The organism is Enterococcus moraviensis ATCC BAA-383, assembly GCF_000407445.1.
Classification (GTDB): domain Bacteria; phylum Bacillota; class Bacilli; order Lactobacillales; family Enterococcaceae; genus Enterococcus_L; species Enterococcus_L moraviensis.
On sequence record NZ_ASWB01000001.1, the window covers coordinates 461,369 to 1,263,041 of the forward strand.

The 801,673-nt window shown below is 36.1% G+C and carries 755 protein-coding genes, 6 tRNA genes, 1 other RNA gene, 2 pseudogenes, 5 riboswitches and 8 other annotated features (1 of these 777 only partly in view); of the genes and pseudogenes, 113 read left to right on the plus strand and 651 right to left on the minus strand.

The features are described 5' to 3' along the window. The 13 genes from rseP to I586_RS02220 form a co-directional block, all read right to left on the minus strand. Positions 1 to 5, minus strand: the beginning of a protein-coding gene (gene rseP, locus I586_RS02160; protein ID WP_010764812.1) for an RIP metalloprotease RseP. Its footprint begins 1,264 nt before the window's first position; only the first 5 of its 1,269 coding nucleotides appear in the window; the start codon lies at positions 3 to 5; the stop codon falls past the left edge of the window. A gap of 2 nt (positions 6 to 7) precedes the next feature. After that, the gene (locus tag I586_RS02165; protein ID WP_010764811.1) at positions 8 to 1,162 is read right to left on the minus strand and encodes a 1-deoxy-D-xylulose-5-phosphate reductoisomerase; all 1,155 of its coding nucleotides are present in this window, start codon (positions 1,160 to 1,162) and stop codon (positions 8 to 10) included. 58 nt (positions 1,163 to 1,220) lie between these two features. Then, on the minus strand, positions 1,221 to 2,021 hold the full coding sequence (locus I586_RS02170) for a phosphatidate cytidylyltransferase (RefSeq protein WP_010764810.1): 801 nt from the start codon (positions 2,019 to 2,021) through the stop codon (positions 1,221 to 1,223). Further along, positions 2,018 to 2,821 (minus strand): isoprenyl transferase, encoded by an 804-nt coding sequence (locus tag I586_RS02175; RefSeq protein WP_010764809.1) that lies wholly within the window; start codon positions 2,819 to 2,821, stop codon positions 2,018 to 2,020. The genes I586_RS02170 and I586_RS02175 overlap by 4 nt, the downstream gene beginning before the upstream one ends. A gap of 262 nt (positions 2,822 to 3,083) precedes the next feature. Then, positions 3,084 to 4,646: a PASTA domain-containing protein gene (locus I586_RS02180; RefSeq protein WP_010764808.1), complete on the minus strand. Its 1,563-nt coding sequence runs from the start codon at positions 4,644 to 4,646 to the stop codon at positions 3,084 to 3,086. Continuing rightward, positions 4,639 to 5,313 carry an ABC transporter ATP-binding protein gene (locus I586_RS02185; RefSeq protein ID WP_010764807.1) on the minus strand — a complete coding sequence of 225 codons (675 nt, stop codon included), beginning with the start codon at positions 5,311 to 5,313 and terminating at the stop codon, positions 4,639 to 4,641. Before I586_RS02185 ends, I586_RS02180 begins: the two co-directional genes overlap by 8 nt. A gap of 13 nt (positions 5,314 to 5,326) precedes the next feature. After that, positions 5,327 to 6,793: an ABC transporter permease gene (locus I586_RS02190; RefSeq protein WP_010764806.1), complete on the minus strand. Its 1,467-nt coding sequence runs from the start codon at positions 6,791 to 6,793 to the stop codon at positions 5,327 to 5,329. Between the two features lie 217 nt (positions 6,794 to 7,010). Continuing rightward, positions 7,011 to 7,568, minus strand: coding sequence for a ribosome recycling factor (gene frr, locus I586_RS02195; protein WP_010764805.1), 558 nt, complete (start codon positions 7,566 to 7,568; stop codon positions 7,011 to 7,013). A gap of 2 nt (positions 7,569 to 7,570) precedes the next feature. Continuing rightward, positions 7,571 to 8,293 carry a UMP kinase gene (gene pyrH / locus I586_RS02200; RefSeq protein WP_010761216.1) on the minus strand — a complete coding sequence of 241 codons (723 nt, stop codon included), beginning with the start codon at positions 8,291 to 8,293 and terminating at the stop codon, positions 7,571 to 7,573. A gap of 135 nt (positions 8,294 to 8,428) precedes the next feature. Next, positions 8,429 to 9,310 carry a translation elongation factor Ts gene (tsf, locus tag I586_RS02205; RefSeq protein ID WP_010764804.1) on the minus strand — a complete coding sequence of 294 codons (882 nt, stop codon included), beginning with the start codon at positions 9,308 to 9,310 and terminating at the stop codon, positions 8,429 to 8,431. A gap of 352 nt (positions 9,311 to 9,662) precedes the next feature. Then, positions 9,663 to 10,451, minus strand: a complete 789-nt coding sequence (rpsB, locus tag I586_RS02210; RefSeq protein ID WP_010764803.1) for a 30S ribosomal protein S2 — start codon at positions 10,449 to 10,451, stop codon at positions 9,663 to 9,665. A gap of 256 nt (positions 10,452 to 10,707) precedes the next feature. Continuing rightward, the gene (locus tag I586_RS02215; RefSeq protein ID WP_010764802.1) at positions 10,708 to 11,469 is read right to left on the minus strand and encodes a carbonic anhydrase; all 762 of its coding nucleotides are present in this window, start codon (positions 11,467 to 11,469) and stop codon (positions 10,708 to 10,710) included. A 167-nt stretch (positions 11,470 to 11,636) separates the two neighbouring features. Further along, a complete protein-coding gene (locus tag I586_RS02220) occupies positions 11,637 to 12,410 on the minus strand; it encodes a TrmH family RNA methyltransferase (RefSeq protein ID WP_010764801.1) in 774 nt (257 codons plus the stop codon). A 117-nt stretch (positions 12,411 to 12,527) separates the two neighbouring features. Here I586_RS02220 and I586_RS02225 point away from each other — a divergent pair, with 117 nt between their 5' ends. Both I586_RS02225 and yidC read left to right on the plus strand, forming a co-directional pair. Further along, positions 12,528 to 12,803: an acylphosphatase gene (locus tag I586_RS02225; RefSeq protein WP_010764800.1), complete on the plus strand. Its 276-nt coding sequence runs from the start codon at positions 12,528 to 12,530 to the stop codon at positions 12,801 to 12,803. Between the two features lie 120 nt (positions 12,804 to 12,923). Then, positions 12,924 to 13,853 (plus strand): membrane protein insertase YidC, encoded by a 930-nt coding sequence (gene yidC, locus I586_RS02230; protein ID WP_010764799.1) that lies wholly within the window; start codon positions 12,924 to 12,926, stop codon positions 13,851 to 13,853. A 47-nt stretch (positions 13,854 to 13,900) separates the two neighbouring features. Here yidC and I586_RS02235 read toward each other — a convergent pair whose 3' ends face one another. The 17 genes from I586_RS02235 to I586_RS02315 all read right to left on the minus strand — a co-directional run bounded on the left by I586_RS02235 (position 13,901) and on the right by I586_RS02315 (position 30,113). Continuing rightward, positions 13,901 to 14,470 carry a TetR/AcrR family transcriptional regulator gene (locus I586_RS02235; protein WP_010764798.1) on the minus strand — a complete coding sequence of 190 codons (570 nt, stop codon included), beginning with the start codon at positions 14,468 to 14,470 and terminating at the stop codon, positions 13,901 to 13,903. A gap of 62 nt (positions 14,471 to 14,532) precedes the next feature. Next, the gene (locus tag I586_RS02240; RefSeq protein ID WP_010764797.1) at positions 14,533 to 15,339 is read right to left on the minus strand and encodes a hypothetical protein; all 807 of its coding nucleotides are present in this window, start codon (positions 15,337 to 15,339) and stop codon (positions 14,533 to 14,535) included. Between the two features lie 13 nt (positions 15,340 to 15,352). Then, positions 15,353 to 16,126 carry a DUF1295 domain-containing protein gene (locus tag I586_RS02245; protein WP_010764796.1) on the minus strand — a complete coding sequence of 258 codons (774 nt, stop codon included), beginning with the start codon at positions 16,124 to 16,126 and terminating at the stop codon, positions 15,353 to 15,355. Between the two features lies 1 nt (position 16,127). Next, positions 16,128 to 17,936: a DegV family protein gene (locus I586_RS02250; RefSeq protein WP_010764795.1), complete on the minus strand. Its 1,809-nt coding sequence runs from the start codon at positions 17,934 to 17,936 to the stop codon at positions 16,128 to 16,130. Positions 17,937 to 17,943: 7 nt separating this feature from the next. Then, the gene (locus I586_RS02255) at positions 17,944 to 18,348 is read right to left on the minus strand and encodes a DUF2177 family protein (RefSeq protein WP_010764794.1); all 405 of its coding nucleotides are present in this window, start codon (positions 18,346 to 18,348) and stop codon (positions 17,944 to 17,946) included. Between the two features lie 180 nt (positions 18,349 to 18,528). Further along, positions 18,529 to 20,610, minus strand: a complete 2,082-nt coding sequence (gene glyS / locus I586_RS02260) for a glycine--tRNA ligase subunit beta (RefSeq protein ID WP_010764793.1) — start codon at positions 20,608 to 20,610, stop codon at positions 18,529 to 18,531. Position 20,611: 1 nt separating this feature from the next. After that, a complete protein-coding gene (gene glyQ / locus I586_RS02265; RefSeq protein ID WP_010764792.1) occupies positions 20,612 to 21,520 on the minus strand; it encodes a glycine--tRNA ligase subunit alpha in 909 nt (302 codons plus the stop codon). Positions 21,521 to 21,841: 321 nt separating this feature from the next. Then, positions 21,842 to 22,010, minus strand: a binding site (T-box leader). Positions 22,011 to 22,059: 49 nt separating this feature from the next. Continuing rightward, positions 22,060 to 22,776, minus strand: a complete 717-nt coding sequence (locus I586_RS02270) for an AAA family ATPase (protein ID WP_034701393.1) — start codon at positions 22,774 to 22,776, stop codon at positions 22,060 to 22,062. Beyond that, on the minus strand, positions 22,757 to 23,566 hold the full coding sequence (gene recO, locus I586_RS02275; RefSeq protein ID WP_010764790.1) for a DNA repair protein RecO: 810 nt from the start codon (positions 23,564 to 23,566) through the stop codon (positions 22,757 to 22,759). The genes I586_RS02270 and recO overlap by 20 nt, the downstream gene beginning before the upstream one ends. A gap of 93 nt (positions 23,567 to 23,659) precedes the next feature. Beyond that, the gene (gene era, locus I586_RS02280) at positions 23,660 to 24,562 is read right to left on the minus strand and encodes a GTPase Era (RefSeq protein ID WP_010764789.1); all 903 of its coding nucleotides are present in this window, start codon (positions 24,560 to 24,562) and stop codon (positions 23,660 to 23,662) included. Between the two features lie 12 nt (positions 24,563 to 24,574). Continuing rightward, positions 24,575 to 24,976 carry a diacylglycerol kinase family protein gene (locus I586_RS02285; protein ID WP_174270372.1) on the minus strand — a complete coding sequence of 134 codons (402 nt, stop codon included), beginning with the start codon at positions 24,974 to 24,976 and terminating at the stop codon, positions 24,575 to 24,577. Next, entirely contained in the window at positions 24,960 to 25,436 is a 477-nt protein-coding gene (gene ybeY, locus I586_RS02290; protein ID WP_010764787.1) for an rRNA maturation RNase YbeY, read from the minus strand. Before ybeY ends, I586_RS02285 begins: the two co-directional genes overlap by 17 nt. Then, positions 25,436 to 27,634: an HD family phosphohydrolase gene (locus I586_RS02295; protein ID WP_010764786.1), complete on the minus strand. Its 2,199-nt coding sequence runs from the start codon at positions 27,632 to 27,634 to the stop codon at positions 25,436 to 25,438. The genes ybeY and I586_RS02295 overlap by 1 nt, the downstream gene beginning before the upstream one ends. 31 nt (positions 27,635 to 27,665) lie before the next feature. Beyond that, positions 27,666 to 28,634, minus strand: a complete 969-nt coding sequence (locus I586_RS02300; RefSeq protein WP_010764785.1) for a PhoH family protein — start codon at positions 28,632 to 28,634, stop codon at positions 27,666 to 27,668. Between the two features lie 191 nt (positions 28,635 to 28,825). Continuing rightward, complete coding sequence (locus I586_RS02305; RefSeq protein WP_010764784.1) at positions 28,826 to 29,275, minus strand: GatB/YqeY domain-containing protein; 450 nt, start codon at positions 29,273 to 29,275, stop codon at positions 28,826 to 28,828. 25 nt (positions 29,276 to 29,300) lie between these two features. Further along, on the minus strand, positions 29,301 to 29,477 hold the full coding sequence (gene rpsU, locus I586_RS02310; protein ID WP_002356740.1) for a 30S ribosomal protein S21: 177 nt from the start codon (positions 29,475 to 29,477) through the stop codon (positions 29,301 to 29,303). 207 nt (positions 29,478 to 29,684) lie between these two features. Beyond that, positions 29,685 to 30,113 (minus strand): Fur family transcriptional regulator, encoded by a 429-nt coding sequence (locus I586_RS02315; RefSeq protein WP_010764783.1) that lies wholly within the window; start codon positions 30,111 to 30,113, stop codon positions 29,685 to 29,687. Positions 30,114 to 30,214: 101 nt separating this feature from the next. Between I586_RS02315 and I586_RS02320 the strand changes: the two genes are divergently transcribed. After that, complete coding sequence (locus I586_RS02320; protein ID WP_010764782.1) at positions 30,215 to 31,072, plus strand: pyruvate, water dikinase regulatory protein; 858 nt, start codon at positions 30,215 to 30,217, stop codon at positions 31,070 to 31,072. Between the two features lie 59 nt (positions 31,073 to 31,131). On the opposite strand, the gene thrB is transcribed toward I586_RS02320, so the two are convergent. The 9 genes from thrB to I586_RS02365 form a co-directional block, all read right to left on the minus strand. Continuing rightward, positions 31,132 to 31,995 (minus strand): homoserine kinase, encoded by an 864-nt coding sequence (thrB, locus tag I586_RS02325; protein ID WP_010764781.1) that lies wholly within the window; start codon positions 31,993 to 31,995, stop codon positions 31,132 to 31,134. Beyond that, the gene (thrC, locus tag I586_RS02330) at positions 31,992 to 33,050 is read right to left on the minus strand and encodes a threonine synthase (protein ID WP_010764780.1); all 1,059 of its coding nucleotides are present in this window, start codon (positions 33,048 to 33,050) and stop codon (positions 31,992 to 31,994) included. The genes thrB and thrC overlap by 4 nt, the downstream gene beginning before the upstream one ends. A gap of 4 nt (positions 33,051 to 33,054) precedes the next feature. Continuing rightward, positions 33,055 to 34,344 carry a homoserine dehydrogenase gene (locus I586_RS02335; RefSeq protein ID WP_010764779.1) on the minus strand — a complete coding sequence of 430 codons (1,290 nt, stop codon included), beginning with the start codon at positions 34,342 to 34,344 and terminating at the stop codon, positions 33,055 to 33,057. A 133-nt stretch (positions 34,345 to 34,477) separates the two neighbouring features. Next, entirely contained in the window at positions 34,478 to 34,765 is a 288-nt protein-coding gene (locus I586_RS02340) for an ArsR/SmtB family transcription factor (RefSeq protein ID WP_010764778.1), read from the minus strand. 140 nt (positions 34,766 to 34,905) lie between these two features. Beyond that, on the minus strand, positions 34,906 to 35,682 hold the full coding sequence (proC, locus tag I586_RS02345; RefSeq protein WP_010764777.1) for a pyrroline-5-carboxylate reductase: 777 nt from the start codon (positions 35,680 to 35,682) through the stop codon (positions 34,906 to 34,908). A 77-nt stretch (positions 35,683 to 35,759) separates the two neighbouring features. Next, positions 35,760 to 37,484 carry a phospho-sugar mutase gene (locus I586_RS02350; protein WP_010764776.1) on the minus strand — a complete coding sequence of 575 codons (1,725 nt, stop codon included), beginning with the start codon at positions 37,482 to 37,484 and terminating at the stop codon, positions 35,760 to 35,762. A gap of 88 nt (positions 37,485 to 37,572) precedes the next feature. Next, positions 37,573 to 38,298: a nitroreductase family protein gene (locus tag I586_RS02355; protein ID WP_010764775.1), complete on the minus strand. Its 726-nt coding sequence runs from the start codon at positions 38,296 to 38,298 to the stop codon at positions 37,573 to 37,575. 29 nt (positions 38,299 to 38,327) lie between these two features. After that, on the minus strand, positions 38,328 to 39,770 hold the full coding sequence (locus tag I586_RS02360) for an aminotransferase-like domain-containing protein (RefSeq protein ID WP_010764774.1): 1,443 nt from the start codon (positions 39,768 to 39,770) through the stop codon (positions 38,328 to 38,330). A gap of 52 nt (positions 39,771 to 39,822) precedes the next feature. Further along, positions 39,823 to 40,128 (minus strand): hypothetical protein, encoded by a 306-nt coding sequence (locus tag I586_RS02365; protein WP_162139052.1) that lies wholly within the window; start codon positions 40,126 to 40,128, stop codon positions 39,823 to 39,825. Positions 40,129 to 40,257: 129 nt separating this feature from the next. On the opposite strand from I586_RS02365, the gene thiD (I586_RS02370) reads away from it, so the two are divergent. Beyond that, positions 40,258 to 41,082 carry a bifunctional hydroxymethylpyrimidine kinase/phosphomethylpyrimidine kinase gene (thiD, locus tag I586_RS02370; protein ID WP_010764773.1) on the plus strand — a complete coding sequence of 275 codons (825 nt, stop codon included), beginning with the start codon at positions 40,258 to 40,260 and terminating at the stop codon, positions 41,080 to 41,082. A gap of 11 nt (positions 41,083 to 41,093) precedes the next feature. Next, entirely contained in the window at positions 41,094 to 41,642 is a 549-nt protein-coding gene (locus I586_RS02375) for an ECF transporter S component (RefSeq protein WP_010764772.1), read from the plus strand. 58 nt (positions 41,643 to 41,700) lie between these two features. Here I586_RS02375 and I586_RS02380 read toward each other — a convergent pair whose 3' ends face one another. The 6 genes from I586_RS02380 to I586_RS02405 all read right to left on the minus strand — a co-directional run bounded on the left by I586_RS02380 (position 41,701) and on the right by I586_RS02405 (position 47,599). Further along, positions 41,701 to 42,675: a permease prefix domain 1-containing protein gene (locus I586_RS02380; RefSeq protein ID WP_010764771.1), complete on the minus strand. Its 975-nt coding sequence runs from the start codon at positions 42,673 to 42,675 to the stop codon at positions 41,701 to 41,703. Further along, positions 42,672 to 43,004 carry a PadR family transcriptional regulator gene (locus I586_RS02385; protein WP_010764770.1) on the minus strand — a complete coding sequence of 111 codons (333 nt, stop codon included), beginning with the start codon at positions 43,002 to 43,004 and terminating at the stop codon, positions 42,672 to 42,674. The genes I586_RS02380 and I586_RS02385 overlap by 4 nt, the downstream gene beginning before the upstream one ends. A 135-nt stretch (positions 43,005 to 43,139) precedes the next feature. Next, a complete protein-coding gene (gene guaC / locus I586_RS02390) occupies positions 43,140 to 44,117 on the minus strand; it encodes a GMP reductase (protein ID WP_010764769.1) in 978 nt (325 codons plus the stop codon). A 196-nt stretch (positions 44,118 to 44,313) separates the two neighbouring features. Continuing rightward, a complete protein-coding gene (locus I586_RS02395) occupies positions 44,314 to 45,672 on the minus strand; it encodes a uracil-xanthine permease family protein (protein WP_010764768.1) in 1,359 nt (452 codons plus the stop codon). A 1-nt stretch (position 45,673) separates the two neighbouring features. Next, positions 45,674 to 47,050, minus strand: coding sequence for a guanine deaminase (gene guaD, locus I586_RS02400; RefSeq protein ID WP_010764767.1), 1,377 nt, complete (start codon positions 47,048 to 47,050; stop codon positions 45,674 to 45,676). A 198-nt stretch (positions 47,051 to 47,248) separates the two neighbouring features. Further along, a complete protein-coding gene (locus I586_RS02405; protein ID WP_010764766.1) occupies positions 47,249 to 47,599 on the minus strand; it encodes a hypothetical protein in 351 nt (116 codons plus the stop codon). A 192-nt stretch (positions 47,600 to 47,791) separates the two neighbouring features. Here I586_RS02405 and I586_RS02410 point away from each other — a divergent pair, with 192 nt between their 5' ends. Together I586_RS02410 and I586_RS02415 are read left to right on the plus strand one after the other, a co-directional pair. Further along, a complete protein-coding gene (locus tag I586_RS02410) occupies positions 47,792 to 48,418 on the plus strand; it encodes an MBL fold metallo-hydrolase (protein ID WP_010764765.1) in 627 nt (208 codons plus the stop codon). A 73-nt stretch (positions 48,419 to 48,491) separates the two neighbouring features. Then, positions 48,492 to 49,187: a histidine phosphatase family protein gene (locus tag I586_RS02415; RefSeq protein ID WP_010764764.1), complete on the plus strand. Its 696-nt coding sequence runs from the start codon at positions 48,492 to 48,494 to the stop codon at positions 49,185 to 49,187. A 66-nt stretch (positions 49,188 to 49,253) separates the two neighbouring features. Here I586_RS02415 and I586_RS02420 read toward each other — a convergent pair whose 3' ends face one another. The 5 genes from I586_RS02420 to I586_RS02440 all read right to left on the minus strand — a co-directional run bounded on the left by I586_RS02420 (position 49,254) and on the right by I586_RS02440 (position 54,364). Further along, positions 49,254 to 50,111, minus strand: coding sequence for a MurR/RpiR family transcriptional regulator (locus I586_RS02420; protein WP_034701402.1), 858 nt, complete (start codon positions 50,109 to 50,111; stop codon positions 49,254 to 49,256). A gap of 181 nt (positions 50,112 to 50,292) precedes the next feature. Continuing rightward, entirely contained in the window at positions 50,293 to 51,729 is a 1,437-nt protein-coding gene (locus tag I586_RS02425) for a PTS transporter subunit EIIC (protein ID WP_010764762.1), read from the minus strand. A 22-nt stretch (positions 51,730 to 51,751) separates the two neighbouring features. Then, positions 51,752 to 52,639, minus strand: coding sequence for an N-acetylmuramic acid 6-phosphate etherase (gene murQ, locus I586_RS02430; protein WP_010764761.1), 888 nt, complete (start codon positions 52,637 to 52,639; stop codon positions 51,752 to 51,754). 1 nt (position 52,640) lies between these two features. Further along, positions 52,641 to 53,705 (minus strand): DUF871 domain-containing protein, encoded by a 1,065-nt coding sequence (locus I586_RS02435; RefSeq protein WP_010764760.1) that lies wholly within the window; start codon positions 53,703 to 53,705, stop codon positions 52,641 to 52,643. Between the two features lie 167 nt (positions 53,706 to 53,872). Further along, positions 53,873 to 54,364 carry a PTS sugar transporter subunit IIA gene (locus I586_RS02440; protein ID WP_010764759.1) on the minus strand — a complete coding sequence of 164 codons (492 nt, stop codon included), beginning with the start codon at positions 54,362 to 54,364 and terminating at the stop codon, positions 53,873 to 53,875. Positions 54,365 to 54,544: 180 nt separating this feature from the next. Here I586_RS02440 and I586_RS02445 point away from each other — a divergent pair, with 180 nt between their 5' ends. Next, a complete protein-coding gene (locus I586_RS02445; RefSeq protein WP_010764758.1) occupies positions 54,545 to 55,375 on the plus strand; it encodes an undecaprenyl-diphosphate phosphatase in 831 nt (276 codons plus the stop codon). 224 nt (positions 55,376 to 55,599) lie between these two features. Continuing rightward, entirely contained in the window at positions 55,600 to 57,513 is a 1,914-nt protein-coding gene (locus I586_RS02450) for a heavy metal translocating P-type ATPase (RefSeq protein WP_010764757.1), read from the plus strand. A 47-nt stretch (positions 57,514 to 57,560) separates the two neighbouring features. Here I586_RS02450 and I586_RS02455 read toward each other — a convergent pair whose 3' ends face one another. From I586_RS02455 to I586_RS02465, 3 genes are all read right to left on the minus strand, one after another. After that, positions 57,561 to 58,202 (minus strand): HD domain-containing protein, encoded by a 642-nt coding sequence (locus I586_RS02455; protein ID WP_010764756.1) that lies wholly within the window; start codon positions 58,200 to 58,202, stop codon positions 57,561 to 57,563. Positions 58,203 to 58,366: 164 nt separating this feature from the next. Then, positions 58,367 to 58,990: a DUF47 domain-containing protein gene (locus I586_RS02460; RefSeq protein WP_010764755.1), complete on the minus strand. Its 624-nt coding sequence runs from the start codon at positions 58,988 to 58,990 to the stop codon at positions 58,367 to 58,369. A gap of 12 nt (positions 58,991 to 59,002) precedes the next feature. Beyond that, a complete protein-coding gene (locus I586_RS02465; protein WP_139242620.1) occupies positions 59,003 to 59,980 on the minus strand; it encodes an inorganic phosphate transporter in 978 nt (325 codons plus the stop codon). Positions 59,981 to 60,259: 279 nt separating this feature from the next. Here I586_RS02465 and rpsT point away from each other — a divergent pair, with 279 nt between their 5' ends. After that, positions 60,260 to 60,514, plus strand: a complete 255-nt coding sequence (gene rpsT, locus I586_RS02470; RefSeq protein ID WP_010764753.1) for a 30S ribosomal protein S20 — start codon at positions 60,260 to 60,262, stop codon at positions 60,512 to 60,514. 132 nt (positions 60,515 to 60,646) lie between these two features. On the opposite strand, the gene I586_RS02475 is transcribed toward rpsT, so the two are convergent. The 5 genes from I586_RS02475 to I586_RS02495 all read right to left on the minus strand — a co-directional run bounded on the left by I586_RS02475 (position 60,647) and on the right by I586_RS02495 (position 65,705). Continuing rightward, positions 60,647 to 61,030 (minus strand): ester cyclase, encoded by a 384-nt coding sequence (locus tag I586_RS02475; protein ID WP_010764752.1) that lies wholly within the window; start codon positions 61,028 to 61,030, stop codon positions 60,647 to 60,649. 16 nt (positions 61,031 to 61,046) lie between these two features. After that, complete coding sequence (holA, locus tag I586_RS02480; protein ID WP_010764751.1) at positions 61,047 to 62,078, minus strand: DNA polymerase III subunit delta; 1,032 nt, start codon at positions 62,076 to 62,078, stop codon at positions 61,047 to 61,049. Positions 62,079 to 62,127: 49 nt separating this feature from the next. Next, positions 62,128 to 64,470 carry a DNA internalization-related competence protein ComEC/Rec2 gene (locus I586_RS02485; RefSeq protein WP_244147855.1) on the minus strand — a complete coding sequence of 781 codons (2,343 nt, stop codon included), beginning with the start codon at positions 64,468 to 64,470 and terminating at the stop codon, positions 62,128 to 62,130. Continuing rightward, a complete protein-coding gene (locus tag I586_RS02490; protein ID WP_010764749.1) occupies positions 64,433 to 64,942 on the minus strand; it encodes a ComE operon protein 2 in 510 nt (169 codons plus the stop codon). Before I586_RS02490 ends, I586_RS02485 begins: the two co-directional genes overlap by 38 nt. Before the next feature lie 142 nt (positions 64,943 to 65,084). After that, positions 65,085 to 65,705: a helix-hairpin-helix domain-containing protein gene (locus I586_RS02495; protein ID WP_010764748.1), complete on the minus strand. Its 621-nt coding sequence runs from the start codon at positions 65,703 to 65,705 to the stop codon at positions 65,085 to 65,087. Between the two features lie 100 nt (positions 65,706 to 65,805). Here I586_RS02495 and I586_RS02500 point away from each other — a divergent pair, with 100 nt between their 5' ends. Then, complete coding sequence (locus I586_RS02500) at positions 65,806 to 66,357, plus strand: sigma-70 family RNA polymerase sigma factor (protein ID WP_010764747.1); 552 nt, start codon at positions 65,806 to 65,808, stop codon at positions 66,355 to 66,357. Further along, a complete protein-coding gene (locus tag I586_RS02505; RefSeq protein WP_010764746.1) occupies positions 66,341 to 67,162 on the plus strand; it encodes a hypothetical protein in 822 nt (273 codons plus the stop codon). Before I586_RS02500 ends, I586_RS02505 begins: the two co-directional genes overlap by 17 nt. A gap of 49 nt (positions 67,163 to 67,211) precedes the next feature. Here the strand turns inward: I586_RS02505 and I586_RS02510 are convergent, their stop codons facing one another. From I586_RS02510 to dnaE, 13 genes are all read right to left on the minus strand, one after another. Beyond that, positions 67,212 to 68,273, minus strand: a complete 1,062-nt coding sequence (locus I586_RS02510; RefSeq protein WP_010764745.1) for a SepM family pheromone-processing serine protease — start codon at positions 68,271 to 68,273, stop codon at positions 67,212 to 67,214. Further along, positions 68,266 to 68,766: a pantetheine-phosphate adenylyltransferase gene (coaD, locus tag I586_RS02515; protein ID WP_010764744.1), complete on the minus strand. Its 501-nt coding sequence runs from the start codon at positions 68,764 to 68,766 to the stop codon at positions 68,266 to 68,268. Before coaD ends, I586_RS02510 begins: the two co-directional genes overlap by 8 nt. Beyond that, positions 68,759 to 69,331: a 16S rRNA (guanine(966)-N(2))-methyltransferase RsmD gene (gene rsmD, locus I586_RS02520; protein WP_279615030.1), complete on the minus strand. Its 573-nt coding sequence runs from the start codon at positions 69,329 to 69,331 to the stop codon at positions 68,759 to 68,761. Before rsmD ends, coaD begins: the two co-directional genes overlap by 8 nt. Positions 69,332 to 69,431: 100 nt before the next feature. After that, a complete protein-coding gene (locus tag I586_RS02525; RefSeq protein ID WP_010764742.1) occupies positions 69,432 to 69,782 on the minus strand; it encodes a YlbG family protein in 351 nt (116 codons plus the stop codon). Beyond that, a complete protein-coding gene (locus I586_RS02530) occupies positions 69,772 to 70,203 on the minus strand; it encodes a YlbF/YmcA family competence regulator (protein ID WP_010764741.1) in 432 nt (143 codons plus the stop codon). The genes I586_RS02525 and I586_RS02530 overlap by 11 nt, the downstream gene beginning before the upstream one ends. A 2-nt stretch (positions 70,204 to 70,205) precedes the next feature. Continuing rightward, complete coding sequence (locus tag I586_RS02535) at positions 70,206 to 71,327, minus strand: CAP-associated domain-containing protein (RefSeq protein WP_010764740.1); 1,122 nt, start codon at positions 71,325 to 71,327, stop codon at positions 70,206 to 70,208. Positions 71,328 to 71,345: 18 nt separating this feature from the next. Then, positions 71,346 to 74,774 (minus strand): pyruvate carboxylase, encoded by a 3,429-nt coding sequence (locus I586_RS02540; protein WP_010764739.1) that lies wholly within the window; start codon positions 74,772 to 74,774, stop codon positions 71,346 to 71,348. Positions 74,775 to 74,867: 93 nt separating this feature from the next. Next, positions 74,868 to 76,064 carry an FtsW/RodA/SpoVE family cell cycle protein gene (locus I586_RS02545; RefSeq protein WP_010764738.1) on the minus strand — a complete coding sequence of 399 codons (1,197 nt, stop codon included), beginning with the start codon at positions 76,062 to 76,064 and terminating at the stop codon, positions 74,868 to 74,870. Positions 76,065 to 76,067: 3 nt separating this feature from the next. After that, the gene (locus I586_RS02550; protein WP_010764737.1) at positions 76,068 to 76,370 is read right to left on the minus strand and encodes an Fpa/YlaN family protein; all 303 of its coding nucleotides are present in this window, start codon (positions 76,368 to 76,370) and stop codon (positions 76,068 to 76,070) included. 615 nt (positions 76,371 to 76,985) lie between these two features. Then, the gene (gene adhP, locus I586_RS02555; protein ID WP_010764736.1) at positions 76,986 to 78,005 is read right to left on the minus strand and encodes an alcohol dehydrogenase AdhP; all 1,020 of its coding nucleotides are present in this window, start codon (positions 78,003 to 78,005) and stop codon (positions 76,986 to 76,988) included. Between the two features lie 188 nt (positions 78,006 to 78,193). Beyond that, positions 78,194 to 79,951: a pyruvate kinase gene (pyk, locus tag I586_RS02560; protein WP_010764735.1), complete on the minus strand. Its 1,758-nt coding sequence runs from the start codon at positions 79,949 to 79,951 to the stop codon at positions 78,194 to 78,196. Between the two features lie 67 nt (positions 79,952 to 80,018). Then, positions 80,019 to 80,981, minus strand: coding sequence for a 6-phosphofructokinase (gene pfkA / locus I586_RS02565; protein WP_010764734.1), 963 nt, complete (start codon positions 80,979 to 80,981; stop codon positions 80,019 to 80,021). Between the two features lie 171 nt (positions 80,982 to 81,152). After that, entirely contained in the window at positions 81,153 to 84,485 is a 3,333-nt protein-coding gene (dnaE, locus tag I586_RS02570) for a DNA polymerase III subunit alpha (RefSeq protein ID WP_010764733.1), read from the minus strand. Between the two features lie 220 nt (positions 84,486 to 84,705). Here dnaE and I586_RS02575 point away from each other — a divergent pair, with 220 nt between their 5' ends. Beyond that, on the plus strand, positions 84,706 to 84,897 hold the full coding sequence (locus tag I586_RS02575; RefSeq protein WP_010761142.1) for a YjzD family protein: 192 nt from the start codon (positions 84,706 to 84,708) through the stop codon (positions 84,895 to 84,897). A gap of 131 nt (positions 84,898 to 85,028) precedes the next feature. Here I586_RS02575 and I586_RS02580 read toward each other — a convergent pair whose 3' ends face one another. The 4 genes from I586_RS02580 to I586_RS02595 form a co-directional block, all read right to left on the minus strand. Continuing rightward, on the minus strand, positions 85,029 to 86,225 hold the full coding sequence (locus I586_RS02580; protein ID WP_010764732.1) for a multidrug efflux MFS transporter: 1,197 nt from the start codon (positions 86,223 to 86,225) through the stop codon (positions 85,029 to 85,031). 181 nt (positions 86,226 to 86,406) lie between these two features. Beyond that, a complete protein-coding gene (locus I586_RS02585) occupies positions 86,407 to 87,813 on the minus strand; it encodes an NCS2 family permease (RefSeq protein ID WP_010764731.1) in 1,407 nt (468 codons plus the stop codon). 319 nt (positions 87,814 to 88,132) lie between these two features. Further along, positions 88,133 to 90,403: a 5'-nucleotidase C-terminal domain-containing protein gene (locus tag I586_RS02590; protein ID WP_010764730.1), complete on the minus strand. Its 2,271-nt coding sequence runs from the start codon at positions 90,401 to 90,403 to the stop codon at positions 88,133 to 88,135. Between the two features lie 79 nt (positions 90,404 to 90,482). Continuing rightward, complete coding sequence (locus I586_RS02595) at positions 90,483 to 91,076, minus strand: DUF1361 domain-containing protein (protein ID WP_051092197.1); 594 nt, start codon at positions 91,074 to 91,076, stop codon at positions 90,483 to 90,485. Between the two features lie 184 nt (positions 91,077 to 91,260). Between I586_RS02595 and I586_RS02600 the strand changes: the two genes are divergently transcribed. The 3 genes from I586_RS02600 (at position 91,261) to I586_RS02610 (ending at position 94,259) form a co-directional block, all read left to right on the plus strand. Further along, positions 91,261 to 92,073: a Cof-type HAD-IIB family hydrolase gene (locus tag I586_RS02600; RefSeq protein WP_010764728.1), complete on the plus strand. Its 813-nt coding sequence runs from the start codon at positions 91,261 to 91,263 to the stop codon at positions 92,071 to 92,073. Between the two features lie 133 nt (positions 92,074 to 92,206). Continuing rightward, positions 92,207 to 93,520 carry a putative DNA modification/repair radical SAM protein gene (locus I586_RS02605; protein ID WP_010764727.1) on the plus strand — a complete coding sequence of 438 codons (1,314 nt, stop codon included), beginning with the start codon at positions 92,207 to 92,209 and terminating at the stop codon, positions 93,518 to 93,520. After that, the gene (locus tag I586_RS02610; RefSeq protein WP_010764726.1) at positions 93,510 to 94,259 is read left to right on the plus strand and encodes a TIGR03915 family putative DNA repair protein; all 750 of its coding nucleotides are present in this window, start codon (positions 93,510 to 93,512) and stop codon (positions 94,257 to 94,259) included. The genes I586_RS02605 and I586_RS02610 overlap by 11 nt, the downstream gene beginning before the upstream one ends. 76 nt (positions 94,260 to 94,335) lie before the next feature. On the opposite strand, the gene I586_RS02615 is transcribed toward I586_RS02610, so the two are convergent. The 3 genes from I586_RS02615 to I586_RS02625 form a co-directional block, all read right to left on the minus strand. After that, positions 94,336 to 94,821, minus strand: coding sequence for a hypothetical protein (locus I586_RS02615; RefSeq protein WP_010764725.1), 486 nt, complete (start codon positions 94,819 to 94,821; stop codon positions 94,336 to 94,338). Between the two features lie 124 nt (positions 94,822 to 94,945). Beyond that, positions 94,946 to 96,094 carry an N-acetylglucosamine-6-phosphate deacetylase gene (gene nagA / locus I586_RS02620; protein ID WP_010764724.1) on the minus strand — a complete coding sequence of 383 codons (1,149 nt, stop codon included), beginning with the start codon at positions 96,092 to 96,094 and terminating at the stop codon, positions 94,946 to 94,948. 103 nt (positions 96,095 to 96,197) lie between these two features. Then, positions 96,198 to 97,025, minus strand: coding sequence for a helix-turn-helix domain-containing protein (locus I586_RS02625; protein ID WP_010764723.1), 828 nt, complete (start codon positions 97,023 to 97,025; stop codon positions 96,198 to 96,200). A gap of 191 nt (positions 97,026 to 97,216) precedes the next feature. On the opposite strand from I586_RS02625, the gene I586_RS17345 reads away from it, so the two are divergent. Continuing rightward, positions 97,217 to 97,393: a hypothetical protein gene (locus I586_RS17345; RefSeq protein ID WP_010764722.1), complete on the plus strand. Its 177-nt coding sequence runs from the start codon at positions 97,217 to 97,219 to the stop codon at positions 97,391 to 97,393. A gap of 86 nt (positions 97,394 to 97,479) precedes the next feature. Here the strand turns inward: I586_RS17345 and I586_RS02630 are convergent, their stop codons facing one another. The 10 genes from I586_RS02630 to I586_RS02675 form a co-directional block, all read right to left on the minus strand. Next, on the minus strand, positions 97,480 to 98,697 hold the full coding sequence (locus tag I586_RS02630; protein ID WP_010764721.1) for a pyridoxal phosphate-dependent aminotransferase: 1,218 nt from the start codon (positions 98,695 to 98,697) through the stop codon (positions 97,480 to 97,482). 206 nt (positions 98,698 to 98,903) lie between these two features. Further along, complete coding sequence (locus I586_RS02635) at positions 98,904 to 100,553, minus strand: glycoside hydrolase family 13 protein (RefSeq protein ID WP_010764720.1); 1,650 nt, start codon at positions 100,551 to 100,553, stop codon at positions 98,904 to 98,906. A 113-nt stretch (positions 100,554 to 100,666) separates the two neighbouring features. Beyond that, positions 100,667 to 101,398 (minus strand): hypothetical protein, encoded by a 732-nt coding sequence (locus I586_RS02640; RefSeq protein ID WP_010764719.1) that lies wholly within the window; start codon positions 101,396 to 101,398, stop codon positions 100,667 to 100,669. Beyond that, positions 101,399 to 101,845 (minus strand): hypothetical protein, encoded by a 447-nt coding sequence (locus I586_RS02645; RefSeq protein WP_010764718.1) that lies wholly within the window; start codon positions 101,843 to 101,845, stop codon positions 101,399 to 101,401. It lies immediately after the preceding gene. Between the two features lie 108 nt (positions 101,846 to 101,953). Next, positions 101,954 to 102,463: a hypothetical protein gene (locus I586_RS02650; protein ID WP_010764717.1), complete on the minus strand. Its 510-nt coding sequence runs from the start codon at positions 102,461 to 102,463 to the stop codon at positions 101,954 to 101,956. A gap of 203 nt (positions 102,464 to 102,666) precedes the next feature. Next, positions 102,667 to 102,749, minus strand: a tRNA-Leu gene (locus I586_RS02655). Between the two features lie 76 nt (positions 102,750 to 102,825). Continuing rightward, the gene (locus tag I586_RS02660; RefSeq protein WP_010764716.1) at positions 102,826 to 103,551 is read right to left on the minus strand and encodes an ElyC/SanA/YdcF family protein; all 726 of its coding nucleotides are present in this window, start codon (positions 103,549 to 103,551) and stop codon (positions 102,826 to 102,828) included. A 90-nt stretch (positions 103,552 to 103,641) separates the two neighbouring features. Beyond that, positions 103,642 to 104,130 carry a SprT family protein gene (locus I586_RS02665; RefSeq protein ID WP_010764715.1) on the minus strand — a complete coding sequence of 163 codons (489 nt, stop codon included), beginning with the start codon at positions 104,128 to 104,130 and terminating at the stop codon, positions 103,642 to 103,644. A gap of 2 nt (positions 104,131 to 104,132) precedes the next feature. Then, positions 104,133 to 106,325: a Tex family protein gene (locus I586_RS02670; protein ID WP_010764714.1), complete on the minus strand. Its 2,193-nt coding sequence runs from the start codon at positions 106,323 to 106,325 to the stop codon at positions 104,133 to 104,135. A gap of 123 nt (positions 106,326 to 106,448) precedes the next feature. Then, positions 106,449 to 107,183, minus strand: coding sequence for a metallophosphoesterase family protein (locus tag I586_RS02675; protein WP_010764713.1), 735 nt, complete (start codon positions 107,181 to 107,183; stop codon positions 106,449 to 106,451). A gap of 209 nt (positions 107,184 to 107,392) precedes the next feature. On the opposite strand from I586_RS02675, the gene I586_RS02680 reads away from it, so the two are divergent. From I586_RS02680 to I586_RS02690, 3 genes are read left to right on the plus strand one after another with little or no spacing between them, the layout of a single operon-like run. Beyond that, positions 107,393 to 108,253: an efflux RND transporter periplasmic adaptor subunit gene (locus I586_RS02680; protein WP_010764712.1), complete on the plus strand. Its 861-nt coding sequence runs from the start codon at positions 107,393 to 107,395 to the stop codon at positions 108,251 to 108,253. Positions 108,254 to 108,265: 12 nt separating this feature from the next. Continuing rightward, complete coding sequence (locus I586_RS02685; RefSeq protein WP_010764711.1) at positions 108,266 to 108,958, plus strand: ABC transporter ATP-binding protein; 693 nt, start codon at positions 108,266 to 108,268, stop codon at positions 108,956 to 108,958. A gap of 15 nt (positions 108,959 to 108,973) precedes the next feature. Further along, a complete protein-coding gene (locus tag I586_RS02690; RefSeq protein WP_010764710.1) occupies positions 108,974 to 110,197 on the plus strand; it encodes an ABC transporter permease in 1,224 nt (407 codons plus the stop codon). A 62-nt stretch (positions 110,198 to 110,259) separates the two neighbouring features. On the opposite strand, the gene I586_RS02695 is transcribed toward I586_RS02690, so the two are convergent. The 29 genes and pseudogenes from I586_RS02695 to I586_RS02835 all read right to left on the minus strand — a co-directional run bounded on the left by I586_RS02695 (position 110,260) and on the right by I586_RS02835 (position 133,165). Continuing rightward, positions 110,260 to 110,667 carry an EVE domain-containing protein gene (locus I586_RS02695; RefSeq protein ID WP_010764709.1) on the minus strand — a complete coding sequence of 136 codons (408 nt, stop codon included), beginning with the start codon at positions 110,665 to 110,667 and terminating at the stop codon, positions 110,260 to 110,262. A gap of 19 nt (positions 110,668 to 110,686) precedes the next feature. Further along, positions 110,687 to 111,106: a pyridoxamine 5'-phosphate oxidase family protein gene (locus tag I586_RS02700; protein ID WP_010764708.1), complete on the minus strand. Its 420-nt coding sequence runs from the start codon at positions 111,104 to 111,106 to the stop codon at positions 110,687 to 110,689. A 101-nt stretch (positions 111,107 to 111,207) separates the two neighbouring features. After that, complete coding sequence (locus I586_RS02705; RefSeq protein ID WP_010764707.1) at positions 111,208 to 111,762, minus strand: cob(I)yrinic acid a,c-diamide adenosyltransferase; 555 nt, start codon at positions 111,760 to 111,762, stop codon at positions 111,208 to 111,210. A 5-nt stretch (positions 111,763 to 111,767) separates the two neighbouring features. Then, positions 111,768 to 112,205, minus strand: a complete 438-nt coding sequence (locus tag I586_RS02710) for a EutP/PduV family microcompartment system protein (RefSeq protein ID WP_034701699.1) — start codon at positions 112,203 to 112,205, stop codon at positions 111,768 to 111,770. A 5-nt stretch (positions 112,206 to 112,210) separates the two neighbouring features. Beyond that, positions 112,211 to 112,795, minus strand: a complete 585-nt coding sequence (locus tag I586_RS02715; protein ID WP_010764705.1) for a histidine phosphatase family protein — start codon at positions 112,793 to 112,795, stop codon at positions 112,211 to 112,213. A gap of 13 nt (positions 112,796 to 112,808) precedes the next feature. Beyond that, positions 112,809 to 113,582, minus strand: coding sequence for an adenosylcobinamide-GDP ribazoletransferase (gene cobS / locus I586_RS02720; RefSeq protein WP_244147856.1), 774 nt, complete (start codon positions 113,580 to 113,582; stop codon positions 112,809 to 112,811). After that, on the minus strand, positions 113,555 to 114,148 hold the full coding sequence (gene cobU, locus I586_RS02725; RefSeq protein WP_010764703.1) for a bifunctional adenosylcobinamide kinase/adenosylcobinamide-phosphate guanylyltransferase: 594 nt from the start codon (positions 114,146 to 114,148) through the stop codon (positions 113,555 to 113,557). The genes cobS and cobU overlap by 28 nt, the downstream gene beginning before the upstream one ends. After that, positions 114,145 to 114,894, minus strand: a complete 750-nt coding sequence (locus tag I586_RS02730) for a hypothetical protein (RefSeq protein ID WP_010764702.1) — start codon at positions 114,892 to 114,894, stop codon at positions 114,145 to 114,147. Before I586_RS02730 ends, cobU begins: the two co-directional genes overlap by 4 nt. Beyond that, positions 114,891 to 115,397 (minus strand): ECF transporter S component, encoded by a 507-nt coding sequence (locus I586_RS02735; RefSeq protein ID WP_051092189.1) that lies wholly within the window; start codon positions 115,395 to 115,397, stop codon positions 114,891 to 114,893. Before I586_RS02735 ends, I586_RS02730 begins: the two co-directional genes overlap by 4 nt. 13 nt (positions 115,398 to 115,410) lie before the next feature. After that, complete coding sequence (locus I586_RS02740; protein ID WP_010764700.1) at positions 115,411 to 115,794, minus strand: DUF4430 domain-containing protein; 384 nt, start codon at positions 115,792 to 115,794, stop codon at positions 115,411 to 115,413. A gap of 22 nt (positions 115,795 to 115,816) precedes the next feature. Continuing rightward, positions 115,817 to 116,491, minus strand: coding sequence for an ECF transporter S component (locus I586_RS02745; RefSeq protein ID WP_244147857.1), 675 nt, complete (start codon positions 116,489 to 116,491; stop codon positions 115,817 to 115,819). Between the two features lie 11 nt (positions 116,492 to 116,502). Continuing rightward, the gene (locus I586_RS02750; RefSeq protein ID WP_010764698.1) at positions 116,503 to 118,173 is read right to left on the minus strand and encodes an ABC transporter ATP-binding protein; all 1,671 of its coding nucleotides are present in this window, start codon (positions 118,171 to 118,173) and stop codon (positions 116,503 to 116,505) included. Then, the gene (locus I586_RS02755; protein ID WP_010764697.1) at positions 118,146 to 119,033 is read right to left on the minus strand and encodes an energy-coupling factor transporter transmembrane component T; all 888 of its coding nucleotides are present in this window, start codon (positions 119,031 to 119,033) and stop codon (positions 118,146 to 118,148) included. The genes I586_RS02750 and I586_RS02755 overlap by 28 nt, the downstream gene beginning before the upstream one ends. Positions 119,034 to 119,460: 427 nt before the next feature. Then, positions 119,461 to 119,916 carry an AraC family ligand binding domain-containing protein gene (locus tag I586_RS02760; RefSeq protein ID WP_010764696.1) on the minus strand — a complete coding sequence of 152 codons (456 nt, stop codon included), beginning with the start codon at positions 119,914 to 119,916 and terminating at the stop codon, positions 119,461 to 119,463. Between the two features lie 9 nt (positions 119,917 to 119,925). Next, a complete protein-coding gene (gene eutH, locus I586_RS02765) occupies positions 119,926 to 121,017 on the minus strand; it encodes an ethanolamine utilization protein EutH (RefSeq protein WP_010764695.1) in 1,092 nt (363 codons plus the stop codon). Positions 121,018 to 121,037: 20 nt separating this feature from the next. Next, positions 121,038 to 121,301, minus strand: coding sequence for a EutN/CcmL family microcompartment protein (locus I586_RS02770; protein ID WP_010764694.1), 264 nt, complete (start codon positions 121,299 to 121,301; stop codon positions 121,038 to 121,040). Between the two features lie 9 nt (positions 121,302 to 121,310). Then, complete coding sequence (locus I586_RS02775; RefSeq protein ID WP_010764693.1) at positions 121,311 to 121,931, minus strand: ethanolamine utilization protein; 621 nt, start codon at positions 121,929 to 121,931, stop codon at positions 121,311 to 121,313. Between the two features lie 8 nt (positions 121,932 to 121,939). Beyond that, positions 121,940 to 122,569, minus strand: a complete 630-nt coding sequence (eutD, locus tag I586_RS02780) for an ethanolamine utilization phosphate acetyltransferase EutD (protein WP_010764692.1) — start codon at positions 122,567 to 122,569, stop codon at positions 121,940 to 121,942. Between the two features lie 167 nt (positions 122,570 to 122,736). Further along, positions 122,737 to 123,015: a BMC domain-containing protein gene (locus I586_RS02785; RefSeq protein ID WP_010764691.1), complete on the minus strand. Its 279-nt coding sequence runs from the start codon at positions 123,013 to 123,015 to the stop codon at positions 122,737 to 122,739. 102 nt (positions 123,016 to 123,117) lie between these two features. After that, entirely contained in the window at positions 123,118 to 124,578 is a 1,461-nt protein-coding gene (locus I586_RS02790) for an acetaldehyde dehydrogenase (acetylating) (RefSeq protein WP_010764690.1), read from the minus strand. A 13-nt stretch (positions 124,579 to 124,591) separates the two neighbouring features. Next, positions 124,592 to 125,056: a BMC domain-containing protein gene (locus I586_RS02795; protein ID WP_010764689.1), complete on the minus strand. Its 465-nt coding sequence runs from the start codon at positions 125,054 to 125,056 to the stop codon at positions 124,592 to 124,594. Positions 125,057 to 125,074: 18 nt separating this feature from the next. After that, positions 125,075 to 125,728, minus strand: coding sequence for an ethanolamine utilization microcompartment protein EutL (gene eutL, locus I586_RS02800; RefSeq protein WP_010764688.1), 654 nt, complete (start codon positions 125,726 to 125,728; stop codon positions 125,075 to 125,077). Between the two features lie 14 nt (positions 125,729 to 125,742). After that, positions 125,743 to 126,657 carry an ethanolamine ammonia-lyase subunit EutC gene (gene eutC / locus I586_RS02805; protein WP_034701710.1) on the minus strand — a complete coding sequence of 305 codons (915 nt, stop codon included), beginning with the start codon at positions 126,655 to 126,657 and terminating at the stop codon, positions 125,743 to 125,745. Positions 126,658 to 126,676: 19 nt separating this feature from the next. Then, a complete protein-coding gene (locus I586_RS02810) occupies positions 126,677 to 128,044 on the minus strand; it encodes an ethanolamine ammonia-lyase subunit EutB (RefSeq protein WP_010764686.1) in 1,368 nt (455 codons plus the stop codon). A 51-nt stretch (positions 128,045 to 128,095) separates the two neighbouring features. Beyond that, positions 128,096 to 129,520 (minus strand): ethanolamine ammonia-lyase reactivating factor EutA, encoded by a 1,425-nt coding sequence (eutA, locus tag I586_RS02815; RefSeq protein ID WP_010764685.1) that lies wholly within the window; start codon positions 129,518 to 129,520, stop codon positions 128,096 to 128,098. A 102-nt stretch (positions 129,521 to 129,622) separates the two neighbouring features. After that, on the minus strand, positions 129,623 to 131,041 hold the full coding sequence (locus I586_RS02820) for a sensor histidine kinase (protein WP_010764684.1): 1,419 nt from the start codon (positions 131,039 to 131,041) through the stop codon (positions 129,623 to 129,625). Next, on the minus strand, positions 131,034 to 131,606 hold the full coding sequence (locus I586_RS02825; protein ID WP_010764683.1) for an ANTAR domain-containing response regulator: 573 nt from the start codon (positions 131,604 to 131,606) through the stop codon (positions 131,034 to 131,036). The genes I586_RS02820 and I586_RS02825 overlap by 8 nt, the downstream gene beginning before the upstream one ends. A 20-nt stretch (positions 131,607 to 131,626) precedes the next feature. Beyond that, complete coding sequence (gene eutS / locus I586_RS02830; protein ID WP_034701420.1) at positions 131,627 to 131,971, minus strand: ethanolamine utilization microcompartment protein EutS; 345 nt, start codon at positions 131,969 to 131,971, stop codon at positions 131,627 to 131,629. 60 nt (positions 131,972 to 132,031) lie between these two features. Then, a pseudogene (locus tag I586_RS02835) lies at positions 132,032 to 133,165 on the minus strand (1-propanol dehydrogenase PduQ). Positions 133,166 to 133,398: 233 nt separating this feature from the next. Further along, positions 133,399 to 133,543: riboswitch (adenosylcobalamin (AdoCbl) riboswitch) on the minus strand. 140 nt (positions 133,544 to 133,683) lie between these two features. Here I586_RS02835 and I586_RS02840 point away from each other — a divergent pair. Continuing rightward, positions 133,684 to 134,616 (plus strand): helix-turn-helix transcriptional regulator, encoded by a 933-nt coding sequence (locus I586_RS02840; RefSeq protein WP_010764679.1) that lies wholly within the window; start codon positions 133,684 to 133,686, stop codon positions 134,614 to 134,616. 52 nt (positions 134,617 to 134,668) lie between these two features. Here the strand turns inward: I586_RS02840 and dnaJ are convergent, their stop codons facing one another. The 8 genes from dnaJ to licT form a co-directional block, all read right to left on the minus strand. Further along, positions 134,669 to 135,835: a molecular chaperone DnaJ gene (gene dnaJ, locus I586_RS02845; RefSeq protein ID WP_010764678.1), complete on the minus strand. Its 1,167-nt coding sequence runs from the start codon at positions 135,833 to 135,835 to the stop codon at positions 134,669 to 134,671. 207 nt (positions 135,836 to 136,042) lie between these two features. Further along, the gene (gene dnaK, locus I586_RS02850; RefSeq protein ID WP_010764677.1) at positions 136,043 to 137,872 is read right to left on the minus strand and encodes a molecular chaperone DnaK; all 1,830 of its coding nucleotides are present in this window, start codon (positions 137,870 to 137,872) and stop codon (positions 136,043 to 136,045) included. A 69-nt stretch (positions 137,873 to 137,941) separates the two neighbouring features. Further along, entirely contained in the window at positions 137,942 to 138,505 is a 564-nt protein-coding gene (grpE, locus tag I586_RS02855) for a nucleotide exchange factor GrpE (protein ID WP_071868118.1), read from the minus strand. Positions 138,506 to 138,546: 41 nt separating this feature from the next. Beyond that, on the minus strand, positions 138,547 to 139,584 hold the full coding sequence (gene hrcA, locus I586_RS02860; protein WP_010764675.1) for a heat-inducible transcriptional repressor HrcA: 1,038 nt from the start codon (positions 139,582 to 139,584) through the stop codon (positions 138,547 to 138,549). A 183-nt stretch (positions 139,585 to 139,767) separates the two neighbouring features. Then, complete coding sequence (gene hemW / locus I586_RS02865) at positions 139,768 to 140,928, minus strand: radical SAM family heme chaperone HemW (protein ID WP_010764674.1); 1,161 nt, start codon at positions 140,926 to 140,928, stop codon at positions 139,768 to 139,770. A 410-nt stretch (positions 140,929 to 141,338) separates the two neighbouring features. Then, positions 141,339 to 142,778, minus strand: coding sequence for a glycoside hydrolase family 1 protein (locus I586_RS02870; RefSeq protein WP_034701423.1), 1,440 nt, complete (start codon positions 142,776 to 142,778; stop codon positions 141,339 to 141,341). 21 nt (positions 142,779 to 142,799) lie between these two features. Then, positions 142,800 to 144,632, minus strand: coding sequence for a beta-glucoside-specific PTS transporter subunit IIABC (locus I586_RS02875; RefSeq protein ID WP_010764672.1), 1,833 nt, complete (start codon positions 144,630 to 144,632; stop codon positions 142,800 to 142,802). An 83-nt stretch (positions 144,633 to 144,715) separates the two neighbouring features. Further along, the gene (licT, locus tag I586_RS02880; RefSeq protein WP_010764671.1) at positions 144,716 to 145,558 is read right to left on the minus strand and encodes a BglG family transcription antiterminator LicT; all 843 of its coding nucleotides are present in this window, start codon (positions 145,556 to 145,558) and stop codon (positions 144,716 to 144,718) included. Between the two features lie 399 nt (positions 145,559 to 145,957). On the opposite strand from licT, the gene I586_RS02885 reads away from it, so the two are divergent. Together I586_RS02885 and I586_RS02890 are read left to right on the plus strand one after the other, a co-directional pair. Further along, the gene (locus I586_RS02885) at positions 145,958 to 147,721 is read left to right on the plus strand and encodes a CocE/NonD family hydrolase (protein WP_010764670.1); all 1,764 of its coding nucleotides are present in this window, start codon (positions 145,958 to 145,960) and stop codon (positions 147,719 to 147,721) included. Positions 147,722 to 147,793: 72 nt separating this feature from the next. Continuing rightward, positions 147,794 to 148,693 carry a LysR family transcriptional regulator gene (locus I586_RS02890; RefSeq protein ID WP_010764669.1) on the plus strand — a complete coding sequence of 300 codons (900 nt, stop codon included), beginning with the start codon at positions 147,794 to 147,796 and terminating at the stop codon, positions 148,691 to 148,693. A 525-nt stretch (positions 148,694 to 149,218) separates the two neighbouring features. Here the strand turns inward: I586_RS02890 and mgtA (I586_RS02895) are convergent. Next, positions 149,219 to 151,879: a magnesium-translocating P-type ATPase gene (gene mgtA / locus I586_RS02895; RefSeq protein ID WP_010764668.1), complete on the minus strand. Its 2,661-nt coding sequence runs from the start codon at positions 151,877 to 151,879 to the stop codon at positions 149,219 to 149,221. Positions 151,880 to 151,996: 117 nt separating this feature from the next. Beyond that, positions 151,997 to 152,167, minus strand: a riboswitch (M-box (ykoK) riboswitch). 511 nt (positions 152,168 to 152,678) lie between these two features. On the opposite strand from mgtA (I586_RS02895), the gene I586_RS02900 reads away from it, so the two are divergent. Together I586_RS02900 and I586_RS02905 are read left to right on the plus strand one after the other, a co-directional pair. Then, positions 152,679 to 153,560: a LysR family transcriptional regulator gene (locus I586_RS02900; protein WP_010764667.1), complete on the plus strand. Its 882-nt coding sequence runs from the start codon at positions 152,679 to 152,681 to the stop codon at positions 153,558 to 153,560. A 27-nt stretch (positions 153,561 to 153,587) separates the two neighbouring features. Further along, a complete protein-coding gene (locus tag I586_RS02905) occupies positions 153,588 to 154,484 on the plus strand; it encodes a LysR family transcriptional regulator (protein WP_010764666.1) in 897 nt (298 codons plus the stop codon). A gap of 78 nt (positions 154,485 to 154,562) precedes the next feature. On the opposite strand, the gene I586_RS02910 is transcribed toward I586_RS02905, so the two are convergent. The 12 genes from I586_RS02910 to rimP all read right to left on the minus strand — a co-directional run bounded on the left by I586_RS02910 (position 154,563) and on the right by rimP (position 166,899). Beyond that, complete coding sequence (locus I586_RS02910) at positions 154,563 to 154,799, minus strand: hypothetical protein (protein WP_010764665.1); 237 nt, start codon at positions 154,797 to 154,799, stop codon at positions 154,563 to 154,565. Positions 154,800 to 154,919: 120 nt separating this feature from the next. After that, positions 154,920 to 156,755: a glycerophosphodiester phosphodiesterase family protein gene (locus tag I586_RS16875; protein WP_010764664.1), complete on the minus strand. Its 1,836-nt coding sequence runs from the start codon at positions 156,753 to 156,755 to the stop codon at positions 154,920 to 154,922. Positions 156,756 to 156,969: 214 nt separating this feature from the next. Next, complete coding sequence (ribF, locus tag I586_RS02920) at positions 156,970 to 157,917, minus strand: riboflavin biosynthesis protein RibF (protein ID WP_010764663.1); 948 nt, start codon at positions 157,915 to 157,917, stop codon at positions 156,970 to 156,972. 17 nt (positions 157,918 to 157,934) lie between these two features. Continuing rightward, the gene (gene truB, locus I586_RS02925) at positions 157,935 to 158,855 is read right to left on the minus strand and encodes a tRNA pseudouridine(55) synthase TruB (RefSeq protein ID WP_010764662.1); all 921 of its coding nucleotides are present in this window, start codon (positions 158,853 to 158,855) and stop codon (positions 157,935 to 157,937) included. A 190-nt stretch (positions 158,856 to 159,045) separates the two neighbouring features. Next, entirely contained in the window at positions 159,046 to 160,323 is a 1,278-nt protein-coding gene (locus tag I586_RS02930) for a PcsB-like coiled-coil domain-containing protein (protein ID WP_010764661.1), read from the minus strand. A 251-nt stretch (positions 160,324 to 160,574) separates the two neighbouring features. Next, a complete protein-coding gene (locus I586_RS02935) occupies positions 160,575 to 161,420 on the minus strand; it encodes a hypothetical protein (protein ID WP_010764660.1) in 846 nt (281 codons plus the stop codon). A gap of 138 nt (positions 161,421 to 161,558) precedes the next feature. Continuing rightward, positions 161,559 to 161,906 carry a 30S ribosome-binding factor RbfA gene (gene rbfA / locus I586_RS02940; protein ID WP_010764659.1) on the minus strand — a complete coding sequence of 116 codons (348 nt, stop codon included), beginning with the start codon at positions 161,904 to 161,906 and terminating at the stop codon, positions 161,559 to 161,561. Between the two features lie 28 nt (positions 161,907 to 161,934). Further along, entirely contained in the window at positions 161,935 to 164,496 is a 2,562-nt protein-coding gene (infB, locus tag I586_RS02945) for a translation initiation factor IF-2 (RefSeq protein WP_010764658.1), read from the minus strand. Between the two features lie 12 nt (positions 164,497 to 164,508). Beyond that, complete coding sequence (locus I586_RS02950; RefSeq protein ID WP_010764657.1) at positions 164,509 to 164,811, minus strand: L7Ae/L30e/S12e/Gadd45 family ribosomal protein; 303 nt, start codon at positions 164,809 to 164,811, stop codon at positions 164,509 to 164,511. Further along, positions 164,804 to 165,100: an RNase P modulator RnpM gene (rnpM, locus tag I586_RS02955; RefSeq protein ID WP_010764656.1), complete on the minus strand. Its 297-nt coding sequence runs from the start codon at positions 165,098 to 165,100 to the stop codon at positions 164,804 to 164,806. The genes I586_RS02950 and rnpM overlap by 8 nt, the downstream gene beginning before the upstream one ends. An 18-nt stretch (positions 165,101 to 165,118) precedes the next feature. Continuing rightward, positions 165,119 to 166,300, minus strand: coding sequence for a transcription termination factor NusA (nusA, locus tag I586_RS02960; protein ID WP_010764655.1), 1,182 nt, complete (start codon positions 166,298 to 166,300; stop codon positions 165,119 to 165,121). A 125-nt stretch (positions 166,301 to 166,425) separates the two neighbouring features. Continuing rightward, positions 166,426 to 166,899, minus strand: a complete 474-nt coding sequence (gene rimP / locus I586_RS02965) for a ribosome maturation factor RimP (RefSeq protein ID WP_010764654.1) — start codon at positions 166,897 to 166,899, stop codon at positions 166,426 to 166,428. A 959-nt stretch (positions 166,900 to 167,858) separates the two neighbouring features. Between rimP and rnhC the strand changes: the two genes are divergently transcribed. Then, positions 167,859 to 168,791, plus strand: a complete 933-nt coding sequence (rnhC, locus tag I586_RS02970) for a ribonuclease HIII (protein ID WP_010764653.1) — start codon at positions 167,859 to 167,861, stop codon at positions 168,789 to 168,791. Positions 168,792 to 168,833: 42 nt separating this feature from the next. Here rnhC and budA read toward each other — a convergent pair whose 3' ends face one another. From budA to I586_RS02985, 3 genes are all read right to left on the minus strand, one after another. Next, the gene (gene budA, locus I586_RS02975; RefSeq protein WP_010764652.1) at positions 168,834 to 169,547 is read right to left on the minus strand and encodes an acetolactate decarboxylase; all 714 of its coding nucleotides are present in this window, start codon (positions 169,545 to 169,547) and stop codon (positions 168,834 to 168,836) included. A 13-nt stretch (positions 169,548 to 169,560) separates the two neighbouring features. Next, on the minus strand, positions 169,561 to 171,225 hold the full coding sequence (gene alsS, locus I586_RS02980; RefSeq protein WP_010764651.1) for an acetolactate synthase AlsS: 1,665 nt from the start codon (positions 171,223 to 171,225) through the stop codon (positions 169,561 to 169,563). Between the two features lie 292 nt (positions 171,226 to 171,517). Then, a complete protein-coding gene (locus tag I586_RS02985) occupies positions 171,518 to 173,746 on the minus strand; it encodes a glycoside hydrolase family 3 protein (RefSeq protein ID WP_010764650.1) in 2,229 nt (742 codons plus the stop codon). Positions 173,747 to 174,052: 306 nt separating this feature from the next. Then, positions 174,053 to 174,222, plus strand: a riboswitch (M-box (ykoK) riboswitch). A gap of 280 nt (positions 174,223 to 174,502) precedes the next feature. On the opposite strand from I586_RS02985, the gene I586_RS02990 reads away from it, so the two are divergent. From I586_RS02990 to I586_RS03000, 3 genes are read left to right on the plus strand one after another with little or no spacing between them, the layout of a single operon-like run. Next, a complete protein-coding gene (locus I586_RS02990; RefSeq protein ID WP_010764649.1) occupies positions 174,503 to 175,420 on the plus strand; it encodes an LCP family protein in 918 nt (305 codons plus the stop codon). Continuing rightward, positions 175,417 to 176,595: an FtsW/RodA/SpoVE family cell cycle protein gene (locus I586_RS02995; RefSeq protein ID WP_010764648.1), complete on the plus strand. Its 1,179-nt coding sequence runs from the start codon at positions 175,417 to 175,419 to the stop codon at positions 176,593 to 176,595. The genes I586_RS02990 and I586_RS02995 overlap by 4 nt, the downstream gene beginning before the upstream one ends. Beyond that, positions 176,592 to 177,773, plus strand: a complete 1,182-nt coding sequence (locus I586_RS03000; protein WP_010764647.1) for an FtsW/RodA/SpoVE family cell cycle protein — start codon at positions 176,592 to 176,594, stop codon at positions 177,771 to 177,773. Before I586_RS02995 ends, I586_RS03000 begins: the two co-directional genes overlap by 4 nt. 45 nt (positions 177,774 to 177,818) lie before the next feature. Here I586_RS03000 and I586_RS16880 read toward each other — a convergent pair whose 3' ends face one another. The 4 genes from I586_RS16880 to I586_RS03020 form a co-directional block, all read right to left on the minus strand. Beyond that, the gene (locus I586_RS16880; protein ID WP_010764646.1) at positions 177,819 to 180,422 is read right to left on the minus strand and encodes an immunoglobulin-like domain-containing protein; all 2,604 of its coding nucleotides are present in this window, start codon (positions 180,420 to 180,422) and stop codon (positions 177,819 to 177,821) included. 245 nt (positions 180,423 to 180,667) lie between these two features. Then, positions 180,668 to 180,982, minus strand: coding sequence for a DUF1292 domain-containing protein (locus I586_RS03010; RefSeq protein ID WP_010764645.1), 315 nt, complete (start codon positions 180,980 to 180,982; stop codon positions 180,668 to 180,670). Between the two features lie 44 nt (positions 180,983 to 181,026). Next, entirely contained in the window at positions 181,027 to 181,455 is a 429-nt protein-coding gene (ruvX, locus tag I586_RS03015) for a Holliday junction resolvase RuvX (RefSeq protein ID WP_010764644.1), read from the minus strand. Further along, positions 181,452 to 181,721, minus strand: coding sequence for an IreB family regulatory phosphoprotein (locus I586_RS03020; protein ID WP_010760982.1), 270 nt, complete (start codon positions 181,719 to 181,721; stop codon positions 181,452 to 181,454). The genes ruvX and I586_RS03020 overlap by 4 nt, the downstream gene beginning before the upstream one ends. A gap of 254 nt (positions 181,722 to 181,975) precedes the next feature. On the opposite strand from I586_RS03020, the gene I586_RS03025 reads away from it, so the two are divergent. After that, on the plus strand, positions 181,976 to 182,599 hold the full coding sequence (locus I586_RS03025) for a class I SAM-dependent methyltransferase (RefSeq protein ID WP_010764643.1): 624 nt from the start codon (positions 181,976 to 181,978) through the stop codon (positions 182,597 to 182,599). Between the two features lie 36 nt (positions 182,600 to 182,635). Here the strand turns inward: I586_RS03025 and argF are convergent, their stop codons facing one another. The 6 genes from argF to I586_RS03055 form a co-directional block, all read right to left on the minus strand. Next, a complete protein-coding gene (gene argF, locus I586_RS03030) occupies positions 182,636 to 183,571 on the minus strand; it encodes an ornithine carbamoyltransferase (RefSeq protein ID WP_010764642.1) in 936 nt (311 codons plus the stop codon). 30 nt (positions 183,572 to 183,601) lie between these two features. Then, positions 183,602 to 184,753, minus strand: a complete 1,152-nt coding sequence (locus I586_RS03035) for an acetylornithine transaminase (protein WP_010764641.1) — start codon at positions 184,751 to 184,753, stop codon at positions 183,602 to 183,604. Next, complete coding sequence (gene argB / locus I586_RS03040; protein WP_010764640.1) at positions 184,750 to 185,502, minus strand: acetylglutamate kinase; 753 nt, start codon at positions 185,500 to 185,502, stop codon at positions 184,750 to 184,752. The genes I586_RS03035 and argB overlap by 4 nt, the downstream gene beginning before the upstream one ends. 47 nt (positions 185,503 to 185,549) lie before the next feature. Continuing rightward, on the minus strand, positions 185,550 to 186,581 hold the full coding sequence (gene argC / locus I586_RS03045; protein ID WP_010764639.1) for an N-acetyl-gamma-glutamyl-phosphate reductase: 1,032 nt from the start codon (positions 186,579 to 186,581) through the stop codon (positions 185,550 to 185,552). Positions 186,582 to 186,801: 220 nt separating this feature from the next. After that, on the minus strand, positions 186,802 to 187,191 hold the full coding sequence (locus I586_RS03050; RefSeq protein ID WP_010764638.1) for a hypothetical protein: 390 nt from the start codon (positions 187,189 to 187,191) through the stop codon (positions 186,802 to 186,804). Between the two features lie 77 nt (positions 187,192 to 187,268). Continuing rightward, a complete protein-coding gene (locus tag I586_RS03055; protein WP_010764637.1) occupies positions 187,269 to 187,967 on the minus strand; it encodes a DUF554 domain-containing protein in 699 nt (232 codons plus the stop codon). A gap of 220 nt (positions 187,968 to 188,187) precedes the next feature. Here I586_RS03055 and I586_RS03060 point away from each other — a divergent pair, with 220 nt between their 5' ends. The 3 genes from I586_RS03060 to I586_RS03070 all read left to right on the plus strand — a co-directional run bounded on the left by I586_RS03060 (position 188,188) and on the right by I586_RS03070 (position 189,974). Further along, the gene (locus I586_RS03060; protein WP_010764636.1) at positions 188,188 to 188,940 is read left to right on the plus strand and encodes a threonine/serine exporter family protein; all 753 of its coding nucleotides are present in this window, start codon (positions 188,188 to 188,190) and stop codon (positions 188,938 to 188,940) included. 55 nt (positions 188,941 to 188,995) lie between these two features. Continuing rightward, on the plus strand, positions 188,996 to 189,472 hold the full coding sequence (locus tag I586_RS03065) for a threonine/serine exporter family protein (RefSeq protein ID WP_010764635.1): 477 nt from the start codon (positions 188,996 to 188,998) through the stop codon (positions 189,470 to 189,472). 73 nt (positions 189,473 to 189,545) lie between these two features. Next, on the plus strand, positions 189,546 to 189,974 hold the full coding sequence (locus tag I586_RS03070; protein ID WP_010764634.1) for a GNAT family N-acetyltransferase: 429 nt from the start codon (positions 189,546 to 189,548) through the stop codon (positions 189,972 to 189,974). A gap of 79 nt (positions 189,975 to 190,053) precedes the next feature. Here I586_RS03070 and I586_RS03075 read toward each other — a convergent pair whose 3' ends face one another. From I586_RS03075 to yycF, 7 genes are all read right to left on the minus strand, one after another. Continuing rightward, on the minus strand, positions 190,054 to 190,908 hold the full coding sequence (locus I586_RS03075; protein WP_010764633.1) for a TIGR03943 family putative permease subunit: 855 nt from the start codon (positions 190,906 to 190,908) through the stop codon (positions 190,054 to 190,056). Between the two features lie 14 nt (positions 190,909 to 190,922). Further along, positions 190,923 to 191,828 (minus strand): permease, encoded by a 906-nt coding sequence (locus I586_RS03080; RefSeq protein ID WP_010764632.1) that lies wholly within the window; start codon positions 191,826 to 191,828, stop codon positions 190,923 to 190,925. Between the two features lie 205 nt (positions 191,829 to 192,033). Beyond that, positions 192,034 to 192,840, minus strand: a complete 807-nt coding sequence (locus tag I586_RS03085) for an MBL fold metallo-hydrolase (protein WP_010764631.1) — start codon at positions 192,838 to 192,840, stop codon at positions 192,034 to 192,036. A gap of 53 nt (positions 192,841 to 192,893) precedes the next feature. After that, positions 192,894 to 193,775 (minus strand): two-component system regulatory protein YycI, encoded by an 882-nt coding sequence (locus tag I586_RS03090; RefSeq protein ID WP_010764630.1) that lies wholly within the window; start codon positions 193,773 to 193,775, stop codon positions 192,894 to 192,896. Next, a complete protein-coding gene (locus I586_RS03095) occupies positions 193,775 to 195,082 on the minus strand; it encodes a YycH family regulatory protein (RefSeq protein ID WP_010764629.1) in 1,308 nt (435 codons plus the stop codon). Before I586_RS03095 ends, I586_RS03090 begins: the two co-directional genes overlap by 1 nt. Further along, positions 195,079 to 196,908, minus strand: coding sequence for a cell wall metabolism sensor histidine kinase WalK (gene walK / locus I586_RS03100; RefSeq protein ID WP_010764628.1), 1,830 nt, complete (start codon positions 196,906 to 196,908; stop codon positions 195,079 to 195,081). Before walK ends, I586_RS03095 begins: the two co-directional genes overlap by 4 nt. 6 nt (positions 196,909 to 196,914) lie before the next feature. Beyond that, the gene (gene yycF, locus I586_RS03105; RefSeq protein WP_010764627.1) at positions 196,915 to 197,619 is read right to left on the minus strand and encodes a response regulator YycF; all 705 of its coding nucleotides are present in this window, start codon (positions 197,617 to 197,619) and stop codon (positions 196,915 to 196,917) included. Positions 197,620 to 197,806: 187 nt separating this feature from the next. Between yycF and I586_RS03110 the strand changes: the two genes are divergently transcribed. Further along, positions 197,807 to 198,766: a S66 family peptidase gene (locus I586_RS03110; RefSeq protein WP_010764626.1), complete on the plus strand. Its 960-nt coding sequence runs from the start codon at positions 197,807 to 197,809 to the stop codon at positions 198,764 to 198,766. A gap of 51 nt (positions 198,767 to 198,817) precedes the next feature. On the opposite strand, the gene I586_RS03115 is transcribed toward I586_RS03110, so the two are convergent. After that, positions 198,818 to 199,180 carry a MerR family transcriptional regulator gene (locus I586_RS03115; protein WP_010764625.1) on the minus strand — a complete coding sequence of 121 codons (363 nt, stop codon included), beginning with the start codon at positions 199,178 to 199,180 and terminating at the stop codon, positions 198,818 to 198,820. Positions 199,181 to 199,371: 191 nt separating this feature from the next. Here I586_RS03115 and I586_RS03120 point away from each other — a divergent pair, with 191 nt between their 5' ends. After that, positions 199,372 to 200,139, plus strand: a complete 768-nt coding sequence (locus tag I586_RS03120; protein WP_010764624.1) for an SDR family NAD(P)-dependent oxidoreductase — start codon at positions 199,372 to 199,374, stop codon at positions 200,137 to 200,139. A gap of 60 nt (positions 200,140 to 200,199) precedes the next feature. Here the strand turns inward: I586_RS03120 and I586_RS03125 are convergent, their stop codons facing one another. The 8 genes from I586_RS03125 to I586_RS03160 all read right to left on the minus strand — a co-directional run bounded on the left by I586_RS03125 (position 200,200) and on the right by I586_RS03160 (position 207,023). Beyond that, positions 200,200 to 200,865 carry an MIP/aquaporin family protein gene (locus I586_RS03125; protein ID WP_010764623.1) on the minus strand — a complete coding sequence of 222 codons (666 nt, stop codon included), beginning with the start codon at positions 200,863 to 200,865 and terminating at the stop codon, positions 200,200 to 200,202. A gap of 193 nt (positions 200,866 to 201,058) precedes the next feature. Further along, complete coding sequence (locus I586_RS03130; RefSeq protein WP_010764622.1) at positions 201,059 to 201,916, minus strand: DegV family protein; 858 nt, start codon at positions 201,914 to 201,916, stop codon at positions 201,059 to 201,061. Then, positions 201,909 to 202,478 (minus strand): DUF1836 domain-containing protein, encoded by a 570-nt coding sequence (locus I586_RS03135; RefSeq protein ID WP_010764621.1) that lies wholly within the window; start codon positions 202,476 to 202,478, stop codon positions 201,909 to 201,911. The genes I586_RS03130 and I586_RS03135 overlap by 8 nt, the downstream gene beginning before the upstream one ends. 233 nt (positions 202,479 to 202,711) lie before the next feature. Next, positions 202,712 to 203,338, minus strand: coding sequence for a MarR family winged helix-turn-helix transcriptional regulator (locus I586_RS03140; protein WP_010764620.1), 627 nt, complete (start codon positions 203,336 to 203,338; stop codon positions 202,712 to 202,714). A gap of 176 nt (positions 203,339 to 203,514) precedes the next feature. Continuing rightward, positions 203,515 to 204,189 (minus strand): TIGR01906 family membrane protein, encoded by a 675-nt coding sequence (locus tag I586_RS03145; protein WP_051092188.1) that lies wholly within the window; start codon positions 204,187 to 204,189, stop codon positions 203,515 to 203,517. Then, a complete protein-coding gene (locus tag I586_RS03150) occupies positions 204,173 to 204,943 on the minus strand; it encodes a TIGR01457 family HAD-type hydrolase (RefSeq protein ID WP_010764618.1) in 771 nt (256 codons plus the stop codon). The genes I586_RS03145 and I586_RS03150 overlap by 17 nt, the downstream gene beginning before the upstream one ends. A 6-nt stretch (positions 204,944 to 204,949) precedes the next feature. Beyond that, positions 204,950 to 205,609 (minus strand): YutD family protein, encoded by a 660-nt coding sequence (locus I586_RS03155; RefSeq protein WP_010764617.1) that lies wholly within the window; start codon positions 205,607 to 205,609, stop codon positions 204,950 to 204,952. A gap of 34 nt (positions 205,610 to 205,643) precedes the next feature. Further along, positions 205,644 to 207,023, minus strand: a complete 1,380-nt coding sequence (locus I586_RS03160; RefSeq protein WP_034701723.1) for a bifunctional metallophosphatase/5'-nucleotidase — start codon at positions 207,021 to 207,023, stop codon at positions 205,644 to 205,646. Between the two features lie 92 nt (positions 207,024 to 207,115). Between I586_RS03160 and I586_RS03165 the strand changes: the two genes are divergently transcribed. Continuing rightward, the gene (locus tag I586_RS03165; RefSeq protein ID WP_010764615.1) at positions 207,116 to 207,583 is read left to right on the plus strand and encodes a methylated-DNA--[protein]-cysteine S-methyltransferase; all 468 of its coding nucleotides are present in this window, start codon (positions 207,116 to 207,118) and stop codon (positions 207,581 to 207,583) included. 91 nt (positions 207,584 to 207,674) lie between these two features. On the opposite strand, the gene I586_RS03170 is transcribed toward I586_RS03165, so the two are convergent. The 7 genes from I586_RS03170 to I586_RS03200 all read right to left on the minus strand — a co-directional run bounded on the left by I586_RS03170 (position 207,675) and on the right by I586_RS03200 (position 214,425). Continuing rightward, complete coding sequence (locus I586_RS03170) at positions 207,675 to 208,097, minus strand: Asp23/Gls24 family envelope stress response protein (protein WP_010764614.1); 423 nt, start codon at positions 208,095 to 208,097, stop codon at positions 207,675 to 207,677. A gap of 27 nt (positions 208,098 to 208,124) precedes the next feature. After that, positions 208,125 to 208,358, minus strand: a complete 234-nt coding sequence (locus I586_RS03175) for a DUF2273 domain-containing protein (RefSeq protein WP_010764613.1) — start codon at positions 208,356 to 208,358, stop codon at positions 208,125 to 208,127. A 12-nt stretch (positions 208,359 to 208,370) separates the two neighbouring features. Further along, the gene (gene amaP / locus I586_RS03180) at positions 208,371 to 208,934 is read right to left on the minus strand and encodes an alkaline shock response membrane anchor protein AmaP (RefSeq protein WP_010764612.1); all 564 of its coding nucleotides are present in this window, start codon (positions 208,932 to 208,934) and stop codon (positions 208,371 to 208,373) included. A gap of 194 nt (positions 208,935 to 209,128) precedes the next feature. Next, positions 209,129 to 210,310, minus strand: a complete 1,182-nt coding sequence (locus tag I586_RS03185) for an AI-2E family transporter (RefSeq protein WP_010764611.1) — start codon at positions 210,308 to 210,310, stop codon at positions 209,129 to 209,131. A 167-nt stretch (positions 210,311 to 210,477) separates the two neighbouring features. Further along, positions 210,478 to 212,166 (minus strand): ribonuclease J, encoded by a 1,689-nt coding sequence (locus I586_RS03190; RefSeq protein ID WP_010764610.1) that lies wholly within the window; start codon positions 212,164 to 212,166, stop codon positions 210,478 to 210,480. A 31-nt stretch (positions 212,167 to 212,197) separates the two neighbouring features. After that, positions 212,198 to 213,070 (minus strand): 4-hydroxy-tetrahydrodipicolinate synthase, encoded by an 873-nt coding sequence (dapA, locus tag I586_RS03195; RefSeq protein ID WP_010764609.1) that lies wholly within the window; start codon positions 213,068 to 213,070, stop codon positions 212,198 to 212,200. A gap of 299 nt (positions 213,071 to 213,369) precedes the next feature. Beyond that, the gene (locus I586_RS03200) at positions 213,370 to 214,425 is read right to left on the minus strand and encodes an aspartate-semialdehyde dehydrogenase (protein WP_010764608.1); all 1,056 of its coding nucleotides are present in this window, start codon (positions 214,423 to 214,425) and stop codon (positions 213,370 to 213,372) included. Between the two features lie 358 nt (positions 214,426 to 214,783). Here I586_RS03200 and I586_RS03205 point away from each other — a divergent pair, with 358 nt between their 5' ends. Together I586_RS03205 and I586_RS03210 are read left to right on the plus strand one after the other, a co-directional pair. After that, positions 214,784 to 216,430, plus strand: a complete 1,647-nt coding sequence (locus tag I586_RS03205; RefSeq protein WP_010764607.1) for an alpha-keto acid decarboxylase family protein — start codon at positions 214,784 to 214,786, stop codon at positions 216,428 to 216,430. A gap of 91 nt (positions 216,431 to 216,521) precedes the next feature. Beyond that, the gene (locus tag I586_RS03210) at positions 216,522 to 216,980 is read left to right on the plus strand and encodes an S-ribosylhomocysteine lyase (protein ID WP_010764606.1); all 459 of its coding nucleotides are present in this window, start codon (positions 216,522 to 216,524) and stop codon (positions 216,978 to 216,980) included. A 51-nt stretch (positions 216,981 to 217,031) separates the two neighbouring features. On the opposite strand, the gene I586_RS03215 is transcribed toward I586_RS03210, so the two are convergent. Continuing rightward, positions 217,032 to 217,850, minus strand: coding sequence for a ZIP family metal transporter (locus I586_RS03215; protein ID WP_034701726.1), 819 nt, complete (start codon positions 217,848 to 217,850; stop codon positions 217,032 to 217,034). Between the two features lie 157 nt (positions 217,851 to 218,007). Here I586_RS03215 and spxB point away from each other — a divergent pair, with 157 nt between their 5' ends. Further along, positions 218,008 to 219,732: a pyruvate oxidase gene (gene spxB, locus I586_RS03220; RefSeq protein ID WP_010764604.1), complete on the plus strand. Its 1,725-nt coding sequence runs from the start codon at positions 218,008 to 218,010 to the stop codon at positions 219,730 to 219,732. Positions 219,733 to 219,778: 46 nt separating this feature from the next. Here spxB and I586_RS03225 read toward each other — a convergent pair whose 3' ends face one another. The 3 genes from I586_RS03225 to I586_RS03235 form a co-directional block, all read right to left on the minus strand. Beyond that, on the minus strand, positions 219,779 to 220,033 hold the full coding sequence (locus I586_RS03225) for a CsbD family protein (protein WP_010760943.1): 255 nt from the start codon (positions 220,031 to 220,033) through the stop codon (positions 219,779 to 219,781). 98 nt (positions 220,034 to 220,131) lie between these two features. Then, positions 220,132 to 220,731, minus strand: coding sequence for an alpha/beta hydrolase (locus I586_RS03230; protein ID WP_010764603.1), 600 nt, complete (start codon positions 220,729 to 220,731; stop codon positions 220,132 to 220,134). A 96-nt stretch (positions 220,732 to 220,827) separates the two neighbouring features. Further along, positions 220,828 to 221,766, minus strand: a complete 939-nt coding sequence (locus I586_RS03235; RefSeq protein ID WP_010764602.1) for a helix-turn-helix transcriptional regulator — start codon at positions 221,764 to 221,766, stop codon at positions 220,828 to 220,830. An 84-nt stretch (positions 221,767 to 221,850) separates the two neighbouring features. Between I586_RS03235 and I586_RS03240 the strand changes: the two genes are divergently transcribed. Further along, entirely contained in the window at positions 221,851 to 222,297 is a 447-nt protein-coding gene (locus I586_RS03240) for a VOC family protein (protein ID WP_010764601.1), read from the plus strand. 71 nt (positions 222,298 to 222,368) lie between these two features. Here I586_RS03240 and araA read toward each other — a convergent pair whose 3' ends face one another. The 9 genes from araA to I586_RS03285 form a co-directional block, all read right to left on the minus strand. Further along, positions 222,369 to 223,796, minus strand: a complete 1,428-nt coding sequence (araA, locus tag I586_RS03245) for an L-arabinose isomerase (RefSeq protein ID WP_010764600.1) — start codon at positions 223,794 to 223,796, stop codon at positions 222,369 to 222,371. A 27-nt stretch (positions 223,797 to 223,823) separates the two neighbouring features. Further along, a complete protein-coding gene (locus I586_RS03250) occupies positions 223,824 to 224,519 on the minus strand; it encodes an L-ribulose-5-phosphate 4-epimerase (RefSeq protein WP_010764599.1) in 696 nt (231 codons plus the stop codon). Between the two features lie 17 nt (positions 224,520 to 224,536). Further along, positions 224,537 to 226,144: a xylulokinase gene (locus I586_RS03255; protein ID WP_010764598.1), complete on the minus strand. Its 1,608-nt coding sequence runs from the start codon at positions 226,142 to 226,144 to the stop codon at positions 224,537 to 224,539. A 34-nt stretch (positions 226,145 to 226,178) separates the two neighbouring features. Further along, positions 226,179 to 227,141 carry a glycoside hydrolase family 43 protein gene (locus tag I586_RS03260; RefSeq protein ID WP_010764597.1) on the minus strand — a complete coding sequence of 321 codons (963 nt, stop codon included), beginning with the start codon at positions 227,139 to 227,141 and terminating at the stop codon, positions 226,179 to 226,181. 14 nt (positions 227,142 to 227,155) lie between these two features. Next, the gene (locus I586_RS03265; RefSeq protein WP_010764596.1) at positions 227,156 to 228,673 is read right to left on the minus strand and encodes an alpha-N-arabinofuranosidase; all 1,518 of its coding nucleotides are present in this window, start codon (positions 228,671 to 228,673) and stop codon (positions 227,156 to 227,158) included. Positions 228,674 to 228,691: 18 nt separating this feature from the next. After that, positions 228,692 to 229,285, minus strand: a complete 594-nt coding sequence (locus I586_RS03270) for a DUF624 domain-containing protein (RefSeq protein WP_010764595.1) — start codon at positions 229,283 to 229,285, stop codon at positions 228,692 to 228,694. Between the two features lie 10 nt (positions 229,286 to 229,295). Beyond that, positions 229,296 to 230,186 (minus strand): carbohydrate ABC transporter permease, encoded by an 891-nt coding sequence (locus I586_RS03275; RefSeq protein ID WP_010764594.1) that lies wholly within the window; start codon positions 230,184 to 230,186, stop codon positions 229,296 to 229,298. A 12-nt stretch (positions 230,187 to 230,198) separates the two neighbouring features. Further along, on the minus strand, positions 230,199 to 231,107 hold the full coding sequence (locus I586_RS03280; protein WP_010764593.1) for a carbohydrate ABC transporter permease: 909 nt from the start codon (positions 231,105 to 231,107) through the stop codon (positions 230,199 to 230,201). A gap of 98 nt (positions 231,108 to 231,205) precedes the next feature. Further along, positions 231,206 to 232,492 carry an ABC transporter substrate-binding protein gene (locus I586_RS03285; protein ID WP_010764592.1) on the minus strand — a complete coding sequence of 429 codons (1,287 nt, stop codon included), beginning with the start codon at positions 232,490 to 232,492 and terminating at the stop codon, positions 231,206 to 231,208. Between the two features lie 245 nt (positions 232,493 to 232,737). Here I586_RS03285 and I586_RS03290 point away from each other — a divergent pair, with 245 nt between their 5' ends. Beyond that, positions 232,738 to 233,628 carry an ArsR/SmtB family transcription factor gene (locus I586_RS03290; protein WP_010764591.1) on the plus strand — a complete coding sequence of 297 codons (891 nt, stop codon included), beginning with the start codon at positions 232,738 to 232,740 and terminating at the stop codon, positions 233,626 to 233,628. 77 nt (positions 233,629 to 233,705) lie between these two features. Here I586_RS03290 and I586_RS17430 read toward each other — a convergent pair whose 3' ends face one another. From I586_RS17430 to arfA, 8 genes are all read right to left on the minus strand, one after another. Further along, entirely contained in the window at positions 233,706 to 233,942 is a 237-nt protein-coding gene (locus I586_RS17430) for a DUF6171 family protein (protein WP_034701436.1), read from the minus strand. Between the two features lies 1 nt (position 233,943). After that, positions 233,944 to 235,383 carry an alpha-N-arabinofuranosidase gene (locus I586_RS03300; protein ID WP_010764590.1) on the minus strand — a complete coding sequence of 480 codons (1,440 nt, stop codon included), beginning with the start codon at positions 235,381 to 235,383 and terminating at the stop codon, positions 233,944 to 233,946. A gap of 23 nt (positions 235,384 to 235,406) precedes the next feature. Continuing rightward, positions 235,407 to 237,011, minus strand: a complete 1,605-nt coding sequence (locus I586_RS03305) for a glycoside hydrolase family 43 protein (protein ID WP_010764589.1) — start codon at positions 237,009 to 237,011, stop codon at positions 235,407 to 235,409. Positions 237,012 to 237,032: 21 nt separating this feature from the next. Then, complete coding sequence (locus I586_RS03310; RefSeq protein WP_010764588.1) at positions 237,033 to 237,452, minus strand: hypothetical protein; 420 nt, start codon at positions 237,450 to 237,452, stop codon at positions 237,033 to 237,035. Positions 237,453 to 237,464: 12 nt separating this feature from the next. After that, complete coding sequence (locus I586_RS03315; RefSeq protein WP_010764587.1) at positions 237,465 to 238,310, minus strand: carbohydrate ABC transporter permease; 846 nt, start codon at positions 238,308 to 238,310, stop codon at positions 237,465 to 237,467. 12 nt (positions 238,311 to 238,322) lie between these two features. Next, complete coding sequence (locus tag I586_RS03320; protein ID WP_010764586.1) at positions 238,323 to 239,201, minus strand: carbohydrate ABC transporter permease; 879 nt, start codon at positions 239,199 to 239,201, stop codon at positions 238,323 to 238,325. Positions 239,202 to 239,314: 113 nt separating this feature from the next. Continuing rightward, positions 239,315 to 240,562: an extracellular solute-binding protein gene (locus tag I586_RS03325; RefSeq protein ID WP_010764585.1), complete on the minus strand. Its 1,248-nt coding sequence runs from the start codon at positions 240,560 to 240,562 to the stop codon at positions 239,315 to 239,317. Between the two features lie 16 nt (positions 240,563 to 240,578). Continuing rightward, positions 240,579 to 242,072 (minus strand): arabinosylfuranosidase ArfA, encoded by a 1,494-nt coding sequence (arfA, locus tag I586_RS03330; RefSeq protein WP_010764584.1) that lies wholly within the window; start codon positions 242,070 to 242,072, stop codon positions 240,579 to 240,581. A 201-nt stretch (positions 242,073 to 242,273) separates the two neighbouring features. Between arfA and I586_RS03335 the strand changes: the two genes are divergently transcribed. After that, positions 242,274 to 243,164, plus strand: a complete 891-nt coding sequence (locus I586_RS03335) for an ArsR/SmtB family transcription factor (protein WP_010764583.1) — start codon at positions 242,274 to 242,276, stop codon at positions 243,162 to 243,164. A 68-nt stretch (positions 243,165 to 243,232) separates the two neighbouring features. On the opposite strand, the gene scrK is transcribed toward I586_RS03335, so the two are convergent. From scrK to I586_RS03395, 12 genes are all read right to left on the minus strand, one after another. Next, positions 243,233 to 244,099, minus strand: a complete 867-nt coding sequence (gene scrK / locus I586_RS03340) for a fructokinase ScrK (RefSeq protein WP_010764582.1) — start codon at positions 244,097 to 244,099, stop codon at positions 243,233 to 243,235. A 53-nt stretch (positions 244,100 to 244,152) separates the two neighbouring features. Next, positions 244,153 to 245,193 carry an aldose epimerase family protein gene (locus I586_RS03345; protein WP_174270378.1) on the minus strand — a complete coding sequence of 347 codons (1,041 nt, stop codon included), beginning with the start codon at positions 245,191 to 245,193 and terminating at the stop codon, positions 244,153 to 244,155. A 229-nt stretch (positions 245,194 to 245,422) separates the two neighbouring features. Then, positions 245,423 to 248,053 (minus strand): HAD-IC family P-type ATPase, encoded by a 2,631-nt coding sequence (locus I586_RS03350; protein WP_010764580.1) that lies wholly within the window; start codon positions 248,051 to 248,053, stop codon positions 245,423 to 245,425. Positions 248,054 to 248,251: 198 nt separating this feature from the next. After that, positions 248,252 to 248,521: a type B 50S ribosomal protein L31 gene (locus I586_RS03355; protein ID WP_010764579.1), complete on the minus strand. Its 270-nt coding sequence runs from the start codon at positions 248,519 to 248,521 to the stop codon at positions 248,252 to 248,254. A gap of 98 nt (positions 248,522 to 248,619) precedes the next feature. Continuing rightward, entirely contained in the window at positions 248,620 to 249,912 is a 1,293-nt protein-coding gene (rho, locus tag I586_RS03360; protein WP_010764578.1) for a transcription termination factor Rho, read from the minus strand. Continuing rightward, positions 249,909 to 251,189 (minus strand): UDP-N-acetylglucosamine 1-carboxyvinyltransferase, encoded by a 1,281-nt coding sequence (locus I586_RS03365; protein WP_010764577.1) that lies wholly within the window; start codon positions 251,187 to 251,189, stop codon positions 249,909 to 249,911. The genes rho and I586_RS03365 overlap by 4 nt, the downstream gene beginning before the upstream one ends. 271 nt (positions 251,190 to 251,460) lie before the next feature. Further along, complete coding sequence (locus I586_RS03370; protein ID WP_010764576.1) at positions 251,461 to 252,327, minus strand: class II fructose-bisphosphate aldolase; 867 nt, start codon at positions 252,325 to 252,327, stop codon at positions 251,461 to 251,463. Between the two features lie 215 nt (positions 252,328 to 252,542). Further along, complete coding sequence (locus tag I586_RS03375; RefSeq protein WP_010764575.1) at positions 252,543 to 252,992, minus strand: hypothetical protein; 450 nt, start codon at positions 252,990 to 252,992, stop codon at positions 252,543 to 252,545. Beyond that, positions 252,992 to 253,765 carry a MurR/RpiR family transcriptional regulator gene (locus tag I586_RS03380; protein WP_010764574.1) on the minus strand — a complete coding sequence of 258 codons (774 nt, stop codon included), beginning with the start codon at positions 253,763 to 253,765 and terminating at the stop codon, positions 252,992 to 252,994. The genes I586_RS03375 and I586_RS03380 overlap by 1 nt, the downstream gene beginning before the upstream one ends. A 103-nt stretch (positions 253,766 to 253,868) precedes the next feature. Beyond that, a complete protein-coding gene (locus I586_RS03385; RefSeq protein ID WP_010764573.1) occupies positions 253,869 to 255,200 on the minus strand; it encodes a 6-phospho-alpha-glucosidase in 1,332 nt (443 codons plus the stop codon). 20 nt (positions 255,201 to 255,220) lie between these two features. Continuing rightward, positions 255,221 to 256,828, minus strand: coding sequence for an alpha-glucoside-specific PTS transporter subunit IIBC (locus I586_RS03390; RefSeq protein WP_010764572.1), 1,608 nt, complete (start codon positions 256,826 to 256,828; stop codon positions 255,221 to 255,223). 225 nt (positions 256,829 to 257,053) lie between these two features. Beyond that, positions 257,054 to 257,983 carry a YitT family protein gene (locus tag I586_RS03395; protein ID WP_010764571.1) on the minus strand — a complete coding sequence of 310 codons (930 nt, stop codon included), beginning with the start codon at positions 257,981 to 257,983 and terminating at the stop codon, positions 257,054 to 257,056. Between the two features lie 235 nt (positions 257,984 to 258,218). On the opposite strand from I586_RS03395, the gene I586_RS03400 reads away from it, so the two are divergent. Further along, complete coding sequence (locus I586_RS03400; RefSeq protein WP_010764570.1) at positions 258,219 to 258,713, plus strand: YajQ family cyclic di-GMP-binding protein; 495 nt, start codon at positions 258,219 to 258,221, stop codon at positions 258,711 to 258,713. Positions 258,714 to 258,754: 41 nt separating this feature from the next. On the opposite strand, the gene I586_RS03405 is transcribed toward I586_RS03400, so the two are convergent. The 13 genes from I586_RS03405 to I586_RS03465 all read right to left on the minus strand — a co-directional run bounded on the left by I586_RS03405 (position 258,755) and on the right by I586_RS03465 (position 275,533). Beyond that, complete coding sequence (locus tag I586_RS03405) at positions 258,755 to 259,720, minus strand: asparaginase (protein WP_010764569.1); 966 nt, start codon at positions 259,718 to 259,720, stop codon at positions 258,755 to 258,757. A gap of 177 nt (positions 259,721 to 259,897) precedes the next feature. After that, entirely contained in the window at positions 259,898 to 262,249 is a 2,352-nt protein-coding gene (locus tag I586_RS03410) for an ATP-dependent DNA helicase (protein WP_010764568.1), read from the minus strand. 126 nt (positions 262,250 to 262,375) lie between these two features. Beyond that, positions 262,376 to 263,533 carry a bifunctional glutamate N-acetyltransferase/amino-acid acetyltransferase ArgJ gene (argJ, locus tag I586_RS03415; protein ID WP_034701443.1) on the minus strand — a complete coding sequence of 386 codons (1,158 nt, stop codon included), beginning with the start codon at positions 263,531 to 263,533 and terminating at the stop codon, positions 262,376 to 262,378. A gap of 320 nt (positions 263,534 to 263,853) precedes the next feature. After that, positions 263,854 to 264,711: a PhzF family phenazine biosynthesis protein gene (locus I586_RS03420; protein ID WP_010764566.1), complete on the minus strand. Its 858-nt coding sequence runs from the start codon at positions 264,709 to 264,711 to the stop codon at positions 263,854 to 263,856. A gap of 140 nt (positions 264,712 to 264,851) precedes the next feature. After that, positions 264,852 to 265,532: a Bax inhibitor-1/YccA family protein gene (locus tag I586_RS03425; RefSeq protein WP_010764565.1), complete on the minus strand. Its 681-nt coding sequence runs from the start codon at positions 265,530 to 265,532 to the stop codon at positions 264,852 to 264,854. After that, a complete protein-coding gene (locus I586_RS03430) occupies positions 265,525 to 266,007 on the minus strand; it encodes a MaoC family dehydratase (protein WP_010764564.1) in 483 nt (160 codons plus the stop codon). Before I586_RS03430 ends, I586_RS03425 begins: the two co-directional genes overlap by 8 nt. A 142-nt stretch (positions 266,008 to 266,149) precedes the next feature. Further along, on the minus strand, positions 266,150 to 267,487 hold the full coding sequence (gene murC, locus I586_RS03435) for a UDP-N-acetylmuramate--L-alanine ligase (protein WP_010764563.1): 1,338 nt from the start codon (positions 267,485 to 267,487) through the stop codon (positions 266,150 to 266,152). 417 nt (positions 267,488 to 267,904) lie between these two features. Continuing rightward, entirely contained in the window at positions 267,905 to 268,813 is a 909-nt protein-coding gene (locus I586_RS03440) for a hypothetical protein (protein WP_051092186.1), read from the minus strand. Between the two features lie 172 nt (positions 268,814 to 268,985). Further along, a complete protein-coding gene (asnS, locus tag I586_RS03445) occupies positions 268,986 to 270,284 on the minus strand; it encodes an asparagine--tRNA ligase (protein ID WP_034701448.1) in 1,299 nt (432 codons plus the stop codon). A gap of 50 nt (positions 270,285 to 270,334) precedes the next feature. Beyond that, the gene (locus tag I586_RS03450; RefSeq protein ID WP_010764560.1) at positions 270,335 to 271,525 is read right to left on the minus strand and encodes a pyridoxal phosphate-dependent aminotransferase; all 1,191 of its coding nucleotides are present in this window, start codon (positions 271,523 to 271,525) and stop codon (positions 270,335 to 270,337) included. Positions 271,526 to 271,650: 125 nt separating this feature from the next. Next, positions 271,651 to 272,157 (minus strand): cell wall elongation regulator TseB-like domain-containing protein, encoded by a 507-nt coding sequence (locus I586_RS03455; RefSeq protein WP_010764559.1) that lies wholly within the window; start codon positions 272,155 to 272,157, stop codon positions 271,651 to 271,653. Positions 272,158 to 272,242: 85 nt separating this feature from the next. After that, positions 272,243 to 275,011 carry a helicase C-terminal domain-containing protein gene (locus tag I586_RS03460; protein ID WP_010764558.1) on the minus strand — a complete coding sequence of 923 codons (2,769 nt, stop codon included), beginning with the start codon at positions 275,009 to 275,011 and terminating at the stop codon, positions 272,243 to 272,245. Between the two features lie 216 nt (positions 275,012 to 275,227). Then, positions 275,228 to 275,533 (minus strand): bacteriocin immunity protein, encoded by a 306-nt coding sequence (locus I586_RS03465; RefSeq protein ID WP_010764557.1) that lies wholly within the window; start codon positions 275,531 to 275,533, stop codon positions 275,228 to 275,230. Between the two features lie 178 nt (positions 275,534 to 275,711). Here I586_RS03465 and I586_RS17350 point away from each other — a divergent pair, with 178 nt between their 5' ends. Continuing rightward, positions 275,712 to 275,879 (plus strand): hypothetical protein, encoded by a 168-nt coding sequence (locus tag I586_RS17350; RefSeq protein WP_010764556.1) that lies wholly within the window; start codon positions 275,712 to 275,714, stop codon positions 275,877 to 275,879. 39 nt (positions 275,880 to 275,918) lie between these two features. Here I586_RS17350 and map (I586_RS03470) read toward each other — a convergent pair whose 3' ends face one another. The 30 genes from map (I586_RS03470) to alaS all read right to left on the minus strand — a co-directional run bounded on the left by map (I586_RS03470) (position 275,919) and on the right by alaS (position 308,604). Continuing rightward, positions 275,919 to 276,683, minus strand: coding sequence for a type I methionyl aminopeptidase (gene map / locus I586_RS03470; RefSeq protein WP_010764555.1), 765 nt, complete (start codon positions 276,681 to 276,683; stop codon positions 275,919 to 275,921). A gap of 61 nt (positions 276,684 to 276,744) precedes the next feature. Then, positions 276,745 to 277,158: a hypothetical protein gene (locus tag I586_RS03475; protein ID WP_010764554.1), complete on the minus strand. Its 414-nt coding sequence runs from the start codon at positions 277,156 to 277,158 to the stop codon at positions 276,745 to 276,747. Between the two features lie 79 nt (positions 277,159 to 277,237). After that, entirely contained in the window at positions 277,238 to 277,951 is a 714-nt protein-coding gene (locus tag I586_RS03480; protein ID WP_010764553.1) for a YcjF family protein, read from the minus strand. 215 nt (positions 277,952 to 278,166) lie between these two features. Continuing rightward, the gene (locus tag I586_RS03485; RefSeq protein WP_010764552.1) at positions 278,167 to 279,714 is read right to left on the minus strand and encodes a hypothetical protein; all 1,548 of its coding nucleotides are present in this window, start codon (positions 279,712 to 279,714) and stop codon (positions 278,167 to 278,169) included. Between the two features lie 319 nt (positions 279,715 to 280,033). Further along, the gene (locus tag I586_RS03490; RefSeq protein WP_010764551.1) at positions 280,034 to 281,476 is read right to left on the minus strand and encodes an amino acid permease; all 1,443 of its coding nucleotides are present in this window, start codon (positions 281,474 to 281,476) and stop codon (positions 280,034 to 280,036) included. A gap of 275 nt (positions 281,477 to 281,751) precedes the next feature. After that, positions 281,752 to 282,564 carry an ABC transporter permease gene (locus tag I586_RS03495; RefSeq protein ID WP_010764550.1) on the minus strand — a complete coding sequence of 271 codons (813 nt, stop codon included), beginning with the start codon at positions 282,562 to 282,564 and terminating at the stop codon, positions 281,752 to 281,754. A gap of 1 nt (position 282,565) precedes the next feature. Further along, positions 282,566 to 283,480 carry an ABC transporter ATP-binding protein gene (locus I586_RS03500; protein WP_010764549.1) on the minus strand — a complete coding sequence of 305 codons (915 nt, stop codon included), beginning with the start codon at positions 283,478 to 283,480 and terminating at the stop codon, positions 282,566 to 282,568. Positions 283,481 to 283,484: 4 nt separating this feature from the next. Next, positions 283,485 to 284,216, minus strand: a complete 732-nt coding sequence (locus I586_RS03505) for a hypothetical protein (RefSeq protein ID WP_010764548.1) — start codon at positions 284,214 to 284,216, stop codon at positions 283,485 to 283,487. Then, positions 284,216 to 284,917: a hypothetical protein gene (locus I586_RS03510; RefSeq protein WP_010764547.1), complete on the minus strand. Its 702-nt coding sequence runs from the start codon at positions 284,915 to 284,917 to the stop codon at positions 284,216 to 284,218. The genes I586_RS03505 and I586_RS03510 overlap by 1 nt, the downstream gene beginning before the upstream one ends. Continuing rightward, on the minus strand, positions 284,914 to 285,612 hold the full coding sequence (locus tag I586_RS03515) for an ATP-binding cassette domain-containing protein (RefSeq protein ID WP_010764546.1): 699 nt from the start codon (positions 285,610 to 285,612) through the stop codon (positions 284,914 to 284,916). Before I586_RS03515 ends, I586_RS03510 begins: the two co-directional genes overlap by 4 nt. 2 nt (positions 285,613 to 285,614) lie before the next feature. Next, positions 285,615 to 285,977: a GntR family transcriptional regulator gene (locus I586_RS03520; RefSeq protein ID WP_010764545.1), complete on the minus strand. Its 363-nt coding sequence runs from the start codon at positions 285,975 to 285,977 to the stop codon at positions 285,615 to 285,617. Between the two features lie 168 nt (positions 285,978 to 286,145). Next, positions 286,146 to 286,775 carry a thiamine phosphate synthase gene (gene thiE / locus I586_RS03525; protein ID WP_244147859.1) on the minus strand — a complete coding sequence of 210 codons (630 nt, stop codon included), beginning with the start codon at positions 286,773 to 286,775 and terminating at the stop codon, positions 286,146 to 286,148. After that, on the minus strand, positions 286,762 to 287,583 hold the full coding sequence (gene thiD / locus I586_RS03530; protein ID WP_010764543.1) for a bifunctional hydroxymethylpyrimidine kinase/phosphomethylpyrimidine kinase: 822 nt from the start codon (positions 287,581 to 287,583) through the stop codon (positions 286,762 to 286,764). The genes thiE and thiD (I586_RS03530) overlap by 14 nt, the downstream gene beginning before the upstream one ends. Further along, complete coding sequence (gene thiM / locus I586_RS03535) at positions 287,580 to 288,389, minus strand: hydroxyethylthiazole kinase (protein WP_010764542.1); 810 nt, start codon at positions 288,387 to 288,389, stop codon at positions 287,580 to 287,582. The genes thiD (I586_RS03530) and thiM overlap by 4 nt, the downstream gene beginning before the upstream one ends. After that, the gene (tenA, locus tag I586_RS03540; protein ID WP_010764541.1) at positions 288,376 to 289,053 is read right to left on the minus strand and encodes a thiaminase II; all 678 of its coding nucleotides are present in this window, start codon (positions 289,051 to 289,053) and stop codon (positions 288,376 to 288,378) included. The genes thiM and tenA overlap by 14 nt, the downstream gene beginning before the upstream one ends. Positions 289,054 to 289,151: 98 nt before the next feature. Beyond that, positions 289,152 to 289,251, minus strand: a riboswitch (TPP riboswitch). Positions 289,252 to 289,374: 123 nt separating this feature from the next. Then, positions 289,375 to 290,421 carry a lysylphosphatidylglycerol synthase transmembrane domain-containing protein gene (locus I586_RS03545; RefSeq protein ID WP_010764540.1) on the minus strand — a complete coding sequence of 349 codons (1,047 nt, stop codon included), beginning with the start codon at positions 290,419 to 290,421 and terminating at the stop codon, positions 289,375 to 289,377. Positions 290,422 to 290,451: 30 nt separating this feature from the next. Next, entirely contained in the window at positions 290,452 to 290,730 is a 279-nt protein-coding gene (locus tag I586_RS03550) for a DUF1294 domain-containing protein (protein WP_010764539.1), read from the minus strand. A gap of 83 nt (positions 290,731 to 290,813) precedes the next feature. Next, the gene (locus tag I586_RS03555; RefSeq protein WP_010764538.1) at positions 290,814 to 291,722 is read right to left on the minus strand and encodes a diacylglycerol/lipid kinase family protein; all 909 of its coding nucleotides are present in this window, start codon (positions 291,720 to 291,722) and stop codon (positions 290,814 to 290,816) included. Positions 291,723 to 291,872: 150 nt separating this feature from the next. Beyond that, positions 291,873 to 293,102, minus strand: a complete 1,230-nt coding sequence (gene pepT, locus I586_RS03560; protein WP_010764537.1) for a peptidase T — start codon at positions 293,100 to 293,102, stop codon at positions 291,873 to 291,875. A gap of 22 nt (positions 293,103 to 293,124) precedes the next feature. Continuing rightward, positions 293,125 to 294,243, minus strand: a complete 1,119-nt coding sequence (locus I586_RS03565) for a Nif3-like dinuclear metal center hexameric protein (protein ID WP_010764536.1) — start codon at positions 294,241 to 294,243, stop codon at positions 293,125 to 293,127. After that, positions 294,233 to 294,943, minus strand: a complete 711-nt coding sequence (locus I586_RS03570) for a tRNA (adenine(22)-N(1))-methyltransferase (RefSeq protein ID WP_010764535.1) — start codon at positions 294,941 to 294,943, stop codon at positions 294,233 to 294,235. The genes I586_RS03565 and I586_RS03570 overlap by 11 nt, the downstream gene beginning before the upstream one ends. Positions 294,944 to 295,131: 188 nt before the next feature. Then, positions 295,132 to 296,685 (minus strand): DUF4153 domain-containing protein, encoded by a 1,554-nt coding sequence (locus I586_RS03575; protein WP_010764534.1) that lies wholly within the window; start codon positions 296,683 to 296,685, stop codon positions 295,132 to 295,134. Then, the gene (locus tag I586_RS03580) at positions 296,678 to 296,899 is read right to left on the minus strand and encodes a helix-turn-helix domain-containing protein (protein ID WP_010764533.1); all 222 of its coding nucleotides are present in this window, start codon (positions 296,897 to 296,899) and stop codon (positions 296,678 to 296,680) included. The genes I586_RS03575 and I586_RS03580 overlap by 8 nt, the downstream gene beginning before the upstream one ends. Continuing rightward, positions 296,899 to 297,348 (minus strand): DUF2975 domain-containing protein, encoded by a 450-nt coding sequence (locus I586_RS03585; RefSeq protein WP_051092185.1) that lies wholly within the window; start codon positions 297,346 to 297,348, stop codon positions 296,899 to 296,901. Before I586_RS03585 ends, I586_RS03580 begins: the two co-directional genes overlap by 1 nt. 261 nt (positions 297,349 to 297,609) lie before the next feature. Then, entirely contained in the window at positions 297,610 to 299,529 is a 1,920-nt protein-coding gene (locus I586_RS03590; RefSeq protein WP_010764531.1) for an endonuclease MutS2, read from the minus strand. Positions 299,530 to 299,903: 374 nt separating this feature from the next. Continuing rightward, positions 299,904 to 301,346, minus strand: coding sequence for a glycogen synthase GlgA (gene glgA, locus I586_RS03595; RefSeq protein WP_010764530.1), 1,443 nt, complete (start codon positions 301,344 to 301,346; stop codon positions 299,904 to 299,906). Beyond that, positions 301,343 to 302,497: a glucose-1-phosphate adenylyltransferase subunit GlgD gene (gene glgD, locus I586_RS03600; protein WP_010764529.1), complete on the minus strand. Its 1,155-nt coding sequence runs from the start codon at positions 302,495 to 302,497 to the stop codon at positions 301,343 to 301,345. Before glgD ends, glgA begins: the two co-directional genes overlap by 4 nt. Beyond that, entirely contained in the window at positions 302,487 to 303,629 is a 1,143-nt protein-coding gene (locus I586_RS03605; protein WP_034701457.1) for a glucose-1-phosphate adenylyltransferase, read from the minus strand. The genes glgD and I586_RS03605 overlap by 11 nt, the downstream gene beginning before the upstream one ends. 73 nt (positions 303,630 to 303,702) lie before the next feature. Continuing rightward, positions 303,703 to 305,592: a 1,4-alpha-glucan branching protein GlgB gene (glgB, locus tag I586_RS03610; protein ID WP_010764527.1), complete on the minus strand. Its 1,890-nt coding sequence runs from the start codon at positions 305,590 to 305,592 to the stop codon at positions 303,703 to 303,705. A 372-nt stretch (positions 305,593 to 305,964) separates the two neighbouring features. Further along, the gene (gene alaS / locus I586_RS03615; RefSeq protein WP_010764526.1) at positions 305,965 to 308,604 is read right to left on the minus strand and encodes an alanine--tRNA ligase; all 2,640 of its coding nucleotides are present in this window, start codon (positions 308,602 to 308,604) and stop codon (positions 305,965 to 305,967) included. A gap of 512 nt (positions 308,605 to 309,116) precedes the next feature. On the opposite strand from alaS, the gene I586_RS16885 reads away from it, so the two are divergent. After that, positions 309,117 to 309,992, plus strand: coding sequence for a hypothetical protein (locus tag I586_RS16885; RefSeq protein ID WP_010764525.1), 876 nt, complete (start codon positions 309,117 to 309,119; stop codon positions 309,990 to 309,992). A 113-nt stretch (positions 309,993 to 310,105) separates the two neighbouring features. Here the strand turns inward: I586_RS16885 and I586_RS03625 are convergent, their stop codons facing one another. Beyond that, entirely contained in the window at positions 310,106 to 311,212 is a 1,107-nt protein-coding gene (locus tag I586_RS03625) for a DUF7278 family profilin-like fold-containing protein (RefSeq protein WP_010764524.1), read from the minus strand. Between the two features lie 94 nt (positions 311,213 to 311,306). On the opposite strand from I586_RS03625, the gene I586_RS03630 reads away from it, so the two are divergent. Further along, positions 311,307 to 311,741, plus strand: a complete 435-nt coding sequence (locus I586_RS03630; protein WP_010764523.1) for a GNAT family N-acetyltransferase — start codon at positions 311,307 to 311,309, stop codon at positions 311,739 to 311,741. Between the two features lie 28 nt (positions 311,742 to 311,769). Here the strand turns inward: I586_RS03630 and I586_RS03635 are convergent, their stop codons facing one another. Together I586_RS03635 and I586_RS03640 are read right to left on the minus strand one after the other, a co-directional pair. Further along, positions 311,770 to 313,122 carry a DEAD/DEAH box helicase gene (locus tag I586_RS03635; RefSeq protein ID WP_010764522.1) on the minus strand — a complete coding sequence of 451 codons (1,353 nt, stop codon included), beginning with the start codon at positions 313,120 to 313,122 and terminating at the stop codon, positions 311,770 to 311,772. A gap of 66 nt (positions 313,123 to 313,188) precedes the next feature. Further along, positions 313,189 to 314,364 (minus strand): VanZ family protein, encoded by a 1,176-nt coding sequence (locus I586_RS03640; protein ID WP_010764521.1) that lies wholly within the window; start codon positions 314,362 to 314,364, stop codon positions 313,189 to 313,191. 188 nt (positions 314,365 to 314,552) lie between these two features. Here I586_RS03640 and I586_RS03645 point away from each other — a divergent pair, with 188 nt between their 5' ends. The 3 genes from I586_RS03645 to I586_RS03655 all read left to right on the plus strand — a co-directional run bounded on the left by I586_RS03645 (position 314,553) and on the right by I586_RS03655 (position 316,468). Then, positions 314,553 to 314,876 (plus strand): hypothetical protein, encoded by a 324-nt coding sequence (locus tag I586_RS03645; RefSeq protein ID WP_010764520.1) that lies wholly within the window; start codon positions 314,553 to 314,555, stop codon positions 314,874 to 314,876. A 135-nt stretch (positions 314,877 to 315,011) separates the two neighbouring features. Beyond that, complete coding sequence (locus tag I586_RS03650) at positions 315,012 to 315,434, plus strand: cytidine deaminase family protein (protein WP_010764519.1); 423 nt, start codon at positions 315,012 to 315,014, stop codon at positions 315,432 to 315,434. 755 nt (positions 315,435 to 316,189) lie between these two features. Further along, positions 316,190 to 316,468 (plus strand): hypothetical protein, encoded by a 279-nt coding sequence (locus I586_RS03655; RefSeq protein ID WP_010764518.1) that lies wholly within the window; start codon positions 316,190 to 316,192, stop codon positions 316,466 to 316,468. A 294-nt stretch (positions 316,469 to 316,762) separates the two neighbouring features. Here I586_RS03655 and I586_RS03660 read toward each other — a convergent pair whose 3' ends face one another. From I586_RS03660 to I586_RS03705, 10 genes are all read right to left on the minus strand, one after another. Next, the gene (locus I586_RS03660) at positions 316,763 to 317,413 is read right to left on the minus strand and encodes an ABC transporter ATP-binding protein (protein ID WP_010764517.1); all 651 of its coding nucleotides are present in this window, start codon (positions 317,411 to 317,413) and stop codon (positions 316,763 to 316,765) included. Continuing rightward, a complete protein-coding gene (locus I586_RS03665) occupies positions 317,406 to 318,113 on the minus strand; it encodes an ATP-binding cassette domain-containing protein (protein WP_010764516.1) in 708 nt (235 codons plus the stop codon). Before I586_RS03665 ends, I586_RS03660 begins: the two co-directional genes overlap by 8 nt. After that, positions 318,106 to 318,888: an ABC transporter permease gene (locus tag I586_RS03670; RefSeq protein WP_010764515.1), complete on the minus strand. Its 783-nt coding sequence runs from the start codon at positions 318,886 to 318,888 to the stop codon at positions 318,106 to 318,108. The genes I586_RS03665 and I586_RS03670 overlap by 8 nt, the downstream gene beginning before the upstream one ends. Continuing rightward, positions 318,885 to 319,823 (minus strand): ABC transporter permease, encoded by a 939-nt coding sequence (locus I586_RS03675; RefSeq protein ID WP_010764514.1) that lies wholly within the window; start codon positions 319,821 to 319,823, stop codon positions 318,885 to 318,887. The genes I586_RS03670 and I586_RS03675 overlap by 4 nt, the downstream gene beginning before the upstream one ends. After that, complete coding sequence (locus I586_RS03680) at positions 319,824 to 321,389, minus strand: ABC transporter substrate-binding protein (protein WP_010764513.1); 1,566 nt, start codon at positions 321,387 to 321,389, stop codon at positions 319,824 to 319,826. It abuts the gene before it with no gap. Then, positions 321,386 to 322,069 (minus strand): class I SAM-dependent methyltransferase, encoded by a 684-nt coding sequence (locus I586_RS03685; protein WP_010764512.1) that lies wholly within the window; start codon positions 322,067 to 322,069, stop codon positions 321,386 to 321,388. The genes I586_RS03680 and I586_RS03685 overlap by 4 nt, the downstream gene beginning before the upstream one ends. 303 nt (positions 322,070 to 322,372) lie before the next feature. Beyond that, the gene (locus I586_RS03690; RefSeq protein WP_010764511.1) at positions 322,373 to 322,717 is read right to left on the minus strand and encodes a zinc ribbon domain-containing protein YjdM; all 345 of its coding nucleotides are present in this window, start codon (positions 322,715 to 322,717) and stop codon (positions 322,373 to 322,375) included. 112 nt (positions 322,718 to 322,829) lie between these two features. Beyond that, on the minus strand, positions 322,830 to 323,672 hold the full coding sequence (locus I586_RS03695) for a histidine phosphatase family protein (protein ID WP_010764510.1): 843 nt from the start codon (positions 323,670 to 323,672) through the stop codon (positions 322,830 to 322,832). 188 nt (positions 323,673 to 323,860) lie between these two features. After that, entirely contained in the window at positions 323,861 to 324,817 is a 957-nt protein-coding gene (locus I586_RS03700) for a DHH family phosphoesterase (protein WP_010764509.1), read from the minus strand. A gap of 13 nt (positions 324,818 to 324,830) precedes the next feature. Continuing rightward, the gene (locus tag I586_RS03705) at positions 324,831 to 326,153 is read right to left on the minus strand and encodes a DRTGG domain-containing protein (RefSeq protein WP_010764508.1); all 1,323 of its coding nucleotides are present in this window, start codon (positions 326,151 to 326,153) and stop codon (positions 324,831 to 324,833) included. Positions 326,154 to 326,687: 534 nt separating this feature from the next. Between I586_RS03705 and I586_RS03710 the strand changes: the two genes are divergently transcribed. Further along, the gene (locus tag I586_RS03710; RefSeq protein ID WP_010764507.1) at positions 326,688 to 328,127 is read left to right on the plus strand and encodes an MFS transporter; all 1,440 of its coding nucleotides are present in this window, start codon (positions 326,688 to 326,690) and stop codon (positions 328,125 to 328,127) included. A gap of 70 nt (positions 328,128 to 328,197) precedes the next feature. Here the strand turns inward: I586_RS03710 and I586_RS03715 are convergent, their stop codons facing one another. Both I586_RS03715 and I586_RS03720 read right to left on the minus strand, forming a co-directional pair. Continuing rightward, a complete protein-coding gene (locus I586_RS03715) occupies positions 328,198 to 328,587 on the minus strand; it encodes a phage holin family protein (protein WP_139242609.1) in 390 nt (129 codons plus the stop codon). 173 nt (positions 328,588 to 328,760) lie between these two features. Continuing rightward, a complete protein-coding gene (locus I586_RS03720) occupies positions 328,761 to 329,183 on the minus strand; it encodes an ArpU family phage packaging/lysis transcriptional regulator (RefSeq protein ID WP_010764505.1) in 423 nt (140 codons plus the stop codon). 390 nt (positions 329,184 to 329,573) lie between these two features. Between I586_RS03720 and I586_RS03725 the strand changes: the two genes are divergently transcribed. From I586_RS03725 to I586_RS03740, 4 genes are all read left to right on the plus strand, one after another. Next, a complete protein-coding gene (locus I586_RS03725) occupies positions 329,574 to 329,951 on the plus strand; it encodes a helix-turn-helix domain-containing protein (protein ID WP_010764504.1) in 378 nt (125 codons plus the stop codon). 4 nt (positions 329,952 to 329,955) lie between these two features. Then, positions 329,956 to 330,633, plus strand: coding sequence for an ImmA/IrrE family metallo-endopeptidase (locus I586_RS03730; RefSeq protein WP_010764503.1), 678 nt, complete (start codon positions 329,956 to 329,958; stop codon positions 330,631 to 330,633). Positions 330,634 to 331,166: 533 nt separating this feature from the next. Beyond that, a complete protein-coding gene (locus I586_RS03735; RefSeq protein ID WP_010764502.1) occupies positions 331,167 to 332,297 on the plus strand; it encodes a baeRF6 domain-containing protein in 1,131 nt (376 codons plus the stop codon). Positions 332,298 to 332,778: 481 nt separating this feature from the next. Beyond that, a complete protein-coding gene (locus tag I586_RS03740) occupies positions 332,779 to 332,979 on the plus strand; it encodes a cold-shock protein (protein WP_010760878.1) in 201 nt (66 codons plus the stop codon). Positions 332,980 to 333,078: 99 nt separating this feature from the next. On the opposite strand, the gene icd is transcribed toward I586_RS03740, so the two are convergent. From icd to I586_RS03800, 13 genes are all read right to left on the minus strand, one after another. Then, positions 333,079 to 334,356: an NADP-dependent isocitrate dehydrogenase gene (gene icd, locus I586_RS03745; RefSeq protein ID WP_010764501.1), complete on the minus strand. Its 1,278-nt coding sequence runs from the start codon at positions 334,354 to 334,356 to the stop codon at positions 333,079 to 333,081. Beyond that, positions 334,353 to 335,498, minus strand: coding sequence for a citrate synthase (locus I586_RS03750; RefSeq protein WP_010764500.1), 1,146 nt, complete (start codon positions 335,496 to 335,498; stop codon positions 334,353 to 334,355). Before I586_RS03750 ends, icd begins: the two co-directional genes overlap by 4 nt. Before the next feature lie 395 nt (positions 335,499 to 335,893). Then, entirely contained in the window at positions 335,894 to 338,608 is a 2,715-nt protein-coding gene (gene acnA, locus I586_RS03755) for an aconitate hydratase AcnA (protein WP_051092184.1), read from the minus strand. 570 nt (positions 338,609 to 339,178) lie between these two features. Beyond that, the gene (locus I586_RS03760; RefSeq protein WP_010764498.1) at positions 339,179 to 340,570 is read right to left on the minus strand and encodes an oxaloacetate decarboxylase subunit alpha; all 1,392 of its coding nucleotides are present in this window, start codon (positions 340,568 to 340,570) and stop codon (positions 339,179 to 339,181) included. A 1-nt stretch (position 340,571) separates the two neighbouring features. Then, on the minus strand, positions 340,572 to 341,135 hold the full coding sequence (gene citX, locus I586_RS03765; RefSeq protein WP_010764497.1) for a citrate lyase holo-[acyl-carrier protein] synthase: 564 nt from the start codon (positions 341,133 to 341,135) through the stop codon (positions 340,572 to 340,574). Next, positions 341,101 to 342,630 (minus strand): citrate lyase subunit alpha, encoded by a 1,530-nt coding sequence (gene citF, locus I586_RS03770; RefSeq protein WP_010764496.1) that lies wholly within the window; start codon positions 342,628 to 342,630, stop codon positions 341,101 to 341,103. Before citF ends, citX begins: the two co-directional genes overlap by 35 nt. A 1-nt stretch (position 342,631) precedes the next feature. Further along, the gene (gene citE, locus I586_RS03775) at positions 342,632 to 343,519 is read right to left on the minus strand and encodes a citrate (pro-3S)-lyase subunit beta (protein WP_010764495.1); all 888 of its coding nucleotides are present in this window, start codon (positions 343,517 to 343,519) and stop codon (positions 342,632 to 342,634) included. Beyond that, positions 343,507 to 343,815, minus strand: a complete 309-nt coding sequence (gene citD, locus I586_RS03780) for a citrate lyase acyl carrier protein (protein WP_010764494.1) — start codon at positions 343,813 to 343,815, stop codon at positions 343,507 to 343,509. The genes citE and citD overlap by 13 nt, the downstream gene beginning before the upstream one ends. 13 nt (positions 343,816 to 343,828) lie before the next feature. Then, the gene (gene citC, locus I586_RS03785; RefSeq protein ID WP_010764493.1) at positions 343,829 to 344,824 is read right to left on the minus strand and encodes a [citrate (pro-3S)-lyase] ligase; all 996 of its coding nucleotides are present in this window, start codon (positions 344,822 to 344,824) and stop codon (positions 343,829 to 343,831) included. 13 nt (positions 344,825 to 344,837) lie between these two features. After that, positions 344,838 to 344,963 carry an OadG-related small transporter subunit gene (locus I586_RS17510; RefSeq protein WP_010760868.1) on the minus strand — a complete coding sequence of 42 codons (126 nt, stop codon included), beginning with the start codon at positions 344,961 to 344,963 and terminating at the stop codon, positions 344,838 to 344,840. A gap of 35 nt (positions 344,964 to 344,998) precedes the next feature. Beyond that, a complete protein-coding gene (locus I586_RS03790) occupies positions 344,999 to 346,114 on the minus strand; it encodes a sodium ion-translocating decarboxylase subunit beta (RefSeq protein WP_010764492.1) in 1,116 nt (371 codons plus the stop codon). A 43-nt stretch (positions 346,115 to 346,157) separates the two neighbouring features. After that, positions 346,158 to 346,556 (minus strand): acetyl-CoA carboxylase biotin carboxyl carrier protein subunit, encoded by a 399-nt coding sequence (locus tag I586_RS03795; protein WP_010764491.1) that lies wholly within the window; start codon positions 346,554 to 346,556, stop codon positions 346,158 to 346,160. 460 nt (positions 346,557 to 347,016) lie between these two features. Next, positions 347,017 to 347,346 (minus strand): hypothetical protein, encoded by a 330-nt coding sequence (locus tag I586_RS03800; protein WP_010764490.1) that lies wholly within the window; start codon positions 347,344 to 347,346, stop codon positions 347,017 to 347,019. Positions 347,347 to 347,745: 399 nt separating this feature from the next. On the opposite strand from I586_RS03800, the gene I586_RS03805 reads away from it, so the two are divergent. From I586_RS03805 to citG, 3 genes are all read left to right on the plus strand, one after another. Next, complete coding sequence (locus I586_RS03805; protein ID WP_010764489.1) at positions 347,746 to 349,089, plus strand: CitMHS family transporter; 1,344 nt, start codon at positions 347,746 to 347,748, stop codon at positions 349,087 to 349,089. Positions 349,090 to 349,220: 131 nt separating this feature from the next. Continuing rightward, positions 349,221 to 349,925 carry a GntR family transcriptional regulator gene (locus I586_RS03810; RefSeq protein WP_010764488.1) on the plus strand — a complete coding sequence of 235 codons (705 nt, stop codon included), beginning with the start codon at positions 349,221 to 349,223 and terminating at the stop codon, positions 349,923 to 349,925. Next, positions 349,909 to 350,796, plus strand: coding sequence for a triphosphoribosyl-dephospho-CoA synthase CitG (gene citG, locus I586_RS03815; RefSeq protein ID WP_010764487.1), 888 nt, complete (start codon positions 349,909 to 349,911; stop codon positions 350,794 to 350,796). The genes I586_RS03810 and citG overlap by 17 nt, the downstream gene beginning before the upstream one ends. Positions 350,797 to 350,867: 71 nt before the next feature. Here citG and I586_RS03820 read toward each other — a convergent pair whose 3' ends face one another. After that, positions 350,868 to 351,602 (minus strand): response regulator transcription factor, encoded by a 735-nt coding sequence (locus I586_RS03820; protein ID WP_034701749.1) that lies wholly within the window; start codon positions 351,600 to 351,602, stop codon positions 350,868 to 350,870. A 110-nt stretch (positions 351,603 to 351,712) separates the two neighbouring features. Between I586_RS03820 and I586_RS03825 the strand changes: the two genes are divergently transcribed. Further along, positions 351,713 to 353,563: a sensor histidine kinase gene (locus I586_RS03825; RefSeq protein ID WP_010764485.1), complete on the plus strand. Its 1,851-nt coding sequence runs from the start codon at positions 351,713 to 351,715 to the stop codon at positions 353,561 to 353,563. A 145-nt stretch (positions 353,564 to 353,708) separates the two neighbouring features. Further along, the gene (locus I586_RS03830) at positions 353,709 to 354,923 is read left to right on the plus strand and encodes a YdcF family protein (protein WP_010764484.1); all 1,215 of its coding nucleotides are present in this window, start codon (positions 353,709 to 353,711) and stop codon (positions 354,921 to 354,923) included. Between the two features lie 48 nt (positions 354,924 to 354,971). Here I586_RS03830 and I586_RS03835 read toward each other — a convergent pair whose 3' ends face one another. From I586_RS03835 to I586_RS03850, 4 genes are all read right to left on the minus strand, one after another. Then, positions 354,972 to 355,313 carry a hypothetical protein gene (locus I586_RS03835; RefSeq protein WP_010764483.1) on the minus strand — a complete coding sequence of 114 codons (342 nt, stop codon included), beginning with the start codon at positions 355,311 to 355,313 and terminating at the stop codon, positions 354,972 to 354,974. After that, positions 355,310 to 356,608, minus strand: coding sequence for a Y-family DNA polymerase (locus tag I586_RS03840; RefSeq protein WP_010764482.1), 1,299 nt, complete (start codon positions 356,606 to 356,608; stop codon positions 355,310 to 355,312). The genes I586_RS03835 and I586_RS03840 overlap by 4 nt, the downstream gene beginning before the upstream one ends. A 248-nt stretch (positions 356,609 to 356,856) precedes the next feature. Continuing rightward, positions 356,857 to 357,465, minus strand: coding sequence for a hypothetical protein (locus I586_RS03845; RefSeq protein ID WP_010764481.1), 609 nt, complete (start codon positions 357,463 to 357,465; stop codon positions 356,857 to 356,859). Positions 357,466 to 357,554: 89 nt separating this feature from the next. Continuing rightward, a complete protein-coding gene (locus I586_RS03850) occupies positions 357,555 to 357,878 on the minus strand; it encodes a winged helix-turn-helix transcriptional regulator (RefSeq protein ID WP_010764480.1) in 324 nt (107 codons plus the stop codon). 220 nt (positions 357,879 to 358,098) lie between these two features. Between I586_RS03850 and I586_RS03855 the strand changes: the two genes are divergently transcribed. Then, entirely contained in the window at positions 358,099 to 359,145 is a 1,047-nt protein-coding gene (locus I586_RS03855; RefSeq protein WP_010764479.1) for an AI-2E family transporter, read from the plus strand. Between the two features lie 265 nt (positions 359,146 to 359,410). Here the strand turns inward: I586_RS03855 and I586_RS03860 are convergent, their stop codons facing one another. Both I586_RS03860 and I586_RS16890 read right to left on the minus strand, forming a co-directional pair. After that, positions 359,411 to 359,926, minus strand: a complete 516-nt coding sequence (locus I586_RS03860; protein WP_010764478.1) for a DUF5067 domain-containing protein — start codon at positions 359,924 to 359,926, stop codon at positions 359,411 to 359,413. A 153-nt stretch (positions 359,927 to 360,079) separates the two neighbouring features. Beyond that, the gene (locus tag I586_RS16890) at positions 360,080 to 361,306 is read right to left on the minus strand and encodes a serine/threonine protein kinase (RefSeq protein WP_010764477.1); all 1,227 of its coding nucleotides are present in this window, start codon (positions 361,304 to 361,306) and stop codon (positions 360,080 to 360,082) included. 127 nt (positions 361,307 to 361,433) lie between these two features. Here I586_RS16890 and I586_RS03870 point away from each other — a divergent pair, with 127 nt between their 5' ends. Next, positions 361,434 to 361,862 carry a helix-turn-helix domain-containing protein gene (locus I586_RS03870; RefSeq protein ID WP_010764476.1) on the plus strand — a complete coding sequence of 143 codons (429 nt, stop codon included), beginning with the start codon at positions 361,434 to 361,436 and terminating at the stop codon, positions 361,860 to 361,862. A gap of 14 nt (positions 361,863 to 361,876) precedes the next feature. Here I586_RS03870 and nhaC (I586_RS03875) read toward each other — a convergent pair whose 3' ends face one another. The 3 genes from nhaC (I586_RS03875) to tyrP all read right to left on the minus strand — a co-directional run bounded on the left by nhaC (I586_RS03875) (position 361,877) and on the right by tyrP (position 366,804). Next, entirely contained in the window at positions 361,877 to 363,247 is a 1,371-nt protein-coding gene (nhaC, locus tag I586_RS03875; RefSeq protein ID WP_010764475.1) for a Na+/H+ antiporter NhaC, read from the minus strand. A 233-nt stretch (positions 363,248 to 363,480) separates the two neighbouring features. After that, the gene (tdc, locus tag I586_RS03880; RefSeq protein WP_010764474.1) at positions 363,481 to 365,334 is read right to left on the minus strand and encodes a tyrosine decarboxylase; all 1,854 of its coding nucleotides are present in this window, start codon (positions 365,332 to 365,334) and stop codon (positions 363,481 to 363,483) included. Positions 365,335 to 365,397: 63 nt separating this feature from the next. Then, positions 365,398 to 366,804, minus strand: coding sequence for a tyrosine-tyramine antiporter (tyrP, locus tag I586_RS03885; RefSeq protein WP_010764473.1), 1,407 nt, complete (start codon positions 366,802 to 366,804; stop codon positions 365,398 to 365,400). Between the two features lie 383 nt (positions 366,805 to 367,187). Further along, positions 367,188 to 367,389, plus strand: a binding site (T-box leader). A gap of 52 nt (positions 367,390 to 367,441) precedes the next feature. Between tyrP and tyrS the strand changes: the two genes are divergently transcribed. Continuing rightward, on the plus strand, positions 367,442 to 368,710 hold the full coding sequence (gene tyrS, locus I586_RS03890) for a tyrosine--tRNA ligase (protein ID WP_010764472.1): 1,269 nt from the start codon (positions 367,442 to 367,444) through the stop codon (positions 368,708 to 368,710). A gap of 722 nt (positions 368,711 to 369,432) precedes the next feature. Then, positions 369,433 to 369,747 carry a YerC/YecD family TrpR-related protein gene (locus tag I586_RS03895; RefSeq protein ID WP_010764471.1) on the plus strand — a complete coding sequence of 105 codons (315 nt, stop codon included), beginning with the start codon at positions 369,433 to 369,435 and terminating at the stop codon, positions 369,745 to 369,747. 518 nt (positions 369,748 to 370,265) lie between these two features. Here I586_RS03895 and lpdA read toward each other — a convergent pair. From lpdA to I586_RS03960, 13 genes are all read right to left on the minus strand, one after another. After that, positions 370,266 to 371,672: a dihydrolipoyl dehydrogenase gene (gene lpdA, locus I586_RS03900; RefSeq protein WP_010764470.1), complete on the minus strand. Its 1,407-nt coding sequence runs from the start codon at positions 371,670 to 371,672 to the stop codon at positions 370,266 to 370,268. 7 nt (positions 371,673 to 371,679) lie between these two features. Beyond that, complete coding sequence (locus tag I586_RS03905) at positions 371,680 to 373,326, minus strand: dihydrolipoyllysine-residue acetyltransferase (RefSeq protein WP_010764469.1); 1,647 nt, start codon at positions 373,324 to 373,326, stop codon at positions 371,680 to 371,682. A gap of 137 nt (positions 373,327 to 373,463) precedes the next feature. After that, positions 373,464 to 374,441: an alpha-ketoacid dehydrogenase subunit beta gene (locus I586_RS03910; protein ID WP_010764468.1), complete on the minus strand. Its 978-nt coding sequence runs from the start codon at positions 374,439 to 374,441 to the stop codon at positions 373,464 to 373,466. A 2-nt stretch (positions 374,442 to 374,443) separates the two neighbouring features. Next, positions 374,444 to 375,559 (minus strand): pyruvate dehydrogenase (acetyl-transferring) E1 component subunit alpha, encoded by a 1,116-nt coding sequence (gene pdhA / locus I586_RS03915; RefSeq protein WP_010764467.1) that lies wholly within the window; start codon positions 375,557 to 375,559, stop codon positions 374,444 to 374,446. Between the two features lie 570 nt (positions 375,560 to 376,129). Continuing rightward, on the minus strand, positions 376,130 to 378,757 hold the full coding sequence (mgtA, locus tag I586_RS03920) for a magnesium-translocating P-type ATPase (protein WP_081630791.1): 2,628 nt from the start codon (positions 378,755 to 378,757) through the stop codon (positions 376,130 to 376,132). A gap of 747 nt (positions 378,758 to 379,504) precedes the next feature. Then, a riboswitch (M-box (ykoK) riboswitch) is annotated at positions 379,505 to 379,673 on the minus strand. Between the two features lie 332 nt (positions 379,674 to 380,005). Then, on the minus strand, positions 380,006 to 380,413 hold the full coding sequence (locus I586_RS03925; RefSeq protein ID WP_010764465.1) for a DUF1398 family protein: 408 nt from the start codon (positions 380,411 to 380,413) through the stop codon (positions 380,006 to 380,008). A gap of 63 nt (positions 380,414 to 380,476) precedes the next feature. Beyond that, positions 380,477 to 381,409 carry a thioredoxin-disulfide reductase gene (gene trxB, locus I586_RS03930; protein ID WP_034701755.1) on the minus strand — a complete coding sequence of 311 codons (933 nt, stop codon included), beginning with the start codon at positions 381,407 to 381,409 and terminating at the stop codon, positions 380,477 to 380,479. A 232-nt stretch (positions 381,410 to 381,641) separates the two neighbouring features. Beyond that, positions 381,642 to 383,426 (minus strand): ABC transporter ATP-binding protein, encoded by a 1,785-nt coding sequence (locus I586_RS03935; RefSeq protein WP_010764463.1) that lies wholly within the window; start codon positions 383,424 to 383,426, stop codon positions 381,642 to 381,644. Then, positions 383,426 to 385,177: an ABC transporter ATP-binding protein gene (locus I586_RS03940; protein WP_010764462.1), complete on the minus strand. Its 1,752-nt coding sequence runs from the start codon at positions 385,175 to 385,177 to the stop codon at positions 383,426 to 383,428. Before I586_RS03940 ends, I586_RS03935 begins: the two co-directional genes overlap by 1 nt. 165 nt (positions 385,178 to 385,342) lie before the next feature. Then, entirely contained in the window at positions 385,343 to 385,564 is a 222-nt protein-coding gene (locus I586_RS03945) for a YneF family protein (protein ID WP_010764461.1), read from the minus strand. A gap of 264 nt (positions 385,565 to 385,828) precedes the next feature. Next, complete coding sequence (locus I586_RS03950) at positions 385,829 to 386,722, minus strand: deoxyribonuclease IV (RefSeq protein WP_010764460.1); 894 nt, start codon at positions 386,720 to 386,722, stop codon at positions 385,829 to 385,831. A gap of 319 nt (positions 386,723 to 387,041) precedes the next feature. Beyond that, positions 387,042 to 387,494 carry a DUF1801 domain-containing protein gene (locus I586_RS03955; RefSeq protein WP_010764459.1) on the minus strand — a complete coding sequence of 151 codons (453 nt, stop codon included), beginning with the start codon at positions 387,492 to 387,494 and terminating at the stop codon, positions 387,042 to 387,044. A gap of 12 nt (positions 387,495 to 387,506) precedes the next feature. After that, complete coding sequence (locus I586_RS03960; protein ID WP_034701473.1) at positions 387,507 to 388,175, minus strand: YdeI/OmpD-associated family protein; 669 nt, start codon at positions 388,173 to 388,175, stop codon at positions 387,507 to 387,509. Positions 388,176 to 388,324: 149 nt separating this feature from the next. Here I586_RS03960 and I586_RS03965 point away from each other — a divergent pair, with 149 nt between their 5' ends. Further along, complete coding sequence (locus I586_RS03965; RefSeq protein WP_010764457.1) at positions 388,325 to 388,666, plus strand: iron chaperone; 342 nt, start codon at positions 388,325 to 388,327, stop codon at positions 388,664 to 388,666. A gap of 142 nt (positions 388,667 to 388,808) precedes the next feature. Then, the gene (locus I586_RS03970) at positions 388,809 to 391,280 is read left to right on the plus strand and encodes a transglycosylase domain-containing protein (protein WP_034701476.1); all 2,472 of its coding nucleotides are present in this window, start codon (positions 388,809 to 388,811) and stop codon (positions 391,278 to 391,280) included. A gap of 65 nt (positions 391,281 to 391,345) precedes the next feature. Here the strand turns inward: I586_RS03970 and ccpA are convergent, their stop codons facing one another. Next, positions 391,346 to 392,347 (minus strand): catabolite control protein A, encoded by a 1,002-nt coding sequence (gene ccpA, locus I586_RS03975; protein WP_010764455.1) that lies wholly within the window; start codon positions 392,345 to 392,347, stop codon positions 391,346 to 391,348. Positions 392,348 to 392,560: 213 nt separating this feature from the next. Between ccpA and I586_RS03980 the strand changes: the two genes are divergently transcribed. Next, positions 392,561 to 393,661: an aminopeptidase P family protein gene (locus I586_RS03980; protein ID WP_010764454.1), complete on the plus strand. Its 1,101-nt coding sequence runs from the start codon at positions 392,561 to 392,563 to the stop codon at positions 393,659 to 393,661. Positions 393,662 to 393,752: 91 nt separating this feature from the next. On the opposite strand, the gene I586_RS03985 is transcribed toward I586_RS03980, so the two are convergent. The 6 genes from I586_RS03985 to hprK all read right to left on the minus strand — a co-directional run bounded on the left by I586_RS03985 (position 393,753) and on the right by hprK (position 399,006). Beyond that, positions 393,753 to 394,343 carry a YtxH domain-containing protein gene (locus tag I586_RS03985; RefSeq protein ID WP_010764453.1) on the minus strand — a complete coding sequence of 197 codons (591 nt, stop codon included), beginning with the start codon at positions 394,341 to 394,343 and terminating at the stop codon, positions 393,753 to 393,755. A gap of 23 nt (positions 394,344 to 394,366) precedes the next feature. Further along, positions 394,367 to 394,810: a DUF948 domain-containing protein gene (locus I586_RS03990; protein ID WP_010764452.1), complete on the minus strand. Its 444-nt coding sequence runs from the start codon at positions 394,808 to 394,810 to the stop codon at positions 394,367 to 394,369. A gap of 196 nt (positions 394,811 to 395,006) precedes the next feature. Then, a complete protein-coding gene (galU, locus tag I586_RS03995; protein WP_010764451.1) occupies positions 395,007 to 395,903 on the minus strand; it encodes a UTP--glucose-1-phosphate uridylyltransferase GalU in 897 nt (298 codons plus the stop codon). A 20-nt stretch (positions 395,904 to 395,923) separates the two neighbouring features. Continuing rightward, entirely contained in the window at positions 395,924 to 396,940 is a 1,017-nt protein-coding gene (locus tag I586_RS04000) for an NAD(P)H-dependent glycerol-3-phosphate dehydrogenase (RefSeq protein ID WP_010764450.1), read from the minus strand. A gap of 219 nt (positions 396,941 to 397,159) precedes the next feature. Next, positions 397,160 to 397,990, minus strand: a complete 831-nt coding sequence (lgt, locus tag I586_RS04005; RefSeq protein ID WP_010764449.1) for a prolipoprotein diacylglyceryl transferase — start codon at positions 397,988 to 397,990, stop codon at positions 397,160 to 397,162. Between the two features lie 77 nt (positions 397,991 to 398,067). After that, positions 398,068 to 399,006, minus strand: a complete 939-nt coding sequence (gene hprK, locus I586_RS04010) for an HPr(Ser) kinase/phosphatase (protein WP_034701480.1) — start codon at positions 399,004 to 399,006, stop codon at positions 398,068 to 398,070. A 256-nt stretch (positions 399,007 to 399,262) separates the two neighbouring features. Between hprK and I586_RS04015 the strand changes: the two genes are divergently transcribed. Then, positions 399,263 to 400,231, plus strand: coding sequence for a GIY-YIG nuclease family protein (locus I586_RS04015; protein WP_010764447.1), 969 nt, complete (start codon positions 399,263 to 399,265; stop codon positions 400,229 to 400,231). Positions 400,232 to 400,265: 34 nt separating this feature from the next. Here the strand turns inward: I586_RS04015 and I586_RS04020 are convergent, their stop codons facing one another. The 26 genes from I586_RS04020 to I586_RS04145 all read right to left on the minus strand — a co-directional run bounded on the left by I586_RS04020 (position 400,266) and on the right by I586_RS04145 (position 426,335). Beyond that, positions 400,266 to 400,631 carry a phage holin family protein gene (locus I586_RS04020; RefSeq protein ID WP_010764446.1) on the minus strand — a complete coding sequence of 122 codons (366 nt, stop codon included), beginning with the start codon at positions 400,629 to 400,631 and terminating at the stop codon, positions 400,266 to 400,268. After that, on the minus strand, positions 400,631 to 400,951 hold the full coding sequence (locus I586_RS04025; protein WP_010764445.1) for a PspC domain-containing protein: 321 nt from the start codon (positions 400,949 to 400,951) through the stop codon (positions 400,631 to 400,633). The genes I586_RS04020 and I586_RS04025 overlap by 1 nt, the downstream gene beginning before the upstream one ends. 149 nt (positions 400,952 to 401,100) lie before the next feature. After that, positions 401,101 to 402,699, minus strand: coding sequence for a daptomycin-sensing surface protein LiaX (gene liaX, locus I586_RS04030; RefSeq protein ID WP_010764444.1), 1,599 nt, complete (start codon positions 402,697 to 402,699; stop codon positions 401,101 to 401,103). 442 nt (positions 402,700 to 403,141) lie between these two features. After that, on the minus strand, positions 403,142 to 404,443 hold the full coding sequence (locus tag I586_RS04035; protein ID WP_010764443.1) for a pyrimidine-nucleoside phosphorylase: 1,302 nt from the start codon (positions 404,441 to 404,443) through the stop codon (positions 403,142 to 403,144). A 31-nt stretch (positions 404,444 to 404,474) separates the two neighbouring features. Further along, entirely contained in the window at positions 404,475 to 405,146 is a 672-nt protein-coding gene (gene deoC / locus I586_RS04040) for a deoxyribose-phosphate aldolase (RefSeq protein ID WP_010764442.1), read from the minus strand. A gap of 109 nt (positions 405,147 to 405,255) precedes the next feature. After that, the gene (locus I586_RS04045) at positions 405,256 to 406,194 is read right to left on the minus strand and encodes a sugar-binding transcriptional regulator (RefSeq protein ID WP_034701483.1); all 939 of its coding nucleotides are present in this window, start codon (positions 406,192 to 406,194) and stop codon (positions 405,256 to 405,258) included. A 70-nt stretch (positions 406,195 to 406,264) separates the two neighbouring features. Then, positions 406,265 to 407,026: a tyrosine-protein phosphatase gene (locus I586_RS04050; RefSeq protein ID WP_010764440.1), complete on the minus strand. Its 762-nt coding sequence runs from the start codon at positions 407,024 to 407,026 to the stop codon at positions 406,265 to 406,267. A gap of 23 nt (positions 407,027 to 407,049) precedes the next feature. Further along, the gene (uhpT, locus tag I586_RS04055) at positions 407,050 to 408,417 is read right to left on the minus strand and encodes a hexose-6-phosphate:phosphate antiporter (RefSeq protein WP_034701486.1); all 1,368 of its coding nucleotides are present in this window, start codon (positions 408,415 to 408,417) and stop codon (positions 407,050 to 407,052) included. 204 nt (positions 408,418 to 408,621) lie between these two features. Further along, complete coding sequence (gene phoU, locus I586_RS04060; protein WP_010764438.1) at positions 408,622 to 409,293, minus strand: phosphate signaling complex protein PhoU; 672 nt, start codon at positions 409,291 to 409,293, stop codon at positions 408,622 to 408,624. A gap of 18 nt (positions 409,294 to 409,311) precedes the next feature. Then, a complete protein-coding gene (gene pstB, locus I586_RS04065) occupies positions 409,312 to 410,070 on the minus strand; it encodes a phosphate ABC transporter ATP-binding protein PstB (RefSeq protein WP_010764437.1) in 759 nt (252 codons plus the stop codon). 10 nt (positions 410,071 to 410,080) lie between these two features. Further along, a complete protein-coding gene (gene pstB / locus I586_RS04070; protein WP_010764436.1) occupies positions 410,081 to 410,881 on the minus strand; it encodes a phosphate ABC transporter ATP-binding protein PstB in 801 nt (266 codons plus the stop codon). A gap of 16 nt (positions 410,882 to 410,897) precedes the next feature. Next, positions 410,898 to 411,782 carry a phosphate ABC transporter permease PstA gene (gene pstA / locus I586_RS04075; protein WP_010764435.1) on the minus strand — a complete coding sequence of 295 codons (885 nt, stop codon included), beginning with the start codon at positions 411,780 to 411,782 and terminating at the stop codon, positions 410,898 to 410,900. Next, complete coding sequence (gene pstC, locus I586_RS04080) at positions 411,782 to 412,702, minus strand: phosphate ABC transporter permease subunit PstC (protein WP_010764434.1); 921 nt, start codon at positions 412,700 to 412,702, stop codon at positions 411,782 to 411,784. The genes pstA and pstC overlap by 1 nt, the downstream gene beginning before the upstream one ends. A gap of 227 nt (positions 412,703 to 412,929) precedes the next feature. Next, positions 412,930 to 413,784 carry a phosphate ABC transporter substrate-binding protein PstS gene (locus I586_RS04085; protein ID WP_010764433.1) on the minus strand — a complete coding sequence of 285 codons (855 nt, stop codon included), beginning with the start codon at positions 413,782 to 413,784 and terminating at the stop codon, positions 412,930 to 412,932. Positions 413,785 to 413,969: 185 nt separating this feature from the next. Beyond that, complete coding sequence (cls, locus tag I586_RS04090) at positions 413,970 to 415,418, minus strand: cardiolipin synthase (RefSeq protein ID WP_010764432.1); 1,449 nt, start codon at positions 415,416 to 415,418, stop codon at positions 413,970 to 413,972. 102 nt (positions 415,419 to 415,520) lie between these two features. Next, positions 415,521 to 416,405, minus strand: a complete 885-nt coding sequence (gene ftsX / locus I586_RS04095; RefSeq protein ID WP_010764431.1) for a permease-like cell division protein FtsX — start codon at positions 416,403 to 416,405, stop codon at positions 415,521 to 415,523. Further along, the gene (ftsE, locus tag I586_RS04100; RefSeq protein WP_010764430.1) at positions 416,398 to 417,084 is read right to left on the minus strand and encodes a cell division ATP-binding protein FtsE; all 687 of its coding nucleotides are present in this window, start codon (positions 417,082 to 417,084) and stop codon (positions 416,398 to 416,400) included. Before ftsE ends, ftsX begins: the two co-directional genes overlap by 8 nt. A gap of 107 nt (positions 417,085 to 417,191) precedes the next feature. Continuing rightward, positions 417,192 to 418,293, minus strand: a protein-coding gene (gene prfB / locus I586_RS04105; RefSeq protein ID WP_139242745.1) for a peptide chain release factor 2 whose coding sequence is annotated in 2 segments (ribosomal slippage) — positions 417,192 to 418,220 and positions 418,222 to 418,293 — 1,101 coding nt in all. Because the reading frame shifts where the segments join, the coding sequence is not laid out codon by codon here. 80 nt (positions 418,294 to 418,373) lie between these two features. Next, positions 418,374 to 420,905 carry a preprotein translocase subunit SecA gene (gene secA, locus I586_RS04110; protein ID WP_010764428.1) on the minus strand — a complete coding sequence of 844 codons (2,532 nt, stop codon included), beginning with the start codon at positions 420,903 to 420,905 and terminating at the stop codon, positions 418,374 to 418,376. 331 nt (positions 420,906 to 421,236) lie between these two features. Then, positions 421,237 to 421,788: a ribosome hibernation-promoting factor, HPF/YfiA family gene (gene hpf, locus I586_RS04115; RefSeq protein ID WP_010760772.1), complete on the minus strand. Its 552-nt coding sequence runs from the start codon at positions 421,786 to 421,788 to the stop codon at positions 421,237 to 421,239. A 137-nt stretch (positions 421,789 to 421,925) separates the two neighbouring features. Then, positions 421,926 to 422,612, minus strand: coding sequence for a ComF family protein (locus tag I586_RS04120; protein ID WP_010764427.1), 687 nt, complete (start codon positions 422,610 to 422,612; stop codon positions 421,926 to 421,928). Then, positions 422,602 to 423,930, minus strand: coding sequence for an ATP-dependent helicase ComFA (locus I586_RS04125; protein ID WP_010764426.1), 1,329 nt, complete (start codon positions 423,928 to 423,930; stop codon positions 422,602 to 422,604). Before I586_RS04125 ends, I586_RS04120 begins: the two co-directional genes overlap by 11 nt. A gap of 130 nt (positions 423,931 to 424,060) precedes the next feature. After that, positions 424,061 to 424,906, minus strand: a complete 846-nt coding sequence (locus tag I586_RS04130) for a hypothetical protein (protein ID WP_010764425.1) — start codon at positions 424,904 to 424,906, stop codon at positions 424,061 to 424,063. Beyond that, a complete protein-coding gene (locus I586_RS04135) occupies positions 424,903 to 425,475 on the minus strand; it encodes a hypothetical protein (RefSeq protein WP_010764424.1) in 573 nt (190 codons plus the stop codon). The genes I586_RS04130 and I586_RS04135 overlap by 4 nt, the downstream gene beginning before the upstream one ends. Before the next feature lie 125 nt (positions 425,476 to 425,600). Continuing rightward, positions 425,601 to 425,927 carry a PTS sugar transporter subunit IIB gene (locus I586_RS04140; RefSeq protein ID WP_010764423.1) on the minus strand — a complete coding sequence of 109 codons (327 nt, stop codon included), beginning with the start codon at positions 425,925 to 425,927 and terminating at the stop codon, positions 425,601 to 425,603. A gap of 120 nt (positions 425,928 to 426,047) precedes the next feature. Further along, a complete protein-coding gene (locus tag I586_RS04145) occupies positions 426,048 to 426,335 on the minus strand; it encodes a DUF7662 domain-containing protein (protein ID WP_010764422.1) in 288 nt (95 codons plus the stop codon). Positions 426,336 to 426,531: 196 nt separating this feature from the next. Between I586_RS04145 and I586_RS04150 the strand changes: the two genes are divergently transcribed. From I586_RS04150 to I586_RS04165, 4 genes are all read left to right on the plus strand, one after another. Beyond that, a complete protein-coding gene (locus tag I586_RS04150; RefSeq protein WP_010764421.1) occupies positions 426,532 to 427,191 on the plus strand; it encodes a YigZ family protein in 660 nt (219 codons plus the stop codon). Further along, positions 427,181 to 427,417 carry a DUF2829 domain-containing protein gene (locus tag I586_RS04155; protein WP_010764420.1) on the plus strand — a complete coding sequence of 79 codons (237 nt, stop codon included), beginning with the start codon at positions 427,181 to 427,183 and terminating at the stop codon, positions 427,415 to 427,417. The genes I586_RS04150 and I586_RS04155 overlap by 11 nt, the downstream gene beginning before the upstream one ends. Before the next feature lie 75 nt (positions 427,418 to 427,492). Continuing rightward, positions 427,493 to 428,257 (plus strand): 3-oxoacyl-ACP reductase, encoded by a 765-nt coding sequence (locus I586_RS04160; RefSeq protein ID WP_010764419.1) that lies wholly within the window; start codon positions 427,493 to 427,495, stop codon positions 428,255 to 428,257. 218 nt (positions 428,258 to 428,475) lie between these two features. After that, positions 428,476 to 428,982 (plus strand): QueT transporter family protein, encoded by a 507-nt coding sequence (locus tag I586_RS04165; protein WP_010764418.1) that lies wholly within the window; start codon positions 428,476 to 428,478, stop codon positions 428,980 to 428,982. A gap of 51 nt (positions 428,983 to 429,033) precedes the next feature. Here I586_RS04165 and I586_RS04170 read toward each other — a convergent pair whose 3' ends face one another. Next, on the minus strand, positions 429,034 to 429,741 hold the full coding sequence (locus I586_RS04170; RefSeq protein ID WP_010764417.1) for a GntR family transcriptional regulator: 708 nt from the start codon (positions 429,739 to 429,741) through the stop codon (positions 429,034 to 429,036). Positions 429,742 to 429,990: 249 nt separating this feature from the next. Continuing rightward, positions 429,991 to 434,238 (minus strand): 2-hydroxyacyl-CoA dehydratase, encoded by a 4,248-nt coding sequence (locus I586_RS04175; protein WP_010764416.1) that lies wholly within the window; start codon positions 434,236 to 434,238, stop codon positions 429,991 to 429,993. Positions 434,239 to 434,431: 193 nt separating this feature from the next. Here I586_RS04175 and I586_RS04180 point away from each other — a divergent pair, with 193 nt between their 5' ends. Continuing rightward, positions 434,432 to 435,040, plus strand: coding sequence for a TetR/AcrR family transcriptional regulator (locus tag I586_RS04180; RefSeq protein ID WP_010764415.1), 609 nt, complete (start codon positions 434,432 to 434,434; stop codon positions 435,038 to 435,040). Positions 435,041 to 435,111: 71 nt separating this feature from the next. On the opposite strand, the gene I586_RS04185 is transcribed toward I586_RS04180, so the two are convergent. From I586_RS04185 to yidD, 17 genes are all read right to left on the minus strand, one after another. Further along, positions 435,112 to 435,297, minus strand: coding sequence for a hypothetical protein (locus I586_RS04185; RefSeq protein WP_010764414.1), 186 nt, complete (start codon positions 435,295 to 435,297; stop codon positions 435,112 to 435,114). Positions 435,298 to 435,423: 126 nt separating this feature from the next. Further along, a tRNA-Gln gene (locus I586_RS04190) sits at positions 435,424 to 435,495 on the minus strand. 9 nt (positions 435,496 to 435,504) lie between these two features. Further along, a tRNA-Tyr gene (locus tag I586_RS04195) sits at positions 435,505 to 435,585 on the minus strand. 91 nt (positions 435,586 to 435,676) lie between these two features. Next, positions 435,677 to 435,910, minus strand: a complete 234-nt coding sequence (locus tag I586_RS04200) for a DUF2969 domain-containing protein (RefSeq protein WP_010764413.1) — start codon at positions 435,908 to 435,910, stop codon at positions 435,677 to 435,679. A 136-nt stretch (positions 435,911 to 436,046) separates the two neighbouring features. Next, the gene (locus tag I586_RS04205) at positions 436,047 to 436,904 is read right to left on the minus strand and encodes a hypothetical protein (protein ID WP_010764412.1); all 858 of its coding nucleotides are present in this window, start codon (positions 436,902 to 436,904) and stop codon (positions 436,047 to 436,049) included. A 17-nt stretch (positions 436,905 to 436,921) separates the two neighbouring features. Beyond that, on the minus strand, positions 436,922 to 437,647 hold the full coding sequence (locus I586_RS04210) for a class D sortase (RefSeq protein ID WP_010764411.1): 726 nt from the start codon (positions 437,645 to 437,647) through the stop codon (positions 436,922 to 436,924). Between the two features lies 1 nt (position 437,648). After that, positions 437,649 to 438,227, minus strand: coding sequence for a hypothetical protein (locus I586_RS04215; RefSeq protein WP_010764410.1), 579 nt, complete (start codon positions 438,225 to 438,227; stop codon positions 437,649 to 437,651). A 242-nt stretch (positions 438,228 to 438,469) separates the two neighbouring features. Continuing rightward, complete coding sequence (locus I586_RS04220; RefSeq protein ID WP_010764409.1) at positions 438,470 to 439,123, minus strand: CBS domain-containing protein; 654 nt, start codon at positions 439,121 to 439,123, stop codon at positions 438,470 to 438,472. A gap of 4 nt (positions 439,124 to 439,127) precedes the next feature. Continuing rightward, on the minus strand, positions 439,128 to 439,829 hold the full coding sequence (locus I586_RS04225) for an ABC transporter ATP-binding protein (protein ID WP_010764408.1): 702 nt from the start codon (positions 439,827 to 439,829) through the stop codon (positions 439,128 to 439,130). Beyond that, positions 439,829 to 440,605, minus strand: coding sequence for an ABC transporter ATP-binding protein (locus I586_RS04230; RefSeq protein WP_010764407.1), 777 nt, complete (start codon positions 440,603 to 440,605; stop codon positions 439,829 to 439,831). The genes I586_RS04225 and I586_RS04230 overlap by 1 nt, the downstream gene beginning before the upstream one ends. Then, on the minus strand, positions 440,586 to 441,554 hold the full coding sequence (locus I586_RS04235) for a branched-chain amino acid ABC transporter permease (RefSeq protein ID WP_010764406.1): 969 nt from the start codon (positions 441,552 to 441,554) through the stop codon (positions 440,586 to 440,588). The genes I586_RS04230 and I586_RS04235 overlap by 20 nt, the downstream gene beginning before the upstream one ends. Before the next feature lie 9 nt (positions 441,555 to 441,563). Further along, positions 441,564 to 442,442, minus strand: a complete 879-nt coding sequence (locus tag I586_RS04240) for a branched-chain amino acid ABC transporter permease (RefSeq protein ID WP_010764405.1) — start codon at positions 442,440 to 442,442, stop codon at positions 441,564 to 441,566. 112 nt (positions 442,443 to 442,554) lie between these two features. Next, positions 442,555 to 443,721, minus strand: coding sequence for an ABC transporter substrate-binding protein (locus I586_RS04245; RefSeq protein WP_010764404.1), 1,167 nt, complete (start codon positions 443,719 to 443,721; stop codon positions 442,555 to 442,557). A gap of 527 nt (positions 443,722 to 444,248) precedes the next feature. Next, on the minus strand, positions 444,249 to 447,161 hold the full coding sequence (locus tag I586_RS16895; RefSeq protein WP_010764403.1) for a BspA family leucine-rich repeat surface protein: 2,913 nt from the start codon (positions 447,159 to 447,161) through the stop codon (positions 444,249 to 444,251). Between the two features lie 15 nt (positions 447,162 to 447,176). Next, entirely contained in the window at positions 447,177 to 447,626 is a 450-nt protein-coding gene (locus tag I586_RS04260; RefSeq protein ID WP_010764402.1) for a DUF1307 domain-containing protein, read from the minus strand. A gap of 178 nt (positions 447,627 to 447,804) precedes the next feature. Beyond that, positions 447,805 to 448,680: an ROK family protein gene (locus I586_RS04265; RefSeq protein WP_010764401.1), complete on the minus strand. Its 876-nt coding sequence runs from the start codon at positions 448,678 to 448,680 to the stop codon at positions 447,805 to 447,807. A 20-nt stretch (positions 448,681 to 448,700) separates the two neighbouring features. Continuing rightward, the gene (gene yidD, locus I586_RS04270) at positions 448,701 to 448,991 is read right to left on the minus strand and encodes a membrane protein insertion efficiency factor YidD (protein WP_010764400.1); all 291 of its coding nucleotides are present in this window, start codon (positions 448,989 to 448,991) and stop codon (positions 448,701 to 448,703) included. A gap of 220 nt (positions 448,992 to 449,211) precedes the next feature. On the opposite strand from yidD, the gene I586_RS17355 reads away from it, so the two are divergent. Further along, the gene (locus I586_RS17355; protein ID WP_010764399.1) at positions 449,212 to 449,361 is read left to right on the plus strand and encodes an SPJ_0845 family protein; all 150 of its coding nucleotides are present in this window, start codon (positions 449,212 to 449,214) and stop codon (positions 449,359 to 449,361) included. A 46-nt stretch (positions 449,362 to 449,407) separates the two neighbouring features. On the opposite strand, the gene yihA is transcribed toward I586_RS17355, so the two are convergent. After that, positions 449,408 to 449,989: a ribosome biogenesis GTP-binding protein YihA/YsxC gene (yihA, locus tag I586_RS04275; RefSeq protein WP_010764398.1), complete on the minus strand. Its 582-nt coding sequence runs from the start codon at positions 449,987 to 449,989 to the stop codon at positions 449,408 to 449,410. A gap of 147 nt (positions 449,990 to 450,136) precedes the next feature. Next, the gene (gene clpX / locus I586_RS04280) at positions 450,137 to 451,390 is read right to left on the minus strand and encodes an ATP-dependent Clp protease ATP-binding subunit ClpX (protein WP_010764397.1); all 1,254 of its coding nucleotides are present in this window, start codon (positions 451,388 to 451,390) and stop codon (positions 450,137 to 450,139) included. A 190-nt stretch (positions 451,391 to 451,580) separates the two neighbouring features. On the opposite strand from clpX, the gene I586_RS04285 reads away from it, so the two are divergent. Next, positions 451,581 to 452,609, plus strand: a complete 1,029-nt coding sequence (locus I586_RS04285; RefSeq protein ID WP_010764396.1) for a lactonase family protein — start codon at positions 451,581 to 451,583, stop codon at positions 452,607 to 452,609. Between the two features lie 214 nt (positions 452,610 to 452,823). Here I586_RS04285 and anmK read toward each other — a convergent pair whose 3' ends face one another. The 13 genes from anmK to I586_RS04360 all read right to left on the minus strand — a co-directional run bounded on the left by anmK (position 452,824) and on the right by I586_RS04360 (position 469,792). Further along, the gene (anmK, locus tag I586_RS04290) at positions 452,824 to 453,951 is read right to left on the minus strand and encodes an anhydro-N-acetylmuramic acid kinase AnmK (protein ID WP_010764395.1); all 1,128 of its coding nucleotides are present in this window, start codon (positions 453,949 to 453,951) and stop codon (positions 452,824 to 452,826) included. 35 nt (positions 453,952 to 453,986) lie between these two features. Then, a complete protein-coding gene (locus I586_RS04295; RefSeq protein WP_010764394.1) occupies positions 453,987 to 454,250 on the minus strand; it encodes a hypothetical protein in 264 nt (87 codons plus the stop codon). 91 nt (positions 454,251 to 454,341) lie between these two features. Next, a complete protein-coding gene (locus tag I586_RS04300) occupies positions 454,342 to 455,586 on the minus strand; it encodes a PTS sugar transporter subunit IIC (protein WP_244147867.1) in 1,245 nt (414 codons plus the stop codon). 670 nt (positions 455,587 to 456,256) lie between these two features. Then, positions 456,257 to 456,682, minus strand: coding sequence for a hypothetical protein (locus tag I586_RS04305; protein WP_010764392.1), 426 nt, complete (start codon positions 456,680 to 456,682; stop codon positions 456,257 to 456,259). Positions 456,683 to 456,853: 171 nt separating this feature from the next. Next, positions 456,854 to 457,330, minus strand: a complete 477-nt coding sequence (locus I586_RS16900) for a hypothetical protein (RefSeq protein WP_010764391.1) — start codon at positions 457,328 to 457,330, stop codon at positions 456,854 to 456,856. A 569-nt stretch (positions 457,331 to 457,899) separates the two neighbouring features. Next, positions 457,900 to 458,457, minus strand: coding sequence for a hypothetical protein (locus I586_RS04320; protein WP_010764389.1), 558 nt, complete (start codon positions 458,455 to 458,457; stop codon positions 457,900 to 457,902). Next, on the minus strand, positions 458,454 to 459,143 hold the full coding sequence (locus I586_RS17390; protein WP_010764388.1) for a hypothetical protein: 690 nt from the start codon (positions 459,141 to 459,143) through the stop codon (positions 458,454 to 458,456). The genes I586_RS04320 and I586_RS17390 overlap by 4 nt, the downstream gene beginning before the upstream one ends. Positions 459,144 to 459,272: 129 nt before the next feature. Further along, on the minus strand, positions 459,273 to 459,704 hold the full coding sequence (locus tag I586_RS04330; protein ID WP_016249961.1) for a hypothetical protein: 432 nt from the start codon (positions 459,702 to 459,704) through the stop codon (positions 459,273 to 459,275). Between the two features lie 178 nt (positions 459,705 to 459,882). After that, the gene (locus I586_RS04335) at positions 459,883 to 460,218 is read right to left on the minus strand and encodes a hypothetical protein (RefSeq protein WP_010764386.1); all 336 of its coding nucleotides are present in this window, start codon (positions 460,216 to 460,218) and stop codon (positions 459,883 to 459,885) included. Continuing rightward, positions 460,218 to 461,666: a hypothetical protein gene (locus tag I586_RS17435; protein WP_016249962.1), complete on the minus strand. Its 1,449-nt coding sequence runs from the start codon at positions 461,664 to 461,666 to the stop codon at positions 460,218 to 460,220. The genes I586_RS04335 and I586_RS17435 overlap by 1 nt, the downstream gene beginning before the upstream one ends. Then, a complete protein-coding gene (locus I586_RS04350) occupies positions 461,656 to 462,033 on the minus strand; it encodes a DUF3958 family protein (RefSeq protein ID WP_010764383.1) in 378 nt (125 codons plus the stop codon). The genes I586_RS17435 and I586_RS04350 overlap by 11 nt, the downstream gene beginning before the upstream one ends. After that, positions 462,030 to 462,344, minus strand: a complete 315-nt coding sequence (locus I586_RS04355; protein ID WP_010764382.1) for a TIGR04197 family type VII secretion effector — start codon at positions 462,342 to 462,344, stop codon at positions 462,030 to 462,032. The genes I586_RS04350 and I586_RS04355 overlap by 4 nt, the downstream gene beginning before the upstream one ends. A gap of 365 nt (positions 462,345 to 462,709) precedes the next feature. After that, positions 462,710 to 469,792: an isopeptide-forming domain-containing fimbrial protein gene (locus tag I586_RS04360; protein WP_010764381.1), complete on the minus strand. Its 7,083-nt coding sequence runs from the start codon at positions 469,790 to 469,792 to the stop codon at positions 462,710 to 462,712. Between the two features lie 1,050 nt (positions 469,793 to 470,842). Here I586_RS04360 and I586_RS04365 point away from each other — a divergent pair. Further along, positions 470,843 to 471,151 carry a hypothetical protein gene (locus I586_RS04365; RefSeq protein ID WP_010764380.1) on the plus strand — a complete coding sequence of 103 codons (309 nt, stop codon included), beginning with the start codon at positions 470,843 to 470,845 and terminating at the stop codon, positions 471,149 to 471,151. Between the two features lie 76 nt (positions 471,152 to 471,227). On the opposite strand, the gene I586_RS04370 is transcribed toward I586_RS04365, so the two are convergent. The 11 genes from I586_RS04370 to I586_RS04420 form a co-directional block, all read right to left on the minus strand. Then, entirely contained in the window at positions 471,228 to 474,137 is a 2,910-nt protein-coding gene (locus I586_RS04370) for a DUF3427 domain-containing protein (RefSeq protein WP_010764379.1), read from the minus strand. Continuing rightward, the gene (locus I586_RS04375; RefSeq protein ID WP_010764378.1) at positions 474,134 to 474,532 is read right to left on the minus strand and encodes a (deoxy)nucleoside triphosphate pyrophosphohydrolase; all 399 of its coding nucleotides are present in this window, start codon (positions 474,530 to 474,532) and stop codon (positions 474,134 to 474,136) included. The genes I586_RS04370 and I586_RS04375 overlap by 4 nt, the downstream gene beginning before the upstream one ends. A 70-nt stretch (positions 474,533 to 474,602) precedes the next feature. Next, positions 474,603 to 475,142: a hypothetical protein gene (locus tag I586_RS04380; RefSeq protein ID WP_010764377.1), complete on the minus strand. Its 540-nt coding sequence runs from the start codon at positions 475,140 to 475,142 to the stop codon at positions 474,603 to 474,605. 95 nt (positions 475,143 to 475,237) lie between these two features. Then, complete coding sequence (locus tag I586_RS04385; RefSeq protein WP_010764376.1) at positions 475,238 to 475,825, minus strand: hypothetical protein; 588 nt, start codon at positions 475,823 to 475,825, stop codon at positions 475,238 to 475,240. Positions 475,826 to 475,898: 73 nt separating this feature from the next. After that, positions 475,899 to 476,609 (minus strand): DUF443 family protein, encoded by a 711-nt coding sequence (locus tag I586_RS04390; RefSeq protein ID WP_034701501.1) that lies wholly within the window; start codon positions 476,607 to 476,609, stop codon positions 475,899 to 475,901. Positions 476,610 to 476,712: 103 nt separating this feature from the next. Next, the gene (locus I586_RS04395) at positions 476,713 to 477,015 is read right to left on the minus strand and encodes a DUF4176 domain-containing protein (RefSeq protein WP_010764374.1); all 303 of its coding nucleotides are present in this window, start codon (positions 477,013 to 477,015) and stop codon (positions 476,713 to 476,715) included. 40 nt (positions 477,016 to 477,055) lie between these two features. Next, positions 477,056 to 477,700, minus strand: coding sequence for a DUF443 family protein (locus I586_RS04400; protein ID WP_010764373.1), 645 nt, complete (start codon positions 477,698 to 477,700; stop codon positions 477,056 to 477,058). Positions 477,701 to 477,720: 20 nt separating this feature from the next. Beyond that, on the minus strand, positions 477,721 to 478,359 hold the full coding sequence (locus I586_RS04405) for a DUF443 family protein (protein WP_010764372.1): 639 nt from the start codon (positions 478,357 to 478,359) through the stop codon (positions 477,721 to 477,723). A gap of 4 nt (positions 478,360 to 478,363) precedes the next feature. Next, positions 478,364 to 479,716, minus strand: a complete 1,353-nt coding sequence (locus tag I586_RS04410) for an LXG domain-containing protein (RefSeq protein ID WP_010764371.1) — start codon at positions 479,714 to 479,716, stop codon at positions 478,364 to 478,366. After that, positions 479,706 to 480,062, minus strand: coding sequence for a DUF3958 family protein (locus tag I586_RS04415; RefSeq protein ID WP_010764370.1), 357 nt, complete (start codon positions 480,060 to 480,062; stop codon positions 479,706 to 479,708). The genes I586_RS04410 and I586_RS04415 overlap by 11 nt, the downstream gene beginning before the upstream one ends. A gap of 20 nt (positions 480,063 to 480,082) precedes the next feature. Continuing rightward, a complete protein-coding gene (locus I586_RS04420) occupies positions 480,083 to 480,370 on the minus strand; it encodes a TIGR04197 family type VII secretion effector (RefSeq protein ID WP_010764369.1) in 288 nt (95 codons plus the stop codon). A gap of 387 nt (positions 480,371 to 480,757) precedes the next feature. Between I586_RS04420 and I586_RS04425 the strand changes: the two genes are divergently transcribed. Together I586_RS04425 and I586_RS04430 are read left to right on the plus strand one after the other, a co-directional pair. After that, positions 480,758 to 481,117, plus strand: a complete 360-nt coding sequence (locus tag I586_RS04425) for a type II toxin-antitoxin system RelE/ParE family toxin (RefSeq protein WP_034701777.1) — start codon at positions 480,758 to 480,760, stop codon at positions 481,115 to 481,117. Next, complete coding sequence (locus tag I586_RS04430) at positions 481,114 to 481,389, plus strand: helix-turn-helix domain-containing protein (protein ID WP_010764367.1); 276 nt, start codon at positions 481,114 to 481,116, stop codon at positions 481,387 to 481,389. The genes I586_RS04425 and I586_RS04430 overlap by 4 nt, the downstream gene beginning before the upstream one ends. Positions 481,390 to 481,535: 146 nt before the next feature. Here I586_RS04430 and lepB read toward each other — a convergent pair whose 3' ends face one another. From lepB to I586_RS04520, 18 genes are all read right to left on the minus strand, one after another. Further along, complete coding sequence (gene lepB, locus I586_RS04435; protein WP_010764366.1) at positions 481,536 to 482,213, minus strand: signal peptidase I; 678 nt, start codon at positions 482,211 to 482,213, stop codon at positions 481,536 to 481,538. A gap of 19 nt (positions 482,214 to 482,232) precedes the next feature. Continuing rightward, a complete protein-coding gene (locus I586_RS04440) occupies positions 482,233 to 482,901 on the minus strand; it encodes a hypothetical protein (RefSeq protein WP_010764365.1) in 669 nt (222 codons plus the stop codon). Positions 482,902 to 482,923: 22 nt separating this feature from the next. Continuing rightward, entirely contained in the window at positions 482,924 to 484,069 is a 1,146-nt protein-coding gene (locus I586_RS04445; protein ID WP_010764364.1) for a WxLIP family cell surface protein, read from the minus strand. A gap of 128 nt (positions 484,070 to 484,197) precedes the next feature. After that, positions 484,198 to 484,977, minus strand: a complete 780-nt coding sequence (locus I586_RS04450; RefSeq protein WP_010764363.1) for a WxL domain-containing protein — start codon at positions 484,975 to 484,977, stop codon at positions 484,198 to 484,200. 37 nt (positions 484,978 to 485,014) lie between these two features. Beyond that, complete coding sequence (locus tag I586_RS04455) at positions 485,015 to 485,821, minus strand: WxL domain-containing protein (protein ID WP_010764362.1); 807 nt, start codon at positions 485,819 to 485,821, stop codon at positions 485,015 to 485,017. Further along, positions 485,818 to 486,165 carry an EF2685/EF0750 family sortase-dependent surface protein gene (locus I586_RS04460; protein ID WP_010764361.1) on the minus strand — a complete coding sequence of 116 codons (348 nt, stop codon included), beginning with the start codon at positions 486,163 to 486,165 and terminating at the stop codon, positions 485,818 to 485,820. Before I586_RS04460 ends, I586_RS04455 begins: the two co-directional genes overlap by 4 nt. A 14-nt stretch (positions 486,166 to 486,179) precedes the next feature. Beyond that, a complete protein-coding gene (locus tag I586_RS04465) occupies positions 486,180 to 490,316 on the minus strand; it encodes a pectate lyase-like adhesive domain-containing protein (RefSeq protein ID WP_010764360.1) in 4,137 nt (1,378 codons plus the stop codon). Between the two features lie 83 nt (positions 490,317 to 490,399). Further along, complete coding sequence (locus I586_RS04470; RefSeq protein WP_010764359.1) at positions 490,400 to 491,098, minus strand: winged helix-turn-helix domain-containing protein; 699 nt, start codon at positions 491,096 to 491,098, stop codon at positions 490,400 to 490,402. 354 nt (positions 491,099 to 491,452) lie between these two features. After that, positions 491,453 to 492,580 (minus strand): site-specific integrase, encoded by a 1,128-nt coding sequence (locus tag I586_RS04475; RefSeq protein WP_010764358.1) that lies wholly within the window; start codon positions 492,578 to 492,580, stop codon positions 491,453 to 491,455. A gap of 334 nt (positions 492,581 to 492,914) precedes the next feature. Beyond that, entirely contained in the window at positions 492,915 to 493,127 is a 213-nt protein-coding gene (locus I586_RS04480) for a hypothetical protein (RefSeq protein ID WP_034701508.1), read from the minus strand. 167 nt (positions 493,128 to 493,294) lie between these two features. Next, positions 493,295 to 493,789, minus strand: a complete 495-nt coding sequence (locus I586_RS04485) for a hypothetical protein (protein WP_010764357.1) — start codon at positions 493,787 to 493,789, stop codon at positions 493,295 to 493,297. A gap of 31 nt (positions 493,790 to 493,820) precedes the next feature. Then, entirely contained in the window at positions 493,821 to 494,567 is a 747-nt protein-coding gene (locus tag I586_RS04490) for a class I SAM-dependent methyltransferase (RefSeq protein WP_010764356.1), read from the minus strand. A gap of 218 nt (positions 494,568 to 494,785) precedes the next feature. After that, a complete protein-coding gene (gene leuD / locus I586_RS04495; RefSeq protein ID WP_010764355.1) occupies positions 494,786 to 495,373 on the minus strand; it encodes a 3-isopropylmalate dehydratase small subunit in 588 nt (195 codons plus the stop codon). After that, positions 495,373 to 496,749 carry a 3-isopropylmalate dehydratase large subunit gene (gene leuC, locus I586_RS04500; RefSeq protein ID WP_010764354.1) on the minus strand — a complete coding sequence of 459 codons (1,377 nt, stop codon included), beginning with the start codon at positions 496,747 to 496,749 and terminating at the stop codon, positions 495,373 to 495,375. The genes leuD and leuC overlap by 1 nt, the downstream gene beginning before the upstream one ends. A gap of 1 nt (position 496,750) precedes the next feature. Next, a complete protein-coding gene (leuB, locus tag I586_RS04505) occupies positions 496,751 to 497,797 on the minus strand; it encodes a 3-isopropylmalate dehydrogenase (protein ID WP_010764353.1) in 1,047 nt (348 codons plus the stop codon). Beyond that, the gene (locus I586_RS04510; protein ID WP_010764352.1) at positions 497,797 to 499,320 is read right to left on the minus strand and encodes a 2-isopropylmalate synthase; all 1,524 of its coding nucleotides are present in this window, start codon (positions 499,318 to 499,320) and stop codon (positions 497,797 to 497,799) included. The genes leuB and I586_RS04510 overlap by 1 nt, the downstream gene beginning before the upstream one ends. A gap of 51 nt (positions 499,321 to 499,371) precedes the next feature. Continuing rightward, complete coding sequence (locus tag I586_RS04515) at positions 499,372 to 499,635, minus strand: hypothetical protein (protein WP_139242716.1); 264 nt, start codon at positions 499,633 to 499,635, stop codon at positions 499,372 to 499,374. 440 nt (positions 499,636 to 500,075) lie between these two features. Continuing rightward, positions 500,076 to 501,356 carry an O-acetylhomoserine aminocarboxypropyltransferase/cysteine synthase family protein gene (locus I586_RS04520; RefSeq protein ID WP_010764351.1) on the minus strand — a complete coding sequence of 427 codons (1,281 nt, stop codon included), beginning with the start codon at positions 501,354 to 501,356 and terminating at the stop codon, positions 500,076 to 500,078. Positions 501,357 to 501,496: 140 nt separating this feature from the next. Beyond that, positions 501,497 to 501,756 (minus strand) — a binding site (T-box leader). A gap of 151 nt (positions 501,757 to 501,907) precedes the next feature. On the opposite strand from I586_RS04520, the gene I586_RS04525 reads away from it, so the two are divergent. Further along, positions 501,908 to 502,264, plus strand: a complete 357-nt coding sequence (locus I586_RS04525; protein ID WP_010764350.1) for a hypothetical protein — start codon at positions 501,908 to 501,910, stop codon at positions 502,262 to 502,264. A gap of 32 nt (positions 502,265 to 502,296) precedes the next feature. Beyond that, on the plus strand, positions 502,297 to 502,458 hold the full coding sequence (locus tag I586_RS17360) for a hypothetical protein (RefSeq protein WP_010764349.1): 162 nt from the start codon (positions 502,297 to 502,299) through the stop codon (positions 502,456 to 502,458). 387 nt (positions 502,459 to 502,845) lie between these two features. On the opposite strand, the gene I586_RS04530 is transcribed toward I586_RS17360, so the two are convergent. From I586_RS04530 to pfkB, 17 genes are all read right to left on the minus strand, one after another. Next, positions 502,846 to 503,280, minus strand: a complete 435-nt coding sequence (locus tag I586_RS04530; protein ID WP_010764348.1) for a hypothetical protein — start codon at positions 503,278 to 503,280, stop codon at positions 502,846 to 502,848. Between the two features lie 260 nt (positions 503,281 to 503,540). Then, the gene (locus I586_RS04535; RefSeq protein WP_010763181.1) at positions 503,541 to 504,128 is read right to left on the minus strand and encodes an ATP-dependent Clp protease proteolytic subunit; all 588 of its coding nucleotides are present in this window, start codon (positions 504,126 to 504,128) and stop codon (positions 503,541 to 503,543) included. A 296-nt stretch (positions 504,129 to 504,424) separates the two neighbouring features. Continuing rightward, positions 504,425 to 507,136, minus strand: a complete 2,712-nt coding sequence (locus tag I586_RS04540; RefSeq protein WP_010764347.1) for a cation-translocating P-type ATPase — start codon at positions 507,134 to 507,136, stop codon at positions 504,425 to 504,427. A 434-nt stretch (positions 507,137 to 507,570) separates the two neighbouring features. Continuing rightward, entirely contained in the window at positions 507,571 to 508,263 is a 693-nt protein-coding gene (locus I586_RS04545; protein ID WP_034701518.1) for a 4'-phosphopantetheinyl transferase family protein, read from the minus strand. Between the two features lie 26 nt (positions 508,264 to 508,289). Continuing rightward, on the minus strand, positions 508,290 to 509,042 hold the full coding sequence (locus tag I586_RS04550) for a tRNA lysidine(34) synthetase (RefSeq protein WP_010764345.1): 753 nt from the start codon (positions 509,040 to 509,042) through the stop codon (positions 508,290 to 508,292). Between the two features lie 26 nt (positions 509,043 to 509,068). After that, on the minus strand, positions 509,069 to 510,907 hold the full coding sequence (locus tag I586_RS04555) for an LTA synthase family protein (RefSeq protein ID WP_010764344.1): 1,839 nt from the start codon (positions 510,905 to 510,907) through the stop codon (positions 509,069 to 509,071). A 119-nt stretch (positions 510,908 to 511,026) separates the two neighbouring features. Continuing rightward, on the minus strand, positions 511,027 to 512,061 hold the full coding sequence (locus I586_RS04560; RefSeq protein WP_010764343.1) for a Gfo/Idh/MocA family protein: 1,035 nt from the start codon (positions 512,059 to 512,061) through the stop codon (positions 511,027 to 511,029). Positions 512,062 to 512,325: 264 nt separating this feature from the next. After that, positions 512,326 to 513,294 carry a sugar phosphate isomerase/epimerase family protein gene (locus tag I586_RS04565; protein WP_010764342.1) on the minus strand — a complete coding sequence of 323 codons (969 nt, stop codon included), beginning with the start codon at positions 513,292 to 513,294 and terminating at the stop codon, positions 512,326 to 512,328. Further along, positions 513,291 to 514,028, minus strand: a complete 738-nt coding sequence (locus I586_RS04570; protein ID WP_010764341.1) for a ThuA domain-containing protein — start codon at positions 514,026 to 514,028, stop codon at positions 513,291 to 513,293. The genes I586_RS04565 and I586_RS04570 overlap by 4 nt, the downstream gene beginning before the upstream one ends. A gap of 17 nt (positions 514,029 to 514,045) precedes the next feature. Further along, complete coding sequence (locus I586_RS04575) at positions 514,046 to 515,122, minus strand: Gfo/Idh/MocA family protein (RefSeq protein WP_010764340.1); 1,077 nt, start codon at positions 515,120 to 515,122, stop codon at positions 514,046 to 514,048. 758 nt (positions 515,123 to 515,880) lie between these two features. Next, positions 515,881 to 516,021 carry a putative metal homeostasis protein gene (locus I586_RS17330; RefSeq protein WP_162139053.1) on the minus strand — a complete coding sequence of 47 codons (141 nt, stop codon included), beginning with the start codon at positions 516,019 to 516,021 and terminating at the stop codon, positions 515,881 to 515,883. Positions 516,022 to 516,064: 43 nt separating this feature from the next. Then, positions 516,065 to 516,334 carry a 30S ribosomal protein S14 gene (gene rpsN / locus I586_RS04580; protein ID WP_010764339.1) on the minus strand — a complete coding sequence of 90 codons (270 nt, stop codon included), beginning with the start codon at positions 516,332 to 516,334 and terminating at the stop codon, positions 516,065 to 516,067. A 123-nt stretch (positions 516,335 to 516,457) separates the two neighbouring features. After that, a complete protein-coding gene (locus tag I586_RS04585) occupies positions 516,458 to 517,330 on the minus strand; it encodes an AraC family transcriptional regulator (protein WP_010764338.1) in 873 nt (290 codons plus the stop codon). A 123-nt stretch (positions 517,331 to 517,453) separates the two neighbouring features. Next, positions 517,454 to 518,431 carry a tagatose-bisphosphate aldolase gene (gene lacD / locus I586_RS04590; protein WP_034701779.1) on the minus strand — a complete coding sequence of 326 codons (978 nt, stop codon included), beginning with the start codon at positions 518,429 to 518,431 and terminating at the stop codon, positions 517,454 to 517,456. Positions 518,432 to 518,440: 9 nt separating this feature from the next. Next, positions 518,441 to 518,896: a fructose PTS transporter subunit IIA gene (locus tag I586_RS04595; RefSeq protein ID WP_010764336.1), complete on the minus strand. Its 456-nt coding sequence runs from the start codon at positions 518,894 to 518,896 to the stop codon at positions 518,441 to 518,443. Between the two features lie 24 nt (positions 518,897 to 518,920). After that, the gene (locus I586_RS04600) at positions 518,921 to 520,330 is read right to left on the minus strand and encodes a PTS fructose transporter subunit IIC (RefSeq protein ID WP_010764335.1); all 1,410 of its coding nucleotides are present in this window, start codon (positions 520,328 to 520,330) and stop codon (positions 518,921 to 518,923) included. A 1-nt stretch (position 520,331) separates the two neighbouring features. Beyond that, on the minus strand, positions 520,332 to 521,270 hold the full coding sequence (pfkB, locus tag I586_RS04605; RefSeq protein ID WP_010764334.1) for a 1-phosphofructokinase: 939 nt from the start codon (positions 521,268 to 521,270) through the stop codon (positions 520,332 to 520,334). 161 nt (positions 521,271 to 521,431) lie between these two features. Between pfkB and I586_RS04610 the strand changes: the two genes are divergently transcribed. Further along, complete coding sequence (locus I586_RS04610; protein WP_010764333.1) at positions 521,432 to 522,175, plus strand: MurR/RpiR family transcriptional regulator; 744 nt, start codon at positions 521,432 to 521,434, stop codon at positions 522,173 to 522,175. Positions 522,176 to 522,294: 119 nt separating this feature from the next. On the opposite strand, the gene I586_RS04615 is transcribed toward I586_RS04610, so the two are convergent. The 15 genes from I586_RS04615 to mobA all read right to left on the minus strand — a co-directional run bounded on the left by I586_RS04615 (position 522,295) and on the right by mobA (position 536,109). After that, positions 522,295 to 523,299, minus strand: a complete 1,005-nt coding sequence (locus I586_RS04615; protein ID WP_010764332.1) for a sulfate/molybdate ABC transporter ATP-binding protein — start codon at positions 523,297 to 523,299, stop codon at positions 522,295 to 522,297. Next, the gene (gene modB, locus I586_RS04620; RefSeq protein WP_010764331.1) at positions 523,296 to 523,967 is read right to left on the minus strand and encodes a molybdate ABC transporter permease subunit; all 672 of its coding nucleotides are present in this window, start codon (positions 523,965 to 523,967) and stop codon (positions 523,296 to 523,298) included. Before modB ends, I586_RS04615 begins: the two co-directional genes overlap by 4 nt. A 9-nt stretch (positions 523,968 to 523,976) precedes the next feature. Beyond that, on the minus strand, positions 523,977 to 524,795 hold the full coding sequence (gene modA, locus I586_RS04625; RefSeq protein WP_010764330.1) for a molybdate ABC transporter substrate-binding protein: 819 nt from the start codon (positions 524,793 to 524,795) through the stop codon (positions 523,977 to 523,979). 26 nt (positions 524,796 to 524,821) lie between these two features. Continuing rightward, positions 524,822 to 525,796 carry a molybdopterin-binding protein gene (locus I586_RS04630; protein WP_010764329.1) on the minus strand — a complete coding sequence of 325 codons (975 nt, stop codon included), beginning with the start codon at positions 525,794 to 525,796 and terminating at the stop codon, positions 524,822 to 524,824. Positions 525,797 to 525,811: 15 nt separating this feature from the next. Beyond that, on the minus strand, positions 525,812 to 526,285 hold the full coding sequence (locus tag I586_RS04635; RefSeq protein WP_034701781.1) for a molybdenum cofactor synthesis domain-containing protein: 474 nt from the start codon (positions 526,283 to 526,285) through the stop codon (positions 525,812 to 525,814). Then, positions 526,278 to 526,712 carry an MOSC domain-containing protein gene (locus I586_RS04640; RefSeq protein WP_010764327.1) on the minus strand — a complete coding sequence of 145 codons (435 nt, stop codon included), beginning with the start codon at positions 526,710 to 526,712 and terminating at the stop codon, positions 526,278 to 526,280. The genes I586_RS04635 and I586_RS04640 overlap by 8 nt, the downstream gene beginning before the upstream one ends. Positions 526,713 to 526,717: 5 nt before the next feature. Next, complete coding sequence (gene moaA, locus I586_RS04645) at positions 526,718 to 527,683, minus strand: GTP 3',8-cyclase MoaA (RefSeq protein WP_010764326.1); 966 nt, start codon at positions 527,681 to 527,683, stop codon at positions 526,718 to 526,720. Positions 527,684 to 527,708: 25 nt separating this feature from the next. Further along, positions 527,709 to 528,209 (minus strand): cyclic pyranopterin monophosphate synthase MoaC, encoded by a 501-nt coding sequence (moaC, locus tag I586_RS04650; protein WP_010764325.1) that lies wholly within the window; start codon positions 528,207 to 528,209, stop codon positions 527,709 to 527,711. A gap of 178 nt (positions 528,210 to 528,387) precedes the next feature. Continuing rightward, the gene (locus I586_RS04655; protein WP_010764324.1) at positions 528,388 to 529,590 is read right to left on the minus strand and encodes a molybdopterin molybdotransferase MoeA; all 1,203 of its coding nucleotides are present in this window, start codon (positions 529,588 to 529,590) and stop codon (positions 528,388 to 528,390) included. Positions 529,591 to 529,603: 13 nt separating this feature from the next. Further along, on the minus strand, positions 529,604 to 532,324 hold the full coding sequence (gene fdhF / locus I586_RS04660) for a formate dehydrogenase subunit alpha (protein ID WP_010764323.1): 2,721 nt from the start codon (positions 532,322 to 532,324) through the stop codon (positions 529,604 to 529,606). 1 nt (position 532,325) lies between these two features. Then, the gene (locus I586_RS04665) at positions 532,326 to 533,624 is read right to left on the minus strand and encodes a complex I 51 kDa subunit family protein (protein WP_010764322.1); all 1,299 of its coding nucleotides are present in this window, start codon (positions 533,622 to 533,624) and stop codon (positions 532,326 to 532,328) included. 11 nt (positions 533,625 to 533,635) lie between these two features. After that, positions 533,636 to 534,124: an NADH-quinone oxidoreductase subunit NuoE family protein gene (locus I586_RS04670; protein WP_010764321.1), complete on the minus strand. Its 489-nt coding sequence runs from the start codon at positions 534,122 to 534,124 to the stop codon at positions 533,636 to 533,638. Beyond that, positions 534,121 to 534,714, minus strand: coding sequence for a hypothetical protein (locus tag I586_RS04675; RefSeq protein ID WP_034701522.1), 594 nt, complete (start codon positions 534,712 to 534,714; stop codon positions 534,121 to 534,123). The genes I586_RS04670 and I586_RS04675 overlap by 4 nt, the downstream gene beginning before the upstream one ends. Continuing rightward, positions 534,692 to 535,501, minus strand: coding sequence for a formate/nitrite transporter family protein (locus I586_RS04680; RefSeq protein ID WP_010764319.1), 810 nt, complete (start codon positions 535,499 to 535,501; stop codon positions 534,692 to 534,694). Before I586_RS04680 ends, I586_RS04675 begins: the two co-directional genes overlap by 23 nt. Positions 535,502 to 535,527: 26 nt before the next feature. Continuing rightward, on the minus strand, positions 535,528 to 536,109 hold the full coding sequence (gene mobA, locus I586_RS04685; RefSeq protein ID WP_279615031.1) for a molybdenum cofactor guanylyltransferase: 582 nt from the start codon (positions 536,107 to 536,109) through the stop codon (positions 535,528 to 535,530). A 313-nt stretch (positions 536,110 to 536,422) separates the two neighbouring features. On the opposite strand from mobA, the gene I586_RS04690 reads away from it, so the two are divergent. Next, on the plus strand, positions 536,423 to 537,121 hold the full coding sequence (locus tag I586_RS04690) for a TIGR00266 family protein (protein WP_010764317.1): 699 nt from the start codon (positions 536,423 to 536,425) through the stop codon (positions 537,119 to 537,121). A gap of 561 nt (positions 537,122 to 537,682) precedes the next feature. Here I586_RS04690 and I586_RS04695 read toward each other — a convergent pair. From I586_RS04695 to I586_RS04950, 52 genes are all read right to left on the minus strand, one after another. After that, on the minus strand, positions 537,683 to 538,078 hold the full coding sequence (locus tag I586_RS04695) for a GNAT family N-acetyltransferase (RefSeq protein WP_010764316.1): 396 nt from the start codon (positions 538,076 to 538,078) through the stop codon (positions 537,683 to 537,685). 282 nt (positions 538,079 to 538,360) lie between these two features. Further along, positions 538,361 to 539,830, minus strand: coding sequence for a glycoside hydrolase family 32 protein (locus tag I586_RS04700; RefSeq protein ID WP_010764315.1), 1,470 nt, complete (start codon positions 539,828 to 539,830; stop codon positions 538,361 to 538,363). Beyond that, the gene (locus tag I586_RS04705) at positions 539,827 to 541,263 is read right to left on the minus strand and encodes a PTS transporter subunit EIIC (protein ID WP_010764314.1); all 1,437 of its coding nucleotides are present in this window, start codon (positions 541,261 to 541,263) and stop codon (positions 539,827 to 539,829) included. Before I586_RS04705 ends, I586_RS04700 begins: the two co-directional genes overlap by 4 nt. After that, on the minus strand, positions 541,253 to 542,932 hold the full coding sequence (locus I586_RS04710) for an alpha-glucosidase (protein WP_034701789.1): 1,680 nt from the start codon (positions 542,930 to 542,932) through the stop codon (positions 541,253 to 541,255). The genes I586_RS04705 and I586_RS04710 overlap by 11 nt, the downstream gene beginning before the upstream one ends. A 74-nt stretch (positions 542,933 to 543,006) precedes the next feature. Further along, positions 543,007 to 544,005: a LacI family DNA-binding transcriptional regulator gene (locus I586_RS04715; protein ID WP_010764312.1), complete on the minus strand. Its 999-nt coding sequence runs from the start codon at positions 544,003 to 544,005 to the stop codon at positions 543,007 to 543,009. Between the two features lie 253 nt (positions 544,006 to 544,258). Continuing rightward, complete coding sequence (locus tag I586_RS04720; protein ID WP_010764311.1) at positions 544,259 to 544,642, minus strand: PTS sugar transporter subunit IIB; 384 nt, start codon at positions 544,640 to 544,642, stop codon at positions 544,259 to 544,261. 30 nt (positions 544,643 to 544,672) lie between these two features. Then, on the minus strand, positions 544,673 to 544,861 hold the full coding sequence (locus I586_RS04725; protein WP_010764310.1) for a hypothetical protein: 189 nt from the start codon (positions 544,859 to 544,861) through the stop codon (positions 544,673 to 544,675). Between the two features lie 135 nt (positions 544,862 to 544,996). Further along, entirely contained in the window at positions 544,997 to 545,677 is a 681-nt protein-coding gene (locus I586_RS04730; protein ID WP_010764309.1) for an amino acid ABC transporter permease, read from the minus strand. After that, positions 545,678 to 546,523 carry a transporter substrate-binding domain-containing protein gene (locus tag I586_RS04735; RefSeq protein ID WP_010764308.1) on the minus strand — a complete coding sequence of 282 codons (846 nt, stop codon included), beginning with the start codon at positions 546,521 to 546,523 and terminating at the stop codon, positions 545,678 to 545,680. Positions 546,524 to 546,532: 9 nt separating this feature from the next. Beyond that, the gene (locus I586_RS04740) at positions 546,533 to 547,993 is read right to left on the minus strand and encodes an amidase (RefSeq protein ID WP_010764307.1); all 1,461 of its coding nucleotides are present in this window, start codon (positions 547,991 to 547,993) and stop codon (positions 546,533 to 546,535) included. Positions 547,994 to 548,097: 104 nt separating this feature from the next. Further along, complete coding sequence (locus I586_RS04745; RefSeq protein WP_010764306.1) at positions 548,098 to 548,610, minus strand: GNAT family N-acetyltransferase; 513 nt, start codon at positions 548,608 to 548,610, stop codon at positions 548,098 to 548,100. Between the two features lie 94 nt (positions 548,611 to 548,704). After that, positions 548,705 to 548,926: a DUF2087 domain-containing protein gene (locus tag I586_RS04750; RefSeq protein WP_034701790.1), complete on the minus strand. Its 222-nt coding sequence runs from the start codon at positions 548,924 to 548,926 to the stop codon at positions 548,705 to 548,707. Positions 548,927 to 549,052: 126 nt separating this feature from the next. Then, complete coding sequence (locus I586_RS04755) at positions 549,053 to 549,373, minus strand: hypothetical protein (protein ID WP_010764304.1); 321 nt, start codon at positions 549,371 to 549,373, stop codon at positions 549,053 to 549,055. A gap of 78 nt (positions 549,374 to 549,451) precedes the next feature. After that, complete coding sequence (locus I586_RS04760; protein WP_010764303.1) at positions 549,452 to 549,841, minus strand: hypothetical protein; 390 nt, start codon at positions 549,839 to 549,841, stop codon at positions 549,452 to 549,454. 51 nt (positions 549,842 to 549,892) lie between these two features. Next, entirely contained in the window at positions 549,893 to 550,372 is a 480-nt protein-coding gene (locus I586_RS04765; RefSeq protein WP_010764302.1) for a hypothetical protein, read from the minus strand. Between the two features lie 170 nt (positions 550,373 to 550,542). Beyond that, positions 550,543 to 550,965: an SRPBCC family protein gene (locus I586_RS04770; RefSeq protein WP_010764301.1), complete on the minus strand. Its 423-nt coding sequence runs from the start codon at positions 550,963 to 550,965 to the stop codon at positions 550,543 to 550,545. Between the two features lie 800 nt (positions 550,966 to 551,765). Then, positions 551,766 to 552,053 (minus strand): hypothetical protein, encoded by a 288-nt coding sequence (locus I586_RS04775; protein WP_010764299.1) that lies wholly within the window; start codon positions 552,051 to 552,053, stop codon positions 551,766 to 551,768. Positions 552,054 to 552,055: 2 nt separating this feature from the next. Then, complete coding sequence (locus I586_RS04780) at positions 552,056 to 552,418, minus strand: hypothetical protein (RefSeq protein WP_010764298.1); 363 nt, start codon at positions 552,416 to 552,418, stop codon at positions 552,056 to 552,058. Beyond that, positions 552,415 to 553,650 (minus strand): hypothetical protein, encoded by a 1,236-nt coding sequence (locus I586_RS04785; protein ID WP_010764297.1) that lies wholly within the window; start codon positions 553,648 to 553,650, stop codon positions 552,415 to 552,417. The genes I586_RS04780 and I586_RS04785 overlap by 4 nt, the downstream gene beginning before the upstream one ends. Continuing rightward, positions 553,647 to 554,042 carry a DUF1310 family protein gene (locus tag I586_RS04790; RefSeq protein ID WP_016249963.1) on the minus strand — a complete coding sequence of 132 codons (396 nt, stop codon included), beginning with the start codon at positions 554,040 to 554,042 and terminating at the stop codon, positions 553,647 to 553,649. Before I586_RS04790 ends, I586_RS04785 begins: the two co-directional genes overlap by 4 nt. Before the next feature lie 49 nt (positions 554,043 to 554,091). Then, positions 554,092 to 554,493 carry a DUF1310 family protein gene (locus tag I586_RS04795; protein WP_016249964.1) on the minus strand — a complete coding sequence of 134 codons (402 nt, stop codon included), beginning with the start codon at positions 554,491 to 554,493 and terminating at the stop codon, positions 554,092 to 554,094. Between the two features lie 179 nt (positions 554,494 to 554,672). Continuing rightward, positions 554,673 to 555,038 (minus strand): DUF1310 family protein, encoded by a 366-nt coding sequence (locus I586_RS04800; RefSeq protein WP_010764293.1) that lies wholly within the window; start codon positions 555,036 to 555,038, stop codon positions 554,673 to 554,675. Beyond that, positions 555,035 to 555,445 carry a DUF1310 family protein gene (locus I586_RS04805; protein ID WP_010764292.1) on the minus strand — a complete coding sequence of 137 codons (411 nt, stop codon included), beginning with the start codon at positions 555,443 to 555,445 and terminating at the stop codon, positions 555,035 to 555,037. Before I586_RS04805 ends, I586_RS04800 begins: the two co-directional genes overlap by 4 nt. 163 nt (positions 555,446 to 555,608) lie before the next feature. Further along, positions 555,609 to 556,004, minus strand: a complete 396-nt coding sequence (locus tag I586_RS04810) for a DUF1310 family protein (protein ID WP_016249965.1) — start codon at positions 556,002 to 556,004, stop codon at positions 555,609 to 555,611. Positions 556,005 to 556,053: 49 nt separating this feature from the next. Then, positions 556,054 to 556,293, minus strand: a complete 240-nt coding sequence (locus I586_RS17545) for a DUF1310 family protein (RefSeq protein ID WP_341830610.1) — start codon at positions 556,291 to 556,293, stop codon at positions 556,054 to 556,056. Continuing rightward, a complete protein-coding gene (locus I586_RS17550) occupies positions 556,290 to 556,451 on the minus strand; it encodes a DUF1310 family protein (RefSeq protein ID WP_016249967.1) in 162 nt (53 codons plus the stop codon). The genes I586_RS17545 and I586_RS17550 overlap by 4 nt, the downstream gene beginning before the upstream one ends. Positions 556,452 to 556,583: 132 nt before the next feature. Further along, positions 556,584 to 556,985: a DUF1310 family protein gene (locus tag I586_RS16905; RefSeq protein WP_081630797.1), complete on the minus strand. Its 402-nt coding sequence runs from the start codon at positions 556,983 to 556,985 to the stop codon at positions 556,584 to 556,586. A 1,899-nt stretch (positions 556,986 to 558,884) separates the two neighbouring features. Beyond that, the gene (locus I586_RS16910; protein ID WP_016249968.1) at positions 558,885 to 562,601 is read right to left on the minus strand and encodes a BspA family leucine-rich repeat surface protein; all 3,717 of its coding nucleotides are present in this window, start codon (positions 562,599 to 562,601) and stop codon (positions 558,885 to 558,887) included. A 603-nt stretch (positions 562,602 to 563,204) separates the two neighbouring features. Next, positions 563,205 to 563,525, minus strand: a complete 321-nt coding sequence (locus tag I586_RS04835; RefSeq protein WP_010764285.1) for a hypothetical protein — start codon at positions 563,523 to 563,525, stop codon at positions 563,205 to 563,207. Positions 563,526 to 563,780: 255 nt separating this feature from the next. Beyond that, positions 563,781 to 564,143, minus strand: a complete 363-nt coding sequence (locus I586_RS04840; RefSeq protein WP_010764284.1) for a hypothetical protein — start codon at positions 564,141 to 564,143, stop codon at positions 563,781 to 563,783. 11 nt (positions 564,144 to 564,154) lie between these two features. Further along, positions 564,155 to 564,355 carry a hypothetical protein gene (locus tag I586_RS04845; RefSeq protein ID WP_034701525.1) on the minus strand — a complete coding sequence of 67 codons (201 nt, stop codon included), beginning with the start codon at positions 564,353 to 564,355 and terminating at the stop codon, positions 564,155 to 564,157. Between the two features lie 567 nt (positions 564,356 to 564,922). Next, positions 564,923 to 565,381 (minus strand): YrhA family protein, encoded by a 459-nt coding sequence (locus I586_RS04850; protein WP_010764281.1) that lies wholly within the window; start codon positions 565,379 to 565,381, stop codon positions 564,923 to 564,925. Positions 565,382 to 565,621: 240 nt separating this feature from the next. Further along, positions 565,622 to 566,173: a pentapeptide repeat-containing protein gene (locus tag I586_RS04855; RefSeq protein WP_010764280.1), complete on the minus strand. Its 552-nt coding sequence runs from the start codon at positions 566,171 to 566,173 to the stop codon at positions 565,622 to 565,624. Between the two features lie 98 nt (positions 566,174 to 566,271). Further along, complete coding sequence (locus I586_RS04860; RefSeq protein ID WP_010764279.1) at positions 566,272 to 566,712, minus strand: hypothetical protein; 441 nt, start codon at positions 566,710 to 566,712, stop codon at positions 566,272 to 566,274. A 5-nt stretch (positions 566,713 to 566,717) separates the two neighbouring features. Further along, entirely contained in the window at positions 566,718 to 567,158 is a 441-nt protein-coding gene (locus tag I586_RS04865; RefSeq protein ID WP_010764278.1) for a hypothetical protein, read from the minus strand. A gap of 260 nt (positions 567,159 to 567,418) precedes the next feature. Then, the gene (locus tag I586_RS04870) at positions 567,419 to 567,670 is read right to left on the minus strand and encodes a hypothetical protein (RefSeq protein WP_010764277.1); all 252 of its coding nucleotides are present in this window, start codon (positions 567,668 to 567,670) and stop codon (positions 567,419 to 567,421) included. A 15-nt stretch (positions 567,671 to 567,685) separates the two neighbouring features. Next, complete coding sequence (locus tag I586_RS04875; RefSeq protein ID WP_010764276.1) at positions 567,686 to 569,122, minus strand: T7SS effector LXG polymorphic toxin; 1,437 nt, start codon at positions 569,120 to 569,122, stop codon at positions 567,686 to 567,688. Then, entirely contained in the window at positions 569,109 to 569,480 is a 372-nt protein-coding gene (locus I586_RS04880) for a hypothetical protein (RefSeq protein ID WP_010764275.1), read from the minus strand. Before I586_RS04880 ends, I586_RS04875 begins: the two co-directional genes overlap by 14 nt. Further along, entirely contained in the window at positions 569,481 to 569,735 is a 255-nt protein-coding gene (locus I586_RS04885) for a DUF3130 family protein (protein WP_010764274.1), read from the minus strand. Between the two features lie 218 nt (positions 569,736 to 569,953). Next, the gene (locus tag I586_RS04890) at positions 569,954 to 571,468 is read right to left on the minus strand and encodes a HEAT repeat domain-containing protein (protein ID WP_010764273.1); all 1,515 of its coding nucleotides are present in this window, start codon (positions 571,466 to 571,468) and stop codon (positions 569,954 to 569,956) included. 206 nt (positions 571,469 to 571,674) lie between these two features. Beyond that, the gene (locus I586_RS04895) at positions 571,675 to 571,902 is read right to left on the minus strand and encodes a helix-turn-helix transcriptional regulator (protein WP_010764272.1); all 228 of its coding nucleotides are present in this window, start codon (positions 571,900 to 571,902) and stop codon (positions 571,675 to 571,677) included. A 413-nt stretch (positions 571,903 to 572,315) separates the two neighbouring features. Beyond that, on the minus strand, positions 572,316 to 572,672 hold the full coding sequence (locus I586_RS04900; RefSeq protein ID WP_010764271.1) for a DUF2200 domain-containing protein: 357 nt from the start codon (positions 572,670 to 572,672) through the stop codon (positions 572,316 to 572,318). 70 nt (positions 572,673 to 572,742) lie between these two features. Continuing rightward, a complete protein-coding gene (locus I586_RS04905; protein ID WP_010764270.1) occupies positions 572,743 to 573,000 on the minus strand; it encodes a hypothetical protein in 258 nt (85 codons plus the stop codon). 168 nt (positions 573,001 to 573,168) lie between these two features. Beyond that, the gene (locus tag I586_RS04910) at positions 573,169 to 574,335 is read right to left on the minus strand and encodes an amidohydrolase (RefSeq protein WP_010764269.1); all 1,167 of its coding nucleotides are present in this window, start codon (positions 574,333 to 574,335) and stop codon (positions 573,169 to 573,171) included. 55 nt (positions 574,336 to 574,390) lie between these two features. Further along, positions 574,391 to 575,590 (minus strand): MFS transporter, encoded by a 1,200-nt coding sequence (locus tag I586_RS04915; protein WP_010764268.1) that lies wholly within the window; start codon positions 575,588 to 575,590, stop codon positions 574,391 to 574,393. A gap of 275 nt (positions 575,591 to 575,865) precedes the next feature. Then, entirely contained in the window at positions 575,866 to 576,102 is a 237-nt protein-coding gene (locus I586_RS04920) for a hypothetical protein (RefSeq protein WP_010764267.1), read from the minus strand. Between the two features lie 543 nt (positions 576,103 to 576,645). Further along, positions 576,646 to 576,933: an SHOCT domain-containing protein gene (locus I586_RS04925; protein WP_010764266.1), complete on the minus strand. Its 288-nt coding sequence runs from the start codon at positions 576,931 to 576,933 to the stop codon at positions 576,646 to 576,648. 81 nt (positions 576,934 to 577,014) lie between these two features. Continuing rightward, positions 577,015 to 578,058 carry a hypothetical protein gene (locus I586_RS04930; protein ID WP_010764265.1) on the minus strand — a complete coding sequence of 348 codons (1,044 nt, stop codon included), beginning with the start codon at positions 578,056 to 578,058 and terminating at the stop codon, positions 577,015 to 577,017. Positions 578,059 to 578,082: 24 nt separating this feature from the next. Then, on the minus strand, positions 578,083 to 578,784 hold the full coding sequence (locus I586_RS04935) for a response regulator transcription factor (RefSeq protein WP_010764264.1): 702 nt from the start codon (positions 578,782 to 578,784) through the stop codon (positions 578,083 to 578,085). 13 nt (positions 578,785 to 578,797) lie between these two features. Further along, complete coding sequence (locus tag I586_RS04940) at positions 578,798 to 580,261, minus strand: sensor histidine kinase (RefSeq protein ID WP_010764263.1); 1,464 nt, start codon at positions 580,259 to 580,261, stop codon at positions 578,798 to 578,800. A 64-nt stretch (positions 580,262 to 580,325) separates the two neighbouring features. After that, positions 580,326 to 581,285, minus strand: coding sequence for a DUF4822 domain-containing protein (locus I586_RS04945; RefSeq protein WP_010764262.1), 960 nt, complete (start codon positions 581,283 to 581,285; stop codon positions 580,326 to 580,328). 173 nt (positions 581,286 to 581,458) lie between these two features. Next, positions 581,459 to 582,169, minus strand: a complete 711-nt coding sequence (locus I586_RS04950) for a DUF975 family protein (protein WP_010764261.1) — start codon at positions 582,167 to 582,169, stop codon at positions 581,459 to 581,461. 351 nt (positions 582,170 to 582,520) lie between these two features. On the opposite strand from I586_RS04950, the gene I586_RS04955 reads away from it, so the two are divergent. Next, positions 582,521 to 583,009, plus strand: a complete 489-nt coding sequence (locus tag I586_RS04955) for a DUF3955 domain-containing protein (RefSeq protein ID WP_010764260.1) — start codon at positions 582,521 to 582,523, stop codon at positions 583,007 to 583,009. Between the two features lie 251 nt (positions 583,010 to 583,260). Here the strand turns inward: I586_RS04955 and I586_RS04965 are convergent, their stop codons facing one another. The 16 genes from I586_RS04965 to I586_RS05040 all read right to left on the minus strand — a co-directional run bounded on the left by I586_RS04965 (position 583,261) and on the right by I586_RS05040 (position 604,289). Next, entirely contained in the window at positions 583,261 to 584,646 is a 1,386-nt protein-coding gene (locus I586_RS04965) for an aldehyde dehydrogenase family protein (RefSeq protein ID WP_010764259.1), read from the minus strand. A gap of 68 nt (positions 584,647 to 584,714) precedes the next feature. Next, positions 584,715 to 585,437 (minus strand): hypothetical protein, encoded by a 723-nt coding sequence (locus I586_RS04970; RefSeq protein ID WP_010764258.1) that lies wholly within the window; start codon positions 585,435 to 585,437, stop codon positions 584,715 to 584,717. A gap of 176 nt (positions 585,438 to 585,613) precedes the next feature. Continuing rightward, positions 585,614 to 586,912 (minus strand): phosphopyruvate hydratase, encoded by a 1,299-nt coding sequence (gene eno / locus I586_RS04975; protein WP_010763068.1) that lies wholly within the window; start codon positions 586,910 to 586,912, stop codon positions 585,614 to 585,616. A gap of 158 nt (positions 586,913 to 587,070) precedes the next feature. Beyond that, complete coding sequence (gene tpiA / locus I586_RS04980; RefSeq protein ID WP_010764257.1) at positions 587,071 to 587,826, minus strand: triose-phosphate isomerase; 756 nt, start codon at positions 587,824 to 587,826, stop codon at positions 587,071 to 587,073. A 110-nt stretch (positions 587,827 to 587,936) separates the two neighbouring features. Then, the gene (locus tag I586_RS04985) at positions 587,937 to 589,130 is read right to left on the minus strand and encodes a phosphoglycerate kinase (protein WP_010764256.1); all 1,194 of its coding nucleotides are present in this window, start codon (positions 589,128 to 589,130) and stop codon (positions 587,937 to 587,939) included. A gap of 198 nt (positions 589,131 to 589,328) precedes the next feature. Then, positions 589,329 to 590,330, minus strand: coding sequence for a type I glyceraldehyde-3-phosphate dehydrogenase (gap, locus tag I586_RS04990; RefSeq protein WP_010764255.1), 1,002 nt, complete (start codon positions 590,328 to 590,330; stop codon positions 589,329 to 589,331). A 40-nt stretch (positions 590,331 to 590,370) separates the two neighbouring features. Continuing rightward, the gene (locus I586_RS04995) at positions 590,371 to 591,408 is read right to left on the minus strand and encodes a sugar-binding transcriptional regulator (RefSeq protein WP_010764254.1); all 1,038 of its coding nucleotides are present in this window, start codon (positions 591,406 to 591,408) and stop codon (positions 590,371 to 590,373) included. Positions 591,409 to 591,741: 333 nt separating this feature from the next. Beyond that, positions 591,742 to 592,617 carry a YitT family protein gene (locus I586_RS05000; protein WP_010764253.1) on the minus strand — a complete coding sequence of 292 codons (876 nt, stop codon included), beginning with the start codon at positions 592,615 to 592,617 and terminating at the stop codon, positions 591,742 to 591,744. Between the two features lie 446 nt (positions 592,618 to 593,063). Next, complete coding sequence (locus I586_RS05005; RefSeq protein ID WP_010764251.1) at positions 593,064 to 593,855, minus strand: ankyrin repeat domain-containing protein; 792 nt, start codon at positions 593,853 to 593,855, stop codon at positions 593,064 to 593,066. Positions 593,856 to 594,174: 319 nt separating this feature from the next. Further along, a complete protein-coding gene (locus tag I586_RS05010; RefSeq protein WP_010764250.1) occupies positions 594,175 to 595,035 on the minus strand; it encodes a hypothetical protein in 861 nt (286 codons plus the stop codon). Then, positions 595,025 to 595,948 carry a WD40/YVTN/BNR-like repeat-containing protein gene (locus I586_RS05015; RefSeq protein ID WP_139242672.1) on the minus strand — a complete coding sequence of 308 codons (924 nt, stop codon included), beginning with the start codon at positions 595,946 to 595,948 and terminating at the stop codon, positions 595,025 to 595,027. Before I586_RS05015 ends, I586_RS05010 begins: the two co-directional genes overlap by 11 nt. A 144-nt stretch (positions 595,949 to 596,092) precedes the next feature. Continuing rightward, the gene (aspS, locus tag I586_RS05020) at positions 596,093 to 597,862 is read right to left on the minus strand and encodes an aspartate--tRNA ligase (RefSeq protein WP_010764248.1); all 1,770 of its coding nucleotides are present in this window, start codon (positions 597,860 to 597,862) and stop codon (positions 596,093 to 596,095) included. A gap of 30 nt (positions 597,863 to 597,892) precedes the next feature. Next, the gene (hisS, locus tag I586_RS05025; protein ID WP_010764247.1) at positions 597,893 to 599,194 is read right to left on the minus strand and encodes a histidine--tRNA ligase; all 1,302 of its coding nucleotides are present in this window, start codon (positions 599,192 to 599,194) and stop codon (positions 597,893 to 597,895) included. Positions 599,195 to 599,354: 160 nt separating this feature from the next. Beyond that, positions 599,355 to 599,562: a binding site (T-box leader), on the minus strand. Between the two features lie 66 nt (positions 599,563 to 599,628). Beyond that, positions 599,629 to 600,933 carry a PTS sugar transporter subunit IIC gene (locus I586_RS05030; protein WP_010764246.1) on the minus strand — a complete coding sequence of 435 codons (1,305 nt, stop codon included), beginning with the start codon at positions 600,931 to 600,933 and terminating at the stop codon, positions 599,629 to 599,631. Positions 600,934 to 600,936: 3 nt separating this feature from the next. Continuing rightward, positions 600,937 to 603,333: a glycoside hydrolase family 9 protein gene (locus tag I586_RS05035; protein ID WP_010764245.1), complete on the minus strand. Its 2,397-nt coding sequence runs from the start codon at positions 603,331 to 603,333 to the stop codon at positions 600,937 to 600,939. 20 nt (positions 603,334 to 603,353) lie between these two features. Next, a complete protein-coding gene (locus I586_RS05040) occupies positions 603,354 to 604,289 on the minus strand; it encodes an ROK family protein (RefSeq protein WP_010764244.1) in 936 nt (311 codons plus the stop codon). A gap of 182 nt (positions 604,290 to 604,471) precedes the next feature. Here I586_RS05040 and I586_RS05045 point away from each other — a divergent pair, with 182 nt between their 5' ends. The 4 genes from I586_RS05045 to I586_RS05060 all read left to right on the plus strand — a co-directional run bounded on the left by I586_RS05045 (position 604,472) and on the right by I586_RS05060 (position 608,614). Next, entirely contained in the window at positions 604,472 to 605,530 is a 1,059-nt protein-coding gene (locus I586_RS05045; protein ID WP_010764243.1) for a LacI family DNA-binding transcriptional regulator, read from the plus strand. A 3-nt stretch (positions 605,531 to 605,533) separates the two neighbouring features. Then, positions 605,534 to 606,355 (plus strand): Cof-type HAD-IIB family hydrolase, encoded by an 822-nt coding sequence (locus I586_RS05050; RefSeq protein WP_010764242.1) that lies wholly within the window; start codon positions 605,534 to 605,536, stop codon positions 606,353 to 606,355. 38 nt (positions 606,356 to 606,393) lie between these two features. Continuing rightward, positions 606,394 to 607,497 carry an SIS domain-containing protein gene (locus tag I586_RS05055; protein ID WP_010764241.1) on the plus strand — a complete coding sequence of 368 codons (1,104 nt, stop codon included), beginning with the start codon at positions 606,394 to 606,396 and terminating at the stop codon, positions 607,495 to 607,497. A gap of 178 nt (positions 607,498 to 607,675) precedes the next feature. After that, positions 607,676 to 608,614 (plus strand): aldo/keto reductase, encoded by a 939-nt coding sequence (locus tag I586_RS05060; RefSeq protein WP_010764240.1) that lies wholly within the window; start codon positions 607,676 to 607,678, stop codon positions 608,612 to 608,614. A gap of 86 nt (positions 608,615 to 608,700) precedes the next feature. Here I586_RS05060 and I586_RS05065 read toward each other — a convergent pair whose 3' ends face one another. The 8 genes from I586_RS05065 to I586_RS05100 form a co-directional block, all read right to left on the minus strand. Then, the gene (locus I586_RS05065; protein ID WP_010764239.1) at positions 608,701 to 610,458 is read right to left on the minus strand and encodes a choline/carnitine O-acyltransferase; all 1,758 of its coding nucleotides are present in this window, start codon (positions 610,456 to 610,458) and stop codon (positions 608,701 to 608,703) included. A gap of 125 nt (positions 610,459 to 610,583) precedes the next feature. After that, a complete protein-coding gene (gene dtd / locus I586_RS05070) occupies positions 610,584 to 611,030 on the minus strand; it encodes a D-aminoacyl-tRNA deacylase (RefSeq protein ID WP_010764238.1) in 447 nt (148 codons plus the stop codon). An 11-nt stretch (positions 611,031 to 611,041) separates the two neighbouring features. Continuing rightward, positions 611,042 to 613,255 (minus strand): RelA/SpoT family protein, encoded by a 2,214-nt coding sequence (locus I586_RS05075; protein ID WP_010764237.1) that lies wholly within the window; start codon positions 613,253 to 613,255, stop codon positions 611,042 to 611,044. Between the two features lie 209 nt (positions 613,256 to 613,464). Next, positions 613,465 to 614,112, minus strand: a complete 648-nt coding sequence (locus I586_RS05080; RefSeq protein WP_010764236.1) for a beta/alpha barrel domain-containing protein — start codon at positions 614,110 to 614,112, stop codon at positions 613,465 to 613,467. 17 nt (positions 614,113 to 614,129) lie between these two features. After that, positions 614,130 to 614,879, minus strand: coding sequence for a 16S rRNA (uracil(1498)-N(3))-methyltransferase (locus I586_RS05085; protein ID WP_010764235.1), 750 nt, complete (start codon positions 614,877 to 614,879; stop codon positions 614,130 to 614,132). A gap of 1 nt (position 614,880) precedes the next feature. After that, complete coding sequence (prmA, locus tag I586_RS05090) at positions 614,881 to 615,828, minus strand: 50S ribosomal protein L11 methyltransferase (protein WP_010764234.1); 948 nt, start codon at positions 615,826 to 615,828, stop codon at positions 614,881 to 614,883. Between the two features lie 13 nt (positions 615,829 to 615,841). Continuing rightward, complete coding sequence (locus tag I586_RS05095) at positions 615,842 to 616,327, minus strand: DUF3013 family protein (protein ID WP_010764233.1); 486 nt, start codon at positions 616,325 to 616,327, stop codon at positions 615,842 to 615,844. Further along, positions 616,324 to 616,962: a DNA-3-methyladenine glycosylase gene (locus I586_RS05100; RefSeq protein WP_010764232.1), complete on the minus strand. Its 639-nt coding sequence runs from the start codon at positions 616,960 to 616,962 to the stop codon at positions 616,324 to 616,326. Before I586_RS05100 ends, I586_RS05095 begins: the two co-directional genes overlap by 4 nt. A 422-nt stretch (positions 616,963 to 617,384) precedes the next feature. Between I586_RS05100 and I586_RS05105 the strand changes: the two genes are divergently transcribed. The 4 genes from I586_RS05105 to I586_RS05115 all read left to right on the plus strand — a co-directional run bounded on the left by I586_RS05105 (position 617,385) and on the right by I586_RS05115 (position 619,851). Next, the gene (locus tag I586_RS05105) at positions 617,385 to 618,674 is read left to right on the plus strand and encodes a replication-associated recombination protein A (RefSeq protein ID WP_010764231.1); all 1,290 of its coding nucleotides are present in this window, start codon (positions 617,385 to 617,387) and stop codon (positions 618,672 to 618,674) included. Between the two features lie 62 nt (positions 618,675 to 618,736). Further along, positions 618,737 to 618,930: non-coding RNA, 6S RNA (ssrS, locus tag I586_RS17060), on the plus strand. A 69-nt stretch (positions 618,931 to 618,999) separates the two neighbouring features. Then, positions 619,000 to 619,278 (plus strand): hypothetical protein, encoded by a 279-nt coding sequence (locus I586_RS05110; protein ID WP_010764230.1) that lies wholly within the window; start codon positions 619,000 to 619,002, stop codon positions 619,276 to 619,278. A 96-nt stretch (positions 619,279 to 619,374) separates the two neighbouring features. Beyond that, the gene (locus I586_RS05115; RefSeq protein WP_010764229.1) at positions 619,375 to 619,851 is read left to right on the plus strand and encodes a universal stress protein; all 477 of its coding nucleotides are present in this window, start codon (positions 619,375 to 619,377) and stop codon (positions 619,849 to 619,851) included. 54 nt (positions 619,852 to 619,905) lie between these two features. On the opposite strand, the gene I586_RS05120 is transcribed toward I586_RS05115, so the two are convergent. The 17 genes from I586_RS05120 to ulaG form a co-directional block, all read right to left on the minus strand. After that, the gene (locus I586_RS05120) at positions 619,906 to 621,093 is read right to left on the minus strand and encodes an acetate kinase (protein ID WP_010764228.1); all 1,188 of its coding nucleotides are present in this window, start codon (positions 621,091 to 621,093) and stop codon (positions 619,906 to 619,908) included. Positions 621,094 to 621,118: 25 nt separating this feature from the next. After that, positions 621,119 to 622,126 carry a class I SAM-dependent methyltransferase gene (locus tag I586_RS05125; protein WP_010764227.1) on the minus strand — a complete coding sequence of 336 codons (1,008 nt, stop codon included), beginning with the start codon at positions 622,124 to 622,126 and terminating at the stop codon, positions 621,119 to 621,121. 247 nt (positions 622,127 to 622,373) lie between these two features. Then, entirely contained in the window at positions 622,374 to 622,733 is a 360-nt protein-coding gene (gene comGG, locus I586_RS05130; RefSeq protein ID WP_010764226.1) for a competence type IV pilus minor pilin ComGG, read from the minus strand. Next, the gene (gene comGF / locus I586_RS05135) at positions 622,726 to 623,199 is read right to left on the minus strand and encodes a competence type IV pilus minor pilin ComGF (protein WP_010764225.1); all 474 of its coding nucleotides are present in this window, start codon (positions 623,197 to 623,199) and stop codon (positions 622,726 to 622,728) included. Before comGF ends, comGG begins: the two co-directional genes overlap by 8 nt. Then, complete coding sequence (gene comGE / locus I586_RS05140; RefSeq protein ID WP_139242670.1) at positions 623,165 to 623,497, minus strand: competence type IV pilus minor pilin ComGE; 333 nt, start codon at positions 623,495 to 623,497, stop codon at positions 623,165 to 623,167. The genes comGF and comGE overlap by 35 nt, the downstream gene beginning before the upstream one ends. Next, positions 623,463 to 623,909: a competence type IV pilus minor pilin ComGD gene (gene comGD / locus I586_RS05145; RefSeq protein WP_010764223.1), complete on the minus strand. Its 447-nt coding sequence runs from the start codon at positions 623,907 to 623,909 to the stop codon at positions 623,463 to 623,465. Before comGD ends, comGE begins: the two co-directional genes overlap by 35 nt. Positions 623,910 to 623,914: 5 nt before the next feature. Further along, a complete protein-coding gene (comGC, locus tag I586_RS05150; protein ID WP_010764222.1) occupies positions 623,915 to 624,196 on the minus strand; it encodes a competence type IV pilus major pilin ComGC in 282 nt (93 codons plus the stop codon). Further along, positions 624,193 to 625,239, minus strand: a complete 1,047-nt coding sequence (gene comGB, locus I586_RS05155; protein ID WP_010764221.1) for a competence type IV pilus assembly protein ComGB — start codon at positions 625,237 to 625,239, stop codon at positions 624,193 to 624,195. Before comGB ends, comGC begins: the two co-directional genes overlap by 4 nt. Continuing rightward, positions 625,193 to 626,155 carry a competence type IV pilus ATPase ComGA gene (gene comGA, locus I586_RS05160; protein WP_010764220.1) on the minus strand — a complete coding sequence of 321 codons (963 nt, stop codon included), beginning with the start codon at positions 626,153 to 626,155 and terminating at the stop codon, positions 625,193 to 625,195. The genes comGB and comGA overlap by 47 nt, the downstream gene beginning before the upstream one ends. A gap of 469 nt (positions 626,156 to 626,624) precedes the next feature. After that, positions 626,625 to 627,953 (minus strand): APC family permease, encoded by a 1,329-nt coding sequence (locus I586_RS05165; protein ID WP_010764219.1) that lies wholly within the window; start codon positions 627,951 to 627,953, stop codon positions 626,625 to 626,627. 138 nt (positions 627,954 to 628,091) lie between these two features. After that, the gene (locus I586_RS05170; RefSeq protein WP_010764218.1) at positions 628,092 to 628,802 is read right to left on the minus strand and encodes an L-ribulose-5-phosphate 4-epimerase; all 711 of its coding nucleotides are present in this window, start codon (positions 628,800 to 628,802) and stop codon (positions 628,092 to 628,094) included. Further along, the gene (locus I586_RS05175) at positions 628,792 to 629,652 is read right to left on the minus strand and encodes an L-ribulose-5-phosphate 3-epimerase (protein ID WP_010764217.1); all 861 of its coding nucleotides are present in this window, start codon (positions 629,650 to 629,652) and stop codon (positions 628,792 to 628,794) included. Before I586_RS05175 ends, I586_RS05170 begins: the two co-directional genes overlap by 11 nt. Before the next feature lie 5 nt (positions 629,653 to 629,657). After that, positions 629,658 to 630,296 carry a 3-keto-L-gulonate-6-phosphate decarboxylase UlaD gene (locus I586_RS05180; RefSeq protein WP_010764216.1) on the minus strand — a complete coding sequence of 213 codons (639 nt, stop codon included), beginning with the start codon at positions 630,294 to 630,296 and terminating at the stop codon, positions 629,658 to 629,660. A 74-nt stretch (positions 630,297 to 630,370) separates the two neighbouring features. Beyond that, entirely contained in the window at positions 630,371 to 630,670 is a 300-nt protein-coding gene (locus I586_RS05185; RefSeq protein WP_010764215.1) for a PTS sugar transporter subunit IIB, read from the minus strand. A gap of 126 nt (positions 630,671 to 630,796) precedes the next feature. Then, complete coding sequence (locus tag I586_RS05190; RefSeq protein WP_010764214.1) at positions 630,797 to 632,275, minus strand: PTS ascorbate transporter subunit IIC; 1,479 nt, start codon at positions 632,273 to 632,275, stop codon at positions 630,797 to 630,799. 15 nt (positions 632,276 to 632,290) lie between these two features. Then, positions 632,291 to 632,749, minus strand: coding sequence for a PTS sugar transporter subunit IIA (locus tag I586_RS05195; RefSeq protein ID WP_010764213.1), 459 nt, complete (start codon positions 632,747 to 632,749; stop codon positions 632,291 to 632,293). Positions 632,750 to 632,764: 15 nt separating this feature from the next. After that, positions 632,765 to 633,829 carry an L-ascorbate 6-phosphate lactonase gene (gene ulaG, locus I586_RS05200; RefSeq protein WP_010764212.1) on the minus strand — a complete coding sequence of 355 codons (1,065 nt, stop codon included), beginning with the start codon at positions 633,827 to 633,829 and terminating at the stop codon, positions 632,765 to 632,767. Between the two features lie 196 nt (positions 633,830 to 634,025). Between ulaG and I586_RS05205 the strand changes: the two genes are divergently transcribed. The 3 genes from I586_RS05205 to I586_RS05215 are packed head-to-tail and all read left to right on the plus strand — an operon-like array spanning position 634,026 to position 636,553. Then, entirely contained in the window at positions 634,026 to 634,790 is a 765-nt protein-coding gene (locus I586_RS05205) for a hypothetical protein (protein WP_010764211.1), read from the plus strand. 16 nt (positions 634,791 to 634,806) lie between these two features. Beyond that, positions 634,807 to 635,574, plus strand: coding sequence for a DeoR/GlpR family DNA-binding transcription regulator (locus I586_RS05210; protein WP_010764210.1), 768 nt, complete (start codon positions 634,807 to 634,809; stop codon positions 635,572 to 635,574). Between the two features lie 49 nt (positions 635,575 to 635,623). Continuing rightward, positions 635,624 to 636,553, plus strand: a complete 930-nt coding sequence (locus tag I586_RS05215; protein ID WP_010764209.1) for a LysR family transcriptional regulator — start codon at positions 635,624 to 635,626, stop codon at positions 636,551 to 636,553. Between the two features lie 39 nt (positions 636,554 to 636,592). Here I586_RS05215 and rlmN read toward each other — a convergent pair whose 3' ends face one another. The 18 genes from rlmN to I586_RS05305 all read right to left on the minus strand — a co-directional run bounded on the left by rlmN (position 636,593) and on the right by I586_RS05305 (position 659,728). Continuing rightward, positions 636,593 to 637,663 carry a dual-specificity RNA methyltransferase RlmN gene (gene rlmN / locus I586_RS05220; protein ID WP_010764208.1) on the minus strand — a complete coding sequence of 357 codons (1,071 nt, stop codon included), beginning with the start codon at positions 637,661 to 637,663 and terminating at the stop codon, positions 636,593 to 636,595. Between the two features lie 287 nt (positions 637,664 to 637,950). Continuing rightward, a complete protein-coding gene (locus tag I586_RS05225) occupies positions 637,951 to 639,774 on the minus strand; it encodes an ABC transporter permease (RefSeq protein WP_010764207.1) in 1,824 nt (607 codons plus the stop codon). Continuing rightward, entirely contained in the window at positions 639,764 to 640,513 is a 750-nt protein-coding gene (locus I586_RS05230) for an ABC transporter ATP-binding protein (RefSeq protein WP_010764206.1), read from the minus strand. The genes I586_RS05225 and I586_RS05230 overlap by 11 nt, the downstream gene beginning before the upstream one ends. Positions 640,514 to 640,634: 121 nt before the next feature. Further along, positions 640,635 to 642,089 carry an SdrD B-like domain-containing protein gene (locus tag I586_RS05235; RefSeq protein ID WP_010764205.1) on the minus strand — a complete coding sequence of 485 codons (1,455 nt, stop codon included), beginning with the start codon at positions 642,087 to 642,089 and terminating at the stop codon, positions 640,635 to 640,637. A 224-nt stretch (positions 642,090 to 642,313) separates the two neighbouring features. Then, complete coding sequence (locus I586_RS05240) at positions 642,314 to 643,372, minus strand: PA14 domain-containing protein (protein ID WP_010764204.1); 1,059 nt, start codon at positions 643,370 to 643,372, stop codon at positions 642,314 to 642,316. Between the two features lie 202 nt (positions 643,373 to 643,574). Next, the gene (locus I586_RS05245) at positions 643,575 to 644,684 is read right to left on the minus strand and encodes a WxLIP family cell surface protein (RefSeq protein WP_010764203.1); all 1,110 of its coding nucleotides are present in this window, start codon (positions 644,682 to 644,684) and stop codon (positions 643,575 to 643,577) included. 163 nt (positions 644,685 to 644,847) lie between these two features. Beyond that, positions 644,848 to 645,660 (minus strand): WxL domain-containing protein, encoded by an 813-nt coding sequence (locus I586_RS05250; RefSeq protein WP_010764202.1) that lies wholly within the window; start codon positions 645,658 to 645,660, stop codon positions 644,848 to 644,850. A gap of 73 nt (positions 645,661 to 645,733) precedes the next feature. Then, the gene (locus tag I586_RS05255; protein ID WP_010764201.1) at positions 645,734 to 646,066 is read right to left on the minus strand and encodes an EF2685/EF0750 family sortase-dependent surface protein; all 333 of its coding nucleotides are present in this window, start codon (positions 646,064 to 646,066) and stop codon (positions 645,734 to 645,736) included. Positions 646,067 to 646,100: 34 nt separating this feature from the next. Further along, positions 646,101 to 647,198, minus strand: coding sequence for a WxLIP family cell surface protein (locus tag I586_RS05260; protein ID WP_010764200.1), 1,098 nt, complete (start codon positions 647,196 to 647,198; stop codon positions 646,101 to 646,103). A 34-nt stretch (positions 647,199 to 647,232) separates the two neighbouring features. Then, positions 647,233 to 647,877, minus strand: a complete 645-nt coding sequence (locus tag I586_RS05265; protein ID WP_010764199.1) for a WxL domain-containing protein — start codon at positions 647,875 to 647,877, stop codon at positions 647,233 to 647,235. Positions 647,878 to 647,943: 66 nt separating this feature from the next. Further along, positions 647,944 to 649,704 (minus strand): SpaA isopeptide-forming pilin-related protein, encoded by a 1,761-nt coding sequence (locus I586_RS05270; protein WP_010764198.1) that lies wholly within the window; start codon positions 649,702 to 649,704, stop codon positions 647,944 to 647,946. A gap of 70 nt (positions 649,705 to 649,774) precedes the next feature. Beyond that, entirely contained in the window at positions 649,775 to 650,443 is a 669-nt protein-coding gene (locus I586_RS16915) for a winged helix-turn-helix domain-containing protein (protein WP_010764197.1), read from the minus strand. 202 nt (positions 650,444 to 650,645) lie between these two features. After that, positions 650,646 to 651,752 carry a tyrosine-type recombinase/integrase gene (locus I586_RS05280; RefSeq protein ID WP_010764196.1) on the minus strand — a complete coding sequence of 369 codons (1,107 nt, stop codon included), beginning with the start codon at positions 651,750 to 651,752 and terminating at the stop codon, positions 650,646 to 650,648. A gap of 696 nt (positions 651,753 to 652,448) precedes the next feature. Then, a complete protein-coding gene (locus tag I586_RS05285) occupies positions 652,449 to 653,150 on the minus strand; it encodes a GntR family transcriptional regulator (RefSeq protein ID WP_010764195.1) in 702 nt (233 codons plus the stop codon). Positions 653,151 to 653,413: 263 nt separating this feature from the next. Beyond that, positions 653,414 to 655,789: a DNA translocase FtsK gene (locus I586_RS05290; protein ID WP_010764194.1), complete on the minus strand. Its 2,376-nt coding sequence runs from the start codon at positions 655,787 to 655,789 to the stop codon at positions 653,414 to 653,416. A 110-nt stretch (positions 655,790 to 655,899) separates the two neighbouring features. Further along, on the minus strand, positions 655,900 to 657,288 hold the full coding sequence (nhaC, locus tag I586_RS05295) for a Na+/H+ antiporter NhaC (RefSeq protein ID WP_010764193.1): 1,389 nt from the start codon (positions 657,286 to 657,288) through the stop codon (positions 655,900 to 655,902). Between the two features lie 70 nt (positions 657,289 to 657,358). Further along, positions 657,359 to 657,565: a binding site (T-box leader), on the minus strand. 14 nt (positions 657,566 to 657,579) lie between these two features. Then, entirely contained in the window at positions 657,580 to 658,791 is a 1,212-nt protein-coding gene (locus I586_RS05300; protein ID WP_010764192.1) for an NAD(P)/FAD-dependent oxidoreductase, read from the minus strand. 31 nt (positions 658,792 to 658,822) lie between these two features. Further along, positions 658,823 to 659,728 carry a prenyltransferase gene (locus I586_RS05305; protein WP_010764191.1) on the minus strand — a complete coding sequence of 302 codons (906 nt, stop codon included), beginning with the start codon at positions 659,726 to 659,728 and terminating at the stop codon, positions 658,823 to 658,825. A 118-nt stretch (positions 659,729 to 659,846) separates the two neighbouring features. Between I586_RS05305 and I586_RS05310 the strand changes: the two genes are divergently transcribed. Further along, positions 659,847 to 660,827: a polyprenyl synthetase family protein gene (locus tag I586_RS05310; protein WP_010764190.1), complete on the plus strand. Its 981-nt coding sequence runs from the start codon at positions 659,847 to 659,849 to the stop codon at positions 660,825 to 660,827. A gap of 192 nt (positions 660,828 to 661,019) precedes the next feature. Here I586_RS05310 and cydC read toward each other — a convergent pair whose 3' ends face one another. From cydC to I586_RS05345, 7 genes are all read right to left on the minus strand, one after another. Beyond that, positions 661,020 to 662,783 carry a thiol reductant ABC exporter subunit CydC gene (gene cydC, locus I586_RS05315; protein WP_139242667.1) on the minus strand — a complete coding sequence of 588 codons (1,764 nt, stop codon included), beginning with the start codon at positions 662,781 to 662,783 and terminating at the stop codon, positions 661,020 to 661,022. Further along, a complete protein-coding gene (cydD, locus tag I586_RS05320) occupies positions 662,780 to 664,510 on the minus strand; it encodes a thiol reductant ABC exporter subunit CydD (protein WP_010764188.1) in 1,731 nt (576 codons plus the stop codon). The genes cydC and cydD overlap by 4 nt, the downstream gene beginning before the upstream one ends. Beyond that, entirely contained in the window at positions 664,507 to 665,532 is a 1,026-nt protein-coding gene (cydB, locus tag I586_RS05325) for a cytochrome d ubiquinol oxidase subunit II (RefSeq protein WP_010764187.1), read from the minus strand. The genes cydD and cydB overlap by 4 nt, the downstream gene beginning before the upstream one ends. Further along, complete coding sequence (locus I586_RS05330; RefSeq protein ID WP_010764186.1) at positions 665,529 to 666,947, minus strand: cytochrome ubiquinol oxidase subunit I; 1,419 nt, start codon at positions 666,945 to 666,947, stop codon at positions 665,529 to 665,531. Before I586_RS05330 ends, cydB begins: the two co-directional genes overlap by 4 nt. 430 nt (positions 666,948 to 667,377) lie before the next feature. Continuing rightward, a complete protein-coding gene (locus I586_RS05335; protein WP_010764185.1) occupies positions 667,378 to 667,677 on the minus strand; it encodes a nucleoside triphosphate pyrophosphohydrolase family protein in 300 nt (99 codons plus the stop codon). 20 nt (positions 667,678 to 667,697) lie between these two features. Further along, the gene (locus I586_RS05340; protein WP_010764184.1) at positions 667,698 to 668,168 is read right to left on the minus strand and encodes a nucleoside deaminase; all 471 of its coding nucleotides are present in this window, start codon (positions 668,166 to 668,168) and stop codon (positions 667,698 to 667,700) included. Positions 668,169 to 668,291: 123 nt separating this feature from the next. Continuing rightward, a complete protein-coding gene (locus I586_RS05345) occupies positions 668,292 to 670,373 on the minus strand; it encodes a DNA topoisomerase III (protein WP_010764183.1) in 2,082 nt (693 codons plus the stop codon). 184 nt (positions 670,374 to 670,557) lie between these two features. Here I586_RS05345 and I586_RS05350 point away from each other — a divergent pair, with 184 nt between their 5' ends. Further along, positions 670,558 to 671,271: a DsbA family oxidoreductase gene (locus I586_RS05350; RefSeq protein ID WP_010764182.1), complete on the plus strand. Its 714-nt coding sequence runs from the start codon at positions 670,558 to 670,560 to the stop codon at positions 671,269 to 671,271. Between the two features lie 208 nt (positions 671,272 to 671,479). Here I586_RS05350 and I586_RS05355 read toward each other — a convergent pair whose 3' ends face one another. Together I586_RS05355 and I586_RS05360 are read right to left on the minus strand one after the other, a co-directional pair. Continuing rightward, entirely contained in the window at positions 671,480 to 674,644 is a 3,165-nt protein-coding gene (locus I586_RS05355) for a hypothetical protein (protein ID WP_010764181.1), read from the minus strand. A gap of 302 nt (positions 674,645 to 674,946) precedes the next feature. Continuing rightward, the gene (locus I586_RS05360; RefSeq protein ID WP_010764180.1) at positions 674,947 to 675,312 is read right to left on the minus strand and encodes a DUF1033 family protein; all 366 of its coding nucleotides are present in this window, start codon (positions 675,310 to 675,312) and stop codon (positions 674,947 to 674,949) included. A 224-nt stretch (positions 675,313 to 675,536) separates the two neighbouring features. On the opposite strand from I586_RS05360, the gene I586_RS05365 reads away from it, so the two are divergent. Next, a complete protein-coding gene (locus I586_RS05365; protein WP_010764179.1) occupies positions 675,537 to 675,929 on the plus strand; it encodes a hypothetical protein in 393 nt (130 codons plus the stop codon). A 27-nt stretch (positions 675,930 to 675,956) separates the two neighbouring features. On the opposite strand, the gene mnmA is transcribed toward I586_RS05365, so the two are convergent. From mnmA to I586_RS05395, 6 genes are all read right to left on the minus strand, one after another. Then, positions 675,957 to 677,081 carry a tRNA 2-thiouridine(34) synthase MnmA gene (gene mnmA, locus I586_RS05370; protein ID WP_010764178.1) on the minus strand — a complete coding sequence of 375 codons (1,125 nt, stop codon included), beginning with the start codon at positions 677,079 to 677,081 and terminating at the stop codon, positions 675,957 to 675,959. 121 nt (positions 677,082 to 677,202) lie between these two features. Further along, entirely contained in the window at positions 677,203 to 678,192 is a 990-nt protein-coding gene (locus I586_RS05375) for a hypothetical protein (RefSeq protein WP_010764177.1), read from the minus strand. A gap of 174 nt (positions 678,193 to 678,366) precedes the next feature. Beyond that, positions 678,367 to 678,708 (minus strand): DUF1831 domain-containing protein, encoded by a 342-nt coding sequence (locus tag I586_RS05380; protein ID WP_010764176.1) that lies wholly within the window; start codon positions 678,706 to 678,708, stop codon positions 678,367 to 678,369. Between the two features lie 82 nt (positions 678,709 to 678,790). Beyond that, positions 678,791 to 679,936: a cysteine desulfurase family protein gene (locus tag I586_RS05385; protein WP_010764175.1), complete on the minus strand. Its 1,146-nt coding sequence runs from the start codon at positions 679,934 to 679,936 to the stop codon at positions 678,791 to 678,793. A gap of 77 nt (positions 679,937 to 680,013) precedes the next feature. Further along, complete coding sequence (gene rarD, locus I586_RS05390) at positions 680,014 to 680,928, minus strand: EamA family transporter RarD (protein WP_010764174.1); 915 nt, start codon at positions 680,926 to 680,928, stop codon at positions 680,014 to 680,016. Positions 680,929 to 681,034: 106 nt separating this feature from the next. Further along, a complete protein-coding gene (locus I586_RS05395) occupies positions 681,035 to 682,000 on the minus strand; it encodes a ribose-phosphate diphosphokinase (protein WP_010764173.1) in 966 nt (321 codons plus the stop codon). 242 nt (positions 682,001 to 682,242) lie between these two features. Here I586_RS05395 and I586_RS05400 point away from each other — a divergent pair, with 242 nt between their 5' ends. The 4 genes from I586_RS05400 (at position 682,243) to efaA (ending at position 686,113) form a co-directional block, all read left to right on the plus strand. Beyond that, the gene (locus I586_RS05400; protein WP_010764172.1) at positions 682,243 to 683,436 is read left to right on the plus strand and encodes a serine hydrolase domain-containing protein; all 1,194 of its coding nucleotides are present in this window, start codon (positions 682,243 to 682,245) and stop codon (positions 683,434 to 683,436) included. A gap of 141 nt (positions 683,437 to 683,577) precedes the next feature. Next, positions 683,578 to 684,333: a metal ABC transporter ATP-binding protein gene (locus I586_RS05405; RefSeq protein ID WP_010764171.1), complete on the plus strand. Its 756-nt coding sequence runs from the start codon at positions 683,578 to 683,580 to the stop codon at positions 684,331 to 684,333. Beyond that, positions 684,330 to 685,187 (plus strand): metal ABC transporter permease, encoded by an 858-nt coding sequence (locus I586_RS05410; RefSeq protein ID WP_010764170.1) that lies wholly within the window; start codon positions 684,330 to 684,332, stop codon positions 685,185 to 685,187. Before I586_RS05405 ends, I586_RS05410 begins: the two co-directional genes overlap by 4 nt. Continuing rightward, entirely contained in the window at positions 685,184 to 686,113 is a 930-nt protein-coding gene (gene efaA, locus I586_RS05415) for an Mn/Fe ABC transporter substrate-binding lipoprotein EfaA (RefSeq protein ID WP_010764169.1), read from the plus strand. Before I586_RS05410 ends, efaA begins: the two co-directional genes overlap by 4 nt. 46 nt (positions 686,114 to 686,159) lie before the next feature. On the opposite strand, the gene I586_RS05420 is transcribed toward efaA, so the two are convergent. From I586_RS05420 to I586_RS05445, 6 genes are all read right to left on the minus strand, one after another. Then, positions 686,160 to 687,695 carry an ABC-F family ATP-binding cassette domain-containing protein gene (locus tag I586_RS05420; RefSeq protein ID WP_010764168.1) on the minus strand — a complete coding sequence of 512 codons (1,536 nt, stop codon included), beginning with the start codon at positions 687,693 to 687,695 and terminating at the stop codon, positions 686,160 to 686,162. A 584-nt stretch (positions 687,696 to 688,279) separates the two neighbouring features. Further along, a complete protein-coding gene (locus I586_RS05425) occupies positions 688,280 to 689,479 on the minus strand; it encodes an amidohydrolase (protein ID WP_010764167.1) in 1,200 nt (399 codons plus the stop codon). 15 nt (positions 689,480 to 689,494) lie between these two features. Further along, complete coding sequence (locus I586_RS05430; protein WP_010764166.1) at positions 689,495 to 690,328, minus strand: MetQ/NlpA family ABC transporter substrate-binding protein; 834 nt, start codon at positions 690,326 to 690,328, stop codon at positions 689,495 to 689,497. A gap of 27 nt (positions 690,329 to 690,355) precedes the next feature. After that, positions 690,356 to 691,036, minus strand: a complete 681-nt coding sequence (locus I586_RS05435; protein ID WP_010764165.1) for a methionine ABC transporter permease — start codon at positions 691,034 to 691,036, stop codon at positions 690,356 to 690,358. Positions 691,037 to 691,063: 27 nt separating this feature from the next. Beyond that, positions 691,064 to 692,134, minus strand: a complete 1,071-nt coding sequence (locus tag I586_RS05440; protein WP_010764164.1) for a methionine ABC transporter ATP-binding protein — start codon at positions 692,132 to 692,134, stop codon at positions 691,064 to 691,066. Beyond that, the gene (locus I586_RS05445; protein WP_010764163.1) at positions 692,131 to 692,979 is read right to left on the minus strand and encodes a MetQ/NlpA family ABC transporter substrate-binding protein; all 849 of its coding nucleotides are present in this window, start codon (positions 692,977 to 692,979) and stop codon (positions 692,131 to 692,133) included. Before I586_RS05445 ends, I586_RS05440 begins: the two co-directional genes overlap by 4 nt. A gap of 68 nt (positions 692,980 to 693,047) precedes the next feature. Continuing rightward, positions 693,048 to 693,299 (minus strand) — a binding site (T-box leader). An 86-nt stretch (positions 693,300 to 693,385) separates the two neighbouring features. Then, positions 693,386 to 693,620: a binding site (T-box leader), on the minus strand. Between the two features lie 209 nt (positions 693,621 to 693,829). Here I586_RS05445 and I586_RS05450 point away from each other — a divergent pair. Together I586_RS05450 and I586_RS05455 are read left to right on the plus strand one after the other, a co-directional pair. Further along, a tRNA-Thr gene (locus tag I586_RS05450) sits at positions 693,830 to 693,902 on the plus strand. A gap of 124 nt (positions 693,903 to 694,026) precedes the next feature. Then, positions 694,027 to 694,521, plus strand: a complete 495-nt coding sequence (locus tag I586_RS05455; protein ID WP_010764162.1) for a GNAT family N-acetyltransferase — start codon at positions 694,027 to 694,029, stop codon at positions 694,519 to 694,521. A 79-nt stretch (positions 694,522 to 694,600) separates the two neighbouring features. On the opposite strand, the gene rpoN is transcribed toward I586_RS05455, so the two are convergent. Further along, positions 694,601 to 695,926 (minus strand): RNA polymerase factor sigma-54, encoded by a 1,326-nt coding sequence (rpoN, locus tag I586_RS05460; RefSeq protein WP_010764161.1) that lies wholly within the window; start codon positions 695,924 to 695,926, stop codon positions 694,601 to 694,603. A 59-nt stretch (positions 695,927 to 695,985) separates the two neighbouring features. Between rpoN and I586_RS05465 the strand changes: the two genes are divergently transcribed. Beyond that, positions 695,986 to 696,057, plus strand: a tRNA-Arg gene (locus I586_RS05465). Between the two features lie 637 nt (positions 696,058 to 696,694). Here the strand turns inward: I586_RS05465 and I586_RS05470 are convergent. The 5 genes from I586_RS05470 to I586_RS05490 all read right to left on the minus strand — a co-directional run bounded on the left by I586_RS05470 (position 696,695) and on the right by I586_RS05490 (position 700,731). Next, a complete protein-coding gene (locus I586_RS05470; protein ID WP_167321482.1) occupies positions 696,695 to 697,672 on the minus strand; it encodes a tetratricopeptide repeat protein in 978 nt (325 codons plus the stop codon). Positions 697,673 to 697,793: 121 nt separating this feature from the next. Next, positions 697,794 to 698,084: a hypothetical protein gene (locus tag I586_RS05475; protein WP_010764159.1), complete on the minus strand. Its 291-nt coding sequence runs from the start codon at positions 698,082 to 698,084 to the stop codon at positions 697,794 to 697,796. Positions 698,085 to 698,242: 158 nt separating this feature from the next. Continuing rightward, complete coding sequence (locus I586_RS05480; protein WP_010764158.1) at positions 698,243 to 698,914, minus strand: ABC transporter ATP-binding protein; 672 nt, start codon at positions 698,912 to 698,914, stop codon at positions 698,243 to 698,245. Between the two features lie 3 nt (positions 698,915 to 698,917). Beyond that, positions 698,918 to 700,009 (minus strand): ABC transporter permease, encoded by a 1,092-nt coding sequence (locus I586_RS05485; RefSeq protein WP_010764157.1) that lies wholly within the window; start codon positions 700,007 to 700,009, stop codon positions 698,918 to 698,920. A 140-nt stretch (positions 700,010 to 700,149) separates the two neighbouring features. Next, the gene (locus I586_RS05490) at positions 700,150 to 700,731 is read right to left on the minus strand and encodes a TetR/AcrR family transcriptional regulator (RefSeq protein ID WP_010764156.1); all 582 of its coding nucleotides are present in this window, start codon (positions 700,729 to 700,731) and stop codon (positions 700,150 to 700,152) included. Between the two features lie 348 nt (positions 700,732 to 701,079). Here I586_RS05490 and I586_RS05495 point away from each other — a divergent pair, with 348 nt between their 5' ends. Next, positions 701,080 to 701,970, plus strand: coding sequence for a C40 family peptidase (locus I586_RS05495; protein ID WP_010764155.1), 891 nt, complete (start codon positions 701,080 to 701,082; stop codon positions 701,968 to 701,970). Positions 701,971 to 702,214: 244 nt separating this feature from the next. On the opposite strand, the gene I586_RS05500 is transcribed toward I586_RS05495, so the two are convergent. Further along, entirely contained in the window at positions 702,215 to 702,496 is a 282-nt protein-coding gene (locus tag I586_RS05500) for a hypothetical protein (RefSeq protein WP_010764154.1), read from the minus strand. Positions 702,497 to 702,623: 127 nt separating this feature from the next. Between I586_RS05500 and I586_RS05505 the strand changes: the two genes are divergently transcribed. Both I586_RS05505 and I586_RS05510 read left to right on the plus strand, forming a co-directional pair. After that, positions 702,624 to 703,322 (plus strand): response regulator transcription factor, encoded by a 699-nt coding sequence (locus tag I586_RS05505; protein WP_010764153.1) that lies wholly within the window; start codon positions 702,624 to 702,626, stop codon positions 703,320 to 703,322. After that, the gene (locus I586_RS05510) at positions 703,312 to 704,808 is read left to right on the plus strand and encodes a histidine kinase dimerization/phospho-acceptor domain-containing protein (protein WP_010764152.1); all 1,497 of its coding nucleotides are present in this window, start codon (positions 703,312 to 703,314) and stop codon (positions 704,806 to 704,808) included. The genes I586_RS05505 and I586_RS05510 overlap by 11 nt, the downstream gene beginning before the upstream one ends. 47 nt (positions 704,809 to 704,855) lie before the next feature. Here I586_RS05510 and glmS read toward each other — a convergent pair whose 3' ends face one another. The 52 genes from glmS to map (I586_RS05770) all read right to left on the minus strand — a co-directional run bounded on the left by glmS (position 704,856) and on the right by map (I586_RS05770) (position 769,869). Then, a complete protein-coding gene (glmS, locus tag I586_RS05515) occupies positions 704,856 to 706,667 on the minus strand; it encodes a glutamine--fructose-6-phosphate transaminase (isomerizing) (RefSeq protein WP_010764151.1) in 1,812 nt (603 codons plus the stop codon). A gap of 463 nt (positions 706,668 to 707,130) precedes the next feature. Continuing rightward, entirely contained in the window at positions 707,131 to 707,964 is an 834-nt protein-coding gene (locus I586_RS05520; RefSeq protein WP_010764150.1) for an energy-coupling factor transporter transmembrane component T family protein, read from the minus strand. Further along, complete coding sequence (locus I586_RS05525) at positions 707,961 to 709,670, minus strand: ABC transporter ATP-binding protein (protein ID WP_010764149.1); 1,710 nt, start codon at positions 709,668 to 709,670, stop codon at positions 707,961 to 707,963. Before I586_RS05525 ends, I586_RS05520 begins: the two co-directional genes overlap by 4 nt. Before the next feature lie 130 nt (positions 709,671 to 709,800). Beyond that, positions 709,801 to 710,352, minus strand: a complete 552-nt coding sequence (locus I586_RS05530; RefSeq protein WP_010764148.1) for an ECF-type riboflavin transporter substrate-binding protein — start codon at positions 710,350 to 710,352, stop codon at positions 709,801 to 709,803. A gap of 11 nt (positions 710,353 to 710,363) precedes the next feature. Continuing rightward, positions 710,364 to 711,221 carry an SAM hydrolase/SAM-dependent halogenase family protein gene (locus tag I586_RS05535; protein ID WP_010764147.1) on the minus strand — a complete coding sequence of 286 codons (858 nt, stop codon included), beginning with the start codon at positions 711,219 to 711,221 and terminating at the stop codon, positions 710,364 to 710,366. Positions 711,222 to 711,429: 208 nt separating this feature from the next. Then, the gene (gene glmM / locus I586_RS05540) at positions 711,430 to 712,785 is read right to left on the minus strand and encodes a phosphoglucosamine mutase (protein ID WP_010764146.1); all 1,356 of its coding nucleotides are present in this window, start codon (positions 712,783 to 712,785) and stop codon (positions 711,430 to 711,432) included. Between the two features lie 42 nt (positions 712,786 to 712,827). Continuing rightward, positions 712,828 to 713,985, minus strand: a complete 1,158-nt coding sequence (locus tag I586_RS05545; protein ID WP_010764145.1) for a CdaR family protein — start codon at positions 713,983 to 713,985, stop codon at positions 712,828 to 712,830. Next, positions 713,982 to 714,869, minus strand: a complete 888-nt coding sequence (gene cdaA / locus I586_RS05550) for a diadenylate cyclase CdaA (protein ID WP_010764144.1) — start codon at positions 714,867 to 714,869, stop codon at positions 713,982 to 713,984. The genes I586_RS05545 and cdaA overlap by 4 nt, the downstream gene beginning before the upstream one ends. Positions 714,870 to 715,024: 155 nt before the next feature. Further along, the gene (nifJ, locus tag I586_RS05555; protein WP_010764143.1) at positions 715,025 to 718,702 is read right to left on the minus strand and encodes a pyruvate:ferredoxin (flavodoxin) oxidoreductase; all 3,678 of its coding nucleotides are present in this window, start codon (positions 718,700 to 718,702) and stop codon (positions 715,025 to 715,027) included. A gap of 180 nt (positions 718,703 to 718,882) precedes the next feature. Beyond that, positions 718,883 to 719,920, minus strand: a complete 1,038-nt coding sequence (locus I586_RS05560) for a DUF3114 domain-containing protein (RefSeq protein ID WP_010764142.1) — start codon at positions 719,918 to 719,920, stop codon at positions 718,883 to 718,885. 124 nt (positions 719,921 to 720,044) lie between these two features. Further along, complete coding sequence (locus I586_RS05565) at positions 720,045 to 720,353, minus strand: antibiotic biosynthesis monooxygenase family protein (protein ID WP_010764141.1); 309 nt, start codon at positions 720,351 to 720,353, stop codon at positions 720,045 to 720,047. A 131-nt stretch (positions 720,354 to 720,484) separates the two neighbouring features. After that, on the minus strand, positions 720,485 to 721,825 hold the full coding sequence (gene glnA / locus I586_RS05570) for a type I glutamate--ammonia ligase (RefSeq protein ID WP_010764140.1): 1,341 nt from the start codon (positions 721,823 to 721,825) through the stop codon (positions 720,485 to 720,487). 41 nt (positions 721,826 to 721,866) lie between these two features. Continuing rightward, the gene (locus I586_RS05575) at positions 721,867 to 722,250 is read right to left on the minus strand and encodes a MerR family transcriptional regulator (RefSeq protein ID WP_010764139.1); all 384 of its coding nucleotides are present in this window, start codon (positions 722,248 to 722,250) and stop codon (positions 721,867 to 721,869) included. A gap of 320 nt (positions 722,251 to 722,570) precedes the next feature. Continuing rightward, positions 722,571 to 723,893, minus strand: a complete 1,323-nt coding sequence (locus tag I586_RS05580; protein ID WP_139242665.1) for a DUF6056 family protein — start codon at positions 723,891 to 723,893, stop codon at positions 722,571 to 722,573. A gap of 156 nt (positions 723,894 to 724,049) precedes the next feature. Then, positions 724,050 to 725,291, minus strand: coding sequence for a GTPase HflX (gene hflX, locus I586_RS05585; protein WP_010764137.1), 1,242 nt, complete (start codon positions 725,289 to 725,291; stop codon positions 724,050 to 724,052). Positions 725,292 to 725,303: 12 nt separating this feature from the next. Further along, the gene (gene miaA / locus I586_RS05590) at positions 725,304 to 726,215 is read right to left on the minus strand and encodes a tRNA (adenosine(37)-N6)-dimethylallyltransferase MiaA (protein ID WP_034701807.1); all 912 of its coding nucleotides are present in this window, start codon (positions 726,213 to 726,215) and stop codon (positions 725,304 to 725,306) included. A 5-nt stretch (positions 726,216 to 726,220) separates the two neighbouring features. Then, the gene (locus I586_RS05595) at positions 726,221 to 726,961 is read right to left on the minus strand and encodes a glycerophosphodiester phosphodiesterase (RefSeq protein WP_034701590.1); all 741 of its coding nucleotides are present in this window, start codon (positions 726,959 to 726,961) and stop codon (positions 726,221 to 726,223) included. A gap of 126 nt (positions 726,962 to 727,087) precedes the next feature. Further along, complete coding sequence (locus tag I586_RS05600; protein WP_010764134.1) at positions 727,088 to 728,062, minus strand: NAD-dependent epimerase/dehydratase family protein; 975 nt, start codon at positions 728,060 to 728,062, stop codon at positions 727,088 to 727,090. 139 nt (positions 728,063 to 728,201) lie between these two features. Further along, positions 728,202 to 728,729, minus strand: a complete 528-nt coding sequence (locus I586_RS05605) for a hypothetical protein (RefSeq protein WP_010764133.1) — start codon at positions 728,727 to 728,729, stop codon at positions 728,202 to 728,204. 15 nt (positions 728,730 to 728,744) lie between these two features. Next, positions 728,745 to 731,159, minus strand: coding sequence for a C39 family peptidase (locus I586_RS05610; protein ID WP_051092181.1), 2,415 nt, complete (start codon positions 731,157 to 731,159; stop codon positions 728,745 to 728,747). Between the two features lie 141 nt (positions 731,160 to 731,300). Further along, positions 731,301 to 732,725: a lipopolysaccharide biosynthesis protein gene (locus I586_RS05615; RefSeq protein WP_010764131.1), complete on the minus strand. Its 1,425-nt coding sequence runs from the start codon at positions 732,723 to 732,725 to the stop codon at positions 731,301 to 731,303. Positions 732,726 to 732,805: 80 nt separating this feature from the next. Beyond that, on the minus strand, positions 732,806 to 733,726 hold the full coding sequence (locus tag I586_RS05620; protein ID WP_010764130.1) for a WaaS/CpsH family glycosyltransferase: 921 nt from the start codon (positions 733,724 to 733,726) through the stop codon (positions 732,806 to 732,808). Between the two features lie 24 nt (positions 733,727 to 733,750). Continuing rightward, on the minus strand, positions 733,751 to 734,575 hold the full coding sequence (locus tag I586_RS05625; protein WP_010764129.1) for a LicD family protein: 825 nt from the start codon (positions 734,573 to 734,575) through the stop codon (positions 733,751 to 733,753). After that, positions 734,572 to 735,945, minus strand: a complete 1,374-nt coding sequence (locus I586_RS05630) for an O-antigen ligase family protein (protein WP_010764128.1) — start codon at positions 735,943 to 735,945, stop codon at positions 734,572 to 734,574. The genes I586_RS05625 and I586_RS05630 overlap by 4 nt, the downstream gene beginning before the upstream one ends. A 28-nt stretch (positions 735,946 to 735,973) precedes the next feature. Next, positions 735,974 to 736,957, minus strand: a complete 984-nt coding sequence (locus I586_RS05635) for a glycosyltransferase family 2 protein (protein ID WP_034701812.1) — start codon at positions 736,955 to 736,957, stop codon at positions 735,974 to 735,976. 7 nt (positions 736,958 to 736,964) lie between these two features. Beyond that, positions 736,965 to 738,017 (minus strand): NAD-dependent epimerase/dehydratase family protein, encoded by a 1,053-nt coding sequence (locus I586_RS05640; protein ID WP_010764126.1) that lies wholly within the window; start codon positions 738,015 to 738,017, stop codon positions 736,965 to 736,967. A gap of 9 nt (positions 738,018 to 738,026) precedes the next feature. Continuing rightward, positions 738,027 to 738,731 (minus strand): IspD/TarI family cytidylyltransferase, encoded by a 705-nt coding sequence (locus tag I586_RS05645; RefSeq protein ID WP_010764125.1) that lies wholly within the window; start codon positions 738,729 to 738,731, stop codon positions 738,027 to 738,029. Beyond that, on the minus strand, positions 738,728 to 739,615 hold the full coding sequence (locus tag I586_RS05650) for a LicD family protein (protein ID WP_010764124.1): 888 nt from the start codon (positions 739,613 to 739,615) through the stop codon (positions 738,728 to 738,730). Before I586_RS05650 ends, I586_RS05645 begins: the two co-directional genes overlap by 4 nt. Positions 739,616 to 739,887: 272 nt before the next feature. Then, positions 739,888 to 741,444, minus strand: a complete 1,557-nt coding sequence (locus I586_RS05655) for a glycosyltransferase family protein (protein WP_010764123.1) — start codon at positions 741,442 to 741,444, stop codon at positions 739,888 to 739,890. A 189-nt stretch (positions 741,445 to 741,633) separates the two neighbouring features. Next, entirely contained in the window at positions 741,634 to 744,120 is a 2,487-nt protein-coding gene (locus I586_RS05660; protein WP_016249970.1) for a GW domain-containing glycosaminoglycan-binding protein, read from the minus strand. Between the two features lie 405 nt (positions 744,121 to 744,525). After that, positions 744,526 to 745,350, minus strand: a complete 825-nt coding sequence (locus tag I586_RS05665) for a glycosyltransferase (RefSeq protein WP_010764120.1) — start codon at positions 745,348 to 745,350, stop codon at positions 744,526 to 744,528. A 14-nt stretch (positions 745,351 to 745,364) separates the two neighbouring features. Continuing rightward, the gene (locus I586_RS05670; protein WP_010764119.1) at positions 745,365 to 746,759 is read right to left on the minus strand and encodes a sugar transferase; all 1,395 of its coding nucleotides are present in this window, start codon (positions 746,757 to 746,759) and stop codon (positions 745,365 to 745,367) included. Positions 746,760 to 746,896: 137 nt separating this feature from the next. Further along, positions 746,897 to 748,060 carry an EpaQ family protein gene (locus I586_RS05675; RefSeq protein WP_010764118.1) on the minus strand — a complete coding sequence of 388 codons (1,164 nt, stop codon included), beginning with the start codon at positions 748,058 to 748,060 and terminating at the stop codon, positions 746,897 to 746,899. 28 nt (positions 748,061 to 748,088) lie between these two features. Next, entirely contained in the window at positions 748,089 to 750,050 is a 1,962-nt protein-coding gene (locus tag I586_RS05680) for a DUF7657 domain-containing protein (protein ID WP_010764117.1), read from the minus strand. A gap of 42 nt (positions 750,051 to 750,092) precedes the next feature. Beyond that, positions 750,093 to 752,237, minus strand: coding sequence for a glycosyltransferase family 2 protein (locus tag I586_RS05685; protein WP_010764116.1), 2,145 nt, complete (start codon positions 752,235 to 752,237; stop codon positions 750,093 to 750,095). A 32-nt stretch (positions 752,238 to 752,269) separates the two neighbouring features. Beyond that, positions 752,270 to 755,413, minus strand: a complete 3,144-nt coding sequence (locus I586_RS05690) for a glycosyltransferase (RefSeq protein WP_010764115.1) — start codon at positions 755,411 to 755,413, stop codon at positions 752,270 to 752,272. Continuing rightward, positions 755,403 to 756,620 (minus strand): ABC transporter ATP-binding protein, encoded by a 1,218-nt coding sequence (locus I586_RS05695; protein ID WP_010764114.1) that lies wholly within the window; start codon positions 756,618 to 756,620, stop codon positions 755,403 to 755,405. The genes I586_RS05690 and I586_RS05695 overlap by 11 nt, the downstream gene beginning before the upstream one ends. Before the next feature lie 59 nt (positions 756,621 to 756,679). Beyond that, complete coding sequence (locus I586_RS05700) at positions 756,680 to 757,474, minus strand: ABC transporter permease (protein WP_010764113.1); 795 nt, start codon at positions 757,472 to 757,474, stop codon at positions 756,680 to 756,682. 151 nt (positions 757,475 to 757,625) lie between these two features. Continuing rightward, a complete protein-coding gene (locus I586_RS05705; protein ID WP_010764112.1) occupies positions 757,626 to 757,970 on the minus strand; it encodes a hypothetical protein in 345 nt (114 codons plus the stop codon). Then, positions 757,970 to 758,311: a DUF2304 domain-containing protein gene (locus tag I586_RS05710; RefSeq protein WP_010764111.1), complete on the minus strand. Its 342-nt coding sequence runs from the start codon at positions 758,309 to 758,311 to the stop codon at positions 757,970 to 757,972. The genes I586_RS05705 and I586_RS05710 overlap by 1 nt, the downstream gene beginning before the upstream one ends. Further along, positions 758,311 to 759,039 carry a glycosyltransferase family 2 protein gene (locus I586_RS05715; protein ID WP_010764110.1) on the minus strand — a complete coding sequence of 243 codons (729 nt, stop codon included), beginning with the start codon at positions 759,037 to 759,039 and terminating at the stop codon, positions 758,311 to 758,313. The genes I586_RS05710 and I586_RS05715 overlap by 1 nt, the downstream gene beginning before the upstream one ends. 20 nt (positions 759,040 to 759,059) lie before the next feature. Continuing rightward, the gene (locus tag I586_RS05720; protein WP_010764109.1) at positions 759,060 to 760,583 is read right to left on the minus strand and encodes a DUF2142 domain-containing protein; all 1,524 of its coding nucleotides are present in this window, start codon (positions 760,581 to 760,583) and stop codon (positions 759,060 to 759,062) included. A 13-nt stretch (positions 760,584 to 760,596) separates the two neighbouring features. After that, positions 760,597 to 761,439 (minus strand): dTDP-4-dehydrorhamnose reductase, encoded by an 843-nt coding sequence (rfbD, locus tag I586_RS05725; RefSeq protein ID WP_010764108.1) that lies wholly within the window; start codon positions 761,437 to 761,439, stop codon positions 760,597 to 760,599. 211 nt (positions 761,440 to 761,650) lie between these two features. Continuing rightward, complete coding sequence (gene rfbB / locus I586_RS05730; protein ID WP_010764107.1) at positions 761,651 to 762,679, minus strand: dTDP-glucose 4,6-dehydratase; 1,029 nt, start codon at positions 762,677 to 762,679, stop codon at positions 761,651 to 761,653. Between the two features lie 24 nt (positions 762,680 to 762,703). Continuing rightward, positions 762,704 to 763,276, minus strand: coding sequence for a dTDP-4-dehydrorhamnose 3,5-epimerase (gene rfbC, locus I586_RS05735; protein ID WP_010764106.1), 573 nt, complete (start codon positions 763,274 to 763,276; stop codon positions 762,704 to 762,706). Positions 763,277 to 763,287: 11 nt separating this feature from the next. Beyond that, positions 763,288 to 764,157 carry a glucose-1-phosphate thymidylyltransferase RfbA gene (gene rfbA / locus I586_RS05740; RefSeq protein WP_010764105.1) on the minus strand — a complete coding sequence of 290 codons (870 nt, stop codon included), beginning with the start codon at positions 764,155 to 764,157 and terminating at the stop codon, positions 763,288 to 763,290. Positions 764,158 to 764,285: 128 nt separating this feature from the next. Next, entirely contained in the window at positions 764,286 to 764,999 is a 714-nt protein-coding gene (locus tag I586_RS05745; RefSeq protein ID WP_010764104.1) for a glycosyltransferase family 2 protein, read from the minus strand. Next, a complete protein-coding gene (locus tag I586_RS05750) occupies positions 765,000 to 765,833 on the minus strand; it encodes a glycosyltransferase (protein WP_010764103.1) in 834 nt (277 codons plus the stop codon). It abuts the gene before it with no gap. Further along, on the minus strand, positions 765,833 to 766,615 hold the full coding sequence (locus I586_RS05755; RefSeq protein WP_010764102.1) for a glycosyltransferase family 2 protein: 783 nt from the start codon (positions 766,613 to 766,615) through the stop codon (positions 765,833 to 765,835). Before I586_RS05755 ends, I586_RS05750 begins: the two co-directional genes overlap by 1 nt. Positions 766,616 to 766,899: 284 nt before the next feature. Further along, positions 766,900 to 768,036 carry a glycosyltransferase family 4 protein gene (locus tag I586_RS05760; protein ID WP_034701598.1) on the minus strand — a complete coding sequence of 379 codons (1,137 nt, stop codon included), beginning with the start codon at positions 768,034 to 768,036 and terminating at the stop codon, positions 766,900 to 766,902. Between the two features lie 134 nt (positions 768,037 to 768,170). After that, entirely contained in the window at positions 768,171 to 769,085 is a 915-nt protein-coding gene (locus I586_RS05765; RefSeq protein WP_010764100.1) for a YihY/virulence factor BrkB family protein, read from the minus strand. A gap of 19 nt (positions 769,086 to 769,104) precedes the next feature. After that, a complete protein-coding gene (gene map, locus I586_RS05770; protein WP_010764099.1) occupies positions 769,105 to 769,869 on the minus strand; it encodes a type I methionyl aminopeptidase in 765 nt (254 codons plus the stop codon). 465 nt (positions 769,870 to 770,334) lie between these two features. Here map (I586_RS05770) and I586_RS05775 point away from each other — a divergent pair, with 465 nt between their 5' ends. Then, positions 770,335 to 770,778, plus strand: a complete 444-nt coding sequence (locus I586_RS05775; protein WP_010764098.1) for a flavodoxin — start codon at positions 770,335 to 770,337, stop codon at positions 770,776 to 770,778. 107 nt (positions 770,779 to 770,885) lie between these two features. Here the strand turns inward: I586_RS05775 and I586_RS05780 are convergent, their stop codons facing one another. Next, positions 770,886 to 771,458: a TetR/AcrR family transcriptional regulator gene (locus I586_RS05780; RefSeq protein ID WP_010764097.1), complete on the minus strand. Its 573-nt coding sequence runs from the start codon at positions 771,456 to 771,458 to the stop codon at positions 770,886 to 770,888. Between the two features lie 254 nt (positions 771,459 to 771,712). On the opposite strand from I586_RS05780, the gene I586_RS05785 reads away from it, so the two are divergent. Continuing rightward, on the plus strand, positions 771,713 to 772,951 hold the full coding sequence (locus I586_RS05785) for an aminopeptidase (RefSeq protein ID WP_010764096.1): 1,239 nt from the start codon (positions 771,713 to 771,715) through the stop codon (positions 772,949 to 772,951). A gap of 54 nt (positions 772,952 to 773,005) precedes the next feature. Here the strand turns inward: I586_RS05785 and I586_RS16920 are convergent, their stop codons facing one another. From I586_RS16920 to I586_RS17515, 3 genes are all read right to left on the minus strand, one after another. Then, positions 773,006 to 773,872 carry an Ig domain-containing protein gene (locus I586_RS16920; protein ID WP_010764095.1) on the minus strand — a complete coding sequence of 289 codons (867 nt, stop codon included), beginning with the start codon at positions 773,870 to 773,872 and terminating at the stop codon, positions 773,006 to 773,008. A 246-nt stretch (positions 773,873 to 774,118) separates the two neighbouring features. Further along, positions 774,119 to 774,192, minus strand: a tRNA-Arg gene (locus I586_RS05795). A gap of 100 nt (positions 774,193 to 774,292) precedes the next feature. Next, complete coding sequence (locus tag I586_RS17515; protein WP_010764094.1) at positions 774,293 to 774,415, minus strand: hypothetical protein; 123 nt, start codon at positions 774,413 to 774,415, stop codon at positions 774,293 to 774,295. Positions 774,416 to 774,593: 178 nt separating this feature from the next. Here I586_RS17515 and I586_RS17520 point away from each other — a divergent pair, with 178 nt between their 5' ends. Then, complete coding sequence (locus tag I586_RS17520; RefSeq protein WP_010764093.1) at positions 774,594 to 774,725, plus strand: hypothetical protein; 132 nt, start codon at positions 774,594 to 774,596, stop codon at positions 774,723 to 774,725. A 52-nt stretch (positions 774,726 to 774,777) separates the two neighbouring features. Here the strand turns inward: I586_RS17520 and I586_RS05800 are convergent, their stop codons facing one another. The 16 genes from I586_RS05800 to sfsA form a co-directional block, all read right to left on the minus strand. Continuing rightward, a complete protein-coding gene (locus I586_RS05800; RefSeq protein ID WP_010764092.1) occupies positions 774,778 to 775,974 on the minus strand; it encodes a GNAT family N-acetyltransferase in 1,197 nt (398 codons plus the stop codon). A gap of 201 nt (positions 775,975 to 776,175) precedes the next feature. Then, entirely contained in the window at positions 776,176 to 777,579 is a 1,404-nt protein-coding gene (locus I586_RS05805) for a PTS sugar transporter subunit IIC (RefSeq protein WP_010764091.1), read from the minus strand. A 272-nt stretch (positions 777,580 to 777,851) separates the two neighbouring features. Further along, entirely contained in the window at positions 777,852 to 778,265 is a 414-nt protein-coding gene (locus tag I586_RS05810; protein WP_010764090.1) for a DUF3284 domain-containing protein, read from the minus strand. Then, positions 778,265 to 778,462, minus strand: coding sequence for a DUF3188 domain-containing protein (locus I586_RS05815; RefSeq protein WP_010764089.1), 198 nt, complete (start codon positions 778,460 to 778,462; stop codon positions 778,265 to 778,267). Before I586_RS05815 ends, I586_RS05810 begins: the two co-directional genes overlap by 1 nt. Positions 778,463 to 778,482: 20 nt before the next feature. Continuing rightward, positions 778,483 to 778,701: a hypothetical protein gene (locus I586_RS05820; RefSeq protein WP_010764088.1), complete on the minus strand. Its 219-nt coding sequence runs from the start codon at positions 778,699 to 778,701 to the stop codon at positions 778,483 to 778,485. A gap of 74 nt (positions 778,702 to 778,775) precedes the next feature. Further along, on the minus strand, positions 778,776 to 780,230 hold the full coding sequence (locus tag I586_RS05825) for a PTS sugar transporter subunit IIC (RefSeq protein WP_010764087.1): 1,455 nt from the start codon (positions 780,228 to 780,230) through the stop codon (positions 778,776 to 778,778). 133 nt (positions 780,231 to 780,363) lie between these two features. After that, positions 780,364 to 780,684: a PTS lactose/cellobiose transporter subunit IIA gene (locus I586_RS05830; protein WP_010764086.1), complete on the minus strand. Its 321-nt coding sequence runs from the start codon at positions 780,682 to 780,684 to the stop codon at positions 780,364 to 780,366. 27 nt (positions 780,685 to 780,711) lie between these two features. Further along, the gene (locus I586_RS05835) at positions 780,712 to 781,032 is read right to left on the minus strand and encodes a PTS sugar transporter subunit IIB (RefSeq protein WP_010764085.1); all 321 of its coding nucleotides are present in this window, start codon (positions 781,030 to 781,032) and stop codon (positions 780,712 to 780,714) included. Between the two features lie 203 nt (positions 781,033 to 781,235). Beyond that, positions 781,236 to 782,633 carry a glycoside hydrolase family 1 protein gene (locus tag I586_RS05840; protein ID WP_034701604.1) on the minus strand — a complete coding sequence of 466 codons (1,398 nt, stop codon included), beginning with the start codon at positions 782,631 to 782,633 and terminating at the stop codon, positions 781,236 to 781,238. A gap of 124 nt (positions 782,634 to 782,757) precedes the next feature. After that, positions 782,758 to 784,050 (minus strand): PTS sugar transporter subunit IIC, encoded by a 1,293-nt coding sequence (locus I586_RS05845; protein ID WP_010764083.1) that lies wholly within the window; start codon positions 784,048 to 784,050, stop codon positions 782,758 to 782,760. Between the two features lie 126 nt (positions 784,051 to 784,176). Then, positions 784,177 to 784,497, minus strand: coding sequence for a PTS lactose/cellobiose transporter subunit IIA (locus I586_RS05850; protein WP_010764082.1), 321 nt, complete (start codon positions 784,495 to 784,497; stop codon positions 784,177 to 784,179). A gap of 31 nt (positions 784,498 to 784,528) precedes the next feature. Further along, entirely contained in the window at positions 784,529 to 784,849 is a 321-nt protein-coding gene (locus I586_RS05855; RefSeq protein WP_010764081.1) for a PTS sugar transporter subunit IIB, read from the minus strand. Positions 784,850 to 784,999: 150 nt separating this feature from the next. Then, positions 785,000 to 787,714 (minus strand): sigma-54-dependent transcriptional regulator, encoded by a 2,715-nt coding sequence (locus I586_RS05860; protein WP_010764080.1) that lies wholly within the window; start codon positions 787,712 to 787,714, stop codon positions 785,000 to 785,002. A 39-nt stretch (positions 787,715 to 787,753) separates the two neighbouring features. Further along, complete coding sequence (locus tag I586_RS05865) at positions 787,754 to 789,034, minus strand: DEAD/DEAH box helicase (protein ID WP_010764079.1); 1,281 nt, start codon at positions 789,032 to 789,034, stop codon at positions 787,754 to 787,756. Between the two features lie 26 nt (positions 789,035 to 789,060). Continuing rightward, on the minus strand, positions 789,061 to 790,062 hold the full coding sequence (locus I586_RS05870) for a Gfo/Idh/MocA family protein (protein ID WP_010764078.1): 1,002 nt from the start codon (positions 790,060 to 790,062) through the stop codon (positions 789,061 to 789,063). Positions 790,063 to 790,070: 8 nt separating this feature from the next. After that, a complete protein-coding gene (gene sfsA, locus I586_RS05875; protein WP_034703222.1) occupies positions 790,071 to 790,808 on the minus strand; it encodes a DNA/RNA nuclease SfsA in 738 nt (245 codons plus the stop codon). Between the two features lie 220 nt (positions 790,809 to 791,028). Here sfsA and I586_RS05880 point away from each other — a divergent pair, with 220 nt between their 5' ends. Beyond that, a complete protein-coding gene (locus I586_RS05880; RefSeq protein ID WP_010764076.1) occupies positions 791,029 to 791,427 on the plus strand; it encodes a DUF4828 domain-containing protein in 399 nt (132 codons plus the stop codon). A gap of 56 nt (positions 791,428 to 791,483) precedes the next feature. Here the strand turns inward: I586_RS05880 and hisE are convergent, their stop codons facing one another. Genes hisE through hisZ form a run of 9 tightly spaced genes read right to left on the minus strand, consistent with a single transcriptional unit; the run spans position 791,484 to position 797,945 of the window. Then, complete coding sequence (gene hisE, locus I586_RS05885; protein WP_010764075.1) at positions 791,484 to 791,795, minus strand: phosphoribosyl-ATP diphosphatase; 312 nt, start codon at positions 791,793 to 791,795, stop codon at positions 791,484 to 791,486. A 50-nt stretch (positions 791,796 to 791,845) separates the two neighbouring features. After that, positions 791,846 to 792,151 (minus strand): phosphoribosyl-AMP cyclohydrolase, encoded by a 306-nt coding sequence (gene hisI, locus I586_RS05890; RefSeq protein ID WP_010764074.1) that lies wholly within the window; start codon positions 792,149 to 792,151, stop codon positions 791,846 to 791,848. Continuing rightward, a complete protein-coding gene (gene hisF / locus I586_RS05895) occupies positions 792,148 to 792,903 on the minus strand; it encodes an imidazole glycerol phosphate synthase subunit HisF (RefSeq protein ID WP_010764073.1) in 756 nt (251 codons plus the stop codon). The genes hisI and hisF overlap by 4 nt, the downstream gene beginning before the upstream one ends. Then, positions 792,893 to 793,618 carry a 1-(5-phosphoribosyl)-5-[(5-phosphoribosylamino)methylideneamino]imidazole-4-carboxamide isomerase gene (hisA, locus tag I586_RS05900; RefSeq protein ID WP_010764072.1) on the minus strand — a complete coding sequence of 242 codons (726 nt, stop codon included), beginning with the start codon at positions 793,616 to 793,618 and terminating at the stop codon, positions 792,893 to 792,895. Before hisA ends, hisF begins: the two co-directional genes overlap by 11 nt. After that, positions 793,596 to 794,222, minus strand: a complete 627-nt coding sequence (gene hisH / locus I586_RS05905; protein ID WP_010764071.1) for an imidazole glycerol phosphate synthase subunit HisH — start codon at positions 794,220 to 794,222, stop codon at positions 793,596 to 793,598. Before hisH ends, hisA begins: the two co-directional genes overlap by 23 nt. After that, on the minus strand, positions 794,223 to 794,807 hold the full coding sequence (hisB, locus tag I586_RS05910; protein ID WP_010764070.1) for an imidazoleglycerol-phosphate dehydratase HisB: 585 nt from the start codon (positions 794,805 to 794,807) through the stop codon (positions 794,223 to 794,225). Positions 794,808 to 794,843: 36 nt separating this feature from the next. Further along, the gene (hisD, locus tag I586_RS05915; RefSeq protein ID WP_010764069.1) at positions 794,844 to 796,124 is read right to left on the minus strand and encodes a histidinol dehydrogenase; all 1,281 of its coding nucleotides are present in this window, start codon (positions 796,122 to 796,124) and stop codon (positions 794,844 to 794,846) included. 1 nt (position 796,125) lies between these two features. Then, on the minus strand, positions 796,126 to 796,758 hold the full coding sequence (hisG, locus tag I586_RS05920; protein WP_010764068.1) for an ATP phosphoribosyltransferase: 633 nt from the start codon (positions 796,756 to 796,758) through the stop codon (positions 796,126 to 796,128). Further along, entirely contained in the window at positions 796,755 to 797,945 is a 1,191-nt protein-coding gene (gene hisZ, locus I586_RS05925; protein WP_010764067.1) for an ATP phosphoribosyltransferase regulatory subunit, read from the minus strand. Before hisZ ends, hisG begins: the two co-directional genes overlap by 4 nt. Positions 797,946 to 798,047: 102 nt before the next feature. After that, positions 798,048 to 798,316: a binding site (T-box leader), on the minus strand. Between the two features lie 147 nt (positions 798,317 to 798,463). Here hisZ and I586_RS16925 point away from each other — a divergent pair. The 3 genes and pseudogenes from I586_RS16925 to I586_RS17525 all read left to right on the plus strand — a co-directional run bounded on the left by I586_RS16925 (position 798,464) and on the right by I586_RS17525 (position 799,781). Then, on the plus strand, positions 798,464 to 799,012 hold the full coding sequence (locus tag I586_RS16925; protein ID WP_010764066.1) for a helix-turn-helix domain-containing protein: 549 nt from the start codon (positions 798,464 to 798,466) through the stop codon (positions 799,010 to 799,012). A 15-nt stretch (positions 799,013 to 799,027) separates the two neighbouring features. Next, positions 799,028 to 799,612 (plus strand): annotated as a pseudogene (locus I586_RS17065) (phosphotransferase); the annotation flags it as partial. A gap of 37 nt (positions 799,613 to 799,649) precedes the next feature. After that, positions 799,650 to 799,781 carry a hypothetical protein gene (locus tag I586_RS17525; protein ID WP_279615032.1) on the plus strand — a complete coding sequence of 44 codons (132 nt, stop codon included), beginning with the start codon at positions 799,650 to 799,652 and terminating at the stop codon, positions 799,779 to 799,781. A 64-nt stretch (positions 799,782 to 799,845) separates the two neighbouring features. Here the strand turns inward: I586_RS17525 and I586_RS05940 are convergent, their stop codons facing one another. Further along, entirely contained in the window at positions 799,846 to 800,295 is a 450-nt protein-coding gene (locus I586_RS05940; RefSeq protein ID WP_010764064.1) for a GyrI-like domain-containing protein, read from the minus strand. A gap of 186 nt (positions 800,296 to 800,481) precedes the next feature. Further along, positions 800,482 to 801,282 (minus strand): MerR family transcriptional regulator, encoded by an 801-nt coding sequence (locus I586_RS05945; protein ID WP_010764063.1) that lies wholly within the window; start codon positions 801,280 to 801,282, stop codon positions 800,482 to 800,484. Positions 801,283 to 801,673 lie beyond the last annotated feature (391 nt).

The window sequence follows — 801,673 nt, forward strand, 5'->3', positions numbered from 1 at the left end:
TTCATGACTAACCTTCTTCCTTTATCCATCTTTCTACGATAGTTCTTGTTTGTTTATCGATTTCGATCACTTCTTCCAAAGTAACTTCGTTAGCTTCTGTATAGTTTTGAACTGCTTTAAGAACCAATTCTTCAATTTGAAGATAAGAGATTTTACCTTCTAAAAACGCATTCGCCGCAATTTCATTTGCAGCATTGTAAACAGTTGGGTAGCCTCCACCTTTTTTTCCTACAGTAAATGCTAATTCCAACATAGGGAATCGTTCAAAATCCATTGGTTCAAAATTTAATTGGCCAATCTTTGTCAGATCGAATGATTTTTCATCTTTGATTGGCAAACGATTTGGGTAAGTCAACGCATATTGAATCGGCTCTCTCATGTCACTTGGCCCCAGTTGTGCTAAGTACGCACCGTCTTTTAAAACAATCATTGAATGAACAATACTTTCTTTATGTAAAACAACTTTTATTCTATCATAATCTATGCCAAATAACCAATGAGCCTCGATAACTTCTAACCCTTTATTCATCATTGTAGAAGAATCTATTGTAATTTTTTTACCCATTGACCAATTTGGATGCTTAAGCGCCTCTTCTAAAGTAACAAATTCTAACTCGTCTCGATTTAAATCTCTGAAACTTCCTCCAGACGCTGTGATGACCAATTCTTTCAGATTCCCTTTTTCTTGAGTATTTAAACATTGAAAAATAGCTGAATGTTCACTATCGACAGGTAAAATACTTACATTGTATTTTTGGGCTGCTTCCATGACCCATTTCCCTGCCATTACCAGTGTTTCTTTGTTTGCCAAAGCAATATCTTTTCCTCGTTCAATTGCAGCCATCGTTGGTTTTAGTCCGACACTTCCAGTAACAGCCGTTAAAACAACATCGACATCTTCAAGCGTCGCCGCTTTTATAAGTCCCTCTTCTCCGACCCCAAATTTTACATCTGGAAAACGCGCTGCTAACATTGTTCTCATCTCTTCTGAGCCAACGCCAACATATTGAGGCTTCAATTGTTCAATTAAGGCTGCACCTTTTTCGCTATTTGAATGGAACGTCAATGAAACTATTTTGAATTTATCTGGATAAGCTGTCGCAACATCTACTGAATTGATGCCAATTGAACCCGTTGCTCCTAATAATGCAATTTTTTTCATAGTAAAAAGAAAAACCCTGAACATTCAGAGTTTTTCACCTTCCCTTCTTGTTTAGAAATTAAAATAGTCCGAATAAATGCATAATTGGAAAAACAAAAAGTAAGCTGTCAAAACGATCAAGTATTCCACCATGACCTGGTAAAATATTGCCTGAGTCTTTAACGTCATAATGTCGTTTAATAGATGATTCAACTAAATCACCAAATTGGCCAACAATCGAAAAAACGACCGTTATAGCTAACATGATTGGAAGATTGTAAGCAAATAACTCTTTATTCGGTGTAAATATCAAGAATAAAAATGCAACGACAACTGCACTTAAAATCCCACCTAATGATCCTTCAATCGTCTTGTTCGGCGAAACTTCTGGCCATAATTTTCTTTTACCAAAACGTTTCCCGATAAAATAGGCACCAATATCTGTTGACCACACAACGAATAGTGCATAAAGTAAAACAACAAACCCTGTATGTCTAGCACTCACAAAATTTTGGAACCCAACGCCCACGTATAAACTTGTAATCACTGGAAATCCAGCTTGAGAGATCGTATACATATTTTTTGAAGCAACTAAACCGCCTAATAGAATCATGACTGTTAGATAAAATAAAATAAAATTATCGGCTTTTTCAGGTAAAAAGAAAAACCATTGGTCTTTTGGCAACACCAAAAATACTGCTCCCAAGGCTGAAAGTACACCTTCAAAACTGGCTATCTCCAACCCTTTCATTCTAAATAATTCATAAACACCTACGACTGCCAATACCGCTGCCGCAAGCTCAATAACAAACCCACCGTACCAAATGATAGGTATGAACACTACTAATGCTACCGCCGCTGTAATAACGCGCTGTCTCATTTTTCTTCCTCCTCTGTTTCTTTTAACCCACCGAAACGGCGGTTTCTATTTTGAAACGATGCTAAAGCACTCTCTAATAATTCATCATTAAAATCGGGCCACAAAGCATCCGTGAAAAACAATTCGCTATACGCAATCTGCCAAAGTAAAAAGTTGCTGATTCTTTCTTCGCCACTCGTTCGAATCAACAATTCAGGATCTCTTAACTCATTTGATAAAAAGCCAGTCATCAAATGATCCGCAATTGTGGCTTCAGTGATGTCTTCAGGTGACAGCTCGCGATTCGCTGTCTTTGTTGCTATTTCTTTGACTGCAGTTAAAATTTCAGCCCTTGAACCATAGTTTAATGCAAAATTTAAAACCATCCCAGTATTGTTCTTAGTCTGTTCAATTGCTCGGTCTACAGCGTCTTGTGTATGTGCAGGCAAAAACTCTTTATAGCCCATTACTTGCACTTTCACATTTTCTTTGATTAATTCCGGTACAAATGTGTCGAAAAAATCAACGGGCAACTGCATCAAAAAGCTAACCTCATCCGTTGGGCGTTTCCAATTTTCTGTAGAAAATGCATATAAAGTCAGAACTTTGATCCCTAATTTACTCGCATGCTTTGTCACTTTCTTTACAGTATTCATACCTTCTTTGTGTCCAGCAATTCTAGGTAAACGTCGATTTTGAGCCCAACGACCGTTTCCATCCATAATTATTGCTACATGTCCTGGAAGTGGACCTTCATGACTAAATGTAAATGTACTCTCTTTTTGTATGTACTTATTCTTTTGTGGAAAAAAGCGTAACATATTTTCCCTCCATTCCAAAAATCTGTCTAGACTATTATAGCAATATCTTATAGAAATGCCTATGCAAATGAAAAGATTTTCGATATTATTTAATAATTTAGTACACTATTTACTATTTTAACGCACTAATCCAACATAATTTGTTACAATCTATTATTTTACATAAAAATATTTCTATGTCAAAAAAAGAAAGTGCAACAAAAACCAACAGCGTTTTGTTGTACTTTCTAAAAAGATCACTTAACTCATTTTTTTGATCGATCTAATCTTCTTTAGCAGTAGATTTAGTATCATCAGGTTTTAAATTCCCTTTACTAATGCCGATTTGAACAACAGAATTAGTTGGAAGAAACTCATTGTATTGACTCATATTGACAACGGTTCCCTTGGTTACTGTTGAGTCAACATAATAAACTTGATACGTGATATTCGCTCCTTTTGATTGATACTCATCATAAAAAATCTTTTGAAGATCTCCTTCTAAGGTATTATCACGTAAATCTTTCATATAAGGTTTTCCGAAAGAATAAACCACTTGGATCACAGGTTTTTCATCTTTTTCAGTATATTTTTTCCCAATTTCTACCGATTGGCTTATAAATCTACCGTAAGGAACATCATCACTAAAGACTTGTTTCACTTGCACTTGCAGTCCGTTCGCTTTTGCATCTGCTTCTTCTGATGTAAACTGTGAAAAATCTGGAACAATCATCGCTTTCCCCGTTGAAACAGTTATCGCCATTGAATCTTTCTTGGCAACTTTGGTGTCTTTTCCAATATTTTGTGAAATGACTTTCCCGTTTTCGATTTTATCTGAATCTGCTTCATCAACTTTCAGCGTGATGTCATTTTTCTTAGCCCACTCTGTCACTTCATCTTTTGCTTTACCAGTAAAATCAGGTACTGAGATGTCTTTTTCAAACACTTCTTTTCCTTTTGAAAAATACACTTTTGCTTTATCTTTGCGTTTATAATTTTCAGCTTTGACATCTTTATTCGTTATTTCAAATTTTATATAGTCGCCGGCTGGTACTTTGTCACTATATTCTTCAATAATCGCCAGATTTTCTGCTTTTTTCTCACTTATCCAACTCTTTGCATCTTTGATTTTCATTGATTTAAAATCAGCTAAAGCTATCCCTTCATCCGGATCCGGGCCTAAACTTGCATCAACGACTAATTCTTTTCCTTTTTTAATCTTTTTATTCTTCACATTTTGATGGATGACTGCGTTGGCTGCTTTATCAAAATCATATTTTTGCTCTACCTGAAGTTTGACACCATTTTCGGATGTCCACTCACGTACTTCTGCCAATTCTTTTCCTTCAAAATTCGGTACTTCCACATGTGTTAATTGATAATACCCAAAATAGAGCAGAGAAACGGACAATATACTTATAAGAGCAATAAGAGTGTATTTTCTTATTTTTTTCTTTTTATATGTTGGATCAGTTTCAATCACTTCTTCTGGATTTTTTGACTGATTTCTTGTTGCAGTGATTGGTTCAACAGTTACAATTTCTTTTTTTGGTTCAGTTTTTTTCTTTTTGATACGTTTCTTTGTATAAATCAACTCTTCTGACTTTTCTGGTTGGGTTCTTGTTTCAGGAGATTTCGGTACATTATCAGGGCTATTCTTAGGTCCTGGAACAACGTTTGAATGAACTTCATTTGATGAAAATGAGTCATTCTGATTTAATAAAGGCTTTTCAGTCTTCATTTTTTTTGTTGATTCTTTTTTGCTTAATTTCTCTCTTTGCTCATTTTTTTGCTGACGAGTTTTCTCATAGTTATCTCCGCTAAAATTGGATAAAAAATCACTCATATTTTTTTAACACACCTTTTTTCAGGTAATAGGTTTCATCAGATTGTGCCGCAATATCATTTGAATGCGTCACAACAATGACACATTTATTATGAACTTTGGCAAGATTATGAAAAATATCAACAATCTCTTGTTCCATTCCTTCATCTAAGTTTCCCGTTGGTTCATCGGCTAGAATAACATCCACGTTTGTTGCTAAAGCGCGCGCAATTGCCACACGCTGTTGTTCTCCCCCAGAAAGTTGATTTACAAGTCGATCCGCTTTCTCACTTGTAATTCCGATATAATCTAAAAGGTTATAAGCAACTTCTTTTTGATTAGGTGGCAGTTCATTATCTGTGATCGACATTGCTACCAAGACATTTTCTAATGCAGTTAGATAAGGAACCAAATTATAACTTTGAAAAATGATACTAATATCATCACGGCGATATTTTTCATAGCCGATCGTTTTAATATCTTGTCCATTTAATAATACTTGACCTTCTTTAGGAGTATCCAATGCACTAATCAACGAAAGGAATGTTGTTTTTCCAGACCCTGATTGTCCTAAAATGGTATAAAACTTCCCTTTTTCAAACGAAACGCTAGTATCTTTCAAAATAAAACGACGCTGATCGCCATCTTGATAAAAATAACTAAGATTCTTTGTTTCTAATATTGCCATTTTCACATACCTCCTACATCATAATTTTCTTTGGATTCAAGCGAACAATATATAGTAATGGTAAAATTGCTGCTAATAACACTGTACCTAAGCCAACAACGAGATAGGTGATGATATAGCCTAATGAGAATTTCACTTCATAAGCGTTCATGATATCATCGCTTGTTAGATCAGTAGATCCTAATCCATCCATAGTCATAAACATATCCATTTGATTCGTTGTAGTGCTCAATATATCACTATTTAATAACGATTCTGAAACTAATTTCCCTAAGAAATTACCTGTAATCAAAGAGAGTATCAAGGCAATTCCACTAATGATCAACATTTCGATAATAATTTGTCCCATAACATGGCTACGTTTATCTCCTAATGATAAATAGATACCTAATTCATGTTTACGATCACGCATAAACAACAGTACCACAAGAGAAATGATCAATAATGTTGCAATAACAGCAATCATAACAACATACCCTGAGATTTGAGACATTTTTTTCATGCTACCACCAATTTGTTCGTATTGATCAGTTGATGCTTTCACCGTGTATAATTTTGGTAAAAGGGGTTGCGTTTCTTGTTTGAAAGCCTCTACATCATCTGGACTTTTCAATACATAAATTGGCGTATAATATTCTTCTTGGTCTTCTTCTGTCACAAATTGACTATCAGGTGCAACTTTTTTTAATTTGTCTTCGTAGTCTTTATTGATTTCGAGCACTGTCTTATTTGGCAAATAAACAGTATTGAGTTGTTGTAGCGACATGAATTGCTGATTCATGTCTTGATCTTCCTCTTTTTTACTTTCTTTGTCTTTCATTTCTACAGTGGTTGGTTCAAAAATTCCAATGATTTGGATTGGAACATCTATCTTAAATAGTTCCTTCTCTTCACCACTCTCAGTATAATCATATCCCCGAGTGTCCATCACCATTTGGTCTCCAACAGACAAGCCGTTTTCTTCTGCCACTTTTGACGAAATCAGTCCAACATTTTTACCATTATCAATGTCTTCTTGCGTGAACACTTTACCATCTACGACTTTTATATTCTTTTCTTCAACATCTACAATTTTATGATAGTTTGACCCCTTTAATGTAAAACCTTCCATCATTCCACCAGATTCTTCTGAATCCATAGAGGCACTTTTAAGATCTTTTGTTTGTGAGTAACTTACTGCATTATAATCATAGTATTTTACATAAGGAGACTCTCCAATTTTTTTCATCAAATCGACTTTAAGTTGGTCAATTTTAAGATCTTCTTTTGCAAATTCTTCTTGATTATTTTCGTAATCAAGTTGAACAGTTGCCATAGCACCTAACTGTTTTTTAACACTTTTTTCAACATTTTGAGTAGATTGCTGAATTGCAATCGAACCTGCGATAACATTCCCTAATACAAATATCACTGCAAATAAAATAAGTGACTTTCCTTTTTTTCGAGTGACGCTGCATAATGCTCGTTTAATAAAATTCACGTTCTCATCTCCTTTTAAGAAAAATATAACTAATATCATTATTCCATAACACTTCACGATAAACAAGCTGTTTTTTCCTTAGTAGGCTAATCTTACAATTTTAATAGATTATAATTTTATAATTGTTTATTTTGATTTTTAAAATAACAACTTTATTATGAAAAAACAAAAAAACCTCACTAAAAATAGTGGGGTTTTTCCGCTTATTGTTTTTTTATTATACCTCTAAAAGCTCTTTCTCTTTTTCAGAAGTGATAGCATCAATATTTTTCACACTATCATCTGTTAATTTTTGAGCTTCTTTCTCTAGATTACGTAGTTCATCTTCAGTAATCTCATTATTTTTCTGTTGTTTTTTTAATTCATCAATCGCATCACGACGAATATTACGTACAGCGATTTTAGCATTTTCTGCAGCTTTTTTCACATCTTTTGCTAATTCTTTACGACGCTCTTCTGTTAATTGCGGAATGACTAAACGAATGACTGTACCATCATTTGTTGGGCTGATGCCAATATCACTCGCTTGAATTGCTTTTTCGATATCTTCTAATGAATTTTTATCAAATGGCGTGATCATTAAAACACGCGCTTCTGGAATATTGATTCCAGCTAATTGGTTAACTGGCGTAAGTGCGCCGTAGTAATCCACTTGGATTCGGTCTAAAAGGCTTGCATTGGCACGTCCTGCGCGGATTTGACCAAGTTCACGTTGTAAACTTTGTTCTGCTTTACTCATTTTTTCTTTTGCTGTTGCTAATACAGTTCCACTCATTTTTATTTCCCCCTTACGGTTGTCCCGATATTTTCACCTAGGCATGCACGACGAATATTTCCTGTTTCGTTTAAATTGAAAACGACTAACGGAATATCATTGTCCATACTTAATGAACTTGCTGTTGAATCCATTACTTGCAATCCTTTTGAAATCACATCTAAATGTGTTAATTCTTCAAATTTGACTGCATTTGCATCCAATTTAGGATCGGCAGAGTATACACCATCAACGTTGTTCTTAGCCATTAAAATCACATCTGCATCAATTTCCGCTGCGCGTAACGCTGCAGTTGTATCTGTTGAGAAATATGGGTTTCCTGTTCCGCCAGCAAAAATGACAATACGTCCTTTTTCTAAATGACGCTCTGCACGGCGACGGATATATGGCTCTGCAATTTGACGCATTTCAATCGACGTTTGCACACGAGTTGGAACACCTAAATTTTCTAATGTATCTTGTAGCGCTAAAGCATTCATTACAGTCGCAAGCATTCCCATATAGTCAGCTTGAGCACGTTCCATTCCCATTTGGGCACCAATTTGTCCACGCCAGATATTTCCACCGCCGACAACGATTGCCATTTCAATGCCTAATTCATGAACTTCTTTGATTTCTTCTACAATTTCCTTGATTGTTGGAGGTTTAATTCCAAACCCTTCTTCTCCGGCCAAAGCTTCGCCACTTAACTTTAATACAACACGTTGATATTTAGGTTTTACCATTTTTAATTTCCCTCCACCATTTGTCTAAGAACATTTTAACATACTATAGGCAATCTGCCAGTCTATTTCTTTTGATTTGCCTAAAAAAAGGGAGCGCATCTTAATGCGTTCCCAACTGTTACAGAAGTAACAGATTTATTTTTTAATTTGGCTCATTACTTCATCCGCGAAGTTATCTTCACGTTTTTGAATTCCTTCGCCCACTTCAAAGCGGATGAATGATTTAACTGTTGCGCCTTTAGAAGCAACAAATTTTTCAACTGTCATATCTGGATCTTTAACGAATGGTTGATCTACTAATGAAATTTCAGCTTTAAATTTGTTTAAGCGTCCAACAACCATTTTTTCAACGATATTTGCTGGTTTACCTTCGTTTAATGCTTGCTCAGAAAGAATAGCTTTTTCGTGTTCTAATTCTTCTTGTGGAATTTGAGATTCGTTTACATAACGAGGATTGATAGCTGCAACGTGCATTGCAACGTCTTTCGCTACTTCTTCGTCAGTTGTTCCATCTAATACAGTTAATACTGCAATACGTCCACCCATGTGTAAATAAGCACCAAATGCTGCATTATCGTCTTTTTCAACTAGTTCAAAACGACGGAAGCTGATTTTTTCACCGATAACAGTAGTTGCTTCGATTAATTCAGTTTCTAACGTACCTTTATCTGTTTTAAGAGCTAATGCTTCTTCCATGTTCGCTGGTTTGTTAGTAGCAATTTCAGTTGCAATTTTTTTAACTAAGTCTTGGAACATTTCGTTTTTAGATACAAAGTCAGTTTCTGAGTTTACTTCTACGATTGCTGCAAAGTTACCGTTTGATGCAACGTTTGCTAAACCTTCTGCTGCAACACGATCATTTTTCTTAGCTGCTTTAGCCATTCCTTTTTCACGTAGGTAATCAACAGCTGCATCCATGTTACCTTCTACTTCTACTAATGCTCTTTTTGCATCCATCATACCGACACCAGTCATGTCACGTAGTTCTTTAACTAATTTTGCTGAAATATCTGCCATTTTTTGTTCCTCCTAATTTTTAAAAGCGTAGCAGGCTCGTTTAACCTTGACTGAAAAACAGGAAAAATTGATTGAGACGCGTTTTGTCTCACTCCATTTTTATCTTTTTTCCAAAGGGTTAGCCTGCATAGCTAGATAGTTTTAAAAGCATAGCGGGCTCGTCCAGCTCTGACAGAAAAATAGGAAAATATAACTGAGGTGTTTTTTGCCTCATTTATATTTTATCTTTTTTCCGAGAGTTTGGCTCTTGAAGCTAGATAATGAGAATTCTAAAATTCGTTTTAAAAAAGCTATCTCAAAGGAGAATCAGGCTTTTTTCGCCTAGCCTTCGAGACAGCTCCGTTATTTCATATTATTCTGCTGAATCGTTTGCGCCTTCAACAACATCAACGATTTCTTCGATTGAAGTTGCTGCTTCTGGTGCTGCTTCAACAAAGATTTCTTCTACAGCTTGATCTTCACCTTGGTTTCCTTCGATGAAAGCATCAGCCATTTTAGCAGTGATTAATTTAACCGCACGAATTGCATCATCATTTGATGGAATTACTACGTCGATTTCATCTGGATCACAGTTTGTATCAACCATCGCTACGATTGGGATGTTCAATTTTTGAGCTTCTTGAACAGCAATACGTTCTTTACGAGGGTCAACAATGTACATTACATCTGGAATTCTAGGCATATCTTGAATACCACCTAAGAATTTTTCTAGACGTTCACGTTGTTTGTTTAAACCAACAACTTCTTTTTTAGGAAGGACATCAAAAGTTCCATCTTCTTCCATTTTATTGATATCTTTCAAACGTTTGATACGTTTTTGGATTGTATCCCAGTTAGTCAATGTTCCACCTAACCAACGGTGGTTAACAAAGTATTGACCTGAACGAATTGCTTCGTCTTTGATCGCTTCTTGTGCTTGTTTTTTAGTTCCTACGAATAATGCAACGCCGCCATCTTCAGCAACATTTTTCATGTAATCGTAAGCAGCATCTACTAATTTAACTGTTTTTTGTAAGTCAATGATGTAGATTCCGTTTCTTTCTGTGAAGATGTATTTCTTCATTTTTGGGTTCCAGCGACGAGTTTGGTGTCCAAAGTGTACGCCGGCTTCTAGTAATTGTTTCATAGAAATTACTGCCATTTTTTGTTTCCTCCAATTTGGTTTTTATTTGTTCCCTCTCCAGTTATCATCTTTATAAGGAACTACTAAAAGTAGCACCGCCTTACAAATCAAATCCGGATGTGGATTTAGTGTTTTCACACCGTTGTCTAGTATACATTATTATCCAATTGATTTCAACCATCTCAACGACTTTTTTTAGAAAAAAAAGCTGAAAAAATAAATCCTGATGTAGGGTTTACTTTTTCAGCCTAAGAAATTGTTTCTTTATATGATGTTATTCATTATGTTCAAGAACGACTCTCTCGTTTAACGGTTGAACTTCACGGTTGTTATGATCGTAAAATTCTTGGAACTTTTTGATTTGTTCTTTCGATACTTGTACTGGATTTTTTAAAACGTACCATTCAACATTCTCAGTCAATGGCGGTGTAGTTAAAGAACCTAAATAATGATAGTAGCTCATATTTTCTGGAAACATTGTTTGAATATTTGAAATCTCAGTATTTTTTCCGTCAGATACGTCATCAATTACTTCTTGAAAGCCTTTATTTTCAGAACCTTCTTCAAAGAATACGCCAATTACAGCTAAACGTCCATCTTGTGCTTGATTCACGAAGTGAGCTTCTAATGGGTAATGTTTACCGTCTACAGTATGTTCACTTTGTGCGTGAAAATGAAACTGTGTTAAGGTAAATGTTCTTTGGTTTATTGTAGCCGTGCCTGAGTCGGTGACTTGAATACTGTGACCATTATTTTCTGCTTTGGAAATTTTAGTACTATAATCTAACTCGATTGCTCCAGCATCTGTCATTTTTTCTACATCAGCAGTCGGCAAATCGATTGGAGACTGCATCTTCCCTGCAACTTGTTCCCAGTCTTCTTGTTCATCATATTCAAAATGACCTGCAGTCTTTTTGTGTGCGCTCTCTTGTGTGTGTGAAGAGCTTTCGTTCGTCTCAGTTTTAGCTTGTTGTGTACAAGCCGTTACAAATAATAGTGATGAAAATACCACAGAAATCAGTAACTTCTTTTTCATATATGTGTCCTTCTTTCAACCTTAATGCACTTAGTATAAAAGCCAAGTTCATTGAATAAAATAGTTTTTTTTAATAGATATATCTATTTCTTTTACTTTGCCGGCTCCACTATTATACAGTATACAGTACTGGTTTTCAAATAGAACTTCAAAAAAATTTCATTTTTTTATTCATGACATTCAAGGTGGTACATAAGGATTCCTGCTGCTATCGCTACATTCAACGACTCTGCCTTTCCTTTAATCGGAATATAAATATTTTGATCCGTCTTTTCTAGAAGCTTCTGCGAAACTCCTTGTCCTTCATTTCCCATAATCAGCGCATACTCTTTTACTTTTGATACGTTTGTATAAGAAATCGCTTCCGGATTCAACTCTGTACCATATATGGGAATATCCCTCTCTTTGAAATTATCGATGATGTCCTCTAAAGACTTACGAATAACGGGTAAATGGTAATTACTTCCTTGCATAGCTCTAAGGACTTTACTATTATATATATCTGAACTACCTTCGCCTAAAATTACACCGGAAAGACCTGCAGCATCCGCTGTTCGAATCATCGTTCCAACATTTCCAGGATCTTGGACATTATCTAAAAGTAACCAACTACCCCCTAAATGTAGATTTTCATCGTAAACAGGCATTTCAAGTACAGCGATTATTCCTTGAGGGGTCGGTAATTCTGATAAAGATACCAAAACCTCATCGGAAACAAAAACCAATAGCTCTTGCGGCTGATCGTCAAGCCACGCAGACCATTCTAATTGTCCACGCTGATTAAAAAGAACCCATTTAACTTTAGCATTAGCATTAACTGCTTCTTCTATCAAATGAAACCCTTCAATTATGTATTGTTGGTTCTCTTCTCGATATTTTTTCTTGTGTAATTTTTTTAATTCTTTGATCATTGAATTTTTTGTCGATAAAATTTCTTTCATTTCTACACCTCACTTTATTATTATACCATGATTTTTTTAATCAGACAGTCACTAGTTGCTTGCCAGATGATCAAAAAATCGCTATCATTAATTTAATAAAAAGCGAGGTGTTCAACAATGAGGAAAGTCCGCATGAATGTGCAAGGACGTGTTCAAGGAGTCGGTTTTCGCTATATGACTAAAATGGTTGCAGATGAATTAGGTATTTACGGTACTGTTCGTAACGAAGATGACGGTTCTGTTTCAATTGAGGCTCTTGGCGACGATGAAATCATGACGAAATTTATCCAGAAAATCAAAGATTCCCCGAGTCCTGCTGGGCGTGTAACCTATGTGGCTATTCAAGATGATCCTTTTATAGAAGAATATACCAGCTTCAAAGTTACAAATTGATTTAAGCTAAGAAGAATCTTACTCGGTCTTGAGGCGGATTCTTCTGATTTTTATTGAAAAAAAACGCTTTTTCAAGTATAGTTAACCTTGTGCAAATTTTTTAGAAAAGGAAAGAATAAAATGAGAAAATTAAATAAGTGGCTTCTCGGTTCCGGTCTATTCACTTTAGCTCTATTTTTATCTGGATGTGTAAAAACAGGATCAGATGGTCAACCAACAGGTGAAGGAATCATCTATAACTTTTTAGTAAAACCAATGAGTAGTGCTATTACATACCTTGTTGATAATTTCGATTGGAATTATGGCTGGGCAATTATTTTTATCACGATCATTGTTCGTTTGATCATTATGCCTTTAGGCTTGAATCAATCGAAAAAGAGTATGATCCAAACAGAAAAAATGCAAGCCATCAAACCGCAAATTGATGCCGCTCAAGCGAAAGTCAAAGAAGCAACGACTCGTGAAGAACAAATGCAAGCTCAAGCGGAGATGCAACAAGTTTACAAAGAAAATAATATGAGTATGATGGGCGGTATTGGTTGCCTACCATTATTAATTCAAATGCCAATTTTCTCTGCTCTATTCTTTGCCGCACGCTATACAAAAGGAATCAGCGATGCTTCATTTTTGGGTGTTAATCTTGGTCAACCAAGTATGATTTTTGTTGTTTTAGCTGGTGTTGCCTACTTACTTCAAGGGTACCTTTCTACGATCGGCATTCCTGAAGAACAGAAAAAAACTATGAAATCTATGCTGATCGTTTCTCCTTTAATGATCGTATTTATGTCTATCAGCTCTCCAGCTGGTGTAACATTGTACTGGGTAGTCGGTGGGATTTTCAGTAGTATTCAAACATTGATCACAAATCAATTCTTAAAACCAAGAATCAAAGCGCAAGTAGCGGAAGAATTGAAACAAAATCCACCAAAACAGGTCATTACACCTCGTAAAGATGTAACTCCTACAAAAGAAAAAGCAGTACAAAAAGTAGCGTCACAAAATAATACTTCTAAAAAAGGCAGAAATGCTGGAAAACAAAATAGAAATTAAAAAAATAAGAACCAACGCAACTTGAGTTTTGCGTTGGTTCTTATTTTTTATTTACTAGCCGAAACACCAAAGACGAAAAGATCCACAACTTGAGTAATGCTTAAAGATGATCTGCTTTGCTCGGTTTTGATATAAGGAGACAGTGTATTTAGAAAATGTGTCGTCGCAACTTCTGGCGACAACCCCTTGCGAATTGAAAAGTCACTTTTTTCAAAAAGGTTCAGCAAAGGCTTTTTGTATGAGTCATTCCATAATGAAAATAATTTAAACTGCGTTTCCTTTGTTAATTTTGTTCTAAAATCATGCATCATCAAATCAAAATCAAATGGATGTTTTGTTTTTAGACATTCAGCAAACTGCTGTAATTTATTGATCGTATCCAAACTCTGATCTTCAACAATTTTCAATAACTCTTCATTTACATCTCCCAACAAGCTTTCAATGACACCAATATAAACTTCTTCCTTATTCCTAAAATGATGGTATAAATTAGGTTGGGTTACTTCAGCTAATTGAGCAATTTGTCTGGTCGACGTACTTTGATAACCATTATCCATAAATAACCGAGTTGCCACTTGAATGATTCTATCTCTTGTATTTTTCATTTCTTTATCCATTGCTTAGCCACCTATAGTTGATTTCAATACCATTTTAACAGAAGCAGACAAAGAAACCTATACTAGATAACACTCTTTTTCCTTTTAAAGTATAACACCAATTCATAAATGCAAACAATGGCCAACAAGACTAAGCAAATCACGACTGTCAAAATGATTGGTGGATATGCTCCATCCCAGCCATCTGTTGCTTGATGTTTATTCAAAATTCCATAATAGGCCCATAAAGTAGCCAAACCATAAGCGATATCTCGATTACGAAGAATTGTTGTAGTAATAATCAATAATCCAATAATCAATATAGCAACCGTCCAAAACACTTGATTGTCTTGAAGAAAGGCAATATTTTTATCGACTAAAAAGGCGGTGATGTTGGCAATTGTCGCAATTGTGATCCAGCCAAAGTAAACGCTAAATGGTAATCTGATAAAAACATAATCTCTTTTGCTCAGTGGTTCATTCGCCAAGATACGGTTTACATAGATTAATGTGACCAATAAGACTAACATGATCACAACGGATACATCTATTTGTAAATATTGCCAGGCCACCAACCAAATACTGTTTAATATAGAAGAAACAATAAACACATTTCTCACTTTATTACCAACTGCTGGATTCGAAAGAATTGACCCAGCACTCGGTTTAAGCCATTGATATAGAACAAATCCTGCCAAAAGTAAATAAATGACAGACCAGATTGCAAATGTTAACCCTGAAGGAGCAAATAAATTGGGATAAGAATCGGAAACCTCTTGTGTCGTCATACCATTTAACGGTAACAAAACCGCCGCTGCATTTGTCGCAATCATCACAAAATAAATAATCGTTACTAGCCATTTTGATGCTGAAGAATTACTTTTACTCATTTTACTTCCCCCTCTATAATCCTTTCTTTCCAACAAACGGAATAAACTTTGGTGTCTTTTTAGCATATTCAATAAAATCTGGACGATCTTTGTATTTCTTTTCTAATAATGGAACACCTGACACAAATAAAAGTAATAAAGTAATCGTCATAGGACCAATGATGCCCCAAGCATTTCGTACATCATTCAAACTTACAAGAAAAATTCCCCACCAACTAAGAGCTTCTCCGAAATAATTGGGATGTCTTGTTAAAGACCATAATCCTGTTGTTAAAAGCTTTCCGTGGTTGCTGTTATCTTTTTTAAATTTCGTTAACTCATAATCGCCGATCGTTTCAAAACCAAAACCCACTAACCAAACCACGATTCCTAAAATATTCCACCAATAAAATGAATCCACTGAACTTGTCATAACAAAAAGAATCGGCATCGATACAATTAACAATAGTACGCCTTGCAAAACAAATACATTTAGGTAGGCTTTTAACTTTGCTAAATGAGTGCCCCAGCGTTTTCTCATATTTACATAACGATAATCTTCTGGCTTTCCGATATTGCGTTTCGCTAAGTGGAAAAACAAACGTAAGCCCCAAATAGTTACTAGAACAAGAACAATCGTACTAACCCTAGTTTTTTCAGGCATCACGACATATCCTGTAATCGCTACAAGGACAAAACCAATTCCCCAAGCTAAATCAACAATAGAATTATTATGTAAATATTGTGCTAAAAAAAACAACGACGTAAAATAGACAAACAGAACACCACTAATAATCCAAATAGTCATACTAATTCCCACTTTCTTCAATTTCAATCGCTACAGCTACACTACCTTGACCCGCACTCATTGCAACGACAGTTGAAATGGCCATCATAAAATTGGGTTCAAATCCAAACTGTTTGGTCAATTTATTTTTCCAACTTATCGCGCGTTCCTCGGCATTAGCGTGAATCACTGCATAGCGTTTTATTTTATTTTTCTCAGTTATTTTTTTCAGTTCATGGATAATTTTCTTTTCATTTCCTTCTAGGCTAAAGGCAAAATTACTTAACTTCCCTTCACCTTCTTCATTTAGACTAACAACAGGCTTTACATTGATTTTCTTCGCTATTTTACCGACAAATTGTGGTATTCTACCAGAATCGATCATAGGATCTAAGTTATCCACGCTAACGAGTATTTTGAACTGACTTCGTTTCTTTTTAACCTTTGCGACGATTTCATCAAAAGATAGCCCTGATTGAATCCATTCATTGGCTCTCATAATTAATAATCCTTGCGCAGCAGAATTTTGTTTAGAATCAATAACTTCGATCCTTGTACCAGCTGATGTCACCCGTTTGGCTACTTCTTTAACGGTATGTAATGTTCCACTTAATTTTCCAGCAACCGTAATCACTAAAATTGCTTCATACTTCGTTTCTAAAAAAGAAAAAAGATTTTCTACGGTTTTTAGTGTCGGCTGAGAGCTTGTCGCTCGTCCTGAATGATTTTTATCTAGTTTAAAAAACTGATGACTTTGAATCGTTATTTTATCGATATAACTAGTATTTCCAATCAAAATATTCATTGGCAAAACATGTATCTGGTTATTTAATACATACTCCGCTGGTAGATCAGCAACCGAATCTGTAACTAAAGCAATCGATGATTTTTTATGGGTATTGACTTGATACTGCAACAGCATATCATCCGCTTTTTGTTGAACTGGTTGACCAATTGTACTTAAATAGCTTAATACTTGGTCTGGCTGATTAGAATGGATATGAATTCTAGCTTTTTTACGATTCACAGCAACAATCAATGAATCTCCATAAGCATTTAACTCTTCTAAAATTTCTTCTTTTGATAGCGTCACTTGATCTAGCAATACCTCGGTACAGTATCTAAATTTAGGTTCTGACGTATTCGGATGTAGCGCTTCTGATACTTCTAGTTTGATTGAGCCGTTAGAATCAATATTTGATTTTATTGCAGTTTGTTTATTTACAAAAGCTTGTGTAAATCCTTCTATAAAAATATAAAATCCCTTGGCACCAGCATCGACTACTTGATTGCGTTGCAAGACTTTCAATTGTTTCGTTGTATTTTTTAGCGCATGCTCTGCTTCAATGAGTGCTTTTGGGAGTAGTTTTTCTAACCCATGCACTTGTTCATTTTCATTAAGTGCTTCAGCCCAAGTTCGAATCACAGTAATGATTGTTCCTTCAACCGGATTGCTAATGGCTTGATAGGCTTCACTGATTGCTAACTTCACGCTTTTCACAAAACTTGTGACTGAATTTTTTTCTTCCTGAAGTAATAGATTGTTATAAATACCATTAAAATATTGTGCAAAAATAATACCTGAATTTCCTCTTGCCCCTATCAGAGATGCATCTGCAATTTTTTCGAGAACATCCTCAACTGAGAATGCTTCATCTTTTGTTTCTTCCAAAATAGTTTGCATCAAGGAAGCCAAATTACTGCCCGTATCTCCATCTGATACTGGGAAAACATTAATTTGATTCAATTCTTGTTTTCCATTTATAAGTTGAATGGCTCCTTGTTGAAAAGCAAACAACAATTCTTTATAATCAATAGACTGACTGTTCATATGCTACTTACCTCCAGTTGAAATGCTGTGCTACAAAAACAGTGATCCCACTCGTAGCTGCAGTAACGCTTGCTCCCCATATCAGATCAATGATCGTCACAGAAGTAGGCCAGCCTTTAATTGTAGCAAGATTCGTCAAATCATAAGTCGCATAACACAATAACCCAAGAAAGGCACCAGCCATTAAGGCATACATCAAACTTCCTTTTTCAAGGGCAGGATAAACAACAAAAAAGAGAACACCCATTAGATACAATACATAAAAAATGGACGCTGGAATTAGTTTGGTTGTTCCTAATAAACTTCCCAACTGCTCTTGATACATCTTTCTAGCAATTAAAAGCAACCAAGTAAAATCAAGAACTAAAAACGTGAGCGCTGCAATACTAAATAATTTCAAAAAATGATTCATTTTCTCTCCTCCTATTAAAAAATGCAACACCTTATCGATTGATAAGTTTATCGTACCACGTTAAAATAATTTATGAAAAAATTTTGCTTGAACATTTGATTTAATTCTACTTCGAAAAATTTTATGTATAAAAAAGGTGAGAACAACGCTTTCTATGCGTTGTTCTCACCTTTATCTCTTTTATTTTACGATCAATAAATCAAGACTAGCTAATGATAATGACATTTTGGCAATTCGATTTAGTTCTTTCAAACGATTTGCTTTTACTTGTTCATCTTCCACCATAACCATCGTCTCTTCAAAATACTGCTCGATCAGTGGACGTAACGCTACCAATGCTTGATAGTTTTCCGCCATTGTATTTTCATTAAATGTTTCTTCTATTTGATTCACAGCTTGATGTAGAGCTTTCTCTGCTTCATTTTCAAATAAAGTTGCATCGACTTTGCTATCGGGACTTAATAGTTCATGACCTTTTTTAGCTAAATTGATTACTCGTGTCAAAGCTTCAACAGAGGGTCTAAAGTCTTTATCCAATAAATGATTTTTTAAAATATTAGCTGATGAGAATAATTTTGCTAAGTCTTTTTGTTCAGATGATATCACTGCATCAATTACATCGTGACGTACATCTTTTGTACTTAACAACTGACGTAGACGCGCTTTTACAAACTCAATTACTTCTTCTTGTCCATTCGCCAATTGGATACCGTATTTTTCACTATCTGAATTCACAGCTGTATCGATTTCCATTTGTAGTTTAACCAATGGGAATTGCCAACCTTTATTCTCAACGATTCGAATCACGCCATATGTTTGACGACGTAATGCGTATGGGTCATTTGAACCACTCGGAATCATTCCAACTGTGAAGAATGAAAAGACACTGTCTAACTTATCTGCAATTGCTAATACTGATCCAACAGAAGAAATAGGCAGTTCACCTTCACTTGACGTTGGTAAATAATGTTCACGGATCGCCTGTGCTACTGCAGGTTTTTCACCTTGAAGCAATGCATATTTTTCACCCATGATTCCTTGCAACTCAGGAAATTCTCCCACCATGTTCGTTACTAGATCAAACTTATAAATCTCAGAAGCACGTTTTAAATCTAACAGTTCATCTTCTGATAAACCTACTTCTTTTCCAATGATTTGCCCAATGATCCCCACACGTTGCATTTTTTCATAAATCGTTCCAATTTTTTCATGGAATGTCACATTTTTTAGTTTTGTAACACATTCTTCAATCGATAATTTTTTATCTTCGTTATAGAAAAACTCAGCATCTTCTAGACGAGCGATTAACACTTTTTCATTTCCCTTGATAACATTTTCAATGTGCACATTGTTCCCATTTCTTACAGAAATAAAATGTGGCAACAATAGTCCTTGGTCATTGCGAACGTCAAAATAGCGTTGATGTTCTTTCATCGAAGTTACTAATACTTCATCTGGAACAGAAAGATATTTTTCATCAAAAGCACCCACAAATGCAGTTGGATATTCAACTAAATTATTGACTTCTTCCAATAATTTCTCGTCTAAATCCAATTTCCAATTATGTTTATCGGCTAATTCATTAGCTTGAGCCGTGATCATTTTTTTTCTTTCGTTAGGATCAACAATCACGAATTGTGCTTTCATTTTTTCTTCGTATTCTTTTGAATGCTCAACTGTCACATCATCTCCTAAGAAACGATGCCCTCTTGAGCGTTTTCCAGTTGTTACATCTAACACAGAAAATGGAATCACTTCATCATTGAGCAATGCGACAATCCAATGAATCGGACGAATATATTCAAAATCATGCTCACCCCAGTGCATTGTAACTGGAAATGTTAAACTTGTAATAACCTCTTTTAAGCCAGCTAATACATCGATTGTTTTTTGACCTCGGTTATGTTTTGTCACATAAACGTATTCTACACCGTTCAGTTCTTTAAACATAATTGCCTCTGTAGTCAAGCCTTGTCCTCTAACAAAACCTTCCGCAGCTTTACTCCAATTTCCTTCGCCATCTTGCGCAATTTTTTTAGCAGGTCCTTTTACTTCTTCTTGTGTATCTTCTTGTTGTTCAGGCAATTGTGTCACACGTACCGCCAAACGACGAGGTGTTGAAAAGCTTTGAACTGTTTCGTAAGTCAACTTGTTTTCATCTAAGAACTTTATTATTTTAGCTTCTAATTGTAAACGACTTGGGCTGACAATATGAGCAGGCATTTCTTCCAAACCAATTTCAAGTAATAAATCTTTTGCCATGTTATTTTGCCTCCTTCGTAGTTTGATTTTCTTTGTTTAAAAGCGGGAAACCTAATTTTTCACGTTCAGCAACAAAAATTTTCGCCACAGACTTAGCTAAATTTCTGATACGAGCTAAATAGCCTGCCCGCTCAGTTACTGACACTGCACCCCGAGCATCTAATAAATTAAATGTGTGGCTACATTTCAAAATGTAATCATATGCCGGATGAACAAGGCTTTCGTCAATGCAACGCTTCGCTTCTTTTTCAAATTTATCAAAGTTTTCTAATAACATCTCTTGGTTACTAATTTCAAACGAATATTTCGAATGTTCATATTCAGGCTGATTGAAGATTTCTCCATATTTCACCCCTTGTGTCCATTCTAAATCGTAAACACTTTCTACTTCTTGAATATATGAAGCTAAACGCTCAAGTCCATATGTGATTTCAGACGTAACTGGATGACAAGCCAAACCTCCTACTTGTTGGAAATACGTAAATTGCGTAATTTCCATACCATCAAGCCAAACTTCCCAACCTAGACCCGCACATCCCATTGAAGGATTTTCCCAGTTATCTTCAACGAAACGAATATCATGCGCTAATGGATCAATTCCTAATAATTCTAAACTTTCTAAATATAACTCCTGAATATTGTCAGGAGAAGGTTTCATCACAACTTGAAATTGATGATGTTGATATAAACGGTTTGGATTTTCCCCATAACGTCCATCTGCTGGTCTTCTTGATGGTTCCACATAAGCCGCATTCCAAGGCTCTGGACCGATTGCTCGTAAAAAAGTATACGGGCTCATTGTCCCTGCACCTTTTTCCGTATCATAAGCTTGCATTAGCATGCAGCCATTTGATGACCAAAATTTTTGTAACGTTAAAATCATTTCTTGTACCGTAAGTTTCTTTTCCATAATGATCCTCCTAATTTAAAAACGTAGTAGTTCGTTTGGCTTTGATGGAAAAAAATGAGTGTGGCAGTTGTCTGACACATTCCATTTCTATCTTTTTCCCGAAAGATTAGCCCGTGAAACTAGATAACATAAAAGCGTAACGGGCTCGTTTAACCTTGATAGGAAAATAGGAAAAATTGAGTGTGGCGGTTGTCAGACACATTCCATTTTTATCTTTTTCCCGAAAGATTAGCCCGTGAAACTAGATAACATAAAAGCGTAGTCCACTCATTTTTGTTATTAAAAAAGTAGAAAACAAAAAGTCCCTATGCCTCTAAGAGACATAGGGACGAATAATCGCGGTTCCACCCTACTTCCGATATCAACTATCGGCAGCTTCGTTTAAGCATACTCAAAAGCGCCTTTCAAAAGGTTGCATGTATCTGGCTCACACTTTCCCAGACTCGCTATAACAGCAGTACTTTTTACTCTTCTTTTTCAACGTATTTATTCAATTCCTCTTTATGATAATCTTAGTTTGATAAGAAGTCAAATGTTTTTTATGTTTCAAAAAGCTTTTGAAAAAAATGAGCTTTCCTTTCAAATATCATCGACCACTCTTGATAGATAGTTGTTTCTTCTAACTGACGTTTAACAATCTTTCCATTCGTAAATTCATAGATTCTAGCGTTTGGAAAAAACAATAAGATAGGAGAATGTGTTGCAATCACAAACTGAGAATTAGATTTAATCAAGTCTTGCATTAGAATCATAAACTGCAATTGAGTACTAAGAGATAAGCCTGTCTCTGGTTCATCCAATAAATAAAATCCATTTCCGAAAAAGCGTGAGGATGCCAGTTCAAAAAATGATTCCCCTCTTGAGTAAGTATGTAATTCCCTTTCAAACACACCCATTCCATGATCGATATGCTCAATTTCTGTCATTAGGTTATAGTAAGATTCTGCTCGATAAAAATAACTGTCTTTAGGATATTCAGGATATTTGATTGGGTAACATGCTTCAATTAATGCCAACTGTTCTTCATAGGAAACAAAAAAATTATTTTTTGAACCACCTTCAAGATTCAAATCCATTAACCCAGCAATCGTCTCAATGATAGTAGATTTTCCAGAACCATTTTCACCAATCAAATACGTAACTGGCGCATCAAAAATGAGTTGATCTATATCAGATAAAATAGATAAATTAAACGGAAACGCAGTGTCATTTCTTGATTTATCGTACCCTATGCCTTTAAGATATAGTTTTGTCATCCTCTTCACCTTTTTTCTCCCGCTTAGGCAACTTCAAGGTATCTTCCCAACTTTTCATCTGATCGATAAATTTTTTGCTTTTTAAATTGATGCCAACATATTCATCATACAGTTCATCAATTGTTTTCCTAATAGCTGTTTTTGTCTCTGTCTTAACATTAATATCTTGAACTTTGTCATATGAAATAGCAGAAAAAAGTCGAATAAAATGGACAGCTCTAGGATCTGCATGATACCGATGTTCATCCAGGTGCCAATGACGTTCACACAGCACTCCACTATATTTTGAAGAATAATCAAATTTCCCACGTGTTTCTTGACACACACTGCAATGTCTCCATTCAGGTGTGATACCAAAACGACTCAGTAATTGAATCTCAAAAATATTCGTAATGATTTCTGCATCCTTATTCTCGTTCAATAATGCCAATGCTTGCTGGACGAAGTGGTACAAGTTAGGGTCATATGTTCGATCTTCAATTGCTGCATCTACTAAATTCAAAATATACGTTGCATATGCATTTATAAAAATATCCTCTTGAATAACTCTTAGAGGAAATATTTCTTTGCTTCCGTTCAAAAATGACAATCCATCTTCTCTAAAATCACCGATATATACGGCTTCTGTAAAAGGCAAAATTGCAGGACCAATTGGATTGTTTTTACGATGGGCTCCTTTGACAAAAAACATCAATTTACCAAAAGATTCTGTAAATATCTTGACCAGTTTATCTTTTTCTTTATAATCTTTGGTAAATAAAATAATCCCTTTTGTTTCTCCTAAGGTCATGTTTTCGCCTCCCTTATATTCTAGTCTATTTTAGCAGAACTAGAAGTAAAAGAACAATCCCGTTTAGACACAGAATTGCTCCTTAGCTACTTATTAATAATCGTCTTTACGATAACCAAAATCTTGTAAATGAACTTTTTTATCGCGCCAGTCTTTTTGGACTTTTACCCAAAGTTCTAAGTATACTTTATCATCTAATAGATGTTCGATATCTTGTCTTGCTTTCGTACCGATTTGTTTCAGCATCTTTCCGCCTTTGCCAATGATGATCCCTTTTTGACTGTCACGTTCAACGATAATTGTCGCTTGTATACGTACTTTATCATTTTCGTCACGTTTCATCGAATCAACTACAACTGCAACAGAATGAGGAATCTCATCTCGTGTGAGCAATAAGACTTTTTCGCGTACTAATTCAGAAACAATAAAATACTCAGGGTGATCTGTTACTTGATCATCCGGGAAATATTGTGGTCCTTCTGGCATTTGATCCACTAAAACATCCATCAAACGATCCACATTATTGCCTTCAGTTGCCGAAATCGGGACAACTTCAGCAAATTCCATTTGACTTGCGTAATCTTCTATAATCCCTAAAAGTTGATCAGGATGAACTGTATCAATTTTATTGATCACAAGGTAAACAGGGCTGCTCATTGTTTTCAAGCGTTCAATGATAAAATCATCACCCTTGCCTCTTTTTTGGTCAGCGCTGATCATAAATAATGTTGCATCCACTTCACGTAACGCACTATAAGCCGTTTCAACCATAAAATCCCCTAAGCGATGTTTTGGTTTATGAATACCTGGAGTATCAATAAATACGATTTGCGCTTCTGGAACTGTATAAATCCCTTGAATTTTATTTCTTGTTGTTTGTGCCTTATCACTCATAATAGCAATTTTTTGTCCGACAATTCGATTCAACAAAGTAGATTTCCCAACATTAGGTCTTCCTACAATTGCGACAAATCCGGATTTATGTGTTTCTGTCATTGTTTCTCTCCTCTATAAAAAGTCTTGTATTAGTTGCCATATTTTAGGAACAAACAATAGTACTCCAACAACTACAGCAAAAAATGTTGTCAAAAGAACTGCCCCAGCAGCCATATCTTTGATTTTTTTTCCAATCGGATGAAAATGAAAATCTGTTACCATATCGACCACGTTTTCAAAAACAGTGTTGATGATTTCCATAACCAACACAAGAAAAATTACCAAAAGCAGCCATAACCACTCTGTAATTGCTAAGCGAAAAATAAACCCCATAATAATCGCAAGCACACCCATAAAAATATGCGTTCGCATATTCCGCTCTTCTCTAAACACCGTTTTGATTCCTTGAACAGCGAACTCTAGTGATGCAATAAAATGTTTATTTTTCTCCGTCTGTTTATCTTTTAAGTCCATAGGCATCTAAAATCTCTTTCTGTAAACCAAACATTTCTTTCTCATCATCAGGTTCCATGTGATCATAACCATTTAAATGTAAAAAACCATGTACAGCCAAAAAGCCTAATTCACGTTCAAAAGAATGTCCATACTCTGACGCTTGTTCTGAAGCTCGCTCAGTAGATATCATAATATCGCCAAGGTTTCTTGGAAAAGCTGAATCTTCCTCTTCGAAAATGATTGGTAGTTCATCTTCTCCTTCTTCCTCCAAAGCAAAACTAATAACATCTGTTGGGGCATCTTTGCCGCGATAATCTCTATTTATCACTTGAATACCTGCATTATCCATAAATGTCACGGACATTTCAGTATCTTCAGTTATTTTCAGAAAATCCGCTGCGAATTGCAGCAGATTTTCTACTTCTTCTAAATTGTCTTTTGATAAATTATCTGTTTCATCAATGAATGAAATATCCATTAGTCATCTCTCTTTTCTTGTTCATCTTTCATTTTTTCCGCTTCTGATTTCATTTTAGGATACTTAATTCTTGAGTGGAATGTACTGCATAGACCGTTAACTAGTGATTTTTCAACCATTCGAATCTCTTTCATCGTTAAGCCACAGTCATCCAATTGTCCATCAGAAATTCGGTCTTGAATCACATTATGAACAAATGCGTTGATTTTTTCATTTGTAGGGTGATCCATCGCACGTACAGCCGCTTCACAAGTATCCGCAATACTTACGATTCCAGCTTCTCTTGTTTGAGGTTTTGGTCCAGGATATCTGAAATCTTCTTCCGCAATCTCTGGATTTCGTTCTTTCGCCTTAACATAGAAAAATTTCATCAATGTCGTTCCATGATGTTGACGGCAAATATCAATAACCATTTCAGGCATATGATAGTCTTCTAATATTTTGGCGCCATCAATAACATGTCCAAAAATGATTTGCTTACTATCTTCTGGTAATAAAAAGTTATGCGGATTTTCTGCTCCAGCTGGCAAGTTTTCAACAAAAAAGTTTGCATGTTTGATTTTCCCAATATCATGATAATAACACGCCACTCGTGTTAACAGTGAACGGCCACCAATTTCAGCTACCGCATTTGCACTAAGACTCGCTACCATCATACTGTGATGATAAGTGCCTGGCGCTTCCTCAAGTAGTTGTTTCAATAATGGATGATTTGGATTACTCAGTTCATTTAACACGATTACGCTATCATCTGTTACCAATAATTCAATGTACGGATGAAGTCCCATAGTCGCAAGAAAAGACAAGACCGCTCCTGCAAATGCACAGATCATCATCGTCCAAGACTTACTATCAAAAAAGCTCATTCCTTGGTAAACCATTAATACAAAATCTAAGCCAACAGGAAAGATGATTACCCAAAAAACAGCAACCAATCCTTGTTCCGCTATCCGTGTTCGTTTTACAACGGTTGCTAATAATCCTGAAAACATATAACTAACTAATATAATCGTTAACGAGTTGGTTCCGATAGAATTATAGAAAACAAACAGTGAAAAAATCACTTGGAAAACCGCCGCCAAAACACCGGCTCTGCGACTTACAAAATAATTTAATACTAGTGGTGTAAACGCCGCTGGGAAGAACAAAGAAATATACAACATTTGTTCTGTTTGGAAAATTTGGAAGAACTTCATCAAAAGAACACTTAAAGACATTGCCCCTACATAAAACAAAATAAAATGTCTTCGTCTGCCTTCTTCTGTCACTTGCTTAGTAAAGAATATCAGTACTAAAACTTGTAACAGAATGGCCAACCCTAAAGCAGCCATTGGAAACAGCGATGTACTTTGATTTGTCATACCTAATAGTTCCAATTTTTCCATTGCTTTGCTGTCGATCTGAGTCCCTTCACGAACGATGATCTCACCTTGATAAATCATTGCTGGCGGAACTGCATCCATAGCATTTTGACGCATTTCTTTCGTTTTTTTGTCATTTGCAAAATCATTTGCTACGATACCTTCGTTTACAATATAACGAATTTCTTGTTGCATCGTACTAGTGACATCAAGGAACTGAATCTTTTCGATCGCACTTTGACGAATACTTTCTAGATCCGCTTCACGAACGTGATCTTTCATTTTTTCATCTACGATTTTTAAACTTTCAGTTTTTACTTGTTGTATCTGTGTTGCATCTAGAGAAAATATATTTTGATAAAAGACGTTTGGGAATTTTTGATAAAAAGTGACTTCATCTTGGTCCAACGATTCAAATTGAGATTTTAAATTGGCTACTCTTTCTTCTATTGTTGGCTTTGGAATCGTCTCATCTTTTTTAGCCTTTGCTTTCTTTTCAGCATACTCTTTATCTGTTTTTTCGTTTGCTGTAACGATCATCTTGAACAATTTTTCAATTCGTTTGTGTTGAACATCAGCCGTATCCTCCTGATAAATATATTCTGGAGTGACTGCTTCAGCAGCTAACTTTTTCTTTTGTTCAGTTTCATACGTATTTTCAACGTTTTTATTCGCTCGAATCGTATTTTCAGCTAGTTGCCCTTCTTTTATCTCAACTCTTTTTTGATGGACACTTCCAAACATGATGATGAACAAAAAACATGAAAAAACGAGAAGAAGTATTGGTATATAAGCTTTCCCAAGCTTATCACGTAATTTTAGTAACGAGTATTTCAACGGAATTTTCACTCCTTTCCGCAGGTTGAACTTATTTTTGGTTTTCTTTTTCGTATGCTCGAATAATCTGAGCAACAACTGGGTGTCTCACAACATCTCCAGCATCAAAGTGAACGAAAGCAATTTTTTCGATGGATTGTAGTGTCTTTTCTGCATGGATCAAACCGCTTGTTACACCTTTAGGTAAATCGATTTGGCTTGTATCGCCATTTACGATCATTCTAGAATTGAACCCTAATCTAGTTAAAAACATTTTCATTTGAGCAACTGTTGTATTTTGTGCTTCGTCTAAAATAACAAACGCATCATCCAAGGTACGCCCTCTCATGTAAGCAAGTGGTGCAATTTCAATCACGCCACGTTCCATTAAACGATTGGTATGATCCATACCAAAAATTTGGTACAACGCATCGTAAACAGGACGTAAGTATGGATCCACTTTTTCTTTTAAATCCCCAGGCAAAAAACCAAGACTTTCTCCTGCTTCAACTGCTGGACGAGTCAAAATGATTTTTTGTACTTCTCCTTTTTTCAAAGCTGAAACAGCCATAACAACAGCTAAAAAAGTTTTCCCCGTTCCTGCAGGACCAATTCCAAAAATAATATCCCGTTTTCTTACAGCGTCGATATATCTTTTTTGGCCAACATTCTTGATTCTGATTGCTCTGCCATGGTGATCTTTAAGAATCTCTTCCTCATACATCGTAACGAATGTATCCAAATCACCACTTTTGGCCATCTTTAAAGCCGAAACAACATCAGGTGTACTGACTTTGATTCCTCGTTGAATCAACACTTGTAAGGTGCGTAAAACAGAAGCCACCAATTGTACTTCTGATTCTTCTCCTAGTAACTGAATCGTCTCACCTCTAGTATTGATTGTTACAGCAGTATTTTCTTCTAAATATTTTATATGTTTGTCATGGGTTCCTAAAAGCATACTTGCATCATCGGAATCATTTAACTTCAATTCCAACGATATTGACTCATTTTCTGTCAAAAAACGCCCATCTCCTTTATTTTTTCATTCCCTACAATCATACCATATTATTAATTTATTAAAAAGAGAGGGGATCAAAACTAAAAGTCAACTTATCTTATTCTCAGAAACAAGATACTTGATTTTATTCCGTTCTGATTTCCTTTATTAGTCAAAAAAAAACCAACAGAAATCTGTTGGTTTTTTTTTGACTAATTCTCTTGTAGTAATTCTTTTACAATTGCATTGACCTGATTACCGTCTGCTTTCCCTTTGACTTCTGGCATTACAGCACTCATCACTTTACCAAATTCCTTTGGTGAAGTCGCTCCGGTCTGATCAATTGCCGTTTGAACAATCTGACGAATTTCTTCTTCTGAAAGTTGTCTTGGCATATATTTTTCAACAATTGCGATTTCGATTTTTACTTTGTCAGCAAGATCGTCACGTCCCGCTTTTTCAAACTCTGATAAAGAGTCTTTTCTTTGTTTCATCTCACGAGATAAAACTGTTAACTCTTCTTCTCCGTCCAAATCACGGCCAGCTTTAATCTGCTCATTTTGAATGGCTGCTTTCAACATACGAAGTACAGATAAAGTATCTTTATCTTTTGACTTCATTGCTGATTTAATGTCGTCATTCAATGTTGTTAGTAATGACATACAACCAACTCCAATTCATCGAAAACTAGAATTTTTTACGTTTTCTAGCTGCTTCAGATTTTTTCTTACGCTTTACACTTGGTTTTTCGTAGAATTCACGTTTACGAGATTCTTGTAAAGTACCCGCTTTTGAAACGGAACGTTTGAAGCGACGAAGAGCATCGTCAAGAGATTCGTTTTTACGAACGACAGTTTTTGACATGTTAATTCCCTCCCTCCGAGCTTAAAAAGTAAACGTTTTTTATATTTATGAATTATTAAACATAAATAAAATACCGTTCTTTTTACATTATATCGAATGCACATTTTAACGTCAACCTTTGTATTGAAAAAATGCATAAAAAAGTTCCAAAATGAGTAAAGTTTTACACGCCTATGCAATATTCATGTTTTTTTCTGAAAAAAAGGATCATTTGCACTCTTCACATCGCCCAAAAATTTCAAAACGATGGCCTTCTATTTCACATCCACTTAATTGTTCTTTAAAAAAATCCATTGGACACATATGAATCTCTTTTGTTTTACCACAAACTGTACAAATGAAATGATGATGATGCCCTACTTCTTGACAACAGTGAAAACGAAATTTTTTTTCGCCATTCAAATCTGTCGTCTCTAAAAGATCTAGTGTTTCAAAATCATGCAAATTTCGATAAATTGTGTCATAACTGACTCCTTTATATTCTTTATTCATAAATTCATAAACTTCTTTAGCCGAAATATAACGATTTCTTCTAATTAGATAGGTAATCATCGCTTCTCGTTTTTTCGTATATTTCAAGCCACTTTCTTTCATTACTGCAAGTGATTGCTCAACTTTTGAATTAGATTGTACCATTTAGTAACCCTCCACCCTTTTTAAATCAAAATGATTACGAATAAGATTCATGAAGGTATGGTATAATAAATTTATAAAAAAAGCAAGAGAGGTATCCTATTATGACAACAAACGAACCAAAAAAATGCGTGACCATCTTTGTTATTTCAGATTCAGCTGGCGAAACAGCTTCAAAATTAGCAGCAGCTTCAATGGCTCAATATCCTACCGTCGACTTTTCGTTGTTTAGACGAACCTTTGCTAAAGAAGAAGATAAGCTAAGAAAAGCACTTGAAGATGCAAAGCGAGAAGATGCTATGGTTTTACATACGATTGTTAACGACCGCTTAGTAAAAATCGCCAATGATTTCTTTGAAGAAAACAATTTGTATCACTTTGATATATTAACGCCTCCTGTCGCAGAAATTGAACGATTGACTGGTATCGCACCCACTAGAGAAGCTGGCGCACTGCATCACTTGAACGAGAATTACTTTAAACGAATCGAAGCAATGGAATTTGCTGTTAAATACGATGACGGTAAAGACCCTAGAGGCTTCTTAGAAGCAGACGTTCTTTTATTAGGGGTTTCAAGAACATCAAAAACCCCGCTTAGTCTATTTTTAGCAAATAAAAATTTAAAAGTAGCAAATTTACCCTTAATTCCGGAAGCTCATTTACCAAAACAATTATGGGAAACCAATCCTAAAAAAATCGTCGGTTTAACCAATGATCCTGATATTTTAAACGGTATTCGCAAAGAACGGATGAGAACTTATGGTTTGCCTGCTGATACATCCTATTCCGATATTGAAAAAATCAGAAAAGAATTAGCTTTTGCCAATGACTTATATAAAAAACTAGGTTGTGTCGTTATAAATGTGGCTTCCTTATCTATTGAAGAAACAGCCTCAATGATCTTAAACGCCTTAAATTTAGAAGACCATAGCTATTATGCAACAGAATCCCCTGAAGCATAAGTATTAAAAAAAAAGATAAGCGCAATGAGGTAAACTATCACCTCATTGCGCTTATCTTTTTAAAATACCTGAATTCCCTCTTGATCGATAGATAAGACATTGATTGTTGCTGAGTAGGGTAATTTCCCTAGTTTTTCAACCATTTGATCCGTTTTCTCTTCAGGAGAAATAACTAAAACTGTTGGTCCTGCCCCACTTAAATAGGCTCCATAAGCGCCAATCTCTCGACTTATTGTTCGAATTTGATCCAAATGCGGCACTAATTTTTTACGATATGCTTCGTGCCATCGATCTTTTTCCATCATCAAACCAGCTAATGGCAAGTTTCCATTTAATATTGCTGCGATCATCACATTTGCAATTGAACTCGCTTGAACAGCTTCTTTGTATGAAATTGAATTTGGAAGGACACTACGACTTTCAGAAGTCAATAAGTGGACATCAGGAATATACGCAATCACATCACACATTGGAAAATGATGTTTCACAGAATGAACTTCACCTTCAACATAGCTTGCAACTACAAAATCACCGCAGATAGCAGGTGCTACATTGTCTGGATGCCCCTCTATTTTAGTCGCTATTTCTACTTTCTCTTTTTGAGATAAATTCAAATTTCCTAAACGATTAGCAAGTTCGATTCCTCCTACAATGACACTGGAACTACTACCTAACCCTCTAGCTAAAGGTATATCAGAAGTCATTTTCAAAAGTTGCGGTGTAAGATTTGGTGCTAATTTTAATGCTGTTTGTATTAAGAGATTCGTTTCATCACTTGGAATATCCGATCCTAAAGAATGGATGATTTTCCATTGGTCAGTACTTTCTACCACTTCAATATTCAAATATTGCGACAATGCGATACCACACGAATCGAAACCCGGACCTAAGTTAGCACTGGTTGCGGGAATTCTAATTTTCATAGTTCTGACACTCCATTACGTAAATGCATACGCATTTCTTCTAAATCACTCATTTTTGAAATTTTCACATCCGTTGCGTTAATTGCTGTATCTGGATCTTTTAGGCCATTTCCGGTGAATACTGCCACAACAGTTTCGCCAGGTTTAATTTTACCATTTTTTACGTGTTGAATAACACCAGCTAAAGAGGCTGCAGATCCTGGTTCAACAAATACGCCATCTTGTGCTGCTACTTTACGATATGCATTTAGAATCTCTTCGTCTGTCACTGAATCGATATGCCCTTTTGATTCATCACGAGCTGCTTCAGCTAATTTCCAACTTGCTGGATTACCAATGCGAATCGCTGTAGCAATTGTTTCTGGTTGTTCGATTACTTCACCTTTTACAATAGCTGCTGCGCCCTCGGCTTCAAATCCATGCATTCTTGGTAAAAGGGTTCCTTTTTTGTCATGCCATTCTTTAAAACCTTTCCAATATGCAGAAATATTCCCTGCATTTCCAACTGGAATCGCTAAAACATCAGGTGCTTGTCCTAATTGCTCACAAACTTCAAAAGCTGCTGTCTTTTGTCCCTCTAATCGATATGGATTGACAGAATTCACTAAAGCGACTGCTTCTGTTTTGGCAATATCACGAACAGCTTTTAGCGCTTCATCAAAATTACCAGGAATCGAGATGATATCTGCCCCATAAATGATTGCTTGTGCAAGCTTACCCATTGCGATTTTACCATCTGGAATGACAACATATGCTTTTACACCTGCTCTTGTAGCATATGCGGCAGCTGCTGCACTTGTATTTCCAGTCGATGCACATACGATTGCTTTCGCCCCTTCTTCAACAGCTTTTGCAACAGCCATGACCATTCCACGGTCTTTAAATGAACCAGTCGGATTCAGTCCTTCGTATTTACCATATAAATTGATCCCTAATTCTTTTGACAAACTATGCAATGGAATCAGCGGTGTATTGCCTTCTGCTAGAGAAATCATTGGTGTTTTATCTGTGATTGGCAGATATTCTTTATATTGTTTTAATAGTCCTTCGTACATTAGATTAGTCCTCCAATACTTTAAATGTATTTAATAAATCGAATTCATCTGTTAATTCGATTTCCTTAATCACTTGTTTCATTTGTTCTTTTGTAATGGTATGCGTAATCGCAACGATCCTCGCTCTGGTTCCGTCCGATTTTTGCTGAACCAATTGGTCAAAACTAACATTGGCTTCAGTCATTATTTTCGTTAACTGTAGTATTTGTCCATGACGGTCAGGAACCTCTATTGAAAAATAATACTTGCCAGAAATTGCTTCATCTGCTGCTAATTTTGTATCATGTTGATAGGCGTTGAACATGTGTCCTGTAGTGCCTAATCGAATATTCTTAGCAATCGTAATAATATCACTTACCACACTGGTTGCAGTTGGTTTTGCCCCAGCCCCAGGTCCATAATACATTGACTCACCAACACCTGAGCTTTCGATAAAGACAGCATTGAATTCATTGCGAACAGAAGCGATTGGATGAGACTTAGCTACTAACATAGGACCAACTTCAACAGCGATACTTCCTTCTTGATTTTCAGAAGAACCGATCAATTTCACTTCATATCCTAATTGAGCAGCCATTTCAACATCATCTAGAGATAATCCCCGAATCCCACGCGTATCCACTTGATCTAATCTAATATTCATTCCAAAAGCAAATTGACTTAAAATGACCATTTTATACGCTGCATCAATACCATCTACATCATTGGTAGGATCAGATTCAGCAAAGCCTAATTCTTGCGCTTCTTGTAGTGCTTGTTCATAGGACTTCTTCTCAGAAACCATTTGTGTCAACATATAATTTGTTGTTCCATTTACAATTCCTAATACCTTTTGGATATTGTCAGCAGCTAAACTATTTGCAATCGTCCTTAAAATAGGGATACCACCAGCTACACTTGCTTCGTAATACAAATCACAGTGATTTTTTTGAGCCAATGCTACCAGTTCACTGCCATGTTGTGCTAAAAGATCTTTATTTGCAGTTACAATATGTTTGCCATTTTCTAGCGCTTTGGTAATGAAGGTTTTTGCAGGTTCTACTTTTCCAATTAATTCTACAATAATCTTGATCTCATCATCATTGATAATATCCTCAATGTCTGTGGTGAGTTGAATATCAAATTGCTCAGCCAGACGTCTTTTTTCGTCTTCATCGCGTACTAAAGCTTTTGAGATGGCAATCTCCATCCCCGTTACTTGAGAGATTTTCTCTTGATGTTCTTGTAAAATTGTCGGTACACCAGATCCGACTGTTCCCAGTCCAAGTAGACCAATTTTCAGTTTTTCCTTCATTCTTCTTCCTCCAACTATAAAATTAGAAACATTTCATTTTTCTCTAATAAAACATGTTTCTAGTATAACGAACTGACGTAAAAAAAACTACCCTTTTCTTTGATTTTCCCAAGGGAATCCAAGAAAAGGTGAGTTATTGGTGTTTGATATGTTCAAATGTTTGGTTAAGAATATCAATAACATGGTGATCATCCAACGTATAATAGATTGTTTTGCCTTCACGTCTTGATCTTACGACATGTGTATCTCGTAATAGTTTTAATTGATGGGAAACGGCCGATTGTTCCATTTTAAGCTGTTCACCAATCGCTGTTACGTTTAATTCTCCTTGTTTTAGTAACAGCAAAATACGTAACCTTGTTGGATCACTCAACACTTTGTATAACTGACTAACTTTTTGGATTTCATCTATTTCTTTCATCGCTGAGCTTCCTTTCCTATTTTCCTCTTGCTTATTATAGCAAACTTTTTTCAAAAGAGGATAAATTTTTTCTTCTATAAAATAATAAAAAACAAATAGGGAACCTTAACGCCCTACTTGTTTTTTTAGCTTAGCTATTTTTAACTATTCGCTTGCTTAACAGCATCGATCACAGCATATCTGAATCCGTTTTTTTCGAGTGCGGTCACGCCTTTTATCGTACTACCACCAGGTGAAGTTACACCGTCTTTTAATTCCCCTGGATGTTTTTTTGTTTCAAGGGCTAATTGAGCTGACCCCAGCATCATTTGAGCAATAATTTCGTATGAAAGTGTACGAGGTAAGCCTTCTGAAACTGCACCGTCTGCTAAAGCTTCCATAAATATATCAACAAATGCTGGACTACATCCTGCAACTGTTCCAAATGTACCTAAGAGATTTTCATTAACCTCTTCGACTTTTCCTAAAGATTCTAATACTCGCATTGCCTCATTTTTTGTCTCTTTTGGCATATCACTGGCAAAAGCTGCTCCAATCATACCAGCATTTACACTAACTGGTGTATTGGGAATAGCATGAACAACGTGGATTTCATCACCTAAAACAGTTTGCGCTTCTTTCACAGTATGTCCTGTTGCCACCGAAATTAAAATCGTGTCCTTTTCCATACTCGGAGCTGCTTGTTTTAAAATGTCTAAAACGATTTTGGCTCCTGTTGCAATAAAAATCACTTGGCATTTTTTTAATGGCTCGTAGTCGTTGATCAATTGAAAACCTAGTTTTTCTTGAAGTGCTTCGGCGGTGCCACTTGAACCACCTTTTACGAATAAGTTTTCCGGCGCTACTATTTTAGCTTTTAATAGTCCTTCAATCATTGCACTGCCCATATGACCAGCTCCAATAAATCCGATATTCATCTCTACCACTCCTTATAATTTTACAAAAGAAAGGACTGAAATAAACTTAATATCCAGTTTTTCCAGTCCAAATCATTTTATTTTGTTAGTGCATTGACTGCTTCTTCAAAGTTTTTTATTTTTTGATCTGCTTCTGTTTGCGAAGCAGCTTTAGTTGCCAAATAGAATTTGATTTTAGGCTCCGTTCCGGATGGACGAATCGCAATCCAGCTGCCATCTTCCAAGAAGTATTTTAACACATCTGATGGTGGTGTTGTTAATACTTCTACTTTCCCATCAGCAAAAGTTCTTGTTAACTCTTTAAAATCTTCTGTCTGTGCTACGTTGATTGCAGCGAATGAAGTGGGTGCTTCTTCACGGAATTTTTTCATCAACGTTTTGATTTTTTCACTACCTTCTATACCACTTAAAGTGACAGATATAGTTTTTTCTTCAAAATAACCGTATTCTTTGAAAATATCTTGTAACCCATCGTATAACGTTTTTCCTTGTTTTTTGTAGAATGCGGCAACTTCCGCTAATAAAACAAGTGCTTGGATTGCATCTTTATCACGAACAAATGATTTTACCAAATAACCATAACTTTCTTCAAAACCAAACATAAAGGTTTGAGAATCGTCTTCTTCATATTGTTCAATTTTTTCTGCAATGAATTTAAAGCCTGTTAAGACATCTACCATTTTTGTATTATATTTTGCGGTAATTGCCGTTGCTAATTCGCTAGAAACAATTGATTTTAGTACAACTGCATTTTCTGGTAATGTCCCTGCTTGTTTGTGTGCTTCTAAAATATATTGAATCATGATCGAGCCTAATTGATTACCAGTTAAGACTTGATACGTACCATTTGGTAAGCGTACAGCTGCACCTAAACGATCTGCATCAGGATCTGTTGCAATCAATAAATCAGCATCCTCTTTTTCCCCTAAACGAATGGCATATTCAAACGCAGAATGTTCTTCAGGGTTCGGAGATTTGACTGTTGTAAAATCAGGATCAGCAATTGCTTGTTCTGGAACTAAGACAAATTTTTCAAACCCAGCCTGTTTTAAAGCCTTCTCTCCTAGCATTTTCCCTGTACCATGTAAAGGTGTATAAACAAGTTTTAATTCTTTGCCCATTTCGTTGATCAACTCTTGGTTGATCGTAACAGTCTTTACTTCTTTCAAGTATGCTGCATCAACTTCTTCTCCAATGATTGAAATCAACGCATTATCTTTAGCCTCTTCATCTGTTAAAACCTCAACTTTTAGAGGATTCTCAACTTCACGAACATATCTTGTGACCGCATCAGCATCGGCAGGAGGCATTTGTCCACCATCTGCTCCATATACTTTGTAGCCATTATAGGCCGCAGGATTGTGTGACGCTGTGATCATGATACCTGAAAATGCATTCAAGTGGCGAACAGCAAATGACAATTCTGGTGTTGGACGCAAGCTTTCAAAGACAAATGCTGGAATGCCATGCTTCGCTAATGTTTTTGCGGCTTCCATAGCAAACTCTGGTGACATATGACGTGAGTCGTAAGCAATTGCAACTCCGCGACGTTTCGCTTCAATCCCCTCTGCATCTATAAATCGAGCTAATCCTTCTGTTGCTTGACGAATCGTAAAAATATTCATACGATTGATCCCAGCACCTAAAATACCACGCATACCTGCTGTACCAAATTCTAAAGGCGCATAAAAAGCATCCTCACATTTTTCTGAATTTTCTTTTAACTCGTTCAGTTCTTTTTTCAGATTTTCTGGTATAGTTTCTTCTTTCATCCACTGTTCATATACTTGTTCCCAAGACATGTTAGCACCTCATTTATCTTTTGTTTTCTTATCCTCATGTAAGTATATCATTCTAGGGCATTTGTGGAAAGTAATGCCTAAACTTAATCTACTTCAATAACCCTTGTAACTGTAAAAGTCTATCTGTAATCATTTGCGGTTCTGCTGCAAAATAATCAGCAAATTTTTGACTCCAACGTTTTGATTCTCTTGCTTCACCAAACGCTTCCATCGTCTGATCATATTGCTCAATCAGCGTGTAGGAATAGGGCTGGTATTTATTGTAATGAACCACAGTATTTTCAGGTAAACGAGGTTTAACCTTCATTTCAACGATAGGTTTACCAATTGTTAAGCCAAATAAGGGAAAAGTCTTGTCAGGCAATTCCAGTAATTGGCTGATCTCTTTTCCATATTTGCGGATGCTTCCCACAACAACTGAACCTAATCCTAGGCTTTCAACAGCAATTACAGCATTTTCAAGAGCCAATGCTGCATCTGTTGTAGCCAAAATAATAGGTTCAATACTTTCGTCGATTGGATAAGCACTCTCATAGGCTTCACTTACCATTTTTGTGCGATTCAGATCTCCAACAAATAGTAAAAAAAGCGAACTTTTCAATATTTGAGGATTCCCTGGATTCCATTCAACAAATTGTTCGCGAATTTTTTTATCTTCTATTGCAATAATGCTATAAAATTGCCCATTCATCCAACTTGGTGCTTGACGGGCAGCATCTAAAATTGCTTGTCGTTCTTCTTTTGATAGCGCGTGATTTTCGTCAAAATCACGATAGCTACGTCTGTTTTGTAATAGTTCAATTGTTTGATTCATTTGAATCGCCTCCATTTCCTCCTATTTTATCATAAAGTTGGAAAATCCAATGCAATTTTTTTCGTAACTGTTCGCAATTTTTCTTTAAATAAGGGGAGTTTCGTTTCATCTACTCGTGTAAAATTGATTCTTATGCTGTCTTGATTTTCACTGAAAAAAAATCCTGGTGCAATGAGTAATTCTTCGTGTAAAAACACTGCCCAATCTTTTTGCCGTAATTTTCCTTGCTTCCATTTTGCCCAAATATAAAATCCGCCTTGTGGCATGCTTACTTCCCACTCATCCATTTCGTTTAGTGTATCAAATACTGCTTTGCTACGTTGTTCAATATTAGTATTTAAATCAGATATTTTTCTTGAAAATTCTCTATCTGTCAAAGCTAAATTTGCTAACAATTGTGGAAAAATACTCAAAGAAAAATCCATCATTTTCCTCGCTTCTGCTAATTGCTGGATTACAGAAGTCGGTGCACTCAACCACCCGATCTTTGTGGTTGAGCCAAGAATTTTTGATAGTGACCCGATGTATAATACATTTTCCGGATCTAATTTTTTTAAGGGCTGTATTTGATCTGAAGAAACAAAATTTAGTTTGGCAAAAACATCATCTTCTAAGATTGGTATTTGATAATTTTGACATAACGTAATCAGCGCTTTTCTCCGATTCATTGACATTGTTTTTCCAGTTGGATTTTGAAAGGATGGATTGACCATAACCATTTTAACGCGATGTTGAAGAATCATTTTTTCAAGAGAATTCAAATCGATTCCTTCTTGATCCATTTCAACACCGTACAACCGGATGCCTGCTGCCTGAAATATCGGAAGTGCATATAAGAATGAGGGATCTTCTATAGCAACACTATCACCAGATTGTAACAGGACTTGTAAAATTAAAAACAATGCTTGCTGTGCACCTGATGTAATCAGTAAACTTTCTGCTGGAAGCGAAAACCCATACTCTTTTTCAGTTTCACGACTAATCGATTGTCTTAACGGCAGATATCCTAGATCATCTTGCTGTTCTTCTTCTAAAAAGTGTTTCCAAGTTAACGGAGGAAATGAGAAGCTAGGGATTAAATCAAGTGGCAGTTCCCCTGTATATAAATCTAAACGATTGGTACTAGGTTGTTTGAGTAACAGTTCGATTTGCTCTGTATAAGGATCGACTTTAGCAAAAGCATTTTGTTCTAAATAACGACGCCAATCCGTTCTTGGTGTTGTACTGATGCCCCACTTTCCCTCATTAACAATCGTTCCGCTTCCTTGTTTTCTAACGATCCAGCCTAATGCTACTAGTTCATCTAATGCATGGACAACGGTCGATCGATTAACTTGAAAGTATGTTGCTAATTTCCTTTCTGAAGGTAAACGTTCTCCTGGAAGCAAGTCTCCTTTTTTTATATAAGATAAAATCAATTCAATAATACTCACATATACTGGAACGCCTTTTTCCTTTTTTAGTGACCACATTGTTTTCCCTCCAATTTATAGTTTGTTTCTTTTTTGCTGATTCATAAAATTACTATGCGTTTTGCTCAAGAAACAACGTTTCTGCTTCGTGATTCATACAAACGAGCAACTCTCCCCTTGGCCGGCTTGTACTGCTCATCGTCGGATCTCTTCGTTCTCCGTGATTCATACAAATGAGCAACTCTCCCTTTGGTCGTCTTGTACTGCTCATCGTCGGATCTCTTCGTTCTCCGTGATTCATACAAATGAGCAACTCTCCCTTTGGTCGTCTTGTACTGCTCATCGTCGGATCTCTTCGTTCTCCGTGATTCATACAAATGAGCAACTCTCCCTTTGGTCGTCTTGTACTGCTCATCATCGGATCTCTTCGTTCTCCGTGATTCGCAGCAATTGGATGACCTGAAAATAACCCAATTGGCTGTTTTTGTCAACTGATGTTTGTTTTACAATACGTATATTAAAATATTTTTGGAATAGAGGTTGGACAATGATCAAAAAGATAGTAACTGTTGCTGGTTCGGATTCAAGTGGTGGTGCGGGGATTCAAGCAGATTTAAAAACGTTTGAAGAATATGGAACATTTGGTTTTTCAGCTTTGACTAGTATTGTGACAATGGACCCAGATGAGGGATGGAGTCATTTGGTTACACCAATCGAACCTGATTTGGTTGAGAGACAACTTAAAACTATTTTTGCAGGTGGCGCGCTTGACGCGATGAAAACAGGGATGTTGGGTACGATTGAGGCTATTGAAATCACAAGAACCTATATTGATAAATTTAACATGGATAATATTGTGATTGATCCTGTAATGGCCTGCAAAGGTACTAGCGAATTACTCCAACCTGAAAATGTGGCTGCAATGACTCGTTTGCTTTTGCCTAAAGCAACTGTGACTACACCTAACTTAGTAGAAGCGGGGATTTTGTCTGGTCTCGGCGACCTCACTTCTATCGATCAAATGAAAGAAGCCGCTAAAAAAATTCTTGATTTAGGACCAAAGAATGTCGTGATCAAAGGCGGTCATCGTTTGAAAACAGATAAAGCAATCGATTTATTTTATGACGGAACTGATTTTACTCTTTTTGAAAATGAATTATTTGCAACTGATTACAACCACGGGGCTGGCTGTACATTTGCTGCAGCTGTGACAGCTGGTCTTGCAAAAGGGTATTCAGTCGTTGATGCCGTAGCTTTAGCCAAAGATTTTGTGGCGGCAGCTATTGAACATGGTCAAAAAATCAATCCGTTTCTTGGTCATGTGTGGCACGGTGCCTATAATCATGCTGAAAATCGAATGACTAACAAATAAGGAGTGATCGAATGAAAAAACAAAGTTCAACAACTTCTATTGTATTAGTCGGTTTATTTGCAGCGTTGACTGTTTTAGGTACAATGATCAAAATTCCTATGCCGACTGGTGCTTTTGCTCATTTAGGGAATTCTGTATTATTGTTAGCTGTTTTATTGATTGGCTATAAAAGAGGCGCTTTAGCTGGTGGCTTGGGTTTTGCGATTTTTGATATTTTGAATGGATTTGCTGCTGAAGCTCCGTACTTTATTTTGGAAAGCTTTATTGTTGGTGGTGCTGCTGCCTTGATGATTTTCTTTTTCCATCAAAACATTGATTCTATTTGGAAAATCATCGTTGTAGCATCCGTAACAGGTATTGCTAAAGTCATGATGACACAACTAAAAAATACGGTGATGGGTCTCTTAGCAGGTGCAGATTTTACTATTGCTTTTACAAGTGCATTATCTAAATTACCTGCTACATTTATCAATGTAGCGACTACTATCATCATCGTAACACTTGCGTACTTTCCATTAAAAAAAGCAATGGACATTATTTTTACAAGGCAATCATTTTAATTTTTTACAAAACAAACTCCGCTTACCTTGGATACTTTCCAAAATAAGCGGAGTATTTTTATTCGTTTTTACTGAAGATACTTTCTAGTACCCAAAAAGTAATACCAGCTACTGGGAAAATCGTCCAATTACTGCCCCAATTTCCTAAAATAAACCCTTGTATTAAAAAAATTGCGACAATGATGGGCCAATAAATTTTTTCTAATGTTTGAAACCAGACAGGTCTTTTGCTGTTACGCTCTGCTTTAGCACGTGGTCCTAATTCTCCTTCATCCGATACAAAATAAGTTTGCTCAAGCATTTTTGTAAAGCTCCCCATAATAACTCCACCAAAAATGAAGAAGAAGATTCCAAAGGCTGCAAAAACTAATAAACAAGCAATGCCGAAAAATTCAGCTCCATATATTGTTGTGAAAAAGACAAGTGGGATAATGGCTAAAATACAGAATACAACGCCAGCAACCATACAAAAAATAAATGAACGTTGAAATGCTTCTTTTCTTTTTTTGGTTTCATTTTTTATTTGAACTGGAATAAATCGATCATCTAACTTTTTACCTTTATTCGCTATGCTAGTACCTGCAACAATAAACAAAGGTACTCCCACTGCTGCTCCTAAGAAAATAAACAAAATGCCAAATCCTTCTGCAATTCCTTTACCATATAATTCCATACTTACAAAAAGTGCTGCTACCCCCAATAGGATAACCATCACACCAAGTCCTATCAATGTGGCTGCTTTATGATAAACTTTAAAAAAATCAATCGATTCGTCCATCGTAATTTCATTTAATTCATACCCTTTTTCATCAATGAATTCTTGTTTTATATTCATTTCTTCTAGTAGTTCATCGATTGAACCAAACTCCGAAATAACACTGCCAATTGCTTCATTTTCTGATTTCCCTTGACCTTTTAAATCTTCATAACGGTCTTCGGCACTAGCCAATAAATCTTCTTTTAATTGTTTGGTTTGACTCGTTTCTGTTATCCCTAAAAATAAGCTATCGATGTATTCTTTGATGGTTTTCATTGTTTTTCCTCCTTGATAAAACGTTCAACGACTTTTTTTGTAAGTAGCCACTCTTCTATTTTTTCTTCTAAATATGCTTGCCCGGACGATGTGATTTTATAATAGGTTCTTTTTTTCCCATGTGTTATTTGTCCAGGAAAAGATTCGATAAAGCCATTTTTTTCTAAACGGTTAAATGCTGAATACAATGTCGTTTCCTTAATTGAATAGTTGTTTTCGGAAATTTCTGTAATTCTTTTGGAAATTGCGTACCCGTATGAATCACCCTCCAACAAGACGGATAAGATAAATGTATCATTATAGCCTCTGATTGCATCACTGCCGATCATTGAATCACCTCCGATTACTCTATCTAACGTACTACGTCTGTCGTTGTAATTATCATATCACGATTACTACGACAGGTAAAGTAAAAATAATCAAAATAAAAAAGAAACGTTAAAAACGCTCCTTTTTTATTTTGATTAGATTGTATCACCATTAAAAATAGAATTTTTAACAATTACATAATCTACTTTACGGATAGCTTCAAGATCACGTCCGCCAGCGTATGAGATTGACGATTGTAAGTCTTGTTGCATTTCAGTCAGCGTATCCGCTAAACTGCCTTTATGTTGAATCCAAATTTTCTTGCCTTCAACATTTTTCTTTTCACCTTTTTGAAATTCAGATGCACTTCCAAAATATTCTTTATAAACAACACCATTTTCCACTTTTGTTTCACCTGGTGATTCTTCATGCCCTGCAAATAATGAACCGATCATGACCATCGTTGCACCGAAACGAACGGATTTTGCAACATCTCCCGGTGTACGAATCCCGCCATCTGCGATAATTGGTTTTCTTGCAGCTTTAGCACACCAACGTAGTGCAGCTAACTGCCAGCCACCCGTTCCAAAACCTGTTTTGATTTTCGTAATACAAACTTTCCCTGGACCGATTCCAACTTTTGTTGCATCAGCTCCCGCATTCTCCAATTCACGTACAGCTTCAGGTGTTCCTACATTACCAGCAATGACGAACGTATCTGGTAAATGTTTTTTCAGATGTTGAATCATGTTGATCACTGCATTGGAATGCCCATGGGCAATATCGATCGTTACATAGTCAGGAACTAAATTCCGTTTCGCTAATTCTTCTACAAAACCATATTCAGCTTCTTTTACACCCACACTTATAGATGTGATCAAGCCTTTATCATTCATTTTTTCAATAAATGGAATTCGAGCATTTTCATCAAAACGATGCATAATATAAAAATAATTATTTTTTGCTAAAAATTCTGCAATTTCTTCATCAATAATTGTCTGCATATTGGCAGGTACCACTGGCATCTTAAAGGTATGCTTACCTAATTTCACAACTGTATCACACTCAGAACGACTGTTCACGATACACTTATTGGGAATTAACTGGACATCTTCGTAATCAAAAACTTTCATACTGTATTGCCTCCTAGTAAGTTCTAAATAGAAACACGCAAAAACACGAACAATCAAATAAGAATAGTTCGTATTTTAGAACGCCTATGCTAATTTACACCATACAACTATAAATGTCAAAGGTAAATGACGAAAAATGCATATCAAAAATAGTCATTGTTCGTGTTTTAGTTTAATGTTTCACTTTTACTCTTAGTTATACCGTTTTTATCTCATTATGTTCGCTTAATTTTTCATTAGGCAATATTCTATTTAAAAGAATGGCTGCAATCGACGCTGTTGCAACAGATGAGCTAAATAGATATTGTAAAAATTGCGGTAGTGTTTGAATAAATTCTTTAGGAAGCAATGTCAGTGCTAACGTTAAAATCATGGGAATCGCAATAACATACATTTCTTTTTCACTAATATCTACTTCTTTGATCACTTTTATCCCGCTAATTGAAATAATTCCACAGACAATTACAAAAACTCCACCAATAACAGGTGATGGAATGGAAGAAATCAAGGTAGATAATTTACCCGACAACCCGAAAACAACAAACCATGCACCAGCTGCCACAAAGACTTTTTTACTTGCAACGCCAGTAATCGAAATGATGCCCGCATTTGTTGAATACCCCGTAACAGGAGTTGTTCCCAACAATGAAGAAACAAGACAACCGATTCCTTCACCAATGACACCTCTATTGATATTTTCATCTGTCAAAGGTTCTTCGCACACATTACTTACCGCAAACCATGTTCCAGTCGTTTCAGCCATTAAAACAACATAAATAATCGCCATCGTTAAAATAGATGATAAATCAAATGAAAAGTGAAAATCCACAAATGGAACTTGGGGAACACTGATCAATGATGCTTTTCCAACTTGAGATAAATCAAGAATCCCCATAAATTGCGCAGCCACGCTTCCGATAATCAACGCTAAAATAACAGAAGACACTCTAAAAATCCGACCTTTCCCAGGGAAACGAGAACCAATCATTGCAAATAAAACAAGTGTTGCTGCAGCAATCACTGCTAATAAAATATTTTGTCCCAAATCCCCAGAAGCATTAAATACATTGTCATTCAATGCAACTGGCATTAAAGATAAACCGACAATAAAGATGATCGTTCCCCCAACGATTGGTGGAACAAATGCTTTGATCAAACGATTAAAGATACCAGTGACACCCAAAATAATAACTAAAATCGCCCCAATTAGACTGGCGCCTAACACAGTTCCCCAACCATTTCCATTTTGACTATTCGCAAAGTAAATACCGGCCACAGCCCCAATCGGGATAAATGATGGACCTTGTGCGACTGGTAATTTCATACAAAAATAAGATTGAATGATCGTTGCAATCCCAGCTGCTATAAATGTTGATTGAATCAATGCTGATGACTCTTTTGTTGTCAAACCAATAATTGAAGCAATAATAAATGGCACAACATAAACATCCATTGCTAAAACATGTTGAATCCCTAAAAGAGCCGATTGTCCAATGGATAAATCATCATTTGGTCCTACTGTTAATTTTGATTTTTTGACTTGGCTTGTTGTCATTTTATTTTTGCCCCTCTAATCTTGTCTTATTTTTATCATGAACTTTTCTGCCTTGAACCCAAACTTCCTCAATGTTTTCTGGACGTGATAAGTACAAGATTTTTTGGAAAATATCCATTAAAGGTTCATCATCAGAAAAAATCGGTAACTCTTTACTATCGAGAATTTGAACATCCCAAGCATAATCAACAGCTAATTTACCAATAGGAAGACTCAAAGAATCCCCTCCACCTGCTGTCGCTAAATAAAAAGCTTCGTTTAAGGTGATACTTGAACCCGAGACACCACGTTTTTCACTACAGCAATCTTTATCAACGCCATCTTCCAACATTCTAGAAGACATGACCGCTTGTCGGATATTATCAAATAGACTTGGAGAAAAGCCACCTGAAATATCACTTCCTAAACCAGTTTCAATCTGATAGTCATGTAATAACTTCGCAATCGGTGTAACGGCGTTCCCAAAATACGCATTAGAGATTGGACAATGGGCAACAGCCGTTCCTTTTTCAGCAAACAGCGCCATATCATCATCAGAAAGGAACCCGCAATGCGCCATCACCGCTTTTTCTGTAAGTAAACCAAAATCATTTAGGGCAAATGCATCATTTTTCCCAAACCGTTCTTGTACAAAAGAATGAGCCCAGTCGCTTTCGCTACAGTGAGATTGAACATGAACATCGTACTTTTCAGCCAATTCGCCCAACCCTTTTAAAGCATCATCTGTACAGCTAGGGATAAAACGTGGTGTTACAACTGGATAGACACCTTGAGGGGTTTGCTTGTTTAATTCTTGTACTTCTTGAATAAACAATTCAGTGTCCTCAAGTGCCAAAGCAGTTGTCTCATCACGATAGTAGTCAGGGTTTTGTTCAAGATCATCCATCACGACTTTCCCCACTAATCCTCGTTGCCCTTGTTCACTGCATATTTCTGCCAAACGTAAACTAGATTCACGATGAACAGTAGCAAAATAGAGAGCTGTTGTCGTGCCATTTTTTATTAAATTAGAAACTAGATTGGCATAAACCGTCTCAGCAAATTGGACATCTGCAAATTTTGCTTCTAGCGGAAATGTATAGGTATTGAGCCATTCATATAGTGGTAAGTCTAACGCTGTACCTGCTTGTGCCCATTGAGGTGCGTGAATATGAAGATCGATGAACCCTGGTAAAATATATTGTCCTTTTGTTAATTCCTGAAATTTATTTATATTCGAATACTCTTGGATAATTGATTCGTATTCCGTTTCACCTGGTGCTATCATTTTACTGATGCTACCTTTTTCTGAAATACAAAATAGATAATTTTCATAAACGTTTACCTTTTTTGGATCAACACTTGAAAATGCTGTCCCTTTTACAACAAATTTATACAAAACACTTACTCCTCTCGTAACGATACATCCCACATTATATATAATAATTCGCATTTAATCTATATTTTTTCGTGATTTATTCCTTAAAAACTTTCAAAAACCAGCAAAAACCGAACGTTTTCTGAAAACTAGCAAAAAAAATAAAACAAAACGTATACTGTCTTGTTTTATTTAAACCAATTCTATTTTCCGATTCTACTACTCTTTATTTTGTTCTAAGCGATCTATTTTCTCATGTAATTCAGCAATCGTCTTCTTTAGTTCATCTTGCATTGTATCATGTTTTTTATGCAAGGTAGATAAACTATGATGTATCAGAGTCCCGCTACCTGCTGCCAGAGAAGCACCTAGCGCACTTAACACATTAGTATAATTTCCAAGTATCAGTTGAACATCTGCAGACGGCTGAACATTTTTTAAAAACGGTATCCACATCGTTAACACAGCAAAAATAACTAAATATAAAAATAGAAACAAATAAATAAATATGGATAGTTTACTAGATAATAATGCTGGAATACGTGTTAAAAATTGATTTACTTTTTTCATTTTGGCTCACTCCTCTTCTGAAAACATTTCATTGAATACTTCTTTATTATCAGTGTTAACGAAAGAAAAGTAAACGAATCTAGATTTCTTTCGTATTGAACATTCGTTTAAATAAATTACTCCGACTTTTGATTCTAATCGAATTTGCGGTATACTTATAGGAGAATCATATTTACTAGGAGGTCACTTATTATGCTGAAAATTGAACGGATTCAAACTGGTGTTATTCAAGAAAATTGTTACTTAGTTTTTAACGAGGCAAGTCTTTTAATCATCGATCCGGGTGCTGAACCAGAAAAAATAGCGAGTTTAATTCAAAAAACTGGTAAAAAACCGATTGCGATTTTATTAACTCATACTCATTATGATCATATTGGTGCAGTCGAAGTTTTGCGCCATCAATATAGTGTTCCAGTTTACGTTAGTCCTTTAGAGCAAGACTGGTTAACAGATCCTGTTCTAAATTTATCTGGATTAGGTCGTCATGATGATATTGCGGATATTATTGTGCAGCCAGCAGAAGTAGAATTTGAACTGACTGATTATGATTTAGGTGGCATCAAATTTTCTGTTGTCCCCACACCTGGACATTCTATTGGAAGTTTAAGTTTCGTTTTCGATGATTTTGTTGTTACGGGCGATGCCTTATTCAAAGGTAGTATTGGTCGAACAGATTTGCATACTGGTGATATGGAGCAACTAATTCACAGTATCAAAACGTATCTTTTCACTCTGCCAGATGAATTCCCGGCCTACCCTGGACACGGTGATGCTACAACGATTGAGCATGAGAAAAAAACAAACCCTTTTTTTAATTAACTTATCTACATTCTATAGAAAATAAAAAATGGGAAAACGGTTGTTATTTATACTTTAAAGGAGGAAATACACTATGAATGAACCGACTACACTCTATATTATCCGTCATGGTAAGACAATGTTTAATACAATAGGACGAACTCAAGGCTGGTCTGATACGCCATTAACTAAAGAAGGCGAAGAAGTCATTGGGTATTTAGGACTTGGACTCCGCGAAACTGAATTTAAAGAAGCTTACTCCAGTGATAGCGGTCGTGCAATGCAGACAGCACGTATTATTTTACAAGAACATCTAAATGGAGAAGCTATTCCTTACGGGACAGATAGTCGCATTCGTGAATGGTGTTTTGGTTCTTTAGATGGAGGTTATGATGGTGAACTTTGGGGAGTTGTTCCTAGAATTTTAGCCTTTAAAGACTATGAAGACATGATGACCAATCGAATTAGTTACAAGGATTTGGCAGATGCTATTATTGCCGCAGATACAGCAAATTGGGCTGAACCGTATGAAAAAATCCGTGAACGTGTTTGGAGCGGTTTTGAAGATATCGCACATCATCGCGAAAAAAATGGCGGTGGCAACATCATGATCGTCTCGCATGGATTGACCATTTCCTTTTTGATGTCCTTGATCGATGATAGTTTGCCAATGCAAATTGGTCTTGAAAATGGTAGTGTCACAAAACTTTTGTATGAAAATGGTAAATTTACGATCGATACAGTCAATGATACTCATTATATTGACAACGGACGTGATCTCGCGCGTTGATCACAATTAAAATAAGAGGTTGAGGGAATCTATAAACGGTTTCCCTCAACCTCTTATTTTAATTGCCTAATTCAACTCTCTCTTTACAATTTCAACTGCCTCTTTCGATTGTTGTATTTTCTCTAACGTTTCATCATAATTTTTAGCGGCAAAAGCAAAAAATAAGACATCTACTACATAAAGTTGCGCCGTCAAAGAAACAGTAGCCGCACTTCTTAATGGCGCTTCACCACCAATAGGCGTTAAGAGTAAAATAGAGCTTTTTTCCGCTAATGGCGAATCTGCATTAGCTGTTAAACCAATAACCATCATTCCTTTTTCAACTGCAAGGTCTGCAAGTGCATTTGTTTCTTGATTCGTCCCTGAATTTGAGATTCCAATAAATATTCCTTTTAACCTATTCGTTCCGATTGCAGAAGCAAATAAATGATGATCCATTGTAAAAAATACGCTTAACCCTAAGCGAGTAAATTTTTGATAAATATCTTGCGCTACTAAGGATGATGCACCTAGACCATAAACAAAAATAATCTCAGCGGTCTCCAAATCACGAACCGCCTGATCGATTGCGTGATCTTCCAAATGTTCATTCGTTCGTTCTAAAATATGAACCAATCGATGTTGTAATTTGTCTTTTATAGCTGCCGTTGTTTCACCATTTTCAACCTCAGTGTTCATATGTGTATCAACTGAGCCTAAATTAGCTGAAAGTAATAATTTCAGATCCGTAAAACCACTCACTTCAATCGAACGGCAAAAACGAATGATTGCAGCTGGGCTAGAACCAGACTTTTTCGCAAGATCCTGCGCACTTAAAGTAATGACCTCACTTGTATTTTTCAAAATATACTCTGCCACTTTTTGTTCAGAACCTGGTAAATGTTTGAAATGATCTTGAATCGTTAAAATTATATTTTGCTGCATCATGTACACATCCTTTTTCTACTGAAATCTAGCTTCTTCTTTTAGTCTTCTACTACTTTATTATAGCTAAAATGAATCAGAAAAGAAACGTATCGCTAAAAAAGAACAACTGATTTCATTTTTAGTAATAAAATAGTCATTACTATGAAATCAATTGTTCCTATACTCGTTATTGGTTAAACTATTTTTCTTGTAAGTCTTTTGGTATTCCAAAGAAGAATGTTGCGACAAAACCACCTGCATATGCTGCCAATAATCCCAAAACATACGCGAACCACTGATTATTCGCAATTAAAGGAATAAGCGCTACACCACTTGGTCCAATCGCAATTGAGCCAATGTTTCCAAAAGCTCCAATCACAGCACCTCCGATACCTCCACCAACACAGGCTGTTATAAACGGACGGCCTAATGGCAATGTTACGCCATAAATCAACGGTTCTCCAATTCCTAGAATACCAACTGGTAATGCTCCTTTGATCATTTCAACTAATTGTGTATCTTTTTTACAACGAATCCATAAAGCTAAAGCAGCTCCAACTTGACCAGCTCCTGCCATTGCAAGGATTGGTAATAATAATGTCATACCTGTTTGTGCAATCATTTCAATATGAATCGGTGTCAAAATTTGATGCAACCCAAACATCACCATTGGTAAGAACGTTGCGCCCAGAGTAAAGCCAGCCAACATGCCACCTTTTTCTAATACAACATTGATCACGCCAACTAAGCTATTAGAAATAAAGCCAGCTACTGGCATAATTAGAAAAATCGTGATCAACCCAATCACAAGTAACGAAAGGGTTGGCGTAATGATAATATCGATTGAATCTGGAATGATTTTGTGCAATTGTTTTTCGATCAATGACAGCAACCACACTGCAAATATCACACCAATGATACCACCTTGTCCAGCCGATAATGTGCCACCTGTTAAAATGTTAGGTAACGGCGCTTCAGGATTCATCCCTGTAAGCATCGTTACAGCACCGATCACACCACCAAGTGCTGGTGTTGCACCAAATTCGCTCGCACTATTGATCCCAGTATATAGTGCTAAATAAGCAAAAATTCCATTTTTAATAATATTAAGAACATCAATATACTGTTGCCAAGAATCCCCAATCGTTCCTGCTACTAATAAATTAGACATTACTGCTGCAATTCCACCGATGATTCCTGCTCCAACAAAGGCTGGAATCAATGGAACAAAAATGTTCGAAATCGATTTCAAAACAACTTTAAAACTAGAATTGCTTTTATTTTTTTCCTTTTGTGCAGCTTTGACTTGTGCAGCTTTTTCTTCAACTAATTGTTTACCAGTTTGTTTTGTTTCTGAATGAGGAAACGGTTCTCCTAGCTTTACACCAGCCATATCAACCATTTCTTGTGCCACTTTGTTAACTGTTCCTGGGCCAATCACAACCTGTAAGGTATCATCTTCTACAACACCCATCACGCCATCAATACTTTTTAACCCTTCTAAATTTACCTTGTCGTAATCACGAATATCCATACGTACACGCGTCATACAATGACGCAGTTTCTCAACATTATCTTGACCTCCCACTTCTTCATAGACTTCCCTAGCCAAGCGTTTGATTTTATCCTCTGCCATGTCGTACTCCTCCTTCAATTTTTTATATTGTATTTTTTATAAAATTATTGCCTTGCACTAATTTTTCTGTTGCTTCTTCTTTAGATGTGTTCGTTAACAACATCACGATAGCGAGTTTTACATTTTGATCTGCCTTAATAAAATAATTAGAAGCTGTTGAATAATCACAGTTTGTAGCTTCCATAATGATACGTTTTGAACGTTCTACTAATTTTTCATTTGTCGGTTTGACGTCCACCATCAAGTTATTGTAAACTTTGCCGATTCCGATCATTGAAATAGTAGATAACATATTTAGTATTAGCTTTTGAGCTGTTCCAGATTTCAAGCGTGTTGAGCCTGTCAAAAATTCCGGTCCTGCATCAACCTCGATTGGCATTTGTGCATATCGACTGATTTCTGCCTCTTTGTTGCATGAAATCGACGCTGTGGCTGCACCGATTGAATCAGCATAAACTAAACCACCAATAACATACGGTGTACGACCGCTTGCTGCAATTCCGATTACAATATCTTTATCCGTCAAATTAAGCCCAACTAAATCTTGTTTTCCAAATTCTTGTGAATCTTCTGCACCCTCAACTGCTATTGTCATTGCTTTTTGGCCACCTGCAATCAACCCTTGAACCATTTCAGGTTCTACACCAAAAGTCGGGACACATTCTGCCGCATCTAAAACTCCTAAACGACCACTCGTTCCAGCTCCCATATAAATCAATCGGCCACCAGCATTAAAGGCGTTAATGATCGATTTTGTCACAGCTTCGATTTGTGGAAGTGCTTCTTTTACCGCTACTGCTACTTTTTGATCTTCTTGATTCATTTTTTCTAAAGCTTCTTTAACTGTTAGTTCATCCAAATTCATCGTATCTTGGTTTCGACGCTCTGTTGTTAATTTTTCTAGATTCATATTATAAAATTCCCTTCTCAATTAGCTTAAAATTTCTTCCTGCACCTATTAATTTTAATAATGAACAATCAGCAGGGACAACGTGTGCTACGACGTTGATTTTCTGATTCTCTGGTAAATCTTTTTTGGTTACTTGTATTTCGCCCATATATCTACCGTAGTTAACATTATCGATTGTCACGCTTCCAATTTTCCGCTCCATTACAGTCTCTGGTTTAATTGTTTCAACTTTTTTAAAACGAGCCTGAGCACTTCGAATCACATCACGTGCCTCATCTTGACGGTTAATATGATTTCCTAATATAAGTGGGTAGTAAGCACTCCCGTTATCGGCAACTTCTATAGGTAAAACCTGCTCATATTGATATGCTCTAAATTGATTTATTGTACGACTAGAGAGTTTAGGATCTCCAATATAGATGCCATCGACCTGGAAATTTTCAGCCAAATCTAACGCCGCAAAAAATGGATTCTCATTACGATGCTTTTCAAGCGTCGGCAATCCTTCGTATAATGGCCCTCTTCGTTGCTCATTTCCTGGAACAAATGCAAATACTTTAAACCCTGATTGTTTTAACCAAGTATTTTTCTCATTGAAAAAACGACTAGAAAGGCCTGTTTCAGGTCTCGGATAATAGTTATGCCATGCTTCAAAATTTCTAAAATCTGCATGGAAATTCTTTAATTCTTTCACGTCATTCTCTGTAATCGTACTTGCATTCAAGCCAATTGTTAACTGCTTAGACGCCTCGGCTATTTCTTTATTTGAAATAGCATAATCCATCCTTAGCCCTGTTACACCTATAGCTAAAATCTCATCAAGTTGTTGAAAAGAAAATCCAGCACGCCTCAATGCCTCACCAGAAATATCTACCATTAACTTCATATTCATTTCTTGAGCAATTTGTCCAAGTTCTCTTAACCGTTTGGCATAAAGCGTTGCATCATCTTCTGGGATATGTAAGGAGGTAAATATCCCTTTGAAACCAACATCGCGCATCATTTTAATATATGCTCGAGTGTCATTTGTCATTTCTTCACTTAAAAAAATCGAAATTCCATACATTTTGCATACCCCTTCCTAATCCGCTTTCATTATAACTTGTTTGAAATAAAATTTCAACTTAAACAATTATATTTTTTTAAAATGAAATTTATTTTCAATGATAAGCAGAGAAAAAGAGCGGAAAACACATACTGTTTTCCACTCTTTTTATTTTAGTACGTTTTAATTTACGCTTTTGCAATACCGACTTCATCTCCAGCAGAAACGTTTCCTGTACGGCTAAGTTCAAAATCTTTCACAGCATCCATATTCGTAATCACGACAACCATATCGATTGCTTTTCCAGCAGATTTGATTGCCTCTAAATCAACTTTAGCAATTAATGTTCCTTGCGATACTTTTGTCCCCTCACTAACTTTTATGTCAAAAGGTTCTCCATTTAATTCAACTGTATCGATACCCATGTGAAGTAAAATCTCAAGTCCATTTGCCATTTTCATTCCAACAGCGTGTTTTGTTTGAAAAACACTAAGCACTTCACCTGCAATAGGGGCATAAATTTCTCCCACCTCTGGAATTACAGCAAAGCCATCTCCCATCATCTTTTGCGAAAAAACTGGATCATTGACTTCACTGATGGGAATCAAATTACCTGTTGCTACAGCATATAACGTTTCATTTAATTGAACTGGTTCTTTCTTTTTTAAAAATCCAAACATTTGCTTTCTCCTCCAATTTTTAGGAATAGTAATAGTATAGAAAATTCTCAGAATAATTACAACACTGAATAGATAGGAATCTAAATTTTTCTAATACTCATGAAAAGTTTGTTGGTTTTTTAGAGCCGAAAAGGTATACTATTAATGATTTATTATTTTACGCTAGAAAGGATTGAACTTATGCTTTTATCAAGTTTATGGAAAGCAATTATTCTAGGTATTATTGAAGGCGTAACCGAGTGGCTTCCAATCAGTAGTACTGGACATTTAATCTTAGTCGATGAATTTATTAAAATGAACCTCAGCAAAGATTTTATGACAATGTTCAATGTCGTGATACAGCTCGGTGCAATCATGGCAGTCGTCGTTCTTTATTTCCACAAGTTAAACCCCTTCTCACCTAAAAAAGATGAGACGGAAAAGAAAGATACATGGATCCTTTGGTCAAAAGTTGTTGTTGCTTGTGCTCCAGCTGCTATTATTGGAATACCATTAGATGACTGGTTAGATGCAAAATTCCATAACTTCTTTACCGTCGCACTGATGTTGATCATTTATGGGATTGCATTTGTTGTCATTGAAAAAAGAAATCGCAATCGCAAGCCGAAATGTACAGATTTGAATAACTTTACGTATAAAGCTGCAGCGATCGTCGGTTTCTTCCAAGTCTTATCATTGATTCCTGGAACATCACGTTCTGGTGCTACAATTCTTGGGGCAATCATCATTGGGGCATCCCGTTTTGTTGCAACCGAATTTTCTTTCTTTCTTGGCATTCCTGTCATGTTCGGAGCAAGCTTTTTGAAAATCGGGAAATTCTTACTAAAAGGAAATACATTTGGATTTACGGAGACCATCATATTACTTACAGGCTCGATTGTGGCGTTTGTTGTTTCAATCATTGTCATTAAATTCTTATTGAATTATCTAAAAAGAAATGATTTCACCGCTTTTGGATGGTACCGTATTGTTCTAGGTGTTCTTCTGATTAGTTATTGGCTATTTTCATAAAGAGTATTAAGACCGATTAAATCGGTCTTTTTTTATTGGAAAAAGACTCTTTCAAATTGATAATGATTATCACTATTAATTAGAATTATTATCTTTTTAAAAAAACTAAAACACCTTTAAATAAAGGTTAAAAACTAATTGATAACCACTATCATTCTCATTTAGGTTATTCTGTTATCATTTAGAATTCATTTATGCTATGCTCTTTATGAGGAGTGATCACAATGAAACTTTCAGAAGAAAAAAAGGCTCTACTATCCACAATTTTATGTTTGATATTTATGATCAGTGGATTTATCTTGGAAAAATCTGGTAGCACATTTTACCCACTAAATTTTGCGTTGGCAATTGTTTTTGGTGGCTTTAAACAAACAAAAGAAGGAATCCTTGATACGGTTCAAAACAAACACCTAAACGTAGATTTACTTATGGCTTTGGCTGCCTTGGGCGCTTGTATCATCGGAAATTGGTTTGAAGGTGCAATGCTAACGTTCATCTTCTGCCTTAGCGGTGCATTGGAAGAATACACAACAAATAAAAGTAAAAAAGAGATTTCGAGTTTAATGAAGTTACAACCCGAAACAGCCTTAGTCCTTAATGAGTTTGGTCAGACCGCTGAAGTAGCTGTATCCGATTTACAGATTGGTGATTTACTTCTTGTTCCTAAAGGAGCCCGTATTCCTATCGACGGAATCTTAACCAAAGGTGCTTCAACGATTGATGAGGCAGCGATCACAGGAGAATCAGTCCCAGTCGAAAAAGGAATCAAAGATGAGCTGTTTGGCGGAACGATCAATTTAGGTGAGGCAATTACGCTAACTGTTAGTAAAAAAAGCGAAGACACGTTATTTGCGAAAATAATTCGATTAGTTGATGAAGCCCAAAATACGCCTTCACAAACAGCAAGTTTCATTGAAAAACTTGAAAACAGCTATGTAAAAATCGTCTTGATCGCTATCCCGTTAATGATTTTTGTTCCTTTTTTATTTTTAGGTTGGTCATGGCATGAAAGCTTTTATAGAGGAATGGTCTTACTTGTTGTGGCTTCACCATGCGCACTAGTCGCCTCTGCCACACCAGCAACATTAGCGGCTATATCAAACGGTGCAAGAAATGGCGTCTTATTCAAAGGTGGAATCTATTTAGAAAATTTAGCTTCCCTTAATGCGATTGCATTTGACAAAACGGGTACCTTAACACGGGGTGTTCCTGTTGTCACCGATGCTGTATTCTTAAAAAATAAACAAGAAAGTTTGAACATTCTGTTAGCTATGGAAAGAAACTCAACCCATCCATTAGCACAAGCTATTCTTAAACGATTTGAAAATGAAACAACGAATCTTTATAACGAAATTGAAGTGAACAATATTACTGGTTTTGGAATGGAGACAATCGTTCAATCTTCTACTTGGAGAGTCGGTAAAAGTTCTTTTGGCGAGCAAGCGATAATAAACGAAGACATTCTAAAGCAAGTCGAACAATTGCAAAACGATGGAAAAACGGTTATTTATCTCTTTCAAGATCAAGAAATCGTTGCCTATTTTGCTCTGTTAGATATTCCTAAACCAGAAGCAAAAAAAGTAATCAGCTATTTTAAGCAAGCGGGAATCCATACCACAATGATTACAGGAGATCATGAAAAAACAGCTTCTGCAATTGCTACTGAACTTGAAGTCGATGAGATTTATGCAAATTGTTTGCCTGAAGATAAGACCACACTAATCAAAAAACAAAAAGAACGATATGGCGTTAATGCAATGGTCGGTGATGGGATAAATGATGCGCCTGCTCTGGCCAATGCAGCAATTGGTGTCGCTATGGGGCAGGGAACGGATATCGCTATGGACGTAGCAGATATGGTTTTAATGAAAAATGATTTGGAAAAACTTCAAATGAGTCACTTACTTTCAAAAAAATTAAAACGAATCGTTACTCAAAATATTGTCTTTTCAGCTGGAGTCATCCTTCTTTTGGTATTCTCTAATTTCTTTCAAATTATTAATTTACCACTGGGTGTGATTGGCCATGAAGGCAGTACGATCTTGGTTATTTTAAACGGATTAAGAATGTTAAAAACGATTCCCACTGAAACAAAGTCAATAAAAAAATACCAAATACAAACAACGAAATTGGTTTAAATTTTAAAAGGCCGAAATAACGCAATCCGTTATCTCAGCCTTTTTTACTATTGATCCCATTCGTCTAAAAACTCTTCCAAAAATGATTCCAAAAACCGTTGACGTTTGTTCCCAATTTGCTTCGCATATTCTGTATTTAAATACTCGTTCAACAAAAGAATTTTCTCGTAAAAATGATTAAAAACGGTACTTTCTTCACGATATTCAGCCTTTGATTTCAACGTTCTAGGCTTAATATTGGGATCATAAATCAGATTTCCTTTATACCCACCATAATAAATCGTCCGCGTAATCCCAACTGCTCCCATTGCATCTAATCGATCCGCATCTTGTACAATTTGACCTTCTAGTGTAAGTTTTTCTGCCGTTCCATTTAGTTGCTGACTAAATGACAGATTCTTGATAATATGCATGATTTGTTGCATTTGTTCAGAAGAAACAGCGATTCCAAGAAGGAATTCTTCTAATTGTTTATAAGCTTCTTGTGAATCAGCAACTAATTTGTCGTCCACCGTATCATGTAGATACGCCGCTGCAGTAACAATAAAGAAATCACAGTCTTCGGTTTCTGCTATTTTTTGCGCTAACCGTACAACTCTATTAATGTGATCCATACCATGGCCTGTTTGATCTTGTTTCATAATAGATTGGGTAAATTGTTCAATTGCTATTACTTTCTCATTATCCATCTTAATCCTCCAAATCAACAATGAATGAGGTTGGGACAGGAGTGATTAACCCCGAGAAATAAGAAGGGGTTGCTTCTGCTCCCACCGTTTATTCGGATACGATGAGCCTGAAACATAACTTTTTGAGTTATGTCCCAGGCTCATTCTATATAGTTAAAGCACTATTAACTATTTTTTATTACGAGACCACCAATCACATCAACGACAGATTCACTCGCATTTAATAATTCTTCTAATTGATCATATACGTTTTTCCAACGTACAACCTCAATTGGGTTTTGCTCATTTGTAAAAAGATCCTTCAAAGCATCACTATATAATTTGTCTGCTTTTCCTTCGATCTCACTTACCTCATCGATCATTGCATGTAAGGTTTTTGAATTTTTGAATTTTGCAAATTCCTTTGTTGCAGTTAAGACGCCCGCTGTAGCTTCTACTCCATACGTAATAAAAACTAAAGCATTTTCTTTTAACTCTTTTACAACTAAACTACTTAATAAGTACGAAATGCTATTGATCGTATCTAAAACATCATCCAAACGCTGTGTAATTTCAACAATGTCTTCTCTATCAATAGGTGTAATAAAAGAGACATACAATTCACTCATGATTTTTTGAACGATTTGATCCCCTTCACGCTCTAATTCGTGAATTTTTTGTGCTTCATTTTCTAACTTTTCAAGTGAATAGTCCACCGTGATCATTTCCAATAGTTCTGCCGCTTGATGAGCGTTTTTTGCTAAATGCTCCAATTCACCAAAATAGTCAAATTGCTTTTTTCTAGCCATTTTATTCTCTCCTTAAAATAGTGCTATAAATAATTTTGCCATAACAAAGGCAATGATCCCGCAACCCGGAAACGTTAATATCCAAGCAATGAGCATTTCTTTTACGATCCGCCAATCAACACTTGATACTCGTTTAGAAGCACCCACACCCATAATTGCAGTCGTTTTTGTATGAGTAGTAGAAACTGGGATCCCAAAGATAGATGCTGCAAACAAGCAAACTGCTGTACTTAAATCAGCTGCAAATCCTTGATAGCGTTCCAATTTTACCATATCCATCCCAACAGATTTAATGATTCTCATCCCACCAACTGATGTACCGAATCCCATCGTCACAGAACACAAAACCATTACCCAGATTGGAATAATAAACCCTGAACCTGATTTTTCAGCTAAATTATTATAATAAAGTCCTAACATGAATACGCCCATAAACTTTTGACCATCCTGAGCACCATGTAAGAAGGCATTCGCAGCTGCACCAAATGCTTGCCCATAAGTAAAGACTTTATTTGCGGTTCTTCTAGCGACTCCTCTGAAAAGGATTACAATAAGCTTCGTAACAAGGTAGCCGCCACCAAATCCCATTACTGTGGAGACAACTAACCCAACAAGTACTTTCCCCCATTCAGAACCATTGACTGCACCAATTCCTCCTAAAGCCATTGCGGAACCAGTTAAACCAGCTATCAGCGCATGACTCTCACTCGTTGGAATACCGAAATACCACGCTGCCACAGACCAAACAACAATCGAAAATAAAGAAGCTGCTAAAGCAACCTGAGATGCATTGCCTTGTGCATCAAAACTTACGATGTTACTGATCGTTTCAGCTACCTGTGCATTAAAGTACGTCATCACTAACGCACCTAAGAAATTCATTACAACAGCCATCCAAATCGCAACATTGGGTTTTAAAACGCGCGTTGAGACAGCGGTTGCAATTGCATTTGGCGCATCTGTCCATCCATTGACAAAAATAACGCCCATTACAAGTGTAACCGTTACAATTAGAGCAATATTCACATTGACACCACCATTTCATTTTTCCCCTGTTATGATAGCATATTTTTTATAAAATGTATCTATTTTTTCTATCAAAGTTAAATTCAAATTGATTTTTGCATGTTAAAATCAATAATTTTACTGTTAAGGAAAAAAACTTGTCATCTTTTATTGCAATGCCTGTGTGGATTAGGTATAATGATTAGTGTTGAATTACATATGGAATTTCCTGTGTAAGACCTTAATTTATCGGAGGTGAAAGAAATGCCAAATATTGAATCTGCAATTAAACGTGTACGTACTAACGCTAATAAGAATGCTCAAAATTCATCTCAAAAAAATGCAATGCGTACAGCAATCAAAAAATTTGAAGATGCTGTAGCTGCTGGTGCTGACAACGTTGATGCGTTATATACAGAAGCTATTAAAGCTGTTGATATGGCTGAAACAAAAGGATTAATCCATAAAAACAAAGCAGGCCGTGATAAATCACGTCTAAGCAAAAAATTAGCAAAATAATGATTTTTAGAAGTTGACATTCATGTTAGCTTCTTTTTTATTTTTATTTTGTAAAAAAGTGCGAAATAGGCTCAAAAAGCTTTATCTCGCACTGACTATTTGTATTCGATTTGTCAAACTAACCTAACTCAACTAACTTTGGTTTTCGATTCCTTTACGGTCGATCTGAATCCAGTACTCTGCTATTTTTCCTTTTTCAACTAAATAAACAGCACTTGCAATCTGAATAATTGTTTTATTTTTATCAGTTTTCCCAATTTGCTTCCACCGAACATAAACTTTATGTTCATCAGCTATTATTTCTTGAATAACCAATTCAAATTGTCCGTAAAGTTCCTGCATCTCTTCTACGTGCTCAATATAATCTTTCGGTGATCTAGTGATTGTATATTCATTTTCAGACTGAACTTGATGAGCAATGACTTGTTCATGCATAAACTCATATGCTGCTTGGAGATTTTTTCCAGAACGAACATTTTCAAAAAATGCGCTCACTATTCTTTTCGCCTCACTCAAACAACTCTCTCCCTTTTTAACTAGCTACTTGCCCAGATAATTTTAGAATGAATAACTCAAATAGCAATTCTTTTTCCATTTTCCCTGTCTTCATTTTAAAATCGTTCTCTACTAATTCATCATAAATAGCTTCTAAACGATCTAAGTCAAAACGACGAACTTGTTGCAACGCTAACTTAACACGGTACGGATGGATTTTTAAGGTTTCTGCAATGTTTGCTTGTTGATAGCCTAATTTTGCTAAAATTTTAGTTTGCAAAAATAAACGGATTTGATTTAATAAAATCGCATTTAATTTGATGGTTTCCTCACCTTGTAATAATAAGTCTTCGTATAATTGAATTGCTTTTTCTCCATTTCCAGATAAAACATCATTTGTTAAATCAAAAACGTTATGCTCCAATGATTTGGGTACCAATTCTTTGACTGCATTTAGTGAGACTATTTTGTTATCAGATGCATACAAAAATAACTTTTGTAACTCTCCCATTACTTTTGATAGATTTAAGTCTGTCAGTTGTAACAATAAATCAAATGCTTCAGGACGAATTTCATACCCTTCGCTTTGAATCGTTTGTTCCACATATTGTCTCACTTCACGTTCGCCCATAGGATTAACATCTATGACTTCGGCTTTTTTCTTAATTGCTTTTGTGACTTTCTTTCGTTCGTCTAATTTTTCCACATTCGCAATGAAGACTAAAATCGTCGTTGGTGACGGCTGTTCCATGTAGTTTAATAAACTATCAATATCATGATCTAACCCGTTTGTTTTTCTTTCAGCAGTCAAAAAATATGGATTTTCAATAAAAACTAATCGATAGTCACCGAAAAAAGGAATCGTCTCAGCTTCTTCCATTGCCACAGACAACGGTACTTCTTCCATATCAAAAGAAGAATAATTGAATTGATCATCTTCTGTCTTGATTAATTGGCTCATTAATTCCGTTTTGAATAACTCACTTAAATACCCTTCTGTCCCTTGGATTAAATAAACAGAAGCGAACTTTTGCTGCCTTACTTGTTTCAAAGCCTCTTGTAAATTCATAAATTCCCTCATTTCTCATTTTCATCCTATCATGACATTTCAAGAAATGCTAGTCTTGTTCTATTATTGTTTTAGCGGATGAGATTTTTGATAATGGGGTCCATTCATAATAAATCATTCCGTCTTTATCGGTTCGAAGACAATTGATATTGGCTTTCTCTAACGTTGTGACCACCTCTTCATGTGGATGACTAAAACGATTCTGACGGCCGCAAGAAATAATTCCGTCTGTCAGGTCAAGTGCTTGAATAAATAATGGAGCCGTCGACGTTTTACTACCATGATGCCCCACTTTCAACACATCTACTTTCAGTTTTTTAAATTGATCGATTAACTGGCGCTCTCCTTCTTTTTCTAAATCACCTGTAAATAAAAATCGGCGACCGGAAAGCTTCGCATAAACTACCATAGAGTCCCTGTTCTCACCTTCACCACTCTTAGACGGCGCTAGAACTTCCAGCGAAATAGATTGACCGATCGATGTTCCAGCCAAAACTGGGTAACATTTTGTTCCTTCTTGCTTTAAGCGATTTAACATGTTTCTGAAAGCTGCTTTTTTTTCTGTACCAACTGGAAAATAAAGCGAACGGATAGGGATCTTTTGGTTGATTGCCACTAAATCTCCACAATGATCCATATCACCATGACTAATCAACACTTTATCTAAATATTTTACCCCTTTGCTTTTCAGATAAGGGATGACTGAATACTCTGCATTGGACGTTTGTTTTGCTTTGATCGCCCAGTTTTCTTTTCCAAACCCGACTTTGCCACCAGTATCAATCAATATATTTTCTTGATGAAAAGGGGCTTGAATAAAAATGCTATCTCCTTGTCCCACATCTATAAACGCAACTGTTCCATTGAATGAAAAATACTTGTTAAACATCAATAGAATTAATCCCACTCCCAGTAGATAGGCCTTTTTTGATTGTTTTTCCATACTATATAAGAATAAAAAAAGAATGATAGAGATCCACAAAAAAAGAATTGGCGAAAATGCACCTGTCACTATGGTAAACGTACTATGATGACTGAACCATTCAAAGACAGATTGCTGGAATAAAAAATACAATTCTAAACTATGAATCAGTAAGTCCGATTTAAAAACGAATGAACTTAATAAACTGATTGTCAGTATTGGCAAAATGGCTCGCTCAAAAATGGGTAATAGTAAAAATGTAAATAGGCTACTTGTCAATTGCCATTCAAAAAAACTCAACCCAACTATTGGAATCATCGTAATGTTCAATAACAGTGAAAAACAGTATATTCGTATATATCGATTGTTAAGTCTTGCTACGATTGGCTGAACATATAAAATAAAAAAGGATAAGCCATAACTTAATTGTCCTCCAGCGGAAAATAATAAATATGGCTTAAAAAACAACCCAATGAGCAACGTTAAACTCCAACAATCCAATCTAGATAAATTCCATTTCCATTCACGATTACTAAGTGAAATCATACTTTGTAATAACGCGCGAACCACACTGATTGAAAAACCTGTTAAACCAGCATATACAATTGAAAAAAACAATTGTAACCAAAACAACCGTTCCTTGGTTATTCCAATACGCAAAATAACATATCTGAAACAACCAATAAAAAATGTTACATGCATTCCAGACAAACTAAACAAATGAAGAATACCTAAATTCGCTAACATTCCTTCTTTTTGGGAAAATTCACTTGACTTAAATCCGAATATCAATGTTTTAAGATGTAATGACGTTTCAGCCAAGAACATTGCGTCACAGTAATCTATAGCTCTTTTCCTATAACTACTCAGCCACTCCAACAATTCATACAATTTTGGTCGAACAACTTGAATTGACTCTATCTTACTGATCGATAAAGTTTGATAAATAGCTTTTTCTTTTAAATACTTCTGATAATCAAATCCATTAAGGTTTGTTTGTCCCAATGGTGTTGCAACTTCTCCCGTAAGATTAATCTGCACGGGCAGACATTCTCTTTGCCATCTTTGTTTTTCCTGTTCCGATGTAAATCGATAAAATCCAATTATTTTTCGTTTTGCTTGTTTAGAGGTAAAAAAGTGACCTTCTAGTTGTAGTCGATCCCCGTCCAATTTAAGTTTATCAGGCAAGACAAACATTTGACCTCTAATTTCGGTGTTCTCTGGAATTTGTATCTTTTTCTCGCCACTTTCAGTTTGCCAACACGAAATAATGAGAATAAACATGCACAAAAAACTGACACTGATGATCGTCTTGTTTCTTGTGCAAAGAATTCGAATAATTAAATAGAACCAAATCGTAGTCGTTAATATACTTACTTCCAAAACGAAAAAAACTGTTCCTATTGCTAATAATACTGAAAAAATCCAGTAATTATTGATCTGTTTGAGGTGCTTCTTCAACTGAAGCAATCTCTTCTTCCCCTAATTGTAATTCAGCAAAATATTTTTTTGATAACGTAACTTGATCTACTGTAGCACCGACCTGTTTGATCAATGCCATAGCATATTCATCATTTCTATAGTCTTTTAAATAATGTATTTTTTTGATACCTGCTTGTAAAATCATTTTTGTACATTGTAAGCAGGGAAAATGCGTAACATAGATTTCAGCACCTTCAGTTGGAATACCGAACTTTGCGCACTGTAAGATTGCATTCATCTCAGCGTGGATCGTGCGAACACAATGACCGTCCACAACATAACAACCATCATCAATGCAATGAACATCACCGCTAACTGAACCGTTGTACCCTCCAGCAATGATCCGTTTGTCTCTAACTACAGTTGCGCCAACCTCTAATCGTGTACATGTACTTCTTAAAGATAACAACACACTTTGCGCCATAAAATATTGATCCCAAGGGATTCGTTCTGATGTCATTGTTTGCTCCTCTTTTATTTATTTATTTCTGCTGATTTTAAAATTATTAATAGGATATACAAATAGTAAATTATAGAAAAAGTCTCGTCAAGAACCTGCGTAAGATATTTGCAAAATAGTTGGCTTTTTACTAATTCAAATTCTATACCGTGATGAACTCTTTTAGTTTTTCGACTGTTTTTTCGCCAAATCCAGAAATATTTTTTAAGTCATCAATTGATTTGAACCCACCGTTTTCTTCGCGATAGCGAATGATTTCTTGCGCTTTTTTTTGCCCCACACCAGATAAGGTCTGTAATTCTGTTTCAGTCGCTTGGTTTAAATTTACTTTATCTACCGTATCACTTTGACTGATTTGAGAATCCGTACTTTTTTCATTATGTTGTACCTCCTCCCCTACTTTTGGCACATAGATTACCATTTGATCTTTGATTCGTTCCGCAAAATTGACCTGCTTCGTATCAGCATCATCCTTGACCCCTCCAGCAAGCATAACAACGTCCCAGACACGCATCTGCAAATGCCCCTCATAAATCCCTGGTTTTTCCACAGCACCCTTTATATCGACGTACAGTTGTCCTGATGACGATTCTGTCTCAAGAAGTTGCGAAGAATTTGTTGAATACTGCGTTAACTCGGATTCTGGTTCTCTATTAGATCGCCTATTCATAAAATAGAATAAGCTAAAACCGAATAACATCATCATAATGGTCCCACCAATAATAAACTTGCTATATTGAGCTACTATCTTCCGATAATCCATGATTTTCCCCCCTTCTATACAAAAGTACGCAAACAGTTTATTTTTCCATGATAGAAAAGTGAAAGGTTCATCGTATAATAGAGTAAGAAGGTGATAAAAGATGGAGAAGGAAATTGTAGCGTTGTTAAGAAAACAAGATTTTTCAGGATTAGAGAAGTTTATTGATCTTTTGGGGACTGATATCGTGAAATGTATTCGGGCAATCTTAAATCATCCGGAGGAAAGAACGTATCGAAAAGAAGCAGAAAATGAAGTGTTTTATCGTATTTGGCAAAAAATTTCAAGTTATGATGCTGACAAAAGCAGTCTAAAAACTTGGAGTCTAACCATTACACGTAACATTTGTTTAGACAAAAAAAGAACGATTATTCGTGAAAGAAACTTAATTCCTCTGGAGCAGCTCCCAGAATTCCCTTTGGAGGAAACCTATTTCGAGAAAGAAAGCTTCTTAGATTTACTCAAACATTTAACAGAAGAAGATCAATTGATTTTCCTAAAATATTACTATTATCAAGATTCCCCGAATCAAATTGCTAAAGAATTAAAAATAGATGTTTCACAAGTCTACAACCACCTATCTCGTGGTAGGAAGAGAATCAAATCGTTGTTATCTGTAGATGAAGGAGGAAATCAACATGACAAATCCATTTAAAGTTGTGATCAATCAATTTAACAATGAAATTGCCAATAACTCGAAAGAAGAACTAAACAAACAACAAAAAAGAAATCTGTTTAATCAAACAAAAATGTATATATTTTTACAAGATTTTATCGAAAAAATAAAACCTTATCTTGAAGAGGATGAAGAAATAAAGGCTTACTTACCTATGACAAATGATGGACAAAATGCCTCTGTTGTCGGAGTTGGCATTCTGGGGATGTATCATCCAGAGTCAGAAGAAGCAAAAGCATATGTCAAAAATTTTAACGACCTTCGTGGAAATCGGATTCTGATTTTTACCAATCAGCGAATGATTTATGCCACGATCATAGAATTTTTGGATCAAAGGATATTCTTTAGTTATCCGTATACAACCATTAAAGCGATAACATTGAAAGAAAATAAAATGACTTATTTTGATTGGGATGAGTCTTTCCCACCTAAACGAGTTGCTCTGTACTCCTACATTTTTGATTTCGAATCGTCAGATCATATTTTTTCAGAATTACTCGGTCAAAGAGATGCAGATATTTTAATACGCCAATTAGAGACAATTCCAGCTTTAAAGAATATTGTGGTGACACAAAAAGTCTATCGTAAACGTAGATTCGATCGTATTGTGAACAATCCCGTTTTTGCATACAGAGTTGCCTACTATTTTTCCATAGTTGTAGCTATTGGATTTTTACTCGTTTTGGCTTTAGGTGGATTCTTTCACATAGGACCAGCAAAATCGTTGTTTGATTTCACTACAGATCCTGCTCTACAAATGATTTTGTCTAGCTTGTTTGAGTAAAAAATAAAGAACAAGGCAATGAAGTTACTACTCTTCACTGCCTTGTTCTTTATTCTTCTTTCAATGTTTCTAAATAATCTAAAGCATCCTGTACATTTTTAACTGGTACAATTTTCATTTTTGTTCCAATTTTTTTTGCTGCCGCTTGTGCTTCTTCATAATTTGTTTTAATTGTTGGATCAGCTTTTTTCATTTCTTTCGTAATTTCGTCATCTGGAGCAAAAAATATTTCTGTTTTATTTTCACTGGCTGTTACAACTTTTTTATCAATACCACCGATTCGTCCAACCACCCCTTTGGAGTTGATTGTTCCTGTTCCAGCTATTTTATGCCCTTTGCGAATTCCTTTTTGAGTCAATTGCTCATACGTTTCCAAGGTAAACATTAAGCCTGCAGAGGGTCCGCCAATGTCACCTGCATCAATTTCTATTGGAATAGAAGAATCAATCTCAGTATGGTCGGTTAATCCGATTCCAATCCCCGCTTTTTTGTCTGTGGACAGTTCAATCAATTTCCCAGTCGCTTCTTTTGCTTTCCCATCTTGCGTGTAACTTACTGTGATTTCTTGACCGACTTTTTGTTTTTTTACATAACTTACAAATTCTTCACTGCTCTTAAAAGTCTTTCCATCAATTCCTGTGACCGTATCTCCAACAGAAATTTTCCCTTTAAAACTGGAGTTGTCTTCAATAGCTAACACATAAACACCTTTAAAATTCATTTTATATGGAACATCAGCAAGCTTTAAGGCTTGTTCAATCGCCGCATTTTTTGATGAATCCATATAATATTGCTGGATTCGTTCGTATTCACTATTTGTACTTGTGCCCATTAATTCTTCTTTGCTTATCAGTTCTTGAAAATCAGAAAACTTAGCCTTTAAAGCAGAAGCCAATGTTGCTTTACGAATACCAACTGTCGTCAAATAGAAGGCACCAGATTGTGTATCTTGCTTATTGTTCACTGTCACAAAATCTTTTAAGTTTTCCGTAGACCCAGGACCTTCAATATAATAAGGTATTGGGAAAATCATTACAATGATCAGTAAAATAACCACTGCAAAAGGGAACATCGATTTAATCGATAATTTCTCTTCACGCTTCTTATTCATTTGATTTCATCTCACGATTCTTTTGATTTAGTGCTTGATTCACAGCGTTTGGTAAATAATCGGAAACATCTCCGCCAAACTTGAGCACTTCTTTTAATAAACTTGAACTTACATGTGCATACGCCTCATTTGCTAATAAAAAAACAGTCTCTAATTCCGGTGACAAATGGTGATTCATCATCGCGATATCTTTTTCGTACTCGTAATCTTTCACATTCCGTATGCCTCGAATTAAAAAATTAGCGTCTAACTCTTTGGCATTTTCAACTGTAAGTTTTGTCTCTTGCGTGATTACTTCAACGTTATCCAGATGAGAAACAGAGCGTTTTATCAAACTCAATTTTTCTTCTAATGTAAAAAGTGCTGTTTTATTTGTATTGACAAAAACACCTACAATAACTTTATCAAAAAGCTTTGTGCTGCGCTCAATCAAATCTAAATGACCATTTGTTAACGGATCAAAACTTCCTGGAAAAAGAGCAATTCTACTCATCGCCTACCTCCTTTTTATAAATCGTTATTTGAGTGATCCCGTAAGTTGTTTCACGTATCTTCCCAAATGTCCCGATTGTTTCTGGAAGTCTGACAGATTTATCTGTCTCACAAACAATAATTGCATCATCACATAATAATTCATACGCAAGCATTTGCTGAATTTGTTTCTCGATTTCTTGTTTAGCATAGGGAGGATCTAGTAAAACCAAATCAACCTGGCGTCCAACTTCTTTCAAAAATTCTATCGCCTTATTTGCATCCATCTTCTTAACAATAAATTTTTCTGGTTCTTTTGTTATCTCAATATTTTCTTTAATGATTTTTATTGCTGAAAAGTTTTTTTCAATGCAAATCCCTAAATCCATTCCTCTAGACACGGCTTCGATTGCTAGACCACCACTACCCGCATATAGATCTAATGCTGTTCCTCCATCAAAATATGGACCAATCATATTAAAAATCGATTCTTTTACCTTATCAGTTGTTGGGCGTGTATTGTCACCATCTAGTGCTTTTAAACGCCGTCCACCATATTCTCCAGAAATAACCCGCATTTTTAACACTCCTTTACTTAATCATCCAAGTCACTTTAATAGTATACCAAATATACAGAAAAAAGATGAAAAATGTTTGAAGTTCGTTCACATTTTTCATCTCATTTTTCTAGACATTTTCAGCTAAACGGATCTGTGTACTTAATTCTTCCACTTCAAATCCTTCTTCTTCTTCATATTGATAAGCAGCTTTAGTACCGATTTTTTCTGCAAAGTTCATCTCTACATCTGGACGATACGAACGCTCAACTTTACGAACAAAGTGAAGGCCATTGATTTTTGCTTCTGAATTTTCGATATCTTCTTCGTTCATATAAATCACGACGTATTTCATTCTTCGTGAAACATAGTGAATCAATCCATAGCGTTTCAACGTTTTTAATTGCTTTAAACTATATACCCAAACAACTAAGCAACGGCGTTTTTGGATGGTAAATTCTTTTTCTTCATTAACTTGCATGGCAATTACCTCCACAACCCGAATGTTTCCCTTTTTCGAAGAAAGGATTTCCGGCATCTACTTTAATATCTTCTGAAATTGTTTTAGCCACTGACATACCAACCAAATCCAAAATTGTCTGGATCTCAGTTTCAGAAAAACGAAATTCAGCTACTTCTTCACTAATATCTAACGCTCTTTTGGCTTGACGAACTGCACGTTGTTTAGTCCGAAAATCCGGTGCGTGGTTCCCGTATGCTTCGATGCGTTCGAAAGAATCCTTCGCATCTAAAAAAGCCTTCTGTTTTTCTTGAACCTCTTTAGATGTGTACATCAATTGGCGGTTTTTTTTATACGATTCAAAGCTTTCACTTGCTAAGATAGCTTGAATTAACTGTTCTGTTTGGTCTTCTATTTCAAAAAGTTTTTCTGTCACTATCATATTTATTCACTTTCCTCTGTTTGAGATATTTCTTTTTCTGTTTCTTGTAATAAGACTAACATACTTACTTTAGAGAAAGCAACGCCAATGTTTTCATTCTCCTCATGAGCAAATCGTGAGTGGTACAATGAATCAGAAAACCACGAAAGCACAGTAAATGTAGGGTCATAAATCGGCTCAGTATACATACCTGTCGCTTTTTTCTTATCTAAATGACCAACTTTTAGTAATTTTTGATACTCATCATTTGTTAGGGTAAACGTATTTGTTACCGTTAATTGTTCCTTGCTAAACGCCCAATTTTCTGCACGCTCAGATGAAAGTATATTTTTTTGACTTTTATTTAATGTTTCAAAAAGTCTTTGTGCATTTTTTTGACTTTCTGTGTTTACATGATATGTTGGAAGTTTTTCTTTGAGTTTTAATAAATTGATTACTTGGATAACTCGGTTGCTTTTTACAGGGTCAAAACCATTAACTTGTTGAACTGTAGGCAGAGGAATAGCTTCCCCTTCTATCAATTGATATGGCATGAGCTTCAGTAACGTTTTTTTATCTAAATAAGTCACCGCAGAAAGCTTTCCAGTTCCATGATTAAAAAACAAAATTGCAAAAGTCTTATTATCAAAGGCAATCAATGGTCGATAATTCATATCTTCTTCCATCAACTCGATATTGTACTTATTTTCTTTGTATTTAAACCCAAAGTTCGAGTATATAGTCATTAATTCCGAAACATCCGACAGACTCATCCCTATCGAAAAGGGTGCTGTAGATTTTGAATCATTCAATGCCTTAATAGCTGAAATTGTTCCATTTTCAATATTGATTTCTAAGTAGTCTTCATCCTTTTCGCCATATGACCAAAGTTCATACCCCATAGCCGTGTTTTGTTTTTCTATAGGCTCACCAAAAGTAGCCACAAAGTCAGACGCTTGTTTTCCTATGTAAGCAGCATAACCTGATGTTGCAATTTCCTCATAAGGTAAAGCAGTATGGGAGACTTTCTGTCTCCCATTATCTGCTTCTTGCTGCATTTTTTCAGCAGGGAAAAAGACAGGTTGTAAATAACCACCAATCAGGACTACAAAGAAAACGCCTAAGAACGCTAAAAATCGTTTCATCTTTTCCCCCACTTTTCTTTAATTTTCTTTTACTTCTATTAAAAGATCACCTGAACGAATAGGCTCCTCTTCAGTTACATAAATATGTTCAACAACGCCATCAAAACGCGCTTCAATAGTGGTTTCCATCTTCATTGCTTCTGTTACTAATAAAGCATCGCCTTTTTTAACTTTGTCTCCTTTTTTAACTAATACTTGGAGAACAGAGCCAGACATCGTTGCACCAATTTGCTCTTTGTTAGTGGGTTCTGCTTTCCGTTTTGCTTGAATCGATGATTTAACTGACGTGTCTTTTATCACTATTTCGCGACGTTGACCATTCAAATTGAAGAATAACACTCGATTTCCTTCAATATCAGGATCACCGACTTCGTCTAAACGAATAATCAATGTTTTCCCTTTTTCAATTTGGACTTCTACAGATTCACCTTGTCTGATCCCTTGGAAAAATGTTGGTGTATCCAATAAAGTAACATCGCCAAAGTTTTGATAAGATGTACGGTAATCCAAGAAGACTTGAGGATACATTAGATAGCTTAGCACTTCTTCAAGTTTTGGTTCATAGCCGATTTTTTCAGCTAACTCTTCTTTCACTTTATCAAATTTTACTGGTGCCGCCAAACTTCCTGGTCTTTCAGTAAATGCAGGACGACCTTTCAAGATAACACGTTGTAAGTCTTTAGGAAACCCGCCAACAGGCTGCCCTAAGTCACCTTGGAAGAATGTCACTACTGACTCTGGGAAACTTAACTCTTCTCCGTTAGCATAGATATCTGCTTCAGTCAGACTATTTTGAACCATAAACAAAGCCATATCTCCGACAACTTTTGATGACGGTGTTACTTTCACAATATCGCCAAACATCAAATTGACCGTGTGATACATTTTTTTGATTTCATCCCATTTATGGCCTAAGCCAACTGCTTTGGCTTGTTGCTGTAAGTTAGAGTATTGTCCGCCTGGCATTTCGTGCATATACACTTCTGTTTGAGGCGCATTTAGCCCATTCTCAAAAGGTTTATAATACATGCGAACATCTTCCCAATAGTGGTTGATTTTTTGAGTATTATCAATATTGATATCTGGAGTCCGTTCTCCATTTACTAAAGCATAGTACAAGCTACTCATGCTTGGTTGACTTGTTGCGCCACTCATCGCACTAGTTGCTACATCTACAATGTCCACGCCCGCTTTAGTTGCTGCAGAATAAGTAATAATGCCGTTACCACTTGTATCATGTGTGTGCAAATGAATTGGTAGATCTGTCGTGTCTTTTAATTCACTAATTAAACGATACGCTGCTTGCGGTTTTAACAAACCAGCCATATCTTTGATTGCAATAATATGAGCACCCATATTTTCAAGTTCTTTTGCCATGTTTTTGTAATACTCAACATTATATTTTGCCCTAGAAGGATCATTGATGTCACCAGTATAACAAATTGCAGCTTCTGCAATTTTTCCTGTATCTCTAACCGTCTGAATACTTTTTTCCATTTGTGGTAACCAGTTTAAACTATCAAAAATACGGAACACATCAATTCCTTGTCGTGCTGATTCTTTGATAAATTCTTCAATAACATTATCAGAATAGTTTTGATAGCCAACAGCATTTGATCCTCTAAATAACATTTGTAGCAATGTATTTGGCATCAATTTACGAATTTTACGTAATCTTTGCCATGGATCTTCATTTAAGAAACGATAGGCAACATCAAAAGTGGCGCCACCCCACATTTCACTAGAAAATAACTCAGGCAAGCCTTCACCCGTCAATCGCGCAATTTCCTTGAAATCTTGTGTTCTTACACGAGTAGCCAATAAACTTTGATGTGCATCACGGAATGTCGTATCTGTTAATAAAACATTCTCTTGCTTTTTGACCCAATCAATCACACCTTGTGCGCCATCTTTATCTAAAATATTTTTTGCCGTTATATACTCACTACGTACTTCGATATCCGTTGGAATACGAGGTGCGTCGAAATACTTTTTCGTTGATTTTTCAATTCCCGGAAAGCCATTGACCGTTACTTCACCAATGTATTTCATCGTTTTATTGCCACGGTCTCTTAACTTAGGAAATTCAAATAGTTGTGGTGTATTGTCAATAAAAGTTGTTTTTGCTTCACCTGATTGAAACTCTGGATGTCCAATCACTTTGTGTAAAAATGGAATATTCGTTTTTACACCGCGAATTCTGAATTCTCTCAAACTGCGCTCCATTTTTTGGATTGCTTTTTCAAAAGTAAAACCATGTGTACAAACTTTTACTAACAGTGAATCAAAATATGGCGTAACAACTGCTCCGGAGTATGCGTTCCCTACGTCTAGACGAACACCAAAACCACCTGGAGAGCGGTACGTATCGATTTTCCCAGTATCTGGCATAAAATGATTTAATGGATCTTCTGTCGTGATCCGACATTGGATAGCGGCTCCATTTAGAGTGATTTCTTCTTGTTGAGGAATCTTCATATCTTTATGTAGATCCAGCCCCTGAGCGATTTGTAATTGGGAAACCACAATATCAATATCCGTGATCATTTCTGTAATTGTATGCTCTACTTGAACACGAGGATTCACTTCGATAAAGTAAAATTGATCCCCTTCAACTAGAAACTCAACAGTTCCAGCATTAACATAATTTACATGTTGCATCAATTGAACTGCAGCATCACAGATTTCTTTTCGTTTTTCAGCACTCATTGAAACACAAGGCGCCACTTCAACTACTTTTTGGTGACGACGTTGAACCGAACAGTCACGCTCGAATAAATGAATTACATTGCCGTGTTTATCACCTAAAATTTGAACTTCGATGTGTTTTGGATTAGAGATATATTTTTCAACATAGACTTCATCCGAACCAAAAGCTGCTTTTGCCTCACTTTTTGCACGTTCATAGCCTTCTCTAGCTTCTTTTTCATCATGGGCTACACGCATGCCGCGTCCACCGCCACCAAGCGCTGCTTTGATCATGATCGGAAAACCATGTGTTCGCCCAAAATCAAGAACCCCTTCAACTGTATCTACAGGTCCATCAGATCCTGGGATAGATGAAATCCCTGCCGCTACAGCCGCTTCTTTAGCTTTGATTTTGTCTCCAAAAATATCAAGATGATGCAAAGTAGGTCCTACAAAAATAAGACCTTCCGCTTCACAACGTCGAGCAAATTCTAAATTTTCGGAAAGAAAACCATAACCTGGATGAATGGCATCTGCACCAGATTTTTTAGCGATCCGAATAATATCTTCCATATCAAGGTATGCTTCAATTGGTTTTTTACCTTTGCCCACCAAATAGGCTTCATCCGCCTTAAAACGATGAACTGAATATTCATCTTCCGCTGCATAGATTGCCACTGTCCCGATGTGCATCTCTGTACAGGCTCTAAAAATTCGAATTGCAATTTCTCCACGATTTGCTACTAAAACTTTTTTCATTCTTTCACTCCTACCTGTTTATTTGGGCTGAAACACAGATGTTTATTTCCCTAAAAAGAGAGCACTTCTGTTTCACCTTTTGTTTCCCCTCATTTATTTATTGATACCAAGCATTTGGTATTCTTGGTCCATTTTTTGTTTCTGTTCATCTGCACTAATGTTTAGTACAAAGGCAACAGCTATCGAAATAATCAACACACTGTTTCCGCCTTGACTTAGAAAAGGAAATGTTACCCCAGTTAAAGGAATAACGCCAGTAATCCCGCCTAAATTAATGAAAACCTGTAATAACAACATCGAGCCAATGCCAATACACATTAATGAGTTGAATGGCTTTTTAGAACGAACACCAACCAATATAATCCGAGCAATCATAAACATTAAGATTGCTAAAATAATCAAGGCTACAAATAAGCCGAGCTCTTCAATCGTGATAGCAAAAATAAAATCTGAATGTGCTTCAGGTAAGAATCCTTTTTTCTGGATACTATTGCCTAGGCCTTTTCCAAACCACCCGCCATTATTGATGGCATAATAAGAATTTGCTAGCTGATGTCCCGCATTTCTTTCATCTTTAAATGGATTTAAGAAAATAGCAAAGCGTTTATAGACATATTGGTAACGCTCTGGAATAAAACTTCCTCCAGTTAAAAGTAACGTTTGAATGACCGCAATACTTCCCAAAATCCCCGCGCCACCAACTATATAGGTATACATGTAATTAACACCACTAGCGAGCACCATGATAATCACTAATAGAGTCAAAATGGCCGCATTCCCTAAATCGGGTTGAATTGCTACAAGGAAAATTAAAAAACCGACCAATAACATCGGCCTGAATACCGCTTTTTTAAATTCTTTATCAATATATCTTTGTCTTCTACCTAAAATATAAGCGAGATACCAAATAACCATGATTTTCAAATATTCAGCTGGTTGCATTGAAAATGAACCCAATTTGATCCATCCTTTAGCACCATTGATTTCCTCACCTAAACTTGTAAACCGAACTGCTAAAAGCAGCACGGAAATAATGACAATTGCAAACATGATAAAACCTTTAATTTGAAAGACAGATGTTTTCATTTTATAAATAAAAAACATCGCGACTAAACTAAGAATCCAAAATTGCAATTGCGTGATGACCATTGCGGTCGGTGGATCACCTTGTGTTACAAGCAAAGAAGACGTAGAACTGTAAACCATGATCAAGCCTACCGCACTAAGGACTAAGTACGGAATCAAGATACTATAATCTAACAGATGTCTCTTTTTTATCTTATTTGGCAAAGTTTAAACCTCCTTGCCAATCTCTTTTTTTTCTTGAGTTTCCTCGTAAACGTCACTATATAATTGATTAAGTTCTTTTTCTAAATCACTTAGCAATTGATGTCCTTGTTTTGAGCTTAAAATGCCTAATCTTATGGCATATGTCACTTGTCGAGAAAAACCATACATTTGTGTATCTACGACTTCCTCAAACGCTTTACACTGGGAAATACATAGGCTATTTTTTTGGTTACGGATCAACATCATGATCCTTTGTGCATCATCGTTTAACAGCTGAATGGCAAAATCTTTTGAAATAGATTCCATTGGCACTAAACCTCCCATCTTAATTATGTAATTATAGCATAATTTGTCCATTTATTAACAGAAATTTTCTGAAAATCCTCTGTTTAAACTTTTTTTTAGTTTTTAACAAATAGAACTAAATGAAAATCTCATTATTTTTAAAGAAGATCGCAAAAATGAACGAAAATGTCGGACTCAGTCTCATCAGAAATCCAACCCACAGCACCATGGACTATTGCTCATAACATGCTGTTACAGTTTGCATAAGAGATGACGATTGCTGGATGCTGGAGCACACTCCAATGAAATACCTAATTTTGTACTTTCTTTCATAATAATTTATCCAAAAATCAATCATTTTGACGCCTTATTCCCTGTCACACCAGCAACAATATTCGCTAAATGAGCGAGCAATAATAGACCTTCTTTTGAAGAGAAATTCTACTATCAATAATAACAGAATCTATTTTAAGAAGCTATCAAAGTACCTACACGTTTTATTTGTGAGAAAGGGCTAAGATATAACTCTGCGAGTTACATCTTAGCCCTTTTTAAATATTGACAAAAAGCTGTCTAAGCTTTTCTTTAGTCACATCAACAGTCTACTGTCCAATTGGTTTTTAAGCTTGAATCACTTTATTTTTTTAAATCTACAACCATTCTACCTTTGATTTTTCCTTGCTCCATTTCTTCAAAGATATCATTGACTTCATGCAAACAACGCGTTTCTACAACAGGGACTACTTTCCCTTCAGCACCGAATTGGAAAGCTTCTTCTAAATCTTTACGTGTTCCAACAAGTGAACCGACAATTTGGATTCCATCTAAAACAGTTTTCACAATTGCTAAGTCCATTGTTTCTGGAGGTAAACCTACTGCAACGACTTTACCGGCAGCTCTTACAGAATCAACAGCTTGGTTAAAGGCAACCTTAGAAACTGCTGTAACAACTGCTGCGTGGGAACCACCAACTTTTTCTTGAATCCATGCTCCCGCATCTCCATCTTTTAAGGGATTACAAACTAAATCAGCCCCTAGCTCTTTCGCAAACTCTAATTTATCATCATTGATGTCTATAGCAATGACTTTGGCATTAAATACGTTTTTAGCATATTGAATAGCTAGATTGCCCAGTCCGCCAATACCATAAATCGCCACCCATTGTCCTGGTTTTACGTCAGAAACTTTGATTGCTTTATAGCATGTAACGCCTGCACATGAAATACTACTCGCTTGAGCGGGATCTAATCCTTCTGGAACTTTTACCGCATAATCTGCTTTAACGATACATTGTTCTGCCATCGCACCATCTACAGAAAAACCAGCATTTTTCACTTGGCGACAGAATGTTTCACGTCCAGTGATACAGTATTCACACGTGCCACATCCTTCAAAAAACCACGCAATACTTACACGATCTCCAACTTTTAAACTTTCCACACCTGGAGCAATTTCTTTGACGATCCCGATTCCTTCATGACCAATCACGCGTCCAGGAACTTCACCAAAATCACCATGCGCGACATGTAGATCAGTATGGCAAACACCACAATACTCTACATCTACTAAAGCTTCTCCAGCTTCAAGTGATCGAATCTCCAATTCTTTTATTTCTACTTTCCCGTTATTCTCTTTGGTTACAACTGCTGCTTTCATCTAATCACTCCTGTACTTAATATTAAATAGTAACAATTACATTCTATCATGTATAAAATCATTTTGATAGCGTTTTCGATAAAATTTTCACAGCATTAGAAATTTTGTTCAAAGTAAATAAAAAAGAGTAGAAATGAATCACTTTGCACGATTCATTTCCACTCTTTTATGTGATATAATTTAGGTTTTTAGATTGCTGTTGTTGCGCCACGGTATACAATACCACGACGAGGATCAACAGTGATCAATTCATCATTTGCAATCAAGTTCGTTGCATCTGAAGCACCGACGATTACAGGAATATCTTTTGCAATTGCAACTACAGCTGCATGCGATGTCAATCCACCTTCTTCAACAACTAAAGCAATTGCTTTGTCGATTGCAGGCATGTAATCTTTGTCCGTTGTTTTAACAACTAAGATAGAACCTTCTGTTGCATTTGCTACCGCTTCTTCAGCTGTGTTTGCTACAACAGCTTTAGCAATAACAGACTCTTCACCAATACCTTGACCTTGAACTAATTTTGATCCGATCATTTGGATCTTCATCAAGTTCGTTGTACCTTTTTCACCAACTGGTACACCAGCAGTGATGATGATCAAGTCGCCTTCGCTTGCAAAACCTTCTTCTTGCGCAGTATGAGTCGCTAAATTGAACATTTCATCCGTACTTGCTGGTTTAGCAGCAACAGTCGCATAAACACCCCAAGATAATGACAAGCTACGTGCTTTTTGTTCTGTAAACGTAATCGCAACAATATGAGATTTCGGACGATATTTAGAAATCATACGAGCAGTATGACCTGATTCAGTTGCTGCAACGATTGTTTGGATACCCAAGTTACGTGCAGTATGACCAACTGATTGACCGATTGCTTCAGCCATGTCCGTTTTACTGTATAATTTTAATGCGAATGAGTCTTGATTGATTAATGCTTCTTCTGTGCGAACTGCGATACGAGCCATTGTTTGAACAGCTTCTAATGGGTAGTCCCCAGCAGCAGTTTCACCAGAAAGCATTACTGCATCTGTTCCATCGTAGATTGCATTGGCAACGTCATTTGCTTCCGCACGTGTTGGACGTGGGTTACGTTGCATAGAATCTAACATTTGAGTTGCAGTGATAACTGGTTTACCTAAAGCGTTACATTTTTTGATCAAGTCTTTTTGAACGACAGGAACGTCTTCTGTTGGAATTTCAACACCCATATCTCCACGAGCAACCATTAAACCATCAGAAACTTTTAGGATTTCATCAATGTTATCGATACCTTCTTGGTTTTCGATTTTAGGAATGATTTGGATATGCGTTGCGTTTTCTTCTTCTAGAATTTTAGTAATTTCTAAAACGTCAGTTGCACGACGAACGAAGCTTGCAGCAATAAAGTCAACGCCTTGTTCAATACCAAAACGGATATCAGCAGCATCTTTATCAGTGATTCCAGGAAGATTAACAGAAACACCCGGTACGTTAACGCCTTTTTTATTTTTTAATACGCCTTCGTTTTTAACAAGTGTAACGATTTCGTTTGCACCGCGATCAATGTCAGTAACTTCTAAATCGATTAGTCCATCATCTAAAAGAATGTGAGAACCAACATTTACATCATTAATTAATTCAGGATAAGTAATTGAGAATTTCTCGTTTGTTCCTAAAACTTCTGTCATAGAAAGACGAATTGTATCACCAGTTCTTAAAGTGATTGCGCCATTTTCCATTTCGTTTGTACGGATTTCAGGGCCTTTTGTATCAAGTAAGATCGCTACACGTTTGCCTGTAATTTTTGCAGCCTCACGAATATTTTTGATGCGGTTGCCATGTTCTTCAAAATCACCGTGTGAGAAGTTCAAACGGCAAACATTCATTCCTGCATTCATTAAGTTTACTAGCATATCAACTGTTTCACTAGCTGGTCCGATCGTACATACGATTTTCGTTTTTTTCATTACCAAACGCTCCTATTCCATTTTTGTTTATACATTAAGAAGATTATCTATTTTCCTCAAGGAATTCTTAGAAAGAAATCTCTTGATTTAAATCATAAAGTGATAAATCAGGTTTATGCTTGTGATTTTCCAATGTGTCAACGATATCAGCTGATACGATTTCGTTGTCCAGCATACCGATGCATTGTCCGCCTTTTCCAGCTTTCAACAATTCGACAGCATATGAGCCAAATTTACTTGCTAATACACGGTCACGAGCACTTGGTGAGCCACCACGGACAACGTGTCCTAAAATTGATACACGTGTGTGGAAATCACCATGTTCAGAAAGTTTATCCGCAAACTCATTTCCACCCATAACACCTTCAGCTAAAATGATCAAGCAATGTTTTTTACCGCGATCACGGCCTTCTCTAATACGTTGTGCAACATTAACCATATCAAAATCATGTTCTGGAATAATGATTTCGTCTGCGCCACCAGCAACACCTGACCAAAGAGCGATATCGCCTGCGCCACGTCCCATTACCTCAATAACAAATGTACGCACATGTGAAGTTGCTGTATCACGGATACGGTCAATTGACTCTAATACTGTATTGATCGCTGTATCAAATCCAATCGTGAAATCAGTTCCCGGAATATCATTATCGATTGTTCCTGGAATACCTACAGCTGGAAATCCTCGTTTTGTAAGTGCCATTGCACCATGATAAGAACCATCACCACCGATAACAACCAGTCCTTCGATCCCGAATTTCTTCAGTTGTTCGATTCCTTTTAATTGACCTTCTTCTGTTGCAAATTCTGGATAACGGGCAGAATATAAGAATGTCCCCCCACGTTGAATTTTGTCACCAACATCCGCAATGTCTAAACGGCGAATATCGCCTGCCACCAAACCTGCAAAACCGTAGTTGATTCCATAAACTTCAATTCCATCAAAAATCCCTTTACGTACCACTGCACGAATTGCAGCGTTCATTCCTGGGGCGTCTCCCCCGCTGGTTAAAATACCGATACGTTTCATTCGTTCTTTCACCTCATATAATATACTTTTAAGCTGTAACAAGTTTTGTCACAGTTATTCATTACTCAAAAATATTACGTCACTCATTTTACCATTAATAGTGCAAAATGTCTTGATTTAAGAAGAAATAATTGAAAAAAGATGAAAACAATTAGTATTTTTTACCGTAAATCATTTGAAAACAACATTTTGGCTACCCAAAATCGCTTCTAATTGCTCTTTCACCTCAACAGTGTTTGCTACCCAATTCTCTTCTCCTAAAACTAATTTCTTTCCATTTTTTTCAAAATACATGATCACAGGCGTATTCCCTTTATGTTTTTGAAACACATCTTGAACACTTTTCAAAACGGCTTTTTGATCTTTTTCTTCAACGATTTTTAGATAACAAGTCGTTGCACTAATCTTATTTTCAATCGTAGTAGCTTTTTCAATTTGGTTGACTAATAATTGGAGTTCTTGGTTATAATTACTTTTTTCTATTTTACCTTCTACAAAATAAACTTCGTTTTTTTCGATTGTTTGGCGAAGTGTTCTAAAAACAGCTGGAAAGAGTGTTAAAGATAATGATCCTGTTAAATCATCGCCTTCCACAAAGGCCATTTGTTCCCCTTTTTTAGTTCGAATCACGCGAACGTCTTTAACATAAATCAGCAACCGAGCCGATTGATTTTCTACTACATCACTGACTAACATTACCTGTTTGGCTAAACGAGTCTTTTTAAATTCTTCCGTCGGATGTCCTGATAAATAAACACCTAAATACTGTTCTTCTTGTTCTAGTTTTTCTTCTAAAGAATAATCAGCGACTTCTACTTCTTTCAGCTTCAACGTATCTTCCAAAAGATTCATGCTACCGCCACTATAGATAATGTTCTGGATCTCACTGTCTAAACTGACTGCTAGTTGGCGACGATTTGGTTGCAGTTCATCAAAAGCCCCAATTGCAATCAAAGGTTGGATATTTTCCGCTTTTAACCACTTACGATCAATTCGTAGTAAGAATTGATTAAATGATTGAAACGGACCTCGTTCTTTACGTTCATCTAAAATATTTTGAATAAAATCTCTCCGTATGCCTTTTAACGAGCTAAAACCAAACATAATTTGATTATTATTATTTAGATAAAAACTAAATTGGCTAGTGTTGATCGAAGGCTGAATAATCGCCATTTTGTTTTTACGCGCTTCACCAATGTATTCTTTTATTTTAGCAGGATTATGCCTTACTGAATGGAGGATTGACGCATAAAAAGCACCTGGAAAATGAACTTTTAAATAGGCCATTTGAAAGCCAATAAACGAATAAGCAAATGCATGCGAGCGGTTAAAACCATAGTTAGCAAACCGCTCAATATAATCATAGATTGTCGTGGCAATTTCCTCACTATGCCCTTGACTCATAGCTCCCTCAACGAAATGTTTCCGTTCTTCATCTAGCACATCTTTTTTCTTTTTGCTGACAGCCCGTCTTAAAATATCTGCTTGACCTAAGCTAAAACCTGCCATTGTTGAAGCAACTTGAATAATTTGTTCCTGATACACAATCACACCATACGTATTTTTCAAGATTGGTTCTAATACAGGATCTGGATATTCGATTGCTTCTTGGCCTTTCTTTCTACGAATAAATAAATCAATATTTTGCATTGGACCGGGGCGATATAAAGCATTAACAGCTGCAATATCTTCAATACTTGTTGGTCCGAGTTTTCTTAGAACGTTTCTGATCCCTGCTGATTCAAACTGAAAAATACCACTGGTTTCTCCATTTCTAAACAACGCTAATGTTTTTTCATCATCTAATGGAATTTGGTTTAAAATCACTTCTTCTTTGTAAACTCGTTTTATTGATTTGATCGTATCATCTATGATTGATAAGTTTCTTAATCCTAGAAAATCCATTTTCAGTAGACCAATTTTTTCGACATCATTCATTGTAAATTGCGTTAAGAAAATATCATTCGAACCAGGTTGTAGGGGAACGATGTCTAAAAGATCCAAATCACTAATAACAACGCCCGCTGCATGAGTCGACACATGGCGTGGTAACCCCTCTAGTCGAACAGCCGTATCATATAACAAACGATTCGTCTCAGAAGAATTCACTAATTCTACCAGCTTTTTAGAATCGGCATATGCTGTACTCAATGTCATTTTCAATGCACTCGGTACAGCATTAGACCATCGATTCGATTCACTTTGAGATAGACCAAAGACTCTCGCAACATCTCTTAGAACCATTTTGGCAGCCATTGTACCAAACGTCGCAATCTGCGCCATATGATAGTGTCCATATTTTTCTCGAACATACTGCAATACTTCTTCGCGGCGATTATCTGGAATATCTAAATCGATATCCGGCATTGAATGTCTTTCTGGATTTAAGAAACGTTCAAATAATAAATCATATTTGATTGGATCAACATCTGTTATCGATAAAACATAGGAAACTAAAGAACCCGCAGCAGAACCACGTCCCGCACCTGTTACAATCTTTCTTTCATGAGCGAAAGCCATAACATCCCATACAATCAGGAAGTAATCATCGAATCCCATCGTATGGATGATATTCAATTCTTTGACTAAACGTTCTTCATATTCAACCGAAACTGTCGCTACCCGTTGTGGTAACTTTTGGAGACACAACTCTTTTAAGTATTCCCCCGCGTCTTTCCCATCAGGAATAGGATAGTGGGGCAGTAATCGCTGTTGCAATGGGATTTCTACTGAACAAGATTCTGCCAGTACTTCTGCATTGACAATAGCCTGTTCCACCACCATTGCTAATAATTGTTTTGTCGCATCCTCTTGTCCTCGCAGATAAAAAGGCCCATTGATTTCTGTTTCTTCCACATTCAGTGACATCTGCTGACCTTGATTGATATAGGACAATACTTTTAAGGCAAACCCATCCTCTCGATTTAAATAGCGCGTTTCTTGTAAGGCCAGTATGGGTTGTTTTTTTGTTGCGTAAAAATTAAAAAGTGCTGGGTCCGTCTCTGAATTACAGGTAAATGAAGCGCCAGCAAAAAAAGAAGTTGGGTCAAATAAGCGCACCAATTGTGATAAACTTTCTGACGCTTCTATTTCGCTTTGTTTTAATGCAACAGCTACCTCCCCTTTATCTGAAGGCATTACTGCAAATAAGTGATTCAGCTGCTCTTTTATTTCCTCTAAGTAAAATGTTTTTTCACTATTCATTTTAGCAGTAGAAATCCGCATCAAATTTTTATATCCTTCTAAATCTTTTGCATATAGAAGCAATCGAGCAGAGTGTTCAGATTTTTGTGGTGTATAGTCTAAGGCCAACCCAATGATTGGTTTGATTCCTTCTTTATGGCATGCTTCAAAAAACTCAATTGCCCCATGCAGTACATTGATATCTGTTATCGCTAAAGTCGTATATCCTAATTTTTTTGCTTCTTTTACTAATTCTTGTATGCGAATAGTACTGGAAAGTAACGAATAGGAAGTAATGGTATATAATTGTGGAAAGGGCATAGGACATCTCCTTTTGTATGGTGTTTTGATAAAAGTATGACGCTTTTAAAATAAGAAAACTCTAGGGCAATTGTCCTCTAAATTTTTCCAATTTCAAAAAGTCTTACTTTTGATCTCACCGTTTTATAATGTTGATGATTTTAAATCAAAAATGTAACTTTCAAATTCTTTACATTTGCTGATATTGTGCTAAACTATAGCTAGAAAAGAGGTGCAAACCATGCGTTACATTCTTGTATTGTTGTGGTCCTTTTTACTAGGACAAGTAGTTGGATATATCGGCGGTGCCTTAAATGGCGGTACTTATGATTTTATGCTGACAACGATTATGTCATTGACTACCGGTGTGATTATCTTATTGATTGGTCAATTTGCATTACCAAAAAAAGAAACCACTAAAAGTGCTCAATAACTCAGAGGTTGAGACCTAAGCTGATTTTTATGGAAAGCTTTCGTCTCGCCATTTTTTTATTTTGAAGGTATGCGGATAAAAAAACCAGTTACTACAAACATTGTAACTGGTTTTTTTCTGTTTTCAACTATTTATAGTCTTTTATTTAAAATTTTGCGAAAATTGAATAGAGAAAGACAAATATTTCCTAGCACAAAACATGCCGTTACAATAAATACTGCACTATACCCCATACCGTGTGCCACTGTGGAACCAATCATTGGTCCTAAAACTTGGCCAAAATTACTAAACATTTGATTATAGCTATAGACACGACTCACACCTTCTGACGGTGTAATTTTACTAATCAATGTGTTAATGGACGGCATCAAAGCGCCTGTTGAGAATCCTAGGAAGAAACGTAACAATCCTAATTGAAAAGGAGAGTTTACAAACGCCATCGGAACATAACAAATCATCGATAGAATCAGGCCCGCTAATAAAACTTTGTGGTTCCCGATTTTATCTCCTAATTTCCCTAAAACTGGCGAAGAGATTACCGCTGATACACCTGCGACCGAAACAATCAAACCACTTATAAATAAAATATTGCCTGTGTCATGACTTAATGAACGAATGTAGAGTGTTAAAATTGGACTAATACTTGTAACCCCAATTTGTAAGATCAATGTGGTAATAAACAATCCAATTAAAATAGAAACATGATCCATTTTTGAAAAAATTTCTTTTGTACTTAATAAGTCTTTTTTCTCAATTGGCTGGAAGTCTTCTTTTACCATAAAAATCGTTAGCAACGTCGTAATTAATAAAACAATCCCTGTAATAATAAATACATTTTCCATTCCAAACCACTGAGCAAGTGCCCCACCAATCGACGGACCAATCAAATTACCCGCAATCGCTCCTGTCGAAAGAGTTCCGAGCGCCCATCCACTTTTCTCTTTTGGTGCTTGGGATGCAATCATTGCAGTTGCATTTGGAATATAACCCGAAAGGATCCCATTAAAAAATCGCATGATCAACAACCAATAAACATTTGGAACAAAAGCTAACGAACCCATTGTGACTGTCATTCCAGCTGCTGCACGAATCATCATCAACTTACGCCCTTTTCTGTCTGCTAAATTCCCCCAAATCGGTGCTACGATGGCTGCTGCAAAAGCCGTAACCGATATAGCAAGTCCCGAAAATAGTTCAACCTGATTTTTAGGCGTTCCCAGTTGTTCGACGTATACAGGAATAAAAGGCATCACTAAACTAATACTTGCACCAGTAAAAAAACAACCTAACCAAGCAACCATTAAATTCTTTTTCCAATCAATTTTCATCTAAATGCACACCTCACAAATTCTTCACTATTTACTATACTCCAAATTTCCCAATCTCTCAAAAAATTTTTTCTGAAACGAACATAAAAAAAGGCTGAAACATAACTCTACGAGTCACATCTCAGCCTAAAGGAAACCGAATAAACGCTTCTGTACCAACTTTTTTTAACGCAATAATAGTTTATAAAATAGCTAAAATAATGAAATTCAAAATAAACAATGCATTAACAACCCAGAGAATTGGTGAAACTTCCCTGAATTTTCCTTTTGCTACTTTGACGACTGCATAAAAAATGAAGCCAGCGGCAATCCCATAAGAAATACTGTAGCACAATCCCATAAAGATCGATGCGAAGAATGCTGGGATTGCTTCTTCTAAATTCGTCCATTCAATATCTTTAAATGAAGCAAGCATCATTACACCAACTAAAATCAACGCTGGAGCTGTTGCTTGTGCCGGAACAATTGCAATCAGTGGTGAAAATAAACTACTTAGAGCAAATAAAACTGCCACAACAACAGATGTCAAGCCTGTTCGACCACCCGCACCAATTCCTGCTGCACTTTCCACATAAGTTGTAGTATTAGATGTTCCAAAAATAGCACCAATCGACGTTGCAATGGCATCAGCAAACAAGGCTTTGTCCATTTTTGTAGAAAAACCTTTACTATCTTCCAAAGCAAGCTCATCTTCTTTAGAAAATATTCCTGTACGACGCCCTGTACCAATAAATGTACCGATCGTATCAAATGTATCCGATAAACTAAAGGCAATAACAGTCATTAACACTTGCGGTATTTTTGATGCATCACTAAACAATGACTGCATACCGTCAGCGCCAAAAGCAGCACCAAAAGTCGTCTTTAACTCGTTGATTGAATTTCCTAATGAATTTGTTTTCCAATCAATTGCTGATACATCAACAACTCCCATCGGGATTGCGATGATCGTCGTCACCACGATACCGATTAAAATCGATCCACGAACATTTAAAACAACGAGAACAGTTGTTAATACCAATCCAATAACCGCTAATATAATTTCTGGATTATTAAAATTCCCTAATGCTGGAACGATACTATCTCCATTAACCGCACCATTGACTGGTTCTGCTTGAACAGTAAAATCTAATAATTTAGCATTTTTGATTCCCACATATGCCACAAAAATACCAATGCCTCCACCGATAGCATGTTGCATACTTTCTGGTATGGCATTAATAATCAATTTTCGAATTTTTGTAACGGTAATCAACACATTGATCAAACCACAGATAAATACCATCGCTAACGCTTGTTGCCATGTATAGCCTAAACCAAATACAACTGTAAACGTGAAAAAAGCATTTAAACCCATACCTGGTGCTTGCGCATACGGAACATTTGCAAAAAGTCCCATAATCAAAGTTCCGATGATGGATGCAATGATTGTCGCTAAAAATACTGCTTGAAATGGCATGCCTGTCTGAGATAAAATCGACGGATTTACGAATAAAATATAGCTCATCGCAAAGAATGTCGTTACTCCAGCAACCATTTCAGTTGAGATAGTTGTTTTGTTTTCCTTTAATTTGAAAAACTTGTCCATGAAATTGTCTCTCTCCCTTTTACCGAAAAATTTCATCAGGATGATTTGACCTACTTATTCGTTACAGCAGATCGGTCTAAAAAATAATTGCACATTCCTGTTTCCTGATGAATACTTGTAAAGTATACGTTAAAACAATTCTTAATTCAATTAGAAATTAACTTTAAACAACAAAACGAACATTAATGTTCGTGTTTAACCCAAGAGGATTAGTCATCCTCTTTAATATCGATACTTTTCCATGTTTGTCTATATTTTATTTTACTAAAAAAACGTCTAGTCACTGTCCTTAGGACAGCGACTAGACGTTTTCTATTTTCTACAATGCTTTTCTTTTCGTTAACACAACAATGCGCATATTAAGTACTATTACGCCAAATAACGCTACTACATGTGATTGTTGTTCACCAGTTTGTGGTAATTCTTTTTTAGTATTTTTTTCAGAAATTCTTTTTGTATCTGAAGTTTCTGCAATCTGTTCTCTTTTTGGTAATATGTTTAATGGAAAAACCGCTTTGTTTCCTTCTTCATCAGATACTACAGCAGTCAATTTCTTTTTCCCTAAAATTTTTAATGACGTTACATTTATTTTGATTATTCCTTCTGAATCAGCTTGTCCGACTAGATCTCCAGTAGGAACCTTTGCAGTTCGTGTTTCCATTTGTGGGATTTCCCCATCATAAAGTTCAATGGTTGCATTTGGTAAAGTGACACCTCTTAAAAGTTCATCATCTTCATATAAAGGATCAAAAATCGTGGCTTTTTTGATCTTTTCTTCTGCTTCATTTGCTTCGGGTACTTCTGGTTCAATTGGATCTTCTGGTTGAACTAGTTGCTTACGATTTTCAATAGACGCTTCAATTAATTCTCCAGCCGCTTCTTTCTTTTCGATGTATCCAATAAACGTCTCAGTGTCTGGTTGAATGGCATTGATCAGCTGACCACTAGTAAACCCTGAAAAACCGTCGCCCCCACCAAATAAAAAGTCATTGATTACAACTAAATAGGTTTCATCCGGCTGAATTGCTGTTCCATCTTTTTTATGCATATCCTGAACTTTAAAAGGTTGATTTTCATCCTCAGTTTTGACATACGTATAGCTCAAACCAGATATTTGTAAAAAGTAACGTTCTTCTTGATCATACTGCTCATTTAGCACTTGTTCAATTTGAGCACCATTCATTTCAACCACTTGCATGATGTTGCCAAACGGCTGTACCGCTTGTGCTGCTCCCCATGTAATATCACGGTTTTCTCCAACGACTAAATCCGCACGAATTCCACCATTATTAGTCATAGCAAAATCTGCTTCGATTCCTTGTGCTTGAGCCATTGCAACTTGACCATCAGTAATTAAATTGCCAAGCGGTGATTCTTTTGACTCATTAACATCTCGGGTAATCATACCATTTTCTTTTGCCGTACCAATTTTTTTATTTGTGACGTTTGCTACGCGTTCCCCAGCATCCTTTACAGTCGCTTCCACTTTTAAGTCAACATTCGGTAGTTCTTTTGCAGCAGGATCGACTGGTAAAACTTCTGCTTTCGGTGTATCAACAAAATCCTTTGTTTTTGGATCCAGTATTCCTTGTAGATCAATATATCCTTTGCCTTGAGCAGTCGACTGAACAACTCTTGTTTTATTGACAATACCATTTGTGTATTGATGATTATGTGCTGCAAAAAAGGCATCCACACTATTATCAGGATAAATTTCATCCACCTTATTCATGACCGCAGCTGCTTCTCCACTCACTTTATCAGCTTTACTTGTTGCTGGAATGTGAGCTAGTACAACAATTGCATGAACATCTTCTTCTAACAATTTACTTGAATAATAAGCAATTGTTTCTGCTTCATCTAAAAAGTCATATGCTTCGTAATGTTCTCTTAAAACTAAATTTGGAATCTCAGTCGTAACAACACCAATGAAACCAACTTTTACTTTGTTGTTTTCAGATCCAACTTCTTTAATTGTATAAGGTTTCCAGCCAAACGGTATTTCTTCAGTTCCTTTTTTGACAACATTTCCAATGACGATTTCGGTTTTTGATGCTTCTCTTGGATAGGCAGTTAAAATACCATAGGGATCATTCACTGGTTTTTCCCCCAGCATAATTCGATTAAACTCTTGGAGTCCTTCATCAAATTCGTGATTTCCTATAGTTCCAACAGAAAAATTCATCTGATTCAATACTTTGATTGTAGGTTCATCTTGAAGTAAGCCCGAGCTTGCCGGACTTGCACCTACCATATCTCCAGCTTGTACGCGTAGCGTTTGGGCACCTGTATTTGCATTTTTGAATTTTTCTTGCGCTCGGTTTAAATATCCAGCTAATAACGGCGCTGTCCCAGCATTTGCAACCTTATTCCCTTCATCATCAAAAAATGAACCCGTGGTATTTAAGGCACCATGAAAATCATTAATACCTAAAATTTGAAACGGTATTTTCTCCTCTTGATTTTGTGATTCAACTTTCACATCGGAATTGACTGTTTGCGCATTAACATCATTGGCTAAATAAACTCCGCCACTCGTTCCCCCAAGTACAAATAAACCTGTTAACAAGACGCTTTGCCACTTTTTCATGTTGATAACCCCTCTACGATTATTTCCAAACATCCTCATTAAAGAGTAACAATTTCAACACATCCTGTCAATATAGCGTTTACACTTTATCACCCAATTTCATTTTATCTAATCCGACTATACAAGCTAATAAGAGCAACTGCACTCCTGTTAATAAGAGGATAAATTGTACTTTATCTGTCGACCACTTTAAAAAAATGATTTGTAGTGTTTGTACTGGTTTAGTCACTAGATGGATGCTGTGTAATCGATCGAATCGTCCAACAAATATCGCTAAACTTGATAAAAGGTTAACGAGTAAAATAAAAAAAATGCTTTGCCACTTTTTCTGTAAAATTTTTCTCCTAAAACATTCATCTAGCATTGTAAAAATCGTTGCCAGACCTAAAAAACCATAGATACAAATTCCTACGGTCAACAAACTAAAAGAAACCCAATCAGATATTGATAGTCCAAAGATTTGGTGCATGCCTGGATAGATCGATAACTGTTCGAGATGAAAAAAATCGGTGAATAAATACGGCGCATTTGGGTAAAATAATAGCCAGAGCATCCCTAGTAAGAAAAACAGTCGATTGCCTACTTGTTTAAAATGAAAGCTTATCTCAATTGGAATATATGCCAATAACACATTTAATGCCATAAAATCATACCTATCAGCATATAAAAGCATATAGATACAATAGAGTATTGTTATGATCCTACTATACCAGCGGTACTTTTTGTTCAAACATTTCACTCTCCTTTTTCGTTTAGTGTATCATAAAGAAATTTTTTTCTAAAATTTTCTTGAAAACTTGTCATTCTGCTATTTTATGCTAGACTTAGTTAAAGAAAAATTTCTGGGAGGAACAGTTTTGAAAAAATTAATTGCAATCGATTTAGATGGTACAACTTTAAATGCCCAGTCACTCATTAGTAATACAACTGAAAAAGCTTTGAAAAACGCTATCAAAAATGGACACTATGTTAGCATTGTTACTGGCCGTCCTTATCGGATGAGCGGTCAGTTTTATCGTCAATTAGGGTTGAACACACCCATGGTCAATTTTAATGGAGCACTTGTTCATATGCCTGAACAAAAATGGGCTGATGAAAAGGAAACTGGCATACAACGTGATTTAGTTTTTGATATTTTAGCTCAAAAGAAAGCGTTGAATCTTGATTTTGTTGCGGCAGAAAATAAAGAAACCTTTTTCATTGACAGCTTAGATTACTTTGATTCAACATTCTTCGCATCAGAAGCGACGCCAAGCAACCTTTTAACAGCAAAAAATCTAGTAACAGATCCGACCTCAATGATGGTTCGTACTTCAAAAGATCAAGCAGCACATGTTTCTGATTCCTTAATGAAACAATACGGGGATTATGTTGATGTTAGAACTTGGGGCGGCCCAACTCCTATCTTAGAAATCGTTTCTAAAGGGATTCAAAAAGCCAGGGGTGTTGAACAAGTCGCTCGTTACTTAGATATAAAACGTTCTGATATTATCGCATTTGGCGATGAACACAATGATGAAGAAATGTTAGAGTATGTCGGTTGGGGCGTAGCTATGAAAAATGCTACAGATCAAATCAAATCCGTAGCCAATGATGTTACTGAAAAAACCAACGATGAAGATGGTTTGGCTGATTATCTAGAACGGTATTTAGATTTAAAGAATCAATAATATTTTTCTATCATACTATAAAGATTAGAGGAAAAACTCGTGTTTTCCTTCTAGTCTTTTTTATTTTTTGACAAAACGAATTACTCTTGCTAAAATAAGAACATACGTTCTATCAATAGAAAAGAGGATGACAATGGAACTATCTAGAAAAATAGAAATTCTTGCTGAATCAGCAAAATATGATGTTTCATGTTCAAGTAGTGGAGTCACTGACAACACCCGAAAAGGAACTGTAGGAAGTACCTCGGCAGCTGGGATCTGTCATTCTTTTACGAGTGACGGCCGTTGTGTTTCTCTTTTGAAGTTGTTATTTACAAACGCATGTATTTTTGACTGTCACTATTGTATTAATCGAAAATCAAATGCTATTCCCCGAGCCACTTTTACACCGCAAGAAGTTGCAGATTTAACAATGGATTTTTACATGCGAAATTATATTGAAGGACTCTTTCTTAGTTCCGCTATTATAAAAGATGTCGACTACACAAGCGAGCTATTGATCAAAACGCTAAAGATTTTACGTTATGAAAAAGGCTTCAAAGGGTACATACATGTGAAGGCAATTCCAGGTGCAGATGAAAAGTTAATTGATCAACTTGGTTTTTTAGCTGATCGAATGAGCGTAAACGTTGAGCTTCCATCGAGAGAAAGTCTCAAACTACTAGCACCAGATAAGGATCCTTTTGCTTTATATAAACCAATGAAACAAATTACTAACAAGAAAAAAGAATTCTCTCAAACTCCCGCATTACGAAGAGGTGCTTCATTTGTTCCAGCTGGTCAATCTACACAAATGATCATCGGTGCGTCTCCCGAAAGTGACTATTCAATTGTGAAGATTGCAGAAAGACTTTATCAAAAATATGAACTGAAACGTGTCTACTACTCTGCTTATATTCCCGTTAATCAAGATTCTTTATTGCCTGCAATTACAACTGATCCGCCATTATTACGCGAGCACCGTTTATATCAAGCTGATTGGCTATTACGTTTTTATCGTTTTTCTGCAGAGGAAATTTTATCCGAAAACAAACCTAACTTCAATTTGTATTTGGACCCCAAAGCTAACTGGGCCGTTCAAAATTATGAACAGTTTCCAATTGACATTCAAACTGCATCTTACGATCAATTATTGCGTATTCCAGGAATCGGACCTAAAAGTGCCCTAAATATCTTAAAAGCTCGAAAATATTATCAATTGCACCTTTCTGATCTAAAGAAATTAGGTGTCGTGATCAAGCGAGCACAATATTTTGTCAGTTGTAATGGCGCTCGTCAACCTGGATTAATCCATGATCCTCAATGGGTCATTTCCTCCTTGATTTCTTCACGACAATATGAAACATTGAAAAAGATGAATAGCCAATCCAATCAAGAACAACTATCACTATTTGATGTAGAACGGTTTGAGGTAACTAAACGAAAGGAAGCTCGTTATGCAAATTAAAAAAACAAGTGAGGTTTGGGAATACGATGGTAGTTTTTCTGGATTTTTAACGCTTGTCTCTCATGCATTCAAAAAACAACAATTCCCTGATATGATCATAACGCCCAACACAGCCATTGAGTCTTTATTTTTCAGTCACTGGATTGAAACAGATGAACGTTTAGCAAAAAGAATCTACACACGACTTAATGAACGCCTAAGAAAAGAAAATAGTCAGTTCATTATCGATGGGTTCAATTGCTCAGCAAAAGAGAAAGAACGATGTCTACTAGATGCTATCCTAATTGCTTTAGAATCAAAAGATCTACTAACAAATCACTTGGGTCATCAGTCTATTTTGACGTTGCATAACTCGATAAAAGCGTTATTTGGTGAGGTTCACCTCTTTACTGGATTTGTCCGTTTTGAATATGTGGGGGAACTACTATATAGTAGCATTGCTCCTAAGCACTTTTCTTTACCCTATCTATGTCCTCATTTTGCACATCGCTATCCAAAAGAAACGCTCATGATCTATGATGAAACACATCATTTACTTGGGATAATCGAAAAAGGACACATTCGCTTTGTTGAAAATAGTGACCCACCTGAATTTAATACAGACGATACTGAGCAGAATATCCAAAATAATTGGCAAACGTTTCTCAACGCCGTTACGATAAAAGAGCGGAAAAATGAACAGCTTCAACTTTCTCATTTACCTAAAAGATATCGTGGTCATATGATCGATTTTGACTAAACGTATCGTTTTACAGTAAAAAAGATGTTATGGACATAAAAATTTAGTCCATAACATCTTGAATTCAATTGATGATTTAGTCTACTCTAAGATGAATCTTTTTCACGATTATTTTGTCTGATAAATGAGATTGGTTGCTCTGTTCTCCAATTACTTCAGCAAATATATTGGTTCTGTCCTCTTTTTTCTGTAGATGATAATCGATTTTTCCAGTTTCATTCAGTTCATTCATCATTTCACTATAGTCCTCTGATTCCACTTTTCGGCTAATAAAACCTAGTGATACCAAGTGATCATCCAAATTCTTAGTAGATATCAATGAGCCAAAAGCGATTTTTTGGCGAATGGCTTGATTTAACTGTGCAATCTTCACTTCTTGTCCTTGATCGCTTGTTTTTTTCTTGATCAATTCTTCATATTGTTCAGCTGTCAACATTACACCAGCAACTTTTTTTCTATTATAAATATAGACGCCAGTGTTCATTTCTTTCGCTGTTTCAAAAATTGTCATAGGAGACTGTTTTACATCTGTAACTGAAAATGATATTTCTTTGTTTTCCATCGTTCAACTTCCCTTCCAACTGATTATATCATACAGTTTTCAGGTGTGAAGAGCTTTTTATGTTTAGACAAAAAAGAGTGAGTGAGGTATCACTTAAAAAGTCATACTTCACTCACTTTTTCAATTATGCGCGGTAACGTTCCACACCATCTAAATAAGTTGCGTCTAATTCCATATTGGGATTTAATACGATAAAGTCTGCATCTCGACCTTTAGAAATCATCCCACATTTATCGTCGATTTTACAACTAATTGCAGGCACTAATGTTGCCATCATGATTGCTTGTTCTGGAGTAGCAATCTCCCAGTCAACGACATTTTTGATCGCTTCTTTTAATTTCAAGATACTACCAGCTAAGTTGCCAGATTCTAAACGAGCTGTACCGTCTTTAACAACAACTGGAAATTCGCCTAAATTATAGTCGCCATCTGGCATACCGCCAGCCATCATACAGTCTGTAATCAAGGCCACATGATCATGTCCTGCTTTTTCCATTAAAATATCTGCTGCATTCGGGTGAACATGATGTCCATCACAAATCAATTCAGAAAATACATGGTTTAATGACATCAAAGCCCCGACCATTCCTGGTTCACGATGATTCAAGCCGCGCATTCCGTTATACGCATGCACAAAAACGCTTGCTCCAGACTCTACCGCTTCGGTAGCTTGTTCTAACGTTGCGTCACTATGGCCTAAAGCCACCACAACACCTTCATCTGTTACGGATTTTACAAATTCTTTAACCCCTTTACGTTCTGGCGCTAAAGCGATTTTTTTGATTAGACCGCCTGAAGCCTCTTGCCATTCATTAAAAGTTGCTATATCAGGATCACCAAAGTAACTTGGGTTTTGAGCGCCTTTATGTTCTTCGGTAAAGAACGGTCCTTCAAAATAAATTCCTTGAACTTTCGCTCCGGGAACTTCTTGATATACCTCTCCAATTGTTTGTGCAACATCTTTTAAGCGTTCTTTACTTGAAGTCAAAGTTGTTGGTAAAAATGAGGTTACGCCACATGATAGCAAGCCTTCTGACATCACTTTCAAGCCTTCAGCATCGCTATCCATCACATCATGATTCATATACCCATGAATATGTGTATCGACTAAACCAGGTGCAATCCATTTTCCTTCTTCTTTGATTACGTTTGCGTCTTTTTCAGGAACTTCTTTATAGAAATCTCCGAATAAACCATCTGTAATTTCTAAATATCCAGGTCCTTTTACGTCACTTTTTAAAAAGAACTTTTCAGCAAAGATAAATGTTCTCATCTTCATCCTTCTTTCTTTAATTTTCTACTTTAAAACTACTCTTAAAATCAATGAAAGTCAAGAATGGTGTAGACCTTTACTGAAAAAATTTACTTAACTTTCTTTATATTTTAATTGTTTCAATACGACGAATCTGTTCAGACAAAATTTGGTACTCTTCTGCTTTATCTGAGAACCCTTTCACATCCATCAATTGACTTTTCAACTGAAACAGCTCACTCAAAAAGTAGTAGCTATTCCGATGTCTCGACCAAACAATTCCTTGATCAATATAAATCTGCGCCTCTTCAAGTCGTTTTTGATCCGTTAAAAATTTGGAATAATTATAGAATATCTTAGTCAATTCCGCAGTCACTCGTTCATTTGGTAATTTATGAAAATAGTGAATACTTAATTTTAAATACTTTTCAGCTTCGCTAAATTGCCCAATACTGCTATACGTACTCCCTATACAGCTTATTACTTGAATTTCAAAATCAGACAAATTGACCTTATTTGCTTGATACGTATATGACAGCCCTTTTTTCAAATCTAGTATTGCTTGTTCATACTCATTGCAAAGATAAAATTTACAACTACCTAAATAATAATAATAGCGTTGCCAATCTGTGTCTAAATGAAGTCTTTCTTCTATTTGAGTATCCTGCATATAGGTCATTATTTTTTTGTATTCTTTATGACGAAAATAGTCTGCTATCTTTTCAAATATTTGCGTAATCAAACGAACTTCTTCAGATTTGAATTGCATTATTTGATCCATTGTCACACCTAAGCGCTGACAAATTTGTTGCATCACTACTACATTTGGTAATTCCTCATTGTTCTCTATTCTGCTTAATACACTTTGTGAACAAATGTCTTCTGATAACATTTTTTGTGTCAGCTTTCTATTCTTACGAATTTCCTTAATAACTGCTCCAAAAGAATCCATACTTCCACTCCTAAGATAATTTCCATAATCTATTACGTAAACTGAAGTTTTATTAACCCAAAATGCAAAATATGCGAATTCGCATTATGCATTTATTGTACTTTATTGCATAATATACTGCAAGAACATTACCTACTACTTAAACGAGACGATTTAAAAAAATTTTGCTTTGCAAATAAGGGGTGTTACTTATGACACAGGAGAAACAAGTTAGCTTTAGTTGGGAAAAAAATAGCTATAAAGGTTATGTTGAGAAAGAATATGAAAATGCTTATTTGATTGTTGTTTCAGATCCAAGTCCAGACATGGAAGAAAAGTATACAAACCGCATGATAATTAGTAAAAAAAATTGCCAAACTGCAGAGTAGTAATCTTTTTTCATTACTTTGTACAACGTATCCCTAAAAACGAGAGTGACTCAAAACGTATTTTGTTTTGAGTCACTTTTTTTCGATTATTTTTGTTTGTAAGTAGATAAAAACGCACGCATTTTTTCAGTTGTGAATTTCAAGTCTTCCATCTTAGGTAGATAAACGATTCTAAAATGATCTGGCTGTGTCCAGTTGAAGCCACCGCCGTGCACAAGTAAAATATGATGTTCATGAAGGAAGTCTAATACAAACTTTTCATCATCATAAATATTGAAGCGGGCAATATCGATCTTTGGAAAAATATAAAATGCCGCTTTAGGTTTTACTGCTGATAACCCTGGGATATCATTGATCGCATTATAGATATATTCACGCTGTTCATAAATTCTACCACCTGGCAATAGTAAGTCGTCTACGCTTTGGTAGCCGCCTAATGCGGTTTGGATGATTTGCTGAGATAGTACATTAGAACACAAACGCATAGATGCAAGCATATTTAGCCCTTCTATATATCCTTTAACATGTTTTTTATTTCCGCTTAATACCATCCAGCCACAACGGAAGCCTGCAACTCGATGCGATTTAGATAGTCCGTTCAAAGTAACAACAAACAAATCTGGTGCTAATGTAGCGATTGGAATATGTGTTAAGCCATCCATCACTAAACGATCATAAATTTCATCTGAAAAAATGATCAAATCATTCTGCCTTGCTACCTCAACAATCTGTTCAAGAATTTCTTTCGGGTATAATGCACCAGTTGGATTATTTGGGTTGATTAAAACGATTGCTTTTGTATTTGTTGTAACTTTTGCTTTTATATCGTCGATATCTGGATACCATTCAGCTTGTTCATCACAAATGTAATGGACCGGATTTCCGCCAGCTAGTGATACTGATGCAGTCCATAAAGGATAATCTGGCATCGGAACTAGCACTTCATCCCCATTATTCAGTAAACCTTGCATGCACATTGTAATCAATTCGCTGACACCATTACCTGTATAAATATCATTGATCGTCACATTAGGAAATCCTTTAACTTGGCAATATTGTTCAATTGCTTTACGGGCTGAAAAGATTCCTTTTGAATCAGAATACCCTTCAGAGTTGCGAACATTCATGATCATGTCTCGTACCACTTCATTTGGCGCATCAAAACCAAAGGGGGCGGGATTACCAGTATTAAGTTTCAAAATTCGAATGCCTTCTTCGTGCATTCTGTCCGCTTCTTCTAAAACCGGACCACGTACGTCATAACTGACACCATCAAGTTTGTTAGATTTCTCAAAATTTCTCATACTGTATCCCTCATTTTCAAAATTTATATCTTTAAAGTTACGCCACCTAGAAAAAAAAAGCAATGATAAATTGCAAATTTTCTAAAAAAAAAGACTCCAGTGAGATACTCTTTTCAAGTTTCACTAGAATATGTGAAGTATCCGTTATCATAATTAGCAAAAAAACAGCTGATTTCTTTTCATCAAAAAAGAAATCAGCTCTTCTTTTATTTATGTTTATAAACTCTTGCTTCATAAGGAGCAAAAAGCGTATGTTGATGTATCGTGTGATCATTGAGATTACATAACTGAAGAATCCAATCTTCGATTTGAACATTTTCTGGTAAATCAGCAGAAGCAAAGTCCTTTGATAAATTGATGATCACTACAAATCGTTCATCTCCCAAACGGCGTCCGTAAACAAATAGCTGTTGGTGGTCTGGTAAATATAATTTATAGTCACCGTAGATCAGTGCTTGATTTTCATTTCTTAATTGAATGACTTCTTTGTAAAAATTCAAAACAGAATTTTGGTCCTGTAACTCATCCAGCACGTTGATTTCTTGTTTATTTGGATTGATCACCATCCAAGGTTTTCTCTTCGAAAAGCCTGCGTATTCCTCTGCTGTCCACTGCATCGGTGTTCTAGCATTATCTCTTGCGGTCCTGCGGATTACATTCATTGCTTTTGCAGGTTCTACACCAGCATGAATCATTTCATGATAAAAATTCTTCGTGTCAACTGCATCAATATCCTCAATTGAAGCAAATGGCATATTAGTCATACCAATTTCTTGTCCTTGATAAATAAAAGGTGTACCTTGAAGTAGCAAAAATGTTAGCGATAAGGCCTTAGCAGATGCTTGCCAAAACACCTTTTCCTCACTACCAAAACTTGAAACCGATCGAGGAATGTCATGATTTTCCATATAGAGCGCATTCCAACCACGACCGTCGGCTAATGCCTCTTGCCAAGCCGTTAGTGCCTGCTTAAAATGAATGACATCTAATGTCTCTTGTTCCTCTTTATTCCAAAGGGATATATGATCGAACTCAAACAACATATTGAAATATCCCTCTGTTTCCCCTACCCACTGATGGGCTTCAGCCGCACTGACACCATTTGCTTCTCCGACTGTTAGAATGTCTCTTTTTTTAAAAATAGTTCGTAACTCTTCTAAATGTGTTTCTATTCCAGGAACATTTTTAAACGAAGCAAAGGGATCATCCCCTAATGGCGTATCGAGTGTTGCTTTTTTTATATGCGAAATAGCATCCACTCGAAAACCATCAATGCCTTTATCCAGCCACCAGTCAATCATAGAAAATAATTCTCGCTTCACTCGAGGATTTTCCCAATTAAGGTCAGGTTGTTCTTTTGCAAAAACATGGAGATAATATTGATTTGTCGTCTCATCATATTCCCAAGCAGATCCGCCAAAAATAGAAACCCAATCATTAGGTGGCCCATCAATCGTTCCATCTGCCCAAATATAGTAGTCGCGATAATCATCCTTTACAGAAGATCTTGATTCGATAAACCATGAATGTTGATTCGATGTGTGATTGATCACTAAATCCATGATCACCTTAATTCCCAATTGATGGGCTTCTTCAAGTAACAAATCAAATTCTTCCATTGTACCAAACGTATGGAGTATCTTTTGATAATCACTAATATCATACCCATTGTCTACATTAGGTGATTCATAGATTGGGGTAATCCAAATAAATCCAATCCCCAACTCTTTAAGGTAATCTAACTTTGCCCGGATACCATTCAAATCACCAATTCCATCGCTATTTGTATCCAGAAAACTAGCTGGGTAAATTTGATAGCCAACTGCTTCTTTCCACCATGCACGTTTGATTGCCATCTATATCACCTCTAATTTATCTTTCTTTTCATTATATAAGATACGACGAAAAAGTGTATCTGAAACGCATAAAACTATCTTACCTTTATATAAAATTATGATCCAATAGTACCTTACCAATATATTCCGTGAAAAATACCAATAAAGGAAACCACGAAATGAAATACGATAACCATAAACAGTAACCTAGCTAAAAAGTAACTGAGTAATTGTCGTCTTTTTTGTTTTTTCTCTAGTGGAGTGTGACTTTCATCAACCTGAACAGCTTTTTTAAGTATACCAGGATAAGATCCTAAAACAGACGGTTGAAAATCAACCACTTCTATTCCAGCATCTATTAGAAACTTGTTTATCTTTTTCAGGTCTTCCTCTTTTTGATTTGTCAAAGAAACAACGATGTACATTGCTTCGTATTCAGAATTGTAAAACGCTAGTTTAGAGTCATTTTTGTGATAAAATTCGCCCCACTGTGTTGGGGTCGTTAAAAATTGCAAGACATAAAAAGTAGTGCTATTATTCCGTTGAACCCTGCTTGAGAATCCTTTTATAACCGACAAATCAATTACTTTCTTCTTTCTAATTCCCATGTCAAGAACCATTTCCATTTTTTTCCTATCAATAAAAACGTGATATTCTTTGTTTACCAATACTACTTGCATCACACCAGCAAATAAAAATAATAGCATTAAACTAAATAATAGAATCAATAAAAATGGCTCGTTTAAATTTCTAATTGAATATATTCCTATTCCAATGCACAATGAGAATACAATACTTAATATCGTTATAAAAGGTTTAAATCTGTACTTTATTTGCAATGTCTCTTTGCTCATTGTTTTAACCATCTACTCGCTCCTTTCTAAGCTAAACCAATTGATTTGACCATCATCACCTGAATTTTCAAATGAGAGTAACTGCATTTTTTCAGTATCCTCTTTGTTGAAAATCAACATGTAACGATAGTTGTCATCACTCGAATCCTGTTTAAAGAAATAATAAATTTCGTTTTTTTCATCTAGTCGCTTAAAAGTACTTCTCGTCGATTTTGATGTGTATTTTATTGGTATTACCTTGTTTCCTAGATTCAGTTTGTAAGATGAAATGGTTATACTTTTGGGCGCTTTTTCTAAACCATAATTTATTTCACTGTCAATAACTGTCCAACGGCCAAACATTTTTGCTTGTAAGTAATGCCTATTGAGACAAAAAGAGACAATCAAAGAAACGATAATGACGATAATCCACGCGATAATTTTGTTATTCCTTGTCAATAAACTGTATTTATTTTTCAACTACTCACCTCATTATTTTAAATAGCTTTCTTCTATTTTACTAAAGAAAAAAGGTAGCAAACTAGATTGTCTGTCACCTTTTCTTTGTCGTCAACAATTGTAAAATAATCAAAATTCTTCAACTTTCACTTTAAACTCTTTTGTCGGATACGTTCCTCGTAGATCAAATTCATGAGCTGTACCATCCGTGAACTTGATCTGATATTTATAAAGCAGCTTCACCTTTTTATCTTGTTGTTTGAAACACCCTACATCTATGATATCTGTCCATTTTTTTGTATGTAATTTTCTATTTTCATAATACGTCAACCCATATTCATCCATTTTATAAATGATCCCCTGATCCGTTAACATCATCTTACTATCACTTATTCCTGTGACAAGCAACATATACGAAAACTTTAATGCTAGATAAACTAAGTAAAAGCTCCCTGACATAAAAGCAATCACCACAAATACAAACAAGAAAAAACGATTAAGTAAGTCCGAATTCTTCAATACAGGGAGTAAAAACCAAAAGACTATTCCCAACGTCATAATCAGCACAAACAACCCACCCATCAATTCCACCAAAACACTTCTCCACGTTATTCGAAGCTCAAACTGTTTCATTTCCATAAAATCGTTACTCCAATTTACTAGACTTTCTAATCTATTCTATCAAAATCCCTTGAAAAATAACAGTAGATTTTTCATTTAAATACAGCTAAAGCCATGGTATCCTGCATGAAAAAATGAATGAATTTGAACTCACGCAGTCAAAATGGAGTGTAAAAAAAAGAACCCTAAACCTCTGTATACCAAGGTTTAGAGTTGAATGATGCGGCCAAGAAGACTCGAACTTCCACGGGGTTGCCCCCACCAGCCCCTCAAGCTGGCGCGTCTGCCATTCCGCCATGACCGCAATTCATAACATTATTATCTAAAACAATGATAAAATACGCACTTACATTTGTCAATCATTGATGTAAACTTCACTGTTATCTTTTGTCATGTGTTCCATAAGCTAGAGACAACTTGTCATAAGACTGGATCACATGTTGAGGTAGTTCAACGGCATTAATATAGCCTCTTCCTTTAGGTCCGTATCCATGCTCATCATTTCTAAGCCGAGGAATCTCTCCTAACACCAACGAAAGAAAATATTCTTTGCTCCAAAGACCATTTAGTTGTTCGTCTTCAAAATAAATTGATTCTTCAACGCTTTTCACAAGTGGGATAGTTGGAACATAATTTGTAAAAACTGTTTCCATATCTGCCCATTCCTTTTGAAAAGTGGCTTTGATCCTTCGTTGTAAAATAGGATCTTGTAATAGTAAAACGTTCTTTGGATATAGCCCTTCAGCTTTTACAGTATTTAAAGAAAATCGGGCATTTTCTCCAGAATTAGTTGAACTGGCTTCAGTTAAAAATAGTTCTCTCTCTAATGTATATTTTTGTTTAAAATAGTCTAAATATATTTCAGTTTCACTTAGCCCGTCAACAACTATTCCCATCTTTTTAAAGTTTTCGCGCAAAAAAGGTGTAGCATGGCCTATTCCACCGACTAACATAACCCTATTGACTACATCTCGTTCATATAAATCGATCAACTCATCCGCAAGATAAGGTAGACTATTTCCGGCAAGTATTGCAAGATCGTATCCTTCAGTTAACTGTTCTTGTGCGGATAAATAATCGATAACCGTATTCCAATGTTGGATCATATTCTCCCTCTTTTCTGTATGGCTTCTTCTATAATAATACCGTCTTTTCTAATAAACGAAAAGACGGTATTTATTCTATGCTAGCTAAATTTAATTCAATTCGACTAATTTCCCTTGGCATTTCCCACAAACAAAGCGTTGTGTGTTGATCCTTCGCTTCCGTAAAATCAATGTTTGGCATTTTTCACACTGGTATTGATGATAAGATTGCGGTTTTTGTTCTGCCAACGGTCGGACATAGCGACTGCCACCAGTTTGTTTCAGTAATGCTTTAAATTCCGCATCTTTATGTTGATATCCTCTACCCTCTAAATGAAGATGATAATGACACAATTCATGCTTAATGACATTGAGTAATTCTGATTCCCCATAGAGTTCAAATACTTTAGGATTAAAATCAATATTATGTGAACTTAAATGGTAGCGTCCGCCAGTTGTTCTCAAGCGTCGATTAAAAAAGGCTTTGTGTTGAAAGCTTTTCTTAAAAAAAGTCAGTGACGTTTCTTCAACCAGCGCTTGTAATTGATTATCTGTTAACTCTTGCTGTGTAGCTTTTCCTTCTTTAGAAAAACGACTCAAGACTATTCTTTCCTTTCAGCTCGCGGCAACATCGTTAAGCTGATGCGCCCTTTCTTGGTATCCACATCTTCCACCCAAACAGTTACAACATCTCCTACAGCGACAATGTCGGTAGGATGTTTAACAAATTTTGAACTTAATTTTGAAATATGCACTAATCCATCTTGTTTCACACCGATATCAACAAATGCACCAAAATCAATTACATTGCGAACTGTTCCTTGCAATTCCATCCCAGATTTTAGATCTTCCATTGATAACACGTCTTTTCTTAAAAGAGGTGCTGGCATTTCGTCACGCATATCTCGTCCTGGTTGAACCAACGCAGCAATAATATCTTTTAGTGTCTCGCTCCCAACCTCAAGGTCTGCTTCTAACTGTGCAAGTGCCAGCCCTTTTATGCTTTGGGCAGCTTCAGGAGTACCTAATTCAGCTAATTTAACACCAGCTTTTTCTAAAATTGCTTTCGCTATATCGTAACTTTCTGGGTGAATCCCCGTATTATCCAATATATTTTTTCCGTTTGGAATACGCAAGAATCCAATCGCTTGCTCATACGCTTTTGGTCCTAAACGAGGCACTTTTTTTACTTGATTACGAGCTGTAAACGCACCATTTTCGTCACGGTAAGCCATTAAGTTTTGCGCAGTGGTTTTATTTAGACCTGAAATATGTTGTAAAAGCTGTGGACTCGCTGTATTAACATTGACACCAACTTGGTTAACAGCCGTTTCTACAACAAAATCTAATTGTTCTGCTAGACGTTTTTGCGAAACATCATGCTGATATTGTCCCACACCAACTGCTTTAGGATCTATTTTTACAAGTTCTGCTAACGGATCTTGCAAACGTCTTGCAATGCTGACAGCACTTCTTTCCTCTACTTGTAAGTCTGGAAATTCATTTCTTGCAACATCACTTGCAGAATAAACAGACGCACCTGCTTCATTGACGATCACATAAAAAACATCACGTTTGATCTGTTTTAACTGCTCTGCAACAAACAGTTCTGATTCACGACTAGCTGTACCATTGCCAATTGCCACCATTTCAACTTGGTACTGTTCAATCAATTTGTTGAACGCAGGACCAGCTGCTGCTCGTTTTTCTCCTGAGGCTGGTTTGTGAGGATAAATCACTTGGATAGCTAATACTTTTCCGGTAGCATCTACGATCGCCATTTTACATCCTGTTCGGTAAGCTGGGTCAAACCCTAAAACAACTTTGCCTTTCAACGGTGGTTGTAATAATAAATTACGCAAATTTTCGCCAAAGATATTAATTGCTTGTTCATCGGCTTTTTCAGTTAATTCATTGCGAATCTCTCGCTCGATTGCAGGGCCAATAAATCGTTTATAGCTATCTAAGTAGGCTGTTTCAACATAAATTGCTGTTGGTGACTGTTTGTTGTCTCCAATTAGTTGACGATCCAAATAAGAAGCTATTTTGTCCTCTTCTACTAAAAGTGCAACTTTCAAGATATCTTCTTTTTCGCCACGATTTGTGGCCAACACTCTGTGCGAAACCATTTTACTAAGTGGCTCTGAAAAATCATAATACATTTCATAAACAGACTTCTCATCTTTTTCTTTATCTTTAACTGTGCTGACATATTGACCATGTTTAAACGTGAAATCACGAATCCATGAACGGAATTTTGGTTCATCACTTACACGTTCAGCGATGATCTCATGCGCTCCCAATAATGCCGATTCAGCTGATTCAACTTCTTTATCTGCATCAACATACGCTTGCGCCTCTGTCATTACGTCTGCTTGAGCCGGAAAGCTCATTAACCAATCTGCCAAAGGTTCTAATCCTTTTTCTTTAGCAATTGTTGCTTTTGTACGGCGTTTTTGTTTATATGGACGATACAGGTCTTCTACTTGCTGCATTTTCGTCGCTTTTTGAATGGATTTAGCTAATTCTTCTGTTAGTTTGCCTTGTTCTTCAATCAAACGTAAAACTTCTTCTTTACGTTTTTCTAGATTGCCTAAGTAAGTATAGCGTTCTTCGATTTCACGAATTTGAACTTCATCTAAACTGCCTGTCATTTCCTTACGATAACGAGCAATAAAAGGAACAGTGTTGCCTTCATTCAACAAAGTCAGCACTGTTGTTATTTGTTTAGGACGATAGTCCTTTAATTCTTTCTGAAGTAAATCAACTACTTCTTGGTTATAAGCTTCTGCCATATTTACATACCTCTCTTCATTAACATACTGTTTCATTTTAGCATATTTTCTCTTTGAAATATAGGAGGAGGAAAAAGCTTAAAAAAGACTACATCACTAGTAAAAAAGGGAACACAATTCTTATTAGAAATCGGGTTGCCAAGGACCATTTACATTTTGAACCTCAATATCTTGAACAATCCCGTTTGAGTCAAAAATCACACCATGAACTGAACCTCCAAAAACTGCGCCGCCATCGATTCCAATTTTATTATCCGAGCGCCATAAATCAGTTGTTTCCATATCACCATGAAGCATTGGCGTAATAGTATGTCCAAAGACAATCGTCTTTCCTGTTTTGTTTTTCCCTTTGTGAAAAGCCTCTCTGATCCAGATAAAATCATGTGGACTTGTTTCATGCCAATCTTTCTTAGTTAAATCGACTCCTGCGTGAACAAATATGTAGTTATTCCACTCAAAATACAATGGACGCTCGATTAAAAATGCGATCAATTCTTTATATCGGCTACGAATCATCATGGCAATTTCTGTTGGAGAGTATTCTTCCGTTGCACCTTTATGCAGCAAACTTTCCATCGTCTCTTTACCACCATTGCGTACATAACTGGTAAACCAATCTTCAGGATTATTTAAAAACTGTAAAAAATACTCTTCATGGTTCCCTCTAAGGTAAATAGCATTGTACTTTTCAACTAACTCTTTTCCCAGTAAGAAACTCTCCTTGGTTCTTGGACCACGATCATTCAAATCCCCGATCAATACCAATTGGTGCATCTTAGGATCATAATAATGGATCAACTCATCAAACAAGTCATACTCACCATGAATATCACTGATTGCATAAACAAGCTCTTTCATTTTTCCAACTCCTTCTTCGCTTTCTTTTTCTTTATTATAGCGCAGATCTCCAGAAAGGATTTCGATAAGCAACCAAACTGATTCAGTTTAATCCATTTATTTAGTAATATTTTAAAAATTGAAATAAATCTTAGACTTTTCATGAAAAAAATAGTAAACTTACATAAATGACACTATGTCATAAAATGAGTAGAAAAGAGCTGAAATCTATGAAAAAGAAAACTATTTTCGGTATTCTTGCAGTTTTAGTCGTTGCACTTGTTATTTTCTTGTTTGTTCGAGGAAATTCAGGGAACGCCAACGCTGTTACTGTTCGAACAGACGAAGTAAAAAAAGAAACAATCGTTGAGAAATTATCAACAACGGGTACTTTGATTCCAAATCAAACCCAATCACTAGTTGGCACTGGAAACGTTATTGACGTAAATGTAAAAATTGGTGATCAAGTCGAGAAGGATAAGGTTTTAGCCACTTATGACAACGGACTACAGTTGATTGCTGGTTTTGCTGGAACGATCACACAAGTCAATATCAAAGCAAAACAAGCTGATACCAACGCCCAACAAGGAAAACCTTCCATTCAATTAGATGATCTTTCTACTTTAAAAGTTCAACTGGCCTTGGCTAATTCAGAAGCTTCTGCTGTTAAAATCGATCAAAAAGCAGATATTACAAGTGGGAATCATACATTTGTTGGAAAAGTTACTGAAAAAGATCCAGTTGCTCAAAATACGCAATCTGCAACGGGAACCACAGCTAGTTTAGGCGCTGTCGTAACGTTCGACAAAGCACCTGAAAATCTATTCGCTGGCTTTGATGTAGATGTTGATATTACAACAAACACTGTTGAAAATACTGTAGCTTTGCCGATTGAGGCATTGACTTACACTGATAAAAACGAGCCAATCGTGTATATTGTAAAAGATGGAAAAGCCAAAGAGACGAAAATCAAGATCGGTATTCAATCCGATAAATTGATTGAAGTAAAAGATGGACTAAAAGACGGTGAGACAGTGATTCTTTCTCCAAACTCTGATGTTGAAAACAACACGGAAGTAACCAAAGAATAGAAGGTGAAATGATTGATTGATTTAAAAGATGTAGTAAAAATCTACCGTACTGGCGGCGAAGAATTAGAGGCTTTAAAACGTGTTTCTTTGCATATTGCTGAAGGTGAATTCACTTCTATCATGGGTCCTAGCGGTTCTGGTAAATCAACAATGATGAACATTCTTGGTTTATTGGATCGTTTCGATGAAGGAACCTACCATTTAAATGGACAAGACGTTACAAACTTGTCGAGCAATGAAAGTGCTCACGTTAGAAATAAAGAAATCGGGTTTGTTTTTCAATCCTTCAATTTAATGCCTCGCATGTCTCTTTTAGACAATGTTGCGCTACCTATGGTTTATTCTGGTATTTCAGCAAAAGACCGAAAAGAACGTGCTTTAGAAGCTTTACGAAAAGTTGGATTAGCCGATCGTGTTTCACATAGACCAAATGCTATTTCAGGTGGACAAAAACAACGTGTAGCAATTGCCCGAGCAATCGTCAATAATCCAGCCGTTTTAATGGCTGATGAACCAACTGGAAATTTAGACTCAAAAACAACATTAGAAATCATGAAAATCTTTCAAGATTTAAATGATTCTGGCACAACGGTTGTCATGGTCACTCATGAACCTGATGTAGCACAATACACAAAACGTATCGTATCATTTAGAGATGGTGAAATTATCGATGATCAACCTGTCATTGAGCGAAAAACACTATAGAAAGGAGCCATTCTTATGGGAATTATTGAAAGTTTCAAAATGGCGATCGATAGTATTTTAGCTAATAAAATGCGCTCGTTTTTGACCATGTTGGGCATAATCATCGGAATTGCAGCAGTTATTGCCATTTTGGCAGTCGGTAATGGTGCAACGAGCCAAATCACTGGTACTTTCAGCGATTTAGGTGCTTCTACGATTTCAGTTTCTACTAGTCGAGATGCAACGGAGAGTCAAAAAATTACAAGCAAAGATGTTAAAGCATTGAAAGATGGGATTCCTCAAATCGACCACCTTTCTCCTGTTGTTTCCATCCAAGCGGTTGGTGCAGCCAATGATAAATCAAAAGCAACATTGATCATGGCTGGAACACCTGACTTACAATATACGAATCAAACAATGGATAAAGATATTGTCTACGGTCGTTATTTCAATACAACTGAATATTCTGAAAGCAGCAAAGTGGCTGTGATTAGTGCTGATACTGCTCGTTATTTCTTCAATGGACGGGAAAATGTCGTCGGAGAAAAAATTAACTTACGTGGGCAAAAAGGGCAACTTAGTGCTCGAATCATTGGGGTTACCAAAAGTACTGTGGAAAAGATGGTCGGCGCTTTTGATGAAGAAGAAATGATGGGCTATATTTCAATTCCTTTAACGACAGCAAACAATTTAAATCCAGATGCGACAAAAATCACTAGTTTGACAGTAATTGCTAAATCCAAGGACGATATTGATGCAGTGTCAAAACAAATTGTAAATATTCTTTCAGTTCGTCATAATACAGTTGGCGATAAAGTGTATACAGCAACCAATTTCTTACAAGCGTTAGATCAAGTGAACAATGTCTTAGGCTTGTTCATCAACTTTATCGCAGCCGTTGCAGCAATCGCCTTACTTGTAGGTGGAATTGGCGTAATGAATATCATGCTCGTTTCTGTAACTGAACGGACGAGAGAAATTGGAACAAGAAAAGCTTTAGGTGCAACTGACAATAACATTTTATTCCAATTTTTAACAGAATCAGTTATTTTATGTTTGATTGGTGGCTTGATTGGTCTAACATTAGGTGCCCTCTTAGCGGTTACGGTAGCCAGTGCGTTAGACATCACTGCTCAGTTTACCCTCGGTTCAATAGTAGCCGTACTACTTTTTTCAAGCGCCATCGGTATTTTCTTTGGTGTTTATCCAGCAAGAAAAGCGGCTAAACTTGATCCTATCGAAGCATTGCGTTATGAGTAATTGGTCATAACAGAACAGTAAAAAATCAGGATGAGAAAACATTCTCTGTCCTGATTTTTTTATTATGCTTCTTTCATTCCTGAAGTGATAAAATCAAATAACTCTTTTGGAATTTGAAAATGACCAAATCTCAAACGGGATCGATACTCTTGCCATAATGGAAAATCAGAAACTGCTTGTAATGGAACGGGTTTAATATTCTTTAAAAAATCAATATTTTTCCTAAACGGAACAAACCCTGGAGCCATTTCAACAGAGTAAGTATCCCCAGGTAAGACCTGTCCTAACGCAATGAATTTTTGACAAGGTTCTTTACTTTTTAAACGTTGCTTGGGTGCATAATAAATCAACCAATCGCCTTTTTTCATTTTGTTCAAAGGAGCCGATTTTCCATGACACAGTTGGCTAAATCCTCCAGTCACTCCAAGTTCAACATGGTCTTTAGATGCTACTCCGATCCAATAATTCATATGATTCTCCCCTTTATTTCTACAATTGAATGGTTTGTCGACTGCTCATTCCTAAAATCACGATGGCTTCTGTAAAGTGAATTTCGTATAATTCTAACATCGCACCTGCCTGCTTGATATTTTCCTCATAGCTAGGAATTTTTTTGATCCATTGTTCTGCTACATCATACACCGTGCACTCGCTTTTCTTTACTTGAGCATAATGAACACGAACATGATTAGTATTTTCAGTTGGAATCGTTGTAAATGCGACATTGGAATTTTTTTGAAACTCAATGATTTTTTCGTTTCCTCTAAAAGTAGAGAAAAATAAACATTTTTTGAGCTCGTCATAAAAAAAGCTAACAATTCGGACATTTGGTACGCCCTCTACACTTGTTGCTAAAGCAATCTCTGTTTGTTCATCCATTATTTTTTTAAATGCCTCTACTGTTGTCATAAAATTTATGCTCCTTTATTTTCAATTGTCTGATTGACAAGTTCATTCTAACAAACAAACCCTGACAACTGATTGTCAGGGTTTGTTTCTCTTTTTTCATTTTAATGAAATACCTTGCCATTCCTACGATAATTAATGTCTTCTCGTCCTTCACGAAAATTGATCAAACGAGCAACTACATATAAATAATCAGATAGTCGATTTAAAAAGATCAGTACTTCTATATTGATTTCTTCCGTTTCTTGAACTCGGACGACACTTCTTTCTGCTCTTCTAGCAACAGTTCGTGCCAAATGAAGTGAACTTGCAATTGGACAGCCGCCTGGCAGTATAAACTCAGTAAGAGCTGGAGGAATATCTGCATATTTATCAATTCGCTGTTCCAACCACTCAGTTGATTCCTGAGACGTTCGATAGCCTTTAGAACAATTTGGTGTTGCTAAATCTGTCCCACAATCAAAAAGAATTTGTTGGATTTCTTCCAATTCCTTTTTGATTTCACGATAAAGTTGCATTTGGCTGATGACGCATCCAAGCAGTGAATTTAATTCATCGATTGTACCATATGCTTCCACTCGCTCTGAAGCTTTACTTCTTTTTTCACCACCGATGATACTTGTTTGCCCTTTATCACCTGTTTTTGTATAAATGTTCATCTGCTTTACGCCCCTTCTTCATACAAATAGTCTAACAATGTCTCGATTCCCTGATTTTCAACTGCTGAAATCATAAAACATTTGGTTGCGCCAGCTAATGCTAGCTGTTTTTTGGTTCGTTCAATATCTTCTGTTGTTGCTAAATCGATTTTCGTAATAATACCAATACATGGTTTAGCAAAAGCTGCTGCAAATAGCGGTGAAAAAGTTTGTTTTTTTTCTACTGCGCTGGCCATTAGGACAATCAGTTTTGCATCAACCGCCGTTGTCAAAAGTGCACTGTAATAATTACGGTGCTGAATGAATTCTCCAGGTGTATCAATGATCTGATCATGAAATTCAATTGCTTGCGTTTTATTATAAGATAGCTCTTCTCCTTTTAATCGCTGTGACAGAGTGGTTTTCCCACATCCGACAGAGCCGATAAAAATAGCTTTTTTCAGTTTCTTCATTGATTTCTCCCCTCCAATTGATACCTATTTTCTTTAAAACGATAGCATGTGTAACAACTTTGCTGATAGTCGATCGACCAAAAATTGCTGTACACAGAAGTAAAATATTGATCGATTACCCGTAAAACACCTAGATGGGCGACGATTAAAATAGGTTGATCCTGATTATGAATCAAATTCCCTTCAATTTGCTTAATTCCGGTGATTACCCGTTGTTTAAAACAAGCAAATTCCTCCGCTTTTGGTGGCGTCTTTAAAAAGGGTTCATCCAGCCAAGCGGACCATTCTTTTGGGTAGTTATAGTTAATTTGATCTGCTGAAAGACCTTCCCACAAACCAAAAGATTTTTCATTAAACTCGGGTAATATTTTGTATTCTTCATTTGGTTTAATAATTGCAGCTGTTTCCTGTGCTCTTTTGAGTCCACTTGTGTAGAGTTGGGCAAATTGAATCGGGCATAGCTTTTCAGCTAGTACGCTACTTTGCTGTCTCCCAGTTTGATTAAGAGAAACATCTAACGAACCATAAAATTTCCGCTCCTTATTCAGCTCAGTTTCACCATGTCGAACTAGATAAATCATCTCTTCACCCCAACTATCCTCTAAAAAGGATCACAATAAACAACATTTGACTAATACAATGAAAAGCGCCTAATGTATCCCCGTTCATTCCATCGATTTTCCGATAAATAAGTGAACGATATCCAAAACTGGCAAAAACGACAGCGAGATACGCGATGATCCCTTTTAGTCCTAGCAAGCCATAAATCATCATCACAGCTAGCCCTTGACAAATGAGTATTCTCCATGAAGCTACACCTAAAAATAAGCGACCTAACCCATTCGTATGTCCAGCATAACGCATATTTTGGAATAGTAGCGCAATACCCGATTTCCCAACGATTTGTAGTACTACCATAACTCGAAATAAATAGGCTTGTTCCGTTTTATCCAAGTGAATGATCACTGGTACAAACATAAGTAAATAATAGAAAATCAATGCCAAAACACCATTGGTTCCCACTCGACTATCTTTCATGATCTCCAGCATTCGTTCTTTATTTCTTGATGAAAAAAGACCGTCACACATGTCTGCTAAGCCATCCATATGAAAAGCGCCTGTCAAAAATACATCAAAAATCAATGCACCAAGCCAACCAAGAATCAGAGAATCCAATAACCAGGAAAGGAGTAAAAAGGCTAGGCCGTCTACTAGACCGATAAATAAGCCAAAAACAGAAAACCAAACAATTCCCTTTTTGAAACGAAGTTCCGCTTCATTTATCTCGACTGAAAAAGGCAAACGGGTAAAAAACTGACAATATAAAATCATTGTTTTGATCATTTGATTTTTTGAGGAATGCCGCATACAACGAAATAGACACTCTCTGCTTCCTTTGCTAAATATTGATTGACTTTTCCCAATAAATCTTGAAACCAGCGGCCCATAGCAGAAACCGGCACAACACCAGAGCCCACTTCATTCGTTACAAGAATCATAGTTGTATTCGTTTCCAAAAGTACGGCACGAATTTTTTCCCATTCCTGAAACATACGCACCTCTATTTTATAGCGTTCTTGCGGTGAATATTCATCAAACAGTTGCTCCACTTGATCTATGTCTTTCCCCATTTCTTCAGTCATGATATGGAAAAATAAGTTAGTATTCAAAACGGTTACACAGTCTAATAAATAAGCATCGTAATTATTTTTTGTTGACCGTATCCAATCATCGATCGCTAAAAAACGTTCTTCTGTTTGCCATGATGCTGGTCTAGTCTTTTGATGTCGCTGGATTCTAGCGTCCATTTCGTCATCTTGATAGTTCATCACACTGGTAGCAAGATAACAAACTACTGCTGAATCCTCCAATAGGCTTTCAGCAAAAGTTGATTTGCCACTTTTGGCCCCGCCAGTCACTAGAGTATAACTCATGTCAATTGCTCCTTTGTAAAATAGCCGATCCTTTTGACCGCTATCTTTTTATTCGTTAATCGAAGGACACGCCCTTTTTCTACTGCAACGAGTAAAACAGTAGCAGGCCCTGCTGAACGAGTATCCTCATACTCCGTTTTATCAAAAATAATATGTAATCCACTTGATCGTGCTAGTTGTTCGGCTTCGTAAGCAACCCCTTTTGATCCCACTGGAAGTAGTTCTAAAACATCGGTTTTCTGTTGTATTTCAGCCAAATCTTGATACGTAAAAATAGCATCTCTATGTTCTAAAACGTCCGCGCCTAATAATGGTTCCCCAACTTGATATAACGTACTTTCAGCCAACGTAGTACCATAGCGTAGTTGATTTTTTTGAACGGTTCCGACAACAGTCACACCGATTGACGTCATTTTTGTTTCCATATTTTCTTCCGTACTGCCATTGATCATGACATCTGTTAAACCGGCTTTTATTAGCTCATTTCGGATACCTGTTATCATACGTGTACCTGTTGGTTCCATTTCACCACCGATTGTATCGACCACTATTATAGGTATTCCACCAATCGCTAAAAGCTCCATCAATGCGACTCTCAAGCAAAAAGCGCTAGTAATTTCAGGAGCTGCTAAAACACTGTCTGCTTCTTTCAAACCGATTGCAGCACTACTGTCACATGCAACAATAATGCCTGTGTCTTCTGTTAAAAACGTAATAGACACATCTCGAATAGTGTCATTTATCATTTTTCTGCCTGCTTTCTTTTTTGCAAATCACTCGAAGTTGTTTCAAAAAAATAAAGGACAACCTCTGCTAAAACTAAATTCAATAACGCTCCAATGCTAAGTGGGATAATTAAGGTAAAAACGAGTGGTCCTAATAAGGGATATAACACCAATAATGCCGACGGTGTATTGATTAAATAAGCAACTACTATTGACAACCAGCGATTCATTCCCCATTTTTTTGACGTTTTCGCTCGAACGATCCCATAACATACCATGCAAATCCCCATGAGCACAGCCGTTACAAGATGAACTGGTAAGCTTAGTGGAAAACCAGAAAGTACTGCTGTAGCTAAGTGCCCAAAACTTCCTAGCAAAAAACCAAAACCTGGACCTAAAAATACCGTCCCAACAAACGCCGATAAAGAGTCTAAAGCAATTGAGCCAAATAATTTAATCATTGATCCAATTACACATAATGCTATAAACATCGCTGCTAAGGTCAATCGCTTTGTCATCTTCATCCGCTTCTTTCTTCTATAGTTTATTTAATGTCCACGTTACTGTATCGCCATCTTTAAGGAAATATTCGACCGCACCAACATCTGGCTGTTTCCCATTAACATCATATAACCAATATTTACTCGCTGCTGCATCTTGCATGTGACCGTCGATCCCACTGATAAAATCTTTGTCCATCTCCACTTTATAGTTGACTTCCATCACGGTTTGCAATGACTCGTCTTTTTTGACCTTTAGTTCCTTTTTATCGAATTCTTTATCATCTTCTTTTAAGATGATCGTTACGTTAAGATTGTCAGCATCGGCCTTTTTAGTTTCTTTCTTCTCTGCTTTTTGCCCACATGCTCCTAGTAAAAAGATAACTGCCATAAATAGTACGACTCTTACAAATTTTTTCATTTTATTTCCACCTTTGTCTTTTTTATTTTATATCGTATTTGATTAAAATACGTTGAAGCCTTGTCTGAATTGCCCGCAGTAATAAGCACGAGAAAAATGCATTTGCAAAGCAATATGAAATAGTATACGGTAATGCGGTCACAAGTAACGCCACGTACCTTGTCCATGAAAAATATCGGTCGATTGAGAGTACCGTCCAAACATCCATAAAAAATGAAAAGAAGATCCCAGCCAAAATGCCGTAAAGGACCAAAAACCAATAGTTTTTGCTTAATACCCTTCGAATCCAAGGCAGCCCTGCAATCAAACCAATCAGCCCCCATGAAAACATCTGAAATGGCGTCCACGGTCCTTGCCCGAATAACATATTAGATGTAACTGCTGATAATGAGCCAACGAGAAACCCAATCTCAGCGCCCATACAAATACCAGAAATTATAATGATTGCCGTCATCGGGGTAATTGCTGGAATCATGTAAAACAGAAAGCGACCTAAAACAGCTGTTGTGGTTAAAATCGCAATCAATACTAATTCTTTAATGTTCAGCTTTTTTCTTTCATACCTGTAATATATGGGGATACAGGCGACTATCACCATTAGCATCGAAATAACTTGATACTGACCAACTTCAAATAACAGGATCGCTAATCCAAGTATGAACAGTGTAGCCGCAACCACCAAAGTAGACCGTCTCATGAAGAAACGCTTCATATAGGATTCACGCCCTTTTTTCGACAAGCTTCGATCACTTGTTCCGTTGTCACAAGTTGAAAAAAAGTATCTCTGGAAATCCTACTAGCAGCTGTAGTATAAAAAGTATGATTACTAAAAAACAGAGTTGGTTCAGCTATTGTTAAAAGATTATTTTGGAAAAACAAACCACATCGATCTGATAGTTCTGCAGCAAAATCCAAATCATGGGTTACCACTAAAATGGTTTTTCCATGCTCTGCTAACTTCTTTAATCGTTCAATCATTTGTTTTTTTCCGTAATTATCAATTCCTTTGGTCGGTTCATCAAGTAGTAAAACCTTAGGGTCAGTCAATAAAAGTTTCCCTAACGCTGCCCTTTGACACTCTCCACCGCTTAAATCGAGAGGATGCTGATTCAGGACCTCCTTAATATCCAACCAAGAAGTAATCGTGTCGATACGCTCCGTTTGTTCTTTAACATTCAAGCCTTTACCAGCCAAATAAGCTCGATAGTCCTCTAAAATCGACTCCTTACTAAACATCATTTGTGGTTCTTGCGGTAGATAGCCAACTACGTGCTGATTTTTTTTAGCAGGCTGATCAAAAACCCGTAGTTTTCCACGATAACATTGCTGAATCCCAGCAATCACTTTTAAAAGTGTTGTTTTTCCAGTTCCATTGCCACCAACTAAAGAAAAAATTTCTCCTTCTTCAACAGCTAAATCCACTCCAGCTAAAATGTCTTTGCCATTCTTTTCATAGCGAAACCAACCATTTTTCAGTTGAATACCGAGACTTTTTCTTTTATGCGGCGTACCTTGCTCAACCATGCTAGCAGGAAACTGATTTGGAAAATAACGTGCTAAAAGTCGTTTCCCTTCGACCACTGTGATTGGACACATACCTTGAAAGCCACCTTCGTGATAGATTCGCACAGCACTAGGTAAACTAAGAATAAACCGTTTAAGATCAACGTTTTGTGTTTTGATTTTATTGGAAAGTTGCACAGGAGCATCCGCCAAAATCAAACCCCCTTCCTCTAACACAACTACTTGATCAGCAAATGCAAAAACAGCTTCTAGACTGTGTTCTGCTAATAGAATAGTAATACCCATTTCTCGATTTAAACGGACTAAAATGTCCACAAAATTCTGAGAGGCAATCGGATCCAATTGTGTCATTGGCTCATCTAACAGTAAAACCTCTGGTTGCATCACTAACACGGCAGCCAGATTTAGTAATTGCTTTTGACCACCAGATAGATCACTTGTGTTTTGTTCCATCAACTCTTGAATTCCTAGAAAATGAACCATTTCAGCGATTCTACTTTTGATTTCAAACGCTGGAACACCCATATTTTCTAATCCGAAAGCTAGTTCGTGCCAAACATTATCAGTTACAATCTGATTTTCAGGATTCTGCATGACATAACCGATTTTACTTGTAGAAAAAAACTCAGGCAATGCAGCCATCTTTTCATTAGCAAAAATCACTTCACCCGATTGTGTACCAGCCGGTGTTATTTGTGGTTTCAGCATTTTCAATAATGTTGATTTACCGCTACCAGATGCGCCGCAAATCAACAGAAATGCACCTTTCTCAATGGATAACGAAATATCGTCCAGAACTGGCTTATGACCGCCAGCATATTGAAAAGTTAAATTCTTGATTTCAAGATAGCCCAAATGATCCCCTCCTTGATTCGTTTCACTATAGGGATGAATGCCACTAGGATAATGAGCACATAATTCCATCCATGATTTTGCCATAATAGCGTAAATGATTCAGTATAGGGATAGAAATTGTATTGATAATATCCCTTAGTCAAGGCTATGAAAAATGCCCCACTACAACCAATCAACAAAAAGAGCGCTGCTGTATCCTGAATACGCCAAGGATACGAAATTCGACTGCTTCTTTTCGTCACGCCATATCCTCTTGCCTTCATAGAATCCGCTGTATCCATTGCATTTTCTAACGCCCAAGAAAACAGATTCCCAAATAAATCTAAGCCATAGCTAGCTTTCTCCTTAAAGGTTCTCTGTTGTGTACGCTGAAGTGTTTTTTGAACTTGATTTAACTCCCAATAATATTGTTGAAACAATGGCATAAAACGAAAAATCATGGTTAAAATCAACGTGAGTTTGGGAAACCGTTTGCCAAAAAGATAAAAGAACTGTTCTGAGTCGACTGAAGCTTGAAATGCCTGAAACAGATAAATAACGGAAGCAATCATTAACCCTGAAAAAAAGCCATAGATCAATGCTTCTTGCGTGATTGGTTTGTTCAAAAAGAAAAAAAGGATCGTTCCCCCACGATGGACAAAGAATGGGTTGGTTAGCGTAAGTAACAACACAAGCACCATAGGATAAAGCAACCCGCTTTTTTTATTATTTGCCATTTGCAATAACCGTAAACTTACACTTGCTAGAAAACAAATACTAATGACAATTGGATTTGTGGTACTCATGACAATCAACAACATCAACACATAGTAACTAGACGAAACGAATGGATGACTTGATTTAAAAAAATAGCGATTCACTCCAAGTCTCCTTTCTTAACACGTTTTATAGAAAAATAGATGAAAGCAACAAAAAAACAGCCGTCACTTTTTAAAAGTGTGCTGTTTGGATCGACGATTATAACAGAACGTTATTATGCCAGATCTAGCGAACAGCTCTCTTTACAAAAAATGTAAATATAAAAAGTGAGCGATAAAACCGCAAGCCTGACATAAAATCAGTCTTTCCGTCACTTCTCATTCTATTCATTGCTATATCTTCATTGACATAATCATGCTCAGTTTAACGCAACATCATTGTTGCATATCCACCTTTATTATATAAATTTATGTATCTAAAGTCAATATATCAAACGCTAACAAACACTTTTCATTAGATTTATTGAAACAATAAAAATAGTTCAAAAAAATGAGTTGCCCCAACTTTTTGAACCATTCTTCTTTTTCATTATTGCTGTTGCCAATCTGCTGGATAGGTGACATAAATAAATCGTGCGTTTCCCTTAACAGAAAATTTAATCTGACTCCCTTTTGGAATCAATAATATTTCTCCAGGACCTGCAGAAACAACTCGTCCATCAATCAGAACATCCAGCTGACCTTCAATGATATAGTCTACTTCATCATATTCTAATCGCCAATCAAATGTAGTATCTTCCATCACCATCAATCCGCAGCCTAAACGTGGACTTTCATCCAATGTCACTAAATCTTTACAATACACTTTATGAGCTGGGTTTCCTGTATCCAAACGATCAGCTTCAGATACATTTAATAAAGGTAATTTTACAGACAGAATACCACTTGGATCCACTGTTTTTGTCTCGTTAGCCTCTGGTAAAAGTTGTTCCATTAGAACTTCACGGACAAGGGCACGCACAGTTTCTTCACTAATATTATTCATTCTATACACCTACTTCGCTTCTTTTTTTACCATCCGATTGGTCATAAACATCGCCACTAAAACAGCCGTAACACCACCGACTAATTTTCCAACGATCATCGGGAAAATCATTTCCTTTGCTACACCCGCTGTAAACCCTAAATGATCTCCTAATACAAATGCCGCTGAAACTGCAAAAGCAACATTGATCACTTTACCGCGAGGATCCATATCTTTCATCATTTGAAACATCGGAATACTATTCGCTAAGGTTGCAACCATTCCAGCTGCCGCAACATCGTTCATGCCTAATAATTCACCTAGTTTCATCAGTGGTTTATTGAATAACTTTGTAATGACAAAAACCAGACAAAAAGCACCAGCTAAGGTCAACGCAATGCCACCGACCACTTCGATCCCTTCAGTTACAGGTGTAATCCCTTCGATCACAGTGACACCAATCAATAATTGTAATGCACCTAGAACAAGCCCGAAAATCGCAACGATCACCACAAATTTCCCGAAAATCGTAAAACCTTTGATCATCGCATCAGGTTTTAACCAAAGACCGATCATAATCAACACAGCAACTAATAAGATCGGAACAAGATTTTTTAAAATCATGATCACAGGGAATCCTGCAACCACACCGCCAACAAAGCAGCCAATAGGAATCGTGATCAAGCCAGATAAAACACCTGTTGCTAAATAACGTTGATCCTCTTTTTCAATAATTCCTAATGCAACAGGGATTGTAAAAACAATCGTAGGGCCCATCATTGCACCTAAAATCGCACCGGCAAAAAGACCCGCTTGTGGGTCTTGTGCCAATTGAACAGCTAATGGAAAACCACCCATGTCATTGGCTAACAATGTTGTCGCAAACATGGCTGGATCCGCACCAAGCGCCGTATAAAGTGGTACTACTACTGGTTTCAATACATTAGCTAAAACTGGTGCTAATGTTATGATTCCCACCATTGACAATGCTAGCGATCCCATTGCCATGATCCCTTCTTCAAATTGTTCCCCTAAACCAAATTTATTCCCAATACATTTATCAATTGCGCCCAATACCATGAAAAACGCAATAATGTACATGATTATTTCGTTGATACTCATACACTTCACATCCTACTTTTTTATTCATTCATTTCTACAGAATCAATAATTCCAACAATCACCGCATCAACTGGAATCTCAGGATTATCTAACGACAATCTAGCAGAGCTTCCAGTCGTGATCAATACAACATCACCTAAACCAGCGCCTGTATTATCTGCTGCAACAAGAGAGTTTTGAGGTCCATTGCTTTCATCCAATGCCACGACTAAAAATTTTAGCCCATTTAATTTTTCATCTTTTCTTGTTGCCCATAAACTTCCTTTGACTCGACCGATGAACATGGTATTCCCTCATTTCTCATTAGACCAGCTAATGTTGATGTTTTTTTCACGAATGTACTCTTTTGCATAATCAGTTAGTTTTGTTTTTTCTGAAAGTGTCAATGTCGCGTGAGGCTGAAGATTCTTACTTTGAAGATCTTTAACAGTTATATAGTGGGAATTCTTCAGTTTTTCATAAGGAGGAGACTTTTGTTCAGATACTAACTGTTTAAATGCTGCAATAGAAGTGAACTCGCCACCGTAGCGATAAAACTGCGATTCTAATTCCAACACTTTTTGTTTCAAGGCATATTTTCCCGTTGTTAATAATGATAAATAGGTTCGACCTTCTTTGATCACAATGATTTTTTGCCCTTGTTTGATTGCTTGGATAATAGCTTGTTCCAAATCATTTTTGGGATTGAAATGAATGCTGTTCACTAAATTCTCAAAGGAAAGTTCCGTAATGACTAGAAAATCTAGTTGGTTGTTTTGTAAACGACTTCGTAATGCGCTGGCACATTCAAGATAGAGTTGTGTCTTTTGATCCCCAATAATACATGGCAGATCGTCTAGTTTTTTTTCTTTTAAGCGTGCCATCACTTTCGTTGTAATTCGATCGACTAATTGTTCGAAATCAGTTATTTCCATTTTGATCCCTACTTTACAATATATCCTCGTGTTCCTTTTTTAAATGAGCAGGCATTTGCCTCATCGTAATCAATATGCATCGCTGTCGCAAATTTATCACTGACACGAATCACCACATCATCAAAAATCAATGAACGCTGTTCACTATTAATCCGAACTTTTACGATTTCACCTTGAACGACATTCATTTTCACCGCATCTTTTGCCGCTACGTGAACATGTCTTTTAGCAATAATCAGTCCTTTTTCAAGTGCAACCATTTTACTTCCGTTGATCAATACGACTCCAGGTGTCCCCTCAATATCGCCACTTTCACGAACAGGAACTTTAACCCCTAACGCTAAAGCATCTGTTCCAGATACTTCCACTTGTGATGCTTTCCGTGCAGGACCTAGAATAACGACATTATGCAAGGCCCCTTTTGGTCCCATAATCGTTAGACGTTCTTTTGATGCATACTGACCTGGTTGAGATAAGTACTTATCAATCGTCAATTGATACCCTTTTCCAAATAAACGATCAATATGTTCTTGAGACAGATGAACGTGTCGCCCACTTGCTTCAACTAAAAAGCCACGCTCTTCATTGATTTTAGTGATAACTTGATCGACTAATGTATTGATTAATTCTTCGTTCATTCCTTTTTCACCTCTGCCAAAAAATTTCTATTTCTTTAAAACGAGCAGAAAAAGCAAGCGTTGTTTTATTACTATTTAGAACCAAGGAGACCTTCTTTGATTTAAATACGTTTCCACGGGAACGTTTAACATCGCTTGCCTTTTTCATACTCTGATTTTAGGATCGTTTATTTTGCAGGAGGTAAAATAGCATCTACTTCTGTATGAGGACGTGGGATCACGTGAACAGATAATAAATCTCCCACACGTTCAGCTGCTGCGGCACCTGCATCAACTGCTGCTTTAACAGCACCTACGTCACCGCGTACCATTACAGTCACTAAGCCGCCTCCTACTTGTTCTTTTCCAATCAATGTTACATTTGCTGCTTTCACCATTGCGTCAGCTGCTTCAATTGCGCCTACTAGTCCTTTAGTTTCGATCATTCCTAATGCATTTGCGTTCATAATGTAATTCCTCCTAGAGTTTTTATATTTTTTTTGTTTCTTCTCCTTAATAGCAGCTAGCCAATAAGGGTCAATCTTTTATATACATAATATTAAAAAATATTATTGTAACTTCGCTAAAATCCGTTCAACTAAGGTATCAACAAGCAGATCTTCATTAATTGAAGCAGTTTCTGTATACGGTGCTGGTGTTTCTCTTAGCTCTTCCAGCTCTCGTACACCATAAGCAATTCTACGAACATTGAATAGATTTTCTGGGCTTATATTATCTGATGTTGAGCTACCACCCACAGCTCCACAGCCTAAAGTTAAAGCAGGTGCCATATTTGTTGTGGCACCAATGCCGCCTAAAGCGCCTGGCGTATTGACTAAGACTCTGGAAACTGGTTTTTTCAACCCAAATGCACGGATGATACGATCATCTTGAGAATGAATCATCATGGTATGACCAGCACCTTCTTGGTACAAAATCTCCATTGATAATTCACACGCTTCTTCCCAGTTATCGACAGTATAAAAAGCTAAGATCGGTGCTAGTTTTTCGCGTGAGTAAGGTACTTTATGTCCAACTCGTGTTTCTTCTGCAATCAAAACACGAGCACTTGCTGGAACTGTTAAACCAGTTAGTTGCGCAATCGCTTGAACTGATTTTCCGACTATTTGCGGATTCATACTCCCATTAGCACGCATGATATACTTTTCTAGTTTCGCTGATTCTTCCGTTGAAAGGAAATAAGCTCCCTGTCTCTTTAATTCAGCCACGACTGCTGTTTTGTTGCTTGTCTCTGCGATGATAGATTGTTCTGACGCACAAATCGTACCATTATCAAATGTTTTAGAATCTAAAATTCGTTTGACCGCTAATGGAATATCTGCACTTTTTTCGATATAGGCCGGCCCATTCCCAGGACCTACACCAATCGCTGGTGTTCCAGAAGAATAAGCCGCTTTGACCATGGCAGACCCACCCGTTGCTAAAATCAATGATGTATCTTGATGTTTCATCAATTCTGCCGTTCCTTGCATTGTTGGTTTCATCATGCAGCCGATAGCACCTTTAGGACAACCAGCACTTTCAGCGGCAACTGAGATAATCTTGATTGTTTCCAAAATGGCATTCAACGCATTGGGATGTGGTGAAAAGACGATCCCATTACCTGCTTTGAGTGCAATCAATGCTTTATAAATCACAGTCGATGTTGGATTTGTAGAGGGAATCAACCCTGCAATTACCCCAACAGGGACAGCGACATCAATGATTTTTTTCTCATTATCTTCTTTTAAAATCCCAACCGTTTTCATGTCTTTGATATAATCCCAAACAAATTTTGAAGCAAAGCTATTTTTTACTACTTTATCTTGCCAAATACCAAAACCTGTTTCTTCGTTAGCCATCTTCGCTAATTTTTCACGATTATCATATGCGGCTTGAGCCATTGCTTCACAAATCTTATTGATTTGCTCTTGGGACATCGTCGCCAATGTTTGTTGTGCCGTTTTTGCAGCGTTCAATAGATCTCTGACTTCTTGGATCGAAGCTAAATCTTTATCAAGTGTTACCATCTGTCAGACTCCTTCACTTCTTATCTTTTTTCGAACTTTTTTTCACTTTGCTATTCTTGTTTTTCTTCGTTTCTTCGGGTGATTTTGTCAGATTAGTTTCTGCCACTATTTCATCCTTGATTTCTACTTTAAGCTCTTCTACTTGAGAGGTTAACTGAGCTTTTGTCGTTTCTATCGGAAGGTCTTTCGTTGCTTCTGGTAAAGGATGCTCTTCTAACAATAATGATTGAACAGCGTTATCCATCCTCGCAATAACATGACTTGCACGCAGACAGCCTAATGTTTCAGCAACTACTTTACCAGCATCAACAGCAGCTGTGATTGCGGCAACATCACCGACTAGTTCGATGGTGGTGATCCCACCTTTGATTTTTTCTGATTTTAGCAGTTTGACATTCGCAGCTTTCAATGCCGCATCAGCGGCACAAATCGCGCCTAAGTAACCATTTACTTCAATTAATCCTAAGGCTTCTAACATAATGATTTTTCACATCCTTTAATAAGTGGTAGGATTTTCAGCAACCATTATGACTGCTTCGGCAAATGCATCACATGCAGCCTTGCAAGCCGATTGACTGCCTGTCAATAAGCCTCCACCAAAATTGGTTTCTGAAGGTGGTCCATAAAATGCTGCAACTTCAACATCCGCAGCTTTCAATGCCGCATCCATTCCATACATTGCTTCTAGTGGCGGGGCAATCAAGTAAGCCAATGCTGAACCTTCTTGAATACCCGCCTCTTTGGCTAAATGAGTCCCTGTTCGTGAGACGCAGTGAGCGAAATAAGGGATTGTATTCTCCTCATTTGCACTGTAAAAGCTTGAACCATTTTCAATTTCTTGCACCGCTACAGCTAATCCACTTTTTACTTCTGCCGGACTTGGTCCAGCTAAAATACCGATAACTTCACCAGCCAATTTAGTCGTAGCATTGTCTGCTCCGCCATAAAAACTTTTTGCATAAACAACTTCGACTGCCGCAGCTTTTGTCGCTTCATCCAATGCTACATAGGTTACATCATCACATGTTGATGTAATCAAACCTAAACTACGATGTTGCGGACCTAAGCCTAGTGATGCGGCCATAGAAGGAGCTACATTTGAGATTACTTTGACACTTAATACACTTGCACCTAAACGCTCATTCTTCATTCTTTAGAGCCTCCTTATTCTACTTCTTTCAAGTCGATACCAGATTTTTTATGTTCCAACATTTTATGAATCAATTCCGCAATATAGGCGCCTGCCTCAACTGCAGGTGTTCCGCCGCTATGAATATTGGAAATCACCGTTCGTCTTGCTTCTGGCATTCCCACTGTTGGTTTATAGGCAATATAGGCACTCATTGACTCTGCTGTTACTAAACCTGGACGTTCACCAATCAAATAACAGATAACTTCGGCATTTGTCAGATCACCAATTTGATCCATCGCTGGAACTCGTGCATGTTTGATAAATACAACTGATTCTTCATCAAAATCGAGCCCAAACATTTTCAACCCTTGTTTGATGGAAGGAAGAATTTCTTTGATATTTGCTTCGATTGCTGCGGAGCTTAATCCATCCCCTACAATTACTTGCACTTTCTGATTCGGTTTCACATGCTGGTTGATTTTTGCTGTATTTTCTTCATCAAATTGACGCCCTAAGTCTGGACGAGTCACGTATTCATCTTTATCACGACATTTTGTGGCAACTTCTACAAAGTTCATGGCTTTGATTAAGTCTTCTGAAACATAGGAGAAAACAGCATCTTGTGCCGCTGCATGATCGGCTCTAAAGCGTAACATCGATTGTGTTTTGTAGCGTGGTCCACTTCTCCATAACCCTAAACGAGCAGGTGTTTTTGACTTCATTTTTAAGTAACCTTCACGGTCCACTGGATCTGGTACTAGAAATTGTTTCCGAATATCGACTTCAGTAATATCGTCGATCATTCCATCTTCTATTTGCGCTTCCTTTATAATTCCTTGACTTGTTGGATTCGTTGTTTTTTCGTCAACGAGTGGCTTTGATGTTTTTGTTTCAGTCATTTCTTCTAAAATCGAAACAATCATCGATTTGATTTCATTATTATCCACCATTTATATGTTCACTCCTTTATTTTTTTAAGAATACAGAAGCATCACCAGCTAAATCGGTCAATTGCCCATTTGCCATGAAGCCCATCTTTTCCAACCACTCTTCAAATTCTTTGATTGGACGTTTATTCAGCATTGAGCGAATCGTTGCTGTTTCGTGAAAACCAGTTGTTTGGTAGTTCAACATAACATCATCTCCGTGAGGAATCCCCATCACAAAATTCACACCTGCTGTACCTAGTAATGTTAATAAGTTTTCTGCATCATTTTGATCAGCTTTCATATGGTTGGTGTAACAAACATCACAGCCCATTGAAATTCCTGACAATTTCCCCATAAAATGATCTTCTAAACCAGCTCGAATGACTTGTTTTGAATCATATAAATATTCTGGTCCAATAAAACCGACAACTGTGTTGACCATAAATGGATCGAAGCGTTTAGCAAAACCATAGCATCGTGCTTCCATCGTTACTTGATCGACACCGTAATGCGCATCTGATGATAATTCAGATCCTTGCCCTGTTTCAAAATACATCACATTAGGGCCTGCCACTTGTCCTTGTTGCAGAGCTAAATGTTTTGCTTCTGCAATATCTGCTGCATTGAATCCAAAAGCGGTGTTTCCTTTCTCAGACCCTGCAATCGATTGGAATACTAAGCCTGTTGGAGCTCCTTGTCTCATTGCTTCCATTTGCGTTTTTACATGTGCTAAGACACAAGTCTGAGTGGGAATTTCCCATTCACTTCTAAATTCTTCAAATTTAGTTAGGATTCGTTTGACACTTTCTGTTGAATCGTCAACTGGATTCAAACCGATCACAGCGTCTCCGATTCCATAAGACAAGCCTTCCATCACACTAGCCATGATACCGTCTACATCATCAGTTGGATGATTTGGTTGCAACCGAACAGAAAAGCGTCCTGCTTCCCCAATCGTTGTATTCGCCGTTTTGATGATCACGATTTTTTGTGCTGCATAAATCAAATCTAGATTAGACATTAATTTTGTTACCGCAGCAATCATCTCAGATGTTAAGCCTCTAGCTACTTGTTTGATATCGTAGTCCGTTGTTTTAAAATCTAAGATCCATTCTCTTAATTCTTCTACCGTCCAATGCTTGATACGCTCATACGCTCGTTGATTAACATCATCAATAATGATTCGTGTCACTTCATCTTCTTCGTAAGGAACAGCCGGATGATTAAACAAGTCCTCCATCGTTAATTGTGCTAGAACTACTTTGGCTGCAACACGCTGCTCAGAAGAAACCGCTGCGACTCCTGCCAAACGGTCTCCTGATTTTTCTTCATTGGCTCTCGCCATAACATCCATTACAGATTCAAATTGATAGACTTTACCAAATAATTTCGTTTTCAAAATCATGAAATAAAAGCCTCCTTTATATTTTTTATAATTTAGAAACACTAGGCTTTACTAAAACACTAATGTTTTTACTACCACTGGCAAGACACTTCCATTGATAATTGGTTTACCAATATCAATATAATCCCCGTTTTCAACTTGGATTCCATCAAGACAAACAAACGGATAGTTTTCTGGCAAATAGCTGAATAAAGATTGGCCAAGTGATTTTGCATTATCTTCCTGCACAATCACGATCAACGGGGCTTTTTGAGCAATTTGCTTGGCAAAACCAGCTACGATTGCTTTCGCTAAATCAATGATTTCTTGAAAAGTTGGGCTCTTTTTCCCTATTAAACCTAGTGCAACCATTTGATACTCGTTATCGATCGTAAACCATTCTACTTTTTCTTGGATCACAGAAGCTAACATTTCAGCATCAGCGGTTTCATCTACCTTGGCTAGCTTCAACACTGGAACATTTTTAACAGGTAAGATCTGTGCATCATACGTAATTGTACTGCCACTAACTTTTGTGGTGTGAGAACCTGCTCCCACAACGGTTGCTCGGATTGTTTCAATCGAAGGGATCACTTTTTTCTCCTGGAATAATCGTGATACAGCAATCGCTTGTCCTAACAGACAACCAATATCCCCATATTTAAAAGGGTCTAGCTGCTCCTCCTGAAAACAATCTGCCACACCACCGGAAAATGACAAACACTCAATATCCGTGTCCCTTTTTAAGCCTTTATTTGTGATCAATAATGAATAGTACAGATTTTCCTCACCGATTCCTACACAATTTTCTAGGACTGAAACTAATACTTGAATAATTGGTGTTAAAAGTGAGGCAGTTGCCACCATTCCTTCTTTGATTGGCCACTGCTCTTTGGCAATGATTTCCTTTAGTTTGGGCGCAATGTAATGAATAACTCTTGTTTGGGGATCTAAACGAATCAAACGTCCTCCGATATCAAAGCAAGCGGTATCCAATAAATCGTCATCATTAAATAAGGCTAAATTTGTCGTCCCACCACCAATGTCAAAATTAACCACAGAAGTATGGTGCTCTTTAGAGTAGGTTTGGGCACCTGCACCTTTGCCAGCGATAATGCTTTCTAGATCAGGTCCAGCTGTTGCTACAACAAAATCTCCAGCATACCCACTCATTGCTTGTAGTACTGAGCTTGAATTATCTTTCCGAGCGGTTTCTCCAGTAATGATGACCGCTCCGATTTGAATTTCTTCTTTTTTGATGTTTGATTTCACATATTGAGCATCTAAAAATGTTTTGATTGCTTCAACATCGATAATCTTATGCTCTTTTAATGGCGTGAAGATAATATCACTACGAAATATGACTTCTTTTTTGGTGATTTCAATTCTTGGTATTGTAAAAGCTGAAGCCATATTATTCATTGTTAACTTTGAAATCACCATTTGTGTTGTTGATGTTCCTAAATCGATCCCAACGCTAAGCATTGATTCTGTCATTTTTTCACATCCTTTCAAAAAAAATAGCGCTTAAAAAACCTTTACGAAAGTTTTTTAAGCGCCTTTGCTTATCTTAGACAAACCTCTTTGTTTATCTATATATTATTTTTTAAAATAGAAAAATGTTTTGGTCCCTTGCTCACTAGAGGTTATTTCTAATTTGCCACGTAGTTTTTCTTTGACATAACTTGTCACGATTTGTAGACCTAAATTATTTTGACCTTTTTTGTTTTGCTGATAACCGATACCATTGTCTTCGATAGAGATGTTGACATATTGATTTTTTTCATAAACTCTCACCTGGATATGTCCCTGTTTACGATCAATAAAAGCATGGTCATAACAATTTTGAATCAATTCATTTACTACTAAAGCAATCGTAACAACTGTATCGCTTTCTAAAATCAATTGGGTTTCAATTTCTGAATCGATGGTAATATGATAAAGGTTTTCGTAGCAACGGTGCATATTCTCGACGACTGAGTCTAAGACAGATTTCAAAGAGATATCATCTTCCAGTTGTTTGGAAAGAAGCTCATGCGTTCTTGCAATAGCCATGATTCGATACACACTTTCTGTCAAAACTTTTTTTGCTTCATCCGTTTGACAGCGTCTTGCTTGAATGCTTAAAATTGACACAACGCTTTGCAGATTATTTTTCACGCGATGGTGGATTTCTTTGATGACAACGGCTTTGTCACTGATTTCTGCTTCTTTTTTGCGTACTTCAGTAACATCATGAATAATCACGATGACTGTTCCTTCAGCTTCATCAAAAATGTATTTCATTTCAAAATATAAATTGCCAAATTTGATTTCTTTTTCCATTGAACTGGCGACATCATTTCTAGATCTTAAATAATTCAATTGCTCAAACGTTGACATGTCTAAGGATAAATTATCATAATGCATACCAAGAATATCTTCTAAATACCCAAATTCGTGATAATAGGATTCTGCGGCACGATTCATTTGGACTAAATACCCTTTTCGATTAAAAATCAAGATTCCTTCATCTATATTATCTGTTACGAATTCTTTTGAGGTAATCGGAATTGGAATATTCTGGTAGTTTTTTGCTTCACTTTGAGCAACTAAAAAGTTTTTCATTTTTTCATCGACTGAATCTTCCACAATCACAACACCTATATTTTTTCTTTGATTCCGAATTGGGTAAACCCGTTGGCGTACCATTACATTTTCTTGAGAACGAGCAAGTAAGCCAACTGTGTTTAATGACGTTTCAAAGGTGCGATAAACAGCTGCTTCATTTTTTCGCTGGGCCTTTTCGCCAACAATGTTTTTGGAGTACAGCGATTGTTTCGACAATGGCTCTCTTTGGAAAATCACCACAGCATCGCCAGTCAGTTCATTGATAACATCAATAAATACATCGTTATCTGGGTATAAATTTCTCGTCAAAATATGATTTGCTTGTGTGATCAATTCGTTGATATCTTCTTTAGACAGCTCGGTATATTCTTTGCATAGCTTTTTGATTTGTTGCATTGAATTAATCATCAGAAGCCACAAACATTTCGGCGATCTCAGCGATTGGACAACGTTTATTCATACTTAACTCTCTTAATAATTGATATGCTTGATCTTCAGATAAATTTTGTTCTACCATAATGATTCCTTTGGCTTTTTCGATCAATTTTCGATCTGACAATTTTTTTGTTAACTTCTCTAGCGAAACTTCATATTCTCTTGCTTTCGTTCCAGTTGCAATCGCAACTTCAACCATTGGTGTCAGTGATTTTTCCATAATTGGTTTAATCAAGTAGCCGCTAATGCCATACTTTTTAGCTTTTTCTATGTTCTCTTTATCGCTATAAGCAGTTAAAAGAATAATCGCTTTCGCATATTTCTCTGCTAAAATTTTCTTACTAGCTTTTAGTCCGTCTAAAAGCGGCATACTGATATCCATGATCACAAGGTCGGGGTGATGGGTTTTACAAAGTTCGATGGCTTCGATCCCGTCGGCAGCTTCACCTACTACATTGTAGTTTTCAGCTTCCAGCATCCCCCGGATATCCATTCTTGTAATAGGTTCATCGTCTACAATGACAATTCTTCCGTTCATAATGGTTCATCCTTTTCTGTTTATGTTTTTGTTATATGGGTTTCATTAAATCCCAAAATAGTGCCTAATCCGGTCAAAACTTCTGACAGAGCAGATTCTACTGAGGAAACATCCCCTGTGATTACAACTGAACCGCTAAAGCGATCAATGAAGCCGATAGAGATATCACCAGCTTTAGTGGCAATATCAACAGCAATGATTGCCGCTTCACTAGGGGTGATCGTTAAAATCCCGATTGCATTCGTTTGAACATCGACTAATCCGAGTTTTTCGTAAATTTCAGGATTAGGATTAGCAATAATATGGGCTAGTGTTATTTGCTTGCCGGGTACGTATTCTTGAATCATTCGTTGTTTTTCAGTCAAACAGCTCACCTCTTTTTTACTAGTTAACAGTAACATGATGTATCCTTTAAAGAAACGTTCTTATTTAACCTTGTCTAGAATGTCTTCGATTGCTTTTTTAGTCGGAACTCTTGGGTTTGTTGCGGTACAGCCATCAAGCATAGCTCCTTCAGCAATCTCCGACTTGAATTTTTCAACGGTTTCTGTATTTACGCCTGCTTGTTTTAATGTTGTTGGGATTCCTAATTGTTTCTTTAATTTTTCAATCCCTCGAACCAAATGTTTCACACCTAATTTTTCTGTTGACTTTTCATACCCAATTAATTCAGCCAAGTAAGCATATTTGGCTGCCGTTGGTTGATTATAGGCTTGCTATGATTTACCGTAGCCTGCATTATATTGTATCACTTCACTTAATAAAATCGCATTCAAACGTCCATGAGCTACGTGAAGTTTAGCACCAGCAGCATGGGCGATGCCATGATTAAGTCCTAATGAAGTCAAATTAAATGCCATTCCAGCCATGCAAGAGGCATAATGCATTTTCTCTCGTGCCTCTAGGTCTGATCCATCTTGATAACAACGTACTACGTAATCAAATACAAGTACAACGACTTTCTCACACAAGGCATCAGAAAAATCATTTGCTTTTGTTGAAACATAGGCTTCTAATGCATGAGTCAAAACGTCCATTCCTGTATCCGCCGTGATATTTCTCGGAGCACTGATGACTAATTCAAATGCAAGATACGTTTCATCTGGCTGAATTTCAGCTGTGACTAAAGGATATTTAACCCCTTTGTCCTGATTGGTGATTACCGAAAAATTGGTTACCTCAGAGCCTGTCCCACTCGTTGTCGGAATCACAATAAATGTCAGATCTTCGATTTTCCCCAGTTGCTTCCCGAAAAATTTCATTGCTTTTGCTGCATCAATCGGCGAACCGCCACCTACTGCAATCAGTAGTGTCGGGGCAAAAGATGCCATTGATTCAATCCCACTTATAACGTTTTCAATTGGCGGATCGGGAATCACGTTGCTAAAGATTTTTAGTTCATTTTGCTCTTGTAAGTGCATTGTAATAGTCTCTATTTTATTCGATTGAACCATAAATGGGTCTGTCACAATAAAAATCCGCTGATTTTGGTAGCGATTTAATCCTTGCAAGACATGTTCTCCAATATGAAGTTTGGTTGGAAAAGTAATTGTTTCCATCGGATTCTCCTTTCGTTTCTTCAAAAAAAGCCGCAAAAAAGACAACGATCATCTTTTCAGCAGCTTCTTTGCTTGCTTAAAAAACACTACTTTGTGTTTTTTGTATTTACTTTTATAGATTATTCATTTTTAACCACAAAAAATAGGCCTGATTCACCGTTGTACTTCATCGTACATACACCACATTTTCGTGCTTACTAATCAAGATTGTTCTCTCTTAAAAAGTAATCGTTATGTGTTCTATTGTTTTGCCTCGAAACAATAGTACGGAATGTATTGATTTAGAAAGACCTGACTTATAGCAGTAATGCTCTTCACAGTGGCGGGACCGTATTGGAATCGAACCAAACTTCCATCTAAATAAATACCTATTCAATTTCTACATTTGTATTATAGCACAATCAAAAAAAGAAACAAGTTTTTATTAAAAAAAATATTTTATCCCCTTTCCACCAAATTCAACCTATTTTTGGTTATAATGAAGCAAACGAATCTTGTAAAAAAAAAGAAGGTGCCAAATGAAAACAGAACGATTATTAGCAATCATCATGATTTTACTTGAAAAAAAACAAGTCAGTGCTTCCAAATTGGCTGAAATGTTAGAAGTGTCCATGCGAACAATTTATAGAGATATCAACTCGCTAAGTGAAGCTGGAATTCCCGTAACTTCTTTTCCTGGTGTCAATGGTGGAATCCAAATTATGGATAACTATAAAATAGATAAACAATTTTTTACGTCATCTGATATTACCTCTTTGTTGATTGCGCTAGAAAGCTTATCTAATAACGTATCCCCTATTCAAACAAGCCAAACGTTTGAGAAACTAAAAACGTTAGTACCCAGTCAATTTCTAGATGAAATCGAATTTAAAACGAATCAAATTGTAATTGATTTAACACCATGGACCAGCAACCATACGTTACAACCTTTTTTAGAGGTAGTAAAAGCTGGAATGGATCAACAACGTGTACTTTCTTTTGATTATGAGGACAATCAAGGAAGAAAAACTCAAAGAACAGTGGAACCTTATCGTCTCGTTCTAAAGGAAATCAGCTGGTATTTACAAGCATATTGCTTAGAAAAAGCTGATTTTAGAACGTTTAAAATTTCTAGGATGAGTGAATTAGCATTAGTAGCGTCACATTTTGATCTTCGAGAATTTAAAACAACAGCGCTAGGAAAAGAGCCATTCTACGGTAAAGAATTCACAACAATCACATTGAAAGTAACCCACAAAATCAAGGAACAGTTGTGTGATAAATTTGGGCAACTACCATTTTCCCCTACGGATGATCCTGAAAAGGTGATCGTTGACTTTCCTTTTATGGAAGATGACTTTGGCTATCATCTTCTTTTAGGTTTTGGCTGTCAATGCGAGTGTATACAGCCAAAACACGTGAGAACTGAATTAAAACGACGTCTTACAGATATGTTGGCGATGTATCAATAAAAAAAGCACCTCAAATTGGATAGTGTTTATCCAATTTGAGGTGCTTTTTAGATTATTTCTTTTTCTTACCGCCGAAAGCATCTTTCATTTTATCGAAAAAGCCTTCTTCTTGTTGTTCACTTACGCTTTGACCACCCGCTTTAGCAAATGTACGAAGTGCTTCTTTTTGTTCATCGTTTAAATTTTTAGGCGTGATGATTTTCACTTTTACATGTTGATCACCATTGGCACCTCCACGTAAGCGTGGTGCTCCTTTGCCTCTTAAACGGAAATTCGTTTCTGTTTGAGTACCAGCAGGGATTTTTAGTTTTACATCACCATGCACAGTTGGTACTTTGATTTCATCACCAAGTGCTGCTTGAACAAAACTTAATGGTAAATCATAATAGATTTCTGACCCTTCACGATCAAAAATATCACTTTCTTCTACATTGAATACCACATATAAATCACCGTATGGTCCACCATTCATGCCAGCTTCACCTTGGTTTGCCAAACGCATTTGTTGTCCATCCTCAACTCCAGCAGGAACATTGACTTTGACTTTATGCGCTTTTTTCTCATGACCAGAGCCATGACAAGTTGGACATGGTTCTTTGATTTCTTTTCCTGTTCCATGACAAACATCACACGTTTGACGACTCATTACACGACCAAGTGGCGTTTGACGTTCCACATTGATTGAACCAGATCCGTGACATTTATGACACGTTTCAGGATGCGTACCAGGTTTTGCTCCATTACCACCACAGGTTTCGCAGTTATCTTCACGGTTGTACTTGATCTCTTTTTCTACACCAAAAATTGCTTCCTCAAACTTCAGGTTAACAGTATATTGTAAATCGGCCCCTTGTCTTGGAGCAGTCGGATCGACACTACGTGAACCTCCACCAAAGAATGAATCAAAAATGTCCTCAAATCCACCAAAACCACTGCTAGAAAAACCGCCACCGCCGAAGCCGCCAAAACCACCAGCGCCTCCACCGTAGTTTGGATCTGTTCCCGCATGCCCATATTGATCATAAGCTGCTTTCTTTTGAGGATCGCTCAATACTTCATATGCTTCAGAAACTTCTTTGAATTTATCTTCTGCATCCGCTTCTTTATTGATATCTGGGTGATATTGTTTTGAAAGCTTACGGTAAGCTTTTTTTATTTCATCATCTGACGCACCTTTTGCAAGGCCTAAGACTTCATAATAATCTCTTTTCGTAGCCATTAGTTCCCCTCCAACTATTATTCCATTTATTCTAAAAAAGAATCGACGCTAACTTATTTGTATAAAAACATCGTTGTAATCATACCACAAATCACGCAAAAGAAAAATAGCTTCACTTAATTTGCCTTTCAACTTCTTCTACAAATAAAGATAGGCAAAGACCAAAGCGATGACTTTGGTCTTTGCCAGCTTGTTAACGATCAATGATTATTTGTCGTCGCCTTCTACTTCTTCAAAGTCAGCATCTACAACATCATCTGCTCCACCTTGTGCAGCTTCAGGATTTTCTTGCGCTTGTTGTTGCGCTGCTTGTTCATAAAGTTTTACTGTTAAGTTTTGTACGATTTCGTTTAATGAATCACGTTTTTCTTTCATTTGTTCGATATCGTTCGCTTCAACAGCAGCTTTCAATTCATCACGAGCGTCTTCTGCTTTTTTCACTTCATCAGCATCTACTTTGCCTTCTAATTCTTTCAATGTTTTGTCAACAGTGAATAACAAAGCATCCACATCGTTACGTAGGTCAACTTCTTCTTTACGTGCTTTATCTGCTTCAGCATTTGATTCTGCATCTTTCACCATGCGTTCGATTTCATCATCTGATAAACCTGAAGAAGATTTGATTGTGATTGTTTGCTCTTTTTGAGTTCCTAAATCTTTGGCACGTACATTTACGATACCATTTTTATCGATATCAAAACTTACTTCGATTTGAGGCACACCACGAGGAGCGGCTGGAATATCAGTTAATTGGAAACGACCTAATGTTTTATTATCAGCAGCCATTGGACGTTCACCTTGTAATACGTGAATATCTACAGCTGGTTGATTGTCAGCGGCTGTTGAGAATACTTGTGATTTACTTGTAGGGATCGTTGTATTGCGATCGATCAATTTAGTAAATACGCCACCCATTGTTTCGATACCTAATGATAATGGTGTTACGTCTAATAATACGACATCTTTCACATCACCAGTGATAACGCCACCTTGAATTGCTGCACCCATTGCAACAACTTCATCTGGGTTAACTGATTTGTTTGGCTCTTTGTTTGTTTCTTTACGAACAGCTTCTACAACAGCTGGAATACGTGTTGATCCACCAACTAAGATTACTTCATCGATTTCAGATGGGTTCAAACCAGCATCTTTCAAGGCTTGACGTACTGGAGTTTTCGTACGTTCTACTAAATCACTTGTTAATTCATCAAATTTTGCACGAGTTAAGTTCATTTCTAAGTGCAATGGACCAGCATCTCCTGCTGTGATAAATGGTAAGCTGATTTGAGTTGACGTAACGCCTGATAAATCTTTTTTCGCTTTTTCAGCGGCATCTTTCAAACGTTGAACAGCCATTTTGTCTTTAGATAAGTCAACGCCATTTTCTTTTTTGAATTCTGCTACCATGTAGTCGATGATTTTATTATCAAAGTCATCCCCACCTAGTTCGTTATCTCCAGCAGTTGATAATACGTCGAATACGCCATCACCTAATTCAAGGATCGATACGTCAAATGTACCTCCGCCAAGGTCAAATACTAAAACTTTTTCATCTTTATCGGTTTTATCTAAACCGTAAGCTAATGCTGCAGCTGTCGGTTCGTTAACGATCCGTTCTACTTCTAAACCAGCGATTTTACCAGCGTCTTTCGTTGCTTGACGTTGTGCATCATTGAAGTAAGCTGGAACTGTGATAACCGCTTTATCCACTTTTTCGCCTAAATAGTCTTCTGCGAATCCTTTTAAATATTGTAAGATCATTGCAGAAATTTCTTGTGGTGTATAAGATTTGCCATCTGCTTCTACTTTGTAGCCAGCTTCGCCCATATGACGTTTGATTGAAGCAATTGTATGTGGGTTAGTCACTGCTTGACGTTTTGCCACTTCACCAACTTGGATTTCACCATTTTTAAATGATACTACTGAAGGTGTTGTACGGTTACCTTCTGGGTTGGCGATGATTTTTGCTTCTCCGCCTTCTAATACTGCAACTGCTGAGTTTGTTGTTCCTAAGTCAATACCAATAATTTTACTCATAATTAATGATCTCCTATCTTCTATTTTAATTTTTTTCAATTTATATTATACAAACATTGTATTATGCTGCTACTGGGCAACGATAACCATGCTTGCTCGTAAAACACGATCATGTAACTTATAGCCTTTTTGCAAAACTTCAACGATTGTATCGGCAGGTGTTTCATCACTTGCAGGAATCGTTTGGACTGCTTGATGTAAATTAGGATCAAATACTTCACCCATTGTCGGGATTTCTTCGATACCTTCTTCTTTCAATGCAGCTTGTAAACTTTCAAGAACCATCGAGATTCCTTTTTTCAAGCTTGCGCCTTGCTCGTCATCTACTTCAATTGCCATTGCACGTTCTAAATTATCAAGAGAAGGCAATAATTTTTTACCTAAATCCTGTGAACGGTAACGAACAAGTAGCTCGCGTTCATTTTTGAAACGATTGCTCATATTGGCAATTTCAGCACGGGCTCTTAAAAATTTATCTTCCATTTCTGATAAATCAGCTTGCGCTTTTTCTAATTCAGTCATCTCAGTTTCCGTTTCAGAACCCCCGGAATCATCAATTGCTTCTGTGCGCTCTTCTTGAATTTCTTCATTTGTTTCTTCTTTATTACTCACTCTGGCAACTTCCCTTCTCATTTCCGTAGAATTATTAGAATTCTATATATTTAACTTTTTACTTATTCATCAAGAAAACGATAATAAGCACCAAGTTTTGAAGCTAATTCATCGCGGAATACATCCACGAGGCCAAACATTTTTGAATACGGCATGCTAGTAGGTCCTAATAAAGCAATCGTTCCTTTGCCATGTCCTGTTACTTCATATGTCGCGGTAATCATACTCATATTGTCCAGTAAATCATTTCCTATCTCTGATCCAATACGAATTGCGATCGGTGATTCTGCTTCTGCGGTTAACAAATGCGTGATAGCATCTGTATTTTGCATAAAGGAATAAACTGATTTTAATTGATCGATATCTTGTTTTATACCAAAATCTAACACATTCATTCGACCACTGACGAATACTTTTTCTTCGAATGCATGACCTAACATTGCATCGAATAAATTCATCATGCCATCTGGTGTTTGAAAATAACGGTGTAAAATCATCGGGATTTCCGTTCTCAAGCGATGGTAAACTGTTAATAACGGTTGCCCAACAAGCTTGTCGTTAATGATTTGTGTCATTTTTTCAAGATCTTGGCTAGAAACTGAAGCTGGAATGGCAAATACTTGGCTTTCAACATTCCCTTTATCTGTGACGATCACAGCAATAATCTGACGATCATTTAAAGGAACGATCCGAAATCCAGTTAGTCTACGTTCTTTCACTTCAGGACCTAAAGAAAAGGCAGTATAGCTAGTCAAATTTGAAAGAATTTCAGCAGATTGTTCGATAATATCGTTGATTTCATGAAACTCTCTACCAAATGAATGACGAATCGTCTCTAATTCTTCTCGTTCGACTTCAGCTGGGCTGAGTAAATGATCCACATAGTAACGATAACCATCCATTGAAGGAATTCTACCAGAAGACGAATGCGTCTTTAGTAGTAATCCATGTTCTTCTAAGGCTTTCATATCATTACGAATCGTTGCAGAACTTGACTTAATCCCTTGTTCCATCAATTTCTTTGACCCTACAGGATTTCCTGTATTCGTGTATTCTTGGATGATAAGTCGCAAAATATTCTTTTGTCTATCTGTTATCATAATTACCACCCTTCATTAGCACTCATGTTATTCAAGTGCTAATACAATTATTAATATAGCAAGTTCTTGTTTAATTGTCAAGAGAAAAACACACTTTTTTAGCACTCTTCATCATCGAGTGCTAAATCAATAAAAAAGAACGAAAATAGATCTTGTATCACTCTACTTTCGTTCCTTATATACTTACTTTTCCTTATCAATTAGAAAAGCTTCAAACACATCATTTCCTACAAATAGTCCTTGTTCAGTTAACTGGATAGATTCTTCATTTTCCAGAAGCAAACCTTTTTGAATCAATTCTGGTATCGTTTTTTGATATACTTGATTTAACCCCAGCCCAAACTTCTCTTGGAATCGAATTTTTGAAACCCCTGCTTTTTTTCGTAACCCTAAGAATAATTCTTCTTCCATTTGATTATTCAAGGTCAGAATCTCTGTTTCAAGCGTCGGCAATTGATTGTCACGCAATGGTTTTAGATAATGCTGGATTGGACCATGATTTTTATAACGGGTATGGCCTAAATAACCACTAGCTCCTGCACCGAATCCATAATAATGATCATTATTCCAGTAAACTAGATTATGTTGACTCTCTTGTCCCTTTAAGGCAAAATTACTCACTTCATATTGATGACGTCCTGCTTTTTCCATAGCAACAATCGTTTCCTCAAACATTTGCGCTTCCACATCTTGATCTGGCAATTGTAAACGTCCTTGACGCACCCAATTCATAAACATTGTCTTATTCTCCAAAATCAAAGAGTATAACGAATAATGAGGCAAATCAAGCTCGATTGCACGTTTCAAGGTATCTCTAAAGCCTTCTAAGGTCTGACCTGGCAATGCATAAATCAAATCGATACTGACATTTAGAAAATCTTCTTTTTCCAAGAATTTCATCGTTTCATAAACATCTTCTGCCGTATGTTTGCGTCCGATTTTTTTCAATAGCTTATTATCAAATGTCTGAACGCCCATAGATAAACGATTTACACCATATTCTTTCATTACCAGTAACTTTTCTTGCGTTAAATCACCTGGATTCGCCTCGATTGTAAATTCATTTGCTGGATCAATCGGTAGTAATTCACGGACACCTTTTAACAATACGTCTAACTGCTTAGCTGATAAAGACGTTGGTGTTCCTCCTCCTATATAAATCGTTTCGGTCGTCTTGCTCGGATATTGCTCTTTGGTCAAACGAATCTCTTTTAAAAGACTTTGAATATATTCATCGACTGGCTGACCTTCCAAAAATACTTTATTGAAGTCGCAGTAAAAACAAATATGTTCGCAAAACGGAATATGTATGTAAGCTGAAATTTTTTTATTTTGGTTTTCCAATTTTTTATTCCTCCAATTTAGAAGTCTTCTATTTATAAACCACTATATAGAAGACGTCTCTTATCTTAACATATCCCATCATAAAATAGTTTAAATCGAATCAACAAATTTTTCTTGTAAAGATTTATAAAAATAAGCCTTTGTACACAAATTAAAGAAGTACTAATTAAATGATTCGCTACAATATGCTCAACACGTTCTATTCTATATGCTACTATAGCTATTTTCATTTACTCTGTACAATAAAATAGAAAAGGAAGAGGTCCTAATCACCTCTTCCTTTCCTATTTCACCTTTGTCTCCATCACATTCTAGTAGCCGGAGCTGAAGAAGACCATAAAAATTTATTAATAATTTTTTGTTACTAAGTTGTCTTACTTTTTATTGAATATTATCGCTGGTGTCAAGACTTATCTATTGTAGTTTTCTCCATTTGATGCAATCACTTGCTTATACCAATAAAATGACTTTTTCTTTTTACGCATTAAACTTCCTTTTCCTTCATTGTCACGATCAACATAAATAAAGCCATAACGTTTTTTCATTTCACCCGTTCCAGCAGAAATTAAGTCAATACATCCCCACATTGTGTAGCCAATAAGTTTTACGCCATCATTAATGGCTTCTTCCATAACTTTTATATGTTCTTTTAAATACTCTATACGGTAATCATCCAACACTTGACCTGTCTCATCTATTTGATCAGCAGCACCTAATCCATTTTCTACAATCATCAGTGGAACACCATAACGATCATTTAGCTTATTTAGAACATATCGCAAGCCTTTCGGATCGATTTGCCATCCCCAGTCACTTACTTGTAGATAAGGATTCTTTACACCTCCAAGAACATTGCCTGAAGTCTTTTCTTTCGCCTTGTCTACAGTCACACAATTACTAGAATAATAAGAAAAAGTATAGAAATCAACCGTTCCATCTTTGAGAAGCTGTGCATCTTCTTTATATGGAACATCGATATCTTTATTTTTCAAATACTGAATCATAAAGTCAGGATACTCCCCTTTAACTTGAACATCTCCACAAAAATTATTGATGTGGTTGTCTTTTTGCTGAACTAGCAATATATCTTCTGGATTTGGTGTCAAAGGATACATTGTAACATGAGCAATCATGCAACCAAATTGAAAACTAGGATTAATTTTACGTCCTTCAATAACAGTTTTAGCACTAGCTAGAAAAACATTATGCAATGCTTGATAACGCATTTTTTCGTCATCTAAAGATCTTACTACATTCCCTTTTTCATCTGTGTGCAATATCCCTAAAACATTCTGATTTCCAAACGGTAACGTTGCAAAGTTTATTTCATTAAAAGTCAACCAATAGCTGACTTTGTCTTTGTATCTTTCCATCACGGTTGTTGCATAATGAACAAAATAATCAACTACTCGTTTATCTGAAAAACCGTTATATTCTTTCGCTAGATAAAAAGGCATTTCAAAATGACTCAATGTTACAAGCGGCTTTATACCATATTTACGACATTCATCAAAAACGTTGTCATAAAAGGCTAAACCAGCTTCATTTGGCTTCTCTTCATTTCCTTTTGGAAAAATGCGGCTCCAAGCTATGGAAAGACGAAATACTTTAAAGCCCATTTCTCCTAACATCGCAATATCTTCTTTATAATGATGGTAAAAATCAATCGCATCATGACTAGGATAATACTTATCCGGAAGTATCTCCATATCAAAGACACGAGGCGTATTTACCCCACCACCACGCATATGATCACAAATACTATCACCTTTACCGTCAATATTCCAAGCACCTTCACATTGATTGGCAGCAGTTGCGCCACCCCATAAAAAATCTTTTGAAAAACCCATATTCATTCCACACCTTTCCATTTACACCATTAAAGTCAATAACTCATCACCAACATTAGTTGTTGAATCATTATTCGGTACGATTTCATGATAATCTTTAGTGTTCGTAATGATTACTGGCGTTTCTAGTGTATAACCTTCTTTAACAATTGCCTCAATATCAAAGGTTACTAGCAAATCACCTTTAGATACTTTTTGTCCTTGTTCTACTATTGTTTCAAAATATTTACCATCTAATCGAACAGTATCCATACCTAAGTGAATTAAAATTTCGCTTCCTTTATCTGAAATAATTCCAATTGCGTGCTTAGTTGGAAAGATAGTCATTACAGTACCATCACAAGGTGAATATAATTTCCCCTCTGATGGTTCAATCGCAATTCCTTTGCCCATAATTTCTTGAGCAAAAGCATCATCTGATAAATCAGACAAAGGAATCAAGTTCCCTTTTAATGGGCTATTTAAAATTTCTATGTGATCTTCTTTCAAAATGTTATCTTCTATTTTTTCCTCAATTTTGTCATCTTTAAATACGAAAAAGGCTAAAACAAAGGCAACTGCTGAGCTAACAGCAATAGCAATAATCGTATTAATTAAGTTATTAAAATTATTTGCGGCAGGATCAATATTACCTGGTAAACCAAAGATTCCCATACCGCCCATGTTATATACTTTAATGTCCAATAGCCCTATAATACCGCCTGCAACACCGCCACCAATACAAGAAATAACAAACATCTTGATACGCGGTAAGGTTACTCCATAAATTGCTGGCTCAGTTACACCAAAAATCCCAGAAATGAAAGCTGGAATGGCAACCTCTTTCAATTTTTTATCTTTAGTTTTCAATAAAATAGCTAAAACAACAGCGATTTGAGCGAATGAAACAACCTTAACAATTGCCATGAACATATCTGGCTGACCAGAAATAATATTCATAATCGATGGCATCATTAATACAATATGAACACCAAACAACACAAATACTTGCCAGAAAGCACCAATAATGATGCCAGCTAAAACAGGACTCAATACAATTAAAGCGTTAATGCCATCTCCTAAAATGCCACCAACTGCATTAGCAAATGGTCCTACCAAGGTATATCCAATTGGGACTGCGATAACTAAAACTAACAAAGGTACTGTGAATGATTTAATTGATTTTGGCAACCTTTCAATCAAGAATTTTTCTAAGGGTGCTGCAAGTAAAATAATCAAAATAACTGGTAACATGCTGGATGTGTAGGTAACATTCATTTTATAGCCAAAGAAATTCATGTCTACCCCATTAATAGCCGGATGACATAAAATTGCACCGATCGTCATGCCAAGATAAGGATTCATGCTAACTTTTTTAGCTGTATTGTAACCAATAATGATTGGGAAAAAATAAAACATAGCATCCCCAATAGAATCAAACAGTGTGAAAAAAGAGCTTTCAGCAGAATAGAGGCCTACCAATTCCAACAAAGTATTTAAACCTTTGATAATTCCAGAGGCAGACAAAATTGCAATGGACGGCAGCATAATACCAGAAACGATATCGAAGAATTTTTCCATAATCGTCATTTTTTTAGTGCTTTTTACTACCTTCTTTTCATTAGAAATCCCTGCTAATTCACATACAACTTGATATACATCAGGCACATGAGTTCCAATAACAACTTGATATTGTCCACCAGAGCGCATGACTGTTACAACACCGTCCATTTTTTTCAGAAGTTCATCATTTGCTTTTGATTCATCAGCTAGCTGAAATCTTAACCTAGTTACACAATGCGTTAATGCGATGATGTTGTCTTTCCCACCAACATTTTCAATAATATTTTTTGCTAATTCTTTATAATGACTCATTTTTAATTCCTCCGCTTAATTTTTTTTAGCGGTTTGGCCAACTGAATGTTACCACCCTTTTTTAACTATTTTTTCCCTCCATTTTAAATTGTATTTTTTTTATAAATAAGCCTATCTAAATGAATCGTTAGATAACTTTTTTCCTCTTTAGAAATCATTACTCGATGTTTTTTCTTGAGAAACATGGTAATTTTCTCTGTACATTCAAAAGAACTCGGATAGGTTTCTTTGACCATTAAAAAAAGAGAATCTTCCCCATCTACATGAAGAGTGCCGTTAAAAATTCTTTGAGCCAAAAATTTCAAATGCGTGATAAAGCGGTAAAAATAAACAGAATCTTCATCGATTGTCACGTTAAAATGGTATTTTACAATGCTCAAAATCTCTGTCATCAATTTAGTTACTTCATACGCATGTTCTAGATTTTCATCTAACTCTGAATTCACAATATGAAAAGCAATAAAGCCAGCTTCATCTTCAGATAATTGTACATCTAATCGCTGTTTAATCAGTATAATTGCTTCTTGACCTAACTGAAATTCCACAGGATAAAAGCGTTTGATATCCCAAAGCATTGCATTTTTCATCGCAATTCCTTGTTGCTTTCGGTGAATAGAAGTATAAATATGATCAGTTAATGAAATATAGATACCTTCACTTAGTTTCTTTCCTAACTTCAATTTAATGTTTTCAATAATTTCATCTGTAACAGATAAGAAATCACTTGGAATACTTGCAATGATTTGTTGGAACTTTCCAGATAAGTCTTGACTTTGAAGAACAAATTTTTTATTTACTAAAGAATCTTCGACTGCCTCTCCTATTTTTTTTTGATAAGCAAGCCCTTTTCCAAGAACAACAATTTCATTACCTAGATTGTCTAAACACACAACAACATTATTATTCAATATCTTCTGAATAATCATTTTTTCACCACCTAAAAAGACCTGATTGTAAATTTATAAAACGTCAAAAAATAAGACTTACGTTTTACCAATTTACAATCAGGTCTAGCTTGAATTTTTTCAATTACTATCCACATGAAATTAGAAATATTCTTCTATGTCTCGTATTTTATCAAACGCTTTCATTTTTGTCAATGTAATTTTTAATTAGTTTTCACACACTGTGAACAATAATGAACAGCTACATTTAATTTCATTTAGAAACAAAAATGTATCAAATGTCCTGTTATTCATAAAATGAATAACACTTATATTCTTATACTGACTATCCAAAAATGCAATTTCACATTCAAATGATTCCCCTGTATACTTTAAAGTGCTTAATAACTCAACTATATTATAAAATCGGAGGGAATATAAATGACGACAAAAATGACAGAAAAAATGTGCTTTAGTCCATCTTTTGACTATATCGATAACGGTGTTGAACATGGTGTGCTCAGCCCATTTGAGACAAAAGAAATCATTTTGAAAAAAGGGGATCAAATTGCTGAAGGTTTTAAACCATTAACGAATGATATTAAAATGCTGAAAGATGTCCCAGTAGAATTACGAGACGGTATCACAATCTACACGGATATCTACTTACCAATTACTGAGAAAAAAGTACCTGTTCTCATTGCGTGGAGTCCATATGGTAAAAGTGCTGGAACCGCGCCTCGCTACAAAAATCTTTTTAATATGCTAGGTATGGGAAATCATTGGAACTCAGGATTAACAAAATTTGAAGCACCTGACCCGGATTATTGGTGCGCACATGGTTATGCTGTATGTAATCCCGATATGCGCGGCATCGCACATAGCGAAGGAAATACTACGATGATTGGTTCACAAGAAGCACAGGACGGTTATGACTTAATCGAATGGTTAGCTTCCCAATCATGGTCCAATGGTAAAACAGCACTTACAGGAACTTCTTATTTAGCTTTTTCACAATGGTATATCGCTGCTGAACAGCCTCCTCACTTAACTTGTATCAATCCAACAGAGGGACTTGCAGATGGTTATCGTGACTTAGCTTTTATAGGTGGAATTCCAGATGAAAACTTTATTGAGCGCTTGCAAGTGAATCACGTCAGTGCGAAAAATGCTACACGTGAAGACTTAGTAAAAGAAATGAAAGCATATCCTTTGGCCAATACAGCAGTTTGGCAAGATAAAGTTGCTGATCCAAATAAAATCACAATACCTGCCTTTGTTATTGCAAGCTATTCAAATACACTACACACGATGGGAACTTTCCGTTCTTGGCGTACGTTAGGATCAAAAGAAAAATGGCTTCGTATTCATGATCGTCAAGAATGGCCTTATTATTATGATGAAAAAAATATTGAAGAATTACGCCGATTTTTTGATTATTATTTACTTGAAAAAGAAAACGGCTGGACAGAAACACCAACTGTTCGCTATTCACTTATTGATTTTCATGGTGGTAACAAAACAGACATTCCATCAGAATCTTTCCCACCTTCAACAAGTGAAAACAAACGCTATTACTTGAACGGACTATCCCGTACTTTACAAGAAAATCCTGAAACAAAAGATGCCACAGTAAAATATACTGCAGGTAATTTACCAGGTCGTAGCTCTTTTCAACTAACTTTCGCTAAAGATACCGATTTTGTTGGTTATCCAAAAGCTAAACTATTCATGGAAGTTGAAGGTTATGAGGATATGGATATTTTTGTTTGGATTCAAAAGTTAGACAAATTGGGAAATGTTTTAAGTGAGTTTGTTGTTCCAAATCACGGTGCTGCCCTTCAAGATTTCACACAAGAGGGTGCCTCTGCTCTGCGTTACAAAGGAGCTTGGGGACGTCTTCGAGCTTCCATGCGTCATCTTGATAGCGGACTTACAACAGATGAAATCCCCGCTTATACCTTTGACCGTGTTCAAAAATTATCAAAAGGTGAAATTGTTGCGCTTGATATTGTATTAAGTCCACTTGGTCTATCCTACAAAGCTGGTGAAACCTTAAGAATGGTTATCAGTACAAAAGACGAACTCGGATCTGTGATGCCGGGAACACCAGGTTGCACACCTGATAATCAAGGAACGCACATTCTTCATACTGGTGGCGAATATGCTTCATATCTTCAATTACCATTGATAGTCACTCATTAAAACTTGTTAAATCAATAAGTAAACTTTATACTAGAGCTACTATTAAATATAATTATTTGAGATGGAGCCAAGATGAAGTTAACAACCTTAAACTATTTTGTTACAGTGGCTACTGAAGGAAATTTTACAAGAGCTTCCGAAAAACTATATATTTCTCAGCCAACCCTAAGTAGGCGCATACAAAATTTAGAATCTGAACTAGGAGTAGAATTATTTATTCGTCATAACCATGGACTTACATTGTCTGATGCTGGTGAGCAATTCCTAAAAGAAGTCAGCGACGTTTTAAAACGCATAGATCATTTATCTCATATGTTCGACCATCAAGTAAATTCTGATGAAGCATCCCATATTTTTAAAATTGGCTATTTGCAGAATTTCAATATGGGAAAAATGTATGAGATATTTGAGTATTTTAAAAATAAGCATCCAAATGTTCAATTTGTAACGAAACAAGATACTCCGATAAATTTAGCCGATGGACTTTCAAATGGTCGATATGATTTAGTCTTTAATTTAGTAACTTACCTTCAAACAAAGCAAAATATTGAAAAATCTATATTTTTGGAAAATTATCTGCAAATTGCAGTGCCCTTTCATCATATTTTAAATGATAGAAAAAAAGTGAGTTTTGCAGATTTAAGTAGTGAGACCTTTATCTTACTTGAAAGACAATATTCACCTGTTATTGTTGACTATGTAATTGGACAAGGTATCAAAAACGGGTTCAATTTAAAAGCAAATTCTTATGTAAAAGATCTTGATGAAGGTCTTTCAAGAGTTTCAGTCGGGAACGATTTAGCTTTTTTATATTCAGGTATGAATGACGGAACATTAGAAGAGAAATATCATATTAAAATTATTGATATTGATAACGTAAGTACGGATCATACTATTGCTGTTGCTTACAATAAGGAATATAAAAATGAACTCCTTCAAGAATTATTTATGTACTACAAAACAGTAAAATAACTCATTAAGTAAATGAGAGAAAATATCCCATCTCTACGCAATTTGTTTTCATCGCAAACAAAAAAGCTCAAACTACTAAATAATCAATAATTTGAGTTTTTTTTGCTTCGTGTTAAAAAGACTGCCTCTATTGATATCACTGAAATTTTCATTAAATTGACTACCGCCTTGACTACATACATTAAAAAGTAAGTGATGGTTCCAAGCATGTCATTATGAAAGTATCAAAAATCAGATCCATCATAACAATTACTCCTAAAAACGGTAAGAGCTAAGTTTAACTTACAAATTTTTAGTTTAATAGGAAGCATTGTTTTGGTATTTTTCGAATTTTTTTTGTCGTCAACTTTTCTATGATTTTTACCTATTTTCTGACAATACAGTTAGTCAAGTTGGTATAATCAAGTACAATCACAGAAAATCTGCATAAATTCCTTAAACAAAGTCAAAAGAAAAAAAACTTGATATCAAAGAAAATATGATTCCCCTCTTTTTTTATTCTAAGATTTACAAAAAATATTTTGACTAAAGTAACTCTTGATATTTTCTCATATAGATTTTTTTGATCACTGTTACTAAAAATAAATAGGCAACAATAGTTGGAATCAAATAATAAAAATAATTTCCAGGCAACGGAGCAAATCCAATACTAGCGCCTAGACCCGTGAATGGTAAAATTGTTCCAACCAAAATCCCAATCGAAGTAACTAGCGTCAAAATACCTGACGCTCTACTTTGAAGAAACGGTATTTTAGGCGTTCTCAACACATGTAGCACCAGCATTTGTGACCATAACGATTCAATAAACCAACCAGCGTGAAAAATAGCGATAAATAGTAGTTGTTTATCAGCAGTTAGCGAAAAGAAGCCGCCACCTAAAATAGCTGGACAAATAATAAAGTACATAAATAAATACGTTACGATATCAAAAATAGAACTTGTTGGTCCAAACCATTTCATGAATGAACCGATCGATTTAGCTTCCCATTTTTTCGGCTTTTCTACATATTCAGCATCCACATTATCCCAAGGAACTGACATACATGATGTATCATAAATCAAATTCAAAAAAAGTGATTGGATTGGCGCTACTGGTAAAAATGGTAAGAAGATACTAGCTGGAATAACAGAAAATACATTACCAAAATTGGAACTTGCAGTCATTTTGATATATTTCATTGTATTACTAAACACTCTGCGACCGGATATGATTCCTTTTTCCAAGACCATCAAGTCTTTTTGCAGTAAAATGACATCTGCCGATTCTTTGGCAATGTCGACTGCAGTATCGACAGAAATTCCAACATCCGAAACTTTCATCGCACCGGCATCATTGATCCCATCTCCCATGAATCCAACTGTTTGTTCATTTTTTTTCAATGCTTTTACAATTTTTGTTTTTTGATCAGGAGTTACTTTTGTGAAAATGTTGTATTCATTCACCGTTTCTTCTAACTCCGTTTCAGATAGCTTTGCAAGAGATGAACCATTGATCATTTTTTCCACACCAAGACCAACCTCTTTACAAACTGAACGGGTAACCAACTCATTATCACCTGTTAAGATTTTCACTGAAACACCATTATTTTCTAGCGCTTTAATAGCTGCTGCTGCCGTTTCTTTAGGAGGATCTAAAAATGCTAAATACCCTTGTAAGATCAATTCTTTTTCATCTTCAACCGAATAGTCATCTAATTGATTGTTGACCTGTTTATCGGCAATCGCTAATACTCGTAAGCCATCTTTATTTAATTCGTTTACTGTTTTTAATACTTGCTTCTTTATTTGGGGCGTGATTGGCACAATCTCACCATGTTGGTTGATATGAGAACAAGCTTGCAGCATTTCTTCCACTGCACCTTTGGTAATCAAAAAACTTTGATTAGATCTTCTATTTTTGACCACCACACTCATTCTTCTACGATTAAAATCAAATGGAATTTCATCAATTTTAAAGTAGTCTTCTTCATCAATGAATAACTCTTTTGACGTTGCTTCAATAATTGCTTTATCAATTAGATTGCGCAGGCCTGTTTGAAAGTAGCTATTTAAAAATGCTGAATGTAAGACTTCTCGATCTTCTTGACATGAAGTATTGTAATGATATTCTAAAATCACTTTATCTTGTGTTAGTGTACCCGTTTTATCTGTACATAAAATATCCATGGCGCCAAAGTTTTGAATAGCATTGATATTTTTCATGATCGTGCCTTCTTTTGCCATGTCTCTAGAGCCCTTAACTAAATTGGTCGTAACAATCATTGGCAGCATTTCTGGCGTAAGGCCAACCGCTGTCGCAATCGCAAACATCAAGGCTTCACTCCAATTACCTTTTGTAATGCCATTGATCAAAAAGACTGCTGGTGTAATGACCATCATAAAACGAATCAACAACCAAGTGGTTTTATTCACACCTAATTCAAAGCTTGTCTTTTTCTCATCATCCGCTACATCTTGGGCAATTTTTCCAAATAAGGTATTGTCTCCAACGCGAACTGCTACCCCGACACCACTACCGCTAACCACATTACTTCCTAAGAATAATAGATTTTCAAAATCCGTTTGATTATTATTTGTTGAAACGAAATTCTTTACTTTTTTTTCAACAGGAAAACTTTCACCCGTCATCGCTGATTGAGATACAAATAAATCTTTTGCATGAATCAAACGAAGGTCTGCTGGAATCATATCGCCAGCTGAAAGCTTCACTAAATCGCCACAAACCACTTCATCCATAGGAATTTCCATCTCTTTATTTTCTCTGGTAACAGTCGCTGTGATTTGGATCATGGTTTGTAGCTTACTAACAACATTATTAGATTTGACTGATTGGATTAACGTCATCGTCCCACTCAATAAAATCATGACCAGCATGATCAAAACACCCGCAATATCTTTTTCACTTGGATCAGCATATACGTATTCCGTAAAAAATGAAATCGTGGCAAGAACCATCAGCACCACAGTAAAAGGTGTAACATAGGATTTTACGACGGTATAAATAAATGATTTCTTTTTATCACCAGTGATTTTATTTACACCAAATTTTTCCTTTGATTGTTGAACTTCTCTGGCTTTCAGTCCATCCCACGAAGAGGAAAAACTTTCTAGCACTTTGTCGATAGGTAAATTGGCTAATTTTTGATAGGCTTTTTCATGGATCATGTTCTTCATTTCTTTTTGCATCAGAGGTATCCTCTTTTCTTTCTATTGTTTTTTTGTTTATCGAACTATCATCTGGCATGATTACCACATCCTTTCCACACAAAAAGAACGCACTGAAAACTCAGTCCGCTTTGACGTGAGTCTTCGTAATCGTTGAGTTTTGGCACTATACAACGTAAAAAGCCTCTGCTTTTAGCTACCTTATGAAAAGCCTTCGTTCGACAATTCCTGTTCTACCCATTGGCGTCTCTCGACATTTTTGGGCAGTAGCCTGTGTTTGTATAGGAGCCTCACCTAACAAGAAGAATTACACGTTTAGTTTAATGATTTACCTCCTTATTTTATAGTCGAAAAAAGGAATAGCTCTATAGAGAAAACGAGATAGTCTATTTCACTATTTTTGTTTAAGATCGTTATATAGACGAACATCCCAACTTCGTTTATGCATAAATCCATACTCCTTTTTACAATGTAAACTCTGACAAAATCCACTTCGTCTTTCCAGCGAAGTGGATTTTGTTTTCTTTCTCTTTTACAAGATATCAACAAAATGGAATAGTCCTATAAGTATAATAAAATGGTGTCACTTGAAATTTCAAACTATACTAAATGAGTAAAAAGTTCATCGTTTCTTATCAGATTTAGTACACTGATAAAAGCTCCTTTAATTGGTTTGCTATCACCAATTGAAGGAGCCTTTTCTTTTGCTAATCAACCTACTATTAATTTTTTATATAGTTTTTCAAAAAAAGAACTATTTCAATAAGACTTATTTTATCTTGTAGAGGACTAAATTTTATTGTGTAAAGGAGCTGCAAAAATGAAGCTAAAACACTTAGACTATTTTTTATCTTTATGTAAAAATAAGAGTTTTACAAAAGCCTCTGAAGAATTAGGGATTTCTCAACCCTATCTGAGTACTCATATCCGAGAATTAGAAAAGGAACTAAATGTTCAATTAATAATCAGAAATCACGGGAATAACACTTTAACACCCGAAGGTTTTGTTTTGAAAAGACGAGGTGAAACAATATTTCAAGAATTTGAAAATGCCCTATCTGAAATCAATTTGTTAGTCCATACAGGAGAAACTGCAACGATCAGAATTGGGACTAATTTAGCGGATACCGATTATTTGATAGCAAACTCATTGACTATTTTCCAAAAACGCTATCCATCCGTTTCTCTTAATTACAGCTATTATAGTAATTTAGAAGAGGTTCTTGAACACAACGAAATTGATATTGCGCTAGGTATTCTTTCAGATAAGAAAAGTTCGATTAAGACTGATTTAATTTTTTCTGAATCTTATGTTGTTTTCACTAGCACCCAAAATAAGTTAGCAAAATTGGATGAAGTATCCGTACATCAGTTAAAAGAGTTGCCTTTAATAAACTATTCAAATCAACTTTTTGAAAAGAAGATAATTGATTCATGGATCGAATCAACGCATCCAGAACTTTATACGAATCGACATTATGAGCTTCCATCTACACTTTCGATATTAAATTTAGTTGATCAAGACTTTGGAGTCGCTTTTCTTCCCTTTTCATTGGCAGATTCACTTCCTCTTCATTTGAATGTTTCTTCTATTGAAATGATCAATGGCCCATTTAGAGATATTTCAATCGGTTATTCCTCAGATTACACCCTCTCTGAAAGCCACAAATATCTACTCAAACAACTTCAATTTATTTTTTAATGCATTCTTAAAAAGGAGAAATATGTTATGGAACTATCTCACTTACATTACTTTCTCACTCTTTGTGAGCAAAAACAATTTACTCGAGCCAGTCATGCTCTTGGAATCTCTCAAGCTGCCCTCAGTAAACAAATTAAAAATCTGGAAGATGAAATTGGAACGATTTTATTTGATAGAAATAGTACAACCTGCCAGTTAACACCTGCCGGAAAAATTTTAGAGATGCATGGCTGGCGCATCAAGCAAGAACTATTCTATATTCGTGAAGAAGTTAACGATTTTTCTCACGACTTATCAAAACAGCCTATTACCACAACTATCAACGTTTCTCTATTCTTAAATGATTTAGAATTTAAATTAAATAGTACTCTTTCTACGTTATTTCATGAGCATCATCATTTGAATATCAATACAATTATTTCCGATAATATTTTTAAATCACTTGAAACCTTAGAATCTGATATTGGAATTGGCCCCTCTATAAAAAATGTGCCGCCACCCCTAAATAAAATAGATCTTTATTCAAATAATTATCAAATTATTGTACGAAATGGGCACCCACTCTTAAAGAATCCAACGCTAACATTAGATTTATTCAATGATTACCCATTTGTTTTTTTTAGCCAAACTTTTCTTGAAACGAAAATACTAGATGACTGGATGCAAAAGAATTTTCCAACTCGATCTAAGGAAAATGATATTCAAGTTGATACAACTGAATTAATTCTCTACATGGTCCGTAACACAGATATTTTCTCTATCGTTCCTGAGTATTTAGAAACGTACTTAAAAGATTTAAATATTACCTCGATCACTCACAGCGCTCTTCCAATCAGGCAAATGTCGATTTATTATCTAAAAAATAAATATATGAGTACTCAACTAAAACAAACGTTAGCGGCATTTACTAACCATACCTTTTAGTAAACGAATCGCATATAAAAAAAGGACTAGATAACTCTATGAGCTATCTAGTCCTTTTTCACTTGATTTAATGTTCCGTCATTTTTTCTTTTTTTCAACTGATTCTGATAGTTTCTTATCCGTCTTTTTTAAATCCGATTTTGAAGACTTTTCATCCTCAGCCTTTTTGCTTGATTCCGAAGAGGTACTCTCTTTCTCAACCTTGGAGGATGCTGGCGCTTCAGATTTATTTTTATTCTTCTCTGCATTTTTACCGCATCCCACTAACGCAAATGAACATAGTAAGATTGTTGTTCCTAAGATAATTTTTTTCATGGACTTCATCCTCCTAATAAATTAATAAGCAACTACTGATGCTTACCGTTTATTATGACAGAATTACAAGGATCAACCATCCGAAAAATTTCATAGAGGTATTTCTTTTTTAACAACCCTTTAATCATAATCTGTTGTTAAATTATTGATTCCTAACGACTCCATTTTTTTAAACTCACTTTGCGGTACTCCCCACAAATTGACTGTTAAGCCTTTGCTTTGCGCCTTTGCAATCAAGTCAGCTCTATTTGCCACACTTTCATATCGGATATCTAAGCCAGCATTTCCACCTAAATTACTCATTTGGTCAATCATTACATCGTCCAAAGTGTTGGCGAGAAACTGAACTTGGGTATCTGGAAGTCGTTTTTTCATTTCTACTAGATTAGAATAATCAAAAGAAATAATCACCGCGGTGTTTGCCATACCATATGAACTTATCAGATTTGCTAAACTATCATATTCACTTGGTGCAAGTTTTTTTGCTTTCAATTCAATAAAAGGAATACTTTGCTTACTATTCATGATTGTCAAAAAATCCTCTAAAGTCGGAATGACCAACTGATCTGAAGAATAATTTTCTTTATTCGAACCTTGATCGATACGTAATTCTCTTATTTGAGCCAATGTCAGATCACTGATTTTACCTTTGCCATTGGTCATTCGATCAACAGTTTTATCATGCATGATCACCCATTGTTTATCTTTGGTCAACCAGACATCTGTTTCGATCCCCCAGCTATTAGATTGTTGGAAAGAAGGAATTGAATTTTCTGGCGCTACTTTATGATTTCCTCTATGGGCAACATAGCGTATATCATCCATCATTTCACTGATTTCAATATTTTCAGCAGAAATATACCCTTCAGTTGTTCGATAAATTTTCTTTTCAGAATTAAAGACAATTCCTTTCACATACGCTACACTATTTGCAGCCAACTGCCTAGCTGATTTAGATAGCGTTCGATTTTGAAAAAGAGTTGTTTCTTGCATTATGCGAATACGAACAGGTCGTCTAAGTTGAATTTCCGTAGTTCCAGCGTCAGTTCCAGCTTTTAGTCCATTTTTAGCAATCATTTCTGCATTAGCATGGTAAACGCCATTAGTAAAATCAAAATCTTCATAATCAACATGAACTTTGTATAAATGATCCGATTGTTTAGTTGCTTCATATTTTTTTTCATCGCTTTTATCTTCTTTTGACCACACAGGAACAATTAATTTTTCAACGTCTGGGATGGTATTTGTTTTAATCGTTACGTCAAATTGACCTTTACCAATATCGGTATTATCTATAGTCGCTTCTATACTTGGCTGATTTACAACAAATGAACCAAAATCAACTAATTCTGTTGTCCCATTTTCTTTTGTAATCAAAATCTTGATTTGATAACGGCCAGCTTCTTGATGCTTTTTAATAAGAATATCGCTTTCCCAACTGTTCGTCTCAGGATGGTAAACACCTTGATAAATTTGACTATCGCTTGGTCCATCTTGTTCTCCAAATGTTGGAAATTCAACTTTCGCTATATGTTTAACACTAGATAGATTGGCACTTAGTTTGTATACGGTCTGCTTGTTATCCATATTTAGTAAACGAAAAAAAGGTCGTTGTGCAGGATAGTTAACAGCTTTATCCTGTACCCAAGGCTGGATTATCGGCTCAGAAAATTCAGAGTTTACTCGTTCTCCTTCAGTTAATAACGCTTCTTCCTTAGGCAAATGAATGGCAAAGACATCCGAATTTGAAGGTGAAAGCCGATACCCATCATATGAAGGATTTGAGTTGTCCTGATAATCTAGAGTAAGATAGAACCACGCTAAAATACCTATACCAATTACGATCACTAGGATGAACAATGTTGGAAATCTAAAAAACTTCTTTTTTCTTTTACTGCTTGTCTTTTTCTTTTCTGTATTTTTCTTCTTTCCTTTAAGCTTCTTCTTTTCCTCCATTTCATCCCCCTTTGAATGAGCTGTATTTCTCATTAGTTTAGCATGTTGCTTCTCACCTGTGTCTGAATCAGTAGTCTTTTGTAAAAAAATTATAAACTTTTATCGTTTACTCTTCGCTCAACTGATTATAGAGAAATAAAAACTGAACAGACAACAAATTTCTTCGCCACCTATTCAGCTTAACAATACATATAGCCATAAAAGAAGATAACTATCAAACGTTCTTTTCAGTAAAATACTCAGTAGTATCTCGCTCATCTTGCTTTAGCTGAATGATCAGATTCTCAGCACCATCAAATTTAACCTGATCTCGCAAATAGTGATTCCAACGTACCGTTACTTGTTCCCCATAAATATCTTGATGAAAATCTAAAATATACACTTCTACTGTTAGTTCGCGTCCATCTCCAAATGTGTCATTATGACCGATTGACCCCATACCAACATGCCACGTTTCACCAATTTTGATTTTCACTGCATAAACCCCAATTCTAGGGAGACGAACAGTGCTTTTTACTTTAATATTTGCAGTAGGAAATCCTAACAAACGACCTCTAGCATCCCCATGAACGACTGTTCCGTCCGTTTCGTAAACATAGCCCAACAGTTCAGTAACGTCTTCCATCCTGCCTTGTTCCATCAATTCACGAATGCGTGTTGAGCTGATTTTGGTCCCATCTAATTCTTCTTTACTTACCGTAGCAATATCAAAACGATCTTTAGCATAGCCCGGCAAATGAGCAACATCTGCAATATCCTTTGGACCATACGTATAATCAAACCCTGAAACAGCCACTTTAGCATGTAATCCTACAATATATTGATCGACAAATTCTTGTGGCGCTAAATGAGCAAATGCTGAGGTAAATTCAACCACATACAAAATGTCTACACCAAGCTTTTCCATCAATCGTTCTTTTTGCTCTAAGCTATTCAGATATCTCATATTTTCGGGTAAAACCTTTTGAAAGACGATTGACGGATGTTGATTAAATGTCATTACCGCAAGTTTCAAACCTTTTTCTCTCGCAATATTTTTGCCCGTTTCAATTACTTTTTGATGTCCACGATGAACTCCATCAAAAAAGCCCAATACCATCACGACATCATCGCTTGGTATTTGCTCTATAGTGTATGGATGTCGAATTGGAATAATTTGCATGATAAAACTTCTTTCTATTAATTATTTCTTAGTACTTTACTAGGTTTTAATACATTGTCCTTTGTTGGATGTGCCATATAAAGACTTACAACTTGATCTTGATAAAACAACGCAACTAAATCTTGTGGCATCTCGTTTAACCCGAATTCACTTGGACTTAATCGAACGCCATTTTTAACCTTTTGATAAAGTTCATCGGATAAATCAATGCGCTGAAATCGTTCAATGGCGATCTCAATCGGTAATATAATGTTAGAAAGCGCGTCTTGTTCCATCTTTTCTGCGACTTGATCTAAGGTCAAACTTTGTTCCGCCGTTAAACCGCCACTCGCTGTTCGTGTCAACTGTGACATATGGGCGGGCACGCCTAAAGCAAGACCCGTATCTACCGACAGCGTTCTAACATAGGTCCCTTTCCCACAAACCACTTTAAAGCGCCAGCTTTGCGTGCCCTTTACTTCATCAAATTCAGGTTCACTTGTTCGTTCAAAAGAATAAATCATAGCTGTTCTTTTTGGTCGTTCTACCTCTTCACCATTTCTTGCATATTCATAAAGGCGTTTTCCATTTACTTTAACCGCCGAAAACATTGGTGGAATTTGTGTGATTGAACCTGTCATCGTCTGCATAGCAGCGTCTATTTCCGCATTTGAAAAAGGTGTTGAAAGTAGAACTTGCTCAACTACTTCGCCACTGACATCCTCTGTTGTCGTGGAAAAACCTAGGGTAATTTCCCCTTCATAAGTCTTCCCTGAATCAACCATATATTCAATTACTTTCGTCCCTTTTCCGATACAAATTGGCAACACACCCGAAACATCAGGATCCAATGTACCACCGTGACCAATCTTTTTCGTATGTAAAATTTTACGTAGTTTAAAAACACAGTCATGACTTGTCATGCCAGCTTCTTTCCATAAAGGTAAAATACCGTCCATTGTTTTCCTCCATCTAGATTACTAACTTGTTTATTATAGCATAGAAGACATCAGAATTTCATTTTTTAAATACATATCCATCTCTTGAAAATGCTTTATACTCTACAAAAAAAGCGTAAAACAAAACTAGATAGTAGCTTTGTTTTACGCTTATCCGTTCAGATCTTCGCAATTCGATTAGATTGTTTTACTAGGCAGAATGACCTACGATCACATCTCCAGCATAGCCGAAGCCAACACGAGTCATACTAGGATTCATTTCCCAATCTCTATGTCCTGTTCCAGATGGTGATACCATGTTAGTCTCATTATACCAAGCCATGATCACAGAATTACCTGGGGCAAACATAAATGCAATTACTTCGTCCCCTCTATTCCAATGATCTGATGGTATCTGATAATTTTGCATGATCGCTGCTCTACTGCTAGCAGTGGCTGCTAGACCTGCATCCCAACTTACAGGATTCAATCCATTTGCAGTACGCAATGCATTCAATGCTTGGAATGTTGCATCTCCTGATGTAGCTGGTGGTGTTACAGGTACTTCAGGGGTTTCAGTTGTTGGTGTCGTCTCTTGGTTATTTGAATTAGTTTCATTGTTACTCTCGCTAGGTACAGTTGGTGTTGGTTCATTTGAATCATTTGTCGTAGCAGGAGGTGTTACAGTTTCTGTACTATCAGTTTTAGGTGTACTTGTTTCAGTTGGTGTTTCACTTTTAGCTGTTTCTTTTGCTGGTTTAGCAGCAACTTTCTTTTCTTCTTTTTTCTTCTCTTGATTAGCAAGCTGCGTTTTCAACGCTTCTTGTTGCTCTTTTAATAGTTTATTTTTTGAGTTTTCAGCACCAGATGTTTCAGAATCTACTTGTGCTTTTAACATATTTAAATCTGCCTGTTTTGCTACAAGATTTTCTTTTTCTTTTTCTAGCTGAGTTGTTGCCTCTTCAACAGCATCTAAATTCGTTTGAATATCAGATTTTTTGGTTTCAACAAGTTTCTTATCTTCTTTTTGTTGTTTCACTAAGTCATTGTTTGCATTTATAATTGAAGAAATTGCTTGAACTCGACCAACCGCATCAGAAATCGATTCTGAATTTAAAATAATATCAAGCATTTGTGTGCCTTGTCCATTTACTTGTACATTTCTTCCTTGATTTTGAATCGCTTCTGTTCGTTTGTTGATACGTATATCTAATGCCGCGATATCTTTTTTTAGTTCTTCAGATTTTTTAGTTAAATCTGTTTTTTGTCTATTTAAAGTGATTCCTTCATCATATATAGAAGAGATTTCTTCTTCTAGTGTAGTGATTTGTGACGCTACATCCTTTTGTTTTTCTTTTAGTGCTGAAATTTCTTTGTCTTGCTGCTCTATTTTTTTATCGGCTGTTTCAGCCATTGAAGTAATAGGTGTCATTACTCCAGCAATACTAACTAAGCCAACTATTAATACGGTTAATTTTTTATTTTTCACTATTGACCCTCCATTTTATTCAACAGTAATACATTGATTCGTATACTTTAAAATAATACCATAAATTTTACTTAAATAATCGATAACTATATTACACTTTCTTTCAATATAGTTACAAAAGATAATTGTGTTACAAATAGATTGAACTTTTTCGATAATTCTACGCAAAAAACCGAAGAGGAGTGACCCTGATCGGCTTTTTTTGAAAAATCACAATATTTATGCGCACACTTTATGTACGCTAGCTTATTCTAATACCAGCTTATTGGACATGTATAGCGAAGAGTATGGCTGATATAGTTATTTTTGGGATCAGTTTTTTCAATTTCAAAAGTCAGAGCATTTGTCTCTTCGTTGATCCCGCTCACAAAAAAGTTATCTCCCGAAACCGTAACAGGCACCTCATTTCCATCCAAATCATAAGCTCCAACTTTCAAAATAGCATGATCAAATTGCTTAGAATAAGTTACTGGATTTGCAAGAATCGTACTTTTATTTTTTTTCGAAACAGCTATAGGCGCTCCACCTTCAACCGTTCCACTCATAAATACTTTCTCAATATTATCTAATGTATTAAAAGGGGTCAAATCTAAAACTGGTAACCCTCCACCGTCAAAAATCCTTAATTTTTTAAGCTTTTCTACAAATGAAACATCGACTGATTTTTTTACAGCAGAATCACTATTACTGGTATCTAAATATAACTGAATATGTTCTAAATTAGTCATTTCTCCAAGAGGTCGATAATCGATAACGTTATTAAACATCAACAATGATATCCCTTTAGTATTCTTGACTTCTTGAAGTCCATCAAGAGAGAAAACCTTTTCATAATTAGTTCCAGCGTCATTTTGCTTGTTTTGAATGATCATATGATCCTTTTCAATTTGAGATAGCTGTAGTGATGTAGGTAACTCGTTTTCTACGAGATTATTTTCTTCTGCATCCCCAATCTCCATCACTAGTTTTTCACGGATTCCTGCAGAAGGTATATAGATTTTTCTTTCGTCAGCATCCCCATGCTTCCCCACTAAAATCCCTAAACTAAATAGTGAAACCAATCCAACACCTATTAATAATTTGTGACTCTTTTTCATTAGCACTTTCCTCCTTTTTCTATTAAATATATTATACATAAAGCATTTTGAAATAACAATAAAATTACGATAAAAAAGATAAAAAGCACCTTCTATCAACAAGAAGATACTTTTTATCTTTTATCTTTTATCTTTTATCTATTCTTGATTTAATTTGCGAATCAGCTCATCAATATGATTACCATATTGAACAGATTCATCCTTTTCAAAAATAAGCTCTGGCGTTTTATATAGCGTTAAACGTTGTCCTAATTCTTTCCGGATCAATCCTTTTGCTTTATCTAATCCTTGTTGCGCTTTTTGTTGATCAGAAGCTAGATCAGATAACAAACTGTAATAAATCGTCGCTTGTTGTAGATCCCCAGTTACTCGAACGTCAGTGATTGTAATGTCTTGTACACGCGGGTCTCTTACGCGTTTTCTCAATATATCATTGATTTCACGCATAATTTCTTGACCTACTCGGCGGTCACGATAATTTGCCATACTGTTTCTCCTTCTCTCTATTTATAGATTATTGTTTGATTTCTTCCATAACGAAGCCTTCAATTACATCATCGACTTTAAGGTCGTTGAAGTTTTCAACCATCGCACCACATTCAAAGCCAAGTTTGACTTCTTTGGCATCATCTTTAAAGCGTTTCAAGCTTGATAGTTTCCCTTCAAAGATCACAATACCATCGCGAATCACACGAACGCCGCTATCACGACGGATAGAGCCTTCCGTTACGTAACAACCAGCAATTGTTCCAACTTTAGATACTTTATAAAGTTCGCGGACTGTCATTTGACCTGTAATTTTTTCCTCAAATTCAGGATCAAGCATTCCTTTCATCGCTGTTTCGATTTCTTCGATGGCTTTGTAGATGATACGGTGTAAACGGATATCCACTTCTTCTTGCTCAGCTTGTTGTTTTGCTTGTGGCGTCGGACGAACGTTAAACCCAATGATGATCGCATTACTTGCTGCGGCAAGCGTTACGTCACTTTCATTGATTGCTCCAACTGCCGAGTGAACGATTTTCACACGAACACCTGCAACTTCGATTTTTTGTAAACTTGCTGCCAATGCTTCTGCTGTACCTTGTACATCTGCTTTAATAATCACGTTAACATCTTTCAACTCGCCTTCTTTTAGGCTTTCGAATAAGTTGTCTAACGTTACACGATTATTTGAAGAACGTTGTTCAAGAACGGCGCGTTTGCCACGTTCTTCCCCTGCTTGACGAGCTGTTTTTTCATCTTCAAAGACTACAAAACGATCTCCTGCTTGCGGTACATCATTTAGACCAGTGATTTCTACTGGCGTTGCTGGACCTACTGCCTTATCACGACGACCAATATCATTCGTCATAACACGAACGCGTCCGAATGTATTTCCGACTACGATTGGATCTCCAACTCGTAATGAACCTTGTTGAACAAGCAATGTCGCAACAGGGCCTTTTCCTTTATCTAAACGAGCTTCGATCACTGTACCGATTGCGCGTTGCGTTGGGTCAGCTTTCAAGTCTTCTACTTCAGCAATTAAAAGAATATTTTCTAATAATTCTTCAATGTTTTGATTGAATTTCGCCGAAATATTCACGAAGATCGTATCTCCACCCCATTCTTCAGGAATCAAGCCATGTTCGCTTAATTCTTGTTTTACGTGATCAGGGTTGGCACCCGGTTTATCAACTTTGTTGACTGCTACGATAATTGGTACTTCTGCTGCTTTAGCATGATTGATGGCTTCAACAGTTTGCGGCATTACACCATCATCTGCTGCAACAACTAAGATCGTAATATCTGTGATACCAGCTCCACGAGCACGCATGCTTGTAAACGCCGCATGTCCTGGTGTATCTAAGAAAGTGATTGGTTTGCCATCGATATCGATTTGGTACGCACCAATATGTTGTGTGATACCACCCGCTTCACCAGAAGTTACACGTGAATTACGTAAAGTATCAAGCAATGTTGTTTTACCGTGGTCAACGTGACCCATGATCGTTACAACTGGCGGACGTGTTACAAGATTTTCTTCAACTAATGCTTCTGGTTCGAAGAATTTATCGATATCAGCAACATCGACTTGCACTTTTTCTTGTGGTTCCATTCCGTAATCTACTGCCAATAGTTCGATTGTTTCTTTATCTAGGGATTGGTTTTGATTGACCATAACGCCCATCATAAATAGTTTCTTGATGATTTCAGCTGGTTCGCGATGAATTTTCTTCGCGATATCGGCTACGTTCATTCCTTCAGTATATTCTAATACATCTGGTAATTCACGGAATTTACGCGCTGGTACAGCTGGTTTTGTAGATTCTTGGTATTTACCTTTTTTGCCTTTTTTATTGTATCTGTTGCGGTTTTGGTTATTGTAGCCATTACGGTTACGATTTTGGCCTCCGCCACCACCAAAACTGTTGTTACGATTTCCAGAATTAGTATTGTTACGGTTTTGATTGCCTTGTGTGTTAGTGCTATTTTGTCCTTGTTGAGCTGGACGGTTTTGATTTGTGTTTTGACTATTTCCTTGGGTGTTACGGTTTTGGTTATTGTTATTGTTACGGTTTTGAGTATTTTGTTGTCCAGATTGTGCTGGACGATTTTGATTGTTTTGTTGCGGACGGTTTTGCTGTCCTTGATTTGAACGGTTTTGAGTCATATTTTGGCTGCTTCCTTGCATGTTTCGATTTTGGTTGTTGCGATTTTGATTATTTGTTTGTCCAGATTGTGCTGGACGATTTTGATTGTTTTGTTGCGGACGATTTTGTTGTCCGTTTTGTTGTTGCGTTCTTTGTTGATTTTGGTTTGGTCTATTTCCATTTTGGTTAGCTGGTTTTGGATTTGCTGGTTTTGTGTGTGCTTGACCACTTTGCGCTGCTTGTGGTTTAGCCGCAGGTTTTTGTTGTGTATTTGCAGGTTTGTTTCCTCCAAATGAGTTGCGAAGTTTTGATTCGTCCTCAGAAGAAATTGCGCCCATGTGGTTTTTCACATCCATACCTAAAGCATGTGCTTTTTCGACAACATCTTTACTCGATTGATTGATTTCTTTTGCTAATTCATAAATTCTTTTTTTTCCCATGCAATCACCTTCCTAACCTTTGTTTAGTTCCTTGAACTTAGTCGCAAAGCCTTGGTCATTGATTCCGATCACCATTCGCGGTCTACCTATCGCGTGGCTTAACTCTGAATGTAAAAGCGACTCACTACAAGGAACGTTGTAATAAGAACATTTATCCTTTATTTTCTTTCTTGTATTGTCACTAGCGTCAGATGCAACAAAAACGTACTTTGCTTTATTGCTGCGAATATCACCGATAGTCAATTCTTCACCGGTCACTAGTTTTCCAGCTCTCATAGCCAAACCTAATAAATTCAATGTTTTTTCTTTATCCATTGCCGAACAACTCATTACGTGCTTTTTGGTGTTCAACATAACCTAATAATTCTTGATAAAAATCATCTGTCAACGTTGTTTCCAACACGCGGTCTAAAATATGCTTGTCCCAGGCTTCTTGGACTTCTTTAGGCTCAAGTGAAACATACGCTCCACGTCCAGGCATTTTTCCTGTCGGGTCAATTGCAACTTCGCCCTCTTTTGAACGCGTGATTCGAACTAATTCTTTTTTGGGTTTCATTTCACCTGAAACAACAGATTTGCGCATCGGGACTTTTCTTTTTTTCATTTGATTCCCTCCAAATCGTTAGACTTGTTCTTCGTCTTCTGCTGTCTTTTCTGCGAATTCAACATTTTCATACTCATCAGCAGTCAAATCAGATGCTACGATTGCGTCATCGTGTACTTCTTCTTCTACAGTTTCTTGATTGTCTGCACGTTCTGCATAATAAGATTCCATTTCAGATTCTGGTTTGATATCGATTTTAAAGCCAGTTAATTTAGCCGCTAAACGAGCGTTTTGACCTCTTTTACCGATAGCAAGCGATAACTGATAGTCTGGTACAACCACTGTACATGCTTTACTATTATTTTGATCGAAAATAACATCCACTACTTGTGCTGGATTCAATGCGTTGCTGATGAAAACTGCTGGGTCTTCACTCCATTCAACGATATCCATGTTTTCGCCTTTTAATTCATTAACGATCGCTTGTACACGTTGTCCTTTTGGTCCAACACATGTTCCAACAGGATCAATGTTTGGATCTGTCGAACGAACTGAAACTTTTGAACGATCTCCTGCTTCACGAGCAATGCTGACGATTTCTACAATACCATCATACACTTCTGGAATTTCTTGTTCAAATAATCGCTTTAACAGGTCTGGATGACTACGACTAACAAATACTTGTGGCCCTTTTGACGTATTTTCAACTTTAGAAACATACACTTTGATACGATCATGAGGTTGATAAAATTCATTTGGCATTTGGTCTTGTTTAGATAAGACAGCTTCAATCTTGCCTAAATTGACATAGATATAACGGCGGTCTTGTCTTTCAACGATTCCTTGCATGATATCATTTTCGTAAGCGCTGAATTCGTTATAGATAATATTTCGTTCAGCTTCACGAACGCGTTGTAAGATAACTTGCTTAGCCGTTTGCGCTGCAATACGACCAAAATCTTTCGGCGTTACTTCAAAACGGATTTTATCGCCCATTTCGTAAGCACCATTTACTTCCATCGCTTCTTTTAATGACACTTCAAGTTGTGAATCAAATACTTCTTCGGTTACTTCTTTAACGGCATAAACATGGATATTTCCTTTTTTACCATCAAATTCTACTTCTACATTTTGGGCTTGCCCATAATGTCTTTTATATGCGGAAACTAATGCTGCTTCCAGTGCATCAATCACAATCTCTTTAGAAATACCTTTTTCAGCTTCTAATGCATCTAGTGCATTTAACATTTCTTTGCTCATTTTTTTATCATTTCCTCCTACTGTCTAAATGAAAGGTGAACGGAGCTGATCAACCTTTTGCAGGTCGATTTTTGCATCTCGTGATAAGCCAAAACCAAAAAGTTTAGCTTGGTTTTTATAGTTGTTTAAAACTGAATTGCTAAACGAGCTTTTGCAATGTTTTTTCGTTCAAATGTATAGTCTTTGACTCTTGTTTTAATTTTGACTGTCAACGTCAACTGATCTTTATCAAGTGTTTTTAAGATACCTTCAAATTGCTTTTCACCATCGATTGTTTGATAAAGTGAAACATGAATGTATTCTCCAACAGCTTTTTCATAGTCGCTTTCTTTCTTCAACGGACGTTCCGCTCCCGGAGAGGACACTTCCAGAAAATATGCTTGGGGAATCGGATCAGGATCCATAGCATCAAGCTTTTCATCTAGCTGTTCACTAACAAGTGCACAGTCTAAGATATCAATACCGCCTTCTTTATCGATAAAAACACGGAGAAACCAGTCTCTTCCTTCCTTGACAAACTCTACTTCTACAAGTTCAAAATTTTGTTTTTCTAAGATTGGTGTGACTAACTCGGTAACAGTTTCCACAACAGTACTCAAAATTTTCGCCTCCTTCGAGATTTATGTAACGTACTAGATTTTCAGAAAAAATTAGCTTGTTTAGCTAATCTATGAAAAGCCGATGAAATCAACATTCCATGTTCCTTTCTTCTTATGTTACTCCATTAAAAAGAGTGAGCAGAAATCCGCTCACTCAAACTAGTATCATTACTTATAATGTATTCTAACACACATTTTCTGAAAACTCAAATTTGCGTTATTGAAACCCTTTAATCACTCTCTACTTCTTCCATATTTCCCGCTCTTGTCCCCTATTTATTCACTCTAAGAGTGGCCAACGCAATAATAAGAACAATATGAATCGTAAAAAAGTGGAATAATCCATAAAGTGGTGCTAACAAATAGCAAAATGGATGTTTAAACATATAATGTACATTTCTAGCATATGCTGACAGACAGGTTAGAAGCAGACAAAATAGCCCATCTTGCCAGTCAAGTTTCCAAAATACCAAATCAAATTATAAAATATGGCAACTAAAAAGATAACCCATAATACGATTTCGGTCATTGACCATAAAAAGACAATTGGCTTTTTGCATAACTTGATCTAAGACATAATTAACACCGCCAAACTTCCTCAACTGGATAGGTTTGCGTTGCCAGTCCTACTAAAAGCGTTAAAATTACTTGTTTACTTCATTAAAAAGAGTCTTTCGACGATCAAGTAGTTATCTATTTTCTTCTTATGAGCTTAGTATTTTTTCATAAAACAACTCCTCCAACAAATTTATTATACTTTTCTCAAAAATGTGTATATATCTTTATTCAAAAAAACAATATTTTATATAAATAATTAATAAAATGAATTTTTTATAGAATATTATTTCATCATTGGAAAAATTCGACAGCATTATATCCCACACTTTTCCACTAACTTACTTCCCTTTTAAATCCTTTTGTTTTACTATAAATAAGAGTAGTTGAGAGGAGATTTCAAAATGGCACAAATACAAGTTATCAAAGTATCCAAAGAAACAATAAAAAAGATGCAGACCTTCTATGAAAAAAATCGTTTAAATAAAGCTGTTCCGTATACCGAATTCGTTGCAAAAACAGGTAATACAACCATTACAGCCTATACATCTGGAAAAGTTGTTTTTCAAGGTCCAGATGCTGAAAGAGTCGCTGCTAAATGGGGAAAACCAATTCAAAAAAAAGGAAGTAGCACATCTTCTAAAAAAATAATAGACCCGTTACCAGCAAACTTCAGTCAGCTTTCTGTTTTAGGCAGCGACGAAGTCGGAAACGGTAGTTATTTCGGCCCTGTTACTGTCTGTGCAGCTTATGTTGATAAAACGATGGTCACTAAGCTCAAAGCACTTGGCGTGAAGGATTCCAAAGAACTGACTGATCCACAAATCGTGCAACTTTCAGCCGTTATAAAAGAATTGATTCCCTATAAATTATTGATCGTTGAGCCAGAAAAATACAATCAGATTCAGCCAAAATACAACGCCGTCCATATGAAAGTCGCATTGCATAATCAAGCTATCCATTTGTTATTGAAAGAAATTGCACCAACGAAACCCGAAGCGATTTTAATTGACCAATTCACCCCAGAAGCCAACTATAAAAAATATGTACACAGCGAACAAAATCAGGTTAGTGAAAAATTGTATTTCATTACCAAAGGGGAACAATATCATGTCGCTGTTGCAGCAGCTTCAATCATTAGTCGAGCAGCCTTTTTAGAGGAATTGGACAAAGAATCGAAAGAATTAGGTATGAAAGTACCCTCAGGAGCTGGAACAACCTCTGATAAAATTGCTGCTAAAGTTTTGGTTAAAGGTGGAATGGAATTACTTGGCAAATATGTAAAACTTCACTTTGCCAACACCGACAAAGCAAAAAAAATTGCAGCAAAAATATAAAAAACTACCTAAGACAGCCTCTTCCTGTCTTAGGTAGTTTTTTTATTCCGCTTCTTGTATTTCTTTATCTAAATCAGCATAATCGATCGCTGTATGAATGAACGTTTCATCATTTTTTGGAAAATGTTGTAACAACGAATCCATCGGTGCCATTTCTATCGTACCACTTTCCAATTCATATTCCATTAAATGCCCGCCAAATGTTTGAGCATCATCTATAAAATGCAAGTGAAAGTCTGCCGCTGCCACTCCTTGGAATAATTCTGGCGTAAAAAAACCAACGATAGTCCCTAGAACATTTTCCTTAATAAATTCTGGCTGCTCTTTAGATACCTCCACTAATCGTTTATATGGTTTTTCTTGTTTAGGCATTACACGAATATGGACTGAATTAAATTTTCCATAAAGTTTAACAGCATGAAACAGATTTTCACTTTTTAAATGACCATGAATCAATTCATTGACTTTCAGATTATCGATTGGACCCTCAACGGAAACCTTTACCGTCGGCTTAAACATCGTAACAGCCGCATAAGGGGTTTCTTGTTCATCTTTAACAGGAATCAATGCGCCATCTTCTCTTCCTTGATATGCTTTCCCATCTAAAATGATCAGTTCTCCATCTAACTTAGACAATGTACCAATACCAAAATCACCTTTTTTCAAAATAGTTGCGATCGTCTCGGTGCCATCCATAAGACCTGCCATTAAAGCACCTAGTGTCCCATGTTGATATAAAACTGTTTCTTTTGTCATTATTATCACCTTTCTAATAAAACTGATCTGGTAAAATTGTTTCTCCTAATGTTTCATTGTCTCGATAATCGATTGGAATGTCTATCACTACTGGTCCTTGGGTCTTGATTCCAGTCAAAATTGCCGCTTCTAATTCTTTTGCATTTGTAGCTCTTAATCCTTTTGCACCAAACGCTTCAGCATATTTCACAAAATCTACCGGACCAAAATCAACGCCCGAGCTTCGATGATATTTGAGTTGTTCTTGAAATTCAACCATATTATATCTGCCATCATTCCAAACCAAGTGAATGATCTTGAGTTTCTTACGAACCGCTGTTTCAAGGTCTTGCGCCGAAAATAAAAATCCGCCATCACCAGAGATAGATATTATTTGTGTGTTTGGGCGAACTAATGCTGCAGAAATAGCCCAAGGAAGTGCTACGCCTAATGTTTGCATACCGTTACTAAACAATAAGTGTCTGGGTTCATAGCTTCTAAAATGACGAGCCATCCAAATGTAGTGACTACCAACATCCACAGTCACTGTCATCTCATCTGTGACCAGACTTTGCAGTGTCTCTATCACTTCTAGTGGATGGATCAAGCCATTTGCTGAATGTTCCTTTACAGTATCTCCCTTGATTAGTTTTTCATGTAATGATTCTAAATCATGAGTCGTTTCTTCTGATAGTTTTTTAGCCTCAATACTCGACAAAAGAACAGTCAATGTTTCTGCAATATCACCGATCAACTCTCTATCTGGTTGAAAGTAATAATCGATTTCAGCTGGCGTATCATCGATCACTACAATGGCCGAGTCCCCTTCTGCATTCCAATTTCTAGCTTCATATTCAATTGGGTCATACCCCACAGCAATTACTAAATCACTACGCTTTAGTAACATATCTCCTGGTTGATTCCGAAAAAGTCCCACTCGACCAAAAAAATGATTTTCTAATTCTCTAGAAATAACACCTGCTGCTTGAAACGTTTCAACAACTGGAATATTGGTTTTTTCAACTATTTTCCGAATTGCGTTTGCTTCTTTTTCAGTTGAGGCTCTCATTCCTACTAAAAATACTGGGAGTTCCGCTGCTTGTATTTTTTTTGAAAGATATTCTATATCTTGTGCGGAAGCTGAACCAATTTTGGGATCACTTAGTGGCTTGATTCCAACTGATTCAACTGGACCATCTACTACATCTTGAGGAATACTAATGAAACTGGCACCTTTTTTTGAGGCTTTTGCCAAGCGATACGCATTCGCTAGTACTTCAGAAATAGTCTCTGGGTCTTGAATTTCTGCACTGTACTTAGTGATAGGTTCAAACAGAGCAGCATTATTCATACTTTGATGTGTCAATTTAAGCAAGTCACGACGTTTCACTTGACCGCCAATTGCTAATACAGGATCACCTTCTGATGTTGCGGTCACCAAACCTGTTGTTAGATTGCTGGCACCTGGACCGCTAGTTGCAATGACTACACCTGGATTTCCAGTTAAACGACCCACAGCTGCTGCCATAAATGCAGCGTTTTGTTCATGCCGAGTAACGATCAATTCCGGGCCATCATCAACCAACGCATTAAATAGCCCATCAATTTTTGCGCCAGGTATCCCAAAAACATACTCAACTTGATGATTTTTCAAACTTTCTACAATAACATCAGCGCCATTTCTGCTCTTTTCCGCCATGTGTTACACACCTTCCCTAACTATGTTATATACATACAAAGACCAATAATTAAAGCAAAAAAAGAGATACAACTTTAAAATAAAAGAGTTAAAGTGACACAGTTTTAAAACCTGTACTACTTTTCAAGTATAGCACTCAAAGTTTTTTTTGTTTAATGATTTGTTCGACAAAAAACTAGAGGCTGAGCTATAACTTTATAAAGTTATAGCTCAGCCTCCAGAAATCCGAATAAACGACAGGAGCAGAAACAATGTCTTCTAAAATAAACACTCTGCCCGACGTCTGCTCTCATTATTTTTCGTTTCGATAGTTTAAACGCTCATCAGCTATTTGACGCTCAAAGTCCATACCATAGCCAAAATCGTAAATGTTTCCAAATTCATCCTCATAGCATTTCATATCCACCGCTACATCTTCTTTTTGCTGCTCAACAGTTTTCATATCTGCTGGCATTTGAAATGGCAACAAGCCAGATGGTTGATGTTCACCACTCAAAATACTTAATACGGCTTGTGTTTGAACACCAAAATCAGCAATGATCACCCCCACAAATGGCTCGAATTCTTTCACGATCGTAGGGTTTTTCATTGTGAGAGAAACAATGATGGGCAAATCTGGAAATTCTTTTTTTAAAGTCAAAATCGTTTCAAGATCGCCTACATTTGCTGCTGTGTTACTTTTCCCTAAATAAGACCGATCATCTCCAGCTAAGCTTTTTTCGCGAGCAAACTCAGCTGTATATTTCTGATAGCGTAAACTTATCGGTAAATAACCATTTCCGCTTGTACCACTCGCATAACCAACTGTTTTAGGTGATGCCAGAAAGACTAAAGCCACATCAGCTTTTTCTGGTGAATCAACTAGCTGGAAGTATTTCCCAACGATTTCAGGATTGACAGGAAATTTTTCACACGCTTGCTGTACATTTCCAAACCAATCTGCTGACTCGCCAATTTTTTGTTTCGGAATATAGATTTTCGTTTGCTTTTGTAATGGCAGTAACTGATTCTTATTTTTTAATAACACTAACGATTTTAGTTGTGCCTTATAACCACTAGCCATAAATTTAGGATCACCAACTATTTTTTCTGAACGTTCTGGCGATACATAAGGATTTTCAAAAAGGCCCGTTTGGAAAATATTTTTTAGTAATCTGCGCGCTGAAATCCGAAATCTTTCTTTCATGACTTGCTCTCCATGCTCAATCACACCTAAATGATAGGCCGCCAATACAGGCGCAATCTCATTATTGCCTCCAAATTGGTCTACGCCTGCTTTTAAAGCTTTATAATGCCGCTCTTCAACTGTTGCCTTTTCAACTCCCCAGCTTTTTCCACCAATAAACTGATCTAATGCCACTGCATCTGCTGTAATAGACCAATCTGTACAAACAACGCCATCGTACGCATATTTTTTTCGCAATAAATCATTGATGATATACTCACTAAATCCGTTCCCGACATTTTCCCCATTTTTTTGATCTTGATCATAAGAAATAGTGTAATACGGCATCACAGCTGATGCTTTTTCGGTGCCTCCACTTAAATCAAACGCTCCAGTTAAAAAAGGTTGGAGATGTTCATCAAAATTATTACCTGGATAAACCGCATATTTTCCGTAGCCATAATGTCCATCGCGACCCGCTTCACCGCTTCCACCACCTGGCCAATGTTTAACCATTGCGTTGACACTTTCGATCCCCCAACCCTTTTTTTCACCGAGGGTCGTTTGAAACCCATCACAATATGCTTTAGCCAAAGCCGAAACTAATTTCACACCTTCACCAAACGTTCCAGAAAAACGCATCCAACGTGGTTCTGTTGCCAAATCAATTTGCGGTGATAATGCCGTTGTAATACCCAAGGCGCGATACTCTTTACTAGCAATCTCACCAAATTCTTTCACTAATTCTGGGTCAAATGTAGCAGCTAAACCTAACTGTTCTGGCCACTTTGAAATATCCCCACCTGCTCCAGCGTTGAATTCTGTATCAGCAGTCGTGCTGTGTCTTGGATCTGAGCTAACATTTACTGGAATACCTAAATCTAACCCCTCTGCCATTGCTTGTAAATTGTTAGACCACTCAGCAGCAATCCTAGGAGAATCAACTATTGTCAATAAGACATGACGAATTTTATCTTCCTTTAAGAAAGCTTTTTGCTGATCTGTCAATTTTGTCAAAGAACCGTTATAGTCATCTAATGATTTACCGTCATACGTTCCAGAAAACATTTTTACGAAATGATTTTGGCTTTTAGATACAGTTTGATGTCTACTATATAACATCAATCCTGCAATTTGCTCAATCGTTAATTTTGCAACTAAATCTTCTATTCTTTCTGCTAAAGGTAAACGCCAGTCTTCATATGGGTCTAAAATACCATTTTTGTTCAAATCTTTGAACGCGAACCCCTCGTCTTCAATCAATGCAATACCAGATGATTCTGCATAACCAAGCGTTGCACCGTTCTCATTTTTGACGAGAGTCCAATTCTCTTGAGAAATTTTTGTATAGCTCATCTATTCCACTCCTTATTTTACTTAAAAAGAAAACGCATTCTTTTCCTTCTTCTATCTTACAATGTTTTTCGGCCAGATGCGATAGTCATTTTTATTTTTGGCATTTTACGTTTATTTAAGAAAAGGTAAAGAATGGATGTCATCCTATTTTTTTTATTCTTACGTCATTCATATTAAAAGCCTTTAACGACAGATTTCGTTGCTTAAAATAACATTTTCCCCTCCCTTTTAACGAAATATATTATAAAAAAATTAACAATTGTCACATTGACTTTACTAGGAATATTCACTATATTTAAGGCGATCTGAATAACTTGTTAGGTGAGGCTCCTATGGAAACACAGGCTACTGCTCAAAAATGTCGAAAGACAGGAATGGGTAGGACAGGAATTGTCGAATTAAGGCTTTTCACAAAGTAGCTAAAAGCTCTGCTTTTTACGTTTCATAGTGCTAAAACTCAACGATGAGAATGATGAAAAGCTTTATTTGTGCTGAAATCAATCCCCCTTCGCTGAGTTATTCTAAGCGAAGATTTTTTGTTTTGATACATAATGCTGGTACGCTTCAATTATTTTGGGAGGTGAATTCGACTATAGATAAGAAAAATAGCCATTTTTTTTAGAAATTTTCTTGTTTATATGAAGCTTCTATCCTCATTATACTAAGCATAAAAACCTTTTTATCCTGCTATCAAAGTCGATTCCTAATGCCAAACTTTATTGATGATCAATTCATATGATTAGCGAGGAATAGAAAATGAAAAAAGTCTTGATTTGCGTATTTCTTTGTACACTCCTTATTATTACAGCAATTGGAAGTTACGCCGTAATAAGTTTTCATAATGGGAAAAAGATAGCTAAATCACAAGTAAATAAAACAAAAAACACCAATTTTTCTGGTGATCAACAAACTAACATGAAAGAAATCACAATTATGCTGATTGGTGATGATGGTCGTGAAGATGACGAAGACGGCGGACGAGCAGATACTTTAATGGTAGCTCACTACAATAGTGAAACCAAACAGCCTAAACTTATTTCAATCATGCGGGACTCTTATGTGGAGATTCCTGATCATGGCTTAGAAAAAATCAATGCTGCCTATGCTTATGGCGGCGCAGACCTCACGCGAAAAGTGCTCAATGATTCGTTTGGTTTACCGATCAATTATTATATTTCGGTCGATTTTAATCATTTTATCCGTTTGATCAATGAACTTTACCCAAAGGGCATTGAAATCGATGCAGAAAAAGAGATTGATTTAGACAATGTAGTACTCAAAAAAGGACTACAAATCATGGATGGCCATACATTATTGCAATATGCTCGTTTTAGGATGGATGAAGAAGGCGATTTTGGTCGTATTAGAAGACAGCAACAAGTTATGGATGCTTTGGCCAAACAATCTAAAAAGGCTGTTTCATTTATACAACTTCCTAAAATTGCGGGTGAAGCGATTGGCTATTTGGATACAAATATTCCAGCAGATCTACTTGTTGACCTTGCAAAAGATTTTCTTACAGGAAATGTCAAAGATCTTGAAACACTATCAGTACCAGTTAAAGGGAGCTGGTCATTCAATGATTATACGGATGCGGGTAGTGTTTTAGAAATCGATGAACAGCAAAATAAAAAGGCCATCCAAGACTTTTTGGCTGACGGAGCATCACAATGAAGCAGCCCAAGAAAATCTCTAAACTACATTATCTTGATTTTTATATTCTACTCCCTTACTTAATCCTTTGTGTTATTGGTATTTTGATGGTGTATAGCTCTAGCTCTTATCATCTATTGGATAGTGAATTGGGTACAGCAAGTAAAGCTATCAAGCAAACATCCTATTTTATTTTTAGCCTTATCTGTATGGGCTTTATGTATCGAATCAACTTAACTATTTTTAGAAAACCTAAAATAATGTATTTTATTCTCGTCTTGACCTTTCTTACCTTAATTTCGCTGCCGTTGATCGGTACAAGTGTTGGTGGGGCAAAGCGCTGGATCAATCTTGGAATACTTTTATTTCAGCCATCAGAGTTGGTTCCACTTGTGCTTATCCTTTTTCTCGCAACAAATTTATCAAAAAACAATACACTCGTTCCTTTTTCTTTAAAAGATCATAAAGGCTCACTTTTGGTTTCTTTGTTTTTTATGATTTTAGTAGCGCTTCAGCCCAATATTGCAGGTGCATCTATGATTTTCATTTTAGTCGCAGTACTATTTTTATCAAGCGGTCTCTCTCCTCTATTCATGTCGCTTGCTTTGATTGGATTTGTTGCACTTAAACGCTTAGGTACCGTTGTATTATTATCAATTCCAACCGACTGGATGCCAGATAAATTCAGTTATTTAGTTACTCGTTTTGAAGTAATGCAAAATCCTTTCATTGATCCAACTGGCAAAGGGTTTCAAACATCCAATGCTTATTACGCGATGCACAACGGTGGATTTTTTGGACGTGGCTTGGGCAATAGCATTCAAAAGAAAGGCTTTCTCCCAGCTGCTGACACTGACTTTATCTTCGCTATTTGTATTGAGGAATTGGGGTTAATTTTTTCTTTAGTTATTTTATTTTTGGTCTTCTTTATGGTGGGACGTTTATTTCTATTAGCCATAAAGTCTAAAATCCTTTATTATTCATACCTTTACATTGGTTGTGGCATGTTGTTGTGTTTACAAGTTTCAGTTAATGTTGGCAGTCTTTTAGGTTATATCCCGATGACTGGATTAACCTTCCCATTTATTAGTTATGGTGGCTCTAGCTTACTGATACTTAGTATCACTCTAGCTATTGCTCTAAATGCTCGTGGATCAGAGCTTCGAGAGCAATATAAACTAGGAGGGATGATATGAGAAGAGCCATTCATTCAAAAAGCGAGCTGATAAATTATGCCTTGTTGCTACCAGTATTTCTTCTGATTCTAGTTGGTTTCATTGCACAATACGGTGCATTTCATGCAGATCCTTCTGTCGAGTCTATTGCACCTTTGTTAAAAAGGCAACTTCTTTGGACACTTCTAGGAATCCTAACAATGTTTGCAACAATGTTTATTCCAATTAAATACTTGTGGAAATTAACACCAGTCATTTATGGGGCTTCCTTATTTTTAATGAGTTTACTTATTAAATTTCATGATCCAGTTATGGCTGTAGCAACAGGAACAAAACGTTGGCTTCGCTTAGGTCCAATTTCCTTTCAGCCATCAGAATTTATGAAACTTGGCTATATTTTGATGCTCGCTTATATTGTGACAAAATGCCGACAAAATACATCCAATCCGTCAACATTAAAAGAAGATTTCCGCTTATTAGGAAAGATGTCACTAGTCAGCCTTCCTATTATGGCGTTGATGTTTTATCAAAAGGACTTCGGAACAAGCTTGGTGTTTATTTCAATTTTCCTTGGTGTTGTATTGATTTCTGGATGTTCTTGGAAAATTTTAGCAGTCGGGTTCGGTAGTATAGGTGTACTTGGTGTGAGTAGTATTTTATTGGTCTTAACAGAACGAGGACAAAAAATCCTTTCGCTGCTTCATTTTCAGCCTTATCAATTTAATCGCATTCACGCATGGCTTAACCCCTTTGAATATGCCGATACAATCTCCTTCCAACAAGCGCGTGGTTTAATTGCTATCGGCTCTGGAGAGATGTTAGGAAAAGGACTGACAAATATGCAAATCTATGTACCTGTCCGAGAATCTGATATGATTTTCACCGTAATAGGTGAAGCTTATGGATTTGTTGGAACATGTGCCTTGATTTTACTTTTCTTTTATTTGATTTATCAAATGTTGATTTGTACTTTAAATGCAAAACGGGAGTTTTACGCTTATATTACAACAGGTGTCATCATGTATTTCTTATTTCATATCCTTGAAAACATCGGATCGAATATTGGCTTACTACCATTGACAGGAATTCCATTACCTTTTATTAGCCAAGGTGGAACAGCATATTTAGCTAATTTTATCGGAGTCGGCTTGATCCTTTCCATGTATTATCAAAAAGAAAAAGACTATCCATTTCGATAAAAAGAACTATGATGCACGCTTCAAAATATGCATCATAGTTCTTTTTTATTTTTGTTTAAATGCTGCTATATTGCTGACAGGGAAACTTTCCCCTCTTTTTACTAATTGGATTTGTATCGCTTCTAAACGATACCCATATTTTGCTGTTCCAGCAGGTTCTCCGTTTTTAGCCCAACCTAACCAACCAAACTCTTGAGCATGTACGCGATAATAAACATCGTATTCTTTCGCCATTTGACCTGTTAATCTGATTTTAGTTGCTTCAAGTCTTAATTTTTCACCAGACGTCCCACTCAACTGATCGTTTGAAACAAAACCTTGCCAGCCTTTATTTTGAATATGCGTACTATATTCAATCGATCCTGAATATGGCGTGTTTTTCAATTTGATTTTAAGGCCTTCCAAACGGTAACTTTTGCCAGATGTTCCAGCCGTTTGTCCATTTGATACATAGTTTTGCCACCCAATATTCTGAACATGAGTTGAATACATGATCCTTGTATTTAATTTTGACGGATTGCTGATTGGTCCTGGTGCAGCCTGTCCTTTTTCTACTAAGCGGATTTCAATTCCCTCTAGACGATAAGAAAAGCCTTCTGTCCCAGCCATTACGCCATTTTTAGCCCAATCTAACCAGCCAACATTCTGCGCATGAACACGATAATAGATATCATATTGCTCCGATAGTTTACCGGTTAGATTAACTTTGATTGCTTCTAAACGGTAGCCTTTTCCTGATGTTCCACTCATGCCATTATTTTTCACTTCCGTTTGCCAGCCAATGTTTTGAACGTGCGTACTGTATACAATGTCACCTGGCACAGGTTGATTTAACAGTTTGATTTTGATTGCTTCTAATCTAAGCGACTTCCCTTTAGTGCCAGACATTTGACCATCTAGCTTGCTTTCTTGCCAACCTTGACTTTGGATGTGGGTTTGATAAGACACACTCGCCTTACTTTCGATTACCGTTACAGTGACAATTTTTGTTGTTGTTTTTAAATTACTGTTTGTCACTATATATTCTACTTGATAGGCACCGACTTTTGTCGTATCAACGGTATTTTTCTTTATCCCTACTCTATCTGTTAAATCGCCGTCTACCTTATCTGACGCACTAATAATTGCCTCTTTAAAGTTAAATTTTGAGTTCAATGGAATCGTAATATTTTTAACATTTAACACAGGAGCATCCGCTACAACTGTAACCATCGCTTTTTTACTAGTTGATACGTTACTCGTATTTTTTACAGTATATGTTACTTCATATTGTCCAGCTTTCGACACATTGAAAATACTAGCTGTAACTTTAGTTTTCAAATCACCATCTAATTTATCAGTCGCACTTACGATTGCTACTTTTGGATCAAAACTAGTCCCCGCTACGATCGACACATTTTTCACTTGAAGTTCTGGTTTTGGCGCTACAAGATTTACTTTGATTGATTTTGTTGTCGTTCTGTTACCACTATCAGTAACAGAATATGTCACTTGATAAATACCAACTTTTTTGATGTTAACATTATTTGCGGTTACAATCACTTTTGCTTTTAGATTGACTCCGTTATAGTCAACAGCGTCAAACAGAACATCTTTCATCGGATCGAATGAATCTCCTGCAGTTTTTGTAACATCATTAACTGTTAATGTTGGTGGTGCAATTTTATTTTTAACAGTTATGTCATGATTGACCGACCAATTAGGATTTGTTTTGATAGTTCCATTAAGCGTAGTGGTCCCACTCTTTTTTGCAGTTAATAAACCATCAGAATTAATGGTTGCAATCGACGCATTTGACACGGTCCAATTTGTACTTTCATTTGAAATTTTAGCTACAGTACCTGTCCAGCCTCTATTCAAAATAGAAAGAAAGAATTGGTTGCTATCTCCAACGTCCATAGTCCAAGGACTTCTATAATTTAGTATTAATTTATTGCTGACATCCGTACTGATTGCATAACTAACTTTTTGATTATCTGTTCTTTTAAAGTCAGCCACTTGTTTGCTTGAAAAGATTTGAGTCCAAAACATTATACCGCCTTGCGTAAACGACCCTATCCCAACAGTTTTATAGTTTGGACTCAACATATTCCCTTTATGGCCAGGCGAGTTCATCCAGCCAGTAAATACGGCTTCTGGATCGATATAACCAGCAGCGATATTCTCACCTAGATAATAATTTGTAGCATAATTATACTTTTTTAATATCATAGAGAACCCTTCTCCGTTCGGTCGATTATGACTAAAATCCACATTTATTTCTGCCGAGCGCTCCATAGCAGCTTCTTGTAACGTTTGATCCATTGCTAACGCTGATAGCCCATTTTTCTTACGTTCAGCATTCATCAGCTCCAAAACACGATAAGCAAAATCAAACTTTTTAGTCCCCTGAATCGATAAATCCGCAACAGCCACTCGACTGGTTGCTCTATCTGCTTTTTCTGAATCGGATTCACTATTTTCAATTGAAACACTTTCTCCAATGACAGATTTTCCACCACTCTCTTCGATTCTACTCTCTTGTGTTTCATTCATTTGATCCTGATATACCACTTCAGCTTCAACGGTACTATTGTTAAAGACTGTGATACTAAGCAAACTAAAAACACCAACCAAACATTTTTTTAAAACGCTTCCTTTTTTTTCCATTTCATTTCTCCTTCACCTTTTTTTGCGACGTAATTACCAACATTAAAATAAAACAAGTATTATATAATAAATTGTACCTTAGTATAATAAGGAAATCTATATGAAATATATAGAAAATATCAATTTAAAAAGGATTATTTTGAAAAACAGCTTTTAATTTTGGGTTATTGATAAGCAATGCATAGTTTCTTCTCATAAAAAAAAGCTGAACCCTTATGTATCAAGGGTTCAGCTACTCTTTAATTCTATTCTTCTTCTTCGGCCATGAATGTATTGAAAACTTCTTCAATCATATCCCATTCAGCGTCTGTTTCGATTTGTTGTAATTCGCCTTCTGTTCCTTCGTTGTTTTCGATGTAGGCATATGCTTGTAGCTCAACATCTTCCTCTTCTGGAACACCAGCTGGATATAGAAGTACGTAATTTTTACCAAATTCTTCTTGTCCATCAACTGTTAAAAGAATTTCGTATAATGTTTCATTTCCTTGTTCATCAACTAACGTGATGTGTTCATGTCCTTCATGATCGTGATCATGATTGTGATTGTGTTCTTCTGCCATTGTTATGCTCTCCTTTTATCTTACACTTGTTTTTTACAAGTCGATTAAATTTTATTACCAGCGCCATCTAAATAATTTTGTAAAATCATGACAGCAGCTACTTTATCGATTACTTTCTTTCGTTTGGCTCTAGATGTATTCGCTTGTTCAACTAACATCCGTTCTGCTTGAACAGTCGTTAATCGCTCATCTTGATACGTAACCGGAATCTGAAACATGTCTTCGATTTTTTTGCCATAGGCCATAGACGCCTCGGCTCTTGGTCCTATCGAATTATTCATATTTTTAGGTAAGCCTACGACAAAACGAGTCACTTCATATTCCTTAACTAGTTCTGCTAAACGTTCAAACCCAAATTCTTCCTGTTCTTCATTGATTCGAATGATCTCCACACCTTGCGCAGTCCAACCAAACGGATCACTCACAGCAATTCCTACTGTTTTCGACCCTACATCAAGTCCCATTACTCTCATCGAATAGTGATCCCATGATCAGATAAGTAGTATTTAACTAGCTCTTCCATGATCTCATCTCGTTCGTGACGACGAATCAAATTTCGAGCGTCTTGATAACGAGGAATGTAGGCCGGGTCTCCAGAAAGTAAATAGCCCACAATCTGATTGATCGGATTATATCCTTTTTCCTCTAAAGCCTTGTATACAGTAGCTAGAGTCTCACTTACTTCCTTCTTACGACTGTCATCAAAATCAAAACGTACAGTTTCATCTGTAAAACCCATTTATCTACACCTCACTTATATTCTATTCATACAGTTTCATTCTACTAAAAACAAGCCAAAACTACAAACAAAACTTAACATTTTCTGCTATATATTAAAGATTTCCTTTAATTTTAACAGAATCAACGATTTATTGGACAAATAAATTTGTTTCAAGAGTCATTTAGGTTGAAATAACGAAAGTTTTTTACTACTAGTTGTTTTTTTATTATATACTAAATTAAACGCTCTCGGATAAAAGAAAGGAATTTTCTATGCTTATTTTGATTGGAATCATCATCCTACTGTTATTGATTCTCCTTTTTAAAATGCTATTACAACAATCTAAGAAACCAGCTGGGTTTATTGGTATTTTGATGATGAGGCTTTGGAATAAAACATACTTGCCTCTTGTAAAATGGACCATGGATTTTATCGAGGTGGACAACTATTCAACGATTTTGGATATTGGTGTTGGTAATGGTGCATCAAGTTTTTATTTATTCAATCAAGATAAGACGTTAAGTATAACAGGTATCGATATTTCCAAAGCCGCCATTTTAGAAGCTCATAAAAGAAATCAACAGCAGTTGATTCAATTTGAAATAATGGACATCCATGCACTGACCCTTGATTCTGAATCGTTCGATCTTGTAACAGCATTCCAAACTCATTTCCATTGGCATGATCTTGATCAGGCTATTAAGGAAATACATCGAGTCTTAAAAGAAAAGGGTATTGTTGTTTTTGCTTGCGAGAAAACAAAAATACAATATTTTTTGCCAAATTTAAAAAAATCAGTTGATTTTCAAACTTATATGGCAAACTTCGGTTTTAGCCTAATTGAACAACACGCGACAAATCAATGGATTTTCTATTCGTTTAAAAAACTCAAATGATGCGAAACAAAAATTTTGTCTCGCATCATTTGAGTTTTATAGATTTGCCATCACTTTGACCATCAAGGCTTTTTGAGCATGTAAACGATTCTCAGCTTCTTGATATATTGCAGAATGCGTGCCATCAATAATATCCGCTGACACTTCTTCTCCTCTATGCGCAGGTAAACAATGGAGGAATAGATAGTCTTTTTTTGCTTGAACAGCTAATCGATTGTTGACCTGAAACGTTTTGAAAACTGCTTCCCGCTCTTTTTGTTCTGACTCATCACCCATACTTGCCCATACATCTGTCACTAAAACATCGGCATTTTTTGCAGCTTGCTCTGGATCATTTAGAATTTCGATTTTACTGCCGCTGATTTTTGCATTCTTTTTGGCTAATGCAACAAACTCTTTTTTAGGCTCATATCCTTTAGGTGATGCGATACTCACATCCATTCCTACTAAACTTCCACCAAGTAAAAACGAATGCGCCATATTATTACCGTCACCGATATAGGTTAATTTAATTCCTTCTAATTTTCCTTTTTGTTCATAAATCGTTTGAAAATCTGCTAGGATTTGACAAGGATGATGATTGTCAGTTAATCCATTGATGATTGGTATGGATGCTTCTCCAGCTAATTCTGCAACCATTTGATCGGAATAAGTCCGGATCATGATTGCATCAACATAACGAGACATGACCTTAGCTGTATCTTTGATTGGTTCCCCTCGACCCATTTGAGTACTTTTTGAATCTAAAACAATCGCTTGCCCGCCAAGCTGAATGATTCCTGCTTCAAATGAAACCCGTGTACGTGTACTATTTTTTTCAAAAATCATCGCTAAAATTTTCCCGGCTAAAACACCACGGTACGCTTCGGGTTTGGCTTTTATTGCAATTGCTAATTCGATGATCGATAAAAATTCTTCTTTTGTTAGTTCTGTTAAATCTAACACACTTTTTCCATATAATGAATTTATCATTTATCTTACTCCTATCTCCAAAAAGTTTCTCTATGACGCTTCACTATTTAGTACTTTTTCAAGAATCAATAACCCTTGATTGATTTCTTCTTCGGTGATTGTTAACGGTGGTAACAGTCGCAAGACGGTTTGGCCAGCTTTTAATGTTAGTAACCCAGCGATTTGCAATTGATCTACTAGATAGTTTAGCGTATGCGGGTCTTCTACTTCAATACCGATCATTAACCCTTTTCCACGAACTGCTTTGATTTTTGTGTTTTTTTCGACAATTTTCAATAAACCTGTAAATAATTGCTCGCCTTTTGCTTGAACAGCTTGTAAAAACACAGGTTGATTAATCCGCTCAACAACTTTAGCAGCCACACACATCGCTAATTTATTTCCACCAAAAGTTGAACCGTGACTCCCCGGGCTAAAATGACCTGCTAATTCGGCTTTTCCGATCATTGCCCCTACTGGGATGCCATTACCTAGCCCTTTTGCTAAAGTAAAAATATCTGGCTCGATTTGGTACTGTTCATACGCGTAAAAAGAACCTGTCCGACCAATTCCTGTTTGAATTTCATCAATAATCAGTAAAACGCCAAATTCATGACATAATGCTTGCACCTCTTGAACCCATGACTCTTTTGCAGGTACTACACCGCCTTCACCTTGAATAAGTTCTAACATGACTGCTGCGGTTTGGTGGTTGATTACGGCTTTTAGTGGTTCGATCTCATTAAATGGAACATAAATAAAATCTGGTACTAAAGGGTCAAATCCAGCATGAATACTTGCCTGGCCCGTAGCACTCATCGCCCCATAAGTCCGACCATGAAAAGAATTCGTGAAGGTGATAATTTGGCTTTTTCCAGTTGCTTTCCGTGCTAATTTTATTGCGGCTTCGTTCGCTTCTGCCCCGCTGTTACAGAAATAACTAACATAGTCTTTCCCATTTGCCAATAACTCAGCCGTTTGCTCTTGTAAATGGTTCTCATATAAATTAGGGGTATGCCATAATAGATTCGCTTGATCTGACAAAACTTGATTTAATTCAGGATCGTTATAGCCTAAGTTCATAACACCAATACCACTAGTAAAATCAAGATAGTTTTTGCCTTTTTGATCGGTCAAGCGATTGGCAGAACCTTTGACCAACTCGAATTCTTTTCTTTGATAATTCGGAAATAAATGGCTCATACAAAAACTCCCTTTCCTTTGATGATCGTACCTGCATGTTGAATTTGATTCGTAATGTGCACTTCTTTTACGCCACCTTTGATCGCCGTTACCGCACTTTCCAATTTGGGTAACATACCGCCTTTGATGATTTTAGCTGTTTTTAATTTAGGTACATCACTCGTGGAAATTTCCTTCAACCACTGATTTTCTTTTTTTACACCTGGAACATCTGTCAGTAAATACAATTGTTCAGCTTGTAATTCTTCTGCGACTTTACAAGCCACGTGATCCGCATTGATATTTAACCATTCTCCTGTTTTCGTTAAACCTAAAGGCGCAATGATCGGAATATGTTTTGTTTCAAGTAAATGCTCTAATAGTTCAGTATCGACTTGTTTGACTTCTCCTACTGAACCCAACCTAGTTTTATCCAAAAATGTACCTGTAATGATTTGACCGCATGACGCGTTTAGCCCAACTACTGAAAAACCCTCTTGTTGAAAATGTGTTGTAATCATTGGTTGTACTTGACCAATCAAAACCATTCGAGTGATTTTCAAAGTTTCCTCCGTTGTAACCCGCAATCCATCTTGGATTACGACAGGCACATTCAAGCGTTGCATCATTTCTGATATGTAGTGTCCACCACCATGAACAATCACAACTTTTTTCCCTGCATTTTGCCACTGTTCAACTTGTTTAAAAAATGATTTTGTTAAATTATCACTGGCTACTCCGCCCATTTTTATCACAATGACCTTCTTCATACTTGTCCCGCCTTCTGTTTTTCATTTCTTCATTTTTAGTGTATTTTTTATGGATAAATCGGTAACTGATCCAATCCACACTGTTCCTCAAATCCTGCATAAAGATTTAAATTTTGGATTGCTTGGCCAGCAGCACCTTTGCCTAAATTATCGATGACTGTTACGATTGTGACCATATTTGTTTGCGGATTATAGGCAAGTCCGATGTCACAATAATTAGAGCCGATCACTTGTTTAAGTGTTGGATAGTGGCCTACTTCTTGTATTCGAATAAAGTGATTATTTTCAAATTGTGTCTTATACAATTGAACTAATTCCTCGTCAGAAATTGGTTGCTTTAATTTAGCATAGGCTGTCAAAAAGATTCCTCTTGTCACTGGAATCAATGATGTTGAAAATTGAATGGTATTAAGCGTTACGTCCCATTTTTGTAACTGCTGAATGATTTCGGGAATATGTTGATGGCTATTCATTTTATACAACGTCATATTGTCATGTGTTTCAGAGAAATGAGTTGCAGATGATACGCCTTTGCCTGCACCAGAAACGCCTGACTTGGCGTCGATCACAATAGAATCTAATTCAATTTTATTGTTTCGTAATAATGGGGCTAAAGCTAATTCAGTTGCCGTTGCGTAACATCCAGGGTTCGCGATCCATTTTGACTTTGGACTGTCTCTAAACTCAGCTAGGCCATAATCAAATTGTTGAATCAGTTCAAGCGAAGCGGCAGATGAACCATACCAACTTTCATATTCCCCGGCTTTTTTTAAACGAAAATCACCAGACAAATCAATCACCGGAAAATTTGCTTTAATAAAAGGTAATGCTAACTCCTTTGATACTCCTGATGGTGTTGCTAATAAAACTAAATCGCTTTTTTCCATAATAATCGTTGGATCGATTTCTTCTAGTGGCAAAGAAATGAGCTGTTTTAAATGAGGATTAACAGCCTCAAATGATTTTTTATTCATCGAATGGCTATGAATTGAAACAACCTCAACATAAGGATGTTGTCTAAGATACCGTAATAGTTCTAACCCGCTATACCCTGTTACACCAACAATCGAAACCTTCATAGACTTCACTTCTTTTCATTTTATTTTATTATCATACGAATGTTGTTTTTCATATTATAAGTTTTCTACTTGCACAAGTCAACGGTTTTTTATTAATTTATTCACAATTTATAAATAATTATTCATTATAACGCGCTATATACAGAATTATATGTATAAAAAAGTCAGAGACAGCCTTGTTGCGGGCTGTCTCTGACTTTAAGCTATACTCTTGTGGGATTTAAACAGAAAGATAAATCGTGATTGTTCCATCTTTCTTATAATGTTCTACATCACTTAAATACGTACGTCTTGATTCTAAGTCCTTATCTTGCCAGATTTTTTGCCATGCTTCTCCAACACCTTCAGGGCTAGAAACCGCAACTGGTATTTCTTCATATGTTCCAGCATAGATGACTGATTGATCTAAGAAAACACCTTGTTCATTTCCAATCAACAAGTCATAGTCTCCTTTAAAATTGCTTTCATAATTTGAATAAACCGCAAAGAACTCCCCTTCCAAATCCATTCCAGGTACGTTACTCCATAACGCAATAATCTCGTCTAATCGAGCATTGTTCGTGCGAATTTTTTTACCTTTTATTGTCTTTTCTGTCAATTGAATCGTCATAATTCTCACTCCTTTAATTTTCTAAAAAAGTATAACGCAAAAATGATGACAACATTCTGTCATCATTTTATAAAAAATCATAAATAAAATTGCACTGTAATAATTCCAATCAAAATAAGAATCCCTGGTAAATAGTTTGATACGCGAATCTTCGTAATGCCCATAATATTCAAACTAATCCCTAAGATCATCAATCCACCAATTGCACTTATCTCACCCATTAAAGTATCCATCAATTCTTTAGGAATATAGCGCATTAAAACACTCGCAAACAAAGCAATGATCCCTTGATAAAGAAATACTGGAACCGCAGAGAAAAGCACGCCCACACCTAATGTAGCCGTTAACATGATCGACATAAAACCATCCATTACAGCTTTTGTAAATAACGTTTGGTGATTATTAGCCACCCCACTTTCGATTGCACCAATGATTCCCATTGACCCAATCAGAAAAATCAGCGAAGCAGTCACAAATCCATCAGCAAAATTACTCCCTGGTTTTGCATACCGTTTTTCCAACATTAAACCAAAGTGATTCATCTTATCTTCTATCCCTAAAACTTCGCCCAACATTGCCCCCAAGCACAAACTAATCAAAATAATGATAAATGAAGATGTTTTGAATGACATTTGCACGCCTAAAACTAACACCCCAAGCCCTATTCCTTTTGTTACAGTATCTTTCATTTGCTCTGAAATATTTCGTAAAACAGCGCCAAGTAAACTCCCGAAAATAATTGCTACTCCATTAACCAACGATCCTAATAAAATCATCTTTCTCATCCCAATCATTATATACTTACGTACTTTTTCTTCTTATTATACGATAAGAGACTGGAAAGTGAAATTCTAATTCGTCTTGCAATAAAATTTTTTCTTTGTGCATACTGTTTGAACAATCATAATCTTTTTATTGTTCTGTGCTATTTTTTCTAGGTATAATCAACTATACTAATCATAGATACATGTTAGAACTTAAAAGTGAGGAAATAAAATGACAACAATTGATATAGAAAAAGTCTTAGAGACTTGTTTACTGGCTGGAAAACTCATGCTAGAAAGCGATGCGGAAATGTATCGTGTAGAAGATACCATGAGTCGAATCGCTTTAGCTTCTGGTAATTACCGACTCGTTAGTTACGTCACACAAACTGGGCTTTTTGTCGGTCTAGATGGCACCTCAACCATTCGTATGGTCCAAATTTTGAATCGTTCGATCAATTTGGAAAAAGTCTCTAAAATCAACCAACTTTCTAGAGAATATGTAAATGGTGACTACTCCTTAGATGCTCTTTTAAAAGAACTAAGAATTGTAGAACAAGAACGTAAATTCTTTCCTTTATGGATGAGATTCATTAGTGCCGCTATAATTAGCGGTACGATCATGATTTTATTTGGTGGGGTTTGGGCTGATTTACTTTTAACCTGTTTGATTGGAGGAATTGGTTTTATTCTGTATTATTCTAGTTTGAAAATTTTACGAATCAAATTTCTTTCCGAATTTTTGGCGGCCTTTTTCATCGGCTGTGCTGCACTTTTAAGTAGCAAAATCGGCTTAGGTGTGAATCAGGATATGATCATTATCGGCTGTGTTATGCCTCTTGTTCCTGGTGTCCAAATCACGAATGCCTTACGTGACCTACTAGCTGGGCATTATCTTTCAGGCGTTTCAAGAGGGACTGAAGCAATGATGACTGCTTCTATGATTGGGTTTGCCATCGCTTTTGTTTTCCAATTATTTTATTAAAAAACATCTTCACCATTTTATGTATCCCATTTAGTTAGAATTTGGAGGGTTTCATATGCTTAATTTACTGGTCCAATTTTCATTTAGTTTTTTAGCTTCAGCGGCATACGCTATTATTACAAATGTTCCTAGACGCTCGCTGATTGCTTGTGGCTTATCTGGCGCCGCCGGTTGGATGTTTTACTGGTTTTCAACTCAATGGGGTGCAAATGCTGCCTTAGGTTCGTTATTGGGCGCTTTGAGTGTTGCTGCCGTCAGTTTTATCTGCTCAAGAAAGCTCAAATTGCCAGTGACTATTTTTAATATTCCGGGAATGGTCCCTTTAGTTCCAGGTGGACTTGCCTATCAAGCAGTAAGAAATTTAGTCATCGGTAACTATGACACTGCTATGCACTCGACTGTGCAAGCAATCATGATCGCTGGTGCAATTGCACTTGGTTTAGTTTTATCTGAGGTTTTCAACCATAATATCCGAAATTTTAAGGAAAAACGTGATATAGTTAGTTTAATTCGAAAAAAAGCAGAGAAATAATAAATATAGCGGGGTGAATTGATGAGTGTCTACACTGTTCTTTCATAATGAAACTAAGAAAGGATCAGCGCAAATGATAAAAAAAATGGATACACTAACAACGGGTGAACTAGAAGAAATACTAGATATTTGGTTGACAGCAAACTATGATGCTCACCCATTTATTCCCGATTCTTACTGGCAAGAAAATCTCGCTTTCGTAAGAGAACAACTCCCACTGGCTGAGTTATATATCTATCGTGAACAAAATAAAATCCTTGGTTTCCTTGGGGTAACCGATTCCTACATTGCAGGCATTTTTGTTCGCAGTGATTATCGGAAACAAGGAATCGGTAAAAAACTTTTGGATACAGTGAAACAAACTCATGATACATTAAATCTTTCAGTTTACGAAAAAAATAGCAATGCCCTTACTTTTTATGATAAACATGGGTTTCAAAAGAGTAATGAAAGCATCGACGAGACGGGTGAACGTGAGTATCATCTTATCTGGAAAAAATAGTTTCACGATAAAAGCCGCATACTAGAAAAGTCTAGTATGCGGTTTTTATCAAATTCAATTAATTTAGACACGTTTATTGTTAAAACGAACGATAGACATACTGATTTTTTGGTTCTTCAACTTTTTTTACTTTTGTAACATCTACCATGGGAATTTCACGTTTAAACGGCGCATAGTAGCCAGAATGAATTGTTCCGGTCAATTCGACCCAGTCATTGTTTTTAAAGCTCTGACCTTCTGGCATATGAGTCATCAAGCCAAACACTCCTGAATCTGCTACGCAATGAATGATTCCGAAACGAAAGACAAATATATTTGCCTGATCATTTTGTGAAGAATTAAAAGCAAAACCTTTATACGTAATCGTTTTTCCAATAAACTCACTCGGATAATTATAAATCAGCTCCATCACTTCTAAATAATTCTCTTCAGTAACAGTTACCTTGTCATCTTTAATATATCTCGTCAACGCTTGTTTCATTTGCTTATCATAATCGGTCTTATCAAAATAAATGCTAGTATCTGGTTTCAAGTATTGTGTCTGTACATCTGGATCACCTACAGATTCTTTACTTAAAGGAAAATTGAACCCTTTCGCTTCAACAATCGACGTATCTAAACTAACTGTCGGAAACATAAACCCTATAACCAAAGGCAACGCTAATAAAAGATACGCAATTCCTCTTTGATAAGGCTTGTTCAGTCCATGGTCATGCTCCTCGCCATGATGGTGAGTGTGCTGGTGCTCTGACGTCTTTTTACTATCTTCTTTATTCCAAATAATCAATTGAACCATCGCTAAAACAAACGAAAGGGCCATCGATAATATAGCCAAATAACGATAATGAACATTGATATATTGGTCTAATCTGCCCGATACTTGTAAAAACATCATCAACATTGTATAACCAATCAAAATCAAAAATCGAATCATTTACTCTTCCCTCCCTAGATTGCTAATGCATATAAGCTGACAACCACTGTGACAATACCGACAAATTTTAACATGAATGATGTTTTAAAATAGCGTTTCATCATTAATAAATTCTTGATATCTACCATTGGACCAAAAACGAGAAATCCTACAACAGGGCCATTACCAAATAGACTCAGCAACGATGATCCAATAAAAGCATCTGCTTCAGAACACAATGACAGTGTCGCCGCCAAAATAAGCATAACAAGAATAGCTAATAATTTCGTATGACCTAATTGCAACATTGCTCCAGTTGGCAAGTATGTTTGCATGGCAGCTGCAAGTAAAGAACCAAAAATCAAATAGCGTCCTGTATCAAAAAACTCATCGATTCCATGCGTCAGTACAGACCAACATTTATGCCAAAACGTTTCTTTTTCATGAGGATGCTCTTCTTCTTCAAGCACACATGTATTATCAAAAGCGGATTGCTGTAATATAGGTGTTTTATTGATATAAGCCAACCAGACACCTACGACTAACGCCACTAACATACTTCCTAAAACACGCCAAATAACAAATTTCACTGAATTGCCAAAAGCGATATACGTAGAAAAAAGTACGATAGGATTAATGATCGGTGCCGTTATCATAAAAGCAAACGCGGTATATGTCGGCACATCCTTCTTAACAAACTGATGAACAATCGGTACGATCCCACACTCACAAGAAGGGAAAAAAAAGCCCAAGAAACTTCCGACAATAATCGATAGAAATTTATTTTTAGGTAATATCCTCTTAACTCGCTCTGGCGTTAAAAATACATGTAACGCACCAGATATCACGCACCCAAGCATGACGAATGGCAAAGCTTCGATTACGATGGACAAAAAAATCGTACCCATCTGTAAAACTGAATGAGGTAAAAATTGAAACATCGAATTCCTCCCACTGCTAAAGATAACATCTACAATCGTGTTATACCTGTTATTTTTTAACATTCAAAAATATAATTAACTATACTGCACCTCTCGCCAAAAAACAAGACAAGGAAAACGTTATTAAAACATCTATAACATATTCAGTGCACAAAAAAGAAGTTGGGCCACAACGCTTACAGTTATGTCCCAACTTCCTATTCGATCAAAGTGCAAACATTTCTGATGCTGACTCTGGATCTGTATCGTAAACATTGAAATCAAAATTAACGCCGAGTCCTTTTTCTGCTAAAATCGATTCCATTGCCATTCTTGCATGCTCTTTCGTATTATTTTCTTTGCTTAAATGCCCTAAATAAATTCGTTTCGTGTGATCCCCAATTACATCCGCCATCGTTAATGCACCGTCATCATTCGATAAATGTCCCTTATCACCTAAAATGCGTTGTTTCAAACTCCACGGATAGGGGCCCATTCTTAAAATTTCTAATTCATGGTTACTTTCAATTAAATAAGCATCCGCATCTTTAATCGTTCCGCGAACATGGTCACTGCAATATCCTGTATCTGTAAGCATCACAAATGACCGGTTGTCTTTAAAGAATCGATAAAATTGGGGAGCAGCTGCATCGTGGGAAACACCAAAACTCTCGATGTCCATATCCCCAAATGTCAGGACTTTGCCCATATCAAAAATGTGTTTTTGTTCAACAGCAACATTTCCTATCAAGGGATCCATAGCTGCCCACGTTTTTTCATTAGCGTAAACATCTAATTTATATTTTCTAGCTAAAACACCTACACCATGAATATGATCTCGGTGTTCATGTGTCACTAAAATCGCATCTAAGTCTTCTGGTTTGCGATTGACTTCTGCCAGTAATGATGTAATTTTTTTTCCACTTAATCCTGCATCTATGAGCAGTTTTTTCTTCTCTGTTTCAATAAAAAGGGAATTACCGGTACTGCCACTAGCAAGAATGCTGATGTTAAAAGCTTGTTCTTGACTCATTTTTTTCTTCGCTTCCCTTCATTAGTCTACAGCTACTTATTATACAACCATCACTACTGATTTTCCACCTTAGGAACAATATTATTTGTAATGATCGTATTGCTCATGGCATTTACTTGTTCAAGCTGTAAATTACTGTCACTTGATTTGATGCCAACAAACCAAACAGGGACGTACACATTTTTCTCACGTATTTTATATATTCTAGTATACGCTAATTTCCGAAATGTAATTTTAGCATTACTTGGAATTTTATTATTGATATACAAGGTTTCGATTGCATCTCGTTCCGAATACAAATCCATCTTATCACGAAGTTCTTCAATCGTTTGGATATGCGTTTGCGTGTATTTATAGATTTTGTGTAGCTCCTCTGGTTCGTCTGACTTTTCCAATTTCAAAGAAATTTGTGCAGTGTCATCTTTAAAAGGGATCGTCTTGTATTTTTGCGATACAATAATTTCAGGAAATTCCCCATCCAGTATTGAAAAATCAGGTAGATACGTATATTCATTCCCGAAAAGCACACTGTCTCTATCATTTAGAAAGGCTTCTAACGATTTCCCGACATTTTTTTCATCAATAAAATAACTTGTTTGTGTAATATTTATCTGAGGATAAACAGTTATTGAATTATCCAGTGGTTCGACGCCATTCTTAAAAAAATTACGGTTTCTGGTTTCTCGTTCACGCTGAATCGCTTCATAAAGGTTCGTTTGTTCCCCGCTTAAATAGTAGCCTTCCATTTTTTCTCCAGAAAGCGTCCCTTTAAACGTAATTCCTTCTTTGCCAAGACGTTTTTCAATACTATCCGTCTGATCCGAAAAAGAAACACTATTTTCCTCTTTTAAGCCTTCCTGATAAATTCCAAACAGAAACATGTTGAGACCTAAAAAGGCTAAAAAGAAAATCCATTCTATTCGTTTGAAGTCCATTATTCCACCTCCAAATTCGCCAGTTGCTCTAGTAATTCACCTTCTGAATACCATTTGTTATCATAGCGAATGTACCATTCTGGAGTTAGATCAACAACTTGGGTCACTTCCTCGATTTTATGCCAAGTATAACCAATCACCATCGAATTGATTTTTTCTGTATCTGCACCATAGCTCAGCAGCTGTTCCAATAAACTCTCAGTACTTTTCAACACAACTTCTTCTTCAGAAGGAATCGGTACTTGAATCGTATCTACGCTTGTTTGAATTATTACAGATGACTTAGCTGCTTTAGCGTTGCTTAGTGTGATTCGAACCTGACCTTTATCATGCTCACTGAAAACAGGAAATCCTTCCACGAACGTTCGGTAATCGATCTCTGAATCCGTTCGATCAAAGTAGCGGATATTTCCCATACTTGTTCCTAATTTTTTTATATAAGCAAAACTATCAGAATAAATATTATCTTCAGCTGTTCTAGATTCTATCTCGCCGTTAAAATGAATCGTACCAAGATTTTCATCCACCGTTAACCGCTCACTTCCACTTGTATACGATAAATCTTTACTATCTTCATTTGTCTGAATATCTTCCGTATTCGAGAAAAACGCATTATGAAACTTTGTTACTGGTTGCGAAGCTAAAATATAACTGTACTTTTTCATCTTTAAATCTTCCGACATATAATAATGCTTACCTGCGACAGCTTGTTGCTCTGAAATTTGGCTGTATTGTACGCCAACTTTGTTCATCAAACTCAACACTTTTTGACTATCGATCGTGATTGGTGCTTCATAGATATCTTTACGATTAAAATCTAAGAAGCGAATCTTATTTTGAACTAGATCAACTTGGATACACGTAAAGTAAATTTCATCTGCATTTAGATCTGCCGTTTTAAGACCTAAATTATAGACAGAAATATATTCTCCCAACAAAAATGGCCCTTCATACAATAACTCTAATCCCGTTTGCATTGATAAGTGTTTTTCAAATTCCACAGTATCCTCAGTGACCGTTTGAACCAATTCACCAAATGAACTATGCTTGATTTCATTTTGAATATTGGTTATCAAATTCTCACTTGTATTTAATTCTGATTTTCCATCTTGCATCCGAATCAAACGTAAAGGCAAGAAAACATCCGTATCGACGCGTTCATTAACAACAGCTGTTGCAACTTGCGAATCATTTTTTATTGGTTGTTCTTTTTTAGAAGAACTAATCCAAATACTCATGGAAAAATACAGACTAAGCAACACTAAAAAAATCAGCCCGATTCGTAAAACTTTCTCTGTTATTTTCATTCCCACCAATCCTCCTCATATGGTTCATAAGGCAAGGATATATAAAAGGTAGAGCCCTGACCTTCCTGACTTTCCACCCAGATAGCGCCATTATGAGCTTTGACTACTTCTCTTGAAATAGCGAGACCAAGACCTGTTCCACCTTGCTCTCTTGCACGCGCTTTATCTACGCGATAGAAACGTTCAAAGACTTTATTAACATCTTTTTTAGGAATTCCCAACCCTTGATCTGTTACACTAAAAACAACATTATTATGCGTTTCAAGTAATCGACAAGTGATTTCTCCACCATCAGGAGAATACTTGATGGCATTATTTAATATATTATCTAATACTTGGATCACCTTATCTGTATCTAATTCGACCCATAAATCACGTTTGGTGAATTCACGATGAATTGTATAATTTTTATCATTCGCTTCCACCATCATATCAAAACGGTCTAAAACGAAATTGATCAATTCATTAAAGTTAACATACTCTAACTGCAATTCGCCATTACCAGAGTCCATTCTTGAAAGATTCAATAAGTCATTAATCATCCGAATCATACGATCCGTTTCTTCCAGTGTAACTTTTAGGAAATTGGGTGCAATTTCTGGATTTTCCCAGGCACCTTCGCTTAGTGCTTCAATATAACTTCTCATACTGGTTAAAGGTGTACGTAGTTCGTGGGAAACGTTTGATACAAATTCTCTACGCTCACGTTCGTTTTTCTCCTGTTCGGTTACATCATGAAGTACACAAACAAGTCCTGTGATAAAACCAGATTCCCGACGAATCATGGCAAAATCAACACGAATGATCATTTGGTCTTCCTCTCTTGATGAAATAGAACGGTCAATCAAAATTTCTTCTGGTTCTTCCAATAATTTGCGCAATGTATAATCTGTTTCGATATCTAATAACTCTAACAAAGAAGAACCTATGACAGCTTCGTCTTTAACGTTTAATAAAGATAATGCCATTTCATTGATCGTAATCACTTTGCCACGTCTATCGGTAGCGATAACCCCATCTGTCATATGAGCCAAAACGCTATCTAAACGATTTCGTTCTGCTTCCATTGTTTCTTGTGCTTCTTCGATTCGTTCTGAAAGCTGATTAAATGTTTCTGCCAATTGGCCCAGTTCATCTTTACCGTAAACTTTGACTTTCCCACTATAATCACCTTTAGCAATTCTCAAAGCCTGTTCTCGCATTTCACCGATTGGCTGCGTGATCGATCTGGCAATCAAAATCGTAACAATAATCGAAATAGCACCAGCAATGAGTGAGGCCGTAAAGAATATCCGAGCTGTGTCAGTGATTTCTTGGTATTTACCTTCAGTATTACTTTTAACATAAAGAACCCCGATGACTGTGTCGCCAGTCGGGGATTGGATAGGCTGAACATTGATATAAACTCGTTTGTCATTATCCATAGCAGAGTATTTCTTTGCACTGAAATCATTCAAATCACGATAATCGTTTTTCTTACCAACAATTCCTTGACGATTCAAGTCACTCGTCGCTCTGACAATGCCTTTATCGTCTACGACACGCGCTTCAATTGTTTCAGAAGCTGAAAAATCACTTAATGTCTTTTTTAAATTGGCATCGATTTCCGTACGATCTCGATCTTTTTCACCTAATTTTACACTAAGAGTGCTAGCCAATTGGGTAACTTGTCGGTCAACATTTTGTTTATAATCATTAATTGTTGTCGATTCTAGTTCACGGATGAAATATCCGCCGATAATCTGAATCGCAATCAATAATAATAAAATAAAGGACAATGCGATCTTAAAGTTTACCGATTGAAAAAAGTGAACTTTTTTCCTCATAAATCACTACTCCTGTTCAGGATTTCGAAGATAATAGCCTACACCTCGACGTGTAACTAGATACGTTGGATGGCTTGGACTGTCTTCGATTTTCTCTCTTAAACGGCGTACGGTCACATCCACTGTTCGGACATCACCAAAGTAATCATATCCCCAAACCGTTTGCAATAGATGTTCCCGGGTCATAACCTGTCCGATATGTTTAGCAAGGTAATAAAGCAATTCAAACTCACGATGTGTCAATTCGATTTTACTTCCTCGTTTCGACACCATATAAGCATCAGGATGAATCGTTAAATCTCCTATTGTTAATTCAGATTGAGTAGTTGATTCTGCTTCTTTAGCACTTGTAGCTCCTCGGCGTAAATTAGCTTTAACACGCGCAACAAGCTCACGATTAGAAAATGGTTTTGTTACATAGTCGTCTGCGCCTAATTCTAAGCCCAAGACTTTATCGATTTCTGAATCTTTAGCCGTTACCATAATAATAGGCATATCATAGGTTTTCCGAACTTCTCTCGCTACTTCCAAGCCATCCATTTTTGGTAACATCAAATCCAGGATAATTAAATCTGGTTCTACTTCTTTAACTTTTTCGACCGCTTCTTCACCATCATACGCGGTAAAAACTTCGTATCCTTCTTTCGTTAGGTTGTATTTTACAATCTCCGAAATTGGCTTTTCATCATCTACAACTAATATTTTTTTCATATAAGAGGCACCTCTTTTTTCTTTTGTCTTTTCGTAGTCTAACCATATTCTCCCTTATTATACCTTATTTTGTCCACTGTTTCATCTTTGACAAAATAGTCCTTACTCTTTCTTATCTATATCTTGCAAAAATAAAGGCTTTCTGTCTATAATTAAGTATAAGTTTTTTTCAAAAGGACGCGATAAAATGAAAGCACCACGACTACAAGCAGGTGACGAAATTCGAGTCATTGCCCCCTCTACAAGTTTTTTAAGTTTAACAGATTCAGGCATTAAATTAGCCGAACAACGCCTAACCGATTTAGGCTTTAAGATCACGTTCTCTGAGCATACAAATGAAGTAGATGTGATTGGTTCCTCTTCGATCATGAGCCGTGTCAAGGATCTACATGAGGCTTTTTCAGATGATAATGTCAAAGGAATCCTAACAGCAATCGGTGGTTTTAATAGTAATGAACTGCTTCCCTATCTTGATTTTGAACTCATCAAACGCCACCCTAAAATTTTTTGTGGTTATAGTGATATCACAGCGTTATGCAATGCAATTACAACAAAAACGAAGTTATTAACGTATGTCGGCCCTCATTTTTCTAGTTTTCAAATGGATGAATTGCAACATTATCAGACAGAACATTTCTTGCATGCCGTAATGGATGAAAAGTCTTTCTCAGTCTCTGCATCTGATTCTTGGAGTCAAGACGAATGGTATTTACCCAACCCAAAACGTACCTTGTTAGCCAATGACTGGAAAGTCTACAGCCACTCTACCCCCGTGACTGGTACTTGTTACGGTGGCAATTTAGGCACTTTTCAACTGCTTTTTGGTACTCGTTTTTTACCTAATCTTGAACGATCTATTTTATTTGTTGAAAATGCTGAAGAAGATGATTATCATGATTTTGCTCGTGGATTAGCTGCTTTGCTCCAAGTGGTGAGGCATCCTCAAGCCTTACTGATCGGACGCTTTCCCAAAGAAACTAAAATGACGGAAGAACGACTTTTAGCTATTTTATCAAAATATCCCTTATTACGTGAAATTCCAGTAATCTATGACATGAATTTTGGTCACACACAACCGATTTTTACAATCCCAATCGGAGATCAAGCGACAGTCGACACATCAAAAAAAATAATTACCTTTTTCTAAATAAAAACCCTATACTGTTTGCTTCTTTCAATAGCTAAACAGTATAAGGGTTTATTTTTTATTTTTTTCCATCTGTTCATATAATGTAATTTTATTATCCAGTAAGTCAAGATGACTTTTCGCTCTTTCATATTCGGCTAGGATTTTTATTCGATGGTTTAATAATAAATTTTTGCGTTCAGTGATCGTTGAATCTCCGAGATTTCTTAACTGAGTGTATGTTTTGATTTCCTTTAGCGAAATACCTGTGTGTTTTAGCTTGATCACAAAATTCGCCCACTCCACTTCTTCTTCACCAAAAATACGATAATTCTGTTTATCTCTAGCCGGTTCAATCAACCCTTCTTTTTCATAATACCGTAACGTATGCTCACTGATGCCAATTTTTTTTGCAAATTCACTGATTGTATACATGTTTTCTCCTTTTTTAATTTTCTCTTGCTTTAGAGTCGTCTCTAACCCTTATACTTCGATTGTACCACTCAGTTTACGTTTTAACATCATCTTGTTTTACGGGCTAACAATAGCTCTGCTTCGATTTCATCAACCTTAAAATCTGTCAGAGGTATGTGAGCCCGCCACACGTTTAAATTAGGAGGAATAATATGAAGTACACAGTCATCACAGGCGCAAGTTCTGGAATTGGTTTGGAAGCCGCCAAAGCATTTGCCAAACTAGGAAAAAATCTTATCTTAATTGCTCGAAGAACGAATTTACTTGATCATTTGAAAGAGGAACTTTTAACAGAATATCCTACTCTTGAGATCGTGAATAAAACCGTCGACTTATCTCAAAAAGAAAACGTACTTGATTTGTACCAGGATTTAAAAGTTTATGCTATTGAAACATGGATCAATAATGCTGGTTTTGGCTATTATCATTCAGTGGCTGACCAAGATTTAGAAAAAGCTAGTCAAATGTTGCATTTGAATATTGAAGCTTTAACGTTATTATCTTCTCTTTTTGTCACAGATTATGAAAACAAAGAGAATACACAATTGATCAACGTTTCTTCTGCTGGTGGATACAAAAATGTTCCAAATGCTGCTACATATTGTGCAACAAAATTTTATGTAAGTGCATTTACCGAAGCGATTGCTTTAGAGCTACAAGCCAAAGGTTCCCCCCTTAAAGCAAAGGTTCTAGCGCCAGCCGCTACTGAAACAGAATTTGCTCAAATTGCTAACGGCTCAAAGTCTTACGACTACGCTAAAGGGTTTGGAACATTTCACTCAGCGAAAGAGATGGCTCAATTTCTCATAGAACTTTATCAAAGTCAAGAAGTCGTCGGTCTTGTTGATCGTAATACGTTTAAGTTTGATTTATCTGGTCCAATTTTTGCTCATTATCAAACTGGAATTCAAACTATATAATGCTCTTACAACCAAAAAAGATGCTTGATAGAATGATTCTATCAAGCATCTTTTTTGGTTTTACTCTTCAGTATCAAGTAAGTATTTGCTAACTAAAGCAGCAAGTACACCACCTATTAATGGTGCAACGATAAATACCCAAACTTGAGATAAAGCTTCGCCACCAGCAAAAATAGCTGGAGCCAAGCTTCTCGCTGGATTGACCGATGTTCCAGTTAATGGAATTCCCACTAAATGAATCATTGTTAAGGTTAAACCAATCACGATTCCTGCAAGTTTTGCATTTCCTTTTTTGGCACTCGTTACAGTCATGATTACCAATACAAAAATAAATGTTAAAATAATTTCTACTGTCAAGGCGCCTAAGGCACTAAAATCACCAAAACCATTTTGACCTAAGTTTGCTGTTTCTCTTCCCGAACCGTTCAAAATAGATAGTAAAGCAAAAGAAGCAATCAAACCACCAATAATTTGACCTACGACATAATAAACCAAATCCATAGTTGAGATTCGTTTATTAACCCACATACCCAATGAAACTGCTGGATTTAAATGAGCACCAGAGATTGTACCAATGCTGTAAGCTGCTGCAATGATTGTCAAACCAAAAGCCAAAGCGATACCAGTCGTACCAATTCCTTCAATCCCGCCACCTAAAACAGCTGTTGCTGTACCAAAGAAGACTAAGATAAACGTTCCAAGACATTCTGCAATTGCTTTTTTCATATATTTCCCTCCCTTCACTATATTCTTTACATAGTTTACCATAATCATTAAATTTTTCTGAATACTTTCAAATGAAATTTCAAGAAAAATTTGATGAGTAATAGATCAATATGATAGATATAATAATAAAAGCTAAATAAAAAAAATACCAATAAAAGGCATTGTATAATGCACTTATATTGGTATTTGAAAATTAATCTAAAAGTTGAATCCCGATACCTAAAAGTCCTGGTCCTGTATGAACCACTAATGCAGGACTGATTGTTCCAAAATAGATTTTTTCAGCCTGTGGGAACTGCGTTTTTAATTTTTCATAAAAAGCTTCAGCTTCTTCAACTGCTTGTCCTTGGGCAACAGCTAATACAAATTTCTTATGTTCCCCGACAAAAGCTTTCACTAGTTCAAAGGTTTTATCCAAGCTTTTCTTTCTACCACGTGCTTTGGCTACAGTATGATAAACACCTTCTCCATTACACGAGATAATAGGATTTAATTTTAAGGCATTTCCCAAAATAGAGGCTACTAAGCCGATTCGTCCACCTTTTTGTAGATATTCTAATGTGGCAACATTAAAATACACTTTGGCTTTTGTTACATTATTTGTTAGTTTCAGTTTGATTTCATCCCACGAGATGCCAGCTTCGATCATTTTGGCTGCTTCAATTGCTTGTAAGCCACTACCGATTCCAATGTTTTTTGTATCTAAAACAAATGTTTCTAAGCCTTCAAACTCTTCCGAAATCAAACGAACAACATTAAATGTTCCGCTTAGACCACTTGAAATAGTGACCGCTAAAACTTTTTCGTAGCCATCTGCTTTAATTTTTTCGAATATTTTCGTAATTGTTTCACCATCTGGTAATGATGTACTCGGGATTTCAATTGGTAAACGCTCATAAACCTCTTCTGGTGTAATATCAACTTTATCTGTATAAATACGATCTTTATATATAATCTGCAGCGGTATCATGTACATCCCGTATTGTTCAACTAATTCTTGCGGCACATCCGTCCCTGAATCTACTAATAGCGCAATTTTCTCTTTATTCATTTTCTTGTTCCTCATTTTCTTCTAAGTTTTTTTGTGCTAATTCAATGACTTTTTCAGTGAATAATTTTGTTGCAAATGATAATGTCGCACCTTTCACGATCAAAAACTCTACTGGTATAGGTCGATCAAATGCCGCAATTGGTTCATTTCCTAACGCTTGAGCAACAACAACTGCTATGGCTGCTTCTTGTTCATCGCAAAATAAGTTGTACGCTTCACGGATACCAACCGCCGCACCTTGATAAAGGATTCCTTGTTTGATTTCTGGTATTGTCAGAACCTGCTTTAATAAGGTAATAGCGATTAAAAATGCCAAATGTTTTTGGTTATAACGTTTTTTGATTGGTGCTGGAATCAAACCTAATTTTACATAATTATTGACCATCGATGATGTCAATAATGTATGTTTTTCTTTTAAAATAACTGGAGATAAGTAACGTTCAACTAAAGTGATTACTTGATCCATATATAATTCTAATTCGGGTAATTCATGCCATCTTGGTAAATGGACATCTACCAATTCCTTTCCCCAAACTTGCAAAGAGGATTTTATTTCATTCACAAGATCCCTCCTTCTATTTACTAAAACAGTTTAACATTTTTTTCAAAAACATTCAATCTAGTTTTTAAAACTAGATAAATATTAATAAAAAAAAGCCTGGAGCATAACTAAAAAAGTTATGTTTCAGGCTTTTAATATCCGAATAAACGATGGGCGCAGAAGTAACTCCTTCTTATTTCTCGAAGTTAAACACTTCTGGCCTAACCTCTTTTGGCAAAACTTATTTATACTTTTTAAAAATCATTGAATCCATCGTCTTCCTTATTGCGCTTGAAAGGATCGAAGCCAAATTTTCCTCTGCTTGGAAAATCATTTGACCCAAACATTTCTCTTGGATCAAAGTCTGGATCGATTTTGCCTGGACCACCAAACCCACGACCACGCCCTCTATGGCCACCTCTCATATGCGGTCCTCTAAAGTCACGCTCTTCTTCCGGGATCTCTTTTTCTAATGCTTCGAGAAGTTTATCCATAATTGTTTTAAATGATTCTTGCTCTGATTCTGATAAGCAATCAAATATTGTTTCTTCTTCTTGTTTACTATTATCTGCTGCTGCCATTCCCGCTTTCGTCAGGCGAATCACCATCACTCGGCGGTCACTTTCTAAAGGTTCACGATTAATATAACCATTTTTTTCTAATTTGCCTAATAGCTCTCCTAATGATTGTGGGCGCATGTCTAATAGATAGGATAGCTCTTTTTGTGTTGTTTCTGGTTTAAGTTTTAATAAATTCAGAACTCTACCTTGTCCTCTATGAGGATTACCAAACGGGCCGTGCTCTTTGCGACGTTTCATAAAATAGCGTTGCATCATACCTTGTAAACGTAAAAACTGTTCCATCAATGTTTGTTCTTCCATAGTTGATTCCTCCATAAGATAGATTATAAATCAGGTACCTGTTTTATATTATAAAGGCACCTGTTTATAATGTCAACATTTTTAGTTCCGATTGCCTTTTAGCATTACAAAGCTACCTGTCAAATAAAAAAAGCCACAGTAACCGATTCGCGAATTGGTCATCTGTGACTAACTATTTATATATTTTTCAATTCTCTTTTTCCTACTACGATGCCTAAGAAGAAAAAGAGTTCAAGCAGAACAAAAAATAAAATAAAACTATGCATAAAGAATTCTTCTGGCAATACATTGATGATCGGGTCAGTTGCAGGATCAAATAACCAAGCATCATTATTAAAAAAAATACCGTGAAATGCTACAAAAAACTGATCAAATCCAATCGCCATCAAGGCACCGAAAAATACCGGAATAATCATTCCCCATTGAAATGGACGGATCAAACGCCACATTCTCTTTGATTTGATCAAACGAAAAACAAAAAGAGCACTTGGAATTATGGTTACTAATAATACGCCATAACAAAGTAAAAAAAGACGTTTTACTTCATAAAAGTGAAACGCTCCACTTTTTGATGAAGGAAAATCAGATAATTGTAACACATGGTTGAATGGATTATTTAAATAATTCATCAACTGATCAAAATTCTTTAACAACGTTGCCTTATCCAGATAAACGTAATCTAAGATACCCAATCTATCAATATCTAAAACGTATAGTGGTCTAAAATTAATCGTAATGGCAATACTCAATGAGATGATTGTTAGGATCAAACACACTATCCCAAAACGCTCTCTCCAAATCCAACCTTGTTCTTTTCTTTTCATTTTTTTCATCTTAGAAAGTCCATTCATCCAGATTATCAACAACGTATGTTGGTTGTTCTGGTAAGGTTGGAACTGCTGATTTTGCAGTAAATCCAGATAGAACAAGTAAACTATCGATACCATTTTGAAGTCCAGATTGAATATCTGTTTCGTAATTGTCGCCAACCATGATTACATCTTCCTTATTAAGCTTCATCACTTTCAGCGCTTCATTCATGATAATCGCATTCGGTTTGCCGATCATAATTGGATCCGTCTGAGTTGCCGTTTGAATCAAGGAAATAAATGAACCAGCCCCTGGCAGCAGACCTCGTTCAGTCGGTATACTTTTATCAGGGTTTGTTCCAATAAAAGTTGCACCTTTACGAATACATAAGGCTGCTAGAGCAAATTTCTCATAGTTAATGTCAGTATCCAAGCCAACAACAACATAATCAGGTTGTTCTTCATCCCACTCAAAACCAGCAGATAAAATCAAGTCAACCAGCCCAGATTCACCTATCACATAAACTTTATTTCCCTTGTTTTGTTCTTTCATATAATCGATCGTTGCTAGACTTGCCGTATAAACTGCTTTAGACGGTACATGTATATCAAATTCGTTCGCCAAGCGGTCAGCAACTGCCTCTGGTGTTTTTGTGGTGTTATTTGTTACGAATAGAAAGGGTAATTTCAATTCTTGTAATCGTTCCACAAATCGTTTACCAGCTGGAATCACTTCTTTGCCTAAGTAAATCGTACCATCCAAATCAATTAAATAGCCTTGATAATGTTTTTCCACAAATGATTACTCCTCACGTTGACGAATTGTAAATGAACGACCACCAGTCGTGTCTTTTTTCTGATTTCCAACAACTGCTTTTTTCGGTTCATTTTCTTTACGGTTTTTGATTACTGGTTTTGCTTTATTCGTTACAGGCACACGTTTTTCTTCTGTATGTGCTTGATTTTGATTAAACGGTTTCTTAGTTGGTTTCTTGCGACGCGTTTGTTGTTTCTCTCGTTTGCCACCAACTCGTTCAATTACAAAATAAGCACAGCCAAAGTTACAGTACTCATACAAATAATCTTCCAGTGTATCGATTCTTTGTTCAGGGGCAGCTTTACGATTGGATTCGTTGAAAAAGCCTTTCAGACGAAGTTGATCGTACCCCCAATCACCGACAATATAATCATATCTTGAAAGAACATCACTAAAACGTTCTCCTAATCGCTCTCCATCAAATGCTTCCCGATGATTTTTTACTAAAAGATATTGGCGTTCTCCAATTGTTACGTGAACATCATCAACAAGTGTGACAATTTCGCCTTTTTTCTTTTCTTTGACAGGTTCTTCTTTTATCTCTTCAAGGACAGCTGTAATTTCTTCTGTAAGTGTAGCCGCCGGTTCTTCTTTATGTTTCGTTGGTTTACTTGATTTATATGGTTTCTTTACTTTTTCTGTCATTTTTTCACCGCCTAGACTTTATTATACCTTGTTTTTATTGGATTGGGTAGTGTGCGTTCAAGTAGTCTCCCAAAACAGTTCGTATAAACTCCGGGAAAAGAAAATCAACCTTCCCAGCTAGCTCAATCGTTGGGAAAAATGGAATAAACATGAAATGATCTACTGTCGTAAAGCTATACTCCCGTGTTAAATCAATCGCTTGGTCTTGCCACAATACTTGTTTTGTTCGTTTATTATATGATAAACCGTCATAATAGATTTCTCCAAATACCTTCCCGCGAAACCCCATTCCAGTTATTGGAAATTTTCGTAAATAATGTCGATTTTTTTCCATCTCTTTCACCATCCGAATCAGTTCTGATCCTCGTAATGTCACACGAATCAAATGCATCGGATGTGGTAATGTATTATGGAGCTTTTCTGCATCAACGATTCCTTTAGGAACATCAGATAAAAATAACCCATTATTTAAAATGGCGGCTTCAGTCTGCCCTTTTTCTTTTATTGCGTTTAAAGTCGTAACGATCAATGGCTGTTCATCATTTAAATCTACTAATAAAGGTTGTGAAATCTCGGCAATTTTTTGTGCCTTTAATAATTCGTGACCTAAAGCCAAGTAGTTTTCACTTTCCACTTGATCTTCAGAAAAAGCTGGCAATTCAGCTGTAGAGACTGCTTTAGCTTCACTATGAACGATTTGATGATTATCGATTGTTAAATGGACTTCACCGATATAATAACCAAATTTACCTGCAGCAGAAAGTTGCGTATTGTTGATTTTTTCCCCGTATTTAAACAGATGATGTGTATGAGAGCCTAGTAAAACATTGATTTCTGGAAACTGATTAGCAATTTTAATATCTTCATCGATCCCTAAATGACTCATCAACACTAAAATATCACATTGAGGCTGAACAGTTCTAATAAGTTCTGGCAAAAACTCTTTTGTAGAGGAAATGTCCCAGCCATTTGGGTTATACGTTAGTGGAAAAGGAGCTGTTAAGGCAATCAAACCGATTTTTGTTTGATTTTTTGTTTCTATTATTTTATAAGGCATTGCCCATTCTGGCGCCTTTTTTGTATGTAAATCTCTTAAATTGCCCAAAATAACGTCAAAGTTCCGATGATCGTACAAATGATTCAATTGTTCTTTTGAGTTCCCAACACCTTCATTATTTCCAATCGTTGCAGCATCATACTCAACTTCATTCATCAATTCTATATTTGCTTGCCCGTTCGTTGCTTCGGTTAAAGGATGCCAACGATCGATAAAATCCCCTAAATCAACTGTTACTACAGTTTTCCCTACACTCTGATACTCTTCCTTTTTGCTTAGTAGGTATCTTCTTATTTTAGGCCAATTTTCTAAGTGCGAATGTAAATCATTCGTATGAAGTAGGACGATTTCTTCCATCATTATGTCCCTCCAATTTTTGTATATAAAATATAGTACCATACTTCTGGATAGAGTATAATAAAGTAACTATAGAAAAAAGGAGATAAAAAATGAAGCTTACCGTACCATTCGGCTCGATTTGGTTAAATGCTGACGATGAAGGTCTGACGCGTGTTTCTTTTTTTGAGATCGAAAACCACCAAACAAATCGATTTACTGAACAAGCTGCTGATGAACTAACAGACTATTTTGCTGGTAAACGAACCCATTTCACAATTCCATTATCCATACATAGCGGCACTGTCTTTCAACAAAATGTTTGGGCTGCTCTTTATCAGATTCCGTATGGCGAGACTCGCAGTTATTTGGACATCGCTCAAGCAGTCAATTCTCCAAAAGCTGTTCGAGCAATCGGTCAGGCAAATAGTAAAAACCCGCTACCGATCATCATTCCTTGCCACCGCGTAATTGGTAAAAATGGAAAATTAACTGGTTACTTAGGCAGCTCCGAGCAGGATGGCCTTAGTATCAAAAAGTTTCTTCTCCACATTGAAAATGTTCCTGTAAACGACGACTAAATCCTTTTATAAAGCACTAAAAAAAATAACGAGAAATCAAGGAAGTCTTGGTCTCTCGTTACTTTTGTTATTCTATCACACCATGAACAGATCAGCTATTCGCTTTGCTGTCATCGCTGTCTTTTCCACGATATTTTTCTAAATATTGTTCTTTCGTCATGACATCATCCACACTCATATTAAACTCAACTAGTTCTAGTCCAGTCATATGTGCGATAGCTTCTTTTACTCTTTCAACAGTTTGATCAAAAACGTTTGAAATATTAACATCGTATTTGCAAATCACGGATACGTCAACCGCTACTTGTTTTGTGCCCACTTCTACACCAATACCTTTAGTCACGTCTTCATTATCTCTAAAACGATCCGCAAAATCTGTAAATAGATTTCCACTCAAGCCTAATATCCCATCGACATCGGAGATCACAACGCCTACGATTTTTTTGATGACCACATCACTAAATGTTAATTTCGATTTTAATCCACCTGTATTATTTTCTACTAATTCTGCCATTTGCATACACTCCTTCAAATTATTTTTTTAAATTCCTATCATAGACCTAACTGAATCTATCAAGGAATAAATATCTAAATCTTCATCTCTCATTTTTCCAATAACAAATCCTACCGCTGAAAAAATCAGTAAGACAAGCGTTTTTCCAAATCCAATCAGTAACAAAAGAAGGGCTAAAAGGAAAAACAATGTTGTCCAAATAATCCGGAAACGATAGGGTTTGAGTTGCTTGATCCAGCGCTCTTTCTTTTCTTTCTCCATGACGTCTCCCTCCTAGATTACTCGTGATTGCTTTTTACCAAAAGCACTCGATTCTGTTGGTTCTTTTTCTCTTAGCTGGACAGTTACTTGGCTGTCGATTGATTCTAAAGCCGTATTTAATGTCCGTTGGATTTTTTCTTTGATCTCTTCCCCTAAAGGCTGATAACGCTCTTTGCTACGAACATCAACTCTTAGTTTGACAGCTACTTTTTCCTTACCTTTAATTTTAACTATCATTTTAGTCTTATCTGGATGAATGATCGTACTATATGCGTTTTGTACTATTTGTTCTATCGTACTTTTGGGTATATCAATTTGGTTCTTACCTTCTTTGACGACCAGGCGTTTTCTACGGCCAGAAACAGAAAGAACAATAAGTAAGCTTAATACTAAAAGGCCACCTAAAATAAGTAAAATCCATTCAAAAAAGGTGAATAGCCACGGATAGCTATAAAGAAGCCCGTCTACTTCGTATGACAACCAAGGTATGTCGATTAGCTGACTAAGTAAGCCCAACGTTCCAACAAACAATAGAAGTATGACTAATGCAAAAATAATTTTCAGCAATCGTTTCATATACTTCCCTCCTTTGAGATAAATCGCTTTGCTGTTACTTAAATTGTAACGCCTAAAAAAAAGTATTACAAAAGATATGAATTTCTTTTTTTATAGATGGACAACAACGGTTGCTACTATTCTTAAAAAAACGATCAAACCGCTCAACATCTGCATACTGTTTGCTGATATTTTGGGTCGAATCGTTTTTTTATTTATTCGTCTAAATATTCTTCCTTCGAAAATTTAGTATCTTCATATTTACCACTATCTCCATAAAACTGATTGTAACGTTGCTTAAATTTACGGAAAATATAGGTGACTAACACTTTGGCGATCGCATAAATCGGAATACCGAAAATCAAACCAAACATGCCTAATAAATCCCCCATTACAAGCAACACGATCACAATCGTCAATGGATGAACCACTAACTTTTTACCCATCACTTGTGGAGAGATCAGATGACCGTTCAACATTTGAACAATCATCCAAACTATAGACATTTTAATAAACATACCGAATGACACCATCAACGCCACAATTGCAGCGGGAATAAAGGCAATCACCGGTCCAATATAAGGAATCACTGCTGTCACACCAACGATGATTGATAAGGTTCCAGAATATGGCACTTTGATTAGCCAAAAACCAATAAACGTTAAAACACCAATCGAAATCGATACTAAGATCTGCCCTTTCAGATAAGCCCCAACCTGACTGCTCATCGTTGCGCCAATTTCTTTTGCATCACTTCTAAAACGTGGTGGAATAATATTTAAAACAAAAGAAAAAAACTTTTGATCGTCTTTTAATAAGAAAAAGGTAATAATTGGTGCTGTGACCATTACTAATGCAAAGCCTGTTAGTGTGGAGAATACCGTAGAAGCACCTTCCACCGCTTTACTAAAATAGCTCCCTATGCCATCTGATACATTATCAAACCAACGCTGGATTCCATCCAACGCATTTGCTAACGGTTTTTCAAAAGCTGAATTATGGAAAAAGTTCGTAACCATCTTGTTTAGATCATTCATATATTGAGGGAAACTCTTAATAAATCCGTCAACTTGTTTTTGTAAAATCGGAACCACTAAAATAATACCCACAATGATCAATGTCACTAAAATGATGAAAATGGCTGAAACACCATAGACTCGTTTTATTTTGTGCCGTTCTAACCAGTTAACAACTGGATTGAATAAATAATATAAAATCAATGCTAAAATCGTTGGTCCAATAATCGTTTTAAACACTACACCGATTGGTCCAAAAATAAACCCAACCTGGTTAAAAATAAAAATCACTGCCCCTAATAATACTAATGCAACTAATGTGAATAATAAATTTTTTCCACCAAGAAATTTGATCCATCTTGTTTCTTGTTTCTTTTCCATCCCCAGCCCTCCTTAAAATAAAAGTGTACTAACCCTGTTTCACCACTTTATATAGCGTACTTCTTTATTGTACCGAAAAAACAACTATCTGTAAAAAAATAATGATTTCGTTATTTAAACAGAAAATCACTCAGTCGTTAAGGTAACCGACTGAGTGATCTTCTCCATTAATTCGCTGCTTTACGGCCTTTGCGTTGTGTAGCTTCCATAATAACAGGAAGTATCACAGGACGACGTTTTGTTTGTTCAAACAAGTAGCGGCTCAATTGCTCACGAATATCTTGTTTTAATTTACTCCACTCAAAATCGTTGCTTTCAAGATGTTTTTCAACAATCTCTGTTACGATATTGCTGCTTTCTTTCATCAAGTCTTTGCTTGTTTTTACATAGACAAACCCTCTTGATGTGATTTTAGCAGGTGAGACAATTCTTTTTTCTCGACGATTGATTGTAACGACCGCTACAAAAATACCATCTTCAGATAAAATTCTACGATCCCGCAGGACAATATTTCCGATATCTCCAACACCGATTCCATCGATCATAATGTTGTCAGCGGTTGTACTGCCGGCAACATTCATTTTTTGTTTCGTGTATTCAAGAATATCTCCTCGACCTGTAATGAAAATGTTTTTGTAAGGGATACCTAATTCATGTGCTAAATCTGCATGTGCTGCTAGTTGACGATATTCACCTTGAATAGGAACAAAATATTTGGGTTTCATCAAGTTCAACATTAGCTGTAAATCATTTGGGCTAGCATGTCCTGAAACACGCATGTTATCAGAAATTTGTTTCACTATCCCACCCGCACGGTAAACGATATCTTCGGTTTTAGCTACAGCTGTTTCCATCGCTGTCGTTGGCGTTGTTGTGATATAAACAAGATCGCCTTCTTTGATTTTAACCACACGATGTGTGCCAGTAGCCATTTTTTGTAAGGACTTGATCGGTTCACCCATTGTTCCCGTTTCTAAAATCACGAGTTGGTCCTCTTGATATTTTTTCATATCTTTCACACTAACAATCAAATCTTCACTTGGTAATTTTAATTTATCTAATTTGATTGCAGTATTGATAATTCGTTGGAAATCTTGACCCGTTAAAACAATTTTACGGTCAGAACGATGTGCGGCGTCCAATACTTGCTGCACGCGTTGTAAGTTATTTGCCACACAAGCCACAATAATGCGACCTTCCCAGTATCGAATCGTGTCAAAAACTTCGTCTGCAATCTGAAGTTCTGAAACGATTTGTGTTGGATTTTCGGCATTAGACGAATCACTCAATAATGCTAAAACTCCTTCATTACCGATTTCAGCCAAACGACCAAAGTCTGTTTGGTACATTGGAATCGCACTTTGATCAAATTTGAAGTCACCAGTGTAAACAATGTTGCCTTCTTTTGTTTTCAAATTGATTCCGATAGAATCTGGAATCGTATGTGTTGTACGGAAGAAACTGATCGTCGCATGTGCAAAATCAATTTCGGTATGTGCATCGACCACATGAAAATCATTGAAGTCTTTTGAATCTGCGTGATCTCCTACATTTAATTTTGCTAACTCAATTGTCAACTCCGTACCAAATACTGGTACATGAACCTTTGATAAAAGATATGGTAATGCTCCAATTGCATCGGCATGACCATGTGTTAAGAATATTCCTGCAACACGATCGATATTTTCTACCAAATACGTAAAATCGGGAATCACCACATCAATTCCTAGTAGTTCATTTTCTGGATATTTTAATCCACAATCCAGTACAAAAATTTCATCTTCCACTTCTGCGATGTACATATTTTTACCATTTTCACGAACGCCGCCTAAGGGAACGATTTTTATTGTACTCACTAACTTCACCTCTCTATATTCCCATACTGAATCAAAGATCCAGTATGCTTAAAATTTTCGCTTTTTCTTCAGAAGTACAGGATACAAGAGGTAAACGCAGCTCACCTACAGTTATGCCCATCTGGTTCAGCACAGCTTTTACTGGAGCTGGTGATGGTGCTGAAAACAACGCATGCATCTTAGGTAATAATTGACGCTGAATCGTCGCTGCTTTTTTGATTTCTCCATGATCCAACGCTTGGAACATGTCGTACATTTCAGTGCCAAATACATGACTTGCAACAGAAATGACCCCTTGCCCGCCTAAAGCTTTTGTAGAAAATGCTTCAGGATCATCTCCAGTATACACTAAAAAGTCTTTTGGCGCTCTCTCTATCAACTCAGTCAATGTATCTAAACCAGAACACTCCTTGATTGCTATAATATTTTCCAATTCAGCTAATCGTAAACTTGTTTCTACATCAAGGCTTGCAACCGTTCGACCTGGTACATTGTATAAAATAATCGGTAGATCGCTTGCCTCTGCAATTGCTTTAAAATGTTGATATAATCCTTCTTGATTTGGTTTGTTATAGTATGGTACCACAGCCAACCCTGCATCGATTCCTCTAATTGCTGAAATTTCTTTTACAAATTCAACAGAATCTCGTGTGTCATTGGTTCCCACACCACAAATAATCGGCACGCGACCATCAACTAACCGAATCACTTCATTGAATAACTCGATTTCCTCATCATGCGTTAATGTTGGTGACTCTCCCGTTGTACCAGCTAAAATAATTCCTTCTGTATGATGAGCAAGCAAATGATTGACCAAATGAGGCAGCTGAGCAAAATCGATTGCGCCGCTTTCATCAAAAGGTGTGACCATTGCTGTAATTATCGTTGCATTTTCTAAATTCATACTTACTTACCTCCTAATTTTAAAGCGTAGTGGGCTCGTCCAACCTCGTAGAAAAATAGGAAAATAGAAGGGTGGCGCTTTTTGCCACAATCAAATTTTATCTTTTTTCATAGAGGTTAGCCCACAGAACTAGATAACATTTAAAAGCGTAGTGGGCTCGTTCAACCTCGTAGAAAAATAGGAAAATAGGATGGTGACGCTCTTCGTCACAAACAGATTTTATCTTTTTTCATAGAGGTTAGCCCACGGAGCTAGATAACACACGTCATAAAAAACCTCAAAATATCTCTACACTCTATTTAAACTCTCACCAAATCCATTTCATGTAATGTTTCGGCAATCTGAACTGAGTTCCAAGCAGCTCCTTTTAATAGATTATCTGAAACGACCCACATATGATACCCTTTGTCGATATCGATATCTTGACGAATTCTTCCTACAAAGGTTTCTTTACGGTCAATACTTGTTAAGGCTTGCGGATAAAGTTGCTGACTTGGATCATCTTGTAAAACAGCTCCAGGAGCATTAGCAATCAATTCTCTGATTTTCGTCACGTTTGATCCATCTTCTTTAACTTCAATATAAACCGATTCAGAATGTCCTGATAATACTGGAATACGTACACAAGTAGCAACTACTTTGATACTATCGTCTTCCATGATTTTTTTTGTTTCATTGATCATTTTCCATTCTTCATAGGTATAATCAGCATCCGCAAAAACATCGATTTGAGGTAAAGCATTGAATGCGATCGGATAATGTTTTTTATCTCCACCACTCGGTAAAATTGTAGCCTCTAAAGCATCGGCTGGTGTGCCTTCAACATAGGCCACGGCCTGAGATTTCAACTCTTCCATCGCGTTGATTCCCGCACCACTAACAGCTTGATAAGTAGAAACAATCAATCGATCCAATCCATAGGCTTGGCGAATCGGTTCAAGCGCGACCATCATTTGAATCGTCGAACAATTCGGGTTTGCAATGATTCCTTTATGACGCTTTAATGCGTTTGGATTAACTTCTGGCACAACTAAAGGCACCTCGGGATCCATTCTGAAGTGACTTGTATTATCAATTACAACAGCCCCTCGTTTAACCGCCTCAGGTGCAAATTGTTTTGAAATATTTCCTCCAGCACTAAATAAAGCAATATCTATATCCGTAAATGATTCCGGTACTAACTCTTCGATTATAAGAGGGGTTCCCTTAAACATTACCTCTTTTCCCGCTGAACGTTTCGATGCCAAAAGCTTTACCTGATTCATAGGTAATGATGTTCCTTCTAACATTTCGATCATTTTAGTGCCTACCGCACCAGTTGCGCCTACCACGGCAACATTATACTTTTTTTTCATACTTATTGATCTCCTCTCAAATTCCTGAAGAAAGTTGCTTTTCCTATTTTACCATAATATTGTCTTTTACTACATAGGAAGTAAATTGATTTTACTTTATTTTTCGTCAAAATAGTGAAAGAAAAAAAGGAATTATAACATTTCAAATTTTTCTTTAATGACTTTCTTATCATTCGAGCAACTTAGTCGACTAATTTTTTGTGCGGTTCTATACTGGCTCTGCAGCTCATTTTTGTGAGTATCAGATACGCTCGCTTTTAGAAACGATAAAATAAGCAAAAGGAAAAAATGCCTTAGTCCTATTTTTTGTCAACGTTGGACGAGCTTATCGCGCTTTTAATTTTAGGAGGATGATTAGATGTACACAGTAGCAGATTATTTGCTAGATCGTTTAAAGGAATTGGGAATTGATGAGGTTTTTGGTGTTCCTGGAGACTATAATTTACAATTTTTAGACCATATCACGGCAAGAAAAGATCTGGAATGGATTGGAAATGCGAATGAGTTGAATGCTGCTTATATGGCTGATGGATATGCTCGAACAAAAGGGATTTCAGCTTTGGTAACAACGTTTGGCGTGGGTGAACTAAGTGCTATCAATGGTTTAGCTGGCAGCTATGCTGAGAGTATTCCTGTTATTGAGATCGTTGGTTCACCAACCACTACGGTTCAACAAAACAAAAAACTTGTCCATCATACTTTGGGTGATGGTGATTTCTTGCGTTTTGAGCGGATCCATGAAGAAGTAAGTGCAGCAATTGCTCATTTAAGTACAGAAAATGCCCCATCAGAAATCGATCGTGTCTTAACTGTTGCGATGACAGAGAAACGTCCTGTTTATATCAATTTACCTATTGATATTGCTGAAATGAAAGCTTCTGCTCCTACAACTCCTTTAAACCATACAACTGATCAACTAACAACCGTTGAAACTGCTATTTTAACCAAAGTGGAAGACGCATTAAAGCAATCAAAAAATCCAGTCGTTATTGCTGGGCATGAAATTCTAAGTTATCACATTGAAAATCAATTAGAGCAATTTATTCAAAAATTCAATTTGCCGATAACAGTCCTACCATTTGGTAAAGGTGCATTTAATGAAGAAGATGCCCATTATTTAGGAACTTATACAGGTTCAACAACAGATGAGTCTATGAAAAACCGAGTGGATCATGCAGATCTGGTTTTACTTTTAGGCGCAAAACTGACCGATTCAGCAACATCAGGTTTTAGTTTTGGTTTTACAGAAAAACAAATGATTTCGATTGGGTCTACAGAAGTTCTATTTTACGGAGAAAAACAGGAAACCGTTCAATTAGATCGTTTTGTTTCAGCCTTATCAACACTTTCCTTTTCTCGATTTACCGATGAGATGCCTTCAGTCAAACGTTTGGCAACCCCAAAAGTCCGTGATGAAAAGTTAACGCAAAAACAGTTTTGGCAAATGGTTGAATCGTTTCTTTTACAAGGTGATACGGTTGTCGGCGAACAGGGTACTTCTTTCTTTGGCTTAACGAATGTTCCGCTAAAAAAAGACATGCATTTTATCGGTCAACCTTTATGGGGCTCGATTGGCTATACATTCCCTTCTGCATTAGGGAGTCAAATTGCAAATAAAGAAAGCCGACATCTGTTGTTTATTGGAGATGGATCATTGCAATTGACGGTTCAGGAACTAGGAACAGCCATAAGAGAAAAATTGACTCCAATCGTTTTTGTGATCAATAATAATGGTTATACTGTTGAACGAGAAATTCACGGAGCGACAGAGCAATATAATGATATTCCGATGTGGGATTACCAAAAATTGCCGTTCGTCTTTGGTGGAACAGATCAAACGGTGGCAACGTATAAGGTATCGACAGAAATTGAGTTAGATAATGCAATGACGCGCGCTAGAACAGATGTGGATCGCTTACAATGGATCGAAGTTGTAATGGATCAAAACGATGCACCCGTTCTTTTAAAAAAATTAGCAAAGATTTTTGCAAAACAGAATAGCTAAAATAGTCTTTAGCGTTCGACATCTATTGACTTTCCATACTATTTTGTTATAGTTAAAAGCGACATTTACTTAATTTGAAGGAGTGAATAATATGGCACGAGTTGAAAGTTTTGAATTAGACCACAATACAGTTAAAGCCCCTTATGTTCGTTTAGCGGGTACTGAAAAAAACGGTGATGTATTAATTGAAAAATATGATCTACGTTTTTTACAACCAAATGAAGATGAATTACCAACAGCTGCAGTTCATACACTAGAGCATTTGTTAGCAGTAAATTTACGTGATCATTTAGAAGGAATCATCGACATCTCTCCAATGGGATGCCGTACTGGATTTTATATGATCATGTGGAATGAACATTCACCAAAAGAAATTCGTGATGCTTTGGTAAAAGTATTGAACTTTATCGCTGAGACAGATTTCGTTCCAGCAGTATCTGCAAAAGAATGTGGCAACTATAAAGACCATTCTTTATTTTCTGCACAAGAATATGCGAAAATCGTTTTAGCAAAAGGAATTAGTTTAGATCCTTTTGAACGAATTTTGTAAGATAATTTAAAAAGAGCCGCTCTGCGTAAATCGCAGGGCGGCTCCTTTTATTTAACCTAATGCAACATCTAAAATCATCATGATAATGAATCCTAGCATCACACCAAATACAGCAAAATGACGTTTACTTGTAACGGTTTGCTGCGCTTCTGGAATCAATTCCTCCACAACTACATAAATCATTGCACCTGCAGCAAAAGCCAACGCATAAGGTAACAACAACGTTACTTTAGTAACTAAAACAGCACCGATGATGCCTGCAATTGGTTCAACAATCCCGGATGCTTGCCCATAAAGGAACGCTTTTTTTCGACTCAAATTTTCTTGTCTTAATGGAATAGATACTGCAGCCCCTTCTGGAAAGTTTTGAATACCAATACCCAAGGCTACAGAGATCGCAGCTAAAACAGCTTTTTTCGGATCATCTGCTGAGTTTGCTGCCCCAAATGCAACTCCAACCGCTAAGCCCTCGGGAATATTATGCAGTGTGATTGAGAATACCAATAAAATCGTTCTTTTTAAATGACTTGGTAATCCCTCTTTTTCATGGTTCGGCCCAAAATGCATGTGAGGTAAGGTTTTATCCGCAATATAAAGAAATAACCCACCCAATCCAAAACCAAAACTTACGACAAGCCAAGCAATACTGCCATTTTCTTCTGCCTGTTTGATCGCTGGGTCTAATAAAGACCAAAAACTTGCAGCAATCATGACACCTGCTGCAAAACCTAACATCATATTCAGTATATCTTTTTTAATTTCCTTAAAAAAGAACACTAACCCAGCCCCTAAAGCCGTCATAAAATAAGTAAATCCCGTCCCAACTAATGCTTGTTGCCAAGCCTCTAAAGATAACAGCCAGCTCGTTATTATCAACACCCCAACTTCCTCAATTTTTTTCTTAACTTTACTTTATCATACCCATGCTTTTATAACCATGACTAAACTAAAAATGCTTTCATTTGGTACCACATTTTAGAAGGAGTATACTTAACATAGAAGTAAGTCGAGAAATGGAGTGAACAAAATGACAGAAACAATCAATGCTGCTGTTGCGATGATCAACGTTTTAGAAAGTTGGGACGTCGATCATATTTATGGAATTCCTGGTGGTTCTTTCAACTCCACGATGGATGCTCTATACAAAGAAAAAAATAAAATCACCTATATTCAAGTTCGTCACGAAGAAGTTGGCGCATTAGCGGCGGCGGCCGATGCAAAATTAACAGGTAAAATCGGTGTCGCTTTTGGCTCTGCAGGTCCTGGTGCCACCCATTTGATTAATGGGCTATATGATGCGCAAATGGATCATGTCCCTATTTTAGCTCTCTTAGGACAAGTAGCTACAAGTTCTATGAACTACAATGCTTTTCAAGAATTAAATGAAAATCCCATGTTTGCTGACGTAAGTGTCTATAACCGTACGGTGATGACTCCGGAAAGTCTCCCTCATGTTGTGGATGAAGCAATCAAAGCCGCCTATAAAAACAAAGGTGTTGCAGTCGTTACGATTCCAGTAGATTTTGGAACAAAAGAAATTCCAAATATCGACGTTTCTACTGCCAAAAATTATCGAACAGGCTTAGTTATGCCTCATTATAATGACTTAAAAAAAGCCGTTTCATTGATTGAATCGGCCGAAAAACCGATCCTTTATATTGGACAAGGAACACGTGGGGCATGGCCTGAAATCAGATCATTCTCTGAACATTTTTCAACACCTATTGTTTCCGCTGTTTTAGGGAAAGGAATCGTTCCTGACGCCTATGAAAACTTCCTTGGTTTTGCTGGGCGCGTTGCCACTAAGCCTGCTAATGAAGCTTTAGCTGAAACGGATTTGATTGTCTTTACTGGTAGTGATTTTCCTTTTGCACAGTATTTTTTTAATCCTGAAGCTAAATTTGTTCAGATCGATATCGATGCAACAAAATTTGGACGTCGTCATAAAACGGATGTCACCATTTTAGGAGATGCCAAAGAATCTTTAAAACGGCTAGTTGACTTAGGCGAATCTCGCCCTGAGGATCACTGGCTTAACGCCAATCAAAAAAACAAAAAAAATTGGGTTGCTTGGTTAAGAAGTTTTGATAATAAAACAGATCAACCACTTCGTGTGGAACCAATATTTAAAGAAATCAGAAGAATCGCTGATGAGGAAGCAATTTTTGTAACGGATGTTGGAAATACGACGATCCACGCTATTCGTTTGTTAGAAATGAACGGCAAACAAAAATTTACGACTTCTGGCTGGTTTGCTACAATGGGTAACGGTATCCCAGGTGGAATTGCCGCTCAGCTTAGCTACCCTAATCGTCAAGTATTCACATTAAGTGGCGATGGCGCATTTGCCATGGTCATGCAAGATATTATCACCCAAGTAAAATACAAACTGCCGATTATCAATGTTGTCTTTTCAAATGATTCTTTTGGATTTATTGAAGCGGAACAAGAAGATAGCGAGCAAAAGAAATTTGGTGTTTATTTAGAAGGAGCTGACTTTGGAAAAGTAGGTGAAGCCCTTGGTGCTAAAGGATTTACGATTACAGAATATAGTCAACTAGAACCTGCTTTTGAAGCGGCTAAACAAAGTGAGCGACCTGTTGTAATCGATGTAAAAATTAGAAATACTCGCCCATTGCCTGTTGAAGAATTAATCTTAGATCCTGGAAAATTCAGTGAAGCTGAGATTCAGGCTTTTAAAGAAAAATATGAGGTACATGATATGCCCGTTTTGAAAGAGTTATTATCATAAAAAATAGCAGATGCGTAAAAACCGCATCTGCTATTCTTTATTTTATTTATTTATCATCATGTTTATGGAATTTTTCTTTGATATCTTCAAAACCTTCTTTGATTTTGTCGCCTAATTTTTCAGCGCCATCTTTGATATCATCACCGGCATCACGGGCTTTGTCTTTTACATCGCCAAAAGCTGATTGTGCTTTGCCTTCAAGCTCTTTGCCTTTATCATCTGTTACTTTACCTTGAACTTCTTTCGCTGTTCCTTCAACTTTGTCTTTTGCATCATTTACGCGTCCATTTAAATCTGCCATGTGAAAATCCCTCCTAGTTAATTTATACTACATAACTAGCATAGCATCATTTTTAACTTGCTACAAACGATTCGCTTTGTTTTTTATGATCAACCCATTTAGCGTTCACTCAACCATTTTTTGGCCTGATTGATTTCATCCATGGTTATTTGATGACCAGAATTGGTGGCACTAATCGTAACCGATACATGTCGATTTTTTAATTGTTCAATCAATTGATTTGAGGCTTCTCGGGAAACAATTGGGTCATTCTCACTCACAGATAACCAGACTGCTTTATCAGAAAGTGGAAATTCTTGCGTGTCCACGCCTAGAGACATCGGATGTAGTAAGATGGCTTGTTTAATAGCAAAATGGCGTTCCAATAATAGATGTGCCGCAATATTGGCTCCATTTGAATAACCGACTATCACCCACTCTTCTATCGGGATACTTTTTTCTTCGCTGACTGTTGTGATCATTTGGATCAATCGATCGCTTTCTTCTTCTAAGCTAACTAAGTCAAATTGATTCAATCCATTTCTTTTAAAAAAACGATTCATCCCTGATTCTTGTACTGTTCCACGAAAAGAAAGAAGCGTTGCCTCTTCATCTAAGAAACGAGCAATATCCAGTAATGATGTTTCATCACCACCCGTACCGTGGAGTAATAATAATTTTTTCCCCTGTGGTTTCCCTTGTTCAAATAGATACTTCATTATTTGCTCATCCTTTCAACTTCCCAAAAGAACTTACTATTAGTAAGTGAAATTCATTTTAACATGTTTTCTTTTCTTTGTCATCTTCCTCTTATTTTATAATCGCTTCCAATAATTTGCGATAAGCTGCGCTTTTTTTGATACACTTTTTTGCAAGTGTACCGGTTCTATCTGGAGAATTGATTGACCAAATCGAAACAAGTAGTCTGTTATAAATTCTGACTCTGATCTGTGGTATTGTCCCGTGATGAGGTAATGTTCCTGAATCGCTTCGATTTTCATCGTCGGATAGTTTTCTTTTGAAAAAATGTCCTTGCCTTTTTCATCCACCTTAATAGAAAACGATAGCAGCTGATCATTTGAGTAAAAGTTTTTTGCTTTTTCTAATGCGATTTCTAGTGGCATTGACGCAACATTTATCGTTTTATCAAGCGATTGGATTTTATCACAACGAATCACACGAATTTTTTTGCTTTCTACGTTCCAAATTCTAGCATACCACTGGCCAAACTTAGAAGATAGCTGTATAAATTGAGCGATGAGTGTTGTGTGTTCATGATTGTTATAGACGATTGTAAAAACCGTTTCCTGAAGGATTCCTTGTACGATTTCGTTTAAATGGATACTAGTGTTGCTATGATTAACTTGTTCCAACGTGATGACTTTACTCATTAATGAAAGATCTTGTTGTAGTTTTTGCGGGAGCGCTTGATTGTATTTTAATTCAAGTGTGCTACTTTCCATATTAAACGGTGTAGACTGATAGCCTTTTAGCGTCAATAAAGCAAAATACAAGGCATAAATCTCTCCTTCTGTAAATAAACCGGGCGCAATGATTCGAGTATCCAATAGTTGATATTTTCCATACCTGCCCAGTTCTGAAAAGATTGGTAAGCCAATTTCTTCAAGTGATTGTATGTCCCGCAATGCAGTACTCTTTGAAATATTGTATCGGGCCATTAATTCCTTTAAATTGAAACTCTTCTTATCTGCTAAAAAATGAATCATAGCATTGATACGCTCTGCTTTTTTCATAAATCCTCCTAAAGGTATCATCTTTTGATACCTTTAAGCAGTATACTAAACATGCAAAGAAAATAAAAGAAATGAGGAATTCACATGACATTAGAAGTTGCCATATTTTTATCCATGAACGGCCGTGCTAAAGAAGCCTTAACTTTTTATAAAAAACAGTTGGGTGCTAAAGAATTACTAGTCGTGACATACGAAGAAATGGCGCAAAGAGATCCTAGTTTTCAATTAACAGAAGAAAATAAGCACTTTATTTCTCATTCTGTTTTACAAATTGGTAAAACAAAAATAATGATTGCAGAAGAGTCAATGGATCCTACCGAAACAGTTACAATCGGTAACAATTTTTCCTTATGCATTCAAAGTGCAGACTTAGTTGAAATTCAAACACTCTATTCTAATTTAACATCAGATAAGCGTGTGAAGATCATTCTCCCATTGAATCAAATTATTTTTAGTGGTGCCTACGCTATTCTCGAAGATCCCTTTGGCGTACAAATCCAGTTGATGCATGATGAACGATTGAATCGTTAATGTGCGACAGCGCGAAAAAGAAACAGCCGTTCAAATGATTGCTCATTTGAACGGCTGTTTCTTTTCAAAAACTATTTAATCAGTACATAGTCTAAATCAACCATTTTAGCCCATGCCACAATTTGTTCTGAAGAAAGATTTAAGGAAACAACCGTATGATGGCCTCCACCATGTTCAATCCATGAATGAACACCAGCTTTAAAATCTGGTTTTACTTTCCAAAGGACACGAGCAACAGGTAAATGTGGAGCAGCCTCCGTTGGTTCAAATGCGTCTACTTCATTAATCAACAAACGATAGTGGGTCCCAAAATCTGCCATTGAAACAACTACCCCAGCTCCAGCTTTCCCATCAAAAACTAAACGAGCTGGATCTTCACGATTTCCCATACTTAAAGGTGAAACAACGATTTTAGGTTTAGTTGAAGCCAGTGTAGGATCAACTTCCATCATATGAGACTGCAAAATGGCTTCTTTTCCTGGCGTCAGTTCGTACGTGTAATCTTCCATAAATCCAGTATTTTCATTATGTGCCATGATTTTCAGCAAACGATCGATGGCCGCTGTTTTCCAATCTCCCTCGCCTGCAAAACCATACCCTTCTGCCATTAAACGTTGTACGGCAAGTCCAGGCAATTGTGACATGCCATATAAATCTTCAAAATTAGTAGAAAATGCCGAATAGTTCCCAGCTTCCAAGAAACGACGAAGGCCGATTTCGATTTTGGCTTGCTCTTTTACATGTTTAATCCAAGTCTGCTCGTCATACTCACCTAATTCAAAGGTATATAGTTCTTGGTATTCTGCAAAAGTGGCGTCGATTTCTTCCTCTGTTACTTGATCGATTTCAGCTACTAAATCACCAATCCCATAATAGTCAACAACCCAGCCAAATTGAATCTGTGCTTCAACTTTATCTCCTTCTGTCACAGCAACATGACGCATATTATCTCCAAAACGGGCAACCTTTATATTGAAACTTTCGGTGTAAGCTGCGGCTACATCCATCCATTCAGCAACTTGCTTTTGAACAGCGTCATGTTGCCAATAGCCGACGACAATTTCATTTTTAACATTTAAGCGTGCATTGATGAAACCATACTCTCGATCACCATGAGCGGCTTGATTCAAGTTCATAAAGTCCATATCGATCGTAGCCCAAGGAATGCTTTCATTGTATTGAGTGGCTAAATGTAAAAGAGGTTTTTGAAGCAACTGCGTCCCTCTGATCCACATTTTAGCAGGAGAGAATGTATGCATCCATGTAATTACACCCGCAACTTCCTCACGATAGTTTGCTTCTTTCATGATGGTTGTGATGACATCAGCAGAAACGGCTAATTCATCTTTCAAAACGATTGGATACGGTAGTTTACCACTTTCATTTAAACCATCTGCTATTTCTTGTGCATGTTTTTTTACTTCTAATAGTGTTTCTTCTCCATATAAATGTTGAGAACCTACTACAAACCAAAACTCTTTTTTCCCTGTCTTTAACATGTGGATTCCGCCTTTCGATAACTTGTTTTATTTTTGACCGTAATAAGCGTCTGTTCCGTGCTTGCGTAAATAGTGTTTATCTAAAATCCGTTGGGGTAAATTGTCAGCAAAATGGTTTAAGTCACGCGCAAACAAATTCATTTTACATACTTCATCCAACACAACGGCATTCATCACTGCACTTTTAGCATCTTTGCCCCAAGTAAACGGACCATGTCCATGTAGTAACACACCTGGTATTTCTAATGGCTGAATATTTCGTTCATTAAAGGTCTCGATGATGACGTTCCCTGTTTCAGCTTCATACCCTTGGTCGATTTCTTCTTGAGTCAAAAAACGTGTGCAGGGTATTGATCCATAAAACGTATCTGCATGGGTCGTGCCCATTGCAGGAACATCTAAGCCCGCTTGCGCCCAAATCGTAGCCCAAGTTGAATGGGTATGGACGATACCGCCGATTTCTGGAAAGTGTTGATATAGTACGGCATGTGTGGGGGTATCAGATGATGGATTGAGATTTCCCTCAATGACTTGCCCATTTAAATCACAAACGACCATATCTTGTGCTGTTAGTGTTTCATAGTCCACACCACTCGGCTTGATCACAAACAATTCTTGTTCACGATCGATTGCACTAACATTTCCCCATGTGTATTTAATCAAGCCATGTTTCGGCAATGCAAGGTTCGCTTGAAAAACTTCTTCTTTTAGCTGCTCTAACAAATTAGTCCCCTCTCTTTCTATCGTAAATGATCGACTGCTGCTTGTTCGATGGGCAAACCGTCTTTGTATCGCTCAATAAAAAGGTCAAAGCCTGCGACATCCTCTTCATTGGGAGTAACCGTTGATTCTTTAACATTGATAAATACTTTTTGCGAAAGAAACTCAGCCAATGACTCGTCTGCAGTTCTTTCACGCATATACGCCGCTAAAAGTGCCATCCCCCACGCACCACCTTCTCCAGCATTTTCCATCACTGAAACTGGTGACTTCATCACAGCTGCCACAGCTTTTTGACCAACTTCTTTGGTTTTAAACAAACCGCCATGTCCGACAACACTATCGATTTGTATCGCTTCTTCTTTTAATAAAATATCCATTCCTATTTTTAATGCGCCAAAAGCAGAATATAAATGGACTTTCATAAAGTTGGCTAAGTTAAATTTACTTTCTGGTGTGCGAACAAATACTGGCCGTCCCTCTTTGATTCCTGTAATGTTTTCACCAGAATAATACCCATAAGAAAGCAATCCACCACATTCATTATCCGCTTCAAGTGTTTTAATAAATAATGTTTCAAATAACTCAGCCATGTCGATCGAAGCGCCAATTGTTTCAGCAAATTCTTTAAATAATTGGACCCACGCATTAATATCTGATGAACAATTATTGGCATGAACCATTGCAACTAAACTACCAGATGGCGTGGTGACGATATCGATTTGCGGATACACTTTTTTCAAAGGATTCTCTAAAACGATCATGGCAAACACTGATGTCCCAGCTGAGATATTCCCCGTATGCTTTGCTACACTATTTGTCGCAACCATTCCTGTACCTGCATCACCTTCTGGCGGACAAAGAGGAATTCCAGCTTGAAGTTTGCCACTGCGATCTAAAAGCCTTGCTCCCGTTTCAGATAGCTGACCAGTCTCATCGCCTGCTAAACCTATTTCGGGTAAAAGTTCACTAATTGTCCAAGGATAATCCTTTTCACTGATCAAATCATCAAATCTATTTAACATCCCACGATCATAATTTTTTATTGTTTCATCAATCGGAAACATTCCAGATGCATCACCGATCCCAATCATTTTTTTCCCAGTTAATTTCCAATGAATATAGCCTGACAATGTTGTTAAATACGTAATATCAGCAACATGCTTTTCATCGTTCAAAATAGCTTGATACAAATGAGCAATGCTCCATCTCTGAGGAATATTGTGTTCAAATAGCATCGTCAATTCTCGTTCCGCTTGTTCTGTGGAAGCATTTCGCCAAGTTCGAAAAGGAACCAATAACGCTCCTTTCTTATCAAATGCCAAATACCCATGCATCATCCCGCTAAACCCAATTGAACCAATTGTTTTCAGGGTTTCTCCGTATTTCTCTTCAACGTCTAAAGCCATTTTTTGGTAACTTTCCTGTAAGCCTTGCCAAATAGCGTCAAGTGAATATGTCCAGTTGCCAGCTTCCAAACGATTTTCCCACTCATGACTACCTGAAGCAATTACGGAATAATGGGATCCAATCAAAACTGCCTTGATTCGAGTTGAACCAAATTCAATTCCTAATGAGGTATGTCCCTCTATGATATCCAGCTTGGGACTGTTTTTCTTTTCATCCACACAAACCCCTCCACTCATTTTATTTCGTATCGTTTCACCGAACAGGCTCTCCAAATAGCGGAAATCCTTTTTCATCCCACTCGAAAATTTGAGCTCGAGCATGACGGTTTGGATTGTTTAAGGGATCACCTGCTTTGTTTGGTTCAGGTCTGGCGTGATAGACAATTACATCTTTCTTCCCATCTTCACTGATGGTAAACGAATTATGTCCAGGTCCAAATTGTTGGTTTTTAGACGAACTTTTGAAAACTGGTTCAACTGCTTTGTTCCAAGAAAACCCATTCAATAAATCACTATTTTCATCTGCCCACAACAAACCCATCGCATAATTTTCATCTGTAGCACTCCCAGAGTAAGTAATAAAGACTTTGCCATTTCTAATAATGGCAGCTGCCCCTTCATTGACAGAAAAACCGATCTTTTCCCAAGCATATTCTGGGACAGACAACAATGTTTGTTTGCCTTTTAAGGTCCAAGGATTTTCCATTTCTGAAATGTATAAATTTGAATTTCCCGGAATCACAGGATCTTGTTGTGCCCACACGTAATATAGTCGCTCCTGATGCTCAAACATCGTACCGTCCAAACTAAAACTTTCAAACTGTGTTTTGATTTGCCCTTTTTCTATCCAATTTGTATTCATCGGATCTTCGCTATCATTTTCAATGACAAACATCCGATGATGATGATTTTCGTTACGAATTTCTTCATTATCACTGGCCGCAAAATAGATATACCATTTTCCTCTAACAAAGTGGATTTCTGGCGCCCAAATCAAACAGCTCATCGCACCTGTTTCTGGGGCCTGCCACACAGTGATTCTTTCGCCATTTTCTAAATCATTTAATGATTTAGCCCGACGTACCTCAATCGATTTATAACCAGGGACTGAACCTGTGAAATAATAATAGCCGTCTGAGTGTTTATAAACCCAAGGATCAGCTCGTTCTAAAACAATCGGATTTTTATAAATTTCTTGCGAATTTTTTCCTAACATAGAAGTTGACTCCCTCATTTTCCAATTCTGATCGTGTTCCAAGAATAAGGTGCGACAGTGATTTCAATTTGCTGATTCGCTAGACTAACACGTCCTTTTACCTCTTTTGGCTGAACACATGCTGGATTTTCTCTTGTATTTTTATCGTTCAAATTTTGGCTGGTTAATTCTGAATGAACTATTTCTCCTGTAAAGTTAAAGGTTGTATTTACGATGATTTTCTCTTCCTTAACAGAACGATTCACGACAAAACAAATCAATTCTGTTCCTGAATCTACAACAACTGAATCAATAAATGGCACGTTTTGATAACTATCTGTATTATAAACGGAACCACTTACTACACTTTGTAAAACCGTACCTTTAGCCAAGTTACTCAAATCTTTCATTACATAATAAGTTGGGTTACACCAAGATTGCCCCATTGCATCCGTCAAAATCAATGGGATCGTATTGACTAATAAAGACTGGCAAGTGATTTTGATTCGGTCCGCTCTTCTTAGAATCGATAAGCCCATCGATGCAAACAATAACGTATCTTCCATTGAAAAATGACACCAGTCAACTGGACTTCCTAGTTCAAAATCCTGGTGTTCTTTTTCTGGAAAGTTGTGAACGTTCCATTCATCAAAGGCTAAATACATCGTTTTATCGCTGCGTACTAGTGCTTTGACATAGTCACAGGTTGCAATCACAGCTTCGATCTGCTTATCAAATTCAATGGAACGTGCTAAGTAAGTAGGTGTATCATCAGGCTCTCTTGGCGCTTTTTTACTTAAATCTTCATCTTGACAACGGTCAATATAATTATGCAATGCTAAATAATCAACTGTTTCATAAGCTTGCTCTAAACTCACCCGATCCCATTCAGGATAAGAAGCTAACTTAGGCGTGGAACTACCCACTAATACCGTTTCAATCGAGTCATCCACTAATTTCATCGCTTTTGAAGACTCATTCGCTAAACGACCATATTCATACGCCGTTTTTCTTCCGACTTGCCAATGCCCATCTAGTTCATTGCCCAAACACCAAACTTTGACATTATGTGGCTGCTCAACCCCATGAGACTTTCTAAGGTCACTCCAATAAGTTCCTTCTGGGAAATTGCAATACTCCACAATATTTCGTGCATCATCGATTCCCTTTGTTCCCAAATTGATGGTCATCATTGGTTCTGAGCCAACCAATTTTAGCCATTTAAAAAATTCATTTAAGCCAAATGTATTCGGTTCAATTCCACGCCAAGCAAGTTCTAATTTTGTTTTCCGTTGTTCTATTGGGCCAATCGTATCTGTCCAATCATACCCGGAAGTAAAATTTCCACCTGGATAACGAATGATCCCTAAATTTAATGCTTTGATTTTATTTAGTACGTCTTGGCGAAATCCATGTTCATCTGCATCAGGATGATCAGGTTCGTAGATTCCTGTATAAACGACACTTCCCATATGCTCGATAAAAGAACCAAATAATCTTGGACTAATTTCGCCTATTTTGAACTGTTTATTTATTTCTATCGTTGTCGGCATAAGTTACCTCCTTCAAACTCAATTTATATCGACGATTATTTTCTTTCTACAACTTAACTTGTAGATTCCGATCACTGAAAGGATCGGCGTAAAAAAAACTGTGACTGGCAATAAAAATACGAGGAAACCATTGAGGAATAGTATCAAAACAATCACTAGATCCAAAACAAAATTCAGATACACGCTGATGACTGCTGCTTTAAACAAATCCCGTAGTGACAGCTCATGTGCTCTTCCATCTATAAAAGTCATATTGATGAAAAGAAACCCTATTATCAAACTAGCCACAATTAAACCAACGATAACGATCTTATCTTGAGCAAACATGCTAGTTAACAAGGCGAAATCAAAATAAATCACACTAAAACTTCCTAAAAACAACAGTGAGACAAACGTTCTACTGATTATTTTTTCTTTGAATTTCTTAAAAAACAAGCGCATGATACTCCCAGACTCCCCTTTATGCCACTGGTCGACTACATATATTAAGGAAACGGTCGCCCCATAAATCGTAATTAGCGGAAATGAACAGATCAGCCACAATAGACCTAATAGTATATAGTCAGTGATCACCATCATTGCCCCATAAAATCGACTATTGATCAGTTTCATTTTCTCACTCCTATTCTTTCATTCCTGACATCGCTGTACTTTGAACAAAGTATTTTTGTGCAAACATATAAATAATCAACAGCGGTAACATCGAGATTACAGTTCCCGCCATAACCGGCCCATAAAATGAAATATTTTGACCAGTAAATAATGCCAACCCTGCTGGTAATGTTCTCATCTTAGAACTGCTCGTTAATATCAATGGATACAATAAATCATTCCAGCTATTCATCAACGTAAATATTGCCAAAGAGAGCATGGTTGGTTTGCTTAAAGGCAACATGATTTTCAAAAAGATCTTAAATTCATTCAGACCATCTACACGAGCAGCCTCTTCAAGGTCTTTTGGCAATGTCACAAAAAACGACCGCATCATGAAGATTCCAAAAGCACTTGTCATTTTGGGAATGATTAAACCAGCATAGGTATCTAATAACCCTAATTTATTGATTTCAATAAATAATGGAATCATAAATACTTGAAACGGAATCATCATCGTCAATAATACAAAATAGAAAAATACTGACTTCCCTTTGAAATTCATTCGAGCAAAGGCATACCCAGCAAGTGAATCAAAGAAAACAGATGTCAACACAACCCCGCCTGAGAAAATAACCGTATTTTTGATATAATCCAATAAAGGAATCGTCGACCAAACTTTTATATAGTTTTCAAACGTATAGTTATCAGCAAAAATTTTTGGTGGAAAAGAGATGATATCTTTTTCGTATTTAAATGATGAAATCACTAACCAGATAAAAGGAAAAGCAATAATCACTAAAATGATCGTCATTGCAATTTTAGTAAAGATCGATGTCTTATTCTTTTTTTTCAGAGACTTTTTGTCTTTTTTAGCAGGACTTCTATCAAGTGTTGCAGAGTGTTCTACCAGTTCTGTCATTTTTTTCATCCCCTATTTCATTTGACGTTCTTTCCGAGTCATGTAAACATTTGCGGTAATTGCGATCATTGCAACTAATACAAACAACACGGAAGATAATGACGATGCATAGCCAAGCTCATACGGAGCTGAAAATCCTCGGCTATAAATATATTGCACCGCTGTTTCTGTTTTAAACTGAGGACCACCGCCTGTCGCTACATATACTTGGTCAAAGACTTGCATTGAGCCAATCAAATTGGTCAAAATACAAAAGCCTAATGAAGGTACAATTTGCGGCAACGTAATATTGAAAAATTGTTCTTTCTTCGTTGCACCATCCATTTCAGCTGATTCATACAATGAAGGAGAAATTCCTTGGATACTTGTTAAAAGAATCGTCATTGTCACCCCAAAGTTTTTCCAAACGGTCATAAATGCTACCGTAGGCATCGCAAGTGTAGGATCTCTGAAAAATTGGGGAATCGGCATGCCTAATTGAGAAAGTACATAGGGGATTGCACCGATATTCGGGTCTAATAACATTGAAAAAATAATGGCGATGGATGTGAGTGAGCAAATAACAGGAATATAAAAAGTAGACCGACAAAAACGATTAAACCTAGTATTTTTTGATAACAACACCGCAAATAGTAAGCCCACGATAATCTGAGCTGGTGTTTCAAGTAACGTAAAATATAACGTATGGATCAATGATCTAACAGCTCGTTCATCTTGAAAAACACGGATAAAATTATCAAAACCAGTAAATGTTGTATTCGTAAAGAAAATATTTATTTTAAAGAAGCTAAGTGCAAACGTTCCAATCAGTGGAATCACTGTAAAAAACAGTAAAACCAAAATGGACGGTGCGAGAAAAAGATACCCCGCCCGACTCGGCTTATTCCAATACGTTGAAAGTGATGTCCTATAGTTTTTCATCTGTTTTCCATCCCCTTTTGCGAGTATGTAGTAAAACAATTGAGCGAAAACACACTCATTTGTTACTCTTTAATGCGTGTGTTTTGCGCAAGTTTTATTTAGTTGTTTGCTAGCATATCATTGATTGCTTTATCCGCATCTTTCATTAATTTTTCAGGATCGTCACCAGCTAATAATTTTTCAATCAATGGATTCATAATGTCATTATTGATGGAAGGCAGTTGATCAAAACCTGGCAAGAATGGTTTAGCAAACTCAATTTGTTTGCCTAACTCAGATACGATTGGGTCAGCCTTGACTTCAGCATCTTCACTGACAGATTTCAAATATGGCGGGAAGCCATTTTCCATACTCCATTTTTTACCGATTTCAGTTGTATTCCAGTATTTGATGAATTCATAAATCGCTTCTTTTTTTGAATCATCTGTACTTGCTGGAATCCCAAAACCTACACCGTCTAAAATCGCATGTTCGTCTTTCCCAGCAATAAGTTGTGGAATCGTCGTAACACCATAATTGATTTCATTTTTCTTCAGTCCGTTGTTCAACCAAGGTCCATTTAATTCGATTGCCAATTGTCCAGCATTCATCAAATTATCCATTTCAGCCCCAGAAATTGATTCTGGCCCTGTTTTGTCTGTGTGGATCATCGTTTGAATTTTTTTCAGTACAGCTAATGTTTCAGGAGAAGCAAATTCTGACTTCGTATAATCATCATTTACTAATTTGCCGCCATTCGCTAAAATCCAGTTATATAAAGGAGCGGTGCCATCTTTATTAAAAACAAAACCAGAAACATTTTTAGACGTATCTGTCAGTTTTGGTGCCATTTCAGTTAACTCATCCCAAGTTTTTGGCGGCTTATTTTCATCTAGGCCAGCAGCTTTAAATAGGTCTTTGTTCCAGTAGGTATACATTCCTTGCACTTGCATGGGAATATAATATTGCTGTTCATCGACCGTCCCTAATTCTAAAGCGGTTTTCGTAAAATCAGATTTATCTACGCCTTTGTACTCCCAAAAGTCATCTAATGGTTGTACTGCGCCATTCTTAACATATTGAGCAAAGTCTCCGTAATTCAGCAACATAAAGTCAGGACCCGTTTTAGATGAAATGGCTGGAGGAAGCTTTTCATTTAAGTTCGCCCAAGTCATAACATCCATTTCGATCGTGATACCCTTATCATTTTCTTTGTTAAAGTCGTTTACGATTCCTTGAAGTATCTCCCCATCAGATGCCGTGAAGCCATTCCAAAATGTCAATTTCGTTTTGCCGTCAGCAGATTCCGCAGCTTTTTTATCGCTACCTCCTCCACATGCACTTAACAATAATAGACTGCATCCTAACACAAGTGACGTTCCTAAAATTTTTTTCCATGCTTTCATCTTTTTTCTCTCCCTAGTTAATTTAGTAGTTAAACCTTAGTCAAAACCATTAACCGAAACCAAAATTCTCCTCCTTCATTTCATTTACAACTAAATAATATACCTAATTGCAAACGCTGTCAATAATAATTATATGAATTAATTTATTTATTTTTATACATAATTAATATTTATATTAAACGTTTACAAATTTAAATTCAGATGTTACCATGTACATAAATAAAACTATGAATAGGTGGGGTTGTATGCAACTAGATATTTCAGATGAATCTTTATTAACGTATGAAGCATTAGCAAGTTCAGTCAGATTACACATCATTCGACTGCTGTCAGAGAAAAAAATGAACAACAAAGAGTTAGCGAAAGAATTGAATTTAAGTAGCGCGATTGTAACGATGCATATCAACAAACTTGAAGACGCCCATCTCATCAAAACCGAACGCGTTGGGCAACAAAAAATTTCTAGTTTAAAAGTGGATAACATCGAAATTAGTTTTCCTGAGAAAATTTTCCATGCTTTCGATACATATGAAACATCAATCCCTGTCGGCTTGTATACAAACTATCAGGTAAAACCAACCTGCGGCTTAGCCACTGAATCAAATCGAGTCGGCATTTTTGATGAGCCGAAATACTTTATGGATCCAGAAAGAATGAACGCCAAAATATTATGGTTTACCGAAGGCTTTGTAGAATATCAAATCACGAACTTTTTACAACCAGATGACACACTGGAAATGTTGGAAATTTCTTTTGAGATTTCTTCAGAGTTTCCATTTGCCAATAACGAATGGCCTTCTGATATTACTTTCACATTGAATGATGTTGAACTAGGTACTTGGACTAGTCCTGGAGATTTTTACGATGCTCGAGGAAAACTAACACCTGATTGGTGGGAAGATCATCTGAATCAATATGGTTTGCTCAAAACGATTCGCATCACAAACCATGGGACCAATGTAGACAGTAATATCCTTTCAGCTGTCACGATAGCGGATATCAAAAGTGAGATGGATACGTGGAAGCTAAAAATCGAAGTAAAAGAAGACGCTGAAAACAGAGGCGGCTGTACTTTATTTGGTCGCGGGTTCGGTAATCACGATCAAGATATTAGAGTTAAAATGTATTATCGTTAAGCGTTTGTAACCCAAAAAAAGCGGCTGAAAAGACATCGCAAACGATGCCTTTTCAACCGCTTCTTTTTCGAAGGCTATCACCAATTGCCAATGGGGCATTTTTTCTCTGCTAAACTGGCTCGAAATTCATAAAAACACCCGCATTTTAAACAAGTATGCTCGACTTTGAAAGGACACGACTCACACATTTTCATACGCTGTTCTTTCATTGCTGTGCCAGCTAAATGAGACTCTACAAGAAGTTGTTCTGCTATTATTTGCTGTACATCAATGTTCACTGTCGTTTCTTTGATTTCACAACCAAGGCAACTCATCCTATTCGACCACGATCGTTACCACTGACATGGGTGGAACAATCGTCTGAATCGTTTCGTTCACAATCGTTACTTCTTGAAATTCTTCAACACTAATCGTCTCAGGATGATCAAAATCGTTGTGAGCATCCATGACTTTCGCTGCGATGAACTTTGCCTCTACAAGTTTCATGTCACTACTCCCTGTAAAGAAAAGCTCTTTAGACTCTGCTAATGAAAAATTACAGATTGAAATAGTCAGTTGGTTGGATTTCTTAGAAATCGTGTAGGAAATCGTCTCACTTTCATCCCCATAGCTATCAATTCGTTCTCCATCTTGATGATTTTTATACAGATCAAATACATGATATGTTGGTGTTTTGATCATATTTTCTCCATCTGTCAATAGCATTGCTTGCAGCACATTAACTGTTTGGGCGATGTTGGCCATATGCACACGATCCGCATGTTTATGGAAAATATTCAATGTGACAGCTGTAACCATTGCATCACGAATCGTATTTTGCTGATAAAGAAAACCTGGATTTGTACCTGGTTCTACTGCTAACCAAGAGCCCCATTCGTCGACAATCAAACCAATACGCTTTTCAGGATCGTATTTATCCATAATCGTAGTATGCTTCGTAATTAGTTCATCCATTTTTTGGGCACTTTCAATCAGTGACCACCACTGCGCTTCTGGGAAATTTAATGCCGAGCCTTTTTCCTCCCACGCTCCTGTTAAAGCATAATGATGCAAGCTAATACCGTCCATAAAAGGAGCGGCGATCTTCAATACTTGTTCCATCCAATTGTAATCATCGATATTAGGACCACATGCGATTTTGTAAATTTTCTCTTCGCCGTATTGTCTAACATACGTTTGATAGCGACGGTATAAATCTGCATAGTATTCAGGTCGCATATTTCCGCCGCAGCCCCAGCTTTCATTTCCCACACCAAAAAATGTAACGTTCCACGGTTCAGCTTGATGATTTTCTTTTCTTAAATCAGCCATAGGTGATGTACCGTTCATCGTCATGTATTCAACCCATTCTTGCATTTCTTGAACCGTACCACTCCCAACATTCCCATTGATATACACTTCACAGCCTAGTTGTTCTGTCAGCTCAAAAAATTCATGCGTGCCAAAATGATTGTTTTCCGTCAAACCACCCCAATGTGTATTGACCATCTGTTTCCGTGTTTCTTTCGGACCGATGCCATCTTTCCAATGATACTCATCAGCGAAACAGCCTCCTGGCCAACGTAAGACTGGCACTTGAATAGTTTTTAACGCAGCTACTACATCTGACCTTATTCCATTTTTATTAGGAATTGGCGATTCTTCTCCTACCCAGATCCCTTCATAAATACAACGGCCTAAATGTTCAGCAAATTGACCATAAATGTATTTACTGATTTTAGTGCCAGCTTTATTGGGCGTCATGAAAATTTTCATTTTACTCATCCTCTGTATTGATTTTATTTTTTACTACCCCAAATCGTTTCATTATTATTACCGATTGCTGAAAAGGTCACCACGATTTTAGCATTAGTACCTTCATCACTTTGCTTCGTCAAAACACCTGTATACGTTACACCATTCACGACAAGTTGAATACCAGATCTAGCTGACGTTTGCTTCCAAGTTCCCGTAACAGCTCCAGTGATTTTACCATCTGATGTCAATTGAATCGTTTTTGTCGGTAAAACAGTCGTGCCATTATCTGTTCCATGCTGAATAAACTGATAGGAGCCTGCAATCTCTGATGAAGCAACGGTTCTTGATTCTCCTTTACGATATTCATATGGTGTTGTAACAGGCCAGCCTGCTTCATTCATGTACATGGTGTGGATTCTAACTTCATGATTTTCCGCTCCCGTATTAAATCTTGTATGGTAGGCTAAATACCATTGCCCGTTTTGACTGATGATCGCCGAATTATGGCCTTGTGCTTTGTAAGCTACCGTCATTTGTTCGAATTGATAATTGCCCATTACTTTTACACCATAATCGCTGTTGACAGAATCTTTGGTAAATAAAGGTGTATTTCCTTTTGCATCAACATATGGACCATCAGGAGTTTTAGAACGGAATAAGCGCATATTATACCCACCATCGGCAAATAATCCACCATAAGTTTCAAATAAATAATAATAGCCAACAGAGCGATCATAAACGATAAAAGGACCTTCACCTGATTGATGATAGCCACCTGCCAATTTCACACCAAAATAACGATCGATTGGCTGCCCTGATGGTTTAACTGAATCTTTCCCAGGATAGATTGGATTCCCTGTTGTTTGATCGATTTCCAATAGAAAAATCCCCCCCGACCATGAACCATACGTCATCCAAAGCTTTCCTTCTTGATCATGAAAAAGAGCTGGATCGATTGCATTTGGCGCATAATCCGTATTGTATGTGACGCCGTTATCTTTGCTCCAATTTTGACTGAAACCAGAGAGTTCTCCATTTTTGATCAATTGACTAACATTCGTATTTTGATAATTGGTATTACGAGTACTGCCATCAGTAGCATCTTTTTCGGTAAAACCAGAGTATATAATTGTATTGCCATAGGTAAACGGTCCTTCTATTGATTTAGAAACTGCGTACCCAATACACGAACGACGCCAAGTAGAAGAGGTGGAGTAATAATACATATAGGCTCCCTTTTCACCATTTGGCCATTCGTACTTTTCATTCCAAATCACATCCGGCGCCCAAATTGCATACCCACCTTTTGAATTGGCATCATCATATCCCGCCCATTTGAAAGACTCTTTTAAATTTTCTTTTAGATTCCCCAACATCAAATTATTACTTGGATTTTCATACTCTGTTGTAAAAGGAATATCCCACGTCTGGAAATTTGTTGTTTTCGCTTGCGCTAAGTGACTGCCAAAAATATAAAAGGTTTCTTTGCCATCTTTAACGATAGAGGTGATTGAGGGATCATGAACTGACACTCTATTTGCTGAATGAGTTGTCCACTCTTTAGCAACTACTTCACTCACATTCCAAGTACTAAAAACAACACCAGAAAAGACGACAGCAATAACAGCTAACAGCAATTTTTTCACTTTATTTTCCTTCTTTCCTTTTTAATTACTATATGATTTTTCTTGTAGTATCATCCGAATTGCTTTATTTTTTGAACAATACAATACAGTTGCCACTAAATAAAAGACCAAACCAATTAAATCAAAAGACATGAATTGAATTCCTGTAACAGCCCATAACCAAACAATGACCCGTTTATCGATTTGATTCACCGTAAAATTTTTCGCAACAAACAAATTAATGATTCCTATCGTTAACATAAATAACCCAAAAATCATGATCACTTTAGTAATAGAGTCCACCATTGTGCTGTTAATATAGGTTAGCTGATGCTTATTTTCTAAGACCGAAATACCAGATTTTTTAAACCAAGATGAGTAACCTAAAATGGTAAAACTGGCAGTGATAATATTCCAAATGGCGCCACAATACACTAAACATTTTTCTACATTTCTGTTCATGCCGCTATTCACCTACCCTTTCACACCAGCATTTAAATTCATAGATTGGACAAAATACTTTTGGGCAAATAAAAACAATAACATCGTTGGAATAATTGCCAAAAATGCTGATCCCATCAGTTGTCCGATCATTCGATAATTACCATAAATATCCTGTAACAACAATAATCCAGCTGTGATCGGCATTTTTTCAACATCACTGTACACAATCACTGGCCACAAAAAATCATTCCAAGACCCTGTAAAAGAAAACAAACCCGTTACGATCAAAACTGGCTTGATCATCGGCAAAATGATTCGCGAATAAATCGTAAATTCACCCGCTCCATCCACTCGGGCTGATTCATCAAATTCTTTTGGAATCCCTTTCATAAATTGTCTAACCAAAAATATATTGCCCATTCCGGCCAGTCCAGGAATAATCATTGCTAAAGGGGAATTGACCCAACCAAACGTTTCGATTATTTTATATGAAGGAATCAAATTCACAACACCAGGAAACATCGAAATACCTAACAATAAAAAAAATAGCTGATCGCGATATTGAAAGCGCAATCGTGAATAGCCATAGGCTGTTAAAGAAACGACAATCACCACTAAAATTGTATGACTGACGGCTATGAACAGTGAATTACCTAGCCATTGTAAAATCGGAGCTGTTGAAGTATTTTCCAAAATCGCTATATAATTATCAACGATCCAGTCAACAGGCAACAGACGAAAGCCAGAAGATACGAGCTCACTTTGAGAACGAAAGGAGGTCATCAAACCAAAAATGATCGGCACGATCCAAATAACACAAAGCACACTTAAAAAAATATAAGCAAGCCATTTACTAATAGTTCCGTTTTTCTTCATTTGTTCCTCCTCCTATTCTGCGTTTTTATTCATGACATAATACTGGAAACCAGAAATAACTAAAATGATCAACCCTAACAGCACCGCCATCGCAGAAGCCATCCCAGCAATCGATTCTCCATGTCCAAAGGCAAGTGTACGAATATACATCATTAACACATGAGTGCTTTGTTTAGGTCCACCTTTTGTCATCATCAACGGCTGCGCAAACACATTAAAACAACCTGCCGTCGTCATTACCAATGTATAAATCAATGGAAATTTGATGGATGGCAATGTAATATTCAAAAATTTCCGAAAAGAACCCGCACCATCGATTTCAGCAGACTCATACAAATCAGGAGAAATACCAGCAATTGCGGCCCGATAGATGATCATATTTCCACCAATGCCGCCCCATAAACTGACGATGATAACTAAAAACCAAGCAAAAGGCTGTTCTGATGCCCACGAAATACTTAACCCAAATAAATTATTGGCAATTCCTAATTTGGAATGGAACATCAACGACCAGATCAACGCAGCAGCGGAAATAGATACGAGACCTGGTATATAGAGAATCCCCTGAAATACGCTCTTGAACCGAACCTTTTTATTTTCCAATGCAACAGAGATCAACAACGGAATCAAAATTAGTAATGGAACCATCAAAACAACATATAATAGCGTGTTTTTTAATCCATTTGTAAATTGAAAATGAAACGTAGAGGACTGATCAAATAACAGCGTCTTATAATTTTCTAACCCCACCCACTGTGGGTCACCAATCAGATTCCATTTCGTAAAAGAGGCATAAATTCCATAAACTGTCGGTAAACAAATAAAAACAAAAAATAATAACAAATGGGGGCCAATATATAGAATCGGCTTTAAATTCACCTTTTTTTTCATATTAAAAAGACTCCTTTCTCATAGAAAAGATAGAAAAGCAACTCTTAACAACTGTTTAACAAAACCAAGAGTTGCTTTACTTTTTAACCATTCAGTTCACATGATGGATGGCTTTATTTTTCTTTACTAGTATCGCCTTCTGCAATTTTATCTTCTACAAATTTTTGCATCGTAGTAAGACCTTCATCAATGGTTGTGTCACCATAAATAATATCTAAGCCATACGTATCAAGGGCTTCTTGAATATACGGATAATATTCATACGTGAAAATATGCAAAGAATCGAGTTCTTTTTGATTCGAGGTGAAATAAGATTGTTTGTAGTTTTTAAATTCTGGACTCTCAACAACTTCCTTACTCGCCACAATTTGACCTGCTTTTGCCCATTCAATCGAATTTTCACGAACATACTCTAAGAAATCAGCGATACCTTTTTCTTTTTCATCTGTTCTGGCTTCATTTTTAAGCATGGAAAACATATGTGAAGAAGCTCTGTTGGTGAATTTATCAGGAGAAAAAGCATAGATATTTGTTACACCGTAATTCAATCCATCCACTTCATCATGGGCTGTAGACGTCCACGTTCCATCTGTCGAAAATAAAACATTTCCTGATTGAAACATCAAATAGCCATCTTCACCATTTGGCGTCATAAGTCCTGCATCGACAATTTTTTTGATAGATTCAAACGTTTGCTTCATTTCAGGTGTATTCACTGCTGGTTGACCATCCTTTTGAATATCTCCGCCCAAGTTGATCACCTCGGCTAAGATTACCCATGAAAGCAAGGCATTATTCACTAAGTAGTCACCATCATCTAGCTTCCCTTTTAAAGACATCATCTCATCAAACGTTACAACATTGTCGTCTAAAAAATGTTCCGCACCATATTTTTTTAATAAGTCCTTGTTATAATACATAGCGCTTGAATGGATATCCAATGGCACCGTAAATTGAACATCTCCTACAGTACCAGCAGTCCACGCTTGTGGCAGATAGTTTTCAGCGTTGATTTCCTTCTTTTCTTTTAGAACTTCAGTCATTGGTTCGAGCATATCTGCTTTAACAAATCCAGGAACACGGTCTGCATGGATCAAGGTTAAATCCGGTACATCTTTTTTAGAATTAAGTACAGTATAAATTTTCGTGTACATATCGGATGTAACGACTGATTTGACTGGAAACTCAGGTTCCGTTTTGTTATAGGCTTTGACCATATTATCCATATAAGCGCCATCGTCTCCGGTTAAAGGGTTCCAGAAAACGATTGTATTCGGATCTTCTTTTTTACCACACCCAGAAAAAACTAAAATAGTCGCAATGGCAACAATACTCAAACGAATCCATTTCTTAAAAACCATCTTTATCCCTCCATTTTTAGACTTCGCAACGTATCATATTCCAAGAAAGTGGCGCAAGTTTTACTGATAATTTCTCTTCGTTTAATTCATAACGCATTGATTGTTTCGGTTTGATTGTCTCCTGATTTGCAGTGTTTGTGTCTTTAATGTCAAAGCCTGCCATTTCTGTGAATTCAATTATTTTCTTCATTGCAAAATCAGTTGTCTCAATTGTAAATGTCATATCTTCTTTTCCTCTGTTAACGGCGAATAGGATGACTTCATTTTGCTCTTCATTTAAAACCGCAATGGTTTCTAGATAAGGAACTGCCTCAAAATCACTTGTCTTATAGGTTGGAGCCTCAATGATTGGAGTCAAAACAGTCCCTCGTCCATAATTTGAGACTTGCATAAAAGGATAGAAAATCGTTTGCCGCCATGCAACGCCATCCGTCTCCGTCATAATCGGTGCAATGACATTGACTAATTGAGCCAGACAAGCAATCTTTACTCGATCCGAATGTTTTAATAACGTAATCAGCAAGCAACCTAATAATAAAGCATCTTCAAAATTATAATGATCTTCCAATAAGGGCGGTGCTACTTGCCATGGTTTGACTTGTTCATCATGTTCATTCGAGTGGTACCAAATGTTCCACTCATCAAAAGATAAGTTGATTTGTTTTTTACTGTGTTTTTTTGCTTTAATTGAATCGCAGATTGCTATGACACCTTGAATAAATTCATCCATATCAAGCGAACGAGCGAGGTAATGTTCTAAATCATCCTCGGGATTGCCGTAATATTGATGCAGTGACAAATAATCGATTTGCTCATATGCATGATCTAAAACAGTTAATTCCCATTCACCAAATGTAGGCATATGACTATTGGAACTGCCACAAAGAACTAGTTCGATCGATTCATCAACTAACTTCATTGCTTTACCCGCTTCTTCGGCTAAGCGCCCGTATTCATCAGCTGTTTTATGACCGATTTGCCAAGGTCCATCCATTTCATTGCCTAAACACCACGTTTTGATACCAAATGGTTTTTCTTGTCCATTTTTCTTACGTTGCTCGCTCCAGTATGTTCCACCTTCAAAATTACAGTATTCCACTAAATTTCGTGCTTCATCGATTCCACGAGTCCCTAGATTAACAGCCATATTGATTTCGGAATCCACTAATTCAATCCATTGTGCAAATTCATGCATCCCTACTTCATTCGTTTCCAGTGACCGCCACGCTAAATCTAACCGTTTAGGTCGCTGTTCTTTTGGACCAACTCCGTCTTCCCAATTGTACCCAGAGAGAAAGTTGCCGCCAGGATAGCGTATCAGTGGACTATTTAATTCTTTCACCAATTCGATCACATCTTGACGAAACCCTTGTTCATTTGCACTTGGATGGTCAGGTTGATAAATCCCTTCATACACCGCTCTTCCCATATGCTCAATAAAAGAACCATAAATGCGTGGATCTACCTCTGAGATTTTGAATTTTTTTGAAATTGTTAATTTGCTCTCCATTTAATCACCTCACTATTTATTTACAAACAAATAATAATCCATTTTGAAATCGCTGTCAACAATATTAATGTTAACAACTAATTAAAAAAAATAGATATAAATTAATATATTAGTTAATAATAAGTAATGATAAGTTTACCTGTTTACACATATTAGCATATATGTTAATATATATATAAATATAAAATGGTGGTGGAGGCTATGCAACTAGAGATTTCTGAAGAAGCATTACCCGTGTATGAAGCATTGGCTAGTTCTGTCCGTATCAGGATCATCAAACTTCTTGCAAAACAAAAAATGAATATCAAAGAAATCGCTCACGAATTAGGACTAAGTAGTGCAATCGTCACTATGCATATAAAAAAACTTGAAGATGCTAATATTATCAAAACTGAAAAAATAGGCCAACAAAAAATTTCTAGCTTACGCGTTGATAATATCGAGATACACTTTCCGGAAAAAATCTTTAACGCTTTTGATACCTTGGAAACAACGATTCCCGTAGGTCACTATACGAACTACTCAGTTGAACCAACTTGTGGACTCGCAACTGCAACTCATTTCATAGGAAAAGTCGATGAACCAAAATATTTTATGGACCCTAGCCGGATGGAAGCACAGATTTTATGGTTCACAAAAGGTTATTTAGAATATCAAACACCAAATTTCTTAACAGTAGATCAAAAATTAGAAATGATTGAACTGTCTATGGAGATTTCTTCTGAATTTCCGTTTTCTAATGACAATTGGCCTTCAGATATTACGTTCTCTTTAAATGGAATCGAGCTTGGAACATGGACTAGTCCTGGGGATTTTGCTGATATACGAGGAAAATATACTCCAGATTGGTATCCAGATAATCTCAATCAGTATGGTCTTTTAAAAACGATTCGTATTATGAATCATGGCACTTATATGGAGGGTGAACCGCTCTCAGAAGTTAAACTATCTGATATAGATGAACGAACAGATACATGGCAATTACGTATTGAAGTTAAAAACGATGCTGAAAATATCGGTGGCTGTACGTTATTTGGGAAAGATTTTGGCAACTATAATCAAGACATCAAAGTGAAGATGTATTATAGCTAATACTCTTCCCATACTCACCAAAAAAACAATCAAGATCACTTACTGATCTTGATTGTTTTTTAGTACTCTTATAGCTCTTTTTTAGCTAAAGCTAGACAGCCGATTGTGCCTGGATCATCTTCTAATTTCGGCGTCACAATATACTTTTCTAGGGGTGGTGTTGTGACATATCCATTGACTAATTTTTCAAATTCACGATGAACTTTTGGTAGCATATGACGCTGTTTCATCACGCCACCACCAAAAATGATCACTTCTGGCGCTAACATCAACGTCGTATTATAGGCTGCTTGCGCAACATAGTATGCTTCAATATCCCAAAAAGGATCATCTTCTGCTAACTCTTGCCCTTTTTTCCCAGCACGTTTTTCGATCGCAGGTCCCGCTGCCATCCCTTCTAAACAATCATTATGAAATGGACAGCTGCCTGAAAATTGATCTGCCTCATGCCGTTTCACGATCATGTGTCCCATTTCAGGATGACTGAACCCTTCAACAAAACGACCATCTTGAATAGCTCCGGCCCCAACACCTGTACCTATCGTATAATACACACAACTAGATAATCCCGCTCCGTTTCCAGCAACATATTCTCCATACGCAGCTGCATTGACATCCGTTGTAAAGGCAATCGGTACATCAAATTCTTTCTTCATTGCTCCAACAAAATCATAGTCTTGCCAAGCCAACTTTGGAGTAGTCGTAATATGTCCATACGTTACCGAATCTTTATGAATATCGATTGGACCAAATGAACCAATTCCGATCGCTTTTATGTTATATTTCTTAAAAAAACCAATAACTAACGCCACCGTTTCCTCAGGTGTTGTGGTAGGAAAACTCACTCTTTCAATAATTTCAAGTTGGTCATTCCCTATACCACACACAAACTTTGTGCCTCCTGCTTCAATACTGCCTAAAAACTTTTCTGTCATTTGTTTCACTCCTAAGTGTCGTCAGTCTTTCGAACAAATTGTGTAATGATCGTTTAGTTGATTTTGTATATTGTGCGACTTTGGTATGGTTTTTGTGGGGATAATACAATATCACCGAACCCATCAAATTCCGTAGCACCTGGACTAACTTGAGTCTCCAGTGTGATACCGCCATGGCTAACTAGTTTATTCCCACGAACATCAGGACCATCATTTCCAAATTGCGCAGTAAAAATCACCACGGCTGGTCGATCCGTGTACATTTCAACAGATAGCTCTTTTTCTGGCGCTGTTATAATTGCTTGTGGTCGATCAAATCCAGTATTGTTCAAAATGAAAGGATGATCTAATCCATCGACTAAGCTATTTTGTTCATAATTCGTTTGAAAAACCTGATCTACAGTCTTAAATTGTCTAAAATCAAAAGGTGTATCTTTCACTGAACGTAATTCCCCCGTTGCGGTAGTATCTTCACTGACTACGGCAAAACGGTCAGCATCTACAAGCAACTCATGTTGCGCAACAGATTGAGTGACATCTCCAGTTAAATTAAAATAAACATGGTTTGTCGGATTGTAAAGTGTCGGTTGGTCGGTTGTAGCGTAATAATCGATGATCCATTCATTTTGGTTCGTTAAAGAGTAAGTCACACTTGCTTTTAGTTCTCCAGGAAAGCCATTTTCTCCATCATGACTCAGATAAGAAAAAATCACTGAAATTTGTTCATTTGTTTCTTTTATCTCAGATTCCCAAAATTTTCTTTCAAAACTTTCTGAACCGCCATGCAGTGTGTGACCGTTTTCAGGATTAACTGGCAATTGATAGTCCTGATTATCAATCGTAAACGTGCCATGTTTGATCCTACCTGCTACCCGTCCGATTGTCGCACCAAAGTAGATATCTTTTTCTAGATATTCTTCCGCAGATTCAAATCCCAAAACAATATTTCGCTCTTCTCCATTTACTGGCACAATCAAATCAACGATTCTTGCTCCCAAGTTGGTAACATTCATTGTTAGACCATTGTCGTTCGTAAGCGAATACAAAATAGCTGTTTCTCCAAAATTTTGACATGTTATTTTCAATACTTTCATCTCTCTTCCTTTAGAAATCGATTTCTCAACTAATTGAACTAAAACTATTCTATCATTTTTAATCGCTATTTTATCTTTAAACTTCATTTTAAATTACTTTTGTTTATATTTACAACTTTTTCGTCAAGTTGCACTCGCTTAAACCTAAGTTAGCACTATTTTATTTTTCAAAACAAAAATGAGATAATCTGCTTAATTATACAGATTACCTCATTAAATGACTTCTTGGTTAGATGCTATCTTTTTTAAGTTTTCGCGTTAATAATTTTTCAAACTCTACTACTACAAATACTACAATTCCCGATAGGAAAGCTAATTTTAGATACGCCCACCCAATCGTCGCTGTCCCCAATGCTAGATGCATGATTGGTGTATACACCAATAAAGCTTGTAAAATGAATAGAACGAGTAAGGACAACCAAAGAACCTTATTCGAAAGTATGCTTTTATTAATTGAAAACTGGTAAATTTCTCGACAATTAATCATATAAAAAATCTGACCAAACACGATTGTTGTAATCAACGTCGTCTGCATAACTGCTTCAGATGCATCCCGATTCTCTAATAATCCATTTACTAAAAAACCTAAAGCTGCTAACAAAAGAGACACATATACAATACGGAAAACCGCATATCGATCTAAAATATTTTCCTTAGGATTTCGTGGCGGCTGATTCATCCCATTTTTTGCTAACGGTTCAAAACCTAAAGCAAAAGACAATGTGATCGTCGTTACCATATTCAACCATAAAATTTGCACGGAAGTCAATGGTAACGGTCTGTCTAACAGCAATGAAACCACTACTAATAATCCTTGTGCAAAGGCTGTCGGTAAAGAAAAATATATTGTTTTTTTCAAATTTTCATAAACACGTCTACCCTCTTTGATTGCAACCGTGATCGTCGCAAAATTATCATCCGCCAAAACCATATCTGCTGCATCTTTCGTTACTTCGGTCCCTTTGATTCCCATAGCGATTCCAATATCAGCTTGTTTAAGCGCAGGTGCATCATTGACCCCATCTCCAGTCATTCCAACAATTTGCCCATTTTTTTGAATGGCATTAACGAGACGTAATTTATGCTCTGGTGTCGTTCTAGCATACACATCGTTGGTTAAGACAACCTCCGCCAATTCTTCATCACTAAGTTGTTCAATCTCTTTTCCAACCAACGCATTTTGATAGTTTTCAAGACCAATTTCCTTTGCGATTGCTACCGCCGTATCTTTGTGATCCCCCGTAATCATTTTGACTGAAATTCCTGCTTTTCGACTGATACGAACTGCCTCGATTGCTTCTTTTTTTGGTGGATCGATTATACCAAATAAACCAGCTAAGATCATTCCGCTTTTTAAGTCTTCATGATCAAGTGTTGTCTGTCCTTTTGTTACTTCTTTAAATGCAGCCGCTAATATACGTTGTCCTTTTTTTGCTTGATGACTGATCTTTTGTTGCCAATACTCTTCATTAAAGGTCTCTGCTTTTCCTTCTGCCAACTGATAGTCAACCATATTTAATAAAACATCTGGCGCACCCTTTAAATAAATATAACGCTTATCTTGGATGTCGACTAATGTAGCCATATATTTATATGAAGAGTCAAACGGAATTTTACTGATGTCATGTTCTTCTTCCACAAGTGCAGTATGATTCGACCAATCAAGTAAAGCTCCCTCCGTTGGGTTACCAATCACTTCTCGCACACCGTTTTTATAGGTGATTTTTGTATCATTACAATAAGAGGCAACTTCTGCCATCTTTCTTAATGCTTCGTCTTGTTCAACCTGCTGAATAGACTCCGCTCCATTTATCGCTGTGTCAATTGTTTCTTTTGACGTAACCAATGCAACAACTTCCATCTCATTTTTTGTCAAAGTTCCTGTTTTATCGGAGCAAATCACTCCCATACTGCCTAGTGTTTCAACTGCTGGCATTTTTTTGATGATCGCATGCTGTCGTGCCATTCGAGTGACACCAACAGACAAAATAATCGACAAAACAGCAGGTAGCCCTTCAGGCACCGCGGAAACTGCTAAAGCAATCATAGAAGAAAGCAATTCGCTTGCCGATAATTCACGGAAAAATAAACTGAATAGCACAAGAAAAACAATGAGGCCCATTAAAAATAAGAAGATCTGTTTATTCAATTGTTTCATCTTTTTGATTAATGGCGTCTCGTTGTTTCCAACACTTTTTAGATGTTGATTAATTTTGCCAATCTCTGTTTGATCACCGATTTGAACAACGATTCCTTTACCTGTTCCACTATTGATCAACGTGCCAGAATAAGCCATATTAAAATGATCCCCTAAATCGGCCTCCTCTTCAAGCGTGAGACTATTTTTCTCAACTGGAGTAGATTCACCTGTCAATATTGCTTCATCGATCACTAAATTATAAGCCTCAATCACCCTAAGGTCCGCTGGCACAATATCACCTGGACTTAGATAGACCAGATCACCAGCAACCAACGATTCCGCTTTAACCGTTTCTTTTTCTCCCTCTATTAAAACCACTGCTTCTGAGCTCATCATAGACGTAAGGCTTTCCAAAGAATCTGTCGCTTTCGCTTCTTGTACATAACCAATAACCGCATTGATGATCACAACCAATAAAATAATTGCCATGTCAATAAAATGACCGCTGACTCCTTTTAGTACGGCTGATACAAGTAATACATAAATCAACAAATCATGAAAATGATGAAGAAACTTTTGTAGTTTACTCACTTCTTTTTCTTTAGATAGCGCATTACTGCCTTCTTCTTGTTTCACTTTTCTTAGTGTTCTATCGAGCCCATTTAAATTCGACTGCAAAGCCGTTAACACTTGCTCAGTTGTCATTTGATACCAGTTCATAACATCTCCTCCTCAATAGTGTCGAAATACTTTATTAAAGTGTACAAAACTAGAGGAATAATTCATAACAAAAAGCCCTTGCCTTAACGAAAATGCTAAAATCTCTTCACTCATTAGCCACAACACATTGAAATAAGTCCATAAAAAATAAGACCCTGCTCATAAATGAGCTGAGTCTTATAACCATTGCTACTTGAATTAAGCTTCTGGGTTGGCGTTGGCATCTTTGATACCATACTTTTTGTTGAAACGGTCCACACGTCCGTCTGCTTGTGTAAATTTTTGACGTCCAGTGTAGAATGGATGAGAGTCAGATGTAACTTCGACACGGATTACTGGATAAGTATTTCCGTCTTCCCACTCAGCTGTTTCATCAGAGTGCTTAGTAGAACCTGATAAAAATTTAAAACCTGTAGTTGAGTCCATAAAAATAACTGGGTGATATTCTGGATGGATATCTTGTTTCATAGTCTTTTCGCTCCTTTGCCCTGATCCATTTGCTGCATCAGAGTTTATTTGTCGATATACAACAGTATTATAATAGCATGATTCGTTTATCGATGCAATTATCTTTTAATATTTTTTTTTGCTTGTCTTCCAAAAGAAACATCATGAAACTCTTCAAAGAACTTTTCGTTGTTTTTTGTTTTACGTAAAAATTTAACAAACTGCTCTGTATACTCCAAAGAGTCACCTGTCATATGATTACGCAGCTTCCATGTTTCTTCCAACTGTTCTGCTGACATTAATAAATCTTCTTTACGAGTACCCGATTTCTTAATATCAATTGCTGGGAAAATACGGCGATCTGCTAAGTCACGGGATAAATGCATTTCCATATTTCCTGTTCCTTTGAATTCCTCAAAGATCACATCGTCCATACGACTCCCAGTATCAACAAGTGCGGTAGCTAAAATCGTTAAGCTTCCACCTTCTTCGATATTTCTAGCAGCACCAAAGAAACGTTTTGGTTTGTAAAAAGCAGCTGGATCGATACCGCCACTTAGTGTTCGACCACTTGCTGGGATGACCAAATTATAAGCACGTGCTAAACGCGTAATACTATCCATCAAAATCACAACATCACGTTTGTCTTCAACTAAACGCATTGCACGTTCCAACACTAATTCAGAAACACGCGTATGATTTTGTGGTTGCTGATCAAAAGTTGAAGAAACCACATCGCCTTTCACACTGCGTTCTAAATCAGTTACTTCTTCTGGTCGTTCATCGATCAAAAGAAGAATTAATTCTACATCAGGATAATTTTCTGAAATACCATTGGCAATTTCTTTCAACACGCTTGTCTTACCTGCTTTAGGTGGCGCAACAATCAGACCACGTTGCCCAAAACCAACTGGAGAAAAAATATCGATCATGCGCGTTGATAACCTGCCAGGAGTTGTTTCTAATTTGATTTGTTTATCGGGGTAAAGTGGTGTTAAAGCTGGGAAATGTGGACGTTCTTTTGCTTCTTCTGGATCTTTCCCATTGACACTTTCAACATGCATTAAACCATAATAACGTTCTGACTCTTTAGGTGGACGTGCTTTTCCAGCTACTTTATCTCCGTTGCGTAAGCCGAATCGGCGAATTTGAGAAGAGGAAATATAAATATCTTCTGCGCTTGGTCCATAATTGATCGGACGTAAAAAACCATAGCCATCTTGAGAAACAATATCCAAAATTCCTTCCATGAAGAAAAATCCTTGTTTCTCAGCCTGTGCTCTAATGACAGCTAAAGAGAGCTCTTTCTTATTCATTTGACTATAATATGGGATCTTGAATTCTTTTGCGTACGAATATATATCTTTTAACGTACTATTTTCAAGTTCCGCCATTGTTAAATAGTCGCTCATTTAGTCACCTCGATTTCTTCTTCTGTTTCAATCATTTGGATATCTGCACCAAGTGCGGTTAATTTTTCAATGATGTGGTCATAGCCACGCAAAATATATTCTACATTATAAATTGTTGTTGTTCCTGTTGCCATTAGTCCAGCGATTACCAAACAAGCACCTGCCCTAAGGTCCGAAGCGACAACCTCTGCTCCATGCAATTGTGTCGGTCCGTTGATTACGATCATGTTTCCTTCAATCGATGCATCCGCACCCATACGTACTAATTCAGGAATATGTTTAGTACGCTGTGCATAGATACTATCAATAACCTCGCCTGTTCCTTTGGCTTTCATCATTAAAGGCGTGATCGGTTGTTGTAAATCTGTCGCAAAACCTGGATATGGATACGTTTTAACAGTTGTCATTTTCAAATCATGAGACGGATGAACTTCGATCATATCTTCTTCAATCGTCATTTTAACGCCCATCTCTTGTAATTTTGCAATGAAACTTTCTAGATGTTCGTAAATCACATTGCGAACCTTAACACCTTCACCCATCGCAGCAGCTAAGGCTAAATAAGTTCCCGCTTCAATTCGATCAGGAATGATTGAATGACGACAGCCATGTAATTTTTCTACACCCTCGATGCGAATGATATCTGTACCAGCTCCACGGATGTTTGCGCCCATATTATTCAACAAAGTAGCCACATCGATGATTTCAGGTTCACGCGCTGCATTCTCAATGATTGTTTTACCTTTCGCTTTAACCGCCGCTAGCATCACATTGATCGTTGCTCCGATTGAAACCATATCCATAAAGATTCTTGTTCCATGAAGCCCTTCTTCTGTTCTTAAATACATTGCACCATGTTCATTCGTCACTTGTGCGCCAAGAGCTTCAAATCCTTTGATATGAAGATCGATTGGACGCGGACCAAGATAACAGCCACCTGGTAGCCCAACAACACCTTCACCAAATTTCCCTAACAACGAGCCCATAAAGTAATAGGAAGCACGAAGACTATTGATTTTGCCTTTTGGCATTGGAACAGAAACGATTTCAGTTGGATCAATCACTAGTGTATTATCAGTAAAGGTTGTTTTAGCACCCATAATTTCTAAAATTTCAATTAAAGAATGTACATCTTGAATATCAGGTACACCATCTAATGTTACTGGTGAATCAGCTAAAATAGCTGCAGGAATAAGTGCTACTGCACTGTTTTTTGCGCCGCTGATAGATACTTCTCCTGTTAATGGACGATTGCCATTGATTACGATTTTTTTCATTTATTATTCTCACCTATCTATGTAAAACAAATAGTTTTATTTTTTTGTAATATACCCAAATCATTTTAACACATTAAGAGACAATAAAAAAGCCAACATCCATTCTCTTTTGGGTATTTTTCATTTTCCTGCTTTTTTTCGCATCTTTTTCAAATGATATTCATTAATTTTAGCGAAAAAAATATTTTAAGTAGAATCTTCATTTCATTTGCAAAAAAAGCTGGAACAACAGCATATCTGTCGTTCCAGCTTAAATTGTTAAAGAAATTAATTATGCTTTGTTAGCAGAACCGAACCATTCGATACGTTGTTCTACTAATTCAGTAACAGCTTTTGTTCCTGGTGCTAATAATTTACGAGGGTCAAAACCTTTACCTTCAAGATCTTTGCCTTCTTCGATATATTTACGAGTTGCAGCAGCAAAAACTTCTTGACACTCAGTGTTAACGTTGATTTTAGAAACGCCCATTGAGATAGCTTTTTGAACTTGCTCTAAAGGAATACCAGAACCTCCGTGTAATACTAACGGAATGTCACCAACAGCGTCAGCGATTTCTTGTAAGTGGTCAAATGCTAATCCAGTCCAGTTTTCTGGGTATGAACCGTGGATGTTACCAATTCCACATGCTAGGTAATCAATACCTGTAGCAACCATTTGTACACATTCTTGTACGTCAGCTAATTCGCCAGAACCAATGATTCCGTCTTCTTCGCCGCCGATTGAACCAACTTCACATTCTACAGAAACGCCTTTAGCGTGAGCTTTAGCAACAACATCTTTTGCTTTTTCGATGTTTTCTTCGAATGGTAAGTGAGAACCATCAAACATTACTGAAGTGTAGCCGATTTCGATACATTCTAGTGCATCTTCGTATTCACCGTGGTCTAAGTGAAGAGCAACTGGTACAGTGATACCCATTGAATCGATCAAGTCTTTTACTAAATCGTAACATACTTGGTATCCACCCATGTATTTAGCCGCACCCATAGAAGTTTGGATCAAAACTGGCGCTTTTTTAGCTTCTGCAGCTTCAAGAATCGCTTTTGTCCATTCTAGGTTGTTTGTGTTGAATCCTCCGACACCGTAGCCGCCTTTGCGAGCTGCTTTAAGAAATTCTGTTCCTGATACTAATGGCATAATAAAATTCCTCCTAAGTTTTAAAAAAACTTTATTTGTTAAGGATATCCTTAACTAACAGTTATATTTTAGCAGACTTTTTAGTACTTTTCTACTAAAATTAACTTTTTCAGAAAACTTTTGTCCATCCTTTCACAAAACTGTAGACACTTGTTGGTTTTTGTCCAAAAAAAAGAGTGAATTGATGAATAGACATCGCTCCACTCTTTAAGTTATTATAATGAAAAACGGATCAATACCACCAAAACAGTAATCACACAGACGAATCCCATCAATATGTACATCATCCATCGTGTTTTTTTTGGCAATCTAACTTCTTCTTGCCCATCAAGCAGACTTCTATAAAATAATATGCATAAAATGAAACCTGGAATATTTAGTGAAAACAGTTGTTGTATCATATTGAATTTTAAATAGGCTCCTAATAAGGAATGACGATAATCACTAGAATCACCAATTAAATACAACCCAAAAAGTTGAAAAAGTAGTAACAAAACGACAATACTTGTTAAGGTCAAACTAGGAATCCCTATAAAAATAGTTGCAGTAGAAACACCTTTGACTGCTGCTAAGATCACTATATATAATCCAAATAATAGCGGAACCATCAACCAGTATCCTGCTAATACACGTTTCAGTTTAGTTGGTTGTAAAAATAGTGTCATCACGACTCCTCCTCGAATTGTTTATTTAAATACGTAACATATTTTCTATAGATCAGATCAACCAATACACTTAATCCAACCAGCGATTGCGCGATGTGCTCTTTTCCTGAAACAGTAAAAGGTGTTGAATAATAAAAATAGGCATATTGAGCATGTTCAGCAAAATAATTATGAGAAAAAGCAGTGATTGTTGCGATAGGGATTTTACGCGCGTTCAACGAAAGAATATTTTCTTTCACATCATCTGTTTCTCCACTTAAAGAGACAAATAAAACGATATCTTCTTTTGTAATCATCGACATACTAATATCCAATTCAGTTTTAACAGGAATAATGATTGAACGCTTGTCACATATCATCAACATCTTAGAAAACTCTTCTATCACTTTTCTTTGTGAATAACCAGTCGCATAACAATACACAGTGTTCGCATGTTGGATCGCTGCACATAATGCGGTGAAATCGGTTTGTTGCGCTAACTTAACTGTATTTTCAATATCCTTTGTTTGTAGAGCAATTAAATCAGTGGCAGTCGTTCCGATATTATTTTGTTTTGATTGTCTCATAAAGTACTTAAATTCTGAATAACCGGAAAATCCTAATTTTTTAGTCAAACGTAAAATTGATGATTTTGAACTATGGACTTTTCCTCCTAATTCAATAATACTGAGACCCATAACCTCTTGCTCATTTTCTAAAATATACCCTAAAATTGACCAATCCATCTCACTTAAATTCTTTTGATGTTTTTGCATCAATGTCTTTAAATTCATATTCAATCCCTCTTTTCCTTAGTTTACTTCCCTTAGTATAAAGGATGAAAAAACAAAACGATACTAAGGGAAATTGCTAAGGAAAATCACTAATCCTGCCTTACTACGAAAGTTTAGGCCAAAACTCTTTATTTGCTTCTACTAAATCATCTAAAATTTCTTGGGCAATTCGAGCATTTGGAACAATTCTTGACAGCATCAGCGCCTGCCATAATTTTTGGTAAGACCCTTCTGCCCATGCCTCAACAACCAATTTTTCAACTGCTACTTGTTGTTCCATCAACCCTTTTTGAAAGCGAGGAATCTTTCCTTGAACAATTGGTTCAGGGCCATTGCTTCCAACTATACACGGCACTTCGACCATCGCTGTCTCATCAAAATTGACCACCGCTCCTTGATTTTCAACGATCAATAACATTCTTTCATGGGTATTATAGGCAATAGCCCTTGCTAGATCCACAATGTATGACGCGTGTTCATCCACTTCTAACGTTGTCTCTTTTGCTGTACCAGCTTTCGTGATTCGATTACATTCGCCAAAAACATGTTTCTCACGACCCGCCATCACTTCATTAGCTCTTGTATATTCTGGATTAGCATGTGCTACCTCATCTTGGGGATAAAAATAATATTTCAAATACGTATTTGGTAGCGTTGTTGGATCAACAGCATAGACTTCTTTGGCTTTAGCAAATGTATGCATCCAGCTAGCATCTGTATGTTGAGATTCTTCTATTTCTTCTTTTAATGAATACCCGTATTCTTTCACATGCTCTTTAATTTTCGGCATCAAATCATTGCCAGCTTGGTCTCTAATATCCGTCCACCAGCCAAAATGATTCAATCCATAATAACGAACCACCATTTCTTTTCTTGAACTTAACCCAATTGATTTTGCCATTCTTTCTTCAATTCCGACAGGCATATCACAAATATTGATGATTTTACTTTCTGGACGTAACTTCCGCGTTGCTTCAGCAACAATTGCTGCTGGATTGGAGTAGTTCAACATCCAGGCATTTGGCGAGTATTTTTCCATATAATCGATCAATTCTAAGACCCCGCCAATCGAGCGCATCCCATATGCAATTCCACCAGGTCCACAGGTTTCCTGTCCAATCACTCCATATTTCAATGGGATTTTTTCGTCTTTTTCTCGCATCGCATAAAGCCCAACCCGAATATGAGCCATCACAAAATCAACATCCGTAAATGCTGTCTGAGGATCCGTTGTCGCCAAAAATTGAATCTCTGGTGCTTGCTCTTTAATGATGATTTCACATGCATCTGCAATTTGTTTTTGCCTTTCCTCATTATTATCATAAAATTTGATTTGTCTTATCGGAAATTTATCCAAGTTATCTAACAGCATTAACACAATTCCGGGAGTAAATGTACTTCCTCCACCTGCAATTACAATCGAAAATTTTTTCATTTCTTTTCTAGCTCCTTCTCTTATTGATTTTCATTTCCTATAGCTAATAAGTTTTCAAACTGTTCTCTGACTTGAGGAACATCTAGTCCAACAATGACTTGAAAAGCTGTCCCATTTCTTACAACGCCATGCGCTCCACCTTCTTTGAATGCTCCATCAGGTAACACGATCTCCTCATCTTTCACCGTAATTCTCAAACGTGTTGCACAATTATTTACTTTTTCAATGTTGTCGCTCCCACCAAAAGCCTCTAGATAAATCGCCGCTTGTTCCGTATATTGATTTGCTCCAGCAATCCCGACATCTCCTAATGTTCCAGCTTTTTTGGCCTCTTTGTATTCTTTTTTACTGTACAATTTAACTTCTTGATCTTCTTCTTCCCTTCCAGGCGTTGCAAAATTAAATTTTAAGATCAAGGCTCGAAAGACAATAAAATAAATCAACGTAAACGATAACCCAATCAGCAACTGTGTGAAGATCATTCCTTTGTGATTAGCAAATAATGGAATCCAGTTTTTTGCTAATAAATCAATAAATCCACCACCCATATCGCCTACCACACCAAAGAAGTACATCGTTGCAGCCATTGTAGCAGCAAGTACCGCATGAAGAATAAATAACGGCGGTGCCACAAACAAGAACGTAAACTCTAATGGTTCAGTGATTCCTGCTAACACAGCAGTCAACGTAACAGGAATTAAAATCGCTAAAACCTTTTTCCGTTTATCTGGTTTTGCTGTGAAATAAAAGGCCGCCGCAATTCCGGGTGAAGCAAATATTTTTGAGTTTCCATGTAACGCAAACCCACCTTGTGGGAATAACTGCTTGATTGGTGTAGTTGTTTGCGCATATTCATTCAAATGGGCCATCCAGTATTTCGTGATCCCGTTTTCAACAACTGCTGGACCAAAAACAAATGGTGTATAAATGAAATGATGCAAGCCTGTAGGAATCAAAATCCGCTCTAAAAATGTATAGAGCCACACGCCGAACGTACCAGCACTTGCTAAGAATGTCTGCATTGACCCAATACCCATTTGAATTTTTGGCCAAATTAGACAAATTAAAAAGGCAATTGGCAACATGGCGAAAAATCCTAAAATCGCAATTAAGGACGATCCTTGGAAAATACCTAAAAAGTCAGGTAATTTGGTATCAAAGTAGCGATTATGAAGCCAAACAACGATTGCTGAAATAAAAATAGCCCCAATAATACCTGTATCCAATGTTTTGATACCCGCAATCAATTTCATTCCACTATCGCCACCAACTTCTTGGGCAAAATCAACGCCAAAAAATGGGCCGAAATACTCTAACATACTGCTAATAAAATAATTACAGGTCAGATAAATCACGAACGCTTCCATCGCTGCACGAGCATTGGCTTTTTTAGCTAAGCCGATCGGTAATCCAATCACAAATAATAACTCCATTTGATTGAATACAGTCCAAGCCCCACTTTCCAATACCGACCAAATGCCATACCAAACAGTTCCTTCATTCGCGATACTCCCTACGATCATCGGATTTTTAAAGATAATCGCAAGCGCTACCATAATTCCTGAGAAAGAAAACAATAATACCGGTGTGAACATTGCTCCTCCAAAACGCTGCACTTTCTCCATCACTAGTGAAACACCCTCCTTCTATTCATTTGTTTTACATGTTAGTTATACCATCGCATGAATGCGCTAACAATACTTTTTCCATCTTCTGGTAATCCAATTAGCAACCAGAGAAAAAGTGTCAAAGAGCGGGAAATTTACCACAAAAAATCACTTTTTCTTTTAAAAAAAAGTTCGATAAAATGTCAGATTAAAACGAGACAATTTATCGAACTACTTTTATTATTTTTATTTTCGCTTCTGCTTCTTCAATTCAGGGAAACTTCCTGTGCTTTTAAAAATTCGTTGTTCATCTTCATTGGCAAACCGGCCCAAAACCGAATGAGTAGGAATGATGTTCATAAATGCATTCTCATCTACTTCGTAAACGATTTGTTCTAAGTCATATAACTCATAACGTGTGATCACCATCATGATCATTCGTCCTTCTACACCAGAATACCCGCCCATTGATGGAAGCAAGGTCATTCCACGAATCATTTGTTTAGAAATGGCTTGTGTTACAATTTCTGGTTGAACCGTCACGATCATTGCTGTAATTTTTTGATGACTGGTATGGATCGTATCGACTACTTGTGTCATACAGTAAATCGAAATAATAGTATATAATGCACTTTCCCAATCAAAAACAAAACCTGCAATTGCAACGATGATCCCATTTAGCATGAACATATAATTGCCAACTGTCTTCCCAGTTGTTTTTGATAACACGAGAGAAATTACATCCATCCCGCCTGTAGTAAAACCCATTTTAAGCGACAGACCAGCCCCAATTCCGATCAACACACCCCCTGCAATAGCATTCATCAAAGGATTGGTCGTGATTACCTCGATTGGAATCAAGATCGTTGTCAAAGAAACCCAAGCTACATTTAAGAAACTGTAAATCGTTGATTCTTTTCCTAGTTTCATAAAGCCTAATATAAAAATTGGAATATTCAATAATAAAATGAACAAACCCGTATCTATCGTAATACCAAGATGTGTATGCAACAATGTTGCAATGATTTGTGCCACACCATTCATCCCCGCAGAAAAAACTTTTGCAGGAATCAAAAAAAAGTTCAAACTGATCGCTACTAAAATCCCCGTAACAACTATAACAGCAAACTTTTTCAATGTCTCACTTCTTTTATATGAAATAACCCATTTACGCATCAAAAACCTCCCCATTTTCTGTAACGTTCAAACATAAAATCCCTCGAATTAGGATAACAGTTTGCTCCATAAAAGAAAAGAGAAACATCAGAAAATGAGGATTATTTTATTCTGATATGTCACATACTCACGAACGTCATCATAGCACACCCTTTCCTGCAAACGTTTTTTATACTTGTTTCTTCCCTATTTAATGGTACTATAAAAGTAAGAAATTAAGAGAGGAGCTCAGCACATGGCAGCAAAAGAAGCAAGTTTTGACGTAACATCCGAAATGAATATGGAAGAAGTTAAAAATTCGATCCAAATCGCACTGAAAGAAATCAAGAACCGTTTTGATTTTAAAGGATCAATCGCCGATATAAAATTAGAAAATAACAAATTGGTCGTTGTTGCAGAAGATGATTACAAAATTGAACAAGTAAAAGATGTCTTGTTCAGTAAGCTCGTTAAACGAGCGGTACCAATCAAGAATATTCACTTTTCGACAAGCGAAAAAGCATTAGGTGGTTCTGCTCGTCAATATGGGGATTTAATTAGTGGAATCGATCGTGACAATGCAAAAAAAATCAATGTTGCAATCAAAAATTCTGGTATTAAAGTGAAATCACAGATTCAAGAAGATCAAATCAGGGTAACAGGAAAAAGTCGTGATGACCTACAAAAAGTAATCACTTTGCTTAGAAATTTAGACTTGCCCGTGGAATTACAATTCACGAATTTCAGATAAATAAAAAGGTATAGCCTGACGGTTATACCTTTTTATTTATCTTATTCACTCAAAAAATCAATTAATTCAGAGCTGTTTTTACCACTATTTAGCCCAACAATCAAGCGGATACGGGCTTTTGGACCGTTTAATCCTCTAGAAAAAATAATACCCATTTTTTTAAGATTGACACCACCGCCTTGGTAATCATAAATATCTTCTGCGATGCCATTAGAACAACGTGAAACTAAAACAATTGGAATATTTCTAGCTAAAAGTCTTTCTAGTGCCGGTAATGTTTCAGGAGGAAGATTTCCTGCCCCCAATGCTTCAATCACAATCCCATCTGTTTGCTCATTATCCACTAAATCAAACAAGCTACCATCCATCCCAGCATAGGCTTTGATAACATAAACTTCACCTGTAACTTTTTTTATATCGCATACTTCTTGCGGCCGTACTTCACTGGCAAAAAATGTTCGTTCTTTTGCAATCATGCCAATTGGGCCAAATGTCGGTGTTCGAAATGTCGCTACATTGGTCGTATGTGTTTTTGTCACATAACGCGCCGTGTGGATTTCATCGTTCATTACGACCAATACACCTTTTCCATATGATTCATCGGAGCATGCCGTCCATACCGCGCTAATAAAATTATATAAGCCATCCGTTCCGATTTCATTGCTTGAACGCATCGCACCTGTTAGGACTACAGGTATTTTATTTTCTAGTGTAATGTCTAAAAAGTAGGCTGTTTCCTCTAATGTGTCCGTTCCATGCGTAATAACCACACCATCAACATTTTCAGTATAGGCTCTTTGGATACGTTGCTTTAATTCTAACATTCGCTCTAATGTCATATGAGGAGAAGGAATATTGAAAATCGGTTCAACGACTAAATTCACTTTTCCCGCTACTAATTCTTCTTGGTTCAGCAATGGATTCATATTATTGGTTGTAACATTGCCATCTGCTTCCTTTGACATCGAAATCGTGCCACCTGTATGTAACACTAGAATTGTTTTCATCTTCATTCTCCTTTTGATTCATTTTCTTTGTTCCTTATTTAGCTTTTCGCTCAAAAAAGAGCCGACAATCGAACCCTCGGCTTCTTTTAATTATTATACGATCTGAACTATTATACAATTCACTGCTTTTTTAGTATACCAGTAACACGTGTTTTTTCCTATCATCAACCGCTCGTTTTATTGCCAAAATTGCTGCAAGAATTGTTGTGTACACTCGGATGAATACGACGTTTTGGCCTGATTCCAATGTGGCGGAAAAAAACGTTTGACTGCATTTGTCGAAAACCGTTGATCCAAAAGTAGAACAACACCGCGATCATTAGTATCTCTAATAACACGACCTGCAGCTTGCAACACTTTATTCATACCCGGAATTTGATAGGCAAATTGAAACCCTTGATTCTTTTCTCGATCATAATATTCTTTGATCAGCTCTTGTTCATGATTGATTTGTGGAAGTCCAACACCCACAATTACTGTGCCAATCAATCGGCTACCTTTTAAATCGATACCTTCTGAAAAGATACCGCCTAACACACAAAAACCAACTAATGTTTCCTCAGGTTCTGAAATAAAATCAGCTAAAAAGGCCTCTCGCTCCGCTTCATTCATCATACTTGCCTGAATCTTAGTTTTGACATGGGGATGTTGCTTTTTGAACTGTTCATAAATACTATCCATATAGGCGTATGACGGAAAAAAGACAAAATAGTTTCCTTTTTTTTGCTGGATCATATTAGTCAAACTGGCAATAATCTTTTCATAACTACTTTCACGCTCTTTGTATGTGGTTTGGATATACTGCTCAATTACTAGCAACTGATTTTCTTTTGGAAAAGGACTAGGTATTCGATAGCGTAAGCTTGCTTCTCCTCCACCTAAAATTTCCTGATAGTAATCTAGTGGCGTCAAACTAGCTGAAAATAAAACACTTGCCTTTCCTTTATCTAATTTTTGCTTTAAAAGATAACTTGGATCGATACAAAACTGCTTCACTAGGATATCGTGATTTTGACAATTTACATACGTACAGTAATGATCATCATACCCTTCACTGATTTTAGTATAATTCAGCAAATCAAAATACACAGATAATACTTGGTTTATTTCCTGATAGTCCTGATTTTCAGGAAGCCACTCTTTAATTTTTTCAGCAAGAGAGTATGCAACTTTGACTAGAGAATCAATAGGAGCATTTTGATGAACAAATTCTTTTTCTTCCTCATCACAAATCTGCTTGATTTTATCAAATTCTTTTTCGATTTTGTTCAATGCCCGAATCAATTTTGTTTGCTTTTTATCAAGCGTTTCTTTTAGGCTTGTTAGTTTACTTTTCGACAAAACAGCGGAATACATTTCTCTGGAACGATTGACTAAATTATGAACTTCATCCACTAAAAAAATGTTCTCTTTGTCTTCTGTCTGCTCTTCAAAAAAGCGTCTTAAATAGACGACTGGATCAAATAAATAATTATAATCACAGATCACCAAGTCACACCATAAACTAACATCTAAGGATAGCTCAAACGGACACAGGGTATGTTTTTGAGCATAGCTTTCTATCACTTCTCGGGTAAACTGACTTTCATTATTCAACAAATCCCATAGCCCTTCATTCAAACGATCATAATACCCATTAGCAAATGGACAAGCTTCTGGTGTACAGTTACGTTCCGTCAAAAAACAAATTTTATCTTTGGCTGTTAGAGTCACACTTTTTAACTTCATCTCTTTTTGTTTCATTGCCTCTACAGCATCTTCAGCTACTTGGCGAGTGATTGTTTTGGCCGTTAAATAAAACACTCTCTCCGCTTGTTCTTCACCCATTGCCTTTAGCGTGGGAAACAGCGTAGAAATCGTCTTTCCAGTTCCGGTGGGGGCTTCTACAAAAAGTTTTTGATCGCTTAAAATTGTTTTATAAACAGCAACCGCTAGCTCTCTTTGACCAGCTCGATACTCTCCATAAGGAAAAGACAATTTTTGCAATGAGCGATTGCGCGTCTTACGCCAATTGGCTTTAAAGATCAACCATTGTTCATATTTTTGTGTTAGATCGTCAAAAAAAATCTTTAATTCTTCCTTCGTAAACTCCTTTTCCTGACGTGTGATCTCTTCAGTTGTTGTCTGAAAATAGGTCAACTGTAGCGTGATTGTTTCTAAATCATTTTGTTGACAGTAAATATGTCCGTAGCACATCACTTGGTACCAAAACATGTCGATTTGTTCATCTAACAGTTCCGAAAATGCTGGCTCAGATGTTTTGATTTCATCAATCACTGTTCGCTTTTTATCATCAATAAAAATACCGTCTGCACGGCCTTCAATTATGTATGTTTGTTTATTTAATTCTATGTCGATAGCAAGTTTGATTTCTTTTTGATAATTGTCGCCAGCTGTTTTCTGCAATGCACGATGGATTTTTGCGCCTTCCAAAGCTGTATGTTCACTGGTATGTCGCGCATCTATACTTCCTTTTCGTAAAATAAATTCCACTAATCTGCGGACCGCAATTTTTTGTGTATTCTGCATGTTCACTCCCACCTATCATGTTTCTATTATAGAACATACATTCGCAAAATAAAAGAGGGAAATCTGACAGAGATTTTTTACCTCAGTCAAGTTTCCTTCTTTTTCAACCCTATAAAATGTACTGTATCAAGTTGAATAGTCACTATTTATTTTGACATACTCATAACTCAAATCACAACCAATCACTTCAAAACATTCTGTGCCATGATGTAAATCCACGGTTAAATAGATATCTTCATGTTGCTTAATGTATGCTGCGATTTGATCGATATGTTGTTTTTCTTCATTATTATTTGAAAAAATAGCATAATCTCCATAATAGATTTCTACTTTATTCAAATCAAAAACCAATCCCTCTGTCTTGCCAAGTGCCATTGCAATTCTTCCCCAATTAGGATCATTTCCGAATAATGCCGTTTTGACTAAAGGAGAATTGATGATCGATTTACCTGCTAATTTGGCTTGTTCCTTACTTTCAGCATTTTTGACGGTAACAAACATTGTTTTCGTCGCTCCCTCAGCATCTTTCACAACAGCGAGTGCCAATTCCTTACACAATTGATTCAATCCCATCTGCAACGCTGCTTTGTCAACATCATAGTGTCTACTCGCTAAGAAAGCTACGGTATCACTAGTACTAGTATCGCTATCAATACTAATTGTATTAAATGATTGATCCACAGCCGTTTTCAACATAGGATAAATCTCTTCTTTCTCTATTTTCGCATCTGTCAATACGTAAGCCAACATTGTTGCCATGTTCGGCTCAATCATCCCAGAACCTTTGACAACGCCTAAAATCGTAGCTTCTCCTATGGTTATACTACGTACTTTTATCTGTTGATCTGTTGTCAAAATAGCGTGAGCAAAATCTTCATAATTTTCTTTTAGCTCAATTGTTTCTGCGTCTAAAAAGGTTTCTATTAAATCGATCGGTAATTGTGGTCCAATAACACCTGTTGAAGATGGTAGAATATTGTTTGTTTCTATCTGTAATTGATTTGACACACTATCTAAAATCCTATATTCATTCTCTCTGCCAGTTTGCCCTGTTGCGACATTGGCAATCCCGCTTGTTACTACAACGGCTTGTAGTTCAGCATTTTCCACATGGGCTCTTCCGATTGGAATACATTCTCCACAAAATGTATTTTTTGTAAAAACAGCCGCAGCGTGACAAATAGCGTCAGCTACAATCAACCCAAAATCTTTTCTTTTTTTCTTGATCCCAACATGTGTTCCATAAAATTTAAATCCCTTAGGCACCTTTTCATAATTTCCCATAAATAACACCTTCCTGTACATTATCCTGAATCCTTCATTTAAGAGTTATATTTCACTAATTTTATAAAAGTATAAATCAAAGCCATAAGATAGTCAATGAATTTTTTATCATAAAATCAAATTAAAAAGGATTTTTATGCATAAAAATAGGTTTGAAAGAACAATAATATGATTCTTTATGTAGGAACACAAAGATGAATCATTTTCCAAATTCTAAAACTGCATACAAAAAGACTGTAAACTTTCTCCTAGAATTTAGGAATTTGTTTACAGTCGAAATAGGCTACATAATCGTCCTATGTCTTTGATTCAGCTTTTCTTCACTCACTATTATCTAAACTTAAATACTTTGTTTCACAGTAATATCCTTTACCGCCAACATACACTTTTTCTATTTCTCTTTTACTATTGGTTTGTAATTTAACTAATATTTTGGAAGGCGACTGCAAAGAATATCCTTGTTCAAACACATACAGATCCTTTTTCACCCCATGTTGTTGATAGAGATAGCACGCTAACGCGCCATTTGACGTTCCGGTTGCCGCTTCTTCATCAATATCATATAACGGGGCAAAATTTCTACATATTATTCGGTCGTCATCAAAAGCATACAGATGCATCCCAACAACGCCATATTGCTTGCTGATCCCTTTAATTTCATCAAAATTAGGTTGTAATTCCATTAATTGTGCAGCGCTTTTTATAGGGACCAAAATATCTTTTAAACCTGTTGAGACAATTTGGATTGGATAAGTATCATCAATCATTTTACTATCAAAACACGCAGTAAACTCAGTTGATGAAATAACATCATAAAATTTGGGCTGTGTTTGTTCCATGAATAGGATACCATCTTTTATTGTAATCGTAAGAACACCGCTATTTGTTTCAATCGTATAGCGTTCTCGTGTAAGGTTATTTAACTTCATCAATATGACAAAAGAACCTATTGTCGCATGACCGCATAAATCAACTTCTTCTTTTGGTGTAAAATATTCAAATTTATAATCTGCACATTCAGACTCTGTTATAAATGCAGTTTCTGCATAACCTAATTGTTTCGCTATTGCCATTTTTTGCGTTCTTGTCAAGGCGTTCTCAAACAAAACTACACCTGCTTTGTTTCCACCTGTATAGCCTTGGCTAAATGCACTTGCAACATAAACTGGTATTCTCATAAGCAACTTTTTCCTCCAACCTATAAATCCTTTTTTATAAAACAAGAGACAAACGAATTTGGCCTTAGAACTTCCAAAATCAGTTTGCCTACAATTTAAGCATCTGGATTTCTCCAGATGCTCTATCATTGAGTAACGTATTAATTATTTTTACCAAAGATACGCAAGAATGCTAAGAATAAGTTAATGAAATCAAGATATAGTTGTAAAGCAAAGAATACGGCAATACCAGTCCCAGCTTGTCCACCCGTTTCATTATACACTTGGCGAATTCTTTGATTATCATAGGCAGTAATTCCCGCAAAAATCAAAACCATCAAAATTGAAATGAAAAATGATACTGCACCACTACGTAAGAAAAAGAAATTGATGACCATCGCAATAATAATTCCGATCAAGGCACTATAAGCAGCATGACCCATTGCAGATAAATCTTTCTTTGTAAACATTCCAACGAATGCCATCGCACCAAATGTTGCGGCTGCACTGACAAAGGCACTTACGACCGTTGTTTGAGCGTATAATAACAACGTTGCAGAGATCGTCACCCCGTTTAAGATAGAGTAAACTAAAAATCCGCTAATTGCTAAAGTCGGATTTTTTTGTGCTCTAACGCCTAAGAATAAAACTAAGCCGATTTGCAACAACCATAGTCCGAAAAATAACACTGTAGAATTTAATAATGTTACTAATACAATTGGGAAAACATTTAAAATCAGATAGGATACCAATGCGCTAACACCGATTCCCATCGCCAAAAATGCATATATTTTTGAATAAAACTTGTTTATTCCAGCATTTACTACTGCTCCATTATTCATCTATATCTCCTACTTTCTCCTCTAAATCTGCTAATGTGACTTGAGGGGGTTGTACCATTACGACCGCATCAAGCACACGATTTTCTTCTTCATTAACAGCTTCAATCGAAATCGTTACAACATCTTTCATTTTATCGACTTTGATCACTTCAAACTGAAACGTCAATGTCTCATAATGAAAAACTGGTTCCACAAAGTTTACTGAAAAATTGACCACATGAGAGCCAGGTCCAGGTAAATGTTTTGAAATAGCACTAGTAATGATTCCCATCAGCATGATCGATGGTACGATTGGTTTGCCATATTCTGTTTTTTGGGCATAATCATGTTGGATATATAAGGGATTGGCATCGTTGGTTAAGCCCAAATAAAGAAGTAAATCTTTATCTTCGATCGATTCGGTTAAAGACAGCGAATCGCCTTCCTCAATATCTTCGATGGTTTTGCCTAATTTTCTCGGTTTTCCGATATTCAAATTAGTACACCTCCACTAATGATAAGATAATTGTACCAAAATGACGACAAAAGGCAAGTTAAAAAGAAGGCACTCCAACAAATGCTAAAAACGCTCTGCTGAAACACCTTCTTTAAAACCATTATTCTATTGATGAATTCCCTTATAATACGTTTCTTGTTGTATTACTCAATAATGTTTCATACGCTTGTTCAAATTTTTGAACATCTCCTGCACCCATGAAAACCATGACCGCATTCTCATGATCTAAAAGTGGCGAAACATTCTCTTCTTTAATCACTTGGCCACCTTTTTGGATTTTATTCCCTAGGTCCTCGATTTTTACATCACCTTGTTGCTCTCTAGCAGAACCAAAGATATCACATAAATACACAGCATCTGCTAAATCTAATGCTTCAGCAAATTCATCCATCAAGGCAATAGTACGCGTAAATGTGTGTGGCTGGAATACCGCAATAATTTCTTTTTCCGGGTATTTTTGACGTGCCCCATCGATCGTCGCAATAATTTCTGTTGGATGATGTGCATAATCATCAACGATGATCATATCTGAAACTTTTTTCTCAGTAAAACGACGTTTCACACCTTCAAAAGTCAACATTTCTTCTGCAACTTTTTTCATATCCAATTTTTCAAAATATGCGACCGCAATCACACCTAAAGCGTTCATGATATTATGTTGGCCAAAAGCAGGTAACACAAAGTGCCCAACGAACGTATCCAGATGATAGACATCAAAAGAAGAACCTTGTGTTGTACGTTTGATATTTTTAGCTTGAATATCATCATCTTCTGCTAAGCCATAATAATAAACTGGTACATCTGTTTTTAATTGACGTAAATATTTATCATCCCCATAGGCAAATATCCCTTTTTTAACTTGCTCAGCCATTTTTTGAAAAGCAGAATATACATCTTCAATACTCTTAAAATAATCAGGATGGTCAAAATCAATATTTGTCATAATCGCATAATCTGGAGAATACGCTAAAAAATGACGACGGTATTCACATGCTTCGAACGCAAAAAATTCAGCATTCGGATCACCATGACCTGTTCCATCACCAATCAAATAACTCGTTGGCGCGATTCCAGTCAATACATGCGAAAGTAACCCTGTCGTACTGGTTTTTCCATGAGAACCTGTAACAGCAACACTTGTATATGGCTGAATGAAACGTCCGATAAAGTCATGGTATCGAATAATTTCAGCACCTAATTCTTTTGCTCGAACTAACTCTTCATGTGTATCTGGAAAAGCATTTCCGGCAATAACAATCATATCTTTTGTAATATTATCAGCATTGAATGGTAAAATAGTAATTCCGACTTTTTCTAGATCACGTTGAGTAAAGAAATATTCGTCTACATCAGACCCTTGTACTTGATATCCTTTTTCGAATAACACAAGTGCCAACGAACTCATCCCTGATCCTTTGATCCCAACAAAATGATGTAATTTATTTTCTTGATTGCTCATTTTAATCCTCTTCTCTTATTTCCTATGTAAAAAATAGATTCTACTTAACAAATTCGTACGTTCCTCATTATCATATAAAATTTGAAAATAATCAACCCATATTAACCCTCATTTCAATAGATACCCTAAATCTTTTTATTCGGGCCACACCCTAAGCATATCTCTAATTCATTTTTAATAAAACCCTTATGTATCAGGTATTGTAATCGTTCGTTCAATACTTAACTATTAGAAACGTCGTCTTGTTTTCTTAATAAATCACTTCGTTTTTTATCTATGTTTGATAGACTGTTCGTTTTCATTTTTTCTTAAAAATTTGTAATTTTCATCATTTTTGTGAATTTCATAAAGAATTCTTCTATCATTTTAATATCAATATCTTGTTGCTTGTTTTTGAAGTGGAAAAAAACAAGTATTTTAAGAAAAATACTTGCTGTTTTCTAATTCCATACTGGAATCTTCGATAATGCCACTTAGCGGTTTATCAAGGATTCCTTTCTTCTTTTCATGTTCAGCTTCAGCAACTTTTTGGCCATACGCTGTTTGACTTTTGGCATTTTCTTTTGCTGTTTTCAGCTCTTTTCTAGAACGCGGCAACGAATGACTGATGTCTTCTTCTTTACCAAAGCGCTCCATATCAGGCTTGATTTGTTGGTATTGACGTCTTGTTACAGGAATTTCAGGTGATCCTTTAGGAATATTGAATTTTTGGACCGTCGGATCTTCATTTCCTTTCACTTGAAATGCTGCTGGCTCGTCATCAAAAAGTAAATAAGAGTTTTGATCTTTTTTCATTGCTTCTGCTAATTCTTGTTCTGTCAAAGCTGGTACTTTTTCTTCTGGAATAACAGAAGCTGGAATGTATTTTGGCACAAAGTATGAACGCGTTTCATATGTAAAATCCTTTGAAAACGCTGCTTTATTTTTACTAGATGATTGTTTAGAACCAAAACCAAATGAACTTCTTTTTGGCATGTCTCCAAATAAATTAGTCTTTTGTTTTGGTGAAGTCGTTTTATTGTGCGTCATCATATAATTTGGCAAATTAGATTTATGACGAGCTAATTCTGCTACTTGTTCCTGGCTATGTGAAACATGATGATTATTCGTTTGTGTTGGTTGTTTTTGTATTATCGGTTGTACACTTACTGGATCGATCACTGGCGTGCTTTTTTGTGGTTGTGTCGCTGTATTAGAGAGCATCGGTTCATCTTGAAACAATGTTCGTTTATTCTCAGAAACTAATTTCACGCCTAAGTCATCGTCATAGGCTGGAAAACGAAAATGTTTTCTTTTGATTTGAGTTGGGTTTTCCATTCGAGTCATTCCTTTATTCTACTTTCTGTCAATTTTACCACAAAACCCTGGAATTCTAAACAAATTACCTTACTTTTTCTTTTTTCTAATTAGAATTCTAGTTTTATAGACTATTTCTTATAAAAAGTAGTCGTAAAAAGAAGCATAATGCTTCTTTTTACGACTACGGGAATAGATATTTCTATGGGTAAATACGATTTAGTAAACGTGGGAATGGGCTGGCTTCACGAACATGTTCGATTCCAGCTAACCAAGTCACCGTACGTTCTAATCCCAGACCAAAACCTGAATGTGGAACAGAACCGTAACGACGTAAATCTAAATACCAAGAATATTCTTTTTCATCTAGATTGTGGTTGCGAATTTGTTCTAATAGATAATCATGATCAATCGCTCGTTCAGAACCACCAATGATTTCTCCATATCCTTCTGGTGCAATCATATCAGCACAGATCACAACGTCATCACGCGTTGGATGTGGTTTCATGTAGAATGCTTTAATTGCTTTTGGATAATTTAAAATGAAGACTGGACGATCAAATGAATTTGCTATAAATGTTTCATGAGGTGAACCAAAATCATCGCCCCACTCAATATCATCAAAGCCATTTTTCTTTAATAGTTCAACTGCTTCATCGTATGAAATACGTGGGAAAGGCAATTGTGTATATTTTTTAAGAACTTCTCTATCACGCTCTAAGACTTCTAATGCATGATCACAATTATCCAACACACTTTGAACTAAGAAAGCAACATACTGTTCTTGAACTTCTAAGCTTTCTTCTTGGTGCATGAAGGCCATTTCAGGTTCAATCATCCAGAACTCTATCAAATGACGGCGAGTTTTTGATTTTTCAGCTCTAAACGTTGGTCCAAATGAAAATACTTTACCAAACGCTAACGCCGCAGCTTCCATGTATAATTGACCACTTTGTGATAGGTATGCTTTTTGATCAAAATAGTTTGTTTCAAATAAATCAGTCGTTCCTTCTGCTGTACTAGCAGTTAAAATTGGTGGATCGATTTTAACAAAGTTATTGTTATTAAAAAATTCATACGTTGCACGAATAATTTCGTTACGAATTTGCATGATTGCATGCTGACGTGAAGAACGTAACCATAAATGACGGTGATCCATCAAAAAGTCTGTCCCATGTTCTTTCGGCGTAATTGGATAATCATGACTTTCGCCAATGACTTCAATACCTGTTACGCCAATTTCATACCCAAATTTTGAACGGCTATCTTCTCTGATTTCACCAGTGATCCAAACAGATGTTTCTTGTGTTAAACTTTTTGCTAATTGAAAAACTTCTTCTGGAACTTCACTTTTTACAACAATCCCTTGGAAATAAGCTGTTCCATCTCGTAATTGCAGAAAAGCAATTTTTCCACTTGAACGTTTATTTGCAATCCAAGCCCCTATTTTTACCGTTTCCCCTACATGATTCTTTGAATCAATAATTTGAATTTGTTCCACAATCGTCTCTCCATTCATTTATTCTTTTACCTATCCCGAATTAAGTCATTTTATTTAATTGTTTTTGTTTCGATAAACTTTTCGATTCGTTTAGCAGCTTCTTTTAGTGTCTCTAAATCCGTTGCATAGCTGATCCGAACATTTTCAGGAGCACCAAAACCAGCACCTGTAACAAGTGCAACTTGTGCTTCTGCTAATAAATCATCTACCCATTTCGTGACATCAGTATAGCCACACATTAACAAGGTTTCTTTGATATTTGGAAACAGATAGAAAGCCCCATGTGGTTTTTCTAACTTAAATCCAGGCAATGCTGCAAACAAGGGATAAATCTCGTTCAAACGCGCCTCAAATGCTTGCCTCATTGTTTCAACCGTATCTTGCTCTCCAACTAGTGCTTCGATAGCCGCATATTGGCTGACCGCAGTAGGGTTACTTGTTGACTGGGATGCAATATCATTCATTGCTGAAATAATGGTCTCATCGCCAACGGCATATCCAATACGCCAACCTGTCATCGCATAACTTTTAGAAACACCATTGATAATGATCGTTTGTTTTTGGATTGCTTGTGATAAGGTTGCTATCGGTGTGAAGGTCGCACCGTTATAAACAAGTCTACCATAGATGTCATCCGATACAATCAAAATATCATTTAATACGGCCCATTCACCAATCTCACGTAATTCCTCTTGCGAATAAATCATGCCAGTTGGGTTAGACGGGGAATTTAAAATCAATAATTTCGTCTTTTCTGTTCTTGCCTTTTCCAACTGTTCAACTGTTACTTTAAATTTATTTTCTTGAGCGCATGAGATAAATACAGGAACACCTTCAGCTAATTTAACTTGTTCACCATAACTTACCCAATAAGGAACGGGTATGATTACTTCATCCTTTGGATTTAAAACAGCTTGAAAAAGAAGATACAAAGCGAATTTAGCACCATCTGTTACGATTACGTTTTTTGCTTCATAATTTAATTGATAGTACCTTTCAATATGTGTTACAACAGCTTCTCTTAGTTCCTTGATTCCTGCAGAAGGTGTGTAATAGCTGGCTTTGCCACTTTCAATCGCTTGAATCGCTGCCTGCTGAATATTTTTTGGTGTAGTAAAGTCAGGCTCACCGACTGTCAAACTTAAAACATCTTTACCTTCAGCTTTTAGCGCATTGGCTTTAGCTGATGCGGCAAGCGTAACAGAGGGTTCTAGCTTTTGTGCACGTCTTGATATGTCCATATTATCGCTCCATTCATTTTTTATCCGAATCTAGAATAAATAGCCTTAACGCTCAACAATCCTAACGGAAATCTTTATTTTTATACTTGCTTGATTTAATCAAAAAACCTTATAAAAATGCCTCGTCAGACATTTTTAATGACCATGATTTCTTCTGCTTTTTTAAAAGATAGGAGATAGTAATTTAACGTATGATCATCATTTTTCGTCACAATCTCCCAAGTCGGCTTATCATCATATAAGCCTAAACTAATTTTTTGGATATTCTTTTCCTTGTAATCCGTTTCAAGAATTTGTCGGATATGTCCTTCTTCTACGCCATCTTTTTGATTTAGTACGGTAACTTTTTCTCCTGATTTCGGAATGATCACGGCTAATTTTTCTCCTTGATCATTTTGACCTGTAACACTAAAATAAGTTTCTTTTCTAGTGAACCAGTAAAAGTTATCAATCGTTTCTAAATGTGCGTATTCCTTTGCGATCTCTGTTGCTTCTTTTTTCGCTTGTGTTCGTGGATGTGTTGAGCGAATATAGAAAATAGTAATCGTCACAATGATTGCTAATAAGATCGTAATTACACTGATTAGGATCTTGGTTTTTCTTGTTTCATTTCGATCTTCTTGTTCTTGCAATCGCCTCGCCCTTTCCAAACTTACTGGCTACCATTATAGCAGAAAATCAGTTTAATTTAATAGCTAACGGATAAATTTATTTGATTCATTCGTTAAAGAATTCGTTTAACTCTATTATGATTTCATTCAAAGCTTCTTCTTTTACTGGTAAATTCTTAGGTAATGCTTTTAACATACGTTTCCCATACTTTGCGGTGACTAAACGTCTATCTAAAACTAATAATGCTCCTTTGTCGCTATCCGAACGAATCAAACGTCCTAAAGCTTGTCGTAATCGTAAAGCAGCTTTTGGTAACGCCTCATGTGAAAATGGATTGACTCCTTTTTCTTCTAGGTAATCATATCGTGCCTTAACAAAAGGTCTTTTAGGATTTTCAAACGGTAAACGCGTCACGATCAATAGTGACAACGCCTCCCCAGGAAGATCCACGCCTTCCCAAAAACTGTCAGCACCTAATAAAACACTATTTTTCGAATGAGCAAAACGTTTCAAGATTTTTTCGCGACTCCCACTGATTCCTTGCGCCAGCAGTTCCCTGCCTTCATTTAAAAATTCAGGATGCAGGCGATAATAAACACTAGATAAAATGTCATGGGATGTGAATAACACTAAAATTGAACGGTCTTGTTGCTTGGTTATCTCTTGAATCACAGATGCGATATAAGCAGAAAATTCAGCTGGGTTTGCTTGACTGATTGCAATAGCTTCTGTAGGAATATATAATCGAGCATTTTGCTCATAGTCATAAGGATCTGGTAACGTTTTAAATGAAACATCTGCCAGCCCCAGCTTATTTGGCAAATATTTTTTATCGTTCCCAAATTTCAAGGTGCCTCCTGTATACAGGATATGTTGGTAGCGATCATACCATGTTGTCTCTGGTAAAATACTTGCTTGCAAATCATTGATGGCTAGCGTTGAATACCCTTGATTCGTGGTAGTGTATTCTTTTATCCAGCGTGGATGCCATTCATTGACATAAATGTCAAAACATTCATACAGGTATTCTATCCGCTCAAAAAATTGTAATACACTAACAAATGTAATTCGTTGAGAAGCGGTATATTTTTCCAATTCATCCACAATTGATTGCTGCAATTTCCGTTGGATTTCTTGCATCTCTGTCAACAGAATTTCAATCTTTTGAATCGATGCTTCACCATTTAGAGACAGTTGATCAAATAATGGTTTCGTCAATAAAACAGCCTCTAAATTTTGGCGCTTTTCACCTACAAAAAGTTGATTTATTTCATAAAATAAATCACTAAACTCTTCGACCAAATCACTCAACGCCTTAGAATAAATCCTCAACAAGCGTTGTTCCTGTGTTTCTGGATCGAAAATCATGTTCACTTGGTCAAATAATTGATCTTCTTCTAAATAAAGAGTGGCCTGTTTTTTAAATGAAGCATAATGAAATTGACGATTGGCAATTCTTCCTGCAATATCTGGTAGATGATGGGCTTCGTCAATGATCAGGTACGAGCTTTTTGGAAGAAGTGGGACTTCTCTAAGCGTTTCTTGTGCTAAAAAGGCATGATTCACAATTAATACATTACTTTGTCGGACTTTTTTATAGAGAAACTGAACAAAATCTTCTTGATATAATGGATCTTGATTCGATAAAAAATCAATGCCACGATGTGAAACATCTCGCCAAAAAACATGATTAAAGTTCGTCAACTGCAATTCATCAAGATCTCCTGTCACAGTCTCTAGTAACCAAACCAAAACACCCATTTGATATAAGGCGTATTGCTTTTGTTGTAGCGGATTTTTCAGTGTCGCTTTAAACCGTTGCAAATCAATATAATGGCGATGACTTTTAATAATTGTTGCATGAATTGGTTTTGGACAAATCCGATTGGCTAATGGTATATCTTTTTCGATTAATTGATTTTGTAGTACGATCGAAACAGTACTGATGATGACAGGATTTTCAGGCGTCGCTAAATAGCTCATTGGAAATAGATACCCCAATGTCTTCCCTGTCCCAGTCGCAGCTTCAACAAATAAATTTTTATTTTCATCACTTGTAAAATGTTCATAAACTAAGTTCATCATCCGACTTTGTTCTGAACGATAAGTGATTTTATCTATAAAAAGATTTTCTTTCGCTTTTTTCTTGTGCGGGAAAACAGCATTGCCGTATAATTTTTCTTCATACAATGGCACTTCTTTTCTTCTCAATGCAATTCCGGAAACAACATGCTGGTCTTTTGACAAGGGCTGAATTTCGGCCTTCATCTCTTCGTATATTTGATGGATGTAAGAACTAGTATCCATTCCAGTTTGCTGGCTCAATTGATCAATGGTTTCCATTGTAATAAGCGGTAATCTTCGCATTTTTGCTTCTATCAATAACAAGAGTTCAGCAGTAACTTGGGCATCACTGTCCGCTTGGTGAGGATTATCATGTATCAAACCTAAACTTTCGGACAAGTCCCCTAAACGAAAACTTTTTTCCGTAGGTAAAAAAATCTGTGCCAATTCTACTGTATCGATTCCAGGAATTTTTAGCTTAGGCGTACCACATCTCATTAATTCTTGCATTAAAAATGAATAATCAAAATAGATATTATGAGCAACAAATACTGTATCAGCTAATAAATTATAAATCGTGAGCGCTACATCTTCAAAATAAGGTGCTTTTTGCACTCGTGCGTTGCTGATACCTGTAAGTTGTTGAATTTGCTTGGAAATGGCTTGGTTTGGATTTATATCCGTTGCAAAACGGGAGATAATGACCCCGTCTTGAATCAATACACAGCCGAATTGTATAATTCGATCAACAGTCGGATCCGTCCCAGTTGTTTCCAAGTCAACGACTGCATATATCTGTTTTTTTCTCATGGACTTCCCCGCCTTTCCTCTATCCTTGAAAATTATACTACAAAATCAACTTTTTTTTTAGTGTTAGTTTAAAAGGTTATCAAGTAACCCTACTTTAGTTCATTTTCCCCTTTTTTGTATACATAAAAAAAATCATTCGCTTTTAAATAGCAGAATGATTACTGATGTTTTAAGAAGCTATGTTTCCTCATCAATTATTTCCTTTCCATAAAGTCATCAATCAAATTGAGAAACACTTCCCAAGTATCCCTTATACGCATTATTTACACCTGCTGTTTTAGCTATTTCATTCATTTTAGTTATGATCTGATTTTGTTCTTCGGTAAATTTTAATTTTTGGGTGAGGTTTTTAAAGTATATATAATTCACTAGCCTACTCATCACTAAATCATCATTAATTGGTTTATCCAATTTTTTATAGACTTTCATTAATACTTCTTTCAGTTCTACATAGTTTTCCTCATGATTAGACCCTAAACTATTGTATAGTGCATGAACTAATTGTTTGGATTCTTTATCCATCGTAGCCCTCCTAAATTATCCTACTTATAAAATCGAGTATTCGTCCCTATTCTCAACTTTCATTGTTTTATCGTTTAATTATACTTTTTTGTCCTTATAATTTGTTCTCATTGACTTTTAAATGCTATTGGAGTACCTTCTAGGTAAAGAATAACTTTTATGAAAGTGGTGGATAACGATGAACAAATTTAAAAATTTTATGTTTAGTCTAACTAGTTTAGTTGGAGCGATTAGTATTTTTGGTGGTGGCGTTTTATTTGCTTCCCTTTTCGTTTTGTTTTTCATTATATCCGTTGTACTGGAAGCTATGTCAAACCGTAGTAAGAAACAAACCGTAAACTTATGATTTTTCCTCCATTAATGATGGAGGATTTTTTCTTAAAAATCAATACGTCCCTTCTTCACCTTGGAACGTTAAAATCACCGGACCATTTTTAGTGATCGCTATACTATGTTCATATTGACAACTCAACATTCCATCTTTCGTTTTCGCAGTCCATCCGTTTGCCTCCATTTCCATCCTCCATGAACCTACATTGACCATCGGCTCTATTGTGATCGTCATTCCTTCTTTTAATCTCAAGCCCTTGCCTCGTTCGCCATAATGAGCAAAAAATGGTTCTTCATGAATCGTAGGTCCAATTCCATGAGCAATAAAATCTCTGACCACACTATAGCCAGCTGACTCTACATAGGTTTGGATCGCATAACCAATATCTCCCACACGATTTCCTATTTGTGCTTGCTCAATCCCTAGATATAATGCTTTTTTCGTCACTGCCATTAATGCTTGGGTTTCTTCAGTTGCTTCTCCAACGCTGTAAGCCCAACAAGAATCAGAGATTGCACCATTCAACTCAATACACATATCTACCTTGATTAAATCCCCTTCACGTAGTACCTTTTTTCTAGGAAATCCATGACAAATTTCATCGTTAATACTACAACATGTTGCATATTCATAGTCCTCAAACCCGATTTGCGCGGCAATTCCACCATGACGCTCAATATAGTTTCGAACAAATACTTCAATATCCCAACTAGTGATGCCTGGTTGAATAAATGTCCGTAATTGTTTATGAACAGCCGCCAACAAGGCACCTGACTCTGCCATTTTCTCTATTTCTCTTTGCGATTTTAATGTGATCAACTTTTCCCCTCTTTTCTTACTAGTGGTATTTCAATTTTTAACTTGGCTTTCATTCGCTCATTTAATGTTGCTTTGCGGACAATGGAAATGGGCGCTTGTCTTTCTTTATGATCAAACAGGCAAATAATACCTGTACGATTCCCAAAAGAAAGAATAAGAAATGCAGGAACATGACACTTTGAAGTAGCAGACATTGAATGATTAGCCAACTCATCAAAATGATGCCAATCAAACATTCGTAAAAAGCATAGGATTGCACGTTTCTAAAATTAGCATAACCAGTGAATACATTTCCTAAACCAATAATGATCAAAAGAAATAAACCTGGAATTAAAAATGTTGTAAACGGAGAGTTTTTTAAAAGCTCCGTACTGATTCCCATGCTATTTCTTGCCTCTGTCGAAAGTGCTAAAAAACTTCCAAATACCCCACCTATTCCAATCAACATATTTAAGCACAATAGAACGATCTTCATCTGTCTGCCTCTTTCAATTATTTTAAATTAGCCATTCTCATTATCTTTTTAAAATGATCTTTTGGTTTTCCTCTATACTTTATTTTGACTTTTTACTAGCGCTTTGTACAGCTTTAAAGAGTGCTGAAAACTGACCTTTCACTGTCATCGTTTGTTCGAAAATATCTTCGCCATCATTCAACATTTTTACAGTAACCCATCCCAAAGTCTCTGTAATCGTACTTGCAACCGTTGCATTTATCGCGGCACCCGCAACAGTTCCTACCGCAGGAATAAATTTCAGTAAATTTCCAACAGCACTTTTACCCAAACCTACGACCACGATTTCTTTGCCTAAACTTTTCCCCATACTCTCAGACCAAGATTGACCGAATATTTTATGCAAACGAGCCATCATAGTTAATTGAACGGGAACAAGTAAAATCGCATCCGAAAAAGGAATCGGAGAACAACCAATGATTGCGGCTGTCAAGGATGCCGCATGAACAGTCTGATGACATTTTTTTCGTGTCTCTTCGTCCACATCTTTTAAAAACTCATCAAAAATACCATTAACTTGATTTTTACTTTTATCTAATATTTTTTCAGCTTGTTCTTTAGATTTTTCAAAACTATTTAGGATAATTGAAGAGGTTTTTTCGGGAAACCTTTTTATTACTTCTGAAAAAAAGGAATCAAATTCTTTTTCATCTGCACGAACAATTTCTAGTTCCTTTTTTTTGTTTGATTTTTTGACTTTCCTTGTATTTGTTTTCTTTTTCTCTGTCGCTTTTTTCTTAAAAATATTCTTCATACGATTCCCTCCATTATGATGAATCATTGAATAGTTAATAAAACTATACTCATTGACTTGAACGTTTTATTCATAGTCTAATCATACAACAGAACGTTTGTTTAACCAAAAAACATCTCTTTTATTCGACAATTATTTATATTCAAGCAAAAAAAGCCAAGCAAAACATATACGTTTTACCTAGCTTATATAAATTGCTATGCTTTGATTTCCACCTATTTTTCAACGGACATCAAGCTTAGATTTTGCATATATTGATCCATCAAAATGTAGCCTTCTAAACGGCGAAGTAAGTCGACAGAACAGCGAACTTTTTTACCGAAAAGAGAGCGGCTATAGGCAATGTCTTTCATCTCTTGCAAGAAATCATCCAAAGAAGATACTAATCCTCCACAGCTTAAACGACCACAAATCAGGACATCTTCTTTTCGTTGCCTTAATACCTGTCCCCATGAGTAATTCAAATATTCGGCTTGGTTGATCTGAGCAAGTAAATCAGAACGTAATACACTTTTCTTTTGCGCCGCATTTTTCTTTGTTCCTAAACGCATTCGTTTATTCATGAAACATAAATAGATTTCATCTTCTAAATTTTCCATTTCACTTTTCGAAAAATTTGGAATTTTTGCTGGTGCTTTTACGCCTTTGCTCAATTTTAATTGTTTCGAAAAACGTGGCCAATTACTTGGCGTTGCTTTACGTGTTTTGCCATTTTTAAAGACAAGTAATGTAGGATCAAATGGTTTTGGTTCTAGCACTTCTTCAATTGCTGTTTTTTCTAATTCTGGTTGAACAACCTCTTCAGACTGCGCTCGTTGCTTCCGTTTTAATTTCATGGAAGCACGATCTTTTTTTATCGGCTTTGATTGTTCTTCTGGTTTATTATTTTCTGTTTCTTGAGTTAGCGAAGCTGTATGTTCTTCTTCTGCTGGGGAATCTTCTTGAATTGGTTTTTCCACCACTTCGCTCTCCCACTTTTTTTCTATGTTTTCTTCCATTTCTTTGTCTGACTCTACTGTTGCTGTTTCAATGATTGGTTCTTCATTCATTTCAACAGATACTTCATCAACAAGTTCAGCCTCTAGATCTAAGTCAGTATTCGTATCAGCAATTTCTACAACAGGTGCTGCCACTTTATCTTCATCGATTACTAACGGTTGTGCTCGTTTGAGGTGAATCGTTTGAATACTTCTTGAAATGATCGGATTACTTTGAACTGCCTGCATTTCAATTTTCCCGTGATTAATGGTTTCGGTTAAATCAGTGATCATTTTTCGTAGACGAAAAATCTCATTAGATGTTTCAAGCATTTGTTTCATCATGCCCTGGATCTCTCCAGTGTTTAGCGCTGATTCTCCGTGAGTCACAAGTGCTCTATCTTGTTTTTCAAGCGTAATTTCTTCGAGCCATTTCTTTAAATTCATACGAAGTTCTCTTCTGGTTGGTTCAAAACTTCCCATCAGCATTGTATAATACATGGTTTCAGTTTCAACATACATGTAAATCTTTTTGACTACTAACTCCTCAAAGTCTTCGGTTTCATCCCAGCTGTCGCAGATTGCGTCAAAAAAAGCTTCACCTTCAGCTAAATTTTGATAATCCTTTGCTAGATTTAACTTTCGAACTAAATAAAACGAATAAGGCGTATCTACATTATCGGCATAAATCTCACGGCCTAAATAATCGGGATCAACTTCTTTACAAAGATAGGTTGATCTTTCTTCTTTTTCTGATTGACGTTGTCGCTTACTAATCGTTCTCACTTCCTCAATTTTTTTCCTTTATAAATCGTATCATTTTTTTAGAAAAAAGAACAGGCTTCCCCTTCTATTATACCGATAAAATGCAAAAAAAGTTCTCATTTTTTTACATATATATGGAATTAAAAGAAAATCAAAACATTAAAACACACTCACAACCTAATTAATTCAATTTAAATAAACAAACTAACAAACACGTTTCTCCTATCTCTTTCCTGTTTATCTCCCATTTCAAAGAAGTTGAAAAACCTCCTTACCTTAATAGAATGGATAAAAAAGAAGCTGAAATATAACTCTACGAGTCATATTCCAACCTCTTATTTTAATTAGCTTGTGCTTTCTTTTTATCACGACGAGCAAGTGCTGGTAGAATCATACCTAGTAAAATCAACACAACTGGTGTAATAATGTTCGAAGCTAGTTGGAAGAACCACGCTTTAGGATCTGCCGCAAACTCGACTTTTGGAACCATTCCTAATATACAAGCAAACGCCGTAAATAAGAAACACCATAAACCAAATCCGAAAGCAATTTTAGGATTTTTAATAAATTTATATTCAGACGAATAATTTTTATAGGCTTTATTTAACATCATATAAGCAAAGAATACCCATAAATAACGCATTGGCATTACAACTGAATTCAAATTCGTTAACCATTTTACTAATTCTTTGATATTGTCGATCCCAAACATCGGTAAAACAATAATGATACTAACTAAGATACCTGTTAACAAATACCCGTTGACCAACGTTCCTTTTTTGCTTCTTTTACGTAATGCTGCTGGAACGTAATCTGGATCTGCATCGGCTAAAAGAATTTGTAACGGTGCATCGATAGAAAAGGCTAATGCTGAAATTTGTCCGATACCGTTTGTAATAGCATAAATGATCATCAATAAATTACCGACACCATAATACTCACCTAAAAGTTGGAAAGCAGTATACGCACCATTTGCCATTAAATCTTCTGGGATATTATTACTTGCAAAAAGCATCCCCATTGCAAACGAGCCTAACACAGCTGAAACACCAACCATAGACGCTAAGAAGATCATTCCTTTAGGGAATTCTTTTGCTGGATTTCTCATTGAATTGACATACGGCGAAATCTTTTCTGCGCCACCAACAGCAAAAACCAGCATGGAAACCGTCGTAAAGTAACTAAAATCAAATTTAGGGATATACGTACTGATTTTATCCATATGAGGTGTTGCAAATTCTACGGTAGAATTCATCATTGGGGCACCGATTGCTAATAAGATGAATAGCATAGACATCACAAAAATAGCTGTCCCAGCCATACCACCAATCACTTTTAGTGTCATCAACCCTTTAGTAGACAATAATAAAAAGAGTAAGAAAATTGCTAACGAAATCAAGGTAATCCCTACCACTGAGAAATTGTTCACAATATCGCCATTCCCTTGAATTGCCCATCCAAACGCAATCAAAACTAATTGAGGTTTTTGAGCTAAATACGGGATATGCACGACCCAATATGTCCAAGCTGCATAATAGGCCAAACGCTTCGTACTTGTATTTTGGACCCAAGAACTAACGCCACCGCTGCTGTCTTTGAACGTGGAGCCTAGTTGTCCGACAATTAATGCATAGGGGATAAAATATAAGACCAAAATCAAAATCCAAGATGTCACAACTGAAATCCCTTGTTGTGCATAGTTATTCACAACATTACCTAAGCCCCAAACCATGTTGAAGGCGATCAGACCAACGGTAAACCACCGCATCTGCTTCTGTTCCATCAAAACACTCCTATCCATAATTAAGAATAAAATATCTTTTTAATCATAATCATTTTTAAGACTTTAAACAAGCTTTCACATGTATAAATATTGATTTTATCAGCAATTTATTAGATAAAATACGCGAATATTCATTTTCTCTAATAAAACTTTTTTTCTCTCACAACAAAAGAAACTGAAACCTTGATAAAACAAAGTTTCAGCTCAACGGTTCTATTTATAATCCAATTTGATTTCTCATTTTCTATTAATCAAGGGTATTTTCTAGTCTGTCATCAATTTAATGAAACATCTCGTTTCTTAAACAACAGTTGCATTACAACATAAATCATTACACTATAAATCAAAATTCCACCAGTCATTTGCCAAAAATTCAAATAGGCTGGGTAACTGTTTTGAGCGCCGATATCATCCATAATCGTGTTTTTGATATTTAACATATTAAATGGATTCCATTTAAGCCATTCGTATTTTGGAATCACAACATTTAGAAACGAATTGATAATGTTACTACCAAACAAAACACCTAATCCAATTCCAACTGCTAAGCTTTGCGATCGAATCGCTGCCGATATAAACAATGTGATTGTGATATATAAAAGAAGTAATAATAAATTTGCTCCCGCATATGCACCCGCTACGGTCAGTGCGTTCCAGCCATGATAGCCTTCAACTACAGCGAATGGTGATTGACTTTTTAATAGCAAATTTGCAGAAATAAGACTACTTACATATAAAATAACCGTTCCGATAGCACTGTAAATCAAGCAAACGATAAATTTTGAAAAAAGAATCTGACTTCTCGTATATGGACGAATCAATAAAAACTTGATCGTTCCTCGACTAAACTCTTCTGCAACAATCGATGCCGCTACTATGACAACAAAAAGATTTAAAAATGAGGTCATTTCAGTCAAACTTGCAAATAAATCATTGGCTTTCATCATGACTTCACCGCTTTGCGATTTAGCAGTTGATCTTACTAACAGCGTAATACCAAATGTCATCGCAACCAACACGATCCACATGATCCAAGAAGATTTCTTCTTTATTAGTTTTTCCCATTCATTTCTTATTAATATTCCCATGCTACAAACCTCCATCTTCTGTCCAGCGTAAGAAGTTCTCTTCTAAAGAATCTACATGAACTTTAAATTCTTTGATGTCTATACCGTTATCAACTAATTGTTTCACTAAAAGTGTTCTTGTATCTTCTTTTAACTCGATTTTTATATAGTTTCCATCTACAGTTGCCGCGTATTCAAGCTCTTTTAAGAAATCTAAAGCCTGTTGCTGCTGATTCGTTTCTAGTAATACTGTCCATTTTTTTTCATCTTCAGGATTGTTCATAGGACCAACATAGGTGATTTCTCCTTTTTGTACAAGGACTAAATCATCACATAATAATTCCATATCGCTTAACTGATGACTTGAAATCAAAACACCTACACCCTGATTTTTCAGGTTTTGAATCATTTCTCTAAATTCACGCATGCCTTTTGGATCTAGTCCATTCATCGGCTCATCTAAAAGCAATAAATCGGGTTGGTGTAAAATAGCTTGCGCGACACCTAATCTTTGACGCATTCCTAATGAATATGTTTTGACCTTTTGGTTGATGTTATTTTCTAAATGCACACTACGAATCACTTGGTTTAACGCTTCATCTGTTACAGGTTTTAAGGACATGCGCACATATTGTTTTAAGTTTTCAAGTCCCGTCATGTAATTGTAAAATTCTGGATTTTCTACAATCGCTCCAACATGAGCCATCGCTTCTTTAAAATTGGTTGAAATTGATTGACCGTTGATCTGAATCTTTCCTTCGTCATGGCACATCAATCCCACTAACATCCGAATAATCGTTGTTTTTCCTGCACCATTAGGGCCAAGTAACCCAGTAACTTTTCCACCGTCAACAGTAAATGATGCGTCGTTAATGATGTTTTTTTTTCCTATACGTTTTGAAATAGCTTCAACTTCTAACACTCGCTTACTTTCCAATACTTTACCTTCTTTCTGCTTCAATGTATTTCTTCAAAATCAAAATGCTGCTAATACTACATAGTACAAGTAAAAATATATCAAACATAAAATCACTCAGATAAAAAGGAACATATCCAATTAAGAGTTTAAACTGATAACTTTCAATAAATGTAATTTTCCGGTACCCATCCAACAACTGCTCACTCAATCCCACTTCAGCTATAAAGACAATAAGAAAAAGGAGATACTTGGATACTTTTTGATATCTGTGTGGCACTTTTGCGCTGATTAAACTAGTTAATAAATAGACTAACTGAAGGTAAATCGAAGCTGATAAGAACAAGTAACTTACAACCAAAAGATGTTTCCAGTACTCTTGAAAATGGATTATATCTACTTGCTTATCCAACAGAAAAATCAATCCGACAAAGCAGGCATAATACCCCACCAAGAAAAGCGTCGTCGAAATCCAGCCAAATAGAATATTACTAAAATAAAACGTACATTCGGTGATCGGCATTAATCGATAGTGACTTTTTTTCCACACTTTCATTTGTCGATACATCTCCCAAACAAAGTGAACAAACAAGAAGAAAAACACTACAATTAAAATAAATTGAGGAATCCCTTCAAAATGCACCTGCTGAAACCCTAACTTGTATATGAGAAAGCCGCTGATAAATAAGAATGCAAAAAAACTAAGTACCCAAAACATGCGGCTCTCTTTTCTGTATTCATTCCATAACTGCACCATTATTGATCACCTGCTTCCACATACCGATCGATTACCCAAACGCTTAAATTAAAATAGACAATTCCTGTTATAAGTTGCAGCATCACTCTCACATAGAGTTCGTTTTTCAAGCCAAATAGCATCGCTACCGTTTCTAATACTGAACCTAGATCAAAAGCAGACAGATAATTCATCAGACAAATAAAGACAGCAAGTAACAAAATTTCTAGAATCCATCGAAACCTTTTTTGTACGAACTGCCTCGTAGCAGAATAGATGCACACTAAAAATTGGATTACTAAAAATAAAACGATAATATCAACAATTGCTGAAACTTGTACAATCCATGCTTCTTTTAAAGAAAATGGGATATTGAGTAACGAAAAATTCATCACGATTCCAATTATAGTATTCCCTAAGAAGAAACCAATACCAATGCTTGTACTGTACAATAAATTATAAAAATAGAGCCTCCGTGTCTTGACGGGAAGTAAACGAATGTTCGCAGTTCGAAAAAATTGATATATCCGATTTGATTCTAAGACAAAAAAGAGTATGAAAAAAAGGACAAGTGAAAAAGCAAAAAATGCTGTACTAAACTCTTCAGATCGATAGGTTAAGTTGTATACATTCACAAGACCCAACAAAAAAGTAAGTATCATACTAATAGCATAAACAAGAATGAGTGTTTTTGAGTAGAACAGTTGAACATACTTGCTCATATTTCATACACCTCACGATATAACCCTTCTAAATCTTTATGTTTTGCTTCTTTGATTGTTTCTAAAGATTCATGTAAAATAATCTGACCATCTCTTAAAAACATCACTTCATCAATAATATTTTCAATCTCTCTTAACTGATGTGTCGTGATAATGATCGTACTGTCTTCATCAAACCATTGTAATAATGATTGAATGATTTTTTCTCTTGATAATAAATCAACACCACTTAATGGCTCATCTAATAAATATAATTTAGCTCTTCTAGCTAAAGTCATACTTAGAGAAAATTTTTCTGCATTACCTTTTGATAAATCCCCGATTTTTTCTGTTTCGCTTAAATTCATAAACCGTAACAATTCATACGCTCTTCGTTTGTCAAAATCCGGATAAAAATGTGTGTAAAATACGATCACATCCTCTAATTGCTGGTTCGCTTGAAAAGTATTATGGTCTTCTAAATAAGCTACAAATGACTTTGTTTTTGTTCCAACAACACAATTATCGATTTTCATTTGACCTTTCCAATTTAGCGCTAAACCTGAAAGTAATCGCATAATTGTTGTTTTTCCCGAACCGTTTTCACCAATCAATGCAATGATTTTTCCAGATGATGCAGAAAAACTCAACTGGCTAAAAATTTGCTTCATTCCTTTACGGTAACTTAATTGGTCAACTTTAATTAATTCCTCCATCGTTATTTCCCCTTCTCAATATACTCTCCCAATAATTTTTGTGCCTGTTCTTTCGTCCATCCAAAGTTTTCCATTTCTGCTAAAAAGCGTTCAATGACTTGTTCAACTGCTCGATTTTGTAAGTCATTGATTTTTACGGTATCTTCAGTTACAAAGCGTCCTAACCCACGTTTAGAAAACAATATGTTTTCACGTTCCAATTCCTGTAAAGCACGTTGAACAGTATTTGGATTCGTGGCTAACTCGACCGCCAGTTCTCTTACAGCTTTTACTTTATCTCCTGGCTCAAGTTTCCCTGAAACAATTTGTTGAATAATAAAGCTCATTATCTGTATATAAATTGGTCGATCTGTATGGAAATCCATGGCTTTACCTCCAATTGATTTTCACCTTCACTAGTGTTCTAGTTAAATAGTACACTAGTCAGAAAAATTTTTCAATAGTTTTTTGACCGATTAAAAATAGAGCCAAAGACAAACGAAATCTATTTTACGGATTCCCTTGTCTTGGCTCTATTTTAACGATCAATTTTTTTACTGTAAGCTTTTGACTGTTTCTCGAATATTTTCTGTGCGCGTGATGGCGGATATCACTGAGACTCCATCAACGTCTGTTGCCAATACATCGGAAACATTCTCTGTACTGATCCCACCGATTGCGACTACAGGTTTATTCGCTTCTTTTATCAAATGCTGAAGCGTTTTTATACCAATTGGTTTTTCAGCATCTGGCTTAGATTGCGTACCATAAACTGGTCCAATTCCATAATAAGTAATTTTTTCTAACTGGTTTGCTACGATGATTTCATGTTGATCATGACAAGATAAACCAACGATTTTAGTAGGAAATAACCCAATAACTTCCTGGATATCTTGATTGTCTTGTCCTACATGTATACCATCTGCATCAATTTTCAATGCCAACTCAACATCATCGTTGATCAGAAATGGGACTTCATATTCCCTACATAAACTTTGACAAATTTTAGCCATGTTCATTTTATCATGAAACTCGGTCAAACTCCCTTGCCCTTTTTCTCGATATTGAAAACAAGTGATTCCCGCTTTTAAAGCTTCTTCTAAAATACTAGGCAATGTTCCTTCGATAATATCTTGCGTTCCTGCAATAAAATACACGGATAACATTTCTTTAGTATTTTTCACTATACTCAACCTTTCTAAATGCCCAATGATTGGTTGGGCCATTGCCAAAACCAACTTGAATCCCATCGGCAATTGCTGCTTGAATAAAACCTTTAGTCGTATGAACAGCCTCTCTTACTGAACGACCTTTAGCCAATTCAGCCGTAATACATGCTGAAAACGTACAACCGGTACCGTGTGTATTTTTAGTAGCGATCCTTGGAGCAGATAACCAATCGGCTTGACCATCTTCTAATAATAGCAAATCCGTTGATTGTGTTCCTTCAAGGTGGTGTCCCCCTTTTATAACTACGTTCTTTACACCTAATAATTGGATTTCTTTTGCAGCTGTAAGCATGTCCTCTTTGGTTGAGATCGTTCTATTTGCAATAACCTCAGCCTCTGGAATATTCGGTGTAATAACCATTGCTTGTGGCAACAGCTCTTCGACCAAGGCTGTCACAGCTGTCTCTTTTAATAACGCATGACCACTTTTGGCTATCATTACTGGATCAATGACTAGTGGACCAAAATCCGTATTTCTTAAAAAAGTTGAAACCAATTGAGTGATTTCAGCGGTAAATAGCATGCCCGTTTTTACAGCAGAAATTTTAAAATCTTCTTTAATGATTTCTAATTGATCTTGAATCGCTTCTATTGGAATATCGTATACTTTTTTTACACCTTGAGTATTTTGAATCGGTAAAGCAGTCAAAACAGAGGTGCCAAAGACAATTCGTTCTTGAAATGTCTTCAAATCAGCTTGCATTCCAGCACCGCCGCCACTATCAAAACCTGCAATCGTCAACGCTTGTATTGTTTCATTCATTTACCATCCACCCTTTCAATTCGTCCTTTTTCTTTAACCAATTCACTATCGATTCCCGATAATTGATCCAACAAATAGGTTCTAAACGATCCCACTAAAACATTTGGCAGTTGTTTTGCGACAATTTCTCCTGCTAAAGCATACATCGTACTTGCAAGAGCGATACTTTCTAACGAGTGGGTTTCATCCACGGCTAAAAAGGCTCCGCAAACACAGCCATGCAAACAACCGGCTCCTGTCATCTTCGTAAAATAAGGAGTTCCGTTTTTTACAAGATAGGTTTTTTTTCCATCTGTTATCGTATCAATTACGCCACTTACTGCGATATATGACTGTGTATCTAGCGCTACTTTTTCAGCAATTTCCAGAATATCTCCTGAACCTTCTCCAGCATCCACTCCCTTAGCAGCCCAGGTAATGCCACCTAATGCAGCAATTTCCCCAGCATTTCCTCGAATGAGAGCGGGTTTGACTTGGTTTAATAGTTCTTTTACTGCTTCTTTACGATACTTCGTCGCACCTACTCCAACAGGATCTATCACAACAGGTTTCCCTAATTCGTTTGCTTTTTTCCCAACCCTTATCATCGCAGCCAGTTGTTCATCGTTTAACGTCCCTAAATTTAAAACAACGGCATCAGCAATTGAAGCTACCTCTTCCATTTCGGCTAATGTACTCGACATAAATGGTGACGCACCAATTGCGAGCAACCCATTAGCCGAATCATTTGCGACAACAATATTTGTAATATTATGAACAAGTGGATTTTTTACTCTCAGCTCGTCAACCAGATTATAATTCATCATTTTTTAGCCCCCATTTTTGCTTTATATACGCCATTTCCCAAAAATCCAATTCCTCATAACTACTGATGATAAACGCTTCTTTCATACGTATGCGTTCTTGCGGTGACGTTTGTTCCGCTAAATAATCTGTCAATCTTCGTTGCCTCAAAACGGCTTCTCGATAACTCTCACTTTCATAAGTTTCGATCCAACGCTGATAGAGGGGATTTGGAGAACCGTTTTTCATTAATTCCTCGCCAATTTCTTGATACAACCAATAGCAAGGTAGTAATGCGGCTGCAATCCGAGCTAAACTGTTGCTTGCAACTTCTCGATACATATGCGAGGTATAATGATACGCAGCAGGTGCAATCGGGGTTTCCAGAATTTCTTTTTCTGTTACTTTAAGTTCTTTAAAAAATGTATCTCTAACTGATATTTCTGCTACTTCTAAGCTTTTTACACCCTCTAAAAAAATCGTTTTTATCGTTTCATCCGTTGCCAATTCTGCCGCCTTAAAATGGATTTTGCTAAACTGTTCCAAATAATACCGATCTTGGATTAAATAAAAACGAAAAATATCCGGTGCTAATGTCCCTGCTTTTAATTCTACAATAAATGGATGTTCCTTGCTTTGGCACCAGATTTGTTCAACTGCTTTTCTTGCCTCATCGGTAAATGTCATACAATTCCTCCTCGATTTTTTTGAGAAGAATCTTAAAAAACAGAAAAAAACCCCATAAAATGTTAAAGAACCATTTCATAGAGTTGAGTCGTGGTATTCTATTTCTCAGACTACTTCCCTACGCGAGTATCAACTCACAGGTTCAAAGGGTCCGTTCAAACGAACATCTCAGTCAAAGTGACTCCCCTAGTACTTATCTAAAGTATACCATAGTATTTTTTTTAGTCGACAAAAATAAGACCAAGACATCACGTTAGATCGCATGTCTCAGTCCTATAAAGATCTCATTTGCTCACCATCTAGACAGTAAAACAGAGACGTTTAGTCTTCTATTGATTCTTTTTTTTCTTCTTTAACAGCATGAAGGCCCATTTTTATTTCTTGCCTTTTTTGGACTAGAACGTAAATAAAACCGATCAAAAATGGTAAAACAAAACTCCCAAATCGATATAAGAGTAATGACGATACTGCATCGACCGTTCCAACCAACGGTTTAAAAAGTAATAAGTACACAAATTCAAAAGGACCAATCCCAGCAGGTGTTGGAAAAACTCCTGATAAAATAACAGAGAAACTAGTAAAAGAAAGAACCAAAAGAAAATCAATATTCGGATGATTTTCAACTAATACTACGTAAGGGATCACATACCAAAACAAGAGTTTCAAAACGTTCCAACCGAAAATGCGAATCATCGCTGAGCGGTCTTTCGTAATAGTCTGAACGGTTTCTCTTAATGAATAAATTTGTAAATTGCATTTATCCACCCAGTCTCTTAATCTTTTTCGTTTAAAATACTTATTCGCCCAAATTATTAAAAATATTTGAAGATTAATACTGCTCGAAAGAATCAATAATGAAAAGATAATAACAAACGTTAGTACGACCCCAACTAAAATAAACGGAATCATTTTTGGTGCATGCTCATAAAACAATGAAAATTGAAAAATCAGACCTAACACCGATAGAAAAATAACAGCGACTTTATACATGATCATATGCAACGCTGTCACGCCGACACCTTGAGAAACGGCCAATCCTTTTTTCTTATAAAAATAAATTTCCGACAGCAATGTCCCAGTACCAAATGAAATTACCCGATAAAAGGCAACATAACAAGAAGTAAAGAAACCGTCTTTCGTTGTAAAATCTTTTTGAAAATCAGACGCGATCTCTTTAATCGATCGTCCTTCAACTATTTGATAAATTATCCCTAATAAAATGACTAGGGCAACAACGATCCAGCTCGTTTCCATTAATTGAGCAAATATATCACTGAGAGAATTATCCATCACATAGATAATGACCCCAATAAAAATAGCTAACAAGCCAATATTCAGGAAAACTTTTGTTTTAGAATTGCTTTTCATAGATTCTCCCCACTAGAATTGTATTCACGACTATTTTCTATAACTAAAATAAATAATTGCAATAGCCACAAGTGTACCAAAAACAAAGAAAAAATAAAAGCGAAATTTTCGCGTTTTATGATGAAAAAGTTGTTGTGCCAGCAAACCGCCGATTCCCCCTCCAATCAATCCTATAACTAAAAGATTGCGTTCGGGAACTCTCCATTTTTTTCTTATTGCGCGTTGTTTATCAAGGTACATCATATAAAATTCAATCAAATTTACTACGAGCAAATACATCCATGGTATATGCTGTAAAAAATCGACCATATTTCTTCCTCCAAAATCTTACTCTTATTAGAATACCTTGAAAGAGTGTTTGATGTAAAGAAATTCAAGCACTCGTATGCCATCTATTTTTCTGACTTAGGTACAAAAACTGTCAAACCATGTTTGATAACAGTCATTTTGACTGGTAAATCCTCACTTGGATCTCCATCGACTCTTGTACCAACTTTCTTTTCATCTGTGCTTTTTATCATTATTTCAGATGCAGTCATATAGTTGATATTTGGTAATTCATAGATTTTACCTAAAATAATTTTTGGTAAATAAAATGCCATTTTGAAAAAATTTAATTTTGGCAAGATCGTCAAATGGAACAATCCATCATCTGGAGAGGCAGAATCATCAAAATTCGTATAGCCCCCAACAGAGTTGGTCATCGTTACAGTGACTAATTGCGTTTTCCCTTGCCAATGTTCCTTTTCCGTTTTGATTTCTAAACGGTAACGTTTTTTCTTAGCTAATAACTTGAAAAAGTTTTTCACAAAAATTATTTTCCCGTATTTTTGTTTTTCTTCTTGACTGATTCGAGCAGCAGTATCTGCTAATATCCCAATCGTCATTGTGCTAATGATCACTTTTTCATTTATCATTCCATAATCGATTTTTTTGGTCGCCCCACCTAAAATTATATCTGCAGCTTCTTCAAATTTTAAAGGTATCCCAAGTACTCTTGCCATGTTATTCACTGTTCCACCAGGCAATAAACCAATCGTTAAATGGGGTAATTCTTCTTTAAAATCTTCGACATTATGATTGATGGTCCCATCTCCACCAATGAATATCAGCGTATCAACATTTTCCGTTTTTGCTTTTTCTACAGTTTTTTTGCTATCACAATCTGGTCCAACTTGTTCTAAAAGAAAATGTGTCTCTGTTTGTCCATGTTCTTTCGCGTAGTCAACAAACTGCTCAGCTAACTCTTTGCCTTTATCTTTACCAGATGTTTGGTTAAAAAGAATCATTACATTTTCCATACTATTTTCTCCTTTTCTATGCTTGAATGCACTCTTTTCTCTCTGTTTTAATTAAACTCATTAAGTCTGACAGAAAAATAGGAAGTAAGCCACTACCCGTAACTTTACTCCCTCTTTTCTAATTTTACTATTATTTTCACTAGTTATAAATTATTTAGCGTTTGATTCAGCAATTTTTACGATGACATCTGTTGCTTTTTCCATTGATTGTAATGAAACGAATTCAAAACGCCCATGCATATTTTCTCCACCAGCAAAAATATTTGGTGTAGGAATACCTAAATAAGAAATCTTAGAACCATCTGTTCCCCCTCGAACTGGTTCAATCAACGGATCAATATTTAGTTCGATCATCGCATTTTTAGCTAATTCAATAATACTCATGTCTTTTTCGATAACTTCACCCATATTATAATATTGATCGAATAAATCGATTTGAACGCGTTCTTGATCAAATGGTTGATTGATGATTTCTTGGATTTTAAGAATCAACGCTTTACGTGCTTCAAATTTTTCGCGATCATGGTCACGAATAATATAAGTCATTTTAGCTTCTTCTGGTGTTCCGCTCATTTGTGCTAAGTGGAAGAACCCTTCATAACCATCTGTTTTTTCTGGTACTTCATTTTGTGGTAACTGATTTTGGAAATCAATTGCCAATTGTATAGCATTGATCATCGTATTTTTAGCTGTTCCAGGATGGACATTTTTTCCTTGGATCGTAATTTCTGCTTGGGCTGCATTAAATGTTTCATATTGTAACTCCCCAACTGGTCCACCGTCCATTGTATACGCAAAATCGACATTAAACTGTTCCACATCAAATTTATCTGCTCCAACACCAATTTCTTCATCTGGACCAAAGGCCACACGAATCGTTCCATGTTTGATCGATGGATCGTTGATCATGATTTCCATAGCCGTCATGATTTCAGCAATACCAGACTTATCATCCGCACCTAAAAGTGTTGTTCCATCTGTTGTGATCAACGTTTGATTGGCATAATTTTTTAGATTAGGGAAATCAGTTGTATTTAAAGTGAATTTTCCGTCACTATCTAATTTGATTGTTGACTCACCATCATAATTTTCAATGATTTGTGGATTCACGTTGACTGCATTGAAATCTGCTGTATCCATATGCGCAATAAAGCCGATAGATCGAACGTCTTTTTCTATATTACTTGGTAATGTTGCTATTACAAAACCATTCGTTTCGTTATAGATTACATCACTCATACCAAGTTCTTCTAGCTCCTTTTTTAAGGTTTGAGCAAAAGCAACTTGAGTTTGAGTAGATGGTGTTGTTTCACTATTAGGATTAGAACGTGTTTCTGTTTTTACATAGCGTAAAAAACGTGGCAATAAATTTTCATACATTGTTTTATTCCTTCTTTCTAATTTATTTAAATTTAAATGGATTTGTATTGACTTCTGATTCAAAAAAAGTGATATCCCAATTATAGTCTTTTTTCCATTGATTGAATAGTTCAACCAATTTAGGTTTGCATAATTGCTCGATATAATGTCCTGGATCGATCACAGAAAGACCTTCTGTCAACATATCATGCCCGGTATGATAATAAACATCCCCGGTAATATAAACATCTGCTTGTTTTTTGATTGCGTCACGGAAAAATGTTTCACCACTACCGCCGCAAATTGCGACTCGTTGGATCATTTGCTCTTCATTATCAGTCACAATCCGTAATCCGTCCAAATTAAACTTCTCTTTGATGAGTTGAGTGAATTTACGTAAAGAGACGGGTTCAGCTAACTCACCAATTCGTCCAAGACCATACTCTTTTACATGGTTTTCAATGGTATACACATCATAAGCTGGTTCTTCATATGGGTGGTTTATAATCATAGACGCAATGACTTGCTCTTGAATGGTTTCTGGAAAAATCACTTCTATCTTCGCTTCTTGAACCGTCTCTTCTGACCCAATTTTACCAATTGTAGGGTTAGAACCATATTCAGGTGTAAAACGACCTGTACCAACTAGTGAATAACTTGTATTCCGATAAGCCCCTTGTTGACCTGCTCCTGCCAGACCTAATTGTTCGCGCATTTTTGGCGCATCATCAATAGGGACATATACAGCTAATTTTTTATACGCAATCGTATGTGTTTTTGTGAGGTATGTTGTATTTTCAATCGCCAATAGCTCGCAAAACCAATCATTTAGCCCATTTTCAATAATATCCATATTTGTATGTGCGGCAAATACTGCAATATCATGCTTTAATAAATCTGCGTACATTTTCGTTTGAGGATCGTCTGTATCTAAACGCTTTACACTACGGAAAATGGGGGGATGTTTTGCAATAATCAAATCAACTTTTTTTTCGATTGCCTCAGCTACAACTTCTGGACGTACATCTAGTGTTACTAAAACTCGATCAATTTTTTTATTTAGCGTACCGATATGAAGTCCGACAGGGTCACCCGTTTCGGCTAACCATTGTGGACAGTATGCCTCAAATCGGTCAATAAATGTTTTGGCATCAAGACTCATTTGACAGGACCTCCTTGATTTGAGCGATTTCTTTTTCAATTTGGTTGATTCTTTCTTCTTGGGTGTTTTGAGCGCGAGTAAGTTGAGCCACAATTCGTTCTCTTTGCTCTAATTCGCTTTGCCATTTTTTATTGAAAGCAGCTGGTCGTCTTTCTAACAATATAGGTCCGAAAAGACATTCTTTTTCTGAGTAAGCGACTCTATTTGTTTGTCTGAGTGCAACTATGATTTCATAGATTTTAGTATTCTCTTCTAAAATATCTTCTTCAATAATGGTGTAACCATGATCAGTCAACCAATTTCTCAGGTTTTTTTCACCAATATTGGGTTGTAAAATCAATCGTTCATTCCCTTGTAACCGCTGATTGTTCCATCCAGCTTCTAAAATATCACGAATCAAGGTTCCACCCATACCACAAATGGTAACTGCATTGATTGCGTCTGATTGTTCTATCGCAGACAGGCCATCCGCCAAACGAACAACTATTTGTTCTTCTAAGCCATTTTTTCTAACTTGTTTTCGTGCTGCTTCATAAGGTCCTTCGACTACTTCTCCGGCTACAGCAAAATCTAGTTTATTCTGCAAAACTAACGCAACGGGTAAATAGGCATGATCTGATCCGATATCGGCCAAACGGCTTTTATCTGGTACAAAATCACCGACCCGTGCTAAACGTTTTGATAATTGTTTTTCATTCATCGTCTCGACTCCTCCGTGATTATTATAACATTGAAAATGTGCCTTGAAAACTTGCAAGCCAATGAAAACCAATCTTTTTGAACACCATTATCTTGTATGTGTTCTAGCCTTGCTCCCCTCACAGTTCCCTATCAATCCATACAAAAAAACTGTCCCTTGAACGTTTCCGTTCAAAAAACAGTTGTTTTTTATTCATGCAGTGCTTGTTTTAATAATTTTTTACTTTGCATCCGTTGTAAGGTAATGGTTGCCGGATTTTTTTCAAGTTGGTCTGCCATTGGTCTCAAGTACTCATAATTCAGTAACTCTTTCAAGTCGCTGTCCTTTGTTTGGTCGTAAAACTCAACCACAGCTGGAACGGCTTCGATTCCTATAGTGTAAAATACTTCAATGTCTAACTCTTCGATCTGGCCTGATTGATATTTTTGGATATTAAATGCTGCAATATCGTTTCCTGTATTTCTAAAACTGATGCCTAAAATACTCAATGCCACCACAATAATCGTTATTCTGATGTAATGAAACGGCCGCCACAACGCTACGATAAATAGACAAACACAAATAAATAAGACAATCATGAAACACGATGTATTGAATCGAAGAATCGTTAAACCAAAGGACGAAATGTACAATTGCATTTTTGCAAAGCCTAAGACAATCAATCCAAGTGTTTCAATGCCAATCATACTCAGCCCTAATGTAATTATTTTTTGATTATCACTTAATGATTTTATGACCAAAAACATTGTAACATTAATAAGTGAAACGAGTGATAACTGGAAAAATCCTGTTCGAGCATAGTCGGAAACCGCCATACTTGAAAATGGTTCTTGTCTAAAGTCAAAATAGCCAAGGATTGCTGTTGCAAAGAAAACCAAATATAACAAGATAAAACTAACAAGAACAGTCAACAATATGATTGGTTGTCCTTTACGCTTCCGATTTCTCTTCTCATCTTCCGCTTCTTTAAGACTATTTTTATAAACAAATAAAAATAGATAGACGCCGATCGGCAATGCAAATAAAAAAGCAATGATTCGTTCTGCCATATTTTCTGAAAGTGTTACTGTAAAAGAATATAGAAATTGTTCAAACATGCTATCTGCCTTAGATAATAACAGTAAGACAACAATGAATATTGGGAGCGAAATCAACAACCCGATTCCTATATTCTTAATGGTTTTATCCTTTTTCTGTTCTGATTCTTTAAAGACAAATGTACTCCCTAAATTTTGGAACGGTCGCTTAAATGTTCCGATAATGATATCTGAGATTATAAATTGACTTAGATAGGGCACTCTTCTTTTTCCAGTTAAAACCAAGACCCAATAATTCATACTCAATAATAGAAAAATCAAATTCAATCCTAAAAAAACACGATTATCTAAAAAAGAAAAAGATAATCCCAATAATAAGCTATAGACTAAATAACCGTAATGATTCTTTTTCACTTGTTGATTCGTCACTTTAGCATAAGTAAATACCGTCGCACAGCTAACTATTGTTAATAAGGACACCCATATACCACCACTGCCATTCATAAATGCCCGAATCATCAAATAACCTAAAAATATACAAGCCCCCATAAAAATCAATTCTTTACTCGTCAACCACTGGTCGGCTTCTTCCTCATCGTATACTGATTCATCAAACTCATCAAAAAGTGCTTGTTCGTTCTCTCTATCGGTTGATTCGATTTCTTGTTGGTTATACATACTATCTTTCTGATCCTTTTCATCCATCTAGCTTATCATCCTCTCGGTACTCCAATAAATCTGCTGGTTGGCAATCTAACGCTTTGCAGAGTGCTTCTAATGTACTAAAACGGATTGCTTTTGCTTTATTATTTTTTAAAATAGAAAGATTTGCAGGCGTTAAATTAATTTTTTCTGCCAATTCCCCTGCACTCATCTTTCTTTTTGCCATCATGACATCGATATTAACAATAATTGCCATCAGATCGTAAAATCATTCTCTGTTTTAATTAAAAGTGCTTGGCAGAACACATTTTTAATTACTCGAACAACTAACCCAACAAAACCAGCTACACCAGCTAAGACAATCCAAGGAAAATAATAACTAGCCGATAGCAACAAAATCAACGCTTCCAAAAAGCATAACCAACTTGCTAGCCTAAGTATTTCGATATTTCGCTCACTAAATGTTTCATTATTATCGATATTTTTTATGAGACGCTGTAATAAAAAAAGAATCACTAAGCCTACAGCTAAACAACTTTCTAACGTAATCATAAACCAATGTTGATTTTTGAGTGATACAGCATCTAATGGGACAATCATCTCAATTACTTTTGGCATGAAGATCATCGTTAAAAGCAACATGCCTCCTACTATATATATACACCAGTGTGACAATTTCACTGACTTTTTTTCTGTCCATTCCATCTTTGTTACTCCCCCTTTTTTTGATAAATCTAGCATAAGGGAGTTATTTTTGAATGTCAATAAATTTTTATCGATTATCGATAAAAAAATATCGTTTACCATTTTAGAATCCATGCAAAATAGAGCGTTTCAAACACTTTTTTGGTTTCTTAAAATTTACTAAAGGGTCTTACTTTCGACAAAAAAAAGTATAAGACAAAACGACATACTCGTTTTGTCTTATACTTTAGATCAACTCAAAATGTGTGATTATTTTTTAGTTCAGCGACTTGTATCTTCCGTCTCTCTTTCTATTTTTCTTGCTTGCATCTCTTTTCTTAATTTTTTATGTGCTTTTTTCGATCCTCGTTCTAAATCTCTGATTTTTTTTCGATCCTGATAGTTTTCAAAAAGAGAGTCCAAATCATAATTCAAAGGATAAAGTTCTTTTGCACTGCGATCTAGCTTTAATTGCCGTTTGTGAACCGTCACTTTTTCATTGTCCACATAAATCACTACGTCATCTGTCATTTCAATAGGTTCATAAACTAAACCAATCTTTTTCTTCTCGGTCCAAAAGATGCGGTCTCCTTTTGTATATTTTGGAAAAATGGTTTGCTCTTTTGCTTTTTTGATTTTATAAAGTTTCTCTTCTTTTTTTGTTGAATAGTGTCGATTGTGTAAATAATATTGTGCTTGTTTCACAACCTGTTTATCCAGATTCATCTTATTTGCGATCCAAAATGCATTACTTTCTCCCGTTTCACCTAGAATTAACTGATACTTAGGCATTAAGTTTTCGGAATCAAAGGCCATTGCTGCAGTTAAAAAATCCTCATGTTCTTCAGAAAAGCGTTTGATTTCGCCATAGTGGGTCGTTGTAATAATTATACTGCCTTTTTTATAGAATGCTTCCATGATCGCAATCGCTAAAGCGGCCCCTTCATTCGGTTCCGTCCCACTACCAATTTCATCTAATAAAATCAAACTGTTGCGCTTGGTTTTAGCAAGAATTTCAGAGATATTATGCATATGACCTGAAAAGGTACTTAAGGCATTTTCGATACTTTGTTGGTCACCGATATCAACAAAAATCTGATCAAAAATAGCAATATTTGTTCCAGAATCTGCGATAATTTGTACTCCTAACATTGTCTGCAAGGTAATCAGCCCCACTGTTTTTAACACAACCGTTTTTCCACCAGCATTGGGTCCCGTGATTGTTAATCCCCGATATTCTTGTCCTAAAGAGAGATTCAATGGTACAGCATTTTCTCCTAGCAACGTGTGTTTTACGTTGACAAATTTAACGATTCCGTCTTGATTGATTTTTGGTTCGATCCCATTGATTTCTCTACTATATTTCGCTTTCGCAAAAATCATATCGTATTGTGCCACTACTTCGATGTTTGATTGAATCAAAACCATTTGTTCTGCAATCAACCCTGTTAAAGTAGAGAGTATTTGATATATTTCTGTGGCTTCTTCCATTTTCAGCTGGTACAGTTTGTCATTTAGCTTCGCTACTGTCGCAGGTTCAACAAAAACAGTTGTTCCTTTTGAAGAAGCTTCTATGATACTGCCAGGAATTTGGTTTTTATATGTTGCTTTGATCGGTATTGTAAAACGATCATTCTTCTTTACAACAATTGCTTCTTGGATTTTTGGTTTATTTTGTGTGTTTCGAAGAAATGCATTTAATTTCATTTCAATTTCTTTCTCACACTCTTGAATTGCTCTACGAACTTTTCTTAGCTCACGGCTAGCATCATTTTCCACTTGATTGTTTCGAATCGTCTGGTAAATTTCATTTTCAATCTCAGAAAACAATTGTAAGGATTCACTATATTTCGATAAAAGCGGTGCAATAAATTGATTTTTTTCCATGAATGAACGAATCAATCGACTGCTTCTAAGGAAATCAGCATAGCTAACTAATTCATTTGGTTCTAAAATAAACCCTTTTTCTACTTGTTTAGTCAAGTGTTCAATATTATTTAATCCCATGAATGGAACATGGAGATTGGCTTCAAGCAGAGCTTTTGCTTCAGCCGTTTCTTGTAATCTTTTCTTGACGACAGCCAAATTGCTGCTAGGTTGTAAGTTTTTTATCCGTTCTTTTCCGTAGTAGCTGATCGAATAAGTCATTAGTTTTTCTTTGATTACGTTAAATTGTGTTTTACTATAAGTTTCTTGATTCATTTGTATCTCCTTTTCATTTGAGAGATACCTATCGTTTAGAATAGGTCAAAGGTATTCCTGTATAGATGCCTTATTTCTATCATTGAGGGGACAAAAAAAGGGATGAAGCTTCCCTTCATCCCTCAAAAATTAGTAAATAAAGATAGAATATACTGCAATCTATCAGGTATTTTTTATGAGTTAAGATAGGTATCAACTTAGGTATGCTAAAGAAGCCATCAAAAATGGTCAATTATTCTTCAGCTATTCATTTCCTGTTGTTAGATACTTACACTCACAAAAACACCTCTATGGCTTTCTTTGACTATTCATTTCTCGATAAAAGTATACCTTGATTTTTCTAACACGTCAATCAAAATTTGGGGTTCAACGAATCAGCTCGTTTCATAAACAACTAATTTATAGAGTTCTAAATACAACTGCCCTGATTTTTCCCAGCTAAAGTCTGTTTCCATCGCCACTTTCATCAATGATCTCCACGTTTGCTGATCCTGTTCGTACACTTCGATTGCTTCTAAGAGAGTTTCCATAAAACACTCAGAGTTAAATCTAGTAAAACTAAACCCAGTACCTGTTTTTGCGACTGGCTTGTATGGACGGACGGTATCTTTTAAACCACCAATTTCATGCACGACTGGTAAAGTCCCATAACGCATCGCAATCATTTGAGATAAACCGCACGGTTCTGTAACAGATGGCATTAAAAACAAATCCGCTCCAGCATAGATCCATTGCGCTAGTGATACATCAAATAAAATATTGGCACTGAATTTTTCTGGGTAACGTCTGGCAAATTCCTTGAGAGTTTGTTCAATGTCATTCTCTCCTGTTCCTAATAAAATCAATTGAACATCTTGTTGGAGCAGCTCATTTAATTTATCTACTAATAATTGAAATCCTTTTTGATTGGTTAATCGACTAACAATAGCAATTAATGGTATATCTGGTTTAACTGGTAATTTAAGTCTTTGTTGAAGTGCTTGTTTATCTTGTTTTTTTCCTATTAAATTTGTTGATGAAAAATTAGCTGAAATGAGCTTATCCGTCTCAGGATCGTTCATTTCATAGTCGATTCCATTAACGATACCACTCAACTTCTCTTGTTTCTCCCGTAACACTTCATCTAGCCCAAACCCAAATTCTGCGGTTTTAATTTCCTCTGCGTAAGTTGGACTTACCGTATTTATACGATCTGCATAGACTATTCCTGTCTTCAAATAATTGATTCCGTCGCGAAAATAAGTACTATTTTCATTAAATCGTTCTGGTTCTAATCCAAACAAATCTGATAATACTTCTTTAGCATACGCCCCTTGAAATTCGATATTGTGGATCGTCAATATTGTTTTGATAGAAGTATATTTCTCCACTGATTGCTTGCTTTCCTTCAACAAAAATGGAACCATTGCCGTATGGAAATCATTGACATGGATAACGTCAGGGATCAGTTCAATCTTTTCTAACATCTTTATGATCGCCAAAGAAAAAAAAGCAAATCGTTCATTGTCATCCGAATAGCCATACAAATTATCACGATCAAAATAATACAAATTATCAATAAAATAATAGGTTACTTCCTGTAAGATCAACCGTTTAATCCCGCAATACTGATGCCGCCACCCCACTTCAACAGAAAACTCAACCAAATCCTCGCATTGTTTTTTATACAGATCGGGCATTTTCGTAAAATAAGGTAAAACAACGGACATCTCCATTCCCTTTTTACTTAATTCCTTAGGTAACGCCCCAGCCACGTCGCCCAGCCCACCCGTTTTAAAAAATGGCACACATTCAGCTGATGCAAACAATACCTTCATTTCGCTTCGCCTCCATAAACATCTGCTGAAACAACTTGATCTTTTTTAATTACAACTGGTTGTTCCGCGGTTCCAGAGATTTTAATCCCCGCCTCAACTGATACGTTTTTATCCAATATTGCATATTCAATCACCGCATCTTCCGCAATAGTAGCATTTGACATAATGATTGAGTGACTAACTTTACTGCCTTTTTTAATGATTGCCCTTCTTGAGATCAAACTATTTTCAATATGTCCCTCAATAATGCACCCTGTAGCACACTGACTATTCTTAACGAGAGAATCTTTAGAATAGTAGGTTGGTACTTCATTTTTTAGTTTTGTGTAGATTTTTTGTTTTGAATAAAGCAATGCGTTAAATTTAGTTGAATCTAGCATATCCATATTCGCTTGATAATAAGAGGCTACATCATGGATGTTACTTAAATAGCCTGTGTATTCATACGCAGTAGTTGTTTCTTCTGCTATTTTATGTTGAAGGAACGTGTGGAGATTAGGCGACGTATCATTTTGTTGACCCATTTCCAATTGCTGGATCAGCCATTTTGTCTGAACGATGTAAATATCCATGCATAAATTCAATTGTTCTTTTGTTTCTTCATCAGGTTTAAACTCATAGAAACTAATTGCTCTTCCTTCTTCATCAACTTGAATAATCCCCTCATTCACCATAATTTTTTCACGTTCTACTCGCTTATAAACAACCGTCAATTGATTCTTTTGTTTACGATGGCTCTTTAAAACTGCGTGTAAGTCAATATTACACAACATGTTGCTTCCCATAAAAACAGTATACTCTGCTTCTGATTTTTCAAGATAATCAATCACAGCATCGTAATAGGGGAATCCTTGCTTTTTTCGTTTTAAAAAATCCTGATAAAAATATACAAAGTAACGATTTTGTAATGAGTCTAGATTCCATTCTTTCCCACCACCGATATGATCAAATAAAGAACGGGTTTGTCCTTCGTTAAAAACCATAAAAATCGAATTGATATTTGCATTTGCAATACTTGAAAGCGGAAAATCAATCAAACGATACTTACAATCAAAAGGCAATGTATCTAGCGGTCGGTTCTCTGTTAAAGGCAATAACCCTTGAAACTTCGATACATTTCCTAAAATGGCACACATTTTTTTAGTTTTCATCGCTTTGCACCCCAATCACTTCTGAATAACCGATCACTTCAATCTCCTCTTCGTTAAAAATCATGGCATTATCACCGATGATGGCATTTTCACCAATGATCGCATTTTTAATTGTGACATTCTTTCCAATCTTAGCGCCTGGCATGATCACGCTTTGCTCAATCGTCGAACCCGCTTTCACCTGAACATCTGTCGACAAGATACTATCTGTTACATGTCCAGCCACATAACAACCATCCACAATCAATGAATTTTTAACTGAAGCTGTCTCAGTAATAAAATGCGGTGGCGAGATGGTATTCTTAGAAAATATCCGCCAGCTTTTATCCCGCATCTTTAGATCATTTTCTGAACGGATAAACTCCATATTCGCCTCCCATAACGAGTCGATTGTTCCAACATCTTTCCAGTAGCCATCAAAACGGTAAGCATACACATTTTCACCTGCTTCAAGATAAGTTGGGATAACGTGTTTGCCAAAATCAAGCATTTGACCATCTTTTGAATAACTATTAAGCAAAACATTTCGCAGTCGCCCCCAATTAAAGATGTAGATTCCCATTGAAGCGAGGTTACTTTTAGGTTCAGCTGGTTTTTCATCAAATTCGATGATTCGATCATTTTCATCCGTATTCATAATGCCAAAACGGGAGGCTTCTTTTAAAGGGACTTCAATGACTGCAACGGTTAAAGAGGCATTATTGGCGATATGTTCGTCAAGCATTGATTCATAATTCATTTTATAAATATGGTCACCTGATAAAATCAACACATACTGCGGATCCATTTGATCAATAAAAGAAATATTTTGATAAATTGCATGTGCCGTTCCTTCAAACCACTTCTCACCGTCAGAACTAGAATAAGGTTGTAAAATCGTCACACCTGAATCGATACCATCCAGGCCCCAGCTTGACCCATTTCCAATATGGCTATTTAATGCAAGTGGTTGATACTGCGTGACCACCCCAACATTTTTAATTCCTGAATTGATACAGTTACTTAATGTAAAATCAATAATTCGATAACGGCCACCAAAAGGCACGGCGGGTTTAGCGATATTTTTGGTCAGTTTTCCTAATCGAGTTCCTTGACCACCGGCTAAAATCATTGCTAGCATTTCTGTTCTCATCTGATACGGGTGAAAATCCACCCTGCCCCCTTTCAAAATTCAACATGGTATTTTGCTTTCTTACATAAATAACCTAGCTACTTGTATTGATTTTTTTAGGTTTCAAAATAATGGCCCCAAGTGCTGGAACAATTGTTTTGATTTGGTACTTAAAGTTTTTAAAGGATTCTGACTTCGTCTCGCTGATTTGATTATGGCGAACCCAAGTCCCACCAAATTCACGCATCTCTGTATTTAATACTTCCTCATAACTTCCAGGAAAAGGTACACCTATCGCAAAATTTTGCCTTTCAACCGGTGAAAAATTCAATACGATAATCAAAAAATCATTTGTACGTTTGCCTTTACGAATGAAACTCAGCACTGTCTCCTCACTATTATCTGCATCGATGATCTCCAATGTTTCTTGAGTATGCTCCATTTCCCAAAGTGCTTTTTCACTGTGGTAAAAGTGATGAAGTGTTTGGGTAAAATGCTGCATACTTCGATTCATTTCATCCTCCAAATCAACCCATTCTAAGCCTTGATTTGACTTCCATTCTAGAAACTGCCCCCATTCACTCCCCATAAATAACAACTTTCCACCAGGATGGGTCATCCAATATACATAAAGATTACGTAATTGGGCAAACTGCTTATAGCGATCGCCCCACATTTTGTGCAGCAAACTTCTTTTACCATGAACCACCTCATCATGTGACAAGGGCAATATATACTGCTCTTTCATCCTATACATAAATGAGAACGTCACCAACTTAAAATGGAACTTTCGAAAAGCAGCATCCATTTCATAAAAACTCAATGTGTCATTCATCCAACCAAGATTCCATTTATAATCAAAGCCTAATGCACCACTTTCGATTGAACCTGTAATTTTCGTTTCAGCTGAACTTTCTTCTGCAATCATTAGGATAGCAGGGTGCGCTCGTTTCACTACAGCATTTAATTTTTGTAAGAAGTAAAAACCAGCCCAGTTCCGATTGCTTCCATCTGCGTTAAGTAAATATGGCCCTTCATCGTAATCCAAATAAAGCATGTTCGATACAGCATCAACACGAATCCCATCAATATGGAAAAAATCGATCCAATATAATGCACTTGAGATCAAAAAACTTTGAACCTGTGGCTTACTTAAATCAAAATTTAAAGAACCCCAACGACTATTTTGAGCTTGAATCGGGTCCTTATACTCAAACTGAGCCGTCCCATCATAACTGGCTAGACCATCATCATTAATACAAAAATGTCCCGGGACCCAATCTACTAAAACTCCTATATTATTTATGTGGCACGCTTCGACAAACTCTTGAAACTCTTCAGGAGTTCCATAATAGGAACATAGGGCAAAATAGCCAATCAACTGATACCCCCAAGATTCACCTAGAGGATGTTCCATCAACGGCATAAATTCAATATGAGTAAACCCCATTTTTTTCACATAAGGAATCAATGTTTCTTTGAGTTTTTTAAATGTATAAGGCTTTCCATCTTCTTCTGACTTCCAAGAACTGGCATGTACTTCATAGATCGTCAATGGTTGTTGGAGATCATTTAAATCGTGACGACGTTCTTGCCACACTGTATCTCGCCATTTCCGTTTTGGTATCGTTTGGATGACTGCTGCATTATTCGGGCGTTTTTCAAAAATTGTTGCATAGGGATCAATTTTATAGACGTTTCTTCCATCTGCTTGCTTTACCAAATATTTATATAAGTGCCCTTCTTTTGGTATTATTGTAAAAATTTCCCACACACCAGAATGTTCCTCTTTGACTAAGGGTAATGAATGCTCCCAGTTATTAAAATCACCTACCAGCCAAACCGATTGAGCATTTGGCGCCCACATTCGAAAAATATAGCCTTTCTGCTGTTTTCTCTCTTTCTCGTGAACACCAAAGTAATCTTGACTATAGAAATTTTCACCCGTTTCAAAAAGGGCTCCTGCACTTTTCGTCTTAGTCATCTATCCTCTTCCTTTCACGAAACGAATCCTTATATTTCATGGTAAATGAAAAAAGTTGCAGAATATTTTCTTTTCTTTCCGACTTTTCCAAAAGAAAACACAATAAATTTTCTGAAACGATTGCTATTTTTGAGATTTTATCTTACTAAAAGCAGTAATGACAGCTAAAATAATCGTCATTGTTTTCGTGTTATCTTCTTGCTATTCAGCCGTTACATTAGATAAATATGTGTAATGTTACCCTAAATCTAACAACAAAATGAAAAAAAAGAAAGAATTAGCACTTCATATCGCAAATAAAAAGAGTATAAAACAAAACGAAGCACTCGTTTTGTTTTAGACTCTCTCATCAGTTTAATGTATTTGAAACGTTTAGTTTGCTAACCAATTTGCCACTTCTACTAATGCATCATTGATTCCAGCAGGGTTTTTCCCACCAGCTTGTGCCATATCTGGACGGCCACCACCACCGCCGCCAACTTTAGGCGCAATTGTTTTGATCAAATCTCCTGCTTTTAAGCCCTTTTCGTTTGCAGCTTTTGTCATTGCAGCTAACAAACTAACTTTTTCATCTTGTGCAGTTGCTAAAACTAACACATCCGAAAGTTCTTTTTGTTTCCATTGATCTGCTAATTGACGTAATTGGTTCATATCTTTTACATTTACTTGAGCAGCAATGTACGTTGTGCCATTTACTTCTTTAATATCTTTGAAAATATCTCCAGCTTGTTGATTTGCTAATTTTCCAGCCAGTTGTTCATTTTCTTTTTGTAAATCACGCAATTGTTGTTGTAATTGTTCCGTTTTTGAAACAACTTCTTTCAATTGTGGTGACTTCACGATTCCAGCAATTGTTTTTAATTGTTTTTCTTCTTCGTTCATAAGTTCATAAGCTTCTTTACTTGTGACAGCTTCAATACGACGAACGCCTGCACCAATCCCAGATTCAGAAACAATTTTGAAAACACCGATATCTTCAGTATTTTTCACATGAGTTCCCCCACATAGTTCGATTGAGTAACCACCGATATTTACAACACGAACTTCTTTACCATATTTCTCACCGAATAGAGCCATTGCCCCCATATTTTTTGCTGTATCAATATCTGTTTCGATGGTATCAACTGGCAATGCTTCCCAAATTTTTTCGTTTACGATTGCTTCCATTTGAACCAATTCTTCTGGTGTAACTTGTCCAAAGTGTGTAAAGTCAAAACGTAAATGGCCAGGAGCAACTAATGAGCCCGCTTGATTGGCATGATCGCCTAAAATATCTTTCAATGCGCGATGCAATAAATGCGTTGCTGTATGATTTTTCAAAATACGATTACGCATTTTTTCATCAACATGAAGCTCATATGTTGCACCTTCTGCTAATTTTCCAGTTATTTGAACTGTGTGTAGGAATTGTCCATTTGGCGCTTTTAAAACATTTTCCACATGGGCTACGATTGTCCCATTTTGATCCTTGATTGTTCCATGGTCCGCTACTTGTCCACCCATTTCAGCATAGAAAGGTGTTTCAGCAAAAATCAATTGTGCTGTACCATCTGAAAGTTCGCTTAAAATTTCTTCGTCTTTTAAAATGATCAACAGTTTGCTTGTCGCATTTAAATCACTGTAACCGACAAATTCACTGTCCACTTTAATATCTGTCAATACTGCTGATTGCACACCCATTGATGTTTCTTTCGTACGAGCAGAACGTGCGCGTTCTCTTTGTGCTTCCATTTCTTTTTCAAAACCAGCATGGTCGACTTTTAATCCTTCATCTTCGGCAACCTCTTCGGTTAATTCAACTGGGAATCCGTAAGTATCATATAATTTAAAGATCTCTTTCCCATTTAAAGTCTCTTCGTTAGCTGTTTTTACTTTCGTGATCAGTTCATTTAAAATATCTAACCCTTCATTAATTGTCTCATGGAAACGTTCTTCTTCCGTACGTACTACTTTTTCAATAAAGTCTTTTTGTTGTAGGACTTCTGGATAATAACTTACCATTACTTCGCCGACTACTGGCACTAATTTATATAAGAAAGCTTCGTTGATTCCTAATTTTTTACCATGCATAACCGCACGGCGCAATAGGCGACGTAACACATAGCCACGGCCTTCATTTGATGGTAACGCGCCATCACCGATTGCAAATGACAATGCACGGATATGATCAGCAATCACTTTAAATGAAATATCTGTTTGAGGTGACTGACTATACGTTACTTGACCACTTAGTTTTTCTACCGCATGTATGATAGGCATAAATAAATCTGTTTCAAAGTTGGTCGGTGCATTTTGAACGATAGAAACCATACGTTCTAAGCCCATACCCGTATCAATATTTTTATGTGGTAACGGTTCATAGCTATCATCTGCTTGATGATTGAATTCAGAAAATACTAAGTTCCATATTTCTAAATAACGTTCATTTTCACCACCAGGGTAATTTTCTGGATCATCTTCTGCAACATCATTAAAAGATTCACCACGGTCATAAAAAATTTCTGAATCAGGGCCACATGGACCTGCACCAATATCCCAAAAGTTATCTTCGATATCAATAATATGATCCATTGTTAATCCAACTTCTTCATGCCAAATCCGTTTTGCTTCGGTATCTTTTGGATACACCGTAACATATAACTTTTCAGGATCAAATGCCATCCACTCAGGAGATGTCAAAAATTCCCACGCCCAGTGGATCGCTTCTTTTTTAAAATAGTCTCCAATAGAAAAGTTTCCTAACATTTCAAACATCGTATGATGACGAGCTGTTTTACCAACATTCTCAATATCATTCGTACGAATTGATTTTTGCGCATTCGTAATTCTTGGATTTTCTGGAACTACTGACCCATCAAAATATTTTTTTAATGTGGCAACACCAGAGTTGATCCAGAGTAAAGTTGGATCATTAACTGGAACTAATGACGCACTCGGTTCTACAGAGTGCCCTTTTGATTTAAAAAAGTCTAAATACATTTGACGAACTTGACTACTTGATAATTGTTTCATTGTTTCATTCCTACTTTCCTCAGTGTATTCCTTAATTTTGTGCAATAAAAAAAGCGATATCCACTGCAATACAAGGACGAAAAATCGCGGTACCACCTTGTTTGCAATGAACTCGCTTGAACCATTCATTACCTCTTAACCTCTATAACGCAGAGTAGCGTTGATATTTCTATCAAAAATTAGCCAACGGGAGCAATTACATCATGGTGTTGTTCTTCTTTCAACAAATAAAGAACTTTCTTTGAACACGAATAAATGAATCATATCCTTTGGTTTCCTTACAAATTATAATGAAGTTCCCAAAAAATGTCAATGGGTTCTTCTTTTTACTCTACTTTATTTTATTCTCTATTCATTGTTGTAGTTCAGCTATTTAATCAGTTGCTACGTAAATTGATTCGTTTAAAGCAGTTCACTTTTTTGGAAGCTTTTTCAATAATTTATAGATAAGTCTGATGTCACATGGTATACTCAATTAGTTACAAATATACTAGATGAAACGGGGAGTTCAAATGAAAAAAAGTATTTTATTAACGGTTGGGGTTAGTCTCTTTTTAGTAACAGGATGTAATGCAGCAAAGAAAGAAGATACTAGCAAGTCCAGTGGTTCAAAAGCTTCAACAGAAGTGACTAGTTCCACAAAAAAAGAAACTCAAACAACACCAAAATCAATTGATATAGTCGCTAAAGGTACGTATTCAGTGGGAACGGATATAAATCCTGGTAGCTACTATTTCGTTTTAACAGAACTAAGCCATGGCGATAAAGATACCGATAAAAATGCATATGTCACAATAGAAGTGACTGGAAAAGATTATCTGTTCGAAACATTTTATGATGTTAATGCTAAACAGAGGTTTAAGTTAGAAGAAGGTCAAGAGGTTCGCTTTAATGACAATTATTCGCCAAAATCATGGAAAGTGAGCCTACTGACTGACTCAGATTTCCAAAAATATATGGACAATTCTGCAAAAGACTCATCTGAAAGCACAAGTTCTAGCTCTAAAGAAACACCGCCTTCTACTTCTAAAGAAGAAACAAAAGCATCAGAAAACACAGACTCTACAGCCTTTAAGCCTACTGATGTATCCGATGAAACGATAAAATCAATCAAAACATATGACGATTACTTAACTATGTATCAGTCAATAATCAACAATTATTTAGCTGAGTATGAGAGTGCAATCAAAGACACAGTATTATATGATCAAGCCGCATTTGAAGAACAAAAGAAACAGTATGAACAATCTTTTGATAGCCAGAAAAAACAATACGGTGATTTAGGAAATAAAAAATTAGTTGGAAAAGATTCCTTAGTTGAATTTTTGATCAGCTATCGTGATGGCCTTGCTCAAACAACAGCGAGCCTAAAAGAATCATTACAATAAACCTCTACTAAAAATAAGGAATCATCCTCAATGAAGGACGATTCCTTATTTTGATTGGTTTTTCACCGATTACTTTTTCACTGAAACAACACTCACTCTATTCGGGAAAATAATTACCTTTCAACTTTGATTACTTTTCGATAGAGATAGTCATTAGGATCTAGTTTTTGATTGGCAGACACGGCATGAAATGAATGAAAATAACTTGATAAAGGCAACATCTTCTCAATTAAATGCATTTTCTCACCTGTCTCCTTTGTTAGTTTCACAATTGTTCTATCCTCCGTTAACTCAAAACGAGTTTTTTCCGTATCAATCATTAAACCAAACATATTTGCGCCTTCTATTTTATTTTTGATTTGACGTCCAGATTCATTTTCTTTGATCACCAATTCATTGCCCCATCGAAAAAGGCGTCGTGTTCCCGCGCCTACAGCAAATTCCCATTGATCTTCCGACAATAAACTAAACCCTTCTCGTTTAAGTGCTAATTTCAGTTCCTCATGAGTATAATCTGAATGACTATAAACAAAGTAATAGTCAGACTCAGGTAAAAATTCTAAATAAAATTTATTTTTTTCTAAAAGAGAGCGAGGGAATGTCCAAGTTAGACTTTCAGAAGCCGATAAAACTGGAAATAGCCTGTCACAGATTTGTTTCTCATATGGCATAAATTGTTCTATTTCCCCTTCAAAAGTTCCTGAAACAGTATCAAAAATCCCTAAAAACTCTGTCCCCGCTGGTAATGCATATTTTTGAACAAACATTGCTGGGACGCTGACTTTTCTTAGATCCGTAGTATAATCATTTATATAATCAGAAATGCCTTCTAAGGAAGTGAAGTCATAACTCGTTTCTTCTTCATTCCAATTCTCAACCGAATCAATTGTCTCATTTGTCAAAGTGGTTTTAAACGTAGTATTTGCCAATTGGTTCACATCAAAGTCCATTAACTCATGAGCACGTAACCCTTCCGCTCCTAAATCCCATCCAAGGATTGCTTCAGTATTACCCGGAATAAAGACAAATAATTCACCATCAAACTCTAACTCAAACGTACGGCACTTGATTCCATATAGTTCAAAGTCCACTAACTCGATCGTATTCACCTCAATTGTTGGCGGAACAAAATACATCAATAACTGGTGTAAAAGAGCTTCTTTTTCAGCATCTTTCAAGTTCTTCCAATGCGCCCATTCAATTTGTTCAAATAGGTCCACGTCAACCCCTCCTCGTCTATTTCAAAAATATCTGCTATGATTAAGTATACCATTGAATGATTCTTTCATTAAGAAAATTATTTGGAGGCACAATATGCATACTCACTTTGGTTGTGAACGCTGGCATCAAGCCGCAGCCTTCGCATTACGCTATGACGTTTTTGTTTTAGAACAAGGAATTACCTTACAAGATGAATTTGATGACTTAGATACAAATGATCGATTTTATTTTGTTGTCTATGAGCAGTCTTTCGCTCTTGCAACCATTCGCTATCAGAAAAAAGATACCTACACGATTCAGCCAGACCGTTTTTGCGTAAGAAAAGACGCACGTGGAAAAGGGATCGGGAAACAATTACTTTTGACATTAGAAGAAAAAGCTGTTGCAGATGGCTTTAGCTTTAGTTGTGTCTCTGCTGAAAAATCAGCTTTAACCTTTTATGAATCGTTAGGCTATTCTGTCACTTCTGATGAATACATCGAAGATGGCATCCTCTGTGTTGAAATGCTCAAAAAAATAAGCAGCTAGAATGAACGATTCATCTAGCTGCTTATTTTTATTTGTAACTATTCTTTTTAGCTTTTTTAGCCGTTCTTGTTTGTTGACGACGTTCAACTTTACGTTTTTGTTTGTTACTTGCTGAAATCGCCCATTCAATTTTTTTCTTGTATCCTGGTTTGATTTTTTTCTTTTTCTTTTTAACCAAACCAATCAAAGTTGGATCTTCTAAAGCATCTTTGGTTTTTTCACGTTTTGTACGACGATTTCGGTCATAAGTGTCGACCAATTCACCATTTTTGATTTCCTTAGGCTGAAACTTGATACCGATTTGCTCAACTTCGGAAATTGCTTCCTCATCAGCTGGAGAATACAATGTGATCGCAGTACCATCTAACCCATTTCTGCCTGTTCGACCAACACGGTGAATAAAGAAATCCAAATCACTTGGTACTTCCGCATTGATCACATGAGAAACGCCTTCAATATCGATTCCTCGTGCAGCCAAATCAGTTGCTACGACATATTGAAATTCAAGATCTTGCACTTGACGCATTACACGTTTACGTTCTCTTGGAGAGATATCGCCATGAATTTTTGCTACTTTCAGCCCTTGATCTTTTAAATAATCCGTAATTTCATCTACGCGTTGTTTGGTATTAGCAAACACGATCACTAGATACGGATGACCAATCGTCAATAATTGGTAAATTAGACGATTTTTGTCTTTCCCTTTAGTTGAAATCAACCAATTATCAATCGTTTCAGAAATAATATTCTTTGGTTGAATATGCTCTATAACTGGATTCTCCATATACTTCTTCAAGAATGGTTTTAATTTTTCAGGAATTGTCGCAGAGAAAACCAACATTTGCAGCTTATCAGGCAAACGTCCAGCAATCTGATCGACTTCTTCTAAAAAGCCCATGTCGAGTGTCATATCCGCTTCATCGACAACAAACGCAAAAGCAGTATGGGCTTTTAATGCTTGTTCATTCATCAAATCTAAAATACGACCTGGCGTTCCAATTACCACATGAGGTTGTTGATTCTTTAATTTTGCGATTTGACGTTGTTTGTCTGTTCCTCCGACAAAGTTCGTCACACGCATTTCAGGTTGACTGAATTTTGCGATTTGAATTGCTTCTTGATAAATTTGATTTGCTAACTCACGACTTGGTGCCGTGATCAAGATTTGTACCTCATCTAATTGAGGGTTAACTTTATTCATCAATGGTAATAAAAATGTATGGGTCTTGCCGCTTCCTGTTTGGGATTGACCGATGACACTTTTGCCTTTTTTAATCACTGGGATCAATTTTTCTTGTACTTCTGTTGGTTGTTCAAACCCTTTATCCGCTAGTGCTTCCATGATAAAATCGTTGAATTGAAATTGTTTAAATGAACTCATTTACCTCACCTCTTTCAAACTTGTTGTGTAAGTCCTCATGCATTATACCACAAAAAGTGCGATTCCTTATTGATTTTCTACATTTTCCTCTCTTTTTATCGTGCTGATCGTATAGGTATGGCTCGCCTTTTCATAAAATAATCGACGCTTCTTTCTAACCAATACATACAGAACATTAATGAAAAATAGTAATAACAGAAACGAGCAAAATAGAAACAACATAAAACTCACTAACTGCAACATCCGATTACTAGAATTGAGTAAATCAGCTAAACTCGTCATGTAAGAACTGATCAAACCATAAACAACATACAAATAACCATACCGGATAAATAACGCTCTGAAACGAATTTTTTCATGCCCTTCTTCTACAACTTGAATACGCACAACTTTCTTGCCGATTGTTTCCCCATTCGTAACTTTAGGTAGCAACATAAACACTATAAACACTATAGCGAAAAACCAGACTCGTCCTTCTAATGCAGGATATCCCACAAACCATTGTTTGTATTCTGGGATTAAATTGAGCGTAAACATCCCAATCGCTTGCACAATCGAAATCACAAACCAATCGATCAAAAAAGCCACAAAACGCCGAAATAAACTAACGGATTGCCCTTTTTCATAGGCGGCTTCATCCAACTCGTCTCTTGTTGGAAATAAAAAGGTCAACATCGGTGTAATCGCATAACCGACAATTCCACCAAACGTATTATTGATCAAATCATTCACGTCCGCTAACCGATAAGGTCTAGGATAAATAAAATACAACCCGCTCAACTGCGTTAACTCAAAAAACAGTGACAAGAGAAAACTTGCGAGAACTACTTTTTTGAATGAAAGTTTGTAATAATAACGTAAATACACCCCAAAAGGAACGAGCAACAGAACGTTGAAAACCGGCTCCAACACGACGCCTTGCCTTAACGCTGGGATAAAGGTACTTGGATCATGAATATTCAAGACCGTCTCTTGCATAAAACGGTTAACAAAATAAAACGGCCGCAATTCTAACATTTGGCTCGTATATTGCGCTACCTCAGCTCGAGGCGGCAGTGGTAAAATAATTAAAAAATAAGCGCATAGTAAATAGAAAACAAATGAATAAAGTATTAGTGCTCTTCTGAATAAAAATGTTCCGTATTTCCGGTATTCACGAATCACAAGCACAAATGAAATCGCAAAGGCTAAAAAAGGAAAAACGATTATCGCAGTTTTGATTGGTGCTGCATAAGCTGACATTTAGAACTCACTCCTTCTTCTTTAGTTTAGTAGAAAATAAACACTTTGTCATTTGTAATAACTATAGCTTTAACAAAAAATATATTTTGCAAATTGAAAAAATTGCAGTATGATTGAGTCATGGAACAACGGATAGTTGTATTTCTAACAAATTATATTATTCAATTTTTACATACGGAGGCTTTTCTATGTTAAATCCATACTTTGCTTTTGGCGTCCCCATCTTTCTACTTTTTTTATATGTTGTATTTGCTATTATTAGAAAAAAAAGCAAGCTGCATTATATCGGATTCGTTCTTTTACTGATCTCATCCTTTATGATGGCGTTTAGTTTTCAGGTGCTACAAGGGTTATGGACTTTGGAAGACAGTCATGCTACTGAACAACTAGAAACATTAGGCTATGCACCAGAAATACTGTGGCTTCCACTCATTTTAGGTGCAATATTGGCACTTCTCAACCTTTGGAGAGGTGTAAAAAGAGTGAAATCTTTTCGGGAAGAATCCAATTAAAAAGCAAATAAAGAGCATGTAGCTGGAATGAGGATACTTCTTCACTCCAGCATTTTTTAATTACAAACGTTCATTGTCTTTTACAGTAGCCACTTGCTATAATTAAGACCATCATTAAATAACGGAGGTACATTTATGGATATCTGGGAAACATTGTATGAAAAAGCGAAAAAAGAATATTATCCCACAGAAGTCACGCCATTTATTTATGCACACCATGTAGTCAGTGCTTTAGAAAGTGAAAACGGCGAAATTTACACTGGTTTTTGTATTGAAAGTTGCAGTGGCGTAATGGATTTATGTGCTGAACGGACAGCCGCTTTAAATATGTATATGAATAGTGGTCAAACCGTTATAAAACGTATCATCACCTTTCGCAGTGAAGCACCTGAAGGACTGGGCGGAATGCCCTGTGGCGCTTGTAGAGAACTATTGCTACAGTTTTCACCTAAAAATAAAGATACAGAAATCATGGTTGATTATCAGAAACGAGAAACGATTACGCTTGAAGAGCTAGTTCCAAATTGGTGGGGTTGGTCGAGGTATGAAAATCAATAGGTTCTAACATTTGCGAAAAAGGGCTAAAAAAACGTGAAACAATACGCTCTCACTTTCTCTTATTAATTACGCACTATTTAGGTTTTTTTCATGAAAATAAAGTTCAAAAAATTTCTTCTGTTCCCGTTGAGCTAGCATATTCAATTCGGTATACTTAAGTCGTAGAATAGAAATGAAACGAAGGAAACTTTTCCTAGTTTAAACGATAATTAAATAATCATTGGCACTTTTTCAATGGACTGCCAATCCAATGAAAAAGAACATTGTAATGACAGCCCAAACTGCCGGAACAACTTGCCATAGTGCGAGAAACAAACTCGCTTGTTTTGTTGTATCTGACTTCTTTTTAGATACAACAGACAGGTTTATTTGTTGGACTATTGTCAACGGTATTGGTGGAAACTGATATCGTTTTTTTCTATTCTGCTACTCTTACATGGGAGGTGAATAGTTTACACATCGTACAAGCATAAAACAGAAAAAATAGGCACTTTATCAATTGGCGCCAACCGATTGATAAAGTCCTGCATAGACAGCCCAAACTATCTATACAAGTTGCCCATTGCTAGTTCCGAAGTTCTAGCTTCTTTATTGTACCGAACTTTTGTCTGAATTTCTAGACATGATTGTTATTTTTCGGTCGTTTAGCTAAACTTTTCTCGCATTGGAAACGATATTGGTAGTTGTACGCTGCTTGTATCGTTTTTTTGTATCGTTTCTCACATTATTTTGAACAAAAGAAAGGAAGATTTTTTATGAAAAAACCAGTAAAATGTGTTAAAGCAATTCCTTATCAGGATATTTTAGATATAAAAGAAGTCTTAGAAAGAATGAAATCTTTGGAAAAAGCGTTGTTATTATTGAATGATTTTTTCAGTGACCAAAATATACCTGTGAACAAAAAGAAAATCATTCGTGACTATTATGCTTGTGGGAAAATTTATCACAGCTATTTTAAGGAAATGGAAAACATGTTGAATATTTTAGAGAAACAGATTTGTGTTCTTACTGAGAAACAGTCGATTTCTTGCTGATTAAATAGCAATCAATAGAATCGAAATAAAGCTTACGAACCATTTGTGCGGTAATCATTTAGTTAGATTCATTGAGGCTGGTATATGATTCGTAGAATTATTGCTCAGCCTCAAATGGGTTTTAACTTGAAAAATTATAGGGCAAGCTAACCTTACAAATGATATTCGATGATACTTCCGTGTTAAATGAAGCCAAAATGTAATGGTTATTCCACTGACAATTATCACTTTCCTAGAGTTTTTTCTTAGAATTTTTAGTATTATCAATTGACAAAACCACTCATTAGTTTTGCACTAATGTTCTAACCAAAATGTATTATCACAACATTCATTTACTAACTTTTTATTATGAGAAATAAAAAGTACACTCATTTCCTGCTGTTTTTTTAGTAAATGAATAATTCTCAATTCATTGATTTTATCCAAACTTGCTGTTGCCTCATCACAAATCAGTAACTTAGGTTTTACTAATAACGACAATGCAATACAAACTCGCTGATATTGACCACCGCTAAGTTCTCTAGGGCGCTTTATTAATAATGATTTTGGCAAATGACAGTCATCTAAAACTTGCTTAATACGTAAATTTTCATTTGATTTATCTACTAATCTAAATTTTCTCAATGGTTCCTGAAGGATTTTTTCAATTTTTTGGGTAGGATCAAGTGCATTTCGGGTATATTGAGCGACCAATTGAATGTTTTGCATCCATTGACGCAACTCATATTGCTCTTGCTTTTGTCCGTTTAAATAAATTTCCCCTTCAGAATATGTTTCCAAACCTAAAATAATTTTAGTCAACGTGGATTTCCCCGAACCATTTTTTCCTATGACACCTACCCACTCACCTTGATTTATGACAAGGTCAAGATTTTGAAAAACAATTTGTTCTTTATAGGTTTTGCTTAATTTATCAATCTTTAATAAACTAGAATTCTTATTCAAATATCTGAATCAACTCCTTCGTATACTTTTCACTAGGATTGCTAATAACTTGCTGGGTCTCTCCAACCTCGATAAGCTGCCCATCTTTCATAATACCTACATGTGTGCTAAATTCTTTGACGATGGTCAGATCATGTGTAATAAAAATAATCGTTAAGTTTTTTTCTTGGTAAATCTTCCACAAAAGAGCCAAAATCATTTTCTGACTTACTTCATCTAGCGCACTTGTTGGTTCATCTACTATCAAAATCTCAGGTTCGGTAAGTAACGCACTCGCAATGGCAACTCTTTGACACATCCCACCACTCAACTCAAATGTGCGTTTATCTAAAATAGAATCAACCGAATCAAAACCAACCCACTTTAAAAGTTGCTCAATTCGCACTTGCCTAACTTCTTTATTTTCTATGCCTTTTGATTTTAATAGTTGATGCAGCTGGGTTCGTATCGGTATATTCCTTTGCATACTGCCTATTGGATCCTGTAAAACCAAATCCATTTTTTCTCTATCTGCCTTAATTTTACCCGTTACGCGAAAATTAGCAGGCAGTAAATTCAAGATCATCCGACTCAAAAGGGTTTTCCCCCCACCACTTTCTCCAATAATTGTAAAAAATGCTCCTTTGGGAATTTTTAAAGAAATTCCTTTTACTATTTCTTGATTTTTCAAAAAAGCAGAACAGTCAATTAATTCAATCATAAACTACACCCCATTTTTGATTGATCTTTTTGCTGATTCTTTGCGTTAGTAAAACAATGCCGCTTAACAAAATACCAGGAAAAATAAAAACCCAAGGTGCAACGAAAAAGTAAGTTTTCCCATCAAAAAGAATTGTACCAAGTTCAGGTGTTGGTGGCTGTATGCCGATACCTAGAAAGGACAAACCAGAAATACTTATCAGTATTTTGCCTAAATCCGTCGTAAACAAAGACATTAATTCTGCCACTAAATTAGGTAAAATATGATAAAACAACGTATGAAATGTAAATGAACCTCTTAATGGCGCTAGAAGAACAAACTCTTCCGTTTTTATATTCAACACTAAATTTCGAATGTAGCGAATATATTTTCCAGAGCCACTGATAATTAAAGCTGCCATTACAGTGAAAATCGAATTAGAAAAAAGGCCTGCAAAAACGAGAGCGAGAATCATCGAGGGAATACTTATCATCATGTCCGCAACTATTGTAATGACTAAATCAATAAACCCACCAATCAAGCCTGCACTACCACCTAAGAGAAGACTGATTAAAACAATGCCAATTAGAACCAGAAGAGCGATACTCAATGAATAAAAACATCCATAAATAACGCGACTAAACAAATCTCTACCTAAGTAATCTGTTCCAAACCAATGTTGCCAACTAATTCCTTGTAAGCGACACTCTTTATCAATCAGGTAAGGATTTTTTAAATTCAAAAAGACAACTAGACTAACAATGATAAAACAGATTAATTGAACAATCCTTTTCATTCTTTCCCCCCTTGATTTATAACGACTCTACTATCTACTTTTTGAATAGCAAGATCAATCAAGTAATTCAGTATAAATGTTCCACAAGCAACAACTAAAGTGATTCCTTGAATGACCGGATAATCCCGAGTTGAAATAGCATCCATCAGTAGCTTTCCAAATCCAGAAATACTAAAAATAATTTCTATCATCACACAGCTACCAAACAAGTGAACCAAACTTGTTCCATACAGAGATATTAATGCTACAAATAACTCATTCAACTGGTAATAATACCGGTAGTACCACTTGATCCCTCTAAATTTGGCCAAAACTTGCCGTTCACTTTTAGCCACAGTCGCAACTAAATCGCTGACCATTTTTGTTAAATAACTCCCTTCAGCAAAACTAATAACTAAAACAGGTAGAATCAAATGACGAATAGAGCGACTGCCAACAAAGGGAAACCAATTCAGCTGAACACCAAAAATAAAGATAGCTAAAATTGCTATCCAATAAATTGGAAAAGATAACAAAATCGAAAGTATCTGTTTCGTCCACTGATATGACGAACTATTCCCAATAACTCCACCAATTAAAAGCGAAAGAACAATACAAAGAATAAAAGAACTACTCATTAATCTAAAAGTAACGAAGAATTTTTCTAGAAGTAGTGTTTTCACAGGAAGATTATTCATAAATGAATGACCTAAATCACCTCTTAGAGTATTTAGCAACCAGTGAACGTATTGATCAAAAAAATCCCCCTCGATCCCAAGTTTTGTTCGCGTTTCTATAATTACTTCGGGTGATAAGGTTTGAACGCCAAGTTTTCTTAGCACACTTAATGCCGGGTCACCTGTTGACAAATAAAGTAATCCATAAAGTATAAAGGTAAAGAGCAACATACTTATAAGTAACCGTAGGGTTTTCTTCAAAAAAATGTACGTAGACATTTAGTTCACCGCTAATCTCTTGAAATCAATCGGCGCATCAGATAAACCTGAATACTCAAATGTAGAAATTTTTTCAGATGTTACAAAGTTTTCATCCTTGTATTCAATTGGTATTGCTAGAGTTTCTTCAGATAGACGAGCAAAAATGTTATTAAAAATGTCTTGTTGTTTTTCTTTATCGTTGGTTGTTGCATAATCATTTAATAAATTAGTCAGTTTTTCATCATTTGCCAAAACACCGTGCGTTCCTGCTTGGTTTTGAAATAATGAGTTCAAAAAGTTATATGGAAGCAGCGCATCTGTATACGTTCGATAAAAAATCAAATCATATTTTTTAGTTTTCCATAAAACATCATAATAGCTTTCTTTATCTAAAATCTGAATATTTAACTTAACACCAGCATTTTTAAGTTCGCTTTCAATAACTTCTGCCTTTTCTTTCCATTCGGGAAATTCAGTTGTTTGTATAACTAAGGTAAATTGTAGCGTCTCATTTCCTTTCTCATAATAGTTATTTTGATTGAGCTTATAACCTTGGCTTTCAAAAATTTGTTTTGCTTTATCTAAATCATACGAAGTATTGTGCTGATTTTCTTCCGTTACATATTGTACATTCTCGCGAAATAATCCGGCTAACTTTTTATCAGATAGCTCAGATTTGTTGATTGCTGCTTCTATCCCATTACGAATGGTGGCACTTAGCTGAGAATTATCTGGATTAAAGGCTAAAAAATGTGACATCGTTCCAGTAAATTCATGAACATTGTATTTTTTATCTTTTTTTAAAGAGGAAATTTCACTATCAGTAATATCCCCTAATGTCCCTCCAGCAATATCTATTTCACCACTTTTGAGTGCTAATGAGCGAGAGCTACCATCTTCAATTGTCTGAAATGTTACATTATAGTTGACTGGGGTTTCATGATTAAAATATGGATTGGCTTTCATTACCGTCTGTTCATCTGAACTTTCTTCCACGACAAAAGGTCCAGAACCAATTGCTTTTTTAAACTCTCCATCAATTTTCTGATTCTCTACCGCATTTGGGCTCATAATTCTTAGTGGTCGTGTTTGACACAACTCTGAGAGAACTTGATTCGATACTTTCGTAAATAGCATCTCGACTGTATTTTCATCAATTACCGTGATTTTTTCAAGATTTGTTAAAGTTTGTAATGAGGTTGTTTCATTGTTATATTTCGCGCGCTCAATCGTAAATTTCACAGCTTCAGCGTCTACTTTACTTCCATCAGAGAACTTGCTATTCTTTTTTAAATGAAACGTATATTTTTTCCCATCCTCAGAAATATCCCACGATTCGGACAATCCAGCTTTGAATTCCCCTTTCCCTGCATACTCAATCAGTGGCTCATACACTGCTCCATATAATGCCATAGCTGCATCATAAGATGTGGCATCTAATAAATCTGCTTTCCCTTCATTGGATATAGCAATATTAACCGTTTTTAGTGCTTGATTGTCGTTATTTTTATCAGTTATAGCCGTACAACCAACTAGACAGACTAACCCTAACAATAGACCCATCATTTTAACTCTTTTCTTCATTGCTTTTCTCCTTTTTTTGTAGCTTTAATCAAGTAAGAATTCTCACAAGACAAAATATAATCATCCACTGATAGGTAAAATTCTCTGTAATGTGTAACTTGATAGATTGGTTCTCTATATTCTTTTATCAATTCTACTGAAAAGCCTTGCTTTACAAGACTATCTACAACTTCTGTCAACGTCTTGTTTTGCATTTTGGTTGCACCATATTTATCTATTTTTTCCTTCATATACTGCATACTAGGATTTTTGGATTGGTCAGAAAATGAAGCATAGTAAACACCTTCATTTTTTAAAACAGCTGATATTGTCTCGAAATGTGAATCTAAATCTTCGATTAAGTATAAAACAGATGTACTAATTGCAGTATCAAACTTGGTGTCTAAAGTTGTGACATCGTCTGTGTTGATATAATGGATTGGGTAGTCTGCCACTCGACTTTTTGCTACTTCAATTGCTTTTTTTGCCAAATCCACTCCATAAGCATTACTAAATGGAATTCGATCATGTAAATGCCGCAAAAAACCACCTTGATTACATCCAAAATCTAAAATAGTTCTATTCTGTATATCCTTTTTGTCAATTAAATCAATTACGTTTTGCCAACCTTCATAGTGACTATTTTCCATTTCCTGATCCCCATGACTTCCCTCTTGCCACCAATTTTCATACGTTTCCATAAAAACTCCTCCTTCAATTGAGAATGATTCTCATTATCAATTATTGCATAACACAAATTTACTTTCAAGATATAATTTTATGATGTACCTATTTTATATAAACAACAAAACTCTGTCTTTATATTGAACTATTTTTATACTTTCATACTCTTTCTCCTTTCGATTAAACAAACACAAAACGTAATGAGTGCGATTTGATCCAAAAAAATATATCAGTTGTTCAGAATAAAGTCAAGCCTCGAAAAAAAAAAACGTAAAAAAATCTAAATGATTTTTCTACGTTCTCTTTGAAAATAGTGATAATTATATTTTTTTTACAAACTCAGATTTCAATTTCATCGGACCAAACCCATCAACTTTACAATCGATATTATGTCCATCTGCCGCATCAACCACTAAACGAATACCTTTCACTTTCGTTCCTTGTTTGATTGCACCACTTGCCCCTTTGACTTTTAGGTCTTTAATAACTGTCACGTTATCGCCATCAGCTAACACATTGCCATTTGAATCTTTAATAACAGCTGCTGTCTCTTCTGTAGCATCTGTTGCCGACCATTCATGTGCGCATTCTGGACAAATCATCATGCCACGATCCTCATAAGTATATGTTGAGCCGCATTCAGGGCAACTTGGTAAATTTTCCATTTAAATTCTCCTTCATTATCGTTCTCTTTTAAAGTGTTATCACTTCATTTTAGCGTACTTCTAAACGAAAGAAAAGAACCATTATATTTACAAATAGTAAAGTTAATTGGATTTATTTACTTTCTTTGCCTTTTTCAACGTAAGAAAGATCATTGACACTATCAATCGTGTATTTACCGTCTTTATAGGTTACTTTTGACACACTCGCATTTTTCAATCCGCCATCAGGCAACTCAGCATTGGCATCTAATTCACCTAATAACGTAATAATGCTCATGCCATGAGAAACGACTAAAACATTGTTCGCTCCCTCTTTTTCAGCATCTTTCACAATATCATCTAATCCAGCTTTTAAACGAGTGACGATTGTTTTACTATCTTCTGCTGGCCAATTCACGCCTTCTTCTACATTTTTCTTATCTAAATCAGATAACACATCGGCAAATTCGATAATACCTTTATAAAAACCGACTTCTTTCATCCACTCATTGTATTCTTCATAAGTTTTTCCTTGTTCTTTTGCCACTGCTGTCAGCATGTCTTCGTTCATTAAGCCTTCATACGTCCCAAAATTATATTCTCTTAAACGTTTGTCTTTCGTCATTTCCTTCATCATTTTTTCTTGACCATTATTTTTTAAGACTAACTCAGCCGTTTCGATTGCTCGTCCACTATCACTTGTCACGACTTTATCAAACGTAACATCAGACAGCCCTTTACCCAACTGCTCCGCCACTTCAACGCCAGCCGGTGTTAATGGTGCATCGATCCAACCTTGGGAACGATCGACCGTATTCAACATTGTTTTACCATGACGAGCAAGGTAAATCACGACTTCCGAGTTGTCTTTTTCTTTTGCGTCAGCTTTCTTTTCTTCTTTCGCAGTCCCATTACTGCACCCTGCTAAAACCATTGATAATAACGCCATACCAACCAACATCTTTTTCAATTTCATTATTTTTTCTCCTCCGTAACATGTTATTTTTTGTTAAAAGAACGAGATAGGTTTGTTCTAAAAAAGAAAAAACCCAACTATACCAAAGAAATTCTTTGGCACAATTAGGTTTAGCTTGTCATAAACAATCACTATCCGCTATTCAACTACTCTTAGTATAGCGGATAAGAATCGAAATGTAAATGCTTTCATCCTTTATTTTTATACGTTTTGCATAACTGTTGGATCTCGGTATAAATTTCATCAACTTCTTTTTGATTTTTGGCATTGGCACCACTTGCTAATGGGTGACCACCACCATGATGTTTTTTAGCTAACTCATTTATGACAGGTCCTTTTGAACGTAACCGGACACGATAATATCCTTCTGGCTGTTCCACAAAAATCCCCCAAGCTACTACGTTCTCAATGGCGCCTGGTAACGAAACAATGGCTGCTGTTTCTGAATCGACAATGCCATATTCGTTAAGTAAAGATTGCGGTAACATAATTTTAGCTGCACCAAATTCGTCAACATAAATGTTTTGATAAACATATCCAGCCAATTTAGCTACACGCATCGGCATTTTTTCTAATTCACGATTTAGGTCTGCAGCGCTAAAATCATATGCCATTAATTCAGCTGCTACTTCCAGTGTATGCGCTGTTGTTGCAGGATATAAAAATCTACCTGTATCCCCAACAATACCCGCATACAATAAACGAGCCGCATTATTGTTCATCGTCAGTTCATCTTCATTAAGATGATAGAAATCAGCAATAATTTCACTGCAACTACTTGCTTTTGTATTGACCCAAACTAAATCACCATATGGATCATCGTTTGGATGATGATCGATTTTGATCAATTCGGCTCCTAAATTATAGCGCTCATCACTGATTCTAGGTGAATTCGCTGTATCTGTAACAATAACTAATGCATTTTGGTAGGTTGCATCCGTTACATCATCCATTTTTGCTAAAAACTCTAAGCCCTCAACAGAACCACCTACCTGATAAACTTTCTTGTCTGGAAAACTCGCTCTTACTATTTCCGCTAAACCAACTTGTGAACCGATTGCATCTGGATCTGGTCGTTGATGGCGATGAATAATAATGGTTTGATACGCTTTTATTTTAGTTAAAATTTCTTTTGCAACATCCATATTCTACTTCCTCCTAAGTCCGTTCCATCACTTGGCAGACCACAATTGCTTTAGCTACAAGAGCATTCTCTAAGTACACTTCAATATCTAATTTAGCGGATCGACGTCCGATTTCTAACACTCTTGGTCGGATGTCTAACTCGCTTTCTAATTGAATCAAACGTAAATAGTGTAAACTCATCTGTTCGATCAAGACATTTCTTCTCTGATTTGTAATCATCGTTCGCTGTGTTACGTTTGCAATAATTTCACTTAATACACCAAATGAAATCGTTCCGACACTGTTGACCATTTGAGGCGCAACTGAAAATTTAAATTGTAGTTCCCCCGATTTATTTCCATCTTCAACTGGCATGACTTCCCCAGAAATTTGGTCAGAAATCGTATCTGCAATTTGTGGTTGACGCTGAACAAGTTGCATAGCTTTCATCACGTCTTGCCTAGAGACAAATCCAACTAAAGACAAATCATCCTCAACGACTGGCATCACTTCTAGCCCATCCCAAATCATTTGATGACTGACACTGGCTACACTCATCATTTTTTTCACAACGATTGGGTCTTTTGTCATCACTTTGTCCATCGCCAAGGTCTCTGCTTTTCCTAAAACATCCTTAGCTGTAATAATCCCTACTAAACGCAGGCTCTTATTCACTACTGGAAAACGGGAATGATGCGTCTTTTCAGAAAGCTTTTGATAATCAGCTATCGTGTTTGTTGAAAAGAGATAATTGGTTTTTTCCAACGTTGTATAGATATCACTAACGAGCATAATATCTTTTTTGATCAGTTGATCACTTAATGCGCGATTGATCATTGTCGCCACAGTAAAAGTATCATAGGTTGTTCTTAACACAGGCATTTCCAATTCATCTGCTAGTTCAGCAATTTCATTTTCCGTATCAAAACCACCAGTGATCAAAACAGCAGCTCCATTTTCTAAAGCTAATTTTTGAACACCTTGACGATTCCCCACAATCATCAATGAACCAGGCGTTATGTAGCGAGTCATTGCATTTTCAGTCATTGCTCCAATGACAAATTTATTCAAAACCTTATCTAAACCGGCAGATCCGCCTAAGACATCTCCTTCGATAATTCGAACAACTTCACCAAAGGTCAGTTTCTCGATATGTTTTTTTAATTTACGTTCGATCCTAATCGTGCCAACCCGTTGAATAGTTGAAACCAACCCAATATTTTCAGCATCTTTGATTGCGCGATAAGCTGTTCCTTCACTAACGCCTAAATTCTTTGCGATGCTTCTAACAGAGATACGGTCACCAATTGGCAGCCCTTCAATATACTTTAATATTTGATCATGTTTTGTAGCCATAATATCCTCCTCAATTGAACATTTAGTGTCTGATCTAACTCGATTGAACTTAAAAATAATATTTTTTCAATGCGCTTAGTATGAAAAAATTGCACAAAAAACGATAGAACGTTTTCTTATTAAACTCATCAATCTGTTTCGTTGGTTGGAAATTTATGTCTCAATTATTAATACATCGCTCTACTGTTACGCCTCATTTGCACAGGTCTAACTTTGTACTTGATCTGTTTTAATTCACTCTAGGTGAATAATGAAACAGATTTAACTTTTCCAATGATAGACTTCACTTAAAAAGTATAACAAAAAAACACAGATTTTAGTACAGTTATTATACTTTTATTGTAACAGAAGTTAAAAATAATCAAATAGAAACGTTCCTTCACTTTTGATTTTCCAATACAAGCTCTAAAAATGCTTAGCTTACGCTAGTACGCAACTTGATAATGACTTTTCAGTAATTTTCCACTCCCGTTTTTTCATAAAAAGGAGTATGATAGTAAAGGAATCGTTACATTTTTTTGAGGAGATGGATAAATGGAATCAGTAAATAGTTTTCAAGAAGATACAGAGGTACAAAAAAATCGCTGGTGGATTTTAGTTTCCGTAGCCATGTTTACGTTTATGTCTACACTTGATGCCAGTATTGTCAATATTGCTTTACCAACAATTTCTAAAGATATGAATGTACCGATGAATCAATCAGAATGGATCGTTTCGATTTACTTGATGATTGTCTGTGCGTGTTTATTACTTTTTGGAAAAATTGGTGATAGTTTCGGTAAGATCAAAGTTTACCGTATCGGTACTGTGATTTTTACCATTGGTTCGTTGTTATGTGGCTTTAATCATTCATTGGAATTTCTTTTATTTGCGCGAATTGTGCAAGGAATCGGGTCAAGCATGACTATGGCAACAAATTCTGGCATCATTACGGAAGTTTTTCCGTTTAAAGAACGTGGTCGAGCATTAGGTTCGATTGGAGCGTTTGTTTCGTTAGGCTCGATTGCGGGTCCTGGAATCGGTGGGTTGATTCTTTCACAATTTTCATGGCCATATATTTTTTGGATCAATGTTCCTGTTGGTATCATCACGATTATGATTGGCGAGAAGTTCCTACCTAAAGATATTATTAAAAGCGGAAAAAAAGTTGATATGCTTGGGTTTGGTTTATTTGCTGCGTTTATTATGACATTCTTTGGCGGGATTTTTATCGGCCAAGAAATTGGCTTCAATGCGATTATGTCATTGGTTTTATTTGCTTGTGCCTTCCTCTCATTTATTATTTTTATTCGAGTAGAGAAACGTGTCAGCCAACCATTGATCACATTTTCGATTTTTAAAAACAAGATTTTTACAATGAGCTTGATCACGGCTGTTTTAATTTTCTCCTCTAACTTCTTTGTGAATGTTGTTATCCCTTTTTATTTACAAAATTCTCGCGGCTTGCCTGCTAGTAAAGCGGGATTATTAATGATGGTATTCCCTTTACTGATGGTCGTGGGCTCTCCCATCAGTGGCTTTTTGACAGATAAAATCGGTACAAAACTTTTAACTTTTTCTGGGTTGATTTTACTTTCGATCACCTCTTTGATGTACATGTTTTTAAACCAAGGTACACCACTTTGGTACTATATTTTAGCTACTGGTATTATGGGCTTAGGAAACGCACTTTTCCAATCGCCAAATAATACAACGGTTATGAGTAGTGTGGCCAAAGAAGATTTGGGGGTTGCCGGAAGTATGAACTCTTTTGCTCGGAATTTGGGCATGGTTTTAGGTATTGCTTTAGCAACAACTATTTTGTATAACGCAATGAGCGCTGCATATGGTCAAAGAGTCACTACCTATATCAGTGAACGCCCAGATATCTTTATCTTTGGAATGAGAATTACATTTTTAGGTTCTTTTCTTTTATGCATAACAGCTTTAGGGTTAACTCTATTCCGCTCATTAAAAGCTAGAAAAAGTAAATAAAAAAATGAAACTGAACGCAGATTTTACTGCTTCAGTTTCATTTTTTTTATTCGAGAACAGAATTTTTGATCTATTCCTCGTCTTTGTCATTTTTGATACTCTTGATAAAATTTTCAAACAGTTCTGTGCCGATCCCCATTTTTTTATAATTCTCAAGAATCGACTTTAATTCCATCAATAAGTAGCCGACATATAAAACGTATATTAGACCCACACCCGTTCCACCTGGAATCAACGGTGCTAATGGAATAAAAAACATAAGTAACACCATACTCGCAACTTTTCGTAGTATTCCATTGATCCCTACTTTACTTAAAAAATTAATTGTCGGATTAATTTTTGCGGCTAAACTTCCACTCAAAAAATCGATGATCATTGCTATGCAAATTAGTGTTAAAACATAAATTGCTTTATGGTCTGCATCCACTAAAAAACGATCTAGAAACTCAAACATCTTCATAATTACCACCTTTTCATTATTTATTTCAATTATTGTTGTTTTTGGTGCTCATTCGACTGGCTCAATTTAAATGTCTATTCTCCTCATTTGGCAACCATTTTTTTACCAGTGGAATAAGAATAGTTTACATTATTTTAGGCGAACAAAACTGGCAGTTCTCTCCCATAATAATGTCATTTTTCCATCAAAAGTTTCCCACTCTCATAGGATTCAGCAAAACGGATCATTGCTTTATCAAGTTCACGATAAAATTTACTTTCACTCATATGATGCTTCATGTAAATGGCAATATTTGTTGTAAAATTTCGATCCATATATTTATCATATAATAATTGTCTATCATACTCGTCCAACTGGTTCATCGCGTTTGTAATTTTTATTAGTTCAATTTCAGCAAGATCTTTTCGATCCACTAGTTGTCCACTTTTTTGCGAAAATCGTCCGCTGCCATTTTTCATTTCAAAAGTGTACGCTGTCGTTACTTTTGGTGAACCATTCTCTCCAGCAATTCGGACTAATGCTCGATATTTACCTAGTAAATCATGAACCTTCTTTTTTGTTTTTTTTCGATCAATTTCGGGAAATAATAACATCATTCATCTTCTCCTTTACCTAACGATTTTGTATTTTTATTGTTTCTTATTTACAAGTAAGTAACGCTAAAAAGCCATTACAGTGAATTATTAAGTAGCTATCGCGAATCAACCTTTTTCATACGTTTCATTTAAATTTAGTAAATTTGCTAATATGCGACAAAACAATTGACTAAAAATAGCATTTACGCTATTATATAAATATAGTTAAATAAGCTCTATTCTATTTCCGTCGCTTTCTTTCTTTGAAAGAACTGCTAGAATGGCTTTGCCTAACTATTCACTGATAAATTAGCTTATAAGAACATATTAATAGTTCAAAAGCTAATTGTCAACTAAAAATAGCTTAAAAGCTAATGTTTTTTTCATTAAGCTTATGAAAGGTTGAAAAACATGAGTTTAACTTACAGAATTAAAGAGCTGGCTGACAAGAAAAAAGTTACTTTTGCCGAAATCGAGCGAAATACAGGTATTTCTAATGGACAAATTCGCCGCTGGGATACTTCTTCTCCTAAAATAGAAAATATCCAAAAAGTAGCTGATTATTTTGATGTTTCTACTGACTATTTACTAGGTAGGTCTGAAATCCCAGCTATCAAACAGGCGGATCAGGAAGAAACGCTCTCTTCTCAAATCATGTTTCGAATGAATACAGAAGGTTTGTCCGAAACTGAAGTTGATGAATTGAAAGATGAAGTGAATCGCTTTTTGCGTTTCAGAAGATCTGAAATCGAACGTGAGCGAGAACTAAAACAAGACGACAAGGCGTGATTGGATGACAGAGCAAATTGATGAATATCTTAGTTTTTCAGATAAAATAAACGATTATATCTCGGCGTTGATGGTCGCAAATAATATCGGTTATGAAAATTACGACTGTTCTTATCTTTGGGATTTCGTAAAGTCTAAGGGCGTTTCAATGCGCAGTTTCCCATTCGATGGCGTAGCAAGAGATCGTATTTCTGGTATGATTGTAAAAGACTCTTTAGAGACAACAATTGGTTATAATCAAAACATGAGTGAAAAAAGAAAAAACTTTACCATCAGTCATGAAATTACCCATTATTTATTTCATATGACTGAACAAGACACAATTTTTACTGATACAGACCGGAGTCTACATTATTCTTATAATGAAGTCCTTCATGAATTTCAAGCAAATATCGGCGCTTCTGCAATTCTTGTACCGGATGTTGTGTTTTTCCGTTTCTTAAAAGAGGGGTGGAATTTATCACAATTATCAACTCATTTTGGTATATCCGAAAGTGCACTTTATATTCGTTTGATTCATACGATGCAAGCTAATTTTGGGGTTTCGTATATTGCTGCTAAAACGAATGCAGATACGATTCGGTATAAGTTTGCTAGTAAAGGACAACGTGCGGCGGTTGAACTAGGAACGAATTTAGAAACACGATTATTTAGAACGAATCGATTTATTGAAGCATTGTAGCTATAATAGAGGAATACAAATAGGACTACCATCCGTGTAATGATGGAGGTCTTATTTTATGTAGTAATAAAATCAAAAAACCACCATGACCGTCGTCTATGGTGGAAATGAAGGTTGTTATTTACTCTTGGTAGGAGTAAGTATGAAAAACCAATTCGGGATAATTGGCATGAAGACATACTACCATCCTTACTTAAAATAAAAATGAATGCCTATTTTGTATTTCATAAAAAATCCATGAGTAAACCCTCATATTGAGAACTTCTTATGATTCTATTTCATCTATCTTCTTTCAAACCATATTAGTTCCAACATTTTTATGCCTGTGCTACACTTTTATTAGTACAAAGAAATGTTACCGATGTATTATTTAGCTTTTTGAGCTTGTCTCATTCAGCTTTTAATTATATCTAGCTGCTCAAATCTTACCTTAGGAAAGAGAGTAACGTTCAATAGAATAAAGAACGCTTATCTCCCCATTTCCAATAGGTTAAACGGATTTGATCTGCTTTTAAATTTAGGAGGAATGTATTATGTTAGATCAAGAAAAAGACAACTTAGCTGTTCTATTCTCTGACGAAGTCCAAGGTCCCTTTGTAACATTTATTCTAAATACTCATGTCGCGCATCAAGATGTCGAAAAAGATTCTTTAGCATTGAAAAATTTTGCTAAAGCAGCTAAAGTACGTTTTGAGAAAAAATATACTCATTTATCTTGGGCTCCTTTTCAAGATAAGATCGACGCTTTACTTGCGGACGCCTCTTTTTGGCGTAATGCTACACAAAGTGTATCGATTATTATTAGTGAAAAAGATATTTTCATTCATCGATTAAATGTGCTTGTTGACAACCAATATTACGTTGATGACCGGCCTTATCTTCTAGGTATCATCAAAAATAATCAATTTAACTATCGCTATTATCTAATGGCTTTAAATCGTGATTCTATGCAACTTTATTTAGTTGAAAATAATCAAATCAAAAAAGTTGATTTACCTAGTGATGCACCAACTGATCTTGTTGGCACTTTAGGTGACGAGTTAACTGGCGGTAGTATGAACTACTCTATTCAAGGTGGTGCAGGTTATAATGGCTCTTCTAAAGAGGGCGTTGCTTATCACGGCGTTAATACGAAAGATGAAGAAGTAAAAATCGATTGGACAAACTATTATCAAGCAATCGATAATTTCTTGAAAGACTCATTTGTAAACACTGATAACTTACCTATTCGCTTATATGCTCTACCTGAAAATCAAACACTCTTCAAAAAAATCGCTAAAAATCCTTATCTTGTGACAGACGCTTCTGTTGCACTTTCTCCTGCTCAAGTTTCTTTTCAAGATATTGAAAAAGGCGCACGGAAAATCAATGAAGAATTAGAAACACTCGAAACCGCGGCTTACAATGCTCTGTTAGATAAAAAGTATGTCGATCAACTAGATGATATTGTCCCTGCCTCTGAAGAAGGAAAAATATCTCATTTCTTCATTTCTACTGCAAACTTAGTGAATGAAACAACTGAAATGTCCACAGAAGAATTCGATCGTCGAAAAGCATTGAATAACATTACTGATAATGTTCTTAAAACAGGTGGAACAGTTTTTGTATTAGATCAAAAAGCTGCCCCTGACGAAAAAACATTGCTCGCTATTCTACGTTATTAAACATTATCTTTAGCGATACAATGGACAAGAGCCACTCAACCTAGTTGTTGAGTGGCTCTTTAATTAAGTTGATTAAATATTTTGTTAGCTATAAAACCATGTAAAAACTATCTATTAGTAAGGATAACCTTATTCTCATCTAAACAATCTGAACCCTTCCTACTTTCAAATCTATGCAGCTCCAAGGCTGCGCCTTCGGAATAGATTTCTACGATATAACTCTATCATTACTTTCATATTTAACGCTCAATACCTCTATACTATAACAGAAATAAATTTTTTTTGACAATTAATCTTCATTTCTTAACAAATTTTTATTTTTAAGAGAGATATTACTGGTCAAGTGACGTTAAATATGCTATATTAAGAGTGTAGTTTTTGTTCGGTAATATATGTGTAGCTGTTTCAAATAAACATCTTCCACATTTTCACCTTTCAAGTAATTGCAAAATATGTGTATATCACAAGGAGGATTTTTATTATGGAAACAGGTACAGTAAAATGGTTTAACTCAGACAAAGGTTTTGGATTTATCACTGCAGAAAACGGTAACGATGTATTCGTACATTTCTCAGCTATCCAAGGCGACGGATTCAAAACTTTAGAAGAAGGTCAAGCAGTGACTTTCGACGTTGAAGAAGGCCAACGTGGTCCTCAAGCTACTAACGTTAACAAAGCTTAATTAACTTAACATTAGTAAATTCAAAACCTGACGATTTTTCGTCAGGTTTTTTTATACAAAAAAATAGAACGCAGAATGTTTTCATTCTGCGTTCTATTTTTAGCTATTTTCAATTAGTCGAACCAACTCTTCTCCAAATCCAGAACAACTCAATAATGTTGCTCCCTCCATTTGTTCTGCAAAATCCTTCGTGACGGTTTTATTCACCAAAGCATCTTCGATACTTTTCGTAATCAGCTGACTAGCCTCGGTCCAGCCTAAATAATCAAACATTAATACGCCAGAGAGCAGCAATGATGATGGGTTAAGCTGATTCAATCCTGCAAACTCTGGTGCTGTTCCATGTGTTGCTTCAAAAATCCCGTGGCCTGTTTCTAAGTTTAAATTAGCTCCTGGTGCAATCCCGATTCCCCCAACTTGAGCTGCTAACGCATCAGAAATATAATCCCCATTTAAATTCAAGGTCGCAATCACATCATAATTTTCAGGGTGTAATAAAATCTCTTGTAAGAAAATATCAGCAATTCGATCTTTAATGATCAATTTACCTGACACCTCAGCTTCCACCAGTTGTTGATCTGCGGCCGCCTTCCCATCTTTAGATTTAATATCTAAATACGTTTCCCAGGTAAAAACTTTATCGCCAAATTCAGCTGTAGCCAACGCATAACCCCAGTTTTTAAAGCCGCCCTCAGTAAATTTCATGATATTTCCTTTGTGTACTAAGGTGACAGATTTTCGCTGGTTTTTCAATGCATGTTCAATTGCTCCTCTAACTAAGCGCTCGGTTCCTTCTTTTGACACAGGCTTAATTCCGATGGCAGATGTTTCTGGGAAGCGAATCTTATTGACACCAAATTCAGTTATTAAATAAGAAATCAGTTTCTCTGCTTCTGGACTTTTTGATGGAAATTCGATTCCTGCATAAATATCTTCCGTATTTTCTCTAAAAATCATCATATCTGTCTTTTCAGGATGTTTTAAAGGCGATGGTACACCTTTAAAATAACGAACTGGTCGATAACATATATACAAATCTAATTCTTGCCGCAACGCCACATTCAATGACCGGATACCTCCACCAATAGGCGTTGTCAACGGTCCTTTGATCGCCACAAGATGGCTTTTTATCGTCTCTAATGTTTCATCTGGCAACCAACTACCTGTTTTATTAAATGCTTTCTCTCCAGCTAACACTTCTTGCCAAATTACTTTCCGCGTTCCTTTATAGGCCTTATTTACAGCTACATCAAATACATTCTTAGCAGCTTGCCAAATTTCTGGCCCAATTCCATCTCCTTCAATAAAAGGAATAATCGGAAAATCAGGAACGACTATAGCTCCATTTTCCAACCCAATTTTCTCTCCACTTGTCATGCTTCCATGCCTCCTGAATGTAATGTTGTATTTAAATCACCATATTTTAACTGCTTAGGACCTACATAATGTGAGCGCGGTCTGATTAAGCAATCTTCTTTTTTCTGTTCATCAATATGACCTAGCCAGCCAGAAACTCGACTCATCGCAAAAATCAGTGTAAATAAATCACTATCAATATCTAGACAATGATAAACCGTAGCAGAATAAAAATCTACATTTGGAATCAAGCCTTTGGTCTCTTTTAAATAATGTTCGACTTGGCAAGATAAAAAATACCATTGTTCTTTTTGCGTTATCGCAGTCAACTCTTTTGCTAGTTTCTTTAAATGTTTTTTTCTTGGATCTTCGGTTTTATATACGCGATGACCAAAGCCCATAACTTTTTCTTTACGATCCAGTTTTTGGTTGAGATACTCTTCTACATTTAGATTTTCAGAATCAATTTCTTTAAGCATATCAAATACTTTTTCGTTGGCCCCACCGTGAAGTGGGCCTTTTAAAGAACCGATTGCAGCCGTTATACAAGAATAAACATCTGACAACGTAGAAGCACAGACACGAGCGGTAAAAGTACTGGCATTTAAATCATGATCTGCGTGTAAAACCAAGGCTTGATTCATAGCTGATACCTGTACTTGATCTGCTTCAATTCCTGTTAACATATAAAGAAAATTTGCTGCAATTGATAAGTCACTTCGTGGTGGAATTGGGTCAAGCCCTTTTCTCAAACGAGCATATGCGGCAATAATCGTGGGCATTTTTGCTTGTAGAGAAATACTTTGCTGATACGCTGAAATTTCATCTGTTGCTTCAGCATTTGGATCAAATACGCCTAATAATGAAATCGTTGAACGCAACACACTCATTGGATGAAGGTTCTGACGTGTTTGAATTTTTAAGCACGTAATGATCGTATCAGATATTGGCATCTGTGTAGATAGTTCTTGTTTGAATTTTAGTAACTCTGTTTTTGTTGGTATTTTCAAAAACCATAGCAGGTAGATTACTTCTTCAAACTGAACATTCTCAGCAACTAGATCGTCAATATTAAAACCGGCAAAGAGCAATTGATTTTCCACGATCGAACTAATTTTTGTTTCAGAGACAACGACACCTTCTAACCCTTTGTGAATCTCCATCCAATTCCTCCTGACTCTAAAAGCGGAACAAATCGTTTAATCCTGTAGAAAATACAATTTATCTATTTTCCTAAGGATTGATTTGTGCAGCTAGATAATTTAAAAGCGTAGCGGGCTCGTTCAGCTCTGACAGAAAAATAGGAAAATATGTTTGTGGCGCTTTTTGCCACAGGCAGATTTTATCTTTTTTCCGAAGAGCTAGCCCGTGTAGCTAGATAATTTAAAAGCGTAGTAGGCTCGTTTAGCTTCGACTGAAAAATAGGAAAAACTAACTGAGGTGCTTTTTGCCTCATTTAGTTTTTATCTTTTTTCCGAGAAGCTAGCCTACATAGCTAGAGAAAATAAACTAACAAGCTTCGTGTCGTTTTATCTCAAATTTTTTCACTTATCCCGAACTAACCTTGAAGTTTCTTCCGAATCACCATCGGTAAAATGCCGCCATGTTGATAATAAGTGATATCAACGGCTGAATCGAAACGAAGGATCGTATCAAATTCAATCCTTTCTCCATCAGGTTTTATTGCCGTAACAGTTACAGTATCTAAAATACCTTTCGTTTCATCAATCGCAATGTCAAATAACTCGGTTCCTATTAGTCCTAAGCTATCCGCATCTTCACCCGGCTTGAACTGTAATGGTAAAACACCCATCATAACTAAGTTAGAGCGGTGGATTCGTTCATAACTTTTTGCAATAACGGCCTCAACGCCTAATAGTTGAACACCTTTAGCTGCCCAGTCTCTTGATGAACCCATTCCGTAGTCATCACCTGCTAAAATCACGAGCTTTGTATCTTGTTTTTGATACCTCATTGCTGCATCATAAATGGCCATCTTTTCTTGCGTTGGTGCAAAAATAGTATAGCCGCCCTCAACATCAGGCACTAGTTGATTTCGAATCCGAATATTAGCTAAAGTTCCTCTCATCATCACTTCATGATGACCACGTCTGGCCCCATAAGAGTTAAATTCACGAACTGGCACGCCTCGATCCATCAAATAGTGCCCCGCTGGACTATTTTTTTGAATACTTCCAGCAGGTGAAATGTGATCAGTTGTCACAGAATCACCGAATTTTGCTAAAACTGCTAATTGTTTTAAGGGGTTTCGTGGTTCTCTTTCCTTTTTCATCCCTGAAAAATAAGGTGGATTCGCAATATAAGTAGATGCTTCTTCCCAGCCGTATAGTGGCTTGTCATCCGTTTCAATACGATTCCACTCTTCATTGTCGCTAAAGACTCGTGCGTATTCTTGTTTATACAGTTCAGGTGTCACACAGTCATCAATCAATGTTTGAATTTCATCACGAGTTGGCCATAAATCATTAAAGTAAACTGGGATATCATTTTCACCAAACCCAATTGGTTCATGTAATACATCAAGGTCTACTGTTCCAGCCAATGCATACAGAACAACAAGTGGTGGTGAAGCTAAATAATTTGCTTTGACTAACGGATGAATACGTCCCTCAAAGTTACGATTTCCACTTAAAACACCTGACATTAGAAGATCATTTTCTTTGATGACTTCTTCCACTTCTGGCTTCAATGAGCCTGAGTTACCAATACATGTTGTACAACCATACCCTACCAAATGAAAACCTAGTTCTTCTAAATAAGGCAATAATCCAGCTTTTTCTAAATAAGCTGTTACGACTTTTGAACCTGGTGCCAAAGAAGTTTTTACATAATTTGGTACCTTTAAACCAAGTTGAGCAGCTTTTTTAGCCACTAATCCCGCACTTAACATCACAAATGGATTCGATGTATTCGTGCATGAGGTGATTGCCGCAATGGCTACGGCTCCAGGTTTTAGTTCATGGTGAACACCTTCTAAATCTAGCCCAACACTTTGTTTCTGTTGTTTTTCAGATAATCCATATCCTTGTAGACCTTCTGGCGTATTTATTGCTTGTTCAAATGCTGTTTTCATTTCTGATAAGGGAACGAGATCTTGTGGTCTTTTTGGTCCAGCAAGGTTTGCTTCAATTTCACTTAAATCGATTTCAATGACCTTAGTATAATTTGGCTCTAAATCATTTAAAGGATCATAAAACAATTGATTTTCCTTCAAATAACGTTCCGTAACGGATACAGCCTCTTCTTCCCTTCCTGTTAGCCGTAAATAACGAATCGTTTCATCATCTACAGGAAAGAAGCCGCACGTTGCGCCATATTCAGGTGCCATATTGGCGACAGTTGCTCGATCAGCCAAACTCAAACTAACTAACCCTGCTCCAAAAAATTCAACAAATTTTCCGACAACTTTTTGTTGCCTTAATACCTGTGTTACTTTTAAGGCCAAATCGGTTGCCGTTGCACCTTGGGATAATTCATTGATAAAACGGACACCGACAACTTCTGGAATTGGAAAATAAGAGGGCTCGCCAAGCATACTTGCTTCAGCCTCAATTCCACCTACGCCCCAACCTAATACACCTAATCCATTGACCATCGTTGTATGTGAATCCGTTCCAACTAAAGTATCAGGATAGAGTAAAATAGTACCATCTTCTAATTTTTTCTGCGTCACAACAGATGCTAAGTATTCGATATTGACTTGATGAACAATTCCCGTTGCAGGTGGCACGACCCGATAATTATCAAAAACTTTTTGAGCCCAACTCAAAAACCGATATCGCTCTTGGTTGCGTTGGAATTCCATTTTCATATTTAACTGCAGCGCTTGTTTAACGCCAGCTACATCGACTTGAACAGAATGATCCACAACCAAATCCACTGGAACCTCAGGATTGATTGTCGTAGGATCTCCACCAAAATCAGCAATTGTTTTTCTTAATGAAGCTAAATCAACAACTGCCGGAACACCTGTAAAATCTTGTAGAATCACTCGGGCAGGTTTAAATGGTACTTCACCTTTGTTCTCATGATCTGAAGACCATCGCGCTAAATTTTCAATATGTTCTTGCGTAATCCCGACACCATTTTCTTGCCGCAATAAAGATTCCAGTAACACACGAATACTAAACGGTAACGTTGAAATAAACTGATGTTGTTCTGTTTCTAATGAAGCTAATGAATAATACTGATACTTCTGATCCTTCATTTCAAAAACTTTCTCTGAAGATTGCTTACTCGTAATCAAAAACATCCCTCCTAATTTAAAAGCGAAGCGGGCTCGTTTAGTCTCGACTGAAAAATAGGAAATTAGAACTGAGGTGCTTTTTACCTCATTTCTAATTTATCTTTCCCCCGAGGCGCTAGCCCATATAATCAACCATCTCAATTCATAACTATGTACAGTATCAAAACAGTGTCCCAAATATATGACTTGATTTTAGCCATTATAACGGCATTATAATTAAATGTAAACCTTTATAACGATGAGAAAAGTCATATTAATTACCACTATTACGTCACATTCATGTCATATAATAAAACCTTTTAAATAAAAGCTTTATCTCCATCTATACAATTTTAGGCAGCATAAAATTAGCTTTATTGCATCTTTTCCACATTATATTCTAATTTAAAACTCATAATAAAAAACCAAAAAACCCGCTCTGAACAAATAACATTTACTAGGCCATTTTCACTCTATTAATAGCGATTTTTACCGCTTTCATGTAAGACAAAAATATTTTATATTCGTTAATAGATTCTTTAAGAAATAGCAAAAAGCGTTATAAAATCGACTGATTTTACAACGCTTTTCTTTTCATTAGATATCTATCGTAACGTTCACTTCTTGTAACGGAACATCATAAAATCGATCTTCTCTTCTTCCTAAGAAATCTTTTCCTTGTTGTGGGAATAAAGCATACATCAATACATCTTCAGTTGATTTTGCATACTCTTCAATTTCTTTTTTGTATATAGGAAGCTCTGGTGTTAATAGATCTGCTGGTCTAACTGTGATTACTTCTTCTTCACCAATAATCAGTTTGGTCATTTCTTCTGAAATTGCCACAGGTGGTTTTCCATACAGGCCTTTAACATAGTCTTTGATTTCTTTTGGGACTATTTTGTAGCGTTCTCCACTGATTACGTTCATTACTGCTTGAGTTCCTACCATTTGGGATAATGGCGTTACAAGTGGTGGATAGCCTAAATCCGCACGAACTTTCGGTACTTCTCTTAGAACCTCTTCATATTTATCTGCTAAGCCTTGTTCTGTTAATTGGCTCAATAAATTCGATAGCATTCCACCAGGTACTTTATAGATCAACGTTTTAGGCTCTGTATCTTTTACTTTAGGATTCAATAACCCTTCTTCTCTAAATTTATCGCGAATTGGGTTAAAATAGTCAGCTGCTTCGGCTACTTTTTTCATATCTAAATGAGTGTTATAGCCTAAATTTTCTAAAGCTAGCGCCATTGATTCTGTAGCAGGTTGACTTGTTCCACCAGAAAACGATGAAATGGCTGTGTCGATGATATCCGCACCTGCTTCAATTGCTTTCAAATAGGTCATTTCAGAAATGCCGCTTGTTGCATGCGTATGGACTTCCAAAGGAACTTGGATTTTATTTTTGATTTCTGTTACTAAACGATAGGCATCATCTGGTGTTAGAATTCCTGCCATATCTTTAATACAGATAGAATCGGCACCCATTTTTTCAAGTTCTGTCGTTAATCCGACAAAATAATCGATCGTGTGAAAATCACTTGTTGTATAGGAAATAGCTGGTTGACAGTGTCCACCAAATTTTTTCGTTGCTTCAATTGACGTTTGTAGATTTCTAGTATCATTTAACGCATCAAAAACACGAATAATATCGATCCCATTTTCGATTGATTTTTGAACAAATGCTTCGACAACATCATCCGCATAATTTTTGTACCCCAGTAGATTTTGTCCTCGTAAAAGCATTTGTAGCTTTGTATTTTTAGTTGCTTTTCGAATCGCTCTTAATCGTTCCCATGGATCTTCATTTAAAAAACGAATACATGCATCAAACGTTGCACCGCCCCACACTTCTAAAGCATGATAACCTGCTTCATCTAATGTTTGGATGATTGGCAACATATCACTTGTCGGCATACGTGTAGCGATTTGGCTTTGTTGACCGTCACGCAGCACAGTTTCGGTAAAAAGGATTTCTTTTGTCATTTCATCCTTCCTTTCTCAATAAGTTCGTTATTGTCTCTTGCATTTCTTCTACGCTGTGATGTCTTTGTCTACCGCAAACCTTTGCTTCTTCATTACAAATAAAACAAGTTCTTGGTTTGTGATTTAGTTCGATACGACTGACAGAATGAAGGATTTGATCTTTTAGATAAACGACATCTAAATCCATCAAACGACCATAGACATGCGTTTCTTCAATTTCAATTAATTTTTTCTTCAGTTTTTCAGGTGTTTCATCAAGGACTAGATAATATTCTGAACCTGTTTTCAACTCTCGGTGTTTGCGAGCAACTATTTTTTCAGGAGGAAAAAGAGCATTGGTCTCTTTAATGACAGTTAAAAAAGCATGTCTTAGTTGCTCATTTGTTTTTATAGGTCCTGGAATATTCATCGTAGCGCTTAATAAAGTACACCTAGGATGCTTTGTTAAAAGTTCTTGCTGAATCGTTGCTCGCTTTTCTCGAGCGTTCAGCATGTCTATTAGTGTAACTGATTCTCCCTTTAAGCGGGTTTTAGACATTTTTGACCACATCGATAATTGAACCATCACGATATTCGATCAATGCAACGACTTTATCACCATATTGTATAGCATCTGGTCGATCTACGATGCTATAAGCTTTTTCTTGTAGTTCTTTCATTGTTAGTTGTGGAACATCTAGTGCTTTAAAGTGTTCTATTAGGTCTTGGCGTTCTGGGTTGATCGCAATGCCGACCTCAGTTACCACAACATCGATGCTACTACCTGGTGTTACAACTGTATTAACTTCTTCAACGATTGTTGGAATGCGTCCTCTGATCAATGGTGCAATAACTAAGCTCATCTTACAAGCCGCACTTGTATCTGAATGTCCGCCTGATGCCCCACGGATTACACCATCTGATCCTGTAATAACGTTCACATTAAAATTCGTATCGATTTCTAATGCAGAAAGAATTGCAGTATCTAATTGATTGATGACAGACCCTTTGCTTAATGGTGAAGCATACATATTTGCGTCAATTTCGTAATGATTTTCATTCTTTCCTAACGAAACGGCAGAAGGATGATCAAAATCTTGGACATCAATGATTTTTTCAACGAGTCCTTCTTCTAATAAGTCAACCATGGCATTTGTAATGCCACCTAAAGCAAAACTAGCGGTAATGCCATCTTTGATCATGGCTTCCTTCAAAAACCTAGACACAGCTAATGCCGCCCCACCTGTTCCAGTTTGGAAAGAAAAACCATTTTTATAATACGGTGAATGCGTGATTACTTTCGCTGCATATTCTGCAATCAGTAGCTCTTTCGGATTCTTAGTAAAACGAGTAGCTCCTTTAGCGATCCCCTCTGGATCACCGATCGCATCAACTTCTACGACAAAATCTACATCTGTTTGCGGAATACTGATTGGTGTATTGGGATAGGGCATCAAGCTATCTGTGATAATCACGACTTGATTGGCATATTTCGCATCGATCATCGCATAACCCAACGAGCCGCATGTGGCTTTGCCTTTGGTCCCATTTACATTGCCGTATGCATCTGAACTTGGTGCGCCTAAAAAGGCCACATCAATATGGATATCCCCTGCAGCAATCGCTCTCGCACGACCACCATGAGAACGGATCACAACTGGATTTTCCATGATTCCTTCAGAAATCGCAGCACCAACTTTATCTCGTAATCCACTAGAGGTAATATTCGTGACCACACCATTTTTGATATGCTCGATCAATGGTTCATGAACATTTGCGATGGAACTAGGCGCAATCGATAAATTCTTGATTCCTAGTGCAGCAATTTCTTTTAAAACCATATTCATTACAAAATCGCCTTCACGGAAATGATGGTGGAATGAAATGGTCATGCCGTCTTTTAGGCCTGTTTTTTCAATCGCTTCTCTTAAACTACCTAATAGTTTCGTATCTCTCGGTCTAACAGGATTGATCGTACGGCTAGATTCTTTATACTCACGAATATTCGCTAGTTCTCCTTTAAATAAACCGTATTGTTCAGCATAATTATCTGGAATTTCTTTGCCTACATTATTTTTCATTTTAGACTTCCTCCTCAGAAATTAATTTTGCTGCAATCGCTAGCGCAATCACTCGCTCTGCTCGTTCAACAATCGGTTTATCCACCATTTTTCCATTCACTGAAATTACACCTGATCCTTTGGCTTCGGCTTCACGAATGCCCCAAATCACTTCTTTAGCATTTTGGATTTCTTTTTCTGTTGGTTCATAGACACTGTTTACTAAAGGAATTTGACGTGGATTGATCACAGACTTACCATCAAATCCTAATTGTTTAATCAACTCCACTTCAGCTAAGAAGCCTTCCGTGTTATCGACATCTGAATAGACGGTATCGATTGCGGCAATTCCTGCTGCTCTAGCAGAATGCAGAATAAAACTACGTGCGAAAAATAATTCTTGTCCATTTGGATAACGATGCGTTTTCATATTGGTGACATAATCTTCTGCTCCCAGTGCGATTCCAATCAAGCGATCACTTGCTTGTGCAATTTCTCGCGCATTTAAAACACCTTCAGCCGATTCGATTGCGGCCATCATTTTTGTTGTCCCAACGCTTACGCCATATTTGGTTTCCATTTCAGTAATAACAGCCGCCACATCCACAATATCTTGAGCTGTTTCTGTTTTAGGTAAGCGGATCACATCAACACCTGCTAAAACCATTGCTTCAACATCTTGACGCCCCACTGTATCTAAGCCGTTGATTCGAACGACCGTTTCGACAGTCGAGTAATCAAATGTTCGTAACGCATTATAGACAAGTAAACGAGCACTATCTTTTTCTTTTAAAGAAACAGCATCTTCTAAGTCAAACATCAACGAATCGGCGCCGTATAACGTCGCATCTCTTAGCATTGAAGCATTCGCTCCAGGTACAAACATCATCGTTCTTCTTAAACGTTCCATGTATTTAACACCTGCCAGTCTACATTTTCTTCACCAGCAGCGCGATAAACAGCTGCCACTGTTCGAGCTTGGATGGTGCAATCCAATGCACCTTTATCGATTGCCTGAACTTTTGCATCCGTAACAGACAGATTATTTAAGGTTTCTTGTATTTTTTCACGAATTTGACGTCCAAATTGCTTTTCAACACTACTATCCAGTTCAATTAGAATTCCTTGTCCGCTGTTTTTTCCAATCGTAATCATAATATCACTTGATTCAGTTGTACCAGCAGATGCGTTTTGTTTGATTTCCAACGTATACACCTCGTTACTTATTATTTTGTTTCATTATTTCTACAAACGTTTTTAGCGGAACAAGTGGCTTGATTGCTGCATAATTTTCTTGTTCCATTAAAGCGCGAACTTTTGTGGCACTAATTGCTTCTCCATTGATTTTTTTTCTTGGTAAAACAACTAGTTCAAGCTCAGAACCAAACGTTTTTTTCATCGCCTGATTATAAATCTCTGTTACTGCTGAAAACGGTTCTTCTCCAACAAATCTCGTTGAAATTGATAGAACAGAAGCAATCTTTTCTTTAAATAAAGTGGCATCCAAAACAGCCTGGACCTCCGCAATACTAGCCTTGGCCTGATCTTTCAAAAAATAAGATGGAAAGGTTGCACTGGATACCATGTATTCTCCTGTTGGTAAAACCACTACATTTGCTAAATGACGAACGCCTTCTCGGACTAGTTCAAAACGTGTCTTAGCATCAAATAGCGATCGTTCCTCAGACAAAACAAACAGATACACCGTTTCAGAACGTTTAGCGGCTTCTGTCACTAAATATAAATGACCCTTGGTAAATGGATTGGCATTCATTACAATTGCAGCATTTTGTTTTGTCCCTCGTTCATGCTTTTTAAGTTCCACTAAATAATCTTTAAAATCAGGAAATCCTTGTTCCATAAAAACCAGTTCAGCCGTTGCCACAATTTCTGTAAAACCTAAAGAGTGAAACAACTTGCTGTTTTTTGGTTTTGTATACAAAAAATAATGCTGATAGCCTATTTCCTGCAACTTTTCTCGTAAGGCTTGAACAATTTGAGAAAGCAGATTTTCATTTTGGTAAGAAGGATCGATTGCGATACATTTTAAGATATTCCTAAAAATCGATCCTGTTCCAATCAGTTTTTCCTGATCATAGAGACCAATCGTATAATCTAACTGGTCATCTGGTATAAGATCGGCGTTCATCAAAAACTCTGACCACTGCTGTTTTACGCCCAAATCTCGCTCAAGCCACATTCTTCTGATGTTCATTGTTTAACACTTCCTAGCTTTTCGGTGGGAATAATTTATTTAACATAAACGACGCAAAGTAAATCACGAAAATGACCACAAACACGCCACCCCAACCAAAAACCAATAGCTCTAATGATTTTAATAAATCAGCTGACATAACCAAGCTCCTTTCCCTTTCTTCTATTCAAAACACTACGCAAGCAACGCTAACAATAAGCCACCCGCAATAACAGAGGCAATCTGTCCAGATACATTGGCACCTGCTGCATGCATTAAAATAAAGTTCTGTGGATCTTCATCTGTTGCCATTTTTTGAATCACTCGACTAGACATTGGGAATGCTGAAATTCCTGCTGCTCCAATCATTGGATTGATTTTTTCTTTTCTAAATAGATTCAATAGTTTAGCAAATAACACGCCACCAACGGAATCCATTACAAAGGCTACTAGCCCAAGCCCAATTACCATTAACGTATCAACTTGTAAAAATTCTTCGTATTGCATTTTCACTGAAATTGCTAATCCTAGCACAATACTGATGATGTTTACTAACTCATTTTGCGCTGTTACAGATAAACGATCTAAAACGCCACATTCACGTAGTAAATTCCCAAACATTAAGAACCCAACTAACGGAAGAGAAACTGGCGCTACCAATCCCGCAACAACTGTAATTACGATTGGGAATAAAATTTTAGCTGTTTGTGATACTTCGCCAGCACGATATGTCATACGGATTTGGCGTTCTTTTTTCGTTGTAACAGCTTTGATTGCCACTGGTTGAATGATAGGAACCAATGCCATATAAGAATAAGCCGCAACCATGATTGCACCCATATATTTTGAATTCAACGTGTTCGCAACGAAGATAGACGTTGGCCCATCGGCTGCTCCGATAATTCCGATAGAAGCTGCATCATTTAAGTCAAAACCTAATAAAACGGCTGCAATAATCGTAAAGAAAATCCCAAACTGAGCGGCTGCACCAAACAATAATAAAAATGGATTTTGTAATAATGGCCCAAAATCGATCATAGCGCCAATTCCGATAAATAGTAACAATGGAAATAACTCTGTTGAAATCCCCATGTCAAACAACACTTGAAACGGACCAGCTTCTCCGCCGGCACTCAGTACACCTGAATTGGGAAAATTGACTAAAATCGTTCCTAATCCCATTGGCACAAGTAAAGTGGGTTCGTACTCTTTTTTAATCCCCAAGTACATCAGGATACCACCGATCACCATCATTACGATACGACCTGGCTCCTGCCCCATTCCTACTACGCCTTCAATTAATGTCTCCACAAACGTCACTTCCTCTTTTAAAATTAAACTACTTTTTTCTTATTTAACCGATTGTAATTAATGGTTCCCCAGGATTGACCATATCCCCTTGTTGAACATGAATCCCTGTAACTGTCCCCGCTTTACCAGCTACAATTTCATTTTCCATTTTCATGGCTTCAAGAATCATCAATGGCTGATTTTCCTGTACGGTATCACCAACATTTACCAAAATTTTCAAGATTGTTCCAGGCATAGGAGATGGCATTGCATCATTTCCAGCTGGCGTGCTTGCTACAGGAGCTGTTGGCTCAGCTGCCACAGGCGTTGTTGGTGCCGCTTCTACAACAGGAACGGCTGGTGCAACTGGTGCTGCGCTTGGTGCTTGTGGCACGCCACCAATTTCTTCCATTTCTACTAAATACTCTTTTCCATCAATTGAGATTTTAAACTTACGTAACATTTCTTTTCCTCCTAAAATTAAAAGTGTAATGGGCTCGTTCAGGTTCGACTGAAAAATAGGAAATTATGACTGAGGTGCTTTTTGCCTCTTTCATCATTTATCTTTTTTCCGAGAACCTAGCCCGTGGAACTAGATAACGCAAAGTGTAATGGGCTCGTTCAGGTTCGACTGGAAAATAGGAAAAATCGATTGAGACGCTTTTTGTCTCACTCTATTTTTATCTTTTTCCCGAGAGACTGGCTCATGAAGCTAGATAACACATGGTAACAACGTTTCGTTTCACTTCACCTTGTACTTTTCAACATCAGTTCACTTTATTCACTGTGGTTCAAAGTAAAGTGTAATGGGCTCCCCCAGCTCTGACTGAAAAATAGGAAATTATGACTGTGATGCTTTTTGTCACATTCAATTTTTATCTCTTTTCCAACAAACTGACCGATGCTATCAAGTAATCCAAAAACTAACTTGTTTTTTTCTCCTTGATTGACCGAATGACAAACTGACTCTCTGCGTGATCCGCCGATGCAATACTGGTAGCGATCACAGAAACCAGTTGTGCTTCTGGATTTCTTTTTAAAATACGTTTAATACTAAACTCACTTTCTGGTTGATCTCCAGCGGCGATCGCTGTTGCAATTAATGAAACAAATTGATATTCCGTACTTTCTACTGGGATGTATCCAGTAATTTCTTGCCAACCATCATTCTCTTCTATAGTAGGAGAAAGTGGTGCTTCATTCGTTTTTATTTCTGTCTTCTCTTTATTAAACAGTCGTTCAAATAGACCCATGAACTCACATCCTTTCTGCTTATGAACTCATTATAGGTAAAAACGATTACAATAAAATGAAATCATCAAGCAAAAATTGTTCTTTCATTGTTCCTCTTGCTCCGAACTTTACTAAAAGCCATTAAAATACTGTTATATCAACGTTTCAAGGCATTTAATGTTTTATTAACATCTTATTAACATCTCTTTAAGAAACCGCTACCATCCCTGTTTTTTTGGTGTTCTTTTTCTGCTCATCATCTATTTATCTAAACTAGCTTCGATTAAACTAAGCATTGTTAACGAAACAAGAAAGGGCTTTCTAAATCTACCTTACTGTTATTTTTCTATAGACCCAACACCACAAAGAGAGGCCCGATTGTTTCGGAAAACGAATTTAGTGTTGAAGGAGAGAAAAAAATGTTATTAACTGTTTTGTCTTATGTGATGATTATCGTCTTTATGTTTGTCATCATGAAAAAGAAAATGTCACCGTTTACAGCTTTAGTTTTGATTCCATTGATTTTTGCTTTGATCGCAATGTTTGCGGGTGTTTCTAAGAAAGGCTCTATTGGAGACTTTGTTATGGAAGGAATCAAAACAACATCCACTACGGGTATCATGTTATTGTTTGCCATTCTTTATTTTTCAATTATGTTGGATGCTGGGTTATTTGACCCAATCACAAAAAAAATGATTCACATTGCTAAAGGCGATCCGATGAAAGTATTGATTGCTACAGCTGTTGTTGCAGCAGCCGTTTCTCTTAATGGTGATGGAACAACTACAACATTGATTTGCTGTTCTGCTTTTATTCCTATCTATAAAAAATTAGATATGAAATTGATGAACTTAGGTGTTTTGGTTATTTTACAAAATACGATTATGAACTTACTTCCTTGGGGTGGACCAACCGCTCGTGCGATGAGCGTGTTAAATGTTGGCGCTGAAATTTTGGCTTATCTAATTCCAGGTATGATCATTGCATTACTTTATGTAATTTTCATCGTAGCACCTTCTATGGGTAGAAAAGAACGTGCTCGTCTTGGAATCAAACAACTGACTGATGAAGAGATCGATGCAATGACAACTGTTACAGATGAAGAAACGTTGTCAATTCGCCGACCTAAAATTTGGTTATTCAATGCGATCCTAACTATTGGCTTGATTGCTTTATTGGTAACAGACTCATTTGTTGGTCTTGGCTTACCACCGTTGTTCTTGTTCTTGACTGGTACGGTTATCGCCTTAATGGTCAACTATCCAGTGTTAAAAGATCAATCATCTCGAATCGGTGCCAATGGCGGCGATGCAGTTCAAGTTGTTATCTTAGTTTTTGCAGCAGGTGTCTTCATGGGACTTTTCCAAGGCACTGGTATGGCAGATGCATTAGCTCAAAGTTTCACAAAAATCATTCCAAATCAATTGGCTGGTTTCTGGGGCTTAGTCATTGCAGTCATTTCAGCTCCAGGTACCTTCTTCATCTCAAATGATGGCTTTTACTTTGGTGTGTTACCTGTTTTAGCAGAAGCTGGACGCGCATACGGCTTTACTGATATGCAAATGGCTTTAGCTTCATTAATGGGGCAAGCATTCCACTTGCTAAGTCCTTTGGTTGCCTTCATTTACTTATTACTTCGTTTAACAGGTTTAGACATGGGGCAATGGCAAAGAGAAACAGCTAAATGGGCATTGGGAATCTTCATTATCTTTGTTGTAACAATCATCTTGACTGGTCATATGCCACTTTATATTCCACAATAACCATTCTTGTTCATTGAAAATCGCACATTTCATAAAAGAATTTGTGCGATTTTCTTATCTTTTTCTTAGCAATATAGAATAAAAATATTCATTTATTTTTCCTACTATTAATCCAGAAAAGGAGTAATCAGATGAGTACAATATCAGAAGCAGTTGGAAAAAATTTAGATTTAAGTATTAATGAACCTTTAAAAGAACTTGTTTACAAGGCTTTTCGCAAAACAATTATTCTAGGCGATATTCCCGCTGGACAACGAATCAATGAAAAAGAATTTTCTGAAGTGATGAATATCAGTCGTACGCCTATCCGCTATGCGCTGCAAAAGCTTGTCGAAGAAGGACTGGTTGATCACGTACGTGGTGTCGGCATCATCGTTCGAGGAATTTCACTCAATGATGCCAACGAAATTTATGCTATTCGAAAATCTTTAGATGTTCTAGCTACGATCACCGCTATGAAAGAAATGTCTTCTGAAGATTTTGAGGAACTAAAAACATTACTAGAAGAAACTGACCGTTTGAATGAGGCCAACGAAATTGACCAAGTTCTACAAAAATTTTCTGATTTTAATGAATTGATTTATGAAAAAAGTAAAATGTTGCGTTTAAAATCCATCGTCATGAAATTACGTGAATACCTCGTCTACTTTCGAGATATTTCGATTCGGTCTAAAGATCGACGAGACAAAGCCTTAAAAGAACATTGGATGATTTATAAGTGTATGATGAACCAAGAAGAAGAACAGTTAGAATTACTTATCACAGAGCATTTATCTTATTCTCAGACATTTATTCTTAAAGAAATGGAAAAACATTTAAATGAACCAACGAAATAAAACATTAATAGCCAAGCAAATCAGTGAATTAGCATTAGAAGCTTTACTCTTTGAGGCAGCTCTTTCTCCTAAACCTGGCTTAGTTGATCCTAAAAGTTGCGGCGCACATACAGACATGAATTATTCTACTTTTATTGATAGTAGCATTGCACTTGCTCCGTTTCTTACAAAATATGTTGAAGTAGGTCTCACCCATAACGGAACTCCATTTGGTTTATTTGAAAAAGTTCGAGCACTTGGACAGTTAGCTGAAGGTGCCATGCTAAACAAAACAAAAGGAATCAACACTCATAAAGGAGCAAACTTCTCTTTTGCTTTGTTGTTAAGTGCAACAGGGAAAACAATGCAGGATAAACAGCTGACCATTCCCTTTACGCCAAAAGATACATCCGCTATTTTTGCTTATGTACAGCAAATGACCAAGGGATTGCTGTTAAATGATTTTGCAGACTTAGCGCAAAAAAAACAATTGAGTTATGGAGAAAAACTCTATTTAGAACATGGTATAGTCGGTATTCGTGGGGAAGCTGAATTAGGTTATCCTGCGCTGAAAGACAGTGCACTTCCCTTTTTGAGACACTCTGATACTAGCGATCCACAACATTTATTTTTGATCTTACTCTTACACTTAATGGCAACGATTGAAGATTCAAATCTAATCAATCGTGGTGGTATCTTTGCTTGGAGAAATGTAAAAAAACAATCAGCTGAACTTTTGCAAACTCTTTCCGTAAACAGCTCAGAAAAGGAACTAGAAGACGCTTTAACTCTTTTTGATCAACAACTGATTCAAGAAAATCTTAGCCCTGGTGGATCAGCCGATTTAATCGCATTAAGTTTCTTTTTTGGTCGATTGGAAGGTCTATTTTGAGCATTACATAGCAGACAATACCAAAACAGCTGATGACCATTAGTGATCATCAGCTGTTTTGTAACTCTATTTTACTGTGAAACCGCGGTACCCGCCTCTTTTCCTTCTGGATTAAAGAGATACCCAATCCCCCAAACTGTTTGTAAATACTTAGGTTTTTTGGGATCATCTTCGATTTTATTTCTTAGATAATTAATATAGACTGTAATCAGATTTTTATCTAGGTCTCCATCACTCCAGACGCTAGCATAAATCTGTTCTTTACTAAATACTTGATAGGGATTTTCCATAAAAAATAAAATCATCATAATCTCTTTAGAAGTCATGTTTACTATTTCGCCATTTTTGCTAAATTGATATTGATTTTTATCAAATGAAAAAATCCCCTCTCTCAACATCGTTTCTTCACGTTGTTGACTCAGTGTCAATAACTGTTCAGTGCGATTTAACGTACTAATAACTTGTGCTCGTAATACATTTGGCGCAAATGGTTTGGAAATATAAACATCTCCGCCAGATTCTAGACCACTTATAATATCTTGTTCATTTTTTTTGCCACTAACAAATATAATTGGAGTCAATGGTTGACGTTCCCGGATCAATTGGGCTAAATGATACCCATCATTTTCATATTCTAAACTAACATCTAAAAGAAACAATTGGAACTCTACCCGATTCATAATATCCAATGTTTTTTCAATTGTATCACTCTGATATACCAACAATCCCGTTGACTGAAGCGACTTCCAAATCAATCGGCGAATTGCAGGATCGTCATCTACCACTAAAATTTTTTCGTTTCGCAACATTCACACCTCATTATTATTTTACATTATCTATACAATAGCCGAATTATCTTTAAATTTCAACATGAACTTGTTATGATATGAACAGACGTTTAAAAGGAGCTAGACCAATGGAACGAACTAATAGGATTGTAAACATCATGATTGTCGCAATGACCATTTTTATTGTTGTATCCGTTTTCTTTGCAATTCGAGGATTTTCGGTCATTCGTAAAGCAACAACTGCTAGTGGACAGGACTTTTTACTACAATCAACTGAGTATGTGGGAAAAGTCATTCAACTCTCTATGAAAAATCGTCATCAAGCACTTAATTATTTAGCTATTGATGGTAACTTAAAAAACAGTAATGATCCAGCAACCTATCTCAAAAATAGTGCTTCTTCTTTGAATACATTCTTTGATTCACTAAACAACGAAGCTGACGCCCTTTTTTACATTGAACCTGACGGAACACCGTTATACGCTTTTCACTGGGATTCAAAGAAAAAGCAAGTATCGATTGCCGATACTGAAACGATTCGTCCTTTTATCAGCCATGATTTATCGTTAAAACAATTGCTGGATAAACCAACTGCACAAAATGGTGATTCCTATTTTATCAATAAAAAGGCTTATGTCAATTTTTACCATGAAATCAGGACTGCGTCTGGTTCTATCGATGGGTATTTGATTTTACCACTAAATTTAGAGGCATTTTATAAAAATTTTCTACAAGATTTCGAGTTAGATTATAAAGGTTATCCGATGATCAAAGATCGCTCCATGACAGTCGTTATGCATCCTGTAGCCCAACAAGTTGGTTTAGATATTATCAATGGACGAGAAGAATTATACCCTGACTTTGATTATTCTGATTTGAAACGCCTAGAAAAATATCAGCTAAACCACGATTCAGGAAAATTGACGTATAAATCTTATTGGTGGGATGAGGATATACCTACAGAAGTTTTGAAAATAAGTGCCTTTGAGTGGATTGATGTAGGGCTTGCTCGTTGGGTCGTTGCAATCAATGCGGATTATAATGAGCGAAATGATGATATCATTAACTTTGTGATTGTTTTATCGTTTCTTTTAGTCTTACTACTCCTTTTGATTATTATCTGCTCGCTGTTTATCCATAATTTTAGAAAAAAGGAAACAATTGAAGCTGAAAATCGACAGCTGATCGAAAAACAAAAACAACAAAAAATGCAGCATCAATTAGAATTAGAACTTTATCAACGAAACAAAATGGAAACGGTTGGATTACTGACAACTTCAATCGTTCATGATATGAATAACTTTCTGACACCGATTATTGGTAATACACAACTGTTATTAGAAGAACATGTAGATGATCCTATATTAGAAGCTGATTTAGAGGAAATTCTACATTCCGCTCAAAAAGGAAAACGACTTTCTTCCAATGTATTACGCTTTTCTAAGCCTCAAAAAGGGATTCAAGAATGGATGGATATCTCTAGTGCTATTGGCGTAGCAACTCACTTAATTGGTGAAATAATTCCTAAAAAAGTTCAGTTGACCCTTTTAATTCAGGAAAATCTTGGGACTGCTAAGTTAGAAGAAACTGATTTACAAAATCTAATCTATAACTTGATCACAAATGCTTATCAAGCAACAAAAGATAATAAAAACAAGCCACAAAAAATTCAAGTAACTGTCGCACCAGCCTCAAAAGAACTAACGGATAAGCTAAAAACGGACAACCCACGGATGAGTCATGTGGATCGTTTTGTTACATTGGAGATTTCGGATAATGGTCCAGGTATACCTGATGAATTAAAAGAAAAAATATTTGAGCCATTCTTTACAACAAAATCTGCTGATGAAGGTACTGGACTTGGTCTTTTTGCAGTAACTTCGATCGTCTCTAAATATGAATGGCATCTGTCTTTAGAATCAGAAGAAAATATAGGGACCCGTTTCTTCATAACATTCCCTATTCGTTCTTGTAAATAATCTAAAAAAACATTCTTCTATTTTATTTATTTGAAGAATGTTTTTTTATAATCATTTTATGACTACTCGAACAGATGTTATAGTATTTTTTTCTTTCGTTTTTCGTTATACTTAAATAGAAATCATTTATTGAAGGAGTTCTATTATGGGGAATTATTTTAGTATTATCATTGCTATGGTCTACCTGATTGGCGCATTTGTAATGCCAAAATGGCGTCAACATAAGGTAAATCAAGATTGGAAATTTTTTGAATTACTTTGGTTTTCACTTTGTTTTATCGTTTATGTCATTTATTTAGAAACACAGCTCCACTCCTATTATTTTCTAATACCATCGGCTTTATTACTTCTTTTTCTTTTTTATTATTTTAAAGAGAAGCGCAGGTTAATAAACGGCTTATTATTCAATTTATTTCTCGTCATTGGTATGACTTATTTAGGCTTTTTACTTGTTAGAACAACCAATCCCTTATTAATGGTTATGGCTGGAATCACTGGTGTTGTCTTACTATTACTGATTTTGATTGGCTTGTATGCGTTGATTGCGTTCTTGTATTGGAATGCAATCGTTGTTATGCGAAAAGAAGGTCATTCGCTCGCCAACTTATTGACATTACTTTTAGCAATTGGTTTGACCGCCTTTTTGATTTTTAATCATTATTCTACTCGAATTTTACCTGAGTGGGCCTCTTTACTATTTGGGATTTTACCATTATCTATCATCTATTTTTCGATCGTTTTCTATAATTTTTTAACCATTTCAGTCATTTATCAGTTCAACCAACCTAAGTATAATCAAGATTTCATCATCGTTTTAGGCTCAGGTTTGATTGACGGAAAGACTGTTCCACCACTTTTAGGTAGACGTATCGAAAAAGCGATTCAATTCTATAAGGCACAATCGAAAGCTACTCTGAACCCACCAAAAATCCTGATGTCTGGTGGTAAAGGAGATGACGAACACATCGCCGAAAGTATCGCGATGAAAAATTACGCACTTGAAAAAGGGATTCCGGAAGAGGATATTTTGGTTGAAACAAATTCTAAAAACACCTTGGAAAACATGAAATTTTCTAAAGAAATTATGGAAAAAACGTTTGGTGGAAATGATTTCCATGCTATTTTTACAACTAATAATTTTCATCTGTTTCGAGCTGGTATTTTTGCAAAAATGGCAAACTTGAACGCTGATGGTATCGGAGCAAAAACAGCTTTTTACTTTTTACCTAATGCTTTTTTAAGAGAATTTGTTGCCATCGTAATGATGCATAAACGCCGCCATTTAATTATTTGTGGTCTAATTGCGGTAACGATGATCCTATTTGCAACAGCTCAATTCTTTCTTGTTTCCCGCTACTAAATAAAAACCATCTGTCTATAGACGAGTCTAAAGACAGATGGTTTTTATTTAGTGAATCTGTACATGACGAATCTCATCATAACCAATCTTATGCCCGCCAACATAGATTCCTAACTCATCATGACCTTGGATCAATCCAATAATATCTGCACCATAATTCCCTTCACAATCCAATTCTTCTTTTTGGATCATTACTTCAAGTTGATTTTGAAACGCTTGTGCTAAAATTTCATTGATTGCAAGCCAACTCATTTGAACTTTCTTTTTAGCAGGTTCCTGTTTTTTTTCTTGTTCAATGATTGCTGTATGTTCAGATAAGTAAAAACCTGCCCATTTTTTCATTTTTCGATCCTGATACTGTTCGAAATAATAATCTCGTTCCTTGCTCATTGCAAGCCCTCCATTCCTCCTGCATGTCCTCCAACTAGCGATGCTCTAGAAATCGCCGTACCACCAGATGATACTGAACTTGCATGCACTAAAGAAACATACCCAAATCGCTGACGGATTTCGTCGATCAATTGATCTAACTTCAATTCTTTCAATTGTTCGTCTGGCTCGTGAAATAAGTCCAGTTGTACATAAGTGTTATAATTTAATTTAGAATAAGTAATGCCAACATGTCTGACTTCCTCCCCATGCCAGTTTTGTCTAAATAGTGTTAGACAGTATTCAATCAACAATTTACTACTATTCGTTAGAGGTACCTTCATTTGTCTTGAAAAACCTGAACCACTTGCCTTAATGGCTCTTGAAAATCCAATCGATAAATGAACACATTCAGTTTGACAGTGGGCTTTTCTAAGTCTAGCGGCAACTTGTTCTGCCATTTCTCGAATTACTACTTCAATCTCCTCTTGTTTTAAGTAATCTCGCATCAAGATTTGTGCATTATTATAGGATCGTTCTTCTGGTATATATTTTTCAGATAAACGGCTACGGTCGATGCCATGAGCATGTGCATACAGCTGTTCACCAATAATTCCTAGATTTCTTTTGAGTGTAGTCAACTCAGCGTGAGCCAAATCATGGACGGATCGAATCCCTAAATTATGTAATCGTTTTTCTAATCGATGGCCGATTCCCCACATATCCGTCATCGGCTCAATAGACCAAACTTTTTCAGGAACATCTTCATAATGCCATTCTGCTAAACGTTTTTCATTATGTTTTGCCTCAATATCCATAGATAATTTGGCTAATAAAGGATTATCACCGATTCCAATCGTAATCGATAAACCTGTTTCTTTTTTTATTCTCTGTTGAATAATCTCAGCTAATTCTATTGGTGTTCGGCCAAATAGTTTCCAACTAGCTGTAACATCTAGAAACGATTCATCAATCGAATAGATATGTAAATCTTCTTCCGCAACATATTCTTTGTAGATTGTATTGATTTTCATATTTTCTTTAATATACTCATTCATTCGTGGCGGAACAATTACTAAATCTGGATGATCTGGTACATCATATTTACGCGTGACATTGGTAATACCAAGAACTTCTTTTGCCTTTGGCGAAGATGCTAGAACTAGACCACCAGTATTTTCAGCATGACTCATCACAACAAGCATTTTTTCAAGTGGATCAAAATCTCTTGCAACACATTCGACTGAAGCATAAAAAGATTTTACATCAATACAAAAAATCACTCTCCTTGGTTCTTTTTCATAATCAAAAAACATAGTGATCCTCTCCTTGATTGATTTCTTAATCAATTATACGAACATTTGTTCTTTTTGTCTACTAGAATTATCTAATTAAGGACAACATTTCTAAAAAAATGAGGCATACTTATAAAAAACTTCAATTATTCTATCTTCATATGTTTCTCGAGTTTCTTTAGTTACAACAAAAAAGATGAGCAAAATAATCTACTCATCTATTTCAATATTCCTATTTATGTGATTTAAGAAATTCCACCGTCATCATACTAATCGTATGAAGTAATCTTTAAATCTTTAAAGAAGCCTTGTGTCCCAATGTCCACAAAAAGACCAATCGAACCGCTTGTTTTTGCGCCTAATATTAAATTATCTACAACAAGAGTCGGTATGTCTCCACCATTCACATAAAAAGTTGCTGTCTGATCTTCAATAACAGCTTTTAATGTAATCCATTCATCCAGACCTATATCCGCCGAAGATTCAAACGCTGTAATTCCTCGATCTCTAAAATATTCAAAGGTGTAATCAGGATAAGAAAAATATTGTGTTCCTCTATTTTTTCTAATGGGATCATTCACTCTCCCATTTGTTGGTCTGATATAAAATGATTCAAATGATGAATCGTCCTCACTAATTCGAAAAGCAATTCCAATGAATCCTCTTGCGAAGTCAGGTGCATCTGGTAACAATCTACTTAGAACTTTTACTTCTATTATTCCGTTGTGAAATGAACTATCGACTACTTTACAATAAGTATTCTCATCAAATTCCATTATCTTTTCACTTTTTATCACCTGTAAAACTTGTTCGCCTTCAAAATCTACTAATTTAGAAGTAGTATGAACGGACGTAAATTCAAATAATTCTATACTCATTAGTCTCTTCTCCTCACTGAATATGGTTTAACCTAATACTAAGTTATTAAACTCAATTTGAGAAGTAGGTACAAAAATGTACCTATGATTTATAGTTGAGACTTGTAATACTTGCCCCATTGCCTCATCGTTTCAATAACTGGAAGAAACGACTCTCCTAGTGCTGTTAATTGATACTCAACATGAGGTGGTACTTTTTTTAACTCTATCCTGTTCACAAGACCATCATCTATCATTGAACTTAAACTTTCAGTTAAAACCTTTTGAGATACACCTGCCAAAGAGCGTTTAAGTTGTGACGTTCTTTTAGAACCTGAAATAAGCTCTCTAATTATTAATAGTTTCCATTTACTTCCAACTAATTGCACGGTAGTTGCAACGTCACATAAAGGCATTTCTTCTTTTTTTATCATTAGATTTCCTTTCACTTACTCTTTTTAATTAAATAATCTCTATTATACCTCATCTTTTGTAACTACCTAATCAACCTCATTACGTTACATTTACTATCTTCTTTTTTTAAACAACAATAATATTTAAGAATTATTATTAATTCTGCTATATTAAATTATGAAAAAGTATTATAGTTATCTTAATGTATTCTATAATTAAACACTACAAGGAGTGAAGTCTGTGTCAATTTATGAAAAATTTGTTCAAAACGAACGTTTAAGACGTTTTTTTGTCTTAGCTGTTGTTATTTTTATTTTATTTTTAGCTAGAAGTATGATTACGATGATTCTATTAACGTTTATTTTTACATTTTTAGCGCTTCATTTCGTAAAATTTGTTCAACGCTTTTTAAAAATCCCCTCCCTCCTACTCGTTTTAGGAACCTATGCGTTGATTGTTTTTCTGGTTTATCTTGCGATTACAAAATATGTACCTGTTCTCCTTCATCAAACGAGTCAAATGTATAATTCTGTCGTTCATTTCTATCAAAATCCAGGAGATGATCATAATCAACTTTTAGTAATAATTGATGATTACTTAGAAAAATCCAATTTAATGTCGCAAATTCAAAACGGTGCCAGTATTATTCTTCGTTATATTCAAGACATTGGTTCTATCGGACTTTCCTTTGTTCTTTCATTCATCCTAAGTTTCTTTTTTATGATTGAGAAAAAACAGATGGCAGAGTTTTCTAAGTTATTTTTAAAAAGTGACTTTGACTGGTTCTTTCAAGATATTTATTTTTTCGCAGATAAATTTGTAAATACCTTTGGTGTTGTGATGGAGGCACAATTTTTTATTGCGGTTGTAAACACTGGGATCACCACAATCTGTTTGGCCTTGATTGGCTTTCATCAATTGCCAAGTTTAGCGATCATGATTTTTATTTTGAGTTTGATACCAGTTGCGGGTGTAATCGTATCCTGTATTCCACTTAGCTTTATTGCCTATTCTGAAGGTGGAATCAATGACGTTATTTATATTTTAGCGGTCATTTTAATCGTTCATTTATTTGAATCTTATGTATTGAATCCTAAATTTATGTCTAGTAAAACAGACTTGCCAATTTTTTATACATTCGTCATTTTACTGATCAGTGAACGCCTATTCGGTGTGTGGGGACTGATTGTTGGTATCCCGATTTTTACATTCTTTTTGGATATTTTAAAAGTCAAACCGATTCACTCAGTTACTGAAAAACACGCTAATACCTCAGAAATAGAATAAAAAAAGTGAGCGTTTGGATTTAGTCCAAACGTTCACTTTTTTGTGGTTGTGGCTGTTTTCGTATTTGGAAAATCAGTCAGGCAGCAAAGACTAATTGATTTCGGACCAAATAACTAAATCTTGATAGCTACCTGTTCCAATAAACCTAATACACGGCCATATATAAGGAATATTACTCAATTCCTTTGCTCCCTTTGAAGCTAAAAACTAGTCTCTTTCTATCGGAAGAAAAGCTAGCTGAACCACCTTTTTCAACCCTTGCTATTTATTCTAAAATAAATTCCTTTGTCAATTTTACTTTATCACTGAATAATTTCGTTGCCTCAACAGATATTGGTGTTGTCATATCAGTTAATTTATAGGGTACTTTTAAATTCAATGTTGCACCTGGTTGAATCTCTGTCATTGAATCAACATAACCAGATTCTGTCATAATCGCTAACTGTAACGCTACGCCATTTTGAAAGGCTTTTGTTGTGATCGACGTTAAAAACATTGCATTTTTATCGCTATTATTTGTAAATTCATAATCGATCACACCGACATCTTCTCCATTGTAATCTTTTGCCAAAGTCAATTCTTTAATTACAACATGATAATCACCTAAATCACCCGCATCTGTCTCAGCTGGCGTTTCAGGTTCCGATTTCTTCACGACTTTGCTGGTCGTTGTCTCTTTTTTATCCTTTGAGTCTTCTTTAGAATCAGACCCCATATTCACTAGAACCCCACCTACTACAAGAACACCTACTCCGATTAAAACCATTTTCTTCACGTTCATTTTGTTGTCTCCTTTGTTATTTAGTCCGTTGATACATCTTGTATATTACCTAATAAACAAAAAAGAATCTTATGCATTTTGCATACTCTGATAACAAAAGACTTATCCCATCATACGAATCCAAAATATCCGTGACAGAATAAGTCTTATTGATTAATTGATTTGTTTATATATATACGAATTGAGTTCTAAACCTGCTTTCGTGATGACCACCCAGAATAAAAACAATACCCCATACCCTATATAACGATAACGTTTATTGTCAGATGAAAATAACGGTAATTTTCTTTGATAATCTAAAAAATTAGTAAATAAGAGCATTGGTATGATGAAAATAAAAAGATAGTCCACAAATTCACTAATTTTCAAACTTCTAGTTGGTTGACCGAAGACATTTCCAACTATCGACACAAACAACATAGTATAGAAAAAGAGTGCAACTACTCGTTTCCATATTTTTTCCGTTCGAAAGCCTGGAATAAACTTTTTAAAAAAAAGACTAATACTATCTAGGACACGTCTACCTCTCGTAACAACCTGATTCACGTATGTATTTGTACCCCATCTGTTTGTAAATGGTCTGGCATTCATCGTAATGTTGACTGGTCTTTTTTTTGACGTACTAATTTGGCGTTTGTTTTGTTTTGCAGCAGTTCGTTGCTTTGACAGTTGTTGTCTAAGTGCTAGATGCATTTCCAACGCGGTTTGATAGCGTTCAGTCGGCTCTAGTTTTGTTGCTTTTTTGATGATTCCTCTCAATATAAGATCTTCTGTTAAATGTTTTTTTGGGTACTCTTTTACTGAACAAATATTCATTACAACCCCTAATGAGTACAAATCACTCCGTTCATCAGACTCTGCAAAGCCAAATTGCTCTGGTGAAGCAAACCCCATTGTGCCTAACTGAACTGTATCACTCTCTTTCTCCCCATCAACCGTACGAACGGCATCGAAATCAATGAGCTTTACAGTTTCTTCATTCGTTATCATGATATTCCCAGGTTTTACATCTCGATGGACTAATCCTTTCTTATGCAAAGCCCCCAAGGCCTCTAAAACAGCCATTGCTATCGTTACTATTTTTTCTGTTTCTAATCGTTCAGACGACTGGATCACTTCAGTCAGTGTTTTTCCCTGAACAAACTCTTCATACAACCATAATTTTCCATCTTGAATAATACACTCTTGAATTTTAGGTAAGTGAGCATGTTTGATTGTTTTCAGTGTAGTTAGATGCTCTTCTAAATATAACGGATAGCATTTTTTCACAAACAATTCTTTGGTGTCGATTTTTTGAACAAGCATTGGTCCATTTATTTTATCTGTTAACGGGTTGATTTCTTTATAAAAAAGAGCTGGCTCACTATTGATGTTTTCCATGATTACACTCCATTGTTTTGATTTACTTTTTAATTATAGCAAATAAATAGTTGTAATAGAATTTATCTTTGTTAAAATCAGAGTATAAAGAATAAAATAATTTAGTTTACTATAGGGGATAAATAATATGCAAGAGAAAGACACAGACAAATTATTACACTCGCTAAAACAAGCTGAAGATTTTCAAACGATTTTTTCTGAAACTCGCCAGTATGCCATTGATCAAAAGCTAAAGAACTATTTAGCTTACTGGTTGCGTGAGAAAGAACTTTCAAAAAGTGCGGTATTAAAAAAAGCGGGTATTGCCGAAGCTACTGGCTACCAATACTTTGATGGAAAGCGAAATCCCTCCAGAGAAAAAGTTATCGCCTTGACGATTGGCTTAGGACTATCCCTAGAAGAGACAAACGAGTTACTGAAAAAAACAAGCTATGCCCAGCTTTACCCTAAACATCCTTGGGACTCTGTAGTGATTTATGGTATCTCACATGATTTATCTATTTCTGAAATCGATGATTATCTATACAATGAAGAACTTAAAACATTTGGTGAATAATTGACTTTTATCTATTATTCTTTTTCTTTCTTTTTGCTGATGATCGTTACTAAAAATGATAATAACGGTAAAATGTAACAAAATACGGCATATGGTAAATAATTGATTGTTGCAATTCCTAAAGTTCCTGAGATAAAAACGCCACTGACGCCCCAAGGAATCAAAGGATTTACAACCGATCCAGCATCATTCAATCCTCTAGATAATAGTGACAATGGAACCTTTTTTTCTTTAAATTTATTGATAAATGATTTTCCAGGTAAAATAATTGAAAGATATTGCTCCCCGATCAATACATTTACTCCAATTGAACTCATCATTGTAATAAAAATCAATTTTTGACGAGAATTGATCAAGGTTTCAAAACGCTGTAGTAAACAATCGATAATTTCCATTTTTACTAATAATCCGCCTAATGCCAAAGCTAAAATAATCAAAGATACTGACCACATCATACTTTGGATGCCGCCTCTAGAAAGCAATTCGTCTACTTGTGTATTCCCAGTCTGAGAAACAAACCCATTTTGGATCATATCGGCTGTATCTATCAACGAAAAGTGAGCATTAGTGAAAAACATCAACATTAAAGAAGTGCAAATACTCAATAGCAATGTAGGAATCGCTGGAATTTTTTTCCATGCACAAATAAATAGAATCGCTAATGGTATTAACTCAACAAACGAAATTGTAAAATTACGATTTAGCGTCTTGACGATATCATGAATACTGCTACTATCTAACGCACCGTCATACTGCAATCCCATAACTAAAAAATAGCCAAATGAAAGAAGCGCTGCTGGAATTGCCGTTTTATATGTATTTTTTAAATGCTCAAATAAATCAACTTCTGAAATTGCTGCTGCTAAATTTACTGTATCAGAAAGTGGGGATATCGAATTGCCTAAAAAAGCACCAGACACAATCGCCCCTGTTGTCAATGCAGGATCAACCCCAATCAGACTGCCCATTCCTAAAAATGCAATCCCGATCGTCGAAATCGTGGTAAAAGAGCTACCTACAGCACCCCCTACAATTCCACAAACAACAAAAACAGTTGGAACAAAAAATTTTACTGACAAAAAAGAAAAACCCAAAACCATGATTGTTGGTATCGTTCCTGCTGCAATCCAAACACTGATCAATGCACCGATCAAAATAAAAATCAACATTGGTATAATACCAGAAGAAACCCCATCTATCAGAGCATCATGGATGAAATCCCAAGAAAACTTTTTATACACCGCAAACAAAAGTAAATAACCAATCGCAACCAATATAGCAACATGAGCTGGAATTCCAAGCCCAATAATACTCGTTCCAATCATCAACAATAATGTTATTAATAAGAAAACAGCTTCATTAAAATTTACTTGATATTTTTTCATACATGTTCCTCACACTTCTAATAGAGAGTCCTTTTAAACGTTTGCCTCTCTAGTTTTATTTTTTTCATAGAAAAGCTGCGGCTATGGTAAAGCAAGATAATCGCTTTACCACACCCACAGTGATCAATGACAGTCATTTAAAAGTTGTTATTATTTAGGAATCTTGTATCCGCCATAATGTTTCCCTTTTCTTTTAAATTTATCTGCAGTGATCACATACCTTTCTTATTCATTTATTCAGCATAGATTGCTTCTAATTTTTCTTGAATCGCTTGTTTGATTTTTTCTGCATAATCATCAAAAACTTCTTTGTCATTCATGTATGGAGACATTCCAGCAGCACGTAAAATTGTTACTTTATCTGCACGTTCCCACTCAGCTCTTGAAAAACCTAAGCTATTAACAAATTCAAATGGACTGTGTCCATATTCTTCAATAGCAAAATCTGTATGTGAAGTGATGAATTCGTTGTTATATAATCCGCCTTTTGCATAAGATGCATAGTCGTAAAAATCATGATTTAATTTATTCATTTTCACAAGATCTGTGTTCCCTTTTTCGTTGAATACATAATCCACCATGTTAAAATCAGGTTTTGTTAAAGCATGAATTTCGATTGTTTTGTCGCCAACTTTAAATTCTAATCCATCGATAAAGTGATAGAAATGATATGCCCCTTCAATACTTGCGCCCATTAATTTACCATAACCTGTTACGTTTAATGGCAATACTTTGTGTGCAGTCCAAACAGCAGCAGCAGTTGCACCCGCTTTAGAACCTTCAAGAATGTACGCACCTAACAATGCAGGAATATCTGCTCCTTTTTCAAATACATAAGTCGCAAAATAAGAAATCACGTCACGCATACGAATATCTTTGATCACGACACCACCAGCTGAATAAGGGATGTAGCCCATTTTATGTGGATCGATCGTTACGGATTCAGCTTGTTCGATGGCTTTGAAAGAGTCGTAGACTTCTCTTGTCAACCAATCATTTTTTTCTTGGAAGATGTTATGTTTAGCATAAACTTCTTCGATTTTATCCCATTCGATAAATTGATCATTTTCATCTAAGAAGATTGAACGGCCATAACCACCATACGCTGCATCAACGTGTACATAGAAGTAAATACCTTCTTTTGCCAATTTATCACGCAATGCAATGATTTGATCGATACGGTCAACTTGACCTTCTTCTGTTGAACCAACAACACCAACCACTCCAAGGGTAGGAACACCTTGGGCTGCCAAGTCACGAATTTGAGCTTCTAATTTATCAATATCCATGCGATATTCGCTGTTTACTTCACCAGCAATTACTTGATCCAAACCGATTCCAATAATATCAGCTGCTTTTAACCATGAATAATGTTTTGTTTGCGGTACGATCCATTTACCTAATTTATCTAAGTTTTTACCACTACGAGCTGATTGTGCTTTAATTTCATCAAATTGGTCTTGTACTTTGTCTAAAATGTCTAAAACTTCTGTTGTTGACATGTTTAATAATTCCCAATCTGTTTTTCCTTCAACCATTTCTGGTACAACTGCTTTGATAGCAAATGGTAAAGATTTCATATTGCGGGCATACCATAGACCTTCTAAGTTCGCGATTGATCCATCGGCTGCGATGTGACCCCAACCATTTTTATAGCCCATCAATGTTGCAAATTCTAATCCAACTTCTTCTTCCATTTGTGATGTTGCTGGTGATGATTCGTATGCTACGTTATTGCCGTTCCAAAGCATTGCAGTTGTATAGGCAATAATTGATGGCATTAATGTTTCGGCGTTCATATGGCCCCAGAAACGACCTGCTGAGTGCCATGGAAGTGATTCTGTACGTAAACGTGAAGATAACACATTGAAAACACTTCTCATATTGTCAGCTGTTTCTTGGAAACTCTTAGAACTTCTATCTTGTGGTGTAATAACGGGTAAATCTTGTGGCATGTAGTTTTGTCTCCAACCAACATGCTCATCGATCATTTTGTTTAATAATTCTTTGAATAAATCAACGTTTTCACCTTTGTCACCTATAAATAATGCTTTTAAATTCGTATCATCTGTATTGAAATTTTTCATGATAGTTTCCTCCAATAATTTCATAATTCGTCATGTTAAAAAACACACGTTTATCGTTTTTTCTTATTTATCGTTTTTCTTCCATTCAGGTTTCTTATTCTTATATATGATCAAAGCAATTCCAATCATAATCACAGTTGCTGCCACTTGATAAATAACATAAGCAATGTGTCCACTTTGTGGAACTGAAGTTGGTGGGATCAAGCTGACTAAGATTGTAATAATAACACTCACAATTGCTAGTCCAGAAACAAACCACATCAAACCATTTCCTTTGCTGCCTAATCTAAATGGACGTTCAACACTCGGCATGCTATAACGTAATTTAATCGCTGAAAGTGAAATCAACAGATACACTACACAATAGAGAATTGTTGTTGTGATCGTAATAATCAAGAATGCTGCACTAATATCTGGAACTACTACGTATAGGAATGAAACAAGTGAAATAACAATGGCTTGGATCATTACAAAAACGATTGGAATTCCTTTTGCATTACGTTTTTGGAAGAATGGTGGTAAGTTCCCTTCTTCTGCTACTTTAATCATTGATTTACTTGGACCTAACACCCAAGCACTTAATTGAACAAGTACACCGATTAAGATCATCAAGGAAATAATGTTATTGAAAATCGCTGGGATTCCAAGATCTTGTGTCATGATCACGAATGGTTGCGTGATATTGGCAAGTTCCATTTTTCCAGCAGGTACACTATCTGCTACACTTAAACCAGCTGCTAAGTTGAAAACAACTAATAACAAAACAGAGGCAATAACAGCGATCGGATAATTCCGTTTTGGATTGTCAATATTGTTTGCATGAACAGAAGAAATTTCAACTCCTGCAAAAATGAAGATGATCCCTGTTAAAGTTGGCAAACTACCTAAATCACTAAAATCAGGTAATAACTTGCTTGCTTCAAAATGACCTAAATAACTATCTTGGTTGATTCCGTGTTTTGCCATGTACATCATGCCTAAAACAACTAGTGCAACGAAAGGAATATAAACACCGATCACAGCACCCCAGTCACCAGCAATTTTTACCATATCAAATTTCAAATTAAGTAATGTAATGCCCCAATACGAAATCAATATCATAATAAAAATAAATAAATTGTTGTGTCCAAGGTCTGGACGGTTGATAACATATCCAAGTAATACACCGACAGTTGATGCAACCATAACCATTCCGAAAAACATTTGTACCCATAATAACCATGAAGTAACAAAGCCCCATTTTTCACCAAAAGCATTACGTACCCAAACTTGAGGTCCGCCTTCTTCTGGCCAACCAGTTGATAGTTCAGCTGAAATCAACGCAATTGGTAAAGCAAAACAACAAGCTGCAATCAACATATAAAATATTTGTGCCCATCCTGTTGATGCTAACGTTGGAACACTACGAACCGTTCCAAAAAAGGCCATGGTAATTCCAATTAATCCAAATAATGATAATTTCTTATTCATGTTTATATTTGACCTCCTGATTTAATTTTATTTTTGTTTCCCACATGTGAAATCACTCCCAAAGTATAGGTAGCTTTAGGCCTCAAGTCAAAAAGAGGACTATTAAAAAAAAAGAGCATTATTTCACATTTTTATACTCTATTCAGCGCATTAACGCTTTAGCGCGCTAAAGTGTTAATGCGTAAAAAATAACATAAAACAGCTTTTTGTAAGAGAGCTATTTATAATTGTCAGAAATGATATCGAACTTTTACTCGGTTCAAAAAACCTAGATTAAATCAAAGTACTCGTAAATGAGAATTGACTCATTTAAAAATAATAAAAGAAAAAAAGAAGTATTTGACAAGTTGGCATATTTGTCGTAGAATTGCTACAAAATAACATATCAAACTTTAATAAAGCGAAGTAACAAGAATGTCCCTATTTCAGAGAGTCAACGTTCAGTGAGAGTTGGCATATACATTTTTTGTGAATTACACTTTTAGTTTCCTACCGTAAGTAGGCGTCTATCTACGATACAGATTTGAGAGGTATATGATGTTCATATACAATTTGGGTGGTAACACGGCGAAGTTCGTCCCATAGGCTAATAGCCTATGGGACGTTTTTTATTTTATTTAGGAAAGGAAGAAGAAACATGACAAACATTATTGATGAACTAGAATGGCGTGGCGCCATCAACCAACAAACAGATAGCGAAGGTTTACGTGAATACGTTGAAACTGAGAGCATTTCACTATATTGTGGTGTTGATCCGACAGGAGACAGCATGCATATTGGGCATTTGATTCCTTTTATGATGCTAAAAAGATTCCAAGCATTTGGACACCATCCATTTATTTTGATCGGTGGCGCAACAGGGACAATCGGAGATCCAAGTGGACGAACGACAGAACGTCAATTACAAACAATGGAGACTGTTCAGCATAACGTTGATTCTTTAACAAGACAAATGGAAAAATTATTTGCAGTAGACACAGACAACACATTAACATTAGTAAATAATTACGATTGGACACATAACCTGACTCTTTTAGACTTTTTAAGAGATTTCGGTAAATTCTTCAATATCAATACAATGCTTGCTAAAGATATCGTTGCAAGTCGTTTAGAAACAGGCATTTCATTTACAGAATTTACGTACCAAATCCTACAATCAATGGACTTTTTACATCTATTCCAAAACAACAATGTCCGCATGCAAATTGGTGGTGCCGATCAATGGGGCAATATCACAGCTGGTTTAGACTTGATTCGCAAAAAAGAAGGCGCTGATGCAAAAGCCTTTGGTCTAACGATTCCATTAATGCTAAAAGCAGACGGAACAAAGTTTGGGAAAACAGCTGGCGGAGCCGTTTGGCTTGATCCAGAAAAAACAACGCCTTACGAATTCTACCAATTCTGGGTTAACCAAGATGATCGTGATGTAATCAAATACTTGAAATTCTTTACTTTCTTAACAAAAGAAGAAATCGATGCACTAGAAGTCAAAGTAGAAACTGAACCGCATTTACGTGAAGCACAACGTGTATTAGCGGCTGAAATGACAAAATTTGTGCATAGCGAAGAAGATTTAAACGATGCACTAGCAATCTCAGAAGCACTATTTTCTGGTAACGTAAAAAATCTAACATCAAAACAAATTGAAGAAGGATTCAAAAATATGCCGACTATTGAAACAGAAACGCTTGATCAAAACCTTGTAGATTGGTTGATTGAATTAGACATTGAGCCTTCAAAACGCCAAGCTAGAGAAGATATTACAAATGGCGCAATTTCAATCAATGGTGACCGTATCAAAGAGCTAGACTTTGTTGTTACAGCAGAAAACAGCTTTGACGGAAAATTCATTATTGTCCGTAAAGGTAAAAAACAATACACTTTAGTAAAACTAACGTCTAAATAAAAGAGTTTATTTTTAAAGGTGAAGCAAAACTAATTTTCAGTTTTGCTTCACCTTTTTATGTAGTGTTCCTCCTTTCACTAGTCAATTTACTGGACAAAATAGAAAAAAGTTTTATAATAAAAAATGCTTGCTGGAATGTATAAAAAGTTGCCATGTAACCCATTGATACCAATATGGTATCTAATTTTACCGGCTAGCTATTCGGAAAAAAATACAATAGGTTTACGGAAAAGAACGCCCCTTTCAGTTTTTTATTTTTCTATCAAAGCTAGACGAGCCTGCACATTTTCAAAACTATCTGGCTGAGCGAGCTCTTGCTTTGAAACACAGTGAATAATATAAACTGATGTTGAAAAGTACAAAGTGTAGCGAAGCAGAACGTTGTTACCAATTATTATCTAGCTATGTGGATTAGCCTTTCGGGGAAAAGATAAAAATGGAGTGAGACAAAAAACGTCTCAATCAATTTTTCCTATTTTCCCGTCAAGCCTAAACGAGTCCGCTTCGCTTTTGCTGAGAATCACAGTGAAAAAATTGAACTGATGATGAACAGTACAAGACTTTCGTAAGAAAGTGTTGATCATTCGTATTATCTAGCTGCACAAATCAATCCTTAGGAAAATAGATAAATTGTCAGTGAAACAAAGAACGTTTCACTAACAATTTCCTAATTTTCTATAAAATTAAACGATTTGTTCCGCTTTTAAAATTAGGAGGAACTTATGAAAATCGACAAGATACAGGATGGCCACGGTGATGAGTTTTTCCGTTCTCTATTAGCTTTAGAAACATTAGAAGATTGCTACAATTACTTTGATGATTTGATGACTCTCAAAGAACTAGATTCTATGATCCAACGATTCGAAGTCGCAAAGTTGCTTGTATTGAATAAAACGTACAGTGATATTTCTGAAGCTACGGGAAGTAGCACGACAACAATTTCCAGAGTAAAACGAATTTTAGATGAAGGTAACGGTGGATTGCTTGAGATGGTCCATAGAATCGATGAACAAGATGATAGAGAACTTCATCGCTAAAATAGAAGAAACCTATTAAACAACTAGAACTTCAAAAGTTAGCAGATACGTGCCAACTTTTGAGGTTCTTTTTGGATAGATTATTTATTGATTTTCATTACTGTTCTATAATATGCAAATAACTATTATAAAACTTTTCTAAGAGACACTTACTACTAACAAGAAGAGAAAATCAAAACAGTTCGTTTTTTTATGCATCTAATGTGGCTGATTACGCTAATCGGTTGATTGCAAGATATGTTATTGGCTATCTTTAAATTAACGATTTTAGGGGCATTTTTATCTCTTCTTCTATTCGAAGGTGGGCGTTCTAGATATCTTATACAGTATCTACCTACTATTTACATTTTATCTGCCCATGGGCTCTATTTTCAATTCTCTAGGAGGAATACAGACAAGTAAGAAAAGCCTTTATCAGCTTATTTAAAATGACTGGATAAACGATCTTTTTACTTGAGACAAAAACAAAAGACCGAGCTTGGCTAGCTCGGTCTTTCTTTGTGTGACAAATATGCTATTTAAATATGAATTGGCAAACCTAAAGCCAATTCAGAAGCATCCATAGTAATTTCCCCTAAAGATGGGTGTGGATGGATCGTTAATGCAATATCTTCAGCATTCATGCCAGATTCAACTGCTAATGATAATTCAGAAATCATATCACTTGCGCCAACTCCGCCGATTTGTGCTCCGATAATCACATTGTCTTCGTTTGTTGTTACCAAACGTACGAATCCTTCAGTTTTACCTAAAGAAATAGCACGGCCGTTACCAGCGAATGGGAATTTGTAAGCTGTTGCTTCTAATCCCGCTTCTTTAGCTTCAGCAATTGTCATACCAACACTTGCTAATTCAGGATCAGTGAAGGCTACAGCAGGCATTGCTTTGTAGTCTACTTCTACTTTTTTACCAGAAATTGCTTCAGCAGCAATTTTTGCTTCGTAGCTTGCTTTATGAGCAAGAGCAGCACCTGGTACGATATCCCCAATAGCGAAGATGTTTGATACGTTTGTTCTACCTTGTTTGTCCACTTGAACTAAACCACGTTCGCCAACTTCAACACCTGCTTGTTCTAAACCAAGATCATCTGTGTTTGGACGACGTCCAACAGTTACCATTACATAGTCAGCAGTTACTGATTCTTCTTTGCCGTCTACTTCATATTTAACTGTTACGCTGTCGCCGTTGTCGATTGCTTCTTTAGCCATTGCTTTGGTTACAACTGTTACATTTTTCTTCTTGAAGTCGTCTGTAACTAGTTTAACCATGTCTTTTTCATAAGTTGGTAAGATTGAAGGGCTACCTTCTAAAATTGTTACTTCTGAACCTAGGTTAGCGTATGCTCCACCTAATTCTGCACCGATAACACCGCCACCGATGATCACAAATTTCTTAGGTACTTCTTTCAAGTTCAAACCACCAGTAGAATCTAAGACACGTCCACCAAATTTAAATCCTGGGATTTCGATTGGGCGAGAACCTGTTGCTACGATTGCATTATTGAATGAGTAAGTTTGCGCTGAATCTGGATGGATCACACGTAATGTGTTTTCATCAACGAAGAACGCTTCTCCTTCAATAATTTCGATTTTATGTTTTTTAAGAAGGAAACCAACACCACTTGTCAACGTATTAACAACTTTGTTGTCTTTCCATTCTTGTGTTTTTGTAAAGTCTAACTCAACATCTTTAGCTGTTACACCAAACATAGTTGAATCTAGTGATTCTTGATAGTGATGTCCAGCTGCAATCAATGCTTTAGAAGGAATACATCCAACATTTAAACATACACCGCCGATAAACTCACGTTCAATAATCGCAACTTTTTGACCCATTTCAGCAGCACGAATCGCTGCAACGTATCCTCCAGGGCCTGAACCAATTACGACTGTATCTAATTCAATGGCGAAATCTCCTACTACCATGTGATAATCATCCTTCCATTAATAATAATTCTGGATCAGCTAATAAACGCTTGATGTTGTTCATTGCTTTTTGAGCAGTTGCGCCATCAACGATACGGTGGTCAAAACTCATTGAAAGTTTCATAACACGTCCAACAACGATTTCACCGTCTGCATTTACAACTGGTTGAGTAGCGATTGTACCAACACCTAAAATTGCAACTTCAGGGTAGTTGATAACTGGTGTGAACCAGCCGCCACCAACTGAACCAATATTACTGATTGTGATAGAACCGTCACGCATATCCGCTCCAGTTAATTTGCCTTCGATTGCAAGAGCTGCTTTTTCGTTGATTTCATCAGCGATTGCAAACATGCTCTTAGTATTAGCATTTTTAACGTTTGGTACATATAAACCATGATCAGTATCTGTTGCGATACCAATGTTATAGTAGTTTTTATAAACGATTTCTTGTGCTGCATCGTCAATTGATGCATTCAAGATTGGGAATTTTTGAACTGTTGCAGTTAATGCTTTCACAACGTATGGTAAGAATGTTAATTTCGTACCGTTTGCTGCTGCAACATCTTTAAATTTCTTACGGTGATCCCATAATTTAGACACTTCAACTTCATCATGTAACGTAACATGTGGAGCAGTATGTTTACTGTTCACCATTGCTTTCGCAATTGCTTTACGAGTTGGTGTCATTTTTTCGCGTGTTTCAGCTTCACCTAAGTCAGAAACGAATGGTTTAGCTGGTGCTTTTGGTGCTGCTGTTTCAGTTGTAGCTGTTGCTTGTGAAGCCGATGCAGTTTGTTCAGCTTGTGCTGGCGCTGCTGCTTGTCCGCCACCTGAAATAAAGCTTTCGATATCAGATTTCGTTACACGTCCACCTTTTCCAGTTGGTGCAACTTGTGTGATATCTACATCTTTTTCACGAGCAAATTGACGTACTGATGGCATAGCCAACACACGTTTGTTTGGATCAGCCGCTGCTACAACGCCTGTTGATGCCGCTGCAGCTGGTGCTGCTTGTTCTGTTTGAGCAGGTGCACTTGCTGCTGGAGCAGACGCGCTTGGTGCAGAATTATGTCCAGGTGCATCGATTTCGATCAATACATCTCCAACATTTGCTACTGTACCTTCTGGAACAACGATGTTTTTAACTGTTCCTGTAACTGGTGAAGGGATTTCTTCAACAGATTTATCGTTTTGAACTTCCAATAAAGTATCATCTTCGTTGATTGTATCGCCTGATTTAACGAACCATTTTACGATTTCGCCTTCTGCAATACCTTCACCGATATCTGGTAATTTAAATTGGAATACACCGCCGCCGTTGTCAGCTGCTGGCGATTCTGGAGTCGCTGCTGGTTGAGCAGGCGTTTGTTCTTGAGCTGGAGCTGCTGGTGCAGCGTCATTTTCAGGATGTCCAGGTGCATCGATTTCAATCAATACATCTCCAACATTTGCTACAGTGCCTTCTGGTACTACGATAGATTTAACTGTTCCTGTAACGGGAGATGGGATCTCTTCTACAGATTTATCGTTTTGAACTTCTAATAATGTATCATCTTCATTGATGGTATCTCCTGCTTTAACGAACCATTTTACGATTTCGCCTTCTGCAATACCTTCACCAATATCTGGTAATTTAAATTGATAAGCCATTTTTTAAGCCTTCCCTTCCTTTATCGTATCTGTCTAACTAGTCATTTACTGAAAATAACAGCGCTAAATTTCCACGTGATAACTTATCACGTGAAAATCAAGGCATATTTTTAAAGTAAATTTTATTTAGTTTCTAATTAAAATTCTGCGATTTCTCTAGCTTTCGCTTCGATATCTTTAGCATTTGGCAACCAAATGTTTTCTGCTTGTCCAAATGGGAAGATTGTATCTGGAGCAGATACACGGCCAATTGGCGCTTCTAATGATAATACTGCACGTTCAGAAATTTCAGAAACAACCATAGCACCAACGCCAGCTTGTTTTTGTGCTTCTTGAACAACCACTACGCGACCAGTTTTTTCAACTGATTTAATGATTGTTTCAACATCTAAAGGAGCGACAGTACGTAAGTCAATGATTTCAACAGAAATATTGTCTTTTGCTAAATTGTCAGCGGCTTTGATTGCTTCACGAACCATTGCACCGTAAGTAATGATAGAAACATCAGTACCTTCGCGGGTAACAGCTGCTTTATCCAAAGGCACTTCATATGCTTCTTCAGGCACTTCTTCACGGAATGAACGGTAAAGTTTCATGTGCTCTAGGTAGACAACAGGGTCATTGCTTCTGATTGCAGAAATCAATAGTCCTTTTGCATCATATGGATTTGATGGGATAACTACACGGATACCAGGAGATTGAGCAATCAATCCTTCTAAGTTATCTGAGTGAAGTTCTGGTGTATGCACACCACCACCAAATGGCGCACGAACAGTAATAGGCATATTACGTGTTCCACCCATACGGTAACGAGTACGAGCCATTTGACCTACGATTTCGTCAAAGACTTCAAATACGAATCCAAAGAATTGGATTTCAGGAACTGGACGGTAACCTTCTAATGCTAAACCAAAAGCCAAACCACCGATTCCAGATTCTGCTAAAGGAGTATCGAAGACACGGTCTTCGCCAAATTTTTCTTGTAAGCCTTCTGTTGCACGGAAAACTCCGCCGTTTTTACCAACGTCTTCACCGAAGACCAAGACGTTTTCGTCTTTCTCTATTTCAAGAGCTAAGGCATCTGTAATTGCTTGGATCATTGTTTTTTGTGCCATGATTATTTCGACTCCTTCGCTTCGTAGAATGCAATTTGTTCTTTAATGTTTTGAGGTTGAACTTCAAACATATTTTTCAAGAAATCAGATACTTTTTGTTTTGGAACTTTATCTGCTTCTGCAATTGCTACTTTGATTTCTTCTTTAGTTTTTTCGATTACTTCGTTTTCTTTTTCTTCAGACCATAAACCTTTGTCTTCTAGATATTTACGGAAACGAACTAGTGGATCTTTTTGTACCCATTCGTCATCCATATCTTTTGAACGGTAACGAGTTGGATCATCACCTGATAATGTATGTGGACCATAACGGTAAGTTAATGTTTCAATTAAAACAGGACCATTTCCATTTGCAGACCATTCACGAGCTTCTTTAGCAATCGCATATACTGCTAATGGATCCATACCGTCAACGACGATTCCTGGAATTCCTGCTGCTACAGCTTTTTGTGCTAATGTTTTAGCAGCTGTTTGTTTTTCACGAGGTGTTGAAATCGCAAAACCATTGTTTTGGATGATGAACACGCCGTTTGCATGATATGCTCCTGCAAAGTTGATTGCTTCATAGAAATCACCTTGTGAAGAACCGCCATCACCTGTATAAGTGAAGACAACGTTTTTCTTGCCACGTTTTTTCATTCCTAAAGCAACTCCTGCTGCTTGGATGTATTGCGCACCAATGATGATTTGTGGTGGTAGAGCATTTAATTCTGGCGCATAGTGGTTACCCGCTACGTGGCCACGAGACCATAAAAATGCTTCTGTTAATGGTAAGCCGTGTTGAACTAATTGAGGTACATCACGGTAACCTGGTAATAGGTAATCTTCTTTTTCCATCGCAAATTGACTTGCTAATTGACTTGCTTCTTGTCCAGCAGTTGGTGCGAAGAAGCCTAGACGACCTTGACGGTTTAACGCAGTTGAACGTTGGTCTAATACACGTGACCAAACCATACGAGTCATTAATTCTACTAATTCGTCATCTGATAAATCTGGTACAGCGTCTTTGTTTACGATTTTCCCATCTTTATCTAAAATTTGAAATGTTGGGAAATCAGCGTCGACTTTTTCCATAAGTGCTTTAAAGTCAATAGGTTTTTGTTTCTTTGCCTTTGCCATTTTGTCACACAATCCTCTCTGTTACGTTTCTTTTTTTCGAAAAAAGTAAAACAGTATCAAAAACTGTATCACTTTTTATCGACTACACTTACAAATTATCACTAAATTGATAAAAGAGCAAGTAAAAAGTTATCATTTCTTTAAATTTCATTAAAATACCTAAAACCTTTATTATCAAAGGTTAGTGATTAAAATCACAAACAAGAAACCGTTTTACAAAAAGCCTTCCTAGTCATATCTTTTGACATTTAGCTGTTATAGTCATGTCTATCATTGTTATGCTACAGAAAATTCAGAAGTCAGAAATTATTTGCTAAAAAACGAACAGACTTTTTTTACACATAAAAAAAGAACAAAGACAAAATAATCGTACTTTTGTCTTTGTTCAATAAAAAACCGAATATTAAAAACTGAAAAATATCTTTTCTCTCTCTTTTACGAATAACAAACTGAATCATGAACAAATTTTTCGTTATTTAAGCTTTAAAAAATTATTTGGGCGTAATAGAACAAAGTCCTTATTTCTTAAAATGAACCATTTATTAAATCCAAAATTGATTTATTTATAACTTAGATCCACTCTTTCGTAATATGAATATATAATCGTTTTGCAACTTCTACTGTGATCAAATATAGTACAATGATCAAAATGAACCAACCCCAATAATTAGCTGGAAGTTTCACAAAGTCGAAAACCTCACGAATTGGTGTCAAGACAATCAATAACCCTAACCCAACTGCTCCTAAACTGGAAAGAATCACGGCAGGCGATGCAATACTTTGAATAAATGGTAATTTTCTAGTTCGAACCATTTGAACAACTAATGTTTGGCTCACTAAGCCAACGACAAACCACCCTGTTTGGAATAGGTGCTGACTGCCAACCGTATTTGCACTGAACACAAACCACATCACTAGATAGGTCATAATATCAAAGATACTACTTACAGGCCCAATGCATAAGGTGAACTTCATCAAGCCATTTGTTTCCCAGCGTACAGGTTTCAATAAATCTTCTTCATCAACATTATCCCAAGGAATAGCCAATTGGGCGATATCATAAATCAAATTTTGAATCAATAGTTGAATCGAAAGCATTGGTAAAAATGGTAAAAAGGCACTAGCGACCAAGATTGAGAAAACATTCCCAAAGTTTGAACTGATGGTGATTTTAATATATTTCATCATATTCGTGAAAACCTTCCGGCCTTCAATGACACCATCTTCCAAAACATTTAAACTTTTTTCTAATAGAATGATTGAGCTTGCGTCTTTTGTAATATCGGCCGCTGTATCTACAGAAATTCCAACATCCGCTTTGCGAAGAGCCGGTGCATCATTGATCCCATCTCCCATGAAACCGACTGTATGCCCGTTTCCTTGTAGGGTTTCAATGATTCGAGATTTTTGCATAGGATTCAATTTAGCAAATAAGTTCGTTTTTTCAACTTCTTCTTTCATTTGCTCATCTGACATGTTATCGATATCCGAACCAAGTACAACATGCGACACTTCGATCCCTACATCACTACAGACCTTTTTCGCCACAATATCGTTATCACCTGTCAGAACTTTTACATTAACCCCGTGTTCGTGTAATGACTTGATTGCTGTGATTGCTGATTTTTTGGCAGGATCTAAAAAGCCCATAAACCCAATCAATGTCATTCCTTGCTCATCTTCCACGCTATAAATCGCTTCATCATGCACATCTTTTTTTACTGCAACGGCCAATGCCCGCATGCCTTGTTCGTTCATACGAATATTGACTTCACGCATTCGTTTTTGTAATTCAGGTGTTAATGGCACAACTTCTCCATTGATTTCAGCATGCGTACATACTGCTTCCATCTCTTCAACTGCACCTTTAGTAATCATAAATTGATGTCCGTCTGCATTGACAACCACTGTTAGACGGCGACGAGAAAAATCAAACGGGATTTCGTCTAATTTTGTCACTGAGTGATACGGACTTTGATTTTTATTTTCCTCATAGAAATTGATTACCGCAATATCCATTAAGTTTTTCCAGCCCGTTTGATAATGTGAGTTTAAAAAGGCCATATCTAACACTTGATTATTGATTTCACCTAAAGGATCCAAGTGTTGTACTAAGACAACTCTGTCTTCTGTGATCGTTCCTGTTTTATCGGTACAAAGAATATCCATACTACCTAAATTTTGAATAGATGGTAATTCTTTCACGATAACTTTATGTTTGGATAAGCTTAATGCGCCTTTCGCTAAATTACTCGTTACGATCATTGGCAACATTTCAGGTGTTAAGCCCACAGCTACTGCAATTGCGAAGAAAAATGCTTCGCCCCATTCACCTTTTGTAATGCCATTGATCAAAAAGACGATTGGAAACAGGATCATCACCATTCTTAATAAAAATTTACTCACTTTTGTCAAGCCAATATCAAAAGACGTCTTCCCACGCTGTGTTGTCGCATTCTTTGCAATATCGCCGAAAAATGTATGTTGACCTGTTTTCAGAATAATTGCCTTACCTTGTCCACTTAATACGTCAGTTCCCATAAAAATCAAGTCCTGCATATCCAAAGCGGAAACGGATTCTGAGTTTTTATCAATCCCAGCATCAACAAATTTTTCGACTGGCATGGATTCACCTGTTAAAGACGATTGGTTGATAAAAAGATCCTTTGTCCAAATCAACACAGCATCAGCTGGAATCATGTCTCCTGTCGCAAGTGTTACGATATCTCCAGGCACCACTTCATCCATTGGGATCTCTTTTGTCTGACCAGCACGCGTCACCGCTGTTGTATTTTCTATAAGTTCTTTTAAGTTCAAACTCGCTTTTTGGGAACGATATTCTTGAATAAAGGCAATAATAACACTCGCTAAAATCATGATTCCCATTACAAGTGCTGCTTCAAAATCTTTTGTTGCAGCTGAAACGACCATCAATAAAGCTAATACATAAACAAATGGATCTTTAAATGCTTCTAAAAACATAATAATTGCTGGAGTTGGTTTCTGCGCAGATACTTCATTTGGTCCATATTCTTCTAAACGATTTTTGGCATCTTCTTCAGATAGTCCTTTTTCTGATGTACGTAGTTCCATCATCAATTCACGTTCAGAAAGCATTGCTAGTTTTCTTAATTCTTGATCTTTAGTAGTTTTTGCTATTTTTTTGTTCATCATTTTCTTTTCCTCCTTGTGCTTCATCTTATGTTAGAAGGAGAAAAGAAATATTATTTCAATTCCATCGTTTCTAAGATGAAGGGTACATTTACTTTATTACTCCTCTGACTGGGGTCTTCCATGTGACTCTTCCTCTCTTTTGTTTAGTTTGGAACGATGGACTTTTCTGTTAGGCAGGTGTCTCGCTATTCCGAATGCTGTTCCTTGTACTGTTTTTACAATTTGCTTTTTCTCTGGCTCTTGTTTCTTTTTGCGGAACTTCGCTCCCTATGGTCGCCAAGTACTTTTCATCATCTGCTCTGGCGGAGCCAGTCGCAATCCTTATCGTCTTAGCGCTTTTGTTATATAGCTTTTGTTTTTCTTATAGCTGTTTGTTTCTTTTTGCGGAACTTCGCTCCCTTTGGTCGCCAAGTACTTTTCATCATCTGCTCTGGCGGAGCCAGTCGCAATCCTTATCGTCTTAGCGCTTTTGTTATATAGCTTTTGTTTTCCTTATAGCTGTTTGTTTCTTTTTGCGGAACTTCGCTCCCTATGGTCGCCAAGTACTTTTCATCATCTGCTCTGGCGGAGCCAGTCGCAATCCTTATAGTCTTAGCGCTTTTGTTACATAACTTTTGTTTTTCTTATGACTGCTTGTTTCTTTTTGCGGAACTTCGCTCCCTTTGGTCGCCAAGTACTTTTCATCATCTGCTCTGGCGGAGCCAGTCGCAGTGATTCAAAGCAAAACGCACACTCAACAATAGAGTGTGCGTTAAAATAGCAACTTAAATAAAAGTTTCTCTATCGTTGAGCTTTAGCACTATAGGGCGTAGATAATTTCTTATCAGCTACGTTATGAATGACCTTCACGATCATTCCTGTTAAACCAACTAAGAGTCTCTCGATTCTTTCGCGGCAGCAGCATGTGTCCAAATAGGAGCCTCACCTAACAATTATTCAGTTCTTAATCCTTATTCATCATAGTTCATATTTTGGAAATTGTCAAAAAATATTCTAAACTTATTAAATACATAACTGAAACACTAAACTTCCGATTCATTTTCTTTGCACTACTTATCAAAACAGTGCTACATAAAATAATGACAAAAAGAAATCGAATGAAAGAAGCCGAATATTATTTTATTCAATGTAAAAACTATGCGTTAAAGTAAAACAAATTATATCAAGTTATTCTTAGTAAATGTTATTTAGCTAAAATAAAAAAGAGTAACGAAAAATATCTATATTTTCAATAAAAGATTCGTCGTTGTTTGGTCTTCAGGAGTTACTTGCTTAAACTTCTGGAATCGGTTCACTTAAAAGAATTTTTCCATCTTGGTCACTATAATCTACTCTCATAGCAAGTAAATCCGTACGCCAGTAGGCTACCCCAGAAGCTCCAGCCAACTCTGCAAACTCTTCAAATGAAATCTCGCCAGCTTGTGCTTGAACAACTGCTTTTTTCATTTCTGTCGAAGAGGGACTTTCAGCAACTGGTTTAGGTCGCCCGTTCATCTGTACATCAATAAATGATTCCTTGTTGTAATAACGATAAATACCTGCTTCTACCAAATAATCGTATTTTTCTACACCAATCTTTTTAAATTCACGAATCAATTCCGCAAAGCCACCCGCATTTTTTTCATTATTCACAACTGCTTCAATAGCATTTAAATCAAGTCCCAAATTCTTCACTCCCATTTCATCCTATAAAAATAGATCTAAGTCAAAACTTATTCAGCTTTGACCTAGATCCCAATCAGTCTATTTTACTTCTTCAACTTCTGTCATATTTTCAATATAATTATAGACTTGTTGCCCTGCAATTCCGCCTTCACCAACAGCTGTTGTGATTTGACGTAATGTTTTTTCACGAACATCACCAATCGCAAAGACGCCTGGCATGCTTGTTTTCATATCTTGATCTGTTTCGATCCAACCTCCGGCATTTGTCAAGCCAGCTTTTTTAAATGGTTCAGTTAATGGATCAAGACCCACATAGATAAAGACACCATCGGCTGGAATCTCTTTGACTTCATCCGTTAAGACATTTCTCAACTGCCCACCAGTCACCACCATATCATTTCCAACGATTTCTTCTAAAACAGTATTCCATTCAAATGAAATCTTTTCATTAGCAAATGCACGGTCTTGAATGATTTTTTGTGCACGTAATTCGTCACGACGATGCACGATTACCACTTCTGAGGCGAATTGTGTTAGATAAATTGCTTCTTCTACTGCTGAATCGCCACCACCAATCACTAATAAGCGTTTGTTACGGAAGAATGCACCGTCACAAACCGCACAATACGAAACACCGCGACCAGCAAATTCTTCTTCCCCTTTAACACCTAATTTACGGTGTTCACACCCTGTCGCAATAATCACTGTCTTAGCTTGGTATGTTTTATCATCACAAATCACTTCTTTGTAAGAACCTTGATCTTTAATATCCATCACAATACCATAAGCATTTTCGGTACCAAATTTTTCAACATTTTCATACATTTTATAAGCCAATTCAGGTCCCATGATCGAATCAAAGCCTGGATAATTTTCAACCTCAGCCGTGTTATTCATTTGACCTCCTGGGGCACCGCGTTCAATCATCAATACTGAAAGATTAGAACGTGACGCATATAAAGCGGCAGTCATACCAGCTGGTCCTGCTCCAATTATAATTACATCATACATCATTTTTTCAACCTCCGAATTTTTCAAGTACACTTACTTTACAACTTAACTAGTGGATTGTCTATCTTTCTGCCCAGTGATAGTAACGGCAAAAAAATAGCGTCAATAACTTATTTTCGCTCTCCATTATATCATGCTTTTTTCTAGTTAACAGCATTTTTGCACTTACTTTTAATAAGCATACAAAAAGGTTTAAGACTAACTCTTACTGTCAGTCTTAAACCTCTTTATTCTAACCTTCACTATTTTGTAATTTATACATATCTGCATACAATCCATTTTGAACTAATAACTGTTCATGGTTTCCTCGTTCTACGATTCGGCCTCTATCCAATACTAAAATCAGATTAGCATCACGAATGGTAGACAAGCGATGAGCAATCGCGATTGTTGTTCGACCTTGACGCATATTAGCCAATCCTTCTTGGATCAATCCTTCTGTTTCCGTATCAATATTGGCCGTTGCTTCATCTAATACAAGAATCTTAGGATCTGTTACGATCGTTCTAGCAAATGAAATCAATTGACGTTGACCGCTTGAATAGCTTGCTCCTCTTTCGATTACTTTTGCATGATATTTTTTAGGAAGCGTTTCAATGAACCTATCCGCTTGAACAAATTCAGCCGCTGTTTTAATTTGTTCATCCGTGATCTCTGGATTCAACATACGAATATTTCCAGCAATATCTCCATAAAACATAAAGGCATCTTGTAAAACCAAGCCTAATTTTTTTCTTAGCTCTGGCAATGGATAATCCCGAATATCTCGGTCATCAATCAAAATTTCACCTTCGTAAAATTCATAGAAACGCATTAAAACATTAATGATCGAACTTTTACCACTTCCTGTATGACCAATCAAGGCGACGGTTTCACCAGGATTTGCAACAAAGCTAATATTCTTTAACACGTTGTTCTTACCATCGTATGAGAAACTAACATTACGAAATTCAATTTTTCCATGAATAATTTCTGCATTGGCTCCCACCTTTTGTTGGGGAGTCAATTCTTCGTTATCAAAAATTTTCAAAATCCGACTACCTGCAACCATTCCATCTGTAAAAACACTTAGAAAATCCATCATTTGTGTCATCGGATTGAAGAAAGCTTGTACATATGTCACGAAGGCATAAATCAATCCCACTTCAACAGGAGAATGCAGCGCATCATACCCAAATAATGTCAGTGTTAGCCCAATTGCCAACGTATAAAGGAAATTAATAATTGGACCTAATAGCAATGAATTCGTTCTAATCATTGAAAAACGTGTACGTAAATAATCGTTATTTGTTTCTTCAAATTCTTTTTCTAAACGATGTTCTTGTCTAAATTGTTGAATAATTTGCATCCCAGAAATATATTCATTCAATTTGGTATTCAGTTGACTTAGTTTTTCCCGCATACTTCTATAAATTCTAGAACTAAATTTTTGATAGTACCAAATTACGATCAATAGAATCGGCAGAAAAATCAAGTTGTATAGGGCAATTTTCCCACTGATCTGAAACATTGCAATAAATGAAGAAACAACAGCAAAAATACCTGTCAGTACCATTAAAAAGACATACCAAAATTCAAATAATGTCTCAGTATCGTTCGTTACTCTGGAAACAATCGAACCTGCTGGTGTTTGATCAAAATAGCGCATCCCTAACGTTTGTAGTTTTTCAAATAATTTCACACGAATATACTGATAGGTTTTTAGTGAAGCAGTTGAATATAAAAACCATTGGAAAAACCAAATAATACTTTTTACAACTACACCAAACAAGTACAAACCAGCAAAAAAGAGAATCACTTGATTTGTTGCCGTTTTTGGCGTTAAGTAATCATCCATAAAGGTTTGGATGATCCTTGGCAAAATAATATTGATAATCGCAAGAACCAATGCAAACACAATTGCAGTTAAAAATGTACCTCGAAATGGTCGAGCAAATTTTAGCAACCGTTTAACAATTGAAATTTGTTCTTTTATGGGAACCGATTTGGTCCATTCTGATTCGTATTTTTCTTCCATTATGCTTCACTCCCTTCAATTTTCGCTTCTAATTGTTGTTTATCCCACATACGTTTGTACCAGCCAGCCAATCTTAATAGCTCTTGGTGTGTACCACGTTCGACTATTTTTCCTTCGTCTAGTACGATGATCTCTTTTGCATGCATGACACTACTCAATCTGTGCGCTGAAATAATCGTCGTTTTTTCTTTTCTTGCTTCTTTTAAATTCGAAAGAATCGCTTCTTCTGTCTTGGCATCGACTGCTGATAATGCATCATCTAAAATCAATAATTCTGGATCTAAAATCAAAGCTCTAGCAATGGAAATTCGCTGTTTTTGCCCACCAGAAAGTGAAACACCACGTTCGCCAACCAAGGTATCATACCCTTTAGGAAATGCCTTGATCTCATTATTGATAAAAGCCATTTCAGCTGCTTGCTCAACTTTTTCTTCTGTAAAATCAGGATTAGCAAATCGAATATTATCTCGTACCGTCATTGAAAATAAGAAATGGTCCTGAGGAACATACCCAATCGAATGCATCAACGCATCCAAAGAATAGTCTTTGATATCGTGACCACCAAATGTCACACGCCCTTGATAATGATCATATTCTCGCATCAATAATTTTAAAAGCGTTGTTTTCCCAGCACCAGTTTTGCCGACAATGCCGAGCGTTTCACCAACACCCACCGTAAATTTAATTTGTTCTAAGGTAGCATGATCATCTTTTGGATAAGTGAATTGAGCTACTTCCATGGCTAATTGTCCTTTTGCTGGTGTTTGGATGGCATCTTTTTTCTCAATGATATGTGTCTTTTCATGCAATAATTCATTGACACGATCATAACTGGCATTTCCACGTTCCAACACATTAAACAAACGACCAATGGCAAACATCGGCCAAACAAGCATCCCAATATAACTAATGAAAGAAATCAGTTGTCCAATCGTGATCGTTCCTTCCATGATAAAACGTCCACCCATAATAATTGTCAGAACATATGAAATCCCAATAATCAACGTAATGAAAGGATCAAATAAGGCATCTAGAAAGTTTACTCGCTTATTTTTAACAATAGCATCATCGATTTTTTCAGTAAAATCTTGAATATCTTCTTTCTCTTGACCAAACGTTTTGATTACCTTTATCCCCGTAATACTCTCTTGCGTTTTGTCATTGATCGTTGAAAATGCCGCTTGTGAATCACGAAAAGCATCATGTAACTTTGATCCTAGAACTCTTGACGTAACCGCCAATAACGGTAACGGAATCAATGCAATCAACGTCAAACGCCAATCCACAAATAAAATCATAGCCACAATCGTTGCACCACCTGTGATCAAGGAATCCGCAAATGTTAGAATCCCTGCTCCCGCAACATTTTGAATCGCATTCAAATCATTTGTTGCGTGCGCCATCAAATCACCCGTTCGATATTTCTGATAAAAAACACTATCCATTTTTGTGAAATGATGAAATAATTGCCGTCTTAAATCTTTTTCCAACCTTGCTGCACTACCCCAAATATAAATTCTCCAAATATAACGAAAAACATATTGTGCCACAGCTGCCGCTAATAAAACCCCAATCCAAAATAAAATCGGTTTAATCGTCAAATCTTTATCTGCGATTTTATCGACAACAATGCCGATGACTTTAGGTGGCACTAACTGAACAAGTGCAACCATCACTAATGAAAAGACCCCAATAACATAACTCTTCTTCTCTTGCTTGAAAAACCACCCTAATTTTTTAAATATAGACATGTACCATTCTCCTCTTCTAAATTGACTACTGCGCGCTCACATCTTTCATTTGTTGTTGTCCCATTTCAATACAACTCCTTTCATTTATTAAAAATAAGTGCAAAAAAAACGAGCTGAAAAAATCAGCCCGTTGTGCTCTTGAATTCTGAATAGCAATTAAAAACCTTATTTATCTCCTTGGTTCTTCATTTGCTGCATCATTTGACGAATCTTCTTCTCAGAAGGTTTTTGTCCCATAGACATCATCATCATTCGTAACATATCCTCATTAACGGGAGGATTCTTTTTAAAATAATCTTGCATATATTTGCGAGCAAGGAAGAAACCACCTGCTGCACCTGCTAATAAAGCGATAATCGCGATTAACACTACTAAACCTGTTGACATATAAATCTCTCCTTTCTATTAGCATAGTTGAATAAGAACTTCTGCTATTCATATTGCGCAGTCACTATTCTTATCTAACTTACCGTTTCTCATTTTTAATGGGAGTTTTTAGTCCCTATTTAATAAATTACTCTCAAGAAACCATTTTACTAGAAATGGCTCAAAAAGAAAAGCTCTTTTGTCATTTTCCTCACAAGAAATTTACAAAAGAACATTTCTTCTTCTTTGACCGTCTAAACGAACCAGTATTCACCTTTTGTATGTCTAAATTTGATTCTCAATTTTTTCCAATAAATCCGGATCAAATTTTTGTGATTTTAACATAGCGATTTCATAACCGTATGGTGCTTTGCTTGTCTTTTTATCCGCACCGACATACGGTGTTTCTAAGATTTTAGGTAGATTTTTCAATTTTTCATGATGAACGACTTTGTTCAACGCGTCAAACCCAATTGTACCAAAGCCAATGTTTGCGTGGCGGTCTTTGTGTGAACCCATTGGATTTTTAGAATCATTCACATGGACAACTTTCAAACGATCTAAGCCGATAATCTTATCAAACTCTTCCAATACACCATCAAAATCATCTTTCACATTATAACCAGCATCATTGATATGGCAAGTATCCATTGTAACAGACAGCTTTTCATTCAACTTAACCCCTTCAATGATCGTTGCTAATTCCTCAAAAGTCCGACCTAACTCAGTTCCTTTACCCGCCATCGTCTCTAACGCTATTTGAGGTACTTGCTCTTTCCATAAAACTTCATCAAGGCCTTTAATGATTTGTTTCAAACCAGCATCTACGCCAGCCCCCACATGGGCACCTGGATGTAGCGTGATTTGTGTTGCCCCTAAAGCATGAGCACGTTCAATTTCTTGACGTAAAAAGGATGTTGCAAAACCAAAATTTTCTAATTTTATCGTGTTTCCTAAATTAATGATATACGGTGCATGAACTACAATATTGCTTAGATCATGCTCAGCCATAAACTTTTGACCTGTTTCAATATTCATCTCTTCAATCGGCTTACGACGTGTATTTTGAGGTGCTCCAGTATAGATCATAAACGTCGTTGAACCATAACTTGCAGCCTCTTCCGCCGAACCTAATAACATTTTTTTACCACTCATACTAACATGTGATCCTAATAACATAGTAATCCTCCTCATACTAATCAATGATCAACAGTTTTTTTGAATCTCTTGTACTGTTCAACATTTGTTCATTTTACTCATTGTATTTCAAATCAAAAACGCAGTGGGGTCGTTCACTCTCGAATGGAAAATAAGAAACATTGGCTGTGACGCTTTCGGTCATAACCTGCCCTATCTTTTTAACGAGAGACTCCCATATAACGTTGACTATTTTTAGACATCTGTATACAGATAAAATCCTATTTAATTATCTATCCTTAAAAAGAGTACGTGAAACAACAAAAAAAAACAATCTTTTTGCTTCTTAAAAAACCATACTCTACTGTTTATCTTTTTCAGCAAAACGAGTGTAAATTGCTACCCAATCTTCCATCGACATTTTGGTTACCAATTCTCCAATCAATGCATAAGGAATATTTTTCGGATTGGTAAATCGAATACAACTTTTGCCCATATTCAGCTTTGTCGGGATCGTTTTTTTATATTCATCTTGAAACCAAGTCAACAAGGCTTTATTCCCCATGATTCCCATATGATATAAAGACAGATGTCTTTTCTGAGCAGCTAAGCTAATAAAAGGGAGTGGTTCGTCTTCTCTGCCTAAATAGCCTGTTGGAAAAACGCTTAGAGGAACCACATAGGTTGGCATCCCATACTGCATTTGTAAGACAAACTCTTTAGGGATATTTTCTGCAATGATTTTAGCTACTTTTTGATAAGCCTCTTGCCACTTTACATCAATATTCTCTACGTATTCTTGGACTTCATCCACTTTGAGCCCTCCTTATTTAGAAAGAAACTGACGATATAATTCCTTAGATTTGAAGCCTTCTTCCAAGATATCGACCATTTCATTTTTTCTTTTCTCTTGAGTCTGTGCTTGCTTAGCACTATATATGTATCTCGTCCAGTCTTTTTGGTAGCCTGGTGTAAGCTTGTCAAACAGTTCCTTAGCTTTCGGATAATTTTCAAGGTACGCCTCAACTTCTGGTATAAACTGAAGGTAATCCTCTACACGACTGCTGACACCTTTTGATTTTGTCTTTCGTTCAATATTTTTTATTCCTGTTACAGTGAATGTTTCATCTAAACTTACCATACGATTGAATTTTAACGTACTATTGCCTATATATCCATCCTCATCATCAACTTGTAATGTAGGGAATATCTCATCACGATGAACAAATGTCTTATACACTTTATTTCCTTTTTTAGGATACGCAACAAAAAGCACGCCTTCTTTATTAAGTAATTGATTTTGAATGACTTCTGTCACAATTTCTTTAAACTCTGCCATTGTTTCTACAAAAATAAAAAGTAAATCTACCGGTTCTGTTGGAAACTGTGTTTTCGCTTCACTTAATTCTGATAAATATTCTTTACTTGGCCGATTTACAATCACTTTTTTTGGATAGCGCATCAGATTTAATTTCTCGACAATTGATTTTCCCATTTTTTGCCCCATTCATTCTACTATATAAAATAAGTGTACCATAAAACGATTGCAGCTTTCATCTTCAAGTTCTTTGATTCAAAAAAAATCTTTCCTACATTATATCATGGTATACTAAACGTATTATCCAATAGAAAGCAGGTACAATTATGACTATTATTGAAGACTATATCGCACAAGCACCTAAGGAACGTCAAGAAAAATTACAACAACTTTATACGACTATCAAGGAACTTGTACCTACAGCAACGGAAAAAATGTCCTATGGAATGCCGACCTTTTATTTAAACGGTAACTTAGTCCACTTTGCGAATGCTAAAAATCATATTGGGTTTTATCCGGCTCCCAGCGCCATTGAGGTCTTCAAAGATGAATTGTCTGAATTTAAAACAAGTAAAGGCGCCATCCAATTTTCTGTAGAGCAAGAATTACCCATAGAATTAATCAAAAAAATCGTATTATTTAGACTAAAGGAAAATACGACAAAATAAAAAATTGATTTACTTGGCTTCTCATTTTTTATGTAGATCAGAGACCATTTACGCGCTCATTTCTATTAATTTTTTTGATTAAGTAGCGATTAATATCTGAACAACTGTTCATTATAGATTTTTTTTGCTATAATATCACGGAATGTATCATTATATTGAGGTGAAGCTTTTGGACAATCAGAATAATTCCCACGAAAAGGGACAACATTCTAATAAAGTACCAGAAAAGAAAAAGATATTTTTATTTATAAATGTAGTAATCCGCGTTCTACAATCACTATTTGTCTTTGCAGTCGTTATTTTGCTTTTAGGTGGCGCTTTGGGACTTGGAATTGGTATGGGTTATTTTGCTTTTCTGGTTGAAGATACACAACCGCCAACAAAAGAAGAACTCCAAACAGAAATCAGTGATATCACTGAAGTTTCCAAAATGACTTATTCTGACGGTACGAACATCGCTATGATCAAATCTGATTTAGTTAGAACAAGGGTTGACGGTGAACATATTTCTCCACTTTTGAAAAAAGCGATTATTTCTACCGAGGATGAATATTTTGAAGAACATAAAGGTGTCGTTCCAAAAGCCGTTATTCGTGCACTCGTTTCTGATGCAACTGGTATTGGTGGCTCATCTGGCGGCTCGACACTAACACAGCAACTAGTCAAACAACAAATTTTGACTGATGAAACAACATTCAAACGAAAAGCCAATGAAATTCTATTAGCTTATCATATTGAAAAATACTTTTCAAAAGACGAAATCGTAACTACTTATCTAAACGTCTCTCCATTTGGACGAAATAATAAAGGCGAGAACATTGCAGGCGTTGAAGAAGCGGCTAAGGGACTCTTTGGTAAGAGTGCAAATGATTTGACTCTTCCTCAAGCAGCCTTTATTGCAGGATTGCCACAAAGTCCGATCATCTACACACCTTATTCAAACACAGGTGCTTTAAAAGATGATGAAAATATGTCTTATGGAATGAAACGAAAAGACTTTGTTTTATTCAGTATGTATCGAGAAAAAGCCATTACTAAAGAAGAATATGAAGCGGCTAAAAGCTATGATCTAAAACAAGATTTCCAACCTCAACAAGAATCTAACCAAAACACTGAGGGGTATTTATATTATGCGGTGTTAGAGCAAGCGGTTAAAGAAATAATGGACATCAATATTGAAAAAGCTGGTGTCAAAAAAGAAACATTGGATACCATTGGACTCTCTCAATATGAAGAACAGGCTCGAAAAGAAATTCAAAACCGAGGATACACCATTCAATCAACGATTGATCAAACCGTTTATGATACTATGCAAAATGCTGTAGCGAATTATGGTTATATGCTAGATGATGGGTATGGTGCAGGACTCGTTGAAACAGGCAATGTTTTAATGGATAATAAAACAGGTAAAATCATCGGTTTTGTAGCTGGTCGTGACTATAATGTCAGTCAAAGTAACCATGCCTTAGATACCGTTCGTCAAGTCGGATCTACCATCAAGCCAATTTCAGTTTATGGCCCTGCAATCGATCAAGGAATGATTGGTTCCGAAAGCCGTTTAGCCAATTATCCTACCACCTATACTAGTGGTAGAGAGTTAGCAAATGCGACCAATTCTGGAACCAATACCTTTGATACTGTTCGCCATTCCTTAGAGTGGTCATACAATATTCCAGTCTACCACCTGAATCAAGCGATGAAAGCGCGAATGGGTGATGACAATTTCTCTTACAATAATTATCTAAGTAAAATGAATTACCCTGCTAACGACGCGTGGGCATATGAGTCCGCTCCATTAGGATCAGTAGAAGCCACTGTTCTAACACAAACAAATGGCTTCCAAACCCTAGCCAATAAGGGACAATACCAAAAAGGCTACATGATCGAAAAAATTACTGATAATAGTGGAAAAGTTATTTATGAACACAAAGAAGCTCCTGTTCAAGTATACTCTGAAGCTACGGCTTCCATTATGAACGATCTGATGCGTTCTGTATTAGATTCAAAAATAACAACGCCATTCAAGAATATGAGTATTGGGCTTAACCCAGCTTTTGCAAATGTTGACTGGGTCGGCAAAACGGGTACAACAGATGATTATAAAGATGCTTGGTTAGTCGTTTCTACACCAACCATTACATTAGGCTCTTGGACTGGTTACGATATTCCTACAGCAATGAGTCCAAATAGTGGTGACCAAAACAGTACTTATCTTGCTAATTTAGCGAATGCAATCTTTGCAGTTAGACCTGATTTATTCGGAGTCGGTGAAAAATTCACGCTTTCAAATGATGTAATCAAATCGACCGTTTCAAGCTTTACTGGAGAAAAGCCTGGTACGTTCACTTATAATGGTGGCACTTATACAGCCCCAGGTCCAAACATTGAATCATTCTATGCGAAAGATGGTGCTCCGAAAGGACAATATAAATTTGGTTTTGGCGGAACCGATGCAAATTACAGTGCTTATTGGGGCCGTTACACAAGGCCTACAAACAATACAACTCCATCTTCCACAACAGCCCCTTCTTCTTCTGACAAGAAAGATGAAAAGAAAAAGGACGAGGATAAAAAAGACAATGATACTCCCACTTCAAGTGGAAACAATAACTAAAAAAGACAGCTGAGCAATCAGCTGTCTTTTTTAATTTCTTTAACAGTAGTCTTTTAGAACCCCTCTTATTTAGTTGAACCTTTTTGATCCATACCATAAGGTAAGATAACTGTTTTATCTTCAATCTCTTCTTTGTTCATTAATTTTGTCAATAAGCGCATTGCTACCGCACCAATATCATACAAAGGTTGTGTCACACTTGAAAGACGTGGACGTGCTACCTCAGTTAGTAATGAGTTATTGCTTGTAATAATTTCAAATTCTTCTGGCACTTTCACACCAGCATCGATCATGCCATCTAATAAACCAATGGCTAGTTCGTCGTCCGTCACATATGCAGCAGTTGCCCCACTATTACGGATACGTTCAGCTAATGAGATACCTGATTTAAATTTATACTCAGACTCAAAAATCAGTCCTTCGTTGTAAGACAAACCATTATCAGCCAATGCTTCTTTATAACCTTTTATACGGTTTTGACCATTGATAGGATCAATCAGAGCGCCACTAACAAAGGCAATCTTTTTATTACCATTCTTAGCTAACAAGTTCGTAGCATCTTTTGTTGCTTCAGTATAATCAATGTTCACACTACCTACTTGTTCATCTGGATCGATCGAACCCGCTAAAACAACAGGCGTTTTAGAGCGAGAAAACTCGCCACGAATCTCATCTGTGATATGATGTCCCATAAAGATGATGCCATCCACTTGTTTAGCTAAAAGATTGTTCAATACATTGACTTCTTTTTGATCATTGCTGTCAGAGTTTGCTAAAATAATATTGTATTTGTACATTGTCGCAACATCATCAATTCCTCGTGCTAATGATGCAAAAAAGATATTGCTGACATCTGGGATAATAACCCCTACAGTCGTTGTCTTTTTGCTTGCTAAACCACGGGCTACAGCATTTGGACGATAATCTAAGCGGTCAATTACTTCTAACACTTTTTTCCGTGTTGCAGGTTTTACATTGGGATTACCATTGACTACACGAGATACGGTCGCCATGGATACATTTGCTTCACGAGCAACATCATAAATCGTAATTGTTTGTTTTTCCATGTTTATTCTCCTAAATAGTTATAGTTGTTTTCATTTTCTGAAAACGCTGTTTACATTTCTCACTAAGAATAGCAGAATTATTTTGTTTTTGCAACCGTTTTATCCTATTTTCATGAAAATTTACTCGATATTTCAAAAAGCGCTTTACGCTATTTCGTGGTATGATAAAGATATGTTTTACAGTATACAGCTTTAAAAGAAAGAAGGATATTTATGAATCAAGAAAAAATGAATGAATTAAAAAAATGGATGGCAAATGAGAATATTGAACTCACTTATATTAGTGATCCTGGGCATATTGCTTATTTTTCAGGCTATGATAGTGATCCCCACGAACGTGTATTCGCTTTATTTATCTCATTAAATCATGACCCCTTTTTATTTACGCCCGCTTTAGAAGTTGAAGATGCTGAAAAAAGTTCATGGGGCTATCCTGTTTATGGCTACCTTGATAGCGAAAATCCTTGGGAAAAGATTGCCCAATTAATCAAAAAAAATGGTACTCCAACTAAAATTGCAACAGAAAAAGATGCTTTAACAGTTGCCCGTTTTGATATTTTAACCGATTATTTTCCTAATAGCGATTTTTCTGCTAGTGTTACTCCTATTATTGAAAAATTACAATTATTAAAAACACCTTCTGAAGTCTCTAAACTGATGGAAGCTGGGGACTGGGCGGATGTGGCTTTAGAGATTGGTTTTCAGGCCATTAAAGAAGGCGCTAAAGAACAAGAGATCTTAGCTGAAATCGAATACCAATTAAAACGTCAAGGTATTCGTTCAATGAGTTTTGATACGTTAGTTCTGACAGGAAAAAATGCGGCTAGTCCACATGGTAATCCTGGTAATACTGCTGTTGCTAAAAAAGACTTAGTTTTGTTTGATCTAGGTGTTGTCTACAATGGTTATTGCAGTGACGTTACGCGAACAGTTGCCTATAAAGAACCAACTGATTTCCAAAAAGATATCTATTCCATCGTTTTGGAAGCACAATTAAAAGCAATGGATGCTGTTAAGCCAGGCGTTACTGCTGGTGAACTAGATGAGGTTGCTCGTGGGGTCATTAGTAGCTATGGCTATGGTGAATATTTTAATCATCGCTTGGGCCACGGTATTGGAACTACAGTCCATGAATACCCTTCTCTAGTAACTGGCAATGATTTAGTTATTGAAGAAGGTATGTGCTTCTCTATTGAGCCAGGTATCTATATACCAGAAAAAGTTGGCGTACGTATTGAAGATTGTCTTCATGTAACGAAAACGGGTTGTGAAGCTTTTACAAAAACATCAAAAGAATTAATGATTATCGACTAATAAAAAAGTTGCTTCTGCGCCAACCATTTATTCAAATACTAAAAGCCTGGGTCATAACTTTTTTAGTTATGATCCAGGCTCCTTTTTTAGTTTATTTTCCTTTTATATCTTCCACTGTTTCTTTAACAGCTTTTTTCGTGTCTGCTTTTGCTTCTTCCGCTTTTTCAGGAACATCTTTGGTTACTTCTTTCGCTTCAGCAACCCCTTCTGAAACAGTTTCTTTTGCTTTTTTAGCTGATTCTTTCACATCAATAAAAATATCATCTGATGCATCATCCGCAATATCACCTAACTCATCAACTTGATCGTTCACGTCTTGAGCTGTTTTCTTGAAACGATCAGATAAATCACCTGTTTGTTTTTTAAATGATTCTAAAACTGTATCTGAAACGTCCTGTGCTTTATCAAGAGAGTCTTTTGTTTTAACTTTTACATTACCTGCTAAATCGCCAGCTTGCTCACCTAAAACACTTGCTTTGTCTTTGGCAATAGAAGACAATTCAGATCCTTTTTGCATTGCATAATCTGTATAATCAGTTGCTTTGTCTTTAAAATCATCTGCCTGATTTGCTAAATCATCTCGTAATTCTTTACCTGATTTTGGTGCTAATAAAAGTGCTGCGACAGCTGCAGCTGTTCCACCAATGATTGCTCCTAAAAAAAATCCACCTTTTTTCGCCATGTCTATTCCTCCATTTTCTTTTATTATTTAGTTATTTCGCTTGTTTTTGATGATTTCTTAGGTCGAAAAGCTCTAAAAGCCGCTCCACCAACTTTGCTCACAACACCTGCTTTAGCTGTTGTTTTGCCAACAGCGCCCACTTTTCCAAGTAAATTGCGACTAGAATAATTCAATTCAGAAACACTTTCACTTAAATCTGCAACCGCATCAAATAATGGGTCTATCGTTGCTACTTTTTTATTTACATCATCTAGCAGCTCGTTACTTTTCACTAAAAGCCCCTCTACTTGTCTAGATAAAATATCTACATCTTTTGTTACTAATTCAATCGTTTTATTCGCTTCATCCACTGTGGTAGTAACTCTCTCAACTGTTTTACCGATTTTTATCAATACTAAAACAATAAATACTACTAATACAGCAAACGCTACTGCAGCAATAATCGCTGCAACCTCTCCACCTGTCATCTTCTTGCTCCTCCCACTAATTATTCCATGTTCTTAGAATAACACCAACTGACCTTTTTCACAAATTATTCAATTGGTTCTGTTTTCTTAATTATACCAATTTTCCAACCAAGTCTCTACATAGATTTAATATAAAAAAAGACAGAACATGCTTGCTCTGTCTTAAACTGAATAAAATTCTATACATCATCTCAAGTTACTTCTTTTCTGCTGTATCTTCTTTCGCTAATTCTGCTCCTAAAGCAATAATATAATCACGTAAATTATCTTTCACTTCTGGGTGAACCAGTCCATATTCAATACTTGTTTTCATAAAACCAAATTTATCCCCAACATCATATCGTTTTCCAGTAAATTCTCTAGCAAATACACGTTGTGTTTTGTTTAACGTGTCAATAGCATCTGTTAATTGAATTTCACCGCCTGCACCTGGTTCTTGTGACTCTAATACATGGAAAATTTCTGGTGTTAATAGGTAACGACCAATGATTGCTAAATCACTTGGCGCTTCTTCTGGTGTTGGTTTCTCAACAAAATTGTTCACATTATACAAGCCATTGGAAACTTCTGCTTCGGGATTAATAATACCATACTTAGATGTTTCTTCATGTGGTACTTTCATAACAGCAATCGTTGAAGCATGCGTATCATCATAATCATTCATCAATTGTTTTGATAAGGGAATCGTATCTTCCATGATATCGTCACCAAGCATCACAACAAAGGGTTCATTTCCGACAAAGGCTTTTGCCTGTAAAACGGCATGTCCTAATCCCTTAGGATGTGATTGACGAATAAAATGAAGATTAACATCTGTTGTTTCTTCGACTAATTTCAATAAATCTGTTTTATTTTTCTCACGAAGGTTGCTTTCCAATTCAAAATTCGCATCAAAATGGTCTTCAATTGGACGTTTTGCTTTTCCTGTAACGATCAAAATATCTTCAATACCAGAAGCTAATGCTTCCTCAACAATAAATTGGATCGTTGGCTTATCAACGATTGGCAACATTTCTTTTGCCATTGCTTTAGTTGCTGGTAAAAATCTTGTTCCCAGTCCAGCAGCTGGAATAACCGCTTTTTTTACTTTCATGCCAATTGGCCTCCTAAAGTTTATATAGAAAATTCATTTTCTGTCTTACCATCACGTAACATAATTTCTTTTGCTGCCTGTTTTACATCTTGGCCTTCATATAATACGCTGTAAATTGCTTCTGTGATCGGCATGTCGACATTTAATTGTTGGGACAATTCATACGCCGCTTTAGTCGTAGAAACACCTTCAACGATCATTCCCATATTTTCAAGAACTTCATCTAAGCTATGGCCTTTTCCAAGAAGATTTCCTGCCCGCCAATTTCGTGAGTGGACGCTCGTACACGTAACAATCAAATCTCCAACTCCACTAAGCCCAATAAACGTTAATGGATTTGCACCCATCGCCACACCTAAACGGCTGATTTCAGCTAGACCACGTGTCATAATTGCCGCTTTTGCATCGTCACCGAATCCTAAACCATGGATTGCACCCGCTCCTAAAGCAATGATATTCTTCAAAGCAGCGCCAGTTTCAACACCAATTACGTCATCATTTGTATAAATTCTAAAATAGTCATTCATAAATAATGATTGAACATATGTCGCTTCTGCCAAATTATCACTTGCGGCCGTAATTGTTGTTATATCATGGACAGCCACTTCTTCTGCATGACTTGGACCAGATAAAACCACTACGCCTCGTCTTTTATCTGCTGGAATCTCTTCCATCAAAACTTCAGATATTCGTTTATGACTCCCTTGTTCTAATCCTTTACTTGCATGAATGATCAAAGGTTGATTCTTGCATTTCGCTGTAAATTCTTGCGCCACAGTTCGAATCGCTTTTGTAGGGACAACAAACAAAATCGCATCTGCATCCGAAATACATTCTTCTAGTGATAATTTCCCTTGAATAGATTCTGGAATAACTAAATCTGGTAAGTAATGATGATTGGTGTGGTGCTGATTGATTTCATCAATTTGTGCTTTATTATTCCCCCAGATACGAACCTCATGACCATTTTCTGCTAAAACCTGAGCCAATGCAGTTCCCCATGAACCAGGGCCTAAAACAGCAACTTTTTGTTTCATTGGTGAAAATCTCCTTTCAAAATAGAAAAGCTGAACGAATCGTTTTACACTAAGAGAAAATCGAATTATTTTTTCACTCTCAAATGCTCTCTTTTTTTAGTGCTGATTCAGTGAAGCTAGATGACTATTCTTAAACTTCTTATTTTAAATAACCATACTAATTTTATAACTTTTGTACTCAATCTATATTTTAACATAGCTTAGTAGGAATAGGCAGTTCTAATCAGCCTTTTTTAATGTTCCTTTTTCGCGATCATAAAATTTTAAGGATCCCTTTTTACGGCGAATGATCACACTTGCAATTGCACCGAAAAATAACACAAGAGAAACTAGTTGTGACACTCGAATACTTCCAAAGGCATATAAGCTATCCGTACGCATGCCTTCTATAAAGAAACGCCCAAATGAATACCAGATAATGTAGCCAAAAAAGACTTCTCCTTCTTTTAGGAAATCTTTTTTCTTTCTTAAAATAACTAATACGATAAACCCTAAAACATTCCAAACTGATTCATATAAAAATGTCGGTTGATGATACGTTCCATCAATGTTCATATTATCAATAATAAATTTGGGTAAATGCAACCCTTCCAAAAAGGTCCGAGTTGTGGCAGGCCCATAAGCCTCATGGTTCATAAAATTCCCCCAACGACCGATTGCTTGTGCTAAAATCACACTTGGAGCCGCAATATCTAGGAAAGTCCATGTTGAGATAAATCGGTGTCTCGTAAAGAAATACAAGGCTAATCCACCACCAATTAAACCACCATAAATTGCTAAACCACCATTTCTAGTTAAGAAAATTTCAATGGGATCATTCACATAGTCTTGCCATTGAAAGATCACGTAATACAATCGGGCGCCAATAATCGCACTTGGCAATCCCCACAACATAAAATCGATCACATCATCTTCTTTTAAACCTACGCGAACAGCTTCTCTACTACTCAGCCAAACAGCTAGTACGATTCCTGAAACAATTATTATTGCATACCAGTATACAGAGATCCCTAAAAGGTTAAATGCTACTGGATTTACTTGTGCTAACATTTGGCTTCCTCCTTAATATAAACTAGGTAAATCATCGCATGACTCGATTATTCGTCATAAGACCCTAATCCATCCTATTAATGCAGATCAGAATTCTCTTCAATTAAACGAGTCAAACGTTCTTCAAATGATTTCGTCGCGTCGTAACCCATCGTTTTCGCACGGAAATTCATCGCAGCGACCTCAATAATGATTGCTACATTTCGTCCTGTTTTAACTGGGATACGAATTTGTGGCACATCGACACTCGCAATTTCAACAACGGCATCATCTGAACCTAAACGATCATATTTTTTATCTTTTTCCCAAGCTTCCAAATAAACAACTAATTGTACTTGCATAAACCCACGAACCGCACTGGCACCAAATAAATTCATTACATCAATGATTCCAATACCACGTATCTCGATCAAATGCTGTAAAATCTTAGGTGGTTCACCAACAACTGTCAACTCATCTTGCTGATAAACATCCACTCGGTCATCTGCAATCAATCGATGTCCACGTTTGATCAACTCTAAAGCTGTCTCACTTTTACCAATACCGCTATCGCCTTGAATTAAGACGCCTAGACCATATACATCCACTAAAACGCCATGTACGCTTGTTCTAGTAGCTAAGCGGCTATCCAAATAACTGGAAAGCTCTCCTAGCAATCTTGATGTTGAAATAGGTGAACGTAAAACTGCTAAGCCTTTTTCTTTTGCTGCTTGTACCATTTCTTCTGGTGCTTCTAGTCCTCTCGAAATAATAAAAGCTGGTGTATCTTTTTCACACAAGCGTCTCATGACCATCAAACGTTCTTCTGGAATCATTCGCTCTGAAAATGTAATCTCCTTGCTACCGAATAATTGCAAACGATTATGTGGATAGTAATTAAAATAGCCTGTTAATTCCAATCCAGGACGTGAAATATCGCCCGTTGTAATTTCTCTATTTAAACTTTCTTCATCGCCATAAACGACTTCTAAAGAAAGCTTTTCAACCAGTTGATGTATTTTTACAACTTCTTCCATAATGATCATTCATTCCTTTCAATTCTCTACTCGTTTCATTTTATCATTTCAGGTGGGAAGTTTCTAGCTATTAAGAAGATTGAGCCTGTTTTGTTTTTTATTCTCGATGATCAACGTTCATCTATATGCTTATTTTACTCAAAAAACAGGGAATTTAGTCGATTATTCTCTAGATGATTGACTATCCTTTATTAATTTGTATACTTAATTTGTATTACAAATCTAGTCAAAAAAATACTTATTGGATGTGCCTCCTATGAAAGAACAATTGAAAGAGCGAGTAAAACATCTCCCATTGCGTCCTGGCGTTTATTTAATGAAAGATAAACATGGAAAAATCATTTATGTTGGAAAGGCAAAAAAATTACGTGAACGGGTCGCCAGTTATTTTATCAAAAATAAACAACATTCTAGTAAAACCATTCGATTGGTTCAGCAGCTTACGGATTTTGATATTATTGAAGTAGAATCTGAATTGGATGCTCTTTTATTAGAATGTCGATTGATTCAAAACTATCGTCCAATCTACAATCGACAGATGAATTCCTTTGAAAAATATAGATATATTGAAATCAACACTGACACACCAAAAATATCCATTGTTATTCGTACTGTACCAATGGGAAAAAATTGCTTTGGGCCTTTCTCCACAAGTAGAAAACTTACTGAAGTAAAGCAAATTTTAGACAATCTATATGGATTGAATCAAAATAATTATTGGCAATATTCTTTTTTGGACCCCTCTATAGATTCTGTTGATCAAGATACTGTAATTTCAGAACTGCTTGGTGCATTTGAAAAGAACAACCCATTACCTCAAAATCGTTTAGAAGCAAAAATGATTTTAGCGTCTGAAAACCAATCATTTGAAAAAGCATTGAAATTGCGTGAAGATTGGCATTTTCTCACACGTTTTTTCAATAAAAACAAGAAGTTAGTCCTAGCAAATCAAGCCGATTGGCAATTTTTAGCCCTTCCACTTGGTTCCAAAATAAAATATTATCTGATTTACCAAGGGATGGTTATCAATAGTCGTTCTCTTACTAAACGCACTTTTGCTAAATATACGCCAAATGAGTTGGCAAAAAAAATTCTTCCCGCTACTAAACCTGAAAAGATTCTACATTTTTCTAAAGATCAGGTTGATTTTATCAACATTTTATATAGCTATATTAATCAACACAAGGAATGTCAACTAGTTGATCTTACTAATTTTTTCCCATAAAAAAAGGATAAAGCCCAATAGAATTGCTTGGGTTTTATCCTTTTTCACTATACTTATCTAAATTTCGTTCACTAACGATCGTATTGACCAACGACATAATAACAGCCATTAAAATCGCAGCTCCAAAGCTAGAAAAACCAAAATTCATTTCTCCAACGAATGAAGAGGTCATCTTTAAAATAGCCGCATTCACAATAAAGCTAAACAAACCGAATGTCAATAACGTAAATGGAAGGGACAAAATCGTCAGCACTGGCTTTACTAACATATTCAATATGGAAAGGACAAATGCTGCAATAATCGCCATCCAGATACTTCTTACAAAAATCATATTGGGAAAAATCACTGAGAGTGAAACAAATGTCAACGTATTAACGATCAGACGTTGAAAGTAAGTCATTAGAAGTCACTCCAGTCATCATCGTTCACTTTTTCTGCTTGTTTTCTTTGTTTTTGTTCGCTAGCGTATGGATTTGGATTGCGGGTGTTTCTATTATATGGATTTTGATGTCCGTAATTGTTATAGTTTCTATTTCTACCTGAAGGGATCAGTATTGCTAAAACAATATAAAGTATCACTGGACTACCGATAAAGATAAAGCTCGCCACCACATAAATTACACGCACAATCGTAGGATCAATCCCTAGCCATTCTGCTATTCCTGCTAAAGTTCCTGTTAATACTACGTTATTAGGAGATTTGGTCAATCGTTTTTTCATCTTTTCTCACCTCTCATCTCTTAGATTTTACAATAGAATGGATAAAGAATCATCCTTTTTTTATTCTTTTCTCTCCCATCGATAGTTAAGAAGGATACTCTTAACTATCGGGAAAGAGTTGACACTTTTCGTATTCAAGTTCTACGCATTTATTTATCTGTGTCTTTTAAATAAATGTTTCCTGTTGTTGTAGAAGCATTGATTTGCGCCATATCATCATCATTTAATCGTCTAAATTGTAGTAATTGATTGGTTCTTTCTTTTTTCTCACGAATCACTTCGTACTCACTTAAACGACTATTGATACTACCTAGGCTTGTTTTTACAGTACCTTCGACACCAAGTTCAGTCGGCAATGCAATTTTTACATTACCATTCACAGAACTTGCTTCGACTTTACGTAATGTATTTTCTTTTGCAGTGATTCGAACATCTCCATTGATCAATGAAACACCAATCGTTTGAGGTGTCGCCGTAATTGTCACCGTACCATTGACCGTTTCGATGATATTGTCTAAAATGTCACCACTCAAGACTTTGATATCACCATTCACGCCTTCAATTTCAAGCATTGTTGCATCGATTTTATTAAATGTGATAGACCCATTTGTTGATTTAGTATATACATCTTTTGCTTTTAATGATTCGATTGTTACATTTCCGTTTAATAATTTAATGGATACATGATCAAATGTACGTTCAGGTAAATAGAAAACCAAATCTGCACGAACACGTTTGTTTGGAATTTGGAATGAAATCACTTCGTCATCTACATCGATTTGACTTCTTTCTAGTAATGCTTCAAGTGGTGTTTCAGCATCCATCTTTCCATAAAGTTTGATTTTACCTTCTACTTTAACATCTGGTTGATCCCACGTTTTAAAGACGATATTCCCATTTGCTACTTTAACATCGATCAAACTAGCAAGTGGTGTTGGGTAATTAAACTCATGTTCAAATTTTGTTGTTGCCACACCTGGAACTTTAAAACTAACGTCTTTCCATTCCATATTATCATTCATTGTTTCTGAGAATGAATTAAATGTTTTCTTCAAGAATGAACCTAATTGAGATCCTGCTTCGCTCATTTTTTCACCGACTTGGTTGATCGTATCTGTCGCTTGATCTTTCCAATCATCTGGAATATCAAATTTTGAAGTAACACGATCTTTTGTTTCAGACCATTGTTCTTTACGAATATTTTTCAATTCTGCTTCTAAAGCAATTTTTTCTTGAATTTGTTCATCTAAAGAATCTTCTAGTGACTTGATTTCAGCTTCTAATGATGATCTTAATGCTAACTCTTCATCTGATAGTTCACTTAATTCTTCTTTTGTATTTAGTTCCATTAACTTTTCTTGTGCTTCTTTGATTTCTTCTTTAACGCCAGCGATTTCAGCGTTGATTTCATCTAATTCAACAGATGCTCGATTTGCTTCCGTTGCTAAATTATCTAGAATTTTTTCTAAACGTTCATGATCTTGCGCTTCTTTTGCTTTAACATCTTCATCAGAAATATCAGGTTCAATTGTATCTTCTTTTTGATTTTCTAACTTATTTAATAAATCTACGACTTTGTCATTTTCTTTTGTGTCAGCAGTTGAAGTTGTTACATTTACTTGGTCGGCAGCTTTTTTGATTTGTTTTTCATCTTTTTCTGTCGCCATATTTTCTAATAAGACTAAAGCTTCCTCTGAAGATAGGATACCTTTTTTAACTAAGTCTAATACTCTTTCTCTTTCTTTCATGGAAATTGCCTCCTTAGCAAATTTTTCACCCGAGGGTGTTTTCCTTATGTACCTATTATGCCTCCTTTTTTATCATTTGTCATAGGACTTAAGAATGAATTTTTGGTAGTCCTCAAGGGTAACCATGATTTTTGATCCATATATAGGAAGAAAGTTGTCTAAAATCAAAAAAGTGTCTAGGACATAACTATGCGAGTTATATCCCAGACACTTGGTTTTGGTATCCGAATAGACGTTGGGAGCAAATGGTCCTCGATGCTTCGAGGATCGGAGTGAAACGAGAACCATAGAGGCAGAAGTAACGACTTCGAAAATAAGCTGAAATTCAAAAAAATTTGAAGAACAATTTTCATGAATTCTTTCTTATCTCTCGGAGTTAAACACTTCTATCCCAACCTCCTTCTATATATGAAACAAACACTTTCTATTTTTTATCCCCTAGTTACTCATGAATCTCACGATAAATCAATTTACTCTCTTGAGCGTCTGATCCAATATGGATATTCTCTTTGATCATCCCGATAACATCCCCAACTTCTTCTTGATTTGCAAAGATTGTTACTAAACTTTCGCCTTTTTTCACTGGATCGCCAACTTTTTTTCTTAATACCAATCCAACGGCTAAATCGATCGTATCCTCTTTTGTCTCACGTCCTGCCCCAAGTTTCATTGCTGCTACACCAATAGCATCAGCAACAATCTCTGAAACAATCCCTTCAGAATCAGACACAACATTGATTTCAAAACGAGCTTGCGGCAATAATTTAGGATCATCTACCCATTCAGGATTGCCACCTTGATTTTTGATAAATTGCTTGAATTTAACAAGGGCTGAACCATCATTGATTACACCTTTTAACAATTCTTTCGCTTCTTCTAAAGAATTTGTCTTGCCTGCCAGTACAACCATTTGACTCCCTAATGTTAAAACAAGTTCAGTCAAGTCTTTCGGGCCATTTCCCTTTAATGTATCGATTGCTTCTTGAACTTCTAATGAATTACCGATTGCATTGCCAAGAGGCTGTGACATATCAGATATAATTGCCATGGTATTCCTACCAACAAGATTACCAATGCGAACCATCGCTGAAGCAAGTTCAGCTGCCTCTTCTTCTGTCTTCATAAAAGCTCCTGCTCCCGTCTTCACATCTAGAACGATAGCATCGGCACCTGCTGCGATTTTTTTACTCATGATAGAACTTGCGATCAACGGAATAGAGCTAACTGTTGCCGTTACATCTCTTAACGCATACAATTTTTTATCAGCAGGTGTTAAGTTACCTGATTGGCCAATTACTGACAATTTATCGCGATTAACCATTTTGGTAAATTCATTATCCGTCAACTCCACATGAAAACCATCAAAAGCTTCTAGTTTGTCGATTGTCCCACCTGTATGTCCTAACCCTCGTCCAGACATTTTTGCAAAAGGGATATCAAGTGCAGCAACTACTGGCGCTAAGACTAATGTTGTTGTATCACCCACACCACCAGTAGAATGTTTATCTACTTTTATTCCTTCAATACTAGATAAATCGATCACATCTCCTGAATGAACCATTGCCAAGGTTAAATTTGCTCGTTCTTCATCTGACATATCTTGAAAATACACAGCCATTAAAAAAGCACTAGCTTGATAATCTGGAATCGTTCCATTCGTTAATCCTTCAATAAAAAATTCGATTTCTTCTTTGCTTAATTCTTTGCCATTTCGTTTCTTTTCAATGATATCAACCATTCTCATACTCTATACCTCACAATCTTAATTGTTTCCTTTAGTAGCCCTCTGTTGTATCTTCAATTGCTGCATCAACGATTGCAATACTTGAGCTAGCCCCTAATCTTGAGGCACCAGCATGAATCATTGATTTTGCATCCTCTGCAGTACGCACACCACCTGAAGCTTTTACTCCAACCTCTGGACCAACTGTTTTACGCATCAACGCAACATCTTTGATCGTAGCGCCACCTGTTGAAAAACCAGTTGACGTTTTAACAAAATCTGCTCCAGCCTGAACGGATAATTTTGATGCTATTGCAATTTCTCGATCATTTAATAGGCAAGTTTCAAGGATCACTTTAACTAAAGCTTTGTCTTTCGCTACCTTAACAACGGCTTCAATGTCTTTTAAGACTGTCGCTTCGTCTCCTGATTTTAATGCGCCAACATTGATGACCATATCAACTTCTGTGGCGCCATTTTTAATCGCCTCTTCTGTCTCAAACGCTTTTGTTGCAGTTGTATTTGCTCCTAAAGGAAAACCAATAACTGTGCAAATAGCAACGGAAGTACCCGCAAGTTTTTTACTTGCTAAAGCCACCCAATAAGGGTTCACACAGACCGAAGCAAATTCATATTTTTTTGCTTCTTCAATCAAGGTTAACAATGCTGCCTCATTCGCTTCTGGTTTTAATAATGTGTGGTCGATCATTTTGTTTATGTTCATTATACTTCTCCCTTTCGGAAATTCCGTTCTGATTAAATGAAATTTCGTTCATAATAAATGTTTATAAAAGAGTAGAAAATAGTCTCTACTCCACTTACACAGTTTAATTTTAGTGATTTAATAATTTCATTGCTGTAAATTTATCGATCAATAAAACATTCGCATAGCCACCAACTAATGCACCGTGAATCGCATTGATTTTACGATCTCCACCAGCAATTAAAATTGATTTTTCTTTTCTTTTAAGTTCCTCAAGCTCGATACCAATCGTACGCCCATTGATTTCTTCATCACTGATTCGACCGTCTTCATTAAAAAATCTCGAACAGATATCTCCTACGGCATTTGCTTTAAGCGATTTTTCTTCTTCTTCAGTAAAATAGCCTAAACGAAAATGCAATGATTCACTTTGGACCGTTCCAACAGTAAATACAGCAATATTTGCTTGTCTACCTAATTCAATGACCTTACTAATATGGCGATCTTCTACTACCAAATCTTTTGCCTGTTTACTATCTAAAATAACTGGTAGTGGAAATGTCCTTGCTTTTGTATTTAGGGTTTCAGCAAGTAGCGTAATTGTTTCGAATGCATAGTTGTTCACATCAAAGTAAGCAATACCGCCTTTTAACTGAACAACTTCTACCCCTTTGACATCCATACGACTCATTTTTGAGACAGTCTTGTGCATTGTAGTGCCCCAACTAACACCAATAATATCTCCACTTTTTATAGTATCTTCAAGATATTCTGCTGCATATGAAGTCAAATATTCAGAGATAGAATTATAATTTGGATCTGGAGAAAAGGCTACATGGACTTCAGCTAATCCATATTTTTCTTTTAATTTATTTTCGATTTCATAAAGATCCGAAAAAGGATCAAAAATCGTGATTTGAACATAGCCCTTTTCTTTTGCATAATTAAGCAAGCGTGAAATCGTTGGACGTGAAACATTTAATTTTTCAGCTATTTCTTGTTGACTAAGTGAAGATTGATAGTAGAGCCTTGCAACTTCAATACTAAGTCGTTGTTTTTCTTTATCCATTCTCATTGTCCATTCCTAGTTATTTACGCTCATTATAGCAAGAACAAACAAGGAAAACAATTAGCTTTTCTTAGTCGGTTAGATAGGTACTTCTTAATTGCATTAGCTTTTGTTGGTCAAAATTCAAGCATTTAGCCGCATATATTTCAGCCGAACCAAAATTCTTTTCAATCAAATCAAAAGCATGGCTCAAGTATTCTTCTTTTACATAAAGTGCTGTTGCCAAAGATTTTAGTTGTTCTTCGTTAAATCCTTGTTCTCTAAACTGTTGCACTAATGCATCATTTGCTTGTTTTCTTTCAGTGTTCGTAATCAAAAAGTCTTTGTAAATTTCTTCTTTCTCTACATCTAATAATAGCAGTAATAGCGCTGAAGCATAGCCTGTTCGGTCTTTCCCAGCAAAACAATGGAAAATTGTCGCTCCCTCTTTATTTGCTAAAATGTACGCCATAAATTCTGTGAATCCTTCTTGTGCTCCTGGATTTAAAATCAAGTCTTCATAAACACCTAACATATGGTTGTCTACTGCCTCAATTGATTTTAATTTAGCAAAATCAGCTAAGCTTGAATTTTTTGCATTCATTTTTCCCAGTAAATCTAAGTTGACATATTCTACGTCTTCTATCGGTGTATCAGGTGATTCATTGATTTCAAAATCTCGTCTAAAATCAATGATTCTAGTTAGATTAAACTCCTCTACCAAAGTGGCCTGTGTTTTGGGATCTAACTTTACTAAGTGACCTGAACGGAGTAATTTTTTTTCTTTAACTCTTTTACCTTCTTTATTTTTAATACCACCTAAATCTCTGAAATTCGTAATGTTTATATTCATTTTTCTATTCCGCCTTTACGCATTTACTTTTTTTCTTCTGCTAGTGCAACGATTCCTAAAAGAACCGCAATAATGACAATTGAAATATAAAAGATAATGAACGTATCGTTCCACCCATGTAACACACGCCCAAAGAAATTCACGCCATCTTTCGCCGGATCCGAAATCTTTGCTAAAAGGATTTTTGCCATTGAATCTCCAAACAGATACGCAAAAGCACCCAATAGACCACCAGAAACTACGGTCGCTTTTTTAGGCACAAATCCTAGCATTGATAAATTGATCAACAATTGTGGCCCAAAAACCATCATACCTAACATAAACAAAGAAGCATTGATCACAAATTCAGTCGTACCAAGTTGATAACCAATAATGCCGATTGGCAATAAAAGTGTACTCACAGTAGCCACTAAAGCGGGGCGTCCTTTTAATAAATCAGAAATGTAGCCCCAAGCTAAGCATCCAATCAATGCCCCCATCTCAAAATAGAAGATCGTTTGAGCAGCGGCCTCTTGCGAGAAGTTTAAATGTTCTGTCACGTATAGTGGAGCCCAGTTATCGATGCCGATTCGTACAATATAAACAAAAACATTCGCAACACATAATACCCAAATATATGGGTTGGTTAGTAAATACTTTTTAAAGATTTCCCATTTCGTTAAATTTTCGGCATCAACATTGGCTTCTTCAACAGGTTCGCCAAAAATTTCTTCACTGGAATTCCACCCTAAATCTTCTGGTCTATTTTTCCCAATAACAAAAGTTCCTATTGCGACAACTACCGCAATGATCGCTGGAATGATGAACATCCCAGCAACTTGTCCTTTAAAAAAGGTAGTTGCACACCATACAGCAAAAATTCCAGCAAAACCACCACCGATATTATGGGAAGCATTCCATAAACCAATATATCTACCACGATTACTTCTTGTTGTCCATTGCGTAATAACAGACGCACAACTCGGCCCTCCAACACATTGAAACAAGCCATTTAAAGACCACAACACAACGATCCAGCCCATAGGCACATTATTCATAGTAAATAGTATTCCCATACATAACACGGTAATTGAAGACAAGAATAACAAGATAGATAAAATCTTTTTGGTATTCTTTCCATCTACAATATAGCCTACAATAAACTTGCCAAATCCATAAACAATCGAAAAAACAAACCCGATATAGCCTAAATCTGTTGTTGTAAGTCCTAGTTGACTTTTCAATAGCGGTTGAGCTGCTTTAAAGTTATTACGGATCATATACATCGTGATGTATATGATCACAACGACTAAAAACGGTTTCATAAATTCTTTGAACCATTGTTTTCTTTGTTCAGCCAAGCTCGGCCGAGTTCTATTACCAACAACTGTATTCGTTTCTTCCAAATTCACTCACCCCAAATATTTAATTATAATGGTTAGCGCTTTCCAATATAATTGTATAATACACGACGACAGAACAATTGTAAACACGTTGTTGAAATTTTGTTCAATATTTTTTTTCATACTATTTGCCAATAAAAAAAGAGAGAAACTTCACCACTTGATGAGGTTCCTCTCTTTTTTTCCAGATATATAGTAAAAAATGACGTTTATTTATTCATCATGATTACTGTTTAGCTCTGTGATTTTACCAGTTGCTAGATAAACGATCCACTCACAGATATTCGTTACATAATCCCCGATACGTTCTAAGTAAGTTGCTACGTGGAGATAATCAGTACCACTAACCACTGTTTCTGGATTGGCTTGCATTGCTTTGATTGAATGGCTATAAATACTATCAAAGTATTCATTCACTCTAGAATCCATTTTTGCAATCATACGCGCATCCTTTTGATCTGTTTTAACATACGCAATCAGAACATTATCAACCATTTTTTTCACATAATCAGACATATCTGAAATCTCTTTTTCGATCTCAGGAATTCTTGTTTCTCCTTTTAAGCGAATCGTTGATTTTGCAATTGATACAGCATGATCTGCCATTCTCTCTAAATCTGAGCTAGCTTTCATTACAGTGATAATCATTCTTAGATCCGTTGTAACAGGTTGTTGTAAAGCAATCATTTCAAAGCTTTTCTTTTCTAGTTTAACTTCCATATCATTTATTTCTACATCATAATCGATGACTTCATTTGCAATCTTTTTATCATGATTGATATAAGCACGTACAGATTTATGCACGACATTGCTTACCATCATCCCCATTTCATAAAATTGATTATGAAGATTTAATAATTCTTCTTCAAATTGGCTGCGCAACATGTGTTATCCTCCTTTTTTTTAACCAAATTTTCCCGAAATATAGTCTTCTGTTTGCTTTTCTTTTGGATTTAGGAATATTTTTTTCGTATCATTAAATTCTATCAATTCCCCTTGTAAAAAGAAAGCAGTTTTATCAGAAATTCTTGAAGCTTGAGACATATTATGTGTTACCATGATCATCGTATATTTTTCTTTTAGCGTTAAAAGCATATTCTCGATTTTCCCACTGGAAACAGGATCTAAAGCACTTGTCGGCTCATCTAATAAGATAATTTCCGGATCAACTGCTAAAACCCGAGCAATACAAACACGTTGTTGTTGTCCTCCAGATAAGGACAACGCACTTTTGTGCAGTTTGTCTTTCACATCGTCCCAAACAGAAGCTGCTTTTAAGCTACTCTCTACTGCTTCATCTAACACTTGTTTATTTTTTTCACCTTTTAAACGTAAACCGTAAATTACATTTTCATAAATGGAGAACGGAAATGGATTTGGTTGTTGAAATACCATACCGATTTCTTTACGTAAATCTACGATATCTGTTTTTGGACCATAGATATCTTTGCCTTTGTAGACGACGCTTCCAGTAATCGTTACACCTGGAATTAAATCATTCATTCGATTTAATGAACGTAAATAAGTTGATTTCCCACAACCAGACGGTCCGATCATCGCAGTGATCTCACCTTGATTGATACTTAGGTCGATTCCTTTTAACGCTTCTTTTTTACCATAATATAAATGCAAATCTTTTGATGAAATAATTTCGTTTGCCATCTTACTCCTCCTAACCAAAATGTCCAGAAACATAGTCTTCTGTTGCTTGAATTTTTGGTCGTGTAAAGATTTTTCTTGTTTCATCGTATTCGATCACTTTGCCTAAATAAAAGAAGGCTGTGTAATCACTGATACGGGCAGCTTGTTGCATATTATGTGTAACAATGATGATTGTATAATCATCTTTCAAATTGACTAGCGTTTCTTCCACTTTACCTGTTGAAATTGGATCCAATGCACTCGCTGGCTCATCTAATAGTAAAATATCCGGCTTCATTGCAATCGCTCTGGCAATACATAAACGTTGTTGTTGTCCTCCAGATAAGGCTAACGCACTTTTGTTTAGATTGTCTTTGACTTGATCCCAAAGTGCGGCTTGTTTTAAACTTGTTTCAACTATTTCGTCTAGTTTTTTCTTATCTTTTTCACCATGTTGTTTTAATGCGAACGTGATGTTTTCATAAATAGATTTACTGAATGGATTGGGACGTTGAAATACCATACCGATTCGTTTACGCATTTCATAGACATCGACTTCTTTGGTATTGACATTAACGCCTTTATACATGATATTACCAGTAACTTTGGTATTTGCTATTCCATCATTCATTCGATTCAATGAACGCAGATAGGTTGATTTACCACAACCAGATGGACCAATCAAGGCCGTAATTTTGTTTTTTTCAAATTCCAAGTCAACACCTTTTATTGCTTCATTCTCACCATACCAAACGTGCAGATCATCGGTATGTAAAGCAATCGGTTCTGGTAATTTAATAATATTGGTGTCATTTAAATTATATTCTTTCATTCTGATTCCCCTAACATTAGGCTGATGTCATTCTTTTATATAATCTGTTTCCGATAAAACGTGCACCGAAATTAAAGAGTAACACGACTAAAATCAGAACAGCAGAAGCTCCTGCAGAAACAGCTGCACCGTCCGGCATTGTACCTTCTGTATTGATTTTCCAAATATGAACTGCTAACGTTTCAGCCTGACGGAAGATACTGATTGGGCTTGAGACACTTAACGGATTCCAATTACTGAAATCAAGTGCTGGTGCACTTTGTCCTGCTGTGTAGATCAAAGCAGCCGCTTCACCGAAAATTCTTCCAGAACTTAAAATCACTCCCGTCAAAATTCCAGGTAAAGCCTCAGGAACTACAACTTTCATAACCGTCTCCCAGCGAGATAATCCTAATGATAAACCTGCTTCTCGTTGTGTATAATGAACGGCTTTTAGTGATTCTTCAACATTTCTTGTCAGCAACGGTAGGTTGAAAAAAGTCAGTGCTAAAGCACCTGAAATAATTGAAAAACCATACCCAATCTGTACAACAAAGATTAAAAATCCAAACAAACCAACTACTACTGAAGGAAGTGAACTTAAAATTTCAATTGATGTACGGATTACATCTGTTACCCAGTTTTTCTTAGCGTACTCTGATAAATAAATACCTGCGCCAAGTGAAATTGGGAAACTAATCAACATTGTTATCAGTAATAAGTATAAGGAGTTGAATAATTGTATCCCAATACCACCACCTGCTTGATAAGCCTTAGATGGCTTGGTCAAGAAATCCCAGGAGATATGAGGAATACCTCGAATTAAAATATACAGCAACAATGCTGCTAAGATTAAGACGATCACACCTGAAATAGCGTATAAGATGCCTGTTGCAATTTTATCGGCCTTTTTTGCATTCATTATTTCAAGGCTCCTTTCTTACCAATAATCCGAATAATGATATTAAAGAATAATGACATTAATAGTAAAATCAGTGCAAGTGACCACAGCACATTGTTTTCTACTGTACCCATGATTGTATTTCCGATTCCCATCGTCAAAATACTTGTTAATGTAGATGCCGGGGTTGTTAAGCTAGACGGCATGATTGCAGCATTTCCGATAACCATTTGGATTGCTAAAGCCTCACCGAAAGCACGTGCCATACCAAAAACAACTGCGGTTAAAATACCAGGAACTGCCGCTCTTAAAACAACTTTATAAATCGTTTGCCAACGTGTTGCACCTAATGCAAGTGATGCTTCACGATAATGGCGAGGTACTGATTTTAATGCATCGACCGTCATTGTTGTAACCGTTGGTAAAATCATAACGAATAGCACAAAAGTACCCGCTAAAATCCCAAAACCAGTACCACCAAAGATTGAACGAATAAAAGGAACAATTACTGATAGCCCAATAAATCCATAGACAACAGAAGGAATCCCAACTAATAGCTCAATAACAGGTTGTAAAATTTTTGATCCTTTTTTAGGTGAAATTTCTGTCATAAACACGGCTGCACCAATCGCAAATGGCGTTGCAATAATCGCAGACATAAATGTTACAATAAAAGATCCCGCAATCATTGGTAAAGCGCCTACCATTGGCTTACCATCTGTTCCTGTTTCACTTGGATTCCAGTTTGTACCAAATAAGAAATCCGACACTTTAATTTTATTTGTAAAAAAAGTCGCTAAACCTTTACTTGCCACAAAATAAAAGATCGATAAAACAACCAAAACAATCAGTGCGATGCAAAGAAAACTAATAAATTTTCCTCGTTGTTCCATTCTGGCACGTTTTGATTTTGTTAACAAAGTTTTCTGTACATCTTCCAAGAAAATTCCTCCTTATTTTAAAAGCTGAACGAGCTCGTTCAGCTTCGACAGAAAAATAGGAAATATGAGGTGGCGCTTTTGATTATATTCAGGCTTAACTTTATAGAATAACCACTTCATATATTCAACACTTTCCATAATAAATTCAGTGTAACTTTTAAACATAAATTTGCTTTTAATAACATGTAAATCTTATGTTAAGTTTGTAAATTTTGTGTAAAGGTCGATTAGTCAATAAGATTTCCTTGCCAATCTCGTTCCACTTTCATTTTTGATACTGGAATATAGCCTAATTGAGCAATAATTTTTTCTTGTACATCATCTGATAACATAAATTCTAAAAATTCGTCTGTTAATTGTTTTGGTTTGCCTAATGTGTACATATGCTCATAAGACCAAATCGTCCATTTATTTGTAACAACATTATCATCCGTTGGTTTTACCCCATCAATGCTCAATGTATTCACATCATCATTAACATAAGAAAAAGCAGTATAACTGATTGCTCCAGGAGTATCTGCAACAATAGAGCGAACCATCCCACTTGAATCTTGTTCTTGTGCTTGAATCGCAGTTTTACCATCTAATACCCAACGCTCAAATGTCACACGCGTTCCACTTCCAGCCGCACGATTCAACATGACGATTGGAATATCTTTCCCACCAAGCTCTTTCCAATTCTTTATTTCCCCTAAAAAGATTTTTCTAAGGTTCTCCAATGAAATATCTGATACTCCGATATTTTTGTTAACAATTGGTGTAATTCCCACTACTGCCACTTTGTGATCGGTTAGCTTACTAGCATCGATTCCTTTTTTCTCTTCAGCAAATAAATCTGAGTTTCCGATATCTACAGCGCCAGATTGAACTTGACTCAGCCCAGTACCACTTCCACCACCTTGAACATTGACAAATCGTCCTGGATTTTCATTTTGAAACTCTTCAGCTGCCGTTTCCACTAAGGGTTGCAAAGCCGATGAACCGACTGCCGTAATGGATTCACCTCGATCAATCCATTTTGCACACCCTGATAATGTTACTAATCCAATTAAACTAAAAAATAATAGCATTCTCTTTTTCATTTATCTGATAATCCTCCAAACTCAATTCAATCAATTCATTTTAACATTAACTGTTTCCCTTGAAAATTATAAGTTGTCAAAGTTCCTGTTTTTTTAGAATAAAATAACAGAAGCAATCATTTTAATGCAACAAAATAAAGTAAAAAGTACAACTCATTTGATCGGTTGTACTTTTTATACTATTTTTATAATAATGGTGAAATCAGACGTGCTAAACCTTCTTTTAATTTAATGATCACGCCACGATTTCGATATATCTCTTCGGTCAATAGCTTCGATACTTTAGAATCTTCATAAAAAGCATCTCGTACCTCTTTTGAAAACTCTTGGTCATAAATGATTGTATTGACTTCAAAATCAAGTCTAAACGAACGAACATCAATATTCGCTGATCCAACCGAAACAATCCCACCATCAATAATCATCGTTTTCGCATGGATAAATCCATGTTCATAAGTCTCGATGATTGCGCCATACTCTAATAATTCCGCAGAAAAAGAATAGGTCGCCCAATAAACTAACATATGATCTGGTTTATTAGGAATTTGTATACGAACTTTTACTCCTGATAATAGAGCCAACTTCAATGCCTCATGAATCGAAGCATCAGGTATATAATAGGGTGTTTGGATCAAAATTTCTTTTTTAGCGATAGCGATCATTTTCAAGTACGTCATCTTGATTTGCTCATGTTCAGAGTCTGGACCACTTGTTACTACTTGAACTGCTTTTTTTCCATTTGAATTTATCGTTGGAAAAAAAGCCGAATCATAGCTTAATTCTTTTCGGTGTTGCGAATTCCAATCCATCAAAAAGCGATTTTGTAAACTATAAACAGCTTCACCATGAATTCTTAAATGATTATCTCGCCAATAGCCAAATTTTTCAACTTCACCTAAGTATTCATTTCCTACATTAAACCCTCCAGTATAACCGATTTTACCATCAATCACTACAATTTTTCGATGGTTACGATAATTGATTCTTGGATTTAAATACGGGACAAATAGTGGAAAGAAAAAGGCAATTTCGCCTCCACATTTCTTTAATTCTTCAAAAAATTTCATATTCACTTGGGTAGAGCCCCAAGCATCTAAGAGTAAGCGGACTTTGACTCCTCTATTCACTGCATTGATCAATTCTTGACGAATTTCTTTACCTAAAGTATCACCACGATAAATGTAATATTCCATGTGAACATGATCTCTCGCTTGACGGATGTCTTCTATTAATCCATCGAATTTTTCTCTTCCGTCTGTATATAATCTAACTTCATTGTTGGTTGTATATAAAGAGCTTCCAAAGACTGTCAACATATAAATCAACTGCTTTGAATCTACTTCTCCTGTTGGCGGATGTGGAAACAACCCTCTTAATAACGACTGTTTTTCAAATTCAATTTCTGCATTCATTCCGATTTTCGCTTGCATCTTCATATCAAATATCTTATCTTTCGAAATACCTCTGCCTAAGAAGATGTAAAGAATAAAACCTAAGACGGGAATAAACATCAAGACAAGAAGCCACGACCATGTTTGAGCCGTTTGCTTGCGCTCTCTAAAAACAATAATCAATGACAATAACATATTCGCAATAAAAATAATAACAAATAAATTTTCATATAAGAACTTCATTTATTCCCCCCAATCACTTTCTCACTCATCCCCTAATAAAGCATATCGAACTTATGAAAATAAGTAAAGAAAAAGCAGACAAGAATGTCTGCTTTAATGTCATTAAATTTTTAAGAAACGACGCATTGAGATGATTGATCCTAACGACCCAATTGTCATTCCGATCACGATCATTAATAAATCAATCTGCCAAACAAATGATTCAGGTTTCAATAGTGAATAATTTGAACTTAGCAATTGCGGGTTGAATAGTGTATAGAACTTTTGGTAACCAAATGTGAGTACCAAAATCGGGATGATTGCACCAATAAGTCCAATCCAAGCCCCTTCTATAAAGAATGGCCAACGAATATAACCATTTTTCGCACCAACTAAGCGCATAATTTGAATTTCTCTTTGACGAGAAAGAATTGTGATACGAATTGTATTAGATATCAAGAATACTGCGACAAACAATAGTAAAATTGCGGCACCCAGTCCCCATGTTCTAACTTTTCCTGCTATACTGAAAATTTTGTCTGAAGAAACACCACCATAATCTGCCTTAAATACATTTGGCAGTTTTGCAGCTTCCTTCGAGATTCTTTTTGTATCTGATGGTTCTTTAGCACTTACATAATATACATCGTACAATGGATTGCTATCACCTTCGAATAGATTCCAAGCTTCACCCATTTGTTTTTGGATTTTCTTTAATTGCTTGTCTTTATTAGAATATGAAATTGTTTCAACATTATCGATTTTGTTTAATTCTTTTTCCAGTTTTTGCATTTCATCTGGTGTTGTACCGATATCAACAAAAACAGAAACTGTCACGTTTTCTTCAATATCTTTTGCTAATTTTGTTGCATTAAAAATTACTGCCATAAAAATCCCAACAAGGACTAAAGTAATCGTAACAGCACTGGCAGAAGCAATTGTCATCCACCCATTACGTTTTAAACTTTTGATACTTTCTAGGACGTGAGAAAAGAACGTTCTAATCATCGTAGCCATAGTCTCCTTCCGCTTGGTCTCGAATAATTCGGCCATTTTCAATGGCGATTACGCGATGACGGATCGTGTTTACAATCGTGCTATTGTGTGTTGCCATTACAACCGTTGTTCCTTGTGCATTGATCCGATCCAACAGTTTCATGATTTCCCATGAGTTTTCTGGGTCAAGGTTACCTGTTGGTTCATCAGCAATTAGAACTTTCGGTGTATTTACGATTGCACGGGCAATCGAAACACGTTGTTGTTCCCCACCAGATAATTCACTTGGGAAGACTCTGACTTTATGTTTAAGTCCTACAAGATCAAGAACTTCCATTACTCTTTTCTTGATATCTCTAGGCTTACGACCAACAACTTGCATTGCGTACGCAACATTTTCATATACCGTTTTCTTCGTTAATAATTTGTAATCTTGAAAGACGATACCAATTTCTCGTCTAAGGTATGGAACTTCTGAATTCTTGATTTTCATCAAATCATGACTTGCAACTTTCAAACGTCCTTTAGTTGCTTTTTCTTCACGGTACATTAATTTAATAAATGTTGATTTTCCGGCTCCAGAAGGGCCAACAACATAAACGAATTCACCCTGCTTTATTTCTACTGAAATATTTCGGATAGCAGTTGTACCATTCGAATATTTCTTCATTACATCTTTCATTTCAATCATGGCGTATTCTCTCCATCTCTGTTTTCTAGACTATCAATCATTATAGCATGACTTTGTTTCAAGGCTCTTTCAACAGTTTACAATTTTGTTTCATTTCTGTGAAGTCATCAATTCAATTTTTGTTTTAAGTAAGCATCGATAAAACCATCTAAGTCTCCATCCATTACTGCTTGCACATTTCCAGTTTCATAATTCGTACGATGGTCTTTGACCATTGAATACGGATGGAAAACATAAGAACGAATTTGTGATCCCCAGCCGATTTCTAATTGTTCACCGCGTAAAGATGCTGCTTCTTGCGCTTTTTTATCCATTTCTAATTGATATAACTTCGCTTTCAACATCCCCATCGCTTGCTCTCGGTTTTTTAGTTGAGAACGTTGGGCTTGACTTGCAACGACGGTTCCAGTTGGAATATGTGTGATTCGAACCGCTGATTCTGTCTTATTGATGTGCTGACCACCCGCACCACTCGCACGATACGTATCCACTTTTAAATCATCGGTATTGATATCGATCTCAACATTTTCATCCAATTCCGGCATAATATCAACTGAACAAAAAGAAGTATGACGACGTTTGGCCGAATCAAATGGTGAAATACGGACTAAACGATGAACCCCTTTTTCTGATTTTAAATAACCATATGCATTATATCCTTTGATTAAAAGTGTGACACTTTTAATGCCTGCTTCATCTCCAGATTGATAATCCAATGTTTCCACTTGAAATCCATGACTTTCAGCCCAACGAGTATACATTCGAAGTAACATGCTGCCCCAATCTTGTGACTCTGTTCCACCTGCTCCAGGATGAAGTTCCATGATAACATTATTTTTATCATAAGGCTCGTTTAACAGTAAAGATAGTTCATAAATGCTTAACTTTTCTTTTAAAGCTAATAAACGATCTTCCAGTTCAGTTTGGGTTTCTCCATCATATTCTTCTTGTTGCATGTCACTCATGATTTCCAATTCTTCCAATTCATCTGCAAATTGATGAAATTGTTGATATTTTTCTTTGTAAGAATTCGTTTCATTGATCAATTGTTGTGCCGTTTCCGCATTATCCCAAAAACCAGGTTCTGCCATTCTGCTTTCAGCTTCTGCAATGTCTTCCTCTAACTGATCTAAGTCAAAGAGACCCCCTGAAGCTAGTAATTGATTGATTCATTTCATCTAAAATAGTTCGGATTTCAGCATTTTCCATGATATTTTCTTCCTTTCACGTTCAATAGTCTATTTTACAAATAAATGAAGGCGAGGCGAACGCCTCACCTTCATCAATTGTTATTGACCTTTACCGTGGCAATTTTTATATTTCTTGCCGCTGCCGCATGGACAAGGATCATTACGGCCAATTTTGTCATCAACATGAATTGGTTTCTTTTTAGCACTTGTGTTGCTTTGAGGCTCTTCTTCTTCTGTTGGATGAACAGCTTCGCCTTGTGCTACTTGTTCACGTTGGACATTTTGGCGAATTTCAGATTTCATAAATAGACGTGTTACTTCGTATTCGATAGCTCCAATCATTTCTTCAAACATATTGTATCCTTCTGTTTGATATTCAACCAATGGATTGTTTTGTCCGTAAGCGCGTAAGCCAACTGATTGACGTAATTGGTCCATTGCATCGATATGATCTGTCCATTTCGTATCTACAACACGCAGTATAACAACTTTTTGGAATTCCAAAATTTGTTCAGGCCCGTTTAATTGTTCTACTTTGACATCATAGACTTCTTGCGCACGTTTTACTAAATATGCTTTGATTTCTTCTGGTGTTTTTCCGTCTAAATCAGCTTTAGAGATGCTGTCTTCATGGACTAATGTTGAAGAAGTAAAATCAACGATACCATCAAGATTCCAGTTTTCTTTATCTAATTGAGTATGGCTATCAACAACACGAGTAATCGTACGTTTCACCATATTTAATAATGTATCTGTTAACTCAGTATCTTCCATAATAACTTCTTGGCGTTGTGCGTAAATAACTTCACGCTGCTCACGCATTACATCATCATACTGTAAAACATTCTTACGTGTATCGTAGTTATTACCTTCAACACGTTTTTGAACTGATTCAACTTGTTTGCTTAACATTTTACTTTGGATTACTGCATCTGCTTCTTCAATATTCATACGATCCAAGAATGCTTTGATTCGTTCTGAACCAAAACGTTTCATTAGATCATCTTCAAGAGAAAGGTAGAATTGAGAAACCCCTGGATCTCCCTGACGACCAGCACGACCACGTAATTGATTATCAATACGGCGTGATTCGTGACGTTCTGTACCGATTACAGCTAAACCGCCAAGTTCGATAACGCCCAAACCAAGCTTGATATCTGTTCCACGACCAGCCATGTTAGTAGCAATCGTTACTGCTCCTTTTTGACCAGCGTTCATGATGATTTCTGCTTCTTTAAAGTGATTTTTCGCATTTAATACTTCATGTGGTACTTTTTCTTGATTTAATAACTCTGATAATAATTCAGACGTTTCAACAGCCACTGTACCAACTAAAACTGGTTGCCCATTGTGGTAACGTTCTTTAATATCTTGAACTACTGCTTTGAATTTGCTTTGTAGTGTTGGGTAAAGCAAATCTGCACGGTCATCACGAATGATTGGACGGTTCGTCGGAATTTGGAAAACTTGGATGTTATAGATTTCACGGAATTCTTCTTCTTCTGTTTTAGCAGTACCAGTCATCCCAGCTAATTTCTTATACATACGGAAATAGTTTTGGAATGTGATTGTTGCCATTGTTTTTGTTTCATCTTCGATTTCTACGCCTTCTTTGGCTTCGATTGCTTGGTGTAAACCATCTGAGTAACGACGACCATCCATGATACGTCCAGTAAATTGGTCAACAATCAGAACTTTACCTTCTTGAACCACGTAATCAATATCACGAAGCATGATAAAGTTCGCACGCAACGCTTGATCCATATGGTGTGTTAAAGCTGTATTTTCGATATCATATAAGTTGTCTAATCCAAAGTTTTCTTCCGCCTTTTCGATCCCAGCTTCTGTTAAACTAATTGTTTTAGATTGAACATCGATTTTGTAATCTTCTTCTTCTTTTAGACGCTTAACGAAATTATCTGTACGTGTATAAAGTGCTGTTGATTTTTCAGCTTGACCAGAAATAATCAACGGTGTACGAGCTTCATCAATCAAAATCGAATCGACCTCATCCACGATTGCATAGTTCAATGGACGTTGTACCATTTGATTACGGTAAACAACCATATTATCACGTAAATAATCAAATCCTAATTCATTATTCGTACTGTAAGTGATGTCGCAGTTGTATGCATCGCGTTTTTCTTCAGAGGTTTTTGAATTGATATTTAGTCCTACTGTCAGTCCTAAGAAATTGTACAATTCACCCATCTCATCTGAGTCACGAGTTGCTAAATATTCATTGACGGTTACGACATGAACACCTTCACCTGTCAATGCATTCAAGTAAACAGGCATTGTAGCTGTCAAGGTTTTCCCTTCACCTGTTCTCATTTCTGGGATGTTCCCATCGTGTAAGACAATACCACCCATTAATTGAACGTGGTATGGATACAACCCTAACACACGTTTAGCTGCTTCACGAACAACCGCAAACGCTTCTGGTAATAACTGATCTAACGTTTCACCTTTTTGGTAACGCGCTTTGAATTCATCTGTCTTTGCTTTCAATTGTTCATCGCTCAATGCTGCAATAGCTGAAGCATGAGATTCAACTTGGCTTGCAATACCATCCAAGCGTTTTAATTCTTTTTTATCATTCTCAATCATTTTTTTTAAAAAATTCGCCATGTTTTTATGTGTTCCTTTCAATAAACTCTATTTATTTTTTGCACTAAATGCACAATCATCCTTTCTATTTTATCATTAGTTGCTAAGAAAGGAAATAACTTCTCTTAATATTAATTATATATTGTCTTATTTTTTATGTACATATGCTTTAAATAAGGAAAGAGACTGCGGCAAAACGTGTGCCGTCCTGCTTCAGTCTCTTAAAATTGACTATCTGAAAAGAATTACCTCCGATACCAATTTCCTCAAATATCTAGTGGATAAAAATTCAAATCAACATTTTCGAATTTTTATTCGTTAAATCAGTGGCTAAATCTCTAGCCCAATTAATTTAGTCTGTTTCGATTAAACCATATTTGCCATCTTTACGACGGTAAACAATACTGGTTCCATTAGTTTCTGAATCTTCAAAGATAAAGAAGTTATGTCCTAACATGTTCATTTGTAAAACAGCTTCTTCACTATCCATTGGTTTTAATGAAAGACGTTTTGTACGAACGATGTCTAATTCTGGCGTTTCATCTGGTGTTTCTTCACCATTTAAGAAAATAGCTGCTTTAGCGGTATTCATCCCTGTTTCACGAGATTTACGGTTAATTTTTGTTTTAAATTTACGAATTTGTCGCTCTAATTTATCTACAACTAAATCAACACTTGCATATAAATCAGGTGATGTTTCTTCGGCACGTAAAACTAAATAAGGTAGAGGAATAGTAACCTCGACTTTTGCTGTTTTCTCAGTGTAAACTTTTAAATTCACATGAACAGTCGCTTCAGGTGAATCACTGAAATAACGTTCTAGTTTACCAACTTTTTTCTCTACATAGTCTCGGATTGCTTCAGTAACTTCGATGTTTTCTCCACGCACATTATATCTAAACATAACGATTACCCCTTTCATCTGCCACTAAAGAAGGAATAAAAGGACCACTCTGTTATCCTTCTTCTTATTTCTATTATAACGAATTATATTCCTTTTGCCAACAAAATTGCGGTCGATTTTTTATTTTAATTGTTCCGTTATCTTGCGAGAGAAAACGTATACAACTTTGAAGGGCTTTTTTCTAAAATAACTTGTGCTGCATGAAAAATTGTTCGCCCCGTTGTGTAAATGTCATCTACCAGCAGAACCTCTCGATTTTGCACTTCTCGTTGCCCTTCTTTTGTTAGCTCGAAGGGTTGAGTTAATTCCATTCGCTCTTTCCGTGTTTTTTGCACTTGGGATATGCCATCTTCAAAACGAATAAGATAAGGCTGGTAGAAAATGTTGGCTGCTTCTAGCAATCCCTCAACTTGATTGAATCCTCGAGTCTCCATTCGTTTACTGGAAATAGGCATTGGAACCACCAAAAGATCTTTTTTTTGTTTAAAGTACTCTTGCAAAAAAGGAGCAAAACTATATCTAAGTTTGTAATGCCCTTTAAATTTGTACGCTTCAAACCATTCTTGCATGGCTTCATTGTATGAAAAAAGAGCTTCGTGGTGAAAATCATAACTTGGATAATGACGTTGCCATTTTATGCAGTCGCCACAATACTTCTTATTCGTTTGACGTTGACAGCCTTGGCAACAATTTTTTGTTTCCAGTAAATGAAAGCTGCTGACACATTGCAAACACAACTGTTCTGTTATTATTTTTTGAGGTAAAAAAATCTCTTTAAATGTCAGATTTCTGCTGATCAATCGATTGCAATAATTACATTTCATCAAGTAACTCTCTTTCTAAACCTAAAGTATTCATTTCTACGATCTGCTGAATCGCACTATTCATTGCTTTCGTACAGCCATCATGTAAAAACCACACTTCTCCGGCTGTGTATTCTTTTTTCCTGTCGACTCGCCCAGCAATCTGAACCAGCGCAGAGGTAGCAAATACATCATGATTCGAACCTAAAACAATCACCGAAACACCATCAAAAGTCACTCCTCTTTCTAATATTGTAGAGGTTATCAGAATTCTATATGCTTTATTCCTCATGTTTAAAACCTTTTCTAAACGTTCTGGATCTTGTGAATGAACACACGCTATTGGAATGTTTAAAAAAATTTTTTCAATAGCCTTTTTCAGTTGTTCCATTAAAGAAATACTTGGACAAAAAATCAATACATCATTTTTGCTGACTAGTGTGTGGATTTTATCCCGTAATGGCTTAGGACAGTTACCTTTTTTGATTTTTTCATGCCACTTATAACACCACTTTTTCTTTGGGACCGGCAAAATTCTTCGGTGATAGCGTGCAGGTAAAATGCTAATCTGCACTTCATTTTTGGTATTCTTTTCAGTTAGCTCCTTTGTAGGCGTTGCAGTAAGATAAACCAAAGAACATGTTTTCTTGATTGCTTGCTCTACACCATATTGCAACTGCAAATTTCCAACAAATGGAAAAGCGTCCACTTCATCAATGATCAATACATCAAAAGCTTGATAAAAATGCAACAATTGATGCGTTGTACAGACTATTAACTTCGTATAGGCATAGTCTTCTTTCATATTCCCATGTAAAAGGATAGCTGGTTCGTCAGGAAAAACTGCTTGGATTCTTGGAAAAAGCTCCAAACAGACATCTACTCTGGGCGAGGCAATCCCAACTCGATACCCTCTTTCTAAAGAATAGTGAATCGTTTGAAACAACATTTCTGTCTTTCCAGCGCCAGTAACAGCCCAAATCATTCGAGATTCCGCTTTTTTTACAGAAGCAACTAATGCGTCAGAAACTTGTTGTTGCCCCTCAGTTAATTCTCCTTTCCATGCAAAGTGAACCCTTCTTTTTATAGGATTTGGCTCTGGTAAATGATAAAAAAATCGACCTGTGTCTACCCTTCCTAATTGAATACATTCTGGGCAATAGTAGTATTGATTCATTAACCGCACTGTATGTTTCAATTGAACCTGACCACAACGTAAACATTGAATTTTATGATCATTCACTTCTTTCATCGTGGGTAATTTTTGACCTTCTTCCACGAGAATTTCATTATCCTTGATCTCTTTTTTTAGAACTTTTCTTCCCCATAATTCTTCCATTTTCCCCCTCCATAATTAAACTACGCATTTTCCTTCTATTTTTTTTAATTAAAAAGTGAAAATTGCTGGAAGTATACAAAAAACGCAACTGAGCCACTGTTTTAGTGGTTCAGTTGCGTTTTTAAATGAATCAGAAATCAGCCCAATCCTCTTCGTTCATTTTCTCGATGATTTGTTGGGCATAGAGTGCATAATACGTTTTTTCACCATGCTCTATCACATAGTTAAGATGCTTTTCCGCCTGAGCAAACGTCGCTGAATTAAAGTAACTCCTCCCTATTTCAAAATGTATGCTTACTTTTTTTAGCAGCTCTTGCTCCGTAGCAAGAAAATCAAATAATTTCGTTAAAAGTTTTTTGTCATTCGTTAAAACTAAATAGTGGCGGTGAAATATAGTCTCTAAAGAATCATAGAATGGAATAAGTCGCTTAGGAAATTTTTTTTGATTTCTCAAGGCCCTAACATCATCAATTGTCTGTTTTAACCCTTGTAAATCATTGCTTTCTTTGTAGTAATTGCCAAGTAAATTATAGTATTGAAGTTTTAAATCTAGCGTTCCTTTTTCAAGATTGATGCCCTCTAAATGCCCAGTCATTCCAACAAAATCTCCATCATAGTAATCTGACATTGCCTGAAAATAGTTTTTATAATTACTAATTCCTATTTTATTGTAAAAAGGTCTTTCTACTAATTGTAGATTTATTTCAGTATACTTTCTGTGATCACAATTCATCGTCAAAATAGTGCGAATCTGTAAAACCCTTTTTCTGATTTTTAGTGAAATTGTTAACAACAAAAACAAGAGAAAGAATAGAATAAATGTTGCCACATTGTCATGCAAAATAATTAATGTCAGCAGCGGAATAAATAATACAAAACCGATTATCCCTAGTATCAACCAATAGGTTCTTAAACGCTTTACCTCTTTAACATATTCTGCAGCTGTTTTCTGCTCCTCTTTCATTTGCCGTCTCATATCCTCACCTTTACCTTATCGTGCTCTAGCTTTAGTTCTTCATAATAGTATACGTAATTCACAACACCTTTGTAATTATAGGTAAATATATTCGTTGGCCTTTGACCATTGATTTTCAAATTTTTAATTTCTTTGCTACGTGTACTCCTAATAAAAAATAATGATTCCCCAAAAGATTTATGAATCTCTTTATCTGAATAAAAAGGTACATTTTCAATCGAACGCATCATTTCCAATTGGTTTTTTATTGCATCAGTATCACTTATTGAGGTCTCCTCATCAGAAAAAAAATCTTCCCATTCGCTTGTTTGAATGATTTCATAATTTTTGCGTCCATTGCTCTCTTTCGCTTTCATGATAACAATTTTCAAATTACTACCATCTGCTAAAAATACATCGATATGGTCTTTTTCTTCCTGCTGAAAAACAATTTGTTCTGATCCAATCCCTGAAAATTTTAAGGCTTGATATATCGTGTGTGCATAATTCTTTTTGATATACCCCGCGATAAAAAAAGACGTCATTATCATCCCTAAAAACAATCCAAAAACCAACACTTTTCTTTTCATTTTAACTTACATCCACCCCTTTACTATCTTTATATTTTACCAAATCAAGCATTTTTTTCAACACATCAAAAAAGCGAGACAAAACGTATACCTTGTTTTGCCTCACTTGTGCGAACACGCTTATATTATCCTTTATTTCCAATCAAATTCAATGCTTGTTGTAACACTTTTTCACCATTCATCATGCCGTAATCCGCCATATTGATAACTTCTAAAGGAATCCCTTTTGGTTCTAAACGTTTCTCAAAGTCGGCTTTCATAAAACGAACTTGAGGGCCTAATAACAATACGTCTACAGGCTTACTGTCTAAATTATTATCTGCATCAGAAGCAGAAACTGCAAATATGTCTGCGTCTAATCCTTGTGCATCTGCTGCTTTTTGCATTTTCGTTACGAGTAAACTCGTGCTCATTCCTGCAGAACATACAAGCATAATTGTTTTTTTAGTCATTGTATCCATCTCCTTTTTCTACTAATAATATAACATATTTTGTATTCTCTTTATTCATAGTATAGTAAAAAACAGCCTTTTGTCAACGCTTCCTACTTATGACTAATTGTTATTTTCAACTTAGATAAGCCAATTGGATTTTAGTAACTTATTAAAAACGACATATTCTTTCTCAAGATTGACTTGTACAACTTGGTAGCTTGCATTGAGCCAACCGTAGGCTCCTTTTTCAGGATGTTTATGGTCATTTGCCCACCAATCGACATCCGTTCGAGCTGTTTTCGGAAGTCCAGAGTGAGGGAAAAGTAACTCATCAAATTGAGTGAATGTTAAAGTCACCTGTGAACCTCCATTGGTTGCCAAATAATGGGTAACGCTATCATATTTCTTTTGACGCTCTTTTGCCAAATCATTCACTCCCACTCTCTATTTTAACTTCTTAGATAAAACTAGCTCTTACGTAAAACTGGTTTGCCTTTTAATCATTATCTCATAAATAGTTCAAGAAGCAAATGAAGCGGGCTTTTTCATTTTAAAGAGAACAGTTGCTTCTCGTCGTTATTTTTTTTATACTTAAACTATTATCTAGCAAAGGAATGAGCAAATGCTTGAAAGCTATTTTACTATTCACTCTGACGGAGAAAGCGAAATCGAGATAAAAAAATCACGATTTATCTGCTCTCTAAAACGTGCCTACACAGAAGACGAAGCAAAAGACTTTATTGCTCAAAAGAAAAAGGAACATTGGAAAGCAAATCATAACTGTAGTGCTTTTGTGATAGGTGAGAAAAACGATATTCAACGTAGTAGTGACGACGGTGAACCTAGCGGAACAGCTGGCGTTCCTATGTTGGAAGTGTTAAAAAAGCAAGAATTAATAAATGTTGCCGCCGTCGTGACTCGCTATTTTGGTGGAACTAAGTTAGGTTCTGGTGGGCTGATTCGAGCTTATAGCCACGCTGTTTCCCATGCATTGGGTGCAGTTGGTTTGGTGGAAGGAAAATTGCAGCAAGAAATCCGTTTGACAATCAGTTACCCAAATGTAGGGAGTGTTCAAAATTTTTTGGAAAATACACCCTACACATTAAAGGAAATGATCTATGGTGAACAAGTTGAAGTATTTTGTCTTGTTGATGAACCAAAATCAGATGAATTTATGGCTGAAATTTTAGATTTATTGAACGGACAAGTTACATTTAAAACAGGCGAATGTTCTTATCATGAACTGCCAATCATAAAAAAGGAGCAATTAGATGACATTTGAAGAAGTATTACCTCAAATAAAAAAAGGTGCCAAAGCTGTCAGAGAAGGCTGGGGTGGATTTGAATTGTATATTGAACTTAGGGATGAAATTGGAACATCCGATGGTACATTCCTTCAAGTTACACCTTATTTTTTAATCAAGACTTCTGACGAGGGATACAGCATGTTTTCACCAACACCTTGTGATGTTTTGGCGCAAGACTGGAAAATCGTCAACATTGATTAAACAATTTTACAAAGCTAGAACACTTTAAATAAGTTGGTCTAGCTTTTCTTAATGATCAAGAAAAGAGGAATCCATATGCATTTTGATGAATACCATGGGAAAACGATTTTTGTGACAGGAGCCGCTTCTGGCATAGGACAAGCTCAAGCGATCGCTTTTGCAAAACAAGGCGCCAATGTTCTCGGTATGGATATTGATGAACACGGCTTGGCCGAAACAACTACACACACGGATAATACTGCTGGAACATTCTGCTCTTTTAAAGGTGATGTCACGAAAGAAAAAGACATTGTTTCCGCTGTAAACAAAGCAAATGAACAATTTGGCGCTATTCACATTTTATTAAATACAGCAGGTATTTTGGATGATTATACTCCGACTTTAGAAACGACAGAAACATTATGGGATCGTATTTTGGCCGTAAACTTAAAAGGAACATTCCTAGTGACGAATAATGTATTGCCACAAATGATCACACAAAAACATGGCGTGATCATTAATATGGCTTCTATTGCTGGTATGGTTGCAGGCGGTGGCGGTGCAGCTTATACTGCCTCAAAACATGCTATCATCGGCTATACAAAACAATTGGATCATGACTATATCAAGCAAGGGATTCGCGCAAATGCAATTGCTCCTGGTGCAATCCAAACGCCTATGAACGCGGCTGACTTTGCTGGTGATGGTAAAATGGCCGAATGGGTTGCTAATGAAACTCCTGCTGGACGTTGGGCAAAACCAGAAGAAGTCGCTGCTTTAACTCTTTTTTTGGCAAGTAAACAGGCGGATTATATCCATGGAACTGTGATGCCAATCGATGGTGGTTGGCTAGAAAAATGAGGAAGCTTACATCTTACCATCTACTTTACAAATCCTCTAATGTTCGATAACATGAATAAGGTGAGATGACTCATTAAAACTCCAATCAATTTCAGGTGGTTCTAACAAGTCACTATGCTTCAAACTATGACACTTCAGTTGGCAGAATAGTTCTGTCACTTCCTTTGGTCATAGTCATTACTAAAACAGTCAATCTGTTTTACAAAGGAGAACAAAGAATGAATAATCCAAACACACAGACTAAAGCCTGGTCTGTCATCTCTTTGACGAAAATGGCGCTGATCACGGCACTTTATGTCGTTGTCACTATTTTTTTGGCACCTTTTAGTTTCGGTGCTGTTCAACTTAGGTTTTCAGAATTATTTAATTTTTTACCGCTTTTCAATAAACGCTATATTGGCGCGGTAACGCTGGGTGTAGCTATTTCAAATTTTGCTTCACCATTGGGTTTAGTGGATGTCGTCATCGGCAGCACCTCCACTTTTATCGTTTTATTTGTATCGTATTATCTAACAAGAAAGCTAGAAAGTCCGATTAAAAAGATGATCCTGACTGCAATTATTTGTTCATTTTCAATGTTTACGGTAGCCGGTCAGTTGACTTATTTTTATCATCTACCTTTCTTCTATACATGGATAACCGTAGCTATCGGTGAACTATTGTCTATGTCAGTTGGCGGCATTTTGATTTACTGGGTCAACGAAAAAATAGATTTAACCAAATAAGAAAATTGCTAATGCTCTTCCAGACAGATGAGTTATTAGCAATTTTTCTTTTTATTTTTCTAGGTAAAATTCAAAACGATTCCCTACATATTGAGTTCTCACATATTCAAATGGTGTACCATTTTCAAAATAGGAAATTTGACGTAAACGAAGGATCGCATCTCCTCGTTTTATTTTTAAATAATCTGCAATTTGTTCAGAGGCAAGCATTGCTGAAATGGTTTGATTGGCATGGCCGATTTTATTGCCGCCTTTTTCTTCTAAGGTTTTATAAAAAGAATTTGTAATCTCTGCTTTGCTGTATTGGTCCACCAAAGAATAAGGAACACTAGCTACTTCAAAACAAATTGGTAGATCATCAGCAAAACGTATCCGTTCCATCCGAACAATCTGCTCGTTTTCTTTTAGATTCAGTTTCTCCATTTCACTAGAACTTGGTTTGGCTACATAATAAGAAACAGTGCGACTAGATGGTACTCGATTTTGAGAAAGCATGATATCTGTAAAACTAGTTGTTCCCGTCATTTTTTCTTGCACTTTTTTTCGGGCAACATATGTCCCAGAACCAATCTTTCGTTCTAAAATCCCTTCATCAGCAAGTGTTTGAATCGCTTGTCTTAGCGTCATTCGACTAACACTAAACTGGATCGCCAGCTCTCGTTCTGATGGAAGCCTGTCTCCAATCTTCCAAACACCATGTTCAATGTCATCTTTAATTTTATCGTGGATTTGAATATAAACTGGTAAACTTGAAACCATCTTATTTCCTCCTTTTTATTCTCTTTCATTATAACTGGTATATACCTCATAAACAACTAAAAGTTCCAAAATATAACAGAATAGACGTTTAACAAAGTATTTTGGTATGCATCAACGAAGGAAAAGTAATTATTTTTCATAATTGATAAAACAAGTGTGTGTGAACAAATGGATTTTTACTACCTTTTGCGCTCTAAACAAATAATAAATGACCTAAGCTGTATTTACCTTACAACTTAGGTCATTCTTTTAAGAACGGACTTTTTCTTCATCCATCATTTTATTTGCGGTTGCCATCATCAGACGAATTCGATTCAGTTGATTCACTAATGATACACCTGGATCATAATCGATTGGTGCAATATTGGCTTTTGGATATTGACGACGTAATTCTTTGGTAACTCCTTTGCCCACCACATGATTTGGCAAACATCCGAAAGGCTGCATACAAACAATATTATTCACATCTGATTTCAATAACTCGATCATTTCACCCGTTAAGAACCAGCCTTCACCTGTATGATTTCCAATTGAAAGTATTTTCCCAGCATCCTCTGCTAATTCATGAATAGAGCTTAACCCTTCAAAACGTTTAGAATTTCTTAGTGCTTTGTCCATCGGTTTTTCAACATACTCAATGATTCGAATCGCAAATTGCGCTAGGTTTTTACTTTGTTTAGACATGCCCATGTTGTCATATTTCCAAATTTGATTATATAAAGAGTAATTCATAAATCCAACGATATCTGGTACAACTGCCTCTGCCCCTTCTGCTTCTAGCAATCGCACAATATCATTATTCGCTGTTGGTGAATATTTCACCAATATCTCGCCCACAATACCAACTTTGGGTTTCTTGACTTCATTTAACGGGATTTCATCGAATTCTTTGATGATTTTTTTCATATTCCGATTGAATAAGGTCAATGAGCCATTACGAACATTTTTTTCGATTTGTTTTAGCCATTTAGCGTGAAGTGCATCTATCATGCCGACTTTTGTTTCATAAGGACGTGTTCGATAAACGACCCGCTCAAATAAATCGCCATATAAAAAGGCTACTGCAACACGTTTTAGCATTGGCAATGTAAACTTAAATCCTGGATTAGACTCTACACCTTTATTGCCCATTGATACTGAAACTACTGGAACTTGCGGGAAACCAGCGTCGTTCAAAGCTTTTCTAAGGAGTGGTATATAATTTGTAGCACGACATCCTCCGCCTGTTTGTGTCATCATTACACTTACGTGATTTAAATCATACTCGCCACTTTCCAGCGCTTCGACTAATTGGCCGATTGAAATGATAGCTGGATAGCACGCATCGTTATTGACGTATTTTAATCCAACGTTTACAGCTTCCCGATCATCTGCTGGTAAACAAACAACATTATATCCTGAAGCCTTTAAAGCCACATCAACTAATCCTGATTGGTGGATTGGGCTAAGCATCGGCAATAACAACGTATGTGTTTTTTTCATTTCTTTAGTAAAGATGATTTTCTCTGGTTCTTCATGTTGTAATTTTGGTTCAAAATTCATTTTTTCTCGTTCACCGACCGCTGCTTTTAAAGAACGTAAACGAATTCTGATTGCGCCTAAATTAGACCCTTCATCGATTTTTAACACTGTATAGATTTTTCCATATTGATTCATAATTTCTTCTACTTGATCCGTTGTGACTGCATCTAATCCACAACCAAATGAATTTAGTTGAACCAATTCAAGATTTTTAGACTTTGCTACAACACGAGCAGCAGCATATAACCGAGAATGATACACCCATTGATTGACAACACGTAAATTCCCAACATCACTCAAATGAGAAACACAATCTTCGGTCAATACATGAAACCCTTCTTGTGTGATCACATCCGCAATACCATGATTAATTTCTGGATCTAAATGATAAGGTCGTCCTGATAAAACAATACCCTTCTCACCTTTTTGATTCAGCATCACTAATGTTTCTTCTCCTTTATTGCGGACATCTTCTTTGAAAGAGTCCAGTTCTTCATAGCCATGACGTAATGCTTGAGCAATTTGTTCTGCTGATATACCCAGGTCTGCAAATGTTTCAGTTAAAACTTTTGCAACAGAGGCTTCATTTGCTAAATTGATGTATGGGTTACGGTAATCTACTTTACCATCGCGTATGTCATCTACATTATTCCGAATAACGTCAGGATAACTTTGTACGATTGGACAGTTAAAATGATTATCTGCTTCAGCTGATTCTTGTCGTTCAAACACAACCCCTGGATAAAAAATCATTGGAATATTCGAATCAATCAAAGCTTGAATATGACCATGAGTGATTTTAGCTGGGTAACATGCGGTGTCGCTTGGGATTGTTTCCATTCCTTGTTCATATAATTCCTTGTTCGAACGTGGAGATAATTCAACTCGAAAACCAAGATCTGTGAAAAATGTATGCCACAACGGATAATTTTCATACATGTTCAAAACACGCGGGATTCCGATTCTACCATGGACAGCATCCTTTTCTTTCAACGGACGATATTTAAATAGTTTACGGTATTTGTAATCAACTAAATTTACTCTTCGGTCTTCTCTTTTTACTTTGATTCTAGCCCCACGTTCACAACGATTGCCAGTCACAAATTGACGGCCATCTGAAAAAATTGTAACGGTCATCATACAATTATTTTCACAGAGACCACAATGAGTAAACTCTTTATCCGCTGTAAAGGTATCTAGTTCTTCAAGTCCAAGAATTGTTGTTTCTTCTCCAAGTTCATAGTTTTCTAGCGCAATCAGGGCTGCCCCATATGCACCCATCAAACCAGCAATAGAGGGTCGAACGACTTCCCGTTCGCTAATCATTTCAAACGCTCGCAATACAGCTTCATTATAAAACGTTCCGCCTTGGCAAACGATTTTCTTTCCTAATTCCTCAGGACGACGAACTTTGATTACTTTGTATATCGCATTTTTGATTACAGAGTAAGATAGTCCCGCTGAAATATCGCCGACAGACGCTCCTTCTTTTTGAACTTGTTTGACTTTTGAATTCATAAATACGGTACAACGAGAACCCAGATCAACCGGTGCTTTAGAGCTTAATGCTTCAATCGCAAAGTCTTTTACATCAAAGTTCAATGATTTAGCAAAAGTCTCGATAAAGGAGCCACAACCTGAAGAACATGCTTCATTCAATTGGATAGATGACAATACACCATCTTTGATCGTCATGGCTTTCATATCTTGTCCACCGATATCTAAAATGAAATCAACACCTGGTTGAAAATGATCGGCAGCTTTATAATGTGCCATCGTTTCCACTTCACCAATGTCCACTTTCAATGCATTCTTGATCAAATGTTCTCCGTATCCAGTTACAGCAGATTTTCCAATAAAGACATCTTGTGGTAATTGTTGGTATAAGTCTTTCAAAACACTCATCGTGGTTTCTAATGGCTGTCCTTGATTATTGCCATAAAATGAAAACAGCAAATTTCCCTCTTCATCAATCAACGTAACTTTCGTAGTTGTTGAACCTGCGTCAATACCTAAGAAGGCCACACCGTGATGTTCAGCTAAAGGTTTTTCTTGTGCTTTCGCTTGATCATGGCGTTCTCTAAAATCGTTTAATTCCTTTTCGTCATTAAATAAGGGCGCTAGCGTATCTGTTGGTTTTAATTGTTCTTGATCACCTTTAGTCAATCGATGGATCAAATCAGCTAATGTGGTCGGTTTTGCCCCTTCAGAGTATATCGCGGCTCCCATTGCGACAAACAGCTGCGGATTTTCAGGAAAGATCACATCTTCGGGTTTTACATCTAAGGTTTCAATAAATCGTTTTCTAAGTTCTGACATGAAGAAAAGCGGCCCACCTAAAAAAGCGATTTTTCCTTTGATTTTGCGACCAGCTGCAAGCCCTGCAATGGTTTGATTAACGACCGCTTGAAAAATACTCGCTGAAATATCTTCTTTAGCAGCGCCTTCATTGATTAGTGGCTGCACATCGGTTTTTGCAAAAACGCCACATCGTGAGGCGATTGGATAAATTGTTTGATAATTTTTAGCCAATTCATTGACACCATTAGCATCCGTCTTTAATAAAACAGCCATTTGATCGATAAAAGCTCCTGTACCGCCAGCGCAACTCCCATTCATTCGTTGTTCTAGGGCCCCTTCAAAAAAGGTGATCTTGGCATCTTCACCACCTAATTCAATTGCTACATCTGTTTCAGGTATGATTTTTTCTACCGTTTTGGTACAAGCGATCACTTCTTGAACAAAAGAAATAGTCAAAACATCAGCCAAACCCATGCCACCAGAACCGGTAATCGTCATCGTAATCGGGGTTTCCTCACCTAATTCATCCATTGCTTCGTACAAAACTTTTTCAGTTGCTGCTTTTACGTCTGAGTAATGTCGTTCATATTTTGCGAATTTTGTCTGGTTTTCTTCGTCAATAATTACTAATTTCACAGTTGTCGAACCGACATCTATTCCTGCTCTTATTGTCATAATTTTGATCTCCTTATATTTCATACCCTTTTATTTCACAACACTTTGTTGATTATCCTACAAGGTGTCTGATATAATACTTATGTATATTTTAGAAAGATTCTAATTTAATTGCAACAAGCAAAACACCCAAATTTGTGAGATAAGCAACAAACTTTCAAAAACTGTTGATTATTTCGAAAGGAATTTTTTTATGGCAAAGAAAACAGACCTAAGGGTAATGCGAACACACAAAATGATTATTGAAGCTTTCTTTCACTTAGTTGATGAAAAAGGCTACGACTGTATAACGATTCAAGATATCGCAGATGAGGCGATGATCAATCGTGCAACTTTCTATGCCCATTTCAAAGACAAACAAGATCTTTATGAGCAGATATTCGATTTTGCAATCGACGCATTCACTTCTGTAATCGATACAGAACAAATAATCGTCAGCAATCGAATCAAAGTAAAACAAATCGAATTTCTTCTGACAAATATTTATATTAATATTCAAAAAAATAAAAATTTCTTTCTAACCATCATGGATGGTAGTTCAAACGAATTATTACGAAAAAAATTAGCTGATATCATTTATGAGAAATATGCGGACATTTTTTCAAAGTTAAAGATTACAGAAAATGAAATTGAAGTACCAATTGATTTCATCATTGAGTATATGACATCGATTTTTATCGGAACCCTTCATTGGTGGATTACAAGTGACACAGACATGTCTCCCAACCATTTGGCTAGACTTGTTATTAAATTGGTAGGAAATGGCCATTTAACGGTTCTAGGTCTTGAAATCGATAAATAGCCTGTTTAAAATAAAAGAGCCTGAAACAACATCCTGTGCTGTTTCAGGCTCTTTTATTTTATTGCACCATTCTATCGATTCTTGGCACGCCATTTCTTTGTATGAGCTGTATCTCTAGCAGATACCACTTGAATCCCTTTAGTAGCTGCAGTATTTTTCGTTTTAGAAAACATATTTACTTTAATATCGTACTTTCCTTCACGTGCTAAGTCGTAGACTTTTTCAGCTGTTTCAGTTATTTTCTCTTTAATGTTCATTCGATTACCTCCTCATTCTTTTTCATTCACTTTATCATATATTTCTAAAAAAGAGAACAAAAGTACCTAGTCTTTTTTTAGTCACAAAAAAAGAACAACTCTATTCGAGTTGTTCTAATAAAAAGACTGGGGTAGCTGGATTCGAACCAACGCATGACAGGATCAAAACCTGTTGCCTTACCGCTTGGCTATACCCCAATGTGAAAATGGAGGAAAGTGGATTCGAACCACTGAACCCTAAGGAACGGATTTACAGTCCGTCGCGTTTAGCCACTTCGCTATTCCTCCAAAAGGTTTTTAGTAACAAACCTGACTTAGTTATAATACAAAACTTTTGAACAAATTGCAAGCCTTTTTCAAAAAAAAGTTGTTATTTATTTTAGTCGTTTAAATTCCATTGGCGAATAATGTATTCTATCGCCTCATCAAGCGTTTTCATAGTGGCTTCATTTCTTCCATCGATCACTACAGCAAATTTTTTTGTGTCTTGTGCTAAAACTTGACCGATTTCTTTTTTGCCAATTGTTAATGTACTGACAGTGATTGATTCACCATTTATTTTTTTTTCTGTTTCGTCTATTTTAACTTCTATATCTTTATTTTTTTTTGACATTTTCATCCCTCCAAAGATACATGGTATCATGTTATGCAAAAAAAAGAAAGTGGCGCAGTACTCAAAAAAGTTTTGCTCCACTTCCGCTAGTTACCTACTTATTTAAAGGTGTTTTTAGGTTTAACTCTTGTCGCTATCATTCAGTACTGAACAGTTGCTTTCTTTTCACTTCGCTCAGTACGGCAAAAATGATGCCTGCTGCAATAGAGACCATTCCAACAATAATAAACAACCATAAAAAACTGGATAAGTAATTTTGGATAAAATCATACATCGCTTTAGATTGGATACCTAGCTTTTTCAAAAAACCTTGCATTATGATTAATGTAGGGACAACGACCATCATCAACCCACTGCCTATACAAATATATGCCCAATACCTCAATAAACGATGGAAATAGCCTCTCAATGAAGAATACAAAAAGAAACTTAATAGCGCCCATAAAACGCCGCAAACAATCATAAAAATGACTAATTTCGATTTATAGTTCATCACTTTTCTTCCATAAGATACTAAAAAAGGCAATTCGATATATCCTTTATAAATGTTGACAGCATTGTCTGAAAGTCCCACTACAGCTTGTTCAGATTCTGGTGTTACTTCGATATTTTTTTCTTTCATGTAATCTGTGATTGCTTTAGAGACATCATCATGGATGCCTTTCTCATTTGAAATCGAATACTTTGCCCCAGTATTATACATTGCGTTGAAATAGGCATTTACATCTTTTTCTACTAGTTCTTTTTTAATTGATTCATTCAAGACACCTTGAGGAATATTACTTCCTAAAGCACTATTTTCGATTTGACGATTTATTTCTTCCGTTAGTTCTGAATAATAATTTGCTTTAGCAGCTTGTTTTGCAATATAGTTTTCACTAAAAAGTGTCAGTCTTAACGTTAATAAAATCAAAAATGCAAACAAAAATACAGAAGATAAAAATGCAATAAAAAAACGAGAGATTACTTTCATTGTACGACCACGATTTTTCATCAATTGATCCTCCTCCTTTACGACTTCTCATCAATAATTGGCCCAGATACATAATCTGCTGAAACAAAAACACGTTCCGGAGTTAAGCCAATTGCATCTAATGGATAACAAGTATAAAGAATTAATGATCGTTTTGATTGGTCACCTAATTTAGCTTCGATCGACGGATCCTTATAGTTCGCAACTTTCACTTCTGTTACACGATAGGTATAATCCCCATAATGAGTGTGGACACTGACTTCGTCCCCAATTTCTAAGTAATAAATTTTTCCAAAGGAAGGTAAATTATGTCCACCGATCAACGTTGTCCCTAAATCCCCTGGAATCATACTTCCTATATATTGTCCTGCGCCTAAACGCAAAATCTCTTCGCTATCTCCGTAATATAACGGTTCATTAATTCCGACTTTATCAATAACTATCTCACCAAACTGATCTCCTCCAACTGGATAGACCATCTTTGAAGAAGAGATTTCTCCTTTTTCAGAAGTGTCTGGTTTTTGAGTAGTGTTTTTCTTCGTTTGCTTGTCTGATGACACTTGTTCGGTTTGTCCACTTCTTTTTTCAAAAAGGTTGGTTCCTTTTTGCTCAAAAGATGGCGCATCGTTTAGTGAAATCAATTCAACTGCGGAAGAAGCGAAGTTAATGACAGGTGCACCGATTATGTAAATAATGAGGTAGCCAAAAAACATAAAGAGAAGAGGCACATAAATAAATGCCCCCACTCTTTTTAGTTGTTTCATATTATGCTAATTTGTTCTTTCTGCTCACGAATACTGCACCTGCTGCAGCCACGATCAATGAGCCAAAAGTAATGCCACTTAACGCGTAGTTTGATCCTGTATTTTTCACTGGATTACCAGTTTGATAAACAGGAGCACCTGTATTGTCAGTGATTGTCACTGCCGAATACGTTCCACCAGCACCAAAAGTGATTTTCACACCCACAGCATTTCCAGCCGCAACTACATAGCTTTGTAATTGAGAAATTACATTAGCTGGTAATAATCTAAGTGCATCTCCAAGTGAATTTGCACCTGATGCATTAACAGATACGCCTTCAACTAACGCACGTGCTGATTGAATATTTTTAATAGCTTCATCCGCTTGAGCTTGTGTTAAATCAACACGTTTCAAGTGATTCGAAACTGCATTCGTTTCAGCTGCGCCGAAATTGAATTTTTTGCCGCCGATTGTTGCACCAGCGTTCAATTCATTAACAATTGACTGCTCTGTAGTTGAAATAGCGCCATCAGCAGAAACTGATGTTGCAAATCCTACTGTAGCAACGACAGCAATAATAAATCCGATAACTTTTTTCATTTGTATTCCTCCTATCTTAAATATTTATAATCAATTACAGAATATCTGTAAAAATTATACCAACAACACCCTCTCGAATTTAGAGGACATACAAAAGAATATTAAAGTATAATTCCCTTTAATATTCCAAATAAGTTCAAACTTGCGTTTTCACCATACCCTATAAAACTATCATACGCATTTACAATAGTCAAATTCTTTTTCAGTAAAAAAACGCTTGAAGTACTGCTATTATTTACTTTTCATACTTTTTTCGATATAAATGTGGCTTCAAAAATATCATAATTTGCATCTTCTAATATTTTTTTTATCTGGTTTGTTTCACGACTTTCAATTTGCAATTCAATGATTGTCTCTAATTCTTTCCGGTTTACCACAACTGTTAAAATACTAAAATCATTCTCCGCTAACAGTTTCGTGATGTCTGCTAAAATTCCTTTATGGTCTTCAGGAATGCGAAGTTGGATTCGTGTTCCGCCATCATTGTATCCAGTAATCTTTAAGAACGCATCGAAAATATCATTGTTCGTAATAATTCCTACTGGGTTCTTATTGCTATCAACAACAGGTAATACACCGATATTATTTTGACGCATTCTGAAAATACCATCTTCTAAAGAAGCTTCTGGTTCGATGGTTTGAACTTCTTTCACCATGATATCAGCCACAGTCGTTTTATTTAATAAATAATTCACTTCGTAAACGCTCAAACTTGTCGCTTTTGATGGTAATGCAGATTGGATCGTGCCTTCTGTAATCAACCCAATAACTTGTTCGTCTCTCACAACAGGCAAGCGATGGATATTGTTTTTTTTCATCAAATCGACAGCATCAAAAATCTTCATTTCTGGTTGCGCAACGACTAAATTCTTTGTCATAAAATCACTAACACTCATGTTATTAACCTCCTAGATATGCTTTTTTAACTTCTTCACTTTCTAATAGTTCTTTACCTGGACCACTTAAAACAACTTCACCCGTTTCTAATACATATCCTCTGTCTGCGATTGATAATGCCATTTTTGCATTTTGTTCAATCAATAAAACAGTTGTTCCTTGTTGATTGATTTCTTGAATGATACTAAAGATTTCTTGTATAAAAATCGGAGCCAATCCCATTGATGGTTCGTCTAATAATAGTAGTTTTGGCTTTGACATAAGTGCTCTTCCCATTGCAAGCATTTGTTGTTCTCCACCAGATAAAGTAGAAGCATCTTGCGTTCTACGTTCTTTCAAAATAGGAAAACGATCAAAAATCATATCGTAATCTTTTTTTAAGTCACCGTCTTTACGTAAGAAGGCACCCATCTCTAAATTTTCTTGGACGGTCAAACCAGAAAACACATGTCTTCCTTCTGGCACTTGGCATAGTCCTGACGCAACGATTTTTTGTGGAAGCATTTTATGGATTGGTTGTCCTTCAAATGTAATTGTTCCATTTGACGGGCGATTTAATCCGGAAATCGTTCTTAAAATCGTCGTTTTTCCTGCTCCATTTGCGCCAATCAATGAAACAATCTCTCCTTGTTCTACGTTAAAACTTACATCGCGGACCGCTTGGATCACACCATAATGCACAGATAGATTATCGATTGTTAACATTATAGTTCACCTCCTAGATAAGCTTCGATCACGCGTGGATCGTTCTTGATTGCTTCTGGCTTCCCTTCAGCAATGATTCTTCCATATTCTAAAACATAAATTCTTTGGCAAACGTCCATTACTAAACTCATATCATGTTCGATCAAAACGATTGTGATTTGAAATTCTTTTTGAATTTTTCTGATCAGTTCTGTTAAATCTGCTGTTTCTTGCGGGTTCATCCCTGCCGCTGGTTCATCTAAAAATAATACTTTGGGTTGTGTTGCTAACGCTCGCACGATCTCTAAACGTCGTTGTTCACCATAAGGAAGGTTTTTCGCTAAGGTTTCGACTTTTTCTTCTAAACCAAAAATCGCTAGAAGTTCTACTACTTTACGTTTCATTTCTTCTTCTTTTTTATAAAATGTTGGTACACGTAAAATACTAGAAAGTATCCCTTCTTTATTTTTGCTATTCATTGCAATCAACACATTGTCCATCACAGTCAACTCTTTAAACAAACGAATATTTTGGAAAGTTCTACTTAACCCCATATCCGCAATTTTATATGGTTTCATTCCATTTAAAACATGTTCTTTTCCTAATAAATCAATAGTCACGGTCCCTTCACTCGGCTCATAAACTCCTGTTAGAAGATTAAATAAAGTGGTTTTTCCCGCTCCATTTGGACCAATCAGTCCAATCAATTCATTACTTTCTAAAGACAGATTAACATTTGAAACAGCGGCCAATCCGCCAAAGTTTTTTGTTAAATTACTAACGTTCAATAGAGGCATTCGATTTGTCCTCCTTTTTCTTGAATAATTTTTTAACTGAAAATTCCCATGTTCCAAGTAAACCACCTGGTTTGAAAATCATGATAATAATCAACGCTAATGCATAGATGATCATTCTAAGGGCACCTGCATCTTGCAAGAACATATTCAAAATCCCTAATACAATTGCAGAAATAAAGGTCCCCGTAACACTACCGATACCACCGAAAACAACAATGATCAAAATGTCGATTGATTTCATGAAACCAAAATCTTTTGGTGCAATCGTTTGAACATAACTAGAATAAATTGCCCCAGCAACACTTGCTGTAACTGCACCAATGATAAAGGCAGCCACTTTATATTTCGTCGTGTTTACCCCCATTGATTCAGCCGCAATTTCATCTTCTCGAATTGCCATCGTTGCTCGTCCTGGACCGCTATGAATAAAGTTGACAATAATCAACGTTACAATTACCACAAAGCCAAAGACCATCGGCCAGCTAACCATTGGTGGGATACCAAAAATACCTGCAGGTCCATTTGTTAAATCCCCCATATTGATAATAATGATCCGAATAATCTCTGAAATTCCTAATGTTGCGATTGCTAGGTAATCTCCTTTTAATCTCAAGGTTGGGATACCAACCAATAAGGCCACGATCCCTGATAAAACGATACCCAATAAAATACCACTGAAAAAACCAGCCATAGTAGGATATTTTACCGTCATAATTGCTGCACTATAGGCGCCAATCGCCATAAAACCCGCATGCCCTAAAGAAAATTGTCCCGAAAAGCCAATGATCAAATTCAACCCTAACGCTAACATGATATTGATGCCAATCGTAATGAGCGTATATTCAGTAAATGGTGTAATGACACCTGTAATATACAATACATAAATAAAAGCATAGGCGAATGCGGCGATCAAAAGCCAAACAAGATTATATTTTAAATTCTTTTTCATGTTTGCCACCTACACTTTCTCTTTGATGTTCTTGCCTAAAATTCCAGCAGGACGAATCAATAAAATAATAATTAATAATGCGTACACAACCGCATCTTTATAATCTGAAAACCCAAGTGCGATCGTGATTGTTTCTAACAATCCAATCACAAAACCACCTAATGCTGCTCCTGGAATAATCCCAATTCCACCTAAAACTGCTGCAACGAATGATTTAAGCCCTGGTACTACACCCATCATTGGATCAATAGAATTATAATAAAGACCGATCAGCATACCTGCTGCTGCTGCTAAAGCAGAACCTAAAGCAAAGGTAAATGAAATCGTGCGATTAACATTGATTCCCATCAATTGTGCTGCATCCGCATCAACCGAAACAGCCCGCATCGCTTTACCCATTTTTGTCTTTTTGACAATCAATTGTAAGCCAACCATCAAGACGAGAGAAATAACTAATATAAGAACTTGAATATTTGATATTTGAATAAAGCCCAGTTGGTAATTTTTAAATTCAATTGCTTGTGGGAAAGATTTTTTTTCAGGCCCTAACCAATAAATCATGCCATTTTGCAGCAAAAATGAAACTCCGATTGCCGTAATCAACGCTGCAATTCTTGTTGATTTTCGTAATGGTCTGTATGCTAAAAATTCAATCACCACACCAATAATGGCAGCACCTGCCATAGATAAAATCAATGCTGGGAAAAAACCAAGACCTAACTTATTAATAAAGAAATACCCCATAAATCCGCCCAACATATAAATTTCTCCATGGGCGAAGTTGATCAATTTGATAATCCCGTAAACCATTGTATACCCCAGAGCTAGTAAAGCATAAATGCTTCCTAGAAAAAGGCCATTGACTAATTGTTGGATAACTACTTCCATGTTTATCACTTCCAATATTTTAGAATAATTGCTGTTTGATTATAGAAAAAAAGGGTAGACAAAACGTGGAACCTTGTCACACCCTTTTTTAGTTTCGTATCAATCGTTGATTTTATGGATTGACAGCATCCGCAGATGTTTCTTTTCCTTCAGTCAAGCCTAATACGACTGCTGATTTTTCAGGGTTATGATCTTTATCCATTGTCATTTTTCCTGTTACACCAACGAAGTCTTTTAATGAAGCTAAACCTTCTGTAATTTCTTTTGAATCAGCTGAATCTTTGTCTTCTATCGCTTGTTTTAGCATGTAAACAGAATCATAACCTAATGCGTTAAATGCAGATGGTTGTTTATCATATTTTTTCTTAAATGCTTCTACAAATGGTTTTACTTTATCAGTTGCAGGTGCTTTTTCTGAGAAGTGACCTGTGTAATACACTTCAGATACATTTTTCGCCCCAGCGATTTCAACTAGTTTTTCATCACCGAATCCATCTGCCCCAAGAATTGGTTTGTCGATGCCCATCTCACGTGCTTGTTTGATGATTAAACCAGCTTCAGAATAATAGCCTGGGATGTAGATTGCATCATAGTCTAGATCCTTGATTTTCGTTAAGATTGCTTGGAAATCTTTATCTCCTGCTGTGAATGTTTCTTCCTTGGCAATTTTGCCTTTAAACGTATCTTTGAATGATTTCGTTAATCCAATTGCGTAATCACTTGAATTATCACCAATGATTACCACATTTTTTGCTTTTAAGTTATCTTGTGCAAAGTTCGCTAAAATAACCCCTTGGAATGTATCTTGGAAACAAGCTCTGAAAATGTATTCCTGTACTTTATCATTTACAAGCGTAATACTATCATCTGTACCGGAAGGTGTAATGACAGGTACCGCTGCTTTCGTCATATTCGGAATTGTTGCCTTTGTTGCTCCAGATGTTGCGGGTCCGATCACTGCAACAACTTTATCTTTTGCAGTTAAATTGGCAGCAACAGATGTTGCTTCTCCATTTTCTGATTTATTATCTTTTTCGATCAATTCTAATTTCTTACCAAGAACGCCACCTGATGCATTGATTTCTTCAACAGCTAAAGTGATTCCTTCTTTTTCAGCATTACCGTACGCTGAAACATCTCCAGAAAGTTCTAGGTTCGTCCCAATTTTGATTGTTTCTCCCTCAGTCTTATTTCCAGCACCACTTGCACCTCCGCCAGCTGTTGGACCACAAGCTGCTAATAGAAATAGACTAGCAAATAAAAAACTAAATTTTTTCATTTTGTTTCCTCCCTTGATTTTAAAACTTGTTGTGCGACTAAGCTCTGGCTGGAAAATAGGCAAAACAGAATGAAGTACTTTTTACCACAATCAGTGTTTATCTTTTTCCTAGAGAAATAGCACAAAAAGCTAGATGATTTTAAAGCTGAACGAATTCGTAAAGCCAGATTATTTTCTTTGCATAAATAATTATTAAAGAAGTATGTATACAAATATAATCAATAATAAAAGAAATGTCAATGAATTTTCAGAAAATTCCTATAATTCAAATTATTAAACTTGATTTTTCCTATTCGCTTACAGAATCTCTCAACATGTTTTTACTTTTATTTTTCTTTAATTAAGAGATTTATGACATCCACCAATACTTTATTGATCCCACTCAGTATTTGAGATAAATGGAAAAATGACTAGAATAAGACATTGATGTACAAGTCATTTTCCGTCCTAATAAAACTGACAGAAGCCACTTGCAGGTCGATCCTTATCCTAGTCATTCTGTTATACGCAACGTTATTTACTACTTTTTATTGTACAATACTTACAGGCGTTCGCAGCACTTCTATTCCTTGTTCATTTAAAACAGCTACTTCTACTTTATCTTTAGGAGACAGAATCCCTACTCCTAATAATTTGAATGTACCGTCTTCTGCAATTTTCACTGTTTCTTGACGTCTGCGATTGACATATAACCGAACACTGCTTGCTGATTTACCAGTAACTTTTCCTGTTACGAAAGGCGTGTCCAGCGTGTAGTTGTCCAGTGTCATTTCTACCTTAGCAGGTTGAACTGTAACGTTTTGACGTGTGATTTCTGTACCATAACGATACCCTACAACTTCAACTTTATCACTCTCTTGTTCAATTAACCCGTCTACATCGAATGCAAATTGACGATTGGAGGTTAATAATTTTCGTTCAATTTCTTTTCCGTTGATGATCAACGCGACATGGGTATGGAAATAATCGGTCTTACCTGAAACCGTTGTGTCTTCTGATAAAACATAGTCATTTACCGTCAACTCATAGGCAATTTCTTCAACTTGGACCATGCCACGATCGATTTCTTCATTTTTGCTATCTAAAATAACGATCGTTACTTTATCTGTTGTATTAGCAACGGATTCTTCTGTATCTAGTTCAAAAAATCCATCACTAAAGATTGTTGCCGTGGAAATCAATTTATTATTGACCCATAGTTGGGCATTTTTAGGGTTTAATGCTGTGTCGATTTCCCCTGTAATAAAGTCATCTAATCCAAGATAAAATGGATCTAAGATCAGTGAACTATTTGCAGAAACATTTACAGTAGTTGTTGCTTTAAAGCCACCGTCTTCTGTTAGTGCGGTAATTTCTGTGGTACCTGATTTTAATCCAGTGACAAGACCTTCTTCTGTTACAGAAGCGATAGATGCATCGGCAACAGAATACGTAACCTTTTTATTCGTTGCATTTTCTGGAAGAATTTTTGCTTGTAACTGGCTTTCTTCAGAAATCGTTAGGTTTAAAGCTGAAGGGGTGACCTCGATTCCAGTTACCTCAATACCTGCTTTCTTTTCACGGATGTATTTCCCCGGTTTCGTTCCATCATAGTTCGCCATGAACCTTGAACTGCTCTCATAGCTATTTTCAGCTTCTGAAGAATCTAAGAGCCATCTTCCAGTATAAGGATCTCCTTTTTTCCTTTGTAACTGAGTTGATGAAGTAGGTTTAAAATTTGGACCTAGAATCAATACATCTAAAGAATCAGTTCTATAAAAAATACCATCTATTGATTTGACATTACTCGTGTCCCAATTACTTATGTTCAGTTCATAAAGGTTATGTGCGTAAGCAAACATGTTCGTCATCTCTCTTGTTTTTATTGTATTCCAAGTACTTAAATCTAATTTGGTCAAATTCACTGCTTGATTAAACATCGAATTCATATCTAATACATTATTCGTATCCCAATTGATAAGGTTCAATTCTGCTATACCACTTGACTGAAACATATTAGACATATGCCAAACATTACTTACATTCCAATTACTGATATCTAAGTCCGTTAACTTTGAAGTACCAGAAAACATTGAACTCATACTCGTCACTTTTCCTGTATCCCAGTCTGATATATCTACTCCTGTTAAGCTTGAAGCGCCAGAAAACATTGAAGACATGTCCGTCACATTTCTTGTATCCCAGCTGCTTACACCTATATCAATCAGATTTGAACTATTATAAAACATGGAACGCATATCGGTAACGTTACTTGTATTCCAATTAGCTGTATCTATTCTAGTTAAGCTTTCAGCAGCTGAAAACATAGAAGACATATCCGTCACTTTAGTTGTATCCCAACCACTGACATCTACATCCACCAAATTTGAAGCATCTTTAAACATCCAACCCATATCGGTAACGTTACTTGTATTCCAATTAGCTATATCTATTTTAGTTAATCTTGTAGCAGCTGAAAACATAGAAGACATATCCGTCACTTGGCTCGTATCCCAATCACCTAAATCTAAATCCATAAGATTAAAAGTACAGAAAAACATACCCGCCATATTAGTCACTTTACTTGTATTCCACTTGCTCAGGTCTAATTTTGTTAGACTTTCAGCACTACTAAACATAGAAAACATATTTGTCACATTAATCGTATCCCACTCGCTTACATCTGCATCCGTCAGTTTTTCAGTATCACGAAATAGAGAGAGCATACTCGTCACTTTACTTGTATTCCAATTACTTACATCTACATCTGTCAGTTTTGAACAACAAAAAAATACTGCTCTCATGTTAGTCACCCCACCTGTATCAATAAGATCTGCTCCTTCTATTGTTTCTAATGTACTTAAATATGCAAACATATGATCCATAGAGGAACTAGCTATAACTGGTTTAGTGAATTTAATGCATTTTATGTCCTCCCAATCAGAAAGACTATCCCATTCTATACGACTAATATTATTATTCCTATCAGTATTCGGAAGTTCCCCACCTCCAAAGGTAAGTGTCTGGCTCTTTGCATCCCATTCCCAAGGCACTGTACCAAATGTCCCTTCCACTTTTGCTTTGATGGTTAGTGCCACGTCTCCACTTAATCCACTTTCTGTTTTGGCTGTGATCGTTACAGTCCCAGCTTTAAGAGCCGTAACTACTCCTGTTTCAGAAACAGTCGCTAACGCTTCATCACTGGATGTCCAAGTAAGTTTAGCTGTACTATTTTCTGGCGTAAATACAGTTGTTAATTGCTGCGTTTGTCCTTCTTTTAGCTCTTTTTTTTCTGCGTTCACAACAAGCGCTGTTGGCTCATTGTCTTCTGCAACTTTTACTGTTTGTTCTGGAATAGCTTCTATGCTGTTACTTTCTTCTGCGAAAGCAGCGGTTCCATATGCGCTAACTAATCCCAGAGCCCCTACGATCAACCCATTGATAACTACTGATTTTTTCATTCTTCTTCTCCTTTTCTATTTTTCTTTTTTAAACCCTAACTTTATAAGTTGCGCTTCATTTGCCTCTTCACTTGCAGTAGCAAATGATTCATTTGGCAACGAGATAAGCGAGATTTCCTTGGCATCTTTCGTTGATACTTTTTTCAAGTCCACTTCAATGGTTTCTACGGCTGCTTTTTCAGTAAAATCAATGGTATAGTGAATCCCTTTTTTATCGCTGTACAATTTTTTACTAGGCTCCAACAGCTTCTCTGCTTTTGTTTTGGTTGTTATGCCCATTGTCTTATACTGAATCGTTGTCGTAATTTTTTGCTTCGATAATTCGTCTTTCTTGTGAATATTTTGAACTTTTACATTTTCATCATCTTGTTTCAAAACAAAGGTTGTCGTCTGTTCTTGTTCTGTACAGGCGGAAAGGGAAAATAGCACAAACATCCCCATAATACAAAAAACATTTTTTTTCATCCTTTTACCTTCTTTCTTCTTAAACTATATATATTGTAACAAATAAATAATTAAAAGTCTCCTATTATCCTATAAAAGTAAAAAAGACAATAAAACCAATGTGGTTTTACTGTCTTTTTTTAGTCTACTATTCAATTTTGAAGGCCAGTGGAAAATAGCAGCTTGCATTCATTAGCCCTTATCTATTTTTGTGGATGGCTATAAAATTAGCCGCTGCTCCAATCAGGTTTGCATCATTTTCATATTTACACGTCACTATTTGCGGGACAAAGTCATTCAACTCAAAATGCGCTAGTTTTTCTTTCATACGACGATTGATTTCATCTAGTAATCCTTTTTTAGCAGAAACCCCGCCACCTAAAACGATGATCTCTGGATCAAGAGAAAATTGAATACTAAACAATCCTTGTGTTAAATACTCGTAAAAATTATTCACTTCTTCTTTAGCCAGTTCATCACCAGTCTCCGCGAAATGAAACACATCTTCTCCAGAAAAGGTTTCTTTTTCTACCCCTTTTCGTTCACAATAGCGCCAAGCCATTTGGACTGCTGTTCCTAATTGACTAAATGTTTTCCCATCATTTAAGTACATTAAACCAAATTCTCCGCCATAAAGATGGGCACCTTTTGTGATTTCTCCTTTATGAAAAATTGCACCACCGATTCCCGTTCCAACAACAACAAACGCAACCTCTTGTTTTCCTTTGGCCGCCCCTTCATAAATTTCCGCCATCCCTGCACAATTTGCATCATTTTCGATTGCAACAGGTAGATTGAACAGCTCCTCTAATTCTTTATAAATGTTAAATCTATGAATATATGGAATTGCCGAAATACCATTGATCATCTGCTTATCAGCGTCTACTACTCCAGGTGCACTAAATGCTACACCTTCTAATACTTGGTTTGACTCTTCAAACACCGTTAATAAAGACGCTTTCATTTCTTCCCACGTTTTAGGAGTAGTGAATTTCCCTTTATTCAACATCTCCTGTCCGTTCCAAATTCCATGTTTTACTGCTGACCCACCAAAATCAAATGCTAATATTGCCATCTCAAAATGCCCACCTTCGTCTATTTAGTCTGTTTATTTCTTCTATAATTATAAGGACCATGATATTCTTGATCTGGATTTCTCTTTAAGCTAAATTTCAATGGTACATAATCAATTCCACCTTTTGTAAGTGGATGACACCTTAAAAACCTTGCTGTCCCCATCGTTACCCCTTTGATACTGCCATGTGTTTGGATCGCATCAATCATATATTGTGAACAGGTTGGATGATAACGACAACTAGGCGGAAGTCCCGGTGAAATAAATCTTTGGTAAAAACGGACCATTCCAATAAAAACGTTTCCTGCCATTTCTTCCCTCTTTTCTATATACGAAAAAACTATACCTTGTTTTATAATTGAATGCAAGTTTACAAATACAAAAACGAACTATTTTCATAAAAATTCCTAACACTTAAAAAAGAAAACTATTCAAATTTCTAAAAGGATGATAAAATTATAATAAGAAGCGACTGATTCTGATATCAGGTCTTCTCTTCAATCAATCTAAAATGAAATGGAGCAAATTACGATGGGCTTAAAATTTGAACGTACTGACGACTTAGATAAATTGTTTGATTCTTTTGCAGTAGACCCTAAAAAAGTTGAAATGCCAAAAGAAGAACTTGAAAAGCAAGCAGCAAAAGCGGCACAAAAAGAAGAAAAAAAGAAGGAACAATAAAAAATTAGCTTTGACGACTCTTGGAGATGTCAAAGCTAATTTTTTATTATAAATACTTTTCAATCGCTTGCCAAGCTTCTTCTTTGCCCTCTTTTGTTTGTGAAGAGAAAAGAATAAAATCATCAGATTTGTCAAAATTCAACGCTTTTTTGATGATACTTTCATGCTTATTCCACTTACCACGAGGAATTTTATCTTTTTTCGTCGCCACAACGATCACTGGAATATCATAGTATTTTAAAAACTCATACATTTGGATATCTTCTTGTGTTGGTGCATGACGCAAATCAACTAAAGAAACAACGGCTTTTAATTGTTCTCTTGTTGTCATATACGTTTCGATCATTTCGCCCCATTTCGCACGCTCCGTTTTAGAAACTTTTGCGTAACCATATCCAGGAACATCGACAAAATGCAATGCCTCTTCGATCAAGTAAAAATTCAATGTTTGTGTCTTCCCTGGTTTGCCAGAGGTTCTAGCCAAATTTTTCCGATTGATCAACGTATTGATAAAGGACGATTTTCCGACATTTGAGCGACCTGCTAAAGCAATTTCTGGAAGTTCTGTTTCCGGATATTGCTTAGGGGACACTGCACTTATAATAATTTCTGCATTATGAACTTTCATCGTTTACCCTCCATTCTTTTTAAACTCAATAAAAAACAGTGGGACAGAAGCAGTTGTTCGGAAATAGGTTGAACGAGAGAAAAGCCAAAAACTTTTCATCAAATTCTTCTTACTTCTCGAAACGAAACGCCTCTGTCCCAACCTTAATTAACCAGCTTTTTTATCTTTTTTATTCGAAACTATTACTGGTTTACCTGTACCTTCAACAGCTGTTTCTGTGATGATGACTTTTTCGATTGAATCATCTGACGGTACATCAAACATAACATCCATCATGATTTCTTCAATGATAGAACGTAAACCACGAGCGCCAGTATTACGTTCAATTGCTTTATTGGCAATTCCACGTAGTGCTTCTGGCTCGAATTCTAATTCTGTATCATCTAAAGACAATAATTTTTGATATTGTTTGACTAATGCATTTTTAGGTTCAGTCAAGATCCGAACCAAATCATCCGTCGTTAACTTCTCTAAAGCAGCTGTAACTGGTAAGCGTCCGATGAATTCAGGAATCAAACCGAATTTCAATAGATCTTCTGGAATGATTTGTTGCATCACACTTTCGTCTTCATTCAGCTTGCTATTTTTTGTACCGAAACCGATTGTTTTCTCGCCTAAACGATTTTTGACCATGTTTTCGATTCCATCAAAAGCACCGCCGACAATAAACAACACATTTGTTGTATCGATTTGGATAAATTCTTGATGTGGATGCTTACGTCCGCCTTGTGGTGGTACACTAGCAACCGTTCCTTCCAAGATTTTAAGTAAGGCTTGTTGTACACCTTCACCTGAAACATCTCTTGTAATCGAAACATTTTCGCTCTTACGGGCAATTTTATCGATTTCATCAATATAAATGATCCCTTTTTCAGCGCGTTCCACATTAAAATCAGCAGATTGTAATAGTTTCAATAGAATGTTCTCTACGTCTTCTCCTACATAGCCCGCTTCTGTTAAGCTTGTTGCGTCTGCAATTGCGAAAGGTACATTTAGTGTTCTAGCCAATGTTTGGGCTAAAAATGTTTTCCCAGAACCTGTTGGGCCAATTAAACAAATATTGCTCTTTTGTAACTCTACATCTTCCGAGCTTGAATTTTCTGATTGATTTACACGTTTATAGTGATTATAGACAGCCACTGCTAATGAGCGTTTTGCCTGATCTTGTCCAATTACATATTCGTTTAAGACATCCAATATTTCTTGAGGTTTTGGGACATCCGTTAATTCACGTACGGCTTCGTCGTAAAATTCTTCATCAATAATCTCTTTACATAGGTCTATACATTCATTACAAATATAGACACCTGGTCCTGCAACGATTTTTTTCACTTCTTCTTGTGTTTTACCACAGAATGAACAGCGAACTGTACCATTGTTGCTATTTGTATTATCGTACATGCGTGTCACCCCTCTAAAATTAAAAATGACTGTCGATACAGTCTTAAAATATAATAGCATAAATCAAGTGAAAATGCGAACATTGGATTTGTAAAGATTTGATAAATAAATGAATTCTTATGTTATACTAAAAGAGTTAAATCAATTGCTGATTCTTGTAAAAAATTCAGTAAAAAATGGAGGGAATTTCATGCTGGAACAAATTTTATTAGGAACTTATACACGTAGAGAAAGTAAAGGGATTTATCAAATAACGCTGGATACAGATAAAGAAACACTTTCAGACGCAACGTTATTAGTAGAAGAAACGAGCCCAACTTACTTAGCTCTAAATCAAAAAGGCGACTTGTTCAATGTCACTTCTGTTGATGGTGAAGGCGGTATGGCTGCTTATAAAAACCATGATGGACACTTCGACTTATTGAATAAAGTCACTGAAGCTGGCGCTCCTCCGTGTTATGTCGCGCTTGATGAAGAAAAACAACTTGTTTTTGGTGCCAATTACCATCAAGGGATCGTTCATGTTTACCGTATTTTAGCCGATGGACAGTTAGAACATACGGATAAAATCGTCCATGATGAACCAACTGGACCACATGAAAATCAAGACAATGCCCATGTTCACTATACAGACTTAACGCCAGATCGTCGTTTAGTGGTCTGTGACCTAGGGACTGATCGTGTTTATACGTATGATGTAAGCGAAGAGGGTAAACTATCAGAGGTTGCCCAATACGTAGCAGAACCGGGAACAGGTCCTCGTCATTTAGTTTTCCATCCAAACAATCAATTTGCCTATCTTTTTGGAGAGTTAGACAGCACTGTAACTGTATTAGCGTATAACGCGGCAGATGGTTCCTTTGAACAAGTTCAAAAAGTGTCAACATTACCTGATGGGTTTACTGAATTTAATGGTGGTGCTGCGATTCGTATTTCAGCAGACGGACGTTTTGTCTATGCCTCAAACCGTGGACATGATTCAATTGCAGTGTATCAAACAGCAGAAGACGGCAGTACAATAGAACGTATCCAATTGATCTCTACTGAGGGCGAAATCCCTAGAGATTTTGATTTAGACCCAAGTGGAAAATTTGTTGTTGCAGCAAATCAAAATACAGATAACTTAACGCTTTACCGTCGTGATGAAGCAACGGGTCTTTTAGAAATGATTCAAAAAGAGGTTTATGCACCAGAATGTGTTTGTGTTTATTTTAAATAAAAAAGAGGTTGAGATATGACTCGTAGAGTTATATCTCAGCCTCTCTTCTTTTTAATTTTCATCGTTTGCAGATTCTACTTTTGTCCCTTGGATCATTTCAATTATTTGCTTAACGTTTCGTGAAACATAGAATAAACCATCTATTACAATAACTGATCATGTTTAGTGACGTTGTTGCAGCACTTCTTACTACTGTCTCACTTTGGATCTTCCCTTAATAATAGGTAATACTTCCTAATGGTACAAACTTTTTAGCACCTGTGGCATTTGGGACATTGCCAGAAGAATGTTGTAACGTTTGATTTGCTAAAACCGCCATGGCAATCGCTTCTTTTGCTTCTGAAGAAAAGCCGATATCCTCTTGGATCATTACATGAACATCTGGAAGTTCTGTTTGGATCATTTCAATCAGTGTTTTGTTATAACTTCCTCCTCCACCAATGATCAATTCAGTTTGCCCTTCAATAAAAGGTTGAACCGCTTGAGCGATAGATGCGGCAGTAAACATTGTGGCTGTTGCGATAAAATCCTTTGGACTGAGAGACCATTTCTCAAGTAGTATTGTTGTAAATTGCTTGCCAAAATCTTCTCGTCCAGTTGTTTTGGGATAGGTTTTTTGAATATACGGATGTGCCATTAGTTCTTTCAACAAGGCTTGACTCACGTTCCCTTGACTAGCATATGCACCGTCTTTATCATATTCCTGATCAAAAAAATGCAAACATAGCTCATTCATGATAACATTTCCAGGTCCCGTATCAAACGCAACCATCTCATTTATTTTTCCTGATTTTGGAATCACCGTAACATTTCCGATTCCCCCGATATTTTGTAGCAATCTTGTCGTGTTTGGCTTTTGGTACAGCACATATTCAGAATAAGGCACAATCGGCGCACCTTGTCCTCCCACAGCCATATCTCGCTCTCTAAAATTCGAAACCACCGTCGTTTTAGTCCATTCACAAATTACTGCTGGATCTCCAATTTGCAAGGTCGAGGCATAAAATGGTTCACGAGCAAATGGAATATGGAATAGCGTTTGACCATGGCTACCAATAAAGTCTAGCTCATCTAATGCTATTCCAGCTTTCTCGCAAACATCTAGAGCAGCTTGAGCAAATTTTTCCCCTAGCTCAATATTCAATGAACAAATTTTTTCTACATCTGACTGATCTAACGATAGCGCTTCACGAATTCTGTTTAGTGTTTGGTTATTAAATGGAGCTGTTAAAAAATCAATCAACTTTACGGTCGTGGTTTCATCTTTACCAGAAATTTCCACTAATGCTGCATCGATACCGTCTAAAGAAGTTCCTGACATTAAACCAATAGCATACACCATCTTTTTCTCCTCTATTTGAAATTTTCTTATTGATTTTACTTTGTTCTATTTTGTTCTGTTAATAGGCGACTACTTTCAAAAAAAACAACAGCCAATATACCACTCACTCCGTAGATTCCTTGTTTTATTCCATCTGGCATAGTAGGAAATAAAAGTGTGGGAATTAGTGCAATCAAAAATACAGCACAGCCGATCACCCAACGGTTTGGCAATAGATGTTTCTTTTTTAAATAATGCGTTAGTATCAACCCAATCACAATAAATAAAACACTTGCTGTCATAAACACGATTTTCGTCATTTTACTGCCTCCTAGCTTTAAGGAAGGTGAGGAACGAAAACGAATTAAAAGACATTTTCGTTCCATCCCTATCCTATTTCATGCACTGATGTTATTTTGCAATAGCGTGTTCTTTTTCGAGTTCATTATTATCGTAAATCATCACAAATGGATAATAGATTACAACAGATATAATGATCAAAAGTACATTTAACACCGCTGCTCGCCAGTCTCCACCTGTTGCTAAATAAGCGCCGATTGGGCCAGGCAATGTCCAAGGAGCAGTAAAAATCACTCGATTCACTAATCCAAGCTGTGTCGCAAACCAAGCAATCGTTGCTGTGACCATTGGCGTTAAAATAAACGGAATGATCAAAATCGGATTTAATACAATCGGTGTTCCGAAAATCAATGGTTCATTGATATTAAAAATAGCAGGTGCTAAAGTTGCTTTTCCTAGTTTTGAGGCAAACTGAGATTTTGTTTTAAACGCTAATAATAAAGCTAAACCAATGGTGCATCCTGATCCACCGATCCAAATAAACCATTGATAGAAAGGTTCTGCCGCGATATTTGGCAACTCTTTTCCAGCAGCCATTGCAGCTGTATTTCCATCCAACAATTGTAACCATAATGGTCGAGCTAATGAGCCAACGATCGATACACCATGAATCCCGAATGACCAAAAAAATGTAATCATAAAAATTAAAAGTAACACACTTGGCAAACTGTCTGCTGCGCTTACTAAAGGGCTTACAATTTTAGAAATCGTAGAATGCCAATCAAACCCAATAAAGTATGTCAATGTTGAAATTCCTAAAATAACAATCAACGTTGGCGTCAACGTTTCAAATGATCGAGCTACAGCTGGTGGTACTTGTTCAGGCATCGTGATTTTGAATTTTGATTTATCTGTTAACCGATAAATTTCAACTGCTAAAATCGAGGTAATAATTCCAACAAACATACCGCCGCCACCTAAATTAGCCATTGGCAATACAAACCCAGCCGTACCAGCCGCATCCAACGCTTCAGCTGGAATATTGACAGGAACAAACGTTAATAAAAACGCAATCGTTGCTAGAATCCCTCCTGAAATAACATCCAAATTATACGTTTTGGATAAACTAGCCCCAATCCCAAACGTTGCATAAAGAGTCATAATGTACATTGTCATTCTATATGGCAGTAAAATCGTTGCTGCATTTGAGGTTAAAAATTGTGTAACACCCCAATCTGCTGGTAGTGGCGGAAAGGCAATAATCAAGAAAAACGAACCAATAATGATCAAAGGCAATGTTGCAATGATTCCATCTCTAATTGCGCGTAAATGACGCTGATTCGCTAACTTCGCCATCGGACCCGCTAAATGTTCTTCAATAAACTCAGTAAATTTTTTCAATGTGCTCATCTCCTATTTTACATTTAACTCACTTATAAAAGCCCTTACAAAAACGAGTAACTCTAATACTCAAATAAAAACATAATAGCATTTCTCTAAATTCAAGTTACCGAACGAAACAATAATTACGAATTGATTTAAACCATTTAAAGCCTACACTCCTCCTATTTTTCTGTTTTCCGCATTTATCGTTTACTACTTCTGTAACACCTATCGATCATTCGTTCTTCATCTCATCGACAAACTCATCATACAGTTAAAAAACTTTTTTTTCAACATTTTTACATAAAAAACGAAATAAAATTTCAATTAAAATATCAAAAAAACCAATAAAACGTCACATTCCATTTACTGCAAACTATGTTTGGTTTCTAAAAACACGACGCATCACTGAAATTAAATTTCTAAAAAAAAGAGTGGATAATAAAAAAAACCAGCGGATACTTTTTGTATCTGCTGGTTTTATTTGGAAATAAAGTAGCTAAGTAGTTCTGCGCATTGTTCTATGAAAAACAGTGATTATTTTAGGACTCGATGCTACGCATTAAAATTTATCGGTTAGATAATGGCACCAAAAATAGAAGAACGGATTCTCGTTCTTCTAAAAAATTATTATCTTTATGGATTAAATACCAAAATGAACCAAAATATATTCATTCTCTATGGCTTTTTTACAAAGTGCTGATAATTTTTGTAATTGATTCAAGATATTCTCCTTTTCTACTTTTTCCTTATTAAATCTCCCTTTATCCATATCATAGTCCATTGTTAACTCAATTATAGCTGGTGCTTGCTCGAATAATTGAATCCACCCACCAACAATACTATTCAAAGTAGTAATTCCTTCTATATCTAAATATGTCCTTCCATAATAATCAAATCCCATAGATTTATGAACAAAGTTTTTAGAATAAGAGGGAATCCATCCTAAAGAATCTATAATGTACAAAATTAAAAAATCATCTACCTTTACCATTTTCTTTCTAGATTCTTTAGTAAAAATTACCTCTTCAATGTTTTTAAATATTTCAAATTCATGTTGTAACGCCATATACATTCTCCTATCAATTATTTAAAAAAAAGATATTGTATAACCATCAAGTGCTTAATCAACACACTTTACATTATTCTTGTAAATTTGTTGTATTAAAAACAGCTCCATCACTATTCACTTCTTTAAACAGTATATATATCAGTCTCTATTCATTCAATAAAATGTAAATTAAACGCCAAAATGAACAAGCAACATTTCTTGCTCTAACGCTTCTCTACATAAATTTTCTAAATTATTAAGTTTTGACAATAGAACTTTCTTTTCTACCTTTTCTTTGTAAAATACTCCATCTTCAGCAATAAACTCAGTTGAAAGATCAAATTTTTCTGGTGAATTATTAAATACTTGTTGCCAAGAAACGATAAGTTGTAATAGTTTTTTTGTTCCTTCTTCATTAAATAACGTCGTGCCATAGTAATTGATTCCCATTTTTTTCTGTTCTAAATTTTCCCAATAGCTAGGTATCCACATTAAAGTATCCATCGTGTAAATAATGAAATAATCATCTATCCTAATCATACTTTTTCTGCTTTCTTTATTAAAAACTATTTCTTTTTCTGATTTAAATAGTGCAAATTCATGTTCTAATGCCAAATATATTCCCTTCATTTCATTATTTTTTTCCAAAGGAAATAATTGATTCATCTGGCGCTAAATTAATGTAACGACTTTTTTTCTAAATCGTTTTACGCCTTTTATATACCAAAATGAACAAGTATTTTGCTTGTATCCCGTGCGCTAACACTGTTGTACAACATCTTCTAACTGCTTAAGAGTGTTTATCTTCGAAAATTTTTCTCTCGTAAAACTCATCTCTTCAAGATCATAATCCGTTTTTAACAGGAATTCCTCTGGAGCTACTTCAAATATATTCTTCCAATTTTCCAAAATCAATTCAAGTTCACTTATTTCTGCCCCTTCAAAAAATGTAATCCCATAATAGTTAATTACAGTGCTAAAATGTGAGAAATCATTCCAATGACTATTTACCCATTTGATAGTGTTACCGATGTATTGAATTAAGGAATCATCAATTAAGATAGCCCCCTCACTAGTCACTTCTCTAAATGTTCTATGCTTATCCGTCTCTAGCTTCCTCTTTATTTTTTATTGAGCCAAAGTGAAGCTTCAGTTGTCCGAGCGCATTTCAGTCTTAGGTTCTCTCACCCATTAGTCCAGCTAGGCCAAAGTTTTCATAACGTCATACTTATAGTCTATAGTTCAATCGTCTCCAACATTTCTTTTAGCGTCTGCACCATTTCCATACAAACCTTTCTGTCTATACTAAATTGCGCATCAAATGTATAAGAAGCCATAAATTCTTCAAATGTTATTTGCTCTTCATTTGCATGACTATCTATAAAATCCCATAAATATTGTGGACTAATTTCAAAGAAAATTTTTGAATTTCTATTATATATCCATGAAGCACTACCAATTTTTGGAGACACTGACCACAAACTATACAGTTCAGTTGGGTCTTCTTCCGAAAAAACATCTAAATTATGATAATAGATATTCCATTCATATCCGACACCTGTTAAAAAAACTTTTTCTGAAACTGGTAATTCATTATTCAGCGAAAGTAATAACATATTTTTTAAGGATTCAAGTCCCTCATGTAAAGAATCTTTAAATAAAATAATCTCTCTATTGTTATCTAAATACTTTATGGTTGTTTCATCATGAAAATAGAGTTTTTTCCCATCATTTACACTATTGATTTGCAAATATTTGTCATCTGCTAAATTTAAAGTTAGTAAAGTTTTCATTTAATAATTTTTCCCTTCTTGTTTACTAATCCAGCTTTTTGGAAAACAGCTTTCATTTTAGGACTCAGTTCATCCCAAGTACGAACATGACCATGAAATGTGCCATCACCAGAGCTATCGATTACAACAAACTCATCATTACTCAGCGATACCCTTCTTTGAGTTGTATCTCTTAACGGAAGAGAATTATCTAAAGCATCTTGTCCATTTTTAGGTTTCTTACTTTTCACAGAATTTCCTTTACCTGTATGATAATCCGCATCTTTATAAATCCCGTTTGGATGTTTTGAAGCATCATATCCGCTAACAATACTGCCAAAAGCATTCACAATCGTTCCTGATCCATGAGCCATTGCTGCTGTTCCACTTGCTGTTGCTGCTGGGCTCAATGCTAAAGTAGCTCCACCTGTAAATGGTGCTCCTGCAAATGAAAAGCTGTTTCCTCCGACAAACCATGAGAAGCCACCAACAAATTCAGTTGCTCCACCAACGATTGATGTCAGGTCACCAATCAGTTGTCCGACCGCATAGGGTTTCGTGCCAACTGCATTTGGGTCTAAGGTTCTCTCACCCATTAGTCCCGTTAAGCCAATGTTTTTATAAATTTTATCAGCTAAACCAACGCCTAATGCTTTAAGCCCGTTCCAGTTATTGGTTGCAATAGCTTCTTGCACCATTAATGTCATTTTAGAATCAAACGTACCATCGACATAAACACCCGTTACGTTACCGTATTCATCAAAGGTATAGGTAATATCTTGATGTTCTAAACGACACGCTTTTAATTTTGCATCAATCTTCTTCTGTCGTTTATCTCAAGCTTGTCCAATCGGTTTTGTCCAAGACAAACTCATTCTCGATAATTCGAATGTTCCCGAAGCTGAATTCCACGCTGCACCTTTTTCAACCTCTGCTAGTCCTGCATCTAAATTAGCTAACTGTGCTTCAAAATCCGCAAACAAACTGGGAGAACTGGCATTAAAATCATACAAATTCTGCAGTTTTTCTTCATTTTTTTGAATCGAACTTTGTACGCCCATATAACGTTGTTCCATGCGTTGGTTTGGTTCTTTTTCTTTATCCATCGTACGTGCCATATTTTCGAGTAAGGCTTGCCCTTGCGCAATTTCCGCTTTTATTTGTTCTTCGATGACATCACAGGTATCGACTGATGATTGAAATTCTTCAGGAAATTTACTATGCGCTTCCACTAAGGCTTCACATGCTAGTATAAACCCACTGGCCAAAGATGGATAGACCGCTGAGAAATAAAGTTTCGCTGAATCGTATGTTTTACTGGATGAAGTTCATAGTTAGTATTTCATCCATACGAATAAAAAGAAGAATGAGAATCCATTCTTCTAAAAAAATATTCAAAGAAACATCATTGCTAACAAGTTATCCAGTTTCATATTATTGTTAATACTAACTATCTAATTTTTTCCCCGTCTGTTCTTCATAGATCCGTTCCATATTTGGAAATCCTTGCACCAAAAATTCTTTGACTTCTGTAACATTATCTATAATCATGTTCAAATCTGAATACAATCCTACAAAACTAGAAACTAGTTCTTCAGCATCTTTTGATTCCATGCTATTTAATGTGTTAATTGTATTTTTTAAATTGGACAGTTCCGTGTACATCCCTTCAGTATTTTCTTTAAGTTCTAGAATTTCACTAGCATCAAAAATCTTATTTTCATATAATCTATTGACCTTCAGTAGTAGCTCTATTATTTTTTTTAAATCATCTGTTAACATTATGGAATTCTCCTTCCTTGACTAACGGCTGCAGCTGTTTTTTTTGCGTTCATTGATCCATCTAAATTTAATACATATCTTATCTTGCCCTGTTTGTCAAACACTTCCAAATGGTCCATATGATAGCCATCTAAATAGAATTGATCACCTTTTCGAATATATTCTGAAACCTTTTTATCTACTTTATAAACAGATTGACCATCGTAATTTTTCTTTGTTTTGGATACTTTCCCTTTAATCTTAGAGCCAAATTCTGTTTCAAAGAACTCTTTCATATTCTCTATCTTAGGTACATTCCCTTGATATTTCCCATCTTTCAAACTACCAAAAGCATTAAGAAATGTTCCAATACCATGACCAGAGATAGCAAGACCACTAGCATTTATCGCTGGAATTGTGGTTACAGATGCTCCACCAGTTCCTGGTGCCAAAAGTAAGGAACCTAAAGTGCCACCACCCATCCAAATAGTGCCGCCGACAAACTCTGCACCACCTTGAAACAATGAAAATAAATCCGCCAGAATCTGACCATTTGCGTATCCACTAGTTCCTGACAGGTGAGGATTAACTTGTCTTTCACCAAATAGTTCATTTAAAATTGACTTTCCGTTATTGTTGGCCCATTGATCGAGAAATCCTGATCCTAAACCTCTCAACCCTTTTATATCTTCTAATTGAATCATTCCTTGTATTTCTTTTGTTCTTTTTGGATCAAATTCTCCATTCACAAACACACCAATTAAATTGCCTGCTTCGTCAAATTGATAGCCAATTTTTTGATTGGCCTGTTCAAATGCTTTCAATTTCGCATCAATCTTCTTCTGTCGTTTATCCCAAGCTTGTCCAATCGGTTTTGTCCAAGACAAACTCATTCTCGATAATTCGAATGTTCCCGAAGCTGAATTCCACGCTGCACCTTTTTCAACCTCCGCTAGTCCTGCATCTAAATTAGCTAACTGTGCTTCAAAATCCGCAAACAAACTGGGAGAACTGGCATTAAAATCATACAAATTCTGCAGTTTTTCTTCATTTTTTTGAATCGAACTTTGTACGCCCATATAACGTTGTTCCATGCGTTGGTTTGGTTCTTTTTCTTTATCCATCGTACGTGCCATATTTTCGAGTAAGGCTTGCCCTTGCGCAATTTCTGCTTTTATTTGTTCTTCGATGACATCACAGGTATCCACTGATGATTGAAATTCTTCAGGAAATTTACTATGCGCTTCCACTAAGGCTTCACATGCTAGTATAAACCCACTGGCCAAAGATGGATAGACCGCTGAGAAATAAAGTTTCGCTGAATCGTATGTTTTACTGGAAAGCGGCGCATTCATAAAGGCATTCACGCTATCTTTCAGTGTACCGCAAAACTGAATATATTCATTGGCCATTTGTTTGGCAGCGGCACTTTGTGATTTTACTTCGCCTACATAAAAATCAATAGCCATAGCGATTGTCCTCCGCCTCTTCTCCATTAGAGAACAACTGCTTACGCTCAATGTACAATTCCTCTTCTAGATCCCTTAACCTTACTTCTTTACTTACTAAATACTCTGCCGTATCTTCTAAGCGTTGACGATCATATTGATGTAGATGGTTCGCTTCTTCATCTAATACCATAAAGTGGCTGATCAATTGAGAGCCTTGGTTATTGCCAATCAACTCCTGATAATATCGTTGTTCTTGTTGATGAATTGAAAAATAATCCGCTTCCAAATCTTCTAGCTCACGAATCTTGCGACGATTCTCATCTTGATCTATTCCTACTTGCCGTAATTGTTGATTAATTTTCAATTCTTTTTCATCTTCATTCATTCGCGTTTTCCACCTCCAAGAGTTGGAGAAAATAATGGTAGCTCAAAACTTTTTTTGATTTTTTGATCGATTATACTGAATTCTTGTGCTACAGAATGAATATTATTACCATCACGAGCAATTGCGTTTGATACACGCTGTCCCCTGCTATGAATACTTGCTAAACTGTTTTTTGCATTATTATTTCCATTGACTGTCGTTCGTTCCGCCCTGCTTGTCACTTCGTTCACAGATAAAAATCCACTTGCTGCTTGACTAAGCTGAGCTGAAACCCCTCCTGCCACGGTTAGGCTGCTTTTGATTCCCGACATTTTACAAACCCCTCTACCTTGTTTTTTACCTTTTCGTACTTCAAACCCCTTAACTTTCATTTTGCCATATTTATATGCCTTATAGTTATCAAATATTTCTAGATGCTATAAAAAAATTGCGAATTTGAAAATTTTAATGAAATATTTCTAAAAAATACATAAAAAAATAAAATAGTATATCGAATTTCAACCAGTCAATCCTATTTTAAACTCCGGGAATCTATTCATTTATTTAGTCTCTTAAACAGTCATTATATTCAAAAAAAAATGAAAAACCAAAGAAACCGTATAACTACGGTTTCTCTGGCCTCTATGATACGCACTGAAATAGCAGACAGTATTTTATTTATACATTGAATACTTTGTTAAGTTCTCCTTTTTTTCCGTTGCTCTACATTTACGACTATTCCTGTCGCTAACATCGCAAACCCAATAAATAATGCGGAATTTGACACTGTTTCTCCTGCCTTTGGAAGATCTGGTTTTTTCGGAACTTCTTTTTCTGGCACGATAGGTACCTCGGGTTTATCAGGTGGATTGATGTGATCATCCACGGTCGCTATGTTTTTGATTTGTTTTCCTATAGCGGCTTCTTTATTGATTTTGACTGTAAACACGATAGAACGGGTTTTCGTATCGCTGATTGTTGGGTATTCAGCGATTACTTTTCCGTCTTTTACCATTAAACTTGTTGGTTTTGGTTCGTCGCCTTCACTTTTCACGCTGTTTTCTACATAGGTCAACCCCTTTGGTAGGTCGTCTGTGACTGTGACTTGATTCAATAGGCTATTTTCTACCGTATTACGGAAACTGATACGGTACTCTACTTCTTCACCAATTGCCACTTTTTGTTTAGTAACTGTTTTGCTACTTTCTAGTTTTCCTACAGGTGGTTCTGGTGTTACTGGTACTTCTGGCTCATCTGGCGGGTTCGTGTGATCATCGATTTTCGCTTTATTGATGATTGGTTGGCCAGAGATGGCTTCTTTGTTAACTTTCACTTTAAAGGTAATCGAACGGGTTTTGGTATCACTGATTGTTGGATATTCAGCAATTACCTTTCCGTCTTTCACCGTTAAACTTGTCGGTTTTGGCTCATCGCCTTCACTGTTGAAACTATTTTCTACGTAGGTCAACCCTTTTGGTAAATTGTCTGTGACTGTGACTTGGCTCAAGAGACCATTTTTTACTGTATTGCGGAAACTGATGCGGTATTCGATTTCTTCATCGATTTTAACGGTCTTTTTATTGACTGTTTTCTCGCTTTCTAGTTTCCCTAGCGGTTGTTCTGGTGTCACGGGTACTTCGGGTTCATCAGGTGGATTCGTGTGATCATCGATTTTGGCTTTGTTGATGATGGGTTGGCCAACTACTGCTTCTTCGTTGATCGTCACTTTGAACACGATGGAACGGGTTTTTGTATCACTGATCGTTGGGTATTCAGCGGTTAGTTTGCCGTCTTTTACCGTTAAGCTTGTCGGTTTTGGCTCATCTCCCTCACTTTTCACACTGTTTTCTACATAGGTTACGCCCTTTGGTAGGGTATCCGTGACGGTGACTTGGTTTAAAATGCCATTAGTGATTTTGTTGCGGAACGTGATACGGTATTCGATTTCTTCACCGATTTTTGGTGCTTGGTTATTGACTGTTTTCGTACTTTCTAATTCCCCCGGTGTTTCCGCTGGTGTCACGGGGACTTCTGGCTCATCGGGTGGATTTGTGTGGTCATCGATTTTGGCTTTGTTGATGATTGGTTGTCCAACTACGGCTTCTTCGTTGACCGTCACTTTGAACACGATGGAACGTGTTTTGGTATCGCTGATTTTTGGGTATTTTGCGACTAGTTTGCCATTTGTCATGGTTAAGCTTGTCGGTTTTGGCTCATCGCCCTCACTGGTTAAACTACCTTCCACATACGTTAAGCCTTTTGGTAACACATCGGTGACGGTGACTTGGTTTAAAACACCTTTTGCTATTTTGTTATTGAAATTGATTCGATATTCGATTTCTTCCCCAATTTTCGGTGCTTGGTTATTAACTGTTTTCGTACTTTGTAATTCGCCAGGGGTTTCTACTGGTGTCACTGGGACTTCTGGTTCATCTGGCGGATTTGTGTGGTCATCGATTTTGGCTTTATTGATGATCGGCTGTCCGATAACGGCTTCTTCGTTGACCGTCACTTTGAATACGATCGAACGAATGTTAGTGTCGGTGATTTTCGGGTATTCTGCGACCAACTGGCCATTTGTTATGGTTAAGCTTGTTGGTTTGGGATCAGCGCCTTCACTGGTCAAGCTGCCTTCTACGTACGTTACTCCTTTTGGTAGAGTATCGGTGACTGTGACTTGGTTTAGGACACCATTCGGGATTTTATTGTTGAAATGAATTCGATATTCGATTTCATCCCCGATTTTTGGTGCTTGATTGTTGACTGTTTTCGTGCTTTCTAGTTCGCCGGGTGTTTCGACTGGTGTGACTGGGACTTCTGGTTCGTTCGGTGGATTGGTGTGATCGTCGATTTTGGCTTTGTTTACGATTGGTTCACCGACTTTTGCTTCTTCGTTTACTTTGACTTTAAAGACTATCGTACGAGATTTGTTATCACTGATTTTTGGATATTCAGCGACTAGTTTGCCATTTTCCATCGTTAAACTTGTCGGTTTGGGTTCATCGCCTTCGCTTGTTACACTGCCTTCTACGTACGTTACGCCTTTTGGTAGCGTGTCGGTCACGGTGACTTGGTTTATGACACCATTTGTAAGGTTGTTGCGGAAGGTAATGCGGTATTCGATCTCATCACCGATTTTTGGTGCTTGATCGTTTACTGATTTTGTCACGTCCAATTGTCCAGGTGTTTCGACTGGGACAACTGGGATTTCAGGCTCATCGGGCGGATTGACATGATCATCTACGGTGATTTTATTCACGATTTTTTGCCCGACGATGGCTTCTTCGTTGACTTTGACTTTAAAGACAATCGTACGTACTGTTGTGTCTTGGATTTTTGGGTATTCCGCAATGACTTTACCATTCGCCATCGTTAAACTTGTTGGCTGCGGATCAGCACCTTCGCTGGTTAAACTGCCGTCTACATAGGTCATGCCTTTTGGTAAATTATCTGTAACCGTCACTTGATTCAAGACGCCATTGGTGATTTTATTACGGAAAGACAAGCGATATTCCACTTCGTCCCCAATTTTCGGTGATTGGTTATTTACCGATTTAGTGCTTTCTAATTCACCGGGCGTTTCGACTGGTGTGACGGGCACTTCTGGTTCATCTGGTGGATTGGTGTGATCATCGATGATCGCTTTATTGACGATTGGTTGTCCGACTACCGCTTCTTCGTTCACGCGGACTTTGAACACAACAGAGCGGACGGTATTGTCGTCGATTTTTGGGTATTCAGCGGTCATTTTGCCATTTTCCATGATCAAGCTTGTTGGCATCGGATCAGCGCCTTCACTGGTTAGGCTACCTTCTACATAGGTCAAGCCTTTTGGTAAGGTGTCGGTCACAGTGACTTGATCAATTACACCATTTGTGACTTTGTTACGGAAACTAATACGATATTCGATTTCATCTCCGATTTTTGGTGCTTGATGATTGACTGATTTCGTTACGTCTAATTGTCCCGGTGTGACAACGGGTGTGACGGGCACTTCTGGTTCGTCAGGCGGATTCGTATGATCATCTATTTTCGCTTGATTGACGATCGGTTGTCCGACTACCGCTTCCTCATTTACGGTGACTTTGAAACGAATCGTTCGTATGCTTGTATCCTTGATTTCAGGATATTCAGCGACAAGTTGGCCATTTTCCATCGTTAAGCTTGTAGGTTGTGGATCAGCGCCTTCACTGGTCAAACTTCCGTCTACATAGGTCAAGCCTTTTGGTAAGGTATCAGTCACGGTGACTTGGTTTAAGACACCGTTCGTGATTTTATTACGGAACGTGATGCGATACTCGATTTCGTCACCGATTTTCGGTGCTTGATTATTCACTGATTTGCTACTTTCCAATTCGCCTGGTGTGATGACTGGCACGATCGGCACTTCTGGTTCATCGGGCGGATTGGTGTGATCATCGATTTTGGCTTTATTGACGATTGCTTCGCCAATTTTTGCTTCATCGTTGACCTTGACTTTGAAAACGATCGAACGGACTTTAGTGTCATTGATCATACCGTATTCAGCAGTCAATTGACCATTTTCCATGGTTAAGCTTGTAGGCTTCGGATCGTCTCCTTCACTGGTTAAGCTGCCTTCAACGTAGGTTACCCCTTTTGGCAAAGTATCCGTTACGGTAACTTGGTTTAAAACACCGTTCGTGATTTTATTTCGGAATGTGATACGGTATTCGACTTCGTCACCAATTTTTGGTGCTTGATCATTGACGGATTTGGTGACATCTAATCGTCCAGGTGTTTCAACAGGTGTTACTGGAATTTCTGGTTCATCGGGCGGATTGACATGGTCATCTACAGTTATCTTGTTTACGATTTTTTGTCCAACAATAGCTTCTTCATTGACTTTGACTTTAAAGACAATGGTTCGTACTGTTGTATCTTGAATTTTTGGGTACTCTGCAACGACTTTTCCGTCAGTCATGGTTAGACTAGTCGGTTGCGGGTCAGCGCCTTCGCTGGTTAAACTGCCGTCTACATAGGTCATGCCTTTTGGTAAATTATCCGTCACTGTGACTTGATTTAAGACACCATTCGGAATTTTATTACGAAAAGACAAACGATATTCGACTTCATCCCCAATTTTCGGTGATTGGTTGTTGACGGATTTGGTACTTTCTAATTCTCCGGGTGTTTCTACTGGTGTGACTGGGACTTCTGGTTCATCGGGTGGATTCGTGTGATCATCGATTTTGGCTTTGTTGATGATCGGTTGTCCGACTACTGCTTCTTCATTGACACGAACTTTAAAGGAAATGGTGCGTGTTTCGGTATCGGCGATTTTTGGGTATTCAGCGGTTACTTGGTCCTTTACAACCGTTAATGTGGTTGGTTTAGGATCAGGTCCTGCACTTGTGACACTGTTTTCGATATAGGTTAAGCCTTTTGGTAAGGTATCGGTCACGGTTACTTGGTTTAAAATACCCTTTGGTACGGTGTTTTTAAATTGAATCGTGTATTCTATTTCGTCGCCGATTTTTGGCGATTGATTGTTGACTGTTTTTGAGCTTTCTAGTTTGCCGACAAGTTCTTCTGGGGCGATTTTTACCTCTACGATATTGGATGTGTTCTCGATCATCGTATTTGTGGCAGAATCTACGCCTTGGAATGTGGCACTATTTGGAATCAGTTCTTCTCCTTTGGCTGTATCATTGATTTTTGCTTGAAATTCGTAGACTGTTTCCGCGGTCGTTCCTTTGTAGCTACCGCCTTGTGTAGCGTTGGCGCCCTCTCCTACACGAAACGTGATTGCACGATCTGCTGCTGTGTATTCCCCTTGGTCATCGCCTGTGGCATCTGTTTTATTGCCAGCATTTGGACCACTTACGATGGATAAGCTGCCGGGTACATAATCTAAACGGCTATCTAATTGGTCTTTAGAAAGACTGTTGACCGCTTCTGTGTTTTCTTTCGTATTTTTGAGATGGACACGATAGGTTACGGTATCCCCGATTTTATACGTTTCTTTTGGATTTATAATTTCTTTGGTGACTTCAAGTTCGGGTGTTTCCGCATTGATTGAAAATCCAATCGCATTGGTTGAGTAATCATCTCCGCTACTGGTTGTTTTAAAGTTAATTTGTTTCTGACTGTTAGTGATGATCCCTTCTGGTAAGGTCAAACGATCGACATCGATATCTAAAAAATTGGGAAAGCCAGGATTAAATTGACCCGGATATTTATCCACCATGTGTTGATCGTTATCTGAAACGGTTCCGTTCATGACATTACCGACTGGGTTGATTGTATTGCTGATATTGACCCAAGTTCCTGCACTATTTTGGATTTGAGCATTATCACCTGTGAAAAATTTGTCTCCTTGAACGGTAAACCACGTCACGATTGGGTTTAATTTTCCTTGTTTAGAGGTTAAAAAGTCTTTCATGACAAATTCATTGTTGGTTCCAGCTTTGTTCCCTCTAGCGCCATAATAGACATTGAAGGCACGGGATCGTTTGGCTTGGTCTTTGGTCACGATAAATAAACTCCAACCACTGAAGTTGAAACTTTGAAATTTGCCTTGTAGGAAATCGGTCATCGGAATATCTGCTAATGTGTATGCACCAGTCGCACTTTTATCCCCTTGAAGGATCGAGGTCACATCGGCAAAGTTAGAAAAGCCCGTATTATTAAACCCAAAACCTTGCCCAGGATTGGTAGCATCTTGGTCAATTCGATGATATTTTTGTGGGGCAACACGGGTTACTGTTCCATTTGGCGTGGTTAATTGAACAGGGGCGCTGATTTCATCATCGGTCATATTCGTCGCTGTAGCTGGGCCTTTAAAACGGGATGCACTCCAAAATAAGCCTGCCCATGCGACTTCTTTGGCACCATCTAAATCGATGTAGGCTTTACTTGAGTTATAGGTCGTTGGATCGCCATCGACATCCGCAAATTTCAACTGAAAATTATTGATTGCTTGACCGCTAAGTGGCGTTCTGGTATTCAAAAAAGCGCTCGCTGTCGCTTCGTTTACAGGGGTTAAGTTGGTATTTCCTGTAGAGAATAATTCCCCTTTGTGGATGCTTTTATAAATTGGCTTATCAAAGCCACGGCCTGGCGTTGGCGCAATTCTTGGTCCGATGGCTTGGGCTCTCGGTGCGGCTTGATTGTTTTCTTCTGAGGTCGTTGCTGCTGAGTCTTCTGGTGCAGCAGTTGTTGGCTCTTCTGATTGAGATTCTGCTACTTCTGTGTCAGCTTCTTTTTCTTGTAATGATGTACTGCTCGTTTCTTGTTCGTTCTTTGGCAGTGTTAGGGTGATGTCCCCTACTTTTTCGTCTGCCTGATTTATTTCAACAGCAAGCTGATGGATTGATTTGTCTGTTTGCTCGGCACTTATTGTCAGATGTTTCGTGGTATGAGGTTGGATCGTGGTGATGGTTAGTTCTGTCCCCTCATCTTGGTTTTCTTTTTGGTCAAACTGGATCGTTTGATCGTCAGGCACCACCAATTGGTCGTCGCTTTTTAGGGTTGTTGCGTCGAATTTTACTGGTGAGTCATTTTGGTTCTTTTGTTTTAGAACTACCTGATCGATTGGTTGATCGCTTTTGTTCGTTACTTCGTAGTTTACGTCGATTAATTTGTTGTTCGTTTCATTTTTCTTGGTGTCTGCTTTGATGTATAAGGATTCTGAGTCGAATGTATTTTCATCTGGTTTGGTCAATCCTTCGGCAAACACACTGGCGGCGGGTAACAAGTTGGCAATCACCAACATCAAAACGGCTAAATAATTCAGGGAAATTCTGTGCACTTTATTCATTTATATCTTACCTCCTATACTTTTACTATAGTATGGCTAAATAAATAATTCAAAAATATCGGGCTGAACTATTAGTTTTTTCTCATAGCTGGAGTTCGGGCTTTTTTGGGTGAATATTGGTTGAAGAGGAAACAATTTTGTTGTTATTTTATCTTATATATAAGGGCGCTGTTTTTGGTGTTATTTAATGGGTTGAAATGCCGAATTTCGTTGCGGTGTGGGGTGTCTTTCGGTATAATAAAATGTGTAGGATAGAAATAAGGATCGTTGATCGATTCAAGACATAAAAATAAAAATTGGCACTTCAATCGTTCGGCGGCAACCTTACGATCGAAGCCTTGTTAAGACACCGTTAACTGTCCAAACAAGTTGCCAATAGTGCTAGCAACATGTACTAGCTTCTTTATTGTACCTAAAATGAGGTGAGATTTCTAGGAAATCTTTGCTTTTTCTGGGTGTGATTAGTTGTTGTGTATATGGTATTAGACTATTGTCAACGGTATTGGGCATCTGCTCAATGCCGTTTTTTTCTGTCCTATAACTAATTTTGAAGGGAGGTACATTTTTAAGAATCGATGAAAAACTGGATAAAACAAAAAGGCACTTCACCGTTTGGCGGCAACCGAACGATGAAGCCTTGTATAGAAATCCGTTACACCTCTATACAAGTTGCCAATTTGCTAGCACCGAAGCACTAGCTTCTTTATTGTACCTAATTTTCTTTTGAAATTCTAGTTGGTTTTGTTAATTTCTTGGGATTAAGGGTGGTTTAGGAGTGAATTGTGGGGTTGGTTTGGCTGATTGATGACGGTATTGACAGGTTCGGTATCGTTTTTTGTTTTACTCTGGGAGAAGGCGTTATGAATACAGCAAGGCTTTGAAAGTCGTTTGTAGCGCTGGGTTATGGGTTTGCCTCGTCAATGTGCAGATAGAAAGGTCACTGAATCCAGAAATTCAGTGAAAAAACTGGCGGGAGAAGTTGGGTTTGGGCTTGGGTTTCGTTTGGCGCTTATCGGCTTTTCTCCGCCTTATTTGAAGGAGATCAGGAGAATGGATAAACAAGGACAGAATTTAAAGGCGGTTACGTATCAGGATATTATTGAGTTGCGGGATTTTATGGAGAAGATGGCTTCTTGGCAGGAGCCTTTGGCGATTTTGGATCATTTTTTTCAGTTTCGGTCTGGGCCGATTAATAAGAAACGGATTGTGAAGGAGTATTATGCTCGGGCGCAGATGTTTCATACTTTTTATGAGGATTATAATCGGTTGATTGAGTTGGGGGATGAATTGGTGATGGAGATGGTTAGGGCTGAGAAGGTTGAGACTGGGTTTGAGGTTAGGAAAATGGATTTGGAATAGATTGCGTATGTTATAAAAGAGGATGGAGATGATCCATCCTCTGAAAATATATGGTGGAACGTCAATCATCAGTAATTTATTTCTGCGTTATAAAGTCATACGTATCTAAAGGTACAGCATTTTCTAATAACATTTCCATTGTAACAACCTTTTCGTCACTACCTTTTAGAATATCATTTCTTGCTGTCTCTACTTTGGGAAATGCTTTTCCAAGATAAATATATTCACTTACTTGCTTTTTTGTTTCTTTCTGAACAAATATATGAATATCTAACCCAGTTTTTTTGTATTTCAAAATTTGTTTTACATCTTTACTCTCTTTTGTACGTTGTTTTTTACTAGACCAAATTAACGAATGACGATTAATAAACTCATCAGCATAATTTAAACTATCTTCATCTTTATGGTAATTCACAAAAATTGGACAAGTATTTTCCTTTATGCTGTAACCAAACATACTTCCACTTTCATTATTTTTCCAATTCAATAACCTACATACATCTTTCCTTGTGTAAATTTCATTATATGTTAATTGTTCATTTAAATTATATCTCTTACTTCTTTCTAATGAAGCATCAATAATATCTTTCACTTGTTCAGAAAAATAAGTGTTTTGAGATAAACAATCAGAAAATTCTTTTGACAATTTATATATATTATTATCTAAATTTAAAATTGGCGTTTTTCCATACTTGGTTCTTTCTTGTTCAGTAAAATATTCCATATTAAAAATACGTTCAATCGTAACTAATGCTGAATCAGAAATGGGGTATTCGTTTTCTTTTATCAATTTAATATAATCTGAAATTTTCATCTTGCCCTTTTTAATTACATTTAATAAAAGTAAAATTTCATGATTTCTTTTTCCATTTAAAAATTCAGTCATTAAAAATGTTAATATCTGACCTTCCCTGATTGATAAAATCGGATGAGGTTCTTTCACATAATCTAAAAATTCAGGATAATTATTGATTTTCTTCAGACTTGTTGTAATCATAGTTGGATCGAAGGAATGATAGGTTAGATAGTCAATTAACTTTGGAATCCTTCCAATTTTATTTTTCAATTTCAAATATTCTTCCTTAAAGTTTTTGCACATTGTCATTTTAGAAGATTCAATTGAATCAAAAATTTTCTTTTTAGCAATTTCATCAAAATTAATAGTTGATACCCCTGAAAGATATTGAGTTCTCATAGTTTTTTTGCGCAAATCATTTTTACTTAACGATTGATCTTCTGTTAGTGCAATAGGGATCAAGTAATTATTATCATAATTTCCTATAAAATCAATAATCGTTACAAATTCTTTATTGGTTGCTTTTCTAAGACCTCTCCCTAATTGTTGAGTAAAGATAATACTTGACTTAGTCTTTCGTAACATTATAACCTGATTAACTGGAGGAATATCAACTCCTTCATTAAAAATATCAACAGTAATGATATAATCTAATGCACCAGAAATAAGTTGGTCAATCACTTTCTCTCTTTCTGTAATATTATGCTCGGAAGTTAGAGCTTTTACTTTAAATCCTTTATCGTTAAATAATTTTTCTAATTCATAAGCTTCATCTTTTCGACCACAAAAAATCAATCCTTTTACTGTATCACCAGAATAACCATAATAATCTATTTGCTCAAATATATATTCAACACGTTCCTCGGGTATTAATCTATCAAATTTTGATTTATCTTCTTTATAATTTCCATTGATTTCTAAATCAGTAATACCAAAATAATGAAACGGACAAAGCATATCCTCTTTCAACGCTTCTTGCAATCGTATTTCATAAGCTAAATTATAATCAAATAACTCATATATATTAAAACCATCTGTTCTTTCTGGTGTTGCTGTCATTCCTAATAAAAATTTTGGTTCAAAGTAATTAATTACTTTTAAATATGATTCAGCTCCAGCTTTATGAACTTCGTCAATCAAAATGTAATCAAATTCTTCTTTAGAAAATAGTTCCAAATTCTTATCTTTTGATAGACTTTGAATCGTAGCAAATACATATTTTTGTTTAGTAATCGAATGTCCTTTCGATAAAATACCATAATCTTTTTCATAATCTCCACCAACAATTTTATGATAGTCACTCATTGCTTTTACCAATATTAGTTCCTGATGTACAACAAATAATATACGCTTGGGCTTAAAATTTTTCACATCAAAAGCTGATAGATAGGTTTTTCCTGTTCCAGTTGCTGATACAACCAAAGCTTTATTTTTAGCTTCATCTCTGATCTTTTGAATAGCTTTTAAAGCTTTTTCTTGCATCTTATTCGGTTCAATATTTATATCATAGTTTAAATTTTCACTTTCATCTTTTAGCAAGTTTAAATCAAGATCAACAATTGCTGTTTCACTTGTATCAATTTTTTTTGTGTTAATTAATGGTTTATATCTTAATATGTAGCTCTCAATCCAACTACTTGTTAAAGTTTTTGATGATGTCCACATATTCTCAAAATTTTTCTTCACATCTTGAATTAATTCGCCATTTGCCAATGAATTTAACTTCAAATTCCACTCACAATTAACTTTTAGTGCCTTAATCGTTAAGTTAGAACTACCTAAAATCATTGTTTCATGCTCTTCGTGAGCAAAATAATAGCCTTTAGCATGAAAACCAGAAATATTAATAATACGAATTTCAACATTTGAAAGCTTTAATAATTCACGAAACATTTTAGGCGAATTAAAATAAAGATAGTCAGAGGTAATTATTCGTCCGCGAATATTCTTCCTTTTTAAATCAGCAAACATCGTCTTTAATGAGGCCAAGCCACTTTCTGTAATGAAAGCCACTGCAAAAAAGAATTCCTGACATGTACTTAGTTCGTCTTTCAATTCATTTAATACAAATTTGCTTTCTACATCATTATTAACAAGTAACCTCGCTTTGTATAGATCATTATTATTTTCTGTTTGCTTTATAAAACTATGCCTAAGAGCTGCTTGAAAGTCCTCTTCAAGTTTAGTCATTTCGATACTCCTTTGACTATTAAATCAACAGTTGGGATATCTGCCGGTGCCCATTCTAAAATAGATAATTCAGAAGTTTTTAACCATTTGATATTTTCATGTTCAGTGAGTTTTGGTTCTCCTTCAATCAATTCACAAAAGAAGGTAGTTAGTTCAACAATTCCAAAATCGTATTCGTAGCTTGTTGTAGTAATTTTATTTTTGATTGAGACTTCACATAGAAGTTCTTCTTTGATTTCACGTTCTAAAGCTTGTTGAGGAGTTTCACCTTGCTCAATTTTTCCTCCTGGGAATTCCCATAGTCCTGCTAGGGATTTATCTTGACCTCTTTGAGCGCAGAGAATTTTTCCATTTTTTTCTATAACTGCTCCTACTACCTTTATATTTTTTTTCATATTATCAACCTTTACCAATTATTTATAGTTCTATTATACATGAAATTTGTAATTAAAATATTCTATCCCACTATTTAAATAAAGCTATAAATGAGATTAATGTACCAATAACTAAAAAAATAATCGTTCTACGTTCCTCATCTTCCTTAACCCGATTGAGAAAGAAACTTACACCCCATTTTAAATAAAGCCATATTGAATATACTATAATGTGTATACCAAAAGGTACAAATATATAAAATAAGAGCGGATAATTTTTGAATGTAGATAAATCAGTTAATAAAGTAGGAGAAATAATTGCATATATTGATAACGCTACTTTAGCTAGCATTTGTTTGATACCGAATCTTTTAGCTATCCTTCCAGATTGATCTATTTTTTTATAATAAGGTATCTCTACCAATATAATTAGTCCGAGTGCTATTAAAAATATTCCGGATTTTCCAACCGTATCTCTAAATAGTTCGATTTTAGCTCGATTTGTTAATAAGATAAATAAATATATTGGAGATACAATAAAAGTTATAGCCGCAATAGGAAAATACTTATATGTACGTTCTAAGTGTTTATTTTTTTTTATTAATTTCAATTCTTCTTGACGCTTCTTCAAAAATCAAGCTCCTTTCATTTTTTTACATTTTTACTTTTTGACGTTAATAGATCTATCCTTTTTATCTTTACAACTATTACTAACATTGATGCTAATTATCTAATTATTTTTCTATCAAATACAATACATATCTTATTTTGTTCAATATATCTATAAGCCTTTATCCTCTTAACTGGTGAAACAACACCTATAAAAAAATTGAACAGTGTAGTGAAAAAAATTGAAGTAAGAAGCAATAACAACGAATACTCCTTAAAATAAATTGGAAGCAACGAGAGTACAACCATAACAAAAAGAAAAATGATCAGTAGAAAATTCTTCCTCATTTGTTTTCTTCCTTTAACAGGATACGCTTTTAGTTCATCTTCGCTAATATTAGTTAAATAATTCAACTTATTTTTATCACTATTAGCAATCTTATTTATTAACAGATTAAAGAAAGTACCTCCTAAACAACCAATAACTAAAATTAGTGCTATTAAAGTAACATGACTTAAAGAAGACTTGAAAAGTACATTTCCAAATACATAATAAGTAGTCACTCCTAAAAATCCTGATAATATCGTCAATCTATAAGAAGTCATCTCAATTTCAACTACTACTAATTTTTTTGTTACTGTATCTAAAAATATACTCTTTTCCCCTACTTCACCATTATATACAGCAACATACCGTTTCCACATTTTAGCTCCTCCCCCTTAACTCGAAAACATTCTCCAAATGCGACAAATATGTCTGTCAATAGCTATTAATCGGTTATCTCTTTTGATATATTTTGTATTTCCCTGTATTTATTGATAGATGATTGGTTAATAGAAATAATAAAAACAACATCATAAAACATAAAGAGATAATCCAATAGCCTTCCGTTATCACAAGCAGAAATCCCGCTATAATCACTAATGATAAAAACATAAAGTACACACCTAATTTTTTTAAAGTATCAACTAAAGAAACCTGCCTCACCTTAATTTGAGTAACAGACAATTCATCATATTTAATTATTTTCAGCATGGATTTCTTTGATTGAAAAGACCAAAATACTCGAATTATCAAAGCTGGAAATAGTGTTATAAGTAACAGCATAAATATGTAACGACTTGATGGAATCATCATAACTGTATTTCCAATTTCAATAAGTTGGCTATTTTCTATACTTGTTGAAGCATAAAAAAGAGTTAATAACTTGGGGAATACTATATTAAAAATTAAAATCATTAGTACGATTAAAATGCTGCTTAACACTTTTCTATTTTTAGTTTCAACTCGATGAGCTAGCAAATCGTCAGCTTGGCTTTTATTTAAGATGTACGCTTTTTGTGGCATTAGCCAATTTAATCCGAAAAAGAAATAACCTAAGAATGAACTATCTTTGTCAATTAGATAGTAGTTTGATTGAGAATGTATTACATTATAGCGATGGTTATTATAAAGAGGTTTTGCAGTGGTAAACTCCAGTTTTATCACATCCAATCGTTCGTTTAGTTATAGTTTTTTATTACTAACATAGAATAAGAGTCAATAACTGAATAGTTATTGACAGCTTACTGCATCTTAAATTTTTTCAATATTATCCAAGAGGTTTACTTACAATCCCTCTCTCAATCAACTTTCCTTCACCATTTAGCCATTCAGTATACAATTGTTCAAACCGTTCTTCTTCCTCATCTGTATAACCATTGAACAAAATAGAATCAACATTTTCTTGATTAAAATAAAGCACTTCATTAGGATTTAAACCGCTTGGATATCTGCAACCGCTATAATCATACAAAACATTTTTGTCATTTTCATTTACAACGGGACCTCTATTTAAAATCATAATTTTTTGACTACCTTCTTTTAAGTAAACAATACTACCGATTGTTAACATGATTTTCACTCCTTTTCACTTGAAACTTGATATTTTAACGCTATTTCTCAGTTTTATAACTGTATTCCATGCTTTCCATAGGTTTTACTATTTTAGTGTTCAAAAATGACATAAACACTAAATAGATGAATATTACTGGTATAACCGTTAAAGATTTAGCCTGAATCAATAAGGACAACAGAAAAACTAAGATTGCCATCAACATAATTGTTCCAGTTATACAACGTTTTTTATAAAAAGTATTATCCTTATTTAAAACAATAAAATGATCTAATTTTAGAGTTTTTTCCTCATTAAAAATCTTTTTCAACTTATTAAGATTAACTATAGATCGTACATATCTAAATATGAAACTACAGAAAAAAGCGATTAGAACAGCTACAAGCATAAGATTCATCGTTATTTCTTCAAAAAATATACTTTCTAATCCTTTCATAAAAGCATAAATTACGCCACCTAGCATAGTCCCGGAAAAGGACCATATTGAAGCGCCTGCTTTGTTTTTAGGAACTTTTTTAAGCGTCATATATTGCTCTTCACTAATTTTTGTAGCATTGTTAGCAACATACCATGTAGACATTGGAATCAACCAAGTTGATTTGTGTGAGTCTAAATCAATTAAATATCTTCCTCCATTGAGAATTACTAGATTGTAGCGACTTATTTTAGAGTTATACACTCTCATCTTGTACACCTCCAAAACGATTACAGAACTTTATCTTTTTTGTAAAAACTACTTCCATAAGGAAACATACAATTTCGATTCATAAATGTAACGATAAAAAAACCAATGATAAAAACAACAATGCTCATATATGAATATACTATCGTGATAACAGTACAAACTAAACCAATCAGGTACAGCATTATTAATCTAATAACACTTTGTTTTATATAATAGTTTTGTACTGTTTTTTTCTCTACACAAATAGATAAACTAAATTCAGATATTAATACTTTTCGTACAAACATTTTTTTATTAATAAATGAAATCATATATCTCACAAAAACCAAAGCTAGTATTGTAAGTAAAAAATAAGAAATACGAGAGACTATTGAGTATGATTCTTCTATTCCTTCAAATACATTTTTTAACGATTCATATAAGATTCTTCCGCCAATGATCCCTATAGCTATAAGTGGAATCATTCCTTTATGTTGTTTTTCATTTTTTATAAGGCTATCGAATGTTTTTTTATTAACTTCAGTTGCTTTTAATGGAAATAACCACACTAGCGTCGGGAAAAACCACGCAAAAAAATTGCCATCAATATCTATTAGATAGTATTTTTTATCTAGTTCAGCTAGCTTATAACGATTACTTATTGATTTATAAACTTTCATGCGCTCACCAACCAAAACTGGAGACTAATTTGTCAAATTTGCCTGAAACAGTTTGTCCTATATCATTCATTTTAGCGCTTAGTTTATTTAGTCCACTATCAAAATTTTCCGCCCAATCATTACTCATATCTTTCAATCCAAAAACATTCGCATCGTACATTCCACTTGCTGCAAAACTGCTTAGCACAGCTACAGAAACAATAGCCCATCCAGCAGGATTAGTTCCTAAAAGTATCATTCCACCCGCTGTTAGCCATGTGGCAGTACCAGCTACAGCAGTATTATGAGCAATTGATTGACCTAGTGTATTACCTCGTGAAGCATCAGTGAGCATTCCAACGGTAAAACCAATAGCTGGAATTCCTACATTTTTTGCAATTTGACCAACAGCATAGGAGCTCGCTCCATTTAAACTTGCATTCATAGAAGCACTATTAATATTTGCTAAACCAAAGGCAGTGAAGGACGAACTTCCATTAGTCAACATTCTGCCTAGAGCATCGAAATTAAGATACTCCCCTGCTGATTCTAAAAGTGCATCTAGCTCTATACCAGATAAATCATCAGCATACTTTCCAAAGGTTTTCTTTAATGATTCTAAGACTTTCTTTGGAAATGTTATATCTTTATCCCTTTTTTGAATATCTGCTAAAATAAGTAAATCTTTTGACGTTACCTTTTCTGGAAAAAGCTTAGCAATTCTATCCACTTCTCTTTTATCATAAGTACTACTAACTTTTTTCGTCCAATCCAACGCTTTCCCTTTAGGAACCGAAAACGTCCCAGTCGCAGGATTAAACCCACTATTCGCCTGCTGTAAGCCTTGCGACAACGTCGAATAAAAACTATTCACTCCATCAAAAATAGCAGGCGATGTTCCATTAAACGTCATTAATTTCTCTAACTTCTTTTCTAAATCACGTTTTGTCGTCTCTAACGATTCAATAATCCGCCGATTGGCTTGTTCCAATGGATTCGTTCCTGTCGGAAGCTTTGGCAAGCCTCGATTAATACTCTCCATATTCAGGATCGATGTATTGATTTGTCGGATTCGTCTTTCTAAGTCATCTGACTTCAAATCAATACTATCGACCTCAGTTGTATATTGATCCACAAATTTTTGACAAGCTTCTGCTGTCATGTCTGCGCCTACTTCGGCACCTTGAACTAAAGGTTGAATCACCGCCGCAAAGAATTCTTTGGCAGAGTCATAGCCTTTACTTGATAGTTCGCCTGCACTCATAAACTGTTGATTGCTTTGCATCAACGACGTATAGCCTTGTGCTAATTGGCTACACGCACTTTTAACACTGGATGCTTGGCTTCTCGCTTGACCGAGGTACATATCAATACTCATGCTGTTCCGACCTTTCTTCTTTTGTTTTTATTTCTTGCCAATGTAAGTCTTCTTGTTGATCCTCTAACGCTCTTGTTTGTTTTTTTAGTTCTTGCTGTTGCTCTTCTAAAAATTCTTGAACGCCTCGGCTTTGCCAGTTGATTTGTTCGGCCATGTCTTGATACAACCTATCTGTCTGGCTTTGAGCAAATTCTTCTTGTAATTCATTGAATAATTGCTTTTGATAGAAAAAATATTCTTCGTAGTGTTCTTCTGTTTGGTTAATGTCACGTTTTAGATCTTCGAGTTTTTCTTGTTCACGATCGAGTTGGATTTTTTGTTGATTGATTTTTTCAAGGTTGGACATACTTTATTCCTCCTTTCAGTTTAAGGAAGCATTTGGTTATACTGCATTTGAGCGATTCGTTGATCAACTGCTTCGAATTCAGCTGCCACTGACCGGATATTATTACTTGCTTGGGTAATGGCTTGGACAAGTGAGGTATTAAAGGTCGTTAGTTGCGTGATTGCTTGTTGCGCATTGCTATTGCCTGCAACGGTCGTTTGGGTATCTTTTGTGATCGTTGTCCCTTGATTTAAAGAACTCACCGATGATGCTATAGAAGTAGCGACAGCTTGTGCTACTGCGGAATTACTGTTTATATCCTTTGGCATCGTTTTTTCCTCCTATAATTAAAAAGTAAACGTCTAACGACTTAGTTTTTTAATAGTATATATACTTAATTGTAATTCGTAAACAACTCAATGTAAATATATAATTTCCGAATGTTCCGTTTGCTTACTTAAAAGGAAATTATAAAATACATTTTTCAACTTAATTATGTGTTCTTTTTTTAGTTTTTAAATTGTATATAAAAAAAAGTAGTTTAGAAATTTTTCATTTCTCAAACTACCTTTTTTGAGAAAGACTGTAAATCAATATGAACCAAGCTGTTTTTCCATCATCTGCGAAACTAAACTCTTAATCGACAGATAATCTCCATGCATATGGTATTAGATTAACTTGCTTGAAATCCGATAGCGAATATGCTATCATTAACTATGGAAAAACCACAATTTGATTATATAAGAAGGAAAGACGGAACAAGTGAATTTGTTGAGTTTATCGAGTCGTTGCCTGAAAAAGATTCAGCTAAGCTTTTGGCTACTATCAAAAAAACAGAAGAACATGGGCTGCTCGTTGCACAAAGAATAGAGTGGATAAAGAAATTAGATTCTAATTTGTATGAACTACGCTCTAAGGTTGGAAATAATATTCAACGGGCTATTTATTTCCAAAGAGTAGGTAATAAATTTCTAATAACTCATGGATTTACTAAAAAAACTCAGAAAACGCCAAAAAGCGAAATAGATCATGCAAACTATTTGAAAAAATTGTATGAGGAAGGAGAATTAGAATGACAGCAATTGATGACTTAATAATAAAAAAAAAAAATGATAGTTTAACATTTTCTAAAGAGTATGAAAAAGAAGCTCAACGCTTAGAGATTGCTATAGCAGTGGCACAGCTGCGCAAAGAGCTAGGCTACACTCAGAGAGAACTTGCTGAAAAAGTTGGCAAACCTCAAAGTACGATCGCTAGAATAGAGAACGGGACTGTCAATGTCAGTTTTAAGGTTCTTTATGAAATTGCAACTAAGGTTGGTAAGGAATTACATGTAGAATTTAAGTAGAGAGCTATATAGTAGCTCTCTTTTTTGTTCAAAATATCATTATTTTTTTAATTATCTTGTGAGGTTTTTTTCAACTTTTTGGATAAGTATAAAATCTAATTTTAGTGTTAAAATTGTATACAAAAAAAGGATGGAATTTCTCCATCCTAAAAACTCTTCATCTCACCAAACGGCAAAAGCTGCATCGCAACTTTCCCAATCACATTCTCTTTTGCAATCAAACCATAATGCCGACTATCGGTCGCATACGGTCGATTATCCCCCAAAACTAAATAGTATCCATCAGGAATCATAACAGCAGAAGTTAACGTTCGATTCGTGAAATTTTCTGTATAATTTTTGCCATTGCGCTGGCTTTCATTGATTTCATCCATAATAAATTTTTCATCTATCGGCTGGTCATTCACGAAAAGTGTATCATCTGTATATGCAATTTTTTCTTCTGGCAGACCAATGACTCGTCTAATTTGCGTGTTCCCATTGCCACTTTTAAACGCAACTAAATCAAACCGTTTGAAGTCAGTTGTTTTTTGAACAAGGACCTGATCTTTTTCTCGTAACGTTGGGATCATACTAAAACCGTGAACCGTTACGATCGTCAGGAAAAAGGAGCTGATGACAAGGATCAACACGACACTCAAACTTATAGCAACGATAAGTTCTTTTAGATCGTTTTTGACGGGTTGTTTTTTGCGTTTGATCTTTTTATTATGGTGTGGTCTTTTTTTGTTTCCTGTCTTTTTTGCTGGTACTTTTTGAGAAGGACGTTTTTTTCTTGTAGTTGACGGTTTCTTTTTTCTTATGCGCTTTGATTCTTTCTCCATCGAAAATCACTCACTCGGATTACTTTTCTTCTTTAAAAGCAGATTCATTCACTTTGTAATAATCAAATGTTTCTTTTTCATAGACTTGCGCTTTCTTGATATCGGCTAAAAAACTATCCACCAATTCTTGGTTGCCGAAAAAGTTTTTGGTTTGCGTACTTGCATTCATTCCTAATTGTTTGATTGAATTATAATAACGATTCAAGGTAATTTGTCCTTCTTCTGAATTGATGTCACTTGCTTTTTTCGTCCCATAGCTTGCCATAGAGGTCGCTAAGTAGCGAATATTTTTTTGTAATTTTTCTTCATCATCACTTTTATCACGAGCTATAATCAGCTGATCTTCAAAGTCTCTCAGTAGGTAGTAGCCTTTCACAACAGAATCTGAATCTCCTGTTGTTAAATTCATCGACTGGTAATAAGAAAGATATGACATACCACCAGCTAATGCTACTGTTACGAATGACAGCATCAAAAATAAGCGTACGCTCTTTTTTTTCTTTTTCATCAACTGCTGTTTTTTTCGTGCGATTTTTCTATTTTTCTTTTTATTTTTAAATTTCTTTTTTGGAAGTTTTTTTAGCAGACTACGACTATGAAAAACCTGCACTATAAAATAGCCTGACCCTAGGAGCGCAACAATTGACAGTGCTATCCCTATGATGAAAACCCAATCTAAAACAGACATACACTTCAGCTCCTATACTTTCCTATTCCTTTTTCTTACCGTTTTTTCCATTAGATATACCTTGTTGTTTCTTCTTTTTACGTTCTTTTTTTAAGGCTAATTCTTTTTCTTGCTGTTTCTTACTGAGTATACGAATAATCACGAAAATAATAATAATCAAGACCAATACACCTGCAACGATCAGAGCGATCAATTTCCAGTCCAGCCCTTTTTCTTGCACTAAGCCAACATCCCGCTCATTAAATTTATTCGCATCTTTATCTGAAATGTTAAAGTCTTTGGTCCATTCCCATTTTTTATCGCCAGAGGTCACGAGAATTTTCGCGACATAATCGCCCGCAACCATGCGCTCACCATTCATACTGACAGGAAAGTCAATAAAGGAATTGGGTGCCATTCTCATTGCAGTTTGTTTGCGTTCATATAAAACAGTTTCTTTACCTTTGGCTGTTATTTGAACTTCAACAGTCATATTATCTAAATACGCTGCCATCACATTAGAGTAATTCACAAAAATAGCATTGCGATAATTGCTTTGACCAGCTTTAACACTGTTTAATTCTAAATCTGGGGAAAGAACCTTTTCTGATTCTTGGAGCACAACACCAATCACATAGGCATATTGATTAACGATTTTTGAGCCACCTTCATTAGAGGAGGTACCATTTTGATCTGCTCTCATCAACTGGATACCACCGGCAATCACACCGTCAAAGCTTGTTTCCGGCATTTGGATAGTCAAATCCAAATTCTTAGTTTCCCCAGGTGCCAGTTCAACTGTCTCTGGTCCAGTAACAATATCTGTAAAATTAAATTGTACGGATGGATCATTTTTAATGGTTGATTCACCGTATTCAATCACACCATTTTGGTTTGTTTTCGCCCCGTTCAGTTTAACATCAATCTTCACTTTTTCAGTACCAGGATTACTTAATGCGATAGAAATCTGTTGATTTTTTCCTGGATTCATCTGTAATTTAAAGTATCCTAAGTCTTTTTTGATTTGATTATCAGGAAAGGTAATGCTGTAAGTAAATCCTGTTGCTCCGGCCACGTCCTTATTTTCGGCCCCATTGGCATGGCTAGTTGATGGACTAAAAAAAAGACCGATTGTCACGATTAAGATTGGCAAAAGCCATTGTTTGATTGTTTTTATGTTTTTTTTCATTACAAACCTCGTACCTTCTCAATTATTTTCTTATCCTATGTAAGCTGATGAAACAAGATAATTTCTTGTTCTCTCAGCTAAAAAGCAAGCTGGTGAAGATCTCACCAGCTTACTAAAGTACTTAAAGATTATTCAGCAGCAGTAATTTTCCAAGTTACAGTAGCAGTATAATCCGCTACAGCCATGTTTGAAGCAGTTGCTGCAGGAATTGTTAATTTTACAGATTCTGCATCAGTTCCTGGTGTTCCGTTTTGTGATGTTGAGCTTTGACCGAATTCGATGACGTGACGGCCTTTTCCTTCTTTTTTGTCTTTGTCAGCGACAACGACTGTTTTTGCATCGTTCGCTGCTTCTGTTAATTGGAAACCAGTTTGAACGTTTGAAGGAACAGCGTTTGTATTATCACCTTGTGCTGCAGCAAGTCCATTGCTGAAGTCAATTGTTGAACCAGATAATACGTTTGCTCCTGATGTGAATTGTTTTGTTAATTGTGCTGTGATTGTATAACCGAAAACGCCTCCGGCACGAACGTCAGCCCATTGTACATAAGCACCACGTTTTGTTGTTCCACCGTTAAATGTCATTGGTTTTGCAAAGCTTGTTACTGCATTTGCAGATGTTTCAATTGACCCAAAGTCTAAATCAGTTGTTTTCTCAACAACTAAAGATCCTTGCTCTGTGTTTGTGTTTTCATCTGGAGATTCTGGATCTGGTGTTGGCAATACTTCACCTGGGTTTTCTGGATCGACTGTTTCAGTTCCGCCACCACCGGCAGTACCTTCTGTAACTTTTACTGTACCTTCTGAAGTTAGTTCAGTTGGCGCTGCGAATGCAGGTGTTGCCGCTCCTAAAACCGTTACTCCTAAAATTGCTACTAATGTTGATGCACAAAGACTTCTTGCTTTCATATTGCTATTCCTCCTAATTGTTTGTGTGTTTTTTTTATTAAGGCAACTTGGCTAATATCCAAGTTATCTCCGTTTGGTATTCTACCGGATGAATCTTCGTTGCTTCCGGTATACTTAGTGTGATTGCTGAATTGCTATACACTGGTTTAGTATAAATACTGTCTATCACTGGTTTTCCTGCTTCATTTACTACAGGTGTCAGTGTTACAGGTTGCTTGCTGGAATTGGTATCCGATGCGCCAAAAGCAATGGTCCAAACGCCTTTACCACTGCCTGCTCTAGCAGTTGCGACTTCGTATGCTGAACCAATTGAATTTAACGCAATCGTTTCTCGCATCACGGTTGGGGCTTCACTAGTACCACTTGAATTTGCCCACCCTTTGTCTAACGAAAGAACCGCGCCTTTTAAATCCTGCTCATTCGTTTCTTGAATGATGGGATTGGTAAACTGATAGTTTTGTTTGACTTGTAACGTCCACCCAGACGATTCTGCTTGTTGATCTGTAATTTGAATGTAGCTACCTCTAGGGCCTGTTTCACCAAAAAATTGCTGCGCAAGCGCATGATAGCTACGTCCATTTTTAGAAATTTTACTTTCACCAAAATCAAGAGCAGAAACATAGTCAATACGAAGGGGGCCTTCGGTTGAAGGACTATCCCCTGGATCAACAACATTCCCTGGATTTTCAGGGTCAACAGGATTTGTTACCACGCTTCCCTTGATACTAACTGAGCCTGATTGATCAAGCGTTTCAGGGGCAGCTTGGGCAATAATGCCTGTCGCGCTGGCTAGAAGCAAACTAGCAATTGCTAACGACCCAATACCGATTTGTTTTAACTTCATTTTTGCTCCCCCTTTCTACGTTTTCGTAAAAAGAGAAGTAGTAACAATAGGACTAAAATACCTATGCCAAAAATGCCGTAGTTTTTTATCAGTTCCCCCATACTAGGAAGAGTTTTCCCAGCGGGTTTCACTGTTGAACTTGGTGTTGTCGTTATGGATGAACTCGGTTCAGTACTGCTGGAAGAATCGGTTGGTTTGGTCGATTCTTCGTAGAACGAAATCTTACCGCCTCGATTAACCTGCCCTCCTGTTCCTTCATTGGCACTTGCACTATTTGAATAACTAAACATGCCTATTAACACAACCAGAGAGCAGACGATTACTTTTATTGTTTTATGTTTCATTTTCCCACTCTCCTTTATGGTTGTCCGGCCATGACTTTCCACGTAATTACGCCGACATAATCTCCTGTATACACTGTATCAGATGAATTGATTTGTAATTTTATTCCGTCAGTATTTGCTGTTTTGCCCCAACTGTCACTAACATCAAAACTACCTGCAGTGCCTTTACTATTGGTGTAAACAACTTGAGCATTTTTATCTAAAACCGTTTCTTTACCGCCTGTAACATAGCGTAAGGCATTCACTAATTCTTGACCGCTGCCGTTTTTCATCGGTGTTGTCAGTGTAGCCGTTAAACGCCACCCATTGGCAGCATCTGCCCGAGTATCTGTAACAACTAATTGCTTGTCAAATTCTGGATTTTCTACTCGTTTGGTTGTTGCATTGTACGTTAATGAACCAAAGTCTAAAGCGTTTGGTACTGAGGTCAAACTCAATACGCCTTGTAATTTGTATTGAACAGTGAGTGCAGTATTATTGATGTTTACCGCTGTTTCATTCGTCGGTCGTTCCGCAATATCATATCCTGCATTCGTCACATTCGTAAGTTGTGTAGTGACACTTTCCTCTTTTGTTAAGTCAATCGTGTCTCCGACTTGAGTATTTAGTTTAACGGTATACCCAGACAACACTTGGTTGGCTTCATTTAAGAATTCAACAGATAGTACGGCATCAACATCCACAACGGTTACTTGGATCGTTGTGGTGATATCTGTAGGTAATCCTGAATCAGCTGCTTTTACAGTTAATGTTACGGTGTAAGCTTTTGGTTGAAGTTGTCCCACATTGTTTAAACCACCAAAGTCCGTGACAGTAACGAATTGAGTCAGGTCTGTTTTAGTTCCATTTGTTAGTTTATAGGCTTCTGGCTTACTATGCTGTAGGATATAATTCTTTAATTCTGTTTCTGATAAATTACGAATATCTACATACGATGCTTCAAAGTCAGAACCTGAAACACCTGAAGCCTGGTCATAGACAACTAATGTTGACTCAACAACTTTGGTATTCGGCGCTGGATTTCCATCAGCATCAACCGCCTTGTCAGATACATTGATCTGTACCGTGTGTGTTCCTGGCGTATTTGCTGCTGTTTCTGCTGTAGTAGGATCCGTATAGGCATAATCAAAACCAGTATTGACTGGACTTGTATCACTAACATCTTTCACCATGTCTTTTGCTGCAGGCAAAGGATCACCTTTCGTCATATAATAAGTCACCGGTGAAGCTGTAGGTGGTGTTTTATCCAAGACTGTTTGTGTCACTTCTTCTGCTTTTAGATTCGCAAATCCGTAGGCATGAATGACACTTCCAGCTGTAAAATAATGCCCTGCTGGTACAGTTACTGACCAATTCCCTGCCGCATCTGATTTCGTTGTAAAATTCGCACGGTATTCAGCTGGAGTAGACGTATCTTCTACAGGTGATTTTATACTATCAGTTGATGGATCAAAGGCTGCCGTGATCGAGTTATTGACTGGTACATCCCAGATACGGATATAGGCATTTGGAATCGCATAGCCAGATACAGTGGTCGAACTGTTATTGCCACGATTATCGGTTGCAATGCTATGAATCGCAATATTTGGATCTGGTACTCGGGTAAAGAGAACTCGTTGTTGTCCTCTCGTTGTAAAATTCGCGTTAAATCTAGTCAACGTTTCATTTGTCATCGCATTAGATGCTGTGATCGTAGGATTAAAGCCACTTCCATAAGCTAATCGCATATTACTCATAGGAATGTACTCATAGGTATACTCATTATCGCCATCAGCTCCGCCAGCCACATTATTCAGTGACCATTGGAAGACGTTTTGAACTGAAACATCTAGGTTTCCTTGAGACCAAATCAAGCCATTATTTGTCGTTGTTCCACTTGTCAATGCTTTGTTTTTTTGCAGATTCACACGTTTTGCATCTGAGAATTTAAAGGTTGATGATGCGCCACCCATTCGTAATAAATATTGCGAGATAGACGTGCTATCGCTTTGAATATCAAACGAAGCATTCGGTTGAACGATAAAGGTTGAGTTATTTGCAACATAGAATAAATCAGTTGTGCTGGCCCCCATGTTTACCCCTTTAACATTTAAGTTCCCTGAAACGTTGATGGAACCACCATTCATATAGATTGGATTATAGTTTATATCGTTGTTTCCCGTTCCAGAATAGGCATCTGTTTGGATATTTACCGTCGCATCTTTTCCAATATTTAACTCAGATGACGCAGATCCTAGATAGACAGCACCACCATATGTCCCGTGATGGTTTAAGATATCAACAGTAGAGCCTTCTCCTACAGATAATACACCGCCTGAAATATTCAAGTTCGTATTATAGTATTCGGCGGCAGTTGTTTGATTGCCACGTTCTAGTTTTAGTTTTACATTTTTACCGATTTTAAAACTGCCTGATGGGATATAAAGTACGTTCGATCCAAGTGAAGAAATATAAACATCTGCATTATCTTCTACAACGGCTGTGGAAATCGCTAAACTTCCTTGTTGGTAATTATTCACATTCCACGTACGAATCGTTGTCCCATCTTTTCTTACAGAAGTCCATGTACGTTGTTGTTCTAAATGGACTTTGTTTTTCAGGGTTAAATTGGTTTGCTGCGACTCTAAAAACTGTGTTCCGTAACCAGTATAATTATCCATGGTCATCTTTCCACCATTGGCACCATTGTTGAAAATCATTGCGCCCCAATAATTACCGTGATAAACTGTCATATTGCTAAACTGGATATCCCAGTCTTTTGAACCATAGTTATTATAAGCCTGGAAAGTAAAACAGAGCGAACCAAAGTCTAGTGTGTAGTTGTTTCCATTTACTTTGACAGTCCGTGCATTTCCTTGTAGTTGGAAATACATGTGGGACTCACCACCAGAAGCAATTCCAATCGATGTCGCTGTGGTCACATTTTGCGAGTAACGTAAATACGGACTGTAAATAAAATAACTAGATGAATAGGTTGGTGCAGTTGTGTAGATATCATTTAACAGTTCCACATTTGTTACCCAAGGATCATTTAGTCCAATCGTGTAACCTAAAAAGTCAGTCACATTTCTCGTATTGGTAGCTGAAGTAAGATCATAAGAAATATTCGCGTTACTTCGAATCGTTCCTGTCAATCCATTCGTAGCACTCTCTGTTGCCGTATACGATGAAATATAAAATGGGCCAGAATAGTTTGAAGAACTCATATTAATGTTTTGAAATTTCAAATCCCAATAACCAAAAATAGTGCCTGAATTTCCTGATACATAACTCGTTTGGTTTAAAAAGCCTATCGCTAAGTTGCCAAAATTAAAGTTATGTCCATTTCCATCAATCGTTAGTGAGCGTGCAGTCGCATTTTTATTGATATATAAATAAACATTTTGCGCACTGGTTAGATCAACTGAACTAACACTAAATAAATCCTTATAGTTATTTAGCGTGCCTGACAATGTAATATCATTTTGTAGCGAAATAGTATTCACTGTGTTATCTGCGATCGCCTCAACAAAACTTTGCCAATCTGTCACTTCTGCTGTTCCAGCTGCTCGATTCATTAATGTTCTTGGTTGAACTAAATCAGCGGCTTGCAGCTTTTGGCTATCATCTGTAGACTCTTTTGGTTCTTTAACTGCTAATTTTAACTCTTGCTGCGTAACGCTACCTGCCTCATCTGTTATCATCAGTGAATAATCGCCACTTTTGTCTGCTAATAACGCTAATTTCAGGGAAGATTGATCACTATTCACTGTAATAGTTAACATCCGTGTTTCCTCATTCCAATTAAAAACAGGAAACTCTGCTTTGGGGTCTTCATTTAACAGCATGGCTCTTTCTTGTGTTTCATCAAAATTTATTCCTTCAGGTAGACGAAGTTGCCATTCTTTTTTCTGACTCATCGAATTAGTTGACTGATCACTCTCGTCAGACTTCTTCAGCTCATTTTCAGCTCTTGTGTCAGAGATCTTTATATGAAATACTTCATTTGCATAAAGTTCATCTTCAACAGCTGTCAATGAAATCGGTGATTTGGCAAAAATCTTACTTGTAGAAGAATACATTTGTGAAAACATAGCTAAAATAAGAATCGAAAGAATGGCTATGCTCATTCCAACTAATTGAAATTTTCTTTTTTTAATCATTTCATTCATTTTCCCTCCTGTCCCTTTAGTTTAAAAGAATGTTCTTAGCTTCTTCACCTCCTTCAAGCATTCACCATACCAATACCCTTTACTCATTGATTTAGCGCTAATTTATACCCGATTGTTCGAACCGTTTTAATAAATTTTGGTGAAGTAGGGTCTTCTTCAATTTTTCCTCTTAAATGGAATATGATATTACTCACTCGATATTCTTTTTTCTCAGCACCGTCATTAGCCCAAATATGTTGATAGATTTCTTCGTAAGTTAAAGCCTTATCGTGCTTACTAAAAAGTAGTTCCAATACTTTAAATTCCAATTTGGTTAGACTGATTTCAACTTTTCCTTCTCTTAGCACACTAAGATTTTCTGGAAGCAATTCTAATAATGGCCCAGTCTTCGATACAGTATCCAAAACAATCGAGTGTTCTTTAGCCTCAATCCGCTTTAAGATATTTGAGAATTGTAACGCAAATTCCTCTTCATAAGCAGAAACACCATCTGCACCTAATTGCAGATAAATTTTCTTTTTTGTTTTTGTTTCTTCATCGTTATCAATCAACAATACCCAGATCAATTTATTTAATCTCATTCTTAATTCTAGAATATTTTGACAAACACGAGATAGTTCAGCTACAGTCGATTCTTCAATAATAAATGCATCTACATTTAATAGTTCAGAACCTACATCCCCTGCTTGTAAAATTGTAACCTCATGACCTAAACTCACGAAGTTTTTGGTATAATCCAATACAGGTTGAGACGAATCTCGAAAAATACCGATAGTATACATCACAGATACCTCCTACTAAATTTATATCCAGAACTAAAAACTTTTCGTAGTATGCATTCAACAGTAAAATACTATTGAAGACGTTTTGATCTGAAATTTGTACTTGTCATACTCATAATAAAAACAAAATAATATTATCCTGAAAGAATTAAGTTCAAGATATTCTGTCGTTTCAACTGATTATTGCTAGTTTTTCAAAATAATTTGACGATTTTTTTGACGGCTAAAAAAAGGCTAGGACCTAACTCATAGAGTTAGGTCCTAGCCTAAAGTGATCTGAATAAATGTAGAACCAGAAATAACGTTTTATTATTTCTCAGAGTCAAACACTTCTGTACCAATTTACCCTTTACATTATAAAGTTATTCTTTCGTCATAATTGAGCTGTCTGTCAATCAACATCATAGCCGAGCGTCTCGTTTCCCATAAAGAATCAGTATAAATATCAAGCGTCATTTTGGTTGAGGCATGTCCTAGGATTTTACTCAATGTCGCAATATCAATTCCTGATTCAACACATCTAGTTGCAAAAGTGTGGCGTAATGCATGAAAGTGAACCTGTCCTATTTTTGATTCTTCTACTATTTTTTTAAAACGATAATTGATAATACGAGGCTCTGTAAAACTATTTTTACAGGAAATAACGTATAAGCTGGTACTGCTTTGTTTCTTTTCCATTAAATATCTTTTTAGATTTTTAGATATTGGAATTGCACGTTCGCCATTAATTGACTTTGGTTTCCCAATAATAATCTCTGTTTTGTGTGGCTCTGTTACTGATGGTATCCTAGAAATTGTTCTTTTCACAAAAATTTTATTATTCTTAAAATCAATATCTTCCCATTTTAATCCACTGATTTCCCCAATTCTCATCCCCGTATACAAGGCAATAACTTCCGCTGAACATTCTTTTTTGTATAAAGCAATTTGTTCTAATTTTTTCTGTTGCCTTTTGTCTAAACTTTTTATTTCCCTTTTTGATAAAGCTGGTAATAATACTCCTTGGCAGGGATTTTTGGAAATCTTGTTATCATTCACAGCTTTTTTTAAAGCACTTCTTAACATACTAATAATGCTGCGTATACTATTTGAAGAAAGTTCTGATCGGTACAACGAATAAATAAATTTATCTATATCCGCTGTTTCAAGCGTAGATAATTGCTTATTTTTAAAAAATGGCGAAAGATGGCGTTGAATTCGTCCTCTATAATTTGAATAAGTTGAAGGCTTGATTCTATTTTTCATTAAAATATTTAACCAATAGTTCAACCATTCATCTACCATCATTTCTTCTGGTGCAGATGTTTCACTACGTATAGAATAGTCTGCATTTTTTTTTGATAATTTTTCTTTTGTTTCATTATATTGTTTTCCATAAACATACCCATAAATAATTCTACCTTCTTTATTCCGTCCTTTTCTATATCTACCTTCCCAGCGACCATCCTTTCGTTTATAGATATTTTCTCCTCTTTTTGACATAATTTTTCCTCCTGAATACTTTAAATTTGACGGTTTTTGACGGCTAAAAAATGAATTATAATATAAACATCTCTTTCTCAAACCCTAATCAATCAATAAAATAATAAATTATTATCATTTTTTTTCGTTTTAAAAGAAAAAATTGAGAATAAAAAGATATTTTTAAGCTAGACTAATTAAAAATAATAGAATATACTTATACAAGTAATCAATTCCACTCTTTTGATTACATATAATAAAGAGAAAAGTATCTTGAACTTAATTCTTTCAGGATATTTTAAAAAAATAATCGAATTAAGATTTTATCATAACTTTTTGTTTTTCCACAAAATATTCACATAATAATAATAAATTTCACTATGTATAAGACAGGTAGTCTTGAAAATTCTTTTTTCAAGACTACCTGTCTTATTAGTATAGATGAAATAATATCAGCTGGATAGCCTATACTACGTTTATCATAGATATCCATTAGTGATCCTGCTGCAATTTTTTGCTGTTGTGTTAACGAGCTGATCTGACTTTGTGTATGGATCGTAGCTTTCATTAAAATCAACTTGGCAGTAAACGAGATTTTTAATTCTTTATTCTTAACCTTTTCAACTTCTTTTATAGTACACTTACTTGTAATTTCAAAAAGATTTATAGATAAATAAAAAGAGCCCTCATTTGAGAAAACTCTTTATTTCTACTATATACTAAATGAATTAAATGTTATTCCACCTCTTCTTCAAACGTGATTTTGTTACCTTCTAATTTCTTCAATAAATCAAACTTTTTTTTGGGAAACATCCTCTTGATATCTTCTTGATAAAACGACCCATCTCTCGGTTCTTCACAATGGGTCACGTTGTATTCATCTTTTTGTTTTTCGAGTATATAAACAACAGGAAAATTTGAACCATAAACATCTTGTCCAGACTCATTAAGCCCAGAAATAGTTTGATTGAGATAAACAGTGACACTATCTTTCTCAATATTCTGCCCATAAAACGCTAAAATCAATTTAATTTTTTTAACTTCTGGGCTAGCTTTTAATGTTTCGGCATTAAAATAAGTTTCTGTTTTCATATAATTAAAAATTGTTTCTCCGTATTTCTTTTGTTCTATTTTACTGATTAAATCATCTTTTTCATCTTTTACTCGAAATGTTAAACCAAACAATACTAAAATAATACATACCGTTAACAGTCCTATTTTCATTTTCATTTCCTTTTTCTCCTTAGTTGCTTAGCATTATCTAGCGTTTCAAAGCATTTACCCTTAATCTTCGATAATCTGCTTCCCAATGATCTTTCTTCCACAAACGAGGGGCCAATTCTTGCTCCATATTCACAAATAGCTGCTCTTTTTGATTTTCCGACAGTTCCCCCAACTCAGAAGCATAAAACTGTTCCATCCATTCTCTAAGACCTGCTTTCTGTCCTTTAAGAGGTGTCGGTCGTTCATATTCTAACATTTCCACAACGTCAAAATGATTCTTTTCTAGCAAAATCCGATAATCCTCAACAGACGTAAAGCAAAACGGCTCCTCAAAAGGTACACCTAATGCATTTAACTCACGCCCAAAAGCTTCTCTAATCATCTGAACATTTCCAACTGCACCAAACTCACAAATCAACTGCCCTTTCATGTTTAGATGTTCACTGATATTTTTCAATAACAACTCTTGATCAGGAATCCAATGAAAAACAGCATTTGAAAAAGCGACATCATACAGTCCAATTTGATCCGAGGGATTTAAAATATCCTCCTGTAAAAAAATCAAATCAGGATAACTTTCTTTTGCTTGATTGATCATATTTACTGACTGATCGATCCCCGTCACCTCATGACCAAGTTCCGCCATTCGATTCGTCAATTCACCCGTCCCACAGCCGATATCCAACACTTTTTTCGGTTCTTTCGGCAATAACTCCAACAAGCCAGCCCCGTATTTAAAAACAAAATCGTGGGTGGTATTATATTTTTTTGCATCCCATTCCATTGATTTCACGCTCCTAACGATGTAATGAAAAGAAGGATGTGGGACAAAAGTAAAAAGCACTTTTGTTTCACACCCTAAATATGAATAAACGGTGGGAGCAGAAGCAACCCCTTCGGAAATAAGCTGAAATTCACAAAAATTTGAAGATCAATTTTCGTGAATTTCTTCTTATTTCTCGGGGTTAAACACTCCTGTCCCAACCTCACTCTTACTATTTCCTATTGCCAATACGCCGGAATCTTCGCTTCATAAGCCGCAATTTCATCATCATGCGTCAAACTGATTGCAATATCATCCAATCCATTGACCAACTTATGCTTCCATGTTCCGTCGATTTCAAAAGAATACGTCCCATTTGGCGTGATCACTTGTTGGGCAGGCAAATCGATCGTAATCGTTTCATCTGCCCCAAGTCCTGCCAGTGCATCCAACTCATCATGTTTCAACACAATCGGTAGTAAGCCATTTTTCGTGGCATTCATATAAAAAATATCACTAAAACTTCCTGCAATCACTGCTTTAAAGCCATAATCATCCAACGCCCAAGCCGCATGCTCTCTTGATGAGCCTGAACCAAAGTTATCACCAGAAATCAAAATGGTTGCCTCTTTATATTGCGGCTTATTTAAGGTAAATTCTGGATTTGGTGTACGATCTGGCAAGTAACGCCATTCATCAAATAAAAACTCGCCAAACCCTGTTTTTTCGATTCGTTTTAGAAATGATTTTGGAATGATTTGATCTGTATCGATATTGTCGTTCATTAGTGGAACCGTGGTTCCTGTATGTTGTGTAAATGCCTCCATTATGCACCAAGCTCCTCTCTAATGTCTCTAAATGTTCCTTCAATTGCAGCAGTTGCTGCCATCGCCGGGCTACAAAGATGGGTTCTTGCCCCTTTACCTTGACGGCCTTCAAAGTTTCGGTTGGATGTTGAGGCACAGTGAACGCCTGCTGGTACTTGGTCAGGATTCATCCCTAGACACATGGAACAACCTGGTTCCCGCCACTCAAAGCCTGCTTCAGTGAAAATTTTATCCAATCCGATTTTTTCAGCTGCTTTACGAACAGGTCTAGAGCCTGGTACGACGATTGCGGTAATGCCTTCTTTGACTTTTTTTCCTTTAACGATGCGAGCTGCTTCTTCTAGGTCAGATAGTCGCCCGTTCGTGCAAGAGCCAATAAAGACGTAGCCAATTTCGATGTCTGATGGGCGTTGTCCCGGTTTTAGATCCATATAGTTATAGGCACGTTCGTCGTTCATATCTTTGATTTCTGGGAAGGTTCCTGTGATTGGAATACCCATTTCTGGATTCGTGCCCCATGTTACAAATGGCACCAATTCTTCTGCATTTAGTTCTAGATTGGTATCGTACACAGCATCGGGATCACTTGGTAGTTTTTTCCAATCGGCGATTGCTTCATCCATATCTTCTGGCGCGTATTCTCTGCCACGCACATACTCAAAAGTTTTTTCATCTGGCGCCATCATACCCATTTTTGCGCCACCTTCGATGGCCATGTTGCAGATGGTCATGCGTTCTTCCATCGTTAGGTTTTCGATCGTTTCCCCGTAAAATTCAACCGCATGCCCCACACCAAAATCAACGCCATATTTTGCAATCAACGCTAGAATAATATCTTTGGCATAGACGCCTTTTGCTAGTTTCCCAGTGATCTTGACACCCATTGATTTTGGTTTATTTTGCCAAATACATTGTGTGGCAAAAACGTGTTCAACTTCACTTGTACCGATCCCAAATGCCAACGCACCAAAAGCACCATGCGTAGCTGTATGGGAATCCCCACAAACAATGATTTTTCCTGGTTGGGTCAAGCCTGTTTCGGGTCCCACCATATGCACGATTCCTTGACGGTCACTGCCGTTATCACAAAGAGTTACACCGAATTCTTCACAGTTTTTCTGTAAAGCTTCGATTTGTTTTTTTGCTACCAAATCGGTGATGTTAAAAATATCTTGGGTTGGGACGTTATGATCCATTGTCCCAAAGGTTCTATCTGGTCGGCGGACTTTTCTGCCAGCTTCTCTTAGCCCTTCAAAGGCTTGTGGTGAGGTTACTTCATGAATCAGATGAAGATTGACGTAAAGTAGTTGTGGTTCTCCTGCAACGCCTGAGACTACATGTTGTTCCCAAAGTTTATCAAATAGTGTTTTTCCCATGTTAAGCACCTCTCAATTCTGTTAGTACGGCTTCTGTAAAATCTGTGGTTGTGGCTTTACCACCTAAATCTGTGGTTAGAATGCCTTGATTCATCACACGATCGCAAGCATTTTCGATTTTCTTCGCTGAGCTTTCTAAGTCAAACGATTGGCGCAACATCATTGCCGCCGACAAGATCATCGACATTGGATTGGCGCTATTTTGATTGGCGATATCCGGCGCAGAGCCATGGATCGGTTCGTATAACGAGGGCCCTGATTCACTGTGGCTGGCACTTGGCATCATACCGAGTGAACCTGGAATCACTGATGCTTCATCACTTAGGATATCGCCGAATAGATTTTCTGTGACGATTACGTCAAAAGTTTTAGGTTTTTGGATCATGACCATTGCCGCTGAATCAACTAGTTGATGTTCTAAGATACAATCTGGAAATTCTTGTGCCACTTCTTCTGCAGTTTGACGCCATAATTTACTGGTTGCTAGTACATTGGCTTTGTCGACAGATGTGACTTTTTTATTTCTAGTTCGAGCGATTTCAAACGCTTTTCTGATAATGCGTTGAATCTCAGTTTTTGAGTAAGTACAAAGGTCTGAGGCTTCTGTATCCCCTAGGTTTTTTTCACCGAAGTAGATACCGCCTGTTAATTCGCGAACGACTACAAAATCAACGCCTCGAACATTTTCTTCTTTTAATGGCGATAAATGAACGACTGCATCTGGTACTGATATTGGACGGATATTGGCAAAAAGTCCTAAAGCTTTTCTTAATCCAAGTAAGCCTTGTTCAGGTCGTTTTGGCGCATTGTCCCATTTTGGACCGCCGATTGCACCAAGTAAAATTGCATCGGCTGTTTCGCAGGCTTTTAGTGTTTCTGCTGGTAAAGGATCCCCTTGCTCATCAATACCAGCGCCACCAAAAGCAAAGCGTTCAATATCAAAATCTAGATTATCTTGTACCATGATTTCAGCTAAAATTTTTAGTGCGCTGTCCATTATTTCGGCTCCGATGCCATCACCTGGCAATGCTACGATTCGTTTGCTCATTATGCTTTCCCCACTTCTTTTTGAAATTGTTCACTGGCTTTGACATAGGCTTTCGCTGACGCTTGTAAAACATCAAAATCGATACCGATGCCGTTGAATTGTTTATTGTTTTCAGCATCTGCTAAGGTTACATGTACTTCAGCTTGAGCATCTTCCCCGCCTGTAATGGCTTTAATGTAATATTCTTGAAGCTCTGGTTTTTGGACAAATATTTTATCGATTGAATTATAAATCGCTTGAATACTACCAGAACCGATTGCTGATTCTGTTTTACTTTCGTCATCTCCTGTATTGATGGAAACAATTGCTCCTTGACTGCCATCGGACACATATTGTAGCTGGACACGTTCTAAGCGATAATTCTCGCTACATTCTTGCGATTGACCAACCATTAAAGCAATCAGATCATCTTCTGTAACTTGTTTCTTTTTGTCCGCTAATGATTTAAAGCGTTTAAAAGCATCTTTTAATTCATCATCAGTTAGTTGATAGCCTAGTGTTTCCATTTTAGTTGCAAAAGCATGACGACCAGATAATTTCCCTAATGGCAATGAGTTTTCGTTTACCCCAACGAGTGACGGTGTAATGATTTCGTAGGTATCTGGATTTTTCAATACACCATCTTGATGGATACCTGATTCATGTGCATAGGCATTCGCTCCGATGATGGCTTTATTTCTTGGTACTGCAACACCCGATAGACGACTGACGAGATCGCTGGTTCTTTTAGTTTCATTCAATGTGATATTACTTTGAGCTTCGTAGAAGTCTTTTCTGATGTAAAGAGCCAACGCTACTTCTTCAAGTGCTGTATTGCCAGCACGTTCGCCGATACCGTTGATTGTTCCTTCCACTCGACGAGCGCCATTTTCGATAGCCGCTAAGGCATTGGCCGTCGCCATGCCTAGATCATCATGACAATGAGAGGAGAAAATAATTTCTTGGTCACTTTGGATATTTTCAATCAAAAATTTAAATAGTGCACCGTATTCCGTTGGGTTGGAATAACCAACTGTGTCTGGAACATTGATGATTGTTGCCCCCGCATCAATAGCTGTTTGAACTGCTTTTAATAGAAATGGTTTGTCTGTTCTGGTTGCATCTTCTGGTGAAAACTGAACTTTCTCAAATTTGGTTCTAGCGTAGCTAACGTGTTCTTTAATAGAAGCGATTACTTCGTCTGGTGTCATTTTTAGTTTAAATTCCATATGAACCGGGCTAGTTGCTAGAAATACATGGATTTGTGGGTGCTTGGCATTTTGCAACGCTTCATGAGCGCGATCGATGTCAGCTTTTTGACAACGAGCAAGCCCTGCAACGGTCATTTTTTCAGCATTTTCAGCGATTGCTTTGACTGCTTCAAAATCGCCAATTGATGCGATTGGAAATCCCGCTTCGATCGTATCGATGCCCCATTTTTCTAGTTGTTTGGCAATTTGAACTTTTTCTTTTGTGTTGAAATTTACGCCTGGTGTTTGTTCGCCGTCTCTTAGAGTGGTGTCAAAAAATTGGATAGTTTTCATGTTCATACATCCTTTCCGAATTGAGTGAATGGTGTTCTTCATTTTTTGTGGTTAGGTCTTTTCTCCTTGCCGCCAAGTATTGTGCATCATTAGCTCTGCAAACAGTCGCTGTGATTTAGACGAAAGTAACTTCTCTCGCTTCGCTCGCCAAGTATTGTGCATCATCAGCTCTGCAAGCAGTCGCTGTGATTTAGACGAAAGTAACTTCTCTCGCTTCGCTCGCCAAGTATTGCGCAACATCAGCTCTGCAAGCAGTCGCTGTGTTTTAGACGAAAGTAACTTCTCTCGCTTCGCTCGCCAAGTATTGCGCAACATCAGCTCTGCAAGCAGTCGCTGTGTTTTGCAACAAAAAAACATCCCACGAATATGGGATGTTTTATCATCCCGTTCATGCAATGCGAAAACAGGACTCTCAACGTCTGATAAGAAAAAGCTGGGCTACAGCTGGTTTCTAGAGATCAGTGTGATGAGTCCTTCATTAATAATAAGAATGTAATTGTTGTTATTTGCTTGTTCATAATAGTCAACATCCTTTATTGTCAGAATTTTTAAATAATTCAAACTATAATGTTAAAGATACAGAAGATTCAAATTAAAGTCAATAGTTTTATGAGAATTTTTTTAAGAAAGAGGTGGAGACAGAAGTATTTAACTCTCAGCTTATTCCCGATCCTTCAAATCTTAGTGCTTTAGCACTTAGAATTTGATGTGATCGAAGCGTAGTCGTTGCTTCTGCTCCATCCCCTTTTTTTTCGTTATAGCTTGTCTAGTGCTTGCGCTAGATCTCCAAGAATATCTTCTATATTCTCAATCCCAATTGATAATCGAATCAATTCTGGTGAAGTCCCTGATGCTTTTAGTTCTTCTTCACTTAATTGAGAATGTGTAGTTGAAGCTGGATGTATGATCAATGATTTTGCATCCCCAACATTGGCCAAGAGTGAGAATACTTCAACATGATTAATCAACTGTTTCCCTGCCTCAGCTCCACCTTTTACCCCAAAAGTAAAGACTGATCCTGCGCCTTTAGGTAAGTACTTTTTCGATAATTCATAGTATTTATTGTCGGTTAACCCTGGATAGTTGACCCATTCCACTTTAGGGTGTTTCGTTAAAAATTCTGCGACCGCCAATGCGTTTTCTACATGACGCTCTAATCGTAAAGATAATGTTTCTAAGCCTAAAATCAATAAAAAACTATTGAATGGGGAAATCGCTGCTCCAGTATCGCGTAATAAAGATACTCTTAATCGAGTGATATATGCTGCAGCGCCCACATCATTTGTATACGAAAGTCCATGATAACTTGGATCTGGTTCAACTAATTTAGGGAATTTGCCGTTTGCCCAGTTAAACTTACCGGAATCAATAACAACACCACCTAAAGCAACACCATGTCCTCCAATAAATTTTGTTGCAGAATAAACCACTATGTCAGCGCCAAAATCAAACGGACGATTTAAATACGCTGTAGCAAAGGTATTATCAACGATCAATGGTAGTTCATGCTTATGTGCGATTTCTGCAATGGCTTCTAAATCAGCAACATTTGTGATTGGATTTCCGATTGTTTCTACAAAAATCGCTTTTGTATTTTCTTTGATTGCTTCCTCAAAATTGTTTAAATGATCTGGTTCAACAAATGTTGTTGTGATACCAAATTCTGGTAATGTATGAGCAAATAAATTGAATGTGCCACCATATAATGTTGAGGCTGAAACAATATGATCGCCACTACTTGCGAGATTTTGGATTGCATACGTAACGGCCGCTGTCCCAGAAGCTACTGCCACAGCACCAACACCGCCTTCTAATTCATTTAAACGATCTTCTAAAACGGCTGTCGTTGGATTGGTAATACGGGTATAGATATTACCAGCTTTTGAAAGGGCAAATTTTTCTGCAGCATCTTGCGTATCATCAAAAGTGTAGGATGTTGTTTGATAAATCGGCACTGCTCTTGAATTTGTTTCTTTGTCGGGGATGTGTCCACCGTGAATTTGAATTGTTTCGAATTGATAGTTAGCGTTCGTCATTATGCCTCATTCCTTTTCTTTTAATTGATTGTTTTAGTCTAGACTACTTTTTGTATATATCCCTTTCTTGCATAATGCCCCCTCTTTTATAAATTTAGTGTAAAGAAACGAAAAAAACGCCCTCTACTAGCTTTTTACTAGTAAAGGGCGATTGTCGCGGTACCACCTTTATTGGAAATAACTTCCATCTCAACTCAAACGCAGAATTGCTTCTTAATTTGGTGCTTTGATAACGGTAGCTGCCGTAAAAATCGTATTGATTTTTCCTCTCCAAGATCATTTTCGACAAGTGTTCATTGCTTTCTTCCACCAAATGAAAGCTCTCTAAGTTTAGCTGAGATTAAACAATCTAGCCAAATTCAAATGTCTGCTTGTTTACTCTTCTTTTCAATGAGTTTATTTATTATAGGTAATATTAGAACATACTCATTCATTTGTCAATTATTTTTCGTTTTTTTTTCATCCAAACTAAATATTTTATTTGAACGGAGTGTCCTATTTCTCTTTCTTTCTTTTTTTTATTATAATAAGGGAAATTGGAGGTCGATTTAATGTCAGCAAGCAATGAAAAAGTGGAATTACTTTTATCTTATCTATCTGAGATCCATACAAAGAGTTTAACTTTATATGATTTAGTGACTAGCCGCCCACGTCCTGAGGACACACGCATTCTTTTGAATATCAATGAGGTTTTTACTTACTATCATAGTGTTCGTGTTTTTTACTATAGTAATAGTGAATTAACTAAATCAGAGGTTCAACCATTTTTTAGTGCCTTTGAGGACTTCTATTTTGAATTGAAGCAGGTCTTTCTTCTTGAAGACGAGGATAGTATTCTACTTTATACTAAATTAACTGCTATGAAAGATTCTTTTGAGCAGTTGACGAATGATTTTAATGTTTTATAATAGAGTAGACCACACGTAAAGAAGGTGCCCAAATGGATCAAAGCGAAGTATTAGATCGCTTGCGCGAAGAGTTGGAAATTCCATTTTTCAATGGAAAGATTGAAGAACGTGAATACACAGAAGCGGAATACCAAAAGATCAAAGCTGATCTTGTTCAGTATTTTGATGATTATGTTCGTAATGTAGAAAATTGATACAACTAATTTAAGGACTAAAAGAAAACCTGTAGAGGTTTTCTTTTAGTCCTTTTTGTCTATTTGTTCAAGCTTATTATCAATGATGAACTAATTTTTGTTCCATTATTGGTTCTAAAAGAATAAATAACTAAAATTATATTAAAACAAAAACCGAAATTCTATTATTTCGTATCGATAAAAAAACAAAAAAATAAAAATAAAAAAAACCACCGGCTGAAAAGGCCGATGGAAAAGGAGTATTACTCAATAAGAGTAAAATGAAAAATAAAAAGGTTGTTGTTGGTATGAATACATAATACAACACATTTTTTTATTTGTCTACTAAAAATAACATTAAAAAAATATTAACTATCGCTCTTTTTTGTCATGTTTTCTCTTTTTTTTTTATTTTTTTAATAAAAGATTGCTCATGCGTGTAATTGCAAATGAGATATCATCTGTTGCTTTGTCTTGTTTTTCTTCTGATTTATTAAATAGATCGATATCTATGCCTTTTTCTGGGTCTAAAGATAAAATCATTTCGTTACATCCAGCTAAATATTCAATGTATGAGCGTTCGAATTTTTTATGAATACCCATTACTCGTGCTGGTGGGCGTAATTGACTAACCTTATCTAACATAAGCGTGTATTCTTTCGTTCCATCTTGGAAAATACGTTGAATTTCAGCAATTCTTTCTGGTGATAAATCAGATACTTTTTCTTCGTCAATGGCTTTACGAACTTCTTCGTAATAGTCATTCATTTTTTCACCGACTTCTTCTGTTTCTTTGACGATATCGTTGATGTTTTGTACATAATAACCTAAATTTGGTTTCACATTCTTTCCTACTTTCTTTTGGTAATCACTTAATTTTACACTGTTTTATAGGTGGATGACAAGAAGAATCTGTAATTTGCTTATTTCCTTTTATTCCTATAAAAATAAACGGGGGTTGTTCTCTTTTTGTTAAACATGCTAATCCCGAATAAACGGTGGAAGCAGAAGCAGTCCCATCGGAAATAAGCCAGCATTCACAAAAATTTAAAGAACAATTTTCGTGAATGCTGGCTTATTTCTCGGGCCTAATTTTCAATTATTTATTTAATTTCGTCACTTGTTTGGATGATCTTAGAAATCATTCCATAATCTTTTGCTTCATCAGCCGACATCCAGAAATTACGATCTGTGTCTTTTGCGATTTTTTCGTATGTTTGGCCTGTTGCTTCAGCAATCAAACGGTTCACGCGTTCACGCATACGAATGATTTCTTTCGCTTCGATTTGGATCTCCGTGCTTTGACCTTGAACGCCACCTGCTGGTTGATGGATCATGTAGCGCGTATTTGGTAGGCTGTAACGGTTCTTCGCTTCAGCAGCTAAATAAATCGTAATACCCGCACTTGCAACCCAACCTGTTCCGATTACGATCACTTCTGGTTTAACAAATTTGATCATATCATGGATCGTATCGCCCGCTTCAACATGTCCGCCTTGGCTATTAATGAAAATCTTGATTGGCTCATCACCCATCGCTGCAAGTAATAGCAATTGTGATGTAACTTCTCGTGCTAAATCTTGATTGATTTCACCATAAATTAAAATTGTTCGTTCTTCAAATAGTTTTTTCATAAACGCATTTGGTTGTTGTTTTTCTTCTGTTTCTTCGTTTTCATCTAAATAGTTCATATGTCAGATGGCCTCCTTATTTTTAAACGCTTAAACTAGCTTCAGTAGCTAGATGGTACTAGAAGCTGAACGAACGCTTTAGTATCGGTCGTAAAGCTAAATAGTATGAAAGCTAAATATCTACTATTAATAATACCGTAATCTGAAAATTTGTCCACTTTTTTGACTTATTTTGACCTTAAAAAATAAAATTATATTCTCAGAAAAGTATAACAAGAAAAAAGTAGAAATGCATCAAAAACAGCATCTCTACTTTTCTTTTATTCCTCATCGATTTCAGTTGTTATCCCGATGATTTAGCTTTTACCCATTCTGCGCTGAACAAACTTCACGATCTCAACGATTGGAATGATTGCAAACGATGTTCCGGCAACGATTGCCCATTGGTATCCATCTAATGATGTTACGCTGAACAAGTCATTGAAGCCTGGAATTAAGATCGTTGCTGCTAGTAATAAGAATGAAACTAAAATCGCCCAGTTAAATGATTTATTTCTAAACAAGCCAACTTTAAAGACTGATTGATAAATAGATTTCACGTTGAATGCATGGAACAATTGGATCAATCCTAATGTAGCAAAGGCCATTGTCAACGCATCCCCATGTTGTAAATCATATAACGCTGTTGCAGATAAGTTTGGCATATTAGCCGCTGTATGTGCTGGGAAATCAATTGCCATTTTGTAAACAAACAAGGTTAATCCACCTTGAACGATCCCTTGATATACTACACTACTCAATACGCCACCAGAGAAGAAGTTTGATTTCTTCCCACGAGGAGCATGGCTCATCACGTCACGTTCAGCAGGTTCAACACCTAAAGCAATTGCTGGGAACGTATCAGTTACTAAGTTGATCCACAATAAGTGAACAGGTAGTAATGTATCCCACGCTAACATTGTTGCAATAAAGAGTGTCAATACTTCCCCTAAGTTAGCAGAAAGTAGATATTGAATTGTTTTTTGGATATTTGAGAAGACTTTACGTCCTTCTTCAACGGCTACGATAATTGTTGAGAAGTTGTCATCTGCTAAGACCATATCAGAGGCCCCTTTAGATACTTCTGTCCCAGTGATCCCCATCCCAATACCGATGTCTGCGGCTTTCAATGCTGGTGCATCATTCACACCATCACCTGTCATAGCAACAACTTTACCTTCTTGCTGCCACGCTTTAACGATACGTACTTTATGTTCTGGAGAAACACGAGCATAAACAGAGTAGTGTTCAACTACTTTTGCAAAGGCTTCATCTGTTAATTCATTTAATTCAGCACCAGTGATTACAGCATCATCGTCGCCTTCTTTAATGATACCAAGACGAGCAGCGATTGCTTCGGCTGTATCTCTGTGGTCACCTGTGATCATGATTGGGCGAATACCTGCTTCTTTGGCAACTTTTACCGCTTCTGCAGCTTCTTTACGCTCTGGATCGATCATGCCGACAAGACCAGCAAAGATTAAGTCTTTTTCAACTAAATCAGAATCCATTTCAGTAGGAACTGCATCTACGATTTTGTAGGCCATTCCTAAAACACGTAATGCTTGTTTCGCTAATTTTGTGTTCGTTGTTAAAATTTCTTGACGTTGTTTGTCATCCATTGCTGGTGTTTGACCATTTAACAATGCTTGATTACAACGTTTTAGTAATTCATCTGGTGCACCTTTTACAGCAACTAGGAATTTACCATCTGCTAATTGGTGAACTGTTGTCATCAATTTACGATCTGAATCAAATGGAATTTCAGCTACACGAGGTTCTGCTGCAACTTTTTCAGTTACGTTAAAGTCGTGGTCCAAACCAAATTGTACCAAAGCAGTTTCAGTTGGATCACCAATCAATGAACCATCTTGTGCAATTTTTGTATCGTTTGTATAGCTCATGATTTTTAATGCCATGTTGTCCAATGCAACCGCATCAGTCGCAGGTTTCACTTCATTATCTGTATAAAGAGCTTCAACCGTCATTTGGTTTAAAGTAAGCGTACCTGTTTTATCTGAACAGATGATATCTGTACTACCTAGTGTTTCTACAGCAGGTAATTTACGAACAATTGCATTTTTCTTCGCCATTTTTTGTGTGCCTAAAGCTAAGATAATCGTAACAATTGCCGGTAATCCTTCTGGAATTGCTGCTACAGCTAATGAAATAGACGTTAATAACATGTCAATCCATGTACGGCCATTCATCATCCCAACCACAAACATGATTGCTGCAATCACTAAGATTGCGATCGTCAACATTTTACCTAATTGGTTTAAGTTTTGTTTTAATGGTGTTTCTGTTTCTTTTTCATTGGCTAACATGCCAGCGATTTTACCAACTTCTGTATTCATTCCTGTACCGACAACAACACCAATTCCACGGCCATAAGTAACATTACTACTAGAATAAGCCATGTTAATGCGGTCACCGATCCCAATATCAGATGCGGTACCTTCTAAAATAGTTGCTTCTTTTTCAACTGGCACAGATTCACCAGTAAGCGCTGCTTCTTCAATTTTTAAGCTAGCAGCTTCTAATAAACGTAAGTCTGCTGGAACAACATCTCCTGCTTCTAGTAACACGATATCTCCTGGGACTAGTTCATCACTTTTAACAGTGATTACGTGACCATCGCGACGAATATTCGCATTGGGCGAAGACATTTCTTTTAGCGCTTCAATCGCTTGTTCTGCTTTGGCTTCTTGGATCACACCAAAAATCGCATTTAGCACAACAACAAGTAAAATGATGAATGAATCAACCATATCACCAGAAAATACTGCAGAGATAACTGCTGCAAATAATAATACGATGATCATAAAATCTTTAAACTGTTCAAAAAATTTTACAACGATCGATTTCTTTTTCCCTTCATCTAATGCATTAGCGCCGTAACTCTCTAACCTTTTTTTGGCTTCTTGAGCTGATAGACCTTCAGTCGTCGTATCAAACTTTTGTAAGACCTCTTCATCTGACTGCGTGTAAAATGCTTCAGATAGTTGAACCTTTTTCTCTTCTGACATGTTCTTCCTCCTCATAATTTACAGCTACTTTAATCTATTTTACTTCATATTAGCGAAACGAACACGTTTTTGAACTTGTTGGTTCGCAGCAAAAACGAAAAAAAATAGACCTCTGTATGCTAAATAGAACATACATAAGTCTCACCGTTTAAGACAACACCAGAAATTTCTTTCGGAGTTGGTGATGTTGTCGCAGCTAACGCCGCCAGTTACTCCCTCATGAAATAATAAAATGGTGACAAAAAGTCTTTCACCAATAATTATTGCTGATTTAATTATACCTGTTCTTTTAGTGTTTTTCAAATGAAATCGTATTGATTTTCAGAAAAATTTCTGTTTAGTCTGAAAAGCTTACATCTCCAATCTGTTTTTTGCTTCAAAGATCACTGCATGCAACACTCGCTGTTTCTTGATGTACTGCATGCCCCCCTTCTCTACTTCTCTTTCGAAGTATCAAAATAACGTAGTATTTCTTGCAGAGTGCGTTCTTCGATTGAATCGATTCGTTCTTTATCCTGGTAACAAATCGCTGTTTTGTAATACTCAGAAATAGGCAACAGCTCAAACCGCATATTTTCATCCTTTCCTTCAAATTGAATTACTTCGTCTCGGACGGTAAAACAAAAAGAAGTCAACGGTATTGTCATGCCTTTTCCCGTGTACTTAACATAGCTTTCTTTTAAACACCAAATGGAAAAAAATGTCTCTACTTGGTGCTCCTCTCTCTCTGCCATAATAGCCGAATATTCTTTTGAACAAAAATAATGTTCGGCTATCGACAGGTCGATCGGCGTGATTTCTTCAATATCGATTCCTACTTTTTTATCACTAATACCTAAAATGATATAGTCACCTGAGTGGGAATAATTAAACTGAATATTCGGAAAACCTTCCAAATAGGGCTTTCCAAGTTTCGTCTTTTGAATATTGATTTGGTTATTTTTTAAGTGAAACTGCTGACAAAGGATAGCTCTCAGTAACAGTTCTGACAAAATGGCGTCGATTTTATTTTTATCAAAACGGAAATTGGACGTATTAGCTGCTCGCTCTTTTGTAATAAAAGGAAGGTAAGGCGCTACTTCTGCTAGCGTGATTCCAGCTGTATTAATATAGGTAACGTTTAAAATCGTCTTTCACCTCTCTATTTAAGCAACTATTTGCTAACTTTCGTTTTCGTCCAAAAATTCTCTGCTTCAACTTGTTCCATTCCCATAATAAATTTTTCTCTGATGTCTGGGTAAGTTTCTGCTAATCCACTCACTAGGTGTTTGATTTCTTCTCGTTTGGTTTTCTTGTCTACAGGACATGGATTAAAAATCACAGGTAGTTCTTCCCTTTGCACAAACTGAATGATCTGTTTTTCTTCAACATAAAGTAATGGGCGAATCAGTGTAATATCTGTTTTCGATAAATAACTGATTGGGTCAAAACTGGCCATTTGCCCATGAAATAAAAAGTTCATGAAATACGTTTCGATCGCATCATCCAAATGGTGCCCTAAAGCGACTTTATTACAGCCGATTTCTTTGGCACGTTTGTACAAGATTCCCCGACGTAATTTTGCACACAATGAGCATGGGGAGCGCTCTTCTCGAATATCAAATACAACTTGAGCAATATTTGTTGGCACAACATCCAATTCGTAGCCTAGTCCGCTCACAAATTCCTCTAACGGGTGGATATCCATCTCAAATCCCATTGAAAGTGTAATCGGCACGATATCAAATTCAAAGCCTAAGCGTTTTTGCTTACTAATCATATCCAAAAAATACAACAAACTAGTGCTGTCTTTCCCACCACTCATCCCAATTGCAACTTTATCACCAGGTTGGATCATTTGATGATTTAATAATGCACGACGAATTGGGTTATAGTAGGTTTGGTTATCTTTCTTTTTAAAGCTCATTCTTTACTCCTTTTCGATCACTGGATTCATTTAAAAAAGTCCGTTTTTAGACTGTAATTTTCACCTGACACAATATCATACTGAATCAAGCGATAGTCTTCATAGAGTTCTTGTTGCGCTTTATTCAAGTTGAATGTTTTGCTCCACTGGCCATTTTTATAATAGAAGCCTTTTTCAAACGCAGGTATTTCCTGTTCTAACTCACTCAATAATTGATAGAATCCTGTCATCTCCATATTGCTTTGATCAAATAATGTTGGCGCGAAGTAAAACGGACTACTCAGTGCATCATGGTTATTTCGTTGACTCAATTTATCTTGTGTGTCATACATTAAAAATTCTGTTTCGTGCAGTTGAACTTCTTCATTTGCTGCCTTAATTTCGTCTGAATAGATACTTGGTAAATGGTCTCCCCAAAAAACAACTAGTGTTCGTCGTTTAAGATCTTTCAATGCTGTTGTAAATTGTTTCAATGCCTCACTACTATAGGCAATGTCTTGCATATAGCTATCGATTGCCTTTTTGTTGCCCACGCTTTGTGAAGAATAGTCCTTACTAGTGTATTTATCACTATATGGCATATGTGTTTGCATCGTCACTAAATGGACAAACTGCGGGTTCTTGTCGTCTTTTAACAAATCTAAAACTTCATTATAAGCTGATTTATCTGAGATATAAGGATTCTTTTGTAATTTTTCTTTATACGTCATTGTGTCTTCGCTGATAAACTGATCAAATCCAAGTATCTTATATACATCTTTGCGTTTATACATCGAGGTATTATAAGGATGGATAGCGGTTGCTTGATAGTTTTTCTCTTTTAAAAGCGAAACGATCGACGGCATTTCTTCCATTTTTGGAATCAACATCGTATAAGGCGTCGTCAATTGAGGATTAAATAATTCCATTGAAAGACTGGTCAGTGCTTCAAATTCAATATTTGCCGTTCCTCCACCATAATTTTGTGACAACATTTGACCACTATACGTTGTTTTTGCAACATCAAAATAGTCTTTTAACGGGTCCTTGTCCGCCGTTACACCAGCTAGATTTTGTGGATTAGAAAAACTTTCACTCATCACAAAAATAATATTCGGTTGCTCCGTACTTTCTGAATTGTTTGGGCGCTCTGCTGCTGTTGTGTATTTCGTTGTAATTGCTTCAATCGTTTTTTTAGAATAATTTTCTGGCTTGTCCATCGCTTCTATCTTTAAATTATATAGAAAACCACCCATAAAACCAGTATTATAATAATTCATTTTTTGGCTATAAGGAATCCAAAGAGCCGTTTTGTCGTACGCTTTTCGCAACAGGTTATTGGGATTATTGAAATTGCTAATGTACATTAATAAGCCAATTGTCACAACTAAACCCGATAAGCGAATAATTTGCATTTTTTTCGATAATAATCGGCTTTGGTAGATTGCCCGAATAAAAAAGAATATTCCTACCACTGCCAGCAATAGAATAAAAATAAATGGAATTGTACCAATCATCTCTCTTAATAAACCAAACTCTGTGATCATTTTTAAATCATCTGGATAAATTGGTTCAACTCGATAAAACATTTTTTGATAATCGGCAAAACCTAAAATACCGATCGTAATGCCATAAAGCAAACTACCTAAAGCAAGCGATCCAGCCAAACTGCATAAAAACAGTAAGAAGATCAATAATACGAAACTACCTAAAATAAATTTTTCTGTGTGCCATGAAAAGGCAAATTTGAACACTAAATCAAAGGATAGTTCATTTTGACACCATTGTAAGTACAGATTACTAACAAATACCAATGCAATCATTCCAACCACGATCAATGAATACTTAATTGGCTTTTTTTTAAATATATGTAATTTTTTTCCCACACCATTCTCCCATTTCTTTTCCTAATCATATCCCTTAATATTTTATGCCTAGTAGAAAAAAAAGTAAAGCTCCCCATTTCTGGAGAACGTTACTTTTAAGATCGATCAACTTTTTTTCATTATCTTTTCACAGCTTTAAATATTTCTTCAATCAATACCATTACTTTACGAACTTCTTCATTTTTGACTACTGGTTCAGCTTGATTTCTGACAACATTATAAAAATTTTTATAAAATGGATCATATTCAGCGAAAGCTTGCGGCAAGGATACCGTTTCTGTTGCTTCTTCTGACGGTGGTGCCATTGTTTTGGTCAACCCAACACCTGCTTGAATTGGTTTTGGCGCTTGAATATCTTTTTTGCCTGATTCAATCACCATTTCACCTGAAAGATCCCAATCATGAATAATAGCAGTTCCTTGGGTTCCTTTTAGATACCAGCGGGGCAATTTAGTATAATTTGTAGTCCCAACTTCAATAATTGCTCGGACGCCATTTTCAAAAATAATATAAGTGATAAACCCATCATCTACTTCATCACCCAAAATATAACTTAAATCAGCAGAAACCTTTTCAATACGACTATCCACTAAAAATAATAGCTGATCTAGTAAGTGGACTCCCCAATCTAACAGCATGCCGCCGCCGTGTTTTAATTCATGGCGCCAGTCGCCTGGTATCCCATTGGCGCCTTGAACACGTGACTCGATTTGGAACAAGTCCCCGATTTGTTGGTTTTTGTATAATTCTCGCGTAATCAGAAAGTCTGGGTCCCAACGACGATTTTGATGGACCATAAACGTTTGTCCTGTTTCTTTTGCTACTTTTAGGATTGCATCTAATTCTTCTACATTCATTGCAACTGGTTTTTCACAGACTACATGTTTTCCAGCTTGTAGCGCTTGAATTGCTAGTTCTTTGTGGGAATCATTTGGTGTAGCGATCAATACTGCTTCAATGGTTTCATCTAGTAATACTTCTTCTAATGACGTGTAGATTTTATGGTTGTGCTGACTGGAAATTTTTTGACGTTCGCCAGAAACATCATATGTTCCCACAACATGGATTCGTTCATTTTCGTTTGGCATAATGTTATGGACATGGTAAGAACCCATGCCGCCGTAACCGATTACGGCAAAATTGATTGCTGTCATTTTTTTGTGTCCTTTCTATATAAACGTTAGTTGATGTAAGATAAGGAATAGGTGTTACTCAGTGCCTAATTGGTGTTTGGGAGCTATCAGAAACAGTCGTTGTCTTCTATTTGACATCCGGCTTCACGAACTAGCTCTTTCGGCAAATAGACAAATTTGCTCAAGAGCTGGGCAAGTTCGTTCAGCTTTGCTGTAAACCACGAGGAACACGGTGAGTCGATGTTGAACAGTACAAGGCGACTTTATGGAGCGTTGTTTCCTTGATTAAACCCACCACATTTCCGCTGGTTGTTCTTTGATCATAATACTTTTTAAATTCGTAATTGCTCGGTTTAGGCCTTCTTCTGTAGACATGATCGGATCTTCATGTTCAATGCTTAAAACGTAATCGTAACCGTAAATTCTCAACGCACTAATCATATCTGACCAAACTTTTAAGTCATGTCCACATCCTACAGAACGGAATGTCCAAGCGCGTGTTTTTACATTGCCATATGGCTGCATATCTGTTAGTCCATGCATATTGATATTATCTTGATCCAAATACGTATCTTTGGCATGGAAATGGTGGATCGCACCTGCTTCTCCTAAAATTTTCACTGCGGCTACTGGATCGATCCCTTGCCACCATAAATGACTTGGATCTAAATTACAGCCGATTGCTTTGCCTGTGGCTTCGCGCAGTTTTAACATTGTATAAGGTGTGTGACATAAGAAACCACCATGTAACTCAATTCCAATTTTCACGCCAGCATCTTCTGCGATCGTATTGATATTTTTCCAATAAGGAATCAGTTTTTTCTCCCATTGATAGTTATAATTATCGTCATATTCTGTCGGCCAAGGTAAAACAGGCCAATTGACTTGAGTATCCGTCGGGTTACCACCAGAAACACCAGAAAAGCCGTTGACGACTGAAACATTCATTAGAGAAGCTAGTTTGATTGTTTTTTGTAGTAATTCATCTGCTTCTTGCGCTGTTTCTTTCACTGGAGAAATTGGGTTATTATGACAGCTCAATGCACTGATCGTTAAGCCTTTATCCGCTAGTTTTGCTAAATACTCTTTTCTGGCATCTGAACTTGCTAGTAATTTATCGATATCTAAATGAGCATTTCCAGGAGAACCACCGGTGCCGATTTCTACAGCTTCCAATCCTGCTTTTGAGACTGTATCGATCATTTCTTCAAAACTTAAATTATTGAATAATGGAGTAAATACGCCTAATTTCATTGTTCAGTTCCTTTCTTGTTCGTAATAGATTCTAAAGGTTCATGATGTCCGTAATTTGGATATGCGTTTTGAGTTGGCCGACACCAACGGACACCATTTTTAATGACTTTTTGGACCTCTTTATTATAGTAAGATGGATAGGTTTCATGACCTGGCTGGAAATAAAAGATTTTGCCATTCCCACGATGATAGGTACAACCGCTACGGAAAACTTCTCCGCCTGGATACCAACTGATAAAAATCAAGTCATCTGGTGTTGGGATATCAAAATGCTCCCCGTACATCTCTTCTTGCTCTAATTCAATGTACTCGCCGATGCCTTCCACGATTGGATGACTAGGCGCGACTGTCCAAATCCGACAATGTTCCTGAGCTTCTCGCCATTTTAAATCGCAAGAGGTGCCCATTAGTTTCATGAAAATTTTTGACATATGACCTGAATGCAGCACAACTAAGCCCATACCTTCAAGGACACATTGATGAACACGTTGAACAATTTCGTCAGAAACTTCTTGATGAGCAACATGTCCCCACCAAATCAAAACGTCTGTGTTGGCTAATACTTCCTCAGTTAAACCATGTTCTGGTTCGTCTAAAGTAGCGGTTCGTACTGAAAAATCATCTTCTTTTAAAAATTGTGCGATTTGTTGATGAATCCCCTCTGGATAAACCTTTTTTACCGCTTCATCTGTTTTCTCATGACGGAATTCATTCCATACTGTGACTTGGATCATCGTTTTTCATCCTTTCTTTAATCGAAAAATACAGGTTGATTTGTTTCAGATGCTTTATAGATTGCTTCAAGAATTTCTGTCACAACCAAGGCTTGTTCAGGTTTTACAACAGGTTCTGTATCATTGAGAATTGCATCGATCCAAGACTGTGCTTCTAACACTTCTGGCTTGTCTCCAGCACCATCATAAAAATCAACACCACCAGGTTCTAATTCGATTTTCTTTTCAAAAAGTGTACTGTGATCTTCTCCGTTGATGGTCAACCCATCATTCATATCAGCCCCACCCTTAGTTCCATGAAGTGTAGTCTTAGCTTCTTTTACATCCAAACTATTCAGTGCCCAGCTTGATTCTAAAAAGATTGTAGCTCCATTTTCCATCATGATAAAACCAAACGCTGAATCTTCTACAGTGAATTTTTCAGGATTCCAAGAACCCCAAGCATTGGCTGCCTTTTCTGTTTCAGCAAGTTTATGATAGGCTTTCCCCACTACATATTTTGGTTTGTAATTGTCCATCATCCATAGTGTCAAATCCAAAGCATGTGTACCAATATCGATCAACGGTCCGCCGCCTTGCGCCTCTTCATCAAGGAAAACACCCCAAGTTGGCACTGCTCGACGACGAATGGCATGAGCTTTAGCAAAATAAATCTCCCCTAACTCGCCTTCCTCACAGATTGTATGCAAATACGTTGAATCTTTTCTAAAACGATTTTGATACCCAATCGTCAACTTTTTCCCCGTTCTATTAGCCGCTTCGATCATACTACGTGCTTCAGCGGATGTTTTTGCCATTGGTTTTTCGCACATTACATGACAATCCGCTTCCATCGCCGCAATTGATAGTTCAGCATGTGTGTTATTTGGTGTACAAACATGAACAACATCCAAATCCATTTCTTCAAGCATTTCTTGATAATTGGTAAATGTCTTAGCGGTTAATGTTCCATAGTGCATCTTCGCTTCTTCCGCCCGCTCACTGATCAAATCACAAAAAGCAACTAACTCCACTTCCTTAACCTGTGCAAGTGCTGGTAAATGCTTTCCATTGGCAATCCCACCACAACCAATAATACCTACTTTCAACGTCATCAAAAAACCTCCAGTAATCTACTCATATTATTTTTGGGAACAATAAAACGGTTCCATTTCTACACTATTACTATACAAAATTATGAAAGAGCTTTCTTCCTAGATTATGGGTGAAAAATTCCTGGATATTGCTGTGAAACACTATGATTGACTACAAAGTAGACAGAATAGATGTTGAACAGTACAAGGCGACTAAAAGGAGCGTTGTTTCCTTACTTGTGAATCACCACGACTGGCTTTGCCAGAGCAGATGTTGAACAGTACAAGGCGACTAAAAGGAGCGTTGTTTCCTTACTTGTGAATCACCACGACTGGCTTTGCCAGAGCAGATGATGAACAGTACAAGGCGACTAAAAGGAGCGTTGTCTCCTTACTTGCGAATCACCACGACTGGCTCCGCCAGAGCAGATGATGAACAGTACAAGGCGACTAAAAGGAGCGTTGTCTCCTTACTTGCGAATCACCACGACTGGCTTTGCCAGAGCAGATGTTGAACACTACAAGGCGGCCTAAGGGAGCGAAGTTTCCTTACTTGTGAATCACCAAACGCCTTGCACCAAACTGCTGTTGACCTTATCTTAACTACCCATCGAAAAGAAACTCCTTATCCGTAAATCACCAACAATTAACCACCGCATAAAAGCAATACAGCCAAAATCAAATAAAAAACATTGCACTTCTAATAAATACAAAAAAAAGCCCTTCCCTTCTATAACTAAAAGGAAGAACTTCATTCTCTTATTCGCTTAGAAAAACACTCAACCAACATTACCAGAAGCCATCACACGATGTCTTTGTTCCCGTTTATATTGCTGAATGATTTTCAATGCTCGTTTTCTAGTTTTTCGGTTTGTGCACTTTAATCGTCTACGTGCACTTGAAATATCCTGTTTCTCCATCCAATCACCTCTTTGCATCTAGTTGTCGGTTACCAGTCCATGATTACCAGCTCGCTTTGTGGACACCAGGAATTTTTCCTTGATGCGCTAATGCTCTAAAATTGATCCGTGACATGCCAAATTTACGCATATACGCTCTTGGTCGCCCATCGATCAAATCGCGGTTTTTCAAGCGGTTTGGATTGGAATCTTTTGGTAATTTTGCTAAAGCTTCGTAGTCTTTATTTGCTTTTAACTCCATACGTTGTTCCGCGTATTTTTCAATCAATAGTTGTTGACGTTTGGCTTTGGCAATTTTTGATTTTTTAGCCATTTTTCCTTTTCACCCTTTCTAAATCGTAATGATTACTTTTTAAGAGTGATAAGAATAACATCAACTACCAGAAAATGCAAGTTTTTATTATTAAAAAAAAGCCCAAAATTGAGGGCTTTTGTATTATATCTCGAGAAATTTCTTCTGATACTTCAAAGGCGAAATTCCCACTTGTTCTTTAAACACATGATGAAAGGTCTTCACACTAGCAAATCCAGACTTTTCAGCCACTTCGATCATAGGGACTTTTTCATTTGCTAAAATAAATTTGGCTTGATTGATTCGATATTCTGTCAAAAAGCTCATAAAGGTCGTGCCAGTGTTGGCTTTGAAAAAGCGGGTAAAATAATAGGAGCTAAAGCCACTAAACTTGGCGATTTCTTCCAATGTAATCGATTCTTCATAATGATTTTCAACATAGGTGAAGATTCGATCTAACTGTTCTAGGTTTTCTTTGTATTTGATTGTCGATGATTTGGCGCCTTTTTTTACTTTTATCTGCGTTTGAGGTAGTCTTCTGTAAAAGGTTGTAATTAGTTGAAATAGTAAATGAAACAATGCATAGTTTTTTCCTGGAGCGTCTTTTTCAACTTCCTCGAATAGTTGCTGTAATAGTTTTTTCATCTCCATTATTAAGGACTTCGACCATTTTGAACTGTGCTTTTCTCCAGTTTCAAAAAGTTCGATCAAAGAACAATCATTTACCGATTTTACGTTCTTTTCATCAAATAAACTCAAGTCAAACTGATAAACGATTCGTTCACTATTTGGCGAGGCAAGAAAATAATGGGGTTCCCCACTAGCAAAAAAATAAATTTCCCCTTCGGAAACAGGAACAATATCATCCCCTACACCAATGTTGACTGTTCCTCGTATGGAGTAAATGATTTCAATTTCTTTATGCCAATGAGGATAAACAATTGTCATACCGTCATTGATAAATGCTCTAAAAAGAAGATTTCCTTCAAATTCTGGTCGTTCTAAATATACGCTCATTTTTTGCCTCCAAGAATTTCTCTTCTCTTTTACTTTATCAAATTTTTGTTTTTTTACAACTTATTTCGTTCAAAAAAAGACAATCCCTATTCGTAGCAGATTGTCTTTTACAGCGCTTAATTTTTATCGATCCATCCAAGGTGTTGCGGTTTCTTTCAAGACACGGTTTAAGGATTCTATATTCTCTTTCCCAACGGTTCTCATCCACTGTTCAGCTGCTGTCTCTCCTTCTTGCGCAAATGGGATTACCCCATCTTTCCAAGTTGCTCGACCGCATAATACACCATTAAAAGTGGAGCCAGCCTCTTTTGCAAAGTACAAGGTTTCTTGAAATAGTTCACTGCTAACACCTGCACTTAGAAAAATAAATGGCAGATTCGTTGCCTCACTTTGTTCTTTAAATAATTGTTTTGCCATTTCTTTTGAATAGCAAACATCTGATCCAAAGCCTTCTACAAATGCCATATTCACTGGTACTTCTACTTTTAAAACATCCACATTATAGCATGCTTTACTAAATTCTTTCATCATTTCAATGACTTTGTGCGGTTTGATTTTAGCATATTCTTTACTTGATACATCGGTTATTCCTGCATCGTAGGATACTAATTCCAAGAAAAATGGCAAGTCTTCTGCATCACATTCCGAGCCGATTCGTTCCATAAAGACTTGTTTTTGTTCATTGATTTCGTTTGGTTCATCTACATCATAATACAATAAAAATTTAACGGCATCTGCCCCAGCTTCTTTCAATCGTTTAACCGACCAGTCACTTAACAAATCAGGCAAACGTCCTGGTTCACTAGCATCATATCCTGTTTTTTCATAGGCAACCAGCAACCCTGCTTCTTGATCTCGCACTTTTGCTGCAGGTAATCCGTATTCTGGATCCAAAAGAATCGCAGAAGCATAAGGGGTTAATTCACGAGAAACAATTTCTTTAAACGAGATAATAGCCTCTTCTCCTACTTCTGTTCTACTCGCTGCTTCGATCATTTTTTTTAATGAACCTCGCTGATCGATGGCCAGTGCTCCGATGATTCCCTCTTGATTACTCATTCGTTTCATTGCTGCTCGTTTAGATTCTGTCATTTTTTTCATCGCCATTTACTACGCCTCCATTAATCGTTGATTTACATATTCTGCTATTTCTGTTTCTGAATCTAATTGTTTTATTTGTTGCTTAAACTCACTGTTCATCAATAAGCGAGCCACTTTTGATAAGAGCTTCAAGTGGGTCGTTCCAGCTTCTTGTTCGGGAATTAATAAGGCAATGATCACTTCCGTAGGCTTACCATCTAGACTATCCCACTCAATCGGATTCTTCGTTTTTACAATCAATACACTCGCCTCAGTGATGGTTGCATTTTTGGCATGTGGTATGGCAAATCCATCCATCATACCTGTACTGCCCTCTTTTTCACGATCATCAAAACTGGTTAGTACGGCTGAACTATCAGTTGTAAGCCGTAATTTTTGTGCAGATTCTGCTAAGAATTGCAACGCACTCGCTTTTGTATCCAACTCTATATTTATAAAAACGTTTGTTGCATTTACTAAAACCATTTGGATTCAACCTCTTTCTATTGATTAAACTTCTGCTTTTATTTTTTCAACTCGGCGTTTTTGAATCATCCCTAGTAAAAATCCGCCAACAACTGAACCAACTAAAATGGCAACTACCCAAAGCAACCCATGTGTCACAACTGGTAAGACTAAAAATCCGCCATGGGGTGCAGGGACTTGAACCTTAAACATGTAGGTCAAAACCGCGGCAATCGAAGAGCCTAACATCATCGTCGGCAATACTCTTAATGGATCTTTTGCTGCAAAGGGAATCGCCCCCTCTGTAATGTGAGTAGATCCTAAAATAAAATTGACCAATCCAGCATTTTGTTCATTTGTATCAAAATAGTTTCGGAAAAATAAAACAGCAAATCCTGTGATCAATGGCGGCGCAATACACGCAGCCGAAACCCCTGCCATAAAGCTAGTATTTCCTTGTGCTAAAAGAGCTGTCCCTGTAACATACGCGGCTTTATTCACTGGACCACCCATATCAAAGGCACACATACACCCAACAATAATTCCTAAAACTAAAGGACTTGAATTTTCAAAACCTGCTAGAAAATCCATCATGCCTTCATTGATTGCTGACATCGGTCCTGAAATGCCATACATGATCAATCCAGTAATAGCAACACCTAAAACAGGGTATAAAAAGATTGCCTTTAACCCATCTAATGATTTTGGTAAAACCTTGAATACTCTGACTAATCCTAGAACAACATATCCTGCTAAGAACCCAGAAACGATCCCGCCTAAAAAGCCAGTTCCACCATTACTCGCTACCAGTCCACCTACAAATCCAACAACTAAACCTGGACGTTTGGCAATCCCTTCTGCAATATAGGCTGATAAAATCGGCACCATCATGCCCATTGCTAAACCACCAATTTCTTTTAAGGTTGCTGCAAATTGATTGAATTGCGTACTTTCAGGATCAGCTGAATAAATCCCCCATAAAAATGAAATAGCAATCAGTACCCCACCACTCACAACAAAAGGCAACATGTGGGAAACGCCGTTCATTAGATTTTTATAAATGCTGTGTCCGATACCTTTTCGATCATTTTCTTTTTTCTCTAATGCATCTACAGAAACGGATTTGTCACCACCAAGAACCTTTCCTTTTCCTGCTAAAGCATCCTCGATCAACTGACTAGCTTCTTTGATTCCTTTACTAACAGGAACTTCAATCACTCGTTTTCCAGCAAACCGTTCCGCATGAACATCTTTATCTGCCGCAATAATTACCGCATCTGCTTCTTCGATTTCAGCTTGTGTTAATTCATTTTCTACACCGATTTGACCATGAGTTTCCACTTTGATCGTCACGCCTTTGGCTTTTGCAGCTTGTTCTAATGCTTCTTGTGCCATATACGTATGTGCGATACCAGTAGGACAACCTGTTGCTGCAATCAATTGATACTTTGTCATATTAGATCTTCCCTTCTATTACTTGGATTTGGATTTGTTTTGTTAATTCATTTGTATCAGTAAAATCTGTTAGGCCTTTTCTAAAAGCAGTTGAACTTCCCGCTGCGATACTGTGTTTTAATGCTTCATCTATTTTTTCCCCTTGTAACAGCCCACTCATAAACGTGCCCAATAATGTGTCTCCAGCACAAGCGGTGTTCACTACTTTTCCTGTCGGCGCATTCCCATAAATAATGGTCTCTTTATCCGCATAGAAACAACCTTTTCCACCAAAAGATAGTAAAACTCGTTGTGCTCCCAAGTCGACCAACCGTTTCAAATATTTAGGACTTTCTTCTAGCGAAATTGTTTCTTGATCAAACCAATTTGCTAGTTCTTCTTCATTGGGTTTTAGCAAAAAAGGCTGATACATCAAACAATCCATTACGCTATTGTAACTACTATCAAGCACGAGATTGATTTTTTGCTCTTGTGTGATTTTGCTGATTTCAACTAAAATCGTTTCTGAAATTCCTTGTGGTAAACTACCAGAAACACACAAGTAAGAGCCAGCTTCGATTTTTCTAATCATTGCTAATAGTTCATCAACCTTTTTAATTGGAATCTCAGGTCCTTTATTGACTAATTTGTATTCTGTTTGGTCTTGATTGACTTGGGTGAAAACATTGATGCGGGTAGTTCCATCTACTTGAATAAATTGTGTTCCTACCCCTTTTTCTTGTAAAAATTCTTCAATGTAGCGCCCTGTGAAACCACCGCTAAACCCAAGTGCTGTACTATCTATTTTTAATTTTTTAAGGATCAAGGAGACATTTACTCCTTTGCCATTCGCTTGGATTTCATCGTCAAGTGTCCGATTCACAACTTTGGGTTTCATCATTTCGGTTTCAATAAATAAATCGATTGCTAAATTCATGGTACAAGTATATAGTTGAACCATTTTCCTCCCCCTTTCCTCACACTTGTATTATCGAACATTTTTCTATGTAAATGTTTTCATAATCGTAAGAATACCCTGAAAAACGATACAATCTTTATTTCCCTCTTCCTAAAATGGTATGATAGGAAAAAGAATGTGAGTAGATTGGAGGATTTCACGTCATGGAAAAAGCACTAAGTGAATCAGAAAAGTATTTATGGGATTTTATCGATAATCATCTTGTTGATATTCCCAATTATTCCATCGTCAAATTAAGTGAAAAAGCCAATGTTTCAACTGCAACAATCGTTCGTGCCATGAAAAAGAAAGGCTACGAAGGCTTTACTTCGTTTAAGCATTATTTAAAAGATCAATCAAATACAACAATCAATTTCTCGGGTGTAGAAAAAATCGATGCCGAAATCAAGCGGGCAATCTTGAAAAATGAGCAAGAAGTTATTCGTACAATCAATAGGTTGGATAGCGGTAGTATTGAAGATGCCATCCAAAAAATCCATGCAGCACAAAAAATCGTCATTTTTGCTCGTGGCTTTTCCGAATTAATTGCCCAAGAAATGACGGTGAAATTTCAACTTTTAGGGAAATATTGTGAACTCCATGCCGATCCCAATATCATTACGAGTATGAGTAAAAAAATCACAAAAAATGATATCGTCCTTTTGATTTCTTTAAATGGAGAGACACCAGAATTAGTGACTGCAGTAAAAAATTGTTTAAAAAATGAAGTCAGCACGATTACCTTGACTGCTAATTCAAGCAGTTCTTTAGCGCAATTATCTGAAATCGTCTTCACAGGATTTAAATCAGAAGGATCTTATTTTCCAGAATATGAAGTGCGATCAAGATTGCCTTTATCTGTTATGGCAAGAATTTTGTTAGACTCTTACGCTATTCGTACAAATTAACGCAAAAAAGAGACTAGAGCCTAACTCTACGAGTTAGGTCCTAGTCTCAAAAGATCCAAATAAACGCTGGAAGCAGCTACTGCAGTCTCTACTCTAGACACTTCTTACTTTTTTTCTCTTTATTCTCTTAAAACCATAATGGCTTTTGGTGAAACAGTAAAGTGATTGATTTTCTCGACGTTGATTTGTTTACTGCCTTTCCACCAAAAATCAAGGTTGTTGCAACAAAACCAAGCATTTTGTTCAAATGGCGTTTGTTGACTACTCACGTATTGAACAGTCAACAAATTGACATGGCTATCATCCAATAACAAATCATGCGCTCGAATCCCAATATAAGAACAATTTTTCAGGATTTCAGCAGCAACGGTCCATGGTTTTTCAATGCCAGGAATCTTTAGTGTATGCGCATCGATTCGTTTGATTGGATAAATATTTTTGCACCCAGTCAATCGAGCCGCTTCCACTGTTTGAGGTTGCTTAAACAAGTCCGTTGTCATGCCCTGTATAAGACCTGATTTCGTCATGATGCCAAGATTTGGACATAGTCTATAAAGTTCATCCAAACTATGACTCACAATCAATACATTGCCGTTAAAACCAGTCAAATGGTTTTGCAATTCGAGTTGAAGCTCTTCTTTTAATGATGTATCTAATGCTGAAAATGGTTCATCCAATAAAAGTAGCTCTGGTTTAGAAGCTAATATTCGAGCTAATGCGACTCGCTGTTTTTGCCCACCTGACAGTTGTCTTGGATAACTATTCTCCACATTTTCTAACTGGAACATATGCACTAGTTTTTGAATCAATTGTACGTCAGTTGTCACACTGCTTAAATTTTTATAGACAGTTAAATGAGGAAAAAGTGCATATTGCTGAAACAATAAGCCAACTTTACGTTTTTGTGGTGGCACATCAATTCCTTTTTCCTTATCAAATAGCACATGGTCTCCTAACTGAATTCGACCCGAATCTGGTGTTTCAATTCCAGCAATACATTTTAATAACATGCTTTTCCCACACCCTGACGCTCCTAAAATCCCCAATGTCGTAGTGTCGATTTCAAAGCTTACTTTTAACGGATGATCTCGTAATTTTTTTTGAATATCAACAATAAGGTTCATACTCTTATCCCCCGAGATTTTCTGCTAAAAAGCTCCATTAAAAATAGAATCAACAAACAAATAATAATGATAATGGCCACGTACTTTTTTGCTAAAGCCCAATCGCCTGCCGCTACTGCAGAATAAATTGCTAATGGCAGTGTTCTTGTTTTTCCAGCAATGTTTCCTGCTAGCATGGTTGTTGCCCCAAATTCACCTAAGCCTCTAGCAAAAGCTAGCACGCCTCCGGCTAAAAGTCCATTGATCGCCAATGGTAAAGCAATTTTACAAAAAATTTTTATTTCTGAAAAGCCTAATGTCTGAGCAGCTGCAAGCAGATCTGGATCAATTTGCTCAAAAGCGGCAATCGCCGAGCGGTACATTAAAGGAAACGAAACTGCCACAGCCGCTATAACAGTTGCCGTCCAAGAAAAAACAACTTTGACAGAAAAATAATCTAACAAGAATTTTCCAATTGGCTGTTGAACACCAAAAATATCCAGTAAAAAGAAACCGAAAACCGTCGGTGGCAATACCAGTGGTAAGGTAAATAGACTGTTCAATAAAATTTTAAGCCCTTGATTCTTCAAACGAAAAACCAGATACGCCAGCAAAGTTCCACCTAAAAAAGTAAACATAATTGCTATTATTGCTGTTTGAAAGGAAATAATAATTGGACTCAACGCCATCAAGCTCACCTACTTATTTAGAATAAACCCAGCATCTTCAAAATAGTTTGCTGCTTCTTTGCTTTTAAAAAACGTCATAAATTCTTCGGCCATTACTTTTTCTTCCGACCTTTCAAGCACCCCAACTGGGTAGATGATCGGCTCGTTCAACGTGTCCTCTGGTAAAACAGCTACAACTTTTACTTTGTCAGTTGATGCAGCATCTGTAGCATAAACTAATCCAGCTTGTGCACTACCTTGTGCTACCCAATTTAGTACTTCTGTTACATTGGTTCCAAAGCTAGCATGTTCTTTGACATAATCCCAATACCCCAAAGCATTCAATCCTTTTTCAGCATATTGGCCTGCTGGCACACTTTCAGGATCTCCGATTGCGATCATCTCTGCTTTTTTCAACTCACTAAAGTCATTCCATTCAACAGTAGACGTGCTTGGAATGATCATGACCAACTGGTTTTTTAATAGTGGATCAACACTTTTTTCATCGATTAATTTTTTTGAAACTAAGGCGTCCATTTGCTTGGTCGCTGCCGAAAAGAAAATATCTGCTTCTAAGCCTTTTTCGATTTGTGTTTGTAGTTTTCCAGAGCTATCGTAGTTTCCTTCAATTTTTGTATTTGAATGCTCCTTTTCAAAAGCTGGAATGAGTTGATTTTCCATTACACTTTCCAGACTAGCGGCCGCTGCAATCAATAAATGATGTTGTTCCGCTTGATTCGTCGAACTAGAGTCAACTGTTGCTTTTTTATCATTAGATGTACAAGCAGATAGGAAAAAACAGACAACTAAAATTAGAGGAATGACTTTTACCACATTCTTTTGTTTCATACTATTTGCTCTCCTTTAAACGTAGTTTATAAATAACCACCATAACCCAAACCAATAATTTCTCTTTTCGTTATTGTATCTTTAGCAATAATTCTTGGTAATAATAGGTCAAAAACGGTTTGTGCAGAAAATAAGACCCCACCTGGCAATCCTACGATTGTTTTGCCCTCTAAGTAAGCAAGCAACAACATGGAGCCTGGCAAGACAGGTGTGCCATGAGAAACAATTTCCGCTCCAGTTTGCTTGATTGCTAACGGAGTACGATCATCTGGGTCCACGCTCATTCCACCAGTACAAAAGACAATATCTGCCCCTTTTTTTAACATATCTTTAATCGCACTACTTATTAAATCGGGCACATCGTTGACGATTTTATGAAATTTGATGACCGCCATTGGGTATGGAGTTAATTTTTCTTTAAGGACTGGTAAGAATGCGTCTTCAATCAAACCGTTGAAAACTTCACTGCCTGTGGTGACGATTCCGATCGTTACTGGTTTAAAAGGTATTAGAGATAAGATCCTTTCTTGGCCAACCAAGTCTTCTGCTTGAAGTAATTTTTCAGGTTCGATTTCCAATGGAATGATTCGTGCCCCTGCCAATTTTTGTCCTGCATGTACCTTTTGATCCCCTTTTAGTGTGGCAACAGCAATCTTTTCAATCGAATTCAACTCAAATAATACGTCTTGTTTGACTTTCAATACTCCATCTACTTCTGCAACAATTTCGATTTTCCCTTCTGATACCGCTGTTGCGCGCATATCGTCTCCCGCAATTAAATGATAGAGAAAATCTGCTGCGTCATTTTCGTGAATTAAATTTGTTTTTTCTGTTGATAAAAATAAATGCTCTTTCCCTAATGCGAGTAATAGAGGGATATCTTCAGCCTTCACTTGATGGCCTTTTGAGAAAAGAGCTCCTTTAAACTCGCCTTTAACGATTTTGGTAATATCTTGGCATAAAACCAGTCCCTCAGCGTCCACTGTTTTGACGACTTTCATCCTTTTTCCCTCCACTTAATGCTCTGTTTTTCGGTCTGTTAAAATGTCTAAGGCATGGGGTAAAATCGGGCGTAAATAGGTTAAATTCTCGGTCACACCTTTTGGACTTCCAGGCAAATTAACGATCATCGTCTTACCACGTTGCACTGCAACAGCTCGACTTAACATAGCAAAAGGTGTTTTTTTGATACCTTGCATGCGCATTCCTTCACTAATACCTGGAAGCTCTTTTTCTGCTACACTTAACGTTGCCTCGGGTGTGATATCTCGAACACCTAAACCAGTTCCCCCAGTCGTCAATATCAGGTCACATGTGTCACACCACTCAATCAACAGTGTTCTTAATTCACTCTGTTCGTCGGGTAAAATTGCTTGTTTCACGACTTCAAATTGATCTTGGATCAATTCTTTTATGATACGACCAGATTCATCTTCACGTAATCCTTGGTATCCTGTATCGCTTAATGTAATAATGCCCACTTTATACAACTTCAAGTTTATCCCCTTTTTTAATATGCCCTTCTTCAACCACAACAGCAAAAATTCCTTCTCTTGGCATAATGCAATCTCCCACACGAGCATAAATTTGACAATGCTTATGACATTCTTTTCCGATTTGAGTGACAACTAGCTCTGCCTGACCTATCCTAATTTGGCTTCCAACAGGTAATTGGCGTAAATCAACGCCTGATACAATGATATTTTCACCAAAAGCACCGTTCCCTACACGAGCCCCACGTTCATTAAACTCTGTGATTTTTTCAAATGACAATAAACTAACTTGACGATGCCAATTTCCTCCATGAGCATCGTTTGCTAACCCAAAGCCTTTAACTAGATCCACTTCTGGAATTTCTTTTTTTTGAGTTCCTCTTCGTTCACTGATATTGATACCAATAATTTCCCCAACTGTCATACTCATTACCCTCCAATTTGTGACATTAATCGAGAATCTCCTTGAGTCTCTAAAAAATGATGTTTTTCTGGTTTTCGTTCGATCGCTGCTAAAATTTGTCGTAACAGAAGTTCTTCGTTCTCTGTTTGTAACGCTTCTTTTAAGTCACAGCCATCATCCATATGCAAACAGGTTTTCAACTGTCCATCTGCCGTGACTCTGATGCGGTCACATTCAGCACAAAAACAATGACCTAATGCACTGATAAATCCAATTTTCCCATTGAAATCTGGCAACGTAAAATAACTGGCTGGGCCATTTCCTAAGCGTTGCTCAAAAGGAACCAAGGTTCCATAATTGGATTCAAGCACTGCAAAAATTTCCTCTTGTGTTTTCCCTGGGCAACCTTTACCTAAACCAATCGGCATCAATTCAATAAATCGAATATGAATCGGATTTACTTTTGCTAGTGCTGCGATTTCACAAATTTCTTTTGCTGTTAATTCTCCGCGAGCCACTGTGTTCACTTTGATATTCGGTAGCGCTACTTCTATCGCTTTTTCTAAACCAGCCAGGACTCTCTTTAAATCTCCGACTCTCGTAATTTCACGAAAGTCATCTTGATTTAACGTATCGATGCTGATATTGATACCATCTAGTTTTGCTTCTTTTAACGCTTCCGCATATCTTTCTAATTGAATGCCATTCGTTGTTAACGTGACTTTTTCTATTCCTTTTATTTCTTTTATTGACCGAATCAACCCAACTGTATCTCGTCTGGTTAGGGGCTCACCTCCTGTGATCTTCACTTTTTTGATTCCATGCTCAGCTAATTTTCTGACTAAAAATAGAATCTCATTAGTACTTAAAACCTCCTGCTTTTGTAGAAAACATATTCCTGTAGCTGGCATACAATACGTACATCTTAAATCGCAACGATCTGTTACCGATATCCGAACATAATCAATTTCGCGGTTAAAGGAATCCTTCATTTTAAGTCGTGTCCTTCCTGTACCATTATTCGTTGACCTCTTGATTTCTTGAAATAAAGTGTCCGCTTTTTCCACCAGACTTTTCTAGCAAACAAACATTTGAGATATTCATTTCTCGATCCATAGCCTTACACATATCGTAAATTGTAAGCAACGCAATATTGGCTCCAGTTAAAGCTTCCATCTCAACTCCTGTTGGTCCAACTGTTTTTGTCACACACTGAACGCTCAAAATTTGATCTGATTTCCAACTAAAGTCGATCACACACTTTGTTAATGCTATCACATGACATAGCGGAATAAGTTCAAATGTTTTTTTGGCAGCCATAATACCCGCAACTCTTGCAACTTGTAGCACCTCACCTTTTTTTATTGTTTGATTTTTGATACCAGCTGCCACTTCTTTGTTCATCTGAATTTCTCCATAAGCTATGGCTGTCCTTTCCGTCGCTTCTTTTTTAGAGACATCAACCATACGCGCTTCGCCTTGTTCATTAATATGTGTAAACTGTAAATTTTCTTCCATGTCAGCACCTCTTAAAACGCTTTCATTTACAACTAAACCAGAAACTGATTTGTCTTTATCTCAAGTTTATCACTACGTCTAAAAAAAAACAATCTGATATAAATAATTTTTTTTAGCTAACCTAAATAGAATCTGAAGAAAAGAGACTAATCTCTTTTCTTCAGATTCCTTTGGCTTATTAAGATTTCCAATAATAGACTGTTACAGAGTCTCCTTTTTTCAGAGTTTTTTTGGCGGGTTGATCAATTAAACAATTAGTATCAAGGGTATTATGAAAAACAGAAGAGTAGTGTAATGTTGCGTTTAAAGAAACCAAGCCATTTTCTTCATGCGCTCGAATAAAACGACGAATATTGGATTGTTTCAGGTCTTCTGTTAATTGAACCTCCCGTTTTTCTAAATTTAGTTCTGGACACCCCATAAAATCAGCCAAGGCTGACCAATAAAACAGATGAAGATTAACAACTGCTGCAAAAGGATTGCCAGACAAACTTAAAATAACTTTATTTTGATAAGTACTTGCCATTATCGGTGTTCCTGGTTTCATGTTCACAAAATGAAACAACGACTTCCCGCCTAAATCTTTTATTACTTGTGGGACATAATCCTTTTCCCCTACCGAAACACCACCTGTCGTAATCAATAAGTCGATTGTTTCTATTTGCTCACGAATAATTTTTGAGATAACAACAGTATCATCTGAGCAATGCTCTTTAAAGATGATTTTACTCCCGCTTGATTGGATAAACGAAGCAAGGGTATATAAATTACTATCATAAATTTTCCCTGATGTAAGTGGTGTTTCTAATGAGATCAACTCGCTACCAGTTGCTATGATCCCTACTTTCATTGGTGCTAAAACGCTGATTTCTTTCATCCCTTGAGCAGCTAAGATTCCCACAGCACGGCTGTTGATCACTTGATATTTTGAAAAAATTTTCTGATTATGTGTGACATCTTCCCCTACAACCCCATAGTTGCGACCTGCTTTTATTTCTCGATAGATGTTGACTTCTGTTTTCCCATAATCTGTCCATTCTTGTTTGATCACTGCATCATATGGTTTTGGAATCGGTGCTCCCGTCATGATTCTAACAGCACTGCCACAAACGTTCTTTACATTCGGTTCAGAATCTCCTGCAAAAATCGCATCAATAACCTGTAATGTAACGGGTTGTTCTGGGCTTGCGCCCTCACTTTCTTTGGCGATTATAGCATAACCATCCATGCCAGCTCTTGGAAAATGAGGTACAGCAACTTGCGCATAAATATCTTCCGCACACACACGTCCTGTTGCTTCCAAAATAGAAACGATTTCTACTTTTTTTTGCTGAGCCAAAGCCTGTTGGATTTTTGCTCTAGCCGCTTCAACTTCGATCATTGGCTCAACTCCCTTATTTGATTGGTGTAATAGCAACAGCACATACTTTATATTCTGGAATGATCGCGATATCATCGAACTCAGCAATAGTCAGTTCGTTGACATTACCATCTGGGAAATGGAAGGTCATGAACACTTCTTGTGGAAAGACACGATTGCCAACTGCAGCATATGTTTCAATCGTTCCTCTTCTCGACTTAACTGCCACTTTATCGCCTTCTTCGATTCCTAAACGATTTGCATCTACGGTATTGATTTCAATATAGGAACGATTTGCGATTTGATTGATTCCCTCTGTTCTCCCTGTCATCGCTCGAGTATTATAATGATACAACATTCGACCAGTAGACATTAAATAGGGATAGCTTTCATCTGGTAACTCTTTGGATTTTTTATATGGAATCGCCATAAATAGGCCTTTGCCACGAGTAAATTCACCAACATGCATAATCGGTGTACCTGGGTCTTCTACTGTACGACATGGCCATTGCAAACCACCTGTTTCTTCTAAGCGATCATAGTTGATTCCACCAAAAGTTGGGGTTACACTTGCAATTTCATCCATGATTTCTTTGGCAGAGTCATAGTGACAAGGATAGCCAAGGCGTGTCATTACATCACAGAAAATAGCAAAATCTTCTCGTGCTTCTCCTTTTGGCTCCACCACCTTGCGTACTCGTTGAACACGTCTTTCGGTATTCGTAAATGTTCCATCTTTTTCAGCATAACTAATTCCTGGCAACACCACGTCTGCATAAGCTGCTGTTTCTGTCATAAATAATTCTTGAACGACAAAGAACTCTAAATTTTCAAGTGCCTTACGTACATGATTCGTATCTGGGTCTGTCACAATCGGATCTTCTCCAAAGATATACAATCCTTTGATTTTTCCTTCTGTTGCTGCAGGTAATACTTGCGTGGAAGTCATTCCGACATTTTTATTCAATGTTACTCCCCACACTTTTTCAAATTTTTCCATTGCTTGTGGATCGGCAACTTTTTGATAACCAGGGAAATCATACGGCATACAGCCCATATCACATGCACCTTGTACATTATTTTGACCGCGAAGTGGATTAACGCCACAGCCAGGTTTTCCGATTTTACCAACGAGCATGGCCATATTCGACATACTCATAACACCTTCGGTTCCTGTTGAATGCTCCGTTACACCTAAACAGTAGATAATGGGTGCTTTCTCCGCTTTTGCATACAATCTCGCAGCTTTTATTAAATCTTGTGGATCAATGTGACAAATTTCAGCCACTTTTTCTGGTGTATATTCTGCAACTAAACGTTCAAGTGCTTCAAATCCTTCTGTTTTTTCTTCAATAAAGGTTCGATCAGCTAATCCTTCTTTTAAGATTACATGCATCATCCCATTGGCAAAGGCTACGTTTGTTCCAGCCTGGATTTGTAAATGGAGCTCACAATTTTTTACGAGGTCGATTTTACGTGGATCGACTACGATAACCTTTGCTCCTCGTTGCATCGCTTGTCTAATTTGTGAGCCAATCACTGGATGAGCTTCTTCTGGATTTGACCCCACTAATAAGATTACGTCAATATCTGTCGTAATGTCTGCAATAGGATTTGTCATGGCACCAGAGCCTAGCGTATGCGCCAACCCATGGACAGACGCCGAGTGACAAACACGAGCACAATTATCTACGTTATTTGTACCAAATGCCGCTCTCATCATTTTTTGGAAAACATAATTATCTTCGTTAATGGAACGTGAACAAGAAAAACCAGCTAGAGAATCTGGACCATGATCTGTTTTCAATTGACTAAATTTATCTGCAACCAAGGTCAAGGCTTCATCCCATGTCGCTGGTTCAAAAACGCCATTACGCTTAATCAGCGGCTCCGTTAAACGATCACCTGAACCTACAAATTTATACGAAGCAAACTTGCCTTTCACACATAAAAGATTTTTGTTTGCAGCACCATTGATTGGTTCAACACCAACCAATTTATTTCCTTTGATCACAAGATTCATTTGGCAACCAGTCCCACAATGCGGACAAGTGGTCGGAATTTTTTTGGTTTCCCACTCTCGATAAGTTTTATGATCTTTACTCACTAAGGCACCTGTTGGGCAAGCTGAAACGCAATTCCCACAAGACTCACAAAGTGACTGATCAAAAGAAGCTCCATAACTAGGCGTCATTTTCGTGTCAAAGCCTCGTTTGGCAATACTAATGACATCTCGTCCTTGGCGCAACTGACAGACCTTAGAACAACGCCTACACATAATACACTTTTCTGGATCATACTCAAAAAATGGATTGCTGGTGTCTTCTTGGTGACAAGGCATCCGTTTGCCATCCGTAAAACTGGTAGCCTCAATTCCATAATCCAAACAATAATCTTGTAGTTTACAGGCTCCATTTTTACCACAAGAGAAACAGTCTAATTTATGATTACTCAACAACAAATCTAAAATAAAGCGACGGGAATCATTGACTCTAGGAGAGTTTGTATGAACCACCATTCCTTCTTGGCAGTGAGCCGTACAGGCTGTGGTCAAGCCACCTTTTCTTCCACCCTCGACTTCAATTGTACACATCCGACATGAACCATCTGGTGCTAATTCCTTCAAATGGCACAGTGTAGGGATTTCTATATTCAACATTGATGCAGCTTCTAACACGGTTGTCCCTTTTGGTACCGTAATCTGCTGATCATCGATCGACATCGTAATGGTTGTTGTTTTTAATTTTGTTTCCATCTTACCAAAGCCCCCCTTTTACTGGTGCAACTGCTTCACGGATACCAGCCTCAAATTCCTCAGGAAAATAAGCTAAACCGCTTTTCATTGGATTGGCAACAGACTGGCCCAATCCGCATGCAGAAAGGTTTGTCACATGTTGCAACATCTTTTCAAGTCGTTCAAGGTCACCTAAAACAGCCGTTTGATTATTGAATTTTGTCAAAAGCTCCAAAATTCGTGTTGTGCCTAAGCGGCAAGGTGTACATTTACCACAAGATTCGTGTGCAAAAAAGGCAGCGACCTGTACTAAATAATCAACGATGCTCACCTGATCATCCATCACAACGATTGCTCCAGAACCAATCGAAAGATCCTTATCCCACAATCCTTCATAGGAATAAATACAATCCTCAAGATTTTGAACAGCTCCGATCGGTCCTGATTGCCCACCAAAATGAATAAATTTCAATGGTCGACCAGTCGAAGAACCACCGCCGTATTCTTCAGAATAAAGAATGTCCTGCAGCGATGTGCCAAGATTTACTTCATATAAACCGCGATTTTTAATATGACCAGACAAACAAATCAGTTTAGTGCCACCACCATCTTCCGTTCCAAGATCCCGATAAGCTTGTCCTCCTTCACGTAAAATCACAGGAATTCCCGCAAATGATTCAACATTATTCACTAAAGTAGGCTGTAGATACAAACCAACGTCTGCTAAATGTGGTGGTTTTACTCTTGGTCGACCCGTTTTGCCTTCGATTGAATTTAAAAGAGCTGAATTTTCTCCACAAACATACGCTCCAGCACCTGAAATAATCGTGATTTTATAGTTAAAACCAGGAATTCCTAAAATATTTTCTCCTAAAAAACCAGCTTTTTCCGCATTATCCAATGCTTCTTGAAAGATTTTTTGAATGCGTAAATATTCACCCCGTATATAGATATACCCTGCTTTAGCAGAAAAAAGATAGCCAGCGATTACCATTCCTTCAATGACACTCAAGGGATCATGTTCTAATAACGCCTTATCTTTAAACGTTCCTGGCTCTCCTTCATCAGCATTACAAACAATGTATTTCGTGTCGCCTTTGGCCCCATATAAATGCCGCCATTTTTTTCCTAATGGGAAAGCCGCTCCACCGCGTCCTCGTAAATGAGCTAAATCCAGTTCATCCAAAATAGCTTCTTTTTCCATTTCAATTGCCTTCAATAGACCAGAAAATCCATGATATTTCTGATATTCTTCAACACTGGTAGCTTGTTTCATTTTACTGATACGTTCTAACAAAACGGGTTGATTTCTTTTGATCATCTTTCTTCCTCCTATAGCTTCTGATAACATCCACGTTGGAGGTCATCGATCAATTGATAAACTTTTGCTTCCGTCAAATCAGCAAATACAGTATCTTTGATTTTGATCACAGGTCCTTTGTCACAGGCTCCGATACACGGAATACTATGATACATAAACAATCCGTCAGGTGTCGGTTGATCTTGAGATACTTCTAAAATCGTCTCTAATAGCTCAGCCAATTTATCACCACCTGTAAAAAGACAGGGTGTGCTATTGCATATTTTCAATACGTATTTTGCTTGTGGTTCTGCCTTCAAAATAGCGTAAAAGCTCACTATCTCATAAACCCGTGCTTGGGACAAATGCAATCGATCTGCAACAAGCTTTGCCGTTTCTTCGTCGATATACCCTTCTTCAGATGCATATTGAATGGCAATCAACATGTTTAATATACGCTGTGGATCTGAATCATTTTCTAAAATAATTGCTTCTTTTTCTGATAAACTTAATGAACTCATACTTTTTCTCTCCTATTTTCTACGTTGTTCTCTGAAAATCGAACACCGTTTTTGGTTTTAGTTAGGATAAATGTATCCAGTACCTTTGATGTCTCTATAATAAAATCAGCCCGATCAATGACATTTTCTGCTGTCTTTTTGATCCCTTTTTGATTGTCCATCATCAGAAATAAACCAGGTTTCACAACTTCACGAATTGAATTGGATTCACAGATAATCAACGTGTCTCTTGGTACAAACTGAAGAAATGATAAAAATCCTTCTAATAAATGATCATGAAATACTTTTAGTAAATAGACTTTCTTACATCCTGCTTTTAATAATTCCATCGTGTCCTTCGATCCATTGTGATTCGTTTCTTCAATTAGTTCATAACCTTCATCAATACTTGTACAAATACCACACCCAGTTTCTCCTCGTTGGCATTTTCCGCGTGCGCCGCTGATTGTAATAATCTTTAAGCCATACATAGTAAAACGGTGTTGATTTTTAGCGATAATTTTTTTGGCGATGGTGGTTTTCCCACTGTTACGGCCAGTAGAACCGATTTGGACCATATTGTTGATTTCAATACTTTTCGTAAATACCATCTGGCTCACCCACTTCCTTCTTTTCAGCCGTTACAAACATTAGTGGTACAGCTAAAAATAAACTGCCGCCAACTGCATTTCCCAAAAAGACAACCACTGTATTCAGAAGATAATCAGACCATTGAATCGTACTAGCATTAGAAAAAATAGCTGCTGGAATAATGAAGGCATTTGCGACAACGTGTTGAAAACCGCAAACGACAAACACCATAACTGGAAACCAAAGACCAAACATTTTACCAAGATATGTTTTTCCCATTGCACCTAGATAAACGGCTAAGCAGACGAATATATTACACCCAATTCCAGAAATAAATGCTACAAGAGGCGGGTCTGCGATTTTAGCTTGTGCAACGGAAACTGTCTTTTCCAAAAAGGCCCCTTCTGTTAAGCCAACAATGTGACCAAAGAAATAAGCAACGATCATGCCACCAATACAGTTGGTAATTAACACAATTAGCCAGTTAAACACTAAACTTTTTCCACTTATCTTTTTCTGTAAAACACCTAACGTCATTACCATCATATTTCCCGTTGCCAGTTCACCACCAAAGAAAGTAAGCGCTATCAATCCGATTGGAAACAAACAACCACCTAGAAAAGTTGAAAAACCTCCCCAACTTTTTGGCACAGTTCCTGAGATTCTGATAAAGGAGAGATACCCTAATGCAATAAAAAAACCGGCCATAATCCCCAACACACTTAATCTAAAAAACGATAACTGACTTTTGGCAACTGCTTTGTCCCCTAAACTTGTAACAACGTCTTGACTACTTTCAAAATCCATCTCAAACTCCCTTCATGAAACTTGATTTATTGAATCCATAACGGTAACTCTTTTGGTGAATTGACATTTTTCAATCTGACAGAAGAATCCAAGAGAATTTCTTTCACTAAAAATCGATCAAATTGTTTTTTGATACGCCAGTCATTTGTGGTAAGTTGTTGTTTCAAAATCGGTAAACAAGAACGATGATAAAAAGTAAATAATGGCTCTAAACGGTTATCTTGTACACAAATGACGACATCGTATGAAGCAATAAACGTAGCCATTCTCCGAATCAAATCGATATTCAAATTAGGAATATCACAAGCAACTACGAAGAGAAACTCTGTTTCACAATTTTCTAGTGCTGTGACCAACCCACCTAGAGGGCCTTTTTCTGGATAATGGTCTTCTACTATTTCAATTTGAGAAAAAATTTGTGGAAATTTGTTTCGCTTATTAGTAACAAGTAAACTTTCTGGAAAAATCTTTTTCAATTGCTTGATAGTTCTCAACAACATAAATTCGCCATCTATTTGAAGCAAAGACTTGTCAAAACCCATTCTTGAACTTTTGCCGCCACATAAAATGGCTACCGTACAGTTTGCTATCTGATTTATAATGATCACCTCTCATTTTTAACGTGCAGTGAACGGTTTCAGTTCTACTGAAATGCTCTCACAAGCTAAATATTTATTATTACTAAAAAATATTTTTTAGTAATAACTTTTATTCTATTATAAAACATCCTTCCAACAAGTCAATTATTATTTTAGTATTTCTTACCTCGATTTAGTTTAACACTACGTTCATTCGGATCTATAAGGATCCTTTATTGATGAAAAAAACTTCTATTTTTTTTAGAAAATCCAGCTTAAACTGCACTAATGCCTATGTAGATAAGGTATACTAGAATTGACATAATCAAGGAGGTTACTTTTAATGAACTATACAATGACAGAAAATACCGTTTTCCCTTTAGTAGAAGTAGGGTTAAAAACAGGTGAAAGCATCCAATTAGAAAGTGGTGCAATGGTTTATCACAATGGTGAGATCAATCTTGAAGGAAAAATGAATAGCAACGGAAAATCTGGTTTGGGCGGAGCAATTCGTGCGTTAGGTCGTTCAATGTCTAGCGGGGAAAGTTTCTTTATCACAAAAGCATCTGGTCTAACCGATACTGCTAAAGTTGTTTTAGCGCCTTCAACTCCAGGTACTATCAAGGAACTTCAAGTCGGTTCAGAGCATTGGCGCTTAAATACAGGGGCATTCTTAGCTTGTGATGCTAGTGTCTCTTATAATATGAAACGTCAAAAACTAAGTGGGGCCATTTTTGGTGGTACCGGTGGATTATTCGTAATGGAAACAGCGGGTTCTGGATCGTTATTGATCAATAGTTACGGGGATATCGTAGAAATTCAACTAGATGGAACCAAGCCATTTGTCGTAGACAATCAACACGTTGTCGCTTGGTCAGAATCATTAGATTACACTATTAAAGTTGCTTCTGGTATTTTTGGTTTTACAACAGGTGAAGGTGTGGTCAATGAATTTAATGGCACTGGCACAATCATGATTCAAACAAGAAACATCGAAGGCTTAGCTGGTTTGATCAGCCCTTTTGTTAGCTCTGGTTCATAAAAAAAGATGAAACAAAAGGGGTTGCTTCTGTTCCATCAGTCTATTCAGGTTCTAAGTGAGTGTGGCATACCTTTTTTAGTATATCATACTCACTTCATTGTATTCTTCTAACAATCCATAATAGCCATGCAAATGTCACTGAGCTTTCTTTTTCAACTCATTCTGAACCATAATTTCATTATTAAAATTAGTAAGATATCATAAAAAACAACAAAAACTCACTGATTTTCCTACAAGTTTTTTTTCCTCTTTTTGACAATTTTCAGCGATTTAGGATTTTAACTCTACCAAAATAAGTGAGATATACCTCGCTACGTTATGTCTCACTTATTTCATTTTATAACATTCCTTAGAATTTATTCCGGGTATTGTTTTAACAAAATCATATATTCTGGATATTTGTGTAAATTGTTTTTAAGATGTTTTTTGTTTGAATGTAAGAAACTATTCCGCTTGATTGCAAAATAAATCCGGATACCGATTCCTGCTAAAACAAATAACAATAGAGGAAATTTTTACCCTTGTTGCTGCAATTTTTATTCAAATTTTACTAACTCTTTTTTATTTCAAACAACTAAATCGCTCTACTCCAGGATACTTTTCACCTAAACTATTAATTGTAAAGTCTGACTTCTTATAAAATCCAACAGCATCCTTATCCGTTTCAGCAAAAATTTTAGAAGGAGCATATGTTTTCACTATATAATCTATCATATTGCTTCCAATTCGTTTATGTCTGTACGCTTTTTTTGTTGCTATATGTTTGATTTCTATCCTATTATTTTCCAGCATCTGAATACCGATACATCCTACTAAAATAGTCTTATCATAATGTAGATATAAAATCCAATCGTTATAGTCTAAATACTTTTTCAATTCATCGTCCACTTTATTTCTTGCTGTAGCTTGACTGAGTAATTCTTTGATTTCTTTGGTGATAATCGTAATTTTTTCCATTATATAATCTCCTTTCCATCCCTTGTTTATTCTAAATTAACTGATTCTCCTAAAGAATACTAGTCCCTTTTCGTTTTCTCACTTGATAAACCTGAAAAAAATAAAAAAAGTGTCTAGGACATAACTCTGCGAGTTATATCCCAGACACCTAGTATCCGAATAAACAATGGGAGCAAATGGTCCTCGCTGCTTCGAGGATCGGAGTGAAACGAGAACCCTAGAGGCAGAAGCAACTCCTACTGTCACAACCTATTTAAATACTTACACATGCCTATTCCTTTTTTATTCATAACTCCATTGTGTTATATCAATTTGTGCTGTACCATTTTCTGCAAACAATTCAATAAAACGACTGTCTTCTTTTGGAAAGATTCGACTAGAAAAAACGGCTTCTCCATCATTAACAAATACTTCAATTGAGGATTGATCTAGAAAAATAGTCAATTGAATAGTCGGTTGCTGGTAGATCATTTTTCTCACTGTCCCAAAGTCAGTTGCTACTGGTATGCCTGACTGAGTGCGATCCAAACTAAAATATTTAGATTCTCGATCTAACAAACAAACTGTTTCTTCATTTTCTCCAACGCTAAAGGCAATTCCTGCTTTTTTGGCATCTTCTACCTTTATCGTGACTTGGTATTCTCCTGCTTCTGAAAAGATTGTCTTTAATCGTTCACGACTACTTGCTACTCGTACCTGCTGATGCTTTGTTTTTACTCGTTTTTGTTTCAATTCCTGAAGTGGCTGTTGCTGAATTCGGCCATTTTTTATAGATAATTCCCTTGGAGTCGTTAAACAATTTGCCCAGCCATCCTTATCACTTGGGTAGTCCGTGTCAGGCAAGCCCATCCAGCCAATTAAGATTTGTCGGCCATCAGGAGTTTGTGTGGTTTGAGGCGCGTAAAAATCAAAGCCCTTATCCAACTCTTGAAATGCATGCGTATCAAAAGAGACCATTTGCTCGTCAAATTCCCCAATAAAAACACCCGAATGATAAATATTTTGAAAATCATTTCCTTTTGCTTTTAAACCCTGCGGTGACACTAATAGTACCTCTTGTCCTTGAAGCGAAAAATAGTCTGGACATTCCCACATAAAGCCAAACGATTCATGATTTGTTTTTAGTTCCTGTTTAAATTTCCACGACTTCAAATCATCGGACACATAGACGAGTAAACACCCTTCTAATGCCTCTCGTTGTGCACCAACTAGCATATAATAGTGATTGCCTTTTTTGAACACTTTAGGATCTCGAAAATTATGTGTGTACTGTTTCGGAGGTCCACTGATAACTGGTTCTGTTACCTTTTCTATTTTGCCATCGCTTGAAAGAATCGCCAAGCATTGAGAAGAACGCCGCTGCCATGTTTCATTTCGATGATTTCCTGTATAAAATAAATACAACTGCTCTTCTTCCACAAAACCCGTTCCAGAAAATATCCCGTGGGATTCATGAGGAAATTCTGGCATTAAGGCCACACCTTCCTCTTGCCAATCCACTAAATCAGCGCTGGTTAGATGATACCAATGCTTCATCCCATGAACAGCTCCAAAGGGAAACCATTGATAAAATAGATGATACTTGCCATTATAATAGCAAAATCCATTTGGATCATTCAACAAACCATAATTTGGCTGAATATGATACGTTTGCCGCCAGATACTCTTTGTGACTTTCGCTTCTAATGCGGACAGTTCCCCATCCTTAGCATCCGTTATCGCTCGATAGCGTTGTTCATTGCTCCAGCTCATTGCTCTTCTCCTAAATATTCATCATCTGACATCATCACTTCTTTTGGCACACCAAATAGATACGTCAATACAAACGACAAGATAAAGATACAAATGCCAACCACAATATAGGTCACTAATTGATAAGAGCTATAAATATACATCAATGGTGACAAAATGACCGCTAACCCGTATGAATTCGCTTGCACATTTAACAACGATAAAACAGCGCCGCCTAATGCAGAACAACCTAACATAATGCCAAGCGGTTTCATCCCATAACGAATCGTGATCCCAAATAGCGCTGGTTCACTTACACCTAAAAGTTGTGTCACACCTGCACTCGTTCCAATCACTTTTACATTTTTATCTTTGGCCTTCACACTCACAGCAAAACTCACAGCTGCATTGGCAAAGCCGTACATTGCACAAAGTGTGATCAATGGATTAAAGCCAGTTGTTGCCAATAAACTTGTTTCGATCATAATAAACAGATGATGCATCCCTGTCATAACTGCTAGAGGATATAAGAAGCCAATCAATAATCCACCAATCCCAAATGGCAATTTGATCAAACCAGTAATCAGGTAAACCAAACCATTTTCAACAAAGTGTAAAATTGGCCCTAAAACCAATAAACCCGTCAGCAACATCACCAAAATAACCACAAAAGGCGTAAACATCAAGTCTAAGGAATTCGGCATTTTTCGACGTAACACTTTTTCCAATTTCGCCCCTAGTAACCCAATGACTAAAGCGGTTAAGACACTTCCTTGATAACCCACAATCGGAATAAACCCAAAAGCCATCAACGGTTCAACCCCACTATTGATGTCTGCCACAGAATAAGCATTCGGCAACATTGGCGATACCAACATCAGCCCAATCACAAACCCAATGATCGGTGTACCACCAAACTTCTTAAACGCGGACCAACAGATCAACGCAGGTAAAAAAGCAAAAACAGTATCTGTTAACACACTTAGCAAAACTAAAGCAAATTCAGGAATTTTATCTGTTGATGTTCCAAAAAAAGCTAAAACACTTTCATTTAAAAAGACGCCTTTCAACCCTAAAAACAACCCCGTTGCCACGATTCCTGGAATAATCGGTACAAAAATATCAGAAAGCGTACGAATCGCGTGTTTGATTGGATTACTTGGCTTTTTCATTTCTTCTAAAGAGGTTTCTTTTTCCAATAAATCATGATTGTTTTGAACCAGCGAATCATAAACTTTATTCACGATGCCAGTACCTAAAATAATTTGGTATTGTCCAGCGTTAAAGAATACTCCTTTTACTTGATCGATTTTTTCGATTTTTTTATCATCGATCAATTCTCGGTCTTTTACTTCCAGGCGCAAACGTGTCGCACAATGGGTGATCCCTGTAATATTTTCTTCCCCGACAACATCGATGATCTCTTCTCCGATTTGTTTGTAATCAATTGCCATTTCTACTCACCTCATTTATTTTTTTAAGTAAAACACTTTGATAAGGATGGAGCTTTAATTCATTTCCCTCAACTGCTAAATCATCATGGGAATTTAAAAGTAAATCAAACACTCCTTTTTCTAAAGGAATTAGTTCCTCCGTATCACTTAAATTAGTATATGAATATACTTCAGTTTCCTTAAATACACGTTTATATGCAACAATATTATCTGGCACATTCTCTAAGAAAACAATTGTCCCCTTTGTTAAAATATCACTTACTATTCCTTGTTGTCTAAGTTCGATCATTTTTTTGTAATGTGCTAATACTTGGTTCTGCTGTGCATTTCGACTTGGATATTCTTCGGTCATCGCAAGCCATGGCGTGGTCGTTGAAAATCCTCCGTATTGACTATCATTCCAAGGAAATGGCGTACGTGTGTTATCTCGGCTTCGCTGATTAACAAAGCTCATCGCTTCTTCTGGTGAAAATCCTTCTTGAATCGAACGATAATAATTATCGATACTTGAGATATCATTAAATTGATCGATCGTTTTACGTTTTGCATTTTGCATTCCAAGCTCTTGGGCTTGATAAATAAATGGCGTTCCTCGTAAAAAGAAATAGAGCATACCTAACGCTTTAGCAGCTTCATCCGTTTGGTACTTAGGTTTGATAAATTTAGAAAGAGCACGCGGTTGATCGTGGTTTTCAATGAAATTAGCGCCCCAACCATTGGCTTGTAAGACTTCTTGGGATCGTTTCAATTTCTCTTTAAATTCCTTCGTTGTCCAATTCGTCCGTTTAAACCAATCAGAACCAGATTCCACATCAATATCTGAATAATTAAAATCAAAGATCATCGAAAAATAGCCATCATCTCCAATAAAATCTCCATATTCCTCATAAGGAACGCCTGGCGCTTCCCCAACTGTGACACAATTGTATTTCTCAAAGGTTTCTCTTTTCAGTTCATTCAAAAATACTTCAATCCCTGGCCGATTCCGGGTTTTACTTTTACAAGAAGCTAAACCATCTACCCCATCAGCTGGTAAACTGGCAAAATCTTGATCCTTCTTGATAAACGTAATCGAATCAATCCGAAAACCTGCAATTCCTTTTTCTAACCATCTATTGATCATTCCATATAATTCTTGGCGTAAGACTGGATTTTCCCAATTTAAATCGGGCTGTTTTTTATCAAAGGCATGGAAATAATAGACCTCTTCATCTGGTAACTTTTCCCAAACTGAACCACCAAAAATCGAACGCCAGTTATTTGGTTCTGTTTTTCCTTTTTTAAAAATGTAATAGTCACGATACGGACTTTCTTTGTCTTTTAATGCTGCTTGGAACCACGGATGTTCATCTGATGTATGATTGATAACTAAATCTAAAATCACTTTGATTCCCAGTTCATTCGCTTCTTCTAACAATTGATCAAAGTCAGCCATAGTACCAAATTCAGGATTGATTCCCTCAAAATCAGAGATATCATAACCATTATCCACCATTGGTGACGTAAATATCGGACAGATCCAAATCATGGTAATCCCTAATTCTTTCAAATAAGGCAACTTCTCTCGAATCCCTTGAATATCTCCTATTCCATCATTATTTGAATCCTTAAAGCTTTTGGGATAAATCTGATAAATCACTTCTTTTTCCCACCATTTTTTGTCTTTCATTTCTATATTCACTATTTATTCATCCTTTCACCACTTGTGGTATCGATATCATATTTTCGTAAGAATAAATCCACCTAGGTGGATTTACGCTCGATTAGCGTTAAAATAAGCTCTTGTTTATTTACTTTGTAGGTTGTTCCCTCAATCAACGCAACTATTAATTTCGTTGCTTCGATTCCTAATGCTGTTGTTGGCTGATTAATGGTTGTGAGTGGAACGGCAATAATACTTGTGCTTGGCTGATTATCAAACCCTAATACCGCCAAATCTTCTGGTACACGTAACCCTTGTTGAAGTACTTCTTGGATAATTCCAATTCCAACCTCGTCACTTCCACTAAAGACAGCATCTGGTCGCTCCTTTTTAGGTAGAGCTAATAGTTCTTTTGCTACTTTTTGACCATCTTTCATGTTATGGACTTGTTTAAAAATCCATTTGTTTTTGATGGGTAAATTATGTTCAGCAAGTGCTCGTTCAAACCCCTTCGTTCGACGCTGACCATGTCCACCAATGGTTAGATTTCCACCGGTACAATAGGCAATTTTACGATACCCTTTTTGAACCAGATAATTGGTTGCTTCATAACTGATTTCTTCTTGATTAGTAGAAATGTTTGGAATGCCTGTTCCTTCTAACCTTTCATTACACAAGGCAATTGGACCATATTTTGAATAGCCTTCAATCACTTTTGAATCGCTTTCAATAGAAGTCATGATCACCCCTGCAACCACTTGTTGTTTTAAATACTCCAGCATTTTCAGCTCTGCTTTTGGATCATCATACGTTTGCATGATCAATAGCTGATAGCCATATTCTTTTGCTTGTTTTTCGATTGCATCCACTAAATAAGAAAAAAATGGATTGGTGATTCTTGAAATCAACACACCGATCGTTGTACATTTTTTTGAGCGAAGTTGTGTTGCAATCGCACTCGGTGCATAATTTAGTTCATCCATTGCTTGTTGGATTCGTTCTTTTTTATCATCTGAAATATACGGATGATCATTCAAAAAACGTGAAACTGTTGAAACAGATAAACCAGCTTTTTTTGCGACATCTTTGATCGTTGCCATCTTCTTCTCCTCTTGTGATATCGATACCATAAATATAGAGTATCTTTTTATTTTTGTCAATGCTAAAAATGAAAACCTACTGTTTTCGTATGATTGGCTTCTTACTTTTGTACCTTTTCAAATAGCCCCTTCTGCCAGTCGTCATTTTGATTCCCTCGCTTATTATCTCTTAAAAATAGGTCAAACTCACGCAAAAAAGCTTGCATTGTAGCAAGCTAAATCAATTTGCACCTTTGCTTCTATCAGTAGCGTACTATGTTTCTTGCTTAAAATCTAAAATATCTCTTAACGCTTTTTCTCCATTCATATTCCCAAAAGTTTTCATATCGATATCCATGCAAGGAATGTCTAAAGGTGATAGAAGTTTTTGTAAACTTGCCGTTTTATACCGAACTTGCGGACAAACCATAACACGATCAACATACGGTTTAAAGATGGGTTCTACACTCAATTTAGTAATTTCGCCTTCCCCACCATATGCAATCAGCGTAGAATACGTAGCTGATAAATTCTGAAAATCAGCAATTACATCATGAAGTTGTCCAAAATAAACTTCCTTAGGATCTGCCGCTTTTGCGATTTTTTGGCAAAACATACTAGATATCATACCACCAGCACAACAAATGTAAACAAGCATCGTCTTCCTCCCTATAACAATAATGAACGCTTATTTTTTGCTTTCTTTAAATTCTTGTTCTGCTTGATTTAACAACGGACGGACATATTCTTCAACTTTTGACTCTACATTCATACGCATCATAAACTGACTAGGTGTTTCGATAAATCCATTTTTAAGACTGTCTTTGTATTCCGTAACTAAAAATTGACTTGTTTCTTTTATTTCTTTCTTATCCATTGTTATTCCTACTTTCTATTCATCATTATCGTTTAAATTCATTATACTCGTTTTTTGAGAAGAAAAGAACAATAAATCCCGACAAAAAAACTGTATAAGCAGCCGCCTTTCGCACAGCCCCTTACACAGTTTATTTTACGATCTCACTTCCGATTTGCCTTTATAACGATTGATATAATGTCTTTCCAACCAGCTTTGCCCCCAACCAATCGCTACACATAAGAGCCAATACATCACTGCCACTAAAATATACATTGTCATATAATCAAAGGTTCTTCCACCCACGATTTTGGCTTTTTGGAAAATATCTGGAATCGTGATCATGGCAGCTAAAGATGTGCCTTTTAACAAATCCATTGCCACATTCCCCAAAGCTGGAATCGAAATCCGAAAAGCTTGCGGCAAGATAATTTTGCGCATCACTTTTCCAAACGGCAACCCTAACGCATATGCCGCATCCCACTGCCCTGCTTCAACTCCAGCAATCGAGCCACGATAAATTTCAGCAATAAACGCACTGCTCGTCAAACTAAAACAAATACAAGCCGCCGTTAGTGCGCTTAACTGATAGGGAAGTCCAAAGTACAGTAGAAATAACAAAACCAACCCTGGAACGCCACGTAAAAACGAAAGGTAAAATCGAATAAAACCTTTGATCACTTTTGAAGGCAACATTCCTAAAACCGTCAACATAATACCAAGAACATTCCCCATCAAAAACGTCACGACACTGATGCCAATTGTATAGGGTAAACCAGTCAGCAGAAAGGGAATCGAATCGATCATTAACTGAAAATCAATTTTTGGTATATACATCTATTCAGCTGAAACACTTTCTGTCACTTTTTCTTTCGGCTCCACTGAAACATCTGTTTGGAAATACGTTTCAGAGATTTTTTTCATGGTTCCGTCATCTGCCATTGCTTTTAATGTCTCATTAATTTTTTTACTTAATGCAACACTATCTTTTTTCATTAAAAAGCCAGTAAAATTCGCATTGAAATACACATCTTCTAAGATTTTCACTGGAATATCAGGCAACGCACCTACGGACATTTTTTGTAAATAATAATCGTTTAAAATAACATCTGTCCGACCATTCGCTACATCTGTCAGATATTGATCATTTGTTGCGTTATCATAGGTAACTAATTTTGCACCGTATTTTTCTGCGATTTTCATATAGCTGGTATTGGGTTCGCCAGCTGCTTTTTTTCCTTTTAAATCCTCAAGAGACGCAATCCCAGAATCATCACTTTTTCGAACGATCATGCTGTCAAATGAATACTTGATTGGAGAAGATAAGATGAATTTTTTGCCTCTATCCCCTGATAACCCAAAATCATTCGCTGCTAAATCCGATTCACCTTTATCCACTGACGTGATTTGGCCATCTACATTGTATTCTTTAAATTCAACATCAACATCCAGCCGTTTGGCAACCTCTGTGATGACATCCACATCATAACCCGTTAATTTGTTTTCATCATTATAATAAGAAGATGGGAATAGCGTTCCTGATGTAGCAACTGTTAACTTCTTCGCATCCTCGACTTTTTGCCAGCTGTTATCTTTTTCAGCGGTCTGCTCTTTCGTACCACCACACGCAACGAGAACTAAACTTAATACAGCAATACTGAAACTAGCGAATACTTTCTTCATTTGAACCTCCTATGATTCACGATAATATTTTGGTAATAAGAATTTCTGCTCTTGCTCAAACAACTCTCCTACTTGAAATAATACATCTTCTCGACCTTTGGATGCCATAAATTGAATGCCTAGCGGTAAACCTGATGCTGTTACATGAGTAGGTAAACTAATTGCAGGTTGTCCCGTTAAATTAGCAAGCTGAGTAAAAGGCGTAATCGTCAGACTTTTTTCAAACATATCATAGATTAAGTCTTTTAACTGTAAAATAGACAATGTTTCTGCTTGAGCCAAGTCTTTACGAATCTGATCACTCTGTAATTCTGAATCGATTTTAGGTGCGATATCCGCTGTAGTCGGCGTTAATACTACATCGTATTCCTCGAATAATTGCTCCATCTTATATGCCACTTGATCCCACAGTTGAAGTGATCTTGTATACTGACTTGCTGGCAGCTGTCTTCCATATTGGTAGATACCCCAAGTCATTAATTCCATATCATTCTTGGTAAGCGGCCGCCTAATTGCCTCTTGAATCCCTTCAAACATCGCAGCTGTTTCTGCACCATTCATCAGATAATAGCTATCGATCAATTGACGACTATTCACTGGATACGGGATCTCCGTTACTTCATGTCCTTGTTGCTCTAAAAATGTTGCTGCATTGTGGGTTGCTTTTATTGCCTCCGCTGAAACCGGTTTTCCAACAGGCGATTCCGTTAAAAAAGCGATTTTCAAAACTGGTTTCCTTGCTGCTGTTTGATGTTCCCATTCCGCTTTTGGTGCTTGATAAGGTGCTGCTTTTTCGGTTCCGCGTAAATGATAAAATAACACTTCGGTATCTCTCATTGAAACGGTTAACGCAAAATCAATTGAGGCTCCTTGCCAACCACGCCAGCCATCAGGCCCAACTGGCATACTGCCACGCGTAGGCTTCAGTCCAATCAGTCCACTAAAAGAAGCAGGAATTCGAATCGAACCGCCGCCATCACTTGCTCCAGCAATTGGAAACAAGCCACTAGCAACAGCTGCCGCCGCGCCACCACTAGAACCGCCTGGTGAATAATCAAGATTCCATGGATTTCTCGCTGGTCCGTAAATCGTCGGATCAGAAATATTTTTGAAGCCGAACTCTGGTGCATTAGTCTTCCCTAATGGAATCAAGCCTAATCGTTCTAACCCTTTCACAAAATTATCCGTAGAAGTGGCACGGTTTTCTGTAAACAAACGAGAACCAGAAGTTGATTTCATTCCTGCTTTGTCTTGCCCTAACATTTTTAACGGAATTGGCAAGCCAAAAAAAGGACCAGTTTCTGCTCCTCTAGCTTCGTATTGTTTTTTTGCTGATTCTGCATCCCAATCGACAAATGCATTGAGTTTAGGATTTAACATTTTTACTTGCTGCGCTCGTTCATCGATCCATTCTGCCACGCTTAGCTTTTTGTCTCTAAATTGTGTTGCGTAGTATAAGCCGTCTTTCATGATCATCCCCCTTACAATCCTGATGGTTTTATTATACAGGTTGTTGGGGAATTTTTAGGGTTATTTTGCTTGAGAGAATGTCATTCTCGGAGGTGGAAAGATTATTATAGTTCCATCTTCATAATCAAATCCGTCTGCTCATCCTCTCCCATATAAAAAGAGTGCTCGCCTACTTGAGTAAATCCCATCTTATGATAAAATTTCATCGCTGAAAAATTACGCTCCCAAACACCTAACCAAATAGCGGTCTTGTTTAACGCTTTCGCTCGCTCTATCGCTTTATTGTAAAGCATTTTGCCAAGTCCTAGCCTTTTAAAACCTGAATCGATATAAATTCGTTCAATTTCTAACGTATCTTCCTCAATGGTTTCAGTCTGGGCATCATTTACATTGAGTTTTAAATATCCTGCTAGTAGATCATCTGAATAAATAAAATAGAACTCTGACTGTTTATTTTGAAGCTCACTCGTTAATTTTTCTTCTGTATACGCTTGGTCAAGATACTCTTTTAAATCTTCTGGCGTATTGTCTTTCGCAAAAGTATCTGTGAAGGTTTTAATACTTAATGCTTTCAACTCTGCTAGTTCATTTAGCGTTATTGGTTTGATTTCTATCATTCTTTTTCCCTTCTTTCCACTCTTCTTTTAGAACAAAGACAAAATAAATCAGCTGATCGTTAGTTTTACCGTTAGAACTATTACAAATCCATCTTTACTGATCACTTATTTTCATATATTCCGTTCCATAAGAATCTCTCGATAAAAAACCATAGTCTACTAAATATCTTCTTAATAGCGCATAATCATGATAAAAATCTTTCAGAATATAATTCACTTCTTTTTCCGAATAAATAACCTCTTCTTCAAATTTAGCAATAATCACATGAAATATTTCCATTTTAAATTTATTTTTTTTAGGAATTACTTTTAACATACCATCTTCTCCAAAAAACCTATTTTCCAATTTACCTCACCTCATCCTTTTCTACAAGCAATAACATCACAGTAAGCTCTTCAATAGTGGTAGGCGCCTCACACATTTCCCATTGACAAGTAGGACTTATTTTATCAAAAGAAGCAATAAACAGACCACTAATCCAAGAGAAACTACCGCAAAATGAAGCAACTGCTGTTTAGTGCCACCGATAAAATCTGGTTTTTCATGTTGATAACTTGGATTAACAGATTTTGTATTGTAATCTAATGTACTGCTGAAAAAAACATCTGATGGGACCATAAAAATAAGCATTATGCCATAAAGAATGGCTGTGATCGTAAAAATTGATAGTTTGATCCAGATGCTCGCTAAGGCTCCTAAAGCTAAGGGAATTATTATGTAGAGTAAACAAATAAGCAGTTGTTTTTTTAAAGTTTTCTTCATATAATTAATTTCCTTTCTTCTTAACTATCCTTTAAAGTCATACTTTGATTCGCTATTGATTCCCAAGACTTTTTGTAACTAATCACAGGCGATAATACCATACCTTAGATAAATCAATTCTGACAACTGTCTTAGTTGCTTTTTCGTATAAGGACGAACATTCCATCCTATAATACTGCTATCCTCAAAAAGAAACTGAATTTCTTGAGAACTATACGTTCCTTTTTTTCCGCGTATTGTTGGTTCTTGAATTGTTGTACCAAAATCCTTTGGTAAGCCAAACGTCACTAATTTTTTCATATCTATGGTATCAACTTTTTTATCAAAATCGTTTGAATTCTTCCTTGCATAGTAACGACTTATTGTGAGGGTATCACTTTTTAAACTATAATAAGTATTGATAAAATGCCATGGAATGAATAGGCTGAGTATAAGATAAATTGGGTTTTGTGGTCTGATTTTTTTCATCTTTTTTCCTTTTTACGAAACGAACGTTACGTGATTTTCTGTCTTTCAGTATTATTCTAGCGGACTATTTTGAGTAGCTAATTCATCTATTTTTTCTTTGTGTTTCAGAACCAAGTCTTTAAGCTCTTTAACCGTTATACTATTTTTATCCGTATTAGAATCAACTTCAGTTCCATTTTCATCTATAATTGCTTGCCCTGATAGGATTGTTCCATCTGGAGACACTAAAATTCTATCCGAATCATCATTAGATATTTCTAAACTATTGATAATCGAATCTGCATTTGAATCGTTAAATGTGTTGTATATCGTTTCAGCATCAGCTTTTTTAAAGTCAACTGAAAAGTCTTCTCTATTTTTCTCACTTCTTTTTTCCTTGGATTGCTCGAGTGTTTCTTTGTCTAGAACTTGATTTATACGTTTCGTCTCCTCAATATTTTGAGAGTCGTTCGTCTTTGTATAGATTGTATACGTTGCAAAACCAGCTAATAAAATTAGTGAAAAACTGGCTAGATAAATCTTCTTTTTCATTTTGATGCCATCCCTTCTTTATTAAATCCTTATTTTAATTCTACTAGTTTGAGTGCTCTTTGTGTACTCTTAAATGAAAAAAGGAGACAATAATCCGTTTTTCCCGATTATTGTCCCACTTTTTTTATTAGATTTTATCATTTTAACTATCTGTTTAACTTTTTACATCACTAATTGCTTAATCTTATCAGTTCGGTTCCTGCTTTATCCCATAAATCATTCATCATCTCATAATACTCATCATCCATGACAACATCTACAAGCATTTTCGTTTGATCACCAGCTGGCTCAAATAAATAATGCTCAAGCATCTCGGCAAATTTAGGCACTTCCACATACTGACCATCAGTAATTTCTCCTAAGAATGCGAATTTGATTTCTTTCTCTGGTTCAAAAACGACGACTTTAGCAACCAAACCATTCCCTGACTCATCAACAAATGAAATCGTTTCGTTCAATTTCATCTCACCAGAATAGGTTGATCCTTCTTGAAAAGCAGCAGCCCATTTTTCATATTTGCTACGATCAACGACAATCTGCCAAGCTTTTTCTGGAGTGCAATTAAGTAAGAATTCTTTTTTGATGTGTTTCATTGTAGAACCTCCTTTTGCGTTTTTTTTGATGATAATTGGTGTATCTATAGTATAACATGTAAGCGGACTCATTATAGTGTTAAATGTACTGCTATAGAATAAATAATAAGGAAACTATTTTACTACGGTTACAGTCACAGATATCTTTGTTTTCAAAAGGCAATTAAATGGATACAGTCACGTGTAGCGTTTGAAAATAAATATTGTGTATATGCACAACTATTTAGATGCAATTAACCCCTATAAATTCGAAATTGTCAGAACAATGTCAAGATAGGATGGTTCATTATTATGCCTGGTAGAAAAGAGAGCATTAGAAATTCATATTTCATCATTTTCTTAATTTGGTTAACAGGAATTATCCTAATACTGAATTTTCTTCCCATTCAAGATCCAGATACTCTATCATTAGAAGAAATGATTGAGCTCTAAAAATAGTTTTCTATTCACTATGATTTAGGCTCACTTCTTGTAAAAATTAGCAGAGCTTGTTTTCTATCACTAACCGCGTATTTAGTCTTTTCATTTCTACTTAAAAATACAAAAGCTTATAAAGCAACTTCTAAAAATGAAGTTGCTTTATTTTTTTTGCTATCAAACAATTGTAATAGTCAATCCTCTTTAACCTTATATGTTTGTATTTCTGAATTAGTTTGCTCTTTAATTAGTGACAGAGAATTAGTGTACAACTATTTCAAGTAATATTATAACAGTCCCCTTGTCTAAGTTACTCCAGACCTAATTTCAACGTATTTATTTTTTCCTTTAACAAATGAAATCCGTCAAAACTATTTTTTTATCTAAACTCCGTCTAATTTTTCACTATTTTTTGCAAAACTTTCTTTTGCTTTATCTCCCCAAGCTCCTTTTAGAGAACTAGACATATCATTTGTTACATTATTAACACTTTCTTTTGTTACATTCATGGTGTCTTTGGTACTCTGTTCTATTTTATTTACTTTACCTTGCATTTTTGAAAGTGCTGCGCTTGCTATAGAAGCTTGAATAATTGCTTTTTCTGCTTGCTTCTGTTTTTCTTTCATTAAAGCATCTAGTGCTGCCCCATCAACTAACCCTTTTTTGCTCATTTTTATTCACTCCTAATGCTTAATAATTGGTCTTCTAGACTATCTCGTTGTTTTTTATATTCATAATTACTGTCCTCAAAAGCTGATTCTAGTTTTCTTTGCTCTTGTTTTATCTCTGTCAAAAGCTCTTCTTTATGTTCTTCAATGATAGACATCGCTATTCGAAATTCATCATCCTCTACTTCAAATTTTCTTAGATAATAGCTTGTAGATTCAGCTAGGTCGTCAAATGTACGATTGGTTCGATCACGTCCATACATCAATTCTTCTTCTTGTTCTTCAAACAGTCGTTTACTTTTCAAAAAATCTAATTCCATATTCTCCATGGTTTCTTTGATTTTAACGTTTTCTTGATCAGTACTCATAGATTGGCTACCTGTCTTGCAAGGTCTTGATCAGCAGCTAACTGTTCTTCTACTCCAGCTTTTATCTGATCAACTAATGAAACATAGTCTGCACCAATACTTTTAATTTCAGAAAATTTATCTTTAAGATCCGTAACGGGTTGAGTAACTAATGTTTGTTTGGTACACCCTCCCGCCGATAAAGCCTCTATCATTTCACTGTCATTTAAATGGGATCCTATATTTCTAGCGATTTCCAATGTATCATCCCACAACTCTTCAATCTCTGTTATTTGCGTATCGTATTCTTTTGCTAGATCTTGAATCGCCTGTTGCACGAGTTGATAGACACCGTTCGCAATGGCCAGCACGCATTGACTATCTAAAAATATTTCTTCTGAAGACGACAAACCACCACCACTTGCTCTTAATTTAGCTGCTAATTTCCCTAAGGTGCCTAGTTGATCTTTAATAAATATCTTTGTTTGTGCAGTTCTGATTGCAATCATTTTACCTTCTGGTACACTAAGGTTTCCATTACTATCATACTGATAGCCACCCCACATATGGCGATCAATCATTCCAACATCTTCTTTTGACTTTACCGGTATGACAATTCCAATTCCTTTAAGATCATACCCAATCGGAATCACATCTTTAAAATCGACATAATTAAATATCTGATCTCTTAGTTTGTCGGCTTGTAGTTTTTGTTCTTTAGTTAGCAAACCGTAGATATTTGGTCCTTGATACAGATAAGCGCCACCTATACGCTCAGGATACTTGCTAGCAGCAAGAGCATATTGTCCGTTCATTGAGCCAAGGGAATGACCATAAATATCAAAACGAGCATTTTCATATAGTTCCATCTGAGCATCAAGAGTTTTTGCAGAAGATTTCAATTGAAGAGTTGGTCCAGTAAAATCATTTGTTAAAATTTGTTTTCCTATAGGTATATCATTATCCAACCAATCCTTCATCCAATCATCTTCTTTAAAGGGTTCAGAGGATCCGCGGTAAATTACAGTTACATTGTTGACGCTTGCTGCCTGTTCTGGTGTTGGATTATTGGGTAGTTCTACATCTGTAATGATATAGGCTTGTTCGCCGGTTTCTTTGTTGTTTACTACTTTTGAGACGTAGCCGATTGTTGTTGCTCCTTCATCAATCATCGCAGGTTGCCCTTCTTTATATTCAGCATATTCTTCTTTTGCAATATCCACACGCTGTTCATCAGAATAATTATTTGTCATTTATTCACTCCCCTTAACATATCATTTAGTTCAGAAGAAGGACCTCCAGAGCTATTTCTTAGGGTTCCGTCATTGTTCTTCCCTAAAGTCACATGTATATAGTAATCTTTGTTATCATTAATAATTAAATTAAACATAATTCCTCCCATCGGATTGTGTTTGACGGTATCGTAATCAACTTCATACGATTGAATAACACCATCTGTTGTAAAAGCTTTAGGATCATTATTTTTTATAGTTCTTTCATAAACTTTCTTCGCTTCATTACTCTTTACAACCTTCACCATTTCATCGTTAAATGATTTTTTATCCATATATATTTTCCCTCCTATAGCTACTATTATTAGTAAAATAATTGTTATAACTAGAAAAACTTTATGCTTTTTTTCCATTCTAACCGCCCCCAGTAATTCTTTTTTTGTGACTAGAACTTTTCTAACTTCACTCCCTCTTTCTATTCAATAAGTCATCTAAATCAGAGGATGTCCCTCCCGCACTATTTCTTAAAATGCCTTCATTATTTTTATCTAAAATTACGTCTATTATTAAATTTTGATCGCCATTAACAATCAAATCTACCATAATTCCTCCCATCGGATTGTGTTTGACGGTATCGTAATCAACTTCATAAGATTGAATAACACCATCTGCCGTAAAAGCTTTAGGATCGTTATTTTTTATAGTTCTTTCATAAACTTTCTTCGCTTCATTACTCTTTACAACCTTCACCATTTCATCGTTAAATGACTTTTTATCCATATAAATCTTTCCTCCTATTCCTATTGCAATTAACAAAATTGTCATTATTATTGCTATTAAATATGTCAGCCGTTTATTCTTCATTTTAATAGCTCCTTAATTAGTAATCGTTTTTCTACTATTTATTCTCCAGTATTTTTAATATTAATTACTTTTAAGAGTAGCCAATTGTTCCTTCTCCTTTAATAGTAATAGGATCTCCTTCGTTTAGATTTGAGTACTCCCAATTAGCATATTCAACTCTCTGTTTATCATTCATTTAATTAATCATCCTTTTCTAAGTAATCATGTAACTTTTTCTTAGGTGAAGTATTAACAACTTCAATAAGAGAATTGTTTTTTTGCAGGCCTGCATTAAATATTAAATTTTGGTCATTATTCACAAAACCTTGGAACAATATCCCTCCCATTGGACTTTTTTGAATACTTTCATAATTGATCGAAATTGATTGAATTTTTTTAAATCTGTCATATTTTTTTAGTTCATTTTCTATAAGAGACTCATTTTTTCTAACTATTTCAATCATATTTTTTTTTGAATCCATATATGTCTTCCCACCTATTCCTAATATAAATAATCCTAGCATCATTATTATTATCATTAAACGTTTCATCCGTTTATTCTTCATTCTACTAACTCCTCACTTCCACTCTCTAACAATTGACTCAATTCAAGAGAAGCACCACCCGCTGCGTTTCTTAATGACTTTGTATCATTACCTTTTTCTAAAATAACGGCTATGGTTAGAGACTTTTTATTATTAATGATTAAATCAAGCATTATTCCTCCCATTGGGTTATGCTCAACACTTTCATAATCTACCTTATACGAATGAATAATTCCTTCATCTGTAAATACTTTTGGATCTCTATTTTTTAAAGTCTTTTCATAGACTTCTTTTGCTTTTTTACTTTTTACTATATTCAACATTTCATCGTTAAATGACTGTTTATCCATGTATATTTTGCCAGTTACAGCTACTATTATTAGTAAAATAATTGTTACAAATAATGAAACTTTATGTTTCTTTTTCATTCTAAGCACTCCTCCTTGATCTGAAGTAGATCTTTTAGAAAGCCTTATACGTTTTTTATATTGATCTGATATTCTAGCAATGAATTATTTGATAGCTTTGTATCGGTAATAGCCACCTGTTTCTTTGCAATAGCCACATGCTGTTTATCAGAGTAATTACTTGTCATATATTTGCTCCTGTTAACATATTATCTAGTTCAGAAGAAGTACCACCAGAACTATTCCCTAAGCTTCCATCGCTTTCCTTCTCTAAAATCACGTGTATATAAAGATTTTTGTTATCATTAATAATTAAATTAAGCATTATCCCCCCCATTGGATTATGTTTGATAGTATCATAATCTATTTCATAAGATTGAATGATACCACCTACTGTAAAAGCTTTAGGATCATTATTTTTTATCGTTTCTTCATAAACTTTCTTCGCTTCATTACTCTTTACAACCTTCACCATTTCATCGTTAAATGATTTTTTATCCATATATATTTTCCCTCCTATAGCTACTATTATTAGTAAAATAATTGTTATAACTAGAAAAACTTTATGCTTTTTTTCCATTCTAACCGCCCCCAGTAATTCTTTTTTTGTGACTAGAACTTTTCTAACTTCACTCCCTCTTTCTATTCAATAAGTCATCTAAATCAGAGGATGTCCCTCCCGCACTATTTCTTAAAATGCCTTCATTATTTTTATCTAAAATTACGTCTATTATTAAATTTTGATCGCCATTAACAATCAAATCTACCATAATTCCTCCCATCGGATCGTGTTTGACGGTATCGTAATCAACTTCATAAGATTGAATAACACCATCTGCCGTAAAAGCTTTAGGATCGTTATTTTTTATAGTTCTTTCATAAACACTTTCTTCGCTTCATTACTCTTTACAACCTTCACCATTTCATCGTTAAATGATTTTTTATCCATATATATTTTCCCTCCTATAGCTACTATTATTAGTAAAATAATTGTTATAACTAATAACGCTTTATGTTTCTTTTTCATTCTAAGCACTCCCTGTAGTTCCTCTTTTATCTCTAAACTGCAATATATTCTTAGAAAGCCTCATTGTATTTTTTACACTTAGCTGTTGATCTTTTAAATAACTTTATATTATCCCTATCTTTATCTGTGAAATTACTTGTCACTTGCAACACCTTCTGATAAATAATCATCTAATTCTTCTGTTATATCTACACCTGTCGATTGAACGTCACTATATTCACCATTCTCTGACATAATGTATTTAGTTAAGCCTGTTGAAAACGCTAATTTTTTTTCACCATTAACAAATCCCCCAAACATTATTCCTCCCATTGGATTACGCTTTATTGTAGTATAGTCAATGTTAATTTTATGAATTCTCTTGGATGTACCTTTAGCTTTTAATTCTTTTTCTATTATCGATTTGTTATCATTTACAACCTTTACCATTTCATCATTGAATGACTTTTTATCCATGTATATTTTGCCTGCTACAGCTACTATTATTAGTAAAATAATTGCTATAACTAGTGAAAAGTTATGTTTCTTTTTCATTCTAACCACTACTTTCCCAATCTCATTGAAGAGTGTCTTGCTCTGATTGCAGTCTCTATAGGACATTTTGAACTTGTTGCGAATTGTCTGTGCGTTTTGTTTTAAACGTGCGTAATTCTTGTGGGGATCATTTAATTCAATTTCCAACCATCAATTTCTTATCTTATTGTAAAAAAAATATACCACTCATTAGTTTAACACAAGAAGCTATATATTTTTTTCAAAATATTTTGAAAATTTCATTTTTTTTGAGATTACATTCTCGAATACGTTACCACGCCAAGCTCAGTTTTTTCATTTTTAGTTCAACTTAAACAGTAAGCTGTCATACTTTTAAATGAACTATTTTACTTATATCTAGCTGTCATTTGAGGTTAAAAATAACCTACTGAAAAATTTTTTTGTTATTTTTCCTTATATATAAGAGAGCATTTTTTTGTGTTATTTAATCGTATTTGTAAGAAAAATTATGTTGCGTGTTCGTATTCTTTTCGGATATACTTAAGAGGTAGAATAGAACGAGGGACACTTCTCTCTCTTTGGTCGCCAAGTATTGCGCATCATCAGCTCTACAAGTAATCGCTGTGATTTGCAATAAAAAACAGCTCATACTAACATGAACTGTTCAAATCAGAATATAAAAATAAATTGGCACTTCAAAGCCTGGCAGCAACCAAGCATTTGAAGCCTTGTAAAGACAGCAGAAACTGCCCAAACAAGTTGCCAATAGTGCTAGCAACATGTACTAGCTTCTTTCATTGTACCTAAAGTTTGCCTATTTTTCTATAGGTTTCTTGGATTCTCTTTGGGTTACTTTAAATGAGTGGTAGATGATTCTTTGGACTATTGTGAACGATATTGGGTGATGTTACCTGATATCGTTTTTTTCTATTCTACAAATCTAGTAAAAGGAGGTTTCGTTCAAAGTAAAGCAAATAATTCATTATAGATATAGGACAAGGAGAAAACGTTCGCTTCGTTCACCTTGTACTTTGCATCATCCACTCTGCTCTTTGGTCAGTTGTGTTGGTGCAAAGCAAAAAGGCACTTCACCATCTGACAGCAATCACATGATGAAGCCTTGCATAGACAGCAGAAACTATCTATACAAGTTGCCAATTGCTAGCACAAAAGCACTAGCTCTTTTTATTGTACCTAATTTTACTGGGATTTTCTAGTCTGTCTGGAAACTTTTGGTTGGGATTTTGTATTTTATGGAGGATTTGGGCTTTATCTAGGAGATTGATGACGGTATTGGTGGTTCACGAAAACTACAGTAGCGTTTTTTGTTTTGCTTTGAGAAGAAAGTGATAGGAATACGGACAGGCTTAGAAAAATCATCCATAAGTCGTTTTTATCACTGGTTTGTTTAATAGTTGCCCGAGTCAATGCTCAGATAGATGAGTTACGTATATGAGGCGTTGGATGTTGTTGTTCAGCGCTTCGTGTTACTGGTTTTAAGAGTACTTTTAAAATGGGAGGAAATGGGTTATGAAAAAAGAAGGTCAGAGTTTAAAGGTGATTCCTTATCAGGATATTACGGATTTGCAGCATACGTTGAATCGGTTGCAGTCTTAGGAGGAGCCACTTGCTGTGTTGGATCATTTTTTTCAGTTTCGGAAAGGACCGATTAATAAGAAAAAGGTTGTGAAGGAGTATTATGCTTGTGGGCATTTGTTTCATGCTTTTTTTGAGGAGTTTTTGAGGTTGATGGAGATTGAGGAGGAGAAGGTTAGGAAGTTGGATGGAGAGAGGAAGATTACGGGTGAAGTTTTGACGAAGTGATGTTGATAAAAATAAACTAGGTTCACTACGTTGAGTGTTCCTAGTTTATAAAATCGTACTCTTACAAAAAATAGAAGCACTAATATCGTGCTCCTATTTTGGATATAAATGGTTTTAATTTTGTACTTCTCTTTTATACGTCCCTGGTGCTGTACCATCATATTTTTTCATAAATTCATAACTTGATTGATATTTTTGGTTCCCTTGTATCCAGTTACCAGTATATGTTGCATTTTTTCGCCCTGGTAATTTAACAGAAAAGTCAAAGAGACTTTTTTTACCTAATGTGAGGCTATCCAAATTCTCTGTATCTTCAAACATAAAACTCATAGTTGTTATTTTACCGGTATCCCAATTACTTACATCTAGACTTGTTAAGCTACTTGCTCCACTAAACATACGATACATGCTTGTTACTTTCCCTGTATCCCATTGTCCTAAATCCAGACTTGTTAAACCACTTGTTAAACGAAACATACCATACATACTTGTGACGTTACTGGTATTCCACTTACTTACATCTAAATTAGTTAAACTGCTTGCACTTAAAAACATATCAGTCATATTTTTCACATTACCTGTGTCCCAGTTACTTACATCTAGACTTGTTAAGCTACTGGCTTCATAAAACATTCTATCTACATTTTTTACATTACTAATATTCCACTTACTTACATTTAGATGTGTTAAATCTTTTACCTTGGCAAACATATAGCTCATACTTGTCACTTTACTGGTATCCCAATTGCTTAAATCCAAACTAGTTAAGCTACTTGCTCCATCAAACATATGATTCATACTTGTTGCATTAGAGGGATTCCATTTACTTATACTCAAACGTTTTAAGCTGCTTGTTCCATTAAATACATAATTCATCAATGTTACACTACTAATATCCCAGTTGTTTATATCCAGGTTTGTTAAGCTACTTGCTCCATCAAACATATAACTCATAGTCATTACTTTACTGGTATCCCAGTTGCCTATATCCAGGTTTGTTAAACTACTTGCATTCCTAAACATACTACTCATAACCGTTACATTACTTGTATTCCAGTTACTTATATCCAAGTTTGTTAGACTGCTACTGCTAAATACGCCACCCATATAGGTTACATTCGTTGTATCCCACTTACTTACATCTAGACTTGTTAAACTACTCAGACCACTGAATGTTCCAGCCATGCTTGTCACATTTCTTGTATCCCACGTGCTTACCTCTAGACTTGTTAAGCTACTTAAACCACTGAATATTCCATCCATTTTTGTTACGTTACTTGTATTCCACTTACTTACATCCAGACTTTTCAAGCCACTTACTCCACTGAATACTCTAGTCATATGTGTTACCTTACTAGTGTTCCACTTACTTACATCCAGACTTGTTAGACTACTTGCTCCTTTGAAGATTTCATCCATTTTTGTTACATTACTTGTATCCCAATTACTTACATCCAGACTTGTTAGACTACTTGCTCCAGAAAATATTCCCTCCATCTTCGTTACATTACTTGTATCCCAGTTACTTACATTTAAACTTGTTAGGCTACTTGCTCCACTGAATATCCTTTCCATATTGGTTAGATTACTAGTATTCCACTTACTTATATCCAGGCTCATTAAGCCACTTGCTTTTTCAAATAGCCCAGTTAGATTTTTTACATTACTAATATTCCAGTTACTTACATCCAGACTCTTTATATTGGCGACTCCTTTAAACATTCCGCTCATGTATTCCGCATTAGAAGTATCCCAGTTACTTACATCTAAATCTGATAAAGAACGTGCACCCTCAAATATCGAACCCATATTTGTCATATTAGATGTATTCCAATTTGAAACGTTTAGACTTTTTATTTTATAAACACCGTAAAACATTCTACTCATATCAAGTACATTAGAAGTATCCCAGTTGGAAACATCTAAATTTAATAAATTACATGCATTAGAGAACATACCACTCATGTATTCTACATTAGATGTATCCCAGTTAGAAACATCTAAGCTGACTAGACTTCTCGCGCCAGAAAACATTGAGCCCATCTTTTTCACCTTAGAGACATCCCAATTGGATACATCCAGCTCTGTTAAGCTACTAGCTCCATAAAACATTCCGTCCATAGCTATGACATTAGATGTATCAAGTAACCCTAAGTTATTAATTGATTTTAAAGAGGATAGATATTCAAATACTATACTCGAGTATTTTGCTGCTTTAACTGGCTCAGTAAATGTAATTTGTTTTATCTTTTTCCCATTCAATAATTTTGAATTTTCGACTTGGTAAAGATATGGCTCATGCGAATCAGGAAATTCTCCACCGCCAAAAGTCAAAGTCTCTGACTCTTCATCCCACCACCACGGAACAGTTCCGTACCGTCCATCTTCTTCTGTCACATGGATTGTACTCACAGCTTCTTTATTATCTTCAGTTCTAGCAGTGATCGTCGCTTCACCCACCTGTATTCCTTTAATCATTCCATCTTTTGAAATGCTTACTACAGAAGGATCCGAAGAAGACCATTTCATTTGATTGATTGTCGCATTTTCAGGGACAATCGTTGCGGTTAACTGCTCACTCTGACCAACTTTTAAAGAGACGTTCTCCGGTTGAATTTTCAATGTGTCTACAGGAATTCGCTTGGGGACAATCGTAACCTCAGCAGTTGCAGTTTTTCCATTATCGATAGATGTTGCAGTAATTGTTACTGTTCCTAACATATCAAACAATACCGAAACTTCACCAAATTCATTGATACTCACATATTTGCTGGAACTTTTCCATTCCACACCTTGGTAGGTTGCATTGGTTGGAGAGAAAACAGCTTCTAGTTTGTACGTATCTTCTATTCCCATCGTAACTTTTTTGGGTTCTATTGAAATAGTATCGACAGGGACATAATTAGCATTTTCTTGATTTAATATAGTATGAATCATTGCAAACTTTTCTTTAGAAATTTTTGATCCCATTGAATACAGGGTTTTCTTTTCTACAGGACTTGATACATATGCAGCGAATACTCCAGTTATTCTTGAATTCAAATCATAGATTGGAGAGCCACTTTGTCCTTTAGTACCATCAAACAATGTAAAAATTTGATCTTTTTCCCAAGATTTCATTTCATATTCTTTCCCATTCATTTGATAGGTTATTTTCTCATCAATACTTTTTGTAGCAGTATACATGCAGAAATCGCTCTGATTATTTACTGATGCGGGGTAACCACTAGTCACAAATGTATCTCCTACTTTATCTTGATAAGTCAAGCCAAACCAACCCGTTTTCTCACCAATATTTCTGTCTAATTTCACCAAAGCAAAGTCTGTTTCATTTGTTGGTGCTTCTTTATATTTTTTTAAAATATAGATTTTCTCAATTTTTGCTTCGCCAAAAGCTTTGTTATCATACCCATTACGTGCTGGAACAAATTTACCATCCGTTAAAAATTGCTGACTCCAAACAACATGGGCAGCAGTCAATACAAGGTTCTTCTGTATCAACGCCCCACTGCCTACATGACCGGGATATTCAAATTGCCCTACAGCTGAATACGGAGATTCACTTGTATTTTGAACTTTTATTCGATCATCTTCACCTATGATTCCTAACTCTCTATTTAATCTTAAATTAGCTGGAAAATTTGCATCCAGTTGTTCAGGCATTCCCTCGTAAAGGGTATCACTAAAAGAAATTACTGTTTCCTTTTTTGTTTTTACATCATACTCTATAAAATCGTACTCATCACCTTTTAACTCTTCGGCATGTGCTTGACTAAAACCACCAACCAACATCATTACTAAAAAACTTACTAACAACAATTTTTTTATCATACTCTTCTCCTTTTCCAATCCGTAATTCCCCTTTTATTTATTCTCCTTATATAATATTTATTACAATTGTCATTATATATTATAAATTATATTTTTAATATAGAACAAATGTTTTTTTATTTAGAATGAAATTTTTAAAAAAAACACTATTAACTGTAGTAAAAGAAAAAATAGACTACAATAACTGATTAGTTAGAGTGATCTTAGTTTCTATTCTCCAGTCATTAAAAATGAAAAGGCTCATTCTCTATTTTGAAAATCCTATACGAGTTGGTTCCATCAACTTATTCAATTAAATACTTTCCACTTTTAAATTAATGCTAGATTCGTCTTTTTTCTCAACACCAACAATGATTTATGATAAAAAAGAAGAGTTTAATAATCATCCCTTATCAGGATTTTACGGATTTGCAACATATGTTAGATAGATTCCCGTTAATTGGTAACGTATCTTTTTATTAAATTTATTTTATCTGCATTTTTAATTTCTATTTTACAGATATATACATTCGTTTATTTACTTATTTATTCAATTTCTAATAAATATTGTTTCATTATAAAAACTAACTATTTTTAAAAATCTTGAACTTTTACAGTTTTTTTTCATATTTTATTCTTTTCATCTATATTTATATCTGTTTCAACTGAGTGACTTCCATCAGGTTTATCAGCATAGATTTCACTAATTTGAATATTTTCCTCATCGGGTATCATCTTTATCCATACTTCCGATGTCTCTACATCACTGATATAAACTATATTATTATTTTTAGACAATATAATCGCTTGAACAAAATTGCTAAACCAGTCATAAATGTTCATTGATAGTATATCTAATTCGATATCCGCTCTGTACTCTCCGTATGTTTTATCATCCACACACAGTTTAGAGGAATATTCTTCAAACTGAATAGCAAAACCCATTTTCTACAATACCAAGGTTAAAATAAAAAATCAAAGCAAGGTTTCCACTACTTGTTTTGATTTTCTTTAATACTATTTTATTCTATACATTGTTTCTAAATCTCCACTAGTTCTTGATACATGTACTTTTTTATTCATTCAAGTTTCTGTATTTACATTGGTATGTTTCTTATTATTGCGTCCTGCTTTGGTCACAATATTTTGGGTAACTGATTAGTATAGTTTTAGCTTACTAGTCAAAGAATTTTACCTCCTTTAATAAATATCAATTCTTGAAATGTCAACTTCTATATAATCATTTTGTTTAATGTCCTTGGGAATATCACCATCAGATAAATCTATTTTAAGTTCTCCGATTTGCATAATTTCGCTTGCCTCATCTACAAGTTGACCTTGAATATGATAACCATTTTCATTTTTACCTATTTCATATTCTTTATTAAAGCTTTTAACAATATCTTTAACATTAAATCCGTATACGATATCTGAAAATATATCCCCTTCTGATATATTACAATCACTACAAAAACATTCTATAGAATATCTTCCATCAGACAATGTAATATCCGCCTCTCCTGAGTCTTCATCTATCCAGTTAATTTTTTTTACAATAATCATCTTATTTCCTCCTATGGTATCAAACCTAAACTAGGTGCTCTTTTGGCAAGCTCTTTTATAGATTTTAAATGTAAGGTAGTAATATTACCTGTTGCTCTATCTAATCCTACAAATGCATATTTAACACTTCCTTCACCACCAACAAGTATGACATATCCGTTCATTTCGGGAACAAATTGTCCTTCCTTAATTACATGATTTGCGTTAGTCAAACAATCGGCTACTATTTATCTATTCCGCAAAAAAAAACTCTTAGATTCGACAAAGATATTATACCTTTCACAATCCTTGTAATAATATAAATAAAGTCAATAGATCGTTAAGTTATCCTAACGTTACCATTGACTCTATTATTAGATACTACTATCTTTTAGCAGTCAAGAAATCCATAAAACATCTAACACTTTGACCCAAATTAAATCTTCTTTTTGATTTTATATTGTAAGAATATTTTTATTCAATACACCAGCAGAAAGATTGGAATATAAAAAAAACAATTTGTATAAGTTCTGTATCAGAGAAGTGAGTTTCTGCCACTATAGACCTTCATAAATCTAAATTCTCTATTTTTCTATTAGAAATTTTTTTGTCCATCACATTCTAATTTTATACCTACTTTTTTCTCGCTTCTTATCCATGAATCATGATTAATTAATTCAATCATCGTCAACATAATCACTCCCATTAAATATTTTAAATTCTACATTACCTCTAATGAATTTCTTTTTTAGTGAAAAAAACACCTAAAATAGTTTAGCTAAATAAATTAGCATTAAATATTATTCCAAAGCATTTTTCAACATTTTCTCAAGCAATTCTTCAATAGTATTGAATTTTTCAATCAGCTCGCCAGAAGGATTATCAAGTTCACAAAACATGTTTGAAGACTTTTCGTAAACAAACCAGCTAATATTTGATTCTCCTAAAAAAATAAATTGTTTGTTCGTTTCAACTTCATACCAGATTTTATTATATTCAATTAATCCATATATCCTCTGTTTGATGCCATCATCACTGTCTAATAAGTATTCATCAGTACCATATAGAATTGTTCCATTGAATTCTAAACCATTAATTTCTTTTAACACATCGGTGAAACTAACTGGAAACTTAAATGCAAACTCAGTTAAACTTTTTTCATTTAAACTTGATAATTCATTATCAGTTACGCCTCGATTTACAAGTTCTTCATAGTTCTTTTTTTCTCTTATTATATCTTTCAGTAACTTCTTCCACATTTATACTATCCTTATCTTTCGATGGAAAAAATCTTTTTCTCTCATCTACTGTATTATTTATAAAATGTGTCTATGTTCGAGAATTCAACGCTATAGTTTGTTGTTACTTCGTTTTCTAACAGCCCCAACAACTTATTTTCTAACACGTCGAAATAGAACCAATTTATCTTAGATTTAAGTAATTTACCTAGTTGTTGATAGTCATTATCAGAAGCATTCCTAATTATCTAAAGTCACAAATTATCTATCATTACAATCCAATAACCATTTACAAGCTTCCTCTTTCTCCAATATAACAGGTTCATCCAACGAACCAATATTAATCGATTCCACCATCGCTTTATCTAAATTAATAATATTTTTAAGCACTACACCTTTAAAAATCGTCTCTTCAATATTTACAAGTTCAAAATCAACATTGGCGAGTGTAGCATGACTAAAATCTGCCTCCCTTAAATCACTAGCAATAAAGCTACTGCTCTTAATTGTAGAAAATGAGAAATCTGATTCTGGTAAATCCGCCTTTAGAAAATTAGTTTTGTCGATTTTGGCTTGTTTAAAAGAAACAAAATCTGCTTTCGCCTTAGTAAAATTAACATTAATTATATTAGTTTTCTTGAAACTAGAAGAATACAATTCAGTTCTAAAGAAATCTGTTCCTTTGATGATCATCCCATCAAAAAAGCATTCTGTTAAACTTGCTTCTGTCAAGTCAACATTTTCTAGATTACTTTTTTCAAAATTAGCTTCCTCTAAAATAAGTTTGGTTCCTTCTCTGCCTAAAGACTTCACATATAGACTGTGTAGTTTTAGCTGCTCATTTATAGTTGTTTTAATGAAGTATATCCTCCTATGGAAAATCGGCTATTTTTTTTTAATACCGATACACACTACTCACTTATTCGTTTTTGGTATTCGTCTTTCCACGCAAAATTATTCTTAATATACTTATACAAAGCTGGAATATCTTCAATCGCATCTTCACATATCTTTCTAAAAGTCTCTTCTAAAAAGTATTCTTCCTGTGAGGGAAATTCTTCTTTATCAAACTGATCCTTATAATATTGATACATTACCTTTGGAGACAAACTATAATTTATATTTTTCCTTCCAAAAAAACCTTTTATGACCGTCCATTCTAATTTCCCAGAAAATGATTCCACACATCTCTTTAATTCATCGTATGCTACTGAATCTACATTATCTTGAAAACGAAAGACTAATTCTGGAATCTTTAAATACTTATTATGGTCCAAGTACATCTCGTATCTCAATTGTTTTGTAGGAAAATTCTCTTTAAAATATTTAGCGATCATTCTTTCATTGTTCATTTGCTTTACAACTCACTTCCTAAGACCATAGCCTTAATAGCAATTAATTCAGAATTAAACAAGTAAAAAACAAGATTTTGAGAAATAATTTTCATATCATATTCTTTTGTATTGTTAAAATATAGTACAAAATAGTCATCATCCGCAAACACTAAAACTTCATTACAGCTGGTTTCTTCGTTGATGTTAATTATTGGAAAACCATTCTGTTCCCTAACAATTTTACTGGAAATCAAAGTAATTTCATCGTTTACTTGTTCTGGGAATACACATTCTATTTCTCCCAAGACCCCTTCCTCATTGATCCACATCATTACGCTCTGCTCAATACGGTACGGAGTAAAATTATCATCCATTTTCTCAGTTAAAATATCAAAATTTCCTATAGATTCTTCAAAACTATTTTTAATTTTTATTGTACTACAAACTACTTCTTTTATTTTCACTAGCACTCCTCATTAACTATTTAGTTATGCCATCATATCTTATTTAATCTTACTTACATTCCTCTTACATATAGTTAATCTTGTTTTTGATACACTCAATGGTTATTTACTGACTAACGCAATCTCAATAACTTCACAGTTATTAATTGAATTACAAACCGCTTTCAATAGCTATTTGTAAGTTTATAGAGAAGTTAGGACCTGCTATCTAAAACTTAATCACTTGATTACCAATCTTGTAATATAATCCATTTTATTCTTTAATCATTATCGGGCACTTCTTCTTCCAATCTATAAATGGCTATTTTCCCTTCTTTAAAATAATGAAGTCTTCCACATACTCTACATTCCCAAATAGAACCTGAAGGCATTTTATCGACAAGCTCCTCTACAGTTTTTGGATTTGATTCTAGCACATCGTAATATTCCTTCTCAGGAAAAACCATTAATGGATTTGTTGTCTCTAAGGTTTCATCATTGAGTAAGTTTCCGCATAAACATCTTATTTTCATAGTTAAAACACTCTCCTATTTTATAAATATAATTCTATCAACTACATCTTTTCCGTATCTACCAGTCAATCTAGAAATTATTTCATTCATTTGTTTTTGGGAAAAGTTTGCTTTAGATATATCATAGATAATCTCACCCGTTCCATCTACTTGTTTCAACGCATTACCTACTTTCGTAATCAACGTATTAATGTTATTCCCGTTAAGGGTCTTAATTTCAGTTTTCACCCCATTAACAAGAAGATCAGGAGTTTTACCAACATTGGGAGCTTCTGGAATAAGTTGAACATTTTTTCCTTGTTCCAAAAGTGATTCTACTACTTTTTGCTCATCTATAGTGAGTGATTCAAAAGATTTCAATGACGCATCTAATTTACCTTTGGCTCCACTACTCTTCTCCACTATCTTAACCCGTTCACCAGATTTTTCCAAATCCCTTAACATTTCCAACTCTTTAGCAGTCAACTTCACGCCATCTAGCAAATGATCCCCTTTTTTCATCAACTTCGCTGCTTTAATAACATCCTTCACCTTATCAACCGGCGTAACTGCTAAAATAAGAAAAATACTCGACTTCACTCTTTGTCCTGTACTTGATCCATCGTCCAGCAAAACTTCCACATCATCTAAATTAAGCAACATCTTGATTGTTTCAGGTCCAAGCTTCATCAACATTTCCCAATCTTGTTTGCCTAATAATTTATTGTAATCGAGGGTACGTTTCTGATCTATTTTTCCATTTTTATAAATTGCAAACTGTTTCCCATCGTGATCTTCATGAATTACAACGATTTCGTAGCGGTCATCTTTGTTCTTCTCATTAAATGCTTGAATGTTTTTAAACCAGTCTTGGTCTTTCCATGACATTTTCTTATAACCATTGACACCACCAATAAAATTGCCAGCGTTTCCCAATACTGCTAAGCCTTGTTCAATCGAAGAAATCACTGTTTGAACCTCTGAAAAATCACTTCCATGTGCAGCTTCAAAAATTTTATACTTTTCTAAAATCTCGATTTCTTTGGCTTTTCCAAGCATGCTTCGTTCCATGAAAAACTTATTGATAAATGGCACATCTTCAAAGACTTTCGCCGCTGCTTCCATCAAGATATCGTTCTCAGCTTGTAAACTTCTTAATTCTTCTTTTAATTGTTCTAGATGCTCTGTATTTAACTGATTTTCAGCTGCGCCCACTTCAGATGTAAACGCCGAAACATATTCAGTTGTTGCATCATCCACTTCATAGAGTGCATTAAAAATCGCATCTGACACCGTTGTATAACCGTCAAAATAATTTCTCGAAGAACCCCAGCCTGTCCCAGATAATTCTTTTGCTCCTTTAAATTGTTGCTGTGCTTGGTTGAATGATTTAAACTGGCTGACGATTTTTAAGCGTTGTGTGGTGATTTCACTTGATAGTTCAGTCCATTCACTATAATCAATTTTTGGCATCTTTTTCCTCCTCTTCTTTTCGTTGAAGGAGGATGAGGTCTTCTTGCAACTGCTCTTGTTTTCTTTGTTCTGATTGACTTAGTATATGTAACTCCTCTTGTCCTTCTTCGAAATGACGCATGATTGAATGCTGTTCTTGTTCTAAATCCTCTAAATCGATGGTTGCCGAACGTTCTGCATGCGTTCCTTTGCTGTAATAGAGGATTTCATTTAAGACTTCTCTTTGTCTTTGATGTAAACGAGCAATATCCTGTATTAGATGTGTGGTTTTATTTTCTTTCTTTTTCAAGTCTCTCACATGATCTTCTACTTCATCTGCCTGCCACCGCACTTTTCTTTTCTTGTCCTCAATCATCATCTAGTTTTTCCCTCTTTCAGCTTTTTCAATTGCTTGATGGATCGTCATCAGTTTTTTTACATCACTAGACGCATAGCTTTCAAAATTACTGATACTTGAGGATAAAGAGGTTAAACTACTTTTTAATCCAGATGCAGCAGAACTTTGAGAGAAGGAAAATGATTTTTTCGTTGAAAATGAGACATCTGATAAACTACTAGTAAATTGCATTGTAAGGTCACTTACGACTCCTTGATTGGTACTGATTTCTGTCATTTTAAAACTCCTTTTTAACTTTTAGTTTCATAATACAATCTTAGCATTCATTAACTAAATAAAAAAGGACATTAAGTTTACTATTTTAGTAAACTTTCTCTATTGTTCTATTGAAACAAAAAAAAGCCGTCTCCACGGCTCTTTCAATTTGTTTAAAATTGCATAATCGTTCTTAGATTTTTTAAAGTGTAGTAGAGAATTTCGTGTACTTTTTTCAACTACTTACTCTTTAAAATTTTCCATAATACAGCCAAAACACCCACTGAGTATTCCTTATAGTTTTTATTCACTAAATAAGCTAGCGTAACCTTATCCTTCAACGTGAACCTAAAAAAGAAGCGTCGATTCCAACTAAGCATCCATCCGTCAAGTTGTTGCTCAATTCTAGCTTTCACTATTTGATCTGCTCCATCCACATATAATAACACTAAATCATAAAAATAATCTTTGCTGCTTTCTTCTCCAAGAATTTTGATGACGTTTAGCTGAAAATAAGCTTCCTTTTTCTCTTTAAATAGAGGAAGCAACTGCTCCTTGATATCTAGTGAATAATGATGGATCAACTGATCTACAGCTTTATTTCTCACGTCTCTTGAAGAATCCGATAAACATGCAATATAGTGCGGTAACTGCTCCTTTACCGGTAAACAGCTTATCCAATTCAATACTGACACTCTTATTTTCTTTTTACTTGAATGGATCATAGGTAACATTCGTTCTTTGTCTCTCTTATCTTGCAAAATCGCTAAGCCGTGAATGGCGTTGATGGGATTTTCTTCTATACGCTGAAGATAATATTCTCTACAATCAATTTTCGGGAAATGTTTTTTTACATACTCCAGTGCTAAATGTTTGATCGACGTTGTTTGATCCAATAATCGGGGAATCATTCGTACTTCTTGGTCTCTGTTGTTGTAGCACCACTCACAGGCTAGTTTTCGAATGATCATTTTAGGATGCTCTAATAGTTGCATCAAATACTTTTCTTCCCACTGTTTTTCTTTACATATTTCGTTGAATGTCCAACTTAAAATGACTCTATCTGTTTGTTTCAACCCATTTTCTATTGCCTTGATTCTATCAGGCTCATTTCCCATAAAACTTAATTCAAATCCATACCTAGAAATAGACCTATCTTTGTTTGCTTGTGCTTTTCTCAATAAGGCAAAGTTGTTTCGAAAATATGTATTGAGTTGAGTATATATCGCTAAATTTTCTTTCTGTTCTAAGTCCTTTAGTCTTTGGATCAAAGGAAGTGAAAAAAGAATTGTTTCTTCATTTTCCTGTAACACTAATCTGTTCACTTCTTGTTCCGCGTATTTTCTTACTTTTTCGATATGGTCATTCAAGGTGACAAGTAAAAAAGGTAAGGTATTCACGTAAGATACTGTCATCAATGTTTCCAGTGCGACTTCTCTAACATAGCCATTTGGATGGCAAACGAGCCAAGACCAAAATGAGCCAGAATTATGTTGAGAAAGACGAACCAAAGTTGACTCATTTATATCTAGCCAGTTCCAATCACTGCGTCCGTAAGAAAAGGCGCGTAATTGCTTGAAGGTCGTGACAAAATCTTTCGGCGCTTGTTCTTCAATGAAATAACCTAAATACTTTGTATAGGTTTCTTGATTTTCTTGATCAAAAATAATTTTTTTATAGCAATATTTTATTGCAGAAGCGACATTTATTATTTTGGGCTCCTCGTTTTGCAATACCAACAATGTTTGATTCATTTTATTTCCTCACTTGTACTTAATTATTGAATGTCTTTTATTTGTTACTGCTATTTTAACATAAGATGCTTCCCCTTTTGATTTTACTTCAGGCTCAATAATAGCGTTTTACATTGAAAAAACTAGCACATAAGATTTATTGATCTCACATGCTAGCCTCTTCATATACGTAAGTGTTTGTTACTTATTCAACTTGCAAAACGCTATTATTCTGTTTTCTCTTTGCTAACGATCAACTCTTCTTTTTTTAAAATTTCATCTAATGAAAAATCAAAGAAGAAACTCAGTTCTACTAAGGTATCAATATTTGGATACGATCGGTCATTTTCCCAACGTGACACAGTTTGTCTTGTCACATGAAACCTGACAGCTACTTGTTGTTGTGTTAAATTTTTCTGTTCTCTGCGAATTTTTAACAATTTACCAATCTCCATAATGGGTTTTCCTACCTTCAAAAAGTTCTTTTGGTGCAAAGTTTTGTTTAACTTCACATAAAAAACTATGTAACAATAAGCCGAATTCTATTTCTGCTAGTTGTTTTTCCGAGGAACTTGCTTCAGCAAAGAAGTAATTCCCTCAATGATTGTTACTAACATATTTCTTCATCGCGTCCCTCCTATTTTTGTTATCTTAAATATCACATACTAAACCAAATTTAAAAAGCAATTTTAATGTTACATCACTTGATATTCATAATTTTTTGGTAATTTTTCATGATCATTTGTTGTTTTTTATTCACTTAATGAGACTTTAAAAAGAAAATAAAAAACACCCCTATCAGATTTCCTTGCTAATAGAATTCTAGCTCAAACTGATAGGACTGTTTTTTATTCTTTTGTACGATTGACTACTTTCTCAATATCTTCTCCATTGCTTTTCCCTTAGCTAGTTCATCAATCAATTTATCCATATAACGAATTTTCTGCATTAGCTCATCTTCGATATCTTCTACGCGATAGCCGCAAATCACACCTTTTATCAGAGAAACATTTGGATTGATTTTTGGTGCATCTGCAAAAAACGTTTCTAACGTTACTTTATCCTCTATTTGTTTTTGTAAACCAGCTTCATCATAGCCTGTTAACCAAATCAGAATTTCATCAACTTCAGCTTGAGTCCGTCCTTTTTTTTCTACTTTTTTAATATATAATGGGTAAATACTTGCAAATGACATTGCAAATACTCTTTGATTTTTTGCGTCCATTTTTTTGCCACCTTTAATTATATTTTGCTCCTTTAAACGATTATATCCTTATTTTTAAAATTATGACATTTTAGTGCCTTCGTTTCTTTTTTTTTAGAGTCTCTAACACAACCATTAGTTGATTGATTTTTTGCTGTTCAAGTTGCTTGATGGTGGATGTAAGTAGTTTTATGCCCTCAGCTTTTTCTACTTTCATTTGTTGATCTATTGAAAGTACCTTTGTCACTACCCTTGTCTTTGCTACAGGCTCTTTTGATGTGTTCTTATTTTTATCTACTATTAATAGTAAACAAAAGAACAGCACTATCGCAATAATAACAATAAACATACTTTTTCAGCTCCTTATTTTAGTGAACGAAGTCCCTACTGACATAGATCTACTCATCAACAAGACGCCGTTCTTTCTTCTTATTTTGCCAGGGTTTATGAAGAAATACTAATTTTTTTGCACTGAAAAAAACCTTAACAAGATTGTTAAAGTTCTTTTCAGCTGTTATTATTGTCCTAAAATATCTACTATAAGCTGTGCGTGCATCCCTGAGCCTACAGGGAAACAATCTTCCATGATTTTGAATTTTGGATGATGATTCATATACCCGCAACCTTGAGCTGCAGTCCCACCACCTAAAATAAAGAACGAGCCGGGTTTTACATCCGTATACGCAGAGAAATCCTCGCCACCCATCATTTTAGGTGCTTCAAAGATTCTTTCTTTCCCAACAACTTTTTCAGCTGCCGCTAGTACTAAATCTGTTGCATCACTATCGTTATTGACTTCGCTGTACCCAAGTAAGTAATCTAAATCATAAGTTGCATCATACATCTTACAGATTCCATCAATGATTGCTTCAATACGTTTTTGAATAGACACTCGTACCTCTTTATTGTTCGTACGAACTGTTCCTTGAATTTGAGCTGTATCTGGAATCACATTTGCCGTTTTTCCTGCATTGAATTCACCAATTGAAATCACCGCATTATCAAAAGGACTGATATTTCTTGAAACGATATTATTCAAGTTATTGATGATTTCGACTCCGATCATAATTGGATCAACAGATAACTCAGGTGTTGAGCCATGTGAGCCTTTTCCTTGGATTTTCAATGTAAAGACATCTGAAGCAGCACTTGCTGGTCCTTTTCTAGTGCCAATCATGCCAACTGGAATATTCGGTGCAATGTGCAAACCAAAAACCATATCAACATCATCCATTACGCCAGCTTCAACTAATAATTTAGCCCCGCCGGGTGGTTCTTCTTCCGCCGGTTGGAAAATAAATTTTACTGTTCCAGCTATTTTGTCTTGCATAGTACTTAACACTTTGACAGCCCCTAGTAACATTGCCGTATGGGTATCATGACCGCATGCATGCATTACACCGGGATTTTCAGAAGGAAAATCTACGTCTGCTTCTTCTACGATTGGTAATGCATCAATATCAGCTCTTAGCGCAATCGTTTTGCCTGGCTTACTCCCTTTTAAAAGAGCAATCACACTGTTTTCAGTCAATGAACTGACTTCTAGGTTGGGAAAATCCGCAAGAACTTTTTTGATATATTTAGCCGTTTCTACTTCATGAAATGATAATTCTGGATGACGATGCAAGTGTCTTCTCCATTTGATCATATCTGTCTGTGGCATTATTTCTTGAATAGTTGTCATTTAACATTCCTCCATTTTCCTTAATCAATTATTTAAATTGCTTATTCTATTTTTCTTATTTTTGCTTAATAAACATAATCGTCACAGCAGTTAGTAACCCAACGATCAAAAAGAAAATGAATGTCGAGATATACTGTCCATTGGCTAATTCAACTAGTTTCCCAATAAGAGTTGGCGAAACAAAACCACCAAGAATACCACCTGTTGCCAATGTCCCATAGCTTGGAGCAAATTTTGCCCCTTCGAATATACGTAGTGGAATACTCATCATCGTAACAAATGAGATGATCAAAAAGAAATTCGCTAATCCCATTACGATCGAGAGTAAAACCAAATTGCCAATATAATAAGAGCCAAAGGCAGAAAGTGCACCTAAAATAGCTGTGATTGCCACTACCGCTTTCTCTTTATGCTGAAAATATTTTCCGACAACATAACTCCCACCAATCGAACCAATCAGCATAAATAAACCACCAACACTGCTGACCACTGCTGCACCATTCAAATCTAACCCACGTTCACCTGTCAGGAAACTTGGTACCCAACTGGATAATCCGTATAGCAAGCAATTGATAAAAAATGAACTTAGGAATAAAACCCAAACTCGAATATCTGACCAAACGACTAAAATAGAAACCTTATCAGTTTTTGTTGCAACCGCATCTGCTTTTTCTTTTGATTTTTCATTTCTTGGAATTGCAATGATCAGAAAAATCGCAATTGACACTGCCAATGCCGTCAAAATCATATAAGCATTCTTCCAACCAGCATTTGTAATGATTGGTGATAATGCCAATGGTCCAATAAATCCTGCTACACCAGAAGAGGATAACAAAATTCCTTGAGCAAATGTTCGTTTTTCAGGTGGGAAATTCATCGTAACTTCTTTACTCGCCGATGAGGCATAACCTGAATGGGCTAGTAGTCCAGTTAAAAAACGCAACGACATAAACATGATCAAGGACGTTCCAAATCCAAATAAAAATGAAAATAGCCCCATTCCCAATACTGAACCAATCAAAACAACTCTCGATCCTACTTTATTGATCACTAACCCCATCGGAATCTGCATGATAGCATACCCTAAGAAAAATGCACTCATGATCATTCCTTTTGCTGCTGGTTCTAATCCAAATTCAGCAGATATCGGGATCAATGAATACCCGACTGACAACTTGTCTATGTAGACCATCGTATAGCCTAAAAAGAGTGCAATCAACAACAACCCAGTTCTTTTTTTTCCACTTTTTTCCATAAATCCTCCTTAATAATTGAAAAGTGAGATGCGTTCTTTCACTTTTCCTCTATTTTGTGAATGTTCCATCCGTAAAGCCTAAGGCCGTAATGTGCAACATTCTATTTATTGTTCAAATAAATAAATAGTGTTACTTTAGTATAATATATTTTCCACCATAAAAGAAGAGGGAGATGAGAAAACAATGAATTTATCATTAACTAAAAAGCAAAAATTTTAACCATAAAAAAACACGTTTAAACAATAGTTTAAACATGCTCTTTAAAATTTAAACATCAAGGAAGCCATATCCCTAAAAATAGAAATAATAATCCGATAACAACCAATGTGAAAAAACCATACTTATTACGCATATTGATTCCTATTCCATATCCCACACGCTTAGGAATGAAGAAGCGAGACTCAGAAAAATAATATCCGTTTTCTTTTTTTGATTTAATGATTGATGGAATGGACAAAATAGGATAAGCAAGTAAAATCAACGAAATCATACTATTTAGTGTTCGATCCATGAAAAAACCTTCTTTCACACGTTTAAACTGAATAATTAGTGATAAATAGTAACACACAACTGTATCTGGAACGGCAAATTAAACGATACTGCCAGATTCCTACAACACTATTATAGCACCTAGATTTCCCAAATGCTTTACCTTTCTTCTTATTCAGTCACCTATTTTCGCTCTCATTCCACTCGCATTTATAGGCTTCATCATGACTATCTTGTCTAAACGAAGATCACATTTTTCTTTAAGTAACGCGACAAGTTCGACTTGGCTATAACTTTTGCTTCTTTTCCCAACAATAACAAGAAGTCTGCAGTACCGCAATATCTGACTTGTCAATCTGCTTTGTCCCTATGTTCGTCAACTTAGCTAAAAGGCTAAAGTGTATAGTTTGAGTCGATCGATTCGAAATCCCTTGTTCCATGAACGTTTTGATCTAAAGCAAATAAATACCAAAAACCATTAGTCCCATATAGTCCAATTTTAAAAATAAAGCATAAAAATGACAAAAAGCTGACGTGTTATTGTCCGTCAACTTTTTGTCTCTACTTATTTCATCAATACTTCTTTTTTATGCAGATATTCTTCTTCAGTGATATTTCCTTTAGCATATTCTTCATCCAGCACCTCAAAAGCGGAAGGATAAGCGGTATGTTGCGAATTGTTTTGATAAGGAGCGTTACTTGTTTCAACCGGCTGACTTGATTTATTTTTAAAAAAATAGACAGCTGCAATAATCAAAACCGCAATCAAAATCCACCAAGTAATCCCCATTGTGAACATACCACCTCTCATCATACTGCGAGCTCCGTTGACATAATTTGAACAATAATCCATTTCGACTCTCTCCTAACCTGTTTTTATCAAGTATAAAGATAATATATGTCGAAAGTGTGTCAAAAAAATAGCAACACTTTTTTATAGTTCAATATGTTTGATCAATTTTTGATAAGAAGCAAACGATGGATGCTTTGTTATTTCACCATTTTCAATAGCCAACTTCTGCTGATCAAGAATTGCTTTTGTCAAACCATCCGCAAAAGTAACAAAATCATTGTTTGTCTCTTCATTGTATTCCAAAGAAAAATATTTTGATTGTCGGTAATATTTTTTTAATTGATCTGCTACAATTTTGTCAGGTTGATCTGCAAAATATTCGTCATAACGTGCACTATCGATTTTCCCATCGGTGATAGTCAATTGGATTCTTCCAATTAAGCCATCGCCAAAATCCTCAGCATAACCAATATATTTGGTTTTAGACGGTTGTTTGATTTCATCGGACAACTCAGCTGCAATTGTCATCAATCCTTCTCTAGCAGTCGTCGACGAACCTTTAACTGTTTCAAAATTCCCAGTTACTCGATTTTCTTCACGCATCTGTCTTTCCACAAAAGTGATTCCATTGACTACCGTTACTAATGTCGTATCCGTCCTTGGATTTTGCGCTTGAAAGAAAGCATAATCAGAAAGACGTTTGTTCGCTCCCGCATATTTGGAAGCATAATAATTTTCAGCACCATATTCATTAAATTCAACATTAATAATTTTTGCGTTATCATCCGTCACAATTTCCACTATCCCTTTATTTCCTACATCGAAAAAGCCATCATTTGTAAAATAGTTTCCTTCCATTAAACCTAGTGGAGGACGATTTGACCAAAACATTTTCTTTAACTTCTCTTCATACGTATAAAGAGGTTTTGGATTAGATCCAAAGGTTGTTTGAGTTGCACCCGTGACAACATCATAACGATATTCAGTGTTCTCAAACGACAACTCATTAACTCCTTTTTTCTCCGTTTCTTCACTAGACGGCATGCTCTCTGATGAAGATGACTTAACGATTGCTGGTCTTAATGATGTACTTGATTCTGTCCCTTTTCTTTGATCTGGTTGACAAGCTGAAAGTCCAAACACACTACATACAATGAACATAGTGAATAACAGGCTTTTTTTCATTTATTTTCTCCTTTTGTTTCCTTTTTAAGTATTAAATCGATAGCCACTACCCCATATTGTTTCAATTGGGCTTTCTGATAATTTTCCTTTTTTTAGTTTTTCTCTAATTCGTCCAATATGTACGACCACTGTATAAATGTCAGTATCAAAGTCGTCCATATCCCAAACTTGACGAAAGAGCTGTTCTTTCATCCAAACGCGGTTCGGGTTTTCCATAAAAAAGAGCAATAGTTCAAATTCTTTCGTCGTAAAAATAATTTCTTCTCCTAAAACAAAAACTCTATGTGCACTCTTATCAATTCGGATTTGATTGATTTCTATAATATCATTGGCTGTGTCTGCTCCTGTTAACAACTGATAACGTTTAATATGAGCCTGAACACGTGCAACTAACTCACTTGGACTAAAGGGTTTCGTCATATAGTCATCCGCACCCAAACCAAGCCCTCTGACTTTATCAATATCTTCTTTCTTCGCAGAAACAATCATCAGAGGAATATTTTTTTTCTCTCGGATTCGACGACAAATTTCAAACCCATCCATGGATGGCAGCATAATATCGATCACAATCAAATCAAACGATTCGTTCAATGCCCGATTTAAACCAATCAATCCATCACACGCAATTTCGGCTTCCATATGATTGATTTCTAGGTAATCTTTTTGTAACTCCGCAATACTTTCATCATCTTCGATCAATAAAATACGTGATACTCCATTTGACATTAGTCGGTCCTCCTCAAGCTTTTTTTAATAAAATCGTAATAGTCGTTCCATGATGCAACCTACTTTCAATCGCAACTTGACCATCATGCATCTCAATAATTTGTTTAACGATAGCCAGTCCTAAGCCGCTCCCCCCAGTATTGGTTGGTCGTGCTTCTTCTCCTCGATAGAAATGATCAAAAACAAATGGCAGTTGTTCTGCTGAAATTCCCTGTCCATTATCAGAGACGCGGATTTCCACCATCTCCATTTTTTCAGATACTTCTAGTTGGATCAGCAGTGGGCGATCGGTAGCTTTGAATTTCAAGCTATTTTCAATCAAATTAATAAATACTCGATTCAACTGCATACGGTCAGCTGACACATAACTGTCTGATGCTTGTGGATTCACTAATTGAAGTGATACTTGATTGCCTTGAAGTTTAAATTCTTCAATGATATGGTTTAAAAACGCAGGAATATTGATTCGTTCAAAATGAAACGGCACTGCCTCAGCATCTAGTTTAGAATAAAGAAATAATTCTTCAATCAGTTCATTCAATGAGATTGCTTTTGTATGAATCGTTTGTAAATATTTAGCACGTTTTTCTGGAGAACCTGCAACACCATCTAATAATCCTTCTACATAGCCAATAATCGAAGTGATCGGGGTTTTTAGGTCATGAGAAATACTCGCAACAAGCTCTTTTCGATTATTTTCAAGCTTGACTTGTTCTTCTGTCGAATAAATCAACGCTTCTCGCATTTTTTCAAAATCATCTGTCAATTGTTTTACTTCCATCGCCGTTTGTTTGACTGGTTTAGCCATTGGCGCTTCTAATTGACCATTGCTGATCTCAGACATTCCAGCACCTAGCTGTTCTAGTGGTTGGATGATTGTTTTCTTCAATAAATGATTTAAGAAAAGTAAACCACCAACGGACACCAGTAAAATTGTCACGATGATCAGTACGCCCCATTTAGTCATAAATTCCAAAAAATTATTTTCTTTCGTTAAAACCAAAAGACTGCCCGGCATCTGATTGCTAAAATAAAAATCAAACTTCATATAGCGATACAAACGCCCAGCATTATCAATCGTTCCTCTTGTTTCAATATTGTTGGCATCAAATTTTGGAAAGTGAACAATCAATGATTTTTCTACTAAATCTTGAGAGTAATACGCGATATTTTCTTGTTTTCGAACAACAACACCTAATGACTCCTGTTCAAATTGGTGGATTGTCTGTTTCAATTCTTCTTTTGGGGCAAGTAATTGATCAGGATCAGCTTTAGCGATACCACGCAATTTGATATAGGCTAATTCTTCTTCTGGACTTAATGAGCGTTGTTCTGTAAAGCTTTTATATAAAGTTGCTGGGGTCGGTATTTTCCCTGTCGTTACATAAAAAACAATGCAAATAATTGAAAAAAGTGATAGACAAGCAATTGCAATGCCCCCAATATATGAAATGAGAAATCGTTTTTTTATCGTCATTTTCTTCTCCTTTGCTTCATTTATTGAGGACACTATTGCATTGCTTGACTTTTGCTCAAACATTTTAGAAACTAAATTCAGGGTTGAATTTGCCAGTATATGGTTCATGTTCTACAAATACCGTAATTTCATTATCAGCTTGATCTTTCCCCATACGTTTGTACGTAAATTTCTTACTGTTCAATTCTGTTAACTCTAACGCCGCACCATATTTATTTTGACCAATCGAGACATGGGTGCGGATTTTATTATGATTCAATACATCGAAGTAACCAAAGTCACCACGACTAACGCCTGTTTCTAAATTGAAAAATTCATATTGATTCGTATCTGCTGCAAATTTAGCTAAACTAATAAAGTTTTTGTTGAATTCTGTTACATCATTACCTGATTCATCAAGAACTTTGGTACCGTTCCACAAGGTTTTCCCTAAAATAGTCGCACCAGCAGTTTTGGTGTCAATTTTTCCTGTTGTTGTATCTAATGATTTCTCTTTTTCAGTAAATGCTAGCTTACGTTCATTATACGGGATATGTTCAACAAAAACATCTACTTCATTTCCAGCTTTGTCTTTGCCTTTTCTTGTGTAAGTGAATTTTTTATTTGTCAGTTCAGTCAACCCAACAACAGCTTGATAATTCATTGTTTCTGAAATAAGAATTCTCTTTGTCCCATCATTAGTAATGAAAAATGAGCCACGATCGCCTCGGCTCTCTCCTGTTTGCGCATCGAAAAATTCATAGCGTCCTGTTTCAGCATCATATTTTGCTAATCCGATAAAGTTCGCATTTTCTGCAGTCAAGTCATTATTGTCTTTGTCATAAACTTTCGTCCCTTGCCAATTGGTTTTACCTAAGATTTTATTTAATGTATCCCCTTTGGTTTTGCTATTCTCTTTTTTCGCTTGTTCAGTTTTCTGCTGACTACTTTCTTTTGTCCCTAACGTTTCTTGTGTGCCAACACTACATCCTGCTAATAGTAAAACTAAACTTGAAACTCCTACAATGATTTTTTTATTATTCATGATTTCTTGCTCCCTCCTGTAATTAGCGATAACTTTTTATTGCTTATCTTTAGTATAAAGAGGGTAAATAAACTAGGGCTAACAAGAAAATAAACAAATTATAAACTTTTATTAGACAATAAAAAAAGCATAAGCAAAACTAAAAATTAGTTTTGTTTATGCTTTCAATTGCTTTAAGCTACAGTTGTTTTTGGTAAGTTTTCATAGAAAACAGCTTTTGTTGCAGTAATATAAGGTGTCAACCATAGATAGCCGATTCCTAACGTTAACATTGCTAGGATATGCCAGCCAATAAAACTCAAGTCTAATAAGAACAATTGTCCTTTATAGCCTTTCATAAGCTGTCTACTACGTGTAATCGAACTTAAAAATCCTGGTCGTTCACCCGTTTCTTCGTAGGCATCATAATAAACAAAATACGTTTGTGAGTAAGAATAGACTTTGATGATTCCAGGAATAATTAACAGTAATGACCATAATGTAATAAACACAAACATTAAAGCATAAACAGCGATTATACCTAAAATAACAGGCCCTGCAAAGCCACGAAAAGCATCTGAAAATGGACGGATTTCTTGTCTTTTTCCTCTATAAATATCTAAGAAAGTCCACGAAATTCCTGCACTGAAAAGAGCCCCAATGATTCCGCCAAGAAAACCACTACCGCCACCACCGCCAGAGTTTCCTTCGTATTCTGCAGTACTATTTAGGAAATCTGGATTATTTTGAGCAAATGTTAGAATAGGGATGATTAGTAAAATAAATAACAAAAGTACAATTGCAATTGAAACTAATGTTGGTACAAGACACATCAACAAACTATCTTTCCAGCGTCCACGCAAAATTTCTTTTGCTTCACTTTTTAATTCAGTTCTCGTTTTCATAAAATTTTCCTCCTTTCATTTCATTATAATTAGTATAACAAATAAATCAGCTTAAAAAAAAACATATGCATTTAAACCGTGTTGGTGAAATACTAGTCCTTGAATTTGTAGTATAGCCTGTTTTACGTTTCAATAAAACACTGATAGTTCTATTTGTAAATCAAGGATGCTATACTTTGTTCAAGTCAATATTTCGTTTCTTTAGCAACTTTATAAAACAGTATTTACAGCGCTATTTTTACGAAGCAAGCTACGCTTTCCCTCTATTTAACAGTATGCAAGCTATGCTTTCTTGATTAGAACAACATCTCTCTCTACAATGAAGATACATCAACGAAAGGAACTTAGACTATGGAATTTGGAGATAAGATTAAGGAGTTAAGAACAAAAAATCAACTGACACAAGAAAAATTTGCAATTTGTTTGAATGTCACAAGGCAAGCCGTATCAAATTGGGAAAATAATCGAAACCTACCCGACCTTGAATTATTGATTCTGATTTCTAGTATTTTTCATATTTCGCTTGATGAATTGATTTTGGGAGGAACTAATGTGAATAATATGACCGAAAAACTAATTAAGGATAGCAGTAAAACAAGACGTGCAAAACTAAATATGATCACAACCTTAATTGGAAGTTTTCTATTGTTTTTTGGTGTTGCTTGTCTCTTCATCAAGATGAACTCAGTGGAATATATTGACACATCAGGTAAACTACAGGAAAACTTTTACCTTTTACCGCTTGGATTTCTTTTTATTTTTGTAGGAATCATCGTTTTTTTAGTAACAGGAATCAGATTCATTGTGGAGATAGTTCGTACTAGGACAAAAGGAGAATAATCAATAAGTGTCTGGGACATAACTCTGCGAGTTATATCCCAGACACCTAGCATCCGAAAAAATAGTGGGAGCAAATGGTCCTCGTTGCTTCGAGGATCGGAGTGAAACGAGAACCGTAGAGGCAGAAGCAACTCCTTCGGAAATAAGCTGAAATTGCTGTAAAACACAACGAGGCACGAGTTGATGTTGTACAGTACCTACTTGGTTCTCGAAGTTGAATACTTCTGTCCCAACCTCTTGCTTTATTCTATCTATAATAAACGTTTGATCCAATCGAATTTTTTCTGATCGTAAGGAGGATAAATCAATTTTGCCATTGAATCCTTTCGCCCATAAACAACTGATTTCTTATGAGAGAATGTTTCAATACTGTATTTCCCGTGATAATTCCCTATACCTGATGCGCCAACTCCTCCAAAAGGTAAATCATCATTTGCTACATGGAGAATCGTTTGATTGATCCCTCCACCACCAAAAGAAAGCTCATGTAACATTTGTTTTTGAACGGTTCTGTCATCTGAAAATAAATACAATGCTAATGGTTTTTCCCCATCTTTAACGAATTTGATTGCTTCACTTAACTCCTGATATGTGCAAATTGGCAAGAGCGGACCAAATAATTCTTCTTCCATCAATCCATTCTCACGCGTTAATTCAATATCAAATAAAGTAGGTGCTACAAATCTTGTTTTCTGATCGTACTCACCTCCGTAAATAAGCGAGTCGCGATTGTCTTCAATCAATTGAATAAAGTTATCGATTGCTCCGCCTTGAACAATGCGACCATAATCTGGATTATCTTGAATCGTCTGGCCATAAAATTCGATGATTTTTTCTTTCAAGGCTTTAATCAACTGTTTTTTGACTTTTATATCTACTAAAACATAATCCGTTGCAATACATGTTTGTCCTGTATTAAGCAATTTGCTCCATATAATGCGTTCAGCTGCTATTTCGATGTCTGCCTGCTCCGTAACGATTGCTGGGCTTTTCCCCCCAAGTTCTAAGACAACAGGTGTTAAATTTTTCGCCGCAGCTTCCATCACAATTTTTCCAACTTTTGTGCTTCCAGTAAAAAAGATAAAATCCATCTGTTCTTTTAAAACAGAGGCATTATCTATAGAATTTGGGGATAATACTTTTACATATTGTTCATCGAATGTTTCTCCTAAAACCGCACCAATCACGGCCGCTACATTTGGTGTTTTTGATGATGGTTTGACAATTGCACAGTTCCCCGCTGCAAGAGCACCAATCAATGGAACGAATGTCAGTTGAAGCGGATAATTGAACGGCCCAATAATATAAACCGTCCCAAACGGTTCTAAAAAAACCATATTTTTATTTAGTAAAGACGAAATAGCTCTTGGTTTATTTACAGGTTTAGTCCATTTATCAATATTTTTTAGCATGTCTTTAATAGCAGAAAGAACTAGACCTAATTCAGTTGCATACACTTCAGCTTTAGGCTTTTTAAGGTCTTTTTCAAAAGCCCAATAGAAATCTTCTTCATGTTTTTTTACATTTATTAATAGCTGTTCCAGTTTTTCTTTTCTATACGAGATTGATTTTGTTTGGTTTGAATCAAAAAAGGTGCGTTGCTTTTTCATAATTGCTTGGAGATCTGATTTGTTCATGATGTATCCTCCTCGTTTTCTTTTAAGTATAGCACCGATTTTTTTGTTTGAATAATAGAAAACTGCCTTTATTCATTTATCACTCTTTCTAAAATCCATGGACGTGCTGTTCCTTCTGCACCAGTTTGTGTCGAAGATGTGTTGAGTATTATTTGTGCCTCTTCATGCTTGGTAAAAATGTATTTGGTCGTCTTGCTTTCATCTATATAAACTAATGCGGAATTTCCCTTTTCAGCTGTTAGCGGAATTGTTTCAACCTCTTTAAACTCCGCAGTTTCGCTTAGCAATACGTCTATTTTAGTTGAATCAAATGTTGCTTTAATCTCAAAATATCCTGGATGATCTGGTTCAACTGACTTCCATCTTCCTAATAGGTTTTCTTTGGTTAGTATTCGTTGTTTTTTTAACATTATTGGCGCTAAATCTCCACCTGTGATCAGTTCTTTACCAGTTTGCTTCACTTCATAATGAGGTAAAACGGTGATACCGTCCTTATTTACTTCAAAAATATAGTGGAAGCTTTTATCTTTCTCTTGATGGGTAAATACTCTATTCTCTTCGGTATACTCAATTTCAAGTTCTTCTGAGTTAAAGCACAACTTTTTATCCTCGTAAGAAATTTCATAATTGCCATAGTCGTAGCTATTGGCTACCCAAGAGCCTGGTAAGCTCTCTACTAATTGTTGATCGATTTCATTTTTAGACTCTTCTGTCGGCATTTTTTTAGCACTACAAGACGCTAAAAAAATTGAGATAGCAACTAGAAATAACCCCTTTAAACTATTTTTCATTTTATCCCCAACTCCTTTAAAATGTGGCTTCATTTATTAAGTATACCTGAACACAGTAGATTCTTAAATATGTAAAAAAAACTCCTCTTGCCTAAACAAGAGGAGTTTTTACGTATGAGTATAAGGAGAAAAGATTAAAAATCAGTTGTCCCTTTTTGCTTTATAATCAACTAAAATTATTTGTTTTTTAGGTTGTAGAAAGATTTCAAGCCTTTGTATTCAGCAACTTCGCCTAATTGGTCTTCAATTCTTAATAATTGGTTGTATTTAGCAATACGGTCTGTACGGCTTAATGAACCAGTTTTGATTTGACCAGCGTTTGTTGCAACAGCGATATCAGAGATTGTTGAATCTTCTGTTTCACCTGAACGGTGAGATACAACTGCAGTATAGCCAGCTTCTTTAGCCATTTCGATTGCTTCGAATGTTTCAGTCAAAGTACCGATTTGGTTTACTTTGATAAGGATTGAGTTCGCGATTCCTTTTTCAATCCCTTCAGCTAATTTAGTTGTATTTGTAACGAACAAATCATCACCAACTAATTGAACTTTGTCGCCTAAAGCAACTGTTAATTTTTTGAAACCATCCCAGTCATTTTCATCTAATCCATCTTCGATTGAGATGATTGGGTATTTCGCACATAATTCTTCGTAGAATGCGATCATTTCTTCAGTTGTTTTTTCGCCTTCGCCTGAATCAGCTAAAACGTAAACACCTTTTTCTTTATCGTAGAATTCAGAAGAAGCAGCATCCATAGCAAGAACGATATCTTTACCAGGTACATAGCCAGCTTTTTCGATTGCTTCGATGATTACTTCAAAACCTTCTTCGTTAGAACCAAGGTTAGGAGCGAATCCACCTTCGTCACCTACAGAAGTAGCTAAGCCGCGTGCTTTTAAAATTCCAGCTAATGCATGGAACACTTCCGCACCGTAACGTAGAGCTTCTTTGAATGTAGGAGCGCCTACAGGCATGATCATGAATTCTTGGAAGTCGATACTGTTGTCAGCATGAGATCCACCATTGATGATGTTCATCATTGGAGTTGGCAATACTTTAGTATTGAATCCGCCTAAGTAGTGGTATAAAGGTACTTCTAGGTAATCAGCAGCAGCACGAGCTACAGCGATTGAAACACCAAGAATAGCGTTTGCGCCTAATTTACCTTTGTTAGGAGTTCCATCTAAATCGATCATTGCTTTGTCGATAGCCATTTGGTCACGTACATCGTAGCCAATGATTGCTTCAGCGATGATGTTATTAACGTTGTCAACTGCTTTAACAACCCCTTTACCTAAGTAACGAGATTTGTCGCCATCACGTAATTCAACCGCTTCGTATTCACCAGTTGAAGCTCCAGATGGAACCATTCCACGACCAAAAGCACCGCTTTCAGTGTATACTTCTACTTCGATTGTTGGGTTACCGCGAGAGTCTAAGACTTCGCGTGCATAAACATCAGTAATAATTGACATGTTTTGTCTCTCCTTTGAGTTTGTTTTATACTAAGGGGATTCGATTCCCTTAATTATGATTGTAGTGAATAAACGCGCGCTATGCAAACATTTTTTGCATAATTCATAGATTATTCAATGAAACTTCGATTAATTGCGTATATTGTTATAAGACGTGATTATTTAACGGCATCTAACAATGCTAAGAATGAATCAGCTTCTAAGCTTGCTCCACCGACTAAAGCACCATCAACGTTTTCTTTTGCCATATATTCAGCAATGTTTTCAGGTTTTACAGAACCGCCGTATTGAATACGTACAGCATCTGATACTTCTTTACCGTATAATTTTTCTACAGTTGAACGTACAACGCCACAGATTTCATCTGCAATGTTAGCATCAGCAGATTTACCAGTTCCGATTGCCCAAATTGGTTCATAAGCAATAACCATTGAAGATACTTGCTCATTTGATAAACCAACTAAACCGTTTGTGATTTGGCTTTCGATCCATTCAGCCGTTTTACCAGCTTCATACGTTTCTAAAGATTCACCACAACAGAAGATTGGCGTCATGTTGTTTGCAAAAATTGCTTTTGCTTTTTTGTTGATGTCTTCATCTGTTTCGTGGAAATATTCACGACGCTCAGAGTGACCAATGATTACATAGTCAACACCTAAATCAGCAAGTGCTGCTGGAGATGTTTCGCCAGTGAATGCACCTGAGTTTTCCCAGTAGCAGTTTTGTGCAGAGATTTTTAATTCAGTTCCTTTAGCAGCTTCTACTAATTCTTGTAAGAATAAAGCTGGAGAACCGATAACAGAATCTACTGAACTATTTGCAGGAATTTTTGTTTTTACTGCTTCTGCAAAAGCTTTCGTTTCTGAAGCCGTTTTGTTCATTTTCCAGTTACCAGCAATAATTGGTTTACGCATGGAAAAGCACATCCTTTTCTTTTTTGTGGTATGGATCGGTCGAACCAATCCAGTTTCACAAGCCAGATCTTTTTGGTATTACTGAAGATCTAAATGGCTTGTTCAATTTTTTACTTATCGTTGATTGCTGCTAGACCAGGTAATTCTTTACCTTCTAGTAATTCTAAGCTTGCGCCTCCACCAGTTGAGATGTGAGTGAATTTGTCAGCAAAACCTAATTGGATTGCAGCTGCAGCAGAGTCTCCGCCACCAATGATTGTTGTTGCATCTTCTAAGTTAGCAATTGCTTCACATACACCGATTGTACCCTTAGCAAAGTTGCTCATTTCGAATACGCCCATTGGTCCATTCCAAACGACTGTTTTTGCTCCTGCTAATTCTTTAGAGAACAATTCAATAGATTTAGGACCAATGTCTAAGCCCATGTATCCTTCAGGTACAGCTTCTCCGTCAGTGATAACCGTTTCAACATCATTACTGAATTCATTAGCACATACTGAATCGATTGGTAATACTAGTTTGTCACCAGCTTTTTCGATCAATTCTTTTGCTAAAGCAACTTTATCTTCTTCAACAAGTGAGTTGCCGATTTCGATCCCTTTTGCTTTATAGAATGTGTAAGTCATTCCGCCGCCGATAAGAATTTTATCAGCTTTAGAAATCAAGTTTTCGATAACACCGATTTTGTCTGAGACTTTTGCGCCACCTAAGATAGCAACAAATGGACGTTTTGGTGCAGTTACTGCTTCACCAACGAATTTGATTTCTTTTTCCATTAAGAATCCAGCAACTGTTGGAATACCAGTTGATGCAATTCCTACGTTAGAAGCGTGGGCACGATGAGCCGTACCAAATGCATCATTCACAAATACATCGCCTAAAGAAGCCCAGTATTTACCTAATTCAGCATCATTTCCGCTTTCTTTTTTACCATCGATATCTTCAAAACGAGTGTTTTCAAACACTAAAACGTCGCCGTCTTTCATGTTGTTAACAGCTGTTTCTAGTTCAGTTCCACGAGTTTCAGGAACGAATGTTACTGGTTTACCCAATAATTCGCCTAAACGCTCTGCTACTGGTTTTAATGATTTGCCAGCTTTATCTTCTTCAGTTTTCACACGACCTAAGTGAGAAAATAGAATTGCTTTTCCGCCATTTTCGATAACATATTGGATCGTTGGTAGTGCAGCTACGATACGGTTATCATTTGTAATAACGCCATCTTTCAAAGGCACATTAAAATCGACGCGGACAAGTACTTTTTTATCTTTTAAGTCTACATCTTTGATTGTCTTTTTAGCCATTATGGAGTACTCCTATCTATAAAAAGTTTTTAGGTATTTTATAAAAATGAAGGGACAACAGTTTCTTTCAAAACTCTTGTACTGTTCATCATCAGTTCATTTCATTCACTTTAATTCAAAACAAAAGCGGAGAAGCGCGATGCTTCCCCGCTTATTATTTCACAGTTGTTCAAATTCCACTACTAGTAAGAATGAATCTTATAAGTTAGCGAAGTACTCTAAAGTACGAACTAATTGTGCAGTATAAGACATTTCGTTGTCATACCAAGCAACAGTTTTCACTAATTGTTGATCGCCAACAGTCATTACTTTAGTTTGAGTAGCATCGAATAATGAACCGAAAGTCATACCTACGATATCAGAAGATACGATTTGATCTTCGTTGTATCCGTAAGATTCGTTAGCTGCTTTAGCCATAACTTCGTTTACTTCTTCAACCGTTACTTTTTTGTCAAGAACTGTTACTAATTCAGTTAATGAACCAGTTGCTACAGGAACACGTTGAGCAGCTCCGTCTAATTTACCATTTAATTCAGGAATAACTAGACCGATAGCTTTAGCAGCACCAGTAGTGTTAGGTACGATGTTTTCTGCTGCAGCGCGTGCACGACGGAAGTCTCCACCAGGGTGAGGTCCATCAAGAGTCATTTGGTCACCTGTATAAGCGTGGATTGTAGTCATAAGACCTTCAACAACACCAAAGTTGTCTTGTAAAGCTTTAGCCATAGGAGCTAAACAGTTAGTTGTACATGAAGCACCTGAGATAACTGTTTCTTTACCTGTTAAGATATCGTGGTTAGTGTTGTAAACGATTGTTGGTACGTCATTTCCGCCTGGAGCAGAGATAACAACACGTTTAGCACCAGCTTTTAAGTGTAATTCAGCTTTTTCTTTTGAAGTGAAGAATCCAGTACATTCAAGAACGATGTCTACGCCTAATTCGCCCCATGGTAATTCTTCTGGGTTGCGGTTAGCAAGAACTTTAACTTCTTTACCGTTAACGTTGAAAGATCCATCATGAACTTCAACAGTTCCGTTGAAACGACCTTGAGTTGTGTCATATTTTAACAAGTGAGCCAACATTTTAGCATCTGTTAAATCGTTGATTGCTACTACTTCGATTCCTGCTACATCTTGGATACGACGGAATGCTAAGCGTCCGATACGTCCAAATCCATTAATACCTACTTTAACTGTCATTAAAGATTTCCTCCTTATGAAAATCAAAAATTTTTTTATTTTAAAGGGTTACCCCTTTTAAAATCTCATTTGCAGCAGCTTCATCTGTGATGAGCCACGTTTGTTTTGGTGCATTTTTCATATAAGCGCGGATTGCTTTGGCTTTAGATTTACCACCTGCAATTGCAACGACATTGGGGATTTTTTGTACATCCTTTAACTGAAGTCCAATTCGAGGAATTTTGTAAACAACTTCGCCCTCTTCATCAAAGAAATACCCAAAAGATTCAGCAACAGCATTGTTCTGCTTTAACATGACCATTTCGTCATCTGACATCTTACGACGTGCTGCCATATGCAACGCGCGTCCAATACTGTGAACAACACAATTGCTCTGTTCAATCAGTGTCAATACTTCTTGGATCGAAGGTTCTTGCAGTAGTGAATTATATGTTTCAAGACTTAATTGTTCTGGAACATACAATGCTCTATGGTGTCCTCCGGTTTTGCTTGCCATTACAGCACTGACCGAATTTGCTTGAACAGTCATTGCTTCACCAATTCCGCCTCTAGCTGGAACAAACAGATTATGTCGTTTTTCCGATTCTAGTGAGCCCATATATTCTGCAGTCATCGCCATTGTTGTCCCGCCCATCACTGCAATAATATTACGTCCTTCAGGTAAAAGCAAATCCAACGAATCGGTCAAAATATCCCCGAATTCATATAAAACTTTATCCTGATTGTCACTATTACCAGCTACAACGATACAACGTTTGATTCCAAAATATTGACTGATTTCTTTTTCGACTTGATGCATACCTAGTAATTGATTCATCATTGTTTCTAAACCTTGATAAACACCTAGGCCTTTCTCTGTTAAAGTCATTCCGCTTTTAGAAGTTTCTATCAATTGAAGATTTTTCAAAAAGTCTGTCTCAGTTCTCAAGACCCTTTCTGTTATTCCCATACTATCAGATAGACTTCTACGTCCAATAGGCTGCATCCAGTATATATTACGAAGAATATGAAACCTTTCCTGCATTACATCGAGCAAATCTGGAGCAACTGCTTCAATCATTTTTAATTCATCTAGCATGATGCGCTCCTTCGTTGGTCTAAAAACGTCCAAGTGAGACTTAAAACGACCTATGAACTTTAAAAAAATAGGATTGATGTTCTTCTTTTTCATTGTTAAATTCTTTAACAGTCTTAAAAGCGTCCCTCAATCTTACATACATAGTTTAACAGTTTTCATTCTTCTTTTCAAGAAAAAGAGATTATTTTTTTGAAATTATCAATCTGTTAAATAGAATTAATCCATTATGGCTATTTTTAAGCAGTAACAACTTGCTAATCCTGCTATTGCTACTTTTGAGATAACTAAAAAAAAATCCAGCATTGCATCTGGATTTTTTAAGTACATTATACGCTAGAGGTCTTCTTCATAAAAGCGCCCAAGAATTTTTACATTATCAGAAATGCTCACAAAAGCTGATGGATCGGATTCTTTCATTGCGGATTCCAATGATGGTAATTCATAACGAGTCACAACAGTTAAAAGCAAGGTCTGTTTATCATGACGATATGCCCCTTCTGCTTCATGGATGATTGTGATTCCTCGTCTCATTTTCTGTTGAATCCCATCAATTACAGCATCTGGATTCTTTGTAATGATCATGACTTGCATCTTTTTCTGCTTTGTATAAACAGCATCTGTCACTTTACCACTTACAAAAATCGATAAGGCACTATAAAACATATATTGCCAACCAAATAGGTAACCAGCCACAAAAATGATCAATCCGTTGAAATACATAGAAATTGAACCCACAGAGCGTCCTGTCTTTTTACGGATCGTAATACTAAAAATATCCAGACCACCTGAAGATAATCCATTTTTCAATGCAAAACCAATACCAGAGCCCATCACAGCTCCACCAAAAATCGCACAAATGATTGGATCATTAGACAAAACAGTTTGTGGCACGATTTGCATAAAAATGGAAGTTAGAGTCACTGTAAGAAATGTAAAAACGGTAAATTTTTTCCCGATTTTACGCCAAGCTACAAAAAACAACGGGATATTCAACGCATATAACGTAATCGAAACAGGCACTTTAAACCCTACGACCTTTGTTGATAAGGTTGTTAAAATTTGAGCTAATCCTGTAATCCCACTGGAATAGATATTTCCTGGTTGATAAAAGAAGTTCATCGCAACAGATGCCAAAATCGCATAAACGATCGACACTGAAAGTTTTGTCGTGTAATCATGGACAGGTAAACTTTCAAAGAATTTTTTCATGTGGAAGTAGCCTCACTTTACTGGGTTCATTTGATTCTCATTATACGTGCTTTAGGGTAAGAAAAAAAGCACAATCGTTTAAATAGCAGAAAAGTATAGCTATTTTTTCATTTTAATTTGGGTATTTCATCATCTTGCAACATGTTGCACATCAGAAGAGAACGCTTACTGAAAAAAAATTTTCCGCTATGATTGAGTTGTATAAAAAAATATTGAAATGAGAAATAAAATGCGTCGCACAGAATTAGATCAATTTTCTAAAACATTTTTTATGGGTAATACTTCTGCTACATATCTAGTGGAAGGAGCTTATCAATTTGATGGAAATTGATCATCCATGTTCTTGTATGGTACCCAATCTTCAAGATGGCCGATAAAAAGGAATACTGAGTGGAACAAAAAAACTCAAAAACAGCAGAGAAAAATCCTCTGCTGTTTGATCACTATTAATATGAATGAAGTGTATTCAACATTTCTGTATAGCCTAAACTTCTAGCATAGTCTTCAGCTGTTCGTCCAGTGTTATCTTTCAATGTCTTATCTGCTCCACCTTCTAACAAAACTTTGACGATTTGTTGATAGATTTCAGATCCATCTCTTAGCGCTACCGCTTCGATCAATGCTGTATAGCCATAATTATTTTGATGATCAATGTCAGATCGACCATCTTTTAGAAGTAATTTCACATTATCAAGATGACCTTTTTCAGCTGCTGGGATCAACGCGTTGCCTCCAAAGCGATTCACTTTTTGTTGATCCGGCACTTGTTTGTCCAACATGTATGCTAAGATTTCTGTTTTTCCTTGGGCTCCAGCATAAAGATAGGAACTATCCGAGATTTGATCCTGAACATTGATATCTGCTCCTGCGTCGATCAGTTGTTTGGCGATATCTACAAAGTTTTCATGTGTTGCGATCAGTAATGGTGTTTCACCTTTGTCATTTACTTCATCGATCAGGTAGTTTTTATCTTGAAGTATTGTTCCTACTTTGGTAGCGTCATTATTAGTCACAGCTTGAATCAAAGAACCTTCTGGAAATGATGGGTTGGCTGGTTCTACGCTACTCATTGATGTTGCTTCTGATTCTTTTGACTGACTTGTACTACTTTTTTCAGTTGTCATACTTGTACTCTCCTTTACCTGTTGTTTTGTATCAGCTGTTTTAGGTTGGCACGCCGAAAAAAGAATTAAAGTTAAAAACAGAACTGATATCTTTTGGAAAAACATTTTCGTCATAGCGCTCCTCCTTTAACTACGTTTACAGTTAGTATAAAGGATAAATATAAACAAATTATAAACGCTGTCCGCTAAGTGGACTATGAGCTATTCTTTCTTGTTAAAACAAAAAGCTATCGAGTGTCCAATTAGAGCTACAGTTGGTATCTGAAAGGATAAATCAAAATTATATGACCACCGTTGATTTTCAATATAAGTGGTAACATTAATAAAAAATTCTTGTTTTAGCTATTGGCGATACTAGCTGTTCATTGTAGCTAAGACGAACTAAAAAAAGGGAGTAGTGTTTATATATATACCCTCCCATTTTCTATTCTGTCTATTGTTTAAAATACAACTCGATTTTTTGCGGATCATCAAGCCCAGCCTTTAGTAGGATGATTTTTGTCTGAGCATTTTTAACTAGCTCCCCTTGATCATCATACTTGTTTTTTTGGTCTAAACTAATGGCCCATTTCGCATTCTTATCATCATTTAAAGCTAAGGCGGTGGTTCCAAATTGCTTAGCTTGTTCGAATGGATATTCTTCTACTTCCCCGTCCGTCTGGATCACAACTCCTGTTGTCCCACTTGATGTTAGACTGGTCTTTCCATCTTTTGATGCCCAAGAACCTGTCAAATTAGATAAAACATAAGAATAGGCTATTCTTCGCCCACCATATGTGCCAATATATTGATGTAATGCTTGGTCTTTTGAACGATAGACCAAAACACAGGTTTCATTCGTTAACCAAGTTAGTTGATAGTCAGTGATCTCTCCAACAGGCAGTTTTTCTTTTAACCGCGCAATGATTAGATAATAATTATTGTAATAGTACAACGCATGATCGTTATTTGTTTCCTTCACTAAAAAAACTTGTTTTGCATCTGGTGACAGGCTCATAATTGTTTTTTCTTTCGGCTTTACCAATCCCAAGAGGATACTTACTATGATGATCACTGCAATCTCAAGCCAAATGATCTGAATTTTTCTTTTCTTATCAAGGTCTATCAAGCATAGTAGCGTCAAGCCTAAAAACAAAAAGCTTCCTACTATTGCAACGAAAAGAAGCCAATCACTAATTAAATCGAACCCTCTCGAAGAAATAACCATGAATCCACCTAAAAACAGCAAGCATAGAATCAGCAACATCAAAAAGATGATCCCGCTAACTTTTTTTATTGTTTTCTTACTCCTCATCTGCCTCTACCTCACGATCAAACACCCAATTTTCACCATTATCTTTTGAAATAAATTTTCCTTTTACTAAACCACCTTTGTAGTCACCAACTTCTCCTTGATTCAACATAAGTTCTAATTGATTCCCAGATTTAGACGGCATTTCAGCCACTAAAAAAATAGCTTTATATTCTTCTGGTACCTGAATCGTCGCTGTTTTCCAACTAGCTCCGCCATCTTTTGTGACTTGTAAATTAGGTGCTGCTCCGAAAGATAAAAAGCCTGTATTTTCATCAACAAAACCACCAGCTTGAACCAATGATGTTTGATTGGTATTAGCCGTTTCCTCCCAAGTTTTCCCACCATCGTGTGTTAAATACGCTACTGTTCCTTCTTGACGAGCAACTCGACCACCAGAGTAAATCACATAGCCAAAATCTTTGCTTAGAAAATCGATCTTTCTAAAACGAATACCAGCATTTTCTTGGGAAATCTCATATCTTTGCCACGTTTTTCCTTGATCCACCGTTTGTATTAGCTTCAAACCTAGATCTTCATATAGAAATGACGTTTTTTCTTTTGTTAAAAAATAGCTGTTCTCCATCAACTCATTATCATAAGAGGGTGTGTATTCACCAAATTGTATCTTTTCTAGACGTTCAGGAACTTCCGACCAATTCTCTCCTGAGTCATAGGTTACATAGAGCTTTTCCCCCTTGACCAATACATCTGTTTGCTTTTGACTAGTCATTTTTGGCGGTTCATTTAGTTCCTTTAAATCGCTTTGTTCAGCTTCTTGCAGCCCTTTGATTTCCTTATTATACGTTTCAACACTTGTTGGTCGGAACACATAAAAAGACAATCCTGCCAAAACGATTAATACAACAGCCATAATCAAAAAAAGTATATGATTTTTATTTTTCAATTTACTCACTCCCTTAACCGAATTTTCTATTTAAATTATAGAGGAAGCACTCTTTTATTGAAAGGGCTATTTTCATTTGTTAGATAAGAAAAAAGCTTTCAATAAACGATGGTAGTTTATCGAAAGCTTGTTATTCTCTGACTAAGTCAAAATTTATTCATCTATCGCAGTTACGTCGATATTCAATTCAAACAATTGTAACGGTGAAACCACACTTGGCGCACTTGTCATTGGATCAGCTGCTTTTCCGTTTTTAGGGAAAGCGATCACTTCACGAATGTTGTTTTCACCCGCTAATAACATTACTAAACGGTCTAATCCTAACGCAATTCCGCCATGTGGCGGGAATCCGTAGTCTAAAGCATCTAATAAAAAGCCAAATTGTTCTTGCGCTGATTCTTTGGTAAATCCTAGTGTTTCAAACATTTTTTCTTGTAAATCACGTTTGTGAATACGCAGCGAACCGCCACCTAATTCATAACCGTTCAAGACGATATCATATGCTTCAGCATAGACTTTTGCTGGATCTGTTGAAAGTAATTCAATATCAGATTCTTTTGGTTGTGTGAATGGATGGTGAGCAGAAACGTAACGACCAGCTTCTTCATCATATTCAAACAATGGCCAATCAATAACCCATAGGAAATTAAATTTAGACTCATCGATCAACCCTAATTCTTTCCCTAAACGAGAACGAACAGCGCCCAAAGCAGCCGCAACGATTTCTGGTTTGTCTGCACCAAACATCAAGATATCGCCAACCTCAGCATTTGTTGCTTTGATCAAGTCATCTGAAACCTCTGTTAAGAATTTTGCAATCGGACCTTTTAGTCCATCTTCTTCTACTTTTAACCAAGCAAGTCCTTTAGCACCAAATTGACTTACATAGGTTCCTAGATTGTCCATATCTTTTCTAGAATATTTATCTGCTGCGCCTTTAGCGTTCAACGCTTTAACATGTCCGCCATTTTCAAGCGCCATTTGGAACACTTTGAAGTCAACATCTTTGACCACATCAGCGATATCGATCAATTCCATATCGAAACGTGTATCTGGTTTGTCACTTCCATAACGTGCCATCGCTTCATCATAGCTGATACGAGGGAATGGTAACGTCACTTCGATTCCTTTTGTTTCACGCATCACTTTGGCTAACATTTCTTCAGTCATTGTTTGAATCTCTTCTGGAGACAAGAAGGTTGTCTCTAAATCGACTTGAGTAAATTCTGGTTGACGGTCACCACGTAAATCTTCATCACGGAAACAACGAACGATTTGATAATAACGATCGAAACCTGCATTCATCAACAATTGTTTAAAAATTTGTGGTGATTGTGGTAACGCATAAAAATGACCAGCATGGACACGTGAAGGAACTAAGTAGTCACGCGCGCCTTCTGGTGTTGATTTACCAAAATAAGGTGTTTCGATATCGATAAAATCAGTATCGTCTAAATAATGACGAATCGATTTTGTTACTTCATGACGTAATTTTAAGTTTGCTGTCATTTGTGGACGACGTAAATCTAAATAACGATATTTCATGCGAATTTCATCGCCAACATTGTTTTCATCTTCAATTAAAAACGGTGGTGTTTTCGCTGTATTTAAAATCGTGATGTCTGTTGCCATCACTTCAAATTCACCAGTTTTCATTTTAGGGTTGATTGCTTCTTTGTCACGATAAGTTAGCTCACCAGTAATTTCGATTACATATTCACTACGGCATTTATCTGCAATTTCCCACGCCTCTTTTGAGTGGGCTGGATTAAAGACCACTTGCGCAATTCCTTCACGGTCACGTAAATCGATAAAAATAACCCCACCTAAGTCACGGCGCTTTTGCACCCACCCTTTTAAGGTAATCACTTGTCCTACTAAATCTGCAGAAACTTCTCCACAGTATACTGTTCTTTTTGCCATTGATTTTTGCTCCTCTTCATTTTTTACTTTTTATTGATCAAACATCACGGTCATCATTTCATCATAGACTTCATCGAATCTTTCATAAATATCTGATAGTGGAAATGCTTTTTCATTACGATTCGCCATTGATTTTACGTTGACGATTCCATCTGCTAATTCCGTTTCACCTAAGGTCAAAGCGAGTTTGGCATTTAATTTTGCAGCTGTTTTAAATTGTGCTTTGGCTTTACGATCCATAAAATCACGATCCGCTGAAAAGCCAAAATTACGGATTGCTTGAACTAGTTTTAGCGATGCGATATTGGTTTGCTCCCCGATTCCAACTACATAGGCATCGATTTCATTGATTACAGGAACCGCAACACCCTCTGCTTCCATCGTGATCAAGACACGTTCAATTCCCATTGCAAAACCAAAACCAGGAGTTGCAGGACCACCTAATTCTTCAACTAATCCATCATAACGTCCGCCAGCACAAATCGTTGCTTGTGCACCCATGCCAGGTGCTTCACTCATTACTTCAAAAATCGTATTTGTGTAATAGTCTAACCCACGAACCATATTGCTATCCACTTCAAACGGGATAGCCAATTCGTTTAGCATCGTTTTAACTGTTTCAAAATGTTCTTTAGATGACTCGCTTAGATAATCTAATATCGATGGTGCATCTGCTACAATCGCTTGATCTTTTTTATCTTTGCTGTCTAATACACGCAATGGATTTTCGTGTAAACGACGTTTTGAATCTTCGCTCAATTCAGCTGATTTTGGTTCTAAATAGTCGATCAGGGCTTGACGATATGCCGTTCTTGTTGCTTTATCGCCTAATGAGTTGATTACTAATCGAATTTGTTTGATACCTAATTGTTTGAAAAAGTCTAAAGCCATTGCCATACTTTCAACATCAACCGCTGGATTCACGCTCCCGAAAGCTTCTGCTCCGATTTGGTGGAATTGTCTTAAACGACCTGCTTGGGGACGTTCATAACGAAACATCGGTCCCATATAGTAGGTTTTATATGGTTTCGCAAATTCAGGTCCAAACAGTTTATTTTCGACAAAAGAACGAACGATTGGGGCTGTTCCTTCTGGACGTAACGTTACATGACGATCTCCTTTATCGTAAAAGTCATACATTTCTTTTGACACGATATCGGTTGTGTCTCCTACACTGCGAGAAATAACTTCATAGTGTTCAAAAATCGGTGTGCGAATCTCTTCATATTGATAATCACGAAAAATCAAACGAGCTGTTTCTTCAACAAATTGCCATTTTTCGGAAGTCCCTGGTAATAAGTCATTGGTTCCTTTTGGTTTTTGATAACTCATTGTTTCATCTCCTAGTTAGTGTTTATTGTGACAACGATTTTTTATAGTAGGGATACGTCGTGTCTTACTTTTTACGCTCTTCTCACTTATTTTATCGCTGATTTTTTCTTTTGTTAGCGGGATTTGGTGATTTACAACAAAAAATCGCCCTTGTATTAAATACAAGGGCGAATGAATAGACATACGCGGTACCACCTAAGTTTGAAAGATTGCTCTTTCCTTTAACGATTAACGCTCGTAACGGAACGGCTTTTTATCCGTTCATCTCCAGAATGTCTTTCGATTTCCCTAATGAAGTTGTTTTCAGCCACGACAACTTTCTCTTATACGATTAGATTGAAATGTACTCGTTCTTTCATTGACTTTTAATATTATATATAAATTACTAAAGTTTCACAGTAAAGTCAAGAAAAAATTCGGTTTGTGTCGCTAGATTACTCTTTTACTTTATTTGAAAAAAGAACAAACGGCATGTAAATCAATGTTCCGATAACAATAATGACAATCTGTAATAGTACCGCGCGGAAATCTCCTGCTGTTGCTAAGTAACCAGACAGGATCGGTGGTGTTACCCAAGGAACTAGAATATATGTTGGCGTTACAAGGTTTAAGCTTGTCGCTGTGTAAGCTAATATTGTTGAAACCATTGGAACAATACAAAATGGAATTGCATAAACGGGATTGAATACAATCGGTAGTCCAAACATCATTGGTTCACTAATATTAAATAGACTAGATACACCACCAAGTTTTGCAATCATTCGCTGGTCATCACGTTTTGACCAAATCAAAACCGCAATCACTAAACAAATCATTGTGCCGCCTCCGCCCATATAGACATAAGCATCCAAGAATGGTTGAGTTACAATATTTGGTGCCGCAGAACCCGCTTGAATCGCTTCAATATTTTGCTGTAAAGAAGTCAATAAAATCGGACCTGAAATTGCTCCAAATACAAACGCCCCATGAATCCCAAAGATAAACACGAAGGTTGATAAGAAAACATAGGCTAAAATACCAGGCAATGTTTGAAAGCCACCTACTAAAGGCGCTTGTAAAATCGTGACTACAACATCTGGAATCGTATGCCCACTAAATGTACGGACAACAACTTCAAAAATAGCAAAAAGTGTAATTGTGAAAAAGGCTGGAATCAGGCTATTAAATGATTTAGCAATCGCAGGCGGTACACTATCAGGCATTTTTATTTTCAATTTATTGTTCGTTGAAAGTTTGACTACAAGCGGCACACTAATGATTGCCGCAATGATCCCCAATAACATTGCAGAGGCACTTGTATACGTTTGAGTCAACGTTCCTGATGTTTGGATCTCCGTTCCATCAAACCCTGTGATGTTGATACTATTAGGTACCAATACGACATAGCAAGCAAGAGCAATGATTGCCTCTAACGCACCATCACTACCATATGATTTTGCTAAACGGAAGCCAATCAAAAATGTCACCATCAAACCTAAAATCCCTAACGTACCATTGTATGCCTGAACGCCAATTTCAGCAATCATTTCATGGCCTGGCATATTACGCAATAATCCTGTTTTTTCAGCCAATAAAACATTATTCACTAACAAGAAAAATGCAGCTACGATCGTAATTGGAATTGTACTAGCAAATGCATCACGAATCGTAGCGATAAAACGATTAGTCGCAATTTTATTCGCATACATTGCAATTTTTTCACCTAAAGCTTCTTTATTAAAACTCGATTCTTTATTCATTGATTATTCTCCTTTAGTTGAATCATATTTGATTAATTCTGTGATCAAAGCTAGCCATTTCCCAGCAACGCCAACCCAAACTTCTTTATATGTCGCATTGTTGAATTGTGGCCAATAAGGTTCATCTTCATTCCCAAATGTTTGGATTCCGACTGGCATTTCCCCAACCATTTCGCCAGATGATACTGAATATTGTTGAGGATAATCATATCCTTCTCCATAAACCATCGATTGACTAAACGGATTTTTACCGACGAGCCATTGCAATTGACCATGCGCCATCTCTAGAAGCTTTTGATTTTTTACCAAACGACCCATGATTGCGGCGCTGATTCCCATTGATAAAATAATTCCGTTATTCCCTCTAAATGAAAACCAAACTGGAAAACGTTTGATGTACAATCCAGGTCCAACCTTGACCCCAGCTAATAATTGCTCCTGATATGCAGCTTCTGCTTCTTGATCTACAAGTAAATGCTGACGCTTGAAACTGTCATGATCTTTCCATTCATCTTCTTTATAAATACCACTAGCAAACATTGGATAAGGTGCTGTAAAATCGTTTAAAAAGGTTAAATATTCACCATAATTTTTTGCTTGCTCTTGCCACATTTCTGCTTTTTCATGGGTTGAAAAACGATGTAAAATCTCTTCAAAGGCTTGTGCAAATAAATGTTCTCTAGCTTGATGATTAAAATGTTGAAACACAGTGTGTGTCTCATCTCGATAAAACATCCCTTTTAACCTTTCGCCATTATCCAGTACAACCCCATTTTGTTCCTGACATTGTAATAGCTGCTCAAACCAAGTAATTGCGTGCTCTTTATAGTGTTCTTCTTTAGTTAAACCAAAGAGTAACGAGGCCGTCCAAGAAATCGTTGCTAAAAAAGTGCTTTTAGAAGTGCTATATGTGTGTTCCCAAAAAACGGGTTCATGCTCAAATCCTGTTTTTTGAAATCCGGCGTATGCAAATCCATAATCTTCTTTGGCCACTTGATTCAATTTTTCTACTAAGGGGTGTCCTTCTTCTAAATCGAGAACTATTTTGGCTAAAATTCCCGTAATCAAGAAATTGTCATATGGATTGTTATGAATTCTTGGTTTTGCATCATCCATATTTCCGATTCGATTATCTGTCCACCTTGTAATTCCAGCACTTGTTAAACGGTCACCTTCATCCAAACGCGTTTTTAGAATGAAATCGATCCCCCATTCTCCTTCTTCAATCAAACGAAGATATAACATCGGATTACTCTCTTTAACCTGAGTTGCCATTTCAAAAATGCTAGCTGTTACTTCAGCCGTTTGAACTAATTGTTGTGATAAATCGCCAGCATCGTGCCAACCACCATTAAATGAAACAGTCGTCCCTTTATATTCAGTAACAATATCTTCATGACATGTACCATGAATCCCATGAATAGGACCTCCGCACCGTTCACAGTAAATAAAATTCAATGATTTCCAGATTGATTCGTGCTTTAATTTATACGTCGTATCAATTCCAAAGGATTCTGTCTGCCTTTGATCTACTTGTAAATAATACCTGCCTGGTTTTGTGATTTCAGAAAAGTCTAAAAGACCAAATATCCCTGTACTTGTGGTTATATTTTTGATTTCTTTTATTAAAACTGTTTCATCTGTCTGACTATTTTTTACAGAAAATTCTTTTTGTTGCCACTGTTCTTGATGAATGATCGCTGTCTTTTCAAAGTCTTTATGATACCCAATATGAGAATAGATAATTGTTTGTTCTTTAGGCTGCCAACCTTTAGCAGAAGTATTATTTTGATTTTTTTCTAAAAATAAGTCTTTGATTGTATAAGAAATTGTTCCTTGTAGGTTCATATAAGATCCATTAGCCCCAGTGGCGATTTTGATACCTGTAACTTTATCTCTCGGCAAATTACTAATATCTAAAATACACGTTTGCCACTGATTATTTTCAAGGTTGATGACATGGGTTCCTTCTCTGTTGTATATATCTGGTATTTTTATCTCTCCATCATTTTCAATTGTGATCACAACATTCGGATTTACTACATTGATACATTGAGGTAAGATAGATAATTTTACTTGAGTATACTCAGACCAATCTTGTTCATCGATTGTTAAATGAGCCATGATTTCCCCAAAATTCACATAATCACCGTCTTCTGGAGCATCCACGGACCACGTTGAATAACGTGTATCGCCTGAAAGGATTACCTGATCAGTGCTTACTTCAATTGCCCCACGTCCAACATGTCGCCAAACATCATTTCTATTCGTAAGTAAAGAAACTGATTTTTCTATTTTTTCCTGCGCTAATTGACGTTGCTCATACGAATTGGTTTTATCGATCGTTAATGGTCTGTGTAAAATACCTGAATCCAGCACTTCTTTTTGAAACTTATCCACTGTCTTCTCTCCTTTCTATATTAAGAGCATGCTAATAATGCTGCTCCTTTTAACGCTATCGTTTGTGGATCTAAGTCTGTAACGCTCACTCCATGTGTAACAAAACGCATTGTTTTAGCATTTAGTAACGTTACCATTTTTTCTAAGAACCAATGATCACTCATGACTCCACCTCCAAAAATAACCGCTTCTGGATCGCTGACGCGTACCATATTCATCGTCAAAGCCGCAGCAGCCTTTAATGCACGATCTACTACATGCCTTGCTAAAGCATCTTCTTGTTCATATGCACGTCTTAATTCTTCAAAACTGATCCGTTGATCCTCCTTGATAGCCAAGGTCGTTTTAGGATACAAATTCTTTAATTTCATAGCCTGACGATGCATTCCTAACCCTGATGCAAACAACTCTACACAACCAAATCTTCCACAGGAGCATTGATCATCACTTGTAATATCTACGACCATATGACCAACTTCACCTGCATTGAAATGACCTCCACTAATGATACTTCCATCTGTAATGGTTCGTGCGGCAATGCCTGTCCCAATATTTATATAGACAAAATTATCTGTCTCAGTGCCCATTCCAAGTTCATTCTCTGCGACAGCCGCACTTGATACATCATTTGTGATTTTACAGGGTAGCTTAAATCGCTCTTTAATTTCATCAGCTAATGAAATGGACTCTGAAAGGCCGGGATGAATTTCGATCCATTCCCCTAAGTCAGTATCGACTCGCCCAACTACACAAATACCAATCCCTGTAATCAAGCGATTAGATCCATATTCCTGCAGATAATCAGCTATAGCTATTTTTATTTTCTCTGTTGCTGCCCGCTGACTTGATACGTCAGAGGGATATTTTTTACTTGCGATTATTTCTCCCGCTTTTGTTAATTCTCCCACTAAAATTTTTGTACCGCCTAAATCTACGGCCAAAACTGTTTCTTCCATTTTTTCACCTCAACAACTTGATAACGTTACCAAATGTATGCGTTTTATTCATTTGTTGAATTCATAATATATCACGATTTTATAATTGTCAATAGCTTAAACACATTATTTGGTAACGTTATCAAATAATTCTTGCATTTTATTCTTCTCTAGCATAAACTACTAGCAGGAGGTAAAAATCCATGAAAAAAACAATTACAATTAAAGAAATCGCTAAAAAAAGTGGTGTCTCAGTGTCAACGGTTTCACGCGTCTTAAATAACCATCCTTCTGTTTCTCCAACCAAACGAGCAAAAGTTCAAGCCGTTATCAAAGAAGAAGGCTTTCAACCAAGTATGTTAGCTCGAGGCATGGTTTCAAATAAGACTCAGACACTCGCCGTGCTCGTACCGGATATCAATAACCCTTATTTTACGGCTTTAATTTCTGAAATCGAAATTGCCAGTCAAGCATTGAACTATTCGCTACTCCTTTTTAATACAATGACAGCAGGTCACAATAAACAAAAAGACAGTAGCTTTGCTGAACAAAATACATTCAATACGATTTTAGAGAAAAAAGTAGATGGCGTGATTATTCTTGGAGGAGAAATCGATAAAGATGATCCAAATGCTGACTATTTAAATGCACTCAATCAGCTCAACCAACAAATTCCCGTGCTGATTGTTGGTCAGCATCAAGAAAATTGTACAGCTCATTTCGTTGAGCGTGATCTTGAAAAAGGGGTATTTCTAGCAACGCAACATTTACTTGCTTTAGGAAATCGCTCTATTGGCTTTATCGGCGGTGAACCAGCTATTAAAATTACGACTCAAAGAGTAGCGGCATTTAAAAAAGCTCTCTCTCTTTACACAACATTTGATGAATCACTGCTTTACCTAAGTGATTTTTATACAGAAGACGGCTACAACAGCATGAGTCAATTGATCGCCTCAAAACACCCCTTACCTGATGCTGTTATTGCAATCAATGATCATGTTGCCTTAGGTGCATTTCGTGCTTTAAAAGATCATCAATTATCTTGTCCTGAAGACATTGCTATCGCTAGTTGCGATGCTTTTCCAAACGGAGAATATCAAACGCCTAGAATCACAACTGTTAATCAACATAACTCGTATCTCGGACAAATCGCTGTCGATCGCTTACTGAAATTGATCGACGACGAAAGCGTAGAACAGTATGAAATACACTCACCAGATTTGATTATTCGTGAATCATGCGGTATTAAAAAGGAGCGTTAAACAATGGAACCTCATTTAATTTTTATGGATATTGATGGTACTTTAGTTGATAATCATCAGAACATTTCAAAAAAAACAAAAAAAGTCATCAACCACTTACAAGAACTAGGGCATTTATTTTACGTTGCAACTGGTCGCAAGTTCTCTTCTGCTGCCACGATTGCGAATACATTAAGCCCACAAACACAAGTTGTTGCTTCAAATGGCAGTATTTACTCGATTCACTCACAATTGGTAAAACACCAATTATCAAAAGAGGCATTGATTTTGATTTACAATGCTGTATCTGAAATTGCTATGCCGATTTTCTTTTTTGGCGAACATACTGTTTTTTATACGGAAGAATTACCAGAATATTTTACTAAAAGTGACCAAGCTCGAATAACAAATGAGTCTGAAAAAGAATTTGTCGCGATTCGCTCATTAAGCGATTTAATCGATCATCACAAAGAAATCATCAACGGTATTATTATTTCTGAAACTGATTTAGAAGGACTACACTCGCTTAAAGATAAATTAGAAGACAGTCAATTGCTCTCCGTTTCTTCTTCTCACTTCAATAATATCGAGCTGATTCCTAAAGGCGTTAATAAAGCAACCGCAATCCTTGCAATTCAAGACAAATTAATGATCCCCTCTGAACGTGTGATTAGCTTTGGAGATGGAATAAATGATATTGAGATGTTGGAAGCAACGGGTATTAGCGTGGCGATGGGAAATGCCCAAGGTAAAGTAAAAGCTGCTGCAACGTATGTTACGGATTCTAATCTCGATGATGGTATCGCCAATTTTTTACAAAATCATTTTCAGTTAACACATTTTTAAAATTAGATCACCCAACTTTTAATTCAAGGAGTGTTACTATGTTAGATAAACCAACAATGTTATCGTATATTTTAGAAGAACAAGAAAAATTAACTGCTATCTTAGCACAATACCCCGCTAATATCGACCAAGCAATCGAAGGCTTAGATCTTTCGGCGAAGAATTGGTTGGTTTTAGGGACTGGCTCTAGTATCAATGCAGCGCAAAGTGCTAAATATTACATGGAAAAAAAGGCAAAAATCAAATTAGATATTCAAGAACCCTATAATTTTTCTCACTATGAAATGATCGATCCTACTTTACAAGTTGTGTTGGGCATTTCTCAAAGCGGACAAAGTACTTCAACCATCGAGGCAATGAATAAGGTTAATGCCCATCATGCAGTGCATACAATGGCCGTGACAAGTATACCTGATAGTGAAATTACTAAAGTCACCAGCTCAACGTTAGATATTTTATCTGGACAAGAGCGTGTGGGTTACGTGACTCTAGGTTTTTCTGCAACAGTTTTAAATCTAATGCTTTTGGGTCTAAGAATCGCAGTGAAAAAACAATTGCTTTCTGAAACACAAGAACAACAAGAACTGACTGACTTTAAAAATCTTACCGCTACATTTAATCAATCTATCGAAAAAACAATCGCTTTTTTCACTAACAATCGATCAGACTTTAAAGCAGCTCCTCGTTTTACTGCGATTGCTTATGGACCAACTGTTGGTACCGCTCAAGAAATGGAGACCAAATTTTCTGAAACCATCCGAGTTCCTTCTCAAGGTGTCGAGTTAGAAGCCTTTATGCACGGACCGTATTTAGAGATAAATCCTGAACATCGTCTTTTCTTCATTGATACACCAGCAAAAGCTGAAATCATCGAAAAGGCTAGCCTTTTAAAACAATATGAACAAAAACACACTGCACACGTCTTTACCATTTCATTACGGAAAGAGACGGCTGAACATGACCATGAATTAGCATTAGGTAGTTGTGAAGATGAATATAAAGCACCTTATTTAGCCATTATTCCTTTCCAAGTACTGTGCTGGTATATCTCTAAGGAAAAAGGCATTGATATTACACAACGGATTTTCACAGATTTTTCACAAGCTGTAAAAAGTAAAACCACTGTCCAAGACTACGTGTAAAACGCTACTATCAAGAAGGAGTTGCTTCTGCTCCCACCGTCTATTCGTATAAAAAGTGTCTGGCATATAACTCGCAGAGTTATGTCCCAGACACTTTTTATCTATCAATAAGACAAAACACTTCACTGTTTCGTTTCTATCAACTACACTAAAAGAAGAAAAGTCAGGAGGAATCATCATGACACAACCCGTACAAATTGGTAAAACATCTGTCTATTCAACCCCTTTAGGTTTGGGTGCGAACGCTGTTAGCGGCCACAATTTATTTCCGAACTTAAACGATGAAACAGGCAAAGAAATTGTTCGAACGGCTTTAACAAACGGAATTACTTTACTCGACACAGCTTTTGCATATGGCATGGGCCGTTCAGAAGAGTTGATTGGCGAAGTATTAAAAGAATTTGACCGCAGTAAAATAGTGATTGCGACTAAAGCAGCTCACGATCCAGCAAATTCTGGCTCATTTAACAATACACCAGAATTTTTGACACGTTCTGTCGATGAAGCATTGAAGCGACTTCAAACCGACTATATCGATATATTCTATATTCATTTTCCAGATAAAACAACGCCAAAAAATGAGGCCGTATCAGCTCTACAAAAACTCAAAGAAGCTGGAAAAATCAACGCAATAGGCGTTTCTAATTTTAGTTTAGCTCAAATCAAAGAAGCAAATCTTGACGGTTTCGTAGATATTGTAGAGGATGAATATAGCTTGATCCATCGTGAGGCAGAAAATGACTTGATGCCTTATTTAAAAGAAAATCAGATTTCTTTTGTCCCCTATTTTCCACTAGCATCAGGCTTATTAACTGGAAAATACGAAAGCGACGTTACTTTTCCGCCTGAGGATTTACGGAGTAAAAAACCTGATTTTCAAGGGGAACGTTTTAAAGAAATTATCCATCATGTTGATCAACTTAAATTGATGGCAGCAGATTACAATACAAGTGTTGCAGCACTCGTGCTTGCTTGGTATATCAAAAACCCGTTTATTGATGTTGTTATTCCTGGAGCAAAACGTCCCGAGCAAGTCCGCAACAATATCAAAGCGTTAGACGTTCATTTGACTGATGAAACCTATCACCAAATTGATACATTATTTCGTTTAACCTAGCATTCACATAAAAAAATACAGAAATGAGATAAGTAGCCCTTACAAAGACTACTCATCTCGTTTCTGTATTTTAATTTGTATTAGGCTTAAATATCTAAGAGGATCGTTAAAGAAATCAGTGCTTCAGAAATTGCTTCAAGTAATTGTATCGCATTATCCTCATATATGTTTTTTGCTGATAGTGTCAAAATCACTTCTTCATCTAGAATACCATAATAAAGACCAAAACCTGCTTTATTGACTGGACCAAAGCTGAATGATTCTACTATTTCATAAGGAATTCCTGTCGTAGATATAAAATCTTCGGTTAACAAACTAAGTGCCTCTGCTGAGAAAAACACATTCCCTTCTTCTGGGTTCAATGCCATTTTTTGTAGACCAAATAAATGGCGTTCTATCCCTTGACCATTTTGGCATTGACGAATCCGCTCAGAGTGCGCGTTTGCCGCTATGATAAATTGTTCTACTAACTCATCTTTAGTCGGTTCCTCCTCATTGTAAAAAGCCTCAACGAATTGTTTCTTTTCTTGACTAATTGAGCGGGCAGATTCTGTTCGCCCTTCATAATACATCCGCATAGCAACTGGTTCATAAACTGATCTTAATTTTCCAAAAACCGTTTGTTGGGCCATAGCTAAACTGATATGAAAAAAAGCATCTGGACTTACGTTTGCTTTTTTCATCCGCTCTTTCCCAACTTCTGATACTACTTGGTGTTTAATACAGTACGAACCATTCTCTACTTCAGCGAGTTGTTTAGCTTCCTCTAGAGCACCGGTCATTTCGTCAGTCAAAGACCATTCTATCTTTTGAACTAAATCAGAGGCAGACTCTCCAGTGATTTGTTGTGTATATTCCTCATTAAATGAGTCAAAAATTTTCGTAAGCAAATTCAATGTCGGTACGCCATCAATTGCCGTATGTTCCATGTTAAAACCGATAAAACCATTTTTTGTGATAACCGCTTGGGTTGTTTTCGACAAAAATTGATGACTTGTATTCAACAGAACTTCTGTTATTCGATCCTCTTTCGATTCATCTTTTCCATCTGAAAAACTCAAAATAAACAGGCCGTTTTCAATTGATTGTAAACTCTGCTTGTTTAAGCTAGTTTCTTTTAACTGATGATACAACCGATTTGAGTGTGTTCGTTCAACCCCAGTTACATAAGGAATCAACTGTTCGCCACTCTTTTCTGCCTCAAAAGATAAGATAAACTTCAAATTTTCTTGTAATTGTTCCACAGGGTAAAGTTCGCCTAAAGAATTTGTGGTCGCCAAACGAAAATAACGATTCTTTGCAAAAATCACAACATAGTTGTCTGCTGCTTCCAACTCTCCTTTGAAAAAAGAATCACGTTCCACCCCAGGTATTCTACAGCTTTTGAAAAAATTAGTGTAAAACGACATATCAACAGGTTGTTTTGATTTTGTATATTCAATCGGAAATGTGCCATCAAGCAAACTAAGATAAATTTTACCCATTTGATAAATCAGTTGGGCAGCTCGTGCTTCTTTTGACTCGACTTGATCATAATAGTACTCATCTATAACTAAACCAAAATTTGATTCTGTTTGTAAATACCCTCGACCCTCTAAATAGCTTTCTTCCCATAAAGGCGCCAACCAACTGCCTGTTGTATTTTCTGCATAGTCCACTAAATCCTTTTGCAATAGTAATCCATCTGAAAAACGAAATGCTATTGCTTTTTTTTGAAAACTTCTTAATTGTTCTAAGCTAACCACGGGTCTTAGCCAATTGTTTAACTCGACCAAGGTTTCTTGCAATTCTGGTACGGGTAGTTTTTTTAAGTTAGGTAACAATTCCTTTTTATATTTTTCCATCTTACACCTCAACAATCACTTTACCTTTTATTATACCAAGCATTCACTCCAAATAAGTCTTTTCAAAAGAATTTATCAAAAAACATCATTCCTGCTCCTAAAAATTGCAGGAATGATGTTTTTGATTAGTTATCATTTGTATCAATAATGATCGTTACTGGTCCATCATTAATCAATGATACCGCCATATCAGCACCGAATTCGCCTGTCTCTACAGGTATATTCAGTTGTTTTAGTTGTTGATTGAATTGTTCATATAAAGGAATCGCCACTTCTGGTCTGGCAGCTGCTATAAAACTAGGTCGGTTGCCCTTTTTAGTATCTGCGTATAACGTAAATTGAGACACACTCAAAATACTTCCTTGAACTTCTTGAATACTCAGATTCATTTTACCAGCAGTGTCTTCAAACACTCTAAGTTTACTGATTTTCCGAACTAAATACGCAACATCTTCTTCGCTATCTGTTTCATGAATGCCAAGTAAAATCATAAACCCTTGATTTATTTTCCCAACACTTTTTTGGTCGATCTTTACTTCAGCTTGACTGACTCGCTGGATAACTGCTCTCATTACGGATCCCCCTAGCCATTGGTTCTACGGACATTATAAACATCCGGTATATTTTTTATTTTATCGACGATTGTTTTTAAATGATCTAGATTTTGGATTTTTACCGTCACATGAATCATAGCCATTTTATTTTTAGTCGGTTTAGCTTCTACACTGACTAAATTTTTGGTCATAGAACTGATCACTTGTAAGACATCATTTAACAATCCGCTGCGATTATAGCCATAAATTTCTAAGTCAGCATCATATTCTTTATTTGAATTATTCGTATCTTCCCACTCAACTTCAATCAAACGTTGTGCGAGTTCTTCTTGATGCTGTACATTTGGGCAATCGGCTCTGTGTATTGAAACACCACGGCCTTTTGTAATGTAGCCGACGATTTCATCGCCTGGTACAGGATTACAACAACGACTGATTCGAATAAGCAGATTTTCAACCCCTTGAATCACAATTCCGCCTTCATGACGAACTTTCATTCTATCTGATTCTTTTTTGACTGGCTGACTCATCAATTCTTCTGCTTCTTGCTTTTGACGTTCTATTTCTTGTTCTTTACGCTCTTTTTCAGTTAAACGATTAAAGACTACTTGGGCACTAATTTCACCATAACCGACTGCAGCATATAGATCATCTTCTGTTTGAAAATTAAAACGATCCAACGCTTCTGCCATTTTAGCTTTGCTTAAAAATTCTTTAGGTGTAAAACCATGTTCAATCAAGTACTTACTGATAGCATCATGCCCTTTGATAATATTGACTTCACGGTCTTGAACTTTAAAGAATCGCTTGATTTTATTTCTTGCCTTACTTGTGGCAACCATTTTTAGCCAATCACGACTTGGACCAAATGAATTTGGTGATGTCAGCACTTCAATGATATCCCCATTTTTCAGTGTATAGTCCAATTGGACCATTTTTCCATTGACCTTGGCACCCGTCGTCTTATTCCCGATTTCCGTATGCACACTATAGGCAAAATCAAGTGGACCAGAACCTTTTGGCAATTCGGTCACTTCACCTGTTGGGGTGAAAACGTAGACCTTATCACTAAAAATATCCCCTTTCACACTTTCCATAAATTCTGAAGCATCATAGCTTTCATCTTGTAGTTCAAGAATTTCACGGAACCAACTTAATTGTTTTGTATCATTATCTTCATCGACTTTTTCAGTCTTACCTTCTTTATAAGCCCAGTGAGCTGCTACCCCGAACTCAGCAATTTGATGCATTTCATGCGTTCTGATCTGCACTTCTACTGGATTGCCTTTGGGTCCGATAACAGTCGTATGAATGGACTGGTACATATTGGCTTTCGGCATGGCAATATAATCTTTGAAACGCCCTGGCATCGGTGTCCATTTTGTATGAATTGCCCCTAACACAGCATAACAATCCTTGATAGAATCCACAATTACGCGAATGGCTAACAAATCATAAATCTCATTAAATTGTTTCTTTTGATCTTTCATTTTACGATAAATCGAGTAAATATGTTTTGGTCGACCGTAAATCTCCGCATAAATATCCAAGTCTTCTGTCGCCAAACGGATATCTTCTACTGCCTCTTCAACATACGCTTCTCGTTCATCTCTTTTGCTTTGCATCAAGTTCACAATTCGGTAATATTGGTTTGGATTAATGTAACGTAACGCAGTATCCTCTAACTCCCATTTGATACGGCTAATCCCTAAACGATGAGCAAGCGGCGCATAGATTTCAATTGTTTCTTGTGCAATCCGACGTTGCTTGTCTTCACGTAAGTGCTTCAATGTACGCATATTATGCAAACGATCAGCTAGTTTGACCATAATGACACGTAGATCTTGTGCCATTGCCAATAGCATTTTTCGATGATTTTCAGCTAATTGTTCTTCATGAGATTTGTACTTTATTTTTCCAAGCTTCGTTACGCCGTCAACAAGCATCGCAACATCTGCTCCAAATTCATTTGCTAAATCTTCCAGTGTTACATCTGTATCTTCTACTACATCATGCAAAAATCCTGTTGCAACGGTATGTGGGTCCATCCGTAATTCAGCTAAAATTCCAGCTACTTGAATTGGATGAATAAAATAAGGTTCACCTGATTGTCTGACTTGTCCTTCATGTGCTTTTTCCGCATAGTCACACGCTTTTTGAACAAAAGCAACATGTTGGGGTTCCATATATTTTGACACGAGCTTAATGACTCCAGGTCCTGTCATAATTTCCTCTTTTGGCATGGTTCTCACTCCTTTATCTACGTCAGTTCAACTAGAGATCGGTTGTTCTAAACTAATAGATCAATACGCTCTCTTTCTAACGATTCAACAATCTTATCGTTTATGTACATAATCAATCTATGAAAAAAAGAAAAGCACCACTTGAAACAGTAGCACTTCCAACATCTTTTATTATACTAACATTTTTATGGATTTTCAATTCCTCTAATTTAATTCCATTTTGAGATCAGTGGTAAAATCTCACGCCCGTTGTTAATCCCAATATACGAAGCCCCCGCTTGAAAAAGCAACTCAATTTCAAGTAAAGTTGGCGCTTTGACATTCACTTGGAAGGTCATTCGTCTCTTACGGCCTGTTCTAAAAATACTCATATCGTAAATTGCTTGTTCCATCGTTAGATTTACGCCAAGAGAAATAGCACTGACATTAAGCTGTGCAATATCCGTCGTTAATACTTGCTTTTGGTTGTCTGTCAAATGACTACTATCTAAGAAAAAACCTAAAGCATTTCGTCCAAACGACAATTGCTCTAATGCTTGATAACTAAGATTTCCATTTAGATCCAGTTGTTCAGGCGCCATAGTCACAAAAACATCCGACGCACCATCTCTATACATCTGTCCCGTCTCAAACGCTTTTTTTGCCAATGTTCCACCACCCAATGGAAAATCGACAAAACTACCTACCTGAATCGCTGTTCCCACCAATAATTGTTTTGCTCTTGTGATAGCATAGGGCAAAACAAAAATGGACCGAACAGGAAACTCTTTTAAGAACAGAATCTCATCTTTAAACTGTTGATCTGTAAGCGTCGGATCCATCAACATAATTGAAAGTCTTTCTAACTCTATCTCCATAAAAAACCCCCTAACTCTTACACTAATTCAAATTGATAACTAATAGCGCTCAAAGCGTACAATGGCGCTGTTTCAGCACGTAAAATACGTGGCCCCAAGCCACAAACAACCCCACCATATTCTTGAAATTTTTCAATTTCAGCTGGAGAAAAACCACCCTCTGGTCCAAAAATGATTAGAATCGATTCTCCAACAACTAATTCAGAAAGTGCTGTTGCAAAGCGGCTGCGTTCTCCAACTTTTGCAGACTCTTCATATGCGATCAACACTTTATCATAACGAGAAAAAACATCCATCAATTCTTGCTCTTTCTCTAATAATACAATATCTGGTACAAACTGGCGATGGGATTGCTCAGCCGCTTCAGTCGCAATTTTTTTCAAGCGGTCAGTTTTTTTGACTAGTTTCTTCGAATCCCATTTTACAACCGAGGCTTTGGCAGGAAAACCGATAAAGCGGTGGCTGCCTAGTTCTGTTCCTTTTTGCACGACCCATTCTAATTTGTCACCTTTAGGATAGCCACAAGCAATCGTGACATTCACTGGCAACTCTTTTTCAGCTTGTTCTTTACTGATTTCTTTTAGAAAAACGGCTTCTTCGGTAATATCAATTATTTCAGCAATGATCGCCAACTGATCACTAAATGCTAAGAAGACTTGCTGTCCTGATTCCATCCGCATGACGCGAACGATATGATGATAGTTTTCACCTGTAATGGTATAGTGTTCTTTGACCTCATATGGCTCAGTTAAAAAGTAACGTTGCATTTTACTCTTCCTCAGTTTTCTTTAAAATAATCGCATACCAATCTCCTTGTTGGAAAACTTGATCCACAAGAAATCCTACTTCTGTCATCTTTTGTATGATCATTTCTTTTTTCTCATGAATGATCCCTGAAACAATCAAGGTACCGTCATTTTTCAATAAACGCCAAGCATCTTCTATCATCAATGTAATGATATCCGCTAAAATATTTGCTACGATCACATCCGCTTCAATCGTTACGTTTTTTAACAAATCATTTGCTGACACATGAACATCACTTGCAATTGGGTTCATATCCATATTTTCTTTTGCTGCAGTAACAGCTACTTCATCTAAGTCATACGCATAAACGTCTTTTGCGCCTAAATATTTACTTGCAATACTTAAAACGCCAGAACCAGTTCCAACATCAAGCAATGTTTCGCCACCACGTAAAACTGTTTCTAAAGCTTGTAATGTTAAACGAGTTGTTGGATGTGTTCCTGTCCCAAATGCCATTCCAGGATCCAAAGTGATTATTTTTTCAACCGTATCTTGCGGCTCATATTTTTCCCAACTTGGTACAATCGTTAAAAAACGGGTCACTCGAACTGGATGATAATATTTTTTCCATGCAGTCGCCCAATCACTTTCAGCAACTTCGCTGACACTCACTTCATTTTTCCCTATTTCAAGTCCAAATTCTGGTAAACGCGTGATACTTTCTTTAATAAAAGGTAATATTTCTGGTAAAAAAGTTGTTTCTGGGAAATAGGCCATTACTAAAGCGCCATCCTTGATATGTGTAAATTGTTCTTTATCTAATAATTCCCCATAAAGATCGCTTTGGAAATTTTCCACATCTAAAGAATCTTCGATGGCAACACCACTAGCGCCGGCTTCCATCATAATATTTGAAATTGCTTCAACCGCTTCACTGGTTGTTTCAACTTTTACTTCTGTCCACTTCATATGATCACCTCTTCTAATAACTAGGATAGGCGATATATACATCGCTATCCGCTTTTTGATATGCTTGAACAGCTTTTTCAAACTCTTCATTAGACCATTTTAATTCAAAAACTTCTTGATCTTCATCTGTTAAAAAATCTAACAAGTCACTTTGCCCTTCTGTTAGTACCTCATTTAAGTACGCAACAAAACCATCCAACACAGATTTTTTAATACCTTTTTTTCCTTCATAAGGAATAACAGCTAAATAGTCTTCTTCCTCTACAGAAGTTTTTTCAGGATTATAAAATAGAACACCGTCTTCAAATTCAATGATTTCTTCTTCTGATAGTGTTCCTGCTGCATCATCGATTTGTTCATGAGTCTTATTTTCAGCAAACAATCGAAAAACCACTTCAATTGAATGATTTCTTGTGTTCCAATCAAGAGCGACATCGTATTCTGTAATTTTTTTGGTAATTTGTTGATCTAAATAAGTTAGCATCGTTTCTTTTTTCATTTATTTTCTTCCTTCCAGCCAAAGGCCTTTTGATCGATATCACTTTTACTTTGTTTAGAAATATAGGGGTTTCCTGAAACAACATATCGTAGCGGTAACTCTGTCCAAATTCCTTTATTTGGAATTCCAATTCTAGGAAGTGAAATGATTTTCTTAGGCGTTTTCCTTTTTTCAGGAACGATTCTTAGAGAACTGTCAAAGATGGAATCACCGTATAATTCTTTCTTAATGTCTAAAGCCTCGACTAACTTTCCAGGCCCATTAGACAACTCGACACCTTTTTTTCCTTTGCGGTTAACTTCCATTTGATTGATTCCAATAACAGGCTCAATCGCACGAATCATAACACCTTGAGGTTTGTCTTTTTCTTGCGTCACCATATTTAAAATCAGGTGGGTATGCATGGTGTATAAATAAATCGTCCCGGGCTTTTCATACATCGCCTTCAAGCGTGGCGTATCTCGTAAGCCATAACTATGCGCTGCTTCATCTTCTGGGCCTAAATAAGCTTCTGTATCCACGATATACCCTGCAAGTATCCCCGTTTCTGATTCATGTTCTAAATACATTCCTAATAAAAATTGAGCGATTTCTTCTGTTGATTTTGTATTAAAAAAATCTATCGTTTCATTCATTATTTTTCACCACCTCCTATCATACACGAATCTAGGTCTATTATCCATTGAAATCACAAGCATTTTGTATGATAAACCCTTACATTCTCTTGTTTTAAAAGACTAAACAAGCACCGATACAAACGTACGTTCTTTGTGGTATAATAAGGGAATAAAGAATTTTTTAGCTAGTTACTTAAACTGTACTCCGACAAAAAAGATAAATCCTGATTGTGGCTAAAAGCGCCACTCTCAGTTTTTCCTATTTTTCTGTCAGAGCTTAACGAGCCTGTTTCGCTTTTTCTCATATCTAGCTTCGCGGGCTAGCTCTTCGGAAAAAAGATAAATCCTGATTGTGGCTAAAAGCGCCACTCTCAGTTTTTCCTATTTTTCTGTCAGAGCTTAACGAGCCCGCTACGCTTTTAAAATAAGGAGGTTCAACGATGCAAAAACCTTTAGCTTATCGCATGAGACCACGTAATTTGGATGAGGTCGTCGGTCAACAACATCTTGTTGGACCAGGAAAAATCATTCGTCGGATGGTTGAAGCGCGTATGCTTTCATCTATGATTTTATATGGTCCCCCAGGTACTGGTAAGACTAGTATTGCCAGTGCAATTGCTGGTTCGACCAACTATGCCTTTCGCTTATTGAATGCTGCAACAGATACAAAGAAAGATCTACAGATTGTAGCCGAAGAAGCGAAAATGAGTGGCACTGTCATCTTATTATTAGATGAAGTCCATCGTTTAGATAAAACAAAACAAGATTTCTTATTGCCTCACCTTGAGAGTGGTCGCATCATTATGATTGGGGCAACGACTGAGAATCCTTATATTACAATCAATCCAGCCATTCGAAGTCGAACACAAATTTTTGAAGTCAAGCCCCTGACTGAACTTGATATTCAAAAAGCAATCAAAGAAGCATTAACTGATACCGAACGAGGATTGGGAGAATTTCCTGTTGTATTAGAAGAAAAAGCCTTGCAGCATTTATCACGTGCTACAAATGGAGATTTGCGTAGCGCCTTAAATGGACTAGAATTAGCTGTAAAATCAACTCCTGTGAACGAAAATAAAGAAGTTAAGATCACTCTTTCGATTATTGAAGAATGTGTACAGCGTAAAGCTTTGACTCATGATAAAAATGGTGATGCTCATTACGATGTCATTTCAGCATTTCAAAAATCGATCCGCGGTAGTGACGTCGATGCTGCACTTCATTATTTAGCGCGTTTAGTTGAAGCCGGTGATTTACCGATTATTTGTCGTCGTTTGATGGTCATTGCTTATGAAGACATTGGTTTGGGTAATCCTCCTGCCGCTGCTCGCACAATCACAGCTGTTCAGGCAGCCGAAAAATTAGGATTCCCAGAAGCACGTATTCCACTTGCCAGTGTAGTTATCGATTTATGCCTGTCACCAAAATCAAATTCTGCGATCAGTGCTATCGACGCTGCCTTAGCCGATATTCGTGATGGAAAAGCTGGAGATGTCCCTGATCATTTACGTGATAGCCATTATTCTGGCGCAAAAGAATTGAATCGTGGCATTGGGTATCAATATCCACATAATTTTGAAAATGCTTGGGTCGATCAACAGTATCTTCCTGACAAAATAAAAAATGCTCATTATTATGAGCCAATTGATACTGGCAAATACGAACAGGCACTACACCAGCAGCATCAGCGGATTCAGGAATGGAAAAAAGGAAAAAACAGCAAAAAATAATCCGCTTTCAAATCTAAGCGCGCTCGTTGCTGTTTGGTTTATATTGTGCTATTATAAAGATGGTAAATCTGTGATGTACGCGTTGTCTTTTTTGTGTGTTGACCGAACATTTTATTGATATCTAGGGATCCTTCTGGTACCTAAGCTGGTAACATGCCTTATCATTTGGTAGTTCGAAGCTGTCAGTCGTGGAACCCACCTGCTTTGTTTGCGGGTTCAATACTATAGGACGAATAACGGCATCAACGGATTTTACCATTTTTATTTAGATCACCAAACAATTTGCGAAGTGCAAATTGTTTTTTATTTGATGGAGGTTCATTGCATGATTCGCATACTTATTTTTGTATCTGTAGCATTATTAGTTATTATCGGTATCTATTTATTAAAAAAAGGAACAGTTTTTTTGCCCTTGATGCACAACGGGGAACCTGATGAAAACACACAATTTTTACATCAGTTCGGTGTTTTTTATTTGATTTTAGCTGCCATCGGTATTTTAGTTGGAATCTTTAATTTAACTTTCTTTTCTTTATTTTATATTTTTAGCTTGCTTGTAATTTCAGCTATATTCACCGTTATGTTTGCCAAGAAGATTCTATAACAGCATCTTCTTTTTTGTTTGCTTTTTTTCTATTTTGTTCTACAATTAAAGTGTCAAGAACTATGAATTTTCAATTATTTGAAAGGAGTGGTTAATATGTTACAAAATTATCGTAGAATTATGGTTGCAGTTGATGGCTCATCTGAAGCAGAATTAGCTTTCCAAAAAGCAATGAACGTTGCCATGAGAAATGATGCAGAATTACTACTAGCCCATGTTATTGATACTCGTGCATTTCAATCTGTTTCTTCATTTGATGGAGTCTTAGCTGAACAAGCTACTGAAATGGCAAAACAAACGTTAGAAGGGTACAAAAAACAAGCCAAAGAACATGGCTGTGAAAAAGTATCAAGTATCATTGAATACGGCTCTCCAAAGCCTTTGATTGCAAAACAATTGCCACAAGATCATGAAGTTGATTTGATTATGTTAGGAGCCACTGGACTTAATGCTGTAGAACGATTATTTATTGGATCAGTCTCTGAATATGTCATTCGCAACGCATCATGTGATGTATTAGTGGTAAGAACGGATTTAACTAATAAAATTCCAGTTCAACAGGATGATGAATAACTATATACAAAAAAGCCACTCAATAAAATTGAGTGGCATCTTTTTATTTAAACATTATTTTCTTAAACGTTCAACGTCACGAGCAATCATTAATTCTTCGTCTGTTGGAATCAATAATACTTTGACTTTAGAATCATCCGTAGAGATTACTGATTCTTTTCCACGAACATTGTTTTTCTCATCATCTAATTCACAACCGAACCAAGTCATCCCTTTGATTACTTCGCTACGAACATGTGAATCATTTTCACCGATACCAGCAGTAAAGACAATTGCGTCTACACCGTTTAGCACAGTTACATAGCTACCAATGTATTTACGGATACGATCTGTAAAGATATCGTAAGCTACTTGAACCGCTTCTTTGTCCATGTTTGCTTCCAAATCACGCATATCACTAGAGATACCAGTCAATCCAAGTAAACCTGATTTTTTATTTAAAATATTGATCATATCTTTGATGTCAGTCAATTCAAGTTTTTCCATTAAATAAGCTAATAAAGAAGGATCGATATCACCAGAACGAGTACCCATTGTTACACCAGCAAGTGGTGTGAATCCCATTGATGTATCAACAGATTTACCACCATCAACAGCTGTAATTGATGCTCCGTTTCCTAAGTGACAAGTAATGATTTTTAACTCTTCAATTGGGCGTCCAAGCATTTCAGCTGCGCGGTCAGCAACGTATTTGTGGCTTGTTCCGTGTGCGCCGTATTTACGAGCTGCATATTTATCATAGTACTCAGTTGGAATACTATATAAGAAATTGTGTTTAGGCATTGTTGTGTGGAATGCAGTATCAAAAACAGCAACACTGATAATTTCAGGTAAGATTTTTTTGAATGCTTTGATTCCCATTGCATTTGCTGGGTTGTGTAATGGTGCAAGATCTGCTAATTTTTCGATTTTTGCTAAAACGTCATCATCGATAACAACAGAATCTTTAAAGTCTTCTCCGCCAGCTACGACACGGTGTCCTACACCAGTAATTTCATCGTAAGAAGCTAAGATTTTCAATTCAGTTAATTTATCCAATAACATTTTTACAGCAACATCATGATCGTGAATATCAACGATTTCTTCATATTTTTCGTCATTGCCATATTTGATTGTAAAGATTGAATCATTTAAACCAATACGTTCAACGATTCCTTTGGCGATAACTTCTTCATTTGGCATTTGGTATAACTGCCATTTTAAACTTGAACTTCCAGCATTGATTGCAATTGTTTTAGACATAATACTCTCCTCTTTATCAGTTGTTTTATTTTAAATTTGAAGACTTCCAAGCCTCAAATTGTTGAAAAAATTGGGTAATTTTGGCAGGATCTTTTAAGGAACCTAATTTAGCAACAAGAACTTCTTTCGCTTGTTCACTATGTTCGCCTTTATTCTGTACAAATAAAATACTTTTTCTTGATTGAACTGATTTAAATAATTCATCTGGCAACTGGATCATACCTTGTAGATAAACGTTTTTTTGCAACCAGTTTTTGAAAAATGAACTTTGTTCTGTCTCTAAAATATTAGTCGGGATCAAAAATAGTCCATAGCCATCTGGTTTAACAAACTTCATTGCTTGTTCCATCAATAAATGATGTGCATAACTATGTTCTTCCTCTGCAGCCGAGTCAAATTCCTTAGCCTTTTCATCATTTGGATAATACCCTATCGGCAAATCACTGACTGCTACATCTACAGGATCAACAAGCAAGTCTTGCAATCCATCTTGATGAAATAATTGTATTGCAGCTTTTGTCCATTCATTATTAGTGGCTGAAACTGAAAGCAATGTGTCATCAATATCCACACCAAAACCTTGAGCTGAATAGTTCGCTATATTCAGATTTAAGATGATCGTCAGAAGTAGATTACCCATGCCTGTCGCAATATCTAATATTTTTAGCGATTGTTCTGAGGAATATAATTGTTCAATCAAATAAACAAATAAGAAACCTATGCTGTCGGGCGTTAGTTGATGATTGGCTTGTAAGGACTCTATCTTATTCCCTTTAAGTAAAATCAACTGAGACAAACGTCTAATTTCTTCTGGTTCTAATTCGATTGCTTTTAGCTGCTGATAAATGGTTTTAAGTTTTTGAACAGTTTGCTCATCGGGCACTCCATCTAGGACACGTACTTGATAATTATCAATGATGTTTTCACCATTTTCAGTATATGCATCTAAAAAAGATGTGTCTAAAGATCGTTTAAGCAATTGGATGGACTGTTCCATTAAACCGAAAGCCTTTTCTATTTTCTCAGGGAACAAAAGAAACACCTCAATTTCCATCTATAATATAACAATTTTCATACCTGTTCTATTTTAACGAAAAAATAGACAATAATCAATCAATTTCCTCATATTATTTAGAAATCGCCAAACTGCTCTTATATTTACTCAAAAGTAAAAATGATTCTAAGCATTTTTCTAAAAAAACGGCGCTCTGTATTAGTTTTTTTTATTCCTAGTCTGATACACATTTCACAAATTTTTGAAGCGTACTATTTCTACTATTTTATTTTACTTCATCTTTCACTAGTCTGTCTGCTTTTTTACTTTTATGATACTCCTCTTTAAATTTATAAGTCGCCTGATTTACCTCAATTGTAAACCATACTATCGTCTCATTATACTCATATTGCAGTATACCTGTTGAATACCTTTGCTCTCCTTTTTTTTCAAATGATTTTTGCTCTTTTTTCCTATCAGAAAGAAACATACTTACCATTATTTTGGCAATATAATAGTCTTTAGTCTTTTTTGTAAAGGCTTGAGTCAATTGAAAATCTTCCAAAATAAGCATAAAAATGAAGCTAAATAAAAAAACGAGTAGTAATGTTGTAAGTAATATTCCTCCGTTATATCGTTTATTCATCCGTATACTCCTTAGGTATAATCCACTTCCCACTATACATCAAGTCATTTTCTAGGATGACTTGCATCTCAATCGTATGATTCACCTCACTAAACACCGCTTCTTTGACTTTCATAAGAAGAGGATGATACCCTCCGTTTTCCACTTTGACGATTTTTCCTAACTTATACTCGATCCAAACATTATTGTTATTTTTTTTATTTCTAAGAATAATCTTGTTTGCTTGCGTTTTTTCGTAGCGACAGTTTTTTAGCTCCTCTTCTAGTTGAATCACAAAAATATGCCATTCTTTTTCCTTTTCACTTTTTAAATAGTTCGAAACGGTCGCAGTATTTTTGATCGAAGCAGAAAATAGCATGGAAATAATAGATAACAGAAGCAGAGCGAGTAAACATTCTATTAAGGTAAAACCTAAGAATGATCTTTTCCTATTACTCTTTCTTAATTTTAATTTTGTCTTTCCCATCCATGATCTCCACTTCTCTCAACTCATCATCCCCTTTGTAAAAGTACAATTGATACTCCTTATCTCTTTTTTTGATGGTTCGTCTTAATTCACCCCCATGATTTTCATAGTGCTTCGTTTCTTCATATAGCATTCTATAAAGTGCCAATTCCTCAATTGCTTGCTTATTCTTTTTTAATAAGAATGTATTCGATGACATATACCCTAAAACGATTAAACATACAATGCTTAATGCAATTAGACTTTCAAGCAAAATGTAGCCTTTATAATTGAATGATCTTTTTATCAAATCGACCACTTCCTAACTGAAATTGGAACTCTATCAATTGATTTTTTTCTGCCCATAAAAAAGAAAACTTTGATAATTTTCCATTATGCCCAGAATCTTTTTTGAAGGTAAATTTACTTGGTCCAACTGCTTTTAATGGCGCTGGAATTCCTACCATTTCTTCTATTTTGTTTCCGTTACTAGGAATAGAAAAATGAAATTGCTGTTCTTGCTCAAAAAATAAAATTTGTGTATCAATTCCGGTTACAATAGCCATTTGTTGCGTAAAAAGAATTTTCTTTTCAAATGAAGATAGAAATTGTTCTACTTCCAAAGTGTCTTTCCAGTCATTAATCGATAATGTAGGCAGTAGTATAAAAATCGTGCATACAAACAACACCATTAAGGATTCTATTAAGGTGAAACCCCTCATATTTTTCATGATGATTATTTACTATTTTGATATTTATCATATTGTTCTTGCGTGATATATTTTTCCTGTAACAATTGATCAACCGTTGGTGTTTGATTTTTTTCCATGGCATACAAATCGATTTGAGTTTCTATTATTTTGACAATAGCTTCATTGCCTTTTTTATCTACCCCTTCCTTGTGTTTTGAAAGGTTCGGCACAAATAATAAAATCAAAACTGAAATGATTAGTAGCACAACGAGCATTTCTAATAAAGTGAAACCATCATACTTGATCTGTTGCTTTTTCTCTGTCATAAAAATTCCTCCATTCCTCCATAAATCGGTAATAGCATCGCTGCATAAATACTTACGACTAAAAGTGCAACTACTAAAAAAATGACTGGTTGAATCCATTGAATCAACTTTTCCATTTTTTTAAAGAAGTGTTGCCCACAAAGTTCGCTATATAGAATCAACTCTTTGCCTAAATTCCCCTTAACTTCTCCTTGTTGAATAATCAGAGACAACTCTGGAGAAAAAAATGAAAATTGCGGCAATTGTTCATAAAACGTTAGCCCTAAAACTGATTTTTCTTCAATTAATTCGGCTAGTTCATTCATTAATGTCTGCTGTTTAGTTGCTTGCATCAACTGAATAACTCTTTTGATCTCTAACCCTTGAGAAAATAACTTCCCCCATTCAAGCGCAAAAAAAGCCGAGTTATATTCTTTATAGAGGGTCCCTAAAACTGGCAATTTAGAAATGAAACTAGCTCTTTGTATAAACGTCATTTTTTTCAAGAACAAATAGGTAAAAAGTCCTATAAGTCCTATACTAAGTAAAATAATCACGAAATAATAAGGACTTTGTTGAATAAATTGAATCCCTATATTATTGGCATCTATTGTTCCATTTGTCATTAATTGAGGTAGCAAAACTTGGCGAATACTAATCAAAACTACCATTAAAAACAAGAGAAGCAGTACAGGGTAACTGATGATTTTATAAAGATTTTGTCGTTGCTTTTCGACAATTGTCATATGCTCTTTGATTTTTTTTAGTGTCCCTGTCATATCTCCATGTGTGTGCGCAAATTCAATTTGAGTAATGATCGTCCTATTGAATCCAAGCTTTATCAGACCATTATGAAACGAGTCCCCACGTTCCATAATGTCTACTAAACAATTGATTGCTATTTCTGGAATCGAACAAGACTTTTTCATAAATAGAAAACTTTCCTGAATTGTAAAGCCATTACTTAATAAGTCTGCTAGTAACTGAATAAACAATCGCTGATGAAGATTAGACAACTTACTGGTTTTTTTCTTCTTCAAATGTTTGATTATTGATAAATCCATAGGCCCATACCTTTCTTAGTTCTTTCAACCAATTTGAGGACATTTCTCTAGAAAAACTATAATCTATAAGTAGTCCGCTCATTTGTTCGTTTATAGACGTCTGAACAGGCAATAGTCTTTGATAGATAATACTTGATACACATTCAAGTATTTCTCTTTGTTGAACACCTAATTCCGCGAGTCGTTCATAAACCCCACCAATACTTCTTGCATGAATCGTTGCAAATACGGTATGTCCCGTCAAAGCAGCCCTAATTGCTGCTTGTGCTGTAAGTCCATCTCGAATCTCTCCGATGATCAAAATATCTGGTCGGTGACGTAAACAAGCCTTGATCAGTACATCATAGGTCAAATCGATTTTACTATTCGTCTGTAGTTGTAAAAAGGTTGCTTCTTCGATTTCCACTGGATCCTCTATTGTGATCACTTGTTGAAATTGGTCTGTTTCTTTTGCTAATTTGTACATCAAAGTCGTTTTACCAGATCCTACAGGTCCACAAAATAGATGTAAGCCACGTCGATTAATGAACTCTCTTACTTTTCTTAATTGCTGTGGTAAAAAGTAATTCTCACGACTATTCCCAAATATATGTAAAAATCGAATAACCAAACTTTCTCTTTGCCTAAAATCACCAACTGTTGATAAACGTAATCGTATCTCCTCTTGTTCAACTACATAGGTCGCAGCGCCAACCTGTGCTTGCCTACGTTCGCCAACATCCATACTTCCGATAAATTTGAAGTGAAAAATCAGCTTTTCACCCTCGCTTTTATCTAATTCTTTAAATAGGATTCGTTTTTTCCCTTTTCGTGTAAAGATCTGAAAATTATTTTCAATAGGTAAAACGTAAATATCTTGTAGACATTCGGATATCCCCCATTCAATCAATTTCAGAGAAAGTTCTTTAATATCCATCTTTTTCCCTCCTTACTGTAAGATACGCTTTTCTTGTAAAAAACCACGCAAAAAACCAGAGAACAACTTGAAAAAGTTTTGTTCTCTGGTTTGAGTTTGAAAAGGAAGCTTTATTCATACGTTTTAGTTCCAGCTATTTCAGGATTTTAAATAAAAAAAGTAAAACCATAAGTGTTGAAATTCAACACTTATGGTTTTACCAAGAGTTCTGATGCACTATCTTCCCCAAAATAGTTTATCGTTTTGATATATTCATTATACTAAAAAATTGACGAGAATAACTTTCAGAAATTGTGAATTTTATTAAAATTTTTGAGAAAAAGTAACTCCTGCTTAAAAGGGTTAAGCAGGAGTACACGCTTTATCGAATGACAAAGACTTAGATCATTCTCATTATATCAAATAATCTTTAATATTTTTCTCAATCTCTAATGCGAACAAGCAAGTTTTTGAAAATAGCTTGGTAACATTATCTTTCTGATCCCCGTATTTTTTGATTTAGGAAATAAACTGGCACCCCTAACAACGTAATTCCTATACCAATGCTTGCCAAGATCGTTTGTGTATACAATGTAGTAATCAAAATAAAGAGACCACCTAACATTGCTATAATAGGAATGACAGGAAATAATGGTACTTTATACGGTCGTTTCAAATCTGGTTCTTTCTTCCTTAAAATAAATACCGCTGAAAAAATCAATAAACTAAATAGCCACATTACAAAAACTAACATGTCCGTCAATAAATCAAAACTACCAAAAAACATCATAATAGCTGCAATACTAAATTGAAAAATCCCTGCAATGTATGGAACAACAAACGTTTTAGATAATTTTTTGAATTGTTGACTAAAAGGAATCATTTCTTCTAAGGCTAGCGCATAAGGAACTCGAATTCCCGTCATCGTATAGCCATTTAATGCTCCATAAACAGAAATCAAAATCCCAATTGTGACCAACTTACCACCAATTGAACCAAAAATTTGATTTGAAACGTCTGATGCTGCATTTAAATTCCCAGAAAGTTGTTCAACTGGTAATGTTTTAAGAAAAACAAGATTGATCAATACATAAACAATCGTAATAAACGTTAACCCTAAAAAAATCGCTTTTGGCAAATCTTTTTCTGGATGTTTCATTTCACCTGCCACAGCACCAACACCCAACCAGCCATCATAAGCAAACATAGTTGCGAGCAATGACCCACTAAGTGCATGTATAAAGCTATTGTCTCCGCCAGCTTTTATAGGAAATAATGCCACCTCTGCATTCGCTGGCATAAACAATCCCACTAATACAATCAATGCTATGGGAACCATTTTTATAATCAATGTAAATGATTGTAAATTTGACGCTAGCCTAGTTCCCATTAAATTAACTATCGTTACACTCAAACCCGTTATCAATGCGATTGGTAAAAGAAAGGCATTCGATAAATGAAATAAATGAATAAATTGCGTACTGAAAATAATTGATAATGCTGCAATATTGGCGGGAAAATAAATCACACTTTGCGCCCATCCAAGTAAAAAACCAGGTAATTTTCCATAAGTATATTCAATGTATTTTACTGCGCCCCCTGTTTTAGGAATAGCAGTAGCCAATTCTGCACTGGTCAATCCTGCACATATCGTCAGAATCCCCCCTAATATCCATGCAAAAATCGTTAAACTTGATGATTGAGCAAAACTGACCACACTAGCTGTTTTAAAAAAAACACCCGCTCCAATAACTGTACCCATAACAGTTGAAAAAGCACCAAACAAAGAAATCTCACGCTTTAATCGATTTTCCTCCATGCTCATCCTCTTTCTATTTTTTAGTTATTTTTCTAGTATAGCTTTTCTGAATTTAAATTCAAGCGTTTCATGCAATAAAAATAGTGTAGACAAGTCTTTTTCAAACTTCTCCACACTATTGACTGAAACTATTTTTGTCTACACTTGTCCATAATAAGCGTTGCTACCATGTTTTCTAAAAAAGTGTTTGTCTAAAAGATATTGAGGGATTGGACTAATTGTCTCGTTTACTATTTCAGTTGTACTAGCCATTTCTGCTATTTCATCTAGAACAATGCTATTTTCTACCGCCTTTTTAGTTGTTTCCCCCCAAGTAAAAGGGCCATGACCATATACTAATACGCCAGGGACTGCTAAAGGATCGATTTCTTTTTCTCTAAATGTTTCTATTATTACTTTCCCTGTCTCTAATTCGTATGCGCTAGCAACTTCTTCTGAAGTCAATTGTCGTGTGCAAGGAACTACACCGTAAAAGGTATCTGCATGGGTCGTTCCGTAAGCAGGGATTTCACGACCGGCTTGTGCCCACATCACCGCATTTTTTGAATGCGTATGTACAACCGAATTGACTTCTTCAAACGCTTTATATAGTTCCACATGAGTAGCCAAGTCTGAAGACGGTTTTAATCCAGGTTCTAACACCTCTCCATCTAAATCCGTTACTACCATATCATTTATCTCCATCGTCTTATAGGAAACACCACTAGGCTTAATGACAATCACGCCTGCCTCGCGATTGACTTCACTAACATTTCCCCAAGTAAGTTTGACCAAACCAGCCTCAGGTAATGCCAAATTTGCAGTAAAAACTCGTTTTTTCATTTCATGGATCAATTCTTTATGTTTCAAGGTACCCTGCCTCCTTTAAATATGGAAATAAAAATGCTTTCGCTTGCTCGATTTCTTTTTCAGGTACATCACTATTTTCACTCCACATCTCAATCAGAAAAGGGCCGTTGTATTCTAGACGTTTCAATGTTTTGAGACAGCCTAAGAAATCAACACAGCCACTGCCAAATGGAACTTCTTTAAATTTCCCTTCAAATTGCTCGGTTACTGCCAACGTATCTTTTAAATGAATCGCAGATATTTGGTCGATTCCAATTTCTAATTCATAGCCTACATCATTTTCTGGCCATGCAGATAAATTGCCAAGATCAGGATATACTTGTAAATAAGGTGAACGGATTTGTTCTTTGATCTTTAAAAACTTAGAGATAGAATTTAAGAAAGGATCGTCCATTATTTCAATGGATAAAACTATTTCTTTTGCCGCTGCCATTGCTACTGCTTTTTTTAGGTTTTCAATAAAGTATTCCCTTGAGGTCAAAGTCTTATCTTCATAATAAACATCATATCCTGCTAATTGGATCGTGCGTACACCTAAATCAGAAGCTAAGTTTATTGCTTTTTCCATCAAAGTCAAGGCAGCTTTGCGTTTCTCTTCATCTTCAGATCCAAAGGGAAAACGGCGATGCCCACTTAAACAAATAGAGAGGATTTTAGTCCCTGTTTCATGTATGGCTTCTCTGACTTCTTTCCGTTCCTCTTTGGTCCAATCTAGTCTTTTCAGTCGTTCATCTGTTTCGTCAATCGACATTTCAATGAAATCAAACCCTAATTCTTTTGTAAGTAATAAACGCTCTTTCCAACTCATTTTTTTAGGAAGTGCTTTCTCGTAGATTCCTACTGTCGTCACCTGCTTCACCCCCAAATACGTTTTATTTCATCTTGAAAATCCTGTGCGGCTTTTTTAGGATCGTGAGAAGCTATAATACCTCGACCCGTAATAAACGTATAGACATCAAGATCTTTGAATAATTTTAAGGTAGCTACATCTAATCCACCAGTAACTGAAACTCGAAAGCCCATTTCAATCAACTTTCTTACTTTGGTTAAATCTTTTTCGCCCCACGTTTCACCTGCCAGTAAGGCATCACGACTTTGATGATAAATAGCTTGTGAGATACCTGCATCTAACCATTTTTGCGCTTGGTCATACGTCCAATCCCCATACAGCTCAACTTGAACTTCTTCCACTTCTTTTGCGGCAGCTTTCATCGTTGGAATTGTCGCACAACAGATTACTGTCATCCAATCTGCTCCAGCATCTCGACAATTTTTTGCAACCGTTCCACCTGCATCTGCACATTTAGTATCTGCCACAACTTTTTTTTCAGGATATAATGCACGAATACAGCGAACGGCTTCTTCTCCTGCTTGTAAACAAAGTATCGTTCCAACTTCCACAATATCTACGATTTCACCCACTGCAACCACATCTTTGATTGCACTAGGTAAATCTGAATGATCCAAAGCTACTTGTAAATTAGGTCTGCTCATTTAATTCTCTCCCTACTTTTCCAGTTAGAATCAGGATGGTTTACCCTCACCCCCCTGAATACTTCGTGCTAAAATTATTTAAACTTAGCTGCTAATTCTGTTTCTTGTACACGCTCACTGATTTCTTTAGCAGACATTACATTTTTCACCCCTACAACTGTAATGCCTTTTTTCTTAGCATCATCAAACATGTTCAAAAAATTCATTGGACAAAACACAACATCATATTGTCCTGCTGTACTTTTTCCTTCCGAAATGGCGCAATGGTGAATATTCGTAATATTGAATCCCAATTCTTTCAATGCTTTTTCGACACTTTTTTTCATCATTAAACTTGTTCCTGAACCATTTGCACACGATACTAAAACTCTCATTTTAATTTCCTCCTAATTTAAAAGCATAACGGTTGAAAAATAGGGAAACACGATACGACTTTCTTCGTCATAAGTCCTTTTTGACTTTTCCCCTAGAAATCATTCCGTGTAGCTAAATAATAAGTATTAAGCAGTTTTTGCTGCCATTTTTTTAACATATTCATCATAATCTTCCGCAATTAAGAAATAACCTTCTGGATTTGCACGATATTGTAATTGGGGAATGGCCAATAGTAAAAGTACTACTAGTGCAACACCGAAATAGCCTAGATACTTCATTAATACTGTCATCAGTGGCCAAACCGTTGCCCAGTCGAACATACCGATGTATCCACCATACTGTGATAGGCCGATAAAAGCCGCTATCAAAGCAGACCCTACTACTTGGATCACACCTGATATAAATGGGAAAATACAAGCTGCTTTAAATCCGCCACGATTGTTTGCATAAACAGCAATCACAGCATTATCAAAGAATAATGGTATAAATCCAGCAATAACGATGACTGGTGATTTAAATAAAATCAATAAACCAATCGTTATAAATTGTCCTAATGCACCGAATAAGAAGCCCATCGTCACAGCATTTGGCGACCCAAAGCCAAATGTCGCAGCAACGTCGATTCCTGGAACAGCGCCTGGTAATAAGGTGTTAGAAATCCCTTGAAATGACTCTGTAAGCTCTGAAACGAACGTTCGAACGCCTAATTGTAAAATGGCTAGATAAACCGCAAAGTATAATGCTGTTTGTAAAATATAGAAGAAGAAACTTTGTCCTTCTACCATAAAACCTGCCTCTATTAAATAAGCTGGTCCTAATACAACTAAAATAATACCAAAGAAAAAGAGCATTAAGATGGAGGTTGCCACCATATTTTCATTAAAAATGGAGAGAAATCCTGGTAATTGAACATCTTCCAACTTCCGATTATTTTTATCTTTTTTCATCTTTTCAGATAATCGAGCAAAGATGTACACCCCAAACATTTGTTGATGAGCGATTGCAAAACCTGCTCCTTCTGTTAGATCTTGTGTAATGTCCACAGTCAGATTCGATCCTACTGCCCAATAACATCCTAAAATAAGACCCATGATCAATAAAATTTGAATTTGTCCTAAATCCGGAAAACAAAATAGTAAGATCCAAAAAGCTGTTGCTGCTTGCTGTATTTGAACATTCCCTGTTGTAAAAACTGCCCGTAACTTCGTATACTTTTTAAAACGCACTAATAAAATATTCATAACAAAAGCGATCAATAATAAAATCATGGTATCACTAAATGTTCGTCCAAACGTTTCTTCAATACCGGCAGTTACGGCATTTTGACCGAAATAAGGATCAATGACCATCGCATCTAAATCAAACCGTTCCTTTAAGCCAACTAGAATCGGACGAAAATTATTAACTAAACCACCTGACCCAACCGTTAAAATCAAATAACCGACTGTTGCTTTTAAAAAGCCTGCAATACTTTCATATAATGGTTTTTTTAGCAGAATATACCCTAAAAGAACAATAAACCCAATTAAAAATGCTGGTTGTGTTAAAATATTTGCAGCGAAATAATCCCAAATTCCCATTAGAAAATCTATTATCTGTGTCATTTACTCCCCTTCTTTCTATAAGTCAAACATAGTCATCACGTCTTCATAATCCTCCATTGTCTCAACTGTCATCAATGCCTCAATCACCCCATCCGTCATTAACATCTCTGATAATTTTGAAATATTTTCAACATGTTCTTCATTATTTTTAGCGGCCAAAGTAAAAAATAAGCGCGCATTTTTCTCATCATTGCCATCCTCGAACACGACATCTTGACTCATTTTTGTAAATGAAATCGCCGTTCCTAAAACACCTTGACTATCCTCAGATGAGTGTGGCATAGCAACGCCAGGAACAATCACGATATAGGGTCCATACTTTTGAACACACGCTATGATCTCGTCGATATACTGTTGCGTAATCATCCCTTTTTCTAGCAAGGTCTGACAACTTAAAGTAATTGCTTCTGACCAGCTAGCAGGTGTGTTTTCACAAAATCGAATCAACTCATTTTCATAAAAATACTTTAGCATCCGTTTGCTCCTTTCTTATAAAAACGATGGAAATGGCGTATCATTATCCGTTGAAAAGACATCATCAAATCCACGATAGAAATTAAACTCAAGTTTGTCCTTATCATTGGGGTACGTAAATTTCCCACCAACTTGCCAAATAAATGGCTTAAATTGGTAATCCAAACGCTCTTTTTTAAACTTCCAAATTTCTGTTATTTCTTTTGGATCAGCCATAAAGTTTGCCCAAATATCATAATGAACTGGAATCACAACGTTAGCATTCAATGATTCTGCCATTCGTAGCATATCGACTGAGGTTACTTTATCGGTAATTCCTCGTGGATTTTCGCCATAAGCTCCTAAACAAACATCGATTTTATGTTCGTTTCCATGTTTAGCAAACAGATTAGAATAATGGGAATCACCAGCATGATAAATATTGCCTCCGCTTGTTTCAAATAAATAGTTAACAGCTATTTCATCCATATCTTGCGGTAAGTTTCCTTTTAATCGAACCTCAGGATCTTCACATGTAACTAATGCCGTTCTATCAAATGCTTCTAATGCGACAATATCAACGTCCTTGATTGATACACGATCACCAGGTTTTACAATCGTTGTTTTTTCTTTTGGAATCCCCCATTTCAACCAAGTATTTACAACTTCTTTTGGCCCAATAAAGCGCGCATTCGGACAATTTTGATGCACCGCTGCAGCTGTGTTGATATCTAAATGATCAGAATGGATATGGGTTACAACCAATGCGTCCACATCTTTTACTGCAAATGGATCAATAACAAATGGTTGCGTTCTAAGGTTAGGCTGCATATTCTCACAACCACTCATCCGCATCATTTGATGGCCTTTTTTCATTTTTCCATTACCATGTGTTCGTTTGCCCGTTCCACACCATAAATCACATAAAATATTTGTGCTCTCATGAGACTTCAACCAAATGCCCGTACATCCTAGCCACCACATAGAAACCGTACCTGGCGCTACTTCTTCTTGTTCAATCTCTTCATTCAAATACGTTCCCCATTCTGGAAAAGTACTTAAAATCCAACTTTCTTTTGTTACCTCATGAATTGTTGCCATATAATCCCTCCATATTGTCTCAATCTCGATTACACTTTTATTCTACAATATTTTTAACCGTTTACAATCCATTTATAAGATCGTTTCTCTATTTTTAAGAACGTTTACATTTTAATATCATGTTTGAAAGGATATTACTTCTTTTTTTATGTTCATATCACATTTTTTATGATATAGTTGCCGTGAGGTGAAGAAGATGAACAATTTAGTTTGGAAAAGTATTTACGTTTTAAAAAAAGGGATTTTATGGCTTATTTATTTGTTGTTTGCACTGTATATTTGTTACCTGGTCATCACGTCACACAGTCTCAGTGCTAAGATCATTTTTGGGTGTATTGGCGGTATTGCACTGAGTATTGTTGTACTCTTTGAGTATTTAAAAAATGTCTATGAAAAAATGATTTATGCTTTAACCGTTGAGTGTGACTTAGAAAAAGCAGTTACTTTAAAAAAGAAACTGGAGAAAAAAGATTTGTTTAATGGCTTTAAACAGTCTATTATTATTTTTGATAGCCTGATTTTATTAGACGAAGGAAAATATGAGCCTTGTTTAGAGCATTTACAAAAAAATCAGCATTTCTTTCGCTCTACGTTAGATTACCTCTTCATTTATTATCATACGCAAATGTACTGCTATTCTTTTTTAAAAGAGGAAGAAAAATTGAATACTTGCTTAGAAAACCTGTTTAAACTTAAAAATACGAAAAAGAATCAAATGAATGGCTTATTTTCATGGCACGAACTCAATAGCCTAAACTATTTCCATCAAAATCGAAATAAAAAATGTTTAGCTGAATTAGAGTTAATTGATAGAAACCGTCTAAATAATCGAGAGATGGCGTACCTTCTATACTTAAAAGGTCACTGTTTACTCAAATTAAAAGAAACATCTGAAGGGTATCGCATATTAAAAAAAGTAAAAACTATTGGAAATACACTCGCTATTGCGCAAATGATTTAAAAAGGAGGAAGTTAAATTGAAAAGCTCACACAAAACAATCAAACATCGTCGAGATAAATTACTCGATTTATTACATACTGAAACAACCTTACCTGTAAAAGAAATAAGTCATAAATTGGACGTCTCAGAAATCACTGTTCGTCGCGACCTGATAGCACTAGAAAAGATGGGATTAGTTCAACGCGCCCACGGAACAGCCCAAATCGTTCAGAAAACTGGAACAGAAGATTATAATGAAGAAATCGAAGTACTAAAAAACGCCATTGCAAAAAAAGCGGCTGAGTATGTTTCAGAGGGCAATACGTTATTTATCAATACCGGTTCAACCGCGCTATCTTCTTTGAAACATTTAGAAGATAAGCGTGTAACCATTGTGACGAACAATGTTAAAGTTGCCAGCTTGGATCACAATCCAAACTCGACCGTTATTTTATCTGGTGGTGAGATTAGATTTCCAAAAGAAGCTTTGGTTGGAGATATTGCAATTGATTCATTTTCAAAGATGTCTTCTGACATTTCAATCATTGGCTGTTCTGGACTTAGTATTGAAAATGGGATTACAACGCCCGTCTTACATGAATCAAAAATAAATTCATTGATCATTGAACGGACTAATGGTTTAGTGATTGTTGTTGCAGATTACCGTAAAATTGGGTTTTCCTCTAATTTTACTAGTGGCAATATCAAAGACATCAACTATTTGATTACAGATACATTTGCGTCACCGGAAGTAGTTCGTGAAATCGAGAAGCAAGGCGTACAGGTGATTCAGGTCGAGATCTAAGATTGACATTAGTCATGATAGGTGGTATTTCGAAACGGAGGATTAAATTATGCGGATCAAACAACTGGATTATATCGTAAAAGTCGTGGAATTAGGGTCAGTCAATGAGGCGGCTAAACATCTTTTTATTACCCAACCAAGTCTATCAACTGCTATTAGAGAATTAGAACAAGAAATGGATATTCAGATTTTCCAACGAACACAAAAAGGGATGGTTCTCACAACAGAAGGAACAGAGTTTTTATCCTATGCTCGCCAGATTTTAGAACAGGTTGATTTAATGGAAGAAAAGTATAAAGGAACTGAGACTCGGAGAAGGTTATTTTCTGTTTCTGCTCAACACTATGCCTTTGCAGTTCATGCGTTTGTCCAATTAATCAAGTCTTACGAAAAAAATGAATATGAATTTACCTTTCGCGAAACACAAACGAATAATATCATTGAAGATGTTAGCACTTTCCAAAGTGAGCTGGGAATTTTATATTTGAATGCCTTTAATGAAAAAGTGATTCGCAAATTACTAAAAGAAAAGCAGTTGGTTTTCCATCCTTTATTTACAGCCAAGCCGCACGTTTTTATCAGTAAACAAAATCCCTTAGTTGGGAAAAAATCAGTGACTTTAACAGATTTAGAGGATTTTACTTACCTTTCATTTGAACAAGGACAGTTTAATTCGTTTCACTTTTCAGAAGAAATATTGAGTACTCGATACCACAAAAAAAGTATTCGTGTCAGTGACCGAGCAACCTTATTTAATTTTTTGATTGGTCTGGATGGTTATACAATTAGTTCGGGCGTTTTAAGCCGCGAATTAAATGACGAAAATATTGTTGCATTGCCTTTAGAAGTTGATGAAAAAATGGAAATAGGCTGGATTCATCCAGCTCAGATGTCCTTATCGCCGATGGGTGAAGAGTACTTGCGCTATTTGAAAGAACATATCATTGATTATGGTTTCACTATTTTACCTGAAAAATAAAAGAACTGCTAAAACGGATTCGTTTTAGCAGTTTTTTAACTAGCGTGTTTTACTCGCTTTTTTGATTTGTTTACTTCTCAATTGACCACACGCTGCATCAATATCTGTGCCATACTCTTTTCTAATAACACAATTAACACCATTTTTCTTCAAAACGTCATAGAATTTTAGAACATCGGCTTTTTCACTTCGGCTATATTGGTCATGCTCACTAACTGGATTGTACGGAATCAAGTTGACAAAGGTCAATTTCTTCTTATCTTTCAATAAATCAGCTAATTGTTGTGCATGTTCTGGGCGATCGTTCACATTACTCAACATAATATATTCAAACGTAATACGACGATTCGTTTTCTCTAAGTACTCATCAACAGCATCCATTAATTTTTCAATCGGGAAACTGCGATTGATACGCATGATCGATGTTCGAACATCATTATTTGGCGCATGTAACGAAATAGCTAAATTCACTTGCAATCCATTATTCGCAAACTCTCTGATTTTAGGGACTAAACCACTTGTTGAAACAGTGATATGGCGAGCACCGATTGCCAACCCTTTGGGATCGTTGATTGTATGTAGGAAATTCATTAAATTGTCATAGTTATCAAATGGCTCTCCGATTCCCATCACAACAATATGACTAACACGTTCGTCTTGTCCGCGTTCATCAAAATAATGTTGAACGAGCATGATTTGAGCGACGATTTCGCCTGCTGTTAAATCACGTTGTTTTGTAAGTAAACCACTTGCACAGAAAGTACAACCAATGTTACAACCCACTTGAGTCGTTACACAAACAGACATGCCATATTCTTGACGCATCAAAACTGTTTCGATCATATTTTTATCTGGGAGCTCAAAAAGATATTTAACCGTTCCATCTTTTGCTTCTTGGATGATTACTTGACGTAATGGATTGATAATAAAGTTTTCTTCTAATAATGAGATGACATCTTTTGATAAATTGGTCATTTCACTAAAAGCCATAACACGTTTGATGTACAGCCATTCCCATACTTGAGTGGCCCGGAATTTTCTCTCGTCATGTTCGATGAACCATGCGATCAGTTCTTCTTTTGTTAAACCATAAATGGACGCTTTTTCCACTAGTTTTCTTCCTCATTTCTTCTAAACATTCGCTTCATACTATAACTTATTGTTTCGGATTTGTCTATACGTTATCTAGGTTTGCCCAGCAAATATGGCAATTTTCATTTCTACTATCTTGTTTTTATCCTGTATGTTTTTATTCGTGGTTTCGACTTTTTTGATACCGCAATATGTTAGTGTCTTCACAACTAGATTTAGCTTCCACTTCGAGGTGGGTAAATTTCTTTAAACAAAAAAGAGCGGGAGAAATTTATGCTTTGGTTTCCCCCACTCTTCTTTAGTCATTATGCTTGAACTAAACGATACACTTTTTTAAAGTAAAATATACGTGCAATCAAGTAATACACAATTTGAATCAAAACAAAGATTCCTAACACTTGCCAACCAGCTACTTGCATCCCTTGATTAAACATATGATACATTGCGGTTAGGGCAACTGCTCCATGGATCACTGAAACAATGATTGGTGTAAAGAACAGAATTCCTACTTGTTGGTAAATCATTTTCTTCAATTCTTTTTTCGCTAAGCCCATTTTGTAGATCATTTTGAATTTTTCTACATCGACCTCCATATCGCTATACAATCTGAAATATAAGAAACTTCCAGCTGAAACAAAGAAGACGATTCCGATAAAGATTCCCACGAATAAAATCGGTGCATATTCATTTGTGATCGTTTGTTGCGAATAGCTTTTTGCCATAAACGGTATATTTTTATCTTGGAACTTACCTACAGATACCAATTCGTCATAACTAGTATTTTTAGGCTGCCAAACAGTTGTTATCGTACTTTCCATGTTTTGTAAATTTGTATCATCTGGCACGACGACCGTGGTTCCATAGGCAGAGACAACAGTCGTTTTTTCTGTTTTGGTGATTGGTAACGTCACTTGATCTGCTAATTTCACTTCATTTAGCGTTGTCTCTTCCATTCCCATCATACTGCTTGGTAATAATTGAACAGCCTTACCTTGAGTTTGAATCGTTGGTTTTTTAACTAATTCTGCCAAATGATTGTACTCAGACTCTTTGACAAAATTAACTTGATCCGAATTGGTATACGTCGTAAGTTCACCTTCATCCACTTGAATCCCTTTTTCAGCCAATAATTGAGTAAAGTTTTGTTTTATAGCCGTTGTTTCTTCAGCAGTTCCTGCAATTTGAAATTCATAAGGAATTTGCTTCATTCCATCTAAAATCATATTTTGAAAACCATACAACGTTCCAATTGCAGCAAAAGCGACAGTTGAAATAATCGATACTAAGAAAAATGAACGGGCATTGTCTTTCATTCGAAAAGCTAAGTCAGAAAGAACCACCATATTCGTTTTTTTCCAAAAGATCGTTTGTTTCTTTTTAAGTCGTTCAATAATTGAAACACTTAATTGATTGAATAAAAAGCGTGTTCCTGCAACGACTAAGAAAATCACAGGAATCATGACCATAGGTACTAACATGCCTTTCACTAAAAGAGCAATTGCATACCCTACACCGATCAATAAAATGGCTAAAAAGGTTTTGATACGTGAGCTTTTGATCGTGCCTTTGCCAATATCGCCTGCTTTCAGTAAGTCCTGTAAACTTAATTTTGGTAGACGGAATTGAATAAAAAACGAAATGGCTAAAAATAAAATAGCAAACGAAAGTACCGTTAAAACAAGTGCTTGCGTTGGAAAATAAAAACCAAAATTCACATGCATCAGTTTATTGCTCAACCATAAAATTACTTGTGAAAAACCAATTCCAGCAAGACTTCCGATAATCGTTGCAAAAAAACCGATCACCAGGTTTTCAATAAAAACCATTTTCTTTAATTGCTTGGGGCTCATTCCTTGAATCATCAATAAGCCAAATTCTTTTTTTCTGGACTGGATAAAAACATCCATCGAATAAAGAACGAAAAAGAATGCAAAACCATAAATAATGATCGCAGCTGCCAACATACCAATTTGAGCATTTTTATTTAACCCATCAGATAAGGCTGGATGAAATGCGAATACTGTGAAAGTAAAAAACACCATGACAGAAAATAATGTACTTAGGAAATAGGCCATATAAAGATGTTTATTTCGTAAAGTATTTCGAATAACAAATTGACTAAAACTCATTATCGACACCTTCAATCTCGGATAGTTTTACCATGATTTCATCGTAAAACATCTTTTGATTTCCATTATGGTGAATTTCATCAACCAATTCACCATCCTTAATAAATACGATTCGCTTGCAATAGCTTGCGGCTAAAGGATCATGCGTAACCATCAAAATCGTTGCTCGTTCCTCTTCATTTAGCTGTTGTAATAATTGCATAACATCTTTAGATGATTTTGTATCTAGATTTCCTGTTGGTTCATCCGCCAACAACAATTGAGGCTGATGGATCATTGCACGAGCCACCGCTACACGTTGGGCCTGTCCACCTGAAATTTCTGCTATTCGTTTTTTTAATAAACTCGCAATTCCCAAACGGTCAGCTAAAAGATTCAATTGTTTTTTCATCACTGAGATTTTTTCACCATCTAATGTTAGTGGCAAAACGATATTTTCTTCTACAGTCAAGGTAGGCATTAAGTTAAAACTTTGGAAAATGAAGCCTAACTCTCTACGTCTAAATTTCGCCACCTCTTCTTGATTGAGCTGGTTTGGATCTTTACCATTTAATAAAACATGTCCAGATGTTGGTTGGTCAATGGTTGCGAGCAAGTTTAGAAAAGTACTTTTCCCACTTCCAGAAGGTCCCATAATACCAATAAATTCACCATCATTTACTGTTAAATTTAATCCTTTTAGTGCTTCATATTTGATTTCAGTTCCATACGTTTTAGTTAGATTTTCGACTTGTAACATTATTATCGCTCCTTTTCTCTACTATTTTAGTCTAATCCAATTTCCATTAACCTACCATAGAAGAAAATAACAAGTTGCTAACACTTTTGTAAGCAACTTGTTATAGCGAATCAATTGATTGTTATTCCATCGTGATCTCAGCGTCTGGAATTGCCTTTGGAGAATACGGATTACTTGGAGTTTGCCATCTTAAATGAAAGTAGGAAACAGGTGCTTCTTTGTTGTAATGCTCCGTTGTAATCTTGATTGTTTGCCCTGCTTTAAAGTAGCGGAAATTTGATAATGTTCCTCCCGTAATATTATCTCGGTCAATAATTTTTTCATCATCTAAATAAACTGCGCCATTATCATCCACTTCAATCGAAAATGTATATATTCCTGTATCTTTAAGTGTTACATATCCTACTTTTTTCACTTTGTAATAATCGGTTCCTAAACCTGGGTAAGGCTCTACGTTATTATAATCATCATCAAAATTTGTGGCTGTTCCTGTCCCTTTTTCTATGAAGTAGCCTAAATATCGCGGATAATCATAGAAAGTTGCACCGACTCCTTCTCTTTTTTTAACTGTGACTTTTACAATTGCTGTTAGCCCATTGTTACTAGTACTCTTTACCTCAATAAACGTAACACCCACAGCTTTTGCTTCCCAATTACCGTCTTTATCAATTGTCATAATTGATGGGTTATCACTTTTGTAAGTAACGTCTTTATCTGTTGCGTTCTCTGGAGTAATTGTAACGATTAATTTGCCAGTATCGCCCACATACTGAATCAATTCTTTCGGTTCCACACTGATGCCCGTTACTGGAATCGTTTCATACAATGCTAAATTTATATCTCTTTTTTTATCTAATGTTTCTAAAGCAAATTGAATACTTTTCCCATTTTCATCGAAGTTACTGTTTTTAACTATCTCATATTGGGAGGGTATTGAAATGGGTTTTATTTCGTAAGTTTTACCAGGTGTAATCTTTAAAAAAGAATAATTTCCATTTGCATCTGTTTTAACTGTTTGAATCGGTGTTGTATTTCCAACCAAATAAAGACCTAACTCGATTCCTGAAATGCCTTGTTCTGTTCCATCTTTCTCACCGCTTTTATTCTCATCATTAAAGACAGTCCCTTCTATAGAAGCCGCGGTAGATATGAACCCGATCCAAGCGCCTGTATACGCTTCTCCCTCATCTAGTTCAATATAACCAGAAAGACCGTCATCATTAAACCCTACTGGTCCACTCGTAAACATCTTATATCCGACTGGGAAATCTACTTTTACGTTATATAAATCAGAAGAAAGCTTGTCAAATGTATATTTCCCCTGTCCATCTGTTGTTTTTTGCGCGATTTCTGTTCCAGAGTCATCCAATAATCTGACTGTGACACCCTCAATTCCTGGTTCATTCGCATCCTGCTGGCCGTTAGCATTGGAATCTTCAAACAAAATCCCACTAATAGAAGCTGTCCCTTCTGCTTTACTGCTGATTCCTTTTGCCATTACTGATACACTAGACATAAAAAAACTTACAAAAATAATGAGAGCTAACAACATATTTTTACTATTAATTTTTTTCATATTATCCACCTTCCTCAGAAAGAATTTTAATCATTTTTATATTAAAAAATCTCCCAAAACTATGAAAATATTTTCCCCTCTGTCGGTATATACTTGACGACTCAAATTATAAATTAGAAGGGAAATATTTAGCTTTGGGATGATTTGTCATTATTCATGGTACGGTATTTATAATTGATAGTGAAAAATAGTACTTGGGGGTAAGCAATTTACTCTTTTTTCCTTTAAACGCCGTTTAAATCGGGCGTTGTATAAAGTAATTCTTGTGGAATTAATTTATATGGCGCTGGATTAGATGGTGTAGACCACACCAAATCATAGTTATAACCAGTTGCTGAAGGCATGTGGAATGCTGCTACAACTTTTACTTTGATGATCTGACCAGCTTGAAGATATACTGGAGAAGTGTTTTGAACAAGAACATCATTCACATAGATTTGTGGAATGACCATACTACTAGCAGAGTAAAATCTGTACATTCCAGTATCTGTCAATTTAATATACGCAGTTTTTTGTACTCGGAAACCAGCTGCAGGATCAATCCCTGGGTATGGTTGTTTGTTGTATTGACATCTAAAATCAAGTGTACCGTCTTCAAATTGACTTGCAACAGGAATAAAATTCCCCATTGGAGATTGACGTCTTTCATATTCTGTGTAAACGCCATGAACTAATTTATCTGGAACAACAGTATCTATGCCTTGTAAATCTGGCGTTGTATAAAGTAATTCTTGTGCAATATGTTGCGCTGGAAAATTAAGACCCGTTTCTGGAGTTTTCCAATAAAAATCCGTCACGAATTGCCCATTTTTACTTTGTGCATTTGTTGGGAAATTACTAATAACTTTTATCTTAATAATTTGACCAGCTTGTAAATTAACATATGGATATGTGGGTTGAACAAGTACATCATTAACATATACTTGCGTATTTCCTGTCGTACTTGTCATAAACATATACGTACCTGAACCACTTAGTTTCACATAAGCCGTTTTGCTTACTCTAAAGCCGTTATTCGGATTGATACCTGGATAAGGTTCTCTATTTACACTGCAAGAAAAATCTAAATTACTATTTTCATATTGACTTGCAACTGGAATATAATTGACTCCTTCTCTTCTAAAATATTCTGTGTAAACACCATGCACTAATTTGCCTTCCGCTCTAGTAAGCGAATTTCCTTCATCAGCTGAAGCAACACTTGAATTGATACTAATTAACGCAAAACAAGCAATTAAAACACAAATAATCAACGGAATTTTCTTTCTTATTTTAAAAACCATTCATTTCCATCCCCTTTTTTTATTTTTTGTTTACCCCTTTTTGATTGTAACATTAAAAAAATAACATGTAAATTGTTTATTTTGATTTACATTTTGGAAAATTAGGATAATCTTTAGAAAGAGAAAAAGCTAAATATATTCCTATTCCCACTCAAAAAATAGTATCTCTTTATGTCATCAATTAAAAATCTCTATTATTTTATTATGATTTATTTTTACTTCTTTTTTTATTCTTTTTATTTTTAATACGTCTAGCAGCTACCTTTTTCTGAAGTTGTTTCCTTTTCTTCCGTTTTCGCAAAATAATTATAGCTAAAATAAAGACTATCAACATGCCAGCAATACCTAGAACTAGCCACACAAGCGTGTTTGTCTCTTCTTTTTCCAAATACACAGATTCATCGTTAAACTTCTTTGCTTCTTCTTTAGTGATAGTGAATTCTTTTTTTAATTCGTAATGTTGTGTATCAGCTGTAACGTTCATCACCACTTCGTAATCTCCAGCAACCATTTCTGTATCTTTCATATCAAACCCAAACTTTACAGTTGAATTAGGTGCCATTTGAAATGTATCTTCTTTTCGACTATAAACCTGCTTATTTGTCTTTTTAGCGATTACTTTACCTTCAATTGTCATTTTATGAATAATACTAGGTGCTTGATTTTGCAGGATAGCTTCGATAAAATTATGGAAATTTCGTTGCCCCGCTTCTGCTTTGATCAAGTCTAGTTTATTTTCAGCTTTTGTACCAGACTCAGTCAATATGATTGGTAGACTATAGGAAAAAGTATTGATTACCGCTTTCTCTCGATCTTTTTCAGATGATTGATACTTTTCTGAAAAGTGGAGTCCTCCCAACAATTGTCCTTCGTAGGGTGCTTCTGGTATGTTGATCTCAGCTATTATTTCTTTGCTCTCTTTTGCCTCTAGTTTGACGACTGGCTCTTTCACTTGTACCAGCTTTTTTATATCCGTTAACATACTGCTATCTTTTTCTTTATCAACTTCTTTGTAGCTAATAACGCCACCATCACTAGTAGTACCTCGTGTTACATCAATAAAAACTTCTATCGGATGGTCAGAATAATTCTTTACTTTTGCTTTTATTACTTGTTTACTTCCTGGCGTTACTTTTAAGTCATAGTAACCACTTTCTCCTCTTTGCTGGTTCTCAGGATAAACGGCCTCAACAGAAAAAGCAGCTCCTGTGCCACCTGGTTCAGTAGACGCAAAAGCATATACATCGTTTCTTAAAAAAAGAAAAAAACAAAGTGTTACTAGGCATAAAATACATTTGTTCAGTTTACGCATCTAACTGCTCCTTCTTGGAAAGTAGAGTTTAAGATAAAAGTCCATTACGAGCAATACGTAGATGAGTATCCTCAAAAACATGTAATTTTACCGTTCACTCCATCATTATAAATCTGAGGTACAACTCAAAGAGCCATACCTCAGTTTTCCTATTCAATTTTGCTTATGAAAAAGGATTTAGTGTTGGTTTTAATTCCCAATTTAATTCAGCTTGATATTTTCCTGTTTCAACAGCTGTATTGGCTGGCATTCTAAACGTTACACCATCTGTCACTGAATCTTCTTTATAAGCCCCTTTACTATTTGTTCCTAAAGCTAGTGAGTAATCACCGACCCCTTGACCTTTTGAAGCATCAGAATTTGCTATTGACACTTCTGTTCCAGGCGTTAAAACTAATCCAGTAGTAACATCTGTGCCAACTGCTTTAGAATGAATGGTTGGTTTAGTTGTACTTGAGCCTTCATAATTTGCATTCGTAAATACGATTTCAGCACCATTGATTTTTTTGTTTGCATCCCCTGTTAAAGAGAATTGGCTTGACGTTACTGAAACAGTCCAACCAGTACCACGTTCTGTTCTCATATCATGAGTTGTGATCCATGGCGCACGATAAATTTTCGTTTTACTTTCATCCCATGCTGCAACAACTTTCGCATTTGCAGTTACTTCTCCACTAGACTTTTGTTGTGAACCAAAATCAAAATCTGGCACGACTACTAGTTTTAAATCTCCTGGATTTTCATTACCACCTGGTTTATCTGGGTTATCTGGATCTGTCGGGTCAACTGGATTCGTTGGTTTTTCGGGGTTTTCTGGATCTGGAATGTTGTTCGATCCATCATCGGTAAAGCTAATATTTCCATTTGATACTCCCTTTGTTGCTTCTGGATAAGTCGCTGCATCTGCATTTAACGCGCCTATTCCTACGATTGTGGCCAAAGCGGCACCGCTCATTACTAATTTTGTTAATTTCATTGTCAATCTCTCCTCTTAAACTTTTTTTATTATTAAAGTATATATACTTTAGTAATCCATAATGAATTGTTGTTCACTTACTTCTTTTATTGATCATCCCGAAAAATGCTATAAAAACAAAGACCAAACCTATAATGAGTATTGAGCTGGCTTTTATTTCTCCTGTAGTTGGAAAACGTGGTTTACCTGAAAGCCCTTTTGGTTTATTCGGCGTCTCTTTTTCTTGTGAAGTAGACAGATCAGAACTAGTTGTTGTCTCTGTATCGTCTGTTTCATAAAAACGGATTCCTCCAACAGTTGTTACGTTTGCTGGACCATTGTACTCTTGTGCCATTGCTGAATAGTTTGAACTTAATAAAACGGTAAAAAGGAGAATGAAACCCATGATATACACTATTTTTTTCATATCTTAATCCTTTCTGTTTAGATTCTCTGTTTAGCTACTTTTTCAATGTCTTCGTTCTCTTCTTCTTTTTCCTTTGTCGTTCTTTCCACTTTTTCATTCTACATTTCTTTATATATATTCGAGAAAGCAAGACGATCAGGATAAGTAGTAGCGAAAATAGAAGACCTATCAATGTCAGAACTAAACGATTTTCAAAAATATTTTCTTTTTTGATACTCACATCTTTTTGATTTAATTTTTTTGCTTCTTCTGATGTGATTTGAAATGTTTGGTCAAAATGCCAGACTCTTTCCTTTTGAGTCGCTGTTCCTTTAAACTCATATGTTCCAGCTTTAAAAGGCTCGCCATCTAGGGATATCGGTAAATCAAATGTACTATTTGGCGCAATCGATAGATTCTTTTTATCTAGTCTTAACAGTGATTCTTGGGAGCCAGATTTTGTTACAGTTCCTTTAAAGTCCACTGCAGATAAATAAGCTGGTTGAGCGTTCTCCAATAATAAACTAATAACATTTCTAGCATTTTCTTGATCTGTCGTCACTTTTTTCAACGCTAAATCACCGACTATTTCTTCGCTCTTATCAGTGGTTCTTAGAATCAAACCAATTTCTCTAGCAAAATGATTTTTTATATTTCCCTCTGTTTTAGCGGTTGTTTTATTGTATAAATACAATCCACCAGCTAAAACTCCCTCAAATGGCTGTTCTGGCATTTTTATCTGTAACTTTAGTTTATATTCTTCATGGGCTTTTAAGACGATCTCTTTTTCTGCAATGGTGATAATATCTTCGACATTGTAAATTAAACCTGCATTGTTTGTTTCACTTTTTACTGAATAGGTCACAACGCCTGCTCGATTAGTTTGAGCACGATTAATCGAAGGGACAACAACAATCTCCTTAGAGGAAGCATTCGTCAAGATAACTTCTAATTCTTGTTTTTGACTAGGTGTCATCTTCAAATCAAAATAAGTGACTTCTTTTGTGTACTGATTATCAGGAAGTTTGGCATCCGTTGTAAATCCTGCAAACGTTTCATTGTCTGAGGCGTAAGCAACTAAAGGTGTGCCAAAAAACAAACTGACAACTAATCCTATAACGAAAAAATTAAATAGTTTTTGATTGCTACTCATTGTTATCCCTCTCATAATTTATCTATTTGCTCTTTTATGGTGCTGGTGTATCAGATAACGTCCAAGTTAAGGTAGATTGATATTCTACAGCTCTTTTAGCCGTATCCCCTGGAACAGCCAGCTCGAATTTTGATAATTCCAATGTTGAAATGCCATCACCCGTTGCCGCCTTAGCGCCAAATATCAATTGCTCTCCGCCAGCACCAGGCACTAAGGTAAGTGAATTATTAATTTTACCTCCTGTAGGTCGCGTTCCTCCTGTATTTGTTGCAGAACCAGTCTTGATCGTTAAGGCAGCATTCGTTAACTGCCCAGTTCCACCTTTTTCCGTAAATTGAGCTGTTTGGACCACTTTCACACTCCAACCAGCTTTGGTTCCACGAGCATCATTGACTGTCAATTTACCAGTCGTAACCGGACCACCTTCGATCCCATTGTCAGTAGCTACCCAATTTTCGGCCGTTTTATTTTGAATCTTGTGTGCACCAAAGTTTAAATTATCAGGCAACCCAGAACCTAAACTTCCATCCCCAGGATCAATCGTCATATCCCCTTCTGTATACGTAATCGTTGCATTTGTTGTTTTGGTGTCTTTATCTGCGGCCAATGCTTCATTTGAAAAACCAATCGCAGTTAATGCTAGTCCAGATAATAACGTTGTACTTATTAATTTTTTCATTTAAAAACCCCCTAAAATAATTTTTATATTAAGCTTTTTCAAGCTTTATAACATGTTTAATCGTAGCTATTGTGGTACATCGGAAAGTGTCCATGTAAGAGAAGAACTATATTGGCTGACTTTTTTCGTGGCTTCTTTTGGAACAGTCAGCGAAAATTTATCCAAAGGAATTGTCGTTGTTCCTGTCCCTTCTGATGCTTTCGCTACAGCTATTCGATTTTCTATCCCACTTTTTAATGAAACTACCTGGTTTACCAAACTTGGTAAATTAGAAGCTGTATTCGTAGCACGACCAATTGCTATATCAAGCGTCGTATTCACTAACGGGCTACCATCCGCCGCAAAGAAATCTGTGTTTTGTTTCACTTTTAACGTCCAACCACCACTTGAACGGGAATCGTCGATCACAACTTTTCCAACAGTTGGAACTCCATACTCCGTAGCAGTAAATGTTTCATTTCTAGTATTCTGAATTTTCGTTTTCCCAAAATCTAAATTGTCAGGAAATAGACTATTGCTCATAGTTATATCGGATTTTTTATTTGTTTTAGTTTTCATATTGGTAGGGAAAAAAATTGGTTTCGACGTAGAATCTGGATAAACTAATTCCACATCCTTCAGACTAACTGCGATTGGAGTAGTATCAAGAATATAACCCTCTGGTGCTTTGGTCTCAATGAATGAATAATTCCCTATAAAAAGCTGATCAACTTGAACGAAACCTTTACTCGTTGAAACAATTCCCTCTTTCACCACTTCTTGTGAATTATTTGGGTTATTTCTTACTAACTTAAATTCTGCTCCTGGGAGAACGGCATTCGTTGCCTCATCTCGTTTCACCAACCTAACACTTCCCCAACCTCTCAAATATTCGACAGTGACTGAGGGATTAGCAGATGGTAAATCAACTTCAAAATACGTTGCTCCTTTACGTGCAAAATAACCAACCACTTGACTTACACCACCTGCCACTCGGTATTTTCCAGGTGGTAAATCAGTAAAAGTCACTTGACCATTTACTGTTGCCGCTAATCTTATTGGATCTGATAAATTATCGTAAGAATAAAGAGAAACCATCCCATTAATCGGCCTACTATGATCCTCCGCATCTACTGTATTTATTTTGATTGAATACGTAGCTGCCTTGTTTTCTCGGTTCGCTTTTTTCGCTTCCGCAGATTGTATCGCTGCTCGCTTTGGACGAGTCTTTTCACTCCCTTTAACTGCTGATTTTTCTTTCGTTTCGGTTGATCTATCTAAAATAGGAACATCTAAAACTGTTAGTTCTAAATCAGATTCTTTATTGGTCTCAAATCGAAACGTTAACGTCTGTTTTTTATTTTCGACAGAGGAATTTAAGCGGGCAATAAATTCAATGTCTATTTCGTTTTGCTTTGATTCAACGAAAAAGTCACTTACTTGAAAGGACAAACGATTTGCACCTTTGTCATCCGTTATCATTTCCCATTTTCCGAGGACATTCTTGTTTTCATCTCTTACTTCAACTGGTTCTTTACTCGTTGGAGTAAGGTAAGGAAGATTCGTCGTGAAAGTTTGATTTTTTGTACGTTTCATTTCATCGGGTATGAATAGCTGGTATTTTACTTGAACGGAATCATCATAATTGATCGACTCTCCATTTTTTAGAGCTGTTTTCGCTACATTCCCTGTTTTTTGTTCGATTTTTGATAGACTAACCATTTGGAAAACAGATGAATCTTTATCTAGTTTTTCACTCGCTGCATTAATTTTTTCATTTCCGAAAAGATTCAGAAATAATAGACCTAAACAGCCAATCAAAATTACTAGACCAATTTTTTTTCTCATATTTAACAACTCCTTAGATGTGGTATTTTAAAAAGAAGGGACTTAACTTGAAGAGCCACTAAAAAATCTTTTATATAAGATTTTTATTTAATTGAAACCCTTTCGTTCGGACAGTTCGAATTAAATTTTTCCCCTCTTCCCCAAGTTTTTTCCGAATCAGAAAAATAATATTGGCCACTCGATACTGTTGTACTGCTTGCTCTCCTTTCCATAAATGAACAGAGATTTCCTGATATGTAACGACTTCACCTGCATGATCATACAGAAATGAAAGTGCTCGAAACTCTAATCGAGTGAAACTAATTTCTGGTTGACCATTAAAGGACAAACTTTGTGCTTCTTTATTTAGAATTACTAACGTTGAACTTTCTTGATGAACTAAACACCCTAATATATTTTTCATTATAATAAAGTCATTTTCTTCTTCTTCGCTGTCCTTAACAAGAATACCGTTAGCACCTAAATGTAGGCACAGCTTTCGTTCAATCGGTGTCAAAGGAGTATCAGTATAAAGCCATATTGGAATACCACACTTTTCTTTCTTCAAAGTCGTCAACCATTCTAATCCTTTGATTGTATGATTGTTCATTTTTTGATTTACGCTTATCAAAATTCCGTCAACTTCACTTAATTGATCTATTTGTTTGATTTCTTTTGATTTAAATCCATACGAATGAAGTTTCTCGCTCATTTCTAAATCAAAAGGATATTCCAACATGATTATTCCTAGTGTATACATTTAATAGGCATCTCCTTGTTTCATATTTTTACTTAAAACATGAAAAACGGTTGAGCTTCCTGTCTTATATAGAGAAAAATACGAGTTGACGGCGGAAATGACGGCGGTGAATAATTGAAAAAAAGCAGGTTTTATCCATTTTGTCATTGAATTGCAAAAGTCAGTAGTCATATAAGAAGATATTTTCCTTATCCCATCTCAGTTAAAACGTTAATTTATCTAATTTTTTTATAGCTATGCGATTTTCTTCTAAAAATGAACTCGTATAGGTGTCCAATGTCAATTTGATGGATGAATGACCTAATAGAGAACTAATAGCAGCAATGTTTACCCCAAGTTCTACACAGCGGGTTGCAAATGTATGTCTCAATGAATGGAACGATATATCCGTCAAGCCAAGTTGATATTTTATTTGATCAAACCGATAACTGACCGTTCTAGGTTCAATTGAATGATCACCATTTGCAATAACAAACGGAGACCGAGATTCTTCTTTCCATCGTAGCAACCCCTTTTTCAATTTTAAGGAAAGTGGGATAAATCGATTTGAATTCGGTGTTTTCGGTGCAGTTTCAATAATTTGCGTTTTATTTCCAGAATCGTCCGGTAAGCAGATTCTCTGTTTTGTTCTACTGACATGAATAATTGAAGAATCAAAATCAATATCGTCCCATTTTAATGCACATATTTCCCCAATACGCATACCTGTTTCTAAAGCGATTAATATAGGTAGACCTTTTTTCGTTTTTAAGCTAGCCTGTTCGAGTGCTTTATGTTCTGTTCGTGTTAGAGCCCGAACTTTTTCTTTTTTTATTTTTGGTAGTATCACTCCTTCGCATGGATTTGATGAGATATATGCACGTTCTTTTGCTGCTTCAAAACAGCTTTTGACTATACGAAAGATGACATGGACAGAGCTTGTTGATAGTTTGTTAGATAATTGATTGATTACTTCATCAATATCGTTTGGACCGATTTTCTGCAATAGTCGGTGTTCTAATAAAGGTAAAATATGTAGATCCATTTTATTCTTGTAACTTGCAAAGGTACTTTCTTTTATCTTAGGAGCCATGACAGATGTCATCCAAATCGACGTCCAATCTCCAAATGTTCCATGAAATTCTTTTTTATTTTTGGAGTAAAACATGCTCGTGTGAACTTTTTTCTCAAATAGTTGTTCTTTCACAGAGCGGTAAGAATACGCATAAACATATCCATAATGAATGGAACCATCTGTCTTTCTTGCTTTTGGGTAGCGGCCTTCCCATCTACCATCTTTTCGTTTATAAATATTTTCTCCTTTAGCCAAAAAATCAAATCCTTTTCTGTAAATTTTGACGGCGCAATTGACGGCTTAAAAAAACATCACTGATTAAACTAGGATATTTGACAACATAATAAACGAAATTCTCATTTTTTTATATTAATACGCTAAAAATTGAGAATTTTATTTTAAAAAAACTTCTTGATTTATTGATTTCAAAGGGATATACTGATTTCAGTTAAGAGATTTCATGTTTTAAGTAAAAATATGAAACGTAATTATTTAATTACACAAAGATATGTTTATTTAAATAAACATATCTTTTTTATTTTATTTAACGGAAATAAAATAACAAATTAGCAGAAATTACTGAAACAAGAAATCTATATATTTATAACTAAATGAAATGTGTATGTGTTTTATTCAAGTTATTAAGAATAGATTCACCCTTTTTTAACTATACCATACAGTAACGTTTTGCATACTTTTAGATAAAAAAAGACCATTAATGAACCAATAATTCTAATCTTAAACAATCAGAATTATCGGTTTATTTTTTGACTTATTCTCGTTCGCTTTAAAATAGAGATCTTTTACTTCTTGATTAACGATTGGTCAATGAAGGATACGTAAATAAGAGCACTTTATCAAAAATCAATTTGACAAAGTGCTCTTATTTTTAATGAGGTTCACGCGGTAATTTAGTTAAATCGTTCTAGGTTTCCTTGAAACTTGACCATTCTATGCTTCATACTCAATAACGTACGGGTAAAGACTTGTATTATAGATGGCTTCTGAAAACTCAACGATTTTACCAGATAGGTCAACCGATTTACGAATTCGTTTTAGTCCATTTTTTTCAGAAGTAGTTAGAATTTGTTGTTGTTCAGCAGTCAGTTCAACAGTTTGAAAGCTATCTTCAAACTTCATAATTTCAATTCCATGCTGATCCATTAAACGATATAATGATTCCTGTTCAAAATCTGCTAACGGAACATCTTCCAACGTCATAGGTAGATAGTAATTAAAATAAATGTATGGTTGGTCATCTAATATATATAAACGTGAAACTTTGACAGCTTTTTCACCAAGACAAGAGTAAACGGCAGAGCCTGAGACTAAGGTAACCGTTTCTAACTTCAAAATTTTCTTCGCTACTTTTTGTCCTGAATTATTTAAATACTCTGTAAATGTGCCTGCTTTTGACAGTTTATTGTACGGACGGTTACTCAAAACAGTAGTTCCTTTACCACTTTTTTTCTCCACTAATTCTTCTGATGACAATAATTCAATTGCTCGGCGAACAGTGATCTTGCTCACATCAAATAATTGCTCGAGTTCTGCTTCTGTAGGCAATAGTGAGCCTACAGGATATGTACCATTCATTATATCTGATTTGATTTGCTCAGCAACATCTAAATATAATACGCTTTTTCTTCTCATATTATTAGCTCTCCTCATATTTCTAAATTTAGTTTATCATTTCACGTTATTCGTTGTTCATTTAAATTACTCTAATTTTAATCGTATTTATGATTTTATTCAACCTTCAAACATATTTCGTACATTATTCAAAAGATTCTAATGATGGAAAACAGCTTTAAATCCGTCCTATAAACAGAGACATTTTATACAACTAGCTTGTTATATCATAATAAAAAAGAGGCTGGGTGTTTTTATCCCAACCTCTTTTCACTTTATCGATCTTATTCAGTTCCATGATCTATCGGTGCGTCATCTGGTATCGGCTCAAGAAATACTTTTCTTGGTTTACTGCCTTCTGAAGGACCAATAACGCCATGTTCTTCTAATTCATCCACTAAACGAGCTGCACGATTGTAACCGATTCTAAAGCGTCTTTGTAGTAATGAAATACTTGCTGTTTGCATTTCTACAACTAAAGCTTTTGCTTCTTCATATAATTCATCTTGTGAGGCTTCGTTACTGTTTCCTGTTGTTTCCTCTTCTGTCGGCATCATATTTTCTTGATAATCTGCTTCTTGTTGTTCTGTTACAAAAGAGACGATACGCTCTACCTCATGATCTGAAATGAACGCTCCCTGTACACGAATCGGCTTATTTTCTCCCATTGGCAAGAATAGCATATCACCACGACCTAAAAGTTTTTCTGCTCCATTACTATCGATGATCGTCCGTGAATCCGTTCCACTTGAGACAGCAAAAGCCATTCTTGAAGGAACGTTAGCTTTAATGATCCCAGTGATAACATCCACACTAGGACGTTGTGTAGCTAAGATCATGTGGATTCCCGCAGCACGTGCCATTTGTGCTAGACGAATAATCGCGTCTTCTACTTCATTACTTGCCACCATCATCAAATCGGCTAACTCATCTACGATCACCACAATAAATGGTAAGATTGGACGGTTTTCTCCATCCTCTAGATTCTTTTGAATCACTAATTCATTGTAGCCAGAAATATTACGAACACCCGTTGCAGCAAATTTTTCATAACGAAATTCCATTTCCTGTACAACCTTTTGCAATGCTTGTGCTGCTTTTCGTGGGTTTGTTACAACAGGCGTCAATAGATGCGGAATCCCGTTATAGACATTTAATTCGACCATTTTTGGATCGATCATCATTAATTTCACTTCATGAGGCTTCGCTCTCATCAAAATACTGGAAATAATTCCGTTGATTGCAACCGACTTCCCACTACCTGTCGATCCAGCAATCAATAAGTGAGGCATCTTAGCCAAATCAGCAGACTGAACCATTCCAGAAATATCTCGTCCTAGCGGTACTTCTAATAATTTATCTGGATGGCTTGGTGCTGCCTCAATAATATCTCTAAAGGAAACAGTGCTAACCGTACTATTTGGCACCTCGATCCCAATCAATGATTTGCCTGGAATTGGGGCTTCCATTCGGACATCTTTAGCAGCTAATGCTAATGCAATGTCATCTGTTAAGCTAACAACTTTGCTCACTTTCACTCCTACTGCTGGTTGAATTTCAAATTTCGTTACGGCTGGTCCTAGACTTGCTTTCACTACTTTTGCATCAACACCGAAACTTTTAAAGGTTTGCTCTAAAACACCAATGTTTTTTTCGATTTTTTGGTATTCTCCACTTTGGTCAGCAGAAGGAATAGAATCTAATAAGGTTGAAGGCGGTAATTCATAGTCACGATCTTCTGCTTCTTCTGAAATTTCAAAGTCTAATTCGCCACCTTCATCCTCTGTTTCTGTTTCAGCTACTACTTTTTGTTGAAGAGTTTGTGCTTCTGTCTGACTTTGGAAGCTATCGATTGGCACAAGTGTTAACTGCTCAGGTTCTTGTTCATTTTTTTCGACTTGAGCACGTGCTTCTTGTGCTAATTTTTCTCCTGGCGTCAATTCTCTTACGTCGTTTCTCAACCGTTCTTGAGCCATTTGTTCTATTTTTGCTTCTTTAGCTGCGCGTTTTTCTGCACGTTTAGCTTCTCTTTGTGTTTGTCGTTCTTCACTTTTAGCTGTTAAGCTACCAAGTTTTTCACGAACCACCTGTAAACCGTTCATCACTTGTTGGAAATCAAGCATACTAATCAAGAAGACACCTATTACCATAAGTAAAACTGCAATCAAATAACTACCCAATTGAGCCACTAAAAAGAACGTGAGGCTGTAAAGTCCTGCTCCAATCATTCCGCCCCCAACATTTTGAGTCACAGTACTTGCCTTTAAATCCATTCTAAGAAACTCCCATGTCGTTCCCATAATATCTGGTGTTTGTGTCCCAACATTACGAAACATGTAGGCATGTAAAAAGAGCAAAATACCTAGGTAGATAAATAAGACGCCGATCATCGGGCGAACTTTTTTTATAGGAAAGTCTTTTCCAAAGATAACTAGAGACAGCCCATAAAGCATTAATAAAACCGCCGCTATAGAAAATGTATTACCGATAACGACACGTAAACCATTGGCAATCAAGGTGCCAAGAAATCCTAATTTTAATAGTCCAAATAATCCAAAGAAGATAAAAAAGATACCGAGAAAAATGAAATTAAGATGTTCTTGCTGTTGTTGTTGTTTCTTTGTCTTTTTCTTTTTTGCACTTTTCCGTTTTTGTGCCATATAACATCCCTCTTTTCAATCAGTATCCATTATACCTAAAAAACGGGCCGAACAAAAGTACCCCCATTGTTTCTCTTAAAATTTTAATCAATTGCCTCCAAACTTATTCGTTAGTCAATTGCTTCACTTGGCGACGTTCTACGAATTCCAATGCCTGTTATTCCTGATACTATTGATAATATCGGACATAATAATATGAAAAAACTAAATGGCGCATAGTCTAACGTAGAAACTTGCAACGTACTTGCCATGAATACACCACTTACCCCCCACGGAATCAATGAATTTAGGACGGTTCCTGAGTCTTCTAACGCTCTAGAAAGAACTTCTGGTGCTAGTCCTGCTTTATCATAGCTTTCTTTGAAAGCACGTCCTGGTAGAATAATGGACAAGTATTGTTCTCCAATCATCAGATTAGCCAAAGCGCCACTAAAGACAGTCGCAGCAACTAAACTACCCGTTGATTTTAATTTATGCGCAAGGGGTGCCATCAAAACAGTGATTACATCCATCTTCATCAACAGGCCACCTAGTGATAGGGTTAAAAGGATCAACGAAACTGACCACATCATACTTTGGATACCGCCTCTAGTCAATAAATCGTCGATTTGTTTCATCCCTGTGTCAGAAACAAAACCATTTTCCAAAATCGTACTTAATTGTTTTAAGTCCACATTTTTCGTCTGAAACATATACATCACACTAGAAACTAGAATAGTTACTAATAAAGACGCAATTGCTGGGACTCGTTTGATTGAACATACAACAAGTAATAAGATAGGCAAAACTGCCCACCAACTAATCGCAAAATTACTTTGTAATACTTCTAAAAATTGCTTTGTTTCCAAGTTAGTCTGTTCAATTTTCGTTTGAAAGCCAATGACTGCATATAAGATAAAGGAAAGTATAAAAGCTGGGACTGTCGTCCACATCATATTTCTAATATGTTTAAATAAATCTGAACCAGCCACAGCTGACGCTAAATTAGTTGTGTCTGACAATGGCGACATTTTATCCCCGAAAACAGCACCAGAAATGATTGCCCCTGCTAAGATGGCAGAGTTAAATCCCATTGAGATACCCATACCCATCAAAGCCAAACCAATTGTGGAAACAGTTGTAAAGGCACTTCCAATCGAAATCCCTACAACTGCGCAACTTACAAAAGCAGATGGTAAAAAAATACTGATACTAATAACAGAAAAACCTGCATACATCATCGTTGGAATCACACCACTTGCGATCCAAACAGCAATCAAAGCACCAATCAAGATAAAAATAACCATTGGTATTATCCCGGTTTTCACCCCTTCGATGATGCCTTCATGAATTTTATCCCAAGAAGCTCCCCGCCATTTACTCCAGCCAATCAATAATCCTAACGCACATAATACGGGAAAAATAGGGCTCATCCCAACACCGATCACACAAACACTAATAATCAATAATAAGGCCAAAAATACAACTAATGCTTCTTTTACACTTAATTCTCTCTTCATTTAATTTCCTCATTCTTTTTATAAATTTTATGCTAGAACACAAAAAATCCCTGACAATCAGAAATAGACTGTCAGGGACGTATAACTACACGCGGTACCACCCAGAATTGGAATTATATGATAATTCCCTCTCAAAAGATGGTAACGGATCTTACCCGAATTTCACATTGCACTCCAGATTTGTAATTCGAGTAATTGTTTTGGTCAACTTCCATCTGCCGTTGACTTTCTGTCATTTCAAAACAATTCTCTACTTAGAATCTTTCATAGCGCTTATTATTATTCGTCAGTTTAACGATAAAAGTCAAAACGACCTTTAGCTAAAACTTCTTTCACACCACCTGTTTCAAATAAAGAGCGATCCATGATTGCTTTTTTAATAAATGAAGCAGGGTAGCCTTTGACTTCCATTTTTCCAACCACACCAAAGGCATGACTGTTTCCTATAGAAGCTACAGAACCTAATGATTTAAAAGTGAACTCTTTTGTTGGTTCCCCTTTTAATTGTGCTTTGATATTTTTACCAGCATGTTCACCCATTTTAAGTGAAATTTGGGCAGTTGTTGGATAAGGTCTGTTTGATTCTTTATCCATTACAGCCGAACAATCGCCAATAATATAAACATTACTGTGCTCTGCATCCGTTAAGTCAGCTTGAACCATTACACGACCGCGTTTCGCTGAAAAGCCTGAGTCACCAACTACATGGCTACCACTAACGCCTGTTGTCCAAATAATTGTTTTCGCGTTTAATTCGTTCATTTCATTGGTTTCTTGATTATCTAAATAGACAACTGTATCTTGTTTGATTTCTTTGATTGGTTTTCCAACTAAGAAATCAACACCCCATTTTTTCAAATGATCAATACCATAGCCACCAAGTTTTTCACTAAACATTGGTAATAAGCGAGTTACTGCTTCAACGCAATATAATTGGATTTTTTCAGTTTCAACACCAGCAATTTCAGCTAGTTTTTTCTTTCCTTCATGCAATGATCCTAATAATTCGATACCTGTAAAACCAGCACCACAGACAACGATTTTCAGACAATTTTCGTCTTTGGTTTCTTTATAAGCTTCCATTTGCTCAGTTAAATGCTGATAGACTTTTTCTGATGTTGGAATGTCTACCATTTTTAATGAGAACTCTTCAACACCAGGAATACCAAATGATTCTGATTCATAGCCTAGTGCTACGATCAAATAATCATACGAAATCGCTTCTTGATCTTTTAAATGAACTAACTGATTTTCACTATCGATTTTCTCTACAGTTCCTTGTACAAACGTTGTGCAAGATGATTTCACTACATCCTTGATCGGATATGTGATTCTTTCTGATGTTTGAATTCCCGCTGCAACTTCATGGATATCCGTTGCTTCAAAATGATAATCATTTTGATCGACTAATGTGATTTTCAAGTCATTAGCACCTTTTTGTAATTCGTGTAATGCTCTTAATCCGGCATAGCCAGCGCCTAAAATAACGACGTGCTTACTCATGTTAAAATCCCCTCTTAACCTTTTTATTTTATTATTTAAGCCACAATCCTATGGCAAAAAATACAACTTGTGCAAATGCTCCGACTGCTAAAATTTTAACAGCGCAGATAAATGTTTTGGTTTTAACCTGTTCGTTTAAAAATAACTTCGTTTGTTTAAAAACAAATGGTAAAACCAAAAGTGTAAGCAGCATTGTAACTGGTACTAACCCCAGTACAACACTTAAAATGATTGATGCAAAAGCAATCACTATCAGTCCAACAAACAGACTAATTGATGCTCTTTTTCCGAGATAATGAACTAAGGTAAAGCGATGATTCATTTCGTCTTCTTCTAAATCACAAATATTATTTGCCAACATTAAATTGGCAATCAAACATGTGTTAGGTAGCGATACTAAGAAAATACTGCCAAGATTTCCCCATGTCCATTGAAAAGAATCAAATGTATTGATATAAACACAAATCAACATGATCATAAACCCCATCGTAAAACCTGAGAACACTTCACCTAACGGTAAGCTTGATAATGGTTTAGGACCCGAAGAATAAAAAATGCCAATCAAATAACAATATAATCCCAGCCACAATAACGGCCAGCCAACAATCATAGATAAGCCAATCCCCATCAAAGCAGAAATCACGATCATCCAAATGATCCAACGACGAATTACTGTAAGAGATAAGCTTTCTCGTCCGATAATATTGGTTTTTTCTTTGTAATCATGCCCCTCTTTTGCATGATGGTAATCATTGTAGTTATCTAAAATATCAACAGCCATGTTGAAAATAAACATTGCAATAAAATAAATAAGGACATAACCTAGATGTAAACTTCCATAATGATACCAACTGAAGCAAATTCCCAAAAGAAAGGGTAAAACACTGGCTGTCTTCGCTTTTAGTTCTACTAATTCAAAAAATACTTCTCTATTCAAAGTATACTCTTCTCTCCTTACAAAATTTAGTTTTATGCTCACAGAATAATTTACTTGTATTTCATCACCAACATCGTATACAATCAATAGTATTGAATTATTGAAAGGAATATTGGTTATGAATGATTTTTGGAAAGAATTTCCTATTATCCAACAACAATTAAATGAAACTTGTGAACTGATCAAGCACCAAGTTAAAATACGTAATAAAGAAATTGAAACTGCGTTGATCGAACTGACTTATTCAGGTGGCAAACTATTGCGTCCTGCCTTCTTTTTTTTATTTGCTCAAATTGGTGATGAACAAAAACAAGAGCATGAACAATTGATCAAGATCGCCGCTTCCATCGAAATCTTGCATATGGCGACACTTGTCCATGATGATATCATTGATGATTCTCCTCTTCGTCGAGGAACAACAACGATTCAAGCTCGCTATGGCAAAGATATTGCTGTTTACACTGGAGACTTATTATTTACAGAGTTCTTCGAATTACTTGCTGATACGATGAATGGATCTGATTTTTTACATAAAAATGCTTCAGCGATGAAACGATTGCTCCTTGGTGAGTTAGATCAAATGCACACCCGTTATAAAAAAGACATGACCATTTTTGATTACTTGCGCAGTGTTAATGGTAAAACTGCTGAATTGTTCTCATTAAGTTGCTTAGAGGGTGCTCATTTTGGCGGCGCCTCTACTGAGGTACAGCGCTTAGCAACTCGGATTGGGCGACATATCGGAATTGCCTTTCAAGTCTATGATGACATCCTTGACTATACAGCAGATGTCAAAACATTGAAGAAACCTGTCTTAGAAGATTTAGCTCAAGGTGTCTACACACTCCCGTTGATTCTTGCGATGCAAAAAGCACCAGCTCGCTTTTCAACCTATTTAGAAAAAGGTGCTGACATCACAGATGCACAAGCTACTGAAACAGCAAAAATGGTTCATGAACTAGATGGTGTCAACGATGCAAAAGCCTTTGCAAAACGCGTGACACAAAAAGCATTGACTGATATTGAAAAATTACCTGATTGTTTAGGTAAAGAACAATTGACCTTATTGACAGAATTGTTGCTACAACGGTCCTATTAATGATCTATTTCGTTTAAAAGATCGAGGCTAGGACAGACATGTTTAACTCCAAGAACCTAATAAGTACTGTGTAACAGCAACTACTGCTCCACTGTTTATTTGGATTTCTTGAGGCTGAGATATGACTCGTAGAGTTATGTCTCAGCCTCATCTTTTTTATTTTAGCTAAGCCTCGATACTTTCGTCAACCACTCAACTTTTATTCATTCCTCGATCAATGGCATAAAGCTGTTGATAATGACGGTTTGTCTGTAACAATTCTTCTGGCGAACCGCTCATCTCCAGTTGACCATCTTCAATAAAAATCACTCGATCCATCATATGAACGCCTTGTAGATGATGGGTAATCCAGATAATCGTTTTGTCTTCAAGTGTTTCAAAAAAAGTATCCAGTAGTTGTTGTTCTGTGATTGGGTCCAAACCTGTTGTTGGTTCATCCAATAAAACGATTGGCGTATCTTGTAGCAAAATACGCGCTAACGCTAAACGATGACGCTCACCACCAGAAAAACGTAAACCAGCTTCATCCACCATCGTTAACAGTCCCTCTGGCAGATTTTCGATCATTTCTTTTAGCCCAACTTTATCCAATACTTGCCAAACCTCTTCTTCAGAGGCATCTTCACGTCCGATTCGAACATTATTTAGAATTGTCGTTCTAAAAAGATACGGCGCTTGATGAATCACACCGATTGAATTCGTGATTTGATCCCCAAACTCAGATGTTGGGATTCCACCCAATGTAATCGATCCTTCAACTGGTCGTAAATCCCCACGAATCAGTGTTGCTAAAGTACTTTTCCCAGATCCACTACGGCCTAAAATTGCTAACTTTTCTTTTGAATGAATCGTCAAATTCAACTTATTTAACACCTTTTTAGTCGTTCCAGCATATGAAAACGTCATATCACTGATTTTAATTTCTGTATCTGTGATTGTTAATGCTGTCGGTGCTGCTTTTGTTTCTTCAGGTTCAGGCAAATCATTCAACCGTTTGATAGAATCTTTATAAATATTTGTTTCTTGTGCTGCATCGGGTAGCGGTGCAAAAGCATCGATCAACGGAAAAACAGTTAAGGTAAATGCTGCGATCCAGTTTGCCGCACCACCATGATTCCCAGGAAAACGAACACTAGTCCAAGCCAAAATCGCAATAGTGATCACGCCAAACGCTACTTGTAGTACAAAATCACGGAAACGATTAAACCGTTTGATTTGTTCATCTAACTGACGTAATTTCGCTTCTTCCACTTCATAGGAATGAACAAACTCTTGTCCCCGTTGACTGAATACCCAGTCAGAAACACCTAAAATATTATCAGTAAGTGTTTTGTATAATTCATTTTTAGAGACTTTTTGCTTCTCTTGTCTGGCACCATTAACTAAAACTGAGATCAAAGGTAATAGAAAAATAACCACGCCTAACATCAACAGCATACATAAGCCAAACCACCATGAGAACAAACCAAGTCCAATAATAATAAAAATATACAACAACCAAGCAATCACGGTTGGGAAAATCGTGCGTAAATATAAATTCTGTAAATGATTGATATCTTCTGATAACAACCCTAAAATATCTCCAGTTTGATAGTTTGATTTAAAGAAAATCGCATCTTTTTCTAACACCATATAAAGCTTCAAACGCAAGTCAGACGTCATTTTCAACACCCAGTTATGACTAACTAAACGTTCAATATAACGAAAAACTGGACGACTGATCCCAAAGGCACGTGTTAAGACAATTGGAATATAGATCATCAAAATATTCTCTGGCAATGATGCCGCTCGACTAATTAAATAACCTGAGTTGAACATCAATGCTCCCGCACTGAAAAACGTTAAAAAACCTAAAAACAAGGCTAGATACAACAGCCCTTTATACTTTTTCAAAAAGGGTTTGACCCATTGATCTTTTTCGTATAATTCTTTATTTGTTGGGGTATTTTCCATTATTCTGTCCCCCTCATTTGATTGACTAATTTCACATAGTAACCATTTTTTTCGGTCAATTCAGCTAAGGTTCCTGCTTCAACCAGTTGCCCTTTATCCATTACTAAAATATAATCCATCTCTGTCATCCAATGTAATCGATGCGTGGCAAAAAAGACAAGATGATCATCCATTAATGGCAACATTCTTTCTTTTAATTCTACTTCTGTTTCGATATCTAAGTGTGCCGTCGGTTCATCAAATAGCAGAACTCGGCGTTCTTGATCTAAAAAGGCTCTAGCAAGCGCCACACGCTGTGCTTGCCCACCGCTTAACATTCTCCCACTTTCACCGATCACCGTGTTTAACCCCTCTGAAAGCTCTGCTACAAGCGTTTCTAATCCTACCAACTGAACAGCAGCTAATACTTGTTCCTCTGTAGCATCAGGAGTATAGAAACGAACATTGTTTGCTAATGTATCTTGGAAAATATAGGGAGATTGCGGAATATACAAAACTTGCTTCTGCCACTCTTTTTGCAGAAAATGCGGAATCAATTGCCCATCCACTTCAATTTTTGTCGCTTTAGCATCTGGCTCTAAAAATCCACTTAGTACGTTGATCAATGTTGATTTACCAGAACCACTGGCACCAATGATCCCGATTTTTTGGTAGCCTTTTGCAGCAAAATCCAAATCAGTTAAAGCAGATTGTGTTGCTTCTTCATATTGGAACGTTAATTTCTCTACTGATAATGTACTAAGCGCTGTCCATTCGCCTAATGACAGACGCTCTGTTTCAGTCATTTCTGGTAAATCCAATACTGCTTGAATCGCCTGAAATGAATTTTTACCATCCAATGTCGCATGATAATCACTCGCAAAATCACGAACAGGTAAAAAGAACTCGGGTGCTAAAATCAATGTTGTCAACGCAGGAAATAATAAAATTCCGCCTTCCAACAAGCTTAATCCCAGAAACACTGCCACAACAGCTACAGACAATGTTGTAAAGAAGTCTAGGGCAAATGTGGATAAAATCGCGATCTTTAATGTACTCATTGTTGCTTCTCTAAAACGTTCACTCGTATTATAAATACTGCCTGCGTATTTTTTACTCAATCCAAATAGTTTCAAAGTATCTAATCCTCGTAATGAATCAATAAAGTGATTCGATAAAATTTGAAAGGCTTTGTATTGTTTGTCCGCTTTACTTTGCGCTGCATAACCTAAAATAATCATAAAAATAATAATCATTGGAAAAACAACCAGTAAAACAATTCCAGAACGAATATCTAAGGTGAATACAAAAATCAAAATGATCCATGGAATAATCATCATATTCATGATTTTCATTAAGATTAAATGAAGATAATTTTCTGCCTGACTGATTCCTTCAAGCGCCATCGTGATCATATTCCCAGTTCCATTCTTTTGAACAACAGTTGGGCCTAATCGGAAAACTTTTTGTAACAACGATTCTCTTAATTCACGAGAACGATCATAACTAAAGGTATCCAACATTTTCTCACGAAGATATGTCACCACATGTCTACCAGTATAAAACAAAAAGAACACCAAAATATTCAACAGCTGGTCACTTAACTGACCACCTTCCCATAACCCAACAACGGCTTTAGATAAATAAAATGCTTGTCCTATAATAAATACTGCTTGCAGGAAAGAAAAACCTGCAAGCAAGATCATGATATTTTTGATTTTTGGCATTTTTAAGATGGCTTTATCAATCATCCTTCATACCCCGCAGCAGCGATTGCTGGATGCTTGATACGTTTTCTAAAGACATAATAAGACCAACTTGTATATGCTAATACAAATGGTAAAATCGTTAATGACAACCAAGTCATTGTTTTCAGTGTATACGGAGAACTAGAAGCATCTTTGATCAAGATATCATAATACCCCTCACTACCGATCATAACACGTGGGAATAATCCGCTAAATAATAACGCAACTAAAAGAATCAATGTCAACCCACTCGCGATAAAAGCCAACATTTCTTTTTTCTTAAAGACACTAACATTGGCAACAACTGTCATTACAACGATTCCAACTACCAATAATAAAGTCACAACGAAGTGATTATCAAAGAAATCTGTTTTGAAATACAACAACGCTGCAAAAACTACTAAGCCAATATATAAAACCCAATAGAAGAATGAAGCGTAGTTACGCGCTCTTTCTCTCACTGGACCTTCTGTTTTCAACGTAATATAATTTAACCCATGCAAGTAGCATAATAATGTCAATGCAACCCCACCAACAACAGAAAATACATTAATATAATCTGTAAATGACGCCATCACATTTCCATTCACATCAATTGGCATCCCTTGAACTAAATCAATGAATAAAACACCAAAGAAAAATGGGACAATAAAACTACCGATCGATAATGTCCAGTTCCACATTCTACGACGTTTGCCATCTGGCATACGGTGACGGAATTCAAATGACACTCCGCGAATGATCAAACCAACTAAAATGATAAATAAAATCAAGTAAAACCCACTAAATAATGAAGCATACCAGTATGGGAAAGATGCAAACATCGCCCCACCTGCTGTTAATAACCATACCTCATTACCATCCCAAACCGGTCCAATCGTTTGGATGATTTGTTCTTTTTCTTCTTCATCATGCGCTAACGTTTGAACCGACATACCCACGCCAAAGTCAAAACCTTCTAAGAAGAAGAAGCCTGAGAATAAAATACCAATTAGTACAAACCAAAGTAATTGCAACGTACTCATTCGCCAAAGACCTCCTTATCAAATGGATCTACATCAGTAGAGTTCGCCTCTGCTAATTTCTTTTCTTCATAATCTGGGCCTTTTTTAAGTTCTACAGTAATCAAGTAAACCATTACTGAGCCTAGACCAGCAAAAAGAATGAAGTAAATAATATTCGATGTTAATAGTGAAGCGACTGATACGTTCGGTGACACACTATCTTCAATCGTGAATAGACCATAAACAGTCCAAGGATAACGACCAAGTTCAGTGATCAACCAACCTGTTGTATTTGCTAAGAATGGTGCAAATGTACACAATGCAACGATCCAAACCATCCAGCGTTTTTCATAAAGTGAAGGTTTTTTCTTACGCGTAAAGAATAATCCTAATGCTGAAACAAGAAGCATCAACGCACCAAAACCAGCCATCACTCTAAAACTCCAGAATAATGTGTTAACAGGTGGATAATAATTTTTATCATCCCCATATTGTTCTTTCAAGCGTTCATTCACGGTTTCCATTCCATCAACGGAACCAGATAAACTATTATAAGAAAGAATACTCAACATATAAGGAATTTGAATCCCAAATACTTGTTTATGTTGGGCTTCATCCGCCCATGCAATCAATGTCCACGCAGCAGGATCACCAGAATCTTCGTAATCCCCTTCCATTGCAGCAAATTTCATTGGTTGATCATTGATCAAAGCTTTCATTTGTAAGTCACCTGTAAATAAAACAGATAGTGAACCAAATAAAGCAATCCATAACCCAATGCGCATAGATACTTTATGGAAATTCATATCACGTTTTTTCAAAATTTGGAACGCAGCAAGACCTGCAACGATCATTCCACCCATCACAATAGCCCCAGACAGAACATGGGTAAATTCATACCAAACTTTTGGATTACCAATAACTGCACCAAAGTCGATCAATTCTGCACGACCATTGTTTAATGTATAGCCCACTGGATGTTGCATAAAGCTGTTTGCAGCTAAAATCCAAAAAGCCGACATCATTGAACCAAATACAACCAACCAAATAAATGTTAAATGCAGTTTAGGATTTACTTTATCCCAAGTAAAGATCCATAAACCTAAGAATGTTGATTCTAAAAAGAATGCAAGTAACGCTTCAATTGCCAGTGGAGCACCAAAAATATCTCCAACAAAGCGTGAATAATCTGACCAGTTCATTCCGAACTGAAATTCTTGAATAATTCCTGTTACAACTCCGACTGCAAAACTTAATAGAAAAATGTTGCCCCAAAACTTCGCCATTTTGCGATAACGTTCATCTTTTTTTACAACATACATTGTTTCCATGACTGCGACTACAAGTGCTAATCCTATTGAAAACGGTACGAAGAAGTAATGAAAGACTGTCGTCATTGCAAATTGGAATCTTGCTAATGTTACAATATCAAACATCAATAATCCCCCTTGTTTTTACTGTTTCCACAAAAAGAATAAGCTGATTTCATTCAAAATAATTATTCATTTGCACAGTTGGTTGGTGCTGCCAAAATGAATCAAAACCCAGAATAAAATAAACCTAATTACATTATATATGTGAAAACTCTTTTTATTAAATTTAGAATGATTCCAATTTAGAGTATACTCCTTTTATAGCAAAATACAAATGTTTCCGCCCATTTTCATTAAATTATTCCTTTGTTCTTGGGAAAAAGCAAGAAAAAGCAGGTTGGATGACTAAATATGAAAAAACACTTCGAACGAAGTGCTTTTTTCCGGGTCTATATTCTATTCTAGATTATGTCTGAAACTAGTCAATTTTCTACATTTTTAGTGTATCAAATCATAATTTGAAATTTAAGACTTTTTGTCATAAAATAATAAATTATTCTATCAGTCCATTTGCCTTTGAATACTCCATATATTTATATACTTTCTCAATCTTATTCTGCTTTACTTGTTCTATTTTATCTTGAGCAAAGCCTGCAATAATTCCTCTATTCTGCATTTCCTCGATCATCGCAGTTAATTGATAGAATTCTGTTAACAGTTGTTCTTCATTGGTTTCATCTGCTCTGGATGGATGATGATCGTCAAAGCCGAATCTTAGTGCCTTTGACAAGGCTTGCTGGATTTCTGCACATTCTTCCATTGCAACGAGTGCTAAATATTCATTTTTTCTCATCTTTCTACTCACCTCATATTTTATTTTTGGAAATAATTGACATAAACTGGCACTGCCGCCTCTTTTAAGACACCTTTAATAACTTCAGGTCTATTCGGGCTTTTTGAAAAAATCTCTTCACTGCTAATCATAATATTAAACCCAGCGATCTCAGCTAATTCATCATGGCCTAAACTATAAACCATTCTACCTAGATTGCTCCACACCATAGCTCCTGCACACATACAACAGGGTTCACAACTTGTATACAATGTATATTCGGATAAATCTGTTATGTTTTGGCTGGTACAAAAGTCACGAATAATGCCTAATTCGGCATGATAGGTGGGATCACTTTCTGTATGGATCTGATTTTCTCCGGTTAAAACCACTTTATCTTTTTTGACAAGTACCGATCCAAATGGTTCATTTCCGTGTTTAGCAGCATCTTTCGCAAGTTCTAGAGCTTGTTTCATAAACTGATCATCTAATTGTTCTTGATTAATGGCCATTCTTCCACTCTTCTCTAATTAGCATTTTGTTTACATTATAGCATGAAATCAAACGGTTTCACGCTATCTTAGACAAAAAACACTAGTCACAAAGCTCCTTGATGATTAGTGTTTCTAAAAAAATCAATCTTGTTTCATTGCCGCTTTCAACGCCTGTGCCAAAGCACTTTCTTCTGGTTCTTCTTTTTGCGAATATTTTTTCACTAATTTACGTTCTTCATGTTTACTTAACTTTTTACTACGTTCTTTTTTATCCTGCATTTTTTCAGTGATGGAGCAATATTTACATTTGAAGTATGCACCATTCTTCCCGTCGATAATCTCCATTTTTCGATGGCACTGAGAGCAACGATGATTTGAAACTTTAGGGTCTTTTCTGCGACGGTAGCTACAGTCTTGGTTTGAACATATATAGATTTTGCCATCTTTAGTATTTTTCTCACGTAAGTTTGAGCCGCATTCTGGGCATTTTTTTTGTGTGATTGAAAAATCTTGGTATTTGCTTTCGCTTTGTCTGATCTCGTTGACAAGTTTTTTAGTGTCTTGTTCGATTTCTTTTAGGAAAACGGTACTGCTTTGTTTGCCTTTAGCGATTGCTTCAAGTGTTTTTTCCCACTTTTCAGTTAGTTCAGGCGTCACTAAAGATGGATTGACTAGTTCAAGTAGTTGCTTACCTTTTGGTGAGACGTTCAATCCATTGGTATTACGCTCCATTAATTCTGATTTGATGAGTTTTTCAATGATTTCTGCACGCGTAGCAGGCGTTCCCAAGCTGTGTTTTTCCATCAAACCTAAAAGAGTTCCTTCGGTCAGTGGTTTAGGTGGTGCTGTTAATTCTTTGTTAATGGTGAAATTTGGCGGAATTACCATTCCTAACGTCCAGTCAACAGACGGAACCACGTCTTCTTTTTCTTGTTTCCAACCAGCTACTTCGACTTTACTTTGACGGAAGATAAATTGTTCTTTACCAAAGCTTACAGTAACTTTTGTTTGTTTTGTGCGATGTGGTTCAGCAAACAAGCCGAGGAAACGAGTCACGATCATGTTATAGATTTTTTGTTCGTCTCCACTTAATTTTTCATAACGAGGGCGTTGTTCAGTTGGAATCAATGCATGGTGATCTGTCACTTTCTCATTTTGGAAAACTTTGGTTAGTTTGACTTGCCCGCCATCTTTGATGTACGTTTTAACTTCTGGTGCAAAATCACTCACTGCCTGTAAACGTTCTTTCATCGTTGCTCTCATATCTGTCGTCAAGTACTTGCTATCCGTTCTTGGATAAGTCACGATTTTGTGGAATTCGTAAAGACTTTGAACCAGTGAAAGAGTTTTTTTCGCTGAAAATTGATAGCGTTGATTGGCTTCTCTTTGAATTTCCGTTAAATCGTATGGTAATGGCGCTTGTTCTGTTTTCGTTTTTTCTTGGATATCGGTTACTTTACCTTTGCCTTCGCTTAATTTTTTCACAAACGCTTCTACATCGTTGCGTTCTTTAAAAGCGTATGGGTTACTTTGAACTAATTTAGCTTTTTCTTTTTGAACTTGTAACTCTACAGAAAAATAGATTTGAGGTCTGAATCCTTCGATTTTCTTTTCTTGTTGACGAACTAAGGATAAAGTTGGTGTTTGCACCCGTCCAGCTGACAGACTATCTTGATATTTTACCGTTAACGCTCTGGTAACATTCAACCCAACTAACCAATCGGCTTTAGCACGAGCTAAGGCTGAATAATATAAATTGTCATATTCTTTAGCAGGTCTTAATTTTTTAAAACCGTCTTTGATCGCTTTATCTGTTTGCGAAGAAATCCATAAACGCTTAACTGGTTTATTAAAGTTAACGTACTCTAAAATCCAGCGCGCTACCAACTCTCCCTCACGTCCTGCATCCGTTGCAATCACTGCTTCTGTCACATCTTTGCGGTTGGCTAATTGTTTGATTGCCTTTAATTGATGGCCTGTTTTTGGTAAAGGCTTGATTCCTAAGTTTTTCGGCACCATGGGTAGTGTTTCCATTTGCCATGATTGCCATTCTTTGTTGATGTCTTCCGGCATTTTTAAGCCTAATAGATGACCTAATGCCCAAGTCACAATGACTGTTGGACCTTCGTAGTAGCTCTTATTTTTTTGATTTGCTCCTAGTACTTTACTTAAATCTTTGGCAACACTAGGTTTTTCAGCAATAATTAGTTGTTTATTTGCCATTTGTTTCACTCACTTTCTGTATTTCCTTATATAAATTGAGTTAATGGTTAAAATCTCAGTAAGTTGATTTTACCACATTTGGTCTATACTGCGCGCCTCTTATTGAAGCATTTTAATTGAATTCCTAATCCCAGAACCATATACTTACAATTAGTAAGCTAAAAACTTTTATTAAGGAGAAATTATGATCACAATTGAATTTTTTCACGACGTCATCTGTAGTTTTTGTTTTCCGATGTCTTATCGGATGAGACAAGTTCAAAAAGCATTACCAGAAATAAAGATTATACACCGCTCTTTTGCCTTAGCTAGAGAAGATGCTGACCACGTGCAGATGTTTGGCTCTAGAGAAAATGCAAAAAACGAAATTCTATCTCACTGGGTTCATGCAAATCAAAATGATGATCTGCATCGATTTAATATCGAGGGAATGAAACAAGCTGATTTTCTTTTCCCAACTTCTATGAACGGTTTAGTTGCTGCAAAAGCGGCAGGTGTGGTCGACGGAGAAGACGGTTACTGGGCTCTTTTTGATGCTCTACAAACAGCGTTGTTCGTGAATAGCCAAAACATCGATGACCGCGATGTGATTGAAGCAATCGTTCAAGATAGTTCGATTGATTTTGAAAAATGGCAACATGCCTTTAAGGACCCTGCAACCTTAGCTTTGGTCGAAGATGATTTTCGTATAGCCAACGCTTATCAACTTACCGGAGTCCCAGCATTGATTGTTAACGGAAAATACTTAATCAATGGTGCTCAGCCAATGGATCAAATCATTCAAGCACTTAACACAATCAAGGAAAAAGAAGCACCTATCGTTGAGGTTATCGAAAACAGTGAGTCCGAATACGGCTCTTGTAATATGGAAGATGGCAAATGGGTGTGTAAAGACTAATTTATCTGCCCAACTGAACAGGAGAAGATCCATTTAATCTCAATTCTTTCTTTAAAAAAATGAAAAAAGAAGCGTATCGAACACCTAGTGTCTTTCGATACGCTTCTTAATATTTCCATACTGTATTCAAGAAAACACTTCTGATAAACCATAAAAAGAAAAATTCACTGGAATAACTTCATTTCTTATTATTTAAAAGCCTTTATCATTAAGGTGTCTCACCTAACTCGAGTAGAATTTCACCATGATACTTGCCTAATGCATTCACTGCACCAGGTGCAATTTCCACCTTAAATCCGTTTCCTTCAGGATTCCAATCCTTACTAACATTGTATTCACCAGGTTTTAAATTTTGAGCGATTTTTAATGCCTGATCATTTAAAATCGTTTCTGTTTCACCTGATTTATAACGAACTGCGTTTCTGAGTGTAGTTCGCCCATCCTCATTTAACAACTCTTCTGTCAGCTTCACTTTTAGTGACCAACCTGGAGAACTAGCTCTTGTATCAGAAACAACGAGTGGCATTCCTATAACGGTAGGATCATCTATCCGTATTTTCTTATAAGAAGCAACGTTCAATTTAAAATCAAATGCTTCTGGGAAAGAAACATATGTTAATCGTCCTTTAAATTTGTACTCTATCGTCGTGGAATCATCTGTAAACTCAACAACTCTTGTAGGATCTGGTAAAATTTGTTCATATTTTTTCTTTAATTCTTCAATTACATCCAGTACTGAGTTTTCTTTCTTCAAATCAATACTTGTTCCAATTTCTTGTGTAAATGTAATATCTTTGGCTATTGATTGAGGTGGTTCAGCATCATCAATGAATTTTACAATCACATCGGATTTTCTGATTCCTTCTAATGTTAGGGTCGCACTGTTTGACTCTTGTGCAAATCTGTCTCGTGCTTTGATCTCTATCACATGTTTTACACCTCTTGGCAGTTCTTCTTTGGGAATAATAAAACTAAACTTACCACTTGTTTCATTTGGCTCTTCTGCCATTGTCACTTCTTTGTAAGCACCAGTCCCAATCTTGTAGTAAAACGTGAATGGGAAGTAAGCATCGGTCAAGCTGACCGTACCTGCCACCGTGTAATCTACACCCATTGAAAAATCTGTCTCTTTATCCAATGATTCGATCACAGGTTTTCCAGGCATATTAAACGAAACTGTCTGCTCGTCTGATAGAATACCAAATCGATCGGATACAACAAAATGAACAACGTGATTCTCCCCAAATGATAATTTTGAAGCAGGAAGTTTAATTGTTTGTGGCCCTTCGGTAACATCCGTCAATACAGCGGTCATCGCTCCTACTGGCTGGTCTGTCATTCGTTGCCACTCTTTTTCATCATCCACTTTATACTGAACCGTCAACGGATAAAATAGTCCTGTATGCGTAAAACTAGCAAATTCAATTGGGTATTCTTTTGCCGTTTGATTTAACAGATTATCCTTTGATTTATCCGATAATACAAATTTGGGCTTTGTTTGTTTATTAGACAGCATCACATCTTCTACATTTGATAGAACGCCATATTTATTTTCTGCTCGAATGGAAAATACATAGGTTCCATTTGCATCCGGCATATCTTTTTCCGGTATTGTAAATTCAAAGGTTTCATTTGGAGAATTGACTACTGTCATTTCTTTATACTTTGAATCAGGATCTGTTGTTTTTTTATACGAAATTGTAGCAGGTTTGTATTTTTCATCCTTGCCTGTATAACGACCTTTAACTTTGTATCCTCCTGGTAGAATAGCTCCCATTGTTTCCTCTAGTTCGATTTTCGGATCATCATCTACATAAACCAGTTTTAAGACTTCATGGTTTGATTCTGTCGGCTCAAGACCAGTCCCTTCTTCTGGAAGATCTTTTGCGTAGACTTCTATTTCGTGATCTTGTGGTTTTAGGTCACCAGGCTCAGTTAAATCGATAGAAAATTCAATCCCTTGTCCTAACATGTCTGGTGTTGTCCTTTGACGATACGGTCCTTTCACAGCACCACCATCTACAGAATAGAATAAATCAATTTCGGTGCTATCATTGTCAAACCATTGTCCTTTAAGTGAATAGGTATTTTCTCCCTTTAATCTAAAGCCTTCCGTATCATCTAACATGATCGACGGTACATCATCGATTTTTTGTAACCCAATGTTAAATGCATAGCTGATTGTATCTCCTATTTCAAAGCTCTCTTTAACAGAAGATTTCATTGAAAAGGCCGGGTCTTTTTTAGCTAGATTAGCCCAAAAAGGAGGTTCTGGAACATTCGTTCCGGCTTTTCCATTGTCCTTCTCATTTCCTGCTCCTGTAATTCCATTAAAAATATAGTGCCCATTTAAAAAGTTTTTTGATTCAGCTTCAGCTATTTGTTCCTTAGAAGCACTAGGGTTATCACTACTCCACGATCCTACAAGAGTCGATGCGCCAATCCAGTTGGTTACAGGATTTGGTACATTGAAAAAGTAGTTCAATCGATAGGTAAGTCTTAAATGATTCTCATATTCCATATACAGCCCACGATTATTTCCAAGATAAAAAATCGGATTTGTTTCACCAGCCTCTGACCTATAACCAAGTCCAATAGGATAATGACTATTTAGGGTAATATTTTTTAACACAGGCTTATTAGCATCGGCTGGCGTAATATTCTTCAAGTAGGTCTCTACCCTGATTGTTCCATTATAGGGTTTTAACACATTCGTTGCCTGAAACAGATACCCTTTAAAAAATCCTTTTGACATTTGCCAGTTATATTTCAACATGGTGGTCGTTGTTTGATCTGCCTCTGTTTTCCGGTATAAATTGATGTTACTAAGTGTTAAATCCGGATCATTTTTATAGATTGTCTTAGCTTCCCCTGTATCCGTTATCCATGATAAAAGGATAGGTGACGAAGTGTTTGGTCCTTGATAGTCGTCTCCACGCTCTAAAGCATTTACATCCCCTACTTCTATCAGTTGCGGGGGATTACCTGGTGGAGCTACATCAAATTTCGAATAATCATGTAAATAGACATTTGGAACCACAGCAGACATGCCATAATTACCTTGTAAACTCCCAGTTACAAATGGTTGGTCTACTTGACTTTCCTCTGACGAACCGAACTTATACCTTAGTTCTAGCTTTTGTTCCGCGTCCATGAATATACCTAATGGATCATTTTTTGTATATCGCTGCCATCCAGGCTCTTCGTTCGGATTCGGAGGTTCTGGACTTAATTCTTTTGTTGTTTTGGTTTGTGCGACCATTTCGGTCTTTTTTTCTTCTGTATTCGCTTTTATTATTGATTCAAATTTAACATAAACTAAAATAGCGATTACTAGAAAAACAACAATTGATAACATTCTTTTTTTCTTCATTTTTACACTCCTTCTTGCTAATTAATCCTGACATACATAAACTTTGCCCACTACTAATTATAACAAAGAAAGAAATATTTTCAATTCCAAAAAAATATAATTTTAATCAAAACGATATATTTTTTCTTTATATTTATTTTTGTTTTTTTAAAATTACTATCAATTATTAAGAGTAGATTCTAATTTGATTTACAAGTATGGCAGATCATCTTCAAATATAAAGATGATCCTATCCAAAAAAAGTGGTTAAGGTAACTCAAAGAGTTGCCTTAACCACTTAGAAGCTTTACTTCCTAATCATACTAAACTAAACTTGACTTACAACATTTTGGTTTTGCACAATCATTATGGCGCTCATGAAAATCATCACCACTTTCAAATGTTACAGCTTGAAAATCTTTCAATAAAGCGAGCCCTTTATATTGTTGAAGATCCTCATCGCATTCTTCACACCAACGTTCATCACCTGTATTCCAAAAAGCAGCTAAATAATTAACTTTTGTATTTATGTATTCATATGTTGAAGAGAGTTCTTGCCATTTTTTTATGTAGTAACGTTCCGCATCTTCTAAACAATCAAATGTCTTATTTTCTTCTATATCTTCTTGCCACTCTTCAAAAAACCACCAAGGCTCATTATCGCCATACATGATAACAACTTGATACATCGATCAATCACTCCAATTCTTTCTACAAGAGCTATTCTAGTCACTTCGAATAAAACTTTCAACTTAATTGCTTGTGAAATAGTTTTTTCAGACACGCTCAATCGTTTTTATTTTACCATAGGTTTAACTAGCTAGGTGTAAAATGTTGTTTTTTTCTTATTTCATTGCGAATAGAAAAAGCATTTGCTAAAATATGGAAAGAGCAGAAAGGAACGTTTTAAATAATGAAAAAACCTGTATTTTGGAATTCAATTGCCATTTATTTACTTCTATATAACAATATTTTACTCATTATTTCACTGATTATTGCGTTGAAAACGATAGTTGATGGCCACGGATCTTTTGGAGCAGAGGTCTGGTATCAAATAGCGGTGTTCCTTGTCTACATCATTGAGATTGCGGGATTAATGTCAGGTGGGAAAAAAGGCTATCTATTATCGATCCTCTTTATTCCATTTGTCGTTCTATTATATTTTTATCCGCCAATGATGGTTACTATGTTTCCTAAAATGATTATGTTAGCATTTCGTGTAGTCGAATTAGGTTCTATGCTTTACCTTATTCTTTCACCAGAATCACGAGCGTATTTCCGTAACTGTCTAAAAAAAAGTGAGTAGGGATTTTTTCCCCTACTCACTTTTTGTTTAGATATATTGTAAGACCTTTTCTTCTTGGTACGCTTGATCGATCAAGCCTCCACCAAGACACTCCATGCCGTTATAAAAGACAACTGCTTGTCCCGGAGTAACTGCACGAACTGGTTCAGAAAAAATCACTTTGGCTGTTGTGCCATCGCCTGTTAAGACAACTTTTACTGGGATATCCTCTTGGCGATAACGGAATTTTGCCGTGCATTCAAATTCTTTTGGCATTTCCGTATCCACAGTAAAGTGTATTTCACTTGCATCTAAATGCGTAGCGTATAATTGTTCATGATGGAAACCTTGTCCAACATATAAGGTATTTGTCGCCAAATCTTTCCCGATTACAAACCAAGGTTCTTGCGAGCCTTTGCCGCCGCCAATACCTAAGCCTTGACGTTGACCGATCGTATAATACATCAATCCATCGTGTTGTCCTTTGATTTCACCATCTAGCGTTACCATATTCCCTTTTTTAGCTGGTAAATAGTTGCTTAGAAATTGTTTGAAGTTCTTTTCTCCAATAAAACAGATCCCTGTGGAATCTTTTTTCTTAGCTGTTGCTAAATTAGCTCTTTCAGCAATTTCACGAACCTTAGGTTTTTCCATACCTCCTAAAGGAAACATTGTCTTAGCTAATTGTGCTTGAGACAATTGACTCAAGAAATACGTTTGGTCTTTATTATTATCCACACCACGCAACATGCGCACAGTGCCATCTTCTTTTCGCTCGACTTGTGCATAGTGTCCGGTTGCGACATAATCTGCCCCAAGTTGCATTGCGTAATCTAGAAACGCTTTGAATTTGATTTCTTTGTTGCACATCACATCAGGATTCGGCGTGCGACCTGCGCGATATTCTGCAAGAAAATATTCAAACACTCGATCCCAATATTCTTTTTCAAAATTTACAGAATAATAAGGAATACCGATTTGATCCGCAACTTTTGCTACATCTTTATAATCCTCAGTAGCAGTACAGACACCATTTTCATCCGTATCATCCCAATTTTTCATAAAGATGCCCACGACATCATAGCCTTGCTCTTTTAAAAGCAATGCGGTAACAGAAGAATCTACACCTCCGCTCATGCCTACAACGACACGAGTTTTGCTGTTATCTGTCATTTGATCACCATCATTTCAATTTAGATTCTGAACTCATCTACGATTTGAAGGTCGTAACTTTTCAGTGATACTTATTATACTAGTATTTTTGAAGAAGTAAAGCTCTTAGAAATAGGAAGCATTAATTCTTACTAAATAGCAATTGATATTTATCTACAAATTTTTTCAATAACAGCTCTTCCAATTCTTGATACTCTACTACTTGAGAATGACCGATGGAAAATTGATAGAATAATCGTTGTTTTTTCCCGCCATCTTCAAAAACTATATTTAAAAAGCAGACATTATTTTTTTTACTGTCATCACTGCTAGCACTCATTGCTAAATGAATGATTTCTTGGTTTTTATAATGAACATTATTGATACTGACCGATTCTTTATTTATAGATAGTTTCTGTAAAGGAATTCTTTTTTTAAAACGAATGTTTCGTAGCCCTACAAAGAAAAATACAGCTAAAACAACGACTATCTGCCATTTTGTTTCCAGAAGTCTGATTGGCACAAGCTTATATAATAAGAACGTAATCACCGCTCCTATGACTAGAGCCATCAGATTATCCAACCAGGGCTTTGAATAACGATCCTGCCCTGCTGGGACAAAGGAATATCCTTCTATATTATTTACTGGGCACTGATCGTCTAGTTCGTCCATTTTTAAATAAGAAACGATGTCCTGATAATAGTTGTTCGAACTTTTTACCTTTATTTCAAAAATTTTCAATGACTCTTTATCTACGACATTTAATTGATGCCAATATTCTGTATTTCCAGATTCGTCACCATATCCTGGAGTATAACTTTCTTTAGCACCTACGCCGACAATCATATATTCAGACTTAGCAAATGTTTTCTTAGTAAATAATGTAGCATAGATGAACTCACTTTCTGTAATAACGAATCGGTTACAACAAACAACCAGTTGAAACAAAAAAGCTCCTGATAAACCGATTAGAATAATCTCTTTCTGATTATTAATGAACGTCTGCAAATGAAAGAGAATGGTATTATCTTTGGAATAGTGATGAATAGACACTATAAAAATCAATAGGATTACTAAGATAATCACAAATTTAAAATTATTTTTATTTACCCAAAATACCTTTTTTTTCATTTTCCCCACTCCTTTTTCCCCTATCAAAAAGTGTACCAATAGTACCTAGACATGACAAGAGCGTTTTATCTGCTCGTTCATTAAAAATCTTATCCCACTTGCTAAAAACAATGAGGTTGGAACACAACTCTACGAGTCACATTCCAACCTCATTGTTCATAATAAATTAATTGATTATGCTTTCTCAAATACTCCACGGCTGATCATACCATCCATCAAGAAGTAAAACTTCTCTTGGCTCATTGCATGTGAGTCATTTTTGAAAATATTCATTGATTTTAAACCATTTGCCGTTGTTACCGACATTTTTAATGTTTTTAAATCTTCTGCAATCGTAATTTTTAATTTAAATCCTTCTTTACTTTGGGGCGTTCCATCTAAAGGACGGATCAATTGAAAGTTACCTGAATTTGTTTCAGTGAAGCCATTGTCTTTCAATGTATATTTTTTAGCTTGTTCATTTACTTTATAAAATATTGTACAACCTTCTACTGTTGCTTTTTCTTTAAATGCCATTTTTCCACCTCTTTATTTATTGTCTCTTTTATTATAGTTGGTACGCTTTCTTTTTGCTACCTAAAATCTAATTTTTCTTGCATTACTGTTTTATTTTTTCAATCGTTTCAACCAGTATTGTTGAAAATCGTTGGATTTGTTCCGTATCATTCCCTAATCCAAAACTTATTCGTACGGATTCTTTAATGGCAGGATCATCTTTCCCATACAAAGCTTCTAACACATGAGAAGGCTCTACTGTTCCCGCCGTACAAGCTGAACCTGTGGAAATAGCGATCCCTCGAAGATCTAAGTGCATTAACAATAAATCACTTGCTACTCCTAAAAATTGTAAGTTTAAAATATGAGCGAGTTTATTTTTAGGATCCCCGTTGATTCGATAATCGATGTTAGCTTGATTTAATTCAGTCAAAATAATTTGCTCAAACTCAGCATATTTCCCATGCCTATGTTCTTTTTCATCTTCTGTCAAAAGAGCAACGGCCTTCCCCATTCCCGCAATACCTGCTAGGTTTTCCGTGCCAGCTCGACGTTTTTCTTCCTGCTCACCACCATGTAAAAAGGAAGGTAACGAAATGGCATCATTCTTGAATAAAAAACCAACGCCTTTTGGTCCATTGATTTTATGAGCAGAAATACTTAATAAATCAATCCCAAGTTCATGTGGTAAAATTTTTTCAGAACCATACGCTTGTACAGCATCTGTATGAAAAACGGCCGGATGTTCTTTTAATAATTCTCCAATCTCTTTGATTGGAAGTAAGTTACCGATTTCGTTGTTGCCATACATGACTGAAACTAAAATCGTATCCTCTCGTAAAGCATCCTTAACCATTTCAATTGCCAATTTGCCATTCTCATCTACTGGTAAATAGGTAACCTCAAAGCCTAATTCTTCTAAATAATTCATTGTTTTCAAAACAGCTGGATGCTCGATTGCCGTTGTTATCAAGTGCATTCCTTGATCTTTTTTTGAAAACGCCGTTTCAATAATTGCTGTATTATCCCCTTCTGTGCCGCCACTATTAAAAATAATTTCATGTGGCTTTACTTCAAGACTAGCCGCAATCACTTGACGGATATCTTCTAATTTACGATGGGCCTGTCTTCCAAAAGTATGGATACTGGAGGGATTGCCAAAGGTATTGGCCATTTCACTGGTCATTATCTCAATAACTGTTGGATGTGCTGGTGTTGTTGCTGCGTGATCTAAATAAATGGGTTCCACTGAACTCGCCCTTTCTGAATCCTTTTTAATGGCATTAGTTTAACATACCTGAAAACCTTACTCAAAGATTGATTCTTTTACTTTACAAATTTCTTTTCCTTTCGATACGTATAAATGTTGCCATACGTGAAAGCGGCTATCCCTGCCCAAATAAAACCAAACGCAATAAACTGATCTGCGGTATACGGTTCGTGATATAGAAATAACGCAGAGATAAGCATCAATGTAGGCCCAACATATTGAATAAAGCCTAAAATAATATACGAAATCTGTTTTGCCGCTTGCGCAAAAAGCAATAAAGGAATTGCAGTAACAATACCTGCCCCCATCAACAATAGATTCGTAGATAATTCGTAGTTCATAAATCCTTGACGTGAAAAGAATACTAGATAAATCATAGCCACAGGCAAAATAACAAATGTCTCGATCGTCAAACCAGTATACGAACTAACAGAAACCCCTTTTTTAATCAATCCGTAAAAGCTAAATGTCACGGCCATAATAATGGGTGCCACAGGAATTTCGCCTGTTTGAATCGTTAATAAAAGAACGCCCATTAAAGCTAATCCACACGCAATCATCCCTGAACGACTTAATTTTTCTTTCAAAATCAAGGTTGCCAATAGCACATTCACCAATGGATTCATGTAATAACCCAAACTTGCTTGCGTAACATGTCCTTGACTGACGGTATAAATAAATGTAAACCAATTAACTGAAATCAAAATAGCCGCACAAATAATAGCCAATAATTTTTTCTTATCTTGTAAGACAGCTTTAACTTCTGTCATAAATAACGTCCATCTTTTTGTAACCAAAATATAAATGATCATAAATAAAAAAGACCAAACAATGCGATAACACAATATATCCAATGGCGCCACAGTTGGCAGTAACTTCCAATAAATCGGAATGATTCCCCAAAATACATATGCAATAAATCCTAATATAATCCCCTTTTTCTGTTCTCTCACCTGTATAACTCCTTTCATCTATACTCCTCATCTTGTGTTATTTCATTTCTCAATTATAACGATTAAAAAGAAGTTCAGTATCAAACAATAACTGAACTTCTTTCTTAATTTAAACAGATCGTTATTATTTTTCTTCTAAACGAAATAGCGGACTCATTGGTGTATTTTCATGGGTACGTTTAACTGCCTCACCCATTAGTTCGGCACATGAAACAATATTTAAGACATCTGGTTTGCGGTCATCTGATATAAATACAGAATCTGTCACGCAAATTTGTTCGATTGGCGAAGCATCTAGCGTCTCTTTGGCTCCTTTAGATAACAATCCATGAGAAGCACATGCATAAATACATTTTGCGCCGTTTTCCTTTAAAATTTCTGCAGCTGTTGCCATAGTGCTGCCTGAATTTAAAATATCATCCACTAAAATACATGTTTTCCCTTTGACTTCACCAATAACGTACCCTGAGCGTACCCCATCAACTTCATCTTGATCAATGATTGCAAGTGTTGCATCTAAATATTCAGATAAACTTCTTGCACGTTGCACACCACTATTTTTAGGTGAAACAACCACGATATCTTCTCCTGTTAATTGTTGCTGACGATAATTATGAGCAAACAACGGCATTGTGAATAAGTTATCTACTGGAATATCAAAGAATCCTTGTACTTGAACGGTATGTAAATCCAATGTTAATACACGCATTGCTCCAGCTTCTTCTAATAAATTCGCAACTAATTTTGCAGTGATTGGTTCTCTTGGTTTTGCTGTTCGGTCTTGTCTAGCATATCCATAGTAAGGCAATACAACATTGATCGTTTTAGCACTTGCTCGTTTTAATGCGTCAATCATGATCAATAATTCCATTAAATTGTCATTAACAGGAAGATTGGTCGACTGAACAAGAAAAACATGGTCCCCACGAATACTCTCTTCAATATTGATTTGAATCTCTCCGTCACTAAATTGGCGCACCGTACTTTTTCCAAGTTCAGTCCCGACAACCTCTGCAATTTTCTCCGCTAAAGGGCGATTGGCATTCAAACTAAAGATTCGTAATGTTTTATCCTCGTATTTTTGGGTCATGATTTCCTCCGTGATTTAGATTTTCTATGCGTAATATATATAAAACTTCAATTACCATTTTAACATTGATTCTTAAAAAAATCATGAATCTTTTTCTTTCTTGTGACAAATCATTGAAATTCAGACGAATTTTAAAAGAAGATTATTTGTGCTTACAAAATTGTTCGTTAAATCCCACACAATCGCCTTGTCTTTCTATACTAAATAAGTAAAATAAAGAATGATTGGAGGTGGTCAAACTCATGCGCCATAAGAAACATCATAAAAAGCAAAATCTATTTATTCCTGTACTTGTTATGTTGATTTTGATCATTTTGGTCATTACAGAAGTGTATCTTTTATTTTTCCAAAACCGGCCTGAATCAACCTCACATACAAGTTCAAGTGAGATACTAACAACGACAGAACCGTCTACTTCACATACACAAGATATATCACAGGAACAAAATTTTGAACAAGAAGTTTTACCCGTTTCTGATTTTGCAAAAGATCTAAACCAAAAATTAGAAGATATTCAATTTATTGGGACAGCTTTGATTATTCACAATGGTCACATCATTTTGCAAAAAGGCTTTGGCTATGCAAATATTTCTGAAAGCCGTTCGAATACGTATAACTCAACCTTTCAAATCGGGTCAATCCAAAAAGCCTTTACAGCTGCCCTTATTTTAAAACAAGTTCAAGCTAACAAACTTTCATTAGATGATACCTTAGACCAATTTTATCCAGCTATTCAAGATAGTCAGAAAATAACAATCCGGCAATTGCTTTCGATGACTTCTGGATTGGAGCAAAAAATCAAACCGACGATTTTGATGACGGATGATGATTTTATTCAATTCGCCATTGCTAACGCTACGATGGGCGTTTACGGTAAATATAAATATGAAGGTATCAACTACTCTATTTTAGTGGGTATTTTGGAACAATTGACTGGAACCTCTTACCGAACACTGTTTACTCAGACGTTTATCCAAGGACTTAAATTATCTCATACCTGCTTTTATAACGACTTTATAAAATCAACGAATCGAACCTATGCCTATGAGCCTGTGGCTGGCCAAGATTTTGGTTCTCAAATCACGGATAATCCGTTAACCTTTGATCAAGAAGTTGGGACGGGCAATGTTGGCATGACCGTCGGTGATCTCTACTTATTTTACTCTGACCTCTTCGAAGGAAAAATTATTGACCAACAGACCATTGATAGCGTTTGGACTCCTGAAACTGAAACAAAATATATGGGCGGCTTATATAACTTTCCTAACCATATCAAAGGACATGGCAACGAAGCAGGTTTTGAATCAAACTCAATGGTTTCAAAAGATCGACAAAACGCCGTTATTTTACTATCTAATCAATACCCCAAAAATAAATCTCATTCAGAATTAGCCGATTCCATATTTGATCTGTTGGAGTCAAATTCAAGTGACTGATTTTCACTGCAAATCTAGAAGACGATGTCGTTTTCTAGATTTTTTTGTTTTAATTTTTAGGCAGACCTAAAAAAATATTTGATTTTATTTTAGCTTTATCATATACTGATTTTAAGGCAAACCTAAAAAGGAGGTTTTTTTATGTCTATAAATAACAATAACATTACAATACAACAGCTAACGGTTAGTTACCAAGGTCAAAAAGCACTAGCCGATATTTCTTTAAACGTCCCGGCAGGAAAAATAACTGGGATTATTGGGCCAAACGGAGCGGGAAAATCGACATTTTTAAAGGGGATGTTGGGTTTACTCAAAGCAGACTCTAGAACTGTATTGATAGGAGAACAACCACTTGATACACAGAAAAAACGAATCGCCTATGTCGAACAACGCAGTGCATTAGATCTTTCTTTTCCAATCAACGTGCTTGAGGTCGTTCTGTTAGGCACTTATCCAAAGCTCGGTGTTTTAAAACGTCCTAAAAAACAAGAAAAAGAACAAGCACTCGCCGCATTAAAGACGGTTCAACTAGAAACATTTGCTAAACGGCAAATCGGTGAATTATCAGGTGGACAATTGCAACGAGTTTTCATTGCCCGCGTGCTAGCTCAAAAAGCAGATATCATTGTTTTAGATGAACCTTTTGTAGGAATCGATATGACGAGTGAAAAAGTCATCATGGATATTTTAAAACAATTAAAAGAAGCTGGAAAGACGATTTTAATCGTTCATCATGACCTTCATAAAGTTGCACATTATTTTGACGATGTGATCATTTTGAAGAAAGAACTGATTGCTTGCGGACCTGTTTCAACTACATTTACAAACAAAAATATTCAATTAGCCTACGGTGAAACGATGGGCGATATTATTATTAAAGGAGTGGCTGATGCATGATTGCAAATTTTATTGATGGGTTGGTTCGCTACCAATTTTTACAAAACGCTCTGATCACATCGATCATCGTTGGATTAGTTTCTGGAATCATTGGTTCATTCATTGTGTTACGCGGTATGTCTTTAATGGGAGATGCCATCTCACACGCTGTTTTACCAGGAGTAGCAGCCTCTTATATGTTCGGCGTTAATTATATATTTGGGGCTTCGATTTTTGGAATCTTAGCAGCTTTGCTGATCGGGTTCATTACACAAAAAAGTCAGTTAAAAAATGATACCGCAATCGGTGTTGTTTTCAGCTCATTTTTCGCTTTAGGAATTATCATGATTTCTTTTGCAAAAAGTTCGACTGACCTTTACCACATTCTCTTTGGGAATGTTTTGGCAGTGCGTGATTCAGATATTTTGATTACTGTAGTCGTTGGGATCATTGTTTTGATTTTTGTTGGATTATTTTACAAAGAATTGCAAATTACTTCTTTTGACCCAACAATGGCACAAGCGTATGGATTAAATGTTCAGTTTTTCCATTATGCATTGATGTTTTTATTAACATTAGTAGCCGTTTCTTCATTACAAACAGTGGGGACAATTTTAGTGATCGCCATGTTGATCACACCAGCAGCTACTGCTTACTTGCTGACGAACCACTTGCCTACAATGATCGGGTTAGCTTCGCTCTTTGGGATATTAAGTTCGATTATCGGCTTATTCTTTAGCTATTCGTATAACTTAGCATCAGGGGCGACTATCGTGTTAACAGCAGCTGCATTTTTCATTTTAGCTTTTCTATTTTCACCGAAAAAAGGACTATTTTTTGTCAATAAACAGAAAACGGAGGAATCAACTTTATGAGAAAAAAAATACTTTTTATTGCCGCACTAGCCAGTTTATTTTTATTAGCCGCATGCCAATCCAAAACGGATGATACTGCTGACAAAGAAAAAATCAATGTGGTTGCAACGAACTCGATTCTTGCCGACATGGTCGAGAATGTCGGGAAAGATTTAGTCAATTTACACAGTATCGTGCCCGTAGGAACTGATCCACATGAATACGAACCATTGCCAGAAGATGTTGCCAAAGCCTCTGAAGCGGATGTTTTATTCTTCAACGGGTTGAACTTAGAAACAGGCGGAAATGGTTGGTTCAACAAGCTAATGGAAACTGCCAAGAAAAAAGAAGACCAAGACTTCTTCTCTGTTAGTAAAAAAGTCGAACCGATGTATTTAACAAGTGCTGGACAAGAAAACGAACAAGATCCGCATGCTTGGTTAGATATCCAAAACGGAATTTCTTATGTAAAATCAATTAGAGATACATTAAGTGAAAAAGATCCAAAAAACAAAGATACGTATGAAAAAAATGCTAAAGAATACATTGAAAAACTTAATTCTTTAGACAAAGAAGCCAAAGAAAAATTTGCTGACATTCCAGATAATAAAAAATTACTGGTAACCAGTGAAGGTGCCTTTAAATATTTCTCAAAAGCGTATGGACTGACCGCAGCCTACATTTGGGAAATCAACACAGAAAGCCAAGGAACACCAGATCAAATGAAACAAATCATTGATCAAATCCATAAAACAAAAGTGCCTTCTCTATTTGTCGAAACAAGTGTAGACAAACGTAGTATGGAACGAGTATCAAAAGAAACAGATTTACCCATTTACAGTACAATTTTTACTGATTCCATTGCTAAAAAAGGAGAAGATGGCGATAGCTATTACGCGATGATGAAATGGAATTTAGATAAAATCCATGATGGATTGATGAAATAAAAAATAGCTTCTGACAGATTAAAACATGTCAGAAGCTATTTTTTATTTAAATCATTTCCTCAATATCGATCACACGATCTGTAATATCTGCATAAAATTCCTCCTCATGAGAAACAATCACAATCGTACCTTTAAATTGCTGAATCGCTTGACGTAAGCTCTCTTTGGCAGCCGCATCGATGTGATTCGTTGGTTCGTCTAGGAAAATAATGTTGCTTGTGTCCATTGTCAGCTCGCTTAATTTTACCTTCGTCTGCTCGCCTCCACTTAATAAACGCAATGATTGATTCACTAATTTATCTGGCAACCCACATTTCGCTAAATAAGTGCGGATTTCTTTGACCGTTTTTTTAGGAAAGCAATCACTTAGATACGCTATCGGGGTCAAATAATCATTATCCCAAATTAAATCTTGTGAGAAATAAGCAATTTTTGTATTTGCTGGATATTGATAGTCACCGTTGATTGGTTTGATTTTCCCTGTCAACGTTTTGATCAATGTTGATTTTCCTATACCATTAAAGCCTTTGATTGCCACCTTTTCTCCACTATGAACAGATAAATTGATTGGTGCTAATAATGGTTCAGTATAGCCAATCGTTAATTCATCTGTAATCAGCGCTAAACTGGCCACAATTGGCTGATAAGGAAACTGTATTTGTGGTTTCATTAAGCTGCCTGGAGGTGCCATTCGTTCCACTCGATCTAATTGTTTCTGACGACTTTTCGCCATGGTAGCACGATTCCCAGCTTTGTATTTACGAATATACGCTTCAGCTTTTTCAATTTTTGCTTGTTGCGCATGATATTGTTTTAAGTAACTCTCTTTGTTTTGTTCTTTTTGCGCAAAGGATTTCTCGACATTTCCTGTATATCTCGTTAATTTACCAAATTCAATATCACAAATACAATTTGTTACGGCATTTAAAAAGTGATAATCATGGGAAACCAAAATAAACGTACCATCGAAATCATTCAAATAATTGATGAGCCATTGAATATGTGTATCATCCAAATAGTTTGTTGGTTCATCCAATAATAAAACATCCGGCTCTTCTAAAAGAAGTTTTGCTAGAATGACCTTTGATCTTTGCCCTCCACTTAGTTCATTCATTAGTCGATCCAATCCAATCGCTTCAATTCCTAAGCCATTAGCCAAATCATTGATGATCGTATCAATTTGATAAAAATCACTTTCGTCTAATTGCGTTTGCAAATTTCCTGCTCGTTCAAGTAATTTATCTTCACCGGTCTCACTATATTCCGCATATAACTCATTGATTTTATTTTCGATTTCATATAATGGCGTGTATGCTTGGTGTAAAAACGCATTGATCGTACTATTTCCGATTACTTCCACATACTGGTCCAAATAACCGATTTTGGTGTTGTTTTGCCACGTAATACTACCATCATCTGCTAAAATTTCCCCTGTTAAAATCTTGACTAAGGTTGATTTGCCTACACCATTTTGTCCAGTTAAGCCCATGTGATCCCCTTTATTGACACGAAGCGATGCATCTTCATACAGAATTTTTTCACCAAAACGTTGGGTTAGGTGTTCGATTGTTAATAAACTCATGTTTACGTCCTCTTTTCCATTCTCGCAAAGTTATTTTCTACTGTCTTTGCTTCTAGTTTATTGTAAATTGCCGTAATTATTTGTTTTTCTTCAAAAATTAACATTGCTTCACACAACGTTCTCGTACGTCGATTCGAAAGGTCTTTGTTTATTCAGACAAAAAAACAAGCGATCAAATAGGTCCACCTACTTATCCCTTGTTAGTATCAACAAAGGACAACGTACGAAACACGTTGTCCTTTGATCAGCGCTATAAAAATCAGGATCATCGTCAACAGCAACACTAAATAAGACTACATTTTAGTCCCAAAAAATTTAGTATACATTTAGACGATGAAGCGTTCATTCTATTAGGCTCCACAACAATGCTTCATCACATTCATCTGTTGGGAGCTGCTTCTTTTCACAAATTTATCTGAAAGAAAAAACATTCTTAATCACCTTTCTTTACAAAAATAGTTTACCATAATTGTTTTGAAAAGCAAGAATATTACTAAGTACGTTCTACTCTTTCAAGTAAAAATGAAAAAGTATACGGCTTGAAGTTCGCTATTAAACTTCAAGCCGTATGCTTTTATTCATGATTAGTCAATCGAATTTAAATACGTTAGTGCATAACGTACATGAAATTCTGTTGCTAAGGCTAAGCCAGCTTCATCGATATCGAATTTTTCATGATGATGGCCATATTGTGTTTCTGGGTTATCTAGATTTCGAGTCCCTACTCTTCCGTATACACCTGGTGCTTTCAATAAAAAGTCGGCAAAGTCATCCGCACCTAAACTCTTTGTATGATCGGTTACAACATTCTCACTGCCAACAATTTCAGCTGCTACTTTTTGAGCTAGTTCAGTTGCTGTGTCATCATTGATCAACGGTCCTGCTGCATCATGGATATGGAAAGAGGCAATTTTAGTTCGATGAGCTTCAGCAATTTGATTGGCGATTTCTTCTACGCGCTGTAAAACAAATGCTCTTGTTTCATGACTGAAAGCTCGCACTGTTCCTTCGATTCTCGCATGATTTGCTACGATATTATATCTCGTTCCAGCATCGAGTACACCTATTCCCACAACAACAGGATCTAGAGGACTGACTTCTCGTGCCGCTATTTTCTGCAGTTCCACAACAATACTTGCAGCAGACAATACCGCATCCCGACCAACATTCGGTTGCGCTACATGACTGCTCAATCCTTCAACCTCAATTGTAAAAATGTCACAAGATGCATTCGTTGCCCCTTTAGTCGCAACTAGTTTTCCTACAGGAACACTTGAATCTAAATGAATCCCGAACACTTGATCAATATTTTCAACAAAACCGCCCTCAACAAACTGACAGGCACCAGCACCGATTTCTTCTGCAGGTTGAAAGGCTAATTTGATTGTTCCAGCAAAATCATCTTCGTGATTTTTCAAAATTTTAGCTGCTCCTAATAATGCTGCAGCATGACCATCATGTCCACAAGCGTGGTTTAATCCTGGATTTTTTGATTGATACTCTCTGCCCGTCCCATCTTCTAATTCCAATGCATCGATATCTGCTCTTAAAATAATTGTTTTACCAGAACCTTTTTTTCCTTTTATTGTTGCTAAAACACCTGTTTCTCCGACTTCTTCAAAAGGAATAGCCAGCTTGTCTAGCTCTTCTTTGATTCGTTTGATTGTTTCAAATTCTTTCAAACTCGCTTCTGGATATTGATGAAAGTGACGTCTTAAAGCAATCACTTCATCTGCATGTTGTTGAATTTCTTCTTGAATCGATTGTTTTGTTACTGTCGTCATTTGTTCGTCCTCCTCTTATTTTCTACCAAATGTTTCCCAGGCTGGAACACTTGATCCTTTTGATGTTTCTTCGATTACTTTTTTCGTTTCTTCTTGTTGATACGTATCCACTACTTTATTGTACGTTTTATTGTCTTTATCAGCCTTACGAGCAACGATAATATTGACATATGGTTTTGATGTTTCATCCACAGGTTCTAAGAAAATCGCATCTTTTGTTGGCACAAAGCCAGCATCCACAGCCATTCCGCTATTGATCACAGAAGCATCAATATCTTGCAAGGCTCTAGCTGTTTGAGACGCATCTAATTCTGTGATTTTTAAGTTTAATTTATTTTCAGTGATATCACTTACTGTTGGTGTTTGTTTCTTGGCAGGATCTACTTTAATTAATCCAGCGCTTTGCAATAATAACAACGCACGTCCGCCATTTGTCGCATCGTTTGGAATCGCGATTTCAGCACCCTCTTTCAGTTCTTTCACATCTTTAATTTTAGAAGAATAAATACCTAATGGTGCACTAACTGTATTCCCGATTGAAACTAGATCCGTCTTATGTTCTTCATTATAGTTATCTAAAAAAATCTGATGTTGAAATGAATTCAAGTCAATTTCTTTTTCTGCTAAAGCTGCATTTGGCTGTGTGTAATCTGAAAACTCCACCAATTGAAGATCGATTCCATCCTCTTTTAAACGTTCTTTTACAGATTCTAATACTTCATTATTCGCACCAACAACACCTAATTTTACGACTTCATTTTTTTCACTTTTAGCACTTCCAGCAGAACATCCTGCTAAGACAAACCCAATTGTTAACGCTAGTCCGATAATCTTGATTGTTTTTTTCATTTTTATTTTCCTCATTTCAACTATTTTTTAATGTGATGTTTTCTTGATCAATGTGTTACTAATAAACTGGCTGGCAAAAACTAAGATTAAAATAATCAATGTTGCGACAACTGTAACGTCTGTTTGGAATCGATTATAACCTCTAGTAATTGCTAAATTCCCTAAGCCACCTGCTCCAATTGCACCAGCCATTGCGGTCAAACCGATTAGATTGATGATGGTTACAGATGACACTCGAATGATACTTGGTAATCCTTCAATTAAATATACTCTGAAAATAATTCCTAAAGGACTCGTTCCCATTGATTCGGCTGCTTCAATAACACCTGGATCAACTTCTAATAAGGCATTTTCAATCTGACGTGCAAAAAATGGAATCACTCCTATCACCAGTGGCACTAAAGCAGCCGTTGTTCCAATCGTTGTTCCTGTTAAAAAACGAGTGATTGGCTGAATCAGTGCCAGCATGATGATAAAAGGGATGGATCTACAAACATTGATGATTTTTTCTAAAATATTATACAAAACACTATTCTTTAAAATACCTTCTGGCCCTGTTGCTACTAAAACAACACCAAGTAAGGTTCCTAAAATCCCTGCAATAATTGCCGTCCAAAAGACCATATATAATGTCTCGATCGTACTGTCAATAAACTCTTGTTTTAATAATAAAACGTTTGGAAAATACTGCTGTATAAAAGCCTGCATATCAATTACTCCTTCTCATGATTTGTTTTAGATAACATGTAATGGTACAACACTTTCTCGTGGTTCACTTTTTTTCAATATCTTGATTTTTACTCCTTGTGTTTTTAAAAAGTCTAAGGCTTTATCTCGCTGGTTTTCTTCTCCCGAAAGAATCACGATTAAATTGCCAATTGGCACTTGTTGCAAGATTTCAACATTGCCGTATAAAATATTCGTTACCACATGATATTTGCCATATAGTTGCGCTATCAATGGCTCACTTGTTTGTTCCCCTACATAAGAAATTTCTACCAAGACTTCATTTCCACTTAATTTAGTTAAACTAGGATGTTGAATAATCGTTTCCAATGCTTGATCGATATGTGTTGCTGTTCGGATGAAGTCCTTCGTCAAGGCTTCTTTCGGTTGGCTGAAAATCGATACGATATCATTTCTTTCAATCACCTGTCCATCTTCCATCACAGCTACTTTATTACAAATTTCTTTTACCACTTGCATTTCATGAGTAATCAAAACGATCGTTAAGCCTAACTCCTTGTTTAACTTCTTTAATAAATCTAAGATTTGGATCGTTGTCTTTGGGTCTAATGCGCTCGTTGCTTCATCACACAATAATATCTCTGGATCATTTGCCAAAGCTCTAGCAATCGCTACTCGTTGTTTTTGTCCGCCAGATAACTGACTAGGATACGCATCTTTTTTCTCTGAAAGTCCGACAAGTTCAAGTAACCGCTCAATTTTTTCTTTTCGTTGTTCCTTCGATAAACCAGAATATTTTAACGAGAAATCGACATTGGCAAAAATCGTTCGTTCCTTCATCAAATTGAAGTGCTGGAAAATCATGCCAATTTTCTTACGCTGTGCTCGTAATTCTTTTGGTGAAAAACCAAGAATATTTTTGTTGTTGATCACAACTTCTCCTGATGTGGGTCGTTGTAACAAGTTGATTACGCGCACCAAGGTACTTTTACCTGCTCCTGAATAACCAACGATGCCAAATACATCTTCTTTTTCGATTGTTAAGGAAACATTTTTTACAGCATCGATTTGTTGTTTCTTCTGACAAAAAGTAACGTCTATATTTTTTAATTCAATCATTTTTGCTCCTCCTGCAATTCTTTTGGAATAAACCAGTAATTTCCTTGGTTGTGTTCTCTTACGTATTTTTTAAAGTCGTCTGAATGATATGCCTTTACTACAGCTTTTGCCCAATCACTTTCTGCATTCTTTTCATCAACTGTTGCGACTAATTCGTAGTCTTTTAGCACATCTTCGGATAGTAGACTATCTTTTGGTTCAAGTTTAGCACTGTAGACAATACTTCCAGGAATCACCGCGAAATCTAAATCAGCCAAACTTCTTGGTAGTTGAGCCGATGACATTTGAATTAAATCCAGATTTTTGGGATTATTCACGATATCCTCTTTTGTGGCTTTAACTGGGTCGATCCCCTCTTTTAATTTGATCCAACCTGCTTTTTGTAATAAATTAAAAGCCCGTGCAGTATTGGACGCATCATCTGGAATACCAATTTTATCTCCTTCTTGCACGTCATTTAGTGAAGTTCTTTTCCCAGGGAATAGTCCAGCTGGCACTGTTGGGACTGGTGTGATTCCAACTAAATGAGTTTTTTTATTCTCATTGAAATTATTTAGATACGCTGTATGTTGATCAACATTTAAATCAATCGTGCCTTCTGTCAACGCTACGTCAGCTTGAATCAATTCTGTAAATTCAGTTTGTTCTATTTGATACCCATTCTTTTCCAAGATTGGTTTGACGGCTTCTAAAAATAATTCACTATAAGGTCCAGGGGACGTTCCGACTCGAATGATTTTCGTTTCTTTTTTACCGTTGGCCGTCGTATTATCATTTTTACCACAGGCTGCAATGACAACTGCTAATCCTAAAATCATCCCTATACCTAACAATTTTCTCTTCATAGATCATCCCTCCATTATCGTTATTTATAAAAAATAAAAAAGCGTCCTCAAATGTATAATGTTATACATTTGAGGACGCTTTTGCGTGCTACCACCTCTATTTGTTATCTACTCACATAGATAACCTCATCAAGTACGGCGATCGATGATCGCTTATACTCTAGTACTATAACGGGTACACCCGTCGCTGTCTTATGAATAATTCACTCGAAGCGCTGCTCAATGGCCATTTTCTAGATGTCGTTTATCGCTTGTTTTCAGCTACCCAAGCTCTCTGTTAGATATCGTTTCATCTGTACTTTCCATCTCATTGCTTTATTTGTTTCATTTAATTGTGTGACTGTTCAACATCTAAACTATGTCATTAGTGATGAACAAGTAAAAAGCCCTCTGCCAGCTTATGCTAGTAAAGGGCGAATAATCGCGGTACCACCTTTTTTTTAAAGTAATCATCATTACTTTTCTTAGACCAAGTCTTATAACTTGTCGCTTTGATAACGGGTGCTTTCCCGAAACTGCTTACTTATCAACAGCTTATCCTCATGAGGCCATCTTCAACTCTTATGCGCTTATCTCTTTTCACCAACCGAGACTCTCTTATAAAGCACGTCCAAATTTACTCTTCTCTTCAACGGACTGTTATTCTTTTGTTGTTACGTTGTATTCTACTGGAAAATAAATTCTATGTCAAATCTTTTTTTGAAAATTTTTTTAATCATTATTTTAGTCTTACAATTCATTAGCACATACAGTGTATTAATAGTCTAATTTTCTAAGTATTGACTGAAAACGGAATTTTATTGACAAACCCTATTTTCTACGGTAATCTGTTATTTGTATCACTACTAGTGCCGCCTTAGCTCAGCTGGTAGAGCACCACCATGGTAAGGTGGGGGTCGACGGTTCGAATCCGTCAGGTGGCTTCATGAAAAACTGTATCCTTCATCGATACAGTTTTTTTATTGACCTCCATTGATAGAATGAATTAAACTTTAGATGATTAAAATAAGTATAATAAAAAATTTAGGCTATAGAGAGGTGAAAACAATGTCAGCAAATAGAACCTTAGACTTTGATTTTTATCAACAGGAAGATCAACCCCTTTTTTCCATTCTTACCAAAGACATTCGTGTGATGCGCTACATTACTGAAAAAGCGGAAACTGATCTTGAAGCAAACGACAATTTCAAAAAGATTTTACTATACAACACAACACATCAAGATCAAACAGGCTATTACAAATTTTTTGATCAGGAAACGTATATTGGTTTTGGCAAGTTATCTTGGGATGAGGAAGGGAAACTCGAAATTGGGTATATGATCGTACCCGACCACTGGAGCAAGGGCTATGCGACACTAATCATTGCAACCTTATTAGATATGGTACGGCAATCAGAATCGTTAAATAAGGCTACAGTTTATGCCATTATTGATCCTAATAACGGTGCATCAAAACATCTATTAGAAAAGCATCATTTTGTCTCTGTTTGGCAAGGAATTGAAGATGGCTTACCTTCTGAACATTTGGTTTGGCAACCTTGATGCGTTCTTTATTTCATAATAAAAGTGCCCTTCTTCTTTTAATAAGAGTCGGGCACTTTTACTTTTATCCAATTAACTGCTATACATCGTATCTTTTTCGTTTGGAGGAAGCTGGGATGCCTAAAGCTTCTCGGTATTTTGTCACAGTACGACGAGAAATTTCAATATCTTGTTCTTTTAACAAGTCCACTAACTTTTGATCTGAAAGTGGTTTTGCTTTATTTTCATTATCAACAAGTGCCTGTAGCTGTTTTTTGATACTGCTCGTTGATGTTTCTTCACCCGTACTATCATTTGATAAGCCATTAGAAAAGAATGATTTAAGTTCAAACACACCGAATTCTGTTTCTAAATATTTCCCATTAACTGATCGACTGACCGTTGATTCATGAATATCTAACGTTTCTGCAATTTCTTTTAAGGTCATTGGTTTTAATGGCCGATCTTCTTGAAAAAAGAATGCTTGCTGGCGTTGAACGATTTCTGTTCCCACTCTTAAAATCGTATCTCCCCGTTGAATAATTGTTTTTTCTAACCATTCAAACTCATTTTTCTTTTCCTTGATGTAGTCTTGAACCTCTTTATCATCTGTTGCTTCCATTCGTTCAAAATAGGCTTGTTGAAACTGAATTGTAGGTGTCCCTGTTTTATTAGAAAGCACCTTTAATTGATTGCCTTTAATTCTTAATGTTAAATCTGGGCGTATATACAAGCCAGAAGTCGACTCAAAAATACTTCCTGGTGACGGAGTTAAGGTCTGAATGTAATCAAAAATCACTTGAATCTCAGATAACGCAACGTCAAATTTTTTTGCAATCAATCCCCATTTACGATTCGCTAAATGATCGAACTCTTCTTCAATCACGATATAGGCCAAATCAGGTGCAGCATCATCCCGTTCAATCTGTAACAGAAGACATTCCCGTAAATCTCTTGCTCCAACACCCGCGGGGTCTAATTGTTGAATCAACGTCAAAGCATCCAGCATTTCGATAGCTTTTGCCCCAGTTTTTTGAACCGCTTCGTCCAAGTCGATCATCAGATACCCGTTTAAATCAATGTATTCAACTAAAAATAATACTAGCGTGCGCAAATAAGTATCCCGATAATTTAAGTGGATCTGATCAATCAAGTATTCAAATAAAGAGGTGTGGTTATCTGGAATTTGGTTTAAATAATTATTTTCTTCATGGTTATATGTTCGGCTACTAGAACTTGAAAAATCGCTATAACTTGTATCTGCATGGATATCAATTAGGGGATTTTCTAATGCCTTCGCTTCTATGTATGCAAAAAGCTCTTCAGAATTGTATTGCAAAATCTGAATGGATTGCTGTAATTGTTGCGTCATTGCAAGTTTTTGGACTTGTTTTTGTTGTTGTGATAAATGTTGTTCAAATTTCATTATTTTTGTCCTCCCTCTTGTAATTTATCTAAATATCAGCTAAACTAGTAAACGTGCTTGCGCCCTTAGTGTAGTGGATATCACGTAAGATTCCGGTTCTTGAGACGGGGGTTCGATTCCCTCAGGGCGCGTTTTTCACAATTCATTATAACATAGTTTAACACTGATTATTTAGTTAAGTTTTTAGGTAGATTGAGGTAGATAACAAAGAAATTGACACCTCTTTTGAGATAAAAATCTGTTAGTCAAAATATCAAAATTTAGCGAACTCTCCTGTTACTCAGGAGAGTTTTTTTTTAGAAAAAACACTTTGTAAATACTAGATTGTCTATTATATTCCTATTTCATTTTGTTCTTCTTACAATAAGATTTTATTTTCTTACAATGATTTTCTCTTTCTCATTTATCTATTAAATTCATCTAAAATTTGATAAAATGCTATCTTTTTTTATGTTATTATAGTTTTTTAACAAATATCTTAGTTAGGTAGTTGATACGTTTGAGTCACCGTCATACAAGGTTATTAGCATTTTCACTTTTATTAGCTCTCATCGAATCTATTTTTGTTCGTTATTTTAATAAACTGAACACTATTGACTATCAGCTTTTATTTTTAGTCATTGCATGTATTCAAGGTGCCATTTTTTTATATTTTCTACTCTCTTTTATTTTACTATTATTTATTAAGGCCATGACAAAAAAATAAATTTGCTTTTATAATACAAAAAAAGAGTAAAGCGGTTTTTCACCGTTTTACTCTTTTGGTATTTATAAAACCATTTTCTCCAATTCAAATCGAATCTGACTTTGGATCTGTTGAATTTTTTCGATTTCGGAATGTTTCTCATCTACTTGAAATTTTTTAGCAATAGAATGATTATAAGAAATAATATAACTTACAGCCCATAATTCGGGATTTTCAATTACTTGATCCGCTAATGGATACAACAGTGCAAAATGAATTCGGATTTCTTCCATGATATCTACCAATAAAATCGGATCATCATTGAGTAGTTCTTTTTCTAAAAAAAGAAGAATTCTTTGATACGTCGCACTATCTACTGGTGTCCCTACCGAAGCGGGAATGACGGTATATTTTTTGTTATCTCTCCACAAAAACTCTACTTCTTCTTTGACGTGAAGACTTGCTAGTTCTTCCAGAATCCAAGACCGAACTAAATTATGTACCCGCTCATCCAATAGAATTTTTTTACCGATCATGATAAATTCATCTTGAGGCAGTCGCCCCGCCTTCTTCACAATTGCCATCTGTTCATAGTAAGTATGCTTATTTAAATCATCCAATTCTTCTTTCAATTCTCTTATTTTTCCAACTTCAAACTGTTGATACATTAATTCAACATGACGGATTTTCTTTTTCAGAGAAACTAGTTTTCTCATTTCATCACTTTGTTCCATCAAAATTCGTTCATTAATAACGCTATGTGCTTGAATAAACATCTGATTTTGGATCAAAATTTGAATATAAATTTCTAAATAATCTAAGTACGCAAAATACTTTTCTTTCATCTCAGAAGCGAGTGATAATGCTTGTTCATGTTCTTCCAATGCTAGATACATATTTACAAGTACTAGATTCAACGGAAAATCTTGTCGAATCGCATACGCTTGTTCGTAATACTCTACAGATTCAGCCAAATGATTTTGCTTTTCTGCTTCTTGCCCCAGCTCAATAAATCGTTCATAGTTCTTTGGAAATGGAATTTTATTTGTCAAAAGAAACACCACCTTCCTAATGATTCTCTCCCATTAACTAGTATTTATTGATATATAATATCAAATAAAAGAACTAATGTGTATCCTTTAAAAGTAAAAAACCTTTTATACCTCAAACGCCCTGACTACATTAGTATAGATTTCTAATGATAACAGCCGACTCAGCCTGACCATGCGCTTGCATCCGCTCTGCTTTTTCTATCAATGTATAGCCAACATAAAATTCTTTTGTCAGCTCATCTTGTACTTTAAACTCCACAACTTCTTCCACATGAAAGGCATTTGGTTCAACTTCTTGAACACTGTCCCATCCAGTATCGATAAATACTTTTGTATCATCATTGATTGTATCATTTGCTTCCATTTCTTCAACAAGTTTCTTTAATTGTGAAAATCTCATCACTTCTACCCGATTATCCATTGTTCTGCCTCACTTTCTGTCGATTAATTTTTACATATTTATACCAGTTACTTCTTTTTACTTTTCCCCACTATCATCATAACCTAAAATTGTTTTTTATAATACTTAAAATTAAAAAGAAGAGAAATAAACTTTTTCGTTTATTTCTCTTCCTATTATTATTCTTTGGTCAATTCACCATCTTCAATACGGTAAACATTGTCACTCCACTCGATCATTCTTGGGTCATGCGTTACCATGATCGTTGCTTTTTGCTTTTCGTGTGCTTCTTTGGCCAGAAGTTTTACTACTTCATACGCATGCTCCGTGTCTAAACTTGCCGTTGGTTCATCTGCTAAAATTAAACTTGGTTCATTGAACAACGCGCGCGCAATTGCCACTCGCTGGCGTTCTCCCCCAGATAAATCTCGTGGAAATTTGTGCATCAAATCAACAACATCTAAAGAAGTCAGTAAGTCCGTAATTCGTTGTTTTTCTATTTTTTTCTTTTCGATTTTATCGACTAAAGTAAATTGGTTTTCTACTGTTAAAAAAGGAATCAAATTAGAAGATTGAAGAATAAAGCCAATTTCTTCAAAGCGTAACCTTGACCGTTTTTTTTCACTTAGATGTGTAAAATCCTTGTCATTGATTCTAATAGTACCAACCGAGGGAGTTTGTAATCCTCCAGCAATCGTTAAGAATGTACTCTTACCAGAACCTGAAGGTCCAATGATACTAACAAATTCTCCAGCTTTTACTTTTAAATTGATTCCTTTTAAAGCTTCAACCTTGGCATGACCGCTGCCAAACGTTTTACGAATATCATCCATTACTAAAATATCAGACATTTTTTACCCTCCTATCGCTTTCATCGGATCAACATGAGTCACTGTTCTGATTGAGAACACGCCCCCTAATACAGCCACAATGATCAACACGATACTGTAGATCACTAGATTTGTGCTATCTAATTCAAACGGCATTGCAGAAGGCAAGACTAGATTTGTCAACAGTGTCAAAACCACTCCGATCAACACACCTATCACACCTAAAATAAAGGTTTGGGCAATGATAGATTTAATAATATAGCCATTAGAAATTCCTTGTGCTTTCATTACACCAAACAAACTTGTCTTTTGTAACGTCATTACATAGATAAAGATCCCAATGATTGCTGCTGTAATTACAAATAGAAAATAGATCATTGCATTTAACGTAAGGTTCTGTTCACTATAACCAGGTAGTTTTTCGATAAATTCTTCTATTTCGTACTTGGCTAAATGATCATCTGTATCCTTTAATTTGATTGCAGATGTCTTAGTTGAACGTACCACGATTCCATTGATCGGCGCGGCATCCCCTTCAATAATTCTGCCAAATTTTAATTCTTGCCATTGATCAAGTGAAGTATAAATCAATGGTACGATACTAAAGCTATTTTGCTTTGTAATCCCTACGACTTTCAGCTCTTTATCAAGCTTGCCAATTTTTACCGTATCCCCTAATTTGATTCCTTTATCCACTAAATTTTGTGGAATAATGATTTCTCCTGAATTCTTAAAATAGCGTCCTTCTACTAAGTCAGGTTTAATTGTGCTATTTTCAGTTACACCAAAAAGAGAAATATTTATCTTATCAGTCTCTTTGTTTTGGCCTGTTTTATTCAAGGCCCCAGCATATTGTCCAAGTGGTTCTTTTTGTTTGGCCTCTACTTGATTTAGATCGTCCATTACTAAACTTGAAGCATTTAGGCTTTTGTTTGCATCGTTAGATAATACAATACTCGTCGCATCCCACTGATCAACACCTTGTCGCACGCCTTGGGCAAGACCATTTGCTAAGCCAGACAGCATAAAAGCAACATACGCTACCAAGACAATAACACCTACTACTAACGTATACCTAAGTTTGAAATATTTCATCTCTTCTAAACCTAAAAACATTTGATTCCACCTCTTTTTTATCATGTGATAAAAAAATATCTAAAAAAAGAAACTTTTTTATCGCTTGATAAAAATTCTAACATAAAAAAAAGAATTAAACAACGATTTTTTATCACATGATAAAAAATCGTTTTACTTCTTTAAGGTAACACACCATGTAATACCATATCCATCAGTTCAGCAATTTGGTCTGAACGTTCTTTTTCTGTAGATAGTTGATGAATTGTTGAAAATAATAAAGACAAACTCATTAGATAAAACTGTGCAGCCTTTTGAGATGGGACTTTTCCCTTCAAAAACTGTTTGTTAGATTCAAAAATAGCCTGCAAGGGTTCTAAGTAATAGTCGTTTAGTATATAAAACAATTTTTGCTTATTTTCTGGTTCCATTTCTGCTGCACTTTGATGAATGAAGGAAAAAATATCTCTATGATAAACGTTTAATAAAGCGTTAGTACATTTAATCAATTGATTCTCAAGGGAATCTGACTCTTTTTGTATTTTTTCAATTTCATATTTCAACTGACTACCAATTTGTTTATTAATTTCAATAAATAGAACTTCTTTATTAGAAAAATGATAATATAACGCTGGTTGCGTGATATTTACAGCCTTGGCAATATCACGAGTAGATGTATTTTTATACCCATTTGTTAAAAAGAGATCTTTCGCAGTCTCTATAATCGAGTGATGCGTAACCTCAAACACTTTTTCTTTTTTCATTGCCTAAGCCTCCTTTTCACCTGATCGTAATCTTTCACTGTATGAACTATTTTAAATCAAAATGAGTAAAAAAGAAAGTCAATAAACACTGCTCTAGCGTTTGCACGATAAAACAGCACATTTCAAAAACAGTTGTTATTGAAATCTATTTCCATTTATATTACAATAATCGATCTATTTGAAACAAAGACTCCCTTTTGTAAAACAAGAAATAAACATTTAACCTACCTTTTACATACTTTTTGCTCTAGCTATGTTTAAATATGAACTGGTCTTAAAATAATCCACTTTATTTTAGGTATTTCACTATTTTAATAGAGAAAATTTGAACTTTTAAGGAGAGTTTTTTTGAAAAAAAATAAATACATAGTTAAATTATTTATAGGTTTCGTAACCTTATCAGCTGGCTTTACGTTGAGTGAGTATACGTTTGCCACATCAGAAGAGACAATGGCACAAGAGAAAATAATCGCTACATCCTCGCAAAAATTAGCACAATTAAAAGAGACCAAACAGAACATTTCAAAACAACTATTAGAGAATGAAAAACAACATTCAACAGTTGGAGTAAACATTCAAAAGATTCAAATCGATCTGGATCAGTTAGAAAAAATTGAGTCTACAACGACTATTTCTGAAGTAGCTGAATTAAAGGATGAACAAGCACTCACACTTACAACAAGTCTTTCACCAGTTGAAGTTCAAGAGGATACAATGACTAAAAAAACAAAGCAATTAACAGAATTAAAGCAAAAACAGAACAGGCTAACTTTAGAGAAACAAAATATTTCAACGCAACAAGCAGATATGCAAAAACAAGAAACGCAACTATCCAAGAAAATAGCACAAGCACAAAAACAAAAAGATGAACAATCCAAACAAACTAATACACACTTAGAGATTGTTGCCGCTGCGAAAACCCACTTAGGTAAACCCTATGTCTACGGTGCAGCTGGTCCTGATGCTTTTGATTGCTCAGGCTTGGTTCAAGTAGCATTCGCTTCTGCTGGGCGTTCTATTGGACGTACAACAGTCGACCAAGAAACCGCTGGTGAGACAATTCCCGTATCAGAAGCACAAGCTGGCGACTTAGTTTTCTGGGGAAGTCATGGCGGTACACATCATGTCGCCATCTCATTGGGAGACGGTTCATACATCCATGCACCTGTTCCAGGTGATGTAGTACAAATTGCAACGGTTGCTTCTTATTCTCCTGATTTCGCTATACGTATTTTATAAGTTATAACAAAAAATCATTCGTCTATAAATGGCGAATGATTTTTATCAGTTTTTATAAACTTTTATAGAAATAGAGACAAATTTTATAAAAAAAATGCCCTTACCTAAATTTTTTCTCATTTCTTTATATAAAGATCGAAATTTTTGAGAATTTCTAAAAAATATGGTATTTTATGGTTGTGTGTAATTTGATTTGTGTTCCCTCCATCTCTCCGGTGGAGGAACGCTTTTTTTTTGCATTTTTTTAATTTTTTTCCCAACAAGAACGCATTCTTTTATTATCGTACCTCCAGTTTACTTCATCCCTATGATTTCGAGAAAATTTTTCGTAAACGTCATCACTAGTCATCCTTTTACTGTTTCGATTGTTATGCATTTGCTCCTCGCTCATCCTATCTCGTTGTCTGTCGTATCTTTGCTGCATCTGGTGATCATCAACTCTTCCCACGGCTTCACTTACGGTGTTAAAACCTATCATCCCTGTTAAAAATAATACAAGCGTACCACTAACTATTGTCTTACTCACTTTTCGTTTCCCCCTTTTTGTCTTTTCCCTAGTCTATTCAATAAATGTGTCAACTATGTGTCGAAAATAAATCCCCCAAATAGATGATTATTGACTATAATAAAAGAAGACACTAGGAGGTCATCTTATGAAAAATATTTTGATCGTTGATGATCATTTACAAATTACAGAAGTATTAAAGGAATATGTTATAAAAGAAGGATTTCATCCGATTATCGCATTTGATGGACAAGTAGCACTCGATGTATTTTTTAACAACTCGATTGAGCTTGTTTTATTGGATGTTATGCTCCCAAAGCGGGACGGATTTGATGTTTGCAAAAAAATAAGAAGTGTATCAAATGTTCCGATTATCATGATTACAGCAAAAGGTGAAGACTTTCATCGAATCATGGGGTTAGATATCGGCGCTGATGATTATATCGTTAAACCATTTTCACCAAACGAAGTAATGGCTCGAGTCAGAGCCATTCTAAGAAGAATTGAAAAAACTGAAGAAAATCATCAGACGATGGTACAGTTGACTTATGATAATCTCGTTGTTTACTTGGACGAAAAGAAAGTCACGATTGCACAACAGGAAATTCTTTTGACCAAAAGAGAATTAGAAATTCTGTGGCTTCTTTTAGCTAACCGAGAAAAAGTCTTTTCAAGAGATAACTTATTAGATAGTTTATGGGGCATAGATTACTTTGGGGATTCAAGAACAGTCGATACCCATATCAAACGTTTGCGGGCAAAATTAGATGAAGTTGATCATCCAAAATGGGAGATTGCCACCGTTTGGGGACAAGGGTACAAATTCGAGGGCAAAAATGAAAAATAAACTAACAACGAAACTCATTCTCTATTTTTCATTAACGCTATTACTTTTTTCTTTAGTGATCGGTGTTGCGTTTAGTATTTTGTTTTCTAGACAAACTGTTACGATCCATACTGAAGAAATGACGCGTCGTGCAACTGTTATTGCAGATGCATTAAATGAGTATTTTACTGAGCAAAATGACTCTGCTACTGAAGACAGCTCCTCAATGCATGGAATGATGGGCTCTAATTCTTCAATGAGAATGGGAATGAAGTATTCTTCTCTACTGAAAGTAATGGATCAATTGGCAATGGATGATATTTGGATCGTTGATGAAGATGCCAATACAATCACTGTAGGCCACGATATGCACAATAAGGAATACAACCAACTTCCAAACAACGCTCAAGACGTAATCAAAAAAGTCTATACAGGAAAAACTACTACAAGTGATGCTTTTAGTCATTTCATTGGAGAACCGACCGTTACTGTGGGTGCGCCGATAAAAAACAATAATGGTAATGTTATCGCTGTAGTACTACTCCACTCAGCGATCGCTAGCGTTCATAAAGAAGAAAGTCAAGGATACCTTTTACTCTTCATCAGTATTATGCTTGCATGGATCATCGGACTTATTCTTTCGATTCTCTTATCGAAAAAATTTATAAACCCAATCAATAAAATGAGCCGATTTACTGAAGAACTTGTTGTAGAAAATTATCAAAAATCTTTAGACATAGAGACACATGATGAAATCGGACAACTTGGAGAAAAATTAACTATTTTAAAAGACCGTCTTACTGAAGCAAAATTCCAGCGAGAAAATCGTGAACAAGCACAGAAAAATTTCTTATCCACTATTTCTCATGAATTGCGAACTCCTGTCACAGTGATTCGAGGGTCTCTAGAATCTTTAAATGATGGTTTGATCGATCAACCAGAAAAAATTGCGCAATATCATCGACAACTATTAGCCGAAGCCATTGTTTTAGAGAGATTGATCAATGATTTGTTAGAGTTATCTAGACTGGAAAATCCTGAATTCACCATTACAATGGAATCTGTTTCAATCAATGATATTTTATCTGATAGTTTCAGAAGCCTACGTTTAAAAACATCAGAGAAAAAACAGCATTTGCATCTGGAAAATGCTTTAGAGCACCCTATTATTGTCAACGGTGATTACGGTCGCATTCGACAACTTTTTGTTATTCTGATTGAAAATGCACTCAAATTTTCTCCTAATCAGGCAATAATCACAGTGCAAACCATTTTAGAAACAGACAAATTAATTATTAGTATTCATAATATTGGTTCATACATTTCTGAGAAAGAACAAAAAGAAATCTTCCAGCGCTTTCATCAAGTACGTTCGAAAGAGCACATTGATGGAACTGGGTTAGGCTTAGCCATCGCTAAAGAAATAGCGGATCGTCATCACTTTTCTTTAACTGTTTCAAGTGACAAGTTACTTGGGACAACCTTCTATGTTGGAATACCGATATAATAAAAATGCTGAATGTATCGTTCACGATACGTTCAGCATTTTTCTCTCTATTCTACCGTAACACTCTTCGCTAAATTGCGGGGTTTATCTACATCATATCCTCTTTGCAGTGTTGCGAAATACGCAATCAACTGTGTAGGAACAACACTAACTAACGGCGTTAATAAAGGATGTACATCAGGTATAATGAATTGGTCTGTTTCTTTAGACAATGACGCCAATGCTATCACAAAATTATGAGCACCGCGGCTTTCAACTTCTTTTAAATTACCACGCGTATGAGCAGCAGTCTTTTTATCTGTAATTATTCCAAAGACTGGTGTTCCTTCTTCAACCAACGCAATCGTCCCATGTTTTAGCTCTCCAGCTGCAAATCCTTCAGCTTGTATATACGAAATTTCTTTCAGTTTCAACGATGCTTCCATCGATACATAGTAATCTACACCTCGACCGATATAGAAAGCATTTCTTGTTGTTGTCAAATACTCTTCAACCAGTTGACTGATCAACATTTTTTCATCAATGATCGTCTCTATAACTGCTGCAATAACACTTAGTTCATGCGCAATATCAAAATCCAATGAAAACTGATTTCTTTTGTTGTCTCCAACCGCTTTAGCCAAAACAGCTAAGACAGCAATTTGCGCTGTATATGCTTTGGTTGAAGCGACAGCGATTTCTGGTCCCGCATGAAGTAATAATGTATAATCCGCTTCTCTAGACAATGTAGAGCCCACAACATTTGTCAATGTCAATGAGGAGAATCCCTGTTCATTAACTTGAACCAACACTTGACGACTATCTGCTGTTTCACCACTTTGACTTAAAAAAATGAAAAACGGTTTTTCGGATAATAACGGCATATTATAGCCGAATTCACTTGAAAGATGAACTTCCACTGGAATATTTGTCATTTTTTCAAGAAGTGCTTTTCCAACCCAGCCAGCATTATAACTAGTTCCACAAGCAACGATATAAATACGATCACTGGCTGTTATAGTTTCGATGATTTTTTCATCAATAATTGTTTCTCCAAGTGTATTCGTATATTCCTGTACAATCCGACGCATAACAGCTGGCTGATCATCGATTTCTTTTAGCATATAATAAGGGTATGTGCCTTTTTCGATATCGCTTAAATCTAATTGTGCTTCATAAGACTCACGGTAAACTAAATTGCCTTTTTGATCCTCGATCACGATCTTATCTGCTTTAACAATGACCATTTCACCATCGGCGATTTCAACAAAATGATTTGTCTCAGTAAGCATCGCCATAGCATCACTACAGATCACATTAAAATCCTCTCCAAGACCAATCAAAAGTGGGCTTTTATTTTTAGCCACATAAATTGTATCTGGATCATTTTTATCAATCAAGGCAAATGCATATGATCCATTGATCACAGTCAACGCTTTTTTAAACGCTTCTTTTGTCGATAAACCAGTTTCTGCAAAATGTTCGATCAAGTGAACCGCAATTTCTGTATCTGTTTCACCTTCTAAAGATTTAGTTTGAAGAAATTCCTGTTTTATTTCCTCAAAATTTTCAATCACACCATTGTGGACAAGAATAAACTGCCGATTACTTGATGTATGGGGATGCGCATTTCTTTCGCTTGGTTTTCCATGGGTTGCCCAACGAGTATGCCCAATACCAACTGTCCCTTGAACTTCTGGACTGATTTTATTTTGTAGATCTGCAATTCTGCCTAGAGATTTTACTAGATATTCTTCTTGCTCTTTCCCCGTTACAAAAATCCCAGCTGAATCATATCCTCTGTATTCTAATTTTTCCAACCCTTGTACTAAAATATCTGTTGCATTGTCTTTTCCAATTATTCCTACAATTCCACACATAATATCCATATCCTACTTTCTCGATTGTCTTAGGTTACTACTCAAGAAAAAAAGCTGACAAATAAAAAAATTTTTGCATTCTTATACTAAAAAATAGGTTAAATTCTTTTATTCTCAATTCTTTCAATTTTCTTGTTCCTTCATCATAGGTTTCTATTCTGCGTAGTTGGATTTTTGTTATAATCTTACAATTATTTTTTTCTCCAACTTGTAGAGTGCAGACCCTAGAGCCATCCGCCGAAATTTTCGATAAGCTCTTTCCTCGTCACCTGATTGATCAGGCCTGGCGCTATCCTAACATTGGTATAACTACCCTCCTTTTTATTTAGTTAAATAGAAACTGCACTAATAATACAATACAACAAATATAGATGTCAATAGTTTTATCCAAAAACAAAATTGGTCTAGTCTGAAAAAGGAAACAAAAAAAGCTTACTAAAATCGCTAGTAAGCTTAAAAATGATTAATGAAATGGATTATAAAAGCGTCCGCCGTTTACTTTGAATAAGGCAAAACTGATTACAGTCAATAGCACAGCGAATCCCATGACTAGAAAATCAGACACATGAAAAGGCTGTTGCGCATACCACGTTCTTTTCTTTTTTTCACCAAAGCGACGTAGTTCCATGGCTGTACTGATTGTTTCAATTCGATCTAAACTTGAAAGAATTAACGGAAAAACAATTTGAGCAGTTCCTTTTAGCCGCTGTGTTAGTTTGCCTTTTTTAGACATCTCAAACCCACGAGCTTGTTGGGCAAGCGAAATATTGACAAAATCTTCTTGGACATCAGGAATATAGCGAATAGCCAGTGCTACAGCATAACTGATTTTATAACTAACACCAATTCGATTCAAACTAGAGGCAAATTCACTTGGATTCGTCGTTAAGAGAAAAATCAAAACTAAAGGAATCGTACATAAATATTTTAACACTAAATTGAACTCATAAAACAACTGCTCTTGTGTTAATGTAAACCGACCGATTCCTTCCCAAATCACCGTTCTAGACTGATATAATTCCACTCCATATTCTGGTGCAAACAGATAGACTGCAATAATATTTAATAATGAAAAAATAAAAATAAATTTTACAACAAATGAAATTTGGTGCCATCTGATATTTGATAACTTGAATAATACTAATGAAAATACGGTCATCCCGATCAAAAATCGAGTGTCATAAGTTGTCATACAAGCCACAGATAATAAAATCAAAAAGATCAGTTTTGCTGTTCCATTTAATTTATGGATCACCGTATTATCAGGAATAAAGCCTAATGTTTGATGTTCATTCATTTAAAGCGTACCTCCTGATCATACGTCATAAAGTTTTCTGTGAATAAAAACGGATCTTCAATCCCTAAATGTTGCGCAAACGTAAACAAACTTGTTTCTTTCAAAGAGGCTTGCTCCACTAACTTAGAATCAGTCAGAACCTTGACTGGCGTTGTATCAGCAATAATGTTTCCATCATATAAAACCAAAGCCCTATCTGTATATTCCAACATAAGATGCATATCATGTGTGATCATAGCAATCGTCACACCCATTTTATTTAGTTCCTCCAAAAATGTCATCATTTCAGTGTAATGTTTGAAATCTTGTCCGGCAGTTGGCTCATCTAATAAGATCATTTCAGGTTCTAAAACTAAAATAGCTGCAATTGTAACTCGCTTTTTTTGCCCAAAACTAAGTGCTGAAATCGGCCAATGACGAAATGAATACAATCCACATATTTTTAGTACCTTTTCAACGCGTTCCTTGATTTCTTCTTCTGGAATCCCTTTTAGTGTCAAACCTAAAGCCACTTCTTCAAAAATCAATTTCTTTGAGATCATTTGATTTGGATTTTGCATAACATAACCAATTTTATCCGCACGTTCTTTGATAGAAAATTTGGTGAAGTCTTCTCCTAACCAACTCATCATTCCTGATTGAGGTCGAATAAACCCACACACCGCTTTACTTAATGTCGATTTTCCAGCACCGTTTTTTCCGACAATACTAATCATTTCACCACGATTGAATGTGACGGAAACATCGTTTAAAACATATCGATCATTTCGGTTATATTGATAGGTTACATTTTGAAGCGCTAATAACGGTGGCAAGGCATTTGGTTTTGGAATGTGAACTTGGTTGTTCATCCATTTTTCCATTTGCTCTTTTAACTTTGGCGCTTGAACTTTTTCGATAGTAGCTAGAAAGTCAACGATTTCCAAATCAACACCAGCATATTTCATAGCAGTTATATACAGTGGCTCTCGTATACCTTGTTCTGTTAGAATATTCGTTTTTAATAGTTCATCCGCAGGCATATCAGCCACAACTCGCCCATCATTAAACACAATCACCCGATCAACGGAGCGATATAACACATCTTTCAAGCGATGCTCAATAATCAAAATAGTTGTTTCTGTTTTTTGATGAATGTCTTCAATCAATGCAATCGTTTCTTTTCCAGCTTTGGGATCTAAATTAGCTAAGGGTTCATCAAATAATAGGATAGGGGCTTCATCGATCAATACGCCAGCCATTGAAACTCGTTGCTTTTGGCCACCTGATAAATCTTGTGGTCGATGAGACAAAAAATCTTTCAGCCCAACAACAGTTGTCCAACGTTCTACTTCTTCTTTCATTTTCTTTTGTGAGACTTCATCGTTCTCTAAGGCAAAGGCAACATCTTCTCCCACTGTTAAGCCAATAAACTGACCATCTGTATCCTGTAATACCGTTCCAACATCAAAAGATAACTCAAATAGACTTGTCTTGGTTAATTCTTTTTCACCGATTATTACATTCCCAGTTATTTCCCCTTCAAAACTATACGGAATCAGTCCATTGATACACTGAGCAAAGGTTGATTTACCACTGCCGCTTGGACCAACAATCAAGACTTTCTCCCCTTCATAGATCGTTAGATCGATATTATGTAATGTAGGTTCCGCCTGACTATGATATTGGAATGTAAAATTTTTAAACGTTATCAGTGGTTTTTTCATTGATGCCACTCCTTTATTCTATGTAAAAAGGACGAGAAAAGGCTGGTACGCTTTAAAATCAAGCTTGCTTTTTCTCGCCCTTAATTTTATTTCAGAAATTATATTTATCTAATTTCATTTTACTACATAATCAATCTTTTGTTAAACTGCCTTTTTTAGTTCGTGTTGCAGCATAAGCGGCCATCAATAAGGTTCCGATGATTCCGACTGCAATAATGTTTAATATAACAGCAATCACGCCTTGTGTGTATACTTTGCTAGCTGGCTCACTATAAATCAATACATCTAAAGTCGGTGCAATCAAGCCCCAAACTACGGCATTTCCAATCACTTGATAAATATTAAAATGAATAATGTCCTTTTTGTTAAACTCGCCATGTTGAAGATCGATTTTTCTACCAGCTAAACCATAGACCACTCCAATAATACCAGAACAAACGATCCAACTCCACCACGCACCGCCATATGTTGTAAAATCTTTTAACGTATGACCGATAAGTCCGATTAGACCACCCGCTACAGGTCCAAAAATAACAGAAATCAATGCTAAAAAAGGATATGCTGTTTCTAAGTTTGTATTAGGAAATCCTGTTGGAATCACGACAAAACGGCCTAGAATAACAAAGACTGCCGAACCGATACCAATTGCTACGATTGTTTTTACTGAAAATTCTTTTTTCATATTCCCCGCTCCTATTCAAAAATGATTTTTGGTGCTTTTCTTAATTGAATCGTCCAATCCGTTCCAGTACCAATATGGTACAGTTTAGAAAATGAGTCTTGATTGACTGCTACGCCAATATTTACCAATGAATTTACATACACTAAAGGCTCACCAATATTCACATCTGCAAATGATTTAGCAAATTTCATAATATTTTGGTACACTTTTTTCCCTTGATGATAGATGGTTACTTGCAGCTGGTCATCATGAACAATATTTTCTTCCTTCATAAACGACAGTGGAATATTTGTCCACAAGGAACCAAACCGAATATCTAAAACATCGATACTGCCTTCCAAAATATGTTGATCATGCTTCGCTTCAATCAATGGTAAAGCTTCAACAGAATCAATCGCAACAGTCTTTCCTAATTCCTCAAAAGAAATCTCCCCACTCGCTAAACGCGCGCCATTATAGGCATAAATATCCCTACCATGAAACGTATGACTTTCTTCTGAATGTGGTAAACGACTCGTTACTTCATTGATTGCGCGAATCTCTTCAATTCCTTGATAATGAGAAATATGTGTTAACGATCCATTATCTGGCGTAATAATATAGTGCCCTGAATTTGTTTTCGCTACGATACTTCGTCTCGTACTGCCTACACCCGGATCAACAACAGAAACAAACACACTTCCTTTGGGCCAATATTTTACGGTCTGATACAAACGATAAGACGCTGCCCAAATATCATAAGGAGGAATTTCATGGGTCAAATCACCAACGCTAATCGCATCACTTACCATATGAGCAACACCATACATCGCACTTACTGCGCCATCGCCAAGTCCAAAATCTGTTTGCAAAACTAAATAATTCCCCATCACATTACTCCTCTCATATTCGCTTATTTTTCATTTTTTATAAATTGATTTTTCTATCAATTCTCAAACATCGTACCTTTTTCTGTTTATTCTGTCAATTGAATTATCGAACAATCATTGAAATAAAACATTAATTATTCGTCCTTTATAAAATCAGAAAAATAACCCGTTACATGTTGCCATGTAAACGGGTTATTCTAAACAGTGTTTATCCTATACCAATTTCAGCTCTTACAACATCTGCAATTTTATCTACATAATAATCAACTTTTTCTTGTGTTGGTGCTTCCGCCATCACACGTAATAACGGTTCTGTTCCGGAAGGGCGAACTAAAATACGTCCATCACCATTCATTTCAGTTTCCATTAATTCTACAACTTCTTTAATTGCTGGTACATCCATGGCACCATGTTTATCTGTTACTCGAATATTTACTAATTTTTGTGGATAAACCGTTAATTCAGCAGCAAGCTCTGATAATTTTTTCCCAGTTTGTTTCATTACATTCAGTAACTGGATACCAGAAAGCATTCCATCACCTGTTGTATTGTAATCTAAAAAGATCATGTGTCCAGATTGTTCACCACCGAAGTTATAATCATTTTTGCGCATTTCTTCGACAACGTAACGGTCACCGACTTGAGTGATGACATCTTTCATTCCAGCAGCTTCTACCGCTTTGCGGAAACCTAAATTACTCATAACAGTTGTAACGATTGTATCTTTTTTCAAACGGTTCTTTTCAGCAAGATACTTTGCACAGATAAACATGATCTTATCACCATCGACAATGTTACCTAATTCATCAACTGCAATGATTCGATCACCATCACCATCAAAAGCAAGACCTGCATCTGCCCCTTTTTCAACAACCATTTCTGCTAATTTTTCAGGATGAGTGGAACCCACTCCATCATTAATATTTAATCCATTTGGATTTGTCCCCATTGTGAAAAAGTCGGTTTCCAAATCTGCAAATAAACGATTAACTGAAGTGGCTGTTGCACCATTTGCAGCATCGATACAAACGGTTAAACCAGATAAATCGCCTGGAATCGTTTGAACTAAAAATTGAGAATATTTTAACAGCCCTTCTGGAAACTCATCAAGTGTTCCTAAGCCTTCTGCTGATGGACGAGGAAGAGTGTCTTCTGCTCCATCTAATAATGCCTCAATCTCAAGTTCTTGATCATCAACTAATTTAAAACCATCTGAGCCAAAAAATTTGATACCGTTATCTTCTGCTGGATTATGAGAAGCAGAAATCATGACACCCGCAGATGCTTTTTGCAATCTTGTTAAATAAGCAACCCCCGGTGTTGAAATAACACCTAACTGAAAGACTTCAATCCCAACAGATAAAAGTCCTGAAATCAAAGCCTGTTCTAGTAACTGACCCGAAATACGTGTATCACGACCAACCAAAACTCTTGGACGTCGTGTAGAATCTTCATGTTGACTTAATACGTATCCGCCGAAACGGCCCAATTTAAATGCTAACTCTGGCGTTAATTCCTTATTTGCAATTCCTCTAACTCCATCTGTTCCAAAATATTTACCCATTATAACTCTCCTTCTACCTAACTAAATAGCTGTTTTCTTAGGTCAATCAGCTTGATTTATAGAAAGCGAACTATTTCCGCTTTCGATTTCATTTTCAGCAGTGCTATCAACACTAGAGGAACTTGACGTGCTTGGTGTACTAGAGGAACTTGTCGTTTTTTCACTTGACGGCACAGGTTGCGGCAACGACTGACTTGTGGCTGTGGTCGTTGAACTTTGTCCTCTAGTTTCAGAAAAACTACTGCTAGTTCCTGCAAAGACTGGATTGATCGTCACGTCTACTTCTTCAGGTGAAACAATATACTCTGCATTTGTGGGAATTTTTACTTTTTGCTTCGTGGATGATTTTATATTGCTCACATCAACTGGTAAATCTATTGTATCTATTGCATCTAAAACAGATTTTGTTCCTCTTATCTCGACTTTTTGCTCTGAAAGATTAAATGTATAATGTTCAACACCGGAAGGCGGTGAACCTGTCGGACTAATTGAGAGCCCAACTTCTTTTGATGGCAATGTTAGATCAACAACAACTTTTACTTGTGGTGCCGGATTTTCAATACTTAATACTTGTCCTTTAGCATCAAGCGCTTGAACATTGACCGTTTGTTTGATGGTATCAACCGATTGTTTAACATTTGATAGTGGCGCAACAACACGCGTAATTGCTTTAGCTGTTTCTTCCCCAGTTGTGATTTCTACTGTCTTAGGACTTAAAGAAACGTTGTCTACTTTATAGCCGTCTGCTTCAATAGTCTCTGGTAACTGGGCTTCTACATCAAATGTTCTCGTTACTTTTTTTTCTATCGTTACTGTGATTGTTTTTGGTTCTACTTCAGCAGTTACTGCTGTACTTAATCCTTTGACCCTCAATTGGATCTCCGAAGTGCCCAGTGGCGTTTTGGTCAAATCTGCAACAACTTGAAAATTCCTCGTATCTTCATTTGATTCTAAATTCAATTGGATTCGATTTGCACTGCTTAAGTGAACATTAACAGTTTCTTCATAACCAGAAACGAAATATTTTGTTTGATCATATTCTACTTGTACTGGAATATTGTAGAGCATTTCGTCATAGACTTGGTTTGTACTGGATATATTAGAGATGTTTCCGGATGAATTAGCATTGAAAAATAGCAATAAGGCAAAAAGTAAAGCTAACAGTCCTGAAAACCAATTGCTTTGGGAGGACTTTCTCATTTTCTTTTCGCCCCTTTCGATACACCGTCAATAAAGTGCTGCAAAAGATTCTTTTTATCTTTACTTTCTTCTTTAGGAACTAATTCAGCTCTAAGGATTTTTAGGTATTCTTCTTGTGTTAATCTAGGAATCAAGTCATTGTTTAACGTTAGACTCACGTCCCCTGTTTCTTCTGACACAATAATCGTTATCGCATCGCTTACTTCACTGATACCGACAGCCGCTCTATGACGAGTCCCAAATTCTTTGGGAATCAAATTACTTTCAGATAGAGGCAGATAAGCACTTGCTACAGCAATTTTGCCTTGTTTCACAATGACTGCTCCATCATGTAGTGGCGTATTGGGAATAAAAATATTGATCAGCAATTCTCCTGAAATATCAGCATCTAAATCAATACCTGTTTCAATGTATTCATCTAAACCGGTATTTCTTTCTACTGTGATCAACGCACCAATTTTTCGTTTGGACATATACTGGATCGCTTTATCAAAGGCGAGTATCATTTTTTCGTCTTCCTGCTGTTCAGATCGACTGGTTCGGAAAAATGAACTTCTACCAAGATGCTCTAAGCCTCGCCGGACTTCTGGTTGAAAAATCACCACTGCCGCAATTACACCGTACATGATGACTTGATTCATCAGCCAAGACAATGTATGCAGCCCAATGATCTCACTCAGTATTCGAATCACAATAAAAACAGCGACCCCTTTTAATAGCTGGACAGCTTTTGTGCCTCTAACGAGCATGATCAATTTATAAACAAGATACCATACTACCAAAATATCTATAATATTGATGATATAATCACGCGACAAGAAATCTGATGAGATCAATTGCCGCCAATAATTCAAATCAAATAATTGACTAAGTTGAAAAGACATCATAAACCTCACTTCTCTCTGAAGATTTCTTAATAAGTATACCATAATCTTTTACTTGGTTACAGGATGAGTGCAAACGATAGAAAAATTTAAATAAAAGAATGAAAGAACCAAGCAATTTGCCTAACTTCTTTCATTCTAAATCAAATCAGTTCTTATTCTTCTGTTTTTCCACGCTTAGCTGCACGCTCCGCACGTCTTGCGGCTCTTCTTGCTTCTGCTTCTGGATCAACTACTCTTTCTTTTTTCACACGAGGTGCTTTTTCAGCGACTGTCTCATCTACTGTTTTTTCAAGTTTTGCACGAATTTTTTCTTCTTGGCCTGCCATACGTGCATAATTATAAAAACGATTTTTAGCGTCATCCACTGTCTTTTCAAAAAGTTTACCTGCAAACTCAGGCTGTGTAGATTCCAATGAAGAAAAACGAACTTGTTTGCGCATAAAACCTTGCATCTCTTCAAAATTTGGTTTTTTATAATCTAAGGTCATTGGATTTTTTCCTGATTCTCTTAATTCAGGATTATAACGGTATAATGACCAATAGCCCGAATTAACGGCTTCTTTGGCCTCTTCTAACGTTTTACTCATACCACCAGCAAGACCATGAGTAATACATGGCGTATAAGCGATAATAATCGATGGCCCAGGGAAACGTTCTGCTTCTTCAAAGGCTTTGATTGTTTGCATTTGGTTTGCACCTGATGCGATTTGAGCGACATAAACATTGCCATACGTCATTGCCATCATTCCCAAATCTTTTTTAGAAACGTATTTGCCACTAGCCGAGAACTTCGCAATCGCAGAGGCTGGAGTTGCTTTCGATGTTTGACCACCAGTATTGGAGTAAACTTCATTATCCAAGACCAACATATTGACATCTGCTCCGCTAGCAAGAACATGATCGATCCCGCCATAACCAATATCGTAGGCCCAACCATCTCCGCCAATCATCCATTGGCTATTTTTCACAAATAAATCCTGATCAGCATAAATAGCTTCCAATAACGGCTGTTGATTCTTTTCATCGATCAATGCCGCTTTCAGTTTAGCTGCACGTTGTTGTGTCCCTTCCCCTGTATGTATATGATTGATCCAATCTTCCATCAATAATTTTAGGGTGGACGAAGCAACAGGCATTGCCTCAGTCATTTTCATAGCTAAATGTTCACGACGTGTTTGACTTGCTAATAACATGCCATAACCAAATTCTGCATTATCTTCTAATAACGAATTGGACCAAGCAGGACCTTGCCCTTCATCATTGATTGTATAAGGTGAAACAGGCGCTGCCCCACCCCAGATAGAAGAACAACCTGTTGCATTGGCAATCATCATGCGATCTCCGAACATTTGTGTCAATAGTTTTACATATGGCGTTTCGCCACAGCCAGCACAAGCACCTGAAAATTCTAATAACGGTTTATTAAATTGTGTGCCTAAGACGGTATTTGGTTTCGCTGGATTTTCTTTTTGTCTTAATGTCATAGAAAAGGCCCAGTTCATGGCTTGTTCTTTTTGTTCTTCGTAAGGTTTCATCGTTAATGCTTTGCCTTTGGCTGGACAAGCATCTACACAAAGACCACAACCTGTACAATCCTCTACAGAAACTTGGATCCGATAGTTTAGTCCATCAGCACCACGCATTTCTCTTACAATATAGCCCTCTGGTGCTTCTTCCATTTCTTCATCGTCCGCTAAGAATGGTCGAATCGCTGCATGTGGGCAAACAAACGCACATTCATTACACATTGTACAGCGGTCACTGTTCCATTCCGGCACTTCTACAGCAATACCTCTCTTTTCCACTACTGTTGTACCAAGTGGCATCCGACCATCTGTCATATCATTTTTCACAAAGGCACTAACGGCAAGATCATTACCTTCTTGACGATTGATTGGTTCTACAATTTCATGAACATAATCCGTCACATTCACTTGGCGTACTTTTGGTTTTATTTCAACTGTTTGCCAAGATTCTGGTACTTCGACTTTATGCAACAATTCAACCGTACGTTCGATTGCTTGAATGTTTTTATCCACAACAGACATCGACTTTCTAGCATAGCTCTTGAAAGCTTCTTCTTTTAATATTGGCAAGACTTCATCGAACGGCATGATGTTTGCTAATTTGAAGAAAGCAGTTTCCATCGCTGTATTGATGCGTCCGCCTAGCCCCACTTCACTTGCTAGTTTAACTGCATTTATCGTATAAAAGTTAATGTTATTTTCTGCTAAATATTTTTTCAATTTATTTGGTAAAAACCGCTCTAATTGTTCATCATTCCAAACTGTATTTAGTAAAAAGGTACCCCCTTTTTTCAGGCCTTTCACTAAATCATACGTATTCAAATACGCTGCCGTATGACAGGCAACAAAATCAGCATGCTCAATTAAATAAGTCGAACGAATCGGAGTCTCACCAAAACGTAAATGAGAAACAGTTAGTCCACCAGATTTTTTTGAATCATAATAAAAGAAGCCTTGAGCATATTTATCTGTATGATCACCAATGATCTTGATTGCTGATTTATTTGCCCCAACTGTACCATCTGAACCAAATCCCCAAAATTTTGCTTGATAAGTAGTGGAATTTGTTAGATCTAATGCTTCTCCGCAGTCAAGCGATGTATAGGTCACATCATCCACAATACCGATTGTAAAGCGTGACTTCGCTGCTTTTTTATCTTTTAATAACTCGTTATAAATTGCCACAATTTGATTGGGTAAAACATCTTTTGACCCTAAGCCATAACGTCCACCGATGATCATTGGGCGTAGATCAGATTCATACATCGCACTTTGGACATCCAGTAGCAAAGGTTCACCACCTGCTCCAGGTTCTTTTGTGCGATCTATCACACCGATAGCTTTAACAGTTTTGGGCATTTTTTCTAAAAAGCTTTCAATCGGAAACGGGCGGTACAAATGAATATTTAAGAAACCAACTTTTCTACCTTGTTTGGTTAAATAATCAATGGTTTGCTCAATCGCTTGCGCTGCTGATCCCATGGAAACAATTACTTCTTCAGCATCTTCTGCCCCATAATATGTAACCAAATCATAGGCTGTCCCTCTTAATGTATTGATTTCGTCCATATATTTTTTCACAATTGCAGGGATTTCTTCATAATATTGATTGATCGTTTCTCTTTGTTGAAAATGGATATCTGGATTTTGATTCGTTCCACTAACAGAAGGATGATTTGGATTCATACTTCTACTACGGAATTTGTCTAATTTCTCTTGATCCAATAATGGCGCTAATTCGTCGTATTCTAATACTTCTATTTTTTGAATTTCATGACTCGTGCGAAACCCATCAAAAAAGTTGATAAATGGAACACTCGATTCAATTGATGCCAAATGAGCAACTGGCGATAAATCCATGACTTCTTGCACACTGCTTTCACACAACATCGCAAAACCAGTCTGACGAGCGGCCATCACATCTCCATGGTCACCAAAAATATTCAACGCATTCGTTGTCACAGCACGACTTGCCACATGAAAAACTGAAGGAAGTAATTCTCCAGCAATCTTATACATATTTGGAATCATTAATAGTAACCCTTGTGAAGCAGTATATGTAGTTGTTAGCGCACCTGTTTTAAGTGATCCATGAACCACTCCAGCGGCACCTGCTTCTGATTGCATTTCAACGATTTTTACGGGTTGTCCAAAAATATTTTGTTTACCTTCTGCCGACCATTGATCAACAAGTTCTGCCATTGTTGAACTCGGTGTAATTGGATAAATAGCCGCAAGTTCAGTAAACGCATATGAGATGTATGCGGCTGCTGTATTTCCATCCATTGTCTTCATTTTTCGCATTATATAGTCATCATCCTTCTATCTAAAAGTAGAATAGTTGCACGCATATTCTTCTCCATTATAACGGAAGCTTGTCAAATTTGAAACAGTTTGTGAAAACATTTCACAAACTTATTATTTATTTAGCTTTCTCCTATTACAACATTGAGGCTTTTTTGTGAAAAAAAGTTGAGACACGTCTCAACTTTTATTATTTTTCTTTTGGCGCTTTTGTTCACTTCTGCTTTTATATCTTACTCCTTTTTCAGCTAACCTTCTGACTAGCTGATACACCCAATTGTCTTTAGGAGAAATCCAACTTTTTTTTATGGTATTTCGCTTTTCTGTATCCAAAAACCGAGGAGGATTACCATCTAATTTATCGTGCGTTTGAAATGAATCAATTCTAGGGCGTTCTCCATAATTAAACGTTTCACCATTTGCAATGGCACAATCAAAATAGTCTGTTCTTTTGACTGTTTCACTCCATTGGCTTAATAATTGTCCCGCTTCGTCTACAATAAATTCGCTATGATAATCTGCTGATACTATTTTTCGATAGAATCCTTCTGTTTTTAGTTTTTTGAATAACCCTTTATTTGTCATTGTTCGATTGTTTTTCCTGATATCATCTGTCAATAGAACTACCCCAAGTTGGGCACGATTATGATAGTGAGGATCCGCATAAAACCAGTTCTTACCAAGAATCATTTTTATGGCAGCTTCATCATTTTGCAAGTCATATTTTTCTCTATAGTTTTCTACATACTCGATAGTGCATTTATCCAATTGATTTCTGAATTGGTGGATTTTCGTTTCTGTTGAATATTTTTTCTTGAGTACTATTTTTGATAATGTCTTATCTTCTTTTGCTATAAGTAAACCATTCGGATACGCTTGCTGTACCGCTTTTGCATACAGACTAAAAAATAAAGCGCCTGGAGGCATTTGCTCATAAAATCGATACTTAGTTTCCTCAAACTGTAAATCACCTACTTCATTTAAATAACCACCCAAATGATTGATGACCAGTATGACTTTTTCTTGTGCTGAAAGCTCACTTTGAGCAAACATTTCTGTATACATCTCAGAACCAATCAAAAAAAGCTCTTGATCCCACTTTAACTTATTTTCCTTGATTTTATGTATATAGACAACGATAGCTGCTAGATCCCAGCCTTCGCGCTGAAGCTCCGTTATCCTATTAAAGTCAGTTGAAGAAAACTCGGACTCTTTCATACCTTTTCTCCTTCGTGTTCGTTTAAACTCTACTATACCTGCTTTTTCAAAATAGTTACACTCATTTGAACAAAATAAAAGAATCTAAAACAAAGAAATTTGCCTCAGATTCTAGTCGATATTTTTAAGAAGAAAGGTCATAACTTTTTCTGATTTTTTCTATTACAACAGATGGTTTGGCCTCTTTGTTCTTATGAGCATCTCGATGTTCTTGTAAGTGTTCTGGACGTTTTAACCAATTTTGAAAATCTTTTTTATTCTCCCATTTTGAAACCAACATGAACTCGCAACTATCTTTATCTTCTGTAAACCAACATTCACTTGATAAGCATCCTGAAAAACCTAGCATCGAAGTAACATCCTTACTTGTCTTAGCTTCAAACATTTCTTTGCCTTCTTTTTTTATAATGAAAGCTACAGTTTGAATAATCATGGCATTCTCTCCTTTAACCTCAATTGATAATGATTCTCAATTATAAGTATAGCATATTTCTCAAGTTTAAACTGCACTATCTTTCAACTAAAAAATAAGGCTGAGCACTTTGGCTCAACCTTACACAAGTTTTAATATAATTCTAAATATTGTTCTCTTTCCCATTCAGAAACGGTTTGACGGAAAGCAGCCCACTCCATACGTTTCGCTTCAACAAAGTTCACATAAATGTGTTCACCAAGTGCATTGACCATGACTTTGTCTTTGCGTAGCTCTTTGATTGCATTATGCAGAGTTGAAGGTAAATCATGAATTTGTGCTTCTTTTCGCTCTTCCTCATTCATCACATAAATGTTGCGATCAACAGCTTGTGGTGGCTCAATTTCATTTTTGATTCCATCTAAACCAGCTTGTAATAATGCCGCCATTGTTAAATATGGATTTGCTGAAGGATCGACTGAGCGTAATTCTAAACGAGTAGAAAGTCCACGAGATTCTGGAACACGTACTAATGGCGAACGATTGCGTCCACTCCATGCAACATATACTGGTGCTTCATATCCTGGTACTAAACGCTTATATGAATTAACAGTTGGGTTACAAACTGCTGTATATGCTCGTGCATGTTTTAATAATCCTCCAAGGAAATGATAAGCCGTTTGACTTAGTTGCATTGGACCATTTTCATCATAAAAGACATTTTCATCATCTTTAAACAATGACATATTGCAGTGCATCCCAGATCCATTGATCCCGTACAATGGTTTTGGCATGAACGTTGCGTGTAATCCGTGCTTTCTAGCTATTGTTTTAACCACTAATTTAAATGTTTGGATATTATCACAAGCCTCAATAACATCTGCATATTTAAAATCGATTTCATGTTGGCCTGGTGCTACCTCATGATGAGATGCTTCGACTTCAAAACCTAAACTTTCTAATTCAAGGACGATATCTCTACGACAATTTTCTCCAAGGTCTGTTGGGGCAAAATCAAAATAACCACCTCGGTCATTTAAATCTGTTGTGATTTTTCCATCTTCATCTAATTTGAATAAGAAGAATTCTGGTTCTGGGCCAAGATTAAACGATGTAAACCCTAGCTCTTCCATATCTGCAAGTGCTCGTTTTAAATTGCCACGAGGATCGCCTGCAAATGGCGTACCATCTGGATTATAGATATCACAAATCAAACGTGCGACCTTCCCGTGATCACTCTCCCATGGAAAAATCATCCATGTTGAAACGTCTGGATACAGATACATATCACTCTCTTCGATTCTCACAAAACCTTCAATAGAAGACCCATCAAACATCATTTTATTACTTAACACTTTGTCTAATTGGCTCACTGGAACTTCCACATTTTTGATTGTTCCCATAATGTCTGTAAACATTAATCGTAAAAATCGAACATTTTCTTCATCGGCAATTCGTTTGATATCTTCTACTGTGTTTTGTTTCTTTGTCATAGTATTCCTTCACGTCCTTCATTTTTTATGTGAATCTCAGGTTACAGTTTTGGTCCTCTGGATTGGAATGGATTCTGTTGAGTAAGTCCGCCTTGAGAAATAAGTTCATCATATAAAATTTTTCGAACATCTTCATCAGTTAGCGGCTTGTTCGATTCTTGTGCATGCATTTGTTCTTCCAACTTCATTTCATAAACGCGTTTGATCCCGGCCATGTTTAGACCATCTGATAAATAATCTTTGATTTCTAGCAAGACGTCAATATCATTCAATGAATACATCCGTCGATTTCCTTCACTTCTTTCAGGATGAATCAGATCTTGCTCTTCATAATAACGGATTTGACGTGCTGATAAATCAGTCAGTTTCATAACTGTACCAATTGGAAAAACCGACATTGATCTTCTCAGTTCCTTCTCTCTCATATCCACCCCCCTCTCTTAGATAAATATAGAATATCAATACTTTTTTCTATTGTCAATGATTTATGTTAGGTTTTCTAACATAAAACGAATTATTTGAGTTAAAATTGGTTATTTTATTTGAAATTCATCAAATTTGCATATAAAAAAAGCCATGATATACCTATTTAGGTTATACCAAAGCTCTTATTACTAAAATAATCGACCGCGTAAACGACTCAACTTAAATTCCCTAAACGCATCTCCACTGCTTCTTTATTAAGCACACTTTTTTGTTTGTCACAATTTATAACAACTAAACTTTTTTCTTTCCTCATCTTTCTTTACAATAAGAAAAGCACGCATAATAGATTGATTACTGGGATGAAACCTGCATAAAAAAGCAGACGATTTTTCCCATATTGATTTACCTTCGTTAATGCTTGTTGATAGAGTAGGAATAGAATAATTATTAGAAAAATCGATGCACACATAAGTACTCTAGCACCAGAAGCATACATTGTCGGTGAGAACCACATCAATATAGACGAAAATAGAGCAGCACTGTAACTTAGACCAATAAATACTTTTTGCTCAGCGATTCTTATTGACAATGTGACAATCAAACCAAAGAATATGCCCCAAAGCATATATGGCGCAAGTGAATTGAATACTGTCCCACTCAAAACATTTCCGGATTTTAGCGAGTGAATCCACTCGTTTTCCTTAATAAGTTGGAAATTAGTAAATCTATTTGGTAAATTATAGTTCAATAAAAATAAAAATACGGTGTAACCTGCAGTGATTTTGGCTAGTAGTCTGGTGTGGTCAATCACTAACGAAACCACGAGAATCATCATAAACAACAATAATAATTTTGTTTGCCATCCTTCGAATAACCAAGAACTACCTCTTAAAACTCTTGAAAACAAGGACAATTCATTAAAGTCAGGCATCCACATCTTAACCTCTTGTTGCATCCTAAGTTTATTTCCAGGTGCTAAAAACATAAACGTAAAACCAAAGATGAATAATGCAGTTGGGATATAAAGTAAATAATTTTCTTTTTCCTTTTTGATCAACACTGTAATATGATAAACGATAACGACCCCAATGATACAAGCTATCAATTGCTCATTTGAAAATGAAAAAATAAAAGCTGGTACCAAATAGAACCAAATAGACGGTTTTTTATTTCTAAAAAAATTATCTGCATAAGGGATCATTGCAAACAATCCTAATGCTAACGGCCATAAATAATTTACTGCCCCTGTAATCCAAAAAATCGAGTCTTTCAAAACCCAAACATTAATAAATCCAAGTGATAAAAAGGCAATCAAAAAATCCCTTCGACTAACTTTTCCTACAAATATGCGTACCAAAGAATAACTGTACAAAAACCACGCACAAGCACTAATTAGATGGTGAATAAATAAAGGAACCAAAAAAATCACATATAATGTGGCTTCTGGGAATAATCGGGCAGACCAATTATTGTAGCGCCATTGCATGAACTCCAGAAACGTATGGTCTCGTGATATCGTCATAAACCAACCATCATCTGAATTCAAATCAACGTTAAAATTTAGAAGATAGACAACTGCCAAAACAAACAATCCTATATAAAACACATAATTCTTTTTATTTCTTTCTAAAGTACTTTTCAAACCCAAATTATCTCCTTATACTTTTTTTTATTTAGTATATCATTAGATACGTGAACTAACTACTAAAAATCAATAAAAACCGAACAGAGCAACTGAAAATCTCATTGCTTTGTTCGGTCTCATAATACTACTAATTTTGGAAATCTAGTTCATTGTTTACTCGTTTGATTCTCGTGTCCACTTAGACTCTTTTTTAGCAAATCCTTTCACATGGTACACATTCTCTACTTCTTCGAATGTTTCTGATAAAAGTAATGTATGACGCTTTAATTCACTTAACTGTTGCCCTTGACTCGAAGAAATATCAAGTTCATATGGAACTAACAATTCCATCATCTTCTCTCTAACAGCTTTTGTTAGCTCTTCTTTTCCTAAAGTGCTCTTTGCCGAAACTAAAACATTTGGAAACAAGGTTGGTACAAACTCTGACTCATCAATTTGATCACTCTTATTGTAAACTGTTAATACTGGAACTTGTTCTAAATCCAAATCGTTCAGTAATTCAACCACAGTTTGTTCATGCTGTAAACGGTCATGGGCACTTGCATCAACCACATGTAACAACAGATCCATCCCTCGACTTTCTTCTAAAGTCGACTGAAATGCCTCTATCAATTGTGTTGGCAAATCTTGTATGAAACCCACCGTATCAGTTAATGTCACAATCATTCCTTGGGGCAACTGCCATTTTTTGGTCAGAGGATCTAATGTGGCAAAAAGTTGATCTTCTGAATAAGTCCCTGCAGTCGTCAATAAGTTTAAAATCGTTGATTTTCCAGCATTCGTATAACCTATCAATCCTATCTGAAAAAGGTCAGAGGATTGACGCTTTTGTCTGCTGCGTTCCCGATGTGCGGTTACTTCTTTTAACTCACGTTTAATGGCAATAATTTTATTGCGGATATGTCTACGATCTGATTCAAGCTTGGTTTCACCAGGTCCTCTTGTACCAATTCCCCCACCTAAACGAGAAAGCTGTTTTCCTTGTCCGATCAATCGTGGCAGTAAATAATTCAACTGTGCTAGCTCAACTTGTAATTTGCCCTCTTTTGAACGAGCACGCATTGCAAAAATATCTAAGATTAGTTGTACTCGGTCGATTACTTTTACCCCAACCGCTTCAACAATCAATTGGTTTTGTCTAGGTGTTAATTCATGGTTGAAAATAACGATATCTGCTTCATACGCATCAACTAATTGAACTAACTCTTCTACTTTCCCTTTTCCAATAACTGTTTGGGCATCGACGCGTGGGCGCTTTTGTGTCAAAGAAAACACGACTTCTCCTTGAGCAGTCTTGGTCAAATTTTTCAATTCTTTCATTGAGCCTTCAAAACGAGTATAGTTTCCTTCTGTTTCGACACCTACTAAAATAACCTTTTCTGCTAATTTTTCCATCTCTTATCCTTCCTAAGAATCCAGCCAACACGCTATTTCCTTTTCTAAATCTGATACCGATTCAGGATGTTGTACTAAATCCCACCAACTGGCATTCATTCGATTTCTAAACCAAGTCAATTGCCTTTTCGCATATCTTCTCGAATTTTGTTTCACTTGATCCGTTGCTTCTTGCAGCGTTTCTTTCCCTTCAAAATAAGGGAAAAACTCTTTGTAGCCGATACCTTGAATTGATTGTTGCGTTTGTTTTTCATACAATTCTTTGGCTTCTTTCAAAAGGCCTTGATCAATCATTAAATCAACACGGGTGTTGATTCGATCATAAAGTAAAGAACGATCCGTTTCTAGCCCAATTAAAAAATAGTCATATAACTTCTTGGGCTTTTCTTTTGGTGTCAAAATACTTCGTCCGGTTTTATCAAAAACTTCTAACGCTCGAATCACTTTTTTTTGATTATTAAAGTGAATACTTTGAGCAGCTAATGGATCTTTCTCTTGAAGTAATTCCCATAAGCGTTGATTCCCATGGGTATCCGCAAACTGTTGATAATACTCACGTATCTCTGTCGACTCATCTTTGGCGCCTAATTCAAAATCGTAAAGCAATGCCTGGATATACAGACCTGTTCCTCCAACAACGATTGGTACTTTTCCCCTTGTTGTTATCGATTCAATCGTTTGACGTCCTTCTTTTTGAAAATCAGCTACTGAATAGGTCTCGGTCAGTTCTCGGCAATCAATCAGATGATGGACAATCCCTTGACGTTCTTCCACAGTCGCTTTTGCAGTTCCTATATCCAAATGTTTATAGACTTGCATTGAATCACCACTAATGATTTCTCCGTTTAGTTTTTTTGCTAACTCAATACTTAAAGATGTTTTGCCAACAGCTGTTGGTCCTACAATTACTAGTACTTTTTTCAATCTTTTCATCCTTTATTTTGCATTGCTCCACGTAATTCTAATGCCTTTTTCGGATAATCCGTATGAATCCCCGTCAAATGATGCCTAAAGCAAAACATCATCTCTTTTTCTTCATTAACAGTCCACGGTCGAATCGATTTTGGAAAATCCGCTAGTTCCTCTTTGTGTTCAAGGACCCAATCGATTTTAGGATGGATTCCTTCAACAAAATCGGTTAGAAGTGCTTGTCTTTCTGCTTTTTCTGACATATCAAATATTAATGCAATGGTTTGTTTTTTATCTATTTGCCAAATTTTTTCCAAACTTTCAAAATAAAAACTTGAATACATATACTCAAATGGCCAGTTTTGTGATGTCATGAGTTGAACAAGTAACTGTTCAATTCTATCATAAGGTACTTTATCGGTTTTGATTTCAATATTCAATAGACCACGAAAATTTTCTTTTTTAAGAAATAAAACCACTTCTTCTAATGTGGGAATTTCTTGGATCACTGGATTTTTTTTAAACCAGCTGCCAGCATCTAATTCCTTTAATTCTGCTAATGTTAGATCTCTAACTTCTCCATGTCCGTTTGTAGTACGATCAACTCTCTCATCATGAATTACGATCAAATGGTTATCTTTTGATAATTGAACATCTAATTCAATTCCATCAGAACCAACATGAACTGCTTCTTTAAAAGCTGCTAACGTATTTTCTGGATGAGTTCCTTTACTTCCACGGTGGGCGATTATTCTTGTCACAGTTCTCCCTCCAATCGAAATCATTGTATCATTCCTAATAATGAGTATCAAACAATTAAGAGGCATCTATTTCTAAAAAAACAGACGAGACTCACTCATCCCGCCTGTTTCGGTATTTTATTGATATTAGTTACGTGAAGAATCTTTTTCTAAAGCACCTAGTTCATATGAAACATACTTTTCAAGTCCAGTCTTGACTGTATAATTGGGTTGATAGCCTATTCCTTTCACTTTAGAAATATCTGCAAGTGAATGTTTGATATCACCAGGACGTTCATTATCATAGCGAATCGGCAAAGAAACACCTAGAAAATCGTCTACAATTGACACTAATTCACTCAATTCAATTGCTTCACCAGTCCCAATATTATAGACTTCACCTAAGGTCTCTGATGATGTTGCTATAAGATTTAAGGCCTGAACGACATCGTCTATAAAAACAAAATCTCTTGATTGTGTCCCGTCACCAAACATTGTGAATGTGGTATTTTCTTTGTTCAACAGTTTTTTATAGCGATCCATCATAATCGAGATCACACCAGAATAAGGGGATTCAGGATTTTGTTTTGGACCATATACATTAAAGAAACGTACCGCACTTGTAGGGATATCGTATAAATGGAAATAATCGACGACATATTTTTCTGCTGCAAACTTATCGATTGCATACGGTGTTAATGGACGAATAACAGATTCTTCTTGCTTAGGTAACGTTGGCTCATCTCCATATACCGCAGCAGAAGATGCAAATACTAGGCGTTTTAATTCCGCTTGATTACACTTTACTAATTCTAGTAATTGAAACACACTATCAAAGTTTATTTGATGTGTCTCTAACGGGCGTGCAACCGAATCTGCCACACTTGCAATCGCAGCTAAATGAAAAATGTAATCAAATTGAGTATCTGTTAATACTTCTTCCATCAAACGATAATCCGTCACGCTACCTTCTATAAACTGAATATTAGCAGATGTGTCTAGATTGCTCACACTTCCCATCGATAAATCATCAATAACTGTCACTTTATGGTCTTTACTGTAAAAATTGGCTAAGGTAGAACCTATAAAACCTGCTCCACCAGTAATTAATATATTATTCATTTATCAATAACTCCTACTTTTAGATAAAATCAACTTCTAAATCTCCTTTAGTTTATCATGGATGGTCAAAGAGGTCTACTTTAATCGAAAAAAAACTAGTTGCCCCTAAGGACAACTAGTCAATTTTCACCTTAATTCATCAATTCTCGTGTTTATTTTCTTTTGCAATATCCACTATCGATTTATTTTCTTTCTTTGTCTGTTTTATCATATCAACTAGTTCGTTATTGTATATTTTATCAGGATCGATATTTGCCGCTCTTAACTCTTCACGAGCCTTCTCAATCTCTTTTTCATCAATGACTTTATCAGGTAAACTGTTTATATATTGGGAAATAGTTTGGCCACTTTTTTTAATTTTAGCCTGCATTGTTTGAATTTCTTGGTCTGTAAATAATGTACTATCAAAACCTGCTTTTTCAATTTCTTCTCTATATTTTTCAATTTCTTCCATCGGAATTGTCACTTCTTCATAGCTAAAAGATACTTCCGTTTCATTAGAATAATCTATAACTTTCGACTTATCAAAATTATCCGAACTTTGAGATGAACTTGTCTCCAAGTCTTGATTTTTCGTAGTTTTTTTATCATCCATTCTAATAAACACAACAATACCTACTATTAAAATGACGATGCAAAATAAAAACAAAAGTTTCTTACTTTTCATTATTTATCCTCTATTCTATTTATCGATAGCAACAGCCATTTTATTCGGGCTGTAAGAAAGAGCTACCGTTCCTTCACTAACCCACATTTTTCCATAAATTGGATCCGTTACATGGAAACTATTTCCATCAAATCCAGTTACTAACCAAACATGTAGATTTCCTACTTTTAAAGAACCATAATACGTTCCGTCAATAATTGGTGCTGCTAAATAAGGATACGTTCCCCATACTACGACGGGATTGCCTTTCATTAGTTCTTCCTTGAATCGACCTGTGTCAACGCCACTGATATCTCTTGAATTAGCCGCATATCGTTGCGCATATGGTGTGAATGCTCTAGGATAAATTGTGTGGAAACCATATTTATCTGCTGGGTCGCCATTAAATCCTTCATGTGGATTCCCCCAAGAAGGAACTTTTGGAACCGCATTTGTAACTTGATGAACATTTTGTCCATGTGTTGCACCTAGATACTCTAAAGCCATGTATAAAGAAAATTCTTCACAGCCATTTTGGTATCCCATTGTAATTTGATTGTAGTAAGGAACATTCATATACGTTCTTTGCCCACTATTCGTTGCAGCAACAATACTCTTATTTGCAGTAATGTAACCATATGGTGTTTCTAAGATTGGATAACCATTTTTATCTAGCACTCTTTTATTGACATTGACTACTGTTCCAGCAGAGATATCATTTCCTCTATTCAAAGAACGGTTTGTATAAAAATGATTTGTTCTAAGTTCTACTCTTTTTGGTGCATCCATATAGTAGTTTCCCATACCAGCTGGAGCTTTTTTATAATTATTTGAAACGGCAGGCCCTTTAGCCATCTTTTTGACTAGAACAATATCAAAAGCTTCCATTCTAAAACGGTAGCCTGAAGTACCACTGACACCGGCATTTTTATTCCATCCTAACCAGCCAAAGTATTCTGTGTGGGTTCTGTAATAAACATCAAAATGTTTTGCCAATTCACCAGTTAAACGAACATCATATGCTTCAACTCGTTTAGACTCCCCAGTTGTTCCACTTAATTGATTATTAGAAACATAGCTTAGCCAGCCTTTATCTTGTACATGCGTTCGATATTCAATTCCGCCGGTAACTGGAGCGTTATCGATTTTGATTTTAATCGCTTCTACTCTTTTGCTTTGTCCCAATGATCCATTTGTTTGACCATTTTTACTTGGCGTTTGCCACCCCTTGTCTTGTACATGACTTTGGTAAATGACATTAGGCTGTTTGAACTGGACAAAATATCTTTTTTTCGCTCCTGGAACAGCTGTTCCTTTTTTCACTACTTTAATTTCTATTGATTCTAATTGGTAACTAAATCCTGCAGTTCCAGCATTTTGACCATTACTAGCCCAATCTAACCAACCAAAGTTTTTAGAATGGACACGATAATATATATCAAAATGTTTTGCAGCTTCACCCGTTAAACGAATACTTAAAGCTTCCATCCTTTTCGATTGTTTCATCGTTCCAGTAATTGCATTATTGGAAACGTATGGTTGCCAGCCGATATCTTGTACGTGACTTCTATACTCAATGCCACCAGTAACGGGTAAGTTATTAACAGCAATTTTCATTGCTTCCATTCTTTTTGATTGTCCCATTGTTCCACTAGTTTGACCATTTGATTTTACTGCTTGCCAGCCGATATCTTGAACATGACTTTGATAGTTCACGTTAGGTTTTTTATATTGTACTGACGGACGTTTGGTTGCACCTGGCGCTGCTTGTCCTTTTTCTTTCAATTGAATTTGAATTCCTTCAATTTGATATGAAAAAGCCATAGTACCAGCACTTTGACCATTTGAAGCCCAATCTAACCAGCCAAAGTTTTGAACTTTAACTCGATAATATATAGTATATTTTGATTTTAAATTATCCGTTAATTGAATTTGAATCGCTTCTAATCGCTTACCACCAACACCACTAATTTCATTAGCTTTAACATAAGATTGCCACCCTACTTCAGCTACATGGGCACGATATTGGATCCCACCTTCATTTGGTGCAAGTCCTTCAATTCCAATTTTAATAGCTTCAATTCTATTATTAGGAAACGCACTGCTTCCACCATTGTCTGGTCCTGCTTGCCATCCTATCTTTTCATTATAGATGGCGTAATTTAATTTTGGTTGTGCTGCTTTTCTTTCTGTTGGTTCAGTTGATTCCATTGTTTCTGTTGATTCTGTTGCTTCAGTGGTTTCAGCGCTTTCAGTTTCATAGTTACTCTCACTATTCTGTGATTCTGTCCCTAAAGTGCTTTCAGATATGTATACTGTGCTTTGTTCGTTGCTTTGAGTTTCAATAGCGCTTTCAGATACATTTACCTGTTCTTCTGATGCTGCTACTGAAGGTAAAATCATGAAACTTGTCAAAATACCAACTACTAAATAACCATATTTTCTCTTCAAATTCTTCACCCCTTGTAAAATGATTGTAACAAAATTATAATTGTTTGTCCACGCTACAAAAAGTAAAAAACACACTAAAACCAATCTTTAGTTTAAGTGTGTTCAACAAAATATTTTTTTATTTATCGTTATTTCTAATACTTACGTTCCTTTTAATAAACCTCGAAACTCTTTGAAACTTCGGATTATTTTTTTATAATTTACCAACAGATAAATGACATAGCAAACGGCATAGGCTGCCGTGCTTATAAAACTTCCTCCAAAAGCTAAATTACTTAGTATAAACAGAACTGTTAACAGCGTTTCAAACGCCATAGAACTCTCTATGTGAATATTCATTGATTTACACAACAAGTATTCAGCAAAATTACAACGGAAAGCTAAACTAATCAAGATCAGTCCAACTGCCCAAGTAAGGTTGCCTAAGCCAAAGATAATGATCACCGATAAAATCAATGATAAAGATAAAGTTGTTACATTAACAAATAAAATTGATTTTTCCTTACGCATTGTTTTTAAATACGTATTGATTAACAAGGACATTCTACCTTCATAGATGATAATCGGAAATAGAATTCCCATAAACTTCAAACTTTCTGCGTATTCAGGCAACCATAATGAAAGCACATACTTAGCCGGAACATAAAACAATAATATAGCATACGTGATGGGAACAAATAAATCTCTCAACGTCACAAATAAAGCGGGTAATTTTTTTTGATTCGTTCTTCTTAACAAAGGGAACATAACAACGCCCACAGCATTGACGAAAGTCAAAAACATATTAGAGATACTAAGTGTAAAAGACAATTTACCAAACGTTTGGATGGTCCATTTCTTTTCAACAAAAAAACGAATCGTTCCAATAATGAGCATACTCGCCACACTACTAAGCATTAGTTTGCTACCAATGTTGATATTGTCGATTATTTCTGGAAATACTTTTTTTAGACTTACTAACTTTAAGCTGAGCATATCTTTGATCCGATACATTCCCCAAATCGTCATAATCAGTCTAGACATGATATCCATAACAATCAGCCAAAAGAAATTACGACCACCTAAAAGAAAATAGATACCTATCAATACTACATATATGTAGCGATCACTTCTTGATAATTGTGCATACTCTTTGATTCGATTCGTAGATTGAAAGATATATAAAATAAAGGTTTTCGCGATTGTTATCAATGAAACAACTGCCGTAAGCAACAAAATAATCGTTTTGTTTCCTGATGGCATAAAGAATAGTGCCCAAATAATGACCAGTGATGAAACGATACATTCAAAAATACCTAGGTACCAAAATTGCGAGCCTAGATTTCGCTTATCAAGCTGCTCATATTCTTCTCCTCCAATTTTCAGATAGATTCCATCAATCCAGCCTAGATGAAAAAATCCTACATAAGAGGAATAAAATACATACAACTGCCAGTAACTATATTCCGTAACACCCAATAACTTGGGTACAAACAAGTTTAATAAAACAGAGATTCCCAACGTAGCAAAATTAGCCGCAACTGTATAGTATAAATTTTTTATGACCGATTTAGCTTTTTCATTCATGATAGGTTCCTCTTATTTCATTGATTTTTTTAGCATTTTTCAATCGTGGATCGTTCATTTATAAGGATAAATCAGCCAGGCTAATTCTTAAAAAAATTATTAAACCACCCTTTAAATGTGTACTTTTCCTTGATCTCCTCTGAAAGAGTGATGCTCGGTGTCGTTAAAAATGCTGGTATTTCATGTTTGTTGTTTTCATTCAGTATAAAAATATTTTCTGGAACATAAAAATCCATCGTTTCAACACTCGTATTGTTTGTTATTAGTTTTTTCTCTAAAAACATTGCCTCGATCGGACGAAGTGACAGTCCATGTTGATTTTTTTGAACAACATCCAGTATGGCGTGGGTATTCCCTTCATAATTGATCAATTCATCATATGAAATGGCCTCTTTGTAATCATAATCTAAACGAGAATTTTTCGATGAGTTTACTACATAAATAAACGGATTCAACTTCTCACTGATAAAGTATTGTTCTAGTTCAAGCAATAGATTTAACCGCTCTTTGTCCACGCCGATAAAACAAATATCAGAGTGATACTTAGGATCATGTTTAGTCACAATTAGTTTTGTCTGATCAATAAACTGATTATTATGTTTTAATCCGTATTTCTTACAATCATCTTTATCAAATGACCAAAGCTCACACGCCAATCCAGAAAAAAAGTCAACAGGCGTATCTTTAGCCACAGGATTACTGTACCAAACCATAATACGAATGGTTGGGAAATTTCGATTCAAGTACTTTATTAACGGACGTGAAAAGAAATGAGAGTTCAACAAAACAACATCTATCTCGTTCAATTTTTTCTTCCAATTTCCATAAAAAAGAGAGGCCAATTGCACATTCATTTTTTTATCTACATAGTTTAGTACTTTCACAATCAAAGATCGCTTATCAAAATATTTTTCTACATGGATACCTAGATCTTGTGCGTCCTTTGAAAACAGTACCGATTTCTCATCTAAAGTAATAATCATCATTCGACCATAATTCAACGATTTCTGGCTCCCTTGCTTAACTTATTTCCAATAAAATGTATATGGATGATGCGTCACTCGCTCTGATTCTGGTGGTAATTGCATATAATCATCATATCGCAACGTTAAAAACTTTTGACGGTCTTTTATCGCTCGAACCGTTCTCCCAGCAAATTGAACATCTTCATAATGGTTAAACCATTCTGTAGGGAAAACACCCCATTTTTCGTCAACAAATTCAATGTACCCACATATAGATGTTTCTGTAATAGGATACTTACTCATTTCTTCCATTAGTAAATTTTTCCAATGCTTGTAATCACCTTGTCTCATCAACTTACGATGTTTAGGGTAATGTAAGATTCTCTTGCCATAAGCTTTCCATCTTGTCTTTGAAATAGCGTATGAAGCATTTAATGTTCCTATCATGTTATCAAAATAAAGACTACATCTTTCACCAAATTCTTTTCTAGCAGAATCATCCGATGGAAAACCATCTATTGGAAAAATATCTACAAAAACCCCTAGCTCGGGGTCTTCGCTATGGTAAAATTGTGTTGTTTTCACACAGGTTCTTTTATCGACTAATTTGGCAAATGGATAACGATATTTTTCTCTTGTTTCTAAACTCAATAATAAATACGTTTCGTCATTTGCTAATAATTTGATTAAACGGTCGTAGTTCGGACGAGTCAGCACGATATCTAAATCATCATCCCAAGGGATATACCCTTGGTGACGCTCTGATCCAATCAAACTACCATAATAAATCGAATACTCAATATCATTTTTCCGACAAATTTCATCGATGTGTACGAGAATTTCTACACTGACCTCTTGAATTTCTTTAATACTTAGTTCTTTCATATCTCTATTTCACTCGTTTCCTTCTCGTTTTTTGAATTCAACCTGCCAATGTATAGAAAGAACAGCATTGCACCTAGTCTATTTACCAAAACGATATCTGTAATTAGACATGCTGAGATTAAAATCGTTAATACGATCAAACTTTGAAATAAGTAATCTGTGTAATTATTTGTATTCATTTTAAATAGAGTAATCAGTGTTTTAAACACATTATATAAAATGAACAAAATAAATGGGATCGTTCCTAAAAGTCCTGTTGTTGCTAATAAAAAGAATAAAAAATTATGTGGGGTTTGTTCTTTTTGAGAAATCCATGTATTCGGTAAATTTTTCTGAGCATACGGAAGGATTCCTTTTGGCGAAGTTCCGAGTATTGGCGTGCTTTCAAATATCTCAAATGCACTTTTCCAAAGCTTAAATCGGCTGTTAGAAACATCCGAATCTTCCCCTGTATCTGGACGATCTAAAGAAATACTTTCTTTATCATTACTTTTTACCACAATCACTTTGCTTACTGCTTTAGCAGACACTACAGATACTTTTTGTGTTACTTCCATTGTAAAATATAGTCCTATGACAGCCACCATTGTAATAGCTACTGAATAAGCCAGTCTTTTTACTAACGCCATCGTTCTTTTATTGTAATAACAATAGAAGAATACCGCCACAACCGTAATAGCCATGATTTCTACCGTTGCTGTTCTTGAACCTGAAAGGACAACGAAGAAAAATTCCAAAAGAATACTAGCGATCAAAAGACCTTTATAAAGTTTCCCTTTTGCTTCTTTAAATAAATGTAGAGAAAAACAGATTGCAACTACGGAAATGGTTGCAGCATAGTTAGGATCTACAAAAACACCGTACAAACGGTTTTCAACGAATCCCATACGAATACCATAATATAATTTATCTAGTGGCGCTGTATATTTAAATTGAACAAAGAACATTCCTAGCGAAATAATCACTAGAATCAGCCAAGTAAACACTAAAACCTTTTCGACTAACTGAAACAATTCTTTCCGATTCTTTTTCCCAAGTTCATAAACAACAAAGAAAAAAAGTACTTCCCAGATTATTAACTTGAAATTCGACATTAGTTCAGATGAACCATTAGCAATCGAAGAAATAATCAGTACTGCTGTAAATATAAGTAATAATAGGCTTGGTTTCTCCCTCTTTTGAAACCAGTCCAGTCCATTTCGGATAAGTAATAATCCCCCAGCCAATGAAATAATAGTGAAAATAACACTATCAAATTTTGATGGAATAAGACTATAAGTACTAATCATACGTAAAATTAACATAAATTCCCAAAGAAGGATAAAAGGTATTTCCACCTTATCAAGTATTTCATTCGCTTTTTTCATCATTAACCCTGTCTCCTTGACTCAATAAAGTCTATTTATTTATTTTTCTTACCATACCATTTTCTAAACGTGACAATAGTTTATAAAAGTAAGGATTTACTCTCAACGCAATCATTGACAGTTTTCTTGGTTTAGTAAAATATTGATTTTTAAGTACAAACATAAAATTCTTGCGTAAAAATCGAATGATTTCTTTTTGCTTTTTCTTTTCCTCTACCCCTAATTCACTACTGTTCATCATTTTATCTAAAACGGTAAAATAAGCCCAACAAACGCGTGTATGTGCAACATTCACTAATTCAGGATATTTTGCTAACACACGTGCTTCATTATTTTCCCACGCTTTGATCATGTCTAAATCTTTCATTGTAAAATGGTTACTTGAAATGCTGTTCTCTCGATGATAGTAAACGTATTTTTGGCTTGTATCAATGACGACTTTCGAGGTTTCTTCAAGTACATCTAAAATTACTGCAGCATCTTCTGTAATCATTCCCACTGGATAACGAACATGCTCAAATATTTCTCTCTTATATAATTTATTCGTTGCACTAATCGTACTTAACTTGCCTTCAAATGTAATTTTAGCAGCCCCAACCATATCCGTTACAAGATATTTTCGTTCTTTTATGACAGGTTCTTTCCCTGCATAAACATCTAAAAATCCAACGGTTGCTAAATCAGCATCTTCATTTTTCAAGTTGTTATACAAAAGTTCATACATATCCTCAGCAATATAATCATCACTATCTACAAAACCAAGATATCGACCTTTAGCGATTTCTATTCCAGCATTTCTTGCTGCACTTAATCCGCCATTTACTTGATGAATAACGGTTACCCTTTTATCTCTAGCAGCATAGTCATCACACATTTCACCACAATTGTCTGGTGATCCATCATCAACTAGAATTAGTTCAAAATCTTGAAATGTCTGATTTAAAATAGAGTTTACACACTTGTCTAAGTACTTTTCAACATTATACACTGGTACTATAATACTTATTTCTGGCACTGCCATTTCACTCCTCAGTTTTCATGATTCTAATTACTTGTTCCAATCCTTCATCTAAAGAATAAATAGGCTTCCATCCTAACGTTTCAATTTTCGTTGTATCTAAAATTGCTTGCGTTGCTTTCGAATAACCTGCTGACTCACTCGAATCTGGAATTTCAAAAATAACTTTAGTCCCAGCAATTTCAGAAATCTTCGTCGCTAATTCTTTTAACGTTAAATCAAATTCACTGTTTGCAATGTTATACGCTTCGCCATTTTCACCATTAAATAATAAATACAATAAAGCATAGGCTGCATCAGCAACATAACTATAGGAATAATATTGTGTCCCTTCACTCTTCAACACAATATCTTCACCATTCACTGCATTTTTAATAAACTGAGAAGAAGCTTTGGAATCTTCTGACAGCATGGTCGGACCGAAAATTCGACAAAGTCTTGGAATGACTACATCTATTCCGTATTGTTTGATATAGGCTTGGCACAATGCTTCACTGGCACGTTTGCCTTCTGGATAACCCGCTCTTAACGTATTACAATCAATATAGCCACAATATTGTTCATCAAATTTCTCAGTATCGCCTCTATTTTCGCCATACACTTCAACTGTAGAAAGAAACAATACACGTTCAACTGTATTTTTAGAAGCATAATCAAGTACTTGCTCTGTTCCTTTGATATTAGTCATTATCGTATTGATGGGATCACTCACATAAGCTTTTGGATGTGTGTTACTTGCGCCATGAATGATAAAGTCATATTGAACATCAGATGATAACGGTTCTAAAATATCGCCTATCACTAAATGAAAATTACTATCATCCTTATAGTTACTAAATCTTGATTCTAACTTAGTTTGATTTCTTCCCATTGCGTAAACAGAAATATTTAGATCTTGCTTTTCATTTATAGACATCAAACAATCAATCAAAAATGTACCGATCATTCCTGAGGCACCGACAAACAATAAAGATTTATTGCTTAGTTTTTCCCAGTTTAATGGATTGCCAATTACTTTTTCAATATCTTTTTGATAATCAAGATTTCTCGAAAACATATTTTTCTCCTATTCTTCTTTCATCCTAAGATATCCTTTAAACAATTGAAGATCATCTTGTGTCGTCAATTTAATATTTTTATCTGAACCCACAGCAAAATAAAGCGTTTCTCCTAGATCCACCATCATCGTATTCGTATATGATGACTCAGAGATACCAATTCCTTCTCTAAACGCTTTTTCATAAGCCCAAACAAGTTTATCAAACTGGTATGCTTGTGGTGTGGATACCCTTCTCAATGTTTCTCTATTAATATATTGTTTTGTTGTTTCTTCTGTTTCTTTCACAAAAATTTGTTCATTGTAAGGTAAAGAGGTTACAGCATTGCCAAATTCTTTACATTTTACGATAACATCTGAAAGAACGATTTCATCCACTAATGGACGAATGCCATCATGAATAACGACCGTGTCATCTTCTGTTGAGTGCGCTTTAAGAAAATCAACACCATTTCTGATAGATTCTTGTCCGCTGTTCCCACCTTCAATAATCCAGGCTAATTTATCAATATGGTACTCTTTTGCATAGGCGTGCAACGTATCTTCCCAGCCTTTTTTACAAACGACTAAAATTCTATCGATCATCGGATGTTTTTGGAAAGATTCCAACGTATAAATAATAATTGGCTTATCTTCCACCATAATGAATTGTTTCGGGATATCTTGTCCCATTCTTTTGCCTACTCCACCGGCAATAATCAGTGCTGTAATCATTTATTTTCCTCCTTCAAACTTTGTACGCAATAATAAGTTCCTTTATACTTTTTATACGAGTGTTTGGTATCAATCAAAACTGCTTCATGGTGAGAAACTCGATCTTTTTCATCAGGTAACTCCATGTAATTACCAAAAACTTGAGTCAAATAATTGTCATAGCCCACTGGTACAGGCATATAAGTATCTTCAAAAGGCAGATATTCTGCTTTTTCAAAATCTTTTCTCTTATACAAATTCCCCATATATCTTGGTCCAACACATAGCTCAGTTACAAATTCACACTGATCAAAATCATATTTTGACATCTGTTTACTTGCGAATGACCAAATCATATAGCGGCCTTTTTTTGTCGGAATCAATTTCAGCAATACTCGACTACCCAAAGCCATGATTCCACCGTGCTTTTCAGGTACTACTTGTGAACAAAACAACGCATAAATAAGGGCCCATCCTTTTTGGATTTTCCTTTTTATTGTTGAATCTGGCGCACCATCCAAAGGAAAAATATCAATAGGTAACCCATGAGGGATGTCTAGATATTCTTGATATGGCTTAATGAATGTCGTATTATTCGCTCGAATCGTGGTAAAAGAATTATGGTCAATAAATGTTTTAGATGGTCTCAAAATCGAATATTTTTCTATATCCGCGTGTTCAGTCCATAACGCATAAAGCTTTTCATAATCCTTACGAGGCATAAAGAAATCCAAGTCATCATCCCAAGGTATAAATCCTTCATTTCTAACCGTTCCAATACAGCCTCCACCGCAAAAATAACATAATAATTGATATTTTTCGCAAAAGCTAACGAAATATTTTGCCATTTCTAAATTTATTTTTTGAATTTCTTTTATCTGCTCTGTATTTTCTATATCATTCATGGTTGAATACTAAGCTCCTCAAAACACTTAATTTTTTTCAAAAATACACCTTGTCCATTCTCTCATATCTGCTAAAAACTTTCAATAACTTCCCTTATATCTTAATGTAACTGTAAAAGACAATGGCGACTATATAGATTAATAGGCTCTTTACTTAGTTTACTATTTACTCAAAAAAATACTGAGATCAAGTATCAGAGAAATTCTGATACTCTACCCCAGCATTATTAATGATAAAAATTTAATACAACATATAGTTTTTATAAAGCAGACTATTTTTTGATGTTTTCTTCTGATTTTTGAAATAATAACCCTATTGCTAAAATAGCTGGTATAAAAATCCCCATAGAATACCTTGGACTAGACTCCCATATCAATAAAAATACAAAATATCCCGTTATATAAATACTACTAAAAAATATAAATGGATTTATAACTTTGAAAAATTTAATTGCAGAAAAAACAATACCTAAATAAATCAAATATTGGATGACCATCATGATTGAATAAATAATCAAACCACTGAAATTATTTTTGAAAACCCACATTTTTTCTTGACTTCTTCCAGTACCCAAAAAGACTTCAAAAGAAGATTTTAAATCTCCTGAACCCCACGTTACAGAAACTTTGTTATTAAGTGCCTTAATTAGCTGTATCAGATTCATGGCTTTAAGTCTTTGTTTAATAACTTTAATATGTTCTACTTGAATTTTCTTTTTTGACATTTTTTTATCTAAAAACATATCCCAAGTAAATCGTTGCTCAGTTGAATTATAAGCGCCAACTGTCCATTTAGCTTTGTTCTCATTAGGCAAGTCATCAGGAATAGGCGTATTATGTAACCCCATCATTATATAATGAGTATTAGGTTGCCCATAATTTTTATCTGGAAATAGATTCTGAGAATCGATAAATTGTCCCCATAAAAAATTGCCGAAAAATAAGAATATAAAAGGAACCAGGCCTATGACTCTTCTCTTTCCATTATTATATAATAATAAAAATAAGGATAGCGCAATCACTAATATAAGCACCGTTCCCTTACTAATAAAACCTAACACACAAAAAATAGAGGTTAATATGATATAAAGATAGCTGAATTTATTTGTTCCTTCATTTGTTATTTTTAAATAGCCCGTAAAGAAGAACAACGTTAATGACATGAAAAATAGCGATAATATATCTGTATAAGCAACAGGAACATGTAACGTAATTTGAATAGCAAAAACAAGAATCTGAATAGTTACTAAGGACACTAAATTACTGACTTTCAAATTCTTTAATGATAAAAAGGTCAATAGAATCGTGATTATATGCATTAGACTAAATACTATAATAATTGAACTGTAGTTATGACCAAAAAAAGTCCGAATAGCTGAAAAAATATACATTAAAAGAAGATTTTGAGGGTTAGAATACATATAATTATATCCCCACTTCTCACCAATAGATAACTGATCCAAAAATTTTAATGTAATTGCAGCGTCATCTACAGCTTGTTTAAAGCCAATAAATTTGATAAACAGTAATAGCGAGATAAAATAGATTATCAATTCTATCGTAAAAAAAATAAAAGTGAATTTATTACTTAGTACCCATTTTTTTGTCCCTTTCGCTAAAAAATGGGCAATAATAGGATACAAAAGTAACGTAAAAACGAAACAACTAATATTAATCAAGATAATCGTTTTGGTTGAATGAACATTTCTAAATAGCGAAAATATTTCCCCAATCCTAGGAGAAAAAATTGTCGTAAAAACAGCCCATAACATTGTAAAAATAGATGCTACTAAGAAAAATGTATAAATATAATTCAAATATTTTTTCATATGCCACCTCTTTATAATCGTTATCTCTACACCTTTTAATCTTGAGTCTGCTAACGAATAGAACAAATCTTCTTAAAACATACTAAGTTTAATGATATCTTTACATCCAAAGTATAGACCATCGCTGACAAATAAATTTGCTAGAGATGGTCATTCATTTTGATATCGTTACTTTATTTATTGATCCAACTACTTATCGAAACCTTTTGCATCCATCCAGCCAATTACTTCTCCATCTACTTTGAATTGGTACCACGTGGCTTTTACTGTTTTTGCTTCTTTAATGATTTCTACATCTTTTCCAGCGTACGTTGGGCTACTTGCTAGTCTTGGATTGTTGCCTTCCGTGTAATAGATTTTATTGTAGATGCCGTGGTTTTGATTTGAACTTACTTTTGCTTTGAAGTTGACTGCTTTCTCATATTCGATCGCGTCATACTTATCGAAACCTTTTGCATCCATCCAGCCAATTACTTCTCCATCTACTTTGAATTGGTACCACGTAGCTTTTACTGTTTTCGCTTCTTTAATGATTTCTACATCTTTTCCAGCGTACGTTGGGCTACTTGCTAGTCTTGGATTGTTGCCTTCCGTGTAATAGATTTTATTGTAGATGCCGTGGTTTTGATTTGAACTTACTTTTGCTTTGAAGTTGACTGCTTTCTCATATTCAATCGCGTCATAAGTGTCAAATCCTTTCGCATCCATCCAACCTACGACGACACCATTTACTTTGAATTGGTACCACGTGGCTTTTACTGTTTTCGCTTCTTTAATGATCTCTACATCTTTTCCAGCGTACGTTGGACTACTTGCTAGTCTTGGATTATTGCTTTCCGTGTAATAGATTTTATTGTAGATGCCGTGGTTTTGATTTGAACTTACTTTTGCTTTGAAGTTGACTGTTTTCTCATATTCGATCGCGTCATAAGTGTCAAATCCTTTCGCATCCATCCAACCTACGACGACACCGTTTACTTTGAATTGGTACCACGTTGCTTTTACTGTTTTCGCTTCTTTAATGATCTCTACATCTTTTCCAGCGTACGTTGGGCTACTTGCTAGTCTTGGATTGTTGCCTTCCGTGTAATAGATTTTATTGTAGATGCCGTGGTTTTGATTTGAACTTACTTTTGCTTTGAAGTTGACTGCTTTCTCATATTCGATCGCGTCATACTTATCGAAACCTTTTCCATCCATCCAGCCAATTACTTCTCCATCTACTTTGAATTGGTACCATGTGGCTTTTGTTGTTTTCGCTTCTTTAATGATTTCTACATCTTTTCCAGCGTACGTTGGGCTACTTGCTAGTCTTGGATTGTTGCCTTCCGTGTAATAGATTTTATTGTAGATGCCGTGGTTTTGATTTGAACTTACTTTTGCTTTGAAGCTGACTGTTTTCTCATATTCGATCGCGTCATAAGTGTCAAATCCTTTCGCATCCATCCAACCTACGACGACACCGTTTACTTTGAATTGGTACCACGTTGCTTTTACTGTTTTCGCTTCTTTAATGATCTCTACATCTTTTCCAGCGTACGTTGGGCTACTTGCTAGTCTTGGGTTATCTCCCTCAGTATTGTAAATTTTGCTATAAATCCCATGATTTTGTCCACTTTTTATAATCCCTTTAACGTTTACATCTTTCTCATAATCTATAAGATCATAAGAATCTCCTGAACTTAGAAACAAATTATTATACGAAATATTGACATCAAATTTACCACCTATTCCAGTATTAACATTTGGGAAAGTTACCTCTGAGGACCATTGCCATGCTGCATAATTTGTATGAAGTAAATTTGTATTTACAGGATTGTATGGATACTGAGCGACCCAACTATTCTGTAAACCTAGAACAGCTGTATCTAATATTTTTCTGTTGAACCAATCAAACATAGAATAATGAGCAACTTTATTATAGCCCCAAGCATTTAATCTATTTCGAAATACTACTGAATTAGCCGTTACATTTCCTTTCGCCATATCTATTTGTTCTGCATCGTTTACCATTACTGTATTCTTAGACAGACCTAGCGCAGAAGCTTGACTTGCAAAAAAGTCAGCTTCTGCTTCAGCCATTTTTGCATCAGAAAACCAACTATAATGATATACCGACACAGATAAACCAGCTTGTTTAGCATTTTCAATTTGAGTTTTTGCATATGGATTGACATAGGTCGTAAACTCCGTTAATTTTACAACGACTCCCGTTACTCCATATCTTTTCATTATATTGTAATCGTTAACTGATATATTACCATTGTGTGAAGATACATCGATAAAGTTGATTGACGGTCTATTCGGCTCTGTTGCCGCAAAATAAGGAACTGAAAGTGCATAAGAACGCAATTGTGGCGTTTCAACTAAATCTGAACGTCGATTAGGATCTGCCGGTAAAAAATCCGGATTTTTTTGCGCTTGTTTGCCCATTGGCGAATTATTGCTCTCAGTGATTTCTATCTCTTGTGAAGAGTTCGTCTCCTCTTCTTTCGATTGATTGTCACTCTCCATTTGTGTTGAATTATTTGACTCTTCTGTCTCACTAATACTGCTTGTTGTTTCCGTTGTCTGTTCAGTAGAGCTTACTACTTCAGTATTTTCGTTTGCCCAAGCTTGGGAATTGAAACCAGTAATAGCAACAAGTACTCCTATTAAAATAAAATTTTTTTTCATCAAATATTCCTCTCATAATTATTTAATATGCCCATCAACTTATTCAAAATCCAACAGTTCATGATTTTATTCTTAAAATTAGTCGTATCAAATTTTTTCAACTCGATTATTGAGTTCATTAAACATATTTAGTTTGTTAAAATTTTCATATAAATGATCTAGTACGTTTATAACTCAATGTTCCTATGTATGTAGATTGGTCTTCATAATATTTTATGTACAAGTTAAAACAGCTTCTAGCTACTCATAACTTTATGGTCACTATAAATCAACAAAATGCTAAATACTTATTAAAATAGAGTCAGGATTCCTTATAAACAAGTGTATATTTACAAGGAAATCCCTTCTAAAATGGCAGATAACACAACAGCGAAAGTATTCATCTTATTTAATCAACTTATATCTTTAATTTCTAAGTTGTTTTTTATAAAACGAGCCTCTTAGTTTATTCGGCATTAAACTAATGATTGTATGGACTAAAGAAACAAATAGGAAATCATTGATTTTACCCAAACCCTTTTTGTAAATAATCCATCTAGCTTTTAGCCCTGGAATCAAGTAGGAAACTCCACCTCTTCTAGAATACATTTCAGCCCCTGTTCTTGCATAGACAAGAGTCTGTTGTAAGTTTAAACTTACTGAATTCTCTTTCAAAAGACGCACCCATAAATAATAATCCTCAAATCCTGGCAAAGGCTGATAATTTCCAACTGCTATGACTGCCTCTTTTTTGAACATTATTGTCATATGATTAAATGGATTTCTTCGTTTTGAATAGGCTCTAATTGCTTCATTAGTTTCAGGCATAAGTTTTCTTGCAAGCTCATTATCAGGTGTTCCTTCAAATTCAATAATATTTGAACCCAAGATCGTTAACTTGTCATTCTTTAAAAACTCTTGATACTGTACTTCTAAACGACTTTCAACCATGATATCATCTGTGTCCATTCGAGCTATCAAAGAATTTCTACACTCCTCTACTCCAATAGCTAAAGCCGTACCAAGCCCTTGGTTCTCTTCCAGTGAAATCACTGTGAGTTGTTCACCAAGCTTTTCTTTGTACTGCTGAATGATCTCATAAAGTTCATCTGTCAACGGACCGTCTTCCACTAAAAGAATCTCTTCTGGTTTTACAGTTTGATTGATGGTACTTTCCATAGCTTCAATAAAGTATTCTGGTTTCTCTTTGATATAGATCGACATTAATACACTAACAGCTATTGTTTCCATTCATTTCACTCGTTTCATCTAAATAAATCAATTTTGTTTTCGCTTAAAAAAGAAAGATTTTTCTCACTGCGCTCAACTTCTTCTACGCCTTGAGAGGATACTTTATCAAATAAAATCTTGATCGTTTGCAATAATATTTTTAAATCTAACATCAACGAATAATTTTTAATATACAACAAATCAAAATTCAACTTGCTATTATAATCTGATGCATATTTCCCATAGACTTGGGCATATCCAGTAATTCCAGCTCTTACATTGTGTCTTAAATAATATTGAGGGTTTTCACTATTGAATTGATCCACAAAAAATGGTCTTTCTGGTCTAGGACCCACAATCGCCATGTCTCCACGAATAACATTGATCAACTGAGGCAACTCATCTATTCTAAGTGCTCGTAAGTATTTACCAACACCTGTGACCCGGCTATCATTGCTTGTCGATAATACTGGTCCAGATTTAGCTTCTGCTGTTGCAGACATCGTTCTAAATTTCAAAATAGGAAACTCTTTTTGATTTAATGTAATCCTAGTCTGTTTGTAAATAACAGGACCAGGTGATGTTACTTTAACAAGGATTGCTGCGATCAACATCAATGGAGATGCAATCACTAATAAAACCAATGATAACGTGATGTCAAACAAGCGCTTAATGAAATTGTCTTCGCCTTTTATTCTGAAGTCTGAAACTTCTATAATACTTTCATCTTCAAAGTTCATCATGTTAGGTTTCAACATGATCAGATTCTCAAAGCTAGTATTTAAAAAGAGTTTCTTTTCAGCTTTTGTGACAAGTTTATAAATTTTGAATTTTTCATTTTCATCGATATGACTAGCTATATAAACGATATCTATTTGATCGAGTAACTTTGTTAGATTTTCGTAATAATGATCGACAATAACAGTTGTAACTTGGTGTTTTTTATTCTTATGACTAACAAAATTCTGTGTTGCAGAAACAACACTTTCCTCTGTTCCAATAATGACAACTTTTTTGATTGAGCTTACTTTCAAGTATAAAAAATAGACAATGATTCGCCAAAGACTCAGTAATATGACACTCACAATAAATGTATAAATCAGAACAGATCTAGGAAACGTAAACCAACGACCAGCAAATGTTATGGTCATTATAAAAAGGATTGTTAAAAATTGGCTGATAACTGTCACAAAAACAATGTCATTGATCGTTCGATTATAAAAAACATACGCACCCAATAACAAATTTAAAAAGACAAAAAATAGTGAGATGTAAATAGCAGACTTTTCATATGAGACAAAATTATATGAAGGAATGTTAAATCCAAATTTAATCCAAAATCCAACCAATACAGAAAAATTAAAGACCAAAACATCTACGATAATGATCGCAATTCGTTTTGCATTATTCCATTCATTTTTAGTTGACATTTTTTACCTTCCTTCCTAACAAAACAAAATATTTATAACTTTCACTAAATTGTATCTTTAGTAAAAAAACTTCAAGTTTCATGTTACCACATTGAGGCTTAAAAAAAAACAACAACTTAACTGACCGAACGACCTACTCAGTTCAAATCAGATACCGGTCCGTTTTCTAGCTTTTGCAAGGCAAGGCCTATAAAGCTATAGACAATCGGTATCCAGTAATTTGCCAATAATGTCTCTTCCATCGTAGATTGAACACAAATTGCCATAAAACCTATGAACAAACTAATTTGAAAAGAAGAAAGTGGTGTTTTTTTGACTAAATTCGATCCCAAAAAGTAAAGGAGAACGCTAAAAATCAAAATGTACCCAATTACGCCATAGTTTCCTAAAACATAAATGTAGCTATTGTGAGTTCCTAAAGACTTCCACGAGGCAGTAAAAGGTTCCATCCCAATCAGCATATTCTGAGTACTAGAAAACCATTTTTCAAAAAATTCTGCCCAAATTCTTTCTCTTCCTGTAAACAAGTTCAGTGTATCCGATTTTGAAAAAGCATAAAAGATAACTGGACCTAAGATAAACATCAAACTAAAGAAAGAGAACAAGACATAATTATTTTTCAATATTTTTTTAGGTATGATAGTATCAATGACAATAAACAAGACTAATGCACCTAATGACGCTTTTGATTGGCAAACCCAAATCGCCATCAATCCAGCAATATAAACTGGAATCACAAGTAATTTAAAATACCCAATATTGAATGATTTTATTAAAATCGACAATAGGATCACAGATAATAACACCGTCATCCCAATCGTATTCGTATTGATCCAAATCGCTTCTAATTTGTTACTATTTTTCCAAATATCATTTGCAGGCACTAACTTAGGTAATTCCGTATATATTCTATATAGCGTTACACCAAGAGAAACACCCGTAATGCCTCCTAATAAGCCAAAATCTAACTTTGTAAATTTCGTCTTTTTAAAACAAAGAAGAAATAAGAGGATCAAAGGAATTGAGGCATTGATAAATCGATTACTATGTCTCAATGAAGAGGTCAGCGAGTAAAAGATGAAAATGCCACCTGCTAAAAGAATAAGGACCCAATCACTTTTAGTCAATTCTTTAACTTTTAACAGCAACACCAACATAATCGCTGCTGCTAAAAGATACACACTGTTTACATAAATAAATGACGTTGTTTTTGTTCCAATTCCAACTACCCACATCAAATATGAAGCAGCAATGGTAACTAACAAAATTAGATTACTTATCCTATTTAGTATTTTATCCATACTAACATCCTTTCAATGAACCGCTCAACTAGTAGATAACTTGATAAATATACGCATTATTTGTGTCGGGTCCATAAAGTTGTTTCAATTGAATCGTTTCTGTCGCAAGTGTATCAATCGTTTCATACGTAACCAAATATTTGATATTATATTTCTTCAAACTTTCTAATCCTAATCTGACCACAAAGGCATCTGCGTTCAATAATTCAAACTGTGGTTTATTATTGCCTATCTCTACATAAATATGTGAGTAACGATTGTAAACATCTTCATATTTTCCAGTTGGATCAAGAGGTTTCCATGATTCCAAGTTGGGTGTAAAGGCCGTGCCATTAAACGTGTGAACACCTAGCATTGGTAAGTAAGCATGCATCATGCGTTCGCCAGCCCAAACCTGATTTGGATCTTTTTTTTCTATCTCCATCACAGTCTGTGCAATTTTCTTTTCATAAACAGCATCTACTCCTCGAGCAACAGGATTCACACCGCTTCCTGTAAAGAGAACGATTCCTACTAACAATATGGAGAACAAATACTTACGTTTATTTAATAAGAGAACAATAAGTAAACCTGCAAACAATAAAATCATGATAATATCTAGTTTACTCAAATACAATCTCAAGTTTCCTTTATATAAGGCAAAGAAGTACAATCCAAGATTGATACCAATAATTCCTACTTGAGAAACCAGTGACAATTTCTTTTGTTCCCAAATAAATTGAATGAACCAAATACTTAATAAGATTGCTGAAAAACTAAACGCTAGATACGCCCGTTCTTCTGGTACATAAGACCATAACGTGACCTTAGCAAAAATGGTTGGAAAACGAACACTCATCCAAACCAAATTGAATAAGCTAAACATAAATAAAAGAAATCCATAAATATTTTCCTTGATTTTCTTATAAAATAGCCATGGTGATACTAGTACTATCACAAAAAAGAAGTGATAAAAACTACTTAATTCTGAGTTATTACTATAGACTACATCTTGAAATTGCATTTTCCAATTCGTTAAGAAAAGAAAAATATCTTTCTTTGCAAAATCACCGCCAACGGAAACTCTATTTCCAGGATAGATCGTATGTAAAACGCCCATAAGCGAATCCCACGAAGTTATCAAAGAAACACTTACAATCAATCCCGTAATAAAAACGGCCAATCCTATTGAAAAGACATCAAATTTATCTAGTTTCACTTTGTGACGAAGATCAATGAAGAACGCAATTAAAAAGAACAGAATCAAATAACCGAATGGTACTTGAAGAGCGGGATACAATACCAATATGAACCCAGATGCACAAATACTTGCCAATAAGGAGAACAGTACCCGCCACCGTTTATTCTCATGGTAATAAAAATAATTATATATGCCCACTAAGAAACCAAACGTAAAAAACACTAAATCGCCAACGGGAGAAACAAACCACCATTGAATCGCTGCTGAGAAGGGAATCCAGACACTTGTTAAAAGAGCTAAATACTTATTTCTCTTTGTCAAAATCAATCCTATTTCAAAAGATAATAACATCAATCCGATCAACTTTAAGCCCCAATACCATGACAAGCCTCTTTCTTTTCCAAGAAGAACATAGCCCCACGTAAAGGGTTTAGCGAGTGTCGCTAAATTTAACGCTGGAGAATTGTAGCCTATCACCATATCTTGACCATCAATCGTGATCACTTCATTATGGCCTTTCAAACCAGTCTGTGTTTGAGAAAGGCTATAAGGTGTTTGAACCATCCATTCATCTGACCTGATTGGGCGTGGTTTACCTAAAATCACACCTTGTTTATCTCCATCCTCGGTATAATCCGACACATATTGATCCCACATATTGATTGAACTACCATGTATCTTGAAGACCAATATAAAAATAAACAACGCTAATGCAATCAAAAAACGAGCTTTGATTAGTCTATCGATTGCAGCACTAAGCTGATGCTTTTTAGAATTACTTCTTTTAGCTTGCACTTGATTGTTTTCCATCTTTAACTCCATTTCATCGACCTACACATTATTTTCCTGTCCTTAATCTCTATATGAAAAATTAGGGATTTCTCTTGTAAGATTAGGATTATAAAATGGATCATCTTCGATCAGTGTCGACCATTTATGTTCCATCATCGCTTTTTCTTTTTCAAAGCGTTTTTTCTTTTTGCCTTTATCATCGTAACCTCTTGTTTGAGATTCAAAATGGTAAAGTTCTGCTTCATGAAGCCAAACATTGTCTCGACCTAGTTCTTTCACCTTTAAGCATAGATCCACATCATTAAAAGCAACTGTAAAATCTTCATCAAACCCTGAAACAGCATCGAAATCTTGTTTTTTCATCAAAAGGCAAGCTGCTGTTACAGCTAAATAATCAACATTCAAGGCCAATTTCCCAAAATAACCTAAATCTCCATGAGGATAGCCGTAATGACCATGTCCAGCAATGCCGCCTAATCCTAAAATCACACCTGCGTGTTGGATTGTATTATTTGGATACAATAATTTCGCCCCTACACACCCAATTCGTTCTTGTTGACCAAATGAAACCATCAATTTTAACCAGTCAGCATTGATTACTTCGGTGTCATTGTTTAAGAATAAGAGATAGTTCCCCTTGGCCTCTTTGGCTGCAATATTATTGATTTTAGAGAAATTAAACGGAATATCGATTACGACTACACGGAAACGCTCATTCAGTTGTTGTGCAAAGCTATCATACAGTTCTTTCATCTTTTCATCTGTACTACCATTGTCTGCAATAATAATTTCATAATTTTTATATGTTGTTTTTTCAATGATCGACGAAACACAACGTTTAACATCCTTATAGCCATTTTTAGTTGGAATAATGATTGAGACTAAGTCTTCTGACTCGATATCATAGTAAACATCATATAAACCATTTGCTCGACCGTGTGTTGCATGACCTTTGATTTCTCGACGGACTAAAGCATCTTGAACCGCTCTTAGTCCCGCTTCAAAAGCATACCCTTTTGAAGACTGATCCACTGCGGTTGAAGTCGGTAGCATACGCCAGTGATATAACACTTTAGCAATATGCTTGATTCTGTCACTCGTTGTCTTTTCAGTAAATCGAAGGACTAAATCATAATCTTGCGACCCTTCATACCCTTTTCTAAATCCACCGATTTCTTCAAGAATCGTCTTACGGTAAACACCTAGATGAGAAATATAATTTGTTCCTAATAATAGATCTGGGGACCAATCTGGCTTGAAAGACGGATCAGAACGATTGCCTTCCATATCGATTTTATCCTCATCACTATAAATCAAGTCTAGCTCTGGGTTTTCATTCAACGCTTTAACCACTTCATAAAAAGCGATTCTCGGTAATTCATCGTCATTATCTAGTAACGCAACAAATTCTCCTGTAGCTAACGCTAACGCAGAGTTTGTTGCTTCACTGATATGTCCATTTTCTGGTCTAAAAAATACGTTGATTCGTTCATCTAAATTACTATACTCAGTCAATAGTTCTTTTACTCTTAGATCTGTTGAAGCATCATCTGCCATACATAATTCCCAATTTTGGTAGTCTTGAATCAAAATAGAATCAATACAACGGCGTAGCCATTTTTCTTCTACATTGTAAACTGGCATAGCAATTGAAATTTTAGGTTGGTATTGAAACCCAGCAATTTCAGCTTTGATTTGCTCAAAGTCAAAGTGCTCATTTCTTTCCAACCAGCTTGGATAAGAAGATTGATTTCTGATTTTTTCGATTTTAACCCGTTGGATTGTACTTTTGATTCCATTTCTTTTTAGGTAACTGATGCCTTTATGTACTTTTATCATCAATCTTGCCATCTTATCTTCCGTACCAGGGATCAAGGGGTGTTTTTTCCCTAAATCGATCCATTCTGATTCACTAGATTGTCCGTCTTCTGAAATAAAACGAACTTCCAACTTATTTTTCTTTTGGATGCCTTCTAACTGAATGGAAAAACCTGCTAAAACATCGGAATCAACCTCATAAATTTGGTTGACATCTTCTCTTAAAACACGTTTTATATCGTAAGATGAAACTTGCTCTTGATTGTCGATCGAAATAACTGGTGAGGACTTTGAATCTGTATTCAAAGCCCAGCCAGTTATCGTTAAGTTGTTGGTTTGTTTCTCTCGATAGATACTATCAATAATGATTTTTATCTCATCGTTCATGTTTTGCTCTCCTTATAATCAAAGGTTTTAGTTTACTGACGTTTTGGATTTTTATAAACGTCGATCAAGTCTTGTTCTGACCATTTATCAGTCAACAACTTGAAGTTGCCTTTTTTATCAAGATTTTGAATTTTTTCTTCTGCTTTAAAGATTGCATAAGAACAATAGACAATCTTTTTATCTAGTTGTTTCGCAATTTTCAACGATAAATCCACGCCCATTAAGTCTTTACCTAATTCTTCACTAATACCAGAAACAGCAAGATAATCCGCTTTTCTAAAAATCATACAGCTTTCTGAAACAGCTTGAACATTTCTTGGTAAAGCAATGCGGTAATAATAGCCTAAACTCTTACCTGGTGTACCTTGTTCTGGATACACCAACCGTTTTTTCTCAGTATCGATAGAAATACCAATATTTTCGATACGGTAGCGAGAATCGACAACTCTGCCAGTCACAATCCCAGCTGTTGGCTGTTGAACCATATTCATCATCTCAACTAACCAATTGCTTTTTGTTGGTACTAAACCAGCATCTAAAAGGACAATGTATTCGCCCGTACTTGATTGAACCAATTCATCTCTTGTTTTGCCTTCGCTGTAAATTAGTTTATTACTTGTTGAATGAACGTTTTCTTTTAATTGTTTTGGTAGAACAATTTCATAATTTTCATAAATCGTTTTTTCTAATAATTTTTTCAAATAGTCATTGATATCGGCAGTGTCGTTTGTGATTATAAGTGATACTTTTGGTACAGTATCATAGATATAATTGATTTTATATGATCCGTAAAACTCTGCAATTTCAACATTCGCTTTAATATTACGGCGATCCATTGCAGCTTGTACTGCACGTTGACCTGCAACATATGCATATCCTTTACTTTCAGGATTTAAAGCAGTTGATGATTCGATTGCTCGCCAATGGTACATCATTCCTGGGATATGAGCGATATTCTCGGCGTTCTCTGTTGCACGTAAAACGAAATCATAGTCTTGAGCACCGTTAAATTCAGTCTTCAAACCACCTGTTTTTTCTAATAAAGAACGTTTCACTACTACAAAATGCGTAATGTAGTTATGATTTAAGATCAATTCTGAATTCCATTTTGATTTATAAAAGGCATTGAACCGTTTGCCACTTTCAGTCACTTTGTCTTCATCTGTATAAATGAAATCAATCGTTTGATCTTCATTCAACGCTTTGACCACTTCGTACAATGCTTGCGGTGCCAATTCATCATCGTTATCCATAAACCCAATGTAGTCACCTGTTGCAATCGTTAGTGCTGAATTTGTAGCTTCTGAAATATGACCATTTTCTTCACGGTAAATGACTTTAATGCGATCATCTGCGTCCGCATATTTTTTAAGTAGCGGTTTAATGTAATCACTTGGTGACGCATCGTCTGCTAAACACAGCTCCCAATTTTCATAATATTGATTTTGAAGTGAGGACACACATGCATCCAACCACTTTTCTTCCACATTATAAACAGGAACAGCCACAGAAATTTTAGGTTGGAATTTAAATGTTTTGATTTCTTCCAAAATTGCTGAAGAGTCTACTGGTGTCTCTAGTTGTTCTTGACGTTTGAAATACCATTTCACTGAACCGAGAAGGCCTCTTGTTTGCATTGAACGCATTGCACGTTGAATTTTATTCCCAGGTTGAACCATATTTGGTTTTTCCAGACGATATTGTAATTTACGACCATTATTAGCAGCAATGTTCAATTGATACGTCGGTTGATCTTGTGCATCCATCACTTCGATGACAAATCCATATTCTTGATCGCCTTTTAACTCAAACATATCAATAACATCTCTTCGATATTCTGTTGTTACAAGATAATCTACAGGTATTTCAGCTGATACTTTAAAATCGACTGGCAGCTTGTCTTCTTTAGAATATGCCCAACCGCGAATCACTGTTTTTTTCTCTTCGACATGACGAACGATATCATCAATATTCAGTGAAATAAGTGAATCAAATTTACTGATTGATACTTTTTTGTATTTTGCCATTTGTTTGCCACTCACCATTAATTCTGTATTTTTTGATTGATTATTTTCTGCTCGTTGTGCGATTGCATAATCGATCAATCCATGAACAGTATCAGAAAACATACCTTCATATTTATAGTCTACGGTGATCGTCATCGTTTGTCCGGCAATCTTTTTATCATTTATTTCCATTACAGGTACTTGATCATCAGAGAAGAAATATTGCTTATCTTTCTCATACACAGCATTTGTTGCACTTGGTTGGATTTCGTTTCCGTTAACCGTTAATTCTACCTTAACAACGGCACCTGTCATACTTGGGAAAATTTTTAATAATTCGATATTTTCTGGTATGTCGATCGTAAATGTTTTATTTTCGCCTGACACGTTATTAAGCTGAACATCAAATTCTTTTTGCTCTTCTTCACCACAATCATATAGGAAATGAATATTCTTTCTATAACTTGAATTGTCCGGTATAACACGAACTGGATTTTCCACCGGATGCGCAGAAAGTGCATAAAAATACTGATAGACTTCCCCAAATGGACGTGCTTTAAACGCAGCACGAATTTCCACAGGCAAGTCTTCATAGTTCGATTCAAGTTCGTTATAACCAACTTCATTGATCGTAAAATCTTCTTTGGCAATAAATAAACCAATTTCTTCAAAAAGCTTTTCAAATCCACTTTGAACGAAGAAAGACTTGTGTGTTGCATCAAGTAATCCTGTTTCACGCCAATCTAATTTATTATTGAATAGATCGATCAAAACAGAATTATGTGCAATATTTGGGAAAGTGATCAAGATTTGGCCTGCATCACTTAAAAAAGGTTTTACTTTCATCAACGCATTTTTAGGATTCATTAAATGTTCTAACACATCCGCAAAAATAATATAATCGAAGGTTTGGCCTTCAAAATGTTTCGTCCAAGCTTCCTCATCGATATTTCCGTAAAAACCATCATTAGAAAACTCACTAACATGATCATATAATTCTTTGTCTAGCTCAACGATTGCAACATAACAATTTTTTTCTTCCATCAAATATTTTGTCATTCGACCATTTCCTGGACCAAACTCTAATACTCGACTATTTTCTTTAATTTGGGCAACGATTTTACCAACACTGGTACTCTCGTCAACTTCCATTTCAAAATCATATTTCATCTTTAATAGTATCCTTCCATTCATGATCTAAAATGACGATGCCTTCTCCTGCATAGCGACCACTAATAAACATGTTCAAGTATTTCGTTTTATAGACCAAAGGTACTGTGGCGTGTTCTTCAAAGAATGCAATATCAAAATAATATTCCCCTGTTAAAAGAGACATTTTCCCATACTCTAAGTAAAAGACATTTTTGCCTTTTTCCCATGGAATTTTAACGCCATCTAACAATGTATTTAGTCCGCAAACATAGTTATTATCAACTGTCCGAATCGCGATACCACATACAGGTGATTTGATTGAATCATTTTTTACAGTATATTCTAGTTTGACAATGACCTTCTCATCTTGTGTCACTATTTCTAAAGGTTCCAACGCATGATTGAGTAAGGTTGCTTTGTCAACTTCGATAATATCAGGAACAGTTTCTTCATTTTGAATCGTTTTTTCACGGTCAACTGTTTTGATTGATTTTTTCTTCAAGAAATTTTCGTAGTTTGTTGTAACATCCATCGTATCGCCATATTCAACAACTTCTCCATTTTTCAACCAAAATGTTCGGTCGCAGAAACGACGTACAGAGTTAACATCATGAGAAACAAAAAGAATCGTTTTACCGGAATTTTTGATTTCAGTAAATTTCTCCATACATTTCAGTTGAAATTCTAAATCTCCAACTGCCAAAGCTTCATCAACAATTAAAATATCTGGATCTACATTGATCGCAACAGCAAAAGCCAAACGAACAAACATCCCGCTGGAATAAGTCTTTACAGGTTGATACAAATGATCGCCAATATCAGCAAACTTAATGACATCATCCACTCGCTCTTCCATTTCTTCTCTAGAAAAACCAAGCACCATTCCGTTTAGGAAAATATTTTCATAGCCAGAATATTCTGGGTTAAAACCTGATCCTAATTCTAATAGCGCAGAAATTTTCCCATCTATTGTCATAGAACCAGATGTTGGCGTTAAAACACCTGTAATTATTTTAAGAATCGTTGATTTACCCGAACCATTTTCTCCAACAAACCCAATCATTTCACCTTTTTCAATTTGCATCGTGACATCTTTTAATGCATAAAAAAGATCGTGATACGTCTTTTTCATTGGATTAAGCGCTTCTTTAAAACGATCAGAAGGTTTTTTATACATGTTATATGTTTTTGTTATATTCTGTATATCGATTGCATATTCTGACATTGTTTACTCTCCTTGTGTTTATCCATCACATTTCAATAGGTCTACGTACTATTTTTTTACTATAATACATCAGAAAAATGTGGTTTCAAACGTCTAAATACAGTTGAACCAATTAGCAAAAGAACGATTGTAAAGGCCCAGAAGTACAAACCATACTGCCAATGTTCCCAAAACCAAGCGCCACCAGTAAATGAATCACGATACCCTTGAATAATGTAGTAAAGTGGGTTTAATTTTAACACTTTTTCGATCCAACCTGAAGGCTGCCATAAAATAGGTAACGTCCACATAATCGTTTGCATTGCTACATTGATAAATTGCATGATATCTGGTAGAAATGGTTGTGTGGAAGAAGTGAGCCATGTTACACCTGTTAAGAAAATGATCAGACAAAATAGATAATAGATCAATTGAATACTTTGTAATGATGGATAAATACCACTTAATGAGGTAATCCCAAAACCAATCACAATAAAAAATAAATGTGTATATAAGCTTGAAAGAATTTTTGATGTTGGTAAAATCTGTACATTAAACACTACTTTTTTTACAAGATAGCTATACTCTCTAAAAACATTTGTTGCTGACAACAATGAGTCGGAGAAAAAGAACCATGGAATCAATCCTGTCACGAGATATACGATAAAAGGGTATTCTTCATTAGCCCCTTGTTGTCGTATTTGCGAAAAAACAAACCAGTAAGTCAAAACGGTCACCAAAGGCGTAATGAATGCCCAGATGATCCCCAACGCTGAACCTGCATATTTTGATTTAAAATCATTAAACGAAAACTGGATCAATAGTTTTCTATTTTCAAAAATATTTTTAAAAATGGATAGTGTTTCTCGTATCATTGACTCTGTTCCTTTCCTATTTCCATCGCTTTTAAATTTATACTTAAAATGAGTTGCATAACATTACTAGTTTAAAGAATATGCGCTCTTTTTTCAAGTTATGTAAGTATTTTCTTAATAATTAAGGAGAAAAAGCCCATTTAGCGGGCTTTTACTTTGCTAATTGAATAATCACGATTCCTAAAATAATGACACCTGTTCCAATTACAGTTCCAAGTGACACTTGTTCTTGTAAAATGAGCTTAGAGCCAATTAAAACAGCAATATTAGTAAACGCGACACCCATCGGAACGATATACGATACTTCTGATTTACTAATGATAACCATCCATAATACAAAACTAAACATATAGCATAAAAAGCCAATGATTGTTGTGAAAGACATTGAAAAAGAAAAAACCGCATTCGTAATCTGAATTGAATTCGCTTGAGAACCTAACTTGACTAAAATCAAACCTGAAGTCGATAAAACGACGTATATTAAGAATAAGAACATTATTTTTTCTCCTTTTTATCTTTCAACATTGAAAGTTCTTGAATTAATAATTTTAGTTGATTTTGCTGTTTCGAAAGCAATGCTGAGTTTTTGATTTCAATAAACAGCAAAACGAAAATAGCTGCAATCAACAAAAAATTAGACGTTGTTTCAAATCCTAATTTTTTACCTAGCCATTCTGGCAATTTAGGAAAAATAGCACACAGAACTAAGCTAGCTGATATAAATAACCACCTAATAGCGTTTTTTAATAAGAAGATATTCTTATTGACCGAACGGATAATATAAACAAAAAAGAGCAATGAGAAGAGCAATAATTCTATTCTTAAAACCGCACTCATTAATCTCCCTCCCGCATAAAACCTGACACGATGATTGCAATACTTACTTCAAACATGTATTTAACTGAAGTAAATGAACGAATCGATGATTGACCACCAGAACGTTCCATCATATTAACTGCAACTTCCTTAATTCTAAATTTCTTTTTAAGTAAATGAACCGTCGATTCTGGTTCAGGATAACTAGTCGGGTATTTTTTTGAAAAATAAGTGATGATTTCTTTATTACAAGCGCGGTATCCTGAAGTTACATCATATATTTTTGTTCTTGATGAAAGGTAAATCAAGAACGACAAAATCTTAATTCCAACACGTCGCATGAAGGTCGTTTGAAACGCGGCTTTTTGATTTGGTAAAAATCTTGAACCAATAACAAAATCTGCTTCATTTTTGATGATTGGTTGAACAACAGAATCTAAGCTGTGGATGTCATGCTGTCCATCTCCATCAAACTGAACAGCAATGTCATATCCATTTTCTTCAGCATATCTATACCCTGTTTGAACGGCTCCACCTATCCCAAGATTTGCGACTAGCTGGACAGAATTGATTTCATTTTCATCTAAAATAGCTTGTGTACCGTCTGTTGAGCCATCATTGATCACAACGTAATCAACCGTATAAGAATAACGATGGCTATTTTCTTTTTTAAACGTTTCAATAGACAATATCGTATTTAAAATATTTTCCTCTTCATTGTATGCAGGTATAATCAATAATATTTTCAATTCATTTTACTCCTTTATAATCAGCCTCTATAATAATTTCCTAAAGTGAGTAATATCATTGTCATTAAGAAATACGTTGCTATAGATAAAACCCAAATATTTTGCGCATATTCTGACTTTTTCATCCATTCTTTTTGTTCAGTCAATTCTGTTTGAGGATAAAAAAGCTTCGAACTGTTTACAAATATTGGTAACAAGACAAGTAAACCAATATAATATCGTCCTTGCACTCCTTCTACTACCCCAAGCCCTACAGGTGTCCAGGTTAAATACTGACTTAAATTAATGGCAAAAATAATCCCCAACATAACAACTGCAGCACCGAAAGAATTCAAATGATTTTTTGCTTTTATCTCCAATGGATAAAAGACAAATAATCCTCCAATATATACCAAATACATAAACGCAATGTGTGGTGATCCATAAGAAAACCAACCAAATGTAAATAATTCCAAGTACTTACTTATTGAATCGACTATACCAGAAAACATTAACTTGATTGCTGTAGGAATATTATGCGCCATAAATTTCAACTGTTCTGTCGGATCTTTTTCTGCTACTCTATTTGCTGGTGTAAATGTTGTAAAATAATAATACCAAAGTAACGCTATTATTGCCGCTGCAACGACAGCACCTATCGCAAATAAGTATGTTTTTTTATTTTTATATTGACTCGGTTTAATAAAGAGCAAGATTCCTGCTAACATCACGTAAGGTAATTTACAAGTAGCTAAAATACAACATAAGAGGACAAACAGACCTATTTCCTTCGCTTCAATTTTTGAGTCATCCGTAATAAAATTAATAAATAGAGATAATGCTAAGAAAACTAATCCGTACGAAACACCGTCTTGATTATAGGAAGCCGCTAAATAAACCACCATCGGTAACGTGGCAACCACTGCCATTGGAACCTTAAACTTTTTAACATTCTTTATTGCAAAATAAGATAAAATAGCGTAAACAATCAAATTGACCAATCTGCCTAAATAAAAGCTCCAATACAGATTGATATTCATGATTCTCCCTAATGACCAACCAATTGCTTGTGGAACATAACTAATAAACGAATAAGTTGCAGTAAGTGAAATAATCGTTTCTCGATTTTGTTTTTGTGAATGTTTCTGTTTTTTTAGATCATTATGGTAATTATGATGGACTCGATCTAAAACAACTTTAAAATCCTTAGAAATTTTTAATTCGTCTGCCTGATCACTCATCCCAAAATGCCCTTCTGATAAATACACGGCTCTTGAAAAATGAGCGTGTTCATCTGGCGTATCTAGAACTGGTGTGATAAAGGTAAACAATGTGCCCATCAGCACAATAATCCCAAAAGTACTTTTAGCTAAATTTTTACCAATTAATAAGATGCCTAAAATACTAAATAAACCTGTCAATAATATAATCTTTTTAGGGATACCAGAAAACTGAAAAAAATAGAGTGTAAACACTGTGAAAATTATAAGCAGTGCTACTAAATACTTCCATCTTTCTTTTAAGGCTACCATGAACCACCCTGAAAATTTTTTCCCCAAAGCCAACTTTTTCGTCCCCCTATTTTTCGATACTACTTAACATATCATCCAACGCTTTTTCCCAAGTCGGAATTTCAAATCCTAGTGCTTTCGTCTTACTAAGATCCATCACGGAATATTTAGGTCGGGTAGCTTTTTGTGGGAACTTGCTAGAATCTACAGGTAAAATTTCTGTCGTGCTATTTTTTAAGATTTCTTTTGCAAACTGATACCAGTTACAACTATTGTCATTTGATAAATGATAGATACCATAAGGTGCTTTTTCATTTATAACAAAAACCATAAATTCAGCTAATGTTCTTGTCCACGTTGGACGGCCAAATTGGTCATCAACGACTGTTAATTGATCGCGTGTTTCAGCAAGTTTTTGCATTGTGAATACGAAATTGTGGCCATACTGTCCAAACACCCATGATGTACGGATAATATAATATTTTTCCATAATTTCTTGTACAATCTGTTCACCCAATAATTTTGTACGGCCGTATTCATTTTGTGGATTCGTTTGATCATCCGTCTTATACATATCATCCTTTTTAGTACCATCAAAAACATAATCTGTACTAATATAAACCAGCGTAGCACCCACTGCTTTTGCCGCCTCCGCTACATTGCGTGTACCATCGACATTAATTTTTTCGTCCAGTTCTTTTCCTTCGTCTTCTGCCTTATCCACAGCCGTATAAGCTGCACAGTGATAAATCACTTCAGGTTTTAAGTTTACGATAAATGCCATCGTTTTTTCCGCATCTGTAATGTCCAATTCTTTTGAATCTGTGGAAACATATTCCACGCCTTGTTCATCTAACAAATGACGTAACTCCGTGCCAAGTTGTCCATTACCGCCAGTTAAAAGTATCATGTTTATTTCCTCCTTGAATGAAAAGAAGCAAGACAAAAAATCGATGAAGAAATCCTATCATTTTTCTTCTGTCTCGCGCCTGATTCGCATTTAGAGCGTGGAGCAAAACCAATTTTTAGTTTTGTTCCACGCTCAACAACTCATTATTTTAATCATACTCGGTTAAAATCTGATCCAACTGCTTCTCTAGATCCCAAGCAACAAGCATGATTTATTGACCGTTTTTCGCATAGTTGGCTTCAACAGCTGCTTTATCAGCTTCCCACCAATCTGAATTTTCTGTATACCATTTTATTGTGTCCGCTAATCCATCATGAAAATTAGTAAATTCAGGTGTCCAACCTAATTCTTCACGTAATTTTGATGAATCAATTGCATAACGTAAATCATGGCCTGGGCGATCATTTACATGCTCGTAAGCATCTTTTGGTTGGCCCATTAATTCTAATATCAATTCCATTACGGTTTTATTATCTTCTTCTCCATCAGCGCCAATCAAGTAAGTCTGACCAAGTTCACCCTTAGTTAGAATCGTCCAAACAGCTGAAGAGTGGTCATTTGTATGAATCCAGTCTCTAACGTTTTTCCCTGCGCCATATAATTTAGGTGTGATTCCGCTCAAAACATTCGTGATTTGACGTGGAATAAATTTTTCGATGTGTTGATATGGACCATAGTTATTCGAACAATTGGAAATGGTTGCTTTTAGTCCAAATGAGCGGCCCCAAGCTTTTACTAATAAATCTGATCCAGCTTTTGTTGAAGAGTATGGGCTAGATGGATTGTACGGCGTTTCTGCCGTAAATTTCTCTCCTGCACCTTCACCATGTCCTGGCAAGTCTTCACGCAATGGTAAATCGCCGTAAACTTCATCTGTTGACACATGGTGATAACGTACATCGTTTTTACGACAAGCTTCGATGAGCGTGTAAGTACCAATAATGTTTGTTTGTACAAATGGAAATGGATCATTCAACGAATTATCATTATGAGATTCCGCCGCGTAATGAACCACTGCATCTGTTTTTTGAACTAAACGGTCGACTAATTCAGCATCAGCAATATCACCAACAACTAACTCAACTCGATCTGTTGGTAGTCCTTCAAGATTTTTTTTATTTCCTGCATAGGTTAATTTATCTAATACAGTTACATGAACTTCTGGATGGTTGTTCACTACATAGTGAACAAAGTTTGATCCGATGAAGCCAGCTCCACCAGTAACAATGATGTTTTTCATCTTCAAGATCTCTCCTAAATTCCCTTAGATTTCACCATAAACAAAAGGATTTTCAGCTTCAAATTCCTTTAATGTTGGGTGATTTTTATCTTTTTCAGACGTAATTGCTTTTTTAATATCAATTGGCCAGTCGATCGCTAAATTCGGATCGTCAAAAGCAATGCCACCGTCTGCAGCAGCATTATAGTAATTATCACATTTATACATAAAGTTAACGTTTGGTGTCAAGGTTACAAAACCATGTGCATAGCCTTTAGGGACTAACAATTGACGATGATTGTGTTCTGATAAAATATAGCCTTCCCACTGTCCATATGTCGGACTGCCTTTACGAATATCCACAATCACATCCAAAACAGCACCCGTTACAACACGAATTAGTTTCGTTTGAGCTGCCTCACCTTTTTGAAAATGTAATCCACGTAATACACCTGCTTCACTTGAAAGAGAATGATTATCTTGCACAAAATCAAAATCTAATCCTTGTGCTGCAAATTTCTCTTTCGAATAACTTTCAGTAAAGAAACCACGGTGATCACCAAAAACGTCCATCTCAATGATCTTTACATCTTGTAATTTTGTGTCAATAACGTTCATTCTATTCGCCCCTAATCTGTTTCTGCCAATCGTAATAAGTATTGTCCATAACCATTTTTTTTCAATGGCTGTGCTAATTCAATTAACTGCTCTCTTGTGATATAGCCCATTCTATAGGCAATTTCTTCCAAACAAGCTACTTTTAAATTTTGGCGTTTCTCAATCGTTTCAATAAAAGTCGAAGCTTCTAAAAGTGATTCATGGGTACCAGTATCTAACCATGCAAAGCCACGTCCCATCACTTCAACGGATAATTTATTTTTTTCCAAATACACTTTATTGACATCTGTGATCTCTAATTCACCACGGTCTGAAGGTTCGATATTTTTCGCTATTTCGATAACGTCATTGTCATAAAAATACAAACCAGTCACTGCGTAATTAGATTTTGGTTTCTCAGGTTTTTCTTCAATCGAAAGAGCTTGCATTTGGTTGTCAAACTCAACCACACCAAAACGTTCAGGATCATTGACATGGTAGCCAAAAACAGTAGCTCCATTGTCTTTCGATGCTGCGCGTTGCAACATGTTAGATAAGCCGCCGCCATAATAAATATTGTCACCTAAAACTAAACATACACTATCATCACCAATGAATTCTTCACCAATAATAAATGCTTGCGCTAAACCATCTGGACTTTCTTGAACAGCATATTCAATATGAATCCCTAGGTCTTTACCATCACCAAATAAACTTTCAAAACGAGGTGTGTCATCTGGTGTTGAAATAATCAAAATTTCCTTGATCCCAGCTAACATCAATGTCGACATTGGGTAATAGATCATTGGTTTGTCATAGATAGGCATTAATTGTTTTGATGTAGCTTTAGTTAACGGATATAGTCTGGTTCCACTTCCTCCAGCTAAGATGATCCCTTTCATGAAAAAACTCCTTATACTAATTTATTTTATTGTTATTTACGAACATCACTAAATGCTATTATTGCATTATTAGCTATGATTGTCATGTATTTTAAGAATATTTTACAAAACTGTAAAGTAGTCGTTTTTTACGAATTAAAAAAAATTCTTTTGAACAGCACAAAACTAATTGCCAAACGCCATTTAAGTTGTTGATAAAAACTCGCTTTTGTGTTTATTTCACTCGCATTGTTGTTATGTCGGCGATACAATGTCAGCTCTTTTGGAATCAATGCACTTTTGTTTCTATAAGCGGCTATCAAGCCTATCCACATATCATGCATCGGAACTTTAGCCGGTATTGGCAGTATTCTTGCTTTTAACCGACTGCGAAAAGCCATACCAGCACCAATATATTTATTTTTCACGATGTTGTGAAAAAAGCCTAGTTTTACGTTTCGATACTCAAAATAAGAAGGTTCAATCACGTCCAACTGTTCATTTACAATGACTAAATCACTGATAATTAAATCAATTTTAGGATGCGCCTTGAAAAAATCCAAGTTTGTTTGAACTTTTTCGGGTAACCAAACATCATCTTGATCTGCTAAAAATATGAATTCTCCCTGAGTTTGATTGATAGCAAACTCAAAATTCGCAATCACACCTTTACCAGGGCCTTTATATACTTTTATCCGAGAATCGTTTGCTGCATAGCGCTTTATTATTTCCATTGTCGTATCTTTAGAGCCATCGTCTGATATAATCAACTCATCTTGAGCAGTTAATTGAGGGATTATACTATCAAGTTGTTCTTTTAAATACTTTTCTCCATTATAGGTTGCAATACAAACTGAGATCATTTATTTTCCTTTCATTAAGGATCGATATTCTACTAATGTCCGTCGCCAAATTTTGCGGTTTTTTACACGCAAAAATTGTTTGATCGTCCTTAAAATCAACTGCCTTTTATGACTATAAAATTTATCTTGATCATATTTCTGATAAAACAACGTTTCACCACGAATAATCGATTCGTATCGTTCACTACTGATCGTTTGGTAGTCTAACACCGATAAATCATGTTCCAGCTGATAGTCTACAACACTGATTTTTTTGTTCAATCGATGAATCTCCCAGAAAAGCCAATGATCCAAAAAATCCAAAGGAAAGTCCAAATTAAACGAACCAATGCTAGTAAGTGTGGTCTTTGGAAGCACTGTGCCAGAATTGATACTCATGATTCTTTCAGAATACGTACCTACTTTTGGTAACTCAGACTGACGCCCAACATATTTATCAGAAAACAAAGGGGAGATTTGTCTACCATGTGAATGAACGATTGGCACATACGCACCGATGTCTTCAGCTAATTTCAAACTACAGAGCATTTCAAGATATGCTTCCTCTACCAATGTATCTTGATCGAGTAATAGCATTAGTTCTCCTTGAACTTCTGCAAGATATTGAGCTCCTGCATTGTACGCTCTAGCTAGACCAGGATTAGTTTCATCATGTACATAATAAACATTTTCCTTATGAAACAATTCATCCTCTTGCGCTTTTTGACTATTATCATAAATGAACAAATAAACTGGTCTTTGTTCATTTATGATTTTTTTTAGGTACTCATAACTTGGCGTTTTAGAGAATTTAGTTTGATACAAAACGATTGTAATAACCAATGTATTCTCCACTAGAAAAACCTCCAACCCCATTTGTTAAAAAACTTCACCATCGATTGTAAAAAAATTTTAAATAATTGCTTGTTTTTATGGGCCCCTTTTTCATATAAATGAGTCACCGTTTCAAAAGGAGTATACAAAATTTTATAGCCGGCTTTTCCAAAACTCAAACACAGATCGTTATCTTCAAAATACATAAAGAAACGTTCATCAAAACCGTCAATCTCCTTAAACTTGTCAACATCGATCACCATAAAACAACCTGACCCCATTTTTATATAGGACGTTTGATCATCTGGTAAATCGCGACATTCATAATAACTTAGACGTTTATCAAATAACTTTTTAACTGATTTGAATGGAACAAACCGCAACATATAATCAAAAACGTCCAACTTTTGACGAACTAAGTATTGTGTACTTCCATCCGTATTGAGAACTTTTGGGCAAACAGCAGCTAGTTGATCATTTTCTTGCATCCGACGAATCATCTCATCTAGTGTCGCTTTCGTAAGTAAAACATCCGGATTAAAAATAACCGCATAACGCGTATCGATCTTTTTTAGTACTTGATTATGCCCATAACCAAAGCCCTTATTTTCCTTAGACTTATGTAATGAGATAAAGGTACCGTAGCTTTCCAGTTTCTCTATATAACTTTGTTCAGAAGCATTATCAAATATATGTATATCATAATTTGATTCCAAACCTAATTCATTTTTTAAATTATTCAGCACATCAAAAATATGACGGCTATTGTGAGTAACAATGGAAATTGTTATTCTATCATTCATATTTTTGCACCCCATTTAAATTAAGATGAATCAAGCCAAACTATTCAGCTTAGCTTCACCTAAAGTGAAGTATTCCCTGCCTAATTTTTTTACAGTAATGACGTCTGTCACTAGGAAACTTTTCTTTATGTATAAAACTCTTTTTATTCCTATGTACTATCCACGTAGTTGAACTTTAGGAAAGCGGAGCAAAACTTGCTGAGTTTTGTCCCGCTCCTTCATTTTACCTAATCAATAAATTATAGCACAGCATAAAATCCCAGCAAAGATGCTCAGAAATTACTTTACTTTTTTTTAGAATGTTTCCCTAAACGTTTCTCTAGTTGCTGGTGTCGAAACTCTCGGTTTCCAAACATGCGTAAAATATACATCAGCGGTTGATGATTTTCTCCAACAAGTCCGATCATTTCAATAAACAACTCTAAGCCAATCGCACTAAAGACAATCAATAATATGGACGCAACATTACTTGCATAACTAAATAGCAATGCGACAAACGAAAAGACTAATGCTAAACCATAAATCGTCATCACAGCGCCCTTATGCGTAAAGCCTAGTGAAAGTAAACGGTGATGTAAGTGCATTTTATCAGCCGACGAAATCGGTCGTTTATTCATCAAGCGACGAATGATCGCATATACGGTATCTGTAATTGGTACACCTAAAATGATCATCGGCGTAATTACGGTAATAAACGTAGCATTCTTCAACCCTTGTAAAGACATGACTGCGATCATAAATCCTAAAAACAACGCCCCTGTATCCCCTAAAAATATCTTCGCTGGATAAAAATTATAAGGAAAAAAACCTGCAATACTCGCGACTAAAACAAAAATCACAATCGGGATGTATACTGTTTTCGCATGAAGAAAAAAATAGCCAATCACACCAATTGTAGCTAAACTGATGATCGAAACACCAGATGCAAGTCCATCCAATCCATCGATCAAGTTGATTGCATTCGTAATAGCCAATATCCAAAATAACGTTAGTGGTAAACTAAACCAGCGTAAATCGATATGTCCAAAAAATGGTAATGTCACAACATCAATCCGAATTTCTGCAACAAAATAAATCACCAAAGCACCCAGTAAAATACCTATTGTTTTCTTCTTTGGCGATAGTTCATAAATATCATCGATCAACCCTGTAGCAACAACAATTCCTGCGCCTAAGATGATTGGCCATATATAATTGAATGGGATAATCGACTGAAACATGACTAAGCAAGAAAATGAAAAGACAAAATAAATACCTAGACCGCCAGCTGTTGGCATATTTTTAGTATTCACTCTTCTTTCACCAGGAGCATCATATGCCCCTATTCTAAATGCCAGTAATTTAACAATTGGCGTTGTAATCAAAGATAAAATAAACGTCAGAAATAGACGGATAAAAATTTCATAAATAAACATCGACATGATGAACCTACTTTCTTAATGTACATCGTATATTATACCGAATCCTTTCACATTTACAAGTTGGAACAAGTGTTTCCACCATTTTGGACGAATCAAATCCTCTACTTATTTAATTAGAAGCAAAAATAGTCAGTCTATTTCTTTCGTTTTTCTTTTACTTTATCTATTAGTCGATTGATCAGACCATAACGATGCTGAATTTTTTCATTTGATATATATTCTTTGACAACTGCATTGATGATACCACCTAAAATAATAATCGTTGCGGCAAAATTCAACCACAGCATCAAGATAATAAAGCTACCAATAATTTGATAACTCGCAATTTTCGAACTGAAATATTTGATATAGATTCCAAAAGCCTGTGATAATAACATCCAGCCCACAGTTGCAAAAATTGCTCCTGGTATGATTGAACGGAACGTTAATTTGGCATTTGGCACAACACGATAGATCAAACACATAATAACTAATAAAACGAATGACGTGATCGGCCATTTCAACGCTTGGAAGGTATCAATAAAATCCGTTGAAAAATGCAAAATCGGTTGTAGTAAATCCAAAATCGTTTTCCCTAGACCTAAAACCCCCACAACACCAACAATCGCAATCATAAACAAAAGAATCACAACTAAAGACATAATGCGAACGATAATGAAATTTTTGCGTTGTTCAACACCAAATGCTTTATTCATTGCTGTTTGTAAAGCATTGATACTTTGGCTAGCACTCCATAACGCCGCTAATGCAGAAATCGATAACAGACCACCAGATCGTTGAGTCAACAACGACTGAATCGCTGGTTTCAAATCATCAAAAATAGCTTTGGGGATTGCTTCAGCTATGTAAGGCAATACTTCGTTTGGATCAATATGTAAATACGGCAGGAGATTTCCCACCGCAATCAATAGAGGAAATAGGGACAAAAGTAAATAGTACGCTACAACGACAGATGTATTTCCAATCTCTGAATCAATCATACGATGTTGTGTTGTTTCAATGAACCGCATTAGCTTTTCATTTTTTTTTACTTTGTCCACCAGTTTCATAAAATTCTCCTCTAATTCCTTAATATGTTCCTTCTTCTCCTTGAGAAGTCAGAATTTTTGGCCCGTCTTTCGTAATAGCCAATGTATGTTCAAATTGACAGCTGATTCCACCATCTAACGTATATGCTGTCCAACCATTTGGGTCCATTTTCATACGCCACGTTCCTGTATTGACCATCGGCTCGATCGTAATGACCATGCCTTCTTTCAAGCGCAAGCCTTTACCTGCTTCACCATAATGCGGAATAACTGGACTCTCATGAATCGTTGGCCCAATACCATGCCCTACAAAATCTCTTACCACAGATAAATTTTCACTTTCAACGTACGTTTGGATAGCATGACCAATATCACCGATACGATTCCCCACCTGTGCTTGCTCGATACCAAGGTACAAGGCTTTTCTCGTTACCTCCATTAAATGATCTAGTTCAGGTGTTGACTTACCGACAACATAAGCCCAACATGAATCTGATACAGCTCCTTTTAAATCGATACACATATCGACTTTGATCAAATCGCCATCTTTCAATGGCTTTTTCCGAGGAAAACCATGACAAATTTCATCATTGATACTGCAACAAGTAGCATATTTATAGTCTTCAAAACCAATTTGAGCAGCAATTCCGCCATGGCTTTCAATAAAGTCTCTTACAAACACTTCTATATCCCAGCTCGTAACACCTGGTTTAATAAATGTACGTAAATGACGATGAACATCTGCCAGCAATTCTCCAGATTCATCCATCATTTCAATTTCTCTTGGTGATTTTAATGTAATCATTCAATATCGTCCTCCTAAAAATTTAAAAACTGAAAGAGCGTGGGTAGCATAAACTGGAAAATAGAAAAATAAAGGGGATGCACTTTATCACCATTACGTTTTAATTTTTCCTGAGAAGCTAGCTCTTTAAGCTAGATAATATAAAAGCGCAGTGGGTTCGTTCAGCCCTATAAAAATAAAGGAATATATTTGTGCCCTTTTCTTGTCAGGAACATAACTTATCTTTTTCATAGAAACTGACCCGCGGATCTAGATAATCTTCATATAAGAGTATTTTATCATAATTTATGAAAATTTCACTGAAAAGTAGTTGTTAAAAATAGATTTCATTCTTTTTTCTTTCCATAGGCTCTCTTAAACACTGCTATAGAAGTAATTTCTTCGTTTCTATTCTCAATTTTGTAATTTACACACCCTTCGTTCTTCTGATATAATCAAGATTGTATTATTGAAGGAGGAAATCTAATGACCTTAGCTAAAATCGTTTATGCAAGTATGACTGGAAATACAGAAGAAATCGCAGATATCGTTGCGGAAGCTTTAGAAAATTTAGATATTGAAGTAGAAATCAATGAATGTACACAAGTCGATCCTGAAGATTTTGAAGATGCAGACATATGTGTGATTGCAACATACACATATGGTGATGGCGAATTGCCAGATGAAATCGTTGATTTCTATGAAGAGCTACAAGAAATCAATCTGTCAGGAAAAACTTATGGTGTCTGTGGTTCTGGAGATACTTTTTATGATGAGTTTTGTAAGTCGGTGGACGACTTCGATGCTGTTTTCACAAAAATCGGTGCTACCAAAGGTGCTGATAGTGTAAAAGTCGATCTTGCTGCTGAAGAAGAAGACATTCAAAAACTTGAAGCCTTTGCGAAAAAGTTAGCCGAAGCTGCAAAATAGCCCGTTGAACCAAAAAGAGTTCGAGGCGTTTAGCTCTAAGCATGATTGCATATAAAGAGTGGAACAAAACTACGATCAGTTTTGTTCCACTCTCTTTTTACTCTAATTTAATTATCAATGTCGATTGGATTTTCTCGCTCTAAAATTTGATCGATGGCCTCTCTCATCAAGCGCTCGATTTGTTGGTCGCTTGGGTGAATAATACCAGAAGTCATCAATGCCGCAATACCTGTCGCAACAATCCACGTTCCCATGTGAAGAGAATTAATTTCTGTATCACTTAATTTTTCATAAGCCGGGTCTTGTTTAACTGCGTTGGAAAAATAGCTATACGAAAATTCTTGCATTCTTTTTCCGCCACCATACTCTTCTAAATAAAGAGCACGATATAACCTGCTTTCATTTTTAGCAAAGTGGATATAATTCAAAGCTAAATCCACAATCGTATTATCCGTATGTGTTATCGGGAATACTTCCTTTGCTAAATATTGATGGATTTTTTCAAATAATTCTTCTTTTAAATCGTCCATATTCTTGAATTCTAAATAAATAGGTTGTGTTGAGCATTTCATTTTGGTTGCAATGTTTCGTGCGGTGAATTTCGAAAAGCCTTCTGTGGCCACTACTTCGTATGCAGCATTTAAAATCTGATCTTTAGTAATTGTTTTTTTTCTTGCCATAATCTTTCAATCCCCTCTACCTATCCTTTACAACGCTTCCATATCAATACTATAGTTATTGTAACACGATTTGTTTATTCTGCAAAATACTAGTCCTTTATTTTAAATTATTTTATTTATTTGATTAAATGGGAGTTTACAGAGGTTTTTTCTAGAATTAAATACGTGATTTCCCCTTCTTGAATGTTTGAGTTCAGGTCATCTACGTGTTATGATATTCTCGATTACATGAATGAAAACTAGGAGGTTATTCTATGACGTTACCAAATTTTAATGAGACATTAAACAAATATGCTAGACTTATTACTGAAACAGGTGTCAATGTCCAAAAAGGACAAAGCATCGTTTTACAAATCAGTGTTGATCAAGCACCCTTAGCACGATTGATTACAGAAGAAGCATATAAATTAGGTGCTAGTGAAGTAATCGTTCAGTGGACTGACGATATCATTCAACGTGAATTTCTACTTCATGCAGATGAAAAATATTTAGAAAATGTCCCTCAATATAAAATAGACCAGACAGATGACTGGGTCAGTAAAGGTGCTAGCCGTATCAGTGTTGTCTCTGCTAATCCAGATGCACTTGCTGGGGTTGATACTGACCGAGTTGCAGCTTTTCAAGCAGCATCTGGTAAAGCTTTGATTAATTTGAGGAAAGCAACGCAAGCAAACAAAGTTAGCTGGACTGTTGTTGCAGCAGCTGGAAAAGAATGGGCAGCTAAAGTTTTCCCAAATCTTGATAGTTCAGAGCAACAAGTTGATGCTCTTTGGGATGAAATCTTTAAAACAACTCGTGTTTATGAAGCCGATCCCGTAGCTGCTTGGGCAGCACATGATAACAAACTTGCTACAAAAGCAGATGAATTGAATAAAGAACAATTTGAATCATTACACTATACTGCTCCAGGCACGGATTTGGTGATCGGTTTACCGAAAAATCATTTATGGGAAGGCGCTGGCAGTGACAATGCTCGCGGTGAAAAATTCATGGCGAATATGCCGACAGAAGAAGTATTCACAGCACCTGACAGTCGTCATGTTGACGGTGTCGTTTCCAGTAGTAAACCGTTAAGCTATGCTGGAACAACTATTTCTGGAATGAAGTTTACGTTTAAAGATGGAAAAGTCATCGATTTTTCAGCTGAACAAGGGGAAGAAGTATTAGCGAAATTACTTGAGACTGATGAAGGCGCTCGTCATTTAGGTGAAGTTGCTTTAGTACCAGATCCATCACCAATTTCTCAATCTGGCATCATTTTCTACAATACTCTCTTTGACGAAAATGCTTCTAATCACTTGGCCTTTGGATCTGCATACGCATTTAATCTACAAGGTGGAACTGACATGAGTGAAGAAGAATTAACAGCTGCTGGACTTAACCGAAGTCAAACTCATGTTGACTTTATGATTGGGTCAGACAAAATGGATATTGACGGAATACGAGCGGATGGTACACGTGTTCCAATTTTCCGTAATGGAGATTGGGCATAACATAAAAAAGCTGAAACCAACATTTTACCACTGTTGGTTTCAGCTTTTTACTTATTAATAAGGGAAGTAAAATTCAGCAGTATAGCCGATTGTTGTAAGCCCTCTTCTAATTACATATGTTTGACAAGCAATCGCTTTGCGGTTACCATCTTTTAATTCTTTCTCAACGTAAGCATTAATTGATTTAGCATCTTTAAATAATTTCAAAGAGTTACTCAACATTGATTTTGGAACGCCCACTGATTTATAATTGATTTCACCAGCGAATGTTTTATTATCTCTATATGACATTTTTCCAGAATAGTTGATTGTTGTGTAGTTTTTCTTAGGAACCAGTTTCACTTCAATTGCTTCTAGACGATAAGAGTATTTTGATGTTCCTGAAGGTATTCCACCTTTTTCCCAACCCATCCAGCCAAATTCTTGGGCGTGAACACGATAAAATACATCATATACTTGAGCCATTTGACCAGTTAATTTGATTTGGATTGCTTCTAAACGTTTTTTCTGACCTGATGTTCCTGATGATTGACCATTTTTCTTCCAAGCTTGCCAACCAATATCTTGTACGTGTGTACGGTATTCAATATTTCCACTATATGGAGAATTTTGAACTTTCAGTTGAATCGCTTCTAAGCGTTTCTTCTTACCAGATGTTCCTGATACTTGAGCATTGCTTTTCCAACCTTGCCAGCCAATATCTTGTACGTGTGTACGGTAAGTGACTGATGTCGATGCTGCAGCACGTGTTTGTGGCAATGAATCTGCTAATTCCGCCTCATCATTTGGCAATATTTCTGCGCTTTGCATCTCTCCGTATGGTTCAGTTGTAATCTCTTCTGCCGCCATAACACTTGGAGCTCCTCCAAATAATGATAACGACAATGATAAACCTAACAATAATAGACTAACCTTTTTCATTTTCTCACTATCCTTTCTTTCTAACATAATAATTATATAATATAGTGCTAATATATTACAATAGTCATTTTAAACATTTATCTTTAAATTTTCATTAAATTGCCAGTACTCACCTGATTATCCTTATGATTACCATACATATGCCCTTAAAATATTGGTTTATAAAATGGACGTTTAGAAACTATTTAGCATAGTTTTTTGCACAAAGAAACACCTGTCAACACAATGTTTGACAGGTGTTTCACACGTTCCCGACTGGAATCGAACCAGCGGCCTATCGCTTAGGAGGCGATTGCTCTATCCTACTGAGCTACGAGAACATTTACTTTCTTATTTTAGAAGTCTTTTCAGCCAGTGTCAATGAAAATAAAAAGAAAGCAACACTGATCTAACCATCAGCATTACTTTCTCTATGATTCTTTATTTCTTAACTTGCTTTTTGCCTTTTAACAGTTTGACTAAATAAAGCCCACCCATAACTACAGCTAAGGTTTTACCGATTTTACCATTTCTTGCTACTTTTTCTTCTTTCGTTTTACTCATGTCTCTCACTACCTTTCATTCTTTCACTTTTAAACGTTTCTTTATACTTATATTATAAGGATTTAAATGATCTTTCGCTAGTCATCTGCTTAAAATCAAAACGCTCGTAAAGTCGCTCTTTCGATGGTATGCTTAAACCATACCATTTCTGCTAAACAACGAAACGGAGGGATTATATATGACAGAAGATTCGAAAGAAAAAGTTATCGCAGAACGTCAAGACGATTATAAACAGAAAAAAGAAGAAATTATCAAAGAGGCTTTAGAAGAACATGAGGGAAAAAAAGAGAATGATCAAAAGGATGTATAAATTCAAATAGGCTAAGTGAGTAATGAAACAATCCACTCACTTAGCCTGTTTTTTAAAAGTAATCTGCTAAAATTGGTTTTCCTTTTACTAAACGTCGGTCTAATGCCTGAAGTAGCTTATCGTTTCCTGCAACTTTTCCATAAAAGCTCAACGCATTCGCTGTGCGATAGCCCATAAAGAGTTGTGTCATAGCTTGTATCGTAGTCACAATCAATTCTTCTTCACTAACAGCTGATGCATTCGCCTCATGTTTTTTTACACTTCCTTGCCCTATTTCATCAATAGATAACGTCCAGATTCCGTCATTCCAAGAAGCATACTCATCTTCCACTTTAACATAATATACTTCTCTACTCCCTGCTTTGAAAGGATATTTACGTATAAAGCACTCTAAATTAACGATCCTCCCCATCATATAAGGAGTAATCTTCATTTCTACCAAAGGAGATGGCATCAAGTAACTTAAATCTTCCCCATCAAATCCCGCTTCTAAGTAAAATTCTCGTGACGAACCATTATGTGAACCGATAAAACCCATTATGGATTGAAAAGCATGATTGTTCAGAAAGCCCCATTCTTTAATAACAAAACGTTCTGCACTAGATTGGTAAATTAAGTAGCCCTGTACTTCTCCTTGTTCGTCTTCATAAAGAGCAAATTTATTTTCTTCCGTTGAGCCAATTGTGTAATCCAACCACCAAGCCTCTCGGATAACTGCTCCTCGCTGATTATTTGGTAGACTAGAATAGATTCTATTACAAATTTCCTTAGCTTCTTTATACTTTGCACGTCGCATTTTCCCCGGACTTGCTTTTATGTTTGGCCAATCTGTGGCATTGATCGTATAGTGAATCTGTTCAAATAATTGCTCAAAACCATATTTTCTATAAAAAGGATAAGAAAACGGCGCCAAATAGGCTAATGCTACTTTATTTTCGGCTAACTCCCTTAACAGTTGTTTCATAATAGTCGAAATACCACCTTGTCCGCGATATTCTGGATAAGAAGAAACACAACCAATCCCAGCCATCTGATAACTTGTTCCATGAAATGCTACGTTGAATGGCGTAGAAATAATCTGACTCGTTAGACTATCGTCTGAAAAATATCCATAATTTAAAGAATGTGCAACAATTTTCTTAAAATGTTCTTTGCGTTTCTCTGTTGTCGCAGCATTGAACGCGTAAGCAGCTAAATCAAACATTTCATCTATATTTTCTTCGTCCATAATACGTACTTTTTTTTCCATTGTGATCCACCCTAACTAAAAAGTAACAATTTACTTTTCATTGTACTCCAATATGAACTGTTGTCCAGAATAAAAGCTGACTTTCTGAACATAAAAAAGAGACTAGGATATGACGACTAACATCAGCTCCTAATCTCTTTTACTTACATTTATTTATTATAATAGCCTACACTAACAAGCCTTAAAATAAATTTTTCATTTTTACTCTTCTGGCTCTCCTAGATTTGGATCCATTTTATTTGCCGCAATAACAAACGGCGCCCAAATCACAAATGCGACAGCTAAATTGACAATGGTTAACACAATTGCACGCCAATCCCCTGCTGTTGCCAAGAAACCGCTGATAATTGTTGGCATTACCCAAATCACATTCACAACAACTGGATTAACTAGTCCAGCCATAGTAGCAAAATAAGCAATCGTAGCTGTTACTAACGGCGCTACAATAAATGGAATCAACATAATTGGATTCAATACGACTGGCATCCCAAACATCACTGGTTCATTGATATTGAATAAACCAGGACCTATGCCAAGTTTGCCGACTGTTTTATAATCTGCACGTTTCGATAATAGTAAAATCGAGATAATCAAGACTAAGGTAACACCAGCACCACCAGGCCAAACGAACGCTTCAAAAGAACCTGCAACCCATTTATAGGGAATTTCTTGTCCTTGTTGATAGGCATTGGTATTATCAACCATCGCAACACCATAAATCGATTGTAAAACAGGTGACATGATATTCGTTCCATGAAGTCCGAAGAACCACAAGACATGCACTAACAAGACAATCAATAAGACAGCTCCGTATCCTTGAGATAGCCCCAATAACGGTGTCTGAATCGATTCAGATATCCAGTCAATCAATAATTTCCCTGTTAGTTGTTCAAATACATGATAAATCAATCCTGAAACGTATAATGCTGTTACCCCTGGAATAATTGCAGCAAATGCTTTTGAAACCGCTGGAGGTACTGAATCCGGCATTTTAATAACTATATTTTTCTTAATCAATTTAGCAAATATAATAACAGATATAAACCCAAAAATCATTGCAGTAAATAAGCCTGTTCCACCCATGTATTTACTAAATGGGAAATACCCCCATGCTCCTGCATCAACTGCCGAAACACCATCTACCGTATTCACTGTCGCTCCTGCATCAGTAAAAAGTTGAGCAATATTCTTTGGCAATTTTTCAGCTAACGTAACGGTTGCTGTTGCACTTTGCGGTAACCCAATAAAAAATGCCGCTAATGATACTAACATCCCTGATAACGCATCAACATCATACGCTCTGGCAACGTTATACCCTAGTGAAGCTGCAAAAACAACAGCCATGATCGCTAAGGTTCCCGTCCAAACTAGACCATTGATCGCAATCACGGGCGTAAAGAAACTCGTAATTCCATTGCCTTCCCCTAAGTATGTGTTAGGGAAGTCACGCATAAATGCATTTAGTAACACGGCTATGGCTCCAGCCATCGTAACTGGCATCATCCCAATAAAAGCATCTCTGAGCGCGACTAAATGTTTTTGCGCCCCAATCTTCGCAGCTACTGGTAAAATGTACCTTTCCATCCACGCTGTTAATCCATTCATTTTTTGTCCTCCAAAAAAATTTATTTATTTAAAAAGGAGTCCCTTTTTAAATCCGCTTCATACTTCCCAATAAATAAGAAACCCACTACCAAAATATCGTATCAATATAACCTTACATTCTTATAATGAGCAAAAAGCATGCCAAATTGATCTAGACCAAAACGCCGTCATTATAAAGCGCTTTCTAAACACACTGTTTTACACACACGTTACACTGTGTATTTTGTGTGTAAAAAATGCGCAAAAAAAAGAGTGCCTCTATGACACTCTCATCAATATGACTCTTCCATCATTTTTAACATTTTAGTAAATTGGCGCTTTTTAAAGAACATAAGTATCGTTCCAAGTACGGCATCGTTCATTTTTTGTAAAAATCCATAAGATTCCATTTTTTCGTTATAACGAATTTCACAAGATTTTTCATCTAACGGTTTGATATCATATTGAACTAAGAAATCATTTTTTGTTGTAGATGTGCGAAAATGGTAAGATGTATTTTCAACAAGTTTTTCTACTTTGATCCGCGCTCTGCTATTTTTAGAGAATTGCTTAACATATTCAAAGTTGTTTAGCTGTTTTCTTGTTAAACTTTTGCCCGTATGCTTTCGTATATCAAACAAAACAGAATCCATGACTTGGTCATAAAAAACAGATGCAGGAATATTCATTTTTTTTACTATTTCCATTATCTTTTCACCTCGTTATTCTCTTTCTTATTTTGTTCTTCTTTCTTTCTGCCTTTGAAGAAAAAGTAACCTCCAACAACTACTAAGAAAATACCTGTAGTCATACTTAATAAATCATATTGCATTGATGCAGGATTAAGCGCATATAAGATTATAATTAAGCCAATACTACATACAAATAAACCATTTCTTACCATTTTACATCCATCCAATCTTTTTAAACTGCAGCTGCTTGGAAGAACAAGACACCGCCCCAAGGTTGTGCTTTGATGATTTCTTTTGCTTTTTTAGCTGCTTCTTCTTTGTCTCCTGTTACATCAAATGCTAATTTGATTCCTTTTTTCTCTTTGAAAGTGTATGTAAAATCGCCACCATCATAGCTTTCTAATAAGTTCTTGATTTCTTCTTGTTGCATTGCACTTGCGATTGTGATCATTTTAACCTCTCCTTAACAATAAAGCTGTTGCTTTCACCTCGTGTGAAGTGAAAGCAACATACTATTTAATTTTTTTATTCAAAGTCTGTTGGTTCCATTCTGTTAGCCGCAATAACAAACGGTGTCCAGATTAGGAACGTTACAACCATACATACGATTGTTACGATTGGTGCTCTCCAGTCAGCTCCTGTTGCTAAGAATGATAACAAAATTGGAGGCACAACCCATGTTACTTGTTGTGATACTGGTGCTACTAAACCAAAGTAAGTTGCTAACCAGCCGATTGATGTTGCAACAACTGGTGCTACTAAGAATGGTACAAACATGATTGCATTTAATACGATTGGTAAACCAAACATGATTGGTTCGTTGATGTTGAAGATACCAGGTCCTAATGATAATTTACCAACTGTTAGGTAATCTGCACGTTTAGAGAATAGCAAGATAGCAATGATCAAGACGATCGTACCACCTGAACCACCAAACCATGCAAAGGCATCAAATGAACCACGAACCCACATGTACGCTTTTCCATCATCAATAGCTTTCAAGACAGCTGGCGTACCAGTTAAGCCTTTGTAGCCTTTTTGGAAAATATCGATATTGATTAATTGTGCTTGTCCCCAAATACCTTCTAAAACTGGTGCCAATACGTTTGGACCATGGATACCGAAGAACCAGAAAATTTGAACGAAAATCGTTACGATCAATACAGCGCCTAAACCTTGAGATAATCCCAAGAAAGGTTCTGCAATATATTTTTGAACTAGATCGATAATCAATTGTCCGTTTGTCAATTTACCTACTACAAAGTTAATAATTGCAATAACATATAATGCGATCGTTGCAGGTAAAATAGCAGCGAAAGCCTTTGATACTGCTGGCGGAACTGAATCAGGCATTTTGATCGTAATGTTCGCCAACATTAATTTACAGAAGATGATAACAGAAATAGCACCCATGATCATTACTGTGAAGTATGCGTTCCCATTTAAGTGATCTAATTTCAACCAACCCCAACCGCCTGCTGTTAAGCCTTCAGCTGTTGCTGACCAACCACTTGTTGCTGAGTTTTCATTGATTGTGTTCATTAATTCTTTTGGAACAGCTGTTTCTAAAGTATTAGAATAAGCAAAAGCAATTCCTTGAATCAATGTTGCCAAACCAACGATACCACCCGCTAAGTCGTTTACTTTGTATGCTCTTGCTAGATTATACCCCCAAGAAAAGGCAAAAATCAAACCTGCAATTGCCAAAGTACCATTCCAAACAAATCCGTTGATCCCAATAATGACATTAATAACTGCGAAAATCCCTTTGTCTGCTGCAAGATTTGCTGCATAATCAGAGAAAAATTGTTGCGGCAGGTCACGAATCATCGCGTTAATCATTACGGCGATCGACCCTGCCATTGTTGCCGGCATTGTACCAATAAAGGCGTCACGTAGTGCAACTAAATGCTTTTGCGCACCAATTTTACCGGCCACAGGTAGAATGTATTTCTCCATCCAGGCTGTTAATCCATCCATTTTTTAATTCCTCCTATAAATAATATTTATTTAAAGAGCGATTAAACTCCTTAAAACAATGTAAGTTGTTAAAGTCCCGTTCAAAAAACTTTAACGACCATTTTCTTCCGTTCAAAAAAGAAAATATAAACGCTTATTCGTTATCCATACGACGATATAGATCAATGATTTCTTTCGCTAAATCCGTAAAAGCGATCGATGTCATCAAGTGATCTTGACTATGAACTGTCAATAAGGTTACTTGAATATGATTTCCTTGTGCTTCTTGCGTTAGCATTCCTGTTTGAGAATGATGCGCTTGAACTAAAGACTCTTCTGCATCGGCAATTTTTTGGTCAGCTAATTCAAAGTCGCCTGCTTTTGCTGCCGCAATCGCTTCCATTGCATCACTTTTAGCATTGCCTCCATACATGATTAATCCCATTACTGCTTCTAAATTTTGTTGATCTTCCACGTTTGTAACTCCGTTCGTTTTTTATTTTTACTTATCCATCAATGCAATTGCTTGATCTAACACTTTTTCGCCATTCATCATACCGTAATCTGACATGTTGATCACATCAAATGGAATTCCTTTAGGTGCTAATTTTTGTTCGAATTGTGATTTCATGAAACGAACTTGTGGGCCTAAAAGTAATACGTTTACATCTTTCGCTTCTAAATTATTATCTGCATCTGATGCGGATACTGCAAAGATATCTGCTTCCATCCCACGATCTTCTGCTGCCTTTTGCATTTTTGTTACTAATAGACTTGTACTCATTCCTGCTGAACATACTAACATAATTGTTTTTTTAGCCATTTTTACCACTCCTTCTAAGTTTTGTTGTACTTACACTTTTATATAAAGCAAGAAGTGTGCCAATTAGATGTATAGACCAAACCTTGCAACAACAGGGTTTTGGTCTATACAAATTGTGTACACACTACTCATTTTTCGTTACACACTATTTTTGTGTGCGTTTTCTTTCCTTTTATTAAAGCATTTGAAACGCTTTCTATCTTTTAATCAAAACCATTGTTTTTTGTTAACTCATTGAACCAGTAACCACTTTTTTTAATTGTTCTTTTCCCCTCTTGCTCTAAATCGACCGCAATAAAACCATAACGATTCTTATAAGCATTTAACCATGACCAGTTATCCATACATGTCCACATATGATACCCTTGAACATTGCTTCCTTCTTGAATTGCTTGGTGAACCCATTTTAAATGATCGGTCACAAATTCAATGCGATAGTCATCTTCAATCATCCCTGTCTCATTGACAAATCGCTCTTCACCTTCTACGCCCATTCCGTTTTCAGAAATATAGCAGCGTACATTCCCATAATTTTCTTTTAAGTTCATCAATGTATCATAAATCCCTTTTTCATAAATCTCCCAACCACGGTATGGATTCATCTTTTTCCCTGGCATGTCGTACACATCATAAAAATCTTCAGGTAAAATACTATTCCCAGTATTCTCTATCGGTGTCTCTTTGCTTTTTACTCTGCGAGGTTGATAATAGTTAACGCCCAAAAGATCTACTGTATTCTCTGCAATTATTTTTAACTCTTCCGGCGTTGTTATAGGCATTAAATCATTTTCTTTGACCCAGTTGATAATATCTGCTGGAAAATAGCCTTTAACTGCTGGATCTAAGAAAGATCGATTAAATAAGCCATCCACTAAACGGGCAGCTTTCACATCTGCTTCATTTTGTTCATTTCTTGGATAAGTGGGTGTCAAGTTAAGGACGATTCCTATTTCACCATCTAAATGCATACCATGATAGACTTCAATTGCTTTAGCACTAGCCAACGCTTCATGATAGGCAACTTGCACGCCATGTTTTAAATTCACTTCATCTGGATAATGCCAACCGTATAAGTAACCACCTTCAACTGGCACAATAGGTTCATTGTGTGTAAACCATTTTTTCACACGGTCACCAAATAATTCAAAACATGTTTTAGCATAATAAACATACTGATCCACAACTTCTTTATTGAGCCAGCCACCTTTTTCTTGCATTGTCATCGGCATATCAAAATGATACAAATTAAAGAAGGGCTCAATCCCATTTGCTAATAGACCATCAATCACATCATTATAAAAGTCAACTGCTTTTGGATTGACAGCTCCAGTTTCAGGATTAGGAATCAAACGGCTCCATTGGATTGAAGTCCGAAAAGAATTATGACCTGTTTCTTTCATCAATTGAATATCTTCTTGATACTTTTTATAAAAACGCGACGTTTTATCTGGGCCTACTTCGTTAAAGAATTTTTCTGGTTTTTCTTCGTACCAAAAATCCCATATATTCTGTGCTTTTCCATCTCCGTCAAAAACACCTTCTGTTTGTGGACCGCTTGCAGCAGATCCCCACCAAAAACCTTTTGGAAACTGATAGTTCATCATTGTCATCTCCTAAAAATAATTTGAATTTGAAAATAGATAAAATCTCCCAAAGTCTGAGAAAAATAACTTGTTTGTTATTCTCAATCTAATTTAAGGAGATTTTATCTATTAGTTCATGTTATTAAGCTTGAGTGTTACCTTCTTGCTCTAATGCTGCTGCTTCTTGTTTTAAGAACTGATCCGTAGCTACTTTAACAAATGGAATATAAATCAAAATAGAAATGACTAAGTTCACTGCAGCTAACACACCTCCGGCAATACTCTTAGTTGCTAAGAATCCGCCAATGATCGGTGGTGTTACCCAAGGTGGCATAAATGTTGCAGCAGGCACAATACCTGTAGCTGTTGCAATATATGCTGTCGTTACAAGAACCATCGGTGTAATGATAAATGGAATAAACATGATCGGATTTAAGACGATCGGTAGACCAAACATTACTGGTTCATTAATATTGAAAACACCTGGTGCTAAACTTAAATTTGTGATTACTTTAAATGGTTTATTTTTACGTCCCACTAAGAAAATCGCAATCAATAGACCTAAAGTAGCACCTGTTCCACCCAAGTTTACAAATGAATCAAAAAATGGTTTGTTTACAATATAAGGAATCTTGTCCCCTGCTTCTAACGCTTTGATATTAGCATCAATCGCTGGTACATTGATTGTTTGCATCAATGGATCTACCATGTTGGCTCCGTGTAAACCGAAGAACCATAAGAACGGTGTAATAAATGCTAATAGTAGTGCAGATGGGTAGCTGTTTGCTAATCCCATAAATGGTTTTTGAACTGCTTCATAGAATGAAACTACGATATTGTCAACGCCTAGACCAAGTAAGATAGACGTAATCAAACTGAAAAGACTGATTGTGATCATTGCTGGTAATAATGCAGCAAATGATTTTGCAACAGCTGGTGGAACACCATCTGGCATTTTGATTACTAATTTTTCGTTTCCTACTAATCGTTGGAATAATTCTCCTGAAATAAGTGCAATAACTAATGCAATAAATAATCCCGTAGCATCCATACCGCTTAATCCACCAACAGCAAAGAATGAAGCAACAGAAACTGTTCCGGCTGCAATTCCATCTTTACCATAGGATTTTACTAAGTTATAGGCTACTAAAAATGCGATCAAAACTGAAAAAATTGCGAATGTCCCATTCCAAATGTTCCCACCAAAGCTTTTCCAAATTGGTGCATCTTTGGCAATCATTGGAAATAGTTTATCCATTAATTCTGGAAATCCAGGAATTGGTAAGTTGTTAATAAGTACAGCAAGTGCTCCTAAAATCATTAATGGCATCGTCACCACAAAGGCATCACGAATTGCCACCAAGTGCCGTTGCGCTGCAATTACTGAAGCTTTCGGCATAAAATATTTTTCCATCCATTGAACAAATTTGTCCATCGTTTGTAAATCCCCCTAAACAATATTTATCTAAAAAGCATGATACTTTTCAAATCAGTCGTTATAAAAGTGCTGTTACAGTACAACCACTTTTAGTTTTTTCTCGTTCTAAAGAACAATCGATCCTTATGCGTTATCCATGCGACGATATAAATCAATGATTTCTTTCGCTAGATCCGTAAAAGCGATTGATGTCATCAAGTGGTCTTGACTATGAACCGTCAATAACGTTACTTGAATGTGGTTTCCTTGTGCTTCTTGCGTTAGCATTCCTGTTTGAGAATGATGTGCTTGAACCAAAGATTCTTCTGCATCTACGATTTTTTGGTCAGCTAGTTCAAAATTACCTGCTTTCGCTGCTGCTATCGCTTCCATTGCATCGCTTTTAGCATTGCCTCCATACATGATTAATCCCATTACTGCTTCTAAATTTTGTTGATCTTCCATAATTAAACGCTCCATTCATTTTTTATTTTACTTATTTGTCCATTAAAGATAGTGCTTGGTCTAATACTTTTTCGCCATTCATCATACCGTAATCTGACATGTTGATCACATCAAATGGAATGCCTTTAGGGGCTAATTTTTGTTCGAATTGAGCCTTCATGAAACGCACTTGCGGGCCTAAAAGTAATACGTTTACATCCTTGGCTTCTAAGTTGTTATCTGCATCTGATGCGGATACTGCAAAGATATCTGCTTCCATTCCACGATCCTCTGCTGCTTTTTGCATCTTTGTTACCAATAAACTTGTACTCATTCCTGCTGAACATACTAACATAATTGTTTTTTTAGCCATTGTTGCCACTCCTCCTAATTTCACTATTATCCTTACACGTTTATATAAGCAAGAAGCGTGCCAAAAAAAATATAGACCAAATCCTATGATAAGTAGATTTTGGTCTATACATTTTGTGTACACACTATTATTTTTCGAAATACACACTAATCATTTTTGCTTATAATCTGTGATTGCTTCGATTCTATTTTCCAAAAATAATTCTGTAAGATGTGCAATGTCTGACTCGGTAAACGTGACACGATAGGCTTTTTCGATCACCATTAGATTAGTTCTAGTAACATCTGTCTCTAAACGGTACTTTTTCATGAACTGAGCTAGGTGTTCAAATTCTTTTGATTTTTCACCTTTTAATATAGCATCCACTAAAAACGCTAGATGAATCACAATCCCTGCATCAACCCCGGGTTCTACAATAATATGCATATCCGTTTGAATCTGATGGATCGTTTTTTGCAGCATCACAATCAATTTTTGTAAAGAATCAACTGCAGTGATTGTTCCTCCCAAAGATTTTACGATTTTTTCAGTTGGTACTTCATCGCCTGCAATTCGTTTTAACACATTTAATTTTTCATCATCAAAAATATCATACGCTGAGAAAAACGGAATATTTTGATATTCAACATCGACCGTTCCGGCAATTGCTTTAATTTCATACTCTTCCATTAAACTGTCGATGTGTTTTTTAAAGGCTTCACGTTCTAAAAACTGCATTTGGATAATTTCCACCTTATTTTCATCGATGACAGGCAAAATACGTTGATATAACTTCGCAGCAACGCCTTCTCCAGTGAAGCAGGTGACGACGACCGCTTTTTTGACCTCATCTCGATTTTGTGGACTCGTTCTAAATTGCTCTCTGATAATACTTTCAAATGACATTTGAATATTTTGATAGATATCTTCTAAGCTACGTCCAACACTAGCCATACGAATTGCTTCTAAAACAATCATAGTACTCGTCATGGTGATGGCTTTCGTACGAATTCCTGTTTCCTCATAAATCAAATTACCAAATGAATTCAACGAACCCATATCTGTCAAAAGTAACATACCATTCACTAATTTTTCACGATGTTCCACTACAAAACTTTTTAATTGTTCATACATCGTTTGAACTTCCATCGTCAGTGGCATGTTCATGGCAACGCCTGTTTCTGTTCCTAGTAATTCTTGGGCGGTTTTTAACATACTTGAAGCAGTTGAATCACCATGCATCAACACCACTACACCAACATTATTCTCATGAACTTTTTCTTTACTGCCAACATTGATCGACAAAAACATACTGATAAAACCAATTTCATCAAAAGGTATTTCAATATTATTTTCTTCTTCAATGATTGCTGATAAATCCATTGCAACTTGAAATTCTTTTTTCATTTTTTTTCGAACATTGTTTAAGTTTGGATGAACGATGACATGACCTTCTCTAACACGGTCGATCGTACTTTGTAAATGTAGCGCAAAAGCAAAACGAGCTTTTTCATTGTATGTGCGTTCTAATCGTTTTTCTGCAATATCATATAGACGATCTGTGAGTTTCCAAATTGGCTCTGGTAGTAATTCTTTATGCACCGGATTTTGCGTCAATTCATCCACATAGGTTTGAAAATAGGCATCCATATCACTAGAAATCAGCTGTTCCAAATTGACATTTTCCAATTCATTCGCTGATAAGGTAGCTACTTTTTCTTCTATCTCATTGTAAACTTGCATATCACGAGCTGGATCTTGAGACCAAACCACTTCATTAGTGCCAGGTTCAAAACTCAAATAATTGCTTTTACTATCCACAAAACGATCTAAACGATCCGAAACTTCTTTGATTTTTAATAATCCTTTTTGTACTTGAAGAGGCAGATCACGTTTTTGAATGACTAAACTAGATTCATTGTGCGTACGGTAATGGAGGAAAGATTTCGCGCAAACGAGTTTTAAATCTCGTTTAACTTGTCCAATATTTCCTTCAGCATCATATAGCATAAATGCTAAGATCGCTTCTCTTTTGATATCGATACGTTGGTTTAAACGATTTGCTTCTTGTTTGATAAACAAAGAGATAATATCATAACGCTCATCCAACGAACGAGAATCTAATGAAGGCAACGTGATTGCCATTGGAATTCTACGATTAAATGTTGTCAAAAAGCTCTCTGAAGATTCCGTCGTTGCACCAATGATTTGAACAGATGCTTCGTATGTTTGCCCACTTTCTCCAAGCGGGCGGTAAATGCCTTTGTCAATAAATGTGAATAACATCTCTTGACCTTCTGGCGGTAAGCGGTGAATTTCATCAAGGAAAAGAATTCCTCCGTCAGCTTTTGACATCAACCCTGGGCTGTCTTCATTCGCTCCTGTATAGGCTCCTTTTTTCACACCAAAAATATGACCAAAAAGTAATTGAGGATTTTGAGCGTAGTCTGCACAGTTAAATGAAACAAAGGGAGCATCTGGTGCCAACGTTTTTGAATCAACCGCAAAATGGTACATACATTCTGCAAATAATGATTTCCCTGTTCCAGTTTCACCAAAGATAATAGTATGTAAGCCTCGCGGTGGATATAAAATCGCCGCTTTAGCCTGTTGAATGCTAACTTTTAATGAATCATGCGCTCCCACTAAGTTATCAAATGTTACCTCGCTCGAATTGTCTACATGTACTTTTTCTTCTTCTGTTACAGCCGAATAGATGACTGGACGTCCATCGCTTTTAATAATTTTTCGTTCTTTGAATAATTCACTTAAATAACGGCTGGCATTGCTTCGATCGATCGTCAGTTCACGTGCAACCTCTGCTGCTGTCATTCCTTGTTTTTTTGCTTCTAAAACCGTTAAAATCTCGTCTTTTCTCGATTTCATGGATAGCCTCCTTAAATCTGACGTTCTTTCTTATTTTGATTATTCAGTTTTAGACGGTTTACGTCTAGCCCCTTTATTTTTGTTGTTTTTTGGCCGCTTTTTAGGTTTAGCAGCTTGCTTGTTTGGTGCTATTTTTTCTGCTTTTTCTTTTTTAGGTGTCGCAGTTGGATTTATATTTTTTTCATCTGCTGCGCCTTTTTCTTTTCTAGTTAAATGGATGGCGCCATCATATAGAAAAATTTCTTTTGATGGACGTTCTATTTTTTTCATTAATCGTTGATAATCTCTTTTTGTTGCATCGTTGACAAAGGTGATCACCGAGCCAGCTGCACCCATTCGGCCAACTCGTCCAGAGCGGTGGATATAGCTCTCTTCAGACAAAGGAACTTCGGCGTTGACAACAAATGGAATTGCCTCAAAATCTAATCCTCTAGCTGCAATATCTGTCGTTAAAAGCATTACTGCTCGTTTTTTAGCGAATTGATCGATCGCTAATTTGCGTAATGTTTTATTTTGATCTGAAGCAAGTCCAACTACTGACACCCCTTCATAAATCAGTTTCTCTTCTACTGAACCTAAATCAGCAACTTGATTGAAGAAAACCATTGCACGAAAATCTGATGTATAAGCTAAACTTCTTAAATAATCACTTTTTTTTCTAGGAGACAATGCCATAAAATAATGGTTTACAACACCACTTGATCGGTCTTCATCTGTTACATCAATAATCGTTAGTTGTTCTGTTAATTTTTGTGCTTCTTCCGCTACACGATCAGCAGTTGCCGAATAAAAAACTAACTGAAATTCTGTTGGTGCACTCGCTAGAATTTGTTTAGTCAAGTTTAGTTCTTTTTCATGGAACAATTGATCGACCTCATCCATTATCACCGTTTGTAGCAAATGGCTTTTGATTTTCTTTGTTTTGATGAGTTCTAGTACACGACCAGGAGTTCCGACTAATATTTCAGGTTTCTTTTTTAATTTTTCGATTTGACGTCCGACATTAGCGCCACCAATCAAGCTTTGTGTTTTCAATTGAAGCAGCGATGCCCAATCACGAACTACTTGACTGATTTGTACGGCTAATTCTTGTGAAGGTGCCAAAATCAATAATTGACTTCCTTGATCTTTTTCTACATTTAAGAGTAGAGGTAACACATAAGCTAAGGTTTTACCTGAACCAGTTGGGGAAATACCTAAAACATTTTCTCTTTCTTTTAGAGGTTGGAAACTTTTTTCTTGAATCATTGATGGCTCGCTAAAACCAGAAGCCTGCCAATGTTCTTGCCAAGCTTCTGGTAAATTTTTAATAAATGTCATAGTTATCCTTTCCTTGTTGAAACTGTTTATTCTTTATCTGCATCAAAAACGATGCCTGCACTTTTTCTTAGTGTTGTTAGGACTTTATTTACATTGCGGGACAGTTCTACCCATTCTTCATACCGAGCGCCCATAGTCAAATCATTCGGATTCTCAAGAATATCTGCAAAATCACGTGCTTCTTCGATCATTGGGTTTTCTTCAGTTGTTATATCTAATATATCGCGTTCTTGATGGTTACGATCATGAAATTCTGCTTTAGAGATGGTATTTACACTATCTAAAATCAACGTACCGCCATCAAAGTAAATTTCAGAATCTAAGAAAGAATCTGCATTTTTTCCGGTCTGTAAGGTAACATCAAATAGATCGTATCTTAAAATAGCTGTACCGATTCCGTCTACATCTGTTGGCAGTTTTCTGGCGAAATAATGACTTTCATTCGGCATACCAAACCATCCTACAGCAGCATAAACTAAATACACGCCAAGATCCGCCATAGCGCCTCCTGAAAAATGAGGCGAAAAGATATTTGGTTCTTGACCATCAAGTACTTGGTCATATCGTGAAGAGTATTTCATATAGGTGAAATTTGCACCCAGTATTTGATTTTTAAGTGGCAATAAATCGCCAATTTTTTTGAAACTTTTCTCATGGATATTGCGAGCAGCTTCAAAAAAGAAGACTTTTTGCTGATTTGCAAGCGTAATGATTTCCGCCATTTCTTCTGGCGTTGAAAAAGCTGGCTTTTCAACTATAATATTTTTCCCTGCCAAAATCCCTTGCTTCGCTTGTTCAAAATGAAGGGAATTAGGAGAGGCAATGTAAACTGTATCCATATGTGCAATACCAAAAAATGTTTTTAAATCCGTTGCATATTCAACATCACCATACTCTTCACCAAACTTTTGCGCTGTTTCTAATTTGCGTGAATAGACTGCTGTCAAATCATAGCGATTTGTTTCCAATGCTGCTTTGACGAATTGATGGCTAATCCAGTTTGTTCCAATAATACCTAAGTGAATCATGTTTACCCTCACCTTTCTGAATTTGGATCTTCAAACGTTTTTGTGACATCAAATGGTACCTGATGTTCTATTGCTATTGTATCAGGAGTGACCAAACAATTGTAAGTAATGACGCTTAGCCCTTGGTGTTGTCCTAATAAAATCATTTCCGCTAAAGCTGGCTGCATCGTTGTATGAATCGTTGCAGCTTCGATTTTTTCAAACTGAGCAACAAATAACACATAACTTTGATAGCCTTCATTCATAGCTTCGATCAATTCCGTCACATGTTTCAAGCCGCGCAGTGTTGGGGCGTCTGGAAATGCTCCTAAAGCATGATTTTCTAAAGTCATTCCTTTCACTTCAACGAAGGCTTGATTCCCAGTGTCCGTTTCTACTAGTATATCAAATTGTGACTGGGCAAATCGTTTTTCGCGTTTTACCGAAACAATGTTTCCTTTTAAACCTGGTAAAATAATTACGCCGTCTTGAATTGCTTGAGCAGCCAGTGCATTTGGCACTTGGCTATCAATGTTAAACCAAGCCTTATTCTTTTTAACAGCGATTAAGTCATAGTCTGTTTTTCTCTTTGGAGAAGGCTGGTACGACAAAGCGACTTCCACTTCTGGATGAAATAGTTCTTTACATCGCCCAGTATTTTTGACATGAACCGTTACCATTTCACCCGTCTCTTGTAAACGGCACTCAGCTATAAAGCGATTTGGTCTATTCATAAAATGTGCTAGATGCACGTTTGGATATGTAATCATTGTAACACCCTTTCTTCAAAACAATACCATATTTTAGCGGAAAAAGCATCGTCAAACTTTTCGAAGAATGCTTTCACTATATAATAAAAACTAGGGCCCATTATTTCAATTTACTTTGCAGGAGGAGGGACTTCATTAAGTTTTTTTATAGGAAACGATTTTCGAATAGTTTGTTTTTTAATTTCGTGCTATGATTGTTTTGGAGGAGAACATTATTATGAAAAAACATTGGTCATTATTTTTAGGTGCATCACTAATTACGGGTATTGCTGGTTCATTGTTCTTGAAAAAGAAACAAGGAAATCAGCAGATCGATTCAGATAGTCCTAATTTATATAATCGTTATTTGGGTAACTGGTGGTTTGTTAATAAAGTCAAAGCCACACAACATACATTAAAAATCGAAGATGATCTGCAAATCATTATCGATGGTAAAAATTTACGTTACATGTTAGTCGAATTAACGAGCAAACGCTTAGTCGCTCAAGATGAGTATGGGTACCACCTAATCATTCAATGCCTGAATGATAAACCTGCTTCGTTATATGATGAAGCAGATGATGCTACGTACGTTTTAGAGGCAACTGATTCTTTGGATTGCCCAACTGAAAAATAAAAGAAGCGATCTTCATATTAAGTTTATGAGGATCGCTTTTTTATTTTCGGGTCATTTTAAAGTTCATCAATTGGCTTACGTTCTTCTGTCTTACTCAATTTTCCTTCTCGTTTATTTAATTCTACTCTGATTTCGTCTAATGAAATGCCTTGTTCTACCAATAGAACCAACATGTGGTAGATCAAATCAGAGGTTTCACACACAAGTTCAGCTGGATCATTTTTTGCCGCAATGATCACTTCAGCGGCCTCTTCTCCAACCTTTTTTAAAATTTTATCTAAGCCTTGACTGAATAGATAATTTGTATACGATCCTTCTTTAGGTTGTTTTTTACGCGCTTGTATTTCTTCATAAAGTGCCTCGATCATGTCCCTTACCTCCTTAGTTTATCTTCTTCCCAAAAGACTAGCCTACAATGCTAGATAATAACATTGAAAAAACAACTATGCTTACCTGTATGACAAGCTGGACCTGTTTGTTCAACAGTGATTAGCAAGGTATCTTTATCGCAGTCTGTAACAATTCTTTTTACTTTTTGGCAATGACCACTTGTCTCTCCTTTGTTCCATAATCGTTGACGAGATCGAGAATAAAACCAAGTTTTACCTGTTTCAAGCGTCTTCTGATAACTTTCCTCATTCATATAAGCCAACATCAGTACGTCATTTGTTTTTTCTTCTATAATAATTGCAGGTAACAATCCATCCTTAAAATTAGGTTTCATCGGCGCACCACCATTCCATGTTGTTCCAAGACTTCTTTCAATTCTGGAAGTTTTACTTCACCATAGTGGAAAATACTGGCAGCTAATGCCGCACTTACTTTCGTTTGCTCAAACACTTCTATAATATCTTCTACATTACCACAGCCACCTGATGCGATCACTGGAACAGTGACAACTTGACAAACCGCTTGGTTCAAGGCAAGATCATAGCCTTTTTTTGTCCCATCCGCATCCATGCTTGTTAATAAAATTTCACCTGCACCTAAAGCGACCGCCTGCTGAGCCCATTCTATGGCATCTAATCCCGTATCTTCTCGTCCGCCTTTTATAAAAACATGCCACGAGTCACCCGTTCGTTTGGCATCAATTGCGACAACGATACACTGTGAACCAAATTTTTCAGCTCCTGCCTGAATCAATTCTGGTTGTTGAATCGCTGCTGAATTAAGAGAAATTTTGTCAGCTCCTGCTTGTAGCATTTTTTTCATATCTGAAACAGTACGGATACCTCCACCTACCGTTAAAGGAATAAACACTTCTGCTGCCGTTCGTTCTACTACATCGATCATCGTCTCACGATCATCAATGGTAGCCGTAATATCTAGAAAAACCAGTTCGTCAGCCCCCTGTTCACCATACGCCTTAGCAATAGCTACAGGATCTCCTACATCTTGTAGATCAATGAAATTAACACCTTTAACTACTCGCCCATTTGTTACATCTAAGCAAGGAATAATACGTTTAGTCAGCATTTTTTTCTACCTCCAACATATCTTCCAAAGTGATCGCCCCATTATAAAAAGCTTTCCCAACGATGGTTCCATAAACACCTAATTCAGCCAATTGCAATAGGTCGGCTTTTTTGTTGACACCACCTGAAGCAATGATTTGCACACCAGGTACAAGCTGCGTCAACTTGGCATAATCTTCAAACGTTGGTCCAGCAAGTGTTCCGTCCTTCGAAATATCGGTGTAAATAATCGTCTGCACTCCGATTTTCGCCATCTCTTCAGCCATTTGCAAATAGTCTGTTTCACTAACATCCAGCCAACCACTAATCGCAACTTTCCCATTCTTAGCATCAATACCGACTGCGATTTTATCTCCATATGTTATGACAGCTTTTTTCACTAACTCTGGGTCTTTCAAGGCTGCTGAACCAATAATGATTCGATCGATTCCAAGTGAAACATACGCATCGATTTGTTCCAGTGTACGGATTCCCCCGCCAATTTCTATCTTTAGCCCTGTTTCTTTTTTCATTTCTTCAATGAGCGAGGCATTCGTTGCTTTCCCCATTAATGCTCCATCTAAATCAACAACATGTATCATCTCAATACCTGCTGCTTTAAATTCTCTTGCTTGCGCTACTGGATTAGGATGAACAACCGTTTTTTGTAAAAAGTCCCCTTGTATTAGTCGAACTGCTTTTCCTTCTCTAATATCAATCGCTGGTAAAACATACATGATCCACCACCTCCTTAAATCCTCTTAAAATCCTCAAACCAACGTCACTACTTTTTTCTGGATGAAACTGAGTCCCGTAAATATTTCCACTTGAGATCATTGCTGGCACCTTAATTGAATATTCTACAAGTGCATCAATTTTATCTGGCTCACAATCTACATAATAAGAATGAACAAAATAAACGTACTGCTCATCCACTTCTTTTGTTAACAACGTTTGATTTGTAACAATCAATTGGTTCCACCCCATGTGTGGAACAGGTAAATCAGGATCATCTGGAAGTTTTTCGCAAAGTCCTTCAATCAACCCTAAACCCGCAGTAAATCCATTCTCCATACTTCCTTCTAAAAGCAACTGCATACCTAAGCAAACACCTAAAATAGGCATACCTTTTTGAGCCACCTCTTGAATCACACTAATTAAGCCACGTTTTTTTAACTCCTCCATCGCTAATGAAAAAGCACCTACCCCAGGTAAAATCAATCCATTGGCTTTTACAATCTCATCAGGATCTGCGGAGATTTTACTTTCCAAGCCAACGTACTCTAACGCTTTTTGAACATTTCGTGTATTTCCAGTGTCGTAATCAATGATAATAATCATCTACAGAATTCCTTTCGTGGAGTTGATTCCTTTTATTGACGGATTTTTCGTCATCGCTTCTCTCAACGCTCGACCAGTTGCTTTAAATAATGCTTCTATTTTATGGTGTGTATTTTTGCCGTGTAAAATTTTTAAATGAAGAGTCATTTTAGCGTTAAAAGCGAATGCTTGGAAGAATTCTTCTGCTAATTCTGTATCAAAATCACCAAGTTTAGGATTAGTAAACGACGCATCAAATACTAAATATGAACGCCCACTTAAATCTAAGGAAGCCATACCTAAAGATTCATCCATCGGCACAAAACTAGTTCCATAACGATTGATTCCAGCTTTATCCCCTAAAGCTTCTCGTATACATTGACCTAAAACGATCCCAACATCTTCTACTGTATGGTGGCTATCTACATCTAGGTCCCCTTCTACTTTCACTTCCAATGATATCTGACTGTGACGAGCAAATAAAATCAGCATGTGATCAAAAAATCCAACGCCTGTTTGGATCGCAACTGGTTCTTGACTGTCTAAATCAAGTCTCAACTCAATTTTTGTTTCAGCAGTTTTTCTTGTTAAAGTTGCTGTTCTCATTTTTTTCCCTCCGTTTCAAACTCTAATTTTTCCGATTCACTCAAAGCGACATTCAACTGCTCTAGCGTGTGCTTCCAGTCCTTCTTTTCGCGCCAAAAGTGCAATGGCCTCTTTAGCCTCAGCTAAGGCATCTTTTGTATAATAAGTGACTTGACTATACTTCACAAAATCATACACGCTTAATGGTGAATAAAATTTTGCCGTACCACTTGTTGGCAATACATGATTGGTTCCAGAAAAATAATCTCCTACTGGCTCGGATGCGTATTCTCCTAAAAAGATCGAACCAGCATTTTTGATTTCATGTAAGTAACTGATGGGATCTTCCAACTGTACTTCTAAATGCTCTGGTGCTATTTCATTCATGATCGTAAACATCGCCGATATAGTTGATGCTACAATAATCAGTCCATTATTTTTAATGGATTGTTCTGCGATTTCTTTTCGTGGTAATGTTTCTAGTTGTCGATCCATTTCTATTTCGACTTGTTCTGCAAGTGCGACTGAGTTTGTCACTAGTATTGCTCTGGCAAGCGTATCATGTTCTGCCTGAGACAACAAATCGGCCGCAATATAAATGGGATTTGCTGTTTCATCTGCTATGATCCCAATCTCAGATGGTCCTGCGATCATATCGATTCCTACCGTACCAAAGACTTGTTTTTTTGCAGTTGCTACATAGATGTTGCCAGGTCCAACAATTTTGTCCACTTTAGGAATTGTTTCTGTTCCATAAGCAAGGGCGGCGATACTTTGTGCTCCGCCAATTTGAAAAATTTTATCTACTCCTGCTATCTTTGCCGCTGCTAAAATGACATCTGGAACGCCTTCTTTCGACGGTGGTGTCACCATAATGATTTCTTTGACCCCAGCAATTTTTGCTGGCAGTACATTCATTAAGACAGAGGATGGATACGCCGCCGTTCCACCTGGAACATAAACACCTACGCGCGCTAGCGGTAATACTAATTGTCCACGTAACACTCCTGATTTTTCTGTGTCCATAAAATCATATTGTTTTTGTTTTTGATGGTAGCTGATAATATTCTCTTTAGCTGCTTCTAAAGCGGCAATCACCTCTTTTTCCACACGTTGATAGCCTAAAGTAATGGTTTCTTGTGATAAAGATAAATTCTGCAGTTCAACTTGATCAAATTTTTTGGAATACACTTTTAAAGCTTGGTCTCCGTTTTGAATCACTTGTTGAATGATTTGACGAACTTGTTCTTCTATTTGCTGATTGTCTTTTTGAATCATTCGGACATCTTTATTTAGTGCCCTTAAAATTTCGGTTGTTTCACCTTTCAACCATTTCATTTTAGTTCCCTCCAATCACTGTTTCTAGTTCATCAAACAATTGGAATATTGCTTGGCGTTTTCTTTTCAACATTGCTTTATTTACGATCAAGCGAGCAGAGACCGAACAGATATCTTCAAAAATTTCTAACCCATTTTCTTTTAATGTCGTACCTGTTTCAACGATATCAACAATTGCATCGGCCAATCCTAGAACTGGCGCAATTTCAACAGATCCTTCGATTTTGATTATTTCAACATCTTCCCCTTTTTTTCGAAAATGTTCTGAGGCAACGGTGGGATATTTCGTTGCAATCCGTTTTCTTTTATAATCATCTGGCTGGTAGTTTTTTGTGGAAGCGACTGAAAACTTACAGACACCGATTTTTAAATCCAGCATCTCATAATAGCCAAAGGGATGTTCCATTAGGACATCTTTGCCCACGATTCCAATATCTGCCACACCATGCCGTACGTAAGTCGTTACGTCAGCTGCTTTTACTAAAAGAAACTTAAATCGTTGATCTGGGCTGGTGAAAATCAATTTCCGTTGTTTGTCTTGCATAAAGGAAACATCGATTCCTGCTTGTTCAAATAGAGAGAGTGTCTTTTTTTCCAAACGTCCTTTTGTCAATGCAATAGTCAATTGTGTCAATTTGAATCACCAACCTTTATGCTACGTATGTTCTCTTGGGTTACTTCTATCACCTGTTGGTATCGCCATTTTTCGCCGTAGCGTATCGCTTCTTCTAGTGTTTCAAATAAGGATAATTGATAATCTGGATTCTCTTTCACTAATGCTTCTGCTTTTGCTAGGTATGTCAACGTGCTGTGAACTAATGTTGTCGGCTGTTCCAAAAAAGCAAGATTATCGAGTTGATATTGCAAAGTAACTAACGTATCTAAATTAATTCCTAACCCAACAGCTGGAATGACTGGATGCCCGAATTGTTCTGCCAAATGATCATACCGTCCACCTCTAAGAAAAATATCTGGTACCAAATCAGCATATCCACTAAATAAAACACCTGTGTAATAATCCATTAGTGCAACTAAGCCTAAATCGACTGTTAATGAAATCGTTGGGTGTTGTGTCTTGATAATTTGCACGATCCTATCTAATTCATCGATGACTTGTATGATTTTTGACGATTTTGGCAATAGTTCTCTTGCGATTGATAATACTTCGTCAGCTTCACCAAAGAGTCTTGGAATTGCACAGATAAATGCATCCAATTCGCTTGGATAGAGTGCGACAAATTGGTTGAGATCTGTTAAATTTTTATGATTAAAATAAATTTGAAGGTTTGTTTTTGCTTGCTCATCCAACTCAAGAAACTGTACAATTAAACGAAAAATTTGAGCATGTCCCAATTCAAAATGGAAATTAGGAATCTTCAACTCTTCTAAAATTTCCACCGCACAGGTAATACATTCGACTTCGGCTTTTAAAGAGGTATAACCAACCAATTCTATTCCAGCTTGTGTTAATTCATTTTGTTCTCCTAACATAGCATCATTTGAACGAAATATTTTTCCACTGTATGATAATTTTAGAGGTGGTTGAATGCCTGTTGTGGCAATCACTCGACCGATCGGCATCGTCATATCAGGTCTTAATACAAGTAGTCGGCCTTGTTTGTCAAAAAAGCGGTAAAATTCTTTTTCATTTTTTTCTTCACTGTAAAATACATCTTCAAACTCAATCACGGGTGTATCGATTCGTTGATAGCCTCTTTTTTTCACGATATCGTTAACTTGTTTTTCTAGTTGATATGCGCCATTGGCTTCTCGAAATAACTTGTCTTTTGTTCCTGACGGTAAACTACGATTCCATTTCATTGCGTTCCCTCCTTGTTTTTGGCTAATCACTATTGACATAACATTTTTCCATAAAGCAAGATTATGAAAGTAAAGACAAAAACGCCCCCTTGGCAAATAAGCCAAGAGGACGAGAATATTTTCACGTGGTCCCACCTCAGATTTGTTTTTACTTCACAGTAAAAACCTCTGTTAGTTTGATAAACTAAGGAGTGATAACGGACTCTCCGATTTTTCTTACTGATATAAGGAACGAAATACTGTGATTCCCTACTACTAGTTCAGAAAAACAACTCACAGGCGTGTTCGATGATGATTTGTTATTTCCTTACAGCAAACGGAAACTCTCTAAAACAAATCACTTCATCTACTATTCTGATCATCGTATTTTCATTAAATTTTCATTTATTTCTAAACAATTTATCACGAAAATAAAATTTAGTCAATAGTTTTTAGAAAATTTACATTGCGCACTAGAGGAAATCTTTTTCTTCCTAGAATCATGTATACTTTAACTATTCATGAAAAGGAGATAAATTATGCCACCCGAACGATTGATTTTACTCTTAAACCATATTGAAAAAAAACTTGATACCTCACTTACAGCTGAATCCTTAGCTGATCAAGTCGGCTATTCAGTTTACTATTTTTATCGCCAATTTTCTGCTGCTGTAGGCATGTCCTTAGCCTCCTATATCTTAAATCGCCGATTAAAAAAGGTTCTCACAGAAATAGGATCCGGAAAAAAAACAATCGACGTAGCTTTTACTTACGGCTTTAATACCTATGCAGGTTTTTATAAAGCTTTTGTAAAAGAATATGGCTGCTCTCCTAAAAAGTATTTAACTATTTACAAAGATGAACTCAAGGAAACAGGCCGAAAGGAACATGTATTTATGAATTTGAATAACCAGGAATTAAAAAATGTTTTAAAAAATTGGAAGATCAATCCAGCTACAACTATTGAAGTAAGCTCAACCAATTATGGACTGCAACAACCGAAAATGGTTTGGAAAATAGGAACAGATAACTATCTACACCACACTAAAGATCGAGGTGGTGAGTTAAAAAATATTGCTATTGCCTAAGCTCTCGCAAAACAAGGATTCGCTTCTTCCTTGCCTATACCAACGATCGATGGTCAACAATTTATCGAAAATGAATCGTTATTGATTCTTAAAAAGGGGATTGAGGGAGAACCACTATCTATTCAAACTATTTTTGAGAAAGATACTTATGCATTGGCATATGGTACAGCAATCGCTCAATTACATAATGCTTTTCTAGACTTAGATAAACAGATTTTATGTGATCCAGCTAATGTATTTGAAACGGTTCAAAAATGGGCCTTGCCTGATGTAAAAAAACAAACGCAGCAATGGTCATTAAACATTCCAGCAACCTTTTTTACAAATTATTTATCTGTTTTTGGCGAACTTTATTCAAAACTCCCTGTACAAATTATTCACCGTGATCCAAACTTTGAAAATATTTTATTTTTAAATCATAAAGTTAATGGTTTTATTGATTTTGATTTAGTGGAAAAAAATATTCGCTTATTCGATCCTTGTTATTGTGCCACAAGTATATTAAGTCAAATGTCCTCCGAGCATTACGATGACTGGTTACCACTTCTTTCATTAATCTTAACAGGCTATGATCGAAAAAAATCCTTTAACAAAAGCTGAAAAATCTGCTATTTTTTATGTTATTTGTGGGATTCAGATGATTTGTGTAGCTTATTTTGGTGATCGAGATAATGACGATCCTACCTTTAAACAACTAGCTAAAGCAAATCGAGAAATGTTAGTATTCATCATCCACAGGCAAAAAGAAATTGAAGCAATTTTTGCTTAGAATTTAGTTGATTTAATGAGTTTTAGAGAAGGATATGCCGATGTCTCCTCCTCTAAAACTTCAATTATTTAATCGGCACGCAAAACTCACAATAACCTGCCTCAATGTGCTTTACAGCATACCTTTCTAAAATTGGACGTTTGAAATCAATAATCATTGAATGTTGCTTTTGAAAATCTGGCTGCATAAACGCTGTCCAAAATTCTTGAACTGCTTCACTAGTGTGTTCGACCTTAAAGTTCGCATACTTGCCATTTTCAATTTCTCCTTCTTTCACTCCTTTAAGATTTTTTTGTTCTGCCGATACCGTTACACAAACATCATAAATACAGTTTTCTTTCGGTGTATTTGGTTCACTCCAAGCAATTCCGTAGATAACGGTCTCTTTATCAAATAAATTTTCTATTTTTAATCGCTCTTTAAAAGTCATCATCAATTCTTGGTTCGCTTGTCCATAGCTCCCAATTCGTCTTAAATAAAAAATTCGTTGTCTAGGTATCACTTCTGTTTTCATCTGCTATTTCCTCCTTTGGTTTTGAGAGGATATTGATCAATGTCGTTCTCAACAATAGAGTAAATGCTATTAAAATGATTTTCAAGCCTTATTTTAAAACTTTATTAAACCTGTTGATACTAATTAAAAAAAAGCAGGTCCACAGAATAATCATCTGTCGACCTGCTGTTCATAATCACTGAGACTTTAGAGTGCTACTGGAAAATAGACTTCAACGATATTTTTGTCTGGATCGGTGGTGTTAGGATCCGTTTGATAGATTTCAAAAGGTGCACCATTCATTTTATAGCCTTGCTCTTCAATCCACTTTAACATTTTACTGTACACTGAAGCGAGTTCTGTATAAGGTCCGGTATATATAGATGTTGCACATAAGCATGTTGGAAAAACTCTTGTTTGCTCATTTTTTTCGACGATTGGTACAGCTAATTCCATATCACTATTTTCAGGATTAAAATCTGGGCTATGATAAATCGTCAAAGGTGGTCCTGTTGGCGTAAATTTTTCAGCGGTCAAACGCCCGAACAACTCTCCAATATACTTTCCATATTCATTTACGTTCATTTGTTTTCTTAGATATAAAATATTCATTTCTGGTACTTCAGTCAGTTTAACTTCAATTGAGTTTAGATAAGACATTAATTTATTTCCCCTTTCTAAGGTTGCTAAATCATCAGCGATACGTTCCAATAATAGGGAATAATTCTGCATCTTTTGCGTGATTTCCTTTTTCTTTTTATTAATTGCTACTTGAAGTAGTTCTTGATCCTGCTCACTTTCAAGTATCACCTTGATTTCATCTAAGGAAAATGTATATTCCTTCAATCGTTTAATCAAAAGAATCGTTTCAAGTTGCCCTACATCATAATAACGATACCCACTAGCAGCATCTGTAAATGTCGGTTTAAGTAGATTTATCTCATCATAATACCGAAGTGTTTTAGCTGAAACCTGAGAAACCTTTGAAAAATCACCAATAGATAACATCATTACCTCCTAAATTTAAAAGCTGAATGGGCTCGTTCAGCCTTGACTGGAAAATAGGAAAAATAATTGAGGTGTTCTTTACCTCCTTTATTTTTATCTTTTTCCCGAAAGGCTAGCCCTTAAAGCTAGATAATAAAAGCTGAATGGGCTCGTTCAGCTCCGACTGAAAAATAGAAAAAATTGATTGAGGTGTTCTTTACCTCCTTTATTTTTATCTTTTTTCCGAGGTGCTAGCCCTTAAAGCTAGATAATAAAAGCTGAATGGGCTCGTTCAGCTCCGACTGAAAAATAGAAAAAATTGATTGAGATGCTCTTTATCTCACTCCATTTTTATCTTTTTTCCGAGGTGCTAGCCCTTAAAGCTAGATAATAAAAGCTGAATGGGCTCGTT

Excerpts from the sequence above, each read along its gene's own strand:
- I586_RS05545 (WP_010764145.1), bottom strand. The coding sequence starts at position 713,985 with ATGAGAAAGTCCTCCCAAAGCAATTGGTTTTCAGGACTGTTAGCTTTA.
- I586_RS02530 (WP_010764741.1), bottom strand. The coding sequence starts at position 70,203 with ATGATAGTGACAGAAAAACTTTTTGAAATAGAAGACCAAACAGAACAG.
- ccpA (WP_010764455.1), bottom strand. The coding sequence starts at position 392,347 with ATGGAAAAACAAACAATTACGATTTATGATGTTGCTCGTGAAGCAAAT.
- I586_RS04880 (WP_010764275.1), bottom strand. The coding sequence starts at position 569,480 with ATGATGATTGAGGACAAGAAAAGAAAAGTGCGGTGGCAGGCAGATGAA.
- rpsN (WP_010764339.1), bottom strand. The coding sequence starts at position 516,334 with ATGGCTAAAAAATCAAAAATTGCCAAAGCCAAACGTCAACAACTATTG.
- I586_RS03475 (WP_010764554.1), bottom strand. The coding sequence starts at position 277,158 with ATGAAGATCGTTCTATTGTGCTTAAATATGTTGATTGGAATAGGTGGG.
- I586_RS04930 (WP_010764265.1), bottom strand. The coding sequence starts at position 578,058 with ATGAAAAAAAGCCTGTTATTCACTATGTTCATTGTATGTAGTGTGTTT.
- I586_RS05095 (WP_010764233.1), bottom strand. The coding sequence starts at position 616,327 with ATGAAAAAAGAAACGATGCTAACTTATTTAGATCAACAAATTACCAAA.
- I586_RS02505 (WP_010764746.1), top strand. The coding sequence starts at position 66,341 with ATGACAAATCCATTTAAAGTTGTGATCAATCAATTTAACAATGAAATT.
- I586_RS04025 (WP_010764445.1), bottom strand. The coding sequence starts at position 400,951 with ATGAAAAAACGATTGACCAAATCTCCTAATAACGTAGTATTAACAGGA.
- I586_RS05840 (WP_034701604.1), bottom strand. The coding sequence starts at position 782,633 with ATGAACTATCAGTTTCCAAAAGGTTTTTGGTGGGGATCTGCTGCAAGC.
- I586_RS05300 (WP_010764192.1), bottom strand. The coding sequence starts at position 658,791 with ATGAGTAAGCACGTCGTTATTTTAGGCGCTGGCTATGCCGGATTAAGA.
- I586_RS05645 (WP_010764125.1), bottom strand. The coding sequence starts at position 738,731 with ATGATTACAGCACTGATTATTGCCGGTGGAGTAGGCAAAAGAATGGGA.
- I586_RS02175 (WP_010764809.1), bottom strand. The coding sequence starts at position 2,821 with ATGTTACGCTTTTTTCCACAAAAGAATAAGTACATACAAAAAGAGAGT.
- I586_RS17430 (WP_034701436.1), bottom strand. The coding sequence starts at position 233,942 with ATGAGTTGCCTTGGTTGTGAAATCAAAGAAACGACAGTGAACATTGAT.
- I586_RS02220 (WP_010764801.1), bottom strand. The coding sequence starts at position 12,410 with ATGAAAGAAATTTTATCGACAAAAAATTCAATGATCAAAGAATTAAAA.
- I586_RS04840 (WP_010764284.1), bottom strand. The coding sequence starts at position 564,143 with ATGATTATTGTAAAAAAAATTAACTGGATAGATGAAGACTCAGGAGAG.
- I586_RS17390 (WP_010764388.1), bottom strand. The coding sequence starts at position 459,143 with ATGACATTAATGGTGCAAGAAGCTATTGCAACCAATAACTGGAACGGG.
- I586_RS05820 (WP_010764088.1), bottom strand. The coding sequence starts at position 778,701 with ATGATCACAATCGCAAGTGCAATGCAACAAGAAGAAATCAAGAACTTA.
- I586_RS02715 (WP_010764705.1), bottom strand. The coding sequence starts at position 112,795 with ATGATTTATCTAGTTCGACATGGTGAAACTGAGCTGAATAAGGAGCGG.
- I586_RS02215 (WP_010764802.1), bottom strand. The coding sequence starts at position 11,469 with ATGAAAAAGAAGTTACTGATTTCTGTGGTATTTTCATCACTATTATTT.
- I586_RS03910 (WP_010764468.1), bottom strand. The coding sequence starts at position 374,441 with ATGGCACAAAAAACAATGATCCAAGCAATTACAGATGCCTTAGCTCTT.
- I586_RS03350 (WP_010764580.1), bottom strand. The coding sequence starts at position 248,053 with ATGAACTGGTATCAAATGACAACTGAGCAAGTGTTAACGGCTTTGCAG.
- I586_RS05870 (WP_010764078.1), bottom strand. The coding sequence starts at position 790,062 with ATGATTCACTTAGGTATTATTGGAACAAACTGGATTAGCCATCAATTC.
- I586_RS04165 (WP_010764418.1), top strand. The coding sequence starts at position 428,476 with ATGAATAATCCAAACACACAGACTAAAGCCTGGTCTGTCATCTCTTTG.
- I586_RS03985 (WP_010764453.1), bottom strand. The coding sequence starts at position 394,343 with ATGGCGAAAAAAGGTGGATTTTTTTTAGGAGCAATCATTGGTGGAACA.
- I586_RS16885 (WP_010764525.1), top strand. The coding sequence starts at position 309,117 with ATGAAAAAAAGTATTTTATTAACGGTTGGGGTTAGTCTCTTTTTAGTA.
- glnA (WP_010764140.1), bottom strand. The coding sequence starts at position 721,825 with ATGACAAAGAAACAAAACACAGTAGAAGATATCAAACGAATTGCCGAT.
- I586_RS03370 (WP_010764576.1), bottom strand. The coding sequence starts at position 252,327 with ATGCCATTAGTATCAGGAACAGAATTTCTTAAAGCAGCTCGCAAAGGC.
- I586_RS03860 (WP_010764478.1), bottom strand. The coding sequence starts at position 359,926 with ATGAACGTGAAGAAAATGGTTTTAATCGGAGTAGGTGTTCTTGTAGTA.
- I586_RS05435 (WP_010764165.1), bottom strand. The coding sequence starts at position 691,036 with ATGCAGGCTTTTATACAGCAGTATTTTCCAAACGTTTTATTATTAAAA.
- I586_RS02350 (WP_010764776.1), bottom strand. The coding sequence starts at position 37,484 with ATGTCTTGGGAACAAGTATATGAACAGTGGATGAAAGAAGAAACTATA.
- I586_RS04890 (WP_010764273.1), bottom strand. The coding sequence starts at position 571,468 with ATGAATCAAACATTGTTGGTATTGCAAAACGAGGAGCCCAAAATAATA.
- I586_RS03555 (WP_010764538.1), bottom strand. The coding sequence starts at position 291,722 with ATGGAAAATGTAATGATTCTTTTTAACCAAACATCTGGTAAAGATAAA.
- I586_RS04940 (WP_010764263.1), bottom strand. The coding sequence starts at position 580,261 with ATGACGATAAAAAAACGATTTCTCATTTCATATATTGGGGGCATTGCA.
- I586_RS05565 (WP_010764141.1), bottom strand. The coding sequence starts at position 720,353 with ATGATTATTCAAACTGTAGCTTTCATTATAAAAAAAGAAGGCAAAGAA.
- mnmA (WP_010764178.1), bottom strand. The coding sequence starts at position 677,081 with ATGACAGATAACAGCAAAACTCGTGTCGTTGTAGGCATGAGCGGAGGT.
- I586_RS04895 (WP_010764272.1), bottom strand. The coding sequence starts at position 571,902 with ATGGAGATTGGTAAATTGTTAAAAATTCGCAGAGAACAGAAAAATTTA.
- rnhC (WP_010764653.1), top strand. The coding sequence starts at position 167,859 with ATGGCACAAATACAAGTTATCAAAGTATCCAAAGAAACAATAAAAAAG.
- I586_RS16890 (WP_010764477.1), bottom strand. The coding sequence starts at position 361,306 with ATGGAAAACATCAATAGTGAGCCAGCTCTTTTTTATAAAGAAATCAAC.
- I586_RS02335 (WP_010764779.1), bottom strand. The coding sequence starts at position 34,344 with ATGAAGGAAAAACTGAAAATTGGTCTACTTGGACTGGGAACAGTCGGA.
- I586_RS03275 (WP_010764594.1), bottom strand. The coding sequence starts at position 230,186 with ATGACAGAACTGGTAGAACACTCTGCAACACTTGATAGAAGTCCTGCT.
- I586_RS04575 (WP_010764340.1), bottom strand. The coding sequence starts at position 515,122 with ATGACGTTGAAAGTAGGTATTATTGGTTGTGGTGGGATTGCCAATGGA.
- rnpM (WP_010764656.1), bottom strand. The coding sequence starts at position 165,100 with ATGAAAAAAAGAAAAGTCCCGATGCGCAAATCTGTTGTTTCAGGTGAA.
- I586_RS05265 (WP_010764199.1), bottom strand. The coding sequence starts at position 647,877 with ATGAAAAAATTAATAAGTACAACGTTATTATCTGGACTAGCATTAACT.
- I586_RS02580 (WP_010764732.1), bottom strand. The coding sequence starts at position 86,225 with ATGAAAATTGATTGGAAAAAGAATTTAATGGTTGCTTGGTTAGGTTGT.
- I586_RS04035 (WP_010764443.1), bottom strand. The coding sequence starts at position 404,443 with ATGAGAATGGTTGATATCATTGAAAAGAAACGAAATGGCAAAGAATTA.
- I586_RS03085 (WP_010764631.1), bottom strand. The coding sequence starts at position 192,840 with ATGAGTCAAGAACAAGCTTTTAACATCAGCATTCTTGCTAGTGGCAGT.
- I586_RS02285 (WP_174270372.1), bottom strand. The coding sequence starts at position 24,976 with ATGGACTTAAAAGATAAACAGACGGAGAAAAATAAACATTTTATTGCA.
- I586_RS03640 (WP_010764521.1), bottom strand. The coding sequence starts at position 314,364 with ATGTCAGCTTATGCAGCACCAATCAAAACTGCGATAATCGTTTTTCCT.
- I586_RS05260 (WP_010764200.1), bottom strand. The coding sequence starts at position 647,198 with ATGAGTAGCAATCAAAAACTATTTAATTTTTTCGTTATAGGATTAGTT.
- I586_RS05710 (WP_010764111.1), bottom strand. The coding sequence starts at position 758,311 with ATGAGTGCGGTTTTAAGAATAGAATTATTGCTCTTCTCATTGCTCTTT.
- eno (WP_010763068.1), bottom strand. The coding sequence starts at position 586,912 with ATGTCAATTATTACTGATGTTTATGCACGCGAAGTCTTAGACTCTCGC.
- I586_RS16880 (WP_010764646.1), bottom strand. The coding sequence starts at position 180,422 with ATGGAAAAAAAAGGAAGCGTTTTAAAAAAATGTTTGGTTGGTGTTTTT.
- I586_RS03980 (WP_010764454.1), top strand. The coding sequence starts at position 392,561 with ATGAATCAAGAAAAAATGAATGAATTAAAAAAATGGATGGCAAATGAG.
- I586_RS03205 (WP_010764607.1), top strand. The coding sequence starts at position 214,784 with ATGTACACAGTAGCAGATTATTTGCTAGATCGTTTAAAGGAATTGGGA.
- I586_RS03505 (WP_010764548.1), bottom strand. The coding sequence starts at position 284,216 with ATGGTGCAGTTATGGAATGAATACAGAAAAGAGAGCCGCATGTTTTGG.
- mgtA (WP_010764668.1), bottom strand. The coding sequence starts at position 151,879 with ATGCAAAAAGAAATGAAGAACATGATCCATGAAAAAGCCTATCAAAAA.
- I586_RS05195 (WP_010764213.1), bottom strand. The coding sequence starts at position 632,749 with ATGCTAAAGTATTTTTATGAAAATGAGTTGATTCGATTTTGTGAAAAC.
- I586_RS05640 (WP_010764126.1), bottom strand. The coding sequence starts at position 738,017 with ATGTTTTCGAGAAATCTTGATTATCAAAAAGATATTGAAAAAGTAATT.
- I586_RS02365 (WP_162139052.1), bottom strand. The coding sequence starts at position 40,128 with ATGATGAGCAGTACAAGACGACCAAAGGGAGAGTTGCTCATTTGTATG.
- I586_RS04180 (WP_010764415.1), top strand. The coding sequence starts at position 434,432 with ATGGCAAAGAAAACAGACCTAAGGGTAATGCGAACACACAAAATGATT.
- hisZ (WP_010764067.1), bottom strand. The coding sequence starts at position 797,945 with ATGAAATGGAATCGTAGTTTACCGTCAGGAACAAAAGACAAGTTATTT.
- I586_RS03690 (WP_010764511.1), bottom strand. The coding sequence starts at position 322,717 with ATGGAAAATTTACCAAGTTGCCCTGAATGCGGCTCAACATATACTTAT.
- I586_RS03365 (WP_010764577.1), bottom strand. The coding sequence starts at position 251,189 with ATGAAAAAAATCGTAATCAATGGCAATCGTCCATTAACAGGAGAAGTA.
- I586_RS02495 (WP_010764748.1), bottom strand. The coding sequence starts at position 65,705 with ATGGATTATCGGAAGATAGTAGCTCAATATAGCAAGTTTATTATTGGT.
- I586_RS02995 (WP_010764648.1), top strand. The coding sequence starts at position 175,417 with ATGAAGCAGCCCAAGAAAATCTCTAAACTACATTATCTTGATTTTTAT.
- I586_RS02315 (WP_010764783.1), bottom strand. The coding sequence starts at position 30,113 with ATGGTACAATCTAATTCAAAAGTTGAGCAATCACTTGCAGTAATGAAA.
- I586_RS02825 (WP_010764683.1), bottom strand. The coding sequence starts at position 131,606 with ATGAACGGAAGAATTGTCATTGTAGACGATGAACCTATTACAAGAATG.
- citC (WP_010764493.1), bottom strand. The coding sequence starts at position 344,824 with ATGAACATCAGAAGAATGTGGCTTGAGCGAGATTTGGGCGTAAAACAG.
- I586_RS05675 (WP_010764118.1), bottom strand. The coding sequence starts at position 748,060 with ATGGATAAAATACTAAATAGGATAAGTAATCTAATTTTGTTAGTTACC.
- grpE (WP_071868118.1), bottom strand. The coding sequence starts at position 138,505 with ATGAGAAGGGAAGTTGCCAGAGTGAGTAATAAAGAAGAAACAAATGAA.
- I586_RS04770 (WP_010764301.1), bottom strand. The coding sequence starts at position 550,965 with ATGAAACACATCAAAAAAGAATTCTTACTTAATTGCACTCCAGAAAAA.
- pyrH (WP_010761216.1), bottom strand. The coding sequence starts at position 8,293 with ATGGTAAAACCTAAATATCAACGTGTTGTATTAAAGTTAAGTGGCGAA.
- I586_RS03230 (WP_010764603.1), bottom strand. The coding sequence starts at position 220,731 with ATGAAGTATCTATTTGAACAAGGGAAACCACAGGGGAAAAAATTATTA.
- I586_RS04525 (WP_010764350.1), top strand. The coding sequence starts at position 501,908 with ATGTCAGCAAGCAATGAAAAAGTGGAATTACTTTTATCTTATCTATCT.
- I586_RS04355 (WP_010764382.1), bottom strand. The coding sequence starts at position 462,344 with ATGTCGGGAATCAAAAGCAGCCTAACCGTGGCAGGAGGGGTTTCAGCT.
- I586_RS04900 (WP_010764271.1), bottom strand. The coding sequence starts at position 572,672 with ATGGACGCAAAAAATCAAAGAGTATTTGCAATGTCATTTGCAAGTATT.
- I586_RS04910 (WP_010764269.1), bottom strand. The coding sequence starts at position 574,335 with ATGACAACTATTCAAGAAATAATGCCACAGACAGATATGATCAAATGG.
- I586_RS04970 (WP_010764258.1), bottom strand. The coding sequence starts at position 585,437 with ATGAAAAATAGTTTAAAGGGGTTATTTCTAGTTGCTATCTCAATTTTT.
- I586_RS04700 (WP_010764315.1), bottom strand. The coding sequence starts at position 539,830 with ATGAGCTGGAGCAATGAACAACGCTATCGAGCGATAACGGATGCTAAG.
- tsf (WP_010764804.1), bottom strand. The coding sequence starts at position 9,310 with ATGGCAGATATTTCAGCAAAATTAGTTAAAGAACTACGTGACATGACT.
- nusA (WP_010764655.1), bottom strand. The coding sequence starts at position 166,300 with ATGAGCAAAGAAATGTTAAATGCACTAGATGCATTAGAAGCTGAAAAA.
- I586_RS03835 (WP_010764483.1), bottom strand. The coding sequence starts at position 355,313 with ATGAGCAAGGAACGAGATTATTATTTCGAACAGTATCAGGATCGAAAA.
- I586_RS04215 (WP_010764410.1), bottom strand. The coding sequence starts at position 438,227 with ATGAAAAAAGTTATCGGATTTATTATTGCTGTCGTTGCTACAGTAGGA.
- I586_RS05270 (WP_010764198.1), bottom strand. The coding sequence starts at position 649,704 with ATGAGAAAAAAAATTGGTCTAGTAATTTTGATTGGCTGTTTAGGTCTA.
- I586_RS03400 (WP_010764570.1), top strand. The coding sequence starts at position 258,219 with ATGGCAGCAAAAGAAGCAAGTTTTGACGTAACATCCGAAATGAATATG.
- hisF (WP_010764073.1), bottom strand. The coding sequence starts at position 792,903 with ATGCTGACTAAACGTATTATTCCTTGCTTAGATGTAACAAATGGGCGA.
- I586_RS03510 (WP_010764547.1), bottom strand. The coding sequence starts at position 284,917 with ATGAGCAAGTATGTTCAACTGTTCTACTCAAAAACACTCATTCTTGTT.
- tenA (WP_010764541.1), bottom strand. The coding sequence starts at position 289,053 with ATGACATTTACCGATGAGGCAAGAAAAGCAGTTGAACAAATCTGGTGC.
- I586_RS03800 (WP_010764490.1), bottom strand. The coding sequence starts at position 347,346 with ATGGGTCTATTTGAACGACTGTTTAATAAAGAGAAGACAGAAATAAAA.
- I586_RS04440 (WP_010764365.1), bottom strand. The coding sequence starts at position 482,901 with ATGTCTGTTTTAGATTGGGTTTTCATCATAGGGATAGCACTGTCAATT.
- araA (WP_010764600.1), bottom strand. The coding sequence starts at position 223,796 with ATGTTAAAGACAGGGAAAAAAGAGTTTTGGTTTGTAGTAGGTTCTCAA.
- I586_RS04235 (WP_010764406.1), bottom strand. The coding sequence starts at position 441,554 with ATGAAAAAGAATTTAAAATATAATCTTGTTTGGCTTTTGATCGCCGCA.
- I586_RS04365 (WP_010764380.1), top strand. The coding sequence starts at position 470,843 with ATGGATAAACAAGGACAGAATTTAAAGGCGGTTACGTATCAGGATATT.
- I586_RS03495 (WP_010764550.1), bottom strand. The coding sequence starts at position 282,564 with ATGGGAATATTAATAAGAAATGAATGGGAAAAACTAATAAAGAAGAAA.
- I586_RS04045 (WP_034701483.1), bottom strand. The coding sequence starts at position 406,194 with ATGGATAAAGAAAAACAACGACTTAGTATTGAAGTTGCAAGGCTCTAC.
- I586_RS03685 (WP_010764512.1), bottom strand. The coding sequence starts at position 322,069 with ATGGAAACGTATGAAAATTGGTGGCAAGAGGGAAGTCATGGGGATCAG.
- I586_RS05475 (WP_010764159.1), bottom strand. The coding sequence starts at position 698,084 with ATGGATAATCGGGTAGAAGTGATGAGATTTTCACAATTAAAGAAACTT.
- I586_RS17350 (WP_010764556.1), top strand. The coding sequence starts at position 275,712 with ATGAACAAATTTAAAAATTTTATGTTTAGTCTAACTAGTTTAGTTGGA.
- I586_RS03335 (WP_010764583.1), top strand. The coding sequence starts at position 242,274 with ATGCAACTAGAGATTTCTGAAGAAGCATTACCCGTGTATGAAGCATTG.
- I586_RS02355 (WP_010764775.1), bottom strand. The coding sequence starts at position 38,298 with ATGAATCAAACAATTGAACTATTACAAAACAGACGTAGCTATCGTGAT.
- I586_RS03060 (WP_010764636.1), top strand. The coding sequence starts at position 188,188 with ATGACAACAATTGATATAGAAAAAGTCTTAGAGACTTGTTTACTGGCT.
- I586_RS02240 (WP_010764797.1), bottom strand. The coding sequence starts at position 15,339 with ATGAGTAAAAGTAATTCTTCAGCATCAAAATGGCTAGTAACGATTATT.
- I586_RS03285 (WP_010764592.1), bottom strand. The coding sequence starts at position 232,492 with ATGAAAGCATGGAAAAAAATTTTAGGAACGTCACTTGTGTTAGGATGC.
- ybeY (WP_010764787.1), bottom strand. The coding sequence starts at position 25,436 with ATGGATATTTCATTCATTGATGAAACAGATAATTTATCAAAAGACAAT.
- leuC (WP_010764354.1), bottom strand. The coding sequence starts at position 496,749 with ATGGGAAAAACACTATTTGATAAACTTTGGGAACAACATGTAGTCTCA.
- I586_RS05100 (WP_010764232.1), bottom strand. The coding sequence starts at position 616,962 with ATGAATGAAACGATAGATTTTTTTAATACAAAATCAACAGAAGAAATC.
- I586_RS05535 (WP_010764147.1), bottom strand. The coding sequence starts at position 711,221 with ATGGGGAATTATTTAGTTTTGCAAACAGATTTTGGACTTGGCGATGGC.
- proC (WP_010764777.1), bottom strand. The coding sequence starts at position 35,682 with ATGAATATCGGATTTATTGGAGCTGGTCATATGGGCAGTGCAATGATT.
- I586_RS05775 (WP_010764098.1), top strand. The coding sequence starts at position 770,335 with ATGACCTTAGCTAAAATCGTTTATGCAAGTATGACTGGAAATACAGAA.
- eutD (WP_010764692.1), bottom strand. The coding sequence starts at position 122,569 with ATGAACGAAGAATTAATCAATACATTAGTCGATCAAGTTATCACTAAA.
- I586_RS03695 (WP_010764510.1), bottom strand. The coding sequence starts at position 323,672 with ATGAAATTGAAAAAGATGTTGGTTGGTATGGCGTTATTATCAATGGTT.
- I586_RS03440 (WP_051092186.1), bottom strand. The coding sequence starts at position 268,813 with ATGACTCGAATGGAAAACCCAACTCAAATCAAAAGAAAACATTTTCGT.
- I586_RS04335 (WP_010764386.1), bottom strand. The coding sequence starts at position 460,218 with ATGTTAACAGATGATTTAAAAAAAATAATAGAGCTACTACTGAAGGTC.
- I586_RS05225 (WP_010764207.1), bottom strand. The coding sequence starts at position 639,774 with ATGAGTTTTAGTCAATTTGTTATTCGAAATACTTTACGAAATAAACAT.
- I586_RS02985 (WP_010764650.1), bottom strand. The coding sequence starts at position 173,746 with ATGAGCTATACAAAAATTTCTCAAGAGAATTGGACTCTCGTCAAAAAT.
- I586_RS05665 (WP_010764120.1), bottom strand. The coding sequence starts at position 745,350 with ATGGAAACAATAGCTGTTAGTGTATTAATGTCGATCTATATCAAAGAG.
- I586_RS04245 (WP_010764404.1), bottom strand. The coding sequence starts at position 443,721 with ATGAAAAAATTTAGTTTTTTATTTGCTAGTCTATTTCTATTAGCAGCT.
- rfbB (WP_010764107.1), bottom strand. The coding sequence starts at position 762,679 with ATGAAAAACATCATTGTTACTGGTGGAGCTGGCTTCATCGGATCAAAC.
- nhaC (WP_010764475.1), bottom strand. The coding sequence starts at position 363,247 with ATGAAAAAATATCAAGTAAATTTTAATGAAGCTGTTTTCTTATTAATA.
- prmA (WP_010764234.1), bottom strand. The coding sequence starts at position 615,828 with ATGAAGTGGACAGAAGTAAAAGTTGAAACAACCAGTGAAGCGGTTGAA.
- I586_RS04740 (WP_010764307.1), bottom strand. The coding sequence starts at position 547,993 with ATGAAAGACGGCTTATACTACGCAACACAATTTAGAGACAAAAAGCTA.
- map (WP_010764099.1), bottom strand. The coding sequence starts at position 769,869 with ATGATTACATTAAAATCACCAAGAGAAATTGAAATGATGGATGAATCT.
- rarD (WP_010764174.1), bottom strand. The coding sequence starts at position 680,928 with ATGAAAGGAGTTATACAGGTGAGAGAACAGAAAAAGGGGATTATATTA.
- I586_RS02420 (WP_034701402.1), bottom strand. The coding sequence starts at position 50,111 with ATGCAGCAAAATATAATTTTAACGATTCAAGATCATTTCAAACATTTA.
- rfbC (WP_010764106.1), bottom strand. The coding sequence starts at position 763,276 with ATGAACGTTATTGACACAAAATTACAAGATGTAAAGATCATTGAGATG.
- leuD (WP_010764355.1), bottom strand. The coding sequence starts at position 495,373 with ATGGAGGCATTTACACAACATACAGGAACCACGGTTCCACTAATGAAC.
- I586_RS02270 (WP_034701393.1), bottom strand. The coding sequence starts at position 22,776 with ATGACAAAACTATATCTTAAAGGCATAGGGTACGATAAATCAAGAAAT.
- moaC (WP_010764325.1), bottom strand. The coding sequence starts at position 528,209 with ATGGAAGAAAATTTACAGTTTACACATATTAATGAACAAGGCGAAGCG.
- I586_RS05880 (WP_010764076.1), top strand. The coding sequence starts at position 791,029 with ATGAAAAAACATTGGTCATTATTTTTAGGTGCATCACTAATTACGGGT.
- I586_RS05805 (WP_010764091.1), bottom strand. The coding sequence starts at position 777,579 with ATGAATGGATTAACAGCGTGGATGGAAAGGTACATTTTACCAGTAGCT.
- I586_RS04085 (WP_010764433.1), bottom strand. The coding sequence starts at position 413,784 with ATGAAAAAGAGAATGCTATTATTTTTTAGTTTAATTGGATTAGTAACA.
- I586_RS04785 (WP_010764297.1), bottom strand. The coding sequence starts at position 553,650 with ATGACAAATAATTATTCTGATGAACAGCGTGTGGATATTGCAAAAGAA.
- I586_RS03125 (WP_010764623.1), bottom strand. The coding sequence starts at position 200,865 with ATGAAAAAAGCAATTGCAGAATGTCTTGGAACGTTTATCTTAGTCTTC.
- I586_RS04905 (WP_010764270.1), bottom strand. The coding sequence starts at position 573,000 with ATGTTTATTGTTATTATTGCGATAGTGCTGTTCTTTTGTTTACTATTA.
- I586_RS03925 (WP_010764465.1), bottom strand. The coding sequence starts at position 380,413 with ATGGGAGTGAAGAATTTGGGACTTGATTTAAATGCTATTGAAGCAGTT.
- I586_RS03675 (WP_010764514.1), bottom strand. The coding sequence starts at position 319,823 with ATGTCTACGTACATTTTTTTGAAGAAAACCCTACGGTTACTTATAAGT.
- I586_RS05405 (WP_010764171.1), top strand. The coding sequence starts at position 683,578 with ATGTCTATAAATAACAATAACATTACAATACAACAGCTAACGGTTAGT.
- I586_RS03945 (WP_010764461.1), bottom strand. The coding sequence starts at position 385,564 with ATGTCAACAGGTTTAGTAGTGTTAATCGCGATTATCGCTTTATTAGCA.
- I586_RS05040 (WP_010764244.1), bottom strand. The coding sequence starts at position 604,289 with ATGGAAGAAACAGTTTTGGCCGTAGATTTAGGCGGTACAAAAATTTTA.
- I586_RS02590 (WP_010764730.1), bottom strand. The coding sequence starts at position 90,403 with ATGAAAAAGTGGCAAAGCGTCTTGTTAACAGGTTTATTTGTACTTGGG.
- I586_RS03185 (WP_010764611.1), bottom strand. The coding sequence starts at position 210,310 with ATGGAAAAGAAACAAGAAACAAGATGGATCAAATTTCTTGGTGGAAAA.
- I586_RS05050 (WP_010764242.1), top strand. The coding sequence starts at position 605,534 with ATGGAACCTCATTTAATTTTTATGGATATTGATGGTACTTTAGTTGAT.
- I586_RS04995 (WP_010764254.1), bottom strand. The coding sequence starts at position 591,408 with ATGCTAGATGAATTAAAAATGATTGAAGCAGTTGCTCCAGATTTGCTC.
- I586_RS04260 (WP_010764402.1), bottom strand. The coding sequence starts at position 447,626 with ATGAAAAAAAATGTTTTTTGTATTATGGGGATGTTTGTGCTATTTTCC.
- I586_RS16875 (WP_010764664.1), bottom strand. The coding sequence starts at position 156,755 with ATGGAGGAAAAGAAGAAGCTTAAAGGAAAGAAGAAAAATACAGAAAAG.
- I586_RS02340 (WP_010764778.1), bottom strand. The coding sequence starts at position 34,765 with ATGAAAGAAATAGATGAAATCCAAAAAGTTAGTCAGTTATACAAAGTG.
- I586_RS04610 (WP_010764333.1), top strand. The coding sequence starts at position 521,432 with ATGGAAAAAGCACTAAGTGAATCAGAAAAGTATTTATGGGATTTTATC.
- I586_RS04780 (WP_010764298.1), bottom strand. The coding sequence starts at position 552,418 with ATGAGTACTGATCAAGAAAACGTTAAAATCAAAGAAACCATGGAGAAT.
- I586_RS05680 (WP_010764117.1), bottom strand. The coding sequence starts at position 750,050 with ATGGAAAACAATCAAGTGCAAGCTAAAAGAAGTAATTCTAAAAAGCAT.
- mgtA (WP_081630791.1), bottom strand. The coding sequence starts at position 378,757 with ATGAAGCACAAGGAGGAAAAGAAAATGATGAACAAAAAAATAGCAAAA.
- I586_RS03570 (WP_010764535.1), bottom strand. The coding sequence starts at position 294,943 with ATGAATGAAAAACAATTATCAAAACGTTTAGCACGGGTCGGTGATTTT.
- I586_RS02700 (WP_010764708.1), bottom strand. The coding sequence starts at position 111,106 with ATGACAACAGTAGAGGCATTTAAAAAAATAATGGATGAACAAACAGAG.
- I586_RS02170 (WP_010764810.1), bottom strand. The coding sequence starts at position 2,021 with ATGAGACAGCGCGTTATTACAGCGGCGGTAGCATTAGTAGTGTTCATA.
- I586_RS05360 (WP_010764180.1), bottom strand. The coding sequence starts at position 675,312 with ATGTATCAAGTTGTTATCATGTATGGCGATAATGAGCCTTGGTGGTTT.
- argJ (WP_034701443.1), bottom strand. The coding sequence starts at position 263,533 with ATGGGAAATTATGAAAAGGTGCCTAAGGGATTTAAATTTTATGGAACA.
- I586_RS04945 (WP_010764262.1), bottom strand. The coding sequence starts at position 581,285 with ATGAATAATAAAAAAATCATTGTAGGAGTTTCAAGTTTAGTTTTACTA.
- rpsT (WP_010764753.1), top strand. The coding sequence starts at position 60,260 with ATGCCAAATATTGAATCTGCAATTAAACGTGTACGTACTAACGCTAAT.
- I586_RS04790 (WP_016249963.1), bottom strand. The coding sequence starts at position 554,042 with ATGGAAAAAAAGCATAAAGTTTTTCTAGTTATAACAATTATTTTACTA.
- era (WP_010764789.1), bottom strand. The coding sequence starts at position 24,562 with ATGACAGAAACACATAAATCCGGATTTGTCGCAATTGTAGGAAGACCT.
- I586_RS05380 (WP_010764176.1), bottom strand. The coding sequence starts at position 678,708 with ATGGCATTTAAAGAAAAAGCAACAGTAGAAGGTTGTACAATATTTTAT.
- I586_RS04410 (WP_010764371.1), bottom strand. The coding sequence starts at position 479,716 with ATGAGTATTGATATGTACCTCGGTCAAGCGAGAAGCCAAGCATCCAGT.
- I586_RS03155 (WP_010764617.1), bottom strand. The coding sequence starts at position 205,609 with ATGACAGAAAAAGTAAAGAAACCATATAAATCAAGTAAACCAACGAAA.
- I586_RS04760 (WP_010764303.1), bottom strand. The coding sequence starts at position 549,841 with ATGAAAAAAATCAGACCACAAAACCCAATTTATCTTATACTCAGCCTA.
- I586_RS02465 (WP_139242620.1), bottom strand. The coding sequence starts at position 59,980 with ATGGGCGTTATTTTTGTCAATGGATGGACAGATGCGCCAAATGCAATT.
- I586_RS03240 (WP_010764601.1), top strand. The coding sequence starts at position 221,851 with ATGACATTAGAAGTTGCCATATTTTTATCCATGAACGGCCGTGCTAAA.
- recO (WP_010764790.1), bottom strand. The coding sequence starts at position 23,566 with ATGACCTTAGGAGAAACAAAAGGGATTATTTTATTTACCAAAGATTAT.
- I586_RS02510 (WP_010764745.1), bottom strand. The coding sequence starts at position 68,273 with ATGAATAAGAAGCGTGAAGAGAAATTATCGATTAAATCGATGTTCCCT.
- secA (WP_010764428.1), bottom strand. The coding sequence starts at position 420,905 with ATGGCGAATTTTTTAAAAAAAATGATTGAGAATGATAAAAAAGAATTA.
- I586_RS05630 (WP_010764128.1), bottom strand. The coding sequence starts at position 735,945 with ATGATGAAAAAAGCGAATGAAATACTTGATAAGGTGGAAATACCTTTT.
- I586_RS04130 (WP_010764425.1), bottom strand. The coding sequence starts at position 424,906 with ATGAGACGGCAAATGAAAGAGGAGCAGAAAACAGCTGCAGAATATGTT.
- I586_RS02770 (WP_010764694.1), bottom strand. The coding sequence starts at position 121,301 with ATGTTCATCGGTCGAGTCAAAGGAAGTTTATGGGCAACAAGAAAAGAT.
- I586_RS03795 (WP_010764491.1), bottom strand. The coding sequence starts at position 346,556 with ATGTTACGTAAGTTTAAAATCTCAATTGATGGAAAAGAGTATTTAGTA.
- yidD (WP_010764400.1), bottom strand. The coding sequence starts at position 448,991 with ATGGCAGGAAACGTTTTTATTGGAATGGTCCGTTTTTACCAAAGATTT.
- I586_RS04375 (WP_010764378.1), bottom strand. The coding sequence starts at position 474,532 with ATGAAAAAAAATATAAAGGTAGTAGGAGCAGTTATAGAAAAAAATGGA.
- I586_RS04755 (WP_010764304.1), bottom strand. The coding sequence starts at position 549,373 with ATGAAGAAAACTTTAAAAAAACAACTGCTTATTTGTTTACTCTACATA.
- I586_RS05290 (WP_010764194.1), bottom strand. The coding sequence starts at position 655,789 with ATGGCACAAAAACGGAAAAGTGCAAAAAAGAAAAAGACAAAGAAACAA.
- I586_RS03645 (WP_010764520.1), top strand. The coding sequence starts at position 314,553 with ATGTTAAATCCATACTTTGCTTTTGGCGTCCCCATCTTTCTACTTTTT.
- I586_RS05660 (WP_016249970.1), bottom strand. The coding sequence starts at position 744,120 with ATGAAAAAAAATTTTATTTTAATAGGAGTACTTGTTGCTATTACTGGT.
- I586_RS02745 (WP_244147857.1), bottom strand. The coding sequence starts at position 116,491 with ATGAGACGGTCTACTTTGGTGGTTGCGGCTACACTGTTCATACTTGGA.
- glgB (WP_010764527.1), bottom strand. The coding sequence starts at position 305,592 with ATGACTAAGACGAAAAGTGCAGGAGCCCTTTTTGAAACGGGTGAAAAT.
- I586_RS04175 (WP_010764416.1), bottom strand. The coding sequence starts at position 434,238 with ATGACAATAAGAGCAGGAATAGATGTCGGTTCGACAACTGTGAAATTA.
- I586_RS04860 (WP_010764279.1), bottom strand. The coding sequence starts at position 566,712 with ATGAACAATGAAAGAATGATCGCTAAATATTTTAAAGAGAATTTTCCT.
- eutL (WP_010764688.1), bottom strand. The coding sequence starts at position 125,728 with ATGAAGAATGAGCGTTTAGGTGCAAGTGTATTAAGTGTCAAAGTAATC.
- I586_RS17435 (WP_016249962.1), bottom strand. The coding sequence starts at position 461,666 with ATGGCTATTGATTTTTATGTAGGCGAAGTAAAATCACAAAGTGCCGCT.
- glmS (WP_010764151.1), bottom strand. The coding sequence starts at position 706,667 with ATGTGTGGAATTGTAGGAATAATTGGAAAAGACAATGCAACAGATATT.
- I586_RS05705 (WP_010764112.1), bottom strand. The coding sequence starts at position 757,970 with ATGTTCTTATTCTTAATATACGTCGTTTTATCGACTTCAGGTTTGATT.
- I586_RS02320 (WP_010764782.1), top strand. The coding sequence starts at position 30,215 with ATGACAACAAACGAACCAAAAAAATGCGTGACCATCTTTGTTATTTCA.
- I586_RS03545 (WP_010764540.1), bottom strand. The coding sequence starts at position 290,421 with ATGAAAAGCAATTCTAAAACAAAAGTTTTCCTGAATATTGGCTTGTTA.
- rho (WP_010764578.1), bottom strand. The coding sequence starts at position 249,912 with ATGAGCGACTATTTAACAATGGCGGAACTTGAAAATAGTACGTTAAAA.
- I586_RS05230 (WP_010764206.1), bottom strand. The coding sequence starts at position 640,513 with ATGTTACAAGTCGAAAATCTAACTAAAACGTATGGAACTGAAATCAAA.
- nhaC (WP_010764193.1), bottom strand. The coding sequence starts at position 657,288 with ATGAAGAGAGAATTAAGTGTAAAAGAAGCATTAGTTGTATTTTTGGCC.
- I586_RS03605 (WP_034701457.1), bottom strand. The coding sequence starts at position 303,629 with ATGAGAACAGAAATGCTAGCAATGATTTTAGCCGGTGGTCAAGGAACT.
- hisA (WP_010764072.1), bottom strand. The coding sequence starts at position 793,618 with ATGTATGTTTTACCAGCGATTGATATTAGAGAAGGAAAAGCAGTTCGA.
- I586_RS03750 (WP_010764500.1), bottom strand. The coding sequence starts at position 335,498 with ATGGAGATTCACAAAGGGTTAGAAGGTGTCGTTGTCTCTGAAACAAAA.
- hpf (WP_010760772.1), bottom strand. The coding sequence starts at position 421,788 with ATGTTTAGATATAATGTGCGTGGAGAAAACATCGAAGTTACTGAAGCA.
- I586_RS16925 (WP_010764066.1), top strand. The coding sequence starts at position 798,464 with ATGCCACCCGAACGATTGATTTTACTCTTAAACCATATTGAAAAAAAA.
- walK (WP_010764628.1), bottom strand. The coding sequence starts at position 196,908 with ATGAGGAAAAAAGTTCACTTTTTTCAATCGGTAAACTTTAAGATCGCA.
- I586_RS05685 (WP_010764116.1), bottom strand. The coding sequence starts at position 752,237 with ATGAACGATGAGATAAAAATCATTATTGATAGTATCTATCGAGAGAAA.
- I586_RS05650 (WP_010764124.1), bottom strand. The coding sequence starts at position 739,615 with ATGAATGATATAGAAAATACAGAGCAGATAAAAGAAATTCAAAAAATA.
- hisS (WP_010764247.1), bottom strand. The coding sequence starts at position 599,194 with ATGAGTTATCAAAAACCAAAAGGAACCAATGACTTATTACCAGGGACT.
- I586_RS02435 (WP_010764760.1), bottom strand. The coding sequence starts at position 53,705 with ATGTATGGAATTTCGATTTTTTTAAGTGAAGAAATGACAAATGACACT.
- I586_RS02235 (WP_010764798.1), bottom strand. The coding sequence starts at position 14,470 with ATGGATAAAGAAATGAAAAATACAAGAGATAGAATCATTCAAGTGGCA.
- I586_RS02615 (WP_010764725.1), bottom strand. The coding sequence starts at position 94,821 with ATGGAAAACAAAGAAATATCATTTTCAGTTACAGATGTAAAACAGTCT.
- I586_RS04630 (WP_010764329.1), bottom strand. The coding sequence starts at position 525,796 with ATGAAAGTCGTCAAAACAGTGGACGCTGAGGGACTGGTTTTATGCCAA.
- pfkB (WP_010764334.1), bottom strand. The coding sequence starts at position 521,270 with ATGGTTCAACTATATACTTGTACCATGAATTTAGCAATCGATTTATTT.
- I586_RS04885 (WP_010764274.1), bottom strand. The coding sequence starts at position 569,735 with ATGACAGAAATCAGTACCAATCAAGGAGTCGTAAGTGACCTTACAATG.
- lepB (WP_010764366.1), bottom strand. The coding sequence starts at position 482,213 with ATGGAGAAAGAATCAAAGCGCATAAGAAAAAAGAAACCGTCAACTACA.
- I586_RS04320 (WP_010764389.1), bottom strand. The coding sequence starts at position 458,457 with ATGAAAACTTTACTAACTTTAAATTTAGCAGATGACAAATATTTGCAA.
- I586_RS05345 (WP_010764183.1), bottom strand. The coding sequence starts at position 670,373 with ATGGCAAATAAACAACTAATTATTGCTGAAAAACCTAGTGTTGCCAAA.
- I586_RS04640 (WP_010764327.1), bottom strand. The coding sequence starts at position 526,712 with ATGACAGTTGGGGAAATTATTGGTATCAATATCAGTGAACGAAGAGGA.
- I586_RS05490 (WP_010764156.1), bottom strand. The coding sequence starts at position 700,731 with ATGAAAAAAGAAAAAGTGTTTGAGGTTACGCATCACTCGATTATAGAG.
- I586_RS03735 (WP_010764502.1), top strand. The coding sequence starts at position 331,167 with ATGTTAGATCAAGAAAAAGACAACTTAGCTGTTCTATTCTCTGACGAA.
- I586_RS02730 (WP_010764702.1), bottom strand. The coding sequence starts at position 114,894 with ATGATAAATGACACTATTCGAGATGTGTCTATTACGTTTTTAACAGAA.
- I586_RS05940 (WP_010764064.1), bottom strand. The coding sequence starts at position 800,295 with ATGAAAACAGAAGTGATACCTAGACAACGAATTTTTTATTTAAGACGA.
- I586_RS04810 (WP_016249965.1), bottom strand. The coding sequence starts at position 556,004 with ATGGAAAAAAAGCATAAAGTTTTTCTAGTTATAACAATTATTTTACTA.
- I586_RS03055 (WP_010764637.1), bottom strand. The coding sequence starts at position 187,967 with ATGATTTTATTAGGATCGTTGGTTAATGGAGTAGCAATTATTTTCGGG.
- I586_RS05765 (WP_010764100.1), bottom strand. The coding sequence starts at position 769,085 with ATGAAACTGGTGGACAAAGTAAAAAAAAATGAAAAGCTAATGCGGTTC.
- I586_RS03300 (WP_010764590.1), bottom strand. The coding sequence starts at position 235,383 with ATGAAAATTTTCATGACGCCCAATAAAGCTGGCACTAAAATCAGTAAA.
- I586_RS04560 (WP_010764343.1), bottom strand. The coding sequence starts at position 512,061 with ATGACAGCAATCAATTTTGCCGTAATCGGTTACGGCGGCATGGGTTCT.
- I586_RS02540 (WP_010764739.1), bottom strand. The coding sequence starts at position 74,774 with ATGAAAAAAGTTTTAGTAGCAAATCGTGGAGAAATTGCAATTCGAATT.
- I586_RS04920 (WP_010764267.1), bottom strand. The coding sequence starts at position 576,102 with ATGGATCGAACACTAAATAGTATGATTTCGTTGATTTTACTTGCTTAT.
- I586_RS05455 (WP_010764162.1), top strand. The coding sequence starts at position 694,027 with ATGTCAGCAAATAGAACCTTAGACTTTGATTTTTATCAACAGGAAGAT.
- I586_RS03990 (WP_010764452.1), bottom strand. The coding sequence starts at position 394,810 with ATGACAGGTGGAGAGGTTGCAGCGATTATTGCTGCAGTAGCGTTTGCT.
- I586_RS03130 (WP_010764622.1), bottom strand. The coding sequence starts at position 201,916 with ATGAATAAAGAGAAAATTGCGCTATTAGTAGATTCAGGGACGGATGTG.
- dtd (WP_010764238.1), bottom strand. The coding sequence starts at position 611,030 with ATGAGAGCAGTTATCCAGCGAGTCAGTCAAGCTGAAGTAAAGATCGAC.
- I586_RS02885 (WP_010764670.1), top strand. The coding sequence starts at position 145,958 with ATGACGACAAAAATGACAGAAAAAATGTGCTTTAGTCCATCTTTTGAC.
- I586_RS04485 (WP_010764357.1), bottom strand. The coding sequence starts at position 493,789 with ATGAAAATGAAAATAGGACTGTTAACGGTATGTATTATTTTAGTATTG.
- I586_RS16915 (WP_010764197.1), bottom strand. The coding sequence starts at position 650,443 with ATGTATACACTAGGAATAATCATGTTGGAATATCCTTTTGATTTAGAA.
- guaC (WP_010764769.1), bottom strand. The coding sequence starts at position 44,117 with ATGAAAGTTTTTGATTACGAAGATGTCCAGTTAATTCCCAATAAGTGT.
- I586_RS02550 (WP_010764737.1), bottom strand. The coding sequence starts at position 76,370 with ATGGAATCTATTTCAAAAGATTTTGCCATTCAGCTGTTAAACGATGAT.
- I586_RS03425 (WP_010764565.1), bottom strand. The coding sequence starts at position 265,532 with ATGAATAATGGAGCAGTAGTAAATGCTGGAATAAACAAGTTTTATTCA.
- phoU (WP_010764438.1), bottom strand. The coding sequence starts at position 409,293 with ATGTTGCGCAGCCAATTTGAAGAAGAATTATTAAATCTTCATAATCAA.
- trxB (WP_034701755.1), bottom strand. The coding sequence starts at position 381,409 with ATGTATGATGTAATTATAATTGGAGCAGGACCAGCTGGTATGACTGCC.
- I586_RS02640 (WP_010764719.1), bottom strand. The coding sequence starts at position 101,398 with ATGGTTAAAACAATGAGCAAAGAGACATTGCAAATAAAGTACAGATTT.
- I586_RS05340 (WP_010764184.1), bottom strand. The coding sequence starts at position 668,168 with ATGGCCATTAATCAAGAACAATTAGATGATCAGTTTATGAAACAAGCT.
- arfA (WP_010764584.1), bottom strand. The coding sequence starts at position 242,072 with ATGGAGAGCAAATTAACAATTTCAAAAAAATTCAAAATCTCAGAGGTA.
- I586_RS03165 (WP_010764615.1), top strand. The coding sequence starts at position 207,116 with ATGAAGCTTACCGTACCATTCGGCTCGATTTGGTTAAATGCTGACGAT.
- I586_RS05860 (WP_010764080.1), bottom strand. The coding sequence starts at position 787,714 with ATGAAATCGAGAAAAGACGAGATTTTAACGGTTTTAGAAGCAAAAAAA.
- I586_RS04305 (WP_010764392.1), bottom strand. The coding sequence starts at position 456,682 with ATGGCGTTACAACATGAATTTGAAATATTTAAAAACATTGAAGAGGTA.
- I586_RS04350 (WP_010764383.1), bottom strand. The coding sequence starts at position 462,033 with ATGAATGAAGATGAAAAAGAATTGAAAATTAATCAACAATTACGGCAA.
- coaD (WP_010764744.1), bottom strand. The coding sequence starts at position 68,766 with ATGAGTAGAATTGCTCTTTTTCCAGGAAGTTTTGATCCGTTAACAAAT.
- I586_RS03565 (WP_010764536.1), bottom strand. The coding sequence starts at position 294,243 with ATGAGTCTTGATGCCAAAACATTTATTGACCGATTTGAGGCATACTGT.
- I586_RS03585 (WP_051092185.1), bottom strand. The coding sequence starts at position 297,348 with ATGGAATGGACAGAAAAAAAGTCAGTGAAATTGTCACACTGGTGTATA.
- thrC (WP_010764780.1), bottom strand. The coding sequence starts at position 33,050 with ATGTACGAAGGACTATTAAAACAATATAAAGAATATCTGCCAATCACA.
- cydD (WP_010764188.1), bottom strand. The coding sequence starts at position 664,510 with ATGATTGATAAAGCCATCTTAAAAATGCCAAAAATCAAAAATATCATG.
- I586_RS04550 (WP_010764345.1), bottom strand. The coding sequence starts at position 509,042 with ATGAGCTTTAAAAAGAAAGATAACCAAACCTACTATAACCCAATTCGT.
- I586_RS16895 (WP_010764403.1), bottom strand. The coding sequence starts at position 447,161 with ATGAAAAAATCAGTAGTTATCAATGGGTTGATCGTAGGGGCTCTGGGA.
- I586_RS02385 (WP_010764770.1), bottom strand. The coding sequence starts at position 43,004 with ATGATCGGCAGTGATGCAATCAGAGGCTATAATGATACATTTATCTTA.
- pfkA (WP_010764734.1), bottom strand. The coding sequence starts at position 80,981 with ATGAAACGTATCGGTATTTTAACCAGCGGGGGAGACGCCCCAGGAATG.
- I586_RS03895 (WP_010764471.1), top strand. The coding sequence starts at position 369,433 with ATGAAAATCGACAAGATACAGGATGGCCACGGTGATGAGTTTTTCCGT.
- I586_RS16920 (WP_010764095.1), bottom strand. The coding sequence starts at position 773,872 with ATGAAAAAGGTTAGTCTATTATTGTTAGGTTTATCATTGTCGTTATCA.
- I586_RS05080 (WP_010764236.1), bottom strand. The coding sequence starts at position 614,112 with ATGGAGATAGAGTTAGAAAGACTTTCAATTATGTTGATGGATCCGACG.
- I586_RS05420 (WP_010764168.1), bottom strand. The coding sequence starts at position 687,695 with ATGAGTTTATTAACAATCGAACACCTAACCCAACGTTTTGGTGAAAAA.
- I586_RS04585 (WP_010764338.1), bottom strand. The coding sequence starts at position 517,330 with ATGAGCGTATATTTAGAACGACCAGAATTTGAAGGAAATCTTCTTTTT.
- I586_RS04705 (WP_010764314.1), bottom strand. The coding sequence starts at position 541,263 with ATGGCAATTGATTACAAACAAATCGGAGAAGAGATCATCGATGTTGTC.
- I586_RS02760 (WP_010764696.1), bottom strand. The coding sequence starts at position 119,916 with ATGAATAATATTAGTGAAGAAACTGTGCGTGCCCTTGTCCGTGAAGTT.
- rfbD (WP_010764108.1), bottom strand. The coding sequence starts at position 761,439 with ATGATACTTTTAACTGGCGGTAATGGACAACTTGGCACGGAGTTACGT.
- I586_RS04385 (WP_010764376.1), bottom strand. The coding sequence starts at position 475,825 with ATGTGGAAACGGTATGTTGCTGTATATAATGGTGAAGTAGGGGAAAAG.
- cydB (WP_010764187.1), bottom strand. The coding sequence starts at position 665,532 with ATGAGTACGTTGCAATTACTTTGGTTTGTACTAATTGGTATTTTATTC.
- cls (WP_010764432.1), bottom strand. The coding sequence starts at position 415,418 with ATGAAGTTCTTATATGAAAATTTATTTGTTATTATTTTTATTGCGAAT.
- hisE (WP_010764075.1), bottom strand. The coding sequence starts at position 791,795 with ATGATCGAGGCACTTTATGAAGAAATACAAGCGCGTAAAAAACAACCT.
- spxB (WP_010764604.1), top strand. The coding sequence starts at position 218,008 with ATGACAGAAACAATCAATGCTGCTGTTGCGATGATCAACGTTTTAGAA.
- frr (WP_010764805.1), bottom strand. The coding sequence starts at position 7,568 with ATGAGTGGAACTGTATTAGCAACAGCAAAAGAAAAAATGAGTAAAGCA.
- I586_RS04430 (WP_010764367.1), top strand. The coding sequence starts at position 481,114 with ATGACAGCAATTGATGACTTAATAATAAAAAAAAAAAATGATAGTTTA.
- I586_RS02245 (WP_010764796.1), bottom strand. The coding sequence starts at position 16,126 with ATGACTATTTGGATTATTAGTGGTGTTCTGTTTGTCTATTTTACGTCG.
- thiD (WP_010764543.1), bottom strand. The coding sequence starts at position 287,583 with ATGAATGAAACAATACAAGCGTTGACGATTGCAGGTTTTGATAGTGGC.
- I586_RS02670 (WP_010764714.1), bottom strand. The coding sequence starts at position 106,325 with ATGGCAGAAGCTTATAACCAAGAAGTAGTTGATTTACTTCAGAAAGAA.
- I586_RS02840 (WP_010764679.1), top strand. The coding sequence starts at position 133,684 with ATGAAAACAGAACGATTATTAGCAATCATCATGATTTTACTTGAAAAA.
- I586_RS03520 (WP_010764545.1), bottom strand. The coding sequence starts at position 285,977 with ATGGATTTCCATACAGATCGACCAATTTATATACAGATAATGAGCTTT.
- I586_RS02790 (WP_010764690.1), bottom strand. The coding sequence starts at position 124,578 with ATGGTAACACTTGATAAAGATTTAGCTTCGATCCAAGAAGTCAGAGAT.
- I586_RS03385 (WP_010764573.1), bottom strand. The coding sequence starts at position 255,200 with ATGAAAAAATTTTCGATTGTAATTGCAGGTGGAGGAAGTACATTTACT.
- I586_RS04595 (WP_010764336.1), bottom strand. The coding sequence starts at position 518,896 with ATGGTTTTAGTAAATGCAACAAACGTTTTTATAAATATAGAGTTGGAT.
- I586_RS04205 (WP_010764412.1), bottom strand. The coding sequence starts at position 436,904 with ATGAAAAATCGTGGTCGTACAATGAAAGTAATCTCTCGTTTTTTTATT.
- pstA (WP_010764435.1), bottom strand. The coding sequence starts at position 411,782 with ATGAATGCAAAAAAGGCCGATAAAATTGCAACAGGCATCTTATACGCT.
- I586_RS03395 (WP_010764571.1), bottom strand. The coding sequence starts at position 257,983 with ATGCGTAAATGGGTTATTTCATATAAAAGAAGTGAGACATTGAAAAAG.
- I586_RS03140 (WP_010764620.1), bottom strand. The coding sequence starts at position 203,338 with ATGGAAGAACAAACATTGATGGAACAGTTTTTACGTTTACAAGGTATG.
- ulaG (WP_010764212.1), bottom strand. The coding sequence starts at position 633,829 with ATGGCAACAATTCATGAGGTAACAAAAGAAAGTTGGATTTTAAGTACT.
- I586_RS05250 (WP_010764202.1), bottom strand. The coding sequence starts at position 645,660 with ATGAAATTAACAAAATTAGTAATGAGCGGTGCCGCTTTGGCCACAATC.
- I586_RS03840 (WP_010764482.1), bottom strand. The coding sequence starts at position 356,608 with ATGTTTTTTGATTATGAAAAAGAACCAAGGAGAGTGATTTTTTGTATT.
- I586_RS02795 (WP_010764689.1), bottom strand. The coding sequence starts at position 125,056 with ATGTTAGAAGCCTTAGGATTAATTGAAGTAAATGGTTACTTAGGCGCG.
- I586_RS04775 (WP_010764299.1), bottom strand. The coding sequence starts at position 552,053 with ATGAGCAAAAAAGGGTTAGTTGATGGGGCAGCACTAGATGCTTTAATG.
- I586_RS03170 (WP_010764614.1), bottom strand. The coding sequence starts at position 208,097 with ATGGCAGAATTAGTAGAAAATAATACAGGTGGATTAAAATCGAAATTA.
- I586_RS05045 (WP_010764243.1), top strand. The coding sequence starts at position 604,472 with ATGAAAAAAACAATTACAATTAAAGAAATCGCTAAAAAAAGTGGTGTC.
- tpiA (WP_010764257.1), bottom strand. The coding sequence starts at position 587,826 with ATGCGTAAACCAATTATTGCTGGTAACTGGAAAATGAACAAAACGGCT.
- I586_RS05825 (WP_010764087.1), bottom strand. The coding sequence starts at position 780,230 with ATGGATGGATTAACAGCCTGGATGGAGAAATACATTCTACCTGTGGCC.
- I586_RS05205 (WP_010764211.1), top strand. The coding sequence starts at position 634,026 with ATGAACAATTTAGTTTGGAAAAGTATTTACGTTTTAAAAAAAGGGATT.
- I586_RS16905 (WP_081630797.1), bottom strand. The coding sequence starts at position 556,985 with ATGAAAAAGAAACATAACTTTTCACTAGTTATAGCAATTATTTTACTA.
- glgA (WP_010764530.1), bottom strand. The coding sequence starts at position 301,346 with ATGAAGGTATTGTTTGCATCAGCTGAATGTGTGCCATTTTTTAAAACG.
- I586_RS03265 (WP_010764596.1), bottom strand. The coding sequence starts at position 228,673 with ATGCCGACAACGATAGAAATAAATAAACAGTTCAAAATAGGCGAAATT.
- I586_RS05530 (WP_010764148.1), bottom strand. The coding sequence starts at position 710,352 with ATGAAAAAAGAATTTTCAGTAAAAACAATCGTAGCAATTGGTATCGGT.
- adhP (WP_010764736.1), bottom strand. The coding sequence starts at position 78,005 with ATGAAAGCAGCAGTTGTAACCAAAGAGAATAACGGGAAAGTAGAAATA.
- nagA (WP_010764724.1), bottom strand. The coding sequence starts at position 96,094 with ATGAGAACATTTATCTTTGCTGAAAAGTTCTTTTTAAAAAGTGACGTA.
- I586_RS03375 (WP_010764575.1), bottom strand. The coding sequence starts at position 252,992 with ATGACACTATTTTTACAACCAACTAAACTGAAACGTGTATTAGCAGGA.
- I586_RS05810 (WP_010764090.1), bottom strand. The coding sequence starts at position 778,265 with ATGGAAATAGTAAAAAAAATGAATATTCCTGCATCTGTTTTTTATGAC.
- yidC (WP_010764799.1), top strand. The coding sequence starts at position 12,924 with ATGAGAAAATTAAATAAGTGGCTTCTCGGTTCCGGTCTATTCACTTTA.
- I586_RS05030 (WP_010764246.1), bottom strand. The coding sequence starts at position 600,933 with ATGAATAAAGAATCGAGTTTTAATAAAGAAGCTTTAGGTGAAAAAATT.
- I586_RS05335 (WP_010764185.1), bottom strand. The coding sequence starts at position 667,677 with ATGAGAAAAAATGAATATTTAGCACTCGTTGCAATGGAAGAATGTGCA.
- I586_RS04955 (WP_010764260.1), top strand. The coding sequence starts at position 582,521 with ATGGAATTTGGAGATAAGATTAAGGAGTTAAGAACAAAAAATCAACTG.
- liaX (WP_010764444.1), bottom strand. The coding sequence starts at position 402,699 with ATGAAAGAAAGAGAAAGAGTATTAGACTTAGTTAAAAAAGGTATCCTA.
- I586_RS05695 (WP_010764114.1), bottom strand. The coding sequence starts at position 756,620 with ATGTCAGAATATGCAATCGATATACAGAATATAACAAAAACATATAAC.
- I586_RS02810 (WP_010764686.1), bottom strand. The coding sequence starts at position 128,044 with ATGATTTTGAAAACGAAATTATTTGGTAAAGTCTATCAATTTGAATCT.
- I586_RS04425 (WP_034701777.1), top strand. The coding sequence starts at position 480,758 with ATGGAAAAACCACAATTTGATTATATAAGAAGGAAAGACGGAACAAGT.
- I586_RS02875 (WP_010764672.1), bottom strand. The coding sequence starts at position 144,632 with ATGAGTCATTATAAAGAATTAGCAAAAAATATTATTGAAAATGTTGGT.
- holA (WP_010764751.1), bottom strand. The coding sequence starts at position 62,078 with ATGAATTTACAAGAGGCTTTGAAACAAGTAAGGCAGCAAAAGTTCGCT.
- citX (WP_010764497.1), bottom strand. The coding sequence starts at position 341,135 with ATGGTTCAATTATCGATGTGGTCAAAAATGTCTAAAACCCGCTTAAAG.
- clpX (WP_010764397.1), bottom strand. The coding sequence starts at position 451,390 with ATGTACGATAATACAAATAGCAACAATGGTACAGTTCGCTGTTCATTC.
- I586_RS02415 (WP_010764764.1), top strand. The coding sequence starts at position 48,492 with ATGAATGAACCGACTACACTCTATATTATCCGTCATGGTAAGACAATG.
- thiD (WP_010764773.1), top strand. The coding sequence starts at position 40,258 with ATGATCAAAAAGATAGTAACTGTTGCTGGTTCGGATTCAAGTGGTGGT.
- I586_RS05615 (WP_010764131.1), bottom strand. The coding sequence starts at position 732,725 with ATGAATGAAAAAGCTAAATCGGTCATAAAAAATTTATACTATACAGTT.
- I586_RS03315 (WP_010764587.1), bottom strand. The coding sequence starts at position 238,310 with ATGAAGAAAAACGGAACTATTAGTAAATGGCTTGCTTATATTTTTTTA.
- I586_RS04730 (WP_010764309.1), bottom strand. The coding sequence starts at position 545,677 with ATGTATATACCAAAAATTGATTTTCAGTTAATGATCGATTCGATTCCC.
- I586_RS02455 (WP_010764756.1), bottom strand. The coding sequence starts at position 58,202 with ATGGATAATGAGAAAGTAATAGCAATTGAACAATTTACCCAATCTATT.
- rbfA (WP_010764659.1), bottom strand. The coding sequence starts at position 161,906 with ATGGCAAATTATCGTGACCGCCGAGTAGGTCAAGAAATTATGCGTGAA.
- yycF (WP_010764627.1), bottom strand. The coding sequence starts at position 197,619 with ATGAAAAAAATATTAGTTGTAGATGATGAAAAGCCAATTTCGGAGATT.
- I586_RS04870 (WP_010764277.1), bottom strand. The coding sequence starts at position 567,670 with ATGAAAATAAGATGTTTATGCGGAAACTTACTCAATGATGAAACCTTA.
- I586_RS04875 (WP_010764276.1), bottom strand. The coding sequence starts at position 569,122 with ATGCCAAAAATTGATTATAGTGAATGGACTGAACTATCAAGTGAAATC.
- I586_RS05165 (WP_010764219.1), bottom strand. The coding sequence starts at position 627,953 with ATGGAGGAAAATCGATTAAAGCGTGAGATTTCTTTGTTTGGTGCTTTT.
- I586_RS04210 (WP_010764411.1), bottom strand. The coding sequence starts at position 437,647 with ATGAAACAACTAAAAAGAGTGGGGGCATTTATTTATGTGCCTCTTCTC.
- hisD (WP_010764069.1), bottom strand. The coding sequence starts at position 796,124 with ATGAAATGGTTGAAAGGTGAAACAACCGAAATTTTAAGGGCACTAAAT.
- nifJ (WP_010764143.1), bottom strand. The coding sequence starts at position 718,702 with ATGCGAAAAATGAAGACAATGGATGGAAATACAGCAGCCGCATACATC.
- I586_RS04925 (WP_010764266.1), bottom strand. The coding sequence starts at position 576,933 with ATGGATTATTGTTCAAATTATGTCAACGGAGCTCGCAGTATGATGAGA.
- I586_RS03635 (WP_010764522.1), bottom strand. The coding sequence starts at position 313,122 with ATGAGTTCATTTAAACAATTTCAATTCAACGATTTTATCATGGAAGCA.
- I586_RS05525 (WP_010764149.1), bottom strand. The coding sequence starts at position 709,670 with ATGAAAAAACCACTGATAACGTTTAAAAATTTTACATTCCAATATCAT.
- dnaJ (WP_010764678.1), bottom strand. The coding sequence starts at position 135,835 with ATGGCTACGAAAAGAGATTATTATGAAGTCTTAGGCCTTGCAAAAGGT.
- I586_RS05440 (WP_010764164.1), bottom strand. The coding sequence starts at position 692,134 with ATGATTGAATTAAAAAATATAGACGTTACTTTTTGTCAGAAGAAACAA.
- I586_RS04950 (WP_010764261.1), bottom strand. The coding sequence starts at position 582,169 with ATGAAAACGAGAACTGAATTAAAAAGTGAAGCAAAAGAAATTTTGCGT.
- licT (WP_010764671.1), bottom strand. The coding sequence starts at position 145,558 with ATGATTATTCAGAAGATATTGAATAATAATGTTGTTGTGTGTTTAGAC.
- cdaA (WP_010764144.1), bottom strand. The coding sequence starts at position 714,869 with ATGTCTTTTCAACTTAGTCAATTATTTGATTTGAATTATTGGCGGCAA.
- I586_RS03905 (WP_010764469.1), bottom strand. The coding sequence starts at position 373,326 with ATGGCTTATCAATTTAAATTACCAGATATTGGTGAAGGTATTGCAGAA.
- tyrS (WP_010764472.1), top strand. The coding sequence starts at position 367,442 with ATGACAAACATTATTGATGAACTAGAATGGCGTGGCGCCATCAACCAA.
- I586_RS05060 (WP_010764240.1), top strand. The coding sequence starts at position 607,676 with ATGACACAACCCGTACAAATTGGTAAAACATCTGTCTATTCAACCCCT.
- I586_RS05835 (WP_010764085.1), bottom strand. The coding sequence starts at position 781,032 with ATGGCTAAAAAAACAATTATGTTAGTATGTTCAGCAGGAATGAGTACA.
- I586_RS05780 (WP_010764097.1), bottom strand. The coding sequence starts at position 771,458 with ATGGCAAGAAAAAAAACAATTACTAAAGATCAGATTTTAAATGCTGCA.
- I586_RS03260 (WP_010764597.1), bottom strand. The coding sequence starts at position 227,141 with ATGTTAGGAAAAAATTCGCAAGAAATTTATAAAAATCCGATTGTTTTA.
- I586_RS04220 (WP_010764409.1), bottom strand. The coding sequence starts at position 439,123 with ATGAGTGTTAGTGATTTTATGACAAAGAATTTAGTCGTTGCGCAACCA.
- I586_RS04690 (WP_010764317.1), top strand. The coding sequence starts at position 536,423 with ATGAACTATACAATGACAGAAAATACCGTTTTCCCTTTAGTAGAAGTA.
- I586_RS03070 (WP_010764634.1), top strand. The coding sequence starts at position 189,546 with ATGATAAAAAAAATGGATACACTAACAACGGGTGAACTAGAAGAAATA.
- I586_RS04490 (WP_010764356.1), bottom strand. The coding sequence starts at position 494,567 with ATGGAATGGGATGCAAAAAAATATAATACCACCCACGATTTTGTTTTT.
- I586_RS04655 (WP_010764324.1), bottom strand. The coding sequence starts at position 529,590 with ATGATCGAAGTTGAAGCGGCTAGAGCAAAAATCCAACAGGCTTTGGCT.
- I586_RS03630 (WP_010764523.1), top strand. The coding sequence starts at position 311,307 with ATGCATACTCACTTTGGTTGTGAACGCTGGCATCAAGCCGCAGCCTTC.
- rfbA (WP_010764105.1), bottom strand. The coding sequence starts at position 764,157 with ATGAAAGGGATCATCTTAGCTGGAGGAAGTGGAACCAGACTATATCCG.
- I586_RS05000 (WP_010764253.1), bottom strand. The coding sequence starts at position 592,617 with ATGAAAAAATTCTTTGAAAGTTTACCTGTCCATGATTACACGACAAAA.
- murC (WP_010764563.1), bottom strand. The coding sequence starts at position 267,487 with ATGAGCAATCAAGAAAATAAATTACATCATTTTGTTGGGATCAAAGGA.
- I586_RS03320 (WP_010764586.1), bottom strand. The coding sequence starts at position 239,201 with ATGAAAAAAAAGGTGAATTTAAAGCCGATTCTATATATTGGCCCCCAT.
- I586_RS05575 (WP_010764139.1), bottom strand. The coding sequence starts at position 722,250 with ATGAGAGAGAAGGAACTGAGAAGATCAATGTCGGTTTTTCCAATTGGT.
- I586_RS02395 (WP_010764768.1), bottom strand. The coding sequence starts at position 45,672 with ATGACAACAAGCCAAGTCAAAAAATCAAAATTAACAGTAGGACCAAAT.
- I586_RS03450 (WP_010764560.1), bottom strand. The coding sequence starts at position 271,525 with ATGGACATATCAAGACGTGCACAAAAGCTAGAACCCTCTGTTACGCTT.
- I586_RS02525 (WP_010764742.1), bottom strand. The coding sequence starts at position 69,782 with ATGCAAGTTAATGAAGAAAAAGAATTTACCATCCAAAAACGCCGTTGC.
- I586_RS02740 (WP_010764700.1), bottom strand. The coding sequence starts at position 115,794 with ATGAAAAAATTTGTAAGAGTCGTACTATTTATGGCAGTTATCTTTTTA.
- I586_RS05330 (WP_010764186.1), bottom strand. The coding sequence starts at position 666,947 with ATGTTTGATATTGTAACATTAGCAAGATTCCAATTTGCAATGACGACA.
- I586_RS17330 (WP_162139053.1), bottom strand. The coding sequence starts at position 516,021 with ATGGAGAAACAGGATATTTCAAGTGCACGTAGACGATTAAAGTGCACA.
- I586_RS02870 (WP_034701423.1), bottom strand. The coding sequence starts at position 142,778 with ATGGGTTTTTCAAAAGATTTTTTATGGGGTGGCGCAACTGCTGCCAAT.
- infB (WP_010764658.1), bottom strand. The coding sequence starts at position 164,496 with ATGGGAAAAAAAAGAATTTATGAATTAGCAAAAGAAATCAATCAATCG.
- I586_RS03515 (WP_010764546.1), bottom strand. The coding sequence starts at position 285,612 with ATGGAGGAATTAATTAAAGTTGACCAATTAAGTTACCGTAAAGGAATG.
- I586_RS03720 (WP_010764505.1), bottom strand. The coding sequence starts at position 329,183 with ATGATGTTATTATTTCCCGAAATTGATCGAAAAAAAACAAAAAAGAAG.
- I586_RS04450 (WP_010764363.1), bottom strand. The coding sequence starts at position 484,977 with ATGAAAGCAAGAAGTCTTTGTGCATCAACATTAGTAGCAATTTTAGGA.
- I586_RS03850 (WP_010764480.1), bottom strand. The coding sequence starts at position 357,878 with ATGATAAAAAAAGAAGAAATGCCTTTATGTGACGTTGCAACTACCGTG.
- rpsU (WP_002356740.1), bottom strand. The coding sequence starts at position 29,477 with ATGTCAAAAACTGTCGTTCGTAAAAACGAATCTCTTGACGATGCTCTT.
- I586_RS04395 (WP_010764374.1), bottom strand. The coding sequence starts at position 477,015 with ATGTTAACAATCGGTAGTATTGTTTACTTAAAAGAAGGTAGTCAAAAA.
- I586_RS05945 (WP_010764063.1), bottom strand. The coding sequence starts at position 801,282 with ATGTTATCTATTGGTGATTTTTCAAAGGTTTCTCAGGTTTCAGCTAAA.
- I586_RS04765 (WP_010764302.1), bottom strand. The coding sequence starts at position 550,372 with ATGAAAAAGAAGATTTATCTAGCCAGTTTTTCACTAATTTTATTAGCT.
- cobU (WP_010764703.1), bottom strand. The coding sequence starts at position 114,148 with ATGAGTTATACTCTAGTGACTGGCGGGGCCAAAAGTGGCAAATCAACT.
- comGF (WP_010764225.1), bottom strand. The coding sequence starts at position 623,199 with ATGGGAAAGACAAAATTAAAATTAAGAAAGAGTAATAGGAAAAGATCA.
- I586_RS02490 (WP_010764749.1), bottom strand. The coding sequence starts at position 64,942 with ATGACATCAGAACGAATCCCTTGGGATCAATATTTTATGGCGCAAAGT.
- lgt (WP_010764449.1), bottom strand. The coding sequence starts at position 397,990 with ATGTTAGCACAAGTAAATCCAGTAGCATTTAACCTTTTAGGGATCTCT.
- I586_RS04805 (WP_010764292.1), bottom strand. The coding sequence starts at position 555,445 with ATGAAAAAGAAACATAAAGTTTCATTATTTGTAACAATTATTTTACTA.
- I586_RS04510 (WP_010764352.1), bottom strand. The coding sequence starts at position 499,320 with ATGAAAACTATCCAATTTTTTGACACCACTCTAAGAGACGGCGAACAA.
- I586_RS02625 (WP_010764723.1), bottom strand. The coding sequence starts at position 97,025 with ATGGATTCTTTTGGAGCAGTTATTAAGGAAATTCGTAAGAATAGAAAG.
- I586_RS02445 (WP_010764758.1), top strand. The coding sequence starts at position 54,545 with ATGCTTTTATCAAGTTTATGGAAAGCAATTATTCTAGGTATTATTGAA.
- I586_RS03970 (WP_034701476.1), top strand. The coding sequence starts at position 388,809 with ATGTATCATTATATTGAGGTGAAGCTTTTGGACAATCAGAATAATTCC.
- I586_RS02410 (WP_010764765.1), top strand. The coding sequence starts at position 47,792 with ATGCTGAAAATTGAACGGATTCAAACTGGTGTTATTCAAGAAAATTGT.
- I586_RS03575 (WP_010764534.1), bottom strand. The coding sequence starts at position 296,685 with ATGGATGAAAAGGATCAGAAAGATAGTATGTATAACCAACAAGAAATC.
- ftsE (WP_010764430.1), bottom strand. The coding sequence starts at position 417,084 with ATGATTGAAATGAAAGATGTAATGAAGAAATATTCGAATGGTACAACT.
- I586_RS05240 (WP_010764204.1), bottom strand. The coding sequence starts at position 643,372 with ATGGTTTTTAAAATAAGAAAGAAAATTCCGTTGATTATTTGTGTTTTA.
- acnA (WP_051092184.1), bottom strand. The coding sequence starts at position 338,608 with ATGTTTTTGATTACGAGTAAGCAATCTTCAGAGAAAGTTTTTGAAATG.
- pyk (WP_010764735.1), bottom strand. The coding sequence starts at position 79,951 with ATGAAAAAAACGAAAATCGTATGTACGATCGGACCAGCTAGTGAAACA.
- I586_RS04415 (WP_010764370.1), bottom strand. The coding sequence starts at position 480,062 with ATGTCCAACCTTGAAAAAATCAATCAACAAAAAATCCAACTCGATCGT.
- ruvX (WP_010764644.1), bottom strand. The coding sequence starts at position 181,455 with ATGAGAGTAATGGGACTTGATGTAGGGTCGAAAACAGTAGGAATTGCT.
- leuB (WP_010764353.1), bottom strand. The coding sequence starts at position 497,797 with ATGAGCAAACGAATCGTAGCATTGCCAGGTGATGGCATCGGAGCCGAA.
- I586_RS05625 (WP_010764129.1), bottom strand. The coding sequence starts at position 734,575 with ATGAAAGAACTAAGTATTAAAGAAATTCAAGAGGTCAGTGTAGAAATT.
- I586_RS03325 (WP_010764585.1), bottom strand. The coding sequence starts at position 240,562 with ATGGTTTTTAAGAAATGGATTCGTTTGAGTATTGTTGCCATTGCGACT.
- glmM (WP_010764146.1), bottom strand. The coding sequence starts at position 712,785 with ATGGGTAAATATTTTGGAACAGATGGAGTTAGAGGAATTGCAAATAAG.
- I586_RS03760 (WP_010764498.1), bottom strand. The coding sequence starts at position 340,570 with ATGACAAAAGAAATCCTTTTTACCGAAACTGTGCTGCGTGACGGTCAA.
- I586_RS03160 (WP_034701723.1), bottom strand. The coding sequence starts at position 207,023 with ATGGAAGAAATCGTCCTACTTCATACGAATGATTTACATTCGCACTTA.
- I586_RS03580 (WP_010764533.1), bottom strand. The coding sequence starts at position 296,899 with ATGGCAATTATTGTTAATATCGATGTCATGATGGCAAAAAGAAAGATG.
- I586_RS03480 (WP_010764553.1), bottom strand. The coding sequence starts at position 277,951 with ATGAAGAATATTTTTAAGAAAAAAGCGACAGAGAAAAAGAAAACAAAT.
- I586_RS02630 (WP_010764721.1), bottom strand. The coding sequence starts at position 98,697 with ATGAGAAATTTTGAGAAATCTAACAAACTTGATGGTGTCAGTTATGAC.
- I586_RS04230 (WP_010764407.1), bottom strand. The coding sequence starts at position 440,605 with ATGCCTCTATTGAACGTTAGTAATTTAACAAAAAACTTTGGCGGATTG.
- I586_RS04475 (WP_010764358.1), bottom strand. The coding sequence starts at position 492,580 with ATGTCAAAAAGAGGAGAAAATATCTATAAACGAAAGGATGGTCGCTGG.
- I586_RS04050 (WP_010764440.1), bottom strand. The coding sequence starts at position 407,026 with ATGAATATAAACATTACGAATTTCAGAGATTTAGGTGGTATTAAAAAT.
- I586_RS05285 (WP_010764195.1), bottom strand. The coding sequence starts at position 653,150 with ATGAGAAGAAAAAGCGTATTATATTTAGATGTTGCTGAGCAAATCAAA.
- I586_RS05055 (WP_010764241.1), top strand. The coding sequence starts at position 606,394 with ATGTTAGATAAACCAACAATGTTATCGTATATTTTAGAAGAACAAGAA.
- I586_RS03710 (WP_010764507.1), top strand. The coding sequence starts at position 326,688 with ATGGAATCAGTAAATAGTTTTCAAGAAGATACAGAGGTACAAAAAAAT.
- I586_RS05105 (WP_010764231.1), top strand. The coding sequence starts at position 617,385 with ATGCAAAAACCTTTAGCTTATCGCATGAGACCACGTAATTTGGATGAG.
- hisH (WP_010764071.1), bottom strand. The coding sequence starts at position 794,222 with ATGATTATTATCATTGATTACGACACTGGAAATACACGAAATGTTCAA.
- icd (WP_010764501.1), bottom strand. The coding sequence starts at position 334,356 with ATGACAAGTGGAGAGAAAATTGGGTTGGAAAATGGAGCTATAGTCGTT.
- I586_RS03590 (WP_010764531.1), bottom strand. The coding sequence starts at position 299,529 with ATGAATCAAGAAACTTATAGTAAAACACAATTTAACGTAATCAAAGAA.
- I586_RS04020 (WP_010764446.1), bottom strand. The coding sequence starts at position 400,631 with ATGACTTACTTTCAACGTCTGATCGTTAATACGTTGACATTTGTTTCA.
- I586_RS03680 (WP_010764513.1), bottom strand. The coding sequence starts at position 321,389 with ATGAAGAAAAGAGTTAAAATGATGGGTCTATTGTTAGGGTTAGTCTGT.
- I586_RS02380 (WP_010764771.1), bottom strand. The coding sequence starts at position 42,675 with ATGAAAACCATCAAAGAATACATCGATAGCTTATTTTTAGGGATAACA.
- fdhF (WP_010764323.1), bottom strand. The coding sequence starts at position 532,324 with ATGGAAACAAAATTAAAAACAACAACCATTACGATGTCGATCGATGAT.
- I586_RS04285 (WP_010764396.1), top strand. The coding sequence starts at position 451,581 with ATGCTGGAACAAATTTTATTAGGAACTTATACACGTAGAGAAAGTAAA.
- I586_RS02450 (WP_010764757.1), top strand. The coding sequence starts at position 55,600 with ATGAAACTTTCAGAAGAAAAAAAGGCTCTACTATCCACAATTTTATGT.
- galU (WP_010764451.1), bottom strand. The coding sequence starts at position 395,903 with ATGAAAGTAAAAAAAGCGGTTATTCCAGCTGCTGGACTGGGAACAAGA.
- I586_RS03090 (WP_010764630.1), bottom strand. The coding sequence starts at position 193,775 with ATGGACTTCAAACGAATAGAATGGATTTTCTTTTTAGCCTTTTTAGGT.
- I586_RS02375 (WP_010764772.1), top strand. The coding sequence starts at position 41,094 with ATGAAAAAACAAAGTTCAACAACTTCTATTGTATTAGTCGGTTTATTT.
- I586_RS03075 (WP_010764633.1), bottom strand. The coding sequence starts at position 190,908 with ATGATTCGATTTTTGATTTTGATTGGTTATACAATGTTGATGATGTTT.
- I586_RS05745 (WP_010764104.1), bottom strand. The coding sequence starts at position 764,999 with ATGATCTCAGTTTGTATTGCAACCTATAATGGAGAAAAGTATTTAAAA.
- I586_RS02255 (WP_010764794.1), bottom strand. The coding sequence starts at position 18,348 with ATGAATCATTTTTTGAAATTATTTAGTATTGCAGCGCTCACGTTTTTA.
- I586_RS03725 (WP_010764504.1), top strand. The coding sequence starts at position 329,574 with ATGAGTTTAACTTACAGAATTAAAGAGCTGGCTGACAAGAAAAAAGTT.
- I586_RS04795 (WP_016249964.1), bottom strand. The coding sequence starts at position 554,493 with ATGAAGAATAAACGGCTGACATATTTAATAGCAATAATAATGACAATT.
- I586_RS05235 (WP_010764205.1), bottom strand. The coding sequence starts at position 642,089 with ATGAAAAAAATTAATAGTAAAAATATGTTGTTAGCTCTCATTATTTTT.
- I586_RS04715 (WP_010764312.1), bottom strand. The coding sequence starts at position 544,005 with ATGGCAACGATCAAAGATGTCGCAAAAAAAGCTGGTTTATCTGTTTCA.
- I586_RS03290 (WP_010764591.1), top strand. The coding sequence starts at position 232,738 with ATGCAACTAGATATTTCAGATGAATCTTTATTAACGTATGAAGCATTA.
- I586_RS16910 (WP_016249968.1), bottom strand. The coding sequence starts at position 562,601 with ATGATAAAAAAATTGTTGTTAGTAAGTTTTTTAGTAATGATGTTGGTT.
- I586_RS02890 (WP_010764669.1), top strand. The coding sequence starts at position 147,794 with ATGAAGTTAACAACCTTAAACTATTTTGTTACAGTGGCTACTGAAGGA.
- I586_RS03655 (WP_010764518.1), top strand. The coding sequence starts at position 316,190 with ATGAAAAAACCAGTAAAATGTGTTAAAGCAATTCCTTATCAGGATATT.
- I586_RS03460 (WP_010764558.1), bottom strand. The coding sequence starts at position 275,011 with ATGAGAAAAAAACAGATATATGCAGTCGTTGACTTGGAAACAACTGGG.
- I586_RS04265 (WP_010764401.1), bottom strand. The coding sequence starts at position 448,680 with ATGGCAATATTAGCATTTGATTTTGGTGGGTCAGCAGTAAAACATGGA.
- dapA (WP_010764609.1), bottom strand. The coding sequence starts at position 213,070 with ATGAATTTAGAAAATGCAACGATAATTACAGCAATGGTCACACCTTTT.
- lpdA (WP_010764470.1), bottom strand. The coding sequence starts at position 371,672 with ATGGTAGTAGGAGATTTCGCCATTGAATTAGATACAGTCGTAATTGGT.
- I586_RS02935 (WP_010764660.1), bottom strand. The coding sequence starts at position 161,420 with ATGAAAAAGAGTCACAAATTATTAATAGGTGTTGGATTGGTTTCACTA.
- I586_RS05430 (WP_010764166.1), bottom strand. The coding sequence starts at position 690,328 with ATGAAAAAAACAATCAAGATTATCGGACTAGCGTTAACAATTGGGTTT.
- deoC (WP_010764442.1), bottom strand. The coding sequence starts at position 405,146 with ATGAACATAAACAAAATGATCGACCACACATTATTAAAACCAGAAGCG.
- I586_RS04160 (WP_010764419.1), top strand. The coding sequence starts at position 427,493 with ATGCATTTTGATGAATACCATGGGAAAACGATTTTTGTGACAGGAGCC.
- glgD (WP_010764529.1), bottom strand. The coding sequence starts at position 302,497 with ATGAAAACTAAAAAAATGTGTGCCATTTTAGGAAATGTATCGAAGTTT.
- I586_RS04200 (WP_010764413.1), bottom strand. The coding sequence starts at position 435,910 with ATGTCAAAAAAAAATAAAGATATAGAAGTTAAAATAGACGAAACAGAA.
- I586_RS03805 (WP_010764489.1), top strand. The coding sequence starts at position 347,746 with ATGTTATTAACTGTTTTGTCTTATGTGATGATTATCGTCTTTATGTTT.
- I586_RS03200 (WP_010764608.1), bottom strand. The coding sequence starts at position 214,425 with ATGAAAAAAAAGTATAATGTTGCCGTGGTAGGCGCAACTGGTGCGGTA.
- I586_RS04295 (WP_010764394.1), bottom strand. The coding sequence starts at position 454,250 with ATGACGAAAATCGTGTTTATGACAGCAAGTGTTTTATTTATTGTGATT.
- I586_RS03940 (WP_010764462.1), bottom strand. The coding sequence starts at position 385,177 with ATGTCTATATTTAAAAAATTAGGGTGGTTTTTCAAGCAAGAGAAGAAG.
- rpoN (WP_010764161.1), bottom strand. The coding sequence starts at position 695,926 with ATGAAATTTGAACAACATTTATCACAACAACAAAAACAAGTCCAAAAA.
- I586_RS05785 (WP_010764096.1), top strand. The coding sequence starts at position 771,713 with ATGACGTTACCAAATTTTAATGAGACATTAAACAAATATGCTAGACTT.
- I586_RS05245 (WP_010764203.1), bottom strand. The coding sequence starts at position 644,684 with ATGCGTAAACTGAACAAATGTATTTTATGCCTAGTAACACTTTGTTTT.
- I586_RS03650 (WP_010764519.1), top strand. The coding sequence starts at position 315,012 with ATGGATATCTGGGAAACATTGTATGAAAAAGCGAAAAAAGAATATTAT.
- I586_RS05850 (WP_010764082.1), bottom strand. The coding sequence starts at position 784,497 with ATGGAAGATCAACAAAATTTAGAAGCAGTAATGGGATTAATCATGTAT.
- I586_RS02910 (WP_010764665.1), bottom strand. The coding sequence starts at position 154,799 with ATGAAAAAAATTATCTTAGGAACAACAATCTTACTATGTTCATTTGCG.
- rpsB (WP_010764803.1), bottom strand. The coding sequence starts at position 10,451 with ATGGCAGTAATTTCTATGAAACAATTACTAGAAGCCGGCGTACACTTT.
- hisI (WP_010764074.1), bottom strand. The coding sequence starts at position 792,151 with ATGAAACCTAATTTTAAGGATGGATTGTTACCTGCAATTATTATAGAA.
- I586_RS02785 (WP_010764691.1), bottom strand. The coding sequence starts at position 123,015 with ATGAACGCAAATGCATTAGGAATGATCGAAACTAAAGGACTAGTAGGC.
- I586_RS04140 (WP_010764423.1), bottom strand. The coding sequence starts at position 425,927 with ATGACTAAAAAAACAATTATGCTTGTATGTTCTGCAGGAATGAGCACG.
- citF (WP_010764496.1), bottom strand. The coding sequence starts at position 342,630 with ATGAAAAATAATGTAGGCAAAGAAATTCCAGATAATTATGCTGAACAA.
- I586_RS03740 (WP_010760878.1), top strand. The coding sequence starts at position 332,779 with ATGGAAACAGGTACAGTAAAATGGTTTAACTCAGACAAAGGTTTTGGA.
- I586_RS04565 (WP_010764342.1), bottom strand. The coding sequence starts at position 513,294 with ATGAAATTAGGCGTATTTACTCCATTATTCAATAATTTAAGTTTTGAA.
- I586_RS05120 (WP_010764228.1), bottom strand. The coding sequence starts at position 621,093 with ATGTCTAAAACAATTGCAATCAATGCTGGAAGTTCAAGTTTAAAATGG.
- I586_RS02425 (WP_010764762.1), bottom strand. The coding sequence starts at position 51,729 with ATGGCAGAGGATAAAATCAAACGCTTGGCTAGGGAAGTCTATGAAGAA.
- I586_RS17360 (WP_010764349.1), top strand. The coding sequence starts at position 502,297 with ATGGATCAAAGCGAAGTATTAGATCGCTTGCGCGAAGAGTTGGAAATT.
- I586_RS03960 (WP_034701473.1), bottom strand. The coding sequence starts at position 388,175 with ATGGGAAAATCAATTGTCGAGAAATTAAATCTGATGCGCTATCCAAAA.
- tyrP (WP_010764473.1), bottom strand. The coding sequence starts at position 366,804 with ATGAATAAGAAATTATCATTATTTGGATTAATTGGAATTACCATGGCC.
- I586_RS04915 (WP_010764268.1), bottom strand. The coding sequence starts at position 575,590 with ATGGAAAAAAGTGGAAAAAAAAGAACTGGGTTGTTGTTGATTGCACTC.
- I586_RS04935 (WP_010764264.1), bottom strand. The coding sequence starts at position 578,784 with ATGTCAAATGGAGTATCACGTATTTTATTGATCGAAGATGATGAAAGT.
- I586_RS17355 (WP_010764399.1), top strand. The coding sequence starts at position 449,212 with ATGGGCTTAAAATTTGAACGTACTGACGACTTAGATAAATTGTTTGAT.
- I586_RS05410 (WP_010764170.1), top strand. The coding sequence starts at position 684,330 with ATGATTGCAAATTTTATTGATGGGTTGGTTCGCTACCAATTTTTACAA.
- I586_RS17550 (WP_016249967.1), bottom strand. The coding sequence starts at position 556,451 with ATGAAAAAGAAACATAAAGCGTTATTAGTTATAACAATTATTTTACTA.
- I586_RS05480 (WP_010764158.1), bottom strand. The coding sequence starts at position 698,914 with ATGTCTGATATTTTAGTAATGGATGATATTCGTAAAACGTTTGGCAGC.
- I586_RS02185 (WP_010764807.1), bottom strand. The coding sequence starts at position 5,313 with ATGGCAATATTAGAAACAAAGAATCTTAGTTATTTTTATCAAGATGGC.
- murQ (WP_010764761.1), bottom strand. The coding sequence starts at position 52,639 with ATGAATCTAGAAAAATTAACAACAGAGCGTCGAAACCAAGATACGATG.
- I586_RS05560 (WP_010764142.1), bottom strand. The coding sequence starts at position 719,920 with ATGAAAGAGTCCGAGTTTTCTTCAACTGACTTTAATAGGATAACGGAG.
- I586_RS03110 (WP_010764626.1), top strand. The coding sequence starts at position 197,807 with ATGAAAGCACCACGACTACAAGCAGGTGACGAAATTCGAGTCATTGCC.
- I586_RS05760 (WP_034701598.1), bottom strand. The coding sequence starts at position 768,036 with ATGTCGATGTTTATTTATGAAATTTTTATCCGTCTATTTCTGACGTTT.
- I586_RS03120 (WP_010764624.1), top strand. The coding sequence starts at position 199,372 with ATGAAGTACACAGTCATCACAGGCGCAAGTTCTGGAATTGGTTTGGAA.
- I586_RS03270 (WP_010764595.1), bottom strand. The coding sequence starts at position 229,285 with ATGAAACTGATCAATAGTCGATTTTATGGGGCAATGATGGTGATCACT.
- glyQ (WP_010764792.1), bottom strand. The coding sequence starts at position 21,520 with ATGGAAAAGAAACTTACGGTACAAGAAATGATTTTAACGTTACAAAAA.
- I586_RS04015 (WP_010764447.1), top strand. The coding sequence starts at position 399,263 with ATGAAAGAACAATTGAAAGAGCGAGTAAAACATCTCCCATTGCGTCCT.
- I586_RS04300 (WP_244147867.1), bottom strand. The coding sequence starts at position 455,586 with ATGGCGAAGTTAGCGAATCAGCGTCATTTACGCGCAATTAGAGATGGA.
- I586_RS04515 (WP_139242716.1), bottom strand. The coding sequence starts at position 499,635 with ATGTTGCGCAATACTTGGCGAGCGAAGCGAGAGAAGTTACTTTCGTCT.
- I586_RS04985 (WP_010764256.1), bottom strand. The coding sequence starts at position 589,130 with ATGGCTAAAAAGACAATCAAAGATGTAGACTTAAAAGATAAAAAAGTA.
- I586_RS02650 (WP_010764717.1), bottom strand. The coding sequence starts at position 102,463 with ATGGAAATGAAACAGTTTGAGCTTCGAATAACGTGGAGAAGTGTTTTG.
- dnaE (WP_010764733.1), bottom strand. The coding sequence starts at position 84,485 with ATGCCCTTTCCACAATTATATACCATTACTTCCTATTCGTTACTTTCC.
- I586_RS02820 (WP_010764684.1), bottom strand. The coding sequence starts at position 131,041 with ATGATTAATTCAATGCAACAAATCAAAAAGCTATGCAAAGAATATACC.
- I586_RS02690 (WP_010764710.1), top strand. The coding sequence starts at position 108,974 with ATGGGAATTATTGAAAGTTTCAAAATGGCGATCGATAGTATTTTAGCT.
- I586_RS02180 (WP_010764808.1), bottom strand. The coding sequence starts at position 4,646 with ATGAGTGATTTTTTATCCAATTTTAGCGGAGATAACTATGAGAAAACT.
- glyS (WP_010764793.1), bottom strand. The coding sequence starts at position 20,610 with ATGGCAAAAGATTTATTACTTGAAATTGGTTTGGAAGAAATGCCTGCT.
- I586_RS04170 (WP_010764417.1), bottom strand. The coding sequence starts at position 429,741 with ATGGTTTCAAGTTTACCAGTTTATATTCAAATCCACGATAAAATTAAA.
- I586_RS04465 (WP_010764360.1), bottom strand. The coding sequence starts at position 490,316 with ATGAATGAAATGATTAAAAAAAGAAAATTTCAATTAGTTGGAATGAGC.
- I586_RS02605 (WP_010764727.1), top strand. The coding sequence starts at position 92,207 with ATGGAACTATCTAGAAAAATAGAAATTCTTGCTGAATCAGCAAAATAT.
- I586_RS05700 (WP_010764113.1), bottom strand. The coding sequence starts at position 757,474 with ATGATACGAGAAACACTATCCATTTTTAAAAATATTTTTGAAAATAGA.
- I586_RS05190 (WP_010764214.1), bottom strand. The coding sequence starts at position 632,275 with ATGACACAGATAATAGATTTTCTAATGGGAATTTGGGATTATTTCGCT.
- I586_RS05075 (WP_010764237.1), bottom strand. The coding sequence starts at position 613,255 with ATGCCAAAAGAGGAAATTATGACAGGACCTGGAGTCATTAAGCTCGTG.
- I586_RS04675 (WP_034701522.1), bottom strand. The coding sequence starts at position 534,714 with ATGGTATTTACGAAAAGTATTGAAATCAACAATATGGTCCAAATCGGT.
- alsS (WP_010764651.1), bottom strand. The coding sequence starts at position 171,225 with ATGGCGGAAAAGAGCAGAAATGGCGCTGATGTTATTGTAGAAAGTTTG.
- I586_RS05375 (WP_010764177.1), bottom strand. The coding sequence starts at position 678,192 with ATGAAAAAAAAGGTATTTTGGGTAAATAAAAATAATTTTAAATTTGTG.
- ftsX (WP_010764431.1), bottom strand. The coding sequence starts at position 416,405 with ATGATTAGAACGTTCTTTTCTCACGTCCTAGAAAGTATCAAAAGTTTA.
- I586_RS02610 (WP_010764726.1), top strand. The coding sequence starts at position 93,510 with ATGCAAATTAAAAAAACAAGTGAGGTTTGGGAATACGATGGTAGTTTT.
- I586_RS03730 (WP_010764503.1), top strand. The coding sequence starts at position 329,956 with ATGACAGAGCAAATTGATGAATATCTTAGTTTTTCAGATAAAATAAAC.
- anmK (WP_010764395.1), bottom strand. The coding sequence starts at position 453,951 with ATGGTGTATGCTATTGGTTTAATGTCAGGAACTTCTTTAGACGGTATC.
- I586_RS02595 (WP_051092197.1), bottom strand. The coding sequence starts at position 91,076 with ATGCTTTTATATGCTGATAGGTATGATTTTATGGCATTAAATGTGTTA.
- moaA (WP_010764326.1), bottom strand. The coding sequence starts at position 527,683 with ATGAAGGATTCCTTTAACCGCGAAATTGATTATGTTCGGATATCGGTA.
- I586_RS04520 (WP_010764351.1), bottom strand. The coding sequence starts at position 501,356 with ATGACGAACGCTAACTATCAATTCGAAACAATTCAAATTCACGGTGGA.
- I586_RS05670 (WP_010764119.1), bottom strand. The coding sequence starts at position 746,759 with ATGTCAACTAAAAATGAATGGAATAATGCAAAACGAATTGCGATCATT.
- I586_RS03065 (WP_010764635.1), top strand. The coding sequence starts at position 188,996 with ATGCTTAATTTACTGGTCCAATTTTCATTTAGTTTTTTAGCTTCAGCG.
- hisB (WP_010764070.1), bottom strand. The coding sequence starts at position 794,807 with ATGAGAACAGCAACTTTAACAAGAAAAACTGCTGAAACAAAAATTGAG.
- I586_RS04225 (WP_010764408.1), bottom strand. The coding sequence starts at position 439,829 with ATGTTAACAATCGATAATCTATCTGTGCATTATGGTGTGATCCAAGCG.
- I586_RS05395 (WP_010764173.1), bottom strand. The coding sequence starts at position 682,000 with ATGACCCAAAAATACGAGGATAAAACATTACGAATCTTTAGTTTGAAT.
- I586_RS03345 (WP_174270378.1), bottom strand. The coding sequence starts at position 245,193 with ATGAAAGTATTGAAAATAACATGTCAAAATTTTGGAGAAACAGCTATT.
- I586_RS17515 (WP_010764094.1), bottom strand. The coding sequence starts at position 774,415 with ATGAGTAAAACGAAAGAAGAAAAAGTAGCAAGAAATGGTAAAATCGGT.
- argF (WP_010764642.1), bottom strand. The coding sequence starts at position 183,571 with ATGATAAATTCATTATATGGAAAAAGTGTGTTAGATTTAACAGAACTA.
- comGB (WP_010764221.1), bottom strand. The coding sequence starts at position 625,239 with ATGGATTTATCAATAATCAAACATTTGAAGAAGAAAAAAACCAGTAAG.
- I586_RS03465 (WP_010764557.1), bottom strand. The coding sequence starts at position 275,533 with ATGGATAAAGAATCCAAACAATTAGTTCATGCACTATACAATAGTTTA.
- I586_RS03010 (WP_010764645.1), bottom strand. The coding sequence starts at position 180,982 with ATGGCAGAAGAACACAATCACAATCATGATCACGATCATGAAGGACAT.
- eutH (WP_010764695.1), bottom strand. The coding sequence starts at position 121,017 with ATGAGTATCAACGAAATAATCATGTACATTATTGCGTTTTTCATGGTA.
- I586_RS05445 (WP_010764163.1), bottom strand. The coding sequence starts at position 692,979 with ATGAAGAGAAAATTGTTAGGTATAGGGATGATTTTAGGATTAGCAGTT.
- I586_RS03420 (WP_010764566.1), bottom strand. The coding sequence starts at position 264,711 with ATGAGAATACCAGTTTATGTTGCAAGTGCATTTAGCCAAGGCTATACA.
- I586_RS05350 (WP_010764182.1), top strand. The coding sequence starts at position 670,558 with ATGATCACAATTGAATTTTTTCACGACGTCATCTGTAGTTTTTGTTTT.
- I586_RS03115 (WP_010764625.1), bottom strand. The coding sequence starts at position 199,180 with ATGTATACAATCAGTGAATTTGCAAAAAAAATTGGCATCAGTGAGCAT.
- I586_RS05845 (WP_010764083.1), bottom strand. The coding sequence starts at position 784,050 with ATGGACAAATTTGTTCAATGGATGGAAAAATATTTTATGCCGAAAGCT.
- I586_RS03965 (WP_010764457.1), top strand. The coding sequence starts at position 388,325 with ATGACTATTATTGAAGACTATATCGCACAAGCACCTAAGGAACGTCAA.
- budA (WP_010764652.1), bottom strand. The coding sequence starts at position 169,547 with ATGACAAAAGAAACAGTTTTATATCAACATGGGACACTAGGTGCTTTA.
- I586_RS05110 (WP_010764230.1), top strand. The coding sequence starts at position 619,000 with ATGATTCGCATACTTATTTTTGTATCTGTAGCATTATTAGTTATTATC.
- pdhA (WP_010764467.1), bottom strand. The coding sequence starts at position 375,559 with ATGGCAAAGGCAAAGAAACAAAAACCTATTGACTTTAAAGCACTTATG.
- I586_RS03175 (WP_010764613.1), bottom strand. The coding sequence starts at position 208,358 with ATGGAGAAAGAAAAGAAAGAGCGCTGGATCAAGCAACTCAAACCCTAT.
- I586_RS03210 (WP_010764606.1), top strand. The coding sequence starts at position 216,522 with ATGGCACGAGTTGAAAGTTTTGAATTAGACCACAATACAGTTAAAGCC.
- I586_RS02165 (WP_010764811.1), bottom strand. The coding sequence starts at position 1,162 with ATGAAAAAAATTGCATTATTAGGAGCAACGGGTTCAATTGGCATCAAT.
- I586_RS05065 (WP_010764239.1), bottom strand. The coding sequence starts at position 610,458 with ATGGAAAAATATAAAAAGGAATTGTTACCTAACTTAAAAAAACTACCC.
- I586_RS02675 (WP_010764713.1), bottom strand. The coding sequence starts at position 107,183 with ATGAAAGAGCTTGTTTATGCAATCAGTGATATTCATGGTGAGTATGAC.
- I586_RS02305 (WP_010764784.1), bottom strand. The coding sequence starts at position 29,275 with ATGTCATTACTAACAACATTGAATGACGACATTAAATCAGCAATGAAG.
- ribF (WP_010764663.1), bottom strand. The coding sequence starts at position 157,917 with ATGCAAATTATTCCAATTCGACATCCATACACTATAGAGCAAATACCA.
- I586_RS03410 (WP_010764568.1), bottom strand. The coding sequence starts at position 262,249 with ATGCAGAATACACAAAAAATTGCGGTCCGCAGATTAGTGGAATTTATT.
- I586_RS05185 (WP_010764215.1), bottom strand. The coding sequence starts at position 630,670 with ATGAGAGTTTTAGTATCGTGTGCAAATGGTTCAGGAACAAGTTTAATG.
- truB (WP_010764662.1), bottom strand. The coding sequence starts at position 158,855 with ATGGACGGTATTTTACCTTTATGGAAAGAAGCTGGCATGACAAGTCAT.
- I586_RS05010 (WP_010764250.1), bottom strand. The coding sequence starts at position 595,035 with ATGAGGAGTAAGAAAACAATAAAAAAAGTTAGCGGGATCATCTTTTTG.
- scrK (WP_010764582.1), bottom strand. The coding sequence starts at position 244,099 with ATGACAGAAAAGTTTTTAGGCAGTATTGAAGCAGGAGGCACAAAGTTT.
- I586_RS17525 (WP_279615032.1), top strand. The coding sequence starts at position 799,650 with ATGATTTGTGTAGCTTATTTTGGTGATCGAGATAATGACGATCCTACC.
- I586_RS03830 (WP_010764484.1), top strand. The coding sequence starts at position 353,709 with ATGGGGAATTATTTTAGTATTATCATTGCTATGGTCTACCTGATTGGC.
- I586_RS03715 (WP_139242609.1), bottom strand. The coding sequence starts at position 328,587 with ATGAAGATGTTTGAGTTTCTAGATCGTTTTTTAGTGGATGCAGACCAT.
- thiM (WP_010764542.1), bottom strand. The coding sequence starts at position 288,389 with ATGATGAATTATAATCTGGTTGACGAGCTGAGAGTAAAAAATCCACTT.
- I586_RS04470 (WP_010764359.1), bottom strand. The coding sequence starts at position 491,098 with ATGTATACTATCGGTATTTTTCGAGATTCGTCTCAACCTGTATTGGAT.
- I586_RS05655 (WP_010764123.1), bottom strand. The coding sequence starts at position 741,444 with ATGAAAAAATATTTGAATTATATTTATACATTTTTCTTAGTAGCATCT.
- I586_RS02735 (WP_051092189.1), bottom strand. The coding sequence starts at position 115,397 with ATGAAGATGACAAAGCGATTGACCTTAGCAGCGATGTTTATAGCATTA.
- I586_RS05755 (WP_010764102.1), bottom strand. The coding sequence starts at position 766,615 with ATGAATGATAGAATAACAATTTCCATTGTTACTCACAATAGCCGTCAT.
- I586_RS05485 (WP_010764157.1), bottom strand. The coding sequence starts at position 700,009 with ATGTTTTTAGGTTTAGAAGAGATGAAATATTTCAAACTTAGGTATACG.
- I586_RS02950 (WP_010764657.1), bottom strand. The coding sequence starts at position 164,811 with ATGGATAAAGAAAAAACATTGAATTTATTAGGTTTGGCTATGAGAGCT.
- I586_RS05005 (WP_010764251.1), bottom strand. The coding sequence starts at position 593,855 with ATGACGAAAATGTTTTTCCAAAAGATATCAGTTCTGTTTTTAACTTTA.
- comGD (WP_010764223.1), bottom strand. The coding sequence starts at position 623,909 with ATGAAAAATATGAGGGGTTTCACCTTAATAGAATCCTTAATGGTGTTG.
- I586_RS03670 (WP_010764515.1), bottom strand. The coding sequence starts at position 318,888 with ATGAAAAGGATTGTTCAATTAATCTGTTTTATCATTGTTAGTCTAGTT.
- I586_RS04150 (WP_010764421.1), top strand. The coding sequence starts at position 426,532 with ATGCTTGAAAGCTATTTTACTATTCACTCTGACGGAGAAAGCGAAATC.
- amaP (WP_010764612.1), bottom strand. The coding sequence starts at position 208,934 with ATGAAACGATTGCTGAAAATTATTTTTGCATTAGTCATACTTCTATTG.
- I586_RS03845 (WP_010764481.1), bottom strand. The coding sequence starts at position 357,465 with ATGAGTATAGAATTATTTGAATTTACGTCCGTTCATACTACTTCTAAA.
- argB (WP_010764640.1), bottom strand. The coding sequence starts at position 185,502 with ATGAAGAAGGTCATTGTGATAAAAATGGGCGGAGTAGCCAGTGATAAT.
- I586_RS03020 (WP_010760982.1), bottom strand. The coding sequence starts at position 181,721 with ATGGGTTTTACAGATGAAACTGTACGTTTTGATTTTGATGACAGTCGT.
- I586_RS05855 (WP_010764081.1), bottom strand. The coding sequence starts at position 784,849 with ATGGCTAAAAAAACAATTATGTTAGTATGTTCAGCAGGAATGAGTACA.
- alaS (WP_010764526.1), bottom strand. The coding sequence starts at position 308,604 with ATGAAACAATTATCAAGTAGTCAAGTTCGTCAAATGTATTTAGACTTT.
- I586_RS03095 (WP_010764629.1), bottom strand. The coding sequence starts at position 195,082 with ATGAAAATAACAGAGAAAGTTTTACGAATCGGGCTGATTTTTTTAGTG.
- citE (WP_010764495.1), bottom strand. The coding sequence starts at position 343,519 with ATGGAACGTTTAAGAAGAACGATGATGTTTGTACCTGGAGCGAATGCT.
- I586_RS03550 (WP_010764539.1), bottom strand. The coding sequence starts at position 290,730 with ATGGTCGATTTTTTACAGCATATACCATGGATGTATTTGCTCGTAGTA.
- I586_RS04965 (WP_010764259.1), bottom strand. The coding sequence starts at position 584,646 with ATGAACAAATCAGATCTCCAAGCAATTATGAAAAAGCAACGCACCTTT.
- yihA (WP_010764398.1), bottom strand. The coding sequence starts at position 449,989 with ATGAAAGTTCATAATGCAGAAATTATTATAAGTGCAGTGTCCCCTAAG.
- I586_RS03665 (WP_010764516.1), bottom strand. The coding sequence starts at position 318,113 with ATGATTGAATTAATTGACTGTTCTGCTTTTTTGAAAAATCAAGAAATA.
- I586_RS05115 (WP_010764229.1), top strand. The coding sequence starts at position 619,375 with ATGTTACAAAATTATCGTAGAATTATGGTTGCAGTTGATGGCTCATCT.
- I586_RS04725 (WP_010764310.1), bottom strand. The coding sequence starts at position 544,861 with ATGGATAAGAAAGAAATAAAAGAAACAAGTCAATTTTTAGTTACGGAA.
- I586_RS04405 (WP_010764372.1), bottom strand. The coding sequence starts at position 478,359 with ATGAAAGTTTATAAATCAATAAGTAATCGTTATAAGCTAGCTGAACTA.
- I586_RS05815 (WP_010764089.1), bottom strand. The coding sequence starts at position 778,462 with ATGGTAAGAAATGGTTTATTTGTATGTAGTATTGGCTTAATTATAATC.
- I586_RS17510 (WP_010760868.1), bottom strand. The coding sequence starts at position 344,963 with ATGTCAGCTGATTTATTAAAATCATTAGAGCTATTGGTTTTTGGTTGG.
- I586_RS02900 (WP_010764667.1), top strand. The coding sequence starts at position 152,679 with ATGAAGCTAAAACACTTAGACTATTTTTTATCTTTATGTAAAAATAAG.
- I586_RS04120 (WP_010764427.1), bottom strand. The coding sequence starts at position 422,612 with ATGAAATGTAATTATTGCAATCGATTGATCAGCAGAAATCTGACATTT.
- I586_RS03225 (WP_010760943.1), bottom strand. The coding sequence starts at position 220,033 with ATGGCAGATTTAAATGGACGCGTAAATGATGCAAAAGACAAAGTTGAA.
- I586_RS05510 (WP_010764152.1), top strand. The coding sequence starts at position 703,312 with ATGAAAAATAAACTAACAACGAAACTCATTCTCTATTTTTCATTAACG.
- cobS (WP_244147856.1), bottom strand. The coding sequence starts at position 113,582 with ATGCGGCATTCCTCAAAAAATCAAATGATCAAAACAATGATTTTATAT.
- I586_RS05400 (WP_010764172.1), top strand. The coding sequence starts at position 682,243 with ATGCGCCATAAGAAACATCATAAAAAGCAAAATCTATTTATTCCTGTA.
- I586_RS03050 (WP_010764638.1), bottom strand. The coding sequence starts at position 187,191 with ATGACGATTCAATTGACAGAAAAGACAATAAAAGGTAAAAAAATTCGC.
- I586_RS04710 (WP_034701789.1), bottom strand. The coding sequence starts at position 542,932 with ATGAAAGACAAAAAATGGTGGGAAAAAGAAGTGATTTATCAGATTTAT.
- I586_RS02500 (WP_010764747.1), top strand. The coding sequence starts at position 65,806 with ATGGAGAAGGAAATTGTAGCGTTGTTAAGAAAACAAGATTTTTCAGGA.
- I586_RS05425 (WP_010764167.1), bottom strand. The coding sequence starts at position 689,479 with ATGACGACAGTAACAAAACAATCGATTCAAGAAGAAATTCAACAACAT.
- I586_RS04665 (WP_010764322.1), bottom strand. The coding sequence starts at position 533,624 with ATGATCAAAAGAAATCAACCCGTTTTGTTAGAACGTATCAGTAAAATG.
- I586_RS04720 (WP_010764311.1), bottom strand. The coding sequence starts at position 544,642 with ATGCTTGTTTACATTTGTTGTGCTGGTGGTATGATATCTAGTATGTTT.
- I586_RS03405 (WP_010764569.1), bottom strand. The coding sequence starts at position 259,720 with ATGAAAACAATTCTAGTGTTACATACAGGTGGCACGATTTCGATGTCA.
- I586_RS02660 (WP_010764716.1), bottom strand. The coding sequence starts at position 103,551 with ATGATCCAACATTGGAATACGGTTATCGATTATTTATCCGCACAAGAA.
- I586_RS02360 (WP_010764774.1), bottom strand. The coding sequence starts at position 39,770 with ATGTGGTCACTAAAAAAGGAAAAAGGCGTTCCAGTATATGTGAGTATT.
- I586_RS03145 (WP_051092188.1), bottom strand. The coding sequence starts at position 204,189 with ATGAATGGACTTTCTAAGATGAAAAAAATGAAAAGAAAAGAACAAGGT.
- I586_RS04600 (WP_010764335.1), bottom strand. The coding sequence starts at position 520,330 with ATGACAAAGTATCAATTGATTGCAGCAACAGGTTGTCCTACTGGTATC.
- dnaK (WP_010764677.1), bottom strand. The coding sequence starts at position 137,872 with ATGAGTAAAATTATTGGTATTGACTTAGGAACAACAAACTCAGCAGTT.
- I586_RS04480 (WP_034701508.1), bottom strand. The coding sequence starts at position 493,127 with ATGAAAGCTACGATCCATACACAAAGTCAGATCAGCTCGTTAACACAA.
- I586_RS04800 (WP_010764293.1), bottom strand. The coding sequence starts at position 555,038 with ATGAAGAATAAACGGATGAAACGTTTAATGATAATAATAATGATGCTA.
- I586_RS03490 (WP_010764551.1), bottom strand. The coding sequence starts at position 281,476 with ATGGAACAGAAGCAGATGCGGTGGTTTACCGTTGGTCTGATCGCCTTC.
- eutA (WP_010764685.1), bottom strand. The coding sequence starts at position 129,520 with ATGACAGAATCAATGCTTAGCGTTGGGATCGATTTAGGAACATCAACA.
- I586_RS02250 (WP_010764795.1), bottom strand. The coding sequence starts at position 17,936 with ATGAACAGTCAGTCTATTGATTATAAAGAATTGTTGTTTGCTTTTCAA.
- I586_RS04240 (WP_010764405.1), bottom strand. The coding sequence starts at position 442,442 with ATGGAAGTAGTTATCCAACAATTAGTCAATGGCCTTTTTCTAGGAAGC.
- tdc (WP_010764474.1), bottom strand. The coding sequence starts at position 365,334 with ATGAAAAATTTCAATACAGATGATACGAATTTAAAAGCATTATTTATA.
- I586_RS02695 (WP_010764709.1), bottom strand. The coding sequence starts at position 110,667 with ATGAATTATTGGATCGGAGTAGCATCTAAAGACCATGTTGAACTTGGA.
- I586_RS04850 (WP_010764281.1), bottom strand. The coding sequence starts at position 565,381 with ATGTGGAAGAAGTTACTGAAAGATATAATAAGAGAAAAAAAGAACTAT.
- I586_RS04135 (WP_010764424.1), bottom strand. The coding sequence starts at position 425,475 with ATGAAAAGAAAAGTGTTGGTTTTTGGATTGTTTTTAGGGATGATAATG.
- I586_RS05215 (WP_010764209.1), top strand. The coding sequence starts at position 635,624 with ATGCGGATCAAACAACTGGATTATATCGTAAAAGTCGTGGAATTAGGG.
- I586_RS05310 (WP_010764190.1), top strand. The coding sequence starts at position 659,847 with ATGAATGATTTTTGGAAAGAATTTCCTATTATCCAACAACAATTAAAT.
- I586_RS04695 (WP_010764316.1), bottom strand. The coding sequence starts at position 538,078 with ATGGAAAAAATTACGATTATCACCAAAGAAATCAAAGAATTACTCAGT.
- I586_RS04570 (WP_010764341.1), bottom strand. The coding sequence starts at position 514,028 with ATGATCCAAGTCACAGTATGGAATGAATTCCGTCATGAGAAAACAGAT.
- I586_RS04455 (WP_010764362.1), bottom strand. The coding sequence starts at position 485,821 with ATGAAGTTAAAACAAATCGGTATTGGGTCGTTAGCAATTGCTAGTTTG.
- I586_RS05505 (WP_010764153.1), top strand. The coding sequence starts at position 702,624 with ATGAAAAATATTTTGATCGTTGATGATCATTTACAAATTACAGAAGTA.
- I586_RS02905 (WP_010764666.1), top strand. The coding sequence starts at position 153,588 with ATGGAACTATCTCACTTACATTACTTTCTCACTCTTTGTGAGCAAAAA.
- I586_RS04155 (WP_010764420.1), top strand. The coding sequence starts at position 427,181 with ATGACATTTGAAGAAGTATTACCTCAAATAAAAAAAGGTGCCAAAGCT.
- I586_RS03870 (WP_010764476.1), top strand. The coding sequence starts at position 361,434 with ATGCAAGAGAAAGACACAGACAAATTATTACACTCGCTAAAACAAGCT.
- I586_RS04125 (WP_010764426.1), bottom strand. The coding sequence starts at position 423,930 with ATGGAAGAATTATGGGGAAGAAAAGTTCTAAAAAAAGAGATCAAGGAT.
- I586_RS04420 (WP_010764369.1), bottom strand. The coding sequence starts at position 480,370 with ATGCCAAAGGATATAAACAGTAATTCCGCAGTAGCACAAGCTGTCGCT.
- argC (WP_010764639.1), bottom strand. The coding sequence starts at position 186,581 with ATGAAGGTTTCGATTGTTGGTGTAACAGGGTATAGCGGGTTAGAACTA.
- I586_RS02575 (WP_010761142.1), top strand. The coding sequence starts at position 84,706 with ATGCGTTACATTCTTGTATTGTTGTGGTCCTTTTTACTAGGACAAGTA.
- citG (WP_010764487.1), top strand. The coding sequence starts at position 349,909 with ATGAACCAACGAAATAAAACATTAATAGCCAAGCAAATCAGTGAATTA.
- I586_RS05355 (WP_010764181.1), bottom strand. The coding sequence starts at position 674,644 with ATGAAGAAAAAAAGAATGTTATCAATTGTTGTTTTTCTAGTAATCGCT.
- I586_RS04735 (WP_010764308.1), bottom strand. The coding sequence starts at position 546,523 with ATGAAGAAAGTATTCGCTAGTTTCAGTATTGCTGTATTAAGTTTAGTT.
- I586_RS03235 (WP_010764602.1), bottom strand. The coding sequence starts at position 221,766 with ATGAAAAAAGCAGAGCGTATCAATGCTATGATTCATTTTTTAGCAGAT.
- pepT (WP_010764537.1), bottom strand. The coding sequence starts at position 293,102 with ATGTATGAAAATTTATTGCCACGTTTTTTACGCTATGTAAAAACAGAA.
- I586_RS04680 (WP_010764319.1), bottom strand. The coding sequence starts at position 535,501 with ATGGATTTTGAAAGTAGTCAAGACGTTGTTACAAGTTTAGGGGACAAA.
- I586_RS04750 (WP_034701790.1), bottom strand. The coding sequence starts at position 548,926 with ATGTTAAAAGTAATTCCTAAAAAAAATAAATTTAAAATGGAAATATTT.
- aspS (WP_010764248.1), bottom strand. The coding sequence starts at position 597,862 with ATGGCAAAAAGAACAGTATACTGTGGAGAAGTTTCTGCAGATTTAGTA.
- I586_RS03000 (WP_010764647.1), top strand. The coding sequence starts at position 176,592 with ATGAGAAGAGCCATTCATTCAAAAAGCGAGCTGATAAATTATGCCTTG.
- I586_RS03035 (WP_010764641.1), bottom strand. The coding sequence starts at position 184,753 with ATGAGCCATTTATTTCCGAATTATCAAAGAAAAGAATTCGAGTTGGTC.
- I586_RS04615 (WP_010764332.1), bottom strand. The coding sequence starts at position 523,299 with ATGAACCTTATTGTTGATATTCAAAAAAAATTACGAGATCATCCGTTA.
- gap (WP_010764255.1), bottom strand. The coding sequence starts at position 590,330 with ATGACAGTTAAAGTAGGTATTAATGGATTTGGACGTATCGGACGCTTA.
- I586_RS03310 (WP_010764588.1), bottom strand. The coding sequence starts at position 237,452 with ATGAACAGAAATGTAGAAAAATGTTTAGTGTATTGTGGCGCCATTTGG.
- I586_RS05600 (WP_010764134.1), bottom strand. The coding sequence starts at position 728,062 with ATGAATAATATATTAATTACTGGTGGAGCAGGTTTTATAGGTTCTACC.
- I586_RS02460 (WP_010764755.1), bottom strand. The coding sequence starts at position 58,990 with ATGGCTAGAAAAAAGCAATTTGACTATTTTGGTGAATTGGAGCATTTA.
- I586_RS17520 (WP_010764093.1), top strand. The coding sequence starts at position 774,594 with ATGACAGAAGATTCGAAAGAAAAAGTTATCGCAGAACGTCAAGACGAT.
- lacD (WP_034701779.1), bottom strand. The coding sequence starts at position 518,431 with ATGAAAAAAATGACAGAATCTAAACGAGCAGCAATGAAACGAATGAGT.
- I586_RS03025 (WP_010764643.1), top strand. The coding sequence starts at position 181,976 with ATGCTTATTTTGATTGGAATCATCATCCTACTGTTATTGATTCTCCTT.
- I586_RS04370 (WP_010764379.1), bottom strand. The coding sequence starts at position 474,137 with ATGACTAAACTTGAAGAGGACTTTCAAGCAGCTCTTAGGCATAGTTTT.
- I586_RS04400 (WP_010764373.1), bottom strand. The coding sequence starts at position 477,700 with ATGAGAGTGTATAACTCTAAAATAAGTCGCTACAATCTAGTAATTCTC.
- modA (WP_010764330.1), bottom strand. The coding sequence starts at position 524,795 with ATGAAACAAAAGAATGTGGTAAAAGTCATTCCTCTAATTTTAGTTGTC.
- I586_RS04670 (WP_010764321.1), bottom strand. The coding sequence starts at position 534,124 with ATGAGTTCATTAAGTTTATCAGAAAAAGAAGCAATTATTTTAGAAAAT.
- I586_RS04460 (WP_010764361.1), bottom strand. The coding sequence starts at position 486,165 with ATGAAACATAAAACAATAAAAGTAATCGTCTGCTCTCTGGTTGTGTTA.
- comGA (WP_010764220.1), bottom strand. The coding sequence starts at position 626,155 with ATGGATATTAAAGAACTTTCTCTGAAATTGATTGAATGGGGGATATCC.
- I586_RS05520 (WP_010764150.1), bottom strand. The coding sequence starts at position 707,964 with ATGAATGAACATCAAACATTAGGCTTTATTCCTGATAATACGGTGATC.
- efaA (WP_010764169.1), top strand. The coding sequence starts at position 685,184 with ATGAGAAAAAAAATACTTTTTATTGCCGCACTAGCCAGTTTATTTTTA.
- I586_RS02585 (WP_010764731.1), bottom strand. The coding sequence starts at position 87,813 with ATGGACAAGTTTTTCAAATTAAAGGAAAACAAAACAACTATCTCAACT.
- I586_RS04535 (WP_010763181.1), bottom strand. The coding sequence starts at position 504,128 with ATGAACTATTTAGATGAAAACGAAGAAACAGAAGAAAAACAACAACCA.
- I586_RS05255 (WP_010764201.1), bottom strand. The coding sequence starts at position 646,066 with ATGAAAAAAATAGTGTATATCATGGGTTTCATTCTCCTTTTTACCGTT.
- pstB (WP_010764436.1), bottom strand. The coding sequence starts at position 410,881 with ATGAAAGAATATAATTTAAATGACACCAATATTATTAAATTACCAGAA.
- I586_RS02680 (WP_010764712.1), top strand. The coding sequence starts at position 107,393 with ATGAAAAAGAAAACTATTTTCGGTATTCTTGCAGTTTTAGTCGTTGCA.
- I586_RS05605 (WP_010764133.1), bottom strand. The coding sequence starts at position 728,729 with ATGAAAAGTAAGAAACTTTTGTTTTTATTTTGCATCGTCATTTTAATA.
- I586_RS02535 (WP_010764740.1), bottom strand. The coding sequence starts at position 71,327 with ATGAAACGATTTTTAGCGTTCTTAGGCGTTTTCTTTGTAGTCCTGATT.
- modB (WP_010764331.1), bottom strand. The coding sequence starts at position 523,967 with ATGGCGTTGAGTCCAATTATTATTTCCTTTCAAACAGCAATAATAGCA.
- I586_RS04445 (WP_010764364.1), bottom strand. The coding sequence starts at position 484,069 with ATGAAAAAAAACATAAAAACAATCAAACAATGGCTTTTGCCAATCTTA.
- I586_RS03355 (WP_010764579.1), bottom strand. The coding sequence starts at position 248,521 with ATGAAACAAGATATCCATCCAGAATATCACCCAGTTATTTTTATGGAC.
- I586_RS02990 (WP_010764649.1), top strand. The coding sequence starts at position 174,503 with ATGAAAAAAGTCTTGATTTGCGTATTTCTTTGTACACTCCTTATTATT.
- I586_RS02705 (WP_010764707.1), bottom strand. The coding sequence starts at position 111,762 with ATGAACATTTATACAAAAACAGGTGATAAAGGGCAAACAAGTATCATC.
- comGC (WP_010764222.1), bottom strand. The coding sequence starts at position 624,196 with ATGACAGAGAAAAAGCAACAGATCAAGTATGATGGTTTCACTTTATTA.
- hflX (WP_010764137.1), bottom strand. The coding sequence starts at position 725,291 with ATGGAAAAATTAGCAGAAAAGGTTATTTTAGTAGGTGTCGAAACAGAA.
- I586_RS17345 (WP_010764722.1), top strand. The coding sequence starts at position 97,217 with ATGACACAGGAGAAACAAGTTAGCTTTAGTTGGGAAAAAAATAGCTAT.
- I586_RS02775 (WP_010764693.1), bottom strand. The coding sequence starts at position 121,931 with ATGGAAATAACTGATTTCGAACAATTAGTCGATCGAATTACAACGAAA.
- I586_RS04835 (WP_010764285.1), bottom strand. The coding sequence starts at position 563,525 with ATGGGTTTTGCTATTCAGTTTGAAGAATATTCCTCTAAACTGTGTGTG.
- I586_RS05085 (WP_010764235.1), bottom strand. The coding sequence starts at position 614,879 with ATGCAACGTTACTTTTTAACTGAGCCATATGAGGTCAAAGAACACTAT.
- I586_RS03380 (WP_010764574.1), bottom strand. The coding sequence starts at position 253,765 with ATGAATTTAAAGACATTGATGCAAAAACATCAAAAGAATTTAAGTGAG.
- I586_RS02440 (WP_010764759.1), bottom strand. The coding sequence starts at position 54,364 with ATGTTTGGATTTTTAAAAAAGAAAGAACCAGTTCAATTAAATGAAACG.
- hprK (WP_034701480.1), bottom strand. The coding sequence starts at position 399,006 with ATGGAAGAAGTTGTAAAAATACATCAACTGGTTGAAAAGCTTTCTTTA.
- I586_RS02405 (WP_010764766.1), bottom strand. The coding sequence starts at position 47,599 with ATGAAAAAAGTAAATCAATTTTTAACACGTATTCCAGCATTATTATCT.
- pstB (WP_010764437.1), bottom strand. The coding sequence starts at position 410,070 with ATGGCAAACGAAATTATTTCATCAAAAGATTTGCATTTATATTATGGT.
- I586_RS03700 (WP_010764509.1), bottom strand. The coding sequence starts at position 324,817 with ATGGATGTTGCAAAAGAAATTTTAACTAAAATAAAAGCGTATCAAACC.
- I586_RS02635 (WP_010764720.1), bottom strand. The coding sequence starts at position 100,553 with ATGGCAATCAAACGTGCATGGTGGAAAGAAGCAGTTGGCTATCAAATT.
- I586_RS04360 (WP_010764381.1), bottom strand. The coding sequence starts at position 469,792 with ATGAATAAAGTGCACAGAATTTCCCTGAATTATTTAGCCGTTTTGATG.
- hrcA (WP_010764675.1), bottom strand. The coding sequence starts at position 139,584 with ATGATAACAGATAGACAAAAGAATATTTTGCGACTTATCATCCAAGAA.
- I586_RS03810 (WP_010764488.1), top strand. The coding sequence starts at position 349,221 with ATGAGTACAATATCAGAAGCAGTTGGAAAAAATTTAGATTTAAGTATT.
- I586_RS03935 (WP_010764463.1), bottom strand. The coding sequence starts at position 383,426 with ATGGAAGAAAAATACGAATCAGAATGGACCAAATCGGTTCCCATAAAA.
- I586_RS03950 (WP_010764460.1), bottom strand. The coding sequence starts at position 386,722 with ATGTTATTAGGATCACATGTTAGTATGAGTGGTAAAAAAATGTTATTA.
- I586_RS03080 (WP_010764632.1), bottom strand. The coding sequence starts at position 191,828 with ATGTTTCAATTTTTACCTCATTCAGTTTTACAGATGGGTACGATTTTT.
- I586_RS05365 (WP_010764179.1), top strand. The coding sequence starts at position 675,537 with ATGAAAAAACCTGTATTTTGGAATTCAATTGCCATTTATTTACTTCTA.
- I586_RS05865 (WP_010764079.1), bottom strand. The coding sequence starts at position 789,034 with ATGACATTTATTAAAAATTTACCAGAAGCTTGGCAAGAACATTGGCAG.
- I586_RS03825 (WP_010764485.1), top strand. The coding sequence starts at position 351,713 with ATGGAACGAACTAATAGGATTGTAAACATCATGATTGTCGCAATGACC.
- I586_RS05800 (WP_010764092.1), bottom strand. The coding sequence starts at position 775,974 with ATGGAAAAAAAAGTACGTATTATGGACGAAGAAAATATAGATGAAATG.
- thrB (WP_010764781.1), bottom strand. The coding sequence starts at position 31,995 with ATGAAAATTAGAATTCCCGCAACCAGTGCTAACTTAGGTCCGGGTTTC.
- I586_RS04745 (WP_010764306.1), bottom strand. The coding sequence starts at position 548,610 with ATGATAGAAATCAAACCAATAACGCTAAATGAACTAGCAGAGTTGAAA.
- comGG (WP_010764226.1), bottom strand. The coding sequence starts at position 622,733 with ATGAATAAACGATATAACGGAGGAATATTACTTACAACATTACTACTC.
- I586_RS02225 (WP_010764800.1), top strand. The coding sequence starts at position 12,528 with ATGAGGAAAGTCCGCATGAATGTGCAAGGACGTGTTCAAGGAGTCGGT.
- I586_RS04000 (WP_010764450.1), bottom strand. The coding sequence starts at position 396,940 with ATGAAACAAAAAGTTGCTGTTTTAGGCCCTGGTTCATGGGGAACTGCA.
- I586_RS05180 (WP_010764216.1), bottom strand. The coding sequence starts at position 630,296 with ATGAGCAGACCTAATTTACAAGTAGCTTTGGATCATTCAGATTTACCT.
- I586_RS03280 (WP_010764593.1), bottom strand. The coding sequence starts at position 231,107 with ATGAAAAACTATAGGACATCACTTTCAACGTATTGGAATAAGCCGAGT.
- I586_RS04540 (WP_010764347.1), bottom strand. The coding sequence starts at position 507,136 with ATGTCAGAAGAGAAAAAGGTTCAACTATCTGAAGCATTTTACACGCAG.
- I586_RS04185 (WP_010764414.1), bottom strand. The coding sequence starts at position 435,297 with ATGAACATTAAAGAGAAAATAACTGAAACAGCTGAAAAAGTCTACGAC.
- I586_RS03705 (WP_010764508.1), bottom strand. The coding sequence starts at position 326,153 with ATGGCTACAAAACATGATCAAATATTAAAGTATATTGAAGGGCTGCCA.
- I586_RS16900 (WP_010764391.1), bottom strand. The coding sequence starts at position 457,330 with ATGAATCAATTATTTCCTTTGGAAAAAAATAATGAAATGAAGGGAATA.
- I586_RS05690 (WP_010764115.1), bottom strand. The coding sequence starts at position 755,413 with ATGAAATATGATTTTGAAATGGAAGTTGACGAGAGTACCAGTGTTGGT.